We start from the raw sequence: 922746 nt of genomic DNA on the forward strand, positions 1-922746 counted from the left end.
CTCGCACGCCGCCTGCTCCAGCACCAGTCGCCCATGGCCCACCTCCGGCATCAGCGGCAGGGTCGGCAGCGCTTCCAGCGTCACACCTGGCTCCCCGGGGTAGACCACCGCCAGGTTCAACTGCGGCGCCGCGCCCGTCGCCTCGCAGCGCGCCGCCACCAGCAGCCATTCCGCCTCCAGGCCGGCAGTGACGAAGTCCTTGCTGCCGGTCAGCCGCAAGCCGTCCAGGCGCGTGCGCATGTCCGCCGGCCGCACGCTGCGCCGCTCGGTGGCGCACAGGGCACCGAGGCTGGGTGGAGCACTGGGCCACAGCACGCGCAAGGCGGCCTGGTAGCCGACCAGGAAGGCCAGGCCCGGGGTGGCCATCGCGCGCCCGCCGCGCACCGCCAGTTCGAACGGGGCAACCGGGCCAAGGCGCTCGAGCAGCGCGGCATAGGTTTCGCCCAGGGTGCCCGCCAGCGCTTGGCGAAGCGGGTCGTTGAGTCGTTGCAACCAGGCCATCGGTCGGCTCCTTGCTGAAGGGCTTTCAGTTGAGGCTCAGGGGGTGTCACGCAAGCATCACCAAAGATTCACAGGGGTGACACCCCATCTACCTAGGCTGACTTTGCACAACAAAGCCGACCGGCCGCAACCCTTCATGGCTGGCTTATGGAGACTCGTAATGACTCGGATCGCTCACGCTGGCGACAACAGCACCGAACGCCGTCTGCAAGCCGAACGCCTGGTTGGCGCCGCGGCCCTGCAGGAAGCCCAGGCCCTGCGCTACAAAGTGTTCAGCGCCGAATTCAAGGCCAAGCTCAAAGGAGCCGAGCAAGGCCTGGACATGGACGACTACGACGTGCACTGCCGCCACATTGGCGTACGCGACCTGAGCACCGGCGAGCTGGTTGCCACCACCCGCCTGCTCGACCATCAGGCCGCCAGCAGCCTGGGCCGCTTCTATAGCGAAGAAGAATTCAGCCTGCACGGCCTGTTGCAGCTGCAGGGCCCGATCCTGGAACTGGGCCGCACCTGCGTAGCCCCCGATTACCGCAACGGCGGCACCATCGCCGTGCTCTGGGGCGAACTGGCCGAAGTGCTCAACGAAGGCCGCTACAGCTACCTGATGGGCTGCGCCAGCATCCCCATGCAGGATGGCGGGGTGCAGGCCCACGCGGTGATGCAGCGCCTGCGTGACCGCTACCTGTGCACCGAGCACCTGCGCGCCGAGCCGAAGAACCCGTTGCCCAACCTGGCCCTGCCGAACAACGTCATCGCCGAAATGCCACCGCTGCTCAAGGCGTACATGCGCCTGGGCGCGAAGATCTGCGGCGAGCCGTGCTGGGACGAAGACTTCCAGGTGGCCGACGTGTTCATCCTGCTCAAGCGCGACGAACTGTGCCCTCGCTACGCCCGCCACTTCAAGGCAGCGGTCTGATGCCGAAGCTGCGGGTAATGGCCCGCCTGACTCGACTGCTGCTGGTACTGCTGCTGGGCATGCTGATGGCCAGCGTGATCGCCCTGGGCGAACGCCTGGGGTTCAAGGCGCCCATCGAGCGCCGCCAGCGCTGGACCTGCCTGTTCATGAAGCGCCTGGTCGCGGCCCTGCCCTTCGATGTGCGGGTGGTCGGCGAGCTGCCGCAGCGGCCGATGCTGTGGGTCAGCAACCACGTGTCCTGGACCGATATCCCCCTGCTCGGCATGCTGCTGCCGCTGTCGTTCCTGTCCAAGGCCGAAGTGCGCCACTGGCCGGTGGCCGGCTGGCTGGCGGAAAAGGCCGGCACCCTGTTCATCCGCCGTGGCGGGGGCGACAGCCAGCGCCTGCGTGAACAGATCGCCGGGCAGCTGGGCCTTGCCCGGCCGCTGCTGATCTTCCCGGAAGGCACCACCACCAGCGGCCGTACCCTGCGCACCTTCCATGGTCGCCTGCTGGCAGGCGCCATCGACCGTGGCGTGGCGGTGCAGCCGGTCGCTATCCAGTACCTGCGCGATGGCCAGATCGACCCGATTGCACCGTTCATTGGTGACGATGACCTGGTGTCGCACCTGATGCGCCTGTTTGCCCTGCCGCGGGGCGAGGTATGCATTCACCTGCTGCAGCCGATCGGCAGCGTGGGCAAGGAGCGAGCGGTGCTGGCGTTGCAGGCGCAGCAGGCGATTCACCTGGCGTTGTTCGGGGTTGAAGAAGTTGAGCTGGCGTCACGGCGGCAGGCGCGGGCTGCCTGAGTTTTATGCACTGCCTGTTCTGGCCCCTTCGCGGGTGAACCCGCTCCCACAGGGACCGCACTCATCCTGAATTCTGTGGTGTACCTGTGGGGAGCCACAGGGACCGCACTCATCCTGAGTTCTGTGGTGTACCTGTGGGGAGCCACAGGGATGGCACTCATCCTGGGTTCTGTGGTGTACCTGTGGGAGCGGGTTTACCCGCGAAGAGGCCGGCAATGCCAACCCAGTACTAACTGTCAGACATCCGCCCCGCTGCAGCAAAGGCCTGCAACTGTGGATAAAACTCCCTGAAGTCCGCCAGCAATGGCTCATACAGCCGCTCCAGCTCCCCCATCACCCCAGCCATCCCCTCCGGCCGCGACAAGCGCCGGGCAATACCGTTGAACACCTGCTCCAGCGTGGCAAAGTCGCCATACGCCCCCAGCCAGTCATCCGCCGCCATGAACGGCGCAATCCGTGCCAGCCGCCCCGGCAACTCGGGCTCCGCCAGCAACACCCGATAAAAGTCCCCGGCGAACTGCGCCAGCGGCTGCTCGGCATAATCCCGCCAATGCCGGGCCAGGCAATGGTCGAAAAACACATCCAGAACAATGCCGGCAAAGCGCCGCCGCTCCCGCGGAAAGCGCGCCAGTGCCGCCAGCACCAACGGGTGCTGGTCGGTATAGCTGTCGATATGCCGGTGCAGCCGGATGGCCGCCTCCAGCGCAGGCGGGAAGCGCCCTTCCAGCGAGCCTTTGACGAAGTCGCCATACAGGCTGCCAAGCAGTTGTTGCGGCGCCGGGCCGCCAAGGTGCAGGTGTGCGAGGTAGTTCATGAGCGCAGTCTAGCACCGCCGCCCCCTATATCGTTATAACGCGATATAGCGATTCGTGCTCAGCTCAGAACTTCTTCATATTTGTATATCGGGAATCCACGATTTACATTTCGCCATATCGCGATATACCGCTACAACGAGCCTCAACCCATGCCTCTCGATCTCGACGAAATCATAAAAGCGCTGGCCCACCCGGTCAGGCGAGAAATCCTCAGCTGGCTGAAGGACCCGGCAACGCAATTCCCCGACCAGTACCACAGCACCGAGAACGGTGTGTGTGCCGGGCAGATCGACCAACGCTGCGGCCTGTCGCAGTCGACCGTCTCCGCCCACCTGGCCACCCTGCAGCGCGCCGGGCTGATCAGCAGCCAGAAGATCGGCCAATGGCACTTCTTCAAACGCAACGAAGCCACTATCCAGGCGTTTCTCGAACAACTGCGCCAAGCACTCTGAACAGGCAGGTAACCGTCATGACCACGCTTTTCGATCCGATCACCCTGGGCGACCTGCAACTGCCCAACCGCATCATCATGGCCCCGCTCACCCGCTGCCGGGCCGACGAAGGCCGCGTGCCCAATGCGCTGATGGCCGAGTACTACGTGCAGCGCGCCAGCGCCGGGCTGATCCTCAGCGAGGCGACCTCGGTCAGCGCCATGGGCGTCGGCTACCCGGATACCCCTGGTATCTGGAACGACGAGCAAGTGCGTGGCTGGAACAATGTGACCAAGGCCGTGCATGCCGCTGGCGGGCGCATCTTCCTGCAGCTGTGGCACGTCGGCCGCATCTCCCACCCCAGCTACCTGAACGGCGAGCTGCCGGTGGCCCCCAGCGCGATCCAGCCCAAGGGCCATGTAAGCCTGGTGCGCCCGCTCAGTGACTACCCCACCCCACGCGCGCTGGAAACCGAAGAAATCATCGACATCGTCGAGGCCTACCGCAGCGGTGCCGAGAATGCCAAGGCTGCCGGTTTCGATGGCGTAGAGATCCACGGTGCCAACGGCTACCTGCTCGACCAGTTTCTGCAGAGCAGCACCAACCAGCGCACCGACCGCTACGGCGGCTCGCTGGAAAACCGTGCGCGGCTGCTGCTGGAAGTGACCGATGCGGCCATCAAGGTGTGGGGCGCAAACCGCGTGGGCGTGCACCTGGCGCCGCGTGCCGATGCCCATGACATGGGCGATGCCGACCGTGCCGAAACCTTTACCTACGTGGCCCGTGAGCTGGGCAAGCGGGGTATTGCCTTCATCTGCTCGCGGGAAAAGGAAGCCGATGACAGTATCGGCCCGCTGATCAAGGAAGCGTTCGGTGGCCCGTACATCGTCAATGAGCGGTTTGACAAGGCCAGTGCCAATGCAGCCCTGGCCAATGGCAAGGCCGACGCCGTGGCGTTTGGCGTGCCGTTCATCGCTAACCCTGACCTGCCGGCGCGGCTGGCGGCGGATGCGCCGTTGAACGAGGCGCGGCCGGAGACTTTCTATGGCAAGGGGCCGGTGGGGTACATCGATTATCCGCGGTTGTGATTCAGGGCCATTCGCGGGCACGCCCGCTCCCACAGGTACAGCGACAAGCTTGAAGATTGTGCTGCCCCTGTGGGAGCGGGCGTGCCCGCGAAGAAGGCTCAGGTGATCTCACGGCCGGGCGTTGATCTGCTGCTGCAGGTTCTGGATCTGGCTCTGCAATGTATTCAGGTTGCGGGTCGTCTGCGCCCGGAAGGCGTCGAACTCCTGCACCGAAGCACCACTGGACGCCGCCGCGGCCGGGCGGTTGTCGATCTGGCTCTTGAGCACCAGGATGTCCTGCTCCAGGTCCTGGATGGCCGCGCTCGGGTTACCCTGCTTCTTCAGCGCTGCCACCTCGTTGCCCAGGCTCTTGAGCTGCCCGTCCAGCTTAGCGCCATCAGCCTGCGCGGCCTTCAGCGCAGCAACCTGTTCGTTCAGGCCCTTGAACTGCGTATCCAGCTTGCCACCATCGACCTGCCCCGAGCGCAACGCGGCCAGCTCGCCATTCACTGCCTTCAGTTGCGCCTGCAACTGGCTCTGCAGCTCGGTCACGGCCTTCTGCTGTTCACGGGTATCGGCCAGCACCTGCTCCAGGCGCTTGCCCAGGTCGCCGGTCTGCCCGGCCACACCCTTCTGCAACTGGCGCAGCTGCAGCTTCAACGCCTCGCTGTTGGTAGTGGCGCCGGACTCGCTGGCCGCCACCTTGCCGCTGATCGCCTGCAGGCGCCCGGCAGCCTCTTCGCTGATGCGGGCGAAGCTTTCCTGGGTCGCCACCAGTTGCTGCTCCATCAGCGAGATCTGCTGGAAGCTCCACCAGCCAAGGCCCGCCAAGGCGATGAACGAGGCCCCGAGCAATGCCCATAGCGGCGCCGTGCTGGCACCGCGAGCGGCTTTCTGGCGGCTGCGCACCACGTGCGCCGGCATCAGTTCGTCATCGTCATGGGTGCCGGCCCTCAGGGTAGGCACGTCATCGTAGTCATCGTGAGCATGGTTACGCATGGATACATTCAACCGCGGTAGTCGCAAAGAGGCACGAGTATAAACCGCCAGCGCGGCGCGTTGATGACCATTGTCAGCCGAGCGGCTTCACTGCCCCGGCGGCTGGTGCTTCCACCAGGCACAGAATTCATCCAGCGCCGTCCACAGGCTGACCTTGGGCTGGTAGTCCAGGTACTGCCGGGCGCGGCTGATATCCAGGGTGAAATCGCGGCTCATCACCTGCATCCCCAGACGCGAAAGGGTCGGTTGCGGGCGCCCCGGCCACAACATGCAGGCCGCCTCGTTCAGCGCGGCCAGGCTGTAGGCCAGGCCGTAGGAGCGGTACCGGGTTACCTGCGGCAACTGCATCTGGCGCATCACGTAGTTGACCACGTCCCACAGCGGCAGCGGCTGGCCGTTGCTGATGTTATAGGCCTGGCCCAGCGCCCGGTCGTCAGCGAACAGGGCACTGAGCAGCGCTTCGTTGAGGTTGTGCACGCTGGTGAAATCGACTTTGTTCAGGCCGTTGCCGATGATCGCCACACGCCCCTTGCGCTGCATCTGCATCAGCCGCGGGAAGATACTGGCATCGCCGGCGCCGGTGACGAAGCGCGGGCGCAGCGCCAGCACCTCGAGGCCGAACTCCTGGGCACCGAACACTTTCTGCTCGGCCATGTGCTTGGTCTGCCCGTAGTGGTCATGGAAGCGGCGCGGCACCTGCTCTTCCCGGATGTCCAGGCGCGAGCGGCCATTGAAGTAGATCGACGGCGACGACAGGTGTACCAGCCGCCGTACGTGCTCCTTCAAGCAGCCCTCGACCACGTTTTCGGTGACCACCACATTGCCCTGATAGAAGTCCTGGTAGCGCCCCCAGTTGCCCACTGCGCCGGCGCAGTGCACCACCGCCTCGACCCCCTGGCACAGGCGGCGGGCCAGCTCGGCATCACCCAGGTCGCCGGGGATGAACTGGGCGCCGCGCTTGACCAGGTGCTCGACCCCTTCGGCTCGACGGCCGCTGACCCGCACGTCCAGGCCCTGCTCCAGGGCAAAGCGCGCAAAGCGCCCGCCAATGAAGCCACTCGCGCCGGTGACCAGAATTCGCATGTAAGACTCCGTCTTGCCAGATTTCAGATGCAACTGACGCCAGCCGTGGCTACAAGGGCACCAGCCATTGCCGTGCGGTGTGCCGCAGGTGGTCGGTCAGTTGCGCGAGCAGTTGCCCGCCATTGCGCCAATGATGCCAGTACAGCGGCACATCGATGGGGGTATCGCTGCAGATTTCCACCAACTGGCCGCTGGCCAGTTGCTCGCGAGCCTGCAGTTCCGGCACCAGGCCCCAGCCCAGGCCGGCTTCGGTCATGCGCAGGAAACCTTCGGACGACGGGCACAAGTGGTGCAGGAAGCCATCCTCGATGCCCAGCGATGCCAGGTAGCGGTGTTGCAGGAAGTCGTCCGGGCCGTACACGATCGCCGGGGTACGGGCCAGGCGGCTGGCAGCGAAGCCCTGCGGAAAATGCCGCGCCATGAACCCGGGGCTGGCCAGCGCCCGGTAGCGCATGGCGCCCAGCGGCAGGCTGCGCGCGCCGGCCACCGGCCGCTCGCTGCCACACAGGCAAGCCGCCACTTCGCCCGCACGCATGCGTTTCAGGCCCACTTCCTGGTCTTCCACCACCAGGTCGGTCAGCACGTTCTGCTGTGCGCAGAAGTTGCCCACTGCGCCGGCCCACCAGGTAGCCAGGCTGTCGGCGTTGAGGGCGATGCGCAGGCGCTCCGGCATGCCCTCCTCGTCCAGCGCCGGCACCTGGCGCTGCAGGTCGCGTTCGAGCAGGCGCACCTGCTGCACATGGTTGAGCAACTGGCGGCCGACTTCGGTCGGGCTTGGCGGTGTGGCACGCACCAGCACCGGCTGGCCGACCCGCGCCTCGAGCAGCTTGATGCGCTGGGAGATGGCCGACTGCGACAAGCCCAGCACCTGCGCCGCGCGTTCGAAACCGCCCTGCTCGATCACCGCGGCAAGGGCGGCCAGCAGCTTGTAGTCGAACATCGATTTTCCTAATGACGGATCAGCTCTATTTGTTTTTCTTATACAGCGTGGTTCATCACAATGACCAGCATCTTTTGGACTCTTTGGAGAGCACGCCATGTGGCAAAGCTATCTCAACGGCATGCTCGTGGCCTTCGGCCTGATCATGGCCATCGGTGCACAGAACGCCTTCGTCCTCGCCCAGAGCTTGCGCCGCGAGCATCATTTGCCGGTGGCGGCACTGTGCATCGTCTGTGACGCCATCCTGGTGGCGGCCGGAGTGTTCGGCCTGGCCACCGTGCTGGCGCACAACCCGACGTTGCTGGCGATCGCCCGCTGGGGCGGTGCGGTGTTCCTGATCTGGTACGGCGCCAAGGCTTTGCGCAGCGCCTGCTCCAGGCAGAGCCTGCAGCACCAGCAAGGCCAGGGTGCGCGCTCACGCCGCGCGGTACTGCTCAGCGCCCTGGCGGTGACCCTGCTGAACCCGCACGTGTACCTCGACACGGTGCTGCTGATCGGCTCACTGGGCGCCCAGCAGGCTGCGCCTGGCGCCTACGTGGCCGGCGCTGCCAGCGCCTCGCTGCTGTGGTTCTCGACCCTGGCGATCGGTGCCGCCTGGCTGGCACCGTGGCTGGCCAGGCCGGCGACCTGGCGCATGCTCGACCTGATGGTGGCGGTGATGATGTTCGCGGTGGCGGCGCAGTTGATCTTCAACTGACCTCAAGGGCCCTATCGCCGGCAAGCCAGCTCCCACAGGGATATCACCAGGCCTGAGGTCGGTGATATCCCTGTGGGAGCTGGCTTGCCGGTGATGAGGCCCTTGCAGGCAATAGCTGACGCCACTGGTCGGCACGCCCCGACCGCTCTGGAACCTCTATTCCCTATCTTTGTTGCGTGGTTATGCGCCGGGCCCGGTGCTATGATCCAGCCCTTGCGTCGCAAAGAGTACAAACTCGCCGACGCTCATCGGGCCGCCCGTGATCGGCCTTGCGCAAACCGCAAACAGACCTGAATCAGGAGATCCACCATGGCTTTTGAATTGCCGCCGCTGCCGTACGCCCACGATGCCCTGCAGCCGCACATCTCCAAGGAAACCCTGGAGTATCACCACGACAAGCACCACAACACCTATGTCGTGAACCTGAACAACCTGGTCCCAGGCACCGAATTCGAAGGCAAGACCCTGGAAGAGATCGTCAAGAGCTCTTCGGGCGGCATCTTCAACAACGCCGCTCAAGTCTGGAACCACACCTTCTACTGGAACTGCCTGGCACCAAACGCCGGTGGCCAGCCGACCGGTGCCCTGGCTGACGCCATCAACGCCGCTTTCGGTTCCTTCGACAAGTTCAAGGAAGAGTTCACCAAGACTTCGGTTGGCACCTTCGGTTCCGGCTGGGGCTGGCTGGTGAAGAAGGCTGACGGTTCCCTGGCCCTGGCCAGCACCATCGGCGCCGGCTGCCCGCTGACCAGCGGCGACACCCCGCTGCTGACCTGCGACGTCTGGGAACACGCCTACTACATCGACTACCGCAACCTGCGTCCGAAGTACGTCGAGGCGTTCTGGAACCTGGTCAACTGGGCCTTCGTTGCCGAACAGTTCGAAGGCAAGACCTTCAAGGCCTGAGTCATTCAGCCCTGAACGAAAAACCCGGCCCGGTGCCGGGTTTTTTTATGCCTGTACCGGCCTCTTCGCGGGTGAACCCGCTCCCACAGGTACGGCGCAGCTTGTGGACTTGATGCTATCCCTGTGGGAGCGGGTTTACCCGCGAAAAAGCCAGCACGGTTTTGCTTGCTCAGCCCGCATAGCACGCTAACATCAAACCTCTGGAAGATTGTTACAGCGCATTCAAGTTGCGGGGTCAGGCAACCGATACACTATTGATGGTCGGCCGATAGTGTATCGTCATCGTTGATGGCAAAATGATGCCATGCGCATGGATTAAGGAAACCCCATTGAAGCTGGAATTGCGGAACAGCTTGTCGGTCAAGTTGCTCAGGGTCGTGCTGCTGTCGGCGCTAGCGGTCGGTGTCGTGCTCAGCTGTGCGCAAATCGTCTACGACACCTACAAGACCCGCCAGGCCGTGAACAACGATGCCCAGCGCATCCTCGACATGTTCCGCGACCCCTCGACCCAGGCGGTATACAGCCTCGACCGCGAAATGGGCATGCAGGTGATGGAAGGCCTGTTTCAGGACGAATCGGTACGCATGGCCTCCATCGGCCACCCCAACGAAACCATGCTGGCGGAAAAGTCCCGCCCGTTGCAGGACATGTCCATGCGCTGGCTGACCGACCTGATCCTCGGCCAGGAACGTACCTACACCACGCAACTGGTCGGCCGCGGCCCCTACAGCGAATACTACGGCGACCTGAGCATCACCCTGGACACCTCGTCCTACGGCGAAGACTTCCTGATCAACGCCGTGATCATCTTCATCTCCGGTGTGCTGCGGGCCCTGGCCATGGGCCTGGTGCTGTACCTGGTCTACCACTGGCTGCTGACCAAACCGCTGTCGAAGATCATCGAGCACCTCACCCAGATCAACCCCGACCGCCCAAGCCAGCACCAGCTGCCGCTGCTCAAGGGCCACGAGAAGAACGAGCTGGGCCTGTGGGTAAATACCGCCAACCAGCTGCTGGCCTCGATCGAGCGCAACACCCATCTGCGCCACGAGGCGGAAAACAGCCTGCAACGCATGGCCCAGTACGACTTCCTCACCGGCCTGCCCAACCGCCAGCAGTTGCAGCAGCAACTGGACAAGATCCTCGTCGACGGCGGCCGCCTGCAACACCGCGTGGCGGTACTGTGCGTAGGCCTGGACGACTTCAAGGGGATCAACGAGCAGTTCAGCTACCAGGTCGGCGACCAGCTGCTGCTGGCCCTGGCCGACCGCCTGCGCGCCCACAGTGGCCGCTTGGGCGCCCTGGCACGCCTGGGTGGTGACCAGTTCGCCCTGGTGCAGGCCAATATCGAGCAGCCCTACGAGGCGGCCGAACTGGCGCAGAGTATCCTCGACGACCTGGAAGTGCCGTTCGACCTCGACCACCACCAGCAGATCCGCCTGCGCGCTACCATCGGCATCACCCTGTTCCCGGAAGACGGCGACAGCACCGAGAAGCTGCTGCAGAAAGCCGAACAGACCATGACCCTGGCCAAGGCCCGTTCGCGCAACCGCTACCAGTTCTACATCGCCAGCGTCGACAGCGAGATGCGCCGCCGTCGCGAGCTGGAAAAGGACCTGCGCGAAGCCCTGCCGCGCAACCAGCTGTACCTGGTGTACCAGCCACAGATCAGCTACCGCGACCACCGCGTGGTCGGTGTCGAGGCATTGCTGCGCTGGCAGCACCCGGAGCTGGGCATGGTGCCGCCAGACCAGTTCATCCCCCTGGCCGAACAGAACGGCAGCATCATCAGCATCGGTGAATGGGTGCTCGACCAGGCCTGCCGGCAATTGCGCGAATGGCACGACATGGGCTTCAGCGAGCTGCGCATGGCGGTCAACCTGTCCACCGTGCAGCTGCACCACAGCGAACTGCCGCGGGTGGTCAACAACCTGCTGCAGGCCTATCGCCTGCCGCCGCGCAGCCTGGAACTGGAAGTCACCGAGACCGGCCTGATGGAAGACATCAGCACCGCCGCCCAGCACCTGCTGAGCCTGCGCCGCTCCGGAGCATTGATTGCCATCGACGACTTCGGCACCGGCTACTCGTCGCTCAGCTACCTGAAATCGCTGCCGCTGGACAAGATCAAGATCGACAAGAGCTTCGTCCAGGACCTGCTGGACGACGATGATGACGCCACCATCGTTCGCGCCATCATCCAGCTGGGCAAGAGCCTGGGGATGCAGGTGATCGCCGAAGGCGTGGAAACCGCCGAACAGGAAACCTACATCGTCGCCCAGGGCTGCCACGAGGGCCAGGGCTACCACTACAGCAAGCCGCTGTCGGCCCGTGAGCTGACCAACTTCCTCAAGCAGGCGCAGCGAAACCAAGTTTCGATGCTCTGAGCCCCCTGCCCGGTTACAGGCCGTGACCGGCATTTACACGAATTGCATGCCCGCCCCCTTTACAGCAAATGCAAATCTTTCGCATGATGTTGCGGTTTCGCGTGCCACGGCGCACGGTCCACCCCTTGGTCCAACCACACGACGCAGGAAAACCAATAATGATTCGAATGCCTCTGGCCTCCGCCAGTCTGCTGGCCATTGCCATCGCTCTCGCCGGTTGCGGTGAAGGCAAGGACGACAAGGCCGCCGCGCCGCAAGCCCAGGCACCTGCTGCCGCCAGCACCACCGCTGCGGCGCCCGGGGCTGTCGACGAAGCTGCCGGCAAAGCCGTGGTCAAGCATTACGCCGAGCTGGTCTACGCCGTGTACAGCGATTCGCTGAGCACCGCCAAGACCCTGCAGACCGCAGTCGACGCGTTCCTGGCCAAGCCCAACGACGAAACCCTCAAGGCAGCCAAAGAAGCCTGGGTCGCCTCGCGCGTACCGTACCTGCAGAGCGAAGCCTTCCGCTTCGGCAACACCATCATCGACGACTGGGAAGGCCAGGTGAACGCCTGGCCGCTGGACGAAGGCCTGATCGACTACGTCGACAAGAGCTATGAGCACGCCCTGGGCAACCCGGCGGCCAACGCCAACATCATCGCCAACACCGAGATCCAGGTGGGCGAAGAAAAGATCGACGTCAAGGACATCACCCCCGAGAAGTTGGCCAGCCTGAACGAACTGGGCGGCTCCGAGGCCAACGTCGCCACCGGCTACCACGCCATCGAGTTCCTGCTCTGGGGCCAGGACCTGAACGGCACCGGCCCGGGCGCGGGCAACCGTCCGGCGTCGGACTACCTCGAAGGCAAGGGCGCCACCGGTGGCCACAACGACCGCCGCCGTGCCTACCTGAAAGCGGTCACCGACCTGCTGGTCAAGGACCTCGAAGAGATGGTCGGCAACTGGGCACCGAACGTCGCCGACAACTACCGCGCCAAGCTGGAAGCCGAGTCGGTCAACGACGGCCTGCGCAAGATGCTGTTCGGCATGGGCAGCCTGTCGCTGGGTGAACTGGCTGGCGAACGCATGAAGGTTTCGCTGGAAGCCAACTCGCCGGAAGACGAGCATGACTGCTTCAGCGACAACACTCACTACTCGCACTTCTACGACGCCAAGGGCATCCGCAACGTCTACCTGGGCGAGTACACCCGCCCGGACGGCAGCAAGGTGACCGGCCCGAGCCTGTCGTCGCTGGTGGCCAAGGTAGACCCGGCCGCCGACGCCACCCTCAAGGCCGACCTGGAAGCCACCGAAGCCAAGATCCAGGTGATCGTCGACCACGCTCTCAAGGGCGAGCACTACGACCAGCTGATCGCTGCCGACAACGCAGCCGGCAACCAGATCGTGCGTGACGCTATCGCCTCCCTGGTCAAGCAGACTGGTGCGATCGAGCAGGCCGCGGGCAAGCTGGGCATTGCCAACCTGAACCCGGATACCGCGGATCACGAGTTCTGATCCTGCTGTAGCGGTTCTGAAAGAGGCGGCCTTCGGGTCGCCTTTTTTGCTTCCGGCCCTATCGCCGGCAAGCCAGCTCCCACAGGTACCCCACAGGGCTCAAGGGCTGTGAAGTACCTGTGGGAGCTGGCTTGCCGGCGATAGGGCCCGACCAGGCACCACAGACCATGGCCAACTGACACCGATTTCATCCAGCAATTGCAAATTGCTCTTATTCAAACTCCCTCACCCTGCTAAGCTTGCACGCCGGTTTTTCGCTCACGCCCAGGATTCTCGATGTCCTTGTCGCTGTCCCGACTCTCCCCCCTGCTGCTGGCCTTTGCCCTCGCCGCCTGTGACGACGCCCCGCGTTTCACCCAGGCCGAGCCCGGCGAAGCGTTGTCGGGCGGCAAAGCCACTGTGCAGCGCACTGACCGCAATGCCTATTCCCTGCCCTCGGCCAACCTCTCGCCCGAGCGGCGCCTGGACTTCGCCGTAGGCAACAGCTTCTTCCGCAACCCCTGGGTGATCGCCCCGTCCACCACCACCGCCCGTGACGGCCTGGGCCCGCTGTTCAACACCAATGCCTGCCAGAACTGCCACGTGCGCGACGGCCGCGGCCACCCGCCAGAGCCGGGCGACAGCAACGCCGTATCGATGCTGGTACGCCTGTCGATCCCCGACCAGCCCTACCTGGCCAAGGTGGTCGAACGCCTCGGCGTGGTGCCGGAGCCGGTCTATGGCACCCAGCTGCAGGACATGGCCATCCCCGGCGTGACGCCGGAAGGCAAGGTGCGGGTGAGCTACACCAGCGAAACAGTGTCGTTCGAGGACGGCCACCAGGTCGAGCTGCGCAAGCCGGCCCTGCAGATCACCCAGCTCGGTTATGGCGTGATGCACCCCGACACGCGCTTTTCGGCGCGGGTGGCGCCGCCGATGATCGGCCTGGGCCTGCTCGAAGCCATCCCCGAAGCCGACCTGCTGGCCAACGAAGACCCGGATGACCGCAACCGCGACGGCATCCGCGGCCGGGCCAACCGGGTGTGGGACGACGCCCAGGGCAAGACCGTGGTCGGCCGCTTCGGCTGGAAGGCCGGGCAGCCCAACGTCAACCAGCAGAACGTGCACGCCTTTGCCGGCGACATGGGCCTGACCACCACCCTGCTGCCCAACGACGACTGTACCCCGGCGCAGGCCGACTGCCTGGCCGCGCCCAACGGCGACGGCGCCAATGGCGAGAAGGAAGTCAGCGACAACATCCTGCGCCTGGTCACCTTCTACACCCGCAACCTGGCCGTGCCGGCCCGCCGCGATGTGGGCTCGCCGCAGGTGCTGGCGGGCAAGAACCTGTTCTACCAGGCCGGCTGCCAGGGCTGCCATACACCGCAGTTCACCACCGCCGCCAATGCCGCCGAGCCGGAGCTGGCCAACCAGCTGATCCGTCCCTACAGCGACCTGCTGCTGCATGACATGGGCCCGGGCCTGGCCGACGAGCGCACCGAATTTGCCGCCAACGGCCAGGACTGGCGCACCCCGCCACTGTGGGGCATCGGCCTGAGCGAAACGGTCAGTGGCCACAGCCAGTTCCTGCACGACGGCCGCGCCCGCAACCTGCTCGAAGCCGTGCTCTGGCACGGTGGCGAGGCCGAGGCGGCACGCAATTTCGTACTCACTTTCAATGCCGAGCAGCGTGCCGCGTTGCTGGCTTTCCTGAACTCACTTTAAAAAGCGCAAAGGAGCCGGGCATGTTCCGACCCAAACTGTTGTTCACCAGCCTCGCCGCACTCGCCCTCGGCGCCTGCTCGCCGCAGGACCCGCAAGCCGTGACCTCCGCTGCCATCGCCAAGCAGGTGATCCTGCCCACCTACAGCCGCTGGGTCGAAGCCGACCGAACGCTGGCCGCCAGCGCCCTGGCCTACTGCGAAGGCAAGGAAACCCTGGACAAGGCCCGTGCCGACTTCCTCAACGCGCAAAAGGCCTGGGCCGAACTGCAACCGCTGCTGGTCGGCCCGCTGGCCGAAGGCAACCGCGCCTGGCAGGTACAGTTCTGGCCCGACAAGAAGAACCTGGTCGGCCGCCAGGTCGAGCAGCTGGTCAACGCCGACCAGCCGGTCGATGCCGCGGCCCTGGGCAAGGCCAGCGTGGTGGTACGTGGCCTGTCGGCCTACGAGTACATCCTGTTCGACAGCAAGCCGGACATCGCCACAGCCGAGCAGAAAGCCCGCTACTGCCCGTTGCTGGTCGCCATTGGTGAACACCAGAAGGCCCTGGCCGAAGAGATCCTCAAGGGCTGGAACAGCACCGACGGCATGCTCTCGCAGATGACCAAGTTCCCCAACCAGCGCTACGCCGACTCCCACGAGGCCATCGCCGACCTGCTGCGCGCCCAGGTCACCGCCCTGGACAGCCTGAAGAAAAAGCTCGGTGCGCCGATGGGCCGCCAGAGCAAGGGTATCCCGCAGCCACTGCAGGCCGAAGCCTGGCGCAGCCACAGCTCGCTCAAGAGCCTGGAGGCCAGCCTCAAGGCCGCCGAAGCGGTCTGGGTCGGGGTCGACAACCAAGGCCTGCGCGGCTTGCTGTCCAGCGATCAGAAAGCCTTGGCGGACAAGATCGACGCCGCCTACGCTGCCTCGCTCAAACTGCTGGCCGCCAACCAGAAGACCCTGGGCGAGCTGCTGGCCGACGACGCCGGCCAGCAAACCCTGAACCAGATCTACGACAGCCTCAACGCCGTCCACCGCCTGCACGAAGGCGAGCTGGCCAAGGCGTTGAACATCCAGCTGGGCTTCAATGCCAACGACGGTGACTGATCATGCTGCGACGCCAGGCCCTCAAACTCGGTAGCGTATTGCTCAGCGCCCTCACCCTGGGCGGCTGGAGCCTGTTCCGCAACAAAGGCAGCGAGCCCCTGCTGCTGTCGGCGCGTGACGACGGCGACGGCAAGCACTATGCGGTCGGGTTCCGCCTGGACGGCACCCAGGTGTTCAGCACCCAGGTCGCCCAACGTTGCCATGCCATCATCCATCACCCGGACCTGCCGATCGCCCTGTTCGTCGCCCGCCGCCCCGGCACCGAAAGCTACCTGGTCGACCTGCGCGACGGGCGCCTGCTGCAGACCGTCACCTCGCAGCCGAACCGGCACTTCTACGGCCACGCGGTCATCCACAAAGGTGGCGAATGGCTGTATGCCACCGAGAACGACACCACCGACCCGGGGCGTGGCGTACTCGGTGTGTACCGCTTCGAAGGCGAGCGCCTGGTGCACAGCGGGGAGATTCCGACCCACGGTATCGGCCCGCACGAAGTGGCCTGGCTGCCGGACGGCGAAACGCTGATCGTGGCCAACGGCGGTATCCGCACCGAAGCCGAAAGCCGGGTGGAGATGAACCTCGACGCCATGGAACCGAGCCTGGTGCTGATGCAGCGCGACGGTACCCTGCTGAGCAAGGAAACCCTGGCCCAGCAGATGAACAGCGTGCGCCACCTGGCGGTAGGCAGCGATGGCACTATCGCCGCCTGCCAACAGTTCATGGGCGATGCCGATGAAACCGCAGAGCTGCTGGCGATCAAGCGCCCGGGCGAGCCGTTCAAGGCCTTCCCGGTGCCGGAGCGGCAGTTGCAGGCCATGGCCCAGTACACCGCCAGCGTGGCTATCCACAGCGAGCTTCGGCTGGTCGCGCTGACCGCGCCACGGGCCAACCGCCTGTTCGTCTGGGACCTGGACAGCGGCGCGGTGCGGCTGGATGCGCCAATGCCCGATTGCGCAGGGGTGGGCGCGGTACAGGACGGCTTTGTCGTCACCTCCGGGCAGGGCCGTTGCCGGTTCTATGATTGCCGCAAGGCCGAGCTGGTCGGGCAACCGATGAACCTGCCGTCCGGTTTCTGGGACAACCACCTGCATCTCGTCTGATTTTCGGGTTGGCTGTACTGGCCCCTTCGCGGCTAAAGCCGCTCCCACAGGAATAGCGCAACCCGCTGACTGCGCGGTCCCTGTGGGAGCGGCTTCAGCCGCGAAGGGGCCGGCCCAGGCATTCCACTCCCCTTCCCCCCAAAAACAGTCAATACTTCCCCCATCCACACGTGGGCAGGATCGCCCGTTGTCGTGTCTAAGCGAATAACAACCGCATCCAAGGAACCGGACTATGCTGCGCCGCCGCATGCTCATCATGTTGGCCGTGGTTCTGCTGATCGTGCTGGCCCTGGGGGGCTACAAAGCCTTTTCGATCTACCAGCAGATCCAGATGTTCACTGCCCCCAAGCCGCCCATCACCGTGGCGGCCGCCTTGGCCGAACAGCGCTCGTGGCAAGAGCGCCTGCCCGCCGTCGGCAGCCTCAAGGCGCTACAGGGCGTGGAGCTGAGCCTGGAGGTGGAAGGCATCGTCAAGGCCCTGCATTTCGACTCGGGCCAGCAGGTCAAGGCCGGGCAACTGTTGCTGCAACTCAACGACGACCAGGAAACCGCCCTGCTCGGCACCGCCCAGGCTGACCTGGGCCTGGCCAAGGTAGATTTCGGCCGTGGCAGCCAGCTGGTCGGCGACTCGGCCATCTCCCGCGGCGAGTTCGACCGCCTCACCGCCCAGTACCGGCGCAACCAGGCGGTGGTCGACCAGCTCAAGGCATCGAAGACCAAGAAGAGCATCAGCGCCCCGTTCAGCGGCACCATCGGCATTCGCCAGGTGGACGTCGGCGACTACCTGGCCGCCGGCACGGTGATCGCCACCCTGCAGGACACATCCAGCCTCTACGTCGACTTCAACGTACCGGAACAGGCCCTGCCGCACCTCAGCCTGGGCCAGCAGGTGCTGGTGCAGGTGGCCGCCTACCCGGGCCAGACCTTCCCAGCCAGCCTCAGCGCTATCAACCCCAAGGTCGAGGAAACCACGCGCAACCTGCTGGTGCGCGCGACCATGGCCAACCCGGACGGCAAGCTGCTGCCGGGCATGTTCGCCAGTCTGCTGATCCTGCTACCCAACCCGCAGCCACAAGTGGTAGTGCCGGAAAGCGCCATCACCTACACCCTGTATGGCAACTCGGTGTACGTCGCCACGCCGAAAAAGGACAAGGATGGCAAGCCGGAAAACGACGACAAGGGCCAGCCGCAGCTCACCGCCGAGCAGCGCACGGTGCAGACCGGCGAGCGCCGTGACGGCGTGGTGGTGGTCAGCAAGGGCCTGCAGGCCGGGGAACAGGTGGTCACCGCCGGCCAACTGAAGCTCACCCCCGGCGCCGCGATCCGCATCGGCCAGGACAAAGCCCTCAAGCCCGCACAGGGCGCGCCGGGCAAGGACTGACAGGAGGCTGGCATGGCGTTCACCGACCCGTTCATCCGCCGCCCGGTGCTGGCCAGCGTGGTCAGCCTGCTGATCCTGCTGCTGGGCTTCCAGGCCTGGAACAAGCTGCAGATCCGCCAGTACCCGCAAATGGAAAACGCCCTGATCACGGTGACCACCGCCTACCCCGGCGCCAACGCCGAGACCATCCAGGGCTATATCACCCAGCCGCTGCAGCAAAGCCTGGCCAGCGCCGAAGGCATCGACTACATGACCTCGGTGAGCCGGCAGAACTTCTCGATCATTTCCATCTACGCCCGCATCGGCGCCGACAGCGACCGGTTGTTCACCGAACTGCTGGCCAAGGCCAACGAAGTGCGCAACAAGCTGCCCCAGGACTCGGAAGACCCGGTACTGAGCAAGGAAGCCGCCGATGCCTCGGCGCTGATGTACATCAGTTTCTACAGCAAGGAGATGAGCAACCCGCAAATCACCGACTATCTGTCACGGGTGATCCAGCCCAAGCTGGCGACCCTGCCGGGCATGGCCGAAGCGGAAATCCTCGGCAACCAGGTGTTCGCCATGCGCATCTGGATCGACCCAGTGAAACTGGCAGGCTATGGCCTGTCGGCCACCGACGTGACCAATGCCGTGCGCCGCTACAACTTCCTTTCCGCGGCCGGCGAGGTGAAGGGCGAATACGTGGTCACCAGCATCAACGCCAGCACCGAGCTGAAGTCGGCCGAAGCGTTCGCCGCCCTGCCGGTCAAGACCAGTGGCGACAGCCGCGTGCTGCTGGGCGATGTGGCACGGGTCGAGATGGGGGCGGAAAACTACGACACGGTCAGCTCGTTCGACGGCACCCCATCGGTGTACATCGGCATCAAGGCCACACCGGCCGCCAACCCGCTAGACGTCATCAAGGAAGTGCGGCGCATCATGCCCGAGCTGGAAAGCCAGCTACCCTCGGCACTGAAGGTATCGATCGCCTACGACGCCACGCTGTTCATCCAGGCCTCCATCGACGAAGTGATCAAGACCCTCGGCGAAGCGGTACTGATCGTCATCGTGGTGGTGTTCCTGTTCCTCGGTGCCCTGCGTTCGGTGCTGATCCCGGTGGTGACCATCCCGCTGTCGATGATCGGCGTGCTGTTCTTCATGCAGATGATGGGCTACTCGCTCAACCTGCTGACCCTGCTGGCCATGGTGCTGGCCATCGGCCTGGTGGTGGACGACGCGATTGTCGTGGTGGAGAACATCCACCGGCACATGGAAGAAGGCAAGTCACCGTTCGACGCCGCCCTCGAGGGCGCCCGCGAAATCGCCATGCCGGTGGTGTCGATGACCATCACCCTGGCAGCGGTGTATGCACCGATCGGCTTCCTTACCGGGCTCACCGGCGCGCTGTTCAAGGAGTTTGCCCTAACCCTGGCCGGTGCGGTGATCATCTCCGGCATCGTTGCCCTCACCCTGTCACCGATGATGTGCGCCCTGCTGCTGCGCCAGGAACAGAACCCCAGCGGCCTGGCCCACCGCCTGGACATGCTGTTCGAACGCCTGAAGGTGCGCTACCAGCGCCTGCTGCACACCACCCTCGACAGCCGGCCCGTCGTGCTGGTGTTTGCCGTGATCATCCTGTGCCTGATTCCGGTACTGCTGAAGTTCACCCAGAACGAACTGGCGCCGAACGAGGACCAGGGGGTGATCTTCATGATGAGCAGTTCGCCGCAGCCGGCCAACCTTGATTACCTCAACGCCTATACCGACGAATTCACCCCGCTGTTCAAGGCTTTCCCCGAGTATTACTCGTCGTTCCAGATCAACGGTTTCAATGGCGTGCAGACCGGCATCGGCGGCTTCCTGCTCAAGCCCTGGAACGAGCGCGAGCGCACGCAGATGGAGCTGCTGCCGCTGGTGCAGAGCAAGCTCGAGGAAATCAGTGGCCTGCAGATCTTCGGCTTCAACCTGCCGTCGCTGCCCGGCACCGGCGAGGGCCTGCCATTCCAGTTCGTCATCAACAGCGCTGGCGACTACCCGGCACTGCTGGATGTGGCCCAGCGCATCAAGGCCCGCGCCCAGGAATCCGGCAAGTTCGCCTTCCTCGACATCGACCTGGCCTTCGACAAGCCCGAGGTGGTGGTGGATATCGACCGGGCCAAGGCGGCGCAGATGGGGGTGTCGATGGACACCTTGGGCAGCACCCTTGCGACCTTGCTGGGCGAGGCGGAAATCAACCGCTTCACCCTCGAAGGCCGCAGCTACAAGGTGATTGCCCAGGTCGAGCGGCCGTACCGCGACAACCCCGGCTGGCTGAACAACTACTACGTGAAGAACGACCAGGGCCAGCTGCTGCCACTATCCACCCTCATCACCCTCACCGACCGCGCCCGCCCGCGCCAGCTCAACCAGTTCCAGCAGCTGAACTCGGCGATCATCCAGGGCGTGCCCATGGTCAGCCTGGGCGAGGCGCTGCAGACCGTGCAGGGCATCGCCCGCGAAGAGGCTCCGGAAGGCTTCGCCTTTGACTATGCCGGCGTGGCGCGGCAGTACGTGCAGGAAGGCAGCGCGCTGTGGGTGACCTTCGGCCTGGCGTTGGCGATCATCTTCCTGGTGCTGGCGGCGCAGTTCGAAAGCTTCCGCGACCCGCTGGTGATTCTGGTGACGGTGCCGTTGTCGATCTGTGGCGCGCTGCTGCCGCTGTTCCTGGGCGTATCGAGCATGAACATCTACACCCAGGTCGGGCTGGTGACGCTGATCGGGCTGATCAGCAAGCACGGCATCCTCATTGTCGAGTTTGCCAACCAGTTGCGTGAGGAGCGCGGCCTGAGCGTGCGCGAGGCGATCGAGGAAGCCGCGGCGATTCGCCTGCGGCCGGTGCTGATGACCACGGCGGCGATGGTGTTCGGCATGGTGCCGCTGATCCTGGCGACCGGGGCGGGGGCGGTAAGCCGCTTCGACATCGGTACGGTGATTGCCACCGGGATGTCGATCGGCACGCTGTTTACCCTGTTCGTGTTGCCTTGTATCTACACCCTGCTGGCGCACAAAGAGGTGGCCAGAGCGACTTCGGTTGCCTGAACCGGCCTCTTCGCGGGTAAACCCGCTCCCACAGGTACGGCACCGGATCCGGAATGGGTGCAGTACCTGTGGGAGCGGGTTCACCCGCGAAGAGGCCGGCAAGGCAAATGCAAAAATGCCAGAGGCCCCGCAATCGCGAGGCCTCTGGCATTTCCATCTACACCGGGTTCAACCGAACGGCCGCAACCCCTGGCGCATGCCGAACAGGAACAGCAACAGGTCCTGATCCGGCGCGGCCTCGGCCTGTTGCTGCGGTTTCACATCCCGCGGCAACGCGCACTGGTCGGCCAGTTCGGCCTTGCTGAACACTGTCGGCCTCGGCTCTTCCCACGCAGCCACCGCCACGGTGGTCACCGCCAGGCCAGCTACCAGGAACAAAGCTCGAGCTATTTCTAGTTTCATTGCTCTAACCCTTTGACAGCGCTGCCAAACGCCATCTGGTAAAAGTAGAGCAGTGTTTGCCATTCCGCGTCATTGATCGACGAATGGCGGCGCAGCTGGCGCAGGTCATTGCCCGCCGCGCGCTGGCAGCTGATGCGCCGCCGGCATTTTTCCAGGTCCAGCAGGGCGACTTCGACCCTGGCCTGCTCGCCCTCGCCAATCACCTTGATGAACACGTGCTTGCCATACAGGCAGCCGTGCTGCCAGTGCCCCAGGTGCATGCGCGCCAGGTTGTCCGCCAGGTCCTTGAGCATGCGCTCATGCACCACCTGCGGGTAACGCTCGCGGGCACCTTCGGCATGCCAGGTGTCGAGTTCGACGAAGCCGTCGAGTGCTTCGCTCACCAGCAACGCACGCCACTGCTGGTCGGCACCACGCTCGGCGCCACAGAAGACGATGCGCGGTACACGCACGCCCAGTTGCTCGAAGCTGTTCAACGCATCGAGTTCACGCAATACGGTCGGCCGGCCGAAAGGGTGCAGCAGGCTACGGTAGATATGCCCGACCTGGCGCTTGGCATACAGCAGCTTGCCATTGCCATCGTCGAGGCGTTGCACACCACTCTCGCCACCACGGCGCTGGTTAGGCTCCTCGACCCACTCGCCCTGCTGGCGCCAGTAAAAATCGAACCGCGACTCCCCTCTCTGGGCTACAGCCATCAAACACTACCCCTTACGCAATACATATACCCGCCACATGGCATAGAACGGCAGGAAGTCGAGGCGTTCCTGGATTCTGAAGCCGGCGGCTCGGAATTCTTCTTCGACCGTGTCGGCCGGTAACACAAAACGGTTCTGGTAATTGTCCTGGTCGCCCTTCCTGGCGCTGCGACGCTGTTCCAGTTTTTTCCGGCGCCAGGCCTTGAAGTTACCATCCACCCACAATGACAGGATCACACTATCACGGCTAACCCGTTGAAATTCCGAAAGAATGGTCTTTCTGTGCGCCGCTTCGCCAATGTGGTGGAACAAGCGCATGCAGAAAATGCTGTCCACCGAGTTGTCCGGCAAGTCGATGGCAAACGCCGAAGTCTGCAAAGGGCGTACCCGTGCAACCACCTCTGGCGCTTGCGCGGTACAGGCTGTCTCGATCATCGCTTCGGAGTTGTCGGCGCCGATGATCACCCGGTTGGGCTTTTCTGCCAGCAATGGCCAGAAGCGGCCGGCACCGCATGGCAGATCGAGGACTAGCCCAGGCTCACCAGCCAATGCCAAGGCGCGACGCGCCAGCTGCTCATCACGCTTGTGGGAAAGGCGTCGCGCCAGGCCATCCTGGTGCTTGAGAAAGTACTCGCGCGCATGTTCTTTGTCGTACTTCTCGGAAAATTCAAGCTTGATGGGGCTACGCATTGGGCATCTCCTGACTCCATTCCGCCCACATTAGGTAAGCAAGCGTAGGAATCAGGTCATGCTGATGTGAAAAATATGTTGAGCGCCGAATGACCTGTTACAACAGATTACTCGACCAAAGCCTCTGGGTCGCCCTTGGCCGCGGTATTGCTCAGGTCCACCATGAAACGGCAGCCGTGCGGCAAGGTCGAGGTCAGGGTGACATGCCAGCCCTGGTCGTCGCAGATCCGCTGTACCAGCGACAGGCCCAGGCCCAGGCCCTCGCCACGCCGCTCGTCGCCGCGCACGAACGGCCGGAACATCGCCTCGCGCTGCTCCTCCGGGATACCCACGCCGCTGTCCTCCACGCTGAAGCCGTTGGCTTCCAGGCTAAGCCGGATATAGCCGCTATCGGTGTAGTGCGCGGCATTGCGCAGCAGGTTGCCCATCACCGACTGCAGGAAGGTGGCGTTGTACAGCACCGGGCTGGCACTGACACGACCATCGAAATACAGGGCCAGGCCCTTCTGTTCGATGGTGTCGCGCCAGACCCCGACCAGTTCGTCCGCCACTTCCCGCAAGGTGGCCCGCGAAGCCACGGCGCCCTCGTCGCGCTGTGCCCGGGCCAGCATCAGGAAGGTCTTGACCAGTTCGCGCATTTCTTCCGTGGCCCGCGCCACGCGCTCCACCTGGCTGCGCGAGCGGGCGTCCAGCGTCGGGTTTTCCATCAGCAGTTCGCACGAGGTGGCCAGCACCATCAAGGGCGTGCGCAGTTCATGGCTGACATCGCTGGTGAACAACCGTTCGCGGGTCAGCGCATCGCGCAGGCGGCCCAGGGTATCGTCGAAGGCTACCGCCAGCTGGCCGACTTCGTCCGCGGCATAGTCCGGCGCCAGCGGCGGGGCCAGGCCCAGCAACTGATCACGGTGGCGTACCTGGCGCGCCAGGCGGATCACCGGCGCCATCACTCGGCGCGCCACCAGCCAGCCGAGGATGACCGCCAGCACCAGGCTGAGCAGGAAGCCCACCACCACCACCGCGAACAGCACGCGCTCGCGTTCCTCGAAGTCGCTCTGGTCCTGCAGCAGCACATAGCGGCGGCCATCGACGATCTCGACCATGGCGTGGTACGACAGCTGATCGCGGAATACCTCGTGGAAGCCGCGGTCGAGGTGGCGCAGGTCCTTGGGCAGCTCGAAGTCGTCACGCCCGCCGCTGAAGTAGAACAACTGGTCGGGGCGTGGCCGGTGGCTCCAGTCGCTGACGCTGTCCATGCGCAGCAGGCGTTGCAGGTCACCGCCCAGCACCGAGGAAATCAGCCGCTCTTCGACCAGGTGCACGGTGCCGACGATGCCGAAGGCGAAGGCCCCGGCCACCAGCGCGCTCATCAGGGCAAAGGCGATGATGATGCGCTGGGCAAGGCTTTGCTTAAACTCCATCACGGCCCTCGGCGAGGCGATAGCCGACGCCATGGACGGTATGCAGCAGCGGTTTTTCAAACGGCTTGTCGATCACCTGGCGCAACTGGTGCACATGGCTGCGCAGGCTGTCGCTGTCAGGGCAGTCATCGCCCCACAGGGCTTCTTCCAGCACTTCGCGACGCAATACGTGCGGGCTCTTCTGCATCAGCACCGCCAGCAGCTTGAGGCCGACCGGGTTGAGCTTGAGCAGGCGGCCCTGGCGGGTGACTTCGAGGGTGTCGAGGTCATAGCTGAGGTCGGCCACCTGCAAGGTGCGGCGCCCGCCGCCCTGGGCCCGGCGCAGCACCGCTTCGATGCGGGCGGCCAGCTCCGACAGGGCGAAGGGCTTGAGCAGGTAATCGTCGGCACCGGAGCGGAAGCCTTGCAGGCGGTCGTCCAGTTGGTCGCGGGCGGTGAGCATGATCACCGGCGTATCGCGGCGGGCGTCTTCGCGCAGGCGCTTGCACAGGGTGTAGCCGTCGATGCCCGGCAACATGATGTCGAGCACGATCAGGTCGTAGTGCTCGGTGGCTGCCAGGTGCAGGCCGGACAGGCCATCCTGGGCGCAGTCGACGGTGTAGCCCTTCATGCCCAGGTAATCGGCCAGGTTGGCCAGGATATCGCGGTTGTCTTCAACCAAAAGAATGCGCATCGGTTTCTCCTGTGCGGCGCTTCTCGCTGTGGTGCGCGGCAGGCGCAGCTTAAGGCCTATGCCTGCAGGGTGCCAGCCCCAGGGAAAATTCAGCGCACTTGACGGTTTTTTCACTGATCCTTCACGGACACAGGATAGCGGGCGGCCGACAATGCCCGATCTTTTTCGCGCCCTGGAGCCGTCATGCAGCAACCAACCCGCCCTCGCCCGATCAATTTCTGGCTGTACCTTGGGCTACCCTTGGCGACCGCGCTTGGCTTGATCCTGCTGGAACTGACCTCGGTCGACATGGACATTGCCAACCTGTTCTTCGACCCTGCTGCCGGGCAATTCATCGGCCGCCACAGCTATTTGCTGGAGAACATCCTGCATGACCGGGTCAAGCAGGGGGTGATCCTGCTGGGCGTGATGTCGCTGGTGACCTTTGCTGCCAGCTTCTTCTGGAAGCGCCTGTTCGGCTGGCGCCGTGAGCTGGGCTGCCTGGTGCTGGCACTGGGCCTGTCCACGGCGTTTGTCACACCGCTGAAGAAAGTGACCCAGGTGCAATGCCCGTGGAGCCTGACCCAGTTTGGCGGCAAGGAAACCTACAGCAAGCTGCTGGAGCCCCGGCCGGCGACCGACAAGCCCGGGCTGTGCTGGCCGGGCGGGCATGCCGCCACCGGGTTCTGCCTGTTCGGGCTGTTCTTCATGTTGCGTGATCGCAAGCCGAGGCTGGCGCGGGTCGCGTTGGCGGTGGCCTTAGTGGCCGGGTCGGTGCTTTCGCTGGGGAGGATGATGCAAGGGGCGCACTTCCTTTCGCACAACGTGTGGACGGCGGTGTTCTGCTGGTTGATCGGCTTGGGGTCGTATTACCTGGTTCTGTATCGTCGGGGAATGGCTGGGGTACCCGCCGCTGAGCGTAGCGTCGCCTGAACCCGGGGCCGCTTTGCGGCCCTTTCGCCGGCAAGCCAGCTCCCACCTCGACCGCATTGACCTCAAGCCATGTGCGATCCCTGTGGGAGCTGGCTTGCCAGCGATGGGCTGCAAAGCAGCCCCAATGGCCCCAACAGGGAAAACAAAAAAGCCCCGGCTCTCGCGAACCGGGGCTTTTCATGGTGCAGGGGGTAAGGCTGGCTTACATCATGCCGCCCATGCCACCCATGCCGCCCATGTCTGGCATGCCAGCAGCTGGCTTGTCTTCCGGCAGGTCGGCAACCATGGCTTCGGTGGTGATCATCAGACCGCCGATCGAAGCAGCAGCTTGCAGCGCCGAACGGGTGACCTTGGCTGGGTCCAGGATGCCCATCTCGATCATGTCGCCGTATTCGCCGGTAGCAGCGTTGTAACCGAAGTTACCCGAACCTTGCTTGACCTTGTCAGCGACAACGCTTGGCTCGTCGCCGGCGTTGGCAGTGATCTGGCGCAGCGGCGCTTCAACGGCGCGACGCAGCAGGGCGATACCGACGTTCTGGTCTTCGTTGTCGCCTTTGAGGTTGGCAATGGCAGCCAGGGAGCGAACCAGGGCCACACCACCGCCAGGCACCACGCCTTCTTCAACGGCTGCACGGGTAGCGTGCAGGGCGTCTTCAACGCGGGCTTTCTTCTCTTTCATTTCAACTTCGGTGCCGGCACCGACCTTGATCACGGCAACACCGCCAGCCAGCTTGGCCAGACGCTCTTGCAGCTTCTCACGGTCGTAGTCCGAGGAAGTCTCTTCGATCTGGGCACGGATCTGCTTGACGCGTGCTTCGATCTCGGTGTCGGCGCCAGCGCCGTCGATGATGGTGGTGTTTTCCTTGGACAGGATGACACGCTTGGCGTTACCCAGGTGCTCCAGGGTAGCGGTTTCCAGGGACAGGCCGATTTCTTCGGAGATGACCTGGCCGCCAGTCAGGACGGCGATGTCCTGCAGCATGGCCTTGCGGCGGTCGCCGAAGCCCGGAGCCTTGACCGCAGCAACCTTGACGATGCCGCGCATGTTGTTGACTACCAGGGTAGCCAGGGCTTCGCCTTCAACGTCTTCGGCAACGATCAGCAGTGGGCGGCCGGCCTTGGCAACGGCTTCCAGAACTGGCAGCAGCTCACGGATGTTGGAGATCTTCTTGTCGACCAGCAGCAGCAGCGGGCCTTCCAGCTCGGCAACCATGGTGTCCGGCTTGTTGACGAAGTACGGCGACAGGTAGCCACGGTCGAACTGCATGCCTTCCACGACAGACAGTTCGTTTTCCAGGCCCGAGCCTTCTTCAACGGTGATCACGCCTTCTTTACCGACTTTTTCCATGGCTTCGGCAATGATTTCACCGATGGAGTTGTCGGAGTTGGCGGAGATGGTACCTACCTGGGCGATGGCCTTGGAGTCGGCGCATGGCTTGGACAGGTTCTTCAGCTCGGCGACGACGGCAGCGGTGGCCTTGTCGATGCCGCGCTTCAGGTCCATCGGGTTCATGCCGGCAGCGACGGCTTTCAGGCCTTCGTTGACGATGGCCTGAGCCAGGACGGTAGCGGTGGTGGTGCCGTCACCGGCAGCGTCGTTGGCCTTGGAAGCAACTTCCTTGACCAGCTGGGCGCCCATGTTCTCGAAGGCGTCTTTCAGCTCGATTTCCTTGGCGACGGAAACGCCGTCCTTGGTGATGGTCGGCGCGCCGAAGCTCTTGGCCAGCACCACGTTACGGCCTTTCGGGCCCAGGGTCGCTTTTACCGCGTCAGCCAGAACGTTGACACCAACCAGCATTTTCTTACGAGCGGAGTCGCCGAATTTTACGTCTTTAGCAGCCATGATCGTTTAATCCTTGGAATTCTTTGGAGTAACGGGAAGTCGGGGAAATCAGCCTTCGATAACGGCGAGGATTTCGTTCTCGGCCATGACCAGCAGGTCTTCGCCATCGACTTTCACGGTGTTGCTGCCCGAGTAAGGGCCGAAAACCACTTTGTCACCCACTTTCACGGCCAGCGCGCGAACTTCGCCGTTGTCCAGGATGCGACCGGTGCCGACGGCGACGACTTCGCCGCGGTTTGGTTTTTCAGCGGCCGAACCCGGCAGGACGATACCGCCAGCGGTTTTCGATTCTTCTTCGCTGCGACGGATAACGACGCGGTCATGCAGAGGACGAAGCTTCATTGTCGATCTCTCCCAAATAGTGGTTTTCATCGGCCGGTGTCGACACCGGCGGTTTGATGCAGTCCGGCGTTGCCGGGGGTGATCCGCAATGGGCGAAGCACCTGTGTAATGTCTGGTGTCGCCACCAGAAACCTTGCGGTGACCACATACATGAGGCCGCCATATTCAATTACAAGGCTTGTTTCAGAAAATTTTTCATTAGCGCCTTGGCCCCGCAAAAAGCTGGGGCCGCTGCGCGCCCCTTTTCCGACACAAGGCCGCTCCCACAGGAGGTGTGCATTCCCTGTGGGAGCGGCCTTGTGTCGCGAAAGGGGCGCGAAGCGGCCCCCGGCTATTACTTGTCGCGGCGCTCGTACTCGCCTTCGATCACATTCGGCCGATGCCCGCCATCCTGCGGCCGGGCCTGGAACGGGTCGTCCTGGAAGGCGCGCTGGCGCATGGCCTGGGCCTCAGCACGCTCGCGCATCTTGCGCGCGGCCAGGTGACGGGTGAATGGCAGCAGGCAGAGCAGGCCCAGCACGTCGCTGATGAAACCTGGCAGCAACAGCAGGCCACCACCAACGGCCAGCATCATGCCCTGGAACATGTCCTCGGCGGGCAGTTCGCCACGCTGCAGGCTTTCACGGGCGCGCAGTGCGGTGGCCAGCCCGGCCACGCGCATCACCAGCACACCCAGGGCGGAGCCGGCGATGATCAGCAGCAGCGCCGGGAAGAAACCGATGGCGGCACTGACCTTCACGAAGACGAACAGCTCCAGCACGGGAAACAGTAGAAACAACAGTAGAAAAGCACGCATCAAAGCATTCCTCGTCGGAAGAGACCCTTCCTGTAAGACCAACAAATGGATGCGGGCGCTCGGCTTTTCAACCCTCGACTTCCGTCGCAACCGGCCACTGGTCGGCGCGTGCCAGCAAAACCAGGGCTTCGCGGACTTGTGTCGGCGTGTTGCAAGTACTTGGGAAAGGCAACCAGTGCACCGCCTGGCCGATACGCAGGTGCATGCCTTCGCTGTCTACCCCGACCATCTGCGCTGGCGCATGGTTTGGCAGCTCGGTCAGTTGCACATAGTGGGCGATGGCGTTGGCGTGGTCGTTGTTCATGTGCTCGACCATGCTTGCCTCGGCTTTACCGGCGAACGGGTTGGCCAGGGTTACCTGGTCAAGCCAGTGGATCGCGCCGAAGCCGCCGATGTAGCGGTGGCGCACCGGCTGCAGCACCCAGAAGTCGAAGTCGTGGGCCTTGTGGTAGTTGGCCGCGTCCGGGAAATAGCGGTAGTAGCGCTCGGCGGCGGCCTCGATGGCGGCCTCCTCCACCAGCTTGTGCGCCTCGGCCATCACCGTCAGGCGCCCCACGGCCTGCACGTCCTCGGCTTCGCGTTCGCCCACCAGCAGCGAGCACTTGGGGTCTTTCTGCAGGTTGTGGGTGTGCTGGGCGATGCGGCTGATGAGGATCAGCGGGTTGCCCTGGGCGTCCAGGCAGTACGGCACGACCGAGCCGAACGGGTAGCCGGGCATCGACTTGGAATGGGTCGAGAGCACGCCGCGGTATTCCTTGAGCAGCAGCTCCCGGGCGGGGCGGATGGCATTGGTACTCACTTGGGGGCGGCTCCTGATATCGGGCTGGATGGGACAAGATAAGCATTATCAGATCCAGTGCCAATGGGGCTGCTTTGCAGCCCATCGCGACACAAGGCCGCTCCCACATGGACCGATGTACATCTTGCCTCTGTGGGAGCGGCCTTGTGTCGCGAAAGGGGCGCAAAGCGCCCCCGGCGGTTTACCAGGTAACGCCGAAGCCTGCGGTATAGCGGGTCTTGTCCAGGTCACTGTCACGCGTACCGGTGATGACGTCCTTCTCCGCCTTGAGGTTGAGCGAGGCCCACTCGGTGACCTTGTAGCGCAGGCCAATCTCGGCATCCAGCGCGTAATCGGCCACGCCACCCAGCGGCTTGGCGAACTCGCCGTTGGTGAACAGCTGCACGTTCTTGCCAATCAGGTAGCGGGTGTAGTCCCACTTCACCGCCGCGGAATAGAAGTTGTCCTTGGCGCCATCCTGGTATTCGAAGTCGGTACGGTTGATCAGCGAACCCAGCGAGAATGCGCCCAGTTCGTCGTCCCAGAACTGGTAACCCGGGCCGGTACCCACGGTGCGCTGGCGGGCGAGGTCTTCGATGCGGTCGCGCTTGTACTCCACGCGCCCCTGCCAGAACCACTTCTCGGTGAGGAAGCGGTCCAGGGCGTACTCGGCACTCCAGTTGTCGGTGGTGGTGACGTCGTCCTTGGTCTCGCGGTTGTATTCGCCTTCGGCGTTGTGCCGCCAGCGGCCATGGCGGGCGCTGGTCTTGAAGCCGACGTCGTAGTCGTCGGTGTCGTTCTCGGCGCGCTTGTAGTCCAGCGCCACGTCGACGTTGCCCTTCCACACGAAGTCCTCGACCAGCGGCTTGGGCTTCATGATCTGCTCGATGCTGGCCAGCTCCACGGTCTTCGGCGCCTCGCCATTGGCCAAGGTCACCTTGCCGGGCTCGGCGGCCTTCAGCGACTTGGCGCGCTCACCGCTGTAGGCGTCCTGCTTGACCAGCATCTCCTGGTCGCTCTCCAGGGTCTGGACTTCTTTCCAGTCCAGGGCGATGGAACCGCCATAGGGGGTTTCCAGCAGCAGCTTGCCGCCATCGAAGACTTTGATCTTGCCGCTGAGCCGGTCACCGTTCTTCATCCACACGGTGTCGGCGAACACCGGGGAGGCGCACAGGGAAACAGCAAGCAGGCACAACAAGGATCTAGAATTCATAAGCGGGCTATGTTTTGCGGACTACGGGTTCGATTTGGCGAAAAAAGCCGGGCATTATCCAGATAACCACGACCAGAGCAAGGAAAGACCGGGAGCATGCCGTTGAGTTCAACTCTCATTTGCCAGACCGCCGGTCCGGTTTCATCTGCAACCCAATGGGGGCCTGATGTCTGACGGATATGAGCACGCCCTCGACTCCGCCGAGGGCCGACGAACGGCGCTGTATTCGGTACTCGGCCAAGTGCCGGCCGGCAAGGTGGTCAGCTATGGCCAATTGGCCGAGCTGGCGGGGCTTGGGCGGGCGGCACGCTGGGTCGGGCGTACCCTCGGGCAACTGCCCGCGGACACTCGCTTGCCCTGGCACCGGGTGCTTGGCGCAGGTGGCCGGCTGAGCCTGGCACTGGGGACCCCGTCCGGGGATGAACAACGGGCGCGACTGCGTGCGGAGGGTGTGAATGTAACCAACAATCGTGTGGATATGACGCGCCATGGCTGGCGCCCGATGGAGCACAGCGGTTAGAGTGCGCGCTTTGTTTTCGCAAACTTGAGGCAGATGTTGGCCCATGCCCCGTAAAACCTGGCGCGCTGCGCTTGCTGCCTATGCCAGCCCGTCAACCTTGGTACTTTTGCTGCTCGGCTTCGCTGCCGGTCTGCCTTACATGCTGGTGTTCTCCACCCTTTCGGTGTGGTTGCGCGAAGCCGGCGTGGCCCGCGAGACCATTGGTTACGCCAGCCTGATCGGCCTGGCCTACGCCTTCAAGTGGGTGTGGTCGCCGCTGCTCGACCAATGGCGCCTGCCGCTGCTCGGCAGCCTGGGGCGTCGGCGTTCGTGGCTGCTGCTGTCGCAGGCGCTGGTGGTGGTCGGGCTGGTCGGCATGAGCCTGTGCGATCCGCAGCAGCACCTGTCATGGCTGATCGCCCTGGCGGTGCTGGTGGCCTTCGCCTCCGCTACCCAGGACATCGCCGTCGATGCCTACCGCCTGGAAATCGCCGACGACCAGCGCCAGGCTGCGCTCGCTGCCAGCTACATGGCCGGCTACCGCGTGGCGGCCCTGCTGGCCACGGCTGGTGCACTGTTCTTCGCCGAGTGGTTCGGCTCCACCGGTTTCAGCTACCTGCACAAGGCCTGGGCCGGCACCTACGTCATGTTCGCGGTAATGATGCTGCCCGCCGTGTTCACCACCCTGATCATGCGCGAACCGCCCGTACCCATGCGTACCCAGCTGTCGGCAGCGCGCTATGGGCTGGTGCACCAGCTGGCCTCGGTGTTCGTGCTGATCATCCTGCTGGTTTCGGTACCGGCCAGCTTCACCCAGATGTTCAATACCGGCTGGTCCAGCGTCATCTCCGGTGATGCCACGCCACTGGACCTGCTGCTGGAAGACCGCGCCTTCCTGCGCCTGATCCTCTACGTGCTGCTGACCTGGGCGTGCCTGTCGAGCCTGGGCCGTCGCGGCCTGGCCCCGGTGCTGACCCCGGTCAACGACTTCATCGCCCGCTACCGCTGGCAGGCCCTGCTGCTGCTCGGCCTGATCGCCACCTATCGCATGTCGGACACGGTGATGGGCGTGATGGCCAACGTGTTCTACATCGACATGGGCTTCACCAAGGACCAGATCGCCAGCGTCAGCAAGATCTTCGGCCTGATCATGACCCTGGTCGGCGCCGGGGTTGGTGGCCTGCTGATCGTGCGCTTCGGCATCATGCCGATCCTGTTCATCGGCGGTGTGGCCTCGGCGGGCACCAACATCCTGTTCCTGATGCTGGCCGACATGGGCCCGAACCTGCAGATGCTGGTGGTGACCATCTCGCTGGACAACTTCAGCTCCGGCATGGCCACCTCGGCCTTCGTCGCCTACCTGTCGAGCCTGACCAACCTGAAGTTCTCGGCTACCCAGTACGCGTTGCTCAGTTCGATCATGCTGCTGTTGCCAAGGCTGATCGGGGGTTATTCGGGGGTGATGGTGGAGAAGTTCGGTTACCACGACTTCTTCCTGATCACTGCCCTGCTGGGCGTGCCGACTTTGATCCTGATTGCCCTGCAGTGGCGCCAGGAGGCCGGGCCGGGCAAACCGGTGGCAGAGGAAGGTTCGGCGGCCGAGCGGCCCTGACAGATTTGTATTGCCTGTACTGGCCTCTTCGCGGGTAAACCCGCTCCCACAGGGACTGCACAGCTCTCGAGGGCAGTGCTGTACCTGTGGGAGCGGGTTTACCCGCGAAGAGGCCGGTACAGGCAATAAAGTTTACTGAGCAACAGCCCCCTCACCAGGCCGCCCACCCACCACAAACCACAGCGGCCACAGCGCCAAGGCCCCCGCCACGCCTGCCGCCAGGGCAAAGTGCAGCAAGCTGGCCCCGGCGCCAATCATCGCCAGCACCGCCCCACCCAACCCCAGCAAGGCGATGGTGATCATCCCCAGCATGGCCGAGACCAGGCCCTTGCTCTGCTCGCTGGCGAACAGCGTCATGCGATACAGCACCGCGTTGGCCACGCCCAACCCCAATGCGTACAGCGACATGCCCGCCACCACGCTGGTCACGCTCGGCCAGTACCAGGTCGCCAGCACCATCAGGCACAGGCCGGCCAGGTATGGCCACAACGCACCCCGCACCAGCGCCGGCAGCGGATAGCGGTCGGCGATGCGGTTGATGATCAGGTTGCCCAGGATCAGCCCGCCAAACACCGGCAACTGCCACAAGGCGTATTCCATGGTGCTCAGCCCCTCGTCGTGGATCAGCAGCACCGGCGACAGGCCGATCCAGCCAATCAGCGGCAGACCGACCAGGCCCAGGGCCGCGCTACCTGCGACAAAGCGGCGGTTGGCCAGCAACTGGCCGTAACCGGCCAGCAGCGGCATCAGGTGGATGGGCGTGAATGCCAGGCGTGAGCCATCACGGCGCTCCACGCCAAGGGTTTCCGGCATCAGCCGGTGCAGCAGCAGCCAGGCCAGAACCGCGCCGATGGCAAAGGCCACGAACAGCCAGCGCCAGTCCAGCCACTGCAGCAGCAAGGTACCCACCAGCGGCCCGAGCAGCGGCGAGAGCAAGGCGATGTTGGCCAGCAGGGCCATCATGCGCACGGCGTCCGCTTCGCTGAAGGCTTCGTTCAGGGCCGGGTAGCTGACCGTGACCACAAAGCCCAGGCCGATGCCCTGCAGCAGGCGCAGCAAGTTGAACAGGCCGATGTCGTGGACCCAGAAGGTGGCCAGGCAGGCCAGGCCGAAGAACGCGCAGCCGATCAGCAGCAACGGGCGCCGGCCATAGCGGTCGGCCAGCGGGCCGATCAGCCATTGCAGCACCACGCCACCCAGCAGGTACAGGTTGAGGGCGTGGGGAATGTATTCGGGGCTGGCGTTCAGGTCGCCGACCACCACCGGCATGGCCGGCATGACGGCGTCGCTGGCCAGGTAGGTGAGCAGCTCGAACAGCGCCAGGGTCAGGCCGAACAGCAAGGCGCGCAGGGGGGTGATGTACAGCAGTGGTTTCATGATGGCGTATCGGGTGTGGCAGGTGGGGTCAGGCTATATGCCAGAAATGGCGGGGTATTGCTGTGAACAAGTGTAAAAAGCCGGGGCCGCTTCGCGCCCCATCGCCGGCAAGCCGGCTCCCACAGGTACAACACAGGCCTGAAGACTGTGATAACCCTGTGGGAGCTGGCTTGCCGGCGATGGGGCGCGAAGCGGCCCCGGCTTCAACGCGGTATTACTGCGGCGCAGTCTCCTGCACCACGCGAATCACCCGCTGCGGGAACGGAATGTCGATCCCTTCGGCCTTCAACCGGTCACGCGCATGCTCGTTGAGCATGAACATCACATCCCAGTAATCGGCAGTCTTGGTCCACAAGCGCAACGACACGGTGATCGAGCTGTCGCCCAGGGTCGCGACCACCGCCTGCGGCGCCGGGTCGGGCAGCACACGCGGGTCCTGCGCCAGCTCCAGCAGCACGTTGCGGGCCTTCTGCAGGTCGGCGTCGTAGTCCACGCCCACATCGAACACCACCTTGCGCGTCGGCTGGCGGTTGGTGTTGGTGATGATGCCGTTGGACAGGCTGCCGTTGGGCATGATCACGGTCTTGTTGTCACCGGTGCGCAGCACGGTGTGGAAGATCTGGATGCTGTCGACGGTGCCAGCCACGCCTTGCGCCTCGATCCAGTCACCGATGCGGAACGGGCGGAACATCAGGATCAGCACACCGCCGGCGAAGTTCGCCAGGCTGCCCTGCAAGGCCAGGCCGATGGCCAGGCCCGCGGCACCGATGGCGGCAACGAACGAGGTGGTCTCGATACCGATCATCGACGCCACGCTGACGAACAGCAGCACCTTCAGCACGATATTCGACAGGGTGCTGATGAAGCCCTGCAGCGCCAGGTCGGCGTTGCGCAGGCCAACCAGCCTGCCCAGGCGGGCGCTGACCTTGTTGATGATCCACCAGCCGACCGCCAGGGTCAGCAGCGCCAGCAGCACACGGCTGCCGTATTCCATGATCAAGGGAATCCAGGTCTGGGATTGGCGGACCAGCTGATCGACTTCAGCGTTCAAATCCATATTCATCTCCTGATGCCGAGCGGCAAGTACACGGTAGAACAGGCCGCGCGCGATTGCGCAGCCCCGGCCCCCATGGACATCATTTCGCCATCGGGGTTCCGGGTGGTGCCCACATCAGTCGCGGAAGTTGTTGAACTGCAACGGCATGTCGAATTCCTTGGTACGCAGCAGGGCAATGGCTTCCTGCAGGTCGTCACGCTTTTTACCGGTAACGCGTACCTGTTCGCCCTGGATGGCGGCCTGCACTTTCAGCTTGGCATCCTTGATGGTGGCGACGATCTTCTTCGCCAGGTCCTTGTCGATGCCTTCGCGGAACTTGGCTTCCTGTTTCTTTTCCTTGCCCGAGGCGTACGGGTCCTTGGTTTCCAGGCACTTCACGTCGATCTTGCGCTTGACCAGCGCCAGGCGCAGGATTTCCAGCATCGCTTCGAGCTGGAACTCTTCCTCGGCGGTAAGCATCACGGTCTGCTCTTTGTCCTTGAACTCGAAGGTACCCTTGCCCTTGAGGTCGTAGCGGCGGTCCAGGTCCTTGATGGCGTTGTCGACCGCGTTCTGCACTTCGTGCTTGTCCAGTTCCGATACCACGTCGAACGAAGGCATGGTTGTTCTCCCAAAATAAAAGCGCGCTCAGGCTGAAGATGGAGCGCGCTGGGTTTGACGGTTAAAATGCGGGCTCATTATAACGGGTTGCGAAACGCATATGAGCAGCACCTGGCATATTCTCGGCGCCGGTAGCCTGGGCAGCCTGTGGGCTTGCCGCCTGGCGCGCGCGGGCAAGGCAGTACGCCTGATCCTGCGTGACGGGCAACGGCTGCAGGCCTACCAGCAGGCCGGCGGCCTTACCCTGGTCGAACAGGACCAGCCCCGCCACTACGCCATCCCCGCCGAAACCGCGCAGGCACACGGCCCGATCCATCGTCTGCTGGTGGCCTGCAAGGCCTACGACGCTGCCCCGGCCATTGCCGGCGTGGCAGCGCGCCTGGCCGAGGGCGCCGAAGTGGTGCTGCTGCAGAACGGCCTGGGCAGCCAGGACGAAGTCGCCGACCTGGTGCCCCACGCGCGCTGCATCTTCGCCTCCAGTACCGAAGGGGCGTTCCGCGAGGGTGACTGGCAGGTACGCTTTGCCGGCCACGGCTTCAACTGGCTGGGCGACCCATGCAACCCGACGATCCCGACCTGGTTCGATGACCTGCACGAGGCCGGCATCCCCGCCGAGTGGACGGTGGATATCCTCACCCGCCTGTGGCGCAAGCTGGCGCTCAATTGCGCCATCAACCCGCTGACCGTGCTGCACGACTGCCAGAACGGCGGGCTGCTGGGCCACCTGGGCGAAGTGGACGCCCTGTGCATCGAGCTGGCCCAGCTGCTGCGCCGCTGTGGTCAGCCAGAAGCGGCAAACGGGCTGGACGAAGAAGTACAGCGGGTAATCCTCGCCACCGCAGCCAACTACTCTTCCATGTACCAGGATGTACGCGCTGGCCGGCGCACCGAGGTGCACTACCTACTTGGCCACGCCTGCCGCGCCGCTAGCCGTCATGGCCTGCAGCTGCCACAGCTGGAACGCCTGCTGCAGCACCTGGTCGATAACCTGCGCGTGCGTGGTTTGCCCTGCGACTGACGCGGCCCTTTCAACCGGATATGGACATTGCCTAGCCCATGACCTTGCGCCAACGCCTGGAAAACCTCCCGGTCGGGCAGAAGCTGCTGGCGGCCCTGCTGGTGTTGCTGGTGACCATCCTGCTGGTGGCCAACCTCACCTTCATCAGCGCCGCCTACTGGATCACCCAGGAAAGCATGGCGCCACAGGCGCTGCACACCATCGGCCGACTGGTGGCCAACCCGCAGCTCGCGGCCCGCGCCGGCGACAGCCCGGACACCGCCAGCGCCCTGCTCAAGGAACTGGACAGCTACACGCCGCTGCGCGCCGCCGCCGTCTACGGTGGCGATGGCCGCATACTGGCGCAACTGCAGCACGGCGAGCCGCTGGCGTTGCCCAGGCGTTTTCGCGACATCGACGGCTGGCGCCTGATGGAGTTTCGCAGCACCCAGCTGATCCGCATGCCACGCGACGCCAACCCGCCCGCGCACCTGCTGCTGGTAGCCAGCAGCGAACTGCCCACGGCTTTCTACACCGGCACCCTCAGCGCCAGCCTGGGCATCCTGGTGTTCAGCATCCTGCTGTGGATCGTCATCGCCCGGCAGATCAAACGCCTGATCACCCAGCCGATCAACCAGCTCGAAGAGCTCAGCCGCCAGGTCACCCGCGAAGAGAGCTATGCCCTGCGTGCGCATCGCGGCAACGACGACGAAATCGGCAGCCTGGCCGAAGCGTTCAACACCATGCTTTCGCGCATCGAGGCCCGCGAACAGCAGCTCAAGCGCACCCGCGACGAGTTCCAGGAGGCCTATGACCAGGCCCAGGGCCTGGCCGAGGAAACCCGCCATACCAACCGCAAGCTGGAGCTGGAAGTCCAGGTGCGCAGCAAGATCGAGAAGAAGCTCACCGGTTTCCAGAACTACCTCAACAGCATCATCGACTCGATGCCTTCGGCGCTGATCGCTCTCGACGAACAGCTCTACGTGACCCAGTGGAATCACGAAGCCACGGTGCTTTCCGGCACGCCACTGGACGAAGCGCTGAACCAGCCGATCTTCATCGCCTTCGAACCGCTCAAGCCGTTCCTGCCGCAGCTGAAGGAAACCGTGGAAAAGCACCGGGTGGCGAAGATCGAGCGAGTCACCTGGCCCAAAGGCGACGACCTGCGCCACTACGCCCTGACCTTCTACCCGCTGACCGGTGGCGGCGGCCGTGGCGTGGTCATCCGTATCGACGACATCACCCAGCGCCTGTCGCTGGAGGAAATGATGGTGCAATCGGAGAAGATGCTTTCGGTCGGCGGCCTGGCCGCCGGCATGGCCCACGAGATCAACAACCCGCTAGGCGCGATCCTGCATAACGTGCAGAACATCCGCCGGCGCCTGTCACCCGAGCTGCCGCGCAACCAGGAGCAGGCAGAGGAACTGGGCATCGACCTGCCCACGGTCAACCGTTACCTGGAGAGCCGCGAAGTACCGCTACTGCTCGACGGCATCCAGCAGGCCGGTGCGCGGGCGGCGAAGATCGTCACCCACATGCTCAGTTTCAGCCGCCGCAGCAACCGCCAGTTGGCGCCGTGCGACCTGCCGGCGCTGATCGATCAGGCGGTGGAGATTGCCGGCAACGACTTCGACCTGGCCATCGGCTTCGACTTCAAGGGCCAGGCCATCGTGCGCCAGTTCGACCCCGAACTGGGGCAGGTGCCGTGCACCGCCAACGAATTGGAGCAGGTGCTGCTCAACCTGCTGAAAAACGCCGCCCAGGCCATCCACCAGCGGCCGCAGCCGAGCGAGCCCGGGCGCATCACCCTGCGCACCCGCTTGAGCCCGCCATGGGCAGAAATCCAGGTCGAGGACAACGGCGTCGGCATGCCCGAGGGGGTGCGCAAACGCACCTTCGAGCCGTTCTTCACCACCAAGGAAATCGGCCAGGGTACCGGGCTGGGCCTGTCGGTCTCGTACTTCATCATCACCAACAACCACAAGGGGCAGATGGAAGTGCAATCCACGCCCGGCCAGGGTACCTGCTTCACCCTGCGCCTGCCCCTCGGCCAGCCGGCAGCGGCGGCGCCGGCCAAAACGGAGAAATGACATGGGTTACCGCCTGTCGAAGATCTACACCCGCACCGGCGACAAAGGCGAAACCGGCCTGGGCGACGGGCGTCGGGTGCCCAAGGACCACCCACGGATCGAAGCGATTGGCGAGGTGGACAGCCTGAACAGCCAGCTGGGTTTGCTGCTGGCGGGGCTGGCCGAACAAGGGTTGGATGAAGTGAGCGCAGTGTTGGTGCCGTGTCAGCACCGCCTGTTCGACCTGGGCGGTGAGCTGGCGATGCCCAGTTACCAGGCGTTGAACCTGGCGGAGGTGGAACGCCTGGAGGCGGCGATCGATGTGTGGAATGAAGAGCTGGGGCCGTTGAAGAACTTCATCTTGCCCAGTGGCTCGGCGCTGGTGGCGCAGGCGCATGTGTGCCGGAGCCTGGCGCGCAGTGCGGAGCGGCGGTGCCAGCAGCTGAATGCGCTGGAGCCGTTGGCGGGGGTTGGGTTGGCCTATATCAACCGGCTTTCGGATCTGCTGTTCGTGGCGGCGCGGATCATTGGGCGGCGGCAGGGGGTGGCTGAGGTTTTGTGGCAGCCTGCTGAAAAGCCGCAGGGCTGATATTTTTGGGGCTGCTGCGCAGCCCATCGCGACACAAGGCCGCTCCCACATGGGGCGGTGTACGCAGATCCTTGTGGGAGCGGCCTTGTGTCGCGATGGGCCGCAAAGCGGCCCCAATTACAGGCGACTCAGATCTCAGGCCAGAACGCCCGGATCCCGGCCACACCCTGTGCCCCCGCTTCCCAGGCCTGCTCACGCTCACCCGGCCCTACCCCACCCAGCAGGTAGACCGGCTTGTTGAACCCGGCAATCAACCGCTGTGCCTCGTCCCACCCCAGCGGCACCGCCTCAGGGTGTGTCAGGGTTGCCTGCACCGGCGACAAGGTGACGAAGTCCACGCCCATCTGCTCCGCAAGCGCCAGCTCTTCGGCACTGTGGCAGGACGCCGCCAGCCAGCGCTCCTTGGGGAACGGCCGGCCATTGGCGGCATACTTGCGCAGTTGTGCAGCCGTCAGGTGCCAACCCGCGGCTGGGAAGTCACCCAGCCACTCCAGCGGCCCCTTGAGCATCAGCTGCGCCTTGCCTGCGCACAGGCCGACCGCATCCACCGCCACATCGCGGTACTTGGGGTCGTACATGTCCGGGGCACGCAACTGGATCAGGCGAATGCCGCTGGCCACCGCCTTCTGGATGCCCTTGAGCATCTGCGGCACTTCCAGGCCATCGGGGGTGATCAGGTACTGGTCCGGCAGGCGCGCGGCCGCAACGATCGGTTTATTGGCCTCGGGGAATTCGTACTGGGGCAAATCACGTGGGGCAACCCATTCCAGCGGCTGGCCCTCGGCGCCATGCGGCTCGCCGGTGAACGCCTCGACTTCGCGCACGTCCAGCAGCACCTGCTTGTCCGGGTAGTCGTGGCTGACCTTGATCAGTGCGCGCGAACGGCTTACCTCGATGCCCAGCTCCTCGCGCAGCTCGCGGGCCAGCGCCGCCTCGACGCCCTCACCCTCTTCCACCTTGCCGCCCGGGAATTCCCACAGGCCGCCCTGGTGCTGGGTATCGGCACGCCGGGCGATCAGAATGCGGCCGTCAGTACCACGAATGACAGCGGCTACAACATGAATCCGTTTCACCCTTCACGCTCCGCCAGGCCAGCCTGCTGCCAGGCCTGGAAGGCCGGCCACTGGTAAATGGTTTCGATATAGGCCGCCGCCTCCGCAGGCACTTCCACGCGGTAGGTGCGCAGGCGCACGGCCACCGGGGCGAAGAAGGCATCGGCCAGGCTCGGCTTGCCGAACAGGAACGGGCCGCTGTCCTTGGCCACCAGGCGGCATTCGGACCACAGTGCAACGATACGGTGGATATCGATTTGAACCTCCAGCGGCACGCTGTCCAGCGCCTGGTCGCGCGACAGGTCGAACGGCATGGCACCGCGCAGGGCGAAGAAGCCGCTGTGCATCTGCGCGCAGGCCGAACGGGCCTGGGCCCGGGCCGCCACGTCGGCAGGCCACAGCTGGGCGTCGGGGTGGCGTTCGTTGAGGTATTCGGCAATGGCCAGCGAGTCGGCGATCACACCGTGCTCGGTCTTGAGCAGCGGTACCTTGCCGGTGGCAGAGAAGGCGAGGATGCGCTGACGGGTGTCAGGCTGGTTGAGTTTGATCAGTGTTTCTTCGTAAGGCACGCCAGCCAGCTCGAGGGCCAGGGCGCCACGCAGCGACCAGGAGGAATACAGCTTGTCGCCGATGATCAGGTGATAGCTCATGGTTCGGCTCCATCGTTTGGGAATTTTGGGGCTGCTCTGCAGCCCTTTCGCGACACAAGGCCGCTCCCACATGGGGCGGTGTACGCAGGTCCTTGTGGGAGCGGCCTTGTGTCGCGATGGGCCGCAACGCGGCCCCAATTACATCAGGTACGGTACTCGGCGTTGATCTTCACGTACTCGTGGGACAGGTCGGTGGTCCAGATGGTTTCGCTGCACTGGCCACGGCCCAGTTCGATACGGATGGTGATCTCTTCCTGGGCCATTACCTTGGCACCCTGGTCTTCGGTGTAGCTCGGGCTGCGGCCGCCTTTGCTGGCAATGCACACGCTGTCCAGGTACACATCGATCAGGCTCACATCCAGCTCCGGTACACCGGCACGGCCAACGGCGGCGAGGATACGGCCCCAGTTGGGGTCGGAAGCGAACAGCGCTGTCTTGATCAGCGGCGAGTGGGCCACGGCGTAGCCGACGTCCAGGCACTCCTGGTGGTTGCCACCGCCGTTGACCTGCACGGTAACGAACTTGGTGGCGCCTTCGCCGTCACGGACGATGGCCTGGGCCACTTCCATGCACACTTCGAACACCGCCTTCTTCAGCGCTTCGAACAATGCGCCGCTGGCTTCGGTGACTTCCGGCAGGTTGGCCTTGCCGGTGGCGATCAGCATGCAGCAGTCGTTGGTCGAGGTGTCGCCATCGATGGTGATGCGGTTGAACGACTTGTTGGCGCCGTCCAGCATCAGGTCCTTGAGTACCGCTGGGGCAACCTTGGCGTCGGTGGCGATGTAGCCGAGCATGGTAGCCATGTTCGGGCGAATCATGCCTGCACCTTTGCTGATGCCGGTGACGGTAACGGTCACGCCATCGTGCTGGAACTGGCGGCTGGCACCCTTGGGCAGGGTGTCGGTAGTCATGATGCCGGTGGCGGCTTCGGCCCAGTGGTTTTCCGACAGGTTGTCGAGGGCGGCCTGCAGCGCGCCTTCGATCTTCTCGACCGGCAGCGGCTCGCCGATTACGCCGGTGGAGAACGGCAGTACCGATTCGGCCGGTACGCCAGCCAGTTCGGCCAGCTTGGCGCAGGTGCGCTCGGCGGCGGCCAGGCCTGGCGCGCCGGTGCCGGCGTTGGCGTTACCGGTGTTGGTCAGCAGGTAGCGCACGGTGCCCTGCACACGCTGCTTGGACAGGATCACCGGCGCTGCGCAGAAGGCGTTGAGGGTGAACACGCCAGCCACGCTGGAGCCTTCGGCGCAGCGCATGACCACCACATCCTTGCGCCCCGGGCGCTTGATGCCGGCAGAAGCGATGCCGAGTTCAAAACCCGGAACCGGGTGCAGGGTGGGCAAAGGACCAAGACCAACAGCCATTAGAGCGCTCCTAGAAAATACGGTTGATATCGAAAAACGGGGCCGCTTCGCGCCCCATCGCGACACAAGGCCGCTCCCACATAGGACGGCGCAGCGTTGCGGCTGTGCGCTATCCCTGTGGGAGCGGCCTTGTGTCGCGATAGGGCCGCACCGCGGCCCCAATTCAGGTCAGATCACTCGATCTGCCCGTGGCAATGCTTGAACTTCTTGCCCGAACCACACCAGCACGGCTCGTTGCGGCCCAGCTTCTGCTCGTTGCGCACCGGTGCCGAGGCAACGGCCACTTCGGCGCCCTCCTCGTTCAGTTGCTCGCTTTCCAAGCCCGGGGCAGCGGCATGCTGGAACTGCATGCGGCTGGCCAGTTCCTCGGCCTCGCGGCGCAGGCGGGCCTCCTCTTCGACCGGGTCTTCGCGGCGTACCTGAACGTGCGACAGCACACGGATGGTGTCGCGCTTGATCGACTCGAGCAGCTCCTGGAACAGGCTGAAGGATTCGCGCTTGTACTCCTGCTTCGGGTTCTTCTGCGCATAACCACGCAGGTGGATACCGTGACGCAGGTGGTCCATGGTCGACAGGTGGTCTTTCCACAGGTCATCCAGCACGCGCAGCAGGATCTGCTTCTCGAAGGTACGCAGGGCTTCGATACCGGCCTGGTCTTCCTTCTCGGTGTACGCGGTGGTGATTTCGTTCAGCAGCTTCTCGCGCAGGGTCTCTTCGTAGAGGTGATCGTCCTCGTCGAGCCACTGCTGGATCGGCAGCTTCATGGCGAAATCGCTTGCAAGCGAAGCTTCCAGACCGGCCACGTCCCACTGCTCTGGCAGCGACTGCGGCGGAATGTGCTGGCTGATGGTAGCGTCCAGTACTTCCTTGCGGAATTCGACGATGGTGTCGCCAATGTTCTCGGCGGCCAGCAGGCTGTTGCGCATGTGGTAGATCACCTTGCGCTGCTCGTTGGCCACGTCGTCGTATTCCAGCAACTGCTTGCGGATGTCGAAGTTGCGGCCTTCGACCTTGCGCTGGGCCTTCTCGATGGCGTTGGTGACCATGCGGTGCTCGATGGCCTCGCCGGACTGCATGCCCAGCGCCTTCATGAAGTTCTTCACCCGGTCAGAGGCGAAGATACGCATCAGGCTGTCTTCCAGCGACAGGTAGAAGCGGCTGGAGCCCGGGTCGCCCTGACGGCCGGAACGGCCACGCAGCTGGTTGTCGATACGGCGCGATTCGTGGCGCTCGGAAGCGATCACGTGCAGGCCACCCGTCTCGATCACCTGCTGGTGACGCTTCTGCCAGTCGGCCTTGATCTGGGCGATCTGCTCGGCGGTCGGGTTTTCCAGGGCAGCCACTTCGGCTTCCCAGTTACCGCCCAGCAGGATGTCGGTACCACGGCCGGCCATGTTGGTGGCGATGGTCAGGGCACCTGGCGCACCGGCTTGCGCGATGATCTCGGCTTCCTTCTCGTGGTACTTGGCGTTGAGCACCTTGTGGTCGATACCTTCCTTCTTCAGGAGGTTGGACATGTGCTCGGAGGTTTCGATGGTCGCAGTACCCACCAGCACCGGGCGGCCCTGCTTCATGCTTTCCTTGATGTCGGCGATGATCGCGGCGTATTTCTCGTCGGCGGTCAGGTACACCAGGTCGTTGAAGTCTTTACGCGCCAACGGCTTGTTCGGCGGAATGACCATCACGTTGAGCCCGTAGATCGACTGGAACTCGAACGCTTCGGTGTCGGCGGTACCGGTCATGCCGGACAGCTTGGTGTACAGGCGGAAGTAGTTCTGGAAGGTGGTCGAAGCCAGGGTCTGGCTCTCGGCCTGAATGTTCAGGTTCTCTTTGGCTTCGATGGCCTGGTGCAGGCCTTCGGACAGACGACGGCCCGGCATGGTACGGCCGGTGTGCTCGTCGATCAGCAGGACCTGGCCGTCCTGGACGATGTATTCGATGTTGCGGTGGAACAGCTTGTGCGCGCGCAGGCCGGCGTAGACGTGGGTCAGCAGGCTCAGGTTATGCGCCGAGTACAGGCTCTCGCCCTCGGCCAGCAGGCCGGACTGGGTGAGCATCTCTTCGATGAATTGGTGACCGGCTTCGTTCAGCTCGACCTGACGGCTCTTCTCGTCGATGGTGAAGTGGCCTTCCTGGGTGACCTGGCCTTCGACCTCTTCGATGTGCTGGGTAAGGCGCGGGATCAGACGGTTGATCTCGATGTACAGCTTGGAGCTGTCCTCGGCCTGACCGGAGATGATCAGCGGGGTACGCGCTTCGTCGATGAGGATGGAGTCGACTTCGTCGATCACGGCGAAGTTCAGTTCACGCTGGAACTTCTCGTCCTGGCTGAACGCCATGTTGTCGCGCAGGTAGTCGAAACCGAATTCGTTGTTGGTGCCGTAGGTGATGTCGGACGCGTAGGCGGCGCGCTTTTCTTCCGGCGGCTGGAAGGCCGAGACGATGCCGACCGACAGGCCGAGGAACTCGTACAGCGGGCGCATCCAGTTGGCGTCGCGGCGGGCCAGGTAGTCGTTGACGGTGACCACGTGCACGCCCTTGCCGGACAATGCGTTGAGGTACACGGCCAGGGTACCGACCAAGGTCTTGCCTTCACCGGTACGCATTTCTGCGATCATGCCCTCGTGCAGGGTCATGCCGCCGATCAGCTGCACGTCGAAGTGGCGCATGCCCATCACGCGCTTGCCGGCCTCACGGGCCACGGCGAAGGCTTCAGGCAGCAACTGGTCCAGTGTCTCGCCTTTGGCCAGGCGCTCCTTGAACTCTGCGGTCTTGCCCCGCAGTTGCTCGTCGGAGAGGGCCACCATCTTCTCTTCGAGAGCATTGACGATGTTCACCGTCTTGAGCATGCGTTTGACTTCACGCTCGTTCTTGCTTCCAAAAAGTTTCTTTAACAAAGGCGCAAACATATCGGCAGGATCTTCCACACGTAGGGATGGAGGGCGGCCCCATGAGTCGCCCGTGCAGCCCTGAGGCCGCATGCGAACGAGCATTCTACCCGGAAACGATGGTGAGGAAAGTGGTGGATTTCCACGATGCTTGTACAGCGTTTTGGCGGGGGCTTGTTTTAGATAGGGGCATTTTCCCTGAGTTCAAGGTTCGGGAAGATGAAACGTATCGAGAATGAGTCTTGTCTTTTGTTATCTGTGCCGGCCTCTTCGCGGGTAAACCCGCTCCCACAGGATCACCTACACATCAAGGGCAGTGCCTTACCTGTGGGAGCGGGTTCACCCGCGAAGAGGCCAGTGCAGGCTATAGAGATGTTAGACTGCGGACCATGTAACCTCATGCGTACCCCCATGGCCTACAAACCCTCCCCCGCCCAGCCGCCCTCGGCCCTGCTCCGCCAGGTCCGCCCGCTGCGCCTGCTGCTGAACCAGGCCGAACGCCTGGAGCACCTGCAGCGCCTGCTGGAAAGCCAGCTGCAACCAGCCGCCCGCGAGCACTGCCATGTGGCGTCGTGGCGCGATGGCACATTGTTGCTGGTGGTAACCGACGGCCACTGGGCAACCCGCCTGCGCTATCAGCAGAAACGCCTGATGTCGGCATTACAGGCCATGGAGGCGTTCGCCAACCTCAGGCGCATCCTGTACAAGGTCCAGCCCCCGCTGGTGCCAGCCAAGCGTGGTGGCCATGCTGCGGAACTTTCCAATAACGCAGCCGAGAGCCTGCGCGATACCGCCGAGGGCATCACTGACCCCAAGCTGCGCGCAGCACTGGAACGATTGGCCGCCCACGCCCAGGACAAGCCATAAAAAAGGCCACCCGAAGGTGGCCTTAATGAACTAGAGAGTGTTCGAACTTACACGGCCGCAACAGGGCGCATGTACGAGATCGGTGCCGTGCTGGCATCTTCGAAGGTGACCACTTCCCAGGCATCGGTTTCGGCAATCAGCTTGCGCAACAGCTGGTTGTTCAGCGCGTGGCCGGACTTGTAGCCCTTGAACTCGCCGATCAGGCTGTTGCCCAGCAGATAAAGGTCGCCAATGGCGTCGAGTATCTTGTGCTTGACGAATTCGTCATCGGAACGAAGGCCGTCTTCGTTGAGCACACCGGTCTCGTCGACCACGATGGCGTTCTCGACACTGCCACCCAGCGCAAGGTTGTGCTTGCGCAGGTACTCGATGTCACGCATGAAACCGAAGGTACGGGCGCGGCTGACTTCCTTCACGAACGAGGTGCTGGAGAAGTCGACGACCGCACTCTGGGTCTGGCCCTTGAGGACCGGATGATCGAAGTCGATCTCGAAGCTCACCTTGAAACCGTCGAAAGGCAGGAAAGTGGCGCGCTTGTCGCCCTCTTCCACGGTTACCTCACGCAGGATGCGGATGAACTTCTTGGCTGCGTCCTGTTCTTCCAGGCCGGCAGACTGAATCAGAAATACAAAGGGTCCGGCGCTGCCATCCATGATCGGCACTTCCGAGGCGGAGAGCTCGACGTAGGCGTTATCGATGCCCAGGCCCGCCATGGCGGAGAGCAGGTGCTCGACCGTATCGACCTTGACGTCACCGTTGACCAGCGTCGTCGACATGGTTGTCTCGCCGACGTTGGCCGCGCGCGCCGGGATTTCGACCACAGGGTCGAGGTCGGCGCGGCGGAAGACGATGCCGGTGTCAACAGGTGCAGGCTTGAGGGTCAGGTAAACCTTCTCCCCGGAGTGCAGACCGACACCTGTGGCACGGATGGTATTCTTCAGGGTGCGTTGTTTAATCATGGCATTGGCCGCTTCAGCGCAAATTGCGAACAGGTATCAACAAAGGCTGGGGATGATAACAGACCCAACCTTTGATGAATACCAATCACCTTTATACCCCTGATAAATTCCATTAATCAGCCTGACGACGCAGGAATGCCGGGATATCGAGGTAGTCCAGGTCATCCTGAGGGTTCAGTTTAGCGGCTGCAGCAGCACCTGCATGGGCCTGGTTGCGCATTACGGTCGGGCGCTCCAGGTCACGGTAGTTGACCGCAGGCTGCTCCTGGCGAACCGGCGCCGGGTTGGAAGCCTCGTACACCTGCTGGGCAGTCTGCAGGGTGTTGTCGACCACCTTCACAGGCTTCTCGATGCGCGCGCCCAGGCCGGTGGCCACTACGGTCACGTGCAGTTCGTCGCGCATGTCCGGGTCGATCACGGTGCCGACCTTGACCATGGCGTGGTCGGAGGCGAAGGCTTCGATGATGCTACCCACGTCGGAGTACTCGCCCAGCGACAGGTCAGGGCCTGCGGTGATGTTCACCAGGATGCCGCGGGCGCCCTGCAGGTTGACGTCTTCCAGCAGCGGGTTGCGGATCGCTGCCTCGGTGGCTTCACGCGCACGGTTCGGGCCGCTGGCGCAGCCAGTACCCATCATGGCCATGCCCATTTCACCCATCACGGTACGCACGTCGGCGAAGTCGACGTTGATCATGCCCGGGCGCTTGATGATATCGGAGATACCGCGCACGGCACCGGCCAGTACGTCGTCGGCCTTGGCGAAGGCGGACAGCAGGCTGGCATCCTTGCCCAGGATGGTCAGCAGCTTCTCGTTGGGGATGGTGATCAACGAGTCGACGCTTTCGGCCAGCATGCGGATGCCTTCATCGGCGATCTGCATGCGCTTGCGGCCTTCGAACGGGAACGGACGGGTCACCACGGCAACGGTGAGAATGCCCATTTCCTTGGCCACTTCGGCGATGATCGGCGCTGCACCGGTACCGGTACCGCCACCCATGCCAGTGGTGATGAACACCATGTTGGTGCCCTGCAGCACTTCAGCGATGCGCTCACGGTCTTCCAGCGCGGCCTGGCGGCCGACTTCCGGATTGGCACCGGCACCCAGGCCCTTGGTCACGCCAGTGCCCAATTGCAGGATGGTGCGCGCGCCGATGTTCTTCAGCGCCTGGGCATCGGTGTTGGCGCAGATGAATTCCACGCCTTCGATGCTGCTCTTGACCATGTGGTTGACGGCGTTGCCGCCACCACCGCCAACACCGATCACTTTGATGACCGGGCTTTGCGGGACGTTGTCTACGAGCTCGAACATTTTCCCTCTCCTTACAGTTCTCTAGTTGTCGCGCCTACCACTACTGCTTTGAAACTTAGAAATTGCCCTGGACCCAGCGCTTGAAGCGTTCAAGCACTGGAGCCTTCGGTTCATCGCCATAGCTGTTGCTGCTGCTGTTACCGGTCAGGGGCAGGTCTTCGGTCTGCTTCTGCAGGCCGTAGGTGAGCAAGCCCACGCCGGTGGAATAGATCGGGTTGCGAACCACGTCGCTGAGCCCCCGAACGCTGTGCGGCACGCCCAGGCGTACCGGCATGTGGAAGATTTCCTCGGCCAGTTCCACGGCGCCTTCCATCTTGGCGGTGCCGCCGGTGAGGACGATGCCGGCCGGCACCAGGTCCTCGTAGCCGCTGCGGCGCAGTTCGGCCTGAATCAGGGTGAAGAGCTCGTCGTAACGTGGCTCCACCACCTCGGCCAGGGCCTGGCGCGACAGCTCGCGCGGTGGGCGATCACCCACGCTTGGCACCTTGATGGTCTCGCCGGCGCCAGCCAGTTTGGCCAGGGCGCAGGCGTAGCGGATCTTGATTTCTTCGGCGTACTGGGTCGGGGTACGCAGGGCCATGGCGATGTCGTTGGTCACCTGGTCGCCGGCAATCGGGATCACCGCGGTGTGACGGATCGCGCCCTCGGTGAAGATGGCGATGTCGGTGGTGCCACCACCGATGTCCACCAGGCACACGCCCAGCTCTTTTTCATCGTCGGTCAGCACCGAGTAGGCCGAGGCCAGCTGCTCGAGGATGATGTCGTCGATTTCCAGGCCGCAGCGGCGTACGCATTTTTCGATGTTCTGCGCCGCGTTGACCGCGCAGGTGACCACGTGGACCTTGGCTTCCAGACGTACGCCTGACATGCCCAGCGGCTCGCGCACGCCTTCCTGGTTGTCGATCACGTAGTCCTGCGGCAGGGTGTGCAGCACGCGCTGGTCAGCCGGGATGGCGACGGCCTGGGCGGCGTCGAGTACGCGCTCCAGGTCGGCCAGGCTGACCTCGCGGTCGCGGATGGCGACGATGCCGTGGGAGTTCAGGCTGCGGATGTGGTTGCCGGCCACGCCGACAAAGGCCGAGTGGATGCGGCAGCCGGCCATCAGCTGCGCTTCTTCCACGGCGCGCTGGATCGACTGCACGGTGGACTCGATGTTCACCACCACGCCTTTTTTCAGGCCGCGGGACGGATGGGTACCGATCCCGACGATTTCCAGGGTGCCGTCCTCGCCCACTTCCCCCACCAGCGCCACCACCTTGGAGGTGCCGATGTCCAGCCCGACGATCATTTTGCCGCTATGCGCGTTTGCCATGGTCCTGCCTCTCTCTAATTCTTCGCAACGGCGGGTTGGGCCGTCGTCGGTGCAATCGGTTCCCGCCAACCAACGGCAAGTCCGTTGGAGTAACGCAGATCAATGCGGGCGATAGTGCTGATCTGGTCTTTGAGTGTCTTGTCGTAAATGGCAATGAAACGGCGCATCTTCTCCACCAGATGGTCGCGCCCCAGCAGCAGCTCGATGCCCGGCCCGGCGCTGCTCGCGCCCGTGGTCAGGAACCAGCTGCCTCGCTCGCGCAGCTCCAGGCGAGCGATGGAAAAGCCCAGCGGGCGCAGCATCTGGCTCAATACCTGATACTGCTGCATCACTTGTTGCTGAGCACGCTGCGGCCCGGCCAGCTGCGGCAGGTGCTCGTAGTTGGCCAGTTCGCGCGGGGTGAAGGCCTGGCCCTGGTTGTTGAGCAAGGCTTCGTCACCCCAGCGCGCCACCGGCAACTGTTCTTCCAGGCGGATCACCACCTCGTCGGGCCACACCCGGCGCACTTCGGCGTGGGCGATCCACGGCATCTGCTCGAGCTCTGCGCGCATCGCCGGCAGGTCGACACTGAAGAAGCTCGCTGCCACGTAGGGCGCGATACGCTGCTGCACCGACTGCTGGCTGATGTAGCTGAGGTCGCCCTGCACGTCGATCTTGGTGATCGGCCGGTCGGCGTACGGCATCAGGCGAATGGCGCCCTCGTAGGCGCCAAAACCGGCCGCCACCAGCAGCACCGGCCACAGCAGGCGCTTGAGACCACCCAGGCTTGGCCGCGGCAGGCGCGCCGATACGGGCTCGTCGGCCACCAGCCGGCTGGCACCACGCGGCACCGGCTTGCTACGGCCGGTAACGGGTTGCTGCTGACGTATCATCGCGCCTTGCATGGTTGTTAACCTCGCGTCGCCACGCTTTCGGCCAGGATCGCCAGCACCAGTTGCTGGAAGTCCAGGCCGGCCGCGCGGGCCGCCATGGGCACCAGGCTATGGTCGGTCATGCCGGGTGCGGTGTTGACTTCGAGCAGCCAGAACCGGCCCTGCTCGTCCTGCATCACGTCCAGCCGCCCCCAGCCTTCGATGCCGATGGCATCGCAGGCACGCGCGGTCAGGTCGATCAGTTCCTGTTCCTTGACGCTGTCCAGGCCGCACGGAATGCGGTACTGGGTATCGTTGGCGATGTACTTGGCGTCGTAGTCGTAGAACACGTGCGGCGTACCCAGGGCGATCGGCGGCAGCACCTGGCCGCGCAATACCGCGACGGTGTACTCCGGCCCGTGGATCCACTGCTCCACCAGTACCTGGGAGTCGTATCGGGCGGCATCCTGCCAGGCGGCGACCAGTTCCTGGGCGCTGTTCACCTTGGCCATGCCGATGCTGGAACCTTCATGGGCGGGTTTGACGATAAGCGGGAAGCCCAGTTCCGTACTGGCCTGCAAACAATCGCTTTCGCTCGCCAGCACTGCGTGGCGCGGGGTCGGAATACCCAGGCTCTGCCACACCTGCTTGGTGCGCAGCTTGTCCATGGCCAGTGCCGAGGCAAGGATGCCACTGCCGGTGTAGGGGATGCCCAGGCACTCGAGCAGGCCTTGCATGCTGCCGTCTTCACCGCCACGACCGTGGAGGATGATGAAGGCGCGGTCGATCTTCTCGCTTTGCAGGCGGTCGAGCAGGTCGTCACCCACGTCGATGGCGACAACGTCGACACCGGCGGTGGTCAGCGCGTCGATCACTGCGGCACCGGACTTGAGCGACACTTCGCGCTCGGCGCTCTTGCCGCCGTACAGCACCGCGACGCGGCCGAACGCCTTGACGTCCAGGGTCGAGTGCAGTTTGTCGTAGGCGCTGGTCATTTCGACTTCTCCTGCTTGGCGCCAGCGAACAGCGGGCTTTTCATCAATTGAGGGGCCAGGCCGCCGACATCACCGGCACCCTGGCAGATCAGGATGTCGCCAGCGCGCAGCAGTGGCTTGACCAGCGGCGCCAGGTCGACGCCACGCTCGATGTAGATCGGGTCCAGCTTGCCGCGCTGGCGGATGCTGTGGCACAGCTGGCGGCTGTCGGCGCCGGGGATCGGCTCTTCGCCGGCCGGGTAGACCTCCATCAGCAGCAGCACGTTGGCATCGCCCAGCACCTGGACGAAATCGTCGTACAGGTCGCGGGTACGGCTGTAGCGGTGCGGCTGGTAGACGATCACCAGGCGACGGCTTGGCCAACCGCCGCGCACGGCCTGGATCACCGCAGCCACTTCGGTCGGGTGGTGGCCGTAGTCGTCGACCAGCATCACGCTGCCGCCTTCGACCGGCAGTTCGCCGTACACCTGGAAGCGGCGGCCGACGCCCTGGAAGCCGGACAGGCCCTGGACGATGGCTTCGTCGGTGATGCCTTCGTCGGTGGCGATGGCGATGGTGGCCAAGGCGTTGAGCACGTTGTGGTTGCCGGGCATGTTCACCGACACCTCCAGCGGCTCGCGGTCGCGGCGCAGCACGGTGAAGTGGGTCTGCATGCCCATCTGGCGCACATTGATGGCGCGGATGTCGGCCTCGTCGCTGAAGCCATAGGTCACGGTCGGGCGCTTGACCTGTGGCAGGATCTCGCGCACTACCGGGTCGTCCAGGCACATCACGGCCAGGCCGTAGAACGGCAGGTTGTGCAGGAACTCGACGAAGGTTTTCTTCAGTTTGTTGAAGTCACCTTCGTAGGTCGCCATGTGGTCGGCGTCGATGTTGGTGACCACGGCTACCATCGGCTGCAGGTGCAGGAAGCTGGCATCGCTCTCGTCCGCTTCGGCGATCAGGTAGCGGCTGGTACCCAGCTGGGCATTGGTGCCGGCCGCAGTCAGGCGGCCACCGATGACGAAGGTCGGGTCCAGGCCGCCAGCGGCGAACACCGAGGCCAGCAGGCTGGTAGTGGTGGTCTTGCCGTGGGTGCCGGCAACGGCCACGCCATGGCGATAGCGCATCAGCTCGGCGAGCATCTCGGCACGCGGCACCACCGGAATGCGCCGCTCGAGGGCGGTGGCGACTTCCGGGTTGGCCGGGTTGATGGCGCTGGAGACCACCAGCACATCGGCGGTGGCGGCGTTCTCGGCGCGGTGGCCGACGAAGATCTCGGCGCCGAACGATTCCAGGCGTTCGGTAACCGGCGAGGCCTTCAGGTCGGAACCGGACACTTCATAGCCCAGGTTCAGCAACACTTCGGCAATGCCGCACATGCCCACGCCGCCGATACCGACGAAGTGGATACGGCGGATACGGCCCATCTTCGGCTGGGGCATGGCTTTCTGGCTCTCAACCATGGGCCACCTCCAGGCAGATATCGACCACGGTGCTGGTTGCGGCAGGTTTGGCCAGGCGCCGTGCGGTGCCTGCCATGACATTGAGTTTCTCGGGTTGCATCAGCACCTCGTTCAGGCGTTCAGCGAGCTGCGCTGCGCCAGTTGTCGCTTGTGGCATCAGGAAGGCTGCGCCTTCCCGGGCCAGATATTGGGCGTTGTGGGTCTGGTGGTCGTCGATCGCGTGGGGCAATGGCACCAGCATCGAAGGCAGGCCCGCTGCCGCCAGCTCGCTGACGGTCAGGGCGCCGGCCCGGCACACCACAATGTCGGCCCAACCATAGGCTTGGGCCATGTCCTTGATGAAGGGCTCTACCTGAGCCTCGACACCCGCCTCGTGATAACGCTCGGCGGTGGCCGGCGCGTGTTGCTTGCCGGCCTGGTGGAATACCTCTGGCCGCAGTGCGGCGGGCACTTCGGACAGGGCCTTAGGCAACAATTTGTTCAATGGTTCCGCACCCAGGCTGCCGCCCATCACCAGCAGGCGCGCACGGCGCTCGGCCAGGGGCGCGCGCAGGGCGTCCATGAACAGTTCCGGGCGTACCGGGTTGCCGGTGGTGCGCAGTTTGTCGCTGGCCGCGAAGGTGGCCGGGAAGGCTTCGCACACACGTGCAGCCAGCGGCAGCAGCAGGCGGTTGGTGGTACCGGCGCGGGCGTTCTGCTCGTGGATCACCAGCGGTACGCCGCACAGGCGTGCGGCCACGCCGCCGGGGCCGGTCACATAGCCACCGAAGCCGACCACGCATACCGGCTTGAGCTCACGCACGATACGCCGCGCCTGCAGCACGGCCTTGACCAAGGTGAACGGTGCCTTGAGCAACGACAGCTTGCTCTTGCCGCGCAGGCCACTGACCTGGATCAGGTGCAGCGGCAGGCCGGCCTGGGGCACCAGTTCGTTCTCGATACCGCGCGGGGTGCCCAGCCAGTGCACGCTGTAGCCGCGCGCCTGGAATTCACGGGCGCAGGCCAGGGCCGGGAACACGTGGCCCCCGGTGCCGCCCGCCATGATCAGTACGTTCTTGCCGTCAGCGGCCATGATTGGTCTCCTCGGCAAAATCGCTTTCGCTGAATTCGTGTTCCTCACTGCCCAGGTGCGTGCGGCTTTCCCACTCGATACGCAGCAACAGGCCCACACAGGCACAGCAGATCACCAGCGAACTGCCCCCGTAGCTGAGGAACGGCAGGGTCAGGCCCTTGGTCGGCAGCAGGCCGACGTTCACACCGATGTTGATCAGGAACTGGCCGATCCACAGGAAGGCCAGGCCGAAGGCAACATAGGCGGCAAAGAACTGCTTGGCTTTTTCCGCCCACAGGCCGATATACAGGGCACGTACAGTCACGAATACGAACAGCGCGATAGTCAGCAGCGAGCCGACCACCCCGAGTTCTTCGGCCAGTACCGAGAACACGAAGTCGGTGTGCGCTTCAGGCAGGTAGAACTGCTTCTGCACGCTGTTGCCCAGGCCAACGCCCAGCCACTCGCCACGGCCGAAGGCAATCAGCGCCTGGGTCAACTGGTAGCCCGAGCCGAACTGGTCGGACCACGGGTCGGTAAAGGTAATCAGGCGCGCCATCCGGTAAGGCTGCGCCTGTACCAGGACGAACACCGCGACCACCGCCAACACCACCATCAGGCTGAAGCGGAACAGCCCCACCCCGCCGAGGAACAGCATGGCCGCCGCCGCGCCCATCATCACCACGGTGGCACCGAAGTCCGGCTCCATCAGCAGCAGGGCAGCCATGGGCAGCAGCACGATGAACGGCTTGAAGAAGCCCATCCAGGTTTCGCGTACCTCGGTCTGCCGGCGCACCAGGTAGCCGGCCAGGTAGACGACCACGAACACCTTGGCGATTTCCGAAGGCTGCACGTTGAAGAAGCTGAAGCCGATCCAGCGCATGGAGCCGTTCACTTCGCGGCCGATACCCGGCACCAGCACCAGTACCAGCAGGCCGAAGGCACCCAGCAGCATCAGGAAGCCCATGCGCTGCCAGGTGGCGATCGGTACCAGCATTGTGGCGCCACAGGCGACCAGGCCGAGGAACACGTACACCAGGTGGCGGAACATGTGGTAAAGCGGGTTGCCCGACTGCACCGCAGCCACTTCCGAGGACGCCGAGGTGATCATCACCAGGCCCAGGCCCAGCAATGCCAGGCAGCCGGCGAGCATCGCGAAGTCCAGGTCGATGCCACGGCCGCTGATCAGCGGCGACGGATAGGGCTTGAGGATGCCGAAGATCATGCAAGGCCTCCCGCTGCCTGGGCGAACAGGCGCCCGCGTTCTTCGAAGTTCTTGAACATGTCGAGGCTGGCGCACGCCGGCGACAGCAGCACGGCATCACCCGCCTGGGCCAGTTCGGCGCATTGCTGCACGGCGTCGTCGAGGGTCTTGACGCGGACCAGTTGCACGCCATCGCCCAGAGCTTCGGCCAGGCGCTCGGCATCACGGCCAAGCAGTACCACGGCGCGGCAGAAGCGCTTGACCGGCTCGCGCAGCGCGGCGAAGTCGGCGCCCTTGCCATCGCCACCGGCGATCAGCACCAGCTTGCCTTCGATGTCGGCACCCAGGCCTTCGATGGCGGCCAGGGCAGCACCGACGTTGGTGGCCTTGGAATCGTCGTACCAGTTAACGCCGTTACGCTCGCGCACCCACTGGCAACGGTGGGCCAGGCCGCCGAACTCGCGCAGCGCCTCGAGCATCGGTTCGAACGGCAGGCCGGCAGCATGCCCCAGGGCCAGTGCCGCCAGGGCGTTGCTCTGGTTGTGGGCGCCGCGAATCTTCAGCTCACGCGCCGGCATCAGCGCCTGGAACTCGAACGCCAGGTATTTCTCGCCGTCCACTTCGCGCAGGCCGAAGGCCTTGAAGTCCGGCTGGTTCAGGCCGAAGGTCCAGCATGGGCGGCCTTCCACCGGCAGCGGTCGGCTCAGGGCGTCCTGGCGGTTGACCACGACCTGGCGGGCACCACGGAAGATCCGGTGTTTGGCCAGGTGGTAGGCCGGCAGGCCGCTGTAGCGGTCCATGTGGTCTTCGCTGATGTTCAGCACGGTGGCCACTTCGGCGTTGAGCTGGTCGGTGGTTTCCAGCTGGAAGCTGGACAGTTCCAGCACGTACAGCTCGACGTCATCGGCCAGCAGGTCCAGCGCCGGGGTACCGAGGTTGCCGCCCACCGCCACGCGCTTGCCCGCCTTGGCGGCCATTTCGCCAACCAGGGTGGTGACGGTGCTCTTGGCGTTGGAGCCGCTGATGGCAATGATCGGGGCCTTGGCGTGGCGGGCAAACAGTTCGATGTCACCGGACAGCTTCACGCCACGCGCGGCCGCCTGCTGCAGGGCCGGGGTGGCCAGGGCCAGGCCGGGGCTGACGTACAGCTCGTTGGCGCGGCACAGGAAGTCCACGTCCAGTTCACCACAGCGCACTTCCACCTGCGGGTAATCACGGCGCAGGGTGTCCAGTTCCGGCGGTTGCTCGCGGGTGTCGGCGACCGCAAAGGCAATGCCCCGGCTCGCCAGGAAGCGAACCAGGGACATGCCGCTCTTGCCGAGGCCGACAACGATGCGGAATTGGTCGGAAGCGATCAGGGACACGCTCATCTACCTCAGTTTCAGGGTTGCAAGGCCGACCAGCACCAGGATCACGGTGATGATCCAGAAGCGGACGATCACCCGTGGCTCTGGCCAGCCCTTGAGTTCAAAGTGGTGGTGGATCGGCGCCATGCGGAACACGCGCTTGCCGGTCAGCTTGAAGGAGGCAACCTGGATCACCACCGACAGGGTTTCCATGACGAACACGCCGCCCATGATGAACAGCACGATTTCCTGGCGGACGATCACGGCGATGGTGCCCAGGGCGGCGCCCAGCGCCAGCGCGCCGACGTCACCCATGAATACCTGCGCCGGGTAGGTGTTGAACCACAGGAAGCCCAGGCCGGCACCGATCAGCGCGCCGCAGAACACGATCAGCTCGCCCGAGCCCGGCACGTATGGGATCAGCAGGTATTCGGCGAACTTCACGTTGCCCGACAGGTAGCAGAAGATGCCCAGGGCACCGCCGACCATCACCGTCGGCATGATCGCCAGGCCGTCGAGGCCGTCGGTGAGGTTGACCGCGTTGCTCGAACCGACAATGACGAAGTAGGTCAGCACGACGAAGCCGATGCCCAGCGGAATGGTGACATCCTTGATGAACGGCAGGATCAGCGTGGTTTCGACGCTGGTCGGCGCGGTCTTGTACAGGAAGATGGCTGCAGCCAGGCCGAACACCGACTGCCAGAAGTACTTCCAGCGGCTTGGCAGGCCACGCGAGTTCTTTTCGATCACCTTGCGGTAGTCATCGACCCAGCCGATGGCACCGAATGCCAGGGTAACGATCAGCACCACCCACACGTAGCGGTTGGTCAGGTCGGCCCACAGCAGGGTGCTGACGGCGATGGCGGACAGTATCAGCGCCCCACCCATGGTCGGGGTGCCGGACTTGGACAGGTGCGATTGCGGGCCGTCGTTACGCACGGCCTGGCCGATCTGGCGGATTTGCAGGGTACGGATCATCCACGGCCCCAGCCACAGCGCCAGGGACAACGCGGTCAGCACACCCAGAATCCCGCGCAGGGACAGGTACTGGAAGACCGCGAAGCCTTTGTGGAACTGTTGCAGATACTCGGCCAACAGCAGCAGCATTAATGTTTCTCCCCGCTGGCACCGCACAATGCCGCCACGACGTTTTCCATCGCAGCGCTGCGCGAGCCCTTGATCAAGATAGTGGTGTCGCTGGCATTCTCGGCGCCAACCGCGTCGATCAGCTCAGCTTGAGTAGCGAAATGGCGGCCATTGGCACCGAACGCCTTGACCGCGTGTGTCATGTTGGAACCCACTGCGTACAGGGCGTCGACCTTGCCACGCGCGTAGTCACCCACCTGACGGTGGCCTTCTTCCGCCCATTGCCCCAGTTCGCCGATATCTCCAAGCACCAGGACGGTGCGTCCGGAAAAGCCGGCGAGTATATCAATGGCTGCGCACATGGAGGTGGGATTTGCGTTGTAACTGTCGTCGATCACGCGCACACCGTTCGGCGCGATCTGCGCCACGGTACGGCCCTTGACCGGCTGCACGGCAGCCAGGCCGGCGGCGATGCCGCTCAGGCTCAGACCAACGGCATGGGCAGCGGCGGCGGCGGCCAGGGCGTTACTGACGTTGTGCTCACCAAGCACATTGAGTTGCACGTCTACCACATCACCAGCGCCGTGCAGCTTGAACGACGGGCAACCACGGGCATCGCGACCGATGTCCGTGGCATGGAAATCGGCCTTCGCATTGCTGCGGGCGAAGCTGAAGACCTTGTGCGCGCCGGCGCGTGCCTTCCAGATATCAAAGGCCTTGTCGTCCAGGTTGAGGATGGCGATACCGCCCTCGCCCAGGCCTTCGAGGATCTCGCCCTTGGCTTCGACGATCTTTTCCGGGCCGCCGAACTCGCCAACGTGGGCGGTACCGGCGTTGTTGATGATGACCACCTGGGGCTGGGTCAGGCCGACGGTGTAGCGGATCTCGCCAATGCGCGAGGCGCCCAGTTCGATTACCGCGGCACTGTGCTCGGGAGCGATCTCCAGCAGGGTCAGCGGCGCGCCGAGGTCGTTGTTCAGGTTGCCGCGGGTGGCGTGCACCAGGCCACGGGTGCGCAGGATGCTGGCGAGCATCTCCTTGACCGTGGTCTTGCCGCTGGAACCGGTGATGGCCACCACCGGCTTGTCGAAGGCAGCACGGTTCAGCGCGCCAAGCTGGCCGAGGGCCAGGCGGCAATCGGCGACCAGCAGCTGCGGCAGATCGACATCGGCTACTTCACGCTCGACCAGGGCCGCGACAGCGCCCTTGGCCTTCACATCGGCCAGGTAGTCGTGGCCATCGAAGCGCGGGCCGGCCAGGGCGACGAACAGTTGCCCGGCGCCAACACTGCGGCTGTCGATGCTGACGCCGGTGAAGGTGGCGTCGGCACCGATTTGTTGACCACTCAGTGCTGTGGTCAGCTGGCTGAGTGACATCGGCTTAAGCATGTGGAGCCTCCCAGGCTGCAAGTGCCTTTTCGGCCTCGGTCAAATCGGAGAAATCATGGCGCTCGCCATTGATCTCCTGGTAATCCTCGTGCCCCTTGCCGGCCAGCACGATCACATCGTCGGCAGCGGCAGTGGCGATCAGGTGTGCGATGGCTTCGCCACGACCGGCAACGAACTCGACCTCGGCAGGACTGGCGAAACCGGGACGGATGTCATCGAAAATGCGCAGCGGGTCTTCAGTACGCGGGTTGTCGTCGGTGACCAGCACGCGGTCTGCCAGGCGTTCGGCCACTTCGGCCATCAGCGGACGCTTGCCGCGGTCTCGGTCGCCGCCGCAGCCGAACAGGCACAGCAGCTTGCCGTGCGCGTGCGGGCGCAGGGCTTCGAGTACTTTCTCCAGGGCGTCCGGGGTGTGCGCATAGTCGACCACCACCAGCGGCTTGTCGCCCCCACCCAGGCGCTGCATGCGGCCGATCGGCCCCTGCAGCTGCGGGGTGACCTTGAGGATTTCGTCCAGCGCGTAGTCCAGCGCCAACAGGGTCGCCACGGCGGCGAGCATGTTGCTCAGGTTGAAGCGGCCCAGCAACTGGCTGCGCAGGGTACGTTCGCCCTGGGCGGTGACCAGGGTGGCGCGCACGCCATCGTCATTGAACACGGCTTCGCGGCAGAACAGCGAGGCCTCCGGGTTCTCCAGGCTGTAGCTGAGCAACCGGGTCTCGATATGGTCGGCACTCGGCCGGCGGGCAAAGGCCTCGGCCAGGCGGCGACCGAAGGCGTCGTCAAGGTTGACCACCTGGCAGCGCAGGCTCGACCAGGCGAACAGCTTGGCCTTGGCGGCCTCGTAGGCCTCCATGCTGCCGTGGTAGTCCAGGTGATCGCGGGACAGGTTGGTCATGACCGCGATGTCGAATTCCAGCGCGGCGACCCGGCCCTGCTCCAGGGCGTGCGAGGAAACCTCCATGGCCACGGCCTTGGCGCCACCTTTCTTGAGGTCGTTGAGGGTCGACTGTACGGCGATCGGGTCGGGCGTGGTCAGGCGGCCACTCTGCAGCTCACCATAGAAGCCGGTACCCAGGGTGCCGATCAGGCCGCAACGCTGGCCAAGCAAGTCCAGCGCCTGGGCCACCAGCTGGGTGACGCTGGTCTTGCCGTTGGTACCGGTCACGCCCACCAGGTTCAGCTGGCGGCTCGGTTCACCATAAAAGCGCCCTGCGATATCCGAAAGCTGGGCGATCAGGCCCTTGACCGGGATGAGCGGCGCGTCGGTCAGTGGCAGAACGCTCGTGCCCTGTTCTTCATAGGCCACGGCAGCAGCGCCACGCGCCAGGGCATCGGCGATATGCTCGCGGCCATCGACCTTGGCGCCCGGCACGGCCAGGAACAGATCGCCCGGGCGCACATTGCGGCTGTCCAGGGTCAGTTCACGGATCAGCGGATCACGGCTGGCGTGAGCGAAAAGCTTGCTCAATGGCATTGTCATCATCCACGCCCTCCCTTGGCGGTTGCTGCTGCATTGACTTGCGATTGTTCGACGGGTGCTGGTGGCGGCAGGTTGTCTGGCGGCACGTTCATCAGGCGCAGGGTGCCGGACATGACCTTGCTGAACACCGGCGCCGAAACCAGGCCGCCGAAGTAGCCGCCCTTGCCTGGTTCGTCGATGACCACGACGATGGCGTAGCGCGGGTCGCTCATCGGCCCGAAGCCGGCGAACAGCGAGCGGTAGGCGTTTTCGGTGTAGCCCTTGGAGCCCACGGTGGCTTTACGCGCGGTACCCGACTTGCCGGCCACGTGGTAGAACGGCACCTGGGCGCGGAACACGCCGCGCGGTGCTTCGATCACCTGTTGCAGCATGCCTTGGACGGTTTCGGCGGTTTCCTTCGGAATGGCCTGCACGGCTTCCGGGGCCTTGTCGACCTTGAGGATCGACAGCGGCACCATCTTGCCGTCGTTGGCCAGCGCCGCGTAGGCATGCACCAGTTGCAGGGCGGTGACCGACACGCCATAGCCATAAGACAGGGTCGCGGTCTCTGCCTTGCGCCACTCGCGGTGGTTGGGCAGGTTGCCGACGCGCTCGCCGGGGAAGCCAAGGCCGGTGTACTGGCCCAGGCCGACCTGGGACATGACCCGGTAGATGGCCTCGCCGCCGATGTCGAAGGCGATCTTGCTCATGCCGACGTTACTGGAGTTGATCAGGATGCCGGTCAGGTCGAGGATCGGGCCCTCGCTCCTGGACACGTCCTTGATGGTGTAGCGACCGATCTGCAGGCTGCCCGGGTACACCTCGACCTTGTCGGTCGGCTTCCAGCGGCCACTTTCCAGTGCCGCGCTCATGGAGATCGGCTTGACCGTGGAGCCCGGCTCGAACACGTCGATGATCGCGCGGTTACGCATGGCGGCCGGGAACATGCTGCGACGGTTGTTGGGGTTGTAGGTCGGCTGGTTGACCATGGCCAGGACCTCACCGGTCTTGACGTCCATGATCACCAGGCTGCCGGCCTTGGCGTCCTGTTCGGCAATGGCGTTGCGCAGCTCGCGGGTGGCCAGGTACTGCAGGCGCAGGTCTATCGACAACGCCAAGGTCTTCCCGGCCTTGGCGTTCTTGGTTACCTGGATGTCCTTGATCAGCCGGCCGCGCCGGTCCTTGATCACCTGCCGCTTGCCGGGTACGCCGGCCAGCCACTCGTCATAGGCCAGTTCCACCCCTTCCCGACCGTGGTCGTCGAGGTCGGTGAAGCCGACCATGTGCGCAGTGACATCACCGGCCGGGTAGAAGCGGCGGAATTCTTCCAGGCCGTACACACCCGGCACTTTCAGGTCGAGTACATGCTGGCCCTGCTCCGGGGTAAGGCCGCGGACCAGATAGATGAACTCTTTGCTGGCCTGCTGGGTCAGGCGCTCGGTCAGCTGCTGCGGGTTCTGCCCCAGCGCTGCCGCCAGCTGTGGCCAGCGGTCTTTGGAGGCCTGCATTTCCTTGGGGTTGGCCCACAGGGTGGTGACCGGGGTACTGACCGCCAGCGGTTCACCGTTACGGTCGGTGATCAGGCCGCGGTGAGCCGGGATAGGGATGTGACGCAGGCTGCGCGCATCGCCCTGGCCCTTGAGGAAGTCACGGTCGACCACCTGCAGGTCGATGATGCGCCAGCAGATGGCACCGACCATCAGCGCCAGCAAGCCGATCACCACGCGGAAGCGCCATGGGTAGAGTGCGCCTTCGAGCTTCATCATGGCGCCACCATCCGCACTTCGTCAGCCGAAGGTACGCGCATCTTCAGTTGCTCGGAAGCCAGGTTTTCGATGCGGCTGGCGGCGGTCCAGGTGCTTTGCTCGAGGATCAGCCGGCCCCACTCGGCCTGGGCCTTGTCGCGTTCGTTCAACTCGCCGTACAGGGTGTTGAGCAACTGACGGTTCCAGTGCGCGCTGTAGGACACGGCGATGGCCGAAATCAACACGGCAACGAACAGCAGAAGCATCAGGAAGCTTCCGCCTGGCAAGGGTTTGGCAAACAGCCTGCTCACCGCAGCTTCTCCGCCACCCGCATCACGGCGCTGCGCGCCCGCGGGTTGGCCTTGAGCTCGGCTTCGGAGGCGAACTGGGCCTTGCCGATGAGCTTGATTTTCGGCTCGAAGGCCTTGTGCTGAACCGGCAGGTTGCGTGGCAGGTTGTCAGCCTCGCCCTTGACCAGCTTGCGCATGAACAGCTTGACGATACGGTCTTCCAGCGAGTGGAAACTGATGACTGCCAGGCGACCGCCAACTTCAAGCGCTTCGAGCGCTGCCTCAAGACCGGTCTCTAGGTCGCCCAGCTCGTTGTTGACGTGAATGCGCAGGCCCTGGAAGGCACGGGTAGCCGGGTTCTTGCCTTTTTCCCAAGCCGGGTTGGCCACCTTGAGCACTTCCGCCAGGTCGGCGGTACGGGTGAACGGCTGCTTTTCGCGGCGCTCCACCACAGCACGCGCCATGCGCCCGGCAAAGCGCTCCTCGCCGTATTCCTTGAATACGCGGGCGATCTCTTCCACCGGCGCAGTGGCGATGAACTCGGCGGCGCTGATGCCCTGGTCCGGGTTCATGCGCATGTCCAGCGGGCCATCATTGAGGAAGCTGAAGCCACGCTCGGGGTCATCCAGCTGCGGCGAGGAAACGCCCAGGTCGAGCAATACGCCACTGACCTTGCCATCCAGGCCGCGCTCGGCCACTTCCGCGCCCAGCTCGGCAAAGCTGCGCTGCACAATGACAAAGCGGCCGTCTTCGGCCGCCAGCGCTTGCCCCGTGGCAATCGCCTGTGGATCTTTGTCGAAACCCAGCAGCCGCCCTTGCGGCCCGAGCTTGCTGAGAATCAGCCGGCTGTGCCCGCCACGGCCGAAAGTGCCGTCCAGATAGCAACCGTCGGCGCGCAGGGCCAATGCCTCGACAGCTTCGTCGAGCAGGACGGTAATGTGGTTGAAGCCGCTATCTATGGTCACAGGATCAGGTCACGCAATTCGTCGGGCATGGCGCCCGGTTGTTGAATAGCTGCAAGGTCGGCTGCCGAAACCGCGTTCCAGGCATCTTCATCCCACAGCTGGAATTTGTTCAGTTGCCCCACCAGCATCGCCTTCTTGTCGAGCTTGGCGTACTCACGCAGACGGGGCGGCACCAGGAAACGCCCGCTGCCATCGAGCTCCAGGTCAACCGCATTACCGATCAGCAAACGCTGCAGGCGGCGGTTTTCCTCACGCAACGATGGCAAGGCACGCAACTTGGCTTCTATCTGTTCCCACTCATCGAGGGGATAAACACACAAGCAGGGGTCAACGGCGTCGATGGTCACGATCAGCTGACCATTGCAACGCGAATCGAGCTCGTCACGGTACCGGCTCGGCATGGCGAGACGGCCCTTGGCATCGAGGCTGACGGCGTTGGCTCCGCGGAACACGGCTGCGATTCCCCACAATGTTAGCTTTTTTGTGCCAGAAAACCCACTTCATCCCACTTTCTGCCACTTGCGCACACTATAGGAATCCGCCCGCAGCACCGTCAAGGCACGTTCGGAAGGAAAAGCCTTACAGGACCGAGATTTAGCGCAATAAAGGAATGCGGAAGGACTACCGAGGAGAAAAAAACACGAGAAAAATCAAACCCACGCAGGCGAATGGAGTTCGAAGTTAAAGTGATTTATTAAGAGTAAGATTTTTTCGGTATTACCAGAGGACATCTGCTATCGAATAAAGCAGGGAGGGAAAGGTGGAGAGTCGATCTGTAAGCCGGGTTTTGTCGAGGACAGTCATTCCTCTACGACGGCCATCGCTGGACGCCTCTAGCAACCTACCCGGTTCCGACGCGGGCCACGCCTGATGGAACCCTATTTGGTCTTGCTCCGAGTGGGGTTTACCTAGCCACGAACTGTTGCCAGCCGTGCGGTGCGCTCTTACCGCACCTTTTCACCCTTACCGGCACCGAAGTGCTTAGGCGGTTATTTTCTGTGGCACTTTCCGTAGGCTCGCGCCTCCCAGGCGTTACCTGGCACTCTGCCCTATGGAGCCCGGACTTTCCTCCCCCTGCTGTTGCGGAACAAAAGCAGGCAGCGACTGTCCGATCGACTCTCCGCCGCCAAGATTAACGGCACGCGCGCCCGAGAACAAGCAATACCGACATCTATATCAATTTGCCACTACTCGGCTTTCTGCTTTTCCAGGGCCAGTTGATACAGCAGGTTCTTGCGCACCCCGGTAATTTCCGCGGCCAGTGCCGCCGCCCGCTTGAGTGGCAACTCGGCCAGCAGCAGGTCGAGCACCCGCTGCGCCTCGGCACTGATCGCCTGCTCGCCCTCCGGCGCACTCCAGCCACCGACCAGCACCACGCACTCACCGCGCTGCTGGTTGCTGTCGCCGGCAACGAACGCGCGCAGCTCGGCCAGGGGCAGGCCCTTGAGGGTCTCGAAGGTCTTGGTCAGCTCGCGCGCCAAAAGCGCCGGGCGCTCGCCACCGAACACCGCCTCCATGTCCTGTAGGCATTCCAGGATACGGTGCGGGGCCTCATAGAAGATCAGCGTTCGCGGCTCTTCCTTTACCTGCTCCAGGCGCGCCCGGCGCCCCGCTGCCTTGGCCGGCAGGAAGCCTTCGAAGATGAAGCGGTCCGAAGGCAGGCCGGCCGCCGACAGCGCGGCGATCAGAGCGCAGGCGCCCGGCACCGGCACCACGTTCACACCCGCAGCCCGCGCCTGGCGCACCAGGTGGTACCCCGGGTCGGAAATCAGCGGCGTGCCGGCATCGGAGACCAACGCCACATTCTCACCCGCCAGCAGCTTGGTGAGAAAACGCCCGCCCTCGTCACGCTCGTTGTGCTCATGGCAGGCCGCCAGCGGCGTGTCGATGCCGAAGTGCTGCAGAAGGCGGATCGAATGACGGGTATCTTCCGCCGCGATCAGGGCCACGTCCGCCAGCACCTTCAGCGCCCGGGCGCTCATGTCGTCGAGGTTGCCGATGGGGGTTGCGACCACATACAGCGTCCCCACGGTGGATTTCGAAGCCCCTGCCACATCAGTCACTGCGCACACCTGTCGTTCGGATCAAAGGCGCCATTGTAGCCCGAGCGCCTGCAACAGGGCGCAAAGAACTTCGCCGACGACCGATGGCAGGCCTCCTATAGTGAAGGATCGACACGGCAACATCGCGCCCCGGCCAGCGCTTGGGTACAATTGCCGGCCACCTTGATCGAGTAACAGGACCTTTACATGATCGCTTGCCTGCGGCTGTTCACAGCCCTCTGCCTTGCTGCCTTGCTGGCAGCCTGCGCCAGCTCGCCCTCATCCAGCCTGGGCGAACTGCCACGCACCCCGGACGCCAGCATCGAGCAACTGCTCGAGAAGGCTGCTTCCAGCAAGTCCGCGGAAGACGCCGCCCTGCTGCGCCTGAGCGCAGCCGACCTGGCCTACAAGCAGAAGGATTTCCCACGCGCCGCACGCATCCTCGAGCAGGTGCCGCTGGACACGCTCAAGCCGGCGCAGCAAGTGTTCGCCAGCACCCTCGGTGCCGAGCTGGCCATGAGCCGCAACCAGCCCAAGGCCGCCCTGACCGCCCTGGCCCACCCGAGCCTGCAGCGCGTCGCCGAACTGCCGGAAGAACAGCAAGCGCGCACCTACAGCGTGCACGCGGCCGCCCTCGAAGCCGATGGCCAGGCCCTCGCCGCCGCGCAACAGCGCGTGCTGCTGGCCCCGCTGCTCAGCGGCCAGGCCGCCAGCGCCAACAATGACGCCATCTGGGCACTGGTCGCCTCGCTGCCGGCAGAGCAACTGCAGCAGCCTGGCAACGACCAGACACTGGCCGGCTGGACCAGCCTGGCCTTCGCGGTAAAAAGCGCCGGCACCCTGGAACAGCAGCAAGCGGCTATCGACGCCTGGGTCAAGCAGCACCCGGACCACCCGGCTGCCCGGCAACTGCCGCTGGCACTGACCAAGCTCAAGGAGCTGGCCAGCCAGCCGCTGACCAAGATTGCCCTGCTGCTGCCTCAGGAAGGCCCGCTGGCCGGTGTTGCCCGCGCCCTGCGTGACGGCTTCATGGCTGCGCATTTCCAGGCCCAGCAAGCCGGCCAGCAGGCGCCAGCCGTGCAGGTATTCGACAGCTCGCGCATCGGTTCGCTCGACGACTTCTATCGCCAGGCCCAGGCCGCAGGCGTACAGCTGGTCATCGGCCCACTGGAAAAACCGCTGGTCAAGCAACTGGCTGCCAAGCCACAACTGCCGATCACCACCCTGGCCCTGAACTACGCCGACGCCGGCCAGAAGGCGCCGCCGCAGCTGTTCCAGTTCGGCCTGGCTGCCGAAGACGAAGCCCGTGAAGTGGCCCGCCGCGCCCGCGCCGATGGAATGGTCCGCGCCGTGGCCCTGGTGCCGAGCGGCGAATGGGGCGACCGCGTGCTTGCCGCCTTCCGCCAGGACTGGGAAGGCAACGGTGGCACCCTGCTCGCCGCCGAGCGCATCGCCCAGCCGGTCGCACTGGCCCAGCAGATTGCCGACCTGTTCCAGCTACGCCAGAGCGAAGGCCGCGCCAAGAGCCTGCAGAGCACGGTAGGTGGCAGCATCGCCGCGCAGCCGTCGCGCCGCCAGGACATCGACTTCATCTTCCTCGCCTCGACCCCGCAACAGGCCCAGCAGATCAAGCCGACCCTGAACTTCCAGTACGCCGGTGACGTACCGGTCTACGCCACCTCGAACCTGTACAGCGCCAGTGGCGACGTCAACCAGTACAACGACATGAACGGCATCCGCTTCTGCGAAACCCCGTGGCTGCTCGATACCAGCAACAGCCTGCGCCAGCAGGTCGTGCAGCAGTGGCCGCAAGCCGCCGGCAGCCTGGGCCGCCTGTATGCCATGGGCGTCGACGCCTACAGCCTGGCGCCGCGCCTGGGCCAGCTGAAAGCGCTGCCGGACAACCGCGTACTGGGCCTTTCGGGCAGCCTGAGCATGAACGCCAACCAGCGTGTCGAGCGCCAGCTACCTTGGGCCGAGTTCGTCGGCGGCCAGGTCCAGCGCCTGCCTGACACCGCCCGCTGATGGCAGCAGCGTCGCCCACCAGCGCCGGGCAGGCAGCGGAAACCCAGGCCCTTGAATACCTTCAAGGGCAGGGCCTGCAACTGCTGGCGCGCAACTGGCGATGCAAAGGCGGTGAGCTTGATCTGGTCATGCTCGACGCCGATACAGTAGTATTCGTCGAAGTCCGCTACCGGTTGCACGCGGGCTTCGGTGGCGCCCTCGGCAGTATCGACGGGCGCAAGCAGAAACGGTTGGTGCTCGCCGCCAGCCTGTTCCTGCAGAAGGAGCCCCACTGGGGCAACCACCCCTGCCGCTTCGACGTAGTCGCCCTGCAGGGCAGCCACCATGCAGGCAGACCGCTTCAATGGCTGAAAAACGCCTTCGAATGCTGAACCCACTCCGATTTTTTTGCTCTATGTTTCGCGGGCTGGTCGTTGTTGCGCGTAGCAAAGGCCACCGCCCCACTTAAGGTCACCAGATGGACATGCAATCCCGAATTCGCCGGCTGTTCCAGGCCAGCATCGATACCAAGCAACAGGCAATGGACATCCTGGCACCGCACATCGAGCAGGCCAGCCTGGTCATGGTCAATGCACTGCTCAACGAGGGCAAGATGCTCGCCTGCGGCAACGGCGGCTCGGCCGGCGATGCCCAGCACTTTTCCTCGGAGCTGCTCAACCGCTTCGAGCGCGAACGCCCGAGCCTGCCGGCCATCGCGCTGACCACCGACAGCTCGACCCTGACCTCGATCGCCAACGACTACAGCTACAACGAAGTCTTTTCCAAGCAGATCCGCGCGCTGGGCCAGCCCGGCGACGTTCTGCTGGCGATCTCCACCAGCGGCAACTCGGCCAACGTGATCCAGGCGATCCAGGCCGCACATGACCGCGAAATGATTGTCGTAGCATTGACGGGTCGCGATGGCGGCGGCATGGCTTCGTTGCTGCTGCCCGAAGACGTGGAAATCCGCGTACCTTCGACGGTTACCGCGCGCATCCAGGAAGTCCACCTGCTGGCGATCCACTGCCTGTGTGATCTGATCGACAGCCAACTGTTCGGGAGTGAAGAATGACCCCTATGCGCCTCGGCCTTATGGCCCTGACCCTGTGCCTGAGCGTTACTGGTTGCAGCTCGGTACTGACCTCTACACGCAATTCGCCAATCGAGGACGATCGCGGCACGCGCACCATAGGCAGCAAGATCGACGACTCGCTGATCGAAACCAAGGCCTCGGTCAACATCGCCAAGGCCAGCCCTGACCTGGACAAAGGTTCGCACATCGTTGTCAGCAGCTACAACGGCATCGTCCTGCTGGCCGGCCAGACCCCGCGCGCCGACCTCAAGAGCCTTGCCGAGCAGACTGCCAGCCAGGTACAGCGGGTCAAGAAAGTGCACAACGAGCTGCAGGTGATGCAGCCCTCCTCCATCCTGGCGCGCAACAACGACGCCTGGCTGACCACCAAGATCAAGACCCAGATGCTGACCGACAATGCCGTGCCCAGCTCGCGCATCAAGGTGATTACCGAGAACGGCATCGTCTACCTGCTCGGCCTGGTGACCCAGCAGGAGGCCAACTCGGCCACTGCCGTGGTACAGGGCGTTTCGGGTGTGCAGAAGATCGTCAAACTGTTCGAGTACATCGACTGATTCACTGATTGCCTGCACCGGCCTCTTCGCGGGTAAACCCGCTCCCACAGGGATCTCACAGCTTTCGAGGCTTGTTGTATTCCTGTGGGAGCGGGTTTACCCGCGAAAAGGCCAGCACAGGCGACAACACTGCCCTACCTTTCAGAAATCCAGGAAACACCGCATGAAAAAGCTTCTGCTGCCTGCCCTGCTGTTCGGCACTTTCGCCACCCTGGCCGGCTGCTCCACACCAAGCCTGATCACCCTAAACGATGGTCGTGAAATCCAGGCCGTCGACGTACCGGAATTCGACCGCGACGCCGGCTTCTACGAGTTCCAGCAACTCGACGGCAAGCGTACCCGCATCAACAAGGACCAGGTACGCACCATCAGCGACCTGTAAGTCAGGGCTGGTAAAGAAAAAGGCGATCCGGTTGGATCGCCTTTTTTGTTACTTGACCACTTTCAAGCTTGGCCGGCCAGTCGGGCGTGGCGGCTGGCCACCACCTTCTGGTGGGCCATTGTCATCCGGCTGTACATCATCATCTTCCGGCTCATCGTCATCCATCACGGGCGGCTCCAGCTCGAAGACCATACCCTGGCCATTTTCCCGGGCATAGATACCCAGGATGGCGCCAACCGGCACGTACAGCGAGTGAGCCACGCCACCAAAGCGGCCCTCGAAGCTGACCGCGTCGTTGTCCATGTGCAGGCTGCGCACGGCACTTGGCGAGATGTTCAACACGATCTGGCCATCACTGGCGAAACCTTGCGGCACCTGCACCGCCGGGAATTCGGCATTGACCAGCATATGGGGCGTGCAATCGTTGTCGACGATCCACTCGTACAGTGCTCGAACCAGATAGGGGCGACTGGAGTTCATCAACGGCTCCTTAAAGCTTGCGCATTTCACGTTCTACAGAGGACAGGCTCGCCTGGAAAGGCTCGCGGGCGAACTGCCGCTCCATGTAATCCAGCAGCGGCTTGGCTTGCCGCGGCAACTCGATACCCAACACCGGCAGGCGCCAGAGTATGGGAAGTAGACAACAATCGACCAGGCTTTGCTCCTCACTCATGAAGCAGGCGAACTCGCCGAACAACGGCGAGACTCCGGTCAGGCTTTCACGCAACGCCTTGCGCGCTTCGGCTCGGGCAGCCTCGCTGCTGCGCGGGTCGAGCACGGTATCGGCCAGGGAGCACCAGTCGCGCTGGATGCGATGCATCAGCAAGCGGCTGTTGCCCCGCGCAACCGGGTACACCGGCATCAGCGGCGGATGCGGATAACGCTCCTCGAGGTATTCCATCACCACGGTCGATTCATACAGCGCCAGGTCACGGTCGACCAGGGTCGGCACGCTGCCGTAAGGGTTCACCTCGACCAGCTTGGGCGGCAGGCGGCCGGGGTCGACATCGATGACCTGCACGCTGATACCCTTCTCGGCCAGCACGAGGCGTACCCGATGAGAATAGTGATCAGCGGGGTCGGAATAGCAGGCTAACCTGTTGGTTGCGCCCATGTAGCGCCTCCTCGCACGGGATGCTTGTGAAACTGTAAATGAAAACGCGCCCGTGGTGACCTGGCAGATCTGCCAGGCCACCACGGGCGCGTTCAACAACCAGAAACTACTGCGTGATCAGTGCACGTCCTTCCAGTATTCACGCTTGAGCAAGTAGGCGAATACGAAGAAGAAAGCCAGGTACAGCAACACGTAGGTACCGATGCGCTGGCTTTCCAGTTTGACCGGGTTGGCCGAATAGGCCAGGAAGGTCACCAGGTTCTTGACCTTCTCGTCGAACTGCTCGGTCGTCAGGGTACCGGAATTCGGCGTAATGGTCAGCTGGTCGCAGGCTTCATGGGTGATCGGGGTGCCGGTCAACGGGTCGAATTGCTTCTTGCCATCGGTCACGATCTGCACCTGTTTGCAGCCGACGTGCTGGTTGCCCTGCAGGCCAACCAGTACGTTGGGCATGCCGACGTTCGGGAACACCTTGTTGTTCACCCCATAAGGCCGCGACGGGTCCTCATAGAAGCTGCGCAGGTAGGTGTACAGCCAGTCGGTGCCACGCACCCGCGCCACCAGGGTCAGGTCTGGCGGTGCGGCGCCGAACCAGGTCTTGGCGTCACTGGGCTTCATGCCGATCTGCATGTGGTCACCGATCTTGGCACCGGTGAACACCAGCTTCTCGAGCATCAGCTCGTGGGGGATGCCAAGGTCATCGGCCACCCGCTCGTAACGCTGGAACTTGGCACTGTGGCAACCCATGCAATAGTTGGCAAAGGTACGCGCACCGTCCTGCATGGCGACCTTGTCGCCCAGGTCGATGTCGACCTTGTCCAGCTCCAGGCCCGTTTCGGCCGCGAAGGAAAAGGCAGGCATCACTGCCAGCAAAAATACTGCAATCAACTTTTTCATCAGCCAGTCACCCTTTCCGGAACCGGTTTGGTCTTCTCGAGCCTTGTGTAGAACGGCATCAGCAGGAAGTAGGCGAAGTACAACACCGTGCACACCTGCGACAGCAAGGTACGCCCAGGTGTCGGCGCCAGTACGCCCAGCACGCCGAGGATGACGAAGGCCACGCAGAACACCAGCAGGAAGAGCTTGCTGATCCAGCCCTTGTAGCGCATGGAGCGCACCGGGCTGCGGTCGAGCCAGGGCAGAACGAACAGCACGGCAATGGCCGCACCCATGGCGATGACGCCCATCAGTTTGTCAGGCACCGCACGCAGGATCGCGTAGAACGGCGTGAAGTACCACACAGGCGCAATGTGCTCGGGTGTCTTGAAGGCGTTCGCCTGCTCGAAGTTAGGTTTCTCCAGGAAGTAACCGCCCATTTCCGGGAAGAAGAAGACCACGGCGCAGAACACGAACAGGAACACCACCACGCCGACAATGTCCTTGACGGTGTAGTACGGGTGGAACGGGATACCATCCAGCGGGATACCGTTCTCGTCCTTTTTCTTCTTGATGTCGACGCCATCGGGGTTGTTCGAACCCACTTCGTGAAGGGCGAGGATGTGCAGCACCACCAGGCCGAGAATCACGATCGGCAGGGCGACCACGTGCAGGGCGAAGAAGCGGTTCAGGGTGATACCCGAGATCAGGTAGTCACCGCGGATCCACTGGGTGAGGTCGCCACCGATCACCGGAATGGCACCGAACAGCGAGATGATCACCTGGGCACCCCAGTACGACATCTGGCCCCACGGCAGCAGGTAGCCCATGAAGGCTTCGGCCATCAGCGCCAGGTAGATCAGCATGCCGAACAGCCAAACCAGTTCACGCGGCTTCTGGTAGGAGCCGTAGAGCAGGCCGCGGAACATGTGCAGGTAGACCACGATGAAGAACGCCGATGCACCGGTGGAGTGCAAGTAGCGCAGGATCCAGCCGTATTCCACATCACGCATGATGTACTCGACAGAGGCGAACGCCTCTTCCGCCGAGGGCGTGAAGCTCATGGTCAGCCACACACCGGTGACGATCTGGTTGACCAGCACCAGCAGCGCCAGGGAGCCGAAGAAGTACAGGAAGTTGAAGTTCTTGGGCGCGTAATACTTGCTCAGGTGGTCTTCCCACATCTTGGTGGCGGGGAAGCGAGCATCAATCCAGTCCATGAACTTGCTCATCATGCGTTCTCCTGGTCAACGCCGATGACGACGATCTCGTCCGACTCGTAAGAGTGCGGTGGCACGGGCAGGTTGAGAGGTGCCGGCTGCGACTTGTAGACACGGCCGGCCAGGTCGTAGTGGGAGCCGTGGCAAGGGCAGAAATAGCCACCGACCCATTTCGGGCCAAGGTCGGCGGGTGCGACTTCCGGACGGAAGGTGGGCGAGCAGCCCAGGTGTGTGCACAGGCCGACAAGGATGAGGATTTCCGGCTTGATCGAACGAACCTGCGGGTCGACGTAGGTGGGCTGTACCGAGGCCTTGGACTCGGGGTCAGCCAGGTCACCGACGACCTTTTTCAGGTTACCGAGGATCTCGTCCGTTCGCCGCACGATGAACACCGGCTGGCCACGCCACTCGGCCACCATCTGCTGCCCGGCCTCGACCTTGGCGATATTGACCTTCACCGGTGCACCGGCGGCTTTCGCCTTGGCACTGGGAAACCATGACCCCACGAACGGTACCGCAGCCCCCACTGCCCCCGCTGCCCCGACTACAGATGTCGCGGCTACGAGGAAGCGGCGCCGGCCTGCGTTGACGCCGTCATTGCTCATTCAGTCCTCTCCCATCAGCTTGCTTGGCCAGTTGGACCTGGCCTGTACTTAGGTAATGTCTGTGGCACTAAAAATTGGCCGCCATGGTAAGAAACAAATCCACACACTGACAAGGTGATTACCCGGGGAACGGGCTACAACCCTCGCTTTGCTTGATCTGCGTCTATGCGGCAAGTCGTCACCGACATGCTGACAGGTTAGTTCAAGACATAAAAAAAGCCCGGTTCCAAGGAACCGGGCTTTTTTCGACTGCCGAAGCGGTATTAACGCTTGGAGTACTGAGGACGCTTACGCGCTTTACGCAGACCCACTTTCTTACGCTCAACTTCACGAGCGTCGCGGGTGACGTAGCCAGCACGACGCAGAGCGCCACGCAGGGTTTCGTCGTATTCCATCAGAGCGCGGGTGATACCGTGACGGATCGCACCGGCTTGACCGCTGACACCACCACCGGAAACGGTGACGTAGATGTCGAACTTCTCGACGGTTTCGGTCAGCTCGAGCGGCTGACGAACAACCATGCGAGCGGTTTCGCGACCGAAGAACACGTCCAGAGAACGGTTGTTGATGGAAATGTTACCAGTACCCGGACGCAGGAATACGCGAGCGGTTGCGGTCTTGCGACGGCCAGTGCCGTAGTTTTGAGTCGCCGACATAATGAACTATCCCGTTAGATCTTCAGTTCTTGAGGCTGCTGAGCAGTGTGTGGGTGAGCAGCACCCGCGTACACTTTCAGCTTGCGGTACATGTCGCGACCCAGCGGGTTCTTCGGCAGCATGCCTTTGACCGCAGTTTCGATAACACGCTCAGGGGCCTTGGCGATCAACTTCTCGAAGTTGATTTCCTTGATACCGCCCGGGAAACCGGAGTGGGAGTAGTACATCTTGTCGGAAGACTTGGCACCAGTCACACGAACCTGCTCGGCGTTGATGACGACGATGTAGTCGCCGGTGTCAACGTGAGGGGTGTATTCTGGTTTGTGTTTGCCACGCAGACGGCTAGCGATTTCGGTAGCCAGACGACCCAGGGTCTGGCCAGCGGCGTCGACTACGAACCACTCGCGCTTTACTGTTTCCGGTTTAGCAGTAAAAGTTTTCATTCTCTAAAGCCTCAGAGGCCGCCCAGCGAAAAATAGACGGCGAATCTTACTGGATAGTGCACAGCTTGCCAAGGGCAAGCGCGCAGCCGAACGCTGACGCTTTTGGGGGCTCGGGTCAGGCACGCCAATGTTCGACGGGGTTCTTCCTGCGTGGTGGTGCATCACTTCCGCCACACGGAGAGGGGCCGAATTATCCAGATTGCGCGAAAAATTTCAACCTGCTTTGATGGGCTTCTTTGTCAAGGAGTGTCTACCCGATGGAATACCGCCAGCTCGGCCGTACCGACCTCAATGTCAGCGCCCTGTGCCTGGGCACCATGACCTGGGGCGAGCAGAACGTCCAGGCCGAGGCCTTCGAGCAGATTGCCCGGGCCAAGGCCGCCGGGGTCAACTTCATCGACACCGCCGAGATGTACCCGGTGCCGCCCCGCCCCGAAACCTACGCCGCCACCGAGCGCATCATCGGCAACTGGTTCCGCGCCAATGGCGATCGCGATGACTGGGTGCTGGCCAGCAAGGTCGCCGGCCCCGGCAACGGCATCAGCCACATCCGCGACGGCCAGCTCAAGCACAACCGCCAGCACATCGTCGCCGCGCTGGACGAGAGCCTCAAGCGCCTGCAGACCGACCGCATCGACCTGTACCAGCTGCACTGGCCCGAGCGCAGCACCAACTTCTTCGGCAAGCTGGGCTACCAGCACCTGCCACAGGACCACTTCACCCCGCTGGAAGAAACCCTCGAAGTGCTCGACGAGCAGGTGCGCGCGGGCAAGATCCGCCACATCGGCCTGTCCAACGAAACGCCTTGGGGCACCATGAAGTTCCTGCAACTGGCCGAAAGCCGCGGCTGGCCGCGAGCGGTGTCGATCCAGAACCCGTACAACCTGCTCAACCGCAGCTTCGAGGTGGGCCTGGCGGAAGTTGCCATCCGCGAGCAGTGCGGCCTGCTGGCCTATTCGCCGCTGGCGTTCGGCATGCTTTCCGGCAAATACGAGAACGGCGCACGCCCGGAAAACGCACGCCTGACCCTGTTCAGCCGCTTTTCCCGCTACTCCAACCCACAGACCGTGGCAGCCTGCGGCCGCTATGTGCAGCTGGCCCGCGAGCACGGCCTGGACCCGGCACAGATGGCCCTGGCGTTCGTCACCCGGCAGCCGTTCGTGACCAGCAACATCATTGGCGCGACCAGCCTCGAGCAGCTGGACAGCAACCTTGCCAGCCTCGAGCTGAGCCTGAGTGATGAACTGCTGGCGGCAATCGAGGCGATTCACCAGGAGCAACCGAACCCGGCGCCTTGAGCCGGACCCTGTGCTGGTTTCTTCGCGGGCTTGCCCGCTCCCACAGGACCTCACTGCCCCTCAGGCCTGTGGGGTACCTGTGGGAGCGGGCAAGCCCGCAAAGAAACCAGCGCGGTGTAGCAGGCTAGACACAATCGCCAAAAAATAAGACGATCCAGCCGGTGATTGACCACTCTACCCTATAAGAACAATGACAATGATGTTTACCCAACCCTCCGCGTCGCTGCGGCGCGTCAGCATCCTGGCCATTGACAAGGTGTTCGCTTCGACCTTGATGCAGGCCAAGGATTTCTTCCACCTCGCCAGCTTGCGCTACAGCAAGCAGCTGGGCCTAGGCCTTCAGCCCATGTTCGAGATCCGCCTGGTGAGCCCGGACGGCCAGCCCGTGGACAGCTTCAGCAATGTGCAGCTGCCGGTCGAAGGCGGCCTGGACGACGCCGATGTGATCATCCTCCCGGCCTTCTGGGACGACTTCGACAACCTGCTGCAACGTTATCCACAGGTGCTGCCGTGGCTGCGTGAACAGCATGCCCGTGGCGCTGTGCTGTGCGCCGAGGCCAGTGGCGTGTTCTGGCTGGCCGAGTCCGGCCTGCTCGACGGCAAGGAAGCGACCACCTACTGGCGCTTCTTCAACAGCTTTGCCGAACGCTTCCCGAAGATCCGGCTGAACCAGGACAAGCACCTGACCGACGCCGACAACCTGTACTGCGCCGGCGGCACCACCTCGGCCTGCGACCTGTACATCTACCTGATCGAACGCTTCTGTGGCGCCAACGTGGCCCGCGCCGTGTCCCGCGACATCCTCTACGAAGTGCAGCGCAACTACACCCCCGGGCGCATGGGCTTTGGCGGGCAGAAGCTGCACCAGGACCTGATCATCCTGCAGATCCAGCACTGGCTGGAGGAACACTTCGCCGACAAGTTCCGCTTCGAGGACGTGGCTCGCAACCACGGCATGAGCATTCGCAATTTCATGCGCCGCTTCCAGGGCGCGACGGGTGACAAGCCGCTGCACTACCTGCAACGGCTACGGATCGAGACGGCCAAGGGGTTGCTGTCGAGTACGCGCAAGAGCATCAAGACCATCAGCTATGAGGTCGGATATGACGATGCCAGTTTCTTTGCGCGGCTGTTCCGTCAGCACACCGAGTTGTCGCCGAACCAGTATCGGCAACAGTTCATGCAGGAGGCTTGAGGCCAATGGGGCTGCTCTGCAGCCCATCGCAGGCAAGCCAGCTCCCACAGGTATTGCATAAGTCTCAAGGGCTGCGCTAAACCTGTGGGAGCTGGCTTGCCTGCGATGGGCCGCAAAGCGGCCCCGGCAATTTCAAGGCTTGTGCGCCCGCGCCAGAAACTCGTGCGACTGCATCTCCAGCAAGCGGCTCAGGGTACGCTGGAACTCGAACGCCAAGCGCCCACCGGTATACAGGTCCTTCAGCTCCACCTCGGCCGAGATGATCAGCTTGACGTTGCGGTCGTAGAACTCGTCCACCATGTTGATGAAGCGGCGGGCGATGTCGTCGGTGGTGACACCCATCTGCTCCACGTTGCTCAACAGCACGGCATGGAAGATCTTGCCCAGTTCGATGTAGTCGTTCTGGCTGCGGGGGCCGTCGCACAGGGCGCGGAAGTCGAACCAGGCCACGTCGTCACAGGTAAGCAGAGCATTGATCGGGCGATTCTCGATCATCAGCACGTCGTTCTCGACCGCCTGGGTGCATTCAGGGGTCAGCGCCTTGAAGCTGGCGCGCAGGCTCTGATGCGCCGCCTCATCTAGCGGGTAGTGGTACAACTCGGCCTGCTCCAGGTGACGCAGGCGGTAGTCGACCCCGCTGTCGACGTTCACCACCTCGGTGTACTGCTTGATCATGGCGATGGCGGGCAGGAAGCGCGCGCGCTGCAGGCCGTCCTTGTACAGGCCGTCCGGCACGATGTTGGAAGTAGCCACCAGCGATACGCCGTTCTTGAACAACTCTTCCATCAGGGTGCCGAGGATCATCGCGTCGGTAATGTCCGATACGAAGAATTCGTCGAAACAGATGACCTTGGCTTCTTCGCTGAAGCGCTTGGCAATGATGGTCAGCGGGTTCTTCTCGCCCTTGAGGGTTTTCATTTCCTCGTGCACACGCTTCATGAAGCGGTGGAAGTGCGTGCGCATCTTCTGCTTGAACGGCAGCGCCTCGAAGAAGGTATCGACCAGATAGGTCTTGCCTCGCCCTACCCCACCCCAGAAGTACAGGCCCTTGACCGGGGTCTGCTCCTTCTTGCCGAACAGCTTGCCGAACACGCCCGGCTTGTTGTTCTGCGCGTGCACCAGGTCGTCGTACAGGCGCTGCAGGTGACGCACCGCAGTTTCCTGCGCCGCGTCATGGAAGAAGTCGGGACGTTTCAGATCTGCTTGATATCGTTCTAGGGGCGTCATGATTCGTTAGCGAGGCAACAAAAAACGGGCCGTCACTGTAGCGACAGGCCCGCTTAATGGCAATCAGTCTGTGGGAGCGGGCGTGCCCGCGAACACCGGCAAAGCCGGTGTCATGCAACGCGGCGCCTGCTTCGCGGGCGCGCCCGCTCCCACAGTTTCACCATCTTCAGTCCGGTTGAGGAGCAAGCGCTGCACGCAGGCTTTCAATGGCCGAATCACGAGCTTCGGCACTGTCGAACTGCGGCCCGTCGGCAACCTGTTCGCCGTTCAGCCACAGCCCAAAGCCCAGCCCTTCGACGCGCACATCCGCCTCGCCACCTTGCTGCAGCTGCTTGCTCACGGCGCCGGCGCTCTTGCCGTCGGCAAAGCTGCGCGACAGCAGCAGTTGTTCGCCGTCAGCGGCCAGCAGGCGGAAGCGGAAGCTGCCGTCTTCATCGCGGAAGCTGACGAAACGCGCGCTCTTGGCGGCCTTCTTCTTCACTTCGGTGCTGGCCTGCACGCTGCTGCGGAACGAACGCAGGCCAACGGCCTCGCGCAGTTGCTCGAGGAATGGCGTGGCGATCTTGCGAGCCTTGGCGGCACCGGCCAACAGGATGTCTTCCAGGTCCGCCGGGCGGGCGATCAGCTGGTGGTAGTACTCGCGCTTCTCGGCCAACTGGCCGTCCAGCAGCTGGAACAGGCGCTGCTTGGCCTCGCCCCAGCCCAGGCCCTGCAGCAGTTCTTCGCGGAACTCGGCGCACTGCGCCGGCGTCGAGAAGGCCTGGAACAGGGTGAACAGGTGAGCATTGTCCGGGTCTTTCGCTTCGCCAGGCGCACGCGAGTCGGTGACGATGCGCGAGATGGCGTCTTTCATCTCCTTGGCACTGGTGAACAGCGGGATGGTGTTGTCGTAGCTCTTGGACATCTTGCGCCCGTCCAGGCCCGGCAAGGTCGCCACGCTCTCCTCGATCACCGCTTCCGGCAGGGCGAAGAAGTCCTTGCCCTGGCCGAACAGGTGGTTGAAGCGTTGGCCGATGTCGCGGGCCATTTCCACGTGCTGGATCTGGTCACGGCCGACCGGCACCTTGTTGGCGTTGAACATCAGGATGTCCGCGGCCATCAGCACCGGGTAGCTGTACAGGCCCATGGTCACGCCGGCATCCGGGTCTTCGCCGTTTTCCAGGTTCTTGTCCACCGAGGCCTTGTAGGCGTGCGCGCGATTGAGCAGGCCCTTGGCGCTGACGCAGGTCAGCAGCCAGGTCAGCTCGGGGATTTCCGGGATATCGGACTGGCGGTAGAAGGTCACCTTGTCCGGATCGAGGCCACCGGCCAGCCAGGTGGCGGCGATTTCCAGGCGCGAACGCTGGATGCGCAGCGGGTCGTCGCACTTGATCAGGGCGTGGTAGTCGGCCAGGAAATAGAACGAGTCGACACCGGGCTGCTGGCTGGCACGGATCGCCGGGCGGATGGCGCCGGCGTAGTTGCCCAGGTGCGGAGTGCCGGTGGTGGTGATACCGGTAAGAATGCGCGTGGTCATGGGTGTTCGCTTATTCAGGCTTGGCTCAGTTCGAAAGGCGCGGCAGCAGCAGATCCTTCAGATCGGTCAGCTTGCCATGGAAGAAGTGTCCGCATTCTGCCACTTTCAGCAGCTCATGGGGGCGCGACAGGCTGTCGGACCATTCGTAAACCAGCTGCGGGGCGACGACTTCGTCGGCGTCCGGCTGCACCACGGTGATCGGGCAGCGCTGTGGCGGCGGGAAATCCGCCGTCAGGCGCATGACCGCTGGGGCGATCATGAACAGCTGCTGCAGCTCTACTCCAGTGGCCTCCAGGCGGCCGGCCAGGCTGGTGGCGACGAAGCCACCGAACGAGAAGCCCATCAGCACCAGCGGCAGGCCCAGATGCTTCTCGCGCAGCCAGGCCGCAGCGGCCTCGGCATCGGCCACCTCGCCAGCGCCCATGTCATGGGTGCCGGCGCTCTGCCCGACGCCACGGTAGTTGAACCGCAAGGTCACGTAGCCGGCGTCGCGGGCGGTGCGTTGCAGGGTCGAGACCACCTTGTTGAGCATGGTGCCACCCTGGACCGGGTTGGGGTGGCAGATCATCACCGCGCCACGTGCATTGGCCACGTCCAGGTACAAGGCTTCCAGCTGGCCGCTGGGGCCATCGATGAACAAGGGGGTTTCGCGGACAAGCAAGGCACTACTCCGTGACCTCGGGAGGGGTCGATTCGTCTAGGTGAGGAATTCTGTTCTGATTTGCGATCGCTCGCGGTATACAGCGCAGGTCTGAGCCGTTAACGTAAAGCAAAGCCGTTTATAGAGGAAGGACTCGTGGAACTCTCGCTCCTTGTTTGGTTGTTGCCGACCCTGGCCCTGGTCATCGGCGTGGTGGTTGGTTTCGTCGTCGCTCGCCTGCTGCCCAATGCCGCGCCGAGCAGCACCCAGCGTCAGCTGGATGACATCCAGAAGCGTTTCGACAGCTACCAGAACGAAGTGGTCACCCACTTCAACAGCACCGCCGTGCTGGTCAAGAAACTGACCCAGAGCTATCAGGACGTCCAGGATCACCTGGCCGACGGCGCCAATACCCTGGCCCTCGACGACGTGACCCGCCAGCGCCTGCTGGCCGCCCTGCATTCCGAAGGCAGCCAGGGCCCACGTGACCGCCTGACTCCGCCGAAAGACACTGCCGAAGTACCGCGCGACTACGCGCCGAAAGCGCCGAACTCGCCGGGCATGCTCGACGAGAGCTACGGGCTCAAGCGCTGATCTGCCGAACATGAAAAAGGCCTCGCAAGAGGCCTTTTTTGTGGGCTGGATTCACTGGCCTCTTCGCGGGTGAACCCGCTCCCACAGGGTCGGCGCAGGTTTCAAACACTGCGCCTGACCTGTGGGAGCGGGTTTACCCGCGAAGAGGCCGGCCCAGGCAACCTAGCTGCAAGCCTGCAATGCCTGCTCGACATCCGCCAGCAGGTCCTCCACATCCTCCAGCCCCACCGACAGGCGCACCAGCCCCTCCGATATCCCGTGATGCGCCCGCTCCTTCGCGGTATAGCTGGAGTGCGTCATGCTCGCCGGATGCTGCGCCAGCGACTCGGCATCGCCCAGGCTCACCGCACGGGCAAACAGTTGCAGGGCATTCATGAACCTGCGCCCGGCCTCGATACCACCCTTGAGCTCGAAGGCGATCATCCCACCCGGCAAACGCATCTGCCGCTGCGCCAGCTCGTACTGGGCAAACGACGGCAACCCCGGGTAGTGAATCAGCTCCACCTGCGGCTGCCGGGCCAGAAACTCCGCCACCTGCAGGGCATTGGCGCAATGGCGGTCCATGCGCAAGGCGAGGGTCTTGACCCCGCGCATCAGCAGCGCCGCATCATGGGGCGACAGCACCGCCCCGGTCATGTCCTTCAGCCCTTCCAGGCGAATGCGGTCGACGAGCGCCTTGCGCCCCACCACCAGCCCGGCAGTGATATCACCGTGGCCACTGAGGTACTTGGTCGCCGAATGCACCACCAGGTCCGCCCCCAGCTCCAGCGGCCGCTGCAGGTAGGGCGTGCAGTAGGTGTTGTCGACCACCACATGCACATCATGCCCGCGCACCGCCTCGGCCACCGCGGCGATATCCACCAGCTGCATGTTGGGGTTGGCCGGCGTTTCGAAGTAGATCATCCGCGTTTTGCTGTTGATCGCCGCTTTCAGGGCCTTGCCGTCGTTCAGGTCGACATGGCGGATCTTCACCCCGAATTCGCCAATACCATGGTGCAGGAAAGCAAAGGTGCAGCCGTACAAAGTACGCCCGACGATCAGCTCATCGCCGGGGCGCAGCAGGGTCCAGATCGTCGAGGTGATGGCCCCCATGCCCGACGCCAATGCCAACCCCGCCTCGCCGCCCTCCAGCGAGGCCATGCGCTGTTCCAGCAGGGCCAGGGTAGGGTTGGAGATGCGGCTGTAGAAATGCCCCGGCTCCTCCCCGGCGAAGCAGGCAGCGCCGTATTCCACGGTGGGGAAGGCATAGGTAGCGGTCTGGTACACCGGCGGCACCAGGGCGCCACCGTGGGAAAGCGGGTCGTAGCCATGGTGAATGGCCCGCGTGGAAAAACCGGTGTTGTTATGGGAGTCGCGCATGGCAACAGCCTCTTGTGGTTTGCTATAAGCTTATGCCACCGAGCTGCCCGATTTTTTCCAAAATAGCCCACGCATCCAAGTGCTTGCTGGAACAAAAACAATAATTACCGGACCAGGAGGGCAAAACATGCCTTCAAGCCTCGACCGCACCGACCGCGCCCTGCTCGCTGCCCTGCAGGACAACGCCCGCCTCACCGTTGCCGAACTTGCCGACCAGGTAGCCCTGACCACTTCGCCGTGCTGGCGGCGGGTCAAGTTGCTGGAGGACAACGGCTACATCACCGGCTACCAGGCCATCCTCTCGCCCAAGTCGCTGGGGTTTGGCGTGACCGCGTTCGTCAGCATCATGATGGACTCGCACACCAAGGACATGGCGCTGGCGTTCGAGCAGCGACTGATGGAAATTCCCGAGATTGTCGCCTGCCACAACATTTCCGGGAGGTATGATTTTCTGCTGGAGATCCTGGCGCGGGACCTGGAGTCGTTCGGCGAATTCACCCGCGAAGTGCTGCAGCGGTTACCGGGGGTGAAGGAGATCTATTCGAGTTTTTCCTACAAGGCAGTGAAGGAGCGGCGGGTGATACCGGTATCGGAAAAACACATCTGAACAACTTGCGCGATCCGTTTGGGAGCAACTGTCTTGCTCAAAATCTAGAAGCGTGCGCAGTCCCTGTGGGAGCGGCTTTAGCCGCGAACACCGGCACAGCCGGTGCCATCCACCGCGCCGCCTGCTTCGCGGGTGAACCCGCTCCCACAGGTACAGCGTGAGCCCGAAGCATGCGCTGTATCTGCGGGAACAAGAAACAAAAAACCCCGCCGGAGCGGGGTTTTTCTTGCAGCCTGGCGCTTAGATCGCACCACGCTGACGCAGCACGTCCAGCACCTGTTTCACGCCCTCGTCCACGCTGGTGGCCTGGGTGTCGATCACAAGGTCGGCGTCCAGCGGCACATCGTACGGGAAGCTTTCGCCCGGGATGTTATCGCCACCAGCAGCGTACAAGCCTTGCGGGTCGCGCTCACGGCAGGCCAGCGGCGAGGCCTGGACGTAAACGGTTACCAGGCGCTCCTTGCCGATCAACGCCTTGGCCTGTTCGCGGCCTTCGGCATCCGGGGCCACGAACGCAGCCAGGGTCAGCAGGCCGGCTTCGTTGAACTGGCGCGCCACGTGGGCGGCGCGGCGCCAGTTTTCGGTACGGCCAGCGCGGTCCTGTGGCAGGCCCTTGTTCAGGTCGTGGCGCAGGTTCTGGCCGTCGAGCACGTACACCGCACGGCCCATGTCGAACAGCTTGCGCTCCACGGCGTAGGCCAGGGTGCTCTTGCCAGCGCCGGACAGGCCGCTGAACAGCACGGTCGCAGGCTGCTGGCCGAAGCGCAGGGCGCGCTCTTCGGTGGCCACATGGCACAGCTTGCCATGATGGCCGGTGCTGCCGTGCGGCAGGACTGGCGGGGCGATGATCATGCCGGCGCCGACGGTGCCGTTGGTCAGGCGGTCGATGACGATGAACGCACCGGTGGTGCGGTTGCTGTCGTAACCGTCCAGGGCGATCGAGGCGTCCAGGGACACCTTGACGCGGCCGATCTCGTTCAGCTGCAGCGCGCTGGCAGCGCCCTGCTCCAGGGTGTTCACATCGACCTTGTGGGTGATGCTGGCAATCGAGCCCGGCACGTAGCTGGTGGCGCGCTTGATGTCGTATTTCTTGCCCGGGAGCATCGGCTCCTCGGCCATCCACACCAGCATGGCGTCGAACTGGTCGGTGACTGGCGGGACGTTGTCGGCATGCACCAGCAGGTCACCACGGGAGATGTCGATCTCGTCTTCCATGGTCAGGGTCACGGCCTGGCCAGGGCCTGCGTTTTCCAGCTCGCCTTCGTAGGTGACGATGGACTTGACGCGGCTGCTCTTGCCCGACGGCAGCACGACGATTTCGTCGCCCTTGTGCACCACGCCGCTGGCGATGGTGCCGGCGAAGCCACGGAAGTTCAGGTTCGGACGGTTGACGTACTGCACCGGGAAGCGCAGGTCGGTGAAGTTGCGGTCGGCCGACACTTCGACGGTTTCGAGGATTTCCATCAGCGTCGGGCCGGCGTACCACGGCGAACGCTCGCTGTGGTTGACCACGTTGTCGCCCTTGAGCGCCGACATCGGCACGAAATGCAGGCTGCTCGGGGTCAGGTTGATGGCTTCGGCGAACTTCAGGTAATCGGCCTTGATCGACTCGAAGACGCCCTGATCGAAGCCCTTGAGGTCCATCTTGTTGACCGCGACGACGATGTGCTTGATGCCCAGCAAAGAGGCAATGTAGCTGTGGCGGCGGGTCTGGGTCTGCACGCCGTAGCGGGCGTCGACCAGGATGATCGCCAGGTCGCAGGTGGACGCGCCGGTAGCCATGTTGCGGGTGTACTGCTCGTGGCCCGGGGTGTCGGCAATGATGAACTTGCGCTTGGCGGTGGAGAAGTAGCGGTAGGCGACATCGATGGTGATGCCCTGCTCGCGCTCGGCCTGCAGGCCGTCGACCAGCAGTGCCAGGTCGACTTCCTCGCCGGTGGTGCCGACTTTCTTCGAATCACGGGTGATGGCCTCGAGGTGGTCCTCGTAGATCATCTTCGAGTCGTGCAGCAGGCGCCCGATCAGGGTGCTCTTGCCGTCGTCGACGTTGCCGCAGGTCAGGAAGCGCAGCAGTTCCTTGCGCTCGTGCTGGGCCAGGTAGGCGAGGATGTCCTCGCTGATCAGATCAGATTGGTGCGACATGGAGTAACCCTGAAATTAGAAGTAGCCTTGGCGTTTCTTGTCTTCCATGGAACCGGCGCCATCGTGGTCGATGACACGGCCCTGGCGTTCGGACGTACGGGTCAGGAGCATTTCCTGGATGATGTCCGTCAGGGTCTCGGCTTCCGACTCGACAGCACCCGTCAACGGGTAGCAGCCGAGGGTACGGAAACGCACCTTCTTCTTGACGATGCGTGCTTTCTCTTCATCGGTGAGATGTTCGAGGATGCGCTCATCGTCGATCATGATCAGGGTGCCGTTCTTCTCGATGACTTCACGCTCGGCGGCGAAGTACAGCGGCACGATCGGGATGCCTTCGAGGTAGATGTACTGCCAGATGTCCAGCTCGGTCCAGTTCGACAGCGGGAACACGCGGATCGACTCGCCCTTGTTGACCTTGCCGTTGTACACGTTCCACAGTTCCGGGCGCTGGTTCTTCGGGTCCCAGCGGTGCTTGCTGTCACGGAACGAGTACACGCGCTCCTTGGCCCGCGATTTCTCTTCGTCGCGGCGCGCACCACCGAAGGCGGCGTCGAAACCATGCTTGTCCAGCGCCTGCTTCAGGCCCTGGGTCTTCATGATGTCGGTGTGCTTGGAGCTGCCATGGGTGAACGGGTTGATGCCCTGCGCCACACCCTCGGGGTTGACGTGGGTGATCAGCTCCAGGCCCATTTCCTCGACCATCTTGTCGCGGAAGCTGTACATCTCCTGGAATTTCCACTGGGTGTCGACGTGCATCACCGGGAACGGCAGCTTGCCCGGGAAGAAGGCCTTGCGCGCCAAGTGCAGCATCACGGCGGAATCCTTGCCGATCGAGTACAGCATCACCGGGTTGTCGAACTCGGCGGCCACCTCGCGGATGATGTGGATGCTCTCCGCCTCCAGCTGTTTCAAGTGCGTCAGTTTGTCGACCATGGCTACTCACGAAAAACGATCTTATGGACGGCCTGCGGGCCGTGTTCGAGCGAGCCACTTTATCACAGCGGCTGCTTCTATTTAGGAGGCTGGCTAGATCGAAAAAGTCTAACGATATGACTGGGGGTTTGGGCCAGCAGGCCTGGCCTATTCGCGGGTAAACCCGCTCCCACAGGGATCCCGCAGGCCTGGGATCAACACTGTCCCTGTGGGAGCGGGTTTACCCGCGAAGAAGGCGACGCCGATATCAGATCGGGTTCGGGCAATCGATGAACAGGTGCTCCACGGCAAAGCGCCGCGCCAGGTAATCACCCAGCGCCTGTACCCCATACCGCTCGGTGGCATGGTGCCCGGCGGCAATGAAGCTGACGCCATTCTCGCGGGCACTATGGTAGGTCTGCTCCGACGCCTCGCCGGTCAGGTACAGGTCCACCCCGGCCGCGATCGCCGTGTCGATGTAGCCCTGCCCGCCCCCGGTGCACCAGCCGACCCGGCGGATCATCTGCTCACCTTCGACCAGCAAAGGCTCACGCCCCAGCACCTCCCGCACCCGCCGGGCGAAGTCGCGGGCGGTCATCGGCTCGGCCAGCGAGCCGACCATGCCGACTACCTTGGGGTTCTCCGGGTCCAGCGGCCCTTCGACAGTAATGTCCAGCTGCCGCGCCAGTTGCACGTTGTTGCCCACGTCCGGGTGCACATCCAGCGGCAGGTGGAACGCCAGCAGGCTGATGTCGTTGTTCAACAGGGTCTTCAGCCGGCGCTGCCGGATACCGGTGACGCACGGGTTCTCACCCTTCCAGAAGTAGCCATGGTGCACCAGCACCAGGTCGGCCTCGGCCTCGACCGCCGCATCCAGCAGCGCCTGGCTGGCGGTAACGCCGCTGACGATGCGGCTGACCTGCGGCCGGCCTTCGACCTGCAGGCCGTTGGGGCAATAATCCTGGATCTTCGCGCTGCCCAGGTAACGCTCGGCTTCCTCGACCAGGGTGTTCAGAGCGACGGCCATGAAAATCTCCTCGAAATCTGCGTTTTTCTCGGGCACAACGCCCATGCAACGCCCGTATAATGCCGGCCATTATGGGCCGTCGCCGGCACTGGGGGAACCGGTGTATGATCGCGCGCGCTCATGCCCCACCGCACGGTCACCGTCCCCCGGCTCTTTCCAGGATTCATTCATGTTCAAGGCTTTGCGTTATTTTGGCTGGCCCCTGCTTACCGGCGTACTGATCGCCATGCTGATCATCCAGCGCTTCCCGGAATGGGTCGGCCTGCCCAGTCAGGACGTCAACCTGCAACAGGCGCCGCAGACCTCGCGGATCATGCAGGGCCCGGTATCCTACGCCGACGCCGTGACCCTGGCCGCCCCGACGGTGGTCAACCTGTACACCACCAAGGTGGTGAACAAGAGCGCCCACCCGTTGTTCGAAGACCCGCAGTTCCGCCGTTTCTTCGGCGACAACCTGCCCAAGCAGCGCCGCTGGGAGTCGAGCCTGGGCTCGGCGGTGATCATGAGCCCCGAGGGCTACCTGCTGACCAACAACCACGTCACCAGTGGTGCCGACCAGATCGTCGTGGCCCTGAAGGATGGCCGCGAGACCCTGGCCCGGGTGATCGGCAGCGACCCGGAAACCGACCTGGCGGTGCTGAAGATCGACCTGAAGAGCCTGCCGGCGATCACCATCGGCCGCTCCGACAACATTCACATCGGCGACGTTTCGCTGGCCATCGGTAACCCGTTCGGGGTCGGCCAGACCGTGACCATGGGCATCATCAGCGCCACTGGCCGCAACCAGCTGGGCCTGAACAACTACGAAGACTTCATCCAGACCGACGCCGCGATCAACCCGGGCAACTCCGGCGGTGCGCTGGTGGATGCCAACGGCAACCTGATCGGCATCAACACGGCGATCTTCTCCAAATCCGGCGGTTCGCAGGGCATCGGCTTCGCCATCCCGGTGAAACTGGCGCTGGAGGTGATGAAGTCGATCATCGAGCACGGCCAGGTGATCCGTGGCTGGCTGGGTATCGAAGTACAGCCTCTGAGCCAGGAACTGGCCGAATCGTACGGCATGAAGGACCGCCCGGGCATCGTGGTGGCGGGTATCTTCCGCGAAGGGCCGGCGGCAAAGGCCGGGTTGCAGCTGGGTGACGTGATCCTGAGCATCAACGGCGAGCCGGCCGGTGACGGGCGCAAATCGATGAACCAGGTGGCGCGGATCAAGCCCAACGAGAAGATCACCATCGAGGTGATGCGCAATGGGCAGCAGTTGAAGCTGATCGCCGAGGTGGGGCTGCGGCCGCCACCGGCGCCGGCAGTCGCCAAGGAAGAGAAGTAAGGCTTCGATCTGGGGCTGCTTTGCAGCCCATCGCCGGCAAGCCAGCTCCCACAGGTATTGCACAGGGCTTGAGGCTGATGTGATACCTGTGGGAGCTGGCTTGCCGGCGATGGGCCGCAAAGCGGCCCCTTTTGCATCAATGCAGGATCTGGCTCAGGAACAACTTGGTCCGGTCACTGCGTGGCCGGTCGAAGAAGTCATCCGGCGCCGCCTGCTCGACGATCTCGCCCTTGTCCATGAAGATCACCCGGTTCGCCACGGTCCGGGCAAAGCCCATCTCGTGGGTCACGCAGAGCATGGTCATGCCATCCTCGGCCAGGCCCACCATGGTATCGAGCACTTCCTTGACCATTTCCGGGTCCAGCGCCGAGGTCGGTTCGTCGAACAGCATGATCTTCGGCTTCATGCACAAGGCGCGGGCAATCGCCACACGCTGCTGCTGGCCACCGGACAACTGCCCCGGGTACTTGTGCGCCTGCTCCGGAATACGCACCCGCTCCAGGTAGTGCATGGCGATTTCCTCGGCCTTGCGCCGCGGCATCTTGCGCACCCACATCGGCGCCAGGGTGCAGTTTTCCAGGATGCTCAGGTGCGGGAACAGGTTGAAGTGCTGGAACACCATGCCCACTTCGCGGCGGATGGCCTCGATCTGCTTGAGGTCGTTGGTCAGCTCCACACCATCGACCACGATGCGCCCCTGCTGGTGCTCTTCCAGGCGGTTGAGGCAACGGATGGTGGTGGACTTGCCCGAGCCGGACGGCCCGCACAGCACGATGCGCTCGCCCTGGCGCACGTTCAGGTTGATGTCCTTGAGCACATGGAACTGGCCGTACCACTTGTTCACGCCCTGCATCTGGATGATGCCTTCGGGGCCGGCAGGCTGCTTGATCGCTTCACTCATTTCGAAACTCCTAACGCTTGTGGCCAGTGTCCAGCTTGCGCTCCAGGTGCATGGAGTAGCGGGACATACCGAAACAGAAAATCCAGAACACCAGGGCGGCGAACACGTAGCCCTCGGTAGCCATGCCCAGCCAGGCCGGGTCGGCGGCGGCTTGCTTGACGCTGTTCAGCAGGTCGAACAGGCCGATGATGATCACCAGGCTGGTGTCCTTGAACAGGGCAATGAAGGTGTTGACGATGCCGGGAATCACCAGCTTGAGCGCCTGCGGCAGAATCACCAGGCCCATCGCCCGCCAGTAGCCCAGGCCCATGGCAGCGGCAGCTTCGTACTGGCCCTTGGGGATGGCCTGCAGGCCACCACGCACCACCTCGGCGATGTACGCCGACTGGAACAGGATCACGCCGATCATCGCCCGCAGCAGCTTGTCGAAGCTCATGCCCTCAGGCAGGAACAACGGCAGCATCACCGATGACATGAACAGCACGGTGATCAGTGGTACGCCGCGCCAGAACTCGATGAAGGTCACGCACACCACCTTCACCGCCGGCATCTTCGAGCGCCGGCCCAGGGCCAGCAGGATGCCCAGCGGCAATGCGCCGACAATGCCCACGGTGGCGATCACCAGGGTCAGCATCAGCCCGCCCCACTGGCTGGTCGGTACGTTTTCCAGGCCCAGCACGCCCCCGTGCAGCAGGGCGTAGGCCAGCAGCGGGTACAGCACCAGGAAGCCCAGGCCGTAGAAGGCCTTGCGCGGGAAACGCTTGATGAACAGCGGCGCGGCGCCAAGCACGGCAAGCCACACGGTCAGGTCCACGCGCCAGCGCAACTCGGCCGGGTAGTAGCCATACATGAACTGGCCGAAGCGCTGCTGCACGAACACCCAGCAGGCGCCCTCCTTGGTGCAGTCGGCGCGGGTGGTGCCGACCCAGTTGGCGTCAAGCAACGCCCACTGCAGCAACGGTGGCACGATCAGCCACACCAGGTAGATGGCGAACAGGGTCAGCAGCGTGTTGAGCCAGCTGGAGAACAGATTGGCACGCATCCATGCGAGCACGCCTACGGTTTTCACCGGTGGCGGCATGTCGGGTTTGAAAACATGGGCATTCACGGGCGTATCCTCACCGCTCGATCAGCGCAATGCGCTTGTTGTACCAGTTCATCAGCAGCGAAATGCTGATGCTGATGGCGAGATAGACACTCATGGTGATGGCGATCACCTCGATTGCCTGGCCGGTCTGGTTGAGCACGGTACCGGCGAACAGCGAGACCATCTCCGGGTAGCCGATACCGGCCGCCAGCGACGAGTTCTTCGCCAGGTTCAGGTACTGGCTGGTCAGCGGCGGAATGATCACCCGCAGTGCCTGGGGGATGATCACCTTGCGCAGGGTCGGCCCCTCGCGCAGGCCCAGCGAGCGCGCGGCCTCGGTCTGGCCATGGCTGACCGAACGGATACCGGAGCGCACGATCTCGGCGATGAACGCAGCGGTGTAGATGGTCAATGCCAGGGTCAGCGCCAGCAGTTCGGGGATCAGTACCCAGCCACCGACGAAGTTGAATCCTTTCAATTGCGGCACTTCCCAGTGCACCGGGCTGCCGAACAGCAGTGCACAAACACCCGGAATGGCGATGAACAGCGCCAGCCCCACCCAGAACTTGTGGAACGGCACGCCGGTCTCGTCGAAGCGCTTGTTGGCAAAGCGCACCATCGCCACGATGGCCAGCAGCGCCAGGACCAGGGCCACTACGAACGGCCAGAAGCCTTCGGCCATGGACGCGCCGGGCATGTTCAGGCCACGGTTGCTGATGAAGAAGGTGTCGTCGATATTGATGCTGCCCCGCGGTCCCGGCAGGGTCAGGAACACGGCAAAGTACCAGAACAGGATCTGCAACAACGGCGGGATGTTGCGGAAGGTTTCCACATACACGGTCGCCAGCTTGTTGATCATCCAGTTTGGCGACAACCGCGCCACACCGATGATGAAGCCGAGAATGGTCGCCAGCACCACGCCGATGAAGGTCACCAGCAGGGTGTTGAGCAGGCCGATGACGAACACCCGCGCATAGCTGTCGGATTCCACGTAGGGGATCAGATGCTGGGCGATGCCGAAGCCGGCACTGCGGTCGAGGAAGTCGAAGCCCGAGGTGATGCCCCGGTGTTGCAGGTTGGTTTGCGTGTTGTGGAACAGGTACCAGCCCAGACCGACCACGAAGACTATCGTGAGAATCTGGAACAGCCACGCGCGCACACGCGGATCGTTAAGGGACAAGCCCTTGGGTGCGCCGATTTGATTTTGCATGAAGTGCCCCGGACAGTAGGGATTCGAACAGCCTGCGGCGGCGGGATGCCGCCGCAGGGTGCAGCCATCAGCGCACAGGTGGCGCGTACTGGATGCCGCCGTTGTTCCACAGGGCGTTCATGCCACGGTCGATCTTCAGGTCGGTGCCTTGGCCCAGGTTCTTCTCGAACACTTCGCCATAGTTGCCGACTTGCTTGACGATCTGCACTACCCAGTCCTTGGGCAGCTTGAGGTCCTTGCCGTACTCGCCGTCCGCACCCAGCAGGCGGGCGACGTCCGGGTTCTTGGTGCCTTTGGCCTCGGCCTCGACGTTCTTCGAGGTGATGCCCGCCTCTTCGGCGTTGAGCATGGCGAACAGGGTCCACTTGACGATGCTGAACCACTCCTCGTCGCCTTTGCGCACCACCGGGCCCAGCGGTTCCTTGGAGATGGTTTCCGGCAGTACCACGTAGTCGGTCGGCGCGGCCAGCTTGGAGCGCTGGGCGAACAGCTGCGACTTGTCCGAGGTCAGCACGTCGCAACGACCGGACTCCAGCGACTTGGCGCTTTCGTCGGAGGTGTCGAAGGTGATCGGGGTATATTTCAGGCCATTGGCGCGGAAGAAGTCCGACACGTTCAGCTCGGTGGTGGTACCCGCCTGGATGCAGATGGTCGCGCCATCGAGCTCCTTGGCGCTGGAAACACCCAGCTTCTTGTTGACCAGGAAACCGACGCCGTCATAGTAGGTAACACCGGCGAATACCAAGCCCATGCCAGCATCACGCGAGCTGGTCCAGGTGGTGTTGCGCGACAGCACATCGACTTCGCCCGACTGCAGGGCGGTGAAGCGTTCCTTGGCGTTGAGCTGGCTGAACTTGACCTTGGTGGCGTCGCCGAACACGGCGGCGGCCACGGCGCGGCACACGTCGGCGTCGATACCAACGATCTTGCCCTGCGCATCAGGTACCGAGAAGCCTGGAAGACCGTCGCTCACGCCACACTGGACGAAGCCCTTCTTCTTTACCGCATCGAGGGTGGCGCCGGCCTGGGCGTTGCTCACGGCGCCCAGCGCGGCGGCAGCGGTCAGGACTGCCAGGGTGGTTTTCAACATCTTCATTCACAACCTCCAAATCGCTCTTGTTGTATCGAGCCGGAATTGCACCGCACCCTTTTGAGGCGTATCCGACCCGTATTGGCTTGTTATTGGGTCAATGGCGCAATGGACTGTTCTGTGACAGCCTTCGCGTGCAAAGGGTGTTACCGTCACGGCCTGCCCTTTGCATCATTGGTTGAATTGCAAAGCGCGTACCAGAATTTACGGCTGTAGCGTTTAAGCGCTCGTCAAGTAGGGAAAGTTGTATCGTTGCGACATTCTTTTTCCGACAATCATTTCCAGCGCCTTCTTTTCACGCACGCCATAACAAGACCCGCACACTTTCGGAGCAGTCATGACCAACCCGCTGATTCTCGAACCGCAGAAAACCGCAGATGCCTGTGTGATCTGGTTGCACGGCCTGGGTGCCGACCGTTACGACTTCCTACCAGTGGCCGAATTCATGCAGGAGCGCCTGCTCAGCACCCGTTTCGTCATGCCCCAGGCTCCAACCCGCCCGGTAACCATCAACGGCGGCTACGCCATGCCCAGCTGGTACGACATCAAGGCCATGACCCCGGCCCGTGCCATCGACGAGGCGCAGCTGGAAGAATCGGCCGAGCAGCTCATTGCCCTGATCAAGGCCGAGCAGGCCAAAGGCATCAGCCTGTCGCGGATCTTCCTGGCCGGTTTCTCCCAGGGCGGCGCGGTGGTGCTGCACACTGCCTATATAAAGTGGCAAGAAGCGCTGGGTGGCGTGATCGCCTTGTCCACCTACGCCCCCACCTTCAACGACCAGCATCAGTTGAGCGCCTGCCAGCAACGCACCCCGGCCCTGTGCCTGCACGGCGTGCACGACCCGGTGGTGATCCCTGCCATGGGCCGCACCGCCTTCGAGTACCTGAATACCTGGGGCGTCGCCGCCCGCTGGCACGAATACCCGATGGAACATGAAGTGGTGGTGGAAGAGTTGAGCGACATCCACGACTGGCTGAGCAAGCAATTGCAATAAGCCAGGGCCGCCTGTAGTTGTAAGGCTATTCCACTACGCCGCGCCTGAATCTTGCTTTACACTGCCCGGCGTACATTCCTTAACCAGTTGACGAGACGATCGTGCTCAAGGCACTCAAGAAAATTTTCGGCAAGGGAGACGCCGCGCCACAGGCCGTCGCTCCTGCTGCCAGCGTGACGCTGCCTGCGCCCGCACCCGCCAGCGAGGCCCAGCCTGCGGCAAAACCGGCCGCCCCACGCGCCACCCCAGCGCCACAGGCCGAACAGCCTGCCGCCGTTACGCCAGCCGCCGACAAGCCGGCCAAGGACAAACCGCGTCGCGAGCGCAAGCCCAAGCCGCAGGCCAGCCTGTGGAAACCGGAAGACTTCGTGGTCGAGCCGCAGGAAGGCAAGACCCGCTTCCACGACTTCAAGCTGTCCAACGAGGTGATGCACGCCATCCACGACCTGGGCTTCCCGTACTGCACGCCGATCCAGGCACAGGTGCTGGGTTACACCCTGCGTGGCCAGGACGCCATCGGCCGGGCCCAGACCGGTACCGGCAAGACTGCGGCGTTCCTGATCTCGATCATTTCCCAGCTGCAGCAGACGCCGCCGCCGAAGGAACGCTACATGGGCGAGCCACGCGCGCTGATCATCGCGCCCACCCGCGAGCTGGTGGTGCAGATCGCCAAGGATGCCATCGCCCTGACCAAGTACACCGGCCTGAACGTGATGAGCTTCGTCGGCGGCATGGACTTCGACAAGCAGCTCAAGGCCCTGGAAGCGCGCCATTGCGACATCCTGGTGGCCACTCCGGGCCGCCTGCTGGACTTCAACCAGCGCGGTGAGGTGCACCTGGACATGGTCGAGGTGATGGTGCTGGACGAAGCCGACCGCATGCTCGACATGGGTTTCATCCCCCAGGTGCGCCAGATCATTCGCCAGACGCCGCCGAAAAGCGAGCGCCAGACCCTGCTGTTCTCCGCCACCTTCACCGACGACGTGATGAACCTGGCCAAGCAATGGACCACCAACCCGGCCATCGTCGAGATCGAGCCGGAGAACGTTGCCAGCGAAACGGTGGAGCAGCACGTCTATGCGGTGGCCGGCAGCGACAAGTACAAGCTGCTGTACAACCTGGTGACCCAGAACAAGTGGGAACGGGTGATGGTGTTTGCCAACCGCAAGGACGAAGTGCGGCGCATCGAGGAAAAACTCGTGCGCGACGGCATCAATGCCGCGCAGTTGTCGGGCGACGTGCCGCAGCACAAGCGTATCCGTACCCTGGAGAACTTCCGCGAAGGGCGCATCACCGTGCTGGTGGCAACCGACGTGGCGGGGCGTGGCATTCACATCGATGGCATCAGCCACGTGATCAACTTCACCCTGCCGGAAGACCCGGACGACTACGTGCACCGCATTGGCCGGACAGGCCGTGCGGGCACCAGTGGCGTGTCGATCAGCTTTGCCGGTGAGGATGACTCGTACCAGCTGCCCGCGATCGAAGAGCTGCTGGGGCGCAAGATCAAGTGTGAAATGCCGCCGGATGAACTGCTGAAGCCGGTGCCGCGCAAGCACCATTGACCTATGCCGGCCTCTTCGCGGGTAAACCCGCTCCCACAGGTACTGCACAGCCTTCAAAATCTGTGGTGTACCTGTGGGAGCGGGTTCACCCGCGAACCGGGGCTCCGCCCCGGCCATCAAACAAGGATCTACCAGCGCCCAGCGGCATCCTGGTCACTCTGCTTCCCTTCCACCCACCGTGCCCCTTCCTGGGTATTTTCCTTCTTCCAGAACGGCGCCCGGGTCTTCAGGTAGTCCATGATGAAGTTGCAGGCATCGAACGCCGCCTGCCGATGGGCACTGGCCACACCGACGAACACGATCGGCTCGCCCGGTTCCAGCGCACCGATGCGGTGCAGCACCTCCACCTTGAGCAGCGGCCAGCGCTGCTCAGCCTCGACCACGATCTTGGCCAGGGCCTTTTCGGTCATGCCCGGATAGTGCTCGAGGAACATCCCCGCCACTTCGCGGCCGTCGTTGAAATCCCGCACGTAGCCGACAAAACCGACCACCGCGCCCACGCCGACATTCGCCGCGTGCATGGCATTGGTCTCGGCCCCCGGGTCGAACGCGCCTACCTGTACTCGCACAGCCATGTTCAGCCTCCGGTCACCGGCGGGAAGAACGCCACTTCATCGCCCTCTTCCAGCGGCTCATCAAGCTTGCACAGTTCTTCGTTGCGCGCACACATCAGGTTCTGCTCGGCCAGCACTTCGTACTGCCCGCCCTTGGCCACCAAGGCCTGGCGCACATCGTCGAGCACCTTGAACGCACCCTCCACCCGCTCGGCATCCACGCCCAGCAGTTCGCGGTAGCGGGCGAAGTACATCACCTTGACCTTCATCACGCCTCCACCTTGTAGTGGCCGCTCTTGCCGCCGAGTTTTTCCAGCAGGCGCACCTGCTCGATGACCATACCTTTATCCACAGCCTTGCACATGTCATAGATCGTCAGCGCGGCAACACTGGCGGCGGTCAGCGCCTCCATCTCCACGCCGGTCTGCCCGGCCAGCTTGCAGCGGGCGACGATACGCACGGCGTCCTGCCCCTCGGCGCTGAGCTCGACCTTGACGCTGGTAAGCATCAATGGGTGGCACAGCGGGATCAGGTCGCTGGTCTTCTTCGCCGCCTGGATCCCGGCAATGCGCGCCACGGCGAACACGTCGCCCTTGGGGTGTTCACCGTCGACGATCATCTGCAAGGTCTGCGGCAACATGCGCACCCGCGCCTCGGCAGTGGCCTCGCGCTCGGTCACGGCCTTTTCAGTGACGTCGACCATGTTGGCCCGCCCCTGGGAATCAAGATGTGTCAGCACTGCTCTGCTCCTGTGAAGGGAACTTGCAGTGTAAACCTGTGAGTCAGGTTTGAGCAGAGGGGTGCGTCAACCGTGCCCGCGAGAAGGCCGGGCGGCGAACCGCCCGGCGAAGAGGGTTACAGATGCGACTCGGCGTACTCGGCCAGCACCGAGCGTGGCACGCCCTGCAGGGTGATGTGCACGCCATGGGGGAAGTCCTTGAAGCGCTCGGTCAGGTAGGTCAGGCCCGAGCTGGTCGCGGACAGGTAGGGAGTATCGATCTGCGCCAGGTTGCCCAGGCAGACCACCTTGGACCCCGAGCCGGCACGGGTGATGATGGTTTTCATCTGGTGCGGCGTCAGGTTCTGGCACTCGTCGATCAGGATCAGGCTCTGCTGGAAGCTACGGCCACGGATGTAGTTCAGCGACTTGAACTGCAACGGCACGCGCTCGAGGATGTACTCGACGCTGCCATGGGTGCTCTCGTCATCCATGTGCAAGGCTTCGAGGTTGTCGGTGATGGCGCCCAGCCAGGGTTCCATCTTCTCGGCCTCGGTGCCCGGCAGGAAGCCGATCTCCTGGTCCAGCCCCTGCACGCTGCGGGTGGCGATGATGCGCCGGTAGCGCTTGCTGACCATGGTCTGTTCGATGGCCGCGGCCAGGGCCAGGATGGTCTTGCCGGAACCGGCGGCGCCGGTCAGGTTGACCAGGTGGATATCCGGGTCGAGCAGGGCGAACAGCGCCAGGCTCTGGTGGATGTCACGCGGTTTCAGGCCCCAGGCTTCCTGGTGCAGCAGCGGTTCCTGGTGCAGGTCGAGCAACAGCAGCTCATCGTTGCGGATACCCTTGATCCAGCCGACGAAGCCCTGTTCATCGATGATGAACTCATTGACGTGAACCGCCGGCAGGTTGTCGATCAATTGCACGCGGTGCCAGGTGCGGCCACGCTCCTGGCGGGTATCGACCTTGCTCACCCGGTCCCAGAACGAGCCGGTGACCGAATGGTAGCCCTTGGACAGCAAGGACACGTCATCGACCAGCTGGTCGGTGCTGTAGTCCTCGGCCGCGATGCCACAGGCACGCGCCTTCAGGCGCATGTTGATGTCTTTGGTGACCAGCACAACGTCCAGGTCGGTGCGCCGGGCCCGTACTTCGAGCAACTGGTTGATGATGATGTTGTCGTTGAGGTTTTCCGGCAGCAGCTTGTTCGGCTCGTTGCGCGGAGTCATCAGGATGGACAGGAAGCCCTTGGGCCCGCTCTTGCCACGCTGGATCGGCACGCCCTGCTCGACATCGCTGGGCGAGGCGTCACCAAGGGTCTGGTCGATCAGGCGAATGGCCTGGCGGCATTCGGCGGCGATGGTCTGTTTGCCGGTCTTGAGCTTGTCGAGTTCCTCCAGCACCGTCATCGGGATGGCGACATGGTGCTCCTCGAAGTTCAGTAACGCGTTGGGGTCGTGAATCAGGACGTTGGTATCGAGCACATACAGGATAGGCTTGCTGGAGGAAGGGTTGCGTCCTTGGTCATCCATACTCGGTCACCTTATGTCGAAGCCACACGGCGTGGTCTGTTACGCCGCAGAGTGACTGCCGCTGTCCCCGTATCCGCGTTGTTACGGGCGGGAAGCGAACCTGGCTAGGTGGGCCTGGATGACGCCACCTGTGCTGCAGGAATCGGCTGTCTGGTTTCTTCATACCGCAAAAATGATGACTAAAAAAAGTCTTTTTACGTGCAGGTGAAGTTTATTTTTCCAAATGACGAACAGGGGTTGGCGAGGGGGCGCGTGAGGACTACAGTCAAAAATCAGGCTGGCATTGCATGGGCCAACGCCAGCAAGCCATGAACCTAACCTGCAAGAGCAACTGTGTTGTGTTGCCTGTACTGGCCTCATCGCCGGCAAGCCAGCTCCCACAGGGACAGCGCATGGCTTGAGGCCGATGCGGTCGAGGTGGGAGCTGGCTTGCCGGCGATGGGCTGCGTAGCAGCCCCCTCTCACTCCTGGTTGGCATATCCCTGGCAATCTTCCCAACCAATCCCACTCTGCGCCGTATTGCGCAACAACCACTCCACCGCCGGCTGCGCCTTGGGCAGGCTGTCATGGAACTGGATCACCCCCTTGCGCCATAGCAGCATCAAGGTCAGCACCCGCTGGGCAGAGGCCTCGGCGCTCAGTGCGCCATCATCCTGGGCATCGATGTCCCACAACGATACCTGCAACTGCTGGCTGGCCATGAACGCCTCGCCATCGGCCCGACGCTGCCCGTAAGGCGGCCGAAACAACGGCACATACTGCTCCGGCAGGTCGACCTGCACCCGCGCCTGGCTACGCCGCAGCGAGTCCTGCCAGCCTGTCCACTGCGCATGGGAGCGGTACTCCCAACCCTGGATCCCCACGCACTGCCCGCCATAGAGCTGGCGCAAGGCATCTGCCGCCCCGGCGTCGCGCCGTTGCTGCAGGCGGTTGCCGAGCACGAAGAACGTGCCTTCAAGCTTTTGCCGGCGCAGGTAATCAGCCAGCAGGTCGGTACTGCCGCCATCCGGCCCGGGCCCGCCGACGAAGGTCAGCAGGAACATGCGGTCGTTCAGTTCATCCCCATTGCGCTCGCGTGAGGACAGCCGCTCCACCTCGCTGCTGGTCTGCGGCAGCAACGCCGCCTTGCGCAGTTGTTCGTCCAGGTAGCGCACATGGAACTGGTGGCTCGGCTCGATCCAATCGGTGTAGAAAGTGCCGACATCGGCAGCGAACGTCGCCGCTTGCGTACGCAACTCCGCCATCGACGTCACCGGGTAGCAGAACGACGCATCCTGCTCGCAACTGCGCTGCGCCTGTTGATAACCTTCCCACAACCGCTGCCACATGCGCGCCCGCACCAGGCGCACCTTCTGCAGGTTGACTTGCCGTAGCCCCAAGCGTGCCGCCAGCGCCGCGTCGTCCAGCAGTTCGCTTTCGTGCAGCACCTGGGCGAACGAGAGGATCTCGGCCCGCGAGGCCACATCGAACAACGCCGGGCTGTCCAGCTGTTCGGGCCACAGGCTGCGGTCCAGGCTCACCTGGGGTGAAGGGGCGGCTTGCACGGCCAGGCTCAGCAGAGCGGCCAGCAAGGCAGAGGCAATACGCACGGTTGAAGGCTCCGCAACGGCGAAACGCGCACTATAGCCTCTGCACCGGCCATGGTCTGTGACTATCGTCGCCATAGTTTGGACTTGCACCGTCCAGCCCGTAGAATTCCCGGCCAACGATGCCAGGAGCCGACCCGATGCTGACGGTGATTTCCCCCGCCAAGACCCTCGACTACGACACCCCGCCGGTGACCGAGCGTTTCACCCTGCCCCAGTACCTGGACGACTCCCAGGAGCTGATCCAGCAGCTGCGCGACCTGTCGCCGGCGCAGATCAGCGAACTGATGCACCTGTCCGACAAGCTCGCCGGCCTGAATGCCGCGCGCTTCGGCAGCTGGACCCCGGACTTCACCCCGGCCAATGCCAAGCAGGCGCTGCTGGCGTTCAAGGGTGACGTGTATACCGGCCTCGACGCCGAAAGCCTTGGCGAGGACGATTTCAGCTACGCCCAGCAGCACTTGCGCATGCTTTCGGGCCTGTATGGCCTGCTGCGCCCGCTCGACCTGATGCAACCCTACCGTCTGGAAATGGGCACCAAGCTGGCCAACGCCCGCGGCAAGGACCTGTACGCCTTCTGGGGCACGCGCATCAGTGAATGGCTGAACCAGGCCCTGGCCGAACAGGGCGATGACGTGCTGCTGAACCTGGCCAGCAACGAGTATTTCAGCGCGGTGAAACGCAGCGCGCTGAAGGCCCGGGTGATCAACGTCGACTTCAAGGACCTGAAGAACGGCCAGTACAAGATCATCAGCTTCTACGCCAAGAAAGCCCGCGGCATGATGAGCCGCTTCGTCATCCAGCAGCGCATCAGCGACCCGGAGCAGCTCAAGCAGTTCGATGTGCAGGGGTACTACTACAGTGCCGAACAGTCGAAGCCGGACCACCTGGTGTTCCTGCGGGATCATCCTTCCGAGTGATCCTGTCACGCCCCCTTCGCGGCTAAAGCCGCTCCCACAGGTGCTTCACTGAACTCAAGATCAGTGCAAAACCTGTGGGAGCGGCTTTAGCCGCGAAGAGGCCAGCAGCCATTACGCACCTCCCCTGCCCTGCAACAGGGCACACTTCATATCGCCATCACGCCACAAATCCGACGCCAAAAAATCGACAGGCCGCAACTTATAGCCAAACGCCATAAGACCGTTCGTAGCTTTTTTGACGAATTTTTCAAAATATTTTTCGATGCTGGCATAAAAATATCTCGCAACAGTTTCGCCCTTTATATATCGGGGCAAAACACCCGTGTGCTATCAGATTGAAATTGTCTGCCACTGAAAAAATATTTAGAAATCTTTCATCCACGCCGAACCCACCCCGGAACTTCTGCTACGACGAATCGCTCATAGTGCCGTAACGATTTTCCTGCCCCCGGGCTGTGAGAGATGACTTACAGATGACAACGGCAGGTATCCACTACCAGCCCCAACAACTTCGACAGGTATGACGGGCAACCCCCGAAGACCCTGTCCATGCAGGAGAGACGCGTCCCTTTCAATTCGTCCTAGTGGTTGATTTCAAAGGATTTTTCCACTTGAAAAAACAAGCACAGCAAAGCGCCACGTAGCGCCTTGCAATAAAGACGGCTGCATTCCAGGGCACGTTTTTTAATTAATGGCTTTTTACTGCCACATTTGAGTGCATAACTTTTTGCGCTCCGGATTTATTTTGCCTGCGCTCGGCGAAGTGTGCATTTCGCCATGGATCCGTGCGCCCGAAAACTGTTGTTAATCAACCCAGTCCGGCTCTCCCCGGAGGTGCCGACGTGATAAACACATGAGGTGATAGCGATGCGTATCAGCATCTTTGGTTTGGGTTATGTGGGTGCGGTCTGTGCAGGCTGCCTGACGGCGCGAGGCCATGAAGTGATCGGTGTGGACGTGTCCAGCACCAAGATCGACCTGATCAATCAGGGCAAGTCGCCCATCGTCGAACCTGGCCTGGAAGCACTGCTGCAACAGGGCATCGCCAACGGCCGCCTGCGCGGTACTACCGATTTCGCCGAAGCCATCCGTGCCAGCGACGTATCGATGATCTGCGTGGGTACCCCAAGCAAGAAGAACGGCGACCTGGGCCTCGAGTACATCGAGTCGGTGTGCCGCGAAATCGGCTACGTGCTGCGTGACAGCGAGCGCCGCCACACCATCGTGGTACGCAGCACAGTGCTGCCGGGTACCGTGAAGAACGTGGTGATCCCGATCCTCGAAGACTGCTCGGGCAAGAAAGCCGGCGTCGACTTCGGCGTCGCGGTCAACCCGGAATTCCTGCGTGAAAGCACCGCGATCAAGGACTACGACCAGCCACCGATGACCGTCATCGGCGAACTGGAAAGCGCCAGCGGCGACATCCTGCAGGCCCTGTACGAAGAGCTCGACGCACCGATCATCCGCAAGCCGATCGAAGTGGCCGAGATGATCAAGTACACCTGCAACGTGTGGCACGCCACCAAGGTCACCTTCGCCAACGAGATCGGCAACATTGCCAAGGCCGTAGGCGTGGATGGCCGTGACGTGATGGACGTGGTCTGCCAGGACAAAGTGCTGAACCTGTCCCAGTACTACATGCGCCCTGGCTTCGCCTTCGGCGGCTCGTGCCTGCCCAAGGACGTACGCGCCCTCACCTATCGCGCTTCCAGCCTCGATGTACGCGCACCGCTGCTCGACTCGCTGATGCGCAGCAACGAATCGCAGGTGCAGAACGCCTTCGAGCTGATCGAAGCCCACGACAAGCGCAAGGTCGCCCTGCTCGGCCTGAGCTTCAAGGCCGGCACCGACGACCTGCGTGAAAGCCCGCTGGTGGAACTGGCCGAACGCCTGATCGGCAAGGGCTACCAGCTGGACATCTACGACGAGAACGTCCAGTACGCCCGCGTCCACGGCGCCAACAAGGACTACATCGAGTCGAAGATCCCGCACGTGTCGTCGCTGCTCAACGCCGACTTCCAGAAGGTGATCGACAACGCCGACATCATCGTCCTGGGCAACCGTGACGAGCAGTTCCGTGCACTGGCCCAGCAAGCGCCGGCCGGCAAGCACGTGATCGACCTGGTCGGCTTCATGAGCAAACCGACCTGCGCCACCAGCCGTACCGAAGGCATCTGCTGGTAAGTGCTGGCCGGGCAGCGGGGGCCTCCCCACCCCCGCTGCCTACCTTTTCCCGAATTCTCGACGGATGCTGAACATGCAAAGGATCCAGACAGTGCTGTTGCAGTGCGCCGGTTGGCTGCTCTACATGAGTCTGCTCATGCTGATCGCCCTGGCCCTGCCAGCCGATATCTTCGACTCGCAGTCGAAGCACTTCATCTTCCTGGTCGGCGCAGTCGGCATCTGGCGCTATTCCATGGGCGCCACCCATTTCATCCGCGGCATGATCTTCCTCTACGGTGTGTACCCGCACCTGCGCCGCAAGGTGCAGAAGATGGGCAAGGACGCCGACCCGTCCCACGTGTACCTGATGGTGACCAGCTTCCGCATCGAAGCACTCACCACCGCCCAGGTGTACAGCTCGGTGATCCGCGAGGCGATCAACTGTGGCTTCCCCACCACCGTGGTCTGCTCGCTGGTGGAGATGTCGGACGAACTGCTGGTGAAAAGCCTGTGGGCCAAATACAACCCGCCAGCCCACGTGAAGCTGGACATCGTGCGCATCGCCGGTACCGGCAAGCGCGACGGCCTGGCCTACGGTTTCCGTGCGATTTCGCGCATGCTGCCGGACGAGAACGCCGTGGTGGCGGTGATCGACGGCGACACCGTGCTGGGCGATGGCGTGGTACGCAAGACCGTGCCGTGGTTCAAGCTGTTCCCCAACGTCGGCGGCCTGACCACCAACGAGTTCTGCGAAGTGCGTGGCGGCTACATCATGAGCGAGTGGCACAAGCTGCGCTTTGCCCAGCGCCACATCAACATGTGCTCGATGGCCCTGTCCAAACGCGTGCTGACCATGACCGGGCGCATGTCGATGTTCCGCGCCAGCGTGGTGACCAACCCCGAGTTCATCGCCGACGTCGAAAGCGACTCGCTGATGCACTGGCGCCTGGGCCGCTTCAAGTTCCTCACCGGTGACGACAAGTCCAGCTGGTTCAGCCTGATGCGCCTGGGCTACGACACCTTCTACGTGCCGGACGCCGCCATCAACACGGTCGAGCACCCGCCGGAGAAGAGCTTCCTCAAGGCCAGCCGCAAGCTGATGTACCGCTGGTACGGCAACAACCTGCGGCAGAACTCCCGCGCGCTTGGCCTGGGCCTGCGCCGCCTGGGGCTGTTCACCAGCATCGTGCTGTTCGACCAGCGCGTGTCGATGTGGACCAGCCTGCTGGGCCTGACCGTGGCGGTGATCGCCAGCCTCAAGTTCGGCTTGGGCTTCCTGCTGGTGTACCTGCTGTGGATCGGCATCACCCGCCTGATCCTCACCATCATGCTGCTGTGCTCCGGCCACAATGTCGGCCCGGCCTACCCGCTGATTCTCTATTACAACCAGATCGTCGGCGCGCTGATGAAGATCTACGTGTTCTTCCGCCTCGACAAGCAGTCCTGGACGCGTCAGCCCACTGCCCTCAAGCGTGACCTCGCCAGCTTTCAACAATGGTTCAACACCTGGTCCTCGCGGACCATGACCTTCTCGGCTGCCAGCATCTTCGTTGCTGTGCTGTTCATGGTCGTGTGAGCCCAACCCGGATCGGAACTAACAGGAACAAACCACATGAATACCGCCGTGAACGTCAACGTCGTGCATGAGTCCGAAGCCCAGCGCCAGCATGCCCGGGTACGCATCCCCGCCAAGCTGCGGTTCCTCGACCCTCAGCGCCAGGCCCACGATGTGAAGGTCGACGACCTCTCCGCCGGTGGCCTGAGCTTCCACACCAAGCAACCACTGTCGGTTGGCGACGTGCTCCGCGGGCGGCTGCAGTTCACGGTCGACAACCTCGGCCTGTCGATGGACATCGAGTTCCAGGTGCGCTCCTACAACCCGGGCAGTGGCCGTACCGGCGCCCAGTTCCAGAACCTCGAGCCCCGCGATATCGCCACGCTGCGCCACATCATCACCTCGCACCTGTCGGGTGAGCTGATCACTGCCGGCGATGTGCTCAGCACCTTGCAGCGCGACAACTTCACCAAGGCGCGCAAGCAGAAGGACGGCGGTGCCGGCCTGAGCGCCTTCGGCCGCCTCAAGGCGGTCACCGTCACCCTCGGCGTGTTCGTGGTCGGTGTCGCCGCCTTCGGTTTCATCGCCAAGTCGCTGTACGGCATGTACTTCGTCAGCCATGCCGAAGCCGGCGTGGTCGCGGTACCCACCACCAACGTCACCATGCCGCGCGACGGCACCGTGAACAGCCTGGTCGAAAGCGGTGGGCAGATCGCCAAGGGCGCGCCACTGGCCAGCTTCACCACCAGCATGCTGGACATGCTCAAGGGCAACCTGGAAGACGCACAACTGGAGCCGGCGAAGATCGAGGAACTGTTCGGCAAGCAGCTGTCCGGCACCCTCACCAGCCCGTGTGATTGCGTGGTTGCCCGCCAGCTCGTGGACAACGGCCAGTACGCCGCCAAGGGCCAGCCGATCTTCCAGCTGATCCCGCGCACCACCAACCCGATGATCGAGGCGCGCTTCACCTACCGCCAGTTCGACGAGGTCAAGCCAGGTACCCGGGTCAACTTCCAGGTAGCCGGCGAAGACGAAGTACGCACCGGCCAGATCGTCAGCAGCGCCAGCCTCAACAGCGAAGACCTGGCCGCCGACATCCGCGTGCAGATCAAGCCCGACAGCGCCCTGCCCGCCGAACTCGCCGGTCGCCCGGCTTCGGTCAACAGCGACCGTGGCCCATCGCTGAACTGGCTGATCGACAAAGCCATGGCCCGTGGGCTGTAAGAGGACAAGCCTATGACTAGCAGACAACCCGATACCTGTGGGAGCTGGCTTGCCGGCGATCGAGTGCGCAGCACTCGCCCAGCAGATGTATCGCCTGCACTGGCCAATCACCGGCAAGCCAGCTCCCACAGGGTTCGTGTGAACCTTGGTCTGTGTGGCCTGGCCATGGCCATCGCCCTGGCCGGCTGTGCGGGCCTGCCCGACCAGCGCCTGGCCAACGAAGCCATGAAGCGCGGTGACACGGCACTGGCCGAGCGCAACTACAAGGCGCTGGCCGACCTGGGCTACAGCGAAGCGCAAGTGGGCCTGGCCGACATCAAGGTCGCCACCCGCGACCCGGCGAAAATCAAGGAAGCCGAGGCCACCTACCGTGCCGCGGCCGCCATCTCGCCGCGTGCCCAGGCGCGCCTTGGCCGCCTGCTGGTGTCCAAGCCCGACAGCACCCAGGCCGAGCGCGAAGAAGCCGAAACCCTGCTCAAGCAAGCCGCCAAGCAGGGCGAAAGCAACACCCTGATCCCGCTGGCAATGCTCTACCTGAGCTACCCGCAGAGCTTCCCCAAGGTCAACGCGCAGCAGCAGATCGACCAGTGGCGCGCCGCCGGCAACCCGGAAGCGGGCCTGGCCCAGGTGCTGCTGTACCGCACCCAGGGCACCTACGACCAGCACCTGGGCGAAGTGGAGAAAATCTGCAAGGCCGCGCTGAACACCACCGACATCTGCTACGTCGAACTGGCCACCGTGTACCAGAAGCGCGGCCAGGCCGACCAGCAGGCTGCCCTGCTCGGCCAGCTCAAGGCTGCCTACGCCCGCGGCGCAGTACCGGCCACCCGGGTCGACAGCGTTGCCCGGGTACTGGCTGACCGCAGCCTCGGCCAGACCGACGAGAAAACCGCCAAGGACCTGCTCGAGCAGGTGGCCCCGGCCAACCCGGCGTCCTGGGTCAGCCTGGCGCAACTGATGTACGACTTCCCCGAGCTGGGCGATACCGACCAGCTGATGGCCTACATCGACAAGGGCCGCGAAGCCGAACAGCCACGCGCCGAACTGTTGCTGGGCCGCCTGTACTACGAAGGCAAGACCGTGCCTGCGGACGCGGCCAAAGCCGAACAACACCTGCAGGCTGCCGCCGACGCCGGCGAAGTCAGCGCCCATTACTACCTGGGCCAGCTGTACCGCCGCGGCTACCTGGGCAACGTCGAGCCACAAAAGGCCGTCGACCACCTGCTGGCCGCCGCCCGTGGTGGGCAGAACAGCGCCGACTATGCCCTGGCCCAGCTGTTCAGCGAAGGCCACGGCATTCGCCCGCAACCGGGCAACGCCTGGGTATTCGCCCAGCTGGCCCAGGCCAACCCGTCGCCACAGTCCGCTGAACTGCTGCAGCAGCTCGACCAGCAACTTACGCCTGACCAGCGCAGCCAGGCCCAGCAACTGCTGGCACAAGAAAAGCAGGCGCGCGGCAGCATGAGCCAGGGCGCCAACAGCACCCTGGCCATCGAAGCCCTGCAAGACGACGAAAAAGAAGTAACCGGTGAGGACTCGCTATGACGCTCAATCCCTTCGTGAAAGCTGGCATCGGCCTGAGCTTCGCCCTGCTGTGGTCCTGCCCGACCCTGGCGGAAATGACCGCTGAAAAGAACTTCGGCCTGGATGTGAAAATCACCGGCCAGTCGGAAGACGACCGTGACCTGGGCACCCGCTCCGGCGGTGACGTCAACGGCCTCGGTCTTGATCTGCGCCCTTGGGTATATGGCGAGCGTGGCAACTGGAGCGCCTATGCCATGGGCCAGGCCGTCACCGCGACCGACACCATCGAAACCGACACCTTGCGCCAGAACGACGACGGCACCAGCACCGACACCGCTGCCGACGGCCGTGAACAGGACAAGAGCTACCTGGCCATGCGCGAATTCTGGGTCGGCTACAGCGGCCTCACCGCCTACCCTGGCGAACAGCTGCGTTTCGGTCGCCAGCGCCTGCGCAGCGACGATGGCATGTGGCGTGACACCAACATCGAAGCGCTGAACTGGACCTTCGACACCACCCTGCTCAAGGCCGACCTGGGCGTGGCCCAGCGCTTCAGCGAATACCGCACCGACCTCACCGAGCTGGCCCCGGAAGACAAGGACCGCACGCACCTCTACGGCAACGTCGCCACGCAGTGGACCCCTGGCCACTGGGTCGGCGTACGCGCCCACCACACCCACGACGGCGGCAGCCTGAAGAACCCGGGCGAAACCGTCGATGCGCTGGACAAGACCCGCACCGGCGACCTCACTTGGCTGGGCCTGGAAGCCAACAGCGACGCCTACAACTGGCGCAACGACCACACCGTCAACTACTGGGGCAGCGTCACCTGGCTGACCGGTGATCGCGACACCCTCAGCAGCCAGGTCGTCGGTGACGAAACCGTGGCCACCGGCAAGCAGAGCGGTGATGTCAACGCCTGGGCCACCGACCTCGGCATCCGCCTGCGCCTCGACCCGCAATGGCAGGTCGGTGCGGCCTATGCCCGTGGCAGCGGCGGTGGTGGCGACGACGGTTCGAGCAACTACGAGCAGACCGGCCTCGAGAGCAACCGCTCCAACTACACCGGTACCCGTTCGCGCGTGCACCGCTTCGGTGAAGCCTTCCGTGGCGAGCTGGGCAACCTGCAGGCGGCCACCCTGTTCGCCTCCTGGCAGCTGCGCGACGACTACGACGCCAGCTTCATCTACCACAAGTTCTGGCGTGTCGATGGCAACCAGAACATCGGTTCCAGCGGCATCAACGCAGTGGTCAACGACAACGGTGTGAACCGCCCGCTGGTCGACGGCGAAAAAGACCTTGGCCAGGAAATGGACGTGGTCGTGACCAAGTACTTCAAGCAAGGCCTGCTGCCGGCTTCGATGAGCCAGGCCATCGACGAGCCATCTGCCCTGGTGCGCCTGCGTGCCGGCGTGTTCAAGCCGGGCGATGCCTACGGCAAGGAAGCGGACTCGTACATGCACCGCGCCTTCGTCGATGTGATCTGGCGCTTCTGAGGCCGGTAGAGGACTTACCGTTATGAACCTTCACCCGCACTTACGTCACAGCCTGTTGGCCAGCGCCTTGCTGCTGGCCAGCGGCCTGGTGGCTGCCGCAGAGCCCCAGGTGATCGCCAAGGAACTGCAGCAGGCCAAGACCTACACGGTCTCCAGCGCGCCGATCGAGCCGCTGCACATGGACCCGCCGAAGCTGCCCGACCTGACCGGCTACACCGCCGAGGCGGTGCAGAAGAAAATCGACCGCCGCCACAAGGGCAAGGTCAGCCTGCGCCGCATGTTCCAGGAGGATACCCTCAAGGAATTCGTCGGCGGCGACAACAAGGCGGCCGAGTGGGTCCAGCGCCAGCATGGCATTCCGCAGGCGATCTTCGTCGATGACGGCCATGTCGACCTGGTCGAGCTGAGCAAGAAGGTACCCAAGCAGTACCTCAGCGAAGTCGAGCCGGGTGTGTACCTGGCGCGCCTGCCGATCGTGGTCGGGCAGAAGGGCATCCTCGAGATCGACGGCAAGGTCAAGCAACTGCGCCTGTCCCAGGAAGGCGGTTCGTTCCTGGTCAACGACGGCAAGCTGTTCGTCACCGACACCCAGGTGACCGGCTGGCGGGAAAAGGAAAACGGCCCGGCGACCTTCCGCTCGCCCAAGGAATTCCGCCCGTTCCTGCTGTCGTGGGGCGGCACCGAGACCTACATCGTCAATACCAAGATGGCCAGCTTCGGCTACGCCAAGTCCAAGTCGTACGGCGTGAGCATCTCGCAGTACACGCCGAACATGGCCAAGCGCATGGGCCGCCCGGAACCCACCGGCTGGATCATCGGCTCCGAGTTCAGCGACATGTGGTACGGCTTCTACTGCTACGAGACCCAGGACTTCGTGGTCAAGGACAGCACCTACCGCGACAACATCGTCTACGGCATCGACCCGCACGACCGCTCGCACCGGCTGATCATCGCCGGCAACACGGTGTACGGCACCAAGAAGAAGCACGGCATCATCGTTTCGCGTGAGGTAAACGACAGCTGGATCATCAACAACAAGAGCTTCGACAACAAGCTCTCGGGCGTGGTGATCGACCGTAACAGCGTCAACAACCTGATTGCCTACAACGAGATCTACCGCAACCACACCGACGGCATCACCCTGTACGAAAGTGGCGACAACCTGATCTGGGGCAACAAGCTGATCAACAACCGCCGCCACGGCATCCGCGTGCGTAACAGCGTGAACATCCGCCTGTACGAAAACGTGGCCATGGCCAACGGCCTGGTCGGCGTATACGGCCACATCAAGGACCTGTCCAACACCGACCGTGACATCGCCCTCGACCCGTTCGACACCAAGGTGTCGCTGATCCTGGTCGGTGGCGAACTGGCGGCCAACGGCTCCGGGCCACTGTCGATCGACTCGCCGCTGTCGGTCGAGCTGTACAAGGTGTCCATGCTCGCCCCGCGCAAGGCCAGCGGCATCAGCCTCAACGGCGTACTGGGCGAACGCCAGGACGAAATCCTCGACCTGCTGGTACGCCAGCAAAAGGCTGTGCTGATCGACCCGGTCGAACGCCAGACCGAAATGATCGATTAAGGAAGCCCAGACCATGACTCCACATCTGATGAAACTGCTGGGCCTGTCCGCCGCCCTCCTGGCGATCAGCCAGGGCGTGCGCGCCGAAGACGTCAAGGCCCCCACCTTCAGCGCCGAGCCTTGCTGCCAACTGTGCCCTGAAGCGCATGACGCCAGCCGCTACACCACCCGTTACCAGCAGAACTTCACCACGCTGGTGCAGGCCCAGGGCGACTGGCTGTTCCGTACCCGCGAAGACCTGCGCACCGAGTTCAATACCACCCCGGCCGGCTACAAGCGCCTGCAGCAAGTGCACGACGCGTTCAAGAAGCGCGGCGTGGAACTGGTGGTGGTGTACCAACCGACCCGTGGCCTGGTGAACCGCAACATGCTCAACCCGGCGGAAAAGGCTGCCTTCGACTACCAGAAGGCCCTGGGCAACTACCAGGCCATGCTCAAGCGCTTTGCCAGCATGGGCTACAACGTGCCTGACCTGTCGCCTCTGACCAACGAACAGCTGGCCGCTGCCGACCAGGGCAAGGACTTCTACTTCCGTGGCGACCAGCACTGGACGCCTTACGGCGCCGAGCGCGCGGCCAAGATCGTGGCCGATACCGTGCACAAGATGCCGGCTTTCGAAGGCATCCCGCGCAAGGAATTCGAAACGAAAAAGTCCGGGCGCATGGGCAAGACCGGCACCCTGCATAACGTGGCCGGCCAGCTGTGCGGCACCAGCTACGCCGTCCAGTACATGGACCAGTTCGCCACCGAGCCGAAAGGCTCCACCGGCGGCGGCGACGACCTGTTCGGTGACGGCGGCAACGCGCAGATCACCCTGGTCGGCACCAGCCACAGTGGCAAGAACTACAACTTCTCCGGCTTCCTCGAGCAGTACATCGGCGCCGACGTGCTCAACGTGGCCTTCCCTGGCGGTGGCCTGGAAGGTTCGATGATCCAGTACCTGGGTAGCGAGGAATTCCAGAAGAACCCGCCGAAGATCCTGATCTGGGAATTCTCCCCGCTGTATCGCCTGGACCAGGAAACCATCTGGCGGCAAATCCTTGGCCTGCTCGACGACGGCTGTGATGACCGCCCGGCCCTGATGAGCGCCAGCGCCACCCTCAAGCCCGGCAAGAACGAGCTGATGGTCAACGGCAAGGGCGGTGTGATCAAAGACCTGATCAACCGCAACATGCAGATGGACGTCAAGTTCGAAGACCCGTCGGTGAAGGTGCTGCAGGCCACCCTCTGGTACCTCAACGGCCGCCACGAGGACATCAAGCTGGAAAAACCGGAAACCTCCGACACCGACGGCCGCTTCGTCTTCCAGATGCGCGAAGACGAGGACTGGGCCAGCCAGAGCCTGCTGGCGTTCGAGGTGCAGGGGCCGGAAAGCGGTACCCAGAAGGTCGAAGCCAAGCTCTGCAAACGCAACAACTTCGCCGTGCCCGCGCAGACCGCGCAGGCCGGCCAGTGAGGCGACCATGATCCCGTTCAAGCGAATTTCCCGCCCCGCCCTGCTTGCCCTGGCGTTGTGCGGCGGTGCCGCGCACGCCGCGCTGGTACCGCCCCAGGGTTACTACGAGGGGATCGAAAAGCTCAAGACCGGCGACGGCAACTTCCGCTGCGAGGCTGCCCCCAAGCCATACACCGGTGCCCTGCAGTTCCGCAGCAAGTACGAAGGCTCGGACAAGGCACGGGCAACGCTCAATGCCGACTCGGAAAAGGCCTTTCGCAAGTCCACCGAAGACATCACCACCCTTGAGAAAGGCGTGAGCAAGATGATCGGCCAGTACATGCGTGACGGCCGCCCGGCGCAGCTCGACTGCACCTTGGCCTGGCTGGGCGAATGGGCCCGCGCCGATGCGCTGATGTCCACCGACTACAACCACACCGGCAAGTCGATGCGCAAATGGGCGCTGGGCAGCATGAGCGGTTCGTGGCTGCGCCTGAAATTCTCCAATTCGCAGCCGCTGGCCGCGCACCAGGCCGAGGCCGAGCTGATCGAAAAATGGTTCGCCCGCCTGGCCGAGCAGACCGTGCGCGACTGGAGCGACCTGCCACTGGAGAAGATCAACAACCACAGCTACTGGGCAGCCTGGGCGGTAATGGCCAGCGCCGTGGCCACCGACCGTCGCGACCTGTTCGACTGGGCCGTGAAGGAATACCGGGTTGGCGCCAACCAGGTCGACGAGCAGGGCTTCCTGCCCAACGAACTGAAGCGCAAGCAACGCGCCCTGGCCTACCACAACTACGCCCTGCCGCCGCTGGCGATGATCGCCAGCTTCGCCCAGGTCAATGGCGTGGATGTGCGTGGCGAGAACAACAACGCCCTGCAGCGCCTGGCGCAGCGGGTGCTGAACGGGTCGAAGGACCCCAGCGAGTTCAAGGCCCGCAATGGCGAGAAACAGGACATGAAAGACCTGAAGATCGACAGCAAGTACTCGTGGATGGAGCCCTACTGCAGCCTGTATGCGTGCAGTGGCGACACCCTGCAACGCAAGCGCGGTATGCAGCCGTTCAACAGCTTCCGGCTGGGCGGTGACCTGACCCGGGTCTACGACCCGAGCGCAGAGAGCAAGAAGTAACACACCCCAATGTGGGGGTGGCACCTGTGGGAGCCGGCTTGCCGGCGATGGGCTGCGTAGCAGCCCCTGTGTACCGCTGGGCAAGGCTTCGCCTTGCATCGCCGGCAAGCCAGCTCCCACAGAGGTACTAGGTTGCCTTCCAGTCTTGCACTGGGGGGTTTGGGGGGCGCTTTGCCCCGGATGCTGTGAACAAAAAGGAGAACCGGGATGGTCTTCTCGTCCAACGTGTTCCTGTTCCTGTTCTTGCCGATCTTCCTCGGCCTGTACTACTTGAGCGGGCAACGTTATCGCAACCTGCTGCTGCTGGTCGCCAGCTACATCTTCTACGCCTGGTGGCGGGTGGACTTCCTGGCCCTGTTCGCCGGGGTCACCCTGTGGAACTACTGGATCGGCCTGAAAGTCGGCGCCGCCGGTGTGCGCACCAAGCCCGCGCAGCGCTGGCTGCTGCTCGGCGTCGGTGTCGACCTGGCGATTCTCGGCTACTTCAAGTACGCCAACTTCGGCGTCGACAGCCTCAACGCGATCATCTCCTCGTTCGGCCTGGAGCCGTTCATCCTCACCCACGTGCTGCTGCCGATCGGTATCTCGTTCTACATCTTCGAGTCGATCAGCTACATCATCGACGTGTACCGCGGCGACACCCCGGCCACCCGCAACCTGATCGACTTCGCGGCCTTCGTGGCGATCTTCCCGCACCTGATCGCCGGCCCCGTGCTGCGCTTCAAGGACCTGGTCGACCAGTTCAACAACCGCACCCACACCCTGGACAAGTTCTCCGAAGGCTGCACCCGCTTCATGCAGGGCTTCATCAAGAAAGTGTTCATCGCCGATACCTTGGCGGTAGTGGCCGACCACTGCTTCGCCCTGCAGAACCCGACCACCGGCGATGCCTGGCTCGGCGCCCTGGCCTACACCGCGCAGCTGTACTTCGACTTCAGCGGCTACAGCGACATGGCCATCGGCCTTGGCTTGATGATGGGCTTCCGCTTCATGGAGAACTTCAAGCAGCCGTACATCAGCCAGTCGATCACCGAGTTCTGGCGGCGCTGGCACATCAGCCTGTCGACCTGGCTGCGCGACTACCTGTACATCACCCTGGGCGGTAACCGCAAAGGCACCTTCAACACCTACCGCAACCTGTTCCTGACCATGCTGCTGGGTGGCCTGTGGCACGGCGCCAACTTCACCTACATCATCTGGGGCGCCTGGCACGGCATGTGGCTGGCCATCGAGCGCGCGCTGGGCATCGACACCAACCCGCAGCGTTTCAACCCGGTGAAGTGGGCATTCACCTTCCTGCTGGTGGTGGTCGGCTGGGTGATCTTCCGTGCCGAGAACCTGGAAGTGGCCGGTCGCATGTACGGCGCCATGTTCAGCTTCGGCGACTGGCAGCTGTCGGAACTCAACCGTGCCCAGCTCACCGGCCTGCAGGTAGCCACCCTGGTGGTCGCCTACATCACCCTGGCGTTCTTCGGCCTGCGCGACTTCTACCGCAACGCCAGGCCAACGCCCAAGGCCACCCCGGTGGAGGTCAACAGCGACGGTTCGATCGGCCTGGACTGGACCCGGGTGATGACCCGCGCCCTGGTGCTGCTGCTGTTCGTGGCCTCGATCCTCAAGCTTTCGGCGCAGAGCTACTCGCCGTTCCTTTACTTCCAGTTCTGAGGTTGATGACATGACCCGGACATTACGCATTACCTATTCGCTGTCGTTCCTCGGCCTGCTGGTGGGCATGGGCGTCTGGTCCACCGGTGGCCTGCAAAGCTTCCAGCGTACCGAGCAGATGACCCTGCTCAACGGCAAGCTGGCCAAGGCCGCCGAGACCCACTACGACGAGCAGTTCCCGATCAAGCGCCTGGGTACCAACCTATGGGCGGCGATGGACTTCAAGCTGTTCAACGAAGGCCGCCCCGGCGTGGTGCTGGGCCGCGACCAGTGGCTGTTCAGTGACGAAGAGTTCAAGCCCACCGCCGGTGCCGAGCAGCTGATGCAGGAAAACCTGGCGCTGATCCGTGGCGTGCGCGACACCCTGCAGCAGCACGGCAGCCAGCTGGTGCTGGCGATCGTGCCGGCCAAGGCGCGGGTGTATGCCGAGTACCTGGGCAAGGAACTGCCGACCAGCCTGCATGACGACCTGTACAACCAGTTCCATGCCCAGGCACGCCAGGCCAACGTGTTCGCCCCGGACCTGATGGCACCCATGGAGCAGGCCAAGGCCCGCGGCCAGGTGTTCCTGCGCACCGACACCCACTGGACGCCGATGGGCGCCGAAGTGGCGGCGCAGGCACTGGCCGAAGCGGTCAACCGCCAGAGCCTGCTCAACGGCGACCCGCAGGCGTTCATCACCGAAGCCGGCAGCACCGCGCCATACAAGGGCGACCTGACCAACTTCCTGCCACTGGACCCGCTGTTCAGCAACCTGCTGCCAGCCCCGGACAACCTGCAGCAACGCACCACTCGCCCGGTCGAGGCCGAAGGCGAAGCCGGTGACGCACTGTTCGCCGACACGCAGATCCCGGTTGCGCTGGTGGGCACCAGCTACAGCGCCAATCCGCACTGGAACTTCCTCGGTGCGCTGCAGCAGGCCCTGCGCAGCGACGTGGCCAACTACGCCGAAGACGGCCATGGCCCACTACTGCCGATGCTCAAGTACCTGCAAAGCGATGCCTTCAAGAACGCCGCACCCCAGGTGGTGGTGTGGGAATTCCCGGAACGTTATCTGCCAATGAAGAACGACCTCAGCAGCTTCGATCCACAGTGGATCGCCCAGCTGAAGAACACCCGTAAATCCGAAGAAAACCTGGCTTTGTCGTCCACCCGGACTAACCACTAATCAGAGGAACATACATATGACTACCAAGACTTCCATTGCCAAAGCCCTCACCCTCGCAGCCGGCCTGTCCCTGGCCTCCATGCAGGCCTTCGCCGGTGCCGACGCCGCGCTGTATGGCCCGAGCGCACCGAAAGGCTCGACCTTCGTGCGCCTGTACAACGCCTCCGGCGCACCGGCTGCAGCCTCGGTCGGCAACACCCAGATCAAGCAGGTTGGCGCCCAGGCCAGCAGCGACTTCAGCTTCCTGCCAGGGGGGGACTACACCGCCCAGGTCGGCGGCAAGAGCGTGCCGGTCAAGCTGGCTGCGGACAAGTACTACACCCTGGTCAACAGCGCCAGCGGCAACCCGCAGCTGATCGAAGAGCCGCCGTTCAAGAACAAGCAGAAAGCCCTGGTTCGCGTGCAGAACCTGAGTGACCAGCAACTGACCCTGAAGACCGCCGACGGCAAGACCGAAGTGGTCAAGCCGGTGGCCGCCAACGGCCGTGGCGAACGCGAAATCAACCCGGTCAAGGTCAACCTGGCGCTGTACCAAGGAGACAAGAAAGTGGGTGACGTCAAACCCGTCGCCCTGGAGCGCGGCGAAGCCGCAGTGCTGTACGTAACGGGTTCCGGCAACGCCTTGTCGCCGGTGTGGGTAACTCGCCCCGTGGCTAGCAACTGATTCCCCTGCCTCTCAACGACTATTGGAGAAACATGATGATCCCGGTAATTCTTTCTGGTGGTAGCGGTTCCCGTCTGTGGCCTCTGTCGCGCAAGCAGTTCCCCAAGCAGTTCCTGGCCCTGACCAGTGAACACACCCTGTTCCAGCAAACCCTCGAGCGCCTGGTGTTCGAAGGCATGGACACACCGATCGTGGTCTGCAACAAGGACCACAAGTTCATCGTCCAGGAGCAACTGGCCGCGCTGAAGCTGGAAACCCAAGGCATCCTGATGGAACCGTTCGGCCGCAACACCGCGCCGGCCGTAGCCATGGCTGCCATGAAACTGGTCAACGAAGGCCGCGACGAGCTGATGCTGGTGCTGCCCGCCGACCACGTGATCGAGGACCAGAAGGCCCTGCAACGCGCCCTGGCCCTGGCCACCGTGGCCGCCGAGCGTGGCGAGATGGTGCTGTTCGGCGTGCCGGCGACCAAGCCGGAAACCGGCTACGGCTACATCCGTTCCAGCCAGGACGCCCTGCTGCCTGAAGGCGTGGCGCGCGTGGCGCAGTTCGTCGAGAAGCCCGACGAAAAACGCGCCGCCGAGTTCGTCCAGGCCGGCGGTTACTTCTGGAACAGCGGCATGTTCCTGTTCCGTGCCAGCCGCTTCCTCGAAGAGCTGAAGAAGCACGACGGCGACATCTACGACACCTGCGTGCTGGCCTTGGAGCGCAGCCAGGAAGACGGTGATGTGCTGAGCATCGACGAAGCCACCTTCGCCTGCTGCCCGGACAACTCCATCGACTACGCGGTGATGGAAAAGACCCAGCGCGCCTGCGTGGTGCCGATGTCGGCCGGCTGGAGCGACGTGGGCTGCTGGTCGTCGCTGTGGGAAGTGCACGAGAAGGACGACAACGGCAACGTCACCAAGGGCGACGTGGTGGTGCAGGACAGCCACAACTGCATGATCCACGGCAACGGCAAGCTGGTGTCGGTGATCGGCCTGGAGAACATCGTGGTGGTCGAGACCAAGGACGCCATGATGATTGCCCACAAGGACAAGGTCCAGGGCGTCAAGCAGATGGTCAAGACCCTCGACGAGCAGGGCCGCAGCGAAACCCAGAACCACCTGGAAGTGTATCGCCCGTGGGGCTCGTACGACTCGGTGGACATGGGCGGCCGCTTCCAGGTCAAGCACATCACCGTCAAGCCGGGCGCCAGCCTGTCGCTGCAGATGCACCACCACCGTGCCGAGCACTGGATCGTGGTGTCCGGCACCGCCGAGGTAACCTGTGACGAGAACGTGTTCCTGCTGACCGAGAACCAGTCCACCTACATCCCGATCGCCTCGGTGCACCGCCTGCGCAACCCAGGCAAGATCCCGCTGGAGATCATCGAAGTACAGTCCGGCAGCTACCTGGGCGAGGATGACATCGAGCGCTTCGAGGATGTATACGGGCGTACCTCTACACCCATCGAGCGTGGTGTCTCGGTGAAGACCATCGCGCAGTAAAAGTGGCATCCCAGCCATTGCACCAGGCAATGGCTGGGAACCACCCAGGCCAGGGCTGCCCGAGCCCTGCTCAGCTGTGATCTATTCGATCCGGTGACGCAAGAGATAACGGCCACCCAATACTTCCACAATCTTGGAGCCTTCATATTCCCTTATGGTCAACGATACGGGATCCATGTATTTCACGGGCATGTTCAACCAACCGCCCTGGCCGAAAGACAGGTCTCGTTTACCAGCGGCATCGTATCGAATGATCCCACCCGTCGCTTCAACACCCCATATACCGATGAGAATGCCGTCGCCGTCTTGGACCAGGTGAAAAACCTTGGCCGCTCCAACTTCCAAAAATACTGGCTTACCATCGTTATAACTTTCATCTATTCTGCCATCCCGATGCAGACGATAGATGAACTTTGGAAACAGCTCATGTCCTCCACTGCCAGCCACATACAGATAATCGTCGACCTGTAACATCGGCTCCATTACCAGATTGGTGAGCTCATGATCTGGGAGCTTCATGAAATGGACTTCACCATCGCCACCGAAATCGCGCAACAATTTACCTTCGCTATCGATGGCTCCCACCCATCCACGGCCATAGCCTCCAAGGTTGAAAACACCACTCATCAAGAAACCTTCATGCTTACCGGCACTCATGTAAGGCATGATATTCATTGTCTGATATTCGTAACTTGACTTGGGAAAACTTCTCAGCACCCCATTCTCGTTGAACGCTGGGTCCAATTCACCTGTCAACTCAAATTGAGCCATCCCACGAGATACAAGTTGTCGATGCTTACCGTCCGGTAACTGCGGGGATTGATTGACACTCGAGCCGACAATTTCGGTCTGGACCGCCTGAGGTATCGGCACAATTTTTACACCGTTATCCCCGAAGCCCGGATCCAACGCCCCGGTATCGGCGTCAAGTTTGCAGAGCAGAAAATTACTATAATTACCAGCTTCACCCGCCAGGCAGGACAGCATGACCACATTTTCTTGCAGACTGAAAGAAAATTTAGTACCAAAACGATCAGGGTTTGGGAATTTCACTATCCCTTGCTCGCCGAAGGATATATCCAGACTTCCTCGATCATCATACCGCAGCACACTAACTTCCCACTGCGATGATGCCGCCACATAATATTTTCCATCTGACAACCTTGCCGCCCCGTACCCAACAGCTCCCTCAGGAATAGCGAATTCAATCTCAGTCCAGTTTTCGCGAATATTTTCCATTTCTTCCACTCCGATTATAGATACATACAGATTGAAACTAATCAATAATCGAGAAGTTGTAACCTATCAAAAATACCAGGTAACACCTGAATCGATATCCCTACCCAGGGTCATAACCCATCAAACTCTCCTGCTGGCTGATTGATCTAGACGAATCAGGTTTTTGAAGCTTTGTTATTTTGGGCTACGATGGTCTGACCCCGCGCAACCAAGGTCTGCCCGCTTTCATGATCATCGGTGCCTTCCTCATCCTCACCTGGCTGGTGCTGCTGTTGCGCTACCCGGCCAAGGCCCTGCCGATCTCGCTGGCTGCCGTTTGTGGCCTGGGCCTGGTGGCCCTGTTCGTCGTCTGGCAGGACACCCGCGAAACCTCGCAACTGGCCCGCCTGGACCTGCGCCTGACCTACGCCCCCGAACACTGCCCCGCCGACCGCGCCCTGCAGGTGCGCATGAAGAACGGCAACGACGTGCCGCTGACCGAGCTGCGCTGGCGAGTGGCTGCTTACGCGCCGGGCGATACCGTGAACCTGGCGGAGAACACCTACAACGCCCCGCGCTACCGTGGGCCGGGTGAGCTGCAGCCAGGGGCCGAGTGGAAAGACTGCCTGCCACTGCCGCCACTGCGCTCCGGGTACAGGCCGCAGACCCTGGAGTTTCGGGCAGAGCATCTGCAAGGTACGTTTGCCAACTAATGTATCGCCTGTGCCGGCCTCTTCGCGGGTAAACCCGCTCCCACAGGGACTACACAGGTCTCAAATTCTGTGGGGTACCTGTGGGAGCGGGTTTACCCGCGAAGAGGCCAGCACAGGAAAAACCAATCCTCCCTGACAACAGGCCCCAACCATGCCCACCGTCCTGATCACCGGTTGTTCCAGCGGCATCGGCCGCGCCCTGGCCGACGCCTTCCGCGATGCCGGCCACCACGTCTGGGCTACCGCCCGCAAACCTGAGGATGTCGAGCAACTGAACGCCGCCGGCTTCACCGCCCGGCAACTTGATGTGAACGACAGCGAGGCACTGGGCCGCCTGGCCGAGGAACTGGAAAACCTCGATATCCTGATCAACAACGCCGGCTACGGCGCCATGGGCCCGCTGCTCGATGGCGGTGTGGATGCCCTGCGCCAACAGTTCGAAACCAATGTCTTCGCCGTGGTCGGCGTTACCCGCGCATTGTTCCCACAGCTACGCCGCTCACGGGGCCTGGTGGTGAACATCGGCAGCGTATCAGGCGTGCTGGTCACGCCGTTCGCCGGCGCTTACTGCGCCTCGAAAGCAGCCGTGCATGCCCTGAGCGATGCCTTGCGCCTGGAACTGGCGCCGTTTGGTGTGCAGGTAATGGAAGTGCAGCCAGGAGCGATTGCCTCGCAGTTCGCCAGCAATGCCCAGCGCCAGGCCGAGCAGGTGCTGGCGACGGATTCGGCGTGGTGGCCGTTGCGCGAGCATGTGCAGGCACGGGCGCGGGCTTCGCAGGACAAGCCGACCTCGGCGGCGGTGTTTGCCCAGGGCGTGTTGGCTGCGGTCGGGAAGTCGCCGGTGCCAGCGGTGGTGCGGTTGGGGAACGGCAGTACGGCGTTGCCGTTGATGGCCCGGTTACTGCCGCGGCGGGTGCTGGATTGGGCGTTGCGCAAGCGGTTTGGCCTGCTGCGCCCGCTCTGATTGTTTGGTTGCCTGTGCTGGCCTCTTCGCGGGTGAACCCGCTCCCACAGGTACCCCACAGAATTTGAGTCCTGTGCCATCCCTGTGGGAGCGGGTTTACCCGCGAAGAGGCCGGCACAGGCAATACAGATCAGGCAATGGAACGCAGCACCCCGCCATCCACCCGCAAGGCAGCCCCGGTAGTGGCACTGGCCTGCATCGATGCCAGGTACACCACCATGTTCGCCACCTCCTCCACCGTCGCCAGCCGCTTGATCAGCGAGGTCGGCCGGTGCTCAGCCAGGAAGTTGGCTTCCAGCTCTTCAGTCGATACCCCCTGCTCCTCGGCCAGCTTGGCAAAGAAGTCGCCCACACCTTCCGAACGCGTAGGCCCAGGCAACACCGAATTCACCGTCACCCCGGTGCCGGCCAGGGTCTCGGCCAGCCCGCGCGACACCGCCAGCAACGCAGTCTTGGTCATGCCGTAATGAATCATCTCGGTCGGGATCTGCAGCGCCGACTCACTGGACAGGAACACCACCCGCCCCCATTTGCGCTCGGCCATGCCTTGGGCATAGTGGCGCGACAGGCGAACGGCGCTGAGCACATTGACGTCGAAGAAACGCTGCCAGTCATCATCCTCGATCTCGAAGAACGGCTTGGGCTCGAAGATGCCCAGGTTGTTGACCAGGATGTCGGTGTGCGGCACCTGGTTGAACAACTTCTGCGCACCGGCCTGGGTGCCCAGGTCGGCAGCGATGCCGATGATGCGCGCCTGCGGCAGGCGTTCGCGCACAACTTTGAGGGCTTCATCGACCCGGGCCTGGGTGCGACCGTTGAGGACCACTTCGGCCCCCGCCTCGGCCAGGCCGATGGCGATGGCCAGGCCGATGCCCGCGGTGGAGCCGCTGACGATGGCGCGCTTGCCGTTCAGGGAAATGTGCATCTGTGCCTCCTCATCTGTCTGGGAAATCGCTGGGGCTGCTCCGCAGCCCTTCGCGGGCACGCCCGCTCCTACAGGTTTAACTGTGGGAGCGGGCATGCCCGCGAAGGGCCGCTGGGCGGCCCCCTATGCCTTCTTCACAGGCTGCTCATCAAACGCCTGCCAGCCACCACCCAGGGCCTTGTACAGCCCCACCAACGCCTGCGACACCGCCGCCGAACTGTCGATCCACTGCTCCTCGCTGGCTAGCAAGGCCCCCTGCACCGTCAGCACATTGAGAAAGTCCACCGCCCCTTCCACATACTGGCGCTGGGCAGTTTCCAGGGCGATGCGGTTCTGCCGCACCGCCTCGGCCAGGTGGTCGCGGCGTAGCTGGCTGGCGTTGTACAGGCGTAGCACATCGTCGATTTCATGCCAGGCACCCAGCACCACCTTGCGGTAGTTCAGCGCCGCTTCCTGCTGCTGCGCCTCGCGCAGTTCCAGGGTGCCCTTGAGCCGGCCACCCTCGAAGATCGGCAGCGACAGCTGTGGCCCGAAGGCGAACCGGCGTGAATCCCAGGCGCCGAAATCGGACAGCTGCATGGCCTGGAACCCGACACTGCCCGACAGCCGGATGCTGGGGTAGAAGTCGGCCTTGGCCTCGCCAATGCTGGCAGTGGCGGCATGCAGGCGGGCCTCGGCCTGGCGAATGTCCGGGCGGCGCTCGGCCAGTTCGGACGGCAGGCCAATGGCGAACTTCTGCTGCGGCGCAGGCAGTTCGCCGCCCTGCAGCAACTCGGCCTGCAGGCTGCGCGGCGGTTCGGCGGCGAGCAGGCTGAGGGCGTTGATCAGGTCATCGCGCCGCGCTTCCAGGCTTGGCAGGCGCGACTCGATCGAGGCGACCTGGGCACTGGCCTGAGCCACGTCCAGGCGCGTGGCGACACCTTCGGCCTGGCGGTTCTCGGACAACTTCAGACTGTGTTGGGCGACCTTGAGGTTGTCGCGGGTCACATCGATGGTGTGCTGCACGGCGCGCAGCTGGATGTAGTTGCCGGCGGTTTCCGAAAGCAATGCCAGCAGCACGCCGCGGCGGTCGTTCTCGGCCACTTCGATCGTGGCATCGGCAGCCTCGACCTGGCGCCGCACACGGCCCCACAGGTCCAGCTCCCAACCGGCCACCAGGTCGCCCTGCCAGAGGTTGAAGGCTTCCTTGCCCGCCTTGCCGGACGGGTCACTCAGGCCTTCGGCACTGTTGCGCGAGCGGCTGTAGCCAGCGTTCACATCCACCGACGGTACTTGGTCGGCAGCCACGGTGCTGCGCAGGGCGCGGCTTTGCAGCAGGCGGGCACTGGCCATCTGCAAGTCGAGGTTGCGCTCGGCAACGCGCTGGATCAAGGCACTCAGGCGGGCATCGTGGAAGCTCTCCCACCAGCGCAGTTCCAGCGGTTCGGCCTGCGGCTGGCTGGCCGCCGCTTCACCTTGCAGCGGCGCCCACTGTTGCGGTGCCTGGCTGTCAGGGCGCTGGAAGTCCGGCCCCAGGGTGCAGCCAGCCATCAATACGGCCAGCAGCAACGGGCTCAAGCGTAATGCCGGTTTCATCGTGCGCTTACCTCTTTGCCGTCCAGCTTGTCGCCACGGGTGTCGATGGTCGCTTCCACCGACATGCCCACGCGCAGGCGGGCAAGCAGCGGCTGGCCGTCATCGAAAACGATCTTCACCGGGATGCGCTGCACCACCTTGGTGAAGTTGCCGGTAGCGTTGTCCGGCTTGACCGCGGCGAAGGTCACGCCGGTGGCCGGGGCGATGCTTTCCACATGGCCTTGCAGCTTCTCACCGGCAAAGGTGTCGACGCTGATGCTCACGGCCTGGCCAGGCTGTACGTGGGTCAGCTGGGTTTCCTGGAAGTTGCCGACCACGTAGGCCTGCTGCAACGGCACCACCGACAGCAGGCGGGCGCCCGGGTTGACGTAGGCACCGACACGCAAGGCGCGCTCGCCGACCATGCCGTCCACCGGCGCGGTGATGCGGGTGTAGGACAGATCGAGCTGGGCCTTTTCCAGCCCTGCCTCGGCCCGCTTCAGTTGGCCGTCAGCACTGGCTACCTGGGCGGTAAGGATATCCACCTGCTTGCGCGCCGCTACCAGCGCCGCCTGGGCATTGGCCAGGCGTGCGCGGGCCTGGTCGACACCGCTGCGCGCCTGCTGGGCGTTCTGCACGGTGCCGGCGCCCTGCTCGGCCAGGCGGCTGTAGCGGTTGACCTCATGGTCGGCGAACGCAGCTTCGGCCTGGGCCGCTTTCACTGCGGCCTCAGCCTGGGCAATCAGCGACGCCTGGCGCTCGAGGGTGGCACGGGCATCGGCGCTTTGCGCCTGGGCCACCAGCAACTGCGCCTGCGCGGCATCCAGCGCGGCCTGGTAGTCACGGGCATCGATGGTCGCCAGCAACTGGCCGGCCTTGACCTGCTGGTTGTCCTCCACCAGCACCTCCTTGATGAAGCCGGCGATCTTGGGCGCGACCACGGTGTAGTCGGCGATCACATAGGCGTCATTGGTGCTCTGCCGGTGGTCACTGCCGAACATCCAGGGGCCAGCGATGCCGGCCAGGACGGCCACGGCAAGCACCGAGCCGATGAACAGGGTTTTGCGGTTGTTGGTCATTTCAGTGTTCTCGAATTCATCCAGGGTTCAGGCCACCGCGCGCGGCGGATAGACCCGGGTAGGCACGAAAGGAATCAGGCAGATCAGGGCCACGGCAATGCAGGCCATGACCAGGTAGAGGTCGGCCGAGGTCAGCACCAGCGCCTGGTCGTGGATGCGCCTGGCCAGGCCGGCTGCGTTACCGTCGACCAGCGGGGCGTTGCCCAGGCTGTCCACCAGGTGGTTGGAATGGAAGTGCCGGCGCAGGGTGCCAAGGGCGTCCAGCAGGCCACCGGCGATCACCGCGGCCAGGCCCTTGACGGTGTTGAACCAGCTGGAGGCGAACGGGCCTTCCTGCGGGGTCATGCCGTTGGTGGACAGCATCAGCAGCGGCAGCACTGCCATTGGCTGGCCGAACACCTGCAGCAGGTAGAACGGGTAGAAGTCGCCACGGATCCACTCGCTGGTCAGCAGGCTGCTGCCGACACAGGACGCCGCCAGCATCGCCAGGCCGATGCCCAGCACCCAACGGCAGTCCACCGCGCGGATGTTGCACAGCGCCGCCGTCAGCGGCAGGGCGATCAACTGCGGCATGGCCACCAGCATCATCAGCGGGCTGGTCTGCGCCGGGCGGTATCCCTGAATCTGCGCCAGGTAGGCCGACGGAATGCTGCCAACGCCCGAGAGCACGATCAGCACACCGGCCAGGGTCACCAGGGCGAAACTCAGGTTGCGCCGTGACAGCATGCGCAACTGGAAGAACGGCAGCGGCTCGGACCATTCGTTGTACATGAACAGCACCAGCAACAGCAGGCCACCGCCGAGCAGCCAGCAGATCAGCGGCGAATCGAACCAGCCCCAGCGGTCACCCAGCGACAGGCCCAGCACGATGCAGCTGATGGCGGGCAAGCCGAGCAGCACGCCGCGCCAGTCGAACTGCTTGAAGCGCTCCAGGCGCAGCGGGTCCTGCGGCAGGCCCCAACCGACGCAGAACATGGCCAGCGCCGAGGGCAGGATGATCTGCCAGAACGCCCACTGCCAACCGACGTATTCGGTCCACAGCCCTGCCAGCGGCGTGCCGAGGTTGGGGCCGAAGGTGGCGGTTAGGGCATAGCAGGCCAGGCCATAGACCTTGATGCCCGGTGGCAGGAAGCGCAGGGCCACGCTCATCAACATCGGCGGCAAGGCGCCAGAGGCGAAGCCCTGGAGCACACGCAGCAGCATCAGGCTGTGCAGGTTGGGGGCGAACGGTTGCAGCAGGCCGAGCACGGCGAACAGGCCGATGGCGCTCATGGTGAAGCGGCGCAGCGAGAACGTGGTGGCCAGCCATGGCGCGAAGGCCATGGCCGAAACCGAGGCGGCGCTGTAGACCGCCAGCAGCCAGGCGCCTTCGTCGGCACCGATGCCCATGGCCCCACGGATATCGGCCAGGGAGATCTTGGTCACCGACTCGTTGAGGCCCGCGCACAACACGGCCAGCAGCACACCGAACAGCCCGACCACTACCTGCAGGCCGAACGCAGTCTGCGCAGGCGCGGCCGGCGCGGGGGCGGCGGCAATCGCGGCAGACGGGGCGGACAGGGAACTCATGGGCAGACATCTCCAGCAACAAATTTGCGACTGGAGCAAGTCTAAGAAGGTCGAATGCTGACGAAAACTGACTTATCGGTAGGTTTATGTTGCGTCAGGCGCAATCCACTTCAAAACCCAGTCGCCTGCTTCGCGGGTGAACCCGCTCCCACAGGGAAATCACAAACCTTGAGAGGTGTGTTGTACCTGTGGGAGCGGGTTCACCCGCGAAAAGGCCGGCCCAGGCAGAACATCACTTAAGGGTCGACACTGCAGCAAGCCTTCAGGGTCTGCCGCAGCCACCGATGTGCCGGGTCATTGTGAAACCGGGGGTGCCATGCCTGCAGCACGGTCACTCGCTCCAGTGGCACCGGGATCTCGAACGAGCGCAGCGGCAGCCCGAGCTTGTGCACGCTGTTGAGGATGTTGGCCGGCATCGGCAGGATCAGGTCGGAATCCGGCAGCGAGAACAGCGCCGAGTGAAAACTCGGGGTAATCAGCGCCACCCGCCGCTGCACCTTGAAGTTGGCAAGTTCCACATCGATCGGCCCATTGGCACGGCCACGGCGGGACACGCTGATCTGTGGATAACTGGCAAAACTGTGCGCCGTGATCGGCTGCTCGAAAATCGGGTGGTCGCGCCGCGCCAGGCCCACGTAGTAGGTCTGGAACAGGCTCTGCACCTTGATCTCCGGCCCCAGGTCCACGGTCGAGCTGATGATCAGGTCGGTACGCCCGTCGCGCAGCACGCTGTCATCATCGCCGCCGGGGCTTTCCGGCACGAAGCGCAGCACCGTGCGCGGTGCCTGCTCGTGCATGCGCCGCAGCAGCTGGGCACCGTAGAGGGCGATGAACAGGTCGTTGGTGCGGATGTTGAAGGCCCGGTCAAGCTTGGGCAGGTCGACCTCGTCGCCACTGCGGAACACCTCGCCGGCCTGCTCCACCAACGCCGCCACCTGCTCGCGCAGGGCCAGCGCCCGCGGCGTTGGCACCAGGCCGCGACCGGCGCGCACCAGGATCGGGTCACCCAACGCATCGCGGATACGCCCCAGGGTCCGGCTCATCGCCGCCGGGCTGAGGTTCATGCGCTGCGCCGCGCCGACCACGCTGCCCTCGTCGAGCAGGGCATCGAGGGCGACGAGCAGGTTCATGTCCGGGAGTTGCATGGCCGTTTTCCGTTACAGCTGTGGGGGATGGCGATGGTAGCAGGTTGCTGGATTGCACCAGACGCAATGCGCTCGTGCGTGGTGGGGCATTTATCCTGAGGGTGGATTGAGCCAAGAATGAGGGATGGCAGGTTCGGCCTCTTCGCGGGTGAACCCGCTCCCACAGTGACTGCACAGGCTCTGAATACTGTGGCGCACCTGTGGGAGCGGGTTTACCCGCGAAGAGGCCAGAACAGACAACCCTTTAGCCAGCCTGAAACAAGGATTCCGCATGCCCAGCCCCGTCCTGATCGCCATCGACGCCTCCCCTGCATCCACTGCCCTGCTCACCCTCGCCCGCTGCTACTGCCGCCCCGACGAGCACGAACTGCATGTGCTGCTGGCCATCGACTCTACCTTCGCCGTCCACGACCAACCCGCGCCTTACACCGCAGAAGAACTGGAAGAATACCCCGCCGCCTGCGAAGAGCAGCACCAGGCCGACCAGGCCGTGGCCGAGGCGGTGCGCGAGTTGCAGCAAGCCGGCTTCGCCAGCCGGGGCTGCATGGTGGCCGGGCAGCCGGTCGAGGCGATCGTGGCCAAGGCGCAGGAACTGAATTGTGAACTGATCATCATGGGCCACCGCCACCTTTCGCGGCTGGGGCGGATGCTGGACCCGTCGATCAGCGCGAAGGTGATTGATCGGGTGAAGGTACCAGTATTGGTGGGGGCTGCTGGTTAGCAGTCACAGGCGGTGCAACAAACCCAGTTTGACCATGCGTCGGGAAAACCATCATAGCGGGTAAGCCAAGGCTTCAACTCCGGGCTTACCCAACCAATAACTTCCAGGCAGAGCAGATGCCGTTGCCGAATATCGGGTTCCAACCAGAGCAAGGCATCGTGGTGAGCTGCTCGATTGCGTAGATCCCGAAGCAGGTTCAATACCTTTGAGATTTCATTTCTTTGGCGCCTTTTCTTCGGGCACCGGGGGAAGGCAAGGCGTAACTCCTTCCAGAACGCCTGCTCGTGCCTGGTGTTCAGCAGGGAGACCCAAAAACCAAAGCTAAGATCAGAAATGATTTTGTCCGGTGTTGCGGCATGGCGCTTCACCTTGATCGATGCCTTGGCCTTCTCGATTTCTGACCTGTCGACAGCGGTGAGTGACTCCGCCGCCTCCCACCAATCGGCTCGCCCGTACTTGAGCCGCAAAGCCTGATGCATGGCGTTGCGCAGGCTGACTTCCAGTACGTGCAGTCACGGGTAGATTGCTTGCCCAAGCAGCATGTTATGGGCATACGCAGTAGCGGCGGCGGTTTTACGAGGGTTGATGGCGTATCGAGCAAGGCGAGGCTTGGAAAAAGCCTGCTCAAGAAATTGGCTCCAGTCCTGGTTTGTCAAACTCGTCCTTCCTGTATTAGCATTCGCGATGCAGCCCTATGTCGCCCTCTCCCAGAAGACCTGATGGTCATGCTGGTGATGACGCTAGGTACGTATCAATGGCCCCGCATTGCGGGGCCATTCCTTTTCCGACTCGCTGCCAGAACAAGCTGCAGGCGACTCGAAAACGGCATTGTGCAGCGCGAGCTACAGGCGACTCATGACATCCGCTTCCTACCCTCGTGTAGTCCTTTTCCTGAAGACGCCAAAAAGTCCAACCTAAGCTGTGATCACCCCTCGCTCGGCTTCACCACCACCGTACAAGTCGTCCCCGCCGCCAGCAAAAACCCGTCCGGCACCTCATCGATATGAATGCGCACTGGCACCCGCTGCGCCAGCCGCACCCAGTTGAAAGTCGGGTTCACATCGGCGATCAACTCGCGGCTCTGTGGGTTGTCGCGGTCGTAGATGCCGCGGGCGATGCTCTCCACGTGGCCCTTGATGCGCTCGCCGCTCATCATCTGCAGCTCGGCCTGGTCACCCACCTTCACATGCGGCAGCTTGGTCTCCTCGAAGAACCCGTATACCCAGAACGAGTTCTCGTCGACCACCGCCATCACCGCTTCACCGGTACGCGCATAGTCACCCTTGTGGATATTCAGGTTGGTCACGTAGCCGTCCACCGTGGCCACGATATGCGTGCGCTTGAGGTTCAGTTCGGCGGCGGCCAGTTCGGCAAGGGCCTGCTGGTAGTCCGCCTGGGCGGAGTTGGCGATGTTGCTGGCGTCGTCGCGGTTTTCCTTGGAGATCACCAGGTTGTCCATGTCGGCACGGCGCTTGGCGTTGACCTTGCGCATCTCCCAGGTGGCCTTGCGCGAAGCGACCAGCGCCTTGGCCTGGTCGACCGCCAGTTGGTAGTGCTCGGGGTCGATCTGGATCAGCAGGTCGCCCTTCTTCACCCGCTGGTTGTCCTTGACCGGTACGTCCACCACATAGCCAGGCACGTCGGCAGCGACGTTGATGATGTCGGCACGCACACGGCCGTCGCGGGTCCATGGCGTGGTCATGTAGTGCAGCCACAACTGGCGACCGATCACCACGGCAGCGGCAAGCACCAACAGGGTGGCGATCAGGCTGAAGAACTTTTTCATCGAAGGATTCTCACCAGTAGAGCGACAGCGCCAAAGCGCCGAACAGGCAGACGAACAGGCTCAGGCGCAGCAGCGCCGGGTGCCAGAAGAAGCGGTAGCCATCATGGCTGGCAATGAACCGGTCCAGGCCCCAGGCCAGGCCCAGGGCGAACAGGAACATCAAGGTCATGGTGGGCATGTACACGCCATGGAAGGCGATTTCACGGGGCATGGTTTCACGGAGCATCGTGCAGTCCTTTCGCCGGTGCCAACGGCGACTGTGGGTCGAGCAGGGAAGAACGGATGAAGTGCAGGTAGCTTTGCGCGCGGCGCAGCACCGAAGTGTCGAAGTGGCGGGCGAAGGGCTCGTCGGTGGCCTGCACGCGGGCGATGGCGTGGTCCACCGCCACCAGCGCGCGTTCGTGGTTGCTGGCGCTGGGCTGCAGGAACAGCCGGGCCAGGGCACGGCCCATCACGCGGATCGCCTGGCGCCAGGGCTGCGACTCGGCGTAGGCCGGGTGCACCGGCGCACGGGCCTGTTCCTTGCGCAGCTCGATGATGGCGTGGCCGATTTCCAGCACGGTGAACATCCAGCCCATCAACTGGCTCTGTACCTGCGGCTTGCCGGCTGCCAGGCCATAGGCCTGGTGCAGCAGGTCACGGGTGCGGCTTTCGAAGGCCGTGCCGATGCCGCGCAGGCGGCCGCTGATGGCGAACAGCACCTGCTCGCGCAGTTCCTGCTCCAGGCGGCTCCACAGCCAGCGGCTGTTGGGCGGCAGGATGATCGCACCGGCAGCGGCACAGACGAACATGCCGATGACCATGCCGATGTAGTCGTTGATGAAGGTGTATGGGTCATACACGGTGAGGTTGTTCGGCACCGAACCGATGGCGAAGAACACCAGCAGGCCGATGCCGTAGCCAGCATAGGCCGGCCGTGACGAAAGGAACGCGCCCAGCACGAACACTGGTGCCAGGACCATGCACAGCAGCGGGAAACCGTCGATCCAGGGGAACACGAAGAAGGTTTCGAAGAAGCCGACGAAGGCACCAATCGCCGTGCCGCAGGCCATCTGGAACGACATGCGCTTGGGGTTCGGCGAGGCTGCCGACAGGCCCACGGTGACGGTGGCGATCAGGGTCATCATGGCGCCGCTGGGCCAGTCGCTGAACAGCCAGTAGCTGCCCAGCAGCAACAGCACCGCCGAGGCGCGCACACCGGCGGCCAACGATACCAGCCAGCTGGTCTGCGCCACGTAGGGCTCATCCCACTGCTCGCGTTCGTGCCGGTGCGCAGCCAGCGAAGCGTGGGTTTCGGCGTAGCCGTACATCTCGTCGACGAAGCGGTAGAGCAGCTCGAAGGCGGTGTGGAAGTCGAGCAGGTCGGACTCGCTCGGCTCGGTTGCCAGGTACTCGGCGCGCAGGCCGCGCACCTGTGCCTGCAAGCCTTCCTTGTAGGCGGCCAGCTCCAGGGTCAGGCGCAGCGCATCGGCGTCGGTCAGCGCCCGGCCCACGTAGGGCTGCAACAGCTCCACCAGGGTGTTCAGGCCCGGCTCGATGGCGCCGACGATCTGCAGCGGGCCGCGGGCGCGCAGGCGCTCCAGCAAACGGTGCAGGGCATTGAAGCGCGTGGTGATGGCCATGAACTCGCTGTTCATGCGCACCAGGCGACCAGAGCGCCGGCGCATGTGCGGGTCTTCGAAGGCGGTGACGTTGCGCAGGCTCTCGAGCCCCACTGCTTCAGCGACGAAGCGCACGTTGCTGCTCTCGAAGCGGTCCCGCTGGCTTTCGCCGCGCAGGGCCTCGACCACCACCCCGGCGAACACGCCAAAGCGCTGGTACAGGGCGTTGCGCATGGCGGCACTGGCCGACTGCGGCAGGATCGCGGCGCTGACGAAGGTCGACACCAGAATGCCCAGGGCGATTTCCAGCACCCGCCATACCGCCGCCATGAACGCCTGGTCAGGGTGCTCAAGCACCGGCAGGCCGATCATCGCCGCGGTGTAGCCGGCCAGCACGAAGCCATAGGCGCGGAAGGTGCGGTAGCGCATGGCACCGGCCGAGCACAGGCCTACCCACAGGGCCAGGCTGGGCAGGAACAGCTCGGTGTTCTGCGGAAATATGGCGATCAGCGCCACCATCATCGCCGAGCCGGCCAGGGTGCCGAGCACCCGGTAGAAGCTCTTGGCGAACACATGCCCGCTTTGCGGCTGCATGACGATGAACACGGTGATCATCGCCGTACGCGGTTGCGGCAACTCCAGGCGCATGGCCAGCCACAGGGTGATGAACGCAGCGGCCAGCACCTTGAAGATGTACACCCAGGTCACCCCGTCGGTGCGCGCCCAGGCAAAGAAGCCCCGGCGCCATTCCAGGCTCTGCAGCCAGCGCACGGGCAAACTGGAAGTGCTCATTCGGCGTTATCCGGCTTCTTGTCGAGAATGGCCAGGGTGGCCGGGGTTTTCGGTACGGCCTGGCGCTCCTCTTTCGGCACGTCCTGGCCAGCCTGCAAGCCACCGCCCAGGGCGGTGACCAGCTCGGCATGGGCAATCAGGCGGGCAGCCTGCACCTGCTGTTGCACCTGCTGCTGGCGGAACAGCAAGGTCTGGGCGTTGAGCACGTTCAGGTAGTCGGTAAGGCCACGCTGGAAGGCGACCATGGCGATGTCGTAGGTTTTCTGCGCGGCCGCGACCGACTCGGCGGCGAAGTGCGACTGCTCCTTCATCGACTCACGGCGGATCAGCTGGTCGGAGATGTTCTTCAGCGCACCGACCACGGTCTGGTTGTAGCGTGCCACGGCCACGTCATAGCCCGCCGAGGCCACGCCCAGCTGCGAGCGCAGGCGGCCACCGTCGAAGATAGGCAGGCTGATGGCCGGGCCGACGTTGTAGTTGAACTTGCGCCCGGTGAGGAACTCCAGCGGGCCACCGCCGGTTGCCATGAAGCCAAGGCTGCCGACCAGGTCGACGTTGGGGAAGAAGCCGGCATGGGCGACATCGATGCCCCGCGCCTGGGCGGCCACCTGCCAACGGCTGGCGACCACGTCGGGGCGCTGGCCGACCAGTTCGGCCGGCAGGTTCGACGGCAGCTTCAGCGGCGCGGCCAGGGCCAGGCTCGGGCGCTGCAACTGCGCGCCCTCCCCCGGGCCCTTGCCGGCCAGGGCGGCCAGCTGGTTGCGGGCCAGGGCAATTTCTTCATCCAGGCTGTCGAGCTGGCGGTGGGTTTCCGGCAACGGCGCTTCGGCCTGGCTGACTTCGAAGTGAGTGCCGATGCCGGCATCCAGGCGGCGCTTGGCCAGGGCCAGGATCTGCTCCTGCTGTTCCAGCTCGGCCTTGACGATATCGCGCTGGGCGAAGTGCAGGCTCAGTTGGATGTAGGCGCGCACCACGTTGTTCTGCAGCTCCAGCTGCGCCTGGCGGGCCTCGGCAACGCTCATGTGCGCCTGGTCCACGGCCTGCTCGCTGGCGTTGCGTTCGCGGCCCCACAGGTCCAGTGCATAGCTGAAGCCAATGGCGGCGTTGTTGTCCCAGGTATTGGCGCCGGACAGCGCGCCCGGGCCATAGAACTGGTCTTCAGGCCAGTTGTGGCGCTTGAGCGTGGCCTGGCCGTTGGCCTGGAGTTTTTCCGCCGACTCGACCACGCCGGCCATGGCCTTGGCTTCGCGTACCCGCGCCGCAGCCATGGCCAGGCTCGGGCTGCCGGCCACGGCCAGGGCAACCCAGCGGTCAAGCTGTGGGTCGCCATAGGCGTGCCACCACTGCTGGTCGGGCCAGTGGGCGTCGGTCGCGGCTTCGCGTATGGCCGCGTCGGTGGTCAGGGTGTTGGCTTGCAGCGTCTTGCTTTGCGGGGCAATGCCCCAGGTTCCGATACAGCCGCTCAAGGTGAGGGCAAGGGCACAGGCACTGAACGCATTGAGCGTTCTGATGATGCGACGCGGCACAGCTGCGATTTCCCGAGGAAGAGGTAAAGGGGCCGGGCAATTCTAGGGGGCGGCAGCACTGGCGATAAGCGTGGATTCCTGCGAATCTTTGTTACCAAAACAGCGATAATCCGCCTTTGGTCGAAGGCAACTTTTCATCTCTTTTACGTTACTTCGTGACACAATTTTGTCCTCTACATCGAGAGTGACCCATGGACACCCTGCAAAACATGCGTGCTTTCAGTTGCGTAGCCCAACTCGGCAGCTTTACCGCTGCCGCCGGGCAACTGGATACGACCACCGCGAACGTGTCGCGGGCGGTCTCCAACCTGGAAGCCCATCTGCAAACAAGGCTGCTCAACCGCACCACCCGCCGCATTGCGCTGACCGAAGCCGGCAAGCGCTACCTGATGCGTTGCGAACAGATTCTTACCTATGTCGAAGAAGCCGAGGCCGAGGCCAGCGACGCCCATGCCCGCCCGGCCGGGCAATTGAAGGTGCACTCGATGACCGGGGTCGGTCAGCACTTCGTGGTCGACGCCATCGCCCGCTACCGCGAATCGCACCCGGACGTGACCTTCGACCTGACCATGGCCAACCGCGTGCCCGACCTGCTCGACGAGGGCTATGACGTGTCCATCGTGCTGGCCACCGAACTGCCCGACTCGGGGTTCGTGTCCCAGCGCCTGGGCATCACCTACAGCATCGTCTGCGCCTCGCCCGCCTACATCGCCCGCCACGGCGTTGCGCACAAGCCTGCCGACCTGCTCAAGCACGCCTGCCTGCGCATGGTCAGCCCGGTGATCCCGTTGGAGAAATGGCTGTTCGACGGGCCGGAAGGCCAGGAGATGGTCAACATCACCAGCTCGCCGTTCATGGTCAATACTGCCGATGCCATGAAGACCGCCATCCGCAGCGGCATGGGCGTGGGCGTGCTGCCGATCTATTCGGCCATCGACGGCCTGCGCGATGGCAGCCTGGTACGGGTGCTGCCCGAGTACCGGCTGCAGGAGCTGAACCTGTACGCCATCTACCCGTCGCGGCAGTACCTGGATGCCAAGATCAAGACCTGGGTGGAGTACCTGCGCAACTCGCTGCCGGAGATTCTGGCAGCCCATGAGGCGGACCTGAAAACCCATCAGGTGATGATCGCCAACTAAAAAGCTGCTGCATTGCGGGGGCGGACAATGGTAGGTTGCTAACCATCGCCGGCCTCTTCGCGGGTAAACCCGCTCCCACAGGTACACCACTGCCTTCCAGGGCTGTGCAATACCTGTGGGAGCGGGTTCACCCGCGAAGAAACCACCACCGCCCCACCGCCTTGCAGAGAAGTTGCCCGATGAAAAAGACCGTCCTGGCCTTCAGCCGAATCACCCCGGCCATGGCCGAACGCCTGCAGCAAGACTTCAACGTGATCGTGCCGAACCCCAAGCTCGGCGACATCAATGCCCAGTTCAATGAAGCCCTGCCCGAGGCCCATGGCCTGATCGGCGTTGGCCGCAAGCTCGGCAGAGCGCAGCTTGAAGGGGCAGCCAGGCTGGAGGTGGTATCCAGCGTGTCGGTCGGCTACGACAACTACGACCTGGACTACTTCAACGAACGCGGCATCGCCCTGACCAACACCCCAGATGTGCTGACCGAAAGCACCGCCGACCTGGGTTTCTCGCTGATCATGGGCTGCGCCCGCCGCACCGCCGAGCTGGATGCCTGGACCAAGGCCGGCAACTGGCAAGCCACCGTAGGCCCGGCCCACTTCGGCAGCGATGTGCACGGCAAGACCCTGGGCATCGTCGGCATGGGCAACATCGGTGCCGCCATTGCCCGTCGCGGTCGGTTCGGTTTCAACATGCCGGTCATCTATTCCGGCAACAGCCGCAAGAGCGCGCTGGAGCAAGAGCTGGGCGCGCAGTTCCGCAGCCTGGAACAACTGCTGGCCGAAGCCGACTTTGTCTGCATCGTGGTGCCGTTGTCCGATGCCACCCGCAAGCTGATCGGTGCGCGTGAGTTGCAACTGATGAAGCCGAGCGCGTTCCTGATCAATATCGCCCGCGGGCCGGTGGTGGACGAGGCGGCGCTGATCGAGGCACTGCAGAACGGCACCATTCGCGGTGCGGGCCTGGACGTGTACGAGAAAGAGCCGCTGAGCGATTCGCCGCTGTTCAAGCTGCCCAATGCCCTGACCTTGCCGCACGTTGGCTCGGCCACTGCCGAAACCCGCGAGGCCATGGCCAACCGGGCAATCGACAACCTGCGTGCGGCGCTGCTGGGTGAACGGCCGCGGGACCTGGTGAACCCACAGGTGTGGAAGGGCTGATAGGCCTCTACTGCCTGCACCGGCCCTATCGCCGGCAAGCCAGCTCCCACAGGTAACCCACAGGCCTGAGCCTTGTGCAGTACCTGTGGGAGCTGGCTTGCCGGCGATAGGGCCAGTGCAGGCAACCCATTACTTATTTGGCCACCACAACACCCTCAGCCACCCTGGCCTTGGGCTTGCGAAACACCAGCACATTCCCCGCCATCACCGCCACCAGCCCCAACAAGGCCGGTGCCGTCCACTGATACCCCTCGGCCACCGCCGACACGTTCAACGCCACCAAGGGGAACAGCACCGTGCAGTACGCTGCCCGCTCCGGCCCCATGCGCCCGACCAGGGTCAAGTAGGCGGTAAAGGCAATCACCGAGCCCGGCACCACCAGGTACAGCAACGAGCCGATGTACCGCACGTTCCACTCCATGCTGAATGGCACGCCGCTGACCACGCAGAACACCGCCAGCATCGCTGCACCGTAGACCATGCCCCAGGCATTGGTGGTCATGGGTTTGAGCCCGGCCTTCTGCTGCATGCTCGACAGCATGTTGCCGGCCGAGAAGCACAGCGTGCCGAGCAGGGCCAGGCCAAGGCCGTACAGGGTTTCGCGGCTGGCCGCGTGGTGGGACAGCTCGGGCCAGAACAGCAGCCCCAGGCCAAGGAGCCCCAAGGCGCCGCCGCCGAGCACGTTGCTGGCGATCTTCTGGCCGAAGAAGATCCGCGCGTTGAGTGCATTCCACAGGGTGGCGGTGGAGAACACCACGGCGATCAGGCCGCTGGCAATCCACTGGCTGGCGCTGAGGAAGCAGATGAAGTTGACGCAGAACAGGCACAGGCCCTGGGCCAGACAGATCTGGTGGCCACGCCGGTTTATTGGCTGCAGGCGGCGGGTGAGCAGCAGGAAGGCGAACAGGATCAGCCCGGCCAGGGCGAAGCGGTAGACGATCGAGACCGGAATGGCGACCACGCCCAGCTGGAGTTTCAGGGCGATCCAGGTGGTGCCCCAGATCAGGACGGTTAGCAAGTAGAGTGACAGGTTCATGGCGGCGGTTCCTTGGGCCTTTCAGGATCGGTGCCCGGCGCTTCGCGGCTAAAGCCGCTCCCACAAGGACCGCGCTGCTCTCGAGGCTGGCGCGGTCCCTGTGGGAGCGGGTTCACCCGCGAATCGAGGGCGTAGCCCTCGCCGAGGCATTTCAGTGTTCTCCTGTCGAACACCCACGCGCTTGCACAAACTTGCGCATTTGTCCCGCGGGTAGCTGTAAGCCTGGCCAAGGCGCAGTAGGATGGCTGGCAAGAGGAACCGCCCATGACGCCACTCACCCAGCTGCAAGTGTTCAACGCCATGCACGCCTCGCCCCATGCCCGGCTGGAGCTGAGCGCGCACCTGGGCGACGGGCTGGCGGCGGCGTTGTGGAGCAACCGCGACGATGCCCGCGACTACCAGGCACCGAGCCATCACACCCTGTCGTGCTACATCGCCGACGGCACCGGCACCTTTCGCCGCCAGCGCCCCGGCGACAAAGGGGCGCCCGACAAGCTGTGCGTGATGCCGGCCGGGCAGGAATCGAACTGGGTGGTCAATGGCGCGATCCGCCTGGCGCACCTGTATGTCAGCGAGGCGCAATTCGCCCTGGGCTGCGTGCGCCTGCTCGACCGTGAACCGCGTGAGCTGCAACTGCAGGAGGCGACCTTTCTCGATGACCCGCAGCAGGCCAAGCGCTTTCGCCAGCTGATCACCCTGGACTGGGATGAACCTGGCGAGCGCTTGCTGGCCAGCAGCCTGGCGCACGAGATCGTCGACCATGCGCTGCTCAACCAGGTCGGGCTGCGCCAGGGCCTGCGGCTGAAAGGCGGGCTGGCACCGAGCCTGCGCCGGCAAATGGTCGACTACATCGAAGCGCATCTCGACCAGCCCATCACCCTGGGTGAACTGGCCTTGCGCTGCAACCTGTCCGAATACCACTTTGCGCGCATGTTCCGCGCCAGTTTCGGGCTGCCGCCGCACCAGTACCTGCTGGCCCGGCGGCTGCACCGGGCCTGCCAGCTGTTGCGGCTGGGGTTGATGCCTTTGGGGGAGATTGCCCTGTTGTGCGGGTTTGCCAGTGCCAGCCATTTCAGCAACCGGTTCCGCCAGGCGGTCGGTGCAACACCGGGCGAATACCGTTCGGCCATTTGCGGCTAAAGCCGCTCCCACAGGGACCGCGCCACCCTCAAGGGCAGTGCAGTACCTGTGGGAGCGGCTTTAGCCGCGAAGAGGCCGGTACAGGCTGGCCTAGAACTCGAAGGTACTGGACAAGCTCACCTGCCGCGCATCGCCAATGGCCACAAAGTACTGGTTCACCGCCGAGCTGTAGTAAACCTTGTCGAACAGGTTCTTCACGTTCAGCTGCAACAGCACCTTGTGCTCGTCGAGCCTGGTCTCGTAGCTGGCAAAGGCATCGGCCACGGTATAGGACGGCAGGTCGAAGGTGTTGGTCGGGTTGCCAGCGCGCTCGCCTACGTATCGGGCCCCCGCGCCAATGCGCAGGCGATCGCCGCCGAACAGGCTGCCATAGTCATACACCGCCGACAGCGAACCACTGTGGCGGGCCACGTTCTGCAGGCGGTTGCCCTTGAGGTCCGGGTCCTTGGTCACTTGCGCATCGGTGAAGGCGTAGCTGCCGATCAGGCTCCAGCGCTCGCTCAGCTGGCCAGTCAGGTCCAGCTCAACACCCCGTGAGCTGACCTCTCCAGCATTGCTGTACACCGTTTCGCGCGTACTGGTATCAAAGTTGGAAACCAGCACGTTGCGCTTGGTGATGTCGAACAACGCCAGTGTTCCGGTAAGGCGGCCTGGCATGTCGAGCTTGGCACCCAGCTCCCACGATTTGCCCTCCTCCGGCGCCACCGACGAGTCAAGCACCACATTGCCGACCAGCGGCGCGATGGTGGAGTTGGGCTTGAACGACTCGCTATAGCTGCCATAAAACGACAGCTGCTCGTCCACCTTGTAGACGATACCTGCATGCGGCACCCACGCCTGGCCATTGATGTCGGTGTTGGCCTTGAACGGGCGGCCGCGGCCGGCGTATTGGTCGAACTGCTGGAAGCGCGCACCGGCCACCAGGATCCAGTGATCATCCAGGTGCAGCGCGTCCTGCACGAACAACGCGTTGGTGCGTAGCTTGTCGGTCTGGTCGCTGTCACTGGCTTTGACGGTGGTGCCCTCCACTTCCTGCCCGTAGATCGGGTTCATGTAGCTGAAGGTAGATTGGGCGCTCTGCCGGATCAGGTCCCCACGAAAGACCTTGCGGTCTTCATGATCGACACCGAACAGCAGGTCGTTCTGCATCCCGGCCAGTTCCACATTGCCGGCCAGGCTCAGGGTGGCGAACTGGTCACGACTCATGGCGTTGTGGGTGCCGTCGATGCTGCGCGACAGCGTGCCGCTTTTTTCATTCACGCCGGTCACCCGCACCTGGCTGGCATCATAGGTTTCGCGGTTGAAGCTGTAGCCGAAGTGCAGCTTCCAGTCATCGGCCAGTTGGTGGTCGACTTCCAGACGGTACAGGTCGGAACGCCCCTCCATGTCGTTGAAGGGCTCGTCCAGGCGCCGCGTGGCTGGGATATCCAGCGGGTGGCCGTTGTTGCCGAACGCCGTGCCACGGTCGAAGGGGTAGAGAAATTCGCGGTGCTCGTAGGCCAGTACCACCTGGGTGTCTTCGCCCAGCCAGGCCAGCGACGGCGCTACCAGCGATTCGCGGTGCACGCCGTAGTTGCGCCAGTAGTCTTCATCTTCGTGGTCGACGATCAGGCGATAGGCGAAGTTGCTGTCGCCCAGCGCGCCGGTGCTGTCGAACCCGCCACCGCTGCCGTTCTTGCCGCTGCCGTAGGTCGACCCGCGCACGGTCAGGGCGTTGTACTGCTCGAGTTGCGGGCGCTTGCTGACCACGTTGATGACCCCGCCCGGGTCCTGGATGCCGTACAGCAGCGAGGCCGGGCCCTTGAGCACTTCGACCCGCTCGGTGCTGGCGTTGAGGCTGCGGCCCTGCACGATGGGCATGCCATCGCGCATGATCGAGCCGTCGCGGTTGTCGCCGAAGCCGCGCTTCATCACCGTGTCGGAGGTGCCACCGAAATTGTTGCCCTGGGTGATGCCGCTGACATTGGCCAGGGCGTCATCGAGGTTGCGCGGGGCCTGGTCACGGATGACCTGGGCCGGCACCACGTTGATGGCTTGGGGGATGTCCTGGCCAGGGCCCTGCCCGCGCATGATCGAGGCGGTAGCCGGGGGCTGGTAGCTGTAGTCGTCCAGTTGCGAGGTCACGGTGATGGCCTGCAGGTTGAGGGCGCCGGAGGTGTCCACTGCTTCGAGGGTGAGTGTGCGTGCATCGACACGGCGCCAGGCCAGCCCGGTAGTGCCCAGCAGCTGTTGCAGGGCCTGTTCGGCGCTGAACCTGCCGTTCAGCGCCGGCGCCTGCACGCCTGGCAGTTCCAGGGTGTAGACCACGCTCTGGCCGGTGGTGCGGCTGAAGGCGCCAAGTGCCAGGGCAAGGGGTTGCGCTGGCTGGGCGAAGGTGTACGCCTGCTGTTGCTCGGCGGCGCAGGCCAGGGGGGCGACAGCGAATGCCGGGAGCGCGGAAAGGCCGAGCCAGAGAGGGACGCAACGCGGGGTGAACTTCATGGACGCTGACCTGTGAGAGGGATATGACTGCGAATGAATCGCACTTCCACTCATTACACGGATGCCACGTCCTGTTACCTCACCCGCTATCTGAAAATATTTTTGCCTGTGCGGGCCTCTTCGCGGGTGAAGCCGCTCCCACAGGTACTGCACAGGATTTGAAACTTGCGCCCTTCCTGTGGGAGCGGGTTCACCCGCGAAGAGGCCGGCACAGGCGACTACCGGATCAGGGTCAACCGCCCCAGCACTGTCTGCCGCGAAAAGCCCATCACCTTGCCCAGCGAATCCAGCGCCAGCAACGGCTCGGCCACGGGGAAGCTGCCACTGACCTTGCGCCGCCCCAACTCATCATCGAGCAGCAGGATGCGCCCCGGGTAATAACGCCCCAGGTCCTCGACCACCTGCGCCAGCGGCACCTGGTAGTAATTCAGCCAGCCCTGGCGCCAGGCCAGGCGGTTGTCGCTGTCCACCGCCAGGGTGTCGCCGACTCGGCCGGCAGCGTAGGCCGCCTGCTGGTTGGCCTTCAGTTCACGCGCTGCTGCGCCCGGTGCCGGGCTCACCGCCACGCGCCCACTGCGTACCGTGACCTGGGCGCCCTCGCCCTGCTCGCGCACTTCGAACTGAGTGCCAAGCACGCGCACCTCGCCGCCGGCAGCTTCCACCACGAACGGCGCGCCGGTATGCGTGACCTGGAAGAACGCCGCACCATGCAACAACCGCACGCGGCGCTCGCCCTGCACAAAATCGACTGCAATCGCGCTCCCCGCATCCAGCGTCACCTGTGACTGGTCAGGCAAGGTCACCTGGCGGATTTGACCAGCAGTGCTGTAGTCGGCCTGCAGGTCCTGCAGCCACAGGCCCGGGTGCCAACCACCGGCAACGCCCACGGCCAGTACCAGGCACGCAGCCACCGCCAGCGCCGCGACCCGCTGCCGCCAGGGGTGCCTGGCCGGCGGCCTGGCCATCGCATCCAGGTAACGTTGCAGGCTTGCCTGTTCTTCAGCGGCCAGGCGCGCCGCCGGGGCGGCGCTGTTCTGCCACAGCGCCTGGGCCTGGGCGTAGGCCTCACGGTGCCCAGGGTCGGCCAGCAGCCAGCGCTTGAACGCCGCGCCCTCGGCCTGCGCAGGTTGCTCGTTGATGCGGCTGAGCCATTGCAGTGCAGCCCGGGACTGCGCCTCGGTGATCGGCGGTAAACGGCTCATCGACGGGCACTCCCTGGCCGGCGCGGGGTGGACGCGGGCTCGGCAACACTCGCCTTGCACGCTTCGAGGGCGCGCATCATATGCTTTTCCACAGCACTCTGGGACAGTTGCATGGCCTTGGCGATCTCGCCGTATTTGCAGCCGTGGATACGGTTGAGCAGGAAGATCTGCCGGGTGCGCTCGGGCAAGGCGCGCAAGGCAGCGTCGATGCGCTGCAGGTCGTGATCGACCTCCACGGCCTGTTCCGGGGCCTGGGCCATGGCCGCTTCATCCAGCGGCAGCACAGCTTCGGCCACGCGTTCGCGGCTGCCTTCGCTGCGCAGGTGGTCGATGGCCAGGTTGCCGGCGCAACGCAGCAGATAGGTGTCCAGCGCCTCGACCTTGACCTCGGGGCGACGCCAGAAGCGCAGGAACAGTTCCTGGACCAGGTCCGATGCCGTGGCCCGGCAGCCGACCCGGCGGCTCACCAGGGCCTCCATGCGTGCCCGCTGGGCCTGGAACACCTGGACGAAGCGCGCACGCCCGCCGCCGCTTTCGGCATCCGCCTCGATCATGTCGCCCGGCTCGCTCACCTGGTCACTCGGCGAACACGGCCAGCAACGGCCCCAGCACCACGCTGGCGGCGGCCAGGCCCAGCAACAGGCGGGGCTGGTATGGCAGGCCGAACACCCACAGGGTCACCCCGGCCATCATCACTGCAGTCCACTCCACCAGGCCATGGGCCCAGCCACGCAGGAGCACGCTGAGCACCAGCGACAGCACCAGCAACAGCCAGCCGGCGCTTCGCAACAGGCGCAACTGCACGGGGCGCGGCTTGCGCCCGAGCAGGTCGACGAAGTGCTTCTCCATGGCCAGGCACAGGGCAACGAAGCCGGCGTAAGCGATCAGTGCATTACCCAGCATCAGCTCGCCTCCGCCGTTTCAGTGCTCGGCTTCTTTGCTGCACGCGGGGCACGCTTGGCCACAGGTTTCGGGCTGTGCAACATCTTGCCGGCCAGCCAGGCCAGGAACAGGCCGGTGCCCAGCGCTGTCAGGTCGAAGCCGGCCATCGCCCAGTCACCCGCCGGCAGCGAATGGTTCAGGCCCTGGCCGGTGGTCAGGCCGTTGAGCAGCGGCAGCAAGGCGAAGGCCAGCGCGCCCAGTGCCAGTTGCTCGCCCCATGCCCGCCGCCCACTGCGCAGCACGGCGTGCACCAGCGACAGGCCCCAGGCGGTGAAGAAGGCGTTGACCTCCCAATCGGCCCGGCCTTCGACACCCATCGGGATCAGGCGGTTGGCCCAGAAGAAGCCCGCCACGGCCAGCAACAGGCCGCTCATGCTGGCGATATTGAGCACCTCGACCAGGCGCAGTTCGCCCGGCAGGCGTTCGCTCCTGGCATGCTTGAGCTGACGCTTGCCCAGCCACATCACCAGCCCGGTGCCGATCACCGCGGTACCGGCCACGCCAAAGAAGAAGTACAGCCAGCGCAGCCAGGGCCCGGCGAAATTGCCCATGTGCAGACCGGCAAAGCTGAAGGCGGTCATCATCGCCCCGCTCTCCGGCTTGCCCTGGCTCAACAGCGCACCGCTGGCGCCATCGAAGGTCCAGTTGGCGCTACGCCGATAGGCCACATGGTCGGCCGCGGACTGGGTGAAGGTAACGCGGGCATTGCTGTCGCCGGCATTTTCCACCTGGATACGGCCGATACGCGCGCCCGGTTGCAGGTCCTGCACCTTGGCGTACAGGCTCGGCAACGGTACCAGCGGCGCGGCCACATGGGCCGCCTTGGGCGCATCGTTACGGCCGAACAGGTCGTTGAAGTACTTGCCGGTGTCATTGCCGTAGCTGGCCATGATGCCTGCCGGCATCACCATGTACATGAACAGCACCAGGCTGCTGTAGCTGATCATCAGGTGGAACGGCAGCACCAGCACGCCAATGGCGTTGTGCCCGTCCAGCCAGGAGCGCTGGCCCTTTCCGGGGCGGAAGGTGAAGAACTCCTTGAAGATCTTCTTGTGGGTGATGATGCCGGTGACCAGCCCCAACAGCATGATGAAGGCGCAGAACGTCGACAGCCAGCGGCCGAAGGGGTATGGCATCTGCAGCTGGAAGTGAAAGCGGTAGAAGAACTCGCCACCGCGACTGTCGCGTGCCTCCACCGGCTGGCCGGTCTGGGTATCGAGGGTCCTGGTGACGAAGCCGCGTGGCCCGCCATTGGGGTCGCGATAACCCACGCTCAAGGCAGCCTCGCGTGCGTTGGGCATGCGGATCAGCCAGGTGCCCGAATGCCCGGCGTTGTCCTGCAGGTACTGCTGGGCTATCTCCAGGCTATGGGTCGGGTCCAGATCATGGCTGCGCACTTCTGGCTGCGACCAGTGGGTGATTTCTTCCTTGAAATACGACAGCGTGCCGGTGAGGAAGATGGCAAACAACAGCCAGCCGAAGATCAGGCCGGTCCAGGTGTGCAGCCAGGCCATGGCTTGGCGGAAGCCTTCTTTCATGGGGTTTTCATCCAGTAGGCCAACCCGCTGATCACACCCAGCAGCATGCTTGGCGCCAGCACGCCCAGCCAGGCGCGCAAAGCGCTGCGGCAGGCGAAGCACCAGATGAACGCCAGCAGGTAGAAGACGAATGACAGCAGCAGGCCTGTGAGCGTGGCATCAACCTGTGGCAGCGGCGCTAGCAGGGTAATGCAGACGCTGGCCACGGACGCCAGCAGGTAGCCGCCCAGCAGCGCGGCCAGGCTGCGTGAAGTTACGGCCAGGCGATAGTTGAGCGAGAGACCGGCAGTTTTGCGCGTCATGGCGAAGGCCCGGGCGTTTTCGGGCATGCAATAATAATGATTTCAATTCTCATAAGCAAAGGCCGAGCGATGAGCCGCCTGCTGCCTTGAATGCAACAAGAAATTTATTTTCAAAAAGGGCTTGAATTCGTTTCGCCGTTGCCTGACCTTAGAGTCAAGAGGCGCAGAAATTCCAAGGGTCTCAAAGGCCTAGGCGCGTCTCCATGCGAGCAAGCTGAATAAGGATTGAATCATGCAAATCCAGGTCAACAGCAGCAACCATTTCGAAGGCAACGCCCGGCTCGACCAGTGGGTCCGCAGCACACTGCAGAACTCGCTGGAACGTTACGAAGACGACCTCACCCGCATCGAGGTTCACCTGCGCGACGAGAACGGCGCCAAGCCCGGACCGCATGACAAACGCTGCCAGATGGAGGCTCGCCCCAAAGGCCACCAACCGATTTCCGTCACCCACACCGCCACTTCGCTGGACCAGGCGGTCGATGGTGCCGCCACCAAGCTCAACCACGCGCTGGAACACTTCTACGGCAAGCTGCGCAGCAAGCGCGGAGCCCTGGAACTGAGTGACCCGGACGCCTGATCGGCAATGCAAACGCCCGGCCTGATGCCGGGCGTTTTCGTTTGTATCGATCGATGGCGCTGAACCAACAGGTAATTTCCCCGGTCAACTTCTGCACTCATTCACCGCAGAAGCATGACCATGAACAACCCATTCGAACGAATCAGTGCTGCATTCGCCCCCGAATACCGGGTCAACCTGAGCATTGCAAACCTCGACGGCAGCATCATGCTGACCCTGTCCGACGACGCTGGCGTGGTCGCCAAGCGCCTCATCACCCAGGCCCAGCGCAATGACCCGGTGCGCCTGCAGCGGGTGATCGACAGCATCCGCCTGGGCCTGGCCATCGAACACAGCCAGAACCCTCTGCAGGTGCTGGCCGCGCTGACCCGTGACGCCCGCCACGAGCCGCGCCATTTCATCGCCAACTGAGGGCTACTTGCCCTCCTCCACTTCCTTGCCGTTGGCATCCAGCACCTTGGTCGAGGGGTAGCGGTACGAGGCGTAGCGCACCACCAGGATCGCGAACGCCAGCAACAGGATGCCACCGCACACGTACAACAGCCCTACGTCCGGCGCCTTGTGGTGCGAGACGTCGCCGATCAGCAGGCGGGTCAGCGCGGTGATGGCCACGTACAGCAGGAAGCGGATCGGCATGTGGTTGGTCTTGAAGTAGATACCGACCATCGCCCCCAGCTCCAGGTAGATGAACAGCAGCAGGATGTCATCGACACTGACCCCGCCCTTGCCGAGCATGTCCAGGAACGTCATCACTGCCGCATAGGCGGTGATCGCGCCAATGCCGAACAGCGCCAGGTAATGGAATGCCTCGACGCACAGGTTGCCCAGCGAGTCGGCCGAGCCGTGCAGGCCCTTGCGCAGCTTTTCTGCCCATTTGATGTTCACGATGTTCCATTCCCCGATACGTCTTGAAGGATGATGCGTCACCGGCGTGACGCTTGTGCCATGCAGTTAAAAGGCCAGGGCCCCTGCCTTGGAAGGCGACCGATTGCCGCAAGGCACCTTCAGGCCTGGCAAGTTGCCAGAAGCGAGCAGCAACCGTGGTGCATCAGGCCTTGCTACTGCAGCCCAAATCGCCGGCTTCGATCCTGATGATGACCTCAATGCATGAGCTGGAGACGTTGCGGGCTTTGCTTGAGTCGGCACTGGTTCAGGTGCAGAGGCCCGCTGAGCCTCGGACTTTGCACTGAGGTTTGAGTGTTGCGTTGTCTGGGCTGGCCTCTTCGCGGGTAAACCCGCTCCCACAGGATCTCCACAGGCCTTTGAGGTAGATGCAGTACCTGTGGGAGCGGGTTCACCCGCGAAAGGGCCCGGATGGCCAAGGCGCTGATGGATGATGCTGGGTTGGGCATGAAGCAGTAAGCCCTCTGCACCACGCTACAATTTCTGCTTGCGAAGCAATCAACATTGCCATTACTGTATATAGATACAGTAAATCGAAACGCAACCAGCAAAAGGCATAGAGGTGATGAATGGCCGTCGAAGTGGTGTACCGCAGCAGCCGCGACCCGGAGCGCTTGTTCATGGATAAGGCCGAAGCAGACCGTCACGACAAGATGCTCGAACTGGCCGAGCGCCTGGCCGAAGTACTGCACAAGGCAGTGCCCTCGCTGAGCGAGAAACAGGTCGAGGAAGCCGGTATCTACATGGCCAAGAACCGCGATGTGTTCGCCCGGGCGTTCAAGAGCCAGCCGGATGCGCTGGCCGAGTTGCTCGAAGCGCCAGCGGCCGAGTAATTGCCTGCACTGGCCGCTTCGGCAGGTACGGCACAAGCGCTGGGCTCGGGCGCTATCCCTGTGGGAGCGGGTTTCCCCGCGAAACAGGCGACGCGGTGGATGGCACGGGCTACGCCCGTGTTCGCGGGTGAACCCGCTCCCACAGGGACCGCGGAGCTTTCAAGGTTTGGGGTGGAACAGTTGCTGCTTCAGGTACGGCACAAGCGCTGGGCCGGAGGTATTCCTGTGGGAGCGGGCGTGCCCGCGAAGAGGCCAGCAAAGCCGGCCTCAGCCGTAGAGCAACCGCTCCGCCAGCATCTGCGCCACCCGCGCCGGCGAGCGCTTCTCTGCCTGTGCATGGCCAAACACTTCGGTCAGCCGTGAAGGTATCCGCGCCAGGTGCGCAGTGATGGTGCCCAGGTCTTCGCCACGATGGGTAAGTGCCACGTAGATCAACCCACCGGCATTGATCACGTAATCGGGCGCATACAGTATCCCGCGCGACTCCAGCTGGTCGGCTACCTGCAAGGTGGTCAGCTGGTTGTTCGCCGCCCCCGCCACTGCCGCGCAACGCAACTGCATCACGCTCTGCCCGTTCAACACCGGCCCCACGCCGCAAGGGGCAAAGATGTCGCAAGGGGTGCTGATCAACGCATCGTTGGTCACCGGATGAGCATTGAACTGCTCCACCGCCAGCCGCACCCGCCCAGGGTCCAGGTCGCTCACCAGCAGGTCAGCACCCGCCGCATGCAGTTGTTCCGCCAGCGCATAACCGACATTGCCCAGCCCTTGCACCGCAACCCGCAGCCCTTGCAGGTCATCACTGCCAAGGCGGAACGAAGTGGTGGCACGAATGCCAGCGAACACCCCCATAGCCGCATGCGGTGAGGGGTCACCCGAGGCCGTGGTGCTGGTCACATGGGGTGTGCTCTGGGCAATGCAGTCCATGTCCAGGGTCGAGGTGCCGCTGTCCACGGCGATGATGAAGCGCCCTTGCAAGGTGTCGATGAAGCGGCCAAAGGCCTCGAACAGCGCGGCACGGTTTTCCACATGCGGGTTGCGCATGATCACCGCCTTGCCGCCCCCCAGTGGCAGGCCAGCCAGCGCCGCCTTGTAGCTCATGCCCTGGGCCAGGCGAATTGCGTCGGTCATGGCGCTTTCATCATCGGCATAAGGCAGGTAGCGGCAACCGCCCATGGCCGGGCCCAACTGCTCGCTGTGAATAGCCACCACGGCCTTCAGGCCGGTGGGCGGGTGGGTGAACAAGTGCAGCGACTGGGTACGGGTGCTTTGCATCAGCGCGAACATCGACAGGCTCCCCTACGAGGTGCTCTCTCCAGTATAGGCATGGCCCTTGGGCTGGCGCCGCCGCCGGACCACTGGACGAAACCGCGCGCCGCGGCTAATACTCAAGCGTGTGTGGAGAAGCCCCATGAAGCCACGTCAAGCCTGCCTGGCCTGCCTGGAACGCGAGCCCGTCGCCCTGCTGGAAGCCGCATTATGGATTGCCGCCGAGCACGACCGCAGCGTCGAGCCCGCGGCCAGCCTTGCCAAGCTGCATGACCTGCAGCGTGAGATCAGCGCCAACCTGCCGATGCTGCCGCTGTGCGAACTGGCCCAGCCACTGCTGCGCCAACTCAATGCCCTGGGCTTCCAGCAGGATGAATACCACCCGCTGCGCCCGCATGCCGCGATGATGGACAAGGTGCTGCAGCGCCGCCGTGGCCAACCGCTGGCCCTGGCCATCCTCGCCCTGGAACTGGCCCGGCGCCTGTCCATCCCCCTTGAGGGCGTAGGCTTCCCTGGCCATTTCCTGCTGCGCGTGCCAGGTGCGGATCACCTGCTCGACCCCTGTGGTGGCCGCCGCCTGTACCCCAACGATTGCCGTGAGCTGCTGGCTCGCCAGTTTGGCCCGCATGTAGCGCTGACCGCCGAGCACATGCGCAGTGCCAGCCCGCTGCAGATGCTGCAACGCCTGTCACGCAACCTGCGCCAGTTGCACATCAGCAACGACGACCACCTGGCGGCGCTGATCGATGCCGAGCGGGTCATGCAACTGGGCCCTGTGCAGGTCAGCGACTATGTGACCCGCGCCTCGCTTTACCAGCACCTGGATTGCCCGCAGGCCGAGCGCTTCGACCTGGAGCATGCGTTACTGCTGACGGAGGACCCGGTCCAGCGCCTGAAACTGTCCGAGCGTATCGGCAAGCTTCCGGCGGCGAACCGTTCCATTCACTGAGCCGGGCTGTCCGGCTGCTGTGCTGGGTGGGCCTGGGAAAACGCCGGGTGCCCCGCCGCCAGGGCGGCAACCCGCAGGATGCGCGGGAAGCTGTCGAGGTCGATGTTGAAGCGTTCGGCCGCGTACAACTGCGGGATCAGGTAGACATCCGCCAGGCCCGGCTCATCACCGAAGCAGAAGCCGTGATCGCCTATCAGCTGCTCCACTGCCGCCAGCCCCTGGCTGATCCAGTGGCCGATCCACTGGTTGACCTGGCTCTCGTCCTGGCCAGCCTGGCGCAGCCGGTTGAGCACGCTGACGTTGTGCAGCGGGTGGATGTCGCAGCCGATGATCGCCGCCACGCCCCGTACCTTGGCGCGCGCCTCGGCCGCAGCAGGCAGCAGGGCGGGCTGTGGATAAACCTCCTCCAGGTACTCGATGATCGCCGGCGATTGCACCAGCAGCTCACCGCCATCGGTGCGCAAGGCCGGCACACGGCCCTGCGGGTTGACCGCGACATAGTCCGCACCGCGCTGCTCACCCTGCAACAGGTTGACCGGCAGGGACTGGTAGGCCAGCCCCTTCAGTGCCAGGGCAATGCGCACCCGGTAGGACGAGGTGGAACGGTAATAGGTGTACAGCTCCATGCCCGTGCCTCCTCAGTTGGCCGCGATGACCGTGCCGCGGCATTCGCCGAAACCGATGCTGGCCACGCCATCACGCACGCAGCGGGCACGCAGGATGATCTCGTCGCCGTCTTCGAGGAACTTGCGCACCTCGCCACTGGCCAGTTCCACCGGGTGCTTGCCGCCTTCGGTGATCTCCAGCAGGCTGCCGAACGAACCTGGCGCGGCGCCCGACAGCGTGCCCGAACCGAACAGGTCGCCCGGTTGCAGCTGGCAGCCGTTGACGCTGTGGTGCGCGACCAGCTGTGCCACGGTCCAGTACATGCTGCGTGTGTTGCTCAGGGTCAGGCGGTGCGGGGCAAGACCCTGCTCGCGCATGCGCTCGGTCAGCAGCAGTACCTCGAGCTCGATATCGAATGCACCGGCGGCCTGGTCGCGCTTGTCCAGCAGGTACGACAGTGGCTGCGGGTCGCCTTCCGGGCGTGCCGGCTGGGCACAGCGGAACGGTTCCAGCGCTTCGGCGGTAACCACCCATGGCGAGATGGTGGTGATGAAGCTCTTGGACAGGAACGGCCCCAGCGGCTGGTATTCCCAGGCCTGGATATCGCGCGCCGACCAGTCGTTGAGCAGGCACAGGCCGGCCACGTGCTCGGCGGCATCGCCTACCGGGATCGCCTGGCCCATGTCGTTGCCCTGGCCGATCCAGATACCCAGCTCCAGCTCGTAGTCCAGGCGCGCGCAGGGGCCGAAGCTTGGCTCGGTGTGCCCGGCCGGCAGGGTCTGGCCTTTGGGCCGGCGCACATCAGTGCCGGACGGGCGGATGGTCGAGGCGCGGCCGTGATAACCGATCGGCACGTACTTGTAGTTGGGCAGCAGCGGGTTGTCGGGGCGGAACAGCTTGCCGACGTTCTTGGCGTGCTCGATGCCCACGTAGAAGTCGGTGTAGTCACCGATCTGCGCCGGTACATGCAGCTGGCAGGCGTTGGCCGGGTACAGGGCGGCCTGCAGTGCCGCCTGGTGTTCGCTATGTTCGCCCAGCAGCACCTGCAGGCGCTCGCGCAGGGCAACGCGGGCATTGCGGCCGAGGGCGAAGAATGCGTTCAAGGCCCCACCACGGGTGGCCTCGACAGCGGCCTTGGCGGCACCGTCGAACAGGCCGGCGGCCAGCACCGCCTCCAGGTCAAGGATGGCGTCGCCGATGGCCACGCCACAGCGCTTGGCTTCACCCGGCCGGCTGAAGATGCCCAATGGCAGGTTCTGCAGCGGGAAGTCGCTGTGCCCGTTGGCATGCTCGACCCAGCTACGGGCAATGGCGGTCTGGTTCATGGGTTATCTCCGGTTCGGGTTGAAGGTGCTCGGCAAGGTGGCCCAGCAACTATCGTAGTCGGCCTGCAACTGCGGGCATTCAAGGGCTTGCAGGCTCGGGCGCAGCACCTGGCTGGTCTCGAACATGAAGGCCATGGTGTTGTCGATCTTGTGTGGCGCCAGGTCGGCGGCAATAGCCTTTTCGCAGGTTTCGGCGTCGGGGCCGTGGGCACTCATCACTCCGTGCAGCGAGGCACCGCCCGGCAGGAAGCCCTCGGCCTTGGCGTCGTAGGCACCGTTGATCAGGCCCATGAACTCGTTCATCAGGTTGCGGTGGAACCATGGTGGACGGAAGGTGTTCTCGGCCACCATCCAGCGTGGCGGGAAGATCACGAAGTCCATGTTGGCCAGGCCATGCACGCTGGTCGGCGAGGTCAGCACGGTGAAAATCGACGGGTCCGGGTGGTCGAAGCTGACCGTACCGATGGTGTTGAAGCGGCGCAGGTCGTACTTGTACGGCACGTTGCTGCCGTGCCAGGCGACCACGTCCAGTGGCGAGTGCTGCAGTTCGCAGGCCCAATGTTCGCCCAGGAACTTCTGCACCAGCTGCACCGGGCCATCGGCCTCTTCGTAGTGCGCCACCGGGGTGAGGAAGTCGCGCGGGTTGGCCAGGCCGTTGCTGCCGATCGGGCCCAGGTCCGGGATGCGCAGCGGCGCGCCGTGGTTTTCGGCGATGTAGCCGCGGGCCTCGCCGTCGAGCAGTTCGACGCGGAACTTCATGCCACGCGGGATTACCGCGATTTCCAGCGGCTCGACTTCCATCACCCCCAGTTCGGTGGCAATGCGCAGGCGGCCCTGTTGCGGCACCAGCAGCAGTTCACCGTCGGCGTTGAAGAACACCCGCTCCATCGACCGGTTGGCGCGGTAGATGTAGATGCTCACGCCGGCCGGTTTTTCCGCAGCGGCGTTGGCCACCATGGGCAGCCAGCCCTCGATGAAATCGGTCGGTTCGACGGGGATCGGCTGGGGGTTCCAGCGCAGGCGGTTGGGTGTGATGGCCCCCAGCGGGCCGGTCAGCGGCTGACGCGCCAGGCGTTCGAAACGCGGGTGCAAGGCAGACGGACGAATACGATACAGCCAGGTGCGGCGCAGCTCGCTGCGGGTCATGGTGAACGCCGTGCCCGAGAGCAGCTCGGCATACAGCCCATAGGGCGCCTTCTGCGGCGAGTTCTGCCCGACCGGCAAGGCCCCTGGCAGCGCTTCGCTGGCAAACTCGTTGCCGAAGCCGCTGAGGTAGTGAAGGTCGGGTGACGTATCGCGATTCATCGATGCCTCCGGGCTCTGGCCGAGCCGTTGCTGGCAGCTGGCTGCTGGCCCGGGGCGGGGTGGCAGCGCGTCTGCATTGTTTTTATCGTAATCAGATTACGAATAACGTAATTTGCTACGGGCAATGCGTCAAGCTATAAAGGCGCGACTCGACGAATCCGGAAGAAGATGTCCATGGCCAAAGCCAGCTCCCCCGCCGACAACGGCAAGCAGAAAGTCCGCTCGGCGGAGGTCGGCACCGACATCCTCAAGGCCCTTGCCGAGCTCTCCCCGTCCACCTCCCTGTCGCGCCTCGCGGAACATGTGCAGATGCCGGCGAGCAAGGTGCACCGCTACCTGCAGGCATTGATCGCCAGCGGTTTTGCCGAGCAGGATGCGGCCACCAACCATTACGGCCTGGGGCGCGAGGCACTGCGGGTGGGGCTGGCGGCGCTGGGCAGCATCGATGTACTGAAGATTGCCGCACTGCCGTTGTCGCAGCTGCGCGATGAACTGAACGAAAGCTGCTTCGTTGCCGTATGGGGCAACCAGGGCGCGACAGTGGTCAGCATCGAGCCGGCGGTACGCGCGGTTACTGTGGTAACGCAGATCGGCTCGGTACTGCCGCTGCTCACGTCGTCCACCGGGCTGGTGTTCGCCGCCTACCTGCCCGAGCGCGAGACCGTGGAGTTGCGTGACCGGGAACTGGCCGCCCTGCAGCACAGCGCCGCCGACTACCAGGCGGTACTGGCGGGCATTCGTGAACGTGGCCTGCACCATGTGCATGGGCTGTTGATGCCGGGCGTGGATGCGCTGTCGGCCCCGGTGTTCAATGCCATGGGGCAGGTCGCCGCGGTGATGACCGTGGTCGGGCCGACGTCGATCTTCCATGCCGACGAGCATGGCCCGGCGGCGCAACGGCTGCTGGCGGCAGCGCGGGAAACCAGCTGGCGCATGGGCTATTCGCCCGCCGGCTGAGCGCTTGCGGCACTATTGCCCGATACGTAAAGGTGAATGTCATAAGCGGCTATTTTTCCTACAGGATCAGGCGCTTATTCTTAACTCACTGGCCGGCATGAAGGGCTCTCCCCCCCGCCTTTCAGGCCTGCGAGGTTCACCGACGTAGATTTTGAAGCTCCTTGATCTGACGTCTCGATTGGCCGCTGCGGCTTGCAGCGGCCTTTTTTATTTGCCCTGAAAAACTCTTCGCCCGTGCTGGCCTCTTCGCGGGTAAACCCGCTCCCACAGAGATATCACTACCCCAAAGGCTTGTGGTGTACCTGTGGGAGCGGGTTTACCCGCGAAGAGGCCGGCACAGGCATACAAGTTTCAGCCCAGCGGATACTTCTGCAAGTTCGCCATCATCTGCTGCAACGCCTGCAAGCTGTCCTGTGGGTGCACTGCCCCGTCGAAGTCGCCAATCCGTGCCCAGTTCTCCGCCACCTGCTCCGGGGTAAAGCCTTCACGCGGATCGAAGCCTACCCCCAGGCTACGCTCCCACCGCACCTTGCCCACCCAGCCGCCACCCACTTCGAACAGCTCACCGCTGCCCTGGCACTGCTCGCTGCCCAGGTACACCACCAGCGGGCTGACCAGCTCTGGCTTGAGCCGCTCGAACACCTGGGGCGGGATCAACCCTTCGGTCATGCGGGTACCACCGGTGGGGGCGATGGCGTTGACCAGGATGCCGTGCTTGCGCCCTTCGATCGCCAGGGTACGAGTCAACCCATACAGGCCCAGCTTGGCCATGCCGTAGTTGGCCTGGCCAAAGTTGCCGTAGATGCCGGACGTGGAAGCGGTGAAGATCACCCGCCCCCAGTTCTGCTCGCGCAGGTGCGGCCAGGCGGCGCGGGTGACCTTGTAAGCCCCCTCGACATGCACCTGATACACCTGCTCCCAATCGCTGTCTTCCATCCTGTGGAAGGTCTTGTCACGCAGGATGCCGGCATTGTTCACCAGCACATCGACCCGGCCGAAGCTGTCCAGGGCCTGCTCGACAATACGCGCGCCGTGGCTGACCGAGTCATGGTTGGCAATGGCACTGCCACCAGCGGCGCGGATCTCCGCTACCACCTGGTCGGCGGCGGAGGCGCTGGCACCTTCACCGTGGGTGGAGCCGCCGAGGTCGTTGACCACCACCTGCGCACCACGCGCAGCGAACAGCAGCGCATGGGCACGGCCCAGGCCGCCCCCGGCTCCGGTGACGATCACCACGCGATCTTGCAGACGGACAGGCTCGCTCATGCTCATGGCTCCAGACAGGTTCAGGTCAGCCGAGTGTCCGCCGCCAGCGGCAGGTGGACAATCAAGCTCACGCAGGCTGAATGCCTGGCAATAACGCAACACGATGGTTATGGGGCCGCTGTGCGGCCCATCGCCGGCAAGCCAGCTCCCACACCAACCGCGCCGGCCTCCAGGCCTGCGCTGTACTTGTGGGAGCCGGCTTGCCGGCGATGAGGCCCTGTCAGTACCAGGCCACTTTCTGCTGGAAACAGCTCAGCGGTTGTTCACGAAAGGCCAGGTAATGGCGCAGCACCTGCACCGGCGCTTCGGTATGCGGGTAATGCCCGATGCCCTGCAACTGCACGGTGTCCGGCTCCGGCACCAGTTGCCGGTAGCGCTCCACCATGTGCGCGCCGGACAGCGGGTCGACCACGCCATTGATCAAGCGCAGCGGCACGCCTGCGTGCTGCATCGCGCCAACCCAGCGTTCGCGGTGCAACCTGCGCTCCGGCATGTACCCCACCAGTTTGTGCAGGATGCGCGTGCCACGGTTGGCGGCGATCAAACTCCAGAAGTCATCCAGCACGCTTTCACTGGGTTGGGTGCAAGAGCCGTAGACCTGGATCACGCTGCGCACCAGGTCGTCACGTCCGAACGAACGCCCTACCAGCCAGCCCAGACGGCTGAGCAGCAACTTCTGGATCAACAGCATGCGGCAGCTTTCGGGGAACAGCCCGCTGTTGAGGAACACGCAGCTGGCGATGTTGGCGCGCTGTTCATGATGCCGCGCCAGCAGTTCCTGCGCCACACTGCCGCCGTAATCATGGGCCAGCAGATGCACCGGCTGGTCGACCTTGAGCTCGGCGAGCAAGGCCTGCTGCAGGTCGGCCTGCTCCATCAGGCTGTACAGGTGATCGACCGGTTTGGCCGAATCACCAAATCCGAGCATGTCGCAGGCGATCAACCGGAAGCGCTGGGCCAATGGCCCCCACAGGTAGCGCCAATCCCAGCTGGCAGTGGGGAAGCCGTGCAACAGAAGCAGGGGCTCTCCTTGCCCTGCGGTCCAGTAGCGGATGCTCTGGCCCCGGAAGCTGAAACTCTGTCCCCGGGTACGCCAGACGCACAATGGAATTTCGGCCATGGGCATCAGAACGGTCCCGGTGAAGTGGTGTTGGTGGAATAGAGCAAGGCTGCGGTCATTGCATGTCACCTCGGCACTTACATGTGCTCTCTATGTCGAGGCAGAGTCTAGCCAGCAGCCCATTGGCTGGAACTTGCGTTTCCAGCCAGCTTGATGACTTGGCGAGTCAGTGGCACGAACGGTCAGAGCAGCATGGCCAGCAGCGGTGCCGCGAACAGGTTCAACAACCCGGTCAGGACCATGACCAGGCCGGCCACCGAGCCTTCCTCGCGGCCCACCTCCTGTGCCCGGCTGACCCCGGCACCATGGGCACCGACGCCGAACAGCGCGCCCCGCGCCAGCGGCGTGCGCAACGGCAACCAACGCAGCAGCACGCCGCCGAACATGGCGCCCAGCACGCCGGTGAACATCACGAACACCGCCGTCAGCTCCGGTACGCCACCCAGGTCATGGGCCAATGGCATGGCAAAGGGCGTGGTGATCGAACGCGGCACCAGCGACAGGCTGGTCGCGCTGTCCAGCGCCAACATATGTGCCAACCCCCAGGAACTGGCGATCGAAGCGCTGCTGCCGGCGACCATTCCCACCATCAGTGCCGGCCAGTGGCGCGCCAGCATGGCCCGTTGCTGCCAGATCGGCACCGCGAATGCCACGGTCACCGGGCCAAGCACGCTCATCAGCCAGTGGGTGTTGCGGGCGTACTCGGCATAGGCGGTGTGCAGCGGCACGGCCACCGCCAGCAACAGAACCGGCACCAGGATCAGCGGCGACAGCAGGTAACGCCCGCTGCGCCGGTATAACCAGCGGCTGCCCAGATACGCCAGCAAGGTCAGGGCCAGCCAGAACAGCGGCATGGGTTCAAGGCTCATGGCGCAAGCTCCAGCGGCACACCAGTTCCACGGTCAACGCGGTCACCACCATTACCATCAGGGTGCTCACGGCGATCACCAGCAGGATGCGCCAGCCCTCGTCACGAATCAGGGCGCCGTAATCGAGCAGGCTCATCAGCGCCGGGATGAAGAACAACAACATCTCAGCCATCAACCAGCCGGCGCCCAGTTGCAGCATGGCCGGCTTGAGCACACCCGAGGCGAACAGCAACAGCAGCAATGCCAGGCCCATCACACCGCCAGGAATCGGCCAGCCCAGCCAGGTGGCAAGCTGGCCACCGAACAGGAACAAGGCACAGAGGATCGCCAGCTCGACGAGCAGGCGCAGGGCTTTTTTCAATAACGCGGGTTTCATGGGGGGTTCCTCGACAGGCCCTCATTTTAAGATTTGGCTGCCTAGGCCAGAAGCGAATTGTTAGACTGAACACCATTCCAGAATGGAATTGCGATCATGGAATTCAAACAGCTGCGCAGCTTTATCGAAGTGGTCCACCGCGGCGGTTTTACCCAGGCGGCGCAAACCCTGCACATCAGCCAGTCAGCGGTGAGCAAACAGGTGGCCCAGCTGGAGCAAGATGTGGGCCAGCCGCTGCTGGAGCGCCAGGCCTCACAGCTGCACCTGACCGCTGCCGGGCGCATTGTGCTGGAGCGTGGCGAAGCCTTGCTGCGCCAACGTCAGGCGCTGCTCAGCGAACTGGACGACCTCAGCCAGATGGGCCGCGGTGAACTGCGCCTGGGCTTGCCGATGCTGGGCAGCGACGCGCTGTTCGCCGGCTTGTTCGCCGAGTATCGGCGGCGTCACCCGAACATCGCGGTCCAGTTGCTCGAAGGCGGCAGCCGCAGCATCGAACAGGCAGTCAGGAGTGGCGAACTGGAACTGGGTGGCAGCCTGACGCCCAGTGACGAGGCGTTCGACTACCAGCCGTTCTGCAACGAACCACTGGATGCCCTGTTGCCTGCCGGCCACGAGCTGGCGGGCCAGGACGGGGTAGACCTGCAGCAGCTGGCTGATACGCCGTTCCTGCTTTACCAGCGCAGCTTCGTGCTCAATGACCGGTTGCTGAAGGCATGCCAGCAGCAGGGTTTTACCCCCAAGGAAGGCGGGCGCAGTGGCCAGGCGGACTTCCTCGCGGCGCTGGCGGCGGCGGGCCAGGGCGTGGTGCTGCTGCCCCGTGTGGTGGCGAAAGCGCTGGAGCGCCCCGGTGTGGTGCGCTTGCCGCTGCGCTCGCCGGGGGATTTGCGTTGGGATATCGCGTTCATCTGGCGGCGCGGGGCGTATCTGTCACGGGCGGCGCAGGCGTGGTTGGCGTTGGTGAGCGAATGGCCGGTGCTCGGCAGCAAGGGATGAGTTGCCCTTGCCGGCCTCTTCGCGGGTAAACCCGCTCCCACAGGAACACCACAGCCTCTGAAATCTGTGCAGTACCTGTGGGAGCGGGTTCACCCGCGAAGAGGCCGGTACAGGCGAAAAATACCCGTCAGGCTTTAAGTGTACTCACCAACTCAGCCAACCAAGGCTCTGCATCCGCCTCCGGAGTCACCGTCTCGCTGGCATCCAGGCGCAGCATCGGCTGCACTTCGCGCACGCCCAGTTCGGCAAACAGCTCGCGCATCTGCTCGCCACCACCGCAATAGGTATCGCCATAACTGCTGTCACCCAGCGCAATCACCGCACCCGGCAGGCCACGCCAGGCCGCAGGCAGGGTATCGCGAATGCTGCTGTACAACGGCATGAGGTTGTCCGGCAGTTCGCCCATGCCAGTGGTCGAGGTCACGGCCAGCAAGGCGTCGGGGGCGAAACCTTCAAGGTCCTGCAAGGTGGCGCGCGCCGCATGCCAGGCCTCCAGGCCCGCAGCCTTGAGCAGCGATTCAGCGTGACGGGCGACTTCTTCGGCGGTGCCGTAGACCGATCCGGAAATAATGGCGACTTTCATCGGGTAGAGGATTCCGAAACTGAGTGAAAACGTAGGATACTAGCATCCGGCGCTGGCAAAAGGCCGCCTCTACCAAAGTCACCCTCCTCAGCCCTGCTTCGCACCCTTGTTTATTCAATGGCCCGAACATGATCAACGCGCAACTACTGCAATCCATGGTCGATGCGTCCAATGACGGCATCGTGGTCGCCGAACAGGAAGGCGACGACACCATCCTCATCTACGTGAACGCGGCCTTCGAACGCCTGACCGGCTACAGCCGTGACGAAATCCTCTACCAGGATTGCCGCTTCCTGCAGGCCGACGACCGCGACCAGCTTGGCCGCGCCCGCATCCGCAAGGCCCTGGCCGAAGGCCGACCGTGCCGCGAAGTGCTGCGCAACTACCGCAAGGATGGCAGCGCTTTCTGGAACGAACTGTCGATCACCCCGGTAAGGCACGACGCCGAACAACGCACCTACTTCATCGGTATTCAGAAAGACGTTACTCGCCAGGTCGAACTGGAGCGGGAACTGGCGCAACTGCGCGTTCGTCCGAAACCCGACGAACGCACCTGAACCAAGTACGCCACGCACGGTCAATCCCGTTGAAGAAATCGCCATCGAGTTCGATCATGCAAGCAGAAGCGCTCCTGACCCAGGACGAGCTGGATTTCATACAGAACATGCAGCATTCGCCGCAGTTGAACCTGGCCGACCCCATGTCGAGCCTGCTGGTCAATGGCGACCGCCGCATCCAGAGCTTGCTTACCCGCTTGGTGGCCAACGAGCAGGTAACCCTGCAGGCCCAGTTCAACAACCAGCAGATCAGCTTCCCGCTGCAACTGGTGGAAGACGAGTTCCATGCCCTGCACCTGCAACTGGGCTCACCGGAAATCTACGAAGACGGGCCCATGCTGCGCCCCTGGCGCCTGTCGATGGAGCAGCCGAGCGCGCTGCTCGATGCCCATGGGCAGGAAAGCGGCCTGTGGGTTCGCGATATTTCGTTCAAGGGTACATTGCTGGAAGTCCGTGGCCTGCCAGCGGCACCAGCCCGCTTCGAACTGCGCTTCGCCCCTGGCGGCATCCCCCCCATCGAACTGCATGGCGTGCTGGGCCGGCGCATCGGCCCGGACCTGGCCGCCTATGACCTCAGCCAAAGCCCGGCCGAAGAGATCGAACGCCTGCGCGACTACATTCTCCAGGCCCATCGCCGGGCCCACCCCGAGCTACACACTCAGGTATCGAACTGACCGGCCAGAAACTGCCGCAAACGCTGGCGCATCACGCTACCCTGCGCGCCCAGGCAGGCGATAGGGCTGCCAGCCAGGCTGTCCTGTGCCAGTTCCGCCGCTTCACCCGCCAGTAACAACGGGCATTCCAGCCCTGCCACCAGGCGCGTCAGGCGCCGGGTGAGTTCCGCCGTGGGCGGCTGGTGGGAGAACAGCACCAGGGCATCCGGCTTCAGGCGCTCGCAGACCAGTGCCAGTTCTGCCAGCGGCTGCCCGCTCGCCAGTGGCGTCACGCCAAATTCATCACTGCTCAGGATCAGGCTGGTCACCAGCAACTCCAGTTCGTGGCACTGCCCCGGCAACGGCGCCAGCAGCACCATGCGGCTGCGCGGTGCACGGGCAAGTTGCAAGCGGGCCAACACCCGGCCACGCAGGAACTGATCGAGGAACAGCCATTCGCTGGCCTGCCCGTAGCCGCCCTGCCCGACCGCCAGGTCATGCCACACCGACATGAACACTTCGCTGAATACCTGGTCCAGTGTGCAAGCGGCAAACACCTCGTCGAACAGGCGGTCCAGGCTGGCCAGGTCAAAACGTTGCAGCGCCTGGCGGATCTGCTGCTGCCAGCGCACCCAGGCGCCCGTCGCGCCACCTGCCTGCCCAGCTAGGGCATGGTCGCGGGCGAGGATGCTGGCGACCTTGCTTACCGCCACGCCGCGCTCCAGCCAGCCAAGGATGCGGCGGATGTCATCGATGTCGGCCTGGGAGTACAGGCGGTGACCACTGTCGGTGCGGGTTGGCTGGATCAGGCCATGGCGGCGCTCCCAGGCGCGCAAGGTCACGGCATTGACGCCGGTCAGGCGGGAAACCTCACGGATCGGAAACAGGTCCTGCTGCGCGAGGCTCGCATCGATTACCGGGTTCAGTCCCTGTTCGTTCATCTGCAAGGGGTACCCTGTGTGCCCAAGTTGAACACCTAGTCTACTACGGCAACCGTTTGCCGGCTGACAGTTGCCGAAGATCGCACATGGGCGATAATCCGCGCCCGATTCTTGCATGCACGCCTGCGTCGCCCACCACCCCGGGCGACACAGCCAAAGGGGCCGGCTACCCGCCAGCCCCGTTGCCAGGAGATACACGATGTCTACCCCACCCGTCACCCTGATGGTGTCGCGCCGCGCCGCCCATGGCCGCTACCAGGACCTGCTGGCCTGGCTGCATGAAGGCGAACAGCTGGCCACCGACTTCCCCGGCTACCTTGGCTCGGGCATCCTGGCGCCACCCCGCGACAGCGACGAATTCCAGATCATTTTCCGTTTCAGCGACGAGCCGACCCTGCATGCCTGGGAGCATTCCGCCTCGCGCCGGGCCTGGTTGCAGCGCGGCAACGGCTTGTTCGAACGCCCCAAAGAGGCGCGCGTAAGCGGCATCGACGACTGGTTTGGCACCAATATGGTGCAAAAACCGCCACGCTGGAAGCAGGCCGTGGCCATTTGGCTTGCCTTCTTCCCGGTCTCGCTGGTGTTCAACCTGGTGTTCGGCCACTGGCTGGCAGCACTGGACCTGCTACCCCGGGTACTGCTCAGCACCCTGGGCCTGACGCCGGTGATGGTCTACCTGTTCATCCCCCTTTCCACCCGCCTGCTGGCCGGCTGGCTGCATGCATCCCCGGCCCCGGCTGGCGCCCTGCGCAGCCGCTGAGGCCAGGCCGTACACGCGGTAGACAGTTCGGGTATGCTGGGCGGCAATCAAAGGACAGACAAGTTGACCGCCCCGAACATGAACAGCCCCATTCTCGTTACCGGAGCCAGCCAGCGCGTCGGGCTGGCCCTGGCCCTTGAACTGGCACAGGCCGGCCATACGGTGGTCAGTGCCAGCCGCAGCGTCCAGCCACAGGCGGCCCACCCGAATATCGTGCAGTTCCAGGCCGACCTGTGCCAGGCGGCCGACCGCCAGGCCCTGATCGAGTATCTGCACAACCATTACGACGGCCTGCGCGCGATCATCCACAACGCCTCGCTGTGGCTCGACGATGGCCTCGACAACCTCGAGACCATGTTCCGCCTGCACGTCGAAGCGCCCTACCACCTCAACCTGGCCCTGGGCGACCTGCTGACCAAGGTGGAAAAGGCCGACATCATCCACATTTGCGACGAAACCTCTTCACGCGGCAGCAAAAGCCACATCGGCTACGCCGCGACCAAGGCCGCGTTGCAGAACATGGTGCTGTCGTTCGCCGAAAAATATGCGCCCAAGGTGCATGTGAACGGTATCCTGCCGGGGCTGCTGATCCTCAAGGAAGGGGGTGACGAAACCTACCGCCAGCAGACCCTGAAAAAGGCCCTGCTGGAGTTCGAACCCGGCGCCGGCCCGCTGATCGAGACGGTCAAGTACCTGCTCGCCAGCCAGTACAGCACCGGCAGCCAGGTGGTCATCAACGGTGGCCGCCACCTGAAGAACCGCATGACCTGAGAGAAGCCCATGACCCCACAGCAACAGCTCGAACTCGAGGCCGCCGCGTTCCGGCGCCTGGTCGAACACCTGCAGAAGCGCACCGACGTGCAGAACATCGACCTGATGAACCTGTCCGGCTTCTGCCGCAACTGCCTGTCCAAGTGGTACAAGGCCGCGGCTGACGAGCGCCAGCTCGACCTGAGCCTGGATGACGCCCGCGAAGCGGTGTACGGCATGCCTTACGCCGAGTGGAAAGCCCAATACCAGAAAGAAGCCAGCGCCGACCAACAAGCGGCGTTCGAAAAAGGAAAACCCCGTGACTGACCTGAACACCCTGCGCGCCAGCCTGGCCAGCGGCCAACACGTGTTTGCCGACACCCTGGCGTTCATTGCCGACAACTACAGCTACCAGCCACAGGCCTTCGACAATGGCGGCGTGGCGAATGCGGCCGGGCAGAACGAAGGTTCGTGCAAGACCCTGGGCCTGGCACTGCTGGAAGGGCTGAGTGACCAGGAAGCGCTGCTGGCCTTTGGTGAGCACTACCGTGACGTGGTGGCCACGCCCGAGGGCAGCGACCATGGCAATATCCGTGCGCTGATCAAGCATGGGCTGGCGGGCGTCAAGTTTGCCGAGCTGCCGCTTGCGCGCAAGGCTTGAGATTTTGGGGCCGCTCCGCGGCCCTTTCGCCGGCAAGCCAGCTCCCACAGGTACCCCGCTGCCTTCAAACTGATCATCCCCCTGTGGGAGCTGGCTTGCCGGCGATGAGGCCGGTGCAGACAGCATCAACCCATGATCCTTCCTGGCACCTCACCCGCCAACCCACCCTGCCGCAACCACTGCAAGGCCACCGGCCACAAACTTTCGCGAAAGCGGTCATGGAAGAACGCGAAATGGCCAATTTCATCGACCGAGATATCCACAGGCGCAATGCGCAGGTGCTGGCGCTCGGCGCCCTGCAGATAACCCAGCAAACGTTCGGTCGCCGCCACGGTACCAAAGGGGTCATCGGTCAGGCTGATGGCCAGCGTCGCCGCCCGCACCTGGGCGAACGGTAGTGCCTCCAGTGCACGCCCGCTGGGTCGGTGCTCATAGCGTGGGGTACGGGTGGTCCAGTCGTGCACTACGCCGGATGGCGTGTCCTCCAGCCAACCCAGGCGCTTGCCGGGAAAGTAACCGAACACCCGGGTGAGCAGCGGCATTACCACATGCCACTTGCCGAACAGTTGCCAACGCTGGTCAGCCGCGTAATCGCGCCAATAGGCGAATTGCGCACCAACCATCACCACCCGGCGAACCTTGCTCGCCGACGGTGCCAGCCCCACTGCGCAGCCGCCAAAACTGTGCCCCACCACGTCCACCGGCTGGCCGGGGAAATGTTCTGCGGCATGCACCAGGATGGCTTCGAAATCCAGCCGGCCCCAGTCGCTCCAGGATGCCTGGAAGCCACGCAGCGAGGCCGGGCGGGATTCGCCGATGCCACGGTAGTCGTAGGTCAGCACATCGCAACCCTGGGCGAACAGGAAGTCGGCGAAACGCGAGTAATAGCGGCAGCGTACCGAGGTGGCAGCGTTGATGATCACCAGCGGGCGCTGGGGGTCAGGTCGGGCGTGGCGCCAACGGAAGCCGCCGAGGCTGTAACCGTCGGCCGCGGTGTGGCGAAAGGCAGTGGCGGGCTGGGTGAGGCTGCTCATGGCACATTCCCTGTTGTTGTGCGCCAAAGCTAGCAAAGATTTTATAGCCTGTACCGGCCTCTTCGCGGGTAAACCCGCTCCTACAGGTACTCCATTTCCCTCAAGTTAAAAGGGATCCCTGTGGGAGCGGGTTTACCCGCGAAAGGGCCGGTACAGGCCGACAGCGATTACAGCTCGACGCAGTCGAACTTCACATCGGTAGCCACATCTTCGTCGTAGTTGACGTCAGCGCGCTCGAAGCCGAACAGGTTGAGGAACTGCTTCTTGTAGCCGGCATAGTCGGTCAGCTCGAACAGGTTCTCGGTGGTCACCTGTGGCCACAGCGCCTTGCAGGCGTCCTGTACGTCATCACGCAGTTCCCAGTCGTCCAGGCGCAGGCGGCCCTTCTCGTCGACCTCGGCCGGCGCGCCGTCGGCACGGTACATGCGGTCGCGGTACATGCGGTCCAGCTGGTCCTGGGTGCCTTCGTGAACACCCTTCTCCTGCATGATCTTGAACACCATGGACAGGTACAGCGGCATCACCGGGATGGCCGAGCTGGCCTGGGTAACCACCGACTTCAGCACCGCCACGTTGGCGCCGCCCTTGACTTCACCGGCCAGTTTCTTGTCCAGGCGCAGGGCGGTTTCGTCCAGGTCCTGCTTGGCCTGGCCCAGCGCACCGTGCCAGTAGATCGGCCAGGTGATGTCGCTGCCGATGTAGCTGAAGGCCACGGTGCGGGCGCCTTCGGCCAGCACGTTGGCGCCAGCCAGGGCGTCGATCCACAGCTGCCAGTCCTGGCCACCCATGACGGTGACGGTGTCGGCGATTTCCTGCTCGGTAGCCGGCTCGATACTGGCCTCGATGATGGTGTCCTTGTTGGTGTCGATGGCGGTCGACTTGTACGGCTGGCCGATCGGCTTCAGGGCCGAACGCACCAGTTCACCGGTCTGCGGCAGCTTGCGCACTGGCGAGGCCAGCGAGTAGATGACCAGGTCGACCTTGCCGCCCATTTCGTTCTTGATCAGTTCGATGACCTTGGCACGGGCTTCGTCGGAGAAAGCGTCACCATTGATCGACTTGCTGTACAGGCCTTCGGCCTTGGCGAACTTGTCGAAGGCTGCAGCGTTGTACCAGCCAGCGGTGCCGGCCTTGGTCTCGGTGCCTGGTTTTTCGAAGAACACGCCCAGGGTGTCGGCCTTGAAGCCGAACGCCGCGGTGATGCGGGCTGCCAGGCCGTAGCCGCTGGAAGCACCGATGACCAGGACCTTCTTCGGGCCATCCTCGCGCACGCCCAGCTTGCGGGTGGCTTCGATCTGGTCACGGACGTTGAGCTCGCAGCCCTTCGGGTGAGTCGTGGTGCAGATGAAACCGCGGACCTTAGGATGAATGATGGCCAATGTCTGTACCTCGTCAGGTTTATGCCGGGGGAAGCGCCGCCATGGGCGATTCCGGTTGATCAGAGGGTGAGACTACCCCCGCAGGTTATCCGACACATATTACGGGGTGATCTTGGGGATGCAAAACGGTGGATTACCTGTACCGGCCCTATCGCCGGCAAGCCAGCTCCCACAAAGACGGCGCAAAACCTGAGCCCTGTGAGGGACCTGTGGGAGCTGGCTTGCCGGCGATAGGGCCAGTGCAGGCAACATCAATCTGACAAGAGAGCCTCTTTCAGCCATTCCAGGAACTGCCGGGCCAGCGGATCATCCTGGCTATCCCGATGCACCAGGCAAGCCCACGCCGGCCCACGCACGCGCTGCGCCGACAAAGCCTGCAAACGCCCCTCCTCCACCGCCCGCCGCGCCAGCAACTGGCTGACCAGGGCCACCCCCAACCCCTCACTCGCCGCATCCAGCAGCAGCCCGGGGTCGGAAAAGTTCAGCCCCTTGCCCTGCTGCCCCACATCCTCGCCACCCTCCAGCTGCCAGTGGCTCCAGTCCATCTCGCGCTCGCCATGCAAGGTGGTGCGCCGCGACATCGGTGTTTGCAGCAACGCCGGGTGGCAGGCCGGGTACAGCTGGTCCTGGTGCAGCACGTTGAAGCTGCACTCGGCCTGGGCACTGAGGTCGTCGCGGATTGCCAGGTCGATGGTTTCGGTCGCCATGTCCGGCACCTCGAAACTGGTGAACAGCCACAAGTCGACATCCGGGCAGCGCTGGTGAAAGTCGGCCAGCCGCGGCAGCAGCCAGTGCCTGGCAAAGGCCGGGCTGGTGTTGACCACCAGTTGGTTGGGCTTGCGGTACTGGTCGAGCCGGCGAATGCCCACCGCCAGGTGCTGCAGCAGCGACTGCGTGGTGCTGAGCAGGTCGTGCCCGGCGTCGGTCAGGCTCACGCTGCGGCCACTGCGGTGGAACAGCGGCTGCTCCAGGTAGGTTTCCAGGCTGCGAATCTGCTGGCTGATGGCCGACTGGGTCAGGTTCAGCGCTTCGGCGGCCTTGTGGAAGCTGCCCAGCCGCGCAGCGGCTTCGAAGCCGCGCAGGGCATTCAGGGGTGGCCAGTGTTTGAGCATGATTGATAAGCCCTGCTGATCAGATGTGCGCTAAATCTATCGTTTGTCGCAGGCCAAGCCTAGCCATAGCATGGACATCAACACCCGCGACGGCGGGCTTCGTTGATAAAAATCCTTAATTGATCGGAGTTCACTATGCACCTGTCCCTCGACAGCGGCTGGCGCATGCCCGCCGAATGGGCCCGCCACGCTGCCACCTGGATGGTCTGGCCACACAACCAGGCCCTGTGGGAAAGCGGCTGGCACGTGCGCCTGGCCGACGTACAGCAGGACTACGCCCGGGTCGCGGCGGCCATCGCCCGTTTCGAGCCGGTGAAGATGGTGGTCGACCCTTCGGCCTTGCAAAGCGCACGTGCCCTCTGCGGCGCCAATATCGAACTGGTCGAAATGGCCGTGGACGACAGCTGGTGCCGGGACAGCGGCCCTAGCTTCGTCTGCCACCCACAGCATGGCCTGGCCGGCCTGAGCTGGCGCTTCAACGCCTGGGGAGGCAAGTCGCAACACGGCCAGGACTGCAGCCTCGGCCGGCGCATCCTCGACCACCTGGGCCTGGACGGTTTCAGCACGGCGCTGTGCAACGAAGGCGGGGCGATTCATGTGGACGGCGAAGGTACCCTGATCACCACCGAGTCGGTGCTGCTCAACCCCAACCGCAACCCTGGCGTGAGCAAGGCCGAGTTCGAGGCCTGCTTCGCCCGTTACCTGGGCATCCGCAAGACCATCTGGCTACCGGGCGACCCACAATACATCACCGGCGACATGACCGACGGCCACGTCGACGGTGTATGCGCCTTCGCCCGCCCTGGCGTGCTGCTGGTCGACGCCACCCATGACCAGCATTCGGTGTACGCCGAAGTCGTGCGGGAAAACCGCCGCGCCCTGGAACTGGCCACCGACGCGCAAGGCCGGCACTTCGAGCTGCTCGACCTGTATGAAGCCAGCGCCGCCGTCGACCAGGACGCCGAGGTATTCTGCGCGTCGTACACCAACTTCTACATCGCCAACGGCGCGATCATCATGCCGGCCTACGGCATCGCCGCCGACCAGGAAGCCGCCGCGCAACTGGCCCGCGCCTTCCCGGGCCGGGAGATCGTACCGGTGCGCATCGACCACATCGCCCATGGCGGTGGCGGCATTCATTGCATCACCCAGCAACAACCCGAGGTGCAGCCATGAGCCTGCTGCGCATCGCCACCACCCAGATGCCGTGCAGCTGGGACCTGCCTGGCAACCTCGACCGCGCCGAACAGCTGGTTCGCCAGGCTGCCACCAAGGGGGCCCAGGTGATCCTGCTGCAGGAGCTGTTCGCCACCCCGTACTTCTGCATCGAACAGGACCACCAGCACCAGGCCCTCGCCCAGCCCTACCCCGCCAGCCCGATCCTGCAGCGCTTCGCCGCACTGGCCGGCGAGCTGGGCGTGGTGCTGCCGCTGAGCTGGTACGAGCGCGCCGGCAATGCCTTCTTCAACTCGCTGACCGTGGCCGATGCCGATGGCCGCCTGCTTGGCGTCTACCGCAAGACCCACATCCCCAACGCCATCGGCTACCAGGAGAAGGAATACTTCAGCCCCGGCGATACCGGCTTCAAGGTCTGGGACACCGCCTTCGGCCGCTTGGGCATCGGCATCTGCTGGGACCAGTGGTTCCCCGAGACCGCCCGCTGCCTGGCACTGATGGGCGCCGAAGTGCTGCTGTTCCCCACCGCCATCGGCTCCGAGCCCGGCTGTGCCGAACTGGACTCGCGCGACCACTGGCAGGTGGCCATGCGCGGCCACGCCGCCGCCAACCTGTTGCCGGTGGTGGCGGCCAATCGCGTGGGCGAAGAAGTCGCAGCCAGCGACGCATCGTTGGCCATGCGCTTCTATGGCTCGTCGTTCATCTGCGACCACAAGGGCGCCATGCTCGCCGAAGCCGACCGCGACAGCAGTGGCATCTGGCTGCACGACCTGGATCTGGCCGGCATGCGGGAAGACCGCCTGAGCTGGGGCATCTACCGCGATCGCCGCCCGGAGATGTACGCACCGTTGCTGACCCTGGACGGCACCCACCCACACACCCTGAGGGCATGAGCATGAAACGCCACGTTCTGGCAGCCTTGGCGCTGGCCGTCTGCGCCTGCCAGGCTCAGGCCGAGCAGCCCGTGCTGCGCCTGTACAACTGGGCCGACTATTTTGCCGAGGACACCCTCAAGCAGTTCACGGCCGAAACCGGCATCCAGGTGATCTACGACGTGATGGATGGCAGTGAAGTGCTCGAGGCCAAGCTGATGTCCGGGCGCAGTGGCTACGACCTGGTCTTCCCCGGTGATACCGTTGCCGAGCGCCTGATGCGCGCCGGCAGCCTGCAGCCACTGGACCACAGCCGCCTGGAGGCCCTGGACGACATCGAGCCCGGACTGCGTCAGCTGCACGCCCGGTACCCCAAGGCCAGCCAGGCGACCGTGCCCTACACCTGGGGCACCATCGGCCTGACGGTGAATGCCGACAAAGTCCGCCAACGCATGCCCGATGCACCGCTGGACAACCTCGACCTGCTGTTCAAGCCGGAGCTGGCCGCCAGATTCGCCGACTGCGGCATTTCGGTCATCGACTCGCCCGACGAAGTGCTGGCAGTGGTCCTCAACTACCTGGGCCGCGAGCCACGCAGTGCCAAACGCGAAGACCTGGCCGCAGCCAGCGAACTGCTCAAGGCGATTCGCCCGTACGTGCGCAAGTTCCAGTCGCAACCAGTGACCGAACTGGTCAACGAGAACCTGTGCCTGTCACTGGGCTACAGTGGCGACGTGATCCAGGCGCAGCGTACCGCCGACGCCGCGGGCAAGCATCTCGACTTCCAGTACCGCGTGCCGCGCCAAGGCACCACGGTGTGGATGGATACCATGGCCATCCCGGCCGATGCCAAGCACCCGGAATACGCCTATCGTTTCATCAACTTCGTCATGCGCCCGGCGAACATGGCGGCCATCAGCAACTTCACCGGTTACCCTACCGCCAGCGCCAAGGCACGCCAGGCAGTGGACCCGCGCATGCGCGACAACCCCGATATCTACCTCGACCAAGCCACCTATGCCCGGCTGATCCCGGGCCGCGATATCCCACAGGCCGACATGCGTGCACGCATGCGCGTGTGGACCCGCTTCAAGACTGCACAGGACTGAGCCATGCCAAGCCGTAGAACCTTCCTGCAACTTTCGCTGGCCGCCGGCCTCGGTGCCAGCCTCGGCCTGCCGCTGGGCCTGGCCCGCGCCGAAGAACCGGGGCGCTGGTTCATGCCGGACGAAGGCGAGCCGCAGCAACGCGCATTCATCGCCTTCGGCGCCCAGGATGCGATCTGGGAGGACTTCACCGCCGATGTGCAGGCCGCCCTCGGTCGCATCGCCCAGGCCATCGCGCGCTATCAGCCAGTGACGGTGTTCTGCCGGGCCAGCGAGCGCGAGCTGGCCGAGCAGCACTGTGCCAGCCAGCGCACAAGTTTCGTCGAGTGCGAGTTGGACGACATCTGGATGCGCGACATCGGCGCCAACTTCGTCGTCGATGATGACGGAGCCCTGGCGGCGGTGGACTTCAACTTCAATGGCTGGGGCAACAAGCAACGTCACCGCAACGATGCCCAACTGGCCAGGCGCGTGACCACGCTGGCTGGCGCCCGCTACCAGCGCAGCGACCTGGTGGGTGAAGGCGGCGCCATAGAGGTGGACGGCCACGGCACGGGCATCATGACCGAGAGCAGCTGGGTCAACGCCAACCGCAACAAGGGCTGGAGCAAGGCCGAGATCGAGGCGGAGCTCAAGGAGCGGCTGGGGCTGAGCAAGATCATCTGGCTACCGGGCATCGCCGGCCAGGACATCACCGACGGGCACGTGGACTTCTATGCCCGCTTCGTCAGGCCGGGGGTGGTGATTGCCAACCTGGATAACGACCCGGACTCGTATGACTACGCCGTGACGCGCAAGCACCTGGATATCCTCAAGCGGGCCACCGATGCCGAGGGCCGCAGGTTGCAGGTGCATGTCGTGTCGCCGCCGCTGCACGGGCGGCGCAACAGGTTCAGCAAAGGCAATGACGACTTTGCCGCTGGGTACATCAACTACTTCGTGATCAATGGCGCGATCATTGCGCCACAGTTTGGCGATGGGGCGGCGGACGAGAAAGCGCGGGGGCTGCTGGCGGCGTTGTATCCGGGGCGGGATATCGTGCAGCTGGATATCGATGCCATTGCTGCGGGGGGCGGGGGGATTCACTGTGTGACCCATCAGTGCCCGGCGGTGTAGCAGGTGTTGCCTGTGCTGGCCTCTTCGCGGGCTTGCCCGATCCCACAGGCACTCCACAAGACTCAAGATTTGTGCAGTTCCTGTGGGAGCGGGCAAGCCCGCGAAGAGGCCGCCACAGTCAATCGCGGTGCCGACGGCGCCCCGTGATCATCGACCACGGCAGGTTTTCCCGCATGCGCACGCTCTCGTAGATGGCCGCCAGCACATGCACGCAAACCAGCACCAGCAGCGCGTTGGCCAGCCAGCTGTGCAGGTCCATCGGCCAGTCGACACCAAACAGCGCGTCCACCTCCTGCGACGCCCACCCGGTAAGGCCCAGACCGGCAATGCAGGTCAGCATCAGCACCATCACCAGGGCGCCAATCGGCGAATGCCCCATGTGATGGTCAAGCTCCCCATGCAGCAGCGCCCGGGCATGCCCGACCAGGCTTGCCGGGGTTGGCCAGAAGTCGGCCCAACGCGCGCTGCGTGGCCCGACAAAGCCCCAGATCACACGCACCACCACAACGGCCAGTGCGTAGTAACCCAGCCACTGGTGCCAGTCTTCACCCTCTTCGTTGAAGAAGTAGTTGGCGAAGAACACCACAGCGATCGACCAGTGGCACAGCCGCAGTAGGGGGTCCCACAGCTGTACCGTGCCGTCGCTGTTCAATCGTGATACTCGGTCTTGACTGCCTTGCCCGTCACTGGGTCATGGTAGATCTCGACCTTCTTGCCATCCTTGTCGAAACCGTAGATCTCGTAGCAGTTACCCTTGGTGACCTTGAACTTGTTGATCTTGTAGCCCTGCTCCTTGAGCTGCGCCTGGAATTTTTCCTGATCCTGCCAGGTGCTTTTGTCAGCGGTGGTGCATTCGGTGGCGGCGAATGCGGTGCTGCTGGCGATCAAGAGGGTCATGGCGATCAATGTACGCATGGGCATGAACTCCATTCAGATGAGTGGAAAAGCGCATCCCTCAGCATAGTTCTGCAGGCCGCTTTACGCTCATTCATTTGCTTTCCACATCAATCGCAAAGAAAAACAAACTTAACAAATGAGCCAAAGCCACCGATGCTTGAGGCACTACGCCCATCGCACGGAGAACAACAACATGAACGACGTGGTCATCGTCGCCGCAACCCGTACCGCCATCGGCAGCTTCCAGGGCGCCTTGGCCACTGTGCCTGCAGTAGACCTGGGTGCCGCCGTGATCAAGCGCCTGCTGGAGCAGACCGGGCTGGCCCCGGAGCAGGTCGACGAAGTCATCCTCGGCCAAGTGCTTACCGCCGGTGCCGGGCAGAACCCGGCACGCCAGGCCGCGATCAAGGCCGGCCTGCCCTTCAGCGTACCGGCAATGACCCTGAACAAGGTTTGCGGCTCGGGCCTGAAGGCACTGCACCTGGCCGCTCAGGCCATCCGTTGCGGTGACGCCGAGGTAGTCATCGCCGGCGGCCAGGAGAACATGAGCCTTGCCCCCTACGTGATGCCGTCGGCCCGCACCGGCCAGCGCATGGGCCATGGCCAGCTGATCGACAGCATGATCACCGACGGCCTGTGGGATGCCTTCAACGACTACCACATGGGTATCACTGCCGAAAACCTGGTGGACCAGTACGGCCTCAGCCGTGAGCAGCAGGATGCCTTTGCCGCCGAGTCGCAGCGCAAGGCAGTGGCGGCGATGGAGGCCGGCCGTTTCGATGATGAAATCACCCCGATCCTGCTGCCGCAGAAAAAGGGAGAACCCAAGGTGTTCGCGCGGGACGAGCAGCCACGCCCGGATACCACCGCTGAATCCCTGGGCAAACTGCGCCCGGCGTTCAAGAAGGATGGCAGCGTCACCGCCGGCAACGCCTCGAGCCTGAATGACGGCGCCGCCGCCGTGCTGCTGATGAGCGCCGCCAAGGCCAAGTCCCTGGGCCTGCCGGTGCTGGCCAGGATCGCGGCTTATGCCAGTGCCGGTGTAGACCCGGCGATCATGGGCATCGGCCCGGTTTCGGCCACCCAGCGCTGCCTGGACAAGGCCGGCTGGCAATTGGCTGAACTGGACCTGATCGAAGCCAACGAAGCCTTTGCCGCGCAGGCGCTGGCCGTGGGCAAGGCGCTGGAATGGGATGCCGCGCGGGTCAACGTGAATGGCGGGGCGATTGCCCTTGGCCACCCGATTGGTGCGTCCGGGTGCCGGGTGCTGGTGACCCTGCTGCACGAGATGATCAAGCGGGACGCCAGGAAAGGCCTGGCAACCCTGTGCATTGGTGGCGGGCAAGGCGTGGCCTTGGCAATCGAGCGTTGATCTCGGACTGATTCAAGCAGGCCCGGCCTCTTCGCGGGCTTGCCCGCTCCCACAGGGACCCCACTGAAGCTGAATCCAGTGGGGGCCCTGTGGGAGCGGGTTTACCCGCGAAAGGGCCGGTACAGACAGCGAAAAATCAGGCAGTGGCACGCAGCTCGCGGGCAGCTGCGACCATGTTCACCAGCGCTGCCTCGGTCTCCGGCCAGCCACGGGTCTTCAGCCCGCAATCCGGGTTGACCCACAGGCGCTCGGCCGGGATACGCCGGGCAGCCTTGCGCAGCAGCTTGACCATTTCCTCACGGGTCGGCACCCGTGGCGAGTGAATGTCATACACACCCGGGCCGATCTCGTTGGGGTAGGCGAACCGCTCGAACGCCGCCAGCAGCTCCATGTCGGACCGCGAAGTCTCGATGGTGATCACGTCGGCATCCATCGCCGCGATCGACTCGATCACGTCGTTGAACTCGCTGTAGCACATGTGGGTGTGGATCTGGGTTTCGTCACGCACCCCCGAGGCACACAGGCGGAAGGCCTCGGTGGCCCACTCCAGGTAATGGGCCCAGGCGCCGTGGCGCAGCGGCAAGCCTTCACGGAAGGCCGCTTCGTCGATCTGCACGATCCTGATACCCGCCGCTTCCAGGTCGACCACTTCGTCGCGGATCGCCAGCGCCAGCTGGCGCGCCTGCACTTCGCGGCTCACGTCTTCACGCGGGAACGACCACATCAGCATGGTCACCGGGCCGGTCAGCATGCCCTTCATCACCTTGCTGGTCAGGCCCTGGGCGTACTTTATCCATTCCACGGTCATGGCCTTCGGCCGGCTCAGGTCACCAACGATCACCGCAGGCTTCACGCAGCGCGAACCATAGCTCTGCACCCAGCCGAAGCGGGTGAACACATAGCCATCGATCTGCTCGGCGAAGTACTCGACCATGTCGTTGCGCTCGGCCTCGCCGTGCACCAGCACATCCAGGCCCAGGTCCTCCTGGATTTTCACCGCATGGCGGATCTCGCTGTGCATGGCCTCGACGTAATCGGCCTCGGTCAGCTTGCCCTGCCTGTAGGCCTGGCGTGCCAGGCGAATCGCCGAGGTCTGCGGGAACGAACCGATGGTGGTGGTCGGGAACGCCGGAAGGTCGAGCCCCGCACGTTGCTTGGCGATACGTTGGGCAAACGCCGACTGACGCTGGCTGTCAGCGGGCTTGATGGCCGCCAGGCGGGCCTGCACGGCCGGCTTGTGAATACGCGGCGAAGCGGCGCGGCTGGCCTGCACGGCCTGGCTCTGGGCCAGTGCGGCGACCACATCGTCGGCGTGCGGGGCATTGATGGCCTTGGCCAGCAGCGCCACTTCCTGGCACTTCTGCACGGCGAAGGCCAGCCAGCTGTGCAGTTCGGCATCGAGCTGGTCTTCACGGTCCAGGTCCACCGGGCTGTGCAGCAGCGAGCAGGACGGCGCCACCCACAGGCGCTCACCCAGGCGCTCATGGGCATGGCGCAGTACCTCCAGCGCCTTTTCCAGGTCGCAGCGCCAGACGTTGCGGCCGTTGACTAGGCCCAGCGACAGCACCTTGTAGGCCGGCAGGCGGTCGAGGATGGTCGGGTACTGCTCGGGCGCCCGCACCAGGTCGATGTGCAGGCCATCGACCGGAAGGTTGGCGGCCAGGCCCAGGTTGTCTTCCAGGCCGCCGAAGTAGGTGGCGATCAGCTTCTTCAGTGGCGCCCGCTGAAGGATGTTGTAGACCCGCTCGTAGGCATTCTTCCAGTCCTGAGGCAGGTCCAGGGCCAGGATCGGCTCATCGATCTGCACCCATTCCACGCCTTGGGCAGCCAGGCGGTTGAGGATCTGGTCATACAGCGGCAGCAGGCGGTCGAGCAGCTCCAGCTTGTCGAAATCGTCACCCTTGGCCTTGCCCAGCCACAGGTAGGTCAGCGGGCCGATAACCACCGGCTTGACCGCGTGGCCCAGGGCCTGGGCTTCTGCCACTTCTTCGAACAGCTGCTCCCAGCTCAGGGCGAACTGCTGGTCGGCGGTGAATTCGGGGACCAGGTAGTGGTAGTTGGTGTCGAACCACTTGGTCATTTCCTGGGCATGCGCGCCGCCGCAGCAGCTGTCACCCACAGCGCCACGGGCCATGGCGAACAGGGTCTGCAGGGTGGGCCTGGCAGCGTCGTGGCTGCGAAAGCGCTGCGGGATCACGCCGAAGGTCAGCGAGTGGGTCAGCACCTGGTCGTACCAGGCGAAGTCGCCGACCGGCAGCAGTTCGATGCCGGCGTCTTTCTGCACCTGCCAGTGGCGGGCACGCAGCTCGCGGCCGACGGCACGCAGGCCGGCTTCGTCGAGTTCACCCTTCCAGAAGGCTTCCTGGGCCTTTTTCAGCTCGCGGTCGCGGCCGATACGTGGAAAGCCCAGGTTGTGTGCCAGTGCCATGTCTTGTCCCTCAGCATGCATAAATGAATGAGGGGATTTTCCGGGCGCGGGCATCTTGAGACAAACTCATTAAATTTGAGATGAACTCAAGGTTTTCTCATGTTCATGTTGTTGTGCTGCCTGTACCGGCCCTTTCGCGGCTAAAGCCGCTCCTACAGGTATCGCGCCACCCTGTGGGAGCGGCTTTAGCCGCGAAAGGGCCGGCACAGGCAAACCCGGATGTCTCATTCAGAGCACCACCCTGCGCATCCGGACATGACCCCACCCGCCTTCTGCCGCACAATGCCACCCTGACCAAACCAGGTACCCGGCCCCATGAGCCTGCTGAAAACCGCGCTGCGCGAAAACACCTTCGTCTGCGTCATGGAGTTCGTTCCCAAGCCCTCCGCAGAACGCTTCGCCGCCATGGACGCGATCCTGGCCCGTGCGCACCTGTGCGGCTGGCCGATGACCGTGGCCATCGGCGACCGCGTCGGCAGCCCGCTGGACATGTCGCCACTGGACGCCCTCGCCTCGTTCAGCAACCCGGTACCCGCCCTGCCGCACTTCTCCGGCAAGGACCGCGAACGCCACCACCTGCTCGCCCAACTGCAACGCATGGATGCCGCCGGCCTCGACCAGCTGTTGCTGCTCACCGGCGACCGCCTGCCGGGCCACCAGCCCGGCCAGCGGCCGGTGCGCTACCTGGAATCGGTCGCAGCCCTGCAGATCGCCCGCCAGGCCTGCCCGCACTGGCTGCTTGGCGCGGCGCTCAACCCGTTCAAGTACTGCGAGGAAGAAGGCGGCGCCCAATACTTCAAGGCCGAGAAAAAACTGGCGGTGGGCGCCGACTTCCTCACCCTGCAACTGGGTTTCGATGCCAGCAAACACCAGGAAGCCATGCACTGGATGAACCGCCAGGCCAAGCCCAGGCCGATGCTGGCCTGCCTGATGAGCCTCACTCACGGGCGCGCGACGATGCTCGAGCACGTGGCCGGCGTGACCGTCACGCCGTCCATGCGCGACATGCTGGAAGCGGAAGCGGCGCAGTCCAAGGCCTTTGCCCAGGCACGCAGCGTCGACCGCCTGGCCTTGCAGATCATCGGCGTGAAGCTGATGGGCTACGCCGGCGTGCATCTGTCGGGGGTTCACGAACTCAAGCAACTGCTGGCCCTGGAGGCACGCATCGAGCATTGGCAGGCGCAAATCCACACACTGGAACAATGGGCGCCGGCCTGGCAGGCCAGCTGGCAGATGCCCGGCCTGCCGGCAGTCAGCTTCCATCCGCCGCAGGCAAGCTGGCGCCAGGGCGAGTCACGGGTCGATGCCTCGTTCAAGGAGAAAGCGCGCTATCACCTGATGCACGGCATGCATTCGCTGCTGTTCAGCCGCCGCAATGGCCTGAGCAAGGCATTTGGCTGGGCCGTGCGCCAACCGATGTGGGCTACCCGCCTTGGCGCGCAGGTGCTGCACAAGGTGGAACACGCGGTGAAGCACCCGCTGGTAGGCTGCGACACCTGCGGCCGCTGCCGCCTGGAAGACACCCTGTACATCTGCCCGGAAACCTGCCCCAAGGGCCTGGCCAACGGCCCCTGCGGCGGCACCGCGCTGAACCGCTGCGAGTTCGGCGACCGTGAGTGCATCCACAGCGTCAAGTACCGCACCGCCAAGGCGGTGCGGCAGACGGCGCTGCTGACCGAGCGCCTGATCCCGTGCATCGAGCTCGAGACACGCCACCGCAGCTCATGGCCGCAGTGGTTCCAGGCCCAGACGCCGCGTCAGCTCAGCCCGCAGCCAGCGCCTCGAACCCAGCCCGAATCGTAGCTTCGGGCAGTTCGTCGGCGATGAACACCATCACGCTCTCGCGGGTTTCACCCTCGGCCCATTCGGCGTCCCAGTCGAAGCCATAGAGTTTGAGCACACCCTGGAACACCAGCTTGCGCGCTTCACCGGCAATGTTCAGCACGCCCTTGTAGCGCAGCAGCTGCTTGCCGTGGGTTTCCAGCAGTTCGTTCATGAAGTCGCTGAGGCGGTCGATGTCCAGCGCGCTTTCCGTGCGCAGCACCAAGGTGGAGATCCGGTCCGGAATAGCGGGCTTGAGCAGCGGGCGTAGCGCTGGTTTCAGGTTCGCGCCCAGATCGGGGTTGAGGTTGAAACCACGCACATCCAGCAACTCGGCCAGGTCGATGCGACCATGCTCGACCACGCGGATCGCCGCCCGGCCATTGATGCGGGCCAGGCGCTCGCGCAGGGCCTCGACCGCAGCGGGCTCGACCAGGTCGGTCTTGCTCAGCAGCAGGCGATCGGCAAAGCCGACCTGGGCCTGGGCGATGGTCTGGGTCAGGTGCAGCTCGGCGTGGGCGGCATCGACCAGGGTGATGATGCCATCGAGGATGTAGCGCTCACGCAGCTCTTCGTCGATGAAGAAGGTCTGTGCCACTGGCGCCGGGTCGGCCAGGCCGGTGCATTCGATTACCAGGCGGTCGAAGGCGATCTCGCCGGCATCCAGGCGTTCGAGCAGCAGGTACAAGGCGCGGGTCAGGTCGCCATGGATGCTGCAGCACACGCAGCCATTGGCCAGGGTCATCACCTGCACCGGCTCGTCGCCCAGCAGCTGGCTGTCGATGCCGGCCTCGCTGAATTCGTTTTCGATCACGGCGATCTTCAGGCCGTGCTCGGCCTTGAGCATGTGCTTGAGCAAGGTGGTCTTGCCGGCACCGAGGAAGCCAGTGAGTACGGTTACGGGAATAGGCGTCTGCACGCAGAACATCTCCTGTGCGGAAAAAACACTGGCCTCATCGCCGGCAAGCCAGCTCCCACAGGTACCGCACAGACCTTGAGGCCTGTGGAGTACCTGTGGGAGCCGGCTTGCCGGCGATGAGGCCGGGACAGGTTAACGCTTGAGGCTCAACAGCACTTGGGCCCGGACTTGCCGCCATAACGCGCTTCCTGGCGTTCGCGGAAGAACTCCTCGTACGTCATGACCGGCTTGTCCGGGTGCTTGGTCTGCATGTGCTCGACGTAGTTGTCGTAGTCGGGCATGCCGACCATCAGGCGGGCTGCCTGCCCCAGGTACTTACCCAGTCGACCCAGGTCGTTGAACATCGCAGCAGTCCTCTCAAGCGTCAGGCAGGGCCTGGAACGGGGTTTCCTTGTCGGTGCGCTCCTTGCGGCCGAGGGCGGCGAAACCGACCTTGACAGCGAAGAACAGCACGCTGAACACCACCACCAGGAACAGCACGGTCAGGCCGGCGTTGGTGTAGGCGTTGAAGATCACGTGCTGCATCTGCCCGATGTCCTTGGCCGGGGCCAGTACCTGGCCGGCGTCCAGCGCGGTGCTGTACTTCTTGGCCAGGGCCAGGAAGCCGACTGCCGGGTTCGGGTCGAACAGCTTGATCAGGCCTGCGGTGGTGGTGCAGATCAGCAGCCACACGGCCGGCAGCAGGGTGACCCAGACGTAGCGCTGGCGCTTCATCTTGATCAGCACCACGGTGCCGAGCATCAGGGCGATACCGGCCAGCATCTGGTTGGAGATACCGAACAGCGGCCACAGGGTGTTGATGCCACCCAGCGGGTCGATCACGCCCTGGTACAGCAGGTAGCCCCACAGGGCCACGCAACCGGCAGTACCGATCAGGTTGGCAGTCCACGACTCGGTGCGCTTGAGCGCCGGCACGAAGCTGCCCAGCAGGTCCTGCAGCATGAAGCGCCCGGCTCGGGTGCCGGCGTCTACCGCGGTGAGGATGAACAGCGCCTCGAACAGGATGGCGAAGTGGTACCAGAAGGCCATGGTGTTTTCACCCGGCAGCACCTGGTGCAGGATCTGCGCGATACCCACGGCCAGGGTCGGTGCACCACCGGCACGGGCCAGCACGGTGTGCTCGCCAATGTCGCGGGCGGTGGCCTCGAGCTGCTCAGGGGTGATCAGGAAGCCCCAGCTGCTCACCGTTTGCGCAACCGACGCCACGTCTGCACCAACCACTGCGGCCGGGCTGTTCATGGCGAAGTACACGCCTGGCTCGATCACCGAGGCGGCGACCATGGCCATGATGGCAACGAACGATTCCATCAGCATGCCGCCGTAGCCGATGTAGCGGGCGTTGGTTTCGTTGTCCAGCAGCTTCGGCGTGGTCCCCGAGGAGATCAGCGCGTGGAAGCCGGACACCGCGCCACAGGCAATGGTGATGAACAGGAACGGGAACAGGGTGCCCTTCCACACCGGGCCGGTGCCGTCGGTGAACTGGGTCAGCGCCGGCATCTTCAGCTCGGGCGCGATGATCAGGATACCGATGGCCAGGCCGACGATGGTGCCGATCTTGAGGAAGGTCGACAGGTAGTCACGTGGCGCCAGTACCAGCCATACCGGCAGTACCGCGGCGACAAAGCCATAGCCCACCAGCATCCAGGTGATCTGCACGCCGGTGAAGGTGAACGCCGGGCCCCAGGTCGGGTCCGCGGCAATCTGGCCCCCCAGCCAGATCGAAGCCAGCAGCAGCACCACGCCGATGACTGAGATCTCACCGATATGGCCCGGGCGGATGTAGCGCATGTAGATGCCCATGAACATCGCGATCGGGATGGTCGCCATCACCGTGAACATGCCCCACGGGCTTTCGGCCAGGGCCTTGACCACGATCAGCGCCAGCACCGCGAGGATGATGATCATGATCAGGAAGCAGCCGAACAGGGCGATGGTGCCCGGGATGCGGCCCATCTCCTCGCGCACCATGTCGCCCAGCGAACGGCCGTTGCGGCGGGTGGACAGGAACAGAACCATGAAGTCCTGCACCGCACCAGCCAGCACCACGCCGGCGATCAGCCAAAGCGTACCGGGCAGGTAGCCCATCTGCGCGGCGAGTACCGGGCCGACCAAGGGCCCTGCACCAGCGATGGCGGCGAAGTGGTGACCGAAGAGGATGTGTTTGTTGGTCGGGACGTAGTCCAGGCCGTCGTTGTTGAGCACCGCCGGGGTGGCACGGCGTGGGTCGAGCTGCATCACCTTGGTGGCGATGAACAGGCTGTAGTAGCGATAGGCGACCAGGTAGATGGCCACTGCCGCGACCACGATCCACAAGGCATTGATCGCCTCGCCGCGACGCAGGGCAACCACACCCAGCGCACAGGCTCCTATGACTGCCAGCGCCAGCCACGGAATGTGGCGTAGCAGGCTATTATTGTTGTTCATGGTTTGCTTCCAGCTGGTGGATTGGAAAAGACCGCCCATCGAGTCTAGGGCGAGTCATCGCGCATTGCCACACTTGCTTTGGTCTAGAGCCTCTGCGGCCAGATTGCGGTACCTGATGTACATACCACTCTAACTATAGTCAGGATGTCACCTGAGGACCTATGCGAGGATCTACCCCATGAGCGATCACGACGAACGCCGCCGTTTCCAGCGCATCCAGTTCGACGCCCCGACAAAGCTGTGCCAGGGCGAACGTTGCTGGGAGGTGAAACTGCTCGATCTGTCCCTCAAAGGCCTGTTGGTCGAATGCCCCGAACCTTGGGATGCCGATCTGACCCAGGATTTCGAAGCGTACATCCTGCTCAACGACGAAGTGACCGAGGTACAGATGCAGGTCGAACTGCGCCACGAAGAACCCCACCGCCTGGGCTTCATCTGCCTGTACATCGACCTTGAGTCGATGAGCCATTTGCACCGTCTTGTGGAATTGAACGTGGCCGACAGCACCGAAATGATGCGTGAGCTGCGCGAACTCATCGAATAATGAAATCTCTTAGCTAGCTAATGGCTTCCCCACCTTGTGTTTCCTGTCTACCCAGACAGCTTTAAGCCTGGGTAGCAGCGTTTTGTACACACCCCTCTAGCACAGTCTCTGACGAGTTGGTACGCCTTCTGCATTGGGTTCTCGCACACCTTGCGGGCGCTCTTGTGCGCGCTCCGATCAAAATATTGTATACAATTCTTGTGGCAATCATTTGTAGGAAGTGTCTACAGTAGCACCACAACAATAAACAGAGAGCCTGCTCCATGACTACGTCCCCTAGCACGTCTCCCGCCAAGCGCCCCGAGGATGAAAACCTCGGCCTTGGTGCCAACCTGGCCTATGGTCTGCAGCATGTGCTGACCATGTACGGGGGGATCGTCGCGGTACCCCTGATCCTGGGGCAGGCCGCGGGCCTGAACGGTGCCGAAATCGGCATGCTGATCGCCGCTTCGTTGTTTGCCGGTGGCCTGGCCACCCTGCTGCAAACCCTCGGCCTGCCGTTCTTCGGCTGCCAGTTGCCGCTGGTGCAGGGCGTGTCGTTCGCCGGTGTGGCAACCATGGGTGCAATCCTCAGCAGCGAGGGCGGCGGTGGCCTGCCGGGCGTGCTCGGCGCGGTCATGGCGGCGTCGCTGATCGGCTTTCTGATCACCCCGGTGTTCTCGCGCATCACCAAGTTCTTCCCGCCGCTGGTAACCGGCATCGTCATCACCACCATCGGCCTGACCCTGATGCCCGTGGCCGCTCGCTGGGTGATGGGTGGCAACAGCGCCTCGCCGGAATTCGGCAGCGTGGCCAACATCGGCCTGGCAGCCCTGACCTTCGCCATCGTGCTGCTGCTGAGCAAGCTGGGCAGCGCGACGATCTCGCGCCTGTCGATCCTGCTGGCCATGGTGGTCGGCACCCTGATCGCCTGGGCGCTGGGCATGGCCGACTTCAGCAAGGTCACCGAGGGCCCGATGCTCGCCTTCCCCACGCCGTTCCATTTCGGCATGCCGGAATTCCACATCGCCGCGATCCTGTCGATGTGCATCGTGATCATGGTGACCCTGGTGGAAACCTCGGCCGACATCCTCGCCGTGGGTGAGATCATCGATACCAAGGTCGACTCAAAGCGCCTGGGCAACGGCCTGCGCGCCGACATGGCCTCGAGCATCCTGGCGCCGATCTTCGGCTCGTTCACCCAGAGCGCGTTCGCCCAGAACGTCGGCCTGGTAGCCGTGACCGGGGTCAAGAGCCGCTACGTGGTGGCCACAGGTGGCGTGATCCTGGTGGTGCTCGGCCTGCTGCCGATCATGGGCCGGGTGATTGCCGCAGTCCCTACTCCGGTACTGGGTGGCGCGGGCATCGTGCTGTTCGGCACCGTGGCGGCCAGCGGTATCCGCACCCTGTCCAAGGTCAGCTACAAGAACAACGTCAACCTGATCATCGTCGCCGCCTCGCTGGGCTTCGGCATGATCCCGATTGCCGCACCGACCTTCTACCACCACTTCCCGAACTGGTTCGAGACCATCTTCCACTCGGGCATCAGCTCGGCGGCGATCATGGCCATCCTGCTGAACCTGATCTTCAACCACTTCACCGCCGGCAACTCGGACCAGCAGTCGGTGTTTGCCGCCGCGTACGAGCGCACCATCCAGTACTCGGACATTTCAGCGCTGCGTGATGGCGACTACTTCAAGGATGGCAAGCTGTTCGATGCCGAGGGTAATGAAGTGCCGATGCTGGAACTGGACGAGCATGGCAATGAAACGGTCAGGCGCAGTGCGGTTGCCGAGCATTGACTGCTGACTGAGCGGTGAGGTGGGGGGCCGACGCGCATCGTCGGCCCCTTTTTCATTTTGCCTGTGCCGGCCCTTTCGCGGGTAAACCCGCTCCCACAGGGTTTGCGCAATCCTGAAGCTGATGCGGTACCTGTGGGAGCGGGTTTACCCGCGAAGAGGCCGGTACAGGCCACGAATTATTCGAACAGCGCATCCAGGGCCTGCTCCAGCCGGGTAACGGCAATCACCTGCAACCCTGCCGGAGCCTCTTTCGGCGCATTGCCCTTGGGCACGATGGCCCGCTTGAAACCATGCTTGGCGGCTTCCTTCAAACGCTCCTGGCCACTGGGCACCGGCCGCACCTCGCCCGACAGGCCGATCTCGCCAAACACCAGCAGGCCATGGGCCAGAGGCCGGTTGCGCAGACTGGACATCACCGCCGCCAGCAGCGCCAGGTCCGAGGCGGTTTCCAGCACCTTCACCCCGCCCACCACGTTGAGGAACACATCCTGGTCATGGGTGGGAATACCGCCGTGGCGGTGCAGCACTGCCAGCAACATGGCCAGGCGGTTCTGGTCCAGGCCCAGGGTCACCCGGCGCGGGTTGGCCAGGTGGCTGTCGTCGACCAGCGCCTGCACCTCCACCAGCATCGGCCGGGTGCCCTCCCAGGTCGCCATCACCACGCTGCCCGGTACTTCCTCCTGGGTGCGGTTGAGGAAGATCGCCGAGGGGTTGGACACCTCCTTCAGGCCGCGGTCGGTCATGCCGAACACACCCAGCTCGTTGACCGCGCCAAAACGGTTCTTCACCGCCCGCAGCAGGCGCAGGCGGCCATCGGACTCGCCCTCGAAATACAACACGGTGTCCACCATGTGCTCGAGTACCCGCGGGCCGGCCAGCGAGCCTTCCTTGGTCACGTGGCCGACCAGGAAGATCGCCGTGCCGCTCTGCTTGGCGTAGCGCACCAGCAACGCCGTGCTTTCGCGCACCTGGGCCACGCCGCCGGGTGCCGATTGCAGCTGCTCGGTGAAAATGGTCTGGATCGAGTCGATCACCATGACCCGCGGTTTCTCGACACGGGCCGTGGCGATGATGGTCTCGATGCAGGTTTCGGTCATCACCTTGAGCTGGTCCTGGGGCAGGCCCAGGCGCCGGGAACGCATGGCCACCTGCTGCTGCGACTCCTCGCCGGTGACATACAGCGCCGGCATGCCCACGGCAATGTTGCACAAGGTCTGCAGCAGGATGGTCGATTTGCCGATGCCGGGGTCACCACCGATCAACACCACCGAGCCATCCACCAGGCCACCGCCCAGCACGCGGTCCAGTTCGGTGCTGCTGGTGGTGAAGCGCGGGATTTCCTCGACACTGACTTCGGCCAGGGTCTTGATCTGCGCCTGCTGCCCGGTCCAGCCGGCACGGCCGCTACTGGGCGCAGCGGCACCGCCGCTTTCGATCATGGTTTCGACCAAGGTGTTCCAGGCGCCGCATTCGCCACACTGGCCGGCCCATTTGGGGAAGGTCGCACCGCACTCGGTGCAGCCATACAAGCGCTTGGCCTTGGCCATGGCTGGGGTCTCCTGGAAAAAAACCGCCATGATAGCCGAGCCGGACGTGCCTCGAACGCCTCGGGATGCGACAAAACTATTCGTTCTAACAGCAGTCTGTGGCCCTGAGCACAACGCATGAAGCGTTTGAGTGGCTTACACTGCGTAAACCTTACCTTTTGTTACAAGGAACCAAACATGGGCATGATCAGTGAATTCAAGGCCTTCGCGGTCAAAGGCAATGTCGTCGACATGGCGGTTGGTATCATCATCGGTGCGGCCTTCGGCAAGATCGTCTCGTCTTTCGTCGGTGACGTGGTCATGCCGCCACTGGGCCTGTTGATCGGTGGCGTGGACTTCAGCGACCTGGCAATTACTCTGAAGGCTGCCGAAGGTGACATTCCGGCCGTGGTGCTGGCGTATGGCAAGTTCATCCAGACCGTGATCGACTTCGTGATCGTGGCCTTTGCCATCTTCATGGGGGTGAAGGCGATCAACCAGCTCAAGCGTGAAGAGGCCGTGGCGCCGACTGCACCGCCTGTGCCGACTGCAGAAGAGACCTTGCTGACCGAGATCCGCGACTTGCTCAAGGCTCAGAATCAGAACCGCTTGCCCTGAGGCTGTATAGGGAACGCTGTGGGAGCGGCCTTGTGTCGCGAAAGGGCCGCAACGCGGCCCCAGGATTGATGCGCAACAGAGATATTTCTGGGGCTGCTTTGCAGCCCTTTCGCGACACAAGGCCGCTCCCACAGATACAGCGACAATTTCGAAATCAACGCTGTACCTGTGGCCTTGTGTCGCGATGGGCCGCAAAGCGGCCCCAACGGCCTTACCAGTAGTTCTCCACAGCCACCTGCCCCGGCCGCTTGCTCAGGCTCAATTGCAGGTCGCGCGCCTTCAGTACCTTGCGCGTTTCATCAATCATCTCTGGGTTGCCACACAGCATCACCCGCGAATGTTCCGGCGACAGTTCCAACCCCGCCGCCTTCTCCAGCTCGCCGTTCTCGATCAGCGTGGTAATACGCTGGTTCAACGCCCCCGGGTGCTGTTCACGGGTCACCACCGGAATGAACTGCAACTTGCCAGCGAATTCGGCCAGGTAATCGCGCTGCTCCAGCCCGGCGATTTCATCCACATAAGCCAGCTCTTTCGCTTCGCGCACCGAGTAGACCAGCTTGATGTTGTCGAAACGCTCCCAAGCCTCGAAGTCCTGCAGGATCGACATGAACGGCGCAATGCCAGTACCGGTCGCCAGCAACCACAGGTCGCGGCCACCAACGAAGCGGTCGAGGGTAAGGAAGCCGAAGGCCTGGCGGTCGATCAGCAGGGTATCGCCTGCCCCCAACCGGCTCAGCTCGCTGGTGAATTCCCCACCTGGCACCACGATGGAGAAGAAGTCGAGGTACTCGTCATGGGGCGCGCTGACCATGGAATAGGCGCGCCACACCACGCTGCCATCGGCTTTGGTCACGCCCAGGCGGGCAAACTGACCGGAACGGAAGCGGAACCCCGCATCGCGCGTAACCCGCAGGCTGAAGAGGTTCGGCGTGAGAGGCTGAACATCGAGCAGGGTCTGGCGGGTGAACTTTTCGGCGCTAGCGGTCATATCGGGCTCCAGGTTTGGCGTGCGCACAGTGTCGCGCAAAGTGGCGCGGATAAAAACCACTGCTTTGTAGGGCCTCATCTGCGGCGATCCTGCCGAAGTCGCATCGGATCCTGACCGCTATAACAAAAAAATCTCAGCACATTGGTAGGTCTTTTCCTACAATCATGCGGGCACCCAAACGGACTGGACCTGAGGCTCAAGGAGTATTTCAGATGCGCCACTGGAAACCCGAGTATCTTCGTGCGTTCGCCGACGAACGCTGCCCACAGGAGCTGTTCGGCATGGCCGTGCATATGGCGCAGGATCTGGGCATGGAGTACCTGGGGCTGAACATTCGCATCCAGATCGCTACGCAAACACCCCATCTGTTCATGTACAGCAATTACCCCCAGGAATGGATCGAGCGCTACCAGCGCGATGACCTCTACAAGCAGGATTCAGCCGCCAATGCGAGCCACGGCTCGACCATGCCAGTGCTGTGGACCGATGATCTTTATCGCGAGGCTCCGCAATTTCGTAAAGCTGCATGCCAGAGCGGTTTGCGCCATGGCTGGACGCAGTCATTGCACGACCAGCAGCACAACGAAAGCCAGATAAGCGTGGCCAGGTCCACCAAGCCCATCAGTATTGTCGAACTCTACAGAAAGGCCGGCAGTGTGCAGTGGCTGAGTCACACACTGCATGAGGTGATCAGCGCACATCACCTCACTGCACTATGCCCGCCGCAGCCGAAAATGAGCGAGCGGGAGCTGGAAGTGCTGAAATGGTCGGCCGCCGGCAAGACCGCCGCCGACGTTGCCTGCATCCTGTCACTGTCGCAAAGCACGGTAAACTTCCATATCCGCAGTGTCATCACCAAGACCAACGCCGCCAACAAGGCCGCCGCCATCGCCATCGCCGTCATGCGTGGCTGGATCTGACCTTCAAACCTGCGACCTTGGGCAAAGCCCTGTAGAATCGCCCGGCAAAGCCCGGGGCGAACCGCAACGGGCAGTTTCGTACCCGAGCCAGACGCCATGCCCCTGTTGACCACCCCCTACGCCGAACTCGACTTGATCCGCCAGCCGGAACAGGCCAACGACCCGCTGCAGGCTTTCGATGCCGCAGACGAGTACCTGCTTGCGCAGCTGCACGAACAGGCCCCAGGGGCCAACTGCCGGGTGCTGGTGCTCAATGACAGCTTCGGCGCCCTGGCCGCCAGCCTGGCGGGCAAGCTGCAGGTGGTCAGCAGTGGCGACTCACACCTGGCGCACCTGGCCCTGGAAAAGAACCTGGCACGCAATGGCCTGCCGTTCGACAGCGTGCCATTCGTGCCGGCCAGCGAACACTGGCAAGGCCCGTTCGACCGGGTACTGGTGCGCGTGCCCAAGACCCTGGCCCTGCTCGAAGAACAACTGATCCGCCTGCAAGGTCACCTGGCGCCCGGTGCGCAGGTGATTGCCGGGGCGATGATCAAGCACCTGCCACGGGCGGCCGGTGACCTGATGGAGAAGTACATCGGCCCGGTGCAGGCCTCGCTGGCGCAGAAAAAGGCCCGCTTGCTGACCGCGACGGTGGCCGAACGGCCGGTCGCCCGCTCGCCCTACCCTAGCCGCTACCGCCTCGACGCGCCGGCGCTGGAGCTGCTCAACCACGCCAACGTGTTCTGCCGAGAGGGGCTGGATATCGGCACGCGGGCGTTCCTGCCGCACCTGCCCCGCGAACTGGGCCGCGCGCGGGTGGCGGACCTGGGCTGTGGCAACGGCGTGCTGGCGATCGCCAGCGCCCTGGCCAACCCGGATGCCCAGTACACCCTGGTCGACGAGTCGTACATGGCGGTGCAATCGGCGCGGGAGAACTGGCAGGCCGCGCTGGGCGAGCGCCCGGCGGTGTTCGAGGCAGCCGATGGGTTGGCGGGGGTAGAGAAGCAGTCGCTGGACGTGGTGCTGTGCAATCCGCCGTTCCACCAGCAGCAGGTGGTGGGCGATTTCCTCGCCTGGCGCATGTTCCAGCAGGCGCGTGAAGCGTTGGTGGTGGGCGGGGCGCTGTATATCGTGGGTAACCGGCACCTGGGCTATCACAGCAAGCTGGCGCGGTTGTTCCGGGGGGTGGAACAGGTGGCGGCAACGCCCAAGTTCGTTATCCTGAAAGCCCGCAAGTAAGCCTGTACCGGCCCTATCGCAGGCAAGCCAGCTCCTACAGGTACTCCACTGCATTCAAGGGCAGTGACTTACCTGTGGGAGCTGGCTTGCCGGCGATAGGGCCAGAGCAGGCTTACCTCAATGGGTGGTCAGCCCCGCAGCCCCCATGAACAGGCGCATCACGTAGGCCGCCACGCCCAGGGCCGCCACGCTCATCGCCCAGATCAGCAGCAGCCAGCCCAGCCGCTGCCACAGGGGTTTCTTCTCGTCCAAGCCATGCTTGCCGGTCATCATGCAGACCTCCTAGTGATAGCCGTCTTCATGGGTCACCTTGCCGCGGAACACGTAGTAGCTCCAGAAGGTATACATGAGGATGAACGGCAGGATGAACAGTGTGCCCACCAGCATGAAGCCCTGGCTCTGCGGAGGCGCCGCGGCATCCCAGATCGAGATCGACGGCGGGATGATGTTCGGCCACAGGCTGATGCCCAGGCCGCTGTAACCGAGGAAGATCAGCACCAACGTCAGCAGGAACGGCGTGTAGTGCGCATTGCGCGCCACCGCCTTGAGCAACCCGTAGAAGGTCACCAGCACCAGGATCGGCACCGGCATGAACCAGACCAGGTTAGGCATGCTGAACCAGCGGTCGGCGATCTGCGGGTAGGCGATCGGTGTCCACAGGCTGACGATGCCGATCACTACCAGCAGCACCAGCGCCAGCGGCCGGGCGATGTCGTGCATCTTCTGCTGCAGCGACCCTTCGGTCTTCATGATCAGCCAGGTGCAGCCCAGCAGGGTGTAGGCAACGATCAGCCCCAGGCCACAGAACAGGCTGAACGGGGTCAGCCAGTCAAGGGTGCCACCGGCGAAATGCCGGTCGACCACCTTGAAGCCTTCGAGGAAGGCACCCAGCGCCACGCCCTGGAAGAAAGTGGCGATCAACGAACCCCAGATGAACGCCTTGTCCCAGATGTGGCGCTTGTCGGCCTTGGCCTTGAAGCGGAACTCGAAGGCCACGCCGCGGAAGATCAGGCCGATCAGCATCAGGATCAATGGCAGGTACAGGGCCTCCAGCACTACCGAGTAAGCCATCGGGAACGCCCCGAACAGCCCGGCACCGCCCAGCACCAGCCAGGTCTCGTTACCGTCCCACACGGGGGCGACGGTGTTCATCATCACATCTCGGTCCTGCTCGCCCTTGACGAACGGGAAGAGCATGCCGATCCCCAGGTCGAAACCATCCATCACCACGTACATCATGACGCCGAAGATGATGATCACGGCCCAGATCAGCGAAAGGTCGATACCCATGGCTCAGTTCCCCTTGCTCAGGCTGGCGGAGTTGGCCTCTCGGCCATCATCGGCGGCGGACAGCGGCCGCGCCGGAGTGCGTTTGGTGCCAGGGCCACCAGGTTTGTGCTCGTCACCCTCACCGGTCTGCGGCCCTTTGCGCACCAGGCGCATCATGTAGCCAAGGCCGGTGCCGAACAGGGCGAAGTACACCACCACGAAGGCCACCAGGGTGAAGCCGAGCTGGGCGTAACTGTGGTTGGACACACCGTCTGCCGTGCGCATCAGGCCATACACCACCCAGGGCTGGCGGCCGATTTCGGTGGTGAACCAGCCGGCCAGCAGCGCGATCAGCCCGGAAGGGCCCATCCACAGGGCCAGGTACAGGAACGGCCGCGAGGTGTAGAGCGTGCCGCGCTTGCGCAGCCAGAGGCTCCACAGGCCGACGAAGATCATCAGGAAGCCCAGCCCGACCATGATCCGGAACGACCAGAAGACGATGGTCGAGTTGGGCCGGTCTTCGGGCGGGAACTCCTTCATCGCCGGCACCTGCTTGTCCAGGCTGTGGGTCAGGATCAGGCTGCCGAGCGCCGGGATCTCGAGCTTGAAGCGGGTGGTTTCGGCCTGCATGTCGGGAATGCCGAACAAGATCAGCGGGGTCGGCTCACCGGGCACGTTCTCCCAGTGGCCTTCGATCGCGGCGATTTTCACCGGCTGGTGCTTGAGCGTGTTGAGGCCATGGAAGTCACCGATCACCGCCTGGATCGGGGCGACGATCAGCGCCATCCACATGGCCATCGACAGCATCTTGCGCACCGCCGGGTTGTCACGCCCGCGCAGCAGGTGCCAGGCCGCCGAGGCACCGACGAAGAACGCGGTGGCAACGAACGCGGCCGTGGCCATGTGCATCAGGCGGTAAGGGAACGAGGGGTTGAATACCACCGCCAGCCAGTCCACCGGCACCACCCGGCCATCGATGATCTCGTGGCCTTGCGGGGTCTGCATCCAACTGTTGGAGGCGAGGATCCAGAAGGTTGAGACCAGGGTGCCGAGCGCCACCATCACCGTGGAAAAGAAGTGCAGGCCACGGCCGACGCGGTTCCAGCCAAACAGCATGACCCCCAGGAAGCCAGCCTCGAGGAAGAACGCGGTCAGCACCTCGTAGGTGAGCAGCGGGCCGGTAATGGCGCCGGCGAAGTCGGAGAAGCGGCTCCAGTTGGTACCGAACTGGTAGGCCATGACCAGGCCGGAAACCACCCCCATGCCGAAGTTGACGGCGAAGATTTTCGACCAGAAGTGATAAAGGTCACGGTAGACCTGGTTGTTGGTCCGCAGCCAGAGGCCTTCGAGGACTGCCAGGTAGCTCGCCAGGCCAATGGTGATGGCCGGGAACAGGATATGGAACGACACGGTAAAGGCAAACTGCATTCGGGCGAGCTCTAAGGCCTCTATTCCGAACATGGTGCTTCCTCTTCAGATAATCCGGCGTCCGGGCCGCTGGCCCCGTCGCCCACTGCCCCCACGGTAGTCGAGTGCGGCGCGTTGGAATTGTTCTGTTCGATCGCAGGGATTTCGGCCCAAGGGCCCGATCGTTACATCTGGAACGATTGACCCAGATCAACGATTGCTAGGAAGCATAGTCCTGAATGGCCCGCCGGGCCGTGTGGTTGATTGCCGCGTGACCGGTTGCCCCACCCCCTTTCATGACGCGTGAAAAAGTGCCGACCCCGGCAAACAGTAACCGTTTGTTACAAACAGATGATACGCTGCGCACCCCTCTACTGCGCCGAGGCCCCTGGTTTCCGATGTCCGATTCCGCACCGCAGTTGTTGCGTCACCACCGCCCTTTCCTGGCCTTCTGGCTGGCCCGCGTGTTCACCGCCAGCGGCTTCCAGATGCTCACCGTGGCCATTGGCTGGCACCTCTACCAATTGACCGGCAATGTGCTGGACCTGGGCCTGGTCGGCCTGGTCGAGTTCGCCCCACGGGTGCTGTTCATGCTGCACACCGGGCATGTCGCCGACCGCTATGACCGGCGCAAGGTCGCTGCGCTGTGCCAGAGCCTGCAGGGGCTGATAGCCCTGGCACTGGCGCTGGGCAGTGCCACCGACAACGTCACCCGCGAGCTGATCTTCGCCCTCGCCTTCCTGCTCGGTGCCACGCGTTCGTTCGAAATGCCGGCGACCCAGGCGCTGCTGCCCAACGTGGTACCGGCCGGGCTGTTCCCACGCGCGGTGGCGGCTTCGGCCTCGGCCACCCAGTCGGCAACCATTGTGGCGCCGGCGGTGGGCGGCTTCCTGTATGCCTTCGGCAGCATCTGGGTATACGGCCCCACCGTGGCCCTGTACGCCATCGCCTGCGTGCTGACCCTGAGCCTGCAGGCACGCGGCCAGGTGGCCCAGCGCGGGCGCGCCAGCATCGAATCGCTGCTGGCCGGCATCCGCTTCATTCGCAGCCGGCCGGACATCCTCGGCGCCATCTCGCTGGACCTGTTCGCCGTATTGCTGGGTGGGGCCACCGCGCTGCTGCCGGTGTTCGCCAAGGACATCCTGCTGACCGGCCCGCTGGGCCTCGGCCTGCTGCGCTCGGCGCCAGCGGTGGGGGCGTTGCTGATGTCGCTGTGGCTGGCGCGCTTCCCGTTCGAGCGCAACGTGGGGCGGACCATGTTCACGGCAGTGGGCGTGTTCGGCGTGGCGACCATCGCCTTCGGCCTTTCGACCTCGTTCTGGTTCTCACTGGCAGTGCTGGTGGTGCTGGGCGCGGCGGACATGATCAGCATGGTTATCCGCGGCGCCTTCGTGCAGCTGGAGACGCCGGATGAAATGCGCGGGCGGGTGAGTGCGGTGAACGGCTTGTTCATTGGTGCCTCGAATCAGCTCGGCGAGTTCGAATCGGGGGTGACCGCGCACTGGTTTGGCACAGTGCCGGCGGTGGTGCTGGGTGGGGTGGGTACGTTGGTGGTGACTGGGGTGTGGATAAAGCTGTTCCCGACACTGGCCAAGCGGGACCGGTTGCATAACGGTTGATCTGTAGCCTGTACCGGCCCTTTCGCGGGTAAACCCGCTCCCACAAGGACCGCGCCGCCATCAGGCCTGGTGGAGTACCTGTGGGAGCGGGTTCACCCGCGAAGAGGCCGGCACAGGGAAAAAATTACCATTCCCCAACGGCCATAGGCCCCCGCCAAGCATGCTGGTATGATGCGCGGCTTTTTTCCGCCCCACACAAAACCACGGCAACCGGTACGGTCTGTGCTTTGCTGATGGGGTCGATACATTCATGGCGCCGGGGGCGCCTCGGGGAGCGGGCATGCTGGAAAGGCTGTTTCAACTAAAAGCACACAACACCAATGTGCGCACCGAGATTCTCGCGGGCGTCACTACCTTCCTGGCCATGGCCTACATCCTGTTCGTCAACCCGAGCATCCTCGGCGAGACTGGCATGGACAAGGGCGCGATCTTCGTCGCCACCTGCCTGGCCGCGGCCATCGGCTCGGTGACCATGGGCCTGATCGCCAACTACCCGATCGCCCTGGCGCCGGGCATGGGCCTGAACGCGTTCTTCACCTACACCGTGGTCCTGCACATGGGCCACACCTGGCAGGTGGCACTGGGTGCGGTGTTCCTGTCGGCGGTGATGTTCTTCCTGCTGTCGATCTTCCGCATCCGCGAATGGATCGTGAACAGCATCCCGCTGCCGCTGCGTTCGGCCATTGCCGCGGGTATCGGCCTGTTCCTGGCATTGATCGCCCTGCATAACGCAGGCATCGTCGTCGATAACCCGGCCACCCTGGTGGGCCTGGGCGACCTCAAGCAGCCGGCACCGATCCTCGCCACTCTGGGCTTCTTCCTGATCGTCGGCCTCGAGTCGCTGAAAGTGCGCGGCGCCGTGCTGATCGGCATTCTCGCCGTAACCATCGCCTCGATCCTGATGGGCGTGACGCCCTTCGGCGGCGTGGTCTCGATGCCGCCATCGCTGGCCCCGACCTTCCTGCAGCTGGACATCGCCGGCGCGCTGGATGTGGGCCTGGTCAGCGTGATCTTCGCCTTCCTGTTCGTCGACCTGTTCGACAACTCCGGCACCCTGATCGGCGTGGCCAAGCGCGCTGGGCTGATGGGCAAGGACGGCCACATGCCGAAGATGGGTCGTGCCCTGATCGCCGACAGTACCGCAGCCATGGCCGGCTCCCTGCTGGGCACCTCGACCACCACCAGCTACATCGAATCCGCCGCGGGCGTGAGCGCCGGTGGCCGCACCGGCCTGACTGCCATCGTGGTCGCCGTGCTGTTCCTGCTGGCGCTGTTCTTCGCCCCGCTGGCCGGTAGCGTGCCGGCCTTCGCCACCGCCCCGGCGCTGCTGTTCGTCGCGGTGCTGATGGCCTCGGGCCTGGCAGAAATAAACTGGGACGACGTCACCGAAGCCGCACCGGTGGTAGTGACCGCCCTGGCCATGCCGCTGACCTACTCGATCGCCAACGGCATCGCCTTCGGCTTCATTTCCTGGACCGCCGTCAAGCTGATCTCCGGCCGCCACCGCGACCTGAACCCGGCCCTGGTGATCCTTTCCATCCTGTTCGTCATCAAGCTGGGCTGGTTCAACGCATGAGTGCTGCTTTCGACCCCTCCTCCTACACCACCCAGCTGGACGCCAAGGTGGCCCGGCTGCGCGAGCTGCTGGCGCCGTTCGGCGCGCCGGAGCCGGCCGTTTTCGACTCGCCGCGCGAGCATTACCGCCTGCGCGCCGAATTCCGCCTGTGGCGCGAGGATGGCCAGCGCCACTACGCCATGTTCGCCCCGGGCGAGAAACACAAGGCGATCCTGATCGACGACTTCCCCATCGCCAGCCAGCGCATCAATGCACTGATGCCGCGCCTGAAGGCGGCCTGGCAGGCCAGCGAGGAGCTGGGCAACCGCCTGTTCCAGGTGGAATTCCTCACCACCCTGGCTGGCGATGCCATGGTCACCCTGTGCTACCACCGCCCACTGGACGAGGCCTGGGAAACGGCCGCACGGCAGTTGGCCGAGGACCTGGGCGTGAGCATCATCGGCCGCTCCAAGGGCAAGCGACTGGTCATCGGCCGTGACTACGCGGTGGAAAAACTCGACGTCGCTGGCCGTGTGTTCAGCTACCGCCAGCCGGAAGGCGCGTTCACCCAGCCCAACGGCGCGGTGAACCAGAAGATGCTGAGCTGGGCCTTCGAGGCCATCGGCGAGCGCGACGACGACCTGCTGGAGCTGTACTGCGGCAATGGCAACTTCACCCTGCCGCTGGCCACCCGCGTACGCCAGGTGCTGGCCACGGAAATCAGCAAGACCTCGGTCAATGCCGCGCTGAGCAACCTCGACGAGAACGCTGTGGATAACGTGCGGCTGGTGCGCCTGTCGGCAGAGGAGCTGACCCAGGCGCTGAATGAGGTGCGGCCGTTCCGCCGGCTGGAAGGCATCGACCTGAAGAGCTACGAGTTCGGTACGGTGTTCGTCGACCCGCCGCGGGCGGGGATGGACCCGGATACCTGCGAGCTGACCCGGCGTTTCGAGCGGATCCTGTACATCTCGTGCAACCCGGAGACGCTGGCGGCGAACATTGCCCAGCTGCAGGACACCCACCGCATCGAACGGTGTGCGTTGTTTGACCAGTTCCCGTATACCCACCATATGGAGAGTGGGGTTTTGCTGGTTCGGCGCTGACGGTTGAAAGTGACTGGGGCCGCTCTGCGGCCCTTTCGCGACACAAGGCCGCTCCCACAAAGACCTGCGTACACCGATCAATGTGGGAGCGGCCTTGCGTCGCGATGGGCTGCAAAGCAGCCCCCAGACTCGACTCAGAAGTCGAAGAACACCGTCTCCCCTTCCCCCTGAATACGGATATCGAAGCGATACGCCGTCTTCCCGTCCACCTCGCAACGCTTGGCCACCAGGGTCTCGCGCCGCTGCGGCTGCTCGATCAGGTTGAGCACCGGGCACTTGGCATTGGCCTCGGCCTCGTCATCGAAATACAGCCGCGTGTGCAGGTGGATGTTGATGCCCCGGGCAAACAGGCTGATGTTGATGTGCGGCGCCATCGGCACGCCCGCAGCGTTGTTCACCACACCCGGCTTGACCGTGTGCAGGGTCCACTCACCGGCATCGAAGGTGGTGGCGGTGCGGCCGAAGCTGTTGAAGGCGTTTTCCAGGTTGTAGGCATCCTGGTACTCGCCGTTGGCATCGGCTTGCCACACTTCCAGGAACGAATCGCGCACCAGGTGGCCGTTACCGTCATACACCTGGCCGATCAGCAGGATGTGCTCGCCCGGCGCGTCCGGCTTGGCCAGGCGGTTCCAGATTTCCTGGTCGCGGGTCGGGTTGCCGGCCGCTTCCAGGGCCAGGCCGATGTGCACGTAGGGGCCGGCGGTCTGCGAAGGGGTTTCCGGCAGCAGTTCGATTGGCATGGCGGGGTCCTCAGCAGTTTTCGAAGTGGGTTTTGCGCTGGCCGCGCAGCACGATGTCGAAGCGGTAGGCCAGGCAGTCCATCGGGTTGGCGTTGCTCATGTCGAGCTTGGCGATCAACTGCTGCACGGCTTGCGGGTTGGCGATCGACTTGACGATCGGGCACATCGGGATCAGCGGGTCACCCTCGAAGTACAGCTGGGTGATCAGCTTGGTGGCGATCGACGGGCCGCTGATGGCGAAGTGGATGTGCGCCGGGCGCCAGTCGTTCGGGCCGTTGCGCCATGGGTAAGGGCCCGGCTTGATGGTGCGGAAGCTGTAGTAGCCATCACGGTCGGTCAGGCAACGGCCGACGCCACCGAAGTTCGGGTCCAGCGGCGCCAGGTAGCGGTCGTTCTTGTGACGGTAACGGCCGCCGGCGTTGGCCTGCCACATTTCCACCAGGGTATTCGGCACAGGCTTGCCGTACTGGTCGACGACACGGCCGGCGACGATGATGCGCTCGCCGATCGGCAAGCCGCCGTTGTTGAAGTTCAGCAGCAGGTCATGGTCATGGGCGCCGAAGCCCAGATGGGAAAAGTCCGGGCCGGTGGTTTCGCTGATCGACTGCGGGATGCTGACCAGTGCCTGGCGTGGCGAGCGGGCAATGGACGTCTTGTAGTCAGGCGTAAGGGCTTTCGGGTGCCAGTTGCGATCACGGATCACGAAGCGGCTGTTGTCCTGGGCGGGCATGCCGGTTTCCTCTCTTGGAATTATGGAAATGCGCGGGGGGTTATTTGAAACCCTGTCGCGGGCAAGCCCGCTCCCACATGCAGTTTCAGGCAGGTAGCGTGCAATGAATATTGAAATCAGCCACATCAAACATAACCATGTGGTTATGCATAAGCACCTTGGCCTGACACTCGCCGCCGTCGTGGACTAATCTTTGTCTTCTTGTTTCACGCTCCGGAGAGCATTCATGGATTGGCGAAAAGGCCGACGCAGCGACAATGTGGTCGATGCCCGAGGCGAAGGTGGTGGCGGCGGCATGCGTTTCGGCGGCGGCAAGGGGCTGGGGCTTGGTGCGGTGCTGCTGATTGTCGGCATCGGCTGGCTCACCGGCCAGGACCCGTTGCAGATTCTTGGCCAGCTCGCCGGTCAGATGGAGCAACAACAGCAGGCCCCCAGCAGCGCGGGCGGCAAGGCCCCGCCGGCCAACGACCAGCAGGCCGAGTTCGTCGCCTCGATCCTGGGCGACACCGAAGACACCTGGAAAGCCCTGTTCGCCGAGGGCGGCAAGCAGTACCGCGACCCCAAGCTGGTGCTGTTCAGCGGCCAGGTCAATTCGGCCTGTGGCTTTGCCTCGGCGGCGGTGGGGCCCTTCTACTGCCCGGCAGACCAGCGGGTCTACCTGGACATGTCGTTCTTCCGCGAAATGGAAACCCGCTTCGCCGCAGCCGGCGACTTTGCCCAGGCCTACGTGATCGCCCACGAAATCGGCCATCACGTACAGACCCTGCTGGGCGTGTCGGCCAAAGTCGATGCCGCGCGCCGCAGTGGCCAGCGCATGGAAGGCGACAATGGCCTGCTGGTGCGCCAGGAGCTGCAGGCCGACTGCCTGGCCGGGGTATGGGCCTACCAGGCGCAGAAGCGCCTGAACTGGCTGGAACCGGGCGACGTCGAAGAGGCACTGAACGCGGCCAATGCCATTGGCGATGACCGCCTGCAGCAGCAAGGCCGCGGGCGCGTGGTACCAGACTCGTTCACCCACGGCACCTCGGCGCAGCGGGTGCGCTGGTTCAAGGCCGGGTTTGCCGAGGGCGAAGTGAACCGCTGCGATACCTTCAGCGCGCGCAACCTTTGAATAGCTTCCAAAACCGACGCGATCCCTGTAGGAGCGGCTTTAGCCGCGAACACCGGCAAAGCCGGTGCCATACACCGCGTCGCCTGCTTCGCGGGCACGCCCGCTCCCACAGGTAAATCGCTGCCCTTGAAGTTGGCGCTATCCCTGTGGGAGCGGGCATGCCCGCGAAGGGCTGCAAGGCAGCCCCAATCAAGCCAGTTACAAATCTGCTGAAAAAGCGTTTCAGCTTCCTCCATCACTGCCGATAACCCCTGCACGAATCAGCGGGCATCCAGAACAACAACGCCTGGCGATCGAGATCAAGCGAGCGAAAACAACTTCTGGAGAGCGTGCATGAACAGCTGGTTCGCCAACATCAGCGTCAACCTCAAACTCGGCCTGGGCTTCGGCCTGGTACTGATCCTCACCGGCCTGCTGGCCCTGACCGGCTGGACCAGCCTGGGCAGCCTGATCGACCGCAGCAACTGGATGGGCGATATCGGCCAGCTCAACAAGGACCTGACCGACCTGCGCATTGCCCGCCTGCAGTACATGATCGCCAACGGCGACGATGCCGCCGCCGCCAACACCCAGACCAAGCTGGACGCCTTCAGCAAACAGCAGGCCTACCTGGCCAGCACCTTCAAGAGCCCGGAAAACATCAAGCTGCTGGGTGAACTGGGCGAGACCATCAGCGCCTACAAGGTGTCGCTGAACAAGATGCGCCAGGGCTACGACGCCACCCGGACCGCGCGCACGGCCATGGACGGTTCGGCCAGCCGCGCCGACCAAGCCATGGACGCCCTCAGCCAGGAAGTCATGGCGCGCCCCGAAGCCGACAGCGTGCGCCTGGCCCAGTACCAGCTGATCAGCAAGGCCCGCCAGCAACTGCTGCAGGTGCGCATCGACGTACGCGGCTACATTGCCGAAAACAGCGCTGCCAACGAGCAGGCCGCCCTGCGCCAGCTGGACGCCGCCCTGGCCGAAATCGACAACCTCAAGCGCCAGCTGCCGGCCGAAGACACGCGCCTGCAACAGTTCGAAGGCTCGGTGCTGGCCTACCGTGACGCCGTGCGCCAGTTCCGCGATGCGGTCGCCAACATCACCACTGCGCGCGCCGAAATGACCGTGCAGGGTGCCGACATCGTCAAGCGCAGCGACGCGCTGTACCAGATCCAGCTGCAGCGCCGCGACATCGAGAGCACCCAGGCTCGCAGCCTGCAGGCCATCGCCACGCTGCTGGCGCTGCTGGTCGGCGTGCTGGCGGCAGTGCTGATCACCCGGCAGATCACCCGCCCGCTGCGCGACACCATGGTGGCAGTGGAAAAGATCGCCAGCGGCGACCTCACCCAGCATCTGCGCGTCACCCGCCGCGACGAACTGGGCGTGCTGCAGCAAGGCATCGCCCGCATGGGCACCACCTTGCGCGAGCTGATCAGCGGCATCCGCGACGGCGTCACTCAGATCGCCAGCGCTGCCGAGGAATTGTCGGCGGTGACCGAGCAGACCAGCGCCGGCGCCAACAGCCAGAAGGTCGAGACCGACCAGGTGGCCACCGCCATGCACGAAATGGCCGCTACCGTTCAGGAAGTGGCGCGCAATGCCGAACAGGCCTCGCATGCCGCCACCGGTGCCGATGACGAAGCCCGTGCCGGCGACCGCGTGGTGGGCGAAGCAATTGGTCAGATCGAGCGCCTGGCCGAGGACATGCACCGCTCCACCGAAGCCATGAACCTGCTGCAGCAGGAAAGCCAGAAGATCGGCAGCGTGATGGACGTGATCAAGTCGGTGGCCGAACAGACCAACCTGCTGGCGCTGAACGCAGCGATCGAGGCGGCGCGTGCCGGCGAGGCCGGGCGTGGTTTTGCCGTGGTCGCCGATGAAGTGCGTGGCCTGGCCCAGCGCACGCAGAAGTCCACCGAAGAGATCGAAGAACTGATCGCCAGCCTGCAGCATGGGACCCAGCAAGTGGCTACGGCCATGCACGGCAGCCGTACCCTGACCGACAGCAGCGTCGAGCTGGCGCGCAAGGCCGGGGCTTCGCTGGAGAGCATCACCAGCACGGTGTCGAGCATCCAGTCGATGAACCAGCAGATTGCCGCGGCGGCGGAACAGCAGAGTGCGGTGGCGGAGGAAATCAGCCGCAGCATCCTGAATGTGCGCGATGTGTCGGAGCAGACGGCGGCGGCCAGTGACGAGACGGCGGCGTCCAGCGTGGAGCTGGCGCGGTTGGGTGGGCAGTTGCAGACGTTGGTCAGCCAGTTCCGCGTCTGACCTGAAGACCCTGGGGCCGCTTTGCGGCCCATCGCCGGCAAGCCAGGCTCCCACAGGGATAGCACAGGCCTCGGGGCTGCGCCGTACCTGTGGAGCTGGCTTGCCGGCGATAGGGCCGGAACTGACGATCGCTTACTTGACGACCATCCCTACCCCACGCCCACGCGGATCCGAAGCGGTCTCCAGCTTCGTCCCATCAACCCGGATCGCCTGGATATCCCCCATCTCCCAGCCCTGGTCCTCCAGCACATAGCCCATTTTCTTCAGTTCATCAGCCACCGGCCCGGTCAGCGGCGCATAGCTGTCGAAGTAGATGGTGTCCTTGGGCAGCAACTGATGGTGCACGCGCTGCGCCGCCACCGCCTTGTCCAGCGGCATGTCGTAGTCGTACAGGTTGTTCATCACCTGGAAGATCGAGGTGAAGATCCGCGAGCCACCCGGGGTACCGATGACCAGCTCGACCTTGCCATCACGGGTCATCAGGCTGGGGCTCATGGACGACAGCATGCGCTTGCCCGGGGCGATGGCATTGGCATCGCCGCCAACTACACCAAAGGCGTTCGCCGCCCCCGGCTTGGCGCTGAAATCGTCCATCTCGTCGTTGAGCAGGAAGCCGGCGCCTTTCACCACCACACCACTGCCGTAATCGAGGTTGAGGGTGTAGGTGTTGCTGACCGCATTGCCCTGCTTGTCGACGATCGAGAAGTGCGTGGTCTGGTGCGGTTCCAGGCCCGGCTTGACCTTGTCGGTGTCGGAAATGGCCTTCGGGTTGACCTGCGCGGCGCGCTTGGCCAGGTAGTCCTTGGCCACCAGCTGATCCACCGGCACTTTGGTGAAGGCCGGGTCGCCAAGGTAGTCGGCGCGGTCGGCGAACACACGCTTCTCGATCTCGGCCAACAGGTGTATGTACTGCGCCGAGTTGTGCGCCACACCCTTGAAGTCCGCCGCGCGGTTTTCCTTGATGCCCAGCAGTTGGGCCAGGGCGACGCCACCGGAGCTTGGCGGTGGCGCGGTATACACCACGTTGCCACGCCAGCTCACGGCCATCGGCTCACGCCAAACGGCCTTGTAGTCCTTGAGGTCCTGTTTGGTGATCAGGCCCTTGTCGGCCTGCATCTGCGCCACCAGCAGGTCGGCGGTCTTGCCCTGGTAGAACTCGCTCACGCCCTTGTCGGCGATGCGTTCCAAGGTCTGGGCCATTTCCGGTTGCTTGAACAGCTCGCCGACCTTCATGTTGCCGAAGTAGTCGTTGAAATTGGTGGCAGTCTTGAACATGCCCTGGGCATCGTTGCGGTACTGGTACTGCTTTGCGGCCACCTTGAAGCCGTTTTTCGCATAGCCGATGGCCGGGGTCAGCAGCTCGCTCCAGGGCAGCTTGCCGAACTTCTGGTGCGCCTCCCACAACCCCATCACCGTGCCCGGTACGCCAGCAGCGCGTGCCCCGACCAGGCTCAGGTTCTCGATGACCTCACCCTTTTCGTCCAGGTACATGTTGCGCGTGGCGGCCTGGGGCGCGACTTCGCGGTAGTCGAGGAAGTAGGGTTTGCCGTCGACGAACAGGGTCATGAACCCGCCACCGCCGATGTTGCCGGCCTCGGGATAAGTCACCGCCAGGGTGAAAGCCGTGGCCACTGCCGCATCCACCGCGTTGCCGCCTTTCTTGAGGATGTCGGCGGCCACCTGTGCACCATATTGATCGGGCGCGGCCACCGCGCCGCCCTCAAGGTTGGCGGCATGAACCGAGGAACAGCTCAGGATCGCGGCTGCGAGAGCCAGGTACTGGAACGGAGCAATACGCATGACACTTCCTTGGTGTTGTTTTTGTTGAGCAGTCAGTAAGGCCGAAGCGCTTCGACTGTGCAATCAACCGCAGGAAGTTTCGCCGCCCGTGGGCAGGATTTGTCGCGTTCAGGCAACTCAGCTGGCGTACATCGCCAACTTGCGCTGGATGAAATCGAGGAAGCACCGGATACGCAGCGCCAGCTGGGTGTTGCGGTAGTACACCGCATGGATCGGCTGACGGTAGCCGTTGTTGGCTTCGCTCAGCAGCACTTGCAGGCGCCCGGTGCGGATGTCCTCGTGGGTCATGAAGTGCGACAGGCTGACAATGCCCTCGCCAGCCAGCGCCAGTTGGCGCAAGGTCTCGCCGCTGGAGGCGATCAGCGCCGGGCGGATGCTCCAGCGGTCACCCTGGGCATGGCGCAGTGGCCAGTGGTTGAGCGATTCGGGCTGGCTGAAGCCAAGCAGGCAGTGGTTGGCCAGGTCCTCGACCCGCTGCGGCGTGCCGTGCTGCTCGAGGTAGGCCGGGCTGGCCAGCACCTGTACCGGGCTGCAACCCAGGCTGCGTGCGTGCAGGCTGGAGTCAGCCAGTTCACCGATGCGGATCGCCACATCGGTGCTCTGCTCCAGCAGGTCGATGATCAGGTCGTCGGTATTGAGTTCCAGTTCGATGCCAGGGTATTGACGGCGGAACTCGCCGATCCACGGCAGGATGGCATGCAGCATGAACGGCGCGGCGGCGTTGATGCGCAGGCGCCCGGTGGGGGTCTGGCGGTTCATCGACAGGCGCTCTTCCATCTCGTCCATCTGCTCCAGGATCAGCCGCGCGCGTTCGAGGAAGAAGCGGCCCTCCTCGGTCAGGTCCATGCGCCGAGTGGTGCGGTTGACCAGCGTGGTACCCAGCTTGCCCTCAAGGCGCGACAGGGTACGGCTGACGGCGGACGGGGTCTGGCCCATCTGCTCGGCAGCAGCGGAAATCGAGCCGCAGTCGATGACGGCGACGAATACCTGGAGTTCTTCGGATCGGGTTTTCACATCTGCGCCTGTGGTTGGTCTCTGCAGGGATTAGATAGCCGCTTGTCGAGGCCAAGTCCAGCGGTGCCTGTACGGGCCTCTTCGCGGGCTTGCCCGCTCCCACAGGGATCACAAAGATTTCAAGGACTGTGGAGTACCTGTGGGAGCGGGCAAGCCCGCGAAGAGGCCGGCACAGAGAAAACCTTACTGTGCCTTGCCGAACACCTTGTCCAGATGCGCCTCATAGGCCGCCAAAGCAGCCGGCACATCCGGCCGCTTCATCACATCCACGGCCAGGAAAGTCGGCAGCCCGGTCATGCCGAGGAACTGGTTGGCCTTGTGGAACGGGAAGTACACCGCATCCACCCCTTTGCCCTCGAAGAAATCGCTCGGGTCGTCGAATGCCTGCTGCGGTGCATTCCAGGTCAGCGAAAGCATGTACTGCTTGCCGTGCACCAGGCCACCGCTGCCGTACTTCTGCGAGTAGTCCGCACGGGTACGGCCGTCGTTGGCATACAGGCTGCCGTGGCCTGCGGTGAACACCTCGTCGATGTACTTCTTCACGGTCCATGGCGCACCCATCCACCAGCCAGGCATCTGGTAAATCACCACATCGGCCCAGAGGAACTTCTCCACCTCTTCCCGGGCGTCGTAGCCGCCGTCGATGAAGGTCTGGCGCACATCGAAACCGGCCCGGTCCAGGTGAGCGATGGCCGCTTCGTGCAAGGTCGCGTTGAGGCGACCGTCGGAGTGAGCGAACTGTTTACCACCGTTGAGCAAAAGGATCTTCTTCATGCGGGCCTCGCGGAAAAGTCAGGCCGGCAGGTTAGGGGCTCGCGGGCGCGGGATACAGTAATGCATAGGCAAAATACAATTGACCTGAAGTCACGAATGAACAATACATTATTGCCTTAGAATCGCATCACCTCCCATCAACGAGTAGCGACCCATGAGTGAGCAGTACGCCTTCATCCTCAAAGCCAAGACCCGCCCGGAAATGGCTGAAGCGTTCGAAACCCTGTTCCGCGCCTACGTCGAGCCAAGCCGCCAGGAGCCGGGCTGCATCGAATACCACATGCTGCGCGACAAGCAGGACCCGAGCCTGTTCGTGTTCTTCGAGGTCTGGGCCGACAAGGCCGCGCTGGATGTGCATTCGGCCCTGCCGCACATGACAGCGTTCTTCGAAAAACGCATGGACTACCTGGAACGCGACTTCGACATCCAGATGATCGACATGCTCAGCGCATCAAGCGCTAACCGCTGATCAGCAAATGGCCGCCGAGTGCGGCCAGGCCGATGAAGAAGCAGCGTTTGAACAGCAGCGCGCTGATGCGCTGACGCAGCCACTGGCCGGCCAGCATGCCGAGCAAGGCCGGCGCCAGCATCAGCAGCGAAGCACCCAGTGCCTGGCCACCCAGGGCATCCTGCCCGGCCAGGCCAACGGCCAAGGCCAGGGTCGAAACCGTGAACGACAGGCCCAGGGCCTGGACCATCTGATCCCGACTCAAACCCAGGCTCTGCAGGTAGGGCACAGCCGGTATCACGAACACCCCGGTCGCCGCCGTGACCACGCCCGTGACCAGCCCGCAAAGCGGCGCCAGCCAAGGCTCCCGCCCCGGTGCCAGGCGCAGGCCCGGGCCGACCAGCCCGTACAGCGCATACACCATCAAGGCCGCGCCCAGTGCATGTGCGGCCCAAGGGCCGCTGTTGATTCCCAGCCAGGCACTGCCCAGCAAGGTACCGACGAAGATCATCGCCAGCATCGGCCACAGGCGTGCCAGCAAGCCCCGCAGGTGCCCACCAATGGCCAACTGCCACAGGTTGGTGAGGGTCGAAGGCACGATCAGCAATGCCGCAGCCTGCGCCGGTGACATAGCCAGGCCCAGCAGGCCCATGGCGAATGTCGGCAGGCCGAGGCCGATCACGCCCTTCACCGCGCCGGCCAGCAGGAAGGTCAGTACCACCAGCAGCGACAGCGCTGGGCCAATGTTCTGGTAGAAAGCGAGCAAGGTATTCATGGGCCGATGATGGCGTGCGCCGGCCGGGGTGAAAATCTGCCATATACTCAGCCAGACTCTTGCCAGGACAGAGCCACATGCATTTCGACCTGATCGACCTCAGGCTGTTCCAGCACACCCTGGAGTGCGGCAACATCACCGCCGGTGCCAGCCGCAGCCATCTGTCGCTGGCAGCAGCCAGTGCGCGCATCCGCGCCATGGAGGCATCGCTGGGCATCCCTTTGCTGGAACGCAACCGCCGTGGCGTACAAGCAACTCCGGCCGGCCAGGCACTGCTGCAGCATGCCCGGCTGATATCGCAGCAGGTCGAGCGCCTGCAGTTCGACCTGGGCCAGTACGCGCAAGGGCAGCAGGGCCAGGTGCGCCTGCTGTGCAACACGGCGGCACTCACGGAGTACCTGCCAGAGCTGCTGGCCGGCTACCTGGCTGAAAACCCTGGAGTCAGCGTGGACGTGCAGGAGTTGCCGAGCCTGCGCATCGTGCAGTCGATTACCCAGGGCATGGCAGACCTGGGCATCGTTTCGACCGCCGCACCCAGCGCGCACCTGCAGACCCGGCCGTTTCGCGAAGACCCGCTGGTGCTGGTAACGCCGCAGCGCCACCCGCTGGCCAACGAGGTCGCGCCGAGCTTCATCGATAGCCTGGCCCATGGCTATGTCGGCCTGGGGGCTGGCAGTGCACTGGCGTTGTACCTGGAAGAGCAGGCACTGCGCGAGGGGCGGCGCATGCGGTTTCGAGTGCGTGCCGAGGGGTTCGATGGCGTGATCCGCATGGTTGCGGGCGGGGCCGGGGTGGGGGTGGTGCCGCTGGCTGCGGTGAAACGTTGGCAAGGGGTGTTGCCGTTGCACTGGGTGGCGTTGACGGAACCATGGGCCAATCGCCGGTTGCTGGTGTGTGCACGCGATTTTGCGGCATTGCCGGGGTATGCCGCAGGGTTGGTAACTACCCTCACCCGCTGACGGAGTGGATGGCACGGGCTTCGCCCGTGTTCGCGGGTGAACCCGCTCCCACAGGATATGTGGTATCTCTCGGATGGACGCTATACCTGTGGGAGCGAGCGAGCCCGCGAAGCAGGCACCGCGATTGATGGCACGGGCTTCGCCCGTGTTCGCGGGCGGGCCCGCTCCCACAGGATATGTGGTATCTCTCGGATGGACACTATATCTGTGGGAGCGGGCGAGCCCGCGAAGCAGGCACCGCGATTGATGGCACGGGCTTCGCCCGTGTTCGCGGGTGAACCCGCTCCCACAGGATATTTGGTATCTCTCGGATGGACGCTATACCTGTGGGAGCGGGCGAGCCCGCGAAGCAGGCACCGCGATTGATGGCACGGGCTTCGCCCGTGTTCGCGGGTGAACCCGCTCCCACAGGATATGTGGTATCTCTCGGATGGACACTATACCTGTGGGAGCGGGCGAGCCCGCGAAGCAGGCACCGCGATTGATGGCACGGGCTTCGCCCGTGTTCGCGGGCGGGCCCGCTCCCACAGGGTATGTGGTACCTCTCGGATGGACGCTATACCTGTGGGAGCGGGTTTACCCGCGAAGAAGGCTCACACACAATGGCGCCGTAACGCCCCACCGAAAAGGACTTTCCAGTGGCATCGATCTACCAGCTCAAACCGCGCTTCCAGGCCATGCTCCGCCCTGCTGTCCAGCGCCTCTACGACCGCGGTGTCACCGCCAACCAGGTCACCGTCGCCGCCGCCCTGCTGTCAATCCTGCTGGGCCTGCTGCTGGCTACCCTGCCCCATCTCACCTGGCTGTTCATCCTGATTCCAGTCTGGATGCTGCTGCGCATGGCACTGAACGCCGTCGACGGCATGCTCGCCCGGGAGTTCGGCCAGCAATCCACCCTCGGCGCCTACCTCAACGAACTGTGCGATGTGATCGCCGATGCCGCGCTGTACCTGCCCTTCGCCCTGCTGGCGGGTGTATCGCCAACCTTGGTCGTACTCGTGGTGCTCAGCGCCACCTTCAGCGAATACGCCGGTGTCATGGGCCCGCTGGCCGGCGCCTCACGGCGCTACGACGGCCCCATGGGCAAGAGCGACCGGGCGTTCGCCTTCGGCGTGCTGGGTACCGGCGTCGCCTTCGGCGTGCTGAACGGCGCCTGGATCAACGGCCTGTTGCTGGTCATCCTCGCACTCTCGCTCTATACCCTCTACAACCGGGTTCGCCAGGGGCTGGCCGAAACCCGCTGAGCCCACTGCCGTCGTAAAAGGATGTCGACCATGCGCCAAGCGCAAGCGCTGCACTTCTCCACCCATGACGGCGTCGAGCTGCACTACCGTCACTGGCCTGCCACCCGTAACCAACACCAGCCACGCCGGGCCGTGGTGATGTTCCACCGCGGCCACGAACACGGCGGGCGCATGGCCCACCTGGCCGATGAGCTGGACATGCCAGGCTACGATTTCTTCGCCTGGGATGCCCGTGGCCACGGCCAGTCGCCGGGCGCGCGCGGCGACAGCCCGGGGTTCGCCACCAGCGTGCGCGACGTGCAGACCTTCATCGAGCACATCCAGGCCCGCCATGGCATTGCCGAACAGGACCTGGTGGTGCTGGCGCAGAGCGTCGGGGCCGTGCTGGTCGCCACCTGGGCCCACGACTACGCGCCGAAGGTGCGCTGCCTGGTGCTGGCCTCGCCAGCGTTCAAGGTCAAACTGTACGTGCCGTTCGCCCGCCCCGGCCTGAAACTGCTGAAGGCCTTGCGCGGCAACTTCTTCGTCAACAGCTACGTCAAGCCTCGCCTGCTCACCCACGACCCCGAACGGGTCATGTCGTATGTGGCCGACCCGCTGATCAGCCGGCCGATTTCGGTAACCATGCTGCTCGGCCTGTACGAAGCCGCCGACCGGGTGGTGGCGGATGCCCAGGCCATCCAGCTGCCGACCCAGCTGCTGGTGTCCGGTGCCGACTTCGTGGTCGAACGCCAGCCGCAGGAACGCTTCTTCGAACGCCTGGGCAGTGCGCGCAAGGAAATGCACATCCTGCCAGGCTTCTTCCACGACACCCTTGGCGAGCGTGATCGGGCCCATGCCTTGCGGCGTATCGAGCGGTTCGTCGAACATTGCTTCGCCAGCCCCGCCGCCCTGCCGTCACTGCTCGATGCCGACAAGACCGGCGCCACCTGCGCCGAGGCCGAAAGCCTGGCCGCACCGCTGCCGCGCAACTCGCCCCGCGACCTTTACTGGCGTGCCACCCGCGCCGGGCTGCACCTGGGCAAGGGGCTGTCCGAAGGTGTGAAGCTGGGTTTCGATACCGGTTTCGATTCGGGCAGTACCCTGGACTACGTGTACCGCAACCAGCCGACCGGCAAAGGCAAGCTCGGCCGCCTGGTCGACCAGAACTACCTCGACGCCATCGGCTGGCGCGGCATCCGCCAGCGCAAGCTGCACGTAGAGGAACTGCTGCGCCTGGCCATCGCCCGCCTGCGCGAACAGCAGCGGCCGGTGCACATCGTCGATATCGCCGCTGGCCATGGCCGCTACATCCTCGAGGCCCTGCAGGAACTCGAACAACTGCCGGACTCGATCCTGCTGCGCGACTACAGCGAACTGAACGTGCAGCAAGGCAGCGCACTGATTGCCGAAAAGGGCCTGGCCGACATCGCCCGCTTCGTCCAGGGCGATGCCTTCGACCGCCAGAGCCTGGCCACCCTGGAACAACCACCGACCCTGGCCGTGGTCTCCGGCCTGTACGAACTGTTCGCCAGCAACCAGTTGGTAGGCAACTCGCTGGCCGGCCTGGCCGATGCGCTGGAAGATGGCGGTTACCTGGTCTACACCGGCCAGCCGTGGCACCCGCAACTGGAAATGATCGCCCGCGCCCTCACCAGCCACCGCGGCGGCGAGGCCTGGGTGATGCGCCGCCGCAGCCAGGCCGAAATGGACCAACTGGTAGAGGCGGCGGGGTTCCGCAAGCTGGCCCAGCGCATCGATGAATGGGGCATTTTCAGCGTCAGCCTGGCACAACGGGTGCGCTGAATGAGCCCATCACGCGAGCCCGGGCTGATCCGCCGGGGCGTATTCTGGCTTCTGCTGCTGGGGCCGCTGTTTTTCCTCAGCTACGGGCTGGCGAACAACCACACGGCCGGGCGCAGTGATGTCGGCAGCCTGGTGTTCGGCTGGGAAAGCCGCATGCCGTTGTGGCCGTGGACGATCATCCCGTACTGGTCGATCGACCTCCTCTACGGCTTGTCCTTCCTGCTGCCGCGTACGCGCCAGGAAATGGACCGGCACGCGCTGGCGCTGCTCACCGCGCAGCTGATCAGCGTCAGCTGCTTCCTGCTCTGGCCGCTGCGCTTCACCTTCGAGCGGCCGGAACTGGGCGGGGTGTTCGGCTGGATGTTCGATGTGCTGATGGGCTTCGACAAGCCGTTCAACCAGGCGCCTTCACTGCATATTGCCCTGCTGGTGATCATCTGGACGATGTTTGCCCGGCACGTGCAGCGCCAGCCCTGGCGTTGGCTGATGCATGGCTGGATGGCACTGATCGGGGTGTCGGTGCTGACCACCTGGCAGCACCATTTCATCGACGTGCCGACCGGGGCATTGGCGGGGTTCGTCTGCGTCTGGTTGTGGCCACATCAAGGGCAACTGCCCTGGCAGCAGGTGCGCCTTGTGCGGGATGCCAAGCGTTGGCGGTTGGCGTTGTTCTATACAGTGGGTGCGCTGCTGTGCGCAGTGCCTGCCATTGCGTTGGGCGGCGCCTGGCTGTGGTTGACCTGGCCGGCCGTGTCGCTGGCTTTGGTGGCGCTGAACTATGGCGTGCTCGGTGCAGGCGGGTTCCAGAAAGGCGCCGATGGGCGCTTGTCGAATGCGGCCAGCTGGCTGCTGGCGCCGTACTTGGTGGGGGCGTGGGTCAACTCGAGGTTGTGGACCTGGCGACACCCGCAGGCGGATGAAGTGTGTGATGGTGTCTACCTTGGGCGGATTCCTGGGTGTGCCGCGCATTTCGCTGCGGTGGTCGATTTGTGCGCAGAGCTACCGTGCATTGTTGGCCGCCCTGTCGCGGACACTTGTGGGAGCGGCCTTGTGTCGCGAAAGGGCTGCGAAGCGGCCCCAGATTTTCAGCTTCGCAGCAGATATTGCTGGGTCCGCTTCGCGGCCCTTTCGCGACACAAGGCCGCTCCCACAGGGTCCGCGTCAGCCGGTCAGGCAGCGCATGGCTACGCATGTTTTCCTACCCTGGACCTGATCGCCCCGGAAAGCCCATTGCTGCACCAGGCCGCCATCGCCATCGAACGCCTGCGCTCCCAAGGCCCGGTGCTGGTCTGTTGCGCCCTGGGCTATTCGCGCAGTGCCAGCGCCGTGGCCGCCTGGCTGGTGCTCACGGGCCGCTGCACTGATGCTCGCCAGGCCGAGGCGCTGATCCGCAAGGCCCGCCCCGGCGTGGTCCTGCACAGCGCACACCGCCAGGCCTTGCAACAGCTAGGGACACAACCATGACGCTGTACGTGGTGGCCAGCCTGCTGGGCCGTGGCAAACAACTGGAACGCCTTTCGGACGGCCTCACCCTGCTGGCCCTGGCCTACGGCCTGGCGCCCTTGCTGGGTGCCCAGTTGCAACTGCTGGCCAGCCTGCTGTGCATTGTGCTGCTGGTACTAGGCGTGCTGCACAAGTACTGGGCCATTCGCGTGGCCCTGGATGCCGAACTGTTCGCCCGCCTCGCCGCCAGCCGCGACCTGGCGGCGGACACCCAGGCCCTGGACCTCGCCCTGTTCGAGCTGAAGCTCAAACCGCAGGCCACCGATTCCCGCGCCTGGCCTGCACGCAGCCAGGCCGCGCTGGCCCTGTTACGCCGCCAGGCAGTGTGCCTGGGCCTGCAGCTGTCGCTGGCCTTGGCTACCCTGCTGACACTGCCTTTGAAGGGATGACTACCGATCCATGCTCGCCAACCTGACTGCCTACCTCATCACGTCCGCCGCCCGCCTGATCACCGGCGCCCGCGCCCTGTGGCTGGGCTGCACGCCGCTGCCGGTGCAACGCCTGTATTTCGCCAACCACAGCAGCCATGGCGACTTCGTACTGCTGTGGGCCTCGCTGCCGCAACCGCTGCGCAAGCGTACCCGTCCGGTAGCCGGCGCCGATTACTGGGCCAAGCCGGGCATTCGCGACTTTCTCATCCGCAAGGTCTTCAATGGTGTGCTGATCAACCGGCAACACAGCGCCGGCCAGGGCAGCCCGTTGCAGCCGATCCTCGAAGCCGTGGCCCAGGGCGACTCGCTGATCTTCTTCCCGGAGGGCACTCGCAATCTCGGCGACGAGCCGCTGATGCCGTTCAGGAGCGGGCTGTACCACCTGGCAGCAGCCAACCCCGAAGTCGAACTGGTGCCGGTATGGATAGCCAACCTCAACCGGGTGATGCCCAAGGGCCGCGCCTTGCCATTGCCGTTGTTGTGCACGTTGAGCTTTGGCGAGCCGCTGCACCTGCAGGCGGATGAAAGCAAGCAAGCCTTTCTCGAGCGGGCCAGCCAGGCCCTGCTGAACCTGGCCCCCAAGGATGCCTGAGATGGACGACAACACCCTTTCCCTGTTCGCCGGCATCGGCGCCCTGCTGCTGCTCGCCAGCGTGATCGGCCGCCTGCTCAAATGGCGCGCCGGCCCGGCACCGCACGCGGTGATCGACAACCTCAACGCCCGCATCAACGCCTGGTGGGTGATGGTACTGGTGATCGGCATCGCCTTCCTGTTCGGCAAGTACGGCGTGATCGTGCTGTTCTACGGCGTATCGTTCTATGCCTTGCGCGAGTTCATGACGCTCACCCCGACCCGGCGCAGCGACTACCCGGCACTGGTGGCGGCGTTCTATGTGGCGCTGCCGGTGCAGTACGTGCTGATCGCCATGGACTGGTACGGGTTGTTCAGCATCTTCATCCCGGTGTACCTGTTCCTGTTGCTGCCGATCCTGGCCAGCTTCGGCGGCGACACCACGCGCTTTCTCGAGCGCGCCTCGAAGGTGCAGTGGGGGCTGATGATCGCGGTGTACTGCGTGTCGTCGGTACCGGCATTGATGACCCTGGACATCCCGGGTTACGAGGGCCGCAACCTGCTGCTGATTGCCTGGCTGATCCTGGTGGTGCAGATCAGCGACGTGCTGCAGTACGTGTGCGGCAAGTTGTTCGGCAAGCACAAGGTAGCGCCCAACCTGTCGCCATCCAAGACCGTCGAAGGCCTGGCCGGTGGCGTGGCACTGGCCACCCTGATCGGCGCCCTGCTGTGCTGGATCACCCCCTTCACCTTCTGGCAGGCCGCACTCATGGCGTTGGCGGTGAACGCCATGGGCTTCTTCGGCGGGTTGGTGATGTCGGCGATCAAGCGCGACCGTGGGGTGAAGGACTGGGGGCACATGATCGAAGGCCACGGCGGCATGCTCGACCGCATGGATTCGGTGTGCTTTGCCGCGCCGGTGTTCTTCCACTTTGTGCGGTATTGGTGGGCGTAGCGAAAGTGAGCCTACCGATCAGTGCGAAAGGGCCAACTCTCGCAGTGCAGCCGACGCCAGAAAACCGGAGCGGGACGCATAGCGATGATCACGCTTCACTTTTTCGTCGATTCGTTGAAGCAGGTTTTCCGGCAGCGTTGCATTGAAGCGAACCGCCTTGCCCAGGTACGGGGTGACATCAAAATCCACAACAGCCCAGACCCCACCTTCATAGTCAGGGTTCGCCACATGGACATCGACTTCCTGTGCCTGCGGCAACGCCTCGTTATCTGCGACCAACCCTTCAAAATGCAGTGCCAGCGCTTCCTGAACATTCTCCAGTGCTTTTGCAACAGTGGCACCGGCGCTGAAGCAACCGGGCACATCGGGTACGGTCACGCCGTAGTCCGAGTCGGCGTCTTTGTGCAATACGACCGGGAATTTCATTGACTACCTCCGTTGATGCTCGTGCTGGCAGTGCCGTTGGCTTGAATCAAGCCAGCCTGCTTCAAGATGCTGCGTACTGTGCCCTTGGGGAGCTCACTCTTGGGATGAGGAACCGTGACTCGCCCCCTTTTTTTCGGGTGCCTGAACTGGTGATGACTACCTTTCACATCAACCTGGTACCAGCCGTCGGCTTCAATAAGCTGGATAACTTCACGACTGCGCATTCATTCTTCCTCGGCAGTCGATGTGTATCATACACACCGAATTGACCAGAACAAAGCGCACTACACACTATGCACACGCGTCGCGACTAGCGGACAGATTGGATGGCAAAGTAAGAACATGCCTTCTGACACGTAGGAAATCAGCAAGTACCATCGGGTACCAATACCCCCCTAGGGTATTGGTGCCGTTGGTCTGCTACTTGAGGTACGACCGCAGCAACGTCGCCACCTTGTCCGCCTCCTCCTGCCGCTCCTCGGCACTCAGCCCGTCCGCCACCAGGTGTTCGCGGATATGCCCTTCCATCACTTCGGCCATCAGCCCGTTCACCGCACCGCGCACGGCGGCGATCTGCTGTAGTATCGCCAGGCAGTCCTTGTCCTGCTCCAGCGCTGTCTCCAGGGCGGCGGCCTGGCCTTTGATCTTGCGCACCCGGGTCAGCAGCTGCTTCTTGCTCTTCAGGGTATGTGCCATTGGGTTTCACACCATGCTAGGTATACTGGGGTATAGTATATTTCTCGACGTTCCGGGAGCATGATAAACCATGGCGACACAAACCTCAGACCGCTGGCAGCACAGCCACCAGTTCCATACCAGCAACCTGGGCGCCGAGCGCAAGACGCGCCTGGCCGTGTGGCTGACCGCGGTGATGATGGTGGCGGAAATTACCGGGGGCTGGTTCTTCAATTCCATGGCGTTGCTGGCCGACGGCTGGCACATGAGCTCCCACGCCCTGGCCCTGGGCCTGTCGCTGCTGGCCTATGCCGCCGCGCGGCGTTATGCCGGCGACCGGCGCTTTGCCTTCGGCACCTGGAAGATCGAGATTCTCGGTGGCTACTCCAGCGCCCTGCTGCTGCTGGGCGTGGCCGGGCTGATGGCATTCCAGTCGGTGGAGCGCCTGCTGGCACCGGGAGCGATCCTCTATGACGAGGCGATCTTCATCGCCGTCGTGGGCCTGGCCGTCAACCTGATCTGCGCCTGGCTGCTGCGTGACGACCATCACCATCACGATCATCACCACCATGGCCACGACCATCACCATGACCATGGCCACCATCACCACGACCTGAACCTGCGCTCGGCCTACCTGCATGTAATGGCCGACGCCGCGACTTCGGTGCTGGCTATCGTCGCCCTGCTGGCCGGCAAGTACTGGGGCGCCGGCTGGCTCGACCCGGTCATGGGCCTGGTCGGTGCGCTGCTGGTGGCGCTGTGGGCCCGCGGGCTGCTGCGCGATACCGGGCGAGTGCTGCTGGATGCGGAGATGGACGCGCCGGTAGTGGAAGAAATCCGCGCGGTGGTCGCGCAGCTGCCGGTGCCGGCCAGTATCACCGACCTGCACGTGTGGCGCGTGGGCAAGGACCAGTACGCCTGCATTCTCGGTCTGGCCGCCCGGGCCGAACTCAGCGCCGACAGCGTGCGCCAGGCCTTGGGCGTACACGAGGAACTGGCGCACATCACCGTCGAGGTCAACCGCCTGGCATAGCGCGACCAGACAGCTGGACGTCGAGCCCAGGCAACTGCGGCTCGGCCGATGGCCCTATGGTGACGAGTCATTCAGTCAGTCACCAGGAGTTGTGCCATGTCCGATTTCATCACCGTCCTGCGCGAAACCTGCCCGACGCCGGTCGTGGACGCCACCAAGTGGAAGCGCATCGGCGGCGATCCGCACACCGTCAACCTCAACGCCTATCTGTCGGCCGACGGCAGCAAGATCATGGGCACCTGGATCTGCACCCCGGGCAAGTTCGAGGTCAACTACGAGAAGTGGGAGTTCTGCCACTTCCTCGATGGCTACTGCATCATCACCCCGGAAGGCGAAGAGCCGAAGCACCTGAAAGCGGGTGATGTGTTCGTGATCGAACCGGGGATGAAAGGCACCTGGGAAGTGGTCGAGACCGTGCGCAAGTACTTTGTCTTCGCTTGATTCATAAGCGGACTTTGCCTGGTCATGTGGGATGCACAATAAATCCCACATGACGCCGCTCAGGTTCAAGCATGATAACCAATGAGTCCGCGAGACGAATAAAATATCCTGCCGCAAGTACAAATAGTAGCCTTTGGCACATCTCCCCTCGACTACGAGCGGTCACTCTTCAAAGGTTTCACACCCTTCTGAGAAAGACAAACGACTCTGTAATTTACTTTGTCTCGTGAGGTACGACTTTCGATAGACCTCAGGAACTTTTCCGGGTCTGCCATATTCAGTTCTCTCAAGGTAGCGGTATCCAAATCCCACCACTCGCTGTCCATGAGCCTGGCAATGATGTCTTCAGCATGTCGATACTTGATGACTTTGGCCGGATTCCCACCGACGATCGCATACGGCGGCACATCACGCGACACCAAAGCCTTGGTCGCGATGATGGCTCCGGTCCCGACCTTCACGCCTGCAAGGACAGTGGCTCCGGCGCCAATCCATACGTCGTGACCTATCTGGGCAAGCGCTTCATCAGCTCGGTACTCCAGATTTCCTCCATCTTCATACTGAAATGGATGGGTACTTACCCAGGAGGATGGGTGTGAGTGTTTCTCTTGACCAATGACACAATCGGAGCCAATGGAGCAGAATCGACCTATGGAAGATACAAATGAAAGATGGGTACCACTTCTAATATAGGTGTAAGCACCAATTCCGACTTGGGAAGACCGGATTTTTATATGGCCGAGCTGAACATATTCCTCTAGATCAGCACTGGCATATTTACTGAATGTTGATGGCCCGGCAGCAATCTTACCCCCATGAGACCTGACTAGTCGTTTGTAACGAGCGGCTTTGATTGACTCTATTATTTTGAACATGAAGATGGCTCGGGCTTCGCTATCTGGAAACTATAGCAAATTGACATCTTGGGTTGAAGATGCTTGTTGCCTGCGCAAATGTAAGTAAATCCATCACAACACGCGGAATAAATCTGGCCGCCCGGCGGCAAAAAAAAATCGCGGATCAGACGCCCTTCCCTCTGGTGCGCAGTTACAGAGGGAAGGCCGCCTGGCCCGCGATGAAGTCCTCGCTCGTCAATCTTTCTTGCGGTAACCCTCGACGATCGCCGAGAAGTCCTTGCCACCCTCGCCGCGCAGGCTCATGGCCTGGTACAGCTGCTGGGCCACGGCCCCCAGGATCACCGGTTGATGCGCCTGGCGTGCAGCCTCGGTGGCCAGCCCCAGGTCCTTGAGCATCAGCTCGGCGCCAAAGCCACCGGTATAGCCACGCGATGCCGGCGCGGTTTCGATGATGCCCGGCCACGGGTTGTAGGTGTCCGAGCTCCAGCAACGCCCGGTCGAACTGTTGATGATGCCGGCCAGCACCTTGGTGTCGATGCCCAGCGCATTGCCCAGAGCCATGGCCTCGGACACGCCGATCATCGAGATGCCCAGCAGCAGGTTGTTGCAGATCTTGGCGATCTGCCCTGTGCCCACTTCACCGCAGTGCACGATGTTGCGGCCCATCTGCTCCAGTACCGGCTTGAGGGTGGCGAACAGCTCGGTGCTGGCACCGACCATGAAGGTCAGGGTGCCTGCCGCCGCGCCGCCGGTACCACCGGACACCGGCGCATCGCCCATGTCCACGCCCTTGGCCGCTGCGGCCTTGGACACATCACGCGCAGTCTGTGGGTCGATGGTGCTGCAATCCACGGTCGGCGTGCCGGGGCGAATGCCGGCCAGCACGCCATCTTCATTCAGGTACACGCTGCGCACATGGGTAGCAGCCGGCAGCATGGTGATCACCAGCTCGCTGTTGGCCGCCGCGTCCTTGGGCGAGGGGCTGATCTGCCCGCCCAGTTCTGCCAGCTCGGCCAGCACGGCCTTGTTCAGATCGAACAGGTTCAGTTGGTGCCCGGCCTTGATCAGGTTGCGGGCCATGGGTGCGCCCATGTTGCCGAGCCCGATGAATGCGATACGCATGACTCTCTCCTTAGCGCAGGCTGATGGTGGTGTTCACACCGTCGTTGACGCTGTCATCATCGAACCAGCGGGCGGTGACGGTCTTGGTCTGAGTGTAGAACTGCACCACTTGCTTGCCGTACGGGCCGAGGTCGCCGAGCTTGGAGCCACGCGAGCCGGTGAAGCTGAAGAACGGTACCGGGACCGGGATCGGGATGTTGATGCCGACCTGGCCGATGTCGATTTCGCTCTGGAACTTGCGCGCTGCCGCGCCGCTCTGGGTGAACAGGCCGGTGCCGTTGCCGAACGGGTTGGCGTTGACCAGGGCGATGGCCTCGTCGAGGGTATCGACTTCCAGGGTCACCAGCACGGGGCCGAAGATTTCCTGGGTGTACACCTGCATGTCGGTCTTCACGCCCGAGAACAGGGTCGGGCCGATGAAGTTGCCTTGCTCGTAACCCGGCACCGTGACGTCACGGCCGTCGAGTTCCAGCTTGGCGCCTTCCTTGATGCCGCTTTCGATCAGGCCCAGCACACGCTCCTTGGCGCGCTTGGAAACCACCGGGCCCACATCGGTGCCTGGCTCGCAACCGGCATTTACCTTGAGCTTGCTGGCCGCGTCCTTGATATCCGGCAGCCATTCGCGGGCCTTGCCCACCAACACCGCCACCGAGGTGGCCATGCAGCGCTGGCCTGCTGCACCAAAGGCGGCACCGACCAGGGCGTTGACGGTTTGCGTGCGGTTGGCATCGGGCAGCACCACCGCGTGGTTCTTGGCGCCCATCATCGACTGCACGCGCTTGCCGTGCTGGCTGCCCAGGTTGTACACGTGGGTGCCCACTTCGGTGGAGCCGACGAAGGAAATCGCCTTGATGTCCTGGTGGGTGCAAATGGCATCCACCACTTGCTTGCCGCCATGCACCACGTTGAGCACGCCAGCCGGTATGCCGGCTTCCAGCGCCAGTTCGACCAGCAGCATGGTCGACAGCGGGTCTTGCTCGGACGGCTTGAGCACGAAGGTGTTGCCGCAGACGATGGCCATCGGGAACATCCACAGCGGGATCATCGCCGGGAAGTTGAACGGGGTGATGCCGGCGCACACGCCGATCGGCTGGCGCAGGGTATAGGTATCGACGCCGCCGGCAACGTTCTCGGCGAATTCGCCCATCTGCAGGGTGCCGATGGAGGCGGCGTGCTCGACCACTTCCAGGCCGCGGAAGATATCACCTTCGGCGTCGGCCAGGGTCTTGCCCTGCTCGGCACTGAGGACTTGGGCGATGCGTTTGGTGTTTTCGCGGATCAGCGCCTGCAGCTTGAGCATGATGCGCATGCGCGCACCGATCGGCGTGTTACGCCAGGTCTGGAAGGCACGTTGGGCAGCGGCCACGGCCGCGTCGACTTCTTCGACGGTGGCGAACGGTACGCGCGCCAGTACCTCTTGGGTGGCCGGGTTGACGATGTCGCGCCATTCGGTGGTCGTGGACTCGACCCATTGGCCGTCGATCAGCAGCTTGACCTGCTCGATTTTGGTCTGGTTAGGGGATTGCGGTGCGTTCATCTGCGTTCTCCTTGGAATTATTGTCGGGACGAGATCGCCAGCGCCGTGCAAACGCGAGGTGGCGTCCTGAGGCTTGTTTCGAGTATAGATGTGCAAACATCCAACAAGAACGCACAAAAAAACCGGATCATCATGCAAAAAGACCTCACATCCCTGAGCGCGCTCAACTGGGACGACCTGAAGTTCTTCCTGGAAGTGGCGCGTACGCGCAAGGCCAGCAGCGCCGCCAAACGCCTGAGCGTGGACTACACCACTGTGTCGCGGCGCATCAGCTCGCTGGAGGGGGCGCTGGGCACCTTGCTGTTCGAGAAATCCCGAACCAACGGCTTTGTCCTCACCGCCGAGGGCCAGCGCCTGCTGGGCTATGCCGAGTCGATCGAGAGCACGCTGCACATGGCCTGCGAGCAGGTGTCCGGGTCGGGTGTGGCGTTGTCGGGGCATGTGCGCATGGGCTGCACCGAAGGCTTCGGCAGCTTCTTCGTCACCCCGCAGCTAAGCCACTTCGTCGATGCCTACCCGGCGATTTCGGTGGATATCCTGCCGCTGCCGCACTTCATCAGCCTGTCCAAGCGCGAGGCGGACATCGTCATCGCCCTGGAGCGGCCGGAGCATGGGCCTTATGTGTGCTGCAAGCTGTGCGACTACCGCTTGCGGCTGTACGCGACCCAGGGCTACCTGGACAGCCATGCACCGATCAAGCAGATCGCGGACCTGGCCAGGCACCCGTTCATCAGCTACGTGGACGACCTGGCGTTCAGTTCGGAGCTACTGTACCTGGCCAACCTGATCCCCAGCGCCAGCGCGCATTTGCGCAGTACCAGCGTGATTGCGCAGTACACGGCAGCGTTGCAGGGGCGTGGGCTGGCGATCTTGCCGTGCTTCCTGGCGGCGCAGGACCCGCGGCTGGTGACAGTGTTGCCGGAGGAGATCGAGGTGACACGGCAGTTCTGGATGTATTGCCGGGAGGATTTGCGCAAGTTGAAGCGGATTACCCTGCTCTGGGATTACATTCGCGGGGTGACGGAGGCGAATGCGCCGCTGTTGATGGGTGAGACCCGGGAGATGCGGTTTGCTCAGGAATGATGGGGCGGCTTCGCAGCCCATCGCCGGCAAGCCAGCTCCCACGGGTGCAGCGTTGATCTCGAGGTTGTCGCTGTACCTGTAGGAGCGGCCTTGTGTCGCGAAAGGGCTGCAGAGCAGCCCCGGTAATTTGTGCATCTGCGCTGAAACCCCGGGGGTAACACAGATAATGTGGGAGCGGGTTTACCCGCGAAGCAGACAACTCGGTGCATGGCACCGGCTTCGCCGGTGTTCGCGGGTGAACCCGCTCCCACAGGGATATCTGATAGCCCGTAGGCTGTGGTCAGTAGGAAGCCACCACAATGGACACCCGCCGGTTCTCGGTACGCCCGGCGCTGGTGCGGTTGTTCGCCACCGGCTGGCTGCTGCCCAGCCCGCGGGACTGGATGTTCTGCGCCGGCATGCCTACCCCGACCAGCGCCCTGGCCACACTCTGCGCCCTGCGCTCGGACAGCTGCTGGTTATACGCCGCCTTGCCGGATGAGTCGGCATGCCCATCCACCCGCACACCTTGGATGCCAACGCCGAGCAGCGCCTTGCCAATGCGCTCGACAATCGCCTGGCTCTGGCTGTTGAGGCTGTCCAGGTCGCTGCCGAACAGCACCTTGCCGGACAAATCGTAGGCCCAGCCTTCGTCGGTCGGGGTAAAGCCTTCACGCTTGAGCACGGCAATCTGCTCGGCGGTCAGGCCTTTGGGCGGAGCGCTCTGGCAGCCGGTCAGCGCCAGCACGGCGAGCAACAAGGCCCAAAGGGGGAAACGCAAAGCCTGTATCACGGGTTCAACTCCTGTTCTTGATTTCGCTGGCGGACCGTTCCGTCTGCGCCGCTTGCCAATGACCACGGCGTTTGCGCTTGGCCTGGTACATCGCCGCATCGGCGGCATTCAGAAGACTGGCAGGGTCAGCGCCGTCATCCGGGTAATAGGCAATACCGACACTCAACGAGGTGGCGATACTGCGGCCACTGTCCAGCTGCACCGGCAACTTCATGCTGGCAACGATCTTCTCGGCAATGTGCTCGGCGTCCTGGCGCGAATGCAAAGGCGTCAGCAGCACGGCGAACTCGTCGCCACCCAAACGCGCCACCAGGTCGTGCTCGCGCAGTTGGGCACGCACGCGGTCGGCCACGCTGATCAGCACTTCGTCGCCCACCGCATGGCCAAGGGTGTCGTTGATCTGCTTGAAGTGGTCGCTGTCGAGAAACAGCAACGCCAGGTGATCTTGCTGCCGTTCTGCATTGCGCACACTGCGGCTCAGGCGCCCCTCGAAGAATGCGCGGTTGGGCAGGCCGGTCAGGCTATCGTGGCTGGCCTGGTGGGCCAGGGTCTGGTTTTCGCTCTGCAGGTGGCTTTGCCACAACTCCAGTTCGTCCAGCAGGGCGTTGAAGTCATTGCTCAGCTCGTTGAGCTCGGCAATCGGCGCTTCCGGCACGCGCCGGTCGAAACTGCGCTCGCGGCGGGCGGCGTGGGCGACACTGGCCAGGCCACGCAGCGGGCGGACGATATCGCTGAGCAGACGCCGCGACAGGTATTGGGCAGCCAGGGCGCTGAGCACCGTGCAGAACAGGATGCCGGCCAGCCCGCTGAACAGGAACAGCAACAGGCTACGCCCCTGGCCAACCAGCTCGATGCGCCCGACCTGCTGTTGCTGGTGCGTGATCGGCAGGTTGATCGGCTCATCCAGCAAGGCGGTGGCCACCTGCGCCTCCAGCCGCGCGAGCACGCCGGTATCGCTGCGCTGCCAATGCGCCAGCTGCTCCCCTTCGTTGTTGAAGACCCTGGCTTCGGCCACTTCCTCGGTACTGGCAATCAGCGCCAGCGACTCATTGGCCGCAGCGCTGTCGTCAAACACCACCGCCGCTTCCACGGTGTAGCTGATCGAGCGGGCGATCAGGTGCAGGTTGTCGTTGGCGTAGACACGCAGGGCGAGCACGCCCAGCAGGGTCAGGGATATGCCGGCCAGGCCCACGGCGAGCAAGGCGACGCTGAGATGGCCACGGCCCAGCACCGAGCGCAGGGTCGGGCGCACGCCGCGCTTGCGGGTTGGTTTCATGGTTGCACCGCCCGGCGCCGCGACAATTGCAGCACGCTGGGGTGAATGCGCACGCCGGAGCGTGCCACCGAGTCCAGGTTGACTTCAAAGGCTACCTGCTGGTCGCTGACCCGCAAGCAGAACAGGCTGCCGACCGTGCACGGGTCGTCCGCCTCGCTGATGCTCAGCACCGGGTGGCCACTGACGCGCTCGAACAGCCGGTCGCGTTGGCCCTGGTCGAGTTTGCCAATGTAGATGGCGTCGCATGCCTGGGCGACCTGGCTATCGTCTGCCAGTAGTCGCCGCACTTGCAGCGGTCGGCCGGACTCCTGCACATGGCCTTTGATCAGGTCATCGGCGTATTCGGTCGGGCCGACCAGGCACAGGCGCAAGGGCGAGGGTTCGACGGGCCAGCGGGCGTAACTGAAGATGCCCAGCACCACCTGGGTGACGGCCTTGGCACGTTGCTGCGCCTGGGCGGCAGTTATGGCGGGGTCTGCCTGGGCCGGGCCTGCGGAAAGGAACAGGGCGGCCAGCAATAGCGAAAGCACACAGCTCGTCACTCGCCTTGCGGCCACTTTCATGTGGGAAATCTCTTAAGGTCCTTTCCGATATCGGCGCAACGATAGCACATGGCCGCATCAATGTAGGTACGAGCAGCTTTGTGCATGGGGATTGATGGCCCCATCGCCGGCAAGCCAGCTCCCACAAGGACTCCACAGCCCTTGCAAGCTGCGCTGCACCTGTGGGAGCTGGCTTGCCGGCGATAGGGCCTTATCGGTCCTACACCTGCTCCAGCATCAACCCGGAAATTCGCCGTACCTTGCGCGCCACCGCCTCTTCGAAAATACCCTGGCGGGGCTCGACCAGGCTGAAGCAGTGCTTGGCGCGGGTGATGCCGGTGTATACCAGTTCCTTGGTCAGCACCGGGTTGAGCGCATCCGGCAGCACCAGCGCGGTGTGGCTGAACTCCGAGCCCTGGGACTTGTGCACGGTCATGGCGAATACCGTTTCCACTTCGTTCAGCCGGCTGGGCAGGACGAAGCGTACGCCGCCGCTGCCGTCGTTACGCGGGAAGGCCACGCGCAACAGGGCTTCGCCGCGCTCGTCCGGCAGGCGCAGGGCGATGCCGATGTCACCGTTCATCAGGCCCAGGCCGTAATCGTTGCGGGTTACCAGCACCGGGCGCCCTTCGTACCAGGGCTGCTGGCTGTCGATCAGCCCGGCATTGTGCAGCACCCGTGCCACCCGCTCGTTGAGGCCTTCGACACCCCAGGCGCCGCGGCGTACCGCACACAGCAGCTGGAAGTCCTCGAAGCTGTGCAGCACCTTGCCCGCCCATTGCTCCCACGCGGGGTCGTCAACGGCGGTATCGAGTGCAGGGCGGAAGCGGCCAAGGGTGCGCAGGTAGCTGCGATAACCCTGCGGGCCGTCGCTGCCGCGGTTCAGGCCGTCGAGCAGCAGGCGGTCGAAGGCGCGGTCCTGTTCCTGCTTCAGGGCCAGGCTGTGCACATCGGGCGGCGGCGCGGCCAGCAGGTTGCGCGCCGCATGGGCGTCCTGGCGGTTGACCAGCCGGGCCAACTGGCCAATGCCGCTGCCTTCGCCGAAACGCCGCGAGAAGCGCAGCATCACCACCTGCTGGGCCAACGGGTTGCGTTGCTCATCGCCGGCCTTGAGGCCGCTGCCCGCCAGCGACTCGCCACCGGTCTGCTCCAGCCATGCCTCGGTCGCCGGCGAGTAACAGCCCTCCTCGGCATCCCGGCACAGGTCACCCAGTACCGCACCGGCTTCGACCGAGGCCAGCTGGTCCTTGTCGCCCAGCAGTACCAGACGTGCCCGTGGCGGCAGGGCATCGAGCAGGTTGGCCATCATCTCAAGGTCGATCATCGACGCTTCGTCGACCACCAGCACGTCCAACGGCAGCGGGTTGCCGGCATGGTGGCGGAAGTGCCGCGAACCGGGGCGGCTGCCGAGCAGGCGGTGCACGGTGCTGACCTCGGTGGGGATCTGCCCGCGCACCTCGGCGCTGACCTGCAGGCGCTCGACCTGTTGGCCAATGGATTCGGTCAGGCGCGCGGCCGCCTTGCCTGTCGGCGCGGCCAGGCGAATGCGCAATGGCCTGCCCTGCTCTACCGCCGGCGCCTGCAGCAAGGCCAGCAGGCGCACCACGGTAGTCGTCTTACCCGTGCCGGGGCCGCCGGTGATGATGCTGAAGCCTGCGCGGGTGGCCAGGGCGCAGGCGAGCTTCTGCCAGTCCACCTGGCCTGCCGGCGCACCACCGTCGAACAGCTGCGCCAGACGGCCAGGCAGGTCGGCCGGAGGCGCTTCGGCCTGGGTCAGGCGCTGGCGAAGGGTATGGTCGATGCGCCGCTCGTAACTCCAGTAACGGCGCAAGTACAAACGCTCGCCGCTTAGCACCAGAGGCCGCGCTTGCTGGCCCGGGGTATCCCCGGCGGCCACCAGCGGGCTGGAGGTAATGCGCTGGCGCCAGGCGTGCAGGTCGAGGTTGGCCAGCAACTGCGAGGGCAGCAGCAAAGGGCCGGTCAAGGCGTCACCTTCAGGCGGCAACGACAGGGCGAAATCGGGCTCGGCCAGGGTTTGCTGCAGGTCGAGGCAGACATGGCCGTGGCCCAGTTGGTGGCTGGCCAGGGCGGCGGCCAGCAACAGCAGGGGGTCGCTACCGGGTGCTCGCTCCTCCAGGAACGATACGAACGCACGGTCCAGGGCGCGCAGCCAGCCCCGCTCTACCCAGCGGTCGAGCAGTTGCAGCAGGTCACCGCTGTCATGCTGTGGCGCCAGTGCGAGCAGGTGCTCGGCGTGCAGCGGGGTGGGCAACAGATCGACTAGGCTTCGGCTCATATCACGGCTCCGGCAAACAGGTCCTGCTGTACGGGCGGATGCTCACCACGGAACAGCGCATCGAGGCTTTCGATCAGCTCACGCGGTGGCTTGGCGTGGTAAACGCCGTGGCCGCTGCTGCTGGCACCTCGCAGGAAGATGAACAGGGCGCCGCCGACATGGCGGTCGTAGTCGTAGTCAGGCAGGCGGGCGCGCAACTGGCGATGCAGGGCCAGCAGGTACAGCACGTACTGCAGGTCGTAGCGATGCTCGAGGATGGCCTTTTCCATGGCCTGGGCATCGTAGGCCTGGATATCCGGGCCCAGCCAGTTGGACTTGTAGTCGGTCACGTAGTAACGCCCGTCCAGCTCGAAGGCCAGGTCGATGAAACCTTTGAACATGCCATTGAGCACGGTCGGCTGCGCCGCCGGGCGTGCCAGGCCGGGGTGGGTGTGGCGTGCCACCAGGCGGTCGAGTTGTTCGGCATCGACCTGGTGGCTGGCGAACCAGAACTCCATTTCGATCTGGTAGTGGCGCAGCTGCCCGAGCGTCACACCGAGGTCGCTGCCCGGCAACGGCAGCGCTTCGCCCAGCAGGCGCTGCAGCCAATGCGTCAGGGTGGGGATCCAGCCGGTCCAGTCGCGACGGTTGCAGCGCTGGCCAACGGTTCGCTCGATCAGCCGTGCATTGCCGCTGACCTGGCTGAAGCCCTCGCGGCCAACCCATTCCAGCAAGCCATGCAGGAAGGTGCCGGGGTTGGGCCCGCGCGGGAAGCGGTGAATATCGCCACTGTCGGCCGGGACCTCGCGCAGCACCTGGGTATCGACCACTTCATCATCCAGTAACTGCTGGGCCTGGGAGCTGTCGGCACCGAGGGTCTGGTCGCCGACGCGCAGGGCACTGTACGAGGCAATCCACCAATGCTCGGCGCCCGCCGCGCGGCGCGGTTTGCGGGCAGGTAGCAGCTCATGCTCGGCGTGCGGCATGCGATATACCTGCTCGTCTGCCGGCGGCAGGCTCGGGCAAGAGATGTGCGGGCAGGTCTTGGCCAAGGCCTGCAACCAGTCCGTCAGTTGCTGCGAGCCCGGCAGGGCGAGGCCGCCACCCAGCAGGTAGCCGAACGCCGAGCGGTGCAGTTGCGAGCTCTTCTGGTTGCCCCGCTTGAGGTCGGCGACACCCAGCCAGCAGGCATGCTGGGCGCGGGTCAGGGCCACGTAGAGCAGACGCAGGTCTTCGGCCAGGCGCTCGTCGTCGGCGCGGTCGATCTGTTCCTGGTCTGGTGTGAGGGTGAGATGGGCGTTGCCCTGGCTGTCATGCCAGGCCAGCGGCAGGCGGCTGCCGTCCACTGGTTTGCTGGTGCAGATGAACGGCAGGTAGACCAAGGGGTATTCCAGGCCCTTGGATTTGTGGATGGTCACCACTTTCACCAGCTGCTCGTCACTCTCCAGGCGCAGGATCTGCTCTTCACCAGCCTGGCCGGAACTGGCCAGGTGCTCGGCCAGGTGGCGGATCAGCGCCTGCTCGCCGTCCAGTTCGCCGGCGGCTTGTTGCAACAGCTCGGCCAAGTGCAGCAGGTTGGTCAGCACCCGTTCGCCATCGCTGCGGCGGATCAGCGTGCGCGGCAGCTGGAAGTCATGCAGCAGGTGCCGCAGCATCGGCAACACGCCCTGGCGCTGCCAGGTGTCGCGGTAACGGCGAAAACGCATGACCCAGTCTTCCCAGACCCGCTCGTCCTGGTTCAGGCGGTCCAGCGCAGCCAGCGACAGATCGAGGGTAAGGCTGGCAAGGGCAGCCTTGAGCAGGCGCTCCGAGTCGGGTTCGGCGCAGGCCTTTAGCCAGGCCAACAGGTCGTGGGCTTCCTGGGCGGCGAATACCGAGTCCTTGTCGGACAGGTACACACTTCGCACCTCGCGCGCGGCAAGCTCGGCGCGGACCATCTGCGCTTCATGGCCATCGCGCACCAGGATGGCGATGTCCGATGGCAGGCACGGGCGCAGTTCGCCCTCGGCATTCTGGAAACCAGCCGTGCCTTGCTGGCCGCCATTGAGCAAGGCGACGATATGGCTGGCGCAACTGGCTGCCAGCTGCTGCCGGTAAACGCTGCCGGAGACCGGCTCTTCGCTTTCCAGATGCCAGCATTGAAGGGCTGCGCAGGCTTCACCGTCGATCAACAGCTGCTCGCCACGGCCTTTGGCGCGGACCTCGATGAACGGCAGCGGGTTGTCATCGGCCTCGCGGAACAGGAATGCGCCACGCCCTGCCTCACGCGCCTCGGCCTGCAGGAACACCTGGTTGACCGCCGCGACCATGGCCTTGCTGGAGCGGTAGTTGGTGTCCAGGCTGTGCAGGCGCCCACTCGTGGCACGGCGGGCGGCAAGGTAGGTGTAGATATCGGCGCCACGGAAGGCATAAATCGCCTGCTTGGGGTCGCCGATCATGAACAGGCCGGTTTCGGCGCGGTTTTCGCTGATCTGGTAGATGCGCTCGAAGATGCCGTACTGCACCGGGTCGGTGTCCTGGAACTCGTCGATCAACGCCACCGGGAACTGTTCGCGGATCAGGCTGGCCAAGCGCTCGCCGGCCTCGCTGGCAAGGGCGTGCTGCAGGCGCAGGAGCATGTCGTCGAAACCCATTTCCGCACGCCGACGCTTCTCCACTTCGAAGCGTGCCGATACCCAGTTGGCGGCATGCTCGAGCAATGGGGCATCCGGGCTGTCCAGGGCTTGGAGCTGTTGCTGCAAGCTCTGCATGGCATTGAGGGCCGGGTGCTCGGGTGGCTCGCCCTTCCAGGCTTCGGCCATTCCCGCCGGGGTCAGGCGGGTAAAGCCGGTGCCCAGGTCGAGCTCCACCAGTTGTTCGTCTGCCGCCCAAGAACAGAGCTTGTCGAACCAGGGCTCGAAGTAACGGGCCTGCATCTTGCGGCCATCGACCTGTTTGGCGGCCAGCGCATCACGGCAGATCTGGCGCAACTCCTCGGCCCATTGCGCCCAAGGCGCCTTGAGCCGGGCCAACTGCTCGCCACGCTGCTGCAGCGATGCCTGGATCAGTGCCGCCGGCTCGGGCCCGTCGTGCTGGGTGCGCACGCGACCGAACAGTGGGCGGATCCGCGGCAGCAAGGCGTCGGGGCTGCCCCAGTGGCCACGCACCCAGGCCAGCGCGTCGCCTTGCATGCCGTAGCAAAAGCGCCGCCAGTAGTCGCGCATGACCTGACCCAGCAGTTCGCTGTGGTCGGTTTCCAGGGTCTGGGTGAACAGGCTGCCGCTGTCGAAGGCATGTTCGCGCAGCATGCGCTGGCACCAGCCGTGGATGGTCGATACCGCGGCCTCGTCCATCCACTGCACGGCGATTTCCAGGCGCCCGGCACAGCGTGGCCAGGCTTCTTCCGGATAGTCGTCACGCAGCTGGTGCAGCAGCGGGTCGGCCGCCTCCAGCTCGCCACGGAAGAACCGCGCAGCTTCGGCCAGGCGGGCGCGGATACGTTCGCGCAGCTCTTTGGTGGCGGCGTCGGTGAAGGTCACCACGAGGATCTGCGGTGGTAGCAGCTCGCGGTCGAAGCCCTGCTCGCCACCGTGACCGAGGATCAGGCGCAGGTACAGCGCCGAAATGGTGAAGGTCTTGCCCGTGCCGGCGCTTGCCTCGATCAGCTGGCTGCCATGCAGGGGGAAACTCAGTGCCAGGGGGCGGTCCTGGGTCATGCGCCTTTCTCCGGGTTGCCCAGGGTCTGCCACGGGGCGTTGAACAATGGGCGGTACAAGGCTTCGCACCAGCCTTCGAAGGTTTCATCGGCGGTGAGCGCGGCAAAGTCGCGGAACTGCCGGGCCAGGGCGATGCTTTCACTGCGCTCGCCGAAGCTGGTGCGCTCGTCGCCTTCGTAGGCGCGGGCAGCAGCAGCCAGGGCTTTGTCGCTATCGTCCTGGGCCAGCCAGGCGAACGCGGTCTTGGCCGCGACCGGCAACGGCGCATTCATCGCCGCCTGGCGGGCTACCAGCAAGTCGCCCAGCAATTGCGCCGCCTGCTCTTGCGGCAGTGGCGCAAGCAGCAGGGTCAGGTCGCTGGCCACCAGCGCGCTGTTATAGGGGTAGCCCGCCGCGCAGGCCGCCAGGTGCGTGACCCAGGGCGCGATCAGGCGGTGCCACTTGAGGGCGTTACGCCCGGCACTGATGGTGTTGGGTACGGTGGTGATGCTGAGCAGGCTCTGGTCATCCGCCTGGAACACCCGCCCCAGCCAGCCTTCGAGGCGATGCTGGCCGTGCTCGAAATGAACTGGCAATGCCCCCTCGACCAGCTGCGGCCAGCGTTGCAATAGCTGGCGGTGGCGTAGCAGCAGGTCTGGCAGGGGCTCGATCAGCTCGCGCTGCAGCAGTTCGCCGAAGCCGGCCAGTGGCAGCACGCCACAGGCCTGCAAGCGCCGGGCCTGGGCCTGCACGGCCTGTTCGGCATTGTCCGGCTCGGCCAGCGCTGCACCCAGCAGGCTTTCACTGGCGCCGTACCGTTGCAGGGTATCGAGGACGAAGGGTTCCTCGTCCGGGGTCGGTGCTTCCAGCGCTTCGAAGTAGACTTTCAGACGCTGGCTGAAGAAGTGCCGCACCGGGTGGCGCAGGAAGTCATTCAGCAGGGTCAGGCTCAAGGCCTCATCGTCATGGTATGGCGGCAGGCCGGGGTCAGCCTGCTGGTCCTCCTGGCCCTGCTGGTGCAACACCTGCCATTCGTGGGCAAAGCTGAACAGCGGGCTGCCCTTCTGGAAGTAGCGTGGGCTGAACGGTTGCAGCGGGTGCTCCTGGGTCAGTGCGTGCAGCAGTTGCTCGCCCGGTTCTGCTGGCTGCCCCTGCTCCGCGCCTGCCAGCTGCCAGCCAGCTGCAAGGTGATCGCGCAACTGGCCGATCAGTACCGAGGCCGGGCGTTCGCTGTTGTCGCGGATGCTGCGCCCGACCCAGCTGACATACAGTTGGTCGCGGGCCGACAACAATGCTTCGAGCAGCAGGTAGCGGTCATCCTCACGGCGCGAGCGGTCACCGGGGCGGTAGTCGCTGGCCATCAGGTCGAAGTCCAGCGGCTGCTGGGCGCGGGGGTAATCGCCATCGTTCATGCCCAGCAGGCAGACCACCCGGAACGGGATGGCGCGCATCGGCATGAGGGTACAGAAGTTCACCGAGCCGGCGAGGAAGCGCTGGGACAACTTGCCCTGGTCGAGGCCCGACAGCCAGGCTTCGCGCACTACGGTCAGCGGCAATGGGTCTTGCAGGCCGACGGCCTCGCACACTTCAAGCCAGCTATCACGCAGATCCTGCAACTGCATCAGCAGGAACTCGTCGTGCTCGCCCTCGGCCAGGAAAAACACTTGCAGCAAGGCATGCAGACGCTCGCCCCACTGGCTGACAGTGGCAGGCTCGGACAGGGCCTGGCCGGCCACTTCGAGGGCGTCCAGCAAGGCGACCAGCGGGCCGATCAGTGCCGCATCCAGGCCACCGATTTCATCGTAGGGTTCGATGCCGTCACAGGCCTCACCTACGCCTACGGCATAACCCAGCAGCATGCGCCGCAGGCCGAACCGCCAGCTGTTCTGTTCCAGCCCGGCGGGCAAGCCCAGGCTGGCCCGCTGCTCGGCATTGAGGCCCCAGCGGATGCCGGCCCCCTCGATCCAGCGGTGCAGCGTGGGCAGGTCGTTTTCGCGTATGCCGAAACGGGCGCGGACTGCCGGCACATCCAGCAGGTCGAGCACTTCGCTGACCGCGAAGCGGCTATCCGGTAGCTTGAGCAGGTGTTCGAGGGCAATCAGCAAGGGTTCGCGGCCACGCTGGCCCTGGTCGGTCAGGGTGAACGGGATGTAGCGCGGATCGTTGCGCTGCAACTGGCCGAATACGGCGCGAATATGCGGCGCATAGGTATCGATGGCCGGCAGCATGACGATCACGTCACGTGGGCGCAGGGTTGGGTCGGCGCTGAACCGGGCCAGTAACTGATCGTGGAGGATCTCCACTTCACGTTGCGGGCTGTGGGCGATGTGGAAGCGGATCGAGCGGTCCTTCGCCGGGTCGACTGGATGCCACTGCTCGCGGGTTTCTGCGAGCGGACGCAGTTCGAGGATGTCGTCCTGCAACTGGTTGAGCAGCGTGGTGGGCGAGCCGTCACTGAACAGGTCGATGCGACCGTCGCTGAACACGCCCTGGTAACTGCCGGGGTCATCGTAGCTGTCGAGCAGGTTGATGTAGTCGCGGCCTTGTTTGCCCCAGGCGGCCAGCAAAGGGTGGGCATGCTGGTGCAGCGACTGGTCGTCCAGTTGCAAGGGCATGCCCTGCTTGCGTTGCTGACGCTTGTACTGGTGGCGCAGCAGGTCCTTGTCGGCAACGATATCGGCCCAGTGGTGGCGGCAGGGGTTGTGCACGCACAGCAGCACCTGGCTGAAGCGTGCCAGGCCGGCCAGTGCCTCGAGGGCCTGGGCTGGCAGCGAGGAGATACCGAATACGATCACCCGGGCCGGCAGACCGGCAGGTGCCTGCTCCAGGCTGTTGATCCGTTCGATGAAGCGTTGATGTACGCCGGCACGGCTCTGCGCCATGCCCTGCTCGCCAACATCCTCCAGCAATGCACGCCACAACTCGGCCTGCCAGCGGTTGCCCGGGGGCAGCGCCTTGCGCTCACCGCGAGCGGTGTTGAGGATGTGCTCGCCAGCAGCCCAGTCCTTGAGCCAGTCGGCGCGGTAGACCTGATACTGGTCGAACAGGTCGGCCAGGCGCTCGGCGAGCTGATAGCGCTTGCGCAGGTCGCTGTCGTCGGTGAGGAAGCGTCGCAACGGCTCGAAATGCGGGCGTTCGATCAAGGCCGGGAGCAGACGCATCAGACGCCAGGTCAGCGGTGCCTTGTCGAGCAGGGAGACTTCGGGAATTTCGTCACGGCCCAGCACGCTGCGGTACAGCTGCCACATGAAGCTGCCTGGCAGTTGCACGTCGATGGCGGCGGCGATGCCACAACCACCCTCGTCATCGTCCTGAGGGTCTTCGGCAAGCGCCAGTTTGAGCCATTGGGCGATGCCATTGCTTTGCACCAGGGCGATTTCGTTTTCCAGAGGTGCCAAGGGATAGCGACGCATCCAGCTCACCACCAGGCTGCGCAGGTCGTCGAGGCGGTTGCCGTGGACGATCATGAAGCCGGGGTGGAGGTGGGTGGTGTTGGGCATCGGGAGGTCTCTGGCTGGTGCTGGGGGCTGAGGGGAAACGATATCACGTAGGTACGATGCGGAGAGTATGGCGCAGTGCCATTAGCCGATTGACAAGGCATCGGTGGAACCCTGTTAGCGGCCTTGCGCCGTCCCTGTGGGAGCGGCTTTAGCCGCGAAGCAAGCGACGCGGTGGATGGCACCGGCTATGCCGGTGTTCGCGGGTGAACCCGCTCCCACAGAGGAGGGTTGTGCAGGTCTGGGATTTATTGACCAGAAAGACAAAACCCCTACCTGCATGTGCAGATAGGGGTTTTGCGAAATGAATCTTGACGATGACCTACTCTCACATGGGGAAACCCCACACTACCATCGGCGATGCATCGTTTCACTGCTGAGTTCGGGATGGGATCAGGTGGTTCCAATGCTCTATGGTCGTCAAGAAATTCTGTTGCCAGAATGTCCAGATGGACAGCCCAGCGAATTCGGATATGCGATATTTGTGATGTTGCGAACTTTCGGTTCTTTCGTCTTCACCACCACAATTTGGCTTCTTACGCGCAAATTGCTTGGGTGTTATATGGTCAAGCCTCACGGGCAATTAGTATTGGTTAGCTCAACGCCTCACAGCGCTTACACACCCAACCTATCAACGTCGTAGTCTTCGACGGCCCTTTAGGGGATTCAAGATCCCAGTGAGATCTCATCTTGAGGCAAGTTTCCCGCTTAGATGCTTTCAGCGGTTATCTCTTCCGAACATAGCTACCCGGCAATGCCACTGGCGTGACAACCGGAACACCAGAGGTTCGTCCACTCCGGTCCTCTCGTACTAGGAGCAGCCCCTCTCAAATCTCAAACGTCCACGGCAGATAGGGACCGAACTGTCTCACGACGTTCTAAACCCAGCTCGCGTACCACTTTAAATGGCGAACAGCCATACCCTTGGGACCGGCTTCAGCCCCAGGATGTGATGAGCCGACATCGAGGTGCCAAACACCGCCGTCGATATGAACTCTTGGGCGGTATCAGCCTGTTATCCCCGGAGTACCTTTTATCCGTTGAGCGATGGCCCTTCCATACAGAACCACCGGATCACTAAGACCTACTTTCGTACCTGCTCGACGTGTTTGTCTCGCAGTCAAGCGCGCTTTTGCCTTTATACTCTACGACCGATTTCCGACCGGTCTGAGCGCACCTTCGTACTCCTCCGTTACTCTTTGGGAGGAGACCGCCCCAGTCAAACTACCCACCATACACTGTCCTCGATCCGGATAACGGACCTGAGTTAGAACCTCAAAGTTGCCAGGGTGGTATTTCAAGGATGGCTCCATGAGAACTGGCGTCCCCACTTCAAAGCCTCCCACCTATCCTACACAAGCAAATTCAAAGTCCAGTGCAAAGCTATAGTAAAGGTTCACGGGGTCTTTCCGTCTAGCCGCGGATACACTGCATCTTCACAGCGATTTCAATTTCACTGAGTCTCGGGTGGAGACAGCGCCGCCATCGTTACGCCATTCGTGCAGGTCGGAACTTACCCGACAAGGAATTTCGCTACCTTAGGACCGTTATAGTTACGGCCGCCGTTTACCGGGGCTTCGATCAAGAGCTTCGCTTGCGCTAACCCCATCAATTAACCTTCCGGCACCGGGCAGGCGTCACACCCTATACGTCCACTTTCGTGTTTGCAGAGTGCTGTGTTTTTAATAAACAGTCGCAGCGGCCTGGTATCTTCGACCGGCATGGGCTTACGGAGCAAGTCCTTCACCCTCGCCGGCGCACCTTCTCCCGAAGTTACGGTGCCATTTTGCCTAGTTCCTTCACCCGAGTTCTCTCAAGCGCCTTGGTATTCTCTACCTAACCACCTGTGTCGGTTTGGGGTACGGTTCCCAGTTATCTGAAGCTTAGGAGCTTTTCTTGGAAGCATGGTATCAACCACTTCGTCGCCTAGAGGCAACTCGTCATCAGCTCTCGGCCTTGAAATCCCGGATTTGCCTAAGATTTCAGCCTACCACCTTAAACCTGGACAACCAACGCCAGGCTGGCCTAACCTTCTCCGTCCCTCCATCGCAATAACTGGAAGTACAGGAATATTAACCTGTTTTCCATCGACTACGCTTTTCAGCCTCGCCTTAGGGACCGACTAACCCTGCGTCGATTAACGTTGCGCAGGAAACCTTGGTCTTTCGGCGTGCGAGTTTTTCACTCGCATTGTCGTTACTCATGTCAGCATTCGCACTTCTGATACCTCCAGCAAGCTTCTCAACTCACCTTCACAGGCTTACAGAACGCTCCTCTACCGCGTCATCCTAAGATGACACCCGTAGCTTCGGTGCATGGTTTGAGCCCCGTTACATCTTCCGCGCAGGCCGACTCGACTAGTGAGCTATTACGCTTTCTTTAAAGGGTGGCTGCTTCTAAGCCAACCTCCTAGCTGTCTAAGCCTTCCCACATCGTTTCCCACTTAACCATGACTTTGGGACCTTAGCTGACGGTCTGGGTTGTTTCCCTTTTCACGACGGACGTTAGCACCCGCCGTGTGTCTCCCATGCTCGGCACTTCCAGGTATTCGGAGTTTGCATCGGTTTGGTAAGTCGGGATGACCCCCTAGCCGAAACAGTGCTCTACCCCTGGAGTGATACATGAGGCGCTACCTAAATAGCTTTCGAGGAGAACCAGCTATCTCCGAGCTTGATTAGCCTTTCACTCCGATCCACAGGTCATCCGCTAACTTTTCAACGGTAGTCGGTTCGGTCCTCCAGTCAGTGTTACCTAACCTTCAACCTGCCCATGGATAGATCGCCCGGTTTCGGGTCTATACCCAGCGACTAAACGCCCTATTAAGACTCGCTTTCGCTACGCCTCCCCTATTCGGTTAAGCTCGCCACTGAATATAAGTCGCTGACCCATTATACAAAAGGTACGCAGTCACCTAACAAAGTAGGCTCCCACTGCTTGTACGCATACGGTTTCAGGTTCTATTTCACTCCCCTCTCCGGGGTTCTTTTCGCCTTTCCCTCACGGTACTGGTTCACTATCGGTCAGTCAGTAGTATTTAGCCTTGGAGGATGGTCCCCCCATATTCAGACAAAGTTTCTCGTGCTCCGTCCTACTCGATTTCATTGACAAGAGATTTTCGTGTACGGGGCTATCACCCACTATGGCCGCACTTTCCAGAGCGTTCCACTAATCTCAAATCAACTTAAGGGCTGGTCCCCGTTCGCTCGCCACTACTAAGGGAATCTCGGTTGATTTCTTTTCCTCAGGGTACTTAGATGTTTCAGTTCCCCTGGTTCGCCTCTTGCACCTATGTATTCAGTACAAGATACTCAGCTTATGCTGAGTGGGTTCCCCCATTCAGAGATCTCTGGATCACAGTCTGTTTGCCGACTCCCCAAAGCTTATCGCAGGCTACCACGTCTTTCATCGCCTCTGACTGCCAAGGCATCCACCGTATGCGCTTCTTCACTTGACCATATAACCCCAAGCAATCTGGTTATACTGTGAAGACGACATTCGCCGAAAATTCGCATGTTGCTCTTTCGAGCAGAACTCACAAATTTTACCTTAGCCTGATTAACCAGCAGTGAAACTGGCCATCAGTCTATATCTATCACATATCCGAATTTTTAAAGAACGATCTGACAAAAGTCAGAAATCAACATTCAAACTGAATGTTCATTTCTAAGTTCTGACAAGCTACTGCGTACGGCGAAAGTGGTGGAGCCAAGCGGGATCGAACCGCTGACCTCCTGCGTGCAAGGCAGGCGCTCTCCCAGCTGAGCTATGGCCCCGTATTCTACGGCTGAACCATGTAATGGTAGGTCTGGGCAGATTTGAACTGCCGACCTCACCCTTATCAGGGGTGCGCTCTAACCAACTGAGCTACAGACCTATAACAGGGTCGCGTTACAGCATCGTCTTTTACAATGAATCAAGCAATTCGTGTGGGAGCTCATCAGCAGGCTGATGTCGTCGATTAAGGAGGTGATCCAGCCGCAGGTTCCCCTACGGCTACCTTGTTACGACTTCACCCCAGTCATGAATCACACCGTGGTAACCGTCCTCCCGAAGGTTAGACTAGCTACTTCTGGTGCAACCCACTCCCATGGTGTGACGGGCGGTGTGTACAAGGCCCGGGAACGTATTCACCGCGACATTCTGATTCGCGATTACTAGCGATTCCGACTTCACGCAGTCGAGTTGCAGACTGCGATCCGGACTACGATCGGTTTTGTGAGATTAGCTCCACCTCGCGGCTTGGCAACCCTCTGTACCGACCATTGTAGCACGTGTGTAGCCCAGGCCGTAAGGGCCATGATGACTTGACGTCATCCCCACCTTCCTCCGGTTTGTCACCGGCAGTCTCCTTAGAGTGCCCACCATAACGTGCTGGTAACTAAGGACAAGGGTTGCGCTCGTTACGGGACTTAACCCAACATCTCACGACACGAGCTGACGACAGCCATGCAGCACCTGTGTCAGAGTTCCCGAAGGCACCAATCCATCTCTGGAAAGTTCTCTGCATGTCAAGGCCTGGTAAGGTTCTTCGCGTTGCTTCGAATTAAACCACATGCTCCACCGCTTGTGCGGGCCCCCGTCAATTCATTTGAGTTTTAACCTTGCGGCCGTACTCCCCAGGCGGTCAACTTAATGCGTTAGCTGCGCCACTAAAATCTCAAGGATTCCAACGGCTAGTTGACATCGTTTACGGCGTGGACTACCAGGGTATCTAATCCTGTTTGCTCCCCACGCTTTCGCACCTCAGTGTCAGTATCAGTCCAGGTGGTCGCCTTCGCCACTGGTGTTCCTTCCTATATCTACGCATTTCACCGCTACACAGGAAATTCCACCACCCTCTACCGTACTCTAGCTCGCCAGTTTTGGATGCAGTTCCCAGGTTGAGCCCGGGGCTTTCACATCCAACTTAACGAACCACCTACGCGCGCTTTACGCCCAGTAATTCCGATTAACGCTTGCACCCTCTGTATTACCGCGGCTGCTGGCACAGAGTTAGCCGGTGCTTATTCTGTCGGTAACGTCAAAACAGCAAGGTATTAGCTTACTGCCCTTCCTCCCAACTTAAAGTGCTTTACAATCCGAAGACCTTCTTCACACACGCGGCATGGCTGGATCAGGCTTTCGCCCATTGTCCAATATTCCCCACTGCTGCCTCCCGTAGGAGTCTGGACCGTGTCTCAGTTCCAGTGTGACTGATCATCCTCTCAGACCAGTTACGGATCGTCGCCTTGGTGAGCCATTACCCCACCAACTAGCTAATCCGACCTAGGCTCATCTGATAGCGCAAGGCCCGAAGGTCCCCTGCTTTCTCCCGTAGGACGTATGCGGTATTAGCGTTCCTTTCGAAACGTTGTCCCCCACTACCAGGCAGATTCCTAGGCATTACTCACCCGTCCGCCGCTGAATCAAGGAGCAAGCTCCCGTCATCCGCTCGACTTGCATGTGTTAGGCCTGCCGCCAGCGTTCAATCTGAGCCATGATCAAACTCTTCAGTTCAATACTGCTTGGGTTTTTAAGAAACCCTAAACTTGGCTCAGCAATCTCAAATGACTATGTGATTTCTCGCATGGCCACTTGTGATGCTGATAATCTTTGTGACTATCAGTCCGTACTCACAAGCACCCACACGAATTGCTTGATTCGATTTGTTAAAGAGCGTTTGGTTAAGAGCTTTTCGCCTCAACCGAGGCGCGCATTCTACGCTTTCCTCATTTGCTGTCAAGCGTTTATTTTGAAGTTTTTTGCGAGAAACTCGTTTAGCTTCAAACACTTGACTCGCTGCGATCTCTCGTAGCGGGAGGCGAATCATACAGCGTTTAGAAGCGCTGTCAACCATCATCTCAACCGCTGCCGATCATTCGATCGTGGCCCTTTCAGCTCTTTCCGAACAACCTAACTTATTGAATTTCAAGAAGTTTGTCGTTCCGATGTCGCTGGAAGTGGGGCGCATTATAAGGGGATTCGAAATGGCGTCAACCTTTAATTTCAAGAAATTGAAATAAATGCTCAAACCACCCTTCCCTGCCTCCGACCAACCCTGGGCAGCACCCGCGAAACCGCGGGAACCCGCAACACCATCAACACAGCCCCAATAAACGCATAGATCGCCCACTCCCGCAGATCCGAGCGCACGATCCACAAGAAATGCAGCAACCCCAACCCAAGTATCACGTACACCAACCGGTGCAGCTTTTTCCAACGCGCACCCAACCGCCGCTGGCTATACCGATTCGAGGTAACCGCCAGGGCCAGCAGCCCAAGAAACCCAAGCGCACCCACAATAATGTAAGGCCGCTTGCGCAACTCAACCGCCAGCTGCCCCCAGTCCAGCCCAAGGATAAAGAACAGGTAAGCCAGGATGTGCAGCACGATATAGGCAAACACCCATAACCCCAGTTGCCGGCGCACCACGATCCAGCCCGACCATCCCGTCAGCTTCTGCAGCGGCGTCATGCCCAAGGTAACCAGCAGGAAGGTCAGCGCCCCGAGCCCAAGCCGGTCCATCATGATCTTGCCAGGGTCAGGCCCTAGCAGATTCATCGCCGCCTCATACAACCACCAGACCGGGAACAGGCACCCCACGATGAAGATGGCCAGACGAAACCAAGGGTAACGCATCAATAGTTCTTCCGCAGATCGAGCCCGGTATACAGCGACGCCACTTCATCGGCATAGCCATTGAACATCTGGGTTTCCCGCACATTGGGACTGAACAGACCGCTGGGCAGCCGCCGTTCACGCGCCTGGCTCCAACGAGGGTGGTCGACCGTCGGGTTCACATTGGCATAGAACCCATATTCATCCGGCGCCAGCCCTTCCCAGGTGGTGCCCGGTTGCTCGGCCACCAGGCTGATACGCACGATCGACTTGATGCTCTTGAAGCCATACTTCCACGGCACCACCAGCCGCAACGGCGCGCCATTCTGGTTGGGCAGCTCCCGGCCGTACATGCCGACCGCCAGGATCGCCAAAGGATGCATCGCCTCATCCAGACGCAAGCCTTCTCTATAAGGCCAGTCGATCAAGGCGAACCCCGAACGCTGCCCCGGCATGTGCTCCGGGTCTTTCAGGGTTTCGAAACGCACATAGCGCGCCTTGGACGTCGGCTCGACCTGCTTGAGCAACTGCGCCAACGGGAAGCCCAGCCACGGAATGACCATCGACCACGCCTCGACGCAACGCAGCCGGTAGATGCGCTCCTCAAGCTGGTACGGCTTGACGAAGTCTTCCAGTGCATAGCGCCCGGGCTTGCCCACTTCGCCATCGACCACAACGCTCCACGGTTCGGTTTTCAGGCTGTCGCCATTGGCCGCCGGGTCACCCTTGTCGGGCCCGAACTCGTAGAAGTTGTTGTAGTGGGTGGCATCCTTGAACGGCGTGATTGCCTCACCCTTTACCGTTACTGCCTGCCATCGAGTGGCCGCGAGCTTTTCACTGAACCAGCCAGGCGCCCTGCCCGCCTCGACATCGGCGTAACGGCTGGCTTCAGTTGCGCGCGCCATGCTCGGCAAGGCACCCAAGGCCAGGCCGGCCAACGAGCCACCCAGCAGGGTACGACGGGAGAGGTAGATGCCTTCGGGGGTGATCTCCGACGCCTTGCACTCGGAAGACCTGGGAAGCTTGATGAGCATGAGCGGCTCCACAGCACTGGATAACGGATGTACCAGTAAGACTATGGAGCCGGCGGGTTATTCCTGCATTAAATGATTGTCACGCTTTACGACGGCGTGCCTTGAGCAGGAACTGGATCGGCCCCGAAGCCGCATAGGCGAGGAAGATCAGCAGCAGGATACGGGGCGGGTCGCTGAACACCACGGCAAACACCAGCACCACGGCCAGGATAGCCACGAACGGTACACGGCCCTTGAGGTCCAGCTCCTTGAAGCTGTTGTACTTGATGTTGCTGACCATCAGCATGCCGGCAGCAGCCACCAGCAGCGCCACCAGGAACGACAGCTTGGAGCCCTGGATGCCGTAGTCGCTGAACGCCCACACGGTACCCGCGACCACGCCCGCGGCAGCCGGGCTGGCCAGGCCGATGAAGTAGCGCTTGTCGGCGGTGCCGACCTGGGTATTGAAGCGTGCCAGGCGCAGTGCTGCACCGGCCACATAGATGAAGGCGACCATCCAGCCGACCTTGCCCATGTCGCCCAGCGCCCAGCCAAAGGCCAGCAAGGCCGGAGCCACACCGAAGGCGACCATGTCCGACAGCGAGTCGTACTCGGCACCAAAGGCGCTCTGGGTGTTGGTCATGCGCGCGACACGGCCATCGAGGCCGTCGAGCACCATGGCCACGAAGATGGCGATGGCAGCGAAGGCAAAGTACTTGCTCGCCTCGCGCGGGTCTCCGGCGCTCAGGGCGCTCTGCGCGCTCATCGAGCTGATGATGGAATAGAAACCGGCAAACAGGTTGGCGGTGGTAAACAGGTTGGGCAGCAGGTAGATGCCGCGATGGCGCACCTTGCGCCCTTCGGCGTCATGCCCTTCTTCAACGTGCTCATCGACAGGTAGCAGGCTTTCGGCGTCGGAGGGCTTGTTCGGCTCTTCGGGACGTTCGCTCATGGAGGGTACCTTGCAACAGGATGGAAAATGTTCGACACGGGCCTGCAAAACAGGTTCTGACGGCAGGCCACTGGTCTGCTTTATACCAGAAGCTGACTGTCAGAACGAAAAAACGCGGCCGAAGCCGCGTTTTTCATCTTTCGATAAGACTTAGTTCTTGGTCTTGTCGACGATTTTGTTAGCCGAGATCCACGGCATCATCGAGCGCAGTTGCTCGCCGATGATTTCGATGCCGTGAGCGGCGTTGTTGCGGCGCTTGGCGGTCATCGATGGGTAGTTGGTAGCACCTTCGGAGATGAACATCTTCGCGTACTCGCCGTCCTGGATGCGCTTCAGGGCGTTGCGCATGGCCTTGCGGGATTCTTCGTTGATGACTTCCGGACCGGTTACGTACTCACCGTACTCGGCGTTGTTGGAGATCGAGTAGTTCATGTTGGCGATGCCGCCTTCGTACATGAGGTCAACGATCAGCTTCAGTTCGTGCAGGCACTCGAAGTAGGCCATTTCCGGCGCGTAGCCAGCTTCGACCAGGGTTTCGAAACCGGCCTTGACCAGCTCTACGGTACCGCCGCACAGAACAGCCTGCTCACCGAACAGGTCGGTTTCGGTCTCGTCCTTGAAGGTGGTTTCGATGATGCCGGTACGGCCGCCGCCTACGCCCGAAGCGTACGACAGGGCAACATTCTTGGCGTTGCCGGAGGCGTCCTGGTAGATGGCGATCAGGTCAGGGATACCGCCGCCCTTGACGAACTCGGAGCGAACGGTGTGGCCCGGGGCCTTCGGCGCGATCATGATCACGTCGAGGTCAGCACGTGGAACAACCTGATTGTAGTGGATCGAGAAGCCGTGGGAGAAGGCCAGGGTAGCGCCCTTCTTGATGTTCGGCTCGATTTCCTGCTTGTACAGTTGGCCCTGGAACTCGTCCGGGGTCAGGATCATGACCAGGTCGGCAGCAGCGACGGCAGAGGCAACGTCGGTCACTTTCAGGCCATGGGCTTCTGCCTTGGCAACGGTGGCCGAACCTTTACGCAGACCGATGGTGACATCTACACCGGAGTCCTTCAGGTTGCACGCCTGAGCGTGGCCCTGGGAACCGTAACCGATGATGGCGACTTTCTTACCCTGGATGATGGAAAGGTCGCAGTCTTTATCGTAGAAAACTTTCATGAAAATACCCCTGGTTATATCTCGGCCCCTGCGGAGCCATCGCTAATTTTTGAATTTAGATGCTGAGCACTTTGTCGCCACGGGCAATGCCGGTAACGCCGCTGCGCACGGTTTCGAGAATCGATGCAGTGCCGATCGCCTGGATGAAGCTGTCCAGTTTGTCGCTGGTGCCGCTCAGCTGCACGGTGTACACGCTGGCAGTCACATCGACGATCTGGCCACGGAAGATATCCGTGGTGCGCTTGATCTCGGCGCGCTGGGCACCGGTGGCCTTGACCTTGACCAGCATCAGTTCACGCTCGATGTGAGCGCTTTCCGACAGGTCGACGAGCTTGACCACTTCGACCAGCTTGTTCAGGTTCTTGGTGATCTGTTCGATCACTTCGTCATGGCCAACGGTGGTCAGCGTCAGACGCGACAAGGTCGGGTCTTCGGTCGGCGCCACGGTCAGGCTTTCAATGTTGTAGTTACGCTGGGAGAACAGGCCGACCACGCGGGACAGCGCACCTGGTTCGTTTTCCAGCAGCAGGGAGATGATGTGCCGCATATCAGGTACGCTCCGTCTTGCTCAGCCACATGTCACGCATCGAGCCATCCTTGATCTGCATCGGATAGACGTGCTCACTGCGGTCAACCGCGATGTCGATGAACACCAGGCGGTCCTTCATCGCAAACGCTTCTTCCAGCTTCGGCTTGAGGTCCTTCAGGCTGGTGATGCGGATACCCACATGGCCATAGGCCTCGGCCAGCTTGATGAAGTCAGGCAGCGACTCGACGTACGAGTGCGAGTGACGACCGTTGTAGGCCATGTCCTGCCACTGGCGGACCATGCCCAACACACCGTTGTTCAGATTGACGATCTTTACCGGCAGGCCGTACTGCATGCAGGTGGACAGCTCCTGGATGTTCATCTGGATGCTGCCTTCGCCGGTCACGCAGGCCACGTCCTGGTCCGGGAAGTTGAGCTTGACGCCCATCGCAGCCGGGAAGCCGAAGCCCATGGTGCCCAGGCCACCGGAGTTGATCCAGCGGTTCGGCTTGTTGAAGCGGTAGTACTGCGCCGCGAACATCTGGTGCTGGCCCACGTCGGAGGTGACGAAGGCATCGCCATTGGTCACTTCGCACAGGGTCTCGATGACTTTCTGCGGTTTGATGACATTGCCGTCACCCTTGTCGTAAGGGAACAGCTCGCCATTGCCACGCCATTCGTCGATCTGCTTCCACCAGGCATCCAGCGCCGCCTTGTCAGGCTGCTCGCCGATTTCCTTGAGGATGCCGAGCATTTCGCTGAGCACGCTGTCGACCGGGCCGACGATCGGCACGTCGGCCTTGATCATCTTGGAGATCGACGCCGGGTCGATGTCGATATGGATGATCTTGGCGTTCGGGCAGAACTTGGCCGGGCCGTTGACCACGCGGTCGTCAAAACGGGCACCGACGGCGAAGATGACGTCGGCATGGTGCATGGCCATGTTGGCAGTGAAGCTGCCGTGCATGCCGAGCATGCCGAGGAACTGGCGGTCAGTACCCGGGAAGCCACCCAGGCCCATCAGGGTATTGGTGACCGGCAGGTTCAGCGACTTGGCGATTTCGGTCAGGGCTTCGGAGCCACCACCGAGGATCACGCCGCCACCGGAGTAGACGATCGGGCGCTTGGCCGCCAGCAGCATCTCGGCAGCCTTGCGGATCTGGCCGGAGTGGCCGCGTACCGCCGGGCTGTAGGAGCGCAGCTTGACCTTTTTCGGGTAGACGTATTCGAACTTCTCGGCCGGGTTGGTCATATCTTTTGGAATGTCGACCACGACCGGACCTGGGCGACCGGATTGCGCCAGGTAGAATGCTTTTTTCAGAACTTCGGGGATTTCGCTGGCATGTTTGATCATGAAGCTGTGCTTCACGATCGGCCGCGAAATACCGATCATGTCGGTTTCCTGGAAGGCATCGGTACCCACCATGGTGCTAGGCACCTGGCCGGACAGGATGACCATCGGAATCGAGTCCATGTAGGCGGTGGCAATACCGGTAATGGCATTGGTCGCGCCCGGGCCGGAGGTTACCAGCACCACGCCGGCCTTGCCGGTGGCGCGGGCGTAACCGTCCGCCATATGGGTAGCTGCCTGCTCATGACGAACCAGGATGTGCTCGACTTCCGGTTCCTTGAACAGCGCGTCGTAAACATGCAGGAGAGCACCACCAGGGTACCCGTAGATGTGCTTAACGCCTTCGTCACGCAAGAAGCGGACGACCATCTCAGCGCCAGATAAAAGCTCCACGTTGTTCACCTCTAAAACGCCAGAATACCGCCCTCACTGGACGGGTCTTAATAGGTTTACTGCCAAGCAGAGCATGAGCGAACGTCAGCACTGACTGAGCAAGTATTGGGAGCGCCCCAGAGTGTTGCGGGGTTTTCCCACCCAGCGCGAGGTAACGCGTTGCGGGGTGTAACAGGTCGGCGCGGGTGTGCGCCTCATGATCTGCTTAGCGGGTCTGCTTCTGGCAGTCCCTCTACAGCGGAGATTGGATTCTTCTGATTCGGCGCCAACAAGTCAAGAAAAATTATTGCCAATTTTTCCCCAAGATGAATTCCTGCCACCACTAAAAATCGCTTCAGCAGCAGAATAAATAAGATTTCCACAAAAAAGGGCCACAATCTGCGGCCCTTGAAGGAAAAACTGAAGAAATCAGGCGGAAGGAGCAATCAATTGGTCAAATGCTGCCAACAGGCGGCGTAGCTCACGACTTTGATCTGGCCGGTCGGTAAACACGGTTTCGGCCATGACCAGGATGCCGGAGGCGTTGGGCAACGGGTGGCCCAGCTCGATGATGATCTTCATGCGCGGCAGGAAGATCCATTGCAGCCACTGCTCGAAACTGAGGGTATCGACAGCGAAAGGCACCGTACTGGCCAGTGCCTCGTCGCTTGGCGGCTCGTCATCCCACCAGCCTTGCACCTGCAGCTCACGCTCGATCAGCAGCAGGTGGTCGGCAATATCCAGAATGCGCTGTTCGATCATCACGAATTGACCCGTGCCTTCTGCCGAGCCAGTGCGGCGCCGGCGTTATCACCCTGCTTCTCGCGGGCCTGGGCGATGGTGTTCCACAGCTCGGCCTGCAGGCTCGGGCGGCCATTGGCGTAAGTCAGGGCACGACGCGCCAGTTGCTCGGCCTGCGGCGCATCACCTTGCGACAGGCGTACCTGGGCCAGGCGGTACAGCACCTGCGGCTCGCGCGGGGCAATGCGCTGGGCACGCTCCAGGCTCGAGGCGGCACCGTTGAAGTCGCCACTGCCCTGCTGGGTCTTCGCGGTGGTCAGCAGCGCCAGCACCGGGCCGTCCAGCTGCTCGTCGGCCGACAGGCCACCTGCAGCGGCACTGCTACGCGGGATACCGGTAGGCGCGCTGGTGGTTTGCGGGGCACTGTTCATCGCCGCGATGTCGAAGGGTTCGTCGGCGATCGGGTTGGGGTTGGTGGTCATCGGTGCCGAAGTGACCGGCCCTGTGGTAATCGGCCCCGGGGTAATCGGCGAGGTGCTGATCGGCGCCGCGCCATTGGCCGCCGGGAACGTCTGGATGCCCGAAGCGCCAGCGCCCTGCGGGATCATCACGGTGACGCCGGAGTCTTCAGGCAGCGTTTGCGCCTGCGCGGTGCCCGCGTTGTAGCCACCCGCAGAGCGGTTGGCCGTCACGCGTTCGCTGTTGGACACGCGGGTGCTCGAGTCGACCACCGGAATATTGCCGCGCGGGACGCTGGCGCACCCCTGGAGCACAGCCAGCGCCGTCACGGCAGGAAACAGCCACTTGTTCACGTCACACCTCATCAATGCAGCCTGTGCTTAATTCATCCAGCCCTTGACCCAGTCCATGACCGATTCAACTGGATCCTGCTCGCCGCCACAGGTCGCGCCGGCGGGCGGTTCACTGCCGCGAATATACGGCATCTGCACCGCTCCCGGACAGCTGCCATCAGACCCATGGCCACTGTACGGGTCGATCCAGGCCTGCACCACGTTGTCCGGTTGCGGCATGTCCAGCGGCAGCGGGTCGGCCTTCTTCATGAAGCTGGTCCACACCTGCAGGGCACCTGTGGCACCGGTAAATGGCGTCTTGCCGTTATCGTCACGGCCCATCCATACCACGGCCAGCAGGTCCTGGCTGAAACCGGAGAACCAGCTGTCGCGCGAATCGTTACTGGTACCGGTCTTGCCCGCCAGGGTGAGATTACGCGGCAAAGTGTTGTACACCGAGCGGCCGGTGCCTTCGCGCATCACCCGCTGCATGGCGTTCTGCACCAGGTAGATGGCCCCCGGGTCGAAGGTTTGCTGGATCTGGAACGGGTAGCGCTTGAGCGGCTCGCCCTCGGCGGTGAGTACGCTGCGGATACCGCGCATCGGGGTGTTGAAGCCGCCGTTGGCGATGGTCTGGTACATGGTCGCGACCTGCATCGGCGACATGCCGCCGGCACCCAGCAGCATGGCGGGGAAGGCTGGCCAGTCGACATTCACACCCAGCCTGCCAATGGTCTTGATCACGTTGGGCACGCCCACATCCAGGCCGATCTTGGCAGTCGACAGGTTGTAGGAGTTGGCCAGCCCCTGGTACAGGTAGATGGTGCCATGCGGGCGGCGGTCGTAGTTTTGCGGGCGCCAGACCTGGCCGTCGGCACCTTTGACCGAGAACGGCTCGTCCTGCACCAGGCTGGTCAGGGTGTACCTGGTCGGTTGCTCCAGCGCGGTCAGGTAAACCGCCGGCTTGACCAGCGAGCCGATCGGCCGCACGGCATCGATGGCGCGGTTGAAGCCGGCGAAACCGGCCTGGCGGCTGCCGATCAGCGCCTGCACTTCACCGGTTTCCGGGTTGGTCACGACCATCGCCGACTCCACCTCGTCCGCCCCCTTGCGGCCCGCCAGGCGCTTGAAGGTCTCGCTCATCGAGGTTTCGGCCTTCATCTGCAGGATCGGGTCGAAGCTGGTGAAGATGCGCAGGCCTTCTTCGGTCAAGTCTTCATCGCGGTAGTCCTGGCGCAACTGGCGCTTGACCAGGTCGAGGAATGCCGGGAACGAGCTGTCGGCCAGGCTGCCGCGCTTGGTCACGCCCAGCGGCATCTTCTTCGCTGCATCGACTTCTGCCTGGCTGGCCACGCCCTGCTCGGCCACCAGGTCGAGTACCAGGTTGCGGCGGGCCAGGGCGCGGTCCGGATAGCGACGCGGGTTGTAGTAGGACGGCCCCTTGACCATGCCCACCAGCAAGGCGATCTGGTGCAGTTTCAGCTCCGATAGCGGTTGGCTGAAGAAGAACTGGCTGGCGAGGCCGAAGCCGTGCACCGCACGCTGGCCATCCTGGCCGACGAACACCTCGTTGAGGTAGGCCTCGAGGATCTCGCGCTTGTCGTAGTGCAGCTCCAGCAGTACGGCCATCATCGCCTCGGTCAGCTTGCGGCTGAGGCTGCGCTCGCTGGTGAGGTAGAAATTCTTCACCAGCTGCTGGGTCAGGGTACTGCCACCCTGGCGCATGGAACCTGCCGAGGTGTTGACCCACATGGCCCGGGCGATGGACTTGGGCGACACCCCGAAGTGGCTGTAGAAATCGCGGTCTTCCGTCGCCACCAGGGTTTCGAGCAGGTACGGCGGTACCTGGTCGATCTTGATCAGGATGCGGTCTTCGAGGTTTTTCGGGTAGATGCCGCCGATCATCAGCGGCTCCAGGCGCACTACGTCGAGCGTCTTGCCGTTGGCGCCGGAAAGGCCCGCCACGTAATCGCCGGAGAAGCGCACACGCACGAACTGCGCCGGCTCCATGCCCTCGTAGAACTGGAAGCCACGGGTATTGAGCTCGACGGTGTTGCCGTTGACTGCCGCCGCGCCCGGGCCGTTGGCCGCGCTTTCACGCCGGTAGCCGAGCGCGTCCAGCTCGGTGAGGAAGTCTTTCTTGCTCAGCTTCTGGCCGGAAAACAGCTCCAGCGGCCGGGCATACACCTTGGCCGGGATGGTCCAGCGCTTGCCGGAAAACTTTTCCTGGACGACAGCATCAAGGTAAACCGCGAAGCCGGCGATGATCACCAGGCCGACCAGGCTGAGCTTCAAAGCCCAGCCCAGCCAGGCACGGGAGCGGCCGGTCGGGCGTTTCTGAGGGGTACGGGGATTTCGGGTTCGGGTCATGGCGGCGGATTATACGCACTTTATAAAGGCTGGGCAGACGCCCCCGGCGGTAGGCAGGGACGGCACCATTGACCATAATGGCGCATTCGAATTCCCTGCCCCCGGAAGGATTTCCCGTGAGCCAAGCCCTTATCACTGCGTTGCAGAACCCCGCCCTGTACCCTCACCCCGTGGATGGGTTCCAGCTCATCGAGACGCATATCTCCTGGGTCCTGCTCACTGGCGAGTATGCCTACAAGATCAAGAAACCGATGAACTTCGGCTTCCTCGACTTCACCGGCCTGGACCAGCGCCAGCATTTCTGTAACGAAGAATTGCGCCTGAACCAGCGCCTGACCGACGGCCTGTACCTGGAAGTGTTGCCGATCACCGGTAGCGTCGACGCGCCGCAGATCGGTGGTGAAGGCGAAGCCATCGAGTACGTGCTGAAGATGCGCCAGTTCCCCCAGGGGCAGATGCTCAACACCCTGCAGGCCAATGGCGAACTGAACGCCGCGCACATCGACCAGATGGCCCGGCAGATCGCCGATTTCCACCTGCAGGCCCCACGCGTTCCGGTGGAGCACCCGCTCGGCACGCCGGACAGCGTGATGGCGCCGGTAGAACAGAACTTCGAGCAGATTCGCCCGTTCCTCAGCGACAAGGCCGACCTGCAGCAACTCGACGCCCTGCAGGCCTGGGCACGCAGCAGCTTCGAGCGCCTGCATGGCCTGCTGGAAAAGCGCAAGGCCAATGGTTTCATCCGTGAATGCCACGGTGACATCCACCTGGGCAACGCCACCCTGATCGACGGCAAGGTGGTGATCTTCGACTGCATCGAGTTCAACGAACCGTTCCGTCTGACCGACGTGTATGCCGACACCGGCTTCCTGGCCATGGACCTGGAAGACCGCGGCCTGAAATGCCTGGCCCGCCGCTTCATCAGCCAGTATCTGGAACTGACCGGCGACTACGAAGGCCTGGAACTGCTCAACTTCTACAAAGCCTACCGCGCGCTGGTGCGGGCCAAGGTTGCACTGTTCAGCATGCCAGCCGATGCCGATGGCGTGCAGCGCGCCACCACCCTGCGCACCTACCGCAACTATGCCAACCTGGCAGAAAGCTACAGCGCCATCCCGTCGCGCCTGCTGGCCATTACCCACGGTGTTTCGGCAGTGGGCAAAAGCCACGTGGCCATGCGCATGGTCGAGGCCCTGGGTGCGGTCCGCGTGCGTTCGGATGTGGAGCGCAAACGCCTGTTCGGCGACCAGCAGCAGGCTGACGCTGGCCAGCTGAGTACCGGCATCTACGACCAGGACGCCAGTGTCGCGACCTACCAGCGCCTGCACGAGGTGGCGGCGACCGTGCTGCGAGCCGGCTTCCCGGTGGTGCTGGATGCCACCTACCTCAAACGTGATCAGCGCCAGGCCGCAGCGGACATCGCCAGCGAGACGGGCGTGCCGTTCCTGATCCTCGACTGCCATGCACCGGATGCGGTCATCGCCAGCTGGCTGGAGCAGCGCCGGGCAGAAAACACCGACCCGTCAGATGCCACCCTGGAAGTGGTCAAGGCCCAGCAGGCCAGCCGTGAGCCGCTGAGTGCACAAGAGCAGGTGCAAAGCACCCGCGTCGATACCCAGAGTGCCGGGAGCATGGACCAGGTGATCGAGCAGATTCGCCAGCGCTTGCCTGGGCTGTAAGGTCAGCGTTTTCCTGGGCCGGCCTATTCGCGGGTGAACCCGCTCCCACAGGTACTGCGTCAGTCGTGAGGCTTGCAGATAACCTTGTGGGAGCGGGTTTACCCGCGAAGAGGCCGGCACAGGACATCTCGTCGCCCCCTATGGCAAAAGGCCGCGCATTTCCCATCCCCCGCTACACTCCTCTCTGACCTGCTCGCGATTTATCCCCCAATCCCCGTTCAGCCATCGCAAGGAGGCTCGATGAACGATGAATTGCAGCATCTGAAGAACCTTGGCAAGACCTCTGCGCAGTGGCTGCATGCAGCCGGCATCCACAGTGCATCGGATCTGCGCCGCCTGGGCGCGGTGGGTGCGTACCAGGCCGTGAAGACACGAGGGTTCCGCGCATCGAAGGTGCTGTTGTATGCCATTGAAGGCGCCCTGCTGGACATGCACTGGAACGATTTGCCGCTGGAGCGCAAAGAAGCGCTCAACCAACAACTGGATGCGAAAAGCCCTGCGCAAAAAAATCAGAAATAATTTCAGGAAGGGGATTGACGACGAAATGAGAATCGTTATGATTATCACAACTGGTCGCGAGACTGGTTGGATAAGCTAAGAGCCCCTGGTTCGGACTCTCAGATTATCTCCTCATCAGGCTAATCACGGTTATTGACCCGGCAATTTGCCGGGTCTTTTTTTGCTTTTTTGCAGCCCTGTCACCGCAGTTGCGCGCAATAGTCCTGCTCCGGCATCGCTGCCGTGTACCACACAAAATCAGCCTCGCCTGCCTCGACCTGCTCACCGACCTCTGCCAACAGCAGTACCTTGCTCTCCCCCTGCGCTTGCAGGTCAGCCAGGTGCAACGGTACACCCAGGTCCTTGCGCACGTGATAAGCCCCAGCCAGCAGCAGTGCCGGCTGCGGCGCCGCCAGCAAGCGCTCGGCCATGCGCCGGTCGCGCTGCTGCTGCACGGCCAGCATCGCCGGCAACTGGCTTTCTGGCAGCATCCCGCAATGCCCGGCACGCACATGCTCCAGCAAGGCGGCCTTGACCGTCGGCGCATTGGAGCGTTCGCCCGGTAACGAAGCTGGCTGTCGATAGGCCTGGCGCATCTCGCCGGGCGAGAGGTTGGCGGCCAGCACAGGCACCCGCTGCTGCAAAGCCTCAGTCACGATTGGCCCGTACAGCTGCCAATCCCAGCCGTCCTGCCAAGCCAGGGCCTTGGGCAGGTCTGCCGGCAAAGGTTGCCCCGCCAGCTTGTCCAGCAGCGGTTGCTGCTCGGGCTGCAGCATTTCCAGCAGCAGGCTGCCCTGCACACGTTGGCCTTGCAGGGCGCGCAGCAGCCACAGCTGCAGTGCGTGATGGTCGGGGTTGTCGTGTTTCTCGCCGACCAGTACCCGGGGGGCGGTAGACAGGCGCTGCACCAGTTGCTCAGGGCTGATCAGCTGGCCATCAGCGAGATCGACGATATGCCCCAGCTCGGCATGGCTGCGCCCCTCACTGCTCTGCCAGGCGGGCAGCGGTGGCAGGCTGGCCTGGCAGCCACCCAATACCAGCACCAGGCACAGCGAGAAAGCGGACAGCAGCGGATGTCGCATGGGCAGTACCTCCATGTCATTCAACAATGTATAAGCCTGCACCGGCTCTTGTGGGAGCGGCCTTGTGTCGCGAAAGGGCTGCGGAGCAGCCCCAGCAATTTGTGCATCACCTGCTGAAAATCCGGGGCCGCTTTGCGGCCCTTTCGCGACACAAGGCCGCTCCCACGAAAATCGTGCACGCCCCGGAGTCTTGAATCCCCACATCAACGAGTGATGATCAGCGGATGCCCACGCTCCGGGTGCGCCTGTACCAGTACATCGATCCCGTATACCGCCTTCAACGCCGCCGGCGTCAGCACTGCTTCGGGTGCGGCAAAGGCATGGCAGCGCCCATGCTCCAGCAGCAGGATACGGTCACAGTAGCGCGCCGCCAGGTTCAGGTCATGCAGGATCACCAGCACCGCGGCGCCACGGTCGGCAAAGCGGCGCACGGCTTCCAGGGTGGTGTGCTGGTGCAACGGGTCGAGCATCGAGGTTGGCTCGTCGAGCAGCAGCGTGGTACCCGCCTCGCCCGGCCACAGCTGCGCCAGTACCCGAGCCAGGTGCACCCGTTGCCGCTCGCCGCCAGACAACGCCAGGTAACTGCGCTCCACCAGGTGCCAGGCATCCGCCGCCCGCAAGGCCGCTTCGACGATTTCCGCATCGCGCCGCTGCCCGGTGCCATGGGGCATGCGCCCCATGCCCACCACTTCCTCGACCCGGAACGAGAACCCCAGGCTGGACACCTGCGGCAACACCGCCAGGCGCCTGGCCCTCTCCTGCCCGGCCCAGTTGGCCAGCGGCCTGCCCTGTAGCGTCACCCATCCGCGATCGGGCGCCAGCTCACCACACAGTACACCCAGCAGGCTGCTCTTGCCGGCACCGTTGGGGCCGAGCACGCCCACCACCTGCCCCGGGCTCAGCTGCAAATGAATGTCATGCAGCACTTCGTTGCTGCCCCGCCGCAAGTACAGGCCCTCGGCTTGCAACATCAGCTGCGCCCTCGTATCAGCAGGAACAGGAAAAACGGTGCACCGATAAAGGCCGTGACGATACCGATCGGCAGCTCGGCAGGCGCCAGCAGCAGCCGCGCCGCCAAATCGGCGAACAGCATCAGCACACCGCCCGCCAACAAGGAAGCTGGCAGCACCACACGGTGATCAGGCCCGGCCAGCAGGCGCACCAGGTGCGGTACCACCAGGCCGATGAAACCGATCAACCCGGCAGCCGCCACCGCCGCACCCACGCCCAGCGCCGTGCAGAACACCAGCTCGCGCTTGAGCCGCTCCACATCGATGCCCAAGTGGCGCGCCTCCGACTCACCCAGCAGCATGGCATTCAACGCCTTGGCCCGGCGTGGCAGCCACACTGCCACGCCAGCAGCCACCAGCAGCAACGGCCACAGCCGCTGGTAACTGGCACCATTGAGGCTACCCAGGTTCCAGAACGTCAGCGTGCGCAGCGTGGCGTCGTCGGCCAGGTAGGAGAACAGCCCCACGGCAGCACCACCCAGCGCGGTCATGGCCACACCGGCCAGCAGCATCGTGGCGACGTTGGTCTGGCCGTCGCGCCGCCCCAGACGATAGACCAGCGCAGTCACGCCCAGCCCGCCGATGAAAGCACACAGCGACAACAGGTAAGGGGCAAGCACATCCGGCATGCCGCCCAGCCAACTGCCGCCAACGATGGCCACCGCCGCGCCCACCGCCGCCCCGGCGGCAACCCCTACCAGCCCGGGGTCGGCCAGCGGGTTACGGAACAGCCCCTGCATCGCCACACCGGACAGCGCCAGCACCGCGCCCACCGCCAACCCCAGCAAGGTGCGCGGCAGGCGGATCTGGCCGAGGATCATCTCGGCCTGCTGCAGGCCATCAGCGGCAACGGGCAGACCCAGCAGGCGCAGGCCGGCACGCAGGGTATCGAACAGCGGCAGGCTGACCGGCCCCAGGGCCAAAGACAACCACACCGCCAGCAGGCACAACAGGCTCAGGCAAACGAACAGCGTGCGTGGCTGGACACGTTGCTTCATTGGGCTAGGCTGGCCTTGGCAGCCGGATAGAAGGTGGCCGCAAGCAACTGCAGTGTTGCCGGCAGGCGTGGCCCGAGCCCGCCGACCAACAGCGTCGGGTCAAGCGATACCAGGCGTTTCTCGCGCACAGCGCGCGAGGCCGCCAGCGCGGGGTTTTCTTTCAGCAACGCCTGCAAGGCCTGCTCATCGGCCAGCGCCCGGTCGGAAAACACGATCACATCCGGGTCCAGCGCCGCCAGTGCTTCGCTGGAGAAATTCTTGTAGCCCTGATGTTCTGCCAGGTTGCGCCCGCCTGCCTGGCTCAGCAGCCAGTCACCGGCAGTACCCTGCCCGGCGATCAGCGGCTTGGCCCCGGCATGCCCGACCAGCAGTAACACCCCTGGTGCCTTCTGCTCCGCCCGGGCCTGCCTGACCTTGGCCTGCAAGGCATCGAGCTGCTGGTGGTAGCCCGACGCCAGGACCGCGGCCTGCTGCTCTGCGCCCAGCAACTGCCCCAGGTGCTTGAGGTTTTCATCCACCGCCGCCAGTTCGGCCTTGCTGGAGAACAGTTCGACCCGCACGCCAGCCTTGCGGATTTGCGCCAATACCGGTGGCGGCCCCATTTCCTCGGTGCCCACCAGCACATCCGGGCGCAGGCTGAGAATGCCTTCCGCAGACAGCTGCCGCTGGTAGCCGACACTAGGCAGTGACTTCAGCGATGGCGGATGCTGGCTGGTGGTATCCACACCCACCAACCGCGCTTCACCACCCAGCGCGCTGATCCATTCGCTCAGTGCACCACCAGCGCTGACCCAACGCTGCGGCAGCTCGGCCGCCGGGGCCTGGGTGGAGAGCACAAGGCTCGCGCACAGGGCGAGCAAGGCGACGGGACGGCGCATCATCGGGTTCCTTCTGCAGGCGGGCCGCGCGCCTTGTGGCGGGCGACGGAACTGCGCACCATAAGCAGCCGGGCGCAGCGAATGCGGGCAATTTGATAATTATTCGCATTGATGCGTCAAGCCACCACCTGTTTCACGAGTCATCCTTGCCATGCACTTCCTTTGTACCTCCCACGGCCTGGCCGAAGGCCAAAGCCGCGCCTTCAGCGTAGACGGCATCGAACTGTTCGGCGTACGCCGCCAGGGCCAGGTGTACCTCTACCGCAACCGTTGCCCGCACCGCAGCATCCCGCTGAACTGGGCGGAAGATGCGTTTCTCGATGACAGCGCCAGCCTGATTCACTGCGCCCATCATGGCGCGCTGTTCCTGATCGAAAGCGGCGAATGCGTGGCCGGGCCATGCGAAGGCGAGCAACTGCAGGCCCTGGGCTGCCACGAGGACAGCCAGGGCATCTGGTTCAAGGGGTAAGCAGCACCGGCAGGCGGCGGTCGATGACGATGCCTTCGGCGTCCAGGCGCGTGCCGTAGGCCAGCACCTCCACCCCATCCGCCACCGCCGCGCGCAGGGCCTGGGCATAGGCCACATCGATTTCCTCGGCCGGGCGCACCGCGTCGATACCGGTCAGATTCACGCAATACAGCTGCACCGCCCGCACGCCCTGCCTGGCCAGCTTCGCCAGCTCGCGCAGGTGTTTGGCACCGCGCTGGGTCACCGCATCAGGGAAGGCCGCGACCGTGCTGTCTGGGTAGCCCAAGGTCACGCTCTTGACCTCGACATAGGCCGGGGCACCGTCGAATTCCAGACGAAAGTCGATGCGGCTGCCTTCCTCGCCGTAGGCCACTTCACGCTTTAGAGCACTGAAGCCGGCCAGTTCGGCGATGATGCCCGCACGCAGGGCCTCTTCGACCAGCGTATTGGCCCGCCCGGTATTCACACAGGCCAGCCGACCCTGCGGGGTTTCGCTGATTTCCCAGGTGCCCGGGAGCTTGCGCTTGGGGTCGTTGGAGCGGCTGAACCACACCTGCCCGCCCTCACGCATGCAGTTGAGCATGGAGCCGGTGTTGGGGCAGTGGATGGTCAGTTGTTCGCCGCCGGGCAGTTCGATATCCGCCAGAAAGCGTTTGTAGCGGCGCAGCAGACGGCCCTTTTCGAGTGGGGGATGGAATTGCATCAGCCTTGCCAGCTCCGCAGGCCGCGGGCGATCCGTTGCACCGCCTCTTCCAGGCGCGGCAGGCTCTGGGTGTAGGCAAAGCGCACATGGTGGCCGGCCAGGTGACGGCCGAAGTCCAGGCCGGGGGTGAAGGCCAGGTGCTCGGTCTCCAGGAAGTGCCGGCAGAAGGCGAACGCGTCACCGCCAAAGGCACTGATGTCGGCATACAGGTAGAACGCCCCCTGCGGCTCGACGGCAATGCGGAAGCCCAGTTCGCGCAGGGCAGGCAACAGGTAGTCGCGGCGGCGGGCGAACTCGGCGCGGCGCTCCTCGAAAATGGCCAGGGTCTCGGGCTGGAAACACGCCAGCGCGGCATGCTGGGCCATGCTGGGCGCACTGATGTACAGGTTTTGTGCCAGCTTCTCCAGGTCGGCCACCGCGCCAGGAGGCGCCACCAGCCAGCCGAGGCGCCAACCGGTCATGCCGAAATACTTGGAAAAACTATTCAGGACGAATGCAGAGTCGTCCACTTCCAGCACGCTGGGGGCGTCCATGCCATAGGTCAGCCCGTGGTAGATCTCGTCCACCACCAGGTGGCCATGCCGTTCGCGGGTGGCGCGGGACAGGCCGGCCAGCTCGTCACGCCCCAGCACGGTGCCGGTCGGGTTGGCCGGCGAGGCGACCAGGGCTCCAACCGTGTCCTTGTCCCAGTAGCGGTCGACAAGGTCGGCAGTCAGCTGGTAATTCACGTCCGGGCCCACCGGCACCAGCTGCGCCCCGCCCTCGACCAGGCGCAGGAAGTGGCGGTTGCACGGGTAGCCTGGGTCGGCCAGCAGCCAGTGCTTGCCTGGGTCTACCAGCAAGCTGCTGGCCAGCAGCAGCGCACCGGAGCCACCCGGGGTGATGAGGATGCGTTCAGGGTCGACACTCAGGCCGTAACGCTGGCCATAGAACCCGGCAATGGCTTCGCGCAGTGCCGGCAGGCCGCGTGCGGCGGTGTAGCGGGTGTGCCCGGCGGCCAATGCTGCCTGGCCGGCGGCAACGATGGGCGCGGCCGTGGTGAAGTCCGGCTCGCCGATTTCCAGGTGGATCACGTCGTGCCCGGCCGCCTGCAGCTCGTTGGCCCGGGCCAGCAGCGCCATGACGTGGAAGGGTTCGATGGCGCGGCTGCGCGCACTGTAGGGGTGGGCCATGACCTTCTCTCAATTGGGTCTAAACTGGAGATTCTACCTCTGCACGCCACCGAACGTGCGGCTCGCGCCGCTGTCAATTACCAGGATCGGGCGGGGTAGCGCACCCCCGATCTATCTGGTAAGTTCGGCGGCTCGCAGTCGCAGGGCCGGCGGGTGCCGGAGATGGAGCAGCCTGCGCATTGGATCAGATGAGTGAGAGGCGGTCTATTCATGTCCACCGTAGAAAAGCAAAAAGCCCAGACCATGTACGGTGTCGAGCCCTACGTAGAAACCAAGGGTGAAGAGTACATGGGCGAGCCCATGAAACAGCACTTCACCAAGCTTCTCGGCGCCTGGAAGCGAGACTTGATGGAAAGTGTCGACCGCACTGTGGATCACATGAAGGACGAAGCAGCCAACTTCCCCGACCCGGCCGACCGTGCCAGCCAGGAAGAAGAATTCGCCCTGGAGCTGCGCAACCGCGATCGCGAACGCAAGCTGATCAAGAAAATCGACAAGACCCTCGAGAAGATCAAGGCCGATGAGTACGGCTGGTGCGAATCGTGCGGCATCGAGATCGGCCTGCGTCGCCTGGAGGCCCGCCCTACCGCCGACCTGTGCTTCGACTGCAAGGAAATCGCCGAGAAAAAGGAAAAGACGGTCGGCAAAGGCTGATCTTTCTTTCCACCTGAACGGGGCGCATCATGCGCCCCGTTTCATTTATATGCCCAGCCTGACCATGACCGAATCAAGCTACATCGGGCGTTTCGCCCCCACCCCCAGCGGCTTCCTGCACTTCGGCTCGCTGGTCGCAGCCCTCGCCTCCTGGCTCGATGCCCGCGCCGTGAACGGCCGCTGGCTGCTGCGCATGGAAGACACCGACCCGCCTCGGGAAATGCCCGGTGCTCGCGATGCGATCCTGCAGACCCTGGAGCGCTACGGCCTGGAGTGGGACGGCGAAGTGGTGTTCCAGAGCCAGCGGCACGATGCCTATGCCGCGGTGGTCGACCGCCTGTTCAACATGGGCCTGGCCTACGCCTGCACCTGCTCGCGCAAGCAGCTGGAGGGTTACAACGGCATCTACCCGGGCCTTTGCCGCAACGCCGGGCATGCTCGGGAAGGCGCGGCGATCCGCCTGCGCGTGCCAGAGTTGATCTACCGCTTTACCGACCGCGTGCAGGGCGAGTTTCAGCAGCACCTGGGGCGTGAAGTGGGCGATTTCGTCATCCAGCGCCGCGACGGGCTGTATGCCTACCAGCTGGCGGTGGTACTGGACGATGCCTGGCAAGGTGTTACCGACATCGTGCGTGGCGCCGACCTGCTCGACAACACCCCGCGCCAACTGTACCTGCAAGAGTTGCTGGGCTTTTCGCAGCCGCGTTACCTGCATATTCCGCTGATCGTGCAGCCGGACGGGCACAAGCTGGGCAAGTCGTACCGCTCGCCGCCGCTGCAGGCGGACCAGGCGACACCGCTGTTGCTGCGGGCGCTGCGGGCGCTGGGGCAGGAAGCAGACCCCGAGTTGTTGCTGGCAACGCCGGCGGAGGTATTGGCGGTAGCTCGCAAGCAGTGGCGGCCCGAGGCGATTGCACAGCGGACCACGGTGCCAGAGGCTGATTTGCGCTGAGGCATTACCGGCCCTATCGCCGGCAAGCCAGCTCCCACAGGTACAGCGCAGCACTCAGATCCTGTGGTGATCCTGTGGGAGCTGGCTTGCCGGCGATAGGGCCAGAACAGGCAACCCACCCCTCAAAAACAAAAGCCCAATAAATTCAACCTCTTGGCGAACACCATGGATTCCCGCTAGCATCCGCCCAGCCATTTGCGCCAATAATAAGTCCAAGCCCGCAGCGCCCAACCATCGAGGCCAGCATGTACATCTATCGTTTGGTCCTGCTTCTGGTCGTGGGGATCTACCTGTTCTCCCCGGCCATCATGGACTGGTGGATCGAACCGACCGGAGCCTGGTATCGCCCTTACCTGCTCTGGCTGATCCTGATCGTCGTCACCTTCATCCTGCAGAGCCAACGAGATGCCGATGAGCTTTAGCCTGACCCAGATGATCCTGATCAGCGCCGCGTACCTCATGGTGCTGTTCGGCGTGGCCTGGATCAGCGAGCGAGGGTTGATCCCGCGCTCGATCATTCGCCACCCGCTGACCTACACCCTGTCGCTGGGCGTGTACGCCAGTGCCTGGGCCTTCTATGGCTCGGTGGGCCTGGCCTACCAGTACGGCTACGGCTTCCTTGCCTGTTACCTGGGGGTGTCCGGCGCGTTCCTGCTGGCCCCGGTGCTGCTCTACCCGATCCTCAAGATCACCCGTACCTACCAGCTTTCCTCGCTGGCCGACCTGCTGGCGTTCCGTTTCCGCAGCACCTGGGCCGGCGCGCTGACCACCATCATCATGCTGATCGGCGTGCTGCCCTTGCTGGCCCTGCAGATTCAGGCGGTGGCCGACTCGATCAGCATCCTCACCGGTGAGCCGGTCAAGGCACGGGTGGCCTTCGCCTTCTGTGCGCTGATCATCCTGTTCACCATCTTCTTCGGCTCGCGGCACATCGCCACACGCGAAAAGCACGAAGGGCTGGTGTTCGCCATCGCCTTCGAGTCGGTGATCAAGCTGCTGGCCCTGGGCGGTATCGGCCTGTACGCCCTGTATGGCGTGTTCGGCGGCCCGCACGAACTGGAAGTGTGGCTGCTGCAGAACCAGACCGCCCTGGCGGCTCTGCATACGCCGCTGCAGGAAGGCCCATGGCGCACCCTGCTGCTGGTGTTCTTCGCCTCGGCCATCGTCATGCCGCACATGTACCACATGGCCTTCACCGAAAACCTCAACCCGCGCTCGCTGGTCAGCGCCAGCTGGGGCCTGCCGCTGTTCCTGCTGCTGATGAGCCTGGCCGTGCCGCTGGTGCTGTGGGCCGGCCTGCGCCTGGGCGCCACCACCAACCCCGAGTACTTCACCCTGGGCCTGGGGCTTGCCGCCAACAACCAGGCACTGGCGCTGCTGGCCTACGTCGGCGGCTTGTCGGCCGCCAGCGGGTTGATCATCGTCACCACCCTGGCGCTGTCGGGCATGGCCCTCAACCACCTGGTGCTGCCGCTGTACCAGCCGCCGGCCGAAGGCAACATCTACCGCTGGCTGAAGTGGACCCGCCGCGCGCTGATCGTCGCCATCATCACCGCCGGGTTCATGTTCTACCTGACCCAGAACAACCATCAGAGCCTGGCCAACCTGGGCATCGTCGCCTTCGTGGCCACGTTGCAGTTCCTGCCGGGCGTGCTGTCGGTACTGTACTGGCCGACTGCCAACCGCCGTGGCTTCATCGCCGGTCTGCTGGCCGGCACCCTGGTGTGGATGGTGACCATGCTGCTGCCACTGCTGGGCAACCTGCAGGGCTTCTACATCCCGCTGCTGGACATGATCTACGTGCTGGACGACACCAGCTGGCACATGGCGGCCATCGCCTCGCTGGCGGCCAACGTGCTGTTGTTCACCCTGATCTCGCTGTTCACCAACGCCAGCAACGAAGAGGTCAGCGCCGCCGAAGCCTGCGCGGTGGACAACGTGCGCCGCCCGCAACGCCGCGAACTGCACGCCGCCTCGCCACAGGAGTTCGCCACCCAACTGGCCAAGCCGCTGGGCGCCAAGGCCGCACAGAAGGAAGTGGAACAGGCCCTGCGCGACCTTTACCTGCCATTCGACGAGCGCCGCCCCTATGCCTTGCGCCGCCTGCGCGACCGTATCGAGGCCAACCTGTCCGGCCTGATGGGGCCGAGCGTGGCCCAGGACATGGTCGAGACCTTCCTGCCGTACAAGTCCGGTAACGAAAACTACGTGACCGAGGACATCCACTTCATCGAAAGCCGCCTGGAAGACTACCACTCGCGCCTGACCGGCCTGGCCGCCGAGCTCGACGCCCTGCGCCGCTACCACCGCCAGACCCTGCAGGAACTGCCCATGGGCGTCTGCTCGCTGGCCAAGGACCAGGAAATCCTGATGTGGAACAAGGCCATGGAAGAGCTCACCGGCATCGCTGCCAAGCACGTGGTCGGCTCGCGCCTGGTCACCATCAGCGAACCCTGGCGCGGCCTGCTGCAAGGCTTCATCAACGTGCCCGACGAGCACCTGCACAAGCAGCGCCTGGCGCTGGACGGCCAGCCGCGCTGGCTGAACCTGCACAAGGCGGCCATCGACGAGCCGCTGGCCCCGGGCAACAGCGGCCTGGTGCTGCTGGTAGAGGACCTTACCGAAACCCAGGCGCTGGAAGACAAGCTGGTGCACTCCGAACGCCTGGCCAGCATCGGCCGCCTGGCCGCCGGCGTGGCACACGAGATCGGCAACCCGATCACCGGCATCGCCTGCCTGGCGCAGAACCTGCGCGAGGAGCGTGAGGGCGATGGAGAAATCATCGAGCTGTCCAGCCAGATTCTCGAACAGACCAAGCGGGTATCGCGCATCGTCCAGTCGCTGATGAGCTTCGCCCATGCCGGCGGCAGCCACCAGAACAGCGAAGAGCCGGTATGCCTGGCCGAAGTGGCGCAGGATGCCATCGGTCTGCTGGCGTTGAACCGGCGCAATTTCGAAGTACAGTTCTTCAACCTCTGCGACCCGGAGCACTGGGCCGAAGGGGACCCGCAGCGCCTGGCCCAGGTGCTGATCAACCTGCTCTCCAACGCCCGCGACGCCTCGCCGCCCGGCAGCGCCGTGCGCGTGCGCAGCGAAGTCAGCGAGCACACCGTCGACCTGATCGTCGAGGATGAGGGCAGCGGGATCCCGAAGAACATCATGGACCGCCTGTTCGAACCCTTCTTCACCACCAAGGACCCGGGCGAAGGAACCGGACTGGGGCTCGCTCTGGTCTATTCCATCGTGGAAGAGCATTATGGGCAAATCACCATCGACAGCCCGGCCGATATCGAACGGCAACGTGGCACCCGGATCCGCGTGACCCTGCCCCGGCATGTCGTAGCGACGTCCCCTGAAATTCGAGACCGTCGAGAGAATTGAATCAATGCCGCACATTCTGATCGTCGAAGACGAAACCATCATCCGCTCGGCCTTGCGTCGCCTGCTCGAACGGAACCAGTACCAGGTCAGCGAAGCCGGCTCGGTGCAGGAAGCCCAGGAACGCTTCAGCATTGCCACCTTCGACCTGATCGTCAGCGACCTGCGCCTGCCAGGCGCGCCCGGCACCGAGCTGATCAAGCTCGGCCAGGGCACTCCGGTGCTGATCATGACCAGCTACGCCAGCCTGCGCTCGGCGGTAGACTCGATGAAAATGGGCGCGGTGGACTACATCGCCAAGCCCTTCGACCACGACGAGATGCTGCAAGCGGTGGCGCGTATCCTGCGCGACCGGCAGAACGCCCCGGCTGCCGCACCGGCGGCCGAGCCACGCGCCACCAATGGCAAGGCCGCCCCGGCCGACAAAGGCAGCGCGGCAGCCGCCAATGGCGAAATCGGCATCATCGGCTCCTGCCCGCCAATGCAGGACATGTACAGCAAGATCCGCAAGGTCGCGCCCACCGATTCCAACGTGCTGATCCAGGGCGAGTCGGGCACCGGTAAAGAGCTGGTCGCACGCGCCCTGCACAACCTGTCGCGTCGGGCCAAGGCACCAATGATTTCGGTGAACTGCGCAGCCATCCCCGAGACACTGATCGAGTCCGAGCTGTTCGGCCACGAGAAAGGCGCGTTTACCGGCGCCAGCGCCGGGCGCGCTGGCCTGGTGGAAGCTGCCGATGGCGGTACCCTGTTCCTCGACGAAATCGGCGAACTGCCGCTGGAAGCCCAGGCCCGCCTGCTGCGCGTGCTGCAGGAAGGCGAGATTCGCCGGGTGGGTTCGGTACAGTCGCAAAAGGTCGATGTACGCCTGATCGCCGCGACCCACCGCGACCTGAAGAACCTGGCCAAGGCCGGCCAGTTCCGTGAAGACCTGTATTACCGCCTGCACGTGATCGCCCTGAAACTGCCTGCCCTGCGCGAGCGCGGCAGCGACGTCAACGAGATCGCCAGCGCCTTCCTCGCCCGCCAGAGCGCGCGCATCGGCCGCGACGACCTGCACTTCTCGGCCGAAGCCGAGCAGGCCATTCGTCACTACAGCTGGCCGGGTAACGTGCGAGAGCTGGAAAACGCCGTTGAGCGTGCGGTGATCCTCAGCGAGAGCGCAGAAATTTCCGCCGACCTGCTGGGCATCGACATCGAGCTGGGCGACCTGGAGGAGGACGAAATCCTCGACAACGCCCTGGTCGTGGCCAGTTCGGCGAATGCCAGCCATGAGCCGACCGAGGACCTGTCGCTGGAAGACTACTTCCAGCACTTCGTGCTCGAGCACCAGGACCACATGACCGAGACCGAGCTGGCCCGCAAGCTCGGGGTCAGCCGCAAATGCCTGTGGGAACGCCGCCAGCGCCTGGGTATCCCGCGGCGCAAGAGCAACGCTACCAGCGAGTAACCGCGCTGCCTGGGCGGGAGGCTCCTCCTGCCCTGATCCCTCTCTATCTGCCGTTCCGGCCTCTTCGCGGGTGAACCCGCTCCCACAGAAATCTCACTGCCCTCAAGGGTGGTGCAATCCTTGTAGAAGCCGGCTTACCGAGATTCAGCGAAACCTGCGCAGCCCCTGTGGGAGCGGGTTCACCCGCGAAAGGGCCGGCAAAGCCAGCGCACACACCCCAGGTAACACATCAGCCCCCGCAAAAATCTGTTACCCAAGCTTTCCGCCGTAACAGTTCCCGAGGCGTACGGTAACGAAATTTCGACATTTTCGACCGCTGAAAAACTGCTCACAACCTCCAAACCCTTGATTTTACTGGGTTTGCAAAAGTTGGCACGGCACCTGCTATATGTCTGGTACAAGAACAATAACAAGCACTGCAACTCAGAATAAGAACAAGACGAAACGGCTCACGCACAATAAAAACAAGACGGCGGAGGCGCAGCTAACTGATTCTTTTGGAGAGGATGCGTGTTTGGGGCTTGCCCCACAGCCAGGCAGAGAACAATAAAAACTGCACTAAAAAGCAGCGCCTGAACTGGTTGGATCGACAGATCAACGTGACATCAGCGACCAAAGCAATCCGTTTGCTCTTAACCCCTGGATTGGGGGTCGTCCACAAGCTTCGAGATTTGTGGACAGGGCACTCAACAAAAACAAGAAGCCCAGCAAAAAAACAATAAGAGCACGCAACGACTTCTTGGGGAGCTTAGGCTCCCCTTGTCGTTTCTACCCTTCCGGCAGGCATCCTGCTACCCGCCTACACCATTCCTTGAGTAAATGCTAGAATCCCCGCCCATCATGCGGCCATTCTCCTATTCTTGGCCGAACATTCCTTCAAACAGTGCATCCCATGCTGAAGAAGCTGTTCCAGTCGTTCCGCCCGCCCGTACCGGGCCCGCATCACAGGCGCACCACGCCTGAGGTGATCAACAAGAGCCAGCACTCGCTGCAACGCCACCAGTTCAGCCGCCATGCGGTGAACATCGTGGAACGCCTGCAGAGCGCCGGTTACCAGGCTTACCTGGTCGGTGGCTGTGTCCGCGACCTGATGCTGGGCATCACGCCGAAAGACTTCGACGTCGCCACCAGCGCCACCCCCGAACAGGTCCGTGCCGAGTTCCGCAACGCGCGCATCATTGGCCGCCGCTTCAAGCTGGTCCACGTGCATTTCGGCCGTGAGATCATCGAAGTCGCCACCTTCCGCGCCCACCACTCGGAAGACGACCAGGGCGACAGCCACCGTTCGTCGCACAATGCCAGTGGCCGCATCCTGCGTGACAACGTGTACGGCACCCTGGAAGAGGACGCGCAACGTCGCGACTTCACCATCAACGCCCTGTACTACGACCCGGTCAGCGAGCGCATCCTCGACTACGCCAACGGCGTGCACGATATTCGCAACCGCCTGCTGCGCCTGATCGGTGACCCTACCCACCGCTACCAGGAAGACCCGGTGCGCATGCTGCGCGCGGTGCGTTTCGCCGCCAAGCTCGACTTCGGCATCGAAAAGCACACGGTCCAGCCGATCCGCGAGCTGGCCCCACTGCTGCGCGAGATTCCGCCTGCGCGCCTGTTCGAAGAGAGCCTCAAGCTGTTCCTCTCCGGCCAGGGCGCCATCGTCTTCGAGATGCTGGTCGACCTGCAGTTGTTCGAGCCGCTGTTCCCGGCCAGTTCGCATGCCCTGGACGAGCGCCCGACCTACACCCACACGCTGATCAGCCAGGCGCTGAACAACACCGACCTGCGCGTGAAGCAAGGCAAACCGGTAACCCCGGCCTTCCTCTTCGCCGCGCTGCTGTGGCCAGCCCTGCCGGCCCGCGTGCTGCACCTGCAGAACCAGGGCGTGCCGCCGATCCCGGCCATGAACGGTGCGGCCCACGACCTGATCGCCGAGCAATGCGCACGCATCGCCATCCCCAAGCGCTTCACCCTGCCGATCCGCGAGATCTGGGACATGCAGGAGCGCCTGCCACGCCGCAGCGGCAAGCGCGCCGACATGCTGCTGGACAACCCGCGCTTCCGTGCCGGCTACGACTTCCTGCTGCTGCGCGAAAGCGCCGGGGAAGAAACCGACGACCTCGGCCAGTGGTGGACCGACTACCAGGATGCCAACGACAGCGAGCGCCGCGAGATGATCCGCGAGCTGGGCAGCCGTGACGAAGGCACCGGCGCCGGCCCGCGCAAACGCAAGCGTAGCGGTGGCAAGCGCAAGCGCAGTGGCGACGAGGCGTTCGAGTGAGTACCCGCGCCTATATCGGCCTGGGCAGCAACCTGGACGCACCTGCCGAGCAGCTGCGCAGCGCCTTGCAGGCCCTCGACCAGGTCGAGGCCACGCGCCTGGTGGCGGCCTCGGCCCTGTACACCAGCGATTCGCTGCTGCCCGGCCAGCCGCGCTATACCAACGCCGTCGCCGCCCTGGACACTGCCCTGCCACCGCTGGCCCTGCTCGATGCACTGCAGGCCATCGAGAACGATCAGGGCCGCGTGCGCAAGGAACGTTGGGGCCCGCGCACACTGGACCTGGACATCCTGCTGTTCGGCGACCAGGTGCTCGATGAGCCGCGCCTGAAAGTGCCGCATTACCACATGCATGCCCGGCCTTTCGTGCTGTACCCGCTGGCGGAACTGGTACCGGGCGATTTCCGCCTGGCCGACGGCCGCGCCCTCGCGCAACTGCTCGACGACTGCCCGTTCGTCGGCCTGGAACGCCTGTAAACCGGGCGTTCCAGCCTTGCACACTGGCGCGGTAACGCCAGTAACACCCTGATCGTAACAATGCGGTAACAGGGTGATTGACTTCCCCAACCTCGCTCACGACTATAGGCGTCCCGTGTGGCACCAAAGTGCCGCATACCCGTATTTAGGCCCGGACGGACCTGTGCCCGAACATCACGCGCGATGATGTGCCGCTCCGGAAGATGACTACACGCGTTGAATGCAGTCGTTTCTTACAGCGCCTGAACGAGGAATTTCCTACATGCCTGAAGTAACCCTGACCACCCTCAATGGCCTCAAGGCCAAGGGTGAAAAAATCACCATGCTGACCTGCTACGACGCGACCTTCGCCAAGGCCGCCAGCCAGGCCGGTGTCGAAGTGTTGCTGGTGGGCGACTCGCTGGGCATGGTCCTGCAAGGCCACGACAGCACACTGCCGGTGACCACCGCGGACATGGCCTACCATACTGCCAGCGTCAAACGTGGCAACGACGGCGCGCTGATCCTCGCCGACCTGCCGTTCATGGCGCATGCCACCCCGGAGCAGGCCTTTGCCAACAGCGCCACGCTGATGCAGGCCGGCGCCCACATGATCAAGATCGAAGGTGCTGCCTGGCTGGCCGAGACCATCCGCCTGCTGGCCGAGCGTGGCGTGCCGGTGTGCGCGCACATGGGCCTGACCCCGCAGACTGTCAACGTGCTGGGCGGCTACAAGGTGCAGGGCCGCCATGAAGCCCAGGCCCGGCAAATGCGCGCCGACGCCATCGCCCTGGAACAGGCCGGTGCAGCCATGCTGCTGCTCGAATGCGTGCCCAGCGAACTGGCGGCGGAAATCACCAGTGCCGTATCCATCCCGGTGATCGGCATTGGCGCCGGCAGCGGCACCGATGGCCAGGTACTGGTCCTGCACGACATGCTCGGGCTGTCGCTGAGCGGCCGGGTACCGAAGTTCGTGAAGAACTTCATGCAAGGCCAGCCGGATATCCACAGCGCCCTCGTCGCTTACGTCGAGGCGGTCAAGCAAGTCAGCTTCCCAGGCAGCGAACACGGGTTCAGTGCATGAATACAGTCAAGACCGTCCGCGAACTGCGCGCCGCAGTCGCCCGCGCCCGCGGTGAAGGCAAGCGCATCGGCTTCGTGCCGACCATGGGCAACCTGCACAGCGGCCATGCCGCCCTGGTGACCAAGGCTGCGCAGCGCGCCGATTTCGTGGTCGCCAGCATCTTCGTCAACCCGCTGCAGTTCGGCGCCAACGAAGACCTCGACAAGTACCCGCGCACCCTGGCCGCCGACCAGGAGCGCCTGCTCCAGGCTGGCTGCAATCTTCTGTTCGCGCCCAGCGTCGAAGAGATGTACCCCGACGGCATGAGCGTGCAAACCCGCGTCAGCGTGCCCCACCTTTCCGAAGGCCTGTGCGGCGCCAGCCGGCCCGGGCATTTCGAAGGCGTGGCCACCGTGGTCAGCAAGCTGTTCAACATGGTCCAGCCCGACCTTGCCGTGTTCGGTGAAAAGGACTTCCAGCAGCTGGCGGTGATCCGCGCCATGGTGCGCGACCTGAACATGCCGATCCAGATCATCGGCGAGCCCACCGTGCGGGCCGAGGACGGCCTGGCGCTGTCGTCGCGCAACGGTTACCTCACGCCTGAGCAGCGTGCTGCGGCGCCAGCGTTGTACCGCACGCTGCAGCACATTGCTGCTGGCATCGGCCGTGGCCAACGTGACTTTGCCGCGCTGGTTGCCGAAGGCGAGGCGCAGTTGACCGCCGCTGGTTTCCGGCCGGATTACCTGGAAGTGCGTCATGCCGTGAGCCTGCGCCCGGCAGTGATCGATGATCGAGACCTGGTGGTAATTGCGGCGGCTTACCTGGGTAACACACGGTTGATCGACAACCTGTACCTGCATCTGGAAGAGAAGACCGCGTAACGGCCTGGGGCTGCCTTGCAGCCCATTCGCCGGCAAGCCAGCTCCCACCTCGACCGCATTGGCCTCGAGCCATGCGCTATCCCTGTGGGAGCTTGCCAGCGATGAGGCCAGTACCGGTAACACAAAGACCGCTGCGCCCCCAAATCACACCCCGACCGCATCGGCCTCGAGCCATGCGCTATCCCTGTGGGAGCTGGCTTGCCGGCGATGAGGCCAATACAGGCAATACAAGACAGTTGCCTCCCCAAATCAATCCTCGACCGCATCGGCCTCGAGCCATGCGCTATCCCTGTGGGAGCTGGCTTGCCAGCGATGAGGCCAGTACCGGTAACACAAAGACCGCTGCGCCCCCAAATCACACCTCGACCGCATCGGCCTCGAGCCATGCGCTATCCCTGCGGGAGCTGGCTTGCCAGCGATGAGGCCAGTACCGGTAGCGCCCCCAAATCACACCCCGACCGCATCGGCCTCGAGCCACGCCCTATCCCTGTGGGAGCTGGCTTGCCGGCGATGAGGCCAGTACAGGCAATACAAGACAGTTGCCTCCCCCAAATTCCCCGCCATACCCATTCCCTGCAAGTGGCCTTTGCCTATAATGGTGCCAGCCTGAACCCGGCAATGAGTGCCGTGTCCAAGGTCTCACCACGCACCAAGGGAACCCCGCGCAATGGCGTATTACCGTACACCCCACGATGTCACGGCCCTGCCCGCCTGGCAGGCGCTCCAGCAACACCGCGACGCCATGCAAGGTTTCAGCATGCGCGAAGCCTTCGCCGCCGATGCCAAGCGCTTCGACCAGTTCTCCCTGAGCTCCTGCGGCCTGTTCCTCGACTACTCGAAAAACCTGATCACCGAACAAAGCCGCGACCTGCTGGTGAACCTGGCCAACGAAGTGGGCCTGCAGGACGCCATCAAGTCGATGTTCAGTGGCGAAATCATCAACGCCTCCGAAGGCCGCCCGGTGCTGCACACCGCCCTGCGCCGGCCGGTGGGCGACAAGCTCAGCGTCAACGGCGTGAACGTGATGCCGGAAGTGCACAAGGTGCTCAACCAGATCACCGAACTGGTCGGCCGCATCCACGACGGCCTGTGGCGCGGCTACAGCGAAAAACCGATCACCGACGTGGTCAACATCGGCATCGGTGGCTCGTTCCTCGGCCCCGAGCTGGTCTCCGAGGCGCTGCTGCCCTACGCCCAGCGCGGCGTGCGCTGCCACTACCTGGCGAACATCGACGGCAGTGAGTTCCACGAGCTGTCGGCTAACCTGCGCGCCGAAACCACCCTGTTCATCGTCTCATCGAAGTCGTTCAACACCCTCGAGACCTTGAAGAACGCCATGGCCGCGCGTACCTGGTACCTGGCCCAGGGCGGTTCGGAAGCCGAGCTGTACCGCCACTTCATCGCCGTTTCCAGCAACAAGGCCGCCGCCGTGGCCTTCGGCATCCGTGAAGAAAACATCTTCCCGATGTGGGACTGGGTGGGCGGGCGCTACTCGCTGTGGTCGGCCATCGGCCTGCCGATCGCCCTGGCCATCGGTACCGCCAACTTCAAGGAACTGCTGTCCGGTGCCTACACCATGGACCAGCACTTCCAGACCGCGCCGTTCGAAAAGAACATGCCGGTACTGCTGGCCCTGCTGGGCGTGTGGTACGGCAACTTCTGGGGCGCCCAGAGCCACGCGATCCTGCCGTACGACCACTACCTGCGCAACATCACCAAGCACCTGCAACAGCTGGACATGGAGTCCAACGGCAAGAGCGTGCTGCAGGACGGCACCCCGGTGAAGACCGACACCGGCCCGGTGATCTGGGGCGGCGTCGGCTGCAACGGCCAGCATGCCTACCACCAGTTGCTGCACCAGGGCACCCAGCTGATTCCGGCCGACTTCATCGTGCCGGTGGTGAGCTTCAACCCGGTGGCCGACCATCACCAGTGGCTGTACGCCAACTGCCTGTCGCAGAGCCAGGCGCTGATGCTGGGCAAGACCCGCGAGGAAGCCGAAGCCGAGCTGCGTGGCAAGGGCCTGAACGAAGCGGACATCGAAAAGCTGGCCCCGCACAAGGTCATCCCGGGCAACCGCCCGAGCAATACCCTGGTGGTGGAGCGCATCAGCCCACGCCGCCTGGGCGCGCTGGTGGCGATGTACGAGCACAAGGTCTTCGTACAGAGCGTGATCTGGGGCATCAACGCCTTCGACCAGTGGGGCGTGGAGCTGGGCAAGGAGCTGGGCAAGGGCGTTTACCAACGCCTGGTCGGCAGCCTGGAAGACAGCGCTGAAGATGGCTCTACCCAAGGCCTGATCAACTACTTCCGCGGCCGTCACCGCGGTTGATCTGAAACCTTCGCCAGCTTCTTCGCGGGCTCGCCCGCTCCCACAGGTACCGCACAGGCCTCAAGAACTGTTCAGTACCTGTGGGAGCGGGCGAGCCCGCGAAGAGGCCGGCACAGGTTGAACACCTCTCCCAGCTACACTGTCCTATCGAATAGCCGTTGCAGTCCATCGCCCCTTACAAGAGCAGGACCACCCGCCATGTTCGATATCCGCAACTACCCCCAGGCCCTGGCCGTCAGCCAGTCCGCCGCCCTCACCCCCGACGAGTATCGCCGCCTCTACCGCCAGTCGGTGGATGACCCCGACACCTTCTGGGCCGAACAGGCCAAGCGCCTGGATTGGATAAAACCCTGGTCGAGCGTGCAGCAATGCGACCTGAAGACCGGCAGCGCCCGCTGGTTCGACGGCGCCCAGCTCAACGTCAGCTACAACTGCATCGACCGCCACCTGGCCCGACGCGGCGAACAGACCGCCCTGCTGTGGGAAGGCGACGATCCCAAGGATTCCAAGGCCATTACCTACCGCGAACTGCACCGCCAGGTCTGCCGCCTGGCCAATGCGCTGAAAGCACGCGGGGTGAAGAAAGGCGACCGGGTGTGCATCTACATGCCGATGATCCCCGAGGCCGCCTTCGCCATGCTTGCCTGCACCCGCATCGGTGCCATCCACTCGGTGGTGTTCGGCGGCTTCTCGCCCGATGCCCTGCGCGACCGTATCCTCGATGCCGACTGCCGTACGGTGATCACCGCCGATGAAGGCGTGCGCGGCGGCAAACGCATCCCGCTGAAACAGAACGTCGACAAGGCCCTGGCCAGCTGCCCCGCGGTCAGCAGCGTATTCGTGGTGCGCCGCACCGGCGGCGATGTCGCCTGGGCCGAAGGCCGTGACCTCTGGTACCACGAGGCAACGGAAAAGGCCGGCGACGACTGCGCTCCCGAGCCGATGGGCGCCGAAGATCCGCTGTTCATCCTCTACACTTCCGGTAGCACCGGCAAACCCAAGGGCGTGCTGCACACTACCGGCGGCTACCTGCTGCAGGCCACCCTCACCTTCAAGGTGGTGTTCGACTACCGTGACGGCGAGGTGTTCTGGTGCACCGCCGATGTCGGCTGGGTCACCGGCCACAGCTACATCGTCTATGGTCCACTGGCCAATGGCGCGATCTCGCTGATGTTCGAAGGCGTGCCCAACTACCCGGACACCTCGCGCTTCTGGCAAGTGGTGGACAAGCACCAGGTGAACATCTTCTACACCGCCCCGACTGCCCTGCGCGCGCTGATGCGCGAAGGCTCCGCGCCGCTGCAAAACACTTCACGCCAGAGCCTGCGCCTGCTGGGCAGCGTCGGCGAGCCGATCAACCCCGAAGCCTGGGAGTGGTATTTCGAGGAAGTCGGGCAAAAGCGCTGCCCCATCGTCGATACCTGGTGGCAGACCGAAACCGGCGGCATCATGCTCACCCCGTTGCCCGGCTCGCAGTCGCTCAAGCCCGGCTGTGCCACCCAGCCCATGTTCGGCGTACAACCAGTGCTGCTGGACGAAAAGGGCAAGCTCATCGAAGGCCCCGGTGCCGGTCTGCTGGTGATCAAGGCCAGCTGGCCCGGGCAGATCCGTAGCGTCTATGGCGACCATCAGCGCATGGTCGACACCTACTTCAAGCCGATGCCCGGCTATTACTTCACCGGCGACGGTGCCCGCCGCGATGCCGATGGTGACTACTGGATCACCGGGCGTATCGATGACGTGATCAACGTTTCCGGCCACCGTATCGGTACCGCCGAGGTGGAAAGCGCGCTGGTGCTGCATGACAGCGTCGCCGAAGCGGCGGTGGTCGGTTACCCCCACGACCTCAAGGGCCAGGGCGTTTACGCCTTCGTCACGCCCATGAATGGCGTAACGCCGGACGACGCGCTCAAGTCCGAGTTGCTGGCCCTGGTCAGCAAGGAAATCGGCAGTTTCGCCAAGCCCGAGCTGATCCAGTGGGCCCCGGCGCTGCCCAAGACGCGCTCAGGCAAGATCATGCGGCGTATACTGCGCAAGATCGCCTGCAACGAACTCGACAACCTGGGCGATACCTCGACCCTGGCCGACCCAAGTGTGGTGCAGGGCCTGATCGACAAACGCCTCAACCAGTAACCGGCGGCCGCTGTTCATGGCCGCCCTGAACCACAGGTCGCCATGGAAGCCCTTCGCCGCCGCATCGAAACCCAGGTCATGAGCCTTACCGGGCTGGCCCTCGGCCAGCTCGACCTGGAATCGCCCAAGGGCGACCCCGGCCTGTTCGGCCCGCACAGTATCAGCTGGCGGGTACATGGCGACTTTCCGAGCATGCTGGTCGGTGGCATCAGCGCCCTCATGCTGCAATTGCTGCACCCGCTGGCCCTGGCCGGGGTGTGGGACCATTCCAACTTCCGTGAAGACCTGCTCGGCCGCCTGCGCCGCACCAGCCAATTCATCTCCGGCACCACCTTCGGCGCCACCCGCGATGCCGAGTGGCTGATCGACAAGGTGCGCACCATCCACCTGCAGGTGACCGGCACCGCGCCGGATGGCCGCCCATATGCAGCCAGCGACCCGGACCTGCTGACCTGGGTGCATGTGGCGGAAGTCAGCAGCTTCCTCGCCGCCCACCTGCGTTACCGCAACCCGCACCTTGCGCGCGCCGAGCAGGATGCCTACTACGCAGAGATCGCGCTGATTGCCGAGCGCCTTGGCGCCCGCGACGTGCCGCGCTCGTGCCAGCAAGTCGAGGACTACCTGCAGCGCATGCGGCCGCAGTTGCACTGCGACGCCCGTAGCCATGAGGTGGTCAGCATCCTGCTCGATGCCCCCGCCCCCAGCCGCCTGGCACAGCCGGTGGGCAAGCTGATGCTGCACGCCGGCATCGACCTGCTGCCGGCCTGGGCCCAGGCCATGCTCGACCTGCAGCACGGCCCGTTGCAGCGGCGCATGATCCGCCTGGGCCTGCAACGCACCGCGCCGATATTGCGCTGGGCGATGCGCGACGGCTCGGCGCATCGGGCCAAACGGCGCATGGGTATCGAATGAGGTCAGATGGTCGCCTCAGCGGAACTGATTTAACGTGCCATACTCCAAGCTCTCCTGCTTAGACAGACGAAGCGACACATGTACAAAGGATTGACTCGCGCCGCTGGCGCACTGCTGGCCCTCGTAGCCCTGTACAGCCTTCTCGGCTTTCTCGTTCTCCCCGGTGTCGCGCTGCGCATCGCCAACCAGCAGTTGGCCCAGTACGCGACCGTGCCTGCCCACCTCGAACGGATCGAGCTCAACCCCTTCAGCCTCGAGCTGACGCTGTGGGGCCTGCAGATCGGCGAGCCGGGCAAGGAGCAGGTCGGCTTCGAGCGCCTGTACGCCAACCTCTCGCTCGACAGCCTGTGGAGCGGTGCCCTGCACCTGGACGCAGTGGAACTGGTCAAGCCACGCAACGAAGTGCTGTTCGCCAAGGACGGTACCCTCAACCTGACCCGCCTGTTCAAGCTGCCAGCCAGCGAAGCCAAGCCTGACGAGCCGCCCAGCGACCCGTTCCCGCTACGCATCGGCAGCATCAAGCTCAGCGACGGCTACCTGCACTTCGAGGACCTGCGCCCGAGCGAGGCGATCGAGTTCCTCTACGACAACATGAATCTGGAGCTGAAAAACCTCAGCACCCTGCCCAACGACAATGCCGACATGACCCTGGTGGCCATCGGCCCCAACGGCGGGCGTATCGACTGGAAAGGTACCCTGAGCCTGGCGCCGATCGCCTCTGAAGGCACACTGAAGATCACCGAAGGCAAGATGAAGGCATTCTGGCCCTATGTGCGCGATGCCGTGCCACTGGTGCTGGAAGAGGGCGTGGTCAGCCTCGACACCCACTACAAGCTCAACCTTGCCAAACAGACCGAACTGTTGCTGGACAACGCGTCGGTGCGCATCGCCCCGTTTGCCATCAAGGCCCCGGATGGCCGCCCGCTGGCACGCCTGGCCAGCCTGGAAGTAAGCGAAACCTCGGTCGACCTGGTCAAGCAGCTGGTCACCGTGGGCAAGATCCGCAGCGAAAAACTGGAAACCTGGGCTGCGCTGGAAAAGGACGGCCAGCTTGACTGGCAGAAGCTGTTCGCCAGCCAGCCGGCCAAGGCTACGCCGAAGGAAAAGGCCGAGCCGGCAGCCGCCGAACCCACGCCCGAACAGCAAGCCGCCAAGGAGCCGAGCAAACCCTGGCAGGTGCTGCTCAAGGATGTGCAACTGCGTAACTACCTGGTGCACCTGGCAGACCGTACCCAGAAGGAGCCGGTGGCCCTCGACGTCGGCCCGCTCAACGCCGACCTGCAAGGTTTCGACAGCCTCAACAAGTCGCCCTTCACCCTCAAGCTCGATACCGGCGTGGGCAAGCAAGGCAAACTGCAGGCGGCCGGCCAGGTCAACCTGGCGCCCATCTGGGCCAAGCTGGACGTGAGCACCCGCGACATCGACCTGCGAGTGGCCCAGGCCTATATCAGCCCGTTCATCCTGCTGGAGCTACGCAGCGGCATGCTCGCCAGCGACCTCAAGGTCGACCTGAAGAACACCGCACCGCTGGCCTTCAGCGTTACCGGCAAGGCACAGGTCAGCCAGCTGCACACCCTCGACACCATCAAAAGCCGTGACTTCGTCAAATGGCAGCAGGTGAACGTCGACGGCCTGTCCTACGTGCACGGCGATGCGCTATCGATCGACAAGGTGACTCTGCTGCAACCCTATGCGCGCTTCATCATCAACGAGGACCGCACCACCAACATCAACGACCTGCTGATCCCGCAGCCGGCCGGCGCCCCGGCGACCAGCCAGGCCAAGCCGGCCGCTGCCAGCAACGACAAGCCGCTGGGCATCCACATCGGCCAGATCGACATCAACGACGGCTCGGCCAACTTCGCCGACCTGTCCCTCACCCCCAACTTCGCCACGGCCATCCAGCAGCTCAACGGCCGGATCGGCACCATCGACAACCGCAAGCCGGTGCCGGCCAAGGTCGACGTCAAGGGCAAGGTCGACCGCTACGCGCCGGTCACCATCAAAGGCGCCCTCAACCCGTTCAACCCGCTGGCCAGCCTGGACATCGCCACCAGCTTCAAGCGGGTCGAGCTGACCACACTCACCCCCTACTCCGGCAAGTTCGCCGGCTTCCGCATCCGCAAGGGCCGGCTCAACCTCGACCTGCACTACCTGATCACCAATGGCCAGCTGAAGGCCGAGAACAAGGTGGTGGTGGAGCAGCTGCAGTTGGGCGAGAAGGTCGACAGCCCGGACGCCGTGGACCTACCGATCCGCCTGGCGGTGGCGCTGCTGAAGGATACTGAAGGCAAGATCTCGATCGAGCTGCCGGTGTCCGGCGACCTCAACAACCCGCAGTTCAGCGTGATGCCGATCGTCTGGCAAACCCTGCGCAACCTGGTGTTGCGTGCGGCGCAGGCACCGTTCAAGTTCATTGGCGGGCTGATTGCCGGCGGTGGCTCGGAAGACCTGGGCAACGTGGCCTTCGCCCCGGGCTCCAGCGAGCTCGGTAGCGACGCCCAGGCATCGCTGGACAAGCTGGCGTCGGCCCTGAAGGAACGCCCGGAACTGCGCCTGGAAATCGAAGGCACCAGCGCCCAGGCCAGCGATGGCCCGCTGATCGCCCAGCAGCGCCTGGAGCGCGAGTACCAGGCCACCTGGTACAAGATCCTGCAGCGTCGCGGTGACAAGGTGCCGGCCAATGCCTCGATGCTGGTGGTCGACGACAGTGACAAACCGGCGATGCTCGAAGGTATCTACCGTAACCGCCTGAAGCAGCAGCCGCCTGCCGAATGGGAGCAACTGGGCCGCGAAGAGCGCACCGCCAAGCTGCGCGAGGCGGTGATCAAGTCCTGGGCCGAGAGTACTGCGCTACTGCGCACGCTGGGCCAGGAGCGGGCCAGCAGCATCAAGGATTACCTGGTGGACAAGGGCCAGCTGGAAGATGACCGGGTGTACTTCATCGATACCAACCTGGGCCAGGCCGAGAGCGATGGGCGGGTGGTGACACCGATGCATCTGGATGCCGAGTAACTTCTACTAGCAGGTCTGGCCTCTTCGCGGGCTTGCCCGCTCCCACAGGTACTGCACAGTTCAAGGCCTGTGCAGTACCTGTGGGAGCGGGCAAGCCCGCGAAGAGGCCGGTACAGGCTTCACACCAAACGCTGCCCCGACACCGCCGGATGGTACAACGGCTGCACCTTGTTCCCTGCCGGGTCCAACAGGTGGAAGCTGCGCGCCCCGTCACCATGGTTGAACGGCCGGTCCAGCAAGGTCACGCCGTGCGCCTTGAAGTACTGGTACCAGGCTTCCAGCTCCTCCACGCTATCGACGATGAACCCATAGTGGTCCAGGGTCTGCAACCCATTGGCCGCCCCTGCCCCGCGCCCCAGCGACAGGTTGTCGTTACCACAAGTGAGGTACACCAGGTCTTCGTTGGCGCGGTTCAGCACTTCCATGCCCAGCACATCGACGTAGAAGCGTTCACACTCCTCCAGGTTGGGTACCAACAAGGCAATATGACGCAGGCCGTTCAGGCGGCCAGGGCGTGCAGGCAATTCGGACATTGGCGAGGCTCCATTTTTGTATACAATTCACAGTAGAATTTAAAACAAAAGGAGAGCCTTGTGTATAGCCTGTTCATCAAGACCCGAGTAAAACCCGGTTGCGCCGAGGATTTTCTGACTGCGATCAAGGTCAATGCCGCAGCTTCTGTCGCCACCGAACCTGGCTGCCTGGTGTTCGATGTGTCGCAGGACCGGGTCGACCCGGAGGTGATCTACCTGTACGAGATCTACCGCGATGATGCGGCGTATGACGCGCATACCCAGACTGCGCACTTTCGCGATAGCCGGCCGTTGGTCGAGCCGCTGATCGTCGAGCAGGAGTGCTTCGAGAGTGATGTGATTGCGCGTAATCCGGCGTACTAGCTACCAATGAAAAACCCCGGCAAATAGCCGGGGCTCGGAGCGAAGGTGGCCAAATCCTTTTGGCCGACGGGACATTCCTTATTCGGCTTTCAGGCCGTCCGACATCACACTTTTGACGCCTTTGATGTTCTTGGTAATACGAACAGCTTCTTCTTTCTGGGACTGAGTCACCGCCACGTCAGACGACAGCGAGACGACACCTTGGCTGGTCTCGACTTTGATGTCGCTGCCTGGAATACCTTTTTCAGTCAGCAGGTCCGCTTTCACTTTGGTGGTGATCCAGGTGTCAGAACCTTCCTGCTTGGCGTTGTCCACGGTATTGGCGGCCAACATGACTGGAGCCTGGGTTGGCTCTGCAGCGAATGCGCCGTTAGCCATGGTCAGGGTCAGGGCGGTAGCAGTAGCGGCAGCAATGGCGAACTTCTTCATGTGAGTCACTCCTGTTTTTCGAAAGGTCTGCGCCGTATGTCCTGGCGTCAGGTATGAAGGTAGTTGCACGCGCTGTGCCAGATTTTCCGCTTCGCTTGTTTCCTTTAAAATCAATAAGTTAGCGAAAAACCAGCATTCCCGTCGTCGTGCATTTTGCAATCTGCACGGTAAACCTGCATGCAAGATGCAAGTCCGCAAAAGGTTCCCTTTCGCCCATGAAAAAAGGGCCCCGAAGGGCCCTTTTCCTGTTGCGTGGCAGTCGCTTAGACGCCCGAGGCCTTGGCCGCGGCAACGTCCTTGATCGACAGCTTGATACGGCCGCGGTTGTCCACGTCCAGTACCAGTACTTCGACTTCCTGGCCTTCTTTCAGGATGTCGGTGACTTTCTCGACGCGAGCATCGCTCAGCATGGAGATGTGCACCAGGCCGTCCTTGCCAGGCAGGATGTTGACGAAGGCACCGAAGTCGACGATGCGCTCGACCTTGCCGACGTAGATCTTGCCGATCTCGGCCTCGGCGGTGATGCCCAGGATGCGCTGCTTGGCAGCCTCTGCCGCTTCCTTGGTTTCGCCGAAGATCTTGATCGAGCCGTCGTCTTCGATGTCGATCGAAGCCTTGGTCTCTTCGCAGATGGCGCGAATGGTGGCGCCGCCTTTACCGATGACGTCGCGGATCTTGTCGGTGTCGATCTTCATCGCGATCATGGTCGGGGCGTTGGCCGACAGCTCGCTACGCGACTGGGCGATGATCTGGTTCATCTGGCCGAGGATGTTCAGGCGCGCTTCCAGGGCCTGGCCCAGGGCGATTTCCATGATCTCTTCGGTGATGCCGTTGATCTTGATGTCCATCTGCAGCGCAGTAACACCCTTGGCGGTACCGGCTACCTTGAAGTCCATGTCGCCCAGGTGGTCTTCGTCACCCAGGATGTCGGTCAGGACGGCGAACTTGTCACCTTCCTTGACCAGGCCCATGGCGATACCGGCAACCGGTGCCTTCATCGGTACACCGGCGTCCATCAGGGCCAGGGAAGCACCACAGACCGAAGCCATGGAGCTGGAACCGTTGGATTCGGTGATTTCCGATACCACGCGGATGGTGTACGGGAAGTCGCTGTCGCTCGGCAGCATGGCCTGCACGCCACGACGGGCCAGGCGGCCGTGGCCGATTTCACGACGGCCGGCGCCGCCCATGCGGCCGCACTCACCCACCGAGAATGGCGGGAAGTTGTAGTGCAGCATGAACGGGTCTTTCTTCTCGCCTTCCAGGGTGTCCAGCAGCTGGGCGTCACGGGCAGTACCCAGGGTCGCGACGACCAGGGCCTGGGTTTCGCCACGGGTGAACAGCGCCGAACCGTGGGTCTTCGGCAATACGCCGACTTCGATGTTCAGCGGGCGCACGGTGCGGGTGTCACGGCCGTCGATACGCGGTTTGCCGTTGACGATGTTCTCGCGGACGGTGCGGTATTCCAGCTCGCCGAAGATGTCCTTGATGGCGCTGGCGGACGGGCCGGTCTCTTCGTTGCTCAGACGGGCAACAGCCTCGTCGCGCAGCTGGCCCAGGCGGTTGTAACGGTCAGCCTTCTGAGTGATGGTGTAGGCCTGCGAAACGGCTTCGCCGAACTCGCCACGCACCAGGTTCATCAGCTCGACGTTGGCTGGGGCTGGCTGCCAGTCCCAGGTCGGCTTGCCGGCTTCGGCGGCCAGTTCCTTGACGGCCTGGATCACGGCCTGGAATTCGTCGTGGGCGAACAGTACGGCGCCCAGCATCTGGTCTTCGGTCAGCTCTTTGGCTTCCGATTCAACCATCAGTACAGCGTCGGAGGTACCGGCAACGACCATGTCCAGGCTCGAGGCAGCCAGTTGCTCGTAGGTCGGGTTCAGCAGGTAGCCGGTGCTTTCGTGGAAGGCAACGCGAGCGGCGCCGATCGGGCCTTCGAACGGAATGCCGGAAATGGCCAGGGCAGCCGAGGTACCGATCATCGCAGCGATGTCCGGGTCGGTCTTCTTGCTGGTGGAAACCACGGTGCAGACTACCTGCACTTCGTTCATGAAGCCTTCCGGGAACAGCGGACGGATCGGACGGTCGATCAGGCGCGAGGTCAGGGTCTCTTTCTCGGAAGGACGGCCTTCACGCTTGAAGAAGCCACCCGGGATCTTGCCGGCGGCGTAGGTCTTTTCCTGGTAGTGGACCGACAACGGGAAGAAACCCTTGCCTGGATCGGCCTGTTTGGCGCCTACCACAGTCACCAGCACGGTGACGTCGTTGTCGACGGTCACCAGCACGGCGCCGGTTGCCTGACGGGCAATACGGCCCGTTTCGAGAGTAACGGTCGATTGACCGAACTGGAAAGTCTTGATTACCGGGTTCACGGTTTCCTACCTTTTTCAGTGGCTCTTGGGGGAACTGGTTTCTTGCGAATTCTTGGGCAGAACGGGGAATCGGCCCCATTGACCGTCCAGATACAACACGAGGCTGGGAGCCTGGCACCAAGCGGAAAATCCGCTCAGCATTGCCAGGCTGCCAACCTCGGAGATACGCGTGGCGTGTCCAACGGCAGCACTGCAAAACAGCCCTGCCGAAGCCTGCGACACGCCATGCACACCACTGGCCAGGCCGCTATTAGCGACGCAGACCCAGGCGACCGATCAGGGCGCTGTAACGAGTGGTGTCTTTGCCCTTCAGGTAGTCCAGCAGCTTACGACGCTGGTTGACCATACGAATCAGACCACGACGGGAGTGGTGGTCTTTGTCGTTGGCCTTGAAGTGGCCTTGCAGCTTGTTGATGTTGGCGGTCAGCAGAGCAACCTGCACTTCCGGGCTACCGGTATCGCCGGCGGCTTGCTGGTATTCGGCAACGATCTGAGCTTTTTCTTCAACGCTGAGGGCCATTTGGCTTCTCCTGATAACGGATCCCGCATGCGGGGTCCAATAGGCCAGGGACAAATCCCTGTATTAATAAAAAAGGTGTGACCGTGCCTACTGACAGCCACCCTTGGTGCCGTGGGGCCTGGCAACTGCCTGGCCCCGCGGTTTCGGTCATTCCGACCGAATCAGCCGACGCGGCGCAATGCGCCCGTCTTCGCTCACTTCACCGATACCGATGAAGCGTGCATTGTGATCCTGTACCCGGACCATGCCAAATTGTGGCGCGTCCGGCGCGCGTACCGCCTGCCCATGCAGCCAGTAGAACGCACTGTGTTCGGACAGGCACACCAGCGGCCAGTCCTGCAGGCCGCTGTCCGAGGGCATGAGGAAGCGGTCGAGCGCTTCGTTGCCGCCTTCGGCGTGGGCCTGTTCGAGTTCCTCGAGGGTGACCGTCTGTGCCAGCGCGAAAGGCCCGGCCTGGGTCCTGCGCAGCTCGGCGACATAGGCGCCGCAACCAAGGGCCTCGCCGATATCCTCCACCAGGGTGCGGATATAGGTGCCTTTGCTGCATCCTACGCTCAACCGTGCACGGGTGCCTTCGCACTCGAGCAACTCCAAGCGGCCAATAGTAACAGAACGCGCCTCGCGCTCCACTACCTCTCCTGCACGTGCCAGCTTGTACAGCGGCTGGCCGTCACGCTTGAGCGCCGAGTACATCGGCGGTATCTGGCTGATCTGGCCACGAAAACGCGGCAGCAGGGCCTCGATGTCGGCGCGACCAACGGTCACCTCGCGGGTCTGCAGCACCTCACCTTCGGCATCACCGGTGTTGGTAGTCTGCCCCATCTGCATGACCGTTTCGTAGCCCTTGTCGGAATCGAGCAGGTACTGCGAAAACTTGGTCGCTTCGCCGAAGCACAGCGGCAGCACGCCGGTTGCCAGCGGGTCGAGGCTGCCGGTATGGCCGGCTTTTTCCGCATTGAGCAGCCAGCGCACCTTTTGCAGGGCGGCGTTGGAGGTGAAGCCCAGCGGCTTGTCGAGCAGGATGATGCCGCTGACGTTGCGGCGGATACGTTTGACCTGGGCCACCGCTTACTCCTCGGCGTCCGGCTTGTCGGCATCCTTGTGCAGACGGTCTTCGGCGACCGCGCGCTCGATCAGTGCCGACAGGTGGACACCGCGGCTGACGCTTTCGTCGAAGTGGAAATGCAGTTGCGGCACGCTGCGCAGCTGCATCGAGCGGCCCAGGTGCAGGCGCAGAAAGCTGGCGGCGCTGTTCAGGGCCTTGAGCGACTGCTGCACTGCGTCTGGCGTTTCTTCGCCCATGACGGTGATGAAGACCTTGGCATGGCCTAGGTCGCGGCTGACATCCACAGCGGTGATGGTGACCAGACCGACGCGGGGGTCCTTGACTTCACGGCGGATCAGCTCGGCCAGCTCGCGCTGCATCTGATCACCGATACGTTGGGTACGGCTGTATTCTTTGGCCATTCTTGCTACCTGTAACTTAAAGCGGCAAACGCCCGGTCAGGCTGATGCCTGACCGGGCGCTACCTACTGAGGCACTGCCCACCGCCCTGCGGCGGGGGCTGGCGCCCTGCTCACCCTTAAAGGGTACGAGCAACCTGGACTTTCTCGAAGACTTCGATCTTGTCGCCGACCTTGACGTCGTTGTAGCTCTTCACGCCAATACCGCACTCCATGCCGTTACGCACTTCGGAGGCGTCGTCCTTGAAGCGACGCAGCGACTCCAGTTCGCCTTCGAAGATAACAACGTCTTCGCGCAGTACGCGGATCGGACGGTTGCGGTACACGGTACCCTCGATGACCATACAGCCAGCGATGGCGCCGAACTTCGGCGAACGGAACACGTCACGTACTTCGGCGACACCCAGGATGTTCTCGCGAACATCGCTGCCGAGCATGCCGGTCAGGGCCTTCTTGACGTCTTCGATGATGTCGTAGATCACGTTGTAGTAACGCATATCCAGACCTTCCTGCTCGACGATCTTGCGCGCGCCGGCATCGGCACGCACGTTGAAGCCGAACAGTACTGCATTCGAAGCCAGCGCCAGGTTGGCGTCGCTTTCGGTGATACCACCGACGCCGCCACCGATCACGCGCACCTGAACTTCGTCGTTGCCCAGGCCCGACAGCGAACCCTGCAGTGCTTCCAGGGAACCACGCACGTCGGTCTTGAGGACGATGTTGAGGGTCTTCTTCTCTTCCTGACCCATGGTCTCGAAGATGTTTTCCAGCTTGCCGGCGTGAGCACGGGCCAGCTTGACCTCGCGGTACTTGCCTTGACGGAACAGGGCAACTTCACGGGCCTTCTTCTCGTCGGCAACCACGGACAGCTCGTCACCGGCTTCCGGGGTACCATCCAGGCCGAGGATTTCGACCGGGATCGACGGGCCGGCTTCCTTCACAGGCTTGCCGTTCTCGTCGAGCATGGCGCGCACGCGGCCATAGTTGGAACCGCACAGGACCATGTCGCCCTGACGCAGGGTACCGTCCTGAACCAGGATGGTAGCCACCGGGCCACGGCCCTTGTCCAGGCGAGATTCGACAACCACGCCACGACCTGGAGCGGTCGGGGTAGCGGTCAGCTCAAGGATCTCGGCCTGCAGCAGGACAGCTTCGAGCAGTTCGTCGACGCCGGTACCCATCTTCGCCGAAACCTTGACGAACGGAGTGTCACCACCCCAGTCCTCGGAGGTCACGCCTTCGACGGCCAGTTCGTTGCGGATGCGATCGATGTCGGCACCCGGCTTGTCGATCTTGTTCACCGCAACCACCAGCGGAACGCCAGCTGCCTTGGCATGCTGAACGGCTTCGCGGGTTTGCGGCATCACGCCGTCGTCCGCTGCCACCACCAGGATGACGATGTCGGTAGCCTTGGCACCACGGGCACGCATTGCAGTGAACGCAGCGTGGCCTGGGGTATCGAGGAAGGTGACCATGCCGCGGTCGGTTTCCACGTGGTAGGCACCGATGTGCTGGGTAATACCACCGGCTTCGCCAGCGGCAACCTTGGCACGACGGATGTAGTCGAGCAGCGAGGTCTTGCCGTGGTCAACGTGACCCATGACGGTAACGACCGGCGCACGCGATTCGACTTCACCTTCGAACTTCAGCGATTCGGCCAGAGAGTCTTCCAGGGCGGTATCGCTGACCAGGGTCACTTTGTGGCCCAGTTCTTCGGCGACCAGCTGAGCAGTTTCCTGGTCGAGCACCTGGTTGATGGTGACCGGGGTACCCAGCTTGAACATGAACTTGACCACCTCAGCGGCCTTGACCGACATCTGTTGGGCCAGTTCCGAGACGGTGATGGTCTCGCCGATGGTCACGTCACGGATGACTGGACCAGTCGGGTTCTGGAAGCCGTGCTGGTTGCGCTTCTTCAGCTTGCTCTTGCCACCGCGGCCACGGCGTACGCCATCGCTCTCTTCATCGGTGGTGCGCGGTGCGGCACGAGGAGTCGGAGCCTTTTCCTTCTCCTTGACCTTGACCTTGATCGACACGCGCGGGGCCTCGCCACGACGCTCGCCACCACGACGGTCTTCGTCACGGGTGCGGCCTTCGTTGCGACGGGCTTCGTCCTTCTTGCGCTCGGCAGCACGGGCTGCGGCGTCTTCGGACGCCGGGGCATCGGCAACTACCGGGGCCGGGGCAGCGGCAGGCGCCGCCTCTGGCTTGGCGGCAGGCGCAGGGGCTGCAGCAGCGGTATCGGCGGCCTGACGGCGAGCCTGCTCTTCGTTGCGCTGGCGAACTTCGGCCTCGACCTTCTCGCGAGCGGCATTTTCAGCCGCGCGGCGCTCATCCAGTTCACGCTTCTGCTCAGCCTGGATTTCTTCCGGGCTGCGCTGCACGAATACTTTCTTCTTGCGTACTTCTACGCTGATGCTCTTGCTACCGGCGACACGCAGGGTGCTGGTGGTTTTGCGCTGCAAGGTAATCTTGCGCGGTTCTTCCGCCTTGCTCTTGTGGCTGCTCTTCAAATGAGTCAGCAAGGTCTGCTTCTCATTGTCGGTCACTACCTGACCGGCGTCGGTGTGCGGCAGACCTGCCTCACGCATCTGCTGCAGCAGGCGCTCTACCGGTGCCTCGACCTCTTGGGCCAGTTCTTTCACCGTGACTTGCGTCATGCACTTCTCTCCTCAGGCCGCGCCTAATTACTCGAACCAGTGGGCTCGGGCGGCCATGATCAACTTGCCGGCACGCTCTTCGTCGATGCCGTCGATGTCGAGCAGATCGTCGATCGACTGCTCGGCCAGGTCTTCGCGGTTAACCACGCCGCGCACCGCCAGTTCCGCCGCCAGGTCCTTGTCCATGCCCTCGAGGGAGAGCAGGTCGTCAGCCGGATGGGCGTCTGCCAGTTTTTCTTCGGTAGCGATGGCCTTGGTCAACAAACGGTCCTTGGCTCGAGCGCGGAGCTCGTTGACGATATCTTCGTCAAAGCCATCGATGTTGAGCATTTCTTCCAACGGTACGTAGGCAATTTCTTCGAGACTGGTGAAGCCTTCGTCGACCAGCACTTGGGCCAGCTCCTCGTCGACTTCCAGTTCATCGATGAAATTGCGCAGGATGTCACCGGTTTCGGCCTGCTGCTTGGCCTGGATGTCCTTCTCGGTCATCACGTTCAGGGTCCAGCCGGTCAGCTGACTGGCCAGGCGAACGTTCTGACCGCCACGACCAATGGCCTGGGCCAGGTTGTCCTCGGCAACGGCGATGTCCATGGCATGGGCATCTTCATCAACGATGATCGCCGCGACTTCAGCCGGCGACATGGCGTTGATGACAAACTGCGCCGGGTTATCGTCCCACAGGACGATATCCACACGCTCACCACCCAGCTCCCCGGATACGGCCTGGACGCGCGAACCACGCATGCCGATGCAGGCGCCTTGCGGGTCGATGCGCTTGTCCTTGGAGCGGACGGCGATCTTGGCTCGCGAACCCGGATCACGGGAGGCAGCCATGACTTCGATGAGGCCTTCGGCAATTTCCGGCACTTCGATGCGGAAAAGCTCGATCAGCATCTGTGGCGCGGTGCGCGACAGGATCAGCTGAGGGCCGCGGTTCTCGGTGCGAATTTCCTTGAGCAGCGCACGCAGGCGCACGCCAACACGGAAGGTCTCACGCGGAATGATGTCTTCGCGGGCCAGCAGGGCCTCGGCGTTGTTGCCCAGGTCAACGATGACGTTGTCGCGGGTAACCTTTTTGACGGTGCCGGAGATGATCTCGCCAACGCGCTCGCGGTAGGCATCGACCACCTGGGCACGCTCGGCCTCACGGACCTTCTGCACGATGACCTGCTTGGCGGTCTGGGCGGCAATACGACCGAACTCGATGGACTCGATCTTCTCTTCGATCACGTCACCGACCTTGGCTTCAGGGTGGGTTTCGTGAATCTTGCTCAACCAGGTCTCGATCGCCGGATCATCAAGATCGGCTTCGTCGACCACGGTCCAGCGACGGAAGGTCTCGTAGCTACCGGTGTGGCGGTTGATTTCCACACGCAGGTCGACTTCGTCTTCAAAACGTTTTTTGGTTGCAGTGGCCAGTGCCACTTCCAGCGCTTCGAAAATGACGCCGGGCGGTACACCTTTTTCGTTGGATACCGATTCAACAACCAGCAGTACTTCTTTGCTCATCGTACGCCTCGCCTTGCGCAAGCCATTGGGCCCGGATAGTCCGCCGGGCCCGGCACGTCTCAGTCAAAACTGGGAATAATATTGGCCTTGTCGATCGAGTCGATCGGCAACAGGAACTCTTGATTGTCCACCTGGACCACCACGTCCTGCTCCTCCACACCGCGGAGAAGGCCCTGGAAGTTACGACGACCCTCGAAGGGTGAGCGCAGCTTGATCTTCACTTGTTCGCCGGCATGCGAGGCAAACTGTTCCAGAGTGAACAGTGGGCGATCCATGCCTGGAGAAGACACCTCGAGGGTGTATTCACTGCTGATCGGATCTTCCACATCGAGAATTGCGCTGGCCTGACGGCTGACCGCTTCGCAGTCGTCCACCAGGATGCCGCCTTCCTTGTCGATGTAGATGCGCAGTACCGAATGCTTACCCTGGGAAACGTATTCGATCCCCCAGCATTGATAGCCCAGACCCTCGACAACCGGGGCCAACAAGGCCTGCAACTGTTCTAGCTTGCTCGACACCTGAACCCCCTCGTGCATGCTGTGCAAATAAAAAATGGGCGAAGCGCCCATCCCTGAAAGCGCCGTTGGACAACGACGCCGAAAACTGTTCGGTTAGCAAAAAGCCCCTGAAAAGGGGCTCCGCTGAAGCTGGTTGCGGGGGCTGGATTTGAACCAACGACCTTCGGGTTATGAGCCCGACGAGCTACCAAGCTGCTCCACCCCGCGACAAAGCTGGGGCAAAAGTATAAGACCGAACCCTCCTGAGGGTCAAATCCGAACCTTCACCTGCAAGAAAGCCCGCTAAAGCGGGCTCTCAAGCTTTAATTGGTACCGAGAAGGGGACTCGAACCCCTACACCCTATGGGCACAACCACCTCAAGGTTGCGTGTCTACCAATTCCACCACCTCGGCAATACTACTACTTGAAACCCGTTACTTCTGCTCTTGTGCCGGAGGAGGTACATCACCCGTATTAGGAGTGGTTTCGCTCTTCTGCTGCTGGAGCACCGGTACATCATCATTAACTGCCGGTTTCTGCGGCTCTTTCACTTCTAGCACTGCTGGATCTGGAAGACCTGCTTGGCTAAGCTGGTGAGCTTGTTGCTTCGCGAAGTATCCTAACCCAAGTGCTGTCAAAAAGAAAGTGGCAGCGAGTATAGCAGTTAATTTACTCAGGAACGTTGCAGAGCCCTGGCTCCCGAACACGGTATTTGAAGCACCCGCGCCGAAAGATGCACCTGCTTCCGCACCTTTACCCTGTTGCAACAGAACCAGCACTACAAGCGACAGCGCTGCCAACAGATGAAAAACAACGATGACTGTTTCCAGCATTTGTTCAGTTTCCTGCGGCGCGACAAATTGCACCGAATTCGTCTGCGTTCAGGGAAGCTCCACCAATGAGCCCCCCATCGATATCCGGCATGCCGAACAGTTCGGCCGCATTGGCCGCCTTCACGCTGCCGCCGTAGAGCAACTGCACCTTCGCAGCCACTTCAGCATCTTCTGCCGCCAGCTGGCCGCGGATGGCTGCATGCACATCCTGGGCCTGCTGTGGCGTGGCCGTAAGGCCAGTGCCAATGGCCCATACAGGCTCATAGGCAATTACTGCATTGGCAAAAGCCTTAACACCGAATGCCTCGATGATACTGCTTAGTTGACGCCCGACAACTTCGAGCGTTTTGCCGGCCTCGCGCTCTTCAAGGGTTTCCCCGATGCAAAGCACTGGCTTCAAACCTTTGGCTTGGGCCGCTGCAAACTTGCGATTGAGCACTTCGTCGGTTTCACCAATGATCTGGCGACGCTCCGAATGACCAATCAACACCAACTTGCAGCCTGCTTCAACCAGCTGTTCCGGAGCAACTTCTCCGGTCAGCGCACCCTGTTCGGGTTGTACTGCAGAATTCTGTGCGCCGACAGTAATTTCCTTACCTGCCAGACCATCGATCACTTGATTGATGAACAAGGCCGGTGGAAACACCGCGACTTCCACTCCGCTCGGCAAGGCCAGATTTCTCAAGCCTTCGGTCAGCTCAGCGACGCTAGCGCGGGTACCGTGCATCTTCCAGTTACCAGCTACCATAGGGCGACGCATGCTTTACCTCGTCGGTCAAAGTGGGCGCAGATAGTACCCAACCCTATCTGCGCTGGCAAGCGCCTTCAGACACAAACTTCGCCAACCAGTTTGGCCAACGCTTCTGCGTGCGCACGCACCTGGCTTTCGTCCTCGCCCTCGACCATCACCCGCACCAACGGCTCGGTACCGGATTTGCGCAGCAGCACGCGGCCGCGACCGGCCAAGGCCTCGGTCACCTTGGCACTGGCTTCCTTGACCGCCGGGTGCTCCAGCGGGTCGACCTTGCTGGCGCCATAGCGCACATTGATCAGCACCTGCGGGCACTTGCGCAGGGCCTGACGAGCCTGGGCCAGGGTTTCGCCACGGCGCTTGAGTGCCATCAGCACCTGCAGCGCAGCGATGATCGCGTCACCAGTGGTGGTGTGATTGCAGCACACGACGTGACCGGAGTTTTCACCACCGACCAGCCACTCACGCTCCAGCAGCTCGGCCATGACGTAACGGTCACCGACCTTGGCCCGCACAAACGGGATATCCAGGTCCTTCAGCGCAAGCTCAAGGCCCAGGTTGCTCATCAGCGTGCCCACTACCCCGCCCTGCAGCTTGCCTCGGTCCTGCAGGTCGCGGGCGATGATGAACAGCAGTTCGTCACCATCGACGATGGCGCCGGTGTGGTCGACCATCAGCACGCGGTCGCCATCACCGTCGAAGGCGATGCCCAGGTCGGCATGACCGACCAGCACGGCAGCCTGCAGCGATTCGATGTGAGTCGAGCCACAGCCTTCGTTGATGTTCAGGCCGTCGGGCTGAGCATGCAGCACGGTCACATCGGCACCCAGCTCGCGGAACACGCTTGGCGCAACCTTGTAGGTGGCGCCATGGGCGCAATCGACCACCAGCTTGAGGCCGTCGAAACTGGTGCTGCTCGGCACGCTGCTCTTGCAGAACTCGATGTAGCGGCCGGCGGCATCGTTGATGCGCGAAACCTTGCCCAGCTTGCCCGAGTCGACAACGGTCATCGGCTGGTCGAGCAATTCCTCGATCATCAGCTCGACTTCATCCGGCAGCTTGGTCCCCTGGCCCGAGAAGAACTTGATGCCGTTGTCATCGTGCGGGTTGTGCGAGGCGCTGATGACGATGCCGGCTTCGGCGTGGAAGGTACGCGTCAGGTAGGCGATGGCCGGCGTAGGCATCGGCCCGAGCAGCATCACGTCGGCACCTGCCGCAGACAGGCCGGCTTCGAGTGCGGACTCGAACATGTAGCCGGAAATACGCGTGTCCTTGCCAACCAGCACCCGGCAGTGGCCTTGCTTGCGGAAGGCCATGCCGGCCGCCCAACCAAGCTTCAGCATGAAGTCAGGCGTGATCGGGTATTCGCCGACACGGCCACGAATGCCGTCGGTACCAAAGTATTTTCTGCTCATAGGGGCTCCAATGTTCTTATTCGGCGTTTTGCACCGCAGCGATCATGCGCACCACATCAACGGTTTCGGCCACGTCATGGACACGAAGGATGCTCGCCCCCTTGGTCATGGCCAACGCCGCCAGCGCGAGGCTGCCGTACAACCGCTCGCCGACCGGACGTTCCAGCGTCAGGCCGATCATGCTCTTGCGTGAAACACCCACCAGCAGCGGGCGCCCAAGGCGATAGAGCGCTTCCATATGCTTGAACAGGCTCAGGTTGTGCGCCAGTGTCTTGGCAAAACCGAAGCCCGGATCAAGGATGATTCTGTTTGCGTCGATGCCCGCCGCAGCGCAGGCGGCCATTCGCTGCTCAAGGTAACGCGTAACGTCGGCGGTCACATCTTCGTAATGTGGGTCGTCCTGCATGTTACCCGGCTCGCCGCGCATGTGCATGAGGCATACCGGCAGGCCGGTATCCGCGGCAGCATCCAGGGCGCCATCGCGCTCCAGGGCTCGCACGTCGTTGATCAGCCCCGCACCGAGGCGCGCCGATTCACGCATGACCGCCGGGGTGGAGGTATCGACCGAGATGACCACATCGAGGCGGCTGTTGATCGCCTCGACCATGGGGGCTACCCGCTCCAGCTCCTCGGTCACCGATACCGCGCGCGCGCCCGGACGCGTGGACTCGCCGCCGATGTCGATCAGCGTGGCGCCTGCGGCAACCATCGCTTCGGCATGACGCAACGCCTCGTCGCGCTGGTTGAAGCGCCCGCCATCGGAGAAGGAATCAGGGGTGATATTGAGAATACCCATGACATGGGTACGCGACAAATCAAGAACCCGGTTGCCGCAAGGCAACCGGGTCGGGTACTGCGCTGAGCTCATAGATGCCCTTAGTGTTGAGCCGCTGGACCGCCGATCGGCGATTCCGGGCGATCACCCTGGGCAGCAGGCTTGCCCGAAGCCGAGTCATCATCCCAGTCGCGCGGTTCGCGGGGGGTACGGCCGGCCATGATATCGTCAATCTGCTCGGCGTCGATGGTCTCGTACTTCATCAGCGCTTCGGCCATGGCATCGAGCTTGTCACGGTTGTCGGTGAGCAGCTGCTTGGCCGTGGCGTAGCACTGGTCGATGATGCTGCGCACTTCCGAGTCGATCAGCTTGGCGGTTTCGCCGGAAACGCTGGCGTGCTGGCTGGCAGCACTGCGACCCAGGAACACCTCGCCTTCTTCCTCGGCGTACATCAGCGGGCCAAGTTTTTCGGAAAGACCCCACTTGGTCACCATGTTTCGGGCGATCTGGCTGGCACGCATGATGTCGTTGGACGCGCCGGTAGTGACACCGTCGAAGCCCAGGGTCATTTCTTCGGCAATACGGCCGCCGTACAGCGAGCAGATCTGGCTGATCAGTGCGCGCTTGGACAGGCTGTAGCGGTCTTCTTCCGGCAGGAACATGGTCACGCCCAAGGCACGACCGCGCGGAATGATCGAAACCTTGTAGACCGGATCGTGCTCAGGCACCAGGCGACCGACAATGGCGTGGCCAGCCTCGTGGTAGGCGGTGTTCTGCTTTTCTTTCTCGGACATGACCATGGTCTTGCGCTCGGCGCCCATCATGATCTTGTCCTTGGCCAGCTCGAACTCTTTCATTTCGACCAGGCGCTTGTTGGCGCGCGCGGCAAACAGCGAGGCCTCGTTGACCAGGTTGGCCAGGTCTGCACCGGAGAAGCCAGGGGTACCACGGGCAATGACCGCCGGGTTGACGTTCTCGCCGACCGGCACCTTGCGCATGTGCACCTTGAGAATCTGTTCGCGACCACGAATGTCCGGCAGGCCAACCACCACCTGGCGGTCGAAGCGGCCGGGGCGCAGCAGAGCCGGGTCGAGCACGTCCGGACGGTTGGTAGCGGCGATGACGATGATGCCATCGTTCATCTCGAAGCCGTCCATCTCCACCAGCAACTGGTTGAGGGTTTGCTCACGCTCGTCGTGACCGCCACCCATGCCGGCGCCACGGTGGCGACCAACGGCGTCGATCTCGTCGATGAAGATGATGCACGGGGCGTGCTTCTTGGCCTGCTCGAACATGTCGCGCACACGGCTGGCACCGACACCGACGAACATTTCCACGAAGTCCGAACCGGAAATGGTGAAGAACGGCACCTTCGCCTCGCCAGCGATGGCCTTGGCAAGCAAGGTCTTACCGGTACCGGGCGGGCCGACCATCAGCACGCCACGCGGGATACGGCCGCCCAGGCGCTGGAACTTGCCCGGGTCGCGCAGGAACTCGACCAGCTCGCCGACCTCTTCCTTGGCTTCGTCGCAACCTGCAACGTCGGCCAGGGTGGTCTTGACCTGGTCTTCGGACAGCAGGCGCGCCTTGCTCTTGCCGAAGCTCATCGGCCCGCCCTTGCCGCCCGCGCCGCCCTGCATCTGGCGCATGAAGAACATGAACACAGCGATGATCACCAGGATCGGGAAGCTCGCCACCAGCAGCTGGGTCCAGATGCTCTGCTGCTCAGGCTGTTTGCCTTCGACGATGACGTGGTTGTCGACCAGGTCGCCGATCAGGCCGTTGTCGGTAATGGCCGGGCGAACGGTCTTGAAATTGTCGCCGTCGGCGCGCTTGCCGGTAATGATGTAGCCGTCGACGGTCACACGCTCGACCTTGCCATCCTTGACCTGCTGGATGAAGTCGGAATAGTTGAGGGTCTGCGGCTCGTTAGGGCTGGAGAAGTTGTTCATCACTGTCACCAGGACAGCTGCGATGATCAACCACAGGATCAGATTCTTTGCCATGTCGTTCAATTCGCTACCCTCTGAGGTCGGCGCACGACGCAGCCGTTCCTCGCATGATATTCATCGCCCTAACTTACTACATTACCTACGCAGCCGCAGGCACCGTCTGTAACCCTTTGTGAAAGCTAGACTACACGAAGTTCGGACGATCCTGACGCAGCGGCCGATTGGAAATAACTATCGGCCACCACGCTTCACGCCTTTCATGCCCCCTTGAAACCCCTGCCCAGCAGGTACTGCTCGCGGGAACGGTCACGCGACGACGACGGCTTGCGCATCTGTACCTTGTCGAACTTGCTGCGCACGTCCTTGAGGTACACGTCAAAACCTTCGCCCTGGAAAATCTTGATCAGGAAATCGCCGCCGGGCTTCAGCACGCGGGTTGCCAGATCGAGGGCCAGCTCGCAGAGGAACATGGCACGCGGCATGTCCACCGCAGGCGTACCACTCATATTGGGGGCCATGTCGGAAATCACAAGGTCCACGTGTGAATCGCCGACGGCCTCGAGAATGCGCTGCAGCACTTCATCATGGGTGAAATCACCCTGGATGAAGGTCACATCGGGGATCGAGTCCATCTCCAGGATGTCGGAGGCGATCAGGCGGCCCTGGCCACCAATCAGACGACTGGTCACCTGCGACCAGCCACCAGGAGCCGCGCCGAGGTCGATCACGCTCATGCCTGGGCGGATCAGCCGGTCCTTTTCCTGGATCTCCAGCAATTTGTAGCTCGCACGCGAGCGGTAGCCATCCTTTTGTGCCTGTTTCACAAAAGGATCGTTGAAATGCTCTCGCAGCCAGTTTGCGCTGCTTTTGGAACGTTGTACCACGGGGCACCTCGATGATATGCGTCGTGATTGACTGGGCGGAGCCGGTGGCCCTCGGGTAAAATGCCGGTCAATTTTACAGAATCAGACGGAAAGGGTCAGATTATGCCGCTCAATAACGAGCAGAAGAAGCAATACAAGTCCATTGGTCATGACCTGAAGCCGGTCCTGATCGTTGCTGGCAACGGTTTGAATGAAGGCGTCATCGCCGAACTGGAGCGCGCCCTGGTCGACCATGAGCTGATCAAGGTCGAAATTCGCTCGGAAGACCGCGAAGAGCGGGCCGAGACCATTGCCGAACTGTGCAAGGCCGGCCGTGCCGAGCTGGTGCAGACCATTGGCAAGAAAGCCCTGATCTACCGCAAGAACCCACAGCCGAACAAGCAGCTGTCCAATATCCACCGTTACAAGTAACGGCACGGGGGCTGCTGCGCAGCCCATCGCGACACAAGGCCGCTCCCACAGGGATTGCACCGACCTGCGGCACAACGCAATCCCTGTGGGAGCGGCCTTGTGTCGCGAAAGGGCCGCAAAGCGGCCCCAGCGATCTCGAGCCGTTTAGCGGCGCACCTTGACCGGAACCGGCTGGGCCACCAGCACGATGCCGGAAAAGCCCAGCACCAGGAAACAGAGCAGCTGCCAGCGCTCGCCAACGGAAATACCGTAGCGCAAGGTGTAATACCCCACGCAGGCACCAAAGCCGAGCAACAGCATCTGGCCACGGAACTGCTGCCACCAGGCCGACAAGCCGTCCACCCTTGCCAGCACCGCCAGCTGGGTCAACAAGCCAAGCAGCGCCACACCGATCAACCAGCGGTCGATCTGCCCGGCGATATCCTGCACCAGCAGCGGCGCCAGGCCACTGACCTTGAGCGCGGGCACCAGCCCCACGTGAAACACCCACAAGCCACCGACCCAGAAAACCTGGGCCAGCTGCCAGAGGATCCCCTCGAGGGATGGCGCCCGCAGGCGCCGGTCAGATGTGCTTGACTTCGACAATCTCGTACTCGACCGTCCCGCTAGGCGTCTTGACGACGACAGTATCACCTTCTTCCTTGCCGATGATGGCACGGGCAATCGGCGCACCGCTCGAGAGTTTGCCCTGCTTCACGTCAGCTTCATCCTCGCCGACGATCTGGTAGGTCACCTCTTCATCGGTTTCGGTGTTGGCCAGTACCACGGTGGTACCGAAAATCACCTTGCCGGTGTGAGGGATGGTGGTCACGTCGATCACCACCGAGTTCTGCAGGCGGCCTTCGATATCGCGGATACGCGCCTCGACCATGCCCTGCTCTTCACGGGCGGCATGGTATTCGGCGTTTTCCTTGAGGTCGCCCAGTTCACGTGCTTCGCCGATGGCCTGGCTCAGGCGCGGGCGCTCGGTCTTGCTCAGGAACAGGTGCTCCTCTTCCAGGGCGCGAGCGCCCTGGACGGTCATAGGGTACTTGGTAATGCTCATGCTTTCAGTCCTGCATGCAGATCCTGCAGGCGACGAACGGTCTTTTCCGGACCGAATTTCAGCGCCTCGCAGATGGCTTCACCGGCCGCAATGGTAGTGGTGCAGTAAATCTTGTGCTGCAGCGCATTGCGACGAATCGAGTAGGAATCGGCGATCGACTGGCGGCCTTCGGTGGTGTTGATGATCAGCGACACTTCGTCGTTCTTGATCATGTCGACCACGTGCGGGCGACCTTCGGTCACCTTGTTCACACGGCGCACCTTCAGGCCAGCCGCTTCGATAACCTTGGCAGTGCCGGCAGTTGCAACCACTTCGAAGCCCAGGGCGATCAGGTCGCGGGCAACGCCAGCCACTTGCGGCTTGTCGTCGTCACGCACGCTGATGAAGGCGGTACCGCCAGTCGGCAGCACTTCGCTGGCACCCATCTGGGCCTTGGCGAAGGCTTCACCGAAGCTGTCACCGACACCCATGACTTCACCGGTCGATTTCATCTCAGGGCCGAGGATCGGGTCAACCCCCGGGAACTTGGCGAACGGGAAGACGGCTTCCTTGACGCTGTAGAAGTTCGGGATGATTTCCTGGGTGAAGCCCAGCTCTTTGAGGGTTTTGCCGGCCATGACGCGGGCTGCGATCATCGCCAGGGAGGTGCCGATGCACTTGGAGACGAACGGCACGGTACGCGAAGCACGCGGGTTGACTTCGATCACGTAGATCTTGTCGCCCTGCAGGGCCAGCTGCACGTTCATCAGGCCGACCACGCCCAGCTCCAGGGCCATTTTCTTGACCTGTACGCGGACTTCGTCCTGCACTTCCTTGCTCAGCGAGTAAGGTGGCAGCGAGCACGCCGAGTCACCGGAGTGAACGCCGGCCTGCTCGATGTGCTGCATGATCGCGCCGATCACCACGTCGGTGCCGTCGCACACCGCATCCACATCCATCTCGATGGCGCAGTTGAGGAAGTGGTCGAGCAGTACCGGGCTGTCGTTGGACACCTGTACGGCTTCACGCAGGTAGCGCTTGAGCTCGTCCAGTTCGTAGACGATTTCCATGGCACGGCCGCCCAGCACGTACGACGGGCGCACTACCAGCGGGTAGCCGATGCCGCCAGCGGCGCTGATGGCTTCTTCTTCGCTGCGCACGGTGGCGTTTGGCGGCTGCAGCAGGTTCAGGCGCTGAACCATCTGCTGGAAGCGCTCGCGGTCTTCGGCGCGGTCGATGGCGTCAGGGCTGGTACCGATGATCGGTACGCCGGCTTCTTCCAAGGCGCGGGCCAGTTTCAGCGGGGTCTGGCCGCCGTAGTGGACGATCACGCCTTTCGGCTTCTCGACGCGGCACACTTCCAGCACGTCTTCCAGGGTCAGCGGCTCGAAGTACAGGCGGTCGGAGGTGTCGTAGTCGGTGGAGACGGTTTCCGGGTTGCAGTTGACCATGATGGTCTCGTAACCGTCTTCACGCAGCGCAAGTGCGGCGTGTACGCAGCAGTAGTCGAACTCGATACCCTGGCCGATACGGTTAGGGCCGCCACCCAGGATCATGATCTTGTCGCGGGTCGACGGGTTGGCCTCGCACTCTTCCTCGTAGGTGGAGTACAGGTAGGCGGTGTCGGTGGCGAACTCGGCAGCGCAGGTGTCGACGCGCTTGTACACCGGGAACACTTCCAGCTTGTGGCGGTGACGGCGCAGGTTCTTGTCTGTGATACCCAGCAGCTTGGCCAGGCGCTGGTCGGAGAAGCCCTTGCGCTTGAGGCGCAGCATGTAGTCCTTGTCGATCGACGACAGGGCCAGGGTCTTGACCTTCTCCTCTTCCTTGATCAGGTCTTCCATCTGCACCAGGAACCACATGTCGATGCCGGTCAGGTCGAAGATCTGCTCGCAGGTCATGCCGGCACGCATGGCGTCAGCCACGTACCAGATACGCTCGGCGCCCGGTACGGTCAGCTCGCGCTTGAGGATGCTGCTGGCTTCAGGGTTGGCCAGGTCGACTTTCGGGTCGAGGCCGCAGGCGCCGACTTCCAGGCCGCGCAGGGCTTTCTGCAGGGACTCCTGGAAGGTACGGCCGATGGCCATGACTTCACCCACGGACTTCATCTGGGTGGTCAGGCGGGCGTCGGCTTTCGGGAATTTCTCGAAGGCGAAACGCGGCAGCTTGGTGACGACGTAGTCGATCGACGGCTCGAAGGACGCTGGGGTGCGGCCGCCGGTGATGTCGTTCTGCAGTTCGTCTAGGGTGTAGCCGACAGCCAGCTTGGCAGCGATCTTGGCGATCGGGAAGCCGGTGGCCTTGGAGGCCAGCGCCGAGGAACGCGAAACGCGCGGGTTCATCTCGATCACGACCATGCGGCCAGTGTTCGGGCAGATACCGAACTGCACGTTGGAACCGCCGGTTTCCACACCGATTTCACGCAGCACCGCCAGCGAGGCGTTGCGCATGATCTGGTATTCCTTGTCGGTCAGGGTCTGTGCCGGGGCAACGGTGATCGAGTCACCGGTGTGCACGCCCATCGGGTCGAAGTTCTCGATCGAGCAGACGATGATGCAGTTGTCCTTCTTGTCGCGGACCACCTCCATCTCGTATTCCTTCCAGCCGATCAGCGATTCGTCGATCAGCAGTTCCTTGGTCGGCGACAGGTCCAGGCCACGGGCGCAGATTTCTTCGAATTCTTCACGGTTGTAGGCGATACCACCACCGGTGCCGCCCATGGTGAACGACGGACGGATGATGCACGGGAAGCCCAGGCGCTCGAGGACGGCGTTGGCTTCTTCCATGCTGTGGGCGATACCGGAGCGCGGGCACTCCAGGCCGATGTCCTTCATCGCCTTGTCGAAGCGCGAGCGGTCTTCGGCCTTGTCGATGGTGTCGGCGTTGGCACCGATCATTTCCACGCCGAACTTTTCCAGAACGCCGTGGCGCTCCAGGTCCAGGGCGCAGTTCAGTGCAGTCTGGCCACCCATGGTCGGCAGCAGTGCGTCCGGGCGCTCTTTCTCGATGATCTTGGCCACCGACTGCCACTTGATCGGCTCGATGTAGGTGGCGTCGGCCATGGCAGGGTCGGTCATGATGGTGGCCGGGTTGGAGTTCACCAGGATGACGCGGAAACCTTCCTCGCGCAGGGCTTTACAGGCCTGGGCGCCGGAGTAGTCGAATTCGCAGGCCTGGCCGATCACGATCGGGCCAGCGCCGAGAATCAGGATGCTTTTGATGTCTGTACGTTTTGGCATGGTTGTCACTCAAATCCGGGGTCAGTCGGCAAGCCGCTTTGAACAATCTGGGTCAGGCGCTTCCGGGCGCGGCGCAAGCCGGCCCGGGGCCTTGAAGCAGGATGCTCAGCGGCGCTTGGCCATGGCATCGATGAAACGATCGAACAGTGGCGCGACGTCGGTCGGGCCTGGGCTCGCTTCAGGGTGGCCCTGGAAGCTGAACGCGCTCTTGTCGGTACGCTCGATACCCTGCAGGGTGCCGTCGAACAACGACTTGTGGATGGCGCGGACGTTGCCCGGCAGGGTGGCCTCGTCAACGGCAAAGCCGTGGTTCTGGCTGGTGATCATGACCACGCCGGTGTCCAGGTCCTGGACCGGGTGGTTGGCACCGTGGTGGCCGTGGCCCATTTTCACGGTCTTGGCGCCAGAGGCCAGGGCCAGCAGCTGGTGGCCCAGGCAGATGCCGAATACCGGGATCTCGGTCTCGAGGATGTCCTTGATCGCCTGGATGGCGTAGTCGCACGGCTCGGGGTCGCCAGGGCCGTTGGACAGGAACACGCCGTCCGGGTTGAGTGCCAGCACTTCGCTGGCCGGGGTCTGGGCCGGCACCACGGTCACGCGGCAGCCACGGGCAACCAGCATGCGCAGGATGTTCAACTTGACGCCGTAGTCGAAGGCGACCACGTGGTATGGCAGGTCAGCGGCTTCGATGGTCGGGTGGCTGTCGGTCTTCAGTTCCCACACGCTGGAGCGCCACTCGTAGCGTTCCTTGGTGGAAACGACCTTGGCCAGGTCCATGCCCTTCAGGCCCGGGAAGGCGCGTGCAGCGGCGATGGCGGCTTCTTCGCTGATGTTGTCACCGGCGAGGATGCAACCGTTCTGAGCGCCCTTTTCACGCAGGATTCGGGTCAGGCGACGGGTGTCGATGCCGGCGATGGCGACGACGTTGTTGGCCTTGAGGTACTCAGGCAGCGACTGGGTGTTACGCCAGTTGCTGGCCAGCAGCGGCAGGTCACGAATGACCAGGCCAGCGGACCAGACGCGGTTCGACTCGGCGTCTTCCGGGGTAGTACCGGTGTTGCCGATGTGCGGGTAGGTCAGGGTAACGATTTGCTGCGCGTAGGAAGGGTCTGTAAGGATTTCCTGGTAGCCGGTCATAGCGGTGTTGAATACCACCTCACCAACGGTCTGACCGTCGGCACCGATAGCTTCACCGCGGAAAATACTGCCGTCGGCAAGGGCGAGTATGGCTGGCTTTGTCAAGAAGACCTCCCGTAAATCAAGCATGAAAGGGCGATCGCAGGTTGCAAAAAAGCGGAGTGACGTATGGACACGTCACCCCGCTTTCATGTGCTGAATTCAATTCGCTGCGCGCTTTTAGTGGACACACTAAAGCTGTAGCTTACAGAAAAGTGCGTTTTCGGTCTACCGCGGATGTGCCTCTAAAACACATCAATGCGACAGGCTGACATCGGCGCCGGCTTCTTCGCGGGCTTGCCCGCTCCCACAAGGCTCCACAAACCTCAAGGCTTGCGCTATCCCTGTGGGAGCGGGCAAGCCCGCGAAGAAGCCAACACCACTCCAACTGCTTAACGCAGCTCGAGCACATCCTGCATGTCGTACAGGCCAGGTTCACGCCCGTCCAGCCACAGCGCCGCACGCACAGCGCCCTTGGCGAAGGTCATGCGGCTGGAAGCCTTGTGGGTAATCTCGACGCGCTCGCCTTCAGCAGCGAACAGCACGGTATGGTCACCCACCACATCACCGGCACGCACGGTGGCGAAGCCGATGGTCTGACGCTCACGTGCACCGGTCTGCCCTTCACGGCCATACACGGCCACTTCCTGCAGGTTGCGACCCAGCGCCTGGGCAACCACTTCACCCATGCGCAGCGCGGTGCCCGACGGTGCATCGACCTTGTGCCGGTGGTGCGCTTCGAGGATTTCGATATCCACATCGTCCCCCAGCACGCGCGCCGCGGTATCCAGCAGCTTCAGGCACAGGTTGACGCCGACGCTGAAGTTGGCGGCGAAGACGATCGGGATGTCCTTGCCGGCTTCGGCCAACTGCTGCTTCTCTTCTGGAGTGAAGCCAGTGGTGCCGATGACCATCGCCTTGCCCGCCTTGCGGCAGAACGCCAGGTTCTTCAGGGTTACCGAAGGGTGGGTGAAGTCGATCAGCACGTCGAACTCATCGACCACCTTGCTCAGGTCGTCGGAAATCGGCACACCAATACGGCCCAGGGCCGCCAGCTCACCAGCATCAGCCCCTACCAGCGAGCTGTCCGGGCGGTCGATCGCCGCCGTCAGGCCCGCCTGGGGAGCCTGCTGCTGCACGGCTTCGACGAGGGTCTTGCCCATCCGCCCTGCCGCGCCCATCACTGCAATACGTCGCATAGCCATTTCCTTGTCAGAGATCGCCGAAGAAGCGCTTCACGCCATCGAACCAGCCACTGGCCTTGGGCGAGTGGGAGCTATCGCCTTCCAGCGAATCACGCAGCTCTTCGAGCAACTCGCGCTGGCGGCGGCTGAGGTTGACCGGAGTTTCCACCGCCACGCGGCACAGCAGGTCACCCGCACCACCACCACGCACCGGGGCAACACCCTTGCCGCGCAGGCGGAACTGCTTGCCGGTCTGGGTACCTTCCGGGATCTTCAGCTTCACCCGACCATCGAGGGTCGGCACTTCCAGCTCGCCACCCAGGGCGGCATCGGTGTAGCTGATCGGTACTTCGCAGTACAGGTGCTTGCCATCACGCTGGAAGATCTCGTGCTCACGCACGTTGATCACCACATACAGGTCGCCAGTCGGGCCACCATGGGTACCAGCCTCGCCCTCGCCCGACAGGCGGATGCGGTCGCCGGTATCGACACCTGCCGGCACCTTGACCGACAGCGTCTTGTATTCCTCGACACGACCTTCGCCGTGGCACGAGGTGCAGGGGTCGGTAATGATCTTGCCCTGGCCATGGCAGCGCGGGCAGGTCTGCTGTACCGAGAAGAAGCCCTGCTGCATGCGCACCTGGCCGATACCGCCACAAGTCGGGCAGGTGGACGGGGTCGAGCCCTTCTTGGCACCGGAGCCGTCGCAAGGCTGGCAATTGACCAGGGTGGGCACGCGGATGCTGACCGTGGTGCCACGCACCGCCTCTTCCAGGTTCAGTTCCAGGGTGTAGCGCAGGTCGCTGCCGCGCTGGGCGCCGCCACGCGAGCCGCCGCGGCCGCCACCGAAGAAGTCGCTGAACACATCGCCGAAGATGTCGGAGAAGTTGGCACCGCCGAAACCGGCGCCACCGCCACCCATGCTCGGGTCTACACCCGCATGGCCGTACTGGTCGAAGGCCGCACGCTTGCTGGCGTCAGACAGCACTTCGTAGGCCTCGTTGGCTTCCTTGAACTTGTCTTCCGACTCTTTGTCGCCCGGGTTACGGTCCGGGTGGTACTTCATCGCCAGGCGGCGGTAAGCCTTCTTGAGGTCAGCTTCGCTGGCGCCGCGCTCGACACCCAGTACCTCATAATAATCACGCTTGGACATAGGTCATTTGCACCTTGTTGGGCGTCTGGCATCTGCGCCGCGCCATCAGCACCTGCCTTTTGCCCACCAGGGCCACTGACAGATGCTGTAAAAATTCTCGAATTCCAGATACGCCAACGCGGGAGCAAGCCCCCGCGCGGCGACATCCTACCAGCTCACCGCCAAACGGCGGTGAACCGGCCGACAACATGCAGGGATTACTGCTTGTTGTTGTCTTTCACTTCTTCGAACTCAGCGTCAACCACGTCATCGTGCTTGGCTTCCGGCTCGGCCTGCTGCGCGCCGCCCTGAGGCTGTTCGGCCGACTGCTCGGCGTACATCTTCTGGGCAACCGGTGCCGATACCTTGGACAGCTCTTCGACCTTGGCGTCGATGGCAGCCTTGTCGTCGCCTTTGACAGCGGCTTCCAGGGCAACAACGGCAGCCTCGATGGCGGTTTTCTCTTCAGCGGTAACCTTGTCACCAGCGTCAGCGACCATCTTGCGGGTCGAGTGAACCAGCGCATCACCCTGGTTACGGGCAGCGGCCAGCTCTTCGAACTTGCGGTCTTCCTCGGCATTGGCCTCGGCGTCACGCACCATGCGCTCGATCTCTTCGTCCGACAGGCCGGAGTTGGCCTTGATCACGATCGACTGCGACTTGCCGGTGGCCTTGTCCTTGGCGCTGACGTGCAGGATGCCGTTGGCGTCGATGTCGAAGGTTACTTCGATCTGCGGCACGCCACGTGGAGCCGGCGGAATGTCAGCCAGGTCGAACTTGCCCAGCGACTTGTTCTGAGCAGCCTGCTTGCGCTCACCCTGCAGCACGTGAATGGTCACGGCACCCTGGTTGTCATCGGCAGTCGAGAACACCTGCGACTTCTTGGTCGGGATGGTGGTGTTCTTCTCGATCAGCGAAGTCATCACGCCACCCATGGTTTCGATACCCAGGGTCAGCGGGCTGACGTCCAGCAGCAGTACGTCTTTCACGTCACCGGCCAGCACGGCGCCCTGGATGGCAGCACCCATGGCCACGGCTTCGTCCGGGTTGACGTCCTTGCGTGCTTCCTTGCCGAAGAAGTCGGCAACGGCTTTCTGCACCAGCGGCATGCGGGTCTGACCGCCGACCAGGATCACATCGTCGATCTTGCTGGCATCGATGCCAGCGTCTTTCAGAGCGATGCGGCAAGGCTCGATGGTACGGGCAACCAGGTCTTCGACCAGAGATTCCAGCTTGGCGCGGGAAATCTTCACGTTCAGGTGCTTCGGACCGGTAGCGTCTGCAGTGATGTACGGCAGGTTCACGTCGGTCGACTGAGCGGAGGACAGTTCGATCTTGGCCTTTTCAGCGGCTTCTTTCAGACGCTGCAGCGCGAGCGGATCGTTCTTCAGGTCCATGCCGGACTCTTTCTTGAACTCGTCGACGAGGTAGTCGATCAGGCGCATGTCGAAGTCTTCGCCACCCAGGAAGGTGTCGCCGTTGGTAGCCAGTACTTCGAACTGGTGCTCACCATCGACTTCGGCGATTTCGATGACCGAAACGTCGAAGGTACCGCCACCCAGGTCATAAACGATGACGGTGTGGTCGCCCTTGGCCTTGTCCATGCCGTAAGCCAGCGCAGCGGCAGTCGGCTCGTTGATGATGCGTTTTACGTCCAGGCCAGCGATGCGACCGGCATCCTTGGTGGCCTGACGCTGGCTGTCGTTGAAGTAGGCCGGAACGGTGATGACCGCTTCGGTAACTGGCTCGCCGAGGTAGTCTTCGGCGGTTTTCTTCATTTTCTTCAGGACTTCGGCGCTGATCTGCGGCGGAGCCATGTCCTTGCCGCTGGCTTGTACCCAGGCGTCGCCGTTGCTGGCCTTGACGATCTTGTAAGGCACCAGCTTGATGTCTTTCTGCACCACGTCTTCTTCGAAGCGACGGCCAATCAGGCGCTTCACTGCGAACAGAGTGTTGTGCGGATTGGTGACCGCCTGACGCTTGGCCGACTGACCAACCAGGATTTCGCCATCATTGGCGTAGGCCACGATCGAAGGGGTGGTACGCGCACCTTCGGCGTTTTCGATGACCTTGACGTTACCGTTTTCCAGAACAGAGACGCACGAGTTAGTGGTCCCCAGGTCGATACCGATGATTTTACCCATGTTAACTCTCCCGAAACTTGAATTTGGTAGCAGCGACTACTTTGGCCAACTGCAGTAATACTTGAAGGCTTGACACCTAGATGGGGATGCCCGGAAGGATTTCAAGCCTTTTCATCAATCGAGGGCTGCGCCGCGCTCGGCGCCTTGCTGACCACCACCATGGCAGGGCGCAGCAGGCGGCCGTTGAGCAGATAGCCCTTCTGGAAGACGTTCAGCACGCTGTTAGGCTCGACTTCGGCGTTTTCCTGCATGGCCATGGCCTGATGATGCTCTGGATTGAACGGCTGGCCGTGCGGGTCGACTGCTTCGAGGTTGTAACGCTTGAGGGTGTCCTGGAACATCTTCAGGGTCAGCTCGACGCCTTCGCGGATCTGCTTGACGTGCTCATCGTCGGCACTGGAGTGCGCCAGGGCCAGTTCCAGGCTGTCGATCACAGGCAGCAGGTCGCCCGAGAACTTCTCGAGGGCAAACTTGTGGGCTTTCTCGACGTCCTGTTCGGCACGACGGCGAGCGTTCTGCACGTCGGCAACGGCGCGCAGCGCTTGGTCCTTGGCGGCGGCCAGCTGCTCCTCGAGTTCCAGGACGCGGGCGTCGGCAGCATTACCTGCACCGGTCTCTTCGACGTTAAGGTCTTTCTCGTTCAGCTGTTCGTCAGCCATGGGGTCTCTCCTGCGCAATTTTGTGGACTGCGAGCCAGGCTCGCCTTGGATGTCGGCTATATGGGGCCGGAAAAACCAGCTTCAAGGGGCAAGGTGGTTTTCCCGGCTGCAACAGAATCTGCCAAGGGGCATTGGCAGGCCTGAAAAAAGTACTGTATAAATAACCAGACCTGACTTTCGGGAGCCGCCCCATGCTGGTGCACCTGTCCATTCACAACTACGCCATCGTCGAGCACCTCGACCTCGAAATCGCCCGCGGCATGTCCGTCATTACCGGCGAGACCGGTGCCGGCAAATCGATCATGCTCGACGCCCTCGGCCTGGCACTGGGCGACCGGGCCGACAGCGGCGTGGTGCGCCCCGGCACGGACAAGGCAGACATCCTCGCCACCTTCGATCTGGTGGACATCCCCGAGGCGCATGCCTGGCTGGCCGAGCGCGACCTGGACAACGACGGCCTGTGCATCCTGCGCCGGGTGATCACCGCCGAAGGCCGCAGCCGCGGCTACATCAATGGCACGCCCTGCCCGCTCGGCGACCTCAAGGCGCTGGGCGAGTTGCTGATCGATATCCACAGCCAGCACGAGCACCAGTCACTGCTCAAGACCGACACCCACCGCCGCCTGCTCGACGAGTACGCCGGCGCCGTCGACCTCGCCCGCCAGGTACAGCTGGCGGCCAAGCGCTGGAACCAGACCCGCCTGGAACTGGAGCGCCTGTCCAACTCCGGTGATGAGCAGCGCGCCCGCCATCAGCTGCTGAGCTATCAGCTGGAGGAACTGGACAACCTCGGCCTGGGCGAACACGAGCTGGAGCAGTTGGAGCAGGAACACAAGAACCTGACCAGCGCCGAAGCCCTGTTCGGCATCTGCCGCCAGGTCATCGACCAGTGCAGCGAGAGCGATTCGGGCAACGTGCTCAGCGCCCTCACCTCCAGCCTCAACCGCCTGGGTGCCGCCACCAATTCGCCAAAGGCACTGGGCGAAGCAGCCAACCTGATCGCCAGTGCGCAGATCCAGGTCGAGGAAGCCGTGGGCGAGCTCAACCGTTTTCTCGACAACTTCGACGCCGACCCCATGCGCCTGCAGGCACTGGAAGAACGCCTCGACACTATCTATACGCTGGCGCGCAAACACCGTGTGCACCCCACCGAACTGCCCCACCTGCAACAGCAGCTCATGGAAGAGCTGGAGGGCCTGAACGCCAGTGACGAGTCGATCGAGCGGCTGGGTGAAGAGCTGGCCGCCTTCGCCCAGCACTATAAAGAGAAGGCTCGCGAGCTCAGCGCACTGCGCCAACAGGCTGCCCAGCAGCTGGCAGTGGCCGTCGAGCAGGAGATCCAACGCCTGGGCATGCCCGGCGGGCGCTTCTGCATCGCACTTACCCCCAATGAGGGAGCAGATCTTTCGCCTCATGGCCTGGAGCAGATCGAGCTACTGGTCAGCGCCAACCCTGGCCAACCACTCAAGGGCCTGGCCAAGGTGGCTTCAGGTGGCGAACTGTCCCGCATCAGCCTGGCGATCCAGGTAATTACCGCGCAGACCTCACGCATTCCAACCCTGGTGTTCGACGAAGTCGACGTCGGTATCGGCGGGCCTACTGCCGAAATCGTCGGCCAACTGCTGCGCCGCCTGGGCGAACGCGGCCAGGTGCTGACCGTTACCCACCTGCCGCAGGTGGCGGCACAAGGGCATCACCACCTGTTCGTGCACAAGGTGCGCAACAGCGACACCACCCACACCGCCGTGGCCAACCTGGGCAAACGTGAGCGAGTGGAGGAAGTGGCGCGGATGCTGGGCGGCATAGACCTGACCAAGGAATCCCTGGCGCATGCGCGCAAGATGGTGGTAAGCGGCAAGGCCTGAACCCTTCTTTTTCAGGCCCATTCGCGGGTAAACCCGCTCCCACAGGATATTCACCGGACCTGAGCCTGCGCAGTACCTGTGGGAGCGGGTTTACCCGCGAAGAGGCCGGCACAAACGACACAGCTCTCTGCCTCAGAAAGCACAAAGGCGACCCGAAGGTCGCCTTTGCCATTCATAACGATAAAAAATCGTTACTTCTTTTTACGCACATACAGGACCAGATTGTGGTCCACCAGCTCGTAGCCATGCTCGGCCACGATTTCGCGCTGGCGTTTCTCGATCTCGGCATCCATGAACTCGATGACTTCACTGGTGTCCACGTTGACCATATGGTCGTGGTGACCGCCATCGGCCAGCTCGAACACCGCATGACCGCCGTCGAAGTTGTGGCGAACCACCAGACCCGCCGCTTCGAACTGGGTCAGTACGCGGTAGACGGTGGCCAGGCCCACGTCCTCGCCAGCCTCCATCAGCGCCTTGTAGACATCCTCGGCGCTCATGTGACGCTGCTCGGTGGAGTCGAGCATCTGAAGGATCTTGACTCGAGGCAGGGTCACCTTGAGACCGGCTTTGCGCAATTCGCTATTTTCAACCATGGTCAGCTTTCTCGCCGATGCTGCTTCGCAGCTTCTCTTAATACGGGTATGATCGGGGTTTACGTTGTCCAGCCAAGATAGTGGAAGTCGCCCACCGATGCAAAACACCAAGCTCTTGCTAACCAGCCTCACCCTAGTGGGACTGCTCGCACTCGCCGGTTGCTCGTTTCCCGGGGTTTACAAAATCGACATCCAGCAGGGCAATGTCGTTACGCAAGACATGATAGACCAATTGCGCCCCGGAATGACCCGCCGGCAAGTAAGGTTTATCATGGGTAACCCGCTGATCCAGGACACCTTCAACACCAACCGTTGGGATTACCTGTACAGCCTGCAGCCAGGCGGCGGCAAACGCCAGCAAGAACGCATGAGCGTGTTCTTCAACGAAAGCGACCAGTTGGTAAGCCTTTCTGGCGACTTCATGCCAGGCGTCAGCCGCGACCAGGAAATCCTCGGTGGCAGCAGCGACACCACGGTCAGCCCGGCCAACCAGCCAGAGCAACCAACCGTGCAGCCTGAAGAAAAGCCGGCCAAGCCAGGCTCGGTGGAAGAATCCATCCAGCGCGAGATCGACACCATCGAGACCACCCCGGTCCCGACTCCGGCTCCGTTGGAGACCTCGCCTCAATAAGCGGCGAGCAGATACAAAAAAGCCCGGACCTGGTCCGGGCTTTTTGTTGCCGCTTTTTCAGTCAGGCATTCAGCTGCTTGGCACGCTGGCAGAACGCATCCACCAGCGTATTGGCTGCCTGGTTGAACAGCGGGCCCAGGGTCGCGCGCACAAGCGGGCCGGCATAATCGAACGACAGGTCCAGGCTGATCTTGCAGGCCTTGTCACCCAACGGCTTGAACACCCACAGGCCATGCAACTGGGTGAACGGCCCCTCTTCCAGGTTCATCTCGATGGACTGCCCCGGCACCAGTACGTTGCGCGTGACGAAGTGCTGGCTCATGCCGCCCTTGGCAACATCGAGCTTGGCGCGCATGTGCGTGTCGCTGGCTTCGATCACCGTCGAGGCCGAGCACCAAGGCAGGAACTGCGGATAGCTGGCCACATCGTTGACCAGATCGTAAAGCGCCTGGGCGGGGTATGGCAGCAGGGCGGAGCGTTGAATATGGGTAGTCATCCAGGCATCACTTCCAAGGCTGGGTGGCGGCGCTTCGCAGCGTGCCGAAAACAGGTTCTGTCGCAAAGACAGGGGCTGTATTGTCCGGTATTCATTGCAGTGGCTCAAGCACACCGAAATCCCATAGCCGACGACGCGGCGACTGCCTATAATGCCGCCCCTATGGCTAAACAAAAGAAACATCCGACCGGGACCATCGCGCAGAACAAGAAGGCGCGACACGATTACTTCATCGAACACAAGTTCGAGGCCGGGCTGGTCCTGTCCGGCTGGGAAGTAAAAAGCCTGCGAGCCGGCAAGGCGCACCTGACTGACAGCTATGTGCTGCTGAAAGACGGTGAGGCCTGGCTGTTCGGCAGCCACATCACCCCGCTGACCACGGCCAGCACCCACGTCATCGCCGACCCCATCCGCACTCGCAAGCTGCTGCTGAACAAGCGCGAGCTCGAGCGCCTGGAAGCGGCCGTGGCGCAAAAGGGCTACACCTGCGTGGCCCTGGCGCTGTACTGGAGCAAGCACCTGATCAAGTGCGAAATCGCACTGGGCAAGGGCAAGAAGGAATTCGACAAGCGCGACACCATGCGCGAGCGCGATTCCAACCGCGAGCTGCAGCGGGCTGTGCGGAACAAGGGCAAGGAAGAGTAATACCTCTTCTTCAGCCTGCTCCGGCCTCTTCGCGGGTAAACCCGCTCCCACAGGATTAACACCGAGTTCAGATTCGGTGCAGTCTCTGTGGGAGCGGGTTTACCCGCGAAGAGGCCAGCACTGCCAGTACAAATCTCAACGCCCGCTCCGCCGCTCCGCCCGCGCCACTCGCTGCGCTTCTTCATGCGCCTCTTCCAGCACCTCCTGCACATACAGAATGTGCCGGCTGGACACTTCCCGCGCATCCTCCGCCCTGCCCTCGACTATCGCCAGGTACAGCTCCCGGTGCTGGCTGATCAGCATGTCCCGGGTCTCGGTCCGTTGCTGGTACATGCCGCCGATGTTGGTCACCACGTTGCGCTTGAGCAGGTCGAACAAGCCCCGAATGGTGTGCAGCAGCACGGCATTATGGCTGGCCTCGGCAATCGCCAGGTGGAAGCGCGCATCGGCCGCGCCCTCCTCCGCCCGGGTCACTTCGTCGGCCCTGGCATAGCAGTCCTGCAGCGCATCGAACGCCGCCTTCAGCCGCGCCCGGTCCGGCTGGGTCGCGCGCTGGGCCGCGTAGTAGGCGCAGGACGCCTCCAGGGTATGGCGGAATTCGAGCAGGTCACGCTGCGCCTCGGCACTGTGCTCGAGCAGCTGCAACAACGGGTCGCTGAAAGTGGACCCCAGGGACTCGGCGACAAAATTGCCCCCACCCTGGCGGCTGACCAGCAGCCCCTTGGCCACCAGCTTCTGGATCGCCTCACGCAGTGACGGGCGGGACACGCCGAACTGCTCGGCAAGGACGCGCTCGGCCGGCAGCCGCTGCCCCGAGGTCAGCGTGCCCTCCAGAATCATCCCTTCCAACCGATCGACAATGTCGTCGGACAGGCGCCGTTGGCGGACCTGATCAAAAACCATCACATGCTCTCCACAAACCCCCGGCAGATTTCAGGGGGCGCCTATTCTCGCCGATCCAGATCGCGCAAACACCCACCAGGCGACGATTTTCCCTGCCCACCAGGCGCCCGCTCATCGGCACGCGACCAAAGTTTTGCACGGGACAAATTGACACACCCACGAAGACGCTTTTAACCTAGCGCCCAGCCATTGTAAATTGGTCTTACCAATTATCCAATGCCAGTGCCTGACCAACAACAATTAGGGGCCACCCCATATGCAAACCTGGCAACAAATCTATAGTCCGCTTGGTAGTCTTGGCCTGTCCGCACTGGCGGCGGTCATTCCCATCGTCTTCTTCTTCCTTGCCCTCGCCGTGTTCCGCCTCAAAGGCCACGTGGCCGGCAGCATCACCCTCGCATTGTCGATCCTGGTGGCGATCTTCGCCTTCCAGATGCCTGTCGACATGGCATTCGCCGCTGCGGGTTATGGCTTCCTCTACGGCCTCTGGCCGATTGCCTGGATCATCGTTGCCGCGGTGTTCCTGTACAAACTCACGGTCAAGAGCGGCCAGTTCGAAGTGATCCGCAGCTCGGTGCTGTCGATTACCGATGACCAGCGCCTGCAAGTGCTGCTGATCGGCTTCTGCTTCGGTGCCTTCCTGGAAGGTGCGGCAGGCTTTGGCGCACCGGTGGCAATCACTGCCGCGCTGCTGGTGGGCCTGGGCTTCAACCCCCTGTACGCCGCCGGCCTGTGCCTGATCGCCAACACCGCGCCAGTGGCCTTCGGCGCCCTGGGCATCCCGATCATCGTGGCCGGCCAGGTCACCGGCATCGACGCCTTCCACATCGGCGCCATGACCGGTCGCCAGCTGCCGCTGCTGTCGCTGTTCGTGCCGTTCTGGCTGGTATTCATGATGGACGGCCTGCGTGGCGTGAAAGAAACCTGGCCTGCCGCCCTGGTCGCCGGCCTGAGCTTCGCCGTCACCCAGTACTTCACCTCGAACTTCATCGGCCCGGAGCTGCCGGACATCACCTCGGCCCTGGCCAGCCTGATCGCCCTGACCCTGTTCCTGAAAGTCTGGCAGCCCAAGCGTTCGTTCGCCGAAGCCAAAGGCAGCGTCGGCGCCGCCGTGGTTCAGCCAAGCGGCAGCCAGCCAAGCCCCTACAGCTTTGGCGAGATCTTCAAAGCCTGGTCGCCGTTCCTGATCCTCACCGTGCTGGTCACCATCTGGACCCTGAAACCGTTCAAGGCGGCCTTCGCCCCGGGCGGCGCGATGTACAACTTCGTGTTCAACTTCGCCATCCCGCACCTCGACCAACTGGTGATCAAGACCGCACCGATCGTCGCTGCGCCAACCGCCATGCCAGCGGTGTTCAAGCTCGACCCGATCTCTGCCACCGGCACCGCGATCTTCCTCTCGGCGCTGATCTCCATGGCCGTGCTGAAGATCAATTTCAAAACTGGTCTGACCACTTTCAAGGAAACCTTCTGGGAGCTGCGCTGGCCAATCCTGTCGATCGGCATGGTGCTGGCCTTCGCCTTCGTCACCAACTACTCGGGCATGTCCTCGACCATGGCCCTGGTGCTGGCCGGTACCGGTGCCGCGTTCCCGTTCTTCTCGCCGTTCCTCGGCTGGCTGGGCGTGTTCCTGACCGGTTCCGACACCTCGTCCAACGCCCTGTTCAGCTCGCTGCAGGCCACCACTGCGCACCAGATCGGGGTCAACGACACTCTGCTGGTAGCGGCCAACACCAGCGGCGGCGTGACCGGCAAAATGATCTCGCCGCAATCGATCGCCGTGGCTTGCGCCGCCACCGGCCTGGTTGGCAAGGAATCCGACCTGTTCCGCTTCACCGTCAAGCACAGCCTGTTCTTCGCCACCATCGTCGGCCTGATCACCCTGATCCAGGCCTACTGGCTGACCGGCATGCTGGTTCATCACTAAAGTGAAAGGGGCCGGGTGCCATCGCGCGCCCGGCAATCCCCACACGCAACGCTGCGAGAATCCATGATCATTTCCGCCTCTACCGACTATCGCGCCGCGGCCCAACGCAAGCTGCCTCCCTTCCTGTTCCACTATGCCGACGGCGGCGCCTACGCCGAGCACACCCTGCGCCACAACGTCTCGGACCTGGCCAGCATTGCCCTGCGTCAGCGCGTGCTGAAGAACATGTCCGAGCTCAGCCTTCAGACCAGACTGTTCGACGAAACCCTGAGCATGCCGGTGGCCCTTGCCCCGGTCGGCCTCACCGGCATGTACGCCCGCCGTGGTGAAGTGCAGGCGGCGCGCGCAGCGGCTGCCCACGGTATTCCGTTCACCATGTCCACCGTGTCGGTGTGCCCGATCGAAGAAGTGGCCCCGGCCATCGACCGGCCGATGTGGTTCCAGCTGTACGTGCTCAAGGACCGCGGCTTCATGCGCAACGCGCTGGAGCGGGCCAAGGCCGCCGGGGTAAAGACCCTGGTGTTCACCGTCGACATGCCGACCCCCGGCGCCCGCTACCGCGATGCCCACTCTGGCATGAGCGGCAAGAACGGCCCGCTGCGCCGCGTGCTGCAAGCCATGACCCATCCCGAGTGGGCGTGGGATGTCGGCGTGATGGGGCGCCCGCACGACCTCGGCAACATTTCCACCTACCGTGGCAACCCCACCGGCCTTGCCGACTACATCGGCTGGCTGGCCAACAACTTCGACCCGTCGATCTCCTGGAAAGACCTGGAGTGGATCCGCGAGTTCTGGGACGGCCCGATGATCATCAAGGGCATCCTCGATGCCGATGACGCCCGCGATGCGGTCAGGTTCGGCGCCGACGGCATCGTCGTGTCCAACCACGGCGGCCGCCAGCTCGACGGCGTGCTGTCCAGCGCCCGTGCCCTGCCGGCAATTGCCGATGCGGTCAAAGGTGACCTGAAGATCCTCGCCGACTCCGGCATCCGTAGCGGCCTCGACGTGGTGCGCATGATCGCTCTGGGCGCCGATACCGTACTGATCGGCCGCGCCTTCCTCTACGCCCTTGCCGTGCACGGCCAGGCCGGGGTGAAGAACCTGCTGGAGCTGTTCGAGAAGGAAATGCGCGTAGCGATGGTGCTGACCGGCGCCAAGTCGATCAGCGAAATCACCCGCGACTCGCTGGTACGCGAACTGGGCGCCTGAACGCCCGCAAGAACGACCGCCTGATTGACCCGGGGCATGTGGCGCACAGACGCCACGGCCCCGCGAGGAGACTGCATGAGCCTGCCTGCCGCGTTCCTGCGTGATGCCGAGCGCCTGATCCCCGCCGAACGCCGCTTCGACGACCCCACCTCCACCCTGGCCTTCGGCACCGACGCCAGCTTCTACCGGCTGATCCCCAAGCTGGTGGTGCGCGTCGAGTCCGAAGACGAAGTGGTCGGCCTGATCAAACTGGCCCAGCGCGAGCGGGTGCCGGTCACCTTCCGCGCCGCCGGCACCAGCCTGTCCGGCCAGGCCATCAGCGACTCGGTGCTGATCGTGCTGGGCGATAACTGGAACGGCCGCGAAATCCGCGGCCAAGGCGAGCAGATCCGCCTGCAGCCCGGCGTCATCGGCGCCCAGGCCAATGCCTGGCTGGCCCCCTTCGGGCGCAAGATCGGCCCCGACCCGGCCTCGATCAACGCCTGCAAGATCGGCGGCATCGTCGCCAACAACGCCAGCGGCATGTGCTGCGGCACCGCGCAGAACACCTACCACACCCTGGCCGGCCTGCGCCTGGTGCTGGCCGACGGCACGCGCCTGGACAGCGAAGACCCGGCCAGCGTCGCCGCGTTCGAGGCCAGCCACGCCGACCTGCTGGAAGCACTGGCCCGCCTGGGCCGCGAGACCCGCGCCAACACTGCACTCGCCGAGCGCATCCGGCACAAATACCGGCTGAAGAACACCACCGGCCTGTCGCTGAACGCACTGGTGGACTACGACCAACCGCTGGATATCCTGCAGCACCTGCTGGTCGGTTCCGAAGGCACCTTGGGCTTCATCAGTGCTGTCACCTATGACACCGTGCCCGACCACCCGCACAAGGCCAGCGCCCTGCTGGTGTTCCCCAGCGTGGAAAGCTGCTGCCGCGCGGTAACCGTACTCAAGCGCCAGCCGGTCTCGGCCGTGGAGCTGCTCGACCGCCGCAGCCTGCGCTCGGTGCAGAACATGCCCGGCATGCCACTGTGGGTAAAAGGCCTGTCGGACAATGCCTGCGCCCTGCTGATCGAGTCCCGCGCCGCCAGCCAGAGCCTGCTGCATGAACAGCTGCAACAGGTGATGACCTCGATCGCCGACTTCCCGCTGGAACAGCAGGTGGACTTCAGCGAAGACCCGGCCGTGTACAACCAGCTGTGGAAAATCCGCAAGGACACCTTCCCCGCCGTCGGCGCCGTGCGCCAGACCGGCACCACAGTCATCATCGAAGACGTCACCTTCCCCATCGAGCAGCTGGCCGAAGGCGTCAACCGCCTGATCCGGCTGTTCGACAAGCACCGCTACGACGAAGCGATCATTTTCGGCCATGCCCTGGAAGGCAACCTGCACTTCGTCTTCACCCAGGGCTTCAACAGTGCCGAGGAAGTCGCCCGATACCAGGCCTTCATGGACGATGTGGCGCAACTGGTGGCGGTGGAGTTCGGCGGCTCGCTCAAGGCCGAGCACGGCACCGGGCGCAACATGGCACCGTTCGTGGAGCTGGAATGGGGCCATGACGCCTACCAACTGATGTGGAAGCTGAAGCGCCTGCTCGACCCCAATGGCATTCTCAACCCCGACGTGGTGCTGAGCGAAGACCCCGACATCCACCTGAAGAACCTCAAGCCGCTGCCCGCTGCCGACGAGATCGTCGACAAGTGCATCGAGTGCGGCTTCTGCGAACCGGTGTGCCCGTCCAAAGGACTGACCCTCAGCCCGCGCCAGCGCATCGTCATGTGGCGTGACATCCAGGCCAAACAGCGCGCCGGCATCGACACCCGCGAACTGCGCCAGACCTACCAGTACCAGGGCATCGACACCTGCGCCGCCACCGGCCTGTGCGCCCAGCGCTGCCCGGTCGGCATCAACACCGGCGAACTGGTGAAGAAACTGCGCAGCCAGGCCGCCGAGCACGAAAAAACCGCCGACTGGCTGGCCGAACACTTCCACACCGCCCTGGGCGGCGCGCGCCTGACCCTGACCGCCGCCAACACAGCACGCAAGCTGCTCGGCGCTCCACGCCTGGGCCGCCTGAGCGCCTCGCTGAACAAAGCCAGCAAAGGCCGCCTGCCACAGTGGACCCCGGCGATGCCACAACCCCTGCGCCCACTGGACTTCGGCCAGGCCAGCAACGACGCCCGCCCTCGCGTGGTGTACCTGGCCGCCTGCGTCTCGCGGGTGATGGGCCCGGCCTATGCCGACCGCGAGCAAAGCTCGCTGCTGGACAAGACCCGCGCCCTGCTGGAAAAGGCCGGTTACCAGGTGGTGTTCCCCGACAACGCCGACAGCCTGTGCTGCGGCCAGCCGTTCGCCTCCAAGGGCTATCCCGAGCAGGCCGAGCACAAACGCCAGGAACTGATTGCCGCCCTGCTGCACGCAAGCCGCGGCGGCCTCGACCCGATCTACTGCGACACCAGCCCCTGCACCCTGCGCCTGGTGCAAGACCTGAGCGACACCCGGCTGGACCTGTACGACCCGGTGCGCTTCATCCGCACCCACCTGCTCGAGCGCCTGGAGTTCACCCCCCAGGACGAACCAGTGGCCGTGCATGTGACCTGCAGCACCCAGCACCTGGGCGAAAGCCAGGCGCTGATCGATTTGGCGCGGCGTTGCAGCAAACAGGTGGTGATCCCGGAGGGCATACACTGCTGCGGCTTTGCCGGTGACAAAGGCTTCACCACCCCCGAACTCAACGCCCACTCGCTGCGCAGCCTGAAGGATGCGGTGCAGTATTGCAGCGAAGGCATTTCCACAAGCCGCACCTGCGAGATCGGCCTGTCCAGCCATAGCGGCATCGACTACCACGGGCTGGTCTACCTGGTAGACCGCGTCACCCGGCCGCGTAGCATCTGACCGTTTAATGCAAAACCTGATAGCTGCCGCAACCCCTGTGGGAGCGGGCAAGCCCGCGAACACCGGCGCAGCCGGTGCCATACACCGCATAGCCTGCTTCGCGGGCACGCCCGCTCCCACAGGTACCGCGCCGGCTTTGGGCCCACGCTGTACCTGTGGGAGCGGCTTCAGCCGCGAACACCGGCAAAGCCGGTGCCATCCCGATTGAACCCCCGCCAATCCCCCACAGTCCACCCTTACAGGCCCACCTTCCAGAGGCCCAGAAGGAGACTCCCATGAAAGGTACCGCGCTTTCGGCCCTGTTCGCGGCCGCCACCCTGCTGGCTTCGCCGGTATTCGCCGCCGAAGACCTCTGCACCGCCAACCTGCAAAAGATCGACGACAGCATGGCCACCGCCGGCGCCACCTCCGAAGGCCTGGACAAGGCCATCACCGAGCACGTCGACAAAGCCAAGGCTGCCCAAGCCTCGGGCGACACCAAGGAATGCATCGCCATTACCAGCAAAGTCCTGGAGCGCCTGGAAAAAACCGAGAAAGGCAGCGGCACCAGCGGCGGCGGTAGCGGCGCGTGAGCCCAAAAGCGGGCGACCGGACCGGCTGTCGACGTCGCCCGCGCAATGGCGTATACTCCGCCTCACGTACCGTAAGGTGCGTTAGCCAAGAGCTAGTGTGGGGCCGATCAGGATTCGACGCCGGTAGCGAAACTCTAGGTGCATGCCGAGTTGGTAACAGAACTCGTAAATCCACTGTTGCAACTTTCTATAGTTGCCAATGACGAAAACTTCGAGGCGGAGTACGCTCTCGCTGCGTAAGCAGCCGAGCCCGACCTTCTGGTAGCTTCGGCTCCAGCAATCATCAGGGGATGCCTGTAAACCCGAAATGATTGTCATACAGAACAGGATCGTCGTGTAGCACGTTGGGGGCAAAGCGACTAAAACTTACCCAACTCGTCCAAAGCACCCTGCCCGTCGGGCGGCTGCGGATTAACTCAGTAGACACGGCTAAGCATGTAGTACCGACAGCGGAGTACTGGCGGACGGGGGTTCAAATCCCCCCGGCTCCACCAAATTCCAAAGAAGAAGGCGCCCTCGGGCGTCTTTTTTTGTGCCTGGGTTTTGGGGTGCGCGAGCCCCAAAATCAGATTTCACCCCTTCCGTGTAGGGCGTTTCCCAAAGATACTCCCAACGCCTGTTTTCCGTTGCGGTCGTTTTTTCAGCGTTCTAGGCTCGGTGGGTCGTTGCTCATCAACGGCATGACTTTGACAGGTCGCGACGGTAAACAACAAAACGGCTCGTCGTTATGGCGGCTGTACGTGCGGGCACGCTTGCGTGCGCCGGAACTTGTTGTTTCCGCCGGTCTGTCAACCCGCGTACAGCTGCCACCCTCTGTTTGACAGCAGATGGTGACGGCCCTGAAATGGAAGCAATCATGTTGAAGATAGTCCCCGATCCACCCCACCATCTCCATTCCCTAGAAGACACCATCATGTTGGCCTCGGACTACGCGCTCTGTGCAGAAGCCGTAGCGCAGCAGGCAATGCTGATGCAGCCGCGATCGCCAGCGTCACTGTTGATCATGGCGTCGATGCACGAGCTTGAAGCCCTGCGCAAATTACTCGAATCAGCGCTGGCGCAAATACACAAACCAGCGGGCCCGCAAGCCGTGCACTGAATCACTACCAGGGAGATCGATCAATGGCCAACGAAGACACCCAATGCACAGTCGGTAAAACCATCTTCTACCAAGGTGAAAACCAGACCCATCCACTGTTCCGCATCGAACCCGGCATACCTTGCCAGAACGCCCGTGAACAAGCCTCGGAACTGATGGGCTACGCGCGGGACCTGACCATCGACGGCCTGATGGAAGACAAACCGAAGCTGATCTGGGCCGCGCACTACCTCTGCGCCTTGGGCAAAGCACTGCTGGATGATGCCGAACTCGGCATGATGCGCTGAACACCCCACTGCCCTTCCCCGTGCTCGGCCAACCTCAAAAACGGACTTCGCCCAACAGATACGGGGGTCAAAGGACGAATGGTCGAAATGTGTCAGGCACGGGGAATTGCTGGGAGTTTTTTGCCACTACTGGCGTTTCAGCCAAGCGCGTTCGTCGTGGTGAAATGAACTTCACTTTCTCGGCGTGTCAGATTAGGTCCTTGTCAAGCGAACTTCATTAGAGGTACAGCCTTATGAGCATGGCCACAATTGTAAGTGCCGTGATTTCCAGTCTCGCACCAAGTGTCTTTGACCATAACAGCCTGCAAGAACCCGGCGCGCATATCTCTGCCGTCGAATACCACTACGGGATGAACATCGATGTGAAACGCGTATTGCAACGCACCGATACAACCGACAAGACCGGTGTGGTACCGGTAACCGTAGTTTATGAAGACAGCAAGGGCGAGATTCACAAGATCCGCTTCCTCGAATGGGGTGGAAGCCCCGCAGCTCCTACTGGCGTGGCCTGATCCGCCCAACGTTAAAGCCCCCCCCCAGAAACGGAAGTCAAACCTCATACGCATTCAGTGCGAATGATGTTTCCATCACTCGAAAACGGACATGAGCGAATGATTAAAAGTTCATTCGCGAGAAACACCATTATCTTGAAAACCTAGCCCTGCAAGTTAATAACCGGAAATAGCAGAAATTCAATTACAGCCAACAACAGCACACTCTAGCCAAACAGTGCTGGGTGTCATGCTGAGCAGTTCACAAAGTTTTACTTGAGGATATCCAGATGAAAACCATGAAAGTTCTCTTCGTTGCCGCCGCCCTGACCGCTTCTACTCTGTCGATGGCCTCCGGCGGTGGTGATCGGACCTTCGCACGCATGGAGTCAGCCCGCAAAGCCTCGATGCAGGCCTTCCAGCTCGCAGAGAAACAGAAAGCAGAAGCCGCTGTAGCTGAAAGCAAAGCCAAGCCAGCCAATGACGCCAAGGGCTAATCGATATAGCGCGTCCTCCAGCCTGGCCATATGGCAGGCGTTGTCGATCCATGCCGTCAGCACCAACGCATGAACATATGCCGCTAGGGTCGGTACGCAGTGATCGGGGACAGGGGGACGCTCTGCGTGGCTTGGCCATCTGGGCAAACATTGTTCAACGCTCAAAGCCTTCAGCTAATCGGGGCGCGAATACTGCTGGGGTATCGCGCCCATCATTGGGGCAACTTACCCCGAAGTCGGGGAGTGGAACATCGCGTTCAGCTACCCGGATAAGCCAGTTCGATCTGCTGATCGAACTCCCCGCCAACCCCACAATACTCCCGCGGAATGCGCTCGATATCTTCGGCTACCTGCGCAATCACCTGGTGCAGTTCCAAGCGCTCGAGCCAGCGGCCAGGAATAGCGGCAGCACCATGTTGCGCACCCAGCAAGTGCCCGACGACCAGCCCCGTGCTGCTGCTGTCGCCGCTGTGATTCACCGCCATGGCTACCCCTTCCTCGAGTGACCGAGCTGTCAGCGCACACCACAACCCAACCGCCAGTACCTGGTCTGCGACCCAAGCAGCGCCAAAATCGTCAATGCGTTGCGGGGTGGGTGCATAGCCCTCGTAATAGAAGAACAGCACGCGCTCGATCAGGCTGCGCGTTTCCTCCATGCCAGGCACCTGCCCGTACCTGGCCAGGCTCTGAGTCACGGCGTGCTCCACGCTATCTTGTCGATCGACAATGCGCTGGAGAATGTCGGCGAACAGCCCTGCTGCCAGGTAACCGGTCGGATGCCCGTGCGTCAGTCGCCCGGACTGCGCTGCGTAGTCAAATGCATGGGCAAAGAATGCACAGGGTGCAACCCGTACCAGGGCACCGCAGCCCTTGCTGTTGTTTTCGCCAACCGCACCCAGCCGCCCGCTGCTCTTGAGCGCATTCAGGCAAGTTGCGTCGGGGGCGCGGCGGGACCAGAGCTCCACGTGCTTGATCAGCCAGCCATCCGTTGTCACCGGTATCGTCGAGGGGTAATCCTGTGTCATCAGCCAGCGCAGCAACGCGTGATGAATAATGCTGGGAACATGACAGGGCTGCCGTGAACTCCCAAGCACATAAGCCCGCAGCAAACCTTCAGCGGTGAACAGCATCATCTGTGTATCGTCGCTGATCGCACCGGTGATGCCGTAGGCCGGGGCAAGATCAATGATGCCCTGCGCGCCGAACCTGGCCTTGATCACAGGCCACTCGAGAAACTCCACGGGGGCGCCAAGCGCGTCTCCCACTGCGCCACCCAGCAGGCAGCCTTTGATCCGTTCAAGTCTGTTCATGTCTTCCCTTGTCACTCTTCTGCAGAGACCAGGTTCTGCAAAAGCACCAGCTTGCTTTGCAGCTGCGCGATGTGCGCTTTGTCGGCACGCTGTGCCGCACGTAGCTCCCGGTTTTCCATCTCCCATATCCGCGCCCAACGCGCGTCCTGGCGACAGGCGAAAACCAGGTGCCAGATTTCTCGCAACCGCAAGTACTGCATCAGGAGCAACACCAGGATCACCCCGATCAACACCAACGCTCCTGTTGAAACCGCTTCAGACATGGTCATGTCCACTTCCTTTCGTGACTTCAATTTATTTCGAAGACAGGAACACGATATGTAGTGTTTAGTGACAGGTCTAGAATGTAGACTTATACAGGTAAAGTTATCGCGCACATGGAGAGGGTATGAAACGCAAGCAATCCATCGAGCAGGTACGCTGGGACCTGGCACTTCGCTATCGCTTGATCGAGACCGTTGCCTGGTGGGAAGGCCGGCTGACCACGGGCCACCTGATGCAGAGCTTTGGCATCAGCCGCCAGCAGGCGTCGAAGGACATCAATACCTACATCACCGAACATGCGCCCAAAAACTTGACATATGACAAGCAGCTCAAGGGCTATGTACCAAGCAAGCAGTTCAAGCCGCTGTTCATCGACGACAGCGCCAGCGCCTACCTGCACCTGCTTTATCAGAACAATGAGCGGGCCCCGCACATCGACGGGTTGGCACTGGCCTATGCGCATACCCGGGTGCTGGAAGTGCCGGACCGGCCTATTCGCCCGGAAGTGCTGCGCCCCTTGCTCAAGGCCTGCCGTGAAGGTTTGCGCCTGGAAACCGAATACGTGTCCTTCAACACCCCCAACGTGGAAGTGCGCCTCATCGCCCCGCACACGCTGGTCTACACCGGCATGCGCTGGCACGTGAGGGCTTACTGCGAAAAGAACGGCCAGTATCGCGACTTCGTCCTCAGCCGCCTGCGTGGGCAGCCAGACTTGCTCGACCAATCGCCGAACACCCGCGAGCAGGATGAAGACTGGAATGTCGAGGTGCCGGTCATCTTCGAACCTGACGGGCGATTGAACGCGGCGCAGAAGGCAATCATCGAAACCGACTTCGGCATGACGCAGGGACAATTGGTGGTGCCCAGCCGCAGGGCGCTGGTGAAGTACGTGTTGCAGCGATATCAGATCGACCACCGCAACCTGGCGATACTTCCCGAGGCCCAGCAACTGGTGGTGAGCAACCTCCAGGAACTGCAGCCGTGGTTGATGAAGTACTGACGCACGGATCTTGGGGCAAGGAGCTTGATACCCCCGGGTCGCGGGCCGGCACAGCCGTGTTCAACTGCGGCTGTAGCTACTCATTGTGGCGCACAGCTGCTGCCAGGTGCGCGCCGCACCCAGGTAGTCGTCGATTTCCCGGTTCAGCAGCTGCGCCGCCAGGTGATGATGCCCCGCCAGGCTGGCGACAGTTCGGGCCGTATGCCCCTCATTGTTCTTCGCGTCCAGATCGAGGCAGAACTTCCTGTAGTGCCTGGCAAAGTAGTTCACCGCCTTGCTTTGGCCGTTCGCGGCCAGCCAATGGAGTGGCGTATTACCCGCCGCGTCGCGGTCATTCAGGCTACGGCCTTGCTGATAGCGCCTGGCAAGCGCTCTTATGATGCCTTGCTTGCCAGGCAATCGGGCAAAGTTGTCAGGGGCCAGGAAGCTACCCAGGCCTTTCCAGTCCAGCAGCGCCTTGTCCCCTTCGGCACCCAGCGCCTCCAGCGCGTCGACCCATGCGGTTCGGCCAAGCTGGTAGGCGATGTCCAGGGGCGTGCTCTCGGTGCCGTCGCGGTCGTTCATCGCCGTAGGGGCAAGTGACTGCAGGTGCACCAAGTCGTCGAGCAGCACGGCAGCATGCCAGCCTCCAACCTCAAGTGCCGCCAGGTCGTCGACGCTGAAACGCGTTGTCCTCAATGCTTTTTCCAGCGCGGCAAGCAAAGCAGGTGGGTAGGTCATGACTGGGCTCCACAGGGCTGCCATGCACACGTAGCGGGCAGACGTTGCGGTTGCCCGTACCGGGTTGCCATGCACAAGCCGTTGACCAGGCTCATGTCCTGCGGCGTCTGGCAGCGAATGGCTGTCAGCCCCGGGCTGGCAATGATGCAAGCCAGCGACTTCGCCCGGCTGACCGCCACATTCAAACGGTTTTTCGAGTACAGGAAGCCAATGTCCCTGGGCAGGTAGTCTTCATTCGATGTGGCCATCGAAACGATGACAATTTCAGCCTCCTGCCCCTGAAACTTATCCACAGTGCCAACGCGCGCGCCCGCAGGTAGCACCTGCTTCAACAGCTGTACCTGCAAGTTGTAGGGCGCTACCACCAGGATGTTTTCAAGGCTGACCGCGTGCTCATCACCGCTGTTATCCACATAGCGCTGGCGCAGAAGGTAGGCATACAACGCTTTGACGTACGCAGCCTCTTCATCGGAACTCTGGCCGTTGCCGTCATGTTCGACAGGGCAGAACATCAGCCCGCTGGCCGGCACTTCCGGTCGCTCCCCATCGAGCAGCAACACCTGCCGCTCGGTCCCCGGCGCCGATGAGAGCTGGCCTTCGTACACCGCATGGGAAATGAATGAACAAACCTGCGGGTGCATCCTCCAGGTTTGCGCCAGGAACACGCCACGGTCAGATGCGATGGTGGGCGTGCCGTCCAGCAGGTAGTCAAGGATGGAATCACCAGATCGGCCCGGATGCACGCCTTGCACAGGCTGCGACAGCTGCATCTGGTCACCCATCAGGACAATGTTGCGTGCCGCCATGCCCATGGTGACCAGGTTCGCCACACTCACCTGACCGGCCTCATCAATGAAGAGGTAATCCAACTGCTCGATGAAAGTCGCATCGGCAAACAGCCAGGCGGTACCTGCGGTCAAGTCTATACCCGTCCCCCAAGTGTCGAGGAACTCCTTCTTGTTCTCGATGGAGCGGATGCAGCGGCCAGTGAATTCCGTGCCCTCCCCTTCCGATGATTTTTTCAGCCCCTTGAACGCAACACCCTCTGCTTGTGCACGCGCCTCGACAGCAGCCAGGAGGTTGTTGATGGCATAGTGGGAATTGGAGGTCACACCGATGCGCTTGCCTGCCTTGAGCAAGTCGACAATCACGAGCGAGCCGGTGTAGGTCTTCCCGGCACCCGGCGGCCCCTGGATGAACAGCACACTGCTCTCGAGGTTGCGTACCACCTGCTTGATGGCATCGGTCGTCGCCAGACGTGGATCAAGCAGCGGCGCACCCGGCTCAACGCCTTTCACCCGTGGCGCGCGGCGATGGAGAAAGTCCGTCACCGCCTGGAAGCGTGACTCAGCGGCCAAAACGCTGTCGGCATAGCGAAACAGCGCCTCACGCAGCGAAGTCGACGGGATCGGCCGACCAGGAATCATGTCGAAAGCGTCCGGTGGCGCTTTATTCACAGTAGCCTTGAATGTCGCCAGGCACGCCTCATTGTCCAGGCTGGCCAACTGCACACTGGCCAGGGACTCTGTAATGACACCTTGGGAGCCCGTGCGCATCTTGCTTTCCTGAGGCTCGAAACTGTATTCGAACAGAAACGACTGCTTGACCGGTTCGGGCGGCGTTGCCGTGCGCCGCAAACCGGCCAGGCTCTCGATATCCTCCAGCAACTCCTCAGTACTCATGTCCTGACGGCTGAACAGCTGCCACCATACCGGCTTGTCGGCTCTGCGGTGGAAGTCGAGCAACTGGAAGGTGAGCAACCTTACCTGCTCTTCTTCGCTCAAGGCACAGGCGTCGACGGACAAGCCGGCGAGCAACCGAGCACGATAACTGTCCAGACGAACCTCGATCTCCGTTTGCTCCGCTACGGCTTTCTCATCTTTGGCTTCCGGCACACGAGAAATACCTGCATCCAATGGTTTGATGCTCAAAAGCCAGTTGCGCAGCAGATAGGTGGATAGCACATCGTCTTCGTTGTATCGCTCGATCTGTTCGAGCAAGGCCGACTCGCCGGTCTCTTTCCAACGCTCATAAAACACGATGCTCGCGCCGGCATTGGTTACATCGCCGTCGCGCTTTGCCATGTAGAAGTGCTCGATGTTCTTGATCGAGTAGCTGGGTTCAGACACCCGGATCGCTTCGCGCACTACCTTGTACAGGTCAACCAACTTGCCGTTGCGCAGCAGCCAGTCCACTTGGGCCTCGCGCGTGCCGTGCTGGCTCATCAGGCGCTTGATGGCCGTCTCTTCATAGCTGGCATAGTGGTAGACATGCGCGTTGGGGTAGCGCTTGAGGTGCACGATGACCCAATCGATGAACTGCTCGAAGGCGATCTTTTCCTCGTCTCGGCTGTGCGCCCAGAAAGGCTTGAAGGATTGTCGCCCCCCTTCGTCGATATACACGCCGAAGAGGTACTCCAGGCCGCCCTCCTCCAGCGGATTGCCCTCCATGTCGAAGAACAGATCACCCTCGACCGCTGGGGGCATGCGACCAAAACCACGCCGCTGCCCGGAGACCGGCAGCAGCTCGAACAATGGTGCATCGCTGGCGCGCCCCTGCAACTGCAGACGCGCCTGATGGCGTAGCTTGTTCAGCGAATCGCCTTGCAACCTGGGGATGCGCAGACCATCGGTACTTACGGCCAATTGTTGCAATGTGCTCACCCCGCCAATCTGCAATTTCCTGATTTGCGAGCGGCTGATGCCGGCAACTGCCGAAAGGTGGTCATCTTGCAGGCGTTGTTCACTGCAGCGGTCGCGCCACCCGCAAAACCCACAGTGCCCACAGGGCTCGGGGTAAGTCACACGCTGCCCGTCACTGTTCACGAACGCAGTGAAACGCTGCAGTACGTGCTCCAGATAATCGGCGTAGTCAGCAACCCGGAATGCCTGCTCCGTACGCGCGGCATCACCCAGCACGATGTACATGAACTGCGGCTGTACACCCTGAATCGCCATGAGCATTCGTGAGTAAAGCGCAACCTGCACCAGGAACTTGGCCTTCGCGGTCTTGGCCAACTTGGTGTCGATGACTTCATAGCTGTGATCGCCCAACGCCGACTTGCACGGCACTTTACGCAGGAAGTCGGCATGCCCGATAAAGGCGCCCTCCTGGAGCGACGCCTGGAAGATGATGTCCGCGCCAGCCTGCATTGCCTCGATGGTCAGCTCCACCCGTCGCGCGAAACTCGGATTGCCCTCGGCGATGTCGACTACGTGGGCATAGCCGCTTTTGAGCCGTTCGAGAAACGCCGCTTCATGGGCAAGCCCCTTGTCCTGGATCAGACGGTTCTGGTCACTTGCTGGCGCTTTCTCCATAGGGGCGACCAGGTACTGCAAATCCAGCGCCGTCAGATGCTGGCATTCCAGAAAGCCGCAGATGTCCGAGGCGGAATACAGCTGAATCCCGTTTCGAGTTTGCATGGTTGTATTCCATCCCGTGAACGCCCGGAGGCACTTGGCACCGCAATGTTGCCTGTGAGGCTCAGGCGTCGAGCGAGCAACCCTGGTAGAACTGCTCGAACAAGGCCGTCGGCAAGTGATTCTCATCAAGCAGGCCGAAATGCTTGCCCACCTTGCGCCCCACATCCATGAGTGTCTTTGCAGAGTTCTCGGTACCGGCATACCCGGCGCTCATGATGTAGTCGACACGATCCTTACCGGTCTCTGCACTTGCATAGGCGTTGCCGGTGATCAATACATCCACCAGGCACACACTGACTCGCTCGTCCCCCAGCGAGAACGGCTCCAGTGTTTCAGCCGCCAAGGCCGCCCGCAGTCCGTCTTCGCCACCGGCCACAATGCGTTCAAGTTGGACAAGTGGACGGCCAAACAAATCGAACTCTTGGATGGAGAACGGGAAACAGTAGTCCAGCGCGGTGCTACGGCTGATTGGCTTCTTGTGACGCGGCTTGGCCACCAGCCAGTCGACAAAGGATGCTTTGTTGTCTGGCGCGCCGCTGCGACGGAAGGCCAGATAATCTCTGAGCACCTGGCCAAAAACATGCCCCGTGGGTACCCAACCGGTCTTGCCTACCGCACGCAGCGAGACCTCCCCCTCCAGATCATCAGCCTTGGGCTCAGCTGCCAGCGCAAGACCAAAGCAACGAAGGTCATAGCCGAGCATGAACAGGCTTGCCTCGAACGCGTGGCAACGCGCAGGCATCGCCCCTTGCTCGGCAAACCAGCCCGTGCGCTCGAGCAACGCGCGGATAATCCAACCCAACTGCACCTGCCAACGCGCCCACGCGGCATATTCGATCGACGAAAACTGCGGCGCGCCCACACTGTTCAAGAACGCTCCAGGGTTGCGGACCTGGTCGCCACGCGCGCCACCGGACGGGAACCTCAGCAGGGGTTTGCCACGCCCTGCCCCCTGCTGGCGGAACAGCGAATACAACATGGCGATCGCAGCGCCTACGCGGCTGTCATAGATTGGCGAACCGGACACATCGAGCAGGGCATGAATCTTGGTCAGGCCCGAATCAAAACGCTCGACACTGCTCGCATCGAGGTCATCCAGGTCATTGTCACCGTCGAGCGACATCAGCCCCGCCATCTTTTGCAGGTAGCTCGTCAACTCGTCCCGCACCGCCAGCCGATGCAAGAACGGAATGGCGCCCTTTACGCCGCCCCATCGAAGAATCTGCAAACACGCCTGCAGTGCTTGTCGCTCATCACCGGCGTTGACCGCACTAGACAACCACTCACGCAATTGCCCCAGGGAGCGCTGGGTCTGAGTCCAGGTCTCAGACTCGACTGCAGTCTGGTTGGCGTCGTACCAGCTTGCCTTCCAGCGGTAGTGCCCAAGTACCTGCTCGATCCCCTGCACATCAGCCGTCAAACCACCCGGTACAAACTTGCTGGACTTGAAGCGCAGCTTGAACGTGAGCGCTGGCAAGCTGGCTGCGAGCCATGCAATGAATGCTTCCACTTCGGGTTGTGCCAGGAACTTTTCACGCTTCATGCAGGCCGCCTTGCGGGTAATGTCGAATGGCCATACCCTAAGCAAAACGGCAGCCGCCGTCCACGTTGGCTGTTCATACAGGTAAACAATCGGAGCAGGTTGAAGCGCCCGGAACAGGCAGGTTTCAACGCCTGCGGCCAGGAACCCATAAACCTGTAAAGTTTTCAGACACACGTTGCAACTTTACGGACCGCCCACGCCCTCAAGGATTAGCCCTTCATGGACCATCAAGCACTCAAGATCCGTCACCGCCAGGAGCGTGAGGGCCATCACCCCAACCTCACCTTGCGCGTACATCGCGCACTGAGCTGGCTGAACCGCGCCGAGCAGGCGGATGATCTTGATGGCCGCTTCATCTTTCTGTGGATCGCCTTCAACTCGGCCTACGCGACCGACATTGATGAACAATTCCGCCTGTCCGAGCAATCCACATTCAAGGCATTCCTGGACAAGCTCTGTGGACTGGACAAAGGCAATCTGATCGAGAACCTGGTGTGGTCCGAGTTCCCGGGCAGTATTCGCGTATTGCTGAACAACCCCTATGTGTTCCAGAGCTTCTGGGACAACCAGAACGGAAAGATCACCGAGCAGCAATGGACCGAACGCTTTGCCAACGGCCGGCGAGCCGCACAGCAAGCGCTGGCCAACCGCAACACTGCCGCCGTACTCGGGGTGCTGTTCAATCGAATCTATACCTTGCGTAACCAGATCATGCATGGCGGCGCTACCTGGAACAGCAGCGTCAACCGGGATCAACTGCGTGACTGCACCAACCTGCTTGGCAAGCTGGTGCCGGTGATTATTCTGCTGATGCTGGACAACCCGGACACGCTGTGGGGGGATGCTTGTTATCCAGTCGTTGCTTGAATGGCCGGCAGCGGCCGGCTCAGCAACACGCCGACCAGCATCGCGAACAGCAGCGCCGCCACACCAGCGACCTGCAACACGGCTTGGAAGCCCCCGATGAACGCCTGGCGGGCCAAGGGTGCCACCGTTTCTTGCAACCCGGGCTCAAGCAACGCCAACGCCGCCTGCAAATCACCCGCAGCAACCCGCGTAACCATTGCGGCAACCTGGCCCGATTGCCCAGGCGCCACGGCAGCCATGGCCTCATACAGCAACTGCCCACTACGTGCAGCCAGCACACCACCCAGCCCACCGATGGCCAGCACGATCGCCCCGAACCGCGTGGTTGTACTCAACCCCGAAGCCATGCCGGTACGCTCACGCGGCACGCAAGCCATGATGTTCTTCTGCGTATCGCCATTCAGCAGCCCGGCACTAGCACCCAGCACCAGGCTGGCCAGGGCGAATACACCGTAACCGCCCTGCTGCGTGGCCCAGGCACACAGCAGGTTACCCGCACCGACCAATACCAGGCCGAGTGCGAACACTTGCGCCGGGCTCAAGTGTGCAGCCATGCGCATGCCCAGGCGTGGCGTCAGCAGCATGGCCACGGCAAACGGCAGCATGCCCGCCCCTGCGGCCAGGGCCGACAGCTGCAGGCCGTTCTGCAAGTACAGTGGCAGCAGGGTCATCATCACCTGGGCGCAGGCCGCGTAGGCGAACATGCCCAGCAAGGCACCAACGAAACGCCCGCTGCGCATCAGCCGCAGGTCGATCATCGGCCGATCCTGGCTGCGTTCGACCATGACGAACAGGCCGAACAGGAAGGCGCTGATCACCAGCCGTCCCAGGGTTTGCGCACTGCCCCAGCCCACCTGGTTGGCATCGATCATTGCCCAGATCAGGTAACCCAGGCTGCCGGCGAAAGTCAGGCTGCCCCATGGGTCGAGCCGGGCCGCAGTGCTGTCACGGGACTCTTCGACACTGCGCAGCACCATCACTGCGAGCACTGCCACCAACGGCAGGTTGATGTAGAAGATCCAGCGCCAGCCAAGGGTGCTGGTGATCAACCCGCCCAGCAGCGGCGCAAAGGTGATGGTGGCGCCCATGCAGGCGCCCCAGAAGGCCCAGGCGCGCATGCGTTCCTGGGGTTGGTGGAAGCGGTTGCCGATCGCGGCCAGTGCCGAGGTCAGCAGCAGCGCCGCGCCAACGCCCTTGGCTGCCCTGGCCAGGTCGAGGAACAGCAGGTTGGGCGCCGCGCCACAGGCCAGCGAGGCGATGCCGAACAGGGCCAGGCCGAGCAGCAGCATGCGGCGGCGGCCAAAGCGGTCGGCCAGGCTGCCAGCGGGCAGCAGGCAAGCGGCAAAGGCCAGCAGGTAGGCGCTGACCACCCATTCGATATCGGCGAACGAGCCGGACAGGTCGCGGGCGATGCTGGGCAGGCTGACCGCGACGATGTTGGTGTCGAGGATGATCAGGGCGCAGACCAGGGAGGCGGTGAGCAGGGTGAAACGCGCAGAGGGCATGGTGAGGCTCCGGATGCAGGGCTGGTTGGTCAAATCGCCGGGGCTGCCTTGCAGCCCATCGCAGGCAAGCCAGCTCCTACAGGGACCGCACCGCCTTCAAGGATTGCGCAATACCTGTAGGAGCTGGCTTGCCTGCGATGGACCACAAAGCGGTCCCCTGCAATTCCCCGGCAGCCTTTGCCGCCAAGCCATCAGCCTTGTAGTGTTGGCCTCACCATAACGCCGCCAGCCCCCAGGCTTGTTAGCCCCGGCGGCCCGCGTCATTACCCTGCAGGTAACACCCATGGAAATCCGCCATTTCCGCTACTTCCTCTGCGTCGCCCGCCACGGTCACTTCACCCGTGCCGCCGAGCAACTGGGCATCGCCCCGCCCACCCTCAGCCGGCAGATCCAGGACATGGAGCGCGAACTGGGCGTGCGCCTGTTCGAGCGTAACCAGCGCGAGGTCAACCTCACCGCAGCGGGCCAGGCCCTGTTGGTCGAGGCCGAACATGCCGTGCGCCAGTTCGATGCCGCACAACTGGGCGCGCAACGGGCGGCCCGAGGCGAAAGCGGACGCATCGAACTAGGCTATGTTGCCTCGGCCGCGTACTCGGGCATGCTCCAGCAGCAAGTCAGCCGCTATAACGAAACCTGCCCCGGCGTACGCCTCAACATTCGCGAACTGCCCATGGCCGAACTGCCCGGCATGGTCCGCGACGGCCTGCTCGACCTTGCCTATGTGCGCTCACCGATGGAGCTGCCCGAGGAACTCGAAGCCATCGCCTTGCACCAGGAAGGTTTCGTCCTCGCCCTGCCCGCCAGCTCACGGATAAATGAAGTGCCGCAGATCCCGGCCTCGCGCCTGGCCAATGAAACCTTCATCCTGCCCGAACAGATCTCCGGCACGCTGGAGGTGGCCGCACAAGGTGGTTTCGTCCCGAGGCTCGGCCCCCAGCCGGGCAGCCTGGTGGCGGTGATCACCTTGGTATCACTCGGCCAAGGCATCGCAGTGGTGCCGGAATCGGTGGTGCAACGCATCAGCCTGCCGCAGGTGAACTACCGGCGTATTGTCGACTGCCAGGCCAGCTCGTGGCTTAGCCTGATCCACCGGCGCTTCGAGAAAGCGCCGGCGGCAATCAGATACATCAAGATGATGAAGGGCTGAAAAAACAAAGGGCACCCATCCACTGGTGCCCTTTGCCCTACCGCCAGGTGAACTCAATCACCCCATCGAACGCACCCCCACAGGTTGCGCATTGCCCCGCGTGGTCACGATCCCCAGGAAGGAAATCACGATCGCCAGGCCCAATGTCGAGCTCACTTCTGCCCGGTGTTCAGGCGTGAACATCATGACCGCCAGTGCTCCCCCAATGAACAGGATCACCGCCCAGGTCAGGTACGGGAACAGCCACATGCGGAACTTCAGCTCGGTGTTTTCCCGCTCCAGGCGGCGGCGCATGCGCAGCTGCGAAATGGCGATGACCATGTACACCAGCAAGGCAATGGCGCCGGAGCTGGCCAGCAGGAACTCGAACACGCCTTTCGGCGCGAAGTAGTTGAGGATGGCAATGGCCGCGCCGATCAGCGTGCTGCCGAATACCGCAGCGCGTGGCACACCGACCTTGGAGGTCTTGTTGAGCATGGCCGGGGCGTCACCGCGCTTGGCCAGCGAGTACATCATCCGCGAGGCAATGTAGATCGAAGAGTTCATGCAGCTGGTCACTGCCACCAGCACCACCAGGTCGACCATGAAGGCCGCATTGGGGATGTTCATGATCTCCAGCGCACGCTGGTAGGAACCCACCACCGCCAGCTGCGGGTCGTTCCACGGCACCACCGAAATGATCACGAAGATCGACAGGATGTAGAAGGTGCTGATGCGCCAGATCACCGAGCGAGTGGCCTTGGCGATGTTGCGCGACGGGTCGCTGGATTCGGATGCGGCGATGGTCACCGCTTCGGTGCCGATGAAGCTGAACATCACGGTGATGAACGCACCCACCACGGCCGACCAGCCCTTCGGCGCGAAGCCGCCGTGCTCGGCCATCAAGCCGCTCAGGCCGCTGACCTCGCGGTTGGGTAGCCAGCCCATCAGTGCGGCGAAACCCAGGCCGATGAAACCGAGAATAGCCGTGACCTTAAGGATGGCGAACCAGAACTCGAACTCACCGTACTTGGCCACGCTGAACAGGTTGGTACCAGCCAGCAGCAGCACCGAAGCCAGGGCGAATATCCAGCTGTCCACCTGCGGGAACCAGGCGTTCAGCACATGCCCGGCGGCCAGTGCTTCGATCGGGATTACCAGTACCCAGAACCACCAGTACAGCCAGCCGATGGTGTAGCCGGCCCAGCGGCCGATGGCCTGCTCGGCGTAGGTGGAAAACGATCCGGTGTCCGGGTGTGCCACGGCCATTTCGCCGAGCATGCGCATGACCAGTACCACCAGGGTCCCGGCCACGAAATAGGAAATTATGGTAGCTGGCCCGGCTGCCGCGATGGCGTGGCCAGAGCCGACGAAAAGTCCGGCGCCGATGATGCCGGCGATAGACAGCATCGTTACATGACGTGGCTTGAAACCTTGTGCAAGGTTGCCATCAGATCCCACGGTGTTCATTGATGTTGTTCTCTTTTTGCTGACACAAGGATGGACGGGCAGGTGTAGGCGAAAATATCTCCTTTGAAATCAATAAGTCGACACGTTACTCGCGCTCTGTTGTTGATATTTGGCACGCGTCACAGAGCAACGTGTCAGTGCAGGTCGGGCTTCATTTAAGCCCCGCAGGGCTGTGGGAAATTACACGAGAACGCCCCGGAACTGTTCGATCACGACAGGGCATTTCCACGAACGCCAGATGTCGCGAATGGCATGCCCGATCGCGTCACCAGGCCGTCTGGAGCTTTTGTTTTTCATTTGGGTGTGTTTATGGCTGTACTGGCCCTTTCGCGGGCTCGCCCGCTCCCACAGGTACTTCACGCCCCTCAAACCTGTGGTGTACCTGCGGGTGCAGGCAAGCCCGCGAAAAGGCCGGTGCAGGCATCACCACTTTCTGCCAGCCACAAAAAAGCCCCGGTCTCCCGGGGCCTCTGTTGCCAGGCGTCTGCCTACGCCTGCCCGGTACGCTCGAAGCACCGGACTAGCAACAGGAATCGCGAAAGGGCCCTATGCCTCAACGCACCAGGCAAGGCCGCTTGTTATCGAAGCTCCACCCCGGAATCAGGAACTGCATTGCCACGCTGTCATCCCGCGCGCCCAACCCCATGTTGCGGTAGCACTCATGCGCCCTGGCCAACTGGTCTTCATCCAGCTCCACCCCAAGCCCTGGCCGCGCCGGCACGTGCACATGCCCGTCGACGATGCGCAGTGGTTCGCGGGTCAGGCGCTGGCCGTCCTGCCAGATCCAGTGGGTGTCGATCGCAGTGATTTCACCCGGCGCCGCAGCCGCCACCTGGGTGAACATTGCCAGCGAGATATCGAAGTGGTTGTTGGAATGCGAACCCCAGGTCAGCCCCCAGTCGTTGCACATCTGCGCCACCCGTACCGAACCCTGCAAGGTCCAGAAGTGCGGGTCGGCCAACGGAATGTCCACCGACTGCAACTGGATCGCATGGCCCATCTGCCGCCAGTCGGTAGCGATCATGTTGGTGGCGGTGGGCAGGCCGGTGGCACGGCGGAACTCGGCCATCACCTCACGGCCCGAATAGCCGTTCTCGGCACCGCACGGGTCTTCGGCGTAGGCCAGCACATCGTGCTTGTCGCGGCACAGGGCAATGGCCTCCTTCAATGACCAGGCACCATTCGGGTCGAGGGTGATGCGGGCTTCGGGGAACCGCTCGGCCAGCGCCGTTACCGCTTCCATCTCCTCCTCGCCGCGCAACACCCCGCCCTTGAGCTTGAAGTCGCTGAAACCATAGCGCGCCTTGGCGGCCTCGGCCAGGCGCACCACCGCGTCCGGGGTCAGGGCCTTTTCGTGGCGCAGGCGGAACCAGTCGTCCTCGGCATCGGCTTCGTTGCGGTAGGCCAGGTCGGTCTGCTGGCGGTCGCCGATGTAGAACAGGTAACCGAGCATCTTCACCGCCTCGCGCTGCTGCCCCTCGCCCAGCAGTGCCGCCATCGGCACGTTCAGGTGCTGGCCGAGCAGGTCGAGCAGCGCCGACTCGATGGCCGTCACCGCATGCACGGTGATGCGCAGGTCGAAGGTCTGCAGGCCGCGACCAGCCGAGTCACGGTTGGCGAAGGTCTGGCGCATGGCATTGAGCACGCGCTGGTAATGGCCGATCGGCTGGCCGACCACCAGGCTGCGGGCATCCTCCAGTGTCTGGCGGATCTTCTCGCCGCCCGGCACCTCGCCCAACCCGGTATTGCCGGCGCTGTCACGCAGCACCACCACGTTGCGGGTGAAGAACGGGCCATGGGCACCACTGAGGTTGAGCAGCATGCTGTCGTGCCCGGCGACGGGGATCACGCGCAGATCAGTGACCACGGGGGTGCTGGTGTGAAGGGTCTGCATGTTCATGGTTGTTGTCTCGCAGTCATCAATGGCTCTGACCCAGGGCCGAAGGGGCCTTGAGGTCATCGGAAGGGACGCCCTTTGGGCGAGTGCGTACGAAGAAGATGGCAATGGCCGCCAGCACCGAGGTCACCGCCAGGCCGTACAGGCCGCCCTGGATCGAACCGGTCTGCTGCTCCAGCAGGCCGAAGGTGGTGGGGGCGACGAAGCCGCCGAGGTTGCCGACCGAGTTGATCAAGGCGATCACCGCAGCGGCGATGCGGGCATCCAGGTAGCCCTGCGGGATCGGCCAGAACAGTGACGACGCCGACTTGAAACCGATGGCCGCGAAGCACACCGCGACAAAGGCGAACACCGGCCCACCCGTGGTGGACATGAACATGCCGATGGCAGCGATCACCAGCGCACCTGCGACCCACGCCTGCTGGAACTTCCAGCGCGCCGAGCCGGCGGCGAAGGCATACATGGCCAGGATCGAGATCAGCCACGGGATCGAGTTGAAGAAGCCGACCTGCAGGTCGCTGAGGTCACCCATGCGCTTGATGATGCTCGGCAGCCAGAAGGTGGCGGCGTAGATGGTCAGCTGGATGCAGAAGTAGATCAGGCAGAACAGCAGGATCTGGCGGTCCTTGAGCAGGCTCCAGGCCGATGGCCTGACCGCGCCGACCGCTTCGCGCTCAAGCTGCTCGCGATCGATGGCGCCCACCAGTGCTTCCTGCTCGGCCTGGCTCAGCCACTTGGCGTCCTGCGGCCTGGAGTCGAGCCAGAAGAACACGAAGAAGCACAGCGTCACCGAGGCCATGCCTTCGATGAACAGCATCCACTGCCAGCCATGCATGCCCAGGCCCTGGATCTGCATCAGCGCGCCGGCCAGCGGCCCGGAAATCAGCGACGCCAATGCCGAGCCGCTGAGGAAGATGGCAATCGCCTTGCCACGCTCGGCGGCCGGCAGCCAGCGGGTGAAGTAGTAGATCACCCCGGGGAAGAAGCCCGCTTCGGCAACCCCCAGCAGAAAGCGCAGCACGTAGAACTGGGTTTCGTTCTGCACGAAGGCCATGGCCGTGGCCACCAGCCCCCAGGTGAACATGATGCGGGTCAGCCACAGCCGTGCGCCGACCTTCTGCAGCAGCATGTTCGAAGGCACCTCGAACAGCGCGTAGCCGATGAAGAACAGGCCGGCGCCAAAGCCATAGGCCGCGGCGCTGATGCCCAGGTCGCTTTCCAGATGGGGGCGGACGAAGCCGATGTTGACGCGGTCCAGGTAGTTGACGATGAACATGATGACGAACAGCGGCAGGACGTGGCGCTTGACCTTGGCCACGGCGCTGGCCAGGGCGTCGCCTTCATTCCGGGCAGACGGAGCGAGGGTATCGTTCACTTGCGGATCTCCCACTAATTGTTTTTGTGCGGGTCGAGGTTGTCTGACATGGCAGTGGGGAGGAGCATATGCGCAGCGCAGTTGTACGACAAGATCAACAACATCGGCAAAATCACAAAATACAAGCTACCGCAAAGCCAATATGCGTCGATCTTGCAAAAACAGACAAACTACTCGCTGGCTTGATCGCTGGAAAAATCGGCAAGAAATATTTTTATCGATTAACTTGTCGTACAAGCACAACAACAATCGGATCACACCATGGCCACCGAACAAGCCCACAAACGCGGCCACAGCCGTGCCCATGACCTGGTCTCCAGCCTGACCCAACAGATCTTGCTGGGTACCTTCAAGCCAGGCGACAAGTTGCCCTCGGAAAACAGCCTGGTGCGCGAGCATGGGGTCAGCCGCACCGTGGTCCGCGAGGCCCTGTCGAAATTGCAGGCTTCGGGGCTGGTGGAGCCACGCCACGGTATCGGTACGTTCGTGATGGAGCGCCAGGCCCAGGCCGGCCTGCGCATCGCTGCGGAAAGCGCGGCGAATGTGCGCGACCTGCTGGAGCTGCGCATCGGCCTGGAAGGCCAGGCCGCCGCCTTGGCCGCGCTACGCCGTGACGAGGGGCACCTGAGGCGCATGCGCCAGGCGCTGGATGACTACCAGGACCTGGCCGCCGCCGGCGACAGCTGCATCGAGGCCGACCGGCGCTTTCACCTGTTGATCGCCGAGGCCTCTGGCAACCTGTACTTCACTGAAATGCTGTTGCAGCTGGGCAACGGCCTGATCCCGCGCAACCGCATGGCCCTGGCCGAACGCAGCGGGGCGAAGCTGGCGCGGCAGGCCTACTTGGCCAACCTCGAGCATGAGGCGATCCTCAATGCCATCCGCCGGCAGGACCCGGACGCGGCGCGGGCGGCGGTGTGCCTGCACCTGTCCAATAGCCGCGACCGGTTGTTGCCGGACTAGGGGCCGCTGCGCGGCCCGATCGCCGGCAAGCCAGCTCCCACAGGGGTAGCGCAAGGCTCGAGGCCGATACGGTCGAGGTGGGAGCTGGCTTGCCGGCGAATGGGCTGCAAAGCAGCCCCCGGCCATTACCAGGTCAGGCAGATCTTGCCGAAATGCCGGTTGCTCTCCTGATAACGGAACGCCTCGACGATCTGTTCCAGCTCGAAATGCTTGTCCACCACCGGCCGCAGGCCGTTGGCATCGATCGCCCGCACCATCGCCTGCTGCTGGGCGCGGCTGCCCACCAGCACGCCTTGCAGGCGAATCTGCCGCACCAGCGCCTGCACCAGTGGCAACTGCCCGGCCACGCCGGTGAGGATGCCGATCAACGACACATGCCCACCAATGCGCGCGGCAATCATCGATTGCTCCAGCGTCGCCGGGCCACCCACTTCGATCACATGGTCGACGCCGCGGTTGCCGGTCAGCTCGCGCACTTTCTCACCCCACGCCGGGGTGCTCTTGTAGTTGATCAGGTGGTCGGCACCCAGGGCCTTCAGGCGCTCCAGCTTGGCGTCGCTGGACGAGGTAGCGATCACCGTCGCGCCAGCCAGCTTGGCAAACTGCAGGGCGAAGATCGACACACCGCCCGTGCCCTGCACCAGCACCGTATCGCCGGGCTTGAGGTGGTCGTCGCTCATTAACGCACGCCAGGCCGTGAGACCGGCCGTGGTCAGCGTGGCAGCTTCTGCATGGCTGAAGCCTTTGGGCGCCAGGGTGAAGGCGGTGGCGCGAGCGGTGACCTGTTCACGGGCGTAACCATCGATACCGTCGCCGGGCACCCTGGCGAAGCCTTCCACATTGGCCTGGCCGTCGAGCCAGTCGGGGAAGAAGGTACTGACCACATTGTCACCGACCTGGAACTCGGTGACGCCGCTACCCACCGCGACCACTTCGCCAGCGCCATCGGCCATGGGGATGCGCCGCTCGCTCGGGCCCCACATGCCGCTGACAACGGCGAAATCGTGGTAGTTGAGCGAGCTGGCGTGCAGGCGCACGGTGATTTCACCGGCCTGGGGGGCGAGAGCCTCGCTGGTACCGACCTCGACCTTGTCGTAGCCGCCGCCGGGTTTTACGTAGATGGCCTTGCTGGTCATGGATAGGTCTCCGTTCAGGGAATAGATTGGGGTTCAGCATAGACAGGTCCGGCCTCTTCGCGGGTGAACCCGCTCCCACAGGTTGAGTGCTAGACTTGAGCTCGGCGCGGTCCCTGTGGGAGCGGGTTTACCCGCGAAGAGGCCCGCACAGGCGACACAAAAACTCAGCCCAGCATCACCTTCAATGCCCGGCAATCGGCCGCATGCCAATCCACCAGCTCCGGCCACGGATTGTCCGGCAGGTTCACCAGCACCGTGCGCGCCCCTGCGGCCCGCCCACAGTCCAGGTCAAACCGGTAATCCCCCACCATCACCAGCTCACCCGGTGCCACACCCCAGGCATTGGCAATCTTCAGCAGCCCATCCGGGCTTGGCTTGGGCGCTGCTTCGTCACGCCCCAGAATGTGCTCCACCGGGAAGCAGTCCGCCAGGCCGATGGCCTCCAGCGTCACATGCGCCAACTCACGGGCATTGCGGGTCAGAATGCCCAGCCGGCAACCACGCTGGGCCAGTTCGCGCACCAGTTCCACCGCCCCGGTGGCCGCCGTGGAGGCAATCGCCAGGTCACGCTCGTGCCCCAGCAGCCAGGCATGCTTGGCCGCCGCCTCGTCCGCCGGCAAGGCTGCCAGGTGGGTGAGGATGTCGTGCTCGGCCGGGATATCCAGCGCCACGCGGATGGCAGCAAAATCGTGCACGGCCACGGTCAGGGTGCCGTCCATGTCGAACACCCAGTTGCGCACCTCGCCCAGGCTCATGCCCAGTCCTTGCGATGGCGAATCAGGCCTTCCTGGCACGACGACGCCACCAGTTGCCCGGCCTGGTTGAAGATGCTGCCGCGGCAGAAGCCACGGGCATTGCCCGCCCAGGGGCTGTCGGTGGCGTACAGCAGCCACTCGTCGGCACGCAGGTTGCCATGGAACCACAGCGAATGGTCGAGGCTGGCGATCTGCATGTCACGCTGCCACACCGATTTGCCATGGGGCAGCAACGCAGTGGTCAGCAGGCCGAAGTCCGAGGCGTAGGCCAGCATGTATTTGTGCAGGGCGGGGATATCGGGCAGGTTGCCGTCGGCGCGGAACCAGGCGTACTTCACCGGGTCGCCAGGCTGGGGGTTGAACGGGTCGCGCTCGGTGACCGGGCGGATCTCGATCGGCTTGGCGCACAGCACCTTGTCGCGAATGCGTTCGGGCAACTGGTCGGCCATGGCCCGGGCCAGCTCGACTTCAGTAGGCAGGTTCTCCGGGCCGACCACCTCGGGCATCTGTGCCTGATGCTCGAAACCGTCCTCGTCGTACTGGAACGAGGCGCTGCAGGTGAAGATCGGCTGGCCCTTCTGAATCGCCGTCACCCGCCGGGTGCTGAAGCTGCCGCCATCGCGCACGCGGTCCACCGAATACACCACCGGCAGGCTGGCATCGCCAGGGCGCAGGAAGTAGCCGTGCAACGAATGCACATGGCGTGCATCCTCGACCGTCTGGCTGGCCGCCGACAACGATTGGCCCAGTACCTGCCCGCCGTACAGCTGGCGGAAGCCCAGGTCCTGGCTGCGGCCACGGAACAGGTTCTCCTCGATGGACTCGAGGCTCAACAGGTCGACCAGGTCGTCCAACACATGACTCATCGGGGGGTCTCCTAGCAAGGCAAACAGGTCTCTACAGCACTCTTATGAAGGCAAATGATACAGGGTTTGTCATTCGCGCCGGGCATGGCCATGCATTCAGGCGCGCAGGGTACGCTCCCAGTTTGCGCGGTTGATGCGGTACAGCACATGCGGGCGCAGCGGATGGCCCACGGGCAGGCGGGGGTGTTCGAAACTGCCATTCAGGTCCTGCTGCATACCGATGGCCTGCATGACCTTCTGCGAGGGCAGGTTGCTCTCGCTGGTGAACGACACCACCTCCTCCAGGCGCAATTGGGCGAAAGCACAGCGCAGGCAAGTCCACGCCGCCTCGCTGGCGAAACCCAGGCCCCAATGGCGGCGTGCCAGGCGCCAGCCGATCTCCACCGCCGGCGCAAAATCGGCATCGAAGCCCACGTGCAGCAACCCGGTCATGCCGATGAAGGCACCGCTGTCCTTGCGCTCCAGGGCCCACAGGCCAAAGCCGTATTCATTGAAATGCCCGCGCACGCGGCCGATCAGCGCGGCTGCCTCCACGCGCGTCAGCGGCGCCGGGAAGTAGCGCATCACCTGCGGGTCGGCACACAGGGCGGCGAACTCACGCAGGTCGTCGTCGTGCCATTGGCGCAGCACCAGCCGCGCGCTTTCCAGTTGCAGGATAGGGGTCATCGGGCGTGCTCCGGTTTTACCGTCTTGCAGTTTACAGCGTAGGCGCGGGTGCAGGTTTCACCCAGCCGGCGCAGCCGAATGCAATTTTCACACGCCCTTCACCGCCCCCCGACAGGCATGTTGGCAGGATGCCAGCCAATACCGCCGCGCCAGCCGCGACCATGCCAACGGAGCAACGCATGCTATCGAGCAACACCCTGGGGCACCCAGCCATCCACGCCCGGCGCAAGCGACGCCTGACCCGCAAAGCCCTCGGTGCCGCCCTTGGCCTGTGCATGGTCGTGGCGGCGTTGAGCACCTGGCTGGCGACGAGGACGCACATCGTGGACCTTGGCAACGAACGACAATTGAGTGACAGCGGCCTGCTGCAGGACTGGGCCGACGGTGCGGTGATCGTGATGATCCGCCACGCCGAGCGCTGCGACAGCGTCCCCGGCCCGTGCCTGGACGACCCCACCGGCATCACCGTGGCCGGCAGCCAGGCTGCCGGACGTGTTGGCCAAGGGCTGCACCAGCTGGGCCTGAACAACGCCGATATGCTCAGCAGCCCGAAACTGCGCACACGGCAAACCGCGCATTTCATACTTGGCCAGGCGGTGGCCAGTGAGGACTGGCTGGAAAGCTGTGACAGCCAATTCGCCAGCGAAGCGCTGGCACACAAACGACCGGGGCATAACCTGGTGCTGGTGACCCACAACGGCTGCATCGACCATTTTGCCCGCCAGCAGAAAGTTGCGGGGGGCGAGCGTGAGAGCGGCTATGCCAGTGCGCTGTTCGTTTCGGTGGATGGCAATGGCAAGACGCGCATCCTCGGCCGCCTGAACGAGCCGGACTGGCAACGGGTGCTGGCCAGTACCACGAAACAGCACTGACGCCGCTCCGGCCTGCCAGGGCAACTGCCTTGCACTGCCTTTTCTGGCCTCATCGCCGGCAAGCCAGCTCCCACAGGTATCCCATAGCCTTTTCGCCTTGTGCAGTACCTGTGGGAGCTGGCTTGCCGGCGATTGGGCAGCAAAGCTGCCCCAGCCATGGCAAGATCAGCACTGGCCCCGATTGCGACCCCACCCATGCCGTTGCCGCTGATCTACCACGAAGACTACAGCCCAGAGTTCCCTGCCGAACACCGCTTCCCCATGGACAAGTTTCGCCTGCTGCACGACCACTTGATCGACAGCGGGCTGACCACCGACCAGGCCCTGCTGCGCCCGGACATCTGCCCCAACGACATCCTCGCCCTGGCCCACGACCGCAGCTACATCGAGCGCTACATGAACGGCGACCTGTCACGCGAGGACCAGCGCCGCCTCGGCCTGCCCTGGAGCGAGGCCCTGGCCCGGCGTACCGTGCGCGCCGTAGGCGGCTCGCTGCTGAGCGCCGAGATGGCGCTGCAGCACGGCATCGCCTGCCACCTTGCCGGCGGCACCCACCACGCCCATTACGACCACCCTGCCGGTTTCTGCATCTTCAACGACCTGGCCGTGATCAGCCGCTACCTGCTGGAGGCTGGCCGGGTACACCGGGTGCTGATCTTCGACTGCGATGTGCATCAGGGTGACGGCACCGCGCGCATCCTGCACGACACACCAGACGCCATCACCGTGTCGCTGCACTGCGAACAGAACTTCCCGGCGCGCAAGGCACAAAGCGATTGGGACATCCCCCTGCCCCGCGGCATGGGCGACATGGCCTACCTGAAGGTGGTGGACGACGCCCTCAACTACCTGCTGCCACTCTATCGACCCGACCTGGTGCTGTACGACGCCGGGGTCGATGTGCACAAGGACGACGCCCTGGGCTACCTGCAACTGACCGATGCAGGCGTTGCCGCCCGTGACGAAGCGGTGCTGCGCCACTGCCTGGGCCGCGACATCCCGGTGGTGGGCGTGATCGGCGGTGGCTACAGCAAGGACCGCACAGCCCTGGCCAGGCGCCATGGCATCCTTCATCACAGCGCAGCACGCGTCATCGGTTGTTCACAATGACTGTGGAACCGTTTGTGGATAACCTGCGGGAAAGGCGCTGCAGCCCTTTACAAGCAAGGCCTGCAAAGCTCTGATCATTTTTTGAGCAGTGCTTCCACAGGCCGCGCTGCGCTAGAATGCGCCTCTTTTCCACAGCCTGCTGCCCACCATGCCTGATCTGAGCCCCGCCTCCCCTCCCCTCGCTGTCGTCATCGGCGGCGGCCCAGCCGGCCTGATGGCCGCCGAAGCACTGGCCCAGGCGGGCCTGGCGGTCGAGGTGTTCGATGCCATGCCTTCGGTGGGCCGCAAGTTCCTGCTGGCGGGTGTCGGTGGCATGAACATCACCCATTCCGAGCCCTACCCGGCGTTCGTCAGCCGGTATGCCGAGCGCCAGGGCAAAATCGCCGCGCTGCTGCACGACTTCGATGCCGACGCCTTGCGCCAGTGGATTCACGGCCTGGGCATCGAAACCTTCGTAGGCACCTCGGGCCGGGTATTCCCCACCGACATGAAAGCGGCGCCACTGCTGCGCGCCTGGCTCAAGCGCCTGCGCGACAGCGGAGTAGTTATCCACACCCGTCACCGCTGGTTGGGCTGGAATGCCGAAGGTGCATTGCGGATTGCTTATCCACAAGGCGAGCGCCTGGTGAAGGCCGCCGTGGTGGTGCTGGCGCTGGGTGGCGGCAGCTGGGCGCGACTGGGCTCGGACGGTAGCTGGCAGCCGCTGCTGGCCGCACGGGCTGTGGATATCTCGCCCTTGCAGCCCAGCAACTGCGGTTTTGAAGTGGCAGGCTGGAGCGCGCTGCTCAAGGACAAGTTCGCCGGTGCGCCGTTGAAGAACATTGCCCTCAGCGTTCCCGGCAGCGCGCCGCGCAAGGGCGAGTTCATCCTCACCGCGCAGGGTGTGGAAGGCAGCCTGGTGTATGCATGGTCAGCGCCGGTGCGCGAGGCCATCAACCGTGAGGGCCACGGGGTGTTGCTGCTCGACCTGTTGCCGGACAAGCCTGTGGACAAGATTGCCCAGGCGCTGGCCAAGTCACGGGGTTCGCGCTCGATGGCCAAGCACCTGCACAGCCAGCTGGGTATCGATGGGGTCAAGGCTGCGCTGCTGCGCGAGCTGACCGATCAGGCGACCTTTGCCGACCCTGGTGCCTTGGCGAGGGCGATCAAGGCATTGCCGATCACGCTGGTGCGCACGCGGCCACTGGATGAGGCGATCAGCAGCGCAGGCGGGGTGCGTTTCGAGGGGCTGGATGAGGGCTTGATGGTCAAGGGCATGCCGGGGGTGTTCTGTGCCGGCGAGATGCTGGACTGGGAGGCGCCGACTGGGGGGTATCTGCTGACAGCGTGCTTTGCCAGCGGCTTGCGCGCCGGGCGGGCGGCGGCGGATTGGCTCAAATCCAAAGGCTGACACTGTCCCCTGTGGGAGCGGGTTTACCCGCGAACACGGGCGAAGCCCGTGCCATGCACCGAGTTGCATTCTTCGCGGGTAAACCCGCTCCCACAGAGTCCGCGTACACTGCAAATCTACGGCTTACGCTTGCGCGCCCCACCATTGAAGCTCGGCACCTTGCGCACCGCCTTCACCGCCGGCTCCGCACTGCTTGATTCAGCACTGTCCATCCAACGCCCCAACCCGCGCTTGGCGCTGTTTTCCTTCGGCTTCTTGGGCTTCTTCGGCTTCTTGATCACCTGGCCACTGGCGTCGGTCATCGGCACCCGGTGGTCAGGGATGAAGTCAGGCTCTTCATGACGCGGCAGGGTCTGCCGGGTCAGCACTTCGATTGCCGCCAGCAGCTGCACTTCATCCGCACACACCAGCGAGATCGCCTCGCCCTTGTTGCCCGCCCGCCCGGTACGCCCAATGCGGTGCACGTAATCCTCGGCAACGATCGGCAGGTCAAGGTTGACCACCAGCGGCAAGTCGTCGATATCCAGGCCGCGGGCCGCCACATCGGTCGCCACCAGCACCTGGATTTCGCGGGCCTTGAAGCTGTCCAGCGCGCGCTGGCGGGTGGCTTGCGGGCGGTCACCGTGGATACCGTCGGCATTCACACCCTCGGCCAGCAAGCGCTCCACCAGTTGATCGACGCCATTGCGGGTCTTGGCGAACACCAACACCTGCTTCCAGCGCTGCTTGCGCAGCAGGTGGCAGAACAGGTCGACCTTGCGTTTTTTATCCACAGGCACCAGCCACTGTTTGACGCTGGTGGCCGTGGCATTGCGCGGGCTGACTTCGATGCTCAGCGGGTCGTTCAGGGCCAGCCCCGCCAGCATGCGGATCTGGTCGGAGAAAGTGGCGGAGAACAACAACGTCTGGCGCTTGCGTGGCAGCGCGGCGTACACCGACTGCAGCTCTTCGGCAAAGCCCAGGTCGAGCATGCGGTCGGCTTCGTCCAGCACCAGGGTCTGCACCTGGTTGAACTTCACGGCATTCTGCCGGAACAGGTCGAGCAAGCGCCCCGGGGTGGCCACCAGCAGGTCGACACCACGGCGCAGGCGCATCATCTGCGGGTTGATGCTGACCCCGCCATACACCGCGTAGGTGCTCAGCGGCAGGTTCTCGGCATACTCGCGCACGTTGTTGTGCACCTGCTCGGCCAGCTCACGGGTGGGCACCAGCACCAGCGCGCGGATCGAGTTGCTGGCCACCTTCTCGCCTTCCAGCGCCAGGCGCTGCAGAACAGGCAGGGCAAAGCCCGCGGTCTTGCCGGTGCCGGTCTGGGCCGCGGCCATCAGGTCGCGGCCGGCCAGCACGGCGGGGATGGCCTTGGCCTGCACCGGGGTCGGGGTGGTGTAGTCCAGTTGCTGCAGGGTGCGCAGCAGCGGTTCGATCAGGCCGAGTTTGGCGAAATTCATGGCAATACCGTCAGGGGGTTCAGCGAAGGCGGCAAGTTTACCGCATCACCCCTGCCTACTTGCAGATTTCGCCTTTCAACGGCTGCGCCGGCTCAGGTGCCTTGCGCCACTGCGGCAGGCCGATCAGCACCACCGCGCCGATGATCACCGCCATGGCCACACATTCTTCGGCACCGATCTGCTCACCGGCAAAGACGATGCCCAGCAGCACGGCCACCGCCGGGTTGACGTAGGCATAGCTGGTGGCAGCTGCCGGGCGCACATGCTTGAGCAAGTACATGTAGGCACTGAACGCCAGGATCGAACCGAAGAACACCAGGTAGGCCAGTGCCCCCCAGCCGGCAGCGGTCGGCATCTGCGTCATGCGCTCGCCAGACAGCGCGCTGCCGAGCAACAGCACGGCACCACCAACCAGCATTTCCGCGGCGCTGGCCATGGGCCCCTGGGGCAGCGGCAAGGTCTTGCTCCACACCGAGCCGAATGCCCACGACGCTGCCGCAAAAATGATCAGCGCCGCGCCAATCGGGCTTGCCTGCAGGTTGGAGCCCAGGTTCAGCAGGCCGATACCCGCCAGCCCGAGGGCGATCCCCGCCCACTCCAGCTTCGAATTGCGGTGCCCGAACAGCAGGCCGAACAGCAAGGTGAACAGCGGCACCGTCGCCACCGCCAGCGCCGCCACGCCCGAGGCCACACCGGCATGCTCGGCCACGGTCACACCACCGTTGCCACAGCTGAGCAGCAGGAAACCGATCGCCCCCGCAGCCCGCCACTGCGGCCAGGTCGGTGCCGGCACACCGCGCCAGCGCAAGAAGCCATACAGCAGGCCCCCGGCAATCAGGAAGCGCACCCCGGCCATGAGCATCGGTGGCCAGCTCTCGACGCCTATGCGAATGAACAGGTAGGTGGAGCCCCAAACCAGGTACAAGGCCAGGAAAGCGCCAATGAGCAACAACGGGAAGCGACGGGAGGCAGGCATGGGAAACACTCGAAATCCGTTTACGGGTGGCTTAGTTTAGAAAGGCCACCGTGTAAACTTAAGTTACAAAACAGCTTTAAATCACCCGAACACTTTGCATTGCATGGTTATTCGGATGCTTTTCAATCGAATCGAAACCAGGCAGGAATAACCCATGGACAAGTATGACCGCATGCTGCTCGCCGCCCTGCTCGACAATGGCCGCGCCACCTTCGCCCAACTGGCGCGCCAGGTGAACCTGTCGGCGCCGGCGGTGGCCGAGCGGGTGGCCAAGCTCGAGGCCAGCGGGGTTATCACCGGCTACCAGGCCAAGGTCGACATGAGCAAGATCGGCCTGCCGATCCAGTGCGTGATCGAACTGCGCCTGGCCAGCCACGGCAACCAGCAGGCCTACGAAGCGTTGACCCAGATTCCCCAGTTGACCGAATGCCACCGGGTAACCGGCGACCCCTGCGTCATCATGCAGGCAGCGGTGGGTTCGATGCCGGAGCTGGAAGAACTGATCAACCGGGTCGCGCAGTTCGGCTTCAGCAAGACCTCGATCATTCTCTCCAGCGCTGTGGAGCGGCGGGTGCCGCTGGCGCAACTGGAGAAGAAGCCCTAACAGTACCTGGCCAGAGCTTCACGAACCTTGGCGGCCGGGGTTTTCTGCAGGCGGCAGAGCAGGTCGTGCGAAAGCTGCTGTACACCGTGGCTCTGGCGCAGCACGCCAGCCAGATGTTGCAGCAGGTTGGCGGCCATTTCGGCATCGGCCATGGCACGGTGCGCGGTACCGGTATCCGGCAGCCCGACCCAGCGGGTCAAGGTGCCCAGCTTGTGGTTCGGTGCCGCCGGCAACAGGCGCCGTGACAGCAGCAAGGAGCAGGCGAAGGCCTGGCTGCGGCTACGGCCGATGCGGCCCAGTTCGTAGTCCCAGAACTTCTGGTCGAAGGCGGCATTGTGTGCCAGCAGCGGGGTACCACCAACGAACTCGGCCACTTCGTTCATCACCTTGTCCACCGGCGGCGCACTGCGCAACATGGCGGTGGTGATGCCAGTGAGCCCGGCGACGAAGGCCGGTACCGGCACGCCCGCGTTCATCAGGCTCTGATAGCGCTCGACGATGCGCCCGCCCTCCAGCATCACCACCGCCACCTCAGTGGCGCGGCAGCCGGCGCCGGGGCTGATGCCGGTGGTTTCAAAGTCGATGACAGCGATACGTTCCATGAAAAATCTCAGTGTTTTAGCAACAGCGCACCCTCGATGGGCACATAACGGGTGGCGGCACGGATCAGCGATAGTGCGGTAAGCCCGGGCACACCATACACCACTGCCTCGGTGCCATGGCGCTGTATCACCCGCTCCAGCAGCAGGTCGAAATCACCATCGCCGGAGGCCAGTACCACTTGGTCGACGCGGCTGGCGGCGTCGATCACATCCAGGGTGATACCCACATCCCAGTCGCCTTTGGCCGAGCCATCGCTGCGCTGGATGAAGGGCTTGAGGCGCACATCGAAACCGAGATTGCGCAGGATCTGCTGGAACTGCTGCTGCTTGCTGTCGCCACGGTCGATGGCATAGGCCACGGCCTCGACGATCTGGCCTTCGCGGCTGACATCGGTCCACAGGGCGGTGTAGTTGAAGTGGCAGCCGTGGGCCTGGCGCACGGTGTAGTAGAGGTTCTGCACATCGGCGAACAGCGCGATCTTTTTCACCTTGGAACCCCTTGGTCGGCCTGGAATGCTGGGGGCTGCCTTGCAGCCCTTTCGCGACACAAGGCCGCTCCTACAGGGGTTCGCGTACCCTTGCAGGAGCGGCCTTGCGTCGCGAAAGGGGCGCAAAGCGCCCCCAAAATTGCCAGCAGTATGCCAGACCTGTCAGACGTACGAATCGTCGTCCGAGAAGAACCCACCATCATCGCTGCCATAATCGCTGTCGGCATAACCACCCTGGTCGCTGCCCCAACCACTGTTGTCAGCCACCTGCTGCTGCGCCCCCGAGTCGTTCCAGCCACCGCTGTCGCTGGCCGGTGCCGGCTCTTCCTTGATCACCTCTACCACCTCCTCCGGCTGCGAGTTGTGGTTGAACAGGCTGCTGATGCCCTGCGCCAGCAACACACCACCCGCCACACCGGCCGCAGTCTGCATCGCACCGCCGAGGAAGCTGCTGGCACCACTGCGTGCCGGTGCAGCGCCAAAGCCAGGCTGCTGCCCTTGTGGCTGGGAAAAGCCCGGCGCCGAGGGCTCCCGCCAGCCCCCGCCAGATGCCACGGGGGCTGCAGCGGGACGCTGCGGTTGCACGGCCGGGGCCGCATTGCGCCGAGACGAACCAAAGATACTGGACAGGAAACCACCACCGCCATTGCTCGGCGCGCTGCCGGCACGGGCGGCCTCGGCCTGGGCACGGGCCTGCTTCAGTTCGGCTTCCAGTTGCTTGTTCTGCTCGTCGAGGCGCTTGATCGCTGCCTCCTGCACCAGGATCGCCTGGGCCATGTAATAAGGCGCCGCCGGCTGCTGGCGCACATGCTCCTCGATGCATGCCTGGGCCTGCGCATCACGTGGCTGGCTCGGGTCCTCGGCTTGCTTGAGGCGGCCGAACAGGCCGTCGATCAGGGTTTGTTCTTCAGTATTCATGGGGCGACCTCGTGGGGTAGCGGACAACGGACAGCGTCAAAGATGGGGCGTACAGGCGTGGGATTCAATCACCGGCGGCGTGAAACTTTTTTCAGCAAGTGACAGCCCCAGGCCTGCTTTGGGCTAAAGTTATGCCCCTGTTTTTACTGCCATGCGATGTAGACCGATGAACCCGCTGAGCGTCCTGCGCGACTCCCTGTACTTCTTCCGCCGCCACCTGCCGAACATCCTCCAGCTGTGCCTGCCGCTGGTGGTGCTGGAAGCCTTGCTCACCCAGCTGGTGTACCGGCAGATGGGCGACCAGGCATCGCCGGCCTACGGCATGCTGATCAGCCTGCTGTTCTACCCGCTGTACAGCGCCGCGCTGATCCTGTACCTCGACACCCGCAGCAACGGCCAGGAAATCGCCAAGCGCGACCTGTTCGCCCGCGCCCTGCAACTGTGGCCGCAGCTGGCCCTGCTGATCCTGATCAGCTCGCTGCTGATCATGGCCGGCCTGGCGCTGTTCATCTTCCCGGGCGTGTGGATCATGATCAACCTGGTGTTCGCCGAGTACCTGCTGGTATTGCGCGGCCGGCCGGTGGTGCAGTCGATGCGCGACAGCGCAAGCATGACCACTGGGCACTTCATGCGCATCATGATCTGCGTGCTGGGTGTGCTGGCACCGATCTGGCTGATCGACGGGCTATTGCTGATGACTTTTCCCGAACCCTCAGCGGGTGCCGAACTGGCCATGGACAGCCTGAGCGGCTTCCTGCAGCTGTTCAGTACCGTGGTGCTGTATCGCCTGTTCATGCTGCTGGAAGGTGAAGCCGGGGCTTGAGGCGTCTGGGAAAATCTTCATTCTGCTCGCACGCCCGACGGTGGCATTAGTGTAAACACACCTTCAATGCCATTAGAGGAAAACGTCATGGAGCAAACAATCAGTACTCAATATGCCGAATCGTTTCGAGGCCGGCTTTTAATGCGCCTCGACGGTGGTTACGCCAATACTCGGCTTAGTCGTAGTGGCGACAAAACCGATGATAGTTTCTTTGATTTCTCCCCTGGGGATGACTGGTTAATATTGGGCGGACGCACGCTGCCGCCACTGTTGGAGTTCCGTTATATCTCCAAAACCGAAGATCGCCTGCATTATCACATCCACCTTTGGGGACAACCAGACAAGAAGTTGGGTGTCAGCCGCAATGGCTACCTCGGCTTCTACAAGTATGCCGAAGTCACCGATTACTGGATGATCGAGCCACTGCACCTGCTCAATGGATCTCTCATCTGTCATCTGCGAGACCAAAGCGGGCAGAGCGTGGGCGCCATTGACTACAAACGAGACGAGTACCAAGAAACGTTAGCCCCGCTGAATGTCAAGAAAGGTCAGATCGTCACCTTCGACCTGACGAAATATTAATTCATAGGGAGCACTTCGATGAAGCGCACATCTATTGGCGCTTCTTAGCCTTCACAAATTTTTTTTGGCCGAATTACATGATTCATGAGGATAGCCAGATCTCTAACCCTCTGAACAAGGCAACCGATCTGGCTACCGCCCTGCGTCACATTCAGGTGCCACGCGGCTTCGCCCGCGCGGTCGCATCGGCCACCAAAGGGTCATCCGGCCAATAGTGCTTGGGATAACGCCCTTTCAAATCCTTCTTAACCTCGGCATACGTCGTGCGCCAGAAGTTGGCCAGATCCTGGGTCACTTGTACCGGCCGCCGTGCCGGTGACAACAAATGCAACTTCACTTGCTGACGGCCTTGGGCAATACGCGGAGTATCGGCAAGGCCGAAGAGTTCCTGCAGACGCACGGCGAGAATCGGTGGGTTTTCACTGTAGTCCAGGCGAATGTTCGAGCCGGAGGGCACCGCCAGATGCGCCGGTGCCCATTCGTCCAGGCGCTGAGGCAATGGCCAAGGCAGCAGATTGCGCAAGATCGAGGACACATCCAGGGCGGCGAAATGGCTCAGCCGCGAGACCTTGCCCAAGTATGGCTGCAGCCAGTCTTCCAGGGTCGCCAGCAGCGCTTCGTCCCCCAGGTCAGGCCATTCGCTTTGCCCCTCTTTGTCCAGATCAAGCTGACGTAACAGCGCCACCCGTGCTTGCCATTGGCGAAGTTCCGGGGTCCAGGTAAACACGTTCAGGCCCTTGCGCCGCACCAGGCCAAGCAACGCTTTGGCGCGGGCATCGTCATCCAGGTTGGGTAACGGTTCACGCCCCAGCACCAGCTCGCCGACCTTGGTCTGGCGTTCGGCACGCAGCACCTGCTCGCGTTCGTCCCAGTCGAGGATATCGACGCGCTCGACCTGCTCGGCCAGCACGCCCTCGAGCAGCGCCGGATCGAATTCGGCAGCCAGATAGATGCGCTCTTCGCGCTGGCCCTGGCGGCTGCCCAGGTCGGCGATCACCAGCCACGGGCACTTCATCAGTGCATCGACTTCGGCAAACAGGGCCGCACGGCCGTTGGCCAGCCGGTATTCCGCACCGCCCTCGCGGCGCTGCTGGGCGACGCGGTCGGGGTAGGCCAGCGCCAGCAGCGCGCCCAGCCAGCGCGGGTGATCGGGGTCCGCAACCGGCGCGCCTGGTTTGCCACGCAGCAGGCCACGGTACTGGCGAGCCAGTTGGCGCGCACGCTGCACACCGCCGTGGCTGCCACGAGCAGCTTTGCTTTCGCCACTGACCAGCGCCAGCCGGCTGTGCAAATCGGCACCACCGCCGCGCTGGATATCCCGCTCGCCCAGCAGCGCAGCCACATCACAGGCCATCTGTGCCAGGCCCAGGTCCTGGCCGCGCAACAGCAGATGCGCGATACGCGGATGCGCCGGCAACTCGGCCATGGCCTGGCCGTGTTCGCTGAGGTTGTCGCGGCTGCCGGGCTTGAAGGCGTTGAGCCGCGCCAGCAGGTCCTGGGCCTGGGCGAAGGCGGCCGTGGGAGGCTGGTCGAGCCAGCGCAACTGCTCGGGCGTCACACCCCAGCGCGCCAGTTGCAGGGCCAGGCCGGCCAGGTCGGCCTGCATGATCTCGGCGCTGCCGTGGGCGGCCAGCTGGTCATGCTGGGCCTCGGACCACAGGCGATAGCACACGCCGGGCTCCAGGCGGCCGGCACGGCCAGCGCGCTGAGTGGCACTGGCGCGAGAGATGCGTTGGGTGTCCAGACGAGTCATGCCGCTGCCGGGGTCGAAACGCGGTACCCGGGCCAAGCCTGCGTCGATCACCACGCGCACGCCGTCGATGGTCAGGCTGGTCTCGGCGATGTTGGTGGCCAGCACCACTTTGCGCAGGCCCTTGGGCGCGGGGTCGATGGCCGCACGCTGGGCGTCGAGATCGAGCTCGCCATGCAGCGGGCAAAGCAGGACCTCGGGGCGCTCGCCCAGCGCTTCCTGCAGGCTCTGGTGTACCCGGCGGATCTCGGCTTGACCTGGCAGGAATACCAGCAAACTGCCGGTCTGGTCAGCCAGTGCCTGCAACACGCTGTCCACTACCCGAGGCTCGATGAACTCACCCGGCTGGAAAGGCCGCCCCCAACGGATGTCGACGGGGTGCATGCGGCCTTCGCTGCTGACCACCGGGGCATCATCCAGCAGCCGCGAAAGGCGCTCGCCCTCCAGGGTCGCGGACATCAGCAAAACCTTCAGCGGCGGATCGTCCCGCAGCAACTCCCGGCCGTTCAGGCTCAATGCCAGGGCCAGGTCGGCATCAAGGCTGCGCTCCACGATTTCCCCATAATCCCTTCTCTTGTCAAACCAGCAACCCCTTCTATTCTAGGATCAATAGACCGATCTAGAGGCATTTTTAGCATGACAGTCATCAAATACCCGATGTCACTGATCAATTACCCGCTCCAGTGGGTATCAGAGGACGCGGTAGCGCTTGTCGAAGCCCGGATGATCCAAGGAAACGCTTCCAATAGCCAGGCGCTACGTTTGATGGAATGTGTCGCGCACGTGGCGGAGATACCGTTAGGTGCGACCTGCCTTACGGATGGTTCGATGGCGAAGGTGGTGGGGCTACTCGTGGAAGCGCTTCAGGACAGAAGCCTGGTAGACCTGGGGCCGCTGGTACGCAGCAGGTACATCGCGAAATTCCAATCGATTCTCGTGCCAGAAGCGAGCAACAACATGTCGTACAAGGTCGAAGATCATCCTGACGATGATTCAGTCCGCGTAACACAGAGCTGGCAGCAGATGGCCGGTGGTTGCTCCAAACACACCATGCGCTACTGGAACGGCTGGCCCATGTTCAGCCGCAAGCGTGATGTGAAGTACTTGAGCATCCAGCCAATCTGGATCTCCCACGGCAGTGAGTTCGCAGAGGCGGTGTACGGTGCACTGCACAGTTACTACCTGAAACAAGCGAGACCCGCCATCGCGGTGCACAACAAGATCTTCAACCACATCCACCAGCATCGCGATCGATGGCCGGTGGAGGCATTTCAAGACCCCATGCTGGTAGATGAGCTCTTCAAGGAAGTGATGAGCGAAACGTTCCTCGACCTATACGATCGCGCGCTTAATACGGACACGTATGGCCGACTCTGGAACACGAGCATGCTGAGTTTTGAGAACTCGCTCATTGCACGGGAAATCTGGGCGGCCCCACATGAAGGCCTGCCAAGAGCACCTACGAACGGTGGCAATGAACAACACTGGCACCGAATGGGGAAAGACGGAAGAGCGTTTATTGGTAAGACGATCACACGCATTCCAATTGAAGTGAATGACCAACAGGCCATGAAGATCCTGTTCACGGATGTGCAGTCCGACCTTAAGACGGTGCTGGATTGGGCGCAAGACCAAGCTAATGAATTGAGAAGACGATCAGTGATGCGTCGATATGTTGGCACGAGATCAGACATCGACAAGCTGTTGCTTACGCATGCCCCTGACTATGTGGCTAACTGTCGAAAATTTGAGGCTGATGGCTTCAATAGCAATAAGAATTACATCAACTCCAGATATGGAGCAGATTATAAAACTCAGTTATCTCATGACTGGGGAATGCCAATCAGCCATAGCCTCTTCCCCTTTCAGCTGCTCATTGTGAACCAGCAACCTGCTATCACCCCGACATTTTTATACGACGTGGTACTGTTTAAGCCCAATGGCGACCCGTACGGATTCAGATGCATCGACGGCGTTTACTACCTGACCAGTCGAAAAGACCGTATGGGCCCCGATAAGTCGGAGCAAAGCCTTCCGCTCACTCCAGTAGCGGCCAAGCTGGTCATGCAGGTGATCCGGATCACACAACCACTTCGTGAGCGGCTAAAGAAAGACGGTAAAGACGCCTGGCGGTACTTGTTTCTCACCTGCGGGAACGCCCTCCACACGCCCAGGAAAGCCAAACCCACACATCTGAACAAAGGCAAGCTCTCCACATCAAACGGTCAGAAGACGCTTGCTAATTTTTCGCGGTTCACTACCAAGCGAGATGAAGATCTTGTCGATTTTGTGAGCAGTGTAAGCCTTGCCAGCGTCAGGGCCACAGTTGGTCTGAATGTATACATTCAGACTGGTAGTGTCACGAAGATGGCCAAGGCCCTCGGTCACACATCTCGCTCAGTAACGCTGGGACATTACCTTCCAAAGGCAATTCTTGATTTCTTTGAAGTCAGATGGGTACGTGTATTCCAACGAAACATGATCTGCTTAGCTATGGAAAATAGCCCGTATTTGTTTAAAGCAAGTAGCTATACAAGCATGGAGGAACTGGACACGTTCTTGACGAACCACGCGCTCAACGAAGTTCCATACCACATGCAAGATCCTGAGCGGAAACAATCGGCAAATAAACTCCCGGATACGGTATACATCCACGTAAGCGTTGGCATTCTTACGATACTGCTATCTATCGAAAAGGCTGTCGACTTGGCTAAACACAGCCCTGATGGCTCGACGAAGACCATCAATGGTTATGCTGCTTACTGGTCTCGGTTCGCGCGCGCTCTTGTGAGTGACATAACCAGAGGTAAAGACCGGGTACTGCATGGCTACCTGGAGACTGCACAAAAACACGCAAGCGTGGAGTTGGCGCAGGAGTTCATTTATGAGGCCGCATAGGGCGATTCCAGAGAAGCTCTCTTTCTTGAAGATGCTAAAGAAGCCCTTATCTGAGGCGTACCGTACTGCGCCTTGGCTACTCAATGACTTTGACCAGAACGTATGGCAGGTCAGTTTCGGTTATAAGGTTCCTAGGCATCTTGAGTGGTGCGTCGAACTATACGACGGCTCTGTCCTCACGGAGCCTCGGCATGCAGGGCTTCTAACCAGTTTTAAACATTTCATTATGGTAGCTACAAGTAACCAAGGCTACCACGACATGCACACTAACGGCTTAAAAACACAGGTTCGCGCCTACCATATCGCTCTGAAAATAATCGATCACTTGCTGCTCAACGCAGAGGGATACGGGTTGCTAACCACGGGTTTAGCAGGACTTTCGGCCCAGAACCTGATGGGCATGCTAACGCAATTTGCTCAAAGTAAGTCATCGGCAGAATCTGTTTTCGACTGGCCCGATCGACTTTCATCATTCCTGACAAAGCTGTGTTCAGATACGCCAGAGAGCGCGATCAATCAGACGCTCGCTGCATACCCACACCTGACCGTAGTCACCGAGCAGCAGATTGAGGCGAGCCGCCTTTCCATACCCATTGAAGATATACCAGCCATCCGTGCTAGTTTGGTTATCAACGGATATGCAAAAGACTGGCCCCCCGTGGTTCGGCCCGCACGTATTGACACCCGCAAAATATGTGAGCAAATTTTTAGATCGACAGTTTACGCCAAGAACGTAAAGAAGCCTTACTACCCGGTATTAGATCTCTCTGACTTCGACTCCTATAGAAGAGAATATGACGCAATGCCAGTGTCTACAACCGATGGCGAGAAAATGACGGACAGCATTTTCTCAGCCTATCGTAAGGCCCTGTACTCTATGGGCGCACTTCACAAACTAGGAGTCGACGCGCCACCCACGAGTAGTTTAAAAGCGATCCAAACCTACGCTGTCCATGATAGCAAGGTAGGAGGATCTTTTCGAACGGCACCATCTGGTGTGGTGCTTAGCAGTGTAAAAGATGCTATCGAATTTCACTATCAGTATGGAAAAGATATCGTTTTGCTAATGAACAGGCTGCTTAGAAAATGCCAGGCTGACGGTATCACGCTCAATAGAATTACAGACGAAGAACTTTTGGTCATATGTCCTGCGTCGCTTAAGACGCTAGGGGTTAAAAAGCTGGGGATTTCAGCGGCAAATGCTGGCTCCCCCTTTGGCATGAACCTTACCCAACGGACGGGGGGGCGTGAGAAGCATTACAAAAAGCTTAGAGCCAACGTTGGATTCCTAGAATTATTTGGCGTCTACATGGGGTGCGTACAAGTCGTAGCCGGTACGACGACCGCCCGGCGCATGGGGGAGCTGATTGACCTCCCAGCCCTAGAAAGCTTGGACATCACCCGACAGTGGTTGAGATTTCAGCTACGTAAAAGTAGTCGCGGCATGATGGGCAAGCGTAAAAGCATCATGCGTCCCATCGAGCCGATTGCTGCAGAGATGATCGAGAATCTAGAAGAATATCACCGCACTCTCATCGAGACGGGGTTTGCTGAAGAAGGCCTTACGTTGTTTACCTCCCCAGCATTAACAGCAGGAGGAATGCTGTCCAGTGGACTCAGTGTATATCTGCGAAATCTCGATCTCTTTTGTGACTATTTCGAAACGGAGCTTTGTGACGGCAAGAGATACTACCTGCGACAGCATCAACTTCGTCGCTTCTTTGCAATGCTCTTCTTCCACTGTGCCCAAAGCGGTGACGAATCTACCATCAGATGGATGCTGGGCCACATCGACCTTGAACATCTTTGGCACTACATCAACGAAAACATTGACGGCACGATTCTGGCGGGAGCCAAAGCCTATCACCTTGCGCATCAAATATATACCAAGGGTGAAGAAGGCTTTACTGAGCTCATGGATTTGGTACATGAGACCTACGGCACGTATACCTACGTGAAAGGTGATGCCGCCAAGCTTGAAACGCGAATCGAACAATTGGTCAACAGTGGTTTGGTCGAGGCTGAACCCGAATTCATCCTCCAATCCGGGGGCGTTAAGGTAAACATCATTACTACAGTTCGCAGGAGGCCTCATGAGAAAGCCTGAAAAGCACTCAACTGAGGGACGGGCTGCAGTGACAGCACTGCGAGAGTTTTTACATTACGTCATTGCGCACCCTGAAAAATTTGTCGCCCGTGAAGAAATCATTAAGGCCTTCAGTAGCCAAGGAGCCATGGTATCCCTAAAAGCTCAAATCGACACCAATGAAGGTTCAATAGTACTCATACCAATATCACTTAATACCGCAAAAAAATATGCCTCACTTTTTTTGGCAACAGGCTTCGATGAGTTAGAAAAGCTTAGAGCCCAGGCCAACTCGGCACTAAAAACCACCTCAATTGGCTCCACAGGAAAGATAACCAAAGAAGGCCTAAAGCTTCAAAAGTCAAATCTGGAAGCAGAAATAGAATCACTGATAAATTCAAACTTCAATTTATTGCAGTGCATCTCTATCGCTATGGGTGCGCTTGAAAACGTTCGGCAAGAAAGAGATCCCCAACAAAGAGAAAAAATCATCCGCGACACTGGCGATACAATAAAGGCAGCCTTGGGTATTAACACACCTCCTTTCAATACAACGCCCACTGGCAACAAGGTCACACCCATCGGACAAAGAAGGGCCAAAAATTGAATACGGAGTCGAGAAAGACGCGAAGAATTGTTAAAAAAGTTACGCTGTTCAGCCACTATTCCTTGAAACGCATTACTGTAAAAGAGGCTGACAACATTTCATTTCTCTACTGGCCCAATGGCTCTCCCTGTCACTTGGCCAACCTATACATGATCTCCTTACGTAACAAAGTTAGCATGCAGCGGAAAAATGGCCTGGCCCGCAGAGGTAAAGGCGGCGGCACGATAGGTGCTTATGCCAACAAGGTCAATACACTGCTAAAATTCGCTTACGACTTAAATATCAATCTCACCGACTTAAATGATGGCCTGTTCAGTAACTTTATCGATGGACTGCGCAGTGAAAAACATAAGCTCTATGCTAATCAACTGGCCAGAAATGAAAATACAATTCATGACATAGGCAGCGTCTGCCTAAGCTTTTTAGAGTTCATAGGAGCACTTTTCAACAATGAAAGATTTGTCGCCAAGAATGGAATAATCAAGGCCTACCAAGATAAAGTCAAGAACCCCGCCGGTCATTACAATTATGTCTGGCGGCATCACTCTTTTAGCTCTGGAGAATCGAGAGAGAAGCGAAAACCCATTTCACAACACACTATCAAAGATCTGCGCGAAACTGCAAACAAGCTTCCCACCTCAGATCATATAGCGGCGCGCACACAACTTTTAATATCACTACTGGAAAACATTGGTGGCCGGAGAGGTGAAATCGCGGAACTAACGATTGAAAGTTTCCATCAAGCAATGACTATGAAATATCCGAGCCTGGAGTTCATCACGCTGAAGCGTGGCAGACTCCAGACAAGAAAAGTACCTGTTACTCGCATGCTCTTGAATGAAATACACGACTACATCGAAGTATATCGCGCCGACATCATCGACAAATGTCTTAATGGTAAAGACCATGGCTTTGTACTCGTTGCCGAAACCACCGGCGCGCCCTACAGTCCAGACAGCGTTACGAATGAAATCCGTCAATTAAGGATAAAGTCTGGCATAAGCGAACCGGCTACAGCACACCTTTTCAGGCACGCATTCATAACAAATATGTTCGCACTAATGATCGAGCGACATCGCTTCAAGGATGAGGCGGTCTTCAAAAACCAGCTCATCAGTGACACGTTCTTCAAAAGGGAGATCCTTCAATTAACCGGGCAGAAAACGTTATCTGCCTTAGATACCTATATTGATATAGCGTTTGCCCGAGTCAACAATTACACCGCTTCGGTTTCCGCTGCAGACTTGCTGAGAATACATAGACAGTTCGACGACTACTTTGATCGCCTCCTTTCAGATCTTAATGAGGGCCGAATCTCTAAAGAGGAATTTCATGGCTCACTAGCTAGGCTCAGAGAGGCCCGAGACTCTGATTACAAAGTCGCAGATGAATTAGAGACAAGATTTAGAGACGGTTTTACCGATAGCCTATTTCCGAGATAACTCGATGACGAACCTTCGATCAAGGCGCTCTTACAACGCTGGGCTACGGTTTTGAAATCGGAAGCGAGATGGGTGCAATAACGCCTTGACCAATCGGCGACTTCAACCGGCTGACCAACCAGCAATATTAGGTTGGCCAGGGCGAAGATCCGTGCATCCCCTGGAACGTGGCAGCTCAGTTTGCCTGCTCCCTTCGCACTATTTCAGCGTCGAACGGAGCTTCACTGAGATATGCTTGCTGGATGGCGTAAACTGCCGAACCTTACTGGCCTTCAGCTTACGGGGCACGTTGTCTGTTTCAGAAAAGGCTTCGTACGCTTGCCTGTGCCCGCGATTGAAACCTTTGCGATACCACTGCTTACCGACTTCGTCGAATGCATCGAGAATCCGATCGCGTAGTTTTTTACGCAACGGGCCAGCTTTGTCCAGCTGGGATCCGTCCAGCAGTTTATCGATCTCCTTCAACGTTTTTTGGATGGATTGACTATGTAATTCAACCTGGTCATCTCGAACCACTTTGGCCATTTGCTTATCCTTGATAAAAGTTAACAGAGGCGAAGAAACCAGTGCACGGCAAGCGTTTCATACCACGTCACACTGAGCCCCTCCAGCTCATGCACCGCCTCGCACCGTGAACATCCTGCCACCATCCGCTGATCCTGCCTTCCCTCACCTGTCGAGTAAAGACTTTCTCCGCAGGCGCAATCGGTCAATTCCCTGCAATCTCTAGTGAGGGCCTTTCCCCTCCGATTCACAGGATCTGACCTAATCCATATGCCTATCTCAAAGATGTGCTGATGCAGCTTCCGACACAGCAGGCCAATGAGGTCGGGTAACTGGTGCTGCATCAGTAGGTGTCGGCCCGACTTACGCAGATGAGTTCGCCGGACACTTGCCATCAATGGTTGGTAAAGAATTTCTCAGATCGCTAGAGCGCATGGCAGCTTGCCATCCATGCTGGAGACCACTATCTTGTGGCTATTCGTCTGATTATTACTACATATGGTGTTTAGGCTTAAGCGCATGTCGCTGTGTTGAATTCGCCTATCCCCAGTGTTCGAGCGTGCTCGCCCCTATTCCGCGAGGGGAGAGATAAAAGGGATTTCTATGAGATTGATCAATTTCCACACTGAACATCCCGCAAGCCAGGATGTGTTTCCTGGTGGCAGCCACGACAAGGTGGCAAATGCAATGCATGGTCATCTGGTGAGCGAAAAGCCTTCCAAAGTCGTGGGCCTTGACGGTGAGTTTGGCTCCGGCAAGAGCTCGATCCTGAACATGTTGAAGGGGAAGCTGACGGCTGCCGGTCCCGATTTTCGGGTATGGTTTTTCGATTGCGAGCAAAATTACCAGGGGTCGACGAAGAGCAATTTCATCGAGCTCTTCACCAATGAGGTGCTCCAAGAAGTACCTCATGTCAGCAAAGACGCAGAGGCCCTGAAAGCTTCTCGGGATCGCGCACTGGGACGTTTGTTCGAATACAACAAACGGACGACAAGCCGGGTCAGTGCCTGGGCGTTGGCCCTCGTCGCCAGCCTGTTTTTTGCCGCGACTTCATTTCGAGAGCTTTTCGCGCTTTCGCGTAGTTCTCATGCTGCCATCACTGGCACGTCCCCCGAAGCAGCCGCACTCACCAACACTCTGAGCGCCCCCTTTTGGTGGCTGATTGGTGTGCATCTCATTTCGTTCTTCAGCCCGATTTTGATCCTTGGTCTCGCTAAGTACTGTCACAGGAAGGTGGAAGTCGGTGGCCAGAAGTGGAGCCTTCTGAGCCTCTTTAAAGGCTCAAGCGATGATCATATCGAGGAAAAGATTCAGGTGGGTAAGGAGGTGACGCCTCTGGATCTTAAGCGGACGCTACTTGAGCAGTTGAAGGTGGTCGAAGATAAGCGTTTCGTCATCATCCTGGACAACCTGGATCGCTTACCCAAGGACAGTCTGCGTTCGGTTTGGAGCGACCTGGAGATATTCATCGCAGTAGCTGCAGAGGCCACGAACCTGACCGTCATTGTTCCGTTCTGCTCGACTAAGGTTGCGGAATACCTGAAGGCTGAGGGTGACCGTCGTTACGACAGCAAGGACTTTATCGCGAAGAAATTCCCGGTCGTGTTCCGTTCGCCACCTGTCATCACCTCGGGGTGGAAAGACGGCTTTCGCCAGTTGTGGAACCATACGTTCCCCGATGACGGTGGGAGCATCGTCGAGCAGAGCGCACAGTTGCTACAGCGCCACAGTCCTATGGCAAACAATCTAGTCACGCCACGGCTGCAGAAGAAATTCATTAACGATATCGCCACCACAGCCCTGGTTGTAGGTGAAGAAATCAGCCTTTTGGCCATCGCCGGTCATCTTCTGCTCTGCAAATATGCGGAGTTCTCGTTGGTGGAGATCCTGCGCACCGATGGATTTTCTGCTACCTATGTTGAAGAGATAGAGAAAGCTCAAAAAGCCCAAATCGAACTCGCCAAGGACACCAAAGCCCTGCTGAGCGCCACACTTGGTGACTCCATGGAGACTGGTTGGCAAATCCAGTTTCTGCAGATTCATTACCTGACATCGGGCGACATCGCGATCGCTGAGCTTTTAGACTCACCATTGGCAGAAGCATTCGCGAACAACGATCATGAGGACTTGGCTAGGCTCACTTCGTTGTTCGGCTTCTCTGACGCCATGAAGCGACTCATCGCTAAGCGGCCAGTGTTGGCCTCCCTGCTGCCAACCATTTCCCAAGCGCACCAAGCTGATCAAGGGGAATGGATTGCACCGCTGCTGGATCTGTTCAACACCGCGCAGTTGGAGCTCTTCAGTGAGTCGCACACAGGGTCTGAAGAGTTTTACGAAGCCGTCCGCTATTGCAAAGCCCACGGACTGGCTGGGAGCCTGCTTACAGGGCATGGCGATCGGTTGAAGTCCAATCTGATGAAAATGCTCAACTCCAGCTTTGATCAAGAGCTGCTGGAACCGGCCTGGAATCTCATGAAGGAGTACGACCTCTATCTTCAAGCTCAAGACTTGGAATTCGAGGAGGTCGTTGTAAAACGGGCAGAGCATCTTATGCACTTACTGCCCGATATGGCCCATCTACAAGTGATCAAAGCCCAAGCGTTCAGCTTTGCGAGCTCAGGTCTACCTGAGGCGCACTTACAATTGGTCAGTTGCCCAGACCATCCGCTTGATCGAGTGCCGTTGCCCATCGAAGCGGTTGTCCCAGCCCTCGAATGGCTGTACGCAGATCATAATTTTGGCGGCGGCGTCAGCGGTGGTATTTCTGCTACAGATACAGCAGTGCTTGCAAAATTCGTTGGTGCCGCCGGCGAAGTAGAGAGTGCGGTGGTAGGCCTGGCGTTGGCCACGACCGTTGATCAGGTTATTGCCACCACCATCACCACGTTGCTTGCTAACAACGCAAGCCCCTTGATCAAAGCTGTTGCAGCAATTACCTACATTCGCCAAGCGGATGCGGAAGCCTTGGCTAAGCTGCCGGATCTGGACGGAATCATTGAGTCCTGCGTTTTCCGTGCGCTCGCGAATGCAACGCTAAAAACAGGTGCACTGTTCGAACTGCTGCTCAATGAAGAGGTGAACGATTCGATCAGTTGCTTCTTGGCTCATCTCATTAGAGAACGGCGAATCGGGACGCTAAATCACAGCTGGGTAGTAGCTAACTTCAGCATCCTGACAAAAGCGATAGAGCCTTTTGGGGTGCCTGTGCATGATGTCGCCACCTGGCTGACTCCGTGGGACGAATACGTCAAGAAAAACTGCCAGGACATTCTCAACGTGGACTGTCAGTTGATCAGCGTCATCATGGAGTCGGATGAGACGGTACTGCCGAAAACGCGACAGGGTATCGTCGAGCAGATTACCAGTGCAGAGCGTACGCGTGATGAGTGGGTTCAGATCATCTCTACGGGGGCTAAGCAGCATTTGGTAGTCATTGACGCCATAGTCCAGAAGCACATTTCCATTCCGACGATTGCTGCCGTCATCGATGCCCTGATCAACATATTTAGTTCTCTTGCCAACGGGTCGATGACTTCTCCGTGGGGAGCAAAACAGTACGCTATCGTGGATACGCTGTTGAAGGCCCTAGATACCCAGCAACGGGATGTTGTCGGGATTCGTCTGAGGTCGCTGCTCTTCGCTGAATCTGTAGAGCCTGATGATTTCGTCGCACCACTAGCAAAATATGGCCATCTGATTCCGGATGTCCAGCCATCGAATCCACAAGAGGTGCAGCGAATCGTCCTGTTCTTGGCTTACCTCAGCCGGGATCCTGAGGGGCTTCCAGCTCTGGCCAAATTCTTTGATGCCAAGGCCGAGCAGATCGCTGCATTCAAGTATTCAACTGAACTCCGGAGCACGATGGGGGAGGCAGTGGCGAAGCTATCCACGGTCACCCCGGCCCTGTACAAAAAATTCTCCGAGACCAGAGGTTTCAAGCGCCTGATCCAGTCTCTCAAAAGAGGCGCTCGCGATACTGAGCCCGAGCAGGAAGGGTGATATATGAAGGATGTGCTGACGCGGTGATGAACACGGCCGCGTCAGTGAGAGCCGGCAACTGTGCATCCCTGCGCAATGGGCTGATCCTGTCGCCTGCTCTGAAGCCCCTACCAGTTTCAGATGATCAGACGGTCTCGACTCCCATCATTGGACTCAGCACACCCGGTATACGGATCCTTCCGTCAACTTCTTGATAGTTCTCCAGGATCGCCTTCAGGAGTATGCCGACCGGCATGCCTGAACAACTCACTGTGTGCACCAGCTTTGGCTGGCTGGTTGCCGAGGTACGCCAACAGGCCTGCATCCGTCGAGCCAGGAAGTCACCCGCATTGCTGAAAGATCCGATCGCTCGATATCTGCCCATGCTCGGCATCCATACTTCCAGGTCATAGCTTTTCAAGGCGCTGAAGCCCAGGTCACCCGTGCACACCTCACGAATGCGATAAGGCAATTCGAGGCACTGCAGAACGCGCTCGCCACAGACCACCATCTCCTCCAAGGCCGACATGGATGCCGATGGTTCCACGATATTCACAAGCGCGACCTCGTCGGCTTGATACTCCATTAACGTCACACGCGTATCTCGGCCATACATCCCCGCCTCGTTGCGAAAACACGGGGTGTTGGCAAGCAGCTTCAGCGGCAGCTGATTAGCGTCGAGGAGCTTACCGGCGACGAGGTTCATAAGCGCTACATCACCAGACGGGATGAGGTAACCGCTTGCTGTGCCGTTACCCACTACCCTGAACAGGTCTTCTTCGAGCCTAGGGAGCAGGCCAGTACATTGCAGAGCTGATCCCCGAACGACGTAGGGAACGTAGGTCTCCTCATAGCCGTGCTGGCTGGCATGCATCTCAATCATGAACTGCTCCAGGGCACGGTGCAGACGAGCGATCGGGCCGCGCAACAACGAGAAATGTGCACCTGATAACTTGTAGGCGGCGTCAAGATCTAACCCGCCGCTTAGCGTCCCAAGGAAAACTGAATCTTTGATTTCAAAATCAAGCTGACGAGGCATGCCCCAACGGCGTACCTCAACGTTGTCATCTTGGCCGCGCCCTACGGGCACATCGGGATCCGGTAGGTTGGGGATGGTCAGCAAGAAATCAGTGAGTTCGGTTTGTATGGCATCCAGCTCGGCTTTTCCTGCGGCAAGCTCATCGGTTGCACGCTCGTCGTCCGCCATGAACGATGCAATGTCAGAATTCTTGGCCGTTATCTGGTCGATTGTCTTGGAGCGTACGTTGCGCTCCGCCTGGAGTTTCTGGATACGGATCTGCACCGCTTCGCGGCGCCCTTCCAATGATTCCATGTGCGTGACATCAAGGGTAAAGCCGCGAGTGGTCAGGCGACCCACCACACTGCGTAGTTGATCGCGTAACTGATGAGGGTCGAGCATAGGATGACCTTATGGCTGCGCATACCTGGTCAAAAGCCACGGTGCCGTGAAATTGCTAAAGGCCGACTTCTTGGGCGAGGTATGCCTCCAACAACGGCTCTGTCGCCATTGAGTGTTGAATCAGGTGGGTGTGTAAGCGGTGGCATACTCTGCCCACTTGCAAGGGGGTCGCTGCCACCGACAATTTTCAGCTCAATCTGTCCAATGCCAACAGTGCTGGCACGCTCGCATGCTTACGCTGACCTGGGCCAGCCAATAGATAAATCACGTCCGGCGTTTCGAATGCCGCTGAATCATGGGAACGCTGGAACCCAGATCTAAGTGCACCCATTCGTGCTCCAAGGCAGCGACTGTCGAACAGAATTTCGCGAGCGAACAACACCGTTGGCTGAAGCCCTTGGCCTCGCAGCGAATCCTCATCTTGGTCTGAAACCATGACATCAAGCAGCAGCCAATCCTTCACCACGCAGACTGCTTTTCCTGTTGAACGTGACATAGCCAATTCAATCAACGTTGCATCTGGCCCACTGTCTCCATGTATCCGTTCACCTGTCTGAAGCAACAGGTTTCTCACCAATACTGCATCTACCATTTCAACTTCCCAACACCCCTTGCGCTCACCTTGTGGTGTCCTCACCTATCGCCACATCCACCCGGCTATCTGACATATCAGTGCACCTCAATAAATGGCCGCAGGGCACCGTTCTGGTAGTACCAATGGGCAATCACATACTGAGCTCCACCCTGAGTCATCACGACCTGATAGCCCTCCCTGTAAAACCTCTCCACCACAGGCGGTGTACATACAGGCAACCCTTCAGGAAACTCCTGCCGACGGTCGCAAAACATCAATCCCGTCATCAGTGGTGGCTTCTCTAATGCGCACATCAGAAACCCGTCGATATCAGCGCCGGAGATGGCTGCCTTTGCCTGCTGGATTACAGTGGGAAGACGGTTGAACCGCACATCCGCCGAGGTCGCACCAAAAGTCCTGATCCAGTAGGTGGGGTGAATTCGAACAGGCATGTCTCGGCTCATCACAGTTCGATCTCCAGGCTGGCATTGAATCCTGTTTGCTCACCGGGATAGCCTCTGGGATTGGACACGATGCGGCAGCGACCGAACCTCATGTCTACCGCACGATGCGTATGGCCGAATACCCACAGATCGGCCTTGTCAACCAGCTCGGGCCAATGGTTCGTATAAGCTGCCGTCAGGTGATCGCGAGGCCCGTCTATGACGCTCATCACAGGTGCATGGTGCGTAATGACGACAGTTCGCCCATCGAAAGGCTTATCAAGCTCCCGAGCAAGCCAGGCACGAGAGGTTGCATTACGGGACATCAGATCTATCGGGCGCAGCCGGCGATAGCAACGATCCGCGCGGATCATCTGGAAGTCGTTCATGCGAGCCGCTGCTACGCGCATACCCACAGCGGGAGAGCCCGTGGATGAAAAGTCTGTCCAGGTGGTGGCCCCCAGAAATCGGGTGCCGTTCCAAACCCATGTCTCATTTTCTAACAGGCGGACACGCGGCCCTGCAGCTCCTCTCATTTTCTGAAGCGTTCGATCGATATGGCCACCGTAAAATTCGTGGTTACCGCAGACGTAAACGACCTGACCATCAAACGTCTCATTTGCCCACTGAATGCCACGCGCTTTTGTATGGATGTCCCCGGCAAGCACGACCACATCAGCATCAACTTTGGGAGGGATGAATGGAGCGAATTCCTGATGCAAATCCGAATAGACCAACAATTTCATGACGCTCCCTCCAGAGCGAGCTAGCAGCCCCGGCCGACGAATAATCGATATATTGATAAGACCTGGCTCCAGCGGCACAACTCCCACACGAGCGAAGACCGGCAGCCAGTTCCGCATTTGACTATACGACATTGAGCGGAACTCGGCAAACGGGGCATACAGTCGTATTTTAGAGAATGGCCCCTAATGCTCAGGCATTCCCTCGCCGCTGCGTTGAGACATGTGCGCCGGCAACAGCAGGTGCTGCTGACCGATTTAGAAGATGGCGTGACTGCCTCACATCTCAGCAGAGTGGAGCGCGCTGAACGTGGCGTCACGATTGAAAAGCTCGATGAGATTGCTCGACAGCTAGGCGTCCATCCCCTCTCTCTGCTAGCTCTGGCTTACAGCGCCGAAGAGGCAACGCGTCCCAGCGATCTCTTGAAGCAGGTTTCGAAAGAGGTAACCGCCTTAGCCGGCGGGTCTGAGCCGCTGATCGTCGATCAAGAAGAGGGCCACTCCCGAGTGGCGGCGGCGGCTAAACGCCGAGAGGATGTGCAACGCCTGAAGGATGAGGGGCTAACGAAGGCCGAGGTCGCCAGAGCCCTGGCCGTCTCCAAGCAGACAGTAGCCAGGCACTGGTAAACCGCTCCGAAAAGCGAGCGGGAAAAAGCACCTAAAAACCCATCCAAAATCAAGCCATTCGCGGCGCTTCGCGTAGCGCTGCGCTTCGATTTCACTTTCGGTGGCGAACCTGGGGTTGTACTTTCTCATCATCAGCATGAGTCGCTCCTCTTATACCGTCTGACGTGCTGACTGGTAAGGACGCTTAATCCATGACGAGCTGGACGGCTTTCTATGAACACATGGACAAACGTGCCTCCTCAGCTCTCTTGTGTTGCGTGATTGATCACGTCAAAGATGAACTGCCCCGCCGTGCAGTAGACCTTGGGTGCGCTCGACGCAAAAGTGGCGGACTTTGAGTATTTGGCCGAGCAGCCCCCTTCCAAGCTGATTCATGCAGGGCTTGCCGTACCATTCTGCCGTCCATACCGATTCGACGCTCTCGACACAGGTGCGCGAAACTCAGCTGCCTGAAGGCGTCTTCGTAGGTCATTTCTTTGGATTGAGGCATGGCTGGGCAAGCCATGAGCGAATGTCATTTCACACTGTTGACGCCATTAAAAGGCTCAGCGCAGGGTTGGAAATTCTCATGTTGCTTGAAGTCAAATCGCCGATGGTCATTGATTCCGAGCCAGTGAATTGGCATCGAATTGATGTAATCATGCGAAAGATTCACCTGTCAAAGACCCCTCCACTTCTGTGGAGTCGAATCAGAACCATTGTTGTTCTCCTTGCTCTAAGCCCCTGAAAGACAAGAAATATCAGCCGTGCGGAATAAAAAATGCCCACAAACAAAGTGGGCACCATTGGGCAATTGAAATTCGACTGTATTCTCGATGTATGAATACCGTCAACCACCCCCACAGATAAGTGACTTCCGCACACTCAACAAATATTAATATGCTTTACCACGAGCAGATACTGGCCAGAGCGACTCAACTTTTCCGTTCCGCACACCTACATACCAGTCGTGGACGTTGCATGTTGGGTCACAGTGACCGCTAACCAGCTTCAGCTTTTCATTCACCTTCAGGACACACTTGGGATCCTCAACGACTCCGTGCTCATCACTACACTTAACGTACTTGACATCATCACGACCGTGAACGAAGGGAAGTCCACTGTCAACCGACTGGGCTTTAAGCCCAGCATCAACTACCGCCAAATGTGGTTTGGCGTGAGACATGACGCTAGTCAAGATGAACAACGCATTCTCCCATTCGCCTTGGTCAATACGTTTGCCGTCGACGTCTAGGATGCGCCCATAATCCGCGTCCATGAAAGCGTAACTACCACACTGAAGTTCATTATAAACACCAGAGTTACTTTCAAAGTAGTAGGAGCCAGTGCCCCCACCAGAAACCAATTCCGGAGCCAAGCCTTCGGTTTTCAACGCTTCGACTGCTTCCGTTACCTGAGCGATTGCACTTTCGAGTTTCGCCTTACGATCCTCGTAATTGTCCATATGCTGCATCGCACCCTGGTAAGCTTGAATGCCTTTGAATGCCAGATTTTCAGAGACAGCAGCAGCCTTTGCAATCTCAACTACTGCATTGGTAGTTGTTACCCCGCACCGGCCTGCCCCACAGTCGATCTCTACCAAGATCCCCAGTTGTGTCCCATATTTCTTCGCAGCAGCAGACAGGTCAGCGATATTGTCGATATCGTCGACGCATACAGTTACGGTAGAACCGAATTTTGGCAACCGGGCCAATCGATCAATTTTTAGCGGATCACGCACCTCATTGGTTACCAAAATATCGGTAATACCACCGCGGGCAAAAACCTCTGCTTCAGAAACCTTTTGACAGCAGACGCCAACAGCGCCGCCGAGCTCAATCTGCAAGCGAAGCACATCAACGGACTTGTGCATTTTGCCATGAGCCCGGTGACGCATTCCGTGAGCCTTAGCATAGTCGCCCATCTTTTTGATGTTGCGCTCCAGCGCATCCAAATCCAAGATCAGGCATGGCGTCTGAATTTCACTTTCATCCATTCCTGGCAAAGCGGGAACATCGTAACCAACTTGCAATTCATTCATATTTGCAGGGGCGTTCATTAAATTTCTCCTCAACTCCAGGGAAGTTTATCAAGATCGACATTACCGCCGGTGATAATGATACCGACGCGTTGACCAGCAAATAACTCTTTGTTTTTCAAAATCGCGGCAAGCGGCACAGCACTGCTAGGCTCAACTACGATTTTCATTCGCTTCCAAATCAGTTTCATTGCATCAATGATTTCTTCTTCGGTAGCGGTGAGAATGTCGGTTACATGATTGCGGACGAAGTACCATGTCAAATCTTTCAGCGGAACCTTTAGACCATCAGCAACAGTCACAGGTGCATCGTCAGCAATGATTTCCCCAGCTCTAAAGCTACGAGCCGCATCGTCAGCGTTCAGCGGTTCAGCCGCGTATATCTTGATCTGTGGCGCGAGATGAGAAAGAGTAAGACACGTACCGGAGACCATGCCACCGCCACCGATTGGTGCGATGACCGAGTCCAATCCTTCCACCTGCTCAATCAGCTCCGCCGAACAGGTTGCCTGGCCAGCGATCACCCGCCAGTCGTTATACGGATGCACAAACTCTGCCCCGCTTTCAGAGACGACTTGGGCGAAGACCGATTCGCGTGATGACGTTGAGGGTTCACACTCAACTACAACGCCACCATACCCTTTTACTGCGTCCTTTTTCGCCTGGGGCGCAGTACGGGGCATAACCACGGTACAGGGAATGCCGCGTCGGCCTGCTGCATAAGAGAGGCAGGTGCCGTGATTGCCGCTGGAGTGAGTAGCCACGCCTTTAGAAGCTTGCTCATCGGAAAGGCCAAATACAGCATTAGAGGCCCCCCGAGCTTTAAAGGCTCCCGCCTTCTGCAGGTTCTCGCACTTGAAAAAAAGCTCAGCACCCACCACTCCATTGATGAAGCTCGACGTAAGAACTGGAGTTTTGTGGATATATGGGGCGATCCTTTCCCGTGCTTCAACCATGTCTTGAATTGTTGGAATGATCATTTACACCACCGCCAGTAGGACTATTTTTGGTTGGATGGATCAACAGCAACGGCGTCCAATTCGATGAGGAAGCCGTTGTGTAGCTCTGGAACTGGAACCACTGAGCGAGCTGGCCGAGTATCCCCGAAGGCCTTAGCAAACGCAGCGTTGAAGACTCCCCACTGGTCAACGCCAACTATGTAAGCCGTGACTTTCAGCACATCAGACGGACTAGCGCCGGCTGCGCTGAGAATTGCCAGAATATTCTGCAAAACCTGGTCGACCTGCTCTGCGAAGGGCGCGACCTCATTGACGGCTTGTGTTCCAATTTTTATTGGAAGCTGACCGGAGATATGAATCAAACCACCGCCTTTCACCGCCTGACTGTAATGCCCCAATGGTTGAGGTGCATTATTGGTAGAAACAATTTCGATATCGCTCATTAGAAGTCTCTAATCTTTCAAATCAGCTCAAAAAATTAAAAGAGTGCGAATGGCTGTCTCTTCAATACATCTGATGGGACTGTATTCCACCGAACAATGCGAAGCGGGCTGGAGAAAATGGAGCAATATCAATCGTTGGCTTCTCGCCTGAAACAAGATCAGAGACCAACATTGCTGTCATCGGAGCCCCCGTCATGCCCAAATGGCCGTGGCCAAACGCATAGATCACATGCTGGCAACGCCGAGAACGCCCTATCACTGGTAACGAGTCGGGGATGCTAGGGCGGAACCCCATCCACTTCGTAATATTTTTCTCTGGCCTCGTCGAGGAAAGGCCGGGGAAAAGATTTCGCGCATGTGTATACAGCACGTCTGCTCGCTTCCAGTTTGGAGGAGCTTGAAGACCTGCAAATTCAACAGTTCCGCCGATTCGGAGACCCGTATCCATCGGCGTAGCGATGAATTTACCCTCAGCATCCGTAGTCGGAATTCGAGGTACTACGTGGGGATCACGAATCAGAATGTGATATCCACGCTCGGTATCAAGGGGGATGTTGTCTCCCAAGGCCTCAGCGAGCGGCTTCGAATAGGCGCCGGCTGCCACAACTGCAGCGTCAACGGATACAGTACCTGAGGTAGTTTCGACGCCACTCAACGTAGCGTCATTAACGATGAAGCCTGTTGCCCGCGCGGACACGAACCTCCCACCATTTTCCAGTACCTTTCGGAAAATCGCGTTCACCAGTTCGTAAGGATTGGTCGTATGCGAGTTTTCAGCGATCAACAGCCCTTTGGTGTAGGCGCGAGAGATATTGGGATCGAACTCATACAGTTCGTCAGCATTCAGCAACTGGGTGGAGACTCCATTGGCATTCCGGAGCTCCCACCCACCGCGATCTTTGGCAAGCGCTGAATCCGAACGATACACATACAGGTGCCCCTCATGTCGCAAGAGGTGCTCAGCACCGGCCTCCTCCGCCAATGACTTGATCAGAGGCACAGTCGAGCCAATGAGGCTTCGGAGTGCTTGTGCCTGCTCCCAAACCTTGGCACGTTTTCCTGCTAGCAGAAATCGGACTAGCCAAGGCGTTATGTTAGGCAGGTAATTAAACCGAACGGCAAGCGGCCCCATTGGATCCAGCAACCAGCTTGGGACGTTTTTGATCATCCCAGGCATAGACATTGGTACAACGGATGATCCGTTGAAACACCCTGCGTTGCCAAACGATGCTCCTTCGCCAGGAGGGTTAGGATCTATGATCGTAACTTTGAATCCACGACGCTGAAGCATCAACGCTGTACATACGCCAACGACTCCCGCGCCTATGACTCCAACATGTTTATCGCTCGAACTCATAATTCGCTCTCACGACGGCAGTGCGAAACCATGCCGCTAGAAATTAATAAAAATCCTTATTAGTACTTGGCTGCAGTTACTACCACTTCAACGAGAACATTGGAGCCCAAATCCGACACACCGATAGTAGCCCGTGCCGGCAAGCAATCAGAACTCAGCCAAGACGTCCACACCTCGTTCATTTCAGCTTTATTATTCATATCAGTAATGAACAGATTCGCCGACAACAGTCGGGTTTTGTCGCTGCCTGCAACTGACAGCAATTTATCCAGCTTGCTACACACCTGCAGCATTTGCTCTCGCATGTCGAGACCATCTGTGGCATCCGCAATCACCCCGCCCAGGTAAACAACACCATTGAACTCAACTGAGCGATGCATAATCGGTGCTTTATCACGACGCGTAATCATAATCACTAATCCAACTTTTATTGAGAGCATCTGCTGATGTAATAGTTTTCACACGCAGGTGCCGAATTTACAATTCAAACTGACCCCGTACCGCTACAGCGTTCAGTGCATGGACATAATATTTGGACATCTTAGCGCCGCAGTCAAATGCCAATAAGCAGCCGTGCGATTACAAAATGTTATGCCCGGTAGAAAATTGAAGACATAAACCTGTGTACTAGGGCTTGCCTAGACGGCTATAGAACAGCTCTCCCCTGACAGCCTTACATTTAAGGTCATTTTTCTATAAGAAAATTGAGCGAAGTGGATCCGCCTTCTATAGAAGGCGGCCCTGAAACTCAGGCTTAGCCAACTTGGATTAGTGCGACAGAATCTTCGACAAGAAGAGTTGCGCACGCTCGCTCCGAGGTGTACCGAAAAATTCGTCCTTTTTCGCATCTTCCACAATTTGGCCTTTATCCATGAATATAACTCGATCAGCGACTTTCCGAGCGAACCCCATTTCATGGGTAACAACCAACATCGTCATGCCCTCTTGGGCGAGTTCGACCATTACATCTAACACTTCGTTGATCATCTCTGGATCAAGAGCGGACGTAGGCTCGTCAAACAACATACATATCGGATCCATGACCAACGCCCGGGCGATCGCCACTCGCTGCTGCTGTCCACCCGATAGCTGACCAGGGAACTTATTCGCATGGTCTTTTAATCCCACGCGTTCAAGAAGCTTCAAAGCTTTATCCATCGCCTCATCACGGGATCTACCGAGCACTTTCACTTGCCCCAAGCAGAGGTTCTCTGAAATACGAAGATGCGGAAAAAGTTCAAAGTGTTGGAAGACCATTCCCACCCGCGAACGCAGCTTTGCCAGGTTAGTTTTTTTATCAGTAACCTGTATCCCATCCAGGATTATAGACCCTGCTTGTACTGGCTCTAACGCATTAACACATTTGATAAGCGTCGACTTGCCAGATCCGGATGGCCCACAAACGACCACGACTTCTCCCTTACGGACGCTGGTTGTACAGTCGGTTAGCACTTTGAAGCTCGGGCCGTACCATTTACTGACCCCATTAATTTGAATCATGGCCGGGCCAACTGACTGCTGCGACACTTCGTTTACAACTTGGAGTTTAGAGGTAGCTGGCATTTTTATCACCGTATAATCGCTGTGCGAGCTTCCAGACGCTTGACCAAGCGTGAGGCCACGTAAGAGATGAGGAAATATACAACTGCAGCGAAGACATACATCTCCACCAAGCGAACGTCGCGCTGCGCAACCTTAGATGCCGCGCCGAGAAAATCGGTTAAAGAGATCACGTACACAAGCGATGTGTCCTGAAAAAGAACAATCGTCTGAGTTAGGATCAATGGAACCATATTCCTAAGCGCCTGAGGCAGTACAACATTTGTCATTACTTGCGTGTAACTCAGCCCTACTGCATAGCCAGCTGCTGTCTGCCCATGTGATACAGACTGTATGCCCGCCCTCATGATTTCCGAGAAATAGGCAGCCTCAAATAGCGTGAACGTAATTAAAGCAGATGCAAACGCACCGACTGCAATTGGTTGCGATGATCCTATCAACCATGCGCCTAGATATGGGACAAGAAAGTAGAACCAGAAAATGACCAATATCAGCGGAAGTGAGCGCATCAGGTTAACGTACGCTCCAGCGGCGGCCGACAAAGTGCTGTGGGAGCTCAAGCGCATTAGCGCAAGCAGCGTACCCAGAGCCAAGCCACCAACGGTCGCCAGCACGGTCAGCAACAACGTGAATTGCATGCCCTCCAAGAACAGGTACGACAGAGAGCGAGCGATGACATCGAAATCAAAGTTGTGAAACATGATCATCTCCCCGCTCTAAAACCTGGTATGGCCAACTTTCTTTCAATCGCGCGCATCCCAAATGCAACCAGGATGTTTGTGATTAAGTACAAAACAGTAGCCAATGTGAAAGCTTCGAATACCTGGAAAGTGAATTCCTGCATCGCGCGGGTTCTTGCGGTGAGCTCCAACAACCCAATCGTCAGGGCAACGGAAGTATTTTTAACGGTATTCAAAAATTCAGAGGTTAGCGGCGGCAATATGATTCGAAATGCCATCGGTAACAAGACATACCGATAGACCTGTGCGGTTGTTAGCCCTATCGCAGTACCTGCAAACTTCTGACCTCGTGGCAGAGACCCTAAGCCCGCGCGCAGCTGCTCAGCTACACGAGCTGACATATAGAAGCCTAGAGCAAACACGGTCGTCCAGAATGGAGCATCAGGAAGGCTTTTCAACCAGAGCCCCATCTCTTGTGGCACTAGCTCTGGAAGGACAAAATACCAGAGGAATATTTGCACCAAGAAAGGGATATTTCGGAACAGTTCCACATAGCCACTTGCGAAGGTTTGCCCTACTTTAGATGGCAATGTCCTTAGAACTCCGACCACCAAGCCTAACACAAGCGCGAGGAACCAGGCGGAGAGAGCCGTAGTAATCGTAACCCGAAGCCCCATCAGAAGCAGATTGAGATACGTCCCCGACCCATCTAGCGACTCTTGAAGAAATACAGACCAATTCCACATGTAGTTCATAAACTAATCCTCCTTTAAGGACAGTTTTAATGACTATTCAGTCATGACCAATCAGTGTTATGGCAGGTAGGATGCCGTATCGGCAGAATCGGAAGGTGTCTTGAACGCTTTTGCAAGTGCCGGGCTAAGCTGTACGCCCAAATTCAATCCACGCGGGGGTATAGGTTGGTTAAACCATTTATTATAAATTTCTTGCATCTGTGTGCTTTGGTAAAGCTTTGCTGTGGCTTCGTTCACAAAGCCCTTAAACTGCTGATCACCTCGACGAATCATGATTGCGTAAGGTTGAGGAGCTGAAAATGCTTCAGAAGAAATGGAGTAGTCCGATGGATTTCGTGAACCCGCCACGAGCGATGCCAACAGGATATCATCCATTACAAACGCTGAAGCACGGCCAGTATCGAGCATCAAAAAGGCTTCAGCATGATCATTCGCGGCAACAATTTTGATACCGAGCTTTCGTGCGACGTTCGTCATACTCAGCTCTTGAATATTTGCAGTCCCCGATGTAGATACGACGGTTTGACCAGCCAGATCCGCAATTGTATTTAGATTGCTAGATTTTTTTGATACAAACCTATTTGCAGTTAAGAAATACGTATTTGCAAACGCGACCTGATTTTGGCGCTCGACCGTATTGAAGGTTGACCCGCATTCCATATCAACAGTGCCATTTGCGATCAAAGGAATTCGAGATGCTGAAGTAACAGGATTGAATTTCGTCTGCAGGCTTGGAACCTGCAGCTTTTCCTTCAGTTCGTCAACGACCTTGAGGCAAATGTCGACTGCATATCCAACCGGTTTTTGGTTCTCATCAAGATACGAAAACGGCAACGATGAATCACGGAACCCAATCGTAACCACACCAGTATCTTTAATTTTCTTCAGGGTACCAGTCAGTTCTTCAGCGGAAACTGCTGTTGAAGCAACTGCAAGGAGCAAGGCGAGGTTGACCGCTTTCTTTAGCATTATAGGTTTCCTCAATATTCCGATATTGGAATTGTTTTAGTTTTTCGTATTTACCACGTTCCTAAATCTTCCGTAAAACCGCCTGGCCTGCTAGCAGACCTCTCCATGACACGTCTCTGTCGTCCTTGCCCTATAATAAATGCGGTGCGATGATGCCCGTCAAATGCATTATCGCGCCTACTCTATAACGAAATGTTATGGCCTTTACGGAGAGATTCATGCTCAAGCATCGACAAATTGAGGCGTTCCGGGCAATCATCATTGGAGGATCCATGTCCACGGCGGCAGGGATTATGGGGATCACCCAGCCTGCTATCAGCCGACTTATTAGGGATCTTGAGCATGAGACCCGACTAAACCTATTCGAGCGTACTGGTGGGCGCCTCATTGCCACAGGCGATGCCATGGCCCTCTACCGTGAGGTCGACAGATCCTTCCAAGGCCTTGAACGCATACTCGACCTTGCACGTGATTTACGTGAAAGGCGTGGAGGTTCGTTACGTGTAGCCGCATTGCCAGGGTTGGCAAATGGCTTCTTACCTTCCTTCGCTGCACGTTTTCTGGGTTCGCGCCCAAACCTCAACATGTCTCTACATGGAATGAACTCACACTTTGTACTTGATTGGGTCAATAGCGGCCAGTGCGACCTTGGCATTGTAGAGAACACCCAAATGCCTGGTGTGAAAGTGGAGGACTTACCTCCATGCGAAATGGTTGCTGTTTTACCAGTAAACCATAGATTGGCCGAACGGGATTACCTAACTCCAGAAGACTTCGACTCTGAGGATTTCATTTCACTCATCAAGCCATCAGTTATGCATGTGATGGTGGATAGTATAATGAGAGATCGTGGCATCATCCGACGTATAAAGGCAGAAACGCCTTTATCGATGATAGCTTGCGGCATGGTCTCAGCTGGCTTTGGAATTTCGATTGTCGATCCATTCACGGCCGACAGATATTCCTCATCGCTTGTAATCAGACCTCTACAGCCCGCAATTTCTATCAACTGGAGTATTATCCTCCCCACTCACATAAAGGCTTCCACTATCACTAACGAATTCGTGACTGAATTCAAAGCTGCGTTCGGTGAGTTCCTAAACGATTTCAAGCCTTCGAAGCCCGGCAGTTAGAGCTCCATGACTGGCCTTTAAACGGGAGACTCACCTTGCGCTGAAGAGGCATCGATGCAGGCTAGCAAAAAGGGTGCTGAGCAGCTCCAGGAAGCTCCGACCTCGTGGGAAACTACAGGTACCTCACTATGAGGTGCTATTCCCTATACCGGAGCGCCTCACCTTCGCACCTGCATGAAGGCCGTACTCTCGCTGCACGACCGCTAGACGAGAGCCTCGGCAAGCACTCAAAGACTGACCGATCGGTCAAAGGTTAGCTTTCTTGTACCTTAAGGACAGTAGATCGTGATTTATTGCACCATTGATTTGGGCACAAGCTACACCCCGCATTGCACACAATACCCGCCATCCATGGGTCGAGAAGTTGATTAGATAATCAAGTTCTTCATTGATTATTGCCAAGAATCCGCCCAGCTAGGGCTTGAACGCCCCCCCGTATTGAATATATTACGGAGTCATCCCACGCGTTTAAGAAGCATACCTTTATACAAAAATAAGAGGATGTTTTGATGTCCAAGGTTATTCTCGCTTCACAACTGTCCAAAAACCAGCAAGCGTCACTTGCGCCTGGCTTGAAACAACGCCATGTAACTATGCTTTCAATTGCAGGTGTGATTGGTGCTGGTTTGTTCGTAGGTTCCGGCCATGCAATAGCAGCCGCTGGGCCAGCCGCCATCATTGCCTATTTCCTGGCCGGTAGCCTTGTCGTGCTAGTCATGCGCATGCTTGGCGAAATGGCTGTTGCCTCACCTGATACAGGTTCCTTTTCTACATACGCCGACCGAGCAATCGGGCGCTGGGCCGGGTTCACTATCGGTTGGCTGTATTGGTGGTTCTGGGTGCTAGTCATTCCGCTAGAGGCCATTGCTGCTGCGGCAATCCTGAATGCCTGGTTCCCCACCATCGATACCTGGGTGTTCGCACTAGCGGTAACCTTCCTCCTGACCGTTACGAATCTGTTCAGCGTTGCCCGTTACGGCGAGTTTGAATTCTGGTTCTCACTGCTAAAAGTCATAGCAATCATCGCTTTCATCGCCTTGGGCGCAGTCGCGCTTGTAGGAGGCTTGCCGGATCGGGACGTCAGTGGATTGGCTTCTTTGATGGAGAGTCATAGCGGATTCATGCCGAATGGGTATGCCACGGTGATTGGCGCTCTCCTGACAACGATGTTCAGCTTCATGGGTACAGAGATTGTCACCATCGCTGCTGCTGAATCCAAGGATCCCGCTAAGCAGATCACCCGCGCAACGAACTCTGTGATCTGGCGAATTGCTCTGTTCTACCTCGTTTCCATCTTCATCGTGATCTCCATCGTTCCATGGAACGACCCACAGCTGGTGCAGGTTGGCTCGTATCAACGAGCGCTCGAACTGCTCAATATCCCGCACGCAAAACTCATCGTGGATATCGTGGTTCTGGTAGCCGTTGCCAGCTGCCTGAACTCAGCGATTTACACGTCGTCACGTATGATTTTCTCCCTCGCCAAGCGCGGTGATGCCCCAGCTCGACTCAAGCGCACAAACGAAAGCCATGTTCCTAGGGCAGCAGTTCTGGCGAGTACGGCTGTAGGCTTTCTCACCACTATCGCGAACTACTTTGCCCCGGCCCACGTTTTCGCATTCCTACTGGCGAGCTCGGGTGCAGTTGCGCTGCTGGTTTACCTGGTGATTGCGGTTGCCCAGCTACGGATGCGGAAGATTTTGCAAGCGAGTGGCGCACCAATTGAGTTTCGGATGTGGCTGTACCCGTGGCTCACCTGGGCAGTGATCGTGTTCATCATTGCGGCCCTTGCCGTAATGTTGATGATGCCCCAGCACCGCTATGAAGTACTGTCTACCGCCCTTCTAGCGATCTTTACCGTATGCGTTGGCTTATTGAATGGCCGCAAACGGAAAGGTGATCAGGCTGCAGCGGATGCCCCAGCAGGTGCCTGATTTACTCAATGGAAAAATATGGTCGGCCCGCCGGCCATTTTTGTCTGCTAGTAGCTATAGCGAAAAACCGTCGCAGCACACCTTCGGGCAACACCACCCCCATCTAGATCCGTCCCTCATACGATCCGAAGCCGGTTATCGATCCAGGGCGTCGCCGCTTTCTTCAGGGCCAGGCACGCTACTTCGCGGGTACCGGCCTCACCAAAATACTGTGTGATCACAACATCCACATAACAAGGAGGAGCCATGGCTCAGCTGACGACTTCAGAAAAACGAACAGCATTCCACGAGCTGCACAAAGCCGGGTGCTTCTTGCTACCCAATCCGTGGGATGCAGGTAGTACGCGCATCTTAGAGAGCCTCGGTTACAAAGCCCTGGCGACGACCAGCTCAGGTTATGCATGGTCGCAGGCACAAGCAGATGGCCAACTGTCTCGACTCGATACTTTGGCCCATATGCGCCATCTGGCTGCAGTGAGCGACCTCCCGATCAATGCCGATTTCGAGAGTGGTTTTGCCGCTACTCCAGAGGGTGTTTTCGAGAGCGTCGGCCTAGCGATCGATACTGGGATAGCGGGCTTATCCATCGAAGATTCGACAGGCGACCCAAGCAATCCCCTTCGAGAGAAATCGGAGGCTATAGAGCGCTTACACGCTGCCCGCGCGGCCATTGATGCCAATGGAGGTGACACGCTCCTTGTAGGGCGAGCCGAAAATTACTTCGTAGGTCGCCCAGGCTTAGACGATGTGATTGAGCGCCTTGTGGCCTATTCCGAAGCCGGCGCGGATTGCTTGTACGCACCGGGCATCAAAACTCGTGAAGAGATTCGAGCAGTCGTGCAGGCGGTTGCGCCCAAACCCGTGAACGTCTTGATCGGATGGGCCACTGATTTGACGGTTGAAGAGCTCTCAGAGATGGGCGTCAGAAGAATCAGCGTGGGAGGCGCATTGGCTAGAGCTGCGTGGGGAAGGTTCATCTCTGCAGCTCGAATCATGACTGAAGAGGGTCGATTTGATGGATTCCTCGATGCTCCGACCGGAGCCGATCTCAACAAATTTTTCAGCTCCGTAACCTCTCGCTGAGCGGTTCCTTCGAGAAGATTGGACTCACCAAAAAGCACGGAAATGGATCTTCAACAGAACCATTGTCTAGGTAAAGTACTGTTAAACCACGGAGAGCAGGCGATTATGGCAAGACAAAACGAGTATGGTCAAAACATCGGTTTTCCCGTTGAAAATTGGACGCCCAGGCCTCAACCAACATCGGTGACTCTGACCGGTCGCCACTGCCGATTGGAGCCGCTGAACGCCGAAGCTCACGCTGCTGATCTGTTTGAGGCCTACAACACTGCACCGGATGCCAGTGACTGGACTTACCTCTTTGTTGGCCCCTTCCAAAGCGCTGAGCAATACCGCGATTACGCTGAGGTCGCAGCGAAAAGCACTGACCCTCGCCACTTCACCGTGATCGACTTGGCTACCGGTAAGCCAGTTGGAACCCTTGCCCTGATGCGTATTGACCCAGCACAGGGCGTGATCGAGGTTGGGAGCGTTACCTTCTCGCCGCTGCTCAAACAATCAGCGCTTTCGACCGAAGCACAATACCTGCTCATGGCCTATGCCTTTGATGAGCTCGGCTACCGCCGTTACGAGTGGAAGTGCGATGACCTCAACGAGCCGTCCCGAAAGGCAGCTGTCCGTCTCGGCTTTAAGTACGAAGGCACCTTCCGTAGAGCGGTGGTGTACAAAAGCCGAAACCGCGACACGGCGTGGTATTCAATCATCCAGGAAGAGTGGCCCGGCATCAAAGAGGCGTTCAATGCCTGGCTGAGCCCAAAGAACTTCGACGAAGAAGGAAAGCAACGTCATTCGTTGACGTCATTCAGACAGGCCGTCTGATAATCAACATCTCCGTAGCCGGTTGAAGGCAGCAACTCTGTTGATTTTGCGGCCCCCAAAGGGCCGCCTTGCCTGAGCTGATGGCAGCATACGGTCATCGGCCATTTCCCGCAGCGAGCTACCAGCAATATACTCGCAGCCTCCCTCATGAAAATCTCAAGTGTCTTCGACCCAACGCCTTCGAAACGCGGTAGCCAACGTTCAATCTCTTCAAACCGAAACTTATCTACAGCCACAGCTGATGTACGTCCAACACTAGGAGCCGGCATATGCCGGCGACCAGATTCTGGGGACGATGCGGTGGTAGGGCAAGGGCCTGGCTACGTCGTCGCTAGCACCTTGTCTGGAGCGACTTTGGAGCCAACGAAAACTCGCGACTGCCACGAAGGAAGTATTTGTTTCGATTCCTTCTGGTCAAACAATTCGTTGGACAGTTCAGTACTGTGTACGACCCAACGTGCCAGCCCTGTGCAACTGGTAGTCGATGACGGTTTGGTAATTCACGCGCTCCGCGCCCCAACGTAGTGCCTGACCAGTTTGCACCGGCCAGATGGTTATTCGCTGCGCTGCGTGAAAAATGGGACATATGACCTGCCTAACCGAGCTCTCAGTTAGTACAGAAATTGACAAAAAGTCTAGCCTTCCGTACTTTTCTCTAACGTCTACCACTACACGCGTAAAGTCCTTAATGGTTATCCAGACGGACGGTACGGTGGATTATGTACTGGCCCGATCGGAGCAACAGTGATGCGGTGATACACATTGGTTCCATCAATGACAGCTCCTGGAATAGCTGACGGTTCGCTCGTCCGAGTGTTGCTTGACTGGCAATTCGAGACAGCACCTATTCTCTTGTTAACACCGATTCGGAAAAACAGATCCCGTAAATTGCAAACTTTTTGCAGTTTTCTAACAATTTCTTTTAATTCATTTAACAAGGCCACGGACTGAGTCACGCCCTCATTGACTTTTGATTGACACACTCTATTTAGGCTGGACACCATTTTATGAAAAACACTACTCCTGAACAGCAGGCGCTTATCAGCCAACTGGAAAAAATTGCCGAAGGCTTAAGCCTTACCTTCAGCCCCTTCTGCGAGGTCGTGTTGCACGATCTGAGAGACCCAAAGCACGCGATCCTAGCAATCCACAATAACCTCTCAGGAAGATCGACGGGCCACCCTGCAACCGAGCTGGGTCTTGCCAGGATCGCTGACCCGGCTTTCCCGCAGATCATCGCGAACTATCCGAATCAATTCAAAGACGGTCGCCAGGTCAAAAGCACCTCTATCGGTATCAAGGACTCCACGGGCCGATACGTTGCAGCGCTGTGCATGAACATCGACCTGACCCTCTTTCGAGGTCTACAAGGGATGCTTGACCACTTTGGCTCATTCAGTGGTGACCGTCCGAATGAATCCCTGGAATTGGGCGGTTCCGATAGTATTCGCGCAAAAATCGACAGCTTCGCTGCCCGTCTTTCCACCACTCCTCGTGCGCTCAAAACCGCTGATCGGAGGATCCTTCTGCAGGAGCTGAAAGACTCCGGCCTGCTCGAGATTAGGAAAGCTATGGAGACCGTGGCATCCCATCTTGGCGTGTCTCGGGCAACGGTCTATAGCGATACCAAGTGACCGCCAGGTACGCTTCTCTTCGGTCAAACGGGGCAACCTTTTGCCCCGAGCAGCGCATTAAGGCGATCGGGGTCGAGAGTATCGTCTTCGATACCTTTAAGAATCGGAACTTCGCGATCGAGCATCTGACGGTAACGCTCGTAAACGGTCGACAGCTACTCTTGCGCCGTTAGTCATTGTCCTCGACTAATTACCAAGGCCAGGAAATATCGTGGCCCACACCTTCAATTTTTGCTTGTTCGAAAAGCAGTCGAGCAACAGTCAGGTCTTGCAGCGCCAACCCTGTCATGTCGAAGACAGTGATGTCTTCAGCCGCGCGCGAAAATGCGACCTTCCCTGTCAGCAAATCACCAATTTCCGTTGAGTTTGTAGAAGGCGCCCACTGGGTTTCGCCTATCTGAGTGGCTTGCGCCCTGTCATCGACAAAAAGCTTCGCCCTGGACAACAGTCCCTCAGGGGCTTCCCTTTTGCCCTTGGTATCGGCTCCAACGCAGTTGAAATGTGTACCCGGACGTACGGCATCGAGGTCGAACAGCACCTGCCCACCTGGAGTAGCCGTGATCACAATGTCACTTTGAGCCACAGCGTCGTTTTCCGATGCGCTATGGCGCACTAAACAGCGGCCTGCAAACTGCGCCTCAAAGTTCGTATCTGGTTTGGCACCATGCGTCAGGTAGCTCACGGTTTTGATACCGGGCATGACCCGAAGGGCGTAGTCCACCTGGATACTTGCCTGCACGCCAGTACCGAAAACGGTCAGATGCGAGCTATCACTGCGTGCAAGATTCTCAAGACCCAAAGCACCAGCTGCGCCGGTGCGCAGAGTGGTGATGGTATTGCCATCAATGACGCACAGGGGGCGTCCTGTTGCTGGGTCGATCAGCATGATGGTCGCTTGGTGAGGCTCACCACCCACCGCACGATTACTGGGCCAGAAGCCAGCGGCTTTGAAACCAAGCACGCTCTGACTGGCAATACCGCCGGATTTGATTCCGAAGATACCGCCGGTGCTCAGTGCTTCACGTACGATGGGAAAGACTTGACCTTTACCTTCACTGTGAAGACAAAAGGCTTCACGCACGGCAAAAAGGATTTGCTCAGGTAGGACGAGGGCGTTGACGCCGTCTCTATCCAGCAATTTAAGCGTTTCGATTTTGGACATTTTTTCTACGCCTTAAGGAGCTCAAAAGCATTGCAAGACAGATTATCCAGCTCTGGACTACCTGTAAAGATTTCATCTGAGCCGTTTGTCATGCTCCGCCACAGGCTTTGCAGAAAGAAAACCCGCATTTACAGATCCTGAGAACCGTCTCACTGCGTCAGGTTCCGCCCATCATCGTTGCGCGCCGCCCAATCTTATCGTCCATAATTTGACATTTCGTTTAGCTAAACCTATCGTCTGCCACCAAATCACCCACCTCCTCTTCACCCAAATGAAGTGTGCGCAAATCGATACCCTCCTGCTGCGAGAAGTGACGACCTGGCCCCCTACGCTGGCATTCCCTTGAGCAAAATCGAGTAATTTCATGCGCGTACTATTTGATTGTGACGGTACCCTGAGTGCGACTACCGTGGCTACCATGTGCTATCCGCTCCCCACCCAGTTCAGGCGGCGTCGTGATCTGTCAGATCATGAACATCCTTGAAGGCTATCCAATGGGCGAGCTGGGTTACCACTCTGCCCAAGGCATGCATTACCAGATCGAAGCGATGCGCCATGCCTACATCGTCCGGAACAGCTACCTGGGTGACCCGGATTTTGTGAAGAACCCGATTGATCGCCTGCTCGACAAAAACTACGCGGCAAAGACTCGCGCAGCGATTGACCCCAACAAGGCAGGTGACTCTTCCAAGCTCGGTACTGGCGTAGCGCCTCACGAAGGCAACAACACGACGCACTACTCCATCATCGACAAGTGGGGTAACGCAGTGCCTGTTACCTACACCCTGAACGACTGGTTCGGTGCTGTAGTCATGGCTAGCGGTACCGGTGTCTTGCTCAACGATGAGATGGATGACTTCACCTCAAAAGTCGGTGAACCGAACATGTATGGGCTCGTACAAGGCGAAGCCAACTCGATCGCCCCAGGCAAGACTCCTCTGTCCTCGATGAGCCCAACGATTGTGACCAAAGACGGCAAGCCGGTGATGGTCGTAGGTACCCCAGGCGGCAGCCGGATCATCACCGCCACCCTGCTCACGATCCTAAACACCATCGACTACAAGATGAACATTCAGGAAGCAGTCGACGCACCAAGATTCCACCAGCAGTGGCTGCCGGAGGAAACCAACCTTGAGGACTTCACGATCAGCGCCGACACGCGAAAAATCCTGGAAGGTTGGGGTCACAAATTTACTGGGCCACAACCTCTCAACCACGTCGCGGCCATCTTGGTAGGAGCGCCATCCTTAGACGGCAAGCCTGTGGGTAACAACCGCTACTACGGCGCCAACGATTCACGCCGTGGCACTGGGCAAGCCTTGGGTTACTAATGCTCCCAACGCGACATGTAAGGGGGCCTAAGCCTCCTTTTCATCGAGTTGCTTCGCACCCTGAAGATTGAGCATTGCCGGCACGATCAGTGCGAAAACGACCATCACTAGCAACAGTTTCGGTCGCTACTTGGAGGTTTTCCATGGCACAGCTCGCTACGTCCCCCGAGGCTTGGCTCGGGCAGTCGCTTGCGCCTCCATAGGGTCATCCGGCCAAAAATGCTTGGGGTACCTTCCCTTGAGATCTTTCTTGACCTCGCTGTAAGTTGACCTCCAGAAGTTAGCCAAGTCCTGGGTCACCTGCACTGGGCGCCGTGCAGGTGACAGCAAATGCAGCTTGAGCACCTGCCGCCCATTGGCAATGCGTGGCGTATCAGCTTGTCCGAACAGCTCCTGGAGCCTGACAGCCAGTACGGGAGGCCGCTCGCTATAGTCGATACGAATGTTTGAGCCTGAGGGTACCAAGACGGTTTGAGGGGCGTGAGTATCCAGTTGCTGCGGCAATGGCCAAGGCAAAAGGTTACGCAGGATGGAGCCGAGATCCAGCTGACTGAAGTGGCTCAGCCTGGTAATGCGCCCCACGTAAGGCCCCAACCACACGCCCAAGGACTCCAGCAGAACTTCATCGCGAAGATCTGGCCACTCACTCTCGCTACCTGCCTCTTCATCCAGCAGACGCATCAACTCTACTCTCGCCTGCCACTGACGAAGCTCTGGCGTCCAAGGTAGCAGCTCAAGGCCTTTGCGCCGGACAAAATTGACCAGCGCCTGGACGCGTGCCTCATCGTCAAGGTTAGCCAGGGGAGCACTCGACAACACCAGGCCTCCGACCTTGAACTGTCGCTCAGCGCGTAAAACGCCCTCACGCTCATCCCAGTCGAGCTCGTCCACCTGACTCACCTGTTCTTTCAGGACAGTGTCGAACAACATCTCATCGAGATCAGCTGCAAGATAAATGTGCTCCTCTCGTTGCCCCTGCCGGCTGCCAAGGTCGGCAACGACCAGCCATGGATGCTTCATCAGCGCATCAGCCTCGGTAAACGTCGCCGCGCGACCATTCGCCAGACGATACTCAGCACCACCCGCACGCCGCTGTTGAGCAACCCGATCGGGATACGCCAATGCAAGCAGGCACCCCACCCACCTCGGGTGATCTGGATCAGCGACGGCAAGTGCTGCCGAGCCGCGCAGGAACGACCGGTACTGCCTGGCTAACTGCCTCGCGCGCTGGGTACCGCCTTGTTCACCCCGCTGTGCACGCTGCTCTCCAGACAAAAGGGCAAGTCGGCTGTGTAAGTCAGCCCCCCCTCCGCGCTGGATATCCCGCTCTCCAAGCAAGGCCGCGATATTGCACGCCGTCTCGGTCAGCCCCAACTCATGGCCTCGCAACAACAAGTGGGCGATTCGGGGATGGCTTGGTAACTCTGCCATCGCCTGTCCGTGTTTGGTCAATTGACCATCCTGCTGGATCGCGCCAAGCCGCCGTAGAAGATCACATGCCTGAGCAAATGCTGCAGTGGGCGGTGCATCCAGCCACACGAGCTCGTTCGGCTTGACGCCCCATTTGGCCAGCTGCAGCGCCAAGCCAGTCAGGTCTGCCTGCTGAATTTCGGGGGCACTGAAGCCTGCCATCTGATCGTGCTGAGCTTCAGACCACAGGCGATAGCACACACCAGGCTCCAAACGTCCGGCACGTCCTGCCCGTTGGGTGGCGCTGGCCTTGGATATCCGTTGTGTATCCAAACGGGTCATGCCGCTGCGAGGGTCGAAGCGCGGAACACGTTCAAGGCCCGCGTCGATCACCACACGTACGCCGTCGATGGTGACACTGGTCTCAGCGATATTCGTCGCCAGCACCACTTTGCGCTTCCCTGGCGGGGCTAACTCGATCGCTGCCCGCTGCTGACTCAAATCGAGCTCACCATGTAACGGGCAGAGCAAAGTGTCCCTCTTCAGCAACGCCGATGCATTTAGGCTGTTTTCAAGCCCTGACTGAACGCGGCGAATCTCTGCCTGGCCCGGCAGGAAAACCAGCAGGCTGCCTGGCTGCTCAGCCAGTGCGTCAAGACAAGCGCTGATGACCCGAGGCTCAATGTACTCGCCTGGCTGCTGTGGCTTGCCCCAGATCGTCGTGACTGGAAACATCCGCCCTTCGCTCGTTACGATCGGAGCATCATTCAGAAGGCGCGATAGCCTTTCTCCTTCCAGCGTCGCCGACATCAGCAACACCTTCAGCGGAGCATCGTCTCGGAACAGCTCCCGACCATTGAGCGTCAGCGCCAAGGCGAGATCGGCATCGAGGTTTCGCAGGTGGAATTCGTCGAAGATCACAAGCCCGACGCCTTCAAGCGAAGGATCGCTCTGCAAGCGACGTGTGAGGATGCCCTCGGTCACCACCTCGATCCGTGTCTTCGGGCCTACCTTGCTGTCCAGTCGGATGCGGTAGCCCACGGTCTCGCCGACCTTTTCACCCAACTCACTTGCCATACGCTCTGCTGCAGCACGCGCCGCTAGCCTGCGTGGTTCGAGCATGATGATGGTCTGGCCCTTAAGCCAGGATTCGTCGAGCAAGGCAAGCGGGACGCGGGTAGTTTTACCCGCGCCTGGTGGTGCCTGAAGCACCACCTCATCTCGCTCATGGAGGGCTTTCAAAAGGGCTGGCAAGGCGGCGTTGATAGGCAACGAACTCATAGGGTCTCCCGAGAATCGACACGATTATATCGAATCAGAAGAGCCGGTTCGCTGCGCTCAGCCGTTCAGCTCAAGCGGCTCGTCAAGAACGCTTAGGTCTTCATGAACGATCCACGGATCCCCTGACTGAAGCTGCATGGTTACAGTGGAGCCCTCTGTCGTGTAGAACTCGGTCTTGGGTTGGCTGGGTGTTTCCAGATCGGTATACGCGACAAGCTCGATCCCGGTGTACAAGGTCTCGATTCGAGGCGGGGTAATGGCTTGTCCGAACAGCTCAAACGACACGCTATTTTTTTGCGCCACCGTAATAACGGGTGGGAGGCCGCCAGTCTTGAGACCCGAGAAATCGCATTTTTCTTGAGAGTCGAACTGCCCTTTGCTCAACAGACCAGGCTTGCGAGTGCTGAGGTATGGCCCGTCGATCAGACCCGCGTACTTTCGAATAATTGAGTAGACCTCATGATCGAAATCCAGGTTCTTCAAGAAAATAGCCTCGCTACATTGCTCCGCCACCTTCCGCGCAAACCCTAGATACTCGATCAGCCAGCGCAGCCGGGCATGGTACTCCTCGTTGATCGGACTCGTTTTGGTGTCAAACGATGCAGCGTTGTTGCCCACCTCGATCTCAACAACCAAGCGTCCCTTCCCAAAGTACGGTGCAGCCTTCGCGAGCCGTGAAAAGCGTGGTAGATCGAGGATATTTTTTCCCCGCCAAGCCTCAGCGTCAAACCTCAGGTCGAAACTCGTACCAGTCCCGTCGTGCTCGCATGACGCCTTGACTGCAAAGAATCCGCCTAACGCCTCACCTTCGAAAACGGTGCGCACGCTACCTGACGTGTAGTAGCAAGTGAACGTGTCGATTGATACCTCATGGCCTTCAGTCGTTCGCATATAGAGGTTGGCAGTCAACGGTCGTTTCGGTGCGCCCATGATCAGCACGCCTTGCCCTGACCGATGAATTTTTTGATGGATGGCCTCAAACAACTTGGAGCCTTCAAACATCACATGAGCGCCAGGGATCTCAATCTGCCGCCCCTCTTCAAAAAGCGCCCGTTCGGCTTCGTAGAACCCTTCCAGCTTGTCCAGATCCTGCAGGATGAGATTCAGGGTGACATTTTCCCGCGCTGCGCTAATGAAGTGGTGGCAGTTGCCGCCAACCCTGTCTACCTGGACATTGAATCGCGGATCGAGGGCCTCCAAGGCAGTCTCGTAACCCGTCATCATCGTGTCTAACGGCATATTGATGGGGTCGGTAGACATGTTCATCATGCGCTGGACAATCGAAATATTCCCTTCCTCAACCGCAGCGTTCACTTCCTTCTGGGTGAAGGATTTCTGGTTGAGAAGGCTGTTTGATCGCGCCTCCGCTCTTTGCTTCCATTCCAGCAGCGTCTCAACGCTGTAGGCAGAATCGTCGGCATCGATCAGCCTCGAATGCGTCTGACACATCCAGATGCCGTTGTCCAAGTGGCGGCGCTGGTCTTTATTTTGCTCGGCGTCATAACGAGGCCCGCCAGGTGCAGCCGCTTTGATGTGGCATGCCACGCCTATTCCCACAGCCTTATCACCCGTAAAGGCTGAGCCGTGGGTATGGACATAGCAGTCGGGGAATGAACAAACGTTACCAGCCCGATCTCGCAGGCGCTGCACGGTTGCCTGGGTGAAGTCATGGCGTTTATGGATTTCAACATCCGATGGCGAGTCAGATTTCTTCCGCTTGGATTTAGCTCCACTCATAAAGATCCCGTTGGTTACGCTCCGGAGTGATGGTCGAAAGTCGCGGCTGGAGACCCGATAGCCAGCTCACCGGCACCACCTCAAGTGCAGGCCCTTCAGAGGGCGAGAATAGCTAAGTTACATCGCCGCCCGGGTCAGGCGAAACCCGGTTGACCAACTCTCCCCCCCCTACGTCACCATAGCGACCCATTGGGCTCAACACGCTTTGCAATGGACGAGGAGCTCCATACGACGATGGGGATCATTCAGATTCAAAACCGTGGCACCTACCGGCGTGGGATTCTGGTTCGCGCCAACGTTGATCATGATGGAAGAGCTGGTGGGAAGCCCTCGAAGGGTGGCCTGCAGCGAGGGGGTTGATTCAAGAGCAAGAACAAAGCGGTGAGGCTTGATCCGTTGTTTGACAAGATAAAGGCGTTGGAAGGGATTGTGGCGAAACGTGAAATTCGTCGAAGATCACCAGCCCCACACCCTCCAGCGCCGGGTCGGCCTGCAGGCGGCGGGTGAGGATGCCTTCGGTCACCACCTCGATGCGGGTTTTCGGCCCGACCTTGCTGTCCAGGCGGATGCGATAGCCCACGGTTTCGCCGACCTTTTCGCCCAGCTCACTTGCCATACGCTCTGCTGCAGCACGCGCTGCCAGTCTGCGTGGTTCGAGCATGATGATGGTCTGGCCCTGAAGCCAGGCTTCGTCGAGCAAGGCAAGCGGGACGCGGGTAGTTTTACCCGCACCTGGTGGTGCCTGAAGCACCACTTCATCCCGCTCATGGAGGGCTTTCAAAAGGGCCGGCAAGGCGGCGTTGATAGGCAACGAACTCATGTGTACTCCTGCAACATGAGCGGCAGTATACGCTCACTCAGTTGCAGAATCGGAGGCTGACTAGGTCAGCTGATAGCTGCGGTGAAGCTGCCCAAGCTCTTCCAAACCTCGGGCAAGCATTGCCCTGTAACCGGCACGATCCTGAATGAATGGTGAGAACAGGCTATGGCCCAACCATTCCTCGAAACCATTTTCAGCCACATTAGCCAAGGCAATACCAACCGAGCGCACATCCTCAAACCAGGCATGTTGCTTGTCCCTCAGCCCCAGATTTTCATGCACGTATGGCGTGTCATCATTCACCGCCGCCCAACGTTTGAACGAAGCCCGTCTCACTTGACATGGGACGCATCGACCGCAGTGTTTGTATCCAAAACGCTGGAATCGTCCGCAGCTAGTGGATGCAATAGCATGCTGCTTCAGCAGATCCTGGTTCCGACATTCGGCCAACATCTCTCCCTTGGTCTTCAAGGCGTACGGGTTTTGAATTCGTACATTGATGCCGGCAGCGTTGAAAATCTCTTGCAGTCTCCCGAGATACTCCGGATGGGCAGTACGGGTACTCAAGCTACCCAACCGAGAGGAGGTCAACGGTGGATTGATCGCAATGAAGCCGTTTTCACAAATATAAAGCGGCACCGTTTCGCCACGGTGGTAACGATCAAGTGAAGTCGCGACAGCTAATCCGAAGGCAAGGAAGATGATCGAGCGGGCCCTCTGGGAGGGCTCCTGCGCATCTGGAGATCGGGTGACGTGGTTGAGCCCGATCCTGGATAGCCCAAGACTCTGGGCAAAGTGATCCTGTTTTTCCCCATCCCCCCGAACAATCTGGCTGACGGCGTAGGGCCTCACGCCTTGTGCAACCAGATCAATTGCACCTATCAGGCTATCGAGCCCACCTGAAAGAAGCACCACCGAATCCTCGGTGGGATGAAGCGCCTGCAACTGTGCAGGTGGCCCGAATCCACCAGGGTGAAATGACAGCGTCCACTTGTCTGTAGTGAGGAAACGCAATGCGTTCTCCAGTCCACGTGCCTGCGAATTCCAGAACACAGGATCCTGGACAGATATCTCCAACTCGATCACTCGCGTCCAGCCATCAGCGCTCTGCGCTCGGATCGCAGTGAAGTCTGCTGCGACGACTGAGAGTGCGATGCTCAGGAAATCCCAAGCACGGGGACTGATCTCTAGATGCGCTCTGTCAATGAGCTCCCGGGCGTATCCGCCAACGCTAACTTGCCCCGGCTCAGCTTTTCCGTAAATCACAACCTGCATCGCGCCATCATCACCAGGCACGTGAAAACCCGCAGGGCCGCATATGAACTTCATTCTACGTACCCCTCAAACACTTCAAATGTTTCCTGGAGGGCTGCCCGAACAACTTCGGAAATCCGGCCTGACGTCAAACGAGCACCCGTGGCAGCAATCTTGCGGAACGAAGCAGAAACGGACTCTTTGATGTAGTCCTTGATCTCCTTCAGTCGACGCATGGCGATCGTTGCGGAGTCCGCTTTTTGCTGGACGGTTTTTCCCAAGTCGAGCTCATATCGATGAAACACATCCATCGCGGTGAAACGCTCAATCGCAAATGCCCGCTGTTCAGCGGAGAGATCGAGGAGGTCAGCATCGGGATATCGCACAAGCACATCCGAAAGCGAACCTCTAATGGATGCACGCTCAGCTTCGGCGTCCTGCGAGCCATCGACCGGACGCACCGCTTCAACCAGAGCATCCATCACTTCAGAAGCCGATCGACCACTCCAAAGCGTAGGATCGAGCGCACCTGGCGCCGATTGATCGCCTTGCGCAATGGCCTCCAGAGTGTTGCTGAACACACCCGCGATGGCGGCGGTTCCACCAAAGCGTGCTGTCGTGGTTTTCGCCCCGCCATACCCCTGTCGGACGTAATCACCAAGGCTTCTTCGCAAGCTAGTACGATCGCCGCTGCTCGCGTAATCGCCCAGCCCTCGACGGGCACCACCAAACCTTCCCGGCGGTGCTAGGCGCTCAGGGGCCTCAGGAGATACATGAGGGTCTTTATCGCCCTGCTCTTCGTCGTCTGGCCAATCCTGATCCGAATCCGGAGGGCCATCATCGGTGGGGGCATCCGCAGGCGGCTTGAGAGGCTCCGGTGGATAAGGCGGCACGGGCGGTGGCAAAGGTGGTGTCCATGGAGGTACCAGCGGTACACCTTTGCCTGGCCCATCGCTATTTTGTGACGTTCCCATCGATTCTCCTTATCGCAGCCTTCACCGGCCCGCTCACACCAACACCGAGCCAGAATTCATACACCGACTTTTTCCACGTCTCATCAGCCAGCTTCGGCACAATACCTGCCTGAATCTGCACAGGTGGGCGCTCCTTGAGAAACGCCGCCAGCCGAAGGCCCTGCTGCGCATCGAGTCGTGACACCACGAGCAATGCTTCGAGAATGTCAGGTACGCCCCACTCTTGTTCGGCACCTGCTTTATCGAGCAAGCGATCCATCAAGACGTTGATCTCAACGGGGGCAATGGCCCCCAGACGCGCTTTAAGTTGCGAAGCCATCTCAGGCATATCAAGCAGCGCGGTAAGCAGTTCAGCCGCCTCTGAGGACAGACGATCTTCATCCGTGATGATCGGAGCATGCTCACGACTGACGTAGATCGCTCCTCGTAGATCCTTGTCTGCCAACGCGGGAGGCAAGGCTAACCATTCCTTCACAAAGGGCTGATCCCAAGGCTGCTGAAGGTTGAAGGATTTGCCTTTCTTGATATCCGCTTCCCAGTCACCAAGCAGCGTTGGCTTGCCGTGTTTATCCGCGCCTACAGCCTTCATCAACTCTTCGTACGCCTTCGGATTGCCACTGCGCTCAAAAAGCATCAGTTTGACGAGCACCGCTTCGTCAACCCCCACCCCTTGGGCGCGAGAAATGCTCATCCGGATTGCAAGCGCGTTGAGGAAACGCTTGATGAGTCGCGGATTGCCCTGGATGCCGGAGGCGGAGGTCATAACCGCAGCCAAGCGCTCGGCAGTATCGAACTTGCCAATCAACTCAGCAGGGTAATCATCGTAGAGGCCTTGCATGAATCCTCGATCTACCCGATTCCCTTGCCATGTTGTCCGGAGCTGATCCCGGACTTTGAGACGAATAGCCTCGATCACGGGTTTAGGCAACGTACTGTTCTCTAGGAACAGCATCATCATGTAGGCCCTGACCTCCTGCGTACCAAGAGGAGGAACCCGAATAGGAACTTGGATCAGCTTGTCGAAATAGCTGGTTACGAGAAAATCATCGGGCACGCCACTGAAATGCTTGCGTACCGCATGCTTGATCATCTCGTTATCTGCGGCGATCACGAAGGCTGTGTTGCGTAAGAACAAGAAGAGCCGAATTGCTTCCAAGGTTGAAATGGTCGTTTCTGGCAGACACCGATCCAAGTCGTCGATCAGCACCACCAACGTCACACCCAGTTCGTCCAAGATGGCTTCAAAATTGTCCCTGAGCGCCTGAATCTCCTTGGGTGGAGATTTCTTGACAGGCGCACTACGGAAGAGCTTTTCCGCCTCCCCCTTCGCGTCTTCAGCCGTATCGTGGAGTGCATCCACCGTGTCGTGGCTGACATCTCCAGACCGGAGGCGGTCATAGAGACTGACGATTCCTTCCACCAAGCCGGGCGCTGGCAGACCTGTAGCGATGGACAACGCGGTGTTCCCTGCAAGCTTCGCTGCCCGCAGCCAGTTGACCCGTGCAGCAAGGTCAGCAACTTTATCCAACCCTTTCTTGCGCTTCTCGGCTTCAGCCTCAAGCTGTGATGCGATTACATCCATCAGGGCTGCTCGCGCGTCGTCATATCCCTGGTACAGCCAGGCATTGAATTCAACGAACACGAAATCCTTGGCCGGCTTTTCACTGCGTTCGGGAGGGTCTTTGAGCGAAGCCTGGATCAGCTTGATCATCGACGACTTGCCTGCACCCCAGGCCCCCGAGACCCCGATGGAAATGGGACGGCCATTTGCGGAGTAGATGATCTCGGCAACCGTATCTGCCACACCAGAGAAATTGAGAAAATCAGTTTCTGTCTCGTTATCTACCCACATAGCGACCCTCCCTGGAAGTCATGGCGTCAAGCGGTGGCAGTGACGCGCCATAGTAGCCCTTCAGCAGAGCAAAGGGCCACTACATCGACGAGGGCCAGCACCTCAGCATCAATAAGGGGCACCCGTCAGAAAATTGCAGGGCTTCGTGTGCCAACCACGCACAGTGGCTTGAGATCACCAGGAGCTCCGGAAATGATTTTCTCTGCTAAACCTCATGGTGAGAGGTGCCCGACATGGGCGACGACGGACAAGCAGCCGTTACTGCCTCTTGCACCAAAGACTGTTCATGCATACAGTACAGGTAGATAGGGGCGCTCCCGTGATTGACCTTTCGGCAATTACGGAGGCCAAAGCAGAAGAACTCGTATAAGCTCTGCCGCCCACAAACACTCGTCCATCCATGCCCGACATATGTCGCCTTCGCGGCAGGTAGGATCCAAATGAGCAAGCGCCATCCCAACCTGAGGCTCACGTCGCCTCGATGCACATTCTGCGGAGCCATATGGCACCCGGCAGAAGGCATCGATGCACTCGCGACATATTGCCCGAATTGCGCGGATCAGCGTCGGGCCGCTGCTCAAGCTCATTTCCAACTCAAGCCATTGAGCGCTGCCGACTTTGTCGACGGATACCTGCTGCCCCGGCGTATGCGCAGCGCAGCTGGTTGAGAGCGCTCGCTAGCGGGAGAAGTGGCTTTCCAGCTCTCGATCAACCTGTTTGCGCCCTATTACGCCTTGCGATTGGCCGAGCGTCATCTTGCGTCCGGCCCCTACAGGCTCGCTCCAGGCTTTCCACTCGTGACGCCGCTCAGAATGCAGATTCCACTCAACAAAATTCAGGCGCTTGGGCGACTGTAGCTCCCATCGCACCAGTTCCGGGGTTACATTCGTTTCCCAGGATTGATCGATCGGCAGACCCGAAATGGCGTTCAGGACTTCACCCGTAGTGGCGTAGCGGGCAGCAGAGTCATCTGCGAGCATTTTGCGAATTACCCGGCGCCAGGGTTTGGGTATGTGGGGTAACCAACGCAGGCGATCTGCGAGCCCGCCATTGCGAACAATGTCTGCAGGCGCCTCGTTCTGAAGGACGTACCAGGTCTCGCCATGAAGCAGCCGGAAAATGGTCATGCCAAGCGCCCAGATGTCGGTTTTGACACTCGTTCCCGCACCTTGCCACACCTCATAGGCAATGTGATCCAGGTACCCTGCAGCGGAGCCATATCCCAAAAGCAGGTCATCGGTGACCAGCCCAAAGTCGCCCAGTTTCGCGAGGCCGGCTTGATCCAGCAGAATATTCCCCGGTTTGATGTCCCGATGCAGCATGCCCTTTCCATGCAATGCACCGAGGCCGATCAAGACATCCGTCACGACTTTATGCACACGGGCCAGGGGCATAGGGCCTTGCTCGTACAGTGCCTGCAACGAACCACCAGGGCAGTACGCCATCGTGAAGCGAATACTGTTGTCGAATTCCTCGATGCCGTATACCTGCACTACGTTGCGATGTGAGGCGGTCGAAAGGTGTTTGGCTTCAGCCAGAAACCCCTGCTTGGTGGTCAACCACGCCGCATCATCATGCTCGGGCTTTCGGGCCAGCACCTTGACCGCGACGTCTCCATGCACCCCGCATTTGCCCAGGAAGACCTCGCCGAAGTGGCCGTTACCCAGCTTCCTGATGATTTCCAGTTCCGGTACGACGCTGCTCATGGTCGGTTCCTGTGGGCGACTACCAACATGGCGGCCTCGCGGCTTCCCTTACGCAGCTTGGCCCCGTCGAGCTGCTGCTCCCAGAAAGCGTCGTCCTTGAGAACCTCGTCCACCTTGCGCTTATAGGTTCTGCTCATCCAGCTCTTTTCGAGTATGCGAGTCGCACAAGCCGAGGCTGCCGCACACATGATCACGCCCCGCAGTTCAGCACCGTCCAGGATTCCGCTGCCACCGCCGCCCTGAGGCAGAGCGCTAGCCTTGATGACGACCTGGTCTACGCCATTCTGCTGGATGTACCCGGTGCAGCGATGGAACAGTGTTTCATAGGCCTTCGCACGATCGCCCCCTGCAAGCTTCCAGGTCTCTTCCCTGTTCAGGACGAGTGGAGCATCCAGGTCGTCCGGGATCGTCGTGTCTACCACCGTCACATCACTTGCAGTGATGACCAGCCCTACGCAGCGTGACGCCATATACTTTTCCTTGTGGAGGCAATTAAATATCACCCAATGGTATTACAGCGTTCGGCCTCGTCAATCGCCTGTTTTGCGGTCGAAAGCCCCAGCTTTTGGGTGCAAAAGCCCACGCCTATGCTCGGATTAGCCGTTAATTGGGAGGTCGGTCGGCCAGCTCGGCCAGGATGAGCTTCACTGAGGAACTATGAGTCAACACCTACTGGAAAGATTCTGGCGGGTGGAGGAGCAACACCCGGTGAGGGTGTGAGAGAGCGGTAGTCGGACGACTACTCAAACAAAAATGGAATCGAATCTTGAACAGCAGCGCGACACGTCGGGATAGCTTCAAAACAGGGGTAGTTTCCATCGCCCGTTCCACCGGCCTTTGGTCTAAGAAAGCTTTCTTAGCCCTGTGCCTGCTCGTCGGCACCAGTTACGGTTCCATGATCATCGCGCTGCTCAGCATCGGGAGCGCGGCCATGATTTCCGTGATGAGTGGCGACATCAAGGCTGAGTACACCGCCACTAACACATGGGCTCAGTTCTTCCAGACCGAGTACCTGTGGCCTTCGATCATTTTGTCGATTGCCGCCGTGATCGCGGTGTTCTTGCGTGAAGTTGGGGTAGTGACCTCCACTCGAAAAAAAGAAAAGGAACTGCAAGATCGCCTGACCACCATGCCGCCCAAGCAGTTTCTAGCGGCCTATAGCGACGCTGTGATCGACATCCGGTTCCTGTTTGAGAGCCAAGCGCAGGATGACTCCCAGCCGATGAGCAGGCAAAGCTTGGCAAGCGACATCCGCGTGGTACTGACCAAGATCCTCGTGCTAGCCCAAAACTGGGACAGTGCTCCTACCGACACGTACCGCGCCAACGTCATGATGGTGGAGCTGGACAAAGGCATCATCCGGAACAAATTCGCGCAGCAGGTGAACGAGAGCCCGTTTTTCCTGTTCAGTTCAAACATCGATGCCCGCTTGGATAATGCTGACGGCATCCTGCATATCACCGATCTTGAACTGTCCACCTCTGTTGGAAATCAAGGCCTTGCGGATCCGGATAACGAAATCCGCCCGATCTGTTTCCCCTTCAAAATCGACACGTCCGACCATGCAAAGTCTCACCCCAACATGCCAGGTGGGCCAGTCGCCGTCTCCACCAACGAGTCACAATACATTCAAGATTCCCGCACCCATTTTAAAGAGTGGCTGGATAACGAGGCCCGCCAGAATCCTCATGTGACCGAGCACTACAAGACGACCATTGGTAAGTACTACACCACTCACCGTTACGCGACGTCGATACTCTCCATCCCGCTAGCATCAGGCGACGACACCAAAACCCCAATTGGATGTCTTAACATCTATAACAATAAGGCAAACATCCTAATGGGTGATAGCCGCAATGCACAGTTCGTCCAGCTACTGCAACCGATTTGCGCGTATTTACATGATATGATATTATTATACCGTGCATTTATTGACATGGAGGCAGGTGACCATGAATGAACTCGCCGCTGCTGTAGTAATCACCGAAGAATCGGGTGAAGCTAAAGTCTGCGCCTCCGCTGCTTTGAAGCACAAAGCATTCGCGAAGATTTACAGTGGCCGGATGTCTCGCGATGAGCTCAGGGCTTCTATGCTGGCCAAGGCTAAAGATGTAGTAGAAAAGGGTATCGGAACCCTTGATCTCGTTACCGTAGTCGAGCACCGATAAGGGCTCAGCCGCTCCCCGCTACCACTTGAAAGCCACCGCGAGGTGGCTTTCTTGTATATGGCTCTCTGATTGGGTGACTGACCCAGAGAAACCTAATCGTTTGAGAAAGAGAATTGTTTTTCTTCTCCACTTAGACCTAACACGTTAATAGCTATATCGTCATGAAACAGATCTGAGTAGGTCACGCTAACAAAGTCTGGATGTACTGTGGCCGTGAACGCCTCATACAAAAAGTGAGTTTTACTTTTATACCGCCTGATAACCGGAATCGTGACATCTTCACCCTCCGACTTAATATTTATGAGAAAGCAGAGGAACACCCCCATAAAACTAAGATCACAAGCACCTTCCTCAACCTTAGTTTCATGATAGCGTGAGATAGGCGCAATCGTGAATGTCCGATCATTTACACTGACCCACTCATCAATTTCCTCATCAAATTCTAGCTCCACGCTCCTGATCTTTAAGTCTGCGCCCACATACTCGGATTTAATTAGACATCTCGGACAGTCGATTTCAAGCACACCCTTCGTATTAAACTTTGCGTCAGCAAAGGCATAAACGATGTCGGATATCTTTCGGAAGCGCCCATCGTAAAATGCTACTACCTCATAACCACCCCCGAACAACTTCGAGATCGACTCCGACTTGAATTTTTCTTCGAACTCATTCTTCAAATACATTGCGAATTGATCAAGAGCCATGCAGGTACCTTGCACGACAATCTCCTCCTCGCAAACATCGAACATACGCAAAGGGTAGCTCTGATAATGAGCAATAGCGTGATCTGCACCTGAACCGCCAACCCACAATTCAAAATGCTCATTATCGTGCCCGTACTCCGCATAAACATTGGATATGTGGATTTCATCGCCTTCGACACTCAGCGCGATTATCTGGACTTCTGAACTACTGATTGCAACGTCGGCAAGAACCGCATCCGTAAAACGCTTACCCGTCAGCAATTCATGTTCATCTACGAGTTTCTCGATTAGTCGCACTACGGCCTGAATTACAGGAACATCTCCAGCGAAAGCCACAGCGAAATACTCGTTCACCACGAGAATCTTTTGGCACAGACCAGCCACAGCGTGCGTAAGCAACCCAGGGTTACCAGCTTCAGGCTTGAACGACGGGATTTGCGAAGACCGCATCCTTTTATTGGGGCTGGTGAGCAGAATGTCTGCCTGAAGGAAGCCGCCGTCCTTTAGCTTGTACCCGGAGATTAGAGTCATGTGCAGATCCTTTGGCGTAGTGGACGGCCACGGTACATCGCCAGCAGGTGATGTCAAAGCTATCGCTAATACCGAAAATCGCATGTTGAAACATCAGAGAGAGCGTCGATTGGCTCCGCGCCTAGAGCTCGGTTTACCGGGTAGGGGCTGATCACACGATGCGGGTCGTGCATTGGGATGAGCTGGGACAAGGTGTACGACGTGAGGAAAACCGTCCAGTTCGAGACCGTGGCACCTACCGGAGGTGGGACTGTGGATCTCGCCCAGGTTGATCTGGAAGGGGAGCTTAAGAGGGAAGCCTTGGGAGATGGCCTAGCGGGAGGTCAGTCTAGGCAGGGGAATGTCCTGCACTTTGACAATATTCCAGGGTATTTCGGTGAAAATGGCAAAACGTGAAATTCGTCGAAGATCACCAGCCCCACACCCTCCAGCGCCGGGTCGGCCTGCAGGCGGCGGGTGAGGATGCCTTCGGTCACCACCTCGATGCGGGTTTTCGGCCCGACCTTGCTGTCCAGGCGGATGCGATAGCCCACGGTTTCGCCGACCTTTTCGCCCAGCTCGCTGGCTAGGCGCTCGGCCGCAGCCCGCGCTGCCAAGCGGCGGGGCTCGAGCATGAGAATGCTCTGCCCAGCCAGCCACGGCTCGTTGAGCAGCGCCAGCGGCACGCGGGTGGTCTTGCCCGCGCCAGGTGGCGCTTCGAGCACCGCTTCGTCACGGTTTTCCAGGGCCTGGCGCAGGGCGGGCAAGACAGCATCGATCGGTAATGAAATCATGGTGGTCCTCGAACAGTCTGGCGAGTATAACGGCGAACCCAAGCTGCCCTATCATGGTCTTAGCTTCAGGTGCAGGCGTTTCGCTTGCCCTGCTGAATACCTTTTCGGAGTTTTTACATGCGCATCCCATCCCGCGTCATCGGTGGCGCCCTCATCGTCACCTTGCTGACCCAACTGACGGCCTGCGGCACCATTCTGTACCCGGAACGTCGTGGCCAGATCGGCGGCAAGATCGACCCAGTGGTTGCCGCAATGGATGCCATCGGCATCCTGTTCTACGTGATCCCGGGGCTGATCGCCTTCGGTATCGACTTCGCCACGGGCGCCATTTATTACTCAGGCGGGCGATCCGCCCAGGTCGACCCGGTCAAACTGCGCGAAGCCGTGAGCCCCGATGGCAAGGTCGACAACCTGAAGTTGCAGGCCATTCTGGAAAGCGAACTGGGCCAGCGCCTGCCGCTGAACGACCCACGGCTGATCCAGCATCGCGGCAGCATCGAGCAGTTGGCCAGCCTGGGCCTGGTGCCTGCAGCCTGAAGCACAAGGACACTACCCACGGATGATGACCACCCCGGCTGAACACCAACGCCTGCTACGCCTGGCCACTCGCGCCTCGCTGGCGGTGGCCAGCATCCTGGTCCTGAGCAAGGCGTTGGCCTGGTGGCTGAGCGGCTCGGTCAGCCTGCTGGCCGGGCTGACCGACTCGGCACTGGATGCCGTTGCCTCGTTCCTCAACCTGCTCGCCGTGCACTACGCCCTGCGCCCGGCCGACAACGACCACCGTTTCGGCCATGGCAAGGCCGAGGCCCTGGCCGGTATGGCGCAGGCGCTGTTCATCGGGGTCAGTGCGGTGCTGATCGGGGTGCAGGCGGTTGAACGCCTGCACACCCCGCAACCCTTGGGCGATACCGCCGTCGGTATCGGGGTAATGCTGCTGTCGCTGGTGCTGACCCTTGCCCTGCTGGCACTGCAACACAAGGTCATCCGCCTGACCGGCTCCACGGCGGTACGGGCCGACTCCCTGCACTACCGCTCGGATCTGCTGCTCAACGGCAGCATCCTGCTGGCCCTGCTGCTGGCACGCTTTGGCTGGCCGCAGCTGGATGCGCTGTTCGGCCTGGGCATCGCCGTCTATATCCTCTGGAGCGCGCTGCAGATCGCCCGGGAGAGTACGGCCATCCTGATGGACCAGGAACTGCCCGGCGATGTTGGCGAGGACATGGCTGCGCTGGTGCTGGCCATTCCCGGGGTCAAAGGCGTGCACGACCTGCGTACGCGGGTGTCGGGTAACCAGTGGTTCGTGCAGTTGCATCTGGAGATGCCGGGGCAATTGCCGCTAAATGAAGCGCATGCCTTGTGCGTGGAGGCCTCGAAGGTGATCCGCCAGCGTTATCCACAGGCGGATGTGATGGTGCATGCGGATCCGGTGTGAACCTGCAAGGGCCCTATCGCCGGCAAGCCAGCTCCCACAGGAACTGCACCGACCTGAAGGCATGCGCAATACCAGTGGGAGCTGGCTTGCCGGCGATAGGGCCGGGACAGGCAGCACATCTGGCTCAGTTGATGCTGTAGCCTCGGCCGCTGAAACAAGCGCCCAGCGCCCGCCGATAGTTGTCCGCCACATTGGCCGGCGGTGCATAAGTCGCCGTCGCCGGGTCGAACCCTGACTGGCTCACCGCCCAGCGGTGGCACTGGTAACGGTCCTGGTCCTGCTGTTCCTGCCCTTGCCCATACATCGGGTAGGCCACCACGTCATACCCACCGCCTACAGGTGCCGGCGCCGCAACCGGCGGGTTGACCACCACGTACTCGCGGCTGTCGGCCAGGTACTGGTAATAGGTATCGGCCACCAGGAAGAACAGCGCCCCGCCCAGCCAGACTTCCCGCGCATAGGGCGGCAGGTAATCGACCCGCACGCCATGGGGCGGAGTCACCACGACATAACGGCCACCATGGGGGCGATACCAGTAACCACCGGAGTAGAAGTAGTCATCGCCACGGTAGGGTACTTTCCAGTAGCGGTCCGGGAAATGATCGATGGTGTGCCCCGGGCGATACTGCGGCCCCGGCCCCCAGCCATTGCCATGACCATCCGGGCGCCCCTGCCAGTCACCGCCAGGCCGTTGCCCCGGGCCACCGGCTTCCCAGTGGCGGTTATCACCATGACGGCGGGGAATGTCCTGGTAATAACCCTGGCGTGGCGGCTGGGTCTGCTGCACTTCGTCACGCGAATTGAGCGAGCGGCCCGGCGCCCCCTCGCCCGGCCCTTCGGCCATGGCCCCGAGGCTGATGCTCAACCCCAACACACCAACACCTGCCAACTGCCAGATGCGCGACTTCATGCTGTTCCTCTCGGTAGAAAATACGGCAACCACAGCCAGTCTACCGCGCCTGTCACGCAGGCCAATTAAATTTCCGGACATGAAAAAAGGGAGGCCGCTGGGCCTCCCTTCAGGAATTGTCGTCCGTGCTCGGCACTTGTGGCGCCGGCTCACCTCACACCGTCTTCTGGAAGGTGTGTAGCCCGGGGGCCTGCAGATCCTGTTGGATGGCTGGCCGCGACCGCCCGCCTAGGGCGCGTCGCCGTGGACTGATGTCCGGGCAGTGATTCTGTGGATAAAGATACCGGACAGGTTGCGGCAGATGATTGCGAAGATTGCTCGGATAAATAGCACTTGCGCAATTTTTCACCCTGGATTGATAATTCACCGCAATCCGAACAGAAAAGGCATAAACCATGAGCAAACTTGACCGCTATGACCTGAGCATCCTCGCCGAATTGCAGCGCGATGCGCGCATTTCCAACCAGGAACTGGCCGAACGCATCGGCCTGTCGCCTTCGCCATGCTCGCGTCGGGTCAAGCAACTGGAGGACGATGGCTACATCTCGCGCCAGGTGGCCCTGCTCGACCGCAAGAAGCTGGGCCTGAGCCTGACTGCCTACGTGCTGATCGGCATGGACCGCCACACCCCGGAGCGTTTCGAAACCTTCGAGGCGGCCATCCGCAACCTGCCACAGGTGCTTGAATGCAGCCTGGTCACCGGCATGGATGCCGACTACCAGCTGAAGGTGGTGGTGCCCGACATGGACCACTACCAGAAACTGCTGCTAGGCAGCCTGACCCGCATTGAAGGCGTCACCAGCGTGCGTTCGAGCTTCGTGCTGAACCAGGTGCTGGCCAGCACCGAGTTGCCATTGACCCACCTGCGTTAATTGCCTGCGCCAGCAAGCGTATAATCGGACGCTCAACCCGCCTGGAGAACACCGATGGATCCCGCCGTATTCGAAGAGTGGATGATGATCATCCTGGTCACCGTGTTGATCGGTTTCATGGGTTTCATCGTCTGGGACCTGGCGAAAAAGTCCAAGGCCGGGCGGTTCGGGACGCTGATCCTGTTCTTCGTGCTGGGGCTGGGGGTGCTGGCCTTTATCATCAAGAGCGTGGTGGTGGGGTTTCTCGAAGGGGTGTAGAAAATTCAGGGCCATTCGCGGGCACGCCCGCTCCCACAGGTCTGGCGCTGCACTTGAGGGCTGCACCATACCTGTGGGAGCGGGCGTGCCCGCGAATAGGCCCTTGAACTGGACTAAAGCTTGGCGGCCACTTCGCGCCAGCAGCCCTGTTCCAACCCATCCAGCGCCCAGTCGCCAATCCGCACCCGCACCAGGCGCAAGGTCGGCAACCCCACCGCCGCCGTCATCCGCCGCACCTGGCGGTTACGCCCTTCGCGAATAACCAGCTCCAGCCAGTTGGTCGGCACGCTCTTGCGAAAACGCACCGGCGGGTTGCGCGGCCACAGCTCGGGCTCGTCCAGGCGCCGCGCCTCGGCCGGCAAGGTCGGCCCATCGTTCAGTTCCACGCCATCGCGCAAGCGCTGCAACTGCTCCTCGCTCGGCTCCCCCTCCACCTGAACCCAGTAAGTCTTGGCCAGCTTGTGCTTCGGGTCGGCAATGCGCGCCTGCAGGCCGCCATCGTTGGTCAGCAGCAACAGGCCTTCACTGTCGCGGTCCAGCCGCCCGGCCGGGTACACGCCGGGGATGTCGATGTAGTCCTTGAGCGTCGCGCGCCCGTCGCCGTCGCTGAACTGGGTCAGCACGTCGAACGGTTTGTTGAACAGGATCAGGCGCGGCTCGGCCGGTGGCGCCTTGGGCTGGCGACGCGGGCCGGTGGCAGGCCGCGCCTGGGGGCGGCGCGGCTTGGAACGGGGTGGCAGTGACATGGATCCTCAGCGGAACGGCGGCTCATCGAAACTGCGCAGTTTACGCGAGTGCAGCGAGTTGAGCTCGGTGCGCAGCAGGTCCAGGGCGGCAATGCCGATCTTCAGATGCTGGCTGACCGCCCGGTTATAGAAGGCATTGGCCGAACCCGGCAGCTTGATCTCGCTGTGCAGCGGTTTGTCGGATACACATAGCAAGGTGCCGTACGGCACGCGCAAGCGGTAACCCTGGGCGGCAATGGTACCGCTTTCCATGTCCACGGCCACGGCACGCGACAGGTTGATCAGCGGCCGCTCCTGGGCCCAGCGCAGCTCCCAGTTGCGGTCGTCGTAGGTCAGCACGGTGCCGGTGCGCAGGCGCTTCTTCAGCTGTTCGCCACGCTCGCCGGTGACCTGCGCGGCGGCTTCCTGCAAGGCCAGCTGCACTTCGGCAAGGGCCGGAATCGGGATGTTCGGCGGCACCACCCGGTCGAGAATGCCGTCACGGCGCATGTAGGCGTGTGCCAGCACATAATCGCCGATGGTCTGCGACTGCCGCAGGCCGCCGCAGTGGCCGATCATCAGCCAGCAGTGCGGGCGCAGCACGGCCAGGTGGTCGGTGATGTTCTTGGCATTGGACGGGCCGACGCCGATGTTGACCAGCGTGACGCCGTCGCCGTCGGCGGCGATCAGGTGATACGCCGGCATCTGGTAGCGGTGCCAGACCACGCTGGCCACCAGGGCCTGGATTTCACCGTGGTCCATGCCCTTTTCGATGACCACGTTGCCCGGCAGCACCATGCGCACGAAGCGCGGGTCGTCACGCAACTGGTCGAGGCCGTGGCTGATGAACTGGTCGACATAGCGGTGATAGTTGGTCAGCAGGATCCACGGCTGCACATGGCGCCAGTCGCTGCCGGTGTAGTGCACCAGGCGGCGCAGCGAGAAGTCGACCCGCGCGGCATCGAACAGCGCCAGCGGCAGGGTTTCGGCACTGCCCCAGTCATAAAGGCCGTCGGCGATGTTGTCGGTGGCAGCCGACAGGTCGGTGCTGGGGAACACCCGCGCCAGCTGCGCGGCGGTGATGCCGCTGCCGGCCAGTTCGTCGCCCTGGTCGACCACGTAGGGGTAAGGGATGTTCTGTTCGCTGACGCCGACCTCTACCGTGACGGTGTAGTCGTGCATCAGCGGGCGCAGTTGCTCCAGCAGGTAGCCACGGAAAGCAGCCGGCTGGGTGATGGTGACACTGTAGGTACCGGCCACCTGGACCTTGGCGTAAGCCCGCGTGGTGGCGGCGACTTCACCGTGGCTGTAGTAGGTCAGGCGCAGCGCCGGGTAGCGGAACAGGTCGCGCTCTTCGACGCCTGGCTCGGTACGGTCCTTCAGGTAACGCTTGAGGGCCTGGCTAAGGGCCCCGGTGGCCTGGTCATGCAGGGCCGCCAGACGGTCGACGGCCTGTTCGGGGGTATCAACGACTACAAAAGCTTGGCTCACACTGTGCTTCCTGTCTGGACATGCATGTGAACCATCTTGCCTGCCTTCTTGGCTAAATACACCCCCATTGATCGGTGTTGCATCCATTCGCGGGCACGGCCGCTCCCACAGGATCTTCACTGCCCTCAAGTACAACGCAGTACCTGTGGGAGCGGGCGTGCCCGCGAAGAAGCGAGCTCAGTTCGCCCAGGCTGGCGTCGCCCTGGCCACCAATGCCTCCACATCCACACCCCGCGGCAACGCCCCATACACGCGCCCGCCCCCCGTCAAGCGGCTGTCGATAAATGCATCACTCACCACCGCATTGCCCGCCTCCAGCAACAGCTTGGCCTGCAGCGCCAGGGCAATATCCTCGGTCAGCTGCCGCGCGCGGTACTGCATGTCGCCAGTGTCGGCAAACGCCCCCTTGAGGTTACCGATGTGCGCCGCCAGGCGCGGGTCCCCGTGCCCATCGCCCAGCTCGGCGAACAGCGCATCGAGCACGCCCGGCTCCTTGGACAAGGCCCGCAGCACATCCAGGCACTGCACATTGCCCGAGCCTTCCCAGGTCGAGTTGACCGGCGCTTCGCGGTACAGCCGTGGCAGGATGCTGTCTTCCACATAACCCGCCCCGCCCAGGCACTCGGCGGCCTCGTTGATCATGGCCGGCGCGCGCTTGCAGATCCAGTACTTGCCCACCGCTGTGACCAGCCGGGCGAAATGCGCCTGCTGCGGGTCTTCCAGCTGCTCCAGCGCCTGCCCCATGCGCAGGCTCAGGGCCAGCGCGGCCTCGCTTTCCAACGCCAGGTCGGCCAGCACGTTCTGCATCAACGGCTGCTCGCTCAGCAGCCGCCCGCCGACCTTGCGGTGTGCGCAATGGTGGGTCGCCTGGGTCAGCGCCTGGCGCATCAGGGCGCTGGAGCCGACCATGCAGTCGAAGCGGGTCATGGCCACCATTTCGATGATGGTCGGCACGCCCCGCCCTTCTTCCCCGACCATCCACGCCAGGGCACCGCGGAATTCCACCTCGCTGGAGGCGTTGGAACTGTTGCCCAGCTTGTTCTTCAGGCGCTGGATATAGAACTGGTTGCGGCTGTCGTCGGGGCGGTGACGCGGGAGCAGGAAGCAGCTCAGGCCTTTTTCGGTCTGGGCCAGGGTCAGAAAGGCATCGCACATGGGCGCCGAGCAGAACCACTTGTGCCCGACCAGTTCGTAGGGCTGCCCCGGGCCCGCGGCGCCGACTGGATAAGCCCGGGTGGTGTTGGCCCGTACATCGGTGCCGCCCTGCTTCTCGGTCATGGCCATGCCCAGGGTGACCCCGGCCTTGTGGCGGTCGCCGACGTTACGTGGGTCGTACTCGCAGGCGAGGATTTTCGGCAGCCAGTATTCGGCCAGTTCGGGTTGCAGCCGCAGCGCTGGCACGGCAGCGAAAGTCATGGTCAGCGGGCAGCCGGTACCGGCCTCGGCCTGGCTATGCAGGTAGGTCATCGAAGCCCGCGCCACATGGGCGCCTGGGCGGGGTTCGGCCCATGGCAGCGACGGCAGACCGTGCTCGACGGCGGTGCGCATCAGTTCGTGGTAGGCGGGGTGGAACTCGACCAGGTCGATGCGATGGCCGTAGCGGTCGTGGCTGCTGAACTCCGGCTTGTGCGCATTGGCCAGGAAGCCCGCCTGCATCAGCGGGCCACCGGCCAGGGCACCGTAGGCATCGATCCGCGATTCGGCCCAACCCGCACCGAAACGCCGCGACCATTCCTGTAGCGGCAGGTCGAGGCGGTAAAGGTTGGCACCGTCGAGGGGCGGTGGCTGGTTGGTGACTTCGTGGGTTTCAGCGTACTGGTGCAGGTTCATTGGGGGCTCCTGGATCCGGGTAGCTTGAGAGCCCCAGTGAAGCACTCCCCGCGGGTCAGTCAAAGTGACATTAATGACTAAACATGTGGTGGGGGGCATGTCTTGGGGATGCAGCGGGGCTGACAGGTGTTCGCCACGACAGTTGCTCCGAGGCCTGCTCACGGGCGCTGCGACAGGGGATGCCCTCGGCAATGCGGAACAGTGGATGGGTTTGGCCGTCGCCTTGGTAGAAGTAGGTAACGCCAGGGGTGGTTTTGGTTTCGTCGTTCATGAGTTCGGCACCATGGCGATATGTGCCACCCATCCGTTTCCACACATAGGGGTGACAGCTGCACACGGGGTGGAAAACCAGGCATGATGCGAACCCGGTAGGCCCAAAGGCCTCCCGCGTACAGCTGTCGTAACGACACGCACCATAGGTCTTGCCAGGTTTCCACACCCGATCGCTGAACCGTCAGCGACTGGAAAAGCCTAGAGCGCGGGATTTGCAGGAACAATCAGACGCGTGTCGACAGGGGTTGTAGGGTATTTCGCAGTTGGCGCAGTTTCCAGTGCCAGTGCGTAGGAAGAGTCTGGAGTTGCTGTAGCCTGTGGGTTTCTTGGGGCCGCTTTGCGGCCCTTCGCGGGCGCGCCCGCTCCCACAAGGGGATCGCGCATTTATTTGGGCTGAGCACCAAACCTGTAGGAGCGGGCGTGCCCGCGAAGGGCTGCAAAGCAGCCCCAACAAAGCCTGCGAAAATCTCTAAAGCGACCGTCGCGTCTGCAGAACATTCGATGCCATCTGCATCTGCGCAATAGCCATGTTCAAACTCAACTCGAACCGGCTCCCCAACCCCCGCGTCGACTCATGCGACAACCGTGCACCCAGCAATTCCCCCATCTGCCGGCAGATCGACAAACCAATCCCCAGCCCGCCATAACGCCGGGTCATCGAGCCATCGACCTGGAAGAAGCGCTGGTACAGGGTCGCCTGGTCGAGGTCATCGAAGCCGATACCGCTGTCGCTGACCATGAAGGTCAGCGCCAGGTCGTCAGGCCCCACCCGGCGCCCGCGCACCTGGATCATCACCCCGCCCTGGTGGGTGAACTTCAAACCGTTGTCCACCAGGCACCCCAGGCAGCGGGCCAGCTTCTGAGCATCGCCCAGCAACCCGTCCGGCACATCGGCCGGGATGTCCAGGCTCAGGTACAAGCCTTTGCCCAAAGCCTGCCCGGCATAACCGGCACGCACGCCCTGCAGCAGGTCACGCAGGCTGAATGGCGCCGGCTGCGCGCGCAGCCGGCCGGCCTGCAGTTCGGACAGGGTAAGAATGGCATCGACCATATCCATCATGCCCTGGGCCGAGCCCACCGCCGTGCGGTGGTACTGGGCCATCTCGGCCTCCATCGGCAGGGTATGCATCAGCTCCAGCGAGCCGATCACACCATTCATCGGCGTGCGCAGTTCATGGGTCACGCTGGCCAGGAACTCGTCTTTCAGCCGGTTGCTCCTGGCCAGTTGCAGGTTCAGTTGTTCCAGCGTGCGCCCGGTGTCTCGCAAGGTCTGCGCCTGCTGCTCGCGCAGGCTGTTGATGCGGTCGGCCAGCGCCAGCGACAGCAAGGCCACCTCCAGCGCCGACCCCAGCTGGCTGGCATACATGGTGATGAACACGTTCGGCAGGTAGCCCAGCACCATCAGGGTGTTGACCAGGCCACCAAGCAGGAATGCCGTCCAGGCGATGATGAACCAGCGTGCCACGCGCAAGCCACGCCACCAGGCGTACAGCCCGGCAGCGAAGATGCTCACGGTAAACAGCAACGCCAGCACCGTGGCCATGCGCAGGGCGACGCCGTAGGGCATGCTCACCGCCAGCACCATGACCATCGCGCCACCCAGCATCAGCAGCTGCAGCAGCCGGTCGAAACCACGGCTGATGCTGCCCAGTTGCAGGAAATGCCGGGCGAACTGGCAGCCGAACAGGCCAGCGGCCCCGATGAACAACGGCGTCGAAGCATTCGCCCACCACGGGCTGTCCGGCCAGAAGTAGGCCACACCGGCGCCATTCACCGACACCTGGTAAAAGCCGAACGAGGCGATATAGAGGATGTAGTAGAGGTAGCTGACGTCGCGCACGCTGAGGTAGATGAACAGGTTGTACACCAGCATCACCAGCAGCACGCCGTAGATCATCCCCAGCACATACAGGCGCGTGGGCTGCTCCTCCATGTAGGCCTGGGCGGACCACAGCGCCAGCGGCGCCTGCACCGAACCCTGGCTGTGCAGGCGCAGGTAGGCAGTGGTCACCTGGCCAGGCGGCAGCTGCAGTTCGAACAGGTAGTTGTTCTGCAGGATCTGCCGGCTTTGGTAGGGCAAGGCGTCGCCGGTGCGCCGGGCCAGGCGGTAACTGCCACTGCTGTCGGGCAGGTACAGCTCGAGGTGGTCCAGCGGCGGATAGGCCAGTTCCAGTAGCCATTGCCGTGGGGCGGCGCCGGGCGCGGCGACAGGGCGCAGTTCGACCTTGAGCCAGAACACCGATGTGGAATAACCGGCGTTCAGCACGTCTTCATGGTGGGGGCGAAAATGCTTGGCGAACCCAGGGGCACTGACCTGGGCGATGCTGGCACTGCCATCGAGGTCTTCATAAACCTGCATGGCCTTGCCCAGCGGAAGATGCCGCGTAGCGTCGTCGAAATCGACTGCCCCGGCCAGCACGGGCAGCAAGCCCAGAAGCACAATCAGCAAATAGCGCATACAGCCCCAGCATGGCCTGTCCGGTCGAGTCGCGGTTGCCTCCCATCCGTTTGAGACGACACGATCCGGCAGAACCCGTTTGTAGAGTTATCCGAGCACTCTAGCATAGCTTCGCAACCTGGCAATCGACCATATCCAATCACAAAGAAAAGGCTCTAAATCAATGCTTTCAGAAATTAAACCGGTAAAAAACTGACCTTATGATCAACAAAACTCGTTTGTAGGACGATCCGCCCAAACAGGATTGGTGGTAAGCTCGCCGACCATGAATACCTACAGCTCCCGCCCCGTTGTCCTCTGTCTCTCCGGCCACGACCCCAGTGGCGGCGCCGGCCTGCAGGCAGATATCGAAGCCCTGATCGCCCAAGGCTGTCACGCCGCACCCGCAGTGACCGCCCTGACCGTGCAGGATACCGTCAACGTTTCCGACTTCCGCGTGCTCGACCGCGAGTGGGTGCTGGCCCAGGCCAACGCCGTGCTGGCCGACTCCACGGTGGCCGCCGTCAAGCTCGGCATGCTCGGTTCGATCGAAATGGTCGACACCGTCGCCGAACTGCTGGCCGCCCACCCGCACCTGCCACTGGTCTGCGACCCGGTGCTGCGTGCCGGTGGTGGTGGTCGCCTGGGCAAGGACGAAGTGGGCTACGCCCTGCGCGAACGCCTGCTGCCGCTGGCGACCATCGCCACGCCGAACCTGCCCGAAGCCCGCATCCTTGCCGAACTGCCCGAAGGCACCGCCGACGAGTGTGCCGAGAAACTGTTGCCGTTCTGTAGACACCTGCTGATTACCGGCGGTCACGGCGACGAAGACGAAATTCACAACCGCCTGTACAGCCGCGACGGCCAGCACCACACCTGGACCTGCCAGCGCCTGCCGGGCAGCTACCACGGCTCGGGCTGCACCCTGGCCAGCGCCCTCGCCGGCCGCCTGGCCCTCGGCGAGCAGCTGGAAAGCGCCGTCCGCAGCGCCCTGGACTACACCTGGCGCACCCTGCGTGACGCCGAACAGCTGGGCAAGGGCCAGTTCGTGCCGCGTCGCCTGCCGCTGGATTTCTGCTCCTGACACGAGGCCTCCAATGAAGCTACGCGGTCTGTACGCCATCACCGACAGCCAGCTGCTCGCTGGCCGTTTCCTGTCCCATGTCGAGGCGGCACTGGAAGGCGGCGTGTGCCTGCTGCAGTACCGCGACAAAAGTGACGACGCGGCGCGCCGCCTGCGTGAAGCCGAAGGGCTGCTGAAGCTCTGCGAGCGCTACGGCACCCAACTGCTCATCAACGACGACGCCGAACTGGCCGCGCGCCTGGGCGTCGGCGTGCACCTGGGCCAGACCGACGGCCCGCTGACCCCGGCCCGCGCATTGCTCGGCCGCCAGGCGATCATCGGTTCCACCTGCCACGCCAGCCTCGAACTGGCCGCCCAGGCTGCCAGCGAAGGCGCCAGCTACGTGGCCTTTGGCCGCTTCTTCAATTCCGTCACCAAGCCGGGTGCACCCGCAGCCAACATCGAACTGCTGGAGCAGGCCCGCGCCCAGGTGAAACTGCCGATCGCGGTGATCGGCGGCATTACCCTCGACAACGCCGCCCCGCTGGTCGCCCATGGCGCCGACCTGCTGGCGGTGATCCACGGCCTGTTCGGTGCCGACAGCGCGCAGGAAGTCACCCGCCGCGCCCGCGCCTTCAACGCCTTGTTCGCATCCTGATTCGAGAGAACCCCCATGTCCCGTTCCGAAGCCCTGTTCGCCCAAGCCCAGAAGCACATCCCCGGTGGCGTCAACTCGCCGGTCCGCGCTTTCAAGAGCGTTGGCGGCACGCCGCTGTTCTTCAAGCATGCCGAAGGCGCCTACGTCGTTGACGAGGATGACAAGCGCTACGTCGACTACGTCGGCTCCTGGGGCCCGATGATCCTCGGCCACGGCCACCCGGAGGTACTGGACTCGGTACGCAGGCAGCTGGAGCACGGCCTGTCCTATGGTGCCCCGACCGCCATGGAAACCGAGATGGCCGACCTGGTCTGCTCGCTGGTGCCGTCCATGGAGATGGTGCGCATGGTCAGCTCGGGCACCGAAGCCACCATGAGCGCCATCCGCCTGGCCCGTGGCTACACCGGCCGTGACGCCATCATCAAGTTCGAAGGCTGCTACCACGGCCACTCCGACAGCCTGCTGGTAAAAGCCGGCTCCGGCCTGCTGACCCAGGGCGTGCCGAGCTCGGCGGGCGTGCCGGCGGACTTCGCCAAGCACACCCTGACCCTGCCGTTCAACGACATCGCCGCCGTCGAGAAAACCCTGGCCGAAGTCGGCCAGACCGTAGCCTGCATCATCGTCGAGCCGGTAGCCGGCAACATGAACTGCGTACCGCCGGCGCCAGGCTTCCTCGAAGGCCTGCGCGAGCAGTGCGACAAGCACGGCGTGGTGTTGATCTTCGACGAAGTGATGACCGGTTTCCGCGTTTCGCTCGGCGGCGCCCAGGGCCACTACGGCATCAAGCCGGACCTGTCGACCTTCGGCAAGATCGTCGGTGGCGGCATGCCGGTCGGCTGCTTCGGCGGCAAGCGTGAAATCATGGGCTGCATCGCCCCGCTCGGCCCGGTCTACCAGGCCGGTACCCTGTCGGGTAACCCGCTGGCCATGGCCGCCGGCCTGACCACCCTGAAGCTGATCAGCCGCCCGGGCTTCCACGCCGAGCTGACCGACTACACCAGCCGCATGCTCGACGGCCTGCAACAGCGCGCCGATGCCGCTGGCGTGCCGTTCGTCACCACCCAGGCCGGTGCCATGTTCGGCCTGTACTTCAGCGGTGCCGACGACATCGTCACCTTCGAAGACGTGATGGCCAGCGATGCCGAGCGCTTCAAGCGCTTCTTCCACCTTATGCTCGATGGTGGCGTGTACCTGGCGCCGAGCGCGTTCGAGGCCGGCTTCACCTCCATCGCCCACGGCGACAAGGAGCTGCAGATCACCCTGGATGCGGCTGAAAAGGCTTTTGCAGCCCTGAAGTAATTGTCAGCCTGTACCGGCCCTTTCGCGGGCAGGCCCGCTCCCACAGGTTCTGCACAAACCTTGAAAATGGTGCGATCCCTGTGGGAGCGGGCATGCCCGCGAAGAGGCCGGGACAGGCAACAAAAGACCCTGCACAATCAGCTGACTTCCCCAACCAAGCAGAAATTCGAGTAAAACTTTGTAAGGTTGGCGCTGCTTATCCCATAATGTGCCACCAGAGACATTGGCCGCAGCTTTGCAGAGGTAAGTCGATCCCCATGAACCGCACCGGCCGCGCCCTGACCCTGGGCTGCCTGTTGCTTCTTCAGCCCCTGCTGGCCCTGGCGGAGGGCGGTAACTCGTTGCTCATTCCGGCGACGGGCCGCTGCACCTTGAATGTCCAGCCTGAAGACCTGGCAAACGCCCTCAAGGCTTGTGAGCAGACGGCAACGGCGGGGGATGCCCAGGCGCAATTTGAACTGGGCGAGTACTACTACACGCAAACGCCGAAAAACCTGAGCAAAGCCCTGAACTGGTTTGAAAAGGCCTCGCTGCAAGGCCATGCCGAGGCCCAATACCGCCTGGGCGCCATGTTCTTCCGTGGCGAAGGGGTCAAGGCCAACAATGTGCAGGCCTACATCCTGCTGAAGATGGCCGCGGTCAACGGCGCCGAGGATGCGCTGGACATGGCCGACGAAGTGACCGAGCAAATGCCCCGCGACGAACTGGAGCATGCCACCCAGGTGCTCGGCCAGATCTTCCGCAAGTACCTGCTGGAACTGCAGAACGCCGAAGGGCGCACGCCGTTCTCGCCACTCCCCTGAGGGTTACTTTTCCGGCATCGGCATGGGGAACGGCATCACGTTGCCGCCGCCCTTGGCTTCGCTGATCTTCGCCGTGCCCAGGCGCTCCACCTCGTCGATGCGCACGATCGAGTGCATCGGCACGAAGCTGCGGATCACCCCATCGAACTGGCTCTTGAGCTTCTCCTCGCTCGGGTCCACCACCAGCTGCGAACGCTCGCCGAACACGAACTCCTCGATTTCCAGGAACCCCCACAGGTCGCTCTGGTAGATCTGCTTGGCATACATCTCGAAGACCTGCCCCTGGTTGAGGAAGATCACTTTATAGATGGCAGGTTCGCGTTTGCTCATGTTCGTCGGGATAACACATGCGTAAGAAAAGGCGGGCATCATAGCAGACAGGTTTGCTGATCTGTGTTGCCTGTCCCGGCCTCATCGCCGGCAAGCCAGCTCCCACAGGTACTGCGCAAGCTTCAGGCCTGTGCAGTATCTGTGGGAGCCCGGCTTGCCGGCGATAGGGCCGGAACAGGCCATACATACCGTTGAACGTTTCAGTGCTTTCGCCACTGCCATTCAAGGGTTATTCTTGAGTTCACATCCATTGCCGTCGAGCGGCTAAAAACGACCTTGAACGCACCCATACAACCCCATCGTTTCATCCTCGAACCTTTCGAGGCTCACCGTTTCGCCAACTTGTGCGGCCAGTTCGACGAGCACCTGCGCCTGATCGAACAGCGCCTGGCCATCGAGATCCGCAACCGCGGCAATCAGTTCGAGCTGATCGGCGAACCCAAGACCACCTCCGCTGCCGAACAGCTGCTGCGCCGTCTCTACCGCGAAACCAAGGCCAGCGACCTGTCGCCGGAAACCGTTCACCTGTACCTGCAGGAATCGACCGTCGAGAACATCGACAACCCGGCCGTCAACGAGGTCAGCGTGTCGCTGCGCACGCGCAAGGGCAACATCCGCCCGCGCGGGGTCAACCAGCAACGCTACGTCAAGGAAATCCTGGCCAACGACATCAACTTCGGCATCGGCCCGGCCGGTACCGGCAAGACCTACCTGGCCGTGGCCTGCGCCGTGGACGCGCTGGAACGCGAACAGGTGCGCCGTATCCTGCTGGTGCGCCCAGCGGTCGAGGCGGGCGAAAAGCTCGGCTTCCTGCCCGGCGACCTTGCCCAGAAGATCGACCCGTACCTGCGCCCGCTGTACGACGCCCTGTACGAAATGCTCGGCTTCGAACACGTGGCCAAGCTGATCGAGCGCCAGGTGATCGAGATCGCCCCGCTGGCCTACATGCGTGGCCGCACCCTGAACAACAGCTTCATCATCCTCGACGAGAGCCAGAACACCACGCTGGAACAGATGAAGATGTTCCTCACCCGTATCGGCTTCGGCTCCACCGCGGTCATCACCGGTGACATCACCCAGGTCGACCTGCCCCGTGGCACCAAGTCGGGCCTGGCGCACGTCATCGAGGTGCTGAGGGACGTTCCGGGGATCAGCTTCACCCACTTCCAACCCAAAGATGTGGTTCGTCACCCACTGGTGCAGCGCATTGTCGAGGCCTACGACCGCTTCGATGCCCGCCAGGCCAAGCCCGAGGCGCCCGGCAAAGATGCTTGAACTCGATATTCAACGGGCCACGGATGCTGCCGCCCCGGATGACACCGCCTTTCGCCGCTGGTGCGAACTGGCCCTGCGCCAGCGCAGCGCCGATTCGGAAATGACCATTCGCCTGGTCGACGAAGCCGAAGGCCGCGAGCTGAACCACACCTACCGGCACAAGGACTACGCGACCAATGTGCTGTCGTTCCCGGCCGACGTCCCCGACGACCTGCTCGATATCCCGCTGCTGGGCGACCTGGTGATCTGCGTGCCGGTGGTCGAGCGCGAAGCCGCCGAACAGGGCAAGTCGCTGGAAGCGCACTGGGCACACCTGGTCATCCACGGTTGCCTGCACCTGCTCGGCTACGACCACATCGAAGATGAGGAAGCCGAGGAAATGGAAGGCCTGGAACGGGAATTGCTGGCAGAACTGGGTCATCCAGACCCGTACGCCGACGATGAAACCGACACCATCACACACTGATACACGAAGGATCACGAGAACCGCCATGAGCGAAGATCGATCGAGCAACGGGCAGAAGTCCTGGCTGGGTAAACTGACCCAGGCTTTTGCCCATGAGCCGAAAAACCGCCAGCAACTCCTTGAACTGCTGCGCGAAGCCCATCAGAACAAACTGCTGGACAGCGAAGCGCTGACCATCGTCGAAGGCGCCATCCAGGTGGCCGACCTGCAGGTTCGCGACATCATGGTGCCGCGTTCGCAGATGATCAGCATCAAGGCCAGCCAGTCGCCCCGCGAGTTCCTGCCGGCGGTGATCGACGCCGCGCACTCGCGCTACCCGGTGATCGGCGAAAGCCACGACGATGTGCTCGGGATCCTGCTCGCCAAGGACCTGCTGCCGCTGATCCTCAAGGAGAACGGTGACAGCTTCAACATCAAGGACCTGCTGCGCCCGGCCACTTTCGTGCCCGAGTCCAAGCGCCTGAACGTGCTGCTGCGCGAGTTCCGCGCCAACCATAACCACATGGCCATCGTCATCGACGAGTACGGCGGCGTGGCCGGCCTGGTCACCATCGAGGACGTGCTGGAGCAGATCGTCGGCGACATCGAGGACGAGCACGATGTCGAGGAAGACAGCTACATCAAGCCGCTGCCCAGCGGTGACTTCCTGGTCAAGGCGCTTACCCCGATCGAGAACTTCAACGAGTTCTTCGACAGCGAATTCTCCGATGACGAGTTCGACACGGTCGGCGGCCTGGTGATGAGCGCCTTCGGTCACCTGCCCAAGCGCAACGAAACCACCGAGATCGGCCCTTACAAGTTCCGTATTCTCAATGCCGACAGCCGGCGGATACACTTGCTGCGCCTGACACCGATCACCCGTTAAGGACAAACATGCGTTGGATCACCCGCCCCGGCTGGCCCGGTAACCTGCTGGCCCTGGCGGCCGGTGCCTCCACCCTCCTGGCCCTGGCGCCGTTCGACATCTGGCCCCTGGCCGTGTTGTCCATCGCCCTGCTCTACCTTGGCCTGCGCGAGCTCAGCCCGCGCCAGGCCATGTGGCGTGGCTGGTGGTTCGGCTTCGGCCTGTACGGTGCCGGCACCTGGTGGATCTACGTCAGCATGAACACCTACGGCGGCGCCTCGCCGCTGCTGGCGATCCTGCTGCTGCTGGCGTTCTTCGCCGCCCTGGCCTGGTTCTTCGCCCTGCCCACCTGGCTTTGGGCACGCTGGTTGCGGCGCACCGAGGCGCCACTGGCCGATGCCTTGTGCTTCGCCGCCCTGTGGCTGCTGCAAGAGGCCTTCCGCGGCTGGTTCCTGACCGGTTTCCCCTGGCTCTACGCCGGCTACAGCCAGTTGGACGGCCCGCTGGCCGGCCTGGCACCGCTGGGCGGCGTGTGGCTGATTTCCTTCACCCTGGCCTTGACCGCTGCCCTGCTGTGCAACCTGCACCGCCTGCGCGCCCGCCCCTCGTTCCTGGCGGTGGGTTGCCTGCTGTTGCTGGCCCCGTGGGTGCTGGGCCTGGCGCTCAAGGGCCATGCCTGGACCAAGCCGGCGGGCGACCCGCTGAAAGTGGCGGCCATCCAGGGCAATGTCGAGCAGGACCTGAAATGGGACCCGGCACACATCGACGCGCAACTGGCGCTGTACCGTGACCTGAGTTTCAGCTCCAGGCCGGTGGACCTGCTGGTGTGGCCGGAAACCGCGGTCCCGGTGCTCAAGGACCAGGCCCAGGGCTACATCGACGTGATGGGCCGGTTCGCCGCCGAACGGCATTCGGCGCTGATCACTGGCGTGCCGGTGCGTGAAGTGGTGCACCACCAGCGCCGCTACTACAACGGCATCACCGTCACCGGTGAAGGCGATGGCACCTACCTCAAGCAGAAGCTGGTGCCGTTTGGCGAGTATGTGCCGCTGCAGGACATGCTGCGCGGCCTGATCGAGTTCTTCAACCTGCCCATGTCGGACTTCGCCCGCGGGCCGGAAGACCAGCCGCTGCTGCAGGCCAAGGGCTACCAGATTGCACCGTACATCTGCTACGAAGTGGTCTACCCCGAATTCGCCGCTGGCCTGGCGGCCCGCAGCGACCTGCTGCTGACCATCAGCAACGACACCTGGTTCGGCACCTCGATCGGCCCGTTGCAGCACCTGCAGATGGCGCAGATGCGCGCGCTGGAAGCCGGCCGCTGGATGATCCGCGCCACCAACAACGGCGTGACCGCGCTGATCGACCCGTTTGGCCGCATTACCACGCAGGTACCGCAGTTCCAGCAGGCGGTGCTGTATGGCGAAGTGGTGCCGATGCAGAAACTGACGCCGTACCTGCAATGGCGGTCGTGGCCGCTGGCGATTGTCTGTGCATTGCTGCTGGGTTGGGCGCTGCTGGCTGGGCGCATTGCCAAGACCGTTTGAGTTTTCCTGTACCGGCCTCTTCGCGGGTGAACCCGCTCCCACAGGGACCGCACAAGCCCATGGCCTGCGGTGTACCTGTGGGAGCGGGTTCACCCGCGAAGAGGCCGGCACAGGCAACACAAGGCTCAGTAGAACAGCCGATACCCCACCAGCCCCGCCACTTCATTGAGCAACTGCCCGCTCTGCCACATCGCCCGGCTCTCCGGCAGCAACCCACCGAACGGCCGAGCATGATCGCGCCCGAGGAACCCGACCGGCGCCGGCACCACCTCGAACCCCGCCTGCTCGAAGCTCCAGCGCGAGCGCTGCATGTGCCACGCCTGGGTCACCACGACCACCCGGCGAATCCCCAACGGCTGCAGCACCTTGGCCGTCAGCCGGGCATTCTCCCAGGTCGTGCGGCTGCCCTCCTCCCGCCATTTCACCTCGACACCGAGATCTTCACGCAGGCGATCAGCCATCAACCGCGCCTCGCTCGGCGGCGTGCCATAGTGCAACCCGCCACTGGTCAGCACCGGCAAGCCCGAAGCCTTGGCCAGCCGCGCGGCAAAGCGCATGCGCTCCAGTGCCGTGGCCGTGGGCTGGTCGCTACCACCCCAGGCCGGGTCACCTCGCTCACGCCCCGCGCCCAGCACCACGATGGCATCTGCCCGGCTTGCCAGGCCGGCCCAATCGCTTACCGCCAGCGGCGCTTCCGTCTCCAGCGCACGAGCGGTTTCCTGCACCACCAGCGGCAGGCTCATCAGCCACAGGCCACCAAGGCCCACGGCAAAACACAGCGCTGCCAGCCTGGGCCGGCGGCGACGCAGCCACCACGCCACAAGCAGCAGCAGGAACAGGACGCCTGGCGGCATCAGCCATTGTTTGACGAAGAATCGGATCGGCATTGGCCACACCTCCTTGGCAGGCGTGCAGCCTAGAAGGATCGACGCCGGTCAACAAGGGTGCGGCCGGCGCCGATCGTGAGCTGTGCAAATTTTGAAGAACCGGCGCGCGATAGCCTGCGCCTGGCGTCCTGAACGGCTAGCGATGTGGCAGCGTCCTGGATCTCGCCGTGCTGGCGGGGCGTTTCTTGTCCTTGAGCCAGATGATCTTGGCCGATGTCGGCTCCGCTTGTGGGTAACTGCCGACACAGGCATTGTGGCGCTCCGGGAGGGAATCCAGGTAGGCCTTGATCAGTTCGAACTCTGCGTGGCTCAGGCCACGCAACTCCAGCTCGGCTGGCATTTCGTCGCGCAATCGCACCGAGGTCCTGGCCACTTCCAGCGCCAGGCCAAGCCGGTCGATCAGGCGTTCGTATAGCTCCGGTCTGATTGCGGGTAGCTGCGTCTCTCCCATCCGTTCACCTCATTGAAGATAAGAATATCTCCCCCCACACCTGAGCTTAGCGTCGTTGCAAAAAGCAGCCGTGTGCCGCGACCAGCGGGCATTCGCAACGAAGGTTTCCCACGATGCGCGGCGCTGCTGTATGCTACGGCGTTCACTCTAAACGACACCGGAGTGCCGGACGCAGCGAGGTTCCGCTGCCTGGAACAAGGTCTCTTCTCTCTCAGCAAAAAGTAGCCATGCACGAACAATACACGCCCCGTGATATCGAAGCCGCCGCCCAGAAGTTCTGGGACGAGCAACAATCGTTCGCTGTTACCGAACAGCCAGGCAAGGACACCTACTACTGCCTGTCGATGTTCCCGTACCCGAGCGGCAAGCTACACATGGGCCACGTGCGCAACTACACCATCGGTGACGTGATTGCCCGCTACCAGCGCATGCTAGGCAAGAACGTCCTGCAGCCGATGGGCTGGGACGCTTTCGGCATGCCCGCGGAAAACGCGGCGATGAAGAACAACGTCGCCCCGGCCAAGTGGACGTACGAAAACATCGACTACATGAAGACCCAGCTCAAGAGCCTGGGCCTGGCCATCGACTGGGCACGTGAAGTCACCACCTGCAAGCCCGACTACTACCGTTGGGAGCAGTGGCTGTTCACCCGCCTGTTCGAGAAAGGCATCATCTACCGCAAGAACGGTACCGTGAACTGGGACCCGGCGGACCAGACCGTACTGGCCAACGAGCAGGTCATCGACGGCCGTGGCTGGCGTTCGGGCGCGCTGATCGAGAAGCGCGAAATCCCGATGTACTACTTCCGCATCACCGACTATGCAGACGAGCTGCTGGAAAGCCTCGACGAGCTGCCGGGCTGGCCTGAGCAGGTCAAGACCATGCAGCGCAACTGGATTGGCAAGTCGCGCGGCATGGAAGTGCAGTTCCCGTTCGACCTGGCCAGCATCGGCCACGAAGGCACGCTCAAGGTCTTCACCACCCGTCCCGACACGCTGATGGGCGCCACCTACGTCGCCGTCGCCGCCGAACACCCGCTGGCCACCCAGGCCGCCCAGGGCAACCCGGCGCTGCAGGCGTTCATCGACGAGTGCAAGAGCGGCAGCGTTGCCGAAGCCGACATGGCCACCCAGGAGAAGAAGGGCATGGCCACTTCCCTGCTGGTCGAGCACCCGCTGACCGGCGAGAAGCTGCCGGTATGGGTCGCCAACTACGTGCTGATGCACTACGGCGATGGCGCCGTCATGGCCGTGCCGGCCCACGATGAGCGCGACTTCGAGTTCGCCCACAAGTACAACCTGCCGGTCAAGGCCGTGGTGCGCACCAGCGCTGGCGACGAAGTCGGCAACGAGTGGCTGGCCGCCTATGGCGAGCACGGCCAGCTGATCAACTCCGGCGAGTTCGACGGCCTGGACTTCGCCGGTGCCTTCGACGCCATCGAAGCCGCCCTGATCCGCAAGGAGCTGGGCAAATCGCGTACCCAGTTCCGCCTGCGCGACTGGGGTATCAGCCGCCAGCGCTACTGGGGCTGCCCGATCCCGATCATCCACTGCCCGTCCTGCGGCGACGTACCGGTGCCGGAAGACCAGCTGCCGGTCACCCTGCCAGAGAACGTGGTGCCGGACGGTGCCGGTTCGCCGCTGGCGCGCATGCCTGAATTCTACGAGTGCAGCTGCCCGAAATGCGGCACCGCGGCCAAGCGCGAAACCGACACCATGGACACCTTCGTCGAGTCGTCCTGGTACTTCGCCCGCTACGCCTCGCCGAACTACGAAGGTGGCATGGTCGACCCGAAAGCGGCCAACCACTGGCTGCCGGTCGACCAGTACATCGGCGGTATCGAGCACGCCATCCTGCACCTGCTGTACGCGCGCTTCTTCCACAAGCTGATGCGTGACGAAGGCCTGGTCACCTCGAACGAGCCGTTCAAGAACCTGCTGACCCAGGGCATGGTGGTCGCCGAAACCTACTACCGTGTGGCCAGCAACGGCGGCAAGGACTGGTTCAACCCGGCCGATGTCGAGGTCGAGCGCGATGCCAAGGCCAAGATCATTGGCGCCCGCCTGAAGACCGACGGCCTGCCGGTGGAAATCGGTGGCACCGAGAAGATGTCGAAGTCGAAGAACAACGGCGTCGACCCGCAATCGATGATCGACCAGTACGGCGCCGACACCTGCCGCCTGTTCATGATGTTCGCCTCGCCGCCCGACATGAGCCTGGAATGGTCCGACTCCGGCGTCGAAGGCGCCAGCCGCTTCCTGCGCCGCGTCTGGCGCCTGGCCCAGGCCCACGTGGCCCAAGGCCTGCCGGGCAAGCTGGATGTCGCCGCCCTGGACGACGCGCAGAAGGTCATCCGCCGCGCCATCCACGCCGCCATCAAGCAGGCCAGTACCGACGTAGGCCAGTTCCACAAGTTCAACACCGCCATCGCCCAGGTGATGACCGTGATGAACGTGCTGGAAAAGGCCCCGCAGGCCACTGAACAGGACCGTGCCCTGCTGCAGGAAGGCCTGGAGGCCGTCACCCTGCTGCTGGCACCAATCACCCCGCACATCTCCCACGAGCTGTGGCAACAGCTGGGCCACCAGCAGGCCGTCATCGACGCCAGCTGGCCAGCCGTCGACGAGGCAGCCCTGGTACAGGACACCGTCACCCTGGTAGTGCAGGTCAACGGCAAGCTGCGTGGCCAGGTCGAAATGCCGGCCGCCGCCAGCCGCGAAGAAATCGAAGCCGCCGCGCGCAGCAACGAGAACGTCCTGCGCTTCATCGATGGCCTGACCATCCGCAAGGTCATCGTGGTACCCGGCAAGCTGGTCAACATCGTCGCCAACTGATGGCAACGCCCGCCCGCAGCCACTGCGGGCGGGCGAACAGGCCCACAAGGGAGCAACAACATGATCAAACGCAATTTGCTGGTAATTGGCCTGGCGGTCATGCTCAGCGCCTGCGGTTTCCAGCTGCGCGGCACCGGCTCTACCGAACTGAGCGTGAAGGAAATGGACGTCAGTGCGCGCAACGCCTACGGCCCGACCGTGCTCCAGCTGCGTGAAGTACTGCAGCGTAGCGGTGTCAACGTGCACGCTGGCGCACCGTACCGTCTGGTGCTGACCAACGAGCAGGAGCGCGAGCGCTCGGCGACCTACAACAGTGGCAACCGTACCGCCGAGTACGAGCTGACCACCGTGCTGAACTACAGCATCCAGGGCCTGAACAACCTGGAGCTGATGAGCGACAAGCTGGAAGTACGCAAGATCTACTTGCGTGACGGCTCGAACATCACCGGTTCCGAACAGGAAGCCGACCGCGCCCGCGAAGAAATGCGTCGCGACCTGGTCAACGCCATGGTCGTTCGCCTGCAGATGCTGACCCCGTCCCAGCTGGACGAGCTGCAGCGCCAAGCCGACGAACGTGCCAAGGCCGAAGCCGCTGCGCTGGAGGCCGCTCGCCGCCAGCAGGCCGAAACGCCTCAGCAGTCGCCACTGGAAGTACCGGGCAACTAAGCCCGAGCGGGGTACCTTCGGGTGCCCCGCCTGTTTCCCATGAAGCTCGCTCCCGCCCAACTCAACAAGCACCTGCAAGGCGCCCTGGCACCAGTCTACGTGGTCAGCGGCGACGACCCGCTGCTGTGCCAGGAAGCCGCCGACGCCATCCGCAACGCCGCGCGCCAGCAGGGCTTCGACGAACGCCAGGTATTCAGTGCCGACGCCAACTTCGACTGGGGCACCCTGCTCCAGGCTGGCGCCAGCCTGTCCCTGTTCGCCCAGCGCCGCCTGCTGGAATTGCGCCTGCCCTCGGGCAAGCCCGGTGACAAGGGCGCTGCTGCGCTGATGGAATACTGCGCCAACCCCGCCGAAGACACCCTGCTACTGGTCAGCCTGCCCAAGCTCGACGGTAGTGCGCAGAAGACCAAGTGGGGCAAGGCGCTGATCGAAGGCGCCCACTGCCAGTTCATCCAGATCTGGCCGGTGGATGTGCACCAGCTGCCGCAGTGGATCAACCAGCGCCTGCAGCAGGCCGGCCTGTCGGCACAGCGTGACGCCGTCGACCTGATTGCCGCACGCGTGGAAGGCAACCTGCTGGCTGCAGCGCAGGAAATCGAAAAGCTCAAGCTGCTTGCCGAAGGTAACCAGATCACCGTGGAGACCGTGCAGGCCGCCGTCGCCGACAGCGCCCGCTTCGATGTCTTCGGCCTGGTCGATGCCATTCTCAACGGCGAAGCCGCGCATGCCTTGCGCATGCTCGAAGGCTTGCGCGGTGAAGGCGTTGAGCCACCAGTGATTCTCTGGGCCCTGGCCCGTGAGCTGCGCCAGCTGGCCGGGCTGGCCCAGCAGTTCAGCCAGGGTGTACCGCTGGACAAGGCCTTCAGCCAGGCCCGCCCGCCGATCTGGGACAAACGCCGGCCACTGGTCAGCAAGGCCCTGCAGCGCCTGTCGGCGCAGCGCTGGGCGCAGTTGCTGCAAGATGCCCAGCGTATCGATGCACAGATCAAGGGCCAGGCCGAGGGCTCGCCGTGGACCGGCCTGGCGCGCTTGTCGCTGCTGATGGCCGGCCAGCGCCTGGCACTGCCTCCCGAGTAACATTCAAAGGCCCAATCGCCGGCAAGCCAGCTCCCACAGGGATATAACAGGCCTTGGAGGCTGTGCTGTACCTGTGGGAGCTGGCTTGCCGGCGATCGGGCCCTCGAACCATATACACAATCAATTGGCCCCACCCTGCCCCAAGCCCTACAGTGCGCCGCGAAACCCACCCAACCCGGGAATCCCGCCATGAGCAAAAAGCCGAAAAAGCACGGCCCCAACAAGGCCAAGTCGATCATCGCCCAACCGCTGTTCCGCTGCCGCCAGGAACAGCCGAACAAGGGCAAAGGCAGCTACCGCCGCGAAGCCTTCCAATCGAGAGATTGGGAGGCTTCCTACTTTTTGGCTGCATGAAAGCATCGAAAGCGCAGGCATGGTATGGTCATCACCTGACCTGCAATTCTGGATCTGTGAATGCTCCTCAGTCTTCTCCCCCGCTGGAAAACCCGTCAGCTGATCGCGGCCTCCAGTTTCATCCTGCTCGTGGCCTGCGCAGAAAAGCCCACCGCCGCCGATGCCCTGCCGCTGGCCCCCGCCCAGCCCGCCCCGGTGGTGACCCTGCCCGGCACGACGCCCGACGCCAGCACTGAAATCCAGCCTCTGCAAACCTTCGCACAATGGCAAGCAGGCTTTCGCCAGCAAGCCCTGCAAGCCGGCATTTCGCAGGACACCTTCGACCGCGCCTTCCTCGGCGTCACCCCCGACATGGACGTGATCAAGGCCGATCGCAGCCAGCCGGAATTCACCCGCCCGGTATGGGAATACCTCGAAGGCGCCCTGTCGCCCCTGCGTGTACGCAACGGCAAGAAGCTGCTGGAGCAGAACGCCGAACTGCTGACCCGCATCGAGCAACGCTATGGCGTCGATCGCCAGGTGCTGGTCGCGGTATGGGGCATGGAGAGCAACTTCGGCCAGTTCCAGGGCAGCAAATCGGTGATCCGCTCGCTGGCTACCCTGGCCTATGAGGGCCGCCGCCCGCAGTTCGCCCAGGACCAGCTGATCGCTGCGCTGCAGATCATCCAGCATGGCGACATCCAGCCTGAGGCCATGCGTGGCTCGTGGGCCGGCGCCATGGGCCAGACCCAGTTCATCCCGACCACCTACAACACCCACGCCGTGGACTTCGACGGCGATGGCCGCCGTGACATCTGGAACAGCACGCCAGACGCCCTGGCATCGACCGCGCACTACCTGCAGAGCTCGGGCTGGAAACGTGGCCAGCCGTGGGGCTTCGAGGTCCAGGTGCCGCCTGGCTTCGATTACTGGCAGGCCGATGGCGCCCTGCGCAAGCCGGTGAGCGAGTGGCTGTCGATGGGCGTGAAACTGCCTGCCGGAACCCAGTTGCCAGTGGGCAGCAACCAGCTGTCTGCCGCCCTGCTGCTGCCAGCGGGCGCGCGTGGCCCGGCGTTCCTGGTGCTGGACAACTTCCGCGCCATCCTCAAGTACAACAACTCGTCATCCTACGCGCTGGCGGTAAGCCTGCTGGGTGATCGCTTCACGGGCTGGGGCTTCATTGCCGGCAGCTGGCCGAAAGAAGACCTGCCGCTCAGCCGCAGCGAGCGCATGGAGCTGCAGAACCTGCTGAACAGCAATGGGCACGAAGCCGGCAATGCCGATGGCATCATTGGCGCCAATACCCGCAAGGCGATCCGCAATGCCCAGCAGGGGTTGGGGTGGCCGGCGGATGGGTATCCGACCCACAAGCTGCTCGAGAGCCTGCGCAAATAGTGAGATTGCTGGGGGCGCGTTGCGCCCCTTTCGCGACACAAGGCCGCTCCCACAAGCGATAGCACTTCTCCTGTGGGAGCGGCCTTGTGTCGCGATGGGCTGCAAAGCAGCCCCGGCAATCTCAAGCCTTGAACAAATCCTGCTCCAACACCAATGTCTGCCTCCCGCTATCCAGCATTACCTGAGCCCCCAACGGCAAGCACACATTCGGGTCACAATGCCCACTGCGCCATCCGGCCAGCACCGGCACACCCAGCGGCGCGAAGATGTCCTCCAGCACGGGCATCAACGCCGCAGTGGTAATCCCGGCAAAGTCCCCCACCAGCACACCCTTCACCCCCTCCAGCTTGCCCGCCAGGCGCAGTTGGGTCAGCAAGCGATCCACCCGGTACAGCGGCTCGTTGACGTCCTCGATGAACAGGATGCAGCCCTGCGTATCCAGCTCGGCAATCGTCCCCAGGGTCGCGCCCAGCATCGACAGGTTGCCGCCCAGCAGCGGCCCGCTGGCCACCCCATGCAGCACGCTGCTCAAAGAGAAGTCAGCAGGGTGCACGATCTGCTCCCCTGCCCGCACATGCCCACCCAGCTGCGCCAGCAACGAAGTCTCGGTTGGCGGCAACTTGGCCCCCAGCAGGTCGGCATTGAGCATCCCGCCATGGAAGGTGAGCAGCCCGGTATGCCGGTAGATCGCCGTGTGCAGCGCGGTGATGTCGCTGTAGCCGATCAGCGGCTTGGGGTTGCGCCGGATCAGTTCGAAATCGAGCTGGTCGAGCAGACGCATGCTGCCGTACCCCCCACGCATGCACAGAATGGCGTCGATGCCCGGGTCGGCAAAGGCATCATGCAGGTCCTGCAACCGCTGCCGGTCCGGCCCCGCCAGATAGCCCTGGGCCTGAAGGGCTCCCGGATAGATGCGGCAGCTGTAGCCTCTATCAACGAACCACTGGTTGACCTTGTGCGTATCCAGCCGCGCCGCGCCCGCCGGGGCGACAATGGCAAAACAGGCATCACGCGGCAGCGCGGCGGGCAGGCTGGGTTGGAAGGTTTCGGCGCAATTCATCGCGGCTCCTTGCAGCGCGTGTGGCACAAACAAAAATGCCGATGCCGCCCTTCGGCGCGCATCGGCATGCGTGGCTCTGTGCTTGGCTCAGAGCTTGATCTTGGCTTCGTGAGCCTGCTGGTCAGCGTGGTACGAAGAGCGCACCAGCGGTCCGGAAGCGACGTTCTTGAAGCCCATCTTGTAACCTTCCTCGGCGAACCAGGCGAAGGTGTCCGGGTGGACGAAACGCTGCACCGGCAGGTGGCTGCGCGACGGCTGAAGGTACTGGCCGAGGGTGAGCATGTCGATGTCATGCTCGCGCATGCGGTGCATCACTTCGATCACTTCCTCGTCGGTCTCGCCCAGGCCGAGCATCAGGCCCGACTTGGTCGGTACGTGCGGCACCAGCTGCTTGAACTTCTGCAGCAGGTCCAGTGACCAGTCGTAGTCCGAACCCGGGCGCGCGGCCTTGTACAGGCGCGGTACGGTCTCGAGGTTGTGGTTGAACACATCCGGCGGCTCTTGCGCGGTGATTTCCAGGGCAATATCCATGCGCCCACGGTAGTCCGGCACCAGGGTTTCCAGCTGTACGCCCGGCGACAGCGCACGGATTTCGCGGATGCAGTCGGCAAAGTGCTGGGCACCACCGTCACGCAGGTCGTCGCGGTCCACCGAGGTGATCACCACGTACTTCAGGCGCAGGTCGGCGATGGCGATGGCCAGGTTCTTCGGCTCGTCCAGGTCCAGCGGTTTCGGCCGGCCGTGGCCAACGTCGCAGAACGGGCAACGACGGGTGCAGATGTCACCCATGATCATGAAGGTGGCGGTACCACCGGAGAAGCACTCGCCCAGGTTCGGGCAGGATGCCTCTTCGCATACGCTGTGCAGCTTGTGCTTGCGCAGCAGCTGCTTGATGCGGTCTACCTCGGGCGACACCGGGATACGCACGCGGATCCAGTCGGGCTTCTTCGGCAGCTCTTCGGTGGGAATGATCTTCACCGGAATGCGCGCCACCTTTTCGGCACCACGCAGCTTGACCCCGGCTTCCACCTTCTTCGGCGCTGGGCGCGGGGTGGCATCCTGGGTAGATATCAGGTTCGGCACGGCTTCTTGCACAGTTGTCATATTCAGTCGATTCCGCCCGTGAGGGTCGTCTGCTCAGCGTAGTCGAGGTGCTTGACCAGCTGTCCGCGCAGCCTTGTCCTGACCTCGTCGAGTTCGATCGGACCTGCCAGGTCGCGCAGCTGGGTCATCGCCAGCCCCGCATAGCCGCAGGGGTTGATTCGGCGGAATGGCGCGAGGTCCATGTCCACGTTCAAGGCAAGGCCGTGGAACGAACGGCCGTTGCGGATTCGCAGGCCGAGGGAGGCGATTTTCGCTCCGTCGACATAGACGCCCGGGGCATCGGGCTTGGCCGCGGCCTGGACATCGTAACTGGCGAGCAGGTCGATGAGGGTCTGCTCGATACGGCTGACCAGCTCACGCACGCCAAAGCCCAGCCGGCGCACATCCAGCAGCAGGTAGGCCACCAGCTGCCCGGGGCCATGGTAGGTCACCTGGCCACCGCGATCGGTCTGCACCACCGGGATGTCGCCCGGCACCAGCAGGTGCTCGGCCTTGCCGGCCTGGCCCTGGGTGAAGACCGCGGGGTGCTCGACCAGCCAGACTTCATCCTGGCTGTCCGGGCTGCGCTGCTCGGTGAAGCGACGCATGGCCTCCAGCACCGGTTCGTAGGGCTGCAGGCCAAGCTCGCGAAAACCGAGGCAGGCGGACATCAGAGCACCATTTTCACGATGCCGGTCGCGCGCAGGGCGCTGTTGATATCGTGCAGCTGGTTCTCGCTTTCGGCAACGATGTGCAATTGCACGGTGGTGTACTTGCCTTCCTTGCTCTGGCGCTCGGCCAGGGTGGAAAGGTCGACCTTGGCGTGCTTGCTCAGGATCTCGATCACCGTGTCCTTGAAGCCGACAACGGTATCACCGATGACCTTGATCGGGTAATCGTCGCAGGGGAATTCGATCTTGTGCGACTTGACGTCTGGTTCGCTCATGGCGGAAACGGCCTCGTAAGCCGTGGCAACAACAACGCCCCCGCTGGATACGCGGGGGCATGCAGGTCACGTATCAGTTGAACAACCCGTAGAAGAATAGACGGATGCTATCCCACATACGGCGGAAGAAACCACCTTCCTCGACGCCATCGAGGGCGATCAGGTCGGCGCTGTGAACCACTTTCTCGTCCAGTTTGACTTCCACTTTGCCGATCACGTCACCTTTGGCGATTGGCGCGGTGAGCTGCGGGTTCATGGTCATCGAAGCCTGAAGGCGCTTCAATTGGCCTTTAGGCATAGTCAGGGTCAGGTCGTTGGCCAGGCCCGCTTTCACTTCGCCAGTCGCGCCCTTCCAGACCGGCGACTTGGTCAGCTCGGTACCCTTCTGGTAGAAGGTCTGGGTTTCGAAGAAGCGGAAACCGTAGGTCAGCAGCTTCTGGGTCTCGGCAGCACGCGATTGCTCGCTGTTGGTGCCGAATACCACGGCGATCAGGCGCTGGCCATCGCGAACGGCCGAAGCCACCATGCAGTAGCCGGCTTCGTCGGTGTGGCCGGTCTTCAGGCCGTCGACGGTCTTGTCACGCCACAGCAGCAGGTTGCGGTTTGGCTGCTTGATATTGTTCCAGAAGAACTCTTTCTGCGAGTAGATGGCGTAGTGGGCCGGGTCGACGTTGATGATCGCACGGGCCAGGGTCGCCATGTCGTGGGCCGACGAGTAGTGCTCCGGGTGCGGCAGGCCGGTCGGGTTCATGAAGTGGCTGTTGCCCATGCCCAGGTCGGCAGCGGTCTTGTTCATCATGTCGGCGAAGGCGTCTTCGCTGCCGGCGATGTGCTCGGCCAGGGCGACCGAGGCGTCGTTGCCGGACTGGATGATGATGCCGTGCAGCAGGTCGCTGACGGTCACCTGGCTGCCCACCTTGATGAACATGCGCGAACCGCCGGTACGCCAGGCGTTTTCGCTGACGGTAACCGGGTCGTTTTCACCGATCTGGCCGCGACGGATGTCCAGGGTGGCGATGTAGGCCGTCATCAGCTTGGTCAGGCTGGCTGGCGGCAGGCGCTCGTCACCGTTGTTCTCGACCAGCACGTTGCCGCTGGACGCATCCATGAGTACGTAGGACTTGGCTGCCAGTTGCGGTGGCGCCGGCGTCATCTGCTCAGCCGCGAAGGCGGCAGGCGTGATCATCAGCAGTACGGGCAGGCAAAGTCGTTTGGCAAGGTTGGTGATGTTCATCCGTCTCTCGAAAATCGCTAATGGTCTGATGTTCCCTGGGCAAGATCATGTGCCCAGCGCCAGTCAGTCTAGTTTTTGTGGCCGTAGGCCAGGCTCGCAAAGTGCGGCTTTATGTCGCTGCGGGCAAAAGCCGACATTGTACATGCCCGCGCCCGGCAATTCATGACAAAACCGACAGTTTGGTGTTGCCTTCTTCGCGGGCGCGCCCGCTCCCACAGGGTTTCGCATGCCCCTGTGGGAGCGGGCGTGCCCGCGAAGAAGGCAACGCGGTCAGTCAGCTGTGACCAGCTTGGCCTGCCCAAGGTTCGCCAGGCGGATGCTGTCCTGCGCTTGCTGGATCTCGCCCTGGCTGTTGATCGGCCCCAGGCGCACGCGGTGCAGGGTCTGCTGGTTGCGCACGATCGAGCTGATGAACACGGGCGCGCTGACCATGCTGCTGAGCTTGGAGCGCAGCAGTTCGGCGGCGTCCGGGTTGGCGAAGGCACCCACCTGCAGGAAGCTGCCGCCACTGCCGGCCGGCACGTTGTTGCCAGCCACCTGCACCGGCACCACCGGCGCCGCATGCTGCTGGGGCGGCGGAGTCCATTGCTCGACGCGCCCGGTACTGGCCGGGATTGCCTGGGTCTGGGCCACCTGCGGCTCTTTCAGCACCATCGGCGGCGTCTGGCCACGCTGGGCCCACCATTGCTGCGGGTCGATGCCTTCGACGCGCACGTGCGCGGTACCAATCTCGGCATAACCGAGCTTTTTCGCCGCGGCATAGGACAGGTCGATGATGCGGTCCGAATAGAACGGCCCACGGTCGTTCACCCGCAGGATCACGCTGCGGCCGTTGGCCAGGTTGGTCACCCGCACGTAGGCCGGCAGCGGCAGGGTCTTGTGCGCCGCGCTCATGCCGTACAGGTCGTACAGCTCGCCGTTGGCGGTGTTCTGACCGTGGAACTTGGTGCCGTACCACGACGCGGTGCCCTCAGCGCGATAGTTGCGCGAGTCCTGCATCGGGTAGTAGGTCTTGCCCAGCACCGTGTACGGGTTGGCCTTGTAGTTGCCGGTATGCACGGTTGGCGTGGCGTCGGGGATCTTGTTCACATCCACGTCCCACCACGGCGCGCCGTCCTTGTGCGCCCGGTTGATGTCCAGGCCCGGCTGGGTGCGCACCACGTTGCCACTGCTTTGCTGGGACGGGCGGTTGGACGAACAGCTGGCCAGCACCACGCCGACGGCGAGGCAGGTGAGCAGCTTGAAAGAGTTGCCAGAGAAGATTGCGCGCATTACTTGACGCCCCGTGCTTGAACCAGCTGTTCCGATAGCTGATGCACCGCCATGGCATACATCACGCTGCGGTTGTAGCGAGTGATCGCGTAGAAGTTCTTCAGGCCCATCCAGTACTCGGGGCCATTGTCACCCTCGAGACGGAAGGCGGTAACCGGCAGATCATCGCGCAGCGAATCATGGACCGACCAGCCAAGCGTGCGCAACTCCCCAACGGTTTTTACCGGCTCGATGCCGGTAGTCAGGCCTTCGTCGGCGCGCCCACCGTCCACCCAGGCGCGGCTGACCACACCTTCGCCGGCCACCCAGCCGTGGCGCTTGAAGTAGCTGGCCACGCTGCCGATGGCATCGTCCGGGTTGTTCCAGATATTGATGTGGCCGTCGCCGTCGAAGTCCACCGCGAAGTTGCGGAAGCTGCTCGGCATGAACTGCGGCAGGCCCATGGCGCCGGCGTAGGAGCCCTTGAGCGTCAGCGGGTCGAGCTGCTCCTCACGGGCCAGCAGCAGGAACTCGCGCAGCTCCTTGCGGAAGAATTCGGCCCGTGGCGGGTAGTCGAAGCCCAGGGTCGACAAGGCATCGATCACCCGGTAGTTGCCGGTGTTGCGGCCAAAGAAGGTTTCCACGCCGATGATGGCGACGATGTACTGCGCCGGCACGCCGTATTCCTGCTCGGCACGGGCCAGCACCGCTTCGTGCTGGCGCCAGAAGTCCACACCGCGGGCGATGCGCGCGTCGGTGATGAACATCGGCCGGTAGTCCTTCCACGGCTTTACCCGTTCGGCCGGGCGCGAAATGGCGTCGAGGATCGACTGTTTGCGCTGCACCTCACTGAACACACCCATCAGCTGCTCAGGGGCAAAGCCATGGTCGCGGCTCATTTCGCCAACGAACTGGGCCACCTGGGGCGAGCCTTGGTAATCGCCGGCATGGGCCAGCTGTACAGCGCCGAACAGGCCCACCGCGCCGATCCACGGCGCACAACGGGCAGCCCAGTTACGCACTGCTTGCATGAAATTCTTCACCTTATTCAAACCTGAGCGATCCATTTGCGGTGCGTGTGGATCGACATCAGAACGCCAAACGCTGACAGCAGCGTCACCAACGAAGTTCCGCCATAGCTGATGAAGGGCAGCGGCACGCCCACCACGGGCAGAAGGCCGCTGACCATACCAATATTGACGAACACGTATACAAAGAAGGTCATGGTCAGGCTGCCCGCCAGCAGCTTGCCGAACAGGGTCTGCGCCTGGGCGGTGATCATCAGGCCACGGCCGATCAGCAGCAGGTAGACGATCAGCAGCAGGCAGATGCCGACCAGGCCGAATTCCTCGCCGAGCACGGCGATGATGAAGTCGGTATGGCTTTCCGGCAGGAAGTCCAGGTGCGACTGGGTGCCGAGCAGCCAGCCCTTGCCGAACACACCGCCCGAGCCGATCGCCGCCTTCGACTGGATGATGTTCCAGCCAGTGCCCAACGGGTCGCTTTCCGGGTCGAGGAAGGTCAGTACCCGCTGCTTCTGGTAGTCGTGCATGACGAAGAACCACATCGCCACCGCCACTGGCACCGCAGCCGCCAGCACGCTGAGGATCCAGCGCCAGCGCAGGCCGCCCATGAACAGCACGAAAGCCCCGGAGGCGAGGATCAGCAGCGCCGTGCCCAGGTCGGGCTGGCGCACGATCAGGATGAACGGCACGCCGATCAGCACCAGGCTGATCGCCACATGCTTCAGATGCGGCGGCAACGTGCGCTTGGACAGGTACCAGGCGATGGTCGCCGGCATGATGATCTTCATGAACTCCGAGGGCTGGAAGCGGATCACCCCGGGGATGTTGATCCAGCGCGTGGCGCCCATGGCGTTGTGGCCCATCACGTCCACCACCACCAGCAACAGCACCCCGGCCAGGTAGGCCAGCGGCACCCAACGGGCCATGAAGCGCGGCTCCAGCTGGGCGATGATGAACATCGACACCAGGCCGATGCCGAACGAGGTGGCCTGCTTGAGCAGCAGGTCCCAGTTCTTGCCACTGGCCGAGTACAGGACAAACAGGCTGCCGGCCGCGAGGGTCAGCAGAATGATCAGCAAAGGGCCGTCGACGTGGATGCGCTGCAGAAAGCTGGCGCGCCGACGCATCACATCCTCGCTGGAGAGCATGCGATCGAAATTGTTCATCACAGGGCTGATTCCTGGGTAACGGTGGCAGGCGCGAACTCGGGCTTGAGCCGGCCGTTTTCGTCAAGCAGCCAGGCGTCCATCACCTGGCGCACCACCGGGGCGGCGACGCCCGAGCCGGACTCACCGTTCTCGACCATCACCGAAACCACGATCTTCGGGTCCTCGGCCGGGGCGAAGGCGACGAACAGGGCGTGGTCGCGGTGGCGCTCCTGGAGCTTGTTGCGGTCGTACTTCTCGCCCTGCTTGATCGCCACCACCTGGGCGGTACCGCTCTTGCCGGCAATGCGGTACTGCGAGCCGATGGCCGCCTTGCGTGCGGTACCGCGGGCGTTGTGCATCACCTGCTCCATGCCATGGGTGACCTTGGCCCAGTCGGATTTGTCACGCAGCACGATGTTTTCCATGGGGTTGTCGTCCACCGGCGGCTGGCCTTCGATGGTCTTGGCCAGGTGCGGGCGGTTCCACACGCCCTTGTTGGCAATCAGCGCAGTGGCCTGGGCCAGTTGCAGCGGCGTGGTCTGCATGTAGCCCTGGCCGATGCCGAGGATCAGGGTTTCGCCTGGGAACCAGGCCTGACGGCGAGTGGCGCGCTTCCATTCGCGCGACGGCATCAGCCCGGCGGATTCCTCGAACATGTCGAGGGAAACCCGCTGGCCGATGCCGAACTTGTTCATGTAGCTGGACAGCCGATCGATGCCCATCTTGTGGGCAAGGTCGTAGAAGTAGGTGTCGTTGGAGCGCATGATCGCGGTGTCCAGGTCGACCCAGCCATCGCCCGAGCGGTTCCAGTTACGGTATTTGTGGTCGTAGTTGGGCAGCTGGTAGTAGCCCGGGTCGAACACCCGGCTGCCGGCATTGACCACGCCGCTGTCCAGGCCGGCGATGGCCACCGCCGGCTTGATGGTCGAACCTGGCGGGTACAGGCCGCGCAGCACGCGGTTGAACAGCGGTCGGTCGATCGAGTCACGCAGTTCGGCATAGGCCTTGAAGCCGATGCCGGTGACGAACAGGTTGGGGTCGAAGCTGGGCTGGCTGACCATCGCCAGCACCTCGCCGGTACGCGGGTCGAGCGCCACCACCGCACCACGCCGGCCACCCAGGGCGGCCTCGGCGGCCTCCTGCAGCTTGATGTCCAGGCTCAGCACGATGTCCTTGCCCGGTTTCGGGTCGGTACGCTTGAGCACCCGCAGCACACGGCCACGGGCGTTGGTCTCGACTTCCTCGTAGCCCACCTGGCCATGCAGGTCGGCTTCGTAGAAGCGTTCGATGCCGGTCTTGCCGATGTGGTGGGTGCCGCTGTAGTTCACCGGGTCGAGGGTTTTCAGCTCTTTCTCGTTGATCCGCCCCACATACCCCACCGAATGGGCGAAGTGCGCGCCCTGCGGGTAATGGCGCACCAATTGGGCCACCACTTCCACGCCCGGCAGGCGGAACTGGTTCACCGCCACGCGGGCGATCTGCTCTTCGTTGAGTTCGAACAGGATCGGCACCGGCTCGAATGGCCGGCGGCCCTGGCGCATGCGCTTCTCGAACAGGGCGCGGTCGTCGGGCGTCAGTTCCAGCACTTCGACGATGGTATCCAGCACTTCCTGCCAGTTACCCGCACGTTCGCGGGTCATCGACAGGCTGAAGCTGGGCCGGTTGTCGGCGACGATCACCCCGTTGCGGTCGAAGATCAGCCCGCGGGTCGGCGGGATCGGCTGCACATGCACCCGGTTGTTCTCCGACAGCGTCGAGTGATAGTCGTGCTGGATGACCTGCAGGTAGTACAGCCGCGCGATCAGCACGCAAATGAGCAGCATGATCGCCACTGCGCCAACCACGACGCGGTTGCGCACCAGGCGGGCGTCTTTCTCGTGGTCCTTGAGACGGATCGGCTGCGACATCGGACTGCTTACAGGCTCATTTATGGTAAGGATGCCCGGACAACACGGTCCAGGCGCGGTAGATCTGCTCGCCGATGAGTATCCTTACCAATGGGTGCGGCAAGGTCAGCGGCGACAGCGACCAGCGTTGCTCGGCGCGCGCACAGACCTCGGGCGCCAGGCCTTCCGGGCCGCCCACCATCAAATTCACCGTGCGCGCATCCAGGCGCCAGCGGTCCAGCTCGGTCGCCAGTTGCTCGGTACTCCAGGGCTTGCCATGGACCTCGAGGGTGACGATGCGTTCCCCTGGCTGAACCTTGCTCAGCATGGCCTCGCCCTCCTGACGGATCAGGCGGGCGACGTCGGCATTCTTGCCACGGGTGTTCAGCGGGATTTCCACCAGCTCCAGCGACAGCTCGGCAGGCAGGCGCTTGGCATATTCATGCCAGCCTTCCTCGACCCACTTCGGCATGCGCGAGCCGACCGCGATCAGGCGCAGACGCACAGCGCTTTCCTTATTCCCGGTCCTTGAGCTTGTCGGAGTACTCGTGGGCATGGTCCGGGCTGTGGTGCTTGCCATCGGCGGCACGGCTTTGCTCGGCACCCTGCCACAGGCGCTCCAGGTCGTAGAACTGGCGGGCAGCGGCGGTCATCATGTGCACGATGACGTCGTTCAGGTCCAGCAGCACCCAGTCGCTGTCGCCCTTGCCTTCTTCACCCAGTGGCTGGGCACCCTTGGCCTTGACCGCTTCGCGGACCTTCTCCAGCATCGCGTTGATCTGGCGGTTGGAGGTACCGGTGGCAATGATCATGTAGTCGGTCAGGCTGTGCTTTTCGCGCACGTCGATGACCTGGATGTCCTGGGCCTTGACGTCTTCCAGCGCTGCCTTGGTCAGGGCGACCAGTTCTTCGCCGTGGATTTTCTGCTTGGTCATATAAAACTCGTTCAACTCGTTGGATGAGGCGCCAGAGGCACCGTCAGTTAGGTGCACGATACAGTTCGTGCGCCTCGATGTAGGCCAGTACGGCGTCCGGCACCAGGAACCTCACCGATTTGCCGCTGGCCAGCAGCTGTCGGATCTGTGTAGCCGACACCGCAAGCGGCGTCTGCCAGACGAACGAAATGTTTCCCGCCGGGCCGGACATGGCGGTGGGATCGCTCTCCGAGCGCGCAGCCAGCAGGTTGCGCAGCTCGTCAGGGGGTTCTACGTCGGCATCCGGGCGTTGCAGCACCAGGATGTGACAGTGTTGCAGCAATTCTTCCCAGCGGTGCCAGCCGGGCAAGCCACAGAAGGCATCCCAGCCCAGCACCAGGAACAGCTGATCGTTGGCGCCTAGTTCGGCGCGGATCGATTCCAGCGTGTCGATGGTGTACGACGGTTTGTCGCGCGCCAGTTCGCGGGCATCCACGCTCAGGCAGGGCACGCCCTGCACGGCGCCTTGCACCATGGCCAAGCGGTCCTGCGCGGCCACCTGCGGGGTGTCGCGGTGCGGCGGCCGGGCGTTGGGCAGCAGGCGCAGCTCGTCCAGCCCCATGAACTCAGCCACTTCCAGCGCGCTGCGCAGGTGGCCGATGTGCACGGGGTCGAAGGTGCCGCCAAGAATGCCGATGCGCCGGACTGCCTGGGCCTTGCTCAACTCAGCAGGACTCCTGGCCGCGCAGCTGGCCGTCGCCGATCACTACGTACTTCTCGCAGGTCAGGCCTTCCAGGCCGACCGGGCCACGGGCATGCAGCTTGTCGGTGGAAATGCCGATTTCCGCACCCAGGCCGTACTCGAAGCCGTCGGCGAAGCAGGTCGGGGTATTGAGCATGACCGACGCCGAGTCGACCTCGGCCATGAACTGGCGGGCTTCACCCTGGTGTTCGCTGATGATCGAATCGGTGTGGTGCGAGCCATAGTGGTTGATGTGCTCGATGGCCTGGTCCAGGCCGTCGACCACTCGGATCGACAGGATCGCGTCCAGGTACTCGGTGTGCCAGTCGGCCTCGGTGGCCGGTTTGGCCTCGATGATCGCCTGGGTGCGCTCGCAACCACGCAGTTCGACGCCCTTCTCCTGGAAGCGGCGAGCCATTTCCGGCAGGAAGCGCTCGGCCACCTGCTGGTCGACCAGCAGCGTTTCCATGGCGCCACAGATGCCGTAGCGGTAGGTCTTGGCGTTGAACGCCACGCGCCAGGCCTTGTCCAGGTCGGCGTGCTGGCTGACGTAGACGTGGCAGATACCGTCCAGGTGCTTGATCACCGGCACGCGAGCATCGCGGCTGATGCGTTCGATCAGGCCACGGCCACCGCGCGGCACGATGACGTCGACGAATTCCGGCATGCTGATCAGCGCGCCCACGGCTTCGCGGTCGGTAGTCTCGACCACCTGCACCACGGCTGCCGGCAGGCCGGCGGCGGCCAGGCCACGCTGGATGCAGGTGGCGATGGCGCGGTTGGAGTGGATGGCTTCGGAGCCGCCACGCAGGATAGTCGCGTTACCCGACTTCAGGCACAGGCTGGCGGCATCGATGGTCACGTTCGGGCGCGACTCGTAGATGATCCCGATCACCCCCAGCGGCGTGCGCATCTTGCCAACCTGGATACCGGATGGGCGGTAGCTCATGTCGCGGATGGCACCGACCGGGTCCGGCAGGCTGGCCACCTGGCGCAGGCCGGTGATCATGCCGTCGATACGCGCCGGGGTCAGCGCCAGGCGGTCGAGCAGCGCCGGCTCCAGGCCGTTGGCACGGCCGGCGGCCAGGTCCTGCTCGTTGGCAGCGGTCAGCTCGGCACGAGCGGCGTCCAGTGCATCGGCGGCAGCTTGCAGGGCGCGGTTCTTCTGCGCGGTGCTGGCACGGCCGATCACCCGGGAAGCCTCACGGGCAGCGCGACCCAGGCGGGTCATATAGTCAAGAACGGACTCAGTCATGGGTTCGGTGTCTTGGCGAAGGGGAAATCGGCTGATTATAACTGCCGCGCAGGTGTACGCCCAGCGGCGGGTGGCGGATGGTAGAAAATGGCTGGGGCATTGTGTAGGAAAGATGTAACCGGGGTTATCGAAATTTCTATCTCCTGTCAGGGCCCTTTCGCGGGTAAACCCGCTCCCACAGGGATTGCACAAGGCCTGGGACCTCCGAGGTACCTGTGGGAGCGGGCGAGCCCGCGAAAGGGCCGGCACTGCCAACATCCCATTCGATTCAGCCTCGATTAAGCCATTCATTGCTATCATCCCCGCCTTCCCAACCGCGAACCGCCCGCATGCCAGCCTTGCCCGACAGCTTTTTCGACCGCGACGCCCAGACCCTGGCCAAGGCCCTGCTGGGCAAGGTCATCCGCCATCGCCACGGCGACCTGTGGTTGGCCGCGCGTATCATCGAGACCGAGGCCTACTACCTCACCGACAAGGGCAGCCACGCCTCGCTCGGCTACACCGAAAAACGCAAGGCGTTGTTCCTCGATGGCGGGCACATCTATATGTACTACGCGCGCGGCGGCGACTCGCTGAACTTCAGCGCCCACGGGCCGGGCAACGCGGTGCTGATCAAGTCGGCCTATCCTTGGCAGGACGCCCGCTCGGGGCCGAACAGCCTGGCGCAGATGCAACTGAACAACCCCGATGCCAGCGGCAACCTCCGCCCGGCCGAGCGCCTGTGCGCCGGCCAGACCTTGCTGTGCCGGGCCCTGGGCCTGAAGGTGCCGCACTGGGACGCCCAGCGTTTCGACGCCGAGCGCCTGTACGTGGAGGATTGCGGCAATGCCGTGCCACGGGTGATCCAGGCCGCCCGCCTGGGCATCCCGCATGGCCGCGACGAGCATCTGCCCTACCGTTTCGTCGATGCCGAGTACGCCCGTTTCTGCACGCGGAACCCGTTACGTCGCGGCCAAGTCGAAGGCCGCGACTTCTTCATTCTGGAACAAGGAAGCTGAACCATGGGCCAATGGCTCGACAGCCTGACCGGCTGGCTCAGCGCCAACCCGCAGTGGCTTGGCCTGGCGATTTTCCTGGTGGCCTGCATCGAGTGCCTGGCCATTGCCGGCATCATTGTGCCAGGCACTGTGTTGCTGTTCGCGGTCGCGGTACTGGCCGGCAGCGGCGCCTTCAGCCTGGGCGAAACGCTGCTGCTGGGCTTTCTCGGTGGCCTGGTGGGCGATGCGTTGTCGTACACGGTGGGCAAGTACTTCCACCAGAACATCCGCCGCCTGCCCCTGCTGCGCCACCATCCGGAATGGATCGGCAGTGCCGAGGCCTACTTCCAGCGCTACGGCATCGCCAGCCTGCTGGTAGGGCGCTTCATCGGGCCGCTGCGGCCGATGCTGCCGATGGTCGCCGGCATGTTCGACATGCCACTGCCGCGCTTCATCGCCGTCAGCCTGGTGGCCGGTGCCGGCTGGGCGGTGGCCTACCTGCTGCCCGGCTGGGCTACCGGCGCGGCCATGCGCCTGCCCTTGCCGGAAGGCTTCTGGCTGGATGCCGGGATCATCGCCGGCACCCTGGCAGTCATCATCGGGCTGAGCCTGAACACCAGCATTCGTGATCAACGCCACGGCACCCGGCTGATCGCCGGCATTAGTTTCCTGGCATTGGCCGGGGTCTTCCTCGGCTGGCCCTACCTGCACGAATTCGACCAGGGCGTGATGACACTGGTGCAGGAACACCGCAGCCAGGCCATCGATGGCGCCGTGGTGCTGGTGACCCGGCTGGGCGATTTCCGCACCCAGTTGTTCCTCGGCGGCCTGCTGACGGGCCTGCTGCTGCTTGCCCGGCAGTGGCGGCATGCCATGTTCGCTGCGGGCGCGCTGATGGGTACGGCGCTTGCCAACGGCACGCTGAAGTGGCTGTTCGCCCGGGCCCGCCCGGAAGTGCTGAGTGACCCGCTGACCAGCTACAGCATGCCCAGCGGGCACAGTTCGGCGTCGTTTGCGTTTTTCCTGGTGATGGCGGTGCTGGCCGGGCGCGGTCAGCCGCCGCGGATGCGCCTGACCTGGGTGATGCTGGGCTGTATTCCAGCGCTGGCGATCGCCCTGTCACGGGTGTACCTGGGGGCGCACTGGCCGACCGACATCCTCGCCGGGGCCTTGCTGGCGTGCTGTGTGTGCGCGCTCAGCCTGGCACTGGTGCAGCGTCACCAGACCCTGCCGGCCTTGCCGCTGCGGGTGTGGTGGCTGGTGTTGCCGGCGTGTGTCGCGTTGCTGGCGTTCTTTGCCATGCATGCGCTGCCGCAGGCTTTGCTGCGGTATCAATATTGATGTCGCCTGTACCGGCCTCTTCGCGGGTAAACCCGCTCCCACAGGTACTGCATCAAGCCTGAGAACGGCGCTATCTCTGTGGGAGCGGGCAAGCCCGCGAAGAGGCCGGCACTGGCAACCCATCACTATCAGGCAAACAATTCACCCTGAATCCGCTCCAGCAGCTTCTGGATTTCCCCCAACCGCTCCTGTGGTGAGTCGAGGGTCAGCAAATCCAGCTTGTCCTCTTCCATGAACGGCAGCAGGTACGCCAACTGGTTGGCCAACGCCTGGCGCCCGTCCACCGGGCGCGGCATGTCCAAGGCTTCGACCATCGGGTGTTCGCCCAGGGCCACCAGCAACGCCAGCAGGTCTTCGTCCGCCTCGAGCAACGGGCTGTCCGCCTGCTCCGGCAGCCATTGCACCTGCCCCACCAGCAACTGGTCCTTCTGCACCTCGGTACTGTCCAGGTTGAAGCGCCGCACACCTTCGACGCGGATACCCAGCAAGCCGTTATCCTGCTGCACGAAGTCACGGATCACCGCCTCGCAGCCGATCGAGGCAACCACCGGCGGCGCCTTGCCGACCTGCTCGCCTTCCAGGATGCACACCACACCAAAACCTTCGCCCCGCTTCATGCAGCGCCCGATCATGTCCAGGTAGCGTGCCTCGAAAATCTGCAAATCGAGGAAACAACCAGGAAACAGCACGGTATTGAGGGGAAACAGCGGTAGCGTCATCACAAGTCCTCAAGCCACCAGGCTGACCGCCAGCGGCAAGAACACCGCCGTGGCCACCCCCATCAGGCTCATCGCCAGCGCGGCAAAGGCGCCGCATTCGTCACTTTCCTGCAGGGCCACCGAAGTGCCCACCGCGTGCGCGGTCACGCCCAGAGACATGCCGCGCGCCTCGGGGCTATGCACGCCAAAACGGCTCAGCAGCGCCGGGCCGAAGATTGCCCCGATCACCCCGGTAATCAGCACGAACACTGCCGCCAGGGCCGCCACGCCGCCAATCTGCTCGGCCACCAGCATGGCGATCGGTGAGGTCACCGATTTCGGCGCCATGGTCATCAGGATCATGTGCTCGGCACCGAACCACCAGCCCAGCAACAGGCAGCACAGCGTGGCGAACAGGCCTCCGACTACCAGCGTAGTAAATGTGGGCCAGAACAGCTGACGGATACGCCGCAGGTTGAGGTAGAGCGGTACGGCCAGGGCCACGGTGGCGGGCCCCAGCAAGATGTTCATGATTTCGGTGCTCTTGCGGTATTCGCTGTAGTCGATGCCGCATACCAGCAACACGCCGATCACCAGCAGCATCGACACCAGTACCGGCTGCAGGAAGATCCAGCGGGTCTTCTCATAGGCCGCCAGCACCACCTGGTAGGCCCCAAGCGTGATGCCGATACCGAACAAGGGATGATGAACGACCGCATCCAGTGCGCCTTGCCAGTCGAGCATCATGGCTGCTCCTCGCGCCGGCCTTGGCGGTGGATGAGCTTTTGCATCAACACGCCGACGAACACCAGGGTCACCAGGCAGGAGATCAGCAAGGCACCGGCAATAGCCCAGAAGTCCGCGGCGATATCCTTGGCATACACCATCACCCCCACCGCTGGCGGTACCAGCAACAGCGGCAGGTAGCGCAGCAGGCTGCTGGCGGCCTCGTTCAGCGGCTTGCCCACCTCACCACGGGCCATGAGGAAGAACAACAGCAGCAACAGGCCGATGATCGGCCCCGGCAAAAACGGCACCAACAGGTGGTTGATTGCCGTCCCCAGCAGCTGGAACAGCACCAGCCAGGTCAAACCACGCAACAGCATAAGCATCTCCCTCGTGCATGGCCGCCATTATAAGCATGTGCCGCCATATACCGATATTCGTCGAAAAGCGCGCAACTTGACTGAAACGGTTCGCCGTGCTGATCTTGCACTTTCGTACCAACTGACAACCTGGAGAGTCCGCGATGCCCCATGTACCGGTTACAGAGCTTTCGCAGTACGTTGGTAAGGAACTGGGCCGCTCGGCCTGGCTGAAGATCGACCAGCAGCGCATCAACCTGTTCGCCGAAGCCACGGGCGATTTCCAGTTCATCCATGTCGACCCGGAAAAGGCGGCGAAAACCCCGTTTGGCGGCACGATCGCCCACGGTTTCCTGACGTTGTCGCTGATTCCCAAGCTGATCGAGGACATCCTGGTCCTGCCGGAAGGGCTGAAGATGGTGGTGAACTACGGACTGGACAGCGTGCGGTTCATCCAGCCGGTCAAGGTCGACAGCCAGGTGCGGCTGAAGGTGGACCTGGCCGAGGTGACCGAGAAGAAGCCGGGACAATGGTTGCTCAAGGCAATTGCCACGCTGGAAATCGAGGGAGAAGAGAAGCCTGCTTATATAGCTGAGTCGCTTTCCCTCTGCTTTGTCTGATGCACCACAGTTTCTGTGGGAGCGGGCATGCCCGCGAAGCAAGCACCGCGGTGGATGGCACGGGCTTCGCCCGTGTTCGCGGGCGCGCCCGCTCCCACGGGGTGCATGCCAGGATTTCAATGTTGTGCAAGGCAGTAGCCCCAACGATGTCCGTGCCTGGCCTCCTCTACAAACCCACCGCACTCGCGTAAACTGCCAGCCTTCGCGCAGCCTAGGGCTGCCCCTGTCGATTTACCAAAGGTGCCCGCCATGCCCTGGCTGCAAGTACGCCTGGCCATCAGCCCGGAACAAGCCGAAACCTACGAAGATGCCCTGCTCGAAGTGGGTGCCGTCTCGGTCACGTTCATGGACGCCGAGGATCAACCGATCTTCGAGCCAGACCTCAACACCACTCCGCTGTGGTCGCACACCCACCTGCTGGCCCTGTTCGAGGCCGATGCCGACCCTGAGCAGGTATTCGCCCACCTGCGACTGCTGACCGGCGCCGAGCTGCCCGAGCACCAGGCCGAGGTGATCGAGGACCAGGACTGGGAACGCAGCTGGATGGACAACTTCCAGCCGATGCGCTTCGGCCGCCGCCTGTGGATCGTGCCCAGCTGGCACGAGGCCCCGGAACAGGACGCGGTGAACCTGCTGCTCGACCCGGGCCTGGCGTTCGGCACCGGCACCCACCCGACCACCGCCCTGTGCCTGGAATGGCTCGACGGCCAGCAACTCGAAGGCACCCAGGTGCTGGACTTCGGCTGCGGCTCGGGCATTCTGGCCATCGCCGCGCTGCTGCTGGGCGCCCGTGAGGCGGTCGGTACCGACATCGACGTGCAGGCCATCGAGGCTTCGCGCGACAACGCCCAGCGCAACGGCATCGCCGATGAGAAGCTGGCGCTGTACCTGCCCGAGCACATGCCGGCCATGCAGGCCGACGTGCTGGTCGCCAACATCCTCGCCGGCCCGCTGGTGTCGCTGGCACCGCAACTGTCCGGCCTGGTCCGCCCAGGTGGCCTGCTGGCGCTGTCGGGCATCCTCGCCGAGCAGGGTGAGGAAGTGGCCGCGGCCTATGCCGCCGACTTCGAGCTGGACCCGATCGTCGTGCGCGACGGCTGGGTGCGCATCAGTGGTCGCCGCCGTTAAGCGGGCCTAGAATACTTTTCTGCACAGCTCCCGGATTGCCGCATGACCGACAGTTTCGTCACCCAGTGCCCGCATTGCCAGACCAGCTTTCGCGTCACCCACCACCAGTTGAGCGTGGCCCGCGGTGTAGTGCGCTGCGGCCACTGCCTGCAGGTGTTCAACGCCGCCAAGCAGCTGCTGGAGCAGAACCGCACCGGCGGAGCCAGCGCACCTGCGGTGCCGGCACCGATGCCTGCCGCCCCTGCCGAGCCGCTGGCCGAACCGGTGATCGCACCCGAGCCTGTCGCCAGCGAACCCGGCACCACCCCGGACGAGGACTGGGCGCTCACCAACCAGGCGTTGGACGCGCTCGACCTCGACATGGAACTGGAGCGCCTGGAGCGCCGCGGCCAACCGGCCACGGCTCGCCCGGCCAGCCAGGATGACGGCCTGCAGGCGCGGCGTGACGAACTGCACCCGGACGAACATGCCGACGACCTGTTCGGTACGGCTACCGATGAACCGTTCGAACCGCAACCGGCGATAGAAACCGCGCCCGTGCTGCGGGAGCCGGAGCCCTTGGAGCTGGACCTGGAGCCAGCCCCTGGCGAGCGTACCGAGCCGACGTTAGGTGGCAATCTGGACCTGGATATCGACGACGAGCCGCCGGTACACCGTGCCGCCGAAATCGATGACCACCCCGAATTCAACGAACCGCTGGGTGCCAGCGATGATGAAGCCTCGGTACAGGGTCTGAGCGCCCGCGACGACGAGCCGCTGGAGCTGCACCTGTCTGCGCGCGATGACGAGCCTGTCGAGCCGCTGCCCGGCGAACGCCTGGAACCAGGCCTTGCCGGCAAAGCCGAGCGCCCGGCGCGCAAGGAGCCGCTGGTCGATGTGGTCGACGACCCGCTGCAACTAGGCTGGGAAAAGCCCGCACCCAACTGGGGCAAGCGCCTGCTGTGGGGCTTCCTGACCCTGCTGGCCGCTGGCTTGCTGGCGTTCCAGTACGTGTGGTTCCACTTCGATGAAATGGCCCGCCAGGACCAGTACCGGCCGCTCTTCCAGCAAGTCTGCCCGTTGGTCGGCTGCGAAGTGCCGACCCGCGTCGATATCGCCCGAATCAAGAGCAGCAACCTGGTAGTACGCAGCCACCCGGACTTCAAGGGCGCACTGATCGTCGATGCGATCATCTACAACCGCGCGCCGTTCGCCCAGCCGTTCCCGCTGCTGGAACTGCGCTTCGCCGACCTCAATGGCCAGCTGATCGCCAGCCGGCGCTTCAAGCCCAGCGAATACCTGTCCGGCGAACTGGCCGGGCGCGGCGAAATGCCCAGCCAGACCCCGATCCACATCGCCCTGGACATCCTCGACCCGGGGCCGAAGGCCGTTAACTACAGCCTGAGCTTCCGCTCGCCGGAATAACCACCAACCCTGTGGGAGCGGGCGTGCCCGCGATCACGGGCGAAGCCCGTGCCATCCATTGCGCCGCCTGCTTCGCGGGCACGCCCGCTCCCACAGGGGCCGCGCAAGGTCCTGGATCCTCCCCCCATACCAAATGTCATAAGCCGACAACTGTTCAGATTTTATCCAAATCCATCTTTATCCGGTCACCGAGAGCGGGTATCATGCCAACCCTTTTTCGAACTCCAAGATTCGGCCCCACAACAGGGATCACCTATGTCGGCGGTACGCATCGGCCCATACACACTACGTAACAACCTGATCCTCGCGCCCATGGCCGGGGTCACAGACCAGCCTTTCCGTACACTTTGCCAGCGCCTGGGCGCCGGCATGGTGGTGTCGGAAATGGTCTCCAGCGACATGAGCCTGTGGAACAGCCGCAAGTCGAGCCTGCGCCGCATCCATGAAGGTGATCCCGAGCCACGCTCGGTGCAGATCGCCGGTGGTGATGCGCAGATGATGGCAGCGGCGGCAAAGGCCAACGTCGAAGCAGGCGCCCAGATCATTGATATCAACATGGGCTGCCCGGCAAAAAAAGTCTGCAACAAAGCCGCAGGCTCTGCTTTATTGAGAGATGAAGCCTTGGTCAGCGAGATTCTCCACGCCGTGGTCGGCGCCGTGGACGTCCCGGTGACCCTGAAGATCCGCACCGGCTGGGACCGGGCGAACAAGAACGGCCTGAACGTGGCGAGGATCGCCGAGCAGGCCGGCATCCAGGCGCTGGCGGTGCATGGCCGCACACGCGCCGACCTGTACACCGGCGAAGCCGAATACGACACCATCGCTGCCATCAAGCAGGCGGTGTCGATCCCGGTTTTTGCCAACGGCGATATCACCTCGCCAGAAAAGGCCCGGGCGGTGCTGGACGCCACCGGGGTAGACGGCCTGTTGATCGGCCGGGCCGCCCAGGGGCGGCCATGGATCTTTCGCGAGATCGAGCATTACCTGCGCACTGGCGAACACCTGCCAGCGCCGCAGCTGGACGAAGTGGAACGCATCCTGCTGGAGCACCTGGCCGCGCTGCATGCCTTCTATGGCGATGTGATGGGCGTACGTATCGCCCGCAAGCACGTTGGCTGGTACCTGGCAACACGACCCGGCGGCAAGGAGTTTCGCTCCCGGTTCAACGCTTTGGAAGACACACAAGCGCAGTGCGCCAACGTTCGCGCGTTTTTCAGCGAACGTCGACAGAGCCTTGAGACAGAGGACGGACAAGGGGTGGCCGCATGACGATGATGACCGAGACATTTGTGAGTGGAACAACGCCCGTGAGCGACAACGCCAACCTGAAACAGCACCTCAACACGCCGAGCGAAGAGGGCCAGACCCTTCGCGACAGCGTCGAGAAGGCGCTGCACAACTACTTCGCCCACCTGGAAGGCGCGACCGTGACGGACGTGTACAACCTGGTGCTCTCCGAAGTCGAGGCGCCCCTGCTCGAAAGCGTGATGAACTACGTGAAGGGCAACCAGACCAAGGCCAGCGAGATGCTCGGGCTGAACCGAGGCACCCTGCGCAAGAAGCTCAAGCAGTACGACTTGTTGTAAGCCAGAATCCCAACCAGAAAAGGCGGCTCCCTGAACAGAGGCGCCTTTTTTGCTGACTCCACCGCGTTATTGGAACCCGAAATGACCGACCAGACTACCCGCCTGCCAGTCCGCCGCGCCCTGATCAGCGTCTCCGACAAGACCGGTATCCTCGAATTCGCCCGTGAGCTGCAGCAGCTCGGTGTCGAGATCCTGTCCACCGGCGGCACCTACAAGCTGCTCAAGGACAACGGCGTCAACGCGGTGGAAGTGGCCGACTACACCGGCTTCGCCGAAATGATGGATGGCCGGGTCAAGACCCTGCACCCGAAAATCCACGGTGGCATCCTGGGCCGTCGCGGCACCGACGACGCCATCATGAACGAGCACGGCATCAAGCCGATCGACCTTGTAGCAGTCAACCTGTACCCGTTCGAAGCCACCATTTCCAAGCCTGGCTGTGATCTGCCGACCGCCATCGAGAACATCGACATCGGCGGCCCGACCATGGTCCGTTCGGCTGCCAAGAACCACAAGGACGTGGCCATCGTGGTCAACGCCAGCGACTACGCCGGCATCGTCGAAGGCCTCAAGGCCGGTGGCCTGACCTACGCCCAGCGCTTCGACCTGATGCTCAAGGCGTTCGAGCACACCGCCGCCTACGACGGCATGATCGCCAACTACATGGGCACCATCGATCAGGCCAAAGAGACCCTGAGCACTGAAGACCGCAGCGAATTCCCGCGCACCTTCAACAGCCAGTTCGTCAAGGCCCAGGAAATGCGCTACGGCGAGAACCCGCACCAGAGCGCGGCGTTCTACGTGGAAGCGAAAAAAGGCGAAGCCAGCGTTTCCACCGCCATCCAGCTGCAGGGCAAGGAGCTGTCGTTCAACAACGTGGCCGACACCGACGCCGCACTGGAGTGCGTGAAGAGCTTCGTCAAGCCGGCCTGCGTCATCGTCAAGCACGCCAACCCATGCGGCGTGGCCGTGGTACCTGAAGACGAAGGCGGCATCCGCAAGGCCTACGACCTGGCCTATGCCACCGACACCGAGTCGGCGTTCGGCGGCATCATCGCCTTCAACCGCGAGCTGGACGGCGAAACCGCCAAGGCCATTGTCGACCGCCAGTTCGTCGAAGTGATCATCGCCCCGAAAATCTCCCAGGCTGCCCGCGACGTGGTTGCCGCCAAGCAGAACGTACGCCTGCTGGAATGCGGCGAGTGGCCAGCCGAGCGCGCTGCCGGTTGGGACTTCAAGCGCGTCAACGGTGGCCTGCTGGTGCAGAGCCGCGATATCGGCATGATCACTGCCGATGACCTGAAGATCGTCACCAAGCGCGCGCCGACCGAGCAAGAGATCCACGACCTGGTGTTCGCCTGGAAAGTGGCCAAGTTCGTCAAGTCCAACGCCATTGTCTACGCCAAGCAGCGCCAGACCATCGGCGTCGGCGCCGGCCAGATGAGCCGCGTCAACTCCGCGCGCATTGCTGCAATCAAGGCCGAGCATGCCGGCCTGCAGGTGCAGGGCGCAGTCATGGCGTCGGACGCGTTCTTCCCGTTCCGTGATGGCATCGACAATGCGGCTAAAGTGGGTATCAGCGCCGTGATCCAGCCGGGTGGTTCGATGCGTGATGCCGAGGTGATTGCTGCTGCTGACGAAGCCGGCATCGCCATGGTCTTCACCGGTATGCGCCACTTCCGCCACTAAACAGATGGCCGGCCGATCCTCGGCCCTGCCTGTGGGAGCGGCCTTGCGTCGCGAAAGGGGCGCGTAGCGGCCCCAGATTTTCAGCTTCGCAGCAGAGATTGCCGGGGCCGCTTTGCGGCCCTTTCGCGACACAAGGCCGCTCCCACAGAAGAAGCGGGATCGGCCAGACAGAATTCGAGGTTTTGACATGAAAGTTTTGATCATCGGCAGCGGCGGCCGTGAGCACGCCCTGGCCTGGAAAGTCGCCCAGGACCCACGCGTGGAAAAAGTCTTCGTTGCCCCGGGCAACGCCGGCACCGCCATTGAAGCCAAGTGCGAGAACGTCGCCATCGACGTGTGCGCCCTGGAGCAACTGGCTGACTTCGCCGAGAAGAACGTCGACCTGACCATCGTCGGCCCGGAAGCACCGCTGGTCATCGGCGTGGTCGACCTGTTCCGCAGCCGCGGCCTGGACTGCTTCGGTCCGACCAAGGGCGCGGCCCAGCTGGAAGGCTCCAAGGCCTTCACCAAGGACTTCCTGGCGCGTCACAAGATCCCGACCGCCGACTACCAGAACTTCACCGAAATCGAGCCGGCGCTGGCCTACCTGCAGGAAAAAGGCGCGCCGATCGTGATCAAGGCCGACGGCCTGGCCGCGGGCAAGGGCGTGATCGTCGCCATGACCCTGGAAGAAGCCGAAGCCGCCGTGCGTGACATGCTGGCCGGCAACGCTTTCGGCGATGCGGGCTCCCGCGTGGTCATCGAGGAGTTCCTCGACGGCGAGGAAGCCAGCTTCATCGTCATGGTCGACGGCCAGAACGTGCTGCCCATGGCCACCAGCCAGGACCACAAGCGCGTCGGCGACCAGGACACCGGCCCGAACACCGGCGGCATGGGTGCCTACTCCCCTGCCCCAGTGGTCACCGCCGAAGTGCACCAGCGCGTGATGGACCAGGTGATCTGGCCGACCGTGCGCGGCATGGCCGAGGAAGGCAACGTCTACACCGGCTTCCTCTACGCCGGCCTGATGATCGACAAGGCGGGCAACCCCAAGGTCATCGAGTTCAACTGCCGCTTCGGCGACCCTGAGACCCAGCCAGTCATGCTGCGCCTGGAGTCGAGCCTGGTGCTGCTGGTCGAGGCCGCATTCGCCAAGGCGCTGGACAAGGTCGAAGCACAGTGGGACCCGCGCCCGAGCCTGGGCGTGGTACTGGCTGCCGGCGGCTACCCGGGCGACTACGCCAAGGGTGACGTGATCAACGGCCTGGACGCTGCCGCGAAGATCGAAGGCAAGGTGTTCCACGCCGGTACCGCACTGAAGGATGGCAAGGTGACCACCAACGGCGGGCGCGTGCTGTGTGCCACCGCCATGGGCAGCACCGTTGCCGACGCGCAGCAGCAGGCTTACCGCCTGGCCAAGGAAGTAAGCTGGAACGGCAGCTTCTACCGCACCGACATCGGCTACCGGGCCATCGCCCGCGAGCGCGGTGAGCACCAGCAGTAAGTTGTACCGGGTTGCCGCAGCGCGCGCCAGCACCTTGCGCCTGCGGCATCCGGCTCGTCGACAGGGCCCCGAGGGGCCTTGCCTTCGACTTGGCGCGCCGCGCATAGTTAATACCCGGCACCTTGGCTAAGAAGGGATTTCGTAGTGCGTCGGCTTCGGATTGCCTCAGCTCTGATCGTCAGCTTGCTGACCTTGCTCTGCATGTTCCCGGCTGCGGCCGAACATGACGGAGGCTGGGCCGTTCTGCTCGACGAACAGGCCAACCTGCAACTGAGCGACGTGCGCTCCGAGCGTTACCGCAACCAGTTCAGCCCGCTGGTACTCGCCGACCTGGATGCCGCCCCTGCGGAACAGGCCCTGTGGCTGCACTACCGCCTGGAGCCCGGCGAGCAGGAACAACTGCTGCGGGTTTTCGCCCCAGACCTTTCTGGCCTGGACCTCTACGCCCTCGAGGGCGACCAGCTTCTACGTCAGCTGCACCACGGGCGCCAGGCCGGCAATGCCAGCCCGACCCTGCGTGGCAGCGACCATGTACTGCCCCTGCCCAACAGCAAGCAACCCCTGGATATCTACCTGCGCCTGGTTTCCGAGCATCAGCTGCGCCCGGCCATCAGCCTGGAGCCTGCGGCCGTGGCAGCCTCCGACCAGCGCCAGCCACTGCTGTTCGGCATGCTGTTCGGCGGCCTGGTGATGCTGATCATGCACAACCTGATCCGCTTCCTCTACAGCCGCTCCAGCACCACCCTGATCCTGGCGCTGTACCACGGCCTGATGCTGCTCAGCGGCCTGATCCTGCTGAACCTCAGCGGCCCCTGGTGGCACGTGTGGCACAGCGCGCAAACGCCCGCCGCATACCTGACGCTGGTTCTGGCCGGCCTGGCCGGGCTGTGTTTCACCCAGCATTTCTTCTCGCCATGCAACTCGCCACGGCTCAACCGCCTGCTGCAGGGCGAGATGCTGGTGGTCGGGTTGAGCGGGTTGGTGCTGCTGTTCGTCGACACCCTGCCCCTGAACCTGATGACCTACGCCCTCATGGCCCTGGGCAGCGTGAGCATGCTGCTGGTCAGCAGCTACCACTGGTACAAGGGCTATGCACCCGCACGCCTGTTCAGCCTGGCCATGGTGGTGTTCAACCTCGGTGGGCTGGTACTGCTGCCAGCGCTGCTGGGCCTGACCCGTACCTCGACGCCCTGGCTGCTGTGCATCCTGCTGGGGCTGACCGTGGCCAGCGGCCTGCTGCTCAACCTGGCAGTCAGCGAACGCCTGCGGCGCATGAGCGAAGAGCGCTTCAGCGCCAGCCGCGCCCTGGCCGCCAGCGATGCCGAAATCAACGCCAAGGCCGAGTTCCTGGCCAAGATCAGCCACGAAATCCGCACCCCCATGAACGGCGTGCTGGGCATGACCGAGCTGCTGCTGGGCACGCCGCTGTCGGTCAAGCAGCGCGACTACGTGCAGACCATTCACAGCGCCGGCAACGAACTGCTCACGCTGATCAACGAGATTCTCGACATTTCCAAGCTGGAATCCCGGCAGATCGAACTCGATGACGTGCAGTTCGACCTCAACGCGCTGATCGAAGATTGCCTGAACATCTTCCGCGCCAAGGCCGAACAACAGAACATCGAACTGATCAGCTTCACCCAGCCGCAGGTACCACGGGTGATCAGCGGCGACCCGACGCGCCTGCGCCAGGCCTTGTCGAGCCTGCTGGAGAATGCCCTGAAAAACACCGACCAGGGCGAGATCCTGCTGGTAGTGGCGCTGGACCAGCGCGGCGAGGTACCGCGCCTGCGCATCGCCGTGCAGGACAGCGGCGAACCGTTGCCTGCCGCTGACCGCGAAGCCCTGCTGCAGGCCGAGTTGCACAGCCACCACTTCCTTTCCAGCAACAAGCTGGGCGGCCACCTGGGGCTGGTCATCGCCAAGCAGCTGATCGGCCTGATGCAGGGCGAGTTCGGCATCAAGAGCAGCACCGGCATGGGCAACACCCTGTGGCTGACCCTGCCACTGGACCCTTCGCGCCTGGAACAGCCACCGGCCGACCTGGACAGCCCGCTGCGCGATGCTCGCGTACTGGTGGTGGACGACAACGACACCTGCCGCAAGGTGCTGGTACAGCAGTGCAGTGCCTGGGGCATGAACGTCAGCGCGGTCCCGTCGGGCAAGGAAGCCCTGGCCCTGCTGCGCACCAAGGCCCACCTGCGCGACTACTTCGATGCCGTGCTGCTGGACCAGAACATGCCAGGCATGACCGGCATGCAGCTGGCCGCCAAGATCAAGGAAGACCCGAGCCTGAACCACGACATCCTGGTGGTGATGCTCACCGGCATCAGCAACGCGCCGAGCAAGGTCATTGCGCGCAACGCCGGGGTCAAGCGGATCCTCGCCAAGCCGGTGGCAGGCTACACGCTGAAAACCACCCTGGCCGAAGAACTGGCCCAGCGCGGCCGCGAGCAAGCCATACCAGCCAGTTTGCCCGGCATCCCCCAGGCACTGGACCTGCCCGGCGATTTCCGCGTGCTGGTCGCCGAGGACAACAGCATCTCGACCAAGGTGATCCGCGGCATGCTCGGCAAGCTCAACCTCGAGCCCGACACCGCCAGCAATGGCGAAGAGGCCTTGCAGGCGATGAAGGCGCAGCGCTACGACCTGGTGCTGATGGACTGCGAAATGCCGATACTGGACGGTTTCTCGGCCACCCAGCAGCTGCGCGCCTGGGAAGCCGCCAACCAGCGCCAGCGCACCCCGGTGGTGGCGCTGACCGCGCACATACTTGCCGAACACAAGGAACGCGCCCGCCTGGCGGGCATGGACGGGCACATGGCCAAACCGGTGGAACTGTCGCAGTTGCGAGAGCTGATCCAGTACTGGGCCAATCACCGGGAAGCCAAGGTGGATCCGGTGCATAGTTCCTGATCTGAGGCGCCTGTGCCGGCCTCTTCGCGGGTGAACCCGCTCCCACAGGTACTGCATTAGGCCTGAAGGCAATGCTATCCCTGTGGGAGCGGGTTCACCCGCGAAGAGGCCGGCACAGGCTATCAATAGAATCTGCTGATAAACTCTGCCCAGCCATAACTGCCTGGACTAGCCCCCATGCTCCATGAGTTGTTCAGCGTCTACCTGAAAATGCTCGTGCTCTACAGCCCGTTCTTCGTGCTGTCGTGCTTCATCAGCCTGACCCGCGGCCACTCCAGCAAGGAGCGCAAGCAGCTGGCCTGGAAGGTGGCCATCGCCGCGCTGATCGCCAGTGTCCTGCTGTACCTGTTCGGACGGGCGATCTTCGGCATCTTCGGCATCACCGCCGACGCCTTCCGCATCGGCGCCGGCAGCGTGCTGTTCATCTCGGCACTGGGCATGGCCCAAGGCAAGTCTGCGGTACAGGCCGACAACGTGCAGCAGGATGTCACCATCGTGCCGCTGACCATCCCGCTCACCGTCGGCCCCGGCACCATCGGTGCACTGCTGGTAATGGGCGTCGGCCACCCGCACTGGGACGACAAGCTGTTGGCCATCATCAGCATCGCCCTGGCCAGCTTTACCGTCGGCCTGGTGCTGTACCTGTCACACCGTATCGAGCGCATCCTCGGCGACCAGGGCCTACAGATCGTCAGCCGGCTGATGGGGCTGTTCGTCTGCGCCCTGGCTGCACAAATCATCTTTACCGGTATCAAAGGCTACCTGGCGCCCTGACCATCGCCGGATTGAGGTCGAACCGATACTCCCCCTGTGCATCCTTGGTTTTCATCAATGCCTGCAGTTCATCTCGCTGGTGTTGGAAGCGCCCGTTGTCCAGCTGCAAGGAAACGCCATTGAACCCGGCTTCGCCCTCCAGCGCCTTTTCGACCAGCAGCATGTCCTGAGAGATGCCGGTGATCGGCTTGTCGAACTGCAGGGTGATACTGCAAAGGTCGAGCGCCGGCCCCGGCTTGAGCAGGCCAAGCTCGATCACCAGCTGCGAACCCTGCGTGCTGAACTTCAGCTGGTGGCGAAAACCTTCGATCGATCGGCCCAGGCCGCTTCTGACTGCAGCCAGCACGGCCTCATGACGGATCGAGCGCATCTTCAGCCACGCCTCGAGTGGCTGTATCTGCGCGCTGCGCGCGGGTTGCCCCAACTGTTTCAGGTCATGCGTACTGGCCAGCTTGATCCAGCCCAGTTGCCGATATGCCTCGCGATAGGCGTCATACCAGGCTCCATAGTTGTCAAAGCGTGACCCCGCATTCCTGTTGGCCACCAACTGGGCGTAAAGGATGGAGTCGAAGGCAGCCTGGCGTTGAATCTGGCCAGCGTCCGCGCGATACAGTAATGCCGTCCCGCCAATCAACATCAGTTGTTCAGCTGTTCTGTCCATTGCGTTGCCTCGTCACAAAGAGCCGAACAAGGCGGCGTTGCAACAACGCCGCCTTGCAATCAGATGTCGTACTGGAGAACGTTCTCGACGCTGCGCACGCCGAGTTTGTTTTCCACGGTTTCGCGGACCTTGTCGTAGACGAAAGTGTTGAGGGTGAGGACAGCCATGCCGGCGTAGTACTCGGTCTTTTCCAGCTTCCACTGGATACCCAGGATGTCATCATCCAGTTGTGGGGCAGACGCCTGGATGCAGTTCACCACCATGACCACATCGTTGTTGTCGGTTTCGACGCAGGCGGCCATCCCGACCATGCCCCTGACCTTGTTCTTGCGCTTGTGATCGACCACCTTGAGGTCATTTTCGACAGTGGTGAGTTTGTCGAAGGCCGCCTTGGCCAGCACACCCAACTTGGTACCACCCAGCACCGCATTACCGACCGCACCAATCGCCCGTACAGCGACAGCGCCTATGGTGACAGACAGCTCGGCAGAGGTTTCCAGCTCGAAGGTGCGACGAGGGATGGTAAAGCCAAGATCACGCATGACATCGATGAACCGGTCGTACCACTCCCTGCTCTGTTTTTCGGCATCGAAGGACTTGTCAGCCACCAAGGTGGCAAAGTGGAAGGCGTTCTTTACGTCATGACGGCTTTGCGAAGACATGCCTGCGCCGCAGGCCAGCAGGTTGCCTTCGACCAGGATGGCTGTGTCGGTTGCAGTGACTTGTGTTTCTGTGGACATGTGGAAACTCCTAGATGGTTGCCCCCCGAGTCAGGGGCGACCACCTTAGCCAGCGCGCCCAGGATGCAGCGCGCTGAAGGGTTTCCGGTGCAACTAGTCGGCCGACGGGTACCAACGCGGCGTGTAGGCCCACACCCCACCCGAGAGGCGAGGAAACACGCAGGTTGTAGATGAACCCACCAGCACCATGGTGCGCATGTCGACCATTTCCGGCAGCAGCTCGGCCAATGTGACGACCTTCAGCGTCTGCCCCGGCCTACCGATGTCACGGCCAAGGACTACAGGCGTGTTCCCCTCGCGGTGCCGACGCACGACCTCCAGCGCTACCCCGAGCTGGTGCGGCCTTGCCTTGGAAATCGGGTTGTAGAACGCCAGCACCAGGTCGGCCTGGGCCGCCAGGTCCAGGCGCTTTTCAATGATCGACCACGGCTTGAGGTTGTCCGACAGCGACATCACGCAGAAGTCATGCCCCAGCGGCGCACCCGCCTGGGCGGCGGTCGCGAGCGAGGCCGACACCCCCGGCAGGATCTCGAGATCCACCCGGTGCCAGGCCGGGTCAGTGGACTCGTGCAACGCTTCAAGTACCGCAGCTGCCATGGCGAACACACCCGGGTCGCCCGACGACACCACCACCACCGAACGGCCCTGGGCTGCCAGTTCGAAGGCATGCCGGGCACGCTGCATCTCTTCACGGTTGTCGGTGCAGTGCAGCACCTGGTCGTCACGGAACGGGCCGGCCATGCGCACGTAGGTTTCGTAACCGAGCACATCCTCGGCTCGCGCCAGTTCGGCCTTGACCACCGGCACCATCAGCTCGGCTGCACCCGGCCCCAGGCCGATGACCGCCAGGCGACCCCGACGACGACCGATCTGCGCCACCCCGACCGGGGCAGGCGCCACCGCGATGACCACGTCTGCCACCTCGATCAGCTGCGCAGCAGGCAATGCCGCAGCAACCATGCCGGCCAGATCATGCGTCTTGGCAGCAAAGCGCAAGGCAATCCCCAGGGCCTGTGCGGCCTCGTGCAGGGCGCTGTCGGCCATGGCTTGCTCGTCGGCCAGCAGGCAGGCCACTGCAGGCTCGGCGATGCCGGCCTGCTGCAATGCCGCACGGATACTGGCCAGGCTGCCGCCAGCAACACCCACTACCACCGAACGCGGGTGGATCAGCAGCTCGTCGCGGCTGGCCGGGCGGGCCTGGTGCCCCACATGGATGGTACGCCGGGCCGCCTCGCTGGCAGGCAACTGCGCCTGCTGCAGCCACGGCGCATCACCTTCGATGCGCACCGCCTCGCCAGCCAGCAGGTCGGAGACAAAGCGCTTGCCTTGCTCGATATCCGCCAGCGCATAGCCCTGTGGCGGGTTCAGCAGACAGGTGCCGAAACGCAGCTCGCCGCTGGTGGTGATGGCCGCAGCAACGCCCAGTGCTTCAGCGATTTCGCGCGCCATCACGTTCACACCGCCAAGGCCCCCGAGCAAAGGCACTACGGCACTGCCGTCTTCGGCCACGGCCAGTACCGGTGGCTCGACACCTTTCTCGCTGAGCAGGCCGGCCAGGCTGCGGATGACGATACCCGCCGCGCACAGGGCGATGATCGGTGTGTTCTGCTGGTACAGCCCACGCAGGGTATCGCCGAACGCGGTGTAGCAAAGGTCGGCACCCTCGACCCGGCCTTCCAGGCCATGGATCGATGCTTGTGGATAACGCTGCTGGATACGCTGCGCCGTGGCCAGGCTGCCCTGGCCAAGGATGACGATCGCCGGTGCCTGGTGCATGTTCAGCCCTGCCATTTTTCACCCGGCACGATGATCAGCGAGAAGTACGGCGACGACTGTGGGTCGACCTGGTCCAGCGGCACGATCTTCTGGTTGGCCATGGTCGCCCGCTCCACATACAGCGCGCGCCCGTCCAGGCCCAGTTCGGCCAGCACTTCGCGCACCTTGGGGAAGTTGCGCCCAAGCTTCATGATCACCGCCGCGTCGGCGTCGGCCAGGCGACGCTTGAGCTCCTCGGCCGGCAACACGCCAGACAGCACCGACAGGCTCTGGTTGCGGTACACCAGCGGCGCGCCCAGTACCGAGGCACCACCGAGCATCGAGCAGACGCCGGGGATCACTTCGGCCTCGTAGCGCTGCGCCAGGCGGTCGTGCAGGTACATGTAGGAACCATAGAAGAACGGGTCGCCTTCACAGATCACCGCCACGTCGCGGCCGGCATCCAGGTGCTCGGCCACCTGCACGCTGGCCTCGTCGTAGAAGTCGCTGATTACCTGTTCATAGGACAGCGGCGCTGGCAGCGCTTCGGTGGTTACCGGGTAGACCAGCGGCAGCAAGGTCTGCTCGGGCTGCAGGTGCGCCTCGATGATGCCGAAGGCGTTGCCGCGCTTGCCCTTGGCCACGAAGTAGCCGACCACGGGCGCTTCACGCAGCAGGCGCAGGGCCTTGAGGGTAATCAGTTCAGGGTCGCCAGGGCCCACGCCCAGGCCCAGCAGACGTCCACGCGGCGCCATCATTCCACCTCCGTGGCGAGGGCGTTGACCGCAGCGGCGGCCATCGCGCTGCCGCCCAGGCGGCCCTGCATGATCACGAACGGCACGCCACGGCTGTCGGCGGCGAGCATCGCCTTGGACTCGGCGGCACCGACGAAACCGACCGGGAAGCCGAGGATCAGTGCTGGTTTCGGGGCGCCGGCGTCGAGCATTTCCAGCAGGTAGAACAGCGCGGTAGGCGCGTTGCCGATCACCACCACACTGCCTTCCAGGTGCGGTCGCCACAGCTCCAGGGCCACGGCGGAACGGGTGTTGCCGGCGTCTTTCGCCAGGCCCGGTACGCTCGGGTCGCGCAGGGTGCAGATGACCTTGTTGTCGGCGGGCAGGCGGGCGCGGGTAATGCCTTCGGCGACCATGTGCGCATCGCACAGGATCGGCGCGCCGTTCAGCAACGCCTCGCGCCCGGCCCGGCCGGCGCCTTCGGAGAACTGCAGGCCATCGATGGCGTCGACCATGCCACAGGCGTGGATCACGCGCACGGCGAGCTTTTCGAGGTCTGCGGGGATCCGCTCGAGTCGGGCTTCCTCGCGGATGATCCGGAAGGAATTGCGATAGATCTCCTGACCATCGCGGATGTAGTCAATCATCAAGGTGCTCCGTCGGCAGGTCGAGCATGGCGCCTGCTTCATTCAAGGTAAGGTCGGTGGCGCGCAGGGCGCCGAAGCCCGGCAGGCGCGCATCACGCAGGTACAGGTCGTAACGGCCCGGCGCACGGGCCAGCAGGGTGGCCGGGGCAACATGGGCCACGGCGCAGGATCGGGGGCAACCGGACAAGTGCACGCTGCCGGGCACACCAGGGCCGAGCAGTGCAGCCAGGGTGACAGCGTCAGCCTTGGTCTCGCCCAGGGCCTTGGCACAGCCACTGGCGCCGGTACAGGCGCTTATGCGGGCCAGTGGCTCATGGTCGTGGCATAGCAGGCCCAGTGCGGACAACCCGGCCTGGGCGTGGTCGATGTGTTGCGCTTGCAGGTTGGTCAGCACCAGGCTTTGCCAGGGGCTCAGGCGCAGGCTGCCATCGCCATGTTCACGGGCAACGCGCGCGGCGCCACGCAGCATGGCCGGGGTCAGGCGGCCCTGCGGCGGGGCAACGCCCAAGGCGACGCCCTGCGCCTGGGGCAGGACGCCCAGCCACGAGACCCTGCTCGGTTCACGCCGCCATGCGAGCACGGCGGCATCGCGGCGGATGGCCAGGCCGAGTCCGTCGATGAAATCGGTTGCCGAACACACCTCGAGCAACTGGCGCATGCGCGACTGTGCCGGGGTGGCCAGGTCGAGGAAGCGCTCCAGCACCGCACGCACCAGTGCCAGGGCTTGGTCCGCCGGCACCGCGCCGAGCACCTGGCCGTCTGCCGGGCAACCTGCCAGGCCAAATGCCAGCCAGGTCTGCTGCCCCAGGCGCAGAGCCGACAGCCACAGGTCATGGGGGTGTTCGAGCATGGCCAGGTTTTCGCCGGCATCCAGCTGCACGGCGAACTTGGCCGACAACTGGTGAAAACGCGGGGTGCCTTCCAGCAGGTCGAGGATCTGCCCGGCCAGCGGCCGAGCGTCCAGCAGCATCGCCGGGTCATGCCCGGCCAGCGGGCTGAGCATCAGGTTGCGCACATCGTCACCGGCGGCATCACGTGGGCCCAGGCCGGCTGCGAGCAGTGTCTCGACCAGGCCGCGATGCTCGCTGCCAATGCCGCGAATCTGCAGGTTGCCGCGGTTGGTGGCCTCGATCACGCCACCGGCGAAACGCTCGGCAGCCGCCGCCACTGCGTCGGCCTGGTCGGCCAGCAGCAGGCCGCCCGGCAGCTTGATGCGGCAGATGCCGCCATCACGGGCACTGACGATGCGCCACAACCCCGGGCAGGCCGAGGGACGGGGCGATACATGGGAGGCATGGGCCTGGGTCAAAGGGGCGTCCGGCAATCTGTGAAAATGCGCTTGAGTGTAGAAGGCGCGGTATTATGCCTGCTTTGTCCGGCGGCATGAAAAGCCGGTGGTCGAGCATCATCGACGATCGAGTAGAAATTCAGGACCGCGTCGCCTTCTTCGCGGGCTCGCCCGCTCCCACAGGATCACCGCTGCCCTCAACGGCTGCGCTGTACCTGTAGGAGCGGGCGAGCCCGCGAAGGGGCGCGCAGCGGCCCCAAAAAATGGCGGAATGAAATACATGGCACCCTGGCTGACAGTTGTAGGTATCGGCGAAGACGGCTTCAGCGGCCTGGGCAAGCAGGCCCGGCGCGCGCTGCTGGGCGCTGCGCGGATCTTCGGCAGCCCGCGCCAGCTGGCCTTGCTGCCACGCTGCGTGGCCGGCGAACGGCTGGGCTGGCCAAGCCCGTTCTCGCTGGCCCCGGTACTGGCCCTGCGCGGCCAGCCGGTGTGCGTGCTGGCCAGCGGCGACCCGATGTTCTACGGCGTCGGCGCCAGCCTGGCGCGCCAACTGCCCGCCGCTGAAATACGCGTGCTGTCGATGCCCTCCTCCTGTGCCCTGGCCGCCGCCCGCCTGGGCTGGCCACTGCAGGACGTGCAGGTGGTATCGCTGGTCGCTCGGCCCCTGGCAGCGCTCAATGCCCACCTGCACAGCGGCCTGCGCCTGCTGGTGCTGAGCAACGACGGCGACAGCCCGGCAGCAATTGCCACGCAGCTGCGCGAGCGGGGCTTCGGGCCAAGCCGCCTGCGGGTCTTCGAACACTTGGGTGGCGTGGACGAACGTGAGTTGGCCGGCACCGCCCAGGGCTGGCCGCACAATGACGTCGCCGCGCTCAACCTGGTAGCCATCGAGTGCCTGGCCACGCCCGAGGCGCCGCGCCTGCACCGGCTGGCCGGGTTGCCGGACAGCGCCTTCCGGCATGACGGCCAGCTGACCAAGCGCGATGTCCGCGCCATCACCCTGGCCCGCCTGGCACCACAGCCCGGCGAGCTGCTGTGGGACGTGGGTGCCGGCTGCGGCTCGATCGGCATCGAATGGATGCGCGCCCACCCGGCCTGCCGCGCCTTGGCCATCGAGGCCGACGAAGGCCGCCAGGGCTTCATCGAACACAACCGTGATGCGCTGGGTGTACCCGGCCTGCAACTGGTCCGGGGCAAGGCACCGGCAGCGCTGGAGGGCCTGGAGCAACCGGATGCGATCTTCATCGGTGGCGGCGTCACCCGCGAAGGCGTGCTCGACCTGTGCTGGGCAAGCCTGCGCCCCGGCGGCCGGCTGGTAGCCAATGCGGTGACCCTGCAAAGCGAACTGGCCCTGGCGCATTTCCGTGAACGCCATGGCGGCGAGCTGACCCGCATCCATGTCGCCCATGCCCAGCCATTGGGCGCGTTCGACACTTGGCGCCAGGCGCTGCCGATCACCTTGCTGGACGTGGTGAAACCCGCCGATGCGTGAAGAAACCCGCGAACAGCCCGCTCCCCTGCGCAGCGGCCTGACCACCGGCAGCTGCGCCACCGCCACCAGCCTGGCGGCAGCACGCTTGCTGCTTGGTGGCGAGAGCAACGACGCCGTCAGCATCACCCTGCCCAAGGGCAAGGTGGTGCAGATGCGCCTGGAGTTCTGCCGCCTCACCAGCCAAGGTGCCGAAGCGGGCACGCTCAAGGACGCCGGCGACGACCCGGACGTGACCCACGGCGCCCTGCTCTATAGCCAGGTGCGCCTGCTGGCCGAACCGGGCATCCGTTTTGTCGCCGGCACCGGCGTCGGCACCGTGACCCGCCCGGGGCTGGTGCTGGCGGTGGGTGAGCCGGCCATCAACCCGGTGCCACGGCGCATGATCAGCGAACACCTGCAACGCCTGGCGGACGAATGCAGCTACCCCGGCGGCTTCGAGGTCACGGTCAATGTGCAGGGCGGCGAGCAACTGGCCCTGAAGACCATGAACCCGCGCCTGGGCATTCTCGGCGGGCTGTCGATCCTCGGCACCAGCGGAATCGTGCGGCCGTTTTCCTGCGCGGCCTACATCGCCTCGATCCACCAGGGCATCGACGTCGCCCACACCAACGGCTACACGCATATCGCCGCATGCACCGGCAACGCCAGCGAAGACACCATGCGCCGCGTCTATGGCCTGCCGGAAATAGCCCTGATCGAAATGGGCGACTTCGTCGGTGCGGTGCTCAAGCACCTGCGCAAGGTGCCGGTGCCACGCCTGACCCTGTGCGGCGGTTTCGGCAAGATCAGCAAACTGGCTGCCGGGCACATGGACCTGCACAGCCGCCACTCCAGCATCGACCTGCCGCAACTGGCCGGCTGGGCAGCGGACATCGGCGCTGACGAGGCGCTGCAGGCATCGATCATTACTGCCAACACCAGCCAGCAGGCCCTTGCACTGGCCCATGCAGCCGGCATCCCCTTGGGTGACGCGGTGTGCGGCCACGCCCTGGCCTTCGCCCGCAGCGTGGTGCCAGCGCAGGTGCAGGTGGAGGTGTTCGCCATCGACCGCCAGGGTGGCATCGTCGGCCGGGCGGGTGTGCAATGAACGGGCGCATCCTGCTGCTGGGCGGCGTCACTGAAGCCCTGGCCATCGCTCGCCGCCTGGGCCCGCAGCACGTCTACAGCCTGGCAGGCATCGGCCGGGTGCCGCAGGACCTGCAATGCCAGGTTCGGGTCGGCGGCTTTGGTGGTGCCGAAGGGCTGGCCAGCTACCTGCACGAGGCAGGCATCACGTTGCTGATCGATGCTACCCATCCCTATGCCGCACAGATCAGCGGCAATGCGGCCAACGCCGCACGCATGGCCGGTATCCCGTGCTGGGCCTTGCGCCGCCCGGCCTGGCAGGCGCAAACGGGGGACGACTGGCGCGAGGTCGAGGACTGGGCGGGGTTGATCGAGGTACTCAAGCCGTTTCGCAGGCCATTGTTCACGCTAGGGCGTGAGCCGCTGCAACATCTGGACGAGATACCGCCGGAGCAGTTCTGGACCTTGCGTGCGCTGGAGACGTGCCCTGGCAACGATCGCTGCGAAGTGATTGGCGCGCGCGGGCCGTTCCATATCGAGGATGAGCGGGCGTTGTTCCAGCGCCGTAAGATCGATGTGCTGATCAGCAAGAACAGCGGCAGCGTGGCGACCGAACCGAAGCTGGAAGTGGTGCGGGAGCTGGGGATACCTGTGCTGATCCTGAAGCGACCGGCTTTGCCGGATGTGGACCGGGCATTCGACTCGCCAGCCGACCTGGCTGCGGCACTCGACCTGCAATAACAAATTTCGCAAACACGCTGCAGCCCCCTGTGGGAGCGGGTTTACCCGCGAAGAAATCAACGCGGTGCATGGCGCCGGCTTCGCCGGTGTTCGCGGGTGAACCCGCTCCCACAGGGGACGCGGCAACTTTCATGTATTTGCACAAGACAGTTGCTCCTACAGCCATTTCGGACTTTTCTTGCAAACCATGAAGTGGCCATGTGCCGCACTGCTACCTTAAACTCGGCACTCCCTCCCGGAAGGCGCTACCCATATGGAAATGCAATGGTGGATCTGGCTGGTCTTCGGCATCGCGCTGATCCTGCTCGAACTGGTCCTGCCGACGTTCTTCATCCTCTGGTTCGGCATCGGTGCCGTGCTGGTGTCGCTCATTTCGCTGGCCGCCCCCAGCCTGCAACTGGACATGCAGGTGCTGCTGTGGGTGCTGATGTCGTCAGTCACCACGGCACTGTGGTTCAAGCTGTTCCGGCGCAAGCAACCAGACGTGCGCTGGACCGCCGAAAGCGTGATCGGTGAAGTAGGGCTGCTGACTGCTGGTGTGTCGGAGTTCCAGAAAGGCCGTGTGCGCTTCCAGAAGCCTATCCTCGGCAACGAGGAATGGACCTGCGTCGCCAACAGCGAGATCGCGGCCGGCGAGCGGGTACGCCTGACCGCCATCGAAGGGAACACCGCCCGGGTCATCCGGGCCTGAATCCGCACTAAAAGGAATTTCGCATCATGACCAGCCTCATCGTCGTCGTCGCCATCGCCCTGTTCGTCCTGATCACCGTGTTCAAGGGGGTGCGCATCGTGCCCCAGGGCGAGGAATGGGTCGTCGAGCGCCTGGGCCGCTACCAAAGCACGCTCAAGCCCGGCCTGAACATCGTCATCCCGTACATGGACGTGGTCGCCTACCGCCTGCCGACCAAGGACATCATCCTCGATGTGCAGCAGCAGGAAATCATCACCCGGGACAACGCGGTGATCGTCGCCAACGCCCTGTGCTTCGCCAAGGTGGTCGACCCGCAGAAGGCCTCCTATGGCGTGCAGGACTTCTCGTTCGCCGTCACCAGCCTGACCATGACCTCGCTGCGCGCCATCGTCGGCGCCATGGACCTGGACGAAGCGCTGTCCAGCCGCGAGCAGATCAAGGCGCGCCTGCGCGAGGCGATGTCCGAGCAGACCGAAGACTGGGGCGTGACCGTACGCTCGGTGGAAATCCAGGACATCAAGCCCTCGGAGAACATGCAACTGGCCATGGAGCGCCAGGCGGCAGCAGAGCGTGAGCGCAAGGCCGACGTGACCCGAGCCGAAGGGGCCAAGCAGGCGGCGATCCTGGAAGCAGAAGCACGCTTGCAGGCTGCCAGGCTGGATGCCGAAGCGCAGATCAGCCTGGCCGAGGCCTCGGCGCGGGCGATTTCGCTGGTCAAGGACGCGGTCGGCAACGAGACCGTGCCGGCGATGTACCTGCTGGGCGAGCGCTATGTGGGGGCGATGGAGAACCTGGCGGGCAGCAGCAATGCCAAGGTGGTGGTGCTGCCGGCGGACCTGCAGGAGACCGTGCGTGGGCTGATGGGGCGTGGCAAGGCTTGAGGGTACCTTTGCCTTCATCGCCGGCAAGCCAGCTCCCACAGGTTTACCACAGGCCTTGAAATCTGTGCGGTCCCTGTGGGAGCTGGCTTGCCGGCGATTGGGCTGCAAAGCAGCCCCTCGAAGGGCCCGGCCTGCGTCACTTCACCGCACCCCGCCATTTTTACCTATACTCCGCCTTACAATACCCACCACGATTCCTGACCGGATCTCTCCATGCCCCCACGTCGGCACATCGCCTGGATAGCCTGCCTTGCAGTGCTGTTCAACCTGCTGGCCATGCCGCTGTCTTCCGCCGCGCCCAAGGGCCCGGCCGAACAGCTGCTGTGGGGGGCCTTCTGTTCCAGCATGGCCAACAAGGCCAAGGTCGACGTCCAGGCCTTGGCCAAGATCGACCTCGGCCCGCAAAGCGACGACAGCGCCAGCATGATGAATTGCTGGTGCTGCTCCGGTGCCGCGCCGCTGCTGGCCCTGCCCGGTTACCCGCCGCAGCTGCACAACCCGCCGATACTGCTCGCCGGCCTGCTGCCGCCACCCGCCGACTACCACGCCACGCCGCGCCAACTCTGGCCGGCGCTCAATCCCCGTGCCTCTCCGCTGGCCTGAGTTCTTCACGCTGTCTGCCTGAACCTGAACAGAAACGGAGATTCACCATGCTCAAGCACGCCCTCGTCATGGCCGCCCTGCTGCTGCCCGGCGCCTTTGCCAATGCCCACGAATACAGCGTGGGTGACCTGCACATCGCCCACCCCTGGTCACTGCAGCTGCCCCCCAACGCCCCCAACGTCGCGGCGTATTTCGTGGTGCACAACAATGGCCAGGCCGACGACCGCCTGCTCAGCGTCGATAGCCCCATCAGCGATGACGCACAACTGCACGAGCATGCCATGAGCGCCAGCGGTGCCATGAAGATGCAGCAGGTGCCCAGCGTGGTGGTGCCCGCAGGCAAGGACCTGACCTTCGCCCCCAGCGCCTACCATGTGATGCTGATGCAGCCCAAGGACCGCAGCCTGCTCAGCGACGGCAAGCGCTTCCCGTTGACCCTGCACTTCGAAAAGGCCGGCGATATCACCGTCGATGTGGCCGTGCAGAAGCAGGCGCCGACGGACCAGCCGCAAGCCCACGAACACGCGCACTGATCACCCGCTGAAAGGCACTCGCCATGAGCCTGCCGCGCAACAGCATCAGCCGTACCACCCGCCCTGACCGCAGGCGCGCCGGTGGCGGATGGCTGAGCCTGTTCGCCATGTGGATGATCTTCATCGGCCCGCTGATTTCCCAGTCGATGCCGATGGACCACCACGCCGGCATGAGCATGCCGATGGACATGCCGATGGCCACCGCCCATCAGCATGGCGGCGACACCCATCACGGCCAGGCTGGCGATGGCCAGCTGCATGTGATGTGGGAAAAGTGCGGTTACTGCAGCCTGTTGTTCAACTGCCCGGCCCTGCCCCAGGCCCTCAGCCCGCTCAGTGCCGGCAGCGTCGTACCCACCACCCACCTGTACGCACCCACGCGCCAGGGCCATGCCCGGCAGGCTGTATTCCCCGGCGCGCGCAGCCGCGCCCCACCTTCCTCGATCAACGTCTGAACCCACATTTTTTGCGCACGGAGCCAGGAGGCTTCGCGCTGACTCATGACTGATCGACTGGAATCATTATGTCCGGCTGCACCCCTGTTTTTGCCTTGTCCCTGCGTGGGACCATCGCCGCCGTGTGCGGCTCGCTGCTCGCGCCCGTGGCCCTGGCCGCCGACCCAGGCCATGAAGGCCATGCACACGACGCCCCCGAGCTGAGCCCGACGGTGATCACCGCCGTGGCCCCGAGCTCGCCGCTGACCGTGGTCACCAACCCGAAAGACCCGCGCCAGCCGGTGCCGGCCAGCGATGGCGCCGACTACCTGAAGACCATCCCCGGCTTCTCGGCCATCCGCGCCGGCGGCACCAACGGCGACCCGGTACTGCGCGGCATGTTCGGCTCGCGCCTGAACATCCTCACCAATGGCGGCCTGATGCTGGGCGCCTGCCCCAACCGCATGGACGCCCCCACGTCGTACATCTCGCCGGAAACCTACGACCGCCTGACCGTCATCAAAGGCCCGCAAAGCGTGATCTGGGGCCCGGGCGGCTCGGCGGGCACCATCCTCTTCGAGCGCGAGCCGGAGAAGTTCGGCACCCTCGGCAGCCGGGTCAATGCCAGCCTGCTGGCCGGCTCCAACGGCCGTTTCGACAAGGTGCTGGACACTGCCGCCGGCAACGACCAGGCCTACGCCCGCTTCGTCGGCAACCAGTCGCGCTCGGACGACTACCACGACGGCGATGACAACACCGTGCCGTCACGCTGGGACAAGTGGAACGGCGATGTCGCCCTCGGCTGGACCCCCGACCAGGACACCCTGCTGGAACTCACCGCCGGCAAGGGCGATGGCGAGGCCCGCTATGCCGGGCGTGGCATGGACGGCTCGCAGTTCAAGCGCGAAAGCCTGGGCCTGCGTTTCGAAAAGTCCAACCTCGGCGAGGTGCTCGACAAGGTCGAGGCGCAGGTCTACTACAACTACGCCGACCACGTGATGGACAACTACAGCCTGCGCACGCCTTCGGGCAGCGGCATGATGGGCATGCCGATGGTCAGCAACGTCGACCGCCGCACCATGGGCGCACGCATCAAGGCCACCTGGCGCTGGGCTGATGTTCAACTGATCGGCGGCATCGACGCGCAGGCCAACGAACATCGCAAGCGCGGTGGCATGGGTGTGGACGCGCACAAGGGCAAGGCCTGGACCAAGGACGCCGACTTCCACAACTACGGTGCCTTCGGCGAGCTGACCTGGTACGTCAGCGGCGAGGACCGGTTGATCAGCGGTGCCCGCCTGGACCGCGCCTCGGCCCGCGACTTCCGCGCGACCAGCGCCACCAACGGCGACACCCGCGCCGACACCCTGCCCAGCGGCTTCGTACGCTACGAGCACGACCTGGCGGCGCTGCCAGCCACCACCTACATCGGCCTAGGCCATGCGCAACGCTTCCCCGACTACTGGGAGCTGTTCTCGGCGGGCGACCCCACCGGCTCGGTCAATGCCTTCGACAGCATCAAGCCGGAGAAGACCACCCAGCTCGACTTCGGTGTCCAGTACCGCGACGAGCGCATGGAAGCCTGGGCTTCCGGCTACGTGGGGCAGATCCGCGACTACATCCTGTTCGACTACCAGGGGATGAGCTCCCGGGCGCGCAATATCGACGCCCGCATCATGGGCGGCGAACTGGGCGCGGCCTACCAGCTGACGGAAAACTGGAAGGCCGATGCCACGCTGGCCTACGCCTGGGGCAAGAACAGCAGTGACGGCACGGCACTACCGCAAATGCCGCCCCTGGAAAGCCGCCTGGGCCTGACCTACAGCCGCGATGTCTGGAGCGTCGGCGCACTGTGGCGGCTGGTGGCGGCGCAGAACCGCATCGCCGAGAACCAGGGCAACGTGGTCGGCAAGGACTACGACAAGAGCGCCGGCTTCGGCGTGTTCTCGCTCAATGGTGCCTACAAGGTAAGCAACCACCTCAAGCTCAGCGCAGGGGTCGACAACCTGTTCGACAAGACCTACGCCGAGCACTTGAACCTGGCCGGGAACGCCGGGTTCGGCTACCCGGCTACCGATCCACAGCCGGTCAACGAGCCAGGCAGGACCTTCTGGACCAAGGTCGACTTCAGCTTCTGACAACAACAACGGGCGCGGCGCAGGTCGCGCCCATCTGCTGGTCAAACAGGAGGTTCCCATGAGAGGAACACGCATCAACTTCTACAACCTGGCCTGGCGTTGGCACTTCTATGCGGGGCTGTTCGTGGCCCCGTTCATGATCCTGCTGGCAATCACCGGGATAATCTACCTGTTCAAGCCGCAGCTCGACCCGCTGCTGTACCGCGAGCTGATGGTGGTCGAAGCCGGCCACCACCGACAGGGCGCGGACACGATGCTGGCCGAGGTGCGCAAGGCCTACCCCAAGGGCCACGTTGGCCAGTACCTGCCGCCGCTGGACGCCGAACGCAGCGCACAATTCGTGGTGCATGACGCCGGGCGCGAACTGAACGTGTTCGTCGACCCCTATAGCGGCAAAGTCCTCGGCGAACAGGATGGCAAGCAGAACCTGCAGGCCATCGCCCGCGCCCTGCATGGCGAACTGATGGTCGGCACGGTCGGTGACCGCCTGGTAGAACTGGCCGCGGGCTGGGGCATCGTGCTGGTGGTGTCGGGCCTGTACTTGTGGTGGCCACGCGGGCGCAATGGTGCTGGCGTGCTGTGGCCACGGCTGTCGGCACGCGGCCGACTGTTCTGGCGCGACCTGCATGCGGTGACCGGTTTCTGGGGCTCGGCCTTGTTGCTGCTGATGCTGGTCAGCGGCATGACCTGGACCGGCCTGTGGGGCAAGCAGTACGCCGACTTGTGGAACCGCTTTCCGGCGGCCATGTGGAACGACGTGCCCAAGTCGGACCAACAGGCGGGTGAACTCAACAGCGCGCACCGCCAGACCGTGCCTTGGGCGATGGAAAACACGCCGATGCCGCAGTCCGGTGCACACGCCGAACATGCCGGGCATCACATGATGTCGAGCGCGCCGGCAGCGCCACAGATAAGCCTGCAGCAGGTCGAAGACATCGCTACCGCGCGCCAGGTCGAACCGGGTTACAGCATCACCGCGCCGACCACGGCCGATGGCGTGTTCACCATCGCCGTATTCGCCGACGACCCGCGCAACGACGCCACCCTGCATGTCGACCAATACACCGGCAAGGTGCTGGCCGATGTGCGCTGGCAGGACTACAGCCCGGTCGCCCGTGCCACCGAGCTGGGTGTGATGCTGCATGAAGGCAAGATGTTCGGGGCGTTCAACCAGATCATCATCCTGCTGGTGTGCCTGATGATCTTGCTGGGCTCGGTGAGCGGGCTGGTGATGTGGTGGAAGCGCAGGCCGGCCGGCGGGCTGGGTGTGCCGCCGCTGCGCCATGACCTGCCGCGCTGGAAAGTTGCGGTGGGGGTGATGCTGGTGCTGGGGTTGATGTTCCCGCTGGTGGGGGTGTCGATGGTGGTGATGTGGCTGGTGGATAGCCTGGTGGTGAGGCGCGGCCGGGTGCTGGCCAGCGCCTGAGCCTTGCTTCGTCTGTGCCGGCCCTTTCGCGGGTAAACCCGCTCCCACAGTTTCTGCGCCAAGCCTTAGGGCAGCGCGGTCCCTGTGGGAGCGGGTTCACCCGCGAAGAGGCCGGCACAGGCACAACACTGCTCCCCAAAAGTCGAGTCGATCTGTCGCGCCCCGAACTGGAACGCGCGTGTTAGCCTAGCCGGCTACCTCTGACAAGACGACCGACTGTCCAACGGAATGCAGCCTATGACGCAAACCTCACCCACAGCGCCAGATGAACAGCATCTGCAGCGCAACCTGACCAACCGCCACATCCAGCTGATCGCCATCGGTGGCGCGATCGGTACCGGCCTGTTCATGGGCTCGGGCAAGACCATCAGCCTGGCCGGGCCGTCGATCATCTTCGTCTACATGATCATCGGCTTCATGCTGTTCTTCGTCATGCGCGCCATGGGCGAACTGCTGCTGTCGAACCTCAACTACAAGTCGTTCATCGATTTCTCCGCCGACCTGCTCGGCCCCTGGGCGGGCTACTTCACCGGCTGGACCTACTGGTTCTGCTGGGTAGTCACCGGCATCGCCGACGTGGTCGCGATCGCGGCCTATACGCAGTTCTGGTTCCCCGAACTGCCGCAGTGGATACCGGCGCTGACCTGCGTGGGGCTGCTGCTGTCGCTGAACCTGGTGACGGTGAAGATGTTCGGTGAAATGGAATTCTGGTTCGCCCTGATCAAGATCGTCGCCATCATCGGCCTGGTCGTCACCGGCCTGTACATGGTCATCACCGGCTTCACCTCGCCCAGCGGGCGCACCGCGCAACTGGCCAACCTGTGGAATGACGGCGGCATGTTCCCCAATGGCCTGATGGGCTTCTTCGCCGGCTTCCAGATCGCCGTGTTCGCCTTCGTCGGCATCGAGCTGGTAGGCACCACCGCCGCCGAAGCGAAGAACCCGGAACGCACCCTGCCACGGGCGATCAACTCGATCCCGGTACGGATCATCGTGTTCTACGTGCTGGCGCTGATCGCGATCATGGCCGTGACCCCATGGCGCGACGTGGTGCCGGGCAAGAGCCCGTTCGTGGAGCTGTTCGTGCTGGCCGGCCTGCCGGCGGCGGCGAGCATCATCAACTTCGTGGTGCTGACCTCGGCGGCCTCGTCGGCCAACAGCGGCGTGTTCTCCACCAGCCGCATGCTCTACGGCCTGAGCCAGGAGGGTGACGCACCCAAGGCCTTCGAGAAACTGTCGAGCCGCTCGGTACCAGCCAACGGCCTGTACTTCTCCTGCACCTGCCTGCTGCTGGGTGCAGTGCTGATCTACCTGGTGCCGAACGTGGTCGAGGCATTCACCCTGGTCACCACCGTTTCGGCGGTGCTGTTCATGTTCGTCTGGACACTGATCCTGCTGTCGTACCTGAAGTACCGCAAACACCGCGCAGGGCTGCACCAGGCCTCGAAGTACAAGATGCCGGGCGGGCGCTTCATGTGCTACGTGTGTTTGGTGTTCTTTGCCTTCATCCTGGTGTTGCTGAGCCTGGAAGACGATACCCGCGCGGCATTGCTGGTGACGCCGATCTGGTTTGTGCTGCTGGCAGTGACCTATCAGGGGGTGCGCAGCAAGCGTCATCCGCGCACGGCTGTGCGTAACGGCTGATGGCCCAGGGGGCTGCTCTGCAGCCCTTTCGCCGGCAAGCCAGGCTCCCACCTCGACCGCATCGACCTCAAGTCATGCGCTATCAACTGTCTTGTGTTGCCTGTACTGGCCTCATCGCCGGCAAGCCAGCTCCCACAGGGACAGCGCATGGCTCGAGGCCGATGCGGTCGAGGTGGCAGCCTGGCTTGCCGGCGATGGGCCGCACAGCGGCCCCAATCCTGTGCAAACAAATCCATCAGGCACCAACCTGGATCCAACCAACGCCCCAACACCTCGCACAACCCCTCTATTGCGCACCTTCCGCCGTTAGGCACACCCCTTGCAACACCCCTCCCCGCTTGCCCAACACATAAAAACTCAGCGGAGAGAGCACATGAAGCGACGCAGTCTGATCAAGGCCTTCACCCTTAGCGCATCGATTGCCGCAATGGGCCTGAGCTGGAGCATCCAGGCCGCCGAAACCATCAAGGTCGGCATCCTGCATTCGCTGTCGGGAACCATGGCCATTTCCGAGACTTCGCTCAAGGACATGGCGCTGATGACCATCGAGCAGATCAACGCCAAGGGCGGCGTGAACGGCAAGCTGCTCGAACCGGTGGTGGTCGACCCGGCCTCCAACTGGCCGCTGTTCGCCGAAAAGAGCCGACAGCTGCTGACCCAGGACAAGGTGGCAGTGGTGTTCGGCTGCTGGACCTCGGTGTCACGCAAGTCGGTGCTGCCGGTGTTCGAAGAGCTCAACGGCCTGCTGTTCTACCCGGTGCAGTACGAGGGTGAAGAGATGTCGCCGAACGTGTTCTACACCGGCGCCGCGCCCAACCAGCAGGCCATCCCGGCCGTGGAGTACCTGATGAGCGAGGACGGCGGCAGCGCCAAGCGCTTCTTCCTGCTAGGCACCGACTACGTCTACCCGCGCACCACCAACAAGATCCTGCGTGCCTTCCTGCACAGCAAGGGAGTGGCCGACAAGGACATCGAGGAGGTGTACACGCCGTTCGGCCACAGCGATTACCAGACCATCGTCGCCAACATCAAGAAGTTCTCCGCCGGCGGCAAGACCGCGGTCATCTCCACGGTCAACGGCGACTCCAACGTGCCGTTCTACAAGGAGCTGGCCAACCAGGGCCTGAAGGCCACCGACGTGCCGGTGGTGGCGTTCTCGGTGGGCGAAGAAGAACTGCGCGGCATCGACACCAAGCCGCTGGTGGGCCATCTGGCGGCGTGGAACTACTTCGAGTCGGTGGATAACCCGGTCAACCAGAAATTCGTCGCCGACTGGAAGGCCTACGCCAAGGCCAAGGGCCTGCCAGGCGCCGACAAGGCGGTGACCAACGACCCGATGGAGGCCACCTACGTGGGCATCCACATGTGGGCGCAGGCGGTGGAGAAAGCCAAGTCCACCGATGTCGACAAGGTGCGTGAGGCACTGGCCGGGCAAAGCTTCGAGGCGCCGTCCGGCTTCACCCTGACCATGGACAAGACCAACCACCACCTGCACAAGCCGGTGATGATCGGCGAGATCCAGGATGACGGGCAGTTCAGCGTGATGTGGGAAACCGAGCAACCGCTGCGGGCGCAGCCATGGAGCCCGTTCATTCCCGGTAACGACAAGCGCCCTGATTACGCCGTGAAAGGTAACTGAGTGCATGGGGCCGCTGCGCGGCCCATTCGCGGGTAAACCCGCTCCCACAGGTACGGTGCAAGGTCTGAGACTTTTGCGATCCCTGTGGGAGCGGGTTCACCCGCGAAGAATCCAACACCGATTTTCAGGATTACTCGCATGCTCAGACTGCTGCTCACCCTGCTCCTGCTGATGCCCTTGGCAACCCAGGCCAGCGAGGGCGAATTCTTCCTCGCTGCCAAGCCCGCCGAGCAAGCCCGCCTGCTCGAAGGCTGGGCGGCGCAACCCGATGCCGCCCGCCTGCCGCTGCTTGAGAACCTGCACCAGGGTCGCATCGCCGAAGGTGACACGCGCAAGGTGCGCCTGAACAACCGCCTGCGCGGCCTGATCGACAACGCCCTGGCCAGCCACCAGTTGCTCAGCGACAACAGCGACATCCGCCTGGCCGCTGCCCAACAACTACAGAAAAGCGCGCAACCGGCGCAAATGGCCTTCCTCGACCGGCGCTTCGCCAGCGAACCGGATGCCGCCGTGCACGCCGCCCTCGGCCTGGCCCTGGCCAACCTGCAACTGGGCGCCAGCGAACCGGCAGTACGCCTGGCCGCCGTTCGCCTGCTCGGCGAAACCGGCGACCCGCTGGCCCGCACCCGCCTCGAAGCCTTGCTGCAACCCGACGCCGAGAGCGACGCAGCCGTACGCACCGCGGCCGAAACCAGCCTGGCCCAGGTCAAGCGCAAGCTGCTGGTGGGCGAACTGCTCGGCCAGGCCTTCAGCGGCCTGTCGCTGGGCTCGATCCTGCTGCTCGCAGCCCTTGGCCTGGCCATCACCTTCGGCCTGCTCGGGGTGATCAACATGGCCCACGGCGAAATGCTGATGCTCGGCGCCTACAGCACCTACATGGTCCAGGTACTGCTGCAGCGCTATGCCCCCGGCGCCATCGAGTTCTACCCGCTGATCGCTTTGCCAGTGGCGTTCGCCATCAGTGCCGGGGTCGGCATGGCATTGGAGCGCACGGTAATCCGCCACCTGTATGGCCGCCCACTGGAAACCCTGCTGGCGACCTGGGGCATCAGCCTGATCCTGATCCAGGCCATCCGCCTGCTGTTCGGCGCGCAGAACGTCGAAGTCAGCAACCCGACCTGGCTGTCGGGGGGCATCCAGCTGCTGCCCAACCTGGTGCTGCCATACAACCGCCTGGTGATCATCGGCTTCGCCCTGGCCGTGGTACTGCTCACCTGGCTGCTGCTCAACCGCACACGGCTGGGCCTGAACGTGCGCGCGGTCACCCAGAACCGCAACATGGCCGCCTGCTGCGGCGTGTCCACCGGGCGCGTAGACATGCTCGCCTTCGGCCTCGGCTCGGGCATCGCCGGGCTCGGCGGCGTGGCCCTGAGCCAGGTCGGCAACGTCGGCCCGGACCTGGGCCAGAGCTACATCATCGACTCGTTCCTGGTGGTGGTGCTCGGCGGCGTCGGCCAGTTGGCCGGCAGCCTGTGGGCAGCCTTCGGCCTTGGCATCGCCAACAAGCTGCTAGAGCCGCAGATCGGCGCCGTGCTCGGCAAGATCCTCATCCTTGCGTTGATCATTCTGTTCATCCAGAAGCGCCCGCAAGGCCTGTTCGCCCTCAAGGGACGGGTAATCGACTGATGAACCAGCCACTGCTTGTCACCGCTACGCAAAAGGCCGGGCCACGCCTGACCCTGGCCATCGGCGCCGTCGTCGTCCTGCTGCTGGTGGCCCTGCCGCTGCTGTCGCTGCTGCCGGCGGACCATGCCCTGCAAGTGTCGGCCTACACCCTGACCCTGGTCGGCAAGATCCTCTGCTACGCCATCGTCGCCCTGGCCCTGGACCTGGTCTGGGGCTATGCAGGGCTGCTGTCGCTAGGCCACGGGCTGTTCTTCGCCCTCGGTGGCTACGCCATGGGCATGTACCTGATGCGCCAGGCCGCCGGTGACGACCTGCCAGGGTTCATGACCTTCCTGTCGTGGAGCGAGCTGCCCTGGTACTGGGCCGGTACCCAGCATTTCGCCTGGGCCCTGTGCCTGATGGTGCTGGCGCCCGGGCTGCTGGCGCTGGTGTTCGGCTGGTTCGCCTTCCGCTCGCGGATCAAGGGCGTGTACTTCTCGATCATGACCCAGGCGCTGACCTTTGCCGGCATGTTGCTGTTCTTCCGCAACGAAACCGGCTTTGGCGGCAACAACGGCTTTACCAGCTTCCGCACCATCCTTGGCTTCGACATTGCCGCCCAAGGCACCCGCGCGGTGCTGTTCCTGCTCACCGTCGGCCTGCTGCTGGCCAGCCTGTACCTGTGCTGGCGCCTCACCCGCAGCAAGTTCGGCCGCCTGCTCACCGCCGTGCGCGACGCCGAAAACCGCCTGATGTTCTGTGGCTACGACCCACGCGGTTTCAAGCTGCTGGTGTGGGTGCTAAGCGCCGTACTGTGCGGCCTGGCCGGTGCGCTGTACGTACCGCAGGTGGGCATCATCAACCCCAGCGAGATGTCGCCGACCAACTCCATCGAAGCCGCCGTGTGGGTGGCCCTGGGCGGGCGCGGCACCTTGATCGGCCCGCTGCTCGGCGCCGGCCTGGTCAATGGCATGAAAAGCTGGTTCACCGTGGCCTTCCCGGAGTTCTGGCTGTTCTTCCTCGGCGCGTTGTTCATCCTCGTCACCCTGTACCTGCCCAAGGGCGTGGTCGGCCTGTTGAAGAAAAGGAGCCAGCCATGAGAAGCGTGCCCCCGGTCCACCCGGAATTCATGCTCGAACCGGTGTTCGACAACCTCGGCGCCGGCCGCGACGCCATCGGTCTGGGCCACAGCCGCAAGGCCGGCCTCGATACCCGCCATGGCACGGTGCTGAGCCTGGAAGACATAAGCGTCAGCTTCGATGGCTTCAAGGCGCTGAACGCGCTGAACCTGTACATCGGCGTGGGCGAGCTGCGCTGCATCATCGGCCCCAACGGGGCCGGCAAGACCACGATGATGGATGTGATCACCGGCAAGACCCGGCCCGACAGCGGTACGGCCTATTTCGGTGACACCCTCGACCTGACCCGCATGAGCGAATACCAGATCGCCCAGGCCGGCATAGGCCGCAAGTTCCAGAAGCCCACGGTGTTCGAGGCGCTGACGGTGTTCGAAAACCTGGAGCTGGCGCTGAAGACCGACAAGTCGGTATTGGCCAGCCTGGCAGCGCGCCTGGGTGGTGAACAGCGCCAGCGCATCGAGGAGGTGCTGGGCACCTTGCGCCTGCTGCCGCTGGCCCAGCGTCAGGCGGGCTTGCTATCGCATGGGCAGAAGCAGTTCCTGGAGATCGGCATGTTGCTGGTGCAGGAGCCGCAACTGCTGTTGCTGGACGAGCCGGTGGCGGGCATGACCGATGCCGAGACCGAGTTCACCGCCGAGCTGTTCAAGGGGTTGGCTGGCAAGCATTCGCTGATGGTGGTGGAGCATGACATGGGGTTTGTCGGCAGCATTGCCGACCATGTGACCGTGCTGCACCAGGGCAGCGTGCTGGCGGAAGGGTCGCTGGAGCAGGTGCAGGCGGATGAGCGGGTGGTCGAGGTGTATCTGGGCCGCTAGATATGGATACCTGTGCCGGCCTCTTCGCGGGTAAACCCGCTCCCACAGGTACGGCACAGGCCTGAAGAGCTGCGCGGTCCTTGTGGGAGCGGGTTCACCCGCGAAAAGGCCGGCACAGGCAAAGCAGATTTCCCAGGAACCACACATGCTGAAAATCGACACCCTGCACCAGTACTACGGCGGCAGCCATATCCTCCGGGGTCTGTCCTTCGAAGCCAAGGTCGGCGAAGTCACCTGCCTGCTGGGCCGCAACGGCGTGGGCAAGACCACCCTGCTGCGCTGCCTGATGGGCCTGGTCCCGGCGCGCGACGGCAGCATCGAATGGGAAGGCAGGCCGATCACCAGCCTCAAGCCCCAGCAACGGGTCCACGCCGGCATCGCCTACGTGCCCCAGGGCCGCGAGATCTTCCCGCGCCTCACTGTCGAGGAAAACCTGCTGATGGGCCTTTCGCGCTTCCCCGCCCGTGAAGCTCGGGAAGTACCGCCCTTCATCTACGAACTGTTCCCCGTGCTGGAACAGATGAAACAACGCCGTGGCGGTGACCTGTCCGGCGGCCAGCAGCAACAGCTGGCCATCGGCCGCGCGCTGGCCAGCCGCCCGCGCCTGCTGATCCTCGACGAGCCCACCGAGGGTATCCAGCCTTCGGTGATCAAGGAGATCGGCGCAGTCATCCGCCGCCTGGCCGAGCGTGGCGACATGGCAATCCTGCTGGTGGAGCAGTTCTACGACTTCGCCGAGGAGCTGGCCGACCAGTATCTGGTGATGGCCCGTGGCGAGATCATCCAGCGGGGGCGCGGTGAAAACATGCAGGCCGAAGGTGTGCGCGGGCTGGTAACCATTTAATCTGCAAGCAACAACCCTGCGAGACGCTGTCATGAGTCATGAAATCCGCGACGCCCTGCCTTCCGACGTGCCGGGCATCCTCGACATCTACAACGACGCGGTGCGCAACACCACGGCGATCTGGAACGAAACCCCGGTGGACCTGGCCAACCGCCTGGCCTGGTTTGCCGCACGTGCGCAGCAGGGTTACCCGATCCTGGTGGCGGTGGATGAGAGCGGGGTGCTGGGCTATGCGTCGTTTGGCGACTGGCGGCCGTTCGAGGGCTTTCGCCTTACCGTTGAGCATTCGGTGTATATCCGCAGCGACCAGCGTGGCAAGGGGCTGGGTCCGGTGCTGATGGCGGCGCTGATCGAGCGTGCGCGCGCGCGTGGCAAGCATGTGATGGTGGCGGCCATCGAGAGCGGCAATGCAGCGTCGGTGCGCCTGCACGAGCGGCTGGGCTTCGTGGTGACCGGGCAGATGCCGCAGGTGGGGGTGAAGTTTGGCCGGTGGCTGGACTTGACCTTCATGCAGCTGGTGCTGAACCCGGGGGCAGAACCAAGCTGAATTTGATTTTGCCTGTACTGGCCTCTTCGCGGGTAAACCCGCTCCCACAGGTACTGCGCACATCTCAGGAATCGTGCGATCCCTGTGGGAGCGGGTTCACCCGCGAAGAGGCCGGGCCTGCAAACCTCACATCTGGGTAAACCTGCCCAACCGCTGCCTCAGCATGTTGTTCTCGCTGCGCAACTGCTGCACTTCCTGCAGCAGTTCCAGCGCCAGCGCCACCCCTTCCCACTCCAGTTCCAGCTCCTGATGCAGCTTCGCCGCGCGTTTGGCCAACAACGGCGCCTGATCGTCGAACAACCAGTCCTCCGGCGTTCGGCCGGAAGGTTCGACAATGCCGTGCTCGACGATTTCGATCACGCAGTCAGCCGTGATATCGGCCTCCTGACACAAGGTACGCATGTCCAGTTGAACGATCAGGGTGCTGCTCATGATCACTTACTCCATTGTGTCCTCGGGTTGAACGCAGCCTTCTCGGAAAGCTTGCTCCACAATTCGCGGGCAGACTCGTCGGATGCTGGCGGCATGACCACTTTCAGCTGCGCGTAAAGGTTGCCGCGCTCGCCACTCTTGTTGGCCAGGCCCTTGCCCGGCACGCGCAGGCGCTGGCCGCTCTGGCTGTCGGGGCGGATGGTGAGGTTGATCTTGCCGTCCAGGGTCGGCACGGCCACCTTGGCGCCCAGTGCTGCCTCCCACGGTGCCAGCGGCACGGTGATGATCAGGTCATGACCTTCGACATCGAACAGCGGGTGCGGTGCCATGCGAATGGTCAGGAACAGGTCGCCATTGGCCCCGCCACCACTGCCCGGCGCGCCCTGGCCCTTGAGGCGGATGCGCTCGCCGTCGGTCACCCCTGCCGGGATCTTCACGTTCAGGGTCTTGGTAGTGAAGCCGGTGCGCTGGCCCATGGCATTGGTCTGCGGCACCTGGAAGCTGATCTGCTTGGACTCCTTGCTCAGGGTCTCTTCAAGGAATACCGCCAGTTCTAGCTCCACGTCCTGCCCCCGCCTGCCGGCGCTGCGTTGCTGCTGCCGGGCACCACCGAACGGGTTGCCGCCCCGGCCACCAAAGATCGAGCTGAAAAAGTCGGAAAAATCACCGCCTTCGAAACCACCGCCACCGCCGCGGCTTTCCCAGCCCGGTGGTGCCTGGAACGGCCGGCCATGCTGGCCGCCGTACTTGCGGATTTCGTCGAATTCGGCACGTTTCTGCGCGTCGCCCAGCACTTCGTAGGCCTCGTTGGCCTCCTTGAATTTTTCCTCGGCGTCGCGCTCCTTGCTGACATCGGGGTGATACTTGCGCGCCAGCTTGCGGTACGCGGCCTTGATCGCCTTGTCGTCCGCCGTGGGCTCTACGCCGAGTATCTTGTAATAATCTTTGAAGTCCATCTATGGATCACCAATGTGAATGTGCGTGTTGCAAAAGAAGATAGGGGTCAAGCATAGCCTTTCAAGACCGCCTTGGGTTTGCTCCATGGCAGACGACCGGTCTTGATTCTGTAGCCAACTGGCATACACTGCGCGGCCGTTTTGCCTCCGGAAGCTCATTCCCCATGTCTGACGTATCCCCGGCCCGCGCCCTGGGCATCGACTTTGGCACCTCCAACTCCACGGTCGGCTGGCACCGCCCCGGCGTCGAGTCGCTGATTGCCCTGGAAGACGGCAAGATCACCTTGCCCTCGGTGGTGTTCTTCAACATCGAGGAGCGTCGCCCGGTATATGGCCGCCTGGCACTGCACGAGTACCTGGAAGGCTACGAAGGCCGCCTGATGCGTTCGCTGAAAAGCCTGCTGGGCTCCAAGCTGATCAAGCACGACACCAGCGTGCTGGGCAGCGCCCTGCCGTTCAAGGACCTGCTGGGCATGTTCATCGGCGAGCTGAAAAAACGCGCAGAGGCCGCTGCCGGGCGTGAGTTCGAGCAGGTGGTGCTGGGCCGCCCGGTGTTCTTCGTCGACGAAGACCCGGCCGCCGACCAGGAGGCCGAGGACACCCTGGCCGAAGTGGCGCGCAAGATCGGCTTCAAGGATGTGTCGTTCCAGTACGAGCCGATTGCCGCGGCCTTCGACTACGAGTCGAGCATCAGCCGCGAAGAGCTGGTGCTGATCGTCGACATTGGCGGTGGTACCTCGGACTTCACCCTGATCCGCCTGTCGCCCGAGCGCCACCTGGTGGCCGAGCGCCAGAGCGACATCCTCGCCACCGGCGGCGTGCACATTGGCGGTACCGACTTCGACAAGCAGCTGAGCCTGCAGGGCGTGATGCCGCTGTTCGGCTACGGCAGCCGCATGAAGAGCGGCGCGCTGATGCCGACCAGCTATCACCTCAACCTCGCCACCTGGCACACCATCAACGCCCTGTATTCGCAGAAGTCGCAGCTGGCGCTGGGCAGCATGCGCTATGACATCGAGGACACGCTGGGCATCGACCGCCTGTTCAAGCTGATCGAAGAGCGTGCCGGGCACTGGTTGGCGATGGAGGTGGAGGCCAGCAAGATCGAGCTGACCGAGCAGCAGAGCCGCCACGTCGACCTCGGCCGCATCGAGCGCGAGCTGGGCGTGGACCTGTCACGGGCGCTGTTCGAGGGGGCTATCGAAGGGTTGCTGGAGCGGGTGCGTGGTAGCGTGAGCGAACTGCTGGCCAAGGCTGGAGTGAGCGAAACACAGGTCGATACGGTGTTCTTCACCGGCGGCTCCAGCGGGATTCCGGCGCTGCGCAACAGCGTGTCGGCGATGCTGCCGAATGCGCGGCATGTGGAAGGCAACATCTTTGGCAGCATTGGTAGCGGGCTGGCCATCGAGGCGCGCAAGCGTTACGGCGTAGCCTGAGCCATCCCTTTCACCTGTGCCGGCCTCTTCGCGGGTAAACCCGCTCCCACAGGGTCCCCGCAAGTCTTGAGAGAAGTGGCGGACCTGTGGGAGCGGGTTTACCCGCGAAGAGGCCGGTACTGGTCAATAAAGAATCAGACCAGTTCGGCCCGCTTCAGCTCACTCTTCAGGTAGGCATAGTAGATCGGCCCCGCCACCACCCCCGGCAGCCCGAACGCCGCTTCGAACACCAGCATCGCCAGCAGCAGTTCCCACGACTTGGCACTGATCTGCCCGCCCACGATCCGCGCGTTGAGGAAGTACTCGACCTTGTGGATGACGATCAGGTAACCCAGCGCCGCCGCCGCCACCCAGATCGACAGCGACAGGCCGACGATGGTGATCAGGGTATTCGACATCAGGTTGCCGATCACCGGCAGCAGGCCCAGCAGGAAGGTCAGCACGATCAGCGTCTTGGTCAGCGGCAGGTGCACGTCGAACATCGGCAGCACCACGGCCAGGAAGATGCCGGTGAAGGTGGTGTTGAGCAGCGAAATCTTGATCTGCGCGAAGACGATGTTGCGAAACGCCTGCACCAGCAGGCTCAGGCGCTCGAACAGCGCCGCCGCCAGCGGCTTGCGCCGGGAGATGTCGGGGATGCGCTGCAAGGCGACGATGGCGCCCAGGATCATGCCGATCAACAGGGTGACGAACATGTGCGCCATACCCTTGCCCACCAGCTGCAGGTCGCTCAGGTGGCTCTTGATCCAGTCACCGATGGCCACCTTGAACTCCGCCGCACTGGCCGGCAGGTAGCCTTCGATGAACGGCGGCAACTGCCCGCGGGCGCGCTCCACCAGGGCCATGAACTTGTCCAGCGAAGCCCCGGGGTTTTCCGCCTCGTGCAGCAAAAAGCTGAAAGCACCGGCAAACAGCAGGGTCAGGGTGCTGACCACCAGCGTGCCGAGCAGCGCTACAGCCAACCAGCGGGCACGCTGCCCGGCAATCAGCGGCTGCAGCCGCGGCGTGAGCATGTTGACCAGCTCGAACACCAGCAGGCCGGCCAGCAGGCTCGGCAGCAATTTCAGGGGCAACGCCAGCAACAGGCCGGCAAACACGATGATCCAGCTGGCCAGGGTGACCTGGCGGGGGGTGAAGGTCATACAGCCTCAACGGCAGACAACGGGAAAGACCCGCAGTCTGCCAGCCTTACGTCTGCAGGCATAGGCGCAGGTCATTTCTTCTTCAGGCAGTCGCTCATGAACGCTTTGCGCTCGTCACCCTTCAGGGCCTTGGTGGTGGCGTCGGCGTTGCAGGTTTTCATCTTTTCTTGCTGGGTTTGCGGCACATCCTTCTTCAGGCAGGTGCTCATGAAGGCTTTGCGCTCATCGCCCTTGAGGGCCTTGGCGGTGGCGTCGGCGTTGCAGGTTTTCATCTTTTCCTGCTGCGCGGTATTGGCGGCGAAGCCTTGGGCGCTGAACAACACCGCCAATACCAGTAAGGGGATTTGCAGCACTTTCATGGAGTAGTCTCCTTGGCTCCGCGCCCGATGCACGGGGGTCGAGCTGAGTGTAGCCAAGAATTCTCAACGCCCTGCCCGTGCCTGGCGGCGGTATTGCTCGGGCGTGCACTGGGCCTGGCGCTGGAACATGGCGATGAACGCCGAGGCGCTGCTGTAGCCCAGGTCGAAGGCGATGGCCTGGATCGGCTGGCCGGCCTCCAGCGCTTCGATGGCGCGCAGAAAGCGCAGGCGCAGGCGCCATTCGCCAAAACTGATGCCCAGTTCACGCAGGAACTGGCGGGCCAGGGTACGTTCGCTGACATGCACCTTGGCGGCCCAGTCGGCCAGCGGACGGTTGTCGCCCGGCTCGGCACCGAGGGCATCGAGCACCTGGCGCAAGCCTTCGCTGTGGGCAAACGGCAGGTAGCAGGCCTGGGTGGGCGCCAGCAGCAGCTGGTCGAGCAGCACTTGCACCAGGCGCTGGTCGCGCTCGCCCTCGGCCACCCGCAGGTCGCGCCGGGCGAAGTCGGCGAGGATGGCCTTGAGGATGTCGCTGATCATCAGGCTGCACGGTTGCTGCGGCAGTGCGGCGCACAGGCTGCGGTCCAGGTAGACCGAACGGTAGACGATGGCCTGTGGGTTGTAGCAGCCATGCTCGGTGTCGGGCGGCACCCACACGGCGTATTGCGGCGGCGACAGGAAGTGCTGGCCGGCGACCTCCAGGTGCATCACGCCGTGGGCGGTGTAGTTGAGCTGGCCCCAGGCGTGGCGATGCAGGGCGCTGCGGGTGTCGGCACCGAACTCGTCGTGACGGAAGTACACCGGGGCCGGGAGCCGGGTGAACTGGGGAATGTCGAGGTATTTGCGCGGCATGCTGTCTGCTTTGCGGGGTGGGTTGTCTGGATAGGAGTATAGGCTTGTTTACAGACAGTTGATAATGGCTGCCATCGGGGCCTGCTGCGCAGGCCTTCGCGGGCTTGCCCGCTCCCACAGGGATATCACAGGCCTGAAAGCTGGCGCAGATCCTGTGGGAGCGGGCGAGCCCGCGAAGGGCTGCAAAGCAGCCCCAATCCAAGCCCCAACGAGTAACCTGCTACATGAACTACCTGTTCCCCCTGACCGCCATCCTGATATGGGCCGGCAACACCGTGGTCACCAAGATGTCCGCCGGCGCCATCCACCCCGCCGAGATCGGTTTCTACCGCTGGCTGCTGGCCGCGCTGTTGTTCACCCCGTTCCTGCTGCCCGCCGTGTGGCGCAATCGCGCGGCCATTCGCCCGCACCTGGGCAAGGTTTTCGTGCTGGGCGTGCTGGGCATGGCGCTGTACCAGAGCCTGGCCTACTTCGCCGCCGGCATCACCAGCGCCACCAACATGGGCATCATCCTCTCGCTGATGCCACTGATGTCACTGGCACTGTCCATCGCCTGGCTGGGCCAGCGCCTGAGCTACGGCGCCCTGCTGGGCGCGCTGGTGTCATTTTTCGGCGTGCTTGAAGTGGTCAGCGCCGGCCACCCCGCCAGCCTGTTGCAACAAGGCCTGAACAGCGGCGACCTGCTGATGCTGGTGGCCACACTGGCCTACGCGCTGTACAGCTTCCTGCTGAAGAAATGGCAGCTGCGCCTGCCGCCGATGCAGCTGCTGTACCTGCAGGTGCTGGTAGCCATCGTCGTGCTGCTGCCGCTGTTCGTGCTGTCGGACAAGACTGGCCTGAACAGCCGCAACATCGGCCTGGTGCTGTACGCCTGCGTGCTGGCCTCGATGATCGCGCCCCTGGTGTGGATGCAGGCCGTGCACCGCCTGGGGCCCAGCCGCACCACGCTGTTCTTCAACCTGCTGCCGCTGGTCACGGCACTGATCGCCGCCGTGGTGCTCGACGAGCAGCTGGCCCGCTATCACCTGGTCGGCGGCCTGCTGACCCTGGCGGGCGTGGTGCTGGCCGAGCGCTGGACCACACCGATCCGTCGTTAGAGCCCTGCCGCCTTGAGCCGGGCCGCATGTTCGGTGAACAGTCGCACCGGTTCGGCACCCTTGCCCACCGCACCAAGCGACTGGTTGACGATATCCAGGTGGTCGAGCGGGTAATCGTCGCCGATCACCTGCCCCAGGTGCGAACTGAAGCGCCCGACCATACCGTCGCAATGGCCCTTTTCCTTGACGAAACTGCGCGCGAACAGGCGGCAGAAGTGGCTGCTGCCGTCGAAACGGTTGCGCCGCTGGTCGGTCAGGCCGGGCTGCAGGGTGCCGGACCAGGAGTAATAGCGCACCCCATCGACCTCATAGGCCCCTTCCCCGCCCCAGGTGTCTGGCAACCCCTGTGGATAAGCCTGGTTGAAGAGCGCCACCCCGGCGCTGGTCAACGACTGGTGCGAGGCGTGTACATCCACCGGCAGCGGGTCGCGGCGCCATCCGGTTTCCAGCCACACCAGCAGCACGGCCAAGCCATGCAGCACGGCCTTCAGGATGCGCCCCTGCGGGGAATTGCCCGGTGCCGTACGCTCCAGGTAGTCGGCCAGTTCCGAGCCATGGTTGGGCCCCGCCACCGAAGTGACCGAAGCCACCCGCCCGGGCCGCCTGGCAGCCGCGTAGCGCGCGCTCAGGGCACCCTGACTGTGGCCGATGAGGTTGACCTTTTCCGCTCCGGTGCGCAGGCAGATGTCTTCGATGATGGCCAGCAACTGCTCGCCGCGCACCTCGCTGGAATGCAGTGGCGAAACCTGCACCGGGAACACCTGCGCCCCGCCCTTGCGCAGGGCCGGCACGATGCCGAACCAGTAGGGGTAGAGCACTACCCGGACAAAACCGAGCATGCCCGGCACCAGCACCAACGGGTATCGCGTGGCCAATTCCTGATGCATTGCCCCAGCCCCTTTTCGTGGACGACCGGCCAACACTACAGCGGCCTTGATGACCATCGCAATCGAACTCCCGGCGCGCGCTGCGGTTCCAAACCACACATACCCTTTGCAAGGAGCGGGACCATGTACAAGCAGACTCTGGCAATCCTTCTGGCAAGCGCCACCCTCGCCGCCTGCGGCAGCCGCCCGGAAAACCCGGTGGACTACGTCACCTACCGCGACGAGCCGCTGGTCAAGCAGGTGGAAAAAGGCATGACCATGCAGAAAGTCATCGCCATCGGCGGCAGCCCGTCCAACGTGATCGACCTCCCCCATGGCGGCACCTGCAACGACTACATCCTCAACCACGATGGCCACCAGCAGCCCTACTACGTGCGCTTCGACGCCACCGGCCATGTCGACGCCAAGGGCTTCAAGACTTGCAAACAACGCGAAGAAGACAGCGACGCCGTCCACGGCGCCTGAGCCTTCCAGGCCATATCCATGACCACCCTGATGTTCCAGGAGATGAACATGAATGCGACTGAACTGACCGATGTGCAAACCCTGCGCGAACGTGCCCGCCAGCATGTCGAGCAAGGTGCGGTGACCGAGGGTTACGATGCTGATCGCCAACAGATCCTGCGCCTGCTCAATGATTCACTGGCCACCGAACTGGTCTGCGTGCTGCGCTACAAGCGTCACTACTTCATGGCCAGCGGCATCAAGGCCAGCGTGGCTGCCGATGAATTCCTCGAGCATGCCAACCAGGAAGCCGAGCACGCCGACAAGCTTGCCGAACGGATCGTGCAGTTAGGTGGAGAGCCGGATTTCAACCCGGACAACCTGAGCAAGCGGTCTCATGCCCAATATGTGGCGGGTACTTCATTGAAGGAGATGGTGCTGGAAGACCTGGTGGCGGAGCGGATCGCCATCGATAGCTATCGCGAGATCATTCGGTACATAGGGGATAAAGATCCGACTACGCGGCGGATTTTTGAGGACATCCTCGCGCAGGAAGAAGAGCACGCGGACGATATGTCCGACCTGTTGCAAGGCTTGTAATTGCTGGGGGCGCTTTGCGCCCCATTCGCCGGCAAGCCAGCTCCCACAGGTATTGCACGAGCCTTGAGGTCTGTGGAGTCCCCTGTGGGAGCTGGCTTGCCGGCGATTGGGCTGCGAAGCGGCCCCCTGCTATTTCCTCTCTTTCACCACCGCCGGCGCCTTGCCCGCCTTCATCTGCTGCAACAGAGGCGTGCACTGGTTGGGATCATCCCCGCTGCTAGGCGCAATCAGCGCCAGCAACCCCGCCGCCGGCCCGGCAACCACACCCAACGCCACCATCCCCGCCCCGCGCAACGCCAGCGGCACCGCCTGCACCCCGGCACTGGGCTTGGCGAACGGCCCGCGCACATACAGCGGCGAGCGCAGCGAGAACAGCCGCAGCCCTTTCGATTCAGGGGTAATTTTCAGGTCCAGCTGCTCCGTGGCGAAATTGGCCGTGCCGTTGATGTAGATGATCGCGTTCTCGGTATCGAAGATGAACAGGCGCGTGGTCGCCAGGCCATCCTTGATGCCCACGTCAGCCGCTGCACAGTTGATCTTCACATCCTCATCGCCAAACAGCTTGCCGACCACATAGTTGCCCACGTTCAACCCGGCAATCTCCATCAGGCTGCGGCTGATGGCGCCATCGTTGATCAACATGCGCAGGTCGCCATTGGCCGTGCCCAGCAAGGCGGCCACCGAGTTGCCCCGGCCGGTGATATCGGCATCGCCATTCAACTCACCGAAGCTGGTCTGCATAGGCGCAAAGGAGGGGAACAACTGCTTGAGCTTGAAGCCGCGCGCCGTCAGCCGGGCACGCCCCTGCAACGGCACGTTGCGGCCATCCAGGCGGATCCTGGAAGCGAGGTTGCCGCCAGCCACGCCAAAACGCAGGGGCTCCAGGCGCAGCAGGCCGTCCTCCAGTATCACGTGGGCCGACAGGTCGTTGAACGGCAGTTGCGCGCTGTGCACGATGCGCTTGCCGGCGAAGGTGACGTCGGCGTCCATCGTGCGCCAGCGCTCGGTGCGGAACTCCTCCACCGGCAGCACCTTGCCCACCGGCTGCTTGCTGGCACCCCCGCGGGCCTTCTGCTCGGCGTTGGAGTCGGCGCCGATCAGCGGCGCCAGGTCCTTGAACAGCAACTGGTTGGACACCAGGTTGCCGGACAGCTTGGGCCGTGGCTGGCTGGCAACGAAGGCCAGGTCGCCGTGGATATCGCTGTCACCGATCTTGCCGTTGAAGCCCTGGTAGTTGAAGGTCGCCCCTTGCGCCGCGTGCAGGTTGGCGCTGAGGTGGCCGTCGGTGGAATAGGCCGGGGTGTCGGGCAAGGTTACGCCGGTCAGCGGGTAGAGGTTGCCCAGGCTGGCCCCGGACAGGCGCAGGCGCAGGTCAAGGGCGCCGAGGTTGCGCGGGTCGGTCAGGGTGCCGGCGAGTACCACATGGGTGTCGGCGATGCGCACGTCAGCCTGCAGCGGGAACGGCTGGCTGGCGTCCTGCAGGGCCAGCAGGCCGCCGATCTTGCCGGTACCGGAGACCAGCTGGCCTTTGTAGCGGCCCTGGGCCTTGAGCCCGAAGGCGTAGTCCTGCGCGGCACCGGCCTTCTCGGCGCTGGCCTTGCCAACGATGTCGCTGAACGGGACAGGCTTGCCCAGCGGGTCGATCTGTACCTTCATGCTGGTTTTCAGGGTTTGGTCATCGAAGCTGACATTGCCCTGGTCGAAGCCGATGGCGCCAATGTCCAGCTGCCATTTGGAAGGCTCTGCGTTTTCATCCTTGGGGCCGAAGTCGAAGGCCCAGTTGGCGCGGCCATCGGCCAGGCGGGTGAGGCTGGCTGTGGGCTTGGTCAGGTCGATGCGCGGGATGCTGATCTGCTGGAACAGCAGCGGCAGCGGCGCCAGGCGGAACGCCACGCGCTCCAGGCCGACCATCTTCGGTTCCTTGAGCCACTCGGGGTTGCCCAGGGTCAGGTCTTCGGCAATGAAGTGCGGCCAGGGTACCCAGGCACGCCAGCCCCCCTCTTCTGGTTCGGTGCGCCAGTCCACGGCAAGGTTGCCATTGATCGCGAAGGGCCGCTGCAGGGCCTCGGAGACTTTCTCGTTGAGCAGGGGCTTGACGCGGTTCCAGTCGAAGGTGGCGATCACCACCACCAGGATCGCCAGCAGGGTCAGCAGGCTGGTGAAGGTCCAGACGAGGATTCTGGCGGGACGCGTCATTGCGTGATTCTCCTTGCGGTATGGCACAGAACAGGTGCAGCGGTGGCACTCAATATCTCGGACTGATGAAAACCCGTGGGGTTTTATCGATGGCGCCATGATAGCGAAGTTTTTCCTGGCCTTTTGCTCAGCAATTCGTCGCGCCAGGCCATACGTGTTACCCGCAAACATCGCCATCAAATTGCCATCTTACGACCTGGAAAGTGCTGTCTAGAGCAGCTTGCAACCTCTATCAATACGGTCGATTGTTACCATTACCCGTATGAACTTCTCTCTGGCGTTACCCGGCGTAGCATTGGCTCCGTACCCACTTTCCAGCCCCCGAGAGGAGCACCGAAATCATGAAACGCCATCTGCTGACCCTGACCCTGTCCATCCTGGCCGCCAACGCTTTTGCCCTGCCAGCCGACGAGCAACACCTGACCGCCGAATCGCGCTCCAGCGCTGCCGAAATCGCCCAGCCGCTGAAAACCGTTGCCGAAGGTGGTGCTGATCGCCTGATCGAACGTAGTGGCCGTGTTGCCGAAGGTGGCTCGGATCGCCTGATCGAACGCAGTGGCCGCGTTGCCGAAGGTGGCTCCGATCGCCTGATCGAACGTAGTGGCCGCGTTGCCGAAGGTGGCTCCGATCGCCTGATCGAACGTAGTGGCCGCGTTGCCGAAGGTGGCTCCGATCGCCTGATCGAACGTAGTGGCCGTGTTGCCGAAGGTGGCTCGGATCGCCTGATCGAACGTAGTGGCCGTGTTGCCGAAGGTGGCTCGGATCGCCTGATCGAACGTAGTGGCCGTGTTGCCGAAGGTGGCTCGGATCGCCTGATCGAACGTAGTGGCCGTGTTGCCGAAGGTGGCTCGGATCGCCTGGTTGAACTCAGCCGTGTGAGCTGATCACCATGGCCGAAAAGAACAACCTCTGTCACAACGCTTGCTCCCCTCCAGGCCCGGTCCATTGACCGGGCTTTGTTTTTTTAACTAGAGTGCCCAGCCTTACCGCCACAGAAGCCCGCACCATGCTGCCGCGCGCCGAACAGAAGCTACAGACCCGCCAGGCCCTGCTCGATGCCGCCTGCCAGCTCATGGAGAGTGGCCGTGGTTTCGGCAGTATCAGCCTGCGCGAAGTGGCGAAGACGGCCGGCATCGTACCCACCGGCTTCTACCGGCATTTTTCCGACATGGACGCCCTGGGCCTGGCCCTGGTTGCCGAGGTCGACACTACCTTCCGCCAGACCATCCGCCTGGTGCGCCAGAACGAATTCGAACTGGGCGGCATCACCGACGCATCGGTGCGCATTTTTCTCGACGTGGTCGCCGCCCACCGCGCGCAGTTCCTGTTCCTCGCCCGTGAGCAGTACGGCGGTTCACAGGCCGTACGCCAGGCCATTGCCCGCCTGCGCCAGGACATCAGCGACGACCTGGCCACCGACCTGGCGCGGATGAAGCGCTGGCAGCACCTGGACAGCGCCGCGCTGGCGGTGATGGCCGACCTGGTGGTGAAAACCGTGTTCGCCACCCTGCCAGAGCTCATCGACAGTCCCGAAGCGGGTTATCCACAGGCGTTGACGCCGCAGGAAAAGATCACTCAACAGTTGCGCTTCATCTTCGTGGGGGCGCGGCATTGGCAGGGGTTGGGCAACCCGGGCTGATCGGTAGCCTGTACTGGCCCTATCGCCGGCAAGCCGGCTCCCACAGGATCACCACAGGCCCGCGCAATGTGAAGTACCTGTGGGAGCTGGCTTGCCGGCGATAGGGCCGGCACAGGCTACCCACAACCCAGTTCTGCTACCATGGCGCCCTGCCCGACAGCGACGAGCGCCGAAATGTCCGACCCCCGCCCCACCCTGCCCCAACTGGCCCGCTTCAACCAGCACTTCGCCGAACGCATCGTGCCGTTGTGGCAAGGCCCGGGCTGGAACGCCGACATGGCCCTGCCCTACGAGGCCCTGGACGCCCAGCACCAGCCATTGCCGGTGCAGCGCTACCGGGCCATGGCCTGCGCGCGTCAGCTGTACCTGTTCAGCAGCCGCATCGGGCAACCGGGCGCAGCCGAGCGTGCAGCCGCCCTGTTCCGCTCGCTGCAGAAGCACTTCCACGACGCCGAACACGGCGGCTGGTTCTACAGCATCGACGCCCAGGGCAAACCGCTGGACCGGCGCAAGGACCTCTACACCCACGCCTTCATCGTCTTCGCCTGTGCACATTACTGGGGCAAGGTGCGTGAAAATCTGGTGGAGTCCACGCTGAACGCCGCGCTGGACATCATCGACCAGCAGTTTGCCCGCGACGACGGCCTGTACGAAGCCAGCCTCGCTGAAGACTGGGCCGACCTTGGCAGTGGCCCGCTGCAGAACCCGCAGATGCACCTGGCCGAAGCCTTCCTGCAGGTGCTGGCGGTGCGTGACGACGAGCATGCCCAGCAGTCGTTGCTGCACCTGTGCGCGGCGCTGCAGGAACACTTCATCGACCCCGCCCACGGCCTGATGCTGGAAAAGCCACGCGGCACTGTGGATAACTGGTTCGAGCCGGGGCACCAGTTCGAGTGGTTCTACCTGCTGCATACCTCGCCACTGCTGCGTGATACGCCGCTGCATGCGTCCATCGACCGGGCTTTCGGCTACGCCGAGCAGTACGGGGTGAAGGACACCGCGGTACTGGCGATGCTGGATGTGGATGGCCAGGTGCTCGACGCCACCCAGCGGATCTGGGCGCAGGCGGAATACCTGCGGGCGCTGGTGTTGCGGGCGGGGGGCGAGGCGAAGCTGGCCGGGCAGTTGCAGGCGCTGGAAGCGCGGTTCCTGCGTGAGGCGGGCTGGTATGAGTGCCGGGATGGGCAAGGTAGTGTCAGCCGGCATGATATGCCTTCTACTACGCCCTATCATTTGGCGACTTGCCTGGAAGGGTTGCAGCGCCTGAGCTGACGCATTCGCGGGTGAACCCGCTCCCACAGGGATAGCGCCTGCTCCGAAACCGGTGCAGTACCTGTGGGAGCGGGTTTACCCGCGAAGAGGCCCTCGGATCAGCCTTTGACCGATCGGTCGATCGAGAACCCTGCCCAGTCCTGGCTCACCGGCATCAGCTCCAGGCTGTTGATGTTGATATGCGCCGGCTGGTTGAGGATCCAGAAGATGGTTTCGGCAATGTCCTGCGGCTGGATCGGCTCGGCACCGGCATAGGTGGCGTCGTATTTGGCCTGGTCACCGCCGAAGCGCACCAGCGAGAACTCGCTCTCGCACAAGCCCGGCTCGATGTTGCTCACGCGCACGCCCGTACCCCGCAGGTCGCAGCGCAGGCTCAACGAGAACTGGCCGACGAAGGCCTTGGTGCCGCCGTACACGTTGCTGCCCGGGTACGGGTAGTTGCCCGCCACCGAACCTACGTTGAGGATCGACGCCCCACGGCCATGGGCGATCAGCCGTGGCAGCAGCAGGCGGGTGGTGTACATCAGGCCCTTGATGTTGGTATCGACCATGGTTTCCCAGTCGTCCAGGCTGCAGTTCTGCGCCGCGTCCACCCCTAGCGCCAGGCCTGCGTTGTTGACCAGGCCGCGCAACTTGTCGAAGCCGGCCGGCAGGCTGGCGATGGCCTGTTCCATGGCCTTGCGGTCACGCACGTCGAGCACCAGGCCGTGTACTTCGGTCTTGGCCGACAGTTCGGCGCACAGGGCGTCCAGGCGCTCCTTGCGGCGGCCAGTGAGCACCAGCTTCCAGCCGGCTTCGGCGAAGCGGCGGGCAGTGGCCTCGCCGAAACCGGAAGTCGCGCCAGTGATGAATACGGTGGACGTCATGCTCTGTTCCTCACGGTGGATTGTCATCGGCAGGCTTGCAGCATGCCCGCGCCGGGCGCTTGCAGCAACCCGCCCGGGGCACTGTTCATTTTTTGATCATATGCGGCAAACCCTTGCAGCAGAGGGCTCGGAACCAGCTATGCGCACGTTATCCACAAGGCTTTCCCCACGGATTGGGGGCAACTTGTCCATGGCGCGGAACCCTTTCAGCGACTTGTGGTCGGTGGATATCTTTTCGGTGATGGCGCAAGGCTTTCAAGCATGCCGTCTGCAGCGGTCTGTCCAAGGTTTTTTCACAGGGTTATCCACAGGCTTTGCGGGAGCCTTGGAATGAATGCAGGGCTTTGAAAAGCCTGGGAAAATCATCCACAAGGTGCCTGTGATCAAAAAATGATCATGAAGCTGCAGGGCTTGGTATCAAAGGGCTTGAGCGAGATGCCACCATGTTTTCCACAGGCGGTTCCACATTATCCGTGGAAAAGATCGGGCCTGTGGAAACAAGGGCTTGGGATGGGGTGGCGATGCGTGAACGGAGAGGTGTGGTAGAAGTTGTCCACATCCAGAATGGGGCTGCTTTGCAGCCCTTTCGCCGGCAAGCCAGCTCCCACAGGGACCACACAGGCCCTGAGGGCAGCGCAGTACCTGTGGGAGCTGGCTTGCCGGCGAAAGGGCCGCAAAGCGGCCCCCGCATGCAACTCAATGCCCGCCGAGATAGGCGTTACGCACTTCCTCGTTGACCAACAGCTCCTGCCCCGTGCCGCTCATGCGAATCTGCCCGTTGACCATCACATAAGCCCGGTCCGACAGTTTCAGCGCATGGTTGGCGTTCTGCTCCACCAGGAAGATGGTCATCCCGGTCTTGGCCAGCTCACGCAAGGTCGAAAAGATCTGCTTGACCACGATCGGCGCCAGCCCCAGCGATGGCTCATCCAGCAGCAACAACTTTGGCCGGCTCATCAGCGCGCGGGCAATGGCCAGCATCTGCTGCTCGCCACCGGACATGGTCATGGCCCTCTGGTTACGCCGCTCTTTCAGGCGCGGGAACAGCTCGTACATGCGCTGCATGTCTTCGTCGGCATGCTTGTCACCGATGGGGATGGTACCCATCATCAGATTCTCCTCGACGGTCATGTCGGGGAACACCCGGCGCCCCTCCGGCGACTGGGCGATGCCGTTGGAAGCGATGTAGTGCGACGACTTGCGAGTGATGTCGGTGCCGCGGTACACGATATGCCCCGACGCCGCCCGCGGCTGGCCGAAGATCGACATCAGCAGGGTCGACTTGCCGGCACCGTTTGCGCCAATCAGGCTGACCGTCTCGCCCTCGTTGATGTGCATCGAGACCTTTTTCAGCGCCTGGATCGGGCCGTAGAACACGTCCAGGTCCTTCAGTTCGAGAATGGGTGCACTCATACCAGTTCCTCTTCATCGGCACCCAGGTAGGCGGCGATCACCGTCGGGTTGTGGCGGATATCCTGCGGCGCGCCTTCGGCAATCACGTTGCCGTGGTCGAGCACCACGATATGGTCGGAAATGCTCATGACCATGCCCATGTCGTGTTCGATCAGCACCACGGTGATGTCGTGCTCGTCGCGCAGCACGCGGATCATGCGGCTGAGAGCTTCGGTTTCCTGTGGGTTCAGGCCAGCTGCCGGTTCGTCCAGGCAGATGATCTTCGGCCGCGTGCACATGGCCCGGGCGATTTCCAGGCGGCGCTGCTGGCCGTACGACAACTCGCCAGCCAGGCGGTTGGCGCAATCGACCAGGTCGACCACCTCCAGCCAGTAGAACGCGTGGTCCAGTGCGTCACTCTCGGCCTTGCGGTAGGCCTTGGTGTTGAGCACTCCGGCCAGCAGGTTGCGGTTGACCCACATGTGCTGGGCCACCAGCAGGTTCTCCACCACCGACATTTCCTTGAACAGGCGAATGTTCTGGAAGGTGCGTGCCAGGCCGGCGCGGTTGACCAGGTGGGTACCGCCGAACATCTTGTAGTACATGCGGTTGGCAAAGCGCGCCGGCGAGACGAAGTCCGCCACCTGGAAGCGCTCGCCGAGCAGCTGGATGACATTGGTTTGGCTGCCGCGCACGTTCAGCTCGATGCGCCCGCCACTGGCCTTGTAGAACCCGGTCAGGCAGTTGAACACGGTGGTCTTGCCCGCACCGTTGGGGCCGATCAGGGCGAAGATCTGGTTGCGCCGGACCTTCAGGCTGACATCGCTGAGCGCCTTGATGCCACCGAACTGCATCATCAGGTTGTCGACCGAGAGAATGATATCGTCGCTCATGGCGCCACTCCTTTACGCGGGGTCACACCGGTACGGCTGATGCGGATCAGCCCACGCGGTCGCCAGATCATCATCAGCACCATCAGCACACCGAACAGCAGCACGCGGTATTCGGAGAAGCTGCGCAGCAGCTCGGGCGCCACGGTCAGCACGAAGGCTGCGATCACCACACCCACGGTCGAGCCCATGCCACCAAGCACGACGATGGCGAGGATCAGCGCCGACTCGAAGAAGGTGAACGACGACGGGTTGACGAAGCCCTGGTAGGTGGCAAAGAACACCCCGGCCAGGCCAGCGGTGGAGGCACCCAGGGTAAACGCCGAAAGCTTGACCAGCACGTGGTTCAGGCCCATCGAGCGGCAGGCGATCTCGTCTTCGCGTAGCGCTTCCCAGGCACGGCCGACCGGCATGCGGGTCAGGCGGTGCTTGATGTACAGCACGGCCAGCACGACGGCGAACAGCACCGCGTAGATGAACACGAACTTGAGGTTGGCGTTGTATTCGAAGCCGAAGAACTCGTGGATCGGTACCCCGCCGTCCTTGGCCCGGCGGCCGAACTCCAGGCCGAAGAAGGTGGGCGCCGGTGCCGGCATGCCGTTCGGGCCGCCGGTGAACGACAACCAGTTGTTCAGCACCAGGCGGATGATCTCGCCAAAGCCCAGGGTCACGATCGCCAGGTAGTCGCCGTGCATCCGCAACACCGGGAAACCGAGTATGCACCCCGCCAGCGCCGCTGCGATGGCCGCCAGTGGCAGCACGCTCCAGAAGCCCAGGCCAAGGTACTGGTAACCCAGCGCCAGGCCATACGCGCCGATGGCATAGAACGCCACGTAGCCCAGGTCGAGCAGGCCGGCCAGGCCGACCACGATGTTCAGCCCCAGGCCCAGCAGCACGTAGATCAGGCCGAGGATGACCACGGTCAGCAGGTACTTGTTGGCGAAGATCGGGAAGACGATGGCAATCACCACCAGCGCAGGGATGATATAGCGCAGCCGCGATACGTAGTCCGGCGCGCGCACATGCACGCCCGAGCCACCGCTTTCGAAGCCCTGGAGCATGCGCGAGCCGGCGGCTGTCTGCAGGTACAGGCTGAGCAGGAAGCGCCCCAGCATCACCCCGCCGACCAGCCAGGCCACACGCCGCGGCTCGGCATTGAAGGTGTAGCCGTCGAGCACCACGCCGACCACAGGGCCAAACACGATGAGTGCCAGCAGGCCGGCGACGATGGTCTCCAGCAGGCTGCGTTTGATGTCGAAACTTCTGGTTTCAGTAACGGAGGCAGTTTTGGCAATGGACATGTTCACACCTTAGCCACGAGCGGGCGACCCAGCAGGCCTTGTGGGCGGAAGATAAGGATCATCACCAGCAGCGAGAAGCTGAACACGTCCTTGTAGTCGGAGTTGATCAGGCCAGAGAACAGCGACTCGGAAATACCCAGGATGATCCCGCCGAGCATGGCGCCAGGCAGCGAGCCGATACCGCCGAGCACCGCGGCGGTGAACGCCTTGATGCCGATGATGAAGCCGGCGTAGAAGTCGAAGGTGCCGTAGTTCATGGTGATCAGCACGCCGGCCAGGGCGGCCATCACCGCACCGATGACGAACACGTAGGAGATCACCCGGTCGGTGTTGATGCCCAGGATCGAGGCCATCTTGCGGTCTTGCTGGGTGGCACGGCACATGCGGCCGAGCTTGGTGTACTTGATCACGTAGGTGAGCAGGCCCATGCCAACGAAGGCTGCCACCAGGATGAAGATCTTGGTGTAGGTCAGTTGCACGAAGCCGGTGCCCACTTCGACACGCCAGGCACCTTCCAGCAGGGTTGGCACGCCTTGCTGGCGGGCGCCCTGGCTGATCTGTGCGTAGTTCTGCAGGATCAGCGAGATGCCGATGGCACTGATCAGCGGTGCCAGGCGGGTGGAGTTGCGCAGGGGTTTGTAGGCGATGCGTTCGATGGTGAAGCCATACACGCCGGTGACGACGATGGTGAACAACAGGGTGCCCAGCATCAACAGGGGGAACGACTCGATACCGAAATAAGCCAGCAATGCCAGGCTGATCGCCGCGAGGTACGCGGAAATCATATACACCTCGCCGTGCGCGAAGTTGATCATGCCGATGATGCCATAGACCATTGTGTAGCCGATGGCGATCAGGCCATAGACCGACCCGAGGGTCAGGCCGTTGACCAGTTGCTGCAGGAAAATACCATCCATAACGCAATCTCACCTGATTGAGATTGCACGAGCGCCGACCACGGCGGGCCTGGGACAAGGCGGCCCTCGCAGCGCAGTACTGTGCAGATCTACGGATAAAGACAGGTACCGCGGGGCTTTGGCCCGGGGGCTGACGCGCCCGGGCCGTGGGCCGTTGTTATTTTTGTTTTTCCAGCTGGTGGTACTTGCCTTGGGCATCCCACTGGTAGACCACATAGTCGGACACAGTCAGGTCACCCTTCGAGTCCCACTTTTTCTCGCCCATGACGGTCTGCACCGGGTTGGCCTTGAGCCACTTGGCAGCGTCTTCGCCCTTGTTCGACTTGGCGCCGTTGAACGCGGCAGCCAGGGCCTGCAGCGAGGCGTAGGCGTACAGGGTGTAGCCTTCAGGTTCGGTACCGGCCTTGCGGAACTCCTCCACCACCGCCTTGCTGTCCGGCAGCAGGCGCGGGTCGGCGCCGAAGGTCATGTACACACCATCGACGTATTGCGCGCCGCCGGCGGTGGACACCAGTTCGTCGGTGACGATGCCGTCATCGGACATGAACTTGACGTCCTTCAGGCCCTGCTCGCGCAGCTGGCGTACCAGCGGGCCGGCTTCCGGGTGCAGGCCGCCGAAGTAGACCACGTCGGCACCGGTGGAACGGATCTTGGTGACGACGGCGCTGAAGTCCTTCTCGCCGCGGGTCAGGCCTTCGTACAGCACCGGCTTGACGCCGCGTTTCTCCAGCTGTGCCTTGGTCGCGTCGGCCAGGCCCTGGCCGTAGGTGTCCTTGTCGTGCAGCACCGCGACTTTCTTGCCCTTGAGCACGTCGACGATGTAGTCGCCGGCGACGATGCCCTGCTGGTCGTCACGGCCGCACATGCGGAACATGGCGCCCAGGCCGCGCTCGGTGACTTGTGGGTTGGTGGAGCCAGGGGTGATGGCGATGACGCCAGCCTCGTCATACACCTCGGAGGCCGGGATGGTGTTGGAGGAACAGAAGTGGCCGACCACGCCGATCACCTTGTCCTGGTCGACCAGGCGGTTGGCCACGGCCACGGCCTGCTTCGGCTCGCAGGCGTCATCGCCCTTGACCAGCACGATTTTCTCGCCGTTCACGCCACCGGCGGCGTTGATCTTGTCGGCCGCTGCCTGCGCACCTTTCATGTACTGCTCGCCAAACGCTGCGTTAGCCCCGGTCATCGGGCCCGCTACACCGATCTTGACGTCGGCCTGAACATACGAAGAAACACCCAGTGCCGTAGCTACGGCCAGAGCCAGGAAACCTTTCTTGTAAAACGTCTGCGACATGAGGTGGTGCTCCTAGAGTTTTTTTTGGTTGGCACTACAACTTCTCAGCCCTGTGCTCCGAGCAAGGGCCGTGCCATAGGTTTTGTCTTCCGGGAAAACACACTGTGCAGGTTGCCCGCAGGCGACCGACGGCCTTTTCTTTATTGAGCGTGCAACCGTCTGCCACGCGGCAGGCGCCACCACACGTACAGACAAGGAGCAACCATCGGGTGCCATCATTGCAACCCTGGCAAGTGTTTACGTGCAACCGCCCTGTAACAGCGGACGTCACCGAACTGCACACAGCTGGTGCGCGATTGCTACAGGCGGCACCGTTTCAAGGCTAGCTGGTGCACGGAAAAACACCTCTGTTTTGGCAGTTCCGGCCCTATCGCCGGCAAGCCAGCTCCCACAGTAACACTGCAAATTCCGGCCCTGTGGGTTACTTGTGGGAGCTGGCTTGCCGGCGATAGGGCCGCAACAGGCACAACAAGGCCGAAAAGGCTGGCACAATGTCCGCCATTCGCCGCTTCCGGAGCCCCATTGATGAGCGAGAGCGCATTCGCCGAGCGCATCGTGCACAACCTGCTCGACACCGACTTCTACAAACTCACCATGATGCAGGGCGTGCTGCACAACTACCCGGACGCCGACGTCGAGTGGGAATTCCGCTGCCGCAACGGCGAGGACCTGCGCCCCTACCTCGGCGAGATCCGCAACCAGCTCGAACTGCTCAGCGACCTCACCCTGGATGACGGCCAGCTGGCCTTCCTCGAACGTATCAGCTTCCTCAAGCCTGACTTCCTGCGCTTTCTGCGCCTGTTCCGCTTCAACCTGCGCTACGTACGCCTGGGGATAGAAAACGACCAGCTGTTCCTGCGCCTGAAAGGCCCGTGGCTGCATGTGATCCTGTTCGAAGTGCCGCTGCTGGCGATCATCAGCGAAGTGCGCAACCGCCATCTGCACCCGCGCATGCGCCTGGCCGAGGCCCGCGACCAGCTGTACCGCAAGTTCGACTGGCTGCGCGCACATGCCAGCGACGATGAACTGGCCGAACTGCAGGTGGCCGACTTCGGCACCCGTCGGCGCTTTTCCAGCCGTGTGCAGGAAGAAGTGGTGCGTGTGCTGCGCGACGATTTCCCGGGCCGCTTCGTCGGCACCAGCAACGTCGACCTGGCATGGAAACTGGATATCAAGCCGCTAGGCACCATGGCCCATGAATGGATCATGGCCCACCAGCAACTCGGCCCGCGACTGATCGACAGCCAGATCGCCGCGCTGGACTGCTGGGTGCGCGAGTACCGCGGCCTGCTCGGCATCGCCCTGACCGACTGCATCACCATGGATGCCTTCCTCGGCGATTTCGACCTGTACTTTGCCAAGCTGTTCGATGGCCTGCGCCACGACTCGGGCGAACCGGTGGCCTGGGCGGAAAAGGCCATTGCCCATTACCAGAAACTAGGTATCGACCCGATGACCAAGACCCTGGTGTTTTCCGACGGTCTCAACCTGACCCGCTCGCTGGAAATCTTCCGTGCCCTGCGCGGTCGCATCAACGTCAGCTTTGGCATCGGCACCAACCTGACCTGTGATATCCCGGGCGTGGCCCCGATGAGCATCGTGCTTAAAATGACCGACTGCAACGGCGCGCCGGTGGCGAAGATCTCGGACGAAGCCGCCAAGACCCAATGCCGCGACGAGAACTTCGTCGCCTACATGCGCCATGTATTCAAAGTCCCCAGCAAGGAGTAACCCATGCAAGCGGTTCAGCAAGAGATTGCCCAGGCGCTGAAGGTACAGCCGCCGTTCGCCGACGCCGCCGCGCTCGAGGCCGAAGTGGCCCGGCGCGTGGCGTTCATCAAGGATTGCCTGGCCAACGCCCGGCTCAAGACCCTGGTGCTGGGCATCAGCGGCGGCGTCGACTCGCTGACCGCCGCCCTGCTCGCCCAACGCGCCATCAACGAGCTGCGCGCCGAAACCGGCGACAAGGCCTACACCTTCATCGCCGTGCGCCTGCCTTACCAGGTCCAGCATGACGAGCATGACGCCCAGGCGTGCCTGGAAGTGATCAAGGCCGACGAAGTGCACACCGTGGATATCGCCCCGGCAGTACGGGCGCTGGCGGCTGAAGTGGTGGAGTTGAAGAACGGCTCGCCGACGCTGGTGGACTTCGTGGTCGGCAACGTCAAGGCGCGTACCCGCATGGTCGCCCAGTACACCATCGCCGGTGCCCGCGCGGGCCTGGTGATCGGCACCGACCACGCCGCCGAGGCGGTGATGGGGTTCTTTACCAAGTTCGGTGATGGTGCCTGCGACCTGGCGCCGCTGAGCGGGCTGGTGAAGAACCAGGTGCGGGCGATTGCGCGCAGCTTCGGTGCGCCGGAGTCACTGGTGGAAAAGGTCCCGACTGCGGACCTGGAAGACCTGGCGCCGGGCAAGCCGGACGAAGCCTCCCATGGCGTGACTTACCAGCAAATCGATGCCTTCCTGCATGGGCAGCCGGTTGACCAGGAAGCGTTCGATATCATCGTCGCCACCTACCGCAAGACCCAGCACAAGCGCGAACTGCCGTTCGCCCCTTGATAAGGCTATAGACGGACCTGTGGGAGCGGGTTCATCGGGACGCCGAACCGCCGCGAATGCAATGGTGAACCCACCGACGTATTCGCGGCGGTTCGGCGCCCCGATGAACCCGCTCCCACAGGGTTCACCGTCAGCCTTTGATTACTTGACGACGACCTTGCCCTTCATCATCGAGATGTGGCCCGGGAAGGTGCAGAAGAAGCTGTAGTCGCCACCGGCTTCCAGCTTGGTAGCGTCGAACTTCACCTCGGTCTCCTTCTCAGGAGCACCAATCATCTTGGTGTGGGCAATGATCGCGGCGTTGTCAGCCTTGATGTAGTCCTTTTCCAGACCCTGGCTCATGCCTTCGGTGGCAATGCCCTGCATGTCGGCAGTCTTGCTGATTACCAGGTTATGGCCCATGACGTTCTTCGGCAGGTTGCCGGAGTGGGTCAGTTTGACGGTGAATTCCTTGCAGCTCTTGTCGACGGTGATTTCCTTGGTGTTGTAGGACATCTGGTCGGTGGAGTCGACAGTCACCGAGCACTCGGCTGCGAAGACAGAGGCGCTGGCGAGGGTCAGCAGGGATACCGCTACAGCTTTCGCAAACATCATGAATCTCCTTGGCAGGGTTTTATCAATTGCGAGACTGCCTGAAACCGTTCAGCCCCTTGCTGATATGGGTCAAGGGGCTGTCAAGAGGCCAGCCAGTAGAATTGTTCAATGGATTGTATACAACCAATTCAAGGGCACATCATGCCCTTTTATTGGACGATGGGACAACCTCTCATTTAGGAGCAATACGAAATGACCCTTGGTAGCCTGATGAACAGCCTGCTGGCGGCCTACGCCCACGGAGCGACCGGCGCCATCTGCGAATTCTCCCGACCGGAGTGAAAGCAGCCTTGGAACTGTAGGACATGGGCCTTACCCTGTCAGCCTGAGTGACTGGAGATGAGCAATGCCCGTACGTTCCGTTTGTGTGTTCTGCGGCGCCAGCATTGGTGCCAACCCTGCCTACCGTGAAGCGGCCATCGCGCTGGGCCAGGCGATTGCCCGTCGCGGCCTGACCCTGGTCTATGGCGGTGGCGCGGTCGGCCTGATGGGCACCGTCGCCGACGCGGCCATGGCGGCCGGTGGCGAAGTGATCGGGATCATCCCCCAGAGCCTGATGAATGCCGAAATCGGCCACAAGGGCCTCAGCCGCCTGGAAGTGGTCGACGGCATGCACGCGCGCAAGGCACGCATGGCCGAGCTGAGCGATGCCTTCATCGCCCTGCCCGGTGGGCTGGGTACGCTGGAGGAGTTGTTCGAGGTATGGACCTGGGGCCAATTGGGCTATCACGCCAAGCCGCTGGGGCTGCTGGATGTGAACGGCTTCTACGAGAAGCTGGGCGGGTTCCTCGACCATATCGTCGAAGAAGGCTTCGTGCGGCCGCAGCATCGGGCGATGTTGCTGCTGGGGCAGCAGCCTGATGAGCTGCTGGACGGGATGGACAGCTTTGTTGCGCCGGTGGCGCCGAAGTGGGTCGACAAGAAGCCTGACTAAACCTGTTACAGGGGCTGCTTTGCAGCCCAATCGCCGGCAAGCCAGCTCCCACAGGTACAGTGCAAGCCTTGGGCTTTGTGCAATTCCTGTGGGAGCTGGCTTGCCGGCGATGGGGCCGCAAAGCGGCCCCCCGAGATCAGCGCGGGATCACTGGCTGACGCGGCTTCTTGTTGCCTTTGCCACCCTTGGCCGCTTCCTTGCGCTCCTTGGCCGCCTGCTGGTTACGCGCAAACGCTTCGGCCTTGGCTTTTTCACGCTTGTCCCACGGCTTGCTGCCATCACTGCCACGCGGTGGCAGGCCGGTGTGCTGGGTAAGAACCTTCTGCTCCTTGCCCACCTTGTGGCTACCCGCAGGGGTCGAATTCTTGCGGCGTGCACTCTGGTAGGTATCGGTCTGCGGCTGGTGCAGCGGGATCAGCTGGTGCTTGCCCGGCCCGATCAGGTCGGCGCGGCCCATGCGCTGCAACGCCTCACGCAGCATCGGCCAGCCCTTCGGGTCGTGGTAACGCAAGAACGCCTTGTGCAGGCGGCGCTGCTCCTCGCTCTTGACGATATCCACACCTTCGCTCTTGTAGGTCACCTTGCGCAGCGGGTTCTTGCCCGAGTGGTACATGGCCGTGGCCGAGGCCATCGGCGACGGGTAGAACGCCTGCACCTGGTCGGCACGGAAGCCGTTGCCCTTCAGCCACAGGGCGAGGTTCATCATGTCTTCGTCGGTGGTGCCCGGGTGCGCGGCGATGAAGTACGGGATCAGGTACTGCTCCTTGCCCGCCTCTTTCGAGAACTTCTCGAACATGCGCTTGAAGCGGTCATAGGTGCCGATGCCCGGCTTCATCATCTTGTCCAGCGGGCCACGCTCGGTGTGCTCCGGGGCAATCTTCAGGTAACCGCCGACATGGTGGGTGACCAGTTCCTTGACGTACTCCGGCGACTCCACCGCCAGGTCATAACGCAGGCCAGAGGCAATCAGGATCTTCTTCACACCCGGCAAGGCACGAGCCTTGCGGTACAGCTCGATGAGCGAGCTGTGGTCGGTGTTGAGGTTTTCGCAGATGCCCGGGAACACGCACGACGGCTTGCGACAGTGCTTCTCGATGTCATGGCTCTTGCAGGCGATGCGGTACATGTTGGCAGTCGGGCCGCCAAGGTCGGAGACCACGCCGGTGAAGCCCGGCACCTTGTCACGCATCTCTTCGATTTCGTGCAGGATCGACTCGTGCGAGCGGTTCTGGATGATGCGGCCTTCGTGCTCGGTGATCGAGCAGAAGGTGCAGCCACCGAAGCAGCCACGCATGATGTTCACCGAGAAACGGATCATCTCGTAGGCCGGGATGCGCTCCTTGCCGTAGGCCGGGTGCGGCACACGGGCATAGGGCATGCCGAACACGTAGTCCATTTCCTCGGTGCTCATGGGGATGGGTGGCGGGTTGAACCACACATCCACTTCGCCATGCTTCTGCACCAGGGCGCGGGCGTTGCCCGGGTTGGTCTCCAGGTGCAGCACCCGGTTGGCATGGGCATAGAGTACCGGGTCGTTACGCACCTTCTCGAACGACGGCAGGCGGATCACCGACTTTTCCCGGGTCATGCTCGGGCTGTCGAGAATCTGCACGACCTTGGCTTCGTTCGGGTCCTCCTGGTCGCCCTTGGCCTGCTCGATGGCACAGGCCTGGGTGTCCTGGGTATTCACGTACGGGTTGATGATCTTGTCGACGCGGCCCGGGCGGTCGATGCGGGTCGAATCGATCTCGTACCAGCCCTGAGGCGTGTCACGACGCACGAAAGCAGTGCCGCGCACATCGGTGATGGTCTCGATCTTCTCGCCGTTGGACAGGCGCTGGGCCACCTCGACCACCGCGCGCTCGGCGTTGCCGAACAGCAGGATGTCGGCGCTGGCGTCGATCAGGATCGAGTGGCGGACCTTGTCCTGCCAGTAGTCGTAGTGGGCGATGCGGCGCAGCGAGGCCTCGATGCCGCCGAGCACGATCGGCACATGCTTGTAGGCTTCCTTGCAGCGCTGGCTGTACACCAGGCTGGCGCGGTCCGGTCGGCTGCCGGCCAGGCCACCAGGGGTGTAGGCGTCGTCGGAACGGATCTTCTTGTCCGCGGTGTAGCGGTTGATCATCGAGTCCATGTTGCCCGCGGCCACGCCGAAGAACAGGTTCGGCTCGCCGAGCTTCATGAAGTCGTCTTTCGACTGCCAGTTCGGCTGGGCGATGATGCCCACGCGGAAGCCCTGGGCCTCCAGCAGGCGGCCGATGATGGCCATGCCGAACGACGGGTGGTCGACGTAAGCATCACCGGTCACGATGATGATGTCGCAGGAATCCCAGCCGAGCAGATCCATCTCCTCCCTGCTCATCGGCAGGAAAGGTGCTGGCCCGAAGCATTCGGCCCAGTACTTGGGATAGTCGTAGAGTGGTTTGGCTGCTTGCATGTCAGTGACCGGTTCTGGTGTGCAGGGAAATCGCGGGCGCGGAATATAGCACAAATTTTGACCAAATCCGACGATGGTTGTCGGATTCATGGCTTGCCTGTACCGGCCTCATCGCCGGCAAGCCAGCTCCCACAGGAGATCACTGCCTTGAGGCCGGTGGAGCCCCTGTGGGAGCTGGCTTGCCGGCGATGAGGCCGGTGGTTTATTCGTCGTCGTCGAAGTTGTACATGCCCGGCGCAAGGTTCTCGAAGCGGGTGTACTTGCCGATGAACGCCAGGCGCACGAAGCCGATGGGGCCGTTACGCTGTTTACCGATGATGATTTCCGCCACGCCCTTGTGCTCGGTCTCGGGGTGGTACACCTCGTCGCGGTACACGAACATGATCACGTCGGCGTCCTGCTCGATCGCACCGGATTCACGCAAGTCGGAGTTCACCGGGCGTTTGTTCGGGCGCTGCTCCAGGGAGCGGTTCAGCTGCGACAGGGCGATGACCGGGCAGTTGAACTCCTTGGCCAGGGCCTTGAGCGAGCGGGAGATCTCGGAAATTTCGTTGGTCCGGTTGTCGCCGGCCGAACCCGGGATCTGCATCAGCTGCAGGTAGTCGACCATGATCATGGCGATTTCGCCATGCTCACGGGCCAGGCGGCGGGTACGGGCGCGCATTTCCGAGGGGCTGATGCCGGCGGTATCGTCGATGAACAGCTTGCGGTCGTTGAGCAGGTTCACCGCCGAGGTCAGGCGCGGCCAGTCGTCGTCGTCCAGCTGGCCGGAACGCACCTTGGTCTGGTCGATACGGCCCAGGGACGAAAGCATACGCATGATCAGCGATTCACCTGGCATCTCGAGGGAGAACACCAGCACCGCCTTGTCGGTACGCAGTACGGCGTTTTCCACCAGGTTCATGGCGAAGGTAGTCTTACCCATCGACGGTCGGCCGGCGACGATGATCAGGTCGGCTGGCTGCAGGCCGCTGGTCTTCTCGTCGAGGTCGGTGAAGCCGGTGGACACGCCGGTGATGTCACTGTCGGAGTTGAACAGCGTGTCGATGCGGTCGATGGCCATGGTCAACAGTTCGTTGACCCCCACCGGGCCGCCGGTTTTCGGGCGGGCCTCGGCGATCTGGAAGATCTGCCGCTCGGCGTCGTCGAGAATCTCTTCGGCGTTGCGCCCTTGCGGGTTGAACGCGTTGTCGGCGATATCGGTACTGATGCTGATCAGCTGGCGCAGGGTGGCGCGCTCGCGAATGATCGCGGCGTAGGCCTTGATGTTGGCTACCGACGGGGTGTTCTTGGCCAGCTCGGCCAGGTACGCCAACCCACCGACTTGCGAAGAAAGGCCTTCCTTGTCCAACTGCTCGTGCAGGGTCACCACGTCGAATGGCTGGTTGGCGTCGGCCAACTTGTGCACGGCACGGAAGATCAGGCGGTGGTCATGCCGGTAGAAGTCGCCATCCGATACCTGGTCCAGCACCCGCTCCCAGGCGTTGTTGTCCAGCATCAGGCCACCGAGCACGGCCTGTTCGGCCTCGATGGAATGCGGCGGCACCTTCAGGGCTGCGGTTTGCAGGTCTAGCTGTTCGGAGGTGGTGATCTCGTTCATGGCCACGAAAGAATTCTGGAGGATGAAAAAGACAAAGGGCACGGCCTGTCGAAAACAGGACCGTGCCCGATGTTAACCGCCTGACCCACAAGGAGCCAGCCAGTCAGCGCAGCTTAGGCAGCTACGACGACCACGCGTACGGTGGCTTCAACATCGCTGTGCAGGTGCACGGCTACGTCGTATTCGCCAACCTGACGGATGGTGCCGTTCGGCAGACGAACTTCAGCCTTGGCCACTTCAACGCCGGAGGCGGTCAGGGCGTCAGCGATGTCGTGGGTGCCGATCGAACCGAACAGCTTGCCTTCGTCGCCAGCGGTGGCAGTGATGGTCACTTCCAGCTCGGCCAGTTGGGCAGCGCGGCTTTCAGCCGAAGCTTTCTTGTCAGCAGCTGCTTTTTCCAGCTCGGCGCGACGCTCTTCGAACGCAGCCAGGTTGGCGGCGTTGGCAACGGTGGCCTTGCCGAATGGCAGCAGGAAGTTACGGCCGTAACCAGCCTTAACTTTTACTTTGTCGCCCAGGTTGCCCAGGTTAGCGACTTTTTCCAGCAGGATCAGTTCCATTTGGTAAAACCTCTTAACTTTTAACCTTCACCGTTCGCGGAGTCATTCCCCTTGGGGGACTTGCGACCGCGAAAATCAATCAGGCTGTCGACAATGGCCAAAACCACCAGCAACGGATAAATCAGCTGCATGATCAGCGGCAACGTCACGTACATGCCCACCAGCCAGAAACCGGCCAGTCGCCCCTGCGCCACCAGCCCGTGCATCAAGGCGATGCCGGCCAGCACCAGTACCAGGCTCGAGGCCGATGCCAGGACGATGAACTGCGGCCCGATGAACGGGGCCACCACCATCACTGCCACCAAGACCGCCATGGTCTGTTTCGGCAACTTCAGGGCGCGAAACTCGCGACCGAAGCCTCCAGGGTTGTACAACGCTGCCTGCCAGTAGCGCGCCAGCACCAGGGCCAGCACACTGAACAATTGCACCGTCACTGCTGTGGAAGCGACCAGCACAGGGCGGATCAGCTCACCGGAGAGCACCGGTTGCCCCTCGATTTTCGGCATGGCTTCGGCAAACGCCTTGGCCAGCACATCGAAGGTTTGCGCCAGCGCCAGATCGAGCACGAGGCTGAAAGCCACGGCGAACACGGCACTGACCAGCAACACCCGGCTCCAGGGATGCTCGGCGCGCAACAGCGCAGCCAGGCCCAGGGCACCCGCGATCACCAGAAAGGTGATGGGATCGCCCATGACCCACACGGCCAGCCCGGCCAGCAGGCCGCCGGCGATGACCGTTGTAGCATCCTTGAACCCACGCCGCAGCAGCACAAGGCTGCCGGCAGCGGCACTCAACCAGAACAGCAGCGGCAGTACCGCGCTGATGACCACCACCAGGGTGGCCTGCACACGACCGCGCATGATGAAACTTGCTAACGCTCGCATGCTAATCCCTTACTGCTTGTCGACGACCCGGTCTCAGCGGCCGTGGCTGTCGGTGTAGGGCAGCAGGGCCAGGAAGCGGGCGCGCTTGATAGCGGTAGCCAGCTGACGCTGATAACGAGCTTTGGTACCGGTGATACGGCTTGGAACGATCTTGCCGGTTTCGGATACGTAAGCTTTCAGGGTGTTGAGATCTTTGAAGTCGATCTCTTTCACGTCTTCAGCAGTGAAGCGGCAGAATTTACGACGACGGAAGAAACGTGCCATTTAATAGGCTCCTCTAAAGGTCCGTGGATTACTCGTCAGCGTTATCGCTGGAGTCGCTGTCATTGCTGTCGTCGCCGTCGGCGGATTCAGCATGCTCAGGACGCTCACGACGCTCACGGCGCTCGCTGCGGTTTTCTTCAGCCTTCAGCATCTCGGACTGGCCGGTAACGGCTTCGTCGCGACGGATGACCAGGTTACGGATAACGGCATCGTTGTAGCGGAAGTTGTCTTCCAGCTCGGCCAGGGCCTTGCCGGTGCACTCAACGTTCAGCATCACGTAGTGAGCCTTGTGAACATTGTTGATTGCGTAGGCCAGTTGACGACGGCCCCAGTCTTCCAGGCGGTGGATCTTGCCACCATCTTCTTCGATCAGCTTGGTGTAACGCTCAACCATGCCGCCGACTTGCTCGCTCTGGTCCGGGTGAACCAGGAAGATGATTTCGTAATGACGCATGAATGCTCCTTACGGGTTAGTAGTCTGCCAGCGAATCTGGTCAGACAAGGAGTGAATGACACTGTATGTCTTGCACGGAGGGGAGGCACATGTGCGCCTGCCAGCTCGGCAAGGGGCGCAATTGTAGAGAAGGCGAGGCGTACAAGCAAGGTGATTGGTGAATATTTGAACAGCCTGAAGCACTTTATTCCTGCACTGGCCCTATCGCCGGCAAGCCAGCTCCCACAGGATCGCCACAGGTGCTGAACCTTGTGTTGCACCTGTGGGAGCCGGCTTGCCGGCGATAGGGCCGGTACAGGCCGAAGATCAGCGCTTGGCCTGACGCTGACGCACAGCCTCGAACAGGCACACGCCAGTCGCCACCGACACGTTCAGGCTACTGACACTACCGCCCATCGGCAACTTCACCAGGAAATCGCAATGCTCGCGGGTCAGCCGGCGCATGCCCTTGCCTTCCGCGCCCATTATCATCACCAGCGGCCCGGTCAGGTCCTGCTGGTAGATTTCCTGTTCGGCCTCGCCGGCGGTACCTACCACCCACAGGCCACGCTGCTGCAGTTTTTCCAGGGTGCGCGCCAGGTTGGTCACGGCCACCAGCGGGATCACCTCCGCAGCGCCACAGGCCACCTTGCGCACGACCGGCGTCAGGGTTGCGGACTTGTCCTTGGGCACCACCACTGCCGTGGCACCGGCGGCATCGGCGGTACGCAGGCAGGCGCCAAGGTTGTGCGGGTCGGTCACGCCATCCAGCACCAGGATCAGCGGTGGTGTTTCGGTGCGTTCGAGCAATTCCTCGAGCATCAACTCGCCCCAGACCTGGCTCGGGCTCACCTCGGCGACCACACCCTGATGCACGCCCTCTACCCAGGCATCCATCTCACGGCGCTCGGCCTGGCCGACCGCCACGCGATTTTCCGCGGCCAGCGCCAGCAGCGCCTGCAGGCGTGGCTCGCTGCGCCCTTCCGACAGCCAGATCTGCTTGACCCGCTTCGGATGGTGCTGCAGCAATGCCTGCACGGCGTGCACGCCGTAGATCTTTTCCAGCTGACTCATGACTTGCTCTTGCTCTTGCGTGGCGCGCCGGACTTCGACGGGCCTTTACGGTGCTTGGTCGGCTTGCCGGAGGCCTTGCCACCCTTGTCCGACTTGCTGCTGGCATGGCCGCCACTGCGCGCCTCGCTCATCAGCGCCTTCTTCATTTCGCGGCTCTTGCGCACTTCGGCGTTACGCTGCACAGCGTCTTTCGGGAAGTACGCCTCGGCGGTCTCGCTCTTGCGGCTGCGCGGCTTCGGTGTGGCCTTGGCCTCGACCGGGGCCTGCTCGGCCTGGCCGGCAGCCGGTGCAGCACCACGCTGCTTGCGGCCGATCGGGGCGGCGAGGGTCTTTTCCGACACTTCGAAGTCGATCTTGCGCTCGTCGAGGTCGACGCGCATGACCTTGACCTCGATCGTGTCGCCCAGGCGGAAGCTGCGCCCGGTACGCTCGCCAGACAGGCGGTGGTGCACCGGGTCGAAGTGGTAGTAGTCGCCCGGCAGCGCACTGACGTGCACCAGGCCTTCCACATAGATATCGGTCAGCTCGACGAACAGGCCGAAACCGGTCACCGCGGTGATCACACCCGGGAAAGTCTCGCCCACGCGGTCCTTCATGAACTCGCACTTGAGCCAGTTGACCACGTCACGGGTGGCTTCATCGGCCCGGCGCTCGGTCATCGAGCACTGCTCGCCGAGCTGCTCGAGGGTGTTCTCGTCGTACGGGTAGATGCGCGCCTTGGGGATGCTCATGGCGCCGGCACGCTTGACGTGCGGGGTTTCGACCCTAGAACGGATGATGCTGCGGATGGCGCGGTGCACCAGCAGGTCCGGGTAGCGACGGATCGGCGAGGTGAAGTGGGTGTACGCCTCGTAGTTCAGGCCGAAGTGGCCGTTGTTGTCGGTGCTGTACACCGCCTGGCTCAACGAACGCAGCATCACGGTCTGGATCAGATGGAAGTCCGGGCGCCCGGCGATGCTCGCCAGCAGAGCCTGGTAATCCTTCGGCGACGGGTCCTTGCCCTTGTGCAGGGTCAGGCCCAGTTCGCCCAGGAAGGCGCGCAGCTTTTCCAGACGCTCTGGCGGTGGGCCGTCGTGCACGCGGTACAGGGCCGGCACGCCATGCTTCTGCAGGAATTCGGCGGTGGCCACGTTGGCCGCCAGCATGCATTCCTCGATCAGCTTATGGGCGTCGTTGCGCACGGTCGGGCGGATTTCCGCGATCTTGCGCTCGTCACCGAAGATGATGCGGGTTTCCTGGGTCTCGAAGTCGATCGCGCCACGGGTGTGACGGGCCTCCACCAGCACCTTGTACAGGTTGTAAAGGTTCTTCAGGTCCGGCACGACTGCCTTGTACTCCTCGCGCAGCGCCTTGCCCTCACGGGTGCGGGAGTGCTCGAGCATGCTGCTGACCTTGTTGTAGGTCAGGCGGGCGTGGGAGTGGATGACGCCTTCGTAGAACTGGTAGTCGACCATCTGGCCGGCTTTGTTCATGGTCATTTCGCAGACCATGGCCAGGCGATCGACATGCGGGTTCAGCGAGCACAGGCCGTTGGACAGCTCTTCGGGGAGCATCGGTACCACGCGCTCGGGGAAGTACACCGAGTTGCCGCGCTGCTGGGCCTCGACGTCCAAGGCCGAACCCAGGCGCACGTAGCTGGACACGTCGGCAATGGCCACATACAGGCGCCAGCCGCCGGAGAACAGGCGCAGCTTGCCCAGCGGCTCGCAATAGACGGCGTCGTCGAAGTCACGGGCGTCCTCGCCGTCGATGGTGACGAACGGCAGGTGGCGCAGGTCGACGCGTTTCTCCTTGTCCTTCTCTTCGACTTCGGAGCGGAACTTGCGCGCTTCCTTGATCACATCTTTGGGCCAGACATGCGGGATATCGTAGCTGCGCAGGGCAACGTCGATTTCCATGCCCGGCGCCATGTAGTTGCCGATGACCTCGACCACATCGCCTTGCGGCTGGAAGCGCGGGGTCGGCCAGTGAGTGATCTTGATCTCGACGAACTGGCCAATCTTGGCACCGCCGTTGCGCCCGGCAGTGACCAGCACTTCCTGCTGGATCTTCGGGTTGTCCGGGGTCACGTAGCCGATACCGCCTTCTTCGAAGTAACGGCCGACCACGCTTTCGTGGGCACGGGAGATGATTTCGACCAGCACGCCTTCACGGCGGCCACGGCGGTCGACGCCGGATACGCGGGCCAGGCCGCGGTCACCGTCGAACACCAGGCGCATCTGCGACGGGCTGAGGAACAGATCTTCGCTGCCGTCGTCCGGAATAAGGAAGCCGAAGCCATCGCGGTGACCGGAGACGCGACCGCAGATCAGGTCCAGCTTGTCTACCGGGGCATAAGTGCCGCGCCGGGTATAGATAAGCTGGCCATCGCGCTCCATTGCACGCAGTCGGCGGCGCAGGGCTTCGATCTGGTCTTCGTCGTAAAGACCGAACTCGGCCGCCAGCTCCTCGCGTGCGGCCGGTTCGCCACGGTCGGCGAGGCGCTGCAGGATCAGCTCACGGCTGGGAATGGGGTTGTCGTATTTTTCCGCTTCGCGAGCGGCCTCGGGATCGAGGGATTGCCAATCGGCCATCAGAAGGGGTTCACCTTGGGGTATATAGATATGAATTCTGGCATAGGCGTATTGAAACCGGAAATGTCAGCCTTGGACAGCCCCACCGGCGCCTCCGGCGAGCAGGAATAGGCCTGCGGAATCAACAAGTTGAATTTTTTGAAATTTTTTTCGCTTGGGGGGTTTACAGCCCCCCGGACCGTCCGTATAGTGCGCACCACAACGACGGACAACCCCGAAGTTGTAGTAGAGATGAGCGGCGCTGTAAAGCATCAAGTAATCTCGAATGTGTGCCCAGGTGGCGGAATTGGTAGACGCGCTGGTTTCAGGTATCAGTGGCTTAACGGCCGTGGAAGTTCGAGTCTTCTCCTGGGCACCAAATATTTTCAAGTAACAGATGACCAAGGATCTGTTACTACTGTGTGAAAGCGAACGATAGTCGCCTTCTCCAGATGATGTAAAGCTTTGCCCAGGTGGCGGAATTGGTAGACGCGCTGGTTTCAGGTATCAGTGACTTAACGGTCGTGGAAGTTCGAGTCTTCTCCTGGGCACCATACAAAAACCCACTAGCTTGCTAGTGGGTTTTTTCTTGCCTGCGATTTTTGTATCCCTCCTCTTTCGATCATAGGTGCAAACCTGTGCCGGCCTCTTCGCGGCTAAAGCCGCTCCCACAGGTATTTCACTCCCCTCAAGACCTGTGATGCCCCTGTGGGAGCGGGTTTACCCGCGAAGAGGCCAACACAGCCAACACACCTTCAGCCTCTTGCACCATGGTCTGACCATGAATTTCTCGTCACCCGGCCACTTGAGAAACGATTTCGTTTACCATTGTTTCCAAATATGTAGCCGTAAGCGAGGAAGTACCCGCATGACGATCCGCCCGCAACCGCTGATGCGTACCTTGGCCGCCGCCGTGCTGAGCCTGGCCATCGGCGCTCCGGCCGCCATGGCAGACGCACCGGTCACCCTGACCATGTACAACGGTCAGCACAAGGAAATCGGCGAGGCCATCGCCAAGGCCTACGAGGCCAAGACCGGCATCCACATCGATATCCGCAAGGGCAGCAGCAACCAGCTGGCCAGCCAGATCATCGAGGAAGGCGAACGCTCGCCGGCCGACATCATCTATACCGAAGAGTCCCCTCCCCTGAACAACCTGGGCGAACTGGGCCTGCTGGCGAAGATCGACGACGCCACCGCGAACATGATGCCCAAGGAATACGTTGGCGCCAACGGCACCTGGATGGGCATTACCGCCCGTACGCGCATCGTCGTGTTCAACCCGAAGAAGGTCGACGAGAAAGACCTGCCGACCACAGTGATGGACTTTGCCAACCCTGAGTGGGAAGGCCGCGTCGGCTATGTGCCCACCAGCGGCGCCTTCCAGGAACAGGCCGTGGCCATCCTGAAGATGCACGGGCGAGAAGCCACCGAAGAATGGCTGACCGGCCTGAAGGCATTCGGCAAGACCTACACCAACAACATGGTCGCCCTCAAAGCCGTGGAAAAAGGCGAAGTGGCTGCGGTACTAGTGAACAACTACTACTGGTATGCGCTTGAGCGCGAGCGCGGCAAGCTGGACACCAAGCTCTACTACCTGGCCGATGGCGATGCCGGCAACCTGGTCACCATTTCCGGCGCAGCCGTGGTCAAGGCCAGCAAGCACCCGAAAGAAGCCCAGGCCCTGCTCAACTGGATGGCCAGCGAAGAAGGCCAGCGCGTGATCACCCAGACCACCGCCGAGTACCCGCTGCACAAAGGCATGGTCTCCGACCGTGGCCTGAAACCGTTCGAAGACCTGCGCCCACCGAAGATCTCACCAGCCGACCTGGGCAATGCCGAGGAAGCGATCGAGCTTGAGCGCGAGGTCGGCCTGCTCTGATGACTGCCGCCCTGTCCGAGCCGGTGCCGGTACGCTTCGTACCGCGCCGCAAGCGCCCCTCTGTCTGGGTGGTGCTGCCTGTGCTGTTCCTGGTAGCGATGAGCTTGCTGCCTTTGCTGTACGTTGCCATGAAAGCCTGGGAGGCCGGCTGGCGCGAAGCCTTGCACCTGCTGTGGCGGCCGTTTGTCTGGGGGCTGATGCGCAACACACTGATGCTGATGGTCGGGGTGACGCTGACCTGCATGGTGGTCGGCCTGGCCTTGGCCTGGCTGCTGGAGCGCAGCAACCTGGCCGGCCGCCGGTTGTGGGGCGTGGTGCTGTGCCTGCCGTTCGCCGTGCCGTCGTTCGTCAGCAGCTTCACCTGGGTGTCGCTGAGCTCGGACTTCGAAGGGCTGGGCGGGGCGATCATGGTCATGGCCCTGTCCAAGTACCCACTGGTGTTCCTGCCGGTGGCCGCGACCCTGCGCAACCTCGATACCTCGCTGGAGGAGTCGGCACGTACGCTGGGTTGCAGCCGCTGGGGTGTATTCATCAAGGTCACCCTGCCGCTGCTGTGGCCATCGATGCTGGGCGGCGCGCTGCTGATCGCCCTGCACATGCTGGTGGAGTTCGGCGCTTTGTCGATCCTCGGGTTGCAAACCTTCACCACGGCGATTTACCAGCAGTTCGAACTGGAGTTCAGCAATGCCAACGCGGCCATGCTGTCCGCCGTACTGTTGGCGATGTGCCTGGTGATGCTGTGGCTTGAACTGCGAGTACGTGGCAAAGCCCGTCATGTGCGCATCGGCCAGGGTGTGGCGCGGCGAGCACAACCGGTGCGGCTGCGTGGCTGGGCAGTGCTGGCGCAACTGTTCTGCGTGGGCCTGGCGGTGTTGGGCAGCGGTATTCCGCTGGCCATGCTCGGCTACTGGTTGAGCGTGGGTTCATCGGCGGCATTCCCTGTGGCAGCCATTTCCAAGGCGCTGTTCACCTCATTGTCGGTGTCGCTGGGGGGTGCCGGTTTCTGCGTGTTGCTAGCCCTGCCAATCAGCTTCCTGGTGGTGCGCTACAAGGGCCGCCTGGCAATTTGGGCCGAGCGCCTGCCATACCTGTTGCACGCCCTGCCCGGCCTGGTGATTGCCCTGACCCTGGTATTCTTCGCCCTGCATTACGTGCCGGCGCTGTACCAGACCACGGCACTGTTGCTGCTGGCCTATGCGCTGCTGTTCCTGCCGCTGGCGCAGTCGCCGGTGCGCACCGCACTGAACAAGGCTTCACCTACCCTGGAGGAAGCGGCACGAACCTTGGGCGCGAGCAGCTTTACCGCGTTCTGCCGGGTGACCCTGCCGATCATCTTCCCGGCCATGGCGGCAGCCTTTGCCCTGGTGTTCCTGGATGCCATGAAGGAACTGACAGCTACCTTGCTGCTCAGCCCGACCGGCATGACCACCCTGGCCACCGAGGTGTGGGCGCACACGGCCAACGTCGAGTTCGCGGCGGCAGCGCCTTATGCGGCGTTGTTGATTGTGGTTTCGGGGTTGCCGGTGTATCTGCTGACTACGCGGATGTATCTGAACAAGGCTTGATCCGCGTCGCCTTCATCGCCGGCAAGCCAGCTCCCACAGGTACCGCGCCGCCCTTAGGCCTGTGCAGTACCTGTGGGAGCTGGCTTGCCGGCGATGAGGCCATCAGATGTTACGCAGCATCCGGCGGACGATTGGCCCATGCGCCTTGCCGACAGGCAGCATGTAGAGGCGGCCGAAGCGGTTGAAACACTGTACCGAGGTGGTCACGCTCAAACGCTGCTGGCCATCCCTCTGCTCATCCAGATCCATGCTCACCATCACCGCCAGGTGCGTGTCACGCGAGGTCAGGACCAATTGCTGGTCGCTGATTGCCTCGACCAGAAAAAAGTCCAGATGCTCACCCACTGCCGGCAAACGTTCGGGGCTGCGCGATGAGAAACCGTGGATAGCAGTGACATTGAAGCGGCGCGAGATTAAATCGCGCAGGCGAAAGGCTTTGGCCAGCCAGCCTGGGACGTCAGAAGTCATGGCGCAGTAGGCCTGGAGAGCGGTCATTGGCGCGCTGACATGCACGCTGTCGCAATGGAAAAAATCCAGGGCGGCCGGGGCGGCGACCAGTTGAGCTGACATGAACAACTCCGTTTGCCATGTGTCATTGCCATCATAGCAACACTCCCCACGGAGGTAAGGGCCCTGTGTCGCGATCGATGTGGGAGCGGGCATGCCCGCGAACACCGGCGAAGCCGGTGCCATCCACCGTGTCGCCTGCTTCGCGGGCACGCCCGCTCCCACAATGATCGGGTCAGGCTCTGAATTGGCCCAGGCTGGCACGCAGCTGTGCCGCCAGGTCATCCAGCACCTTGCTGCTGGCGGTGGTCTGCATCACCACCTCGGCCGAGCGTTCGGCCTGGGCGTGTATGGTTTCCACCCGTCCACGCACTGCCTGCGCCCCGCTCGCCTGCTGCTCGGCCGCCCGGGTGGCCAGGCCGATGGCCGCGTGCACCTGCTCCACCGCTGCCTGCACCGACTGCTGGCGGCGCTCGTTGTCACGCAGCACCAGCAGCCCTTCGCTGGCCTTGAGCCCGGCCTGGCTGATGGTGGCCACGGCCTCCTTGGCCCCCTTCTGCAGCGCGGCGATATGCGCCTGGATATCTCCCGTGGAACTTTGCGTCTTGCTCGCCAACGCCCGCACCTCATCGGCCACCACGGCAAACCCGCGCCCGGTTTCGCCAGCACGGGCGGCTTCGATGGCCGCGTTCAAGGCCAGCAGGTTGGTCTGTTCGGCGATGCCGTGGATAACCGTCAGCACCACTTCGATCTGCTCGCTCTGCTTGGCCAGGCGCTCGATCACCTGGGAGCCGGCCTCCACCTGCCCAGCCAGGTTCTCGATCAGACCGGCTAGCTGGGTCGATGTGCGGCTGTTCTCGTCAGTTGCCTGGCGGATATCCACCACCTGCTGCAGGGCTGCCTGCATCGCGTGGCTTTCAGCCTGGGCCTCGTCGGCCATGCTCGACAGGTCGCGCAGGCTGGCTGCCACTTCGTCGCGTTGCAGTGCAGCGGCAGCATCGGCACCGGCATTGCGCTGGGCCATCGCGCCAATCTCAACGCCGGTGCGCTGCGCCACCTCGCCCGCCTCGCGCACGATGGGTTGCAGCTTGTCGACAAAGCGGTTCACCGCCGAAGCCATGTCGCCAATTTCGTCGCGGCTGTCGAGGGGCACACGCTTGGTCAGGTCGCCTTCACCAGCCGCCAGGTCATCGAGGGCGGCAATCAGCAGGCGCAGCTTGCTCAGCACCCGGCGACCAAGCACCACAGCCACCACCACCAGCACACCCAGGCCGACCAGCATCAGGCCCAGGCCGATGCGCCAGCGCAGTTCGGCGGCAGCATCACGCACGGTCTGTGCGGTATTGGCCTGCATCGCGGCTGCGCTGCCCTGCGCCTTTTCCAGGCGCTCGCGCAAGGTCTTGCCACTGTCGGCTGCAGCACCGACCAGGCTGTCGCCGACCAGTTGCTCGCCGCTGGCGATCAGTGCGGCGAAGCGCTGGTCGAGGGCCTTGAGCTCCTGGTCGATGCCGGCGGTGGAAACGCCCATCACCACCTTGCCGATTTCTGCACCATTGGGGTTGATCGAGGCCTCGACGAAGTACACCGCCGGGTCGCGCCGGGCCGCGTCGATCACCTTGTCCAGCGCACGTTCGCCCTGGCCCTTGTCCATCAATGCCTGGTTGATCGGGTTTTGCCGGTTCAGGTAGCGAGTCAGGTGCTGGCCCTGGGCGTCGTCGTAGACCACGAACAGCACGTTAGGGTTGCGCTGGGCGCGCCGGGCGAAGTCGGAGAGCACCGGCACGTCGTTGTCCCATATCGCCCGCGGTGCGACCGACGCCAGCAGCTCGGCCATATCGTTGGCGGAGTCCTTGAGGTTCTTTTCCAACGTGCTGCGCAGCTGCTGCTGCTCGCTTTGCAGGCGCGCCGACAAACCTGCGCTAAGGCGCTGGCGGGTGCTGCTGGAGAGGCCGTCGAGGCCTGAGCGCACGTCTTGCCCGGCTTGCTCCAGCTCACTGGCGAGCTGGCGGCTGTCATTGCCCAGGCGTTCGCCCAGGTCGGCTTCCAAGGCGGTGACCGTGCTTCGGGTAAGCGCAACGGCGACCAGCACCTGCACCAAAAGAGCGATACCAAGGGCAACAAACACAGGCCGCAAAAGGCGGCTTCGTAACAGTGAGAGGATGGCAGACACGGTGTAACCCTCGTGTTTTCTGGCGCCACTATTTTGATGGCATCTTCAGAAACTTCTTACAGCAAGGGTTGTGCCGGGGTCAGCAGGGATAAGTGCCAAGGTTCAGCAATGGGTTTTCCTGTACTGGCCTCTTCGCGGGCTTGCCCGCTCCCACAGGTACTCCACATGTCTTGAGGCCTGTGGTGTACCTGTGGGAGCTGGCTTGCCGGCGATAGGGCCGGGACAGGCATACCCCACAAATGAAAACGCCGCAGCCCCTTTCAGGGCCACGGCGTCAGATCAGCCTGGAAGGCAGATCAGGCGAACGGATGACGCAGAACGATGGTCTCGTTGCGGTCCGGGCCGGTGGAGATGATGTCGATCGGCGCGCCGATCAGCGCTTCGATGCGCTTGATGTAGGCGCGAGCGTTGGCTGGCAGATCTTCCAGGGTTTTCACGCCCAGGGTCGACTCGCTCCAGCCTGGCATCTCTTCGTACACCGGCTCCAGGCCGATGTAGCTGTCGGCATCGGAAGGCGCGTCGATGACGGCACCGTTCTCGTTCTTGTAGCCAACGCAGATGTTGATGGTTTCCAGGCCATCCAGTACGTCCAGCTTGGTCAGGCAGATGCCCGAGATGCTGTTGACGTCGATGGCGCGACGCAGGATCACGGCATCGAACCAGCCGCAACGGCGCGCACGGCCGGTGGTGGAGCCGAACTCATGGCCACGCTTGGCCAGGGTAGCGCCAGTCTCGTCGAACAGTTCGGTCGGGAACGGACCGGAACCTACGCGAGTGGTGTAGGCCTTGGTGATACCCAGGATGTAGTCCAGGTACATCGGGCCAACGCCGGAACCGGTGGAGATACCGCCAGCGGTGGTGTTGGAGCTGGTGACGTACGGGTAGGTACCGTGGTCGATGTCCAGCAGCGAGCCCTGGGCACCTTCGAACATGATGTCCTTGCCGGCGCGACGCAGGTTGTGCAGCTCGGCGGTGACGTCGAGCATCATCGGCTTGAGCTGTTCGGCGTAAGCCATGCATTCGTCCAGGGTCTGCTGGAAGTCGATGGCCGGCTCTTTGTAGTAGTTCACCAGCTGGAAGTTGTGGTAGTCCAGCAGCTCACCCAGCTTGGCGGCGAAACGCTCGCGGTGGAACAGGTCGCCCACGCGCAGGCCGCGGCGTGCAACCTTGTCTTCGTAGGCTGGGCCGATACCACGGCCGGTGGTGCCGATCTTGGCTTCGCCACGGGCTTTTTCGCGGGCCTGGTCCAGGGCAACGTGGTACGACAGGATCAGCGGCGCAGCCGGGCTGATGCGCAGGCGCTCGCGCACCGGTACGCCCTTCTCTTCCAGCTTGGTGATTTCACGCATCAGGGCATCCGGGGCAACGACCACGCCGTTGCCGATCAGGCACTGTACGCCTTCACGCAGGATACCGGACGGAATCAGGTGCAGAACGGTCTTTTCACCGTTGATCACCAGGGTGTGACCCGCGTTGTGGCCACCCTGGTAGCGCACTACGGCGGCAGCATGTTCGGTCAGCAGATCGACGATCTTGCCTTTGCCCTCATCACCCCACTGGGTGCCCAGGACGACGACATTCTTACCCATTACATTGGTCCTCATTCACGCAAACTTGGTTGCCGGCCTACTGCCGGCGCAGAAACTCACTGGGCCAGCGGCAGAACCTGCCAGCGCCCGTCTTGCTGAATCAATTGCCGATCACAATCCGCCTCGAGAGCAGCACTCAACGGCTGGCCAGGCAGGGCCTGGACCACACGCTGGCCCTCGTTGCGCAACTGGCAGACTTGCTGCCAGAGGGCCGCGTCGCCACTGTCCGGCATCCAGATGCCGCCAGTTGGCAATACGACCTCCGCTCGCCCCAGTGTGACCAGGGTCTTCAAATCCGTGGAGAAACCGGTGGCCGGGCGGGCCCGGCCGAAATCGGCGCCGATGTCGTCATAGCGCCCGCCCTGGGCGATCGATTGACCTTCGCCCGGCACGAACACGGCGAACACCACGCCAGTGTGATAGTGGTAACCGCGCAGCTCGCCGAGGTCGAAGTACAGCGGCAGGTCCGGGAAGCGCGACGCCAGGCGATCGGCGATCGCCAGCAGGTCGTCCAGCGCCGCCAGCACGCTGGCCGGGGCACGGCCCAGGCGCACGCGGGCTTCGGCCAGCACTTCGCGGCCACCGCACAGCTCGACCAGCGCGCGCAGCATGTTGCCCAGGTCCTTCGGCAGGTCGGCGGTCAGCACCTGAACTTCATCCACGGCCTTGCGCTGCAGGGCGTCGAACAGCTGCTGCTCGACCGCACCGGACAGGCCGGCAGCACGGGCCAGGCCGCGGTAGATGCCGACGTGGCCGAGGTCCATGTGCACATCCGGCACATCGGTCAGTTGCAGCGTGGCGAGCATCAGACTGATGATTTCGACATCGCTGGTGGGGCTGGCGTCGCCGTACAGCTCGGCACCCAGCTGTATCGGGCTGCGCGAGGTGGACAGGGCACGCGGCTGGGCGTGCAGCACGCTGCCGGCATAGCACAGGCGGCTCGGGCCTTCACGGCGCAGGGTGTGGGCGTCGATACGTGCCACCTGCGGGGTGAAGTCGGCGCGGAAGCCCATCAGGCGGCCGGACTGCGGGTCCACTACCTTGAAGGTGCGCTGATCCAGGTCCTGGCCGGCGCCGGTGAGCAGCGACTCCAGGTACTCGATATGCGGGGTGACGACCAGTTCGTAGCCCCAACTCTGGAACAGGTCCAACACCTGGCGGCGCGCGATCTCGATACGCGCAGCCTCAGGTGGCAGTACTTCCTCGATGCCATCTGGCAGCAGCCAGCGGTCTACCGTTGCCATTACGCCATTTCCCCTCTGGTCCGGGCGGCTTGCCAGCAGGCTAGCCGTCAGTAAAGCCGGTATCGCGCACAGCAGCGGGCAGCACTGATCCCAGCGCAGCCACCGTACCCGACACCCTCGAATTGCCTTGCGACCTGACCAAACCGTCAACTGGCGGTTTGCCAATCAACCTTGCAGACGCAAAAAAGCCGGGAAATTTCCCGGCTGCCTCATCATACACCCCTTTTCATTCAGGATGCACCCCGCCTGGTGTTTTAGCTGCCAGGCGGGGCGCCGCTGCATGAAAATCAGGGCCTGAGCATCACGGCCTGCTCTTGTCCAGGAAGCGGAAGAACTCGTTCTTCGGGTCCAGGACCAGCACGTCGCTCTTGCTCGAGAAGCTCTCGCGGTACGCCTGCAGGCTACGGTAGAACGCATAGAAATCAGCGTCCTGGGTGTAGGCCTTAGCGTAGATGGCGGCCGCCTGGGCGTCGCCGTCACCGCGGGTTTCCTCTGCTTCGCGATAGGCCTCAGCCAGCAATACGCGGCGCTGACGGTCGGCATCGGCACGGATACCTTCAGCCAGCTCGTTACCCTTGGCGCGGTGCTCACGGGCCTCACGCTCACGCTCGGTGCTCATGCGGTCGAAGACGCTGCGGTTGACTTCCTTCGGCAGGTCGATGGCCTTGACGCGCACGTCGACCACCTCGATACCCAGCTCCTTTGCGGCCATGCGGTTCAGCGAAGCAGTGATGTCAGCCATCAGCGCGTCACGTTCACCGGAAACCACTTCGTGCAGGGTACGTTTACCGAACTGGTCACGCAGGCCGCTTTCCAGACGACGCGACAGACGCTCGTCGGCGATCTGCTTCATGCCGGACGTGGCGGTGTAGAAGCGTTCGGCGTCCTTGACGCGCCACTTGGCGTAGGCGTCGACCATCACCGCTTTCTTCTCCAGGGTCAGGAACCGCTGGGTCGGGGCGTCGAGGGTCATCAGGCGGGCGTCGAACTTGCGCACCTGGTTCACGTACGGAATCTTCACGTGCATGCCCGGCTGGACATCCGCCTGGACCACCTTACCGAAGCGCAGCAGTACCGCACGCTCGGTCTGGGACACGATGTAGAAGCTGTTCCAGGCCACGATGGCCAGGACCACGGCGGCGATCAGGGCGATCAGCGATCTGTTGCTCATCAGCGGCTCTCCCTAGTGCGCAGCGGCTGCTGTTGCTGTTGCAGGTCCTGCGCCGCACGCGCGGCCGCATCGTTGACCGATGGCGACACACTGGCGGTCGGCGCGGACGGGTTGCGGCTGCCTTCGACCATCTTGTCCAGCGGCAGGTAGAGCAGGTTGTTCTGCCCGTCCTTGGTCGCCACCATGACCTTGCTCGAATTGCTGTAGACCTCTTGCATGGTCTCCAGGTACAGACGCTGACGGGTCACGTCAGGTGCCTTGCGGTATTCGGCGACCAGCTTGGTGAAGCGGTCGGCCTCACCCTTGGCGCGGGCGATGACTTCGTCGCGGTAACCGTTGGCGTCCTCGATGATGCGCTGGGCCTGACCACGGGCTTCCGGCACCACGCCATTGGCGTAGGACTCGGCCTGGTTGCGGGCACGCTGCTCGTCTTCGCGGGCACGGATCACATCGTCGAAGGCTTCCTGCACTTCACGCGGGGCTGCCGCGCTCTGCACGTTGACCTGGGTAACGCTGATACCGGTGCGGTAGGTGTCGAGGAAGCGCTGCAGGCGTTCGCGGATATCCACGGCCATCTGCTCGCGGCCTTCGGTCAGCACCTGGTCCATCGAGGTGGAACCCACCACGTGGCGCAGGGCACTGTCGGTCGCGTGCTGCAGGCTGACCTCAGGCTGGTCGACGTTGAGCACGAAGTCCTGCAGGTTGCTGATCTTGTACTGGACGGTCAGCGGTACCTCGACGATGTTCTCGTCTTCGGTCAGCATCTGGCCCTGCTTGGTGTAGGCACGCTCGCGCGTGACGTTCTCCATGTACTTGCGATCGATCGGCGGGAAGTAGATGTTCAGGCCGGGACCGACCGTCTCATAGTACTTGCCGAAGCGCAGCACCACGGCCTGCTCCTGCTCGTCGACCACGTACACGGCGCTGTACAGCCAGATAGCAGCCAGCACCGCCAGGCCGATGCCCAGCAGGCCCAGGCCACCGCCCTTGCCGACATTGCGGTCACCGCCGCCACGTTTCTTGCCACTGCCGAACATGCCGTTCAGGCTGTCCTGCAATTTGCGGAAGGCCTCGTCCAGGTCCGGTGGACCTTTCTTGTCACCACCGCCGCCACCGCCATTCCGGCGACCGCCCCAGGGATCCTGATTGTTCGAGTTGCCACCCGGCTCGTTCCAAGCCATAGCGCTCTCCATCTGATAAAGCAAAGACGCGCCCACGGCGCGCCGTCCAATGCTACAGAATGCCTGTCACTGCTGCCCGGCGACCTCGACGAGCATTTATTGCAAAGTGTGTTGCTCGACAAACACTTGCGGCTCCATGCCTTCGCGGCTGACCAGGCGATTCAGTTCGACCATGGGCAGTCGCACGCTCAGCAGGCTGCGCCCTTCTTCATCATGCTCTTCACTCTGCACGGCACCCAGGGCAAAGAATTGCGCGCGCAAGCGGGCAAAACGCTGCTCCAGACACAGGGTACCGACAAACAGATCATCCCCCAGCAACTCGGCAATCGCCTGGCCGACCAGCTCCAGGCCACGCCCATCGCGTGCCGATACCCAGACCCGTTCCGGCTTGCCATCGGCATTGCGCTGGATCTGCGGCTCGACATCTTCGAGCAGGTCGAGTTTGTTATACACCTCGAGGATCGGCAACCCTTCGGCACCAATCTCGCCCAACACCGCCAGCACCTGCTCGATCTGCTCCATGCGCTCCGGCTCATGGGCGTCGATCACATGCAGCAACAAGTCGGAGTTGCTCGACTCTTCGAGCGTAGCCCGAAATGCCTCGACCAGCTTGTGCGGCAGGTGGCGAATGAAGCCCACGGTGTCGGCCAGCACGATCGGCCCCAGGTCGTTCAGCTCGAGCCGACGCAGGGTCGGGTCGAGGGTGGCGAACAGCTGGTCCGCGGCATACACCTCGGATTCGGTCAGGGCGTTGAACAGCGTGGACTTGCCGGCGTTGGTATAACCCACCAGCGATACCGACGGAATGTCCGCGCGCTTGCGCCCGCGGCGCGCCTGCTCGCGCTGGCTGCGCACCTTCTCCAGGCGTGACTTGATCTGGCGAATGCGCACCCGCAACAGGCGGCGGTCGGTTTCCAGCTGGGTTTCACCCGGGCCACGCAGGCCGATACCACCCTTCTGTCGCTCAAGGTGGGTCCAGCCGCGCACCAGCCGCGTGCTCATGTGTTCGAGCTGGGCCAGTTCGACCTGCAGCTTGCCTTCATGGGTACGCGCCCGTTGGGCGAAGATATCGAGGATCAGCCCGGTACGGTCGAGCACACGACACTCGAACACACGTTCGAGGTTGCGCTCCTGACTGGGCGTGAGGGTGTGATTGAAAATCACCAGGTCTACCTGTTCGGCATGGACCAGGTCGTGCAACTCTTCGACCTTGCCACTGCCAATCAGGTATTTGGCGGAAGGCTGATGCCTTGCCACCGTGACCAGCGAGACGATGTCGGCACCGGCCGACAATGCCAGCTCCTGGAACTCCTGCGGGTCTTCGCGCGCCTCAGGGTTCTGACCTTCCAAGTGAACGAGCAACGCCCGCTCACCACCACCGTGGCGCTCAAAGAACAATGCAGGCTCCTATCAGGCGTTGCCTGGCTCGCTGTCGCCGTGTTCGGAATCGGACGGGCTTGGCAGACGAACCGGACGGGCAGGAACCACGGTCGAGATGGCGTGCTTGTAGACCATCTGGCTGACGGTGTTCTTCAGCAGTACCACGAACTGGTCGAAGGACTCGATCGAACCCTGCAGTTTGATGCCGTTGACCAGGTAGATGGATACCGGGACCTTTTCTTTTCTCAAGGTGTTCAAGTAAGGGTCTTGTAGCGAATGCCCTTTTGACATATGCCGCACTCCTGTAAGGATAAATAATAGAAAATCAAGAAAATCGATAAATTAGGCCGCCCCTTCGCAAGAATAGACGGCAATCAGCAGGGACTCAGCTCAATATGGAGATGGCCCCAAGGTATTTCAAGGTGCGGGACAGATTGTCGCAGGCCAGGCTGTCAAGCCAGTGTACTTCGGGCCAGCCACGCAACCAGGTGAACTGCCGCTTGGCCAGCTGCCTGGTGGCAATGATACCGCGTTCACGCATCTCATTCTCAGTCAGCTTGCCGTCCAGGTAATCCCAGACCTGCCGATACCCCACTGCCCGTATAGACGGCAGCCCGGCGTGCAAGTCACTTCTGGCTCGCAGCGATCGGACCTCGTCGACGAAGCCCTGTTCCAGCATCTGTGAAAATCGTAACGCAATTCGCTGATGCAAAATGTGACGATCTGTAGGAGCAATCGCCAAACTCGCGACAGTATAGGGCAAATGTCCGCCAGCGCCTGCGTCTGCGCCGCGACTTTCCGCGAATTGACGCTGTCGATGTGCCGTCATGCTCTCGCCACTCACCCGGTACACCTCCAACGCCCGGATCAACCGCTGCGGGTCGTTGGGGTGGATGCGCGCCGCCGACTCAGGGTCAACCTCGGCCAACTGGCGGTGCAACTCGGCCAGGCCCAGCGCCTCGGCCTGGGCTTCCAGCTCGGCACGCACCGCGGCATCGGCCGCCGGCATGTCGGCCAGGCCATCGATCAACGCCTTGTAATAGAGCATGGTGCCGCCCACCAGCAGCGGGATCTTGCCGCGCGCGGTGATCTCGGCCATGGCCTCCAGGGCATCGGCACGGAACTGCGCAGCCGAATAGCTCTCGGCCGGGTCGCGAATGTCGATCAGCCGGTGCGGGTGAGCGGCGAGGATTTCTTTCGACGGCTTGGCCGAACCGATGTCCATGCCGCGGTAGACCAGCGCCGAATCGACGCTGATCAGCTCGCACGGCAGCACTTTGGTCAGCTCGATGGCCAGGTCGGTCTTGCCGGCCGCCGTCGGGCCCATCAGGAATATTGCAGGGGGCTTGCCACTCATTTCATCGACCGCGCAGGAAGAGTTTGTCCAGGTCATCCAGGCCCATCTGGGTCCAGGTGGGGCGACCATGGTTGCACTGGCCGCTGCGCTCGGTGTTTTCCATGTCACGCAGCAGGGCGTTCATCTCGGGGATCGCCAGGCGCCGGTTGGCGCGCACGGCGCCGTGGCAGGCCATGGTGCCGAGCAGCTCGTTGAGGTGCGCCTGGATACGGTCGCTGGTGCCGTATTCCATCAGGTCGGCGAGTACATCCTGCACCAGTCGGTTGGCCTCGGCCTGCTTGAGCAAAGCCGGGATCTGGCGGATGGCCAGGGTCTCGGGGCCCAGCCGCTGCAGTTCGAAGCCCAGCCGCTGGAACCACTGCGCGTGCTCTTCGGCGCAGTCTGCTTCACGCTGGCTCAGGGCCAGGGTCTCGGGCACCAGCAGCGGCTGGCCGCTGAGGCCTTCGCTGGCCATGGCTACCTTCAGGCGCTCGTACATGATGCGCTCATGGGCCGCATGCATGTCTACCAGCACCAGGCCGATGGCGTTCTCGGCCAGGATATAGATGCCCTTGAGCTGCGCCAGCGCGTAGCCCAGCGGGGGAATGTCACCCTGGCTTTCGGGCAACGCCGTTGGCGCCGCGTCTTCATCCAGCGGTTTGTAAAACTCGCGATAAACCGCCTGTGCCTCGGCGGCTGGCAGCGGCTGCGAGGGGCGCGGGGCGTACTGGTACTGGTAACCCGCGCCACTGCCGCCACTGGAAAACGACTGCTGCGGGGCTCGCGGCTGCTCGAGCACCGGCGAGGCCAGGCGCATTTCGCCCTGGGGGCCGAACTCACCGGCCTGCTGGCCCGTGGGGCGAACCACTTCGGGCACGGCAGCAGGCGCCGCCAACTGGTCTTCCGGGCGCACATCGGCCAGGGCGCGATGCAAGGTGCCATACAGGAAGTCGTGCACAGAGCGCCCCTCGCGGAAACGCACTTCGTGCTTGGTCGGGTGCACGTTGACGTCGACGCCGTTGGGCTCCAGCTCCAGGAACAGCACGAAGGTCGGATGCCGACCATTGAACAGCACGTCACGGTAGGCCTGGCGCACGGCGTGGGCGACCAGCTTGTCGCGCACCGCACGGCCGTTGACGAAGAAATACTGCAGGTCTGCCTGGCTGCGCGAGAAGGTCGGCAGGCCGACCCAGCCCCACAGGCGCAGGCCATTGCGTTCCACGTCGATCGGCAGCGCCTGCTCCATGAAGCCCGGGCCGCAGATGGCGCCCACCCGCCGCGCACGGGCGGTTTCATCGTGGGCCTCGTGCAGGCTGAGGATGCTCTTGCCGTTGTGGCGCAGGTGGAAGCCGACATCGAAGCGCGCCAGCGCCAGGCGCCGTATCACTTCCTGCAGGTGATCGAATTCGGTTTTCTCGGCCTTGAGGAACTTGCGCCGGGCCGGGGTATTGAAGAACAGGTCGCGCACTTCAACCGAAGTACCCACCGGGTGCGCCGCCGGCTGCACCCGCGGGGTCATGTCGCGGCCTTCGGTTTCCACCTGCCAGGCCTCGGTAGCGCTGGCGGTACGCGAGGTCAGGGTCAGGCGCGCCACCGAGCTGATCGAGGCCAGGGCCTCACCACGGAAGCCCAGGCTCAATACCCCTTCCAGGTCTTCCAGCTCGCGGATCTTGCTGGTGGCGTGACGGGCCAGGGCCAGCGGCAGGTCGTCGGCGGAAATGCCGCTGCCATCGTCACGCACCCGCAGCAGCTTGACGCCGCCCTGCTCCACTTCCACGTCGATACGCCGGGCGCCGGAGTCCAGGCTGTTTTCCAGCAACTCCTTGGCGACAGAAGCCGGCCGCTCGACAACCTCACCGGCGGCAATCTGGTTGGCCAGCCGCGGGCTGAGCAGCTGGATGCGCGAACCACCACTCATTGCGAGGCCAACGTGGTAGCGGGGATATCGAGGCGCTGGCCGACCTTCAGCTCATCGGTCTTGAGGCTGTTGGTGCTGCGCAGGCTGGTCACGCTGACCTGGTAGCGCACGGCAAGCATCGCCAGGGTCTCGCCAGGGCGTACCGTGTGCTCACGCGGGCCAGCGGCGATCTTGCCGGTGTCGCGCAGCCAGGCGATGTAGGTGCCAGGCGGCGGGTTCTGCTGGAAGTACTGGCGCACACCGGTGTGGATCGAACGGGCCAGGGCCTGCTGATGGCTGGCGGTGGCCAGCTTGGCGGCTTCGTTGTTGTTCGAGATGAACCCGGTTTCAACGAGGATCGACGGAATATCCGGCGACTTCAGCACCATGAAGCCGGCCTGTTCCACCCGCTGCTTGTGCAGCGAGGTAATGCGGCCCATGTTGCCCAGCACCTTCTGCCCGACATTGAGGCTGGAGCTGAGCGTGGCGGTCATCGACAGGTCGAGCAGCACGCCGGCCAGCATGCGGTCCTTGTCGTCGAGGCTGACGTTACCGGCACCACCGATCAGGTCGGAACGGTTTTCCGTGTCGGCCAGCCAGCGCGCGGTCTCGGAGGTAGCGCCGCGGTCGGACAGGGCGAACACCGAGGCGCCAAAGGCGGCGCGGGACGGCGCGGCGTCGGCGTGGATCGAGATGAACAGGTCGGCGCCCTTCTTGCGGGCGATTTCCGTGCGCTTGCGCAGCGGGATGAAGTAGTCGCCGGTACGGGTCAGCTCGGCCCGGAAGCCTTTTTCGCTGTTGATCTGGCGCTGCAGTTCCTTGGCGATCTGCAGCACGATGTCTTTTTCATGCTGGCCACGCGAGCCGGATGCACCCGGGTCTTCGCCGCCGTGACCGGCGTCGATGGCAACCACGATGTCACGCTTGCCGTTGGGAACCGGCGGCAGCTTGATGGCAGGCTGGGCCGGGGTCACCGGCACTGCTGGCGTGGTTGCAGGCGTTGGTGCCGGAGTCGGGGCCGGAGCCGGCGCGCTGGCCGCGATGGCGTCGGCTTCCTGGTCGTACAGGTCGACTACCAGGCGGTTGCCGTACTGGGCATTGGGCGCCAGGGTGAAGCTTTTTGGGGTGACCGACTTTTTCAGGTCGACCACCACGCGCAGGTCGGTTGGGGTGCGCTGAGCCGAACGCACGCTGCTGATCGGCGTATTGGAGGTAGCCACGTTCAGTGGCGCGGCCAAGGTCGCGCCATTGATGTCGATAACCAGGCGATCAGGTGCGCTCAGGGTGAAGACGCTGTGCTGCACGGGGCCAGACAGGTCGAAGACCAGCCGCGTGTTGTCCGGCGCGCGCCACAGGCGCATGCTCTTGACTTGAGTGACGGCCAGAGCGTCAACGGTCACCGTTGTCAGCAGCAGCCCAACGATGGCGACCAGTGCGCGTATGCGCATACCTACCCCACTTACTGTTTATAGTGTTCGGCCAGTGCAACGCACCAGGCCTCGCCGCGAGCCCCCTGCGGCGAAAGGATCAGCGAGCGTCCGCCCGCTTGGGGGCTTATGGTAATGGTCAGGTCGGGCTTTGGCAAAACGCCCGCACCCTTTTGTGGCCACTCGAACAGGCACAGCGGGTCGCCCTCGAAATAGTCACGAATACCCATGAACTCCAGCTCTTCCGGATCGACCAGGCGATACAGGTCGAAATGGAACGCCCGCACCTCACCGATCTCGTAAGGTTCGACCACGGTGAAGGTCGGGCTTTTCACCGCACCAGTATGGCCCAGGCCACGAATCAGGCCACGCGACAGCGTGGTTTTGCCCGCGCCCAGGTCACCTTCCAGAAAAATCACGCCGTGACCGCCGGTCACCTCGGCCAGTTGTGCGCCGAATTTGACCGTGGCCGCTTCATCGGCCAGAAACAGTTTTAAGCCAGACACGCAGAATGCTCCTCCAACAACTCACGAATGACCGGCGCCAGATCGCTGGCAGCCAGGCCTCTACCTTTAACGCCCAGACGCTCGCCGGCACAGGCGTGCAGCCATACCCCCAGCCCCGCGGCATGCCAGGCATCCAGACCCTGGGCCAGCAGCGCCGCCAATACACCGGTCAGCACATCGCCCAGGCCGGCACCGGCCATGGCCGGGTGGCCACGTTCGCACAGCAGCAGCTGCCCGGCCGGGTCGGCCACCAGAGTGCCAGCCCCCTTGAGCACGCAGACGCTGTTGTAACGGCGCGCCAGCTTGCGTGCGGCGCCCGCGCGGTCCGCCTGCACAGCCTCGGTGGAAATACCCAGCAGCCGCGCCGCCTCCCCGGGGTGCGGGGTAAGGATGCTGCCACTGGGCAGGGCCAGCGGGGTGCGCGCCAGCAAATTCAGGGCATCGGCGTCCCACACCTGCGGGCGCTCGGCATTGGCCACCGCCGACAGCAGGCTGCGGCCCCAGGCTGCCTGGCCCAGGCCAGGGCCGACCACCAGCACCGAAGCGCGCTCCAGCACGCCCATCAGCTGGTTGGCCGAAGTGGCGCCCAGGCACATGACCTCGGGCAGGCGCGCCAGGCTGGCAGTCACGTGTTCAGGCCGGGTCGCCACGCTGACCAGCCCCGCGCCACAGCGCAGGGCGGCCTCGGCACTGAGCAGCACGGCGCCGCCGGTACCGAGGTCGCCACCGACCACCAGTACATGGCCGAAGTCGCCTTTATGGGCATGCGCATGCCGTGCCGGCAGGTGCGCGACAGTCACGCTGCTGAGCAATTGAGGGGTATGGCCGGGGTGTTTGGTCTGCGGCATGGGGTCAAAGGCTCCAATGTCTGGCAGAATTATACGCACCTGAGCCCGTATTGCCTTGCCCATCCATGTCCGCCTGTACGCCTGACCTCGCCCAACTGGCCCAATCGATCAAGATTTGGGGCCAAGAACTCGGTTTTGCCCATGTCGGCATCGCCGGGGTCGACCTTGGCGAACACGAACACCATCTGCAGCGCTGGCTCGACGCCGGCTACCAGGGCGAGATGGATTACCTGGGCGCCCACGGCAGCAAACGCGCGCACCCAGAGCAACTGATCCCCGGCACGGTACGCGTGGTATCGCTGCGCATGGACTACCTGCCCGGCGACACGCAGATGGCGCAGCGGCTGGCACAGCCGGAAAAAGCCTACGTATCGCGCTACGCCCTGGGCCGGGACTACCACAAGCTGGTGCGCAAGCGCGTGCAGTTCCTGGCCGATCGCATTCAGGAAGCCATCGGGCCATTCGGCTACCGCGCCTTCGTAGACAGCGCTCCGGTGCTGGAAAAGGCCCTGGCCGAGCAGGCCGGGCTGGGCTGGATCGGCAAGAACACCCTGTTGCTCAACCGCAAGGCGGGCAGCTACTTCTTCCTCGCCGAGCTGTTCGTCGACCTGCCGCTGCCGGTGGACGAAGCCACCACCAGCGAACACTGCGGGCGCTGCCAGGCCTGCCTGGACATCTGCCCGACCCAGGCCTTCGTCGGGCCGTATGTGCTGGATGCACGGCGCTGCATCTCCTACCTGACCATCGAACTGCGGGGGCCGATCCCCGTCGAGTTGCGTTCGAAGATGGGCAACCGGGTGTTCGGTTGCGATGACTGCCAGATCGTCTGCCCGTGGAACCGCTTTGCCAGGCACAGCCAGGAACAGGACTTCCAGCCACGGCACGGGCTGGAGAATGCCGAGCTGGCGGAGATGTTCCTGTGGGATGAAAGGACCTTCCTGCGCAAGACCGAAGGCGGGCCATTGCGCCGGGCCGGGTATGAGCGCTGGTTGCGCAACCTGGCGGTGGGGCTTGGCAATGCGCCATCGACGATCCCGGTGATCGAAGCGCTGAAGGCGCGGCGCGAGGATGCCTCGGAGCTGGTGAGGGAGCATGTGGAGTGGGCGCTGGCGCAGCACGGCATTTCGTAGCCCCCCTGAGGGAGATTGCCCAGCCATATGGGCTGCGTTGTCGCACAGATAACTGAACTCGCAAGCGATCCTCGTACCCTGTGGGAGCGGCTTTAGCCGCGAAGAATCCAACGCGGTGCATGGCACCGGCTACGCCGGTGTTCGCGGCTAAAGCCGCTCCCACAGGGTCCCTGCTAATTCAATGAGTTATGTACAGTTCTATGAAAGCGGGTTTACCCGCGCGGTGGATGGCACGGGCTGCGCCCGTGTTCGCGGGTGAACCCGCTCCCACAGGGGGCGCATGTCAAGGCTACTGCTGGTCGTTGTAGTGGAACTTGGGCATTTCCCAATGGAACCGAATCGCCAGCAACCGCACCAGGAACCCGCCAAACAAGGTCAGCAGCATCGCCTGCTCCGCCGGCACCTTGAAATACACGCAGCCCAGGTAGAACCAAGCCGCGGCAAACGACACGCTGGCGTACAGCTCGCGGCGGAATACCAGGGGAATGTCGTTACAGAAGATATCCCGCAAGATCCCGCCAAATACCCCGGTGATCACCCCGCTGATCGACGCCACGAGCATGCCCTGCCCCATCTCCAGTGCGGTCATGCAACCGATCAGGGTAAAGGCCACCAGCCCCAGGGCATCGAGCACCAGGAACAACGAGCGCAGGCGGCGCATCATTGGCGCGATGAAGATGGTCAGCAGCGCCGCACAACTGGTCAGCACCAGGTACTCCGGGTGCTTCACCCAGGTCAGCGGGTAATGCCCGAGCAGCACATCACGCACCGAGCCGCCACCCAGGGCGGTGACGCAGGCGATCAGCACCACGCCGAACCAGTCCATGCCGCGGCGGCCAGCAGACAACGCGCCGGTCATGGCTTCGGCGGTGATGGCGATGAGGTAGAGCATCAACAACATGGTGCGGGGTCCGTGCGGGCGGGCGAGAAAGGCGCGCAGTCTAACCAGTTGCCCATGGCACCAAAAGAGGGCGCAGATACAATATCTGCGCCTTTTTCGGCTCATACCTTGATGAAGTGCTCGCGATAGTGGCGCAGTTCGGCGATCGATTCGCGGATGTCGTCCAGCGCCAGGTGGGTGTTGCCCTTCTTGAAGCTGTCACGCACATCAGGCGCCCAGCGTGCAGCCAGCTCCTTCAGGGTCGAGACATCCAGGTTGCGGTAGTGGAAGTAGTTTTCCAGGTTGCGCATGTGCCGGTAGAGGAAGCGGCGGTCCTGGCAGATGCTGTTGCCGCAGATCGGCGACTTGCCTTTCGGTACCCACTGCTCGAGGAAGGCAATGGTCTGCGCCTCGGCTGCGGCCATGTCGACCTTGCTCTCGCGTACGCGCTGGGTCAGGCCCGAAGCGCCATGGGTGCGGGTGTTCCACTCGTCCATGCGCGCCAGCACTTCGTCACTGTGGTGGATGGCGATCACCGGCCCTTCGGCCAGGGTGTTCAGTTCGCTGTCGGTGACGATGGTGGCCATCTCGATGATGACGTCGCTGTCCGGATCCAGGCCGGTCATTTCCAGGTCGATCCAGATCAGGTTCTGTGGGTTTTGCATGCGGGGGCTCCTCGTATAGGCCGTCATAGTAGCGTAGTGGCCAAGGCACGCCCATTCACGGCGCGAAGGTAAGCCAAATGGTCCGGCGCCTGGCGTGCTAAACTGCCTGCCGTTTTCAACCTGCCCCCACGCACGGAACCTTCATGGCCAAACGCCAGCTCAATCGCCGCCAGAACTGGCGCATCGAAAAAATCCAGAACGAGCGCGCCGCGCGTGCGGCCAAACGCGAACAGCACGTGCTGCAGGAACTGGAGGGTGGCGACCTGGGGCCGGAACAGCTGGGCCTGGTGATTGCGCACTTCGGTGTGCAGGTAGAAGTGGAAGCCCAGGACGGCGAAGCCGCGGGCCAGGTATTCCGCTGCCACTTGCGCGCCAACCTGCCGGCGCTGGTTACCGGCGACCGCGTGGTATGGCGCTCGGGCAACCAGGGCATTGGCGTGATCGTCGCGCAGATGCCGCGCAGTACCGAGCTGTGCCGGCCAAACAACCACGGCCAGCTGAAACCGGTGGCGGCCAACGTCGACCTGATCGTGATCGTCTTCGCCCCCGCGCCCGAGCCGCACCCCAACCTCATCGACCGTTATCTGGTGGCGGCGGAGCACGCCGGCATTCGCCCGCTGCTGCTGCTGAACAAGGCCGACCTGATCAACGACGAGAACGGCCCGGGCCTGCATGCGCTGCTGGAGGTTTACCGCGAGCTGGGCTACCCGCTGCTGGAGGTCTCGGCCCACCACGGTGACGGCATGCAACGCCTGCAACAGATGCTCGACGGCCACATCAGCGTGTTCGTCGGCCAGTCAGGGGTGGGCAAGTCGTCGTTGGTCAACAGCTTGCTGCCGGACGCCGGCACCCGTGTCGGCGACCTGTCGGAGTGGTCTGGCCAGGGCACCCACACCACCACCACCGCGCGGTTGTACCACTTCCCCAACGGTGGCGACCTGATCGACTCGCCGGGCATCCGCGAGTTCGGCCTGGGTCACGTCAGCCGCAGTGATGTGGAGGATGGTTTCATCGAGTTCCGCGACCTGTTCGGCACCTGCCGCTTCCGCGACTGCAAGCATGATCGCGAACCGGGCTGTGCGCTGCTCAAGGCGCTGGACGAGGGGCGTATCAAGCAGCAACGGATGAACAGCTACCGCTCGATCATTGCCAGTTTGCCGGAAGACGCTTACTGACCGCTTGCGCCAGAGGTTCTGCGCCGGTTTCAGCTACGGCGCGATCCTGTGGGAGCGGCCTTGCGTCGCGAAAGGGGCGCGCAGCGGCCCCAGATATCAGCAGCAAATATTGCCGGGGCCGCGTTGCGGCCCTTTCGCGACACAAGGCCGCTCCCACAAGGGACCGCGCAAGACGAAAAAGGGTTTACTGGTCCTTGGCCTCATCCATCTTCAGCGTCCCCTCTTCGAAGATGTTCAGTTTCTGGCGCAGTTCACGCGGCTGCATGGGGGCCTGCCCGGCCTCCCCTGGCGCCGCCGGTGCCGCAGCGGCCGGCGGCGCAGGCTCGGCAGCCGGTGCTTCCGGCGCGCCCTGCTCGCCTTCGATATTGCGCTGGGCCTTCTTGGTCAGCACGATGATGTCGATGCGGCGGTTGACCGGGTTGAACGGGTCCTTGCGATCGAACAGCGACGACGAGGCATAACCCACCACCCGCGCCACCTGGTCATCCGGGTAGCCGCCGGCCACGAGTGCACGGCGCGCGGCGTTGGCGCGGTTGGCCGACAGTTCCCAGTTGCCGAACTCGCCACTACCGGCATAAGGCTTGGCGTCGGTGTGGCCACTGATGCTGATCTTGTTCGGCACCGCCTTGATGGTGTCGGCCATGGCCAGCAGGATGTCCTCGAAGTACGGCTGCAGGCGCGCGCTGCCAATGTCGAACATCGGCCGGTTCTCGGCGTCCATGATCTGGATGCGCAGGCCGTCCTGGGTGATCTCGAACAGGATCTGGTCCTTGAACTTCTGCAGCTGCGGGTTCTCTTCTACCTTGTTCTGCAGTTCCTGCAGCAGCAACTCCAGGCGCTCACGCTCGACCTGCTCGGCCATGGTCTCCACCTGGTCCTTGTCCAGCTGGATGCTGGTATCAGGCGTCGGCTCCGACTTGGCTTCGGGGTTGATGGTCTTTTCCGGCGCCAGCTGAGGCGAGCCGCCCAAGTCGATGACGTAGGGCGTTCCGCTTTCCGAGAAGCCGATCGGGTCCTTGAAGTAGCCGGCAATGGCGATCTTCTGTTCTGGTGTGGCCGTGGACAACAGCCACAGCACCAGGAAGAACGCCATCATCGCCGTGGCGAAGTCGGCGAAGGCGATTTTCCAGGCGCCGCCGTGATGGCCGCCGCCAAAGCGCTTGACGCGCTTGACGATGATGGGCTGATTGTTCTCCATGACTCAGCGACCGCGAACCGCTTGTTCCAGTTCGGCGAAGCTTGGGCGGTGCTTGGGGTACAGCACCTTGCGCCCGAACTCGACCGCCAGCGAAGGCGGCATGCCCGAGGCCGAGGCCACCAGCGAAGCCTTGATCGATTCGTAGAGGTTCAGCTCTTCCTTGGCATCGTGTTCCAGGCACTTGGCCAACGGGCCGAAGAAGCCGTAGGCCGCCAGGATACCGAAGAAGGTACCCACCAGTGCCGCACCCACATGGAGGCCGATGGAGGCCTGGTCACCGTCGCCGAGCGAGGCCATGGTCACCACGATACCCAGTACCGCCGCAACGATACCGAAGCCGGGCATGCCGTCGGCGATGCCGGTCACCGCATGGGACGGGTGCTCCAGTTCTTCCTTCATGCTCAGCAGTTCCATGTCGAACAGGCCCTCGAGCTCGTGCGGGGCCATGTTGCCGGTGGACATGATGCGCAGGTAATCGCAAACGAACGCGGTCATGCGTTCATCGGCCAGCACCGTCGGGTACTTGGCGAAGATCGGGCTGGCGGCGGCATCCTCGATGTCGGCCTCGATGGCCATCATGCCTTCGCGCCGGCTCTTGTTGAGGATCTCGTACACCAGGCCCAGCACTTCCAGGTAGAAGGCATGAGTGAAGCGCGAGCCGAACATCTTCATCGACTTCTTGATGACGTGCATGGTCATGTGGCCAGGGTTGGCCTGCAGGAATGCACCAAAGGCCGCACCGCCGATGATCAGTACTTCGAACGGCTGGATCAGCGCCGCGATCTTGCCGTGGGAAAGCACGTATCCGCCGAGCACGCTCGCGAATACGACGATGATGCCGATAATTTTAGCCATAGGTTCAAAGCACTTGCTGTCGTGGTCAGGGGAAGAGACGGGAGCTTTAAAACTCTTCTTCTACTTATCGGCAGAACTGCGCCAGACTATAGCCACTCAATGCGAAAAGCCAGTTCGGACTGATGTCAAAATGCCAATTGAAACCAAGGTGCCCGCTCAGGCTCCACGTACGCTAGAGGCCTGGGTAAAGCTGCTCGAGAGTGTTCGCATCCCCGTGCCGAAGCACAGCTACGACCGGGTCATGGCCGCCATCCACGATAGCCGCCGCTCGCTGCGCGATATCGCCGAACTGATGCAGGATAGCCCGGCACTGGTGCTGTCGGTGATGCGCGAAGCCAATCACCCCACCAATGCCAGCCTGGCAGAGCCCGCCGAAAGCCTGGAAGTCGCCCTCAACCGCCTGGGCCTGGAGCGCAGCGAACAGCTGCTCAAACGCCTGCCAGCTGTGCCCGTCGAAGAAATCCCGCCGGTACTGTGCCAGTTCCAGCTGATCAGCCAGCACGCCTCGCAGCAGGCCAGCGGCCTGTTCGCCAGCCGCCTGGCACGGCTGTGGCAGGAAATCCACTGGGGCAGCCTGTTGTTCCTGTCGCCACTCTGGCCGCTGGCGCTGGCCTACCCCAAGCTGCTCGATACCTGGGAGCTGCGGGTTATCCACAAGGGCGAAGACGCCGCCCATGTCGAGGAAGAACTGTTTGGCGTGCGCATCATGGAGCTTTGCCAGACCATGGCGGAGTACTGGCGCCTGCCACAATGGGTGACCCAGGGTTACCGCCTGTTGCTGGAAGAACGCGAACAACTGGCCCAGGTGCTCAGTATCGCCCGGGACCCGGACCTGCTCAGCCAGCAACACCGCCTGGACGCCGAGCCTGGCCTGCGCCGCTGGTTCAACCAGCCGGCCAACACCGTGCTGCTGGCCAACAACCTGGCCCTGGCGGCACAGGTGGGCTGGGACAACCCGCACCTGCTGCGCTGGCAGCTGTTGACCGCACTGTACCTGCAGACCTCGCTGGAAGACGTGCAGCAGCAGGTGCACCAGCAGGCTGCGGCCAGCGCCCGCCGCCATGCCCAGCATGCCCTGTTCCACCCGGCCGAAGCGCTGATCTGGCCCTGGCACCAGCGCCGCCCGCACCCAGACATGCTGGCTCCGCCACCGCCCACCGGCGACGAACTGGCGCGCTGGCGCAAGCTGTGCCAGGACCTTCTGGCCCAGCCCAGCCCGTTCACCAACAGCGTGCACCTGGCCACGCAGGTTATCGAGGCCCTTCTGGCATCTGGCATGCAGCGGATCCTGCTGCTGAGCCTGGACAAGGCCAACGACCAGCTGCGCGTGCAACAGATGGCCGGCCTGCCCAAGGAAGCCGGGGCACTGGTACTGCCGGTGGCGCAGAACAAACTGCTGCAAAAGCTGCTGGCCAAGGCCGGGCAATTGCGTATCACCCCGGAAAACCACAGCCAGTTCTCGGCCCTGCTGCCGGCCCCGCTGCGTGCCTTGTTCCGCAGCGAACACGTGCTGCTGCGCTCGCTGGCGGTGGCGGACCAGGTGCTGATGCTGATGGTGGCTGACCAGGGCTGCCGGCCGCTGGCCGACATCAGCGTGCAAGCCTTCGGCAAGACCGCACAGTGCACCGAACGGGCGCTGTCGGTGTTTGCCAACCGCAAGGCCTGAGCCTTGCGCTACAATCGCCCCTCTTTCCACACTGGAGACCGTGGATGACTGACTTTTCCGGCCTGCCCCTGGTGATCGAAGCCGCGGACCTGCTGCCGCGCCTGGATTCGCCACAGCTGATCCTGGTCGACCTGAGCAGCGCCAACCGCTATGTCAGCGGGCATATCCCCGGCGCACGCTTCGTCGAAGGCAAGCGTACCCAGCTTGGCCAGCCCCCCGCCCCCGGCCTGCTGCCGGCCCTGGGCGAGCTGGAAAAACTGTTCAGCGAACTCGGCCACCGCGACGATGCCGTGTATGTGGTGTATGACGATGAGGGCGGCGGCTGGGCCGGGCGCTTCATCTGGCTGCTCGACGTGATCGGCCACAAGCGTTACCACTACCTCAATGGCGGCATCCAGGCCTGGCCCGCCGACAAGCTCTCCACAGAAGTGCCCGCCAGCGGCAACACGCCGGTGCACCTGCGCATCGACAGTTCGCCCACCGCCACCCGCGAGTACCTGCAAAGCCGCCTGGGCGCCGACGACCTGGTCATCTGGGACGCCCGTGGCCCGCAGGAATTCAGCGGCGAGAAAGTGCTGGCAGCCAAGGGCGGCCACATCCCCGGCGCGATCAACTTCGAGTGGACCGCCGGCATGGACCTCAACGACCACCTGCGCATCCGCCAGGACATCGCCGAAGTCCTGCAGAACCTGGGCATCACCCCCGACAAGGAAGTGATCACCCACTGCCAGACCCACCGCCGCTCCGGTTTCACCTACCTGGTGGCCAAGGCCCTCGGCTACCCGCGCGTCAAGGCCTACGCCGGCTCGTGGAGCGAATGGGGCAACCACCCGGACACGCCTGTAGAAGTCTAAGGAACCTGCATGAAATCCCGTTTGTTCATCATCAGCCAGTACCTGCTGCCGCACCACCTGCTGTCGCGGCTGGCCGGCTGCATCGCCGAGTGCCGCGTGCGCTGGTTCAAGAACGCCTTCACCGCCTGGTTCGCCAAGCGTTACCAGGTCAACATGAGCGAAGCGCTGGTCGAGGACCTGAGCGCCTACGAGCACTTCAATGCATTCTTCACCCGCGCCCTGAAGCCGGGTGCCCGCCCGCTGGACGAGGCCCCGGGCGCCATCCTGTGCCCGGCCGACGGTGCCGTCAGCCAGCTTGGCCCGATCGAGCACGGCCGCATTTTCCAGGCCAAGGGCCACGGTTTCAGCGCACAGGAGCTGCTGGGCGGTGACCCGGCAATGGCCGCGCCGTTCATGGGCGGCGAGTTCGCCACCATTTACCTGTCGCCCAAGGATTACCACCGCGTGCACATGCCGCTGGCCGGTACCCTGCGTGAAATGGTCTACGTGCCGGGCCGCCTGTTCTCGGTCAACCAGACCACCGCAGAGAACGTCCCCGAGCTGTTCGCCCGCAACGAGCGTGTGGTCTGCCTGTTCGATACCGAGCGCGGGCCGATGGCCGTGGTGCTGGTTGGCGCGATGATCGTCGCTTCGATCGAAACCGTGTGGGCCGGGCTGGTGACGCCACCCAAGCGTGAACTGAAGACCTTCCGCTACGACGAAGCCAGCCGCGCGCCGATCCACCTGGAGAAAGGCGCCGAACTGGGCCGTTTCAAGCTGGGGTCGACTGCTATCGTGCTGTTCGGGCCGGAGCAGGTGAAGTGGGCGGAGACCCTGGGTGCTGGTTCCGCAGTGCGCATGGGGCAGCAGTTGGCGGTGCCTGTGCAGGCTTGATTCGAGCAGTATGAAAAGGCCCTGCACTACAGGGCCTTTTTATTGGGGCCGCTGTGCGGCCCTTCGCGGGCACGCCCGCTCCCACAGGGTAAGCGCGGCTCTCTCTGTGGGAGCGGGCGTGCCCGCGAAGGGCTGCGAAGCAGCCCCAAATTTGCAAATCAGCCGCGCGCGTCGCGGTCCCGCAGGCCCAGCAGATACAACACCCCATCCAGCCCCAGGGTAGAAATCGCCTGCTTGGCCGACTGGCGCACCAGCGGCTTGGCGCGGAACGCCACGCCCAGGCCGGCCAGCGACAGCATCGGCAGGTCGTTGGCACCGTCACCCACGGCAATGGTCTGCTCCAGCTGCAAGCCTTCTTCGCTGGCCAGCTTCTGCAGCAGCTCGGCCTTGCGCTGGGCATCGACGATCGGTTCCACAGCCACGCCGGTCACCTTGCCATCGACCACTTCCAGCTCGTTGGCGAACACATAGTCGATGCCCAGGCGCGCCTGCACCTGGCGGGCAAAGTAAGTGAAGCCACCGGACAGGATCGCCGTCTTGTAACCCAGACGCTTGAGCTCGGCAAACAGGTTCTCGGCACCCTCGGTCAGGCGCAGCGACGCACCGATCTCGTCCAGCACGCCCACATCCAGGCCCTTGAGCAGCGCCATGCGCTCCTTGAAGCTGGCGCGGAAGTCCAGCTCGCCACGCATGGCGCGCTCGGTGATCGCGGCTACCTGCTCACCCACGCCAGCGGCCTTGGCCAGTTCGTCGATGACTTCGGCTTCGATCAGCGTCGAGTCCATGTCGAATACCGCCAGGCGGCGGTTGCGGCGGAACAGGTCGTCCTTCTGGAAGGCGATGTCGATGCTCAGCTCTTCAGCCAAGGCGAAGAAGTCGGCACGCAGCGCCTGGGCATCGCTCGGCACGCCGCGCACGGAAATCTCGATGGCCGCCTTGCCCTTGTCGGTCTCGGCATCCAGCGCCACACGGGCCGACAGGCGCTCGATGCGCTCGATGGTCAGGCCGTACTGGCTGATCACCGCACTCACCCGCTGCAGCTGCTCGGGGGTGATCTTGCGGCTGAGCAAGGTGACGATGTGGCGCGCCTCGCCGTGGCCATCGGCCCAGTGCTGGTAGTCCGCCTCGGAAATCGGCGTGTAGCGGGCTTGCAGGTTCAGTTCGTGGGCCTTGGCCTGCACGCTCTGCAGCAGGGAGGTGGCCACTTCGTTGTCCGGGATATCGACCAGGATGCCGAACGACAAGGTACCGTGCATGACTGCCAGGCCAATGTCGAGGATGCTCACACCGCCCTGCAGCAGGACGCCGGTGATAGCCGCAGTGAGACCGGGACGGTCCTCACCGGTGATGTTGATCAGGACGATTTCGCGCACAACCTGGCTCCGACTTCGATGAAAAATGCGCATTCTACCGATTTTCCGTGACCGTCGGGCGCCAACGATACTTTGCCGACAAAACCCGGCTCGCTATACTGCCCCACACTTTCATGCCATTAAGAGCCGAGCTCAGTGAACCGGCCCACGCCCGTCAAAGCAGACAACTTCTTCCTGATGATCTATCGCGCCCTGAGTCAACGTCGCGTGCCGCTGGCACTGCGCATCGCCTGCACCAACATTTTCCTGGTGGCGCTGGCGTTGGTGATCTACGCCTGCGTGATGGGCCTGCAGTTCAAGCAGGCCATGCACGAGCAGGCCGATGCCCTGGGCCAGAGCCTGACCACCCAGACCGCCACCTCGGCGACCGAGCTGCTGGTGGCCAACGACATCCTCAGCCTCAACGTGCTGCTCGGCAACCTGGTGAAAAACCCGCTGGTGGCCCATGCGGCGATCTACAGCGTGGACAACCGTATCCTCGCCGAGGCCGGCCAGCGCCCGCGCAACAGCCTGCTGGGCGAGGCCGAAGGCCTGTACCAGACCAAGATCACCTTCCAGGACGTGACCGCCGGGCAACTGCGCATCAGCCTGGACATGAGCCAGTTCCAGCAGCCGATGCTGATCAGCCTGCAGAGCATGGGCATCCTTGCCGCCATCCTGCTGGTGCTGGCACTGACCCTGAGCCTGCGCCAGGGCCGCTTCATCACCCTGCCGCTGCTGCAGCTGCGGGTGTGGCTGCGCGACCCGCAACCCTATACCCCGGCCACCGACCGCCAGGACGAGATCGGCGACATCGCCCGCCAGCTGCACGCGCGCCTGGCCCCGCCGCCACCACCTGAGCCGGAGCCCGAAGAAGAGGACGACGAGCAGTTCGACGACTTGCACGACGCCGCCCCGGCAGCCAAGGCCGCACCGCGCGCCAAGCTTGCCGCCCAGGCGGACGAGGATGACGATGACGCCTTCGCCGGCCTGCTGGACGACGAAAGCGCGCCCAAGGCCGCCGTGGTCGAATCCGACGAGCCGCAGTACAGCGCCGTGCTTGCCGTGCAACTTGGTTCGCAGGAGCAGCTGCGTCGCCTGCCGCGCACGCGCCTGACCGAACTGACCGAGCGCTACCGTGATTGCCTGGAGCACGCTGCCTCGCTCTACGAGGGCGAAACCCACACACTCAACGACGGCAGCACCTTGGTGCTGTTCCACAGCCGCGACTGCGGCGAGGACTACCTGACCAACGCCATCTGCTGCGGCGAGCTGTTGCGCGCCCTGGGCCATGCCCTGCAGATCGAGGTTGCGGACAGCGGCATTACCCTGCAACTGCAACTGGGCCTGGCCCTGGGCAACGACCTGCAAGGGCTGGAGCTGGTAGACCTGCTGATGGCCGAAAAGGCCCAGGACGCCCTGGCGCTGTCGCAGCACAGCCGCAACCTGTTGCTGGTGGAGCGGCAGATCAGCGATGACACGCTAATTCGCCAGCGCGCCCGCATTCGCCCGATTGCCAGCCCTGAGGGCGCCTGCTGCGTGGAGCGCCTGATGGAGCCCTACCCGTCGATGCTGGAGCGGCAGTTGGCGCGGATGCACGAACGCCGGGTCTGATGCCGGGCTGGCCTCTTCGCGGGTAAACCCGCTCCCACAGGGCCTGCGCCAACCTGTGGGAGCGGGTTTACCCGCGAAGAGGCCAGCACAGACAGTACAAAAACAGCAGATACGAAAAAGCCCGCAACGATGCGGGCTTTTTCGTATCTGGCAGTTGGATCAGAACCGGTAGACTTCCATATCGGTACGAATCGGCGCAGCCATCGGGATCTTGGATTTCTCCGGCGTCTTTTTCACCTGCACCGGAGCAGCCGGCTTTTTTGGCGACTCTTCGGCAATCGCCGGCTGGTTGGCCAGCGGCTTGACCGCAGTGCTCAGCTGTTCGGCCAGCTTCTGCAGCAATTGGCCCTGGGCCTGTACCTGCGACGCCTCGCTGCCCGCGTGTGGCTGCTCGAGGTGAACGATGCGGTTGTCACGCACATGGCCACGGCGGTCCAACAAGCGCCACTGGGCATCCAGGACGGCCGGCTGGTCCTTGCCCGAGTCCAGGCGAGTAATCGACAGCAGTACTTGTACATCCGGGTTGAAACCGGTCGCCGCCGGGGCCAGCACCACGCGCTGGCTGTCCAGGCGCCAAGCGAGCTGGCGCACCAGCAGCTGGTCGATATCCGACGAAAGGCTACCGGCCCAACGACCGTCGGTCGCCGAACTCAGGCTGCCATCGGCCTGACGTTGCAGGAATGTCTCACGTTGCAGGTAATCGGCAACCGATACCGGGCCGAGCACCACGGCCATGCCCGCACTCTGCGAAGGCTGGCCAGGATCACCACTGTCGAGCTGGTACAGGGCAACCGGCTGGTGCATGGTGCACCCGCCAAGGCCCAGCAGGCCAGTCATCAACAGCGCAAATGGAAGGCGCAGAAATTTCATCATCCCATCCAGGCGGTCGCCAAAAGGCCAACCGCAGTGATACACATAGATTCAAACGGGCACACGGCCACGCCGGCACCGCAAGGGCCATATCATCCGCGAAATAACCGTCCGACTCCAGCATTTCTGCCCGGAACGACGCTGAAATTGCCGTTCCAGACATTTCAACCGGTTACGCCGGCACTTCCACCTGCAACCCATCGACCCGCTGGAACCCGCGTGGCAGCTTGCTGCCGCGCCGTCCGCGCTCGCCCTTGTAATGCTCCAGGTCGTCCGCTTTCAGAGATAGGGTACGCTTGCCGGCTTGCAATACAAGTGTCGCGCCATCGGCAATCACAGCCAAATCGGTAACAAATTCTTCACGGCTGGCTACCCGGTCGCCCGGCACCCCGATGATCTTGTTGCCCTTGCCTTTGCCCAGCTGAGGCAGGTCGCTGACCTTGAACACCAGCAGACGGCCTTCGGTAGTCACCGCCGCCAGCCAGTCCTGCTCGCGGTTGGCCACCGGTCGCGGGGTCATGACCTTGGCACCGTTGGGCAGGCTGAGCAAGCCCTTGCCGGCCTTGTTCTTGGCCTGCAGGTCTTCACCCTTGACCACGAAGCCATAGCCGGCGTCCGAAGCCACCACGTACAGCGCATCGTCGTCCGGCAACAGCACGCACTCGAAGGTGGCCCCCGGTGGTGGCGTCAGGCGGCCGGTCAGCGGTTCACCCTGACCACGCGCCGACGGCAGGCTGTGGGCGGCCAGCGAGTAGCTGCGGCCAGTGGAGTCGATAAGCACGGCAAACTGGTTGGAGCGCCCGGCGGCGGCGGCCTTGAAGCCATCGCCGGCCTTGTACGACAGGCCGGTGGCATCGATATCGTGGCCCTTGGCGCAGCGCACCCAGCCCTTCTCCGACAGCACCACGGTGACCGGCTCGGTCGGCATCAGTTCGTTTTCCGACAGCGCCTTGGCCTCGGCACGCTCGACGATCGGCGAGCGGCGGTCGTCGCCATAGGTTTCGGCATCCTTGATCAGCTCGCTGCGTACCAGTTTGCGCAGCTTGGCATCGCTGCCCAGCAGGGCGAGCAGTTTGGCCTGCTCTTTCAGCAGCTCGTCCTGCTCGCCACGGATCTTCATCTCTTCCAGGCGCGCCAGCTGCCGCAGGCGGGTCTCGAGGATGTAGTCGGCCTGGATTTCGGTCAGGTCGAACCGGGCGATCAGGGCTTGCTTGGGCTGGTCCTCGGTACGGATGATGTGGATAACTTCATCCAGGTTGAGGAACGCGGTCAGCAAACCTTCCAACAGGTGCAGACGCTTCTCCACCTTGTCCAGGCGGTGCTGCAGGCGGCGACGGACGGTAGTGGTACGGAACTCCAGCCACTCCAGCAGCAGCGCTCGCAGGTTCTTCAGCTGTGGCCTGCCGTCCAGGCCGATGATGTTGACGTTGACCCGGTAGCTGCTCTCCAGGTCGGTGGTGGCAAAAAGGTGCTGCATCAGTTCATCGGCATCCACGCGGTTGGAGCGCGGGATGATGACGATGCGGCACGGGTTCTCGTGGTCCGATTCGTCACGCAGGTCGGCGACCATCGGCAGCTTCTTGGCCTGCATCTGCGCGGCGATCTGCTCCAGCACCTTGGCCCCGGAGACCTGGTGCGGCAGCGCGGTGACGACGATATCGCCATCCTCGACGCGGTACACGGCGCGCATGCGGATGGAGCCGCGGCCGCTTTCGTACATCTTGAGGATTTCTGCCCGCGGCGTGACGATCTCGGCCTCGGTCGGGTAGTCCGGCCCCTGGATGTGCTCGCACAACTGCTCGATGGTGGCCTTGGGCTCGTCGAGCAGGCGCACACAGGCCGTGGCCACTTCACGCAGGTTGTGCGGCGGCACATCGGTGGCCATACCTACAGCGATACCAGTGGTGCCGTTGAGCAGGATGTTGGGCAGGCGAGCCGGCAGCACGGCCGGCTCCTGGAGGGTGCCGTCGAAGTTGGGCACCCAGTCCACGGTGCCCTGGCCGACTTCGCTGAGCAGCACTTCGGCGTAGCGCGAAAGACGCGCTTCGGTATAACGCATGGCGGCGAACGACTTCGGATCGTCCGGCGCACCCCAGTTGCCCTGGCCGTCGACCAGGGTATAGCGGTAGCTGAACGGCTGCGCCATCAGCACCATGGCCTCGTAGCAGGCCGAGTCGCCATGGGGGTGGAACTTGCCGAGCACGTCACCGACGGTACGCGCCGACTTCTTGTGCTTGGCATCGGCATCGAGCCCCAACTCGCTCATGGCGTAGACGATGCGTCGCTGCACCGGCTTCAGGCCATCGCCGATGTGCGGCAGGGCGCGGTCCATGATCACGTACATGGAGTAGTTGAGGTAGGCCTGTTCGGTGAAGTCAGCCAGCGAGCGGCGTTCCACGCCGTCCAGGCTGAGTTCCAGTGAGTCGCTCATGCGGGCCTCGTCATTTCAGGTTCTGGCGCAGCAGCATGGTGCCGCCGCGCTGGGTAAATTCAAGTTGTTTCAGGGCACTCATGCCCAGCAATACGGTCTGCCCGTCCAGGCCCGGCACCACGATGGCGCGCACGTCCTGCAGGCGGATATCCCCCAGCTGCAGGCTGGTCAGGCGCGTGCGGTAGCCTTCGGTACGGCCGTTGGCGGTACTGAGCTGCACCGGGCTGCCACGCTCCAGGCCCAGCTCGCGGCCCAGCGCCTCGGGGATGGCCACGTCGGTGGCACCTGTGTCGAGCATGAAATGCACCACCTGGCCGTTGATCGCGCCATCCATCACGAAGTGGCCCTGGCCGTTGCCCAGCAGGCGCACCTCGATAAAGCCTTCGCCATGCGACGACTGCACCTGGGCATTGGGGTTGCGCTGGCTGTCTTCCCATTGGCCGAAGAAACGCGTGGCAAGGAACAGCGCCGCCGCCCAGGCGACGATCATCAATACCTTGCCAGCCCGCTTGCCCGGTGCCTGGCTCATGGCTTGGCGCTCCATCCGCCTTCCGGCGCATCGAAGCGCCAGACGATCGGGCGTGCCTCGCCATCGGCGCGGGCACCGTTGTTGTTGTCCACACCGATCCAGGCGCCCTTGGCATCGATCACCAGAGCCTCGGCCAGGCCAAACGGCTGTTGATAGCGGCGCGACTCGACCAGGGCATCGGCAGCGAACGACCAGCAGCGCTCGACCTTGCCACTGTCGGTATCCCGACGGCACACCCGGTAGGCGTTGCGTTCGAGGGTGAACAGCTTGCCTTCGAACCAGGCAAGGTCAGCGAAGTCGCGCGACAGTGCCTGGGCATTGGGCATCTGCGCCGGCTGCATTTCGACGCCAGCCTCGCTCAGCAGCACGCAGCTGCGGCCACAGGTCCACACCGATTGCTGGCGCTCGATGGCCACCAGGCCCCGCCGCTCGCGCTCGGCGGCCAGCCACAGGCGGTCGCCCGCCGGGTTGATCGCCAGGCCTTCGAACAAGGCGTTGAAGTTCAGCAGCATGCCGCTGGCACGGGCCTGACGAACCATGGCCGGGTCGATCTTCAACCAGTCCGCTTCGCCTTCCAGCGGCAGTTGCAGCACTGCGGCATGCGCCTCGCTGACCAGGTACAGGTTACCCGCCTGGTCACAGCTGATGCCTTCGAAATCCAGCTCGCCACCACGAATATACGACGCCGCCCAGTTGCGCGACTTCAGGCCCCACGGCAAGCCACTTTCCGGCACCGCTGGCGGGGTGAAGGTGAGCGGCTGCGCGCGCCAGGTCGGGTTTTGCTGGTCGAAGCGGTAGATACGGTCGTCGTCGCGGTCGGACACGCCCCACAGCCCGCCCCGGCATTCCACCAGGCCAGACAGGTTGCCACCGCGCATGCCTTCGATCGGGTGCTCGGCGCTCAGCTTCAACTCTGGCCAGTTGCCCGCCAGGCTCGGCAGGGCAACCAGCGCCAGACAGGCAGCCAGAAGCCGCCGAATCAAACCATGACCTCGGCCAGGTTACCCTTGGTTTCCAGCCAGCTCTTGCGGTCACCCGCGCGCTTCTTGGCCAGCAGTTTGTCCATCAGCTCGCAGGTGGCCTGCACATCGTCCAGGGTCAGCTGCACCAAGCGCCGGGTGTTCGGGTCCATGGTGGTCTCGCGCAGCTGTGGCGGGTTCATCTCGCCCAGGCCCTTGAAGCGGGTGACCTGTGGCTTGCCGCGTTTCTTCTCGGCCACCAGGCGATCGAGGATACCGTCACGCTCGGCCTCGTCGAGGGCGTAGTAGATTTCCTTGCCCAGGTCGATGCGGTAAAGCGGCGGCATGGCCACGTACACATGCCCGGCCTCGACCAGCGCGCGGAAGTGCTGGACGAACAGCGCGCACAGCAGCGTGGCGATGTGCAGGCCGTCGGAGTCGGCGTCGGCAAGGATGCAGATCTTGCCGTAGCGCAGCTGCGCTAGGTCGGTGGCCCCCGGGTCGACGCCAATGGCCACGGCGATGTTGTGCACTTCCTGGCTGGCCAGGACTTCACCACCGTCCACTTCCCAGGTGTTGAGGATCTTGCCGCGCAGCGGCAGGATCGCCTGGAATTCCTTGTCGCGAGCCTGCTTGGCCGAGCCACCGGCCGAGTCACCCTCGACCAGGAACAGTTCGGCGCGCATCGGATCCTGGCCGGCGCAATCGGCCAGTTTGCCGGGGAGTGCCGGGCCCTGGGTGATGCGTTTGCGCTCGACCTTCTTGCTGGCCTTGAGGCGGCGACCGGCGTTGCTGATGGCCAGCTCCGCCAGTTGCATGCCCAGCTCGGGGTGGGCGTTGAGCCACAGGCTGAAGGCGTCCTTGACCACGCCGGAAACGAAGGCCGCCGCCTCGCGCGACGACAGGCGCTCCTTGGTCTGCCCGGAGAACTGCGGGTCCTGCATCTTCATCGACAGCACGAAGGTGATGCGTTCCCAGACGTCTTCCGGCGCCAGCTTCACGCCGCGCGGCAGCAGGCTGCGGAACTCGCAGAATTCGCGCATGGCATCCAGCAGGCCCTGGCGCAGGCCGTTGACGTGGGTGCCGCCCTGGGCGGTAGGGATCAGGTTGACGTAGCTTTCCTGGATGCTGTCGCCGCCTTCTGGCAGCCACAGCAAGGCCCAGTCCACCGCCTCCTTGTTACCGGCCAGGCTGCCGCAGAACGGCTCGTCGGGCAGGCGCTGGAACTCGTTTACCGAGTCGACCAGGTAGGAGCGCAGGCCGTCCTCGTAGTGCCATTCGACCTTCTCGCCGCTGGCCTTGTCCTCGAAGCTGACCAGCAGGCCCGGGCACAGCACGGCCTTGGCCTTGAGCACGTGCTTGAGGCGGCTGATGGAGAACTTCGGCGAATCGAAGTACTTGGGGTCGGGGCTGAAGTACACGCTGGTACCGGTGTTGCGCTTGCCGACCGAGCCGACCACTTCCAACTCGCTGGCCTTGAAGCCATCGGCGAAGGTCATCTGGTATTCGTTGCCGTCACGTTTGACGCGCACGCGCACCTGGGTCGACAGGGCGTTTACTACCGAGATGCCCACGCCGTGAAGGCCACCGGAGAACTGGTAGTTCTTGTTGGAGAACTTGCCGCCGGCGTGCAGTTTGGTGAGGATCAGCTCGACCCCGGAAACGCCCTCTTCCGGGTGGATGTCCACCGGCATGCCGCGACCATCGTCGCTGACTTCCAGCGAGTGGTCGGCATGGAGGATGACCTGCACCGAACGGGCGTGACCGGCCAGGGCTTCGTCGACACTGTTGTCGATGACTTCCTGGGCCAGGTGGTTGGGGCGGCTGGTATCGGTGTACATGCCCGGCCGCTTGCGGACCGGGTCAAGGCCCGAGAGGACTTCGATGGCGTCTGCGTTATAGGCGCTAGCGCTGGGAGTGGCCATAGGGTCTCGTCGTCAGTCTGGTGAATGCAAAAAAGTCAAAATACAGAAAAATCGAGCGCTGCGTACTGCCCAGGGGCAATGCCGGCAAAGGCCAGCAGTGCCGGCAGGCGCTCGGCGAAGCCCTGGAAGCTGTGGTCGCCACCGGCCTGGATGCGCAGCGCACAAGCACGGTAATAGCGCTCGGCGTGGCGATAGTCCAGGGTTTCATCGGCGGTCTGCAGCCACACTTGATAGCGGCTGGCGTCCACCGGGGCTGGTACTTCCAGCTCGGCCAGGGCCTGCACATGATCGTGGGTGAGCTCCCAGGCTTCACCGGTGTAGTGATTGTGCTGGTTCCCCAGGTAGCCGTCGAAATGCTTGTGCGGTGTTACCGCCGGGTTCACCAGCAGGGCCTTGAGGCCGTGGCGCTCGGCCAGACAGGTGGCATAGTAGCCGCCGAGCGAACTGCCCACCAGCAGTGGCGCGCCCAGCTCGGCGATGGCCGCTTCGAGCTGGGCGATGGCCTGCCGTGGGTGGTGGTGCAAGGCGGGCACCCGCAATTGGGCCGACAGGCCCAGTTGCTGCATCACGGCCTCGAGTTGGCGCGCCTTGGTCGAAAGTGGCGAGCTGTTGAAGCCATGGATATAGAGGATGGAACCCGACATGCTGCCCCCGGAATCTGTGGCTTCGCGCCCGGTGATATGGGCGCAGGGACGCGCAGTGTAGCGCGTTCGCCGGGTTTTGGCGCCGCACAGGGGTTTTAGCAACAAATTCTTCAACAGCTTTGAGAGTGCCGGGGGCGCTTTGCGCCCCTATCGCGACACAAGACCGCTCCCACAGGGGTACGCGATCTCCTGTGGGAGCGGCCTTGTGTCGCGATAGGGCTGCGCAGCAGCCCCAAAATCCTCAATAACCAGGGCTATCGAAGTCGAGCTTCACCTGGAAATCCAGTGCCCGCTCCACCCCGGTCTCCAACCGCCCGTCGGCGTGCAGGCGCAGCCAGCGGTATCCAGGCTGCTCCTCGCTCACCTTGAAATCCTCGCTGCGCGCCGCAAACTGGATACAGGTCGACGGAGTAGCCAGCAGGCGACGGCCGTCGCGCACTTCATCCCATTCCTGGTGCACATGCCCCCACAGCAGCGCCCGCACCTGTGGATAACCCTCGACGATATCGAACAGCGCCTGGGCATTGCGCAAGCCGATCGGCGCGATCCAGGCACAGCCGATATCCACCGGCTGATGGTGGAAGCACACCAGGCAATGCCGTTCACCCGCCTCTCGCAAGGCCGTTTCCAGCACTGCCAGCTGGTCATCCTCCAACAGCCCGTGCGTCGCCCCGGGTACGGCCGTGTTGAGCATGACGATGCGCCACGCACCGATATCGGTCACCGCCTGTACCAGCTCCGGCGCCACTTGCGCCATGACTCGGGCCTCGTCATGGTTGCCAGGCAACCAGCGGGTGGGCACGGCAAACGGTGCGGTCAGCTCACGGAATGCTTCATAGGACGCTACGCTGGCGTCCTGGGACAGGTCGCCAGTGCACAGCAGCAGGTCGACAAGCGGTTGCTCCCGCCGCACCTGGGCCACTACATGGCGCAGGCTGTCACGGGTATTGAGGCCCAGCATGCTGCCGGCCGGGTCGGCGAACAGGTGAGCATCGGTCAGTTGCACCACATGCACGGGGCGCGATTGGTCTGGCTGCGGCAACGGCCGTCTCCTCGAACGGATTCAGCGCGAATTATGGCTGCACAACGGGTGCGAGCAAACACCCACGAACGACCTGCGTCACACTTCAGCGAACGCTCGCCAGTTCGTGACCACAAGCCAGGCAGTGGCTCAGCCATTCACCGAGGAACAGGTTGAGCTGGGCCTTTTCGTCCGGCTGGTGCATGGCCTCGTTCGGATACGGGTAGATGCTGCGCAGGCGCCGGGTGTGTTCGGCACTGACCACTTCGGCCATGCGCGCATCGTGGTACACCTGCACTTCCAGGTGCGGCACCGGCAACCACGGCAGGCTGTGCTCCTGGCGCACGTGCAGGGTGGTGGTATACGGGCAGGCCAGCACCACGTCGAGCACCAGCACGCCAAGCATCTGGTCGCCCTGGGTCATGCCGATGCGGCGCGAGCTCTGGGTGGTGCGCATGTCGGGCAACAGGCGCATCAGCCGGGCGTAGTTGGCCTCGCAGGCTGCCTGCAGCCCGACCAGGTCTACCCGATAACGCTCGCGCAGCAGGTTCACTTCCACATACCTCGTACTTCGTCACGGTTCAGCGCCAGCCATTGCAGGCCGATGATGGTCGCCGCGTTGCAGATGCGCCCGTCGCGCACCGCCTGCATGGCATCCTCGAACGACCACACGCGCACGCGAATGTCCTCGCCCTCTTCTTCCAGGCCATGCAGGCCGCCCGCCCCTTCACTGCTGCAACGGCCGAGGAACAGGTGAACGTATTCGTCACTGCCGCCGGGCGACGGGAAGTAACGGGTCATCGGCCACAGGGCGCTGAAGGCCAGGCCGGCTTCTTCTTCGGCTTCGCGGTGGGCGACTTCCTCGGGTTGCTCGTCCTTGTCGATCAGCCCGGCCACCATCTCGATCAGCCAGGGGTTGTCGACCTTGTCCAGTGCACCGACGCGGAACTGCTCGATCAGCACCACTTCATCGCGCAACGGGTCGTACGGCAGCACGCACACCGCATCATGGCGCACGAACAGTTCGCGGCTGATCTCGCGGCCCATGCCCCCGGCAAACAACTCGTGGCGCAGGCGTAGCTTGTCGAGCTTGTAAAAGCCCTGGAAGCAGTTGGCCCGCTCGATGATTTCGAAGCCCTTGGGCACTGAGTTCAACGCGTCTGACATGGAAATCCTCATTACCTCGAATACCGCATCGCGCCATCCTACTCTGCACGCCTGCCGGTTTCATCCCTTTCCGGCAACCGTTCGCGCACTCGGGACAGCGCGCCTTCTCTCTGTTAGCTTAGTGGCGAACTGAAGGCCGCGCAGACGGTCAAAGGCCGACTTTTCCCTGTTCTGCAAGGATCCTCATGACACTTGTCAAACTGACTTCCGTGGCTGTGCTGGCCCTGGCCCTGGGTGCCTGCCAAAGCCTGTTCACGCCCAACTACCGGGCGCCGCTCGAGGTCAAGCGTGATGCCTGGGAGCATGTCAAACCCGGCTGCAGCGAAAGCGACTGCCCGCTGGTGAACATCGACATGATCCACTTCCCGGCCTTGCCCAAGCTCGATGGCATCGTCGAGAAACGCCTGCTGCAACTGACCGAAGACAACCAGCGCGGCAACGCACCGACCAGCCTGCAAGCCTACGAGCAGCAGTACCTGGCCAGTGCCGACAAGCGCAACAGCAGCTACCTTCAGGCCAAGGTACGCGAGCAGCATGACGGACTGGTGATCATCGAACTGTCCAGCTACCTGGACAGCGGCGGCGCCCATGGCATGCCCGGGCGTGGTTTCATCAACTATTCGCGCAAGCTGGACAAGGTGCTGACCCTGCAGGACATGCTGGTGCCTGGCCAGGAAGACACCTTCTGGAAAACCGTCGAGGAGTCGCACCGCGCCTGGCTGATCAGCGTAGGCATGGACAAGGACGCCGAGTTCATCAAGACCTGGCCGTTCAAGCAGTCGCCGCACGTCGCCCTGACGTACGGCGCGGTGGTGGTCAAGTACGAGGTCTATTCCATCGCGCCCTACTCCATGGGCCACGTGGAATTGAAGATCCCGTACCCACGCCTGAATGGCGTGCTCAAGCCCGAGCTGTTTCCCGGCCGCGGCTGAAGCTCAACAGCCCGTGCAGTAGCCCTGCCAGCAGCAATGCTGGCAGGGTCGCACCCAGGTCGGGCGCTTGCGCGGCGATCAGATGGTACGCGGCAACGCCCACCGCCCAGGCCAGCAGTGCCTGCCAGTGCAAGCCATGCACCTGTGCCGGCAAGCGGCGGCGACGGATCACGTAATGGTCCATCAATACCACACCGAACAACGGTGCAAACACCGAGCCGATCAGCAGCAGGAAGTTCTCGTACTGTGCCAGTGGCGCCAGCAAGGCGATCAGCGTGCACAGCACGCCAATGGCCAGCGCCAGGTGCTCGACCTTCAGGCGCACCAGCACACCGGTGGAAACGGCTGCCGAGTGAATGTCGGCAAAAGCCTTTTCCGACTCGTCCAGCAGAATCAGCAGCAGTGGAATGCCCATGCCGGCGCCCGCCAGGGCCAGCAGCAGGGCGTTGGCTTCGCCATTGCCGGCGAAGGCCAAGGTGTAGCCCACGCCCAGGCTCATCAGCCAGGTGTTGCCGATGAAGTAGCCCACCACCGTACCGCCGAATACATGTTTGCCGTTACGGGCAAAACGCGAGTAATCCGCGATCAGCGGCAACCAGGACAGCGGCATGGCAATGGCGATGTCGAAGCCCACGGCCAGCGACATCGAACCGTCACCGGCACGGTCCCACAGTGCCGCCAGGTCGGCCTTGGCGAACAGGTTCCAGGTCAGCCACAGGCAAGCGCCCAGCAGCAGCCAGATGCCCCAGGTGCGCAGCACCTTGCGCACGAACGCCAGCGGCCCACCGACTGCGAGCAGGGTGGCCAGGGCGCCGAAGCACAGGGTCCAGAGCATAGGGCTGTTCCAGGCGCTGGCTTCGCCGAACGCCCGCGCGCCCAGCAGGCTGGCGGCATCGCGCATGACGATGATCTCGAACGCGCCCCAGCCCACCAGTTGCAGCAGGTTGAGCATCGCCGGCAAACGCGCGCCATGGCCACCCAGGCTCAGTTTCAGCGTGCCCATGGCCGACAGGCCGGTATCGCTGCCGATGACACCGGCAGCCCCCAGCAGCAGCACACCCACACCGGTGCCCAGGGCGATAGCCAGCACCGCGCCGGCAAGGCCCAGGCCAGGGGCCAGCATGGCGCCGACCTGCAGCACCATCAGGCCGATGCCGAGGGAGAACCATAGCGAGAACAGGTCGCGGGCGCCGAAGATGCGCTGGGCGGTGGGGACCGGGTGGTCGGGGGAGAATTGGCTGGGTGATGTCATGGTTGGCGCTCGCCGGCAATGTTGTTGGTGTTCCTGGCGAGGACTTCGTCCTCGTATCGCGACACAAGGCCGCTCCCACAAAAACCGCGCTAGCCTCAAGCCTTGCGCAGTCCCTGTGGGAGCGGCCTTGCGTCGCGAAAGGGCCGCAAAGCGGCCCCAGCGGTCTTAGACTTTGCGATACAGCTGGCTGCCTTCCTGGCGGAACCGCTCGGCCTGCTCACGCATGCCTTGCTCGACCGTCACATCCACGGTTTCGATCTTGGCGGCGTATTCACGCACTTCCTGGGTGATCTTCATCGAGCAGAACTTCGGCCCGCACATCGAGCAGAAGTGCGCGACCTTGGCCGATTCCTTTGGCAGGGTCTCGTCGTGGTAGGCACGGGCAGTGTCCGGGTCCAGGCCGAGGTTGAACTGGTCTTCCCAACGGAACTCGAAGCGTGCCTTGGACAAGGCGTTGTCACGAATCTGCGCACCTGGGTGGCCCTTGGCAAGGTCGGCGGCATGAGCTGCGATCTTGTAGGTAATGATGCCGGTCTTCACGTCATCCTTGTTCGGCAGGCCCAGGTGCTCCTTGGGCGTGACGTAGCAGAGCATCGCGCAACCGAACCAGCCGATCATCGCCGCACCAATGCCCGAGGTGATGTGGTCGTAGCCAGGAGCGATATCGGTGGTCAGCGGGCCGAGGGTGTAGAACGGCGCCTCGTCGCAGCACTCCAGCTGCTTGTCCATGTTCTCCTTGATCAGCTGCATCGGCACGTGGCCGGGGCCTTCGATCATGCACTGCACGTCGTGCTTCCAGGCGATCTTGGTCAGCTCGCCAAGGGTTTCCAGCTCACCGAACTGCGCGGCATCGTTGGCGTCGGCAATCGAGCCGGGGCGCAGGCCGTCGCCCAGCGAGAAGCTGACGTCGTAGGCCTTCATGATTTCGCAGATTTCGTCGAAGTGGGTGTACAGGAAGTTTTCCTTGTGGTGCGCCAGGCACCACTTGGCCATGATCGAGCCACCACGGCTGACGATACCGGTGACGCGCTTGGCGGTCAGCGGCACATAGCGCAGCAACACACCGGCGTGGATGGTGAAGTAGTCCACGCCCTGCTCGGCCTGCTCGATCAGGGTGTCGCGGAACAGCTCCCAGGTCAGGTCTTCGGCCACGCCGTTGACCTTTTCCAGGGCCTGGTAGATCGGCACGGTACCAATCGGCACCGGCGAGTTGCGGATGATCCACTCACGGGTTTCGTGAATGTGCTTGCCGGTGGACAGGTCCATGACCGTGTCCGAACCCCAGCGGATGCCCCAGGTCAGCTTGGCCACTTCTTCCTCGATCGAGGAACCCAGGGCGCTGTTGCCGATGTTGCCGTTGATCTTCACCAGGAAGTTGCGGCCGATGATCATCGGCTCCACTTCCGGGTGGTTGATGTTGGCCGGGATGATCGCGCGGCCACGGGCGATTTCCTGGCGAACGAACTCGGGGGTGATTTCTTTCGGGATGTTGGCCCCGAAGCTGTGGCCGGCGTGCTGCTCGTCGAGCAGGCCGGCGGCGCGTGCCTCTTGCAGCTTCATGTTTTCGCGGATGGCCACGTATTCCATCTCGGCGGTGATGATGCCCTGGCGGGCATAGTGCATCTGCGAGACGTTGGCGCCCGCCTTGGCACGGCGCGGGTTGCGCACGTGGGCGAAACGCAGCTTGGCCAGTTCGGCATCGTTCAGGCGCTGCTGGCCGAAGTCGGAGCTAAGGCCAGCCAGGCGCTCGGTGTCACCGCGTGCCTCGATCCACGCCGAACGCACGTCGGCCAGGCCCTTGCGCACGTCGATGACAACGTTGGGGTCGGTGTACGGGCCGGAAGTATCGTAGACCAGCACCGGGGCATTGGACTCGCCACCGAAATCGGTCGGGGTGTCGTCCAGGCTGATTTCACGCATGGGCACGCGGATGTCCGGACGCGAGCCTTCGACATACACCTTGCGCGAACGCGGGAACGGTTGCACGGACTGCTGATCGACTTGCGCCGATTCGCTGAGGTTGATCGCTTTTTCTTGTTTGGTCATCACAGGCTCTCCAGACGGCTTCCTAGCAGTGGAATGTCGGGGTGAACCTGAAAGGCGCGGACGCACCCTTGATGGGTGCAGTGCCGGATATGGGGGTGCCTGAAGCTGCATGCAGCTGCGACATTCCCGGACCTGGCACAAGAGGCTCCCCGGGAAGGCGAGCAATCTTGTTCCCTACGCAGGCGCTAACCTGATCAGGTTCAACGGGATCCGCAACTTTGCGATCTCAGCCTTTGCTTCAAGGCACCCCGACAAGAACATGCGCAGTCTAGACTGGAGTGGTCGGCAAAGCCAAGCAGGTAAATGCGCGGATGATGAAAGGCACCCCGAGCGATTGTTGCCGGGTGCGCATGGCACTACACTGGCCCATCGCTCGATACTCAACAGTTCAGTAATTCAATTTCGTACAAGGATTGCCTCTATGCTGCGCAAACTCTCACTGGCAATAGCCGTGTCTTGTGCGTCCAACGGAGTGGTCTGGGCAGCGGACGTGCCCACTACAGTGAAAACCGACCTGGTCAGCGTCTATCAGGAAGCGGTCGACAACAACGCTGACCTGGCTGCGGCCCGCGCCGATTACGGCGCCCGCCGTGAAGTGGTACCGCAGGCTCGCGCCGGGTTGCTGCCCAACCTTTCGGCCGGTGCCGAAATGCTGAACACCCGCACCAAGCTGGACGAACCATCGGCCACCAGCAACCGCAGCGGCAATACCTGGAGCGCGACCCTGGCGCAACCTATCTTCCGCGCTGACCGCTGGTTCCAGTTGCAGGCGGCCGAGGCGGTCAACGAACAGGCAGCGCTGGAGCTGTCGGCTACCGAACAGAACCTGATCCTGCAAACCGCGCAGAATTACTTCGCCGTGCTCCGTGCCCAAGACAACCTGGCCGCGACCAAGGCCGAGGAAGCTGCCTTCAAGCGCCAGCTGGACCAGTCCAACGAACGATTCGACGTCGGCCTCTCCGACAAGACCGACGTGCTGCAATCCCAGGCCAGCTACGACACGGCGCGGGCCAACCGGATCATTGCCGAGCGCCAGGTACAGGATGCCTTCGAGGCCCTGGTGACCCTGACCAACCGGGAATACACGTCGATTCAAGGCGTGGTTCATACCTTGCCGGTGCAGGTCCCTACGCCCAACGACGCCAAGGCCTGGGTCGAAACCGCCGGGCGCCAGAACCTCAACCTGCTGGCCACCAACCACGCGGTCGTCGCTGCCGAGGAAACCCTGCGCCAGCGCAAGGCCGGCCACGCGCCGACCCTGGATGCAGTTGCCAAGTACCAGAAGGGTGACAACGACAACTTCGGTTTCACCAACCCCGCACCGGCCCCCGTCACGCGCTATAGCGGCGACGTCGAGCAGACCAGCATCGGCCTGCAGTTGAACATCCCGATCTACAGCGGCGGCCTGACCAGTTCGCAGGTGCGCGAGGCCTACCAGCGCCTGAGCCAGACCGAGCAGCAGCGTGAAAGCCTGCGCCGCCAGGTGGTGGAAAACACCCGCAACCTGCACCGCGCGGTAAACACCGACGTGGAACAGGTGCAGGCGCGCAAGCAGTCGATCATCTCCAACCAGAGCGCGCTGGAAGCCACCGAGATCGGCTACCAGGTGGGTACCCGCAATATCGTCGACGTGCTTGACGCCCAACGTCAGCTGTACACCTCGGTGCGCGACTACAACAACAGCCGCTATGACTACATCCTCGACAACCTGAGCCTGAAGCAGGCGGCCGGCACCTTGAGCCCGCAGGACCTGCAGGACCTCAAGCGGTACCTGAAGCCAGACTACAACCCGGACAAGGATTTCCTGCCGCCGGACCTGGCGGCTGCAGCGGCGAAGAACTTCGAGCGCAGGCCTTGAGATAGGTGTTGGACCAGTCGCGGGCAAGCCCGCTCCCACCGCGGGGTAACCTGGGGGAGTTGGCGTGCCGGCGATAGGGCCATCAAATATCACTCCAGCCGCTACAGGACAGCGACTAGGCGGCTACGGCAATCGTCGAGTCGATGCGTTGAACCGACATATCCCCGATCAGCGCAGAGCCAGCTGGCTCAGGGGCGAACGCAGCCATTGCATCAACAAGATTTCCCAGGTTCGGCAGCGAGTGCTCGACAGCAAACAGAGATGCCCCCGCTGAAAGGGCCAAGGCCTCAGGCATTGCAACCATTTCAGAGGTGACTATTGCCGGCTGCGCAAAGATGAAGTCCTCCGCTGTCACTTGCGCAACTTCGAGCGCATCCAGGTACAGTATATTCACGATACCTTCCTGCCCCGGCACTGCCTGGGTATCAACAGCCACACCATGAATCTGCGCAAAGTCATTGAGCATGAAGCGCTCGACTTTGCTGACCTGCAGATCCTCGAAGCGACTGATGCCTACCTGACTGAGGTCAATCTTGTCGATACCGTGCCGGAACCCCCGCAGGGTGTTCTTGTAATCGCTCACACCTTCTTGTTTTGTCACCAGGAACACGCTGGGCGCAACCGTTGGCGGGGCATAGATCGTGCCTGTCAGAGAAGCCACCAACTGCCCCGATTCGTCGCTGGCAAGCGACACGCCATCTGCACCACCGGTAAGCAGAACATTCGCGTTGGCAGGCGGCGACGTCTGCACTTCAGGGTTGCCCTCGAAGTAACCTGGCGCAGCAGCGAATGCGTCAAGGAAGCGAAAGTTCGCTGGCTGCAGTTCGGCGATCGGTTTGTCTGCAAGCGTGAGCTTCTGCCCATCGCCAAGGTCTAGCACAGCCGCATTGCCGTCCTGTCGCATCTGCAGGTCAGCAAACCCTAAACCACCAAAACCGACCAGATCGATCACTTCACGCGAAGTTTCGAAGTGCTCGAGTACATCGTTTCCGGCTGCACGCCTGTGGATAACATAGCGGTCAGTACCCTCCCCGCCCTTGAGCAGGTTGTATCCACGGCCACCATCCAGTAATGCCCCGGCGGGCCCAGCGATCAAGGTATCGTCGCCGTCGCCACTGATGAGGTTCTGCACCGAACCAGAGGCTATGGTCAGCGCCACTCCGGCGATATTGGCACTGCCACTGGCCAAATCCACCGAAATACTGCGACTTACCGCAGCCGCATTCAACGTATTACGCCCGCCAGCGGTGCCGCTGATTGCGTCGTCAAGCAGCGCTCGCCCGGCGTTTTCTGCCACCAGGTTCGCATAGTCATCGGTGAAGTAATAAGTATCATCGATGGTGCCGGGGCTGCCAACGAGGCGCAACGTCCAGCGATCGAGTGTCAACGGCAAACCAGCATCGGCATTGCGCACCTCGAGCTTCCACTCCCCCGCTGAGCGCTCTGCGCGATGATGGGTCGACATGAACCCATATTTGAACGCTCCTGAGCGCGAATCGCCCAGATCGTCATCACCGGAGCCCGGTGCCTTGCCCGTGCGATCGAGCAGCACGCTCCTCGTGCCGCCAGGCGACACCAGCGTGAGCGTCATGTCACCAAGACGGCCCACCATCGAATGGATATCGACCTCCACATGCTCCACCAGCACATCAGCCGGCAGGGTCAAGGACAAAGTCGCGACCTGCCCCGCCGCAACTTGGTGGGCAAGCGGCTCACTGGCAGCGGTCAGCACCCGTTCATTGGCCTTGGTCGCCTGGCTACCCCATGACTCGGCAAGTCGCACAGCCGCACGGGCGTCGACCAAACCAAAACCGTAGTCGTGACTGGTGTGCATGCCACCGCCATTCCAGTTGCGCCCTGCGTTGTAGGCCCATTGGGTGGATGCGTCATCCACCTTGCGCGCAGACAGTGCGAGGATCTGCTGGACGTCCCGATAACCGAGCCCCGGATTGGCCTGCAGCATCAACGCCACCACGCCTGATACAATCGGCGCAGCGAAACTGGTGCCTTGGGTCGTGCTATAGGCGCTGCCCACCGATGCACCGCGCTCCGCTTCAAGGCTGACGCCAGTGGACAACACATGGCTTCCTGGTGCAGCGACCAGTAAGCTGGAACCTGGGTTGGAAAAGGGTGCAGTGGCAGCTTGCAGCACCGAGAGGTCTGCCTTTGCATTGATCGCCGCTACTTCGATGGCGTGGCGGTTGTTGTTAGTCAGCGAGCCCTGGGCACTACCACCTTTGTCGCGCTGGTTGCCGCCAGAGGCGACGACGATGGTGCCAAGCCCGCCACGACCATTGGTGGCCGCAAGTGTAGTACTGAAAGCGAGCGCCAATGCGGTATCGACCTTGCCTTCCGGAACATTCCCCAATGCGAAGTCCTTTTTGAACCCCCAACTGTTGTTGGCAATGTCGTAGTTGACCATTTGCCCCAGGTTGGTCAGGTCGTCGCCTTTGTTGGCCAGGTAGTGCCCGCCGATCTTCGCATCGTAGGCAATGCCGATTCCCCCTTGATCATTGCGCGCTCCAACCATGACACCCGCCACTTGGGTGGCATGATTGGACGCCAGGGCAGCCAGCGTGCCATTGGTACGTTGGGTTTGCAGCCAGATGGGGTCGATATTCGGCTTGAGATCGGGGTGTTCGATATCGAAGATTTCCGGCGCGACGGCAAATTCACCGCCAGGCTCGAACTGCCCGATCCTCACGCCCTTGCCCGTGAAGTCACGCCATACTGGCGCGACATCGATCTCGTCCAGATACCACTGCCGCCCAGAGAGCGGGTCACCAGGCGATTGCTCATGGCGCAACGTTACCGTCGCGCGCAAGGGTGCCGATGCACCGCTGCCCACCTCGGTAACACTCATGGAGGCGTTACCGGCCGCATCGACCAGGTCGTAGCGGAAACTGACATCACCGTAATGGCCAGGCAACGGCGTGACCTCCACATCACCCTGCTCGTTCAGCCGCACTGTAGCGCCCTTGCCAGCACTGACCGACGCGATGCGCAACGGCCCACTGCTATTGAATGGCTGGTCGTTGGCCAGCAGCGCCGTCGCAGGGACTATCAGCGCGGTGTCAGTGGTGGTGAAGGTAGCCAGTTGCTCAGGCGACAGCCTGTCGCCGATTGGCATGGCGCCCGCGCCGAGAAGATCGATAGCGGCAATATCGGCGAAGCTGAGCTTCTGGATGTTGCTCAAGGTCAGGCGGCCGTCTCGCCCCGCCACGGTGTCGGTGATCTGGTGACCCGATTCGGTACGCGTGATCAGGTACTCGTCGTGTGCACCATGCAAGCTGACCAAGTTGGTTCCCGCGCCTCCATCGATCGTGGCATCGCCCCGACCGGCTTCGATCACGTCATCGGCCGCCCCACCCGTAATCCGATCCGCGCCACCACCAGCGTAAATAATGCTGCCGCCCGCCGAGGCCTGGATGCGATCCCCATTTGGGCCTGCGTAGATAACGGACTTGCCGGTACCACCAATGATGTCGTTGCGGCCGCTGCCACCGACGAGCACATCGTTGCCACCGCCACCGATCAGCAAGCTATCGCCCGAGCCGCCCTTGATGAAAACTCCGCGTTGACCGCCGCTGGCGATGATGTCCCTACCCCGCCCTCCTTGCGCGATGGTCAACCCGGCCTTGGCCATGTTCAGCCCAACGCCCTGCTCCCCCACGATCAGCGCCGTGTCACGCCCGCCATTGCCGTGCATGTTCGCCCAGTCGTCAGTGGCACTGATCACGAATACATCATCGCCCGCCCCGCCGTGATAGGTATTGCTGCCAGCGCCGCCGACCAGCCAGCTGCCGCCCGGGGCTGCGGTCAAGACATCATCGCCTGCGGCGCCGTACAGCGTGTCCACGCCGAGCGCGGCGGCGTCCAGAGTGCTGCCTTGAGGACTCTGGCTGATGTAAGCCCGCCGCGAAGTGGGCCCGCTTGATGAAGTCAGTACCGTACCGCCCCCTTGGGCCTCGATCCGATTGCCGACGGTATCAGCGAGGAACTTCACCGCCAGTACTTCCCGGTCCTCGCCATTGATGGTGAATGCACTGCGGGAGAGGACCTGGTTACCCTGACGTGCTTCCCCCACCGGCTCGACCTGACCGAGCTTGATTTGGCTGATGCCATGCTCCTTCAATGCCTTCAATTCTCCGGCATCGGCACGCCCGTCATGGTTGCCATCGACCCAAACCTTCAATTGTGCCCAGACAGCATCTTCAACGTTGATAGCGCCATCGGCGTTGGCGTCCACGCTTGCCAGGGCGGCGAAGCCATCTTTGAACGGTGTTTCGCCGGAGTTGCCATCGCTACCGGCTTTGCCTCCGTAGTATTCGGAAAACAGTTGGCTGATGTTGCTCACCTGCCCGGTGCCGTTGTCATGTACCAGCATGCCGGTCACACGATCTGCCCAGCCTGTACGACGTAACGTACCGCTGTTATCGACATCGAACAGCACGCCGTCCTCGATACCGGCCAAGCCCACACCTTGCCCGCTCAGATCGAGTAACAGAGGGTCGACGAAGGTGTTCACCGTGGTCATCGCCGCCAGCCCGTTGAGCACCACTGCATTACGCAGGCTGAAGTCCGGCTGTTCGCTACCGTCCCGATAGAACTGGGCCAGATGCTGGTTCGGCCGCACGTTGGGGTCGATCTGGATCTCGCCAGGGCGGATACCACCGGTGGCCAGGCTGCCCAACTGGGCGGAGGTGAAGTCGGTGTTGTCGAGGGTGCTGTCGGTGAAAGCGATGCTGTGGGTCAGGCGGCGGTTGATGTAGCCGCTGGAGACGTCGTTGCGGATGTCGTCTTGGCCTTGGAGGTCGCGACGGGATTCGGTTGCGGGGGTGATTTCGATTTTAAGGGATGGGTTTGTTGCGTCTGTTTCATTCGCATCTATAAAGTCGGATACTAGTCCGACAATACCGGTCCCTGTGGCCTCAGCAGCAGAATAAATAATCGATGCCAAGCCACTGAGTGAGTCAATGCGTTCTAGCCAGTACTTTGCCATAGGGCGTAAGTGTTGCGGAGCAATCGCCGAGGCTGTGGACAATTTCCTATCGGTTTCGATCGATAGCCAAACCTCGCCAGCGGGACTACCAGCCGAGTCAAGCACGCTTCTCCAGTATGTTTCACGATCGCTTGGCACCATCAACTCGAATACAGAATTCAGCGTCCAGGCGTCTCGGGATCTGCCCAATTTCTCAAATACTTCATTGTGAAACCCCCAAACTTCCTTGTGATCCAACGTGACACCAATCGAGTCACTCTTGACTTTATCTTCAAGCAAGCCCAAATAGGCTTTTGCCATCTCCACTCGCACAAGCTGAACGTCCCGTTCATCCATTACGCGTCCGGCATCACGCTCAGTGCGTTTCATAAACTCTAGCGCGGCAAGCCCAGCAATGGAGTTACCCTTAGCAACTCCATTGGCGAGCAGCGCGTATTTATCTCCCCTGCCTGCCAAGTAGTCGTACATACCACCAGGCCCCTGAGATTCAAAAATCTCACGAGCACGCCTTACGTCACCCTCAACTAGAGCAGCCATTGCTACCTCGCTTTTTTACTATTCAATAGAAAACGTTCCAATGAAAACTTAATCTGCGACCAATACATTAACTTATCAGGCCGCATTATAACTTTAACCAATACATCACCCTCAAAAACGTAAATCATTTCGCAATAATAATAATGAGGCTTCCGAGGCCGCCAACTACAGTACCCCACCGAACCAAGGCTATCTAATTCTCCCTCCCAATAAAATAATTGCTCATCTTTCTCAAATACTCTATGACGCCCTTTCACCTTATACAATCCGACACCTTCATCAAACTTAGCAAGATCAACTAGTCCAGACGAACTGCTTCTCATCAGACTATCCAGTGTATTGCGCAAGTCGCCTTGCCTACCCACAACAGGAGAGTATGAGACCAACAGCCCTTCATGTTCTAAGCCCTGCCGAAAGATCAGACTGTCATCCGCCGGAGTAAGCCCAGGCCAGGTCATTGACAAAAAAACAGATACAAGATTTGCGTCACAGCCTTTCTTGTTATTCACAAATCCGGAATCAAAAGAACTTTTGCCCTCGTATTCCGGCCAGAACGGAAAATACGATCTAGGAAATTCATATACCACCCCCGATAATTTTCCGCATACTATCGGATCTGCCGTTATCCTCTCTCGCCTATTCCAAGGCTCACCTTGCCAAACCATATCAATTACAGCCAATACAGGAACGAGCAAGAGCACAGCGGCACAAACTCTTAGAGAACTCCAAACCAACACATACAAGCAATAGAACAGTCTCTTGATATTCATTCAGCGCTCCGTCAAACTTTCCTGCACATGCCGCTGCAAAGGACTTAGGAAGTAACTTATAATTTTGCGCTTATCTACAATAACCTCCGCACGCACTGACATGCCCGCCGTCAACGGCATATCCTTTTTTCCTACACGCAATATTTCTTTACCCAGACGGACTCGAGCGCTATAAACCAACCCCCGCTTCTCATCTTCAATGGCATCATCAGAAACACTCTCCACCACCCCCGGCACAACCCCGTACTTGGTAAACGTGAACGTCTCGACTTTCACTTCCACCGGCTGCCCCGGATACACAAAGCCGATATCCTTGTTCTCGACTTTCACTTCCACTTCCACCGGCTGGCCCGTTGGCACAATGACCATCAATGTCTGCGCGGGTGTAACCACACCACCTTGGGTATGGATGGCCAATTGCTGGACGGTACCGTCAACGGGTGATGTCAGGACCTTGAGGCGATGGCGCTGCTCGGCCTTGTTCAATTCCTGTTCAAGGGTTGCAATGCGCCGCTGCGCATCACCGTGAAGATCGAGCATGGCTCTGCGCAGTTGGGCAATGGCACCGCTTCGACGGTGCTGAGCAGCAAGCCGTGCAGCGTTCAACTCGTCGATGCGTGAGCGCTGGAGTGCCAGTTCGCGCTCTTGCTCCAGGCGGGCCTGTTCCTTTTCCAGGTAGGTGTGCTTGGCCACGGCCGATTCACTGAACAAAAGCTTGTAATCCGCCGTCAGTTGGCGGGTGATAACCAGCAGTTGCCGGAGCGCGTCAGCCCGGCCCTGGGCAGAACGGATTTCGGCAGCGCGTTGACCGATTTCGGCATCAGCCTGCTCCAACGTGGCCTGAAGCTCGAGGTACTGCCCTTCCAGCCAGCGTTGCGCGCTTGCCTGCTGCGCGGCCGTGGCCTGCGGTATCAGTGGTGCCAGGGAAGCAGGCGCGTCATCGCCGTCCAGCGCACTCAGCAGTGTGCTGGCTCGTGCCTGGTCGATCCGCGCCGCCAGCAGTTCGCTGCCCAAGCGCTTTACATCGGCCTCGGTCAACTGCCCTTCCAGCTCGACCAACGCATCGCCTTTGCGCACTGCCTGGCCATCGACGACATGGATCGCCTGCACCACCGCGACCTCGCTGGCCTGGATCAGTTTGCTCCTGCCGCTGGGTACGATCTTGCCCTCGGCACTGGCAACGACGTCGATCTCACCGATGCAAGCCCAGACAAGTGCCAGCCCGATGAACGTCAGCAGGCTCCACTGCAGGTAGCGCGGCAAGGGATGTACTGGTGTTTCCTGCAGGGACAGTGCCGCAGGCAAAAAGGCCAGCTCATCAGGCTCATGGATGGGGCCATCCATGCGTCGGCGCTGTCGCCAGGCCCCTCGCCACGCTTCCCGATAGCGCTCGAAAAGCTCCTTGAAGGCCGTGCTCATACGGCAGCCCCAAGTTGCAGCCGATACAGATAGGCGTAGGTGCCTTGTGGCTTGCCCACCAACTCGTCATGAGGCCCTTGCTCAATGATCTGCCCGCGCTCCATGACCACGATACGGTCGGCGTGACGTACAGCCGAAAGCCGGTGGGCAATTATGATCACCGTGCGCTGCGCGCAGATCCGCGCCATGTTCTGCTGGATGATCCGTTCGGACTCATAATCCAGTGCACTGGTGGCCTCGTCGAAAATCAGGATGCGTGGGTTGCCGAACAGCGCTCGGGCGATGGCAATGCGCTGTCGCTGGCCACCTGACAGGCTGGCACCGTGCTCGCCGACCAAGGTTTCATAGCCATCCGGCAATTCGAGGATGAACTCGTGGGCCCCCGCCAGCGTCGCTGCGGCGATGACCTCTTCAAGCGGTGCCGCCGGGTTGCCAAGGGCAATGTTCTCGCGCACGGTGCGCCGAAAAAGCACGTTCTCCTGCAGCACCACACCGATCTGCCGACGCAGTGAAGCCACATCGGCTACCGCCAAGTCAGCACCGTCGAGCAATACCCGCCCCCGCTCGGGTGAGTACAACCTCTGGATCAGGCGTGTCAGCGTGCTCTTGCCTGACCCCGAGCGACCTACAATGCCAACCACTTCTCCGGCAGCAATCTTCAGGCTGACATCGCGCACGACTTCGCCCCCGTCCGGCCGGTAGCGAAAACACACACGATCGAGCTCGATCTGCCCGGCTAGTGCTGGCAGCACCGTACCCTTGCCCTGGTTGACCTCGGTACGGGTGTTGAGAATGTCGCCCAGGCGTTGAATCGATACGCCTGTCTGCTGGAAGCTGGTCCAGAGTTGAGCCAGCCGGATAATGGGTTGCGAGACGCGCCCTGCCAGCATGTTGAAGGCGATCAGTTCGCCCACCGTGAGTTCGCCGTCGATGACCAGGCGAGCCCCCAGCCACAACGTGGCGACCGTGACCAGCTTGCCGATCAGGCCTACGCTCTCATTCGCGAGGTTGGAAAGGTTCTGGGTCTTGAAGCTGGCCGATACATAAGCAGCCAACTGATTGTTCCAGCGCCGGGTAATCTGCGGTTCCACGGCCATCGACTTCAGCGTATCGATGCCGTTCACCGCCTCCACCAGAAATGCTTGATTCTCGGCGCCGCGCTGGAAACTCTGGTCGATCCGCGCCCGCAGCAGTGGGGTAACCACCAGGGATACGAGAAAATATAAAGGCAATGAGCCGACGACCACCAACGTCAACCAGCCGCTATAAAGGAACATGACAGCGATGAAGACCACCGTGAACACTACATCCAGCAACAGCGTGATACTGTTGTTGGTCAGGAAACTTCTGATGTTCTCCAGTTCGCGTACTCGGGCAACCGAGTCACCGACTCGCCTGGCCTGAAAGTAGGCGGCGGGAAGATCGATCAAGTGCCTGAACAGTCTTGCCCCGAGCTCGACATCAATCCTTGACGCTGTATGAGCTGCCACATAAGTACGCAAACCACTCAGCAATGTTTCAAATAGAACCACGACCAACAAGCCCAGGGCGATAACATCCAGTGTGGTCAAGCCACGATGCACCAGTACTTTGTCCATTACCACTTGGAAGAACAGAGGTGTCAGCAACGCCAATATCTGAATGACCAAGGAGACAACAAGCACTTCGCCAAATAGCCGCCTGTACTTCACCACGGCCGGAATGAACCAGGTCAGATCGAAACGCGACAGCCCATGCGGCAACTGGGCATCGGAGCGAACCAGAATGAGTTCTCCCGACCAGCGCATGGCAAGTTCTGCCAAGGTCAGCGCTTGTGGTGCACGGGAACCTGGGTCTTGCACCAGAACCTGCTCACCTTCCGCGCGAGCAATGATGAAATACTCACCACGCGTATCCACGGCTATGGCAGGCAATGGCGCATGCTTAAGCCGATTCGGATCGATGCTGCGGTGCTTGGCCTTGAGACCGAGTTGCTGAAATGCCCGGAGTATTGCGCCAGTCGAGAATCGCTCACCCGCTGGTGCATGGTCGTGCTGCAACTGCTCGGCAGAGACGGCTATATCATGATAACGCGCCAGCGTGATCAGACAGACCAGCCCACTTTCAATAGCGCTGGCATTACACCCATAAGACAAATCAGGCACCACGCCACCTCATATAAAAACTGAACATGAGGCGATACTAGCCTGAAGCAATAGGACAAGCGTCCTACAAGGCTCCGACAGATGCGTGGGACACTTCTGACTTTAAAGCAATATTCGTAGGAAATTTCCTATCGACGATAAATCCAATGTAGGAAGTTATACCTAGTGTCGTAGGAAAGAATGACTAAAATTAATCATATCCACTCTAGAATGGGCATTTGAGTGGATATGTCGGTAATCAACGGATCAAGGCACCCAGCCCATCGAGCAACCGCTGCAAAGCCCCTTGATTGGCCCGCATTACCGCCCTGCCCACCTCGCCCATGCGCTGCGCGTCCTGCGGCAACTCGACCAGCCGCCGCACCGCTTCAGCCAGCCCGTCGGCATCGTCCACCTGCTGCAACGCCCCCGCCTCGCGCAGCATCGCGCTGATTTCGAGGAAGTTGAACACATGCGGCCCCATCAGCACCGGCAAGGCCAGCGCCGCGGGCTCCAGCGGGTTGTGCCCGCCGGTCGTTACCAGGCTGCCACCGACGAAGGCAATGTCGGCAAGGGCATAGAGGAACAGCAACTCGCCCATGGTATCGCCGAGCAATACCCGCGTCTGCGCATCGACCGGCGTGCCGGCAGAGCGCCGCACGGTGGTGAACTGTTCGCTGCACAGCGTATGCACCGCAGCGAATCGCTCGGGGTGGCGCGGCACCAGGATCAGCAGGGCATCACCATGCACCTGCAGCAATTGCCGATGTGCCTGCAGGATCAACGCATCTTCACCTTCGTGGGTGCTGGCGGCGATCCACACCGGGCGCTGTGCAGCCCCCCACTGTTCACGCAATGCCTTGGCACGCGGCAACAGTTGCTCATCGATCTTCAGGTCGAACTTGATCGAACCGGTGACCTGCACGCACTCCGGACGCGCGCCCAGGTCACGGAAGCGCCGGGCCTCGGTTTCGGTCTGCACGGCAATCAGGCTCATCTCGGCCAGCATCGGCCGGGTCAGCCTGGCAAAGCGCCCATAGCCACGGGCCGAGCGCTCAGACAAGCGTGCGTTGGCCAGCGCCACCGGAATACCGCGCTTCGCACACTGATGGATGTGGTTGGGCCACAGCTCGGTTTCCATGATGATGCCCAGCTTCGGCTGCACATGGTCGAGAAAGCGCCCTGCGGCCCAGGGCAGGTCGTAGGGCAGGTAGCAATGCTGCACGCGTGGTTCGTCGGCGAACATGGCGCGAATGCGCTCGGAACCGGTCGGGGTCATGCAGGTAAGCGTGATCGGCAATTCCGGGTAGGCCTTGAGCAAGGCGCGCACCATCGGTGCCGCCGCAATGCTCTCGCCCACCGATACCGCGTGTACCCAGATGCCGCCCCGGCGCATGGCCGGCAGCCTGAAAGCAAAGCGCTCGCCGATGCGTTGGCCATAGGCCGGCGCCTTGCGCGCGCGGAGGTACAGGCGCAGCGCAACCAGCGGCAGGCCCAGGTGAAACAACAAGGTATAGAGAGTTCTGTTCATGGCCGCGGAGTTTACCCGATCGCGCGCAGGTGCACCGCAAAGCGCTCGGCCAGCCATTGCGCGGCAGGCCCCAGTGGCTCGTCGCGGCGCCAGGCCAGTTCCACCACCAAGGCCGGTGGCCGCCACTCGCTGTCCAGTTCGACCATGTGCGCCTGATAGGTCGGATACTGCACCACGTGCCGCGGCAACCAGGCCCAGCCCAGGCCGCGCATCAGCAGTTCGGCCATGGCATAGAAGCTGTCGGCGCGCCATACCTGCGGGCTGATCGCTTCGCCGCCGGGGTAGCCGCTTTGCTGCGGGGCAATCAGCAATTGTCGGTGGCGCGCCAATTGCTGCCGCGTAACCCGGCCTTCGCCGGCGAGCGGGTGGCCGACCGCGCACACCGTGACCATTTCCACACTGCCCAGGGCGCGCCGTTCCAGCGAGGCCGGGATGCTCTCGTGGTGGAAGAACAGGCCAAGATCGGCGCGCCGCTCCACCAGCTTGCGCGCCACATCGCCCTGGGCACCGCTGGCCAGCTGCACCTCCAGGAACGGGTAGCGGATGGCCAGCTCGTCGAGGCTGTCGATGACCGGCTGGTAGGGCATGGCTTCGTCCTGGGCGACCCGCAACAAGGCCTCCTGCCCGCGCATCAGCGCCAACGCACGACCATCCAGGCGCTCGCACTGGCGCAACAGTTCGCGGGCATCTTCCAGCAGGGCGCTGCCGTTCTCGGTCAGCTTGGGCTGCCGGCCACTGCTGCGCTCGAACAAGGTGACCCCCAGGTCGGTTTCGAGCAAAGCGATCGCGCTGCTGATCGCCGACTGGGCCTTGCGCTGCTCGCGGGCCACGGCAGAGAACGAGCGCAGTTCGGCAACACGCAGGAAGGTACGCAACTGTTCAAGGTTCCACTGCTCGGCCATCGACCTATCTCCAATAGTGATAGGTAATGACTTTACCCCATCCAGGTTACGTCTAGAATGCCCGACCAGTTACCGGAGGATCCCGCCATGAATGCCTACACCTACCTCGCCATCGCCATCTGCGCCGAAGTCATCGCCACCGCGTCCATGAAAGCGGTGAAAGGCTTGAGCACGCCCTTGCCGTTGCTGCTGATGGTGGTTGGCTATGGCATTGCGTTCTGGATGCTGACGCTGGTGGTGCGCAGTATTCCGGTGGGGATCGCCTATGCCATCTGGTCAGGGCTGGGGATTGTACTGATCAGCGTGGCGGCGCTGGTGATCTATGGGCAGAAGCTGGATGTGCCAGCGATGCTGGGGATGGCCATGATCGTGGGTGGGGTGGTGGTGATTCAGCTGTTTTCGAAGACTGCTGGGCATTGAGGCAGCCTGTACGGGCCTCATCGCCGGCAAGCCAGCTCCCACAGAGTTGATACAGGCCGCAGGGTCAACGCCATACCTGTGGGAGCTGGCTTGCCGGCGATAGGGCCATCACAGGTATACCCTGTATACTTGCCAGCTGTCCCAGTCTTCGAGGTACCGCCATGCCATCCGCCATTTCCACTGACGTGCTGATCGTCGGCGCCGGGGTCGCAGGCCTCTGGCTCAATGCCCGCCTGCGCCGGCTGGGCTACTCGACAGTACTGGTGGAACGCGCCAGCCTTGGCGGCGAGCAGACCATCAAGTCCCAGGGCATCATCCATGGCGGCACCAAGTACGCCCTGCACGGTGCCCTGACCGGCGCCTCGGAAGCCATCGCTGACATGCCGCGACGCTGGCGCGAAGCGCTGAGCGGCAGCGGCGAGCTGGACCTGACCCGCACCCGCCTGCTGTCCGACGCCCACTACCTGTGGTCGCCAGGCACGCTGGCCGGCAACCTCACCAGCTTCTTCGCCAGCAAAGCCGTGCGCGGCCGCGTCGACCAGGTGAAGGGCGAGCAACTGCCACCGGCGCTGCAGGACCGCGCCTTCAAGGGCAAGGTCTATCGCCTGGCCGAACTGGTCATCGACGTACCCAGCCTGCTGGCCAACCTGGCCGAACTGGCAGGCGACAGCCTGCTGGCCGGTGAGCGCATCGAGCCACTGCGCGAGGGCGACGACCTGGTCGGCCTGCGCGTCGACGAGCGCGACATCCGCGCACAGCGCATCGTGCTCAGCGCCGGCGCCGGCACCGAAGAGCTGCTGCATGCCCTGGGCCTGAACCAGCCAGCCATGCAGACACGCCCGCTACATATGGTGATGGCCAAGGGTGCCAACCTGAAACCGCTTTACGCCCATTGCTTGGGTGGCGGGCCAAAGCCACGGGTGACGGTTACCACCCACCCGGCCGCCGATGGCCAGTGGGTCTGGTACCTGGGCGGCGACCTGGCCGAAGCCGAAGGCGTTGCCCGCGAGCCGGCTGCGCAAATCGCCGCGGCACAGAAAGAGATCGCTAGCCTGCTGCCATGGGTCGACCAGAGCCAGGTGCGCTGGGCCACCCTGCGGGTCAACCGTGCGGAACCGGCGCAGTCGGGCCTGGTACGCCCGGACAACGCCTTCCTCGCCGACCAGCAACGCCTGCTGGTCGGCTGGCCGACCAAGCTGGCCCTGGCACCGGACTTCAGCGACCGAGTCATCAGCCACCTGGAGCGCGACGGTATCCACCCACAGGCGCAGGCCGACCTGGCCGACCTGCCACGCCCACCGCTGGGCGTACCGGCCTGGGAGCAACTGCTGCCATGAGCCTGCCGACCCTGCACGATTTCCATCGCCCCTTGGGCAGCACCGGCTTCAAGGTTTCGCCGCTGGGCCTGGGCACGGTCAAGCTGGGCCGCGACCAGGGCGTGAAGTATCCCACCGGCTTCACCATCCCCGGCGATGACGAAGCCCGCCTGCTGCTGGCCCAGGCCCGCGAGCTGGGCATCAACCTGATCGACACCGCCCCGGCCTACGGCCGCAGCGAAGAGCGCCTGGGCCCGCTGCTGCGCGGCCAGCGCGATGAATGGGTGATCGTCAGCAAGGTTGGCGAAGAATTCGACAATGGCCAATCGCACTTCGATTTCAGCGCCGCCCACACCCGCCGCTCGGTGGAGCGCAGCCTGCGGCGCCTGGAAACCGATCGCATCGAGCTGGTGCTGGTGCATTCCGACGGCAACGACCTGGCGATCCTCGAACAGCAGGAGGTCTACCAGACCCTTGCCGAGCTCAAGCAGGAGGGCAAGATCCTCGGCTTCGGCCTGTCCGGCAAGACCGTCGCCGGCGGCCTGAAGGCGCTGGAGCAAGGCGACTGCGCCATGGTCACCTACAACCTCAACGAACAGGCGGAACGCCCGGTGCTGGACTACGCTGCCGAACACGGCAAGGCCATCCTGGTGAAGAAGGCCCTGGCCAGCGGGCATATCTGCCTGGCCCCGGGCGTTGACCCGGTGCAGGCCAGCTTCGAGCTGCTGTTCGCCCACCCCGGCGTCAGCAGTGCTATCGTCGGCACCATCAATCCGTTGCACCTGGCCCACAACGTGGCCACCGTCGCCCGTATCCTGAGCCAGCACTGAGTTGCCCCAGGCCCACGGGCCTGGACTGACCCGACGCAAGGAGGAGCCTCGTGGCGCGAACGCTGATCCGCAAGAACCCGAGCAACTTCAAGACACTGCCGCTGCATGTCGAGGCCACGCCCGAAGGGCTGATCTATCAGAGCATCGGCATGCCGCTGAACTTTGCCCAGATCCAACAACGGCGCAAGGCCATCCAGTTGCCCGACGTGCAGCGCTTCGTGATCGAACTGGCCAACCTGGGCGTGTCGGTACGGCTTACCCTGCATTGGCAGAACCGCGATTATTGGGTGCTGGTACGTCAGCGCCGGCAAGACCGTGGCGATGTGGTGCTGAAGCTGATTTCCGGCTATGTGCCGGCGCAGGAGCTGAACCTGCCATTGCACACGGCCGTGCAGGAAGTGGCCGAGGAATGCCTGCTGGAAACCCCGGAAGGCTGGCTGGGCGGGCGTTTCAACGACACCTGGTTGCCGGTGCCCTACGCTGCCGCCCTGCACTACCGCGAAACGCCGCACTTCGTGCTGGCCCCGGAGTCCGGTGCCGCGCGCCCGGTGCACTGCGGCAAGCTGATGCTGCTGGAACGGCCACGGGCGTATGTGCACCTGCCCACCGCCTCGCTGCAACTGATCTACGACATGCGCCTGCAGGTACCCCGGGACGCCAAGAAGCTCAGCCTGTTCCACGTTGATGAGCGGCTGGAGGGCGACCAACTGGTGGCGCGGCTAAACCGCAAACGGCCAGACCTGTACCTGATGCCATTGAAGGACGGCCAGCCACTGGCTGAACTGTATACGGTAAAGAAGGATGAACTGGTGCCGGCGAGCACGCGCGGGCTGTACCTGGCCGAAAGTTTTGCCCGGCAGGAAGGCTGGGTGGTCACGGACGAGCGGGTGCGCTGGAAGGATTGGGTGAAGCAGCAGGGGTTGGTGGAGAACAAGCCGGTGCGGGCATCGCACCTGCAGCGGTTTGGCGACAAGGCGCGGGAACTGCTGGAGCGGGCGCGTACTTCACTGCATAAATGATGATTGGGGCCGCCAGGCGGCCCTTCGCGGGCATGCCCGCGAAGGGCTGCACAGCAGCCCCAAAGCATCAGTTCTTGCGAATCTTCTCGACGATCGCCGTGGTCGAGCTGTTCTCGACCAGCCCCAGCACCTTCACGGTACCGCCATAGGCCTTGACGATATCGGCACCCACCACCTGGTCGATGCCATAGTCGCCACCCTTGACCAGCACGTCCGGCTTGACCTGGCTCAGCAGGTTCTCCGGCGTGCCCTCGGGGAAGCTGATGACCCAATCCACTGCCCCCAGCCCGGCCAGTACGGCCATGCGCCGGTCGACGCTGTTGATCGGCCGGCCCGGCCCTTTCAGGCGGCTGACCGAGGCGTCGTCGTTGACCGCGACGATAAGGCGATCGCCTTGGGCCCGCGCCTGTTCCAGGTAGGTGACATGCCCGGCATGCAGGATGTCGAAGCAGCCGTTGGTGAAGACGATCTTCTCTTTGTGTGCCCGCGCGTCGTCGATGGCCAGCAGCAGTTGCTCCAGGCCCAGCACGCCGCGCTCGGAGCCTTCCTCACGCTGGATCGCCCGGCGCAGCTCGGGGGCGCTGATCGCAGCCGTACCCAGCTTGCCGACCACGATGCCCGCCGCCAGGTTGGCCAGGGCCACCGCGTGGGGCAGGTCCTCGCCGGCAGCGATGGCCGCGGCGAGGGTGGAGATGACGGTATCACCGGCACCGGTCACATCGAACACTTCACGCGCCCGCGCCGGCAGGTGCAGCGCCGGCTGGCCGACGCGCAGCAGGGTCATGCCGTGCTCGCCACGGGTCACCAGCAAGGCGCCAAGGTCCAGGTCCTGCAGCAGTTGCAGGCCCTTGGCGACCAGCTCGGCCTCATCGACGCAACGGCCGACGATGGTCTCGAACTCGCTGAGGTTGGGGGTGATCAGGCTGGCGCCACGGTAGATGGAAAAGTCCTTGCCCTTGGGGTCGGCCAGCACCGGAATGCCCTTGGCCCGCGCCGCCTGGATCAGGCTCTGGTGGTTTTTCAGTGCGCCCTTGCCGTAGTCGGACAGGACCAGCACCTTGACGCCCTCGAGCAGGCTGTCGACCTCTGCGCCCAGCGACAGCGGGTCGGTGGCGAACGGTTCTTCGAAATCGATGCGCAGCAACTGCTGGTGACGGCTCATGACCCGCAGCTTGACGATGGTCGGCTGGTGCGCGATGCGCTGGAACACCGAGCGCACCCCTGCAGCCTGCAGGCTGTTGGCCAGGCTGTCGGCGGCCTCGTCCTGGCCGGTGACGCCAATCAGCGAAGCCGGCGCGCCCAGGGCGGCGATGTTCAAGGCAACGTTGGCCGCGCCGCCGGGGCGATCCTCGATCTGATCGACCTTGACCACCGGGACTGGCGCTTCAGGCGAGATACGCGAAGTACCGCCATGCCAGTAGCGGTCGAGCATGACATCGCCGACCACCAGTACCGGGGCTTGATCGAAACGCGGCATGGACAACTTCATGGGCAACCCATATGGAAATAATGAACAGGGGCAGGATATTAGCACAGGGTAGACGACGGCTTTATGGCCAGATCACCCCAGGAAAATTCCCGTGACAATCGGGGCCGCGATGGCCCCGATCAGCGAGGGGTCAGGTGATATCGGCCTTGGCCGGCTCATCCAGGCCCATGGCATGCAGGCGGGCATAATGGCCATTGGCCGCGAGCAGCTCGGCATGGGTGCCGCGCTCGACCAGGCGGCCCTGGTCCATGACCAGGATCTGATCGGCCTTCTCGATGGTCGACAGGCGGTGGGCGATCACCAGCGTGGTACGGCCCTGCATCACATGGTCCAGAGCAGCCTGGATATGCCGCTCGGACTCGGTATCCAGCGCCGAGGTAGCCTCGTCGAGGATCAGCAGCGGCGCGTTCTTCAGCAGTGCCCGGGCAATGGCCAGGCGCTGGCGCTGGCCGCCGGAGAGCAGCACGCCGTTTTCACCCACTTCGGTATCGAAGCCTTTCGGCAGCCGGTCGATGAACTCCTTGGCGTAGGCATCAGCCGCAGCGGCTTCTATGTCGGCGCGGGGGGCGCCGGCCAGGTCGCCATAGGCGATGTTGTTGGCCACGGTATCGTTGAACAGGGTGACATGCTGGGTCACCTGCGAAACGTGGCGACGCAGGTTGCGCAGGCGATAGCTCTCGATCTCCACGCCATCGAGCAGGATCTGCCCCTGGTCGTGGTGATAGAAGCGCGGAATCAGCGCTGCCAGGGTCGACTTGCCGCTGCCAGAGCGGCCGACCAGTGCAATCATCTGCCCTGGCTCGGCGACGAAGCTGATATCGCTCAGCACCTCACGCTCGGTACCCGGGTAGGTGAAGCTGAGGTTGCGCACTTCCAGGTGCCCTTTCACTCGCTCCTTCTCGACGGTACCGCTGTCCACTTCAGGTGCTTCGTCCAGTTGCTCGAAGATGCTCTCGGCACCGGCCAGGCCCTTCTGGATGGTCGAGCTGACTTCCGAAAGCTGACGAATCGGCTTGGGCAACAGGCCGGCGGCCGTAATGTAAGCCACCAGATCACCGGCAGTGGAATCACCGCGCAGGAACAGCACCAGGAACATCAGCGCAGCCATGGCGGTGTAGATCACCAGTTGCAGCATCGGCGTGTACAGCGAGCCGGTCTTGGTCATTTGCAGCTGCTTGTCGGTGTTGCTCTGGCTGGCCTTGCCGAAACGCTGCTCTTCGTAAGCCTCGCCGCCAAAGCTGCGCACCACGCGGTAGCCCTGGATGGTTTCCGAGGCAACGTGGGTGACGTCGCCCATGGCCACCTGGATCTTCTTGCTCTGCTTGCGGAATTTCTTGCTGGCGACGCTGACCATTACTGCGATCACCGGCAGGATGGCGACCATCACCAGCGTCAGATGCCAGTTCATCCACAGCAGGTAGCCGAACAGGAAAACCACGGTCAGGCCTTCGCGGATCACCACCTTGATCGCATCGGTGGCGGCACCGGTGACCATGGTCACGTTGAAGGTGATGCGCGAAATCAGGTGCCCGGAGTTGTGGTTGTCGAAGTAGCGGTTAGGCAGCACCAGCAGCTTGTTGAACAGTTCCACACGCAGGTCGTGCACCAGGCATAGGGAAACCTTGGCTAGGAAGTAGTTGCCGAGGAACGAGCCCAGGCCCTGCCACGCGGCGATCAGGATGATCAGCAGCGGCACCGCCTGCAGCAGTTGCAGGTCGCGCAGATACGGGACGTTGGGGAACAACACCGCTTCGGGGTTGCTCAGCCCATCGACGAAATACTTCAGGATCCCGGCCAGCATTGGCTGGGTCGAGGCAAAGATCACGAAACCGATGATGCTCAGCAGGAAAATGCCGACATAGGGTTTCACATAGCTCAGCAGCCGAAAGTAGATCTTCAGGCTGGAGGTGTGTTCCGCCGGTCGCGGTGTTTCGGCCATTATCAAGCTCGCTGTTCAGGTTGAACCGGAAATTTTACCACAGGCGTCATTTTCGGCACTCCCCCATGGCAGCAACATGGCCAGGCCCACTGGCAGCCAGCTGATGAACCATTCGGCACGTGGCGTACCAGTAAGGCTGGCGGCATCGAATTGCATGGCCAGGGTGGAGTACACCCAGAAACCGAGCAGGATCTTGCCGAACAGCGTGCCGCGTGCGCGGACGATTTCGCCCAAGGTGTACAACCACACCAATATCCACAGCAGCATGCCAGGCAAGCCCATCTCCACAGCGACATGGGTGAACATATTGTGGGTGTGGTCAAAATGCCTGTTCCCAACAGTCACGTCGTAGGCTGCCCCCAGGCCAAGGCCGCTCCAGGGAGCAGCAGCAATCATGTCGACTACGGCATGGAAGATCTCCGGCCGGTAGGACGAACCGCGGTGGGTGATCAGGTCATAAACGAAATAGAAGGCCAGGCCGGTGGCGATGGCGGCCAGGATGGAAAAAACCCGGCTATGACGGTCGCGGAACCAGAGCGGGCCCAGGACCACGGTAAACACCAAGGCCAGCAACGCCCCGCGGCTCTGGCTAAGCATTACGAACACACCCAGACAAGCCAGTGCTGCCAGCCACGCCAACTGCAGGCCACGCTGCTGCGGCGGCTGGTAAACCAGGAAAAGCACTGCCGAACCGATGACATAGGCACCGAGAATAGGGTGCGATATTTCGCCGATGCCCTCCAGGCGGACCAGCCAAGGCTTGCCCTCCAGGCCGTAGAAATGAATGACCGAGATCAGCGCCGCCACCGCCAGCAAGGCACTACCGACCACCAGTAATTGGCGGACACGGGCCAGGCCAAGCTGGGCCAGCAGCGGAAACGCCAAAAGGAACAGCAGGATGTAGAGAAGGCGCTTGGCCTCGCGCCCTGGGTTTTCTGCGCTCGACCAGACCAGGCTGAGCCCGCTCCACACAAGCAGCAACAGCACGCTCCCCCACAAGGCCGGCTGACGCCGCCAGGCCTGCATTATTACTTGCCTTGCGGACCACGCCATTACCAGCGTCGGCAGCCACAGGAAAAGCACCAGACCTTGCTGATAGACCTTGTTGCTCGGTGCCAGGGCGATCGCTGACAGGAACCAGACCAGACCAAACCCCAACCAGGCTCGCGCCCAGTTTTTTTGATACAACATCCCTTCCCCCGTTGAATCAAAGACACCATTGAATGGTGCTACAACATTATTTTCGGCATTATTGCCGGTCATTCCGTTCGCCCGACGACAAGGCTCTATTCATGCAATGCTCCCGGCTCCCCCAGGTCGACTTCGATCAGCTGACACACGGCGCACAGGTGCTTGAGGCAGACAGCCATGGCGCCAAAGTCTACCTGCTCGCGGATGGTAATTTCCTCAAGGTTTTTCGTAGGAAGCGGCTGATTTCATCTGCACTGCTGCGCCCGTACTCGCAGCGCTTCGTCGATAACGCCGCACGCCTTGCACAACTGGGCATCCCTACACTGGAAGTAATCAGCCAGCACAAGCTCGACCTGCCAGGCCGTACCGCCGTGCTGTACCGCCCGCTGCCAGGGCGCACCTTGCTGCAGATGTCGCGCGATGAAGGTTTCAGCTGGGATACCTACCTTCCGCGCCTGATCGAACTCATCCGTCAACTGCACCGCAGCGGCGTGTACTTCCGCTCGTTGCACCTGGGTAATGTGGTGGTCACCCCCGACCAGCAACTGGGCCTGATCGACGTGGCCGACATGCGCTTCCTGCGCCCGCCACTGTCGGCGCGCATGATTCGGCGGAATGTGCAGCATATGGTGCGCTACATCGAGCGGGAGAACCTGGGCGATCGGTTCCCCCTTGCCGCCTTCGAGGCAGCCCTGCTGGCACGCTGAGTGTCAGCTGCGCAGCAGGCTTTGCGACCCATTGCAGAATGCCTGCCAAGCCTTCTCCGGGGCCAGCGCCTGGCGCTGCCGGGCAGCTACCTCCGCGGCACCGAGTACCGAGCAACGCTCGATTGCCTCGGCCCAGGCATTTTCATTGGCAACGGGCAGGTAGCCACCGGTGTCCTGCAACTGCTCGCGGAACACCTGCAGGTCGCTGCACACCACCGGCACGCCGGCAATGACCGCCTCCTGCACCACCAGCCCCAGGCCTTCGGAGCGCGAAGGCACCAATAGCCAGTCGAACGCACGGTACAGCTGCTGCAGGTCGTCGCGGTGACCACTCAGGTGAACACGCCCGGCCAGGCCCAGCGCGTCGATACGGGCTTGCAGCACCTGACGCAGAGGGCCTTCGCCGATGATTGCCAACTGCAGGCCCGGCTGGTGCGCACTGGCCTTGGCGAACGCCTCGATCAGCATTTCGAAACCTTTGCTTTCCACCAGCCGCCCGACCGCGCCCAGCATTACCCCGGTTACCTGCGGCAACTGCAGGGACTGCCTGGCCGCCTCCCGGTTCAACAACGGCTCGGCGAAAGCCAGCGGGTCGAGGGCCATGCGCAAGGTTTGCACCGGCCTGCCAAGCTCGTGTTCGAGTGACGTTGCAAGCGTCTGCGAAACGGCGGCGATGCTCAGCCGCTCGGCCGGAAACATGCGCAGCAAGCGAATATCCCTGGCACTCAGGCGCGTCTTGCCGTGGAACAGCAGTTTGGCACGCACCTGCGGAACCTGCTGCAACAACGGCAACACCAACCGCGCCACACCGACACCGTCGAGCAGCACGACTTCAGCCTGGGCCTCGTTCAGCGCCTTGCGCAAGCGCATGCGCAACCATGGGCGCAACAGCCGCCAGAAGTGCCGCCCTTTCAGCGCCCGTGACGGCATATGCCACTCCCGGGTCGAACCAAGCCCACAACTGAGCCCGCTACCAAGCAGCAGCCAGTTACTGATCCGGGCATCGGCACCCGCGTGCGACAGTATCTGCCGATGCACCTTGTGGATGGACATGTATGGCGTTCCACCCGCCCACATCATATTGACGATGTTCATGGGCCCTCTCCCGCTCATGTCAGGTGGGACAGCGACTTCATTGAACAAAAATGGTGATTCCCATGCCAATCACGGCACCCGCCACCAGCGTCAATGTCAACTTTATCCGATCACGTCTACGACGTTTGGCCTTGCGCTCCACTTCGATGGGCAAGGTCACGTGATTACCAAATCCGGTGTGCAATACTGCGTCACCCTCCAAGGTGACCGCTGTCAGATTTAACTCAGCGTAGCGCCGGGAAAGTGCCTTCTCTCCAGCATAGGCGGCAAACGGCGCGCAACGCTGGTAATCGCTCAAACGACGCAGCCCCGGGTTGAGCGAAAACGCCTGCCACTCGGCCTTGTCGGACAGCAGCGGGTAACAAGGCACCCCGGCGATCACCTGGCGATCGCCCAGGCGAATGTATGGGCTGTGAATGGCCAGGTCATGAGCATGGCTGCGCAGCCACACCTGCAACAGGTCGGGACTGGCGTCCAGGATGGCTCGGGAGTCTTCGACGAAGCCCTGGCGATAGAAGTGCCAGTCGTCCTCGCAATGGAAGATGTAGGGCGTCTTGACGTGGCTGTAGGCCAGGTCGATAGACGGCAACTGGCCCAGCTTGGGCCGGTTGACGAACACCTTGCAGTGCGGTTTCCAGTGCTCCGGCACGGCGGCATGCACGGCATCGTCACCGGAATCTTCGGTGATGAACACTTCGCGAATGGGCGCGGTATTGTAGCGATCGAAACTCTCAAGGGTATTTTTGAGCAGATCGAACCGCCCACAACTGGTCACGACAAGCGTGACGTCACTCTCATTTGAAAAGCGCACCGGACTCCCTCCGCATTGCGATAGCCGACTTCGCTCCCTAGGACCGAGAATTACTCGGTTAGATCCCTAGCTTCAGACGCAATCGCTGCCATGCAGACAACGGCGGATGAGGCCTGAGCGCTGGGCGCATATGATCGACGATGCTACGTCCAACTGCCCCGAAACTGAAACGGGAAACCGCCAGATGGCGGCCATTTTCTGCAATCTGCCGGGCCAGTTCAGGTTCCGCACGCAAGCGGCGAAGCTTTTCCTGGAGGGTCGGGATGCTGTCATAGAACACCACGTTGTGCATGTCCTGCAGGCCCAGCGCGCGGTTCTCTTCCTCGCCCTGGTCATACGCCAGCAACACACAGCCACAGGCCATGGCTTCGAAGTTCTTGATCATGTATTCGCCCATGCCGACGTCGGCACTGACGAAGAAGCGGATCCGGTTGAGCGTGTTGCAGTAGTCCTCACCCGACTTGGTACGGGTCACTACCAGGTTCTCGACCCGGCCCAGCTCGTCCAGCAATGCCTTGCGGCCGCTGTAGGCCACGCTGTTGGTGCTGCCGACGAAGGCCAGTTCGATGTCGCGCTCACGCCCCTGGTCGGCCAGCAACTGCTCGTCGTAGCCCTTGGGCACGAACACGGCGTCGAAACCTTCCTGGCGCAGGCGCTCGCTGACCATGTAGCCGGAGCTGATCACCCGCGCCCAGGGCAGCTTGCGGTAATGGGCGCTGAACTTGCCGGTGTATTTGCACGGGATGTAGTTCTGGTAGGCATCGTGCTCGAGGATGACCAGGTTCGGCACGGTACGGATGAACGCCGCCTGGCGGATTTCCTGCTTGAAACGCAGGAAGAAGACAATGCGGTCATAGCGCTCGACCTGCACTTCACGCTTGAAATAGCGGCGCAGGTTGCGCTGGTCTTCGCTGGTCAGCCAGCGCAGGTCGCACTCGCAGTTGGCCGCGACGCCATCGTACAGGCGGTCGAGAATCGCCCGCTGTTCCTTCTGCACCAGAAATAGGACTTTCATTGGGTTCCTTGGGCGCTCTGCGCCATCGCGGTCAACCATGGGGGCGTAGCTACAGCTCACGCCGCCAGAACAGTTCATGTCGGCGCACGGCCTTGCGGAAGAATTCGTTCTCGCCGTAAGGCGACGGCCGCCGCCCGGCCAGCCAGCGCTGCAACAAGCGGCGCAGGCGGCGTTTGAACGGCGCCGGCGGCTGCAGGTCGTGCATCATGCCCAGCGCCATGGCCTTGTCGCGCTGGGTTGCCAGGTCCAGTACCAGGCTGCAAGGTGCCCACGCCTGGGCGGTGCTCAGCTGCGGTGGCAAGGCCACGCCATCACCACTGTCGCCCATCGGCCAGCGGTCGTTGTCGTGCAGGTGGTTGGCGTAGCACAGCAGGGTTTGCGGCTGCCAGGCCAGGCCTTGCAAGGCTTCCAGCACCGCTGCCTGGGCACATATGTGGTCGGGGTGCGGGTCGAGCTGCGGGTGCGGCATCACCAGCACCTCTGGCCTGGCCATTTCCAGCAAGGCCCGCAGGTCGGCCAGCAGGTTACGCCAGGTCGGCGCGCCATCGCCGTCGGCCGGCAGCGGGAACGGGTTGAAGCGGCGGAAGACGCGAATGTCGGCGAGGTCGGCCTCACGGGACGCGGCCGGCTGGTCTGGCGCAGCCTGCATGGCAGGCAGCTGCAGGCAGAAGTAGCCCAGCTGCACGCAACGCGATTCCGCCACACCGGCCCAGCGCGGCACGGCGATACTGTCCCAAGCCCGCAGGCGGCCCTTCAGGCGCGCGGCTTCGGCCTTTGCCAGGCCCATCTGTTGATAGTGTTCGGCCTCGATCTCACCGGCGGTCAGGGTCACTACCCAGGTTTCGTCGGCCTGACTGTAGAGACCGTAAGCGGCCAGCTCGGCATCATCGGCATGCGGCGCGATCACCATCACCCGGCGCCGTTGCAGCTCGACCGCCGGGGTTATCCACAAGCGCGGCTGGCCCGACAGCCGGCAATGCCGGCCACGCAGGCGCAACGCGCCAGCCTGCAGAGGTGCGGCGAGGCCGGTCAAGTTGAGGAAGCGCACGCCATCGACGCCGCGCTCGAAGGTTTGCCGGTCGGCCTGCTCGCCAGCCACCAGCTCGACCTGCGGGTCGAGGAAGCGCCCCAGCCAGCTGCTTTTTACCCGCAGCTCGAGGATCAGGGTTTCGTTGCCCTGCAGCACGCAGTCAGCCTTGAGCAAGCCGCCGCTCAGGCTGGTAGGAGCCTCCCGGGTCTGCTCGCCGAAGTCGTAGGCGTAGTCCTCGCCAGGCGCATAGAACAGGTGGTCGGCAAACCAGGCTTCATGGGCTGCCCACAGCAGCGGCAACAGCAACAGTGGCAACCACCACCAGCTGAACACACCTACGGCCACCAGCGCGACCAGGCCCGCTAGCAGGCCCAGGCGCTTGTTGCGCCGGTGGCGCTTGAGCAACTGCTGCTTGCGACTCACGCCTGATACACCGGCACGGGGTTGCACCAGCGGTCCTTGTACTCGCGGTCGGCACGGCCGAACGAGAACCGCAACGGCTTGTTGCGCGCACGGGCGTCTTCCCAGGCGGCCTGGGTATTGAGGAAGCTCAGCACGCTGCCGGGGCTGAAAGCCTTGGTTTCAGGGTCGACACCGCCATTGATGTACTCGACGCTGATCCATTCCGGCGCTTCGACACGGTATACCAGCTGGATGGCAATCGGCTTGCCGTCCAGTAGCAGCACCGAGCCGATCAGCAGCTCGCGCAGGCGTTCCAGCACCTCGGCCATGCGCTCGGCGCCGGTGGCAGGGAAGCCCCAGCGGCGCAGGAACAGGTCGCAGTACATGCTGGCGATTTCCTGCGCGCTGAAGTCGCTGATCGGGCGCACCACACCGCCCGCCTCTTCCAGCAGGCGCAGCTCGCGGCGCTGGTTGTAGCGGAACTTCTTCGACAAGTCTTCGTGGGCACGGGCCATGGCCAGCTGTTCCTTCTGCGCCTTGAGGCCGCTGAAGCGGCCCTGGTTCAGTTCGGACAGGTAGCGCGCGGCATGGCGCAACGGTGCAGCGGCATCGGCCGCCGCCGGCAGGATGATCTCGGCGTTGCCCAGGTCGAACAGGGCCTTTTTGCCGGCACGCTTGAGCACATCCTTGGACAGCGCAAGGTGACGCCCCCAGGTGGGGATGGCGGCCTTCAGCTCGCCGGCCTGGTGCCAGCCCAGGTAACGCACCGGGATCTGTGCCAGGTCCGCCAGTTGCTCGACCACCAAAGGATGGGTGGCGACACTGCCACCAAAGCGGGCCCATGCCTCGGCGTAGGCCTTGGCGTCGATAACTTGCCAACCGCGTTCGCGGAAGGCCTGGATACGGTTGAGCATCAGGCCTGCCCCACCAACGCACGGACTTGCGGCAGCTGCCAGAAGGCCTCGCGCACCGCCTGGTCAGAGAAGCGTTCACGCAGGCGCTGCAGCATGTGCTCGGCACAGGCCTGGCGCTGCTGCCCATCGAGCAAAGCCATGTGCTTCAGGCCCTGGGCCAGTTGCCCGGCATCGCCCAGTGGGAACAGCACGCCAACACCCTCGACCACTTCGCGGGCACCGCCACAGGCCGTGGCCAGTACCGGCACACCGGCGACCATGGCTTCGAGCAGGACCATGCCGAACGGCTCATGGTCGGAGCTCAGTGCGAATACATCGAACGCCTGGAAGTAACGGCGTGCATCCGGCACCTGGCCAAGGAAGTCCACTTGCCCGGCAATGCCCAGCTCGGCGGCCAGGGCCTTGAGTTTGGCTTCCAGGCGCCCCTTGCCAAGAACTGCCAGGCGGGCGCCAGCCGGCAGCCCCGGTAGCGCTTCGGCAAAGCCACGCAGCAGGGTGGCCTGGTCCTTGTCCGGGTGCAGGCGCCCGACGTTACCGACAATCCACGCCTGCGCATCCAGGCCCAAGGCTTGGCGGGCCTCGGCGCGTGGCACCAGGGCCGCTTGCAGGGCGTCGATGTCGATGCGGTTGTACAAGGTCTGGATACGCTCTGCCGGCCACTGCGGCAGACAGCGGCGCATGTCGTCACGCACTGCATCCGACACGCCCAGCAAGCTCAGGCGTTTGCTGAACAGGTTGGCGAAGATGCGCCGCCCCTTGCGCTCGTAATCACCGAAAGCATGGTGCACGCCGATCACCGGCAAGCCGGTGCCCAGCAACGCCACGTAGATCGGCTTGAAGCGGTGGGCAATGCAGAAGGCGAAATTGCGCTCGGCCGCAATCCGCCGCAATGCACGGATGGCGCCGAGTTTCAGGCCGCGCACGGCCTTGGAGCTGAACTCCAGGAACAGCACCTCGTCCGACGCGCAGCCAGCTGCTACCTGCGGGTCGGCGGCGCCGGTGAGGAACACCGTAGTGACCTGGTAGCCACGCCCCTGGAACAGGCTGGCGTACTGACGGGCGCAGTCCAGGAACGGCCCGTCATAGCCATGGCAGAACTGCAGGATGCGCGGTTCAGAGCGGCTGGTCATACGGGGCCGCGCCGTCCTTCACAACCAGGATGTCTTCCATGATCAGGTACTGCAGGTCCGAGCCGAAGAACATGTTCAGGGCGTCGGTCGGCGAGCAGATCATCGGTTCACCACGGCGGTTCAGCGAGGTGTTCAGCGAAACGCCGTTGCCGGTCAGGTCTTCAAGCGCCTTCATCATGTCGTAGTAGCGCGGGTTGTACTCGCGCTTGAGCACCTGGGCACGCGAAGTGCCGTCCTCGTGGACCACTTCCGGCACGCGGGCCTTCCACTCTTCAGCCACTTCGAAGGTGAAGGTCATGAACGGCGCCGGGTGGTCGACCTTGATCATCTGCGGGGCGACGGTGTCGAGCATCGACGGGCAGAAAGGTCTCCAGCGTTCGCGGAACTTGATCTGCTCGTTGATGCGGTCGGCTACGCCAGGCACGCTCGGGCAACCAATGATCGAACGGCCGCCCAGGGCACGGGGGCCGAACTCCATGCGGCCCTGGAACCAGGCCACCGGGTTGCCATCGACCATGATTTTGGCGATGCGCTGCGGCATGTCGTCGAGCTTGCGCCACTTCGGCGCGTTCGGGTGACGGGCGCAGGCAGCGATCACGTCTTCGTTGGAGTACGAAGGGCCGAGGTAGACGTGTTCCATCTTCTCGACCGGCACGCCACGGGCGTGGGAAACGTAGGCGGCAGCACCCACGGCGGTACCGGCGTCACCGGAAGCAGGCTGGACGAACAGCTCTTTCAGGTCTGGGCGGGCGATGATCTTCTGGTTGAGCTTGACGTTCAGCGCGCAACCGCCGGCAAAGGCCAGCTTGCCGGTTTCACGCAGGACGTCGCCCAGGTAGTGATCGATCATCTGCAGGGCGATCTTTTCGAACAGCGCCTGCATGCTGGCCGCGTAATGGATGTACGGCTCGTCGGCGATGTCGCCTTCGCGCTTGGGGCCCAGCCATTCGATCAGCTTCGGCGAGAAGTAGAAGCCCTTGCCCTTCTCTTTATAGCGGCGCAGGCCAATGACGTTGGCGTATTCGGTGTTGATCACCAGTTCGCCGTTTTCGAAGCTGGCCAGGCGCGAGAAGTCGTACTTGCTGGCGTCGCCATACGGCGCCATGCCCATGACCTTGAACTCGCCATCGAGCATCTCGAAGCCGAGGAACTCGGTGATTGCGCCGTACAGGCCGCCCAGCGAGTCCGGGTCGAAGAACTCCTTGATCTTGTGGATCTTGCCGTTTTCGCCGTAGCCAAAGAAGGTGGTGGCGTATTCGCCTTTACCGTCGATGCCGAGGATTGCGGTTTTTTCCTTGAAGCCCGAGCAGTGGTAGGCACTGGAGGCGTGAGCCAAGTGGTGCTCGACCGGCTCGATCTTGACCTTTTTCGGGTCGAAGCCCAGTTGCTCCAGGCACCAGACAATCTTCTTGCGGTAGCGCTTGTAGCGACGGTTGCCCATCAGGATGGCGTCGAGGGCGCGGTCCGGGGCGTACCAGTAGCGCTTGGCATAGTGCCAGCGCGCCTTGCCGAACAGGCTGATCGGGGCGAACGGGATGGCTACCACGTCGACGTCGGATGGCTTGATGCCTGCCTGTTCCAGGCAGAACTTCGCCGACTCGTAGGGCATGCGGTTCTTCGCATGCTTGTCACGCACGAAGCGCTCTTCTTCGGCGGCGGCAATCAGTTTGCCGTCAATGTACAAGGCCGCGGAAGGGTCATGGCTAAGGGCGCCGGACAGGCCAAGAATCGTCAATGCCAAGGGATTAGCCTCTTCATTCGGTAGAAATGCGCCAGCGGCCTCTTGGGCGGGTGGCGGCTAAAGGGCGGGATTATAACGCAAACATGTGCGCAACGCGGCAACCTGTACTGGCCTCATCGCCGGCAAGCCAGCTCCCACAGGTACACCACCGACCTTGAGGCCCGCGCTGTACCTGTGGGAGCTGGCTTGCCGGCGATGGGGCCGGTACAGGCAAGCAATATTATTCAGCGATCAGCCAGTCCATGCGGAAGCTGCCGGCGGTTTGCGCCAGCTCTTTGGCCAGCCATGGCAGCAGCTCCTTGAGCTCTTCTTCCAACCCCCACGGCGGGTTGGCGATGGCCAGACCTGAGCCATTGAGCCCCTGCGGGCTGTCCTGATGGTGCACATACAACTCGACCCGCAGCAGTTTCGGTGCGCCGGTGCTGGTCAGGTCCTGGTAGAAGCGGGTCAGCGAACGCTGGTCCTTGATCGGGTACCAGATGGCCGCGACGGTCTGGCGCATGCGACTGATCGCCTCTTTCATGGCGGTAGTGCAGCGCTTGAGCTCGTCAGCCTGCTCGAACGGTGGGTCGATCAGCATGATCGCGCGCTTTTCCTGCACGGGCAGCAAGGCCCGCGGCACATGCCAGCCTTCGCCCAGGTGCACGACCACGCGTGGGTCTTTCTTCATGTTCTCTTTGAGCAGCGGCCCGTCCTCGGGATGCTTCTCGTTGAGCAGGGCGCGGTCCTGCTGGCGCATCAGGCGGCGGGCCAGCTCGGGCGAACCGGGGTAGTAGCGCAGCTCGCCATCGGCATTCAGGCGCTTGATGATACGCAGATAGTCGTCGGCCATGGCCGGCAGGTCATCGCGATTCCACAGGCGGGCGACACCTTCCAGGCACTCGCCGGTGCGGGTTGCCTGGTCGCCCTGCAGGTCGTAAAGGCCAAGCCCTGCATGGGTATCGATGTAGGCGAACGGCTGCTCCTTGCGCGACATCAAGGCGATGAGGCGGGTCAGCACGATATGTTTGAGGACGTCGGCGTGGTTGCCGGCGTGGAAGGCGTGACGATAGTTCATGGCAACTCCTGCGGGGGTGGCAAGTTTACCTTGCCTTGCAGGCGGAGTCAGGCCTGGCTGCTGATCGGCGACGGCATCTTCGCGGGTAAACCCGCCCCCACAGGCACCTCACAGAATTTGAGTTCTGTGCAATCCCTGTGGGAGCGGGTTCACCCGCGAAGCAGGCGCCGCCGACTCAACGGGTATTACTTGTCAGCGTGATACGCCGCATCAGCAGTCTCGAAGCGCTTGACCATTGCCTGCGACGGGCTGCCCAGCTTGCTCACCACGAAGATGGCGATGCTGGCGAACAGGAAGCCCGGGATGATTTCGTACAGCCCGAGGGTGTCGAAGTTCTTCCACAGGATCACGGTCAGTGCACCCACCACGATACCGGCCAGTGCGCCGTTACGGGTCATGCCTTTCCACAGCACCGAAATCAGCACCACCGGACCAAAGGCAGCACCGAAGCCGGCCCAGGCGTAAGCCACCAGGCCCAGCACGCGGTTTTCCGGGTTGGAGGCCATGGCGATGGCGATCAGGGCGACGGCCAGCACCATCAGGCGGCCGACCCACACCAGCTCGACCTGCGAAGCATTCTTGCGCAGGAACGCCTTGTAGAAGTCTTCGGTCAGGGCACTGGAGCACACCAGCAGCTGGCAGCTCAGGGTACTCATTACCGCCGCGAGGATGGCCGACAGCAGCACACCGGCAACCCATGGGTTGAACAGGATCTTGGCCAGCTCGATGAACACACGCTCGTGGTTCTCGCTGACCGGGCCTGCCAGGTCAGGATGCGCCGAGAAGTAGGCGATGCCGAAGAAGCCCACCGCGCAGGTACCGACCAGGCAAAGGATCATCCAGGTCATGGAGATACGACGGGCGTTGGCGATCGACTTCACCGAGTCGGCAGCCATGAAACGCGCCAGGATGTGCGGCTGACCGAAGTAGCCCAGCCCCCAGCCCATGAGCGAGATGATGCCGATGAAGGTGGCGCCCTTGAACATGTCGAAGTGGGCCGGGTTGACCGCATCGATGGCAGCGAAGGTGGTATCGAAGCCGCCAGTGGAGATCAGCACGATCACCGGAGTGAGGATCAGCGCAAAGATCATCAGCGAAGCCTGCACGGTATCGGTCCAGCTCACCGCCAGGAAACCACCGATGAAGGTGTAGGCGATGGTCGCAGCAGCACCGGCCCACAGGGCGGTTTCGTACGGCATGCCGAAGGTGCTCTCGAACAGACGGGCACCGGCAACGATGCCGGAGGCGCAGTAGATGGTGAAGAACACCAGGATCACGATGGCCGAGATGATCCGCAGCAGGCCGCTGTTGTCTTCGAAGCGGCTGGAGAAGTAGTCCGGCAGGGTCAGTGCATCGCCGTTGTGCTCGGTCTGCACGCGCAGACGACCAGCGACGAACAGCCAGTTCAGGTAGGCGCCGACGGTCAGGCCGATGGCAATCCAGGCTTCGGACAAGCCTGAGAAGTAGATGGCGCCCGGCAGGCCCATCAGCAGCCAGCCGCTCATGTCGGAAGCGCCGGCGGAAAGCGCGGTGACCACGCTACCCAGGCTGCGACCGCCGAGGATGTAGTCGGAAAGGTTATTGGTGGAGCGATAGGCGGCGAAGCCGATCAGCACCATTGCCGCGATATAGACCACGAAAGTGATCGTTAGTGGATTGCCCATGCGTGTGCCCTGGCGTTTGTTTTTATGTCATGCACAACCGCAGCCATGGCGGTTGCACCCAGGCGGCGAATCCTATGCAACAACGCAAAGCGGGTGCAACCATTTTTCATTTGCAAGTTGCACCTTCCCGTGCATTTTCAGACAAATCTGATTTTTTGCTCCTTTTGGGAGCAACAACCTCGCTTTTCAGAATAAAACGCACCGAAAACGACCCTTTTCCGGGCATGGAAATGACGGCCGGACGAGTTGCACCTTTTCCATGAAAAATTCGGGTTGCACCTGGTTGCACCCGAATTGTCCTACAGCTACTCTTGGCGCCAGCTTAGGCCACAACCGTGGCAATAACGAGGATAAGAAATGGCGACGACCACCCTTGGGGTCAAACTCGATGACCCGACCCGTGAGCGACTCAAGGCAGCTGCGCAGTCGATTGACCGCACCCCGCACTGGTTGATCAAGCAAGCGATCTTCAATTACCTGGAGAAGCTCGAGGGTGGTGCCACCCTGACCGAACTCAACGGCCATGCCAGCAGCCTGGCCGACGACGCCGGTGAGGTCCAGCCCGACCACAGCCACCAGTGCTTCCTCGAGTTCGCCGAGAGCATCCTGCCGCAGTCGGTACTGCGCTCGGCGATCACCGCCGCCTACCGCCGCCCCGAACAGGAAGTGGTACCGATGCTGCTGGAGCAGGCGCGCCTGAGCGCCCCGCTGGCCGAAGCGACCAACAAGATGGCCGCCAGCATCGCCGAAAAACTGCGTAACCAGAAGAGCGCTGGCGGTCGTGCCGGTATCGTCCAGGGCCTGCTGCAGGAATTCTCGCTGTCGTCCCAGGAAGGGGTGGCACTGATGTGCCTGGCCGAAGCCCTGCTGCGCATCCCCGACAAGGGCACCCGTGACGCGCTGATCCGCGACAAGATCAGCACCGGCAACTGGCAGCCGCACCTGGGCAACAGCCCGTCGCTGTTCGTCAACGCCGCCACCTGGGGCCTGCTGCTGACCGGCAAGCTGGTGTCCACCCACAACGAATCCGGCCTCACCTCCTCGCTCACCCGCATCATCGGCAAGAGCGGCGAGCCGATGATCCGCAAGGGCGTCGACATGGCCATGCGCCTGATGGGCGAGCAGTTCGTCACCGGCGAAACCATCGCCGAAGCCCTGGCCAATGCCAGCCGCTTCGAGTCCAAGGGCTTCCGCTATTCCTACGACATGCTCGGCGAAGCCGCACTGACCGAGCACGACGCACAGAAGTACCTGGCGTCCTACGAGCAGGCCATCCACTCGATCGGCAAGGCCTCCCATGGCCGTGGCATCTATGAAGGCCCGGGCATCTCGATCAAGCTGTCGGCGCTGCACCCGCGCTACAGCCGCGCCCAGTACGAGCGCGTGATGGAAGAGCTGTACCCGCGCCTGCTGTCGCTGACCCTGCTGGCCAAGCAGTACGACATCGGCCTGAACATCGACGCCGAAGAAGCCGACCGCCTGGAGCTGTCGCTCGACCTGCTCGAGCGCCTGTGCTTCGAGCCTTCGCTGGCCGGCTGGAACGGTATCGGCTTCGTTATCCAGGCCTACCAGAAGCGCTGCCCGTATGTGATCGACTATGTCATCGACCTGGCCAAGCGCAGCCGCCACCGCCTGATGATCCGCCTGGTGAAAGGCGCCTACTGGGACAGCGAAATCAAGCGCGCCCAGGTCGAAGGCCTGGAAGGCTACCCGGTCTACACCCGCAAGGTGTACACCGACGTGTCCTACGTCGCCTGCGCCCGCAAGCTGCTGGCCGTGCCAGAAGCCATCTACCCGCAGTTCGCCACCCACAACGCCCACACCCTGTCGGCCATCTACCACATTGCCGGTCAGAACTACTACCCGGGCCAGTACGAGTTCCAGTGCCTGCACGGCATGGGCGAGCCACTGTACGAGCAGGTGGTCGGCAAGATTTCCGAAGGCAAGCTGAACCGTCCGTGCCGCGTCTATGCACCGGTCGGCACCCACGAAACGCTGCTGGCCTACCTGGTGCGTCGCCTGCTGGAAAACGGCGCCAACACCTCGTTCGTCAACCGCATCGCCGACCACTCGATCTCCATCCAGGAACTGGTCGCCGACCCGGTCGCCAGCATCGAGCGCATGGGCACCCAGGAAGGCAGCATCGGCCTGCCGCACCCACGCATCCCGCTGCCGCGTGAACTGTATGGCAGCGAGCGGGCCAACTCGGCCGGCATCGACATGGCCAACGAACACCGCCTGGCATCGCTGTCCTGCGCCATGCTGGCCACCGCTCACAACGACTGGAAAGCCACGCCACTGCTGGCCTGCGCTGCCAGCGAAAGCGCAGCCGCACCGGTGCTGAACCCGGCGGACCACCGCGACGTGGTCGGCCATGTCCAGGAAGCCACTGTCGCCGACGTCGACAACGCCATCCAGTGCGCACTGAATGCAGCACCGATCTGGCAGGCCACCCCGCCAGCCGAGCGCGCTGCCATTCTGGAGCGCACCGCCGACCTGATGGAGGCCGAAATCCAGCCGCTGATGGGTCTGCTCATCCGCGAAGCGGGCAAGACCTTCGCCAACGCCATCGCCGAAGTGCGTGAAGCCGTGGACTTCCTGCGCTACTACGCGGTGCAGGCACGCAACGACTTCAGCAACGACGCCCACCGCCCGCTGGGCCCGGTGGTGTGCATCAGCCCGTGGAACTTCCCGCTGGCGATCTTCACCGGCCAGGTAGCCGCAGCGCTCGCCGCCGGCAACCCGGTACTGGCCAAGCCGGCCGAGCAAACCCCGCTGATCGCTGCCCAGGCCGTGCGCCTGCTGCTGGAAGCCGGCATCCCTGAAGGCGTGCTGCAACTGCTGCCAGGCCGCGGTGAAACCGTCGGTGCCGGCCTGGTGGGTGACGAGCGCGTCAAGGGCGTGATGTTCACCGGTTCCACCGAAGTGGCCCGCCTGCTGCAGCGCAACGTCGCCGGCCGCCTGGACAACCAGGGCCGCCCGATCCCGCTGATCGCCGAAACCGGTGGCCAGAACGCGATGATCGTCGACTCCTCGGCACTGACCGAGCAGGTAGTGATCGATGTGGTGTCCTCGGCCTTCGACAGCGCCGGCCAGCGTTGCTCGGCACTGCGCGTGCTGTGCCTGCAGGAAGATTCCGCCGACCGCGTGATCGAAATGCTCAAGGGCGCCATGGCCGAAAGCCGCCTGGGCTGCCCGGACCGCCTGGCCGTGGACATCGGCCCGGTGATCGACGCCGAAGCCAAGGCCGGCATCGAGAAGCACATTCAGGGCATGCGCGAGAAAGGTCGCTCGGTTTACCAGGTGGCCATTGCCGATGCTGCCGAGCTCAAGCGCGGCACCTTCGTCATGCCGACCCTGATCGAGCTGGAAAGCTTCGACGAGCTCAAGCGTGAAATCTTCGGCCCGGTGCTGCACGTGGTGCGCTACAACCGTCGCAACCTGGACCAGCTGATCGAGCAGATCAACAACTCCGGCTACGGCCTGACCCTCGGCGTGCACACCCGCATCGACGAGACCATCGCCAAGGTGGTGGAAACCGCCAACGCCGGCAACATGTACGTCAACCGCAACATCGTCGGTGCAGTGGTGGGTGTGCAGCCGTTCGGTGGTGAAGGCCTGTCCGGCACCGGCCCGAAAGCCGGCGGCCCGCTGTACCTGTACCGCCTGCTGTCGACCCGCCCGGCCGACGCGATTGGCCGCCACTTCCAGCAGCAGGACGGCGAAGGCAAGCCTGACCGCGCCCTGCACGAACAGCTGATCAAGCCACTGCATGGCCTGAAGGCCTGGGCCGAGAGCAACCAGCTGGCCGACCTGGCCGCGCTGTGCATCCAGTTCGCCAGCCAGTCGCAGAGCGGCATCGCCCGCCTGTTGCCAGGCCCGACCGGCGAGCGCAACAGCTACACCATCCTGCCGCGTGAGCACGTGCTGTGCCTGGCCGACAACGAAGCCGACCTGCTGGCGCAGTTCGCCGCAGTGCTGGCCGTTGGCAGCTCGGCGGTATGGGCGGACGGCGAGCCGGGCAAAGCCCTGCGTGCCCGCCTGCCGCGAGAGCTGCAGGCCAAGGTCAAGCTGGTGGCGGACTGGAACAAGGATGAAGTGGCGTTCGACGCCGTGATCCACCATGGCGACTCGGATCAACTGCGCGACGTGTGCCAGCAGGTGGCCAAGCGTGCCGGGGCGATCGTGGGTGTGCACGGGCTGTCCAGCGGCGACCACCAGATTGCGTTGGAGCGCCTGGTGATCGAGCGGGCAGTGAGTGTGAACACTGCTGCTGCCGGTGGTAATGCCAGCCTGATGACCATTGGCTAACGCTGAGGGTTGTTAACGAAAAAAGGAGAGCTTCGGCTCTCCTTTTTTTATGGGGGCTGGGGTTGGGCTGACAGGTGTTCATTCAACCTGAAGCCAAACCCTCATTGCCCCCTGATAATTCTCGAGTGCCTGGCCGGGCCTATTCGCGGGCGCGCCCGCTCCCACAGGATCACCACAAGCTTCATGACTTGCACCGTACCTGTGGGAGCGGGCATGCCCGCGAAAGGGCCGGCTCAGGCGACACATCATTAAGCCTCAGTGCGAAGTTCGCGACCTAGATTAGGATCTTCGAGTGAATCTGCGTTCAGGGGTGGATCAGGAACTATCACCACCTGCTGTCAAGCAAGAGGGTGGCAGCGGTGCATGGGTAGAGAAATCCAAAAAACCCGGTGCACGCCGTTACCCGCGCTTTCGCCAGAGCCACAATAGGCACCAGCCTTTCCCTGCCTCCGAAGTCAGCATCAGCCCAATCCACACCGAGTTACTGATACTGGAAGCCAGCATCGGCAAAAACAAGATTATGGATATCGACGGAACGATAAAAAAGATGCGAAAGGGGATCTGCACCATCGCCAAGTAGACAGCTAACCGGCAACGCATAAGAAACAACCCGCAGGTCGCTATCAACGAAAGCTGCAGAATCAGGCCTAGCCAGACGATTAGCTCTAGCCCTCCTCCCCAGACCTGCATGTTGCTCAATGCATCCTTGAAATCCGTCCAGAAAGGTATGGCACCTCGCTCCGTACTGCGGAAGACATAAAAGCAGATGTAGAACGCGTCCATGCCTCCCCAAAACAGGAAAGCGATCGCATGCCAGCTCAAGTTCGAGTTCTTCAATATGCTCCCTCTTCGAACCACGCCGGAATACCGAGCTTCGTAGGGGCGGCCTTTCGCCGCGAAAGGGCCGCAAAGCGGCCCCGGCAAATTCTGCTGCGACGCTGCTCAAACCATGGACGAAAGTGTGATCAAAGCAAACAGCTGCGCTGCTGTAATTACGGCAGCCAGCAGCATCCACAACCAATTGGCCAGCGTGAAACGGCTGTTGGCCACCCCTGCCTCATCCCCCGCGCTGAAATTCGCGCCTTTCTGCATGGGCACCAGAATGACCAACCAAGCTGCTTGAATGACTACACCCGCAAAATACGCCGCCCACAACTGATCATCCAGAATCACACTGGCAGCCACCCAGGCAGCACACATACCGTAGTAGCCCAGCGTGAGCCCCAGAATGGACCAAGGGTAGGTTCTACCTGACTCGCGAATACGATCATTCACCCTTCTCAATAACGGGTAGATGAAGAACACTGCAAAAGCGCTTCGCCAGAATGGGCTGACCTTTTCTCCTGTCCTCACTCCATGCAGCTTCCAGCTCTGATAAAAGCAATACAGCCAGTAAAAACCAAGGGTGAAGAAGGTCATTACGCTAAACTTCAGGGGCGAGACTACGAAGAAGGGAAGTTGCTTGCCCTCGAAATCAGTCAAGTCGTTCTTGTGGACATCACTCATCAGAAAAGCCTCATTGCGAACACCAAAGCACACATTCAAGGCCAAATGGCATTCGATCCGCAGTAGTCCAGTTCCGCTCTGACTTGTGGGAAACGTCTCTACATTTTCCTGCGCCTGTTCCGGCCCTTTCGCGGGTAAACCCGCTCCTACAGGTGCAGCGTTGATGGCTGGGGCTGCGCAGTACTTGTGGGAGCGGGTTTACCCGCGAAAGGGCCCGAACAGGCAAAACAACAACTGCCCCCCGCGTGAGCTGTGCGACCAACCACCAGACATCCCGGTGTTCTCAACCCATATCACCCAAACCTATTAACCTGTCCCCCACCCCACCACCCTCCTACACTCGCAGCATCCCGCCTCAGGACCGCGATCATGCCCGAGACCCTGCTCAACCCCCGCAACCTCGCCTTCGAACTCTACGAAGTCCTCGACGCCGAGGCCCTGACCCAACGCCCGCGCTTCGCCGAGCACAGCCGCGAAACCTTCGATGCGGCGCTGTCAACTGCCCGCACCATCGCCGAAAAGCTCTTCGCCCCGCACAACCGCAAGGCCGACGAAAACGAGCCGCGCTACGTGGATGGCCGCGCCGAACTGATCCCCGAAGTGAAACCCGCCGTCGACGCCTTTCTCGAAGCCGGCTTCCTCAACGCCAACCGCGACTTCGAAGTCGGCGGCATGCAGCTGCCGAGCCTGGTCTCGCAGGCCTGCTTCGCCCACTTCCAGGCGGCCAACGCCGGCACCACGGCCTACCCGTTCCTGACCATGGGCGCGGCCAACCTGATCGAGAGCTTCGGCAGCGATGAACAGAAACACCTGTTTCTGCAGCCGATGATCGAAGGCCGCTACTTCGGCACCATGGCCCTGACCGAACCCCACGCTGGCTCGTCGCTGGCCGATATCCGCACCCGCGCCGAACCTGCCGGTGACGGCAGCTACCGGCTCAAGGGCAACAAGATTTTCATCTCCGGCGGTGATCACGAGTTGTCGGAAAACATCGTGCACATGGTGCTGGCCAAGCTGCCGGATGCGCCGCCCGGCGTGAAGGGCATCTCGCTGTTCATCGTGCCCAAGTACCTGGTCAACGAAGATGGCAGCCGTGGCCCGCGCAACGATGTGCTGCTGGCCGGGTTGTTCCACAAGATGGGCTGGCGCGGTACCACCTCCACCGCGCTGAACTTCGGCGACAACGGCCAGTGCGTCGGCTACCTGGTCGGCCAGCCGCACCAGGGCCTGGCCTGCATGTTCCAGATGATGAACGAGGCACGCATCGGTGTCGGCATGGGCGCAGTGATGCTCGGCTACGCCGGCTACCTGTATTCGCTGGAGTACGCCCGCCAGCGCCCGCAGGGTCGGTTGCCGGACAACAAAGACCCGCACAGCCCGGCGGTGCCGATCATCGAGCACAGCGATGTGAAACGCATGCTGCTGGCACAGAAGGCCTACGTGGAGGGCGCCTTCGACCTGGGCCTGTATGCCGCGCGCCTGTTCGACGACACCCAGACTGCCAGCGACGACAGCGCCCGCAAGCAGGCGCAGGAACTGCTCGACCTGCTGACCCCGATCGTCAAATCGTGGCCCTCGACGTTCTGCCTCAAGGCCAATGAACTGGCGATCCAGATCCTCGGCGGCCACGGCTACACCCGCGAATACCCGGTTGAACAGTACTACCGCGACAACCGCCTGAACCCGATCCATGAAGGCACCGAGGGCATCCAGTCGCTCGACCTGCTGGGCCGCAAGCTGGCGCAGAACAATGGCGCCGGCCTCAAGCAGTTGATCCGGTCGATCGCGGCCACCGGCGAGCGCGCCAGCCACCATCCGAACCTCGATCCGCTGCGCCAGCCGCTGGAGCAACTGGTCAACCGCCTGCAAGGTGTGACCCTGGCCTTGCTGGGTGACCTGGCCCAGGGCAAAGTCGCCGGAACCCTGGCCAACTCGGCCCTGTACCTCAAGGCCTTCGGCCACTGCGTGATCGGCTGGCGCTGGCTGGAACAGGCGATTCATGCCGAACTCGGCCTGCTCAAGGGCAACCCCGCCGACCGCGACTTCTACCTTGGCAAGCTGCAGGCCGCACGTTATTTCCTGACCTGGGAAGTACCTGGCTGCCATAATGAGCTGGCATTGCTCGAGGCGCGCGACGACACTTGCCTCACCATGCAGGACGAGTGGTTCTAAGGGGGAGCCACCGTGTACACGGAGGCTTCCACATGTTCGATACCAGCGCCCTGCTGCGCCAGCGCTTTGCCGCGCTGCGCAGTACGGCCGAGTTGTTTTCCCTGCGCCATGTGAAACAGTCGCACCAGGCGCTGTCGGTTCGCCGCAACGTCGCGGAACCACCCTTCTTCAGCCAGGACGAGGGCGCCATGCTCACCGTGCGGGTGAATGGCGTGGAAGCCTATGCCGCCACCGCCGACCTGTCCCAGGCCGGCCTGCAGCGCGCCCTGGAGCAGGCCGAGGCGCTGGCCCGGCAGATCGCCCGGTACAACCTGCTGGACCTGCGCGAGCACCCCGTGACCAGCGCACGCCACGACCACATTTCGCCCAACTTCGACCAACCCGTGCCCAACCTCGCCGACTGCCTTGGCCTGCTCGCTGCCGAATCGGCCAGCGTGCCCAAGGACAGCCGCCTGGTGGACTGGCAGGCCAGCCTGGGCCTGAGCCTGGTCGAGCAGACCTACCTGAACTCGGCCGGCGCCGAGCTGCGCCACGCTCAGCGCTTCCTGTTCCCGGGCCTGGGCGTGACCGCCAGCGATGGCCAGGACAGCCAGAGCCGCAGCCTGGGCCGCGACAACTTCGGCCAGCAGGGCGGCTTCGAGATCATCGAGCGCTGTGGCCTGGTCGGCGCTGCCCGCCGGGTGGCCGACGAGGCGCTGCAGCTGCTGCTGGCACCGAACACCCCCAGCGGCCCGCGCGACCTGCTGTTGATGCCGGACCAGATGATGCTGCAGATTCACGAATCCATCGGCCACCCGCTGGAGATGGACCGCATTCTCGGCGACGAGCGCAATTACGCCGGCACCAGCTTCGTCAAGGCCGGTGACTTCGGCCACCTGCAGTACGGCTCCGCGCTGCTCAACGTGACCTTCGACCCGACCATCGGCGAAGAGCTGGCCAGCTACAGCTTCGATGATGACGGCACCCCGGCCAGCAAGCAGTTCCTGATCCGCGATGGCCTGCTGCTGCGCCCGCTGGGTGGTGCGCTGTCGCAGTTCCGCTCCGGCCTCGACGGCGTGGCCAACAGCCGCGCCTGCGGCTGGAACCGTGCGCCGATCGACCGCATGGCCAACCTCAACATCGAGCCGGGCGACCAGAGCCTGGATCAGCTGGTGAAGGGCATCGAGCACGGCATCCTGATGCGCACCAACCGTTCCTGGTCCATCGACGATGCGCGCAACAAGTTCCAGTTCGGCTGTGAATGGGGGCAGTTGATCGAAAACGGCGAGCTCAAGGGCATCGTCAAGAACCCCAACTACCGTGGCATCTCTGCGCAGTTCTGGCGCAACCTGGCGGCGGTCGGCGACAGCAGTACCTTCCAGGTGCTGGGCACGCCCAACTGCGGCAAGGGCGAACCCAACCAGGTGGTGCGGGTCGGCCACGCCTCGCCGGCCTGCGTGTTCCGCCAGATCGACGTATTCGGAGGAGACGCCTGATGAAACACGCTTTCGAAACCCTGGTCGGGGATGTACGCAAAGCCCTGCAGACGGGCGAACAGTTCACCCTCGGCTACAGCGCCGAACAGTCGCAATTCGTGCGTTTCAACCATGCCAAGGTGCGCCAGGCCGGCACCGTGAACCAGGCCGGCGCGCAACTGCGGCTGATCCGCGATGGCCGCCAGGCAGAGCAACAGGTGACCTTGAGTGGTGACACGCAACTGGATAGCCAGCGCCTGTTCACGGCCCTGGAGCAACTGCGCCAGACCTTGCCACTGCTGGCGGTCGATCCGTACCTGCGCCTGGACGAAAGCGCCTGGCACAGCCACAGCCAGCAGGCGCAGCCGCTGCCCGAACTGAGCGATGTGCTGACCTTGCTCGAGCGCGAAGCCGGCGACCTGGACCTTGTCGGCATCTACGCCGCCGGCCCCATCTGCCGGGGCTTCGCCAGCTCGTTCGGGGCCTTCGGCTGGCACCAGGCCAACAGCTTCAACTTCGACTGGAGCCTGTTCCACGAAAACGGCGAGGCGGTGAAGGCCAATTATGCCGGGCAAGTGTGGAGCGCCGACGACTTCACTGCACGCCTGCGCCAGGCGCGAGAGCAGCTGGGTTTCCTTGGCCGCCCTGCCGTCACGCTCAAACCTGGCAGCTACCGTGCCTACCTGGCCCCGGCGGCCATGGACGAAATAGCCGGCATGCTGTGCTGGGGCGGCTTTTCCGCACAGGCCCTGGCCACTGGCAACAGCGCCCTGCAGCGCCTGTACAACGGCGATGCGCGGCTGAGCCCGCTGGTTAGCTTCACCGAGCAGGTCAGCGGTTCGCTGAGCCCGGCGTTTTCCGATGAAGGCTCGCCGCGCCTGGATGTGCCGTTGATCCAGCAAGGCGAAGCCCGGCAGCGATTGATCAGTGCGCGCAGTGCGGCCGAGTTCGAGCTGCTGGCCAATGGCGCCGACAGCTACGAGTCGCCGTGTGCGCTGAGCCTGGCAGCAGGTAGCCTGCCGAGCGAGCAGATCCTGGAGCGGCTCGGTACCGGGCTGTACATCAGCAACCTGTGGTACCTGAACTATTCCGACTTGCCGGCGGCACGCATGACCGGGCTGACCCGCTTCGCCACTTTCTGGGTGGAGAACGGGCAGATCCAGGGCCCGGTGAGCACCATGCGCTTCGATGACAGCCTGTACAGCTTGCTAGGTAGCCAACTGGAGGACCTGACGCTGGAGCGCGAGATGATTCTGTCGACCAGTACCTATGGACAGCGCAGTACCGGGTCGAGTCATTTGCCGGGGGCACTGGTCAAAGGCCTGACCCTGACATTGTGACTGGACTTACCGGCCCTTTCGCGGCTAAAGCCGCTCCCACAGGATCTCCACTGCCCTTGAATGTGGTGATATCCCTGTGGGAGCGGGTTCACCCGCGAAGAGGCCGGCACTGACAAACGAGGAAGTCATGCCCGAACGCACCCCGCTGGACCCTGTCACCGCCCGCTGGATCCCTTGGGTGGTGGCCATCGCCTTCTTCATGCAGTCCCTGGACGGCACCATCCTCAACACCGCACTGCCAGCCATGGCCCGCTCGCTGGCCGAAGACCCGCTGCGCATGCAGGGCGTGATCATCGCCTACATGCTCACAGTGGCCCTGCTGATCCCCGCCTCAGGCTGGATCGCCGACCGCTTCGGCACCAAGCGCATCTTCTTCAGCGCCATCCTGCTGTTCAGCTTCGGCTCGCTGCTGTGCGCCGCCGCCAACAGCCTCGGTTTCCTGATCTTTGCCCGTGTCGTGCAAGGGCTGGGCGGTGCGCTGATGCTGCCGGTCGGTCGGCTGGTGGTCCTGCGCGCCTACCCGCGCACCGAGCTGGTGCGCATCATGAGCTTCATCACCATCCCCGGCCTGCTCGGGCCGCTACTGGGCCCTACGGTTGGCGGCTGGTTGGTGGAAATACTGAGCTGGCACTGGATCTTCCTGCTCAACCTGCCGGTCGGCCTGATCGGCTGCTACGCCGTGTGGAAGTTCATCCCCGACCTGCGCGGCGCCGAGCGCACCACGTTCGACGGCCCCGGGTTCCTGCTGTTTGGCGCAGCGATGGTATTGATCACCATCGCCATGGAAGGCCTGGGCGAACTGCACCTGCCGCACCTGCGGGTGATGTTGCTGCTGTTCGCCGGCATGGCCTGCCTGGCGGCTTACTGGCTGCGCGCCGGGCGCGACCCAGAGCCGCTGTTCTCGCCCAGCCTGTTCCGCGTGCGCACCTTTGCCATCGGTATCCTCGGCAACCTGTTCGCCCGCCTGGGCAGCGGCGCCCTGCCGTTCCTGGTGCCGTTGCTGCTGCAAGTGGCGCTGGGCTACTCGCCGGCCCAGGCCGGCATGAGCATGATCCCGCTGGCGGCTGCGGCGATGCTGGCCAAGTCCATTGCCCGACCACTGATCGAACGCTTTGGCTACCGCATCATCCTCACCGGCAACACCCTGCTGCTGGGCCTGCTGCTGGCCAGCCTCGGTCTGGTCGACGAACAGACGCCCTATGCCGTGCTGCTGATTCAGCTGGGCCTGCTCGGTGCGGTCAACTCGATGCAGTTCACCGCGATGAACACGGTAACCCTGATCGACCTCGACGACGCCAGCGCCAGCAGCGGCAACAGCCTGCTGTCGGTGGTCGCGCAGCTGGCCCTGAGCCTGGGCGTGGCGTGTGCGGGTGCATTGCTCGGCGGCTTTACCGCAGCGGGCAGCGCCGACGGCGTGGAAACCACCTTGGGCGCATTCCAGCTGACCTTCGTCACCATCGGCGTGATGGCCATGCTGGCGGCGGCGATCTTCCTGCAACTGTCGCCGACGGACGGAAGGCGTGCCCGTCGTCCGGAACAACACATGGAGTCGTAGGGCGAATGGCCACGAGGCTGGTAGACTGTGCGGCATTTTTCGCTTCGCAACGCAGGCCCGCCTCGTGACCACCGAATCCACCGCCTTTGCCACCTTGCCGCTGTCCACTGCCATGCTGGCCAACCTGGACGCCCTCGGCTATGCCTCGATGACACCAATCCAGGCCCAGAGCCTGCCGGTCATCCTCAAGGGCCAGGACCTGATCGCCCAGGCCAAGACCGGCAGCGGCAAGACCGCCGCCTTCGGCATCGGCCTGCTCAACCCGATCAACCCACGCTACTTCGGTTGCCAGGCGCTGGTGCTGTGCCCCACCCGCGAGCTCGCCGACCAGGTGGCCAAGGAGCTGCGCCGCCTGGCCCGCGCCGAGGACAACATCAAGATCCTGACCCTGTGCGGCGGCGTTTCGCTGGGCCCGCAGATCGCTTCGCTGGAGCACGGCGCACACATCATCGTCGGCACCCCAGGGCGCATCCAGCAGCACCTGGACAAGGGCACCCTGGTGCTCGACGGGCTGAACACCCTGGTGCTGGACGAAGCCGACCGCATGCTCGACATGGGCTTCTTCGATGCCATCGCCAGCATCATCGGCAAGACCCCGTCGCGCCGCCAGACCCTGCTGTTCTCGGCCACCTACCCGGCCGGCATCAAGCAACTGGCCGCCGACTTCATGTGCAACCCGCAACAGGTCAAGGTCGAGAGCCTGCACGCCGACAACCAGATCGAGCAGCGCTTCATCGAGATCGACCCGCAACAGCGCCTCGAGGCCGTCACCCGCGTGCTCGGCCACTACCGCCCGCAGTCCTGCGTGGCGTTCTGCTTCACCAAGCAGCAGTGCGAGGATGTGGTCGCCCACCTGACCGCCAAGGGCATCGTTGCCCAGGCCCTGCATGGCGACCTGGAGCAGCGCGACCGCGACCAGGTGCTGACCATGTTCGCCAACCGCAGCAGCTCGGTGCTGGTGGCTACCGATGTGGCCGCGCGCGGCCTGGACATCGATGGCCTGGACATGGTCATCAACGTCGAACTGGCACGTGATGCGGAAATCCATGTGCACCGTGTGGGCCGTACCGGCCGTGCCGGCGAGAAAGGTATTGCGGTCAGCCTGGTGGCACCGGCCGAAGGCCACCGCGCCCAGGCCATCGAAGACCTGCAGAAGAGCCCGCTGCGCTGGGACCAGCTGGACAGCCTGAAGCACAAGGGTGGCGAGCCGCTGCTGCCGCTGATGAGCACCCTGTGCATCGCCGCCGGGCGCAAGGACAAGCTGCGCCCGGGTGACATCCTCGGGGCGCTGACCGGTGACGCCGGCATCCCCGGCAAGCAGGTGGGCAAGATTGCGATCTTCGATTTCCAGGCGTTCGTGGCCGTGGAGCGACCGCTGGCCAAGCAGGCCATGCAGCGCTTGAACAGCGGCAAGATCAAGGGGCGCTCCCTGAAAGTCCGTATCGTCTGATGATTTTTGGGGCTGCTCTGCAGCCCATCGCCGGCAAGCCAGCTCCCACAGGATTACCACAGGCCCCAGGCTTGTGCTGTACCTGTGGGAGCTGGCTTGCCGGCGATGGGCCGCTCAGCGGCCCCAGCTAACAATGAGGTAACACCGTGCACTCCACCGACGTGATCATCCTCGGCGCCGGCGCCGCCGGCCTGATGTGCGCCCAGCTCAGCGCCCGCCGTGGCCGCCGGGTACTGGTGCTCGACCACGCCAACAAACCGGGCAAGAAGATCCTCATGTCCGGCGGCGGCCGCTGCAACTTCACCAACATGTATACCGAGACGGGCAACTTCCTCTCGCAGAACGCACACTTCTGCAAGTCGGCCCTGGCCCGCTACACCCAGTGGGACTTCATCGAGCTGGTGTGCAAGCACGGCGTGGCCTACCACGAGAAGAAGCTCGGCCAGCTGTTCTGCGACAACAAGGCCAGTGACATCCTCGACATGCTGCTGGCCGAATGCGATGAGGCCGGCGCCGAGATCCGCATGCACACCAGCATCGAGCAGATCGAGAAGACCGAAGGCGGCTACCTGCTACAGACCAGCGGCGGCCAGTTCGCCTGCCAGTCGCTGGTGATCGCCACCGGCGGCCTGTCGATCCCGACCCTGGGTGCCACCGGCTTCGGCTACCAGGTGGCCCGCCAGTTCGGCCATACCCTGCTGCCAACCCGCGCCGGGCTGGTGCCGTTCACCATCACCGAGCCCCAACTGAAGGCACTGTGCACCGAGTTGTCCGGCACCTCGCTGGATTGCACCGCCAGCTGCAACGGCACCAGCTTCCGCGAGAACCTGCTGTTTACCCACCGCGGCCTCAGCGGCCCGGCGATTTTGCAGATCTCGTCGTTCTGGGAGGCCGGCGACACGGTCGAGATCAACCTGCTGCCCGACCGTGATGCACTGACCTGGCTGCAACAGATGCAGGCCGAACGCGCCAATGCCGAGCTGAAGACCGTGCTGGGTGAGGTGTTTACCCGCAAGCTGGCCAACCTGCTGGCCGAGCAGTGGTTCGAGTCCAGGCCGATGAAGCAGTACACCCCGGCGGAACTGGCACAGATCGCCGAAAAGCTGGCGAACTGGCAAGTGGTGCCGGCCGGCACCGAGGGCTATCGCACTGCTGAAGTGACCCTGGGTGGCGTGGATACCCGCGAGGTGTCGTCCAAGACCATGGAATCGCTGAAGAGCCCCGGGCTGTATTTCATTGGTGAAGTGCTGGATGTGACCGGCCACCTGGGCGGTTTCAATTTCCAGTGGGCCTGGGCCTCCGCCAACGCCGCGGCGCAGTTCGTGTAGAGTAGAATCCATTCAGCAGCACGGAACGCTTCTTGCTGGCCCGTGCTGGAGTGCCGGAAAAGCATTAGGGCTGCTTTGCAGCCCATCGCCGGCAAGCCGGCTCCCACAGGATCATCACAGCCCTCGGCACTGTGCAGTACCTGTGGGAGCTGGCTTGCCGGCGATGGGCCGCGGCAGCGGCCCCAATGACACGGCCTCGAACGGTATTTCTCTGATCACTGCCTAGCAGGCCATCATGTCATCGAGCTCGTTCCGTCAGTCACTGCGTCGCCTGTGGGGTCAAGACAAGTTCAGCTACAGCATCCGGGTCACCATCGCCCTCACCGGCAGCCTGGCCCTGTGCTGGTACCAGAACGAAATGGCCCTGCTGATTCCGCTGTTCCTCGGCATCATCGCCAGCGCCCTGGCCGAAACCGATGACAGCTGGCAGGGCCGCCTCAGCGCCCTGGCCGTCACCCTGGTGTGTTTTGCCATCGCCGCACTGGCGGTCGAACTGTTGTTCCCCTACCCGTGGGTATTCGTCATTGCCTTGGCCTTGGCGGCCTTCGGCCTGACCATGCTCGGTGCCCTGGGCGAGCGCTATGGCGCCATCGCTTCAGCGACCCTGATCACCGCGGTGTATACCATGATCGGCGTGGACCAGCGCGGCGGCCAGGTCACCGACTTCTGGCACGAACCACTTCTACTGGTGGCGGGTGCGGCCTGGTACGGGCTGCTGTCGGTGCTGTGGCAGGCGCTGTTTTCCAACCAGCCGGTGCAGCAGAGCCTGGCCAAGCTGTTTTTCGAGCTGGGCAGCTACCTCAAGCTCAAGGCCAGCCTGTTCGAACCCATCCGTACCCTTGACGTCGAAGCCCGGCGCCTGGAGCTGGCCCAGCAGAACGGCAAGGTGGTAGCGGCGCTCAACGCGGCCAAGGAAATCATCCTGCACCGGGTGGGCAACAGCCAGCCGAACTCCAAGGTCAGCCGCTACCTCAAGCTGTACTTCCTGGCCCAGGACATCCATGAACGGGTCAGTGCCTCGCACTATCCCTACAACGCCCTGACCGAGGCTTTTTTCCACAGCGACGTGATGTTCCGCTGCCAACGCCTGCTGCGCAAACAGGGCTCGTCCTGCCAGGAACTGGCCCGCTCGATCCGCCTGCGCCAGCCGTTCGTGCTGGCCAGCGGTTATCCCGAAGCCCTCGAAGACCTCAACGCCTCGCTGGAACACCTGCGCATGCAGAACAACCCGGCCTGGCGTAGCCTGCTTCGCTCGTTGCGGGCGCTGGCGGCCAACCTGGCGACGCTCGACCGCCTGCTCAGCGCCGCCAGCAACCCGGACAGCCTTGCCGACACAAGCGATAGCAGCCTGCTCGACCGCTCGCCACGCTCGCTGAAGGATGTGTGGACCCGCCTGCGTACCCAATTGACGCCGACTTCGCTGCTGTTCCGCCATGCCCTGCGCCTGCCGCTGGCGCTGTCGATCGGCTATGGCATGGTGCACCTGATCCACCCCACCCAGGGCTACTGGATCATCCTCACCACGCTGTTCGTGTGCCAGCCCAACTACGGTGCGACCCGGCGCAAGCTGGTGCAGCGGATAGCCGGCACCGCCGTCGGCCTGACGGTGGGCTGGGCATTGTTCGACCTGTTCCCCAACCCGGTCATCCAATCGTTGTTCGCCGTGGTCGCCGGGGTGGTGTTCTTCGTCAACCGCACCACCCGCTACACCTTGGCCACGGCCGCGATCACCCTGATGGTGCTGTTCTGCTTCAACCAGATCGGCGATGGCTATGGCCTGTTCCTGCCGCGCCTGTTCGATACCCTGGTCGGCAGCCTGATCGCCATCCTCGCGGTGTTCCTGTTCCTCCCCGACTGGCAGGGGCGGCGGCTGAACAAGGCTCTGGCCAATACCCTGGCCTGCGCCAGCGTGTACCTGCGGCAGATCATGCAGCAGTATGCCCACGGCAAGCGCGATGACCTGGCCTACCGCCTGGCCCGGCGCAACGCCCACAACGCCGACGCGGCGCTGTCCACCACCCTGGCCAACATGCTGATGGAGCCGGGGCATTTCCGGAAGGAGGCCGACGTCGGCTTCCGCTTCCTGGTGCTGTCGCATACCTTGCTCAGCTACCTCTCGGGGCTGGGCGCGCACCGCGACACGGCCTTGCCGGCGGAGGTGCAGGAGCAGTTGATCGACGGTGCCGGGCAAAGCCTGGCCAGCAGCCTGGACGAGATTGCCAACGGCCTGGCCGCGCGGCTGCCGGTGGCGATTCACAGCGATGCCGAAGAAGCGCTGGCCAATGCCCTGGAACAGATGCCGGAAGAGCTGGACGAGCACCAGCGGCTGGTGCAGACGCAGCTGGCATTGATCTGCCGGCAGTTGGGGCCGCTGCGGACCTTGGCAGCGCATTTGATCAAGGAAGGTGCACCGGCCTGAGTTGTACTATCGCCGGTGCCGGCCTCTTCGCGGGTGAACCCGCTCCCACAGGAACCCCACAAGTTTCAAGTCCTGTGTAATACCTGTGGGAGCGGGTTTACCCGCGAAGAGGCCGGCACAGGCGATATAGATCAGAAGCCATGCTGGCGCATGAGCCGCGCATAGCTGCCATCCGCCTTCATCGCCGCAATCGCCTGCTCGAACCGCTCGACGATCCGCGCATGCTCCGGGTTTTTCAGGCTGACCAGGATATGCAGGGTGTTCTCCCCCAACGGCGGCTCCACCAGCATCACCCCATCGCGTACCTCCGGCAGTTCGCGCTGCAAGTTGTAACGGGCCACGTACTCGTCTTCCACCGCCAGGTCCACCCGCCCCGCCGCCAGCATGCGTACCGCAGAGGGAAAGTTGCGCACCGCCACCTTGTGCAGGCGGGTGTCGCGGTCGAACTCGGGGGAATAGGCGTAATCACGCACCACAGCGATGCTGTAGGGGTACAGGTCTGACTGGCGCTTGTAGCGAAACGCCTCGCCCTTGCGCTGCAGCAGGCGAATGCGGTTGACCAGGTAGGCTTTGGAAAACTGCCCGATGCTGGCGCGCGAGTCGTTGTACCAGGCGTTGATTAGCACATCGTAACGCCCCTCGCTCACCCCCAGCAGAGCCCGCGCCCAAGGTGCCTCTTCGACCCCACTGGTGTAGCCGGCCCGGGCCAGCGCCGTGGTGACGATGCTGGTCGCCAGGCCACCGCCCGGCATGCTGGCATCGGTGAACGGCGGCCAATTGTCGGCCACCAGGCGTAGCTTTTCGTGACCCGGGGCGGGTGTTGCAAGCATCATTGCCAGCAATCCCAGAACACAAAGCAGTGGCCGCATGCTCACGTCCTTTCGCAATGGAGGGCACACACTGCCGACGAGATTACACAAAGCCGTCGCCGAGGGCAGCGGCCAATAGTGTCATTTAGCCTCTATTTTGGCCGTGACCCATACATCATGCGATGATCGACGGCCCACTCAAGGAGTTCGCGCCAATGTCCATCGACTGGCTCTGCAAGCACCACACCGATCTCAGCAAGGACCAGCTCTACGCCATTCTGCAATTGCGCACTGAAGTGTTCGTGGTCGAGCAGCGCTGCGCCTACCAGGAAGTCGATGGCCAGGACCTGACCGGCGATACCCTGCACCTGATGGGCTGGCAGGATGACAAGCTGGTGGCCTACCTGCGCCTGCTCGACCCGCAATCCCAGGGTGGGGATGTAGTGATCGGGCGGGTGGTGACTGCACCTGCGGCGCGCGAGCTGAAGCTGGGGCATACCTTGCTCCTCAAGGGGTTGGAGGCAGCGGAGCATTGCTGGCCGGGGGTGCCGGTCTATCTGTCGGCGCAGGCGCATTTGCAGGGGTTCTATGCCCGGCATGGGTTCGCGGTGGTGGGCGAGGAATACCTTGAGGATGACATTCCGCATATCGGGATGCGCAAGGGTTGAGATCACCGGGGGTGCTTCGCCCCCCTTTCGCGACGCAAGGCCGCTCCTACAAGGGAACGCGATTACCTGTAGCAGCCCCCAGTGGATCAGGGATAACCCAGCACTTCGCGAACCTGCCGCAGGTGCCGGATGATCCACTGCTTGTCGATCGCTCCCCAGTCATGAATGCGGTAATGCCCGGCGTGGTTGCGCGCGCCTTCCTGCTGTTCGAACTCGCAGACGATATCCAGGTCGGCTAGCGCCGCAATGGTGTCCTGGGCGGTGCGCCGGGGCATGCCGGTGGCCTCCATCAGGGCCGGCACGCTGGTCGCGGTCTGGCTGTCGATCAGCCAGGCCACGTACAGGCGGCGGTAGAAGCTGCTCTTGGTCTTGCTCACTTCCATGCTGCGTGGTCCTTAACAGTTGCCCGGCAGCTCCCGATAGGTCAGGTAGACGCGCAGGTCGAATTCCAGTTGGTGGTAGTCCGGCTCCATGTGCTGGCAGAGCTGGTAGAACGCCTTGTTGTGGTCGCGCTCGCGCAGGTGTGCCAGTTCGTGCACCACGATCATGCGCAAGAATTGCGGCGCGGCCTCCTTGAACAGCGAGGCAATGCGGATTTCCTTCTTCGCCTTGAGCTTGCCGCCCTGCACCCTCGATATCGCCGTATTCAGGCCCAGGGCCCGATGGGTCAGGTCGAGACGATTGTCGAACAGCACCTTGTCCAGGTTCGGCGCGCTGCGCAGGTATTGCTGGCGCAAATCCTGGGCATAGCCGTACAACGCCTTGTCGTTCTGCACGTCATGGCGGTCGGGGTAGCGGCGCTGCAGGTACTCGCCCAGGCGGTCGCTGTCGATCATCTCCCGCACCTGCTGCTGCAGGTGCGGGGGGTAGGCTTGCAAGTATCGTAATACGGTCATGGCGCTGCATTCGGTGTAACGAATGCCGATTCTAGCCAATCATGGCCCCGGCCAGGAGAAAATCACCGGGAAGCTGCTGGCATCCGTGGCGGTCATCGGGTATGCCACCAGGAACCCCTGCACATACTCACAGCCATTGGCCTTGAGCCAGGCCGCCTGGGCCGGGGTTTCAACCCCCTCGGCGATCACCGTGATGCTGTAGTCGGCGCACAGGCCGATGACGCTGCGCACCAGCGCGGCATCCACCGCCGAGTCGGGCAGGCGCGCGACCAGGTGGCGGTCGAGCTTGAGGGTATCGATCGGCAGGTCGCGCAACATGCGCAACGAGCAGTCGCCGGCACCAAAGTCATCCAGCGCCACCCGCACACCCAGCTCGCGCAAGCGGTGTATCTGTTTCACCGCCGCATCGATGTTGTACATCAGCGAGGTTTCCGCCACCTCCACTTCCAGCTGCGCCGGGTCCAGCTGGTAAAGCTGGATGACCCGGTGCAGTTCGTCGACCAGGCTTGGCATGGCGAACTGCGCGCGGCTCAGGCTGATACCCAGCACCAGGTCCGCCGGGAAACGCTGGCACCAGCCCTGGCGCTGAGCCGCGCCTTGGCGGTAGATCCAGCTGGCCAGGCGGTTGATCAGGCGCGCCTCTTCCAGCAACGGGATGAACAGCCCCGGCGGCACGTCGCCGACACTGGGATGCTGCCAACGCAGCAAGGCCTCGAAGCCACGCAGGCGGCCATCGTTGAAGCCAACCTGCGGCTGGTAAACCAGAGTGAAGTCTTGCTGCTCCACGGCCGTGCGTACGCTGTCCTCGAGCATCAGCCGCGAACGCGCCCGGCCGTTGAGCTCCTGATCGTAGAAGCGATACTGCTGGCGCCCCGCCTGCTTGGCCGCATACATTGCCGCATCGGCCGCACGCAAGAGGCCTTCGACATTGGCGCCGCAATCCGGATAGGTGGCGATACCGATGCTCACCCCAAGGCTCACATCCAGCCCTTCCACCTGGTGGCTGATGGAAATACGTTCCAGCAACCGCTCGGCATAGCGCCCGGCCTGCTCCGGGTAAGGCAGGCTGTCGAACAGTGCGGTGAACTCGTCCCCGCCCATGCGCGCCAGCAGCGCTTCACTGCCCAGGCAATCCTTGAGCTGTTCGGCTACCCAGTGCAGCACCCGGTCGCCCGCGTCGTGGCCGAGCGAGTCGTTGATGCGCTTGAAGCCATCCAGGTCCATGTACATCAGCGCCTGCGCCTTGTCCGAACGCTCGTTGCGCAGCAGCGCACCTTCGGCGGCCTGGTAGAACCCGCGGCGGTTGAGCAGGCCGGTAAGCGGGTCGGTGACGGCCTGGTACTCCAGCTGCTGGTGCAGGTTGCGCACCACCGACATGTCCAGCACGGTGACCACCATGGCCTGCTGTTCTGCCGGCAGTGGCGCACAGGACAACGCCACCGGCACCAGCTCACCGCCAAGGGTGCGCAGCTGGGCATCGTGCACGCGGAAGATGCGCCGCCCCAGGTAGGCCTGGTAGAAGTCCGATTCGTTCCACAGGCTGGCACTGGTCAGTTGCACCAGGTCGAGCAGATGGGCGCCCTGCAACTGCTGCACCGGCGCTGACAACAAACGGGAAATGGCCGGGTTGGCAAAGCTGATGATGCCTTGGGCATCCACCACCAGAATGCCCTCGGCGGCGTTCTCCAGGATCGATGCGTTGAAGGCCCTGGCCGCTTCCAGCTCGCGGGTCAGCCGCTGCAGCATGCGCCGGTTGCGCTGCTGGTCGAGCAGGGCCTGGACCTTGGGCTTGAGGATTTGCGGGTCGAACGGTTTGAACATGTAGTCCACGGCGCCGCTGGCGTAGCCCTTGAGCACGGCCGCTTCGGACTGTTCGTTGGCGGTGAGGAAAATGATCGGGGTCAGCCGGGTACGCTGGCTGCCGCGCATCAGCCGGGCGACTTCGAAGCCGTCCATCTCCGGCATCTGTACATCCAGCAGGACCAGGTCGACATCGTGCTCGAGCAGCGCGCTCAGGGCTTCCATCCCCGAGCTTGCCGTCAGCACCTGCCAATCCTGACGGGCCAGCAATGCCCGCATGCTGATGAGGTTTTCGGGGTAATCGTCTACCACCAGAAGAACCGAGCTGCCATCCAGTGGCTGAGGTTGGGGGTGAGGGTGAGCGCCATCCATGCTGCTTCTCTATTATGTGACCGACTTCAAGATACGGTTGGATCCACTAGTACTCTAGACCTGAGCGGATAACACGCAATGCAATCAGAACGCTATCAGTGCCTCAACTATACGGTAGCCGACTAACGGTCGCTTTGCCGGGAATATGTGCCGCCCACTTCGCGGGTAAACCCGCTCCCACAAGTTCCTCACTGCTTTCCAGGCCAGCGAGTAACCTGTGGGAGCGGGTTTACCCGCGAAGAGGCCGGCACAGGCATAAGGTTCTAACACCCAAAAATGAAAAACCCGCATTTCTGCGGGCTTTTTCATTAATGCCAGAAGATCAGTTGACCTTGGCGGCCAGCTCACCTTTCAGGTAGCGCTGGTACATGCCTTCCAGGGAAATCGGCTTGATCTTCGAGGCATTGCCAGCGGTGCCGAAGGCTTCGTAACGGGCGATGCACACGTCACGCATGGCCTTGACGGTTTCACCGAAGAACTTGCGCGGGTCGAACTCGCTCGGGTTCTGCGCCATCAGGCGGCGCATGGCACCGGTGGAAGCCAGACGCAGGTCGGTGTCGATGTTGACCTTGCGCACGCCGTACTTGATACCTTCGACGATTTCCTCGACCGGTACACCGTAGGTTTCCTTGATGTCGCCGCCGTACTGGTTGATGATCGCCAGCCACTCTTGCGGTACCGAGGACGAACCGTGCATCACCAGGTGGGTGTTGGGGATGCGCTTGTGGATTTCCTTGATGCGGTCGATGGCCAGCACGTCACCGGTTGGTGGCTTGGTGAACTTGTAGGCACCGTGGCTGGTACCGATGGCGATCGCCAGGGCGTCGACCTGGGTCTTCTTGACGAAGTCGGCAGCCTCTTCCGGGTCGGTCAGCATCTGGCTGTGGTCCAGCACGCCTTCGGCGCCGATGCCGTCTTCTTCACCGGCCATGCCGGTTTCCAGCGAACCCAGGCAGCCCAGCTCACCCTCTACCGAAACGCCACAGGCGTGGGCCATGGCAACGGTCTGCTGGGTAACGCGGACGTTGTACTCGTAGTCGGTCGGGGTCTTGCCGTCTTCACCCAGCGAGCCGTCCATCATCACCGAGCTGAAGCCCAGCTGGATCGAGCGCTGGCAGACGTCAGGGCTGGTGCCGTGGTCCTGGTGCATGCACACCGGGATATGCGGGAATTCTTCGATGGCCGCCAGGATCAGGTGACGCAGGAACGGGGCACCGGCGTATTTGCGGGCACCGGCCGAAGCCTGGACGATCACCGGGGAGTCGGTCTTGTCGGCCGCTTCCATGATGGCGCGCATCTGCTCGAGGTTGTTGACGTTGAAAGCTGGTACGCCGTAACCGAACTCGGCGGCGTGGTCCAGCATCTGGCGCATGCTAATGAGTGCCATTGTGTATCTCTCTCCCGACAAGCGTCGTTTGTTTCGTGCAAGCCTGCCGCAGGGGCGGTTGCTGTTCAAGTAGTGTGGGCCACCCTCGCGGCCCGGCCAGTCACGGTGCCTTGCAGCCCCGCCCAATCAGATCGTTGGTTGCCACCCAGTACACCAGGCCTTCTTCGCCCTTGGTATGGAAGGCCAGCATGCCATCGCTGTACAGCGCACCCGAGGCACCCGGCTCGGCCTTGAGCCGGTAGACCTGGTCGCCGCCACCAAGGCGCACATCGACCTGGTCGCGCTGCGCATCGGCGAAGCGCCACAGCACTTCAGCCTGTGTGTCGCAGACCCAACGGGTCCAGTCGTCTGCCGGGGCGGGTTGCGCCGGCTTCAGCAGCGAGCATCCTGCCAGTGTCGCCAGGGCCGTCACGGCCAAAAGCGCTTTCATTCAGTTTCCTCGATTGGGGGCTGCTGTGCAGCCCTTCGCGGGCTTGCCCGCTCCCACAGGTCAAGCGCCGTACCTGTGGGAGCGGGCAAGCCCGCGAAGGGCCGCACAGCGGCCCCTACCTCAAGACCACAAATCAGCCTTCAGGTTGCCTGTTACCCGATCAAGGGCAACCCGGCGCCTTGCGCTGGTGGTCTTCGTCGTACTTTTCCAGGCCTTCCGGGCCCACGCGCTTGCTGATGACCGGCACGGTCTCGGCCTGCCACTCGGACTGGTAGCAACCGCCCTTGGGCGGCTGCGCCGGGTCGGCATCCGAGGCCGGGCTGCCGGCGCATGCGCTCAGCAGGCCAGCCAGCATCATCACAGGCAATTGCTTGACCATCAGGCCGCTCCCTTTGCCAAGCGCCGACGTCATCAGGCCTTGGCCCGCTCTTCCAGGATTGCCACCGCCGGCAGGACCTTGCCCTCGACGAACTCGAGGAAGGCGCCACCACCGGTAGAAATGTAGGAGATATCGGCGCCAACGCCATATTTGTCGATGGCTGCCAGGGTGTCACCGCCACCGGCGATGGAGAACGCGGCGCTGTCGGCGATGGCCTTGGCCAGCACCTTGGTGCCGTTGCCGAACTGGTCGAATTCGAACACGCCGACCGGGCCGTTCCACAGGATGGTCTTCGACGACTTCAGCAGCTCGGCGAAATTGGCTGCGGTTTGCGGGCCGATGTCCAGGATCATGTCGTCAGCGGCAACGTCGGCAATGGCCTTGACGGTGGCTTCGGCGCTCTCGGCGAACTCCTTGGCAACCACCACGTCGACCGGCAGAGGCACGCTGACCTTGGCGGCGATGGCCTTGGCGGTGTCGACCAGATCAGGCTCGTACAGCGACTTGCCCACTGGGTGGCCGGCTGCGGCCAGGAAGGTGTTGGCAATGCCGCCACCGACGATCAGCTGATCGCAGACCGAGCTCAGGCTGTTCAGCACGTCCAGCTTGGTGGAGACCTTGGAGCCGGCAACGATGGCTGCCATCGGCTTGGCCGGGGCCTTCAGGGCCTTGCCCAGGGCATCCAGCTCGGCTGCCAGCAGCGGGCCGGCAGCAGCGACCTTGGCGAACTTGGCAACGCCATGGGTCGAACCTTCGGCACGGTGGGCAGTACCGAAAGCGTCCATGACGAACACGTCGCAGAGGGCGGCGTATTTCTGCGCCAGCTCGTCGGCGTTCTTCTTCTCGCCCTTGTTGAAGCGCACGTTCTCGAACAGCACCAGGTCACCAGCCTTGACCTCGACACCGTCCAGGTAGTCGGCAACCAGCGGCACCTCGCGGCCCAGGGCCTTGCTCAGGTAGTCGGCGACCGGCTTGAGGCTGTTCTCGGCAGAGAACTCACCCTCGGTCGGGCGGCCCAGGTGCGAGCAGACCATTACCGCCGCGCCCTTCTCCAGGGCCAGCTTGATGGTCGGCAGCGCTGCCAGGATACGCGCGTCGCTGGCTACCACACCGTCCTTCACAGGCACGTTGAGGTCTTCGCGGATCAGTACGCGCTTACCTTGCAGGTCGAGGTCGGTCATCTTCAACACGGTCATGAATGCAGTCCTTCAGGGCTGTTTGTTGCGGGTTGGGTGGACGACGTGCAGATAGTGTTCGGCAACGTCGAGCATACGGTTGGCGAACCCCCATTCGTTGTCGAACCAGGCCAGCAGGTTCACCAGGCGAGGGCCGGAAACACGGGTCTGGCTGGCATCGACGATCGCCGAATGCGGGTCATGGTTGAAATCACAGCTGGCGTGGGGCAACTCGGTGTAGGCCAGCAAGCCTTTCAGCGGGCCTTCCAGCGCCGCCTCGCGCAGCACCCGGTTGACTTCGGCCGCGCTGGTATCGCGGGCGGTCTGCAGGGTGATGTCCAGGCACGAGACGTTGACGGTCGGTACGCGTACCGCTTTGGCCTGGATTCGCCCGGCAAGTTCCGGAAGCAGGCGCTCGATGCCACGCGCCAGACCAGTGGACACCGGGATCACCGACTGGAAGGCCGAACGCGTGCGGCGCAGGTCTTCGTGGTGGTAGGCGTCGATCACCGGCTGGTCGTTCATCGCCGAGTGGATGGTGGTGATCTGCACGTACTCGATGCCGAATGCCTGGTCCAGCACACGCAACAGCGGCACGCCACAGTTGGTGGTGCACGATGCGTTGGACACCAGGCGCTCGTTGCCGGTCAGGCAGGCCTGGTTGACGCCGTAGACCACCGTGGCATCGACGTCGGCCTCGCTGGCCATTGGCTGCGAGAACAGCACCCGCGGCGCGCCGGCGTCGAGGAAACGCTGGCCATCGGCGCGGGTGTGGTAGGCGCCGGAGCACTCCAGCACCAGGTCGATATCCAGGGCGGCCCAGTCGATGCCTTCGGGGGTGGCACTGCGCATCACCTTCACGCAGTCGCCATTGATATGCAGACAGTCGCCATCGACCTTCACCTCACCGGGGAAACGCCCGTGGGTGGAGTCGAAGCGTGTCAGGTATTCCAGGCTGGCCTGGTCGGCCAGGTCGTTCAGCGCGACGATCTCGAAACCGGCCTTTGCCCCCCGCTCGAACAGCGCGCGCAGGACACAGCGGCCGATACGGCCATAACCGTTGAGTGCAACTTTGTAGGGACGCAGGTGGGGCATTCGTTGGCTCGCTAACGCATGATGGCTGTTGGGGCCGCGTTGCGGCCCATCGCGACGCAAGGCCGCTCCCACAGGGAACGCGTACGCAGTACCTTGTGGGAGCGGCCTTGTGTCGCGAAACGAGGGCGGAAGCCCTCGCCTTACGCCTGTATCAGTCTTCCAGCAGCTCTTCGGCAGTCCCGAGGATGTTCTCCAGGGTGAAGCCGAACTCTTCGAACAGTGCCGAAGCCGGCGCCGACTCACCGTAGGTGGTCATGCCGATGATACGACCTTCCAGGCCGACGTACTTGTACCAGAAGTCGGCGTGAGCGGCTTCGATGGCGATACGCGCACCTACTTCCAGCGGCAGCACGGACTGCTTGTAGGCAGCGTCCTGGGCATCGAACACGCTGGTGCACGGCATGGAAACCACGCGCACCTTGCGGCCTTGTTCGGTCAGCTTGGCGTGCGCCTGAACAGCCAGGCCCACTTCGGAACCGGTGGCGATCAGGATCAGCTCAGGCTCGCCGGCGCAGTCCTTGAGCACGTAGCCGCCGCGGCTGATGTCGGCGATCTGCTGGGCGTCGCGGTCCTGGTGCTGCAGGTTCTGGCGCGAGAAGATCAGCGCCGAAGGGCCGTCCTTGCGCTCCAGGGCGTTTTTCCAGGACACGGCGGATTCCACCGCGTCGGCTGGGCGCCAGGTGTCCAGGTTCGGCGTGCTGCGCAGGCTGGTCAGCTGCTCGATCGGCTGGTGAGTCGGGCCGTCTTCGCCCAGGCCAATGGAGTCGTGGGTGTAGACGTGGATCACGCGCTGCTTCATCAGTGCCGACATGCGCACGGCGTTGCGGGCGTATTCCATGAACATCAGGAAGGTCGCGCCGTAAGGCACCAGGCCACCGTGCAGGGCAACGCCGTTCATGATGGCGGTCATGCCGAACTCGCGCACGCCGTAGAACACGTAGTTGCCGCTGGCGTCGTTGGCTTCGACACCCTTGCAGCCCTTCCACAGGGTCAGGTTGGAACCGGCCAGGTCGGCCGAACCGCCGAGGAACTCTGGCAGCAGCGGGCCGAAGGCGTTCAGGGCGTTCTGGCTGGCCTTGCGGCTGGCGATGGTTTCGCCCTTGGCGGCCACTTCGTTGATGTAGGCCTGGGCCTTCTCGCTGAAGTCGGCCGGCAGCTCGCCGCTGTCACGGCGCTTGAACTCGGCAGCCAGCTCCGGGTAGGCCTTGGCGTAGGCGTCGAAGCGCTGGTTCCACTCGGCTTCGGCCTTGGCACCGGCAGCCTTGGCGTCCCACTCGGCGTAGATCTCGGCCGGGATTTCGAACGGGCCGTGGTTCCAGTTCAGTTCCTTGCGGGCCAGGGCGATTTCGTCGTTGCCCAGCGGCGCGCCGTGGCAGTCTTCCTTGCCCTGCTTGTTCGGCGAGCCGAAACCGATGATGGTCTTGCAGCAGATCAGGGTCGGGCGATCGCTCTTGCGAGCGGTCTCGATGGCGGTCTTGATCTCGTCGGCGTCATGGCCGTCGACGTTGCGGATCACCTGCCAGTTGTAGGCTTCGAAGCGCGCCGGGGTGTTGTCGGTGAACCAGCCGTGCACTTCGCCGTCGATGGAAATGCCGTTGTCGTCATAGAAGGCGATCAGCTTGTTCAGGCCCAGGGTGCCGGCCAGCGAGGCGACTTCGTGGGAGATACCTTCCATCATGCAGCCGTCGCCGAGGAACACGTAGGTGTTGTGGTCAACGATGTTGTGGCCGTCACGGTTGAACTGGGCGGCAAGCACTTTTTCGGCCAGGGCGAAGCCCACGGCGTTGGCAATACCCTGGCCGAGCGGGCCGGTGGTGGTCTCGACGCCTGGGGTGTAGCCGTATTCCGGGTGGCCCGGGGTGCGGCTGTGCAGCTGGCGGAAGCCTTTGATGTCATCGATGGTGACGTCGTAGCCGGTCAGGTGCAGCAGCGAGTAGATCAGCATCGAACCGTGGCCGTTGGACAGCACGAAGCGGTCACGGTCAGCGAAACTCGGGTTGCTCGGGTTGTGCTTCAGATAGTCGCGCCAAAGCACTTCGGCGATATCCGCCATGCCCATGGGGGCACCTGGGTGGCCGCTGTTGGCCTTTTGCACGGCATCCATGCTGAGGGCACGAATGGCGTTGGCACGTTCACGACGGCTGGGCATCGCTGATCTCCTGGGGGGCTTGAATAGGTGGTGTCACGAAAAAAGGCGGCCATTTTCGCCCACTGGGGGGGCTTGGGGCAATGACGTATGGTCGCAGTCGGGGGATTTTCCTCTGATTGGCACTGATTTCGGGGCAAAATCTGGAAATCGGTGCCGGCTTCTTCGCGGGTGAACCCGCTCCCACAGGGTCGCACCAAGGCTGAGGGCAGTGCTGAACCTGTGGGAGCGGGTTCACCCGCGAAGAGGCCCGAAAGGGCAACCCCGCACTCCGCCCATCAGCCAATATCAAAACTTTTTGATATTGGCCTTGCTAGGGCAACGATGCCTGTCTAGACTGCCGCACCATGAACCTCCGTGCGCAATCGATCCCCGAGCAACGCGAAGCATTGGCAGCCCTGTGCAAAGCCAGTGGCGACGAGTTGCGCCTGAACGTATTGCGCGCCCTGGCCAACGACTCGTTCGGCGTGCTGGAGCTGGCGCAGATCTTCGACGTGGGCCAGTCGGGCATGAGCCACCACCTGAAGGTGCTGGCCCAGGCCGAGCTGGTGGCGACCCGCCGCGAGGGCAATGCCATCTTCTACCGCCGCGCCCTGCCCGACAGCCTGCGCCTGGGCGGTCGGCTGCACGCGGCGCTGCTCGAAGAAGTGGACGACCTGGCCCTGCCGCCGGACGTGCAGGCGCGCATCGCCCAGGTACAGCAACGCCGCGCAGCCACCAGCCAGGACTTCTTCCTGCGCGTGGAAGAGAAATTCCGTGCCCAGCAAGACCTGATCGCCGGCCTGCCGCAGTACCGCGAAAGCCTGCTGGCGCTGCTCGACAAACTGAATTTCGACCCGGCCGCCAGCGCCCTGGAGGTCGGCCCCGGTGACGGTGGCTTCCTGCCCGACCTGGCCCGGCGCTTCGCCCAGGTCACCGCCCTGGACAACAGCCCGACCATGCTCGAACTGGCGCGCCAGGTGTGCCAGCGCGAAGGGCTCGACAACGTGAACCTGCAGTTGGCCGATGCACTGGGTGCAACGGATGTGGCCGCCGACTGCGTTGTGCTGAACATGGTGCTGCACCATTTCAGCGACCCGGCCCTGGCCTTGCGCCAGCTGGCCAAACGGGTGAAGGCAGGCGGCAGCCTGCTGGTAACCGAACTGTGCAGCCATGACCAGGGGTGGGCACGCGAAGCCTGCGGCGACCTGTGGCTTGGCTTCGAACAGGACGACCTGGCCCGTTGGGCCAACGCCGCCGGGCTGGCCCCCGGGGACAGCCTGTACGTGGGCTTGCGTAACGGTTTCCAGATTCAGGTCCGCCATTTCCAGCGGACGGCTGGCGACATACAACATCGGTAAATTTCAGGAACCTTCGAGATGAGCGAATACTCCCTTTTCACCTCCGAGTCCGTGTCCGAAGGGCATCCGGACAAGATCGCCGACCAGATTTCGGACGCCGTCCTTGATGCCATCATCGCCCAGGACAAATACGCCCGCGTAGCCTGCGAAACCCTGGTCAAGACCGGTGTCGCCATCATCGCCGGCGAAGTCACCACTTCCGCCTGGGTCGACCTGGAAGAGCTGGTGCGCAAGGTCATCATCGACATCGGCTACAACAGCTCCGACGTCGGTTTCGACGGCGCCACCTGCGCCGTGATGAACATCATCGGCAAGCAGTCGGTGGACATCGCCCAGGGCGTCGACCGCTCCCGCCCGGAAGACCAGGGCGCCGGTGACCAGGGCCTGATGTTCGGCTACGCCAGCAACGAGACCGATGTGCTGATGCCGGCACCGATCTGCTTCTCGCACCGTCTGGTCGAGCGCCAGGCCGAAGCGCGCAAATCGAAGCTGCTGCCATGGCTGCGCCCGGACGCCAAGTCGCAGGTCACCTGCCGTTACGAAAATGGCAAGGTGGTCGGTATCGACGCCGTGGTGCTGTCGACCCAGCACAACCCTGAGGTTTCGCAGAAAGACCTGCAGGAAGCCGTGATGGAGCTGATCGTCAAGCACACCCTGCCTGCCGAACTGCTGCACAAGGGCACCCAGTACCACATCAACCCGACCGGCAACTTCATCATCGGTGGCCCGGTGGGTGACTGCGGCCTGACCGGGCGCAAGATCATCGTCGACTCCTACGGCGGCATGGCCCGCCATGGTGGTGGCGCGTTCTCCGGCAAGGACCCGTCCAAGGTCGACCGTTCCGCCGCCTACGCCGGCCGCTACGTGGCCAAGAACATCGTCGCCGCCGGCCTGGCCGAGCGTTGCGAGATCCAGGTGTCGTACGCCATCGGCGTGGCCCAGCCGACCTCCATCTCGATCAACACCTTCGGTACCGGCAAGGTCTCCGACGACAAGATCATCCAGCTGGTGCGCGAGTGCTTCGACCTGCGCCCTTACGCCATCACCACCATGCTCGACCTGCTGCACCCGATGTACCAGGAAACCGCTGCCTATGGCCACTTCGGCCGTACCCCGCAGCAGAAGACGGTCGGCGACGACACCTTCACCACCTTCACCTGGGAGCGCACTGACCGCGCCCAGTCGCTGCGTGACGCTGCCGGCCTGTAAGCTTCCTACAGCGCCAGGCGAAAGCCCCTGCCGAGCAATCGGCAGGGGCTTTTTTGTGACATATGGACTGACAAACACTGCATGGCGACCCGCACGCTACCTGCCTAGGCTGAGGGCTCCCACCCGCCATGCAAGGATGCTGGCCATGCCGCTCATGCTGCTTTTCGCCCTGCTGTTGACGTTGAATGCTCCCCTGGCCCGCGCCGCCACATGCCCCACCTGGAACCCGCAACAAGTCGAGGCTGAAGTGAGCCGATTGCGCGCCACGCTTGCCCGCTGGGACGACCATTACCATCGTCAGGGCATCGCACTGGTGGCCGATGAACTGTACGACCAGAGCCGCCAGCGCCTGGCACAACTGCAGCAATGCTTTGGCATCGCGGCCACCCCGTCCCCGCTGGCCAGCGCTGGCGGGCCAATCCCGCATCCGGTGCCGCACACCGGCGTCGACAAGCTGGCCGACCGCCTGGCTGTAGAACGCTGGCTGGCCGGCAAGGCCGATGTCTGGGTGCAGCCAAAGGTCGATGGCGTAGCGGTATCCCTCATCTACCGACAGGGCCGGCTGGTGCAGTTGATAAGCCGGGGGGACGGCGTGCAGGGGCACGACTGGAGCCGCCACATCCCCCTGCTCGACGCAATCAACCGGCAGCTGCCCCAGGCCATCGACCTGCAACTGCAGGGCGAACTTTACCTGCGCCTGGATGCGCATGTGCAAGCCCAGGCAGGCAGCGCCAACGCCCGAGGGACGGTAGCCGGGCTGCTGGCTCGCAAGCAGCTGGGCCGTGAGCAAGGCGAGCGCATCGGCCTGTTCGTGTGGGACTGGCCACAAGGCCCCGAGCAGCAGGCCGAACGCCTCGCGAAGCTGGCGGAACTGGGCTTTGCGCACAGCCAGGATTACAGCGTCGCCATAGAATCAGCGGACGATGCCGCGCACTGGCGTGAGTACTGGTACCGCTCACCCCTGCCCTTCGCCACCGATGGCGTGGTGTTGCGCCAAGGCGTCCGGCCGCCGGCCGAGCGCTGGCAGGCCAAGGCACCCTACTGGATCGCGGCGTGGAAGCACCCGTACACGCAGGCCCTGGCCGAAGTGCGCGAAGTACGCTTCCGCGTTGGCCGCACAGGCAGGGTCACGCCAGTGTTGCACGTGCTGCCGGTTACGCTGGACGACCGGCGAATCACCCAGGTGAGCCTGGGCTCGCTGGCACGCTGGCTCAAGCTCGACATCCGCCCCGGTGACCAGGTGGCCGTCAGCCTTGCCGGGCTGACCATCCCGCGCCTGGAGCAAGTGGTGCACCGCGCCGCCGAGCGCCAACCGGTAACCGCACCAGCGCCCGGCCAACATCATGCCCACAGTTGCTGGCAGGCCAGCGAAGGCTGCGAGGACCAGTTCATCGCCCGCCTCACCTGGCTCAGCGGCAAGCAGGGGCTGGCCCTTCCGCGCACCGGCCCCGGCACCTGGCGCCGACTGGTGGCTGCCGGGCTGGTGACCTCGATGACCGACTGGCTGCATCTGGATGCCGAGCGCCTGGGCCAGGTAGCGGGTATCAGTGACGCAACGGCTGCGCAGTTGCTGGGCAGTTTCGACCAAGCCCGCTCACGGCCCTTTGCCCAATGGCTGCGCGGGCTGGGCGCGCCCACCCCCACCAGCATGCAGGTGACAGGCGACTGGCTGGAGCTTGCTGCCCGCACAACCCTTGAATGGCAAGCCATGCCCGGTATCGGCGAAAAGCGCGGGCAACAGCTTGCTGGATTTTTTGCAACCACCGAGGTTCAAGCCATTGCAACGCAACTGGCGACGGCAGGGATCGACGGATTCCGGATCGACAGGCAAAGCATCGAGCAATGATTATTTACCAATTTACCCGTAGGAAAATCCCTAGATTAAGCCGGAAAACCCCAACAAGGGTTTCTAAATGGACAAAACCAAGGCAGGATTTCCCCCAACTTTTGCTGCCCCGCCCCGTCAAGGAGGCTTTTAATGAAACGTATTTCGACCCTTTTCCTGCTCGCGACACTGGGCCTGGCCGCTGGCGCCGTACAAGCCGCCCAGCCGGATGCCGGCCTGACCGGTTGCGCCGCCAAGCGTAGCGCCATCGAGAACCAGTTGAAGATTGCCCGTGACCACGGCAACAACGATCAGGCCGCGGGGCTTGAAGAGGCGCTGCGAGGGGTCGACAACTGCACCGATGCCGGCCTGCGCAAGGAACGTGAGCAGAAGGTGCTCGACGCCCGTCACGAAGTGGCACAGCGGGAAAAGGACTTGAAGAAAGCCGAGAAGAAAGGCGATTCGGAGAAGATCAACAAGCGCAAGGACAAGCTGGCCGAGTCGCGCAAGGAGCTGCAGGAAGCGGTGGAAGATCTGGATCGCTGACAGAGATTCGAATACTGCGTTGCCTTTACTGGCCTCATCGCCGGCAAGCCGGCTCCCACAGGTACTGCATTGCACTCAAGGGCAGCGTGATACCTGTGGGAGCTGGCTTGCCGGCGATGAGGCCGCAACAGGCCATCAATGATTACGAAACTCAGAATGACAGGCCTTGCAAGCCGCTTCGACCTTGTCCATCGGCGCCTTCAGCTGCGCAGCGTCCAGCGGCTGGCCGCGGGTGACATCGACCAGTTCGCCAGTGACGCCTTCCAGCTGCCGGGCCAGGTCATGAAAGCGTGCCTGACGCTCCCATACCTCGGCACGCGCGCTACTGTCGCCACCATCACGCGCCTGTGGGAAGTGCTGCCAGGGCTGGTGCGAAAGGTTGTCCAGCTTCAGCGCACCATCGGCAAACTTCACCCCGTCGAACGGCAACCGCCCACGCAACATGCCGCCCAGGTCTTCGCTGGTCTTGAGCATGTCCTTGAAGATCACCTTGCGCTTGCCCAGCGGGGAGTTCGGGTCAACCCGGTCACAACCACCCAGGGCCAGTGCTGCCAGCAGAACAACGGTCAATCGCTTCAACATCACGGTCACTTCGGCCTACGCAAATGGGCGGCCAGTATCGCTGCCCAGCGGCCAAAGACCAATAGCCACATAAAAAACAGGGGCGAATATCCGTGTTCACCCATGACAGGAACGTACTCATGAAATCTGCCCTGCGCCATCTGGCCTGGACACTCCCGGTGCTGGCCCTGCTGGCTGGCTGCAACGGTGGCGAAAGCGCCAAACCTGAGCCCCATGCCATCGCCACCTACGCCAATGCCACCTGGCAGGACCTGCCTGCCGTCAGCGACAGCGACCTGGTGGCGGGCTTCCAGGCCTGGCGCAACGGCTGTGAAAAGCTCAAGCGCGACACCGTCTGGGCCAGCACTTGCGAAGCAGCCGCCAGCGTGCCCGACAATGCCTTGCAAGTGCGCGCCTTCCTGCAACAGAACCTGCAGGTATACGGCCTGCGTTCGGCCGAAAACAATGCCAACGGCCTGATCACCGGTTACTACGAACCGGTCTACCCTGGCAGCCTGAGCCAATCGGCAACCAACCACGTGGCGGTCTACGGCATCCCCGACGACATGATCGTGGTCGACCTGGCCAGCGTGTACCCCGAACTCAAGGGCAAGCGCCTGCGCGGTCGCCTCGATGGCCGGGTGCTAAAGCCTTACGACACCGCCGAGGTGATCAACCGTGACGGCGTCAAGGCACCGGTGCTGGCCTGGCTGACCGACCCGATGGACCTGCAGTTCCTGCAGATCCAGGGTTCCGGCCGGGTACAACTGGAAGACGGGCGCCAGCTGCGCCTGGGTTACGCCGACCAGAACGGCCACCCCTACCGGCCAATCGGGCGCTGGCTGGTGGAACAAGGCCAGTTGAAGAAGGAAGAAGTGAGCATGGGCGCCATTCATGCCTGGGCCCAGGCCAACCCGCAGCGGGTGCCGGAACTGCTCGCCAGCAACCCCAGCTACGTGTTCTTCAGCACCCGCCCGGACAGCAACGAAGGGCCGCGGGGTTCGCTGAACGTGCCGCTGACCGCTGGCTACAGCGTGGCCATCGACCGCAAGGTGATTCCGCTGGGCAGCTTGCTGTGGCTGTCCACCACCCGCCCGGACGGTACGCCGGTGGTACGCCCGGTGGGGGCCCAGGATACCGGCGGGGCAATTACTGGCGAGGTGCGCGCCGACCTGTTCTGGGGCACTGGGCCGGAAGCTGGAGAACTGGCCGGGAACATGAAGCAGCAGGGGCAGATCTGGATGCTGTGGCCCAAGGGCAAGCCGCTGCCCGAGGTGCCGAAAGTACCTTGATCGGCTGTGAATTCTTCGCGGGCGAGCCCGCGAAGAAGGCGACGCGGTATCAGATGGAAACCACGAAGAAAGCCACAATGATCGCCAACCCGGCAAACCACACCAGCGATCGCAGCATGGCCCAGTCAGCCAGGTAACAGATGATGTAGAGCAGCCGGCTGGTGATGTACATCACCCCCAGCACATCCTGAGTCACCTGCTCGGCATTGCCGACGATATCCGCCACCAGCACCGCCGCGGCAAATGCCGGGAAGGCTTCGAAACTGTTCTGCTGGGCAGCATGCGCGCGCCGCGGCAACCCGGACAGGGTATCCAGGAAGGCGCGCGGGTCGTAGTTGTCACGCAGGCGGAAGCGGCCACTACCGACTTTGGCGATCAACGCACACAGTGGCGGCAAGAACAGCGCGATCAGGATGCACCACAGGGCAACAGTCATGGACAGGACTCCTTGTTCAGTCTTCGGGTCAAAGCTTCATTACCAGCATGCCGGCCAACACCAGCCCGCAAGCTAGGAGTCTCGGTCCGCCAAAAGGTTCTTTCAGGTAGCGCATGCCCAGCAGCACCACCAGGATCACGCTCAACTCCCGCAACGCCGCCGCTTCGGCCACCGACCCCAGGTGCATGGCCCACAGCACCAACGCGTAACTGAGCAATACACACAGCCCAACCGCCAGCCCCAGGCGCCACTGCAGGCGCCAGAACAACACGAACGGCGTACGCCGCGTCACGCTGGCAAGCAACGGGAAGGGCCAGGCACTGAGCAAGGTCAGCCACACCAGGTAATCCCAGGGTTTGCCCCACAAGCGCACGGCCTGGCCGTCGAACCAGGTGTAGCAGCCAATGCATAGGCCGATCAGGGCAACCACCGGCAGCATCGACCAGGGCAGCCGGTCACCGCCACCGCCCTGCCACAACAGGCAGGCCATGCCACAGGGGATCAGCAGGATGCCGATGATCTGCTGCTGGCTCAGCGATTCGCCGGCAAAGGCCAGGGTCAGCCCCAGCACCACCAGCGGCGACAGCCCGCGCATCAGAGGATAGACCAGCCCCAGGTCGCACACGCGGTAGGCCTGGATCAACAGGAAGCGATATAGCTGCTCAGCCAGCGCCGACGCCAGCAGCCAGGGCCAGATGTTGGCCGGCGGTACCTCGACGAAGGGCACCGCCAGCACCGCGAAGGCCAACGCCACCGTATCCATGCTGGCGATCACCAGCAGGCGCTCGCCGCTGAATTTGATCAGGGTATTCCAGGTCGCATGCAGCAGGGCAGCGACCAACACCAGGGAAGTTGCCAGCACGCCTTCTTATCCTTGTGGCTTTTTATGTTGGTGAATATACAGCGCTCGAGGGGACCATTGTGGGAGCGGGCATGCCCGCGAAGAAAGCAACTTGGTGCATGTCACCGGCTTTGCCGGTGTTCGCGGGCATGCCCGCTCCCACAGAGACCGCGCCAGCCTTCGGGTTTTGCACAAGCCAGGGTATGCGATACAACCTTCTGGATGGGAACGTTTCAAACGAATCCGGTCAAACCCTGTGTCCCGAACCCCGCGCCAGGTCATCAAAGAACTGCCCGAGCCATTCGGGTTACGACTTGGAAGCCACTGTTACAGGATTCGGGATGCTTGAACTAGTTGCCGCGTTTATCTGCCTTACCACCCTCCTCACCTATGTAAATTACCGTTTCATCGGCCTGCCCCCTGCCATCGGCGTGATGGTCACGGCGCTGCTGTTTTCCCTGATGCTGCAGGGCTTGAGCCTGATCGGCTTCCCTGGCCTGGAAGCGCGCGTCGAAGGGCTGATGAACCAGATCGACTTCAACGACCTGCTGATGCACTGGATGCTGGCGTTCCTGCTGTTCGCCGGCGCCTTGCACGTCAACCTCTCCGACCTGCGCAGCTACCGCTGGCCCATCGGCCTGCTGGCCACCGTCGGCGTACTGATTGCCACCGTGGTCATCGGCTACCTGTCGCACTGGGTGTTCGCCCTGTTCGGCTGGCAGGTGCCGCTGATCTACTGCCTGCTGTTCGGTGCGCTGATCTCGCCCACCGACCCGATTGCCGTGCTCGGCGCGCTACGTACAGCCAATGCCTCCAAACCGCTGAAAACCACTATCGTCGGCGAGTCGCTGTTCAACGACGGCACTGCGGTGGTGGTGTTCACCGTGTTGCTGGGCATCATCCAGCTGGGCGAGACGCCGAGCATGACCGACACCGCGATCCTGTTCGCCCGCGAGGCCATCGGCGGCGTGGTGTTCGGCGGCCTGATCGGCTACGCCACCTACCGCATGATCAAGAGTGTCGAGCAATATCAGGTGGAAGTGATGCTGACCCTGGCGCTGGTCATCGGCGGCTCGGCGATGTGCTACGAACTGCATGTTTCGGCGCCGATCGCCATGGTGGTGGCCGGGCTGATCATCGGCAACCTGGGGCGCAACCTGGCCATGAACGACATGACCCGTCGCTACATGGACGGTTTCTGGGAACTGATCGACGACATGCTCAACGCGCTGCTGTTCGCGTTGATCGGCCTGGAACTGTTGCTGCTGCCATTCAACTGGATGCACCTGGCGGCCGGCAGCGTGCTGGCGCTGGCGGTGCTGCTGTCGCGGCTGCTTACCGTGGCCCCGGCGATCGTGCTGCTGCGCCGCTGGCGCCCGGTGCCCAAGGGCACGGTACGGGTGCTGACCTGGGGTGGCCTGCGCGGTGGGGTGTCGGTTGCCCTGGCACTGTCGCTGCCACTGGGCGAGGAACGTGACCTGCTGCTGTCGATCACCTACATCGTGGTGCTGTCGTCGATCCTGGTGCAGGGGTTGAGCATCGGGCGGGTGGTGCGCAAGGTGAGCGCTCAGCCTTGAGATCCTGGGGCCGCTTTACGGCCCTTTCGCGACACAAGGCCGCTCCCACAGAATGTATGCGATCTCCTGTGGGAGCGGCCTTGTGTCGCGAAAGGGCTGCAAAGCAGCCCCAGAATGTTCATTCCACTGCCGAATCCGGGAACTGGTCCTGAATGTACTTGATCTCGGTCCGCCCATGCGCCGCCGGCAACCCATCCTCGCCAAGGTTGACGAAGACCATCTTGTCGACCGTGAGGATGGCCTTGCGGGTGATCTTGTTGCGCACTTCGCACTTGAGGGTGATCGAGGTGCGGCCGAACTCGGTGGCGGTGATGCCCAGCTCGATGATGTCGCCCTGGCGCGAGGCACTGACGAAGTTGATTTCCGATATGTACTTGGTCACCACGCGCTGGTTGCCCAGCTGGACGATGGCGTAGATCGCCGCCTCTTCATCGATCCAGCGCAACAGGCTGCCACCGAACAAAGTGCCGTTTGGGTTGAGGTCTTCGGGTTTAACCCACTTGCGGGTATGAAAGTTCATCTGTACTCCTGACCTGCTTGGCTAACGTGTAGCAATGATGGCAGAGCGGCCGCTGTCGCTCCATTGAACATCGACTATCGTCGCGATTAATCGACAGAAAACCTTGGGCAAGCCGGCGGGCGCGGCTATAATCTCCGCCGCTTCACATGGCCGCCCACAGCGGCGCCATGCCCGCCACCCGTCCGAGGGGCGCTGCAGCAGGCTAGGCCTGTCAGGCTCGGATGGGGCGTTGCTCGCTCTCGCGGGCGCTTAACGCACAACGGCGCCCATTCGCACACTACGAATGGAGGCTCTCATGAGCGCTGCAAACATGCCTGCTGGTTTTACCGATTACAAAGTCGCCGACATCTCCCTGGCCGCCTGGGGTCGTCGCGAAACCATCATCGCCGAATCGGAAATGCCTGCACTGATGGGCCTGCGTCGCAAGTACCTGGCCGAGCAACCGCTCAAGGGTGCGAAGATCCTGGGCTGCATCCACATGACCATCCAGACCGCCGTGCTGATCGAAACCCTGGTTGCCCTGGGTGCCGAAGTGCGCTGGTCGTCCTGCAACATCTTCTCCACCCAGGATCAGGCCGCCGCGTCCATCGCCGCCGCCGGTATCCCGGTGTTCGCCTGGAAAGGTGAAACCGAGCAAGAGTACGAGTGGTGCCTGGAGCAGACCATCCTCAAGGATGGCCAGCCATGGGACGCCAACATGGTCCTCGACGACGGTGGCGACCTGACCGAGCTGCTGCACAAGAAGTACCCGCAAGTGCTGGAGCGCGTGCACGGCGTGACCGAAGAGACCACCACCGGCGTGCACCGCCTGCTGGACATGCTGGCCAAGGGCGAGCTGAAAGTCCCGGCGATCAACGTCAACGACTCGGTTACCAAGAGCAAGAACGACAACAAGTACGGCTGCCGTCACAGCCTGAACGACGCCATCAAGCGTGGTACCGACCACCTGCTGTCGGGCAAGCAGGCCCTGGTTATCGGCTACGGTGACGTGGGCAAGGGCTCGGCCCAGTCCCTGCGTCAGGAAGGCATGATCGTCAAGGTCACCGAAGTCGACCCGATCTGCGCCATGCAGGCCTGCATGGACGGTTTCGAAGTGGTTTCGCCGTTCATCGACGGTATCAACAACGGCACCGAAGCCAGCATCGACAAGGCCCTTCTGGGCAAGATCGACCTGATCGTGACCACCACCGGTAACGTCAACGTCTGCGACGCCAACATGCTCAAGGCGCTGAAGAAGCGTGCCGTGGTGTGCAACATCGGCCACTTCGACAACGAGATCGACACCGCCTTCATGCGCAAGAACTGGGCCTGGGAAGAGGTCAAGCCGCAGGTGCACAAGATCCACCGCACCGGCGCTGGCAGCTTCGACCCGCAGAACGACGACTACCTGATCCTGCTGGCCGAAGGCCGCCTGGTAAACCTGGGTAACGCCACTGGCCACCCAAGCCGCATCATGGACGGTTCGTTCGCCAACCAGGTACTGGCGCAGATCTTCCTGTTCGAGCAGAAGTTCGCCGACCTGTCGGCCGAAAAGAAAGCCGAGCGCCTGACCGTTGAAGTACTGCCGAAGAAACTCGACGAAGAAGTGGCCCTGGAAATGGTCCGCGGCTTCGGCGGCGTGGTCACCCAGCTGACCAAGCAGCAGGCCGACTACATCGGTGTCACCGTCGAAGGCCCGTTCAAGCCGCACGCCTACCGCTACTAAGCGGCCAGCTTGAAGCTTCAAGCGGCAATCAAAGGCAGCCCATGCCGTTGCCGCTTGCAGCTCAAGCATAAGGATCTTGAACGATGCCCAAGCCAGGCCGGCCATAACCGATCTGGCTTTTACTTGCAGCCTGCCGCTTGAAGCTTGCTGCCAGAGGAACGCCTGATGTCCCAGGAACGCCGTTACAGTTTCGAGTTCTTCCCGACCAAGACCGATGCCGGTCACGAAAAGCTGATGGGCGTCGCCCGCCAGCTGGCCGCCTACAACCCGGACTTCTTCTCCTGCACCTACGGTGCCGGTGGCTCGACCCGCGACCGCACGCTGAACACCGTGCTGCAGCTGGAAAGCGAAGTGAAGGTACCCGCCGCACCGCACCTGTCGTGCGTAGGCGACACCAAGGCCGAACTGCGTGCCCTGCTGGCCGAATACAAGGCTGCAGGCATCAAGCGCATCGTCGCCCTGCGTGGTGACCTGCCATCGGGCATGGGCATGGCCAGTGGCGAACTGCGCTACGCCAGCGACCTGGTCGAATTCATTCGCCAGGAAACCGCCGATCACTTCCACCTGGAAGTGGCCGCCTACCCGGAGATGCACCCCCAGGCCCGCAACTTCGAGGCTGACCTGGCCAACTTCGTGCACAAGGTCAAGGCCGGTGCCGACAGCGCCATCACCCAGTACTTCTTCAACGCCGACAGCTACTTCTACTTCGTCGAGCGCGCGCAGAAGCTGGGCGTGGACATCCCGGTGGTACCCGGCATCATGCCGATCACCAACTACAGCAAGCTGGCGCGCTTCTCCGACGCCTGTGGCGCCGAGATCCCGCGCTGGATCCGCAAGCAGCTGGAAGCCTATGCCGACGACACCGCCAGCATCCAGGCATTCGGCGAAGAAGTGATCACCCGCATGTGCGAACAGCTGCTGCAAGGCGGCGCACCGGGCCTGCACTTCTACACCTTGAACCAGGCCGAGCCGAGCTTGGCGATCTGGAACAATCTGAAGCTGCCGCGCTGAAATTTTTTGCAAAATCTGTTTAAGATTTGATTAAGGCTTTGGTCATAGACTAAAGCCTTATTCATTTTCCGGTTACACAGGTCTTGCCTGCCATGCAGCCCCTCCAGCCATCGCGTCCACAGCTCGTCTACCTGGCTTTTGGCCCGGCAACCTACCATCAGGAAGCCTGCTTCAGCATCGTCAGCGCCCTCGCCCATCTGGGCACGGCAGCAGGCGAAGCCATGGACATCCAGGTTTACACCGACAACCCGCAGCCCTATGCCGGCCTGCCGGTCACCGTACACCTGCTGGACGAAGCCACGCGTCAGGCATGGAACGCCCCTCACGGTTATCACTTCCGCAGCAAGCATGTGCTGTTGCGTCAGGTGCTGCAGCAACACCCGCTGGCAGTGCTGATCGACACCGACACCTTCTTCCGCAAGTCGCCGCTGGAGCTGTTCGCCCGAGTGGCCCCAGGCCGCCTGCTGTGCAATGCCATCGGTGCGCGCTACGGCAGCAACCAGAAGTGCCTGCTGTACAAGAACCTGCTGGCCATACTCGAGTCCAGGGGCCTGGCCGATTGCCAGATGCCACTGCTCAACTCCGGGGTCATCGGCCTCACCGCAGAGGACGCCGGCACCCTGGACCGTTCCATCGCCATGATGGACGAGTTCCACCCCCTGGCTCGCGAGGCTTATACCCTTGAGGAGTTCTGCCTGGCAGTGGCGGCCTACCGCACGCTGGAACTGGCCGAATGCACAGATGTCATCCACCACTACTGGAGCCGAAAGGCGCAGTTCCGCGCCAAGATCCAGGCCTGGCTGCGCAAGCACGGCCATGACCCGCTGAGCCACGCGGCGCTGGCCGATGTGTCCCTGGTCAATGACCAGCTGCCACGGCCGCCGACCCTGCAACGCCTGGGTTACAAGGCGCTGAGCATGACCCTGCCCAGCCATGAGCGCCAGTTCGCCCGCGAGCTGCTGTATGGCTGCTACCCCTACCCCAATGAGTTCGACCGTGCCTGCGCGCCGGCCTGGTGGGACAAGGCCCTGGAAAACCTCAACGCCCGCCATGGCCAGGTGGAGCCCGAGCAACTGCGCCAGTGCCTGCGTCACCCGGGGTTGCGCCTGTCGCTGGGCGAGCGGCGCAAGGATATCGAGGCGCATCTGCTGAGGTCATCCCACACTTGAGTGAACCTGTGCCGGCCTCTTCGCGGGTAAACCCGCTCCCACAGGATCTCTGCTGGCTTGCAGGCTTGTGCTGTACTTGTGGGAGCGGGTTTACCCGCGAAGAGGCCAGCACAGGAGAACATCATCCTCACTGGCCTTGAACAGGCCGAGCGCGTAATCTCCGGCCATGCCACACGTCGCCCGTCTGTTCTGGATCCTGTTGCTCGCCTGCCTGAGCCCGCTGGCCCTGGGCGAGCGCCTGCGCCTGGTGACCGACGACTGGGCACCCTATGCGTACCAGCGCGACGGCCAGCCGCGCGGCATCGACTACGAAGTCACCACCCAGGTGTTCGAACGCCTTGGCGTCGAGGTGGAGTGGGAGTTCCTGCCATGGAAGCGCTGCCTGGCAATGATCGAGCAGGGCTTGGCCGACGGCATCATGGACATCTTCCAGACCGAGTCGCGCCAGCCCTACCTGGTGTACGCCCCCGAACCCATGTCGGAGGTCGAGTTCGTCCTGTTCCAGGCCAGCGCACGTCGCCATGCCGTCAAGGCGCTGGATGACCTTGCCGGCCTCACCGTCGGCACCTCACCCGGCTACGCCTATGGTGCCGCGTTCAACGAGGCCGTACATTTCAGGCGCGAAGCCGCGCCTACCCATGAAGCCAACTTCGGCAAACTGATGCTGGGCCGCATCGACCTGGCAATCACCGACCGCAGGGTCGGACATTACCTGCTGCGGCATCTGGGCCTGCAACAGCAGGTCGAGGAGCTGCCGCTGGTGATAAGCCGCCAGGCGCAGTACCTGGGGCTGGCGCGCAAGCCGGGGCGGGAGGCACTGGCCCAGGCCTTCGCCGCGGAACTGCGGCGCTTCAAGCAGGAACCGGCCTATGCAGCGATCAGCAGCCGCTACACAGGCGATATCGGAAACATTCTCAACGCCGTTGAGCAGCAGGAAAGCAGCACAGCGCGATAGCTCTGTTATACTCGGGCCTTCCCGCCCGGCTCACGCCCGGACGCTCGGCCTCGCAACAGGCATCCCGATCGGCATCGACGCGCCTTCGCGTCCACCCTCCGCTAACCGGATGTGCAGTGAAAGCCCAGCTGGACCGGACGCGATCGCATCCCACCGATGCCCGTCGCGCCAGGCAGAACATCCCAAACGGGCCCAGCCCACACGAGAACAGGATTGCCCATGTCCTTTGCTTCCCTCGGTCTCTCCGAGGCTCTTGTCCGCGCTATCGAGGCTGCGGGCTACACCCAGCCGACCCCCGTGCAACAGCGGGCGATTCCCGCCGTGTTGCAAGGCCGCGACCTGATGGTCGCCGCACAGACAGGTACTGGTAAAACCGGCGGTTTCGCCCTGCCGATCCTCGAGCGCCTGTTCCCGGCCGGCCACCCCGACAAGTCGCAGCGCCATGGCCCGCGCCAACCTCGCGTGCTGGTCCTGACTCCGACCCGCGAACTGGCAGCCCAGGTGCATGACAGCTTCAAGGTCTATGCCCGTGACCTGCCACTGGTCAGCGCCTGCATTTTCGGCGGCGTCGGCATGAACCCGCAGATCCAGGCCATTGCCAAGGGTGTGGACGTGCTGGTCGCCTGCCCGGGCCGCCTGCTCGACCTGGCCGGCCAAGGCAAGGTTGACCTGGCCCACGTGGAAATCCTGGTGCTCGACGAAGCCGACCGCATGCTCGACATGGGCTTCATCCATGACGTCAAGAAGGTCCTCGCCCGCCTGCCGGCCAAGCGCCAGAACCTGTTGTTCTCGGCCACCTTCTCCAAGGACATCACCGACCTCGCCGACAAGCTCCTGCACAACCCGGAGCGTATCGAGGTCACCCCGCCGAACACTACCGTCGAGCGTATCGAGCAGCGCGTCTACCGCCTGCCCGCCAGCCACAAGCGCGCGCTGCTGGCGCACCTGATCACCCAGGGTGCCTGGGAACAGGTACTGGTGTTCACCCGCACCAAGCACGGCGCCAACCGCCTGGCCGAGTACCTGGAAAAGCACGGCCTGACCGCCGCTGCGATCCACGGCAACAAGAGCCAGAACGCCCGCACCAAGGCTCTGGCCGACTTCAAGGCCAACAGCGTGCGCGTGCTGGTCGCCACCGACATCGCCGCCCGTGGACTGGACATCGACCAGTTGCCACACGTGGTCAACTTCGAGTTGCCGAACGTCGAGGAAGACTACGTCCACCGTATCGGCCGTACCGGCCGTGCCGGGCGTTCGGGCGAGGCCATTTCCATGGTCGCGCCGGATGAAGAGAAGCTGCTCAAGAGCATCGAGCGGGTGACCAGGCAGAAGATCCCGGACGGCGACCTGATGGGCTTCGACGCCAGCCAGGTAGAGGCCGAAAAGCCTGAAGTACGCGAACGCCAGCAGAACAACGGCCGTGGTGGCCGCAACCAGCAGGCCCGCGGCGAAGGCGGCAAAGACGCCAACGGCGGCCGCAAGGACAAGGGCAAGGATAAAGGCAAGGCCAAGCAACAGGCTGCTGACAAGTCGGCCGACAAGGAAAAGAGCGGCGACAAGCAACAGCAGCAACGCAAGCCGCGTGACAAGAAGCCGCGCCAGCAGCAACAGCAGGCCAGCAACAGCAACGTGCCGAAAGTGCCTGTCGACCGCGATCCGGAAGAGTTCCTGGACGACGATATCGACAACTTCGGCAACCGTGCCGACTATGTCAGCCCGTACCAGGGCAAGAACCAGGGCCGCAATCGCCGCCCGGGTGGCAGTGCCGGCCAAGGTCAGGGCCAGGGTAATGGCCAGCGCAGCAACGCCGGTGGCCAGGGTCGCAATAGCGGCCAGCCGCGCAGCGGCGGTGGTGGCGGCGAGAAACGTCCGGCCCGCGCCAACAATGGTGGCGGCGCCCGTCGTGATGGTGGTGGCCGTGGTCGCCCGGCCCGTGACGATGCTGCCCGGCAGGAACCGGCCGTGCGCAACCCGCGCCAGCCGGAAAAACAGCCAGTGATCATCCGCAAGGAATCCAAGCTCGACCGTTACCCGACGCCAGAGCAACTGGATGACCTGCCGAGCCGCCCGCGCGGTGAGCGTCCGGCGCTGCTGACCCGCAAGGGCTGACAAAAAGTATGAGGGGGCCGCTTTGCGGCCCTTTCGCGACACAAGGCCGCTCCCACAGGTATTGCGCAGATTTCACTTGCAGCGCAATACCTGTGGGAGCGGCCTTGTGTCGCGAAAGGGCTGCGAAGCAGCCCCCTCGGTACTTCAGCTAAAGCAAATTACTTCTGCTTCACACCTTCAACACTGATATCCAGGTCCAGGGTCTGCGAGGTAGCGCCCGGGCCCTTGATGCCGAAGTCGTTCAGGTTCAGCGTGGTGGTGGCGTTGAAACCAGCGCGCTCGCCGCCCCATGGGTCCTTGCCTTCACCGTTGAAGGTGGCCTTGAAGGTGACCGGCTTGGTCACACCGTGCATGGTCAGGTCGCCAGTCACGTCAGCGGTCTTGTCGCCAGTCGACTTGACGCTGGTGGAGACGAACTTGGCTTCCGGGTACTTCTTCACATCGAGGAAGTCGGCGCTGGAAATGTGCTTGTCACGCTCGGCGTGGTTCGACCACAGGCTGGCGGTTTTCAGGTCGACGTTGATCTTGCTGGCTTCAGGCTTGGCGCTGTCCCAGGTGAAGTTGCCGTCGAAGTCCTTGAAGGTACCGTGAATGAAGCTGTAGCCCAGATGGCTGATCTTCCAGTCAACGAACGCGTGCTGGCCTTCCTTGTCGATCTTGTACTCGGCAGCCATGGCCTGGCCAGCGGAGAGCAGAGCGGTACCGAGCGCCAGAGCGGCAAAAGTCTTTTTCAACATCCTTACTTCCTTCCTATGCAATTGAGGTTGAGAGTCAAGCTTTGCGGCCCAGCATGCGGGTCAGGGTCGCGTCACGGTCGATGAAATGGTGCTTGAGCGCTGCCAAGCCATGCAGCACGGCAAAAATCACCAAGCCCCAGGCCAGCCAGAGATGAATCACGCCAGCCAGGTCTGCCTGGTCGGGCAGGTCGCTGACCAGTGCCGGCACTTCGAACAGGCCGAACACCGGAATGCCGACACCGTCGGCGGTAGAAATCAGGTAACCGGCAATCATTACCGCGAACAGCCCCAGGTACAGGGCCAGGTGGCCCAACTTGGCTGCCAGGCGGGTAAGTGCGCCGTGGTTGGCCGGTGCCGGTGGTGGCGGGCTGATGAAGCGCCAGACCACCCGCAGCAGCATCACCGCCAGCAGCACCAGGCCGATGCTCTTGTGCAGGTCCGGGCCGGCCTTGCGCCAAGGGCTGTAGTAGTCGAGGCCGACCATCCACAGGCCCAGGCCGAACAGGCCGAAGACTGCCAGAGCCACGCCCCAGTGCAGGACGATGCTGACCACGCCGTAGCGAGAAGATGAATTGCGCAGTTGCATGTTGACGTGTTTCCCCGTGAAAGCTGTGCACAGACTAACGCGTAACGCATCGAATAAAAGCGTAAAAAATTGCTTTGGATTATCGAGAAATCCGATATGTATTCTGTAAGCTTCCCATTAAGGAAACATTAACGATAGTTGGGTAATCAGCGGATGCCAGTGCCGGCCCTATCGCCGGCAAGCCAGCTCCCACAGGTATTGCACAGGCCTTCGAACCTATGATGATCCTGTGGGAGCTGGCTTGCCGGCGATAGGGCCAGCAAAGTCAACAAATCAACCCGCTTTGGCCTGGGTATTGGCCACCGGCTTCTTGGCCGGTTCGGACTTGGCAGTTGCCTTCTTGGTCTGGGCTGGCTTGTGCGCCGGTGCATGCTTGCCAGATGCAGCCTTGGTAGCAGCAGGCTTGGCCGCCGCTTCCTTGACCACAGGCGCTGGCGCAACCGGGGCCGGTGCGGCTTGCGGCGCTGGCGCAGGTGCCGGCGCCACTTCCTCGGCCTTGGCAATCGGCTCGGCCTTCACCTCAGGCTTGTCCGCCCCGCCAAACAGGCGCTTGAAGAAGCCCGGCTTGTCCTGCTTGGCCTCATCGACCGGCTTCGGCTCGGCCTTGACCGGGGTCTTGTCAGCCTTGTCGCCCTTGTCGGAAGAACCACCGAACATGTTGGAGAAGAACCCGCCCTTGCTCTCCTTGGCCGCCACGGCGCCTGCAGCTGCTGCCGCCGCCACCGGTGCCGCCTTGGCCGGGTCGAACGACTTGCCGGCCAGCAGGTCCTGCACCTGGCTGGCCGCGCGCTGGCCACTGCGCAGGGCGCCTTCCAGGGTGCCTGGGTAAAGGGCGTCGGTATGCTCACCGGCAAAGGTGATGCGCTGCACCGGGCGCTCCCACAGGCGCCAGTACTTGCTGATCTGGCCCGGACCATAGGCCAGGTAGGCGCCGCCGGTACCGGCGTCGGTGCTGTAGCGCTTGACCTCGTAGCCGGTGAACGAGCCACGGGCCTGTGGGTAGAACGCATGCAGGCGGATCAGCACCTGATCGACCATCTGCTTGTCGCCGAACGCCTGCAGCAGACGGGCGTTGTCGCCCGACAGGTTGATCACCACGTTGGCGCCACCCTTGAGCGCGGGTTCGATCCACAGCATGCCCAAGCCTGCGTTACTGAAGATTTCGCCCGACATGCGCGCGCGGCTTTCCCACACCGGCTTCTTGAACTTGAGCATCAGCTGGTCGCGCCAGCCATAGTTGGTGCCCTTCAACGCCGCCAGGTGCTGGCTGTCCAGGCCCGGGGTCATCTGGATCTTGGCCAGGGCGCGCAGGGGTACGGCCATGACCAGGTAATCCGCCTGATAGCCGACGCTGCCGACCTTGACCGTGACACCGTCCTTGTCCTGGACGATGGAGGTCACAGGCGAACTGGTCTTGATGGTCTTCAGTTGCTTGACGAACGCCTGGGCCAGCACCGGGCTGCCGCCGGGCAGGCGCGCGGCACGCAGGTCACGGTCGCTGACGCCGCGATACACGCGGTTCTGCTGGGCAAAGTACAGCAGCGACAGGCGCGATGGCTCATCGTAGCGGGTACGGATCTGCTGGTTGACCAGCTGACGGGCGGTGGTCGGCAGTTGCAACTTGTCCAGCCAGGTGGAGACGTTGATCTGGTCGAGGGCAAACAGCGTGCTGTTGGCTTGCGGGTTCAGCGGGTCATCGATCGAACGGGCCAGGTCATCGAGGGTTTTCTCGTAACGTTTGAGCGCATCGGCAGTTGCCGGCTGCTTGGTGGCCAGGTCGGTGGCGCTGAAATACTCGCCGTCGATCAGGTAACCGGGAGTACGCACGAACTCCGGTGCTGGCAGTGTTTCAAGTTTGAAACGGTCGAGGTACTGGTTGAGCACCGGCTGCGCCTTGGCGTTGCCGATCCACTCGCTGGTGGCCAGGCCCGAGCGCCCGCCCATGCCCGCCTTGGCTTCCAGCAGCGTCACCTGCCAGCCTTTGTTCTGCAGCTCGTAGGCGGCCGTCAGGCCCGCCAGGCCGCCACCCACGACGATCGCCGAAGGTGTCTTGTCCTTTGCCAGCGCGGCGCCGCTGGACACACCAATCAATACCAACGCGCACAGGCGCACCCAAGCAGCAGCCATGTCGGCGAACTCCGAGTCAGGGGGTTACAGAAACGGGGAGAGGCAGGAATGCCCCGGGAGAGATGCGTTAAGAATACGTCAGGTCCGCCGACCCTGCCAGCGCAGTGACATCAAGTCCTTTTCGCCACTGACATTTTTGCCTGCAGCGATTCCACGCGGTGGCAAGCTCAGCTGGCAACCCGATGAACAGCGGCGGTTGTCCTGCCCTGCGGCATTGCTTAGGCTTACGCGGTCGAACCAAGCCGCAAAGCCAGGAGAAGTGCCCATGGGCCTCAATGATCAGTGGATGCAACGCGACCTAAAGGTCCTGTGGCACCCCTGCACCCAGATGAAAGACCACGAGCAGCTGCCGCTGATCCCGATCAGGCGCGGCGAAGGCGTGTGGCTGGAAGACTTCGAAGGCAAGCGCTACCTGGATGCGGTGAGCAGCTGGTGGGTCAACGTGTTTGGCCACGCCAACCCGCGTATCAACCAGCGCATCAAGGACCAGGTCGACCAGCTGGAGCACGTGATCCTGGCCGGTTTCAGCCACCAGCCGGTGATCGAGCTGTCCGAGCGCCTTGTAGCCATGACCCCCGCCGGCCTCGACCGGGTGTTCTATGCCGACAACGGTTCGTCGTGCATCGAAGTGGCGCTGAAGATGAGCTTCCACTACTGGCAGAACGTCGGCAAGCCGGGCAAGAAGCGCTTCGTCACCCTGACCAACAGCTACCACGGCGAAACCATCGCCGCCATGTCGGTCGGTGATGTGCCGCTGTTTACCGAAACCTACAAGGCGCTGCTGCTCGACACCCTCAAGGTGCCCAGCCCCGACTGCTACCTGCGCCCCGAGGGCACAAGCTGGGAAGAGCACTCGCGCACCATGTTCCAGGCCATGGAACAGACCCTGGCCGAGCACCACGCCTCGATCAGCGCGGTGATCGTCGAACCGCTGATCCAGGGTGCCGGCGGCATGCGCATGTACCACCCGGTGTACCTCAAGCTGCTGCGCGAGGCCTGCGACCGCTACGACGTGCACCTGATCCACGACGAAATCGCCGTGGGCTTCGGCCGCACCGGCACCATGTTCGCCTGTGAACAGGCCGGCATTCGCCCGGACTTCCTGTGCCTGTCCAAGGCCCTGACCGGCGGTTACCTGCCACTGGCTGCCTGCCTGACCACCGACAAGGTGTACCAGGCGTTCTACGACGACTACCCGACCCTGCGCGCGTTCCTCCACTCGCACAGCTACACCGGCAACCCGCTGGCCTGCGCCGCGGCGCTGGCAACCCTGGACATCTTCGAGCAGGACAACGTGATCGAGGCCAACAAGGCCCTGGCCACCCGCATGGCCAGCGCCACCGCGCACCTGGCCGACCACGCGCATGTGGCCGAGATTCGCCAGACCGGCATGGCCCTGGCCATCGAGATGGTCCAGGACAAGGCAGGCAAGGTTGCCTACCCGTGGCAAGAGCGTCGTGGCCTGAAAGTGTTCGAGCATGCCCTGACGCGTGGCGCCCTGCTGCGCCCGCTGGGCAGCGTGGTGTACTTCCTGCCGCCGTATGTGATTACGCCAGAGCAGATCGACTTCCTGGCAGAAGTGGCCAGCGAAGGCATCGACATTGCCACCCGCGATAGCGTCAGCGTGGCCGTACCGGCCAACTTCCACCCCGACTTCCGCGACCCGGGCTAAGCCCGGAGGCCCGCCGCGTACCCTGTGGGAGCGGGTTCACCCGCGAATGCAATAGTGGAGTCACCGCCGCATTCGCGGGTGAACCCGCTCCCACAGGGACCACCTTCTCCCTTTAGCTTGAGCTCAACCATGAGACTGTCCCGCTTTTTCATCGACGCCCCCCTGAGCCTTGGCGAGCATGACCTGCCCGAAGCCCAGGCCCACTATATCGGCCGCGTACTGCGCATGGCCCCCGGCGACGCCGTGCAACTGTTCGACGGCAGTGGCCAGGAATACCGCGGCCAGTTGCTCGAAGTGGGCAAGAAAACCGTGCGCGTCAGCCTGGACCAGGCCCTCGCCGGCCAGGCCGATTCACCACTGCACGTGCACCTCGGCCAAGGCCTGTCCCGTGGCGAGCGCATGGACTGGGCGATCCAGAAAGCCACCGAGCTGGGCGCCAACGAAATCACCCCGATCGTCAGCGAACGCTGCGAAGTGCGGCTGAAGGACGAGCGCGCCGACAAGCGCCTGGCGCACTGGCGCCAGGTGGCGATCAGCGCCTGCGAACAATGCGGCCGCTCGACCTTGCCGGTCATCCACCCGCCAGTGACCCTGGCCGAGTGGCTGAACAGTGCCAAGGCCGACCTGAAACTGGTCCTGCACCCGGTGGCCGAACCACTCACCAGCCATGCCAAGCCGGCCACCCTGGCCTTCCTGATCGGCCCCGAAGGCGGCCTGAGCGAAGCGGAGGTCGACCAGGCCAAGGCTGCCGGTTTCCACGCTGCACGCCTCGGCCCACGCGTGCTGCGCACCGAAACCGCACCGGTGGTGGCACTGTCGGTGGCACAGCAACTGTGGGGCGACTTTTAACTAACGCACGTAGAACGACACCGCCACGAAGTGCATGAGGCTGCCGGCGATCACGAACAGGTGCCAGATGCCATGCCAGTGGCGGAAGCGGCTGTCGAAGGCGAAGAAGATGATGCCGACGGTGTAGAACACCCCGCCTGCGGCCAGCCAGGCAAAGCCGGCGCTGCCGAGCGAGTGCAGCAATGGCTTGACCGCCACCAGCACGATCCAGCCCATCACCGCATAGATGATGATCGACAGGATGCGCGCCTCGGATCGCGGCTTGATCTCCTGCAGCATGCCGATCACCGCCAGCCCCCAGACCACCCCGAACAGGCTCCAGCCCCAGGGTCCGCGCAGGCTGACCAGGCAGAACGGCGTGTAGCTGCCGGCGATCAGCAGGTAGATCGACAGGTGATCGAGCTTGCGCATGATCACCTTCGCCCGCCCGCGAGTGCTGTGGTACAGGGTAGAAATGCTGTACAGCAACAGCAAGGTGCTGCCGTAGATGGAGAAACTGACGATCTTCCACGGGTCGCCCTGCAGGCCCGCGACCACGATCAGCCAGATGGCACCGATACAGGCCAGGACGGCACCGACCAGGTGGGTCCAGGCGTTGAAGCGTTCACCGTAGTACATGCAAACACAGACCTCCTGAGGTGGGCTGGGTTCCTGCGTCCTTCTGTTCCGGCCTCTTCGCGGGTAAACCCGCTCCCACAGGGATCCCACGATACCAGCGGGTGGCGCCCTACCTGTGGGAGCGGGTTTACCCGCGAAGAGGCCCTGTGCCCTGCATCCTAACCAAGCTCAGGTTGCAGTTCCGCGTCACGCACCAGCCGTTCCAGCGCAGCCAGGTCCGGCACCCGTGCCACCTGCTCACCCACCTGCACCGCCGCCAGCTCCAGGCGACCCAGCGCCACGTCCACGTAGTTCAGCTGGCTGTCGAGCTTGCACGAGCGCGGTATGTCCTGCAGCAACAACGCCAAGTAACGCAGGCCGGTATCACCCAGGGCATTGAGCACCACCACGCGGGCCCGCTCGCCGCAGGGTGTCTCACCACCGCACGCGGCTTCGAAGCCGATCAGCGGCAGGCGCTGCTGGCGCCAGTCGATCCAGCCCAGGTGCCAGGCCGGCTCGCCGCGTTGGCACACCAGATTGCGCTGGCCACTCAGTTCGGCCACCGCCACGTTGGGCAACACCAGGGTACGGTCACCCAACGGCAGCAAAAGCCCGGTCAGGCTGCTGCGTTGGCCGGCGATCAGTTCAAGCATGGGTCTGGCTCCAGTGGGCAATGCTCTGCAACAGAACCGACTCCTGGTACGGCTTGCCCAGGTATTCGTTGACGCCGATGGCCATGGCACGGTCGCGGTGCTTCTGCCCGGTGCGCGAGGTGATCATGATGATCGGCAAGTCTTTCAAGCGCTCGTCACGGCGGATGCGTGTGGCCACCTCGAAGCCGTCCATGCGCGGCATCTCGATGTCCAGCAGCAACACATCGGGGCGGTGTTCTTCCAGCAGTGCCATGGCATCAACCCCGTCCTTGGCCGTCAGCACACTCATGCCGTGGCGCTCCAGCAGGCGGCTGGTGACCTTGCGCACGGTCACCGAATCGTCCACCACCATTACCAGCAACGCCCGCCGTGGCGCCGGGCCGAACACCTGGCGCCGGGCCGCACCGCCACCCGGCAGGCGCGCCAGGCGCCGCTGCTGGCCACGCAACTGGCCCAGCAGGTCGAGAATCAGTACCACCCGGCCATCGCCCAGCAGCGTTGCCCCCGACAACCCGGCAACCGCGGCAAACTGCGGCCCCAGGCTCTTCACCACGATCTCGCGGCTGGGCGACAGGCTGTCGGCCTGGATGGCGAACGACTGCTCCTGGGAATGCACCAGCAGCACCGGCAGCGGCACGCTCTGCCCGAGCAATGCCGGGCGCGGCATGCCCTGTAGCAGTTCACCCAGGTAGCGCAGCTCGTATTCGTGGCCGGCGTACACATAACGCGGAGCGTCCAGCTGGTAGCACGCCGCCAGTTCGACCGGCGGCACGCGGACGATGCCCTCGATGGTGTTCAGCGGAATGGCGTACTGCTCTTCGCCCAGGTGCACCATCAGCGCACGGTTGACCGACACGGTGAACGGCAGGCGGATCAGGAAGCGCGCCCCCTTGCCCTGGGCCGACTCGATACTCATCGAGCCCCCCAGTTGCTTGACCTCTTCGTGTACCACGTCCATGCCCAGGCCACGCCCGGAAATCTGGGTGATCTTCTCGGCAGTGGAAAAGCCCGGGCGCAGGATGAACTGGAGGATCTCGTGATCGCTCAACTGCGCCTGCGGGTCCAGCAGGCCGCGCTTGATGGCCTTGCGGCGCACCGCCTCCAGCGGCACGCCGGCACCGTCGTCGGTCATTTCGATGACGATGTCCGCGCCTTCGTGCAGCAGATTCAGGTGAATGGTGCCCTGCTCCGGCTTGCCGGCGGCCAGGCGCATTTCGCGGCTTTCCAGTCCATGGTCGACGGCGTTGCGCAGCATGTGCTCCAGCGGCGCCACCATACGTTCGAGCACGCTGCGGTCCAGTTCGCCCTCGGCATTGCCCACCACCAGCTCCACCTGCTTGCCCAGTTCGCTGGCCACCTGCCGTACCACGCGCTGCAAGCGTGGCACCAGGCGCTCGAAGGGCACCATCAGGGTCGCGGTCAGGCCTTCCTGCAACTGGCTGTTCACCCGCGCCTGCTGCTGCAGCAGGCTGTAGGCCTCCTGGGCGCGCTGTGCCAGGGTTTCCTTGAGGTCGAGCAAGTCCGAGGCAGACTCGAACAGGGCCCGCGACAGCTGCTGCAGTTGCGAGTGGCGGTCCATTTCCAGCGGGTCGAAGTCGTCATAGGCATCGCCTTCGAACTGCTGCCGGCTGGACATCCGCCCTTGGGTCTCGATATCCAGGCGCAGCAACTGGTCGCGCATGCGTTCGAGGGTGGTTTCCATCTCGTTGAGGGTGAACTGCGCATCGTTGACCTGCTGCTCGATGCGCCCACGGATGATCGAGTGCTCACCGGCCAGGTTGCCCAGGTCGTCGAGCAGCTCGGCATCGACCTTCACCATGTCGCCCGGCGCCCGCTCCGGCGCCGCCGCCGGCGCCTCACTGGTCGCGGCCTCGACCGGCCCCTGGCCGGCGGCGCTGTCGGCCAGGGCCGAGAAGCTGAAGTTGCGGATGTAGTCGATCAGCGCAGTGGCGGCATGCAACGGCTGCCCCAGGCGCACGGCATCAAGCATGTGCGCCAGGCGGTCATGGCAGTTCTGCAGCAACGCGAACAGTGGCGCGCTCGGCGGCATACGGCCAGCGGCCAGCAGCTCGTAGAGGAACTCCAGTTCGTGGGCCAGATCGCCGATCGGCGCAATTTCGACCATGCGCGCCACACCCTTGAGGGTGTGCAGGTCGCGCATCAAGTTGTCCACCTCCACACTGTTGCGCGGGTCGGCCTGCCAGCGCGCCAAAGCTGCGGCGGCACTCTCGACGATGTCCGAGCTTTCTTCGAGGAAGACTTCCAGCAGCTCTTCGCCTGGGCTTTCCGGCTCTTCGACCAGCGGCTCGGCCACAGCCGGCAGCAAAGGGTGGTGCGCCGGCCCCAGGCCAAGGGTATCAGCCAGGTCCATGTCCGGGTGCAGCGGCGTGACCGTGTCGATGCCCACCAGGCCGGTAGCCTCCGGTGCCAGGGCCTGGCCCAGCAGGTGGCGCAGGCTGTCGACCAGCTCCGGCCTTGGCGGGATGTCCTGCCCGGCCGCCACTTCGTCGAGCATGTCCAGCAGGGCTTCATGGGCCCGCTGCACGTGGGCGAAGAAGCGCGCATCGGCGGGCAGGCTGCCCTCCTCCACGGCGCCGTACAGGTCGAGCAAGGCCTCGCACACGTCATCCATCTGCCACAGGTCGGCCAAGTGTGCGGCGTGGCCCAGGGTGGTCAGTTCGTCGAGCAGGGTGTCCAGTGCATCGCGCTGGCCGGGCTGTTCCTGCCAGCGCGACAGCAACGACTCGGCATCCAGCAGGATATCCATGGCCTGGGCCAGGAAACTGGCGATCAACTGCGGGTCGCGCTTGCTGCGCCGCGCATGCTGCGGGTCGTCATGCAAGCTGGCCAGGTGCGCGTCCACCGCCTGGCCGACCTGCTCGATCAGCTCCGCGGCACCGGGGATGGCCGCCAGCGGCGTGCTGTCGAGTTGCGCCAGGCCCAGGTGGAACAGCGAGCGAGCAGCTTCCAGCCATTCGATCTCGGCCATTTGCAGGGGCAGTTGGTGGCTCTTGTATTCACGAGCCAGGCGGTCGAAGGCGGTGGCCAGTTCGGCGACCGGCATCACCCCGGCCATGGCGGCACTGCCCTTGAGCGTATGCAGGGCGCGCTGCAGGCCATCGCTGACCTGCGTATCGTGGCCGTCGGCGCCTTGCAGGAAAGCATCCAGGCTGGCCAGGTGGCCCTGCGCCTCGCTGCGGAAGATATCGAGCAATTGCGGGTCGAGGCCGTCGATGTCGGCCGCCACCGGGGCATCGTTTTCGGCCAGGGCATGCAGGTGCCCGGCCAGCTGCTCGATTTCCGTCAGTTGTGGCAGCTGGCCGGCGGCAAAGTCGGCCAGCAGGTCGGGCAGGTAGACGAATGCCTGCTGCAGGGCCACCACGCCTTCCGGGCTGAGCAAGCTGCGGCCCTCGAGTACCCGGTTCAGCAGGTGCTCGGCGCCCCAGGCCAGCTCGGCCACCGCCTCGGCATGCACCATGCGGCCGCTGCCCTTGAGCGTATGCAAGGCGCGGCGCACTTCTCCCAGTGCCTCGCGCTGCTGGTTGTCGGCACGCCAGCGCAGCCAGTGGCGCTCGATTTCCGGCAGCAGCTCACCAGCCTCGTCGAGAAACACTTCACGCAACTCGTCATCGATGCCATCAGCGCTGCCATCGTGACCTGCGGTGGCCTCGACCAGCGAGCAGTGCACACCCAACGTCGCCAGGCTGGCGCGCGCCATGTCGATGAAGGGTTGGCCATCCGCCAATGGGTCCGCCACCCGCCATTGCAGGTAGCATTCGGCGGCGCTCAGGGCTTCGGCCAGGTGGGTCAGCTCATCGGCAGGCGGCTCCACTTCCAGGTGCTGCAGCCAGCGCTGTACATAGCTGGCGCAACCGGCAAACAGCTCGGCCACGGCCGGCAGCATCAACATCGCCAGCGCACCGCGAATCTGCTGCAACAGCCCTGGCAAGGGTTGCAGGCGTTGCCGCGGCCAGCCTGACTCCAGGCAATCGCCGATCAGGTCCTTGGCCTGCTGCAGCACGTTCAGCGACTCGTTCAACACCAGCTGGCGGATTTCGGCCAGGTCCGAGCCCGGCAGGCCGCCCTGGCCGTTTTCCTCCAGCGGGCCGACCATGCCATTGAGTGTGGCCTCCACGTACAGCAGGGCCCCCGCTACATCCATCAACACCGCGTCGTCCACCGCCCGCTCGCCCTGGGCCAGGGCCTGCAACGCCAGCACCTGGTCGATGATCACCCGGCGTGGCTGCTGGAAGCCCAGCACCGCCAGGGTGTCGGCCACGTGGCGCAGCGGTGCCAGCAGGGCATCGAGCTGCTCGCTGTGCTGGCGGTCGCCACGCACGAACTGGTCCAGGCGCTCCTTGATGCGCATCAGGTCGTCGCACAGCGCGGTCACCACCGAGCGCAGGGCATCGCGGCCCGGCCCGGCCTGCAACTGCTCGCGCCAGTTGCCCAGCGACAGGTCAAGGTTGGCCAGGTCGTCGGCACCGGCAAAGCGTTGGGTGGCGCCGCTGATCAGGCTGGCCTGGGCCAACGGCTCCTCGCCACGGCAGGCACGCAGCTGGTTGAGCAGCGGCAGCATCACCAGTGGCAGGTCGTGGCGGGCGCCGCGCAGGCGCTCCAGATACGACGGCAATTGCTCCAGGCCGCGGAACAACGCGCCCAGGCAATCACCGCGGGGGCTGACCTGGCCATCGGCCAGGGCCCTGGCGAACAGCTCCAGTTCTTCAGCCAGGCGCGTGGCGCCGCGCAGTTCGAGCATGCGCAGGCAGCCGTGCACCTGGTGCAGGTTGTCGACCACGAATGCCAGCATCGACAGGTCGCCAGGCTCGCCGGCAAAGCGCTCCAGCGCCTGGCGCGCCTGGCCCAGGCAGTCGAGGATGGCGGCCTTGGTCCAGGCCAGCGCCACTGTGTCGTGGCGATCGGGGCTTACAGCTGCTACAGCCATGGGCACTCCTCGGCGCGGCTTTTCAGTAGAGCTCATCAGTAGGGCTCTTCACTTGGGCTCTGCTGGTGGCGGCAGGGTGAACCCGGACACCGAACGGCGCATCTCGCTGGCCATGCGTGCCAGGTGGCGGATGCTGTCGGCGGTGGCGCCGGAGCCGGCGGAGGTCTGCGCGGTAATCTGCTGGATGACTGCCATGGTGTGGGAGATCTGCCCGGCAGACGAAGTCTGCAGCTGGGCGGCATCGGAGATGCTGTGGATAAGGTCGGCGAGGTTCTGCGAGACGCCTTCGATCTCGGCCAGCGCCACCCCGGCATCCTGGGCCAGGCGGGCACCGCGCACCACCTCGGCGGTGGTCTGCTCCATGGAGATCACCGCCTCGTTGGTGTCGGCCTGGATGGTGCGCACCAGCGCCTCGATCTGCCGGGTGGCCGACGACGAGCGCTCGGCCAGGCGCTGCACTTCGTCGGCGACCACGGCGAACCCACGGCCGGCCTCGCCGGCAAGCGAGGCCTGAATCGCCGCGTTGAGGGCGAGGATGTTGGTCTGGTCGGCAATGTCGTCGATCAGGCTGACGATATCGCCGATTTCCTGGGAAGACTCACCGAGGCGCTTGATCCGTTTGGCGGTGTCCTGGATCTGCTCGCGAATGTTGTCCATGCCGTTGATGGTGTTGTGCACTACCTCGTTGCCCTTGTTGGCGATCGCGACCGAGCGCTCGGCAACCTTGGCCGACTCGTAGGCATGCGCCGAAACCCGGTCGATCGACTCGACCATGTCGCCGACCGCCTCGGATGCCTCGCTGATCTGCTCGGCCTGGTGTTCAGAGGCCTTGGCCAGCTGGCGTGCGGTGTTCTGTGTGTCCTGTACGGCGGCAGCGACCTGCACGGCGCTGTGGTTGATGGTGGCAACCAGGTCGCGCAATTGGTCCACGGAATAGTTGATCGAATCGGCAATGGCGCCGGTGAAGTCTTCGGTCACCGATACGGTCACGGTCAGGTCACCGTCAGCCAGCTCTTCGATTTCGTCGAGCAGGCGCATGATCGCCTGCTGGTTGCGTTCGTTCTTTTCCGCCGTCTCGCGCAGCTGTCGGTTGGTGGTGCGCACCATGACCAGGCCGATGAGGATGATCGAAGCCAGCGCCAGCAGGCCCAGGACATAGCCGCCGACAGTGTCGAGGGTGCGCCCGCCGGCCAGGTTCTCGAAACCGTTGGCCAGGTGCGAGGCCTCGTCGAGCAGGGTCTGCGACAGGCTGAAGATGTTGCCGGCAGCCTCGCGCACGCGGAACAGTTCTGGCGAGGTTTCGAGGATTTCATCCACCGAGCCGGCAACGAACTGGAACAGCTCGGCAATTTCAGCCAGGCGCGCACGGGCGTCGGCGTCCTCGACACGGGTCACCTGGATCGCCGCGCTGCCACTGAGCATGCCCTCCAGCACCTGGCCGAAGCGCCCGGCATCACGGCCAAAGGCATCCGCCGCCTGGGCCGCGGTGTCGTCACCGGCCAGCACAGTGTTGACCGAGCCGAGGATGCGTTCGGCCAGCAGCAACTGGCGCTGGGCCACCGCCACCTGGCTGGCCGGGGCGCCGCTCTGCAGCAGGATCTCGACCACTTTCTCGTATTCCACCTGCAACTGCGGCACGGTCTCGGCCAGGGTCGCCGCCACCTGGTGCAGCGACAGCACGGTCTGCTCGCTTGCCAGGATGGTATCGGTGTTCTTGCGCAGGTTTTCCCAGTCGCGGCGTACCGCTTCCATCTCGTCACGCACCATGGGCGGCGCGGGTGGCAGGCCGGTGGACTTGTCACCTTCACGCAGGTAGCCCCAGCGCCGTTCGAAATCGTTGCGCGCGTCCGACAGCAGCTTGAAGGCCAGGGCCTTGCCGGTGGCGGCTTCGGTGGCGTTCTTGGCGATGCGCTGCGACAGCACCCGCAGTTCGCCGGCGTGGCCGATGTACTGCTTGTCGTAGTTGGACTGGGTGTTCAGGTAGGCAAAGTTGGCGAACAGCAGGATGATCGACAGGATCAGGATCAGGAACAGCACGGTGATCTGCGCGATGCTGCGGGTACGTGGGGTCACGGTGGTGACGGGGGTGGCAGGCTTGTTCACGTTCGCAGGTCCTATAACGCCACATCGAGAAAGCCCGGCGCCTGGGCCAGGGCGAAGGGGCTGAAGATCGCCCAGTTGCGTTCACGCGGGAAGTGCCCCTGCACGAAACGTGCAGCGGCGCGGATCAGCGGCTGTGGTGGCGACAGTTGCAGGCTGTCCAGGGCAAAGTGCTGCAGGCCCAGCACCTCGTCCACCAGCAGGCCGACGAACAGGTCCTCGTGGTCCAGCACCAGCACCCGCCGCTGCTTGCCCGGGGCGGCGTGGCCCAGGCCGAAGAAGCTGCTCAGGTCCATCACCGGCAACAGCCGGCCGCGCAGGTTGGCTACCCCGCACACCCACGGCTGCACACCGGGGACGCGGCTGCTGCGCGGTTCGCGCAGCACCTCGGCCACCTCGCCCATGGGCGCGACGAACCATTGCCCGGCAATACGAAAGCCGATACCGCTCCACTGTTGCAGGCGGTTGTCCTGTGGCGGCTGGTCGGCGACCAGCAGGCGGCAGCGCCGGTCGATGTCCAGCAACAACTCGAAGGCGGTCAGCGACGCGCCCTGCGGGCGGGTGGTCAAGCCCCCAGCACTTCTTTGAGCTTGGCGATCAGCGCGTCCTCTTCCACCGGTTTGGTCAGGAAGTCACGAGCGCCCTGGCGCGTGGCCCAGATACGGTCGGTTTCCTGGTCCTTGGTGGTGACCACGATCACCGGGATGGCGCTGGTTTCCGGGTCCTTGCTGAGCTGGCGGGTGGCCTGGAAGCCGTTCATGCCGGGCATGACGATGTCCATCAGCACCGCGTCGGGCTTGTCCTGCCGTGCCAGGGCCACGCCATCGGCACCGTTGTTGGCCTTGAGCACCTGGTAGCCGTGCTTTTCCAGCCATTCGGTCAATCGGTACATCTCTGTCGGCGAGTCGTCGACAATCAGAACTCGGGCCATGCTGGTTCCCCATCAGGAAAGAAAGACCGTGCCATGGCGGGGCGCGGTCAGGGTGCGTGTTGTTGGGCTGCGGCAAAACCGGGCACGTGGGCGCGGATCGCGTCGAGCAGTTCTTCCTTGCTGAACGGTTTGGTCAGGAACTGGTCGGAGCCGACCACCCGGCCGCGGGCCTTGTCGAACAGGCCGTCACGTGACGACAGCAGAATGACCGGGGTGTCCTTGAAGGCACTGTTGTGCTTGATCACCGCGCAGGTCTGGTAGCCGTCCAGGCGCGGCATCAACACATCGACGAAGATGATGCTGGGCTGGTGGTCGACGATCTTGGCCAGGGCATCGAAGCCATCGCTGGCGGTGATCACCTCGCAGCCCGCTTCACCGAGCAACATCTGCGCGGTGCGGCGGATCGTGCGCGAATCGTCGATCACCATCACCTTCAGGGGTTGTTCCATCTGTTGGGCTACCATTTGCCGAAATCCTGGGGCCGTTGTGGGAGCGGCCTTGCGTCGCGATAAGGGCTGCGCAGCAGCCCCCATGGGCCTGTCATTCAGCGCTATGACTGGCATTTTTAGCACACTCCGGGTGGCCGTTCCATCTGCGGCGCCCCTTGACCGGCGGCGTTCACGGCGCCACCCTGAGCCACTTTTCTTTCGATCCATCGCGGCCACGCGCCGCCAAGAGGAACCACCCCATGAGCGTTCGCCTCGGCATTGTCATGGACCCCATCGCGTCCATCTCCTACAAGAAGGACAGCTCGCTGGCCATGCTGCTGGCCGCCCAGGCACGCGGCTGGAGCCTGTTCTACATGGAACAGCGCGATATGTACCTGGGCGCCGGCCAGGCGCGTGCGCAGATGCGCCCGCTGAAAGTGTTCGCCGACCCGGCCCGCTGGTTCGAGCTGGGCGACGAGCAGGACAGCGCGCTGGCCGAGCTGGACGTGATCCTGATGCGCAAGGACCCGCCCTTCGACATGGAGTTCGTCTACAGCACCTACCTGCTGGAGCAGGCCGAGCGCGAAGGCGTGCTGGTGGTCAACCGCCCGCAGAGCCTGCGCGACTGCAACGAAAAACTGTTCGCCACCCAGTTCCCGCAGTGCATGGCGCCGACCCTGGTCAGCCGCCGTGTCGACATCCTGCGCGAGTTCGCCAACAGCCGTGGTGACGTGATCCTCAAGCCGCTGGACGGCATGGGCGGCGCCTCGGTGTTCCGCCACCGCAAGGACGACCCGAACCTGTCGGTGATCCTGGAAACCCTGACCCAGCACGGCAACCAGCAAATCATGGCGCAGGAATACCTGCCGCAGATCGTCGACGGCGACAAGCGCATCCTGATGATCGACGGCGAGCCGGTGGACTACTGCCTGGCGCGCATCCCGGCCAGCGGCGAGACCCGTGGCAACCTGGCCGCCGGTGGCCGTGGCGAAGCACGCCCGCTGACCGACCGCGACCGCTGGATCGCCGCCCAGGTCGGCCCGACCCTACGCGAGAAGGGCCTGATGTTCGTGGGCCTGGACGTGATCGGCGACTACCTCACCGAAATCAACGTCACCAGCCCCACCTGCATCCGCGAGATCGATGCCGCCTACAACACCGATATCGGCGGAAAATTGATGGATGCCATTGATCGCCAGCTGAAGGCGCGCTGACCGCCGACGCACGGCAACAACCCAGAGTGGGGTATGATGCGGGTCCTTTTGGCCTGGCCTGCTACCCCGCCCTGCGGTTGCTGGAAACCTGATGACGCTGCCCGCTGACATCCCCGCCGACCTGCTGCCCCCCCGTGTTCGCCCGGTGGACCGGCTCGGCTTTACCCTGTTCCTGGCTGCCCTTGTGCACCTGGCGCTGATCCTCGGCGTCGGCTTCAGCGTGGTCAAGCCTGCCGAAATCCGCCACACCATGGACATCACCCTGGCCACCTTCAAGAGCGAGAAACCGCCGGAGAAGGCCGATTTCCAGGCCCAGGACAACCAGCAGGGCAGCGGCACCCTGGACAAGAAAGCGGTGCCCAAGACCACCGAACTGGCCCCGTTCCAGGACAGCAAGATCAACAAGATCACCCCGCCACCCGCCGCCAAGCCCGAGGTGGTACCGCCCCCTGCCCCGCAGAAGTCGGCGGTAGTGACCACGGCGCCCAAGCCACAGAAGGTCGAGCCCAAGCCCAGGGAAAGCAAGCCGCAGCCCAAGCCGGCAGCCCCGGCACCGGACTTCGACAGCTCGCAGTTGTCCAGCCAGATCGCCAGCCTGGAGGCGGAGCTGTCCAACGAACAGCAGATGTACGCCAAGCGCCCGCGCATCCACCGGCTCAATGCCGCCTCGACCATGCGCGACAAGGGTGCCTGGTACAAGGAAGAGTGGCGCAAGAAGGTCGAGCGGGTGGGCAACCTGAACTACCCCGACGAAGCGCGCCGGCAACAAATCTACGGCAACCTGCGCATGATGGTGTCGATCAACCGCGATGGCTCGCTGTACGAGGTGCTGGTACTGGAGTCGTCCGGGCAACCGGTGCTGGACCAGGCGGCGCAGCGCATCGTGCGGCTGGCGGCGCCGTTTGCGCCGTTTACCGGGGACCTGGCCGAGTTTGACCGGCTGGAGATCATCCGCACCTGGCGCTTTGCCCGTGGGGACCGTTTGTCCAGTAACTGACCTGCGGCATTACGCGGTCCCTGTGGGAGCGGGTTTACCCGCGAAAGCGTCCGACTAAGCGACATCATTGCCTGATCTGGCGCATTCGCGGGTAAACCCGCTCCCACAGGGAACGCGCAAGCCTCGTTACGCACCTTGTCAGCCTCGCCACCTGGCGCCACACTATCCCCCATGAAAACCCTCACGCCGAGCTACCTCAAGCATCAGTACCTGATCGCCATGCCGCACATGGCCGATCCGAACTTCGCCCAGACCCTCACGTACATCGTCGAGCACAACGCCCATGGCGCCATGGGCCTGGTGGTCAACCGGCCGCAGGAGCTGAACCTGGCCGACATCCTCGAGCAGCTGCGCCCGGACGAAATGCCACCGGCCAGCACCTTGCAGGTGCCGATCTACCAAGGTGGCCCGGTACAGACCGACCGTGGCTTCGTGCTGCACAGCAGCGAATGCAGTTTCCAGGCCACCGTGGCGCTGGAAGGGCTGTCGCTGACCACCTCGCAGGATATATTGCTTGCCATCGCCGCCGGGGTAGGCCCGAAACAGAGCCTGATCACCCTGGGCTATGCCGGCTGGGAAGCGGGCCAACTGGAAGCGGAGCTTGCCGACAACGCCTGGCTCAACTGCCCGTTCGACCCGGAAATCATCTTCGGCCTGACCAGCGACCTGCGCCTGGAAGCCGCCGCTGCCAGCCTGGGGATCAACCTGAACCTGCTGACCAGCCAGGCGGGCCACGCCTGATGGCCGAACTGCACCCTGAACTGCGTCTGCTGCTGGGCTTCGACTACGGCAGCAAACAGATCGGCGTAGCCGTCGGCCAGGTGGTTACCGGCCAGGCCCGCGAGCTTTGCACCCTGAAGGCACAGAACGGCGTGCCGGACTGGGCCCAGGTGGAAAAGCTGATTGCCGAATGGAAGCCCGACGCCATCGTCGTCGGCCTGCCGCTGAACATGGACGGCACCCCCAGCGAAATGAGCGCCCGCGCAGAAAAGTTCGCCCGCCGCCTGAACGGCCGCTTCAACCTGCCCGTGCACACCCACGACGAACGCCTGACCACCTTCGAGGCCAAGGGCGAGCGCATGGCCCGTGGCGGCCAGCGCGGCAGCTACCGCGACAACCCGGTCGATGCCATCGCCGCCGCCCTCTTGCTGCAAGGCTGGCTGGAGGCCAATACCTGATCATCTTTGCCGCCGGGCCCGCCCGGCGCACCCTTCCGAGGAGCCTGCAATGAGCCTACCCGATCCAGCCGAACTGATTCGGCAGATGGCCGTCGACCTTCGCGCCCACCTGGCCCGCCGGGCAATTACCGAACCGCGCTACATCGGCATCCGCACCGGCGGCGTCTGGGTTGCCCAGGCCCTGCAGGAAGCCATGGGCGACACCAGCCCCATGGGCACTCTGGACGTGTCGTTCTATCGCGACGACTTCAGCCAGAACGGCCTGCACCCGCAAGTGCGCCCGTCCGAGCTGCCGTTCGAGGTCGAGGGCCAGCACCTGGTGCTGGTGGATGACGTGCTGATGAGCGGTCGCACGGTGCGCGCCGCGCTCAACGAACTGTTCGATTATGGCCGCCCGGCCAGCGTCACCCTGGTCTGCCTGCTGGACCTGGATGCCGGCGAACTGCCAATCCGCCCGAATGTACTCGGCGCCACCCTGTCGCTGGCCGCCCATGAACGGGTAAAATTGACCGGACCCGCACCGCTCGCCCTCGAGCGCCAGGACCTCGCCTCCGCTTCCGCCCTTTAAGAGTCCCCCGCGATGACGCCAATCGACGCCAAGCGCCCGCTGCAGCTCAATGATCAGGGCCAGCTGCGCCACTTCCTCTCGCTCGACGGTTTGCCCCGCGAACTGCTCACCGAGATCCTCGACACCGCCGACTCCTTCCTGGAAGTCGGTGCCCGGGCCGTGAAGAAAGTCCCGTTGCTGCGCGGCAAGACCGTGTGCAACGTGTTCTTCGAGAACTCCACCCGTACCCGTACCACCTTCGAACTGGCGGCCCAGCGCCTGTCGGCCGACGTGATCAGCCTGAACGTGTCGACCTCCTCGACCAGCAAGGGCGAGACCCTGTTCGACACCCTGCGCAACCTCGAAGCCATGGCCGCCGACATGTTCGTGGTGCGCCACTCCGACTCCGGGGCCGCGCACTTCATCGCCGAGCACGTGTGCCCGGAAGTTGCCGTGATCAACGGTGGTGACGGCCGCCATGCGCACCCGACCCAGGGCATGCTCGACATGCTCACCATCCGCCGCCACAAGGGCAGCTTCGAGAACCTGTCGGTGGCCATCGTCGGCGACATCCTGCACTCGCGCGTGGCCCGCTCCGACATGCTGGCGCTGAAAGCGCTGGGCTGCCCGGACATCCGCGTGATCGGCCCGAAAACCCTGATCCCGATCGGTATCGAGCAGTACGGCGTGAAGGTGTACACCGACCTCGCCGAAGGCCTGAAGGACGTCGACGTGGTGATCATGCTGCGCCTGCAGCGTGAACGCATGGCCGGTGGCCTGCTGCCCAGCGAAGGCGAGTTCTACCGCCTGTTCGGCCTGACCACCGCGCGCCTGGCCGGGGCCAAGCCCGACGCCATCGTCATGCACCCGGGCCCGATCAACCGCGGCGTGGAAATCGAGTCGGCGGTGGCCGACGGCAAGCACTCGGTGATCCTCAACCAGGTCACCTACGGCATCGCCGTGCGCATGGCCGTGCTGTCCATGGCCATGAGCGGGCAGAACGCGCAACGTCAATTCGACCAGGAGAACGCCCAGTGACCATCAGTATTCTCGGCGCCCGGGTCATCGACCCCAACAGCGGCCTGGACCAGGTCACCGACCTGCACCTGGACGGCGGCCGTATTGCCGCCATCGGTGCAGCCCCGGCCGGCTTCAGCGCCAGCCGCACGATCCAGGCTGATGGCCTGGTCGCCGCACCCGGCCTGGTCGACCTCGGCGTGTCCCTGCGCGAGCCGGGCTACAGCCGCAAAGGCAACATCGCCAGTGAAACCCGCGCCGCCGTCGCCGGCGGTGTCACCAGCCTGTGCTGCCCGCCGCAGACCAAGCCGGTGCTTGACACCTCGGCCGTGGCCGAACTGATCCTCGACCGCGCCCGCGAGGCCGCCAACAGCAAGGTCTACCCGATCGGCGCCCTGACCAAGGGCCTGGAAGGCGAGCAACTGGCCGAGCTGGTGGCCCTGCGCGACACCGGCTGCGTGGCTTTCGGCAATGGCCTGAAGGAAATCCCCAACAACCGTACCCTGGCCCGCGCCCTGGAATACGCCGCCACCTTCGACCTGACCGTGGTGTTCCACTCCCAGGACCGCGACCTGGCCCAGGGTGGCCTGGCCCACGAAGGCGCCATGGCCAGCTTCCTCGGCCTGCCGGGCATTCCGGAAACCGCCGAGACCGTGGCCCTGGCGCGCAACCTGCTGCTGGTGGAACAGACCGGCGTGCGTGCGCACTTCACCCAGATCACCAGCGCCCGTGGCGCGCGGCTGATCGCCCAAGCCCAGGCCCTGGGCCTGCCGGTGACCGCCGATGTGGCGCTGTACCAGCTGATCCTCACCGACGAATCGCTGCGCGAGTTCTCCAGCCTGTACCACGTGCAGCCGCCGCTGCGCACCGCCGCTGACCGCGACGGCCTGCGCGAGGCGGTGAAGTCGGGGGTGATCCAGGCGATTTCCAGCCACCACCAGCCGCACGAGCGCGACGCCAAGCTGGCTCCGTTCGGCGCCACCGAGCCGGGCATCAGCAGCGTCGAGCTGCTGCTGCCGCTGGCCATGACCCTGGTGCAGGACGGCCTGCTCGACCTGCCAACCTTGCTGGCCCGCCTGAGCAGCGGCCCCGCGGCGGCCCTGCGCCTGCCGGCCGGCGAGCTGAAAGTGGGTGGCGCGGCCGACCTGGTGCTGTTCGACCCGCAAGCCTCGACCGTGGCCGGCGAGCAGTGGTTCTCGCGCGGCGAGAACTGCCCGTTCATCGGCCACTGCCTGCCGGGTGCGGTGCGTTATACCTTGGTCGATGGGCATGTCTGCCACGAGGCCTGAGTAACCCTCACAGGCCTCATCGCCGGCAAGCCAGCTCCCACAGGAAATCACTGCCCTCAAGGCCTGTGATATCCCTGTGGGAGCTGGCTTGCCGGCGATGAGGCCTGTGCAAGGGAACACCTACCATTCATCCCCCACGGTTGAAATCCTTCCCCCCACCCCCATATGAGTCTGCATCAGGCACTTTCGCCCCGCTGCGTGGAGACTCTCCCCTTGACCACCATCGTTTCTGTCCGCCGTAACGGCAAAGTCGTCATGGGCGGCGACGGCCAGGTATCCCTCGGCAACACCGTGATGAAAGGCAACGCCAAGAAGGTGCGCCGCCTGTACCACGGCCAGGTCATCGCGGGCTTCGCCGGCGCCACCGCCGATGCGTTCACCCTGTTCGAGCGCTTTGAAGGCCAGCTCGAGAAACATCAGGGCCACCTGGTCCGCGCTGCCGTGGAGCTGGCCAAGGAATGGCGTACCGACCGCTCCCTGAGCCGCCTGGAGGCCATGCTGGCCGTGGCCAACAAGGACGCCTCCCTGATCATCACCGGCAACGGCGACGTGGTCGAACCCGAAGACGGCCTGATCGCCATGGGTTCCGGCGGCGCCTACGCCCAGGCCGCAGCCCGCGCCCTGCTGAACAAGACCGACCTCTCGGCCCGTGAAATCGCCGAGACCGCCCTGAACATCGCCGGCGACATCTGCGTGTTCACCAACCACAACCTGACCATCGAGGAGCAGGACCTGGCCGACTGATCAGCTGTTCTGGCGCCTCATCCCGGTGATGGGGTTTTTCCACGCTGATTCATTCCGCCCGAGGACCATTTTCATCATGTCCATGACCCCCCGCGAGATCGTCCACGAACTCAACCGCCACATCATCGGCCAGGACGACGCCAAGCGCGCCGTGGCCATCGCCCTGCGCAACCGCTGGCGGCGCATGCAGCTTCCCGCCGAGCTGCGCGCCGAAGTGACCCCGAAGAACATCCTGATGATCGGCCCTACCGGCGTCGGCAAGACCGAAATCGCCCGCCGCCTGGCCAAGCTGGCCAACGCGCCGTTCCTCAAGGTCGAAGCCACCAAGTTCACCGAAGTGGGCTACGTGGGCCGCGACGTCGAGTCGATCATCCGTGACCTGGCCGATGCCGCGCTGAAGATGCTGCGTGAGCAAGAGATCATCCGCGTGCGCCACCGCGCCGAAGACGCCGCCGAAGACCGCATCCTCGACGCCCTGCTGCCGCAGGCGCGGGTCAGCAGCTTCGCCGAGGAAGCCGCGCAGACCAGCACCGATTCCAACACCCGCCAGCTGTTCCGCAAGCGCCTGCGCGAAGGCCAGCTGGACGACAAGGAAATCGAGATCGAAGTGGCCGATGCCGTGGGCGTCGAAATTGCCGCGCCGCCCGGCATGGAAGAAATGACCAACCAGCTGCAGAGCCTGTTCGCCAACATGGGCAAAGGCAAGCGCAAGGCGCGCAAGCTGAAGGTTAAAGAGGCGCTGAAGATGGTTCGCGATGAAGAAGCGAGCCGCCTGGTCAACGAGGAAGAGCTCAAGGCCAAGGCCCTGGAAGCTGTCGAGCAGCACGGCATCGTGTTCATCGACGAAATCGACAAGGTTGCCAAGCGCGGCAACGTTGGCGGCGCCGACGTGTCCCGTGAAGGCGTGCAGCGCGACCTGCTGCCGCTGATCGAAGGCTGCACCGTCAACACCAAGCTGGGCATGGTCAAGACCGACCACATCCTGTTCATTGCCTCGGGTGCGTTCCACCTGAGCAAGCCGAGCGACCTGGTGCCCGAACTGCAAGGCCGCCTGCCGATCCGCGTGGAGCTCAAGGCCCTGACCCCGGAAGACTTCGAGCGCATCCTGCAGGAGCCGCACGCGTCGCTGACCGAACAGTACCAGGCCCTGCTCAAGACCGAAGGCCTGAACATCGAGTTCCTCGCCGACGGTATCAAGCGCCTGGCCGAGATTGCCTACCAGGTCAACGAGAAGACCGAGAACATCGGTGCCCGCCGCCTGCACACCCTGCTCGAGCGTTTGCTCGAAGAGGTGTCGTTCAGCGCTGGCGACCTGGCCAGCACCCATGACGAAGCGCCGATCCAGATCGACGCGGCGTATGTGAACAGCCACCTGGGTGAGCTGGCGCAGAACGAAGACCTGTCGCGTTACATCCTGTAAAACCGGCGTCGACAGCTTCGCGGGCACGCCCGCTCCCACAGGATCACCACAGACCCAAAGCATGTGGTGATCCTGTGGGAGCGGGCGCGCCCGCGAAGAGGCCCTTGAATCCCTCCATCATAAGCTGGAAGCTTGCTTCATCAGCTCCCGAGAGATTCCGCCCATGGCCCGCCTGCCCACCGCCATCAACCTGCACAAAGCTTCGAAAACCCTCAGCCTGACCTACGCCCCCGGCGAGGTCTACCACCTGCCCGCCGAATTCCTGCGCGTGCACTCCCCCTCCGCCGAGGTCCAGGGCCACGGTAACCCCATCCTCCAGTTCGGCAAGATCAACGTCGGCCTCAGCGGCCTGGAACCTGCCGGGCAATACGCACTGAAACTGACCTTCGACGACGGCCATGACAGCGGCCTGTTCACCTGGGAATATCTCGAGCAGCTGTGCCTGCGCCAGGAACAGCTGTGGGCCGAGTACCTCGACGAACTGCACAAGGCCGGGAAATCCCGCGACCCCGCCGAGTCGGTGGTCAAACTCATGCTCTAGCGCAAGGCCTGCAGGATTTAGAGCGCATTTTCTAAAATCATCTGTTTGAATGACTTACAGACAGCCCAGTGACGGGCTGTCTTGCGCATTACATGAAAGTCGGGTAACCAATGGGGGTGGCAAGTTCCCTGTATCAAATTGCAGGTAGTCAGAACCCTCGCAGCACCGCTGTTCCTTATCACTGGTCACCCGAGTAGCAGTACCGGGCTCAGAACTGTGCACCCGCCACAGCAACCGGTACTCGTCTCAGGACAACGGAGCGTCGTAGATGAGTAACAAGAACAACGATGAGCTGCAGCGGCAGGCCTCGGAAAACACCCTGGGGCTGAACCCGGTCATCGGTATCCGCCGCAAAGACCTGTTGAGCTCGGCACGCACCGTGCTGCGCCAGGCCGTGCGCCAACCGCTGCACAGCGCCAAGCATGTGGCCCACTTTGGCCTGGAGCTGAAGAACGTGCTGCTGGGCAAGTCCAGCCTTGCCCCGGAAAGCGACGACCGTCGCTTCAATGACCCGGCATGGAGCAACAACCCACTTTACCGCCGCTACCTGCAAACCTACCTGGCCTGGCGCAAGGAGCTGCAGGACTGGATCGGCAACAGCGACCTGTCGCCCCAGGACATCAGCCGCGGCCAGTTCGTCATCAACCTGATGACCGAAGCCATGGCTCCGACCAACACCCTGTCCAACCCGGCAGCGGTCAAACGCTTCTTCGAAACCGGCGGCAAGAGCCTGCTCGATGGCCTGTCCAACCTGGCCAAGGACCTGGTCAACAACGGTGGCATGCCCAGCCAGGTGAACATGGACGCTTTCGAGGTGGGCAAGAACCTGGGCACCAGTGAAGGCGCCGTGGTGTACCGCAACGATGTGCTGGAGCTGATCCAGTACAGCCCCATCACCGAGCAGGTGCATGCCCGCCCGCTGCTGGTGGTGCCGCCGCAGATCAACAAGTTCTATGTATTCGACCTGAGCCCGGAAAAGAGCCTGGCGCGCTACTGCCTGCGCTCGCAGCAGCAGACCTTCATCATCAGTTGGCGCAACCCGACCAAAGCCCAGCGTGAATGGGGCCTGTCCACCTACATCGACGCGCTCAAGGAGGCAGTCGACGCGGTGCTGGCGATTACCGGCAGCAAGGACCTGAACATGCTCGGTGCCTGCTCCGGCGGCATCACCTGCACGGCATTGGTCGGCCACTATGCCGCCCTCGGCGAAAACAAGGTCAATGCCCTGACCCTGCTGGTCAGCGTGCTGGACACCACCATGGACAACCAGGTCGCCCTGTTTGTCGACGAGCAGACTTTGGAGGCCGCCAAGCGCCACTCCTACCAGGCCGGCGTGCTCGAAGGCAGCGAGATGGCCAAGGTGTTCGCCTGGATGCGCCCCAACGACCTGATCTGGAACTACTGGGTCAACAACTACCTGCTCGGCAACGAGCCGCCGGTGTTCGACATCCTGTTCTGGAACAACGACACCACGCGTCTGCCGGCCGCCTTCCACGGCGACCTGATCGAAATGTTCAAGAGCAACCCGCTGACCCGCCCGGATGCCCTGGAAGTGTGCGGCACCCCGATCGATCTGAAACAGGTCAAATGCGACATCTACAGCCTTGCTGGCACCAACGACCACATCACCCCGTGGCAGTCGTGCTACCGCTCGGCGCACCTGTTCGGCGGCAAGATCGAGTTCGTGCTGTCCAACAGCGGCCACATCCAGAGCATCCTCAACCCGCCAGGCAACCCCAAGGCGCGCTTCATGACCGGTGCCGATCGCCCAGGTGACCCGGTGGCCTGGCAGGAAAACGCCACCAAGCATGCCGACTCCTGGTGGCTGCACTGGCAAAGCTGGCTGGGCGAACGTGCCGGCGAGCTGAAAAAGGCGCCGACCCGCCTGGGCAACCGTGCCTATGCCGCTGGCGAGGCATCCCCGGGCACCTACGTTCACGAGCGTTGAGCTGCAGCGCCGTGGCCCCCTGCGGGGCGCCACGGTGTTCATTTCACCCCATGAGTCACGCGCATGCCGCAACCCTACATCTTCAGGACCGTCGAGCTGGATAACCAGTCCATCCGCACCGCCGTCCGCCCGGGCAAGCCGCACCTGACGCCGCTGCTGATCTTCAACGGCATCGGTGCCAACCTGGAGCTGGTGTTTCCGTTCATCGAGGCACTGGACCCGGACCTGGAAGTCATTGCCTTTGACGTACCCGGGGTCGGCGGCTCGTCCACACCGCGCCACCCATACCGCTTCCCCGGGTTGGCCAAGCTGACGGCACGCATGCTCGACTACCTCGACTACGGCCAGGTCAATGCCATCGGTGTGTCCTGGGGCGGCGCCCTGGCCCAGCAGTTCGCCCACGATTACCCCGAACGCTGCAAGAAACTGGTGCTGGCCGCCACCGCAGCCGGTGCGGTGATGGTGCCAGGCAAGCCCAAGGTGTTGTGGATGATGGCCAGCCCACGGCGTTACGTGCAGCCGTCGCATGTCATCCGCATTGCGCCGACGATCTATGGCGGCGGCTTCCGGCGTGACCCCGAACTGGCCATGCAGCACGCCGCCAAGGTGCGCTCCGGCGGCAAGATGGGCTACTACTGGCAGCTGTTCGCCGGGCTCGGCTGGACCAGCATCCACTGGCTGCACAAGATCCAGCAACCGACCCTGGTGCTGGCCGGCGACGACGACCCGCTGATCCCGCTGATCAACATGCGCCTGCTGGCCTGGCGGATTCCCAATGCCCAGCTACACATTATCGACGACGGTCATTTGTTCCTGATCACCCGGGCCGAGGCCGTCGCCCCGATCATCATGAAGTTCCTTCAGCAAGAACGACAGCGCGCCGTCATGCACCCTCGCCCGGCTTCGGGTGTGTGAAGGCGATTTGGGGCCCTGTGGGAGCGGGTTTACCCGCGAAGAATCCAACTCGGTGTATGGCACCGGCTTCGCCGGTGTTCGCGGGTGAACCCGCTCCCACAGAGACCCTGCTAAATCAGTGAATATGTTTAGTCATGAGGCACCAGGTCAGGACGAGGGAGTGTTGCCATGAAAGACAAACCGGCCAAAGGAACGCCAACGCTTCCCGCCACCAGCATGAACGTGCAGAACGCCATCCTCGGCCTGCGCGGTCGTGACCTGATTTCCACGCTGCGCAATGTCAGCCGCCAAAGCCTGCGTCACCCGCTGCACACCGCACATCACCTGTTGGCCCTGGGTGGCCAACTGGGCCGGGTGATACTGGGTGACACACCGCTTCAGCCGAACCCGCGCGATCCGCGCTTCAGCGACCCGACATGGAGCCAGAACCCGTTCTACCGGCGCGGCCTGCAAGCCTACCTGGCCTGGCAGAAGCAGACCCGCCTGTGGATCGAGGAAAGCCACCTGGACGACGATGACCGGGCCCGTGCGCACTTTCTGTTCAACCTGATCAACGATGCCCTGGCGCCAAGCAACTCGCTGCTCAACCCGCTGGCGGTCAAGGAGTTGTTCAACAGCGGTGGCCAGAGCCTGGTGCGCGGTGTGGCCCACCTGCTCGATGACCTGCGCCACAATGACGGCCTGCCACGCCAGGTCGACGAGCGCGCCTTCGAAGTGGGCGGCAACCTGGCCGCAACCGCCGGCGCCGTGGTGTTCCGCAACGAGCTGCTGGAACTGATCCAGTACAAGCCGATGAGCGAAAAGCAGCACGCCCGGCCACTGCTGGTGGTGCCGCCACAGATCAACAAGTTCTACATCTTCGACCTCAGCTCGACCAACAGCTTCGTCCAGTACATGCTCAAGAATGGCCTGCAGGTGTTCATGGTCAGCTGGCGCAACCCCGACCCGCGCCACCGCGAATGGGGCCTGTCCAGCTACGTTCAGGCCCTGGAAGAAGCGCTCAACGCTTGCCGCAGCATCAGCGGCAACCGCGACCCCAACCTGATGGGCGCCTGCGCCGGCGGCCTGACCATGGCCGCACTGCAGGGCCACCTGCAGGCCAAGCACCAGCTGCGCCGGGTGCGCAGCGCCACCTACCTGGTCAGCCTGCTGGACAGCAAGTTCGAAAGCCCCGCCAGCCTGTTCGCCGACGAGCAGACCATCGAGGCCGCCAAGCGCCGCTCCTACCAGCGCGGCGTGCTGGATGGCGCCGAGGTGGCGCGGATCTTCGCCTGGATGCGGCCCAACGACCTGATCTGGAACTACTGGGTCAACAACTACCTGCTCGGCAAGACACCACCAGCCTTCGACATCCTGTACTGGAACGCCGACAGCACGCGCCTGCCCGCCGCGCTGCATGGCGACCTGCTGGACTTCTTCAAGCTCAACCCGCTGACCCACCCCGCCGGCCTGGAGGTATGTGGCACACCCATCGACCTGCAGAAGGTCGAGCTGGACAGTTTCACCGTGGCCGGCAGCAACGACCACATCACCCCGTGGGATGCGGTGTACCGCTCGGCCTTGCTGCTGGGTGGCGACCGACGCTTCGTGCTGGCCAACAGCGGGCATATCCAGAGCATCATCAACCCGCCCGGCAACCCCAAGGCCTACTACCTGGCCAACCCCAAGCTGTCCAGCGACCCCCGCGCCTGGTTCCACGATGCCAAGCGCAGCGAAGGCAGCTGGTGGCCGTTGTGGCTGGAGTGGATCACCCCGCGCTCCGGCCCGCTCAAGGCACCGCGCAGCGAACTGGGCAATGCCACCTACCCACCGCTGGGCCCCGCGCCGGGCACCTACGTGCTGACCCGATGAGCATGCCGACTGGATGAAGACTCGCGACCGTATCCTCGAATGTGCCCTGCAGCTGTTCAACCAGCAGGGCGAGCCGAACGTATCCACCCTGGAAATTGCCAACGAACTGGGCATCAGCCCTGGCAACCTCTACTACCACTTCCACGGCAAGGAGCCGTTGGTGCTGGGGCTGTTCGAGCGCTTTGAAGAAGCGCTGATGCCCTTGCTCGACCCGCCGCTGGAGGTACGCCTTGACGCCGAAGATTACTGGCTGTTCCTGCACCTGATCGTCGAACGCATGGCGCAGTACCGCTTCCTGTTCCAGGACCTGTCGAACCTGACCGGACGCCTGCCCAAACTGGCCCGCGGCATTCGCAACCTGATCAACGCGCTCAAGCGCACGCTGGCGGCGTTGCTGGCCAGCCTCAAGGGCCAAGGGTTGGTAGAGAGCGAGACCCAGGCGCTGGGGCAACTGGTGGAGCAGATCACCCTTACACTGATGTTCTCGCTGGATTATCAGCGGGTACTGGGGCGCGAGGGGGATGTGGGGATTGTGGTGTACCAGGTGATGATGCTGGTGGCGCCGCATCTGCAGGCCCAGGCGCGGGGGGCGGCGGAGCAGTTGGCGGTGCGGTATCTGGAGGGGTAAGCCTGACTGGGATGTATTGCAGCAGTCGACGCATTCGCGGGTGAACCCGCTCCCACAGGTACGGTGCAGAGCTTACAAGCGGCGCAGTACCTGTGGGAGCGGGTTTACCCGCGAAGAAGGCGACGCGGTATCAGATCAGGGTACCGGTGCCTGTCTGTGCCGAAGGCGGGTTGCTGGCCGGAGCCGCAGTGGGCGCCGGAGCTGCGCTAGCGGCCGGAGCGGCGCTGGCCGCTGGAGCTGCCGGCTTGGCCGGTGCTTTCTTCACAGCAGGCTTCTTCGCCACGGCTGGTTTGGCCGCTGCCGGTTTCGCCGCAGGCTTGGCCGCCGCAGTCTTCGCAGCAGGTTTAGCCGCTGCGGCCTTGGCTGCCGGCTTGGCTGCCGCGGTTTTTGCCGCAGGCTTGGCCGCTGCCGTCTTGGCCAGTGGCTTGGCCGCCGCCTTGCTCGCAGCCGGTTTGGCTGCAGTGCGCGACGAAATCGGGGTAACCGAAGCGCCGGTGAGTTTCTCGATCTGCTTGGTCAGGCTGTCCACCTGCTGGTGCAGGGCCTTGATCTCGTTGCGGCTCGGCACGCCAAGGCGCGAGATGGCACTGTTCAGGCGCTTGTCGAAGGCCTCTTCGAGTTCGCTCCACTTGCCCAGCGCACGGTCCTTCACGCCCGACACACGCGAAGTGGTCGACGACTTGGCAGTTTCAGCAACATCTTCTGCGGTCTTCTTCGCCTGCTTCTCGGCCTTCTCGCCATCCTTCACCAGCGAGTCGAACAGCTTCGGGCCGTCCTGGTCGATCTTCGAATAGATACCAAGCCCCGCCAGCCAGATCTTGCGGGAGTACTTCTCGATCCCGCCGACCCAGGAGCTGCCTTCTTTCTCGGAATTCTTCTTGCCAGCCATCCTGCTCTCCTTATGGTTTGTGCGCGACGCGCTCGAGCAGCTCGTGAAGCTGTTCAAGCTTGATGGACAACGCCTCAACGTCATGTTTAGACGGAATGCCAAGGCGATTCAAGGCGCGACCTACCCGCGCGTCGAAAGCTTTTTCGATCTTGTCCAGTTGAACCTCGACCTTGCCGCGTACGCGACTGACTTCCTGGGTCGCTTCGTCGATCTGGTTGTTGGCAGCATCGAGCTCCTTGTCGATGCGCTTCTTGCCACGCTTCTCGACGCCTTCGCCGGCCTTGACCAGCTCATTGAAGTAGTCGGAGCCTTCCTGGCCCACGCGCGCATAGGCGCCGATGCCCGCCAGCCAGATCTTGCGCGCGTAGCCGCGCACCTCGCCCAGCGTACCCGGGGCGTCGTCCTTTTTCTTCACAGTCACTTTGGCCATGCTCTGTACCTCATGCTCATGAGTGGAGGAGGAACCGCCCATGGAGGTTGGGCTTGAGCACAAGGTAGAGAGGGAAATTAGAATCTTCACCCTAAGGTGAACGAGCATGGCCCCGGGAAGGGGTGTCAGGCCAGGGCTTTGTCCAGCGCCCGCTCGATCTCGCCCTTGATGGTGCCGCTCATCATCGACAGCATCATCCCCAGCTTCAATTCGACGCGGATGCGGTCATCGAAGATGTGCACGCTGCCGTTGGCACCGCTGCGCGCCACGTCGACCCGGTCACCGTTCCAGGTGGCCTTGAGGTCGTATTCGCGGGTCAGTTTGTCGACCAGCGCTTCAGCCTTGGCACGGGCGGCATCACGGCCGAGGGAATGTTTGCGTTCGACGCTGATCTGGGTCATGCGGGTGTTCCTGAAGATGAAGACATAATGGGCATTATGCCCGCCCCTGCCCACTGGCACACCCCGCCAAGACAAATCCGCCCGTTCGCCCTAGAATGGCGGTAATTTTTTCCGGTGAAGCGATATGAACGACCAGCGCAAAGGCGACCACGCCGAACCCACCACCCATTTCGGTTACCAGGACGTCCCTGAAAGCCAGAAGGCGAAGAAAGTCGCCGAGGTGTTCCACTCGGTAGCGGCCAAGTACGACCTGATGAACGACGTGCTTTCCGGCGGCATGCACCGCCTGTGGAAGCGCTTCACCATCGAGCTGTCGGGCGTACGCGCCGGCAACCGTGTACTGGACATCGCCGGCGGTACCGGCGACCTGGCCGCCAAGTTCTCGCGGCTGGTCGGCCCGACCGGCCAGGTAGTGCTGGCCGACATCAACGAGTCGATGCTCAAGGTCGGCCGTGACCGCCTGCTCGACCGTGGCGTGGCCGGCAACATCGAGTTCGTCCAGGCCGACGCCGAGAAGCTGCCATTCCCGGACAACCACTTCGACTGCGTGACCATCGCCTTCGGCCTGCGCAACGTCACCCACAAGGACGAAGCCATCCGCTCGATGCTGCGCGTGCTCAAGCCGGGCGGTCGCCTGCTGGTGCTGGAGTTCTCCAAGCCGACCAACAAGCTGATGTCCAAGGCCTACGACGCCTACTCGTTCGCCTTCATGCCGCTGGCCGGCAAGCTGATCACCAACGACTCGGAGAGCTACCGTTACCTCGCCGAGTCGATCCGCATGCACCCCGATCAGGAAACCCTGAAGGCCATGATGGTCGAGGCCGGTTTCGACCGCGTCACCTACCACAACATGACCAGCGGCATCGTTGCCGTGCACCGGGGGATCAAGCCCTGATGCTGCTGGCCGGGCTGCTCGCCAGCGCCGAACATGGCCTGAACCGCGTCCTGCGCATGGACAGCACGGCCCTGCCGCGGCTGGCCGCGCTGGAGGGCAAGGTCATCGAGATCGACTGCCGCCAGCCGGCCTTGCAGGTGTTCATCCTGCCCGATGAAGAGGGCCTGATGCTCGCCGCCCACTGGCAAGGCGAGGTCGACTGCAGCCTGCGCGCCCCGGCCGGCAGCCTGGCGCAGCTGGCCCTGGCCAGGGACAAGACTGCCGTGCTGCACAGCCCGCAAGTCGAACTGCATGGCGACAGCGCCGTGCTGCTCGACCTGTTCGGTGTGCTGCAGGACCTGGAGCTGGACTGGGAGCACGAGCTGCAACGCTGGCTCGGCCCGGTCGCCACGGCACTGCTGGCGGGCCACATCCGCCTGCGTGCACGCTGGACCCGCCAGGGCCTGGCGCGCTTCAGCCAGAACCTTTCCGAGTACCTGGCCGAAGAGTCCCGCACCCTGGTCGGCAAGCGCGAAGCCGAAGCCGCCTTCAGCGAGCTCGATGCCCTGAAGCTCGATACAGAACGCCTCGAGGCGCGCCTCAAGCGCCTTTCCCGAACCCTTGATACCAGCGATAACGCATGAAGCTGCTCGCCGTCCGCCGTCTTTTTCGCATCCAGCGTGTGGTGATCCGCTACCGTCTCGATGACCTGCTGTTCGACCTGCCGCTGCCCTGGTGGCTGATGAGCCTGCGCCTGCTGATGCCGTGGCGCTGGCTGCCGCGCAAGCCGTCCGAGCTCAGCCGTGGCGCGCGCCTGCGCCTGGCCCTGCAGGACCTGGGGCCGATCTTCATCAAGTTCGGCCAGTTGTTGTCCACCCGCCGCGACCTGCTGCCCAACGACATTGCCGATGAGCTGATGCTGTTGCAGGACCGCGTGCCGCCGTTCGACCCCAAGCAGGCCGTGGCACTGATCGAGGCGCAACTGGGCGCCCCGGTAACGCAACTGTTCAGCCGCTTCGACGTCGAGCCACTGGCCTCGGCCTCGGTGGCCCAGGTGCACGCTGCGCGCCTGAAAAGTGGCGAGGAAGTGGTGGTCAAGGTGGTGCGCCCAGGCCTGAAGCCGGTGATCGCCCAGGACCTGGCCTGGCTGTTCCTGATCGCCAAGGCCGCCGAGCGCGCTTCGGCCGACGCCCGCCGCCTGCACCCGGTGGAAATCGTCGGCGACTACGAAAAAACCATCTACGACGAGCTCGACCTGCTGCGCGAAGCGGCCAACGCCAGCCAGCTGCGGCGCAACTTCGAAGGCTCCGAGCTGATGTACGTGCCCCAGGTGTACTGGGACCTGTGCCGCCCCAAGGTGCTGGTGATGGAGCGCATCTACGGCGTGCCGGTGACCGACATGGCCACCTTGGCCGACCAGCGCACCGACATGAAGCTGCTGGCCGAACGAGGCGTGGAGGTGTTCTTCACCCAGGTGTTCCGCGACAGCTTCTTCCATGCCGACATGCACCCCGGCAACATCTTCGTCAGCACGGTCAAACCATGGAGCCCGCAGTACATCGCCATCGACTGCGGCATCGTCGGCAGCCTGACCGCCGAGGACCAGGACTACCTGGCGCGCAACCTGATCGCTTTCTTCAAGCGTGACTACCGCCGCGTCGCCCAGTTGCACATCGACTCGGGCTGGGTGCCGGCGCACACCAAGGTGAACGAGTTCGAAGCGGCGATCCGCACCGTGTGCGAGCCGATCTTCGAAAAACCGTTAAAGGATATTTCCTTCGGGCAGGTGCTGATGCGCCTGTTCCAGACCGCCCGGCGCTTCAACATGGAAGTGCAGCCGCAGCTGGTGTTGCTGCAGAAGACCCTGCTCAACATCGAGGGCCTGGGCCGCCAACTGTACCCCGAGCTGGACCTGTGGAGCACCGCCAAGCCATTCCTCGAACGCTGGATGCGCGACCGCATGAGCCCCAAGGCCGTGCTCGGCAACATCCACAGCCAGGTCGAGCAACTGCCGCACCTGGCCGACATGACCCGCGACCTGCTCGAGCGCCTGTCGCAACCGCACCTGCACGATCCGCAACTGCCGGAGCGGCGCCGCCAGGGCGACCGCTGGGCGCTGCGCCTGCTCGGCGCCGGCCTGCTCGGCGGTGGTGCGGTACTGGCCGCTGGTGCCGCCGCGGCCACCAGCCTGGCCGCCCCTGCCGCCTGGCCGGCCTGGCTGATGCTGGCCGCCGGCCTTTACCTGATCGTGCGCCAATAGCCAGCCGCGCCCATGGCTGGCACACTAGCGCAAAGGGCCCGGCACAGGAGCGGGCCCGCTTTGGAGTCGACGATGAAAGACTGGCTGGACGAGATCAAGTGGAACAGCGAGGGCCTTGTACCGGCGATCGCCCAGGACCACAAGACCGGACGCGTGCTGATGATGGCCTGGATGAACCGCGAATCGCTGGCCCTGACCGCCGCCGAGCAACGCGCCATCTACTGGTCGCGTTCGCGTGGCAAGCTGTGGCGCAAGGGCGAGGAATCCGGGCATGTGCAGAAGCTGCATGAAATGCGCCTGGACTGCGATGCCGACGTGATCATCCTGATGGTCGAGCAATTGGGCCATATTGCCTGCCATACCGGCCGTGAAAGCTGCTTCTACCGCGTCTTCGAAGACGGCCAGTGGAAAACCGTCGACCCGGTCCTGAAAGACCCGGATGCCATCTACAGCGCAGGACACTGACATGAGCGACACCCTCAACCGCCTGGCCGAAGTGCTTGAAGAACGCAAGCAAGCGGCGCCCGACAGCTCCTACGTGGCCAGCCTGTACCACAAGGGCCTGAACAAGATCCTCGAAAAGCTCGGCGAAGAGTCGGTCGAGACGATCATTGCCGCCAAGGACGCTGCGGTCAGCAAGGATTACAGCGATGTCATCTACGAAACCGCCGACCTGTGGTTTCATAGCCTGGTAATGCTCAGCGCGCTGGGCCAGCATCCGCAAGCCGTGCTCGATGAGCTGGAACGCCGCTTCGGGCTTTCCGGGCATGATGAGAAGGCGGCTCGACAGCCGTCTGCCTGATGTAATTCAGGTGCGCGGTGCCCCTCTCTTTTTTGTGGGAGCGGGTTCACCCGCGAAGAATGCGACGCGGTGTATGGCACCGGCTAAGCCGGTGTTCGCGGGTGAACCCGCTCCCACAGGGGCCGCGTTGCCAGAACAATTCGCTTTACCTGTAAATTTCAGGAGTACGAAATGGGTATCTTTGACTGGAAACACTGGATCGTCCTGCTGGTGGTCGTGGTCCTGGTGTTTGGCACCAAGAAGCTGAAGAACTTCGGCAGTGACCTGGGTGAGTCGATCAAGGGCTTCCGCAAGGCCATGAGCGACGAAGAGAACAAGCCGGCCGAGCAGACCCCGCCGCCTGCCCAACCCGTTCCACCGGTGCAGAACACTGCCCAGCAGAACCAGGGCCACACCATCGAAGGCCAGGCCCAGCCGGCTCAAGAGCCGCAGCGGAAAGACTGACCCATGTTCGGCATCAGTTTCAGCGAGCTGCTGCTCGTCGGCCTGGTCGCCCTGCTGGTGCTCGGCCCCGAGCGCCTGCCCGGTGCCGCGCGCACGGCAGGCCTGTGGATCGGCCGGCTCAAGCGCAGTTTCAACAGCATCAAGATGGAAGTGGAGCGCGAAATCGGCGCCGACGAAATCCGCCGCCAGCTGCACAACGAGCACATCCTGCAGATGGAAGAGGAAGCCAAGCGCATCCTCAACCCGATGACGCCACCGGCGCAGCCGCCTGTCACCACCGCAACCGTTCAGCCCCCCGCCGGGCTCGAAGCCAGGCCGGTCGAGACCGCTGCCACCCCGGCCACGCCTTCTGAACCGCCTCAACCGCCGCGAGCCCCATGAGCGAAAATCCGGAACACGACCAGCCAATGCCGCTGGTTTCGCACCTGACCGAACTGCGCACCCGCCTGCTGCGCTGCGTTGCCGTCATTTTCCTGATCTTTGCCGGGCTGTTCTCCTTCGCCCAGCAGATCTACACCTTGGTCTCCGCGCCGCTGCGCGAGCACCTGCCGGCCAATGCGACGATGATCGCCACCGACGTGGCCTCGCCGTTCCTCACGCCGTTCAAGCTGACCATGATCGTCTCGCTGTTCCTGGCGATACCGTTCATCCTCCAGCAGATCTGGGGCTTCATCGCACCCGGGTTGTACCGCCATGAAAAGCGCATCGCCATTCCGCTGTTGGTGTCGAGCATCTTCCTGTTCTACGCCGGCATGGCCTTCGCCTATTTCCTGGTGTTCCCGCTGGTCTTCGGCTTCTTCGCCAGCGCCACGCCGGAAGGCGTGTCGATGATGACCGACATCGCCAGCTACCTCGACTTCGTGATGACGCTGTTCTTCGCCTTTGGCGTGGCCTTCGAAATCCCGGTGGCGGTGGTGCTGCTGGTATGGATCGGCGTGGTCGACGTGAAGTACCTGAAGAAGATTCGCCCCTACGTGATCATCGGCTGCTTCGTGGTCGGCATGGTCCTCACCCCACCGGACATCTTCTCCCAGACCCTGCTGGCCGTACCCATGTGGCTGCTGTTCGAGATCGGCGTGCTGTGCGGCAGCCTGATCCGCAAGCGCAGCGCCCACGACGAAACTGCCAACGACCACAACGACCAGCCACCAGCGACCCAACCGTGAACCTGTTGCTCCTTGAAGAGGCCGACTTCGTCTCGGCCGACCGCGTCGTTCTCGCAGACCGGCGCTTCACCCACATGCAGGACATCCACCGTGTGGCGGTGGGCGACAACCTGCGCGTGGGCCGCATCAACGGCCTGATGGGCAAGGCCACGGTGCTGCGCCTGGAAAAGCACGAAGCCGAACTGGAAGTCGCCTTTGACCAGCAGCCACCGGCCAAGCTGCCGCTGACCCTGGTGCTGGCCGTACCTCGGCCGAAAATGCTGCGCCGGCTGTTCCAGACCGTGGCCACCCTTGGCGTGCCGCGGCTGATCCTGCTGAACAGCTACAAGGTCGAGAAAAGCTTCTGGCAAACACCGTTCCTGCACCCGGACAGCATTCGCGAGAACCTCATCCTGGGCCTGGAACAGGCCCGCGACACCGTGCTGCCCGAAGTGATCATCGAGAAGCGCTTCAAACCGTTCGTCGAAGACCACCTGCCGGCCATCGCCGCAGGCACCCTGGGCCTGGTCGGCCACCCTGGCCCCTACCCCGCCTGCCCGCGCGCCGTGGAGCAGCCCGTGACCCTGGCAATCGGCCCGGAGGGCGGCTGGATCCCCTACGAGGTGGACCTGCTGGGCAAGGCAGGCCTGGCTCCGGTCCAGCTGGGCGACCGCATCCTGCGGGTAGAGACCGCGGTGACAGCGATGCTTTCACGAATTTTCTGACACTCAAGTCAACTTTTACCCATAAAGTTTCCCCTCCCCAGGCCGATTGTCTTGGCAACACAACAATTAATCGTGCTGCCAAGGCGCCGGGGAGTCGTACATGTATCAATGGTTCGCCCAATCATTGGGCAATGTGAGCGTCAATCGCAAACTGGGGCTGGGCTTCGGTCTGGTGCTGCTGTTGACCCTGGCCATCACCCTGGCCGGCTGGCACGGCATGGACAGCATCATCAACCGTGGCGACAAGCTGGGAAACATCTCGGTCATTCAGCAGTACACCCAGGAACTGCGCATCGCCCGCCAGCATTACCAGCGCCAGCCTGACGAAGCCTCGGTGGCAGAGCTGGAAAAAGCCCTGGGCAATCTCGAGCGCCAGGTGCAGCTTATGCTCGGGCAGATCGAGCAGCCCGCTGACATCCAGCGCCTTGAGCAGCAGCGCGAGGCCGTGCGCGGCTACCAGCAGGCGTTCAACGAGCTGAAACAGGCCGGCCAACGCCGCGAGGCCAGCCGCGCCGTGCTAGGCGACACTGCCGACAAGGCCGCGGAGCTGATTGGCCGGGTGCAACGCGGCCTGCTGCAGGGTGGCGATATCAGCCAGTACCAGCACGCGGTGGAAGTCAGCGCCCTGTTGCAACAGGCGCGGTTCCAGGTACGCGGTTACACCTACAGCGGCAACGCCGACTATCAGCAGACGGCGCTGAAAGCTATCGACCAGGCCTTGGCCGAACTGCGCGCGCTACCGGCCAAAGTGCCGGCGGAGCATGCTGCCAGCCTGGACGATGCCACCACCGCCCTGGCAGGCTACCGCGACGCAGTCACCCAGTTCGGCAGTGCCCAGGTCGCCAGTGAGCAGGCCCTGCAGAGCATGGTCGAGCACGGCACGGTACTGCTGCAGACCAGCCAGGCGATGACCACCTCGCAAACCGCTGTGCGCGACGCCGGGGCGGCCCAGGCCAAGACCGTGCTCGCCGTGGCCACCGTGCTGGCGCTGACCCTCGGCCTGCTGGCGGCCTGGGCCATCACCCGGCAGATCATCGTCCCGCTGCGCCAGACCTTGCACGCCGCCGAGCGCGTGGCCAGTGGCGACCTGACCCTGAACCTGCAGGCACAACGCCGCGACGAACTGGGCCAGTTGCAAGCCAGCATGCATCGCATGACCCAGGGCCTGCGCGAACTGATCAGCGGCATCGGTGATGGCGTCACGCAGATCGCCAGCGCTGCCGAGGAGCTGTCGGCGGTGACCGAGCAGACCAGTGCCGGGGTCAACAACCAGAAGGTCGAGACCGATCAGGTGGCGACCGCCATGAACCAGATGACCGCTACCGTGCATGAGGTGGCGCGCAATGCCGAGCAGGCCTCGGAAGCTGCGTTGATGGCCGACCAGCAAGCCCGTGAAGGCGACCGTGTGGTGGGCGAGGCGGTGGCGCAGATCGAGCGCCTGGCCGGCGAAGTGGTCAACTCCAGCGAAGCGATGAACCAGCTCAAGGCCGAAAGCGACAAGATCGGCAGCGTGCTCGACGTGATCAAGTCGGTGGCCCAGCAGACCAACCTGCTGGCCCTCAACGCGGCGATCGAGGCGGCCCGGGCCGGCGAGGCCGGGCGTGGCTTTGCCGTGGTGGCCGATGAGGTGCGCAGCCTGGCGCAGCGCACCCAGCAATCGACCGAAGAGATCGAAGAACTGATTGCCGGCCTGCAGAGCGGCACCCAGCGCGTGGCCAGCGTGATGGACAGCAGCCGCCAGCTGACCGACAGCAGTGTCGAACTGACCCGCCGTGCCGGCAGCTCGCTGGAGACCATCACCCGGACCGTATCGTCGATCCAGGCCATGAACCAGCAGATTGCCACGGCAGCTGAAGAACAGACGGCCGTGGCAGAAGAGATCAACCGCAGCGTGATGAACGTGCGGGATATTTCTGACCAGACCTCGGCGGCCAGTGAAGAGACGGCCAGTTCCAGCGTGGAGCTCGCGCGGTTGGGTACCCACCTGCAAGGGTTGGTGGGGCGGTTCAGGCTCTAGGCTGATGTGTAGGTCGCCTGTACTGGCCTCTTCGCGGGTAAACCCGCTCCCACAGGTACCGCACAGTTCTCAAAATCTGTGCAGTACCTGTGGGAGCGGGTTTACCCGCGAAGAGGCCGGCGCAGGTGGAGTATTCCTAGCTGTTGAAGTGAATTTTCCTACCTGATTATCAGGTCAAGTCCTACAGCTCCGCTGCCGATTGGCAAAGGTGTGATGCCAGCAATGCGCCTGCATCCTCGCCCCCAATCGCACGGAGATTCCTCATGCTCGGCTACCTCAACCGCAAGCTCGGCAACATCAGTGTCGCAGCCAAGCTCGCCCTCGGCTTTGCCGTAGTCCTGCTGCTTACCCTGGCCACCACCGTCAGTGGCTGGCGTGCACTGGATGACGCCATTGTGCGTTCGCAACAACTCAGCGAAATCGGCCTGATCAACGACCTGACCAAAGACTTGCGCGCAGAGCGCATCACTTACCGCGTACTCAACGACAACGCCAGCAGAACGCGGATAGCCAACATTCTCGACCAGCTCAACAGCATGCTGAGCACCTTGCAACAACGTAGCAGCGTGGATGAATCCCGGCAGATGCTGACCGAAAAACTGGCGTTGCTGCAGCGCTTGCGCGACGATTTCAGCGAGCTGGAGAATACTGTCGCCAAGCGTATCGCCCTGCGCCAGGCCATGCAGGCCCATGAGCAGAAGCTCACCGAAGTGATCGACGATCTCCAGACCCAGGCCTTGCTGAGGATGCCTGCCGACAGCCAGCAAGGCGGTGTGCTGGGGCTGATGGACACGCTTGGCCGACATGTCGACGGTGCCAACCAGCAGAGCCTGGTGCCGGCCTATACCTTCTCCCCTGTGGAAAGCTTCGCCAAGGTCGGCGACACCTCCCTGGATGCCGCCGCCAGCAGCCTTGCACAACTGCTCAAAGGCCTTGCTCCACTTGGCTTGCCCCGTGCGCTCACCCAGCAGCCCGGGGAGCAGCTGGCCAAGTACCGCGCCAGCCTGGATGAGTATCGTCGGGCTGCGGTGCGTGTCGAACAGCTGCAAAACAATATGGAGAACATGGGCAACGAGCTGCGCGCGGTAAGCCTGGAACTTGGCAAACGCAAGATTGAGCAGCGCGACAGGGAAGCCCTTGAGGCCCGCTCGCTGCTGACCACTGTAGCCCTGCTGGCGTTGGTCGTAGGCGTTGTGGCCGGCTGGCTGATCACCCTGCAGATCACCCAGCCTTTGCGCCAGACCCTGGCCGTGGCCGGGCGCATCGCCAAGGGCGACCTGAGCCAGGTCGAACCTGTGCAACGCCGCGACGAGATGGGCCAGTTGCAAACCAGCATGCGCGAAATGACCTTGAGCCTGCGCGAGCTGATCGGTGGCATCGACCAGGGCGTCGGCCACCTGTCACAGGCCGCCACACAGCTGGCGGCCAGCAGCGAAGACACCAAGCTGCGCATCAACCAGCAACGCGAGGAAACCGACCAGGTGGCCACGGCCATGAACCAGATGAGCGCCACCGTGCAGGAAGTGGCGCAGAACGCTGAACAGGCCTCGCTGGCGGCGACCAACGCCGACCAGCAGGCGCAGATCGGCGACCAGGTGGTGGCCGAAGCTATTGGCCGTATCGAACAGCTGGCCGGGCAGATGGACCATTGCCTGGCGGCCATGCAGCACCTGGCGGGCGAGAGCCAGCGCATCGGCAGCATCCTCGATGTGATCAAGTCTGTGTCCGAGCAGACCAACCTGCTGGCCCTGAACGCGGCGATCGAAGCGGCACGGGCGGGTGAAGCCGGGCGTGGTTTTGCCGTGGTGGCCGATGAAGTGCGCGGTCTGGCCCAGCGCACCTCGACGGCGACCGAGGAAATCGGCCAACTGATCGACAGCCTGCACAACGGCACCGACGAAGTGACCCGCCTGCTGGACAACAGCAAGAACCTGACCGAGCAGAGTGTGGAGCTGAGCCGCAAGGCGGGGCATGCGTTGAGCCAGATCACCGACACGGTGTCCAGCATCCAGGGCATGAACCAGCAGATTGCCACGGCCAGCGAAGAGCAGAGCGTGGTCGCCGAGCAGATCAACCGCAGTGTGCTGAATGTGCGCGATGTGTCGGATCAGACCAGTGCGGCCAGTGAGCAGACGGCGGCTTCTAGTGGGGAACTGGAGCAGCTGGGGCAGCAGTTGCGGGGGATGGTGGGGCGGTTCAGCATTTGAGATTGCGGGGGGCTGCTTTGCAGCCCATTCGCCGGCAAGCCAGCTCCCACAGGGACCGTACAGTTCTCAGTACCTGTGGTACTCCTGTGGGAGCCGGCTTGCCGGCGATTGGGGCGCAAAGCGCCCCCCCTTCGGTTAAAGCACCTGGCGCAAGAACGCCTGCGCGCGCGGGTCTTTCGGCGAGGCGAAGAATGCGGCCGGCGCCGAATCTTCCAGCAGCTTGCCATGATCGAAGAACAGCACCCGGTCCGCCACTTCACGGGCAAAGCCCATTTCGTGGGTAACGCAGACCATGGTCATGCCTTCCTGGGCCAGGGTCTTCATCACGTCCAGCACCTCGCCGACCATTTCCGGGTCGAGCGCCGAGGTTGGCTCGTCGAACAGCATCACTTTCGGGTCCATGGCCAAGGCACGGGCGATCGCCACCCGCTGTTGCTGACCACCGGACAGGCGTGACGGGTATTCGTTGGCTTTCTGCGCAATGCCCACCTTCTCCAGCAGCGCCCGGGCCTTGGCTTCGCGGTCGGCCTTGTTGCGCTTGCGCACCACCTTCTGTGCCAGGCACAGGTTCTCCAGCACGGTCATGTGCGGGAACAGGTTGAAATGCTGGAACACCATGCCGACTTCGCGGCGGTAGGCGTTGATGTCGGTCTTCGGGTCGGCCAGTTGCAGGCCGTCGATGGCCACATGGCCTTCGTCGAAATGCTCCAGGCCGTTGAGGCAGCGCAGGAAGGTCGACTTGCCCGAACCCGACGGGCCGAGCACCACCACCACCTCGCCCTTGGCGACCTGGGTGGTGACGTTATCCACAGCCCGTACCACGTGGCCACGGGTGTCGAAGACTTTCAGCAGGTCACGGACTTCAATCACTTTGCGCAAGCCTCCGCTCGAGCCGGCTGGCCAGGTGCGACAGCGGCAGGTTGATCAGCAGGTACAGGCCTGCCACGCAGAACCAGATCTCGAAGGTCGAGAACGAGGTGGTAATGGCCTCGCGGCCGCTCTTGGTCAGTTCGGTGATGGCGATCACCGACACCAGCGAGGTGTCCTTGACCAGGCTGATGAACTGGCCGGCCAAAGGCGGCAGCACGCGCTTGAAGGCCTGCGGCAGGATCACGTGGCGCATCGACTGGCCCGCGTTCAGGCCCAGCGAGCGGGCCGCTTCGTTCTGGCCCTTGGCGATGGACTGCACACCGGCACGAACGATTTCGGCCACGTAGGCGCCGGTGAACAGCGCCAGTGCAGCCACCCCGGCAAACTCGCGGGAAAGGTTGAGCACGGTACCGATGAAGAAGTAGAAGATGAAGATCTGTACCAGCAGCGGTGTACCGCGCACCAGCTCGACATACACCGTCGACAGGTCACGCAGCGTAGGGTTGCTGGACAGGCGGCAGAGGCCGGCGAACAGGCCGATCAACAGGCCCAGGGCACCGGATACCACCGAAATCCAAAGCGTGGTCCACAGGCCCCAGGCCAGCGGGCCAGCCGCCCAGTGGCGGGTGACGCCAATCTGGTCGCCTTCGGAAACATCGTCGCCGCGGGCCAGCTGCAGGCTGTCCTTGTCCACATCGAGCACCTGCTCGGCACCGCTCTCGTCTTTCAGCGTGACACGGGCATTGTCGCCAGAGATGACGATGTCCTGCACGGTGCCGTAACCGGCGGCGCGCTGTGCTTCCTCGGCCTTGTAGGCGAAGTACTGCGGTACGCGGTTCCAGCGCCACTCGTAGGAAATCATCGAGGTGGCCATGTACAGGCTGAACGCCAGGCCCACCAGGACCAGGGCAGTCAAACCGTGCCAGGGCCACTGGGCTTTCTTGTGTTTGATCACGTGGGGTACTTCCGTAAATGCGAACGCGCAGGGTTTGCCTGCGCGTCGGGGTCATAAAGCCGGCTTGTGGCCTGGGCCTTATTCCATTTCCTTCAGCCAGTCCTTGTTCTTGAACCACTTGTCGTGAATACGATCGTAGGTCCCGTCATGCTTGATCTGGTGCAGGAAGTTGTTGATGAAGTTGATGCTGTCGTAGTCGCCTTTCTTCAGGCCGAAGGCCAGCGGCTCGTAGGTGAAGGGTTCTTCGAGGAACAGCAGCTTGCCGGCACCGGCCTTGTCCACTGCCACCACGTTGTACGGCGCGTCGTAGACGAAGGCGTCAGCCTTGCCGTTGACCACGTCCATCACCGCTTCCTGCTCGTTGTCGTAGCCGTGGTACTTGGCCTTGGCGATCAGCTTCTTGGAAACCATTTCGCCGGTGGTGCCGAGCTTGGAGGTGATGCGGTACTTCTCGTTGTTCAGGTCCTTGTACGACTTGATCTCGCCCGCCAGTTCCTTGCGGATCAGCAGGGTCTGGCCAACCACGATGAAGGGCTCGCTGAAGTTCAGGCGCAGGTTGCGTTCCTGGGTCAGGGTCATGCCGCTGCCGATCATGTCGAACTTGTCGGTCAGCAGGGCTGGGATGATGCCGTCATAGGCCGTGGATACCGGCTCGAACTTGACGCCCATGGACTTGGCCATGGCTTTGAGGATATCGACTTCGAAGCCGATGATCTCGCCACGCTTGTTGGTCATCTGGAACGGCATGTAGGTCGGGTCCATGCCCACCCGCAGGGTGCCGCGCTTGACCGCGTCATCGATCGCGCCCGCCTGGGCTGCCGTCACGGCGACCAGGGCGGTGACACCGACCAGCAGTCGCGAAAGGTATTTCTTGATCATCACCAAGTCCCCTAGCAAGAAAAGTAGCGAATCTTATTGTTGGCATGGCCGTGGCGGCCGATGCGTCATATCGGAGAGGGATGCTAACGCATGGCGGCTCGGGGACCTAGAGCCGGGGGGGACTTTGTTGGCCAAAATCGGTGGGAGCCCTGAAAAGCTTCGCGGGCACGCCCGCTTCCACAGGTACAGCGCATGCCTCAAAGGCTGTGAGTACCCTGTGGGAGCGGGCGTGCCCGCGAATAGGCCCGATCAGGCGCCGACGAGTGCCGGTTGGCCTTCATTCTCCGGATGCAGCGGCAACAGCGGCGAATGCGGGTCGTTCTTGATCGATGCACGCCACACGTTGATCCACGCCGCATTGTGCTCGGCCCAGACCTGCTCGTGCAGGCGGGTCAGCGCCACCGGGTCGCTGAGCAGGGCCAGGCGGGTATTGAGGTCCAGCCCTTGCGGCCCGACCTCCATCGCCTTGGCCACGCGCTCGACGCGCAGTGCCTCGATCGGCGCCGCCTGACCATGACGGGCAGTGGCCATGGCGCAGGCCAGGGCGTTCTGCCGCGGGTCGACCACAGCCCGCACGAAGCCGTCATGCAGGGCATGCCAGCGGTTTTCGTGGGTGTACTGGTCGGTGGCCAGCAGCTCCTGCGGAGTGGCGTATTCCTCAGGGATGAGGAACAGCTTCTCGTCCTTGGCCGCCAGGCCCAGGCGGGTACGGCTGGAGATCACCGAAACCGGGATCGACAGCACCAGCGAACCAACGATTGGCGCCAGCCACCACAGGAAACTCGGGTTCAGCCAGGCCACCAGCGCCGCCCAGGCAATGCCCAGCAGGGTCTGCGGGCCGTGGCGGCGCACTGCTTCGCTCCACGGCGTGGAGTCGTCGTCACGCTGCGGCGAGTTCCAGGTCGCGGCCCAGCCGAGGAACGCGGCCAGCACGAAGCGGGTGTGGAAGATCATGCGCACCGGTGCCAGCAGCATGGAGAACAGCATCTCCATCAGCATCGACAGGGTGACCTTGATGCGCCCGCCAAACTCGGTCGCGCCCTTGGCCCAGATCAGGATGACGCTGAGCAGCTTGGGCAGGAACAGCAGCACGATGGTGGTGGAGAACAGCGCCACGGCCTTCTCCGGGTGCCACTGCGGCCACAGCGGGTAGAGCTGGTACGGCTCGATGAAGTACTGCGGCTCCATCAGCGTGTTGGTCGCCAGCAGCGCGGTCGACAGCACCAGGAACAGGAACCACAGCGGTGCCGACAGGTACGACATCACCCCGGTGAGGAACACCGCACGGTGCACCGGGTGCATGCCCTTGACCAGGAACAGGCGGAAGTTCATCAGGTTGCCGTGGCACCAGCGGCGGTCGCGCTTGAGCTCGTCGAGCAGGTTCGGCGGCAGTTCTTCGTAGCTGCCCGGCAGGTCGTAGGCAATCCACACGCCCCAGCCGGCACGGCGCATCAGCGCGGCTTCGACGAAGTCGTGGGAGAGGATTGCACCGGCGAACGCACCCTTGCCCGGCAACGGCGCCAGGGCGCAGTGCTCGATGAACGGCTTCATGCGGATGATCGCGTTGTGGCCCCAGTAGTGCGACTCGCCCAGCTGCCAGAAGTGCAGGCCGGCGGTGAACAGCGGGCCGTACACGCGGGTGGCGAACTGCTGCAGGCGCGCATACAGGGTGTCCATGCCCGAGGCCTTCGGCCCGGTCTGGATGATGCCGGCGTCCGGGTTGGCCTCCATCAGGCGCACCAGGCTGCTCAGGCACTCGCCGCTCATGACGCTGTCGGCGTCGAGTACGACCATGTACTTGTATTCGCCGCCCCAACGACGGCAGAAGTCGTCGAGGTTGCCGCTCTTGCGCTTCACCCGGCGCCGACGGCGGCGGTAGAAGATACGGCCGAAGCCTTTGGTTTCGCGACACACGTCCAGCCAGGCCTGTTGCTCGGCCACGGCGATGTCGGTGTCGTTGGTGTCGCTGAGCACGAAGAAGTCGAAGCGATCGAGGTTGCCGCTGGCGGCCACCGACTCGAACGTTGCGCGCAGGCCGGCGAACACGCGCGGCACGTCTTCGTTGCAGATCGGCATCACCAGCGCGGTACGCGCCTCGGGCGCGATCGGCTCGTTGCCAGCACTGCTACCCGAAATCTTGTACTTGTCACGCCCGGTGAGCAGCTCGAGGAAGCCCATCAGCGCGGTCCAGAAGCCCGCCGATACCCAGCAGAACAGGATGCCGAAGAGAACCAGGATGGACGTCTGCAGGGCATACGGCCAAACCTGTACCACGGTGTCCCACAGCGGCTGGTTGACGACTTCGTCAAAGTCCACGAACGACCAGCCCTGGTACGGCAGGATGCCCTTCATGTACCAGCCGGCAACGATGGTCTGGCCGATCATCAGCGCCAGCAGGATGTAGCGGCGGATCGAGCCGACCGTACGCCAGCGGGCTGGCGGCAGCTCGCGCTTGGGCGGCTGCGGGGCGTTGGTGCGGCCGGTCATGCGCCGCCACATGCGGATCAGCACGTTGGTACGCCATGGCTCGGGCACGACCTTGGTGCGCTTGATCGGCGGAGCGATCTTCAGGCACAGGCGGCCGCTGCCGTCGACGCCAAGCATCTCGGCGTCTTCCAGCTCGGCGGCGCTGCCTACGGTCAGGCGCGGGCCCACCGAGGCCTGGACGGCCTCGGCAGAGCTGGCGGCCGGGTTGGCCGCCAGGCGTTGGTGCAGCTCACTGAATGACGTGCAGCTGGCGAGTTCCGCCCGTTGCTCGTCGCTCAGTGGTAGGTGGGCCAGGTACTCGCGAAGCGATTCCGGCCTTGCGCTTGAGTTACTCATCGGCAGGCAACTGATAGCTCCAGGTCTCGGTCAGCACCTTCTCGGTGGTGGCCGGGGTCCCGTTGGTGGGCGCCGCATCGGCGGCAGGTTGTTCGGCCTTGGCAGCTTTCTCGGCCTTGGCTTGCTTGGCTGCAGCCTTGTCCTGCTTGGCGTCCTTGGCAGGCTTGGCGGCTTCGACCGGCACGTCACGCACCAGCGCGGCACGCATTTCGGTCGATTTGTTGGCTTCCTTGACCTTCAAACGCAGGGTCAGGCGCCAGCCCTTGGTCTCAGGGTTATAGCGCAGGTTGTTCTCGACCACCTCGGCGTTGTCGCCCACGCTGATCTGGCTGCGCACGGCGGTGTCTTCCGGCAGGGCGGCCAGCGCCGGGCCGGCGAAGTCGACCAGGAAGGCCACGCTGCCGTCTGGCTGGCGGATCAGGTTGGACTGCTTGACGTCGCCGGTGGAACGCAGGGTCTGCTTGACCCAGCCCAGCTCGGGAGCCTGGAACTTCGGCTCGTCGATGGTCCAGTGCAGGCGGTAGGCGTACTCGAATGGCTTGCCTGGCTCAGGCAGCTTCTCCGGGCTCCAGAAGGCCACGATGTTGTCGTTGGTCTCGTCGGCGGTCGGGATTTCGACCAGGTCGACGGTGCCCTTGCCCCAGTCACCCTTCGGCTCGATCCAGGCGCTCGGGCGCTTCTGGTAGTTGTCGTCGAGGTCTTCGTAGTCACTGAAGGCGCGCTGGCGCTGCATCAGGCCGAAACCACGCGGGTTCTCGACGCTGAAGTTGCTCACGGCCAGGTGTTTCGGATTGTTCAGCGGGCGCCACAGCCATTCGCCGTTGCCGGCATGGATCGACAGGCCTTCGGAGTCGTGCAGGGCCGGGCGGTAGTTGAGGACCTTGGACGGCTGGTTGGGGCCGAACAGGTACATGCTGGTCAGCGGGGCAATGCCCAGGCGGCTGACATGGTCACGCAGGAACACGCGGGACTGCACGTCGACCACGGTGTCGTTGCCTGGACGCAGGATCAGCTTGTAGGCACCGGTGGAGCGTGGCGAGTCCAGCAGGGCGTAGATGACCAGGTGCTTGTCGGCCGGCTTGGGCTTCTCGACCCAGAATTCGGTGAAGCGCGGGAACTCCTCGCCCGACGGCAGTGCGGTGTCGATGGCCAGGCCACGGGCCGACAGGCCGTACACGTGGCCCTTGCCGACCACGCGGAAGTAGCTGGCGCCAAGCAGGGTCATGATCTCGTCCTGCTTGTCGGCCTTGTTGATCGGGTACAACACGCGGAAGCCGGCGTAACCCAGGTTCTTGGTGGTTTCCGGGTCGTGTGGCACGTCACCGAACTCGAAACGGCTCGGGTCGTACTTGATTTCCTCGACCTTGGTGGCGGTGACCTGGTTGATCTTCACCGGGGTGTCGAAGTGCATGCCCTGGTGATAGAACGACAGCTTGAACGGGGTCTTGTCCTTGGCCCACTCGGCCTTTTCCTGCAGGAAATGAATCTTCTGGTAGTCCGCGAACTTCATGTCGCGGAATACGGCCGGCAGGTTGCTTTTCGGTGCTTCGTACTTCTGGCCGGCCAGATCCTTTGCCTTGGCTGCAACATCGTCAAGATTGAATGCCCACAGCTGGCCCGCGCTCATCAGGCCGACCACTGCCACACTGGCCATCAGGGCCTTGCGCAGCCCGGTACCGGGGATTCTTGATGCTTTTTGGGGACTAACAATCACGAGCAACCCTCGCCGAAAACAGATCATGAAACCAACGGCCAGCGACAAATGCCGGGTTGGCGAGCACTGTTCGGACCCCGTGAGGGCGTAATGATTCCCCAAACGGATCCAGACAATGCTCGAGTCAGAGTGAAACGAACCTGCGAACGCAGGTCCATGCAGCGCGCGATTATCCAGCAGGTCGCGTGACAACGCATCAGGCTGGAACAACTATTTATCGTACAAAACCCCTTGTTTTCCTGTGAACAAGGGGTTTTTTACACTCACATTTGTAACATAAATGTTACGGGGCCATCATTGACCAGGTGCACCTGCATGTCTGCACCGAATTGCCCGCTTGCCACATCGGCGTGCCGGGCCTTCGCCTGCTGCAAAAGATAGTCGAACAACTCGGCGCCGAGGGCCGGTGGCGCTGCCGTCGAGAAGCTCGGGCGCATGCCGTTGCGGGTGTCTGCCGCCAGGGTGAACTGCGACACCAGCAACAAACCTCCCCCCACATCCTTGAGCGACAGGTTCATCTTGCCCTGCTCGTCGCTGAACACCCGGTAGTTCAACAGCTTGTGCAACAACTTGTCGGCCTGCTCACGGGAATCTTCAGGCTCGACGGCCACCAGCACCAGCAAACCCTGGTCGATGGCACCTACCACCTCCCCCGCTACTTCCACCCGCGCACCACGCACGCGCTGCAGCAGGCCCCTCATGCTTCTTCCAGGGGCAGGTCGAGCAGGCGCCGGGCCATCTGGTCGGCGGCACGCACCAGGGCATCGGTGATACCCGGCTCGGAAGCCGCGTGGCCAGCGTCACGGATCACCTTCAGTTCGCTGTTCGGCCAGGCCTGGTGCAGCGCCCAGGCGTTGTCCAACGGGCAGATCACATCATAGCGGCCATGCACGATCACGGCCGGCAGGTGGGCGATCTTTGGCAGATCGCGGATCAGCTGGTCCGGCTCGAGGAAGGCGTTGTTCATGAAGTAGTGGCATTCGATACGGGCGATCGACAGTGCACGCTGCGGCTCGGAGAAGCGGTCGACCACCAGCGGGTTGGGACGCAGGGTGGCGGTACGGCCTTCCCAGGTGGACCAGGCCTTGGCCGCGTGCATCTGGGCGATCTGGTCGTTGCCGGTCAGGCGCTTGTGGAAGGCCGTGACCAGGTCACCGCGCTCCTCCGGCGGGATCGGCGCGATGTAGTCCTGCCAGTAATCGGGGAACAGGCGGCTGGCGCCTTCCTGGTAGAACCATTGGATTTCCTGGGGCCTGCACAGGAAGATGCCGCGCAGGATCAGGCCATGCACCCGCTCGGGGTGGGTCTGGGCGTAGGCCAGGGCCAGGGTGGAGCCCCACGAGCCGCCGAACAGCACCCACTTGTCGATGCCAAGGTGCTCGCGGATGCGCTCGAGGTCCTCGACCAGGTGCCAGGTGGTGTTGTTCTCCAGGCTTGCGTGCGGCGTGGAGCGGCCACAGCCGCGCTGGTCGAAGGTGATGATGCGGTACAGGGTCGGGTCGAAGTAGCAGCGGCTCTGGGCGTCGCATCCGGCGCCCGGGCCGCCGTGGATGAATACCACTGGCAGACCTTCTGGCGAGCCGCTTTCGTCGACATACAGCACATGCGGCGCTTCCACGGCCAGATCGTGCCGGGCGTAGGGTTTGATCTGCGGGTACAGGGTCTGCATTGCGCACTCCGTGTGAGGATTATTCGGCCGTGGGCCATCATAAACCTGAATTGCGCTTTGAGCACTGCCCGCGCTGATGCCGCCGCACCTCAAGGGCACATATATCTACCTCCAGCAGCTCAGGCAGGCCCGCGATAGTCCCTCGCCCCAAAACAAGCAAGGGCCTCGCCATGCCAACTGCAGTCACTGCCGTGCCTAGTGTTCATTACGCCACCATCGAGCGCAGAATCCCCACCTGGCTCAAGCAGGCTCCCCCAGAAACCCGACGTGCGTTGCGCAACTGGCATCAGCCCCCTGCCTGGCTGGTGACGGCACTCCAGCAACAACCGGAGGTCGCCAAGGCATGGCAGGAAGAGCACGCACGCCACCGCGAGCACCAGGTGCAGGTGCACAAGCTGTTCGAACAGCTTCCAACCCTGGAAACCTACGCCACCAAGGCACTCACCGATGCCATCAAGCAGCGATTCAGGCTTGACCTTGATGTGCGCAACACCTACCTCGTCGATGCCCGCCTGATCGAAACGACCGATGCTATCGACAGCCGCCAGGCCGTCGACCGGGCTACACGCTCGCTGCTGCACTGCGCCTTGCACAACTTCGACCAGGCCGCCGCTGCCGAACATGGCATGGACGCGCCCGCCGCCCTGCTCAAGAGGTCGGTCATCGTCGATCACCGGCGCTTCATGGGCACCGTGCCGATCACCAATGCACTGGGTATCGCCGCCGAAGACTTCGCCGACTTGTGTCGCACGCTGGATATCGGCGGCAAGTATCACGAACAGGTACATGCCATCTACTACCCGGCGGCCACGCCGTCACTCGGCGCCGATGAAGCCGCACTGGCCGTTTATGAAACCCTGGGGCGTGCCGAGGTATCGGCATTCCGGCAATCCCTGCATTTCGCGCGCCTCAAGGGCGATATCAGCGAAGCGCTATATTCCGCCGCTCTCGCCACACCACTTGACCAGGCGCCATCGCCCTCTTCGCCGGTGACATTCAGCTTGCTCGAGTTGTGGGAAGTCGAGCTGACCGGCGTTGTGCTCATTACCCTGCAAGCTGAAGGGCATCAGGCCGTGGCGCTGTACATCCCTGAAGACAACACCACGCCCCTCAAGGAGTTCACCAGCCAGCAAGCCATGCACGACGAATTGCGCGACAGGCTCCAAGCCGATATCGGCTACCTGGACAAGCACCTCGCCGACCGCGACAAGGCGCCGATAACCACCCGCCTGAAGGACCGGCTCATGCCCCTCGCCTGGAGTGCCCGCGGCTTGCATGAACGTGTTCCGGACCCGCACGCCACCCTGTATCCGGTCATGAAGCCTTTCAGCCACGCCTTCCAAGGCGTGATGGCTTTCCAGAAGGCCCAGCGTCATGAAAAGGATGTGCTGTTCCACGCCACGCCAACCGAAATCGTCGACCGGCGCACCACGCAAGCTCACCGGGAACTGATCGCCGGCCGTGTGCTTACGGCCTTGAACATCGCCGGCTTCTTCGTGCCGGGGCTTGGCGAGGCAATGCTTGCCGTTTGCCTGGCCCAGCTGGCCCATGAGGTGTATGAAGGGATCGACGCCTGGGAAAACGACGAGCGTGATACGGCCTATGGCTATCTGCTCGATGTGATCGAAAACGTGGCCGTCATGGCCGCCCTCAGCGCAGCAGCCAAAGCATTGAGAGGCTCGCAGGGCAGCGAAACCGGCACGCCTTCGGAAGGTCCGGCGGTAGAAGAGCCAGAGGACGAGGAACCAGGGATAGCCCGTATTCCTGTAGAAACGCCTTCATTCATCGAAGAACTGGAAGACGTGGAAACATCCGATGGTCAGATGAGGCTGTGGAAACCCGACCTCACGCCCTACCAGAGCTTCGAGAAACTGCCCCATGACCTGGTACCGGACGAACTGGGCCTACGGCATCACCAAGGCAAACGCTGGCTGGTACTGCAGGGCAATCAGTACATCGTCAGCCAAACGCCAACGACTGGTGAATATCGTTTGCAACACCCTGCAAGTCCTCGCCGTTACCAGCCGCCAGTGCGGCACAACGGTGCCGGAGCATGGTTGCACGTTACCGATAAGCCACTGAGTTGGTCGGGCATGACACTCCTGCGCCGCATCGGCCACTTGAGTGGGCACTTCGACGAGCCGACGCTGCAACGGATTATCGCCGTCAGCGGCGTACACGAAGACGAGTTGCGCCGCGCCCTGGCCGAAAGCCAGCGGCTGCCGGCCTTGCTGGAAGACACCCTGCAACGTTTCAAGCTGGACGAAACGGTCCGCCAGCTGGCGGACGAGAGCACTCGGCCCGCTGAGTTTGCCAGGGCCTACGCCGGCCTTTCGCGCGACCTGGCGCCGGGCGCCGAGGCCATCCAGAGGGCGTATCCGAAATTGCCGTCAGCAGTCGCCAATGAGCTGGCGCGCGAGGCCAGTGCCAACGAACTGCAGATACTCGACAACGGCAAGGTACCACTGCGCCTTGCCGAAGAGGCCCGCATCTACCAGCAACAAATTCGCCTTGCCCGCGCCTGCGAAGGGCTGTACCTGGCCAGCGTGCCGAACTGGGATAGCGACCTGTTGATCATGCATACGCTCGAACGCTTGCCAGGCTGGCCTGCACAAACCAGGCTCCGGCTGCTCCAGCGCATGTCCTGGCCGACCCAGGATCATGCCATAGGCACACTGGACACCCGCCCATTCAAGACCATCACCCATGCCCAGGCAGGGTACATCGTCCACGACGAAAGCCTGCCCAGTGCGGCGGTCAAGGTGTATTCAAGCCTTTACGCTGCATTGTACGAGGCACTGCCAGCGGCCATGGCAAGCATGGACATCGCCGATCAACAAGCGCTGCAGCGCCTTGTACAGGAAAGCCCGTTGCTGCCCCGCCCGGCCTTGAGGGTGCTGCTGGGCATGCAGCCCGTACGCCCAGGCTACCGTTCTCCCATGCGCCTGGCCGATGGCCGCCTGGGCTACCCGCTCAGTGGCGGCGGCCCGGCCACCCATGGCATCACCCGCCAGCGTCTGCTCGAAGCTATCGAAGCCACAGGGCTCGCCGAACGCACCGGCCGCTCGGCGGATCAGGTTCTGCTGGCACTTGCCAGCCGCGGCCGTACGCAACTGCAGATATTCGAACATTTGCAGACACTACTGGAGCAGCGCAACGAGCTGCAAAGCAGCCTGGACGATTGGAGCGAAGCCATTTCGCCGGCAAGCGACCAGGCAGCACAGGACTACGACAGCCTGCGTGACTCGATCATGCAACATTGGTACGACACTGCGCTGGACGAGAGCACCGGGCCCACCACAGAACTGCGTATCGCCCGCGTCCCCCTTGCCGACGTGCCCCTCACCTTGCCCGCTTTTTTCAACGCACGCGTGCGCAGCCTGAGCCTGATCGACTTACCGTCAGGGTCCTTGGCAGGCTGGGCGCAAAACGAGCGCCTGCTGCAACGCCTGCTCAGGCAGATGCCGCAGATCGAGTCGCTGGAAATCAGCCGTCCGTTTGACCCCAGGGCAACACCCTCGCCCTTCCTGTTCAGCGTGCCCACCATCACCGAGTGCCTGCCAGGGTTGCAACGACTGGTGCTCACCAACCAGAACATGACGCTCTCCGAAAGCGACCTGAACCTGCTGTCAGGGCTTCGCCAATTGAGATACCTCGACCTGAGTGGTAACCGGCTGGCGCAGAGCAACAGGCCAAGCTTCCATGAGCTGACCCTGGATTACCTGGGCCTGGACCAGATGCAATTGGCCCAATGGCCGATCGGGATTGGCAGCGACGCACTGGCGCGCATTGCCCACCTGTCATTGCGCCACAACAATCTCAGGTCGTTGCCCACGTTCCTGCTTCATGAAGCAGACATGCTGACCACCCCACCGGTGATCTCGCTGGAAGGCAACAGCATCAATGAATCCCACCTGCAGCGCTTGTTGCTAAACGAGCACGTCGACACCTCGGGTATCACCACGGACCAGCCAGCAGCACTTTCCGAACAGCTCGCACGCATTCGCGATGAGCGACGGCAGATGCGCGATGCGATCGATGGCTGGGCCCAGGCATCCAGTTCGAGCAACCCATTGACCCAGGCCGCACTGGCGGACAGGCAGCGTATCGCGTCAGCGATCGATCAATTCTGGGAACAACAGGAGCAGGGCCAGTCATACCTGCGCCTGCAACTCGAGGACGTGGCCATCGAGCATTTCCCCAGGCGGCTTCCAGCGTTCTTCGGCGCCCGCGTACGTGCACTCAGCCTGACGCGGTTGCGAGGCAGCACCTCACAGCTCGATGAACTACTCAGCCGGTTCCCTAACATCAGCCGGCTGACCATCGATGAACACCAGGCCGCCATGCCCTCGCTGGCATCCGCCCTGGCTCGCCTTCCCCAACTCACCTACCTGGAGTTTCGCAACATGGGTCTGGAGGTCGACCAGGCCATGATGGACATTTTCGCAGGGCTGCGAAACCTGACCTCGCTGGACCTGTCGGGCAACCGTGCAGGCAACATCGACCATGTGCCCGCATCGCTGGCCAGCAACCTGCAGTCACTCGCATTGACCAACATGAACCTGCAAGCCTGGCCCAGCTGGTGTGACAGTTTGCTGCCACTGGAACTTCTGGACCTGAGCTCGAACAACATCACCCAGTTGCCCGAGCACATCCTGACGAACCTGAACAATCCCATGCCAATCTCGTCGATCGCCTTGTTCGACAACCCGCTGCCTCTTGAAACCATCCTGCGGGTACGCACGTTCTCGGACAGCCAGCACAGCTATTCCTTTGCCCTGGATATCCCCGACGACCTGATGTTCTTCGATTCTTCCAGCGAAGGATCTCTCGACCACCCTCACTTCCCACTGCTGGGCGATGATACGCCCAGGCTGGAGGACTGGATGCTGGGTAGCGAAGCACAGAATGCCGCATTGCAGGACTGCTGGGAGCGGCTCGAAGGCAGTGATCTGTTGCGTCTGGCGGGCCGTTTGCACAATGCCGCCCCATACGTTGACCCGAATACGCGAGCCACCTTCTGCGAACGGGTGCGCTTGATGCTGGTGGTGGCTGCAAGCAACGAAACCGAACGCCCGATCATGGAGAGCATCGCCGCAGCGGCATTGCCAGACCCGGTAACCGGCTCGCAGACCTGCCATGACGGAGCGCTGCAGGAGTTCAACAATATTGAACTGTACCTGATGAGCCAACGCCTGTTGGTCGACGCCGGCGATTCCCTGCAAGCACTGCGTCGTCGCCTGTTGCAGCTTTTCCGGATCGAACAGCTGGAGCTGCTGGCCAACCAACGGACCGGCTCGGGTGACCTGGTCTCGGTACGCCTGGCCTACCGCCGGGAACTGGCCAGGGAACTGGACCTGCCGATCGCCGACAGCATGCGCTTTCGAGGTGCTGCGAACCTGGCGCGCGATGAGCTATCCAGTGTGCTGGAAAAGGTCCGGAAAAGTGAACTGAGCGATGCACTGGTCGACTACATGCTGGCGAATACGGACTGGACCACGCGCCTGCGCGCCGAGTGTGCCGACCGCTTCGCCGAAATAGACGCACGTTTCCGCCTGCGGGTGCTCGAGCTGGCCAGCAAGGACCACTCGCTTCAGGACGAGTTGAACTTGCAGCAAGGCCTGCAAGATGACAAGGACCAGGAAGAGAAGGAGCTACTGCGCGAACTTACCATCAAGCAGATCAACAACAACTGACCCGTAGTGACTGGCGACGCGCATGGCCTGCATCGCGTCGCCATTCTTACTGGCGAACTTCACCGCCCGTAATGCGCCTTGCCCCAGTCCAGCACTGCCTGCAGAAGCTGCTTCAACACCTCCTGTGTCGGCCGTGCCAGGTCTTCGCGGTAAGCGAACGGCTCGGCTTCTTCCATGTAGGTGCTCTGCGCCAGCTCCAGCTGCACCGCATGGATGTGATTGGCCGGATCGCCGTAATGCCGGGTGATATGCCCGCCCTTGAAGCGGCCATTGAGCACATGGCTGTAGCCTTGGGCCTGGGCGCACACCTCTTTCAGCCGTTCGGCCAGAGCCGGGTCGCAACTGGCGCCGTTGAAGGTGCCCAGGTTGAAGTCCGGCAGCTTGCCGTCGAACAGGTGCGGGATCAGCGAACGGATCGAATGGGCGTCCCACAGCAGGGCGTAGCCGAACTGCTCGCGCAGCCGCGCCAGCTCGCGACGAATCGTGTCGTGGTAGGGGCGCCAGATCTGCTCCAGATACTGCTTGCGCTCCTCGCCTGTCGGCACCAGCCCGTCCTTGAACAATGGCTCGCCATCGAACAGCGTGGCCGGGTACAGGCCGGTGGTGGCACCAACGTACAGTGGCTTGTCGTCATCCGGCCGGTTCAGGTCGATGACGAAGCGGGAATACTCCGCCGCCACCACGCTGGCGCCCATGTCACGGGCAAAGTCATACAGCCGTGGAATATGCCAGTCGGTGTCCGGCAGGCTGCGCGCCTGGTCGACCAGGCCGTCTCGTACCGCCGGCGACAGTTGCAGGCCGGCATGGGGCATGCTGATCAGCAGCGGCAGGCGCCCCTGGTGAAAACTCAGTACCTTGTCCATCGTGCCTCACTCAGTTGGAAATCTCGTGGCCCTTGCGCACCACGCGCTTGGGCAGGTCGCCGCCCAGCCAGTAGGCCAGGTCGGCGGGGCGTTCGATCTGCCAGGCGACGAAGTCGGCGACCTTGCCCACTTCCAGCGAGCCGTGGCTGTCGCTCAGGCCCAGCGCCGTGGCGGCGTGCACGGTGACACCGGCCAGGGCTTCTTCCGGGGTCATGCGGAAGCAGGTGCAGCCCATGTTCAGCATCAGCCGCAGCGACAACCCTGGCGAGGTGCCGGGGTTGAGGTCGCTGGCCAGGGCAATCTTCACGCCGTGGCGGCGCAAGGCGTCCATCGGCGGCAGCTGGGTTTCGCGCAGGAAGTAGAACGCGCCCGGCAGCAGCACGGCGACCGTGCCGGCTTTTGCCATGGCAATGGCGTCTTCCTCGGTCATGAATTCCAGATGGTCAGCCGAAAGCGCCTGGTAGCGCGCCGCCAGGCTGGAGCCGTGCAGCGACGACAACTGTTCGGCGTGCAGCTTGACCGGCAGACCCAGCTCGCGCGCCTTGATGAACAGCCGCTCGACCTGGGCCGGTGAGAACGCCAGGTGTTCGCAGAAGGCATCCACTGCGTCCACCAGGCCTTCGGCGGCCAGGGCCGGCAGCATTTCATCGCAGATGTGCGCGATGTAGTCGTCAGCCCGGCCGACGTATTCCGGCGGCAAGGCATGGGCTGCAAGGCAGGTGGCGAGCACCGCCAGCGGCAACTCGTCGGCCAGGCGCCGGGCCACGCGCAGCATCTTGCGCTCGTTGGCCAGGTCCAGGCCGTAGCCGGACTTGATCTCGATGGTGGTCACGCCATCGCGCATCAGCGCCTGGACCCGCTGGCGAGCACTGGCGAACAGCTCGTCTTCGCTGGCCGCGCGGGTGGCCCGCACGGTGCTGGCGATGCCACCGCCCTGTGCGGCGATTTCGGCATAGCTCACACCCTGCAGGCGCTGCTCGAACTCACCGCTGCGGTTGCCACCGAACACCGCGTGGGTGTGGCAGTCGATCAGCCCCGGGGTGACCCAGGCGCCGCCCAGGTCCACCGTACGCTCGGCATCGACCGACGCCAGGTCGACGCGTGGGCCGATCCACTCGATCAGCCCGGCGTTGGTGACGATGGCTGCGTCCTCGATGGCCGAGTAACGGCCCTCGGCCATGGTTGCCACATGGCAGTGCTGCCAGACGGTTCTCATACATTGACTCCTGTACTTAGCGGTGCAGCTCGGCAGGTTCCGCTACCGGTTCGCCCTGCCCTGCGCGCGGCTTGCACCACAGCAGGTAGGACGCCACCAGGAACACCACCCAGACCACGCCGACGAGCAGTGCCGCCTGGGTATCCGGGAAGTAACCGAGCACGCCAAAGATGAACACCATGAACGCAATGGCCATGGCCGGGCCGTAAGGCCAGAACGGTACCGGGAACTGTAGCTGGGCCACTTGTTCACGGCTCATGCTGCGGCGCATGGCCACTTGGGTGAGCAGGATCATCAGCCACACCCACACGGTGGCGAAGGTAGCGATCGAGGCGATCAGCAGGAACACGTTCTCCGGGATCAGGTAGTTGAGCAGCACGCCGATCAGCAGCGCAGCACCCATCACCACCACGGTCATCCACGGCACGCCGTGCTTCGACAGCTTGCTGAAGCCGCGCGGTGCGTGGCCTTGCTGGGCCAGGCCGTACATCATGCGGCCGGCGCCGAAGATGTCGCTGTTGATGGCCGAGATCGCGGCAGAAATCACCACGATGTTCAGCACCGCGGCGGCAGAGCCGATGCCCAGGTTACTGAAGATCTGCACGAACGGGCTGCCCTGGCTGCCGATTTGCGGCCATGGGAACAGGCACATCAGCACGAACAGGGTGAGCACGTAGAACAGCAGGATGCGCAGCGGCACGGCGTTGATCGCCTTGGGGATGACCCGCTGCGGGTCCTTGGCCTCACCGGCGGTGACACCGATGATCTCGATGCCGCCGAACGCGAACATCACCACGGCAAAGGAGGCGATCAGGCCACCCACGCCATTGGGCATGAAGCCGCCGTGGTCGAACAGGTTGCTGACACCCACGGCCTGCCCGGTGCCAACCTGGCTGAAGCCGAAGGCCATGATGCCGAGGCCGGCCAGGATCATCGCCACGATGGCGCCGACCTTGAGCAGCGACAGCCAGAATTCCATTTCGCCAAAGACCTTGACGTTGCACAGGTTGAGGCCGCCGATCAGGAAGACGATGCCCAGCACCCAGATCCAGCGGGCCACTTCCGGGAACCAGAAGCCCATGTAGATACCGAAGGCGGTGACGTCGGCGATGGCGACGATGACCATCTCGAAGGCGTAGGTCCAGCCGAGGATGAAGCCGGCCATGGGGCCGAGGTAGGTGCTGGCGTAGTGGCCGAACGAGCCGGCGACCGGGTTGTGCACAGCCATTTCGCCGAGGGCGCGCATGACCATGAACACGGCGGCGCCGCCGATCAGGTAGGCCAGCAGCACAGCCGGGCCGGCCATCTGGATGGCCGAGGCGGAACCGTAGAACAGCCCGGTGCCGATGGCGGAACCGAGGGCCATGAAGCGGATGTGGCGGGCACTTAGCCCGCGTTTTAGACCTTGAGCTTGTTGCATGTCACGTCCTTAAATTGTTTTTGTGGTCGTGAGATCGAAGGGGGCCGCTGTGCGGCCCTTTCGCAGCACAAGGCTGCTCCTACAAGGGAGCGCGTCGCCTTTGTAGGAGCAGCCTTGTGCTGCGAATGGGCCGCACAGCGGCCCCTGGGGGCATTACAGGCTTGGCAGCACACCAGCCGGCAGCAGGCCGGTCAGGCGACCCTTGGCCAACAGTTCCACGGCCTTTTCGATGTCGGGCGCGAAGAAACGGTCACGGTCGTAGTGCGGCACTTCGCTGCGCAGCGCCTGGCGCGCCTGCTCCAGCTTGGCCGAGGTCTTCAGGCCCTTGCGCAGGTCCAGGCCCTGGCAGGCGCCCAGCCATTCGATGGCCAGCACGCCACGGGTGTTTTCGGCCATTTCCCACAGGCGCTTGCCGGCAGCCGGGGCCATCGACACGTGGTCTTCCTGGTTGGCCGAGGTCGGCAGGCTGTCGACGCTGTGCGGGTGCGACAGGGCCTTGTTCTCGCTGGCCAGGGCAGCAGCGGTGACCTGGGCGATCATGAAGCCCGAGTTGACCCCGCCGTTTTCCACCAGGAACGGCGGCAGCTGGGACATGTGCTTGTCCATCATCAGCGAAATACGGCGCTCGCTGAGCGAACCGATTTCAGCGATGGCCAGGGCGATGTTGTCGGCGGCCATGGCCACCGGCTCGGCGTGGAAGTTACCGCCGGAAATCACGTCACCTTCGGCAGCGAACACCAGCGGGTTGTCCGACACGGCGTTGGCTTCGATGCCCAGTACCTCGGCGGCCTGGCGCAGCTGGGTCAGGCAGGCGCCCATGACCTGCGGCTGGCAGCGCAGCGAGTACGGGTCCTGGACCTTGTCGCAGTTCTTGTGCGACAGCGACACTTCGCTGGAGTCGCCCAGCAGGTCACGGAAACAGGCAGCAGTGTCGATCTGACCGCGCTGGCCACGCACTTCGTGGATGCGCGCATCGAACGGCGAGCGCGAGCCCAGCGCGGCTTCGACGCTCAGACCGCCGCAGGCGATGGCAGCGGCGTACAGGTCTTCGCCCTGGAACAGGCCACGCAGGGCATAGGCGGTGGACGCCTGGGTGCCGTTGAGCAGGGCCAGGCCCTCCTTGGCGGCCAGGGTCAGCGGCTCGAGGCCGGCCACGGCCAGGGCTTCGGTAGCTGGCAGCCACTGGCCCTTGTAGCGGGCCTTGCCTTCACCCAGCAGCACCAGCGACATGTGCGCCAGCGGGGCGAGGTCGCCGGAGGCGCCCACCGAGCCCTTCAGCGGGATGTGCGGGTAGACTTCGGCGTTGACCAGGGCGATCAGCGCGTCGATGACCTTGCGACGGATGCCGGAGAAGCCACGGCTGAGGCTGTTGATCTTCAGCACCATGATCAGCCGCACCAGGTCGTCATCCAGCGGCGCGCCGACACCGGCGGCGTGGGACAGCACCAGCGAGCGCTGCAGGTTTTCCAGGTCGTGGCTGGCGATGCGGGTCGAGGCCAGCAGGCCGAAACCGGTGTTGATGCCGTAGGCGGTACGGTCTTCGGCAATGATCTGCTCGACGCAGGCAACGCTGGCGTCGATGGCCGGCGCGGCGCTGGCGTCCAGTTGCAGGCGCACAGGCGCGGCATGGATGGCGCGCAGCTGGGCCAAGGTCAGGGTGCCGGGCTTGAGGGTCAATTCGGTCACTTCACTACTCCAATCGCGTGGAGCCGCAGGCCCGTTTGTGAGTGCCTGCGTGCTCCTTCTTGTTGTTCAGTATCACCCCTTGTGGGGTGCGATCCAAAGCGTGGCGATCAGCCAGTGATCATCGGCAGGTCCAGACCCTGCTCCTTGGCGCACTCGATGGCGATGTCATAACCGGCATCGGCATGACGCATCACACCGGTCCCCGGGTCGTTGGTCAGCACGCGAGCGATACGCTCGGCGGCTTCATCGGTACCGTCGCAGACGATGACCATGCCAGAGTGCTGGGAGAAGCCCATGCCCACGCCACCACCGTGGTGCAGCGAAACCCAGGTAGCACCGCCGGCGGTGTTCAGCAGGGCGTTGAGCAGCGGCCAGTCGGAGACAGCGTCGGAACCGTCGCGCATGGCTTCGGTTTCACGGTTGGGGCTGGACACCGAACCGGAGTCCAGGTGGTCACGGCCGATCACGATCGGTGCCGACAGCTCGCCGCTGCGTACCATTTCGTTGAACGCCAGGCCCAGCTTGGCGCGCAGGCCCAGGCCAACCCAGCAGATACGTGCCGGCAGGCCCTGGAAGCTGATGCGCTCGCGGGCCATGTCCAGCCAGCGGTGCAGGTGGGCGTCGTCGGGGATCAGTTCCTTGACCTTGGCGTCGGTCTTGTAGATGTCTTCGGCATCACCGGACAGCGCCGCCCAGCGGAACGGGCCAATACCACGGCAGAACAGCGGGCGGATGTAGGCCGGCACGAAGCCTGGGAAGTCGAAGGCATTGGCCACGCCTTCTTCCTTGGCCATCTGGCGGATGTTGTTGCCATAGTCGAAGGTCGGGACACCCTGCTTCTGGAAGTCGAGCATGGCTTGCACGTGCACGGCCATCGACTGCTTGGCGGCCTTGACCACTGCAGCCGGCTCGGTCTGCGCGCGGTCGCGGTACTGTTCCCAGGTCCAGCCGGCTGGCAGGTAACCGTTCAGCGGGTCGTGGGCGCTGGTCTGGTCGGTGACCATGTCCGGGCGCACGCCACGCTTGACCAGCTCTGGCAGGATTTCGGCAGCGTTGCCGTGCAGGGCGATGGAGATGGCCTTGCCTTCGGCGGTGTACTTGGCAATGCGTGCCAGGGCGTCGTCGAGGTCAGTGGCCTGCTCGTCGACGTAGCGGGTTTCCAGACGGAAGTCGATGCGGCTCTGCTGGCATTCGATGTTCAGCGAGCAGGCACCGGCCAGGGTGGCGGCCAGTGGCTGGGCACCGCCCATGCCGCCCAGGCCGGCGGTCAGTACCCACTTGCCTTTCAGGCTGCCGCCGTAATGCTGGCGACCGGCTTCGACGAAGGTTTCGTAGGTGCCCTGGACGATGCCCTGGCTGCCGATGTAGATCCAGCTGCCGGCGGTCATCTGGCCGTACATTGCCAGGCCCTTGGCGTCCAGTTCGTTGAAGTGTTCCCAGTTGGCCCAGTGCGGCACCAGGTTGGAGTTGGCGATCAGTACGCGCGGGGCGTTGCTGTGGGTCTTGAACACGCCGACCGGCTTGCCCGACTGCACCAGCAGGGTTTCGTCGTCTTCCAGGCGGGTCAGGGTCTCGACGATCTTGTCGTAGCACGCCCAGTTACGGGCAGCGCGGCCGATACCGCCGTACACCACCAGTTCTTTCGGGTTTTCTGCGACCTGTGGATCGAGGTTGTTCATCAGCATGCGCAGTGGCGCTTCGGTCAGCCAGCTTTTGGCAGTCAGCTTGTTGCCACGTGGGGCACGGATTTCAACGTCACGGTATTTGTTGTTGTCGGTCACGGGAAAGGTCCTCTGCGGTCGTCCGCGGGCGGGTATGTCGTGGTAGATATACAAACACACCTTTACTTGTATGTACAAGCATGGACAACCAAAATAATTGGACTTTTCCGCTGAATGGCAAAAGAAATGGGGCCGCTGCGCGACCCTTCGCGGGCTTGCCCGCTCCCACAGAGAGCTCCACTGCCTTCAAGGCGTGCGCTGTACCTGTGGGAGCGGGCAAGCCCGCGAAGGGCTGCGCAGCAGCCCCCGGCTATCTCAACGTGAAACGAGTTCGATCAGGCAGAACCGCCCCTGCACATCCAACCCCAGCAACTGGTCATTGCCCTCCAGCCGCAGGCAGTCATACAACCCCAACCGCTGCGTCTCGCGCCCGGCAATGCCCACCTCGACCTGGCTGCTGGCAGCGAACAGCAACACCGTCGACGCCGAACTGTACAAGCGGCTGGTGCCATCGAACCACTGCAACCGTGCCCGGTAGCGCTGCGGTGCGTAGATCAGGTTGAAATCGCGGATCGCCCCGCCCAGCAGCTTGCAGCTGACCTGGCTCTCGCCACTGAAGGCGAAGGCATCGAACGGCAGCAACGGCCTGCTGGCCTGGCCGTCGACCAGCAGGCGCATGCCGTCACCCTGCAGCACGGTGATGATCCGCTGGTAGCCGGCAAAGGTGGAAAACCCGCCGGACTCCTCGATATCGGCAATCGACAAGCGCCAGCCAAAGCCGTCCAGGCCTTCGCCACTGTCGCGGGTAATCTCTTCGGTGAAACCGCCACCGTTCTTCCACGGCATGCGCGGGTAGGCCTGCGCACGCAACAACTGCAGCTGACTCATTTACTGAAACGTCCTTCCAGGCGATGACGGGAACCGGGGTGGATCAGCCGCGCGGCGGTCACCGGCTGGCGGCCGGACCAGGTGCGGCGGCGGATCAGCAGGCAGGGCTCGCCCCGCTCGATCTGCAACAGGCGGCATTCTTCCGGCTCGGCCAGGATTGCCTCGACCACGTGCTCACCCTCGGTCAGCGGCGCCACCTGCGACAGGTAGGCGTAAGGCGTCTGCCGGGTGAAGTCCTGCTTGAGGTAGTCGGGGGCAATCGCCGCATTGACGTAGCGGTCCTCGATCTGCACCGGCACGCCGTTCTCGAAATGCACGATCAGCGAGTGGAACACCCGTTGGCCTTCGCGCATGTCCAGGGCCAGGGCCCGCTCGGAACCGGCCGTTTCCTCGGTGAGGGTGATCACCTGGCAGCTATGCTGGTGGCCACGCGCGGCAATTTCGTCGGCGATGTTGTTGACCTCGAACAGCGCCGAACGCCCCTTGGGCTCGGCCACGAAGGTACCGACCCCTTGCATGCGCACCAGCAGGCCTTCGGCGGTAAGTTCGCGCAGGGCGCGGTTGATGGTCATGCGGCTGAAGCCCAGCTCGCTGACCAGTTCGCTCTCCGAGGGTACTCGGTGATGCGGTGGCCAGCTGCCGTTGTCGATCTGCTGGATGATCATCTGTTTGACCCGGGCGTACAGCGGAGCCGGGCCCTCGCCCATCTGGGCAACCAGCGCGGAGACAGGTGGTGTCGGCACGGCGTTGGATCCTTGTGCAAATGGAATGAGCGGTAGCTTGCCGCAGTTTACCCGGCAGGCAAACACCTGTATATGTATATACAAGTTAACAATAACAGGATTTTCACCGATGTCCGCCTACTTCGCCGAACGCGCCCTGCTGCCCACGGGCTGGGCCAGCCATGTCCGCATCGAGGTCACCAGTGATGGCCATGTGGCCCGCATCGAACCGGGTGCCTCGGCCGAAGGCGCCGAGCGGCTGGCCGGCCCGCTGCTGCCCGGCATGCCCAACCTGCACTCGCATGCCTTCCAGCGCGCCATGGCAGGGCTGGCGGAAGTCGCCGGCAACCCCAACGACAGTTTCTGGACCTGGCGCGACCTGATGTATCGCCTGGTCGGCCAGATCAGCCCGGAGCAGCTGCTGGTCATCGCCCGTCAGCTGTACATCGAGATGCTCAAGGCGGGCTACACCTCGGTCGCCGAGTTCCACTACGTGCACCATGACCAGGCCGGCAAGGCCTACGCCGACCCGGCCGAACTGTCCCGCCGCATCAGCGCGGCTGCAGCCGACAGCGGCATTGGCCTGACCTTGCTGCCGGTGCTGTACAGCCACGCAGGCTTCGGCGGCCAAGCCCCGAATGACGGGCAACGGCGCTTCATCAACTCCACCGAACAATACCTGCAACTGCAAGCGCAGCTGGCCCCGCTGCTGGCCGCGCAACCCGCGCAGCAACTGGGTCTGTGCTTCCATTCGCTGCGCGCGGTGACGCCCGGGCAGATCGCCGAAGTGCTGGCAGCCAGCGACAAGCAGTGCCCGGTGCATATCCATATCGCCGAGCAGCAGAAGGAAGTCGACGACTGCCTGGCCTGGAGCGGCCTGCGCCCGCTGCAGTGGCTGTACGAGCACGTGGACGTGGACCCACGCTGGTGCCTGGTGCATGCCACCCATGCCGAGCCGGATGAAGTCACCGCCATGGCCCGCAGCGGCGCGGTAGCCGGGCTGTGCCTGACCACCGAGGCCAACCTGGGCGACGGGATTTTCCCGGCAGTGGACTACCTGGCGCAGGGTGGGCGCATGGGCATTGGTTCGGACAGCCATGTGTCGCTGAGCGTGGTGGAGGAACTGCGCTGGTTGGAATACGGCCAGCGGCTGCGCGACCAGCGGCGTAACCGCCTGTATCGCGGCGACCAGCCGATGGTCGGGCGCACGCTGTATGACGCTGCGCTGGCGGGCGGCGCGCAGGCGCTGGGGCAGGCGGTCGGGGAACTGGCCGTGGGCAAGCGCGCCGACTGGCTGGTGCTCGACGGGCAGGACCCTTACATCGCCATGGCCGATGGGGATGCGATTCTCAACCGCTGGCTGTTTGCCGGGGGCGATCGCCAGGTGCGGGATGTGATGGTGAATGGGCAGTGGGTGGTGCGCCAGGGGCGGCATACGCAGGAAGAGCAAAGCGCGCTGGCGTTTGCCAAAGTACTGCGGCAGCTTTTGGGCTGATCTGCCGGCAGTTCTATCGCATTCGCGGGTGAACCCGCGAACACCGGCGAAGCCGGTGCCATACATCGCGGTTGCGAGTAGGCTCATCACCCACAACTACTCTGAACCTCAGTGCCTCTTGACGATCTGCTGGTCCGACGCACGCCAGATCAGCCGATTGGTGTCATACCCCTGCTGCCGGGCCTTGGACATCAGGTTCTCGCGCTCCCAGGCCGGTAGCGTCGGCGTACGCGACAGGATCCACAAGTGCTTGCGGTCCGGGCTGCCGACCACCGCCGTGCGGTAGCGATCATCCACATACAGAATCCAGTACTCGCCCCTCGCCACCCCTGGCACCAGCTTGGTGAACCAGTTGTCGAACTCGACCCACAACTTGTCGGTGTGCCCCGGCTCCTGGATGTTCGCATGCCCTTCGGCGCGCAGCCATTCGTCACCCATGGTGCGGCATCGGTTGAGCACGCCGAGGCTACCATCGAGCCGGAGGTTGTAGTGCGCTTCGGACTGCTCGCAACCGGTCTGGTAGCGCATCGGCAGGCGCGCCAGCTCGTACCACTTGCCCTGGTAGCGCTTGAGGTCGATGTTGCCCGCGGTTTTCGGCGCCAGCGGGTCATGCACGGAGCCGGCACAACCGCCCAGCAGCAACGCCAGGCATACCCCCATCAGCAGATACAGATGCCTCATTTGAGACCCTGCCCTGAATACATGAGCACCTTGTCAGCCGCGTATTGCACACTGATGAAGCTCTTCTCGTCCCCCCAGGTGCAGCTGCTCATCCCCAGCGCACCAGAGCACTCGGTCGGCGTGCCGAGCAGCTGCTCGACCTCGGCCTTGTTCATACCGGCCTTGATCTTGGAATAGTTTTCCTGGTTGATCTTGCTGCAGGCAGTCAGGACGACGCACAGCGACAACAGGGCGAGGGAACGCAACGACATGAAGGACACTCCTGGAGAGGGGATACAGGCGAGTGGCCTGCAGTGACCTTCGACGGTAAAAACCCTCCCAGGTTCCCTGACCTCCCTCCTCTACCCCTACGCCATTGGTCGGATGGCCACTACTGTGCGATTAATCACAAAGAATTACCCCGCCCAAACAAAAAGGCCGCCCCGTGAAGGAGCGGCCTTGCGTCGCGACGGCCTGCGCAGCAGGCCACGAAACCTCAGAACCTGGACCCAGGCTCCAGCAAAAAGTCCATCTCTTCGCTGGTACTCGGCCGCTCCAGCACCAGGTTGCGGTGCGGGAAGCGCCCGAAACGGGCAATTACCCGCTGGTGCTGCTCGGCGTAGTCGAGGAAGCCTTCGAACAACCGGCGGTTGGCTTCGGGCTGCTCGTCCAGCAGCAACTGGTAGCGCTCGACGCACAGGTTCTGCCAGTCCAGCACCTCGGCATGCTCCAGCACCAGCAGCACGAATACCCGCTGGATCGGCAACAGCTGGTAATCCCAGTTTTTCTGCAAACCCTGCATCGCCACCACCTGGGCACGCCGGTCGCCCTCGAAGGCACGCGGCGTGTCGCGGTAGATCATGCGCGGCAGCTGGTCCAGCAGGATCAGCAGGCCCAGCCAGCCCTGCGGGCTTTGCTGCCACTCGTCGAGCCCACCCGCCAGGGCATGCTCGACCAGCTCGCCAAACAGCGCATGGGCCTCGGCATCATGATGCTTGCCGAACCACAGCGTGCTCTTCTCGTCAGCCACGGCCTGGGGACTGGTGCCCCAACCGAACCACCACTCCAGCAACGGCTGCCAAGGTGCGAGCATGACTTACTCCTTGTGGTAGGCGGTGACGCGCTCGACCTCTTCCTTCGAGCCGAGGATTACCGACACACGCTGGTGCAGGCTTTCTGGCTGGATGTCGAGGATGCGATCGTAACCGTTGGTGGAGGCGCCGCCGGCCTGTTCGATGATGAACGACATCGGGTTGGCTTCGTACATCAGGCGCAGTTTGCCCGGCTTGCTCGGCTCGCGGGCGTCACGTGGGTACATGAACAGGCCGCCACGGGTCAGGATGCGGTGTACGTCGGCCACCATCGAGGCGATCCAGCGCATGTTGTAGTTCTTCTTCAGCGGGCCGGTCTCGCCTGCCAGCAGCTCGCCCACGTAGCGCTGAACCGGGGCTTCCCAGTGGCGCTGGTTGGACATGTTGATGGCGAACTCTGCGGTGCTTTCCGGCACGCGGATGTTTTCGTGGGTGAGGACGAAGCTGCCCAGTTCGCGGTCCAGGGTGAAGCCCTTGACGCCGTTGCCCAGGGTCAGGATCAGCATGGTCTGCGGGCCGTAGATTGCGTAACCGGCCGCGACCTGCTGGGTGCCTGGCTGCAGGAAGGCATTTTCGTTCAGGGTTTCGTTCTGGCTCAGGTATTCGTTAGGGCAACGCAGTACCGAGAAGATGGTGCCGACCGAAACGTTGACGTCGATGTTGGACGAGCCGTCCAGCGGGTCGAAGACCAGCAGGTAGGCGCCTTTCGGGTACTTGCCCGGGATCTGGTAGGCGTTGTCCATTTCTTCGGAAGCCATGCCGGCCAGGTGGCCGCCCCACTCGTTGGCTTCCAGCAGGATATCGTTGGAAATCACGTCCAGTTTCTTCTGGACTTCGCCCTGCACGTTTTCAGTGCCCATGCTGCCCAGCACACCACCAAGGGCGCCTTTGGACACGTGATGGCTGATTTCCTTGCACGCACGCGCCACCACTTCGATCAGGAAGCGCAGATCGGCAGGGGTATTGTTGCTGCGGGTCTGCTCAATCAGATAGCGACTCAGGGTAACGCGGGACATGTATGGCTCCGAAAGGATTGGGGGATAAAAACCCCCGCAGTTTACAGGGAGAGTTGCGGGCTAGCGAGCAAAGAGACTCGACTTCAGCCCCTGAAGTTCAGCAAGCACCAAGCCGATGGTCGGTTGGGGCTGCTGTGCAGCCCATCGCCGGCAAGCCAGCTCCCACAGGGACTGCACATGGCTCGAGGTCGACGCGGTCGAGGTGGGAGCTGGCTTGCCGGCGATGGGCCGCACAGCGGCCCCTTTTCCTCAATCCAGCGCCTTCCAGATCTCGCTGGCATATTCCCGAATGGTCCGGTCCGAGGAGAACCAGCCCATCCGCGCGGTATTCAGCACCGCCATGCGCCACCATTCCTGCGGCGTGTGCCACAGCTCCTCGACCCGTCGCTGGGCATCCCAGTAGGCATCGAAATCGGCACACACCAGGAAGCGGTCATGAGCCACCAGCCCGTCGATCAGCGCGCTATAGCGCGACGGGTCGTCCGGTGAGAACACCCCGCTGCGAACAGCCTGCAACACGTCGTTCAGGCGGCTGGACGCGGCAATCGCCGCACTGGCGCCAAAGTCCCCGTCGCGCCGCCTGGCCTCCACCTGCTGCGCGGTAAGGCCGAAGATGAACATGTTTTCGGTACCCACCTGCTCGCTCATCTCGACGTTGGCACCATCCAAGGTGCCGATGGTCAGCGCGCCGTTCAGGCCAAACTTCATGTTGCTGGTGCCGGAGGCTTCGTAACCGGCGGTGGAAATCTGCTCGGAAAGGTCCGCCGCCGGGATGATGCTTTCAGCCAGGCTGACGTTGTAGTTGGGCAGGAATACCACCTTCAGCAGGCCGCGCACGGTCGGGTCGTTGTTCACCACCCGGGCGATGTCGTTGGCCAGCTTGATGATCAGCTTGGCCTGGTGATAGCTGGCCGCGGCCTTGCCGGCGAAAATCTTCACCCGCGGCACCCAGTCGGTACCGGGGTCGTTGCGCATGGCCTGGTACAGCGCCACGGTGTGCAGCAGGTTGAGCAACTGGCGCTTGTATTCGTGGATGCGCTTGACCTGCACATCGAACAACGCTTCGGGGTTCACCGTAACGCCCAGGCGGTCCTGGATGATGCTGGCCAGGGCACGCTTGCTGTGCAGGCGCTGCGCGGCGAACTGCTTGCGGAAGCCGCTCTTGTCGGCGAACGGCACCAGATTGGCCAGGCGCCCTTCGGGGTCGTCCAGCAATTCAGGGCCCAGCGCCTCGACCAGCATGGCGGTCAGCTGCGGGTTGGACTGGTACAGCCAGCGGCGGAAGGTAATGCCATTGGTCTTGTTGTTGATCCGTTGCGGGTAGAGCTTGTGCAGTTCGGCGAACACCGTGCTTTTCATCAGCTTGCTGTGCAGCGCCGATACACCGTTGACACTGTGCGAACCGAGGAACGCCAGGTTGCCCATGCGCACCCGGCGGCCGTTGTCTTCTTCGATCAGCGACACGGCCCGCAGCACGTCGAAGTCGTGCAGGCCTTTCGCCCGCAGCGCGTCGATGTGGTAGGCGTTGATCAGGTAGATGATCTGCATGTGCCGCGGCAGCATGCGCTCCATCAGCGCCACCGGCCAGGTTTCCAGGGCTTCGGGCAGCAAGGTGTGGTTGGTGTAGGCCAGCGTGCCGACGGTCAGCTCCCAGGCGGTATCCCAGGGGATTTCATGCTGGTCGACCAGCAGGCGCATCAGCTCGGCCACGGCGATCGACGGGTGGGTGTCGTTGAGCTGGATGGCCGCCGCATCCGGCAGGTTGAGCAGGTTGTCGTGCATGTTCAGGTGGCGGCGCAGCAAGTCCTGCAACGAAGCCGAGACGAAGAAGTACTCCTGGCGCAGGCGCAGCTCCTGGCCCGCCTCGGTGCTATCGGCCGGGTACAGCACCCGCGAAATGCTCTCGGCCCGCGCCACCTCGGCTACCGCACCCAGGTGGTCACCGGCATTGAAGCGTTCCAGGTGCAGCTCTTCCAGCGCCCGCGCACGCCACAGGCGCAGGGTATTCACGCTGGCCCCGCGCCAACCGACTACCGGGGTGTCATAAGCCACCGCTCGCACGGTCTCGCCCGGCCACCACACCTGGCGCTGCTGGCCGTGGGTGTCGTGCACCGTTTCGACGCTGCCGCCAAAGCTGATCGGGTAGATCACCTCGGCGCGCTCGAACTCCCAGGGGTTGCCGAAGTCCAGCCAGTTCTCGGTCTGCTCCTGCTGCCAGCCATCGACCATGGCCTGGCGAAACAGCCCGTGCTCGTAGCGGATGCCATAACCGTGAGCAGCGATGCCCAGGGTCGACATGCTCTCCATGAAGCACGCCGCCAGGCGGCCCAGGCCACCGTTGCCCAGCGCGGCATCGGGCTCGAGCAGGCGGATGCGCTCCAGGTCCACGTCCAGCCCTTCCAGTGCATCGCGGGCAATGTCGAGCAGGCCCAGGTTGCTCAGGCTGTCGTACAGCAAGCGGCCGATGAGGAATTCGAGGGAAAGGTAATAGACCCGCTTCTGGCTGCGGCGATAAGCCTGGCGGGTGTGGTCCATCCAGTGATCGACCATGTGATCGCGCGCGGCCAGTGCGATGGCTTCGAACCAGTCGTGGTCGAAAGCGTGCTCCGGGTCCTTGCCGACCGCGTAGGTCAGCTTGTCCAGTACAGCGGCGCGAAATTCGGCCACCTCGGCGTCACGAGCTTTGGGTTCCTGGGACATGCGGCATCCTCGGGCAAGTTGACGAAAGCGGAGGGAGACTTTTGAGCCTAGACCCTTCGACAGGGAGTGACAGTTAGCGTTCGCAGTTTTCATGCCCACTCTGCGATTCCGGCAAAAGGTTGTTCATAAATTGAACAATTCCGGTATGATCGCGCGCCCCAAGACCGTGATACACCCCCATAACGATGAAAACGACCCTGATCGCCGCGGCCGAAGTCGACCGCCTGGAGACCTGGCAGCGCTATACCAGCAACATGTGCCATGGCTGCCATTCGACCTGCTGCACCCTGCCGGTGGAGGTGAAGATCAAGGATCTGATCCGTATCGGCGTGGTCGACGAGTTCGAGAAAGACGAACCGCCGAAGAATATCGCCAAGCGCCTGCAGAAGGACGGCATCATCGAACGCTTCAACCAGAAGTCGGGGATCTTCACCCTGACCCGGATGAGCAATGATGACTGCCTGTACCTGGATCGTAAAAGCCGGCTGTGCACCATTTATGACAAGCGGCCGGATACCTGCCGCAACCACCCCAAGGTCGGGCCGCGGCCGGGGTATTGTGCGTACAAGCCCAAGGTGGTCGGGCGCTGATCGCTAGCCTTAAAGGGCCTCTTCGCGGGCTCGCCCGCTCCCACAAGGGGTCGCGCAAATCATGGGCTCAGCGACACACCTGTGGGAGCGGGCAAGCCCGCGAAGGGCCGCAAAGCGGCCACTGCTGGCCAATTATGTTCCAAGCCAGATTTCTACTTTCCGCCAGAGGGAAAGCTCTTGCACGCACCACCCTGCTCCGCCGGTGGATGTTCGGGATAGGTCTGCGGCAGCACGCTGACCGGGCTGGTAGCGATAAAGCCATCAGCAAACTTCGCTTCGACGAACTGCGCCTGCCATCCCGTCGCCGGCGGCGTGCGCTGCAGGGTGAAGCGCTGCATGGGATTGAGCGTCTCGGATTGATAGCGCACCCCGCAGGCAAAACGGAAGTCGCGGTCCTGGCTGTTGCTCGCCGTCCACACCTTCACCGCCACTGGCGGCTCAGAGAAGTCGACGCTCATCTGCCCGGCATACCCGCTGGCCGACACCTGCACGCTTGGCAAAGGTGTGCCATCGCGCAAGCGCGTCAGCGCAGGCACCAGGGTGCTGACTACCGCCTGACGCACCCCACCATGGTCCGAATTCGGCAGCACCCTGAGGCTGGTCTGGCCCGGCAGGCGCTGCTGATAATCAGTAATCGGGTCAGGGGCGAAAAAATCATCACCACTGGCGGAAACCAGGTATTTGGGAATCGCCAGACGCTGCCCCTTCTCGTTCAGGTACTGCATCGGGTCCATCGTCGCCATCAGCTGATCGAAAGCTGGGGTGCCCAGTTGCTGCAGAACACCAGCCTGCTGGTAGGGACCCAGCGCCAGGGGCCAGTGACCACCATAGCGCTTGCGCAACCCGGCCAGCATGCCAGAGGTGTCCGCCACATCGATCACACTTGGCACGATGGCCATCACCCGTTCATCGGCCAATGCCGTGAGCCACGCGCTCCAGCCGCGCTTGGAGGCACCTGTGAGAATGAAGCGGTCCACCGTGAGCCCTTGCTTTGCCAGCTCCTGCTCAGCCAGATCCATCGCCCGGCTTGCCGCCGCGGCCATCGGCACGTGCAGTGGCAATTCCGGCACGGCGCCGCGTAGCGCATGAGCCCAGGTATGGGCCACGGCGTCATCCTCGCGCAAGGACCTCTCGTTATCGCTGAAGGTCACGTACTGATTGGGCACATCGCTGATCATGACCACGGCCACCTGCGTCTTCAGAGCGACTTCGCGCAACACCTCTCGCGTGTAGTCCGGGTTTTGCGCCGGCCCATGCCGCACACCGTTGTTTACCACCAGCAAGGCATTGCCGGGCACCGCATTACCTGGGATGTGCAACTCGACATCATGCTCCCAGCGACGCGGCTCAACCACCGGGGTTGGGTCCCACACCTGCGAAACCATCTGCAGGCGGCGGAATACATAGCCTGGCTCTGAGGTTTGCTCGATCAATACGGATTCCAAGGGTGCCTGGCGCACCTTGCCAATATGGCACCGGACGACATCCTGAGGACGCAGGTTGGCACAGTCATGCACGGTGCAAGCCTGCAAACCTGCCATCAGGCAGGGGATGGCCAGCGCTAAACGGTAATTCATGGACATGCGTCCTGCTTTGAGAATTCATTCCACGCTAGGCATCACAACAAGCACGCACAAGACGCAAAAGGCCGTGAAAGATACAGCCTACTTGAGCTTGAGATATCCCCTACAAAAACCTGCGCCAAACAAAAAAAAACGCCCCCGACCATGCGACCGGGGGCGTTTGGGACCCGGATGAGCAAGAATGGCAAGTGCTCTGTTTCTATATCAACCCTGCCGAGCAAGGTCGCGCAGATGAAGTACAACCATAACGATCGCGGCTATGGCGGTCACTATTGATGCCAAGGTACCCAACACGACCGTGGACATTATCGATTCATTGTTCCAAACCACGACCTGTTGATTGAGACGGTCGTCATAAAGTACTTGCCCGTCCAACGTGGCGAGTTCACGCACGGTGCTACCATCATCCCCACGTTCCACTGTAAGAATAACCTTCGTATTGATACGAAGCCTCGATGCTTCATACAACTTCCGGTAAGTATAGACACGTTTACCCTCCCGCTTTCCATCAAGCTTATATGCCACGCCGAAATGTACTAGCGAACGGTTACCCTCCCAAACATCTGGATAACCGGATACTCGCCCCTCGACTACTAGCATCCTCGAAAAATCAGGAGCTTTATATACTTTCATCTGACTGAAAAAAAATGCAACACCTGTAAGCATCGTAATCACGACAATCGCAAGCAATTGAGCACGCTTCAAAGGAGGGGACATTCTGAGCAATTTGATGAACCCCGAAAATGACTGCACACACCCCTCCTGCTATTTTAAATAGGAAAATCGCCTAAAAATATTAATGATACCTATCAACTCCACCTACGCCCCCGCCAGGCGGGATGATCTCTATAGGACCTATATCAATATTCCACCTAGGGAGTTCCGGCAATGGGAATACCATAGGTCCGCCACCGAAGTCCGGTTCAATATAGCCACCCCCGCCGGCGTTGCCGCCGCCAGATATTCCGTACAGGTGAGAAAAGTCGCTTCCAAGCACCACGCCTTGCGTATCCGGGTTCCACTGGGTTACCGCAACTCGGCCCGCATAGATTGCGCTGATTTGGGCGAGCGATGCAAGGGCCAAGTCCGGCGCTACCCAGTAATCAGGGTAGGTGGCATTTGTATTTGCAACGAAATGTTTTTGCACTACAGGTGCGATAAAAGAATGATACAAATTTGATGCCGCATCGGAATTGAGTATCCCCAAGGCATTAGCCCCAACGCCTACAGCAGTGAAAATGACCGCGGGAGTGCCAGCCCCAGCAAGCAAGCTTATACTGCCGACAATCCCTGCAACATTTCCAACTAAGCTCAGGACGTCACCTTTGTCAAATTCCTGGTCGGTCTTGTACTTAGCAGTAATTTTTAGAAATACTGTAGTCGCAGCAAGCGTATTCACCTTGATATTGAGGAAGGGTGTAAAACCCGCAGTCAGCTTTACTATTGACGTGACCCCGGCGACTGCAGCTCCGGTTTGGGCACTCTGATTCACTAGAACGAACCCTGATTTGTCGCTATTGTACTGATCCGTCAGGGAAGTAGCTGCCGCACCCACCGCTACCGGTTTCTCAACGTAGCCCAAGATAATCTCAAGTGTTTTGATCATCTTTCGCTACTCCCTGATCAATGTCTTGAAGGCGATGCTCATACGCAGCCGATTACAACTCACACCAGGCGCCCGAGCACCATGCGGCACTTCCCCATTGAAGATTACAACCCGCCTCGGCTTAGGCTGTACCGACAGCACAATACTTTCTTTGTCAGCGTCGTAGAATACAAGCTCACCACCCCAGCAGGTGGCCCAGTACTCGCTGCAAAACAGCATTACAGTTTTCCCTGGCGCCTCGGCTGTATTGTCACGATGAATAGGACCATCCTGGCTGCTTGTTTGACCATTGGCGTATACCCCTAACAGGGTCGCCGAAGGCATATGCGCAGCCTTGATACGTGCCCAGATATTCGCCAGAAAAGCCCAGTCCGGTCGCTCTCGTAGTTCTTGCTCACAGTCTTCCAATTCATTTCTGCGAGTACCGGCGATAAAACTGTGCCAACATGGACGATCAAGGGGAGCATAAGGATAGGGCCAGCCATAACGCCAGAGCGAGCCAGTTAGGAGCCTCAATATTTTCGTGTGCTCTTCGTCCGTTATTCCATCATCAATCACACAGATATTTTTACAAGCAGTCAAACCTACCATTACTTCAATCTCCTGATCTCAACATAGCGATTGGAGACTGAAAGTTAAAATACCTTTAGATATTCTCACACAGGGAAACAGCCGCTCAGCCGGTGACCTTTACCATAGCCTTGACGTGATAAAAGATTTAGTCGCCATAACGAGTTCCCATTTCCCTTACCTCAAACAAACTTTTTCAGACTGACACCAACCTGAAGCCCTACCAGACCCCAAGCATTTACCATTGATAAAGGCACGTGTGCGTGAGAGACCGCAGGCAGCCACTACCCTTGGCTTCACTCAGAATTGGACATAAAAAAACGCCCCCGGCCTTTCGACCGGGGGCGTTTTTGTTTCAGCTCAAGCTAGACGATCAAGCCTTGGCTTTCTTGGCAGCGCGGGTACGCTCGCCTTCGTCCAGGATCTTCTTGCGCAGGCGGATCGACTTCGGAGTCACTTCGCACAGCTCGTCGTCCTGGATGAATTCCAGGGCCTGTTCCAAGGTGTGGCGAACCGGCGGCACCAGGGCGATGACTTCGTCTTTGCCCGAAGCACGCATGTTGTCGAGCTTCTTGCCCTTGGTCGGGTTCACGCCCAGGTCGTTGTCACGGCTGTTCAGACCGATGATCTGACCGTTGTAGATGTCCTGGCCGTGCTCGATGAACAGCTTGCCGCGAGCCTGCAGGGTTTCCAGCGAGTAAGTCAGCGCCTTGCCGGTCTCGATCGAAACCAGTACACCGTTCAGGCGACCGGACATCTGGCCGGCTTTCATGGTGTCGTAGCGATCGAAGATCGAGGTCAGGATGCCAGCACCGTTGGTCAGGGTCAGGAACTGGTTACGGAAACCGATCAGACCGCGAGCAGGTACGTTGTACTCCAGACGTACACGGCCCTTGCCATCCGGCGCCATGTTGGTCAGGTCGCCCTTACGCAGGCCCATTTCTTCCATGACCTTGCCCTGGGATTCTTCAGGGATGTCGATGGTGACGTTTTCGAACGGCTCCTGCTTCACGCCGTTGACTTCGCGGATGATCACTTCAGGGCGGCCTACAGCCATCTCGAAGCCTTCACGACGCATGGTTTCGATCAGAACCGACAGGTGCAGCTCACCACGGCCGGAAACCTTGAACTTGTCAGCCGAGTCGCCTTCTTCAACGCGCAGTGCAACGTTGTACAGCAGCTCTTTGTCCAGACGTTCCTTGATGTTACGGCTGGTGACGAACTTGCCTTCCTTGCCGCAGAACGGCGAGTCGTTGACCTGGAAGGTCATCGAAACGGTCGGCTCGTCAACGGTCAGTGGCTTCATCGCCTCGACGTTGTTCATGTCGCACAGGGTGTCGGAGATGAACAGCTCGTCGAAACCGCTGATGCAGACGATGTCGCCAGCCTGGGCTTCTTCAACGTCGACGCGGTGCAGGCCGTGGTGGCCCATCAGCTTGAGGATACGGCCGTTACGCTTCTTGCCTTCGGTGTCGATGGCAACAACCGGGGTGTTCGGCTTGATACGACCACGGGCGATACGGCCAACGCCGATAACACCGAGGAAGCTGTTGTAGTCCAGAGCGGAGATCTGCATCTGGAACGGGCCATCGACGTCAACGTTCGGCGCCGGTACGTTGTCGACGATCGACTGGTACAGCGGGGTCATGTCTTCGGCCATGTCGGTGTGGTCCAGACCGGCGATGCCGTTCAGGGCCGAGGCGTAGACAACCTGGAAGTCCAGCTGGTCGTCGGTGGCACCGAGGTTGTCGAACAGGTCGAAGATCTGGTCCAGAACCCAGTCAGGACGCGCGCCCGGGCGGTCAACCTTGTTGATCACGACGATCGGCTTCAGGCCAGCTTCGAAAGCCTTCTTGGTCACGAAGCGGGTTTGCGGCATCGGGCCGTCCTGGGCATCGACCAGCAGCAGCACGGAGTCGACCATCGACATTACACGCTCAACCTCGCCACCGAAGTCGGCGTGGCCGGGGGTGTCGACGATGTTGATGTGGTAGCCGTTCCAGTTGATGGCGGTGTTTTTCGCCAGAATGGTAATGCCGCGCTCTTTTTCCTGGTCGTTGGAGTCCATCACGCGCTCGTCGTTGAGCTCGTTACGCTCCAGGGTGCCGGACTGGCGCAGGAGTTTGTCGACCAGGGTGGTTTTACCATGGTCAACGTGGGCGATGATGGCGATGTTACGCAGATTTTCGATCACAACTGTATCTCGATCAGAGGATTCGGTTGCCGCCAGTGTAGGCGGCGAATATGTACGGTTTGAGGCTCAGCGGGCCCGATGGTCGGGAGGGCGATGGCGGATGCTGCCGCCATACAGCCCTGGCGTCTTATGTCGGACGATAAACACGCACATTGGCATGTCCCTCACTGAGCAGGTGGTGTGCGTGCAGACGGCTCATCACACCTTTGTCGCAATACAGCAAGTACTGGCGGTTGGCATCCAGCTGCTTGAACTTGCTGTTGATGGCATAGAACGGCATGGCCTGGACTTCGATACCGTCGAGCACCAGAGGTTCGTCTTCCTGGGCATCGGGGTGACGAATATCGATGACGATCTGGCCGGGCAGCGCCTCGGTCACTTCCTCGATTTCGATGTCCTTGCCCAGTTCGTCGATCACATGGTCGATGGAGATCAGCCGGGCGCGTTCCAGGGCGCGCTCCAGCACGGCCATGTCGAACTGCTTCTCTTCATGCTCCATGCGGTGGCGCTTGGCGTGGGTGGTCGGGTTTACCGAGATCACGCCGCAGTATTCTGGCATGTGCTTGGCGAAGTCGGCAGTGCCGATCGCGTAGGCCTGGTCGATGATGTCCTGCTTGTGGCTGGCCAGCAGCGGGCGCAGCACCAGCTTGTCGGTGGCCGAGTCGATGATCGACAGGTTCGGCAGGGTCTGGCTGGACACCTGGGAAATCGCCTCGCCGGTGACCAGCGCGTCGATCTCCAGGCGGTCGGCCATGTGCGCGGCACCGCGCAGCATCATGCGCTTCAGGGTCACACCCATGTAGCTGTTGTCGACCTTGTTGAGGATCTCGCCGACCACTTCCTCGAACGGCACGCTGATGAACAGCACGCGCTGGCTGCTGCCGAACTTCTTCCACAGGTAGTGGGCCACTTCCATCACGCCCAACTCGTGGGCACGGCCGCCGAGGTTGAAGAAGCAGAAGTGGGTCATCAGGCCACGGCGCATCATCTGGTAGGCCGCCACGGTGGAGTCGAAGCCGCCGGACATCAGTACCAGGGTCTGCTCCAGGGCGCCCAGCGGGTAGCCGCCGATGCCCTGGTGCTGGTTGTGGATCACGTACAGGCGCTGGTCGCGGATTTCGATGCGCACCAGCACTTCCGGGTTCTTCAGCTCGATGCCGGCGGCGCCGCACTGCTGGCGCAGCTGGCTGCCGACGTAACGGTCGACGTCCATCGAGGTGAAGTCGTGGTGGCCGCCGCGCTTGCAGCGCACGGCGAAGTGCTTGCCGGCCAGCAGGTGACCGAAGTGCTGCTTGCACTTGGCGACGATGTCGTCGAAGTCGCCGAGCGGGTATTCCTCTACCTGCAGGAAGTGGGTGATACCCGGGGTGCAGGTGAGACGCTCGATCATCTCGCGCTGGACTTTTTCGTCTTCGACGCGGGTGACCACTTCGAGATTGTCCCAGACACCATCGACCACGAGCTCAGGATCGAGATCCTTGAGCACGTTGCGGATGTTCTTGCCGAGCTGGCGGATGAAGCGCTTGCGCACCGGCCGGCTCTTGATGGTGATTTCTGGGAAGACTTTGACGATAAGTTTCATTGGTTAACAGCGCGCGCAGGGCCTGCCGAAAATGAGGGGCGCGAATTATAGCGGAAATTGCTCAGGATTTGACCAACTTTTGATCAGAAGCTTTGAGATAAATGCAGGAAGTGGGTTTTGCCCTGCCTGCTCCGGCCCTTTCGCGGGCTCGCCCGCTCCCACAGGGACCGCACACATTTTCAAGGTTGTGCTATCCCCTGTGGGAGCGGGCGAGCCCGCGAAGAGGCCCTCAAAGAAAGCACACAACTCAATCAATGCACACTATTGGTGCGCCGCTACTAAAAATCGCATCTTAAGGGTGCATTTTTACCCCCCAGCCCTGCGCCAAATGCCCGCAAACGCCCCCTTTTATCCCGCCCTCGCCATTTTCGGGCACTGGCATGCAATTTGCTCCCTTGTGAGGCAGGTAAGCTTGGCCGACTATCCGCGCCCGGCAACACCCTTTTTCCAGGGCAGCGGCCCACCGCGCTCTAGACCATCCGGAGGACAACATGTCGAAGTCGGTTCAACTCATCAAAGATCATGACGTCAAGTGGATTGATCTGCGTTTCACGGACACCAAAGGCATTCAGCACCACGTGACCATGCCGTCGCGTGATGCGCTGGAAGACGACTTCTTCGAAGTCGGCAAGATGTTCGACGGTTCCTCCATCGCTGGCTGGAAAGGCATCGAAGCTTCCGACATGATCCTGATGCCGGTCGACGAAACTGCCGTACTGGACCCGTTCACCGAAGAGCCAACCCTGATCATCACCTGCGACATCGTCGACCCGTCGAGCATGCAGGGCTACGATCGTGACCCTCGCGCCATCGCCAAGCGCGCCGAAGAGTACCTGAAGAGCACCGGCATCGGTGACACCGTATTCGCCGGCCCGGAGCCAGAGTTCTTCATCTTCGACGAAGTGAAGTTCCAGTCGGACATCTCCGGCTCGATGTTCAAGATCTTCTCCGAGCAAGGCTCGTGGATGACCGGCGCTGACGTGGAAGGCGGCAACAAAGGCCACCGTCCAGGCGTGAAAGGCGGCTACTTCCCGGTTCCGCCGTTCGACCACGACCACGAAATCCGTACCGCCATGTGCAACGCACTGGAAGAAATGGGTCAGACCGTCGAAGTTCACCACCACGAAGTGGCGACTGCCGGCCAGAACGAAATCGGCGTCAAGTTCAACACCCTGGTGAAGAAGGCTGACGAAGTACAGGCACTGAAGTACGTCGTGCACAACGTTGCCGACGCCTACGGCCGTACCGCCACCTTCATGCCGAAGCCTCTGTACGGCGACAACGGCTCGGGCATGCACGTGCACATGTCGATCTGGAAAGACGGCAAGAACACCTTCTCGGGTGAAGGCTATGCCGGCCTGTCCGACACCGCCCTGTACTTCATCGGCGGTATCATCAAGCACGGTAAGGCCCTGAACGGCTTCACCAACCCGTCGACCAACTCCTACAAGCGTCTGGTCCCAGGCTTCGAAGCCCCGGTAATGCTGGCCTACTCGGCTCGCAACCGTTCCGCCTCGATCCGTATTCCTTACGTCGGCAGCCCGAAAGCCCGCCGTATCGAAGCTCGCTTCCCGGACCCATCGGCCAACCCGTACCTGGCCTTCGCGGCCCTGCTGATGGCCGGCCTGGACGGTATCCAGAACAAGATCCACCCAGGCGATGCTGCCGACAAGAACCTGTACGACCTGCCGCCTGAAGAGGCCAAGGACATCCCGCAGGTTTGCGGCAGCCTGAAGGAAGCTCTGGAAGAGCTGGACAAGGGCCGTGCGTTCCTGACCAAGGGCGGCGTGTTCTCCGACGACTTCATCGATGCCTTCATCGAGCTGAAGAGCGAAGAAGAAATCAAGGTCCGCACCTTCGTTCACCCGCTGGAATACGAGCTGTACTACAGCTGCTGATCTGATCGGCGCCTGGCGCCGATGACATGATCACGAACGGCCTCCTTCGGGAGGCCGTTTTCGTTTCCGTGGCTGCCTCATCGATTTCATACAGAACCAGCAGATGCCGCTGACATTTCGCCGCCCCTTCAGCACGCAGGGTAGGCGTCCCTTCAGTCAACGGACATCACGCCATGCGCAAACTTCTACCTGCAATGATTACCGTATCCGCCCTCCTCGCCGGCTGCGCCAGCAATGGCACCGCGCCAGGCCAGGCAACGTCACAGGTGCTTCACCGCGCCACCGGCAGTTGGGACGGCACCCCCTATCGCGATTACCCCGAAGGACGACCAGTGCTGTCGCTGGTGAAAGTCAGCATCCCCGCCCATACAACCCTCGGCTGGCACTGCCATCAGGCGCTCAATCTGGGCTATCTGGCAGAGGGCACACTTGAGGTGGAAACCCGCGACGGCAAGCGCACAAGCCTGGTTGCGGGCCAGACGCTGGCAGAACTTCAAGGGGAAGTGCACCGCGGGCACACCACTAGGCAGCCCGCCACTGTCATGGTGTTCCACGCAAGCAATGAAGACTTGGCGTTTTCAACGCCAGAAGCCGAATGCCCGCCAACTGTGCGATAAACCCTGAAACCACCTATGCTCCATATTGGTGCATTCCGTGGACTAACGCCCCCGAATGCACCCCAAAAGCGATCACGTGAACCGTTTAATCAGTTCATTCTGGTGCGAATTCTCCCGTCTCCAGGGCTTTATCGGCAAATTCCGCTTCTTTTCGGAGCCTTGGTTTGGTTCTTGCATTTTTTGCCCAAAGACTGGAATCAGCGGATCCACCGCGCGCCCGACCATGGCCGCGCCCATGCCCGACACGCGCCAAAAGAGGTCGACGACGCCCTATGACCATCAGCGATGCCCAGCACCGTCTGCTTCTGGACAACCTGACCACCGCCACGCTGCTGCTCAACGCCGAGCTGCGCCTGGAGTACATGAACCCGGCCGCGGAAATGCTGTTGGCGGTCAGTGGCCAGCGCAGCCATGGGCAGTTCATCAGCGAACTGTTCACCGAGTCGACTGAGGCCCTCAGCTCGCTGCGCCAGGCGGTCGAGCAGGCGCACCCGTTCACCAAGCGCGAAGCGCAGCTCACCTCGCTGACCGGGCAGACCATAACCGTCGACTACGCGGTAACGCCGATCCTGCACCAGGGCCAGACCCTGCTGCTGCTGGAGGTGCACCCACGCGACCGGCTGCTGCGCATTACCAAGGAAGAGGCCCAGCTGAGCAAGCAGGAAACCACCAAGATGCTGGTACGCGGCCTGGCCCACGAAATCAAGAACCCCCTTGGTGGCATCCGCGGCGCAGCCCAGCTGCTGGCCCGCGAGCTGCCGGAAGAAGGCCTGCGCGACTACACCAACGTGATCATCGAGGAAGCCGACCGCCTGCGTAACCTGGTCGACCGCATGCTCGGTTCGAACAAGCTGCCGTCGCTGGCCATGACCAACATCCACGAAGTGCTGGAGCGGGTCTGCAGCCTGGTAGAGGCCGAAAGCCAGGGCTGCATCACTTTGGTGCGCGACTATGACCCCAGCCTGCCGGATGTGTTGATCGACCGCGAGCAGATGATCCAGGCCGTGCTCAACATCGTGCGCAATGCCATGCAGGCGATCAGTTCGCAGAACGAACTGCGCCTGGGCCGCATCACCCTGCGCAGCCGTGCCCTGCGCCAGTTCACCATCGGCCACGTGCGTCATCGCCTGGTGGCGCGGGTGGAGATCATCGACAACGGCCCGGGCATCCCGCCGGAACTGCAGGACACCCTCTTCTATCCCATGGTCAGCGGCCGCCCGGACGGTACCGGGCTGGGCCTGGCCATTACCCAGAACATCATCAGCCAGCACCAGGGCCTGATCGAGTGTGAAAGCCATGCAGGCCACACCGCCTTCTCGATCTACCTGCCCCTGGAACAAGGAGCCACCGCCTCATGAGCCGAAGTGAAACCGTATGGATCGTCGACGATGATCGCTCCATCCGCTGGGTCCTGGAAAAAGCCCTGCAACAGGAAGGCATGACCACCCAGAGCTTCGACAGCGCCGATGGCGTGATGGGCCGCCTGGCACGCCAGCAACCGGACGTTATCATTTCCGACATCCGCATGCCGGGCACCAGCGGCCTCGACCTGCTGGCACAGATCCGTGAGCAGCATCCGCGCCTGCCGGTCATCATCATGACCGCCCACTCCGACCTGGACAGCGCCGTGGCATCGTACCAAGGCGGTGCCTTCGAGTACCTGCCCAAGCCGTTCGATGTGGACGAGGCAGTCTCACTGGTCAAGCGCGCCAACCAGCACGCCCAGGAGCAACAAGGGCTGGATGTGCCGCAGAGCCTGGCGCGCACCCCGGAAATCATCGGTGAAGCGCCGGCGATGCAGGAGGTGTTCCGCGCCATCGGCCGCCTCAGCCACTCCAACATCACCGTGCTGATCAACGGCGAGTCCGGTACCGGCAAGGAGCTGGTGGCCCACGCCCTGCACCGCCACAGCCCGCGTGCGGCGTCGCCGTTCATTGCCCTGAACATGGCCGCCATCCCCAAGGACCTGATGGAGTCCGAGCTGTTCGGCCATGAAAAAGGCGCCTTCACCGGCGCCGCCAACCTGCGCCGGGGGCGCTTCGAGCAGGCCGACGGCGGCACCCTGTTCCTCGACGAGATCGGCGACATGCCCGCCGACACCCAGACCCGCCTGCTGCGGGTGCTGGCCGATGGTGAGTTCTATCGCGTGGGCGGCCACGTGCCGGTCAAGGTCGATGTGCGCATCATCGCCGCCACCCACCAGAACCTGGAGTCGCTGGTACAGGCCGGCAAGTTCCGCGAGGACTTGTTCCACCGTCTGAACGTGATCCGCATCCACATTCCACGGCTGGCCGACCGCCGCGAGGATATCCCCGCCCTCGCCCGCCACTTCCTCGCCCGCGCCGCCCAGGAGCTGGCGGTCGAGCCGAAGATCCTCAAGCCGGAAACCGAGGAGTTCATCCGCAACCTGCCGTGGCCGGGCAACGTACGGCAAATGGAAAACACCTGCCGCTGGATCACCGTGATGGCCTCCAGCCGCGAAGTGCTGATCGGCGACCTGCCACCCGAGCTGCTGAACCTGCCACAGGACGCCGCACCGGTAACCAACTGGGAGCAGGCCCTGCGCCAGTGGGCCGACCAGGCGCTGGCGCGCGGGCAGACCAGCCTGCTGGACAGCGCAGTGCCGAGCTTCGAGCGGATCATGATCGAGACGGCGCTCAAGCACACCGCTGGCCGTCGGCGCGATGCGGCACTGTTGCTGGGTTGGGGGCGCAACACCCTGACGCGCAAGATCAAGGAGCTGGGGATGAATGTGGCAGGTGGCGATGATGAGGAAGGGGACGAGCACTAACGTCCGGTAAACCTTCAAGGCCATTGGGGCTGCTGCGCAGCCCTTTCGCGACACAAGGCCGCTCCCACAGGTACGGCGCTATCTCTGAACCGAGCGGCGTCCTGTGGGAGCGGCCTTGTGTCGCGATGGGCCTGCGAAGCGGGCCCCGCCATTCCCGCGCCCATGCACCGATCCTGTGCCCGATGCACCTCTCGAAGGCACAAATCCCCCGCCAAAACGGCCAAATCACCCTGAAAACCCATAATTTACGGGCTTTTCAAAACTGGCACGCCCCCTGCAATAACCCATACATATCCAGTTTCGGGGGCCCTGGTACAGGCAGGCCGGGTGAACCCCTCTTTTATTCGCAACATCGCCAGTTTTGGGGACCTCGGTACAGGCAGGCCGGGCCATCCCCCCTTTATACGCAGTACCCCTTTCGGGGACCCTGGTACAGGCAGGCCGGGATATCCCCTCTTTTATTCGTGCAGTTTCACCTGCAACCGCCAGCGCCCAGCATCCTCTGCACCGGCCCACTCGCCGTGCAGGGGGCGCGCGGCCACCACCGTCAGCAACAGACCTTCCTTGCTATTCTGCACCCGCCAGCTCACAGGCTTGCCCTGCAGGCTCAGTTGCCCTTGCCGGGCCTTGCCCTGGGCCTGGAACAATAGCGCTACCGTACCTTCCACATTCTCGCCATGCAGCTGGGGCTCTTCGTTGAACCACAGCTCCAGGCCATCCTGCACCACCTCCACCTGCTGCAGCTCGCGCTCGTCGGGCGTGGTCAGGCGGCCGATCATCAGCCCCACCATCAAGCCGACGATCGCCAGCGACAGCATCACCCGTGGGAACGCCTTCGAACGCAGGTCCGGTTCGGGGGTAGAATGCCCGTCATCTTCACGCTTGGAGCCGTGCATGTTTCACGTCATCCTTTTTCAACCAGAAATTCCGCCGAATACCGGCAACATCATTCGCCTGTGCGCCAACAGCGGCTGCGACCTGCACCTGATCGAGCCCATCAGCTTCGAACTGGATGACAAGCGCCTGCGGCGCGCGGGGCTGGATTACCACGAGTATGCCACGCTCAAGCGCCACGAGAGCCTGGCCGGATGCCTGGAAAGCCTGGGCAACCCACGGCTGTTCGCCTTCACCACCAAGGGCTCGCACCCGTTCCACGAGGTGGCCTACCAGCCGGGTGATGCCTTCCTGTTCGGGCCAGAAAGCCGTGGCTTGCCGACCGAGGTACTGGACAGCCTGCCGGCCGAACAACGCCTGCGCCTGCCGATGCGGCCGGGGTGCCGCAGCCTGAACCTGTCCAATACCGTGGCTGTGACGGTGTATGAGGCGTGGCGGCAGAATGGGTTTGCCGGCAGTTGATGCGCTGCCTGCACTGGCCCTATCGCCGGCAAGCCAGCTCCCACAGGGACCGCACCAGCCTTGAAACCTGTGCAGTACCTGTGGGAGCTGGCTTGCCGGCGATAGGGCCGGAACAGGCCAACAAAAAAGGCGACCGAAGTCGCCCTTTTTCAAATGCAGCTATTACTGCACAGTCGGCGCTTCGCCGGCTTCCTGCATGCGCTGCATTTCCTGCGCGTACAGGGCGTCGAAGTTGACCGGCGACAGCATCAGGGCCGGGAACGAACCGCGGGTCACCAGGCTGTCCAGGGTCTCGCGGGCGTACGGGAACAGGATGTTCGGGCAGAACGCACCCAGGGTGTGGCTCATCGAAGCTGCGTCCAGGTTCTTGATCAGGAAGATACCGGCCTGCTGCACTTCAGCGATGAAGGCCACTTCGTCACCGTTCTTGACGGTAACCGACAGGGTCAGCACCACCTCGTGGAAGTCACCTTCCAGGGCTTTCTGCTTGGTGTTCAGGTCCAGGGCAACGCTCGGCTCCCAGGTCTGACGGAAGATCTGCGGGCTTTTCGGGGCTTCGAACGACAGGTCGCGCACATAGATGCGCTGCATGGAGAACTGAGGGCTGTTGTCTTCTGCAGCAGCGCCGTTGGTCTGTTGGTCAGTCATGGCAGATCCTTATCCTAATGTTTTTGAATGCAGTGCAAATCAGGCCGCCAGCAGCGCGTCGAGCTTGCCGGCGCGCTCCAGGGCATAAAGGTCATCGCATCCACCGACGTGGGTGCTGCCGATCCAGATCTGCGGCACAGATGTACGGCCGGCCTTCTGGCTCATCTCGGCACGAACCTGTGGCTTGCCGTCGACCTTGATTTCCTCGAAGGCCACGCCCTTGCTCTCGAGCAGGTACTTGGCGCGCATGCAGTAGGGGCAGTAGTCGCTGGAATAGACGATGACGGGCTTCATATCACTTCACCAGGGGCAGGTTATCGGCTTTCCAGCTGGAAACGCCACCGCTCAGTTTGGCGGCGTTGTAACCAGCCTTGAGCAGCTCGCGGCAGATGGTGCCGGACTGCTGGCCCATCGAGTCGACGACGATCAGGGTCTTCTCTTTGTGCTTGTCCAGCTCGCTCATGCGGTTGACCAGCTTGTCCTGCGGGATGTTCACCGCACCGACGATGTGACCGGCGGAGTATTCCTTGGTCGGGCGAATGTCGATGACCAGGGCTTTCTCGGCATTGACCAGGGCAGTCAGCTGGCCATTGCTCAGGCTCTGGCCGCCGCGACGGATTTCGTTGACCAGCAGCGCGACCAGCAAAACAACGAAGATCGCCACCAGGATGTAGTGGTTTGTCGCAAATTGAATCAGGTTAGCAACCATCTGGGGTGTTCCACGCGATTGAAAATGCCGGCCAGTATACACAGCCCCCCAGTGCCACCAAAGCCCGACGGGCCGGCCGGAAAGGTACCTTCATGTTGCCACATTGGCCACGCTGGTCAGGGAACAGGACGAATATTCGCCGCCGGTGGCGCATTTGCCCTAAAATGCGTGTCTTTATCATCTTTGAACAACCGTGAGTTTGATTGATGACGAGTACGCCCAAACCCCTGGTCCTGATCATCCTGGATGGCTTCGGCCACAGCGAAAGCCCCGAATACAACGCCATCTACGCCGCCAACACACCGGTCTATGACCGCCTGCGCGCCAGCCAGCCGCATGGCCTCATTTCCGGCTCGGGCATGGATGTCGGCCTGCCGGACGGGCAGATGGGCAACTCCGAAGTCGGTCACATGAACCTCGGCGCCGGCCGCGTGGTGTACCAGGACTTCACCCGGGTGACCAAGGCCATCCGCGACGGCGAGTTCTTCGAGAACCCGGTTCTGACCGGCGCCGTGGACAAGGCAGCCAGTGCCGGCAAGGCCGTGCACATCCTCGGCCTGCTGTCCGACGGCGGCGTACACAGCCATCAGGACCACCTGGTAGCCATGGCCGAACTGGCCGCGCAGCGCGGTGCGGAAAAGATCTACCTGCACGCCTTCCTCGATGGCCGCGACACGCCGCCACGCAGCGCACAGTCGTCGATCGAACTGCTCGACGCCGCCTTCGCCAAGCTGGGCAAGGGCCGCATCGCCAGCCTGATCGGCCGCTACTACGCCATGGACCGCGACAACCGCTGGGACCGCGTCAGCGCCGCCTACAACCTGATCGTCGACAGCGCTGCCGAATACACCGCCGACACCGCCCTGGCCGGCCTGGAAGCGGCCTACGCCCGCGACGAGAGCGACGAGTTCGTCAAGGCCACGCGCATCGGTGAAGCAGTCAAGGTCGAAGACGGCGACGCGGTGGTCTTCATGAACTTCCGCGCCGACCGCGCCCGCGAACTGTCGCGCGTGTTCGTCGAAGCCGACTTCAACGAATTCCCGCGTGCCCGCCTGCCAAAACTGGCAGCCTACATCGGCCTGACCCAGTACTCGGCGAAAATCCCGGCCCCTGCCGCCTTCGCCCCGGCCAGCCTGAACAACGTGCTGGGCGAGTACCTGGCGAAGAACGGCAAGACCCAGCTGCGCATCGCCGAGACCGAGAAGTATGCCCACGTCACCTTCTTCTTCTCCGGTGGCCGCGAAGAGCCGTTCGAAGGCGAAGAGCGCATCCTGATCCCGTCGCCGAAGGTCGCCACGTACGACCTGCAGCCGGAAATGAGCGCACCGGAAGTTACCGACCGCATCGTCGAGGCCATCGAGCAGCAGCGTTATGACGTGATCGTGGTCAACTACGCCAACGGCGACATGGTCGGCCATACCGGCGTGTTCGAAGCTGCGGTGAAAGCCGTCGAAGCCCTGGATGGCTGCGTCGGGCGCATCGTCGAAGCGCTGGACAAGGTCGGCGGCGAAGCGCTGATCACCGCCGACCACGGCAACGTCGAGCAGATGGAAGACGAGTGCACCGGCCAGGCGCACACCGCGCACACCACCGAGCCGGTGCCGTTCATCTATGTCGGCAAGCGCAACGTCAAGGTGCGTGACGGCGGCGTGCTGGCCGATGTGGCGCCGACCATGCTGAAGCTGCTGGGGCTGGAAAAGCCGGTGGAAATGACCGGGACCTCGATCCTGGTCGACGCCTGATTCTGAGCATGGGGCCGCGTCGCGGCCCAATCGCCGGCAAGCCAGCTCCCACAAGTACTGCACAGTTTCAAGGCCTGTGGTGATCCTGTGGGAGCTGGCTTGCCGGCGATTGGGCTGCAAAGCAGCCCCTTTGCACATGAATTCCAGACAAACGCCCCTCTGCACCCGCAGCGAGGCGTTTTTTTTGCCCGCCCGCGCGGGCATACTAGGCCAGTCTCCATCCTTGGTACGCCAAACCCCATGCTTCGCGCCCTGATCCTCCTAGCCCTGTCTTGCCTGCTCAGCCCGGCCTTTGCCGATGAGCGTGCGCAGACCCAGCAGCAACTGGACGCCACCCGCCAGGACATTGCCGAGCTCAAGAAGACGCTGGGCAAGCTCCAGGAAGAAAAGGCCGGTGTGCAAAAGGACCTCAAAGCCACCGAGACCGATATCGGCAACCTGGAAAAGCAGGTGGAGGCCCTGCAGCAAGAACTAAAAAAGACCGAGGGCGAGCTGGAGCGCCTTGATACCGAGAAAAAAAAACTCCAGAGCGCCCGCGTTGAACAACAGCGGCTGATCGCCATCCAGGCCCGTTCGGCCTACCAGAACGGCCGGGAGGAATACCTCAAGCTGCTGCTCAACCAGCAGAACCCCGAGAAGTTCGCCCGCACCCTCACCTACTACGACTACCTGAGCAAGGCGCGCCTGGAGCAACTGCGCACCTTCAACGAGACCCTGCGCCAGCTGGCCAACGTCGAACAGGAAATCGCTACCCAGCAGCAACAGCTGCTGGCCCAGCGCGCCGACCTCGACAGCCGCCGCCAGGCCCTGGAAACCGAGCGCGGCAAGCGCCAGCAGGTGCTGGCCAAGCTCAACAGCGACATGAAGGACCGCGACCAGAAGCTGCAATCGCGCGAGCAGGATCAGGCCGACCTGTCCAAGGTACTCAAGACCATCGAGGAAACCCTCGCCCGCCAGGCCCGCGAGGCCGAAGAAGCGCGCAAGAAGGCGTTGCTGGCCCAGCAGGAAGCGGAAAAGCGCCGCCAGCAGGAAGCCCTGGCCGCTGCTGCCGCCCGCGAACAGGCCCGCGAACCGGTGGAGCCACCGAAAAAGGCCCGCACCACCCTGGGCCCGCTGGTTTCCAGCGACGGCGCGAACTACGGCGGCGCATTTTCTGCCGCACGGGGAAAACTTCCCTGGCCAGTCAATGGTCGATTGCTGGCACGTTTCGGTGATGCTCGCGGCAGCGATGCCCGTGCCAAGTGGGACGGGGTGATGATCAGCGCCAACCCGGGCACCCAGGTCCGTGCCGTGCACGGCGGGCGCGTGGTGTTCGCCGACTGGTTGCGCGGTGCCGGGCTTCTGGTCATTCTCGACCATGGCAACGGTTACCTGAGCCTGTACGGCCATAACCAGAGCCTGCTCAAGAGCGCCGGTGATATCGTCAAGGCTGGCGAGGCCATTTCCACCGTTGGCGACAGCGGCGGCCAGGACGCTGCCGGCTTGTACTTCGCCATCCGCCAGCAGGGCCGGCCTACCGACCCTTCGCAGTGGTGCCGGGGCTAGTCAAATTTCTACGGGGTAGCCCACGGGCTGCGCCGATGCTCCCCAGGGAGCGCTTACAGGATCAGGAGTTCGTTCGACATGCTGCACTCGCCTCGTCTCACCCAGCTGGCCCTGTCCATCGCCCTGGCGGTCGGCGCGCCCCTGGCCACTGCCGCGGAGCCGGCCAAGCCGGCCGCAGTACCGGCCACCGAGGTGACCGCCAAGGCGCCACTGCCGCTTGAAGAGCTGCGCACCTTCGCCGAGGTCATGGACCGCATCAAGGCGGCCTATGTGGAGCCGGTGGACGACAAGACCCTGCTGGAAAATGCCATCAAGGGCATGCTCAGCAACCTCGACCCGCACTCGGCCTACCTCGGCCCCGAGGACTTCCAGGAGCTGCAGGAAAGCACCAGCGGCGAGTTCGGCGGGCTGGGCATCGAAGTAGGCCAGGAAGACGGCTTCATCAAGGTGGTCTCGCCGATCGATGACACTCCGGCCTCGCGTGCCGGCGTGCAGGCCGGCGACCTGATCGTCAAGATCAACGGCGCCCCGACTCGTGGCCAGACCATGACCGAAGCGGTCGACAAGATGCGCGGCAAGGTCGGCGAGAAAATCACTCTGACCCTGGTGCGCGACGGCGGCAACCCCTTCGACGTGACCCTGGCCCGCGCAGTCATCCAGGTCAAGAGCGTGAAGAGCCAGCTGCTGGAGAACGACTACGGCTACATCCGTATCACCCAGTTCCAGGTCAAGACCGGCGACGAAGTAGGCAAGGCCCTGGCCAAGCTGCGCAAGGACAACGGCAAGAAGCTGCGCGGCGTGGTGCTGGACCTGCGCAACAACCCGGGCGGCGTGCTGCAGTCGGCGGTGGAAGTGGCCGACCACTTCCTGACCAAGGGCCTGATCGTCTACACCAAGGGCCGCATCGCCAACTCCGAGCTGCGCTTCTCGGCCGACCCGGCCGACGCCAGCGACGGCGTGCCACTGGTGGTGCTGATCAACGGCGGCAGTGCCTCGGCCTCGGAAATTGTCGCCGGCGCCCTGCAAGACCAGAAACGCGCCGTGCTGATGGGCACCGACAGCTTCGGCAAAGGCTCGGTGCAGACCGTGCTGCCACTGGCCAACGACCGTGCGCTGAAGCTCACCACCGCGCTGTACTTCACCCCCAACGGCCGCTCGATCCAGGCCCAGGGCATTGTCCCCGACATCGAAGTGCGCCCGGCCAAGCTCACCGCCGAAGCCGACACCGACAACTTCAAGGAAGCCGACCTGCAGGGCCACCTGGGCAACGGCAATGGCGGTGCCGATCGCCCGACCGGCAGCGGCAAGCGCAAGGAGCGCCCGCAGGATGACGACTTCCAGCTGAGCCAGGCCCTGAGCCTGCTCAAAGGCCTGAACATCACCAAGGGCGACTGACCCACCCCATGCGTTATCTGCTGTGTCTGCTGTTCTGCCTTATGGCCGGGGTCGCGCAAGCGGCGCCGGCCGGCAAGGCCTACATGAGCATCATCATCGACGACCTGGGCCAGAGCAGCGAGCGCGATAGCCGCACCCTGGCCCTGCCCGGTCCGGTGACCATGGCGATCATGCCCGACACCCCGCATGCCACCACCTTTGCCCACCAGGCGCACAAGGCCGGCAAGACGGTGATCCTGCACATGCCGATGGACCCGGCCACCGGCCCTTACGCCTGGCACCCCGGCACGCCTCTGCCGGAGCTGGCCCGACGCCTGGACGCCGCCCTGGCGCAGGTGCCGTGCGCAGTCGGCATCAACAACCACATGGGCAGCCGCATGACCGCCGAACCCGAGGCAATGGCGATGCTGATGGCTGACCTGCAACGCAGGCACCTGTTCTTTGTCGACAGCCGCACCAGCGCTGCCACCGTAGCCGCATTCCAGGCTCAGGCCCAGGGCCTGGCACAGGTATCCCGCGATGTCTTTCTGGACAACGTACGTACGGTCGAGGCCATCGGCAGCGAATTGCAGCTCGGGGTCGAACTGGCTCGCAAACAAGGCTCAGCCGTGCTGATCGGCCACCCTTATCCGCAAACCCTCGAAGTGCTCGAACGCGAACTGCCCCGGCTGAAGCGCCAGGGCATAGAGCTGATCGGCCTGGAACAGATGATTGCCGAGCGGGGCAATCAGACGATGCCTGCACATGTCAGGCACCACCCCACTGCCCCCGTTGGCCGGTTTAACGGAAAGGAATGATTCCTCGGGCCTCGGCCAGCGTAAGTCTTCCCCTGTGCACCCGCTGGCCCGCGGCTGCAGCGGCCTGGCTACTCAAACTGCGCTGCTTCCAAGTCTTGAGGTGACCTACCGTGAAATTATCAGCGTTAGCGTCCAGCGAGGGTAAATGGAAGTGTGCAGCCCAGAGGCTCAGCTTGCTCGGTAGACGCCGGATCCGGTATTCGTCAAAAGCGCTGCCATCTTGCATGGTGCGCCGCTCCACATATTCGACCTGTATCAGCCCCTTTTTGTGGAGATACTGCAAGCCTTCGGCCGACGGATACTTGGTGTCGGTATAGAGCGTGGTCATCTGCAATGTTTTCTCTGCATCCAACTTGTCCAGCTCCAGCTCCAGCGTCCTGACCAGCTTGTCGTTTCCTCCGGCATCCCGCACCACTCCGAGCGCCTGATCCAGCTTTTCCAGATGCTGGTCGAACAACTGCTCGAGCAACGCCCCTTTGATGTCGTGCTTGACATAGTCCTCGGCCTGCTCCCGCACGGAATCGCTTTCGTCCAGAAGCACCTGTACCCACATGGGCAGGTCTGTTGGAGTAGCTTCGTCCGCCAATGAAGGGCGCTTGCTTTCCCGCTGTCGCCATTCCCCATCCACCAGGTCGAAGGTTGCCAGTACTTCTTCACTGAACGTCTCGCGCACTTCCACGATCTGGCTTTCGCCTACCGTCCTTTCCACACCGATCATCAACTGCCCAGCAAGGTTGCGCACCACTCGCTGCTCTTCGGTAGACACCTTGTAGGGCGTGCGCTTTTGCGCGACCGTTCCACCCTCCTGCTCCGAGATCGCGGCAACCAACCGCTTTCCCGCATCTTCCTTCAGTTGCTCTACATGGTTGCGATACCGCTCGAGCATTGCGGGTTCGATAAGGTCGCCACCTTCGCGGAGAATGCGGGCACTATTGAGTAATGCGGCAGAGTACTCATCCCATGCCTCTTGCAAGATCACGATGCGGTCATCTGCCGACAGATTGGCAAAGTCAAGCTCCCCGTGAGTCTCTGCGGCATTGCGCAAGGCCATGCTGACCAGTTCGTCCCGGTAGCGGGCGACTGTCTGAAGGCCGCCGGGAGCATTGAGGTGCAAGGCCAGGTCTGCCAGGTTCTGCACCTGATGGAAGCGCATCTGCACGGTCGAAAACGGTCTTTCGTCGATCAGATGCCCCACTGTGCGATGGTCACCAGGGGTGTTGGAAGGTATGACAAGCTCAACCGGCGACTCGGCCAGCAAATTGTCCAGGTGCACTCGTATGGCGAGCATGCGGTCCTGATACTCCACCACCTGCTCCAGCTTGATACGAAACGCAGCATATTGTTCGCCGACCTCTGCCAATGGCTTCCCATCGATAGCCCGTTGCAGCGCGGCAAGTTGCGGATAGTCCGTCAGGCTCCACAGCTCGTTGTAAACGAACACACAATCACGAATCAGCTCTATTCGGGCACTTTCCTGATGCTGGTCAAGAATTTCATCCAACCCTTTGTTATGGCGAGATTTGGCATACTTGGGTTCTGCCATCGTGATCAACAGTTTTAGCTGTTCATCCATCTTGCCAATGGCCTCTTCCAGCAGCGAAACTATTTTTTCGCGCTGCTGAGCGATGCTTTCCTTCACCTCTATTTCTCGTTGAGCATACTTTTCTATCAGCGACTCCTTCATTGACACATCAGTACCTGCAGGGGCCGAAGCCACCTCAGACTGCGCTTTCAACTTCAACGCCTCCATGGCCACAAGGTTTTTGTGCAAAGCCATCATCTGCTTGGTAACTGCCTGGACCTTCGCTTTCAACGCCGGAACGTCCTCCTCCAGCTTGGAAACTTTTTCGTACAGTTTATCGAAGCGGCGCGATACCAAAGTCTTGGAGTCGGGAGCCCCTCCCGCAAGGCGCAGTTTCGTATCCACCCGCCAAGCCCCATCGACAAATGCCAGCCAGGGCCCGTAACCGCCAGTCGCATCGACTACCCGAACTCCCTCAGCCAGCAACTCCACCCTATAGAGATCACCAGCCATGGCCGCGTAGTAGTTCTTATCGATCTGGTACAGGCCTTCACCATCGCCCGCAGTCAAAGGGCTCAACCCATTGACCGAGACGCTGGAACTCATGGCTTGCAACCTCTGCCGCTGTTGCGCGGGCAGCCAGTTGAACCCATGCTGGCCGCGCCAGGAAAAGTCCAGCACCTGGCTGCCCAGTTCGCCCAGCTTGCCTTCCGGTTCTTCACGCGCCTCGATAGCAAGTTCGGCATACGCGCCGTTTTGCAGGTCGGGCCCTTCGAACAGTGAAACATCAGGCAGCCGCCTTGTGGGCACTGTCTCCTGCTTCGGTTGATGGGCATGCAGCAGCGTCATCCCGAGGTTGAGCAACAAGTTGGCCACTGCAGCGGACCGATCGAACTCACCACCCTGCTCCAACACGGTCAAGTCGTTTTGCAGCGAAGCCAGAAACTGTACTAACCAGGCCACAGACGCGACCGGACCGCGTATCGCCTGAGTCACCACATCGAACAACAGCCAGGCGCCCTCGCACAGGAGCTGCCAACGGCTCTCGGCGTCAGATACCGATTCCAGTCCTGCCAGCTCGACCAGCAGATCTCGGTTGGCCTGGTAGATTTTCTCGTCAACCTTGTTGCGCCACAGCTTCAGATCGAGCATCGCCGGCTCCGGCTTGGCCGGGAGCGTATAAGGGTCGAGACCAATACTCACAATGTGCGGCTCGCTGAAACCACCCTCTGCATATACGTCGCGCGCGGTCGGGTCGATCCAGTCAAGAATGCTATCTTGGAAGAGAGCCGACTCACGAATATGTGCAAGCAAGGCCTCAAGGCTTGCGTACTCGCGAACCGTGTCCTGTCGATATAGCGGGCGGTACACCAGAACCTTTGCCGGCTCGGCGCAGAACAGCAAGTACATGCCGCGCACCTCGTCTTTCTTGCGCGAATGACGGCTGCGCCTGAAAGCCAGGGGGATCAAGGACATGCGCGGAACCAAGGGGTCCTGATGACCTGCGCAAAAATCGACCACGCACTGTAGGCCCACCTCGGAGACTTTCGCGTCGAGCCTGGCCGAAAGGGCGCTGGAAAGAAACGCGCTTCGCCATTCCCTGGCAAAACGCACGATGCGCTCGGCGCGCATGGCCTGATCATCGAGCTGTTCGGCAACATAGTTTGGGTAGCGGCCACCAATGTCTACCTGGGTCACCAGTCGCTTCGCAGCATTGGCATCCAGCCACTTCGGGGGCGTGATGCCCTTTCGATGGCTGACCTTTTTGATCTCCGCGCCCTTGAGCGAAGCAAGGTTACCGATAGCAAATTCGGTAAGCGACTTGGTACCCACGAACGCCAGTGGCTCGCCGCCGCCGGCACCTGTCGCAGCGCCACCAGGCACACCCCGAGCGATATACAGGTCGAGAAGCAGGTGATCTGGAGAGGTTTCGTCCCCGTGCTCCTTTTTCATCTGCTCGCCCAGTTGCTGCGCGGCATACGCCGTCAATGACTGGATGCCGTCCAGCACCGAAACACCCCCGGCATCCAACTGGTCAAGGGCGAGCTGCAACAACGCGGCGCGACAGGCAAAGCTGTCCTGGGGAGCGCTGGCCCTGAGCCCTGGCGGGGCCATGGTGGCTGGCGTGTCGTCTTCGTAGCGTACGAACCAGGCCGCCGGGTCGCTCAGGTGGGCGAAACGCCTCTCCATTGCCGCCACATCGGACAAGCCACTGAAGCGCATCAGGTCGAAAGACTGGAACATGGACTCAAGCAACAGCGAAACCTGCTGGGCAAAGACGTTGCCCTCAACCGGCTGACGCGTCCACGACAGGCTCTGAAAACTGTAGTGCTGCGCCAGTTCGTTGCGCAACGCTTCGCCGAAATCATCCAAGGAAGCGAAGCTGCGCGTGATACCGGACGGCGCGCACCAGAGCACCACCTGCCGCTCATCGTAATCGCCAGTGACCAGCAGGTGACTGAGCATCTGGTCGTATTGAATCGACCCACAAGTCAGGCTGGCTTTCACGAAACAGACCGATGGCTGGGCAGTACCACCGCGGATCAATCCGCGAATGCAGGCCTGCTCCTGAACGTCCAGCCCTTGCAGAGGCAGACCACGCAAGAGCGCAGTCCTGAGCAGCAGTTGCAACCACTGGTCACGGCTCACCCCTGCACTGCCCTTGGCATTCCAGTATTCGAGCTGTGCCTCGCAGAAAAGCCGTGGCAACTGCTTTACCAGTTCGTCGAGCGCATCGGACATGCCGCTCAGTTGGCGGGTGTCGAACGCGCTGTCCGAGCCAGGAAAACGGTATGAGGAGGTTAGTGCAAGATTGTGATGCCGCTCACCGACAGGCTCGATGTCCAGCGGCTGTGCTTCGAGCAATGCCTGGAGCACACGGTCGACCAGCGGTTGCGTGCCCCAGTAAGGCGTGCTGGGATCGGGACTATCCAGCATGATAGGGTCCGCGTTGGACAGAGCAGGCTTCACAAAGGCAAGCCAGGGCAGCTTCCCCAGCAGCACGGTCCACAGATTCTCGCTGGTCACCTGCCGCAATGTCGGCCGATCACTGAACTGACTGGCTGCGGCGTACTGAAAATCGAATGTGGGAATAGCGGAACGTTTCATGAAGCATGCCTCCGGAAGAAAACCGGCAGGCTGAAGCAAACTTGTCCGCTACCCGGGCTAATTATTGCTTGCCCATGAAAAAGGCCCTGCGTCTTGCAGGGCCTCCTCATCGCTCAAGAATCAGCTGTACACACGCCCCAGCAACTGGCGGTGGCTTTCGAACTGATCCAGCACATCACGCACGATCTGCTCCGGCGCAAAGCCCATCAGGTCGTACTCCTGGCTGCCATCGTGCAGGTACACCTCGGCGCGGTAGAAGCGCTGACGCACTTCCGGCTCACCTTCCACCGGCGCTTCGCTCGGCGCGGCCAGGTAGCCATCCAGGCTCACTTCATAGACGAACGGGTTGCCCTCTTCCATCATCACCCGCAGGCCCATCATGTTGCGCGACTGGCCAACCCGGGTTTCCACCTCGAAGCCCAGGGTCTGCAACTGCGCGGCGGCTTCTTTCAGCGCCGGGCTGACCTGCTTGTCCATGAAACGCTGTACCACGGCCTGGGTCGGCTGCAGTTCCAGTTGGGTCAGGCGCTCGCTGAAGCCACGACGGCCACGGGCGGCCAGCTCGGCACGCTCCTGCTCGACCGCCACGTCCTGTTTCATGGCCTTGTACAGGCCGAACATGAACAGCACCAGCACCACCGAGAACGGCAGGCCCGCCAGCACTACCATGGTCTGCATGGCTTCGAAGTTACCGGCGAACAGCAGGCCGATGGTGACCAGGGTGATGACCACCGACCAGAACACCACCATCCAGTGCGGGGCGTCTTCGTCGACCTTGCCGCCTTTGCACGACAGGTTGGCCATCATCACCGCGCCGGAGTCGGCCGGGGTGAGGAACAGCACGAAGCCGACGAACACCGCTACACCGATCACGATCTTGGCCGCCGGGAAGTATTCCAGCAGCTGGTAGATCGACATCGACGGCTGTTCCAGGGCGGTCTTGCCCAGCTCCACGGCGCCCTGGTTGATCACCAGGTCCAGCGCGGTGTTGCCGAAGATCGACAGCCAGGCCAGGGTGAAGCCCAGCGGGATCAGCAACACGCCGCTAACCAGTTGGCGCACGGTGCGGCCCTTGGAGATACGGGCAATGAACATGCCGACGAACGGGCCCCAGGAGATCCACCAGGCCCAGTAGAACACGGTCCACAGGCCCAGCCAGCGCTCGGACTTGCCGGCTTCGCCTTCATACACATAGAGGTCGAAGGTTTTCAGCACGATGCCGTTGAGGTAGTCGCCGATGTTCTGCACGAAGCCGTTGAGCAGGTGCAGGGTTTCGCCGCCCAGCAGGACGAAGATCAACAGGCCGCTGAACAGCATGATGTTCAGGTTGGACAGGCGGCGAATGCCGTTTTCCACACCAGAGACCGCCGCCACGGTGGCAACGCCGGCCATGACCAGGATCACCATCAGCAGGTTGGTCTTGCTGTGGTCCATGCCGAACAGGTATTCCAGGCCGGAGGCCACCTGCATCGAACCGATGCCCAGGTTGGTCACCAGGCCCAGCAGGGTGACGAACATGCCGAAGATGTCCACGGCATTGCCGGCAGCACCCTTGACCCAACGCTCACCGACCAGCGGGTACAGCGCCGAGCGCAGGGCCAGCGGCTGGTTGTGGCGGTAGGCGAAGTAACCCACGGCCAGGCCGACCAGGGCGTAGATCGCCCAGCCATGCAGGCCCCAGTGCAGGAAGGTCAGCTGCAGGCCCTGGCGCGCTGCGTCGAGGCTGGCAGAAGTGCCTTCCGGTGGGTTGAAGTAGTGGTCCAGCGGCTCGGAGGCGCCGAAGTACAGCAGCGAAATGCCGATACCGGAGGAGAACAGCATGCCGGCCCAGGCGCCATAGCTGAAGTCGGGCTGGTCATCCTTGCCGCCAAGCTTGAGCTTGCCGTAGTCGGAGAAGGCCAGGTAGATGACGAACAGCAGGTAACCACCGATTACCAGCATGTAATACCAGCCGAAGGTGCGCGTCAGCCATTTCTGGGCCACGCCCAGCACCTGGCCGGCGGTTTCGGGTACAGCGATAAGCAAGGCAGTCAGAACGAGGATCATCAGCGCGGAGGTGAAGAACACCACGCGGTTGACCCGTACCCTCTCGGCCGGAGGGTTGGTAAGTGAGGCAGAACTCATTGCACGAATGCTCCGGGCAGTACGGCTGTGGAGGCTAATCAGTCTTTCCCGAGCAATTGGTGGAATATCCCCACTGCATCAGGTGTTATAAAAGCACCCTGGAAACCGTGATCCCGAATCGATACGTTGCAAAAAAACAGACAGGTGGCCTGCTGCAAATGCCACGCCTCAGCCGAGGTGCGCGCATTCGTCACAGATCACCCCGCCCGCTCCAAGGGCCCGCCGCAGGGTCCATGACCGCACGGCAGAATCTGCATTTCGCATCGCTCATGCCCGTCAACGCCTTGTATTCCGGGGGTTACGCGATTTCCTGGGGTGTCAATCCGTGCCTTCTCGACCGCCTGAAAAACTGTCAATGGCACAAATTGTCGCAGAGCTTATTCTTTATTGATTGAACGTTCAATCAAAACAAAATAGACTGGCCTTCGCCGAGTCAGCCGCCCGTCGTCTGCTCGCAGGCCTGAGGAGATAGCAAGATGCCCAAGGTCGGTATGCAACCCATCCGCCGCCAGCAGTTGATCGAAGCCACGTTGCAGGCGGTCGATCAGGTCGGACTGGGCGACGCCAGCATTGCGCTGATTGCCCGTTTGGCCGGTGTGTCGAACGGCATCATCAGTCACTACTTTCGGGACAAGAACGGCCTGATCGCAGCGACGATGGGTTACATCATGAACATGCTCAACGAAGGCGTCAGAGCACGTCGCCAGGCCCTGACGGACGACAGCCCGCGCGCCCACCTGAAAGTGATCATCGAGGGCAACTTCGATGCCAGCCAGGTGAACGGCCCGGCGATGAAAACCTGGTTGGCCTTCTGGGCTTCCAGCATGCACCAGCCCGATTTGCACAGGTTGCAGCGGATCAACGACCACCGCTTGTATTCCAACCTGTGCTGCCAGTTCCGCCGCGCCCTGCCGCTCTACCATGCGCGCAAGGCAGCCCGCGGCCTGGCAGCTTTGATCGACGGCTTGTGGCTGCGTGGCGCCCTGTCGGGTGATGCATTCGACACCGACCAGGCGATACGGATTGCTTACGAATACATGGATCTACAACTGGCTAAGCAGCACACCCTGGGTACAAACGACCAGGCCGCTGAACCAACGCGCACGGCCCTTGCCAACCCGGCAGGAGCGTGACGCGCAAGCCAAACCACACACTGCACTTGCGAGGACACTATGGCCCGTTTCGGAACGCAAAAACTCTACATTGATGGCGCTTACGTCGACGCTGGCAGCGATGCCACCTTCGAAGCCATCAACCCGGCTACCGGCGAAGTCCTCGCCCACGTGCAACGTGCCACCGAGGCTGACGTCGAGAAGGCCGTCGAAAGCGCCGAGCGTGGCCAGAAAGTCTGGGCCGCGATGACCGCCATGCAGCGTTCGCGCATCCTGCGCCGCGCCGTCGAGATCCTGCGCGAGCGCAACGACGAGCTGGCCATGCTGGAAACCCTGGACACCGGCAAGTCGTACTCGGAAACCCGCTACGTCGACATCGTCACCGGCGCCGACGTGCTGGAGTACTACGCTGGCCTGGTTCCGGCCATCGAAGGCGAGCAGATCCCGCTGCGTGAATCGTCCTTCGTCTACACCCGCCGCGAGCCGCTGGGCGTGACCGCCGGTATCGGCGCCTGGAACTACCCGATCCAGATCGCCCTGTGGAAATCCGCCCCGGCCCTGGCCGCCGGCAACGCGATGATCTTCAAGCCGTCGGAAGTCACCTCGCTGACCACCCTGAAACTGGCCGAGATCTACACCGAAGCCGGCCTGCCGAACGGCGTGTTCAACGTCCTGACCGGCAGCGGCCGCGAAGTCGGCACCTGGCTGACCGAGCACCCACGCATCGAAAAAGTCTCCTTCACCGGCGGCACCACCACCGGCAAGAAGGTCATGGCCAGCGCCTCGAGCTCGTCGCTCAAGGAAGTCACCATGGAACTGGGCGGCAAGTCGCCACTGATCATTTGCGCCGACGCCGACCTGGACAAGGCCGCCGACATCGCCATGATGGCCAACTTCTACAGCTCGGGCCAGGTTTGCACCAACGGCACCCGCGTGTTCATCCCGGCTGAAATGAAAGCTGCCTTCGAGGCCAAGATCGTCGAGCGCGTTGCCCGCATCCGCGCTGGCAACCCGGAAGACGAAAACACCAACTTCGGCCCGCTGGTCAGCTTCCAGCACATGGAAAGCGTGCTTGGCTACATCGCCAAGGGCAAGGAAGAAGGTGCCCGCGTGCTGTGCGGTGGCGAACGTCTGACCGCCGGTGATTTCGCCAAGGGTGCGTTCGTGGCCCCGACCGTGTTCACCGACTGCACCGACGACATGACCATCGTCAAGGAAGAGATCTTCGGCCCGGTGATGAGCATCCTCACCTACGAAACCGAAGAAGAAGTCATCCGTCGTGCCAACGACACCGAGTACGGCCTGGCCGCCGGTGTCTGCACCAACGACATCACCCGCGCCCACCGCATCATCCACAAGCTGGAAGCCGGTATCTGCTGGATCAACGCCTGGGGCGAATCGCCGGCCGAAATGCCGGTCGGTGGCTACAAGCAGTCGGGCGTCGGCCGTGAGAACGGCGTCAGCTCGCTGGCTCAATACACTCGCATCAAGTCGGTCCAGGTCGAGCTGGGCGGCTACAACTCGGTCTTCTAAGGCCCTGTCCAGCCACGCCCGTGCCGCTGCGCACGGGCGTTCCCGCTCCCTGATCACCGCCAACACGAGGGTACTTTCATGTCCCAAGAATTCGATTACATCATCGTCGGTGCCGGCTCGGCCGGTAACACCCTGGCGACCCGCCTGACCGAAGACGCCGGCGTCACCGTACTGCTGCTGGAAGCCGGTGGCCCCGACTACCGCTTCGACTTCCGTACCCAGATGCCGGCCGCCCTGGCCTTCCCGCTGCAGGGCCGCCGCTACAACTGGGCCTACGAGACCGACCCGGAGCCGTACATGGACGGCCGCCGCATGGAATGTGGCCGCGGCAAGGGCCTGGGTGGCTCGTCGCTGATCAACGGCATGTGCTACATCCGCGGTAACGCCATGGACTTCGACGGCTGGGCAGAACTGCCAGGCCTGGAAGACTGGACCTACCTGGACTGCCTGCCGTACTTCCGTAAAGCCGAAACCCGCGACATCGGCCCGAACGACTACCACGGGGGCGAAGGCCCGGTCAGCGTGACCACGCCGAAAGCCGGCAACAACCCGCTGTTCCACGCCATGGTCGAAGCCGGCGTGCAGGCCGGTTACCCGCGCACCGAAGACCTGAATGGCTACCAGCAGGAAGGCTTCGGCCCGATGGACCGTACGGTGACCAAGAACGGCCGCCGCTCCAGCACCGCCCGTGGCTATCTGGACCAGGCCAAGAAGCGCCCGAACCTGACCATCGTCACCCACGCCCTGACTGACCGCGTGCTGTTCGACGGCAAGCGCGCCATCGGCGTGACCTACCTGGTCGGCGACAGCGAAGAACGCGTTGAAGCCCGTGCCCGCAAGGAAGTGATCGTCAGCTCCGGCGCCATCGCTTCGCCGCAACTGCTGCAGCGCTCCGGCGTCGGCCCGCGCGCCCTGCTGGAAAGCCTCGACATCCCGGTGGTGCACGACCTGCCGGGCGTTGGCGAGAACCTGCAGGACCACCTGGAACTGTACCTGCAGTACGCCTGCACCCAGCCGGTGTCGCTGTATCCGTCGCTGCTGTGGTGGAACCAGCCGGCCATTGGTGCCGAGTGGATGTTCAACGGCACCGGCATCGGCGCCAGCAACCAGTTCGAGGCCGGTGGTTTCATTCGTACCCGCCCTGAATTCAAGTGGCCGAACATTCAATACCACTTCCTGCCGGTGGCCATTAACTACAACGGCTCCAATGGTGTGAAGGAACACGGCTTCCAGGCGCACATGGGTTCCATGCGCTCGCCTGCTCGCGGCCGCATCCAGGCCAAGTCGAAGGACCCGCGCCAACACCCGAGCATCCTGTTCAACTACATGTCCACCGAGCAGGACTGGCAGGAATTCCGTGACGGCATCCGCCTGACCCGCGAAATCATGGCCCAGCCGGCACTGGACCCGTACCGTGGCCGTGAGATCAGCCCGGGCGCGCACGTGCAGACCGATGAAGAGCTGGACAAGTTCATCCGCGAGCACGCCGAAACCGCCTTCCACCCGTCCTGCTCGTGCAAGATGGGCACCGACGACATGGCGGTGGTCGACGGCGAAGGCCGCGTGCATGGCATGAAGGGCCTGCGCGTGGTCGATGCGTCGATCATGCCGCTGATCATCACCGGCAACCTCAACGCCACCACGATCATGATCGCCGAGAAAATCTCGGACAAGATCCGTGGCCGCAAGCCGCTGCCGCGCAGCACCGCCAAGTACTACGTGGCGGGCGATGCACCGGTGAAGGGCAAGCCGATGCGTGAGGTCAAGCAGGCGTAAACCTGCACCGGCCTCTTCGCGGCTAAAGCCGCTCCCACAGGGTTCACACAGGTTTTGAAAACTGTGCAGTACCTGTGGGAGCGGGTTCACCCGCGAAAGGGCCCGCCCAGGCACCCCGAAAAGGCACCCACCGCGGTGCCTTTTTTTCATCTGCAGAAACGCTTTACAGCCTGCCAATTCATCAGGTTAGAATCATTTGGCACGCGACCTGCTAGCGTCATGCTATCAAGTCCCCTCCCCCCTGCGGTCCCCGGAGTACCTGCCTTTGGATGCAAGCACCATCAACAGCCTGTTCCTGATCGGCGCATTGCTGGTGGGCGCAAGTATCCTGGTCAGTTCGCTGTCGTCGCGCCTGGGCATCCCTATTCTGGTCATCATCCTCGCCGTCGGCATGGTCGCCGGGGTCGATGGTGGTGGCATCATTTTCAACAACTACCCGACCGCCTACCTGGTGGGCAACCTAGCGCTGGCCGTGATCCTGCTCGACGGCGGCCTGCGCACGCGGGTGGCGAGCTTCCGCGTGGCGCTGTGGCCGGCGCTGTCGCTGGCCACCATCGGCGTGATGATCACCACCGCCCTCACCGGCCTGGTCGCCGCCTGGCTGTTCGACCTGAGCCTGATCCAGGGCCTGCTGATCGGCGCCATCGTCGGCTCTACCGACGCCGCGGCGGTGTTCTCGCTGCTCGGCGGCAAAGGCCTGAACGAGCGGGTTACCGCCACCCTGGAGATCGAGTCGGGCAGCAACGACCCGATGGCAGTGTTCCTCACCGTCACCCTGATCGACATGATCGCCAGCGGCCAGACCGGCCTGCACTGGAGCCTGCTCACCCACCTGCTGCGCGAATTCGGCATCGGCGGACTGCTGGGCCTGGGCGGCGGCTGGCTGATGCTGCAACTGGTCAACCGCATCAAGCTGGCTGGCGGCCTGTACCCCATCCTGGTGATCGCCGGCGGCCTGGTGGTGTTCTCGCTGACCAACGCCCTGCACGGCAGCGGCTTCCTTGCCGTGTACCTGTGCGGCCTGGTGCTGGGCAACAAGCCGATCCGCAGCCGCCACGGCATCCTGCACATGCTCGACGGCATGGCCTGGCTGGCGCAGATCGGCATGTTCCTGGTGCTGGGGCTGCTGGTCACGCCCCACGACCTGCTACCCATCGCCCTGCCGGCGCTGGGCCTGGCGCTGTGGATGATCCTGGTGGCGCGGCCGCTGTCGGTGGTCGCCGCCCTGCTGCCGTTCAAGGCTTTCCATGGCCGCGAAAAGGGCTTCATCTCCTGGGTCGGCCTGCGCGGCGCGGTACCGATCATCCTCGCGGTGTTCCCGCTGATGGCCGGCCTGCCGGACGCCCAGCTGTTCTTCAACCTGGCCTTCTTCATCGTGCTGGTGTCGCTGCTGGTGCAAGGCACCAGCCTGCCGTGGATGGCCAAGCTGTTGAAAGTGACAGTACCGCCAGACCCGGCACCAATCTCCCGCTCCGCCCTGGAAGTGCACATCACCAGCGAGTGGGAAATGTTCGTCTACCGCCTGGGCGCCGAAAAATGGTGCATCGGCGCCGCCCTGCGCGAATTGAAAATGCCCGAAGGCACGCGGATCGCCGCGCTGTTCCGGGGCGAGCAGCTGCTGCACCCGTCCGGCAGTACGGTACTGGAAGTAGGCGACATGCTCTGCGTGATCGGCCACGAACATAACCTGCCGGCCCTGGGCAAACTGTTCAGCCAGGCGCCACAACGTGGCCTCGACCTGCGTTTCTTCGGCGACTTCGTGCTCGAAGGCGATGCCGAACTGGGTGCGGTGGCAGCGTTGTACGGCCTGAAACTCGACGGCCTGGACGCGAAAATGCCGCTGGCCCAGTTCATCCGACAGAAGGTCGGAGGCGCTCCAGTAGTAGGTGACCAGGTCGAATGGCATGGCACGATCTGGACCGTGGCCACCATGGACGGGAACAAGATCCAGAAAGTAGGCGTCAGATTCCCCGAAGGAACGCGACCCGGACCAGGATTGTTCCTCTAAACTTCGTTTCTGCCGGATCCACAAGTAGTCTGCCTATGTCCCTGCGCGTGTACCTCCGCACAGCCCTGCTCGGGCTGTGCCTGTCTCTCTCGTTCGCCGCTGGTGCGGCCGAGCTTCCCACCACGACCAGCATCCAGAGCAGCCTGAACAAGATTTCCCAGCCCAAGGGTGCCGAGGCCGACCCCAAGGCTGCGCAACAGACACCGGAGCAGAAGGCCCAGCAACAGGTGCTGGAACAGACCCTGGCACTGCTGCTCAGCAAGGAAGACAGCGAAAAGAAGCTTGAGGCACTCAAGCAGCAATTGGCTGGCGCGCCCAAGGAAACCGCCGACAGCCAGCGCGAGCTGATCAAGCTCAAGGCCAGCAAGCCCCTGCCGGTGGCCCAACGCTACGCCACGCTGAACGTGCCACAGCTGGAGCAGATGCTCAGCGAGCGCAGTACGCAACAAGGCGAACTGCAAAAGGCATTGTCGGATGCCAACAGCCTGATCATCAACTCGCAGACCCGCCCAGAGCGGGCTCAGGCAGAAATCAGCAACAACCAGACACGTACCCAGCAGATCAACCTCAGCCTCAAGAGCGGCAAGGAGAACGGCAAGCCACTCAACAGCGACCAACGCAACAAGCTCAATGCCGAGCTGGCGTCGCTCAATGCCCTGACCTCGTTGCGCCGCCAGGAACTGGCCGGCAACGGCCTGCTGCAGGACCTGGGCAATGCCCGTCACGACCTGCTGATCGAGCGCGCCACACGAATGGAGCAGGAAATCCAGGACCTGCAATCGCTGATCAACGAAAAGCGCCTGGCCCAGTCGCAGCAGGCGGTCACCCAGCAGTCGATCGAAGCGCAGAAAGCCGGCGGCAGCACCCTGCTGGCCAACGAAAGCGCTGCCAACCTGAAACTGTCCGACTACCTGCTCAAGAGTACCGACCGCCTCAACGAGCTGACCCAGCAGAACCTGCGCAGCAAGCAGCAGCTGGACAGCCTGACCCAGGCCGACCAGGCCCTGGACGAACAGATCAGCGTGCTCAAGGGCAGCCTGCTGCTGTCCAAGATCCTCTACAAGCAGAAGCAGGCCCTGCCGCACCTGAAAGTCGACCGCGACCTGGCTGACCAGATCGCCGATATCCGTCTTTACCAGTTCGAAGTGAACCAGCAACGCGAGCAAATGAGCAGCCCCGCCGCGTACGTCGACAACCTGCTGCTCGGCCAACCGCAGGAGCAGGTTACCCCTCAGCTGCGCAAGGCGCTGCTGGAGGTGATGATTACCCGCGTCGACCTGCTCGAACGCCTCAGCCGGGAGCTGTCGGCACTGCTCAACGAATCGATCACCCTGCAGCTCAACCAGAAGCAGCTGCTCGGCACCGCCCAGGGCTTGCGCACCACGCTCGAAGAGCAGATGTTCTGGATTCCCAGCAACAAGCCACTGGACTGGGAATGGCTGAGCCGGGTGCCGGCACGCTTCGCCGACCAGGTAGCCAGCCTGCCCTGGGGTTCGGGCCTCAAGGAACTGGCCGATGGGCTGGGCCAGCGCCCGCTGCTGTTCCTGCCCTTGCTGCTGGTGATCGGCGCCCTGCTGTGGCGGCGCAAGTACCTGTACCAACGGCTGGGCAAGGTGCACCAGGACATCGGCCACTTCCGCCGTGACAGCCAGTGGCACACGCCACAGGCGATCCTCATCAACATCCTGCTGGCGATGCCGGTCAGCCTGGGCCTGGCCCTATGCAGCTACGCCCTGCAGATCGACGCCCGCGGGCAGAACGCCAACCTTGGCGCCGCCCTCTGGCAACTGGCCCAGGCCTGGCTGGTGTTCTACACCGCCTACCGCATCCTCGCCCCGGGCGGCGTGGCGGAAATCCACTTCCGCTGGCACAAGCCGCAGGTCGAGTTCCTGCGCGGCTGGGTGCGCCGCTTGGGCACCGTGGTATTGGCACTGGTCGGTGTGGTGGCGGTGGCCGAACATCAGCCTTCGGCGCTGGCCGATGATGTGCTGGGTATCGGCGTGGTACTGACCTGCTACGCACTGATGGCCTGGCTGCTCAGCCGCCTGCTGCTCAGCAGCCCGGCGCACCGCGACACCTCGCTGTTCCGCAAGGCCGTGGGCGTGGCCTTCACCGCCCTGCCCATCGCTCTGTTCGTGGCCGTGTGCTTCGGCTACTACTACACCGCGCTGAAACTTACCGACCGGTTGATCTACACCCTGTACCTGCTGCTGTTCTGGCTGGTGATCGAAGCCGCGTTCGTGCGTGGCCTGTCGGTGGCGGCACGGCGCCTGGCCTACCAGCGCGCGCTGAGCAAGCGGGCGGCGGCCAAGGAAGGGCTGGATGGCGAAGTCATCACCGAAGAGCCAACGCTGGACATCGAACAGGTCAACCAGCAGTCGCTGCGCCTGATCCGCCTGGCCCTACTCGGCGGCTTCATCGCCGGCCTGTACTGGGTGTGGTCGGACCTGATCTCGGTGTTCGCCTACCTCAACAATTTCACCCTGTACGAGTACTCCAGCGGCACCGGTGCCACCGCCAGCATGGTGCCGATCAGCCTGGGCGACTTCCTCGGTGCGCTGGTCATCATCGGCATCACCTTCGCGCTAGGACGGAACTTGCCCGGCCTGCTCGAAGTACTGGTGCTGTCGCGGCTCAACCTGGCCCAGGGCAGTGCGTATGCCACTACTACCTTGCTGTCCTATGTCATCGTCGGCGTCGGTATCGTCAGTACCCTGTCGACCCTCGGGGTCAGCTGGGACAAGCTGCAATGGCTGGTGGCCGCGCTGTCGGTGGGCCTGGGCTTCGGCATGCAGGAAATCTTCGCCAACTTCATTTCCGGCATCATGATCCTGTTCGAGCGCCCGGTGCGGATTGGCGACACCATTACCATCGGCAACCTGTCGGGCACGGTGAGCAAGATCCGCATCCGCGCCACCACCATCACCGACTTCGACCGCAAGGACATCATCGTCCCCAACAAGACCTTCATTACCGGTCAGCTGATCAACTGGTCGCTGACCGACACGGTCACCCGGGTAACGCTGAAGCTGGGCATCGACTATGGCTCGGACCTGGACCTGGTGCGCGACCTGCTGCTCAAGGGTGCCCACGAAAACCCACGCGTGCTCAAGGACCCGGAGCCGATCGTGTACTTCCTCAACTTCGGCGAGAGCTCGCTGGACCACGAGCTGCGCATGCACGTACGCGACCTGGGCGACCGCAACCCGACGCTGGACGAGATCAACCGCTACATCAACCGCGAGTTCAAGGCGCACAACATCAAGATCTCGGTGCGCCAGGTCGAGGTGTTTCTGATGGATCCGAAGGGCGGCAAACAGCAGCTGATTCCGGTGGAGCAGCCGAAACCGGATGGCACTCAACCTGTGTGAGTGGACTCCATAGAGCATGAACGCCCAGAATGCCTGCGAGGGCTTCGCCCTCGATCGCCGGCAAGCCAGCTCCCACAGGGGCCGTGCCGCACCCAGGCCCTGCACATCCCCTGTGGGAGCTGGCTTGCCGGCGATGGGCCGCAAAGCGGCCCCCTAGGTACCGACTTCCAGGAGCAGCCCGTGAAAGCCCTCGACCAACTCACCTTCGACAATCGCTTCGCCCGCCTGGGCGATGCGTTCTCCACCCAGGTCCTGCCCGAACCCATCGCAGACCCACGCCTGGTGGTAGCGAGCGAGTCGGCCATGGCGCTGCTCGACCTCGACCCGGCCCAGGCAGAGCTGCCGGTTTTCGCCGAGCTGTTCAGCGGCCACAAGCTATGGGAAGAGGCCGACCCGCGGGCGATGGTCTATTCCGGCCATCAGTTCGGCTCATACAATCCGCGCCTGGGTGATGGCCGCGGCCTGCTGCTGGCCGAAGTGCTGAATGACCAGGGCGAGCACTGGGACCTGCACCTCAAGGGCGCCGGGCAGACGCCCTACTCGCGCATGGGCGACGGCCGCGCCGTGCTGCGTTCCTCGATCCGCGAGTTCCTCGCCTCCGAGGCCCTGCACGCCCTGGGCATTCCCAGCAGCCGGGCACTGTGCGTGATCGGCTCGAGCACCCCGGTGTGGCGCGAAACCCGCGAAAGCGCGGCCATGCTCACCCGCCTGGCGCAGAGCCATGTGCGTTTCGGGCATTTCGAATACTTCTACTACACCAGGCAGCCGGAACAGCAGCGCGTGCTCATCGACCACGTGCTGGAGCAGCACTACCCCGAATGCCGCGATGCCGAGCAGCCTTATCTGGCCATGTTTCGCACCATCGTCGAGCGCAATGCCGAGCTGATCGCCCGTTGGCAGGCCTATGGTTTCTGCCACGGGGTGATGAACACCGACAACATGTCGATCCTCGGCATCACCTTCGACTTCGGCCCGTACGCCTTCCTCGACGACTTCGACGCCAACTTCATCTGCAACCACTCCGACGACCGTGGCCGCTACAGCTACGCCAACCAGGTACCGATCGCCCACTGGAACCTCAGTGCGCTGGCCCAGGCGCTGACCACGGTGATCGAAGTCGAACCGCTCAAGGAGGCGCTGGGCCTGTTCCTGCCGCTGTACCAGGCACACTACCTGGACCTGATGCGCCGGCGCCTGGGCCTGACCACCGCGGAAGAGGACGACATGGCATTGGTCGAACGCCTGCTGCAGCGCATGCAGAGCGGTGGTGTGGACTACAACCTGTTCTTCCGCAAGCTGGGCGATCAGCCCGTGGCCGAGGCGCTGAAGGTGGTGCGTGACGACTTCATCGACCTGGCCGGTTTCGATGCCTGGGGGGCGGACTACCTGGCCCGCTGCGAGCGCGAAGCGGATAATGCCGAAGGGCGGCGTGAGCGCATGCATGCGGTGAACCCGCTTTACGTGCTGCGCAACTACCTGGCACAGAAAGCCATCGAAGCGGCCGAAGCGGGGGATTACAGTGAAGTGCGACGGCTGCATCAGGTGCTGAGCCGCCCGTTCGAGGAGCAGGCCGGAATGCAGGGCTATGCCGAGCGACCGCCGGAATGGGGCAAGCACCTGGAAATCAGCTGCTCCTCCTGACCAACTCCGAACCCTGTGGGAGCGGGTTCACCCGCGAAGAATGCGACGCGCTGGATGGCACCGGCTACGCCGGTGTTCGCGGGTAAACCCGCTCCCACAGGTACGGCGCTCAACCCAAGGCTTGCGCCGTACCTGTGGGAGCTGGCTTGCCGGCGATAGCGCCCGAACAAACAACACAAGGAATCGACATGTCCGACCCACTGGTAATCCCCTGCCCCCATTGCAACGGCCTCAACCGCCTGCCCGCCGAGCGCCTGGGCGACGCGCCGAAATGCGGCCGCTGCAAACAGGACGTGCTGCTGAGCACCCCCTTCGAACTCACCGAAGCCAGCTACGCCAGCCAGATCAAAGGCGACCTGCCACTGCTGGTCGACATCTGGGCGGATTGGTGCGGCCCATGCAAATCCTTCGCCCCCACCTTCGAACAGGCCGCCCGCCAACTGGCCGGCCGCTGCCGCCTGGCCAAGCTCGACAGCGAAGCCAACCGCAACCTGGCCGGGCAACTGGGCATCCGCTCGATCCCCAGCCTGCTGCTGTTCAAGAATGGCCGTGAAGTCAGCCGTCAGGCCGGGGCGTTTCCACTCCAGTCGTTGCTGGAGTGGTTGCGTAGCCAGGGGGTCTAAGCGTTCTCTTCGAGCAGCGAATGCAACTCGACAAACTGCTGGGTCAGCTTGTGCCTGGGCTCCAGGTGAATCAGCGGAAGGCTGGCATGGTGCGACTCACGCATCTTCACCGAGCTGCCCAGGTACACCGGTAGCACCGGGAGCCCTTCGGCCAGCAGCTCGTCGAGCATCTGCTGTGGCAGGCTGGCGCGGGACTGGAACTGGTTGACCACGATGCCTTCGACCACCAGGTCTTCGTTGTGGTCCTCCTTAAGTTCTTCGATCTCGGCTAGCAGGCCATACAGGGCCTGGCGCGAGAAGCTGTCGCAGTCGAAAGGAATCAGCACGCGATCGGCGGCGATCAGTGCGGAAACCGCATAGAAGTTCAGCGCTGGCGGGGTATCGATGTAAATGCGCTCGTAGTCCTCGTCCAGTTCGTCGAGCAACTTACGCAGCTTGTTGATCTTGTGCTTCGCCTCAAGCTTCGGCTGCAGATCGGCCAGCTCGGCCGTGGCGGTGACCACGTGCAGGTTGTCGAACGGGGTTTCGTAGATATCGACCTGGTTCTTCTTGCTGAACGGCCCGCTGGACAGGCTTTGCTTGAAGAAGTCGGCGATGCCCATGGGGATATCGTCGCCGGTCAGGCCAGTCAGGTACTGGGTCGAGTTGGCCTGGGCATCCAGGTCGATCAGCAGGGTCCGATAACCTTCGCTGGCGCTCACCGCCGCCAGGTTGCAAGCGATGCTCGACTTGCCCACACCACCTTTCTGATTGAACACCACGCGCCGCATGATTGACCTCCGTGTATCAACGAATGCCCGAGTATGTGGCGCCGCTGCGGCAATGACCAGTGCCATTTGCCCGGAACAACAGCCTTGTGCTGCCTGCCCTGGCCCTATCGCCGGCAAGCCAAGCGCGTCCCCTGTGGGAGCTGGCTTGCCGGCGATGGGGCCCGATCAGGCAACTACACTGCCCCCGCCAGCCACCTGCCCTGTGAGCAACTCGGCAAATGCCCGTGCCATCGCCGACCCACCATGCTCGCGCTGCACCAGCCACACCGCCGACATCGCCCCTTCATCCAGCAACGTGCGATAGACCACCCCCTCGATGCGCATACGCTGGAACGACGCCGGCAGCACCGACACCCCAAGCCCTGCCGATACCAGCCCGATGATGGTCATCGCCTCCCCCGCCTCCTGGGCAAAATGCGGGCTGAAACCCGCCTGGCGCGCCAGGCTCAGCAACTGTGCGTGCAACCCGCTGCCATAGCTGCGCGGGAAGAACACGAACGGCTCATTGGCCAGCGCGGCCATGTGCACGCCATGCTCCGTGCCTTCGGCCAATGGATGCGAGGCATTGATCACTGCCACCAGCGGCTCGCGAAACAGCTCGGTGGCCACCAGCCCTTCCGGCAGCGGCATCGGCCGCATCAGCCCGACCTCGATGGACTCGTCGAACACCCCTTCTGCCACGTCGCGACTGCTCATTTCCTTGAGGTTCAGGTGCACCGCCGGGAAGCGCTGGCGAAACGCGTGGATGGCCTTGGGGATCTTCGAGGTGAACGGTGCCGAGGAGGTAAAACCGATCTTCATCTCCCCCAGCTCCCCCAACTGCGCACGCCGGGCGACATCGGCGGCCTTTTCCACCTGCGCCAGCACCTGGCGGGCTTCCTCGAGGAACAACCGCCCCGCCTCGCTCAGCTCGACCCGACGGTTGGTACGCTCGAACAGCCGGGCCCCCAGCTCCTGCTCCAGCGCCTGGATCTGCTGACTCAAGGGTGGCTGCGAAATGCCCAGCTGCTGGGCGGCGCGGCCAAAATGCAGCTCTTCGGCCACGGCGATGAAGTAACGCAGATGGCGCAATTCCATGATCAGCTCCAAACAGGTCGTATAACGTCTCAAATAGGTCGAACAATATATTGGATCTAATCATTAGCCAGCTATATGCTTTTTTTCATTGCGCCAGAGGTACCCGCCCGTGAAAACTGCTGTAGCTCCCCTTCCCGCCGAGCCAGAACCTGCCCCGCTGAACGAAATGTGGATCGAAAAAGGCACCCCCGCCTTCATGAAGACCGTGCTGGCGCTATTCAGCGGCGGCTTCGCCACCTTCGCCCTGCTGTACTGCGTGCAGCCGATGATGCCGTTGCTGTCGAAGGAATTTGCCATCAATGCGGCGCAGAGCAGCCTGGTGCTGTCGGTTTCCACAGCCATGCTGGCGTTCGGCCTGCTGATCACCGGCCCTATCTCCGACCGCATCGGGCGCAAGCCGGTGATGGTGTTTGCCCTGGCCTGCGCCGCACTTTCCACCCTGGCCAGCGCGGTGATGCCGAGCTGGGAGCTGGTACTGGCCACCCGCGCCCTGGTCGGCCTGTCGCTGAGCGGCCTGGCGGCGGTGGCGATGACCTACCTGAGCGAAGAGATCCACCCGCAGCACATCGGCCTGGCCATGGGCCTGTACATCGGCGGCAACGCCATTGGCGGCATGAGCGGGCGCCTGATCACCGGCGTGCTGATCGACTTCGTCAGCTGGCACACGGCGATGCTGACCATCGGCGGCCTGGCCCTGGTGGCGGCGCTGGTGTTCTGGAGGGTGCTGCCCGAATCGCGCAATTTCCGCCCGCAGGCGATGAACCCACGCAGCCTGCTGGATGGCTTCGTCATGCACTTCAGGGATGCCGGCCTGCCCTGGCTGTTCCTCGAAGCCTTCCTGCTGATGGGCGCCTTCGTCACCCTGTTCAACTACATCGGCTACCGCCTGCTGGCCGAGCCTTATCACATGAACCAGGCGCTGGTCGGCTTGCTGTCAGTGGTGTACCTGTCTGGCATCTACAGCTCGGCGCAGGTCGGCGCACTGGCTGACAAACTGGGCCGGCGCAAGGTGTTCTGGGCCAGTATCGTGGTAATGGCGGGCGGCTTGCTGATGACCCTGGCCAGCCCGCTGGTGATGGTTATCGTCGGTATGCTGGTGTTCACCTTCGGCTTTTTTGGCGCGCACTCGGTGGCCAGCAGCTGGATCGGCCGCAGGGCTTTGAAGGCCAAGGGACAGGCGTCGTCGCTGTACCTGTTCAGCTATTACGCCGGGTCGAGCGTGGCCGGTACGGCGGGCGGGGTGTTCTGGCACCAGTGGGGCTGGAATGGCATCGGGCTGTTCATTGGCAGCCTGCTGGCGGTGGCGTTGCTGGTGGCGCTGCACCTGAGCAGGTTACCACCGAAATCGGTGTGAAACATTCGCGGGCACGCCCGCTCCCACAGGGACGGCGCCTCACCTGAAGCCACCGCCAAACCTGTGGGAGCGGGCGTGCCCGCGAACTTGCCGTTGGATCAGTTGATGATCTCGACCATATCCACATCCACTTCCCGGCTCATCAGGTGCTTCTCCACCTCACCGGTCAGCTTGACCTTGGTCTTGTCGTTGAACGGCGTCGGCGGCAGGTCTTCATCATCGATTTCCACAGTGATGGTGCCGGTGTTGTCCTTGAACTCGTACTTGTCGTCGTTGTTGATCTTCTTGGTCACGAAGCCTTGCAGCACCACTGGGGTGTCGTCGGCAGCATCGTTGGCCGCAGCTACGGTGGTGACCGACTGGGCGCCGGGGCCGGTGTAGCCGGCAGCCAGGGCGGCAGTGCTGAACAGAGGGGCGAGGATCAAGGCGAGGTAACGGATTTTCATGGGACAGGTCCTGATTCGATTTCGATGGAAACAGCCTACCGCTGCTGGCTGAAGCCAACCTTAATCAGCACTGGCCTCATCCAGCGCCAACCCCAACTGCGCCTGCAGCCGCGCCCCGACAACTTGCAACTGCAAACTGCGGACCTGCGCGCCGTCAAGCTCCAGCGCATGCAGCCACCCCAGCAGTGGCGCAGGCTCGCCCTCGAGGCTTACCTCCACCTGACCGGCCCGTGCCTGCAACCCGGCAATTTGCAAACCGGCGGCCAGTGCGCGTTCGTTCAGAACAGAGGGTGTCAGCACCGTTACCGCTTCCCCGGCCAAGGCCGGGCCTGTCGAAACCCGTTGCAGATGCCCGCTGAGCTTCAGCTCATGCGCATGGGCGAGCTCGGCCTGTTGCGAGCGCTGCTTGCCGGGTACACAGGCAAACTGCCAGAGCACGACCATGGCCAAACTCCAGAGTGCGGCCAGGATCACGGCCCTTCGATCACCGGGTATCGATTGCCATTGGCCTATCAAGGCCTGCTCAATCCACCGCATCAGCGAATCTCCCTGAAAGTCAGGGTCGCGCGCACAACCTGCTCGGCCTGCCGGGCTTGATCCATCAGCACGGCAGGGGCCCGCTGGCGCAAGCGCTCAAGGTCATCGAAACCTTGCGCAACCACTTCCATTCGCCACCCTTCGCCGGGACTGGACACGGCCCGTTCAACCGTGATGTTCCCGGTTTCCACCAATTGCTCCGTGAAAGAAACCAGCCCCTCGACGGTAGTCTTCTCCCGGGGACGGAATTCCAGTGCCCTGATCTGTGTGGCCAGGTCACCTGCGACAGACTGCTCGGGCGCCCAACGCAGAAACGTCTGAAGATTCTCGGCATGTAGCTGTGCTGTACGTTCCGACAGCCATTCAGCACGCAGATGTTCCGCCAGGCACACCATTGCGAAGGCCAGCAGCGCTCCGCCCGCCAGGGAGGGCCAGGGCACGATCGGGCTGCGTCGCCGAAATGGCCCCTGACGCAGGTCCAGGGCCTTGGCCCGACCTTGGATGAAGGTGTGAAAGGCGCTATCGACGGTTTGGTTGTGGAGCGCCTGCCCTGCATCAGCAGGTTCGGCCGGCCGCTCCATCGGCGGCAGTTGGCGCACCAGGACCTCGGCCGCCTGGGGGCCGGCGACCAGCCAAGGCCCACCATGCCCACCCAACAACCAGCGACCCTCGAGCCACAGTGCACGGGGCTGCTCTGCGCCCAGCAGGTCGGCATCGACATGGATCCCGAGCGGGTCGATTCCCTGGCTTTTCAACAAGGCCATCAGGCTGGCCAGAACCTGACGCTCTATCACCAGAGCCCGGCGATGCCCCTGCGCATCCGGCGGGCCGAACACCAGATGCAGCGTTTCCAGCGGCGCTGCCAAATAGTCTTCGGCAGCGTAGGCCAATGTTTCAGGCTTGGGCCGCTTGCCCGGCACAGGACCGATCTCGCAACTGCCCAGCATCTCCATAGGTACCACCACGATAGCAGGACCGGTGAGCGTCGAAGCCAGCTCCTCCAGTCGTGCCTTGTGAAGGCTGCCGTCCGCCGCACGCAGCCACACCGGCCACCGCGCATCGGCCGCCGCAACCCCTTCCGGCAACAGGTACAGCCAAATCTCACTCATCTGCTCTTTGCTCCCGCATCGCAGAAAACACACGCCGCACCACACGAACCTGATGCGTGTCCAAATCGATCTCCAGGTCGCTGTACAGGTACATGCGCTTACCTGCCATCTCTGCCTGCACCTCCAGGCGAAACCAGCGGCTGGTCACGGCCAGCCCGCGCCTGTCCAGACCCACGCCCTCCAGTTGGGGCAGAGCCAAAAAACGTTCTACCGTGGGGTAACCCGCTTCGGGGCGCTCGCTTACCAGTTGGCTTGCCACCGTAAGCGACACCTCGGCGGACGCCGCAAGCAGTAGCGCCGGGGCCGTATTGATGTTGAGCCGCGCCTCCTTGGGCAACACCACTACCCAAGGCTGCAAACGCGCCATTACCTCAGCGGAAACACTCGGCAACGTACGCAACTGGGTTGGGTCGAGCATCGGTTGGCCAGCGAGCCCTTCCAAAGCGGGTGGCTCCACTTGCAACGAATGGCACAGGCGCTCCCAGCGCTTGAGCAGCAGCGGGTCGGGGGCCTTGCCTGCCATCAGGGCGCCGAGGTTCAAGCGGCCCGAGAGGTCCTCCAGCTGCAGGCTCAGTTGCCCCTGACCAAGGGTGAGCGCTCGGGGCTGGGCCCAGGATTGTCGAACATGAGTGACCTGCAGTACTTCGCCTACCTCACGGCGCAAGCTCGCCAGGGCATGCTGCTCGCCGGCCTGAGCCAAACGCAGCAAGCGCGACGCTTCGATCTGCTGGCTTACACCACCAATCAGCAGTTGATGGCTGCGCAACATACCGGCTGACAGCAACGTGAGCAGCGCCATGACAAGCAGCACGGTGACCAGCGCAAGCCCCTTTTGCCGTTGCCCCCTCATTGGCTGGTGCCTCCCAGCGGCAGTACCCGCCGGATCTGTTGAAAACGCCTGGTCGACAGTGTCACCTCCAGCGCCTGCGGTGGCACCGGCCGGCGCTGGGCCATTGGCCAGCGCGCCTGCCAGCCGCGACCGGGCACGTGCAGACGCCAGTGCAGCTCGCCTACACCTTCGAGCAAACGCTGCGGGCGTGGCTGACCTTGCTCCAGCGTGCGTCGCTGGCGCCACAGCACGCCGTCTTCGAGCCAGTACTCGACAACCCTCAGCTCGCTGCGCTTGAGCGCTTGGCTGCCTTGTTCGCTGGCCAACCAATGGACCCGAGTGCCGTTCAGCAGAATGCCGTAACCGCCCTTGCCCAGGCTCGCGGGCGCATACCCCAGCATGGCGTCGCGCTGGATCAAGCTCATGGCCCTGCCCAGCGCACGCAGCTCATCGGCCTGTGCCTGGCGTGCGTTCTCGGCACGCATGAACACATCGAGCACGCGCGCACTTCCGATAGCCAGGACGGCAAAGATAGCGAGCGCCAACAGCAACTCGATCAAGGTGAAGCCCCCCTGGCGGGTCATCCTGCCCGGGCTAGCGCGGCGCATCCGCCATCCCCAGCCACCCCGTGGCCTGATGCAGCACCTGGCGATCCGCAGCGAGGCCCACACGTACCTGCACTTCCAGCAAGCCACCCACGTCCAGACGGCGGCTTTCGTGCAGAGTCCAGCGGTGTTGACCGAACATGACCTCCAGGCTCCGCTGGCCGGGAGCCGGCGCAGCTTGCAGGCCCAGCTCCGTCAGGTGGTTGTCGGCCACCCAGCTAGCCAGTAGGCGCTCTCGAACCCCCTGCGATTGCGCCAGTACATGCTGGCTGGCCGTGGTCACCGCCACGGCCAGTACTGCGAAAATCGCCAGCGCCACCAACACCTCCAACAGGGTGAAGCCGCGTTCAGTGCACGAACTGGGGGTCATTGAGGCCATCACTCGACACGGAAACAAGGCGCACATCGTCCGCCTCGAAATGCAGGGAAAACGGCGTGTGCTCGTCATTACCGTACATCAGCAGTTGCGGCGCCCCGCCAGCCAGGGCATATGGCACAAGCAGCCCATCGATCTCCAAGCGCAGATACAGGTCAATATCGCGATGCCTGCCGGCTGCCTCCCAGCCATCCTCGGAGGCTTTGAGCAGTTGGTAACCCTGGGCATCGATGCGAATACCTTGCGTCAGCCCTTCCAGCACCGCCTGCTGCCGCGCGAATTGCACCAACTGGAGGAAGAGGCTGGCCTCCTGGCTGGCCACTCGCTGCGGATCGCGTGCGAACGTGAACCCGGCCATACCCATCACAATGCCCAGCAACAGCATCACCAGAAGCAGCTCCAGCAGGGTGAAGCCTCGAGAGCGGCGCTGTTTCATTCAGGCCAGTTACCGATATCAGCATCCATTTCCTCACCGCCCGGCTGACCGTCGCCGCCCAGGGAGTAAAGGTCATAGCCCTGGGTTGAACGGATTCCTGGGCTTGCGTACTGGTAATGCGAGCCCCAGGGGTCGGTTGGCGTGCTCTTCAGATAGCCTTGGGCACTCCATTGACGTGGCAGTGGCGCCACCGTGGGGCGTTTCACCAAGGCGTCCAGCCCTTGCGCGGTTGTCGGGTAGCGGCCGTTGTCCAGACGGTAGATTTCCAGTGCGGTGGAAATTGACTGGATATCGGTGCGAGCTGCGGTCAGCTTGGCATGGTCGGGACGGCTCATTACGTTGGGCAGCACCAGCGCGCCAAGAACCCCCAGGATAATGACCACCACCATGATTTCGATGAGAGTGAAGCCGCGTTCGGCGCGGCGTGATGAACGCATGGACATGTCAGTTGACCAGTTGGTTGAGGTTGAGGATCGGCAGCAGGATGGCGAGCACGATGAACAGCACGATGCCCCCCATCACCAGCAGCATCAGGGGCTCGCAGAGACTCACCAGCAAGGAAATACGCCCTGCCAGTTGTTTGGCCTGAAGGTCTGCGGCACGTTCGAGCATGGTGTCCAGCTCACCGGCGCGTTCGCCGCTGGCGATCATGTGCAGCATCAGCGGTGGCAAGGCTTCGCTGCGTGCCAGGCAGTTGGCCAGCGTGGTGCCCTCGCCCAGCTCACGGGCGGCCCGCAGCAGGCGCTCGCGTAGAATCAGGTTGCCAATCACGGCCGCGCTGATGTTCATCGCCTCGACCAATACCACGCCGCTGCGCCCCAGGATCGCAAGGGTGCTGATGAAGCGGGCCGCTTCACTGGCCCGGACGAATTCGCCATATCCGGGCAGGCGCAGTGAAAAGCCATGCCATTGCCTGCGCCGTGCCGGTTGGCGAAGGGCACAGGCAACCAGTGCGATGGCCATGGCCAATAGCGCCAGCGCTGCCAAGCCATAATGGTTCGTGGCATCGCTCAAGGTGATCAGCACTCGCGTTGCCAGCGGCAGTTGTGCATGGTCACGCGAAAAGGCCTGCACCACGTCTGGCACCACATAGCCCAGCAGAAAACCCACCACCAGCAACGAGACAACCAGCAGGATCACCGGGTAAACCATCGCCAGCTGTACCTTCTGCCGCAGGGCCTGATGGTTCTCGCCATGCTCGGCCAAACGCTCGAGCACGCCCGCCAGGTGGCCGGAACGTTCGGCAGCGGCCACGGTGGCCCGATAAACCATGGGAAATGCCTGTGGGTAGTGCGCCAGGGCCTGCGCCAGCGCATGGCCTTCGGCAACCCGCTCAGCCACGCCGCGCAATACCTGACGTACGTGGCGCGGCGTACTCTGCTCGGCAACTGCCTGCAACGCCTCGGTCAACGGCACCCCGGCATGCAGCAGAGTCGCCAGCTGGCGCGTCAGCAGCGAGCGCCGGGCCAGGCTCAGGGTATTGCGTGCCAGCAACCGGGCCAAAGGGGATGCCCCCAAGGGGCTCATGCTCAGCACCAACAACCCTTGCTCGCGCAATGTTTGCCGGGCCTGGCGCGCACCCGACGCCTCCACGGTGCCTCGCTGGCGCACACCCTTGGCATCCTGGGCCTGGTAGCGGAACAGCGCCATGTCAGTCCTGCCCCGTCACGCGCAGCAGTTCTGCCACGCTTGTCTGCCCCTGGCAGACACGCTGGACGCCATGCTGGAACAGGCTTGGTGTATCCACGCGGATCAATTCGAGCATGTCGTCCTGAGACGCCCGGGCATGAATCGCCTGGGCCAACGCGGGCTTTACCACCAGCATCTCGTGCAACGCCAGGCGCCCGCTGTAACCCAGCTGGCATTCGCTACAGCCCTGCGCCTTGTAGAGCCGCGGCGGCAATTCGGCCGGGTGGCCCAGGACGCTGGCCGTGGCCTCGTCCACTTCATGTTCGACCCGGCAGTGGGGGCAAAGCCGTCGCACCAGGCGCTGGGCCATGATCCCGGCCAGTGAAGATGCGAGCAGGCAAGTATCGATGCCCATGTCGGCAAGGCGTGTGATTGCGCCCAGAGCGCTGTTGGTATGCAAGGTGGACAGCACCAGGTGGCCCGTCAACGAGGCCTGCACCGCAATCTCGGCGGTCTCCCGATCACGGATCTCGCCCACCATGACCACGTCGGGGTCCTGTCGCAAGATGGCACGCAGCCCCCGGGCGAAGGTCATGTCGACCTTGGTGTTGACCTGGGTCTGGCCGATGCCGGGAAGGTAGTACTCGACCGGGTCTTCGACGGTGAGGATATTGCGCGATACCTGGTTGAGGTACGAAAGCGCGGTGTACAGCGTTGTGGTCTTGCCGGAACCGGTGGGCCCGGTGACCAGGAAAATGCCATGTGGTTTCTCCAGCATGCGCATGAAGCCAGCACGCACAGAGCCAGGCATCTGCATATGGTCGATGTCCAGACGCATTGCCTGCTTGTCCAGCAAACGCAGTACCACCCGCTCGCCATGGGCGGCGGGCAAGGTCGACACCCGCACATCCACTTCGTGGCCGGCCAGGCGCAGGCTGATCCGGCCATCCTGAGGCACGCGCTTCTCGGCGATGTCCAGGCGCGCCATGACCTTGATGCGCGAAACCAGCAGTGCAGATAGCTCCCGTGGTGGCGCCAGCACCTCGCGCATGACGCCGTCGATACGCATGCGTACGCGCAGCTGATGCTCGAAGGTTTCCAGGTGGACGTCCGAGGCCCGGGCCCTCACCGCCTCGCTGAACAAGGCATTGAGCAGGCGGATGATCGGCGCATCGTCCTGTTGCTCCAGCAGGTCGCTGGTTTGCGGCAAGGCTTCAGCCAGCTGCGCCAGGTCGATTTCCCGGTCCAGGCCCTGAACAACGGCCTGCGCTGCATCCTGGCCGGGGCCGTAGCAACTGGCCAGGCGCTCGGCGAAGTCGGCATCGCTGACACGCCGCAGGTGCCAGTTGCTGCCCACCACACGGCAGGCTTCGGCAAGGGCGGCCAGCGAAGTGCCTTCTCGCATCAGCAAGGCAGGCTCAGCCGCCTGGCGATCGAGCAGGATACCGTGACGTCGGGCAAAGCTGAACGGCAGGTCGCTGTTCATGAGCGTGGCCCTGGCGCGCCGGGCAGAGCCTGCGACTCGAACATCTGCCGGGGATCTTCCGGCAGGGTCGAATCATCCGCAGCGCGTACCCCTTCGTAGGCGCGTCGCCCCGTCTCGACCAGCTCGGCCTGGCTGCGCAGAATGGTCGGGCGCAGGAAGACCATCAGGTTGGTTTTTTCCTGAGTATCGCTGCGCCACCGGAACAGACCGCCCACCCATGGGATTCGGCTGAGCAGCGGAACACCGCGCTCTACCTTGCGCATGCTGTCCTTGATCAGGCCGCCGATCACGATAATCTCGCCATCGGCAGCCAAGATGGTGCTCTTGAGCGTGCGCTTGTTGGTGATCAGGTCGTTCTCGGCCGTGCTGGGCGCAATTTCCGAGCTTTCCTGCTCGACCTCGAGGCGCAGGCTGCGCCCTTCATTGATGTGCGGGCGCACCTTCAGGCTGATACCGATGTCCTTGCGCTCGACTGTGGTAAAGGGGTTCTCCGAACCACTACCGGGGGTAACGTAGGAGCCGGTCTTGAACGGCACGTTCTGGCCTACCAGGATCTGCGCCTCCTGGTTGTCCAAGGTCAGCAGGCTCGGCGTCGACAACAGGTTGCTGCGGCTATTGCTGGCCAAGGCCGAAACCAGCGCGGCAAAACGGTCCGAGCCAATGGCCAGGGCGACGCCCCCCGGCAGCTTGGTTTCCTTGCCCAGCAGGTCGGCCAGGGCAGCACCACTTTCGCTGAAGGTAACGCCGCCTTTGAGGCCACCTTTGTCGATGCCCCATTGCAGGCCCAACGCTTCATCGATGCTGCCACTGACTTCGACGATTGCCGCATGGATCAGCACTTGCGCCCGGGGCTGGTCCAGTTGTTGGATGATCTGCTCCACGCGGCCCAGCGTCTGCGGCTCGCCCATTATCACCAGGGCGTTCTGGCTGGCATCGGCCTTGACCATGGCCTCGCCGGGGAGGTCCGCGCCCAGAGCCTTGGTGCCCGGCGTACCATCGAGCCGCTTGCCCACCTCACCCAATACTTCGGCAAGCTGCTCGGCACTGCTGTGTTGCAGGCGCACCACCCGCCAGTTCTGCGAATTGGCCGGAACCGGTACATCCAGCGAGCGGGTCAGTTGCGCAAGACGTTGCCTGGACTTGATCGGGCCCAGGATCAGAAGACGGTTGCCGTTCATGTCAGCCAGTACGCGAACGCCGCTGTCCGGGCCACCGGCGGCGGCTTCGACCACCGGGAACACAACCTCGGCCTGGGCTTTGCGCAAGGTCACCAGTTCATGATCATGCCGCTGGCCACTGTCGAGCTGCAGGACCAGGTTTTCCAGGCGGTCCAGGTTGGCTGCGGAGTCGGTGATCACCAGGGCGTTGGCGGAGCTGGACGGTCCAATGTAGCCATTGCTGGAAACCAACGGCCGCAGCAAGCCGGCCAGATCGGCAGCGACACTGCCCGACAGGTTGAAAACCCGTGTGGTGACCGCTGCCGGTATGGCCTCCACCTGCTGGTTTGCCCAGGCCTTGGCTTCGCTTGCAGGCAGCACCAGCAAGCGGTCGCCGTCGTTCACGGCGGCAAAGCCCTGGGCATTGAGCACCGAGTAGAACAGCCGCCGTATCCCTTCGCGATCAAGCGCCTCGTTCGAAAGGACGGTGATGCGCCCCTGCACGCGCGGGTCGAGAATGATCGGCTGGTCAAGGATCGCCCCCACCTCACGCACCACGTCGCGCACGTCGGCATCGCTCATCGCCAGTTGCCAGGTGGGTGCCTCAGCAAGCGCCTGGGAGCAGGCAAGGGTAAGTGAGGCGCCGAACGAGGCGGCGCGCAAGTATCGCATCAGAGTCATTGCACCTCCCGCAACAGGCGGGCTGAGGGGTCTGAAACAGGGCGCGGGCGAGTCGCCGCACCCGTGGGCAGAAATACAGAGGGGGTATCGCTGGACAACGACACGACTTCCTCGCGGCCGTCGATCCACAGCACGATGGAACGCACATTTATTTGGCGCAGCACGCCATGGCCAGGTAACCGGTCTCCGACGCGATAGATAGCCTCGCCGCTGTCGCTTCTCACCAACGCTCGGGCATCGCCCTGGCTGGAAACGAAGCTGGCCTTGAGGGCGATATCCGCCCGGCTCGACTGCCGTTGACCCGGCGCCTGAAAGCCGAACGCCAGGGCCAAGGTAGCCGCCGACAATGGTTTTTCTGGCAAAGCCGCTGTCGTCACCGGCGGGTCCTGGACGACCGGGGGCGCAACTGCGGGATAAACGCTTTCACGCCATGCCAGGCAGGCAAGCGTTACCAGCACGAACGCCAGCCAAGTCAGATACGACGAGCGCTTCATCGTAATCAGGGCAGCATCCGCCTCAGCACGCGCCGCCCGGACAGCTCATGCAAGAGCACGGCGGCGATGTGCATCGAAACGCCAAGGCCTAGCAACAGGCAGGAAGCGATGTGAGTCTTGAACCAGACGCTGTGCCAGAACGGGTCGCTCAGCATGGGCGCGATTGAGAACCAACCGAACACATCGATGACCCGATCCATCATCAGCACACCGGACAACAGCACGATAGCTGTGGTCCAGTACAAGCCCTCATGGGCGACATGAGCGATGCGCTGGTGCTTGAGATGGTCATGCGGGCTGCGTGGTTTGGGTCTGGTCAGGCGCAACAGCCAGCGCAGCATGAATACCGGGATGAACAGCGTCGTCATGGCCACATTGACGAATGCCACAAAGTGGCGTGTAGCGGGGGAGACATTCAGGTACGCCACGTAGAAACCGCTGATCAAGACCCAAATGATGACCGTGGCAGAGATCCAGTGCAGGAGGATCTGCTGCCAGCAATATTTTTGTACTTGCATAGATAGTACTCGAGGAGCCTGGCCCCTCCGGAAGGGGCCAGGTCGGACGCTTTACTTCTCGGTCCAGGCCATGTTCCAGTCGGAGCCAACACCTGGCTCGAACTGGTTGGCAGCCGCGGAGTACTGCCCGCAGTAGCCCGAGTTAGGGAACGGCTGGCACTCGTAGACCTTGCCGTTCTTAGGCTGCAGCACTGTTGTGCCAGCCTTGTAGCTCGACAGCGATTCCGGGAAAACGAAGTCGTGAGCCCCATCGCCAGCCGCTTTGAGCTGAACCGTCTTCTCGTCCTGCAGCAGCACCCGCTCACGCTTGTCCACGCCTACGACCTTGAGGGTATGCTCGCCTTCGGTACTTTCGACATTCAGCACGAACGGCTCGGTGCCGTTGACGCTCTGGCGCGAGTAAGAAACCTGCTTCTTGTTGGTATCGAACAGCCGCGCTGTCACTGTCAGGGCCTTGTTGGTCATGACGGTGAAATCCACACCACCCTTGCCGTCGGTGATCGTGTATTCGGGTTTGACATCGTGCAGGTGCATCGTGGCCTGCTCGCCAGCGGCCGTTTCAAAGTGCAGAAGATAGTTGGTCAGCCCACTTTCGGTTTTGGCAAAGATGCTGTTGGAGCCCTGCACAGGCTCGATATTACCGTCCGCATCCATTTTACCGGCACGTACCAACGTCTGGGTTTCGTTGATCTGCTTGGCGAGCTTATAAGCCCAGTTGGCAGCTATGGCTTCTTCGGCATTTTCGATCTTGATGCTTACATGGTTTGCAGGACGCTCCCCATTGGCATCGAATGCCCTGGCAGTAACTTTGTCCCCAACTTCAAGGTCACGGCTGGCGCTGATTTCAGCCAGGCGCGGCCACTCAGGGACCGGGCCGCCATCCAGCTGGATATCGACGTCAGCGACACTGTGGAAAGCCTTATCGGTATCGCCAACCTTCCAGACGGCGAGAATCACGTGCTGGCCCGAACGGTCGGCTGGCAATGTGCAGCTGTGCCTTGGATTGGTGCCAGTACCTTTTGCCGGTATCTGGTTGCTGCCATCCAACGCACAGAACGGGGTCGAATCGAATGAGTCACGGGTCAGCGCAGCGTTGGGGTTCCAATCCGCCTTGGTAATGAAGTACTCCCACGACCGCACCGGATGCGGGGCTTCATAATGCCAGTCGAACTGCATGTTACGGTCCACGACCGGGGTCAGATGCCAACGATTGGCTGATTGCTCATCGAGTGCGGCAAAGTCGCTTCGAACACCACCACTGGCGATTTTTCCATTCTCGGGGCCTTGGCTTGGAAAGCGCCCTATCACTTCGCCGACCGACCACGGTTCGTACTGAGCACCTCCGCAGTTGACGTTCAGGTTTTTAAAACCTGCATGGCAGAGCGCTGCACGAGACGGAGGGTCAGCCAGGTAACCATGTGCATTGGCGATTTGCGCCTGCAAACCTGCACCTACGATCGCCATCCACACACCGGTGGCGACAACGCTTTTTCGCAGGGTCTTTCTTGTATTCATCACGAACTCCGAACGCATTGCTGGTTAAATGCGTAAAGGCGCATTTATTGAAATGCAATGCACCTTCAGCGCGAATGGAGCGCGGAGAGTAAAGAAAACAACTTTGCGTTCATGTAGGAATAAACCTGGCAGGCCGCGGTCTTTTCTCGCGGCCTTGAGGCAATTTCCATGTAGGGACTTTCGAAACAAAAGCGCTAAAGACGCGAGAAGGGATTACTATCGATCTTCAATGTCGAGAACTTCCTCTACATCGAAAGATTCACAGCGACATGCAACTTTCTTGGTGAAACGCTGACATGTAACTTGAACAAGCCTGTTCAACATCAGGGAAATATCCCCAATCTGATGCGAGCAGGCTTGCGAAAGACTCCCCGACCCGAAACCTCGGGGAGCCTCGAATCAAGCGTGATATTGCGCCGACAGCTCATGCACGGCGTTGATGAACACACCGGCGTGCTCCGGGTCGACTTCCGGTGTGATGCCGTGGCCCAGGTTGAACACATGGCCTGTGCCGTGGCCATAGCTGGCCAGGATACGCGCCACTTCCTTACGGATAGCTTCGGGCTTGGCGTACAGCACGGTCGGGTCCATATTGCCCTGCAGCGCCACCTTGTCACCCACGCGGCGGCGGGCATCGCCGATCTCGCAGGTCCAGTCCAGGCCCAGCGCGTCGGCGCCGGCTTCGGCGATGCTTTCCAGCCACAGGCCGCCGTTCTTGGTGAACAGGATCACCGGCACCTTGCGCCCTTCGTGCTCGCGGATCAGGCCGCTGACGATCTTGCGCATGTAGGCCAGGGAGAACTCCTGGTAAGCCGCCGCCGACAGGTTGCCGCCCCAGGTGTCGAAAATCTGCACGGCCTGGGCACCAGCGAGGATCTGGCCGTTGAGGTAGCTGGTGACCGACTGGGCCAGCTTGTCCAGCAGCAGGTGCAGGGCCTGCGGGTTGTCGTAGGCCATGGCCTTGGTCTTGCGGAAGTCCTTCGACGAGCCGCCTTCGACCATGTAGGTGGCCAGGGTCCACGGGCTGCCGGAGAACCCGATCAGCGGCACGCGGCCGTTGAGCTCGCGGCGGATGGTGCTGACCGCGTCCATCACGTAGCCAAGGTCTTTCTGCGGGTCGGGGATCGGCAGCGCTTCGATGTCGGCCGGTGTGCTGATGACCTTCTTGAAACGCGGGCCTTCGCCGCTTTCGAAGTACAGGCCCAGGCCCATGGCATCGGGGATGGTGAGGATGTCCGAGAACAGGATCGCCGCGTCCAGCGGGTAGCGGTCCAGCGGCTGCAGGGTGACCTCGCAGGCGAACTGCGGGTTCATGCACAGGCTCATGAAGTCACCGGCCTTGGCGCGGCTGGCGCGGTACTCCGGCAGGTAGCGGCCGGCCTGGCGCATCATCCACACCGGGGTGACGTCTACGGGTTGCTTGAGCAGTGCACGCAGGAAACGATCGTTCTTCAGGGCAGTCATGTCGGCATCCGGAAAAATAGTGCGGGCATTTTCTCAGACGCACAAAGAAAAGGCACGGCCGTTTGCCGTGCCTTTTCTCTATAGGTATGTCCTGGATCAATAGATTTTGTATACAAAATTCTAATGATGGGGGTGCCGATGGCCCTATCGCCGGCAAGCCAGCTCCCACAGGGTGAGCCGCAGCCCTTGTGGGAGCTGGCTTGCCGGCGATGAGGCCAGTACAGGCAACCTCAGACTTCCAGGTAGTCCAGGATACCCTCAGCAGCAGTACGCCCTTCGAAGATAGCCGTCACCACCAGGTCCGACCCACGCACCATGTCGCCACCGGCAAACACTTTCGGGTTGCTGGTCTGGTGCTTGAACTTGCCCTTCTCCGGTGCCACCACGCGGCCCTGGCTATCCAGCTGGATGCCATGCTGCTCGAACCACGGCGCCGGGCTTGGGCGGAAGCCGAAGGCGATGACCACGGCATCGGCCGGCAGGATCTCTTCGGACCCCGGGATCGGCTCCGGGCTGCGGCGGCCACGGGCATCCGGCTCGCCGAGACGAGTCTCGACCACCTTTACGCCTTCGACCTTGTCCTCGCCGACAATGGCGATAGGCTGGCGGTTGTAGAGGAACTTCACGCCCTCTTCCTTGGCGTTCTTCACCTCACGACGCGAACCCGGCATGTTGGCCTCGTCACGGCGATAGGCGCAGGTCACCGACTTGGCGCCCTGGCGGATCGAGGTGCGGTTGCAGTCCATCGCGGTGTCACCACCGCCCAGTACCACCACCTTCTTGCCCTGCATGTCGACGAAGTCTTCCGGCGACTTCTCGAAGCCCAGGTTGCGGTTGACGTTGGCGATCAGGAAGTCCAGCGCATCATGCACGCCCGGCAGGTCCTCGCCCGGGAAGCCGCCCTTCATGTAGGTGTAGGCACCCATGCCCATGAACACCGCGTCGTACTCGGCGAGCAGTTGCTCCATGGTCACGTCCTTGCCCACCTCGGTGTTCAGGCGGAACTCGATGCCCATGCCGGTGAACACTTCACGGCGGTTGCTTAGCACGGTCTTTTCCAGCTTGAACTCGGGAATACCGAAGGTCAGCAGGCCGCCGATTTCCGGGTTGCGGTCGAACACCACCGGGGTCACGCCGGCACGTACCAGCACGTCGGCACAGCCCAGGCCGGCCGGGCCGGCACCGATGATGGCGACGCGCTTGCCGGTTGGCTTGACCTTGGACATGTCCGGGCGCCAGCCCATGGCGAAGGCGGTGTCGGTGATGTACTTCTCCACCGAGCCGATGGTCACCGCACCGAAGCCGTCGTTCAGGGTGCAGGCACCCTCGCACAGGCGGTCCTGCGGGCATACGCGGCCGCACACTTCCGGCAGGGTGTTGGTCTGGTGCGACAGTTCCGCCGCGGCCAGGATGTTGCCTTCGGATACCAGCTTCAACCAGTTGGGGATGAAGTTGTGTACCGGGCACTTCCATTCGCAATACGGGTTACCGCAGCCCAGGCAGCGGTGCGCCTGCTCCACGGACTGCTGCGGCTTGAACGGCTCGTAGATTTCCACGAACTCCTTCTTGCGCTGGCGCAGCAGCTTTTTCTTCGGGTCCTTGCGGCCCACTTCGATGAACTGGAAGTCGTTGTTCAGACGTTCAGCCATTTTTCAAAACCTCTTTACCGCAGTTGCCAGCCTCAGGCTGCAAGCTGCAAGACGATCACTTGAGCACGACAGGCCCCGCGCACGGGGCCGTCACTTGCAGCTGTTGTTACTGCGGGTTGGCACGGGTGCTGGACAGCAGTTGCTTCAGGTTGGCTGCCTTCGGCTTCACCAGCCAGAAGCGCCGCACGTAGTCGTCCAGGTTCTCCGAGAGCTCACGCCCCCACTCGCTGCCAGTCTCTTCCACGTACTCGGCAAGGACCCGCGCCAGGTGGCTGCGGTAGGCCTCCATCGCTTCACCACTGATACGCTGGATTTCCACCAGCTCATGGTTGAGCTTGTCGACGAAGGTATTGTCCATGTCGAGCACGTAGGCGAAGCCGCCAGTCATGCCAGAACCGAAGTTGTAACCGGTCTTGCCCAGCACGCAGACAAAGCCGCCGGTCATGTATTCACAGCAGTGATCGCCAGTGCCCTCGACAACAGCGTGGGCGCCGGAGTTACGTACAGCGAAGCGCTCGCCAGCAGTACCAGCGGCGAACAGCTTGCCGCCGGTGGCGCCGTACAGGCAGGTGTTGCCGACGATGGCGCTGTGCTGGGTTTCGAACGGGCTGCCGGCTGGCGGCACGATGGTGACCTTGCCACCGGTCATGCCCTTGCCGACGTAGTCGTTGGCGTCGCCTTCCAGGTGCAGGTTCAGGCCACCGGCGTTCCACACGCCGAAGCTCTGGCCCGCAGTACCCTTGAAGCGGAAGGTGATCGGCGCCGCGGCCATGCCCTGGTTGCCATGCAGGCGGGCGATTTCGCCCGACACGCGCGCACCGATGGAGCGGTCGCAGTTGCAGATGTCGAGGCTGAACTCGCCACCGGCCTGGTCGCGGATGGCCGGCATGGCCATTTCCACCATCTTCTCGGCTAGCTCGCCCTGGTCGAACGGCGGGTTCTTGTCGACTTCGCAGAACTGCGGCTTGTCAGCCGGGATGTGCGAGCTGCCCAGCAGCGGCGACAGGTCCAGGTACTGCTGGCGTTCGGTGTCGCCTGGCAGCACGTCGAGCAGGTCGGTACGGCCGATCAGCTCGCCGAGGCTACGCACGCCCAGCTTGGCCAGCCACTCACGGGTTTCTTCGGCGACGAAGGTGAAGAAGTTGATCACCATGTCGACGGTGCCGATGTAGTGGTCCTTGCGCAGCTTGTCGTTCTGGGTGGCCACGCCGGTGGCGCAGTTGTTCAGGTGGCAGATGCGCAGGTACTTGCAGCCCAGGGCGATCATCGGCGCGGTACCGAAGCCGAAGCTTTCGGCGCCGAGGATGGCTGCCTTGATCACGTCCAGGCCGGTCTTCAGGCCACCGTCGGTCTGTACCCGTACCTTGCCGCGCAGGTCGTTGCCGCGCAGGGTCTGGTGGGTCTCGGCCAGGCCCAGCTCCCATGGGGCGCCGGCATACTTGATCGAGGTCAGCGGCGAAGCACCGGTACCACCGTCGTAGCCGGAGATGGTGATCAGGTCGGCATAGGCCTTGGCCACACCGGCGGCGATGGTGCCGACGCCAGCTTCTGCCACCAGCTTGACCGAAACCAGGGCCTGCGGGTTGACCTGCTTGAGGTCGTAGATCAGCTGGGCCAGGTCTTCGATCGAGTAGATGTCGTGGTGCGGCGGCGGCGAGATCAGGGTCACGCCCGGTACCGCGTAACGCAGCTTGGCGATCAGGCCGTTGACCTTGCCGCCTGGCAGCTGGCCGCCTTCACCGGGCTTGGCGCCCTGGGCAACCTTGATCTGCAGCACTTCGGCGTTGACCAGGTACTCCGGGGTCACGCCAAAGCGGCCGGTGGCTACCTGCTTGATCTTCGAGCTCTTGATGGTGCCGTAGCGCGACGGGTCTTCACCGCCCTCGCCAGAGTTGGAACGCGCGCCCAGGCGGTTCATCGCCTCGGCCAGCGCTTCGTGGGCCTCTGGCGACAGTGCACCCAGCGAGATACCGGCGGAGTCGAAGCGCTTGAGGATCGCCTCCAGCGGCTCGATCTGCTCCAGCGGCAGCGGCTGGTCGGCCACTTTCACCTTCAGCAGGTCGCGGATCATCGACACCGGGCGCTGGTCGACCAGCGTGGTGTATTCCTTGAACTTGGCGTAGTCGCCCTGCTGCACGGCAGCCTGCAGGGTGTTGACCACGTCCGGGTTGTAGGCGTGGTATTCGCCACCGTGGACGAACTTCAGCAGGCCGCCTTGCTGGATCGGCTTGCGCGCGCTCCAGGCTTCGGCTGCCAGCAGCTTCTGGTCGCTTTCCAGGTCTGCGAAGCGCGCACCCTTGATGCGGCTGGAAACGCCCTTGAAGCTCAGGCCCACCACTTCCTCGGCCAGGCCGATGGCTTCGAACAGCTGCGCGCCACGGTACGAGGCGATGGTGGAGATACCCATCTTCGACAGGATCTTCAGCAGGCCCTTGGAGATGCCCTTGCGGTAGTACTTGAAGACTTCGTCCAGGTCGCCCAGCACTTCGCCGGTACGGATCAGGTCAGCCAGCACTTCATAGGCCAGGTACGGGTAAACGGCCGAGGCACCGAAGCCCAGCAGCACGGCGAAGTGGTGCGGGTCGCGGGCGGTGGCGGTTTCCACCAGGATGTTGCTGTCGCAACGCAGGCCCTGTTCGGTCAGGCGGTGGTGCACCGCACCAACGGCCAGCGAGGCGTGCACCGGCAGCTTGCCCGGGGCAATGTAGCGGTCGCTCAGCACCAGCTGGGTCTTGCCAGCGCGCACGGCTTCTTCAGCCTGGTCGGCGATGTTGCGGATGGCCGCTTCCAGGCCGACGCTCTCTTCATAGTTGAGGTCGATCAGCTGGCGGTCGAAGCCTTCGCGCTCCAGGTTCATCAGCGAACGCCACTTGGCGGGCGAGATGACCGGCGAGCTGAGGATTACCCGCGAAGCGTGCTCCGGGGATTCCTGGAAGATATTGCGCTCGGCACCCAGGCAGATTTCCAGGGACATGACGATCGCTTCGCGCAGCGGGTCGATCGGCGGGTTGGTCACCTGGGCGAATTGCTGGCGGAAGAAGTCGTACGGCGAACGCACGCGCTGCGACAGCACGGCCATTGGCGTGTCGTCACCCATCGAGCCGACCGCTTCCTGGCCCTGCTCGCCGAGCGGGCGCAGCACCTGGTCACGCTCTTCGAAGGTGACCTGGAACATTTTCATGTACTGCTTGAGCTGGTCAGCGTCGTAGCTGGCCACGCCCTGGTCATCGGTCAGCGTCGCCTGGATGCGCGTGGCGTGCTGACGCAGCCAGCGCTTGTACGGGTGGCGCGACTTCAGACGGTTGTCGATGGCGTCGGTGTCGAGGATCTGGCCGGTTTCGGTGTCCACGGCGAAGATCTGGCCCGGGCCGACGCGGCCCTTGGCGATGACGTCCTCGGGCTTGTAGTCCCATACGCCGATTTCCGACGCCAGGGTGATGTAGCCGTTCTTGGTGGTCACCCAGCGCGCCGGGCGAAGGCCGTTACGGTCGAGCAGGCACACCGCATGGCGGCCTTCGGTCATCACGATACCGGCCGGGCCATCCCACGGCTCCATGTGCATGGAGTTGTATTCGTAGAAGGCGCGCAGGTCGGCGTCCATGGTCTCAACGTTCTGCCAGGCTGGCGGTACCAGCATGCGCACGCCACGGAACAGGTCGATGCCGCCAGTGACCATCAGCTCCAGCATGTTGTCCATGCTCGAGGAGTCGGAGCCGACGCGGTTGACCAGCGGGCCGAGCTCGTCGAGGTCGGGGATCAGGTCGTTGGCGAACTTGGTGCGACGGGCCATGGCCCAGTTGCGGTTGCCGGTGATGGTGTTGATCTCGCCGTTGTGGGCGAGGAAGCGGAACGGCTGCGCCAGCGGCCATTTCGGCAGGGTGTTGGTGGAGAAGCGCTGGTGGAACACGCAGATCGCGGTTTGCAGGCGCTCGTCACCCAGGTCTGGGTAGAAGGCCGCGAGATCGCGCGGCATCATCAAGCCTTTGTAGATGATGGTCTTGTGCGAGAAGCTGCAGATGTAGTGGTCGGCGTCGTGGGCGTTGGCCACGGACGAACGGCGACGGGCACTGAACAGCTTGATGGCGAATTCCTGGTCGCTCAGGCCTTCACCGCCGATGAACACCTGCTCGATCTGCGGCAGGCGCTCAAGGGCCAGGCGGCCGAGCACGCTGGTATCGATCGGCACCTTGCGCCAGCCGACCAGCTTCAGGCCAGCAGCGAGGATTTCGCGGTCCATGTTGGCGCGGGCGGCTTCGGCTTTGACCGGGTCCTGGTTGAAGAACACCATGCCGACAGCGTACTGCTTGGGCAGCTCGACAGCGAAGTGCTCCTGGGCCACGGCACGCAGGAATTGATCGGGCTTCTGCATGAGCAGACCGCAACCGTCACCGGTCTTGCCGTCGGCGTTGATACCGCCGCGGTGCGTCATGCAGGTCAGTGCCTGCATGGCGGTTTGCAGAAGGTGGTGGCTCGGTTCGCCCGTCATATGGGCGATCAGGCCAAAACCACAGTTGTCCTTGAATTCTTCGGGATGGTACAGACCTGTTTTCATAGACACATTCTCACCAGGTTCACCTCTCAACGGAGGTAAATCTCTTTTTTAACAACCACTTACCATCCACGCCGATCAAACGCCAGCTTTTTTGCGGTGGCCATGGAAAACCATTGTTGCACAGCGACAGCGATGCCCACAAATTTTCATGTCTCACCATTGAAAATTTATGTCGCAATTTTGAATGTTTTTGCGCCATGCGCCGTGATAGCGGCTTGGCTCGAGTCTGAAGCGTTTCAGCCATGACTGCAAGTAAGGCTTGTGGCCGGCAGTCTGGGACAGAAAAGCCTGCCGCGTGACAACGCAGCAGGCTATTCGAAAGTCAGTAATCGCTCAGCAACTGGGCGGCGGGGTGGTGCCGCCCGGAAGGTATCAGCGGGCCGAGGCCAGCTCTTGTTGGACGCTGGCGACGGTACGTGGCCAAGGTTTACCAGCCTGGACCTTCGCTGGCAAGTTCTTGATTGCCGCAACCGCTGCGTCGCGGTTGGCGAAGTTGCCGTAAGTGACTACGTACAGCGGCTTGCCCTGCAGGTTTTTCTTGAAGTAGCGATAGTCGCCACCCTGGGCCTTGACGAACGCCTGGGCCGAAGCCTCGGAGCTGGTACCCAGGATCTGCACCACGTAATTGCCCGGTTTCTGCCCGGCGTACCAGCCGCTGTTGCCGCTGCCACCGGCTGCCGGCTTCTCGACAGGCTTGGCGGCCGGCTTGGCCACGGCGACCTGGGTCGGTGCTGGTGCAGGCTTGGCTGGCGCAACCGGCTTGGCAGGCTGGGTTGCGACAGGTTTTGGCGCAGGCGCAACCGGCTGCGGTTGCGGCTGTACCGGCTGGGCCGGCGCCGTGGCTACAGGCTGGGCAGGTACCGGTGCCGGGCCCGCCGGCACACCTTGCGGCGGTGCGATGGTGGTCACGGTTGGCGGCGGGTTGCCTGGCTGAAGGGCGGTATCACCGGCCGGGCTACCCTCTTCACCCTCACCCATGCCCGCGGCCTGGGCCAGCGGCTCGCGCATCACCGGCTGCGACTGGCCAACCAGCGGCAGCGGCATCGGCTGGGACGAACCCGAGAACTCGATGGCCGGGTTGCCACCATTGGCCTGGCCCTCGCCAAGCGGCAACTGGGCCTGGGCGGCAGGCGCTTCGGCAGGCGCCTTGTCACCTTTCTTCGGCATCAACACCGCGGCCGCAACGGCGACCACAACCACAGCGGACAGCGCGAGCACATGTTTTTTAGGCATCTTGAACCCCATGGATGGTCGCTTGGCCGTCGAGCGGCTGGCGATCATGGCTTCGATCAAAGTGTCACGGGCGACCTGGTTGATGTTGCCAGGCCAGCCGTCAGAGTTTTCATGGATATCGACGATCTGTTCACGGCTGAACACCTCGATGCCCCGACCAGCACCTTCCAGGCGCTGCTCCAGGTACTCGCGGGTTTCTTCTTCACTGTAGGGGGCGAGTTCGATGATGTGGAAGCGTTCTTCCTCGATATTGATCTCGTCCAGCCCGGCAATCAGCGACGGCTCACCGAACAGGAACACATGCGGGCGCCCTTCCGGCACACCCGCCGCCAATTCCAGCAACGCTTGGAGTGCCGACTCGTCGAGTTGTTCCGCATCGTCCACCAGCAAGTACACTTCCTGGCCGGTCAGTGCCAGTTGCACCACCTTGGCCAGGATCGCCTGCATTTCGGCCTCGGCCACATCCAGGCTCTGCGCGACCTGGCCGAGTACACTGGCGGCATCGCTGGCACCACGGGCGGACACCACCACGCTCTGCACCGCCTGCTTGTTGGTACTGGCCACCAAGGCCTGGCGCAGCAGGGTCTTGCCGCTGCCCAGCGGGCCGGTGACAACCAGCATCAGCTGGCTGTAGCGCGCCAGGTGGTGCAGTTGGCCGAGCACGGGCTTGCGCTGGGCCGGGAAGAACTTGAAGCCGGGCACGCGGGACGCGAACGGATCGTGGCTCAACTGGTAATGGTCGAGAAAGGCCTCATCGGCATGCAAACTGGTCATTGCGCTGTCACAACCTCAAAGCTGGGCCACGATCGCGCGGTAATCCGCCGACAACGTGGCCTGTAGAATCTCTTTCGGATAGTCGTCTGTCACCACGGCCTCGCCCATCTGGCGCAGCAGCACCAGACGCAGACGGCCGTCGAGCACCTTCTTGTCGACCGCCATGTGCTCCATGAAATGCGCCGGGGTCATTTCCTGTGGTGGCACCACCGGCAAACCTGCGTCCTGCAACAGGCGGATTCCGCGATCGCGCTCGGCCTGGTCGATCCAGCCAAGGCGCATGGACATCTCCAGGGCCATCACCGTGCCCGCCGCCACGGCTTCGCCGTGCAGCCACACGCCGTAACCCATGTGGGTCTCGATGGCATGCCCGAAGGTATGCCCCAGGTTCAGCGTGGCGCGTACGCCAGACTCGCGCTCGTCGGCCCCCACCACCGCGGCCTTGGCCGCACAGGAGCGGCGGATGGCTTCGGTCAGCGCCACCGGGTCGAGGGCACGCAGCGCCTGCATATTGTCCTCGAGCCAGGCGAGGAACGGTTTGTCGCAGATCAGGCCGTACTTGATTACTTCGGCCAGGCCTGCGGACAGCTCGCGTGCCGGCAGGGTCTTGAGGCTGGTGGTATCGATCAGCACCGCATTGGGCTGGTAGAAGGCACCGACCATGTTCTTGCCCAGCGGGTGGTTGATGCCGGTCTTGCCACCGACCGAAGAGTCGACCTGGGACAGCAAGGTGGTCGGCACCTGGATGAAGTCGACGCCGCGCTGGTAGCAGGCGGCAGCGAAGCCGGCCATGTCACCGATCACGCCGCCACCCAGGGCGACCACGGTGGTGCGGCGGTCGTGCCGTGCAGTCAGCAGGCCATCGAAGATCAGTTGCAGGGTTTCCCAGTTCTTGTGGGCTTCGCCATCGGGCAATACCACCGGCAGCACCGAATAGGCACCCAGGGTCTTGCTCAGGCGTTCGAGATACAGAGGCGCGACGGTCTCGTTGGAAACGATGGCAACCTGCCGCCCGGCGATGTGCGGCGCCAGCAGCTCGGGCTGGTCCAGCAGGCCTTCGCCAATGTAGATCGGGTAGCTACGCTCGCCCAGGTCGACCTTTAGTGTCTGCATGTATCCCCACAATGTACTTGGGCGCGGCGCCGTTCGGGCACCCGCGCGGTAACGTTGAACCTCGCCTCGGCGCTGGTGGCCGAGAATAGTCCCGGGCTAACGGGGCGGCAACTGCTGCAAGCGCTCGAGAATATCGATCACCACCATGCGTGGCGGCCGCTCGTCGGTTTCCACTACCAGGTCGGCGATCTCGCGGTAGAGCGGGTCGCGGGTTTCCAGCAGGGCGCGCAAGGTCGCCTCGGGATTGGCGGTGCGCAGCAGGGGGCGATTGCGATCACGCGCGGTGCGGCCAACCTGCTGTTCCACCGAAGCATGCAGGTAGATCACCCGGCCACCCTGGTGCAGGGCCTGACGGTTGGCTTCGCGCATTACCGCGCCACCGCCGGTCGCCAGGACCACGCCGTCGAGTGCGCACAGCTCGGCGATCATCGCCTGCTCGCGGTCACGGAAACCCGGCTCGCCTTCCTTGTCGAAAATCCACGGGATGTTGGCGCCGCATCGCAGTTCGATTTCCTTGTCGGAATCCTTGAACAGCAGGCGCAGCTCTTTGGCCAATAGGCGTCCGATGGTGCTTTTACCAGCGCCCATGGGCCCCACAAGTATCAAATTTCGCACAGAATCAACGACTCACAGCAATCGCCTGGTCACTCATGATACGCGGAGTCAGGAAGACCAGCAGCTCGGATTTTTTCTCTTGTAATGCATCGCGTCGAAACAGCCGCCCAACATACGGCAGATCGCCGAAAAATGGCACCTTGTCGACCACATTGTTTTGCGAAGTCGAGTACACGCCACCAATCACGATCGTTTCACCGTCCACCACGCGAACCTTGGCATTGACCTCGTTCTTGCGGATCGGCGGTACGTTGTTCAAGGCATTGACGTAATCCGGCTCGTCCTTGGTCACCCTGACGGTCATGATCACCTTGTTGTCCGGGGTGATCTGCGGGGTTACCTCCAGCGACAGCGAGGCTTCGCGGAACGCTACCGAGGTGGCACCGCTCTTGCTGGTTTCCTGGTACGGCACCTCGGTACCCTTGAGGATCCTGGCCGTTTCCTTGTCGGCCGTGACCACCTTGGGCTGCGAGATGATTTCGCCGTTGCCGCTCTTTTCCATGGCACTGAGCTCCAGGTCGAGCAGCACATCGCCACGCAGAAGCCCCAGGCCGATACTGCCGCCCACCCGCTCCACCCCGAGGTCGACGAACAGGTCCTTGCCCGGCAGCGGGTCTTCAACGTAAAGCGGCCCACCCCAGCGTACCCCCAGGCTTTTTTCGTAATCGACGTTGGCCTCGACGATACGCGCCTCGATCGCCACCTGGCGCACCGGTACGTCCAGCTGCGCCACCAGTTGCCTCAGCTCGGCAAGGCGGTCGGCCGGCAGGTGTACCACCAGCGTGTTGGTGCGCTCATCGACACTCAGGCTGCCCCGACCGGTGAGGATGCCGTCATCCGCCAGGCTCGCCAGCAGCAGCTCCGCAAGTTCGGCGGCCTTGGCGTGATGGATGGGCAACAGCTCCCGGCGCAACGGCTGCAACTGCGCATCCAGTGCCTGGCCCACACGGGCATCGACAGACTGCGCGGCAAACTCGGCCGCAGGCGCCACCAGCAGCACATTGCCCTCCTGGCGCCGGGCCAGGCCCTTGCTACGCAGCACCAGGTCCAGCGCCTGGTCCCATGGCACATCCTGCAAGCGCAAGGTGACGCTACCCTGCACGGCATCGCTGGCGACCAGGTTGACGCCAGCATAGTCAGCCAGCACCTGCAGCACCGAGCGCACTTCCACATCCTGGAAGTTCAGCGACAGTGGTTCACCCTGATAAGGCGTCGCCGACGCCAGCGGGACCGGCAGCAGGGCTGCCAGCATCCATTTCATCAACGTTTTCATCGTCGTCCGGGGCCTCCTTGCCCAGGTGCTTTGCGAGTGTGATGAACGCCGTGCGTTCATGCCACACCCCTGCCATGAACAGCCGTTCGCGTACTTCGACCTGGGTTTGATCAACGCTCGCCACCACCCCCTGGTCCCGCCCGACCCGGTCCCCAGGGCGCACGCGATAGAGCCTGCCGGCCGCCATCAGCAGTGCTTCGTGTTCCGCCCCTCGCGACAGGCTGCCGACCATCTCCAGTTGCGCCAAAGGCACGTCGGCCAACCCGCTGCCCGTCAATCGCGTCGCCCCAGGCGCAAACGGGTCGACCGGGGGGGCTGCCGTCACGCCCCTGGCCGGCATGCGCGCAAGCATCGCAGGCTCCGGCACTGGCGCCAGCGCCTGATAGGCATCAACCCGCAACTGCAGGCGCAGCAGGCCAGGCTTGCCATCGGCTGCAGCCAGCTGCAGGTCACCGCTGCGCAGCACACGCGCCTGGCCCAACCAGTCGCCCAGCCACTGGCGCAAGGCCGCGTATCGCCCCACCACCTGTAGCTCCAGCGGTACCTTGCGCAAGCCAGCCTGTTGTTCATCTTCATGTACATCGAAGCGCTCGATGAGCAAGCCGTGCTCATGCCCCGACGCCGCCAGGCGCTCGAGCAGGTCGCTCATGCCCTCCCCGGCCGCCAGGTGCCAATACGCCTCCCGCAAGCGTCGCTCGGCAATGGCCACAGACGCGTGGAGTTGCTCCAGCTCGGCCAGCTGCACCGCGCCGGCTGAATGCTGTTCGTGCAATTCGGCGTGCCGGGCCTCCTCCTGCGCCTGCTGCTGCAGCGCTGCCGGGAGACGTATGGCGCAGCCCAGGCCGAACAACGCCAAGGCCATCAGCACTGGCGCCAGCTGCCTGAAGCGGCTGGAGCGTTCTGCCATGGCCAGCCAGCCGAGCACCTGTGCAGCATTCACGACCAGAACGCCGAAACGCGCGCGCCCAGCAGGAATTCATCGCCGCCCGGCAGGCTCCTGATGCGCTTGAGCTCCAGACCAACCAGCGCACTCGAGCGGCTCAGGTCCCGCATGAACTGCGCGACCACGGCACCGGACGTGGCCAGCCCGGTCATCTGCAGGCTGCCGTCTTCCAGGCTGAGGTCGAGCAGTTGCACACCCACTGGCAACGCCCGCTCGAGGTCAGCGAACACCCCGGCCAGCACATCCTGGTTGGCACGCAGGCCTTCCAGCGCCGCCGCACGTGCCAGTAGCGCCTCATGCTGCGCACGCACATCGGCTAGCGGCTGCAATTGCTCGCCCAACACCTCAAGGGCCGCCTGGTGCCGGATATTGGCCAGCGCCTGCTGCTGCCCGCGCTGGCGGGCCAGCTGGTCGACCAGCGTCACGCCACACAGGGCCAGCAGCGCGCCGGCGACCAGTCGCCTGCGGAAAGACCGCAACGCAGCCTGGCGTTGCCGTTCGCGCCAGGGCAGAAGGTTCAGCCGCATCATCGGCGCAACCCTCCGAGAGCCAGGGCGCACGCCAGGATCATCGCGCCATCGACGTGTTCCACGCGCGCCAGCTCGGGTACCAGGCGACACGGCAGGTTCAACCGGGAGCCGAGGCTCTGCAACTGGCCCGGCTCGATCGGCGAACGGCTGGCGATCAACAGACAATCGGGCAAAGGCTCACCGGCAAGCAGGGCCAGCAGGCGCTCCGGCAGCGCCCCGGCTATCGTCGACAGCCCCAGGTTCAGCTCACGCCGTTGCTGAGGCCGACTCGACTGCCAGCCATGAAGGGTGGTGCTTTGCGCCTCGATACGCAGCAGCGCCGAGCTTTGGTGCCTGGCCAGCGGCAGCATGCGCCCCAAGGCAATGCTGTCGACCTCCACGGCCTCCAGTTGCAACCCGGCCTCCTCGACGATGCCCTCAAGTGGCGCCAGTGCACTCTGCCGACACGCAGCCACCATCACCTCGGCGCAGCCTGGCTGGACGCTAGAGCCTCCCAGTACCTGAAAATCCAGGGCCAGGTCTTCCAGCGGAAATGGAAACAACCGTTCGGCGTCAGCCAGCAGCTGCGCCTCCATTTCTGCCCCGCCCTGTTCCACTGGCAGGTGGCACAGCTTGCAGATCACCTGGTTGCCCGGCAGTGCCAGCGCGACCCGGCGCTGCCTGAGGCCGCTGCGTCGGTAGGCGCGCCTCAAGGCAGCCGCCACGGCGCCAGGCTCTGCCGCCCAGTCACTGCCAGCCGTTGATTCGAACGGCTCTTGTACCGAGGCAAGCACCCGGCAGCGCCGGTTACGCCGCTGCAGTTGCACAATCCGAACGGAGTCGGGGGCAATTTCCACCCCTACGAGTGAACCGGCATCCTTGCCGAAGCGTCCTAGCATCGTGGCATCCTTGTTGTCTGTCGCCGCCATCTGTCGCGGCTACCTGCCCCAACCCCGCGTCAACACTAGGCCGCGCCGGCCCATCGAGGCGACGGGCAGCCTGGCCGGTAACCCGGAGAGGCGAAAAAATGCTTATAATGCCCAGCGTTTTTTGGTCCGCCGGACCTGCGTGCAATCCACTCCCAACCTGGACACCGAAAAGCCTTGATACGTCTGCTGAAGTTCTTCTGGTGGTCTTCCGTCGCAGTCATTTGCGCGCTCGTACTCGGTGTGAGCGGTGCGTTTCTGTATCTTAGCCCCAGCCTGCCCTCGGTCGAGTCGCTCAGAAGCATCCAGTTGCAGATCCCCCTCAGGGTGTACAGCAGCGACGGCAAGCTGATTGCCGAGTTCGGCGAAATGCGCCGCTCGCCGATCCGCTTCGCGGAAATTCCCCCACAATTCATCCAGGCGCTTCTGTCGGCCGAGGACGACAATTTCCTCAACCACTATGGTGTCGACCCCAGCAGCCTGATGCGCGCCGCGACCCAGCTGGTGAAAACCGGCCATATCCAGACCGGCGGCAGTACCATCACCATGCAGGTGGCGAAGAACTTCTTCCTCACCAGCGAGCGCAGCTTCTCGCGCAAGACCAACGAGATTCTGCTGGCCCTGCAGATCGAGCGTGAGCTGACCAAGGACGAGATCCTCGAGCTGTACGTGAACAAGATCTACCTGGGCAACCGCGCCTACGGTATCGATGCCGCCGCGCAGGTGTACTACGGCAAGTCGATCCGCGACGTGAGCCTGGCCCAGATGGCGATGATCGCCGGCCTGCCCAAGGCACCCTCGCGCTTCAACCCGCTGGCCAACCCGGTGCGCGCCAAGGAGCGCCGCGACTGGATCCTCGGCCGCATGTACAAGCTGGGCAAGATCGACGAAGCCAGCTACCAGGCCGCCCTGGCCGAGCCGCTCAACGCCAGCTACCACGTGCCCACGCCTGAAGTGAATGCGCCTTACATCGCCGAAATGGCCCGCGCCGAAATGGTCGGCCGCTACGGCAGCGACGCCTACACCGAAGGCTTCCGCGTCACCACCACGGTGCCCAGCGACATGCAGGAAATGGCCAACAAGGCCATCCTCAACGGCCTCTCCGACTACGACGAGCGCCACGGCTACCGCGGCCCCGAAGCACGCTTCCCGGGGCGCACCCAGGCGGCCTGGCTGCAGGAACTGGGCAAGCAGCGCAGCCTTGGCGGCCTGGAGCCGGCCATCGTCACCCAGGTCGAAAAAACCGGCCTCAAGGTGCTGACCCGCAGCGGCCAGGAAGAGCTGGTAGCCTGGGACACCATGAAATGGGCGCGCCCGTTCATCAATAGCAACTCCCAGGGCCGTGCGCCGCAGTCGCCGGCAGACGTGGCCCAGGTCGGCGACCTGGTGCGCCTGCAGCGCCTGGAGGATGGCCAGTTCAAGTTCAGCCAGGTACCTGGCGCGCAGAGTGCGCTGGTCACCCTCGACCCTTACAACGGCGCCATCCGCGCCCTGGTCGGCGGCTTCTCGTTCGAGCAGAGCAACTACAACCGCGCCATGCAGGCCAAGCGTCAGCCGGGCTCGAGTTTCAAACCGTTCATCTACAGCGCCGCCCTGGACAGTGGCTACACCGCATCCAGCCTGGTCAACGACGCACCGATCGTGTTCGTCGACGAGTACCTGGACAAGGTCTGGCGACCGAAGAACGACACCAACACCTTCCTTGGCCCGATCCGCATGCGCGAAGCGCTGTACAAGTCGCGCAACCTGGTGTCGATCCGCCTGCTGCAGGCCATGGGCGTGGACCGCACCATCGACTACATCGCCAAGTTCGGCTTCAACAAGCAGGACCTGCCGCGCAACCTGTCGCTGGCACTGGGCACCGCCACCCTGACCCCGATGGAAATCGCCACAGGCTGGAGTACTTTCGCCAACGGCGGTTACAAGATCACCCCGTACCTGATCGAACGCATCGAAAGCCGCAGCGGCGAGACGTTGTTCACCGCCAACCCGGCCCGGGTACCGCAAGGTGCCGAGGACCAGGCAGGTGTGGCCGCGCCCGAACAGCCGATCAGCACCGCCGCCATGCCGGGCGAGGCACCCGCAGCCTTCAGCCAGGTGGCGTCTGCACCGCAGGCGCCGGCCGTGGCCGAGCAGATCATCGACGGGCGCACCACCTACATCCTCACCAGCATGCTGCAGGACGTGATCAAGCGCGGTACCGGCCGCCGGGCGCTGGCCCTGGGCCGCACCGACCTGGCAGGCAAGACCGGTACCACCAACGAGTCCAAGGACGCCTGGTTCTCCGGCTACAACGCCGACTACGTGACCACCGTGTGGGTCGGTTTCGACCAGCCCGAAACCCTTGGTCGCCGCGAGTACGGCGGCACCGCGGCACTGCCGATCTGGATGAGCTTCATGGGCGCGGCACTCAAGGACAAGCCTGCGCATGCGCCGGCAGAGCCGGAAGGCATCCTCAGCCTGCGCGTCGACCCGGTCAGCGGCCGTGCCGCTTCGCCGAGCACACCGAATGCCTACTTCGAGCTGTTCAAGGCCGAAGACTCGCCGCCGTCGGTGGACGAACTGGGCACTGGCGCAGCACCGGGCAGCCCGTTGCCGGCGGATGAAGCGGCGCCGATGGATCTGTTCTAAGAGCCCTCGAAGGCAACACCGACCCTGTGGGAGCGGGCATGCCCGCGAACACCGGCGTAGCCGGTGCCAGCCTCCGCGTTGGATTCTTCGCGGGCACGCCCGCTCCCACAAAGGCCGCGCCAACCCCACCGGCAAACAAAAAAGCCCCGGCTCATACGAGCCGGGGCTTTTTTGTGTCGCCAGGCAGCAATCAGCCTTTGAACACGTCATCCACGCTGGTCAGCGGGTAGTGCTTCGGATACGGCAGGGTAGCCACGCCGGATTCGATGGCGGCCTTGGCCACAGCGTCGGAAACGACGGTGATCAGGCGAGCGTCCAGCGGCTTCGGAATGATGTACTCACGGCCAAATTCCAGCGCCTGTACGCCGTAGGCATCGCAGACTTCCTTCGGCACTGGCAGCTTGGCCAGGTCTTTCAGGGCGATGGCAGCGGCGATCTTCATTTCTTCGTTGATGCGCTTGGCGCGAACGTCCAGGGCACCACGGAAGATGAACGGGAAGCCCAGTACGTTGTTGACCTGGTTCGGGTAGTCGGAACGACCGGTAGCCATGATCACGTCGCTGCGAGTGGCATGCGCCAGCTCTGGCGAGATTTCCGGGTCCGGGTTCGAGCAGGCGAACACGATCGGGTTGGCAGCCATCGACTTCAGGCCTTCGGCGCTCAGCAGGTTCGGGCCGGACAGGCCTACGAACACGTCGGCACCGTCGAGGGCGTCAGCCAGGGTGCGCTTGTCGGTGGCGTGGGCGAACTGCGCCTTGTACTGGTTCAGGTCGTCACGGCCAGCGTGGATCACGCCGCTGCGGTCGATCATGTAGATGTTCTCGACCTTGGCGCCCATGCTCACCAGCAGCTTCATGCAGGAGATGGCAGCAGCGCCGGCACCCAGGCAGACGATCTTGGCGTCTTCCAGCTTCTTGCCGGCGATTTCCAGGGCGTTGATCATGCCGGCCGCGGTGACGATGGCGGTACCGTGCTGGTCATCGTGGAATACCGGGATGTCGCACTGTTCGATCAGGGTGCGCTCGATTTCGAAGCACTCAGGCGCCTTGATGTCTTCGAGGTTGATGCCACCGAAGGTGATCGAGATGCGGCGAACGGTGTCGATGAACGCCTGCGGGCTTTCCGATTCCACTTCGATGTCGAACACGTCGATACCGGCGAAACGCTTGAACAGAACACCCTTGCCTTCCATGACCGGCTTGGAAGCCAGTGGGCCGAGGTCACCCAGACCGAGGATGGCGGTGCCATCGGAAATCACCGCAACCAGGTTGCCTTTGCCGGTGTATTTGTAAGCCAGCTCTGGATCACGGCCGATTTCACGCACGGGCTCAGCAACACCTGGGCTGTAGGCCAGGGCGAGGTCACGGGCGGTGGCGGTGGGCTTGGAGAGTTCGACGCTCAGTTTCCCCGGACGAGGTTGAGCGTGATATTCGAGAGCGGCGGTTTTCAGGTCTGACATGGTGGGCATTCCGCTATTTACTGTTCTGACGGACCGCCGAGGATACGCAAAGAGCCGGGGAGCCACAAGACTGGTCGGTCACTTGTGTCAAGGCCTTTAGCCTACGACTTTACGCTATAACCCACGGGGCATACGGCTAACAGTGTGTACAATCTAATAGCGAAATGTCTACATCTTTTAGCCTGAAATGCGCTCCAACATGCTCGGATCGGTCAACGGCAACAGCCAGCGTCGCTGCCCGGGCTTGAGGCCGCCCTTGCGGGAACGATCCAGCACCCAGCCACGCGCCTCGACTTGGCGTCCCTTGAGGTTATCGAAGAAGCTGGCGGGGAAGTTGCGCTGCAGACGAGCGGGAACCTGCAGCACCACCGCCCCCTCCAGGTTCAGCCAGACCCCGCCACGGTTGCGCTCCACGCCTTCGATGCGGCCCGCAATGACCGCGAAACCCGACTGCCGGACATCCCCGGCACGCACCACCGGCGAACGACGCCACAGCCCGGAACCAGCCTTGCGCGCAGCCTGCTCGGCAAGCTGCTGGCAAGCGCTGAGGCGCACATTTGGGGCAACCGCGACGCGATAGCCCAAGCCCTCGCTGAGCAACTGTGCTTCGATATTGTCGCCATTGCGGCCGTAGATATGCGCCAGCGTGCGGCCGTATTTGTCCTTGGACTCGACGCCCGGCTCCAGCCCGACACGCCCGTCGCTGGCCTTGACCAAGGCCTGCAAACGCTGCCTGGCGGCCTCGGCATAGGGCTCGCTGGTGCGCCCGTTACGGCCGATTTCCGGGGCATTGATGCCGATCAGTCGCACGCTGCGGCCATCGACCAGACGCAAGGTATCGCCATCGACCACCTGGCGCACCGCCACCTGCTGAGGGCTGCCTGGTAGCGGGCAGAACGCCAGGGCCGGGAAATGCCAGATGACGCCCATAAAAAAGGCGCCCACAAGGGGCGCCTTTTTTTGCAGCAATGCGAAACCCGAGGGGTTCGCCATGCGCATGATTACTTCTTGGTACCGAACATACCGAAGCGATCGGCGAACTTCTGTACGCGACCACCGGTGTCCAGGACTTTCTGCTTACCGGTGTAGAACGGGTGGCACAGGTTGCAAACGTCGATCGCCAGGGTGCTGCCCAGGGTCGAACGGGTTTCAAACTTGTTGCCGCAGCTGCAGGTGACTGCAACTACTTCGTAGTTCGGATGAATATCTGCTTTCATGGTCACTTCCTCGAGCTGCGTGCCGCCACCCAACACCAATTGTTGAATACCGCACGTAATTAGGCGGCGAATAATACCAGAGCATCACGCCAACGCAAGTTGTCGCTTGCACCGACCGTCGTCTGCTAGGCTCGCCAGTCTTTGAAACGCCCTCCGAGACTTTCCGCGTGTCCGACGTCATCCTGCGCCTTGCCCTGCCCTCCCCGCTGCGTCGCCTGTTCGACTACAAGGCGCCGGCAAGCATGGCGCGCCAGACCTTGACCCCGGGCATGCGCATTCGCGTGCCATTCGGCCGCCGCGAAATGATCGGCGTGCTGGTGGAGGTGTGCGAGCAGAGCGAAGTGCCCGCCGACAAGCTCAAGCCGGCCAGCGCCCTGCTCGACCCGGTGTCGCCGATCCCGCCGTCGCTGTTCAAGTTGTGCCTGTGGACCGCCCAGTACTACCAGCACAGCCTGGGTGACACCCTGAGCTGGGCCTTGCCGACCCTGCTGCGCCAGGGCGAACCCGCCGAGATGCGCCAGGAGCGCTTCTGGCACGTCGCCCCCGGCGCCCGCCTGGAAGACCCGCGCATCGCCCGCGCACCGCGCCAGCGCGATGCCCTCAAGACCCTGGCCCAGCACCCGCACGGCGTGGCCCACAGCCTGCTGGCCAAGCTCAACCTGAACAAGGACAGCCTCGACCTGCTGCTGGCCAAGGACCTGGTGCAGATCGAGGTCCGCCGCCACCTGCCGTCGCTGCGCCACGAACACTGGCTGGCACAGCCGGAACTGCCGCTCAACGAAGAGCAACGCGACGCCTTCGACGCCGTGCGCGAAGGCTTTGGCGGCTTCGGCGCCTTTCTGCTGGCCGGTGTCACCGGCAGCGGCAAGACCGAGGTGTACCTGCAGCTGATCCGCGAAACACTGGAGGCCGGCAAGCAGGCCCTGGTGCTGATCCCGGAGATCAACCTCGGCCCGCAGACCCTGGCCCGCTTCGAGCAACGCTTCAACGCCCGCATCGCCCTGCTGCATTCGGCGGTGAACGACCGCGAACGCCTGGATGCCTGGCTGGCAGCCCGGGACGGCGAGGCCGACATCATCATCGGCACCCGCTCGGCGCTGTTCACGCCGATGAAGAACCCCGGCCTGATCATCATCGACGAGGAGCACGACGGCTCCTATAAACAGCAGGAAGGCCTGCGCTACCACGCCCGCGACCTGGCGCTGGTGCGCGCCCACCAGGAAAACGTCCCGATCCTGCTCGGTTCTGCCACGCCATCGCTGGAAACCCTGCACAACGCCCTGACCGGCCGCTACCGCCTGCTGCGCATGAACCAGCGCGCCGGCGGTGCCCGCCCGCCGCGCATGCTGCGCCTGGATGTGAAGAGCCTGCCGCTGGACAGCGGCATCAGCGGCCCACTGCAGCAGACCATCCGCCAAACCCTGGAAGCGGGCCAGCAAGTGCTGGTGTTCCTCAACCGCCGCGGTTTCGCCCCGACCTTGCTGTGCCACGACTGTGGCTGGCTGTCCGAATGCCCGCGCTGCGATGCGCGCATGACCGTGCACCAGCGCTCCGGCGTGCTGCGCTGCCACCATTGCGGCTATGACGAGCGCCTGCCGCAGCAGTGCCCGCAGTGCAACCACGTTGACCTGCGCCCGGTCGGCGCCGGCACCGAGCGTGCCGAGGAACGCCTGAAAGTGCTGTTCCCGGATTACCCGATCCTGCGTGTGGACCGCGACAGCACGGCGCGCAAAGACGCCATGCACAACCTGTTCAGCACCATCCAGCGCGGCCAGCCGAGCATCCTCGTCGGCACCCAGATGCTCGCCAAGGGCCATCACTTCCCGCGGGTGACCCTGGTGGCCATCCTCGATGCCGATGGCGGGCTGTTCTCCGGCGATTTCCGCGCCAGCGAACGCATGGCACAGCTGATCGTGCAGGTTGCCGGGCGGGCCGGGCGGGCCGAGGAACCCGGCAAGGTCATCATCCAGACCCACCTGGCCGACCATCCGCTGCTGGTGCAGCTTACCGAGCAGGGCTACTTCGCCTTCGCCGAGCAGGCCCTGGACGAACGCCGCGCCGCCGGGCTGCCGCCTTACTCGCACCTGGCGCTGCTGCGCGCCGAAGCGCACAAGCCCGGGCAGGCCGAAGGTTTCCTCGACGAGGCCTGCGCCGCCGCCGAGCGCCTGGTGGCCGAACAGCGCCTGCCCGGCATCGAGCTGCTGGGGCCGGTGCCAGCACCGATGGAGCGCCGCGCCGGGCGCTTCCGCGCGCAACTGTTGATACAGGCCAATACGCGGGCGCCTTTGCATCGACTGATCAGCGCCTGGTTGCTAGTGTTGGAGCAGATGCCGAGCGGGCGCCAGGTGCGGTGGTCGCTGGATGTCGATCCAGTCGACCTGTACTGAATCGACCGGCCTCATCGCCGGCAAGCCAGCTCCCACAGGTTGCGCGCGCTCTTCTGTGGCAGCTGGCTTGCCGGCGATGAGGCCCTCGAACACAACATGGAACCCTTGATGGTTGCACCCCAAAGGTTGGCAACCCGCCCCCAGCCACGGATAATGCCCAGTTTTTCCACCTGCGCATCCAAGCGCTCCACCGCGCTTGCGGTCGAAAAGAGATCCCCATGAAAGACACCATTCGCCAGCTGATCCAGCAAGCCCTCACCCAACTCGTCACCGACGGTGTGCTGCCTGAAGGGCTGTCGCCGGCGATCCAGGTGGAAAACGCCCGGGACAAGACCCACGGCGACTTCGCCAGCAACATCGCCATGATGCTGGCCAAGCCGGCCGGCATGAAGCCGCGCGACCTGGCCGAGAAACTGATCAATGCCCTGCCGGCCAGCGCCGACATCAGCAAGGTCGAGATCGCCGGCCCCGGCTTCCTCAACTTCTTCCAGAACACCGACGCCCTGGCCAACCGCCTGGATGCCGCACTGGCCGACGCCCACCTGGGCGCGCGCAAGGCCGGCCCTGCGCAAAAGGTTGTGATCGACATGTCGGCACCCAACCTGGCCAAGGAGATGCACGTCGGCCACCTGCGTTCGACCATCATCGGTGACAGCGTGGCGCGCGTGCTGGAGTTCCTCGGCGATGACGTGATCCGCCAGAACCACGTGGGCGACTGGGGCACCCAGTTCGGCATGCTGCTGGCCTACCTGGAAGAAAACCCGATCACCAGCGACGAGCTGTCGGACCTGGAAAACTTCTACCGCGCCGCCAAGAAGCGCTTCGACGAATCCGAAGAGTTCGCCACCCGTGCCCGTGGCCTGGTGGTCAAGCTGCAGGCCGGCGACCCGGACTGCATGGCCCTGTGGACGCGCTTCAAGGACATTTCGCTGTCGCACTGCCAGAAGACCTACGAGCTGCTCAACGTCAAGCTGACCATGGCCGACGTGATGGGTGAAAGCGCCTACAACGACGACCTGGCCAACGTGGTCGCCGACCTCAAGGCCAAGGGCCTGCTGGTCGAAGACCAGGGCGCACAGTGCGTGTTCCTCGACGAGTTCAAGAACAGCGAAGGCGAACCACTGCCGGTGATCGTGCAGAAGGCCGACGGCGGCTACCTGTACGCCACCACCGACCTGGCTGCCGTGCGCTACCGCAGCAACGTGCTCAAGGCAGACCGCGCCCTGTACTTCGTCGACCAGCGCCAGGCCCTGCACTTCAATCAGGTGTTCGAAGTTGCACGCCGCGCAGGCTTCGTCGGCCACCCGATGCAGATGGAGCACATGGGCTTCGGCACCATGAACGGCGCCGATGGCCGCCCGTTCAAGACCCGTGACGGCGGTACCGTGAAGCTGATCGACCTGCTCACCGAGGCCAAGGAACGCGCCTACGCGCTGGTCAAGGAAAAGAACCCGAGCCTGGCCGACGAAGAACTGCGCCACATCGGCGAAGTGGTGGGCATTGGCGCGGTGAAGTACGCCGACCTGTCCAAGCACCGCACCAGCGACTACAGCTTCAACTTCGAGCTGATGCTCAACTTCGAAGGCAACACCGCGCCTTACCTGCTGTACGCCTACACCCGCGTGGCCGGCGTATTCCGCAAACTGGGCAAGGGCTTCGATGAAGTCGACGGCAACATCGTGCTGCAGGCTGCCCACGAGCAAGACCTGGCCGCGCGCCTGGCGCAGTTTGGCGAAATCCTCAACAACGTCGCCGACAAGGGCACGCCGCACGTGCTGTGCAGCTACCTGTACGACCTGGCCGGCCTGTTCTCCAGCTTCTACGAGAATTGCCCGATTCTTGCCGCCGAAACCCCGCAGCAGCAACAGAGCCGCCTGCGCCTGGCGGCGCTGACCGGCCGCACGCTCAAGCAAGGTCTGGAACTGCTCGGCCTGGAAACCCTGGAGCGCATGTAAGTTGGCTGCCAAGAAAAAACCCGCACCCAAACGCGGCGCCAGCCGCCAGACGGCGCCGGCCAAGCAGCCAATTCCCGGTTGGGTATGGCTGGCGGTCGGCCTGACCGTAGGCGCGTTCATCGTGTTCCTGATGAAGCTCGAGCCCGGTGGCGAAGACATCAAGCGCACCAAGCCCGAGCAGCAGAAGGCGGAGAAAGTGGCCGAAGCCGGCAAGCCGGCGCAGGCCACCCCGCAGCAGCCGGTGAAGCCGAAGTACGACTTCTACACGCTGCTGCCGGAGTCGGAGGTGATCGTGCCGCCGGAGGCCGTGCCAGAGAAGACGCCACCTGTCCCGGCCCAGCCGGTGACCCCGGTGACGCCGGCCGAAGCGGCGAAGATCGACACGGCGCGAGCCCAGGCGGCGCTGATGGGCCAGACCCCGCCACCGGCACCACCGGTGATCAAGCCGGCGGCAACCACCCAGTTCTTCCTGCAAGCCGGTTCGTTCCGCAAGCAGGCCGATGCCGACAAGGTGCGCGCGCAGATCATTCTGCTGGGCCAGTCGGTGAAGGTGGAGTCGGGCACGGTCAAGGACGAAACCTGGTACCGCGTACTGGTGGGCCCTTTCAGCAACCGCGAGCAGCTGACCGGGGCGCAGAAGCAGTTGGCCGGGGCAGGTTTCAGCAACCTGCTGCTGCAACAGCGGCAGACCCGTCAGTAACCTGCGTTTGCGGCCCTGTGGGAGCGGCCTTGTGTCGCGAAAGGGCCGCAAAGCGGCCCCAGGATTTCAGCGGTGCTGCTGAGCATGCTGGGGCTGCTTTGCAGCCCTTTCGCGACACAAGGCCGCTCCCACAAGGGCTGTGCGTCAACCCCGCCCCGCATTCCGCTCGGAAACCTGGCTGTTCAGCGTCCAGAAGTCATACAGCACCCCCACCAGGAACAGCCCGCCGGTAAAGAAGTAGATGATCGCGGTGATCCACTTGCCCTGATACAGCCGGTGCAGCCCAAACACCCCGAGGAAGGTCAGCAGGATCCAGGCGATGTTGTAGTCAATGCGCCCGGACTGGAACCTGAGGTCGGCTTCACGGTCCATGGACGGGATCAGGAACAGGTCGATCAACCAGCCGATGCCCAGCAGGCCCAGGGTGAAGAACCAGATGGTGCCGGTTACTGGCTTGCCGTAATAGAAACGATGCGACCCGGTAAAGCCGAAAATCCATAGCAGGTAGCCAATGGTCTTGCTGTGGGTGTCGTGAAACGGCGCCCCCTGTTGATAACTGTTCATTCATAGCCCCCGTGGGTTATCCGAAAATTTTCTAAGAAAAAATGTGACTTTCTTGTCGCAGGCCGACGTACGGCACCTGGACAATCGACCAACGGATCAAAGATTGATCAAAAAGCTGTTATAAAGTTGCGCGCCCAACACATAACTATTCATAAGAGCTTCATCTATGCCGCCTTTACTCAAGACATGGCTGACCCTCTGCCTATTATTGCCCCTGGCCGCCCACGCCACCAATCGTGAGCAACGTCTTCCCAATGGTTTTACCGGCTACACCACCAATGCCTCGGTAAGACATGCACCGGTCAAGCAGACCGCGCTGCGCACCCGCCCAAGCAATGCCGCCAGCAGCCGCAGCGTGCCCGGTGCGCCGGTCGCCGCCATGTCGCCGAAGCAGAGCAGCGATGTGCTCAGCCGTGCGGTGAATGTGCTCGGCACCCCTTATGTCTGGGGCGGCAGTAGCCCGAAGAAAGGCTTCGACTGCAGCGGGCTGGTCAAATACGCCTTCAACGACGTCGCCGACGTCGACCTGCCGCGCACCTCCAATGCCATGGCCCAGGGCCACGGCGTCAAGGTAGCCAAGGGTGACCTGAAGCCAGGTGACCTGATTTTCTTCAACATCAAGAGCCGCCGGGTGAACCACGTTGCCATCTACCTGGGCAACGACCGCTTCATCCATGCTCCACGCCGTGGCAAGCGGGTAAGCATCGACACCCTGAGCAAGCCGTACTGGCAGAAGCATTACGTGGTGGCCAAGCGAGTGCTGCCGAAAGAACAGCAGCAGCTGAACCTGGCCAAGCGCTGATCTGATCGGCGCTCTCCTGTCCGGGCCTCTTCGCGGGTAAACCCGCTCCCACAGGTACACCACAGCATTCGAAGGCTGTGTTATCCATGTGGGAGCGGGTTTACCCGCGAAAGGGCCAGCACAGGCACTATAGATCGCTGATCAGCCCCCTCTCCTTCAACCCCCGCATCGCCCCTTCCATCGTCCGCATCCCGTCCGCACCACCCGCCTGCATCACCGAACACAACTGCGCCATCCGCCCCTCCCGAACCAGGTTACGCACCGCTGACGTCACCACCAGCACTTCCCGCGCAGCAACCCGCCCACCGCCCGCACGCCTGACCAGCACCTGCGCTACCACCAGGCGCAACGACTCGGCCAGCATCGCCCGCACCAGCGGCTTCTCTTCGGCAGCGAACACCTCCACCAACCGGTCAATACTGCTCACCGCCGAACGCGTATGCACAGTCGCCAACACCAGGTGTCCGGTCTCGGCCGCGCGCAAGGCCAGGCGAATGGTTTCCAGGTCGCGCAGCTCACCGATCATGATCACATCCGGGTCCTGGCGCAGGGCACTGCGCAACCCCTGGGCGAACCCACCACAATGGCGGCCGACCTCACGCTGGTTGACCAGGCTGCGCTGGCTACTGTGGATAACTTCGACAGGGTCTTCGAGGGTGATGATATGCAGAGCCCGATCGCGGTTCAGTTGGTCAAGCAGTGTCGCCAAGGTGCTGGACTTGCCGCTGCCGGTCGGCCCACTCACGAGGATCAAGCCATCGCTGCACTGCGCAACAGCTTGAAACACATCCCCCAGGTCGAGTTCATCGAGCGTGGCGATATGCCCCGGGATCAGGCGAAAGGTGGCCGCAGGGCCATGCAACTGACGAAACAGGTTCAGCCGAAAGCGCCCCAGCACCGGCAATTCCAGCGCCAGGTCCAGCTCATCACCCTGGGCCCACTGTCGGCGCTGGTCTTCATCCAGCATGGGGGCCATGCCCTCGGTCAAGGCGGCAGGGCCCAAGGTCGGCAGGGCCATGCGCTGCAGCTCGCCATCCAGGCGCAACATCGGTATCTGGCCCGCCGCCAGGTGCAGGTCGGAAGCCCCCGCATCCACGGCCCGGGCCAACAGGTCGGTCACATCCATGAGACTCCCCAAAGGCCTTCAAGTAGGTAGAATGCCGCAAATCCCACAGCCGCCGGCATCAGTCCATGTCCACCCTAGCAGACAACCTTTCCGCTATTTCCGCCCGTATCGCCAGCGCTGCCCAGGCTGCCGGGCGTGATCCGGCCAGCGTCCAGTTGCTGGCCGTGAGCAAGACCAAGCCAGCCAGCGCCATCCGCGAGATCCACGCCACCGGCGTGTGCGATTTCGGGGAAAACTACCTACAGGAAGCGCTGACAAAGCAGCAGGCACTCGGCGACCTGCCCTTGATCTGGCACTTCATCGGCCCCATTCAGTCGAACAAGACCAAAGCCATCGCCGAGCATTTCGACTGGGTACATTCCGTGGACCGCCTGAAAATCGCCCAACGCCTCTCGGAGCAGCGCCCGGCCGGGCTGGCGCCACTGAACATCTGCCTGCAGGTGAACGTCAGCGGCGAAGACAGCAAATCCGGCTGCGCCCCCGCCGACCTGCCGGCCCTGGCCAAGGCGGTAGCCGCGCTGCCCAACCTGCGCCTGCGCGGGCTGATGGCCATCCCAGAACCCACTGATGACCGCGCCGCCCAGGAAGCCGCCTTTGCCACCCTGCGCCAATTGCAGGAAGGCCTTGGCCTCGGCCTGGACACCCTGTCCATGGGCATGAGCCACGACCTGGAAGCGGCCATTGCACAGGGTGCGACCTGGGTGCGTATCGGTACCGCCCTGTTCGGTGCCCGCGACTACGGGCAGCCCTGATTCCATGCTTTACTCACTCTTTCCCACAAGGACCTGACATGAGCAAGACTCGTATTGCCTTCATCGGCGCCGGCAACATGGCCGCCAGCCTGATCGGTGGTCTGCGTGCCCAGGGCCTGGACGCCTCGCAGATCCGCGCCAGCGACCCGGGCGCAGAGACCCGCAGTCGCATCCAGGCCGAGCACGGCATCGAAACCTTCGAGAACAACGCCCAGGCCATCGATGGTGCCGACGTCATCGTCCTGGCGGTCAAGCCCCAGGTCATGAAACCCGTGTGCCAAGCCCTGCAACCGAACCTGCAGGATGGCCAGCTGATCGTTTCCATCGCCGCCGGCATCACCTGCGCCAGCCTGCAAAGCTGGGTCGGCGCTCGCCCGGTGGTGCGCTGCATGCCCAACACCCCGGCACTGCTGCGCCAAGGCGTCAGCGGCCTGTACGCCACCGCGGAAGTATCCAGCGAACAACGCCAGCAGGCCGAGCAACTGCTGTCGGCCGTGGGCACCGCCCTGTGGCTGGAGCAGGAGCAGCAACTGGACGCCGTGACGGCTGTCTCCGGCAGCGGCCCGGCGTATTTCTTCCTGCTGATCGAAGCCATGACCGCGGCCGGCGAAAAACTTGGCCTGCCACGTGAAACCGCCTCGCAGCTGACCCTGCAGACAGCCTTGGGCGCCGCACGCATGGCGGTTGCCAGCGATGTCGATGCTGCCGAACTGCGCCGCCGTGTCACCTCGCCTGCCGGCACTACCGAAGCGGCGATCAAGTCGTTCCAGGCCAGCGGCTTCGAAGCCATCGTCGAACAGGCGCTGCAGGCTGCAGCTACACGTTCCGCCGAGCTGGCCGAACAACTGGGCAAATAAGGAGCCTTAGATGAATGCACTGTCCGGCGCCGCGATCTTCGTGGTGCAAACCCTGGTCAGCCTGTATCTGGTGATCGTCCTGCTGCGCTTCGTCCTGCAGCTGGTCAAGGCCAACTTCTACAACCCGCTGTGCCAGTTCGCCGTGCGTGCCACGCAGCCGCTGCTCAAGCCGATCCGCCGGGTCATCCCCAGCGTTGGTGGGCTGGATACCTCGTCGCTGCTGTTGTCGGTGGTCATCCAGGCGTTGCTGATGGCATTCGTGCTGATGGTCACCTACGGCACCTTCGGTGACATCCTGCACCTGCTGATGTGGGCCATCATCGGTATCACCTCGCTGTTCCTGAAGATTTTCTGGGTCGCGATGATCGTCATGGTGATCGTGTCCTGGGTTGCTCCCAACAGCCACAACCCGGCGGCCGAACTGGCCTACCAGATCAGCGAACCGGTGCTGGCACCGTTCCGCCGCATCGTGCCCAACCTGGGCGGCATGGACATCTCGCCGATCTTCGCCTTCCTCGCGATCCAGGTGATCCAGTCGTTCGTCATGCCGCCGCTGGCCGCCTACGCCGGCATGCCACAAGAGCTGTGGCGGATGATCTGAGCCTCACCTGACCCGGGTTGCTTCCAGCGACAAGCCTCTGCTTGCCGCTGGGGGTAGCGCTCTTTAGACTTACGCCTCCGTCAAGCGTGAGCAGGGTCGATGTCCACTGTCTTTCCCGAAGATTCCGTCGGTCTGGTAGTACCGCAAACCGCCCGGTTCGATGAACCGCTGGCACTGGCTTGTGGCCGCTCCCTGGCCAGTTACGAACTGGTCTACGAGACCTATGGCACCCTGAACGCCAGCGCGAGCAACGCCGTGCTGATCTGCCATGCCCTTTCCGGCCACCACCATGCCGCTGGCTACCATGCCACCACCGACCGCAAGCCGGGCTGGTGGGACAGCTGCATCGGCCCTGGCAAGCCGATCGACACAAACCGCTTCTTCGTGGTCAGCCTGAACAACCTGGGCGGCTGCAACGGCAGCACCGGCCCCAGCAGCGTCAACCCGGCCACCGGCAAGCCCTATGGCGCCGACTTCCCGGTGCTGACCGTGGAAGACTGGGTGCACAGCCAGGTGCGCCTGGCCGAGCGCCTGGGCATCCAGCAGTGGGCCGCCGTGGTCGGTGGCAGCCTGGGTGGCATGCAGGCGCTGCAGTGGACCATCAGCTACCCCGAGCGCGTGCGCCATTGCGTCGACATCGCCTCGGCGCCCAAGCTGTCGGCACAGAACATCGCCTTCAACGAAGTGGCACGCCAGGCCATCCTCACCGACCCCGAATTCCACGGTGGTTCGTTCCAGGACCAGGGCGTGATCCCCAAGCGCGGCCTGATGCTGGCGCGCATGGTCGGCCACATCACCTACCTGTCGGACGACTCGATGGGTGAAAAATTCGGCCGCGAGCTGAAGAGCGACAAGCTCAACTACGACTTCCACAGCGTCGAATTCCAGGTCGAGAGCTACCTGCGCTACCAGGGCGAGGAGTTTTCCGGGCGCTTCGACGCCAACACCTACCTGCTGATGACCAAGGCGCTGGACTACTTCGACCCCGCCGCCGCCCAGGGCGGCGACCTGGCGGCCACCCTGGCCCACGTCAAGGCGGATTACTGCATCATGTCGTTCACTACCGACTGGCGCTTCTCCCCGGCCCGTTCGCGCGAGATCGTCGACGCCCTGATGGCCGCGCGCAAGAACGTCTGCTACCTGGAGATCGACTCGCCTTACGGGCACGACGCCTTCCTGATCCCCACGCCTCGCTACATGCAGGGTTTCTCGAACTACATGAACCGCATTGCCATCTGAGGACAGCATGAGAGCCGATCTGGAAATCATCCACGACTGGATCCCCGCCGGCAGCCGGGTACTCGACCTGGGCTGCGGCAGCGGCGAACTGCTGGCCTCGCTGCGCGACCGCAAGCAGGTCACCGGCTATGGCCTGGAGATCGACGCCGACAACATCGCCGCCTGCGTGGCCAAGGGCGTCAACGTCATCGAGCAGGACCTGGACAAGGGCCTGGGCAACTTCGCCAGCAACAGTTTCGACGTGGTGATCATGACCCAGGCCCTGCAGGCCGTGGAGTACCCCGACCGCATCCTCGACGAGATGCTGCGCGTGGGCCGCCAGTGCATCATCACCTTCCCCAACTTCGGTCACTGGCGTTGCCGCTGGTACCTGGCGACCAAAGGCCGCATGCCGGTTTCGGACTTCATGCCGTACACCTGGTACAACACGCCGAACATCCACTTCTGCACCTTCGCCGACTTCGAAGAGCTGTGCCACGAGCGCCGCGCCAAGGTGCTAGACCGCCTGGCGGTCGACCACTTGCACCGCAACGGGTGGGGTGGCCGGCTTTGGCCTAATCTTCTAGGTGAGATCGGCATCTACCGCGTCAGCAGCCCGGGCCTGCAAGAACATCAGCTCGCGGTCTGACGCCCACCGGAGGAATCACCCCATGCGTCGCCTAGCCCTGTTCCTGATCAGCCTGTGCCTGGCCCTGCCGGTACTGGCTGCCGATGCTGCCCGTCCCGAGCGCAAGGAAGTGTTTGGCGACGTGACGGTGCACTACAGCGCGTTCACCTCGAGCATGCTGACACCGGAGGTGGCCGCAGCCACCGGCCTGGTACGCAGCAAGAACCAGGGCGTACTCAACATCGCCGTGCTCAAGGCCAACAAGCCCGCCATGGCGGTGGTCAGCGGCACGGTCAAGGACCTGACCGGGCGCAGCAGCCCGCTGTCGTTCAAGCAGATCACCGAACAGGGCGCGGTGTACTACATCGCCCAGTTCAAGATCGACCAGCCAGAAACCGTCACCTTCGACCTGAATATCGAAACCGGCGGCATCAGCAACTCCCTCAGCTTCAATCAGGACGTTTTCCCAGGCGAATGATGAATTTCCAGCAACTCGTATTGGCCAGCCACAACGCCGGCAAACTCAAGGAACTCCAGGCCATGCTCGGCGCGTCCGTGCAACTGCGCTCGATCGGCGAGTTCAGCCAGGTCGAGCCGGAAGAAACCGGCCTGTCGTTCGTCGAGAACGCCATCCTCAAGGCGCGCAACGCCGCACGCATTTCCGGCCTGCCGGCCCTGGCCGACGATTCGGGCCTGGCGGTGGATTTCCTCGGCGGCGCGCCGGGCATCTACTCGGCGCGCTATGCCGACGGCAAGGGTGACGCGGCGAACAACGCCAAGCTGCTCGAAGCACTGAAAGACGTGCCTGAAGCCGAGCGTGGCGCACAGTTCGTCTGCGTCCTGGCACTGGTGCGCCATGCCGACGACCCGCTGCCGATTCTGTGCGAAGGCCTGTGGCACGGGCGCATCATGTTCGAGGCCAGTGGCGAGCACGGCTTTGGCTACGACCCGCTGTTCTGGGTACCGGAGCGCAGCTGCTCCAGTGCCGACCTGGCCCCTGTGGACAAGAACCAGCTCAGCCACCGCGCCCGCGCCATGGCCCTGCTGCGCCAACGTCTGGGCCTGGCATGATCGAAACGCTGTCCACCCCCGGCGCGGCGGGCTTCACCAGCCTGCCGCCGCTGGCGCTGTACATCCACATCCCGTGGTGCGTACGCAAATGCCCTTACTGCGACTTCAACTCCCACGCTGCCGGGCCTGAACTGCCGGAAGATGCCTACGTCGCCGCCCTGCTGACCGACCTCGACCAGGAACTGGCCGCCGTGCAAGACCGGCCGATCAGCTCGATCTTCTTCGGTGGCGGCACCCCCAGCCTGTTCAGTGCCGACGCCCTTGGCCGACTGCTGCATGGCGTGGAACAACGTATCCCGTTTGCGCCGGACATCGAAATCACCCTGGAGGCCAACCCGGGCACGTTCGAGCAGGACAAGTTCAAGGCCTACCGGCAAACCGGTATCAACCGTCTGTCCATCGGTGTGCAAAGCTTCCAGCCAGCCAAACTGCAGGCGCTGGGGCGTATCCACAATGGCGATGAAGCGGTCCGCGCCGCCGGCATGGCACGCGCCGCCGGCTTCGACAACTTCAACATGGACCTGATGCACGGCCTGCCCGACCAGTCGCTCGACGACGCGCTGGACGACCTGCGCCAGGCCATCGACCTGGGGCCGACGCACCTGTCGTGGTACCAGCTGACCGTGGAGCCGAACACGGTGTTCTGGAACCAGCCGCCCGAGCTGCCCGAGGACGACATCCTCTGGGATATCCAGGAGGCCGGCCAGGCACTGATGGCCGAACACGGCTTCCGCCAGTACGAGGTCTCGGCCTATGCCCAGGCGGGGCGCGCTGCCCGGCACAACCTCAACTACTGGCGCTTTGGCGACTTCATCGGCATCGGCGCTGGTGCCCACGGCAAGCTGACCTTCGCCGACGGGCGCATCCTGCGCACCTGGAAAACCCGCCTGCCCAAGGACTACCTGAACCTGGCCAAGCCGTTCAAGGCCGGCGAAAAGCTGCTGCCAGTCGACGAGCTGCCGTTCGAGTTCCTGATGAACGCCCTGCGCCTGACCGATGGGGTGGAAGCCGAACTGTTCACCCAACGCACCGGTTTACCGCTGGCACAACTGCGCGAGGCACGCCGCGCGGCCGAACAAAAGGGCCTTTTGCAGGTCGAACCGGATCGACTGGTGGCCACGCCAAGGGGCCAGTTGTTCCTCAATGACCTGCTGCAGTATTTCTTGACCTAAGGATGACCCATGGATCTGGTACTTGATCTGCTCGCGACGGTTTCTCGCTGGAGCCGCAGCAACCTGTCGGAGATTTCACTGGCCTTGGTAGGCTGCCTGCTGGTGCTGTTCGGCACTGATATCAAAGGCTGGGTGGAACAGCGCCTGGGCGGCCTGGCGGGCGCCCTGCGCGTACCGTTCATGGCCTTGTTGGTGATGATCGGCAGTGGTGCGGCGCTGATCTATGCCACGCCTTGGGTGGTGAAAGGGCTGAGCCAGTTCAACAACTACGCGCTGGCGCCGGTGTTGCTGGTGGTACTGGTGCTGATCGGGGTGGTGGCGGATCGACGGGGCTGAGCCACGGCCTTGCACTGAACCTTGCAGGAGCGGCCTTGTGTCGCGATGGGCCGCAAAGTGGCCCCAGCACTTGCTGCCTCACCGCTGACATCCTGGGGCCGCTACGCGGCCCATCGCGACACAAGGCCGCTCCTACAATGACCGCGTAATCTGGCGAGTACAGAGATGGGTTGTAAAAGCTGCCCCGGTGAACCAGGGCAGCCCTACCACCTGACTAGCCCTTACTGGGCATCATCGAAGTGATCGCGCATGAAGTCCCGAACGGTCTTGAGCACAGTCAAGATCCGGATGAACGTCCAAACGCGGCTCAGCGCATCAAGCAAACGCTTCATATGCCTTGGCCTCCGTGTTGGCGGGCCAATCTTCCAGCATCTAACCGGCACTTCGATGCCTTCGAAAACTGTGTGGACGTTTTCGGTGAAGTGGCCAGGTTGATGGCCCTTCGAAATCAGATACCGGCACGGTTCTCAGGCCATGTCGAAGGGGCCGGAAAGCAGAATTCTTCTCCTACCCGGCCCATCACCGAATTCGTTCATACAGGAGCAGTGCGATGATAATTGGGATACGTGGCCAAAGCTGTTAACCGCGTTGACACACGTGATGCTGGATATTTCTGATCATTGACGGGCCTTTTCTGGCTGCCTATGATCCACTGACTGTGTGGATGTTTTCGGTGAGTCCCAGAGCGAAGGATACTCAGTCCTGTCGCTCACATAAAAAAACCGCCCTTCTCAAGGCGGTTTTTTTTCGCCTGCATTTCTGCACGCATCGGCATATCGAAAGGCCGTATCAGCCGGTCAATCCACCTTCTCGAACTTCAAATCCCAAACCCCATGCCCCAGCCGCTCGCCGCGGCGCTCGAACTTTGTGATCGGGCGCTCTTCCGGGCGCGGCACGTAGGTACCGTCAGCCGCACGGTTGCGATAGCCCGGGGCAGCGCTCATCACTTCCAGCATGTACTCGGCATACGGTTCCCAGTCGGTGGCCATGTGGAACACGCCACCGGGCTTGAGCTTGCGTCGTACCAGCTCGGCGAACTCCAGCTGGACGATGCGGCGCTTGTGGTGGCGCGCCTTGTGCCATGGGTCGGGGAAGAACAGCATCAGGCGGTCGAGGCTGTTGTCCGCCACGCAGCGGTTCAGCACTTCGATGGCATCGCAGTCATATACCCGCAGGTTCTTCAGGCCCTGGGTCAGCACGCCGTTGAGCAGCGCGCCAACACCCGGGCGGTGTACTTCCACACCGATGAAGTCCTGTTCAGGCGCGGCAGCAGCCATTTCCAGCAGGGAATGGCCCATGCCGAAGCCGATCTCCAGGGTGCGCGGCGCCGAGCGGCCGAACACCTGGTCGTAGTCCACCGGGCTGTCGGCCAGCGGCAGGATGTACAGCGGGCCGCCCTGCTCCAGGCCACGTTGCTGGCCTTCGGTCATGCGCCCGGCGCGCATCACGAAACTCTTGATGCGGCGGTGCGGGCGGGCTTCGCCGTCGGGGGTGATCGGCGTATCGTGCGATTCAGTCATCAGGGGCTCTTACTTGATCAGACCATCCAGCGGCGAAGAGGCGCTGGCATAGAGTTTCTTCGGCATACGGCCGGCCAGGTAGGCCATGCGACCGGCGACGATGGCGTGCTTCATGGCCTCGGCCATCAGCACCGGCTGCTGGGCGTGGGCAATGGCCGAGTTCATCAGCACCGCTTCACAGCCCATTTCCATGGCGATGGTGGCGTCGGACGCGGTACCCACGCCAGCATCGACCAGCACCGGCACCTTGGACTCTTCCAGGATGATCTGCAGGTTGTAGGGGTTGCAGATACCCAGGCCGGTACCGATCAGGCCAGCCAGCGGCATGACCGCGATGCAGCCGGCTTCGGCCAGCTGGCGGGCGATGATCGGATCGTCGCTGGTGTAGACCATCACGTCGAAACCATCCTTGACCAATACTTCGGCGGCCTTGAGGGTTTCGATCACATTGGGGAACAGGGTTTTCTGGTCAGCCAGTACTTCCAGCTTGACCAGGTTGTGGCCATCCAGCAGTTCGCGGGCCAGGCGGCAGGTGCGCACGGCTTCGACCGCGTCGTAGCACCCAGCGGTGTTCGGCAGGATGGTGTAGCGGTCCGGTGGCAGCACATCGAGCAGGTTCGGCTCGCCCGGGTTCTGGCCGATGTTGGTGCGGCGCACGGCAACGGTGACGATCTCGGCACCCGAGGCTTCGATGGCCAGGCGGGTTTCTTCCATGTCACGGTACTTGCCGGTACCGACCAGCAGGCGCGACTGGAAAGTACGCCCGGCCAGGGTGAAGGGCTTGTCGCTACGAACGTTGCTCATGGTTGTTCCTCGGGAAAAGGTTGCTGGGCTTGCAGGTGAATCGCCGGCCGGAATCAGCCGCCACCGATGGCGTGGACCACTTCGACCTGGTCGCCGTCGTTCAACAGCGTGCTGTCGTGCTGGCTACGCGGCACGATATCCAGGTTAAGTTCCACCGCGACGCGGCGCCCGGTCAGCTCCAGGCGGGCCAGCAGGGCCGCGACGCTTTCGCCAGCGGGCAATTCGTAAGGTTCACCGTTCAGTTGAATGCGCATGCGCACGGCCACCATTGTTCTTTGGGGGCCCGCATTCTAGCGCTGAACCGCCCTGCAACCCAAGGGCGCTGCACGCCATTAGTCGCGATTGTGGACCACTCGGTCAACCGAGCCGCCAGGCTGCCAGGCCCAGGCACAGCCAGCCGGCGAGGAAGCACAGGCCACCAATCGGGGTGATGATGCCGAGCTTGCCCAGGCCGCTGAGGGTCAGCAGGTACAAGCTACCGGAGAACAGCACTATCCCCACGGCAAACAGGCCGCCAGCCCAGCCGACCAGGCGCCCTGGCAGGTGCACCGAGAGCACGGCGACAGCGAAGATCGCCAGGGCATGCACCAACTGGTAGGTCACACCAGTCTGGAAGATCGCCAGATAGTCGGCCGTCAGCCGGCTTTTCAGGCCGTGGGCGGCGAAAGCGCCCAGGGCCACACCGGTGAAGCCGAAAAAGGCGGCAAGCATCAGGAAGCTGCGAAGCATGGGACGACTCCTTGGATCGGGTCTGTATAATGGCCCCTTCCACCCGTACGGCCAAGCCATCGTCATGCTGCCAACCCTTCTCCGCCGCCTCTCCCGCGCCCTGCTCTGGTTCGCTGCCGGCAGCATCGTGCTGGTGCTGGTGTTCCGCTGGGTGCCACCACCCGGTACGGCGCTGATGGTCGAGCGCAAGGTGCAGTCCTGGGTGAGTGGCGAGCCGATCGACCTGCAGCGCGACTGGGAGCCGTGGGAGAACATCTCCGATGACCTCAAGGTCGCGGTCATTGCTGGCGAGGACCAGAAGTTCGCCAACCACTGGGGGTTCGACATCCCGGCCATCCAGGCGGCGCTGGCCTACAACGAGCGCGGCGGCAGCATTCGCGGTGCCAGCACCCTGACCCAGCAGGTGGCCAAGAACCTGTTCCTGTGGTCCGGGCGCAGCTGGTTCCGCAAAGGGCTGGAGGCCTGGTTCACCGCGTTGATCGAGCTGTTCTGGTCGAAGGAGCGGATTCTCGAGGTCTACCTGAACAGTGCCGAATGGGGCAAAGGTGTGTTTGGCGCCCAGGCGGCAGCGCGCTACCACTTTGGCGTCGATGCGAGCAGGCTTAGCCGCCAGCAGGCGGCGCAGCTGGCGGCGGTGCTGCCGAGCCCGATCAAGTGGAGCGCCAGCCGGCCGAGCGCCTACGTGGCCAGCCGGGCCGGCTGGATTCGCCGGCAGATGAGCCAGTTGGGTGGGCCCAGCTACCTGATGCAGCTCGACACTTCGCGCAAGCCTTGAGGGCCTCTTCGCGGGCACGCCCGCTCCCACAGGGCCAGCATTACCCCTGAGGCCTGTGCAGTACCTGTGGGAGCGGGCGCGCCCGCGAAAAGGCCGGTAAATCTTGCGCAAAAAAAAGCCGCTCACCCTATGCGGGCCAGCGACTTTTCCTTGCAGCCAGGGCTCGATCAGGCCGCGATCAGCGCCTTGACCTTGTTCATCGCATTCTTTTCCAGCTGGCGAATCCGCTCAGCCGAAACGCTGTACTTGTCCGCCAGCTCATGCAACGTGGCCTTCTCTTCCGCCAACCAGCGCTGGTAGAGAATGTCGCGGCTACGCTCGTCCAGCCCTTGCAGTGCTTCGTGCAGGTTGCTGGTGGAGTTGTCGCTCCAGTCGGCATCCTCCAGCTGCACTGCCGGGTCGTAACGGTGGTCTTCCAGGTAATGCGCAGGCGACTGGAAGGCACTGTCGTCGTCAGCTTCCGCTGCCGGGTCGAACGCCATGTCCTGGCCGCTGAGGCGGCTTTCCATCTCGCGCACTTCACGCGGCTCCACGCCCAGGCTTTCCGCCACGCGGTGCACTTCGTCATTGTTCAGCCAGGCCAGACGCTTCTTCTGGCTGCGCAGGTTGAAGAACAGCTTGCGCTGGGCCTTGGTGGTGGCCACCTTGACGATGCGCCAGTTGCGCAGGATGAACTCGTGGATCTCTGCCTTGATCCAGTGCACGGCGAACGACACCAGGCGCACGCCCATTTCCGGGTTGAAGCGCTTGACGGCTTTCATCAGGCCGACGTTGCCTTCCTGGATCAGGTCGGCCTGGGCCAGCCCGTAGCCGGCATAGCTACGGGCGATATGTACGACGAAACGCAGGTGGGCCATCACCATTTGACGAGCGGCCTCGACATCCTGCTCATAATAGAGACGCTCGCCCAGATCACGCTCCTGCTCGACAGTCAGCAGCGGGATGCTGTTGACCGTGTGCACGTAGGCTTCCAGGTTTGCACCGGGTACCAGGGCATAGGCAGGTTGCAACGATGTGGTCATTCAAGAACCTCCGACTTACAGAACTCGCGCCTTGTGGGCGCTGCCAACATTGACCTGGAACGACGGTACAAGTTCCATAGTGAAGAATTTGTCAATGCTGGCACGTAAAAACTATCGCGGCGCCAGCTCGTTCAAATGGCGGGCCACTGCGATCCATGCACCGATATACCCCAACAGCACCGCTCCGATCAAGAGCGACAGACCATCGGACGCCGGCACCCCGCCCAGGGCGAAGTCGCTGCCGTACAGCCCGGAAAGCCCTACCACCGCCTCGTTCAGCCAGTTCAGGCCAAACGCCAGGATGCCCCATGCGATCACCCCTGCACCCAGGCCATACAGCGCACCCATGTACAGGAAAGGCCGGCGTACGTAGGCATCCGTGCCACCGACCAGCTTGATCACTTCGATCTCGGTACGGCGGTTTTCAATGTGTAGACGAATTGTGTTACCGATTACTAACAGCAGGGCAGAAATCAGCATCACGGCCAGGCCAAAGACAAAGCGGTCACCCAGCTTGAGGATGGCCGCCAGGCGCTCGACCCAAACCAGGTCGAGTTGCGCCACTTCCACCCGCGGCAGCTCCGACAGGCGCTGACGCAAGGCTTCAAGGGCCGGCTTGTCGACTTCGGTAGGGGTCACCACCACCACGCCAGGCAGCGGGTTGTCAGGCAGCTCACGCAGGGCTTCGCCCAGGCCGGACTGTTGCTGGAACTCCTCCAGCGCCTGCTCGCGGCTGACATACTGCGCGTCGGCCACGCCAGTCATGCCCTTGATCTCGTCGCGCAGCGCCTCGCCTTCGCGGCTGCCGGCATCGAGCTTGAGGTACAGCGAAATCTGCGCGGCGCGCTGCCACGAGCCGCCAAGCTTCTCGACGTTCTTCAGCAGCAGCGACAGGCCCATGGGCATGCTCAGCGCCACCGCCATCACCAGGCAGGTGAAGAAGCTGCCGATCGGCTGCTTGCCCAGCCGACGCAGGCTGTCGGCCATGCTGGCACGGTGGCTTTCCAGCCAGGCATGCAGCAGGGTGCGGAAATCCGGGCCGTCATCGTCGTCGTGCTTTTTCTTTGCCGGTTGCGGGTCGGCCGGTTTCGGCGCAACCCGCTCGGAAACCTTCGGCGTACGTGTAGTGCTCATTGCCCGGCCTCCCCATCGCCGATCAAGCGGCCGCGCTGCAAGGTCAGCATGCGGTGGCGCATGCGCGCAATCAGTGCCAGGTCGTGGCTGGCGATCAATACCGTGGTACCCAGGCGGTTGATGTCCTCGAACACCCCCATGATCTCCGCGGCCAGGCGCGGGTCGAGGTTACCGGTGGGTTCGTCGGCCAGCAGCAGGGCTGGCTGGTGAACGATGGCGCGGGCGATGCCCACCCGTTGCTGCTGCCCGGTGGACAGGTCGGCCGGGAACAGCTCGCCCTTGTCGGCCAGCGACACTCGCTCCAGTGCCGAGTCCACGCGCTTGGCGACCTCGGCCTTGGACAGGCCGAGAATCTGCAGCGGCAAGGCGATGTTGTTGAACACCGTGCGGTCGAACAACAGCTGGTGGTTCTGGAACACCACGCCGATCTGCCGGCGCAGGAACGGGATCTGCGAATTGCTGATCTGGCCCAGGTCCTGCCCGGCCAGCATCAGCTTGCCGCTGGTCGGGCGCTCCATGGCCAGCAGCAGGCGCAGCAAGGTGCTCTTGCCCGCGCCCGAGTGGCCGGTGACGAACAGGAATTCGCCCCGGCGCGCCCGGAAACTCAGCTCATGCAAACCCACATGACCATTGGGATAGCGCTTGGCAACCTGTTCGAATCGGATCATGTTCAGTCTCGCTCGGCGAACAGAGCCTTGACGAACGGCTCGGCTTCGAAGGTACGCAGGTCGTCGATGCCTTCACCGACACCGATGAAGCGGATCGGCAGCTTGAACTGCTTGGCCAGGGCGAAGATCACCCCGCCCTTGGCAGTGCCGTCCAGCTTGGTCAGGGCCAGGCCGGTCAGTTCGACGCTCTGGTTGAAGTACTTGGCCTGGCTGATGGCGTTCTGGCCGGTGCCCGCATCGAGCACCAGCAGCACCTCGTGCGGCGCCTCGGCGTCGAGCTTGCCGATGACCCGGCGGACCTTCTTCAGCTCTTCCATCAGGTTGTCTTTGGTGTGCAGGCGGCCAGCGGTGTCGGCGATCAGCACGTCGACGCCACGGGCCTTGGCGGCCTGTACGGCATCGAAGATCACCGAAGCGGAGTCGGCGCCGGTGTGCTGGGCGATCACCGGGATCTGGTTACGCTCGCCCCACACCTGCAGTTGCTCGACCGCAGCGGCACGGAAGGTGTCGCCAGCAGCCAGCATCACTTTCTTGCCTTCGAGCTGCAGCTTCTTGGCCAGTTTGCCGATGGTGGTGGTCTTGCCGGCGCCGTTCACACCGACCACCAGGATCACATAGGGCTTGTTCTGCGCCTGTACCACCAGCGGCTGCTCGACCGGGCGCAGCAGCGCAGCCAGTTCTTCCTGCAGCGACTTGTACAGGGCATCGGCGTCGGCCAGCTGCTTGCGGGCAACCTTCTGGGTCAGGTTCTGGACGATGGTGGAAGTGGCTTCCACGCCAACGTCGGCGGTCAGCAGTCGGGTTTCGATTTCGTCGAGCAGGTCGTCATCGATGACTTTCTTGCCCAGGAACAGGCTGGCCATGCCCTCGCCGATGCTGGCGCTGGTCTTCGACAGGCCCTGCTTGAGGCGGGCGAAGAAGCCGGGCTTGGCCTGCTCGGCCTGCGCGGCGACCGGGGCTGCAGCCACAGGGGCAGCAGGCTCTGGTGCAGGGCGTTCCGGGATGGCGGGCGGCGCTTTCGGCTCCAGATCCGGCACCAGGGCCACGGGCTCTTCGGCAACCGGCAGCACCAGGTTGCTGACCGGCGCGACCGGCTCGACGACCGGGGCCGCCTCGACAGGGGCTGGCTCGACCGGGGCCGCCTGCAAGGGCATGGACGCGACCGGCTGCGGTGCAGGTGCCACCAGTGGCTGGGACGCGACCGGCTCGGGTTCAGGGGCCTGCAACGGCTGGGAAGCAACCGGTTCGGGGACAGGGGCCTCGACCACCGGGGATTGGACGGGTGCGGCGACCTGCTGCGGTTCTGTCAGCTGCGGTTCTGTCAGCTGTGGTGCCGCAGGGGCCTGAACGGGTTCAGGGGCCTGTGGCGCTTCGGCAGTAGCCCCCTCGACCGGAGCGGCTGCAGGCTGCTCGACGGCTGGGAGTTCATTCGCGGGCACGCCCGCTTCCACAGGTTGCTGCGGTTTCTTGCGAAACCAGCTGAACAGGCCTTTCTTCTCACCAGCCTCGGCCGGCGCTTTTTTGTCGTCGTTGGAACCAAACATGGAAGACGGCTATCTCAGGGTAGCGATGGGCCAGCTATGGCGCATCGGAAATTCTCTCTACGCAGAACAGACTATCTTGAAGCCGGCTGGTTCATGCGCAACGTTTTGTCTTAGTGTCCTGCGGGCCAGAACGGCGACAGGCATGGTCGCCAGGCAACCGGATCAGTATCCTAGCACCTCCTGGCCCGCCGACGCTAAACCAGTGGGCCGCCGAACAGGTTAAACACCGTATGAATGCTCTAGCCCGCCGCGCCGCTGGCCTGTTGCTCGGCACGCTCTGCCTGCCGCTCGCGGCCTTCGCCGCCGATGTGCAACCCTCCCACGAATTCATCCTCGACAACGGCCTGAAAGTGGTCGTGCGCGAGGACCACCGCGCCCCGGTGGTGGTCTCGCAGATCTGGTACAAGGTTGGCTCCAGCTACGAAACCCCGGGCCAGACCGGCCTGTCCCACGCGCTGGAACACATGATGTTCAAGGGCAGCGCCAAGGTCGGCCCCGGCGAGGCTTCGCGCATCCTGCGTGACATTGGCGCCGAAGAAAACGCCTTCACCAGCGACGACTACACCGCCTATTACCAGGTGCTGGCGCGCGACCGCCTGCCGGTGGCCCTGGAACTCGAGGCCGACCGCCTGGCCAGCCTGCGCCTGCCCGCTGACGAATTCAGCCGTGAAATCGAGGTGATCAAGGAAGAACGCCGCCTGCGTACCGACGACCAGCCCAACTCCAAGGCATTCGAGCTGTTCCGCGCCATGGCCTACCCGGCCAGCGGCTACCACACCCCGACCATCGGCTGGATGGCCGACCTGGAGCGCATGAAGGTCGAGGAACTGCGCCACTGGTACGAATCCTGGTACGCCCCCAACAACGCCACTCTGGTGGTAGTCGGCGATGTCACCGCCGATGAGGTCAAGGGCCTGGCGCAGAAGTACTTCGGCAGCATCCCCAAGCGTGCCGTGCCGCCGGCCAAGTTGCCGCTCGAACTGGCCGAACCAGGCCAGCGCCAGCTGACCCTGCACGTGCGCACCCAGTTGCCGAGCCTGATCTACGGTTTCAACGTACCTGGCCTGTCCACCGCCAAGGACCCGCGTACGGTGCATGCCCTGCGCCTGATCTCGGCGCTGCTCGACGGCGGCTACAGTGCCCGCATGCCGGCACGCCTGGAACGTGGCCAGGAACTGGTGGCCGGTGCCTCTTCCAGCTACAACGCCTTCACCCGCGGCGACAGCCTGTTCCTGATCTCGGCCACGCCGAACGTGCAGAAGCAGAAAACCCTCGCCGATGTCGAGAAAGGCGTCTGGCAGCTGCTGGATGAGCTCAAGACCACCCCACCCAGCGCCGAAGAGCTGGAGCGCGTACGCGCCCAGGTCATAGCCGGCCTGGTCTACGACCGCGACTCCATCAGCAGCCAGGCCACCACCATCGGCCAGCTGGAAACCGTCGGCCTGTCCTGGAAGCTGATCGACAGCGAGCTGGACGAGCTCAAGCGCGTGACCCCGCAGGACATCCAGAACGCCGCGCGCACCTACTTCACCCGCGAACGCCTGAGCGTTGCCCATGTATTGCCCGAGGAGTCCGCTCATGAGTGATCGCCGCGCACCACGCCCAACCCTGCTGGCCACGGGCATCCGCGCCCTGGCGCTGGCGGCGGTGCTGGCCGCCCCGGCCATGGCCGACAACGCCGCCAAGGCCGACAGCAACGCGGCACGCCCGGCCAACACCTTGCAGTCGCTGGCCGAGCTGGATGGCAAGGCGCCCAGCCGGCGCCAGTTGAACATCCAGCACTGGAGCACCGCCGAAGGTGCCCGGGTACTGTTCGTCGAGGCCCGCGAACTGCCGATGTTCGACCTGCGCATCACCTTCGCCGCCGGCAGCAGCCAGGATGGCGGCACGCCAGGCCTGGCTGCCCTGACCAACGCCATGCTCAACGAAGGCGTGGCCGGCAAGGATGTGACTGCCATCGCCGAAGGCTTCGAGGGCCTGGGCGCCGACTTTGGCAACGGCTCCTACCGCGATATGGCCGTGGCCTCGCTGCGCAGCCTCAGCGCCAAGGACAAGCGCGAACCGGCGCTCAAGCTGTTCGCCGAGGTGGCTGGCAAGCCGACCTTCCCCGAAGACGCCCTCAAGCGCATCAAGAACCAGATGCTGGCCGGCTTCGAGTATGAAAAGCAGAACCCCGGCAAGGTCGCTGGCAAGGCCCTGTTCGCCAAGCTCTACGGCGACCACCCCTACGCCCACCCGAGCGACGGCACCGCCGAAAGCATCAGCGGCATCACCCTGGCACAGCTGCGCGCCTTCCACGCCAAGGCCTACACCGGCGGCAACGCAGTCATCGCCCTGGTCGGCGACCTCAGCCGCGCCGAGGCCGAAGCCATCGCCGCCCAGGTATCAGCTGGCCTGCCCAAGGGCCCCGCGCTGGCCGCACCGGCCCAACCCGGCGAAGCCAAGGCAGGCCTGACCCACATCGACTTCCCGTCCAAGCAGACCCACCTGATGCTGGCCGAACTCGGCATCGACCGCCAGGACCCGGACTGGCCGGCCCTGTCACTGGGCAATCAGATCCTCGGCGGCGGTGCGTTCGGCACCCGGCTGATGAGCGAGGTGCGTGAAAAGCGCGGCCTGACCTACGGCGTGTACTCGGTGTTCAGCCCGATGCAGGTGCGAGGCCCGTTCATGATCAACCTGCAGACCCGTGCCGAACTCAGCGAAGGCACGCTCAAGCTGGTGCAGGATATTCTCGCCGACTACCTCAAGGTCGGCCCCACCCAGCAGGAGCTGGACGATGCCAAGCGCGAACTGGCCGGCAGCTTCCCGCTGTCCAATGCCAGCAACGCCAGTATCGTCGGCCAACTGGGTGCCATTGGCTTCTACAACCTGCCGCTGACCTGGCTGGAGGACTTCATGCAGCAGTCCCAGGCCCTCACCGTCGAGCAGGTAAGAACGGCCATGAACAAACACCTGTCAGCCGATAAACTGGTGATCGTCACCGCTGGCCCGAAAGTGCCGCAAAAACCGCTGCCAGCACCCACTGACAAGCCCTCCGAGCAGCCGCTCGGGGTACCGGAGCACTAATGCCAAGATCCACCCCTCCCGCCCGCCCGCAACCGGGCCAAAGCAAGGGCCAGGGCCACCTGCGCATCATCGCCGGCGAATGGCGCAGCCGCCGTCTGGCGGTGCCGGAAGGCGAAGGCCTGCGGCCAACGCCCGACCGCGTGCGCGAAACCCTGTTCAACTGGCTGGCGCCCTATATCGAGGGTGCCCGCGTGCTGGACGCCTTCACCGGCAGCGGCGCCCTGGTGCTCGAAGCCCTGTCCCGCGGGGCCGAGGACGCCGTCGCGCTGGACAGCAACCCGGCGGCCATCGCCAACCTGAAGAACAACCTCGAGATCCTGCGCTGCCCGCGCGGGCAAATCCTGCAGACCGACGCCCTGCGCTATCTGCAAGGCCCGGCCAAGCAGCAGTTCGACGTGGTGTTCCTCGACCCGCCGTTCCACCAGGACCTGCTGGCCGACACCTGCAACCTGCTGGAACAGAACCAGTGGCTGCGCGAGCAAGCGTGGGTCTACACAGAAAGCGAGGCTGCCCCGTCGACCTTGCAATTGCCAGGTAACTGGCGCCTGCATCGAGAGAAAAAGACCGGCGAGGTACATTACGCGCTCTGGCAGCGGGGCTAATTATTTAAAGCAGGTGCAGCACCCTTGTCGCTGAAGCTGTTCGGGTTCACATCAACCAGAGCACTTCAGCGATGACCTCACCACCTACTTCGCCACCCGACCTGGGCCAGGTCTCTGCGGGGCTTGCCGCCTTGTCCTGCACCACTACCTCGCCATTGCAGCACTTCACGCTGGAAAACGGCCTGTCCGTTTACTTGCGGGAAAATCACAAGACATCTCTGGCCGCAGTCCAACTCTGGTACCACATAGGCTCAAGCCATGAGCCTGCCGGCCACACGAACCTGTCACACGTACTGGAGCACCTGATTTTCGCAGGCAGCAGCAAACTGCCCGCCGGCCAATACAGCCGGGTGATCGCACGTATAGGGGGCAATGCCAATGCCACCACCCACCTGGACGCCACCTCCTATGAAATCTCGCTACCGGCCAGCCGCCTGCCCATAGCGCTGGAAATCATGGCCGACGCCATGAGCACCGCAACCTTCGGCCAAGCGGAGATGGAAAGGGAGATAAAGGCGGTGGAGGACGAGCGCCGGCTCAAGCTGGACGTCCAGCCCGACCGACAGGCATACGATCAGCATAACGCTCTGGCCCATGGCACCAGCCCTTATGCAGGCCCGAGCTTCGGTTATCCGGCAGACCTGGACAGCATCGACCTGGCGGCGCTGCGAACCTGGTACAGGTCCTGGTATCAGCCCAACAACGCAACGCTTGTGGTAGTCGGCAGCGTTGACCTGCCAACGCTCCGGCAGCATGTGGAGCGTTACTTCGCAGGCATGCCGAAAGCGCCTGTCGCCGACCGGCCTGTTCCACGCCATGACACTCAACTGCAGGCCCGCAGCCACACCGTAAGCCTGCCAGGGTTACGCGAGGGGCTGTTCATGTCATTCAACGTTCCAGGCCGAGCAACAGCCCCCGACGCCAAGACATCGCTTGCCCTGACCCTGCTTTGCGACTTGCTTGGCGTAGGTTTCAGCTCCCGGCTGTACAGCGACCTGGTACGGGACAGGCGCCTGCTTACAGGTGTGCGAGTGACCTACGAGCCCTTGGTACGTGGCGACACGCTGTTGACGATTTCAGCCTACGTGAACACCACCCACGCCACACCGGAAGACGCCGCCCAGGCCGTTTACGAGCATGTGCAGGCGCTGCGCAGCGTTGCCTTGCCGGAAGCAGAGCTGCAGCGCGCCAAGTTGCGCATGCTCGCCCGACGGCTATTCGACCTTGACGCGCTCACCGCCCAGGCAGACGAGCTGGGCGCCGCTGCCGCCGCCGGTTTGCCAGCATCGGTGATTGACGAGGACTGCCCTCTCATCCGGGACCTCGACAGCGCGACAGTGCAACAGGTGGCGGTTGCCTATTTGGGGCGCGAACGGCTGACCACAACCTACCTTCGGCCAGGAGTGCCAGCATGAGCCCAGACAACTTGACGACCACCCGACCAATGCTGTGCGACGGCCCAACTACCGACACCGCCTTGGAGGCCATGGCCAACCTGGAATCGGCCAAGGAAATCGAGCTTGGCCAGATACCGCCCCTGCAAGCCGCCGCCGAGTGTTGGCAAACCGCCGGCGGCGCAAAGGTCAGCTTCATCGCAGACCATGACCGCCCGATGTTCGACCTGGCCTTGCGCTTTCGAGCCGGCAACGTGCTTGACGGTGCCAACCCAGGCCTGGCTGCGGTTACCCTGTACAGCCTCGACCAAGGGACCGGGGAGCTCGATGCAGCACAGTTTGCCGAGCAGCTGGCCGGGCACGGGGCCATCCTCGGCAGAAGGATCACCGATGACAGTGCCGTCATCTCACTCCGCTGCCTGAGCTTGCCCGCGATACGCGCCAACGTGATGCAACTGTTCACCCAGATGCTGGCATATCCTGCTTTCAGGGAGCCTGACGTGGCGAAAATCCGGGAGCGGCTGGCTTTCAACCGGGTCCGACAGGGCAGCCACCCCCTGATACGGCTTGCCAACACCACGATGGCTCATGTTTTCCGTGATCATCCGTACGCTGCCAGCGCCACCACGACGGCCAGTGGGATCGTCAATGTCGAGCAGATCAGGGACTTCCACCAGAAGGCTTACTCGGCGAACAATCTGGATATTGGCCTGGTGGGGGACCTGAGCCGCAATGATGCGGAGCAACTGATCGACGTACTCACCCGTGCCCTGCCGCAGGAGTGGGCCGCCGCCGCCCCGCCGCCACTCCCCGAACACCCGCCACTCATGCAGCACCTGACCGCCGCCGGCAGCGCCACCCGGGCACTGTTGACGTTGTCCTCGAAAGCTTCGCCAAGCAGCCCGCTATTTCCGGCCTTGACGCTGCTCAACGTGATACTTGGCACCAGCTATGAATCACGCCTGACGCAAGAGTTGCGAACCCTGCGCAGCCTGACCTACGCCATCTACTCCGACCTCAACCCGCTGGATGCGGCATGCCTGCTGCAAATTCATTGGGACATCGCCCCGCAGTACCGGGATGCGGCAGCGGCCCTGGTGTCGGGGATTGTCGCGTGCCTGCGCGAACGAGGCCCAAGCCAGGCAGAATGCGACATCGCTGTGAACGAAATTGCGGCCAAGCTGCATCACGACCTTGCAGACAGCGCCAAACTGGCCAGAGCACTTGCGACTTACAGCCACCAAGGGCTGCCAGGCGATCACCTTGCCACTTTTCTTGACAGGCTACAGTCGCTCACGCCTGCGAACCTGCGTGAAGCCGGGCAGGTGTGGTTGGGCAACGCGACGCAAGTGCTGGTGACCGTAGGCCCCGAGTCAGTGCAGCTGCCACTGCCGGAAACAATGAAGGACGACCAATAGCGCAGGTACATCGGGGTTTTTCCATGGCATTCTAGGCACGCACAACATGAGTCGCCCACATGCCCAGCCCCAGCGCAACGTTCCGTCCAGCCCTCGGCCTTGCCAATCCCCACTTGCAAACCTTGTGGGGGCCATTGTGGCGAAAACTGCCAGAGCTGCAGCGCAACCGCGAGCGGCTATGGCTGGCCGATGGCGACTTCATCGACCTGGACTGGCACGGCCCGCACCAGCCCCACGCGCCGTTGGTGCTGGTGCTGCACGGTTTGACCGGCTCCTCCCACTCGCCCTACGTCAAAGGCTTGCAGCAAGCGCTGCAAGGCCGCGGCTGGGCCAGCGTGGCGGTGAACTGGCGCGGTTGCTCGGGCGAGCCCAACCTGCTGCCACGCAGCTACCATTCCGGCGCCAGCGAAGACCTGGCCGAAATCGTCAGCCACCTGCGCGCCCAGCGCCCGTTGGCGCCGTTGTATGCGGTGGGTTATTCGCTGGGGGGCAATGTGCTGCTGAAATACCTGGGCGAAAGCGGTGTCGCCAGCCAGTTGCAGGCTGCGGTGGCAGTGTCGGTGCCGTTTCGCCTGGACCACTGCGCCGACCGCATCGGCCAGGGCTTCTCAAAGGTGTACCAGGCGCATTTCATGCGCGAGATGCTGGCTTATGTGCAGCTCAAGCAGCGGCACTTCCACGACAAGGGCCAGCATGAAGGACTGGCGACGCTGCAACGGCTGGGCCCGTTGGCCAACCTGCGCACGTTTTGGGATTTCGACGGCAAGGTCACCGCACCACTGAACGGTTTTCGCGATGCGCACGACTACTACCGCCGCTCATCGAGTCATTTCTTCCTCGGCCAGAACCGCACGCCGACGCTGATCATCCACTCCAGCGATGACCCTTTCGTCTCCGGCCACAGCCTGCCAACGGCCCGCGAACTGGCGCCGCAGACCCGCTTCGAACTGCACAGCCGCGGCGGCCATGTGGGCTTTGTCGACGGCAGCCTGCGCAACCCGGGCTATTACCTGGAGCGGCGGATTCCACAGTGGTTGGTGGAGGGTCAATAGGAGCTGCGGTTTTCATTGGCAGTACCGGCCTCATCGCCGGCAAGCCAGCTCCCACAGGTGTGGTATAGGCCTGATGGGCAGTGGTGTACCTGTGGGAGCTGGCTTGCCGGCGATGAGGCCGGGCCTGCTTACTCGCCAGTGGCTACGCCATGTTGCGGATCGTTGATCCACTCACTCCACGACCCGGCATACAGCTTGCCCAGCGGGTACCCGGCCAACGCCAGGGCAAACAGGTTATGACACGCCGTCACCCCTGACCCGCAATACGCCACCAACTGCTCCGGCGCCCGCCCGGCCAGCTTTTCGGCAAAGCGCTGTTTTAGCTGGTCCGGCTGCAGAAAACGCCCATCAGCCCCCAGGTTGTCGGTGAACGCCGCGCACTGCGCCCCCGGAATATGCCCCGCCACCGGGTCGATCGGTTCCACTTCGCCACGGAAACGCGGCAAGGCGCGCGCATCGATCAAGGTCAGGTCTGCGTTACCCAAGCGCTTGGCCAGGTGCTCGGCATCGATCAGCAGCTTGCCGTCCGGCTCACCGTTGAAGGTGCCTTCCCGCTTGAGCGGCGGGTCCAGGCTGAGCGGCAGGTGCGCCGCATGCCAGGCCTTCAGGCCACCGTCGAGGATCGCCACGCCGCTGCGCTTGCCCAGCCAGGCCAGCAGCCACCAGGCACGGGCAGCAAAAGCGCCAGGGCCGTCATCGTACAGCACCACCTCGCTGTCATCGTCCAGGCCCCACTCTCGCAGGCGCTCGACCAGCCGGCGCGCATCCGGCAACGGGTGGCGCCCGGTACGCCCCTTGCTCACCGGCCCGCTGAGGTCACGCTCCAGGTCGGCAAAATGCGCCCCGGCAATATGCCCCTGGGCATAGCTGCGTTGGCCATAGTCCACATCCTCGAGGGCAAAGCGGCAGTCGAGGATCACCAACTTGGGCGAGCCCAGACGCTCGGCCAACTGCTGCGGGGTGATCAATTGCGCAAGGGGCATGACAATCTCCTGATCGATGGCACTATCGATAACACTGAGGCCCTGGGTTAGTGCTCCAGGGCCTGGTTGAACGGTACATGGAATTCCTGGCAAAGGGCGTCCACGGCATTGCGGGCGTTGTCGGTGACGAAGCCCAGCTCCAGCACCAGTACCTGGTAGACGCCGCGCTTGAAGGCTTCTTCACCCAGGTGCGCGGAATGCTCCCGCGTGGTGCTGAGAAAACGTACCCAGGACGTCAATACGATCCAGGCGTTGATGGTCAGCGATTCGATCTGCGCTGGTACCATGGCCAGGATGCCCGCCTCGACGAAGCCGCGGTAGATCGCCTGGCCCTGGCGCAGGCAGCGCTCGGAAAAGCGGCGATAACGGGCGGCCAGCTCCGGGTCGCTGTCCAGCAGGTGCTCCAGGTCGCGGTGCAGAAAACGGTAGTTCCACATCGCCGCCAGCAGGGCCTTGAGGTAGAAGCGCTTGTCCTCCACGGTCGCCGCGCGGCCTTGCGGCGGGCGCAGGAAGCTGTCCACCAGTTCTTCGTACTGGCTGAACAGCAAAGCGATGATCGCCTGCTTGTTGGGGAAGTGGTAATAAAGGTTGCCGGGCGAAATTTCCATGTGCGCGGCAATGTGGTTGGTACTGACGCTGCGTTCGCCCTGCTGGTTGAACAGCTCGAGGCTGTTCTGCACGATGCGCTCTCGGGTCTTCATGCGCGGGGCCATGCTCAGCTCCCAGTCTGCGGGCCTTCATCAAAGGGTCATCTTACGGCGTATTGGCGGTGGAATGCACCGCTCGACAACGCGGAAAATTCGCACCATCGTACAAATTAGAGTATAGGCTCTAGGGATTCCCTGCCCGGACTCGACGCCGCCATGAACTCGCCCAGTGCCTTGCCCCCTGTGCAATCCGACCTCGACCTTGCGGCGACGTTCGCCACCCAGCGCCAGGCCTTTGCCGGCAACCCCTTGCCAGCGGCGGCGCAGCGGCGCCAATGGCTGAAAAGCCTGCGGGAAGCCTTGCTGGCCGGCCAGGCCGAACTGATCGAGGCAATCGGCCAGGACTTTGAGGGGCGCAGCGCCGACGAGACCCTGCTGGCCGAGCTGCTGCCCTCGGTGCAAGGCCTGCGCCACGCCGAAAAGCACCTGCAGCGCTGGATGCGCGCCAGCCGGCGCAAGGTCGGCCTGGCCTTCCAGCCGGCCAGCGCGCAGGTGCGCTACCAACCCCTGGGCGTGGTCGGCATCATCGTGCCGTGGAACTACCCGCTGTTCCTTGCCATCGGCCCGCTGACCTGTGCCCTGGCCGCCGGCAACCGGGTCATGCTCAAGCTCAGCGAAGCCACGCCTGCCACTGGCCAGGCGCTCAAGCAACTGCTGGAGCAGGTGTTCCCCACCGATCTGGTCAGCGTGGTGCTCGGCGAAGTCGAGGTAGGCCAGGCCTTTGCCCGCCTGCCGTTCGATCACCTGCTGTTCACCGGCGCCACCAGCGTGGGGCGCCAGGTAATGCTGGCTGCGGCGCACAACCTGACCCCCGTCACCCTGGAACTGGGCGGCAAGTCGCCAGCCATTGTCTCGGCCGACGTACCGCTGGACAGCGCCGCCGAGCGCATCGCCTTCGGCAAGACCCTGAACGCCGGCCAGACCTGCGTCGCCCCAGACTACGTGCTGGTGCCACGCGAGCGCCTGGAGGCCTTCAGCGACGCCTACCAGCGTGCTGTACGCCGGCTGTACCCGCGCATCGCCGGCAACCCCGACTACACCGCCATCATCAACCCGCGCCAACTGCAGCGCTTGCAGCATCTACTGGACGATGCCCACGCCAAAGGTGCGCAGGTACTCGACCTGTACCCCGGTGAAACCCGCCAGGGCCGGCGCCTGCCACCCCACCTGCTGCTGGGGGTGAACGACGGCATGCAGGTGATGCAGGACGAAATCTTCGGCCCATTGCTGCCGCTGGTGCCCTACGACAGCCTCGAGCAGGCACTGGCCTACATCAACCAGCGCCCCCGCCCGCTGGCGCTTTACTACTTCGGCTATGACCGCGCAGCCCAGGAGCAGGTGCTGCGCCACACCCACTCCGGCGGAGTGTGCCTGAACGACACCCTGCTGCACGTGGCCCAGGATGACTTGCCGTTCGGCGGCATCGGCCCTTCAGGCATGGGCCATTACCATGGCCACGACGGTTTCCTGACCTTCAGCAAGGCCAAGGCGGTGCTGGCCAAGCAACGCTTCAACGCTGCCCGGCTGATCTACCCGCCTTATGGCAAAGCCTTGCAGCGCCTGGTCTTCAAGCTTTTCATCCGCTGAGGGCCGGCCCATGCACCGCCGCGAACTGCTGCGCTTCAGCCTTGGCGCCAGCGTCTTTCTGGCGAGTACCAGCCTGGTCGGCTGCAGCGCACAGACAGCCGCAACGGGTTACCAGGTACTGCGCGACGACGACCTGCCGCTGCTGCGCGCGCTGATCCCGGTGGTACTGGCCGGCACCCAGGCCGCCGAGACACTGGTGCTGCATAGCCTCGACCACAAGCTGGCGGCGCTGTCGCCGGAAATGCTCAAACTCACCCGGCAGTTGTTCGACGTGCTCAACCTGCCGCTCACCCGCGGCCCCCTGACCGGTGTCTGGGGAGCCTGGGAACGAGCCAGCGCCGCGCAGGTCACGGCCTTCCTGCAACGTTGGCAGGACAGCTCGCTGAACCTGCTGCGCATGGGCCACGCCTCGCTGCTGCAGTTGCTGCAGATGGCCTGGTACGAACGCCCCGAATCCTGGGCCGCCTGCGGCTACCCCGGACCACCGAAAATCTGAAAACAACAAGAGCAGCGCCAATGCCTGTACCCGACCCGTTTCGCCAAGGCCTGGAAAGCGGCTGGATCACCCACGACGCCTCGCGCCTGGAGCACGACCTCACGCTGGAAGCCGACGTTGCCGTGATCGGCAGCGGTGCCGGTGGCGCTACCAGCGCGCAAATGCTCAGCACTGCCGGCTTCAAGGTGCTGCTGATCGAAGAAGGCCCGCTGAAGACCAGCAGCGATTTCCACCTGCTGGAAAACGAAGCCTATGCCAGCCTGTACCAGGAAGGCCTGGGCCGCATGAGCAAGGACGGCGCCATCACCATTCTCCAGGGCCGCGCCGTGGGCGGCACCACGCTGGTCAACTGGACCTCGAGCTTTCGCACGCCGCCACAGACCCTGGCGCACTGGGCCGCAGCCCACAACGTGAGCGGCCTGGGCGAGGAGCAGATGCGCCCCTGGTTCGAGCGCATCGAGCAGGAACTGGGCATCACCCCTTGGGCCCTGCCACCGAACGCCAACAACGACGTGCTGCGACGTGGCTGCGAACAGCTGGGCTACCGCTGGGCGGTGATCCCGCGCAACGTGCGCGGCTGCTGGAACCTGGGCTACTGCGGCATGGGTTGCCCGGTGAATGCCAAGCAGTCGATGCTGGTCACGCGTATTCCCGCCACCCTCGAACAAGGCGGCGAGCTGCTGTACCTGGCTCGGGCCGAGCGCGTCGAACACAACGCCGAGCGCATCCAGGGCCTGTCATGCCAGGCGCTGGATAGCCAGGGCATACACACCACCGGCCGGCAGATCCGCGTTCGCGCGCGTCACTACATCCTTGCCGGTGGCGGCATCAACAGCCCGGCCCTGCTGCTGCGTTCCGACGCGCCCGACCCGCATGGCCGCCTGGGCAAACGGACCTTCCTGCACCTGGTCAACTTCAGCGCAGCACGCTTCAACGACCGTATCGACCCCTACTACGGCGCCCCGCAGTCCATCTACAGCGACCATTTCCAATGGCAAGGCGGCAGCGACGGCCCGGTTGGCTACAAGCTGGAAGTACCACCGCTGCACCCGGCCCTGGCCAGCACCCTGCTGGGCGGGCACGGCCACGAGAATGCCCGGCGCATGGCCGAGCTGCCACATACCCACGTGATGCTGGCGCTGCTGCGTGACGGCTTCCACCCACAAAGCCAGGGCGGGGCCGTGGAGCTGCGCGGCGATGGCTCACCGGTGCTCGATTACCCGGTCACCGACTACCTGCGCGACGGCCTGCGCCGCGCCTACCGCAGCATGGCGCAGATCCAGTTCGCCGCCGGCGCCACCCAGGTCACCCCCGTGCACAGCGATGCCAGCGCCGCGTCCAGCCTGGAGCAGGCCTTGGCCATGATCGACCAGTTGCGCCTGGAGCCGTTCCGCACGCGCCTTGGCAGCGCTCACGTGATGGGTGGCTGCGCCCTCGGCGACGACCCGCGCCAGGCGGTATGCGACAGCCTTGGCCGCCATCACCAGCTGGAAAACCTGTCGGTTCACGACGGCTCGCTGTTCCCCACCAGTATCGGCGCCAACCCGCAACTGTCGGTGTATGCCATCAGCGCCAGGCTCACCGAAGCGCTGGTCGCCCGCCTGGCACACAGCGCATGACAAGGAACAGGCCCCCTGTCTATAGTGCCATCAGCCGGCCGCATGACTTGGCCGGGGCGCCGTCGCTGCGCTACCATCCGACTCCCCAACGCACTCCAGCCAGGATGACGCGATGAACCGAGTGTTGTACCCGGGTACTTTCGACCCCATTACCAAAGGCCATGGCGACCTGGTCGAGCGCGCCTCGCGGTTGTTCGACCACGTGATCATCGCGGTGGCGGCCAGCCCGAAGAAAAACCCGCTGTTCCCGCTGGAACAACGGGTGGAGCTCGCCCGTGAGGTCACCAAGCACCTGCCCAATGTCGAAGTCATCGGCTTCTCTTCGCTGCTGGCGCATTTCGCCAAGGAACAGGGCGCCAACGTCTTCTTGCGTGGCCTGCGTGCGGTGTCCGACTTCGAGTACGAGTTCCAGCTGGCGAACATGAACCGGCAACTGGCTCCCGACGTCGAGAGCCTGTTCCTCACGCCTTCGGAGCGCTACTCGTTCATTTCCTCGACCCTGGTCCGGGAAATTGCCGCGCTGGGCGGTGATATCAGCAAATTCGTCCACCCGGCGGTGGCCGAGGCGCTGACCGAACGCTTCAAGAAGTGACCTTTAGCGGCTGATCATCGCGCCCGCGTGCACTGCGGGCGCGAATGCGGCACAATTGTGCCCACTGCGTTGAACATGCCCGGGCGCAGAGCCCCGGCCGGAGTCCCCATGTCCCTGATCATCACCGACGATTGCATCAACTGCGACGTCTGCGAACCCGAGTGCCCGAACGAGGCCATCTCCCAAGGCGAAGAGATCTACGTGATCGACCCTAACCTGTGCACCCAGTGCGTGGGCCATTACGACGAGCCGCAATGCCAGCAGGTCTGCCCGGTCGACTGCATCCCGCTGGATGAAGCGCACCCGGAAACCGAAGAAGAGCTGATGGCCAAGTACCGCCGGATTACTGGCAAGGCCTGATATCAGGTCAGCCCTCATCGCCGGCAAGCCAGCTCCCACAGAGATATCATCGCTCTCGAGAGCTGTGCAGTACCTGTGGGAGCTGGCTTGCCGGCGATAGGGCCTCAAGCCTCAGCGCTGGCAGCGCGGGCAATACACACTCGCCCTCTGCCCCAGCTTCACCTCGCGCAACTCCGTGCCACACACCTTGCACGGCTGCCCGCCCCGCCCGTACACGAACAATTCCTGCTGGAAGTACCCCGGCTGCCCGTCGCCACCGATGAAGTCGCGTAGCGTGGTGCCGCCCTGCTCGATCGCCGCCGCCAGCACGCGCTTGATCTCGATCGCCAGCTTCAGGTAACGCGCCCGGGAAATCCCGCCCGCTTCCCGACGAGGGTCAATGCCGGCGGCAAACAGCGCCTCGGTGGCGTAGATGTTGCCCACCCCCACCACCACCGCGTTGTCCATGATGAACGGCTTGACCGCCATCGACCGCCCACGGGACAGCTGGAACAGCCGCTCGCCATCGAACAGGTCGGTCAGCGGCTCCGGCCCCAGGCGCAGCAGCAGTTCGTGGTTGAGCGGGTCCAGGCTCCACAGCATCGCGCCAAAGCGGCGCGGGTCGGTGTAGCGCAGCATCAACCCCGACTCCAGCTCGATATCCACGTGCTCATGCTTGGCCGCCGGCAAGCCCAGCTCGACCAGGCGAAGGTTGCCCGACATGCCCAGGTGACTGATCAGGGTGCCGACCTCGGCATTGATCAACAGGTACTTGGCGCGCCGCTCGACACTGACGATGCGCTGCCCCGACAGGCGCACATCCAGGTCTTCCGGAATCGGCCAGCGCAGGCGCCGGTCACGCACCACCACCCGGCTGACGCGCTGGCCTTCCAGGTGGGGCGCAATACCGCGCCGGGTGGTTTCTACTTCTGGCAATTCCGGCATGTGTCAGTGCCCGCCCAACTCGCGAATGTTCTGCTTGAGGTTTTCGAAATCGTATTCCGACAAGCCAATGTAATCGAGCACCAGCGGGCCGACCACATTCCATTCGTGGTCCACGGCCTGGTTGCCCAGCACCCGGTACGACGCGCAGATGTGCTCGGCCATCTTCAGCACCGCCAGCAGGTTTTTAAGCTGGCTTTGGGTATTGTGCGAACTCTCGTCGCGGAACACCGCCACGGCGTTGTGGTGGTTGGCAATGGCCGCGCTGAGGTGCTCGGGCAGGCGCCAGGACTTGGCAGTGAAATAGCCGACCACCGAATGGTTGGTGTTGAACGCGCGGTTTTCGGTGTCGACCACGCGGGTTTCCTCGTCGGCCTTGGCATAGGCCTCTTCCAGCACATCCATGTAGTCGGGGAAGCGCTTGAGCATCAGCGGCACGCCACAGTCATGGAACAGGCCCAGGGTGTAGGCCTCGTCCGCCGCCTGGATGCCGGTGCGCTTGGCCAGGGTCAGGCAGGTCATTGCCACATCCTGGGCGGTGTCCCAGAAGCGGTTGAGGGTAACGATGGTCTCGTCGCTCATCTCGCCCTTGATCGACTGGGCGTTGATCAGGTTGATGATCGAACGGCTGCCCAGCAGGTTCACCGCGCGCTGGATCGAACCGATCTTGTTGGAAAGGCCGAAATGCGGGGAGTTGACCAGCTTGAGCAAGGCGCCCGAGAGGCCCGGGTCCTGGGAAATCAGCTTGGCGATGGTTTCCAGGTCCGGGTCAGGCATGTACTGCTCGAACTGCAGATCGACCATGATCTGCGGTTGCGGCGGGATAGTGATGCCTTGCAAGGCTTGCTGGATCTGTTCGGCGCTGAGTTCTTGGGACATACGTGCACACTCGTTTGGGACCGGCGATTCTAACCCTCCAGACCGGAAAGGAACCAACCACTGAATCGTTGCGCCGGAACTTTACTGTATCCATCCGTGCCTCTTTCTCATATTCATCAAGGAAAGGAGCAAGGCCCATGAGTGCAGAACTGAACGGCAAGCGAGTAGCTTTCCTGGTCACCGACGGCTTCGAGCAAGTGGAACTGACAGGCCCTCGCGAGGCCCTGGAACAGAGCGGCGCGGTGGTGGATATCCTCAGCGACAAGGAGGGCACGGTACGCGGCTGGAACCACGACCAGCCGGCCGACGCATTCGCCGTGGACGCAACCTTCGAAAGCGCCCACCTGGACCTCTACGATGCCCTGGTGCTGCCCGGCGGCGTGCAAAACTCTGACACGATTCGGTTGATCCCCGCCGCGCAGAAACTGGTGAAAAGCCACGATTCGGCTGGCAAGCCGCTGGCGGTGATCTGCCACGGTGGCTGGTTGCTGGTGTCGTGCGGGTTAGCCAAGGGCAAGCGGCTGACCAGCTACAAGACCCTGCAGGACGACATCCGCAATGCCGGCGGAGACTGGGTGGATGAAGAAGTGGTAGTCGATGGCAACCTGATCACCAGCCGCCAACCCGATGACATTCCGGCGTTCAACCAGCAACTGATCAAGGCATTGGCAGCCTGACGCCATCTCATGGCCTACGCGAGACCTGCAGGAGCGGCCTTGTGTCGCGAAAGGGCCGCAAAAGCGGCCCCGGCAATCCATGCAGCGCTGCTGAAACCCTGGGGCTGCTGCGCAGCCCTTTCGCGACACAAGGCCGCTCCCACAACGGGCATGCGGCCCGGCAACAGGCTATAATCCCGCTCTTTTTTCCCGGAGCGACGTCATGTCCCTGCCCAGCCTACGCCTCAAAGCCAATGCCGACCGCCGCCTGCGCGCCGGCCACCTGTGGGTCTACAGCAACGAAGTCGACGTCAGCGCGACCCCGCTGCAAGGCTTCCAGGCCGGCCAGCAGGCTGTTCTCGAGGCGGCCAACGGCAAGCCGCTGGGTATCGTCGCACTGAGCCCGAACAACCTGATCTGCGCCCGCCTGCTGTCGCGCGACGCCAAGCTGCCGCTGGACAAGTCGCTGCTGGTGCACCGCCTGAACGTCGCCCTGTCGCTGCGCCAGCGCCTGTTCGACCAACCGTGCTACCGCCTGGTCTATGGCGATTCCGACCTGTTGCCAGGCCTGGTTGTCGACCGCTTCTTCGACATCCTCGTGGTGCAATTGGCCTCGGCCACCATGGAAGCGCACAAGGACGACGTGATTGCAGCCCTGGTACAGGTGCTCAAGCCAAGCGGCATCCTGTTCAAGAACGACTCCTCCGCGCGTGACGCCGAAGGCCTGCAGCGCTATGTCGAGACCGTCTATGGCGAAGTGCCGGACTGGGTGCCGCTGGAAGAAAACGGCGTCAAGTTCGAAGCCCCGGTACGCGAAGGCCAGAAGACCGGCTGGTTCTACGACCACCGCATGAACCGTGCACGCCTGGCGCCGTACGTGAAAGGCAAGCGGGTGCTCGACCTGTTCAGCTACATCGGTGGCTGGGGCGTGCAAGCCGGTGCCTTCGGCGCCAGCGAAGTGTTCTGCGTCGACGCCTCGGGCTTTGCCCTGGACGGCGTGGAGCGTAACGCCGCGCTGAACGGTATCAGCGAGAAACTGACCTGCATCGAAGGCGATGTGTTCGAGGCCCTGCGCGAACTGAAGGCCGCCGAAGAGCGCTTCGACGTGATCATTGCCGACCCACCCGCCTTCATCAAGCGCAAGAAAGACTTGAAGAACGGCGAAGCGGCCTACCGCCGCCTGAACGAACAGGCCATGCGCATGCTGACCAAGGACGGCATCCTGGTCAGCGCCTCGTGCTCGATGCACCTGCCCGAGGACGACCTGCACAACATCCTGCTGACCAGCGCCCGTCACCTGGACCGCAACCTGCAGTTGCTCGAACGCGGCGGCCAGGGCCCGGACCACCCGGTGCACCCGGCCATCGCCGAAACCCGCTACATCAAGAGCATCACCTGCCGGTTGCTGCCTAACAGTTAAGGACAATTCCCGGACTTAACGATCGTGGCCTCGGCGCACACAGCCGAGGCCCTTCCTTCACCTCGTACAACACTGTCAATGCATGGCGGGCACCTAGCATTTTTGCCAGTTGCCTTCGCCAAGTCGCGGGAATCCAATAGGCCATCCACTCGGGCAATTTTTGGAGATCACGCCAGTGAACAACGACCAGTATCAAGTAGAATTAAAGGCCCCCACACTCAAAGAAGCAAACGACGAAAATTTCGTACCGTTAGAAACTTTGAACACGGGCATCACTGTCCTAATTCCTTGGTCAGACTTGTTTGAGGAAGGCGACCACATCGCAATAGGCGTGGGTGGCACAGGCAGCTTTTTCTTCATAGCAGAAGAAGACATTGGCCGCACGATGGAACACTTCATCCCTGGCGAGAAACTACGCGAGGAACATGGGCGCCGCGTTAATCTTTCCTACTTGAATCTTAGAATACCCGAGACAATCCCACCCTCCACAGATTATGATTTTGAGGCAGAGCTTTACCGCCCTGTAATTGAAAACTTACAGGATGGAACTCTTCCGTGGGACACTGTGAAAAAAGGCTTTAGCATATCAATACCCATTTACCCTGACGCAACGCTTGCCGATCTCGTTCGACTCTTCTTCGTTGGTTCCTATCAACGCTCCAGCAGAATAATTGATGTACCTCTTGAAAAACTGGATGAACCTGTCGTTATCAGTATCGACAAAGCGCTATCCATCCAGACAAATGGAGGAGAAGTTCACGTCATTTATCAAATCATCCGCGATGGCAAGGCACGCACCTCCCCTTCAATAAGCTTTATGAGCGAAGCTCAAGTTTTCGCCCCAAATCCCGCTCACATAATTAAAGCTGCCGAGTGCACCCCCACTTTCATGGACCGCGTCGAGTCTGGCACAGGAAAAATGGCATTTAGTACAGAGCTGGGCGCACCACTCCAAGGGGGCGAAGAGGTTTTCCTGTTAGCACTGAATAGCGCACGCATTCAAAATGAGATTTCTCAAACAACCATAACAGCGCCTACAAAAACAGTAGAGCACACACTTTCAAAATCCATACTTTTTTACCTAGGGAACTTTAAACTAATAACACTGGTACATACCTCATCAGGCACCTACACGTCTAACACGCATTTCGTAGCACTGGTCTAAAACACAGCCCCAAGCAGTAGAGTCATATAAACTTGCATGGTCCCTTCGACAAGCCCGAGACGGTCGCTCGCTGAGTACCAGCGGGCCACTGGACTGGGAAGGTCCATTGAGGGTGTATCTCGTGAAGCCGCACATGCGGCGGTCGGGTCATAATCAGCTTGGGACGGCAGGTCAGCCCTGGACCGGCGTTTCGGGAGCGTCCTACAAGTGACCAGTCATTAGGCGAAAGCCACCGCCCAGACACATCTCCATTCCCTCGCCGCGCCAGCGGTGTAGAATCGGCCTATTCATCGCCAGTCATCCCCGGCGGGTTTATGAGCTCTGCCCAAGCACGCGGCGATCCCGCGCGGTCTTCGGCCCCATCCGTGCCAGTGGCAACCGGCCTGCGGTACAAAGGAAAAGAGAAGCTCACTCCCCTTTTTGTGACCTGATTAAGCCGCCAGGAGTGTTTCATGCCTGATTATCGTTCCAAGACTTCCACCCAAGGCCGCAACATGGCCGGCGCCCGTGCCCTGTGGCGCGCCACCGGGATGAAGGACGAAGACTTCAAGAAACCGATCATCGCCATCGCCAACTCGTTCACCCAGTTCGTCCCGGGCCACGTGCACCTGAAGGACCTGGGCCAGCTGGTCGCCCGCGAAATCGAACGCGCCGGTGGCGTGGCCAAGGAATTCAACACCATCGCGGTCGATGACGGCATCGCCATGGGCCACGACGGCATGCTCTACTCGCTGCCAAGCCGCGAGATCATCGCCGACGCCGTGGAGTACATGGTCAACGCCCACTGCGCCGACGCCATCGTGTGCATCTCCAACTGCGACAAGATCACCCCCGGCATGCTGATGGCCGCCCTGCGCCTGAACATCCCGGTAATCTTCGTCTCCGGCGGCCCGATGGAAGCCGGCAAGACCAAGCTGGCCAGCCACGGCCTGGACCTGGTCGACGCCATGGTCATTGCCGCCGACTCCTCGGCTTCCGACGAAAAAGTCGCCGAATACGAGCGCAGCGCCTGCCCGACCTGCGGTTCGTGCTCCGGCATGTTCACCGCCAACTCGATGAACTGCCTGACCGAAGCCCTGGGCCTGGCCCTGCCGGGCAACGGCTCGACCCTGGCCACCCACGCCGACCGCGAGCAGCTGTTCCTCACTGCCGGCCGCACCATCGTCGAGCTGTGCAAGCGCTACTACGGCGAGAACGATGAGTCGGTACTGCCGCGCAACATCGCCAACTTCAAGGCGTTCGAGAACGCCATGATGCTCGACATCGCCATGGGCGGCTCGACCAACACCATCCTGCACCTGCTGGCTGCCGCCCAGGAAGCCGAGGTGGCGTTCGACCTGCGCGACATCGACCGCCTGTCGCGCAAGGTGCCGCAGCTGTGCAAGGTTGCGCCGAACATCCAGAAATATCACATGGAAGACGTGCACCGTGCCGGCGGCATCTTCAGCATCCTCGGCTCGCTGGCCCGTGGCGGCCTGCTGCACACCGACCTGCCGACCGTGCACAGCCGCAGCATGGAAGAAGCCATCGCCAAGTGGGACATCACCCAGACCGATGACGAAGCCGTGCACACCTTCTTCAAGGCCGGCCCTGCCGGCATCCCGACCCAGACGGCATTCAGCCAGTCGACCCGTTGGGAATCCCTGGATGACGACCGTGAGAACGGCTGCATCCGCAGTGTCGAGCACGCCTATTCGCAGGAAGGCGGCCTGGCCGTGCTGTACGGCAACATCGCGCTGGACGGCTGCGTGGTGAAAACCGCCGGTGTCGACGAGTCGATCCTGGTGTTCGAAGGCACCGCGAAGATCTTCGAGAGCCAGGACAGCGCCGTACGCGGCATCCTCGCCGACGAAGTGAAGGCCGGCGACATCGTGATCATCCGCTACGAAGGCCCGAAAGGTGGCCCGGGCATGCAGGAAATGCTGTACCCGACCTCGTACCTGAAGTCCAAGGGCCTGGGCAAGGCTTGCGCCCTGCTCACCGACGGCCGCTTCTCGGGCGGCACCTCGGGCCTGTCGATCGGCCACGCCTCGCCGGAAGCCGCCGCTGGCGGCGCCATCGGCCTGGTGCGCGACGGCGACAAGGTGCTGATCGACATCCCGAATCGTTCGATCAACCTGCAGGTCAGCGACGAAGAGCTGGCCGAGCGCCGTGTCGAGCAGGACAAGAAGGGCTGGAAACCGGCTGAAGTACGCCCACGCAAGGTGACCACCGCGCTGAAGGCCTATGCCCTGCTGGCGACCAGTGCCGACAAGGGCGCTGTACGTAACAAGGCGATGCTGGAAGGGCTGTGAGGCTCTGACGGTATGAATGAAGAACCGGCGCCCTGGGCGCCGGTTTTTTTATACCTGTGATTTGTGTGCTGCTCGTACTGGCCCTATCGCCGGCAAGCCAGCTCCCACAGAGACCACACAGTTCTGAAGGCCTGTGTGTTCCCTGTGGGAGCTGGCTTGCCGGCGATAGGGCCAGTACAGGCGAAACACCAACTACTGAATCTGCTCCGGCGTCACGATCACCCAGTTCTTGTCCGCCGTCACCGGCAGCCCTTCCTTGGCCTGCGCCGCGGCATTCCTGGCAATCATCCCGTTCATCTGGTCCATGTACTTGGCCTTGCGGTTTATCCACAGGTGGATGCCACCTTTGCCCACATCCACCCCATGAAACTGCATGTAGCCATCACTGGTCGGCGTATCGCCCCCCACCAGCACCGGTTTCTTCCACTCATCGATATAGGTCAGGATCGCCGCCTGCTTGCCTGCCATCCAGGTGGCCGGGGTCCACAGGTACGGGGTCAGCTCCAGCCCCACGTTGGCCTTGGCATCATAGTGCCCGGCGCTGATCTGCTTGCGCGCGGTGGTCAACTGGCCGCTGGCGCGGTCCTTCAGCAGCAGGCTCACGCCAATCACATTCTGCGGTTTCACGTTGTAGCCGTACTTGGGGTCCGACGCGACCATGCGCACCAGTTCCTCGGAAGCAGCGGAAATCACATAGACCTCGATACCATTCTCCATCAGCTTGTTGTACAGCTCGGCCTGGCCCGTGAAGACCTTGGGTGGCTGTACCTCGATGGCCTTGACCTGGTCCCCTTCGTAATAGGTGGCCGGGATCGGTTTGCCGGAGGCCATCAGCTCATCCACCTGCACCTTCAGCTCCTGCAAGGTAAAGCCGGAGAACACCTGGGCCACCCACGGGTAGCAGACCATGTCGTCCACTTCGCACAGCCGGTAGTAGTAACTGAACAGGCTTTCCTTGTGCTCGGCGGTGTCCTTGAACGGCATCAGCTTCAAAGAGGGGTCGAGCTTGTCGCGGCTCAGCAGGCCCTTGTTTTCCATGAACGGCAGCAAGGCCTCTTCAAGGTCGTAGCGGTAACTGGTGTTGTCCATGTCGAAGACAGCGTAGTTACCCTTGTTGGCATTGGCGGCAATCATGCCGTCGAGCTGCCTGGCTGCCTCGGCGGGCCAGTGCTTGAGCTCGGTGGCGAAGGTTTCGATACTGAACAGCAGGGACAGGCCGATGGCGACGGCTTTCGGAGCGAACTTCATGTACGAATCTCCTGAAATGACCCCGAAACGCTAGTGCAACAATCCCCGCCGGCAGCCCTTGATAACGACCTCCATGCAGCTGCAAACGCCGTGTTCATTGCAATCCGCGACACGCCGTTATTCCATAAACGACTATGCACATTCCATTTGGGTATAAATTCGTTTGTTTTCAGCCTGTTAGCATTTCCGTTCGCAATCGCTCACAGAGGCGATGCCTCTTCTGCTTTTTTCTGCTGGAGCTTCAATGAACCTGCCGCTGTCCCTTAACCTGCTGGCGTTCCTGGCCCTGTTGCTGGGCCTGGCACAAACCCGCCGCACCGACTGGAGCCTGGCCAGGAAAGTATTGCTGGGCCTGGTGCTGGGCGTGGTGTTCGGCCTGATCCTGCATACCATCTACGGCGCTGGCCACCCCGTACTCAAGGCCACCATCGCCTGGCTCGACCTGGTCGGCAACGGCTACGTCGGCCTGTTGCAGATGATCGTCATGCCGCTGATCTTCGCCTCGATCCTCAGTGCCGTGGCGCGCCTGCACAATGCCTCGTCGTTGGGCCGCATCAGTGTGCTGAGCATCGGCACCCTGCTGCTGACCACCGCCATCGCTGCGTTGATCGGCATCGTCCTGACCAACCTGTTCGGCCTCAGCGCCGAAGGCCTGGTGGCCGGCGCCCAGGAAAGCGCGCGCATGCAGGTTATCCACAGCGACTACGCCGGCAAGGTCGCCGACCTCAACATCCCGCAACTGCTGCTGTCGTTCATCCCCAGCAACCCGGTAGGTGACCTGGCACGGGCCAAGCCGACCTCGATCATCAGCGTGGTGATCTTTGCCGTGTTCCTCGGCCTGGCCGCGCTGCAGCTGATCAAGGACGATGCCGAGAAAGGCGAACGCGCGCTGTCGGCCATCGACACCCTGCAGGCCTGGGTGATGCGCCTGGTGCGGGTGGTGATGAAGCTGACCCCGTATGGCGTACTGGCGCTGATGACCAAGGTGGTGGCCAGCTCGAACATGGAAGACATCCTCAAGCTGGGCAGCTTCGTGGTGGTGTCGTACCTGGGCCTGGCGCTGATGTTCGTGGTGCACGGCGTTATCCTCGCCGCCACCGGCGTGAGCCCGCTGCGCTTCTTCCGCAAGGTGTGGCCGGTGCTGACCTTCGCCTTCACCAGCCGCTCCAGTGCCGCCAGCATTCCGCTGAACATCGAAGCGCAAACCCGCCGCCTGGGCGTACCGCAGTCGATTGCCAGCTTCAGCGCATCATTCGGTACCACCATTGGCCAGAACGGCTGCGCAGGCCTCTATCCCGCCATGTTGGCGGTGATGGTGGCGCCGGCGGTGGGCATCGATACCTTCGACCCGCTGTGGATCGCCACCCTCGTGGCCATCGTCACCTTGAGTTCGGCAGGTGTTGCCGGCGTAGGTGGCGGTGCAACTTTCGCCGCGCTGATCGTGCTGCCGGCCATGGGCTTGCCGGTGGAGCTGGTGGCGTTGCTGATTTCGGTGGAGCCGCTGATCGACATGGGCCGCACGGCGTTGAACGTGAACGGTTCGATGACCGCAGGGGTGGTGACCAGCCAACTGCTGAAAGAGACCGACAAGGATGTGCTGGCTGGCGATGAACATGCCGAGCTGAGTCATTCCTGACAGATTGCCGGGGGCGCGTTGCGCCCCTGTCGCGACATAAGGCCGCTCCTACAATGGCCCAGCGTACGCCGATCAATGTGGGAGCGGCCTTGCCGGGGCGCCGGACCGGTCGGATAGGGCTGCTAGGCAGCCCCGGCAATCTCAAACCTTGTCCCAGACCTCGAAATGATACCCAGGCTTGCCTTCCTCAGCCTGCGCCTCGCTCGACACCAAGGTCCACTGCCCCCGATCAAACTCAGGGAACCACGCATCCCCTTCCGGCGACAACTCGACCCGCGTCAGGTACATGCGGCTGACCAGCCCTTTCTCCAGCGCCTGCCCATACAGCTGCGCCCCGCCAATCAGCATCAGCTCATCGACACCGGCCTCCCGCGCCCACTGCTCGGCCCGCACCAGTGCCTCTTCCAGCGAGCCGAACACCTCGGCCCCCGCCAGCTCCAGCCCAGCCTGCCGGCTGACGACGATATTCAACCGCCCGGGCAATGGCCTGCCCAGCGAGTCCCAGGTCTTGCGCCCCATGATGATCGGCTTGCCCAGGGTAGTGGCCTTGAAGTACTTGAAGTCCCCCGGCAAATGCCAGGGCATGGAGTTGTCGATGCCGATCACGCGGTTCTCGGCGTGAGCCGCGATCAGGCTGAGGGGGAGTGATGTATTCATGCCAGCGAGGATAGCACCGGGCGTGTGGGTTATGCTTCTGCCCTGACCTGTGCAATGGAAGACCTTGTGACCGCACCGACTTCACTGGACAAGCGCTGGCTCACCGAAGCGGTACGCCTGCGCGAGGAACATGCCGGCCCCCTGGAGGACCAGGAAGCCAACCGCCGCGCCCGCCAGGCAGGCGGTGACCTGGCAGCCCGCATCGAAACCCGCGCCCTGTTCCTGGCCGAACGCGACGGCATCAGCACCGCCCTGCGCCACTGGAAACAGGGCGCTCGCCTGGCGCTGCTGGCCTTGCTGGTGCTGGCCGTGCTCAGCGGCGCAGGGTTGGCACTGGCCGCCTTGGGCGACGGGCAGCGCCCGGTGAATGTGTTCTGGGCCCTGGGCAGCCTGCTCGGGCTGAACCTGCTGATGCTGCTGGGCTGGGCCATCGGCTTTGCCCTTAGCGGCGAGCATGGCGCGGGGCTGGGCCGCCTGTGGCTGTGGCTGAGCGAACGCTTTGCCCGTGACGCCAAGGCCGCGCACCTGGCACCGGCGCTGCTGGTGCTGCTGCAACGCCAGCGCCTGAACCGCTGGCTGCTCGGCCTGCTGGTGCATGGCCTGTGGCTGCTGGCGATGATCACCGCACTGGGCATGCTGCTGGCCTTGCTGGCAACCCGGCGCTATGGCTTTGTCTGGGAGACCACCCTGCTCGCCGCCGACCCGTTCATCCACCTGACCCAAGCCTTGGGCGCGCTGCCTTCGTTGCTGGGCTTCACGGTACCCGACGAGACCATGATCCGCGCCAGCGGCGACAGCCAGCCGGCCCTGGACCTGGCGCGCCAAGCCTGGGCCAGCTGGCTGCTTGGCGTGGTGCTGGTGTACGGCCTGCTGCCGCGCCTGCTGTTGGCCGGGGTGTGCCTGTGGCGCTGGCGCCAAGGCCGCCAACGCCTGGCGCTGGACCTCAGCCTGCCCGGCTACGCGCAGCTGCGTGAAGCGCTGATGCCACGCAGCGAACGCATCGGTGTCCAGGATGCCGCGCCCGAAGCCTTGCCGCAGTTTGCCGCTGGCCAGCTGGAAAGTGGCAGCAGCGGCGCCCTGCTGGTCGGCCTGGAGCTGGACGACCAGCACCCCTGGCCACCCGCCCTGCCGAAAAGCGTGACCAGTGCCGGCGTGCTCGACAGCCGCGAATCGCGCAACCGCCTGCTCGAACAGCTCAGCCGTTTTCCGCCGGCACGCCTGGCCATCGCTTGCGACCCGCGCCGTTCGCCCGACCGCGGCAGCCTGGCTCTGCTCGCCGAGCTGGCACGCAATGCCGGCGCCACCCGCATCTGGCTACTGCAGGCCGCACCGGGCGAGGCCCTGGACGCCCAGCGCCTGGGCGACTGGCACGAAGCCCTCGACCGCCTTGGCCTGGCGCATGCCGATACCTCGCCGCTGACCTGGCTGGAGCATGGCCATGACTGAGCCGCTGAAACTGGCCGTGGTCGGCCACACCAACGTCGGCAAGACTTCGCTGCTGCGCACCCTGACCCGTGACGTCGGCTTTGGCGAGGTTTCCCACCGCCCCAGCACCACCCGCCATGTGGAAGGTGCGCGGCTGTCGGTGGACGGCGAACCCTTGCTCGAGCTGTACGACACCCCGGGCCTGGAAGACGCCATCGCCCTGCTCGACTACCTCGAACGCCTGGAGCGCCCGGGCGAGCGCCTGGACGGCCCGGCCCGCCTCGAGCGCTTTCTGCAAGGCAGCGAGGCACGCCAGCGTTTCGAGCAGGAGGCCAAGGTGCTGCGCCAGCTGCTGGCCAGCAATGCCGGCTTGTATGTGATCGACGCCCGCGAACCGGTGCTGGCCAAATACCGCGACGAACTGGAAGTGCTGGCCAGTTGCGGCAAGCCGCTGCTACCGGTGCTCAACTTCGTCGCCAGCCACCAGCACCGCGAGCCGCAATGGCGTGAAGCCCTTGCCAGGCTTGGGCTTCACGCGTTGGTGCGGTTCGACAGCGTGGCCCCGCCAGAGGATGGCGAGCGCCGGTTGTACGAAAGCCTGGCCCTGCTGCTGGAAGACGCCCGCCCGGCCCTGCAGCGGCTGATCGACGACCAGCAGGCACAGCGCCTGGCGCGTCGGCACAGCGGCAAGCGCCTGATTGCCGAGCTGCTGCTGGACTGCGCCGCCTGCCGGCGCAGCGTCGAGGCCGAACCGGCTGCCGAAGCCCGGGCCATCGAGGCATTGCGGCAAGAGGTGCGCCAGCGCGAGCAGCGCTGTGTCGAGGCACTGCTCAAGCTGTATGCCTTCCGCCGCGAGGACGCCCATGCCAGCGACCTGCCGTTGCTGGATGGCCGTTGGGGCGATGACCTGTTCAATCCCGAAACCTTGAAACTGCTGGGCGTGCGCTTGGGCAGTGGTGTGGCCGCCGGTGCTGCGGCGGGTGCCGGGGTAGACCTGCTGGTCGGCGGCCTGACACTGGGGGCTGCCGCCCTGGCCGGGGCGATTGCCGGCGGCGCGCTGCAGACGGCGCGCAACTATGGGTCGCGGTTGATGGGCAAGCTCAAGGGCAAGCGCGAGCTGACGGTGGACGACACGGTGTTGCGCTTGTTGGCCTTGCGTCAGCAGCAGTTGATGGTGGCGCTGGAAAACCGCGGGCATGCGGCGCAGGACAGCATTCGGCTGGGGGAGCTGGACGAGAAGGCCTGGCGGGAGGGCAAGTTGCCGGAGGCGCTGAGCAAGGCGCGGGCGCATCCGCAGTGGTCCACCCTCAACCCTGGGGCGAAGCTGAACCAGGCTGAGCGGCAGGAACAGCTGGAGGCGCTGGTTTCACAGTTTTGATCAAGCAGGTCTGGCCTCTTCGCGGGTAAACCCGCTCCCACAGGTATCTCACATTCCTTGAGATGTGCACTATTCCTGTGGGAGCGGGTTCACCCGCGAAGAGGCCCGCACAGGCAGCCCACATCTCATAGTAATGCCAAAGCCTTCCGCTTCAACCCATCCAGGTCAATCACCGCCACCCCGACCACTTTGGCCCGCTCATCCCACTCCCTCATCCGCAAGCTCACCTCGAACAGCGGATCCCGCTCGAACACATCCGCCTCGTCCTCGCTCATCACGCCCCCCTGATACTCCAAGGTCCGCCGGCTCGCCTCACTCAACCGCTGGTAATACCCAGGCTGGCGCAAAGTCAGGTAGCGCTTGGCCTCCACGTGATACTGCACCAGCCGCGCCATGCGTTCGCCAAAACCACAGCGGCGTAAATACTCGGCGCCGATGCGCTCATGGCTGACCACGCCATAGCCGCCCATGCTGCCGTCACCGCCGCACAGGTGGCCGATGTCGTGGAAGAACGCCGCCAGCACCACTTCGTCGTCGAAGCCTTCGGCCATGGCCAGTTGCGCGGCCTGGGACATGTGTTCGAGCTGGGTGATGGCTTCGCCGATGTAGTCGTCACTACCGTGGCGTTCGTACAGCGCGAAGGTGCTGTCGATGATCTGGGCTGGGGTGGGCATCACTGTTTATTCCTGGCTGGATTGCAGCAGTGGCTTCTTCGCGGGCATGCCCGCTCCCACAAGGATCGCACACAGCTGAACGACTGCGCGGTACCTGTGGGAGCGGGCGCGCCCGCGAAGAGGCCGGTGCAGGTTACTGCTGAGCCACCTTCTCCGACTTGCCGTCATAGCGCTTGCGCCACTCGGCCAGGATCTGGTCACGGTTCTTCGAGGCCCAGGCAAAGTCGTTCTTGATCAGGCGCTGTTCATAGTCCGCCGGCAGTTCGGTCTGCGGCTTGGCAATACCCGGGGCAGCCAGCACGGCGAAGTTCTCCTTGTACAGCTCCATGGCCGCCGGGCTTGCCGAGAAATCAGCCAGGCGCTTGGCCGCATCCGCTTTTGGCGAACCTTTGATCACCGCAGTCGCCTCGATCTCCCAACCCAGGCCTTCCTTCGGCAGCACGATGTCCAGCGGCGCGCCCTGGCGCTTGAGCTGCACGGCCGGGTACTCGAACGAGATACCGATCGGGAATTCACCCGCTGCGGCAAGCTTGCACGGCTTGGAACCGGAATGAACGTACTGGCCGATGTTCTGGTGCAGCGCATCCATGTACGCCCAACCCTGCGGCTCGCCAAAGGTCTGCAGCCAGGCACTGACATCCAGGAAGCCGGTGCCGGACGAGGCCGGGTTCGGCATGACGATCTTGCCCTTGTACTCGGGCTTGGTCAGGTCCTGCCAGCTCACCGGCTTGCTCAGGCCCTGCTTCTCGGCCTCGATGGTATTGAAGCAGATGGTCGCGGCCCACACGTCCATGCCGACCCAGGCTGGTGGGTTGGCAGCATCGCGGTAATTGGCGGCAATCTTGCCCAGGTCCTTCGGTGCGTAGGCTTCGAGCATGCCGTTCTGGTCGAGGATGGCCAGGCTGGAAGCAGCCAGGCCCCACACTGCGTCGGCTTGCGGGCGGTCTTTCTCGGCCAGCAGCTTGGCGGTGATGATGCCGGTGGAGTCACGAACCCACTTGATCTCGATGTCCGGGTTGGCCTTCTCGAAGGCCTGCTTGTAGCTCTTCAGCTGTTCGGCTTCCAGGGCGGTGTAGACCGTCAGCTGGGTACCAGCGGCCGAAGCCTGCAGGCTGAACACGGCGGAAACGGCAGCGGCAAGTGCAAGGTGCTTGTACATGGGTAGGTTCCTTACAGGTCAGACGGTCGCGGCGCGTTGGCGCCAGGCTTGGGAGCGGCGCAGCAGGCCGCGTGAGGCTGCGGCCAGCAGCAGTGAAGCGCCGGCACTGGTCAGCAGGATCAGGGTGGACATGGCGGCGGCACCACCGACGTTGCCGGCGTCATCCATGTTCAGCACGGCGACGGCAGCCAGGATGGTGTCGGGGCTGTACAGGAAGATCGCCGCCGACACGGTGGTCATCGCCGAAACGAACAGGTAGCGGATGATGTCCAGCAGCGTCGGCAGGCAGATCGGCACGGTAACCCGCAGGAAGTGCCTGTACAGCGGCGCCTTCAGCGACAGCGCGGCGGCCTCGAACTCGCCGTCGAGCTGGCGCAGGGCGGTGGTCGCGGTCATCTGCGCGGTGGTCAGGTAGTGGGCGATGGTGCACACCACCAGCAGCCCCATGCCGCCGTAGAACACATGCAGAGGGTTGCCGTTCAGGTTGAAGAAGAATACGTAGCCCAGGCCCAGCACCAGGCCCGGCACGGCCATGGGGATGAAGCTGAGCAGGCGCAGCGCCTGGTTGAGCAGGCGTTGGCCCTGGGTCTTCTCCATCAGGTAGGCGCCGGTGAAGATCACGATGCTGCCGATCAGCGCGGTGCCGATGGCCATGGTCACGCTGTTGCGGTAGGCCAGCCAGCCACCACCGGCGGTGTCCTCGAACATGTAGTGACGCAGCGACAACGACAGGTTGTAGGGCCAGAAAGTAACCAGCGACGAGTACACCGCCATGCCGATCACCAGCAGCAATGCCGCGCACACCAGCAGCACGATCGCCAGGAAACAGGCATCACGGCCGCGCGACGGCTTGGGCTCGAACACCTGGGCACGGCCGCTCATGGCCTCGCCCTGGCGCCGGCGCAGCCAGGCATCGACGGTAAAGCTGAACAGCGCCGGCAACAGCAGCACCATGCCGATCAGCGCGCCGCGGCCGAACTGCTGCTGGCCGACCACAGCCTTGTAGGCTTCCAGGGCCAGCACCTGATAGTCGCCGCCGACCACGACCGGTACACCGAAGTCGGTGATGGTCAGGGTGAACACCAGGCAGAACGCTGCGAATACTGCCTGGCGCGTGGCCGGCCAGGTGATGCTGGTGAACGCTCGCCAAGGGCCGGCACCCATGCTGGACGCTGCGTCGAACAGGCGTGCATCGGCCAGCGACAGCGCCGACAGCAGGATCATCAGGGCATGCGGGAAGGTGTAGATGGCCTCGCCCAGCACAATGCCCCAGAAGCCATAGATGTTGTCGCTGAGCAACCCGCGCAGCAGCCCCTGGTTACCGAACAGGTAGACCAGGGCGATGGCCGGCAGCATTGACGGCGCCAGCAGCGGCAACAACGAAATCCCCCGCCACAGGCCTTTGCCCGGAATCAGCGTGCGTTGCAGGGCATAGGCGAACAGGTAGGCCAGCGGCACCACGATGGCTGCCACCGTGAAGGCCACCGACAGGCTGTTGCCCAGCAGCCAGTGGAAGTTTTCACTGGCCAACAGTTCGCGGGCCGCCAGCAGGCCGCCACCCTGGCCCGCTTCTGCGCTGAAGCCGCGCCAGAAGATCGCCAGCAGCGGCATCAGCACCGCCAGCACCAGAAGGATCAGCAGCAGGCTCTTGCCGCCGACGACGAACAACCGGTCGCCCAGGGCGACGCCAGCACGCGGCGTGGCCTTGGCCTGGCTCAGCGGCAGGGACATTGGCGCGGCCATCTCAGGCAAACACCTGCAGGCTCTGCGGCGGCAGCGCCACCCAGATGTCCTGCGAGCCCAGCCGCGGCATGGCCTCGGGGGCCAGCTCCGCCAGCAGTGCATGGCCAGGCAGCGCCTTGAGCTCGAAGCTCATGCGGCAGCGGTTACCGAGGAAGGTGATTTCACGGACCATGGCCGGGAACAGGTTTTCTTCGTGCACCGCCGGGTTGACCGTGATCGCCTCCGGGCGGCAGAACAGCCGGCCGCTGCTGGGTCGGGCCGAACCTGGTGCCAGACGCATGTTCATGCCACCGACCTGGGCATGGCTGTCACTGCTGCGCTGGAACGGCAACCAGTTGCCCTGGCCGACGAACTCGGCAACGAACGGCGTGGCCGGCTGGTCGTAGATTTCCTGCGGAGTGGCGTACTGCTCGACCTGGCCGTTGTTCATCACCGCAATGCGGTCGGCCATCAGCATGGCCTCGTCCTGGTTGTGGGTGACCATCAGCGTGGTGATACCCAGCTGGCGCTGCAGCTGGCGCAGTTCGGTGCACAGGTGCTCGCGAACCCGGGCATCCAGCGCCGACATCGGCTCGTCCAGCAGCAGCAACGACGGCGACGGTGCCAGCGCACGGGCCAGGGCCACACGCTGCTGCTGGCCACCGGAAAGCTGACCGGGGTACTTCTTCTCGCTGCCGGCCAGGCCCACCAGTTCGAGCATTTCGGCCACTCGCTGACGGGCCTGATCGCGGCCGCTGCCAGTCAGGCCATAGGCGATGTTGGCTTCGACGGTGAGGTTGGGGAACAGCGCGTAGGACTGGAACAGGATGCCGTAGTCACGGGCCTGGGGTGGCAGCTCCGAGATATCGCGCTCGCCGATGTACAACGTACCGCGGTCCTGGCGCTCCAGGCCGGCGATGCAGCGCAGCAACGTGGTCTTGCCGCAGCCGGACGGCCCGAGCAGGCACACCAGTTCGCCGGCGGCGATGTCCAGCGAGACATCGTTCAGCGCCGTGAAGGCGCCGAAGCGCTTGTGGATGTTGCGCACTTTCATCTGTGCGCCGGGGGTGGTGTGGTTCATGGCAGGGCCTCATCGAAGAGATGGGGGCCATGCTAGGAAGGCTGTGCGAAGGTTCTGTGGCTTTAGGGCAAAAGCGGGTGATAGTGGTATAGGCAGATTTTGTAGTGGCCTTCGCGGGCCCTATCGCCGGCAAGCCAGCTCCCACAGGTACTGCACAGGTTTCAAGGACTGTGGGGTACCTGTGGGAGCTGGCTTGCCGGCGATAGGGCCGGTACAGCCGCTACATGGCTATCAGAAGTGCGAACCGGCCACTTCCTGCGCCACCCCAAGGAAGGCCGCCGGCAACCGGGCCTGGCGCCGCTCCTTCAGGCAATACAGGTACTCATGCATCACCGGCGCGTTCTCCAGCGCCAGCACCCGCAACTCAGGGTTGTGCGGCACCTCGTGCCGGGCAATCACGCTGATGCCGATGTTGCGCAGCACCGCCTCACGGATAGACTCGCGGCTGCCAATCTCCAGCAACGCCCCGGCCTTCACCCCGGCCTCCTGCATCATCTGCTCGGTCAGCTTGCGTGTGGTCGAGCCCTTCTCGCGCATCAGCAGGCAATGCCCGGCCACCACGTCAATGGACACCGCCTGGCGGTGTGCCAACGGGTGGTTGCGATGCACCGCCACCACCAACGGGTCAGTCCCCAGCACCCGCCGCACCAGCCGCGCGTCTTCCAGCAGTTGCGACGAAGCGGCGATATCCACCCGGTAGTCCTCGAGCATCTCCAGCACCTGCTGCGAGTTGCCGATTTCCACCGCCACTTCCACCTGCGGCAGGCGTTCGCGGTAGATCTTCACCAGGTCGAGAATGTAGTAAGGCGCCGTGGCCGCGATGCGCAGGCTGCCCTGGGCCTGGCCGCTGTTGCGCAGCTCGAACTCGATGTCGGCCTCCTGCTGCAGCAGTGCCTTGACCATCGGCAGCAGGCGCACGCCCTCCTCGCTCAGCACCAGGCGCCGCCCGCCGCGGTAGAACAGCTCCACCGCGTACTGGCTCTCCAGGTTGCGAATCTGCGTGGTCACCGTGGGCTGGCTGAGGCCGAGCTTCTTCGCCGCCAGGGTGATGCTGCCCAGGCGGGCCACCATGTAGAAGGCTTTAAGCTCCGAACTCAGCATGCACGTCCTCTATTTGCGCAACAGGCGCAAGCCGTTGAACACCACCAGCAGGCTCACGCCCATGTCGGCGAACACCGCCATCCACATGGTGGCCATGCCGGCAAAGGTGATCGCCAGGAATATCGCCTTGATGCCCAACGCCAGAACGATGTTCTGCATGAGGATCGCCGCACTTTGGCGCGACAGCCTGACGAAGGCCGGGATTTTCCGCAAGTCGTCGTCCATCAGCGCCACATCGGCGGTCTCGATGGCGGTGTCGGTACCGGCTGCCGCCATGGCAAAACCGATCTCGGCCCGAGCCAGCGCCGGGGCGTCGTTGATACCGTCACCGACCATGCCCACCCGATGGCCCTGGGCGTACAGGGTTTCGATGCTCTTGAGCTTGTCGGCAGGCAGCAGGTTGCCCTCGGCACGGTCGATGCCCACCACGGTGGCGATGGCCTGGGCGGTATGCGGATTGTCACCGGTCAGCATGACAGTCTTGATGCCCAGCTCGTGCAGCTCGGCGATGGCCTGGCGACTGCTTTCCTTGACCGTGTCGGCCACCGCGAACAGCGCCAACGGGCCGGAGCGGTCGAGCAGCAGCACCACGGTCTTGCCCTGGCGCTCCAGCGCATCCAGCTGGGCCTCGAGCTCGGGCGAGCACAGCCCCAGCTCCTCGACCAGACGGTGGTTACCCAGGTGGTAAACCTCACCCGCGATGGTACCGCGCACGCCGCGCCCGGCCAGGGCGGCGAAGTCATCGACCTCGCTCAAGGCCAGGCCTTGCTCCTTGCCGAACTGGGCAATGGCGCGGGAAACCGGGTGATCCGAACGCTCGCCCAGGCTGGCGGCCAGGGCTTGCGCGCGGCCTTCGAACAGCGGCTCCAGTACCTTGGCATCGGTCTGCACCGGCTTGCCGTGGGTGATGGTGCCGGTCTTGTCCAGGGCCAGGAAGTCCAGCTGGCGCCCGCCTTCCAGGTACACGCCACCCTTGATCAGGATGCCCTTGCGCGCGGCGGCGGCCAGGCCGCTGACGATGGTCACCGGGGTCGAGATCACCAGGGCGCATGGGCAGGCCACCACCAACAGCACCAGGGCGCGATAGACCCAGTCGAACCAGGCACCGCCCATGAACAGCGGCGGTATCACCGCAACGGCAAGGGCAATGGCAAACACCACCGGGGTGTAGATGCGCGAGAAGCGGTCGACGAAACGCTGGGTAGGCGCCCGCGCGCCTTGCGCTTCCTCGACGGCCTTGATGATTCGCGCCAGGGTCGATTGCCCGGCAGCAGCGGTAACGCGGAACTCCAGCGCCCCTGCCTGGTTGATGGTACCGGCGAACAACTTGTCGCCCACGGCCTTCTCCACAGGCAGGCTTTCGCCGGTGATCGGCGCCTGATCGACGGTGGATTGCCCGCTGGTCACTTCTCCGTCCAGGCCAATGCGTTCGCCGGGGCGTACCCGCACCAGGGCACCGATGGCCACTTCCCGCACCTCCACTTCCCGCCATTGGCCATCGGCCTGGCGCACGGTGGCCATGTCCGGGGTGAGCTGCATCAGGCCGCCAATGGCGTTGCGCGCGCGGTCCAGCGAGCGGGCTTCGATCAGCTCGGCGACGGTGAACAGCACCATCACCATGGCCGCTTCCGGCCACTGGCCGATCAGCACCGCGCCAGTCACGGCAATGCTCATCAGCGCGTTGATGTTGAGGTTGCGGTTTTTCAGGGCGATCCAGCCCTTCTTGTAGGTACCCAGGCCACAGCCGAGGATCGCTGCCAGCGCCAGCGCCGCCACCACCCACTCCGGGGCCAGCGCGGCAAAGTGCACGATTTCGGCGGCGATCGCGGCAATGCCGGACAGCGCCAGCGGCCACCAGCGGGTCTTGGCCACGTGTGATGCGCTGGCGGTGCCATCGTCTTCGGCGCCAAGCGGCTCGGCCTTCATGCCCAGGCTGTCGATGGCCTGCTCGATTTCAGCAGTGCCACCCAGGGTATGGCGCACGCCAAGCACACGGTTGATCAGGTTGAATTCCAGCTGCTCGATACCGGCCACCTTGCCCAGCTTGTCCTGGATCAGGGTCTGCTCGGTAGGGCAGTCCATGGCCTCGATGCGAAAACGGCTGAACTGGGCGTGGCTGCTGGCCTTTTCGCTCAGCTGGACCAAGGCTGGCGCAGCAGCGCTGCCACAGCAGCTGTGGGCGTGGTGATCGTGCTTGTGTTCGTGGCTGACAGGCTGGTTCATGGGGTCATCCTTAATTTGAGCCTGTTGCCAAGTGAACACCCTGTAGCCACTATAGGGTCAAGCCACTTGCTGGAGAATTTCGTGATGAAGATCGGAGAACTGGCCAAAGCCACCGACTGCGCCGTGGAAACCATCCGCTACTACGAGCGTGAACAGCTGCTGCCGGAGCCGGCGCGAAGCGACGGCAACTACCGGCTGTACACCCAGGCCCATGTCGAGCGGCTGACGTTCATCCGCAACTGCCGCACCCTGGACATGACCCTGGATGAAATCCGCAGCCTGCTACGCCTGCGCGACAGCCCCGATGATTCGTGCGGCAGCGTCAATGCGCTGATCGACGAACATATCGAGCATGTGCAGGCACGGATCGATGGTCTGGTGGCGTTGCAGGAACAGCTGGTAGAGCTGCGGCGGCGCTGCAATGCGCAAGGGGCGGAATGCGCGATCTTGCAGCAACTGGAGACGAACGGGGCGGTATCGGTGCCGGATACCGAGCATTCGCATGTGGGGCGAAGCCACGGGCATTGAAAGATCCAAGGGCCCAATCGCCGGCAAGCCGGCTCCCACAGGTTTTGCATAGCCCCAACTGGCAGCGCCGTCCTGTGGGAGCTGGCTTGCCGGCGAAAGGGCTGCAGAGCAGCCCCGGCAATCTAAAAGATCACACCGCCATCGGCGCCGTCATCGGCGCATGGTGCTCATACCCTTCCAGCCAGAAATCGCTCGGCTCGATCTTCTCCAGCCACTCCGGCTCGTACTTGCCAGTCTCGGCAAACGCCGGCACGCGGTCGCTGATCACCAGCTTCGGCGCTTCCAGCGGCTCACGCTTGAGCTGCTCGTTGAGCATGTCCAGGTGGTTCTCATACACATGGGCATCGCCGATGAAGTAGGTGAACCAGCGCGGGGTGTAGCCGGTCAGGCGGCCGAACAGCGACAGCAGCGCCGCGCCTTCGGTGAGGTTGAACGGCGTGCCCAGGCCCAGGTCGTTGGAACGGATGTAGAGGGTCAGGGAAATCTCCCTGGTCTCCACATTCGGGTGGAACTGGTACAGCAGGTGGCACGGCGGCAGGGCCATTTCGTCCAGCTGCGCACAGTTCCAGCCGTGGAACAGGATACGGCGGCTGCCCGGGTCGTTGGCGATGGTGTCCAGGCACTGGCGCACCTGGTCGATGGCCTTGTACAGGATGACGAACGCGACGCCGTCCTCCTCGTCCTGGGCGATGCGGCGGAAGCCCGCCCTCTCGGCCATTTCGATGGCCGCCGGGTTGCTCAGCGGGATGCGCTTGTAGCCCGGCCACTGGCGCCATTGCACGCCGTAGATCTCGCCAAGGTCGTCATGGCCCTGACGAAACGGGTTGGCCAGCCACTGGGCGTTCTCGTTGGCGTTCTGGTCCCAGACCTTGCAGCCCAGTTCGCGGAATTCACCGGCGTTCTTCACGCCACGCAGGAAACCGACCATTTCGCCGATCGCCGACTTGAACGCCAGTTTGCGCGTGGTAATGGCCGGGAAGCCCTTCTGCAAGTCGAAACGCAGCATGGCGCCCGGCAGGCTGATGGTGCGGATGCCGGTGCGGTTGCCCTGCAGCGTGCCGTTGTCGATGACGTCGCGGACCAGGTCCAGATACTGTTTCATGGCTTACCTGTAGCAAAAACGGCAGGGGGATCGCCCCTGCCGTGGGATTAATCAGGCGGGTTTCGCCGTAGGCTTGCGATTATAAGCCCACCAGATCAGGCCAAGGCCAGCCAGGATCATCGGCACGCACAGAATCTGACCCATGGTCAGCCAGCCCCAGGCCAGGTAGCCAAGCTGGGCATCCGGTACGCGGACGAATTCGACGATGAAGCGGAAGATGCCGTAGAACAGCGCGAACATGCCGGACACCGCCATGGTCGGCCGCGGCTTGCGCGAGAACGCCCAGAGAATCAGGAACAGCGCTACACCTTCGAGTGCGAACTGGTACAGCTGCGATGGGTGACGCGGCAGCTGCGCCGGGTCGCTGAACGGCGGGAAGACCATCGCCCATGGCACGTCGGTGGCCTTGCCCCACAGCTCGGCGTTGATGAAGTTGCCGATGCGCCCGGCCCCCAGGCCGATCGGCACCAGCGGCGCGACGAAGTCCATCAGCTCGAAGAACGACTTGTTGTTGCGCTTGCCGAACCACAAGGCCGCCAGCATCACGCCGATGAAACCGCCGTGGAACGACATGCCACCCTTCCACACCTCGAAGATCAGCGTCGGATTGGCCAGGTAGGCGTGCAGGTCGTAGAACAGCACGTAGCCCAGGCGACCACCGACGATCACACCCATCGACAGCCAGAACACCAGGTCGGAGAGCTTTTCGCGCGTCCAGGTGGGGTCGAAGCGGTTCAGCCGGCGCGAGGCAAGCAGCCAGGCACCGCCGATGCCGACCAGGTACATCAGGCCGTACCAATGGATTTTCAGCGGCCCGATGGCCACGGCCACGGGGTCTATCTGCGGGTAAGGCAGCATGGAACTTCCTCTCGATTCAAATCAAAAAGCTGAGGCCGACACAGAACAGCAGGGCTGCGAACAGGCGTTTCAACAAACGTGGCGACAGCTTGTGCGCCAGGCGCGCGCCGAAGCGGGCGAAAAACATGCTGGTCACGGCAATGCCGAGCAGCGCCGGCAGGTACACGTAACCCAGGCTGTGGGCCGGCAGATGCTCCTCGTGCCAACCCAGCAGCATGAAACTCAGGGCACTGGCCAAGGCAATCGGCAGGCCACAGGCCGAAGACGTGGCCACTGCCTGCTGCATGGGCAGGCTGCGCCAGGTCAGGAACGGCACGGTCAGCGAACCGCCGCCGATGCCGAAAATGGCCGAAGCCCAGCCGATCACCCCACCTGCACCGATCAGCGCGGGCTTGCCGGGGATGCCACGACTGGCCTTGGGCTTGAGGTCCAGGGCCATCTGCGCGGCGATGACCAGGGCGAACACACCGATGATCTTTTGCAGCAGTGGCCCCTGGATCAGCGAGGCGGTCTTGGCGCCGACACCGGCCCCGAGGAGGATGCCGAGGGTCATCCAGGCGAAGATCGGCCATTGCACAGCGCCCTTGCGATGGTGCTCGAGCACGGCGTTGATCGAGGTGAAGACGATGGTTGCCAGCGACGTACCGACAGCCAGGTGGGTCAGCACCGAGGCATCGAAACCTTGCAAGGTGAAGCTGAACACCAGCACCGGCACGATGATGATACCGCCGCCCACGCCGAACAGCCCGGCCAGCACACCGGCGCAGGCGCCCAACAGCAGATAGAGCACGAATTCCATTCGTCTTCCCCGAGAAAACAATGCGGCATGGTAACGGAAGCCGGGCTCGGGGCTCTAGTGAACAGTGTGTCAGGATGGATCCTCCCCGCCGCTGTGGGTACAGTGGCAAAAAACCCAGAGGCCCGACCGATGTGCCTGATCGTATTCGCCTGGCGGCCGGGGCATGCCCTGCCGCTGATCGTGGCGGCCAACCGCGATGAGTTCTATGCCCGCCCCACCCAGGCCCTGGCGGCCTGGGAGGATGCACCCGGGGTATATGCCGGGCGCGACCTGGAGGCCGGCGGCACCTGGCTGGGCGTCGGCCCGCAGGGGCGGTTCGCGGCGCTGACCAATATTCGCGACCCGGCGCAGGCTTTGGGGCCGCGCTCGCGGGGCGAGCTGGTGGCGGCGTATCTGCAGGGGGAGTTGGGGGTCGAGGCCTATCTGGACCAGGTGGCCAGCCGCAGCAGGCAATATTCAGGGTTCAACCTGCTGGTGGGCGATGGGCGACAGCTGGGCTATCTGCATGCCCGGGACGCAGCGCCGCGCTTGCTGAAGGCCGGGGTTTACGGGCTTTCCAATGCCGGGCTGGATACGCCTTGGCCGAAGCTGGTGAAGGCGCGCAGTGGGCTGGAAGGGCTACTGGAGACGCCAGAGCCACAGCGCTTGCTGGCGTTGCTGGCCGATGCCGAACCGGCGCCGGAGGGCGAGTTGCCGGAGACGGGCGTGGGGTTGGCGACCGAGAAGCTGCTGTCGAGCGTATTCATTGCCAGCCAGAACTACGGGACGCGGGCGAGCACGGTGCTGATTGTGGATGATCAGGGGAAAAGGCGACTGGTTGAACGCAGTTTCGGGCCCTTTGGTGGGCATTTGGGGGAAGTTGAGTTGCTGGTCTGATAATTTGATGTTGCTTGCTCCGGCCTCTTCGCGGGTAAACCCGCTCCCACAGGTACTGCGCCGCATCTGAAGGCTGCGCTGTACCTGTGGGAGCGGGTTTACCCGCGAAGAGGCCGGAACAGGCCACCTCATATTCAGAGGGTTTTATTGGCCCCAGGCCCGATCATCCGCGCCAACCCAAGGTTTTTCAGGGCCAGTTGCAGCGAGCTGTGGATAACCTGCGGGTTGTCATGGCTCAAGGCCTCCACCAGCAGCTCCTTGGCCTTGCTCATATTCACCTGACGCAGCATCCACTTCACCTTCGGCAGGTTGGTGGCGTTCATCGACAGGCTGTCGAAGCCCATGGCCATCAACAGAATCGCCGCTGCCGGGTCACCGGCCATCTCACCGCAGATACTCACCGGCTTGCCTTCGCCATGGGCGTCGCGCACCACCGTGTTCAGTGCCTGCAACACCGCCGGGTGCAGGTAGTCGTACAGGTCGGCGACCCGCGGGTTGTTGCGGTCCACCGCCAGCAGATACTGGGTCAGGTCGTTGGAACCGACCGACAGGAAGTCCACCTGCCGCGCCAGCTCCTTGGTCTGGTACACCGCCGCAGGAATTTCCACCATCACGCCAACCGGTGGCATCGGCACATCGGTGCCTTCGTCACGCACCTCGCCCCAGGCGCGGTGGATCAGGTGCAGCGCCTCTTCCAGCTCATGGATGCCGGAAATCATCGGCAGCAGGATACGCAGGTTGTTCAGCCCCTCGCTGGCCTTGAGCATGGCGCGGGTCTGCACCAGGAAGATTTCCGGGTGGTCGAGGGTGACGCGAATGCCGCGCCAGCCGAGGAACGGGTTTTCTTCCTTGATCGGGAAGTACGACAGCGACTTGTCGCCACCGATGTCGAGAGTACGCATGGTCACCGGCAGCGGGTGGAAGGCCGCCAGCTGCTCGCGGTAGATGGCCAACTGCTCTTTCTCGCTGGGGAAGCGCTGATTGATCATGAACGGCACTTCGGTGCGGTACAGCCCCACCCCTTCGGCGCCACGCTGCTGGGCACGGGCCACGTCGGCGAGCAGGCCGGTGTTTACCCACAGCGGCATGCGGTGGCCGTCCGGGGTAACACACGGCAGTTCGCGCAGGGCATCCAGGCCCTGGGCCAGCTGGCGCTCCTCCTCGACCACGTCGCTGTACTGCTTGCGCAGCACTTCGCTGGGGTTGGTGAACACCTCGCCCTTGTAGCCGTCGACGATCATCTCGATGCCGTCGACCTTGGAATAAGGCAAGTCGACCAGGCCCATCACCGTGGGGATGCCCATGGCGCGAGCCAGGATGGCGACGTGGGAGTTGCCCGAGCCCAGTACCGAGACCAGGCCGACCAGCTTGCCTTCCGGCACTTCGCCGAGCATCGCCGGGGTCAGCTCTTCACTGACCAGAATGGTGTTGTCGGCATACACCAGCGACTGCGCACGGGCTTCCTGCAGGTAGGCCAGCAGGCGCCGGCCCAGGTCCTTGACGTCGGAGGCGCGCTCGCGCAGGTAGTCATCGTCCATCAGCTCGAAGCGGTTGACGTGCTCGCCCACCACCTGGCGCAGTGCGCCCTGGGCCCACTGGCCGGTCTTGATGACCTCGGTCACCTCACCGCCCAGGGCCGCGTCTTCGAGCATCATCAGGTACACATCGAACAGTGCACGCTCCTCCGGGCGCAGCTGGGTGGCCAGCTTGGCCGACAGCTTGCGCATATCGTCGCGCACACCTTCGAGGGCGTTCTGGAACAGCTTCAGCTCGGCGTCGATGTCATCGACGGTCTTGTCCGGTACCACTTCCAGATCGGCTGGCGGCAGCATCACCACTGCGCGCCCCACGGCGGCGCCAGGCGAGCCCGGTACACCGACGAAGCGCGCTTCCTGGATACCTTTGCCCTGGCGGCCCAGGCCACGGATCGAGCCGGTGGCCTCGGCGTGGGCGATAACCCCTGCGAGCTGGGCGCTCATGGTGACCAGGAAGGCTTCTTCGCCCTCGTCGAACTGGCGGCGCTCCTTTTGCTGGATGACCAATACCCCGACCACGCGGCGGTGGTGGATGATCGGCGCACCGAGGAAGGAGGCGAATTTTTCCTCGCCGGTTTCGGCAAAGTAGCGGTAACGCGGGTGGTCGGCAGCGTTTTCCAGGTTCAGCGGCTCTTCCCGGGTACCGACCAGGCCGACCAGGCCTTCGTTGGGGGCCATGCTGACCTTGCCGATGGAGCGCTTGTTCAGGCCTTCGGTGGCCATCAGCACGAAGCGGTTGGTTTCCGGGTCGAGCAGGTAGACCGAGCAGACCTGGCTGCCCATGGCCTCCTTGACACGCAAGACAATGATCCCCAACGCCGACTTGAGATCTTTGGCGGAGTTTACTTCCTGGACGATCTTGCGCAGCGTATTGAGCATGGCTCGGGGTCGAACTCCGTCGTCAGTCGCGCGTCAGCAGACGCGGTGCTAGCTCTTTCAGGGCGCGTCGGTAGACCTCGCGCTTGAATGTCACAACCTGGCCCAGCGGGTACCAATAGCTGACCCAGCGCCAGCCGTCGAATTCCGGCTTGCCGGTCAGGTCCATCCGCACCCGTTGTTCGTTGCTGACCAGACGCAGCAGGAACCATTTCTGCTTCTGGCCGATGCACAGCGGCTGGCTATGCGTACGCACCAGTCGCTGGGGTAAACGATAACGCAACCAGCCACGGGTGCAGGCAAGAATTTCCACATCATCGCGTTCAAGGCCAACTTCTTCGTTCAGCTCGCGGTACAGGGCATCTTCCGGCGTCTCGTCAGGGTTGATGCCACCCTGGGGAAACTGCCAGGCATCCTGGTTGATCCGTCGAGCCCATAGCACCTGCCCGGCATCATTCGTGAGAATGATCCCGACATTGGGGCGAAAACCATCCGGGTCGATCACGGCAGCAACCTCGCAAACGCATGTCACCGCATTGTTCCACAAAGCTTGCGAGCGCAGCAACGCGCCCGCCAAGCTTATGTGCAGCAGCGTGAAAACTCCGTATTCTGCGGGCCTACCCTGTGGCTTATGCGAGTGACCGCGATGCGCCTGGCTTTATTCGACCTGGACAATACCCTCCTCGGTGGCGACAGCGACCATGCCTGGGGTGACTACCTCTGCCAGCGCGGCATCCTCGACCCGGTTACCTACAAGCAACGCAACGATGGCTTCTATCAGGAATACCTGAACGGCACCCTGGACCTGCAGGCCTACCTGGCCTTTTCCATGGAAATCCTTGCGGCAACACCGGTAGCCCAGCTCGACGAATGGCACCGCGACTTCATGCGCGACTGCATCGAGCCGATCATCCTGCCTAAGGCGCTGAGCTTGCTGCAGCAGCACCGCGAGGCCGGCGACCAGCTGGTGATCATCACCGCCACCAACCGCTTCGTCACCGCACCGATTGCCCGGCGCCTGGGAGTTCGCGTGTTGCTGGCGACCGAATGCGAGATGCGTGATGGCCGCTATACCGGGCGTAGTACCGATATACCGTGTTTCCGTGAAGGCAAGGTGACGCGGCTGGAGCGCTGGATGCTGGAGAACGGCTTCGATCTCGAGGACAGCTATTTCTATAGCGACTCGATGAACGATTTGCCGCTGTTGCAGCGGGTGGCGCATGCGGTGGCGGTAGACCCCGACCCGAAGCTGCGGGCGGAGGCCGAGATGCGTGGGTGGCCTGTGGTTTCGCTGCGGGATTGAGGTTTTACTGTGCCGGCCTCTTCGCGGGTAAACCCGCTCCCACAGGTACTGCACAGCCCTCAAGCCTTGCTCAGATCCTGTAGGAGCGGGTTTACCCGCGAAGAGGCCGGCACATACAGCACAAGCCTGTCAGACCGGCTTGGCCCCCATCAACCCGGCGATGGACAGGAAGCAAACCCCACTGAACACCGCCAGTGCCAGGGTAAAGCGCAACCCCACCACCTCGGCCTTGCGCAGCCGGTTCAGCCGCACCAGCAGCCACCACACGGCAAACGCGCCCAGCGTATAGATGATGCTGGACGCCAGCACCCAGGTCTGCCCCAGCGGCCAGCCCACCAGGTGCACCAGCCACCAGCCAGTAAACGGCATGCTCACCAGGCACAGGCCCATCACCAGCCAGACGAACACCAGCGGCCGACGCAGCAGCTTGGCGTAGGCCTCGGCATCGCCCTGGCGGCGGGCGCGCACGGTCCAGAGCGCCAGGCCCAGAGCACCCAGCAGTAGGAGCGCGGTGGCGATGATGTGCAGGGTCTTGAGGGTGGTCAGGTGTTCCATGTCTCGGTCGTCCTTAAGCAGGCCATTTTGTGCAGGCTTCTTCGCGGGCTTGCCCGCTCCCACAGGGATATCACAGGCCCTGAAGCCTGCGCAGTACCTGTGGGAGCGGGCAAGCCCGCGAAAGGGCCATCAGCCCCAGCTTAGCCGCTCAGCCCAGGAACAGCTTGTAAGCCGGGTTGTCAGTCTCGTCCCAGTACGGGTAGCCGATCTTCGCCAGCGCCGCCGGCACCAGGTGGCGCTCGTCCTCCGGCACCTGCAACCCCGCCACCACGCGCCCGTCAGCGGCACCATGGTTGCGGTAATGGAACATCGAGATGTTCCAGCGCCCGCCCAGCTTGTTGAGGAAGTTGAACAGCGCCCCCGGCCGCTCGGGGAACTCGAAGCGCAGCACCATCTCGTCACTGGCACCGGCCGAATGGCCACCGACCATGTGGCGAATATGCAGCTTGGCCAGCTCGTTGTCGGTCAGGTCGGTAACCGGGAAGCCCTGCTCGGTCAGTTGCTGCACCAGCGCCGCACGCGGGTCGTTTTCCGGGTGGGTCTGCACGCCGACGAAGATATGCGCCTCGTCGGAGGTGTGCTTGCGGTAGTTGAACTCGGTGATCTGGCGCTTGCCGATAGCCTCGCAGAAGGCCTTGAAGCTGCCCGGGCGCTCAGGGATGGTCACGGCGATGATCGCTTCGCGCTTTTCACCCAGCTCGGCACGCTCGGCCACATGGCGCAGGCGGTCGAAGTTGACGTTGGCACCGGAGTCGATGGCCACCAGGGTCTGCCCGGTCACGCCGTACAACTCGACGTACTTCTTGATGCCCGCCACGCCCAGGGCACCGGCAGGTTCGGTGATCGAGCGGGTATCATCGTAGATATCCTTGATAGCCGCGCAGATCTCGTCGGTACTGACGGTGACCACTTCATCCACATGATGGCGGCAGATATCGAAGGTGTGCTGGCCGATCTGAGCCACCGCCACGCCGTCGGCGAACAGCCCGACCTGCGGCAGCACCACGCGCTCGCCGGCCGCCATGGCCGCCTGCAGGCAGTTGGAGTCGTCCGGCTCGACGCCAATCACCTTGATTTCCGGGCGCAGGTACTTCACGTAGGCAGCAATGCCGGCGATCAGGCCACCGCCACCCACCGGCACGAAGATCGCGTCCAGCTGGCCTGGGTGCTGGCGCAGTATCTCCATTGCCACGGTGCCCTGGCCGGCGATGGTGTGCGGGTCGTCGTAGGGGTGCACGTAGACGAAGCCCTTTTCATCGACCAGTTTCAGCGAATAGGCCAGCGCCTCGGGGAACGAGTCGCCATGCAGCACCACCTTGCCGCCCCGCGAACGCACGCCTTCGACCTTGATTTCCGGGGTTGTCTTGGGCATCACGATAGTGGCCTTGATGCCCATCTCGCGCGCAGCCAGGGCCAGGCCCTGGGCGTGGTTGCCGGCCGAGGCGGTGACCACGCCACGGGCCAGTTCTTCCGGGGTCAGTTGGGCCAGCTTGTTGTAGGCCCCGCGGATCTTGAACGAGAACACCGGCTGCAGGTCTTCGCGCTTGAGCAGAATCTGGTTGCCCAGGCGCTTGCTCAGCTGCCCGGCGCTCTGCAGCGGGGTTTCGACCGCAACGTCGTAGACGCGCGAGGTGAGGATCTTCTTGACGTACTGTTCGAGCATCGGGAATGCATCACTGGGCCGCGGGACAAGGGCTGGGAGTCTACCCCAGCGCTACGTCGGGCGACCACAGCAAAGCCGCCCGAGCCGTTATACTAGGCTCTTTTCAAAACCGCCCTGCCCCTCTCGGAGCCCGCATGACCCAGGACCAACTCAAACAGGCCGTCGCCCAGGCCGCTGTCGACTTCATTCTGCCCAAGCTGGATGAAAAGAGCGTCGTCGGCGTCGGCACCGGTTCGACCGCCAACTTCTTCATCGACGCCCTGGCTCAGCACAAGACCGCCTTCGACGGCGCGGTCGCCAGCTCCGAAGCCACTGCCCAGCGTCTGAAGGGCCATGGCATCCCGGTCTACGAGCTGAACAGCGTCAGCGAACTGGAGTTCTACGTGGACGGCGCCGACGAGAGCGACGCGCACCTGAACCTGATCAAGGGCGGCGGCGCAGCCCTGACCCGCGAGAAGATCGTCGCCGCCGTGGCCAAGACCTTCATCTGCATCGCCGACGCCAGCAAGCTGGTACCGGTGCTGGGCGCCTTCCCGCTGCCGGTCGAAGTGATCCCGATGGCCCGCAGCCATGTGGCGCGCCAACTGGTCAAGCTGGGTGGTGACCCGGTGTACCGTGAGGGCGTGGTTACCGACAACGGCAACGTGATCCTCGATGTGCACAACCTGCAGATCACCAACCCGGTGGAGCTGGAAGCACAGATCAACGCCATCGTTGGCGTGGTGACCAACGGCCTGTTCGCGGCGCGTCCGGCGGATTTGCTGCTGCTGGGTACGTCTGAGGGCGTGAAGAGCCTCAAGGCCGAGTAACCTTCTTCGCGGGCGCGCCCGCTCCCACAGGTACTGCACAGGGTCCGAAACCTGTGGCGTACCTGTGGGAGCGGGCATGCCCGCGAATAGGCCCTCACAGGCACTCACTCCGCTGGCTGTTTGAACACATAGAACAAGTTCGGCTCACTGACCAGATAGATGGTCCCTGCCTCATCCATCGCAATCCCCTCCGCCTGCGGCACCGTCGCCTGCAACCCCTGGAACCCCTTGCGCAACGACAAGGTACTCAGCGGCCGGCCCTCCACATCCAGCTCCAGCACCAGCCGCGACTCGTCCGACAGCGCCAGCAGGTGCCCGCTGCGCTCATCGAACTGCAAGCTCGACAGGTCCCGCACGAACAGCCGCGAATCGCGCTTGCGGTCCTGCACCACATGCACCGCATAGGGCTGCTCAGGGTTGTCGTGCGGGAAGCCATGCACCTCGTAGATCAGCATCGGGTCACGCTCCTTGGCCACGAACAGGCGCTTGCCCGCCGAATCGTAAGCCAGCCCCTCGAAACCCTTGTTGCCGTTCAGGCCAATGCCCAGGGTCAGCTGCTCGGCATCGCCGGCATCGAGGAACATCGTGTCGTCCTCCAGGCGCACGCGAATCAGCCGCTGCTGACGCTCGTCGGTGATCACATAGCTGTTGGGCCCGACGTACTCCACGGCTTCCGGGTCGCCGAAGCCGGTCAGCGGCACCCGGCGCAGGATGCGGCCGTCCAGCGACAGCTCGATCAGCTCCGAGCGGGCATTGGTGACGGTAAACAGGGTCTTGCGGTCGGGGTCGTAGGTCAGCGCCGATATGTCGTCATCCAGCCCTTCGACCGGCTGCGCCTCCACCACCACCCGGTAGCGGTCCAGGCCGATGCTCTGCTCGGCGGGCTGCCACCAGGCCTTGAGGTTGAACCAGCCACGCTCGAACAGGCGGAACTCCTGCCCGGCCAGGCCGAGCAGGAGCAGGCCGATGGCGGCCAGGACAAGGAACAGGCGAACAAAACGGCGCATGAGGGCAGACTCGACATAGGGGTGGCGAATCTAACCATGAACAACTGAAGTAAAGCTTAATGCCAGCATCCGAAAAGTCGGATGTTGGGCTCAGTTCTTTCTGAAGCGATAGAACAGGGCCGGCTCGCTGACCATGTACAGGTTGCCCTTGTCGTCCATGGCCACCCCCTCGGCACGCGGAATGGTGTCCTGCAGGCCGTTGAAACCGCCGAGCAAGGTCATGAAGCTGACCTGCTGACCCTGCTCGTCCAGCTCCAGCAGCATGTTGGAATCGGCCGACAGCGCCAGCAGGTGGCCGGTACGCGGGTCGACGCCCAGCGCCGAGAGGTTGCGCAGGTCCAGTTCATCGTTGGGCAACGGCTGCTTTTCGCCCGTGAGCGGGCTGCGGCCATCGGTGTTCCAGGTGTACAGCCTTGGCGGGCGCTCCTCGCCGATGACCAGGCGCTGGCGCAGCGGGTCCCAGGCCACCGCCTCGAAGCCCTTGTTGCTCTTCACCGACTGGCCCAGGTCGTGGCTCTGGAAATCATCATGGTTCAACGAAGTGGTCTGCGCATCCACCTTGACCACGGTCAGGTCGTGCAGGCGCTCATCGGTGATTGCCAGGAAGCCGTCTTCCAACACGGCGACGCCTTCCGGGTTGTTCCAGCCGTTGAGGGGGATCTTGCGCAGTACATCGCCATCCAGGCTCAGTTCGACCAGGATCGGGTTCTTGCCCATGACTGCGAACAGGGTTCGGGTACGCGGGTTGAAGGCCACATCCGAAGCTTCATCGTCGTCCATGCCTGGCAGCGGCTTGGCATCGATGTCGACCTGGTAGTCCGGCAGCCATACGCTTTCGCTGCGCTCGGCGGTGCTTTCGAAGCCTTCCTTGACCCACAGCGCGCCGCGGTCATCCCAATGCATGGCCACGGCCACGCCATAGCCGATTACCGCCGCCGCGGCCAGGCCGAAGGGCCAGCGCAGGAAGAAACGACGCTTGGGGGTTGCCGGGGCGCTGGAGGGAGATGGCATGCAGGGGTCCTGGGGAAATGGGCGTAGGTTCGCGCATTATCCGGATCAGGTGTGAAAAATCGGTAAACAGGGCCGGCCTCTTCGCGGGCATGCCCGCTCCCACAGGGTTCTCCACAGGTTTGAAGCTTGTGATACTCCTGTGGGAGCGGGCGTGCCCGCGAAGAAGGCGACGCGGTCTCGAGTCAGAGCACCCGGCTTTCGAAGCGGCTCACACCCGGCAGCTCAAGCACCAGCTCATCACCGACATTGAACGGCCCCACACCCGCCGGGGTGCCGGTGAGAATCACATCCCCCGCCTGCAGCGAAAAATGTGCCGCCATGTACTGAATCATCGGCACGATCGGGTTGAGCATCATCGCGCTGTTACCGTCCTGGCGAACTTCGCCGTTGACGGTCAGGCGCACCGGGATGTCGGTCACATCCTCGAAGCTGGCGGCTGACACGAACGGCGGCAGTACGCAGGCGCCGTCGAAGCACTTGGCCAACTCCCATGGCAGGCCCTTCTCTTTCAGCTTGGCCTGCACATCGCGCAGGGTGAGGTCCAGCGCCGGGGCGTAACCGGAAATGGCGTCCAGCACCTCTTCCTCGCTCGGATGAGTCGACAGCGGCTTGCCCAGCAGCACGGCAATTTCCGCCTCATAGTGCACCGAGCCACGCTCGACCGGAATCTTGAAGCCGCCCTCGGCCGGCACCACGCAGCTGCCCGGCTTGATGAACAGCAGCGGTTCGGTGGGGATCGGGTTGTCCAGCTCCTTGGCATGCTCGGCATAGTTACGGCCGATGCACACCACCTTGCCCAGCGGGAAGTGAATGCGTGTGCCGTCTACGTACTGGTGCTGGTAACTCATGGCCGACTCCTCTGGATACTGCTTTCTATTCAGGTGCGAAGATCTTACCCGGATTCATGATGCCGTTAGGGTCGAACACGGCCTTTATTGCCTTCATGCAGGCGATTTCTTCGGGCGAGCGGCTGTAGCCCAGGTAGTCTCGCTTGGTCATGCCCACGCCGTGCTCGGCCGAGATCGAGCCGTTGTAGCGCTTGACGATATCGAACACCCACTTGTTGACCTTGGTGCACGAAGCGAAGAAGTCATCCTTGCTCATGTGCTCGGGCTTGAGGATGTTCAGGTGCAGGTTGCCGTCGCCGATGTGGCCGTACCACACCACTTCGTAATCCGGGTAATGTTCGGCCACGATGGCGTCGATATCGCGCAGGAACGCTGGCACTTTCGACACAGTGACGGAAATGTCGTTCTTGTACGGGGTCCAGTGCGAGATGGTTTCCGACAGGTACTCGCGCAGTTTCCACAGGTTTTTCAGCTGGGTCTCGCTCTGGCTCATCACCCCGTCCAGCACCCAGCCTTGCTCGACGCAGTGCTCGAAGGTGGCCAGGGCTTCGTTGGCCACCTCCTCGGTGCTGGCCTCGAATTCCAGCAGCGCATAGAACGGGCAGTCGGTCTCGAACGGCGCCGGCACATCGCCACGCGCCAGGATCCTGGCCAGGCCCTTGTCGGAAAAGAACTCGAAGGCGGTCAGGTCCAGCTTGCCCTGGAAGGCATGCAGCACCGGCATGATCGAGTCGAAATCCGGGGTCCCCAGCACCATCGCGGTGAGGTTGCGCGGCGCACGGTCCAGACGCATGGTGGCCTCGACCACGAAGCCCAGGGTACCTTCGGCACCGATGAACAGCTGGCGCAGGTCGTAGCCGGTGGCGTTCTTGATCAGGTCCTTGTTCAGCTCCAGCAGCTCACCCTTGCCGGTGACCACTTTCAGCCCGGCCACCCAGTTGCGGGTCATGCCGTAGCGAATCACCTTGATTCCGCCGGCATTGGTGCCGATATTGCCGCCAATCTGGCTGGAGCCGCTGGAGGCGAAGTCCACCGGGTAATACAGGCCCTGTTCTTCGGCGTAGGCCTGCAGCTGGCGGGTAATCACCCCAGGCTGGCAGACCACGGTGCGGTCGAAGGCATTGAAGCCGAGAATCTGGTTCATGTAGTCGAAGGCGACCACCACTTCGCCATTGGCCGCCACGGCGCCTGCGGAAAGCCCGGTACGCCCGCCCGACGGCACCAGCGCCACCTTGTGCGTATTGGCCCAGCGCACGATCGCCTGCACCTGCTCCACCGTCTTGGGGAAGACGATGGCGCTGGGCGCCGGTGGGTAATGCTTGGTCCAGTCCTTGCCATAGGCTTCCAGGGAAGCTGCGTCGGTCAGGACCTTGCCAGGGTCGACAAGGGTCATCAGTTCATCAATAGCAGCGGGGTGGGTCATCGCTGGAACTCTCGACTTATTCATAGTCACCCTGAGCACTCTTCACCTGTCGGGATAAGCTCAGATTGTGTCGCGTATGCTAGCATAGCCCTCCCGCTGTTCATGCTAAGGCTGCCTTTGCGCCTGGCATCACCCTCGCCATTTTTTCTCCGGGATACAGGTTTACGCAGATGAGCAAGACTTCTCTCGACAAGAGCAAGATCCGGTTCCTTCTTCTTGAAGGTGTGCACCAGAACGCGGTCGATACCCTCAAGGCCGCCGGCTACACCAACATCGAATACCTCACTGGTTCGCTGCCGGAAGCCGAGCTGAAGGAAAAGATCGCCGACGCCCACTTCATCGGCATCCGTTCGCGCACCCAGCTGACCGAAGAGATCTTCGACTGCGCCAAGAAACTGGTCGCCGTTGGCTGCTTCTGCATCGGCACCAACCAGGTCGACCTGGAAGCTGCCCGCGAGCGCGGTATCGCCGTGTTCAACGCGCCATACTCCAACACCCGTTCGGTAGCCGAACTGGTACTGGCCGAAGCCATCCTGCTGCTGCGCGGCATCCCCGAGAAGAACGCTTCCTGCCACCGTGGCGGCTGGATCAAGAGCGCGGCCAACTCCTTCGAAATCCGCGGCAAGAAGCTGGGTATCGTCGGTTACGGCTCGATCGGCACCCAGCTGTCGGTCCTGGCCGAGAACATGGGCATGCAGGTGTATTTCTACGACCCGCTGACCAAGCTGCCACTGGGCAACGCCGTGCAGGTCACCAGCCTGAACGAGCTGCTGGGCCTGGCCGACATCGTTTCGCTGCACGTGCCTGAGCTGCCGTCCACCCAGTGGATGATCGGCGAGAAGGAAATCCGCGCGATGAAGAAGGGCGCGATCCTGATCAACGCCGCACGCGGCACCGTGGTCGAGCTCGACCACCTGGCCGCCGCCATCAAGGACCAGCACCTGATCGGCGCCGCCATCGACGTGTTCCCGGTGGAGCCGCGCTCCAACGACGAGCAGTTCGAAAGCCCGCTGCGTGGCCTGGACAACGTGATCCTGACCCCGCACATCGGTGGTTCCACTGCCGAAGCCCAGGCCAACATCGGCCTGGAAGTGGCCGAGAAACTGGTCAAGTACAGCGACAACGGTACCTCGGTATCCTCGGTCAACTTCCCGGAAGTTGCCCTGCCGGCGCACCCAGGCAAGCACCGCCTGCTGCACATCCACGAAAACATCCCTGGCGTGCTCAGCGAGATCAACAAGGTCTTCGCCGAGAACGGCATCAACATCTCCGGTCAGTTCCTGCAGACCAACGAGAAAGTCGGTTACGTGGTGATCGACGTTGACGCCGAGTACTCCGACCTGGCGCAAGAGAAGCTGCAACAGGTCAAGGGCACCATCCGTTCCCGCGTCCTGTTCTAAGTTCGCTGGCGGCATGAAAAAGGGAGGCCCTGGTGGCCTCCCTTTTTTTGCCTGTGACATTGGTGTCGCCTGCTTCGCGGGCGAGCCCGCGAAGAACCCGACACCTATTTCACGTCGACAGTAATCTTCTGCGACACGACGCTCGGCTTGAACGGCACGTGATACTGGTCACCCAGCACCAGCTGCAGGGTGTGCTTGCCCGGGGTGAGGGTAATGCTGGTCTCGGTCTGCGCCTTGCCGAAGTGCAGCACTTGCGGGCCATCCGGCAGCGCGGTGCCGGCCTGTGGCATCAGGCTGGATGGCAGCGCCATGTCGGCCACCGGCTCTTTATCCACATCCACCAGCAGGTGGTGGTGCCCGGTGTGCGGGGTGCTGTCGCCCGCAGGCTTGAGCGCCATGCCCTCGATGCCGAACTTGACGGTGAAGGTCTTGTCGACCGTGGCGCCATCGGCGGGGGAAACGATGAAGACCTTGGCATCCTTGGGCGGCTCCTGGCTCTTCAGGGCATCTGCGGCACTGGCGAACATTGACGCTCCCATCAACAGACCAGCAACGGCAGCACGCGAAAATAGGCTGTTCATTCACTTCTCCTGTGATTCACTTATTGACCGCCGCCAGTATTCCAGTGGCGGCGGTGGTTCACCTTAGTTGATATGTTTGCCCAGATGTTCACATCGTCAGGCAGAAATATTTCAATCCGGGTTAAACAATGCCGAGGCTTCAAGGTCATAGGCTGCGCTCGACCACGGCGAGGAAGAAAGCCGTGGCGAAGGTTATTCATCTGCCAAAGAGAAAAGGGGCTTTAATGCGTTCGATCATAGGAGTAATGCTGGCGGTACTGATCACGCCATTGGCTCAGGCCGAGCTGATAGACGAAATTGCCGACCGGGGCGAACTGCGCATTGCCGTACAGGCCGACAACTCGCCGTACGCATTCAAGGAAAATGACCACCTGACCGGTTTCGAGATCGAGTTTGGCCAGGACCTGGCCAAGGAACTGGACCTGCGCGCCGAGTTCATCGAAGCCCCTGCGGCAGAGGTACTGCCCGGTGTCGAGAGTGGCAAGTACGACATCGCACTGACCCCGTCGAGCGAATCGCCCAAAGGTGACGGCCAGCTCGATGTGAGCCTGCCGTTTGGCGAGAAGCAGCTGGTGATCCCGTTCCAGAAGGACAACCCGGCGTTCGAGAGCGCGGTTAACAATGCACTGCAGCGGCTCAAGGACAGCGGGCGGACTGCCGAGCTTGAGCAGAAGTGGTTCAAGGGTGTGCCTGAGACTGCGGCCGGGCAATAGGATTTTTGCTGCCTGTACCGGCCTCTTCGCGGGTGAACCCGCTCCCACAAGTTCTCCACAGCCCTCAAGGCTTGTGATGTCCCTGTGGGAGCGGGTTCACCCGCGAAAGGGCCGGTACAGGCTTAAGCTGAAAGCCCGGCCAGAGCCTGCTGTGCCTCGTCCAGCTCCAGCTCGCTGAACACCATTACCCCCGCCCGCCGCAGCAATGCCGTGGTCACCCCTTCCCCGGCCACCTTCACACCACTGAACGTGCCGTCATAGGTCAACCGGTTGCCACACGAAGGGCTTCCAGCCTTCAGCACGGCCACACGAATGCCATACCGGTGCACCAGCTCCAGCGCCCGCTGCGCCCCGGCCAGGAACTCGGCGCTGACATCCTCGCCCGTCACCGTCAGCACCTGCGCGCCACCGTCGAGCACCTCCCCGCCCTGCCCGCCCGGTATCTCTGCAGGCGGCCGTGGGGTCGGCAAGCCACCCGCCACTTCCGGGCACAACGGCACCACGCGCCCTTCGGCCTGCCAGCGCTGCAACAGGTCGGGGTGGCCACTGGCGCGGCCGTCATAGCGCACCGGTTGCCCCAGCAGGCAGGCGCTGACCAGCACCTTGGGCAGGTCAGAACGGGTCATTGCCACGGCGCCGGAACCAGCCGGTCAACGAAAGCCGCTCACGCCCTGCCGGCAGCACCTCATGGGGCACCTCGCCCGACAGGAACACCACCAGGCAGCCCGCCACCGGCTCGACATCATGCTCGACACCGTCCGCCAGGAACATGCGCAACTGGCCACCGTCCTGCGGCTGCCAGCCTTCATTCAGGTACAGGACTGCCGACACCATGCGCCGGTCATCATCGCGGAAGCGGTCCAGGTGGCGGCGATAGAACGCCCCTGGCGGGTACAAGGCAAAATGGCACTCGAAGTCTTCCAGGCCGAGGTACAAGCCCTGGTTGATGGCCTGGCGCAGCTGGTCCATGGCGCTCAGGTACTGGTCGCAGGCCTCGGCCTGGCCAGGGTCGATCCATTGGATCTGGTCGCCGCGAATGGCCTCGCGCACCTCCTGGGCAGCACCGCGCCCAACCCCTGCAGGGTTGAGTTCGCCTTCGGCATCACGGCGCCGGCACTCGGCCGCGAGCGCGCGCACCAGGTCGGCAGGCAGAAAAAGCGCCTGCTGGGACCAGCCATGGGTGACCAGATCGTCGACGACGGCCGCAAGCATCGGGTGTTCAGGGGAGATGTGCATGGCGCGCATCATATCCATTAGCCATGCCGGCGCACAGCGCCACTTGGCCGAGAAGCACGCGGATATCTCGACAAACCGGCGCCCGGCCACGGACAATAGCCACCTGCCGACAGGAGTCCTGAATGCGCCGTCTGTTTTCCCTGATTCTGCTGATGATCTGCACCGTGCCTGTCTGGGCAGACAACCTGGATCAACTGTACAAGGCCGCCGGCTGGCCCGACCAGCGCGCCCATTTCAATGATGCCCTGACCGCCGCCCAGGAACGCTACCGCAACAGTTTGCCACCCGCCGTGTACCAGGCGCTGGTAAACAACAGCAACCAGCGCTTCCAGGCCCAGGCGGTGGACCGTCGCGCCCAGGCGCAGCTGCGCGCAACCCTGGCCAACCCGGCACCAGCGCTGGCCTTCTTCCGGTCGCCGCTGGGGCGCAAGGTGGTGGCTGCGGAGCTCAAGGCCACACGCAAGGACGAACTGGCCAGGAATGCCAAGGGCTTGCCGAAGATCCAGGCCAGCGATGACCGCCTGCTGATAATCGGCCACCTGGCCCAGGCCCTGCCGGCGCGCGAAGCCGGCGCCGAAGTGAGCCTGGCCATCGCCGGCGTGGCGGCCGACAGCCTCAGCTCGATGATCCCCGGCCTGTTCGGCGGCGGCCAGGCCCAGAACCTGCTCGACGGCCAGCGCCAGCGCCTGATGGGCCAGATCGGCGAAGACCTCAACAACACCCTGCTGTATGTCTATCGCGACCTGTCCGATGCCGAGCTGGAAGAGTTCGCCACCTTTGCCGAGTCGCCAGACGGCAAGGCTTACTACCAGGCCGCCCTGGCCGCCGTTCGCGCAGGCCTGGCGGTTGGCCAGAGCAGCAGCGACCTGAAGTGATCAGCCCAGGCGCTGATCGATGAAGTCGAAGTAGCGCTGGCGAATGCCCGGCAGCTCGTTGGCCAGGTGGTGACGGGCCTCGGGCAGCATCAGAATCTGCGGTTCGGCGAACTTGGCCTTGAGCACTTCGAGGTTGTAGGGCCAATCCACTGTGCCATCCGCTTCTCCTTGCACGATCAACGGCCGCCGCGTGCTGCGCGGCGCGGCCTCGATGCGTTTGACCCAGGCAATCAAGGCACCCACCCAGGCTGTAGGCAGGCGGCGCGGTTGCAGCGGGTCGGCTTCGAGGAACGGCAGGAAGGTCGGGTCATTGGTGTTCTCGCTGAAGCGCCGCTCGATGCCATTCACGAAGTGACGCAACACGCGATAGCTCAGCTTCGACCAGCGCCAGGCACAGGGCCGCACCAGCGGCGCCAACAGGATGACCTGGCCATCGATGGGGCTGCGCGCGCCTTGGTACAACAGGTGGTCCACGGCGATGGCGCCACCGGTGCTTTGCCCGCACAGGTGCCAGGGGCGCGGCAGTTGCAGCGTGCGCGCCTGTTCGAACAAAGCCTCCAGCACTTGCTGGTAAACCGCGAAATCACTGATGCTGGCCCGCTCGCCGCTGGACAGGCCATGGCCGGGCAGGTCGCAACTGATCACGGCGAAACCCTGTTTGAGCGCCCAATCGATCACATGCCGGTAGAGGCCCATATGGTCGTAATAGCCGTGCAGCAGGAACAGCGTCGCGCTCGGCTGCTCGGGTAGCCAGGCCTGCCCGACCAGCTCGAAGCCTGCGGCCTGGAAGCCGCCCAGCCAGCTGCGGGCCGACAGGTTCAGGCCATAGAAGCGCTGGTAGTCCTGCGCCTGCGCCGACAACGGCTGGCGAGCGGTCAACGGCGCCAGGCTGGTGCGCAGGAGGTCGGGGTGAAAGGCAGCGGGCATCGGGTACATCCACAGTGAAGCAAGTATTGATCTGGGATATTCAGCTCTGGCTGGCGTCGTGGCAAGCTTGGACTATGTGTCACCTGTACCGGCCCTATCGCCGGCAAGCCAGCTCCCACAGGTTGCCTACCGGCCTCAGGCCTGGTGATATCCTGTGGGAGCTGGCTTGCCGGCGATAGGGCCAGTGAACCCACACAAGAAACCCACAGACATCCATGCCGACCCGCCTTGCCAAACCAGTCCTGATCGCCCTCGCCTTGCTGCTCTGCACCACTTTGGTCTGGCAGGCCTACACCACCTTCCAGGCCCGCTACCTGCGCCCGTTCGACAACCAGGCCACGCTGTTCGACGGCAGCCAGCTGCAGTTGCCCCCCGAGCTGGCCGGCCCCGGCCCGATCCGGGTAGTGCATTTCTGGGACCCTGCCTGCCCGTGCAACGTCGGCAACCAGCAGCATCTGGGCGACCTGGTCAACCAGTTCGCCAGCCAGGGCGTGACCTTCCACGTACTGCAAAAGCCCGACAGCCACGGCCAGCTGCCCGCCAACCTCACCGCCCTCAAGCCACTCGCCAGCGTGCCCGGCAGCGAACACCTGCCCGCCTCCCCGGCCGTGGCCATCTGGGACCGGCAAGGCCACCTGGCCTATTTCGGCCCCTACAGCGAAGGCGCCGTGTGCAATGCCAGCAACAGCTTCATCGAGCCGATCCTCAAGGCACTGCTCGACGGCCGCCAGGTGAGTGCCTCCAATACCCTGGCGGTAGGCTGCTACTGCCCCTGGGCCGGCTGACGCACCCGCGCAGGGTTGCCCACCACCACCGCGCCTGCCGGCACGTCACGGGTGACCACACTACCGGCACCCACCACGGCGTTATCGCCAATGGTCACCCCCGGCAGGATGATCGCCGCGCCGCCGATCCACACGTTGTTGCCGATGGTCACCGGCCGGCCACTCTCCAGCCCAGTGCGGCGCACCTCGGGGTCGAGCGGGTGGTCGGCGGTATAGATTTGCACGTTGGGGCCGATCTGGCAGTCATCACCGATACGCACCGGCAGCACATCCAGGATCACGCAGTTGAAATTCATGAAGGTGTTGCGGCCGACGCTGATGTTGTAGCCATAGTCGCAATAGAACGGCGGGCGGATCACCGCGCCTTCGCCGACCGGGCCAAAGTGCTCTACCAAAAGCCCATGACGTGCGTCGTTGAGCAAATCGACACTGCTGTTGTAGCGGTGCATCCAGTGCTTGTTGGCGATCTGCTCGGCCTGCAGCTCGGGGCAGCCAGCATGATAGAGCTGGCCTGTAAGCATTTTCTGTTTTTCGCTGAGGGACATGGAAACTCCTTCCTGGGGCTATGCTCTGTTCGCGAATCCGCCGATCATCGGACCACATTTTTCGCTTGAACGCACAAGGAGCCTGCATGAAGCGCAGCCTGACCCTGTTGGCCGTGGTGGTTGCCGTGGCCGCCGGCGCCGGATACTGGTACGTGCAGGGCAAGCTGCCGCAACGCGAGGGCGAGGTGGCCATTGCCGGCCTGCAGGCGCCGGTCAGCGTGCGCTACGATGCCCGCGGCGTGCCGCACCTGCAGGCGCAGAGCGAGCCGGACCTGTACCGTGCCCTCGGTTACGTGCATGCCCAGGACCGGCTGTTCCAGATGGAGATCCTGCGCCGCCTGGCCCGGGGTGAGCTGGCCGAGGTGCTGGGCGACAAGCTGCTGCCCACCGACACCCTGTTCCGCAGCCTGCGCATTCGCGAACAGGCAGCACTGATGGCCAAGCGTCAGGACCGGCAATCGCCCGCCTGGCAAGCCCTGCAAGCCTACCTCGACGGGGTGAACAGCTGGCAGGCCAGCCACCCCAAGCCCATGGAATTCGACCTGCTCGGCATCACCCCGCGCCCATTCAGCGCCGAAGACACCCTGAGCATCGCCGGCTACCTGGCCTACAGCTTTGCCGCCGCGTTTCGCACCGAGCCCGCGCTGACCTACATCCGCGACCAGCTGGGCCCTGAGTACCTGAACATCTTCGATCTCGCCTGGCAGCCCGAGGGCGCCTTGAGTACACCGCTAGCCGCTGCCGACTGGCAAAGCCTGGAGGCCCTCGCCCGCCTCAGCCATGACGCGCTGGGCGATGCGGGCATCCCGCAATTCGAGGGCAGCAACGCCTGGGCCGTGGCCGGCAGCCGCACCCGCAGCGGCAGGCCGCTGCTGGCCGGCGACCCGCACATCGGTTTTGCGGTGCCGGCAGTGTGGTACGAGGCCGAGCTGTCGGCGCCGGGCTTCAACCTGTATGGCTACTTCCAGGCGCTAAACCCGTTCGCCCTGCTCGGCCACAACCGCGACTTCGGCTGGAGCCTGACCATGTTCCAGAACGACGACGTCGACCTGATCGCCGAGCGCACCAACCCGGCCGACGCCAACCAGGTGATGGTCGATGGCAAATGGCAGGCGCTGGAAAAGACCGAGCAACAGATTGCCGTCAAAGGCGAAGCACCGGTCACCCTCAGCCTGCGCCGCTCGCCCCATGGCCCGATCGTCAACGACGTGCTGGGCGCCACTGCCGGGCCCACGCCAATCGCCATGTGGTGGGCGTTCCTGGAAACCGAAAACCCGATCCTCGACGGGTTCTACCAGCTCAACCGCGCCGATACCTTGGGCAAGATGCGCGAGGCCGCGGCCAAGGTGCATGCGCCGGGGCTGAACCTGGTGTGGGCCAATGCCCGGGGCGATATCGGCTGGTGGGCGGCGGCGCAGTTGCCGATCCGCCCCGACGGCGTCGACCCCGCGTTCATCCTTGACGGTGCCAGTGCGCAGGCCGACAAGCTCGGCTTCTATCCCTTCAGCGTCAACCCGCAACAGGAGAACCCGGCGCGCGGCTACATTGTCTCGGCCAACTACCAGCCTCCGGCGGCGGTGCCGATACCCGGTTACTACAACCTGCCGGACCGAGGCCGCCAGCTCGACCGCCACCTGGCCAACGCCGAGGTGAAGTGGGATACCCAAAACAGCCAGGCGCTGCAGCTGGACACTGCCAGCGACCATGGCCCGCGCACCCTTGCACCCCTGCTGGCAACGCTGCGCGCAGTGGCCGAAGGTGACGAAGAAAAGGAGCTGGTCGAGCAACTGGCAGCCTGGAGCGGCGACTACCCACTCGACTCGACCAGTGCCACGCTGTTCAACCAGTTCCTCTACGAGCTGGCATTCGCGGCCCTGCATGACGAGCTGGGCGACACCTGGTTCCCGGTGCTGATCAGCACCCGCGCCATCGACGCAGCCCTGCCGCGCCTGGCGGCGGATGCCGATTCCCCGTGGTGGAACACCCGCGGAGCCAACCAGCGCACCGACCGTACCGCCGTGGTGCGCACTGCGTGGCAGAACAGCTTGAAGCACCTGCGGGAGACCCTGGGCAGTGACCCGGCCAGCTGGCAGTGGGGCAAGGCCCATACCCTGACCCACAACCACCCGCTGGGGGTTAAAAAGACGCTGAACCTGCTGTTCAACGTCGGCCCGTTCGCCGCACCGGGCACTCATGAAGTGCCGAACAACCTCTCGGCGAAGATCGGCCCGGCGCCATGGCCGGTGACCTATGGGCCGTCGACGCGGCGGCTGGTCGACTTTGCCGATGCCGGGCAGGCGCTGACCATCAACCCGGTCGGGCAGAGTGGCGTGCCGTTCGACAGGCATTTTGCGGATCAGGCCGAAGGGTATGTGCAGGGGCAGTACCAGAAAGCGCAGATGGGGGTGATTCCGGCGCAGAGTACCTTGCGTCTGGTGCCAGCACCGTAGGGGTTGCCTTGCAGCCCCCGACATTTTCGAATTCCCTACAACACTTCCAGCCGAGACCCACTGCATGCAAAGACACTTCATCGAAATCGACGGCGCCCGCATGAGCTACATCGACCAGGGCCAGGGTTTTCCGGTCCTGCTCGGCCACAGCTACCTGTGGTCCGCCACGATGTGGCAGCCACAAATCGAAGCCTTGTCAGCACACTTCCGCGTCATCGTCCCCGAGCTGTGGGGCCACGGCGGCTCCGATGCTCCGCCTGCCACGACCATCGACATGAACAGCCTGGTCCGCCAGCACCTGACGTTGCTGGACAAACTGGAAATTGCCAAGTGCCACCTGGTCGGGCTGTCGGTAGGCGGTATGTGGGGCGCACCGCTGGCCGCTACCCATCCTGAACGAATTGATCGCCTGGTGCTCATGGACACTTACCTGGGCGCCGAGCCGGAGGAGACTCGGCTCAAGTACTTCGCCTTGCTGGATGCCGCCAGCGAAGCCGGCGAATTCAGCGACCTGCTGCTCGACATCATCGTGCCTATTTTTTTCCACGCAGGCGGCCAGACCGTGCCTGAAATCCGTGAGCGGTTTCGTGCTCAGCTGAAGGCAAGCAGTGCACAAACCATTCGCGAGAGCCTCGATCCCATGGGGCGGATAATCTTTGGACGACACGACCTGCTGGAGCAACTCGAGCAGCTGCCGAGCGAGAGAACCATCCTGATGTGCGGCGACCAGGACATTCCGCGGCCGCCGGAAGAGTCCAATGAAATGGCGCGGATCATTGGCTGCCTGGCGGCGCAGATTCCGTTTGCGGGGCATATCTCCAGCCTGGAGAACCCGCGGGTGGTGAATGAATTCTTGCTGAATTGGCTACCGCGTAACCACTGAGATTACCGGGGCTGCTTTGCAGCCCTTGTGGGAGCGGGTTCACCCGCGAAGCAGGCAACGCGGTGCATGGCACCGGCTTCGCCGGTGTTCGCGGGTGAACCCGCTCCCACAATGGCCTTATTTACCTGACTAGCCCTGCCACTTGCCCCCTTCCACAATCACGCTTTCCGGCTTGGTGTCATCGCTCAGTTCCTTGCGCACATACTGGTCATACAGCTTCAGCAGAAACTTCTCCTCCCCCAGCTTGGCCAGCTCGGCATTCACCCAGTCACGCAGCTCGGTGTTGCCCTTCTTAACCGCCGGTGCAATCGGTGCCTCGTCACCCAGCAGCTCAGGCAGCACGCGGTACCCCGGGTTCTGCTTGGCCCAGCTGAACAGAATCAGGTTGTCCTGCGCATAGGCATCGCCACGCCCGGTGGCCAGTGCCTGCAGCGACTCGCTGTTCTTCTCGAACTTGAGCAGTTTCCAGTCCGGGTGGTTCTTGGTCAGCCAGATATCAGCGGTAGTGCCGGTGGTGACGATGATGGTCTTGTCGGCCAGGTCGTCGAGCTTCTGCACCGGGCTGCCATCCGCGACGATGACCTGCACGGCAACGCGCAGGTTGGGGTTGGTGAAGTCCACCGCTTCCTTGCGCTCCGGGGTCACGGTCATGTTGGCGAGGATCAGGTCGACCTTGTCGCTCTGCAGGAACGGGATACGGCTGGCCGGCTCCACGGCAACGAACTCGACCTTGTTTTCATCACCCAGCAGGTCCTTGGCCAGGCGCCGGCCGATATCGGTGTCAAAGCCCACGTAGCGGCCCTGCTCATCGACGAAACCGAACGGTGGCTTGTCGGTGAACACCCCGACAATCAGCTTGTCGCGGGCCTTGATGGTTTCCAGGTAGCTGGTGGCCGGCGAGGCCGCCGCGGGCTTGGGTGGTTCTTCAGCCTTGTTGCAGCCGGCCAGCAGGGCCAGGCCGAACAACGGCGCCAGCAGTTTGGTGAGGTTGGCAGTTTTCATGACAGTTCCTTGTGCAGTGTCTTCGGCAGGCTTTCTACGAAGGAGAATTTCTCCAGGAACTGCTGCGCGCGTGCGGTCCGCGGTCGTGTGAAGAAGCTCTCGGGGTCGCCCTGTTCAAGGATCCTGCCGGCCTCCATGAACACGATGCGGTCGGCCACCGCGCGAGCGAAGGCCATTTCGTGGGTAACGATAAGCAAGGTCATGCCGTCGCGGGCCAGGCCCTGGATCACCTGCAGCACCTCCTTGACCATTTCTGGGTCGAGGGCCGCGGTAACCTCGTCGAACAGCATCACCTCGGGGTTCATGCATAGCGAACGCACGATGGCGATGCGCTGTTGCTGGCCCCCGGACAACTGCCGGGGAAAGGCGTCGCGCTTGTCCAGCAGGCCGACCCGCGCCAGCAACGCCTCGGCCTGGGCCTGGGCTTCGGCGCGCTCGCGCCTTTGCACCTTGAGCGGGCCAAGCAGCAAGTTGTCGATCACGCTCATGTGGCCGAACAGGTGATAGCTCTGAAACACCATGCCGACCCGCTGGCGGATCTCGCGCCAATCGGTGCGCGGGTCGAGCAGCTCCTGCCCGGCCAGGCGCAGGTGGCCACCGTGGGCCTGCTCCAGGCCGTTGAGGCAGCGCAGCAGCGTGCTTTTGCCACAACCGCTGGGGCCGAGGATGACCACCACCTCGCCGGCCGCCACCTGGAGGTCGACGTCCTTGAGCACCTGGTGCTCGCCAAAGAACTTGTTGAAACCCTGGAATTCGATCAATGCGCTCATGAGTGGGCCCAGCGGCGTTCCAGCACGCGTGAAGCGGCGGACAGCGGATAGCAGACGATGAAGAAGAACAGGAACAAGGCGCCGTAGATCAGCACCGACTCGTAGGTGCGCTCGATGATCTGCTGGCCGGCCTTGATTACCTCGACCACGCCGATCAGCACCGCCAGCGAGCTGGTCTTGATGATCCGCGTGTAAATGTTGATGGTCGGTGGGGTCATGCGCTTGAGCGCCTGTGGCAACAGCACGTAGCCATACAGCTGCCAGCCGGCCAGGCCGATCGACAACCCCGCCTCGCGCTGGCCGCGCGGCAGCGAGCGCAGCGCGCCACGCACCACCTCGCCCACCTCGCTGGCGCCCCACAGGCCCAGCACCAGTACCGCGCACCAGAAGCTGGGGATGCTCAGGGCCAGGAAGATCGGCAGGCCGAAGAACACCAGGTACAGCCAGACCAGCACCGGGATGGCACGGAACAGCTCCAGGTACACCTGCAAAGCAATGTTCAGGGCCCGGTTGCCCAAGGTTGCCAGTACTCCATAAAGCACACCGCCCAGCGTCGCGAAGAGGATGCCCAGCGCAGAGATGGCCAGGGTCTGCGCCGCGCCGCCAGCCAGCTGCGGCAATGCCTGCAGCAGCAGTTCAGACGCCGAACTGGCCATGTTGCAGCCTCCTTTCGACATAGCGCAGCAGCAACGACAGCGGCAGGAACAGCAGCACACAGAGCAGGGTCAGCACGGTGAGCATTTCATAGGTCTTGTAGTACAGCGCGATGTAGTTCTTGGTGGTGTAGAGAATTTCCGGCACGGCCACCGCCGACACCACGGTGGTTTCCTTGAGCAGGAAGATGAAGTTGGCAAACAGTGCCGGCAGGCTGAGGATGCCGGCCTGGGGCAACACCACATGGCGCAGCAGCTGGCCTTCGGACAGGCCGATGGAGCGCCCGGACTCCAGCTGGGCACGGGGCACGGCCTCGATGCCGGCACGCAGCACCTCGGTGAGGTAGGCACCGCCCATGAAGGTCATGGTGATGATCGCTGCGGCAAAGCCGGAAATCTTCAGGCCCAGGCTGGGCAAGGCGAAGTAGACGAAGAACAGCTGGATCAGCAGCGGCGTGTTGCGGGCCAGCTCCACGTAGGCTTTTACCAGGCGCGACAGGTACGGGGTGCGTAATACCAACAGTGTGGCGTTGACCAGGGCGACCAGCAGCGAGGTGGCGATGGCGATCAGGCCGACCTGCAGGGTCACGCCCACGGCCTTGAGGAAGGCGGGCAGCGTGCCGAGGATGAATGCGGTGTCGAGGGTCATGGTGAAGCAGGTCTGCAGGGTGCGCGTGGGCACGATAGCTAGACTCTAATGATCTAAAAACTTTTTGATAAATACCTTTGTAGCATATGCATATCACTGAGAGTTCCGCGCTGGATGCATGTACTGACGGCGCACGCAGGACCTTGTGGGAGCGGGTTTACCCGCGAAGCAGACAACGCGGTGGATGGCACGGGCTTCGCCCGTGTTCGCGGGTAAACCCGCTCCCACAGGTAACTATGCCCACAAATAAAAACGCCGACACAAGGGTGTCGGCGTTGGGTCATGCAAGGTAATGCAAGCGCATCAGAACGCCGGCAGCACCGCACCTTGGTACTTCTTGGCGATGAATTCCTTCACTTCCGGGCTGGTCAGGGCCTTGGCCAGTTTCTGGATGGCTTCGCTGTCCTTGTTGTCCGGGCGGGCGACCAGGAAGTTCACGTATGGCGAGTCGCTGCCTTCGATTACCAGCGCGTCCTTGGCCGGGTTCAGGCCGGCTTCCAAGGCGTAGTTGGTGTTGATCATGTCCAGGTCGACCTGGTCCAGCACGCGCGGCAGCATGGCCGACTCAAGCTCGCGGAACTTCAGCTTCTTCGGGTTCTCGGCAATGTCCTTGGGGGTGGCCAGGGCATTCTTCGGGTCCTTCAGGGTGATCAGGCCAGCCTTCTGCAACAGCAGCAGGGCTCGGCCGCTGTTGCTGCCCTCGTTAGGGATGGCAACGGTAGCGCCTTCTTTCAGTTCGCTCAGGCTCTTGACCTTCTTCGAGTAACCACCGAAGGGTTCGACGTGCACGCCGATCACGGTATCCAGGTGGGTGCCCTTGCCTTCGTTGAAGTTCTGCAGGTACGGCAGGGTCTGGAAGTAGTTGGCGTCCAGGCGCTTCTGGTCAACCTGCACGTTCGGCTGCACGTAATCGGTGAAGACCTTGATCTGCAGGTCCACACCTTCCTTGGCCAGGGTCGGCTTGATCAGCTCGAGGATTTCGGCGTGCGGTACCGGGGTGGCGGCAACCACCAGTTTCTCGGCGGCGGCAGCCAGGCCGGCAAACGACAGGGCAGCAGCCAGGGCAGTGGTCAGCAGGGTCTTCTTCATGGTGGTCCTTGTTCTGGTCTGGGCCATCGACGATGGCGAATCGGGTGCCCAACCGGTTCACCAGCGGGCGTGAGGCGGACAATACCCAGATTTTTTATTCCGTAACAATATCTTTTATTTAGCTTCTTATTCCAAAAACAAACTGCCATCAACCACTTTGCTTATGAGCGATGTCTAGCGCGCGGGGTTTGGCAGGTCGAGGTCTTCAGCCAGGATCTCTTCGCCGTCATTCACCAGCAAGGCGAAGTGGATGACGTTCTCCAGTTCACGGGTGTTGCCGGGCCAAGGGTGTGCCTCGAGCGCCTGCTGCGCCGCCTCGCTCACCAGCGGCACAGGCCGTTGCAGGCGCACGCTGTAGATGCCCACGAAGTACTCGGCCAACGGCAGGATATCGCCCGGCCGCTCGCGCAGTGGCGGCAGCTCCAGCGCCCCCTCGCGCAGGTATTGGTACAGGCGCTCATTGAAGCGCCCCGCGCGCACCACCCGCGCTAGGTCGATACTGGTAGCGGCCACAAGGCGCACGTCCACCGGTTGCGGCTGCTGCGCGCCCACCCGGGTAACCTCGCGGTTTTCCAGGGCAGCCAGCAGCTTGCCCTGGATGGCCAGCGGCAAGTCGGCGATCTCGTCCAGGTACAACGTGCCGCCGTTGGCCGAGCCGAACCAGCCGGCACGGCTGCTGGCTGTGCCACCCTGGCTGCCGGCACTGTAGCCGAACAGCTCGGCATCGGCGTAGGTGGGGCTGATGGCAGCGCAGTTGACCGACACGAACAACCCGCTGCGGTCACTGGCACGGTGGATCTGCCGAGCCAGCAGTTCCTTGCCGGTACCGGTTTCGCCACGGATCAGCACTGGCAAGGGTTGTGGCGCCAGGTGCTCGAGCTCCTCGCGCAACTGCTGCGAACGTGGGTCGATAAACACCAGCGCCTTGGCGCGGATGCTCAGCGGGCTCTTGTCCAGCTCAGGGAAGGTCAGCAACGGCTGGCCAAAAGGGTTTTGAAAAGTCATGACGAACTCCCGCCCCAGGCCTTCAATGGCCGGGCGTCAGGCAAACGGTAAACAGTAAGGGCGATCAGGCGCGGCGCAGTGCGCGCTGCTCGACCCGGCTCTGCAAGCGATACAAGTAGGCGAAACCCTGTTCCCAGCGCTCATGGCCGGACTTGACGTTGATGTGCCCGGCGTTGGTCAGCAGCCCTGCTTCGGCGCCCCAGACCTGGGCCAGGTACAACGCCCTTGGCACGCTTACGGCCGGGTCGTTGTCCGAGCTGACCACCTGGCTGGGGAATGGCAGTGCTTCGGTCGGGATCGGCGCGAAGTTGCGCAGAGCCGGCGCGCAGGTTGGCCGCTCTACGTCAGCGGGTGCCACCAGCAGCGCACCACGTACCCGCCGCAGCAGGGCCGGGCTGGCTTGCGCGGCCCAATGAGCGACGGTTATGCAGCCCAGGCTATGGGCAATCAGAATCACCGGCGAGCGCTCGGCGGCAATCGCCTGCTCCAGTGCCTGCACCCAGTCCTGGCGTTGCGGGGTCAGCCAGTCGTGCTGCTCGACCCGGGCACTGTTGGGCAGGGTGCGCTGCCAGTGACTTTGCCAATGGTTGTCTGGCGATCCTTGCCAGCCCGGCACAATCAGGTAACGAATCGACTCATTGCGCATGGGGACGCCTCCAGTGAGTTTGCGTGCTTGGAGACAAGTATAGGGAGGGAGTTATATCAGTAAAGGAATAAGAAGCTATTTATTAATAACCAAAAATGCAATCCTTGTGGGAGCGGGTTTACCCGCGAATGCGTCGGTGATGCCTACATCGCATTCGCGGGTGAACCCGCTCCCACAGGGGGCATTGATAGCCATGAAATCCGGCCAAAAAAAAGGGCCATCCCCTGCCAAGAGATATGGCCCCTAAGCACTTGCCTGAAGAAAGTTGACGAGTTCAGCGCGCGGTAATCACCGCCAGCTTGCTGATCCCCGCACGTTCGATAGCCGCCATGGCCCGCGCCACTTCACCGTAGTTCACGCCGTCATCGGCCTGCAGCTGTACGCGCACGTCCACGTCCTTGTCCTTGGCGGCCTTTAGGCTGGTTTCCAGCAGGTCGGGCTGGATCTCGTCCTTGTTGATGAACAACTTGCCGTCACCATCGATGCTGACCACCAGCGGGTCCTTCTGCTCCACCGGGGCCACGGCCTCGGTCTTGGGCAGGTTGATGGGGATGGCATTGGTCAGCAGCGGCGCGGTGACGATGAACACCACCAGCAGCACCAGCATGACGTCCACCAACGGCGTGACGTTGATTTCACTGAGAACTTCGTCGCTGTCCTGGGTCGAAAAGGCCATGTCAGGACGCCTCCTTCACCGGTTGGGTGAAACCGGCCTGGGGCCTGTGCACGGCCGGGTGCACCAGCACGCGGAAAGCACTCTTCTGCGCCAGGCTGTAGAAGTCGTGGGCGAAGTCATCGAGGTCGGCCGCGGTGAGCTTGAGGCGGCGCAGGAAGTAGTTGTAGACCAGCACCGCCGGCACCGCGACGGCGATACCCACGCCGGTGGCCACCAGTGCCGCGCCGATCGGCCCGGCCACGGTTTCCAGGCTGGCGGAACCGGCCGCGCTGATGCCCTTGAGTGCTTCCATGATGCCCCATACGGTGCCGAACAGGCCGATGAAGGGCGAGGTACTGCCAATACTGGCAACCACCGCCAGGCCGGTTTCCAGCGAACGGCGCTCACGCACGATCTGCTGGCGCAGGGCGCGCTCCAGGCGGTCCTGATGGTTGATGGCGTGGCTCAGGTCATTGGCCTGGCTGTCACCGACGGCGATGGCGGCATAACCGGCCTGGGCAACACGGGCGGCAGGGCCAGGCAGGTCGTGGCTGGGCTCGGCAGCCGAGTCCAGGCTCGAGGCGGCCCAGAATTGCTGGTGGAAGCGTTTGTCCTGGTTCTTCAGCCGCACGAACTGCACGACCTTGACCAGGGCCAGGCCCCAGGTGGCGACAGAAAAACCGACCAGCAGCCAGATGACTGCGCTTTCAACGGATTCGAGGGGGGATGCCAGCAGGCTCATGATGATGTCTTCCTGTGTTCTGCGAAAAAGTTAGCGAAGCTTGAAATCGATCGGCACGCTGACCCAGCCGGTCTGGGCCACGTCGCCCTGCTTGGCAGGCACGAAACTCCAGCGCTTGACCGCGGCCAGTGCGGCAGCGTCGAGGGCATCACGACCGCTGCTCTTCTGGATCTGGATCTGCCCGGGCTTGCCGCTGGGCAGCACCTCGACGCGCAGCAGCACGGTGCCTTCCCAACCGCGGCGCTGGGCCATCTGCGGGTACTCCGGCGCCGGGTTCTTCAGGTACGCCGCGTTGGCCGATGCCGGGGTGACCGGGGCGGGTGGCGCTGGCGGTGCCGGGGCAGCCACAGGGGCTGGCGGCGGCGCTTCGACCGGCTTGGGCTGCGGTTTGGGCTGTTGCTTGACCACCGGCTTGGGCACGGGCTTTGGCTTGGGTTTGGGCTTGGCGGCCAGCTCGTCGACCACCGGCGGAGGTGGCGGCTGGACCACCGGCGGTGCCGGGGCTGGTGGCGGTGGCTCGACTACAGGCGGTGCCGGCGCGGCGAACTCGATGGTCATCGGCGGTACTTGCGGTGGCACCACCGGCAGCTCGGGCGTTGGTGCCTGGCTGACCCAGTACGCTGCAGCGCCATGCAGGGCCAGCACCAGCAGGCCCAACACCAGCTTGTCGCGGCGCTTGAGCCCGCTGACAGGCGTGCGTTGCAGGCGCAGCTGGCCAAGCGGGAGGCGAAGCGTGCGTCCAAGGTCGACCAGGTCACCCGGTGCCGGGCGCCATGGCTGGTCGTAGGCCCTGACGGCCGACTGGACATTACCCATTGATCAAACTCCTGGGGTCTCGATTCAGGTGTGTGGCTGAATCATCGCGGCCAGGGGCTTATCTCTTAAAGTAATGTTTAAAATTATAGTTAGAACTTTACTGAATATAGTTTTTTAGGGATTGTGGCAAAGCCGCGGAATTCGCGGGCTGTGGCCGGGCGGGTTTTCAATCATGCATTGCCGGCATGCGAAATATTCGCGTAAGGCATGAGATTGCCGCGAGGGCTGCGCCCTCGATCGCCGGCAAGCCAGCTCCCACAGATGTGGGAGCTGGCTTGCCGGCGATGGGCTGCAAAGCAGCCCCGGCAATCCATCAGGCATAAAAAAGCCCAGTAGCAACCCTGGGCTTTTTCATCATCAAAGGCGACTCAGATATCCGCCACCTTCTGCCAAACCTTCGGCCGGAAGAACAATGTCTCCCCCCGCGCCAACCCGGTCAGGCTGTCATGGTCCTTGACCACCTCTGCCTCGATCAGCTCGCTCTGCCCTTCCACCTTCAAGGTCACCCGCGTGGTCGCGCCCAACGGCCGGATATCCCGCACCTCGGCCGCATGGTGCCCTTCGGTCTCGTGTCGCGACAGCGACACTTCGTGCGGGCGGAACAGCACATGATGCCCTTCGCTCAGGGCCAGGCGGTTGGAATCACCGAGGAAGTGGTAGACGAAATCGTTGGCCGGGTGCTCGTACACCTCGCCCGGCGAGCCGATCTGCTCGATCACGCCCTTGTTCATCACCACGATGCGGTCAGCCACCTCCATGGCTTCTTCCTGGTCGTGGGTGACGAACACCGACGTCAGGTTGATGTCCTCGTGCAGGCGTGCCAGCCAGCGGCGCAGCTCCTTGCGCACCTTGGCATCCAGCGCACCGAAAGGCTCGTCCAGCAACAGCACCTTGGGCTCCACCGCCAACGCACGGGCCAGGGCGATACGCTGGCGCTGGCCACCGGACAACTGCTCGGGGTAGCGGTCGGACAGCCAGTCCAACTGCACCATGTTCAGCAGTTCATGCACCTTCTCGGCTATCTTGCTCTCGCTCGGGCGCTCGCCCTTGGGCTTCATGCGCAGGCCGAATGCGACGTTGTCGAACACACTCATGTGGCGGAACAACGCGTAGTGCTGGAACACGAAACCGACGTTGCGGTCGCGCACGTCATGGCCGGACACGTCCTCGCCATGGAACACGATATTGCCCTGGTCGGGGGTTTCCAGGCCGGCGATGATGCGCAGCAACGTGGTCTTGCCGCAGCCGGACGGGCCGAGCAGGGCCACCAGCTCGCCGCTGTTGATGTCCAGGTTGATGTTGTCCAGGGCCTGGAAGCTGTTGAAGCGCTTGCTGACGTTACGAACTTCGATCGACATGAATCATTCCTCCGCGGCGCTGTGGCGCAGGCGGTTAATACGGTTCTCGCTCCACTGCTTGAGCAGCAGGATGAAGAGCGCCAGGATCAGCAGCAGGCTGGCCACGCTGAAGGCCGCGACATGGTTGTACTCGTTGTAGAGGATCTCCACGTGCAGCGGCAAGGTGTTGGTCACGCCGCGAATGTGGCCGGACACCACCGACACCGCGCCAAACTCGCCCATGGCCCGCGCGGTGCACAGCACCACGCCGTAGATCAGGCCCCATTTGATGTTCGGCAGGGTCACGTGCCAGAACATCTGCCAGCCATTGGCGCCGAGCAGGCGCGCGGCCTCCTCTTCCTGCGTGCCCTGCTCCTGCATCAGCGGGATCAGCTCACGGGCCACGAACGGTACGGTGACGAAGATGGTGGCCAGGACGATGCCCGGCAGGGCGAACACGATCTGGATATCGTGGTCCTGCAGCCACGGCCCGAACAGGCCTTGCGCACCGAACATCAGCACGTAGACCAGGCCGGCGATCACCGGCGATACCGAGAACGGCAGGTCGATCAGGGTGACCAGGATACTCTTGCCACGGAAAGTGTACTTGCTCACGCACCAGGCGGCGCTGACGCCGAACACCAGGTTCAGCGGTACCGAAATGACCACGGCGAGCAGGGTCAGCTTCAGCGCCGACAACGCGTCAGGCTCGAAGATCGCTTCGAAGAAGGTGCCAAAGCCGTTCTTCAGCGCCTGCGATACCACGATCACCAGTGGCAGCAGCAGGAACAGCGCGAACACCAGCCAGCCAAGGCCGATCAGGATACGCCGCGAAGTGGCGCTGCCCCGGCGGGCGGCGTTGGCGGCGGCGGTTGCATTCAGGGATGAACTGGACATGCCGGCCTCCTTCAAGGGGTTTCGATGCGGCGCTGCAGCAGGTTGATCAGCAGCAGCAGGATGAAGGAAACCACCAGCATGAGCACGCCGATGGAGGTCGCGCCGGTGTAGTCGTACTGGTCGAGCTTGACCATGATCAGCAGCGGCAGGATCTCGGTCTTCATGGGCATGTTGCCGGCAATGAAGATCACCGAACCATACTCGCCCACGCCGCGGGCGAAGGCCAGGGCAAAGCCTGTCAGCCAGGCAGGCAGCAGCGCTGGCGCCAGCACATGGCGGAACACCTGCAGCGGCTTGGCGCCCAGGCAGGCGGCGGCCTCCTCCACTTCACGCGGAATGTCGGCCAGTACCGGCTGCACCGTCCGCACCACGAACGGCAGGGTGACGAAGGTCAGCGCCAGGGTGATGCCCAGCGGGGTGTAGGCGATCTTGAAACCCAGGTCGGTGGCGAACTGGCCGACCCAGCCCGAAGGCGCATACAGGGCGGTCAGGGCGATACCGGCTACGGCCGTGGGCAGGGCGAACGGCAGGTCGATCATCGCATCGATGATCTTGCGCCCGGGGAAGGTGTAGCGCACCAGCACCCAGGCCAGCAGGGTGCCGATCACTCCGTTGATGATGGCGGCGAACAGGGCGGTGCCGAAACTCAGCTTGAGCGCGGCGATCACCCGCGGCGCACTGATGACGCTCCAGAACTGCTCCCAGGTAAGCTGCGCGGCATGCACGAACATGGCGGCCAGCGGTATCAGCACGATCAGGCTGAGGTACACCAAGGTGTAGCCCAGCGTCAGCCCGAAGCCGGGTATGACGGGGGAAATGCGGCGTGACATAAATATCCCTGGTTGAACGCACGAAACCCGGGACAGATCCCGGGCCGGTGCAAGCTTCTGAATCCTGGGGCTGCTTTGCAGCCCATCGCAGGCAAGCCAGCTCCCACAAGGATCGCGCAGCCCTGGGGCCTGTGGTAATCCTGTGGGAGCTGGCTTGCCGGCGATGGGCCGCAGGGCGGCCCCGCTTTTCCTTGGCCCTTACTGTGCCTGATAGATCTGGTCGAACACACCGCCATCATTGAAGAATTTAGGTTGTGCAGTCTTCCAGCCACCAAAGTCCTTGTCTATGGTCACCAGGTCCAGTTTCGGGAACTGCTTGCCGAACTCGGCAGCGACCTTCTCGTCACGCGGGCGGTAGAAGTTCTCGGCGGCGATCTTCTGCCCGGCCGGGCTGTACAGGTGCTTGAGGTATTCGTTGGCAATCTCGGTATTGCCCTTCTTCTCGGCGTTCTTGTCCACCACCGCCACCGGCGGCTCGGCGAGGATCGACAGCGACGGCACGACGATCTCGAACTTGTCGGCGCCACCGTCTTCCTTCAGTGCCAGGAAGGCTTCGTTTTCCCAGGCCAGCAGCACATCGCCCTGGCCGTTATTGACGAAGGTGATGGTCGAGCCACGGGCGCCGGTGTCCAGCACCGGTACGTGCTTGAACAGCTCCTGCACGTAGGCCTTGGCTTTCTCTTCGCTACCGCCGGTCTTCAGGCCATAGGCCCAGGCAGCCAGGAAGTTCCAACGGGCGCCGCCGGAGGTTTTCGGGTTGGGGGTGATGACCGACACGTCCTTCTTGATCAGGTCGCCCCAGTCCTTGATGCCTTTCGGGTTGCCCTTGCGCACCAGGAACACGATGGTCGAGGTGTACGGGGTGCTGGCATCCGGCAGGCGGGTCTGCCAGTTGTCCGGCAGGGTCTTGCCAAGCTTGGCGACTTCATCGATGTCGCCGGCCAGGGCCAGGGTCACCACGTCGGCACGCAGACCATCGATCACCGCACGGGCCTGCTTGCCCGAACCGCCGTGGGATTGCTGGATCTTCACCTTGTCGCCCGGGTGGGCCTGTTGCCAGTGCTTGATGAACTCGGCGTTGTACTGCTGGTACAGCTCGCGGGTCGGGTCGTAGGACACGTTCAGCAGTTCGTAGTCCTTGGCGATGGCGGAACCGGCAAAAACAGCACTGGCCAGGGCGGCGAGCGCATAACGGCGGATGGACATGGTGAAGCTCCCGATTGGCATTTTTCTAGTTTTGAATGTGTGGTGCGATCAGCCGGTCTTGTTGCCGGGCTGCTGCAGGCGGAACTTCTCCTTGCGCTCGATCTGCACGACCTGAGCGTTGTGCACGGTAATCTCCACCGCACCGAATCGCAGGTCGCGCAGAGCGCTCTGGATTTCACGCAGAATGGTGGCTTCGTCCTGACCGTCGATGCTACGCAGAGATGCACTCATGCTCGTTCTCCTTGGAGTGAGGGTGCCGGGCTGAGGTTTGAAGGGGATTTGCGCCTGGCTTGAGGGCAATAGTAGTGAGGTGGGGTTATTCTTAAAAATACTGTTTAAGAATGTTTATATAACCAAAAACAAAAGACAATTTCGAAGGCGACGGTAGGCCCTGTGGGAGCGGGTTCACCCGCGAATGCGGCGGTGGTTCCACCATCGCATTCGCGGGTAAACCCGCTCCCACAGGATCCGTGCAGGGCTTCAGTTGTGTTTCTGTGGCTCGCGGATCTTGTACCAGGCCACATACAAGGCCGGCAGGAACAGCAGCGTCAGCAGGGTCGCCACGATGATCCCGCCAATCATGGCGTAGGCCATCGGCCCCCAGAACACCTCGCGGGCAATCGGGATCATGCCCAGGCTCGCCGCCGCCGCGGTCAGCAGAATCGGCCGGCGCCGGTGGTTGGTGGCCTCCACCACCGCATCCCACGGCGACAAGCCCTGGGCTTCGAACTCGTCGATCTGGGTCACCAGGATCACCGAGTTACGAATGATGATGCCCGCCAGCGCGAGAATGCCGAGAATCGCCACGAAGCCCATGGGCGTACCTGTGGGCACCAGCGCAATGATCACGCCAATCAGCCCCAACGGCGCCACGCTGACCACCAGGAACAGCTTCTGCACGCTGTGCAGCTGGATCATCAGGAACGTCGCCATCAGGAACAGCATCAGCGGGATGACCTTGCGGATCGGCCCCTGCGCCTTGGCGCTCTCCTCCACCGTACCGCCGGTGGCCACTTCGAAGCCGACCGGCAACTTGCTGGCGAACTCGTCGATCTTCGGCTTCAGCTGGGCCACCAGGTCAGTGGGCTGGATGTCGCCGTTGACCGAGGCCTTGATGGTGATGGTCGGCTTGCGGTCACGGCGCCACACCAGCGGCTGCTCCAGCTCATAGCGCACGGTGGCGAACGCAAGCAGCGGGATCGAGGTGCCGTTGGGCGTCAGTATCTGCAGGTTCTGCAGGGTATCGGGCGAGCCACGCTCGCTGTCCTCGGCACGGGCGACCACGTCGACCAGGTAGATGTTGTCGTTGACCTGGGTGATCTGCACACCGCTGACGATGCTGTTCATCAGATTGGCCACGTCCTCCGACGACAGGCCCAGCTGGCGCGCCTTGTCCTGGGCGATTTCCACGCGCAGCACCTTACCCGGCTCGTTCCAGTCGTAGATCATCTCGCCGATGTGCTCGTTCTGGTCGAGCAAGGTGGCCAGCTCGATGGCGTGCTTGCGTACCTGGTCGATATTGGCGCCGCTGACCCGATACTGGATCGGCCGGCCCACTGGCGGGCCCATTTCCAGCGATTGCACGTTGGTGCCGACGCCAACGAACTCTTCATGCAGGATCTTCTGCAGGCGGTCCATCATGGCCTGGCGTTCCTCGAAGCCCTTGCTGACGATCACCAGCTGCGCGTAGTACGGGTTCTGCAGCTGCTGGTCGAGGGGCAGGTAGAAGCGGATCGCGCCTTGGCCGATGTAGGTACTCCAGTGCACCAGGTCCGGGTCGTCCTTGATCCGCGCCTCGAAGCGGTCGACCACCTTGCGCGTCTCTTCGATCGAGGCGTTTTGCGGCAGGTTGAGGTCGACGAGAATTTCCGGGCGGTCCGAGGACGGGAAGAACTGGTTCTGCACGAAGCGCTCGCAGAAGATCGCCAGGGCGAACAGCACCACGGTGCCGATGATGGTCAGCCAGCGGTTGCGCATGCACCACAACAGACCATGCTCGAAGACTCGGCCGACACGGCCCGGCTCGGCTTCATGAGCCTTGAGCTTGGCGCTGCTGAGAATGTGCACGCCGAGCACCGGGGCGAAGAACACCGCTACCACCCACGACACCATCAGCGCCACGGCAATTACCGCAAACAGCGTGTAGGTGTACTCACCCGCCGAACTGGCGTTGAGGCCGATCGGCACGAAGCCGGCCACCGTCACCAGGGTGCCGGTAAGCATGGGGAAGGCCGTGGAGGTATAGGCAAAAGTCGCCGCCTGTTCTTTGCTTTCGCCCATCTCCAGCCGTGTGACCATCACCTCCACGGTGATCATCGCATCGTCCACCAGCAGGCCCAGGGCGATGATCAGCGCCCCCAGCGAAATCCGCTGCATGGTGATGCCGCTGTATTCCATGAACACGAACACCATAGCCAGCACCAGCGGGATCGAACAGGCCACCACCAGCCCGGCACGCACGCCGAGGCTGACGAAGCTCACCGCCAGCACGATCACCACCGCCTCGAACAGCGCACTGGTGAAGCCGCCCACCGCTTGCTTGACCACCACCGCCTGGTCGGAAACAGTGTGTACCCCGACGCCCACCGGCAGGTCTTCGATCACCTTGTCCATGCGCTTTTTCAGCGCCGCGCCGAACACCTGGATATTGCCGCCGGCCTTCATGCCGATGGCCAGGCCCAGCGCCGTCTGGCCGTTGTAGCGAAACATCGGCGAAGGAGGGTCGACGTAACCACGCTCGATATCGGCGATATCGGCCAGGCGGAAGAAGCGGTCGTTGATCTTCAGGTTGACGGTTTGCAGGTCTTTTTCCGAGGTGAACTGCCCGGAGGTACGCACCGAGATACGTTCCGGCCCGGCCTCGATCACACCGGCAGGGGTCACGGCGTTTTGCGATTGCAGGGCCTGCATGACCTGGCGCTGATCGATGCCCAGGGCTGCCAGCTTGCGGGTGGAGAAGTTCAGGTAAAGCACTTCGTCCTGGGTGCCGATCAGCTCGATCTTGCCGATGTTGGGCACATCGCGCACTTCGGCCCGCGCCTGCTCCACGTAGTCGCGCAGCTGGCGCAGGGTCAGGCCGTCGGCGGTGAAGGCATAGATTGAACCGAACACATCGCCGAATTCATCGTTGAACCCGGGCCCCTGGATGCCCGCAGGGAATTCACCGCGAATGTCCTGGATCTTCTTGCGCACCTGGTACCAGATTTCCGGGATGTCCTTGGCCTTGGTGGTGTCGCGCAGGTACACGTAGACCGTGGATTCGCCGGGGCGGGTGTAGCTTTTGGTGTAGTCGAGGGAGTCGAGCTCCTCGAGCTTCTTCTCGATACGGTCGGTGACCTGGTACAGGGTTTCGTCCTGGGTCGCGCCGGGCCAGCGGGTCTGGATGACCATGGTCTTGATGGTGAACGACGGGTCTTCCTCACGGCCCAGGTTGAAGTAGGAGAAGATCCCCATCAGCAGGGCAACGAACATCAGGTACCAGACGAACGATTGATGCTTGAGTGCCCAGTCGGACAGGTTGAAGCTTCCTTTCATTGCGCATCCTCGTCGAAGGTGACCTTCTGGCCAGGCTTGAGGCTGTTCACGCCCGCAGTCACCACCCGCTCGCCGGGCTGTACGCCCGAGCTCAGGACGACGCTGTCGGTGGTGCGGCCGATCAGGGCCACGTCACGAGTGGCCACGGTCTTCTGCTGCGTATCGATCACCCATACCTGGGTCTTGCCGTCGCGCTCGAGCAAGGCACTCAAGGGCAGTTCGCTGCGCGGCGACACCTCCGAACTCAGGGTCACGCTGATGGCGGTGCCCAGGTGGAAGGCCGCCGGGGTGCTGGCCAGGGTCAGGCGCGCGCGGCGGGTGCGGGTGGTGGCGTCGGCCTGGGGTTCCAGTTCCCGCAGGCTGGCGGTGGTGTTGATGGTCGGGTCCAGCTGCGAAGCAACGGTGAAGGTCAGGCCTTTGCTCAACTGCTCGGCCAGGCCGATCGGCAGGTCGATCACCGCTTCCTTCACATCCGGCCTGGCCAGGGTTACCACGGCCTGGCCGGCGGTGACGGTTTGCCCGGCTTCGGCCTGCCAGGCAGTGATTACCGCGGCGTGGTCGGTGCGCAGGGTGCTGTAGTCGAGCTGGTCACGCGCCTGGCTGAGCGCAGAGCGCGCCTGCTCCAACGCCGCGCTGGTGGTTTTCAGGTTGGTCTGGGCGATATCCAGCTGTGCCTGGGCGCCTACGCCACGGTCGTACAGCTGTTGCTGGCGGCGGGCATCGGCCTGGGCGTTGATCCACTGCGCCTGCACCTTGGCCAGGTCGCCCTCGGCGGCACGAAGCTGGTTCTGCTGGTCGGTCGGGTCGAGGGTGGCCAGGGTGTCGCCCGGTTTCACCTGTGCGCCCACATCCAGCCAGCGCCGGGCGATACGCCCGGAAACCCGGAAGCCCAAGGTGCTTTCGAAACGTGCCTGGATACTGCCGGCGAAACGGCCCAGCTGCGACTGCACCTGGGGTTCGACCTTGACCGACAGCACCGGCCGAATCGGCTCCGGCACTTCATCCTCGCTACTGCAGCCAGCCAACAGCACGCCGGCCGACAGCATCAGCAGCAGGCGCTTCATAGCTCACCCCCGTTGGCCTTGGCATCGATCTTCAGCACCTGCATGCCGGGGTGCAGCAACTGCCCGCCATTGACCACCACGGTCTCGCCGCCTTTCAGGCCACTGGCGACCACGATCCTGCCGGTGAGGTATCGGCTGACCTCGACCTTGCGCAGCTCTACCTTGTCACCCTCGCCCACTACCCAGACGGCGGGCTCATGCAGGGCCTTGGTCAGTGCCGACCATGGCAGCTCGATACTAGGCCGGCCCTGGGCATTGGTGGTGGCCGTCACCGGTGCACCCAGTTGCATCCCTGGCGGCACATCCCTCAGCCCGACCTTGACCTGTACCGTGCCGCTTTGCGCAGACACCGTGGGGGTGATTTCGCGCACGAAGCCACGGGCCTGAACCTTGGGGTCGTCCAGCAGACTGACGATCACGCCGGCATCGCTGGGCGGGGCCACCAGCAGCGATTCGTAGACATTGAACACGGCATCACGGTCGCCATCGGTGGCCAGGCTGAAGATTGGCATGGTCGCCTGCACCACCTGGCCGACCTCGGCCTGGCGCTCGGTGATGACCCCATCGGCCTCGGAGACCAACGCGGTATAACTCAGTTGTTCGTTGGCATTGGCCAATTGCGCCTGCGCGGCCTTGAGCGCGCTCTGGTTGCTGCGCAGCGCGGCTTCGGCGGAATCGTATTCGCTCTGGCTGGTGTAGCCCTTGGGCAACAGCTTTTGCTGGCGTACGAAGGCAGCGCTGGTCTGGGTGACCCGCGCCTGCGCGGCGAACACCTCGGCCTTGGCCGAGTCGACATTGTTCTGCAGGTCTTTCGGGTCCAGCCGCGCCAGCACCTGGTTGGCCTTTACGTGGTCGCCGACATCGACACTGCGCGAAATGATCTTGCCGCCCACCCGGAACGACAGGTCGGTCTGCACCCGCGCCTGCACATCGCCAGTCAGGGTGACCCTGGCAGCGAAATCGGTGGGTGATACCTGTTGCACGCCTACGCGTGGCAGTGTTTCGGTGGTTTCTTCCTTACTACAGCCCGACAGCAGGGACACAAGCCCCAGGCAGACGACCAACAGCGGACGTATCAACGTCATGCAGGCTCCTTGCTTGCGCGCAAATGATTCGTGGGATGCGACTGTCAGCGTAGTTCAGGGTTGGACAAACGGCACTGGCCACATGCGCAAGGGAGACATTCGAGGCCGGTGTCACAGGGCAGGCTCGGCACAACTTGTTCGTGGAAAACCTGGCATTTCTGTCAGTAGCCAATTGTCGCCAGGGCATTACATAGTCTACCCAACCGGTCGCCCCGGCAGTGGCATCACAAAAGAGGCCAGTCCCTGTTAACCCTTGACCCCTCGGAGGCCCCATGGCTGCTGCAAAAACTACACGCCGTTTCTACCAAAACAACCATGTTCGCACCGAACTAGACGGCGCTGTGACACGCTCCATTTTCCGGCATCAGAACAGCCTCCTGGCGCTATGCACATCAGGTGCTGAGGAATCGCGTTCAATCATGGCAGTGGACAACTCCAACACCGTCATGAGCGAATTGAGAGACTCCGGCAAGGCGCAGTTCGCTTATACCCCCTATGGCCATCGCACAGTCCAGGGAGAATCGAACAACCCCTTGGCATTCAACGGTGAGATACTGGATACGCCAACAGATTGTTACTTGCTGGGCAGTTATCGTCTGGCCAGCCCCGGAAGTTACAGATTCTATAGCGACGATGACCAAAGCCCGTTCGGGAGGGGTGGACTGAACTCAAAAGCGTACTGTGCCGGGGACCCAGTGAATTACGTTGACCCCACTGGTCATTTTCCTTTAGCCAATTTTCTCAATATTGCGATGATGATTACTGGGGGCGCATCAGTAGGAACCACTATTGCAGCAGCTTTGGTAAAAGACCCTAAAAGCCGAAATATTCTAAACATAACATCAATAGTTCTTGGCACCGCCGCCGCGGCTCTAATGGCAGGCTCGCTCCTACGTTACCGGTTCAAATCAGCTCAGCTGAAAAAAGACAATCAACGCCTAGAAAACAACGTTGATGCCCTACGAGAAACTGTTCGGATTCAACAAGAGACCATTACTCGCCAAAACGGCAGCATTAATCGCCTACGAAACATCATGAATCCCCCACAAAGTGCTGCATCCTCTAACAGCGTTTCCCATGCACCTGCCTCTCCAATGCAGCCTCAAACCTCGTCAGGTGTTAACTCACGTGTCCATTATAATGCCCATACATCTGAAGTTCTAACACCATTTTCTACTCCCCACACCCAGCATAACGCAGGATCACCTCCTCCGACTTACAGTAAATCTGACCCATTCCCAAATTCTTTTCCCAAAAGTATAAGTGGATTCCGGCAGCAAACCTTTGGTCGATAAAAAAACGTACGTAGAAGATCTTCTTCGAGTTCAAACCCGCCCCCACAGGGGCATGTGCAAGCCATGAAGGCTGCACGGATACTTGTGGGAGCGGGTTTACCCGCGAAAGGGCCGGTACAGGTCAGAGCTGAATTGAAGCCTTGTTCAGTCCCAGTTCGATGTCATCGATCAGTGCTTTGGCAAAGCCACTGAGAATTCTCGCAGCGCTACCAGCCAGTCGGTCATTTTCCATCTCGGCTTCAGTCGTCAGGTGATTGATGCACCCGAGCATTACGGAGAGTTCGGAGAAGGCATGGTTGAAGGGGATATTGGCCTGGACACGGAAAAGGTCCATGCAGGTTTCTTTACCGACGGTGCTGCTGTGTGATGGATGGAAGTTGCCTGGAGCAGAATTGGTCATGGTGGATCTCCTATATCTGGACAAGGAGTTGCCACCTTCATCTTTCTCACGGATCAGGGCGGCAACCGTACGCGAGGTGAGAAACCGCGGATATAGGAACGCAGCCAGACGTAAGTCTGCCCGCGCACGGTTGCCATGACGAAAGCACTATATCGTTGGGTTCTCACACCCGGTCCCAAGGACATTATCCCTGGGGCATTTCCCCAGCAACAGAGCAGCTTCCACACGGCTCGTAGGATAATTCCCAAGCCGATCCAACTGAAGCCTTTGGTTTGAGTTGATGAAAAGTCGTACGCCTTCAGGGCCTCTTCGCGGGTGAACTGTTCTGGTCAAGTTTTGCCGGACACCGATTACGGTGATCAAGCCGCCTGCTGCTCCATAGCTATTGGCGACAGATAGTTGTTGTAGCTATGGAGCCTGATTCGGTTGTAGCGCATGAAGAAGCTGGTCATGTCCCTCCTGGCTTCTTCAATCTCCTTGTAGCCCTGAGAGGGTACCCACTCTGACTTGAGCGTCCCGAAGAAGCGCTCTGTTGGCGCATTGTCCCAGCATTGCCCCCTGCGACTCATGCTTTGGGTTATCCCATGCTCAAGCAGCTCGGACTGGAAGCGCTGGCTAGTGTATTGGCAGCCTTGATCTGAATGAAACATCAAGCCTGCATGCTTGCCTCGAACCCCCACTGCCATCCTCAGCGCCCTGCTAACCAAGTTAGCATCATTGATGAGAGAAAACGCCCAACCAACGATCCGCCGGGCGAACAGGTCAATCACTACTGCCAGGTGGTACCAGCGCTTCCCGACCATCAAGCTGGTAACGTCGCCGCACCAGACCTGATTGATTGCAGTCGGCTCGAAGTTACGTTCGAGCAGATTCCTGGCCACAAAGGCTTCGACGCCTCTGGAGCGGTACTGATGCCGGCGGCGCTGCCTGCTGGCCAGATTTGCCTCCTGCATGAGTTTTCCGGCCAGATACCGTCCTACTTTGAGCTGCTGAGCCTTCAAGTGCTCAGAGAGCATCCTCGCACCAACGCTTCCCCGGCTTTCAGCGTGCAATTGCACGACTTTTGCTCTGAGCGTGTCACGTTTGGTATTCGGCGTTGAACGGCGATGAAGCCAGTCATAAAACGCGCTGCGGGATACGTTCAGCGCGCTACAAAGCAAGCTGGTCGGATACGCCCCAGACTCCCTCAGTTCCTCGATCAAGAAAAACGATCGGGATCCGACATCAAGAGAGCCGTAGCCTTTTTTAAGATTTCGGCCTCGGTCTCCAGACGTTTGATTTTGGCGCGTAGTTGCTGGAGCTCGCGCTGCTCATCGCTGATCGCCTTGGTGCCAGCCACGGGCTGGCCTTTCTGGCGCTCTTTACGAACCTGATCCACCCAGCGGCGCAGAGCCGTTGGACCGACATCCATCGATGCGCAGACGTCGGGAACCGAACAGTTGTCGTCAAGAACCATGCTGGCAGCACGTTGCTTGAACTCGCGGGTATAGGTCTTTCGTTCTTGCATGGAACCTCCTGAGTGGGCGAATCATATCGCCCTTAAGAGGTGTCCGGGATCATTAGGCCAGTTCAAACCCGCTCCCACAGGGTTATGTGCAGCCTTCAGGACCTGCGCAATACCTGTGGGAGCGGGTTTACCCGCGAAAGGCCGGTACTGCCATCCGCAAGCCTCTGCCATATCCAGAAACCATGATCTACACAGCACCTGCATCTCAGCCACTACCTTTGAAAAGTCACCTGCTTTTCAAGGAAGAAGCCAATGTCGCGAGCCCAGTCTCACCTGCTTCGCCGTGGTCGCTATTCAGAACTTGGCCGGCTCTATCTGCTGACCACCGTCACCCACCAGCGCAAGCCGCTGTTCCATGATTTCCACCATGCCCGGCTGGTCATTCACCAACTGCGACAATCAGACCAGGAACATGCCTGCCGATCACTGGCCTGGGTGCTGATGCCGGACCATCTGCATTGGCTGATCGAGTTGAAAGGTACGACGTTGGGCACCTTGATGCGCAGGTTCAAGTCCAGGTCCAGTCTGGTTTTGCATCAGGCGGGGGTTGAGCATGATCCGGTATGGCAGTCTGGGTATCAGGACCGGGCACTGCGGCGGGAGGAGAGCATGGTGCATGTTGCCAGATACATTGTTGCCAACCCCTTGCGGGCTGGCTTGGTCAGAAGTGTCAGGGACTATCCACATTGGGATGCAGTCTGGCTTTGAATCTGTGCTGGGGCATTCGCGGCGGTTCGGCGCCCCGATGAACCCGCTCCCACAGGTACTGCGCAGGTCTTGAGGACTGCACATGACCCTGTGGGAGCGGGTTCACCCGCGAAGAGGCCAGGTCAGGCCGACGCCGCAACCTGCGCCGGGCGCTTGACCTGTGGCTGCGAAGCATTCGCCGCAGCGCCCTCTTCGATCGCCTGCTGTATCGCCTTGCGACGGCGCTCTTCGGCCTGGCGGCTGAAGTACCAGACGAAGAAGGTCACCAGCGACACCGACAGCAGGATCAGGCTTGCCACGGCGTTGATCTCCGGCTTCACGCCCAGGCGCACCGCCGAGAACACTTCCATCGGCAAGGTGGTCGAACCAGGGCCGGAGACGAAGCTGGCCAGTACCAGGTCATCCAGCGACAGGGCGAACGACATCATGCCGCCCGCCGCCAGCGACGGCGCGATCATCGGGATGGTGATCAGGAAGAACACCTTCCACGGCTTGGCACCCAGGTCCATCGCCGCTTCCTCGATCGAAAGGTCCAGCTCACGCAGGCGTGCCGACACCACCACCGCCACATACGCGGCACAGAACGTGGTATGGGCGATCCAGATGGTGACGATGCCGCGCTCCTGCGGCCAGCCAATCATCTGCGCCATGGCCACGAACAGCAGCAACAGCGACAGGCCGGTGATCACCTCGGGCATTACCAACGGCGCGGTGACCAGGCCACCGAACAGCGTGCGGCCCTTGAAGCGGGTAACCCGGGTCAGCACGAACGCCGCCAAGGTACCCAGCGCCACGGCTGCCACCGCCGTGTAGCAGGCGATTTCCAGCGAACGCATCACCGAACCCATCAACTGGGTGTTGTCGAGCAGGCCGACGTACCACTTCACCGACCAGCCACCCCATACCGTCACCAGCTTGGAGGCGTTGAACGAGTAGATCACCAGGATCAACATCGGCAGGTAGATGAACAGCAAGCCGAGCACCAGCATCAGCTTGGAGAAACTGAAGCGCTTCATGCCCTGCCCTCCATTTCTTTGGCCTGGCTGCGGTTGAACAGCAGGATCGGCACGATCAGGATCGCCAGCATCACCACCGCCAGCGCAGAGGCCACCGGCCAGTCACGGTTGTTGAAGAACTCTTGCCACAGCACCTTGCCGATCATCAGGGTTTCCGGGCCGCCAAGCAGTTCAGGGATCACGAACTCGCCCACCACCGGGATGAACACCAGCATGCAGCCGGCGATGATGCCGTTCTTCGACAGTGGCACGGTGATCTTCCAGAAGCTGTTGAAGGTGCTCGAACCCAGGTCCGAAGCGGCCTCGAGCAGGCTCGGGTCGTGCTTCACCAGGTTGGCGAACAGCGGCAGGATCATGAACGGCAGGTACGAATAGACCACGCCGATGTACACCGCCAGGTTGGTGTTGAGGATCTGCAGCGGCTGGTCGATCAACCCGGTCCACAGCAGGAAGCCGTTGAGCAGGCCGTTGTTGCTGAGAATACCCATCCAGGCATAGACGCGGATCAGGATCGCGGTCCAGGTCGGCATCATGATCAGCAACAGCAGGACCGTCTGGGTTTCCTTCTTGGCGTTGGCAATGGCATAGGCCATCGGGTAGCCGATCAGCAGGCACAACAGGGTGCTGAAGAAGGCCATCTTCAGCGAGCCCAGGTAGGCCGAGATATACAGCTCATCCTCGGTCAACAGGCCATAGTTGGCCAGGTTGAGCACCAGCTGCAGCTTGTCTTCGACGTAGCTGTAGATCTCGGTATACGGCGGGATCGCCACGTCGGCTTCGGCGAAGCTGATCTTCAGCACGATGAAGAACGGCAGCATGAAGAACAGGAACAGCCAGATGAACGGCACGCCGATCACCAGGTGCCGCCCCTCCGGGGTAATACGCTGGAAGGCTCGCTTGAGCTTGCGCAGCTTCATGACCGCAGTACCACGCCGCTGTCGTCTTCCCACCACACGTACACTTCATCGCCCCAGGTCGGGCGGGTGCCCTGGCGCTCGGCGTTGGCGACGAACGACTGGACGACCTTGCCGCTCGGCAACTCGACGTAGAACACCGAATGGCCACCCAGGTAGGCAATGTCGTGAACCTTGCCGCGCGACCAGTTGTGCTCGCAGGTCGGTTGCTGGGTGGTGACCAGCATCTTTTCCGGGCGCAGGGCATAGGTGATGTGCTTGTCTTCCACCGACGTGGTGATGCCGTGGCCGACATAGATCTTGCGCTCCAGCTCCGGGCTGGCAATGATCGCGTGGCCTTCGGCGTCGTCGACCACCTCACCTTCGAACAGGTTGACGTTGCCGATGAATTCGCACACCAGGCGGCTGGTAGGCGTCTCGTAGATGTCCACCGGCGAGCCGATCTGGGCGATCCAGCCCAGGTGCATGATGGCGATGCGCTGGGCCATGGTCATGGCCTCTTCCTGGTCGTGGGTCACCATCACGCAGGTCACGCCCACACGCTCGATGATCTCCACCAGTTCCAGCTGCATCTGCGAACGCAGTTTCTTGTCCAGTGCGCCCATCGGTTCGTCGAGCAGCAGCAGCTTGGGGCGCTTGGCCAGCGAGCGGGCCAGGGCCACGCGCTGGCGCTGGCCGCCGGACAGCTGGTGCGGCTTGCGCTTGGCGTACTGGGTCATGTGCACCAGCTTGAGCATCTCGGCCACGCGGGCGTCGATTTCGGCCTTGGGCATCTTGTCCTGCTGCAGGCCGAAGGCGATGTTCTGCGCCACGGTCATGTGCGGGAACAGCGCGTAGGACTGGAACATCATGTTGATCGGCCGCTCGTAGGGCGGCATGTCGGTGATGTCGACGCCATCGAGGAAGATCCGCCCTTCGGTCGGGCGTTCGAAGCCGGCCAGCATGCGCAGCAAGGTGGACTTGCCGGAACCGGAGCCACCCAGCAGGGCGAAGATCTCGCCCTTGCGGATTTCCAGGGACACATCGTCCACGGCTACCGTTTCGTCGAACTTTTTCGTGACCCGGTCGATCTTGACCAGCACCTGCTTGGGTTGCTGGCCACCCTCGAGGGCTTTTTTATAGGCACCGGAGGCAACTGCCATGAGTGAAACTCCCAACAAGATTTTTGTGCCCGCGAGCCCTGTGCTACAGGTGCCGCCACGGGCCTGGATTTTTACTTGCCCGACTTGACCTTGGTCCAGCTACGGGTCATCAGCCGTTGCACCTTGGGTGGCAACTCTGAATTCACGAACATCTTGTTCAGCACTTCCTGCGGTGGGTAAACCGCGGCGTCAGTCCTCACGGCCTGGTCCATCAGGTCGCCAGCCTTGGGGTTCGGGTTGGCGTAACCGACGTAATCACTGACCTGGGCGATAACCTCAGGCTTCAGCAAATAGTTGATGAAGGCATGCGCCTCTTTGACGTTCTTGGCGTCCTTGGGAATCGCCAGCACGTCGAACCAGAGGTTGCCGCCTTCCTTGGGAATGGCGTAGGCCAGGTTCACGCCCTTCTTCGCTTCTTCGGCGCGGGTCTTGGCCTGGAACACATCGCCTGAGAAACCTGCCGCGACGCAGATGTCGCCGTTGGCCAGGTCGGTGATGTACTTGGACGAGTGGAAGTAGGTCACGTACGGGCGTACCGCCAGCAGTTTCTTCTCGGCGGCCTGGTAGTCCTTGGCATTGGTGCTGTTGGGGTCCAGCCCCATGTAGTTGAGCACCGCCGGCAGCATTTCGTCCGCCGAGTCGAGGAAGGCCACGCCGCACTTGGCGAGCTTCTTCATGTTCTCGGGCTCGAACAGCACTGCCCAGGAGTCGATGGTGTCCACGCCCAGCGCGGCCTTCACCTTGTCGACGTTGTAACCGATGCCGTTGGTGCCCCACAGGTAAGGCACGGCGTACTGGTTGCCCGGGTCGTTCCTTTCCAGGCGCTTCATCAGCGCCGGGTCCAGGTTGGAATAATTGGGCAGCAGGTTCTTGTCGAGCTTCTGGAACGCGCCCGCCTTGATCTGCTTGCCGAGGAAATGGTTGGATGGCACTACCACGTCATAGCCGGTGTTGCCGGCCAGCAGCTTGCCTTCCAGGGTTTCGTTGGAATCGAACACGTCTTGCACGGGCTTGATGCCCGTGGCTTTCTCGAAGTCCGCGAGTGTGGTCGGGCCGACGTAGTCGGACCAGTTGTAGAAGTGCACCGTAGGCGCCGCTTGGACGCTGCATGCCAGCGTCAGGCCCGCTCCAGCCATCAAGGCCTTGCGGAATACAGAAATGGACAAGTGGGTGGTCCTCACAATCAGTGCCTGGGTAGCGACAATGCTGCCGCACACGCAAAACCGGCGCGCAACTTACCTTCGCAGCTTCGATGCCGCAATCATCAATTGCCTTTCACTGGCTCTGGGCCGGGATTCCCCGGCCCAGAGGTACTGCATCGGGCTTACTTGCCCGACTTGATCTTGGTCCAGCTGCGGGTGATCACACGCTGGGCAGACGCTTCAGGCGCAGCGATCGCGTACAGCTGCTTCTTGACTTCAGCTGGCGGATAGATGCTCGGATCGCTGGTGATTTCCTTGTCCACGAACTGGGTGGCGGCAGCGTTGCCGTTCGGGAAGCGCACGGCGTTGGTGATCTCGGCCATGATTTCCGGCTGCATCAGGAAGTTCATGAACTGGTAGGCAGCGTCTTTATGCTCGGCATCCTTGGGGATGGCGACCATGTCGTAGAAGGTACCGGCACCTTCCTTCGGAATGACGTAGTCCACCTTGACCTTGTCACCGGCTTCGTGGGCACGGGCCTTGGACTGCTCCAGGTCACCCGAGTAACCGACGGCTACGCAGATATTGCCGTTGGCCATGTCGCCGATGTACTTGGACGAGTGGAAGTAGGTGATCGAAGGACGGATCTTGAGGAACAGGTCCTCGGCGGCCTTCAGGTCTTCCTTCTTGGTGCTGTTGCTCGGCAGGCCCAGGTAGTGCAGCGCAGCCGGCAGCATTTCGGTCGGGGCATCCAGGAAGCTCACGCCGCAGCTCTTGAGCTTGGCGATGTTCTCAGGCTTGAACACCACGTCCCACGAGTCGATCTTGTCCACGCCCAGCGCGGCCTTGACCTTCTCCGGGTTGTAGCCGATGCCGATCGAGCCCCACATGTAAGGGAAGGCGTGCTTGTTGTCCTTGTCGCTGGCATCGCCAACGGCCTTGAGCAGGTCAGGGTCGAGGTTCTTCCAGTTCGGTAGCTTGGAGCGGTCCAGTTCCTCGTACACGCCAGCCTTGATCTGCTTGGCCAGGAAGTTGTTCGAAGGCACGACGATGTCATAGCCCGACTTGCCTGCCAGCAGCTTGGCTTCGAGGGTTTCGTTGCTGTCGAAGACGTCGTACTTGACCTTGATGCCCGACTGCTTCTCGAACTTGGCGATGGTGTCCGGAGCGATGTAGTCCGACCAGTTGTAGACGTTCAACACCTTGTCTTCAGCCTGAACAGCGGTAGCCATGGCACCCATCAGGGCGGCGGCCAGCAACGTCTTGCCCATTTTATTCATGCGTAATGCTCCAGAATTTTTTATTTAGCCATCTGTTCAGCAGCCAGGACCTACGGTGCAGAGCGCGCGGCGACTGAAACAGCCGCTAGTCTGGCAAGTTACAAGGCCCTGTATCAAGGAAAGCAGGGCCTAGTAACGACTTAATGCCACATCGCTAGCCTAGCAGGTGCTCAGTTGATCGCCTCAAGGGTCAAATCGAGGCATTTGCGTGCCTTTTCCACCAGTTCGTCGATCTCTGCATGGCTGATCACCAGCGGCGGCGCAATGATCATGGTGTCACCCACCGCGCGCATGATCAGGCCGTTTTCGAAGCAGAAGGTGCGGCAGATCATACCCACGCCCTTGCCTTCGTAACGGCTGCGGGTGGCCTTGTCCTTGACCAGCTCGATCGCGCCGAGCAGGCCCAGGCCGCGTACCTCGCCCACCAGAGGGTGGTCCTGCAGTTCACGCAAACGCTTTTGCAAATACGGTGCCGCTTCGCTGCGCGCCTTCTCGACGATTTTCTCGTCACGCAGGATGCGCAGGTTTTCCAGGCCCACGGCGGCCGCTACCGGGTGGCCGGAGTAGGTGAAGCCGTGGTTGAAGTCGCCGCCTTCGCTGAGTACCTGGGCCACGGTGTCACGCACGATCACACCGCCCATGGGGATGTAACCGGAAGTCAGGCCCTTGGCGATGGTCATCAGGTCGGGCTTGAGGTCGTAGTAGTCGGAGCCGAACCACTCGCCGGTACGGCCGAAACCGCAGATCACTTCGTCGGCGACGAACAGGATGTCGTACTTGGCGAGGATCTCTTTCACCTTCGGCCAGTAGGTTTCCGGCGGGATGATCACGCCGCCGGCGCCCTGGATCGGCTCGGCGATGAAGGCGGCGACATTGTCTTCGCCGACTTCGAGGATTTTCTTCTCCAGCTGCTCGGCCGCCCACACCCCGAACTCATCCGGGGTCATGTCGCCGCCTTCGCCGAACCAGTAAGGCTGCGGGATATGCACGATGCCCGGGATCGGCAGGCCGCCCTGCTCGTGCATGCCGCTCATGCCGCCCAGGCTGGCACCAGCCACGGTGGAGCCGTGGTAGCCGTTGATGCGGCCGATGATGGTCTGCTTCTGTGGCTTGCCTTTCAGCGCCCAGTAATGGCGGACCATGCGCAGCACGGTGTCGTTGCCTTCAGAGCCGGAGCCGGTGAAGAACACATGGGTCATGCCTTGCGGCGCGACATCGGAGATTGCCTTGGCCAGTTCCAGCGCAGGCGGGTGGGCAGTCTGGAAGAACAGGTTGTAGTACGGCAGCTCGCGCATCTGCTTTTCTGCCGCCTGAACCAGTTCTTCACGGCCATAACCCACTGCCACGCACCACAGGCCAGCCATGCCGTCGAGGATCTTGTGCCCCTCGCTATCCCACAAATGCACACCCTGGGCCTTGGTGATGATGCGCGGCCCCTTCTCCTTCAGCTGCTTGTAGTCGCTGAAGGGCGCGAGGTGATGCTCCCCGCTCAGGGTTTGCCATTCACGGGTTTGCGGGTTGTTGACGCTCATGTGCTTCTCCGTTGTTCGACAGCCGCGTCCTGCGGCACCAAGTTGATCAGACAGCAAACAGCAGGAACTCACGCTCCCAGGAACTGATGACTCGCTTGAAGTTCTCGTGCTCGGCGCGCTTGGTGGCGACGTAGCCGGTGATGAACTTCTTGCCCAGGTACTGCACCAGTGCACGGCTGTTTTCCATGCGTTCCAGGGCATCTTCGATAGTCAGTGGCAGGCGCAGGTTGCGGCGTTCGTAACCACGGCCCTGCACCGGCGCGCTGGCGTCGATGCCTTCGACCATGCCGATGTAGCCACACAGCAGGCTGGCGGCGATGGCCAGGTAAGGGTTGGCGTCGGCGCCTGGCAGGCGGTTCTCGACCCGGCGGCTTTGCGGGCCGGCGTCCGGCACGCGCAGGCCGACGGTACGGTTTTCCTCGCCCCATTCCACGTTCACCGGCGCCGAGGTATCGGGCAGGAAGCGGCGGAACGAGTTGACGTTGGGGGCGAACAGCGGCAATGCCTCGGGGATGAACTTCTGCAGGCCACCGATGTGGTGCAGGAACAGTTCGCTCATGCTGCCGTCGTCGTTGCTGAAGATGTTCTTGCCGGTGGTCACGTCGACCACGCTCTGGTGCAGGTGCATGGCACTGCCTGGCTCGCCGGTCATGGGTTTGGCCATGAAGGTGGCGGCCACATTGTGCTTGAGCGCGGCCTCGCGCATGGTGCGCTTGAACACCAGGATCTGGTCAGCCAGGTGCAGGGCGTTGCCATGACGGAAGTTGATCTCCATCTGCGCCGTGCCGTCTTCATGGATCAGCGTGTCGAGGTCCAGCTGCTGCAGTTCGCACCAGTCGTAGACGTCTTCGAACAGCGGGTCGAATTCGTTGGCGGCTTCGATCGAGAACGACTGACGGCCGGTTTCCGGGCGGCCCGAACGGCCTACCGGCGGCTGCAGCGGGAAGTCCGGGTCTTCGCTGCGCTTGGTCAGGTAGAACTCCATCTCCGGCGCTACGATCGGCTGCCAGCCCTTGTCGGCGTAAAGCTTGAGGACTTTCTTCAGCACGTTGCGCGGCGACAGTTCGACCGGGTTGCCCTTCTTGTCGTAGGTGTCGTGGATCACCTGGGCGGTCGGCTCGATGGCCCATGGCACCAGGAACACGGCGTTCTCGTCAGGGCGGCAGATCATGTCGATGTCCGCCGGGTCCAGCAGTTCGTAATAGATGTCGTCGTCGACGTAGTCGCCGGTCACGGTCTGCAGCAGCACGCTCTCGGGCAGGCGCATGCCTTTTTCGGCGATGAATTTGTTGGTAGGCGAAATCTTGCCGCGCGTGATGCCGGTCAGGTCACTGATCATGCATTCGACTTCGGTGATCTTGTGCTCTTTCAACCAATCGGTGAGCTGGTCGAGGTTGTTACTCATAAATACCTCAGGAGGTAAGGTGGTCCGCGCACTGATTCTGGATGGAGTACATTGCTAAAGCAAAAACCCCCGCGCAGAGCCACAGTGGATACACTGAAAACAGGTGCGTCCGTAATGAGTTCGAAGGGCAGGAAGACGAAACGAAGGGCGGCAAGCCGCTACGAGGGCAGGTCCGGGAGCGCCAAACGTCAATTATTGCGGCCAGGGCGGCCACGCCATCGACGAAGCTTGCAAAAATGACGGATGTACCCGATGGCACTGCGCAGGCAGTGCTTTCAGGTCTCGGCAAGCGGACCATGTGACCCTCGTATTATTGTGTTCTGGGTTGAGACCGAGCTTAGCCTTGTTCATTTTTTTACACAACACCTCCGTAAAAAATAAAACACGGTTGGTCGGAGATAGCCCTTTGCGCGGGAAATAGCGGATAATGGTTTGCCCCGAGATGCAGCAAATCTGCCGTCGATGTGCCATTTCAGGGCATCATGGGGTTGGCTTGACATCAGTTTGTCTTTTCGATTGACTGGTCTTGCAAGCCCCCCTTGATTGATATTTTTAACAACAAAGGTGTTGCATCATGTCGGTACCCCCGCGTGCCGTTCAGCTTAACGAAGCGAACGCGTTCCTTAAGGAACATCCTGAGGTTCTCTACGTTGACCTTCTGATTGCAGATATGAATGGTGTGGTGCGTGGCAAGCGCATAGAGCGCACCAGCCTCCACAAGGTTTACGAGAAAGGCATCAACCTGCCTGCCTCCCTCTTCGCCCTGGACATCAACGGTTCCACCGTTGAAAGCACCGGGCTGGGCCTGGACATCGGCGATGCTGACCGCATCTGCTACCCGATCCCCGGCACCCTCTCCAACGAACCCTGGCAGAAGCGCCCGACCGCCCAGCTGCTGATGACCATGCACGAGCTCGAAGGTGAGCCGTTTTTTGCCGACCCGCGTGAAGTGCTGCGCCAGGTGGTCGACAAGTTCACCGAGATGGGCCTGACCATCTGCGCCGCGTTCGAGCTGGAGTTCTACCTGATCGACCAGGAGAACGTGAACGGCCGCCCGCAGCCGCCACGCTCGCCAATTTCGGGCAAGCGCCCGCAGTCGACCCAGGTGTACCTGATCGACGACCTCGACGAATATGCCGACTGCCTGCAGGACATCCTGGAAGGCGCGAAGGAGCAAGGCATCCCGGCCGACGCCATCGTCAAGGAAAGCGCCCCGGCGCAGTTCGAAGTCAACCTGCACCACGTGGCCGACCCGCTCAAGGCCTGCGACTACGCGGTACTGCTCAAGCGGTTGATCAAGAACATCGCCTACGACCATGAAATGGACACCACCTTCATGGCCAAGCCCTACCCGGGCCAGGCAGGCAACGGCCTGCATGTACACATTTCCGTGCTGGACAAAGATGGCAACAACATCTTCACCAGCGAGGATCCCGAGCAGAACGCCGCGCTACGTCACGCTGTCGGCGGTGTGCTCGAGACCCTGCCCGCGTCCATGGCGTTCCTTTGCCCGAACGTCAACTCGTACCGCCGCTTCGGCGCCCAGTTCTATGTACCGAACGCGCCAAGCTGGGGCCTGGACAACCGCACCGTGGCCCTGCGCGTGCCGACCGGCTCGCCGGACGCCGTACGCATCGAGCACCGCGTGGCCGGTGCCGACGCCAACCCGTACCTGATGATGGCCGCCGTACTGGCCGGCGTGCACCATGGCCTGACCAACAAGGTCGAGCCGGGTGAGCCGATCGAAGGCAACTCGTACGAGCAGCTGGAGCAGAGCCTGCCCAACAACCTGCGCGATGCCCTGCGCGAGCTGGACGACAGCGAGATCCTGAACAAGTACATCGATCCGAAGTACATCGACATCTTCGTCGCGTGCAAGGAGAGCGAGCTGGAGGAGTTCGAGCACTCGATCTCCGACCTCGAGTACAACTGGTACCTGCATACCGTGTAAACAAAAACGCCGCCCACAAGGGCGGCGTTTTTGTTCGAGATCGGTGTCGCCTGCTTCGCGGGTAAACCCGCTCCCACAGGGACCGTGCCGGCCTCAGGTCCGGTGAAGATCCTGTGGGAGCGGGTTCACCCGCGAAGAGGCCAGTACAGGTTTACAAGGGCTTCTCGAATATTTTCGAATTGCGCTGGTAGTTGTACAGCGAAGCCCGCGCCGCTGGCAGCCGCTCGACCCCGCTCGGCGCAAACCCGCGTTCACGGAACCAGTGCGCAGTACGCGTCGTCAGCACGAACAGGGTGTTCAACCCCAACTGCCGCGCCCGGCTTTCGATGCGCTCCAGCAACTCGTCGCCCCGTCCGCCATGGCGGTACTCCGGGTTCACCGCCAGGCACGCCAGTTCGCCGGCGTCGGAGTCGGCAATCGGGTACAACGCCGCACAGGCGATGATCATGCCCTCGCGCTCGACCACGCTGAATTGCTCGATCTCCCGCTCCAGCACCTCACGCGAACGGCGCACCAGAATGCCCTGCTCTTCCAGCGGGCTGATCAGTTCCAGCAAACCGCCCACGTCCTCGATGGTCGCCTCGCGTACCACTTCGAACTGTTCCTGCGACACCAGCGTGCCGCCACCGCCACGGGTGAACAGCTCGGTCAGCAAGGCGCCGTCCTCGGCATAGCTGACGATATGGCTGCGCGCCACGCCGCCTTTGCAGGCTTCGGCCGCGGCATCCAGCAATTCGCCCTGGTAATCGCTGCCCAGGCGCTGCAGATGCGGGGCAACCTGCTGCGGGCGCAGCTCACGCACCAGCTTGCCATCGGCATCCAGCAGGCCCGGCTCGGCACCGAACAGCAGCAGCTTGTCGGCACCCAGTTCGATGGCGGCGCGGGTGGCCACGTCTTCGCAGGCCAGGTTGAAGATTTCACCCGTGGGCGAGTAGCCCAGCGGCGACAACAGCACGATGGAGCGCTCGTCGAGCAGGCGGCTGATGCCCTTGCGGTCGACCCGGCGCACTTCGCCGGTGTGGTGGTAGTCCACGCCTTCGAGCACGCCGATCGGCCGCGCCGTGACCAGGTTGCCGGACGCCACGCGCAGGCGCGAGCCCTGCATCGGCGAAGCGGCGATGTCCATCGACAGGCGTGCCTCGATGGCCAGGCGCAAGGCGCCGACGGCATCGATCACGCAATCCAGGGTGGCGGCATCGGTGATGCGCAGGCCACGGTGGTAGTGCGGGGTCAGGCCGCGATCAGCCAGGCGGCTTTCGATCTGCGGGCGCGAGCCATGCACCAGCACCAGGCGCACGCCGAGGCTGTGCAGCAGCACCAGGTCGTGGACGATGTTGCCGAAATTAGGGTGTTCCACCCCATCGCCAGGGAGCATGACCACGAAAGTGCAGTCGCGATGGGCATTGATATACGGGGAGGCATGACGCAGCCAGTTGACGTAGTCGGGCATGACAGGGCCTGTGGATAAGTGGACGGAGAACGGCGATACAGGGGGCGTTCAGGATCATCGTCGGAACAGGCTTGCGGTCACGCGCGGTCTCCTCTAGGCAGGAACGAAACAGTTCGGTTGACGTTTAGTCCAGGCAATAGTGCCGGATCAGGTCACGCAATAGACGCACGGTAGGCTCGATTCGTGACATTTCAAGGTATTCGCCGGGCTGGTGGGCACAGGCGATGTCGCCGGGGCCCAGCACGATGGTCTGGCAACCCAGTTGCTGAAGATAAGGCGCTTCGGTGCCGAACGCCACCGCTTCGGCGCGATGGCCGGTCAGGCGCTCCGCCACTTGCACCAGCTCGGCGTCGGCGGCCTGCTCGAATGGCGGCACCTCCGGGAACAGCGGCGCATAGTCGATGCGCACCTCAAAACGCTCTGCCACCGGCACCAGCTTGCCGCGGATGGCTGCGCGCAGTTGCTCCACGTCCATGCCTGGCAGCGGGCGCAGGTCGAATTCCAGGGCGCACTGGCCGCAGATACGGTTGGGGTTGTCACCGCCGTGGATGCAGCCAAAGTTCATGGTAGGGGTCGGTACGGTGAACTGCGGGTTGCGGTAGGTTTGCTGCCATTGCTGGCGCAGGCCCATCAGCTCGCCCATCACTGCGTGCATGGCCTCCATGGCGCTGCGGCCCAGGCTTGGGTCCGAGGAGTGGCCGCTGCGCCCGAGGATGTCGATGCGGTCCATGAGGATGCCCTTGTGCATGCGGATCGGCCGCAGCCCGGTGGGCTCGCCGATCACCGCCGCACGGCCGAGTGGCTGGCCGGCCTCGGCCAGGGCGCGGGCGCCGGACATGGAGCTTTCTTCGTCACAGGTGGCGAGGATCAGCAGCGGTTGCTTGAAATCGTGCTCCAGCAGTGGGATGACCGCCTCGATGACCAGGGCGAAGAAGCCCTTCATGTCGCAGCTGCCCAGGCCGACCCAGCGGCCATCGGTTTCGGTCAGCTTCAGCGGGTCGCTGGCCCACAGCTGTTCGTCATAGGGTACGGTGTCGCTGTGCCCCGCCAGCACCAGGCCCCCCGGGCCAGTGCCACGGCTGGCCAGCAGGTTGAACTTGCCGGGGCTGACCTGCTGGATGTCGCACTTGAAACCCAGGTCCCCCAGCCAGCCGGCCAGCAGGTCGATGACCTGGCGGTTGGACTGGTCCAGCGCAGGCTGGGTGCAACTGACCGAGGGCGCGGCGATCAGGGCGGCGAACTGGTCTTTCAGCGTCGGCAACGGCATGCGCGTACTCCTCGGAAGCGTTGCCCATCATAGCAATGCCGTCCAACCGTGTGGGCTTCTTCGCGGGTAAACCCGCTCCCACAGGGAAAGCGCTACACCTGAGGGCTACACAGTACCTGTGGGAGCGGGTTCACCCGCGAAGAAGGCCACCACGATCCAACAGACGAGAGCCGACTCCTGTAGACTGCTGGGCAACCACGCCCCCTCCTTCGAGCCTGTGATGCACAAAGAAACCGAACTCAAGCTCCGCGCCAGCCGCGAGACCCTTGCCGCCCTGCGCGAGCACCCTCTGCTGAAGAAGCGCAACAAGTCCGGCTGGCAGACCCGCGAACTGCTCAACCAGTACTTCGACACCCCCGAGCGCGAGCTCTCCGCCGCCCGTGTCGCCCTGCGCCTGCGCCGCGATGGCGAGGCCATCATCCAGACCCTCAAGTGCCGCGGCACCAGCGTGGCCGGCCTGTCCGAGCGCAACGAGCACGAATGGCAGCTGGACAAGGTCAAGCTCGACCTGAAGAAGCTCGACGACAGCTGCTGGCCCGCGCAACTGGCCAACCTGGACAAAAAGACCATCAAGCCGCTGTTCACCACCGACTTCAGCCGTGAATACGCCGAAATCGCCTGGGGCCGTGGCAAGAGCAAGGTGGTGATCGAGGCCGCGCTGGACCAGGGTTTCGTGATCGCCGGCAAGCGCAAGGAAGAAATCTGCGAGCTGGAACTGGAACTGCGTGAAGGCGAGCCGCAGGCACTGCTGGAACTGGCCGCCGAGCTGGCCGCCAGCCTGCCGCTGATGCCATGCGACATCAGCAAGGCCGAGCGTGGCTACCGCCTGCTGGAGCCGGACAGCTACGAGCTGGGCCTGCCGCACACCGAGCTGGAAGCCGAAATGGCCGTGGACGACGCCTACGCCGCACTGGCCTGGCAACTGCTGGGCAGCAGCCAGCGCCTGGCCGAGCAATACCGCCACAACGGCCACTGGCGCCTGCTGCAGGACTGGGTCGAGTGCCTGAGCGAGCTGCGTGCCATTACCGCCAGCCTGGGCCAGGCCGCGCCACGCGCCACCACCCGCGACCTGCGCAGCAGCCTCGACGCCCTGCTCGAAGACTGGCGCCCGCTGGTGCAGGCCGGCAACGAAGACGAAGATATCCGCCGCGCCGCCCCCGAGCAGTTCGCCGAAGAGCTGGAGGACGTGCGCTGGGGCCAGTTCTCGCTGGAAACCTCGCGCTGGCTGCTGGCCCGTGCCTGGACCGTGGAGCGCAAAGGCCGTGGCGAGCGCCAGGGCAAGGCGCAGCTGGCAAGCTGGCTGGCGCACCTGCTGGGCGAAGAAGGCCGAGCGTTGAAGCTGCCGCTGTACACCCAGCGTCCGGAAGACCTGGCCGAGCAACTGCCGCGTATCGAACAGCTGCTGGCCTGGCTGCATCATGCCCGTCAGGTGCTGGAAGCGCCGCAGATGGACCGCCTGTATGGCGACCTGAAGAAGCTGCATGAGCTGGCGGAACAGCCGATCAGCGATGAAGTGCTGGAAGCGCGTATCGAACAGGCTCGGGCGGTGGACCAGAGCCGCGGCTGGAAGCACTTGCTCAAGGCGTGATACCGCGTCGCATTCTTCGCGGGTAAACCCGCTCCCACAGGGGTCGCGCTGCTCTCTGGCTCACTGATAACCCTGTGGGAGCGGGTTTACCCGCGAATGCCTCAGCGCGACAGTGGCAGGCTGGTGGTGGACTTGATCTCCGACAGCGCCACGATCGAGTTCACTTCCTGTATCCCCGGCACGTTCGACAGTTTTTCAAAGAAGAACCGTTCATAAGCCTCGATATCCGGGGTGACGATGCGCAACAGAAAGTCCACCGACCCCATCAGCACATAACACTCCAGCACCTCCGGAAACCCGCGGATTGCGTCGGTGAACTCGGTGAAGTTGGAGCGCCCGTGGGCGTTCAGTTTCACCTCGGCGAATATCTGCGTGTTCAGGCCGACCTTCTTGCGGTCCAGCAAGGTCACCTGCCCGCGAATCACCCCCTCCTCCTTCAACCGCTGGATACGCCGCCAGCACGGCGATTGCGACAGCCCCACGCGTTCGGCGATCTGCGCGCTGGACAGCGAAGCGTCCTCCTGCAGCAGTTCGAGGATACGGCGGTCGTAGGCGTCCAGATCGCTGTGCATCAATAATTCTCCAGAACAGCACTTCATGAATAGAACAATTCGCCAATACAGCGAAATGATCAAATCATAGCGAAAAAATACCGCCGCCAACGTGCAAGAATTTCTCCCACATTTGCGGAGACCAGCATGAACGCACAGCCCCGTACCGACGCCTGGGCCGCCAGCAGCGCCCACAGCACCGTGCACTATCGCCTGCAGGCCGAGGCCGAGCCTGACAGCCTGTGCCGAGTGCTCAACCTGTTTGCCCTGCAGTTCCTTACCCCGCACAGCGTGCAGGTCAGCCAGCAGGATGACTGGCTGGATATCGAGGTCGGCATCGGCGGCCTGAGCTGGCACCGGGCCGAGGTGATTGCGCAGAAACTGCGTAACCTGGTGTGTGTGGGTGAGGTGAGCCTGAGCAACCTGCAGCGGGTGGAGCTGGCGCTTGTGTAAGCATTTACCGGCCCTATCGCCGGCAAGCCGGCTCCCACAGGTACAGCGCAATCTTCGAGCCTGTGGTGATCCTGTGGGAGCTGGCTTGCCGGCGATAGGGCCAGTACAGGCACAGTAAATTCCCGAAACTTTTCACTTCCGTTAACCTTCCGCCGTCCGGCTAGCCTTGATCAGCACTCCCCTATCAGGCACGGACGCCAACCATGCACACACCCGACAACCCGGCACTCGACCTCAAGCACCTGCTCCAGGCCCTGCTCGCCGACCAGCACCTGCACGCCAACGACACCCTCCAGGTACTCGAGCACGCCGCCGCTCACCCCACCGCCCACCCGCTGGAACAGATCGCCGCCTGCGCCCTGGAAGACCGCCGACACCCTGGCCAGCCCCTGGACCTGGACCGCCTCTGCCAATGGCTGGCCAACAAGGTCGGCCAGCCCTACCTGCGCATCGACCCGCTGCAACTGGACCTGCCCCAGGTCACCGGCCTGATATCCCCGGCCTTCGCCCAGCGCCACGGCATCCTTATCGTCGCCGCCGACGCCTCCAGCGTCACCGTCGCCAGCGCCCAGCCCTACCAGGACGACTGGCTGGCCGACCTCACTCGCAGCCTGGGCCGGCCGATCCGTCGCGTGCTGGCCAACCCGCAGCAGGTCCGCCAGGCAGGGCAGTCGTTCCACCGCCTGGCCCAATCGGTAAAGGGCGCGCAACACCAGCAGTCAGCCAGCCTGGGCGAACTCGAACAGCTGCTGGAGCTGGGCAAGCGCCAGGCCGAGGCCAGTGCGGACGACGCGCACATCGTGCATATCGTCGACTGGCTGCTGCAGTACGCCATCGAGCAACGCGCCAGCGATATCCACCTGGAACCACGCCGCGAGCAGGGCCAGCTGCGCTACCGCATCGACGGCCTGCTGCACAACGTCTATGCCTTCCCCGCCGGGGTGACCCTGGCGCTGGTCAGCCGCCTGAAACACCTGGGGCGCATGGACGTCGCGGAAAAGCGCCGGCCGCAGGATGGCCGGCTGCAAAGCCGCCTGCCTGGCGGCGGCGAGGTGGAACTGCGGCTGTCGACCTTGCCGACCCCGTTCGGCGAAAAACTGGTGCTGCGCCTGTTCGACCCGCAACAGTTGCAAGAAGGCTTCGACCGGCTGGGCCTGGATGGGCCACAGCTGGACCAGTGGCAAGGCCTGCTGCGCCAGCGCCAAGGCATCATCCTGGTCACCGGCCCCACCGGGTCCGGCAAGACCAGCACGCTGTACGCCAGCCTCAAGCTGCTGGCCACGCCGCAGGTCAACCTGTGCACCATCGAGGACCCGATCGAGCGCCTGGATCCCACCTTCAACCAGCTGCAGGTGCAGCCCGCCCTGGACCTGGGTTTCGCCAACGGTGTGCGGGCCATGCTGCGCCAGGACCCGGACATCATCATGATCGGCGAAATCCGTGACCGCGAGACAGCCCTGGTGGCGGTGCAGGCAGCCCTGACCGGGCACCTGGTGCTGTCGACCCTGCATACCAACGACGCCTGTGGCGCGATCACCCGCCTGCAGGAACTGGGTGTGGCCGACTACCTGATCAAGGCAACGCTGGTGGGGGTAATGGCCCAGCGGTTGGTGCGCACACTGTGCGCGGATTGCCGGGGTGGTGCAGCGCTGCCCGAAGGCCAGCCGTGCCGTACCTGTCGTGGCACGGGGTTCCATGGCCGCACAGGGTTGTTCGAGCTGCTGGTGCCCAGCGACAGCCTGCGCGCCCTGATAGGCCCGGGCAGCGATCTGGCCAGTTTGCGGCGCCAGGCCGTGGCCGATGGCTTGCTCGATCTGCGCCGCTGCGGCGAAGCCAAGGTAGCCTGCGGGCACACCCGCCAAGAGGAAGTGCTACGGGCCTGTTCCTGAGCAAAAATCCTTTGTATTCAAGGAACTTGCCCCCCTGTGGCAGGATCAAACCGCGCATCTTCAACCCTCACCCTTCGAGGTGTTTCAACATGCGTTTCAAAACCGCCATCGCTGCCGCTGCCTTGCTTTCGCTGCCTATCGGCTCGGCCATGGCCGATACCTTCTGGCGTAACGTGATGACTACCGGTGCTACCACGGCATCGAGCTACCTGACCTCCGGGGATCACAAGCTGGTGATGGCGGCGCAGGATGACGCCGGCAGCTTCGTGGCCAGCGAAGGCGCGATCCGCGGGCCGTTCCTTGAAGCGGCGATTCGTCAGGCCCGCGCGGAAAACCCGGGGATGCAGGCTTCTGACATGGAACTGGCCAATGCCATCTTGGCCAAGAATGCGGTAGCCGAGTAACCGCGTCGCCTGCTTCGCGGGTGAACCCGCTCCCACAGGTACTGCACAGTATTCAAAACTTGTACAAGCCCTGTGGGAGCGGGTTTACCCGCGAAGAGGCCGGCACAGGCAAACCACAATTAGCGGTAAGCCTCCACCGGCACACAAGCACAGAACAAATTCCTGTCCCCATACACATTGTCGACCCGGTTCACCGCTGGCCAGTACTTGTGCTGGCGCACATGAGCACTGGGCGCCACCGCCTGTTCCAGGCTGTAGGGCCTGTCCCACACCGCCAGCACATCGGCCAGGGTATGCGGCGCATGCTTGAGCGGATTGTTCTCCGCCGGCCAGTTGCCCTCCTGCACTTCGCCAATTTCCGCCCGAATCGCCAACATCGCCTCGACGAAGCGGTCCAGTTCGGCCTTCGACTCACTCTCGGTCGGCTCGACCATCAGCGTGCCCGGCACCGGGAACGACATGGTCGGCGCGTGGAAGCCATAATCCATCAGGCGCTTGGCCACGTCCTCTTCGCTGATGCCGGTCAGCGCCTTCAGCGGCCGCAGGTCGAGGATGCACTCATGCGCCACCCGCTGGTTGCGCCCGCGGTAGAGCACCGGGAAGGCGCCACCTAGCTGGCTGGCCAGGTAATTGGCCGAGAGGATCGCCACCTCGCTGGCATCGGCCAGCTGCGGCCCCATCATGGCTATGTACATCCAGCTGATCGGCAGGATGCTCGCACTGCCCCAGGGCGCCGCACTGACCGCGCTGTTGTTCGGGTCCAGGCCGGGTACCGGCACCACCGGGTGGCTGGCGACGAACGGCTTGAGGTGCGCGCGAATGCCGATCGGGCCCATGCCCGGCCCGCCACCACCGTGGGGAATGCAGAAGGTCTTGTGCAGGTTCATGTGTGAAACGTCGGCGCCGATATCCGCCGGCCGCGCCAGGCCCACCTGGGCATTGAGGTTGGCGCCATCCATGTACACCTGGCCACCGTGCTGGTGGACCACTTCGCAGATTTCGCGAATCCCCTCTTCATACACGCCGTGGGTCGACGGGTAAGTGATCATCAGGCACGACAACCGATCCCCGGCCGAGTGGGCCTTGGCCTTGAGGTCGGCCAGGTCGACGTTGCCATCGTCGTCGCAATCGACGATCACCACCTCCATGCCGGCCATTTGCGCCGACGCCGGGTTGGTGCCGTGGGCCGACGACGGGATCAGGCACAGCGTGCGTTGCGGCTGGTGGCGGCTACGGTGGTAGCGGGTAATGGCCATCAGGCCGGCGTACTCGCCCTGGGCACCGGAGTTGGGCTGCATGCAGATGGCATCGAAGCCGGTAATGGCGCACAGCCAGCTTTCCAGTTCGTCGATCATCGCCTTGTAGCCGGTTGCCTGGGCCGCCGGGGCAAACGGATGCAGCTGGGCAAAACCAGGCCAGGTGATGGGGATCATCTCGCTGGTGGCGTTGAGCTTCATGGTGCACGAACCCAGCGGGATCATCGACTGGTTCAGCGCCAGGTCCTTGTTCTCGAGCTGCTTGAGGTAGCGCAGCATCTCGGTTTCGCTGTGGTGCAGGTTGAACACCGGGTGGGCGAGGAACGGCGTGCGCCGCACCAGGCTGGCGGGGATGCCTTCGGGCAGGGCCAGCTGGTCGAGTGCGGCTATATCCAGGCCGTGGTCCACCCCCAGGAAGATGTCGAACAGGCGCAGCACTGTCTGCTCCGAGCAGGTCTCATCCAGGCTCACGCCCAGGTGCCCGCGGCCGAGGATGCGCAAGTTGATCTGCGCGGCTTCGGCGCTTTCGATGATGGCCGCCTGGGCACCGCCGACGTCCAGGGTGAGGGTGTCGAAGAAGTGCTGGTTGAGGCGCTTGATGCCCTTGGCCTCGAGGCCGGCGGCCAGGATGAAGGTCAGCCGGTGCACGCGCTGGGCAATGCGCTGCAGGCCTTCCGGGCCGTGGTACACCGCGTAGAAGCCGGCAATGTTGGCCAGCAGCACCTGGGCCGTGCAGATGTTGGAGTTGGCCTTCTCGCGGCGGATATGCTGCTCGCGGGTCTGCAGGGCCATGCGCAACGCGGTGTTGCCACGGGCATCGCGCGACACGCCGATGATGCGCCCCGGCATGGCTCGCTTGTAGTCATCGCGGCAGGCGAAATAGGCCGCGTGGGGGCCGCCATAGCCCATCGGTACGCCAAAGCGCTGGGTCGAGCCCAGCACCACATCGGCACCCAGCTCCCCAGGCGGTGCCAGCACCACCAGGCTGAGCAGGTCGGCGGCTACGCAGGCCAGGGCATGCTGGCTGTGCAAATGGTCGATTTGCGGGCGCAGGTCGCGCACCTCGCCGTGGGTATCCGGGTACTGCAGCAAGGCCCCGAAAACCGCGTGTTTGCCAAGGTTATCCACAGAGTCGACGATCAGCTCGAAGCCGAAGCCCTCGGCACGGGTCTTGAGTACCGACAGGGTCTGCGGGTGACAGTGCTCGTCGGCGAAGAAGGCATTGCTCTTGTTGCGCGCCACCCGCTTGGCCAGGGCCATGGCCTCGGCGGCGGCGGTGGCTTCGTCGAGCAGCGAGGCATTGGCCAGGGCCAGCCCGGTGAGGTCGATGACCATCTGCTGGAAGTTCAGCAGCGCCTCCAGCCGGCCTTGGGCAATCTCGGGCTGATAAGGCGTGTAGGCGGTGTACCAGCCCGGGTTTTCCAGCACGTTGCGCAGGATGACCGTGGGGGTGATGGTGCCGTGGTAGCCCATGCCGATCAGGCTGGTCCAGACCTGGTTCTGCCCGGCGTAACCGGCGAGCTTGGCCAGGGCGGCCTGTTCGTCCAGTGCCGGCGGCAGGTCGAGGGGGCGATTGAGGCGGATGTCTGGCGGTACGGTCTGCTCGATCAGCTCACTGCGGCTGGCGACACCCAGCGCATTGAGCATGGCCTGCTGCTCCGTGGCATCCGGGCCCAGGTGGCGACGCAGGAATGGGTTGAGCTCTTGCAGTTGATGCAGGGATGGCGACTGGGACATGACGACGCTCTCTTCCTGGAACAGCTCTCATGGAGACTTACAAGTCTAGGAAGGGATTGCCGATTCTGCGGGGAAAGTTGCTCGCAGGCCCGGCCTCTTCGCGGCTAAAGCCGCTCCCACAGGGACCGCACAGGTATCAGACGCTGTGCAGTCCCTGTGGGAGCGGCTTTAGCCGCGAAGAAGGCAACGCGGTCTTACTCGCCGATAGCGGCTGCGTAACCAGCAGCATCCAGCAGCTTGTCCAGCTCGGCCGGGTTGCTTGGCTTCAGCTTGAAGATCCACGACTCGTAAGGTTCTTCGTTGAGCAGCTCAGGGCTGTCAGCCAGCTCTTCGTTGACCGCGATCACTTCGCCACCGACCGGGGCATAGATGTCCGAAGCGGCCTTGACCGACTCGACCACACCGGCCGCGTCGCCAGCGGCGAATACCTTGCCGACTTCAGCCAGCTCGACGAACACCACGTCACCCAGGGCTTCCTGGGCGTGGTCGCTGATACCCACGGTCACGGTGCCGTCGGCTTCCAGGCGAGCCCACTCGTGGCTTTCGGCAAAACGCAGGTCGGCGGGGATATTGCTCATGTCTTGAATTCCTCGATTGGCTCAGCGGTACGCCCGCCGGTTAAAAATTGTTCAGATCAGGATCTTGCCGTGGCGCACGAAGGTCGGTTTGACCACCCGCACCGGGTACCACTTGCCGCGGATTTCCACCTCGGCCCGGTCGCCGGTGGCCATGGGCACGCGTGCAAGGGCAATGGACTTGCTCAGCGTAGGCGAGAAACTACCACTGGTGATCTCCCCTTCGCCAATCCCGGCTACACGCACCACCTGGTGGGCACGCAGCACGCCGCGCTCTTCCAGCACCAGGCCGACCAGTTTTTCCTGCACGCCGTGCTCGATTTCCGCCAGCAGCCCGGCGCGGCCGATGAAGTCGCGCTCGGCCGGCTCCCAGGCGATGCTCCAGCCCAGGTTGGAGGTAAGCGGGGTGTGGGTTTCGTCGATGTCCTGGCCGTACAGGTTCATGCCGGCTTCCAGGCGCAGGGTATCGCGGGCACCAAGGCCGCTAGGGGCTATACCGGCACCGACCAGGTCGTTGAAGAAAGCCACGGCCTGCTCGCCCGGGAGGATGATCTCCAGGCCGTCTTCACCGGTATAACCGGTGCGGGCAATGAACCAGTCGCCTTCGGCAACGCCTTCGAACGGGCGCAACTCGCGGATCAGCGCGGCACGCGCGGAGCTGAGCAGGGCCGCAACCTTATCTCGGGCATGCGGGCCCTGGATGGCAAGGATGGCAAGGTCTGGGCGGACCTTGAAGTCCACGGCAAAACCGTCACGCTGCAGCTGCAGCCAGTCGAGCACCTTGGCGCGAGTGGCGGCGTTGGTGACCAGACGATAGCCATCTTCCGTGCGGTAGACGATCAGGTCATCGATCACCCCGCCCTGCGCCTGCAGCAGCGGGCTGTAAAGCGCCTTGCCGGTGTCGTCGAGGCGGGCCACGTCGTTGGCCAGCAGACGCTGCAACCAGGCAGTGGCGTCGCTACCATCGACATCGATCACGGTCATGTGAGAAACATCGAACACCCCGCAATCGCTGCGCACCTGATGGTGCTCCTCGACCTGCGAGCCATAGTGCAGGGGCATGTCCCAGCCACCGAAATCGACCGTCTTGGCGCCAAGCGCCAGGTGCAGGTCATACAAAAGCGTGCGCTGTCCCATGGGTTTCTCCTTCCGGGCGTGGCGAAGCGGCGGCGGTCGATGACGTCGGGTCGTCAGCTCTTCTTGTGTAGGACCCGCCGCGCGAATGCCGCGCATTGTAGCCGCAAGGGCGCGGGCTGGCACCCTCAGTGACTGTGACCGGGTCGACGTGCCGAACGGCGGATCAGGCCGATGACCGGCAGCAGGCCCACCAGCACCAGAGTCAGTGCCGGCAACGATGCACGCGCCCACTCACCCTCGCTGGTCATCTCGAACACCCTTACCGCCAAGGTGTCCCAGCCGAACGGGCGCATCAGCAAGGTGGCCGGCATTTCCTTGAGCACGTCGACGAAAACCAGCAGGGCGGCGCTGAGCGCGCCCGGCACCAGCAGCGGCAGATACACCTTGAAAAACAATCCCGCGCCACCGACGCCCAGGCTGCGGGATGCCTCGGGCAGTGACGGGCGGATACGCTCCAGGCTGCTCTCCAGCGGCCCGTAGGCCACCGCGATGAAGCGCACCAGGTAGGCCAGCAGCAATGCGGCCAGGCTGCCCAGCAGCAGCGGCTTGCCGGCACCGCCCAGCCAGCTGGACAGCGGGATGACCAGGTGGTTGTCGAGGTAACTGAAGGCCAGCATGATCGACACCGCCAGCACCGAGCCGGGCAAGGCATAGCCCAGGTTGGCCAGGCCTACCCCGGCGCGGATACCGCCCGTCGGCGCCTGGCGCCGGGCAAAGGCCAGCAGCAACGCCACACACACCGTGACCAGCGCCGCCATGCCGCCCAGGTACAGGGTGTGCAGCACCAGGCCGACATAGCGCTCGTCCAGGTCATGCCGGCCGCGCTGCCAGAACCACGCCAGCAGTTGCAGCAACGGGATGACGAAGGCGCAGGCGAACACCAGCAGGCACCAGCCACTGGCCAGCAACGCCTTGAACCCGCGCAGGTGATACAGCGCCTGCCCGCGCGGCCGCTCGTTGCCGCTGCGGCTGGCCCCCCTGGCACGGCGCTCGCCATACAGCACCAGCATCACCGCCAGCAGCAACAGGCTGGCCAGCTGGGCCGCGCTGGACAGGCTGAAGAAGCCGTACCAGGTCTTGTAGATGGCCGTGGTGAAGGTGTCGAAGTTGAACACCGCCACCGCGCCGAAGTCGGCCAGGGTTTCCATCAGGGCCAGGGCAATACCGGCGCCGATCGCGGGCCGTGCCATGGGCAGGGCCACACGCCAGAACGCTTGCAGCGGGGACAACCCCAGCACCCGCGCCGCTTCCATCAGGCCCTTGCCCTGGGCCAGGAATGCGCTGCGCGCCAGCAGGTAGACATAGGGGTAGAACACCAGCACCAGGACGACGATCACCCCGCCGGTGGAGCGCACCCGCGGCAAGCGCATCGGCCCGAACACCTCGCGCAGGGCGCTCTGCACCGGGCCGGCGAAGTCCAGCAGGCCAACGAAGACGAACGCCAGCACATAGGCCGGGATGGCGAAAGGTAGCATCAGCGCCCAGTCCAGCCAGCGCCGGCCAGGGAACTCGCAGAGGCTGGTCAGCCAGGCCAGGCTGACGCCCAGCACGGTGACGCCGATGCCCACACCCACCACCAGCGTCAGGGTATTGCCCAGCAGGCGAGTCATCTGGGTGTCGAGCAGGTGCGACCAGATCTGCAGGTCGATCGACTGCCAGGACAGCAGCAGGACGCTCAGGGGCAGGAGCACCAGGGCGGCGACCAGGGTGACCGGGAGGTACCAGCGGCGTTGGGGGGTGTGGGGCAAGGCTTGATTCTCGATTGCGATGGCGACCGCTGCGCGGTCGTTCGCGGGTGAACCCGCTCCCACAGGATCTGCACTGCCTTTGAGGGTTGTGCGGTCCCTGTGGGAGCGGGTTTACCCGCGAAAGGGCCCTTGCAGGCCCCGGAAGGATAAAGCCTGGCGCTTAGTTCCAGCCAGCCCGATCCATCAAGCGAATCGCTTCAGCCTGGCGCTTGCCGGCGATTTCCACCGGAATGCTGTCAGCCTTGAAGCTGCCCCACGCTGCCACTTCTTCCGATGGTTTGACCTTCGGGTTGGCCGGGAACTCCTGGTTGATGTCGGCGAACAGCTTCTGCGCCTCTTCACCGGTCATCCATTCCACCAGCTTCTTCGCCGCCTCCGGGTGTGGCGCATGCTTGGTCAGGCCGATGCCCGACAGGTTCACGTGCACGCCACGGTCACCCTGGTTGGGCCAGAAGATCTTCACCGGCAGTTTCGGGTTCTGGTTGTGCAGGCGACCGTAGTAATAGGTGTTGACCACGCCCACGTCGCACTGGCCGGCCTCGATGGCCTGGATCACTGCGTTGTCGTCGGAGAACACGTCGGTGGACAGGTTGTTGACCCAGCCTTTGACGATCTGCTCGGTCTTCGCCTCGCCGTGGGTCTCGATCAGGGTGGCGGTCAGCGACTGGTTGTACACCTTCTTCGCCGTGCGCAGGCACAGGCGGCCTTCCCACTGCTTGTCGGCCAGGGCTTCGTAGGTGCTCAGCTCCTGCGGCTTGACCCGCTCGGTGGAGTAGATGATGGTGCGGGCGCGCAGGCTCAGGCCGGTCCAGTCGTGGGACGAGGCGCGGTACTGCGACGGGATGTTCTGGTCGATGATGTCGGACTTGATCGGCTGCAGGATGCCCATCTGCTCGGCCTGCCACAGGTTGCCGGCATCGACGGTCAGCAGCAGGTCGGCCACGCCGTTTTCGCCCTCGGCCTTGATGCGCTGCATCAGCGGGGCTTCCTTGTCGGTGATGAACTTGATCTTGACCCCGGTCTTGGCGGTATAAGCATCGAACACCGGCTTGATCAGCTCGTCGATGCGCGAGGAGTACACCACCACTTCGTCCGCTGCGTGGGCGGTGCCGCCGAACAGGGTCAGGGCCAGGGCGGCCAGTAGGGGCTTGCGTGGCAACATGGAAAGCACTCCTCGGATCGTATGAGAGGCGCAAATGGTAGTGAATCCCATTTTCCGACTCATCTACATAGGCGTTACCGGATGTTGCAGAGGGGCTGCTGCGCAGCCCATCGCCGGCAAGCCAGCTCCCACAGGTACTGCACAGGGCTTGAGGTCGATGCGGTCGAGGTGGGAGCTGGCTTGCCGGCGAAAGGGCCGCAAAGCGGCCCCGACAATCTCAAGCCTTGGCGAGATCCGGCAGATCACCGCTCAAACCCAGCGCCTGCCGCACGAACAGCGCCTTGGCCTCCGGCATCTGCTCCACCAGCTTCAACCCGCTGTTACGCAACCAGCGCAACGGCAACGGGTTGGCCTGGAACAACCGCTCGAACCCTTCCATCGCCGCCATCAGCGCCAGGTTGTGCGGCATGCGCCGTCGCTCGTAACGGCTCAGCACCTTCACATCCGCCAGCCGCTCGCCACGCTCGCAGGCGTTGACCAGCACCTCGGCCAGCACCGCAGCATCGAGGAAGCCCAGGTTCACGCCCTGCCCGGCCAGCGGGTGAATGGTGTGCGCGGCATCGCCGATCAATGCCAGGCCTTCATCCACATAGCGCTTGGCGTGGCGCTGGCGCAGCGGCACGCACACCCGCGGGTCGGCCTGCAGCACATCACCCAGGCGCCCCTCGAAAGCCCGCTCCAGGGCCTTCAGGAAGGCCGCTTCATCCAGCGCCATCAACTGCTCGGCATGCTCCGGGGTGGTCGACCACACGATCGAGCACCAGTCCTGCTGGCCATCGCGGGTCAACGGCAGGAACGCCAATGGCCCTTCATCGGTGAAGCGCTGCCAAGCCGTGGCCTGGTGCCCGGCGCTGCAACGCACGCTGGTGACGATGGCATGGTGCAGGTAATCCCACTCGCGGGTTTCGCAGCCGGCCAGGCGCCGCACTGCCGAGTTGGCACCGTCGGCCGCGATCACCAGCGGCGCACGCAGCTGGCGGCCATCGGCGAGGGTCAGCAGCCACTCGTCGCCGGAGCGGCGCAGCTGTTCGAGCCGCGCATTGGGCAGCAGGCCGATGTCGCTGTCATGCAGGCGCTCCAGCAGGCCGTCCTGCACCACCCGGTTCTCGACGATGTGGCCGAGCACCTGGGCATGCACGCTGGCCGCCGAGAAGTGAATCTGCCCGGTGCCGCTGCCATCCCACACATGCATGTCCGAGTATGGCGTGGCACGCCGCCGGGCAATGCCATCCCAGGCGCCAAGGCGCTCGAGAATGCGCTGGCTGGCTGCCGACAGCGCGCTGACACGCGGCTCGAACGGGGCCTGGGTATCGAACGGCTTGACCGTCAGCGGGCCGCCGTCGAGCAAGAGGATTTGCAAGCCACTGTGGCGCAAGGCCAGGGCCAGGGCGCTGCCGACCATACCGGCACCGACAATCAACAGATCTGCGCGCATTTCCATGCCTTACGCCAGCCTCGCTTGCGGCTTGAGCCGCACATATAGGGTTTTATCGACCCGCGCCACCAGCTCGCCGGCGCCGTCGCGGATATCGACCTGCAAACGCGGCAGGCACTTCTTGCCGGTGGCGGTCTGCTGGCGGATTTCGTCCAGCAGCTTGTCATCGACGTGGAGTTCGGCATACACCGGGCCTTTGCCCGGCGAAATGAAATCGATGCTGGCGGCCTTGTCCCAGACGATGTAGTCACGCCCCAGCTGCTCGATCAACAGCAGCATGTAGAACGGGTCGACCATGCCGTACAGGCTGCCGCCGCACTGGGTGCCGACGTAGTTGCGGTTCCAGCGGGTCAGTTTCATCGCCACCTTGACGCTGCGCAGGTCCGGGCTGATGTGCTGCACGCGGATACCAGCACCGAGGTGCGGCGGGAACAGGTTAAGCCGCCAGCGCAACAGGCACGCCCGGCGCGCCAGCCTGCGCGCGTCGTCCCTCATGCCTGACCTCGCGGATCGGGGCGGGTGCCCAGGCCCATGGCCTGGCGGGCGAACCAGCTTTTTGCCGGGGGCAGCAGGTCGAGCCCGAGCAGGCCAAGGTTGCGCCCGGCGGCCAGCAACGGCTGGCTACTGCCAAACAGGCGGGTGACCTGGTCGGAAAAACCGATGGTCATGGCCTGGTCCAGGCGCTGACGCTGGTGGTAGCCCTGCAACGTGGTCAGGTCGCCAGGCTGCTGCGGCCCGGCCAGCAGCGCCTCGGCCAGCGCCTGCACGTCACGCAGCGACAGGTTGAAGCCCTGGCCGGCAATGGGGTGCAGGCTGTGCGCGGCGTTGCCCAGCACCACCAGATGCGGCCGCACCTGCTCCTGGGCCTCGATCAGCGACAGCGGGTAGAGGTGCCGCGCGCCGACCTGGCGCAAGGCGCCCAGGCGATAGCCGAACACGCCCTGCAGCTCGCGCAGGAAACTGCGCTCGTCGATGTCGGCCAGGCGTCGCGCGTCCATGCCCTGGCGGGTCCAGACCAGCGCGCAGCGGTTATCCGGCAGCGGCAGCAGGGCCATGGGGCCTTCTTCGGTGAAACGCTCGAAGGCCTGGCCACCGTGGGCCTCGCCCGGGGTGATATTGGCGATCAACGCGCTCTGTTGGTAGGGCGTGTGGCGCACATGGATGCCCAGCTGTTCGCGCAGGCCGGAGCGGCCACCGTCGGCCAGTACCGCCAGGTCGCACTCCAGCTGGGTGTCGTCGTTCAGCAGCAGGCGGTAGCCACCTTCGATGGCCTGCATCGCGGTCACCTCCGCCGGGCAGCGCCAGCTCACCACCTCGCTGTCCAGCCCTTGCCACAGGCACTGGCCCAGCCAGGCGTTTTCCACCACGTAGCCAAGCGCCGGCACGCCCTCTTCCAAGGCATCCAGGCGGGTGGCACCGAAGCGGCCGCGGTCGGATACGTGAATTTGCCGGATCGGCTCGGCGCGATGGCCGATGGCCTGCCACAGGCCCAGCTGCTGGTAGATCTGCTGGGTACCGAACGACAGTGCCGACGAACGTGCGTCGTAGCTGGGCTGGAAGCTGTCACCGGGGGCGAACGGCTCGATCAGCAGGATCTTCCAGCCTCGCGCCTTGGCCCCCGCCTGCAGGGCCAGGGCCAGGCTCGCGCCCACCAGGCCGCCACCGATGATCGCCAGGTTTACCCGATTCATGCCGCGTCCTTGCGGGCGGCCTGCATCAGCGCCTCGATCTCGGCGACCGTGCGCGGCACGCCCGAAGTCAGGATTTCACAACCTTGCCTGGTCACTACCACGTCGTCCTCGATCCTTACACCAATGCCGCGCCATTTCTTGGCCACGGCCTGATTGTCGGCGCCTATGTAGATGCCCGGTTCGACGGTCAGCGCCATGCCGGGTTCAAGCACCCGCCACTCACCGCCCACCTTGTACTCGCCCACATCGTGCACATCCATGCCCAGCCAGTGCCCGGCGCGGTGCATGTAGAAGGCACGATAGGCCTCGCTGTCGATCAGCGCCTGCACCTCGCCCGTCAGCAGGCCCAGTTCCACCAGGCCCTCGGTGATGACCCGCACGGTCGCCTCATGGGCGTGGTTCCAGTGCTTGCCGGGGGCGATTTCGGCAAACGCCGCGGCCTGGGCCTTGAGCACCAGCTCGTAGATGGCCTTCTGCTCCGGCGAAAAGCGCCCGCTGACCGGGAAGGTACGGGTGATGTCGCTGGCGTAGCAGTCGATCTCGCAGCCGGCGTCGATCAGCACCAGGTCGCCATCCTTGAGCGGGGCGTCGTTCTGCTGATAGTGCAGGATGCAGCCATTGCGCCCGGCCGCAACGATAGAGCCGTAGGCCGGCATCTTCGCCCCGCCCTTGCGGAACTCGTAGTCCAGCTCGGCTTCCAGGCTGTATTCGTGCAACCCGGCCCGGCAGGCCTGCATGGCCCGCACGTGAGCCCGCGCCGAGATGTCTGCGGCAGCGCGCATCACCTTCACTTCCGCTGCCGATTTATACAGGCGCATGTCGTGCAGCAGATGATCCAGCGCAACGAACTCGTTCGGCGGCTGGGCGCCCAGGCGGGCCTTGGAGCGGATCACGTTGATCCAGTCCATCAGCCGGCGGTCGAATTCGGGGTTGCTGCCCATGGCGCTGTACACCCGCTCACGGCCTTCGATCAGGCCCGGCAGGATCTCGTCGATGTCGGTGATGGGGAAGGCATCGTCTGCGCCAAAATCGCGCACCGCACCTTCCTGGCCGGCCCGCAGACCATCCCACAGTTCGCGCTCGGGGTTGCGTTCACGGCAGAACAGCACGTATTCGCCATGCTCGCGCCCCGGGATCAGCGCAATCACCGCCTCCGGCTCGGGGAAACCGCTGAGGTACTGGAAGTCGCTGTCCTGGCGGTAAACGTGCTCGACGTCGCGGTTGCGGATGGCAACCGCGGCGGCGGGCAGGATGGCGATGCTGTTGGGGACCATCTGCGCCATCAGCGCCTTGCGCCGACGGGCATACTCGGCCTTGGGAATGTGGCTCATGGGCAGACTACCCCCGGTTGATCAGTGCAGCGATGGCTTGGGTGCGGGGGCGGCCGGCTTGGCCAGCTCGGAGAACAGCAGCAACGGCGCCACGCGCAGGTATTCCATGACTTCCATGTAGTCGCTCTCGCCGTCCTCGGACTCCTCGAGGGCTTCCTGGACCTGGGAAATGGCCACCAGGTCCTGCAGCACTTCCTTGGCCTCGTCGGACAGGTCCTTGCCACCGGCATTCAGGCCGAAACCGGTGATGAAGCCTTGGCACCACTGGCCCAGCGCGGTGGCGCGGTCGCTCAGGGCGGCGTCGTCGGAAGGCAGCAGCAGGACGATGGCCATGTCGTCGCTGGTCAGCTCGCCCTTGACCATTTCCTGCAGGCCGACCAGGGCGTTGCGCACGGTGTCACCGGGCTCGGTTTCCAGCAGCTGGGCGGCATCGGCCAGCCAGCCGTCGGCGTCGAAGCCGGCACCGGCGCAGCTGCGGCCGATCAGCAGGCCGTGCAGTTCGGCCGGGGTGACAGGATGACCATTGCTGGACAGCAGCATGGCGAAGGCGATGTAGGGCGATTGGGTATTGGGCATGGGCAGCTAGGCGCCAGACGGCGCAATGACTAGAATGGAGACCTTGTATCCTAGCACCGGCAGGCGCGCCAAGACCATCGGCACTGGCCGTCGCCGCCCAGGGAGAGGCATCATCGCCAGGTGACTCAACGACGGAGCGAATCGAGTGCAACCCACGCAAGAGAACGACCTGCAGGCACTGATGAGCCGATTCGAGTTGCTGATCGAACGTGTCGAGCAACTAAAACGGCAAAATGCACTCCTAGTAGCTCAGGAAAAATCCTGGCGCGAAGAGCGCGCCCACCTCATCGAAAAGAACGAGATCGCCAAGCGCAAGGTCGAGTCGATGATTTTACGCCTCAAGGCTCTGGAGCAAGACTCATGAGTTCAAGCAATAGCGTCACCGTGCAGATCCTCGACAAGGAATATTCGATCATCTGCCCGCCGGAAGAGCGCAACAACCTGGTCAGCGCCGCGCGCTACCTGGACGGCAAGATGCGCGAGATCCGCAGCAGCGGCAAGGTGATCGGCGCCGACCGCATTGCGGTCATGGCAGCGTTGAACATCACCCACGAAATGCTGCACCGCCAGGAAGACCGCAACGATGCCCCGGCAGGCGGCACCACCCGCGAACAGGTGCGCGACCTGCTGGAACGGGTCGACCAGGCACTGTCCGACGACGCGGATACCAAAATCGGCTGAGATTGGTATACTGGCGCCACTCCCTGGGGGATGCGCCAGTCGGTTATGTCCCTGAGCCGATACGCACAACCACGGGGGTTGCACGCTGGGGCCGGTGTGCATGTCCGCCCGACGGAAAGCCTTAACGCCCCCTGCAATCTCCACCTTGAACTTTCGGGTTCAAGGGCTACACCGATAGCGGTCTTATCGGGGAGCCTGAATTCTCTTGCCCGCCCCTTCCGGCGGGCAATTCGTTTTGGCCGACCACGTCGGCCAGCACCTGGGATCGCCCGTGCCATGACCGACACCGCGCAGCTCACCCGCCCCCAGCTCCGTCGCCTGCTCCGCAACGCCCGCCGCGCCCTTACCCCTGCCCAGCAACGCCAGGCCGCCCTTGGCCTGTACCGCCAGCTGGCGCAGCACCCGCTGTTCCGACGCGCCCGGCATATTGCCCTGTACCTGCCCAACGACGGCGAGATCGACCCTTACCTGCTGCTGCGCGAAGCCCAGCGCCGCGGCAAGCGCACCTACCTGCCGGTGCTGCACGCCTGGCCGCGAACGCGCATGGTGTTCCAGCGCTTCGAGCAGGGCGAGAAGCTCAAGCCCAACCGCTTTCGCATTCCCGAGCCGGTCACCGAGCGCAAGCGCCAGCGCCCGATCTGGTCGCTGGACCTGATCCTGCTACCGTTGGTCGGTTTCGACGAAGTGGGCGGTCGCCTGGGAATGGGCGGTGGTTTCTATGATCGCAGCCTGGCCTACCAGGCACGTCGCCAGACCTGGAAAAAACCATTGCTGTTGGGGCTGGCACATGAATGCCAGAAGGTCGAGCGGCTGGCTCAGGCCAGTTGGGATGTACCGCTGCAGGGGACGGTCTCGGACCGTGGCTGGTACCTGGCGCCGCGTTGAGCGGCGCCGGCAGGGGCATCAACGTTGCGGCTGGCTGGCGTCGACCGGCATCTGATAGGCGTTGTCCAGCTTGCGCTCCCAGATCCCTTGCGCATAACCGGTCGTGACCACACCCAGGCCGAAAATGAACACCAGGATCCACAGCAGATCCGGCTTGTTACGTTGATTCATCGAAGATTGCCCCCCAGGCAAACTGTTCAGGCTCGGCAATTTTCTGGGTATCGCCGGAGCATCGCACTTTAAACGGGGCGCATTTTCCGACAACCTGCGTCTGCACGCAAACCTTGACGCCAACCGACTGTCGGTTTCATGCAACAGGTTATTTCAAACCTTTTCAGGAGCAGCACCCATGGCCTACTGGCTGATGAAATCCGAGCCCGACGAGCTCTCCATCGAAGCCCTCGGCCGCCTCGGCGAAGCGCGCTGGGACGGCGTGCGCAACTACCAGGCGCGCAATTTCCTGCGGGCCATGAGCGTTGGCGACGAGTTCTTCTTCTATCACTCCAGCTGCCCGCAGCCGGGCATCGCCGGCATTGCCAGGATCACCCGCGCTGCCTACCCCGACCCGACCGCGCTGGACCCGCAAAGCCACTACTACGATGCCAAGGCCACGGCCGACAAGAACCCGTGGAGCGCGGTGGATGTGGCCCATGTGCAAACCCTGCCACGGGTGCTGGAGCTGGGCTGGCTGAAACAGCAGACAGGCCTGGCCGAACTGCCGCTGGTTCAGAAGGGCAGCCGCCTGTCGGTGATGCCGGTGACGCCAGAGCAATGGGCGGTGATTGTCGCTTTGCGTTGAAACTGCGGCTAAGGTCATAAACCAAAGGGGCCGCCCTGCGGCCCATCGCCGGCAAGCCAGCTCCCACCCCGACCGCATAGACCTCAAGCCATGCGCTGCCCCTGTGGGAGCTGGCTTGCCGGCGATGGGCTGCGAAGCAGACCCAGTCATGGATTTGACTGATATCAACACGCCGCGCGCGGCCACAGGCCATGATGCAGTGTGCATGACCGCAAGGATGCAGACCGATGAACCGATACGCCCCCAAGATCTTCGCCACCGCGCTGATCGCCCTACTCGCAACAGCCGGTGGGCTGGGGTACTGGAAGTCGCTCCACGACCAGCTGCCCGAAGGCCTGAGCATGGGCAACGGCCGCCTGGAAGCCACCGAAGTGCAGATCGCCAGTAAAATTCCCGGCCGCCTGGCCGAAGTGCTGGTCGACGAAGGTGACAAGGTAACTCGCGGCCAGCTGCTGGCGCGCATCGACACCCGTACCATGGAAGCCCAGCGCAGCCAGGCCGAAGCCGAAGTGCTGCGCACCCGGGAAAACTACGCCGCCGCCCAGGCCAGCGTGCAGCTGCGCCAGAGCGAACTGCTGCTGGCCAGCCAAGAGCTCAAGCGCGTGCGCGAGATCTTCCAGCGCAAATACGCCAGCCAGCAGTTGCTCGACCAACAGCAGGCGCGCTTCGACACGGCCAACGCCGCCGTAGTCGCCGCCCGCGCCCAACTGGCGGCGATCAAGGCCGCCATAGGCGCCGCCGAGGCCCAGGTGGCGCAGCTCACCAGCGAAATCGACGACAGCAGCCTGCGCGCACCGATCGACGGCATCATCCAGCTGCGCCTGGCCGAGCCCGGTGAAGTGTTGGGTGCCGGCGGCCGCGTACTGATGCTGATCGACCCCAGCGACCAGTACATGAACCTCTACCTGCCCGCCTCCACCAGCGGCCGGCTGACCGTCGGCGACCAGGCGCGGATCGTGCTTGACGCCCTGCCCGAGCGGGCGCTGCCGGCGAAGGTGGCCTTTGTCGCGGCCAAGGCCCAGTTCACCCCCAAGCAGGTGGAAACCCGCGACGAGCGGCAGAAGCTGGTGTTCCGGGTCAAGTTGCGCCTGACCGACCCGGGCGCCGTACCGCAGGCCAAGCCGGGCATGCCAGGCGCCGGCTATGTACGCACGGCTGAGGTGGACTGGCCGGCCAACCTGCAATGAACGCCCCGGCACTGCTGGCCGAGGGTATCAGCCATCGCTACGGCGACCTGGTGGCCCTGCACCCCCTCGGGTTCAGCCTGCCGGCGGGCACCCGCTGCGCGCTGATCGGCCCTGACGGGGCTGGCAAATCGACCCTGCTGGGGCTGATCGCCGGCGTCAAGCGCCTGCAACAGGGCGAAC

811 protein-coding genes, 6 tRNA genes, 3 rRNA genes, 3 other RNA genes, 4 pseudogenes and 2 riboswitches (2 of these 829 running past the window's edge) are annotated in these 922746 nt (G+C 63.0%); of the genes and pseudogenes, 343 read left to right on the top strand and 484 right to left on the bottom strand.

The features are described 5' to 3' along the window. Positions 1–501 carry the 5' portion of an acyl-CoA dehydrogenase gene (locus ABX298_RS05485; protein WP_075046236.1) on the bottom strand. The gene continues 387 nt to the left of window position 1, outside the view, so 501 of the gene's 888 nt are visible here — the first part of the coding sequence; the start codon lies at positions 499–501; the stop codon falls past the left edge of the window. A gap of 160 nt (positions 502–661) precedes the next feature. Between ABX298_RS05485 and olsB the strand changes: the two genes are divergently transcribed. Together olsB and ABX298_RS05495 are read left to right on the top strand one after the other, a co-directional pair. Beyond that, on the top strand, positions 662–1417 hold the full coding sequence (gene olsB / locus ABX298_RS05490) for an L-ornithine N(alpha)-acyltransferase (protein ID WP_015271672.1): 756 nt from the start codon (positions 662–664) through the stop codon (positions 1415–1417). Next, positions 1417–2205, top strand: a complete 789-nt coding sequence (locus tag ABX298_RS05495; protein WP_075046238.1) for a lysophospholipid acyltransferase family protein — start codon at positions 1417–1419, stop codon at positions 2203–2205. Before olsB ends, ABX298_RS05495 begins: the two co-directional genes overlap by 1 nt. A 229-nt stretch (positions 2206–2434) precedes the next feature. On the opposite strand, the gene ABX298_RS05500 is transcribed toward ABX298_RS05495, so the two are convergent. Then, positions 2435–3019, bottom strand: a complete 585-nt coding sequence (locus ABX298_RS05500; protein WP_367394168.1) for an ACP phosphodiesterase — start codon at positions 3017–3019, stop codon at positions 2435–2437. A gap of 150 nt (positions 3020–3169) precedes the next feature. Between ABX298_RS05500 and ABX298_RS05505 the strand changes: the two genes are divergently transcribed. Both ABX298_RS05505 and ABX298_RS05510 read left to right on the top strand, forming a co-directional pair. Continuing rightward, entirely contained in the window at positions 3170–3472 is a 303-nt protein-coding gene (locus tag ABX298_RS05505; RefSeq protein ID WP_003258229.1) for a helix-turn-helix transcriptional regulator, read from the top strand. 17 nt (positions 3473–3489) lie between these two features. Next, positions 3490–4539, top strand: a complete 1050-nt coding sequence (locus ABX298_RS05510) for an alkene reductase (protein ID WP_317409333.1) — start codon at positions 3490–3492, stop codon at positions 4537–4539. Positions 4540–4647: 108 nt separating this feature from the next. Here the strand turns inward: ABX298_RS05510 and ABX298_RS05515 are convergent, their stop codons facing one another. From ABX298_RS05515 to ABX298_RS05525, 3 genes are all read right to left on the bottom strand, one after another. Continuing rightward, a complete protein-coding gene (locus ABX298_RS05515; RefSeq protein WP_025340516.1) occupies positions 4648–5517 on the bottom strand; it encodes a hypothetical protein in 870 nt (289 codons plus the stop codon). Between the two features lie 87 nt (positions 5518–5604). Continuing rightward, complete coding sequence (locus ABX298_RS05520; protein ID WP_085614284.1) at positions 5605–6600, bottom strand: NAD(P)-dependent oxidoreductase; 996 nt, start codon at positions 6598–6600, stop codon at positions 5605–5607. 49 nt (positions 6601–6649) lie between these two features. Next, a complete protein-coding gene (locus tag ABX298_RS05525; protein ID WP_054573319.1) occupies positions 6650–7540 on the bottom strand; it encodes a LysR family transcriptional regulator ArgP in 891 nt (296 codons plus the stop codon). Positions 7541–7637: 97 nt separating this feature from the next. On the opposite strand from ABX298_RS05525, the gene ABX298_RS05530 reads away from it, so the two are divergent. From ABX298_RS05530 to ABX298_RS05570, 9 genes are all read left to right on the top strand, one after another. Beyond that, positions 7638–8237 carry a LysE/ArgO family amino acid transporter gene (locus tag ABX298_RS05530; RefSeq protein ID WP_003258234.1) on the top strand — a complete coding sequence of 200 codons (600 nt, stop codon included), beginning with the start codon at positions 7638–7640 and terminating at the stop codon, positions 8235–8237. Between the two features lie 309 nt (positions 8238–8546). After that, positions 8547–9143: a superoxide dismutase gene (locus tag ABX298_RS05535; RefSeq protein ID WP_013974076.1), complete on the top strand. Its 597-nt coding sequence runs from the start codon at positions 8547–8549 to the stop codon at positions 9141–9143. Positions 9144–9472: 329 nt separating this feature from the next. After that, positions 9473–11527: a bifunctional diguanylate cyclase/phosphodiesterase gene (locus ABX298_RS05540; RefSeq protein ID WP_025340519.1), complete on the top strand. Its 2055-nt coding sequence runs from the start codon at positions 9473–9475 to the stop codon at positions 11525–11527. A 158-nt stretch (positions 11528–11685) separates the two neighbouring features. Continuing rightward, a complete protein-coding gene (locus tag ABX298_RS05545; RefSeq protein ID WP_025340520.1) occupies positions 11686–13023 on the top strand; it encodes an imelysin family protein in 1338 nt (445 codons plus the stop codon). 276 nt (positions 13024–13299) lie between these two features. Continuing rightward, a complete protein-coding gene (locus ABX298_RS05550; RefSeq protein WP_085664404.1) occupies positions 13300–14727 on the top strand; it encodes a di-heme oxidoredictase family protein in 1428 nt (475 codons plus the stop codon). A 20-nt stretch (positions 14728–14747) separates the two neighbouring features. After that, the gene (locus ABX298_RS05555) at positions 14748–15812 is read left to right on the top strand and encodes an imelysin family protein (protein ID WP_025340522.1); all 1065 of its coding nucleotides are present in this window, start codon (positions 14748–14750) and stop codon (positions 15810–15812) included. 2 nt (positions 15813–15814) lie between these two features. Next, on the top strand, positions 15815–16912 hold the full coding sequence (locus ABX298_RS05560) for a DUF1513 domain-containing protein (RefSeq protein ID WP_013974083.1): 1098 nt from the start codon (positions 15815–15817) through the stop codon (positions 16910–16912). A 232-nt stretch (positions 16913–17144) separates the two neighbouring features. Then, positions 17145–18293, top strand: a complete 1149-nt coding sequence (locus ABX298_RS05565; RefSeq protein WP_289514485.1) for an efflux RND transporter periplasmic adaptor subunit — start codon at positions 17145–17147, stop codon at positions 18291–18293. Between the two features lie 12 nt (positions 18294–18305). After that, on the top strand, positions 18306–21350 hold the full coding sequence (locus tag ABX298_RS05570; protein ID WP_075046246.1) for a multidrug efflux RND transporter permease subunit: 3045 nt from the start codon (positions 18306–18308) through the stop codon (positions 21348–21350). Positions 21351–21518: 168 nt separating this feature from the next. Here the strand turns inward: ABX298_RS05570 and ABX298_RS05575 are convergent, their stop codons facing one another. The 5 genes from ABX298_RS05575 to colR form a co-directional block, all read right to left on the bottom strand. Beyond that, a complete protein-coding gene (locus ABX298_RS05575; protein WP_025340525.1) occupies positions 21519–21752 on the bottom strand; it encodes a hypothetical protein in 234 nt (77 codons plus the stop codon). Beyond that, entirely contained in the window at positions 21749–22450 is a 702-nt protein-coding gene (locus ABX298_RS05580; RefSeq protein ID WP_084785262.1) for a lipopolysaccharide kinase InaA family protein, read from the bottom strand. The genes ABX298_RS05575 and ABX298_RS05580 overlap by 4 nt, the downstream gene beginning before the upstream one ends. A gap of 6 nt (positions 22451–22456) precedes the next feature. Next, complete coding sequence (locus tag ABX298_RS05585) at positions 22457–23140, bottom strand: class I SAM-dependent methyltransferase (RefSeq protein ID WP_025340527.1); 684 nt, start codon at positions 23138–23140, stop codon at positions 22457–22459. Between the two features lie 107 nt (positions 23141–23247). Then, on the bottom strand, positions 23248–24558 hold the full coding sequence (locus ABX298_RS05590) for a HAMP domain-containing sensor histidine kinase (RefSeq protein WP_025340528.1): 1311 nt from the start codon (positions 24556–24558) through the stop codon (positions 23248–23250). Beyond that, a complete protein-coding gene (colR, locus tag ABX298_RS05595; RefSeq protein WP_003255215.1) occupies positions 24548–25231 on the bottom strand; it encodes a two-component system response regulator ColR in 684 nt (227 codons plus the stop codon). The genes ABX298_RS05590 and colR overlap by 11 nt, the downstream gene beginning before the upstream one ends. Before the next feature lie 183 nt (positions 25232–25414). On the opposite strand from colR, the gene ABX298_RS05600 reads away from it, so the two are divergent. Next, complete coding sequence (locus ABX298_RS05600; protein WP_367394169.1) at positions 25415–26143, top strand: phosphatase PAP2 family protein; 729 nt, start codon at positions 25415–25417, stop codon at positions 26141–26143. A gap of 202 nt (positions 26144–26345) precedes the next feature. On the opposite strand, the gene groL is transcribed toward ABX298_RS05600, so the two are convergent. From groL to ABX298_RS05625, 5 genes are all read right to left on the bottom strand, one after another. Continuing rightward, positions 26346–27986: a chaperonin GroEL gene (gene groL / locus ABX298_RS05605; protein WP_013974091.1), complete on the bottom strand. Its 1641-nt coding sequence runs from the start codon at positions 27984–27986 to the stop codon at positions 26346–26348. 48 nt (positions 27987–28034) lie between these two features. Continuing rightward, positions 28035–28328, bottom strand: coding sequence for a co-chaperone GroES (locus ABX298_RS05610; protein WP_003260750.1), 294 nt, complete (start codon positions 28326–28328; stop codon positions 28035–28037). Between the two features lie 334 nt (positions 28329–28662). After that, the gene (locus ABX298_RS05615) at positions 28663–29124 is read right to left on the bottom strand and encodes an FxsA family protein (protein WP_025340530.1); all 462 of its coding nucleotides are present in this window, start codon (positions 29122–29124) and stop codon (positions 28663–28665) included. Positions 29125–29191: 67 nt separating this feature from the next. Next, on the bottom strand, positions 29192–29923 hold the full coding sequence (locus ABX298_RS05620; protein ID WP_075046249.1) for a HugZ family protein: 732 nt from the start codon (positions 29921–29923) through the stop codon (positions 29192–29194). A gap of 181 nt (positions 29924–30104) precedes the next feature. Next, positions 30105–31115, bottom strand: a complete 1011-nt coding sequence (locus tag ABX298_RS05625) for a DUF481 domain-containing protein (protein WP_075046250.1) — start codon at positions 31113–31115, stop codon at positions 30105–30107. 166 nt (positions 31116–31281) lie between these two features. Here ABX298_RS05625 and ABX298_RS05630 point away from each other — a divergent pair, with 166 nt between their 5' ends. Together ABX298_RS05630 and ABX298_RS05635 are read left to right on the top strand one after the other, a co-directional pair. After that, the gene (locus ABX298_RS05630; RefSeq protein ID WP_085592113.1) at positions 31282–31635 is read left to right on the top strand and encodes an MGMT family protein; all 354 of its coding nucleotides are present in this window, start codon (positions 31282–31284) and stop codon (positions 31633–31635) included. A gap of 43 nt (positions 31636–31678) precedes the next feature. After that, positions 31679–33226, top strand: coding sequence for an AmpG family muropeptide MFS transporter (locus ABX298_RS05635; RefSeq protein WP_025340534.1), 1548 nt, complete (start codon positions 31679–31681; stop codon positions 33224–33226). Positions 33227–33358: 132 nt separating this feature from the next. Here the strand turns inward: ABX298_RS05635 and ABX298_RS05640 are convergent, their stop codons facing one another. The 3 genes from ABX298_RS05640 to ABX298_RS05650 all read right to left on the bottom strand — a co-directional run bounded on the left by ABX298_RS05640 (position 33359) and on the right by ABX298_RS05650 (position 36260). Next, positions 33359–34603 (bottom strand): MFS transporter, encoded by a 1245-nt coding sequence (locus ABX298_RS05640; RefSeq protein WP_367394170.1) that lies wholly within the window; start codon positions 34601–34603, stop codon positions 33359–33361. A 214-nt stretch (positions 34604–34817) separates the two neighbouring features. Beyond that, a complete protein-coding gene (locus ABX298_RS05645; RefSeq protein ID WP_286100541.1) occupies positions 34818–35660 on the bottom strand; it encodes a mechanosensitive ion channel family protein in 843 nt (280 codons plus the stop codon). A gap of 114 nt (positions 35661–35774) precedes the next feature. After that, positions 35775–36260 (bottom strand): YajQ family cyclic di-GMP-binding protein, encoded by a 486-nt coding sequence (locus tag ABX298_RS05650; RefSeq protein ID WP_013974099.1) that lies wholly within the window; start codon positions 36258–36260, stop codon positions 35775–35777. Positions 36261–36360: 100 nt separating this feature from the next. Between ABX298_RS05650 and ABX298_RS05655 the strand changes: the two genes are divergently transcribed. From ABX298_RS05655 to ABX298_RS05665, 3 genes are read left to right on the top strand one after another with little or no spacing between them, the layout of a single operon-like run. Further along, positions 36361–37278: a putative 2-dehydropantoate 2-reductase gene (locus ABX298_RS05655; protein ID WP_075046253.1), complete on the top strand. Its 918-nt coding sequence runs from the start codon at positions 36361–36363 to the stop codon at positions 37276–37278. Positions 37279–37316: 38 nt separating this feature from the next. Further along, positions 37317–39347, top strand: coding sequence for an ATP-binding protein (locus ABX298_RS05660; RefSeq protein ID WP_075046254.1), 2031 nt, complete (start codon positions 37317–37319; stop codon positions 39345–39347). 1 nt (position 39348) lies between these two features. Beyond that, entirely contained in the window at positions 39349–39915 is a 567-nt protein-coding gene (locus ABX298_RS05665; RefSeq protein ID WP_075046255.1) for a cob(I)yrinic acid a,c-diamide adenosyltransferase, read from the top strand. 128 nt (positions 39916–40043) lie between these two features. Here the strand turns inward: ABX298_RS05665 and ABX298_RS05670 are convergent, their stop codons facing one another. The 4 genes from ABX298_RS05670 to secA all read right to left on the bottom strand — a co-directional run bounded on the left by ABX298_RS05670 (position 40044) and on the right by secA (position 45887). Beyond that, positions 40044–40988 (bottom strand): Nudix family hydrolase, encoded by a 945-nt coding sequence (locus tag ABX298_RS05670; RefSeq protein ID WP_025340540.1) that lies wholly within the window; start codon positions 40986–40988, stop codon positions 40044–40046. After that, the gene (locus ABX298_RS05675; RefSeq protein WP_367394171.1) at positions 40985–41617 is read right to left on the bottom strand and encodes a glutathione S-transferase family protein; all 633 of its coding nucleotides are present in this window, start codon (positions 41615–41617) and stop codon (positions 40985–40987) included. The genes ABX298_RS05670 and ABX298_RS05675 overlap by 4 nt, the downstream gene beginning before the upstream one ends. Before the next feature lie 143 nt (positions 41618–41760). Beyond that, positions 41761–42978: a bifunctional glutamate N-acetyltransferase/amino-acid acetyltransferase ArgJ gene (argJ, locus tag ABX298_RS05680; protein WP_023662147.1), complete on the bottom strand. Its 1218-nt coding sequence runs from the start codon at positions 42976–42978 to the stop codon at positions 41761–41763. 173 nt (positions 42979–43151) lie between these two features. Beyond that, on the bottom strand, positions 43152–45887 hold the full coding sequence (gene secA / locus ABX298_RS05685) for a preprotein translocase subunit SecA (RefSeq protein ID WP_075046258.1): 2736 nt from the start codon (positions 45885–45887) through the stop codon (positions 43152–43154). A gap of 390 nt (positions 45888–46277) precedes the next feature. Here secA and ABX298_RS05690 point away from each other — a divergent pair, with 390 nt between their 5' ends. Beyond that, a complete protein-coding gene (locus ABX298_RS05690; protein WP_075046260.1) occupies positions 46278–46733 on the top strand; it encodes a DUF721 domain-containing protein in 456 nt (151 codons plus the stop codon). A gap of 47 nt (positions 46734–46780) precedes the next feature. Here the strand turns inward: ABX298_RS05690 and lpxC are convergent, their stop codons facing one another. The 18 genes from lpxC to rsmI form a co-directional block, all read right to left on the bottom strand. Next, positions 46781–47692 (bottom strand): UDP-3-O-acyl-N-acetylglucosamine deacetylase, encoded by a 912-nt coding sequence (lpxC, locus tag ABX298_RS05695; protein WP_003260771.1) that lies wholly within the window; start codon positions 47690–47692, stop codon positions 46781–46783. Between the two features lie 112 nt (positions 47693–47804). Beyond that, on the bottom strand, positions 47805–49001 hold the full coding sequence (gene ftsZ, locus ABX298_RS05700) for a cell division protein FtsZ (protein WP_003260772.1): 1197 nt from the start codon (positions 48999–49001) through the stop codon (positions 47805–47807). 55 nt (positions 49002–49056) lie between these two features. Further along, positions 49057–50313: a cell division protein FtsA gene (ftsA, locus tag ABX298_RS05705; protein WP_051098537.1), complete on the bottom strand. Its 1257-nt coding sequence runs from the start codon at positions 50311–50313 to the stop codon at positions 49057–49059. Positions 50314–50327: 14 nt separating this feature from the next. After that, positions 50328–51197, bottom strand: a complete 870-nt coding sequence (locus ABX298_RS05710; protein ID WP_025340544.1) for a cell division protein FtsQ/DivIB — start codon at positions 51195–51197, stop codon at positions 50328–50330. A gap of 5 nt (positions 51198–51202) precedes the next feature. Beyond that, on the bottom strand, positions 51203–52159 hold the full coding sequence (locus ABX298_RS05715; RefSeq protein ID WP_075046261.1) for a D-alanine--D-alanine ligase: 957 nt from the start codon (positions 52157–52159) through the stop codon (positions 51203–51205). Next, positions 52156–53604: a UDP-N-acetylmuramate--L-alanine ligase gene (murC, locus tag ABX298_RS05720; protein ID WP_013974110.1), complete on the bottom strand. Its 1449-nt coding sequence runs from the start codon at positions 53602–53604 to the stop codon at positions 52156–52158. The genes ABX298_RS05715 and murC overlap by 4 nt, the downstream gene beginning before the upstream one ends. Further along, positions 53597–54676 carry an undecaprenyldiphospho-muramoylpentapeptide beta-N-acetylglucosaminyltransferase gene (gene murG / locus ABX298_RS05725; protein ID WP_075046262.1) on the bottom strand — a complete coding sequence of 360 codons (1080 nt, stop codon included), beginning with the start codon at positions 54674–54676 and terminating at the stop codon, positions 53597–53599. The genes murC and murG overlap by 8 nt, the downstream gene beginning before the upstream one ends. Beyond that, positions 54666–55877, bottom strand: a complete 1212-nt coding sequence (ftsW, locus tag ABX298_RS05730; protein ID WP_170978874.1) for a putative lipid II flippase FtsW — start codon at positions 55875–55877, stop codon at positions 54666–54668. The genes murG and ftsW overlap by 11 nt, the downstream gene beginning before the upstream one ends. Then, entirely contained in the window at positions 55877–57223 is a 1347-nt protein-coding gene (gene murD, locus ABX298_RS05735) for a UDP-N-acetylmuramoyl-L-alanine--D-glutamate ligase (RefSeq protein ID WP_039613069.1), read from the bottom strand. The genes ftsW and murD overlap by 1 nt, the downstream gene beginning before the upstream one ends. Before the next feature lie 6 nt (positions 57224–57229). Then, positions 57230–58312 carry a phospho-N-acetylmuramoyl-pentapeptide-transferase gene (mraY, locus tag ABX298_RS05740; RefSeq protein WP_025340548.1) on the bottom strand — a complete coding sequence of 361 codons (1083 nt, stop codon included), beginning with the start codon at positions 58310–58312 and terminating at the stop codon, positions 57230–57232. Further along, positions 58312–59679, bottom strand: coding sequence for a UDP-N-acetylmuramoyl-tripeptide--D-alanyl-D-alanine ligase (murF, locus tag ABX298_RS05745; RefSeq protein WP_075046265.1), 1368 nt, complete (start codon positions 59677–59679; stop codon positions 58312–58314). The genes mraY and murF overlap by 1 nt, the downstream gene beginning before the upstream one ends. After that, entirely contained in the window at positions 59672–61159 is a 1488-nt protein-coding gene (locus ABX298_RS05750; RefSeq protein WP_084785350.1) for a UDP-N-acetylmuramoyl-L-alanyl-D-glutamate--2,6-diaminopimelate ligase, read from the bottom strand. The genes murF and ABX298_RS05750 overlap by 8 nt, the downstream gene beginning before the upstream one ends. Next, complete coding sequence (locus tag ABX298_RS05755; RefSeq protein ID WP_162276789.1) at positions 61159–62901, bottom strand: penicillin-binding protein 2; 1743 nt, start codon at positions 62899–62901, stop codon at positions 61159–61161. The genes ABX298_RS05750 and ABX298_RS05755 overlap by 1 nt, the downstream gene beginning before the upstream one ends. Further along, on the bottom strand, positions 62901–63194 hold the full coding sequence (gene ftsL / locus ABX298_RS05760; RefSeq protein ID WP_025340552.1) for a cell division protein FtsL: 294 nt from the start codon (positions 63192–63194) through the stop codon (positions 62901–62903). The genes ABX298_RS05755 and ftsL overlap by 1 nt, the downstream gene beginning before the upstream one ends. Next, positions 63191–64132, bottom strand: a complete 942-nt coding sequence (gene rsmH / locus ABX298_RS05765) for a 16S rRNA (cytosine(1402)-N(4))-methyltransferase RsmH (protein WP_170929298.1) — start codon at positions 64130–64132, stop codon at positions 63191–63193. Before rsmH ends, ftsL begins: the two co-directional genes overlap by 4 nt. A 2-nt stretch (positions 64133–64134) precedes the next feature. Then, a complete protein-coding gene (gene mraZ / locus ABX298_RS05770) occupies positions 64135–64590 on the bottom strand; it encodes a division/cell wall cluster transcriptional repressor MraZ (protein WP_004575120.1) in 456 nt (151 codons plus the stop codon). 308 nt (positions 64591–64898) lie between these two features. Continuing rightward, positions 64899–65258: RNase P RNA component class A (rnpB, locus tag ABX298_RS05775), an RNA gene on the bottom strand. A 67-nt stretch (positions 65259–65325) separates the two neighbouring features. Next, positions 65326–66120, bottom strand: coding sequence for a 16S rRNA (cytidine(1402)-2'-O)-methyltransferase (gene rsmI / locus ABX298_RS05780; protein ID WP_367394469.1), 795 nt, complete (start codon positions 66118–66120; stop codon positions 65326–65328). 267 nt (positions 66121–66387) lie between these two features. Here rsmI and ABX298_RS05785 point away from each other — a divergent pair, with 267 nt between their 5' ends. The 5 genes from ABX298_RS05785 to ABX298_RS05805 all read left to right on the top strand — a co-directional run bounded on the left by ABX298_RS05785 (position 66388) and on the right by ABX298_RS05805 (position 70213). Then, complete coding sequence (locus ABX298_RS05785; RefSeq protein ID WP_367394172.1) at positions 66388–68205, top strand: penicillin-binding protein activator; 1818 nt, start codon at positions 66388–66390, stop codon at positions 68203–68205. Then, entirely contained in the window at positions 68205–68576 is a 372-nt protein-coding gene (locus tag ABX298_RS05790) for a YraN family protein (protein ID WP_013974121.1), read from the top strand. Before ABX298_RS05785 ends, ABX298_RS05790 begins: the two co-directional genes overlap by 1 nt. An 86-nt stretch (positions 68577–68662) precedes the next feature. Continuing rightward, a complete protein-coding gene (locus ABX298_RS05795) occupies positions 68663–69256 on the top strand; it encodes a phosphoheptose isomerase (protein WP_012274070.1) in 594 nt (197 codons plus the stop codon). Beyond that, positions 69253–69831: a BON domain-containing protein gene (locus ABX298_RS05800; RefSeq protein ID WP_015271720.1), complete on the top strand. Its 579-nt coding sequence runs from the start codon at positions 69253–69255 to the stop codon at positions 69829–69831. The genes ABX298_RS05795 and ABX298_RS05800 overlap by 4 nt, the downstream gene beginning before the upstream one ends. A 163-nt stretch (positions 69832–69994) precedes the next feature. Beyond that, the gene (locus ABX298_RS05805; protein WP_025340556.1) at positions 69995–70213 is read left to right on the top strand and encodes a YgdI/YgdR family lipoprotein; all 219 of its coding nucleotides are present in this window, start codon (positions 69995–69997) and stop codon (positions 70211–70213) included. Positions 70214–70261: 48 nt separating this feature from the next. On the opposite strand, the gene ABX298_RS05810 is transcribed toward ABX298_RS05805, so the two are convergent. The 7 genes from ABX298_RS05810 to rplM all read right to left on the bottom strand — a co-directional run bounded on the left by ABX298_RS05810 (position 70262) and on the right by rplM (position 75127). Further along, positions 70262–70693, bottom strand: coding sequence for a ClpXP protease specificity-enhancing factor (locus tag ABX298_RS05810; protein WP_084785265.1), 432 nt, complete (start codon positions 70691–70693; stop codon positions 70262–70264). Between the two features lie 10 nt (positions 70694–70703). After that, positions 70704–71327, bottom strand: a complete 624-nt coding sequence (locus ABX298_RS05815) for a glutathione S-transferase N-terminal domain-containing protein (protein ID WP_075046271.1) — start codon at positions 71325–71327, stop codon at positions 70704–70706. A gap of 117 nt (positions 71328–71444) precedes the next feature. Next, the gene (locus ABX298_RS05820) at positions 71445–72224 is read right to left on the bottom strand and encodes a cytochrome c1 (RefSeq protein WP_367394173.1); all 780 of its coding nucleotides are present in this window, start codon (positions 72222–72224) and stop codon (positions 71445–71447) included. Continuing rightward, complete coding sequence (locus ABX298_RS05825) at positions 72224–73435, bottom strand: cytochrome bc complex cytochrome b subunit (protein ID WP_025340560.1); 1212 nt, start codon at positions 73433–73435, stop codon at positions 72224–72226. Before ABX298_RS05825 ends, ABX298_RS05820 begins: the two co-directional genes overlap by 1 nt. Further along, a complete protein-coding gene (gene petA / locus ABX298_RS05830) occupies positions 73435–74028 on the bottom strand; it encodes a ubiquinol-cytochrome c reductase iron-sulfur subunit (protein ID WP_015271723.1) in 594 nt (197 codons plus the stop codon). The genes ABX298_RS05825 and petA overlap by 1 nt, the downstream gene beginning before the upstream one ends. Positions 74029–74291: 263 nt before the next feature. Further along, complete coding sequence (gene rpsI, locus ABX298_RS05835; protein WP_003260797.1) at positions 74292–74684, bottom strand: 30S ribosomal protein S9; 393 nt, start codon at positions 74682–74684, stop codon at positions 74292–74294. Between the two features lie 14 nt (positions 74685–74698). Further along, positions 74699–75127: a 50S ribosomal protein L13 gene (gene rplM, locus ABX298_RS05840; RefSeq protein ID WP_003260798.1), complete on the bottom strand. Its 429-nt coding sequence runs from the start codon at positions 75125–75127 to the stop codon at positions 74699–74701. A 257-nt stretch (positions 75128–75384) separates the two neighbouring features. On the opposite strand from rplM, the gene ABX298_RS05845 reads away from it, so the two are divergent. Beyond that, on the top strand, positions 75385–76425 hold the full coding sequence (locus ABX298_RS05845) for an NADP(H)-dependent aldo-keto reductase (protein WP_075046273.1): 1041 nt from the start codon (positions 75385–75387) through the stop codon (positions 76423–76425). Between the two features lie 274 nt (positions 76426–76699). Then, positions 76700–77620 (top strand): GlxA family transcriptional regulator, encoded by a 921-nt coding sequence (locus ABX298_RS05850; protein ID WP_075047039.1) that lies wholly within the window; start codon positions 76700–76702, stop codon positions 77618–77620. Between the two features lie 132 nt (positions 77621–77752). Here the strand turns inward: ABX298_RS05850 and zapE are convergent, their stop codons facing one another. The 3 genes from zapE to ABX298_RS05865 form a co-directional block, all read right to left on the bottom strand. Beyond that, positions 77753–78847, bottom strand: coding sequence for a cell division protein ZapE (gene zapE, locus ABX298_RS05855; RefSeq protein ID WP_025340562.1), 1095 nt, complete (start codon positions 78845–78847; stop codon positions 77753–77755). A 166-nt stretch (positions 78848–79013) separates the two neighbouring features. Then, positions 79014–80363, bottom strand: a complete 1350-nt coding sequence (locus ABX298_RS05860) for a tryptophan--tRNA ligase (RefSeq protein WP_025340563.1) — start codon at positions 80361–80363, stop codon at positions 79014–79016. A 25-nt stretch (positions 80364–80388) separates the two neighbouring features. Next, positions 80389–81024 carry an alpha/beta hydrolase gene (locus ABX298_RS05865; RefSeq protein ID WP_367394174.1) on the bottom strand — a complete coding sequence of 212 codons (636 nt, stop codon included), beginning with the start codon at positions 81022–81024 and terminating at the stop codon, positions 80389–80391. Positions 81025–81159: 135 nt separating this feature from the next. On the opposite strand from ABX298_RS05865, the gene ABX298_RS05870 reads away from it, so the two are divergent. After that, a complete protein-coding gene (locus ABX298_RS05870; protein ID WP_025340565.1) occupies positions 81160–81597 on the top strand; it encodes a YhcB family protein in 438 nt (145 codons plus the stop codon). Between the two features lie 162 nt (positions 81598–81759). Here the strand turns inward: ABX298_RS05870 and ABX298_RS05875 are convergent, their stop codons facing one another. Further along, a complete protein-coding gene (locus ABX298_RS05875) occupies positions 81760–82956 on the bottom strand; it encodes a methionine gamma-lyase (protein ID WP_367394175.1) in 1197 nt (398 codons plus the stop codon). A 127-nt stretch (positions 82957–83083) separates the two neighbouring features. On the opposite strand from ABX298_RS05875, the gene ABX298_RS05880 reads away from it, so the two are divergent. Beyond that, a complete protein-coding gene (locus ABX298_RS05880; protein ID WP_016498026.1) occupies positions 83084–83563 on the top strand; it encodes an Lrp/AsnC family transcriptional regulator in 480 nt (159 codons plus the stop codon). Positions 83564–83803: 240 nt separating this feature from the next. On the opposite strand, the gene cysN is transcribed toward ABX298_RS05880, so the two are convergent. From cysN to ABX298_RS05895, 3 genes are all read right to left on the bottom strand, one after another. Continuing rightward, positions 83804–85705 carry a sulfate adenylyltransferase subunit CysN gene (gene cysN, locus ABX298_RS05885; RefSeq protein ID WP_025340568.1) on the bottom strand — a complete coding sequence of 634 codons (1902 nt, stop codon included), beginning with the start codon at positions 85703–85705 and terminating at the stop codon, positions 83804–83806. Between the two features lie 15 nt (positions 85706–85720). Next, positions 85721–86638 (bottom strand): sulfate adenylyltransferase subunit CysD, encoded by a 918-nt coding sequence (gene cysD / locus ABX298_RS05890; RefSeq protein WP_013974136.1) that lies wholly within the window; start codon positions 86636–86638, stop codon positions 85721–85723. Positions 86639–86885: 247 nt separating this feature from the next. Continuing rightward, a complete protein-coding gene (locus tag ABX298_RS05895; RefSeq protein ID WP_075046277.1) occupies positions 86886–87644 on the bottom strand; it encodes a Nif3-like dinuclear metal center hexameric protein in 759 nt (252 codons plus the stop codon). A 169-nt stretch (positions 87645–87813) separates the two neighbouring features. On the opposite strand from ABX298_RS05895, the gene algW reads away from it, so the two are divergent. Next, entirely contained in the window at positions 87814–88974 is a 1161-nt protein-coding gene (algW, locus tag ABX298_RS05900) for a Do family serine endopeptidase AlgW (protein WP_025340570.1), read from the top strand. A gap of 136 nt (positions 88975–89110) precedes the next feature. Here the strand turns inward: algW and ABX298_RS05905 are convergent, their stop codons facing one another. From ABX298_RS05905 to ABX298_RS05920, 4 genes are all read right to left on the bottom strand, one after another. After that, the gene (locus tag ABX298_RS05905; protein ID WP_003251792.1) at positions 89111–89875 is read right to left on the bottom strand and encodes an amino acid ABC transporter ATP-binding protein; all 765 of its coding nucleotides are present in this window, start codon (positions 89873–89875) and stop codon (positions 89111–89113) included. Between the two features lie 10 nt (positions 89876–89885). Further along, positions 89886–90983: an amino acid ABC transporter permease gene (locus ABX298_RS05910; protein WP_025340571.1), complete on the bottom strand. Its 1098-nt coding sequence runs from the start codon at positions 90981–90983 to the stop codon at positions 89886–89888. Between the two features lie 10 nt (positions 90984–90993). Further along, positions 90994–92172, bottom strand: a complete 1179-nt coding sequence (locus ABX298_RS05915; RefSeq protein ID WP_025340572.1) for an amino acid ABC transporter permease — start codon at positions 92170–92172, stop codon at positions 90994–90996. A gap of 67 nt (positions 92173–92239) precedes the next feature. After that, positions 92240–93268 (bottom strand): amino acid ABC transporter substrate-binding protein, encoded by a 1029-nt coding sequence (locus tag ABX298_RS05920; protein ID WP_075046278.1) that lies wholly within the window; start codon positions 93266–93268, stop codon positions 92240–92242. 331 nt (positions 93269–93599) lie between these two features. Here ABX298_RS05920 and ABX298_RS05925 point away from each other — a divergent pair, with 331 nt between their 5' ends. Both ABX298_RS05925 and rhlB read left to right on the top strand, forming a co-directional pair. Next, positions 93600–94256, top strand: coding sequence for an alpha/beta hydrolase (locus ABX298_RS05925; RefSeq protein ID WP_046616497.1), 657 nt, complete (start codon positions 93600–93602; stop codon positions 94254–94256). A 101-nt stretch (positions 94257–94357) separates the two neighbouring features. Further along, a complete protein-coding gene (rhlB, locus tag ABX298_RS05930) occupies positions 94358–95821 on the top strand; it encodes an ATP-dependent RNA helicase RhlB (protein ID WP_025340574.1) in 1464 nt (487 codons plus the stop codon). A gap of 128 nt (positions 95822–95949) precedes the next feature. Here rhlB and moaE read toward each other — a convergent pair whose 3' ends face one another. The 5 genes from moaE to ABX298_RS05955 form a co-directional block, all read right to left on the bottom strand. Continuing rightward, a complete protein-coding gene (moaE, locus tag ABX298_RS05935) occupies positions 95950–96396 on the bottom strand; it encodes a molybdopterin synthase catalytic subunit MoaE (protein ID WP_075046280.1) in 447 nt (148 codons plus the stop codon). Between the two features lie 2 nt (positions 96397–96398). Continuing rightward, entirely contained in the window at positions 96399–96644 is a 246-nt protein-coding gene (gene moaD, locus ABX298_RS05940; RefSeq protein WP_003251777.1) for a molybdopterin converting factor subunit 1, read from the bottom strand. After that, complete coding sequence (gene moaC / locus ABX298_RS05945) at positions 96644–97114, bottom strand: cyclic pyranopterin monophosphate synthase MoaC (protein WP_003251775.1); 471 nt, start codon at positions 97112–97114, stop codon at positions 96644–96646. The genes moaD and moaC overlap by 1 nt, the downstream gene beginning before the upstream one ends. A gap of 116 nt (positions 97115–97230) precedes the next feature. Further along, positions 97231–98625, bottom strand: a complete 1395-nt coding sequence (locus ABX298_RS05950) for a PhoH family protein (protein WP_013974146.1) — start codon at positions 98623–98625, stop codon at positions 97231–97233. A gap of 461 nt (positions 98626–99086) precedes the next feature. Next, positions 99087–100214 (bottom strand): polysaccharide deacetylase family protein, encoded by a 1128-nt coding sequence (locus tag ABX298_RS05955; protein ID WP_286100548.1) that lies wholly within the window; start codon positions 100212–100214, stop codon positions 99087–99089. A gap of 137 nt (positions 100215–100351) precedes the next feature. On the opposite strand from ABX298_RS05955, the gene yaaA reads away from it, so the two are divergent. The 13 genes from yaaA (at position 100352) to ABX298_RS06020 (ending at position 118229) form a co-directional block, all read left to right on the top strand. Next, positions 100352–101131, top strand: a complete 780-nt coding sequence (yaaA, locus tag ABX298_RS05960) for a peroxide stress protein YaaA (protein ID WP_061552453.1) — start codon at positions 100352–100354, stop codon at positions 101129–101131. An 867-nt stretch (positions 101132–101998) separates the two neighbouring features. Further along, positions 101999–103315 carry a nucleotide sugar dehydrogenase gene (locus tag ABX298_RS05965; protein WP_367394176.1) on the top strand — a complete coding sequence of 439 codons (1317 nt, stop codon included), beginning with the start codon at positions 101999–102001 and terminating at the stop codon, positions 103313–103315. A gap of 73 nt (positions 103316–103388) precedes the next feature. Beyond that, positions 103389–104870, top strand: a complete 1482-nt coding sequence (locus ABX298_RS05970) for a glycosyltransferase family 2 protein (RefSeq protein WP_367394177.1) — start codon at positions 103389–103391, stop codon at positions 104868–104870. 36 nt (positions 104871–104906) lie between these two features. Next, complete coding sequence (locus ABX298_RS05975; RefSeq protein ID WP_025340581.1) at positions 104907–106073, top strand: alginate biosynthesis protein Alg44; 1167 nt, start codon at positions 104907–104909, stop codon at positions 106071–106073. 165 nt (positions 106074–106238) lie between these two features. Continuing rightward, positions 106239–107618: an alginate biosynthesis TPR repeat lipoprotein AlgK gene (gene algK / locus ABX298_RS05980; RefSeq protein WP_286919003.1), complete on the top strand. Its 1380-nt coding sequence runs from the start codon at positions 106239–106241 to the stop codon at positions 107616–107618. Further along, positions 107615–109093 carry an alginate export family protein gene (locus ABX298_RS05985; RefSeq protein ID WP_013974153.1) on the top strand — a complete coding sequence of 493 codons (1479 nt, stop codon included), beginning with the start codon at positions 107615–107617 and terminating at the stop codon, positions 109091–109093. The genes algK and ABX298_RS05985 overlap by 4 nt, the downstream gene beginning before the upstream one ends. Positions 109094–109115: 22 nt before the next feature. Further along, entirely contained in the window at positions 109116–110675 is a 1560-nt protein-coding gene (algG, locus tag ABX298_RS05990) for a mannuronan 5-epimerase AlgG (protein WP_085614309.1), read from the top strand. A 13-nt stretch (positions 110676–110688) separates the two neighbouring features. Further along, the gene (locus ABX298_RS05995; protein ID WP_025340584.1) at positions 110689–112131 is read left to right on the top strand and encodes an alginate O-acetyltransferase; all 1443 of its coding nucleotides are present in this window, start codon (positions 110689–110691) and stop codon (positions 112129–112131) included. Positions 112132–112138: 7 nt separating this feature from the next. Further along, the gene (locus ABX298_RS06000; protein ID WP_075046288.1) at positions 112139–113242 is read left to right on the top strand and encodes a mannuronate-specific alginate lyase; all 1104 of its coding nucleotides are present in this window, start codon (positions 112139–112141) and stop codon (positions 113240–113242) included. Positions 113243–113449: 207 nt separating this feature from the next. Beyond that, positions 113450–114907 carry an MBOAT family protein gene (locus ABX298_RS06005; RefSeq protein WP_013974157.1) on the top strand — a complete coding sequence of 486 codons (1458 nt, stop codon included), beginning with the start codon at positions 113450–113452 and terminating at the stop codon, positions 114905–114907. A 10-nt stretch (positions 114908–114917) separates the two neighbouring features. Continuing rightward, positions 114918–116075 carry an alginate O-acetyltransferase gene (locus ABX298_RS06010; protein ID WP_025340586.1) on the top strand — a complete coding sequence of 386 codons (1158 nt, stop codon included), beginning with the start codon at positions 114918–114920 and terminating at the stop codon, positions 116073–116075. A 16-nt stretch (positions 116076–116091) separates the two neighbouring features. After that, on the top strand, positions 116092–116739 hold the full coding sequence (locus tag ABX298_RS06015; RefSeq protein WP_075046290.1) for an alginate O-acetyltransferase AlgF: 648 nt from the start codon (positions 116092–116094) through the stop codon (positions 116737–116739). 35 nt (positions 116740–116774) lie between these two features. Next, a complete protein-coding gene (locus tag ABX298_RS06020; RefSeq protein WP_025340588.1) occupies positions 116775–118229 on the top strand; it encodes a mannose-1-phosphate guanylyltransferase/mannose-6-phosphate isomerase in 1455 nt (484 codons plus the stop codon). A gap of 81 nt (positions 118230–118310) precedes the next feature. Here ABX298_RS06020 and ABX298_RS06025 read toward each other — a convergent pair whose 3' ends face one another. Then, the gene (locus tag ABX298_RS06025; RefSeq protein ID WP_157896973.1) at positions 118311–119468 is read right to left on the bottom strand and encodes a hypothetical protein; all 1158 of its coding nucleotides are present in this window, start codon (positions 119466–119468) and stop codon (positions 118311–118313) included. A 227-nt stretch (positions 119469–119695) separates the two neighbouring features. Here ABX298_RS06025 and ABX298_RS06030 point away from each other — a divergent pair, with 227 nt between their 5' ends. Continuing rightward, positions 119696–120160 (top strand): hypothetical protein, encoded by a 465-nt coding sequence (locus tag ABX298_RS06030; protein WP_015271749.1) that lies wholly within the window; start codon positions 119696–119698, stop codon positions 120158–120160. 151 nt (positions 120161–120311) lie between these two features. Then, positions 120312–121124 carry an SDR family oxidoreductase gene (locus tag ABX298_RS06035; RefSeq protein WP_286918969.1) on the top strand — a complete coding sequence of 271 codons (813 nt, stop codon included), beginning with the start codon at positions 120312–120314 and terminating at the stop codon, positions 121122–121124. A gap of 130 nt (positions 121125–121254) precedes the next feature. On the opposite strand, the gene ABX298_RS06040 is transcribed toward ABX298_RS06035, so the two are convergent. The 5 genes from ABX298_RS06040 to ABX298_RS06060 form a co-directional block, all read right to left on the bottom strand. After that, complete coding sequence (locus ABX298_RS06040) at positions 121255–122049, bottom strand: SDR family NAD(P)-dependent oxidoreductase (protein ID WP_075046294.1); 795 nt, start codon at positions 122047–122049, stop codon at positions 121255–121257. 123 nt (positions 122050–122172) lie between these two features. Further along, a complete protein-coding gene (locus ABX298_RS06045; RefSeq protein ID WP_367394178.1) occupies positions 122173–123624 on the bottom strand; it encodes an efflux transporter outer membrane subunit in 1452 nt (483 codons plus the stop codon). Next, positions 123621–124682 carry an HlyD family secretion protein gene (locus tag ABX298_RS06050; RefSeq protein ID WP_075046296.1) on the bottom strand — a complete coding sequence of 354 codons (1062 nt, stop codon included), beginning with the start codon at positions 124680–124682 and terminating at the stop codon, positions 123621–123623. The genes ABX298_RS06045 and ABX298_RS06050 overlap by 4 nt, the downstream gene beginning before the upstream one ends. 27 nt (positions 124683–124709) lie before the next feature. Continuing rightward, on the bottom strand, positions 124710–126251 hold the full coding sequence (locus ABX298_RS06055) for an MFS transporter (RefSeq protein ID WP_025340593.1): 1542 nt from the start codon (positions 126249–126251) through the stop codon (positions 124710–124712). Between the two features lie 236 nt (positions 126252–126487). After that, a complete protein-coding gene (locus ABX298_RS06060; RefSeq protein WP_015271755.1) occupies positions 126488–127396 on the bottom strand; it encodes a LysR family transcriptional regulator in 909 nt (302 codons plus the stop codon). 271 nt (positions 127397–127667) lie between these two features. Between ABX298_RS06060 and ABX298_RS06065 the strand changes: the two genes are divergently transcribed. Beyond that, the gene (locus tag ABX298_RS06065) at positions 127668–128117 is read left to right on the top strand and encodes a universal stress protein (protein WP_367394179.1); all 450 of its coding nucleotides are present in this window, start codon (positions 127668–127670) and stop codon (positions 128115–128117) included. Here the strand turns inward: ABX298_RS06065 and ABX298_RS06070 are convergent. The 5 genes from ABX298_RS06070 to ABX298_RS06090 form a co-directional block, all read right to left on the bottom strand. Continuing rightward, positions 128114–128596, bottom strand: coding sequence for a hypothetical protein (locus ABX298_RS06070; RefSeq protein ID WP_237140956.1), 483 nt, complete (start codon positions 128594–128596; stop codon positions 128114–128116). The genes ABX298_RS06065 and ABX298_RS06070 overlap by 4 nt on opposite strands. 446 nt (positions 128597–129042) lie before the next feature. Next, a complete protein-coding gene (locus tag ABX298_RS06075; protein ID WP_025340596.1) occupies positions 129043–129903 on the bottom strand; it encodes an HlyD family secretion protein in 861 nt (286 codons plus the stop codon). Between the two features lie 10 nt (positions 129904–129913). Further along, complete coding sequence (locus ABX298_RS06080) at positions 129914–130114, bottom strand: DUF1656 domain-containing protein (protein ID WP_008097766.1); 201 nt, start codon at positions 130112–130114, stop codon at positions 129914–129916. Between the two features lie 4 nt (positions 130115–130118). Continuing rightward, positions 130119–132296 carry an FUSC family protein gene (locus ABX298_RS06085; protein ID WP_025340597.1) on the bottom strand — a complete coding sequence of 726 codons (2178 nt, stop codon included), beginning with the start codon at positions 132294–132296 and terminating at the stop codon, positions 130119–130121. Next, positions 132293–133822 carry an efflux transporter outer membrane subunit gene (locus ABX298_RS06090; protein ID WP_317409313.1) on the bottom strand — a complete coding sequence of 510 codons (1530 nt, stop codon included), beginning with the start codon at positions 133820–133822 and terminating at the stop codon, positions 132293–132295. The genes ABX298_RS06085 and ABX298_RS06090 overlap by 4 nt, the downstream gene beginning before the upstream one ends. A gap of 191 nt (positions 133823–134013) precedes the next feature. On the opposite strand from ABX298_RS06090, the gene ABX298_RS06095 reads away from it, so the two are divergent. Next, positions 134014–134961: a LysR family transcriptional regulator gene (locus tag ABX298_RS06095; RefSeq protein WP_013974172.1), complete on the top strand. Its 948-nt coding sequence runs from the start codon at positions 134014–134016 to the stop codon at positions 134959–134961. Between the two features lie 179 nt (positions 134962–135140). Further along, positions 135141–136115: a D-glycerate dehydrogenase gene (locus tag ABX298_RS06100; RefSeq protein ID WP_085664426.1), complete on the top strand. Its 975-nt coding sequence runs from the start codon at positions 135141–135143 to the stop codon at positions 136113–136115. A gap of 133 nt (positions 136116–136248) precedes the next feature. Here ABX298_RS06100 and ABX298_RS06105 read toward each other — a convergent pair whose 3' ends face one another. Continuing rightward, on the bottom strand, positions 136249–137151 hold the full coding sequence (locus tag ABX298_RS06105) for a DMT family transporter (RefSeq protein ID WP_317409311.1): 903 nt from the start codon (positions 137149–137151) through the stop codon (positions 136249–136251). A gap of 264 nt (positions 137152–137415) precedes the next feature. Between ABX298_RS06105 and ABX298_RS06110 the strand changes: the two genes are divergently transcribed. Beyond that, positions 137416–138291, top strand: a complete 876-nt coding sequence (locus ABX298_RS06110) for a helix-turn-helix transcriptional regulator (protein ID WP_367394180.1) — start codon at positions 137416–137418, stop codon at positions 138289–138291. 90 nt (positions 138292–138381) lie between these two features. Here the strand turns inward: ABX298_RS06110 and ABX298_RS06115 are convergent, their stop codons facing one another. From ABX298_RS06115 to ABX298_RS06140, 6 genes are all read right to left on the bottom strand, one after another. Then, the gene (locus ABX298_RS06115; RefSeq protein WP_075046304.1) at positions 138382–140772 is read right to left on the bottom strand and encodes a TonB-dependent receptor; all 2391 of its coding nucleotides are present in this window, start codon (positions 140770–140772) and stop codon (positions 138382–138384) included. 218 nt (positions 140773–140990) lie between these two features. After that, the gene (locus ABX298_RS06120; RefSeq protein WP_286100555.1) at positions 140991–141974 is read right to left on the bottom strand and encodes a FecR domain-containing protein; all 984 of its coding nucleotides are present in this window, start codon (positions 141972–141974) and stop codon (positions 140991–140993) included. Continuing rightward, positions 141971–142528 (bottom strand): RNA polymerase sigma factor, encoded by a 558-nt coding sequence (locus ABX298_RS06125; protein WP_170978878.1) that lies wholly within the window; start codon positions 142526–142528, stop codon positions 141971–141973. Before ABX298_RS06125 ends, ABX298_RS06120 begins: the two co-directional genes overlap by 4 nt. Before the next feature lie 22 nt (positions 142529–142550). Continuing rightward, complete coding sequence (locus tag ABX298_RS06130) at positions 142551–142877, bottom strand: DUF3325 domain-containing protein (RefSeq protein WP_367394181.1); 327 nt, start codon at positions 142875–142877, stop codon at positions 142551–142553. After that, complete coding sequence (locus ABX298_RS06135) at positions 142877–144454, bottom strand: PepSY-associated TM helix domain-containing protein (protein ID WP_367394182.1); 1578 nt, start codon at positions 144452–144454, stop codon at positions 142877–142879. The genes ABX298_RS06130 and ABX298_RS06135 overlap by 1 nt, the downstream gene beginning before the upstream one ends. Beyond that, positions 144451–144756, bottom strand: a complete 306-nt coding sequence (locus ABX298_RS06140) for a DUF3649 domain-containing protein (protein ID WP_274079114.1) — start codon at positions 144754–144756, stop codon at positions 144451–144453. The genes ABX298_RS06135 and ABX298_RS06140 overlap by 4 nt, the downstream gene beginning before the upstream one ends. Before the next feature lie 232 nt (positions 144757–144988). On the opposite strand from ABX298_RS06140, the gene ABX298_RS06145 reads away from it, so the two are divergent. Together ABX298_RS06145 and ABX298_RS06150 are read left to right on the top strand one after the other, a co-directional pair. Further along, positions 144989–145336 (top strand): HPF/RaiA family ribosome-associated protein, encoded by a 348-nt coding sequence (locus ABX298_RS06145; RefSeq protein WP_003260689.1) that lies wholly within the window; start codon positions 144989–144991, stop codon positions 145334–145336. 120 nt (positions 145337–145456) lie between these two features. Next, positions 145457–145747, top strand: a complete 291-nt coding sequence (locus ABX298_RS06150; protein ID WP_025340607.1) for a DUF3509 domain-containing protein — start codon at positions 145457–145459, stop codon at positions 145745–145747. A gap of 3 nt (positions 145748–145750) precedes the next feature. Here ABX298_RS06150 and ABX298_RS06155 read toward each other — a convergent pair whose 3' ends face one another. Further along, positions 145751–146221, bottom strand: a complete 471-nt coding sequence (locus tag ABX298_RS06155; protein ID WP_025340608.1) for a phosphate-starvation-inducible protein PsiE — start codon at positions 146219–146221, stop codon at positions 145751–145753. 587 nt (positions 146222–146808) lie between these two features. Here ABX298_RS06155 and ABX298_RS06160 point away from each other — a divergent pair. Next, positions 146809–147072 carry a YebG family protein gene (locus ABX298_RS06160; protein WP_003260692.1) on the top strand — a complete coding sequence of 88 codons (264 nt, stop codon included), beginning with the start codon at positions 146809–146811 and terminating at the stop codon, positions 147070–147072. Positions 147073–147339: 267 nt separating this feature from the next. Here ABX298_RS06160 and ABX298_RS06165 read toward each other — a convergent pair whose 3' ends face one another. Beyond that, positions 147340–148359 (bottom strand): Glu/Leu/Phe/Val dehydrogenase dimerization domain-containing protein, encoded by a 1020-nt coding sequence (locus ABX298_RS06165; protein ID WP_025340610.1) that lies wholly within the window; start codon positions 148357–148359, stop codon positions 147340–147342. Positions 148360–148483: 124 nt separating this feature from the next. On the opposite strand from ABX298_RS06165, the gene ABX298_RS06170 reads away from it, so the two are divergent. Then, positions 148484–149290 (top strand): SirB1 family protein, encoded by an 807-nt coding sequence (locus tag ABX298_RS06170; protein ID WP_085593040.1) that lies wholly within the window; start codon positions 148484–148486, stop codon positions 149288–149290. Here the strand turns inward: ABX298_RS06170 and maiA are convergent. Genes maiA through hmgA form a run of 3 tightly spaced genes read right to left on the bottom strand, consistent with a single transcriptional unit; the run spans position 149284 to position 152526 of the window. Next, positions 149284–149916 (bottom strand): maleylacetoacetate isomerase, encoded by a 633-nt coding sequence (gene maiA, locus ABX298_RS06175; protein WP_317409306.1) that lies wholly within the window; start codon positions 149914–149916, stop codon positions 149284–149286. The two genes, ABX298_RS06170 and maiA, sit on opposite strands and share 7 nt — an antisense overlap. Positions 149917–149928: 12 nt before the next feature. Beyond that, complete coding sequence (gene fahA / locus ABX298_RS06180; RefSeq protein ID WP_286100559.1) at positions 149929–151221, bottom strand: fumarylacetoacetase; 1293 nt, start codon at positions 151219–151221, stop codon at positions 149929–149931. A 3-nt stretch (positions 151222–151224) separates the two neighbouring features. Continuing rightward, entirely contained in the window at positions 151225–152526 is a 1302-nt protein-coding gene (gene hmgA / locus ABX298_RS06185) for a homogentisate 1,2-dioxygenase (RefSeq protein WP_075046350.1), read from the bottom strand. 174 nt (positions 152527–152700) lie between these two features. Here hmgA and ABX298_RS06190 point away from each other — a divergent pair, with 174 nt between their 5' ends. Further along, positions 152701–153483 carry an IclR family transcriptional regulator gene (locus ABX298_RS06190; protein ID WP_025340615.1) on the top strand — a complete coding sequence of 261 codons (783 nt, stop codon included), beginning with the start codon at positions 152701–152703 and terminating at the stop codon, positions 153481–153483. A gap of 351 nt (positions 153484–153834) precedes the next feature. Here ABX298_RS06190 and ABX298_RS06195 read toward each other — a convergent pair whose 3' ends face one another. The 4 genes from ABX298_RS06195 to ABX298_RS06210 all read right to left on the bottom strand — a co-directional run bounded on the left by ABX298_RS06195 (position 153835) and on the right by ABX298_RS06210 (position 157114). After that, complete coding sequence (locus ABX298_RS06195; protein WP_367394183.1) at positions 153835–154749, bottom strand: SDR family oxidoreductase; 915 nt, start codon at positions 154747–154749, stop codon at positions 153835–153837. A 220-nt stretch (positions 154750–154969) separates the two neighbouring features. Continuing rightward, positions 154970–155875, bottom strand: a complete 906-nt coding sequence (locus tag ABX298_RS06200) for an alpha/beta fold hydrolase (RefSeq protein WP_286100560.1) — start codon at positions 155873–155875, stop codon at positions 154970–154972. A 176-nt stretch (positions 155876–156051) separates the two neighbouring features. Then, the gene (locus ABX298_RS06205) at positions 156052–156738 is read right to left on the bottom strand and encodes an LrgB family protein (RefSeq protein WP_024087732.1); all 687 of its coding nucleotides are present in this window, start codon (positions 156736–156738) and stop codon (positions 156052–156054) included. Continuing rightward, positions 156728–157114: a CidA/LrgA family protein gene (locus ABX298_RS06210; RefSeq protein WP_075046354.1), complete on the bottom strand. Its 387-nt coding sequence runs from the start codon at positions 157112–157114 to the stop codon at positions 156728–156730. The genes ABX298_RS06205 and ABX298_RS06210 overlap by 11 nt, the downstream gene beginning before the upstream one ends. Positions 157115–157210: 96 nt before the next feature. Here ABX298_RS06210 and ABX298_RS06215 point away from each other — a divergent pair, with 96 nt between their 5' ends. Continuing rightward, entirely contained in the window at positions 157211–158107 is an 897-nt protein-coding gene (locus ABX298_RS06215; RefSeq protein ID WP_196176737.1) for a LysR family transcriptional regulator, read from the top strand. A 127-nt stretch (positions 158108–158234) separates the two neighbouring features. On the opposite strand, the gene ABX298_RS06220 is transcribed toward ABX298_RS06215, so the two are convergent. Beyond that, entirely contained in the window at positions 158235–158690 is a 456-nt protein-coding gene (locus ABX298_RS06220; protein ID WP_075046356.1) for a flavodoxin, read from the bottom strand. 128 nt (positions 158691–158818) lie between these two features. Between ABX298_RS06220 and ABX298_RS06225 the strand changes: the two genes are divergently transcribed. Both ABX298_RS06225 and ABX298_RS06230 read left to right on the top strand, forming a co-directional pair. Continuing rightward, positions 158819–159247 (top strand): PAS domain S-box protein, encoded by a 429-nt coding sequence (locus ABX298_RS06225; protein ID WP_054572763.1) that lies wholly within the window; start codon positions 158819–158821, stop codon positions 159245–159247. 56 nt (positions 159248–159303) lie between these two features. Next, positions 159304–159921, top strand: coding sequence for a hypothetical protein (locus tag ABX298_RS06230; protein ID WP_025340622.1), 618 nt, complete (start codon positions 159304–159306; stop codon positions 159919–159921). Here ABX298_RS06230 and ABX298_RS06235 read toward each other — a convergent pair. Beyond that, the gene (locus ABX298_RS06235) at positions 159906–160841 is read right to left on the bottom strand and encodes a MerR family transcriptional regulator (RefSeq protein WP_367394184.1); all 936 of its coding nucleotides are present in this window, start codon (positions 160839–160841) and stop codon (positions 159906–159908) included. The genes ABX298_RS06230 and ABX298_RS06235 overlap by 16 nt on opposite strands. Positions 160842–161040: 199 nt before the next feature. Here ABX298_RS06235 and ABX298_RS06240 point away from each other — a divergent pair, with 199 nt between their 5' ends. The 4 genes from ABX298_RS06240 to ABX298_RS06255 are packed head-to-tail and all read left to right on the top strand — an operon-like array spanning position 161041 to position 163012. Beyond that, positions 161041–161601 carry an antibiotic biosynthesis monooxygenase gene (locus ABX298_RS06240; protein ID WP_367394185.1) on the top strand — a complete coding sequence of 187 codons (561 nt, stop codon included), beginning with the start codon at positions 161041–161043 and terminating at the stop codon, positions 161599–161601. A gap of 33 nt (positions 161602–161634) precedes the next feature. Next, on the top strand, positions 161635–162372 hold the full coding sequence (gene folM / locus ABX298_RS06245) for a dihydromonapterin reductase (RefSeq protein ID WP_367394186.1): 738 nt from the start codon (positions 161635–161637) through the stop codon (positions 162370–162372). A gap of 9 nt (positions 162373–162381) precedes the next feature. Continuing rightward, the gene (locus tag ABX298_RS06250; RefSeq protein ID WP_003260708.1) at positions 162382–162678 is read left to right on the top strand and encodes a DUF1244 domain-containing protein; all 297 of its coding nucleotides are present in this window, start codon (positions 162382–162384) and stop codon (positions 162676–162678) included. Next, on the top strand, positions 162671–163012 hold the full coding sequence (locus ABX298_RS06255; RefSeq protein ID WP_003260709.1) for a HopJ type III effector protein: 342 nt from the start codon (positions 162671–162673) through the stop codon (positions 163010–163012). The genes ABX298_RS06250 and ABX298_RS06255 overlap by 8 nt, the downstream gene beginning before the upstream one ends. Before the next feature lie 125 nt (positions 163013–163137). Here ABX298_RS06255 and ABX298_RS06260 read toward each other — a convergent pair whose 3' ends face one another. The 3 genes from ABX298_RS06260 to ABX298_RS06270 all read right to left on the bottom strand — a co-directional run bounded on the left by ABX298_RS06260 (position 163138) and on the right by ABX298_RS06270 (position 166537). After that, positions 163138–164046 (bottom strand): alpha/beta fold hydrolase, encoded by a 909-nt coding sequence (locus ABX298_RS06260; RefSeq protein ID WP_367394187.1) that lies wholly within the window; start codon positions 164044–164046, stop codon positions 163138–163140. 167 nt (positions 164047–164213) lie between these two features. Next, positions 164214–165425 (bottom strand): enoyl-ACP reductase FabV, encoded by a 1212-nt coding sequence (gene fabV, locus ABX298_RS06265; RefSeq protein WP_075046363.1) that lies wholly within the window; start codon positions 165423–165425, stop codon positions 164214–164216. A 251-nt stretch (positions 165426–165676) separates the two neighbouring features. Beyond that, positions 165677–166537, bottom strand: coding sequence for a LysR substrate-binding domain-containing protein (locus ABX298_RS06270; RefSeq protein ID WP_075046364.1), 861 nt, complete (start codon positions 166535–166537; stop codon positions 165677–165679). A gap of 135 nt (positions 166538–166672) precedes the next feature. Between ABX298_RS06270 and ABX298_RS06275 the strand changes: the two genes are divergently transcribed. Genes ABX298_RS06275 through ABX298_RS06290 form a run of 4 tightly spaced genes read left to right on the top strand, consistent with a single transcriptional unit; the run spans position 166673 to position 170807 of the window. Further along, positions 166673–167713, top strand: coding sequence for an agmatine/peptidylarginine deiminase (locus ABX298_RS06275; protein WP_367394188.1), 1041 nt, complete (start codon positions 166673–166675; stop codon positions 167711–167713). After that, positions 167710–168606: an N-carbamoylputrescine amidase gene (aguB, locus tag ABX298_RS06280; protein WP_367394189.1), complete on the top strand. Its 897-nt coding sequence runs from the start codon at positions 167710–167712 to the stop codon at positions 168604–168606. The genes ABX298_RS06275 and aguB overlap by 4 nt, the downstream gene beginning before the upstream one ends. Positions 168607–168608: 2 nt before the next feature. After that, positions 168609–169694 (top strand): extracellular solute-binding protein, encoded by a 1086-nt coding sequence (locus ABX298_RS06285; protein ID WP_289514463.1) that lies wholly within the window; start codon positions 168609–168611, stop codon positions 169692–169694. Positions 169695–169697: 3 nt separating this feature from the next. Next, on the top strand, positions 169698–170807 hold the full coding sequence (locus tag ABX298_RS06290) for an agmatine/peptidylarginine deiminase (protein ID WP_075046367.1): 1110 nt from the start codon (positions 169698–169700) through the stop codon (positions 170805–170807). Positions 170808–170925: 118 nt separating this feature from the next. On the opposite strand, the gene ABX298_RS06295 is transcribed toward ABX298_RS06290, so the two are convergent. After that, positions 170926–171459 (bottom strand): cytochrome b/b6 domain-containing protein, encoded by a 534-nt coding sequence (locus ABX298_RS06295; protein ID WP_075046368.1) that lies wholly within the window; start codon positions 171457–171459, stop codon positions 170926–170928. Then, the gene (locus ABX298_RS06300) at positions 171456–171722 is read right to left on the bottom strand and encodes a PepSY domain-containing protein (protein ID WP_025340633.1); all 267 of its coding nucleotides are present in this window, start codon (positions 171720–171722) and stop codon (positions 171456–171458) included. Before ABX298_RS06300 ends, ABX298_RS06295 begins: the two co-directional genes overlap by 4 nt. 175 nt (positions 171723–171897) lie before the next feature. Here ABX298_RS06300 and ABX298_RS06305 point away from each other — a divergent pair, with 175 nt between their 5' ends. After that, positions 171898–173076, top strand: coding sequence for an acetyl-CoA C-acetyltransferase (locus ABX298_RS06305; protein ID WP_367394190.1), 1179 nt, complete (start codon positions 171898–171900; stop codon positions 173074–173076). Positions 173077–173212: 136 nt separating this feature from the next. Here ABX298_RS06305 and metE read toward each other — a convergent pair whose 3' ends face one another. Continuing rightward, positions 173213–175504 (bottom strand): 5-methyltetrahydropteroyltriglutamate--homocysteine S-methyltransferase, encoded by a 2292-nt coding sequence (metE, locus tag ABX298_RS06310; RefSeq protein ID WP_367394191.1) that lies wholly within the window; start codon positions 175502–175504, stop codon positions 173213–173215. A 315-nt stretch (positions 175505–175819) separates the two neighbouring features. Here metE and ABX298_RS06315 point away from each other — a divergent pair, with 315 nt between their 5' ends. Further along, positions 175820–177307, top strand: a complete 1488-nt coding sequence (locus ABX298_RS06315) for a methylenetetrahydrofolate reductase C-terminal domain-containing protein (RefSeq protein WP_286100566.1) — start codon at positions 175820–175822, stop codon at positions 177305–177307. Here the strand turns inward: ABX298_RS06315 and yjiA are convergent. The 3 genes from yjiA to ABX298_RS06330 form a co-directional block, all read right to left on the bottom strand. Continuing rightward, positions 177267–178244, bottom strand: coding sequence for a GTPase (yjiA, locus tag ABX298_RS06320; RefSeq protein WP_084785352.1), 978 nt, complete (start codon positions 178242–178244; stop codon positions 177267–177269). The two genes, ABX298_RS06315 and yjiA, sit on opposite strands and share 41 nt — an antisense overlap. Positions 178245–178390: 146 nt before the next feature. Beyond that, positions 178391–178588 (bottom strand): YbdD/YjiX family protein, encoded by a 198-nt coding sequence (locus tag ABX298_RS06325; RefSeq protein ID WP_013974210.1) that lies wholly within the window; start codon positions 178586–178588, stop codon positions 178391–178393. 13 nt (positions 178589–178601) lie between these two features. Continuing rightward, positions 178602–180668: a carbon starvation CstA family protein gene (locus tag ABX298_RS06330; protein WP_024087740.1), complete on the bottom strand. Its 2067-nt coding sequence runs from the start codon at positions 180666–180668 to the stop codon at positions 178602–178604. 178 nt (positions 180669–180846) lie between these two features. On the opposite strand from ABX298_RS06330, the gene ABX298_RS06335 reads away from it, so the two are divergent. Both ABX298_RS06335 and ABX298_RS06340 read left to right on the top strand, forming a co-directional pair. Beyond that, on the top strand, positions 180847–181212 hold the full coding sequence (locus ABX298_RS06335; RefSeq protein WP_075046373.1) for a PilZ domain-containing protein: 366 nt from the start codon (positions 180847–180849) through the stop codon (positions 181210–181212). 263 nt (positions 181213–181475) lie between these two features. After that, entirely contained in the window at positions 181476–182993 is a 1518-nt protein-coding gene (locus ABX298_RS06340) for a nucleobase:cation symporter-2 family protein (protein WP_075046374.1), read from the top strand. A gap of 176 nt (positions 182994–183169) precedes the next feature. Here the strand turns inward: ABX298_RS06340 and radA are convergent, their stop codons facing one another. Continuing rightward, entirely contained in the window at positions 183170–184540 is a 1371-nt protein-coding gene (gene radA / locus ABX298_RS06345; RefSeq protein ID WP_003251626.1) for a DNA repair protein RadA, read from the bottom strand. A 177-nt stretch (positions 184541–184717) separates the two neighbouring features. Here radA and mscL point away from each other — a divergent pair, with 177 nt between their 5' ends. After that, entirely contained in the window at positions 184718–185137 is a 420-nt protein-coding gene (gene mscL / locus ABX298_RS06350) for a large-conductance mechanosensitive channel protein MscL (RefSeq protein ID WP_025340640.1), read from the top strand. Between the two features lie 211 nt (positions 185138–185348). On the opposite strand, the gene ABX298_RS06355 is transcribed toward mscL, so the two are convergent. Continuing rightward, positions 185349–186125 (bottom strand): ferredoxin--NADP reductase, encoded by a 777-nt coding sequence (locus ABX298_RS06355; RefSeq protein WP_075046375.1) that lies wholly within the window; start codon positions 186123–186125, stop codon positions 185349–185351. Positions 186126–186337: 212 nt separating this feature from the next. Here ABX298_RS06355 and ABX298_RS06360 point away from each other — a divergent pair, with 212 nt between their 5' ends. Together ABX298_RS06360 and ABX298_RS06365 are read left to right on the top strand one after the other, a co-directional pair. Next, positions 186338–187045, top strand: coding sequence for an autoinducer binding domain-containing protein (locus ABX298_RS06360; protein WP_075046376.1), 708 nt, complete (start codon positions 186338–186340; stop codon positions 187043–187045). Between the two features lie 96 nt (positions 187046–187141). Further along, positions 187142–188266 (top strand): methyltransferase, encoded by a 1125-nt coding sequence (locus ABX298_RS06365; RefSeq protein ID WP_075046377.1) that lies wholly within the window; start codon positions 187142–187144, stop codon positions 188264–188266. Positions 188267–188383: 117 nt separating this feature from the next. On the opposite strand, the gene ABX298_RS06370 is transcribed toward ABX298_RS06365, so the two are convergent. From ABX298_RS06370 to ABX298_RS06380, 3 genes are read right to left on the bottom strand one after another with little or no spacing between them, the layout of a single operon-like run. After that, positions 188384–188539, bottom strand: a complete 156-nt coding sequence (locus ABX298_RS06370) for a DUF2474 domain-containing protein (protein ID WP_008094148.1) — start codon at positions 188537–188539, stop codon at positions 188384–188386. Between the two features lie 9 nt (positions 188540–188548). Continuing rightward, the gene (gene cydB / locus ABX298_RS06375) at positions 188549–189556 is read right to left on the bottom strand and encodes a cytochrome d ubiquinol oxidase subunit II (RefSeq protein ID WP_025340644.1); all 1008 of its coding nucleotides are present in this window, start codon (positions 189554–189556) and stop codon (positions 188549–188551) included. Positions 189557–189559: 3 nt separating this feature from the next. Further along, the gene (locus ABX298_RS06380; protein ID WP_025340645.1) at positions 189560–190996 is read right to left on the bottom strand and encodes a cytochrome ubiquinol oxidase subunit I; all 1437 of its coding nucleotides are present in this window, start codon (positions 190994–190996) and stop codon (positions 189560–189562) included. Positions 190997–191340: 344 nt separating this feature from the next. Between ABX298_RS06380 and ABX298_RS06385 the strand changes: the two genes are divergently transcribed. The 3 genes from ABX298_RS06385 (at position 191341) to trmA (ending at position 195219) form a co-directional block, all read left to right on the top strand. After that, positions 191341–192561, top strand: a complete 1221-nt coding sequence (locus ABX298_RS06385) for an MFS transporter (protein ID WP_025340646.1) — start codon at positions 191341–191343, stop codon at positions 192559–192561. Between the two features lie 280 nt (positions 192562–192841). After that, the gene (locus ABX298_RS06390; protein WP_015271803.1) at positions 192842–194137 is read left to right on the top strand and encodes an NCS2 family permease; all 1296 of its coding nucleotides are present in this window, start codon (positions 192842–192844) and stop codon (positions 194135–194137) included. Next, positions 194134–195219, top strand: coding sequence for a tRNA (uridine(54)-C5)-methyltransferase TrmA (gene trmA / locus ABX298_RS06395; RefSeq protein WP_075046380.1), 1086 nt, complete (start codon positions 194134–194136; stop codon positions 195217–195219). The genes ABX298_RS06390 and trmA overlap by 4 nt, the downstream gene beginning before the upstream one ends. A 134-nt stretch (positions 195220–195353) precedes the next feature. Here trmA and pcaG read toward each other — a convergent pair whose 3' ends face one another. After that, a complete protein-coding gene (pcaG, locus tag ABX298_RS06400) occupies positions 195354–195959 on the bottom strand; it encodes a protocatechuate 3,4-dioxygenase subunit alpha (protein ID WP_015271805.1) in 606 nt (201 codons plus the stop codon). A gap of 10 nt (positions 195960–195969) precedes the next feature. Continuing rightward, on the bottom strand, positions 195970–196689 hold the full coding sequence (gene pcaH, locus ABX298_RS06405; protein ID WP_003251597.1) for a protocatechuate 3,4-dioxygenase subunit beta: 720 nt from the start codon (positions 196687–196689) through the stop codon (positions 195970–195972). A 226-nt stretch (positions 196690–196915) separates the two neighbouring features. Here pcaH and ABX298_RS06410 point away from each other — a divergent pair, with 226 nt between their 5' ends. Then, positions 196916–197800 (top strand): neutral zinc metallopeptidase, encoded by an 885-nt coding sequence (locus ABX298_RS06410; protein ID WP_075046381.1) that lies wholly within the window; start codon positions 196916–196918, stop codon positions 197798–197800. A 333-nt stretch (positions 197801–198133) separates the two neighbouring features. Then, complete coding sequence (locus tag ABX298_RS06415) at positions 198134–200053, top strand: methyl-accepting chemotaxis protein (RefSeq protein WP_025340649.1); 1920 nt, start codon at positions 198134–198136, stop codon at positions 200051–200053. Between the two features lie 132 nt (positions 200054–200185). Here the strand turns inward: ABX298_RS06415 and ggt are convergent, their stop codons facing one another. The 3 genes from ggt to ABX298_RS06430 form a co-directional block, all read right to left on the bottom strand. After that, the gene (gene ggt / locus ABX298_RS06420) at positions 200186–201853 is read right to left on the bottom strand and encodes a gamma-glutamyltransferase (protein WP_075046383.1); all 1668 of its coding nucleotides are present in this window, start codon (positions 201851–201853) and stop codon (positions 200186–200188) included. 117 nt (positions 201854–201970) lie between these two features. Next, positions 201971–202867 carry a LysR substrate-binding domain-containing protein gene (locus tag ABX298_RS06425; RefSeq protein WP_367394192.1) on the bottom strand — a complete coding sequence of 299 codons (897 nt, stop codon included), beginning with the start codon at positions 202865–202867 and terminating at the stop codon, positions 201971–201973. A 183-nt stretch (positions 202868–203050) separates the two neighbouring features. Beyond that, complete coding sequence (locus ABX298_RS06430; protein ID WP_286100573.1) at positions 203051–203641, bottom strand: NAD(P)H-dependent oxidoreductase; 591 nt, start codon at positions 203639–203641, stop codon at positions 203051–203053. 154 nt (positions 203642–203795) lie between these two features. On the opposite strand from ABX298_RS06430, the gene ABX298_RS06435 reads away from it, so the two are divergent. Continuing rightward, positions 203796–204110 carry a putative quinol monooxygenase gene (locus ABX298_RS06435; protein ID WP_003258316.1) on the top strand — a complete coding sequence of 105 codons (315 nt, stop codon included), beginning with the start codon at positions 203796–203798 and terminating at the stop codon, positions 204108–204110. Here the strand turns inward: ABX298_RS06435 and ABX298_RS06440 are convergent. Beyond that, complete coding sequence (locus tag ABX298_RS06440) at positions 204100–204864, bottom strand: sulfite exporter TauE/SafE family protein (RefSeq protein WP_367394193.1); 765 nt, start codon at positions 204862–204864, stop codon at positions 204100–204102. The genes ABX298_RS06435 and ABX298_RS06440 overlap by 11 nt on opposite strands. Before the next feature lie 77 nt (positions 204865–204941). On the opposite strand from ABX298_RS06440, the gene ABX298_RS06445 reads away from it, so the two are divergent. The 7 genes from ABX298_RS06445 to ABX298_RS06475 all read left to right on the top strand — a co-directional run bounded on the left by ABX298_RS06445 (position 204942) and on the right by ABX298_RS06475 (position 212312). Then, positions 204942–205823 (top strand): LysR substrate-binding domain-containing protein, encoded by an 882-nt coding sequence (locus ABX298_RS06445; protein ID WP_075046386.1) that lies wholly within the window; start codon positions 204942–204944, stop codon positions 205821–205823. 638 nt (positions 205824–206461) lie between these two features. Beyond that, the gene (locus tag ABX298_RS06450; RefSeq protein WP_075046387.1) at positions 206462–207067 is read left to right on the top strand and encodes a CDP-alcohol phosphatidyltransferase family protein; all 606 of its coding nucleotides are present in this window, start codon (positions 206462–206464) and stop codon (positions 207065–207067) included. Between the two features lie 30 nt (positions 207068–207097). Continuing rightward, on the top strand, positions 207098–208852 hold the full coding sequence (locus ABX298_RS06455; RefSeq protein WP_367394194.1) for a bifunctional alpha/beta hydrolase/class I SAM-dependent methyltransferase: 1755 nt from the start codon (positions 207098–207100) through the stop codon (positions 208850–208852). Further along, positions 208853–210316 carry a phosphatase PAP2/dual specificity phosphatase family protein gene (locus ABX298_RS06460; RefSeq protein WP_367394195.1) on the top strand — a complete coding sequence of 488 codons (1464 nt, stop codon included), beginning with the start codon at positions 208853–208855 and terminating at the stop codon, positions 210314–210316. Beyond that, the gene (locus ABX298_RS06465) at positions 210313–210744 is read left to right on the top strand and encodes a hypothetical protein (protein WP_317409285.1); all 432 of its coding nucleotides are present in this window, start codon (positions 210313–210315) and stop codon (positions 210742–210744) included. Before ABX298_RS06460 ends, ABX298_RS06465 begins: the two co-directional genes overlap by 4 nt. Positions 210745–210754: 10 nt before the next feature. Next, on the top strand, positions 210755–211378 hold the full coding sequence (locus ABX298_RS06470) for a lysophospholipid acyltransferase family protein (protein ID WP_025340660.1): 624 nt from the start codon (positions 210755–210757) through the stop codon (positions 211376–211378). 1 nt (position 211379) lies between these two features. Beyond that, positions 211380–212312: a phosphatidate cytidylyltransferase gene (locus tag ABX298_RS06475; protein ID WP_015271818.1), complete on the top strand. Its 933-nt coding sequence runs from the start codon at positions 211380–211382 to the stop codon at positions 212310–212312. An 18-nt stretch (positions 212313–212330) separates the two neighbouring features. On the opposite strand, the gene ABX298_RS06480 is transcribed toward ABX298_RS06475, so the two are convergent. The 3 genes from ABX298_RS06480 to ABX298_RS06490 all read right to left on the bottom strand — a co-directional run bounded on the left by ABX298_RS06480 (position 212331) and on the right by ABX298_RS06490 (position 213434). Next, a complete protein-coding gene (locus ABX298_RS06480) occupies positions 212331–212738 on the bottom strand; it encodes a type II toxin-antitoxin system HicB family antitoxin (RefSeq protein ID WP_003258416.1) in 408 nt (135 codons plus the stop codon). Then, positions 212735–212962, bottom strand: a complete 228-nt coding sequence (locus tag ABX298_RS06485) for a type II toxin-antitoxin system HicA family toxin (protein WP_075046392.1) — start codon at positions 212960–212962, stop codon at positions 212735–212737. Before ABX298_RS06485 ends, ABX298_RS06480 begins: the two co-directional genes overlap by 4 nt. A gap of 196 nt (positions 212963–213158) precedes the next feature. Beyond that, on the bottom strand, positions 213159–213434 hold the full coding sequence (locus tag ABX298_RS06490) for a metal/formaldehyde-sensitive transcriptional repressor (protein WP_075046393.1): 276 nt from the start codon (positions 213432–213434) through the stop codon (positions 213159–213161). A 70-nt stretch (positions 213435–213504) separates the two neighbouring features. On the opposite strand from ABX298_RS06490, the gene dmeF reads away from it, so the two are divergent. Next, positions 213505–214446, top strand: coding sequence for a CDF family Co(II)/Ni(II) efflux transporter DmeF (gene dmeF, locus ABX298_RS06495; RefSeq protein WP_075046394.1), 942 nt, complete (start codon positions 213505–213507; stop codon positions 214444–214446). A 96-nt stretch (positions 214447–214542) separates the two neighbouring features. Further along, positions 214543–214887: a cupin domain-containing protein gene (locus tag ABX298_RS06500; protein ID WP_003258412.1), complete on the top strand. Its 345-nt coding sequence runs from the start codon at positions 214543–214545 to the stop codon at positions 214885–214887. Positions 214888–215039: 152 nt separating this feature from the next. Here ABX298_RS06500 and ABX298_RS06505 read toward each other — a convergent pair whose 3' ends face one another. From ABX298_RS06505 to ABX298_RS06515, 3 genes are all read right to left on the bottom strand, one after another. After that, positions 215040–215762: a CatB-related O-acetyltransferase gene (locus ABX298_RS06505; protein WP_075046395.1), complete on the bottom strand. Its 723-nt coding sequence runs from the start codon at positions 215760–215762 to the stop codon at positions 215040–215042. Between the two features lie 216 nt (positions 215763–215978). Then, entirely contained in the window at positions 215979–216866 is an 888-nt protein-coding gene (mmsB, locus tag ABX298_RS06510; RefSeq protein WP_075046396.1) for a 3-hydroxyisobutyrate dehydrogenase, read from the bottom strand. Positions 216867–216876: 10 nt separating this feature from the next. After that, entirely contained in the window at positions 216877–218403 is a 1527-nt protein-coding gene (locus ABX298_RS06515) for a CoA-acylating methylmalonate-semialdehyde dehydrogenase (protein WP_075046397.1), read from the bottom strand. Positions 218404–218535: 132 nt separating this feature from the next. Here ABX298_RS06515 and ABX298_RS06520 point away from each other — a divergent pair, with 132 nt between their 5' ends. Continuing rightward, a complete protein-coding gene (locus ABX298_RS06520; RefSeq protein WP_075046398.1) occupies positions 218536–219486 on the top strand; it encodes a LysR family transcriptional regulator in 951 nt (316 codons plus the stop codon). A gap of 280 nt (positions 219487–219766) precedes the next feature. Here the strand turns inward: ABX298_RS06520 and ABX298_RS06525 are convergent, their stop codons facing one another. The 20 genes from ABX298_RS06525 to mrcB form a co-directional block, all read right to left on the bottom strand. Further along, positions 219767–220258, bottom strand: coding sequence for an OmpA family protein (locus ABX298_RS06525; protein ID WP_075046399.1), 492 nt, complete (start codon positions 220256–220258; stop codon positions 219767–219769). Between the two features lie 4 nt (positions 220259–220262). Then, positions 220263–221534: a diguanylate cyclase gene (locus tag ABX298_RS06530; protein ID WP_075046400.1), complete on the bottom strand. Its 1272-nt coding sequence runs from the start codon at positions 221532–221534 to the stop codon at positions 220263–220265. Continuing rightward, positions 221531–222097, bottom strand: coding sequence for a YfiR family protein (locus tag ABX298_RS06535; RefSeq protein WP_075046401.1), 567 nt, complete (start codon positions 222095–222097; stop codon positions 221531–221533). Before ABX298_RS06535 ends, ABX298_RS06530 begins: the two co-directional genes overlap by 4 nt. A gap of 199 nt (positions 222098–222296) precedes the next feature. Then, complete coding sequence (gene recD / locus ABX298_RS06540; RefSeq protein WP_367394196.1) at positions 222297–224372, bottom strand: exodeoxyribonuclease V subunit alpha; 2076 nt, start codon at positions 224370–224372, stop codon at positions 222297–222299. After that, positions 224369–228046, bottom strand: coding sequence for an exodeoxyribonuclease V subunit beta (gene recB / locus ABX298_RS06545; protein WP_367394197.1), 3678 nt, complete (start codon positions 228044–228046; stop codon positions 224369–224371). Before recB ends, recD begins: the two co-directional genes overlap by 4 nt. Continuing rightward, entirely contained in the window at positions 228043–231525 is a 3483-nt protein-coding gene (recC, locus tag ABX298_RS06550) for an exodeoxyribonuclease V subunit gamma (RefSeq protein WP_367394198.1), read from the bottom strand. Before recC ends, recB begins: the two co-directional genes overlap by 4 nt. Positions 231526–231831: 306 nt before the next feature. Next, positions 231832–231947: ribosomal RNA gene (gene rrf / locus ABX298_RS06555) — 5S ribosomal RNA — on the bottom strand. 137 nt (positions 231948–232084) lie between these two features. Then, a 23S ribosomal RNA gene (locus ABX298_RS06560) occupies positions 232085–234976 on the bottom strand. Positions 234977–235219: 243 nt separating this feature from the next. Beyond that, positions 235220–235295: transfer RNA gene (locus ABX298_RS06565), tRNA-Ala, on the bottom strand. A gap of 24 nt (positions 235296–235319) precedes the next feature. Continuing rightward, a tRNA-Ile gene (locus ABX298_RS06570) sits at positions 235320–235396 on the bottom strand. Positions 235397–235481: 85 nt separating this feature from the next. Continuing rightward, positions 235482–237018 (bottom strand): 16S ribosomal RNA (locus ABX298_RS06575). The 16S, 23S and 5S rRNA genes sit together here with 2 tRNA genes alongside, the layout of an rRNA operon. 510 nt (positions 237019–237528) lie before the next feature. Beyond that, positions 237529–238140 carry a protein-methionine-sulfoxide reductase heme-binding subunit MsrQ gene (msrQ, locus tag ABX298_RS06580; protein WP_367394199.1) on the bottom strand — a complete coding sequence of 204 codons (612 nt, stop codon included), beginning with the start codon at positions 238138–238140 and terminating at the stop codon, positions 237529–237531. Continuing rightward, positions 238140–239153, bottom strand: a complete 1014-nt coding sequence (gene msrP, locus ABX298_RS06585) for a protein-methionine-sulfoxide reductase catalytic subunit MsrP (protein ID WP_085617892.1) — start codon at positions 239151–239153, stop codon at positions 238140–238142. Before msrP ends, msrQ begins: the two co-directional genes overlap by 1 nt. A 79-nt stretch (positions 239154–239232) precedes the next feature. Further along, on the bottom strand, positions 239233–240084 hold the full coding sequence (gene pssA, locus ABX298_RS06590) for a CDP-diacylglycerol--serine O-phosphatidyltransferase (protein ID WP_003250045.1): 852 nt from the start codon (positions 240082–240084) through the stop codon (positions 239233–239235). Between the two features lie 150 nt (positions 240085–240234). Then, on the bottom strand, positions 240235–241251 hold the full coding sequence (gene ilvC, locus ABX298_RS06595) for a ketol-acid reductoisomerase (protein WP_013974255.1): 1017 nt from the start codon (positions 241249–241251) through the stop codon (positions 240235–240237). Between the two features lie 55 nt (positions 241252–241306). Continuing rightward, positions 241307–241798 (bottom strand): acetolactate synthase small subunit, encoded by a 492-nt coding sequence (gene ilvN / locus ABX298_RS06600; RefSeq protein ID WP_003250040.1) that lies wholly within the window; start codon positions 241796–241798, stop codon positions 241307–241309. A 1-nt stretch (position 241799) separates the two neighbouring features. Next, positions 241800–243524: an acetolactate synthase 3 large subunit gene (locus tag ABX298_RS06605; RefSeq protein ID WP_015271834.1), complete on the bottom strand. Its 1725-nt coding sequence runs from the start codon at positions 243522–243524 to the stop codon at positions 241800–241802. Between the two features lie 408 nt (positions 243525–243932). Continuing rightward, complete coding sequence (locus ABX298_RS06610; protein WP_367394200.1) at positions 243933–244265, bottom strand: YqcC family protein; 333 nt, start codon at positions 244263–244265, stop codon at positions 243933–243935. Next, positions 244265–245068 (bottom strand): M48 family metallopeptidase, encoded by an 804-nt coding sequence (locus ABX298_RS06615; protein WP_075046409.1) that lies wholly within the window; start codon positions 245066–245068, stop codon positions 244265–244267. The genes ABX298_RS06610 and ABX298_RS06615 overlap by 1 nt, the downstream gene beginning before the upstream one ends. A gap of 15 nt (positions 245069–245083) precedes the next feature. After that, complete coding sequence (gene mrcB / locus ABX298_RS06620; RefSeq protein WP_367394201.1) at positions 245084–247405, bottom strand: penicillin-binding protein 1B; 2322 nt, start codon at positions 247403–247405, stop codon at positions 245084–245086. A gap of 116 nt (positions 247406–247521) precedes the next feature. On the opposite strand from mrcB, the gene ABX298_RS06625 reads away from it, so the two are divergent. Continuing rightward, a complete protein-coding gene (locus ABX298_RS06625; RefSeq protein WP_367394202.1) occupies positions 247522–249084 on the top strand; it encodes an AAA family ATPase in 1563 nt (520 codons plus the stop codon). Positions 249085–249324: 240 nt separating this feature from the next. Continuing rightward, positions 249325–249603, top strand: coding sequence for a TfoX/Sxy family protein (locus ABX298_RS06630; RefSeq protein ID WP_013974260.1), 279 nt, complete (start codon positions 249325–249327; stop codon positions 249601–249603). 179 nt (positions 249604–249782) lie between these two features. Here ABX298_RS06630 and ABX298_RS06635 read toward each other — a convergent pair whose 3' ends face one another. The 4 genes from ABX298_RS06635 to ABX298_RS06650 all read right to left on the bottom strand — a co-directional run bounded on the left by ABX298_RS06635 (position 249783) and on the right by ABX298_RS06650 (position 253553). Then, complete coding sequence (locus tag ABX298_RS06635; protein WP_367394203.1) at positions 249783–250664, bottom strand: ChaN family lipoprotein; 882 nt, start codon at positions 250662–250664, stop codon at positions 249783–249785. Positions 250665–250867: 203 nt separating this feature from the next. Beyond that, positions 250868–251635: a heme ABC transporter ATP-binding protein gene (locus tag ABX298_RS06640; RefSeq protein WP_367394204.1), complete on the bottom strand. Its 768-nt coding sequence runs from the start codon at positions 251633–251635 to the stop codon at positions 250868–250870. After that, on the bottom strand, positions 251635–252618 hold the full coding sequence (locus ABX298_RS06645; protein ID WP_367394470.1) for a FecCD family ABC transporter permease: 984 nt from the start codon (positions 252616–252618) through the stop codon (positions 251635–251637). The genes ABX298_RS06640 and ABX298_RS06645 overlap by 1 nt, the downstream gene beginning before the upstream one ends. Positions 252619–252668: 50 nt before the next feature. Next, entirely contained in the window at positions 252669–253553 is an 885-nt protein-coding gene (locus ABX298_RS06650; RefSeq protein ID WP_075046413.1) for a hemin ABC transporter substrate-binding protein, read from the bottom strand. A gap of 148 nt (positions 253554–253701) precedes the next feature. Between ABX298_RS06650 and ABX298_RS06655 the strand changes: the two genes are divergently transcribed. Next, positions 253702–254019: a Rieske (2Fe-2S) protein gene (locus ABX298_RS06655; protein ID WP_025340682.1), complete on the top strand. Its 318-nt coding sequence runs from the start codon at positions 253702–253704 to the stop codon at positions 254017–254019. Here ABX298_RS06655 and sfsA read toward each other — a convergent pair. Both sfsA and ABX298_RS06665 read right to left on the bottom strand, forming a co-directional pair. Beyond that, a complete protein-coding gene (gene sfsA, locus ABX298_RS06660) occupies positions 254009–254722 on the bottom strand; it encodes a DNA/RNA nuclease SfsA (RefSeq protein WP_367394205.1) in 714 nt (237 codons plus the stop codon). The genes ABX298_RS06655 and sfsA overlap by 11 nt on opposite strands. Then, a complete protein-coding gene (locus tag ABX298_RS06665; protein ID WP_075046415.1) occupies positions 254722–255894 on the bottom strand; it encodes a pyridoxal phosphate-dependent aminotransferase in 1173 nt (390 codons plus the stop codon). The genes sfsA and ABX298_RS06665 overlap by 1 nt, the downstream gene beginning before the upstream one ends. Positions 255895–256104: 210 nt before the next feature. On the opposite strand from ABX298_RS06665, the gene dksA reads away from it, so the two are divergent. The 13 genes from dksA (at position 256105) to ABX298_RS06730 (ending at position 275400) form a co-directional block, all read left to right on the top strand. Next, on the top strand, positions 256105–256548 hold the full coding sequence (gene dksA / locus ABX298_RS06670) for an RNA polymerase-binding protein DksA (protein WP_046613112.1): 444 nt from the start codon (positions 256105–256107) through the stop codon (positions 256546–256548). Positions 256549–256612: 64 nt separating this feature from the next. Then, positions 256613–257500 (top strand): tRNA glutamyl-Q(34) synthetase GluQRS, encoded by an 888-nt coding sequence (gene gluQRS / locus ABX298_RS06675; RefSeq protein WP_084785353.1) that lies wholly within the window; start codon positions 256613–256615, stop codon positions 257498–257500. 245 nt (positions 257501–257745) lie between these two features. After that, the gene (locus ABX298_RS06680) at positions 257746–257922 is read left to right on the top strand and encodes a hypothetical protein (RefSeq protein WP_003250005.1); all 177 of its coding nucleotides are present in this window, start codon (positions 257746–257748) and stop codon (positions 257920–257922) included. Beyond that, positions 257906–260881, top strand: a complete 2976-nt coding sequence (locus tag ABX298_RS06685) for a sensor histidine kinase (RefSeq protein ID WP_025340687.1) — start codon at positions 257906–257908, stop codon at positions 260879–260881. Before ABX298_RS06680 ends, ABX298_RS06685 begins: the two co-directional genes overlap by 17 nt. A 4-nt stretch (positions 260882–260885) precedes the next feature. Continuing rightward, positions 260886–262328 (top strand): sigma-54 dependent transcriptional regulator, encoded by a 1443-nt coding sequence (locus ABX298_RS06690; RefSeq protein ID WP_013974271.1) that lies wholly within the window; start codon positions 260886–260888, stop codon positions 262326–262328. Positions 262329–263220: 892 nt separating this feature from the next. Beyond that, the gene (locus ABX298_RS06695) at positions 263221–264609 is read left to right on the top strand and encodes a polynucleotide adenylyltransferase PcnB (protein ID WP_015271847.1); all 1389 of its coding nucleotides are present in this window, start codon (positions 263221–263223) and stop codon (positions 264607–264609) included. After that, entirely contained in the window at positions 264606–265085 is a 480-nt protein-coding gene (gene folK / locus ABX298_RS06700) for a 2-amino-4-hydroxy-6-hydroxymethyldihydropteridine diphosphokinase (protein WP_013974273.1), read from the top strand. Before ABX298_RS06695 ends, folK begins: the two co-directional genes overlap by 4 nt. A 262-nt stretch (positions 265086–265347) precedes the next feature. Then, complete coding sequence (gene panB / locus ABX298_RS06705) at positions 265348–266148, top strand: 3-methyl-2-oxobutanoate hydroxymethyltransferase (RefSeq protein ID WP_075046418.1); 801 nt, start codon at positions 265348–265350, stop codon at positions 266146–266148. Continuing rightward, complete coding sequence (panC, locus tag ABX298_RS06710) at positions 266145–267008, top strand: pantoate--beta-alanine ligase (protein WP_075046419.1); 864 nt, start codon at positions 266145–266147, stop codon at positions 267006–267008. The genes panB and panC overlap by 4 nt, the downstream gene beginning before the upstream one ends. Before the next feature lie 667 nt (positions 267009–267675). Next, positions 267676–269340 carry a glucose-6-phosphate isomerase gene (gene pgi, locus ABX298_RS06715; RefSeq protein ID WP_025340692.1) on the top strand — a complete coding sequence of 555 codons (1665 nt, stop codon included), beginning with the start codon at positions 267676–267678 and terminating at the stop codon, positions 269338–269340. A gap of 198 nt (positions 269341–269538) precedes the next feature. Next, positions 269539–271473: an acetate--CoA ligase gene (gene acs, locus ABX298_RS06720; RefSeq protein ID WP_075046420.1), complete on the top strand. Its 1935-nt coding sequence runs from the start codon at positions 269539–269541 to the stop codon at positions 271471–271473. A gap of 42 nt (positions 271474–271515) precedes the next feature. Continuing rightward, the gene (locus ABX298_RS06725; RefSeq protein ID WP_025340694.1) at positions 271516–272385 is read left to right on the top strand and encodes an oxygenase MpaB family protein; all 870 of its coding nucleotides are present in this window, start codon (positions 271516–271518) and stop codon (positions 272383–272385) included. Positions 272386–272463: 78 nt separating this feature from the next. Beyond that, positions 272464–275400 (top strand): DUF748 domain-containing protein, encoded by a 2937-nt coding sequence (locus ABX298_RS06730; RefSeq protein ID WP_075046421.1) that lies wholly within the window; start codon positions 272464–272466, stop codon positions 275398–275400. Between the two features lie 119 nt (positions 275401–275519). On the opposite strand, the gene ABX298_RS06735 is transcribed toward ABX298_RS06730, so the two are convergent. After that, entirely contained in the window at positions 275520–275933 is a 414-nt protein-coding gene (locus ABX298_RS06735) for a VOC family protein (RefSeq protein ID WP_010955354.1), read from the bottom strand. A gap of 60 nt (positions 275934–275993) precedes the next feature. Between ABX298_RS06735 and ABX298_RS06740 the strand changes: the two genes are divergently transcribed. Next, positions 275994–276296, top strand: coding sequence for a putative quinol monooxygenase (locus ABX298_RS06740; RefSeq protein WP_075046422.1), 303 nt, complete (start codon positions 275994–275996; stop codon positions 276294–276296). 78 nt (positions 276297–276374) lie between these two features. On the opposite strand, the gene ABX298_RS06745 is transcribed toward ABX298_RS06740, so the two are convergent. From ABX298_RS06745 to rlmE, 16 genes are all read right to left on the bottom strand, one after another. Continuing rightward, positions 276375–276725 carry a BON domain-containing protein gene (locus tag ABX298_RS06745; RefSeq protein ID WP_025340697.1) on the bottom strand — a complete coding sequence of 117 codons (351 nt, stop codon included), beginning with the start codon at positions 276723–276725 and terminating at the stop codon, positions 276375–276377. A 263-nt stretch (positions 276726–276988) separates the two neighbouring features. Continuing rightward, positions 276989–279094: a polyribonucleotide nucleotidyltransferase gene (gene pnp, locus ABX298_RS06750; protein WP_075046423.1), complete on the bottom strand. Its 2106-nt coding sequence runs from the start codon at positions 279092–279094 to the stop codon at positions 276989–276991. A gap of 250 nt (positions 279095–279344) precedes the next feature. Continuing rightward, positions 279345–279614 (bottom strand): 30S ribosomal protein S15, encoded by a 270-nt coding sequence (gene rpsO, locus ABX298_RS06755; protein ID WP_003249971.1) that lies wholly within the window; start codon positions 279612–279614, stop codon positions 279345–279347. A 147-nt stretch (positions 279615–279761) separates the two neighbouring features. After that, positions 279762–280679: a tRNA pseudouridine(55) synthase TruB gene (gene truB, locus ABX298_RS06760; RefSeq protein ID WP_013974284.1), complete on the bottom strand. Its 918-nt coding sequence runs from the start codon at positions 280677–280679 to the stop codon at positions 279762–279764. Between the two features lie 3 nt (positions 280680–280682). Further along, positions 280683–281081 (bottom strand): 30S ribosome-binding factor RbfA, encoded by a 399-nt coding sequence (gene rbfA, locus ABX298_RS06765; RefSeq protein WP_025340699.1) that lies wholly within the window; start codon positions 281079–281081, stop codon positions 280683–280685. A 116-nt stretch (positions 281082–281197) separates the two neighbouring features. Beyond that, positions 281198–283738, bottom strand: a complete 2541-nt coding sequence (gene infB, locus ABX298_RS06770) for a translation initiation factor IF-2 (RefSeq protein WP_025340700.1) — start codon at positions 283736–283738, stop codon at positions 281198–281200. A gap of 27 nt (positions 283739–283765) precedes the next feature. Continuing rightward, complete coding sequence (gene nusA, locus ABX298_RS06775; protein WP_003258062.1) at positions 283766–285247, bottom strand: transcription termination factor NusA; 1482 nt, start codon at positions 285245–285247, stop codon at positions 283766–283768. Positions 285248–285306: 59 nt separating this feature from the next. Continuing rightward, the gene (rimP, locus tag ABX298_RS06780) at positions 285307–285765 is read right to left on the bottom strand and encodes a ribosome maturation factor RimP (protein WP_003249960.1); all 459 of its coding nucleotides are present in this window, start codon (positions 285763–285765) and stop codon (positions 285307–285309) included. Positions 285766–285895: 130 nt separating this feature from the next. After that, positions 285896–285972: transfer RNA gene (locus ABX298_RS06785), tRNA-Met, on the bottom strand. Positions 285973–286072: 100 nt separating this feature from the next. Further along, positions 286073–286158 (bottom strand) — tRNA-Leu (locus ABX298_RS06790). A gap of 21 nt (positions 286159–286179) precedes the next feature. Next, on the bottom strand, positions 286180–286578 hold the full coding sequence (gene secG / locus ABX298_RS06795; RefSeq protein ID WP_015271857.1) for a preprotein translocase subunit SecG: 399 nt from the start codon (positions 286576–286578) through the stop codon (positions 286180–286182). A gap of 4 nt (positions 286579–286582) precedes the next feature. Further along, on the bottom strand, positions 286583–287338 hold the full coding sequence (tpiA, locus tag ABX298_RS06800) for a triose-phosphate isomerase (protein WP_025340701.1): 756 nt from the start codon (positions 287336–287338) through the stop codon (positions 286583–286585). A 65-nt stretch (positions 287339–287403) separates the two neighbouring features. Further along, a complete protein-coding gene (glmM, locus tag ABX298_RS06805) occupies positions 287404–288744 on the bottom strand; it encodes a phosphoglucosamine mutase (RefSeq protein ID WP_075046425.1) in 1341 nt (446 codons plus the stop codon). A gap of 16 nt (positions 288745–288760) precedes the next feature. Further along, positions 288761–289612 carry a dihydropteroate synthase gene (gene folP / locus ABX298_RS06810; RefSeq protein WP_075046426.1) on the bottom strand — a complete coding sequence of 284 codons (852 nt, stop codon included), beginning with the start codon at positions 289610–289612 and terminating at the stop codon, positions 288761–288763. 8 nt (positions 289613–289620) lie between these two features. After that, on the bottom strand, positions 289621–291525 hold the full coding sequence (gene ftsH, locus ABX298_RS06815; RefSeq protein ID WP_025340704.1) for an ATP-dependent zinc metalloprotease FtsH: 1905 nt from the start codon (positions 291523–291525) through the stop codon (positions 289621–289623). A gap of 203 nt (positions 291526–291728) precedes the next feature. After that, entirely contained in the window at positions 291729–292355 is a 627-nt protein-coding gene (gene rlmE, locus ABX298_RS06820; protein ID WP_025340705.1) for a 23S rRNA (uridine(2552)-2'-O)-methyltransferase RlmE, read from the bottom strand. A 102-nt stretch (positions 292356–292457) separates the two neighbouring features. Here rlmE and yhbY point away from each other — a divergent pair, with 102 nt between their 5' ends. Then, on the top strand, positions 292458–292766 hold the full coding sequence (gene yhbY / locus ABX298_RS06825; protein ID WP_003249945.1) for a ribosome assembly RNA-binding protein YhbY: 309 nt from the start codon (positions 292458–292460) through the stop codon (positions 292764–292766). A 144-nt stretch (positions 292767–292910) separates the two neighbouring features. Here yhbY and ABX298_RS06830 read toward each other — a convergent pair whose 3' ends face one another. The 8 genes from ABX298_RS06830 to grpE form a co-directional block, all read right to left on the bottom strand. Next, positions 292911–293351: a hypothetical protein gene (locus ABX298_RS06830; RefSeq protein ID WP_049798463.1), complete on the bottom strand. Its 441-nt coding sequence runs from the start codon at positions 293349–293351 to the stop codon at positions 292911–292913. Then, the gene (gene greA, locus ABX298_RS06835; protein ID WP_003249939.1) at positions 293329–293811 is read right to left on the bottom strand and encodes a transcription elongation factor GreA; all 483 of its coding nucleotides are present in this window, start codon (positions 293809–293811) and stop codon (positions 293329–293331) included. Before greA ends, ABX298_RS06830 begins: the two co-directional genes overlap by 23 nt. Next, on the bottom strand, positions 293808–297029 hold the full coding sequence (gene carB, locus ABX298_RS06840) for a carbamoyl-phosphate synthase large subunit (protein WP_015271865.1): 3222 nt from the start codon (positions 297027–297029) through the stop codon (positions 293808–293810). The genes greA and carB overlap by 4 nt, the downstream gene beginning before the upstream one ends. Positions 297030–297134: 105 nt before the next feature. Further along, on the bottom strand, positions 297135–298271 hold the full coding sequence (carA, locus tag ABX298_RS06845) for a glutamine-hydrolyzing carbamoyl-phosphate synthase small subunit (RefSeq protein ID WP_025340706.1): 1137 nt from the start codon (positions 298269–298271) through the stop codon (positions 297135–297137). Positions 298272–298597: 326 nt separating this feature from the next. Then, positions 298598–299404 carry a 4-hydroxy-tetrahydrodipicolinate reductase gene (gene dapB / locus ABX298_RS06850; protein WP_286100601.1) on the bottom strand — a complete coding sequence of 269 codons (807 nt, stop codon included), beginning with the start codon at positions 299402–299404 and terminating at the stop codon, positions 298598–298600. 13 nt (positions 299405–299417) lie between these two features. Next, a complete protein-coding gene (gene dnaJ, locus ABX298_RS06855; protein ID WP_025340707.1) occupies positions 299418–300542 on the bottom strand; it encodes a molecular chaperone DnaJ in 1125 nt (374 codons plus the stop codon). A gap of 197 nt (positions 300543–300739) precedes the next feature. Beyond that, positions 300740–302665: a molecular chaperone DnaK gene (dnaK, locus tag ABX298_RS06860; RefSeq protein ID WP_025340708.1), complete on the bottom strand. Its 1926-nt coding sequence runs from the start codon at positions 302663–302665 to the stop codon at positions 300740–300742. Positions 302666–302766: 101 nt separating this feature from the next. Further along, complete coding sequence (gene grpE / locus ABX298_RS06865; RefSeq protein WP_025340709.1) at positions 302767–303324, bottom strand: nucleotide exchange factor GrpE; 558 nt, start codon at positions 303322–303324, stop codon at positions 302767–302769. A gap of 191 nt (positions 303325–303515) precedes the next feature. On the opposite strand from grpE, the gene recN reads away from it, so the two are divergent. Beyond that, entirely contained in the window at positions 303516–305189 is a 1674-nt protein-coding gene (gene recN, locus ABX298_RS06870; RefSeq protein WP_025340710.1) for a DNA repair protein RecN, read from the top strand. A 191-nt stretch (positions 305190–305380) separates the two neighbouring features. On the opposite strand, the gene fur is transcribed toward recN, so the two are convergent. Next, on the bottom strand, positions 305381–305785 hold the full coding sequence (fur, locus tag ABX298_RS06875) for a ferric iron uptake transcriptional regulator (RefSeq protein WP_012274258.1): 405 nt from the start codon (positions 305783–305785) through the stop codon (positions 305381–305383). A gap of 97 nt (positions 305786–305882) precedes the next feature. On the opposite strand from fur, the gene ABX298_RS06880 reads away from it, so the two are divergent. Next, entirely contained in the window at positions 305883–306416 is a 534-nt protein-coding gene (locus ABX298_RS06880) for an outer membrane protein assembly factor BamE (RefSeq protein WP_025340711.1), read from the top strand. Between the two features lie 61 nt (positions 306417–306477). On the opposite strand, the gene ABX298_RS06885 is transcribed toward ABX298_RS06880, so the two are convergent. Continuing rightward, the gene (locus tag ABX298_RS06885; protein WP_025340712.1) at positions 306478–306912 is read right to left on the bottom strand and encodes a type II toxin-antitoxin system RatA family toxin; all 435 of its coding nucleotides are present in this window, start codon (positions 306910–306912) and stop codon (positions 306478–306480) included. Positions 306913–307074: 162 nt separating this feature from the next. On the opposite strand from ABX298_RS06885, the gene smpB reads away from it, so the two are divergent. Continuing rightward, entirely contained in the window at positions 307075–307557 is a 483-nt protein-coding gene (gene smpB, locus ABX298_RS06890) for an SsrA-binding protein SmpB (RefSeq protein ID WP_013974300.1), read from the top strand. A gap of 135 nt (positions 307558–307692) precedes the next feature. Here smpB and ABX298_RS06895 read toward each other — a convergent pair whose 3' ends face one another. Beyond that, a complete protein-coding gene (locus tag ABX298_RS06895) occupies positions 307693–308460 on the bottom strand; it encodes an FCD domain-containing protein (protein WP_013974301.1) in 768 nt (255 codons plus the stop codon). A 256-nt stretch (positions 308461–308716) separates the two neighbouring features. On the opposite strand from ABX298_RS06895, the gene ABX298_RS06900 reads away from it, so the two are divergent. The 9 genes from ABX298_RS06900 to ABX298_RS06940 all read left to right on the top strand — a co-directional run bounded on the left by ABX298_RS06900 (position 308717) and on the right by ABX298_RS06940 (position 317428). Further along, positions 308717–310387, top strand: coding sequence for a lactate permease LctP family transporter (locus ABX298_RS06900; RefSeq protein ID WP_015271872.1), 1671 nt, complete (start codon positions 308717–308719; stop codon positions 310385–310387). A gap of 63 nt (positions 310388–310450) precedes the next feature. Further along, on the top strand, positions 310451–311596 hold the full coding sequence (lldD, locus tag ABX298_RS06905; RefSeq protein WP_025340713.1) for an FMN-dependent L-lactate dehydrogenase LldD: 1146 nt from the start codon (positions 310451–310453) through the stop codon (positions 311594–311596). Positions 311597–311671: 75 nt separating this feature from the next. Then, entirely contained in the window at positions 311672–314482 is a 2811-nt protein-coding gene (locus ABX298_RS06910; protein WP_367394206.1) for an FAD-binding and (Fe-S)-binding domain-containing protein, read from the top strand. A 275-nt stretch (positions 314483–314757) separates the two neighbouring features. Next, positions 314758–315054, top strand: coding sequence for a hypothetical protein (locus tag ABX298_RS06915; protein ID WP_013974305.1), 297 nt, complete (start codon positions 314758–314760; stop codon positions 315052–315054). A gap of 99 nt (positions 315055–315153) precedes the next feature. Then, positions 315154–315548: a transfer-messenger RNA gene (gene ssrA, locus ABX298_RS06920) on the top strand. 362 nt (positions 315549–315910) lie between these two features. Continuing rightward, a complete protein-coding gene (locus ABX298_RS06925) occupies positions 315911–316153 on the top strand; it encodes a hypothetical protein (RefSeq protein WP_025340715.1) in 243 nt (80 codons plus the stop codon). 23 nt (positions 316154–316176) lie between these two features. After that, positions 316177–316440, top strand: coding sequence for a DUF3077 domain-containing protein (locus ABX298_RS06930; RefSeq protein ID WP_025340716.1), 264 nt, complete (start codon positions 316177–316179; stop codon positions 316438–316440). Between the two features lie 233 nt (positions 316441–316673). Further along, on the top strand, positions 316674–316952 hold the full coding sequence (locus ABX298_RS06935) for a DUF2790 domain-containing protein (protein ID WP_075046435.1): 279 nt from the start codon (positions 316674–316676) through the stop codon (positions 316950–316952). Positions 316953–317221: 269 nt separating this feature from the next. Next, positions 317222–317428, top strand: coding sequence for a co-regulatory protein PtrA N-terminal domain-containing protein (locus ABX298_RS06940; RefSeq protein ID WP_367394207.1), 207 nt, complete (start codon positions 317222–317224; stop codon positions 317426–317428). Between the two features lie 257 nt (positions 317429–317685). Here the strand turns inward: ABX298_RS06940 and ABX298_RS06945 are convergent, their stop codons facing one another. Both ABX298_RS06945 and ABX298_RS06950 read right to left on the bottom strand, forming a co-directional pair. Then, the gene (locus ABX298_RS06945) at positions 317686–318738 is read right to left on the bottom strand and encodes an ADP-ribosylglycohydrolase family protein (RefSeq protein WP_367394471.1); all 1053 of its coding nucleotides are present in this window, start codon (positions 318736–318738) and stop codon (positions 317686–317688) included. 11 nt (positions 318739–318749) lie between these two features. Continuing rightward, positions 318750–319007, bottom strand: a complete 258-nt coding sequence (locus ABX298_RS06950) for a hypothetical protein (RefSeq protein WP_367394208.1) — start codon at positions 319005–319007, stop codon at positions 318750–318752. A gap of 119 nt (positions 319008–319126) precedes the next feature. Here ABX298_RS06950 and ABX298_RS06955 point away from each other — a divergent pair, with 119 nt between their 5' ends. Next, positions 319127–320002, top strand: coding sequence for a WYL domain-containing protein (locus tag ABX298_RS06955; protein ID WP_075046437.1), 876 nt, complete (start codon positions 319127–319129; stop codon positions 320000–320002). Between the two features lie 60 nt (positions 320003–320062). Here the strand turns inward: ABX298_RS06955 and ABX298_RS06960 are convergent, their stop codons facing one another. The 3 genes from ABX298_RS06960 to ABX298_RS06970 all read right to left on the bottom strand — a co-directional run bounded on the left by ABX298_RS06960 (position 320063) and on the right by ABX298_RS06970 (position 325687). Beyond that, a complete protein-coding gene (locus ABX298_RS06960; protein WP_367394209.1) occupies positions 320063–320722 on the bottom strand; it encodes an ankyrin repeat domain-containing protein in 660 nt (219 codons plus the stop codon). Then, entirely contained in the window at positions 320719–324144 is a 3426-nt protein-coding gene (locus ABX298_RS06965; protein WP_367394210.1) for a TM0106 family RecB-like putative nuclease, read from the bottom strand. The genes ABX298_RS06960 and ABX298_RS06965 overlap by 4 nt, the downstream gene beginning before the upstream one ends. Before the next feature lie 61 nt (positions 324145–324205). Beyond that, positions 324206–325687 carry a hypothetical protein gene (locus tag ABX298_RS06970; RefSeq protein ID WP_367394211.1) on the bottom strand — a complete coding sequence of 494 codons (1482 nt, stop codon included), beginning with the start codon at positions 325685–325687 and terminating at the stop codon, positions 324206–324208. A gap of 219 nt (positions 325688–325906) precedes the next feature. On the opposite strand from ABX298_RS06970, the gene ABX298_RS06975 reads away from it, so the two are divergent. Next, positions 325907–326554 (top strand): HEPN domain-containing protein, encoded by a 648-nt coding sequence (locus ABX298_RS06975; protein WP_075046441.1) that lies wholly within the window; start codon positions 325907–325909, stop codon positions 326552–326554. Here ABX298_RS06975 and ABX298_RS06980 read toward each other — a convergent pair. After that, positions 326536–328059 carry an MFS transporter gene (locus ABX298_RS06980; RefSeq protein ID WP_075046442.1) on the bottom strand — a complete coding sequence of 508 codons (1524 nt, stop codon included), beginning with the start codon at positions 328057–328059 and terminating at the stop codon, positions 326536–326538. The two genes, ABX298_RS06975 and ABX298_RS06980, sit on opposite strands and share 19 nt — an antisense overlap. 283 nt (positions 328060–328342) lie before the next feature. Here ABX298_RS06980 and ABX298_RS06985 point away from each other — a divergent pair, with 283 nt between their 5' ends. Continuing rightward, positions 328343–329206, top strand: coding sequence for a LysR family transcriptional regulator (locus ABX298_RS06985; protein ID WP_075046443.1), 864 nt, complete (start codon positions 328343–328345; stop codon positions 329204–329206). A 57-nt stretch (positions 329207–329263) separates the two neighbouring features. Here ABX298_RS06985 and gabP (ABX298_RS06990) read toward each other — a convergent pair whose 3' ends face one another. From gabP (ABX298_RS06990) to ABX298_RS07000, 3 genes are all read right to left on the bottom strand, one after another. Then, the gene (gene gabP, locus ABX298_RS06990) at positions 329264–330655 is read right to left on the bottom strand and encodes a GABA permease (protein WP_075046444.1); all 1392 of its coding nucleotides are present in this window, start codon (positions 330653–330655) and stop codon (positions 329264–329266) included. Positions 330656–331208: 553 nt separating this feature from the next. Further along, a complete protein-coding gene (gene gudD / locus ABX298_RS06995) occupies positions 331209–332555 on the bottom strand; it encodes a glucarate dehydratase (RefSeq protein ID WP_075046445.1) in 1347 nt (448 codons plus the stop codon). A gap of 19 nt (positions 332556–332574) precedes the next feature. Continuing rightward, positions 332575–333927, bottom strand: coding sequence for an MFS transporter (locus ABX298_RS07000; protein ID WP_025340729.1), 1353 nt, complete (start codon positions 333925–333927; stop codon positions 332575–332577). A gap of 261 nt (positions 333928–334188) precedes the next feature. Here ABX298_RS07000 and ABX298_RS07005 point away from each other — a divergent pair, with 261 nt between their 5' ends. Then, positions 334189–334890 (top strand): FadR/GntR family transcriptional regulator, encoded by a 702-nt coding sequence (locus ABX298_RS07005; protein ID WP_354317139.1) that lies wholly within the window; start codon positions 334189–334191, stop codon positions 334888–334890. 125 nt (positions 334891–335015) lie between these two features. Here ABX298_RS07005 and ABX298_RS07010 read toward each other — a convergent pair whose 3' ends face one another. From ABX298_RS07010 to ABX298_RS07025, 4 genes are all read right to left on the bottom strand, one after another. Next, positions 335016–336026 carry an NAD(P)-dependent alcohol dehydrogenase gene (locus ABX298_RS07010; RefSeq protein WP_025340731.1) on the bottom strand — a complete coding sequence of 337 codons (1011 nt, stop codon included), beginning with the start codon at positions 336024–336026 and terminating at the stop codon, positions 335016–335018. 164 nt (positions 336027–336190) lie between these two features. After that, positions 336191–336781: an HAD family hydrolase gene (locus ABX298_RS07015; RefSeq protein WP_367394212.1), complete on the bottom strand. Its 591-nt coding sequence runs from the start codon at positions 336779–336781 to the stop codon at positions 336191–336193. Further along, positions 336778–337647, bottom strand: a complete 870-nt coding sequence (tesB, locus tag ABX298_RS07020) for an acyl-CoA thioesterase II (RefSeq protein WP_075046449.1) — start codon at positions 337645–337647, stop codon at positions 336778–336780. Before tesB ends, ABX298_RS07015 begins: the two co-directional genes overlap by 4 nt. A 96-nt stretch (positions 337648–337743) precedes the next feature. Next, complete coding sequence (locus ABX298_RS07025; RefSeq protein WP_367394213.1) at positions 337744–338313, bottom strand: GNAT family N-acetyltransferase; 570 nt, start codon at positions 338311–338313, stop codon at positions 337744–337746. A 179-nt stretch (positions 338314–338492) separates the two neighbouring features. On the opposite strand from ABX298_RS07025, the gene ABX298_RS07030 reads away from it, so the two are divergent. From ABX298_RS07030 to ABX298_RS07040, 3 genes are all read left to right on the top strand, one after another. After that, positions 338493–339185 (top strand): histidine phosphatase family protein, encoded by a 693-nt coding sequence (locus ABX298_RS07030; RefSeq protein ID WP_075046450.1) that lies wholly within the window; start codon positions 338493–338495, stop codon positions 339183–339185. 195 nt (positions 339186–339380) lie between these two features. Further along, a complete protein-coding gene (locus ABX298_RS07035; RefSeq protein ID WP_075046451.1) occupies positions 339381–340295 on the top strand; it encodes a histone deacetylase in 915 nt (304 codons plus the stop codon). 148 nt (positions 340296–340443) lie between these two features. Beyond that, complete coding sequence (locus ABX298_RS07040) at positions 340444–341685, top strand: TIGR03862 family flavoprotein (protein WP_075046452.1); 1242 nt, start codon at positions 340444–340446, stop codon at positions 341683–341685. Between the two features lie 116 nt (positions 341686–341801). Here the strand turns inward: ABX298_RS07040 and ABX298_RS07045 are convergent, their stop codons facing one another. Together ABX298_RS07045 and yedA are read right to left on the bottom strand one after the other, a co-directional pair. Continuing rightward, positions 341802–343133, bottom strand: coding sequence for a DEAD/DEAH box helicase (locus ABX298_RS07045; RefSeq protein WP_075046453.1), 1332 nt, complete (start codon positions 343131–343133; stop codon positions 341802–341804). A gap of 55 nt (positions 343134–343188) precedes the next feature. After that, positions 343189–344109 carry a drug/metabolite exporter YedA gene (gene yedA / locus ABX298_RS07050; RefSeq protein ID WP_367394214.1) on the bottom strand — a complete coding sequence of 307 codons (921 nt, stop codon included), beginning with the start codon at positions 344107–344109 and terminating at the stop codon, positions 343189–343191. A gap of 154 nt (positions 344110–344263) precedes the next feature. On the opposite strand from yedA, the gene ABX298_RS07055 reads away from it, so the two are divergent. Then, positions 344264–344713, top strand: a complete 450-nt coding sequence (locus ABX298_RS07055; protein WP_015271918.1) for an Lrp/AsnC family transcriptional regulator — start codon at positions 344264–344266, stop codon at positions 344711–344713. On the opposite strand, the gene ABX298_RS07060 is transcribed toward ABX298_RS07055, so the two are convergent. From ABX298_RS07060 to ABX298_RS07070, 3 genes are all read right to left on the bottom strand, one after another. Beyond that, positions 344710–345315, bottom strand: coding sequence for a PolC-type DNA polymerase III (locus ABX298_RS07060; protein ID WP_085617959.1), 606 nt, complete (start codon positions 345313–345315; stop codon positions 344710–344712). The genes ABX298_RS07055 and ABX298_RS07060 overlap by 4 nt on opposite strands. 8 nt (positions 345316–345323) lie before the next feature. Further along, a complete protein-coding gene (locus ABX298_RS07065; protein WP_075046455.1) occupies positions 345324–345803 on the bottom strand; it encodes an NYN domain-containing protein in 480 nt (159 codons plus the stop codon). Positions 345804–345965: 162 nt separating this feature from the next. Next, entirely contained in the window at positions 345966–346721 is a 756-nt protein-coding gene (locus ABX298_RS07070; protein WP_367394215.1) for a DUF2076 domain-containing protein, read from the bottom strand. Between the two features lie 166 nt (positions 346722–346887). Here ABX298_RS07070 and ABX298_RS07075 point away from each other — a divergent pair, with 166 nt between their 5' ends. Both ABX298_RS07075 and ABX298_RS07080 read left to right on the top strand, forming a co-directional pair. Next, positions 346888–347544 (top strand): YciC family protein, encoded by a 657-nt coding sequence (locus tag ABX298_RS07075; protein ID WP_367394216.1) that lies wholly within the window; start codon positions 346888–346890, stop codon positions 347542–347544. Positions 347545–347631: 87 nt separating this feature from the next. Beyond that, positions 347632–348126: a hypothetical protein gene (locus ABX298_RS07080; RefSeq protein ID WP_075046458.1), complete on the top strand. Its 495-nt coding sequence runs from the start codon at positions 347632–347634 to the stop codon at positions 348124–348126. A 151-nt stretch (positions 348127–348277) separates the two neighbouring features. Here the strand turns inward: ABX298_RS07080 and hrpB (ABX298_RS07085) are convergent. Further along, positions 348278–350425 (bottom strand): annotated as a pseudogene (gene hrpB, locus ABX298_RS07085) (ATP-dependent helicase HrpB); the annotation flags it as partial. 87 nt (positions 350426–350512) lie between these two features. Between hrpB (ABX298_RS07085) and ABX298_RS07090 the strand changes: the two are divergent. The 4 genes from ABX298_RS07090 (at position 350513) to ABX298_RS07105 (ending at position 356909) form a co-directional block, all read left to right on the top strand. After that, positions 350513–352774, top strand: a complete 2262-nt coding sequence (locus tag ABX298_RS07090; protein ID WP_367394217.1) for a hypothetical protein — start codon at positions 350513–350515, stop codon at positions 352772–352774. Between the two features lie 259 nt (positions 352775–353033). After that, positions 353034–354881, top strand: coding sequence for a site-specific recombinase (locus tag ABX298_RS07095; RefSeq protein ID WP_367394218.1), 1848 nt, complete (start codon positions 353034–353036; stop codon positions 354879–354881). Further along, positions 354868–355467, top strand: a complete 600-nt coding sequence (locus tag ABX298_RS07100; RefSeq protein WP_367394219.1) for a hypothetical protein — start codon at positions 354868–354870, stop codon at positions 355465–355467. Before ABX298_RS07095 ends, ABX298_RS07100 begins: the two co-directional genes overlap by 14 nt. Before the next feature lie 62 nt (positions 355468–355529). Then, positions 355530–356909, top strand: coding sequence for a tyrosine-type recombinase/integrase (locus tag ABX298_RS07105; protein ID WP_367394220.1), 1380 nt, complete (start codon positions 355530–355532; stop codon positions 356907–356909). Positions 356910–357107: 198 nt separating this feature from the next. Here the strand turns inward: ABX298_RS07105 and ABX298_RS07110 are convergent, their stop codons facing one another. Next, on the bottom strand, positions 357108–357434 hold the full coding sequence (locus ABX298_RS07110; protein ID WP_367394221.1) for a hypothetical protein: 327 nt from the start codon (positions 357432–357434) through the stop codon (positions 357108–357110). Positions 357435–358016: 582 nt separating this feature from the next. On the opposite strand from ABX298_RS07110, the gene ABX298_RS07115 reads away from it, so the two are divergent. Next, positions 358017–361412 (top strand): P-loop NTPase fold protein, encoded by a 3396-nt coding sequence (locus tag ABX298_RS07115; RefSeq protein WP_367394222.1) that lies wholly within the window; start codon positions 358017–358019, stop codon positions 361410–361412. A gap of 124 nt (positions 361413–361536) precedes the next feature. Here the strand turns inward: ABX298_RS07115 and serS are convergent, their stop codons facing one another. The 4 genes from serS to ABX298_RS07135 form a co-directional block, all read right to left on the bottom strand. Further along, positions 361537–362811 carry a serine--tRNA ligase gene (serS, locus tag ABX298_RS07120; protein ID WP_367394223.1) on the bottom strand — a complete coding sequence of 425 codons (1275 nt, stop codon included), beginning with the start codon at positions 362809–362811 and terminating at the stop codon, positions 361537–361539. Positions 362812–362998: 187 nt separating this feature from the next. Next, positions 362999–363403, bottom strand: a complete 405-nt coding sequence (locus ABX298_RS07125) for a hypothetical protein (RefSeq protein ID WP_132844263.1) — start codon at positions 363401–363403, stop codon at positions 362999–363001. Positions 363404–363480: 77 nt separating this feature from the next. Further along, entirely contained in the window at positions 363481–363837 is a 357-nt protein-coding gene (locus ABX298_RS07130) for a hypothetical protein (protein WP_367394224.1), read from the bottom strand. 11 nt (positions 363838–363848) lie between these two features. After that, entirely contained in the window at positions 363849–364574 is a 726-nt protein-coding gene (locus ABX298_RS07135) for a metallophosphoesterase (RefSeq protein WP_367394225.1), read from the bottom strand. Positions 364575–364760: 186 nt separating this feature from the next. Here ABX298_RS07135 and ABX298_RS07140 point away from each other — a divergent pair, with 186 nt between their 5' ends. Further along, positions 364761–365198 (top strand): helix-turn-helix domain-containing protein, encoded by a 438-nt coding sequence (locus ABX298_RS07140; protein WP_367394226.1) that lies wholly within the window; start codon positions 364761–364763, stop codon positions 365196–365198. An 874-nt stretch (positions 365199–366072) separates the two neighbouring features. Here the strand turns inward: ABX298_RS07140 and bhcC are convergent. The 9 genes from bhcC to ABX298_RS07185 form a co-directional block, all read right to left on the bottom strand. Further along, the gene (gene bhcC, locus ABX298_RS07145) at positions 366073–367236 is read right to left on the bottom strand and encodes a 3-hydroxy-D-aspartate aldolase BhcC (protein WP_367394227.1); all 1164 of its coding nucleotides are present in this window, start codon (positions 367234–367236) and stop codon (positions 366073–366075) included. Between the two features lie 11 nt (positions 367237–367247). After that, on the bottom strand, positions 367248–368195 hold the full coding sequence (gene bhcB, locus ABX298_RS07150) for a beta-hydroxyaspartate dehydratase BhcB (RefSeq protein WP_367394228.1): 948 nt from the start codon (positions 368193–368195) through the stop codon (positions 367248–367250). Positions 368196–368215: 20 nt separating this feature from the next. Further along, the gene (locus tag ABX298_RS07155) at positions 368216–368617 is read right to left on the bottom strand and encodes a RidA family protein (protein ID WP_367394229.1); all 402 of its coding nucleotides are present in this window, start codon (positions 368615–368617) and stop codon (positions 368216–368218) included. Between the two features lie 61 nt (positions 368618–368678). Further along, on the bottom strand, positions 368679–369974 hold the full coding sequence (locus tag ABX298_RS07160) for an NAD(P)/FAD-dependent oxidoreductase (protein WP_367394230.1): 1296 nt from the start codon (positions 369972–369974) through the stop codon (positions 368679–368681). A 59-nt stretch (positions 369975–370033) separates the two neighbouring features. Then, positions 370034–370384, bottom strand: coding sequence for a RidA family protein (locus ABX298_RS07165; protein WP_153434573.1), 351 nt, complete (start codon positions 370382–370384; stop codon positions 370034–370036). A 358-nt stretch (positions 370385–370742) separates the two neighbouring features. After that, positions 370743–371474: an amino acid ABC transporter ATP-binding protein gene (locus tag ABX298_RS07170; protein ID WP_367394472.1), complete on the bottom strand. Its 732-nt coding sequence runs from the start codon at positions 371472–371474 to the stop codon at positions 370743–370745. Positions 371475–371542: 68 nt separating this feature from the next. Further along, positions 371543–372235, bottom strand: a complete 693-nt coding sequence (locus tag ABX298_RS07175; protein WP_367394231.1) for an amino acid ABC transporter permease — start codon at positions 372233–372235, stop codon at positions 371543–371545. 2 nt (positions 372236–372237) lie between these two features. Next, entirely contained in the window at positions 372238–372969 is a 732-nt protein-coding gene (locus ABX298_RS07180; protein ID WP_367394232.1) for an amino acid ABC transporter permease, read from the bottom strand. A gap of 57 nt (positions 372970–373026) precedes the next feature. Further along, positions 373027–373938: an amino acid ABC transporter substrate-binding protein gene (locus ABX298_RS07185; protein ID WP_367394233.1), complete on the bottom strand. Its 912-nt coding sequence runs from the start codon at positions 373936–373938 to the stop codon at positions 373027–373029. A 218-nt stretch (positions 373939–374156) separates the two neighbouring features. On the opposite strand from ABX298_RS07185, the gene ABX298_RS07190 reads away from it, so the two are divergent. From ABX298_RS07190 to ABX298_RS07210, 5 genes are all read left to right on the top strand, one after another. After that, a complete protein-coding gene (locus tag ABX298_RS07190) occupies positions 374157–375071 on the top strand; it encodes a LysR substrate-binding domain-containing protein (protein ID WP_367394234.1) in 915 nt (304 codons plus the stop codon). Positions 375072–375580: 509 nt separating this feature from the next. Next, positions 375581–377005 carry a GABA permease gene (gabP, locus tag ABX298_RS07195; protein ID WP_367394235.1) on the top strand — a complete coding sequence of 475 codons (1425 nt, stop codon included), beginning with the start codon at positions 375581–375583 and terminating at the stop codon, positions 377003–377005. 246 nt (positions 377006–377251) lie between these two features. Beyond that, the gene (locus tag ABX298_RS07200) at positions 377252–378088 is read left to right on the top strand and encodes an oxaloacetate decarboxylase (RefSeq protein ID WP_367394236.1); all 837 of its coding nucleotides are present in this window, start codon (positions 377252–377254) and stop codon (positions 378086–378088) included. Between the two features lie 42 nt (positions 378089–378130). Continuing rightward, a complete protein-coding gene (locus tag ABX298_RS07205) occupies positions 378131–378904 on the top strand; it encodes a GNAT family N-acetyltransferase (protein ID WP_367394237.1) in 774 nt (257 codons plus the stop codon). Between the two features lie 1007 nt (positions 378905–379911). Beyond that, a complete protein-coding gene (locus tag ABX298_RS07210; protein WP_367394238.1) occupies positions 379912–380538 on the top strand; it encodes a transcriptional regulator in 627 nt (208 codons plus the stop codon). A 190-nt stretch (positions 380539–380728) separates the two neighbouring features. Here the strand turns inward: ABX298_RS07210 and ABX298_RS07215 are convergent, their stop codons facing one another. Further along, entirely contained in the window at positions 380729–381700 is a 972-nt protein-coding gene (locus tag ABX298_RS07215; protein WP_367394239.1) for an ornithine cyclodeaminase family protein, read from the bottom strand. A gap of 396 nt (positions 381701–382096) precedes the next feature. Between ABX298_RS07215 and ABX298_RS07220 the strand changes: the two are divergent. Next, positions 382097–383031 (top strand): annotated as a pseudogene (locus ABX298_RS07220) (gamma-glutamyltransferase family protein); the annotation flags it as partial. Between the two features lie 156 nt (positions 383032–383187). On the opposite strand, the gene hrpB (ABX298_RS07225) reads toward ABX298_RS07220, so the two are convergent. From hrpB (ABX298_RS07225) to ABX298_RS07260, 8 genes and pseudogenes are all read right to left on the bottom strand, one after another. Beyond that, positions 383188–385722: an ATP-dependent helicase HrpB gene (gene hrpB, locus ABX298_RS07225; protein WP_367394240.1), complete on the bottom strand. Its 2535-nt coding sequence runs from the start codon at positions 385720–385722 to the stop codon at positions 383188–383190. Between the two features lie 57 nt (positions 385723–385779). Further along, complete coding sequence (locus ABX298_RS07230; protein WP_367394241.1) at positions 385780–387459, bottom strand: hypothetical protein; 1680 nt, start codon at positions 387457–387459, stop codon at positions 385780–385782. 439 nt (positions 387460–387898) lie between these two features. Next, positions 387899–388279 (bottom strand): annotated as a pseudogene (locus tag ABX298_RS07235) (DEAD/DEAH box helicase); the annotation flags it as partial. A 60-nt stretch (positions 388280–388339) separates the two neighbouring features. Next, positions 388340–389608: a Qat anti-phage system QueC-like protein QatC gene (gene qatC / locus ABX298_RS07240; protein ID WP_367394242.1), complete on the bottom strand. Its 1269-nt coding sequence runs from the start codon at positions 389606–389608 to the stop codon at positions 388340–388342. Beyond that, positions 389605–390507 (bottom strand): Qat anti-phage system associated protein QatB, encoded by a 903-nt coding sequence (gene qatB / locus ABX298_RS07245; RefSeq protein WP_367394243.1) that lies wholly within the window; start codon positions 390505–390507, stop codon positions 389605–389607. Before qatB ends, qatC begins: the two co-directional genes overlap by 4 nt. Next, positions 390488–392359 (bottom strand): P-loop NTPase fold protein, encoded by a 1872-nt coding sequence (locus ABX298_RS07250; protein ID WP_367394244.1) that lies wholly within the window; start codon positions 392357–392359, stop codon positions 390488–390490. The genes qatB and ABX298_RS07250 overlap by 20 nt, the downstream gene beginning before the upstream one ends. 677 nt (positions 392360–393036) lie before the next feature. Beyond that, a complete protein-coding gene (locus tag ABX298_RS07255) occupies positions 393037–394065 on the bottom strand; it encodes a serine/threonine-protein kinase (protein ID WP_367394245.1) in 1029 nt (342 codons plus the stop codon). Further along, complete coding sequence (locus ABX298_RS07260) at positions 394062–394535, bottom strand: hypothetical protein (protein ID WP_367394246.1); 474 nt, start codon at positions 394533–394535, stop codon at positions 394062–394064. Before ABX298_RS07260 ends, ABX298_RS07255 begins: the two co-directional genes overlap by 4 nt. A 296-nt stretch (positions 394536–394831) precedes the next feature. Here ABX298_RS07260 and ABX298_RS07265 point away from each other — a divergent pair, with 296 nt between their 5' ends. Together ABX298_RS07265 and ABX298_RS07270 are read left to right on the top strand one after the other, a co-directional pair. After that, positions 394832–396025, top strand: coding sequence for a hypothetical protein (locus tag ABX298_RS07265; protein WP_367394247.1), 1194 nt, complete (start codon positions 394832–394834; stop codon positions 396023–396025). Further along, a complete protein-coding gene (locus ABX298_RS07270; protein ID WP_367394248.1) occupies positions 396018–396233 on the top strand; it encodes a hypothetical protein in 216 nt (71 codons plus the stop codon). The genes ABX298_RS07265 and ABX298_RS07270 overlap by 8 nt, the downstream gene beginning before the upstream one ends. A gap of 92 nt (positions 396234–396325) precedes the next feature. Here ABX298_RS07270 and ABX298_RS07275 read toward each other — a convergent pair whose 3' ends face one another. Beyond that, entirely contained in the window at positions 396326–397468 is a 1143-nt protein-coding gene (locus tag ABX298_RS07275) for a hypothetical protein (RefSeq protein ID WP_367394249.1), read from the bottom strand. Between the two features lie 392 nt (positions 397469–397860). Further along, a pseudogene (locus ABX298_RS07280) lies at positions 397861–398241 on the bottom strand (DEAD/DEAH box helicase); the annotation flags it as partial. A gap of 117 nt (positions 398242–398358) precedes the next feature. Between ABX298_RS07280 and ABX298_RS07285 the strand changes: the two are divergent. Together ABX298_RS07285 and ABX298_RS07290 are read left to right on the top strand one after the other, a co-directional pair. Next, complete coding sequence (locus tag ABX298_RS07285; protein ID WP_025340744.1) at positions 398359–398778, top strand: hypothetical protein; 420 nt, start codon at positions 398359–398361, stop codon at positions 398776–398778. A 22-nt stretch (positions 398779–398800) separates the two neighbouring features. Further along, entirely contained in the window at positions 398801–399673 is an 873-nt protein-coding gene (locus tag ABX298_RS07290) for a cation diffusion facilitator family transporter (RefSeq protein WP_286918055.1), read from the top strand. Positions 399674–399797: 124 nt separating this feature from the next. On the opposite strand, the gene ABX298_RS07295 is transcribed toward ABX298_RS07290, so the two are convergent. Next, the gene (locus tag ABX298_RS07295; protein WP_367394250.1) at positions 399798–400583 is read right to left on the bottom strand and encodes a DUF6515 family protein; all 786 of its coding nucleotides are present in this window, start codon (positions 400581–400583) and stop codon (positions 399798–399800) included. Between the two features lie 395 nt (positions 400584–400978). On the opposite strand from ABX298_RS07295, the gene ABX298_RS07300 reads away from it, so the two are divergent. Continuing rightward, positions 400979–401455 carry an Lrp/AsnC family transcriptional regulator gene (locus ABX298_RS07300; RefSeq protein ID WP_003249795.1) on the top strand — a complete coding sequence of 159 codons (477 nt, stop codon included), beginning with the start codon at positions 400979–400981 and terminating at the stop codon, positions 401453–401455. 54 nt (positions 401456–401509) lie between these two features. Next, entirely contained in the window at positions 401510–401713 is a 204-nt protein-coding gene (locus tag ABX298_RS07305; protein ID WP_013974331.1) for a DUF2788 domain-containing protein, read from the top strand. Positions 401714–401826: 113 nt separating this feature from the next. Here the strand turns inward: ABX298_RS07305 and ABX298_RS07310 are convergent, their stop codons facing one another. The 5 genes from ABX298_RS07310 to ABX298_RS07330 form a co-directional block, all read right to left on the bottom strand. Beyond that, positions 401827–402459, bottom strand: coding sequence for a pseudouridine synthase (locus tag ABX298_RS07310; protein WP_286100616.1), 633 nt, complete (start codon positions 402457–402459; stop codon positions 401827–401829). A gap of 6 nt (positions 402460–402465) precedes the next feature. Then, on the bottom strand, positions 402466–403929 hold the full coding sequence (gene amn, locus ABX298_RS07315; RefSeq protein ID WP_075046464.1) for an AMP nucleosidase: 1464 nt from the start codon (positions 403927–403929) through the stop codon (positions 402466–402468). 177 nt (positions 403930–404106) lie between these two features. Then, positions 404107–405759 carry an acyl-CoA dehydrogenase family protein gene (locus ABX298_RS07320; protein ID WP_286100617.1) on the bottom strand — a complete coding sequence of 551 codons (1653 nt, stop codon included), beginning with the start codon at positions 405757–405759 and terminating at the stop codon, positions 404107–404109. Between the two features lie 70 nt (positions 405760–405829). After that, a complete protein-coding gene (locus ABX298_RS07325; protein WP_286101921.1) occupies positions 405830–406030 on the bottom strand; it encodes a hypothetical protein in 201 nt (66 codons plus the stop codon). A gap of 471 nt (positions 406031–406501) precedes the next feature. Further along, complete coding sequence (locus tag ABX298_RS07330) at positions 406502–408490, bottom strand: hybrid sensor histidine kinase/response regulator (RefSeq protein ID WP_286100618.1); 1989 nt, start codon at positions 408488–408490, stop codon at positions 406502–406504. A gap of 265 nt (positions 408491–408755) precedes the next feature. Here ABX298_RS07330 and ABX298_RS07335 point away from each other — a divergent pair, with 265 nt between their 5' ends. The 4 genes from ABX298_RS07335 (at position 408756) to ABX298_RS07350 (ending at position 412292) form a co-directional block, all read left to right on the top strand. Continuing rightward, a complete protein-coding gene (locus tag ABX298_RS07335) occupies positions 408756–409553 on the top strand; it encodes a hydroxymethylpyrimidine/phosphomethylpyrimidine kinase (protein ID WP_061550648.1) in 798 nt (265 codons plus the stop codon). Positions 409554–409566: 13 nt separating this feature from the next. Continuing rightward, positions 409567–410190 (top strand): thiamine phosphate synthase, encoded by a 624-nt coding sequence (thiE, locus tag ABX298_RS07340; protein ID WP_025340753.1) that lies wholly within the window; start codon positions 409567–409569, stop codon positions 410188–410190. Between the two features lie 15 nt (positions 410191–410205). Then, entirely contained in the window at positions 410206–411489 is a 1284-nt protein-coding gene (hemL, locus tag ABX298_RS07345; RefSeq protein ID WP_013974339.1) for a glutamate-1-semialdehyde 2,1-aminomutase, read from the top strand. 257 nt (positions 411490–411746) lie between these two features. Beyond that, positions 411747–412292: a tetratricopeptide repeat protein gene (locus ABX298_RS07350; protein ID WP_286100619.1), complete on the top strand. Its 546-nt coding sequence runs from the start codon at positions 411747–411749 to the stop codon at positions 412290–412292. 3 nt (positions 412293–412295) lie between these two features. Here the strand turns inward: ABX298_RS07350 and ABX298_RS07355 are convergent, their stop codons facing one another. Next, positions 412296–412622, bottom strand: coding sequence for a DUF1820 family protein (locus tag ABX298_RS07355; protein ID WP_013974341.1), 327 nt, complete (start codon positions 412620–412622; stop codon positions 412296–412298). Positions 412623–412898: 276 nt separating this feature from the next. Between ABX298_RS07355 and ABX298_RS07360 the strand changes: the two genes are divergently transcribed. From ABX298_RS07360 to lnt, 4 genes are read left to right on the top strand one after another with little or no spacing between them, the layout of a single operon-like run. Then, complete coding sequence (locus ABX298_RS07360) at positions 412899–413897, top strand: PhoH family protein (protein WP_039613560.1); 999 nt, start codon at positions 412899–412901, stop codon at positions 413895–413897. Then, the gene (gene ybeY, locus ABX298_RS07365; RefSeq protein ID WP_015271932.1) at positions 413890–414363 is read left to right on the top strand and encodes an rRNA maturation RNase YbeY; all 474 of its coding nucleotides are present in this window, start codon (positions 413890–413892) and stop codon (positions 414361–414363) included. Before ABX298_RS07360 ends, ybeY begins: the two co-directional genes overlap by 8 nt. 25 nt (positions 414364–414388) lie before the next feature. After that, a complete protein-coding gene (locus tag ABX298_RS07370) occupies positions 414389–415228 on the top strand; it encodes an HlyC/CorC family transporter (RefSeq protein WP_003257584.1) in 840 nt (279 codons plus the stop codon). A gap of 8 nt (positions 415229–415236) precedes the next feature. Continuing rightward, on the top strand, positions 415237–416754 hold the full coding sequence (gene lnt, locus ABX298_RS07375) for an apolipoprotein N-acyltransferase (RefSeq protein ID WP_025340757.1): 1518 nt from the start codon (positions 415237–415239) through the stop codon (positions 416752–416754). 125 nt (positions 416755–416879) lie between these two features. Here lnt and ABX298_RS07380 read toward each other — a convergent pair whose 3' ends face one another. Together ABX298_RS07380 and ABX298_RS07385 are read right to left on the bottom strand one after the other, a co-directional pair. Beyond that, on the bottom strand, positions 416880–417641 hold the full coding sequence (locus tag ABX298_RS07380) for a YdcF family protein (protein WP_367394251.1): 762 nt from the start codon (positions 417639–417641) through the stop codon (positions 416880–416882). A 136-nt stretch (positions 417642–417777) separates the two neighbouring features. Continuing rightward, positions 417778–418092, bottom strand: a complete 315-nt coding sequence (locus ABX298_RS07385) for a hypothetical protein (RefSeq protein WP_003257582.1) — start codon at positions 418090–418092, stop codon at positions 417778–417780. Between the two features lie 227 nt (positions 418093–418319). Between ABX298_RS07385 and leuS the strand changes: the two genes are divergently transcribed. The 5 genes from leuS to ABX298_RS07410 all read left to right on the top strand — a co-directional run bounded on the left by leuS (position 418320) and on the right by ABX298_RS07410 (position 424397). Beyond that, positions 418320–420926: a leucine--tRNA ligase gene (gene leuS, locus ABX298_RS07390; protein ID WP_274078601.1), complete on the top strand. Its 2607-nt coding sequence runs from the start codon at positions 418320–418322 to the stop codon at positions 420924–420926. Between the two features lie 60 nt (positions 420927–420986). Beyond that, positions 420987–421592 carry an LPS assembly lipoprotein LptE gene (gene lptE, locus ABX298_RS07395; RefSeq protein WP_286100622.1) on the top strand — a complete coding sequence of 202 codons (606 nt, stop codon included), beginning with the start codon at positions 420987–420989 and terminating at the stop codon, positions 421590–421592. Positions 421593–421631: 39 nt separating this feature from the next. Beyond that, on the top strand, positions 421632–422669 hold the full coding sequence (gene holA / locus ABX298_RS07400; protein ID WP_085663576.1) for a DNA polymerase III subunit delta: 1038 nt from the start codon (positions 421632–421634) through the stop codon (positions 422667–422669). Positions 422670–422858: 189 nt separating this feature from the next. Next, entirely contained in the window at positions 422859–423023 is a 165-nt protein-coding gene (gene arfA / locus ABX298_RS07405; protein WP_003257578.1) for an alternative ribosome rescue factor ArfA, read from the top strand. Between the two features lie 60 nt (positions 423024–423083). Beyond that, a complete protein-coding gene (locus ABX298_RS07410) occupies positions 423084–424397 on the top strand; it encodes a lytic murein transglycosylase (protein ID WP_367394252.1) in 1314 nt (437 codons plus the stop codon). A gap of 121 nt (positions 424398–424518) precedes the next feature. On the opposite strand, the gene ABX298_RS07415 is transcribed toward ABX298_RS07410, so the two are convergent. The 13 genes from ABX298_RS07415 to ABX298_RS07475 form a co-directional block, all read right to left on the bottom strand. Next, positions 424519–425457, bottom strand: coding sequence for an LD-carboxypeptidase (locus ABX298_RS07415; RefSeq protein WP_367394253.1), 939 nt, complete (start codon positions 425455–425457; stop codon positions 424519–424521). A gap of 87 nt (positions 425458–425544) precedes the next feature. Further along, positions 425545–426561, bottom strand: a complete 1017-nt coding sequence (gene lipA, locus ABX298_RS07420; RefSeq protein WP_367394254.1) for a lipoyl synthase — start codon at positions 426559–426561, stop codon at positions 425545–425547. 2 nt (positions 426562–426563) lie between these two features. Next, positions 426564–427211: a lipoyl(octanoyl) transferase LipB gene (gene lipB / locus ABX298_RS07425; protein ID WP_013974352.1), complete on the bottom strand. Its 648-nt coding sequence runs from the start codon at positions 427209–427211 to the stop codon at positions 426564–426566. Beyond that, complete coding sequence (locus tag ABX298_RS07430) at positions 427211–427486, bottom strand: DUF493 domain-containing protein (RefSeq protein ID WP_003249736.1); 276 nt, start codon at positions 427484–427486, stop codon at positions 427211–427213. The genes lipB and ABX298_RS07430 overlap by 1 nt, the downstream gene beginning before the upstream one ends. Positions 427487–427559: 73 nt before the next feature. After that, positions 427560–428720 (bottom strand): D-alanyl-D-alanine carboxypeptidase family protein, encoded by a 1161-nt coding sequence (locus ABX298_RS07435; RefSeq protein ID WP_025340765.1) that lies wholly within the window; start codon positions 428718–428720, stop codon positions 427560–427562. 270 nt (positions 428721–428990) lie between these two features. Beyond that, on the bottom strand, positions 428991–429992 hold the full coding sequence (locus ABX298_RS07440; RefSeq protein WP_046613225.1) for a septal ring lytic transglycosylase RlpA family protein: 1002 nt from the start codon (positions 429990–429992) through the stop codon (positions 428991–428993). After that, a complete protein-coding gene (gene mltB / locus ABX298_RS07445) occupies positions 429992–431002 on the bottom strand; it encodes a lytic murein transglycosylase B (protein WP_025340767.1) in 1011 nt (336 codons plus the stop codon). The genes ABX298_RS07440 and mltB overlap by 1 nt, the downstream gene beginning before the upstream one ends. Positions 431003–431019: 17 nt before the next feature. Further along, complete coding sequence (rodA, locus tag ABX298_RS07450) at positions 431020–432123, bottom strand: rod shape-determining protein RodA (protein WP_015271941.1); 1104 nt, start codon at positions 432121–432123, stop codon at positions 431020–431022. Between the two features lie 38 nt (positions 432124–432161). Continuing rightward, a complete protein-coding gene (gene mrdA / locus ABX298_RS07455; RefSeq protein WP_025340768.1) occupies positions 432162–434051 on the bottom strand; it encodes a penicillin-binding protein 2 in 1890 nt (629 codons plus the stop codon). Positions 434052–434067: 16 nt separating this feature from the next. Continuing rightward, positions 434068–434535, bottom strand: a complete 468-nt coding sequence (rlmH, locus tag ABX298_RS07460; protein WP_003249722.1) for a 23S rRNA (pseudouridine(1915)-N(3))-methyltransferase RlmH — start codon at positions 434533–434535, stop codon at positions 434068–434070. A 10-nt stretch (positions 434536–434545) separates the two neighbouring features. Next, positions 434546–434965, bottom strand: a complete 420-nt coding sequence (gene rsfS, locus ABX298_RS07465) for a ribosome silencing factor (protein WP_013974359.1) — start codon at positions 434963–434965, stop codon at positions 434546–434548. Positions 434966–435008: 43 nt separating this feature from the next. Next, positions 435009–435668 carry a nicotinate-nucleotide adenylyltransferase gene (gene nadD, locus ABX298_RS07470; RefSeq protein ID WP_075046481.1) on the bottom strand — a complete coding sequence of 220 codons (660 nt, stop codon included), beginning with the start codon at positions 435666–435668 and terminating at the stop codon, positions 435009–435011. Between the two features lies 1 nt (position 435669). Then, positions 435670–436941 (bottom strand): glutamate-5-semialdehyde dehydrogenase, encoded by a 1272-nt coding sequence (locus tag ABX298_RS07475; RefSeq protein ID WP_367394255.1) that lies wholly within the window; start codon positions 436939–436941, stop codon positions 435670–435672. A gap of 329 nt (positions 436942–437270) precedes the next feature. Here ABX298_RS07475 and ABX298_RS07480 point away from each other — a divergent pair, with 329 nt between their 5' ends. Next, positions 437271–437939, top strand: a complete 669-nt coding sequence (locus tag ABX298_RS07480) for a DNA-3-methyladenine glycosylase (protein WP_137162481.1) — start codon at positions 437271–437273, stop codon at positions 437937–437939. Between the two features lie 3 nt (positions 437940–437942). Beyond that, positions 437943–439259, top strand: coding sequence for a bifunctional DedA family/phosphatase PAP2 family protein (locus tag ABX298_RS07485; protein WP_367394256.1), 1317 nt, complete (start codon positions 437943–437945; stop codon positions 439257–439259). 128 nt (positions 439260–439387) lie between these two features. Here ABX298_RS07485 and ABX298_RS07490 read toward each other — a convergent pair whose 3' ends face one another. The 3 genes from ABX298_RS07490 to ABX298_RS07500 are packed head-to-tail and all read right to left on the bottom strand — an operon-like array spanning position 439388 to position 441063. Further along, positions 439388–439978, bottom strand: coding sequence for an LON peptidase substrate-binding domain-containing protein (locus tag ABX298_RS07490; RefSeq protein ID WP_075046485.1), 591 nt, complete (start codon positions 439976–439978; stop codon positions 439388–439390). A 9-nt stretch (positions 439979–439987) separates the two neighbouring features. Further along, on the bottom strand, positions 439988–440704 hold the full coding sequence (locus ABX298_RS07495) for an LrgB family protein (protein WP_013974365.1): 717 nt from the start codon (positions 440702–440704) through the stop codon (positions 439988–439990). Further along, positions 440701–441063 carry a CidA/LrgA family protein gene (locus tag ABX298_RS07500; RefSeq protein WP_046613232.1) on the bottom strand — a complete coding sequence of 121 codons (363 nt, stop codon included), beginning with the start codon at positions 441061–441063 and terminating at the stop codon, positions 440701–440703. The genes ABX298_RS07495 and ABX298_RS07500 overlap by 4 nt, the downstream gene beginning before the upstream one ends. 143 nt (positions 441064–441206) lie before the next feature. Here ABX298_RS07500 and ABX298_RS07505 point away from each other — a divergent pair, with 143 nt between their 5' ends. From ABX298_RS07505 to ABX298_RS07545, 9 genes are all read left to right on the top strand, one after another. After that, positions 441207–441662: a MaoC family dehydratase gene (locus tag ABX298_RS07505; protein ID WP_317409436.1), complete on the top strand. Its 456-nt coding sequence runs from the start codon at positions 441207–441209 to the stop codon at positions 441660–441662. Positions 441663–441911: 249 nt separating this feature from the next. Further along, entirely contained in the window at positions 441912–442790 is an 879-nt protein-coding gene (gene prmA, locus ABX298_RS07510) for a 50S ribosomal protein L11 methyltransferase (protein WP_025340777.1), read from the top strand. A gap of 42 nt (positions 442791–442832) precedes the next feature. Further along, complete coding sequence (locus tag ABX298_RS07515; RefSeq protein WP_317409437.1) at positions 442833–444194, top strand: DUF3426 domain-containing protein; 1362 nt, start codon at positions 442833–442835, stop codon at positions 444192–444194. A gap of 255 nt (positions 444195–444449) precedes the next feature. Then, complete coding sequence (dusB, locus tag ABX298_RS07520) at positions 444450–445463, top strand: tRNA dihydrouridine synthase DusB (protein ID WP_046613238.1); 1014 nt, start codon at positions 444450–444452, stop codon at positions 445461–445463. Next, positions 445460–445780, top strand: a complete 321-nt coding sequence (gene fis / locus ABX298_RS07525; protein WP_012274390.1) for a DNA-binding transcriptional regulator Fis — start codon at positions 445460–445462, stop codon at positions 445778–445780. The genes dusB and fis overlap by 4 nt, the downstream gene beginning before the upstream one ends. An 81-nt stretch (positions 445781–445861) precedes the next feature. Next, positions 445862–447469, top strand: coding sequence for a bifunctional phosphoribosylaminoimidazolecarboxamide formyltransferase/IMP cyclohydrolase (purH, locus tag ABX298_RS07530; RefSeq protein WP_075046491.1), 1608 nt, complete (start codon positions 445862–445864; stop codon positions 447467–447469). Between the two features lie 187 nt (positions 447470–447656). Then, positions 447657–448952 carry a phosphoribosylamine--glycine ligase gene (purD, locus tag ABX298_RS07535; RefSeq protein WP_075046492.1) on the top strand — a complete coding sequence of 432 codons (1296 nt, stop codon included), beginning with the start codon at positions 447657–447659 and terminating at the stop codon, positions 448950–448952. Positions 448953–449096: 144 nt separating this feature from the next. Then, positions 449097–451868 (top strand): hybrid sensor histidine kinase/response regulator, encoded by a 2772-nt coding sequence (locus ABX298_RS07540; RefSeq protein WP_025340782.1) that lies wholly within the window; start codon positions 449097–449099, stop codon positions 451866–451868. 177 nt (positions 451869–452045) lie between these two features. Next, positions 452046–452642: a MarC family protein gene (locus ABX298_RS07545; protein ID WP_013974374.1), complete on the top strand. Its 597-nt coding sequence runs from the start codon at positions 452046–452048 to the stop codon at positions 452640–452642. Here ABX298_RS07545 and ABX298_RS07550 read toward each other — a convergent pair. From ABX298_RS07550 to cobG, 6 genes are all read right to left on the bottom strand, one after another. Then, complete coding sequence (locus ABX298_RS07550; RefSeq protein WP_367394257.1) at positions 452620–453303, bottom strand: hypothetical protein; 684 nt, start codon at positions 453301–453303, stop codon at positions 452620–452622. The two genes, ABX298_RS07545 and ABX298_RS07550, sit on opposite strands and share 23 nt — an antisense overlap. Before the next feature lie 59 nt (positions 453304–453362). Beyond that, positions 453363–454043, bottom strand: coding sequence for a hypothetical protein (locus ABX298_RS07555; RefSeq protein WP_046613247.1), 681 nt, complete (start codon positions 454041–454043; stop codon positions 453363–453365). Positions 454044–454136: 93 nt separating this feature from the next. After that, positions 454137–455819 (bottom strand): precorrin-3B C(17)-methyltransferase, encoded by a 1683-nt coding sequence (gene cobJ / locus ABX298_RS07560; RefSeq protein WP_367394473.1) that lies wholly within the window; start codon positions 455817–455819, stop codon positions 454137–454139. A 2-nt stretch (positions 455820–455821) separates the two neighbouring features. Then, positions 455822–456556: a precorrin-2 C(20)-methyltransferase gene (locus ABX298_RS07565; protein ID WP_016712210.1), complete on the bottom strand. Its 735-nt coding sequence runs from the start codon at positions 456554–456556 to the stop codon at positions 455822–455824. After that, positions 456553–457179: a precorrin-8X methylmutase gene (locus ABX298_RS07570; RefSeq protein WP_003257545.1), complete on the bottom strand. Its 627-nt coding sequence runs from the start codon at positions 457177–457179 to the stop codon at positions 456553–456555. The genes ABX298_RS07565 and ABX298_RS07570 overlap by 4 nt, the downstream gene beginning before the upstream one ends. Beyond that, a complete protein-coding gene (cobG, locus tag ABX298_RS07575; RefSeq protein WP_367394258.1) occupies positions 457172–458503 on the bottom strand; it encodes a precorrin-3B synthase in 1332 nt (443 codons plus the stop codon). The genes ABX298_RS07570 and cobG overlap by 8 nt, the downstream gene beginning before the upstream one ends. A 244-nt stretch (positions 458504–458747) precedes the next feature. Here cobG and cbiE point away from each other — a divergent pair, with 244 nt between their 5' ends. The 17 genes from cbiE to ABX298_RS07660 all read left to right on the top strand — a co-directional run bounded on the left by cbiE (position 458748) and on the right by ABX298_RS07660 (position 476704). Continuing rightward, complete coding sequence (gene cbiE / locus ABX298_RS07580; RefSeq protein ID WP_286100634.1) at positions 458748–459959, top strand: precorrin-6y C5,15-methyltransferase (decarboxylating) subunit CbiE; 1212 nt, start codon at positions 458748–458750, stop codon at positions 459957–459959. Beyond that, positions 459952–461046, top strand: coding sequence for a cobalt-precorrin-5B (C(1))-methyltransferase (locus tag ABX298_RS07585; RefSeq protein ID WP_085614784.1), 1095 nt, complete (start codon positions 459952–459954; stop codon positions 461044–461046). The genes cbiE and ABX298_RS07585 overlap by 8 nt, the downstream gene beginning before the upstream one ends. Further along, positions 461043–461765, top strand: coding sequence for a cobalt-precorrin-6A reductase (locus tag ABX298_RS07590; RefSeq protein WP_367394259.1), 723 nt, complete (start codon positions 461043–461045; stop codon positions 461763–461765). Before ABX298_RS07585 ends, ABX298_RS07590 begins: the two co-directional genes overlap by 4 nt. 253 nt (positions 461766–462018) lie before the next feature. Continuing rightward, positions 462019–462456: an NfeD family protein gene (locus ABX298_RS07595; RefSeq protein ID WP_025340792.1), complete on the top strand. Its 438-nt coding sequence runs from the start codon at positions 462019–462021 to the stop codon at positions 462454–462456. 26 nt (positions 462457–462482) lie between these two features. Then, entirely contained in the window at positions 462483–463337 is an 855-nt protein-coding gene (locus ABX298_RS07600) for an SPFH domain-containing protein (protein WP_286100636.1), read from the top strand. 213 nt (positions 463338–463550) lie between these two features. Beyond that, positions 463551–463940 carry a DUF2946 domain-containing protein gene (locus ABX298_RS07605; RefSeq protein ID WP_024087799.1) on the top strand — a complete coding sequence of 130 codons (390 nt, stop codon included), beginning with the start codon at positions 463551–463553 and terminating at the stop codon, positions 463938–463940. Positions 463941–463987: 47 nt separating this feature from the next. After that, complete coding sequence (locus ABX298_RS07610; protein WP_025340794.1) at positions 463988–464473, top strand: copper chaperone PCu(A)C; 486 nt, start codon at positions 463988–463990, stop codon at positions 464471–464473. 23 nt (positions 464474–464496) lie between these two features. Continuing rightward, positions 464497–464928, top strand: a complete 432-nt coding sequence (locus tag ABX298_RS07615; protein WP_286100637.1) for a DUF2946 domain-containing protein — start codon at positions 464497–464499, stop codon at positions 464926–464928. 68 nt (positions 464929–464996) lie between these two features. Then, positions 464997–467045 (top strand): TonB-dependent copper receptor, encoded by a 2049-nt coding sequence (locus ABX298_RS07620; protein WP_367394260.1) that lies wholly within the window; start codon positions 464997–464999, stop codon positions 467043–467045. 58 nt (positions 467046–467103) lie between these two features. After that, positions 467104–468471 carry a PepSY domain-containing protein gene (locus ABX298_RS07625; RefSeq protein WP_075046503.1) on the top strand — a complete coding sequence of 456 codons (1368 nt, stop codon included), beginning with the start codon at positions 467104–467106 and terminating at the stop codon, positions 468469–468471. A gap of 237 nt (positions 468472–468708) precedes the next feature. Next, positions 468709–470115, top strand: a complete 1407-nt coding sequence (gene cycA / locus ABX298_RS07630; protein ID WP_085587956.1) for a D-serine/D-alanine/glycine transporter — start codon at positions 468709–468711, stop codon at positions 470113–470115. 373 nt (positions 470116–470488) lie between these two features. Continuing rightward, positions 470489–471754, top strand: a complete 1266-nt coding sequence (urtA, locus tag ABX298_RS07635; protein ID WP_367394261.1) for an urea ABC transporter substrate-binding protein — start codon at positions 470489–470491, stop codon at positions 471752–471754. 171 nt (positions 471755–471925) lie between these two features. Further along, positions 471926–473380 (top strand): urea ABC transporter permease subunit UrtB, encoded by a 1455-nt coding sequence (gene urtB, locus ABX298_RS07640; protein WP_367394474.1) that lies wholly within the window; start codon positions 471926–471928, stop codon positions 473378–473380. After that, positions 473380–474459 carry an urea ABC transporter permease subunit UrtC gene (gene urtC, locus ABX298_RS07645; protein ID WP_367394262.1) on the top strand — a complete coding sequence of 360 codons (1080 nt, stop codon included), beginning with the start codon at positions 473380–473382 and terminating at the stop codon, positions 474457–474459. Before urtB ends, urtC begins: the two co-directional genes overlap by 1 nt. Continuing rightward, complete coding sequence (gene urtD, locus ABX298_RS07650; protein WP_367394263.1) at positions 474456–475313, top strand: urea ABC transporter ATP-binding protein UrtD; 858 nt, start codon at positions 474456–474458, stop codon at positions 475311–475313. Before urtC ends, urtD begins: the two co-directional genes overlap by 4 nt. 145 nt (positions 475314–475458) lie before the next feature. Further along, positions 475459–476157: an urea ABC transporter ATP-binding subunit UrtE gene (gene urtE / locus ABX298_RS07655; RefSeq protein ID WP_274120274.1), complete on the top strand. Its 699-nt coding sequence runs from the start codon at positions 475459–475461 to the stop codon at positions 476155–476157. A gap of 31 nt (positions 476158–476188) precedes the next feature. Further along, positions 476189–476704, top strand: a complete 516-nt coding sequence (locus ABX298_RS07660) for an N-acetyltransferase family protein (RefSeq protein ID WP_367394264.1) — start codon at positions 476189–476191, stop codon at positions 476702–476704. 126 nt (positions 476705–476830) lie between these two features. On the opposite strand, the gene ABX298_RS07665 is transcribed toward ABX298_RS07660, so the two are convergent. Both ABX298_RS07665 and cbpA read right to left on the bottom strand, forming a co-directional pair. After that, positions 476831–477136, bottom strand: coding sequence for a chaperone modulator CbpM (locus ABX298_RS07665; RefSeq protein WP_025340803.1), 306 nt, complete (start codon positions 477134–477136; stop codon positions 476831–476833). A gap of 2 nt (positions 477137–477138) precedes the next feature. Further along, positions 477139–478092 carry a curved DNA-binding protein gene (cbpA, locus tag ABX298_RS07670; protein ID WP_100413365.1) on the bottom strand — a complete coding sequence of 318 codons (954 nt, stop codon included), beginning with the start codon at positions 478090–478092 and terminating at the stop codon, positions 477139–477141. Between the two features lie 164 nt (positions 478093–478256). On the opposite strand from cbpA, the gene ABX298_RS07675 reads away from it, so the two are divergent. Continuing rightward, a complete protein-coding gene (locus ABX298_RS07675) occupies positions 478257–479528 on the top strand; it encodes an Hsp70 family protein (protein WP_085587946.1) in 1272 nt (423 codons plus the stop codon). Positions 479529–479662: 134 nt separating this feature from the next. On the opposite strand, the gene ABX298_RS07680 is transcribed toward ABX298_RS07675, so the two are convergent. From ABX298_RS07680 to ABX298_RS07690, 3 genes are all read right to left on the bottom strand, one after another. Continuing rightward, positions 479663–480670, bottom strand: coding sequence for an AI-2E family transporter (locus ABX298_RS07680; RefSeq protein ID WP_025340806.1), 1008 nt, complete (start codon positions 480668–480670; stop codon positions 479663–479665). 71 nt (positions 480671–480741) lie between these two features. Continuing rightward, positions 480742–481029 (bottom strand): PsiF family protein, encoded by a 288-nt coding sequence (locus ABX298_RS07685; RefSeq protein ID WP_003258250.1) that lies wholly within the window; start codon positions 481027–481029, stop codon positions 480742–480744. A gap of 63 nt (positions 481030–481092) precedes the next feature. Further along, positions 481093–481881 carry a helix-turn-helix domain-containing protein gene (locus tag ABX298_RS07690; protein ID WP_025340807.1) on the bottom strand — a complete coding sequence of 263 codons (789 nt, stop codon included), beginning with the start codon at positions 481879–481881 and terminating at the stop codon, positions 481093–481095. A gap of 224 nt (positions 481882–482105) precedes the next feature. On the opposite strand from ABX298_RS07690, the gene ABX298_RS07695 reads away from it, so the two are divergent. After that, positions 482106–482978 (top strand): DMT family transporter, encoded by an 873-nt coding sequence (locus ABX298_RS07695; protein ID WP_075046511.1) that lies wholly within the window; start codon positions 482106–482108, stop codon positions 482976–482978. Here ABX298_RS07695 and ABX298_RS07700 read toward each other — a convergent pair. Further along, positions 482975–483865: an alpha/beta fold hydrolase gene (locus ABX298_RS07700; RefSeq protein ID WP_367394265.1), complete on the bottom strand. Its 891-nt coding sequence runs from the start codon at positions 483863–483865 to the stop codon at positions 482975–482977. The two genes, ABX298_RS07695 and ABX298_RS07700, sit on opposite strands and share 4 nt — an antisense overlap. A 123-nt stretch (positions 483866–483988) precedes the next feature. Between ABX298_RS07700 and osmE the strand changes: the two genes are divergently transcribed. Together osmE and ABX298_RS07710 are read left to right on the top strand one after the other, a co-directional pair. After that, positions 483989–484330 carry an osmotically-inducible lipoprotein OsmE gene (gene osmE, locus ABX298_RS07705; RefSeq protein ID WP_015271980.1) on the top strand — a complete coding sequence of 114 codons (342 nt, stop codon included), beginning with the start codon at positions 483989–483991 and terminating at the stop codon, positions 484328–484330. Positions 484331–484378: 48 nt separating this feature from the next. After that, entirely contained in the window at positions 484379–484909 is a 531-nt protein-coding gene (locus ABX298_RS07710) for a bacterioferritin (protein WP_025340810.1), read from the top strand. Between the two features lie 129 nt (positions 484910–485038). Here the strand turns inward: ABX298_RS07710 and ABX298_RS07715 are convergent, their stop codons facing one another. Then, entirely contained in the window at positions 485039–487105 is a 2067-nt protein-coding gene (locus ABX298_RS07715; RefSeq protein ID WP_367394266.1) for an AsmA family protein, read from the bottom strand. Between the two features lie 341 nt (positions 487106–487446). On the opposite strand from ABX298_RS07715, the gene ABX298_RS07720 reads away from it, so the two are divergent. From ABX298_RS07720 to ABX298_RS07730, 3 genes are all read left to right on the top strand, one after another. Continuing rightward, on the top strand, positions 487447–487989 hold the full coding sequence (locus ABX298_RS07720) for a phage infection protein (protein ID WP_085599702.1): 543 nt from the start codon (positions 487447–487449) through the stop codon (positions 487987–487989). 122 nt (positions 487990–488111) lie between these two features. Next, a complete protein-coding gene (gene fabR, locus ABX298_RS07725) occupies positions 488112–488744 on the top strand; it encodes an HTH-type transcriptional repressor FabR (protein ID WP_015271984.1) in 633 nt (210 codons plus the stop codon). 174 nt (positions 488745–488918) lie between these two features. Continuing rightward, positions 488919–490016: an AGE family epimerase/isomerase gene (locus ABX298_RS07730; protein ID WP_367394267.1), complete on the top strand. Its 1098-nt coding sequence runs from the start codon at positions 488919–488921 to the stop codon at positions 490014–490016. Positions 490017–490114: 98 nt separating this feature from the next. On the opposite strand, the gene ABX298_RS07735 is transcribed toward ABX298_RS07730, so the two are convergent. From ABX298_RS07735 to ABX298_RS07760, 6 genes are all read right to left on the bottom strand, one after another. Then, on the bottom strand, positions 490115–490882 hold the full coding sequence (locus ABX298_RS07735; protein WP_075046516.1) for an SDR family oxidoreductase: 768 nt from the start codon (positions 490880–490882) through the stop codon (positions 490115–490117). Positions 490883–491578: 696 nt separating this feature from the next. Further along, positions 491579–492295, bottom strand: a complete 717-nt coding sequence (locus ABX298_RS07740; RefSeq protein WP_015271986.1) for an ABC transporter ATP-binding protein — start codon at positions 492293–492295, stop codon at positions 491579–491581. Next, positions 492292–493167 (bottom strand): ABC transporter ATP-binding protein, encoded by an 876-nt coding sequence (locus tag ABX298_RS07745; RefSeq protein WP_286100649.1) that lies wholly within the window; start codon positions 493165–493167, stop codon positions 492292–492294. The genes ABX298_RS07740 and ABX298_RS07745 overlap by 4 nt, the downstream gene beginning before the upstream one ends. Continuing rightward, positions 493164–494465 carry a high-affinity branched-chain amino acid ABC transporter permease LivM gene (gene livM, locus ABX298_RS07750; protein ID WP_084785280.1) on the bottom strand — a complete coding sequence of 434 codons (1302 nt, stop codon included), beginning with the start codon at positions 494463–494465 and terminating at the stop codon, positions 493164–493166. The genes ABX298_RS07745 and livM overlap by 4 nt, the downstream gene beginning before the upstream one ends. A 2-nt stretch (positions 494466–494467) precedes the next feature. Beyond that, positions 494468–495382: a branched-chain amino acid ABC transporter permease gene (locus tag ABX298_RS07755; protein ID WP_013974411.1), complete on the bottom strand. Its 915-nt coding sequence runs from the start codon at positions 495380–495382 to the stop codon at positions 494468–494470. A 157-nt stretch (positions 495383–495539) separates the two neighbouring features. Continuing rightward, on the bottom strand, positions 495540–496676 hold the full coding sequence (locus ABX298_RS07760; RefSeq protein ID WP_015271988.1) for a branched-chain amino acid ABC transporter substrate-binding protein: 1137 nt from the start codon (positions 496674–496676) through the stop codon (positions 495540–495542). Between the two features lie 525 nt (positions 496677–497201). Here ABX298_RS07760 and pncB point away from each other — a divergent pair. Further along, positions 497202–498407: a nicotinate phosphoribosyltransferase gene (gene pncB, locus ABX298_RS07765; RefSeq protein ID WP_025340817.1), complete on the top strand. Its 1206-nt coding sequence runs from the start codon at positions 497202–497204 to the stop codon at positions 498405–498407. Positions 498408–498410: 3 nt separating this feature from the next. Further along, positions 498411–499238 (top strand): ammonia-dependent NAD(+) synthetase, encoded by an 828-nt coding sequence (nadE, locus tag ABX298_RS07770; protein WP_013974414.1) that lies wholly within the window; start codon positions 498411–498413, stop codon positions 499236–499238. A gap of 141 nt (positions 499239–499379) precedes the next feature. Here nadE and azu read toward each other — a convergent pair whose 3' ends face one another. Continuing rightward, positions 499380–499829 carry an azurin gene (azu, locus tag ABX298_RS07775; RefSeq protein ID WP_015271990.1) on the bottom strand — a complete coding sequence of 150 codons (450 nt, stop codon included), beginning with the start codon at positions 499827–499829 and terminating at the stop codon, positions 499380–499382. Positions 499830–500178: 349 nt separating this feature from the next. Here azu and ABX298_RS07780 point away from each other — a divergent pair, with 349 nt between their 5' ends. Further along, positions 500179–500766 (top strand): TIGR00730 family Rossman fold protein, encoded by a 588-nt coding sequence (locus tag ABX298_RS07780; protein ID WP_025340819.1) that lies wholly within the window; start codon positions 500179–500181, stop codon positions 500764–500766. Between the two features lie 136 nt (positions 500767–500902). Here ABX298_RS07780 and ABX298_RS07785 read toward each other — a convergent pair whose 3' ends face one another. The 8 genes from ABX298_RS07785 to rnr form a co-directional block, all read right to left on the bottom strand. Continuing rightward, the gene (locus ABX298_RS07785; protein WP_025340820.1) at positions 500903–503203 is read right to left on the bottom strand and encodes a YgiQ family radical SAM protein; all 2301 of its coding nucleotides are present in this window, start codon (positions 503201–503203) and stop codon (positions 500903–500905) included. A 202-nt stretch (positions 503204–503405) separates the two neighbouring features. Continuing rightward, a complete protein-coding gene (gene dnaB / locus ABX298_RS07790; RefSeq protein ID WP_015271992.1) occupies positions 503406–504803 on the bottom strand; it encodes a replicative DNA helicase in 1398 nt (465 codons plus the stop codon). Positions 504804–504916: 113 nt separating this feature from the next. Then, positions 504917–505363: a 50S ribosomal protein L9 gene (gene rplI / locus ABX298_RS07795; protein ID WP_003249568.1), complete on the bottom strand. Its 447-nt coding sequence runs from the start codon at positions 505361–505363 to the stop codon at positions 504917–504919. Between the two features lie 20 nt (positions 505364–505383). Further along, complete coding sequence (locus ABX298_RS07800; protein ID WP_003259010.1) at positions 505384–506247, bottom strand: hypothetical protein; 864 nt, start codon at positions 506245–506247, stop codon at positions 505384–505386. Between the two features lie 33 nt (positions 506248–506280). Then, a complete protein-coding gene (gene rpsR, locus ABX298_RS07805) occupies positions 506281–506511 on the bottom strand; it encodes a 30S ribosomal protein S18 (protein WP_003249563.1) in 231 nt (76 codons plus the stop codon). A 28-nt stretch (positions 506512–506539) separates the two neighbouring features. Further along, positions 506540–506965 (bottom strand): 30S ribosomal protein S6, encoded by a 426-nt coding sequence (gene rpsF, locus ABX298_RS07810; RefSeq protein ID WP_013974420.1) that lies wholly within the window; start codon positions 506963–506965, stop codon positions 506540–506542. A 306-nt stretch (positions 506966–507271) separates the two neighbouring features. After that, on the bottom strand, positions 507272–508018 hold the full coding sequence (gene rlmB / locus ABX298_RS07815; protein ID WP_003259007.1) for a 23S rRNA (guanosine(2251)-2'-O)-methyltransferase RlmB: 747 nt from the start codon (positions 508016–508018) through the stop codon (positions 507272–507274). Then, a complete protein-coding gene (rnr, locus tag ABX298_RS07820) occupies positions 508015–510591 on the bottom strand; it encodes a ribonuclease R (RefSeq protein ID WP_025340822.1) in 2577 nt (858 codons plus the stop codon). The genes rlmB and rnr overlap by 4 nt, the downstream gene beginning before the upstream one ends. 271 nt (positions 510592–510862) lie before the next feature. Here rnr and ABX298_RS07825 point away from each other — a divergent pair. The 4 genes from ABX298_RS07825 to ABX298_RS07840 all read left to right on the top strand — a co-directional run bounded on the left by ABX298_RS07825 (position 510863) and on the right by ABX298_RS07840 (position 514017). Beyond that, a tRNA-Leu gene (locus ABX298_RS07825) sits at positions 510863–510949 on the top strand. Between the two features lie 88 nt (positions 510950–511037). After that, positions 511038–511124 (top strand) — tRNA-Leu (locus ABX298_RS07830). A gap of 314 nt (positions 511125–511438) precedes the next feature. Beyond that, positions 511439–512452 (top strand): extracellular solute-binding protein, encoded by a 1014-nt coding sequence (locus tag ABX298_RS07835; protein WP_013974422.1) that lies wholly within the window; start codon positions 511439–511441, stop codon positions 512450–512452. Beyond that, positions 512452–514017 (top strand): iron ABC transporter permease, encoded by a 1566-nt coding sequence (locus ABX298_RS07840; protein WP_286100652.1) that lies wholly within the window; start codon positions 512452–512454, stop codon positions 514015–514017. Before ABX298_RS07835 ends, ABX298_RS07840 begins: the two co-directional genes overlap by 1 nt. A 102-nt stretch (positions 514018–514119) precedes the next feature. Here ABX298_RS07840 and ABX298_RS07845 read toward each other — a convergent pair whose 3' ends face one another. The 13 genes from ABX298_RS07845 to ABX298_RS07905 form a co-directional block, all read right to left on the bottom strand. After that, entirely contained in the window at positions 514120–514587 is a 468-nt protein-coding gene (locus ABX298_RS07845; RefSeq protein ID WP_367394268.1) for a DUF2867 domain-containing protein, read from the bottom strand. 172 nt (positions 514588–514759) lie between these two features. Continuing rightward, positions 514760–516694, bottom strand: a complete 1935-nt coding sequence (locus tag ABX298_RS07850) for a methyl-accepting chemotaxis protein (protein WP_075046526.1) — start codon at positions 516692–516694, stop codon at positions 514760–514762. A 296-nt stretch (positions 516695–516990) separates the two neighbouring features. Beyond that, the gene (locus ABX298_RS07855; protein ID WP_061550605.1) at positions 516991–518283 is read right to left on the bottom strand and encodes an adenylosuccinate synthase; all 1293 of its coding nucleotides are present in this window, start codon (positions 518281–518283) and stop codon (positions 516991–516993) included. 56 nt (positions 518284–518339) lie between these two features. Beyond that, the gene (locus tag ABX298_RS07860; protein ID WP_286918092.1) at positions 518340–519527 is read right to left on the bottom strand and encodes an ATP phosphoribosyltransferase regulatory subunit; all 1188 of its coding nucleotides are present in this window, start codon (positions 519525–519527) and stop codon (positions 518340–518342) included. 301 nt (positions 519528–519828) lie between these two features. After that, complete coding sequence (gene hflC, locus ABX298_RS07865; RefSeq protein ID WP_013974432.1) at positions 519829–520698, bottom strand: protease modulator HflC; 870 nt, start codon at positions 520696–520698, stop codon at positions 519829–519831. After that, the gene (hflK, locus tag ABX298_RS07870; RefSeq protein ID WP_025340824.1) at positions 520698–521879 is read right to left on the bottom strand and encodes an FtsH protease activity modulator HflK; all 1182 of its coding nucleotides are present in this window, start codon (positions 521877–521879) and stop codon (positions 520698–520700) included. Before hflK ends, hflC begins: the two co-directional genes overlap by 1 nt. A gap of 96 nt (positions 521880–521975) precedes the next feature. After that, positions 521976–523277: a ribosome rescue GTPase HflX gene (hflX, locus tag ABX298_RS07875; protein WP_015272005.1), complete on the bottom strand. Its 1302-nt coding sequence runs from the start codon at positions 523275–523277 to the stop codon at positions 521976–521978. A 12-nt stretch (positions 523278–523289) separates the two neighbouring features. After that, a complete protein-coding gene (gene hfq, locus ABX298_RS07880; protein ID WP_003258160.1) occupies positions 523290–523550 on the bottom strand; it encodes an RNA chaperone Hfq in 261 nt (86 codons plus the stop codon). Between the two features lie 94 nt (positions 523551–523644). Further along, positions 523645–524616 carry a tRNA (adenosine(37)-N6)-dimethylallyltransferase MiaA gene (miaA, locus tag ABX298_RS07885; protein WP_013974436.1) on the bottom strand — a complete coding sequence of 324 codons (972 nt, stop codon included), beginning with the start codon at positions 524614–524616 and terminating at the stop codon, positions 523645–523647. A 1-nt stretch (position 524617) separates the two neighbouring features. Then, positions 524618–526513: a DNA mismatch repair endonuclease MutL gene (gene mutL / locus ABX298_RS07890; RefSeq protein WP_317409461.1), complete on the bottom strand. Its 1896-nt coding sequence runs from the start codon at positions 526511–526513 to the stop codon at positions 524618–524620. Then, positions 526510–527940: an N-acetylmuramoyl-L-alanine amidase gene (locus tag ABX298_RS07895; protein WP_075046528.1), complete on the bottom strand. Its 1431-nt coding sequence runs from the start codon at positions 527938–527940 to the stop codon at positions 526510–526512. The genes mutL and ABX298_RS07895 overlap by 4 nt, the downstream gene beginning before the upstream one ends. An 11-nt stretch (positions 527941–527951) precedes the next feature. Continuing rightward, on the bottom strand, positions 527952–528425 hold the full coding sequence (gene tsaE, locus ABX298_RS07900; protein WP_367394269.1) for a tRNA (adenosine(37)-N6)-threonylcarbamoyltransferase complex ATPase subunit type 1 TsaE: 474 nt from the start codon (positions 528423–528425) through the stop codon (positions 527952–527954). Further along, positions 528413–529273: an NAD(P)H-hydrate dehydratase gene (locus ABX298_RS07905; protein ID WP_286100655.1), complete on the bottom strand. Its 861-nt coding sequence runs from the start codon at positions 529271–529273 to the stop codon at positions 528413–528415. Before ABX298_RS07905 ends, tsaE begins: the two co-directional genes overlap by 13 nt. 65 nt (positions 529274–529338) lie before the next feature. Between ABX298_RS07905 and queG the strand changes: the two genes are divergently transcribed. After that, positions 529339–530403, top strand: a complete 1065-nt coding sequence (gene queG / locus ABX298_RS07910) for a tRNA epoxyqueuosine(34) reductase QueG (protein WP_039612442.1) — start codon at positions 529339–529341, stop codon at positions 530401–530403. Positions 530404–530692: 289 nt separating this feature from the next. On the opposite strand, the gene ABX298_RS07915 is transcribed toward queG, so the two are convergent. After that, complete coding sequence (locus ABX298_RS07915) at positions 530693–531304, bottom strand: trimeric intracellular cation channel family protein (protein WP_013974442.1); 612 nt, start codon at positions 531302–531304, stop codon at positions 530693–530695. A 101-nt stretch (positions 531305–531405) separates the two neighbouring features. Further along, a complete protein-coding gene (orn, locus tag ABX298_RS07920; protein ID WP_025340831.1) occupies positions 531406–531948 on the bottom strand; it encodes an oligoribonuclease in 543 nt (180 codons plus the stop codon). A 143-nt stretch (positions 531949–532091) separates the two neighbouring features. Between orn and rsgA the strand changes: the two genes are divergently transcribed. After that, on the top strand, positions 532092–533123 hold the full coding sequence (gene rsgA, locus ABX298_RS07925) for a small ribosomal subunit biogenesis GTPase RsgA (protein ID WP_025340832.1): 1032 nt from the start codon (positions 532092–532094) through the stop codon (positions 533121–533123). 184 nt (positions 533124–533307) lie between these two features. Here the strand turns inward: rsgA and motB are convergent, their stop codons facing one another. Together motB and motA are read right to left on the bottom strand one after the other, a co-directional pair. After that, positions 533308–534321 carry a flagellar motor protein MotB gene (gene motB / locus ABX298_RS07930; protein WP_085587910.1) on the bottom strand — a complete coding sequence of 338 codons (1014 nt, stop codon included), beginning with the start codon at positions 534319–534321 and terminating at the stop codon, positions 533308–533310. Between the two features lie 3 nt (positions 534322–534324). Beyond that, positions 534325–535176 (bottom strand): flagellar motor stator protein MotA, encoded by an 852-nt coding sequence (gene motA / locus ABX298_RS07935; protein WP_015272014.1) that lies wholly within the window; start codon positions 535174–535176, stop codon positions 534325–534327. 130 nt (positions 535177–535306) lie between these two features. Between motA and ABX298_RS07940 the strand changes: the two genes are divergently transcribed. The 3 genes from ABX298_RS07940 to asd are packed head-to-tail and all read left to right on the top strand — an operon-like array spanning position 535307 to position 538569. Then, complete coding sequence (locus ABX298_RS07940) at positions 535307–536842, top strand: HDOD domain-containing protein (protein WP_075046532.1); 1536 nt, start codon at positions 535307–535309, stop codon at positions 536840–536842. 44 nt (positions 536843–536886) lie between these two features. After that, entirely contained in the window at positions 536887–537696 is an 810-nt protein-coding gene (locus ABX298_RS07945; protein ID WP_075046533.1) for a rhodanese-like domain-containing protein, read from the top strand. Positions 537697–537705: 9 nt separating this feature from the next. Further along, on the top strand, positions 537706–538569 hold the full coding sequence (asd, locus tag ABX298_RS07950) for an archaetidylserine decarboxylase (RefSeq protein WP_075046534.1): 864 nt from the start codon (positions 537706–537708) through the stop codon (positions 538567–538569). A gap of 158 nt (positions 538570–538727) precedes the next feature. Here the strand turns inward: asd and serB are convergent, their stop codons facing one another. Further along, complete coding sequence (serB, locus tag ABX298_RS07955; RefSeq protein ID WP_025340836.1) at positions 538728–539942, bottom strand: phosphoserine phosphatase SerB; 1215 nt, start codon at positions 539940–539942, stop codon at positions 538728–538730. A gap of 135 nt (positions 539943–540077) precedes the next feature. On the opposite strand from serB, the gene ABX298_RS07960 reads away from it, so the two are divergent. Further along, positions 540078–541535 carry an AhpA/YtjB family protein gene (locus tag ABX298_RS07960; RefSeq protein WP_075046536.1) on the top strand — a complete coding sequence of 486 codons (1458 nt, stop codon included), beginning with the start codon at positions 540078–540080 and terminating at the stop codon, positions 541533–541535. 159 nt (positions 541536–541694) lie between these two features. Here the strand turns inward: ABX298_RS07960 and ABX298_RS07965 are convergent, their stop codons facing one another. The 9 genes from ABX298_RS07965 to ABX298_RS08005 all read right to left on the bottom strand — a co-directional run bounded on the left by ABX298_RS07965 (position 541695) and on the right by ABX298_RS08005 (position 551081). Next, complete coding sequence (locus tag ABX298_RS07965; protein WP_025340838.1) at positions 541695–542405, bottom strand: membrane integrity-associated transporter subunit PqiC; 711 nt, start codon at positions 542403–542405, stop codon at positions 541695–541697. 172 nt (positions 542406–542577) lie between these two features. Then, positions 542578–544836 carry a DNA topoisomerase IV subunit A gene (gene parC, locus ABX298_RS07970; protein WP_075046538.1) on the bottom strand — a complete coding sequence of 753 codons (2259 nt, stop codon included), beginning with the start codon at positions 544834–544836 and terminating at the stop codon, positions 542578–542580. A gap of 10 nt (positions 544837–544846) precedes the next feature. Continuing rightward, positions 544847–545365 carry a TIGR02281 family clan AA aspartic protease gene (locus ABX298_RS07975; protein ID WP_061550657.1) on the bottom strand — a complete coding sequence of 173 codons (519 nt, stop codon included), beginning with the start codon at positions 545363–545365 and terminating at the stop codon, positions 544847–544849. Further along, positions 545362–546348, bottom strand: coding sequence for an esterase-like activity of phytase family protein (locus ABX298_RS07980; protein ID WP_025340841.1), 987 nt, complete (start codon positions 546346–546348; stop codon positions 545362–545364). The genes ABX298_RS07975 and ABX298_RS07980 overlap by 4 nt, the downstream gene beginning before the upstream one ends. Then, positions 546345–548249, bottom strand: a complete 1905-nt coding sequence (gene parE / locus ABX298_RS07985) for a DNA topoisomerase IV subunit B (protein ID WP_367394270.1) — start codon at positions 548247–548249, stop codon at positions 546345–546347. The genes ABX298_RS07980 and parE overlap by 4 nt, the downstream gene beginning before the upstream one ends. 35 nt (positions 548250–548284) lie before the next feature. Continuing rightward, entirely contained in the window at positions 548285–548893 is a 609-nt protein-coding gene (locus ABX298_RS07990) for a YqiA/YcfP family alpha/beta fold hydrolase (protein WP_367394271.1), read from the bottom strand. Positions 548894–549134: 241 nt separating this feature from the next. Beyond that, a complete protein-coding gene (cpdA, locus tag ABX298_RS07995; RefSeq protein WP_075046540.1) occupies positions 549135–549935 on the bottom strand; it encodes a 3',5'-cyclic-AMP phosphodiesterase in 801 nt (266 codons plus the stop codon). An 85-nt stretch (positions 549936–550020) separates the two neighbouring features. After that, positions 550021–550473: a DUF1249 domain-containing protein gene (locus ABX298_RS08000; protein ID WP_016501905.1), complete on the bottom strand. Its 453-nt coding sequence runs from the start codon at positions 550471–550473 to the stop codon at positions 550021–550023. Then, positions 550464–551081 (bottom strand): NUDIX domain-containing protein, encoded by a 618-nt coding sequence (locus tag ABX298_RS08005; protein WP_015272022.1) that lies wholly within the window; start codon positions 551079–551081, stop codon positions 550464–550466. The genes ABX298_RS08000 and ABX298_RS08005 overlap by 10 nt, the downstream gene beginning before the upstream one ends. Positions 551082–551266: 185 nt before the next feature. Between ABX298_RS08005 and ABX298_RS08010 the strand changes: the two genes are divergently transcribed. Continuing rightward, complete coding sequence (locus tag ABX298_RS08010; protein ID WP_025340845.1) at positions 551267–552013, top strand: RsiV family protein; 747 nt, start codon at positions 551267–551269, stop codon at positions 552011–552013. On the opposite strand, the gene cytX is transcribed toward ABX298_RS08010, so the two are convergent. Beyond that, a complete protein-coding gene (cytX, locus tag ABX298_RS08015) occupies positions 551982–553265 on the bottom strand; it encodes a putative hydroxymethylpyrimidine transporter CytX (protein ID WP_075046542.1) in 1284 nt (427 codons plus the stop codon). The genes ABX298_RS08010 and cytX overlap by 32 nt on opposite strands. Before the next feature lie 165 nt (positions 553266–553430). Beyond that, positions 553431–555311, bottom strand: a complete 1881-nt coding sequence (gene thiC, locus ABX298_RS08020; protein ID WP_286100660.1) for a phosphomethylpyrimidine synthase ThiC — start codon at positions 555309–555311, stop codon at positions 553431–553433. Between the two features lie 154 nt (positions 555312–555465). Continuing rightward, a riboswitch (TPP riboswitch) is annotated at positions 555466–555572 on the bottom strand. A gap of 160 nt (positions 555573–555732) precedes the next feature. On the opposite strand from thiC, the gene ABX298_RS08025 reads away from it, so the two are divergent. Beyond that, on the top strand, positions 555733–557169 hold the full coding sequence (locus tag ABX298_RS08025; protein WP_003258125.1) for a TolC family outer membrane protein: 1437 nt from the start codon (positions 555733–555735) through the stop codon (positions 557167–557169). Positions 557170–557284: 115 nt separating this feature from the next. Here the strand turns inward: ABX298_RS08025 and ABX298_RS08030 are convergent, their stop codons facing one another. The 6 genes from ABX298_RS08030 to ABX298_RS08055 all read right to left on the bottom strand — a co-directional run bounded on the left by ABX298_RS08030 (position 557285) and on the right by ABX298_RS08055 (position 569453). Beyond that, positions 557285–562639, bottom strand: a complete 5355-nt coding sequence (locus ABX298_RS08030; RefSeq protein ID WP_367394272.1) for a S8 family serine peptidase — start codon at positions 562637–562639, stop codon at positions 557285–557287. Between the two features lie 71 nt (positions 562640–562710). Beyond that, the gene (locus ABX298_RS08035; RefSeq protein WP_367394273.1) at positions 562711–563478 is read right to left on the bottom strand and encodes a hypothetical protein; all 768 of its coding nucleotides are present in this window, start codon (positions 563476–563478) and stop codon (positions 562711–562713) included. Then, positions 563479–564897 (bottom strand): HlyD family type I secretion periplasmic adaptor subunit, encoded by a 1419-nt coding sequence (locus ABX298_RS08040; protein WP_054572162.1) that lies wholly within the window; start codon positions 564895–564897, stop codon positions 563479–563481. Further along, positions 564894–567041, bottom strand: a complete 2148-nt coding sequence (locus tag ABX298_RS08045; RefSeq protein ID WP_367394274.1) for a type I secretion system permease/ATPase — start codon at positions 567039–567041, stop codon at positions 564894–564896. The genes ABX298_RS08040 and ABX298_RS08045 overlap by 4 nt, the downstream gene beginning before the upstream one ends. Positions 567042–567279: 238 nt before the next feature. Next, positions 567280–568551, bottom strand: coding sequence for a lipid IV(A) 3-deoxy-D-manno-octulosonic acid transferase (gene waaA / locus ABX298_RS08050; RefSeq protein WP_367394275.1), 1272 nt, complete (start codon positions 568549–568551; stop codon positions 567280–567282). Between the two features lie 11 nt (positions 568552–568562). Further along, the gene (locus tag ABX298_RS08055; protein WP_084785283.1) at positions 568563–569453 is read right to left on the bottom strand and encodes a LysR family transcriptional regulator; all 891 of its coding nucleotides are present in this window, start codon (positions 569451–569453) and stop codon (positions 568563–568565) included. Positions 569454–569540: 87 nt separating this feature from the next. Between ABX298_RS08055 and ABX298_RS08060 the strand changes: the two genes are divergently transcribed. The 4 genes from ABX298_RS08060 to ABX298_RS08075 all read left to right on the top strand — a co-directional run bounded on the left by ABX298_RS08060 (position 569541) and on the right by ABX298_RS08075 (position 573038). Next, positions 569541–569873 carry a multidrug efflux SMR transporter gene (locus tag ABX298_RS08060; protein ID WP_008095055.1) on the top strand — a complete coding sequence of 111 codons (333 nt, stop codon included), beginning with the start codon at positions 569541–569543 and terminating at the stop codon, positions 569871–569873. 161 nt (positions 569874–570034) lie between these two features. After that, positions 570035–571210 (top strand): NAD(P)/FAD-dependent oxidoreductase, encoded by a 1176-nt coding sequence (locus ABX298_RS08065; RefSeq protein ID WP_367394276.1) that lies wholly within the window; start codon positions 570035–570037, stop codon positions 571208–571210. Then, the gene (locus tag ABX298_RS08070) at positions 571207–572019 is read left to right on the top strand and encodes an aldo/keto reductase (RefSeq protein ID WP_367394277.1); all 813 of its coding nucleotides are present in this window, start codon (positions 571207–571209) and stop codon (positions 572017–572019) included. Before ABX298_RS08065 ends, ABX298_RS08070 begins: the two co-directional genes overlap by 4 nt. A 50-nt stretch (positions 572020–572069) precedes the next feature. Beyond that, positions 572070–573038 (top strand): metal ABC transporter ATPase, encoded by a 969-nt coding sequence (locus tag ABX298_RS08075; protein ID WP_075046548.1) that lies wholly within the window; start codon positions 572070–572072, stop codon positions 573036–573038. 67 nt (positions 573039–573105) lie between these two features. On the opposite strand, the gene hldE is transcribed toward ABX298_RS08075, so the two are convergent. The 3 genes from hldE to ABX298_RS08090 all read right to left on the bottom strand — a co-directional run bounded on the left by hldE (position 573106) and on the right by ABX298_RS08090 (position 577657). Continuing rightward, positions 573106–574527, bottom strand: coding sequence for a bifunctional D-glycero-beta-D-manno-heptose-7-phosphate kinase/D-glycero-beta-D-manno-heptose 1-phosphate adenylyltransferase HldE (hldE, locus tag ABX298_RS08080; RefSeq protein WP_025340854.1), 1422 nt, complete (start codon positions 574525–574527; stop codon positions 573106–573108). A 130-nt stretch (positions 574528–574657) separates the two neighbouring features. Next, the gene (msbA, locus tag ABX298_RS08085) at positions 574658–576466 is read right to left on the bottom strand and encodes a lipid A export permease/ATP-binding protein MsbA (RefSeq protein ID WP_075046549.1); all 1809 of its coding nucleotides are present in this window, start codon (positions 576464–576466) and stop codon (positions 574658–574660) included. A 15-nt stretch (positions 576467–576481) separates the two neighbouring features. Further along, positions 576482–577657: an O-antigen ligase gene (locus tag ABX298_RS08090; RefSeq protein ID WP_286100666.1), complete on the bottom strand. Its 1176-nt coding sequence runs from the start codon at positions 577655–577657 to the stop codon at positions 576482–576484. Between the two features lie 101 nt (positions 577658–577758). On the opposite strand from ABX298_RS08090, the gene ABX298_RS08095 reads away from it, so the two are divergent. Beyond that, positions 577759–578364, top strand: a complete 606-nt coding sequence (locus tag ABX298_RS08095; protein ID WP_075046551.1) for a toluene tolerance protein — start codon at positions 577759–577761, stop codon at positions 578362–578364. 3 nt (positions 578365–578367) lie between these two features. Here the strand turns inward: ABX298_RS08095 and ABX298_RS08100 are convergent, their stop codons facing one another. The 9 genes from ABX298_RS08100 to putP all read right to left on the bottom strand — a co-directional run bounded on the left by ABX298_RS08100 (position 578368) and on the right by putP (position 589223). Beyond that, the gene (locus ABX298_RS08100) at positions 578368–579459 is read right to left on the bottom strand and encodes a glycosyltransferase (RefSeq protein ID WP_367394278.1); all 1092 of its coding nucleotides are present in this window, start codon (positions 579457–579459) and stop codon (positions 578368–578370) included. Between the two features lie 37 nt (positions 579460–579496). Continuing rightward, positions 579497–580270, bottom strand: a complete 774-nt coding sequence (locus tag ABX298_RS08105; protein WP_075046553.1) for a glycosyltransferase family 2 protein — start codon at positions 580268–580270, stop codon at positions 579497–579499. 58 nt (positions 580271–580328) lie between these two features. Beyond that, complete coding sequence (locus ABX298_RS08110) at positions 580329–581285, bottom strand: glycosyltransferase (protein ID WP_075046554.1); 957 nt, start codon at positions 581283–581285, stop codon at positions 580329–580331. Between the two features lie 49 nt (positions 581286–581334). Beyond that, positions 581335–582738, bottom strand: a complete 1404-nt coding sequence (locus tag ABX298_RS08115; RefSeq protein WP_286100668.1) for a PIG-L deacetylase family protein — start codon at positions 582736–582738, stop codon at positions 581335–581337. Further along, a complete protein-coding gene (locus tag ABX298_RS08120; protein WP_085691385.1) occupies positions 582735–583631 on the bottom strand; it encodes an antimicrobial resistance protein Mig-14 in 897 nt (298 codons plus the stop codon). Before ABX298_RS08120 ends, ABX298_RS08115 begins: the two co-directional genes overlap by 4 nt. Beyond that, positions 583631–584761 carry a glycosyltransferase gene (locus ABX298_RS08125; RefSeq protein WP_367394279.1) on the bottom strand — a complete coding sequence of 377 codons (1131 nt, stop codon included), beginning with the start codon at positions 584759–584761 and terminating at the stop codon, positions 583631–583633. The genes ABX298_RS08120 and ABX298_RS08125 overlap by 1 nt, the downstream gene beginning before the upstream one ends. Further along, complete coding sequence (locus ABX298_RS08130; RefSeq protein ID WP_367394280.1) at positions 584745–586502, bottom strand: carbamoyltransferase; 1758 nt, start codon at positions 586500–586502, stop codon at positions 584745–584747. The genes ABX298_RS08125 and ABX298_RS08130 overlap by 17 nt, the downstream gene beginning before the upstream one ends. Positions 586503–586722: 220 nt before the next feature. Further along, positions 586723–587559 carry a 23S rRNA (adenine(2030)-N(6))-methyltransferase RlmJ gene (locus ABX298_RS08135; protein ID WP_286100669.1) on the bottom strand — a complete coding sequence of 279 codons (837 nt, stop codon included), beginning with the start codon at positions 587557–587559 and terminating at the stop codon, positions 586723–586725. A 185-nt stretch (positions 587560–587744) separates the two neighbouring features. Beyond that, complete coding sequence (gene putP / locus ABX298_RS08140) at positions 587745–589223, bottom strand: sodium/proline symporter PutP (RefSeq protein ID WP_075046559.1); 1479 nt, start codon at positions 589221–589223, stop codon at positions 587745–587747. 74 nt (positions 589224–589297) lie between these two features. Here putP and ABX298_RS08145 point away from each other — a divergent pair, with 74 nt between their 5' ends. From ABX298_RS08145 to ABX298_RS08155, 3 genes are all read left to right on the top strand, one after another. Next, complete coding sequence (locus tag ABX298_RS08145) at positions 589298–589486, top strand: hypothetical protein (RefSeq protein WP_367394281.1); 189 nt, start codon at positions 589298–589300, stop codon at positions 589484–589486. A gap of 94 nt (positions 589487–589580) precedes the next feature. Continuing rightward, positions 589581–593534, top strand: coding sequence for a trifunctional transcriptional regulator/proline dehydrogenase/L-glutamate gamma-semialdehyde dehydrogenase (putA, locus tag ABX298_RS08150; protein ID WP_367394282.1), 3954 nt, complete (start codon positions 589581–589583; stop codon positions 593532–593534). Between the two features lie 292 nt (positions 593535–593826). Next, on the top strand, positions 593827–594114 hold the full coding sequence (locus tag ABX298_RS08155) for a hypothetical protein (RefSeq protein WP_157896979.1): 288 nt from the start codon (positions 593827–593829) through the stop codon (positions 594112–594114). Between the two features lie 362 nt (positions 594115–594476). On the opposite strand, the gene ABX298_RS08160 is transcribed toward ABX298_RS08155, so the two are convergent. After that, on the bottom strand, positions 594477–595040 hold the full coding sequence (locus ABX298_RS08160) for a hypothetical protein (protein WP_084785285.1): 564 nt from the start codon (positions 595038–595040) through the stop codon (positions 594477–594479). Between the two features lie 369 nt (positions 595041–595409). Here ABX298_RS08160 and ABX298_RS08165 point away from each other — a divergent pair, with 369 nt between their 5' ends. The 7 genes from ABX298_RS08165 (at position 595410) to yccS (ending at position 606758) form a co-directional block, all read left to right on the top strand. Next, the gene (locus ABX298_RS08165) at positions 595410–597212 is read left to right on the top strand and encodes an acyl-CoA dehydrogenase (protein WP_075046563.1); all 1803 of its coding nucleotides are present in this window, start codon (positions 595410–595412) and stop codon (positions 597210–597212) included. 32 nt (positions 597213–597244) lie between these two features. Beyond that, positions 597245–598687, top strand: a complete 1443-nt coding sequence (locus ABX298_RS08170; RefSeq protein ID WP_367394283.1) for a TldD/PmbA family protein — start codon at positions 597245–597247, stop codon at positions 598685–598687. Beyond that, a complete protein-coding gene (locus ABX298_RS08175; protein ID WP_317408793.1) occupies positions 598687–600006 on the top strand; it encodes a TldD/PmbA family protein in 1320 nt (439 codons plus the stop codon). Before ABX298_RS08170 ends, ABX298_RS08175 begins: the two co-directional genes overlap by 1 nt. Before the next feature lie 127 nt (positions 600007–600133). Beyond that, on the top strand, positions 600134–601561 hold the full coding sequence (gene mdtD / locus ABX298_RS08180; RefSeq protein WP_085587851.1) for a multidrug transporter subunit MdtD: 1428 nt from the start codon (positions 600134–600136) through the stop codon (positions 601559–601561). A 112-nt stretch (positions 601562–601673) separates the two neighbouring features. After that, a complete protein-coding gene (gene dbpA, locus ABX298_RS08185; RefSeq protein WP_367394475.1) occupies positions 601674–603011 on the top strand; it encodes an ATP-dependent RNA helicase DbpA in 1338 nt (445 codons plus the stop codon). A 146-nt stretch (positions 603012–603157) separates the two neighbouring features. Further along, positions 603158–604339, top strand: a complete 1182-nt coding sequence (locus ABX298_RS08190; RefSeq protein ID WP_367394284.1) for an NAD(P)/FAD-dependent oxidoreductase — start codon at positions 603158–603160, stop codon at positions 604337–604339. Positions 604340–604574: 235 nt separating this feature from the next. Further along, the gene (gene yccS / locus ABX298_RS08195) at positions 604575–606758 is read left to right on the top strand and encodes a YccS family putative transporter (protein ID WP_317408795.1); all 2184 of its coding nucleotides are present in this window, start codon (positions 604575–604577) and stop codon (positions 606756–606758) included. Positions 606759–606889: 131 nt separating this feature from the next. Here the strand turns inward: yccS and ABX298_RS08200 are convergent, their stop codons facing one another. Continuing rightward, positions 606890–607627, bottom strand: coding sequence for an ABC transporter substrate-binding protein (locus tag ABX298_RS08200; protein WP_075046568.1), 738 nt, complete (start codon positions 607625–607627; stop codon positions 606890–606892). A gap of 155 nt (positions 607628–607782) precedes the next feature. Here ABX298_RS08200 and ABX298_RS08205 point away from each other — a divergent pair, with 155 nt between their 5' ends. Beyond that, on the top strand, positions 607783–608235 hold the full coding sequence (locus ABX298_RS08205; protein ID WP_075046569.1) for a GNAT family N-acetyltransferase: 453 nt from the start codon (positions 607783–607785) through the stop codon (positions 608233–608235). An 86-nt stretch (positions 608236–608321) separates the two neighbouring features. Here ABX298_RS08205 and ABX298_RS08210 read toward each other — a convergent pair whose 3' ends face one another. The 9 genes from ABX298_RS08210 to tkt form a co-directional block, all read right to left on the bottom strand. After that, a complete protein-coding gene (locus ABX298_RS08210; protein ID WP_075046570.1) occupies positions 608322–608618 on the bottom strand; it encodes a helix-turn-helix domain-containing protein in 297 nt (98 codons plus the stop codon). A gap of 12 nt (positions 608619–608630) precedes the next feature. Beyond that, entirely contained in the window at positions 608631–609131 is a 501-nt protein-coding gene (locus tag ABX298_RS08215; protein WP_084785286.1) for a M48 family metallopeptidase, read from the bottom strand. A gap of 39 nt (positions 609132–609170) precedes the next feature. Further along, complete coding sequence (locus ABX298_RS08220) at positions 609171–611303, bottom strand: putative bifunctional diguanylate cyclase/phosphodiesterase (RefSeq protein WP_367394285.1); 2133 nt, start codon at positions 611301–611303, stop codon at positions 609171–609173. A gap of 322 nt (positions 611304–611625) precedes the next feature. After that, a complete protein-coding gene (gene fba / locus ABX298_RS08225) occupies positions 611626–612690 on the bottom strand; it encodes a class II fructose-bisphosphate aldolase (protein WP_016712383.1) in 1065 nt (354 codons plus the stop codon). A gap of 100 nt (positions 612691–612790) precedes the next feature. Beyond that, positions 612791–613120, bottom strand: a complete 330-nt coding sequence (locus ABX298_RS08230; protein ID WP_013974499.1) for an MliC family protein — start codon at positions 613118–613120, stop codon at positions 612791–612793. A gap of 160 nt (positions 613121–613280) precedes the next feature. After that, positions 613281–613532, bottom strand: a complete 252-nt coding sequence (locus ABX298_RS08235; RefSeq protein ID WP_025340881.1) for a hypothetical protein — start codon at positions 613530–613532, stop codon at positions 613281–613283. Then, the gene (locus tag ABX298_RS08240; RefSeq protein ID WP_075046574.1) at positions 613532–614695 is read right to left on the bottom strand and encodes a phosphoglycerate kinase; all 1164 of its coding nucleotides are present in this window, start codon (positions 614693–614695) and stop codon (positions 613532–613534) included. Before ABX298_RS08240 ends, ABX298_RS08235 begins: the two co-directional genes overlap by 1 nt. A gap of 12 nt (positions 614696–614707) precedes the next feature. Next, on the bottom strand, positions 614708–615769 hold the full coding sequence (epd, locus tag ABX298_RS08245; protein WP_013974502.1) for an erythrose-4-phosphate dehydrogenase: 1062 nt from the start codon (positions 615767–615769) through the stop codon (positions 614708–614710). Between the two features lie 151 nt (positions 615770–615920). Further along, positions 615921–617918 carry a transketolase gene (gene tkt, locus ABX298_RS08250; RefSeq protein ID WP_025340883.1) on the bottom strand — a complete coding sequence of 666 codons (1998 nt, stop codon included), beginning with the start codon at positions 617916–617918 and terminating at the stop codon, positions 615921–615923. A gap of 344 nt (positions 617919–618262) precedes the next feature. Between tkt and ABX298_RS08255 the strand changes: the two genes are divergently transcribed. The 4 genes from ABX298_RS08255 (at position 618263) to ABX298_RS08270 (ending at position 622835) form a co-directional block, all read left to right on the top strand. Next, entirely contained in the window at positions 618263–619255 is a 993-nt protein-coding gene (locus ABX298_RS08255; protein ID WP_025340884.1) for a metalloregulator ArsR/SmtB family transcription factor, read from the top strand. An 18-nt stretch (positions 619256–619273) separates the two neighbouring features. Beyond that, a complete protein-coding gene (gene metK, locus ABX298_RS08260; protein ID WP_015272060.1) occupies positions 619274–620464 on the top strand; it encodes a methionine adenosyltransferase in 1191 nt (396 codons plus the stop codon). Between the two features lie 145 nt (positions 620465–620609). Then, the gene (gene ligB / locus ABX298_RS08265) at positions 620610–622310 is read left to right on the top strand and encodes an NAD-dependent DNA ligase LigB (protein ID WP_367394286.1); all 1701 of its coding nucleotides are present in this window, start codon (positions 620610–620612) and stop codon (positions 622308–622310) included. Between the two features lie 132 nt (positions 622311–622442). Next, complete coding sequence (locus ABX298_RS08270) at positions 622443–622835, top strand: DUF1090 domain-containing protein (RefSeq protein ID WP_085614684.1); 393 nt, start codon at positions 622443–622445, stop codon at positions 622833–622835. Positions 622836–622970: 135 nt separating this feature from the next. Here ABX298_RS08270 and ABX298_RS08275 read toward each other — a convergent pair whose 3' ends face one another. Continuing rightward, positions 622971–623417: a cytochrome c gene (locus ABX298_RS08275; protein WP_084785287.1), complete on the bottom strand. Its 447-nt coding sequence runs from the start codon at positions 623415–623417 to the stop codon at positions 622971–622973. 119 nt (positions 623418–623536) lie between these two features. On the opposite strand from ABX298_RS08275, the gene ABX298_RS08280 reads away from it, so the two are divergent. Next, complete coding sequence (locus tag ABX298_RS08280) at positions 623537–624688, top strand: murein transglycosylase A (RefSeq protein ID WP_367394287.1); 1152 nt, start codon at positions 623537–623539, stop codon at positions 624686–624688. A 49-nt stretch (positions 624689–624737) separates the two neighbouring features. On the opposite strand, the gene ABX298_RS08285 is transcribed toward ABX298_RS08280, so the two are convergent. Together ABX298_RS08285 and ABX298_RS08290 are read right to left on the bottom strand one after the other, a co-directional pair. Continuing rightward, entirely contained in the window at positions 624738–625124 is a 387-nt protein-coding gene (locus ABX298_RS08285; RefSeq protein ID WP_367394288.1) for an MAPEG family protein, read from the bottom strand. Between the two features lie 28 nt (positions 625125–625152). After that, positions 625153–625986, bottom strand: a complete 834-nt coding sequence (locus tag ABX298_RS08290) for an EamA family transporter (RefSeq protein WP_367394289.1) — start codon at positions 625984–625986, stop codon at positions 625153–625155. Between the two features lie 320 nt (positions 625987–626306). On the opposite strand from ABX298_RS08290, the gene ABX298_RS08295 reads away from it, so the two are divergent. After that, positions 626307–627542: a sodium:proton antiporter gene (locus ABX298_RS08295; RefSeq protein ID WP_025340891.1), complete on the top strand. Its 1236-nt coding sequence runs from the start codon at positions 626307–626309 to the stop codon at positions 627540–627542. A gap of 118 nt (positions 627543–627660) precedes the next feature. Here ABX298_RS08295 and ABX298_RS08300 read toward each other — a convergent pair whose 3' ends face one another. After that, positions 627661–628062, bottom strand: a complete 402-nt coding sequence (locus ABX298_RS08300; protein ID WP_003257757.1) for an acyl-CoA thioesterase — start codon at positions 628060–628062, stop codon at positions 627661–627663. A 178-nt stretch (positions 628063–628240) separates the two neighbouring features. Beyond that, positions 628241–628337: riboswitch (S-adenosyl-L-homocysteine riboswitch) on the top strand. Positions 628338–628357: 20 nt separating this feature from the next. Here ABX298_RS08300 and ahcY point away from each other — a divergent pair. From ahcY to ABX298_RS08325, 5 genes are all read left to right on the top strand, one after another. Continuing rightward, positions 628358–629767: an adenosylhomocysteinase gene (gene ahcY, locus ABX298_RS08305; protein ID WP_025340892.1), complete on the top strand. Its 1410-nt coding sequence runs from the start codon at positions 628358–628360 to the stop codon at positions 629765–629767. 165 nt (positions 629768–629932) lie between these two features. Next, positions 629933–630778 carry a methylenetetrahydrofolate reductase [NAD(P)H] gene (metF, locus tag ABX298_RS08310; RefSeq protein ID WP_025340893.1) on the top strand — a complete coding sequence of 282 codons (846 nt, stop codon included), beginning with the start codon at positions 629933–629935 and terminating at the stop codon, positions 630776–630778. 92 nt (positions 630779–630870) lie between these two features. Further along, positions 630871–631947, top strand: coding sequence for a hypothetical protein (locus ABX298_RS08315; RefSeq protein ID WP_367394290.1), 1077 nt, complete (start codon positions 630871–630873; stop codon positions 631945–631947). Positions 631948–632113: 166 nt separating this feature from the next. After that, positions 632114–632902, top strand: coding sequence for a substrate-binding periplasmic protein (locus ABX298_RS08320; protein WP_367394291.1), 789 nt, complete (start codon positions 632114–632116; stop codon positions 632900–632902). Between the two features lie 219 nt (positions 632903–633121). Further along, on the top strand, positions 633122–635011 hold the full coding sequence (locus ABX298_RS08325) for a DEAD/DEAH box helicase (protein ID WP_075046585.1): 1890 nt from the start codon (positions 633122–633124) through the stop codon (positions 635009–635011). 158 nt (positions 635012–635169) lie between these two features. On the opposite strand, the gene ABX298_RS08330 is transcribed toward ABX298_RS08325, so the two are convergent. From ABX298_RS08330 to ABX298_RS08340, 3 genes are all read right to left on the bottom strand, one after another. Beyond that, positions 635170–635748: a YceI family protein gene (locus ABX298_RS08330; protein WP_075046586.1), complete on the bottom strand. Its 579-nt coding sequence runs from the start codon at positions 635746–635748 to the stop codon at positions 635170–635172. Positions 635749–635782: 34 nt separating this feature from the next. Further along, on the bottom strand, positions 635783–636334 hold the full coding sequence (locus ABX298_RS08335) for a cytochrome b (protein ID WP_025340898.1): 552 nt from the start codon (positions 636332–636334) through the stop codon (positions 635783–635785). 273 nt (positions 636335–636607) lie between these two features. After that, on the bottom strand, positions 636608–638461 hold the full coding sequence (locus ABX298_RS08340; RefSeq protein ID WP_367394292.1) for an FAD-dependent oxidoreductase: 1854 nt from the start codon (positions 638459–638461) through the stop codon (positions 636608–636610). A 265-nt stretch (positions 638462–638726) separates the two neighbouring features. On the opposite strand from ABX298_RS08340, the gene ABX298_RS08345 reads away from it, so the two are divergent. Both ABX298_RS08345 and ABX298_RS08350 read left to right on the top strand, forming a co-directional pair. After that, the gene (locus ABX298_RS08345; protein WP_025340900.1) at positions 638727–640133 is read left to right on the top strand and encodes an adenosylmethionine--8-amino-7-oxononanoate transaminase; all 1407 of its coding nucleotides are present in this window, start codon (positions 638727–638729) and stop codon (positions 640131–640133) included. Positions 640134–640262: 129 nt separating this feature from the next. After that, positions 640263–640982, top strand: a complete 720-nt coding sequence (locus ABX298_RS08350; protein ID WP_085691403.1) for a 16S rRNA (uracil(1498)-N(3))-methyltransferase — start codon at positions 640263–640265, stop codon at positions 640980–640982. On the opposite strand, the gene ABX298_RS08355 is transcribed toward ABX298_RS08350, so the two are convergent. From ABX298_RS08355 to ABX298_RS08385, 7 genes are all read right to left on the bottom strand, one after another. Beyond that, positions 640983–641600, bottom strand: coding sequence for a hemolysin III family protein (locus ABX298_RS08355; RefSeq protein ID WP_013974522.1), 618 nt, complete (start codon positions 641598–641600; stop codon positions 640983–640985). A 158-nt stretch (positions 641601–641758) separates the two neighbouring features. Next, complete coding sequence (locus tag ABX298_RS08360) at positions 641759–642232, bottom strand: chemotaxis protein CheW (protein ID WP_025340902.1); 474 nt, start codon at positions 642230–642232, stop codon at positions 641759–641761. Beyond that, positions 642225–647177, bottom strand: a complete 4953-nt coding sequence (locus ABX298_RS08365) for an Hpt domain-containing protein (RefSeq protein ID WP_367394293.1) — start codon at positions 647175–647177, stop codon at positions 642225–642227. Before ABX298_RS08365 ends, ABX298_RS08360 begins: the two co-directional genes overlap by 8 nt. Before the next feature lie 48 nt (positions 647178–647225). Continuing rightward, positions 647226–649250: a methyl-accepting chemotaxis protein gene (locus ABX298_RS08370; RefSeq protein WP_238067653.1), complete on the bottom strand. Its 2025-nt coding sequence runs from the start codon at positions 649248–649250 to the stop codon at positions 647226–647228. Positions 649251–649291: 41 nt separating this feature from the next. Beyond that, the gene (locus ABX298_RS08375; protein ID WP_025340905.1) at positions 649292–649846 is read right to left on the bottom strand and encodes a chemotaxis protein CheW; all 555 of its coding nucleotides are present in this window, start codon (positions 649844–649846) and stop codon (positions 649292–649294) included. Beyond that, positions 649843–650208 (bottom strand): twitching motility response regulator PilH, encoded by a 366-nt coding sequence (gene pilH / locus ABX298_RS08380; RefSeq protein WP_025340906.1) that lies wholly within the window; start codon positions 650206–650208, stop codon positions 649843–649845. The genes ABX298_RS08375 and pilH overlap by 4 nt, the downstream gene beginning before the upstream one ends. Positions 650209–650255: 47 nt before the next feature. Further along, on the bottom strand, positions 650256–650657 hold the full coding sequence (locus tag ABX298_RS08385) for a PleD family two-component system response regulator (protein WP_003257770.1): 402 nt from the start codon (positions 650655–650657) through the stop codon (positions 650256–650258). Positions 650658–650896: 239 nt separating this feature from the next. On the opposite strand from ABX298_RS08385, the gene gshB reads away from it, so the two are divergent. The 14 genes from gshB (at position 650897) to ABX298_RS08455 (ending at position 664925) form a co-directional block, all read left to right on the top strand. Continuing rightward, positions 650897–651850, top strand: a complete 954-nt coding sequence (gene gshB / locus ABX298_RS08390; RefSeq protein WP_046613437.1) for a glutathione synthase — start codon at positions 650897–650899, stop codon at positions 651848–651850. Between the two features lie 91 nt (positions 651851–651941). Continuing rightward, positions 651942–652847 (top strand): energy transducer TonB, encoded by a 906-nt coding sequence (locus ABX298_RS08395; protein ID WP_075046591.1) that lies wholly within the window; start codon positions 651942–651944, stop codon positions 652845–652847. Between the two features lie 171 nt (positions 652848–653018). Beyond that, complete coding sequence (locus tag ABX298_RS08400; protein ID WP_367394294.1) at positions 653019–653588, top strand: YqgE/AlgH family protein; 570 nt, start codon at positions 653019–653021, stop codon at positions 653586–653588. Then, a complete protein-coding gene (ruvX, locus tag ABX298_RS08405) occupies positions 653588–654025 on the top strand; it encodes a Holliday junction resolvase RuvX (protein ID WP_013974530.1) in 438 nt (145 codons plus the stop codon). Before ABX298_RS08400 ends, ruvX begins: the two co-directional genes overlap by 1 nt. A gap of 49 nt (positions 654026–654074) precedes the next feature. Beyond that, on the top strand, positions 654075–654593 hold the full coding sequence (gene pyrR / locus ABX298_RS08410) for a bifunctional pyr operon transcriptional regulator/uracil phosphoribosyltransferase PyrR (RefSeq protein ID WP_025340908.1): 519 nt from the start codon (positions 654075–654077) through the stop codon (positions 654591–654593). A 12-nt stretch (positions 654594–654605) separates the two neighbouring features. Beyond that, a complete protein-coding gene (locus ABX298_RS08415) occupies positions 654606–655610 on the top strand; it encodes an aspartate carbamoyltransferase catalytic subunit (protein WP_003257774.1) in 1005 nt (334 codons plus the stop codon). Further along, on the top strand, positions 655607–656878 hold the full coding sequence (locus ABX298_RS08420; RefSeq protein ID WP_075046592.1) for a dihydroorotase: 1272 nt from the start codon (positions 655607–655609) through the stop codon (positions 656876–656878). Before ABX298_RS08415 ends, ABX298_RS08420 begins: the two co-directional genes overlap by 4 nt. Before the next feature lie 213 nt (positions 656879–657091). Continuing rightward, complete coding sequence (gene hslV / locus ABX298_RS08425) at positions 657092–657622, top strand: ATP-dependent protease subunit HslV (protein ID WP_003249309.1); 531 nt, start codon at positions 657092–657094, stop codon at positions 657620–657622. Between the two features lie 76 nt (positions 657623–657698). Then, positions 657699–659042 carry an ATP-dependent protease ATPase subunit HslU gene (hslU, locus tag ABX298_RS08430; protein ID WP_015272084.1) on the top strand — a complete coding sequence of 448 codons (1344 nt, stop codon included), beginning with the start codon at positions 657699–657701 and terminating at the stop codon, positions 659040–659042. 163 nt (positions 659043–659205) lie between these two features. Further along, positions 659206–659583 carry a gamma-butyrobetaine hydroxylase-like domain-containing protein gene (locus ABX298_RS08435; RefSeq protein WP_003249306.1) on the top strand — a complete coding sequence of 126 codons (378 nt, stop codon included), beginning with the start codon at positions 659206–659208 and terminating at the stop codon, positions 659581–659583. Positions 659584–659851: 268 nt separating this feature from the next. Next, positions 659852–661531, top strand: coding sequence for a class II poly(R)-hydroxyalkanoic acid synthase (gene phaC, locus ABX298_RS08440; protein ID WP_025340910.1), 1680 nt, complete (start codon positions 659852–659854; stop codon positions 661529–661531). Positions 661532–661594: 63 nt separating this feature from the next. Beyond that, positions 661595–662446: a poly(3-hydroxyalkanoate) depolymerase gene (gene phaZ, locus ABX298_RS08445; protein ID WP_075046593.1), complete on the top strand. Its 852-nt coding sequence runs from the start codon at positions 661595–661597 to the stop codon at positions 662444–662446. 168 nt (positions 662447–662614) lie between these two features. Further along, entirely contained in the window at positions 662615–664297 is a 1683-nt protein-coding gene (gene phaC / locus ABX298_RS08450; RefSeq protein ID WP_075046595.1) for a class II poly(R)-hydroxyalkanoic acid synthase, read from the top strand. A gap of 13 nt (positions 664298–664310) precedes the next feature. Beyond that, positions 664311–664925: a TetR/AcrR family transcriptional regulator gene (locus ABX298_RS08455; protein WP_367394295.1), complete on the top strand. Its 615-nt coding sequence runs from the start codon at positions 664311–664313 to the stop codon at positions 664923–664925. A 130-nt stretch (positions 664926–665055) separates the two neighbouring features. Here the strand turns inward: ABX298_RS08455 and ABX298_RS08460 are convergent, their stop codons facing one another. From ABX298_RS08460 to ABX298_RS08470, 3 genes are all read right to left on the bottom strand, one after another. Then, positions 665056–665814, bottom strand: coding sequence for a phasin family protein (locus ABX298_RS08460; protein WP_367394296.1), 759 nt, complete (start codon positions 665812–665814; stop codon positions 665056–665058). Positions 665815–665824: 10 nt separating this feature from the next. Further along, a complete protein-coding gene (locus ABX298_RS08465; RefSeq protein WP_023663112.1) occupies positions 665825–666244 on the bottom strand; it encodes a phasin family protein in 420 nt (139 codons plus the stop codon). Positions 666245–666369: 125 nt separating this feature from the next. Next, the gene (locus ABX298_RS08470) at positions 666370–666645 is read right to left on the bottom strand and encodes a polyhydroxyalkanoic acid system family protein (RefSeq protein ID WP_015272091.1); all 276 of its coding nucleotides are present in this window, start codon (positions 666643–666645) and stop codon (positions 666370–666372) included. 124 nt (positions 666646–666769) lie between these two features. On the opposite strand from ABX298_RS08470, the gene ubiE reads away from it, so the two are divergent. The 11 genes from ubiE to ABX298_RS08525 all read left to right on the top strand — a co-directional run bounded on the left by ubiE (position 666770) and on the right by ABX298_RS08525 (position 677119). Next, positions 666770–667540, top strand: coding sequence for a bifunctional demethylmenaquinone methyltransferase/2-methoxy-6-polyprenyl-1,4-benzoquinol methylase UbiE (gene ubiE, locus ABX298_RS08475; RefSeq protein WP_013974541.1), 771 nt, complete (start codon positions 666770–666772; stop codon positions 667538–667540). Beyond that, entirely contained in the window at positions 667540–668163 is a 624-nt protein-coding gene (locus tag ABX298_RS08480; protein WP_075046598.1) for an SCP2 domain-containing protein, read from the top strand. The genes ubiE and ABX298_RS08480 overlap by 1 nt, the downstream gene beginning before the upstream one ends. Further along, positions 668160–669779 (top strand): ubiquinone biosynthesis regulatory protein kinase UbiB, encoded by a 1620-nt coding sequence (ubiB, locus tag ABX298_RS08485; RefSeq protein ID WP_085614653.1) that lies wholly within the window; start codon positions 668160–668162, stop codon positions 669777–669779. Before ABX298_RS08480 ends, ubiB begins: the two co-directional genes overlap by 4 nt. A 72-nt stretch (positions 669780–669851) precedes the next feature. Continuing rightward, a complete protein-coding gene (gene hisI / locus ABX298_RS08490) occupies positions 669852–670244 on the top strand; it encodes a phosphoribosyl-AMP cyclohydrolase (protein ID WP_013974544.1) in 393 nt (130 codons plus the stop codon). A gap of 1 nt (position 670245) precedes the next feature. Further along, positions 670246–670581 carry a phosphoribosyl-ATP diphosphatase gene (locus ABX298_RS08495; protein WP_013974545.1) on the top strand — a complete coding sequence of 112 codons (336 nt, stop codon included), beginning with the start codon at positions 670246–670248 and terminating at the stop codon, positions 670579–670581. 171 nt (positions 670582–670752) lie between these two features. Next, positions 670753–671025, top strand: a complete 273-nt coding sequence (locus ABX298_RS08500) for a twin-arginine translocase TatA/TatE family subunit (protein ID WP_025340917.1) — start codon at positions 670753–670755, stop codon at positions 671023–671025. Between the two features lie 3 nt (positions 671026–671028). After that, positions 671029–671406, top strand: a complete 378-nt coding sequence (tatB, locus tag ABX298_RS08505) for a Sec-independent protein translocase protein TatB (RefSeq protein ID WP_025340918.1) — start codon at positions 671029–671031, stop codon at positions 671404–671406. Further along, positions 671403–672191: a twin-arginine translocase subunit TatC gene (gene tatC / locus ABX298_RS08510; RefSeq protein ID WP_085663492.1), complete on the top strand. Its 789-nt coding sequence runs from the start codon at positions 671403–671405 to the stop codon at positions 672189–672191. The genes tatB and tatC overlap by 4 nt, the downstream gene beginning before the upstream one ends. Continuing rightward, positions 672188–672895 (top strand): 16S rRNA (uracil(1498)-N(3))-methyltransferase, encoded by a 708-nt coding sequence (locus ABX298_RS08515; RefSeq protein ID WP_367394297.1) that lies wholly within the window; start codon positions 672188–672190, stop codon positions 672893–672895. Before tatC ends, ABX298_RS08515 begins: the two co-directional genes overlap by 4 nt. A 100-nt stretch (positions 672896–672995) precedes the next feature. Further along, positions 672996–674912 carry a methyl-accepting chemotaxis protein gene (locus ABX298_RS08520; protein WP_367394298.1) on the top strand — a complete coding sequence of 639 codons (1917 nt, stop codon included), beginning with the start codon at positions 672996–672998 and terminating at the stop codon, positions 674910–674912. 263 nt (positions 674913–675175) lie between these two features. Beyond that, entirely contained in the window at positions 675176–677119 is a 1944-nt protein-coding gene (locus ABX298_RS08525; protein WP_075046602.1) for a methyl-accepting chemotaxis protein, read from the top strand. A 135-nt stretch (positions 677120–677254) separates the two neighbouring features. Here ABX298_RS08525 and ABX298_RS08530 read toward each other — a convergent pair whose 3' ends face one another. The 7 genes from ABX298_RS08530 to pip form a co-directional block, all read right to left on the bottom strand. Beyond that, entirely contained in the window at positions 677255–677989 is a 735-nt protein-coding gene (locus ABX298_RS08530; RefSeq protein WP_013974550.1) for an amino acid ABC transporter ATP-binding protein, read from the bottom strand. Beyond that, the gene (locus ABX298_RS08535; RefSeq protein WP_015272097.1) at positions 677982–678944 is read right to left on the bottom strand and encodes an amino acid ABC transporter permease; all 963 of its coding nucleotides are present in this window, start codon (positions 678942–678944) and stop codon (positions 677982–677984) included. The genes ABX298_RS08530 and ABX298_RS08535 overlap by 8 nt, the downstream gene beginning before the upstream one ends. Positions 678945–679022: 78 nt before the next feature. Continuing rightward, positions 679023–679820 (bottom strand): transporter substrate-binding domain-containing protein, encoded by a 798-nt coding sequence (locus tag ABX298_RS08540; protein ID WP_024087841.1) that lies wholly within the window; start codon positions 679818–679820, stop codon positions 679023–679025. 252 nt (positions 679821–680072) lie between these two features. Beyond that, on the bottom strand, positions 680073–682646 hold the full coding sequence (gene mdoH, locus ABX298_RS08545) for a glucans biosynthesis glucosyltransferase MdoH (RefSeq protein ID WP_025340923.1): 2574 nt from the start codon (positions 682644–682646) through the stop codon (positions 680073–680075). Then, positions 682639–684360, bottom strand: a complete 1722-nt coding sequence (locus ABX298_RS08550; protein ID WP_204249907.1) for a glucan biosynthesis protein G — start codon at positions 684358–684360, stop codon at positions 682639–682641. The genes mdoH and ABX298_RS08550 overlap by 8 nt, the downstream gene beginning before the upstream one ends. Positions 684361–684623: 263 nt before the next feature. Then, positions 684624–685061, bottom strand: coding sequence for a D-aminoacyl-tRNA deacylase (dtd, locus tag ABX298_RS08555; protein ID WP_025340925.1), 438 nt, complete (start codon positions 685059–685061; stop codon positions 684624–684626). Then, the gene (pip, locus tag ABX298_RS08560; protein ID WP_013974556.1) at positions 685058–686029 is read right to left on the bottom strand and encodes a prolyl aminopeptidase; all 972 of its coding nucleotides are present in this window, start codon (positions 686027–686029) and stop codon (positions 685058–685060) included. The genes dtd and pip overlap by 4 nt, the downstream gene beginning before the upstream one ends. Before the next feature lie 170 nt (positions 686030–686199). Here pip and ABX298_RS08565 point away from each other — a divergent pair, with 170 nt between their 5' ends. Further along, entirely contained in the window at positions 686200–691725 is a 5526-nt protein-coding gene (locus ABX298_RS08565; protein WP_367394299.1) for a DUF6543 domain-containing protein, read from the top strand. Positions 691726–691784: 59 nt separating this feature from the next. Here ABX298_RS08565 and hutG read toward each other — a convergent pair whose 3' ends face one another. From hutG to hutC, 7 genes are all read right to left on the bottom strand, one after another. Beyond that, positions 691785–692588: an N-formylglutamate deformylase gene (hutG, locus tag ABX298_RS08570; protein ID WP_112249571.1), complete on the bottom strand. Its 804-nt coding sequence runs from the start codon at positions 692586–692588 to the stop codon at positions 691785–691787. A 10-nt stretch (positions 692589–692598) separates the two neighbouring features. Further along, the gene (gene hutI / locus ABX298_RS08575) at positions 692599–693804 is read right to left on the bottom strand and encodes an imidazolonepropionase (RefSeq protein ID WP_367394300.1); all 1206 of its coding nucleotides are present in this window, start codon (positions 693802–693804) and stop codon (positions 692599–692601) included. Between the two features lie 16 nt (positions 693805–693820). Beyond that, complete coding sequence (locus ABX298_RS08580; protein WP_075046609.1) at positions 693821–695224, bottom strand: amino acid permease; 1404 nt, start codon at positions 695222–695224, stop codon at positions 693821–693823. 153 nt (positions 695225–695377) lie between these two features. Continuing rightward, complete coding sequence (hutH, locus tag ABX298_RS08585) at positions 695378–696910, bottom strand: histidine ammonia-lyase (protein WP_003259868.1); 1533 nt, start codon at positions 696908–696910, stop codon at positions 695378–695380. A gap of 107 nt (positions 696911–697017) precedes the next feature. Next, positions 697018–698691: a urocanate hydratase gene (gene hutU, locus ABX298_RS08590; protein WP_013974561.1), complete on the bottom strand. Its 1674-nt coding sequence runs from the start codon at positions 698689–698691 to the stop codon at positions 697018–697020. Between the two features lie 255 nt (positions 698692–698946). Beyond that, on the bottom strand, positions 698947–699519 hold the full coding sequence (locus ABX298_RS08595; protein ID WP_075046610.1) for a HutD family protein: 573 nt from the start codon (positions 699517–699519) through the stop codon (positions 698947–698949). Next, positions 699516–700226 carry a histidine utilization repressor gene (gene hutC / locus ABX298_RS08600; protein WP_013974563.1) on the bottom strand — a complete coding sequence of 237 codons (711 nt, stop codon included), beginning with the start codon at positions 700224–700226 and terminating at the stop codon, positions 699516–699518. The genes ABX298_RS08595 and hutC overlap by 4 nt, the downstream gene beginning before the upstream one ends. A gap of 145 nt (positions 700227–700371) precedes the next feature. On the opposite strand from hutC, the gene ABX298_RS08605 reads away from it, so the two are divergent. Further along, positions 700372–701736: a formimidoylglutamate deiminase gene (locus ABX298_RS08605; protein WP_367394301.1), complete on the top strand. Its 1365-nt coding sequence runs from the start codon at positions 700372–700374 to the stop codon at positions 701734–701736. Between the two features lie 108 nt (positions 701737–701844). Here ABX298_RS08605 and ABX298_RS08610 read toward each other — a convergent pair whose 3' ends face one another. The 5 genes from ABX298_RS08610 to ABX298_RS08630 all read right to left on the bottom strand — a co-directional run bounded on the left by ABX298_RS08610 (position 701845) and on the right by ABX298_RS08630 (position 707203). Next, positions 701845–702417, bottom strand: coding sequence for a lipocalin family protein (locus ABX298_RS08610; protein WP_025340931.1), 573 nt, complete (start codon positions 702415–702417; stop codon positions 701845–701847). After that, on the bottom strand, positions 702414–702668 hold the full coding sequence (bamE, locus tag ABX298_RS08615; protein WP_003249234.1) for an outer membrane protein assembly factor BamE: 255 nt from the start codon (positions 702666–702668) through the stop codon (positions 702414–702416). Before bamE ends, ABX298_RS08610 begins: the two co-directional genes overlap by 4 nt. Positions 702669–702892: 224 nt before the next feature. Next, positions 702893–703489 carry a DUF924 family protein gene (locus ABX298_RS08620; protein WP_063912031.1) on the bottom strand — a complete coding sequence of 199 codons (597 nt, stop codon included), beginning with the start codon at positions 703487–703489 and terminating at the stop codon, positions 702893–702895. A 3-nt stretch (positions 703490–703492) separates the two neighbouring features. Then, positions 703493–704503, bottom strand: a complete 1011-nt coding sequence (locus ABX298_RS08625; protein WP_025340932.1) for a class 1 fructose-bisphosphatase — start codon at positions 704501–704503, stop codon at positions 703493–703495. Positions 704504–704752: 249 nt separating this feature from the next. Then, positions 704753–707203: a glycogen/starch/alpha-glucan phosphorylase gene (locus tag ABX298_RS08630; protein ID WP_075046612.1), complete on the bottom strand. Its 2451-nt coding sequence runs from the start codon at positions 707201–707203 to the stop codon at positions 704753–704755. Between the two features lie 185 nt (positions 707204–707388). Between ABX298_RS08630 and ABX298_RS08635 the strand changes: the two genes are divergently transcribed. Beyond that, positions 707389–707793, top strand: coding sequence for a YkgJ family cysteine cluster protein (locus ABX298_RS08635; protein ID WP_003259873.1), 405 nt, complete (start codon positions 707389–707391; stop codon positions 707791–707793). 152 nt (positions 707794–707945) lie between these two features. Here ABX298_RS08635 and ABX298_RS08640 read toward each other — a convergent pair whose 3' ends face one another. The 6 genes from ABX298_RS08640 to thiI all read right to left on the bottom strand — a co-directional run bounded on the left by ABX298_RS08640 (position 707946) and on the right by thiI (position 715328). Then, a complete protein-coding gene (locus ABX298_RS08640; protein WP_367394302.1) occupies positions 707946–709376 on the bottom strand; it encodes a PhoPQ-activated pathogenicity-related family protein in 1431 nt (476 codons plus the stop codon). A gap of 204 nt (positions 709377–709580) precedes the next feature. After that, complete coding sequence (locus tag ABX298_RS08645; RefSeq protein WP_367394303.1) at positions 709581–710129, bottom strand: hypothetical protein; 549 nt, start codon at positions 710127–710129, stop codon at positions 709581–709583. Between the two features lie 43 nt (positions 710130–710172). Further along, positions 710173–710982: a hypothetical protein gene (locus ABX298_RS08650; RefSeq protein WP_367394304.1), complete on the bottom strand. Its 810-nt coding sequence runs from the start codon at positions 710980–710982 to the stop codon at positions 710173–710175. A gap of 6 nt (positions 710983–710988) precedes the next feature. Beyond that, positions 710989–711573 carry a 2OG-Fe(II) oxygenase gene (locus ABX298_RS08655; RefSeq protein ID WP_080604908.1) on the bottom strand — a complete coding sequence of 195 codons (585 nt, stop codon included), beginning with the start codon at positions 711571–711573 and terminating at the stop codon, positions 710989–710991. Positions 711574–711925: 352 nt separating this feature from the next. Beyond that, on the bottom strand, positions 711926–713746 hold the full coding sequence (gene typA / locus ABX298_RS08660; RefSeq protein WP_003259874.1) for a translational GTPase TypA: 1821 nt from the start codon (positions 713744–713746) through the stop codon (positions 711926–711928). Positions 713747–713873: 127 nt separating this feature from the next. Beyond that, positions 713874–715328, bottom strand: coding sequence for a tRNA uracil 4-sulfurtransferase ThiI (thiI, locus tag ABX298_RS08665; RefSeq protein WP_238067022.1), 1455 nt, complete (start codon positions 715326–715328; stop codon positions 713874–713876). Positions 715329–715819: 491 nt separating this feature from the next. Here thiI and glnA point away from each other — a divergent pair, with 491 nt between their 5' ends. The 4 genes from glnA to ntrC all read left to right on the top strand — a co-directional run bounded on the left by glnA (position 715820) and on the right by ntrC (position 720634). Then, on the top strand, positions 715820–717226 hold the full coding sequence (glnA, locus tag ABX298_RS08670; RefSeq protein WP_025340936.1) for a type I glutamate--ammonia ligase: 1407 nt from the start codon (positions 715820–715822) through the stop codon (positions 717224–717226). Positions 717227–717399: 173 nt separating this feature from the next. Next, positions 717400–717843, top strand: a complete 444-nt coding sequence (locus ABX298_RS08675) for a cupin domain-containing protein (protein ID WP_367394305.1) — start codon at positions 717400–717402, stop codon at positions 717841–717843. Between the two features lie 272 nt (positions 717844–718115). Continuing rightward, positions 718116–719201, top strand: coding sequence for a nitrogen regulation protein NR(II) (glnL, locus tag ABX298_RS08680; protein ID WP_025340937.1), 1086 nt, complete (start codon positions 718116–718118; stop codon positions 719199–719201). Next, positions 719198–720634 (top strand): nitrogen regulation protein NR(I), encoded by a 1437-nt coding sequence (gene ntrC / locus ABX298_RS08685; RefSeq protein ID WP_013974578.1) that lies wholly within the window; start codon positions 719198–719200, stop codon positions 720632–720634. Before glnL ends, ntrC begins: the two co-directional genes overlap by 4 nt. A gap of 458 nt (positions 720635–721092) precedes the next feature. Here ntrC and ABX298_RS08690 read toward each other — a convergent pair whose 3' ends face one another. Then, positions 721093–721530 (bottom strand): hypothetical protein, encoded by a 438-nt coding sequence (locus ABX298_RS08690; protein WP_075046617.1) that lies wholly within the window; start codon positions 721528–721530, stop codon positions 721093–721095. Between ABX298_RS08690 and trmL the strand changes: the two genes are divergently transcribed. After that, positions 721529–721990 (top strand): tRNA (uridine(34)/cytosine(34)/5-carboxymethylaminomethyluridine(34)-2'-O)-methyltransferase TrmL, encoded by a 462-nt coding sequence (gene trmL, locus ABX298_RS08695; RefSeq protein WP_025340939.1) that lies wholly within the window; start codon positions 721529–721531, stop codon positions 721988–721990. The two genes, ABX298_RS08690 and trmL, sit on opposite strands and share 2 nt — an antisense overlap. A 162-nt stretch (positions 721991–722152) precedes the next feature. Here trmL and secB read toward each other — a convergent pair whose 3' ends face one another. The 3 genes from secB to ABX298_RS08710 are packed head-to-tail and all read right to left on the bottom strand — an operon-like array spanning position 722153 to position 723347. Continuing rightward, positions 722153–722638 (bottom strand): protein-export chaperone SecB, encoded by a 486-nt coding sequence (gene secB / locus ABX298_RS08700; RefSeq protein WP_013974581.1) that lies wholly within the window; start codon positions 722636–722638, stop codon positions 722153–722155. 39 nt (positions 722639–722677) lie between these two features. Further along, positions 722678–722932, bottom strand: coding sequence for a glutaredoxin 3 (gene grxC / locus ABX298_RS08705; protein ID WP_003249204.1), 255 nt, complete (start codon positions 722930–722932; stop codon positions 722678–722680). A gap of 1 nt (position 722933) precedes the next feature. Next, positions 722934–723347 (bottom strand): rhodanese-like domain-containing protein, encoded by a 414-nt coding sequence (locus tag ABX298_RS08710; RefSeq protein ID WP_003259887.1) that lies wholly within the window; start codon positions 723345–723347, stop codon positions 722934–722936. 206 nt (positions 723348–723553) lie between these two features. On the opposite strand from ABX298_RS08710, the gene gpmI reads away from it, so the two are divergent. From gpmI to ABX298_RS08730, 4 genes are all read left to right on the top strand, one after another. Continuing rightward, complete coding sequence (gene gpmI, locus ABX298_RS08715; protein ID WP_367394306.1) at positions 723554–725089, top strand: 2,3-bisphosphoglycerate-independent phosphoglycerate mutase; 1536 nt, start codon at positions 723554–723556, stop codon at positions 725087–725089. Between the two features lie 240 nt (positions 725090–725329). Further along, positions 725330–726634, top strand: a complete 1305-nt coding sequence (locus ABX298_RS08720; RefSeq protein ID WP_015272119.1) for a murein hydrolase activator EnvC — start codon at positions 725330–725332, stop codon at positions 726632–726634. A gap of 78 nt (positions 726635–726712) precedes the next feature. After that, a complete protein-coding gene (locus tag ABX298_RS08725) occupies positions 726713–728029 on the top strand; it encodes a S41 family peptidase (protein ID WP_023660970.1) in 1317 nt (438 codons plus the stop codon). An 8-nt stretch (positions 728030–728037) separates the two neighbouring features. Then, positions 728038–728826 (top strand): divergent polysaccharide deacetylase family protein, encoded by a 789-nt coding sequence (locus ABX298_RS08730; RefSeq protein WP_075046620.1) that lies wholly within the window; start codon positions 728038–728040, stop codon positions 728824–728826. Here ABX298_RS08730 and ABX298_RS08735 read toward each other — a convergent pair. Then, the gene (locus tag ABX298_RS08735; protein WP_367394307.1) at positions 728810–733456 is read right to left on the bottom strand and encodes a DUF6543 domain-containing protein; all 4647 of its coding nucleotides are present in this window, start codon (positions 733454–733456) and stop codon (positions 728810–728812) included. The genes ABX298_RS08730 and ABX298_RS08735 overlap by 17 nt on opposite strands. 120 nt (positions 733457–733576) lie before the next feature. Next, entirely contained in the window at positions 733577–735523 is a 1947-nt protein-coding gene (locus ABX298_RS08740) for a BCCT family transporter (protein WP_237141004.1), read from the bottom strand. Positions 735524–736056: 533 nt separating this feature from the next. Between ABX298_RS08740 and betI the strand changes: the two genes are divergently transcribed. The 7 genes from betI (at position 736057) to trxC (ending at position 747644) form a co-directional block, all read left to right on the top strand. Next, positions 736057–736713 carry a transcriptional regulator BetI gene (gene betI / locus ABX298_RS08745; RefSeq protein ID WP_025340942.1) on the top strand — a complete coding sequence of 219 codons (657 nt, stop codon included), beginning with the start codon at positions 736057–736059 and terminating at the stop codon, positions 736711–736713. Positions 736714–736752: 39 nt separating this feature from the next. Further along, positions 736753–738225 carry a betaine-aldehyde dehydrogenase gene (gene betB / locus ABX298_RS08750; RefSeq protein WP_025340943.1) on the top strand — a complete coding sequence of 491 codons (1473 nt, stop codon included), beginning with the start codon at positions 736753–736755 and terminating at the stop codon, positions 738223–738225. A gap of 78 nt (positions 738226–738303) precedes the next feature. Beyond that, the gene (gene betA / locus ABX298_RS08755; RefSeq protein ID WP_075046623.1) at positions 738304–740001 is read left to right on the top strand and encodes a choline dehydrogenase; all 1698 of its coding nucleotides are present in this window, start codon (positions 738304–738306) and stop codon (positions 739999–740001) included. Positions 740002–740266: 265 nt separating this feature from the next. Further along, positions 740267–742009 (top strand): potassium/proton antiporter, encoded by a 1743-nt coding sequence (locus ABX298_RS08760; protein WP_025340945.1) that lies wholly within the window; start codon positions 740267–740269, stop codon positions 742007–742009. A gap of 35 nt (positions 742010–742044) precedes the next feature. Next, the gene (gene mscK, locus ABX298_RS08765; RefSeq protein WP_075046624.1) at positions 742045–745380 is read left to right on the top strand and encodes a mechanosensitive channel MscK; all 3336 of its coding nucleotides are present in this window, start codon (positions 742045–742047) and stop codon (positions 745378–745380) included. A gap of 180 nt (positions 745381–745560) precedes the next feature. Then, positions 745561–747021: a protein adenylyltransferase SelO gene (gene selO, locus ABX298_RS08770; protein ID WP_367394308.1), complete on the top strand. Its 1461-nt coding sequence runs from the start codon at positions 745561–745563 to the stop codon at positions 747019–747021. Between the two features lie 188 nt (positions 747022–747209). Next, entirely contained in the window at positions 747210–747644 is a 435-nt protein-coding gene (trxC, locus tag ABX298_RS08775; RefSeq protein WP_025340948.1) for a thioredoxin TrxC, read from the top strand. On the opposite strand, the gene ABX298_RS08780 is transcribed toward trxC, so the two are convergent. Continuing rightward, the gene (locus ABX298_RS08780; RefSeq protein WP_025340949.1) at positions 747641–748414 is read right to left on the bottom strand and encodes a ParA family protein; all 774 of its coding nucleotides are present in this window, start codon (positions 748412–748414) and stop codon (positions 747641–747643) included. The genes trxC and ABX298_RS08780 overlap by 4 nt on opposite strands. 165 nt (positions 748415–748579) lie before the next feature. Then, positions 748580–749491, bottom strand: coding sequence for a LysR family transcriptional regulator (locus ABX298_RS08785; protein ID WP_085587746.1), 912 nt, complete (start codon positions 749489–749491; stop codon positions 748580–748582). A 166-nt stretch (positions 749492–749657) separates the two neighbouring features. Here ABX298_RS08785 and ABX298_RS08790 point away from each other — a divergent pair, with 166 nt between their 5' ends. After that, a complete protein-coding gene (locus tag ABX298_RS08790; protein WP_286101914.1) occupies positions 749658–750845 on the top strand; it encodes an MFS transporter in 1188 nt (395 codons plus the stop codon). Between the two features lie 98 nt (positions 750846–750943). On the opposite strand, the gene ABX298_RS08795 is transcribed toward ABX298_RS08790, so the two are convergent. The 24 genes from ABX298_RS08795 to pilM form a co-directional block, all read right to left on the bottom strand. Beyond that, complete coding sequence (locus ABX298_RS08795; RefSeq protein ID WP_075046628.1) at positions 750944–751291, bottom strand: YgiW/YdeI family stress tolerance OB fold protein; 348 nt, start codon at positions 751289–751291, stop codon at positions 750944–750946. 60 nt (positions 751292–751351) lie between these two features. Then, positions 751352–751735 (bottom strand): hypothetical protein, encoded by a 384-nt coding sequence (locus ABX298_RS08800; protein WP_367394309.1) that lies wholly within the window; start codon positions 751733–751735, stop codon positions 751352–751354. A 92-nt stretch (positions 751736–751827) separates the two neighbouring features. Then, positions 751828–752937 (bottom strand): type II secretion system protein GspL, encoded by a 1110-nt coding sequence (gene gspL, locus ABX298_RS08805; protein ID WP_367394310.1) that lies wholly within the window; start codon positions 752935–752937, stop codon positions 751828–751830. Then, a complete protein-coding gene (locus tag ABX298_RS08810) occupies positions 752930–753787 on the bottom strand; it encodes a general secretion pathway protein GspK (protein ID WP_367394311.1) in 858 nt (285 codons plus the stop codon). Before ABX298_RS08810 ends, gspL begins: the two co-directional genes overlap by 8 nt. After that, positions 753784–754374, bottom strand: a complete 591-nt coding sequence (locus ABX298_RS08815) for a type II secretion system protein GspJ (protein ID WP_367394312.1) — start codon at positions 754372–754374, stop codon at positions 753784–753786. The genes ABX298_RS08810 and ABX298_RS08815 overlap by 4 nt, the downstream gene beginning before the upstream one ends. Beyond that, positions 754361–754741 carry a type II secretion system minor pseudopilin GspI gene (gene gspI, locus ABX298_RS08820; protein WP_084785292.1) on the bottom strand — a complete coding sequence of 127 codons (381 nt, stop codon included), beginning with the start codon at positions 754739–754741 and terminating at the stop codon, positions 754361–754363. The genes ABX298_RS08815 and gspI overlap by 14 nt, the downstream gene beginning before the upstream one ends. After that, positions 754719–755183, bottom strand: a complete 465-nt coding sequence (locus ABX298_RS08825; RefSeq protein WP_286100703.1) for a prepilin-type N-terminal cleavage/methylation domain-containing protein — start codon at positions 755181–755183, stop codon at positions 754719–754721. Before ABX298_RS08825 ends, gspI begins: the two co-directional genes overlap by 23 nt. Further along, positions 755180–755626 (bottom strand): type II secretion system major pseudopilin GspG, encoded by a 447-nt coding sequence (gspG, locus tag ABX298_RS08830; protein ID WP_367394313.1) that lies wholly within the window; start codon positions 755624–755626, stop codon positions 755180–755182. The genes ABX298_RS08825 and gspG overlap by 4 nt, the downstream gene beginning before the upstream one ends. A gap of 1 nt (position 755627) precedes the next feature. Further along, entirely contained in the window at positions 755628–756833 is a 1206-nt protein-coding gene (gene gspF / locus ABX298_RS08835) for a type II secretion system inner membrane protein GspF (protein ID WP_075046636.1), read from the bottom strand. 1 nt (position 756834) lies between these two features. Beyond that, positions 756835–758298, bottom strand: a complete 1464-nt coding sequence (gene gspE / locus ABX298_RS08840) for a type II secretion system ATPase GspE (protein WP_367394314.1) — start codon at positions 758296–758298, stop codon at positions 756835–756837. Then, positions 758295–760136 (bottom strand): type II secretion system secretin GspD, encoded by a 1842-nt coding sequence (gspD, locus tag ABX298_RS08845; RefSeq protein ID WP_367394315.1) that lies wholly within the window; start codon positions 760134–760136, stop codon positions 758295–758297. The genes gspE and gspD overlap by 4 nt, the downstream gene beginning before the upstream one ends. Beyond that, the gene (locus ABX298_RS08850; RefSeq protein WP_367394316.1) at positions 760133–760630 is read right to left on the bottom strand and encodes a type II secretion system protein N; all 498 of its coding nucleotides are present in this window, start codon (positions 760628–760630) and stop codon (positions 760133–760135) included. Before ABX298_RS08850 ends, gspD begins: the two co-directional genes overlap by 4 nt. Positions 760631–760635: 5 nt before the next feature. Beyond that, positions 760636–761148, bottom strand: coding sequence for a cytochrome b (locus tag ABX298_RS08855; protein WP_367394317.1), 513 nt, complete (start codon positions 761146–761148; stop codon positions 760636–760638). Positions 761149–761199: 51 nt separating this feature from the next. Beyond that, entirely contained in the window at positions 761200–762663 is a 1464-nt protein-coding gene (gbpA, locus tag ABX298_RS08860; RefSeq protein WP_075047055.1) for an N-acetylglucosamine-binding protein GbpA, read from the bottom strand. A gap of 399 nt (positions 762664–763062) precedes the next feature. Next, the gene (gene hemE / locus ABX298_RS08865) at positions 763063–764127 is read right to left on the bottom strand and encodes a uroporphyrinogen decarboxylase (protein ID WP_075046641.1); all 1065 of its coding nucleotides are present in this window, start codon (positions 764125–764127) and stop codon (positions 763063–763065) included. A 230-nt stretch (positions 764128–764357) separates the two neighbouring features. Further along, positions 764358–765776, bottom strand: a complete 1419-nt coding sequence (locus tag ABX298_RS08870) for an FAD-dependent oxidoreductase (RefSeq protein WP_367394318.1) — start codon at positions 765774–765776, stop codon at positions 764358–764360. A gap of 106 nt (positions 765777–765882) precedes the next feature. Beyond that, positions 765883–770328 carry a glutamate synthase large subunit gene (gltB, locus tag ABX298_RS08875; protein ID WP_025340954.1) on the bottom strand — a complete coding sequence of 1482 codons (4446 nt, stop codon included), beginning with the start codon at positions 770326–770328 and terminating at the stop codon, positions 765883–765885. Positions 770329–770700: 372 nt separating this feature from the next. Further along, on the bottom strand, positions 770701–772335 hold the full coding sequence (locus ABX298_RS08880; protein ID WP_367394319.1) for an SPOR domain-containing protein: 1635 nt from the start codon (positions 772333–772335) through the stop codon (positions 770701–770703). A 15-nt stretch (positions 772336–772350) separates the two neighbouring features. After that, positions 772351–773448 (bottom strand): 3-dehydroquinate synthase, encoded by a 1098-nt coding sequence (gene aroB / locus ABX298_RS08885; protein WP_015272135.1) that lies wholly within the window; start codon positions 773446–773448, stop codon positions 772351–772353. Positions 773449–773544: 96 nt separating this feature from the next. Then, positions 773545–774063 (bottom strand): shikimate kinase AroK, encoded by a 519-nt coding sequence (aroK, locus tag ABX298_RS08890; RefSeq protein ID WP_025340956.1) that lies wholly within the window; start codon positions 774061–774063, stop codon positions 773545–773547. 4 nt (positions 774064–774067) lie between these two features. Next, a complete protein-coding gene (locus ABX298_RS08895) occupies positions 774068–775336 on the bottom strand; it encodes a type IV pilus secretin PilQ (RefSeq protein ID WP_367394320.1) in 1269 nt (422 codons plus the stop codon). Beyond that, positions 775260–776261 (bottom strand): pilus assembly protein PilP, encoded by a 1002-nt coding sequence (locus ABX298_RS08900; RefSeq protein WP_367394476.1) that lies wholly within the window; start codon positions 776259–776261, stop codon positions 775260–775262. The genes ABX298_RS08895 and ABX298_RS08900 overlap by 77 nt, the downstream gene beginning before the upstream one ends. An 11-nt stretch (positions 776262–776272) precedes the next feature. Beyond that, the gene (locus ABX298_RS08905) at positions 776273–776809 is read right to left on the bottom strand and encodes a PilN domain-containing protein (protein ID WP_025340959.1); all 537 of its coding nucleotides are present in this window, start codon (positions 776807–776809) and stop codon (positions 776273–776275) included. After that, a complete protein-coding gene (gene pilM / locus ABX298_RS08910; protein WP_286100710.1) occupies positions 776806–777687 on the bottom strand; it encodes a type IV pilus biogenesis protein PilM in 882 nt (293 codons plus the stop codon). Before pilM ends, ABX298_RS08905 begins: the two co-directional genes overlap by 4 nt. A 204-nt stretch (positions 777688–777891) precedes the next feature. Between pilM and ABX298_RS08915 the strand changes: the two genes are divergently transcribed. Continuing rightward, positions 777892–780345 (top strand): penicillin-binding protein 1A, encoded by a 2454-nt coding sequence (locus tag ABX298_RS08915; RefSeq protein WP_286100711.1) that lies wholly within the window; start codon positions 777892–777894, stop codon positions 780343–780345. A 190-nt stretch (positions 780346–780535) separates the two neighbouring features. On the opposite strand, the gene ABX298_RS08920 is transcribed toward ABX298_RS08915, so the two are convergent. From ABX298_RS08920 to rpmE, 3 genes are all read right to left on the bottom strand, one after another. Continuing rightward, positions 780536–781804, bottom strand: coding sequence for a malic enzyme-like NAD(P)-binding protein (locus tag ABX298_RS08920; RefSeq protein WP_024087853.1), 1269 nt, complete (start codon positions 781802–781804; stop codon positions 780536–780538). Positions 781805–781981: 177 nt separating this feature from the next. Further along, positions 781982–782803: a thermonuclease family protein gene (locus ABX298_RS08925; RefSeq protein WP_286100712.1), complete on the bottom strand. Its 822-nt coding sequence runs from the start codon at positions 782801–782803 to the stop codon at positions 781982–781984. Positions 782804–782805: 2 nt separating this feature from the next. Continuing rightward, entirely contained in the window at positions 782806–783021 is a 216-nt protein-coding gene (rpmE, locus tag ABX298_RS08930; protein WP_003257833.1) for a 50S ribosomal protein L31, read from the bottom strand. A gap of 167 nt (positions 783022–783188) precedes the next feature. Here rpmE and ABX298_RS08935 point away from each other — a divergent pair, with 167 nt between their 5' ends. The 3 genes from ABX298_RS08935 (at position 783189) to ABX298_RS08945 (ending at position 788063) form a co-directional block, all read left to right on the top strand. Beyond that, complete coding sequence (locus ABX298_RS08935; protein ID WP_367394321.1) at positions 783189–785408, top strand: primosomal protein N'; 2220 nt, start codon at positions 783189–783191, stop codon at positions 785406–785408. 218 nt (positions 785409–785626) lie between these two features. Continuing rightward, positions 785627–787363, top strand: a complete 1737-nt coding sequence (gene argS / locus ABX298_RS08940) for an arginine--tRNA ligase (RefSeq protein ID WP_013974613.1) — start codon at positions 785627–785629, stop codon at positions 787361–787363. A gap of 1 nt (position 787364) precedes the next feature. Further along, positions 787365–788063, top strand: coding sequence for an SPOR domain-containing protein (locus ABX298_RS08945; protein WP_025340965.1), 699 nt, complete (start codon positions 787365–787367; stop codon positions 788061–788063). Positions 788064–788207: 144 nt separating this feature from the next. On the opposite strand, the gene ABX298_RS08950 is transcribed toward ABX298_RS08945, so the two are convergent. Beyond that, positions 788208–788627 (bottom strand): TM2 domain-containing protein, encoded by a 420-nt coding sequence (locus ABX298_RS08950; RefSeq protein WP_013974614.1) that lies wholly within the window; start codon positions 788625–788627, stop codon positions 788208–788210. Positions 788628–788793: 166 nt separating this feature from the next. Here ABX298_RS08950 and ABX298_RS08955 point away from each other — a divergent pair, with 166 nt between their 5' ends. Next, the gene (locus ABX298_RS08955; protein WP_025340966.1) at positions 788794–789429 is read left to right on the top strand and encodes a C40 family peptidase; all 636 of its coding nucleotides are present in this window, start codon (positions 788794–788796) and stop codon (positions 789427–789429) included. A 127-nt stretch (positions 789430–789556) separates the two neighbouring features. On the opposite strand, the gene ABX298_RS08960 is transcribed toward ABX298_RS08955, so the two are convergent. Beyond that, a complete protein-coding gene (locus ABX298_RS08960) occupies positions 789557–790555 on the bottom strand; it encodes a type IV pilus twitching motility protein PilT (protein WP_367394322.1) in 999 nt (332 codons plus the stop codon). 65 nt (positions 790556–790620) lie between these two features. Between ABX298_RS08960 and ABX298_RS08965 the strand changes: the two genes are divergently transcribed. The 9 genes from ABX298_RS08965 to ABX298_RS09005 all read left to right on the top strand — a co-directional run bounded on the left by ABX298_RS08965 (position 790621) and on the right by ABX298_RS09005 (position 797190). After that, the gene (locus ABX298_RS08965; protein WP_367394323.1) at positions 790621–791307 is read left to right on the top strand and encodes a YggS family pyridoxal phosphate-dependent enzyme; all 687 of its coding nucleotides are present in this window, start codon (positions 790621–790623) and stop codon (positions 791305–791307) included. Between the two features lie 38 nt (positions 791308–791345). Further along, positions 791346–792164 carry a pyrroline-5-carboxylate reductase gene (gene proC / locus ABX298_RS08970; RefSeq protein ID WP_367394324.1) on the top strand — a complete coding sequence of 273 codons (819 nt, stop codon included), beginning with the start codon at positions 791346–791348 and terminating at the stop codon, positions 792162–792164. Between the two features lie 10 nt (positions 792165–792174). After that, the gene (locus ABX298_RS08975; RefSeq protein ID WP_013974619.1) at positions 792175–792765 is read left to right on the top strand and encodes a YggT family protein; all 591 of its coding nucleotides are present in this window, start codon (positions 792175–792177) and stop codon (positions 792763–792765) included. 99 nt (positions 792766–792864) lie between these two features. Beyond that, entirely contained in the window at positions 792865–794004 is a 1140-nt protein-coding gene (locus ABX298_RS08980) for a homoserine O-acetyltransferase (RefSeq protein ID WP_025340970.1), read from the top strand. Between the two features lie 7 nt (positions 794005–794011). Continuing rightward, on the top strand, positions 794012–794632 hold the full coding sequence (gene metW, locus ABX298_RS08985; protein ID WP_015272149.1) for a methionine biosynthesis protein MetW: 621 nt from the start codon (positions 794012–794014) through the stop codon (positions 794630–794632). A 22-nt stretch (positions 794633–794654) separates the two neighbouring features. Then, on the top strand, positions 794655–795089 hold the full coding sequence (locus ABX298_RS08990; protein WP_003257823.1) for a DUF4426 domain-containing protein: 435 nt from the start codon (positions 794655–794657) through the stop codon (positions 795087–795089). Beyond that, positions 795086–795682: an RdgB/HAM1 family non-canonical purine NTP pyrophosphatase gene (rdgB, locus tag ABX298_RS08995; protein ID WP_003257822.1), complete on the top strand. Its 597-nt coding sequence runs from the start codon at positions 795086–795088 to the stop codon at positions 795680–795682. The genes ABX298_RS08990 and rdgB overlap by 4 nt, the downstream gene beginning before the upstream one ends. Further along, complete coding sequence (hemW, locus tag ABX298_RS09000; RefSeq protein WP_367394325.1) at positions 795679–796854, top strand: radical SAM family heme chaperone HemW; 1176 nt, start codon at positions 795679–795681, stop codon at positions 796852–796854. Before rdgB ends, hemW begins: the two co-directional genes overlap by 4 nt. 9 nt (positions 796855–796863) lie before the next feature. Next, positions 796864–797190, top strand: a complete 327-nt coding sequence (locus ABX298_RS09005; protein WP_003257821.1) for a DUF3392 domain-containing protein — start codon at positions 796864–796866, stop codon at positions 797188–797190. 797 nt (positions 797191–797987) lie between these two features. Here the strand turns inward: ABX298_RS09005 and trmB are convergent. The 4 genes from trmB to ABX298_RS09025 form a co-directional block, all read right to left on the bottom strand. Beyond that, on the bottom strand, positions 797988–798710 hold the full coding sequence (trmB, locus tag ABX298_RS09010; protein ID WP_013974624.1) for a tRNA (guanosine(46)-N7)-methyltransferase TrmB: 723 nt from the start codon (positions 798708–798710) through the stop codon (positions 797988–797990). A gap of 9 nt (positions 798711–798719) precedes the next feature. After that, on the bottom strand, positions 798720–799514 hold the full coding sequence (locus ABX298_RS09015) for a thiazole synthase (RefSeq protein ID WP_013974625.1): 795 nt from the start codon (positions 799512–799514) through the stop codon (positions 798720–798722). Positions 799515–799567: 53 nt separating this feature from the next. Further along, on the bottom strand, positions 799568–799768 hold the full coding sequence (thiS, locus tag ABX298_RS09020; RefSeq protein ID WP_003257817.1) for a sulfur carrier protein ThiS: 201 nt from the start codon (positions 799766–799768) through the stop codon (positions 799568–799570). A 103-nt stretch (positions 799769–799871) separates the two neighbouring features. Beyond that, positions 799872–800243: a DUF423 domain-containing protein gene (locus ABX298_RS09025; protein ID WP_015272153.1), complete on the bottom strand. Its 372-nt coding sequence runs from the start codon at positions 800241–800243 to the stop codon at positions 799872–799874. Between the two features lie 64 nt (positions 800244–800307). Between ABX298_RS09025 and mtgA the strand changes: the two genes are divergently transcribed. Further along, entirely contained in the window at positions 800308–801018 is a 711-nt protein-coding gene (mtgA, locus tag ABX298_RS09030; RefSeq protein WP_367394326.1) for a monofunctional biosynthetic peptidoglycan transglycosylase, read from the top strand. A 167-nt stretch (positions 801019–801185) separates the two neighbouring features. Here the strand turns inward: mtgA and rpoH are convergent, their stop codons facing one another. The 4 genes from rpoH to ftsY form a co-directional block, all read right to left on the bottom strand. Then, entirely contained in the window at positions 801186–802040 is an 855-nt protein-coding gene (gene rpoH, locus ABX298_RS09035) for an RNA polymerase sigma factor RpoH (protein ID WP_003249083.1), read from the bottom strand. A gap of 111 nt (positions 802041–802151) precedes the next feature. After that, entirely contained in the window at positions 802152–803174 is a 1023-nt protein-coding gene (ftsX, locus tag ABX298_RS09040) for a permease-like cell division protein FtsX (RefSeq protein WP_075046656.1), read from the bottom strand. Further along, on the bottom strand, positions 803171–803842 hold the full coding sequence (gene ftsE / locus ABX298_RS09045) for a cell division ATP-binding protein FtsE (protein ID WP_013974630.1): 672 nt from the start codon (positions 803840–803842) through the stop codon (positions 803171–803173). The genes ftsX and ftsE overlap by 4 nt, the downstream gene beginning before the upstream one ends. 2 nt (positions 803843–803844) lie before the next feature. After that, positions 803845–805386 carry a signal recognition particle-docking protein FtsY gene (gene ftsY, locus ABX298_RS09050; RefSeq protein ID WP_286100720.1) on the bottom strand — a complete coding sequence of 514 codons (1542 nt, stop codon included), beginning with the start codon at positions 805384–805386 and terminating at the stop codon, positions 803845–803847. 230 nt (positions 805387–805616) lie between these two features. Here ftsY and ABX298_RS09055 point away from each other — a divergent pair, with 230 nt between their 5' ends. The 6 genes from ABX298_RS09055 (at position 805617) to ABX298_RS09080 (ending at position 812921) form a co-directional block, all read left to right on the top strand. After that, complete coding sequence (locus ABX298_RS09055; RefSeq protein ID WP_075046658.1) at positions 805617–806972, top strand: pitrilysin family protein; 1356 nt, start codon at positions 805617–805619, stop codon at positions 806970–806972. Continuing rightward, a complete protein-coding gene (locus ABX298_RS09060) occupies positions 806965–808455 on the top strand; it encodes a M16 family metallopeptidase (protein ID WP_367394327.1) in 1491 nt (496 codons plus the stop codon). The genes ABX298_RS09055 and ABX298_RS09060 overlap by 8 nt, the downstream gene beginning before the upstream one ends. Then, complete coding sequence (gene rsmD / locus ABX298_RS09065) at positions 808455–809057, top strand: 16S rRNA (guanine(966)-N(2))-methyltransferase RsmD (RefSeq protein WP_367394328.1); 603 nt, start codon at positions 808455–808457, stop codon at positions 809055–809057. The genes ABX298_RS09060 and rsmD overlap by 1 nt, the downstream gene beginning before the upstream one ends. Before the next feature lie 71 nt (positions 809058–809128). Then, entirely contained in the window at positions 809129–810472 is a 1344-nt protein-coding gene (locus ABX298_RS09070) for a M16 family metallopeptidase (RefSeq protein ID WP_367394329.1), read from the top strand. Further along, positions 810469–811869 carry a M16 family metallopeptidase gene (locus ABX298_RS09075; protein WP_367394330.1) on the top strand — a complete coding sequence of 467 codons (1401 nt, stop codon included), beginning with the start codon at positions 810469–810471 and terminating at the stop codon, positions 811867–811869. Before ABX298_RS09070 ends, ABX298_RS09075 begins: the two co-directional genes overlap by 4 nt. A gap of 59 nt (positions 811870–811928) precedes the next feature. Further along, the gene (locus ABX298_RS09080; protein WP_085592481.1) at positions 811929–812921 is read left to right on the top strand and encodes a hydrolase; all 993 of its coding nucleotides are present in this window, start codon (positions 811929–811931) and stop codon (positions 812919–812921) included. Between the two features lie 128 nt (positions 812922–813049). Here ABX298_RS09080 and ABX298_RS09085 read toward each other — a convergent pair whose 3' ends face one another. Together ABX298_RS09085 and ABX298_RS09090 are read right to left on the bottom strand one after the other, a co-directional pair. Then, positions 813050–813904, bottom strand: a complete 855-nt coding sequence (locus tag ABX298_RS09085) for a sulfurtransferase (RefSeq protein ID WP_025340980.1) — start codon at positions 813902–813904, stop codon at positions 813050–813052. 47 nt (positions 813905–813951) lie between these two features. After that, positions 813952–814617, bottom strand: coding sequence for a TetR/AcrR family transcriptional regulator (locus tag ABX298_RS09090; RefSeq protein ID WP_317408849.1), 666 nt, complete (start codon positions 814615–814617; stop codon positions 813952–813954). A 150-nt stretch (positions 814618–814767) separates the two neighbouring features. On the opposite strand from ABX298_RS09090, the gene ABX298_RS09095 reads away from it, so the two are divergent. The 5 genes from ABX298_RS09095 to ABX298_RS09115 all read left to right on the top strand — a co-directional run bounded on the left by ABX298_RS09095 (position 814768) and on the right by ABX298_RS09115 (position 819265). Further along, positions 814768–816198, top strand: coding sequence for a coniferyl aldehyde dehydrogenase (locus ABX298_RS09095; RefSeq protein ID WP_075046663.1), 1431 nt, complete (start codon positions 814768–814770; stop codon positions 816196–816198). Positions 816199–816208: 10 nt separating this feature from the next. Continuing rightward, positions 816209–816694 (top strand): twin-arginine translocation pathway signal protein, encoded by a 486-nt coding sequence (locus ABX298_RS09100; RefSeq protein WP_075046664.1) that lies wholly within the window; start codon positions 816209–816211, stop codon positions 816692–816694. A gap of 20 nt (positions 816695–816714) precedes the next feature. Next, complete coding sequence (locus ABX298_RS09105) at positions 816715–818313, top strand: GMC family oxidoreductase N-terminal domain-containing protein (RefSeq protein WP_367394331.1); 1599 nt, start codon at positions 816715–816717, stop codon at positions 818311–818313. Positions 818314–818425: 112 nt separating this feature from the next. Beyond that, positions 818426–818905: a pantetheine-phosphate adenylyltransferase gene (coaD, locus tag ABX298_RS09110; RefSeq protein ID WP_075046666.1), complete on the top strand. Its 480-nt coding sequence runs from the start codon at positions 818426–818428 to the stop codon at positions 818903–818905. Between the two features lie 108 nt (positions 818906–819013). Then, positions 819014–819265, top strand: coding sequence for a YfhL family 4Fe-4S dicluster ferredoxin (locus ABX298_RS09115; protein ID WP_013974644.1), 252 nt, complete (start codon positions 819014–819016; stop codon positions 819263–819265). Between the two features lie 111 nt (positions 819266–819376). On the opposite strand, the gene mutM is transcribed toward ABX298_RS09115, so the two are convergent. Both mutM and ABX298_RS09125 read right to left on the bottom strand, forming a co-directional pair. Further along, on the bottom strand, positions 819377–820189 hold the full coding sequence (gene mutM, locus ABX298_RS09120) for a bifunctional DNA-formamidopyrimidine glycosylase/DNA-(apurinic or apyrimidinic site) lyase (RefSeq protein ID WP_010955661.1): 813 nt from the start codon (positions 820187–820189) through the stop codon (positions 819377–819379). A gap of 3 nt (positions 820190–820192) precedes the next feature. Further along, on the bottom strand, positions 820193–821011 hold the full coding sequence (locus tag ABX298_RS09125) for an HDOD domain-containing protein (RefSeq protein ID WP_204249939.1): 819 nt from the start codon (positions 821009–821011) through the stop codon (positions 820193–820195). A 191-nt stretch (positions 821012–821202) separates the two neighbouring features. Here ABX298_RS09125 and ABX298_RS09130 point away from each other — a divergent pair, with 191 nt between their 5' ends. From ABX298_RS09130 to ilvD, 4 genes are all read left to right on the top strand, one after another. Continuing rightward, on the top strand, positions 821203–821742 hold the full coding sequence (locus ABX298_RS09130) for a type 1 glutamine amidotransferase domain-containing protein (RefSeq protein WP_025340987.1): 540 nt from the start codon (positions 821203–821205) through the stop codon (positions 821740–821742). Positions 821743–821944: 202 nt separating this feature from the next. After that, entirely contained in the window at positions 821945–823141 is a 1197-nt protein-coding gene (locus tag ABX298_RS09135) for a class I SAM-dependent rRNA methyltransferase (RefSeq protein ID WP_013974648.1), read from the top strand. Between the two features lie 175 nt (positions 823142–823316). Next, positions 823317–824306, top strand: a complete 990-nt coding sequence (locus ABX298_RS09140; protein ID WP_286100725.1) for a hypothetical protein — start codon at positions 823317–823319, stop codon at positions 824304–824306. A 452-nt stretch (positions 824307–824758) separates the two neighbouring features. Continuing rightward, on the top strand, positions 824759–826600 hold the full coding sequence (ilvD, locus tag ABX298_RS09145; protein WP_025340988.1) for a dihydroxy-acid dehydratase: 1842 nt from the start codon (positions 824759–824761) through the stop codon (positions 826598–826600). 192 nt (positions 826601–826792) lie between these two features. Here ilvD and ABX298_RS09150 read toward each other — a convergent pair whose 3' ends face one another. After that, complete coding sequence (locus tag ABX298_RS09150; RefSeq protein WP_317408852.1) at positions 826793–827848, bottom strand: haloacid dehalogenase-like hydrolase; 1056 nt, start codon at positions 827846–827848, stop codon at positions 826793–826795. A gap of 244 nt (positions 827849–828092) precedes the next feature. Between ABX298_RS09150 and ABX298_RS09155 the strand changes: the two genes are divergently transcribed. Further along, on the top strand, positions 828093–829484 hold the full coding sequence (locus ABX298_RS09155; RefSeq protein ID WP_367394332.1) for an L-cystine transporter: 1392 nt from the start codon (positions 828093–828095) through the stop codon (positions 829482–829484). A 141-nt stretch (positions 829485–829625) separates the two neighbouring features. On the opposite strand, the gene ABX298_RS09160 is transcribed toward ABX298_RS09155, so the two are convergent. Then, the gene (locus ABX298_RS09160) at positions 829626–830141 is read right to left on the bottom strand and encodes a dihydrofolate reductase (RefSeq protein ID WP_013974654.1); all 516 of its coding nucleotides are present in this window, start codon (positions 830139–830141) and stop codon (positions 829626–829628) included. A 54-nt stretch (positions 830142–830195) separates the two neighbouring features. Between ABX298_RS09160 and ABX298_RS09165 the strand changes: the two genes are divergently transcribed. After that, positions 830196–831587 (top strand): DUF2868 domain-containing protein, encoded by a 1392-nt coding sequence (locus ABX298_RS09165; RefSeq protein WP_367394333.1) that lies wholly within the window; start codon positions 830196–830198, stop codon positions 831585–831587. Then, positions 831580–832944: a GTPase/DUF3482 domain-containing protein gene (locus ABX298_RS09170; RefSeq protein ID WP_061550299.1), complete on the top strand. Its 1365-nt coding sequence runs from the start codon at positions 831580–831582 to the stop codon at positions 832942–832944. Before ABX298_RS09165 ends, ABX298_RS09170 begins: the two co-directional genes overlap by 8 nt. A 125-nt stretch (positions 832945–833069) precedes the next feature. Here ABX298_RS09170 and ABX298_RS09175 read toward each other — a convergent pair whose 3' ends face one another. The 6 genes from ABX298_RS09175 to ABX298_RS09200 all read right to left on the bottom strand — a co-directional run bounded on the left by ABX298_RS09175 (position 833070) and on the right by ABX298_RS09200 (position 840904). Beyond that, positions 833070–833618 carry a phosphonate degradation HD-domain oxygenase gene (locus ABX298_RS09175; protein WP_286100726.1) on the bottom strand — a complete coding sequence of 183 codons (549 nt, stop codon included), beginning with the start codon at positions 833616–833618 and terminating at the stop codon, positions 833070–833072. Positions 833619–833751: 133 nt separating this feature from the next. Beyond that, the gene (locus ABX298_RS09180) at positions 833752–834777 is read right to left on the bottom strand and encodes a putative 2-aminoethylphosphonate ABC transporter substrate-binding protein (protein WP_085592463.1); all 1026 of its coding nucleotides are present in this window, start codon (positions 834775–834777) and stop codon (positions 833752–833754) included. Between the two features lie 18 nt (positions 834778–834795). Then, positions 834796–836520: a putative 2-aminoethylphosphonate ABC transporter permease subunit gene (locus ABX298_RS09185; protein ID WP_367394334.1), complete on the bottom strand. Its 1725-nt coding sequence runs from the start codon at positions 836518–836520 to the stop codon at positions 834796–834798. A gap of 1 nt (position 836521) precedes the next feature. Then, positions 836522–837580, bottom strand: a complete 1059-nt coding sequence (locus ABX298_RS09190; RefSeq protein WP_075046676.1) for a putative 2-aminoethylphosphonate ABC transporter ATP-binding protein — start codon at positions 837578–837580, stop codon at positions 836522–836524. Positions 837581–837811: 231 nt separating this feature from the next. Continuing rightward, entirely contained in the window at positions 837812–838681 is an 870-nt protein-coding gene (locus ABX298_RS09195) for a LysR family transcriptional regulator (RefSeq protein WP_015272181.1), read from the bottom strand. Between the two features lie 9 nt (positions 838682–838690). Next, positions 838691–840904 carry a heavy metal translocating P-type ATPase gene (locus ABX298_RS09200; protein WP_367394335.1) on the bottom strand — a complete coding sequence of 738 codons (2214 nt, stop codon included), beginning with the start codon at positions 840902–840904 and terminating at the stop codon, positions 838691–838693. A gap of 84 nt (positions 840905–840988) precedes the next feature. Here ABX298_RS09200 and cadR point away from each other — a divergent pair, with 84 nt between their 5' ends. After that, the gene (gene cadR / locus ABX298_RS09205) at positions 840989–841432 is read left to right on the top strand and encodes a cadmium resistance transcriptional regulator CadR (protein ID WP_016712550.1); all 444 of its coding nucleotides are present in this window, start codon (positions 840989–840991) and stop codon (positions 841430–841432) included. Between the two features lie 130 nt (positions 841433–841562). Here cadR and ABX298_RS09210 read toward each other — a convergent pair whose 3' ends face one another. Genes ABX298_RS09210 through ABX298_RS09220 form a run of 3 tightly spaced genes read right to left on the bottom strand, consistent with a single transcriptional unit; the run spans position 841563 to position 844191 of the window. Continuing rightward, entirely contained in the window at positions 841563–842534 is a 972-nt protein-coding gene (locus ABX298_RS09210; protein ID WP_075046678.1) for a thymidylate synthase, read from the bottom strand. Between the two features lie 51 nt (positions 842535–842585). Beyond that, a complete protein-coding gene (gene lgt / locus ABX298_RS09215; protein ID WP_013974665.1) occupies positions 842586–843392 on the bottom strand; it encodes a prolipoprotein diacylglyceryl transferase in 807 nt (268 codons plus the stop codon). 16 nt (positions 843393–843408) lie between these two features. After that, positions 843409–844191 carry a sulfite exporter TauE/SafE family protein gene (locus tag ABX298_RS09220; protein WP_024087873.1) on the bottom strand — a complete coding sequence of 261 codons (783 nt, stop codon included), beginning with the start codon at positions 844189–844191 and terminating at the stop codon, positions 843409–843411. A gap of 129 nt (positions 844192–844320) precedes the next feature. Between ABX298_RS09220 and ABX298_RS09225 the strand changes: the two genes are divergently transcribed. Further along, positions 844321–845067, top strand: coding sequence for an NRDE family protein (locus tag ABX298_RS09225; protein ID WP_075046679.1), 747 nt, complete (start codon positions 844321–844323; stop codon positions 845065–845067). 134 nt (positions 845068–845201) lie between these two features. On the opposite strand, the gene ptsP is transcribed toward ABX298_RS09225, so the two are convergent. Together ptsP and ABX298_RS09235 are read right to left on the bottom strand one after the other, a co-directional pair. Next, positions 845202–847481 carry a phosphoenolpyruvate--protein phosphotransferase gene (gene ptsP / locus ABX298_RS09230; RefSeq protein ID WP_013974668.1) on the bottom strand — a complete coding sequence of 760 codons (2280 nt, stop codon included), beginning with the start codon at positions 847479–847481 and terminating at the stop codon, positions 845202–845204. A gap of 22 nt (positions 847482–847503) precedes the next feature. After that, positions 847504–847983: an RNA pyrophosphohydrolase gene (locus tag ABX298_RS09235; protein WP_003249017.1), complete on the bottom strand. Its 480-nt coding sequence runs from the start codon at positions 847981–847983 to the stop codon at positions 847504–847506. 141 nt (positions 847984–848124) lie between these two features. On the opposite strand from ABX298_RS09235, the gene ABX298_RS09240 reads away from it, so the two are divergent. Further along, positions 848125–848781, top strand: a complete 657-nt coding sequence (locus ABX298_RS09240; RefSeq protein WP_075046680.1) for an HAD family phosphatase — start codon at positions 848125–848127, stop codon at positions 848779–848781. 129 nt (positions 848782–848910) lie between these two features. Here ABX298_RS09240 and ABX298_RS09245 read toward each other — a convergent pair whose 3' ends face one another. Together ABX298_RS09245 and ilvA are read right to left on the bottom strand one after the other, a co-directional pair. Next, the gene (locus tag ABX298_RS09245) at positions 848911–849336 is read right to left on the bottom strand and encodes a DUF2269 domain-containing protein (protein WP_075046681.1); all 426 of its coding nucleotides are present in this window, start codon (positions 849334–849336) and stop codon (positions 848911–848913) included. A gap of 148 nt (positions 849337–849484) precedes the next feature. Beyond that, positions 849485–850999 carry a threonine ammonia-lyase, biosynthetic gene (gene ilvA / locus ABX298_RS09250; protein WP_013974671.1) on the bottom strand — a complete coding sequence of 505 codons (1515 nt, stop codon included), beginning with the start codon at positions 850997–850999 and terminating at the stop codon, positions 849485–849487. A gap of 134 nt (positions 851000–851133) precedes the next feature. On the opposite strand from ilvA, the gene rpiA reads away from it, so the two are divergent. Continuing rightward, entirely contained in the window at positions 851134–851808 is a 675-nt protein-coding gene (rpiA, locus tag ABX298_RS09255; protein WP_013974672.1) for a ribose-5-phosphate isomerase RpiA, read from the top strand. Positions 851809–851912: 104 nt separating this feature from the next. Here rpiA and ABX298_RS09260 read toward each other — a convergent pair whose 3' ends face one another. The 4 genes from ABX298_RS09260 to ABX298_RS09275 all read right to left on the bottom strand — a co-directional run bounded on the left by ABX298_RS09260 (position 851913) and on the right by ABX298_RS09275 (position 856097). Continuing rightward, complete coding sequence (locus ABX298_RS09260) at positions 851913–852815, bottom strand: SdiA-regulated domain-containing protein (protein WP_085664327.1); 903 nt, start codon at positions 852813–852815, stop codon at positions 851913–851915. 90 nt (positions 852816–852905) lie between these two features. Then, positions 852906–853826 (bottom strand): SdiA-regulated domain-containing protein, encoded by a 921-nt coding sequence (locus ABX298_RS09265; protein ID WP_367394336.1) that lies wholly within the window; start codon positions 853824–853826, stop codon positions 852906–852908. A 182-nt stretch (positions 853827–854008) separates the two neighbouring features. Continuing rightward, on the bottom strand, positions 854009–854674 hold the full coding sequence (locus tag ABX298_RS09270) for a fumarylacetoacetate hydrolase family protein (RefSeq protein WP_019472496.1): 666 nt from the start codon (positions 854672–854674) through the stop codon (positions 854009–854011). A gap of 25 nt (positions 854675–854699) precedes the next feature. Continuing rightward, positions 854700–856097 (bottom strand): FAD-binding oxidoreductase, encoded by a 1398-nt coding sequence (locus tag ABX298_RS09275; RefSeq protein WP_286100730.1) that lies wholly within the window; start codon positions 856095–856097, stop codon positions 854700–854702. A gap of 170 nt (positions 856098–856267) precedes the next feature. On the opposite strand from ABX298_RS09275, the gene serA reads away from it, so the two are divergent. Beyond that, the gene (gene serA / locus ABX298_RS09280; RefSeq protein WP_085664325.1) at positions 856268–857497 is read left to right on the top strand and encodes a phosphoglycerate dehydrogenase; all 1230 of its coding nucleotides are present in this window, start codon (positions 856268–856270) and stop codon (positions 857495–857497) included. Positions 857498–857601: 104 nt separating this feature from the next. Here serA and ABX298_RS09285 read toward each other — a convergent pair whose 3' ends face one another. Beyond that, positions 857602–858078: a DUF4399 domain-containing protein gene (locus ABX298_RS09285; RefSeq protein WP_025341008.1), complete on the bottom strand. Its 477-nt coding sequence runs from the start codon at positions 858076–858078 to the stop codon at positions 857602–857604. Between the two features lie 224 nt (positions 858079–858302). Between ABX298_RS09285 and ABX298_RS09290 the strand changes: the two genes are divergently transcribed. After that, a complete protein-coding gene (locus ABX298_RS09290) occupies positions 858303–858791 on the top strand; it encodes an ABC transporter substrate-binding protein (RefSeq protein ID WP_085614574.1) in 489 nt (162 codons plus the stop codon). Between the two features lie 122 nt (positions 858792–858913). Here ABX298_RS09290 and ABX298_RS09295 read toward each other — a convergent pair whose 3' ends face one another. Beyond that, positions 858914–859417 (bottom strand): DUF523 domain-containing protein, encoded by a 504-nt coding sequence (locus ABX298_RS09295; RefSeq protein ID WP_286100731.1) that lies wholly within the window; start codon positions 859415–859417, stop codon positions 858914–858916. Next, the gene (locus tag ABX298_RS09300; protein ID WP_317408939.1) at positions 859404–860036 is read right to left on the bottom strand and encodes a 2OG-Fe(II) oxygenase; all 633 of its coding nucleotides are present in this window, start codon (positions 860034–860036) and stop codon (positions 859404–859406) included. The genes ABX298_RS09295 and ABX298_RS09300 overlap by 14 nt, the downstream gene beginning before the upstream one ends. 113 nt (positions 860037–860149) lie before the next feature. Here ABX298_RS09300 and ABX298_RS09305 point away from each other — a divergent pair, with 113 nt between their 5' ends. Further along, positions 860150–860902: a DUF2059 domain-containing protein gene (locus ABX298_RS09305; protein ID WP_003258544.1), complete on the top strand. Its 753-nt coding sequence runs from the start codon at positions 860150–860152 to the stop codon at positions 860900–860902. On the opposite strand, the gene ABX298_RS09310 is transcribed toward ABX298_RS09305, so the two are convergent. After that, positions 860903–861829, bottom strand: coding sequence for an alpha/beta hydrolase (locus tag ABX298_RS09310; protein WP_084785297.1), 927 nt, complete (start codon positions 861827–861829; stop codon positions 860903–860905). Positions 861830–862044: 215 nt separating this feature from the next. On the opposite strand from ABX298_RS09310, the gene ABX298_RS09315 reads away from it, so the two are divergent. Continuing rightward, positions 862045–862614: a DUF6436 domain-containing protein gene (locus tag ABX298_RS09315; RefSeq protein WP_085691456.1), complete on the top strand. Its 570-nt coding sequence runs from the start codon at positions 862045–862047 to the stop codon at positions 862612–862614. Here the strand turns inward: ABX298_RS09315 and ABX298_RS09320 are convergent. Continuing rightward, positions 862593–863159: a sugar O-acetyltransferase gene (locus ABX298_RS09320; RefSeq protein WP_367394337.1), complete on the bottom strand. Its 567-nt coding sequence runs from the start codon at positions 863157–863159 to the stop codon at positions 862593–862595. The two genes, ABX298_RS09315 and ABX298_RS09320, sit on opposite strands and share 22 nt — an antisense overlap. An 86-nt stretch (positions 863160–863245) precedes the next feature. Between ABX298_RS09320 and ABX298_RS09325 the strand changes: the two genes are divergently transcribed. Beyond that, on the top strand, positions 863246–865609 hold the full coding sequence (locus tag ABX298_RS09325) for a penicillin acylase family protein (RefSeq protein WP_367394338.1): 2364 nt from the start codon (positions 863246–863248) through the stop codon (positions 865607–865609). 64 nt (positions 865610–865673) lie between these two features. Further along, positions 865674–866492 (top strand): alpha/beta fold hydrolase, encoded by an 819-nt coding sequence (locus ABX298_RS09330; RefSeq protein ID WP_367394339.1) that lies wholly within the window; start codon positions 865674–865676, stop codon positions 866490–866492. A gap of 129 nt (positions 866493–866621) precedes the next feature. Here the strand turns inward: ABX298_RS09330 and ABX298_RS09335 are convergent, their stop codons facing one another. The 18 genes from ABX298_RS09335 to ABX298_RS09420 form a co-directional block, all read right to left on the bottom strand. After that, complete coding sequence (locus tag ABX298_RS09335) at positions 866622–867494, bottom strand: transporter substrate-binding domain-containing protein (protein ID WP_367394340.1); 873 nt, start codon at positions 867492–867494, stop codon at positions 866622–866624. Continuing rightward, on the bottom strand, positions 867491–868264 hold the full coding sequence (locus ABX298_RS09340) for an amino acid ABC transporter ATP-binding protein (protein ID WP_054573408.1): 774 nt from the start codon (positions 868262–868264) through the stop codon (positions 867491–867493). Before ABX298_RS09340 ends, ABX298_RS09335 begins: the two co-directional genes overlap by 4 nt. Continuing rightward, a complete protein-coding gene (locus tag ABX298_RS09345; RefSeq protein WP_025341019.1) occupies positions 868261–868920 on the bottom strand; it encodes an amino acid ABC transporter permease in 660 nt (219 codons plus the stop codon). Before ABX298_RS09345 ends, ABX298_RS09340 begins: the two co-directional genes overlap by 4 nt. Continuing rightward, positions 868901–869566 (bottom strand): amino acid ABC transporter permease, encoded by a 666-nt coding sequence (locus ABX298_RS09350; protein WP_075047059.1) that lies wholly within the window; start codon positions 869564–869566, stop codon positions 868901–868903. The genes ABX298_RS09345 and ABX298_RS09350 overlap by 20 nt, the downstream gene beginning before the upstream one ends. A 303-nt stretch (positions 869567–869869) precedes the next feature. Next, positions 869870–870655 carry a MetQ/NlpA family ABC transporter substrate-binding protein gene (locus ABX298_RS09355; RefSeq protein WP_025341021.1) on the bottom strand — a complete coding sequence of 262 codons (786 nt, stop codon included), beginning with the start codon at positions 870653–870655 and terminating at the stop codon, positions 869870–869872. Between the two features lie 174 nt (positions 870656–870829). Then, positions 870830–871660, bottom strand: coding sequence for a sigma 54-interacting transcriptional regulator (locus tag ABX298_RS09360; protein WP_286100735.1), 831 nt, complete (start codon positions 871658–871660; stop codon positions 870830–870832). Between the two features lie 64 nt (positions 871661–871724). Next, positions 871725–872306, bottom strand: coding sequence for an alpha/beta hydrolase (locus ABX298_RS09365; RefSeq protein ID WP_013974692.1), 582 nt, complete (start codon positions 872304–872306; stop codon positions 871725–871727). Between the two features lie 274 nt (positions 872307–872580). Next, on the bottom strand, positions 872581–872982 hold the full coding sequence (locus tag ABX298_RS09370) for a biopolymer transporter ExbD (protein WP_025341024.1): 402 nt from the start codon (positions 872980–872982) through the stop codon (positions 872581–872583). Between the two features lies 1 nt (position 872983). Then, positions 872984–873703: a MotA/TolQ/ExbB proton channel family protein gene (locus ABX298_RS09375; protein WP_075046694.1), complete on the bottom strand. Its 720-nt coding sequence runs from the start codon at positions 873701–873703 to the stop codon at positions 872984–872986. Positions 873704–873733: 30 nt separating this feature from the next. Continuing rightward, positions 873734–874519, bottom strand: coding sequence for an energy transducer TonB (locus ABX298_RS09380; protein ID WP_317408858.1), 786 nt, complete (start codon positions 874517–874519; stop codon positions 873734–873736). A gap of 368 nt (positions 874520–874887) precedes the next feature. Beyond that, the gene (locus ABX298_RS09385; protein WP_013974693.1) at positions 874888–875877 is read right to left on the bottom strand and encodes a sulfate/molybdate ABC transporter ATP-binding protein; all 990 of its coding nucleotides are present in this window, start codon (positions 875875–875877) and stop codon (positions 874888–874890) included. A gap of 3 nt (positions 875878–875880) precedes the next feature. Then, entirely contained in the window at positions 875881–876753 is an 873-nt protein-coding gene (gene cysW / locus ABX298_RS09390; RefSeq protein WP_025341027.1) for a sulfate ABC transporter permease subunit CysW, read from the bottom strand. Positions 876754–876764: 11 nt separating this feature from the next. After that, entirely contained in the window at positions 876765–877583 is an 819-nt protein-coding gene (gene cysT, locus ABX298_RS09395) for a sulfate ABC transporter permease subunit CysT (RefSeq protein ID WP_286100736.1), read from the bottom strand. A gap of 198 nt (positions 877584–877781) precedes the next feature. Further along, positions 877782–878789, bottom strand: coding sequence for a sulfate ABC transporter substrate-binding protein (locus ABX298_RS09400; RefSeq protein WP_085621607.1), 1008 nt, complete (start codon positions 878787–878789; stop codon positions 877782–877784). A 48-nt stretch (positions 878790–878837) separates the two neighbouring features. Further along, positions 878838–879020: a sulfur starvation response protein OscA gene (gene oscA, locus ABX298_RS09405; protein WP_003258557.1), complete on the bottom strand. Its 183-nt coding sequence runs from the start codon at positions 879018–879020 to the stop codon at positions 878838–878840. Positions 879021–879269: 249 nt separating this feature from the next. Then, positions 879270–882323: an efflux RND transporter permease subunit gene (locus ABX298_RS09410; protein ID WP_367394341.1), complete on the bottom strand. Its 3054-nt coding sequence runs from the start codon at positions 882321–882323 to the stop codon at positions 879270–879272. Beyond that, positions 882320–883387, bottom strand: coding sequence for an efflux RND transporter periplasmic adaptor subunit (locus ABX298_RS09415; RefSeq protein WP_286918720.1), 1068 nt, complete (start codon positions 883385–883387; stop codon positions 882320–882322). Before ABX298_RS09415 ends, ABX298_RS09410 begins: the two co-directional genes overlap by 4 nt. Next, a complete protein-coding gene (locus ABX298_RS09420) occupies positions 883384–884472 on the bottom strand; it encodes an efflux RND transporter periplasmic adaptor subunit (RefSeq protein WP_085691465.1) in 1089 nt (362 codons plus the stop codon). Before ABX298_RS09420 ends, ABX298_RS09415 begins: the two co-directional genes overlap by 4 nt. Positions 884473–884744: 272 nt before the next feature. On the opposite strand from ABX298_RS09420, the gene ABX298_RS09425 reads away from it, so the two are divergent. After that, positions 884745–885767 carry an RHS repeat-associated core domain-containing protein gene (locus tag ABX298_RS09425; RefSeq protein ID WP_367394342.1) on the top strand — a complete coding sequence of 341 codons (1023 nt, stop codon included), beginning with the start codon at positions 884745–884747 and terminating at the stop codon, positions 885765–885767. Between the two features lie 121 nt (positions 885768–885888). Here ABX298_RS09425 and ABX298_RS09430 read toward each other — a convergent pair whose 3' ends face one another. The 3 genes from ABX298_RS09430 to ABX298_RS09440 form a co-directional block, all read right to left on the bottom strand. Next, positions 885889–886167: a DUF3077 domain-containing protein gene (locus tag ABX298_RS09430; protein WP_286100739.1), complete on the bottom strand. Its 279-nt coding sequence runs from the start codon at positions 886165–886167 to the stop codon at positions 885889–885891. Between the two features lie 359 nt (positions 886168–886526). Beyond that, positions 886527–887369 carry an IS3 family transposase gene (locus ABX298_RS09435; RefSeq protein ID WP_044288731.1) on the bottom strand — a complete coding sequence of 281 codons (843 nt, stop codon included), beginning with the start codon at positions 887367–887369 and terminating at the stop codon, positions 886527–886529. Then, positions 887366–887674 (bottom strand): transposase, encoded by a 309-nt coding sequence (locus ABX298_RS09440; protein WP_004376391.1) that lies wholly within the window; start codon positions 887672–887674, stop codon positions 887366–887368. Before ABX298_RS09440 ends, ABX298_RS09435 begins: the two co-directional genes overlap by 4 nt. A 252-nt stretch (positions 887675–887926) precedes the next feature. Here ABX298_RS09440 and ABX298_RS09445 point away from each other — a divergent pair, with 252 nt between their 5' ends. Next, positions 887927–888382: a transposase gene (locus ABX298_RS09445; RefSeq protein WP_013974702.1), complete on the top strand. Its 456-nt coding sequence runs from the start codon at positions 887927–887929 to the stop codon at positions 888380–888382. A gap of 122 nt (positions 888383–888504) precedes the next feature. Here ABX298_RS09445 and ABX298_RS09450 read toward each other — a convergent pair whose 3' ends face one another. The 7 genes from ABX298_RS09450 to ABX298_RS09480 form a co-directional block, all read right to left on the bottom strand. Next, positions 888505–889398, bottom strand: coding sequence for an ABC transporter permease subunit (locus tag ABX298_RS09450; RefSeq protein WP_003258560.1), 894 nt, complete (start codon positions 889396–889398; stop codon positions 888505–888507). Further along, positions 889395–890315 carry an ABC transporter permease subunit gene (locus ABX298_RS09455; RefSeq protein ID WP_013974703.1) on the bottom strand — a complete coding sequence of 307 codons (921 nt, stop codon included), beginning with the start codon at positions 890313–890315 and terminating at the stop codon, positions 889395–889397. The genes ABX298_RS09450 and ABX298_RS09455 overlap by 4 nt, the downstream gene beginning before the upstream one ends. Then, positions 890312–891454, bottom strand: coding sequence for a polyamine ABC transporter ATP-binding protein (gene potA / locus ABX298_RS09460; protein WP_013974704.1), 1143 nt, complete (start codon positions 891452–891454; stop codon positions 890312–890314). Before potA ends, ABX298_RS09455 begins: the two co-directional genes overlap by 4 nt. 71 nt (positions 891455–891525) lie before the next feature. Then, positions 891526–892620: a polyamine ABC transporter substrate-binding protein gene (locus ABX298_RS09465; RefSeq protein WP_085621814.1), complete on the bottom strand. Its 1095-nt coding sequence runs from the start codon at positions 892618–892620 to the stop codon at positions 891526–891528. Positions 892621–892778: 158 nt separating this feature from the next. Further along, positions 892779–893876, bottom strand: a complete 1098-nt coding sequence (locus tag ABX298_RS09470) for a polyamine ABC transporter substrate-binding protein (protein WP_025341036.1) — start codon at positions 893874–893876, stop codon at positions 892779–892781. 170 nt (positions 893877–894046) lie between these two features. After that, complete coding sequence (locus ABX298_RS09475; RefSeq protein ID WP_075046701.1) at positions 894047–895408, bottom strand: aspartate aminotransferase family protein; 1362 nt, start codon at positions 895406–895408, stop codon at positions 894047–894049. A gap of 46 nt (positions 895409–895454) precedes the next feature. Next, complete coding sequence (locus ABX298_RS09480; RefSeq protein WP_046613615.1) at positions 895455–896813, bottom strand: glutamine synthetase family protein; 1359 nt, start codon at positions 896811–896813, stop codon at positions 895455–895457. 41 nt (positions 896814–896854) lie between these two features. Here ABX298_RS09480 and ABX298_RS09485 point away from each other — a divergent pair, with 41 nt between their 5' ends. Together ABX298_RS09485 and ABX298_RS09490 are read left to right on the top strand one after the other, a co-directional pair. After that, positions 896855–897115, top strand: a complete 261-nt coding sequence (locus ABX298_RS09485; protein WP_075046702.1) for a hypothetical protein — start codon at positions 896855–896857, stop codon at positions 897113–897115. Between the two features lie 272 nt (positions 897116–897387). Further along, positions 897388–898764 (top strand): glutamine synthetase family protein, encoded by a 1377-nt coding sequence (locus ABX298_RS09490; protein WP_015272222.1) that lies wholly within the window; start codon positions 897388–897390, stop codon positions 898762–898764. A gap of 151 nt (positions 898765–898915) precedes the next feature. Here ABX298_RS09490 and argA read toward each other — a convergent pair whose 3' ends face one another. Further along, on the bottom strand, positions 898916–900214 hold the full coding sequence (gene argA, locus ABX298_RS09495) for an amino-acid N-acetyltransferase (RefSeq protein WP_013974710.1): 1299 nt from the start codon (positions 900212–900214) through the stop codon (positions 898916–898918). A gap of 124 nt (positions 900215–900338) precedes the next feature. Continuing rightward, the gene (gene argE / locus ABX298_RS09500; protein WP_075046704.1) at positions 900339–901481 is read right to left on the bottom strand and encodes an acetylornithine deacetylase; all 1143 of its coding nucleotides are present in this window, start codon (positions 901479–901481) and stop codon (positions 900339–900341) included. A gap of 220 nt (positions 901482–901701) precedes the next feature. Here argE and ABX298_RS09505 point away from each other — a divergent pair, with 220 nt between their 5' ends. Beyond that, a complete protein-coding gene (locus tag ABX298_RS09505; RefSeq protein WP_003259352.1) occupies positions 901702–903069 on the top strand; it encodes a CYTH domain-containing protein in 1368 nt (455 codons plus the stop codon). A 101-nt stretch (positions 903070–903170) separates the two neighbouring features. On the opposite strand, the gene ABX298_RS09510 is transcribed toward ABX298_RS09505, so the two are convergent. Continuing rightward, entirely contained in the window at positions 903171–903641 is a 471-nt protein-coding gene (locus ABX298_RS09510; protein WP_039612284.1) for an Lrp/AsnC family transcriptional regulator, read from the bottom strand. 126 nt (positions 903642–903767) lie between these two features. Between ABX298_RS09510 and ABX298_RS09515 the strand changes: the two genes are divergently transcribed. The 3 genes from ABX298_RS09515 (at position 903768) to ABX298_RS09525 (ending at position 906366) form a co-directional block, all read left to right on the top strand. Then, a complete protein-coding gene (locus ABX298_RS09515; RefSeq protein WP_286100740.1) occupies positions 903768–904073 on the top strand; it encodes a hypothetical protein in 306 nt (101 codons plus the stop codon). Between the two features lie 203 nt (positions 904074–904276). Next, on the top strand, positions 904277–905962 hold the full coding sequence (locus ABX298_RS09520) for a GspE/PulE family protein (RefSeq protein ID WP_367394343.1): 1686 nt from the start codon (positions 904277–904279) through the stop codon (positions 905960–905962). Between the two features lie 89 nt (positions 905963–906051). After that, positions 906052–906366 carry a DUF2388 domain-containing protein gene (locus ABX298_RS09525; protein WP_003259356.1) on the top strand — a complete coding sequence of 105 codons (315 nt, stop codon included), beginning with the start codon at positions 906052–906054 and terminating at the stop codon, positions 906364–906366. A 119-nt stretch (positions 906367–906485) separates the two neighbouring features. On the opposite strand, the gene gcvP is transcribed toward ABX298_RS09525, so the two are convergent. From gcvP to ABX298_RS09575, 10 genes are all read right to left on the bottom strand, one after another. Further along, on the bottom strand, positions 906486–909359 hold the full coding sequence (gene gcvP / locus ABX298_RS09530; RefSeq protein WP_075046706.1) for an aminomethyl-transferring glycine dehydrogenase: 2874 nt from the start codon (positions 909357–909359) through the stop codon (positions 906486–906488). Positions 909360–909553: 194 nt separating this feature from the next. After that, positions 909554–909937 carry a glycine cleavage system protein GcvH gene (gene gcvH, locus ABX298_RS09535; protein ID WP_274078263.1) on the bottom strand — a complete coding sequence of 128 codons (384 nt, stop codon included), beginning with the start codon at positions 909935–909937 and terminating at the stop codon, positions 909554–909556. Between the two features lie 51 nt (positions 909938–909988). After that, positions 909989–911071, bottom strand: a complete 1083-nt coding sequence (gcvT, locus tag ABX298_RS09540) for a glycine cleavage system aminomethyltransferase GcvT (protein WP_085664307.1) — start codon at positions 911069–911071, stop codon at positions 909989–909991. A gap of 125 nt (positions 911072–911196) precedes the next feature. Beyond that, a complete protein-coding gene (locus ABX298_RS09545) occupies positions 911197–912819 on the bottom strand; it encodes an iron ABC transporter permease (RefSeq protein ID WP_075046708.1) in 1623 nt (540 codons plus the stop codon). 160 nt (positions 912820–912979) lie between these two features. Then, positions 912980–913981: an extracellular solute-binding protein gene (locus ABX298_RS09550; protein WP_085615884.1), complete on the bottom strand. Its 1002-nt coding sequence runs from the start codon at positions 913979–913981 to the stop codon at positions 912980–912982. A gap of 217 nt (positions 913982–914198) precedes the next feature. After that, complete coding sequence (locus ABX298_RS09555) at positions 914199–915416, bottom strand: 2-octaprenyl-3-methyl-6-methoxy-1,4-benzoquinol hydroxylase (protein WP_367394344.1); 1218 nt, start codon at positions 915414–915416, stop codon at positions 914199–914201. 9 nt (positions 915417–915425) lie between these two features. Continuing rightward, entirely contained in the window at positions 915426–915911 is a 486-nt protein-coding gene (locus tag ABX298_RS09560; RefSeq protein ID WP_075046711.1) for a DUF4442 domain-containing protein, read from the bottom strand. Next, positions 915908–917107, bottom strand: a complete 1200-nt coding sequence (ubiH, locus tag ABX298_RS09565; RefSeq protein WP_025341051.1) for a 2-octaprenyl-6-methoxyphenyl hydroxylase — start codon at positions 917105–917107, stop codon at positions 915908–915910. The genes ABX298_RS09560 and ubiH overlap by 4 nt, the downstream gene beginning before the upstream one ends. Continuing rightward, complete coding sequence (gene pepP, locus ABX298_RS09570; protein ID WP_025341052.1) at positions 917104–918438, bottom strand: Xaa-Pro aminopeptidase; 1335 nt, start codon at positions 918436–918438, stop codon at positions 917104–917106. Before pepP ends, ubiH begins: the two co-directional genes overlap by 4 nt. Positions 918439–918459: 21 nt before the next feature. Next, the gene (locus tag ABX298_RS09575) at positions 918460–919014 is read right to left on the bottom strand and encodes a YecA family protein (protein WP_003259367.1); all 555 of its coding nucleotides are present in this window, start codon (positions 919012–919014) and stop codon (positions 918460–918462) included. A 181-nt stretch (positions 919015–919195) separates the two neighbouring features. Between ABX298_RS09575 and ABX298_RS09580 the strand changes: the two genes are divergently transcribed. From ABX298_RS09580 to ABX298_RS09595, 4 genes are all read left to right on the top strand, one after another. Continuing rightward, positions 919196–919378, top strand: coding sequence for a TIGR02449 family protein (locus tag ABX298_RS09580; protein WP_029886233.1), 183 nt, complete (start codon positions 919196–919198; stop codon positions 919376–919378). Beyond that, positions 919375–919695, top strand: coding sequence for a cell division protein ZapA (locus ABX298_RS09585; protein WP_003259368.1), 321 nt, complete (start codon positions 919375–919377; stop codon positions 919693–919695). Before ABX298_RS09580 ends, ABX298_RS09585 begins: the two co-directional genes overlap by 4 nt. 17 nt (positions 919696–919712) lie before the next feature. Beyond that, positions 919713–919892, top strand: a non-coding RNA gene (gene ssrS, locus ABX298_RS09590) — 6S RNA. A gap of 79 nt (positions 919893–919971) precedes the next feature. Further along, positions 919972–920580: a 5-formyltetrahydrofolate cyclo-ligase gene (locus ABX298_RS09595; RefSeq protein ID WP_003259369.1), complete on the top strand. Its 609-nt coding sequence runs from the start codon at positions 919972–919974 to the stop codon at positions 920578–920580. 18 nt (positions 920581–920598) lie between these two features. On the opposite strand, the gene ABX298_RS09600 is transcribed toward ABX298_RS09595, so the two are convergent. After that, a complete protein-coding gene (locus ABX298_RS09600) occupies positions 920599–920751 on the bottom strand; it encodes a hypothetical protein (RefSeq protein WP_013974724.1) in 153 nt (50 codons plus the stop codon). A gap of 178 nt (positions 920752–920929) precedes the next feature. Here ABX298_RS09600 and ABX298_RS09605 point away from each other — a divergent pair, with 178 nt between their 5' ends. From ABX298_RS09605 to rbbA, 3 genes are all read left to right on the top strand, one after another. Beyond that, positions 920930–921379, top strand: a complete 450-nt coding sequence (locus ABX298_RS09605) for an EVE domain-containing protein (protein ID WP_075046713.1) — start codon at positions 920930–920932, stop codon at positions 921377–921379. A 227-nt stretch (positions 921380–921606) separates the two neighbouring features. Further along, positions 921607–922566 (top strand): HlyD family secretion protein, encoded by a 960-nt coding sequence (locus ABX298_RS09610; protein WP_367394345.1) that lies wholly within the window; start codon positions 921607–921609, stop codon positions 922564–922566. Continuing rightward, positions 922563–922746, top strand: the start of a protein-coding gene (gene rbbA / locus ABX298_RS09615) for a ribosome-associated ATPase/putative transporter RbbA (RefSeq protein ID WP_367394346.1). It continues 2537 nt past the right edge of the window; 184 of the gene's 2721 nt are visible here — the first part of the coding sequence; it begins with the start codon at positions 922563–922565; its stop codon lies beyond the right edge, outside the window. The genes ABX298_RS09610 and rbbA overlap by 4 nt, the downstream gene beginning before the upstream one ends.

Origin of the sequence: Pseudomonas sp. X4 (assembly GCF_040784925.1) — a bacterium.
In the GTDB taxonomy this organism is placed as follows: domain Bacteria; phylum Pseudomonadota; class Gammaproteobacteria; order Pseudomonadales; family Pseudomonadaceae; genus Aquipseudomonas; species Aquipseudomonas putida_Z.

Bases quoted from the DNA above. Each gene is read 5' to 3' on its own strand.
- rsmD (WP_367394328.1), top strand. From the start codon at position 808,455: ATGCCAAGATCCACCCCTCCCGCCCGCCCGCAACCGGGCCAAAGCAAG.
- ABX298_RS08630 (WP_075046612.1), bottom strand. From the start codon at position 707,203: ATGTCCCAGGAACCCAAAGCTCGTGACGCCGAGGTGGCCGAATTTCGC.
- ABX298_RS09490 (WP_015272222.1), top strand. From the start codon at position 897,388: ATGTCGGTACCCCCGCGTGCCGTTCAGCTTAACGAAGCGAACGCGTTC.
- urtD (WP_367394263.1), top strand. From the start codon at position 474,456: ATGAGAAGCGTGCCCCCGGTCCACCCGGAATTCATGCTCGAACCGGTG.
- ABX298_RS09515 (WP_286100740.1), top strand. From the start codon at position 903,768: ATGAACGCACAGCCCCGTACCGACGCCTGGGCCGCCAGCAGCGCCCAC.
- arfA (WP_003257578.1), top strand. From the start codon at position 422,859: ATGAGCAAAAAGCCGAAAAAGCACGGCCCCAACAAGGCCAAGTCGATC.
- glmM (WP_075046425.1), bottom strand. From the start codon at position 288,744: ATGAGCAGAAAATACTTTGGTACCGACGGCATTCGTGGCCGTGTCGGC.
- ABX298_RS09580 (WP_029886233.1), top strand. From the start codon at position 919,196: ATGAGCCGATTCGAGTTGCTGATCGAACGTGTCGAGCAACTAAAACGG.
- ABX298_RS07415 (WP_367394253.1), bottom strand. From the start codon at position 425,457: ATGAATTGCGCCGAAACCTTCCAACCCAGCCTGCCCGCCGCGCTGCCG.
- ABX298_RS07060 (WP_085617959.1), bottom strand. From the start codon at position 345,315: ATGGAACGTATCGCTGTCATCGACTTTGAAACCACCGGCATCAGCCCC.
- purH (WP_075046491.1), top strand. From the start codon at position 445,862: ATGACCGACCAGACTACCCGCCTGCCAGTCCGCCGCGCCCTGATCAGC.
- folM (WP_367394186.1), top strand. From the start codon at position 161,635: ATGCTGGGCGGCAATCAAAGGACAGACAAGTTGACCGCCCCGAACATG.
- murF (WP_075046265.1), bottom strand. From the start codon at position 59,679: ATGCTTAAGCCGATGTCACTCAGCCAGCTGACCACAGCACTGAGTGGT.
- ABX298_RS09440 (WP_004376391.1), bottom strand. From the start codon at position 887,674: ATGCAAGAACGAAAGACCTATACCCGCGAGTTCAAGCAACGTGCTGCC.
- cycA (WP_085587956.1), top strand. From the start codon at position 468,709: ATGACGCAAACCTCACCCACAGCGCCAGATGAACAGCATCTGCAGCGC.
- ABX298_RS06240 (WP_367394185.1), top strand. From the start codon at position 161,041: ATGTCTACCCCACCCGTCACCCTGATGGTGTCGCGCCGCGCCGCCCAT.
- ABX298_RS05715 (WP_075046261.1), bottom strand. From the start codon at position 52,159: ATGACCAGCGCCTACGACAAACTGCACTCGACCCTGGACGTCAAGGCG.
- ABX298_RS06140 (WP_274079114.1), bottom strand. From the start codon at position 144,756: ATGACGCGCAAAACTGCCGGTCTCTCGCTCAACTATCGCCTGGCCGTA.
- ABX298_RS05675 (WP_367394171.1), bottom strand. From the start codon at position 41,617: ATGAGCTATCACCTGATCATCGGCGACAAGCTGTATTCCTCCTGGTCG.
- ilvD (WP_025340988.1), top strand. From the start codon at position 824,759: ATGCCTGATTATCGTTCCAAGACTTCCACCCAAGGCCGCAACATGGCC.
- ABX298_RS09095 (WP_075046663.1), top strand. From the start codon at position 814,768: ATGAACTCGCCCAGTGCCTTGCCCCCTGTGCAATCCGACCTCGACCTT.
- ABX298_RS08955 (WP_025340966.1), top strand. From the start codon at position 788,794: ATGCCGCCTTTACTCAAGACATGGCTGACCCTCTGCCTATTATTGCCC.
- ABX298_RS06235 (WP_367394184.1), bottom strand. From the start codon at position 160,841: ATGAACGAACAGGGACTGAACCCGGTAATCGATGCGAGCCTCGCGCAG.
- gcvP (WP_075046706.1), bottom strand. From the start codon at position 909,359: ATGTCCCAGTCGCCATCCCTGCATCAACTGCAAGAGCTCAACCCATTC.
- metE (WP_367394191.1), bottom strand. From the start codon at position 175,504: ATGGCACTGGCACACAACCTGGGCTTTCCACGTATCGGCCGCGACCGC.
- ABX298_RS06695 (WP_015271847.1), top strand. From the start codon at position 263,221: ATGCTGAAGAAGCTGTTCCAGTCGTTCCGCCCGCCCGTACCGGGCCCG.
- ABX298_RS06955 (WP_075046437.1), top strand. From the start codon at position 319,127: ATGAAACGCAAGCAATCCATCGAGCAGGTACGCTGGGACCTGGCACTT.
- dbpA (WP_367394475.1), top strand. From the start codon at position 601,674: ATGCTGGCCAACCTGGACGCCCTCGGCTATGCCTCGATGACACCAATC.
- infB (WP_025340700.1), bottom strand. From the start codon at position 283,738: ATGACGCAAGTCACGGTGAAAGAACTGGCCCAAGAGGTCGAGGCACCG.
- ABX298_RS07130 (WP_367394224.1), bottom strand. From the start codon at position 363,837: ATGCCTGTTCGAATTCACCCCACCTACTGGATCAGGACTTTTGGTGCG.
- ABX298_RS07075 (WP_367394216.1), top strand. From the start codon at position 346,888: ATGAACCCGCTGAGCGTCCTGCGCGACTCCCTGTACTTCTTCCGCCGC.
- ABX298_RS08200 (WP_075046568.1), bottom strand. From the start codon at position 607,627: ATGCGGCCACTGCTTTGTGTTCTGGGATTGCTGGCAATGATGCTTGCA.
- ABX298_RS08495 (WP_013974545.1), top strand. From the start codon at position 670,246: ATGAGCGACACCCTCAACCGCCTGGCCGAAGTGCTTGAAGAACGCAAG.
- ABX298_RS08270 (WP_085614684.1), top strand. From the start codon at position 622,443: ATGAAACGTATTTCGACCCTTTTCCTGCTCGCGACACTGGGCCTGGCC.
- ABX298_RS07505 (WP_317409436.1), top strand. From the start codon at position 441,207: ATGCCCCATGTACCGGTTACAGAGCTTTCGCAGTACGTTGGTAAGGAA.
- ABX298_RS06385 (WP_025340646.1), top strand. From the start codon at position 191,341: ATGTCCGATTCCGCACCGCAGTTGTTGCGTCACCACCGCCCTTTCCTG.
- ABX298_RS08470 (WP_015272091.1), bottom strand. From the start codon at position 666,645: ATGACCCAGATCAGCGTCGAACGCAAACATTCCCTCGGCCGTGATGCC.
- ABX298_RS06355 (WP_075046375.1), bottom strand. From the start codon at position 186,125: ATGACCGCTAGCGCCGAAAAGTTCACCCGCCAGACCCTGCTCGATGTT.
- ABX298_RS09410 (WP_367394341.1), bottom strand. From the start codon at position 882,323: ATGAAAGGAAGCTTCAACCTGTCCGACTGGGCACTCAAGCATCAATCG.
- ABX298_RS07730 (WP_367394267.1), top strand. From the start codon at position 488,919: ATGTCCGACCCCCGCCCCACCCTGCCCCAACTGGCCCGCTTCAACCAG.
- maiA (WP_317409306.1), bottom strand. From the start codon at position 149,916: ATGGAGCTGTACACCTATTACCGTTCCACCTCGTCCTACCGGGTGCGC.
- ABX298_RS07720 (WP_085599702.1), top strand. From the start codon at position 487,447: ATGAAACGCCATCTGCTGACCCTGACCCTGTCCATCCTGGCCGCCAAC.
- radA (WP_003251626.1), bottom strand. From the start codon at position 184,540: ATGGCCAAGGCCAAGCGCTTGTATGGCTGCACCGAGTGCGGTGCGACC.
- ABX298_RS08230 (WP_013974499.1), bottom strand. From the start codon at position 613,120: ATGAAAGCGCTTTTGGCCGTGACGGCCCTGGCGACACTGGCAGGATGC.
- ABX298_RS07905 (WP_286100655.1), bottom strand. From the start codon at position 529,273: ATGCCGCAGACCAAACACCCCGGCCATACCCCTCAATTGCTCAGCAGC.
- ABX298_RS07110 (WP_367394221.1), bottom strand. From the start codon at position 357,434: ATGGCCAAAGTGGTTCGAGATGACCAGGTTGAATTACATAGTCAATCC.
- epd (WP_013974502.1), bottom strand. From the start codon at position 615,769: ATGCCCCACCTGCGTCCCTACAAAGTTGCACTCAACGGTTATGGCCGT.
- ABX298_RS05665 (WP_075046255.1), top strand. From the start codon at position 39,349: ATGGGTTACCGCCTGTCGAAGATCTACACCCGCACCGGCGACAAAGGC.
- qatB (WP_367394243.1), bottom strand. From the start codon at position 390,507: ATGGGAACGTCACAAAATAGCGATGGGCCAGGCAAAGGTGTACCGCTG.
- ahcY (WP_025340892.1), top strand. From the start codon at position 628,358: ATGAGCGCTGCAAACATGCCTGCTGGTTTTACCGATTACAAAGTCGCC.
- ABX298_RS06015 (WP_075046290.1), top strand. From the start codon at position 116,092: ATGACTACCAAGACTTCCATTGCCAAAGCCCTCACCCTCGCAGCCGGC.
- ABX298_RS05515 (WP_025340516.1), bottom strand. From the start codon at position 5,517: ATGCGTAACCATGCTCACGATGACTACGATGACGTGCCTACCCTGAGG.
- tpiA (WP_025340701.1), bottom strand. From the start codon at position 287,338: ATGCGTCGCCCTATGGTAGCTGGTAACTGGAAGATGCACGGTACCCGC.
- betA (WP_075046623.1), top strand. From the start codon at position 738,304: ATGTCCCAAGAATTCGATTACATCATCGTCGGTGCCGGCTCGGCCGGT.
- hemL (WP_013974339.1), top strand. From the start codon at position 410,206: ATGTCCCGTTCCGAAGCCCTGTTCGCCCAAGCCCAGAAGCACATCCCC.
- ABX298_RS06640 (WP_367394204.1), bottom strand. From the start codon at position 251,635: ATGTTGCAAGCCGAGGGCCTGTACTTGCGGCGGGGCAGCAACGAAGTG.
- ABX298_RS07015 (WP_367394212.1), bottom strand. From the start codon at position 336,781: ATGAGCCTGGGCGAGGTGCGCAACTGGGTGTTCGACATGGACGGCACC.
- ABX298_RS09090 (WP_317408849.1), bottom strand. From the start codon at position 814,617: ATGGCCCCGCGCATGAAGACCCGAGAGCGCATCGTGCAGAACAGCCTC.
- ABX298_RS06165 (WP_025340610.1), bottom strand. From the start codon at position 148,359: ATGTTCGCGCTGATGCAAAGCACCCGTACCCAGTCGCTGCACTTGTTC.
- ABX298_RS08605 (WP_367394301.1), top strand. From the start codon at position 700,372: ATGTCCGCCTACTTCGCCGAACGCGCCCTGCTGCCCACGGGCTGGGCC.
- ABX298_RS08565 (WP_367394299.1), top strand. From the start codon at position 686,200: ATGCCAACTGCAGTCACTGCCGTGCCTAGTGTTCATTACGCCACCATC.
- ABX298_RS05610 (WP_003260750.1), bottom strand. From the start codon at position 28,328: ATGAAGCTTCGTCCTCTGCATGACCGCGTCGTTATCCGTCGCAGCGAA.
- ABX298_RS06095 (WP_013974172.1), top strand. From the start codon at position 134,014: ATGGACACCCTGCAAAACATGCGTGCTTTCAGTTGCGTAGCCCAACTC.
- ABX298_RS08275 (WP_084785287.1), bottom strand. From the start codon at position 623,417: ATGTTGAAGCGATTGACCGTTGTTCTGCTGGCAGCACTGGCCCTGGGT.
- ABX298_RS08060 (WP_008095055.1), top strand. From the start codon at position 569,541: ATGAATGCCTACACCTACCTCGCCATCGCCATCTGCGCCGAAGTCATC.
- ABX298_RS09365 (WP_013974692.1), bottom strand. From the start codon at position 872,306: ATGCGCAATGAGTCGATTCGTTACCTGATTGTGCCGGGCTGGCAAGGA.
- ABX298_RS06900 (WP_015271872.1), top strand. From the start codon at position 308,717: ATGCAAACCTGGCAACAAATCTATAGTCCGCTTGGTAGTCTTGGCCTG.
- ABX298_RS06460 (WP_367394195.1), top strand. From the start codon at position 208,853: ATGAGCCCATCACGCGAGCCCGGGCTGATCCGCCGGGGCGTATTCTGG.
- ABX298_RS06980 (WP_075046442.1), bottom strand. From the start codon at position 328,059: ATGCCCTCTGCGCGTTTCACCCTGCTCACCGCCTCCCTGGTCTGCGCC.
- ABX298_RS07100 (WP_367394219.1), top strand. From the start codon at position 354,868: ATGAGAAAGCCTGAAAAGCACTCAACTGAGGGACGGGCTGCAGTGACA.
- ABX298_RS05805 (WP_025340556.1), top strand. From the start codon at position 69,995: ATGAAAAAGCTTCTGCTGCCTGCCCTGCTGTTCGGCACTTTCGCCACC.
- ABX298_RS06915 (WP_013974305.1), top strand. From the start codon at position 314,758: ATGAAAGGTACCGCGCTTTCGGCCCTGTTCGCGGCCGCCACCCTGCTG.
- motA (WP_015272014.1), bottom strand. From the start codon at position 535,176: ATGGCTAAAATTATCGGCATCATCGTCGTATTCGCGAGCGTGCTCGGC.
- ABX298_RS05950 (WP_013974146.1), bottom strand. From the start codon at position 98,625: ATGGATGACCAAGGACGCAACCCTTCCTCCAGCAAGCCTATCCTGTAT.
- ABX298_RS06935 (WP_075046435.1), top strand. From the start codon at position 316,674: ATGAGCATGGCCACAATTGTAAGTGCCGTGATTTCCAGTCTCGCACCA.
- proC (WP_367394324.1), top strand. From the start codon at position 791,346: ATGAGCAAGACTCGTATTGCCTTCATCGGCGCCGGCAACATGGCCGCC.
- ABX298_RS07165 (WP_153434573.1), bottom strand. From the start codon at position 370,384: ATGATTACGCGTCGTGATAAAGCACCGATTATGCATCGCTCAGTTGAG.
- cobJ (WP_367394473.1), bottom strand. From the start codon at position 455,819: ATGCACCAGGCACCGGCGATCGTCATCCTTGGCCAGGGCAGCCTGGCC.
- leuS (WP_274078601.1), top strand. From the start codon at position 418,320: ATGCACGAACAATACACGCCCCGTGATATCGAAGCCGCCGCCCAGAAG.
- ABX298_RS09240 (WP_075046680.1), top strand. From the start codon at position 848,125: ATGCGCCTGGCTTTATTCGACCTGGACAATACCCTCCTCGGTGGCGAC.
- ABX298_RS06630 (WP_013974260.1), top strand. From the start codon at position 249,325: ATGAACGATGAATTGCAGCATCTGAAGAACCTTGGCAAGACCTCTGCG.
- hldE (WP_025340854.1), bottom strand. From the start codon at position 574,527: ATGAAGTTGTCCATGCCGCGTTTCGATCAAGCCCCGGTACTGGTGGTC.
- ABX298_RS08730 (WP_075046620.1), top strand. From the start codon at position 728,038: ATGCGTTATCTGCTGTGTCTGCTGTTCTGCCTTATGGCCGGGGTCGCG.
- algK (WP_286919003.1), top strand. From the start codon at position 106,239: ATGGCCATCGCCCTGGCCGGCTGTGCGGGCCTGCCCGACCAGCGCCTG.
- ABX298_RS08235 (WP_025340881.1), bottom strand. From the start codon at position 613,532: ATGACGTCGGCGCTTGGCAAAGGGAGCGGCCTGATGGTCAAGCAATTG.
- ABX298_RS07170 (WP_367394472.1), bottom strand. From the start codon at position 371,474: ATGATTCAAATTAATGGGGTCAGTAAATGGTACGGCCCGAGCTTCAAA.
- ABX298_RS08340 (WP_367394292.1), bottom strand. From the start codon at position 638,461: ATGGCTGCTGCTTGGGTGCGCCTGTGCGCGTTGGTATTGATTGGTGTG.
- ABX298_RS07475 (WP_367394255.1), bottom strand. From the start codon at position 436,941: ATGACTGAGTCCGTTCTTGACTATATGACCCGCCTGGGTCGCGCTGCC.
- ABX298_RS08395 (WP_075046591.1), top strand. From the start codon at position 651,942: ATGACGCTGCCCGCTGACATCCCCGCCGACCTGCTGCCCCCCCGTGTT.
- cydB (WP_025340644.1), bottom strand. From the start codon at position 189,556: ATGGGTATCGACCTTTCGCTGATCTGGGCCGTGATCATCATCTTCGGC.
- ABX298_RS07990 (WP_367394271.1), bottom strand. From the start codon at position 548,893: ATGTCGGGTTCCATCCTCTATATCCATGGCTTCAACAGCTCGCCACTT.
- ABX298_RS07135 (WP_367394225.1), bottom strand. From the start codon at position 364,574: ATGAAATTGTTGGTCTATTCGGATTTGCATCAGGAATTCGCTCCATTC.
- ABX298_RS07665 (WP_025340803.1), bottom strand. From the start codon at position 477,136: ATGAGCAGCACCCTGATCGTTCAACTGGACATGCGTACCTTGTGTCAG.
- ABX298_RS07965 (WP_025340838.1), bottom strand. From the start codon at position 542,405: ATGAAATTTCTGCGCCTTCCATTTGCGCTGTTGATGACTGGCCTGCTG.
- trmB (WP_013974624.1), bottom strand. From the start codon at position 798,710: ATGACTGAATCGCACGATACGCCGATCACCCCCGACGGCGAAGCCCGC.
- ABX298_RS06005 (WP_013974157.1), top strand. From the start codon at position 113,450: ATGGTCTTCTCGTCCAACGTGTTCCTGTTCCTGTTCTTGCCGATCTTC.
- ABX298_RS09305 (WP_003258544.1), top strand. From the start codon at position 860,150: ATGCGCCGTCTGTTTTCCCTGATTCTGCTGATGATCTGCACCGTGCCT.
- ABX298_RS08110 (WP_075046554.1), bottom strand. From the start codon at position 581,285: ATGAAAGTCCTATTTCTGGTGCAGAAGGAACAGCGGGCGATTCTCGAC.
- ABX298_RS07480 (WP_137162481.1), top strand. From the start codon at position 437,271: ATGCCAGCCTTGCCCGACAGCTTTTTCGACCGCGACGCCCAGACCCTG.
- ABX298_RS08460 (WP_367394296.1), bottom strand. From the start codon at position 665,814: ATGGCTGGCAAGAAGAATTCCGAGAAAGAAGGCAGCTCCTGGGTCGGC.
- pgi (WP_025340692.1), top strand. From the start codon at position 267,676: ATGGCGTATTACCGTACACCCCACGATGTCACGGCCCTGCCCGCCTGG.
- mdoH (WP_025340923.1), bottom strand. From the start codon at position 682,646: ATGAGTAACTCAAGCGCAAGGCCGGAATCGCTTCGCGAGTACCTGGCC.
- zapE (WP_025340562.1), bottom strand. From the start codon at position 78,847: ATGACGCCCCTAGAACGATATCAAGCAGATCTGAAACGTCCCGACTTC.
- ABX298_RS08005 (WP_015272022.1), bottom strand. From the start codon at position 551,081: ATGTCAGACGCGTTGAACTCAGTGCCCAAGGGCTTCGAAATCATCGAG.
- ABX298_RS09430 (WP_286100739.1), bottom strand. From the start codon at position 886,167: ATGACCAATTCTGCTCCAGGCAACTTCCATCCATCACACAGCAGCACC.
- ABX298_RS07285 (WP_025340744.1), top strand. From the start codon at position 398,359: ATGCGCATCCCATCCCGCGTCATCGGTGGCGCCCTCATCGTCACCTTG.
- tesB (WP_075046449.1), bottom strand. From the start codon at position 337,647: ATGAGTCATGTGTTGGACGACCTGGTCGACCTGTTGAGCCTCGAGTCC.
- rpoH (WP_003249083.1), bottom strand. From the start codon at position 802,040: ATGACCACATCGTTGCAACCTGCCTATGCCCTGGTACCCGGTGCAAAC.
- ABX298_RS08480 (WP_075046598.1), top strand. From the start codon at position 667,540: ATGCTGCTGGCCGGGCTGCTCGCCAGCGCCGAACATGGCCTGAACCGC.
- ABX298_RS07835 (WP_013974422.1), top strand. From the start codon at position 511,439: ATGACGATCCGCCCGCAACCGCTGATGCGTACCTTGGCCGCCGCCGTG.
- ABX298_RS09055 (WP_075046658.1), top strand. From the start codon at position 805,617: ATGAATGCTCTAGCCCGCCGCGCCGCTGGCCTGTTGCTCGGCACGCTC.
- serA (WP_085664325.1), top strand. From the start codon at position 856,268: ATGAGCAAGACTTCTCTCGACAAGAGCAAGATCCGGTTCCTTCTTCTT.
- ABX298_RS05985 (WP_013974153.1), top strand. From the start codon at position 107,615: ATGACGCTCAATCCCTTCGTGAAAGCTGGCATCGGCCTGAGCTTCGCC.
- tatB (WP_025340918.1), top strand. From the start codon at position 671,029: ATGTTCGGCATCAGTTTCAGCGAGCTGCTGCTCGTCGGCCTGGTCGCC.
- ABX298_RS06365 (WP_075046377.1), top strand. From the start codon at position 187,142: ATGCCCCTGTTGACCACCCCCTACGCCGAACTCGACTTGATCCGCCAG.
- ABX298_RS05815 (WP_075046271.1), bottom strand. From the start codon at position 71,327: ATGGGCGCAACCAACAGGTTAGCCTGCTATTCCGACCCCGCTGATCAC.
- gcvT (WP_085664307.1), bottom strand. From the start codon at position 911,071: ATGGGACAGCGCACGCTTTTGTATGACCTGCACCTGGCGCTTGGCGCC.
- cytX (WP_075046542.1), bottom strand. From the start codon at position 553,265: ATGACATCACCCAGCCAATTCTCCCCCGACCACCCGGTCCCCACCGCC.
- ABX298_RS06195 (WP_367394183.1), bottom strand. From the start codon at position 154,749: ATGAGCGAGCCTGTCCGTCTGCAAGATCGCGTGGTGATCGTCACCGGA.
- hutI (WP_367394300.1), bottom strand. From the start codon at position 693,804: ATGAGAACCGTCTGGCAGCACTGCCATGTGGCAACCATGGCCGAGGGC.
- ABX298_RS09595 (WP_003259369.1), top strand. From the start codon at position 919,972: ATGACCGACACCGCGCAGCTCACCCGCCCCCAGCTCCGTCGCCTGCTC.
- ABX298_RS06730 (WP_075046421.1), top strand. From the start codon at position 272,464: ATGTACAAAGGATTGACTCGCGCCGCTGGCGCACTGCTGGCCCTCGTA.
- urtB (WP_367394474.1), top strand. From the start codon at position 471,926: ATGCCCTTGGCAACCCAGGCCAGCGAGGGCGAATTCTTCCTCGCTGCC.
- ABX298_RS09180 (WP_085592463.1), bottom strand. From the start codon at position 834,777: ATGTACAAGCACCTTGCACTTGCCGCTGCCGTTTCCGCCGTGTTCAGC.
- ABX298_RS07695 (WP_075046511.1), top strand. From the start codon at position 482,106: ATGAACTACCTGTTCCCCCTGACCGCCATCCTGATATGGGCCGGCAAC.
- gspG (WP_367394313.1), bottom strand. From the start codon at position 755,626: ATGTCCATGCGTTCATCACGCCGCGCCGAACGCGGCTTCACTCTCATC.
- ABX298_RS09100 (WP_075046664.1), top strand. From the start codon at position 816,209: ATGCACCGCCGCGAACTGCTGCGCTTCAGCCTTGGCGCCAGCGTCTTT.
- ABX298_RS07495 (WP_013974365.1), bottom strand. From the start codon at position 440,704: ATGATGCTCGACTGGCAAGGCGCACTGGATGCGGTCGTTCATCATCCC.
- ABX298_RS05635 (WP_025340534.1), top strand. From the start codon at position 31,679: ATGCCCCGTAAAACCTGGCGCGCTGCGCTTGCTGCCTATGCCAGCCCG.
- ABX298_RS07675 (WP_085587946.1), top strand. From the start codon at position 478,257: ATGTCTGACGTATCCCCGGCCCGCGCCCTGGGCATCGACTTTGGCACC.
- ABX298_RS08675 (WP_367394305.1), top strand. From the start codon at position 717,400: ATGCGCAAACTTCTACCTGCAATGATTACCGTATCCGCCCTCCTCGCC.
- ABX298_RS05795 (WP_012274070.1), top strand. From the start codon at position 68,663: ATGGACATGCAATCCCGAATTCGCCGGCTGTTCCAGGCCAGCATCGAT.
- ABX298_RS06415 (WP_025340649.1), top strand. From the start codon at position 198,134: ATGAACAGCTGGTTCGCCAACATCAGCGTCAACCTCAAACTCGGCCTG.
- pilM (WP_286100710.1), bottom strand. From the start codon at position 777,687: ATGCTAGGACGCTTCGGCAAGGATGCCGGTTCACTCGTAGGGGTGGAA.
- ABX298_RS08620 (WP_063912031.1), bottom strand. From the start codon at position 703,489: ATGCTCGCACCTTGGCAGCCGTTGCTGGAGTGGTGGTTCGGTTGGGGC.
- ABX298_RS05590 (WP_025340528.1), bottom strand. From the start codon at position 24,558: ATGGAGTTTAAGCAAAGCCTTGCCCAGCGCATCATCATCGCCTTTGCC.
- ABX298_RS07715 (WP_367394266.1), bottom strand. From the start codon at position 487,105: ATGACGCGTCCCGCCAGAATCCTCGTCTGGACCTTCACCAGCCTGCTG.
- ABX298_RS06330 (WP_024087740.1), bottom strand. From the start codon at position 180,668: ATGAACAACAATAATAGCCTGCTACGCCACATTCCGTGGCTGGCGCTG.
- ilvA (WP_013974671.1), bottom strand. From the start codon at position 850,999: ATGCTCGAACAGTACGTCAAGAAGATCCTCACCTCGCGCGTCTACGAC.
- ABX298_RS05650 (WP_013974099.1), bottom strand. From the start codon at position 36,260: ATGCCTTCGTTCGACGTGGTATCGGAACTGGACAAGCACGAAGTGCAG.
- rpsR (WP_003249563.1), bottom strand. From the start codon at position 506,511: ATGGCACGTTTCTTCCGTCGTCGTAAATTCTGCCGCTTCACTGCTGAA.
- ABX298_RS05920 (WP_075046278.1), bottom strand. From the start codon at position 93,268: ATGAAGATGTTGAAAACCACCCTGGCAGTCCTGACCGCTGCCGCCGCG.
- ABX298_RS06895 (WP_013974301.1), bottom strand. From the start codon at position 308,460: ATGGTTTTTGATCAGGTCCGCCAACGGCGCCTGTCCGACGACATTGTC.
- ABX298_RS06945 (WP_367394471.1), bottom strand. From the start codon at position 318,738: ATGAACAGACTTGAACGGATCAAAGGCTGCCTGCTGGGTGGCGCAGTG.
- recN (WP_025340710.1), top strand. From the start codon at position 303,516: ATGCTGGTGCACCTGTCCATTCACAACTACGCCATCGTCGAGCACCTC.
- ABX298_RS08920 (WP_024087853.1), bottom strand. From the start codon at position 781,804: ATGTCAGACCTGAAAACCGCCGCTCTCGAATATCACGCTCAACCTCGT.
- pncB (WP_025340817.1), top strand. From the start codon at position 497,202: ATGAGCGAGAGCGCATTCGCCGAGCGCATCGTGCACAACCTGCTCGAC.
- ABX298_RS06270 (WP_075046364.1), bottom strand. From the start codon at position 166,537: ATGCTCAAACACTGGCCACCCCTGAATGCCCTGCGCGGCTTCGAAGCC.
- nadE (WP_013974414.1), top strand. From the start codon at position 498,411: ATGCAAGCGGTTCAGCAAGAGATTGCCCAGGCGCTGAAGGTACAGCCG.
- holA (WP_085663576.1), top strand. From the start codon at position 421,632: ATGAAGCTCGCTCCCGCCCAACTCAACAAGCACCTGCAAGGCGCCCTG.
- ABX298_RS09340 (WP_054573408.1), bottom strand. From the start codon at position 868,264: ATGAGCGCATTGATCGAATTCCAGGGTTTCAACAAGTTCTTTGGCGAG.
- ABX298_RS07440 (WP_046613225.1), bottom strand. From the start codon at position 429,992: ATGCGCGCAATCTTCTCTGGCAACTCTTTCAAGCTGCTCACCTGCCTC.
- ABX298_RS08205 (WP_075046569.1), top strand. From the start codon at position 607,783: ATGTCCATCGACTGGCTCTGCAAGCACCACACCGATCTCAGCAAGGAC.
- ABX298_RS07255 (WP_367394245.1), bottom strand. From the start codon at position 394,065: ATGAGCAGCGTCGTACCGGAACTGGAAATCATCAGGAAGCTGGGTAAC.
- ABX298_RS08025 (WP_003258125.1), top strand. From the start codon at position 555,733: ATGCTGCGCAAACTCTCACTGGCAATAGCCGTGTCTTGTGCGTCCAAC.
- betB (WP_025340943.1), top strand. From the start codon at position 736,753: ATGGCCCGTTTCGGAACGCAAAAACTCTACATTGATGGCGCTTACGTC.
- ABX298_RS06130 (WP_367394181.1), bottom strand. From the start codon at position 142,877: ATGCTGGGTAATGCACTGATCGCTTACGCCGGCTTCGTTGCCCTGTGC.
- ABX298_RS08355 (WP_013974522.1), bottom strand. From the start codon at position 641,600: ATGTACTACGGTGAACGCTTCAACGCCTGGACCCACCTGGTCGGTGCC.
- yaaA (WP_061552453.1), top strand. From the start codon at position 100,352: ATGCTGACGGTGATTTCCCCCGCCAAGACCCTCGACTACGACACCCCG.
- fba (WP_016712383.1), bottom strand. From the start codon at position 612,690: ATGGCACTCATTAGCATGCGCCAGATGCTGGACCACGCCGCCGAGTTC.
- ABX298_RS09275 (WP_286100730.1), bottom strand. From the start codon at position 856,097: ATGACCCACCCCGCTGCTATTGATGAACTGATGACCCTTGTCGACCCT.
- ABX298_RS07250 (WP_367394244.1), bottom strand. From the start codon at position 392,359: ATGTGGGTAGATAACGAGACAGAAACTGATTTTCTCAATTTCTCTGGT.
- ABX298_RS06960 (WP_367394209.1), bottom strand. From the start codon at position 320,722: ATGACCTACCCACCTGCTTTGCTTGCCGCGCTGGAAAAAGCATTGAGG.
- gpmI (WP_367394306.1), top strand. From the start codon at position 723,554: ATGACGAGTACGCCCAAACCCCTGGTCCTGATCATCCTGGATGGCTTC.
- algW (WP_025340570.1), top strand. From the start codon at position 87,814: ATGTTCAAGGCTTTGCGTTATTTTGGCTGGCCCCTGCTTACCGGCGTA.
- ABX298_RS07200 (WP_367394236.1), top strand. From the start codon at position 377,252: ATGGCTCAGCTGACGACTTCAGAAAAACGAACAGCATTCCACGAGCTG.
- ABX298_RS09475 (WP_075046701.1), bottom strand. From the start codon at position 895,408: ATGAGCGTCAACAACCCGCAAACCCGTGAATGGCAAACCCTGAGCGGG.
- mscL (WP_025340640.1), top strand. From the start codon at position 184,718: ATGGGCATGATCAGTGAATTCAAGGCCTTCGCGGTCAAAGGCAATGTC.
- ABX298_RS06305 (WP_367394190.1), top strand. From the start codon at position 171,898: ATGAACGACGTGGTCATCGTCGCCGCAACCCGTACCGCCATCGGCAGC.
- ABX298_RS05750 (WP_084785350.1), bottom strand. From the start codon at position 61,159: ATGACAATGCCATTGAGCAAGCTTTTCGCTCACGCCAGCCGTGATCCG.
- asd (WP_075046534.1), top strand. From the start codon at position 537,706: ATGAAATCCCGTTTGTTCATCATCAGCCAGTACCTGCTGCCGCACCAC.
- glnA (WP_025340936.1), top strand. From the start codon at position 715,820: ATGTCGAAGTCGGTTCAACTCATCAAAGATCATGACGTCAAGTGGATT.
- ABX298_RS08325 (WP_075046585.1), top strand. From the start codon at position 633,122: ATGTCCTTTGCTTCCCTCGGTCTCTCCGAGGCTCTTGTCCGCGCTATC.
- ABX298_RS06940 (WP_367394207.1), top strand. From the start codon at position 317,222: ATGAAAACCATGAAAGTTCTCTTCGTTGCCGCCGCCCTGACCGCTTCT.
- tkt (WP_025340883.1), bottom strand. From the start codon at position 617,918: ATGCCCAGCCGTCGTGAACGTGCCAACGCCATTCGTGCCCTCAGCATG.
- ABX298_RS08145 (WP_367394281.1), top strand. From the start codon at position 589,298: ATGCAACAACGCAAAGCGGGTGCAACCATTTTTCATTTGCAAGTTGCA.
- thiS (WP_003257817.1), bottom strand. From the start codon at position 799,768: ATGCGCATTCAACTGAACGGTGAACCTTACGAATTGCCCGCTGGCGAA.
- ABX298_RS07090 (WP_367394217.1), top strand. From the start codon at position 350,513: ATGACAGTCATCAAATACCCGATGTCACTGATCAATTACCCGCTCCAG.
- ABX298_RS09170 (WP_061550299.1), top strand. From the start codon at position 831,580: ATGACTGAGCCGCTGAAACTGGCCGTGGTCGGCCACACCAACGTCGGC.
- ABX298_RS06410 (WP_075046381.1), top strand. From the start codon at position 196,916: ATGGATTGGCGAAAAGGCCGACGCAGCGACAATGTGGTCGATGCCCGA.
- ABX298_RS09520 (WP_367394343.1), top strand. From the start codon at position 904,277: ATGCACACACCCGACAACCCGGCACTCGACCTCAAGCACCTGCTCCAG.
- ABX298_RS06110 (WP_367394180.1), top strand. From the start codon at position 137,416: ATGACGCCACTCACCCAGCTGCAAGTGTTCAACGCCATGCACGCCTCG.
- trmL (WP_025340939.1), top strand. From the start codon at position 721,529: ATGTTTCACGTCATCCTTTTTCAACCAGAAATTCCGCCGAATACCGGC.
- ABX298_RS07975 (WP_061550657.1), bottom strand. From the start codon at position 545,365: ATGAGCCAGGCACCGGGCAAGCGGGCTGGCAAGGTATTGATGATCGTC.
- ABX298_RS07035 (WP_075046451.1), top strand. From the start codon at position 339,381: ATGCCGTTGCCGCTGATCTACCACGAAGACTACAGCCCAGAGTTCCCT.
- orn (WP_025340831.1), bottom strand. From the start codon at position 531,948: ATGCAAAACCCACAGAACCTGATCTGGATCGACCTGGAAATGACCGGC.
- ABX298_RS09060 (WP_367394327.1), top strand. From the start codon at position 806,965: ATGAGTGATCGCCGCGCACCACGCCCAACCCTGCTGGCCACGGGCATC.
- ftsX (WP_075046656.1), bottom strand. From the start codon at position 803,174: ATGAGCACTACACGTACGCCGAAGGTTTCCGAGCGGGTTGCGCCGAAA.
- ABX298_RS05625 (WP_075046250.1), bottom strand. From the start codon at position 31,115: ATGAATTCTAGATCCTTGTTGTGCCTGCTTGCTGTTTCCCTGTGCGCC.
- ABX298_RS06335 (WP_075046373.1), top strand. From the start codon at position 180,847: ATGAGCGATCACGACGAACGCCGCCGTTTCCAGCGCATCCAGTTCGAC.
- ABX298_RS09385 (WP_013974693.1), bottom strand. From the start codon at position 875,877: ATGTCGATCGAAGTTCGTAACGTCAGCAAGCGCTTCAACAGCTTCCAG.
- ABX298_RS06485 (WP_075046392.1), bottom strand. From the start codon at position 212,962: ATGCGCAGTCGTGAAGTTATCCAGCTTATTGAAGCCGACGGCTGGTAC.
- ABX298_RS08800 (WP_367394309.1), bottom strand. From the start codon at position 751,735: ATGGTCGTGCTCTGGCAGTTTGCCTGTGTACCCGGCAAGCAGCGCTCG.
- ABX298_RS07310 (WP_286100616.1), bottom strand. From the start codon at position 402,459: ATGTCACTGCCACCCCGTTCCAAGCCGCGCCGCCCCCAGGCGCGGCCT.
- ABX298_RS06965 (WP_367394210.1), bottom strand. From the start codon at position 324,144: ATGCAAACTCGAAACGGGATTCAGCTGTATTCCGCCTCGGACATCTGC.
- rnr (WP_025340822.1), bottom strand. From the start codon at position 510,591: ATGGCCGATTGGCAATCCCTCGATCCCGAGGCCGCTCGCGAAGCGGAA.
- moaE (WP_075046280.1), bottom strand. From the start codon at position 96,396: ATGGCTGTGCGAGTACAGGTAGGCGCGTTCGACCCGGGGGCCGAGACC.
- ftsZ (WP_003260772.1), bottom strand. From the start codon at position 49,001: ATGTTCGAGCTCGTAGACAACGTCCCGCAAAGCCCGGTCATCAAAGTG.
- ABX298_RS09345 (WP_025341019.1), bottom strand. From the start codon at position 868,920: ATGGCCAGTTCGGCGTCTGAACTGCTGCTGCAGGCATTGCCGCAGCTG.
- ABX298_RS07040 (WP_075046452.1), top strand. From the start codon at position 340,444: ATGCCTGATCTGAGCCCCGCCTCCCCTCCCCTCGCTGTCGTCATCGGC.
- argE (WP_075046704.1), bottom strand. From the start codon at position 901,481: ATGCCGTTGCCGACGCTGAAAGACCAGTTCGCCGCCCTGATCGCCGCG.
- mmsB (WP_075046396.1), bottom strand. From the start codon at position 216,866: ATGCGTATCGCATTCATCGGGCTCGGCAACATGGGCGCACCCATGGCC.
- ABX298_RS06100 (WP_085664426.1), top strand. From the start codon at position 135,141: ATGAAAAAGACCGTCCTGGCCTTCAGCCGAATCACCCCGGCCATGGCC.
- ABX298_RS06040 (WP_075046294.1), bottom strand. From the start codon at position 122,049: ATGCACATTTCCCTGAACGGCAAGCGCGCCATCGTCAGCGGCTCCACC.
- ABX298_RS08725 (WP_023660970.1), top strand. From the start codon at position 726,713: ATGCTGCACTCGCCTCGTCTCACCCAGCTGGCCCTGTCCATCGCCCTG.
- ABX298_RS07845 (WP_367394268.1), bottom strand. From the start codon at position 514,587: ATGTCAGCTCAACTGGTCGCCGCCCCGGCCGCCCTGGATTTTTTCCAT.
- ABX298_RS06300 (WP_025340633.1), bottom strand. From the start codon at position 171,722: ATGCGTACATTGATCGCCATGACCCTCTTGATCGCCAGCAGCACCGCA.
- ABX298_RS05895 (WP_075046277.1), bottom strand. From the start codon at position 87,644: ATGGCCGTCGCTCTGAACACCCTGGTCGAGGAAGCCGAGCGTTACCTG.
- smpB (WP_013974300.1), top strand. From the start codon at position 307,075: ATGGCTAAACAAAAGAAACATCCGACCGGGACCATCGCGCAGAACAAG.
- gudD (WP_075046445.1), bottom strand. From the start codon at position 332,555: ATGAACATGCAGACCCTTCACACCAGCACCCCCGTGGTCACTGATCTG.
- ABX298_RS08300 (WP_003257757.1), bottom strand. From the start codon at position 628,062: ATGAACTTTCATACCCGCAAGTGGGTTAAACCCGAAGACCTCAACCCA.
- ABX298_RS09605 (WP_075046713.1), top strand. From the start codon at position 920,930: ATGGCCTACTGGCTGATGAAATCCGAGCCCGACGAGCTCTCCATCGAA.
- ABX298_RS08435 (WP_003249306.1), top strand. From the start codon at position 659,206: ATGGCCCGCCTGCCCACCGCCATCAACCTGCACAAAGCTTCGAAAACC.
- ABX298_RS06360 (WP_075046376.1), top strand. From the start codon at position 186,338: ATGCGCCACTGGAAACCCGAGTATCTTCGTGCGTTCGCCGACGAACGC.
- ABX298_RS08330 (WP_075046586.1), bottom strand. From the start codon at position 635,748: ATGTTGAAAAAGACTTTTGCCGCTCTGGCGCTCGGTACCGCTCTGCTC.
- ABX298_RS08625 (WP_025340932.1), bottom strand. From the start codon at position 704,503: ATGTCCCGCGTTACCCTGAGTCGCTATCTGATTGAGCAGACCCGCAGC.
- ABX298_RS06885 (WP_025340712.1), bottom strand. From the start codon at position 306,912: ATGACTACCCATATTCAACGCTCCGCCCTGCTGCCATACCCCGCCCAG.
- ABX298_RS05575 (WP_025340525.1), bottom strand. From the start codon at position 21,752: ATGAAACTAGAAATAGCTCGAGCTTTGTTCCTGGTAGCTGGCCTGGCG.
- ABX298_RS08595 (WP_075046610.1), bottom strand. From the start codon at position 699,519: ATGAGTCAGCTGCAGTTGTTGCGTGCGCAGGCCTACCCGCGCATGCCG.
- phaZ (WP_075046593.1), top strand. From the start codon at position 661,595: ATGCCGCAACCCTACATCTTCAGGACCGTCGAGCTGGATAACCAGTCC.
- ABX298_RS08815 (WP_367394312.1), bottom strand. From the start codon at position 754,374: ATGCGCCGCGCTAGCCCGGGCAGGATGACCCGCCAGGGGGGCTTCACC.
- ABX298_RS05825 (WP_025340560.1), bottom strand. From the start codon at position 73,435: ATGAGCAAGTTCATGGACTGGATTGATGCTCGCTTCCCCGCCACCAAG.
- ABX298_RS07435 (WP_025340765.1), bottom strand. From the start codon at position 428,720: ATGAACATCACCAACCTTGCCAAACGACTTTGCCTGCCCGTACTGCTG.
- ABX298_RS08220 (WP_367394285.1), bottom strand. From the start codon at position 611,303: ATGGATGGCGCTCACCCTCACCCCCAACCTCAGCCACTGGATGGCAGC.
- ABX298_RS07290 (WP_286918055.1), top strand. From the start codon at position 398,801: ATGATGACCACCCCGGCTGAACACCAACGCCTGCTACGCCTGGCCACT.
- panC (WP_075046419.1), top strand. From the start codon at position 266,145: ATGAATACAGTCAAGACCGTCCGCGAACTGCGCGCCGCAGTCGCCCGC.
- moaD (WP_003251777.1), bottom strand. From the start codon at position 96,644: ATGAAGGTCAAGGTGATGTACTTCGCCCGCTACCGCGAACTGCTGGGC.
- ABX298_RS07800 (WP_003259010.1), bottom strand. From the start codon at position 506,247: ATGCGAGCGTTAGCAAGTTTCATCATGCGCGGTCGTGTGCAGGCCACC.
- ABX298_RS09315 (WP_085691456.1), top strand. From the start codon at position 862,045: ATGCCGACCCGCCTTGCCAAACCAGTCCTGATCGCCCTCGCCTTGCTG.
- ABX298_RS05690 (WP_075046260.1), top strand. From the start codon at position 46,278: ATGGCCTACAAACCCTCCCCCGCCCAGCCGCCCTCGGCCCTGCTCCGC.
- metW (WP_015272149.1), top strand. From the start codon at position 794,012: ATGAGAGCCGATCTGGAAATCATCCACGACTGGATCCCCGCCGGCAGC.
- hflC (WP_013974432.1), bottom strand. From the start codon at position 520,698: ATGAGCAACAGATCGCTGATCGCCCTGATCGCCGCCGTGGTCCTGGCC.
- betI (WP_025340942.1), top strand. From the start codon at position 736,057: ATGCCCAAGGTCGGTATGCAACCCATCCGCCGCCAGCAGTTGATCGAA.
- ABX298_RS05565 (WP_289514485.1), top strand. From the start codon at position 17,145: ATGCTGCGCCGCCGCATGCTCATCATGTTGGCCGTGGTTCTGCTGATC.
- ABX298_RS06680 (WP_003250005.1), top strand. From the start codon at position 257,746: ATGTACATCTATCGTTTGGTCCTGCTTCTGGTCGTGGGGATCTACCTG.
- ABX298_RS08855 (WP_367394317.1), bottom strand. From the start codon at position 761,148: ATGCAAGTACAAAAATATTGCTGGCAGCAGATCCTCCTGCACTGGATC.
- ABX298_RS07565 (WP_016712210.1), bottom strand. From the start codon at position 456,556: ATGATGGCGCCGCGTGGACGTCTGCTGGGCCTGGGCGTGGGCCCTGGC.
- ABX298_RS05970 (WP_367394177.1), top strand. From the start codon at position 103,389: ATGCAAAGGATCCAGACAGTGCTGTTGCAGTGCGCCGGTTGGCTGCTC.
- ABX298_RS05615 (WP_025340530.1), bottom strand. From the start codon at position 29,124: ATGCGTGCTTTTCTACTGTTGTTTCTACTGTTTCCCGTGCTGGAGCTG.
- mrdA (WP_025340768.1), bottom strand. From the start codon at position 434,051: ATGTCGCAGCCGATCCGTCTCAAGGACCACGAGAAAGACGCCCGCCTG.
- rdgB (WP_003257822.1), top strand. From the start codon at position 795,086: ATGATGAATTTCCAGCAACTCGTATTGGCCAGCCACAACGCCGGCAAA.
- ABX298_RS05545 (WP_025340520.1), top strand. From the start codon at position 11,686: ATGATTCGAATGCCTCTGGCCTCCGCCAGTCTGCTGGCCATTGCCATC.
- ABX298_RS08990 (WP_003257823.1), top strand. From the start codon at position 794,655: ATGCGTCGCCTAGCCCTGTTCCTGATCAGCCTGTGCCTGGCCCTGCCG.
- ABX298_RS06105 (WP_317409311.1), bottom strand. From the start codon at position 137,151: ATGAACCTGTCACTCTACTTGCTAACCGTCCTGATCTGGGGCACCACC.
- gspF (WP_075046636.1), bottom strand. From the start codon at position 756,833: ATGGCGCTGTTCCGCTACCAGGCCCAGGATGCCAAGGGTGTGCGCCAG.
- ABX298_RS07840 (WP_286100652.1), top strand. From the start codon at position 512,452: ATGACTGCCGCCCTGTCCGAGCCGGTGCCGGTACGCTTCGTACCGCGC.
- ABX298_RS07080 (WP_075046458.1), top strand. From the start codon at position 347,632: ATGGAGCAAACAATCAGTACTCAATATGCCGAATCGTTTCGAGGCCGG.
- ABX298_RS06440 (WP_367394193.1), bottom strand. From the start codon at position 204,864: ATGAATACCTTGCTCGCTTTCTACCAGAACATTGGCCCAGCGCTGTCG.
- ABX298_RS09300 (WP_317408939.1), bottom strand. From the start codon at position 860,036: ATGCGCGCCATGCACATCTCCCCTGAACACCCGATGCTTGCGGCCGTC.
- ABX298_RS08500 (WP_025340917.1), top strand. From the start codon at position 670,753: ATGGGTATCTTTGACTGGAAACACTGGATCGTCCTGCTGGTGGTCGTG.
- ABX298_RS05785 (WP_367394172.1), top strand. From the start codon at position 66,388: ATGATCGCTTGCCTGCGGCTGTTCACAGCCCTCTGCCTTGCTGCCTTG.
- ABX298_RS07595 (WP_025340792.1), top strand. From the start codon at position 462,019: ATGGAAATGCAATGGTGGATCTGGCTGGTCTTCGGCATCGCGCTGATC.
- ABX298_RS06970 (WP_367394211.1), bottom strand. From the start codon at position 325,687: ATGAAGCGTGAAAAGTTCCTGGCACAACCCGAAGTGGAAGCATTCATT.
- ABX298_RS09015 (WP_013974625.1), bottom strand. From the start codon at position 799,514: ATGAGCAACGTTCGTAGCGACAAGCCCTTCACCCTGGCCGGGCGTACT.
- osmE (WP_015271980.1), top strand. From the start codon at position 483,989: ATGTACAAGCAGACTCTGGCAATCCTTCTGGCAAGCGCCACCCTCGCC.
- ABX298_RS08790 (WP_286101914.1), top strand. From the start codon at position 749,658: ATGTGGATCGAAAAAGGCACCCCCGCCTTCATGAAGACCGTGCTGGCG.
- ABX298_RS08780 (WP_025340949.1), bottom strand. From the start codon at position 748,414: ATGCGGCGCGTGGTGTTCAATCAGAAAGGTGGTGTGGGCAAGTCGAGC.
- trmA (WP_075046380.1), top strand. From the start codon at position 194,134: ATGAGTGCTGCTTTCGACCCCTCCTCCTACACCACCCAGCTGGACGCC.
- putA (WP_367394282.1), top strand. From the start codon at position 589,581: ATGGCGACGACCACCCTTGGGGTCAAACTCGATGACCCGACCCGTGAG.
- ABX298_RS09160 (WP_013974654.1), bottom strand. From the start codon at position 830,141: ATGAATACATCACTCCCCCTCAGCCTGATCGCGGCTCACGCCGAGAAC.
- gltB (WP_025340954.1), bottom strand. From the start codon at position 770,328: ATGAAAACAGGTCTGTACCATCCCGAAGAATTCAAGGACAACTGTGGT.
- ftsA (WP_051098537.1), bottom strand. From the start codon at position 50,313: ATGGCAAACGCGCATAGCGGCAAAATGATCGTCGGGCTGGACATCGGC.
- ABX298_RS06200 (WP_286100560.1), bottom strand. From the start codon at position 155,875: ATGCCCATGGCCGAAATTCCATTGTGCGTCTGGCGTACCCGGGGACAG.
- ABX298_RS08090 (WP_286100666.1), bottom strand. From the start codon at position 577,657: ATGTTGTATCAAAAAAACTGGGCGCGAGCCTGGTTGGGGTTTGGTCTG.
- ABX298_RS09355 (WP_025341021.1), bottom strand. From the start codon at position 870,655: ATGAAGAAGACCCTGCTGACCACTGCCCTGGCTGCTGCCCTGTCGTTT.
- ABX298_RS06035 (WP_286918969.1), top strand. From the start codon at position 120,312: ATGCCCACCGTCCTGATCACCGGTTGTTCCAGCGGCATCGGCCGCGCC.
- ubiB (WP_085614653.1), top strand. From the start codon at position 668,160: ATGAAGCTGCTCGCCGTCCGCCGTCTTTTTCGCATCCAGCGTGTGGTG.
- ABX298_RS06615 (WP_075046409.1), bottom strand. From the start codon at position 245,068: ATGAGGTGTGACGTGAACAAGTGGCTGTTTCCTGCCGTGACGGCGCTG.
- potA (WP_013974704.1), bottom strand. From the start codon at position 891,454: ATGGCAGTTGCCTCCGGTGCCTATAAAAAAGCCCTCGAGGGTGGCCAG.
- ABX298_RS08120 (WP_085691385.1), bottom strand. From the start codon at position 583,631: ATGCTCAACCGTATCCAGGCCTTCCGCGAACGCGGTTGGCAAGTTATC.
- ABX298_RS06115 (WP_075046304.1), bottom strand. From the start codon at position 140,772: ATGAAGTTCACCCCGCGTTGCGTCCCTCTCTGGCTCGGCCTTTCCGCG.
- ABX298_RS05850 (WP_075047039.1), top strand. From the start codon at position 76,700: ATGCAGGCCAAGGATTTCTTCCACCTCGCCAGCTTGCGCTACAGCAAG.
- ABX298_RS06000 (WP_075046288.1), top strand. From the start codon at position 112,139: ATGATCCCGTTCAAGCGAATTTCCCGCCCCGCCCTGCTTGCCCTGGCG.
- ABX298_RS09295 (WP_286100731.1), bottom strand. From the start codon at position 859,417: ATGACCCGTTCTGACCTGCCCAAGGTGCTGGTCAGCGCCTGCCTGCTG.
- argJ (WP_023662147.1), bottom strand. From the start codon at position 42,978: ATGGCTGTTGGTCTTGGTCCTTTGCCCACCCTGCACCCGGTTCCGGGT.
- gspL (WP_367394310.1), bottom strand. From the start codon at position 752,937: ATGAGTGAGATTTGGCTGTACCTGTTGCCGGAAGGGGTTGCGGCGGCC.
- ABX298_RS08320 (WP_367394291.1), top strand. From the start codon at position 632,114: ATGCCACACGTCGCCCGTCTGTTCTGGATCCTGTTGCTCGCCTGCCTG.
- ABX298_RS06080 (WP_008097766.1), bottom strand. From the start codon at position 130,114: ATGCCCCGTGAAATCGCCTTCCATGGCGTGTACATGCCCACCATGACC.
- ABX298_RS06250 (WP_003260708.1), top strand. From the start codon at position 162,382: ATGACCCCACAGCAACAGCTCGAACTCGAGGCCGCCGCGTTCCGGCGC.
- ABX298_RS07030 (WP_075046450.1), top strand. From the start codon at position 338,493: ATGCTATCGAGCAACACCCTGGGGCACCCAGCCATCCACGCCCGGCGC.
- ABX298_RS08850 (WP_367394316.1), bottom strand. From the start codon at position 760,630: ATGAAGCGCTCGTCGTATCTGACTTGGCTGGCGTTCGTGCTGGTAACG.
- ntrC (WP_013974578.1), top strand. From the start codon at position 719,198: ATGAGCCGAAGTGAAACCGTATGGATCGTCGACGATGATCGCTCCATC.
- ABX298_RS09560 (WP_075046711.1), bottom strand. From the start codon at position 915,911: ATGAGGGACGACGCGCGCAGGCTGGCGCGCCGGGCGTGCCTGTTGCGC.
- ABX298_RS07590 (WP_367394259.1), top strand. From the start codon at position 461,043: ATGAACGGGCGCATCCTGCTGCTGGGCGGCGTCACTGAAGCCCTGGCC.
- ABX298_RS09290 (WP_085614574.1), top strand. From the start codon at position 858,303: ATGCGTTCGATCATAGGAGTAATGCTGGCGGTACTGATCACGCCATTG.
- murG (WP_075046262.1), bottom strand. From the start codon at position 54,676: ATGGCCGCTGACGGCAAGAACGTACTGATCATGGCGGGCGGCACCGGG.
- rpsI (WP_003260797.1), bottom strand. From the start codon at position 74,684: ATGTCGGCGACTCAAAACTACGGCACTGGCCGTCGCAAGACCGCAACC.
- ABX298_RS08655 (WP_080604908.1), bottom strand. From the start codon at position 711,573: ATGGTAGGTTTGACTGCTTGTAAAAATATCTGTGTGATTGATGATGGA.
- ABX298_RS09600 (WP_013974724.1), bottom strand. From the start codon at position 920,751: ATGAATCAACGTAACAAGCCGGATCTGCTGTGGATCCTGGTGTTCATT.
- fis (WP_012274390.1), top strand. From the start codon at position 445,460: ATGACGATGATGACCGAGACATTTGTGAGTGGAACAACGCCCGTGAGC.
- mutL (WP_317409461.1), bottom strand. From the start codon at position 526,513: ATGAGTGGTGGTTCGCGCATCCAGCTGCTCAGCCCGCGGCTGGCCAAC.
- ABX298_RS06500 (WP_003258412.1), top strand. From the start codon at position 214,543: ATGTCCGATTTCATCACCGTCCTGCGCGAAACCTGCCCGACGCCGGTC.
- ggt (WP_075046383.1), bottom strand. From the start codon at position 201,853: ATGCGTATTGCTCCGTTCCAGTACCTGGCTCTCGCAGCCGCGATCCTG.
- ABX298_RS09270 (WP_019472496.1), bottom strand. From the start codon at position 854,674: ATGAGTTACCAGCACCAGTACGTAGACGGCACACGCATTCACTTCCCG.
- ABX298_RS06665 (WP_075046415.1), bottom strand. From the start codon at position 255,894: ATGGCCCACCCCTACAGTGCGCGCAGCCGCGCCATCGAACCCTTCCAC.
- purD (WP_075046492.1), top strand. From the start codon at position 447,657: ATGAAAGTTTTGATCATCGGCAGCGGCGGCCGTGAGCACGCCCTGGCC.
- ABX298_RS08070 (WP_367394277.1), top strand. From the start codon at position 571,207: ATGAGCCTGCCGACCCTGCACGATTTCCATCGCCCCTTGGGCAGCACC.
- ABX298_RS08880 (WP_367394319.1), bottom strand. From the start codon at position 772,335: ATGACCAGTTTGCATGCCGATGAGGCCTTTCTCGACCATTACCAGTTG.
- ABX298_RS06690 (WP_013974271.1), top strand. From the start codon at position 260,886: ATGCCGCACATTCTGATCGTCGAAGACGAAACCATCATCCGCTCGGCC.
- ABX298_RS05535 (WP_013974076.1), top strand. From the start codon at position 8,547: ATGGCTTTTGAATTGCCGCCGCTGCCGTACGCCCACGATGCCCTGCAG.
- ABX298_RS06145 (WP_003260689.1), top strand. From the start codon at position 144,989: ATGCAAATCCAGGTCAACAGCAGCAACCATTTCGAAGGCAACGCCCGG.
- ptsP (WP_013974668.1), bottom strand. From the start codon at position 847,481: ATGCTCAATACGCTGCGCAAGATCGTCCAGGAAGTAAACTCCGCCAAA.
- ABX298_RS07370 (WP_003257584.1), top strand. From the start codon at position 414,389: ATGAGCGAAGATCGATCGAGCAACGGGCAGAAGTCCTGGCTGGGTAAA.
- ABX298_RS06445 (WP_075046386.1), top strand. From the start codon at position 204,942: ATGCATTTCGACCTGATCGACCTCAGGCTGTTCCAGCACACCCTGGAG.
- ABX298_RS05800 (WP_015271720.1), top strand. From the start codon at position 69,253: ATGACCCCTATGCGCCTCGGCCTTATGGCCCTGACCCTGTGCCTGAGC.
- pepP (WP_025341052.1), bottom strand. From the start codon at position 918,438: ATGAGCCACATTCCCAAGGCCGAGTATGCCCGTCGGCGCAAGGCGCTG.
- ABX298_RS08365 (WP_367394293.1), bottom strand. From the start codon at position 647,177: ATGGCTGTAGCAGCTGTAAGCCCCGATCGCCACGACACAGTGGCGCTG.
- acs (WP_075046420.1), top strand. From the start codon at position 269,539: ATGTTCGATATCCGCAACTACCCCCAGGCCCTGGCCGTCAGCCAGTCC.
- ABX298_RS08055 (WP_084785283.1), bottom strand. From the start codon at position 569,453: ATGGCCGAGCAGTGGAACCTTGAACAGTTGCGTACCTTCCTGCGTGTT.
- ABX298_RS07305 (WP_013974331.1), top strand. From the start codon at position 401,510: ATGGATCCCGCCGTATTCGAAGAGTGGATGATGATCATCCTGGTCACC.
- ABX298_RS05630 (WP_085592113.1), top strand. From the start codon at position 31,282: ATGTCTGACGGATATGAGCACGCCCTCGACTCCGCCGAGGGCCGACGA.
- metK (WP_015272060.1), top strand. From the start codon at position 619,274: ATGAGCGAATACTCCCTTTTCACCTCCGAGTCCGTGTCCGAAGGGCAT.
- ABX298_RS07500 (WP_046613232.1), bottom strand. From the start codon at position 441,063: ATGCTGTTGCGTGGTTTGACCTGGCTGGTGCTGTTCCAGCTGCTGGGG.
- ABX298_RS05495 (WP_075046238.1), top strand. From the start codon at position 1,417: ATGCCGAAGCTGCGGGTAATGGCCCGCCTGACTCGACTGCTGCTGGTA.
- ABX298_RS06285 (WP_289514463.1), top strand. From the start codon at position 168,609: ATGAAACGCCACGTTCTGGCAGCCTTGGCGCTGGCCGTCTGCGCCTGC.
- ABX298_RS08810 (WP_367394311.1), bottom strand. From the start codon at position 753,787: ATGAGGGGGCAACGGCAAAAGGGGCTTGCGCTGGTCACCGTGCTGCTT.
- hisI (WP_013974544.1), top strand. From the start codon at position 669,852: ATGAAAGACTGGCTGGACGAGATCAAGTGGAACAGCGAGGGCCTTGTA.
- ABX298_RS05555 (WP_025340522.1), top strand. From the start codon at position 14,748: ATGTTCCGACCCAAACTGTTGTTCACCAGCCTCGCCGCACTCGCCCTC.
- cbiE (WP_286100634.1), top strand. From the start codon at position 458,748: ATGGCACCCTGGCTGACAGTTGTAGGTATCGGCGAAGACGGCTTCAGC.
- ABX298_RS08400 (WP_367394294.1), top strand. From the start codon at position 653,019: ATGAAAACCCTCACGCCGAGCTACCTCAAGCATCAGTACCTGATCGCC.
- ABX298_RS07350 (WP_286100619.1), top strand. From the start codon at position 411,747: ATGAACCGCACCGGCCGCGCCCTGACCCTGGGCTGCCTGTTGCTTCTT.
- coaD (WP_075046666.1), top strand. From the start codon at position 818,426: ATGAACCGAGTGTTGTACCCGGGTACTTTCGACCCCATTACCAAAGGC.
- oscA (WP_003258557.1), bottom strand. From the start codon at position 879,020: ATGAGTGCATCTCTGCGTAGCATCGACGGTCAGGACGAAGCCACCATT.
- ABX298_RS09080 (WP_085592481.1), top strand. From the start codon at position 811,929: ATGCCCAGCCCCAGCGCAACGTTCCGTCCAGCCCTCGGCCTTGCCAAT.
- ybeY (WP_015271932.1), top strand. From the start codon at position 413,890: ATGCTTGAACTCGATATTCAACGGGCCACGGATGCTGCCGCCCCGGAT.
- fur (WP_012274258.1), bottom strand. From the start codon at position 305,785: ATGGTTGAAAATAGCGAATTGCGCAAAGCCGGTCTCAAGGTGACCCTG.
- ABX298_RS09310 (WP_084785297.1), bottom strand. From the start codon at position 861,829: ATGCCCGCTGCCTTTCACCCCGACCTCCTGCGCACCAGCCTGGCGCCG.
- gshB (WP_046613437.1), top strand. From the start codon at position 650,897: ATGAGCGTTCGCCTCGGCATTGTCATGGACCCCATCGCGTCCATCTCC.
- ABX298_RS08125 (WP_367394279.1), bottom strand. From the start codon at position 584,761: ATGACCAGCCGCTCTGAACCGCGCATCCTGCAGTTCTGCCATGGCTAT.
- ABX298_RS07615 (WP_286100637.1), top strand. From the start codon at position 464,497: ATGAGCCTGCCGCGCAACAGCATCAGCCGTACCACCCGCCCTGACCGC.
- bamE (WP_003249234.1), bottom strand. From the start codon at position 702,668: ATGTCGTTGCGTTCCCTCGCCCTGTTGTCGCTGTGCGTCGTCCTGACT.
- recD (WP_367394196.1), bottom strand. From the start codon at position 224,372: ATGAGCCGAAGCCTAGTCGATCTGTTGCCCACCCCGCTGCACGCCGAG.
- ABX298_RS09370 (WP_025341024.1), bottom strand. From the start codon at position 872,982: ATGGCCTTTTCGACCCAGGACAGCGACGAAGTTCTCAGTGAAATCAAC.
- ABX298_RS07005 (WP_354317139.1), top strand. From the start codon at position 334,189: ATGGCCACCGAACAAGCCCACAAACGCGGCCACAGCCGTGCCCATGAC.
- livM (WP_084785280.1), bottom strand. From the start codon at position 494,465: ATGTCCATTGCCAAAACTGCCTCCGTTACTGAAACCAGAAGTTTCGAC.
- ABX298_RS05530 (WP_003258234.1), top strand. From the start codon at position 7,638: ATGTGGCAAAGCTATCTCAACGGCATGCTCGTGGCCTTCGGCCTGATC.
- secB (WP_013974581.1), bottom strand. From the start codon at position 722,638: ATGACTGACCAACAGACCAACGGCGCTGCTGCAGAAGACAACAGCCCT.
- ABX298_RS08255 (WP_025340884.1), top strand. From the start codon at position 618,263: ATGAACCTCCGTGCGCAATCGATCCCCGAGCAACGCGAAGCATTGGCA.
- ABX298_RS06220 (WP_075046356.1), bottom strand. From the start codon at position 158,690: ATGAAAGTCGCCATTATTTCCGGATCGGTCTACGGCACCGCCGAAGAA.
- ABX298_RS09450 (WP_003258560.1), bottom strand. From the start codon at position 889,398: ATGAAGCGCTTCAGTTTCTCCAAGCTGATGCTGGTGCTCGGCTTGCTG.
- ftsY (WP_286100720.1), bottom strand. From the start codon at position 805,386: ATGTTTGGTTCCAACGACGACAAAAAAGCGCCGGCCGAGGCTGGTGAG.
- ABX298_RS05995 (WP_025340584.1), top strand. From the start codon at position 110,689: ATGACTCCACATCTGATGAAACTGCTGGGCCTGTCCGCCGCCCTCCTG.
- ABX298_RS06475 (WP_015271818.1), top strand. From the start codon at position 211,380: ATGGACGACAACACCCTTTCCCTGTTCGCCGGCATCGGCGCCCTGCTG.
- dksA (WP_046613112.1), top strand. From the start codon at position 256,105: ATGTCCACCGTAGAAAAGCAAAAAGCCCAGACCATGTACGGTGTCGAG.
- argA (WP_013974710.1), bottom strand. From the start codon at position 900,214: ATGCCCGACTACGTCAACTGGCTGCGTCATGCCTCCCCGTATATCAAT.
- nusA (WP_003258062.1), bottom strand. From the start codon at position 285,247: ATGAGCAAAGAAGTACTGCTGGTTGTTGAATCGGTATCCAACGAAAAA.
- ABX298_RS08925 (WP_286100712.1), bottom strand. From the start codon at position 782,803: ATGCGCATGGCGAACCCCTCGGGTTTCGCATTGCTGCAAAAAAAGGCG.
- ABX298_RS08210 (WP_075046570.1), bottom strand. From the start codon at position 608,618: ATGGAAGTGAGCAAGACCAAGAGCAGCTTCTACCGCCGCCTGTACGTG.
- ABX298_RS07785 (WP_025340820.1), bottom strand. From the start codon at position 503,203: ATGCAAGCAGCCAAACCACTCTACGACTATCCCAAGTACTGGGCCGAA.
- dnaB (WP_015271992.1), bottom strand. From the start codon at position 504,803: ATGAACGAGATCACCACCTCCGAACAGCTAGACCTGCAAACCGCAGCC.
- ABX298_RS07355 (WP_013974341.1), bottom strand. From the start codon at position 412,622: ATGAGCAAACGCGAACCTGCCATCTATAAAGTGATCTTCCTCAACCAG.
- recC (WP_367394198.1), bottom strand. From the start codon at position 231,525: ATGCCCAACACCACCCACCTCCACCCCGGCTTCATGATCGTCCACGGC.
- thiI (WP_238067022.1), bottom strand. From the start codon at position 715,328: ATGAAACTTATCGTCAAAGTCTTCCCAGAAATCACCATCAAGAGCCGG.
- ABX298_RS06925 (WP_025340715.1), top strand. From the start codon at position 315,911: ATGTTGAAGATAGTCCCCGATCCACCCCACCATCTCCATTCCCTAGAA.
- mutM (WP_010955661.1), bottom strand. From the start codon at position 820,189: ATGCCGGAATTGCCAGAAGTAGAAACCACCCGGCGCGGTATTGCGCCC.
- ABX298_RS07385 (WP_003257582.1), bottom strand. From the start codon at position 418,092: ATGGGAGAGACGCAGCTACCCGCAATCAGACCGGAGCTATACGAACGC.
- ABX298_RS06390 (WP_015271803.1), top strand. From the start codon at position 192,842: ATGCTGGAAAGGCTGTTTCAACTAAAAGCACACAACACCAATGTGCGC.
- ABX298_RS08455 (WP_367394295.1), top strand. From the start codon at position 664,311: ATGAAGACTCGCGACCGTATCCTCGAATGTGCCCTGCAGCTGTTCAAC.
- parE (WP_367394270.1), bottom strand. From the start codon at position 548,249: ATGGCCACTCCCAGCGCTAGCGCCTATAACGCAGACGCCATCGAAGTC.
- dtd (WP_025340925.1), bottom strand. From the start codon at position 685,061: ATGAGGGGCCTGCTGCAGCGCGTGCGTGGTGCGCGGGTGGAAGTAGCG.
- ubiH (WP_025341051.1), bottom strand. From the start codon at position 917,107: ATGAATCGGGTAAACCTGGCGATCATCGGTGGCGGCCTGGTGGGCGCG.
- ABX298_RS07680 (WP_025340806.1), bottom strand. From the start codon at position 480,670: ATGACCTTCACCCCCCGCCAGGTCACCCTGGCCAGCTGGATCATCGTG.
- ABX298_RS08030 (WP_367394272.1), bottom strand. From the start codon at position 562,639: ATGTACGACTACTTGGCAGGCAGGGGAGATAAATACGCGCTGCTCGCC.
- ABX298_RS09505 (WP_003259352.1), top strand. From the start codon at position 901,702: ATGCACAAAGAAACCGAACTCAAGCTCCGCGCCAGCCGCGAGACCCTT.
- ABX298_RS06030 (WP_015271749.1), top strand. From the start codon at position 119,696: ATGATCATCGGTGCCTTCCTCATCCTCACCTGGCTGGTGCTGCTGTTG.
- hutC (WP_013974563.1), bottom strand. From the start codon at position 700,226: ATGGGCGAGGGCCCGGCTCCGCTGTACGCCCGGGTCAAACAGATGATC.
- ABX298_RS06170 (WP_085593040.1), top strand. From the start codon at position 148,484: ATGAAGCCACGTCAAGCCTGCCTGGCCTGCCTGGAACGCGAGCCCGTC.
- ABX298_RS05710 (WP_025340544.1), bottom strand. From the start codon at position 51,197: ATGCAAGGCGCGATGATACGTCAGCAGCAACCCGTTACCGGCCGTAGC.
- ABX298_RS06190 (WP_025340615.1), top strand. From the start codon at position 152,701: ATGGCCAAAGCCAGCTCCCCCGCCGACAACGGCAAGCAGAAAGTCCGC.
- ABX298_RS07320 (WP_286100617.1), bottom strand. From the start codon at position 405,759: ATGAACCTGCACCAGTACGCTGAAACCCACGAAGTCACCAACCAGCCA.
- secA (WP_075046258.1), bottom strand. From the start codon at position 45,887: ATGTTTGCGCCTTTGTTAAAGAAACTTTTTGGAAGCAAGAACGAGCGT.
- ABX298_RS08315 (WP_367394290.1), top strand. From the start codon at position 630,871: ATGCAGCCCCTCCAGCCATCGCGTCCACAGCTCGTCTACCTGGCTTTT.
- yccS (WP_317408795.1), top strand. From the start codon at position 604,575: ATGTCATCGAGCTCGTTCCGTCAGTCACTGCGTCGCCTGTGGGGTCAA.
- lipA (WP_367394254.1), bottom strand. From the start codon at position 426,561: ATGACAACTGTGCAAGAAGCCGTGCCGAACCTGATATCTACCCAGGAT.
- ABX298_RS09550 (WP_085615884.1), bottom strand. From the start codon at position 913,981: ATGTTGCCACGCAAGCCCCTACTGGCCGCCCTGGCCCTGACCCTGTTC.
- ABX298_RS05645 (WP_286100541.1), bottom strand. From the start codon at position 35,660: ATGGATTTGAACGCTGAAGTCGATCAGCTGGTCCGCCAATCCCAGACC.
- dapB (WP_286100601.1), bottom strand. From the start codon at position 299,404: ATGCGACGTATTGCAGTGATGGGCGCGGCAGGGCGGATGGGCAAGACC.
- ABX298_RS08095 (WP_075046551.1), top strand. From the start codon at position 577,759: ATGCAATGCTCCCGGCTCCCCCAGGTCGACTTCGATCAGCTGACACAC.
- ABX298_RS07045 (WP_075046453.1), bottom strand. From the start codon at position 343,133: ATGAATTTCGCCAAACTCGGCCTGATCGAACCGCTGCTGCGCACCCTG.
- hfq (WP_003258160.1), bottom strand. From the start codon at position 523,550: ATGTCAAAAGGGCATTCGCTACAAGACCCTTACTTGAACACCTTGAGA.
- ABX298_RS07620 (WP_367394260.1), top strand. From the start codon at position 464,997: ATGTCCGGCTGCACCCCTGTTTTTGCCTTGTCCCTGCGTGGGACCATC.
- ABX298_RS05570 (WP_075046246.1), top strand. From the start codon at position 18,306: ATGGCGTTCACCGACCCGTTCATCCGCCGCCCGGTGCTGGCCAGCGTG.
- ABX298_RS09260 (WP_085664327.1), bottom strand. From the start codon at position 852,815: ATGCGCCGTTTTGTTCGCCTGTTCCTTGTCCTGGCCGCCATCGGCCTG.
- ABX298_RS09155 (WP_367394332.1), top strand. From the start codon at position 828,093: ATGAACCTGCCGCTGTCCCTTAACCTGCTGGCGTTCCTGGCCCTGTTG.
- ABX298_RS09005 (WP_003257821.1), top strand. From the start codon at position 796,864: ATGGATCTGGTACTTGATCTGCTCGCGACGGTTTCTCGCTGGAGCCGC.
- ABX298_RS07940 (WP_075046532.1), top strand. From the start codon at position 535,307: ATGCCAATTGAAACCAAGGTGCCCGCTCAGGCTCCACGTACGCTAGAG.
- urtE (WP_274120274.1), top strand. From the start codon at position 475,459: ATGCTGAAAATCGACACCCTGCACCAGTACTACGGCGGCAGCCATATC.
- ABX298_RS09075 (WP_367394330.1), top strand. From the start codon at position 810,469: ATGAGCCCAGACAACTTGACGACCACCCGACCAATGCTGTGCGACGGC.
- ABX298_RS08280 (WP_367394287.1), top strand. From the start codon at position 623,537: ATGAAATCTGCCCTGCGCCATCTGGCCTGGACACTCCCGGTGCTGGCC.
- ABX298_RS05845 (WP_075046273.1), top strand. From the start codon at position 75,385: ATGGAATACCGCCAGCTCGGCCGTACCGACCTCAATGTCAGCGCCCTG.
- grxC (WP_003249204.1), bottom strand. From the start codon at position 722,932: ATGAAGCCCGTCATCGTCTATTCCAGCGACTACTGCCCCTACTGCATG.
- ABX298_RS06135 (WP_367394182.1), bottom strand. From the start codon at position 144,454: ATGAAAGAAGGCTTCCGCCAAGCCATGGCCTGGCTGCACACCTGGACC.
- ABX298_RS06020 (WP_025340588.1), top strand. From the start codon at position 116,775: ATGATCCCGGTAATTCTTTCTGGTGGTAGCGGTTCCCGTCTGTGGCCT.
- lnt (WP_025340757.1), top strand. From the start codon at position 415,237: ATGCGTTGGATCACCCGCCCCGGCTGGCCCGGTAACCTGCTGGCCCTG.
- ABX298_RS06975 (WP_075046441.1), top strand. From the start codon at position 325,907: ATGGACCATCAAGCACTCAAGATCCGTCACCGCCAGGAGCGTGAGGGC.
- ABX298_RS05500 (WP_367394168.1), bottom strand. From the start codon at position 3,019: ATGAACTACCTCGCACACCTGCACCTTGGCGGCCCGGCGCCGCAACAA.
- lldD (WP_025340713.1), top strand. From the start codon at position 310,451: ATGATCATTTCCGCCTCTACCGACTATCGCGCCGCGGCCCAACGCAAG.
- ABX298_RS08960 (WP_367394322.1), bottom strand. From the start codon at position 790,555: ATGGATGTGACCGACCTGTTGGCCCGGGCCGTGGATGCGGGGGCTTCC.
- ABX298_RS05925 (WP_046616497.1), top strand. From the start codon at position 93,600: ATGACCAACCCGCTGATTCTCGAACCGCAGAAAACCGCAGATGCCTGT.
- ABX298_RS06880 (WP_025340711.1), top strand. From the start codon at position 305,883: ATGCAAAACACCAAGCTCTTGCTAACCAGCCTCACCCTAGTGGGACTG.
- hmgA (WP_075046350.1), bottom strand. From the start codon at position 152,526: ATGAATCGCGATACGTCACCCGACCTTCACTACCTCAGCGGCTTCGGC.
- ABX298_RS07025 (WP_367394213.1), bottom strand. From the start codon at position 338,313: ATGACCCCTATCCTGCAACTGGAAAGCGCGCGGCTGGTGCTGCGCCAA.
- rsfS (WP_013974359.1), bottom strand. From the start codon at position 434,965: ATGACCAAGCAGAAAATCCACGGCGAAGAACTGGTCGCCCTGACCAAG.
- azu (WP_015271990.1), bottom strand. From the start codon at position 499,829: ATGTTTGCGAAAGCTGTAGCGGTATCCCTGCTGACCCTCGCCAGCGCC.
- ABX298_RS05600 (WP_367394169.1), top strand. From the start codon at position 25,415: ATGCAGCAACCAACCCGCCCTCGCCCGATCAATTTCTGGCTGTACCTT.
- pyrR (WP_025340908.1), top strand. From the start codon at position 654,075: ATGAGCCTACCCGATCCAGCCGAACTGATTCGGCAGATGGCCGTCGAC.
- ABX298_RS05820 (WP_367394173.1), bottom strand. From the start codon at position 72,224: ATGAAAAAGTTGATTGCAGTATTTTTGCTGGCAGTGATGCCTGCCTTT.
- ABX298_RS09115 (WP_013974644.1), top strand. From the start codon at position 819,014: ATGTCCCTGATCATCACCGACGATTGCATCAACTGCGACGTCTGCGAA.
- ABX298_RS06055 (WP_025340593.1), bottom strand. From the start codon at position 126,251: ATGAGTTCCCTGTCCGCCCCGTCTGCCGCGATTGCCGCCGCCCCCGCG.
- rpmE (WP_003257833.1), bottom strand. From the start codon at position 783,021: ATGAAAGCAGATATTCATCCGAACTACGAAGTAGTTGCAGTCACCTGC.
- ABX298_RS09210 (WP_075046678.1), bottom strand. From the start codon at position 842,534: ATGAAACAGTATCTGGACCTGGTCCGCGACGTCATCGACAACGGCACG.
- mdtD (WP_085587851.1), top strand. From the start codon at position 600,134: ATGCCCGAACGCACCCCGCTGGACCCTGTCACCGCCCGCTGGATCCCT.
- ABX298_RS06085 (WP_025340597.1), bottom strand. From the start codon at position 132,296: ATGAGCACTTCCAGTTTGCCCGTGCGCTGGCTGCAGAGCCTGGAATGG.
- mtgA (WP_367394326.1), top strand. From the start codon at position 800,308: ATGCTGCCAACCCTTCTCCGCCGCCTCTCCCGCGCCCTGCTCTGGTTC.
- recB (WP_367394197.1), bottom strand. From the start codon at position 228,046: ATGACCCAGGACCGCCCCCTGGCACTGAGTTTCCCCCTGCATGGCAGC.
- ABX298_RS08690 (WP_075046617.1), bottom strand. From the start codon at position 721,530: ATGCACGGCTCCAAGCGTGAAGATGACGGGCATTCTACCCCCGAACCG.
- ABX298_RS09175 (WP_286100726.1), bottom strand. From the start codon at position 833,618: ATGCCCACCCCAGCCCAGATCATCGACAGCACCTTCGCGCTGTACGAA.
- ABX298_RS08525 (WP_075046602.1), top strand. From the start codon at position 675,176: ATGCTCGGCTACCTCAACCGCAAGCTCGGCAACATCAGTGTCGCAGCC.
- motB (WP_085587910.1), bottom strand. From the start codon at position 534,321: ATGGAGAACAATCAGCCCATCATCGTCAAGCGCGTCAAGCGCTTTGGC.
- ABX298_RS07155 (WP_367394229.1), bottom strand. From the start codon at position 368,617: ATGAGCGATATCGAAATTGTTTCTACCAATAATGCACCTCAACCATTG.
- phaC (WP_025340910.1), top strand. From the start codon at position 659,852: ATGAGTAACAAGAACAACGATGAGCTGCAGCGGCAGGCCTCGGAAAAC.
- ABX298_RS05755 (WP_162276789.1), bottom strand. From the start codon at position 62,901: ATGAAGCTCGAAGGCGCACTCTACCCATGGCGCTTCCGCGTGGTGATC.
- ABX298_RS08520 (WP_367394298.1), top strand. From the start codon at position 672,996: ATGTATCAATGGTTCGCCCAATCATTGGGCAATGTGAGCGTCAATCGC.
- ABX298_RS08335 (WP_025340898.1), bottom strand. From the start codon at position 636,334: ATGCAACTGCGCAATTCATCTTCTCGCTACGGCGTGGTCAGCATCGTC.
- urtC (WP_367394262.1), top strand. From the start codon at position 473,380: ATGAACCAGCCACTGCTTGTCACCGCTACGCAAAAGGCCGGGCCACGC.
- ABX298_RS08240 (WP_075046574.1), bottom strand. From the start codon at position 614,695: ATGACCGTGTTGAAGATGACCGACCTCGACCTGCAAGGTAAGCGCGTA.
- pilH (WP_025340906.1), bottom strand. From the start codon at position 650,208: ATGGCCCGAGTTCTGATTGTCGACGACTCGCCGACAGAGATGTACCGA.
- ABX298_RS06735 (WP_010955354.1), bottom strand. From the start codon at position 275,933: ATGTCCGAATTGCCTGCACGCCCTGGCCGCCTGAACGGCCTGCGTCAT.
- ABX298_RS05655 (WP_075046253.1), top strand. From the start codon at position 36,361: ATGAGCAGCACCTGGCATATTCTCGGCGCCGGTAGCCTGGGCAGCCTG.
- ABX298_RS06685 (WP_025340687.1), top strand. From the start codon at position 257,906: ATGCCGATGAGCTTTAGCCTGACCCAGATGATCCTGATCAGCGCCGCG.
- ilvN (WP_003250040.1), bottom strand. From the start codon at position 241,798: ATGCGGCACATCATCTCCCTGCTGCTGGAAAACGAACCAGGTGCGCTG.
- murC (WP_013974110.1), bottom strand. From the start codon at position 53,604: ATGGTTGAGAGCCAGAAAGCCATGCCCCAGCCGAAGATGGGCCGTATC.
- ABX298_RS07140 (WP_367394226.1), top strand. From the start codon at position 364,761: ATGCTCAGGCATTCCCTCGCCGCTGCGTTGAGACATGTGCGCCGGCAA.
- ABX298_RS09220 (WP_024087873.1), bottom strand. From the start codon at position 844,191: ATGGAATTCGTGCTCTATCTGCTGTTGGGCGCCTGCGCCGGTGTGCTG.
- secG (WP_015271857.1), bottom strand. From the start codon at position 286,578: ATGCTGGAAACAGTCATCGTTGTTTTTCATCTGTTGGCAGCGCTGTCG.
- panB (WP_075046418.1), top strand. From the start codon at position 265,348: ATGCCTGAAGTAACCCTGACCACCCTCAATGGCCTCAAGGCCAAGGGT.
- cadR (WP_016712550.1), top strand. From the start codon at position 840,989: ATGAAGATCGGAGAACTGGCCAAAGCCACCGACTGCGCCGTGGAAACC.
- algG (WP_085614309.1), top strand. From the start codon at position 109,116: ATGAACCTTCACCCGCACTTACGTCACAGCCTGTTGGCCAGCGCCTTG.
- ABX298_RS07485 (WP_367394256.1), top strand. From the start codon at position 437,943: ATGGGCCAATGGCTCGACAGCCTGACCGGCTGGCTCAGCGCCAACCCG.
- ABX298_RS07860 (WP_286918092.1), bottom strand. From the start codon at position 519,527: ATGGCAACGGTAGACCGCTGGCTGCTGCCAGATGGCATCGAGGAAGTA.
- ABX298_RS08215 (WP_084785286.1), bottom strand. From the start codon at position 609,131: ATGACCGTATTACGATACTTGCAAGCCTACCCCCCGCACCTGCAGCAG.
- mrcB (WP_367394201.1), bottom strand. From the start codon at position 247,405: ATGACCCGAACCCGAAATCCCCGTACCCCTCAGAAACGCCCGACCGGC.
- ABX298_RS08795 (WP_075046628.1), bottom strand. From the start codon at position 751,291: ATGAAAATCCGTTACCTCGCCTTGATCCTCGCCCCTCTGTTCAGCACT.
- ABX298_RS09070 (WP_367394329.1), top strand. From the start codon at position 809,129: ATGACCTCACCACCTACTTCGCCACCCGACCTGGGCCAGGTCTCTGCG.
- ABX298_RS05860 (WP_025340563.1), bottom strand. From the start codon at position 80,363: ATGACCACGCGCATTCTTACCGGTATCACCACCACCGGCACTCCGCAC.
- ABX298_RS05580 (WP_084785262.1), bottom strand. From the start codon at position 22,450: ATGGCTGTAGCCCAGAGAGGGGAGTCGCGGTTCGATTTTTACTGGCGC.
- ABX298_RS07185 (WP_367394233.1), bottom strand. From the start codon at position 373,938: ATGCTAAAGAAAGCGGTCAACCTCGCCTTGCTCCTTGCAGTTGCTTCA.
- ABX298_RS06160 (WP_003260692.1), top strand. From the start codon at position 146,809: ATGGCCGTCGAAGTGGTGTACCGCAGCAGCCGCGACCCGGAGCGCTTG.
- ABX298_RS07010 (WP_025340731.1), bottom strand. From the start codon at position 336,026: ATGACCAGCAAGGCCATCTACGTAAAACCCGGCGGCGGCTACGACAAG.
- ABX298_RS06050 (WP_075046296.1), bottom strand. From the start codon at position 124,682: ATGACCAACAACCGCAAAACCCTGTTCATCGGCTCGGTGCTTGCCGTG.
- rbfA (WP_025340699.1), bottom strand. From the start codon at position 281,081: ATGGCCAAAGAATACAGCCGTACCCAACGTATCGGTGATCAGATGCAG.
- ABX298_RS05520 (WP_085614284.1), bottom strand. From the start codon at position 6,600: ATGCGAATTCTGGTCACCGGCGCGAGTGGCTTCATTGGCGGGCGCTTT.
- mraY (WP_025340548.1), bottom strand. From the start codon at position 58,312: ATGCTGCTGCTGTTGGCCGAGTATCTGCAACAGTTCCACAAAGGCTTC.
- putP (WP_075046559.1), bottom strand. From the start codon at position 589,223: ATGGGCAATCCACTAACGATCACTTTCGTGGTCTATATCGCGGCAATG.
- gabP (WP_075046444.1), bottom strand. From the start codon at position 330,655: ATGAACACCGTGGGATCTGATGGCAACCTTGCACAAGGTTTCAAGCCA.
- ABX298_RS08635 (WP_003259873.1), top strand. From the start codon at position 707,389: ATGAAAACGACCCTGATCGCCGCGGCCGAAGTCGACCGCCTGGAGACC.
- ABX298_RS05550 (WP_085664404.1), top strand. From the start codon at position 13,300: ATGTCCTTGTCGCTGTCCCGACTCTCCCCCCTGCTGCTGGCCTTTGCC.
- ABX298_RS07760 (WP_015271988.1), bottom strand. From the start codon at position 496,676: ATGTCGCAGACGTTTTACAAGAAAGGTTTCCTGGCTCTGGCCGTAGCT.
- ABX298_RS09025 (WP_015272153.1), bottom strand. From the start codon at position 800,243: ATGCTTCGCAGCTTCCTGATGCTTGCCGCCTTTTTCGGCTTCACCGGT.
- ABX298_RS08160 (WP_084785285.1), bottom strand. From the start codon at position 595,040: ATGAGTGATGTCCACAAGAACGACTTGACTGATTTCGAGGGCAAGCAA.
- ABX298_RS05880 (WP_016498026.1), top strand. From the start codon at position 83,084: ATGCCTTCAAGCCTCGACCGCACCGACCGCGCCCTGCTCGCTGCCCTG.
- ABX298_RS09335 (WP_367394340.1), bottom strand. From the start codon at position 867,494: ATGAAAACTGCCAACCTCACCAAACTGCTGGCGCCGTTGTTCGGCCTG.
- ilvC (WP_013974255.1), bottom strand. From the start codon at position 241,251: ATGAAAGTTTTCTACGATAAAGACTGCGACCTTTCCATCATCCAGGGT.
- ABX298_RS09225 (WP_075046679.1), top strand. From the start codon at position 844,321: ATGTGCCTGATCGTATTCGCCTGGCGGCCGGGGCATGCCCTGCCGCTG.
- ABX298_RS09135 (WP_013974648.1), top strand. From the start codon at position 821,945: ATGTCCCTGCCCAGCCTACGCCTCAAAGCCAATGCCGACCGCCGCCTG.
- ABX298_RS07915 (WP_013974442.1), bottom strand. From the start codon at position 531,304: ATGTTGTTGATGCTCTACCTCATCGCCATCACCGCCGAAGCCATGACC.
- aguB (WP_367394189.1), top strand. From the start codon at position 167,710: ATGAGCCTGCTGCGCATCGCCACCACCCAGATGCCGTGCAGCTGGGAC.
- mscK (WP_075046624.1), top strand. From the start codon at position 742,045: ATGTCCCTGCGCGTGTACCTCCGCACAGCCCTGCTCGGGCTGTGCCTG.
- ABX298_RS07335 (WP_061550648.1), top strand. From the start codon at position 408,756: ATGAATACCTACAGCTCCCGCCCCGTTGTCCTCTGTCTCTCCGGCCAC.
- qatC (WP_367394242.1), bottom strand. From the start codon at position 389,608: ATGAAGTTCATATGCGGCCCTGCGGGTTTTCACGTGCCTGGTGATGAT.
- ABX298_RS07270 (WP_367394248.1), top strand. From the start codon at position 396,018: ATGAATGAACTCGCCGCTGCTGTAGTAATCACCGAAGAATCGGGTGAA.
- cysD (WP_013974136.1), bottom strand. From the start codon at position 86,638: ATGGTCGACAAACTGACGCACTTGAAACAGCTGGAGGCGGAGAGCATC.
- ABX298_RS09525 (WP_003259356.1), top strand. From the start codon at position 906,052: ATGCGTTTCAAAACCGCCATCGCTGCCGCTGCCTTGCTTTCGCTGCCT.
- hutG (WP_112249571.1), bottom strand. From the start codon at position 692,588: ATGGACAAGGTACTGAGTTTTCACCAGGGGCGCCTGCCGCTGCTGATC.
- ligB (WP_367394286.1), top strand. From the start codon at position 620,610: ATGCCGCTCATGCTGCTTTTCGCCCTGCTGTTGACGTTGAATGCTCCC.
- ABX298_RS06370 (WP_008094148.1), bottom strand. From the start codon at position 188,539: ATGATGACCGGCAAGCATGGCTTGGACGAGAAGAAACCCCTGTGGCAG.
- ABX298_RS07685 (WP_003258250.1), bottom strand. From the start codon at position 481,029: ATGAAAGTGCTGCAAATCCCCTTACTGGTATTGGCGGTGTTGTTCAGC.
- pcaG (WP_015271805.1), bottom strand. From the start codon at position 195,959: ATGCCAATCGAACTGCTGCCGGAAACCCCTTCGCAGACCGCCGGCCCC.
- ABX298_RS07740 (WP_015271986.1), bottom strand. From the start codon at position 492,295: ATGAGTGCACCCATTCTCGAACTGAAGGACCTGGACGTGTTCTACGGC.
- ABX298_RS07710 (WP_025340810.1), top strand. From the start codon at position 484,379: ATGAATGCGACTGAACTGACCGATGTGCAAACCCTGCGCGAACGTGCC.
- ABX298_RS09285 (WP_025341008.1), bottom strand. From the start codon at position 858,078: ATGAACAGCCTATTTTCGCGTGCTGCCGTTGCTGGTCTGTTGATGGGA.
- dmeF (WP_075046394.1), top strand. From the start codon at position 213,505: ATGGCGACACAAACCTCAGACCGCTGGCAGCACAGCCACCAGTTCCAT.
- ABX298_RS09150 (WP_317408852.1), bottom strand. From the start codon at position 827,848: ATGAAGTTCGCTCCGAAAGCCGTCGCCATCGGCCTGTCCCTGCTGTTC.
- grpE (WP_025340709.1), bottom strand. From the start codon at position 303,324: ATGGCTGACGAACAGCTGAACGAGAAAGACCTTAACGTCGAAGAGACC.
- pip (WP_013974556.1), bottom strand. From the start codon at position 686,029: ATGCAGACCCTGTACCCGCAGATCAAACCCTACGCCCGGCACGATCTG.
- ABX298_RS06230 (WP_025340622.1), top strand. From the start codon at position 159,304: ATGCAAGCAGAAGCGCTCCTGACCCAGGACGAGCTGGATTTCATACAG.
- rplI (WP_003249568.1), bottom strand. From the start codon at position 505,363: ATGGAACTGATCCTGCTGGAAAAAGTCGCTAACCTGGGCAACCTGGGC.
- ABX298_RS06610 (WP_367394200.1), bottom strand. From the start codon at position 244,265: ATGATCGAACAGCGCATTCTGGATATTGCCGACCACCTGCTGCTGATC.
- ABX298_RS07545 (WP_013974374.1), top strand. From the start codon at position 452,046: ATGCTCCATGAGTTGTTCAGCGTCTACCTGAAAATGCTCGTGCTCTAC.
- ABX298_RS05975 (WP_025340581.1), top strand. From the start codon at position 104,907: ATGAATACCGCCGTGAACGTCAACGTCGTGCATGAGTCCGAAGCCCAG.
- ABX298_RS07095 (WP_367394218.1), top strand. From the start codon at position 353,034: ATGCACACTAACGGCTTAAAAACACAGGTTCGCGCCTACCATATCGCT.
- ABX298_RS07945 (WP_075046533.1), top strand. From the start codon at position 536,887: ATGACTGACTTTTCCGGCCTGCCCCTGGTGATCGAAGCCGCGGACCTG.
- ABX298_RS07600 (WP_286100636.1), top strand. From the start codon at position 462,483: ATGACCAGCCTCATCGTCGTCGTCGCCATCGCCCTGTTCGTCCTGATC.
- ABX298_RS05560 (WP_013974083.1), top strand. From the start codon at position 15,815: ATGCTGCGACGCCAGGCCCTCAAACTCGGTAGCGTATTGCTCAGCGCC.
- ABX298_RS07070 (WP_367394215.1), bottom strand. From the start codon at position 346,721: ATGAATACTGAAGAACAAACCCTGATCGACGGCCTGTTCGGCCGCCTC.
- ABX298_RS08975 (WP_013974619.1), top strand. From the start codon at position 792,175: ATGAATGCACTGTCCGGCGCCGCGATCTTCGTGGTGCAAACCCTGGTC.
- phaC (WP_075046595.1), top strand. From the start codon at position 662,615: ATGAAAGACAAACCGGCCAAAGGAACGCCAACGCTTCCCGCCACCAGC.
- ABX298_RS06635 (WP_367394203.1), bottom strand. From the start codon at position 250,664: ATGCGACATCCGCTGCTGTCCGCTTTCTCGCTGTGCCTGGTGCTGGTA.
- ABX298_RS06150 (WP_025340607.1), top strand. From the start codon at position 145,457: ATGAACAACCCATTCGAACGAATCAGTGCTGCATTCGCCCCCGAATAC.
- ABX298_RS08170 (WP_367394283.1), top strand. From the start codon at position 597,245: ATGTTCGATACCAGCGCCCTGCTGCGCCAGCGCTTTGCCGCGCTGCGC.
- rpiA (WP_013974672.1), top strand. From the start codon at position 851,134: ATGACCCAGGACCAACTCAAACAGGCCGTCGCCCAGGCCGCTGTCGAC.
- ABX298_RS06125 (WP_170978878.1), bottom strand. From the start codon at position 142,528: ATGATCGAGGCGGATGCCGAAAGCGGCGGCGGGCGTGCGCGCTTCGTC.
- ABX298_RS07160 (WP_367394230.1), bottom strand. From the start codon at position 369,974: ATGAGTTCGAGCGATAAACATGTTGGAGTCATAGGCGCGGGAGTCGTT.
- ABX298_RS08710 (WP_003259887.1), bottom strand. From the start codon at position 723,347: ATGGTTGCTAACCTGATTCAATTTGCGACAAACCACTACATCCTGGTG.
- dusB (WP_046613238.1), top strand. From the start codon at position 444,450: ATGTCGGCGGTACGCATCGGCCCATACACACTACGTAACAACCTGATC.
- ABX298_RS07230 (WP_367394241.1), bottom strand. From the start codon at position 387,459: ATGAGTGGAGCTAAATCCAAGCGGAAGAAATCTGACTCGCCATCGGAT.
- ABX298_RS08385 (WP_003257770.1), bottom strand. From the start codon at position 650,657: ATGGAACAACCCCTGAAGGTGATGGTGATCGACGATTCGCGCACGATC.
- gspE (WP_367394314.1), bottom strand. From the start codon at position 758,298: ATGAACAGCGACCTGCCGTTCAGCTTTGCCCGACGTCACGGTATCCTG.
- ABX298_RS06120 (WP_286100555.1), bottom strand. From the start codon at position 141,974: ATGAGCCGTTTACCGCCGATCACCGAGGCGCAGTCCCGGGCTGCACTG.
- ABX298_RS07780 (WP_025340819.1), top strand. From the start codon at position 500,179: ATGCCCGTACGTTCCGTTTGTGTGTTCTGCGGCGCCAGCATTGGTGCC.
- sfsA (WP_367394205.1), bottom strand. From the start codon at position 254,722: ATGCAATTCCATCCCCCACTCGAAAAGGGCCGTCTGCTGCGCCGCTAC.
- ABX298_RS06065 (WP_367394179.1), top strand. From the start codon at position 127,668: ATGCCCAGCCCCGTCCTGATCGCCATCGACGCCTCCCCTGCATCCACT.
- ABX298_RS07380 (WP_367394251.1), bottom strand. From the start codon at position 417,641: ATGCCGATCCGATTCTTCGTCAAACAATGGCTGATGCCGCCAGGCGTC.
- queG (WP_039612442.1), top strand. From the start codon at position 529,339: ATGTCCGCCTGTACGCCTGACCTCGCCCAACTGGCCCAATCGATCAAG.
- ABX298_RS09185 (WP_367394334.1), bottom strand. From the start codon at position 836,520: ATGGCCGCGCCAATGTCCCTGCCGCTGAGCCAGGCCAAGGCCACGCCG.
- msrP (WP_085617892.1), bottom strand. From the start codon at position 239,153: ATGCTCATCAAGCTTCCCAGGTCTTCCGAGTGCAAGGCGTCGGAGATC.
- ABX298_RS07205 (WP_367394237.1), top strand. From the start codon at position 378,131: ATGGATCTTCAACAGAACCATTGTCTAGGTAAAGTACTGTTAAACCAC.
- ABX298_RS07330 (WP_286100618.1), bottom strand. From the start codon at position 408,490: ATGCGCTATTTGCTGATTGTGCTTCTGGGCTTGCTGCCCGTGCTGGCC.
- ABX298_RS06985 (WP_075046443.1), top strand. From the start codon at position 328,343: ATGGAAATCCGCCATTTCCGCTACTTCCTCTGCGTCGCCCGCCACGGT.
- ABX298_RS08010 (WP_025340845.1), top strand. From the start codon at position 551,267: ATGACACTTGTCAAACTGACTTCCGTGGCTGTGCTGGCCCTGGCCCTG.
- colR (WP_003255215.1), bottom strand. From the start codon at position 25,231: ATGCGCATTCTTTTGGTTGAAGACAACCGCGATATCCTGGCCAACCTG.
- rsmI (WP_367394469.1), bottom strand. From the start codon at position 66,120: ATGAGCGCCCGGGCGCTGAAGGTGCTGGCGGACGTGGCCCTGATCGCG.
- ruvX (WP_013974530.1), top strand. From the start codon at position 653,588: ATGGCCGAACTGCACCCTGAACTGCGTCTGCTGCTGGGCTTCGACTAC.
- petA (WP_015271723.1), bottom strand. From the start codon at position 74,028: ATGAGCAATGACGGCGTCAACGCAGGCCGGCGCCGCTTCCTCGTAGCC.
- ABX298_RS08640 (WP_367394302.1), bottom strand. From the start codon at position 709,376: ATGTCCATGAATTACCGTTTAGCGCTGGCCATCCCCTGCCTGATGGCA.
- ABX298_RS06655 (WP_025340682.1), top strand. From the start codon at position 253,702: ATGCACTTCCTTTGTACCTCCCACGGCCTGGCCGAAGGCCAAAGCCGC.
- ABX298_RS06480 (WP_003258416.1), bottom strand. From the start codon at position 212,738: ATGAAATTCCCGGTCGTATTGCACAAAGACGCCGACTCGGACTACGGC.
- ABX298_RS09350 (WP_075047059.1), bottom strand. From the start codon at position 869,566: ATGACCCTCGACACCGCATTCATCCTCGGCACGCTGCCCGCCTTCCTC.
- gspI (WP_084785292.1), bottom strand. From the start codon at position 754,741: ATGACCCCCAGTTCGTGCACTGAACGCGGCTTCACCCTGTTGGAGGTG.
- ABX298_RS08415 (WP_003257774.1), top strand. From the start codon at position 654,606: ATGACGCCAATCGACGCCAAGCGCCCGCTGCAGCTCAATGATCAGGGC.
- ABX298_RS06225 (WP_054572763.1), top strand. From the start codon at position 158,819: ATGATCAACGCGCAACTACTGCAATCCATGGTCGATGCGTCCAATGAC.
- ABX298_RS08950 (WP_013974614.1), bottom strand. From the start codon at position 788,627: ATGAACAGTTATCAACAGGGGGCGCCGTTTCACGACACCCACAGCAAG.
- ABX298_RS06260 (WP_367394187.1), bottom strand. From the start codon at position 164,046: ATGAGCAGCCTCACCCAGCCCGCCACTGCCTTTCGCCACACCGCGGCC.
- ABX298_RS07855 (WP_061550605.1), bottom strand. From the start codon at position 518,283: ATGGGTAAGAATGTCGTCGTCCTGGGCACCCAGTGGGGTGATGAGGGC.
- folP (WP_075046426.1), bottom strand. From the start codon at position 289,612: ATGAGCTCAGCGCAGTACCCGACCCGGTTGCCTTGCGGCAACCGGGTT.
- ABX298_RS06290 (WP_075046367.1), top strand. From the start codon at position 169,698: ATGCCAAGCCGTAGAACCTTCCTGCAACTTTCGCTGGCCGCCGGCCTC.
- bhcB (WP_367394228.1), bottom strand. From the start codon at position 368,195: ATGATCATTCCAACAATTCAAGACATGGTTGAAGCACGGGAAAGGATC.
- ABX298_RS08175 (WP_317408793.1), top strand. From the start codon at position 598,687: ATGAAACACGCTTTCGAAACCCTGGTCGGGGATGTACGCAAAGCCCTG.
- ABX298_RS06505 (WP_075046395.1), bottom strand. From the start codon at position 215,762: ATGTTCAAAATAATAGAGTCAATCAAAGCCGCTCGTTACAAACGACTA.
- ABX298_RS05660 (WP_075046254.1), top strand. From the start codon at position 37,317: ATGACCTTGCGCCAACGCCTGGAAAACCTCCCGGTCGGGCAGAAGCTG.
- gcvH (WP_274078263.1), bottom strand. From the start codon at position 909,937: ATGAGCAATATCCCCGCCGACCTGCGTTTTGCCGAAAGCCACGAGTGG.
- ABX298_RS09265 (WP_367394336.1), bottom strand. From the start codon at position 853,826: ATGCCATCTCCCTCCAGCGCCCCGGCAACCCCCAAGCGTCGTTTCTTC.
- ABX298_RS09555 (WP_367394344.1), bottom strand. From the start codon at position 915,416: ATGCGCGCAGATCTGTTGATTGTCGGTGCCGGTATGGTCGGCAGCGCC.
- carB (WP_015271865.1), bottom strand. From the start codon at position 297,029: ATGCCAAAACGTACAGACATCAAAAGCATCCTGATTCTCGGCGCTGGC.
- groL (WP_013974091.1), bottom strand. From the start codon at position 27,986: ATGGCTGCTAAAGACGTAAAATTCGGCGACTCCGCTCGTAAGAAAATG.
- ABX298_RS06275 (WP_367394188.1), top strand. From the start codon at position 166,673: ATGCACCTGTCCCTCGACAGCGGCTGGCGCATGCCCGCCGAATGGGCC.
- ABX298_RS07585 (WP_085614784.1), top strand. From the start codon at position 459,952: ATGCGTGAAGAAACCCGCGAACAGCCCGCTCCCCTGCGCAGCGGCCTG.
- greA (WP_003249939.1), bottom strand. From the start codon at position 293,811: ATGAGCATTACCAAGTACCCTATGACCGTCCAGGGCGCTCGCGCCCTG.
- trxC (WP_025340948.1), top strand. From the start codon at position 747,210: ATGTCCGACCCACTGGTAATCCCCTGCCCCCATTGCAACGGCCTCAAC.
- rpsF (WP_013974420.1), bottom strand. From the start codon at position 506,965: ATGCGTCATTACGAAATCATCTTCCTGGTTCACCCGGACCAGAGCGAG.
- msbA (WP_075046549.1), bottom strand. From the start codon at position 576,466: ATGGCCGAAACACCGCGACCGGCGGAACACACCTCCAGCCTGAAGATC.
- ABX298_RS09415 (WP_286918720.1), bottom strand. From the start codon at position 883,387: ATGAAGCGCCTGCTGCTGATGCTGTCGGCCGGCGTGCTGTTGGCTGGC.
- ABX298_RS06215 (WP_196176737.1), top strand. From the start codon at position 157,211: ATGGAATTCAAACAGCTGCGCAGCTTTATCGAAGTGGTCCACCGCGGC.
- pcaH (WP_003251597.1), bottom strand. From the start codon at position 196,689: ATGCCCGCCCAGGACAACAGCCGCTTCGTGATCCGTGATCGCAACTGG.
- ubiE (WP_013974541.1), top strand. From the start codon at position 666,770: ATGAACGACCAGCGCAAAGGCGACCACGCCGAACCCACCACCCATTTC.
- cysN (WP_025340568.1), bottom strand. From the start codon at position 85,705: ATGTCGCACCAATCTGATCTGATCAGCGAGGACATCCTCGCCTACCTG.
- ABX298_RS08100 (WP_367394278.1), bottom strand. From the start codon at position 579,459: ATGAACATCGTCAATATGATGTGGGCGGGTGGAACGCCATACATGTCC.
- ABX298_RS09400 (WP_085621607.1), bottom strand. From the start codon at position 878,789: ATGTCCATCCGCCGTTATGCGCTCGCCGCCCTGGCCAGTGCTGTTTTT.
- ABX298_RS06325 (WP_013974210.1), bottom strand. From the start codon at position 178,588: ATGTTCAACGACCTGGGTCGACTGGGTAAGTACCTGGGGCAGGCAGCC.
- ABX298_RS09470 (WP_025341036.1), bottom strand. From the start codon at position 893,876: ATGAATAAAATGGGCAAGACGTTGCTGGCCGCCGCCCTGATGGGTGCC.
- prmA (WP_025340777.1), top strand. From the start codon at position 441,912: ATGCCCTGGCTGCAAGTACGCCTGGCCATCAGCCCGGAACAAGCCGAA.
- ABX298_RS06515 (WP_075046397.1), bottom strand. From the start codon at position 218,403: ATGAACGCACCGCAATCCCCTAACCAGACCAAAATCGAGCAGGTCAAG.
- waaA (WP_367394275.1), bottom strand. From the start codon at position 568,551: ATGAACAGAACTCTCTATACCTTGTTGTTTCACCTGGGCCTGCCGCTG.
- ABX298_RS07215 (WP_367394239.1), bottom strand. From the start codon at position 381,700: ATGTCCAAAATCGAAACGCTTAAATTGCTGGATAGAGACGGCGTCAAC.
- ABX298_RS07570 (WP_003257545.1), bottom strand. From the start codon at position 457,179: ATGATTGACTACATCCGCGATGGTCAGGAGATCTATCGCAATTCCTTC.
- ABX298_RS06430 (WP_286100573.1), bottom strand. From the start codon at position 203,641: ATGAAGAAGATCCTTTTGCTCAACGGTGGTAAACAGTTCGCTCACTCC.
- argS (WP_013974613.1), top strand. From the start codon at position 785,627: ATGAAAGACACCATTCGCCAGCTGATCCAGCAAGCCCTCACCCAACTC.
- ABX298_RS08895 (WP_367394320.1), bottom strand. From the start codon at position 775,336: ATGAAAACGTTGATGAAATGGATGCTGGCAGCCCTGCTGCCGGTCCCG.
- ABX298_RS06315 (WP_286100566.1), top strand. From the start codon at position 175,820: ATGAGCCTGCTGAAAACCGCGCTGCGCGAAAACACCTTCGTCTGCGTC.
- ABX298_RS06930 (WP_025340716.1), top strand. From the start codon at position 316,177: ATGGCCAACGAAGACACCCAATGCACAGTCGGTAAAACCATCTTCTAC.
- ABX298_RS06070 (WP_237140956.1), bottom strand. From the start codon at position 128,596: ATGCATCAGGCTTTGCGGCTCAAGTACGGGCGAGCCGATTGGTGGGAG.
- ABX298_RS05525 (WP_054573319.1), bottom strand. From the start codon at position 7,540: ATGTTCGACTACAAGCTGCTGGCCGCCCTTGCCGCGGTGATCGAGCAG.
- ABX298_RS08870 (WP_367394318.1), bottom strand. From the start codon at position 765,776: ATGGCTGAACGTCTGAACAACGACTTCCAGTTCATCGAAGTGGGCCGC.
- thiC (WP_286100660.1), bottom strand. From the start codon at position 555,311: ATGACCAAACAAGAAAAAGCGATCAACCTCAGCGAATCGGCGCAAGTC.
- ABX298_RS08610 (WP_025340931.1), bottom strand. From the start codon at position 702,417: ATGAGGCATCTGTATCTGCTGATGGGGGTATGCCTGGCGTTGCTGCTG.
- ABX298_RS08735 (WP_367394307.1), bottom strand. From the start codon at position 733,456: ATGAAACGTTCCGCTATTCCCACATTCGATTTTCAGTACGCCGCAGCC.
- ABX298_RS07175 (WP_367394231.1), bottom strand. From the start codon at position 372,235: ATGTTTCACAACTTTGATTTCGATGTCATCGCTCGCTCTCTGTCGTAC.
- ABX298_RS09510 (WP_039612284.1), bottom strand. From the start codon at position 903,641: ATGCACAGCGATCTGGACGCCTACGACCGCCGTATCCTCGAACTGCTG.
- ABX298_RS08825 (WP_286100703.1), bottom strand. From the start codon at position 755,183: ATGAAACAGCGCCGCTCTCGAGGCTTCACCCTGCTGGAGCTGCTTCTG.
- ABX298_RS06650 (WP_075046413.1), bottom strand. From the start codon at position 253,553: ATGATGCGCCGTCCCGTCGCCTTGCTCGCCCTGTGCGCGAGCCTTGTG.
- lgt (WP_013974665.1), bottom strand. From the start codon at position 843,392: ATGCTGCCTTACCCGCAGATAGACCCCGTGGCCGTGGCCATCGGGCCG.
- ABX298_RS08905 (WP_025340959.1), bottom strand. From the start codon at position 776,809: ATGATGCGGCTGAACCTTCTGCCCTGGCGCGAACGGCAACGCCAGGCT.
- urtA (WP_367394261.1), top strand. From the start codon at position 470,489: ATGAAGCGACGCAGTCTGATCAAGGCCTTCACCCTTAGCGCATCGATT.
- ABX298_RS08465 (WP_023663112.1), bottom strand. From the start codon at position 666,244: ATGGCCAAAGTGACTGTGAAGAAAAAGGACGACGCCCCGGGTACGCTG.
- ABX298_RS09165 (WP_367394333.1), top strand. From the start codon at position 830,196: ATGGAAGACCTTGTGACCGCACCGACTTCACTGGACAAGCGCTGGCTC.
- ABX298_RS07295 (WP_367394250.1), bottom strand. From the start codon at position 400,583: ATGAAGTCGCGCATCTGGCAGTTGGCAGGTGTTGGTGTGTTGGGGTTG.
- ABX298_RS08035 (WP_367394273.1), bottom strand. From the start codon at position 563,478: ATGAATATCAAGAGACTGTTCTATTGCTTGTATGTGTTGGTTTGGAGT.
- ABX298_RS05790 (WP_013974121.1), top strand. From the start codon at position 68,205: ATGGCAGCAGCGTCGCCCACCAGCGCCGGGCAGGCAGCGGAAACCCAG.
- ABX298_RS07660 (WP_367394264.1), top strand. From the start codon at position 476,189: ATGAGTCATGAAATCCGCGACGCCCTGCCTTCCGACGTGCCGGGCATC.
- rlmB (WP_003259007.1), bottom strand. From the start codon at position 508,018: ATGAGTCAGCTGGAAAAGATCTACGGCGTGCACGCCGTGCAGGCATTG.
- ABX298_RS07115 (WP_367394222.1), top strand. From the start codon at position 358,017: ATGAGATTGATCAATTTCCACACTGAACATCCCGCAAGCCAGGATGTG.
- ABX298_RS08350 (WP_085691403.1), top strand. From the start codon at position 640,263: ATGAGACTGTCCCGCTTTTTCATCGACGCCCCCCTGAGCCTTGGCGAG.
- ABX298_RS06530 (WP_075046400.1), bottom strand. From the start codon at position 221,534: ATGAAACCAACCCGCAAGCGCGGCGTGCGCCCGACCCTGCGCTCGGTG.
- hemE (WP_075046641.1), bottom strand. From the start codon at position 764,127: ATGACTGCCCTGAAGAACGATCGTTTCCTGCGTGCACTGCTCAAGCAA.
- yedA (WP_367394214.1), bottom strand. From the start codon at position 344,109: ATGCCTGCCTCCCGTCGCTTCCCGTTGTTGCTCATTGGCGCTTTCCTG.
- ABX298_RS09420 (WP_085691465.1), bottom strand. From the start codon at position 884,472: ATGACGTTGATACGTCCGCTGTTGGTCGTCTGCCTGGGGCTTGTGTCC.
- ABX298_RS07410 (WP_367394252.1), top strand. From the start codon at position 423,084: ATGCTCCTCAGTCTTCTCCCCCGCTGGAAAACCCGTCAGCTGATCGCG.
- ABX298_RS08165 (WP_075046563.1), top strand. From the start codon at position 595,410: ATGCCCGAGACCCTGCTCAACCCCCGCAACCTCGCCTTCGAACTCTAC.
- gabP (WP_367394235.1), top strand. From the start codon at position 375,581: ATGTCCAAGGTTATTCTCGCTTCACAACTGTCCAAAAACCAGCAAGCG.
- lpxC (WP_003260771.1), bottom strand. From the start codon at position 47,692: ATGATTAAACAACGCACCCTGAAGAATACCATCCGTGCCACAGGTGTC.
- dnaK (WP_025340708.1), bottom strand. From the start codon at position 302,665: ATGGGTAAAATCATCGGTATCGACCTGGGGACCACTAACTCGTGCGTC.
- ABX298_RS07690 (WP_025340807.1), bottom strand. From the start codon at position 481,881: ATGCCGCGCAAATACCTCGACATTCCCCAGTTCACCCGGCTCCCGGCC.
- hflK (WP_025340824.1), bottom strand. From the start codon at position 521,879: ATGGCTTGGAACGAGCCGGGTGGCAACTCGAACAATCAGGATCCCTGG.
- pssA (WP_003250045.1), bottom strand. From the start codon at position 240,084: ATGAGCGAACGTCCCGAAGAGCCGAACAAGCCCTCCGACGCCGAAAGC.
- ABX298_RS06205 (WP_024087732.1), bottom strand. From the start codon at position 156,738: ATGAGCCTTGAACCCATGCCGCTGTTCTGGCTGGCCCTGACCTTGCTG.
- ABX298_RS07625 (WP_075046503.1), top strand. From the start codon at position 467,104: ATGAGAGGAACACGCATCAACTTCTACAACCTGGCCTGGCGTTGGCAC.
- ABX298_RS09425 (WP_367394342.1), top strand. From the start codon at position 884,745: ATGGCTGCTGCAAAAACTACACGCCGTTTCTACCAAAACAACCATGTT.
- glnL (WP_025340937.1), top strand. From the start codon at position 718,116: ATGACCATCAGCGATGCCCAGCACCGTCTGCTTCTGGACAACCTGACC.
- ABX298_RS06470 (WP_025340660.1), top strand. From the start codon at position 210,755: ATGCTCGCCAACCTGACTGCCTACCTCATCACGTCCGCCGCCCGCCTG.
- ABX298_RS07210 (WP_367394238.1), top strand. From the start codon at position 379,912: ATGAAAAACACTACTCCTGAACAGCAGGCGCTTATCAGCCAACTGGAA.
- ABX298_RS07700 (WP_367394265.1), bottom strand. From the start codon at position 483,865: ATGCATCAGGAATTGGCCACGCGATACCCGTTGGTGCTGGTGCCGGGC.
- ABX298_RS09485 (WP_075046702.1), top strand. From the start codon at position 896,855: ATGGAGTACATTGCTAAAGCAAAAACCCCCGCGCAGAGCCACAGTGGA.
- ftsH (WP_025340704.1), bottom strand. From the start codon at position 291,525: ATGGCAAAGAATCTGATCCTGTGGTTGATCATCGCAGCTGTCCTGGTG.
- lptE (WP_286100622.1), top strand. From the start codon at position 420,987: ATGATCAAACGCAATTTGCTGGTAATTGGCCTGGCGGTCATGCTCAGC.
- ABX298_RS05905 (WP_003251792.1), bottom strand. From the start codon at position 89,875: ATGAGTGAAGCGATCAAGCAGCCTGCCGGCCCCGAAGGCATCATCCAG.
- ftsE (WP_013974630.1), bottom strand. From the start codon at position 803,842: ATGATCCGATTCGAACAGGTTGCCAAGCGCTATCCCAATGGTCATGTG.
- ABX298_RS06045 (WP_367394178.1), bottom strand. From the start codon at position 123,624: ATGAAACCGGCATTACGCTTGAGCCCGTTGCTGCTGGCCGTATTGATG.
- parC (WP_075046538.1), bottom strand. From the start codon at position 544,836: ATGAGCGACTCACTGGAACTCAGCCTGGACGGCGTGGAACGCCGCTCG.
- metF (WP_025340893.1), top strand. From the start codon at position 629,933: ATGTCCCAGGAACGCCGTTACAGTTTCGAGTTCTTCCCGACCAAGACC.
- ABX298_RS07275 (WP_367394249.1), bottom strand. From the start codon at position 397,468: ATGACTCTAATCTCCGGGTACAAGCTAAAGGACGGCGGCTTCCTTCAG.
- ABX298_RS09375 (WP_075046694.1), bottom strand. From the start codon at position 873,703: ATGAGCCTGCTGGCATCCCCCCTCGAATCCGTTGAAAGCGCAGTCATC.
- ABX298_RS06455 (WP_367394194.1), top strand. From the start codon at position 207,098: ATGCGCCAAGCGCAAGCGCTGCACTTCTCCACCCATGACGGCGTCGAG.
- ABX298_RS05875 (WP_367394175.1), bottom strand. From the start codon at position 82,956: ATGCGCGACTCCCATAACAACACCGGTTTTTCCACGCGGGCCATTCAC.
- ABX298_RS06210 (WP_075046354.1), bottom strand. From the start codon at position 157,114: ATGAAACCCGCGTTATTGAAAAAAGCCCTGCGCCTGCTCGTCGAGCTG.
- ABX298_RS07190 (WP_367394234.1), top strand. From the start codon at position 374,157: ATGCTCAAGCATCGACAAATTGAGGCGTTCCGGGCAATCATCATTGGA.
- ABX298_RS06465 (WP_317409285.1), top strand. From the start codon at position 210,313: ATGACGCTGTACGTGGTGGCCAGCCTGCTGGGCCGTGGCAAACAACTG.
- ABX298_RS05510 (WP_317409333.1), top strand. From the start codon at position 3,490: ATGACCACGCTTTTCGATCCGATCACCCTGGGCGACCTGCAACTGCCC.
- rpsO (WP_003249971.1), bottom strand. From the start codon at position 279,614: ATGGCCCTCAGCGTTGAAGAAAAAGCTCAGATCGTTGCCGAATACCAG.
- ABX298_RS07260 (WP_367394246.1), bottom strand. From the start codon at position 394,535: ATGGCGTCACGCTGCGTAGGGCTGGTCATCACTGCAAGTGATGTGACG.
- ABX298_RS07325 (WP_286101921.1), bottom strand. From the start codon at position 406,030: ATGAACGACGAAACCAAAACCACCCCTGGCGTTACCTACTTCTACCAA.
- ABX298_RS06950 (WP_367394208.1), bottom strand. From the start codon at position 319,007: ATGACCATGTCTGAAGCGGTTTCAACAGGAGCGTTGGTGTTGATCGGG.
- ABX298_RS07745 (WP_286100649.1), bottom strand. From the start codon at position 493,167: ATGAGCGACGATATCATTCTCTCGGTCGACAACCTGATGATGCAGTTC.
- mltB (WP_025340767.1), bottom strand. From the start codon at position 431,002: ATGCAAGCAGTGCGTAACTGGGCTGCCCGTTGTGCGCCGTGGATCGGC.
- tatC (WP_085663492.1), top strand. From the start codon at position 671,403: ATGAGCGAAAATCCGGAACACGACCAGCCAATGCCGCTGGTTTCGCAC.
- ABX298_RS05505 (WP_003258229.1), top strand. From the start codon at position 3,170: ATGCCTCTCGATCTCGACGAAATCATAAAAGCGCTGGCCCACCCGGTC.
- fabR (WP_015271984.1), top strand. From the start codon at position 488,112: ATGCTGCCGCGCGCCGAACAGAAGCTACAGACCCGCCAGGCCCTGCTC.
- ABX298_RS05585 (WP_025340527.1), bottom strand. From the start codon at position 23,140: ATGCGTAGCCCCATCAAGCTTGAATTTTCCGAGAAGTACGACAAAGAA.
- ABX298_RS07515 (WP_317409437.1), top strand. From the start codon at position 442,833: ATGACCGACAGTTTCGTCACCCAGTGCCCGCATTGCCAGACCAGCTTT.
- olsB (WP_015271672.1), top strand. From the start codon at position 662: ATGACTCGGATCGCTCACGCTGGCGACAACAGCACCGAACGCCGTCTG.
- hrpB (WP_367394240.1), bottom strand. From the start codon at position 385,722: ATGAGTTCGTTGCCTATCAACGCCGCCTTGCCAGCCCTTTTGAAAGCC.
- ABX298_RS08785 (WP_085587746.1), bottom strand. From the start codon at position 749,491: ATGGAATTGCGCCATCTGCGTTACTTCATCGCCGTGGCCGAAGAGCTG.
- ABX298_RS06725 (WP_025340694.1), top strand. From the start codon at position 271,516: ATGGAAGCCCTTCGCCGCCGCATCGAAACCCAGGTCATGAGCCTTACC.
- ABX298_RS09360 (WP_286100735.1), bottom strand. From the start codon at position 871,660: ATGACTTTTCAAAACCCTTTTGGCCAGCCGTTGCTGACCTTCCCTGAG.
- ABX298_RS07555 (WP_046613247.1), bottom strand. From the start codon at position 454,043: ATGTCCACAGAAACACAAGTCACTGCAACCGACACAGCCATCCTGGTC.
- ABX298_RS09585 (WP_003259368.1), top strand. From the start codon at position 919,375: ATGAGTTCAAGCAATAGCGTCACCGTGCAGATCCTCGACAAGGAATAT.
- ABX298_RS06745 (WP_025340697.1), bottom strand. From the start codon at position 276,725: ATGAAGAAGTTCGCCATTGCTGCCGCTACTGCTACCGCCCTGACCCTG.
- ABX298_RS09445 (WP_013974702.1), top strand. From the start codon at position 887,927: ATGTCGCGAGCCCAGTCTCACCTGCTTCGCCGTGGTCGCTATTCAGAA.
- ABX298_RS06075 (WP_025340596.1), bottom strand. From the start codon at position 129,903: ATGAAAAAGTTCTTCAGCCTGATCGCCACCCTGTTGGTGCTTGCCGCT.
- ABX298_RS08720 (WP_015272119.1), top strand. From the start codon at position 725,330: ATGCTTCGCGCCCTGATCCTCCTAGCCCTGTCTTGCCTGCTCAGCCCG.
- ABX298_RS08285 (WP_367394288.1), bottom strand. From the start codon at position 625,124: ATGACTGTTGCCCTGTGGTGCATCCTGATCGCGCTGTTCTTGCCGCCA.
- ABX298_RS08980 (WP_025340970.1), top strand. From the start codon at position 792,865: ATGTCCACTGTCTTTCCCGAAGATTCCGTCGGTCTGGTAGTACCGCAA.
- ABX298_RS07895 (WP_075046528.1), bottom strand. From the start codon at position 527,940: ATGCGCATACGCGCACTGGTCGCCATCGTTGGGCTGCTGCTGACAACG.
- aroB (WP_015272135.1), bottom strand. From the start codon at position 773,448: ATGCAGACACTAAAGGTCGACCTGGGCGAGCGTAGCTACCCGATCTAC.
- rplM (WP_003260798.1), bottom strand. From the start codon at position 75,127: ATGAAAACTTTTACTGCTAAACCGGAAACAGTAAAGCGCGAGTGGTTC.
- gspD (WP_367394315.1), bottom strand. From the start codon at position 760,136: ATGACTCTGATGCGATACTTGCGCGCCGCCTCGTTCGGCGCCTCACTT.
- ABX298_RS06340 (WP_075046374.1), top strand. From the start codon at position 181,476: ATGACTACGTCCCCTAGCACGTCTCCCGCCAAGCGCCCCGAGGATGAA.
- ABX298_RS06490 (WP_075046393.1), bottom strand. From the start codon at position 213,434: ATGGCACATACCCTGAAGAGCAAGAAGCAGCTGCTGACCCGGGTGCGC.
- ABX298_RS09325 (WP_367394338.1), top strand. From the start codon at position 863,246: ATGAAGCGCAGCCTGACCCTGTTGGCCGTGGTGGTTGCCGTGGCCGCC.
- gluQRS (WP_084785353.1), top strand. From the start codon at position 256,613: ATGACCGAATCAAGCTACATCGGGCGTTTCGCCCCCACCCCCAGCGGC.
- ABX298_RS09085 (WP_025340980.1), bottom strand. From the start codon at position 813,904: ATGCCCCTTGCGCAATTGATCACCCCGCAGCAGTTGGCCGAGCGTCTG.
- ABX298_RS07125 (WP_132844263.1), bottom strand. From the start codon at position 363,403: ATGGTAGATGCAGTATTGGTGAGAAACCTGTTGCTTCAGACAGGTGAA.
- ABX298_RS09130 (WP_025340987.1), top strand. From the start codon at position 821,203: ATGAGTGCAGAACTGAACGGCAAGCGAGTAGCTTTCCTGGTCACCGAC.
- ABX298_RS08650 (WP_367394304.1), bottom strand. From the start codon at position 710,982: ATGATCAAAACACTTGAGATTATCTTGGGCTACGTTGAGAAACCGGTA.
- ABX298_RS05915 (WP_025340572.1), bottom strand. From the start codon at position 92,172: ATGCAAAATCAAATCGGCGCACCCAAGGGCTTGTCCCTTAACGATCCG.
- ABX298_RS08065 (WP_367394276.1), top strand. From the start codon at position 570,035: ATGCCATCCGCCATTTCCACTGACGTGCTGATCGTCGGCGCCGGGGTC.
- ABX298_RS07605 (WP_024087799.1), top strand. From the start codon at position 463,551: ATGCCCCCACGTCGGCACATCGCCTGGATAGCCTGCCTTGCAGTGCTG.
- rsgA (WP_025340832.1), top strand. From the start codon at position 532,092: ATGGCCAAACGCCAGCTCAATCGCCGCCAGAACTGGCGCATCGAAAAA.
- ABX298_RS08360 (WP_025340902.1), bottom strand. From the start codon at position 642,232: ATGCTTGAACTGATCGCCGGCCAACGCAGCAGCCTGACCGGGCTTTTG.
- ABX298_RS07550 (WP_367394257.1), bottom strand. From the start codon at position 453,303: ATGGACAGAACAGCTGAACAACTGATGTTGATTGGCGGGACGGCATTA.
- ABX298_RS09200 (WP_367394335.1), bottom strand. From the start codon at position 840,904: ATGAACCAGCCTGTCAGCCACGAACACAAGCACGATCACCACGCCCAC.
- ABX298_RS09455 (WP_013974703.1), bottom strand. From the start codon at position 890,315: ATGAAGCTGCGCAAGCTCAAGCGAGCCTTCCAGCGTATTACCCCGGAG.
- cysW (WP_025341027.1), bottom strand. From the start codon at position 876,753: ATGTCCAGTTCATCCCTGAATGCAACCGCCGCCGCCAACGCCGCCCGC.
- ABX298_RS09245 (WP_075046681.1), bottom strand. From the start codon at position 849,336: ATGGAACACCTGACCACCCTCAAGACCCTGCACATCATCGCCACCGCG.
- ABX298_RS06535 (WP_075046401.1), bottom strand. From the start codon at position 222,097: ATGAAAGTGGCCGCAAGGCGAGTGACGAGCTGTGTGCTTTCGCTATTG.
- ABX298_RS08135 (WP_286100669.1), bottom strand. From the start codon at position 587,559: ATGAACTATCGTCACGCCTTCCACGCCGGCAACCACGCCGACGTCCTC.
- msrQ (WP_367394199.1), bottom strand. From the start codon at position 238,140: ATGCGTTACCCTTGGTTTCGTCTGGCCATCTTCATCGTGGGGTGCCTG.
- ABX298_RS06060 (WP_015271755.1), bottom strand. From the start codon at position 127,396: ATGCAACTCCCGGACATGAACCTGCTCGTCGCCCTCGATGCCCTGCTC.
- ABX298_RS06010 (WP_025340586.1), top strand. From the start codon at position 114,918: ATGACCCGGACATTACGCATTACCTATTCGCTGTCGTTCCTCGGCCTG.
- hemW (WP_367394325.1), top strand. From the start codon at position 795,679: ATGATCGAAACGCTGTCCACCCCCGGCGCGGCGGGCTTCACCAGCCTG.
- ABX298_RS08965 (WP_367394323.1), top strand. From the start codon at position 790,621: ATGTCCACCCTAGCAGACAACCTTTCCGCTATTTCCGCCCGTATCGCC.
- ABX298_RS07755 (WP_013974411.1), bottom strand. From the start codon at position 495,382: ATGGATGGTATTTTCCTGCAGCAACTGGTCAACGGCCTGACCCTCGGG.
- ABX298_RS07055 (WP_015271918.1), top strand. From the start codon at position 344,264: ATGGACAAGTATGACCGCATGCTGCTCGCCGCCCTGCTCGACAATGGC.
- gbpA (WP_075047055.1), bottom strand. From the start codon at position 762,663: ATGAATACAAGAAAGACCCTGCGAAAAAGCGTTGTCGCCACCGGTGTG.
- ABX298_RS07180 (WP_367394232.1), bottom strand. From the start codon at position 372,969: ATGAACTACATGTGGAATTGGTCTGTATTTCTTCAAGAGTCGCTAGAT.
- ABX298_RS06910 (WP_367394206.1), top strand. From the start codon at position 311,672: ATGAGCCTGCCTGCCGCGTTCCTGCGTGATGCCGAGCGCCTGATCCCC.
- ABX298_RS05810 (WP_084785265.1), bottom strand. From the start codon at position 70,693: ATGAACTCCAGTCGCCCCTATCTGGTTCGAGCACTGTACGAGTGGATC.
- serS (WP_367394223.1), bottom strand. From the start codon at position 362,811: ATGCTCGACCCTCATCAGTTACGCGATCAACTACGCAGTGTGGTGGGT.
- ABX298_RS09190 (WP_075046676.1), bottom strand. From the start codon at position 837,580: ATGAACCACACCACCCCCGGCGCACAGATGAAAGTGCGCAACATCCAC.
- ABX298_RS09380 (WP_317408858.1), bottom strand. From the start codon at position 874,519: ATGGGTAATGTCCAGTCGGCCGTCAGGGCCTACGACCAGCCATGGCGC.
- ABX298_RS08580 (WP_075046609.1), bottom strand. From the start codon at position 695,224: ATGCAACAAGCTCAAGGTCTAAAACGCGGGCTAAGTGCCCGCCACATC.
- fahA (WP_286100559.1), bottom strand. From the start codon at position 151,221: ATGAACCAGACCGCCATTGCCCGTAGCTGGGTCGAGCATGCCAACGGG.
- ABX298_RS06520 (WP_075046398.1), top strand. From the start codon at position 218,536: ATGCAAAAAGACCTCACATCCCTGAGCGCGCTCAACTGGGACGACCTG.
- ABX298_RS05640 (WP_367394170.1), bottom strand. From the start codon at position 34,603: ATGAAACCACTGCTGTACATCACCCCCCTGCGCGCCTTGCTGTTCGGC.
- ABX298_RS06435 (WP_003258316.1), top strand. From the start codon at position 203,796: ATGAGTGAGCAGTACGCCTTCATCCTCAAAGCCAAGACCCGCCCGGAA.
- ABX298_RS07610 (WP_025340794.1), top strand. From the start codon at position 463,988: ATGCTCAAGCACGCCCTCGTCATGGCCGCCCTGCTGCTGCCCGGCGCC.
- ABX298_RS07430 (WP_003249736.1), bottom strand. From the start codon at position 427,486: ATGAGCGAACCAGACGTCAAGTCGCACAAGATCGAATTCCCCTGCGAC.
- thiE (WP_025340753.1), top strand. From the start codon at position 409,567: ATGAAGCTACGCGGTCTGTACGCCATCACCGACAGCCAGCTGCTCGCT.
- ABX298_RS07490 (WP_075046485.1), bottom strand. From the start codon at position 439,978: ATGACGCTACCGCTGTTTCCCCTCAATACCGTGCTGTTTCCTGGTTGT.
- lipB (WP_013974352.1), bottom strand. From the start codon at position 427,211: ATGTCCGCCTGCCTCGGTTTTCGCGAGCTTGGCCTGCAGCCCTACGAA.
- ABX298_RS09575 (WP_003259367.1), bottom strand. From the start codon at position 919,014: ATGCCCAATACCCAATCGCCCTACATCGCCTTCGCCATGCTGCTGTCC.
- rodA (WP_015271941.1), bottom strand. From the start codon at position 432,123: ATGCGTCGGCGCGCCAGCTTTCTGCAGCGCATCCACGTCGACGGCCCT.
- ABX298_RS09320 (WP_367394337.1), bottom strand. From the start codon at position 863,159: ATGTCCCTCAGCGAAAAACAGAAAATGCTTACAGGCCAGCTCTATCAT.
- cbpA (WP_100413365.1), bottom strand. From the start codon at position 478,092: ATGGACTTCAAAGATTATTACAAGATACTCGGCGTAGAGCCCACGGCG.
- ABX298_RS07300 (WP_003249795.1), top strand. From the start codon at position 400,979: ATGAGCAAACTTGACCGCTATGACCTGAGCATCCTCGCCGAATTGCAG.
- ABX298_RS06025 (WP_157896973.1), bottom strand. From the start codon at position 119,468: ATGGAAAATATTCGCGAAAACTGGACTGAGATTGAATTCGCTATTCCT.
- ABX298_RS09195 (WP_015272181.1), bottom strand. From the start codon at position 838,681: ATGCTGAGTTCGGAGCTTAAAGCCTTCTACATGGTGGCCCGCCTGGGC.
- miaA (WP_013974436.1), bottom strand. From the start codon at position 524,616: ATGAGTGGCAAGCCCCCTGCAATATTCCTGATGGGCCCGACGGCGGCC.
- ABX298_RS05965 (WP_367394176.1), top strand. From the start codon at position 101,999: ATGCGTATCAGCATCTTTGGTTTGGGTTATGTGGGTGCGGTCTGTGCA.
- cysT (WP_286100736.1), bottom strand. From the start codon at position 877,583: ATGTCACGCCGCATTTCCCCCGTCATACCCGGCTTCGGGCTGACGCTG.
- hslU (WP_015272084.1), top strand. From the start codon at position 657,699: ATGTCCATGACCCCCCGCGAGATCGTCCACGAACTCAACCGCCACATC.
- ABX298_RS08040 (WP_054572162.1), bottom strand. From the start codon at position 564,897: ATGAGCACGGCCTTCAAGGAGCTTTTCGAGCGCTATCGGGAAGCGTGG.
- ABX298_RS08295 (WP_025340891.1), top strand. From the start codon at position 626,307: ATGCTTGAACTAGTTGCCGCGTTTATCTGCCTTACCACCCTCCTCACC.
- bhcC (WP_367394227.1), bottom strand. From the start codon at position 367,236: ATGAACGCCCCTGCAAATATGAATGAATTGCAAGTTGGTTACGATGTT.
- ABX298_RS07735 (WP_075046516.1), bottom strand. From the start codon at position 490,882: ATGACGTCCACCGTATTCATCACTGGCGCGACTTCCGGTTTCGGCGAG.
- ABX298_RS09330 (WP_367394339.1), top strand. From the start codon at position 865,674: ATGCAAAGACACTTCATCGAAATCGACGGCGCCCGCATGAGCTACATC.
- ABX298_RS09610 (WP_367394345.1), top strand. From the start codon at position 921,607: ATGAACCGATACGCCCCCAAGATCTTCGCCACCGCGCTGATCGCCCTA.
- ABX298_RS06380 (WP_025340645.1), bottom strand. From the start codon at position 190,996: ATGTTCGGAATAGAGGCCTTAGAGCTCGCCCGAATGCAGTTTGCCTTT.
- ABX298_RS09480 (WP_046613615.1), bottom strand. From the start codon at position 896,813: ATGAGTAACAACCTCGACCAGCTCACCGATTGGTTGAAAGAGCACAAG.
- dnaJ (WP_025340707.1), bottom strand. From the start codon at position 300,542: ATGTCCAAGCGTGATTATTATGAGGTACTGGGTGTCGAGCGCGGCGCC.
- ABX298_RS09105 (WP_367394331.1), top strand. From the start codon at position 816,715: ATGCCTGTACCCGACCCGTTTCGCCAAGGCCTGGAAAGCGGCTGGATC.
- yhbY (WP_003249945.1), top strand. From the start codon at position 292,458: ATGCCGCTCAATAACGAGCAGAAGAAGCAATACAAGTCCATTGGTCAT.
- ABX298_RS08345 (WP_025340900.1), top strand. From the start codon at position 638,727: ATGGGCCTCAATGATCAGTGGATGCAACGCGACCTAAAGGTCCTGTGG.